The sequence below is a fragment of the Pseudomonas rhodesiae genome, assembly GCF_013285305.1.
GTDB lineage: Bacteria > Pseudomonadota > Gammaproteobacteria > Pseudomonadales > Pseudomonadaceae > Aquipseudomonas > Aquipseudomonas rhodesiae.
Window position 1 is genome coordinate 975,607 of sequence record NZ_CP054205.1, and the last position, 912,869, is coordinate 1,888,475.

A 912,869-nucleotide genomic window follows, 5' to 3' on the forward strand; every position below is an offset into this window, starting at 1 on the left:
CGGCTTTTGCGTATCTCTTCACGAAATTCGCAAAGGCCGGTGAGCGTGAAAGGCATAGGTTGCTTCGTCTAGAGGGCCGGCTTGATGCCGCAGCCTTTGAGAATGATATGGATCAGGTTGGTGCCGGCGTCTTCCATGTCTTGTTTGGTCAGGCGCGTACGCCCGGTGACGCGGCAGATCTGGGTAGCGAAATCGGCGTAGTGCTGGGTGCTGCCCCACAGCAGGAAGATCAGGTGTACGGGGTCCACGGGGTCCATTTTGCCGGCGTCGATCCAGGCCTGGAACACCGCCGCACGCCCGCTGAACCAGGCGCGGTAGTCCTGGCTGAAATATTCGGTGAGGCATTCGCCGCCGCTGATGATTTCCATGGCGAAGATCCGCGAGGCCTGGGGCTGGCGCCGTGAGAACTCCATCTTGGTGCGGATGTAGCGGGTCAGGGCCTCGGCGGGATCGTCCTCGGCGGTCAGCGTGTTGAAGGTGCTGTCCCATAGCTCGAGGATATTGCTGAGCACTGCGATATAGAGGCCCAGCTTATTGGTGAAGTAGTAGTGCAAGTTGGCCTTGGGCAGGCCGGCGCTGGCAGCAATGGTGTTCATGCTGGTGCCCTTGTAGCCATGGCGCGCGAACTCATCCTCAGCAGCCTGGAGAATCGCTTGTTCGTTCTTTTGCCGGATGCGGCTGGCGGGCTTACCGGCGTGGTGGCTGTGGGCAGGAACTTCGAGGCTCATGGAGATTACCGTGCTGATCGATAGAGACGACGTGTGCACAGATAACCCACCCTCAAGCCCCAGACAAGTCCCGATGCAATAAAACCGTCAAAGCGGCTCCAGCGTGTCGCTTTCGGTTGCGTGGTTTACGGCGGTGCCGGGGGTTTTGGCCTCCGGCAATAGCACGCACAACACAATCGCGGTCAGGCCGCCGCTGGTGATGGCGGAATCGAACAGATTCTGTATCAGCGCGGGCATCAGGTGTAGCAGGTTTGGCTGGGCAGCGATCCCCAGGCCGACGCCGAACGAAGTTGCGATGATCAGCATGCTGCGCCGGTCCAGTGGCGCCTGCGCGAGGATGCGCACCCCGGCGGCGGCGACACTGCCGAACATCACCAGGGTCGCGCCGCCCAATACCGGCTTGGGGATTTGCTGCAGCACGGCCCCAATCAGCGGAAACAAACCGAGGCAGAACAGCACCACGCCGATATATAAGCCGACGTAACGGCTGGCGACGCCGGTGAGTTGGATCACCCCGTTGTTCTGCGCGAAGGTAGTGTTGGGGAACGCACTGAAGGTGGCGGCGATCATGCAGCTCACCCCGTCACCCAGCACGCCGCCTTTGAGCCGGCTTATATAGGAAGGGCCACTGATGGGTTGGCGGGCGATCATGCAATTGGCGGTCAGGTCGCCGACAGTTTCGATGCTGCTGATCAGATAGATCAGCGCAATCGGCAGGAAAGCGCTCCAGTCGAAGTTGAAACCAAACCGAAACGGTATCGGCAAGCTAACCAGAGGCAAGTCCGGCAAGGCCTGAGGCACCAGTTTGCCGCTGAACCAGGCCGCCAGACTGCCCAGGGCCAGGCCGATGATAATCGCCGAAAGCCGCACCCACGGTGTGTTCGAGCGATTGAGCAGAATGATCGTTAGCACCACGAACAGCCCCAATGCCAGGTTGGTAGGAGCGCCGAAATCGGCGGCGTTGAAACCGCCGCCCACGTCAGTAATGCCGACCTTGATCAGGCTGATGCCGATCAGCGTTATCACGATGCCGGTGACCAGCGGCGTAATTACCCGGCGCAACTGCCCGATGAAGCGGCTGAGGACTATCTGCACGGCCGCGCCGAAAAAGCACACGCCGAAGATCATCGCCATGATGTCTTCCGGGCTGCCGCCGCGTTGCTTGACCAGAAAACCGGCTGACAGCACCGCGCCGAGAAACGCAAAGCTGGTGCCTTGCAGGCAGATCATTCCGGCGCCGATACCAAACGGCCTACGCGCTTGGATGAAGGTGCCCACACCGGAAACCATCAACGCCATGCTGATCAGGTAGGGCAAATGCGCGGTAAGGCCGAGGGTGGAGCCGATGATCAGCGGCGGAGTGATGATACCGACGAAGGCGGCCAGCACATGCTGCAAGGCGGCCAATAGGGCGGGGGCGGGTTTTGGGCGGTCGTTGAGGCCGTAGATCAGGTCGCTGGGGCTGGAGGATTCTGGTGGCATGGCGGGCAAACTCAAGGCGGACGGTTCTAGGTCCTGATGCCCTTGCAAAAAGCTGTCCAGTTGCTCAGCTTTTGCGCCGAGGCCCGATTTAGCGTGTTGCAGCCAAGCTGTCGAGAAAGCTTTCCAGCACCAAATGAGGGCGACGGCCCTTGCGCGTGACCGATGCCAGGCTCAAATCGTAAAAACGTGTAGCCGGTTTCAGCGCACGCAGTCGGCCTTGTTGTACCCATAGGTTGGCGTAGTGATCAGGTAAATAGCCGATATAGCGACCAGTGAGGATCAGAAACGCCATGCCTTCGCGGTCCGACGCGCTGGCGGTGCAGTTGAGCGCCTGGTAGTGAGCCTGGATGTCTGCGGGCAGGCGGAAGGTCGGGGCGATTGCGTCCTGGCTATCGATGCGGGCGTCGTCCAGCGCTTTGTCGTCGGCATAGAACAGCGGATGACCGACTGCGCAGTAAAGCAGCGAACGTTCGCTGTAGAGCGGCTGGTATTCCAGGCCGGACAGCGCGCTGGCCTGGGGCACAACCCCCACGTGCAGGCGGCCGTCGAGTACGCCTTGCTCCACTTCATTGGGCGCGATCATGCGGATCTGAATCTGCACGTCCGGGCCCCGTTCCTTCAATTGTGCCAAGGCGTGTGTGATGCGCATGTGAGGCAGGGTGACAAGGTTGTCGGTGAGACCGATGATTAATTCGCCGCGTAAGTGCTGGTGCAGGCCGTTGACCTCTGTGCGAAAACTTTCCAGCGCGCTCAACAACTGCAGGGCCGACTGGTACACCTCGCGCCCCTCCTCCGTGAGCGAAAACCCCGCGCGGCCACGCTGGCAGAGCCTCAATCCCAGCCGCTGTTCAAGGTCGCTCATTTGCTGGCTGATGGCCGAGCGCCCGATGCCGAGCACGGTTTCTGCCGCCGAGAACCCGCCGCATTCCACCACGCTGCGAAAGATGCGCAATAAGCGGATATCGAAGTCGCTGACTTGAGCCAGAGGATCGGGACGACGGATGCTCATAGTTTAGTGAAGCCCTGACTGAAGGTTAGAAAAGTTGGATTTCACCGACTTTATCGCCATGGCAATTTAGCTGCAAGAACGCTTTCAATCCCGACGCTGCCTTTTGCCCTGCGAGGTTTTGCTGATGAACATGCCCGAAAACGCCCCTTCGTCCCTGGCCAGCCAACTCAAGTTGGATGCGCATTGGATGCCGTATACCGCTAACCGTAATTTCCAGCGCGATCCACGCCTGATCGTGGCCGCAGAGGGTAGCTGGCTGACGGATGACAAGGGGCGCAAGGTCTACGATTCGTTATCAGGTCTGTGGACCTGCGGCGCCGGGCACACCCGCAAAGAAATTCAGGACGCGGTGGCCAAGCAATTGGGCACTTTGGACTACTCGCCGGGTTTCCAATACGGTCATCCGCTGTCCTTTCAACTAGCGGAAAAGATTACCGATCTGACCCCCGGAAACCTCAATCATGTGTTTTTCACCGATTCTGGCTCCGAGTGCGCTGACACCGCGGTGAAGATGGTGCGGGCTTACTGGCGCTTAAAAGGCCAGGCCACCAAGACCAAGATGATAGGCCGGGCACGGGGTTATCACGGGGTGAACATCGCCGGCACCAGCCTTGGCGGTGTGAACGGTAACCGTAAGATGTTTGGCCAGGCGCTGATGGATGTTGACCATCTCCCGCACACCTTGCTGGCAAGCAATGCGTTTTCCCGCGGCATGCCTGAACAGGGCGGCATCGCCTTGGCGGATGAGTTGCTCAAGTTGATCGAGCTGCATGACGCGTCGAATATCGCCGCGGTGTTCGTCGAGCCGATGGCCGGTTCGGCGGGCGTGCTGGTGCCGCCACAGGGTTACCTCAAGCGTCTGCGGGAGATCTGCGATCAGCACAATATCCTGCTGGTATTCGATGAAGTGATCACCGGTTTCGGCCGCACCGGCTCGATGTTCGGTGCGGACAGCTTTGGTGTGACCCCGGACTTGATGTGCATCGCCAAACAAGTCACCAACGGCGCGATCCCCATGGGCGCAGTGATTGCCAGCAGCGAGATCTATCAAACCTTCATGAACCAGGCGACGCCGGAGTACGCAGTGGAATTCCCCCACGGCTACACCTACTCGGCGCACCCGGTCGCTTGCGCGGCCGGCCTGGCGGCGTTGGACCTGTTGCAGAAGGAAAACCTGGTGCAGAGCGTAGCTGAAGTCGCTCCGCACTTTGAGAATGCGCTGCACGGTTTGAAGGGCAGCAAGAACGTAATCGACATTCGCAACTATGGCCTGGCCGGCGCGATCCAGATCGCCCCGCGTGACGGAGACGCCATTGTGCGTCCATTCGAGGCCGGCATGGCTTTGTGGAAGGCGGGGTTCTACGTGCGCTTTGGTGGCGACACGCTGCAGTTCGGGCCAACCTTCAACAGCAAGCCGCAGGACCTGGATCGCTTGTTCGACGCGGTCGGCGACGTGCTGAACAAGATCGACTGATTTCTCCTTCTATATAGAACAACTTTTCAGGAGCCCTGCATGAGCCTTATCCAGCATTTGATCAATGGCGAGTTGGTCAACGACAGCGGTCGCAGCGCTGATGTGTATAACCCGTCCACCGGCCAGGTGATTCACCAAGTGCCGTTGGCCAGCCGTGAAACTATCCAGCGTGCAATCGACTCAGCGAAGGCGGCCTTTCCGGCCTGGCGCAATACGCCGGCGGCTAAGCGCGCTCAGGTGATGTTTCGTTTCAAGCAATTGCTGGAGCAGAACGAAGCCCGCATCTCGCAGTTGATCAGCGAGGAGCATGGCAAAACGTTGGAAGACGCCGCCGGCGAGCTCAAGCGCGGGATCGAAAACGTCGAGTATGCGTGCTCGGCGCCGGAGATTCTCAAGGGCGAATACAGCCGTAACGTTGGGCCGAACATCGATGCGTGGTCGGACTTCCAGCCCCTGGGTGTAGTGGCCGGTATTACGCCGTTCAATTTCCCGGCGATGGTGCCTTTGTGGATGTACCCGTTGGCGATCGTCTGCGGCAATTGCTTCATTCTCAAACCTTCGGAGCGCGATCCAAGTTCGACGCTGCTGATCGCACAACTGTTGCAAGAAGCCGGTCTGCCCAAAGGCGTCCTCAATGTGGTGCACGGAGACAAAGGGGCGGTGGATGCGTTGATCGAAGCGCCTGAAGTAAAAGCATTGAGCTTTGTAGGATCGACGCCGATTGCTGAGTACATCTATTCCGAAGCGACCAAACGCGGCAAGCGCGTACAGGCGCTGGGTGGAGCGAAGAACCACGCGGTATTGATGCCGGACGCCGATCTGGATAACGCGGTCAGTGCCTTGATGGGGGCTGCCTACGGATCATGCGGCGAGCGTTGCATGGCGATCTCGGTGGCTGTGTGCGTGGGCGGCCAGGTCGCCGATGCTTTGATTGCCAAGTTGGTGCCGCAGGTCAAGGCATTGAAGATTGGCGCAGGCACGTCTTGCGGCCTGGATATGGGGCCGTTGGTCACTGGGCAGGCCCGGGACAAGGTCAGCGGCTATATAGAAGACGGCGTGGCTGCCGGCGCTGAGCTGGTGGTCGATGGTCGCGGGTTGAGTGTTGCCGGTCATGAGCAGGGCTTCTTCCTGGGCGGTAGCCTGTTTGATCGCGTAACCCCTGAGATGCGTATCTATAAAGAAGAGATCTTTGGGCCGGTGTTGTGCGTGGTCCGAGTGGACAGCCTGGAAGCTGCGATGCAATTGATCAATGATCACGAGTATGGCAACGGCACTTGTATCTTCACCCGCGATGGTGAGGCGGCACGTCTGTTCTGTGACGAAATCGAAGTGGGCATGGTGGGTGTGAACGTTCCATTGCCGGTGCCGGTGGCCTATCACAGCTTCGGTGGTTGGAAGCGTTCGCTGTTTGGCGATTTGCATGCGTATGGGCCGGATGGTGTGCGCTTTTACACTCGGCGCAAGGCGATTACCCAGCGTTGGCCGCAGCGGGCCAGTCATGAAGCGTCACAGTTTGCTTTTCCCAGCCTTTAGCCCTCGTTAGCTAGGCGGAAAGCCGGCCCTTTAGGGCCGGCTTTCGTGTTTTTGGGCGTTTTTTGACCAGTGCGACAGAAATATGAAAATAGTGGTTGACGGCAGATTCCAGAAGTCTATAATTCGCCCCACTTCCGGCGCAGTCGAAACGGAAAACTCCTTGGTAAACAAAGGGTTACGCAAGATTCGACAGCGGATCGCTTCAGTTCATCGAAGCCCAGAAGGAGTTGGTAGAGCAGTGTTGTTTGGCTCTATTAACGTTTCGATCTTCTCGGTCGAAAGCGGAGAAAAAGAGGTGTTGACAGCAGCGTGTAACGCTGTAGAATTCGCCTCCCGCTAACGAGAGATCGGAAGCGCAAGTGGTTGAAGTTGTTGAAGAAATCTTCGAAAACTTCTGAAAATAATCACTTGACAGCAAATGAGGCTGCTGTAGAATGCGCGCCTCGGTTGAGACGAAAGATCTTAACCAACCGCTCTTTAACAACTGAATCAAGCAATTCGTGTGGGTGCTTGTGGAGTCAGACTGATAGTCAACAAGATTATCAGCATCACAAGTTACTCCGCGAGAAATCAAAGATGTAACCAACGATTGCTGAGCCAAGTTTAGGGTTTCTTAAAAACCCAAAGATGTTTGAACTGAAGAGTTTGATCATGGCTCAGATTGAACGCTGGCGGCAGGCCTAACACATGCAAGTCGAGCGGTAGAGAGAAGCTTGCTTCTCTTGAGAGCGGCGGACGGGTGAGTAATGCCTAGGAATCTGCCTGGTAGTGGGGGATAACGTTCGGAAACGAACGCTAATACCGCATACGTCCTACGGGAGAAAGCAGGGGACCTTCGGGCCTTGCGCTATCAGATGAGCCTAGGTCGGATTAGCTAGTTGGTGGGGTAATGGCTCACCAAGGCGACGATCCGTAACTGGTCTGAGAGGATGATCAGTCACACTGGAACTGAGACACGGTCCAGACTCCTACGGGAGGCAGCAGTGGGGAATATTGGACAATGGGCGAAAGCCTGATCCAGCCATGCCGCGTGTGTGAAGAAGGTCTTCGGATTGTAAAGCACTTTAAGTTGGGAGGAAGGGCCATTACCTAATACGTGATGGTTTTGACGTTACCGACAGAATAAGCACCGGCTAACTCTGTGCCAGCAGCCGCGGTAATACAGAGGGTGCAAGCGTTAATCGGAATTACTGGGCGTAAAGCGCGCGTAGGTGGTTTGTTAAGTTGGATGTGAAATCCCCGGGCTCAACCTGGGAACTGCATTCAAAACTGACTGACTAGAGTATGGTAGAGGGTGGTGGAATTTCCTGTGTAGCGGTGAAATGCGTAGATATAGGAAGGAACACCAGTGGCGAAGGCGACCACCTGGACTGATACTGACACTGAGGTGCGAAAGCGTGGGGAGCAAACAGGATTAGATACCCTGGTAGTCCACGCCGTAAACGATGTCAACTAGCCGTTGGGAGCCTTGAGCTCTTAGTGGCGCAGCTAACGCATTAAGTTGACCGCCTGGGGAGTACGGCCGCAAGGTTAAAACTCAAATGAATTGACGGGGGCCCGCACAAGCGGTGGAGCATGTGGTTTAATTCGAAGCAACGCGAAGAACCTTACCAGGCCTTGACATCCAATGAACTTTCTAGAGATAGATTGGTGCCTTCGGGAACATTGAGACAGGTGCTGCATGGCTGTCGTCAGCTCGTGTCGTGAGATGTTGGGTTAAGTCCCGTAACGAGCGCAACCCTTGTCCTTAGTTACCAGCACGTAATGGTGGGCACTCTAAGGAGACTGCCGGTGACAAACCGGAGGAAGGTGGGGATGACGTCAAGTCATCATGGCCCTTACGGCCTGGGCTACACACGTGCTACAATGGTCGGTACAGAGGGTTGCCAAGCCGCGAGGTGGAGCTAATCCCATAAAACCGATCGTAGTCCGGATCGCAGTCTGCAACTCGACTGCGTGAAGTCGGAATCGCTAGTAATCGCGAATCAGAATGTCGCGGTGAATACGTTCCCGGGCCTTGTACACACCGCCCGTCACACCATGGGAGTGGGTTGCACCAGAAGTAGCTAGTCTAACCTTCGGGGGGACGGTTACCACGGTGTGATTCATGACTGGGGTGAAGTCGTAACAAGGTAGCCGTAGGGGAACCTGCGGCTGGATCACCTCCTTAATCGACGACATCAGCTGCTCCATAAGTTCCCACACGAATTGCTTGATTCATTGAAGAAGACGAAAGAAGCAGCCCGAAATTGGGTCTGTAGCTCAGTTGGTTAGAGCGCACCCCTGATAAGGGTGAGGTCGGCAGTTCGAATCTGCCCAGACCCACCAATTTTGTGTGGGAAACGCCTGTAGAAATACGGGGCCATAGCTCAGCTGGGAGAGCGCCTGCCTTGCACGCAGGAGGTCAGCGGTTCGATCCCGCTTGGCTCCACCACTACTGCTTCTGTTTGTATAAAGCTTAGAAATGAGCATTCCATCGTGTGGATGGTGAATGTTGATTTCTAGTCTTTGACTAGTTCGTTCTTTAAAAATTTGGGTATGTGATAGAAAGATAGACTGAACGTTACTTTCACTGGTAACGGATCAGGCTAAGGTAAAATTTGTGAGTTCTCTTAGTTGAGAAATTCGAATTTTCGGCGAATGTCGTCTTCACAGTATAACCAGATTGCTTGGGGTTATATGGTCAAGTGAAGAAGCGCATACGGTGGATGCCTTGGCAGTCAGAGGCGATGAAAGACGTGGTAGCCTGCGAAAAGCTTCGGGGAGTCGGCAAACAGACTTTGATCCGGAGATGTCTGAATGGGGGAACCCAGCCATCATAAGATGGTTATCTTGTACTGAATACATAGGTGCAAGAAGCGAACCAGGGGAACTGAAACATCTAAGTACCCTGAGGAAAAGAAATCAACCGAGATTCCCTTAGTAGTGGCGAGCGAACGGGGACTAGCCCTTAAGTGGCTTTGAGATTAGCGGAACGCTCTGGAAAGTGCGGCCATAGTGGGTGATAGCCCTGTACGCGAAAATCTCTTAGTCATGAAATCGAGTAGGACGGAGCACGAGAAACTTTGTCTGAATATGGGGGGACCATCCTCCAAGGCTAAATACTACTGACTGACCGATAGTGAACTAGTACCGTGAGGGAAAGGCGAAAAGAACCCCGGAGAGGGGAGTGAAATAGATCCTGAAACCGTATGCGTACAAGCAGTGGGAGCAGACTTTGTTCTGTGACTGCGTACCTTTTGTATAATGGGTCAGCGACTTATTTTCAGTGGCGAGCTTAACCGAATAGGGGAGGCGTAGCGAAAGCGAGTCTTAATAGGGCGTCTAGTCGCTGGGAATAGACCCGAAACCGGGCGATCTATCCATGGGCAGGTTGAAGGTTGGGTAACACTAACTGGAGGACCGAACCGACTACCGTTGAAAAGTTAGCGGATGACCTGTGGATCGGAGTGAAAGGCTAATCAAGCTCGGAGATAGCTGGTTCTCCTCGAAAGCTATTTAGGTAGCGCCTCATGTATCACTGTAGGGGGTAGAGCACTGTTTCGGCTAGGGGGTCATCCCGACTTACCAAACCGATGCAAACTCCGAATACCTACAAGTGCCGAGCATGGGAGACACACGGCGGGTGCTAACGTCCGTCGTGAAAAGGGAAACAACCCAGACCGTCAGCTAAGGTCCCAAAGTTATGGTTAAGTGGGAAACGATGTGGGAAGGCTTAGACAGCTAGGAGGTTGGCTTAGAAGCAGCCACCCTTTAAAGAAAGCGTAATAGCTCACTAGTCGAGTCGGCCTGCGCGGAAGATGTAACGGGGCTCAAACCATACACCGAAGCTACGGGTATCACGTAAGTGATGCGGTAGAGGAGCGTTCTGTAAGCCTGTGAAGGTGAGTTGAGAAGCTTGCTGGAGGTATCAGAAGTGCGAATGCTGACATGAGTAACGACAATGGGTGTGAAAAACACCCACGCCGAAAGACCAAGGTTTCCTGCGCAACGTTAATCGACGCAGGGTTAGTCGGTCCCTAAGGCGAGGCTGAAAAGCGTAGTCGATGGAAAACAGGTTAATATTCCTGTACTTCTGGTTATTGCGATGGAGGGACGGAGAAGGCTAGGCCAGCTTGGCGTTGGTTGTCCAAGTTTAAGGTGGTAGGCTGAGATCTTAGGTAAATCCGGGATCTTAAGGCCGAGAGCTGATGACGAGTGTTCTTTTAGAACACGAAGTGGTTGATGCCATGCTTCCAAGAAAAGCTTCTAAGCTTCAGGTAACCAGGAACCGTACCCCAAACCGACACAGGTGGTTGGGTAGAGAATACCAAGGCGCTTGAGAGAACTCGGGTGAAGGAACTAGGCAAAATGGCACCGTAACTTCGGGAGAAGGTGCGCCGGTGAGGGTGAAGGACTTGCTCCGTAAGCCCATGCCGGTCGAAGATACCAGGCCGCTGCGACTGTTTATTAAAAACACAGCACTCTGCAAACACGAAAGTGGACGTATAGGGTGTGACGCCTGCCCGGTGCCGGAAGGTTAATTGATGGGGTTAGCTAACGCGAAGCTCTTGATCGAAGCCCCGGTAAACGGCGGCCGTAACTATAACGGTCCTAAGGTAGCGAAATTCCTTGTCGGGTAAGTTCCGACCTGCACGAATGGCGTAACGATGGCGGCGCTGTCTCCACCCGAGACTCAGTGAAATTGAAATCGCTGTGAAGATGCAGTGTATCCGCGGCTAGACGGAAAGACCCCGTGAACCTTTACTATAGCTTTGCACTGGACTTTGAATTTGCTTGTGTAGGATAGGTGGGAGGCTTTGAAGCGTGGACGCCAGTCTGCGTGGAGCCATCCTTGAAATACCACCCTGGCAACTTTGAGGTTCTAACTCAGGTCCGTTATCCGGATCGAGGACAGTGTATGGTGGGTAGTTTGACTGGGGCGGTCTCCTCCTAAAGAGTAACGGAGGAGTACGAAGGTGCGCTCAGACCGGTCGGAAATCGGTCGTAGAGTATAAAGGCAAAAGCGCGCTTGACTGCGAGACAGACACGTCGAGCAGGTACGAAAGTAGGTCTTAGTGATCCGGTGGTTCTGTATGGAAGGGCCATCGCTCAACGGATAAAAGGTACTCCGGGGATAACAGGCTGATACCGCCCAAGAGTTCATATCGACGGCGGTGTTTGGCACCTCGATGTCGGCTCATCACATCCTGGGGCTGAAGCCGGTCCCAAGGGTATGGCTGTTCGCCATTTAAAGTGGTACGCGAGCTGGGTTTAGAACGTCGTGAGACAGTTCGGTCCCTATCTGCCGTGGACGTTTGAGATTTGAGAGGGGCTGCTCCTAGTACGAGAGGACCGGAGTGGACGAACCTCTGGTGTTCCGGTTGTCACGCCAGTGGCATTGCCGGGTAGCTATGTTCGGAATAGATAACCGCTGAAAGCATCTAAGCGGGAAACTAGCCTCAAGATGAGATCTCACTGGAACCTTGAGTTCCCTGAAGGGCCGTCGAAGACTACGACGTTGATAGGTTGGGTGTGTAAGCGCTGTGAGGCGTTGAGCTAACCAATACTAATTGCCCGTGAGGCTTGACCATATAACACCCAAGCAATTTGAGTCGAAAGGCCAGATTGCGGTGTGTGAAGACGCAATGAACCGAAAGTTCGATGCTCACAAAACACCGACAGCTGTCACATACCCAATTTGCTGAAGCGAGGCCAAAAGGTCACGAGTCAGTACCCGAATTTCTTGACGACCATAGAGCATTGGAACCACCTGATCCCATCCCGAACTCAGAAGTGAAACGATGCATCGCCGATGGTAGTGTGGGGTTTCCCCATGTGAGAGTAGGTCATCGTCAAGATTAAATTCCGAAACCCCAATTGCGAAAGCAGTTGGGGTTTTGTTTTGCGCGCTCGAAAAGCCGTGGGCATCATCAGCGCCGACTTCGGTGCTAGGAAGCTCTATTAGACATATCTTTTAATCAGCCCAAGAGCACCGCCAAATCGCCCGACAAATTTGCACAGTTATTTCTGAACCAGACCACTAGAATAGGCACCTAACCATTTTTAGAGTCAGAGCCCTACTATGCCTGATCCGGTTGATGCCACAGAGGTGTCGGATTTACCGCTGGACGACCTGGTGGCCTGCCATGAGTGCGACCTGCTGATGCGCAAACCCGTGCTCGCTCTTGGCGAAAAAGCCCAGTGCCCACGTTGCGGTTACGAGCTGTACGCTCACCGACATAACGTGGTTGAGCGAAGCCTTGCCTTGGTACTTGCTGCACTGTTGTTGTACATCCCCGCGAACTTTCTGCCGATCATGCAGCTCAATCTACTGGGTCAGTCTTCAGAGGACACCGTGTGGAGCGGCGTTGTCGGTCTCTTCGACACGGGCATGCAGGGTGTAGCCATCGTGGTGTTCCTGTGCAGCATGGGCATTCCCTTGCTCAAGTTGCTGTGTCAGTTAGCCGTGCTGCTGAGCATACGGTGGAACATCGGCCGCAGCTATGGCCTGCTGCTCTATCGTATTTACCACCACTTGAGAGATTGGGGGATGCTGGAGGTCTACTTGATGGGCGTACTGGTGGCGATCGTCAAGCTCGCTGACATGGCGTCCATCACGATTGGCCTGGGCCTTGGCTGTTTTGTCAGTTTGTTGATGGTTCAGGTCCTTCTTGAGGTGGTGATGTCGCCCCACCAGATCTGGCAAGCGCTGTCAGGGGAGGATGATCATGCGGGCGATTGATGCGGGCATTCTGATTTGCACCGAATGCCATGAGTTGAATAAGCAAGAGCCAGATGTCGATGAGCAAGTGTGCAGCCGCTGTGGCGCGCTGGTTCATGCTCGCCGCCCTGATAGCCTTACTCGTACTTGGGCGTTGTTGATCACCGCCGCTTTGCTCTACATCCCTGCCAATATGCTGCCCATCATGACGGTCAACTCCTTGGGGCAAGGCGATCCCAGTACCATCATGGCCGGTGTTATCCAGCTGGTGCAGCACGGTATGTACCCGATTGCGGCAGTGGTATTCATTGCCAGTATTCTTGTGCCGACATTCAAGCTGGTGGGTATCGGTCTGCTACTGTTCTCGGTGCAGCGCCATCAACCACTCTCGGCGCAACAACGTATCGTGATGTACCGTTTTATTGAATTCATTGGCCGCTGGTCCATGTTGGATATCTTCGTGATCGCCATCCTCGTGGCGGTCGTAAACTTTGGACGACTTGCCAGCGTCGAGGCCAACCTCGGCGCTGCGGCGTTCGCCAGTGTGGTGATCTTGACGATGCTTGCCGCTGTAACTTTCGATCCCCGACTGATTTGGGATAACACGGAGTCGGACGACGACCATGAGTGACTTGCCTAAAGCTAAAACCCGCCCTGCTTCCAACTGGTCAGCCATATGGGTGTTGCCTCTGATTGCCCTGATTATCGGCGGATGGCTGGGGTGGCGTGCTTACTCCCAGCAGGGCATCGAAATCCAGGTGCGCTTTGAAAGCGGCGAGGGCATCCAGGTCAACAAAACCGAAGTGGTTTATAAAGGCATGCCCGTGGGCAAGGTCAAAGCCTTGGCACTTGATGACGAAGGCAACAATCGCGGTGTGATCGCCACCATCGAGATGGGTAAGGACGTCGAGCAATACCTCAAAACCAACACGCGCTTCTGGCTGGTCAAGCCCAGCGTCAGCCTCGCGGGCATCACCGGTCTGGAAACCCTGGTATCAGGCAACTACATCGCTGCCAGCCCTGGTGATGGCGAACCCACTCGCAAATTCAAGGCGCTCTCCGAAGAACCGCCTCTGTCCGACGCCAAGCCCGGCCTGCACCTGACCGTCAAAGCCGACCGCCTCGGCTCACTCAACCGGGGCAGCCCGGTGTTCTACAAGCAGATCCAGGTGGGTCAGGTCAAAAGCTATCTGCTGTCCGAAGACCAAAGCACCGTTGAGATCAAACTCTACATCGAGCCGACTTACGCGCACCTGGTGCGCAAACACACGCGTTTTTGGAATGCCAGCGGTATCAGCATCGACGCTAACCTCTCCGGCGTCAAAGTGCGCAGCGAGTCGCTTTCCAGCATCGTGGCCGGTGGTATCGCCTTCGCCACGCCAGAAAATCGCAAAGACAGTCCACCCACCGATCCAAGCCTGCCGTTCCGCTTGTACGAAGATTTCGACGCGGCCGCCGCCGGTATTCGTGTGAAGGTCAAGCTGGCTGACTTCGAAGGCCTGCAAGCGGGGCGCACGCCGGTCATGTACAAGGGCATCCAGGTCGGTAGCCTGAAAACTCTGAAGATCGATCCGGATCTGTCCAGCGCCAATGCGGAATTGACCCTCGACCCCTTGGCTGAAGATTACCTGGTGCAGGACACGCAGTTCTGGGTCGTGAAACCTTCCATCTCCCTTGCCGGCATCACTGGTCTGGAAGCCTTGGTCAAAGGTAACTACATTGCCATCCGCCCTGGTGACAAAGGCAGTGCCCCGCAACGTGAGTTTGTCGCGCGGGCCAAAGCGCCGCCGTTGGACCTGCGTTCTCCGGGCCTGCATATGGTGTTGTTCACCGACAACCTGGGCTCCCTGGATGTCGGCAGCCCGATACTCTACAAGCAGGTCAAAGTCGGTTCGGTGCAGAGCTATCAATTCTCGCGCAAGAGCAAGCAACTGGTGATTGGCGTTCACATCGAGAAGGAATACGAGAACCTCGTCAACGGTTCGACGCGGTTCTGGAATGCCAGCGGCGTGACCCTGACCGGCGGCCTGACCGGCGGTATCCAAGTAAAAAGTGAGTCCCTGGCGAGCCTGATGGCCGGCGGTATCGCTTTCGAAACCCCGCAAGCAAACGTTCCGCTGAAAAAACGTATCCCTCGCTTCCGTCTGTTTGCTGACCGTGAGGCCGCCAATCAACATGGGACCCTCGTCACCATCAAGGTCGACCGCGCCGATGGCCTGCGCCCAGGAACCCCGGTGCGTTTCAAGGGCTTGGATGTGGGCAAGATCGAGAGTGTCGAACTGAGTGCCGATATGCAGTCGGTCATGCTCAGTGCGCGTATCACCCAAGTGGCCGATCGCGTCGCGCGCGTCGGCAGTCAGTTCTGGGTGGTCAAGCCTGAGTTGGGCCTGATGAAAACGTCCAACCTCGACACCCTGGTCACCGGTCAGTACATCGAGGTGCAACCGGCGGCGAAAAATGCCGGCCCGCAGAAAAATTTCGTCGCGCTGAATCAACCGCCGGAAGTCGTGAACCAAGAAGCTGGTTTGAGACTGGTCCTGAGCGCAGCGCGTCGCGGTTCGCTTAAGGAAGGCGTGCCGGTTACCTACCGTGAAGTCACCGTGGGTAAAGTCACCGGTTACGAGCTGGGCCAGACCGCCGACCGTGTGTTGATCCATATCCTGATTGAACCCAAGTACGCGCCGTTGGTGCGCAGTGGCAGCCGTTTCTGGAACACCAGTGGGTTCGGGCTCGACTTCGGCCTGTTCAAAGGCGCAACGGTACGCACCGAGTCCCTGGAGACTCTAGTGGCGGGTGGTATTGCATTCGCCACGCCGGAGGGTGAGCGCATGGGTAACGCCGCGCGTGCCCAACAAACCTTTCCGCTGTTCGACAAGTTCGAAGATGAATGGCTGACCTGGGCGCCCAAAATTCCACTGGGCAAATAAACCGAGGCGCGGCAATCGGGGGCAAGCCCCCTCCCACATAAATCAGGATGTGGGAGGGCTTGCTCCCGACAAGAGCCTCAACATCACCACAAAAAAGGCCGCGATCCATAAGATCGCGGCCTTTTTGCATTTCAGTGCAACCGGTCAGACTTCATCCAGCTCCGGTTCATCCGCCTGCACGTTTACCGTGGCCTTCACCACATCACGACGACGGATGTACTTCCAGTCCGCCTCGTCGATGTAGATACCATTCGGTCCGCTACCGCCTTCCAAGTCGATAGCCACCTGGGCGGAAACCTGGGGTTTCACACTCGCCAGGATCGGCACGAAGCCCAGCTGCAAACTGGTTTCCAGCAGCGCGGCCTGGTTCTTCTCATCAATATCCGCCGCTTCATCCAGGTAGTACGGCAAACGCACGCGACCGGCCTGGTCGCGGTCCATCAAGTGCAGCAACAGATACATGTTGGTCAGAGCCTTGATCGTCATGGTGGTGCCGTTGGACGCCGCGCCATCGATATCGGTGTGAATCACCGGCTGGCCGTTGACCTTAGTGATTTCGAAGGCCAGCTCGAACAGATCCTTGAGGCCCAACTGGTTATGGTTGGCGGCCACCAGGCGAGCCAGGTATTCCTTGGCTTCTTCGTTCTTGTTGTCCTGCTCGGCGCTCTGGCTGAGATCGAACACCGACAGGGTTTCGCCTTCTTCGTATTGACCGGCGCTGTGGATTATCTGGTCGATATGCTTGAGCGCTTCCTTGTTCGGTGCCAGTACGATGCGGAAGCTCTGCAGGTTGGACACCTGACGCTTGTTGATCTCGCGGTTGAACAGCGCCAGTTGGTGTTCCAGGCTGTCGTAGTCGCTGCGGATATTGCGCAAGGTGCGCGCGATATCGGTGACCGCCGCACGGCGTGCCTTGCCCAGGGTCAGGGCTTCATCGGTGCGGTGGGCATAGGCGTTGATCAGCAGTTGCAGGCGACGTTCCACATCATCCTCGCTGTCGAATTTGGCCACACCCTTGAGGCGCACCTGAGCGTACAGCGCTTCGATCTGACCATCGGCGCGCAGCAGGCCCTGCCAACTGTCCTGATAGTCATTGAGCAGCGGCAGCAGGTTGTCCATGGAATCGTCGATAGGGTCCATGAACGGCGTGCCGAACGGCAAGTCCGCAGGCAGTAACTGACGACGACGCAACGCGTCATCCAATGTGCGTTGCTTGGCTTCCATGTCGCCGATTTGACGCCCGACCAGTTGCAGCTTGGCCGACAGTTGCTGGACCCGTTCGGTAAACGCGTCGCTGGAGCGCTTCAACTCGTCCTGAGCCGCTTCCATCTGCGCCAGGCTTTCCAGCTTCTCACCTTCTTCAGCGCTCAAGGTCTGCGCGCGGCGGAAATCTTCCAAGGCTTTCTGTGCGTCCAGCACCTGCTGGTACAGCGCTTCGGTCTGGGTTTTGCTCGCGGCGCGGTCAGCCGCCACGGCTTGCTGGGTTTTGAGCTGCTTGAGTTCTTTTTCCAGGCGCTCTTTCTGGTCGCGCAACGCCGCACGGTCTGCCAAAGCCTGCAATGCCGGCGGTTCGATGTGGGAAATGTCGATAGACAACCCCGGCACTTCAAAGCGCTCGCCCTTGAAGCCATCAAGGATCTGCTCCAGGGATTTAACCCACAGGCCATCCTCATCCAGCGTGATGCCATGCTCGCCCAACGGCAGGCTGAACAGCGCACTGTTGAACAGTCGCATCAGACGCTCGACATCCTGCTGTGAGAATTCTTCCCGCAGCTTGGCGTAGCTGTTGTTGTCCGCATGGTCTAGCTGCTGCTTGACCGACTTCAAGCGCTTTTCCAGGTCACGCAAGCGCTCGTCCAAGTCTTCGGCGCTGAACTGTCGCGACTGCGCCAGCGCGCCCGCGAGTTCGTCGTGAGCATCCTTGGCCGCGAGCAATTGCTGCTCCAGCACTTTCACATCGTCCACCAACGCGAAGCGATGTTTGAGCACCGACAATTCACCCAGCCAACGCTGGATGCCGCTGATTTCCCGCTCCAGGCGCATCAGCTCTTGAGTGCCGCCGCGCTGGTCGTTCTGCAGCGCGTCCTGTTCGTTGCGGTAATGCTCGGCCTGGATGGTCAGCTCTTCCTTGCGTGCACTGGCGTAGTCCGACCAGGTGCCCAGCAACGAATCCAACAGTGGCGACAGGCGATGCAGTTTGCCGCGCAGGATGTCGCGGTGCTTCACGCCATTGGCCAGGGCTTCGACCAGCGGCCCGGCGGCCACCAGGGAGTTGTAGTCCTGTTCCATGCGTCGCACATCGCGGAAGGCTTCTTCGCACGCGGCGATGTAATCCACACTGCCGGAACGCAGGCTGTGTTCAAACGCATCGAGGAACAGCTGCTTGAGCTTGGCCGCGGTGATTTCGCGCATGTGCAGCAGGTTGATAAACAGCGCGCGGAAGGTTTTCAGGCTCTGCTCGCTGGTGGAGCGCAGCGGGATCAATGTCAGGTCCAGCGGGATCGATGTGTGACCGCCGACCAGCAAACGCCGCAGTTCATCCGGCTTGAGTTCGTAAGCCTTGAGGCCCTCGCGCTCAAGGTTGGTGAACAGTTCTTTCTGACGCAGGCAGGTGTCGTTTTTCTGGTAGTGGGCCAGGTCGAGCTTGCCGGCATAGGCAAAGAATTGGTGGCCGAAACCACCGCCCGGCCCGCGACCGACCACACCGATCACATGCGGGCCGTGGGGCAGGGAGACTTCCACGAGGATGTAGCTGGTGTCGCTGGCAAAGTAGAAACGTCGCGATTGTTCCAGGGTGTACTTGCCGAAACTCATGTCCGACATGCGTGCCAGGATCGGGAACTGCAGGGCGTTGATCGAGGCGGACTTACCCAGGTTGTTCGCGCCGTACACCGACAGCGGCTCTTCCAGCGGAAACAAGCCCAGGCTGTAACCGGCGGTGTTCAATAGGGCGAAGCGGCGGATGCCGTAGCGTTCCTTACTCATGCGTCGGTCTCCTGTTCTTCGGCAATGGCGCGGGCCAGGGCGTCTTCTTCGCTCTCGTTGTCAAACTCGCTGAGGTCCAGCGGGTCATCGGTCTGCAGCAGTTTCTCATCGCTGTCTTCGTCGATGATCACCGGCGCCGGCAGTGGCAAGACGCTGTGCACACTGGCTGCCAGGTCGCGGTCCTGCTGCACCGACAGGCACACGTCGAGGAACCGGTGCATTGGCGGCAGGAAGCGGTACACGCCGTTGTCTTCGCTGGCGAATCCGAGCTGGGTCATGCGACGCATGATTTTTTCTTCGAGTTCTTCCTGGGTCTGCACTTCGGCCTGGATAAACAGGTCGCGGTACTTTTCCAGCAGCGACGGCAGTTCGTCGCGGCCCAGGCTGCCACCGTCCAGCACGGCGATTGGGTCGCGGCCCTGGTCGGCCAGGTGCTCGACGATGATGAAGGTGAACAGCGCCAGGCGCTGCGCGGTCTTGTTGACTTGCGCGGCAGCCACGGCGGTGTCGGGCACGAAGTAGTAGAAGCCCCGAGTGTCGCAAACCAGCTCAAAGCCCAGGGCCTTGAACAACGTGCGGTACTGGTCCTGGAAGTTCGACAGTTGGGCGTACAGCTCCGGGTCGCGGCGGCTGACATGGTAACCCTTGAACAGCTCGCGGAAGATCGGCGCCAGCTGGGACAGTTCGGATAGATCAAGATGCATGAGGAGTGCTCGCAGAATGCTCGGCCGCGTCAGGCGTGGCCGGGAGCAGGGCGAAGGAGCGCAGGCTGACCTGGTGCTCGTGGGTGTGATAGTCGCGACGTTCCAGGCGTTCGCGCTTGAAGCGTTTTTCACGGGACAGGCGCGAGAACCAGTACAGCAATTCGTCGGTGGCGCCGTCCGGTTCCTGCTCCAGCAGCCAGGACATCAAGTCCGGCATCGGCAACGCGTCTTCGCAGCGTTCGAGCATCTCTTTGACCGTGCGCGGCGCGCGTTGGGCTTCGCCCTTGTGGGACTTGTGAGCCTTGGGGAACCGCGCAGGCTTGGGCTCGAAATTCGCCAGGGCATACACATAGGCTTCGACCTGGCTCGCACTGCCCAGGAATGTGCTTTGCGGTCGGGTAAACATCGGCATTGCCGCTTGCGGCAGCGCGTCCAGGCCCTTACGTCGAATCGCCGACAAGGCCAGCGCCGCGCCACGGGTCACGGCGTTGTGCCGGCGCGCTTCTTCACGCAGCGGCAGCAGCAGTTCCCGCGCATGGCGCAAGGTCAGTTGGGCGCTGGTCTGCATTTCGAGGATGCGCGCGTGGGTACGCAGCAGCATGTCATCGTCCACCAGATGGCCGAGGCGCTGCTGTTCGGTGAGCAGGCGCAACAGCACGTTTTCCACTTTGCGCACGCCTTGTTCGAAGGCGCCGTCGGCGTTCACCAGTTGGATCATCGGTTCGACGTATTCGTCCCAGGTCGCCAAGACCTCGGCGTAACGCTGGCGCAACGGGATCTGCCGGTCGCTGGTCTTGGCGCGGTCGGCCACGGCGGCCAGGGCCTGTTCGTCGTTGGCGAGTTTTTTCAGCACGTCGCGCACGCGCATGTCGAGCAAGCGCAGTTGGCGGGCCAGGTCGTGGCCGTCGCGGATGTCGAAGGCGTCCTGGATATAACCGGCCAGGCGCTCAAGGTGGCGCAGGTAGGCTTCGATCTCCAGGCACAGGCCCAGCCGGTGCTCCTTGCGAAGATAGGCCAGGAAATCGTGGATCTGCGCGTTAAGCTCGAAGCGATTCGGGCTCTTGGCCACAGGCACGAGGATGTCGAGGCGAATCCACACGTCCAACAGGCTGGTGATGTCCTGGGGCGTGCTGTCCAGTTGTTGGGCGGCCAGTTGCGCGCGCAGCTCGCCGAGGCTCAGGGTGCCTTGGTCGAAGTGTTCGCACAGTGGCTCAAGTAAGGCCCAGTGTTCGGCGAGGGCGCGCAGGACGCGCTTGGGTTCGATCATGGGAATGGCCGCTGGTTGGCGATTAAAAGTCGCGATTGTACTGCATCGCACGGGGGATTTATCCACAGCCGGTCAGTGTGCAGTGGGCGATTGTGAGCGAACAGCGGTAGAATCCCCGCTCTTTACTTATCCACAAGTGGCCGAGCTGTGCTTATCGAGTCCCGACGTCGCGCTTACTTGACCGCCATGCAGGTGGTCAATTGGCTGCCCCGTACCGAACTGCCGTTTGCCGCACCGTCGCGGCCCGAGCTGCTGCAAGCGCTTGAGCCCGACGCGGTGTTCGAGTCTTCGGGGGAGGAAGCGGCCCCGCCGGTCGCGGTGATCAAGTCTGTGCCCGAGACGCGCCCAACGTTGGAGCGGGCCAAGATCGAAGTCCCGCGGCCCTCGCCAGCGGCCAAGCCGGCTGTGGTCGAAGAGGCTGCGCCGGTGGTCAAGGCACCGGTGGTGCCGCCGCCGCGTTTTGCCCTGCAATTGCTGCGCGCCGGGCGTTGCCTGCTGCTGGTGGAGCTGCCCACCGGCGAGCGCTTCCAGACCCGCGACCCGGCCTACCTATTGCTCAAGGACATGCTGCGCGCCGCCGGCCTGCCCGATAGCCCGCAGATCGTCGGCGACCCGGTGCGCTGGCCGCTGCTGACGCGCGGCACCATGGATCAAGGCCCCGAGGCTGCGCGCGACTTCGTGCAAGGCTTTGTGGCGGCGCGCCTGGAAGACGAGCCCAGCGTGTGTGTGTGGTTGATCGGCCTGCCTGCTGTGCGTTTTGCCGGTGAAGCCAACGCCGAGGCGTGGTATCGCGAGCTGCAGGTCGACAGCCTGGGCTCGGTATGGGCCCTGCCGGGCCTGGAACTATTAATGGAAGAGCCACAGCGTAAGGCTGATGTCTGGCAAGCCATGCGCCGGCTGATGGCGCGCTGGAAAACAACCGATGAGTGAGGCTTTATCCTTCCGCCCGATGACCGAGGCCGACCTCGACGCCGTGCTGAAAATCGAATATGCGGCGTTCAGTCACCCCTGGACCCGTGGGATTTTTCTCGATGGGCTGGGCAAGTACCAGATCTGGTTGATGTTCGAAGGCGAGCAGCAAGTGGGGCACGGTGTGGTGCAGATCATCCTCGACGAGGCGCATCTGCTCAATATCACGGTCAAGCCGGAAAACCAGGGCCGCGGTCTGGGCCTGGCATTGCTCGAACACCTGATGTCCCGCGCACATGCCGCGAACGCGCGGGAGTGCTTTTTGGAGGTGCGGGACAGCAACACCGCAGCGTTCCGGTTGTACGAACGCTATGGTTTCAACGAAATCGGCCGTCGCCGGGATTACTACCCGGCCGTGGGTGGCCGGGAAGATGCGGTGGTCATGGCCTGTACTCTGGTCGACTGACCACCCGAGCCAATGTGGGAGGGGTTAAGCCGACTCCCACAGGTGAACCGCGCCAGTCAGCGTTTGCCACCTATAGGGTCGATATCCGCCAGTTCTGCCTCATCCAGTCCATTCCCACCGCCGATATCGTCCTCGTCTACAACACTTAGATCGAAATCGGCAGGTCGGTCTTCCCCGGCCTCTCGCGCATCCCGCGCGCCGTCTTCGTGGATCAGGGTTTCGGGGCTCATGTCGTCGTCGGTGGCTTCATGATCGTCGGTGGAGGCCCCGGTCATCCCGGCTTCACGCACGCGTTCATCAGGCATCAGGTGTTCGCGCTCGCCACGGGGGATTTCGTCGCCGATTTCTGCGCTAGGAGCCTCGTCGTCGAAATCCAGCTCGCGCATCGAGCCCATGCGGTCTTCGTTGTCATCAATCGGTTCGGGCTGGGTAGCGCCGTAGGGACGTCGTGATTCAGTCATGGCCAATCCTCATACTGTGGGGCATATAGTGTGTGGACAGGCACCGCGCCCGAAAGATTCAAGCTAATTGCCGCGCGGCGTGACCTGGACGAGTGGTCGTGTGTCACACAGCTGCGCATCATTCCTGAGGCTTTCCTGATGAACGAACTACAAGACCTGCTTGATAACAACGAACGCTGGGCGGATGCGATCAAACAGGAAGATCCCGAATTCTTCGCCAAGCTCGCCCGCCAGCAAACCCCGGAATACCTATGGATCGGCTGTTCCGATGCACGGGTGCCGGCCAACGAGATCGTCGGCATGTTGCCGGGCGATCTGTTTGTGCACCGCAACGTGGCCAACGTGGTACTGCACACCGACCTCAATTGCCTGTCGGTGATCCAGTACGCGGTCGATGTGCTCAAGGTTAAGCATATCCTCGTCACCGGCCACTATGGCTGCGGTGGCGTGCGGGCTTCGATGCAGGACCGCCAGTTCGGCCTGATCGATGGCTGGCTGCGCACCATTCGTGACCTTTACTACGAAAACCGTGACCTGCTGGCCCAGTTGCCGACCGAAGAGGAGCGCGTCGACCGCTTGTGCGAGTTGAACGTGATTCAGCAGGTGGCCAACGTCGGTCACACCAGCATCGTGCAGAACGCCTGGCATCGCGGGCAGAGCCTGTCGATCCACGGTTGCATTTACGGCATCAAGGATGGCCGCTGGAAGAGTTTGAACACCACCATCAGTGGCTTCGAGCAACTGCCGCCGCAATACCGCCTGCGTCCGTTGGGCGAAGCCTAAGGCCGCTTGCGTTCGCGCCATCGAGCCATGAACGCCTGCCCTTCGGCGTTCAGTGGCTCATCGCGACCGGTGATCCAACCCCGGCAGTTCAACTCGCCGCACTGGCAGGCGAATTGCCGGAACAGCACGTCTTCGGTGTTGGCGTAATCGCGGGTCAGTGGGGCGCCGGCAGGGATGTCGCACAAGGTCCAGACTTCCAGGTAATACAGGTCGAGAAACACATTCGGCGTGCAGGAGTGCGGGAACAGGCCGCTGAACCAGCCATCGTAAAGATGAATGCGCGACGACAGTTGCAGGGTATGCAAGCGCCGCTCACTCAAGGCATAGCCCGATATCTTGGCGATGCAAACGCGGCTTTCGAACGGTACGCGCGCAGTGATCCGCATGGTCAGCCCATCGGCCGATGGCACGACGTCGAAGTCGCGTGTGGAGGGGTAGTCGTTTCCAAGCGCGGGCTTGAACGGGTAAAGACAGTCACTTCTGGCGTTTTTAGCCTTAGCCATGGCCTGAGTCTTCATAACTCTCCTTGGTCAGGCTGCATCGACTCCGTTGGTGGCTGACGACCAGTCTTGCAGCAGATGGGCTCCGGGCAAGACTCGCTGATGTTGGATCCGATTTCTACTGTCAAATCTGACAGTAGAAATCGGCTGTTTTTTGTGCCTTTTACAGCGCTGGGGCCGTGATCGTGGGGGTTGGCGCCGGTTCCTTCAGCTGTTTTAGATGAGTTTTGATCGGCGGCGTGGCGCATTTGGCATTGGCTTGTTCCGGCGTCAGCTTGCGTACCGAGGTGTAGAACAGCTCACAGGTCTGCTCCTTGCGCGTGACTTGCCAGGTATTCATGCAGGCTTTGAGCAACACATTCGGGTCGCTGGCCGGTTTCTGCCCCATACCGGCCTGCCAGCAGGCGGCACTCAAATCCTGGCCCATGACTTTCAAACCTGCCTCATCGGCCTTCTGCTCGTTGCCGTCATAGGTCGCCGGGTCGGCGGCATACCAAATGTAACTGGGGTGGTTGGAGCCCAGCACCGATACGTTCTGGCCGGCGGCCGGGCTGATCTGCGCCAGGCCCAGCACGCCCACGGTTTGCCCATATTGCTGCTTGATCCAGTTACGCACCGGTGCGCCGAACGCCACCATCGGCAGCGCTCCGTTGGGCAACAGGCTCAGCTCCTTGACCATACGCGTCTGGTAGTCGGTGAAGTAGCTGTAGACCGCCTCCAGGTCTTTACCGGCGTTGGACGGTGCGGCGATGGGGGCGATATCGATAATGGTCTGATAGGCCGGAGTCTCGGTGGCGGGGACGCCGTTATCAGTGAGCAGCGTCGCCCAGCGGTCGGTAGTGGCCGATTCCAGGTAGTCCTGGGCCTGAGTCAACGAGTAGTCCGGCGGGAAGTGCAACAACTCGATGCTCTTACGGTTCTCCAAGGCCATGCCCAGCGGCAGGAACAGGTACCAGTTATAGGCCCACTTTCCGTCGCTGTTGAGTTTGCTGGCGCCCTGATACGCCAGGTCGGCGGTGTCGAGCAGGGTGGTCAACGGTTGACCATAGGTGTCCGGCACACCGCTGAACGTCGCCGTGAGCTGGCCGTCATGGCTTTTCACGCTGACTTTGGCGCGGCTGTAACCGTCGCGTTGCAAGCTCTGGTTCAGGTAATGCTCGGCGGTCTGCTCCAGTGTCCATGGCCGAAAACAGATCACATTGCAGTTATTGGGAAACGCGAATAATTGGGTGACGCGTTGCGTGCTGCCCAAAGATACTTCGATATCGGCCTGCACGACCGCACTGGCCATCAGTGCGGCCAGGGTCAGGGACAGCCTGGTCGATTTGAACATAATTGATTCCTTGTCAGCGAAAGCCCGTCTGCGCGGGATGAAGGCCCACTTGCACACAGTAGCGGCTGACCAGGAAAACCGCGTGCTAAATCGCCAAGGGTGTCGCTATTGGATAAGAAACTGTAGGGCGTTGCTTAGATCGCCCATCGGTGCCTGACCGCGCGCAACCATAGCGTCATCGCGCTGCTTGAGGCCGGGCAGGGTCTCCAACTGGAATACCCGGGTGATCAGGCGCAGGATCGATGCGGTGTCGTATACCGTATGGTCCACGGTGCCCTTGCGCGCAAACGGCGACACCACCAGCGCCGGCACCCGACTGCCCGGCCCCCAGCGGTCGCCCTTAGGCGGCGCGACGTGGTCCCACCAGCCGCCGTTTTCATCGACGGTCACCACCACCACCATGTTTTTCCATTGGGGGCTTTCCTGCAGCACCTTCAAGACACGCGCGATATGGCGATCGCCCGAAGCCACATCGGCATAACCGGCGTGCATGTTCAGGTTGCCCTGGGGCTTGTAGAACGTCACCGCCGGCAGCTTTCCGGCTTGTGCATCGGCCAGGAACTTGTTGGTACTGGACTCATCGCCCAACCCACCATCACGTAGACGTTTGCTGCGTTCCGCCGGGTTCTGCGGCCCCTGTTGCTTGAAGTAATTGAACGGCTGATGGTGGTACTGGAAATTAGGGATCTTCGGGATACCGCCCGAGTCCTTGAACTGATCCAGCGTCGCCTGCCACGCCCCGGCGTACCAGGCCCAGTCGATATTCTTCTGCGACAGCTTGTCGCCGATGTGTTCGTGGGTCTGCGGCACCAGCACGTTGGGCAGGTCGGGCTTGGAGTAGTCCGGGTTTTGCGGGTCGCGTATCCAGGTCGGCCAATAGGGCGGGGCCAGGGTATTGACCGCGTAACCGTCCGGGGTCAGTGCGCTGGGACCGAACTGCGGCGGGCCGCTCATCGCGCTGGCCGGGGAATTGTCCAGCGGCTTGAGGCGCGTGTCGGTGGGGTCATCGCTTTGCAACGTGGCGATCTGCGATTTAGCCACCGATTGTGCGGCGTTCGGGTACACCGGCGCGGTGGCGCTGATCAGGTATTGGTGGTTGAGAAACGAACCGCCAAACGCACCCTGGAAGAAGTTGTCGCAGAGCACGAACTCTTTGGCTACATCCCACAGGCGCAGGGAATAACGGCTCTGGGCGTAATGGCCCATCACCAGCCCGCCGGCGTCGGCCCAGGCGACAAAACCGTCGTTCTTGCCACCGTTGATCTGCATCTGGTTCTGGTAAAACACATGCCATAGATCGCGGGTTACAAGGCTCAACGGCAAGTCTTCGGCATTCGGGCCCTTGAGGGCGAACGGTGCGTTGGGCAGGTTTTCCTGGAATTGCACTGCGTTGGGGTAGGTCACCCCGTCCACGCTTTGCGGCCCGACCTGCAGCACACCGCCCCAGGCTGGAGGCAGGGTGGCCAACAGGCTGCCGTCGCGGTCGCGTTGCTGGTATTGAGCGGCAGACAGCGCCGACAGCGGTTTCTCCACGCCGGGGAAATCCGCAAACAAATTATTGAAGCTGCGGTTTTCGGCGTAGATCACCACCACGGTTTTAACCTGATCGCGCAGGGCTTTGTCTAGCTCCTGCGGGGTCAGTGGCCGTGTCTGGGGTGGGTTTGGCTCTTCGCCGGTGTGGCCGCAGCCGCTCAAGGTAGCGCCCACCCCCAGTACCGCCGCGCCTCCCAGGAAGCGCCGACGGCTGGTGTCCACGGGCGGTTGAGTTACGGAATCGTTGGAGGGGCGGTCTTCGTGCTCGTCGCTCATTGCGGGGGAGTCCTGGCGAGATATTGCAAGATGTTTCGCAGGACGGTAGCAGGGGGAGATGACGGAACCAAGACAACAGCGCGACCTGCCGGAGCTGCGAGGCCCTGTGGGAGGGGGCTTGCCCCCGATGACGGCCTGACAGTCGACTAAAGTTTCGCATCAGACCGAGTACATATACCGGCTGGCGCGCCTGACCGACTGCGCCCGTTGCAATAACTGGCGCAGTCCCCATTCGCCTACGGCATCACCGGTGGCAAATACGCCAGCGTGGTCCCCAGTGCCCACAACAAAAACAACACCAGCGGCGTGTGCACCAGCAATTGCACGAACGAGAAACCGATCAAATCCCTCGCTTTAAGCCCCAGCACGCCCAATAGCGGCAGCATATAGAACGGGTTGATCAGGTTCGGCAGCGCTTCGGCGGCGTTGTAGATCTGTACCGACCAGCCCAGGTGGTACTGCAGATCGTTGGCCACTTGCATCACATACGGTGCCTCGATGATCCACTTGCCGCCGCCCGACGGAATAAAGAAGCCCAGCACCGCCGAGTACACACCCATCAGCAGCGCGTAGGTGTCGTGGGAGGCAATGGAGGTGAAGAACGTTGAGATATGGTGCGCCAGGGTCTGGCCGTCGCCGCCCTTGACCACCGTCATCAGCGCGGCGATCGAACCGTACAACGGGAATTGGATCAACACCCCGGTAGTGGTTGGCACCGCGCGGGCCACGGCATCCAGGAAGCTGCGCGGGCGCCAGTGCAACAGCGCACCGACCATGATGAACAGGAAGTTATAGGTATTGAGCCCCGAGATGGCACTGATCGCCGGCTTGGTCGAGAACTCATGGAACAGCCAACCGGCGGCCAGCAGCGCCAGCAGAATGGTCAGCAGCGGGCTGTGTTCCAGCCATTCGCCGGGGCGCGTCGGCGCCTGTGGCTTGGGCAGGTTGAAGGCCGGGTCGACGCCGCAGGCCTGGGCGTCGCGGGCGCTGTTCGGGCCGGGGGCGGTGGCGTAGGCGATGATCAGCGACACCACGATCAGCGCCAGCAACAGCACACCGGACTGCCACAGGAAGATCGTCTCGGTGAAGGGGATCATCCCGGTGATCGCCAGGATCGATGGCGGCAAACTGCCTGGGTTGGCCTGCAACTGCGCGGCCGACGACGACAACCCCAGGGCCCACACGGCGCCCAGGCCCAGGTAGGCGGCCGCACCCGCCGCGCGGTAATCCATGCGCAGATCAGTGCGCCGGGCCAGGGCGCGTACCAGCAACCCGCCGAACACCAGGGACAAGCCCCAGTTTAGCAGCGACGCGACCATGGAAATCAGCGCCACCCACGCCACGGCCGAGCGGCCGTTCTTGGGGATGCGCGCCAGCCGGTCAATCAGGCGCACCGCTGGCGGTGAGCTGGCGACCACATAACCGCCGATTACCACAAAGGCCATTTGCATGGTGAACGGGATCAGGCTCCAGAAACCATCGCCAAAGGCTTTGGCGGCGTCGGTCGGGGCGGCGCCCATGCCCAGGGTCGCCACGGCCACAATGATCACCGCCAGTGCGGCGAACACCCAGGAGTCCGGGAACCAGCGTTCGGCAAAGTTGGAGCAGCGCAGGGCAAATCGGGCATAGCGGCTTTCTTCGATAGCGTTGGCCACGAGTCATTCCTCTTGTCGTTATTATGGGTTTGGCAGTTTACCGGCATGTTCCGCTACGGCCATTGATATGGGAATGCAGTTATCTTCATCGATCCATGAGGAAAACAAATATATCTGCCGCGATTGCCATGATCCGGTTCAACTCATAACCTGCACGCCATTTTGTTTGTCTGCCGAGCCATTCCATGACTGCCACCTCTGTCGCACAGGCGCAGCGCTTTTCCCGCTCCGACTACAAAACCCTGGGCCTGGCCGCCTTAGGCGGTGCCTTGGAAATCTATGACTTCATCATCTTTGTGTTTTTCGCGCTCACCCTGAGCCAACTGTTCTTCCCGCCGGAAATGCCCGAATGGCTGCGCCTGCTGCAAAGCTTCGGCATCTTTGTCACCGGCTACCTCGCGCGCCCGCTGGGCGGCATCCTGATGGCGCATTTTGCTGATCACCTGGGGCGCAAACGGGTATTCAGCCTGAGCATCTTGATGATGGCCTTGCCTTGCCTGCTCATCGGGATCATGCCCACCTATGCCCAGATCGGCTATTTCGCACCGCTGATCCTGCTGGCGCTGCGAGTGCTGCAAGGTGCGGCGGTGGGCGGTGAAGTGCCCAGTGCCTGGACCTTCGTCGCCGAGCACGCGCCGCGCAACCATCGCGGGTATGCCCTCGGTTTCCTACAGGCGGGGCTGACCTTCGGCTACCTGCTCGGCGCCCTGACCGCAACGCTGCTGGCGCAAGTTTTTACAGCTGCTGAGATCCTCGACTACGCCTGGCGTTTCCCCTTCCTGCTCGGCGGCGTATTCGGAGTAATCGGCGTTTGGCTGCGCCGTTGGCTCAGTGAAACGCCAGTCTTCCTGGAGATGCAGGCGCGTCGCCAGGCCGCCGCCGAACTGCCGCTGCGCACCGTATTGCGTGACCACCGCGCGGTGCTGCTGCCAGCGATGATCCTCACCTGCGTCCTCACTTCGGCAGTGGTGGTGCTGGTGGTTATCACCCCGACCATGATGCAAAAAACCTTCGGCATGAGCCCCAGTCACACCTTTGCGTTAAGCGCGCTGGGCATCGTGTTCCTCAATATCGGTTGCGTGCTCGCCGGCCTGCTGGTGGACCGCATTGGGGCCTGGCGCGCGGTGCTGGTCTACAGCCTTTTGCTGCCGGTGGGAATTGCGTTGTTGTACGCCAGCCTCATCGCCGGCGGTGTGTGGCTGGGTGCGGCGTATGCCGTGGCGGGCTTGAGCTGTGGCGTGGTGGGCGCTGTGCCGTCGGTGATGGTTGGTCTGTTTCCGGCGCCGGTGCGGGTATCGGGTATTTCCTTTACCTACAACATCGCCTACGCGCTGTGGGCCAGCACCACCCCGCTGATGCTGATCGCATTGATGCCCACCAGCCCGTGGATTTGCGTGGGCTACTGCGTGGTGATGGGGGCGGTGGGAGTGGGCAGTGTGGCGCTGTTTGGCAAGCGCCACACCTTGATGGCCTGAGGGTCAGGTCAAGAAGTGCCAGAGCAGCAACGTACCGACCAGGCCGACCACGGACACGATGGTCTGCAGCACTGACCAGACCCAGATAGTCTGCTTGAGCTGCAGCCCGAAGTATTCGCGTACCATCCAGAACCCGGCATCGTTGACGTGGCAGAAGAACACCGAGCCGGCACCGATCGCCAGGGCCACCAGTGAGCTTTGCGTCGCCGCCAGGCCCGCCATCATCGGTGCCAGGATGCCCGCGGTTGTGGTGGTGGCGACGGTGGCCGAACCCGTGGCTTGGCGCAACGCCACGGCGATCAGCCAGGCCAGCAGCAGATAGGGCATGTGTGCGCCTTCGGCAACTTTGCTGATGGTCTGGCTAACGCCTGCGTCGAGCAGGGTTTGCTTGAGGCCGCCACCGGCACCGATGGTCAACAGCAACACCGCAATCGGCGCGAGGGCCTTGCGCAAGGTATTGCCGACCTCAGCCCGCGGCATGCCGGCGGCCCAGCCCAGGCAGATCACCGCGCCAATCACCGCCAGGCCGAGGGCGATCAGCGGTTCGCCGAGAAATTTGAGCGTCAGGCCGGCGCTGCTGTCGGCGGGCAACGCAACCTTGGCCAAGGTGCTGCCGAGCATCAGAATCACCGGCAACAGGATGATCAGCAACGACACGCCAAAGCCCGGTTGGCGCGGGGCCTTGGGCGGTGCGCTGAACAGCGCGCCGATGTCGGCAGGTTCATCCACATGCAGGCGCTTGGACAACCAGTTGCCATAGATCGGCCCGGCCAGCATCACCGCCGGCACCGCCAGGCAAAAGCCCAGCAACATGGTTAGGCCCAGGTCGGCGTGCAACGCGCCCACCGCTATCAACGGCCCCGGATGGGGCGGCATCAGGGCGTGCAACGTGGTCATACCCGCCAGCGCCGGGATGGCGATTTTCAGCAAAGGCTGGTTTGAGCGCTTAGCCATGACAAAGATGATCGGCACCATCATCACCAAGCCCACTTCGAAGAACAGTGGCAAGCCGATCACCATCGCTACCAAGGCCATGACCCACGGTAATGACTTGCCCTTACCCAGCCCCAACAGCGTGGTGGCGATACGGTCGGCCGCGCCGGACTCGGCCATCAGTGCACCGAGCATCGAGCCCAGGGCGATGATAATTCCAGCCTCCCCAAGGATCGCCCCGGCGCCTTTACTGAAGGCCTTAGCCACCTCTTCCGGCGGCAGGCCGGCGCCGACCCCAGCGATAAAGGTGCCGATCAAAATCGATAGGAACGGCGGTAACTTGGTCGCGCTGATCAGCACGATGATGCTGGCGATAGCCAGTAAGACGCAAAACATAAGGCGAGTGTCGTGAACCATCCACGCAGCAGTCGATAACTCCAAAACGGAACTCCTTATCGAACAGGTTTGGGGAATTGTTTCTTTTTGTTTCCTGCGTGCAAAAGCATACCTGATCGACCGGTGGCGCCACAGGAAGCTGCGCTGGATCAACGATGTTTCATCTTTCCAATATTTAGGGTTCTACGTGCTTCGTTCGGGCTTCAGAAAACCCCGGCAGCGCCGATGCAGCTCAGATCTATTTCCCTAATCGCCATCGGTGAACCATGTTCAACACCCGTTTGAAGCAAGAGCTGGCAGCTCTTCGCGAAGAGTTGTCCAGCTTGAATCAGGTCAAGGAGAGCCTGGAAAGCGAAATGCTGTGTTTGACGCTGGATGCCGATGGCCGGGTGGAATGGGCCAATAGCAATTTCCTGCAGGAGCTGGTTTACCAGGCGAGCGCGATTCTCGGACGCCCGATTGAAGAGTTGGTACCGGCTCACGTACGTCAGGACTCGTTCCAACTGCGCTTCAAGAATGCGCTGACACGCGGTGAGCATTTCGCCGGCACCGTGCGCCTGATGCGCGGCAATGGCAAGGAAGCGTGGCTGCGCTCGATTGTGCAGCCTGTACGCGACGCAAGCGGGCGGATCAAGCGCTTTTCGATCTTCTCCAGCGACCTTACCCGCACCATCGAAGCCTCGCGCGAGCATGAAAACCTGATCAGCGCGCTGGTGCGTTCCACGGCCGTGATCGAATTCGATTTGGGCGGGCATGTGCTCACGGCCAATGACCGCTTCCTCAATGGCATGGGTTACACCCTGGCGCAGATCCAGGGCAAGCATCACCGGATGTTTTGTGAACCACAGGAATACAACAGCGAGGCGTACGCGCAGTTCTGGCAGCGTCTGAACGCCGGTGAGTTCGTCGCGGCGCGCTTCAAGCGAGTCGACAGCCATGGCCGCGCGGTGTGGCTGGAAGCCACCTACAACCCGGTGCTCGACGCTAACGATCGGCTGTACAAAGTGGTCAAGTTCGCCACGGTGATCACCGATCAGGTCACCCGCGAACAGGCGGTATCCGACGCCGCCAATATTGCCTACAGCACCTCCGTGCAAACCGACAACAGCGCACAGCGCGGCACCGCAGTGGTGACTCAGGCGGTGGGCGTGATGCGCGACCTGGCTCAGCATATGCAACAGGCCGGAGAGGGCATCGAGGCGCTGAACGCCCAGTCCCAAGTGATCGGCAGTATCGTCAAGACCATCAGCGGTATCGCCGAGCAGACCAACTTGTTGGCACTCAACGCGGCGATTGAAGCGGCGCGCGCCGGAGAGCAGGGCCGGGGCTTCGCGGTGGTGGCCGATGAGGTGCGCCAGTTAGCTTCACGCACCAGTAAAGCCACCGAGGAAATCGTCGGCGTGGTGCGCCAGAACCAAGACATGGCGCGCGATGCGGTCAGCTTGATGACCGATGGTCGACTGCAAGCCGAGCAAGGCCTGGCCCTGGCGGCGGAGGCGGGCACAGTGATTGTGGAAATCCAGGACGGCGCGCAGAAAGTGGTCAGCGCGGTAGGACAATTCGCCAATCAACTGTCGAGCTGACCCTTGGGGCTTGTGCTTGAGGTATCGTAGGTTTTTTCGCTTAAAGAGCCGATCTGCATGAGCCCTGCACACTGCCGTCCTGTCCCGCTGCCCAAGGCCTACCGCTTGCTCAATCACGGCCCAACCGTGCTGGTGAGCGCCGCCCATGATGGCCAGCGCACCATCATGGCGGCCGCCTGGGCCATGCCGGTGGATTTCGAACCGCCGAAAGTCGCGGTGGTGTTGGACAAAGCCACCTGGACCCGCCAACTGCTGGAAGGCGCCGGCACCTTCGCAGTGCAGGTGCCGTGTGCGGCCCAGGCCGACCTGGTGCAAACCGTCGGCACGACCAGCGGCCGTGACCTCGACAAGTTCGCCGCCTATGACCTGCGCACCTTCACAGGTGAGCACACCGACGCTCCGTTGCTGGAAGGTTGCGTGGCATGGCTGGAGTGCCGCCTGCTCCCCGAGCCGCACAACCAGCAGACCTATGACCTGTTCCTCGGTGAAGTGGTGGCCGCGTATGCCGATGAGCGCGTGTTCAGTGACGGCCACTGGCACTTCGATGGGCATGACGAGCTGCGCACCCTGCACCATGTGGCGGGCGGGCATTTCCTGACCATCGGCCAGCCGATCGATGGGCGCCTGTTGTAAACCTGACCAGCGCGTTCAACGTCCCAGCATCTTTACCCAGCGCGACGGCGGCATGCCGTAGGTGCTGCGAAATTGCCGGGTCATATGGCTCTGGTCGGTGAAGCCGGCGGTCAGCGCAGCGTCCACCAGGGGTTGGCCTTGGGCCAGCAAGCTGCGCACCAAGTCCAACCGGCGCATGGTCAGGTAACGGTAGGGACTGGTGCCGAACAGCAAGCGAAAATCCCGCGACAACGCCCAGCGGTCGCGTCCGGCGTGTTCGGCCATTTCATCCAATGTGATGCTGCGTCCCAGGGCGCTGTGGATAAATTCCCGCGCCCGTTCGGCAGCCACGTAGTCGAAGGTTTTGCGGCTGACGATTGCCCCCGCCGCAGCGCTCAGGGCCTGGGCCAGGTCGAACAGTGCATCCTGTTCCTGCAACGGGTCGACCGGGCATTCCAGGTTTTGCAGCAGCACGTCGCTGGCGCGGAACAGCCGCGGGTCGGTGGACACACCACCAGGCACAAACGGCAATGGCTTGCCGCCGAGAATCTGCTGGATCAGCGCCGGCTCGACATAAATCATGCGGTACTTGAAGCCTTCCTCGCTGCCGGCGCGGCCGTCGTGGACCTCATCGGGATGAATCACCATGGTCGTACCCGGAAGGCCATGGGTCATGCCGCCGCGGTAATGAAAACTCTGCACCCCCAGCAACGTACGCCCGATGGCGTAGGTGTCATGGCGATGCGGGTCGAAGGCGAAGCCGGCGAAGTACGCCTCGATACGGTCCAGGCCGCTGGCGTGCGGCGCACGGTGGAGCCAGTCGAGCGTGGAGGTCGGGTTACCCATGGTGACTTGTCACAAAAAAGAGGTGGAAACACGTTAACCCAGTGTGGGCGAGCTGTCTGCCGGGGTCTTGTACGATTGTGCAGAGAGCGCCTACCGCGCGTTTGGCAATCGCTGAGCGCCCATGGTAAGAAGCCTTACGTTTAACACTGAGGTCGGGTCATGGGTAAGGTGCGGGTAGGTATTATTTTCGGCGGCCGTTCGGCTGAGCATGAAGTGTCGTTGCAATCGGCCCGCAACATCGTCGATGCCCTCGACCGTACGCGCTTCGAACCGATCCTGATCGGCATCGACAAGGCCGGTCACTGGCACCTCAACGACACCTCGAACTTCCTGCTCAATCAGGAAAACCCGGCCTTGATCGCCCTCAACCAATCCAATCGCGAACTGGCAGTGGTGCCCGGTAAAGCCAATCGCCAAGTGGTGGAAACCTCCGGCCAGGGCGTGCTGGAACATATTGACGTGATCTTCCCCATCGTCCACGGCACCCTGGGTGAGGATGGTTGCCTGCAAGGTTTGCTGCGCATGGCCGATCTGCCGTTTGTCGGCTCGGATGTGCTGGGTTCGGCGATCTGCATGGACAAGGACATCAGCAAGCGCCTGCTGCGTGACGCCGGTATTGCCGTCACACCGTTTATAACGCTCACCCGTGGCAATGCGGCGCGCACCTCGTATGAAACGGTAGTGAAGACGCTGGGCTTGCCGCTATTCGTCAAACCGGCCAATCAGGGCTCCTCGGTGGGCGTAAGCAAAGTCAGCAGCGAAGCCGAGTACCGTGCCGCCGTCGAACTGGCGCTGGGTTTCGATGAGAAGGTGTTGGTGGAGTCCGCCGTTCAAGGCCGTGAAATCGAATGCGCGGTATTGGGCAACGACAACCCTATCGCCAGCGGTTGCGGCGAGATCGTGGTGAGCAATGGGTTCTATTCCTACGACAGCAAATACATCGACGACCAGGCCGCTCAGGTGGTGGTGCCGGCCGCGATCAGCCATGACGCCAGCGAACGCATTCGCCAGTTGGCAGTGCAGGCGTTTGAAGTGCTGGGCTGCTCGGGGCTGGCGCGGGTCGATGTGTTTCTCACCGACAAGGGCGATGTGGTGATCAACGAAATCAACTCACTGCCCGGCTTCACCCGCATCAGCATGTACCCCAAGTTATGGCAGGCCGCGGGGATGAGCTACAGCGAGCTGATCACCCGCCTGATCGAACTGGCGATGGAGCGGCATGCGGCGCGCAAGGGGCTAAAGATCAGCCGCTGAGTAAGCCTGTTGCAGTGAGTGGACTTGGCCCTTCCAGTCAGTCGCCCAGCGCTTGGCCTTCGCGCCGAGGATCGGCGCCGCCGTTCAGCGAGACCTTGCCTTGCGCGCCTCGCGTGCGAACGATGGCCTGTACGCCGCTGGTCATCTCGATCTCGCTCAGCGTGTGGCCCTTGTCTTTCAGCGCTTGCTTGAGCGTCGGGCTGAACAGGCCGGCCTCCAGTTCGGTCGCGCTATTGCGACTGCCGAAATTGGGCAGGTTGATGGCGGCCTGCGGATCGAGTTTCCAGTCGAGCATGGCCACCAGCGACTTGCTCACGTATTCGATGATTTGCGAGCCGCCGGGAGAGCCCACGGTGGCCAGCAGCTCCCCGCTCTGGCGGTCGAACACCAAGGTCGGCGCCATGGACGAGCGCGGCCGTTTGCCGGGTTGCACGCGGTTGGCCACAGGCTGGCCATTCTCTTCGGGGATAAATGAGAAGTCAGTCATCTGATTGTTGAGCAAAAAGCCCTGGACCATCAGGTGGGAGCCGAACGCGGCTTCCACGGTGGTGGTCATCGACACCGCACCACCCAGGTCATCCACGGCCACCACTTGCGAGGTGGAGATGCGCAGGGGCGAACGATCCGGCGCATACGCCACCTTCAGGCCGGCCGGTTGACCGGGCTTGGCTACACCCATGCTGCGCTCGCCGATCAACGTGGCGCGCTGGGCCAGGTAGTCCGGGGCGATCAGGCCGGCGACCGGAACCGGTGTGAAGTCGGTATCGGCCACATACAGGGCGCGATCGGCAAACGCCAGGCGCCCGGCTTCGGCGAGCAGATGCACGGCCTCGGGCGTCGGTTCCAGCCCGGCGGGCGACGGGCTCTTGAGCGGCGTCATCGATGCGATGGCCCAGCGTGGGTCACGGGCTTCCAATGCCTGCAAGGTACCCAGGATCTGCGCCACGGCAATCCCGCCGGAGGACGGCGGCGGCATGCCGCACACCCGCCATTGTTTGTAATCGCTGCACAGCGGTGCGCGTTCTTTGGCGACGTAGCGTTGCAGGTCGGCCTGAGACAGGCTGCCTGCGTTGCGATGGCCCTGGACCTTGCGCACGATTTCATCGGCGATCGGGCCAGTGTAGAGCGCGTCCGGCCCTTCCTTGGCGATGCGCTTGAACACCTGGGCCAGTGCCGGGTTTTGCAGCAGGGTACCGGTGGCTTTGGGGCTGCCGTCGGCGTTCAGAAAGTACGCCGCCATGTCCGGCGATTGGGCGATATACGGGTCGGCGGCAATCAGGCTGTGCAAGCGGGGTGAGATCGCGAAGCCTTGTTCCGCCAGACGGATCGCCGGCTCGAACAGTTTGGCCCACTGCAAGTGGCCGGTCTTTTTGTGCGCCATTTCCAGTGCGCGTAAAACCCCCGGTGTACCGACCGAGCGTCCGCCGATCTGCGCTTCGGGAAACGCCATCGGTTTGCCGTCGGCGTTGAGAAACAGCTGACCCGTCGCGCCGGCCGGTGCGGTTTCGCGGCCGTCGTACGCGTGCACCGTTTCGCCATCCCACAGCATGATGAATGCGCCGCCACCGATGCCCGAGGACTGCGGCTCCACCAAGGTCAACACCGCCTGCATCGCAATCGCGGCGTCAATCGCCGAGCCGCCCTGGCGCAACATCTCGCGTCCGGCTTGCGCAGCCAGCGGGTTGGCGGCGGCAGCCATATGGCGTTCGGCGTGACGGGTGGTGAGGTCGGTGCGATAACCCGAGCCCAGCTCCGGCGCCGGTGGTTGTTCGTTGACCGAGGTATGGCAGGCCGTCAGGGCCAGGGTTGCGGCGATGACCGTCAGTTGACGGCGAGAAATCGAAAACACGCGCTGAACTCCGTTCATGGTGAGCAAGATCCGTTGTCCTTTAGGTACGGCTTTTTTACAGGTAAATCGTGCCTTGCATGTACAGCGCGGCGTTGCCGGAGATAATCACGCGGTCGCCTTTGCACTGGCAGTGCAACTGGCCTTTGCGCAGGCCGCCTTGCTCGGCCGTCAGGTGGGATTTGCCCAGGCGCTCGGCCCAGAACGGGGCCAGCGAAGTGTGTGCCGAACCGGTGACCGGATCTTCGTTGACCCCCACATTCGGCCCGAACCAGCGGGAGATGAAGTCAAACCGCGTGCTGCGCGCGGTCACGGCGATCCCGCGTTTGGGTAGGCCCTTGAGGCGTGCAAAGTCCGGAGTCAGCGCGGCCACTTTAGCCTCATCCTGCACCAGCACAATGAAGTCATCGGTGTTGAATACGTCGGCATGCTCAATGCCCAGCGCGGCCAGCATACCGGCGGGTGGCTCGCACGGGTGGGGCACTTTGGCCGGGAAATCCATCGCCAGTTCGTCACCGTTGCGTGTCACCCGAAGCTCGCCGCTGCGGGTGGCAAAACGCAGCACGTCAGAGGTGTCCGCCAGTCGATGAATCAACACCCAAGCCGCCGCGAGCGTGGCGTGACCACACAGGTCCACTTCGACTTCGGGGGTAAACCAGCGCAACTCATAGCCATCGCCACGGCGCACGAAGTAGGCAGTTTCCGAGAGATTGTTCTCGGCGGCGATCGCTTGCAGCTGCTCATCAGGCAACCACTCAGTGAGCGGGCAGACTGCGGCCGGGTTGCCGCCGAAAGGCTGTTCGCTGAAGGCGTCGACTTGATAGATGTCCAGTTTCACCGCAGGGCACTCCGTGTGGGGGGAGGCTGGACACTAACAGTGGGTCAAGGGAGCGTCAAAATACAGTTGGGGAGTTTTTTTGTGCGCATCCTCAACCGGTATCAGTTCAAGACAGCGATGGCCTGGGCCAATTGGAAGTCACTCATATGTGGCGCTGGGTGGGACGCTTGATAGGCGCGTACCGCAGACTCAAATTTCGCGCCGCGAATCTCGCCGTCCGAGCCGATGAAGGCCAGGGCGTCGTTTTTGGCGTTGATGAATTTTTCGAAAGGCAACATCGTCAAATCGGTGGTGCCGATACTGAAAAGGAGGGGTATGCCGATCGTCATGATGGTGGCTCGCTCGCTAGGGCTTTTTTCTTCAAGGGCATGGGTGAGCAGTGGCAGGGCGGATAGCGCGAATGCCAAAAGCAGGGGATGAGAAGGCATCGAACAATGAACTCCTGTTGTATAGGGGGGAGGATATTAACCGAGCGATACTTTTTCGTGCGCACGAAAAAACGGCCTACCTTTCGGTAAGCCGTTTTTAGTACTTGGTGGCTACACAGGGACTTGAACCCCGGACCCCAGCATTATGAATGCTATGCTCTAACCAACTGAGCTATGTAGCCAAGTGGCGCGCATTATTCGCGCAGAACGACAATGCGTCAAGCGTTTATTTTGAATTTTTATCTACGCTTTCAACTGTTTAACCGAAACAGGGCTAAACGGCGACGAGCGGTGAGGTGGAAAACGGCATCGGTTGCCCGGCAAGCGTTTCCACCGGGCACTGTGAGGTAGGTTTCTGAAGCGGATATTCGGTTGGGCGATATCCCTGCCGCCCAACTATGGCTCCGGTTACGGCTGACGCGGGCTGTGGGTGACGCGCTTGAGTTGTTCGCGAGCCCGAGACAGGCGGGAGCGGACGGTGCCGATAGGTATGTCCAATACATCGGCGGTGTCTTGGTAGCTACCGTCGGTTTCCAGCGAGGCGTAGAGCGTTTTACGCATTTCCGTCGGCAGATGGTCGATGGCATTCAAGGTTTTTTCCAACCGGCGGTTGACCTCGAATTCCCAGTCCAGATTATTGTTTTCATCCTGGCCGTGCCACAGCGATTCGTCGAATTCACAGTGGACCGGCTTGGCATACATGCGCCTGAAGTGATTGCGAATCAGGTTCTGGGCGATGCCGCACATCCAGGTGCTGAGTGTTGCGATGCCGCTGTAGCGTTCACGGTTACGCCAGGCTTCCAAGTAGGTCAATTGCAGAAGATCGTCCGCATCCTCCGGGTTGAGCACCCGCTTGTGGATAAAGCGTCGGAGTTTTTTTTGCTCGTCGTCTGTCAGGTGATGCATGAATTGAGGCGAGCTGCCAACGAGGTGAGCTAAAGCTTCAATAGGGATATTCATGTTTTTTTCCTTTGGGTAGACGCAGTCGAAACATGTCGACAGGACCCCTTTAGCACTGCCTGTGCCAAACGGAAAAAACGCGTAAAACCATGATTTATATAATTAAATATCTTGAAAGGTTTGAGATTTGTGCAACCTGCCGCACGGCGGTCTACAGGCTTGTGCAAGTCCTTTCAAATTTGTCCTGAGCTCGTTTTTGATGGAACCGTTCAGGCAGGTCTTGCCACACAGGGAAACACTCTTCCTGTGCTGGTCAGTCCATGAAAGTCGAATCCAAAAATGATGTGCAAGCGCCCCAACGCTTGGATCAACCGGTTCTAAGTCCCGCTACTGTGGCGACGCCCGAGAAGGCGGCCGACGATCTTTCGTTCTTGTTCAGTCAGGAAGTGGACGCCAATTTCCGACCGTTGGCCGAGCGCAAGTTGGGGCTTCGCATCCCTCCCCTCGAACATATGGTGCAACTGTACGATCAGTTGGGTCATCCGGCCCAGGCGACCATGGCATCGATCGCGCGCCGAATCAGGATGCAATTGCTGAAGAAGGCCACTGTTGCACAGTTGCTGGAGCTGACGGGGCGAGACCCGGCCCGGGCTTTTGTGGTGCTCAAGTATGTGGCGGCCCATGCGGACAGCGAGGCGCGTCCGGTCGAGGCTGACTTGGCGCGCGATGCGATTGCCAGGCTGGAAATCCGTTTCAAGGGGGAGATCCAGGCCGGGCTGAACATCGCCTCGGCGCTGCAGGAGGCGGGTATCGATCCACAGGAGCGCCAGGCCCTGCGTACGCTCTACTACGCCAGCGTAGTAGCGCGGCAATCGCTGGCGACAATGATGCAGGCCTTGCTGGGCGTTTATGGTGGCGAGCGGTTTCACGACGGGCTCAAGATCATGCGTAAAGCCTTGGCGGACGATATTGCCGCGCTGGTGTCGTCAAGCCCCACGACCGTATTGCGCACCTTACTGTTGGGCCTGCAAAGCTGCGGACAGTTGAGCGGTGTATTGGCTGGCTGCCGTGCATTGATTGAGCGCCTGGGTATCGCGCATGACGCCGTGGAATTACTGCAGCGCCTATTGGGTTACGCCGGCAGCGGCATCGGGACCAGTGAGTTCTTGCGCTTGGGCAATGATCTGGGCGGTGGGCCGACCCTTGAGCAACTGGTCGCCCTCAACGCGCTTTATCCACTATTGCAGCAGATGCCCCTGGCATTGTGGCCGGACAATCAGACCCGCCATGAGACCCTGCATGCCCTCATGTTAGTGATCGATGAGTTGGACCGCGGTGTACGTGGGCCCACACGCTTCGCTGGCGAGCCGAGGGCCGCGACGTGACCGCATTGTCGGCCATCAACCGTGTTTTGCTTAAAGTGGCCCAACGCGCCGAAGTTCTCGGCGCGGTGGTGGTCATGGCCATCGTATTCATTTTTATCGTGCCGTTGCCCACCTGGCTGGTGGATATCCTGATTGCGCTGAACATCTGTATCTCGTGCCTGTTGATTGTTCTTGCGTTGTACTTGCCGGGGCCGCTGGCGTTTTCCTCGTTCCCGTCAATTCTGTTGCTGACCACCATGTTCCGACTCGCGCTGTCGATCGCGACCACGCGCCTGATCCTGCTGGAGCAGGATGCGGGCGACATTGTCGAGGCCTTCGGCAACTTCGTGGTGGGAGGCAACCTGGCGGTGGGCATGGTGATCTTCCTGATCCTTACGCTGGTCAACTTCCTGGTGATTACCAAGGGCTCGGAGCGGGTGGCCGAGGTTGCGGCGCGCTTTAGTCTGGATGCGATGCCAGGCAAACAGATGTCCATCGATAGTGACTTGCGTGCCGGCCTGATCGACGGTGCGCAGGCACGCGACAAGCGTGAGCAGTTGTCCCGTGAGAGCCAGTTGTTCGGCGCCATGGACGGGGCAATGAAGTTCGTCAAGGGCGACGCTATCGCAGGCTTGATCATTGTGGTGGTCAACCTGTTGGGCGGTTTCTCCACGGGCATGTTCCAGCATGGGTTGAGTGCATCGGACTCGATGGCGTTGTACTCGGTGCTGACCATCGGCGACGGGTTGATCGCGCAGATTCCTGCGCTATTGATCTCCCTGACGGCCGGCATGATCATCACCCGCGTGGCGCCGGAGGGGCGCAGAGGCATCAGTAATATGGGGGCCGAAATCGCCCGCCAAATGACCAGCGAGCCCAAGAGCTGGGTGATTGCATCGGTGGGGATGCTGGCCTTCGCCGTGGTGCCTGGGATGCCGACAGGGGTGTTTATCCTGATCTCGCTGATCACGGGAACCTTGGGCTATTACCTGATGCGCCAGCGTCAGAAACAGGCAGAACCTGCCGCTGAAACCACCGAAGTCGTGCGTCCTGAAGAGAACGGCCGAGAGGACTTGCGCGGCTTCGATCCATCGCGACCGTACCTGTTGCAGTTCCCCCCGTCCCTGCGCGGAACGCCGGAAGTGACCGATCTTATTCACGGGATCCGACAGTCGCGAAATGCACTGGTGGCCAATATCGGCCTGACGCTGCCGCCCTTCGAAGTCGAGCTGGATGATTCATTGCCCGACGATGAAATGCGTTTCTGTGTGCATGAAGTGCCGATGGTCAAAGCGTCGCTCGTCAGCCTTCTGGCGGTCGATCGCAAAGCGCTGACGGTGGAGCCTGAGCATGGCATACCCGGGTCGGTTGAGCGTGACGAGCAGAACTGGATCTGGCTGCCGCCGAATGACCCGCTGCTCGACGACCCGCAATTGGAGCGTTTCACCGCGACGGCCTTGATCATCGAGCGCATGAAGCAAGCCATGATGCTCAGTGGGCCGCAGTTCCTTGGGATCCAGGAGAGCAAATCAATCCTCAGTTGGCTGGAGCACAACCAGCCGGAATTGGTGCAGGAACTGCAACGCATCATGCCGCTGTCGCGCTTTTCGGCGGTGCTGCAGCGCCTGGCCAGTGAGGGAGTGCCGTTGCGGGCGGTGCGGCTGATCGTCGAGTCGCTGATCGAGTACGGTCAGCATGAGCGGGAGCCGGAAGCCCTGGCCGACTACGCGCGTATTGCCCTCAAGGCGCAGATCTTCCACCAGTACAGCGAAGCCGATGGGCTGCATGCCTGGCTGCTCTCGCCCCAGAGTGAAAACATTTTGCGTGAAGCCCTGCGCCAGACCCAGACCGGTGTGTTCTTCGCGCTGGACGACGAACACAGCGCGGCATTGATCAACCTGCTCAATCAGGCCTTTACCGTGAGACCCAAAAGCAAAAGCGTGCTGCTGGTAGCGCAAGACCTGCGCAGCCCGCTGCGTACCCTGCTGGTGGAGGAGTTCAACCACGTTGCCGTGTTGTCGTTTGCCGAGTTGGCGAGTACCTCCAAGGTCAAGGTAATGGGGCGCATCGATCTGGGCCAGGACGAGCTGATGCGTGGTGCGGTGGCATGAGGATCTCGCCATGGCCTGTGTGGAGGGCTCTATGATGTTTGAGCTGCGGGTACTTGATGGCCTGAGTCAGGGCGCTGCGTTGCCATTGTTTGGTGAGCAGTGGAGCATCGGCGCTCATGCGGATGCTGACCTGGTGCTTAACGGTCCGGGGATCGAAGAGCAGCATGCGCGTCTTCGTTTTACTGACGCTAATTGGTTGGTGCAGGCAGAGGCGGGGCTGCTGCGAGACGCCGAAGGGCGCATGCTGGCGCAGATCGCGAACCTGGAGCTGAACGTACCGTTTTGGGTGGGCGAGGTGCAGCTGTGTGTCACCTTGGCCGATCAGCCCTGGCGCCAACCTAGCGCGCCGGCATCGGTGTCACCGCCCCCGGCCCCTGAACCGGCACGGGGGTTCACGCTGTCGTCCATCCCGCAAGCACAGCAAAAGCGCCTGATCAGCGTGGTGTTGGTGATCACGGCCATCATTGTAGTGATGGGCATGATTTCAACCGGGGAGCCCGAGGCCCAGGCTTCCTTGATGCCGCCGGTAGTCCAAAAGCACGAATTGGCCACGCCGTTTGAAGTGCGCCAGCAACTGTTGAAGATGCTCGGCGAGCGTGAGTTGAACCAGCGCGTCAGTCTGCAAGTGATCAATGGTCAGGTTGCCCTCAGCGGTGATGTTTCCCAAGAAGAGGTGGAACTGGTGGCGCGCATGCTTGCCCGTTTTGGCGAGCAGTTCGACAGTGCCGTGCCGGTGATCAGCCGTGTGCGCGCGCGCGATGGGGCACTGCCTTTCAAGATTGTGCAAATCGTCGGCGGGCCCAATGGCCATGTGGTCCTGGAAGAGGGCGGCCGACTGTTTGTCGGAGACGAAGTGGAAGGGCTGCGGCTGGTGCTGATCGACAACAGCAAGGTGGTCTTCGATGGCGCCCAGCGTTATGAGGTGCGTTGGTGAGTTTGGATGTGCAAGCGCGGCTTGAGGTTTGGCGACAGCGTCAGGCCCAGTCACTGGCCAGTTTTGCGCCGGTGACAATGCGCGGTCGCATCCAGCGCGTTAACGGCATGCTGCTGCAGTGCCGCTTGCCGCAGGCGCGTATCGGCGATTTGTGCCAGGTGGAAAAAAGCCCCGGCGACTACATGCTCGCCGAGATCATCGGTTTCGATCAGCAGGACGCGGTACTCAGTGCCCTGGGTAATCTCGAAGGCGTGCGGGTGGGGGCCGGCGTGGAGCGCCTGGGTGTCTCCCATCGGGTGCAGGTCAGCGATGCGCTACTGGGCCAGGTGCTGGATGGCTTTGGGCGGCCGATCACGGGGGAGGGGCCCAGCGCCTTTGTCGAGGCTGACTTGCCAGACACCAGAGCCGTGTTATGTGAGGCGCCGTTGCCCACCGAGCGACCCAGGATCAACCGGGCGCTGGCCACCGGCGTGCGTTCGATCGATGGCCTGATGACGTTGGGCGAGGGGCAGCGCGTAGGCCTGTTCGCCGGGGCCGGTTGCGGCAAGACCACCTTGCTGGCCGAGATCGCGCGCAACGTCGAATGCGATGTCATCGTGTTCGGCCTGATCGGCGAACGGGGTCGTGAATTGCGTGAGTTTCTCGATCATGAACTGGACGAACAACTGCGCGCCAAAGCGGTACTGGTGTGCGCCACCTCCGACCGCTCCAGCATGGAGCGCGCCCGCGCCGCGTTTACCGCCACGGCATTGGCGGAAAGTTTTCGTCGCAAGGGGCAGCGGGTATTGCTGCTGATTGACTCCTTGACTCGATTCGCCAGGGCCCAGCGCGAAATCGGCCTGGCTGCCGGCGAACCCTTGGGACGCGGAGGCTTGCCACCGTCGGTTTATAGCCTGCTGCCTCGCCTGGTGGAACGTGCCGGGTTGACCCGCGACGGCGTGATCACGGCGATCTATACGGTACTGATCGAGCAGGATTCCATGAACGATCCGGTGGCCGATGAAGTTCGCTCGCTGCTCGACGGCCACATCGTGCTGTCACGCAAATTGGCCGAGCGCGGGCACTACCCGGCGGTGGATGTGCTGGCGAGCCTTTCACGGATTTTGAGCAACGTCGCGGCCCCTGAAGATATCCAGGCCGGCACCGGGTTGAGACGATTGCTCTCGGCCTACCAACAGATCGAGCTGATGCTCAAGTTGGGGGAGTACCAACCCGGCAGCGACCCGCTCACTGACCTCGCGGTGGACAGCCGTCAGGCGGTCGATGGTTTCCTGCGCCAGGATCTGCGCGAGCCTACGCCGATGGCGCACACGCTGGAGCGACTCAAGGAGCTCACCGCCCATGTCCCATTCTGATGTATTGCAGGGTGAGGTGGAGACGCTGCGACGTCTGCGCCGGCATCGAGCCGACCGTGCCGAGCGCGCGCTACGCGAGGCCAAGCGCGCCCAGCAGGCGCTGCTCGCCCATATCCAACGGGCCAAGGACGCCCTTGAACAGACTCGACAGGAAGAGGCGCGCAAAAGTGCTGAATTGCTCAGTCAGCATCAGGGGCAGGTGCTGAGCCTGAAGGAGTTGAAAGCCTGGGGCGCGCGGGAACGCTCGTTATCTGCCAGTACCCGGCGCGAACAAGGCCAGTTGGTGCAACTACAAGATCAGCAAGGCGAAAAGGAACGCCGCGTTGGAAGCGCTCAGAAGCACGTCACCGAGTGTCTGCGGCAAGTGGAAAAACTTCAGGAGTTATCGCTCCTTCTGGCTCAGGAGCCGACATGACCCAGGTTTCAAATAAACCCACCGAGCGGCCGCGTCCAAGTGAGGCGCGTGAGGAGCGCGAGCACGGATCTACCGGCGAAGTGGTCTGGGAGCCGGGGCGATTGTTCGCTCAGCTGTTTGCCGATAACGATGAAGGCTTTGGGTCAGGAGCGTCCTTATCAGGCGTCAAGACATCCACCGATGCCGTCATGATGCAGGCCCTCGCCGAACAGTTGGCCCCTCGTATACAGGCCGGCTCCCACTGGCCGCTGCAGGCGGTGTTGTATTTACCCCGGCTGGGGCGGATCAACGCCAGCGTGCGCCGTGAGCAGAACGCCTGGACCATCGAACTGGAAGCGGAACATGACGCCACGGCGCGCTGGCTCAGCGGCGTGCGACAACAGTGTGAAGAGCGGTTTTCGGGAGAGCTGGGGCTGCCGGTCAATCTGCTTCTGCCGGCTGTCGGGTGCGCATGATAGTGCCGACCTTAACTTTACCTTCGATCAGGGCCACCACGGTTGCCGCGCGCCGTCGCCTGGGGCGCGGCCTGCGTCTGGCGTTTCAGGTTGCCGGCCAGAACGGTGAATTGCGACTGGAGCCTGGGCGAGCGCCCACACGGCCCGAGGTCTTTTGCTTCGAGACCGCGTGTGGCGTGCTGGCGTTCGCGCAAGCAGGGCCGGTGCTCAGCCTGCTGGGCGAGTGCCCGGTGACACTGGCCCCTTCCGGCAACGATCCGGATTCTTGGTTTTGGGCTGTGTTCCAACACCACCTTAGCCCGCAGGTGAGTGCGCTGTTGGGGCATGTGCGCTTGCTGGAAACCGACCGTCCCAAGGGGTTTGGTTGCCGACTCTGCATCACCCTGGGGGCCTCTCGGGTGGACAGCTTTGTGTGGCTGACGCCTGACAGCTTCCTGGCGTTGTGCGAGGCCGGGCCCTGGCGCGACACCGCCGAGCCGATGCCGGCGCGATTCCAGCTGGCAATTGCCGTGACCCTTGGGCGCTTGCAGTTACCGATTGCACAGGTGCGCGGTCTGCGCACAGGCGATGTGCTGATGCTTGAACAGCCGTTTTTTCAAGCCCAGGGCAACGGGTATCTACAGGTCGGCAAACAGCGACTGCATGGCTGTATTGACGATGCCAGCGGGGCTTTGTGCCTGACCCTTACTTCTATCGAGGACACGTCTGTGGACGAAGAATTTTCAGCCCCTCATTACTCGGGATATGAGGAAGATGAGCCCGTGGTGGATGTGTTTGGCCACGAACCGTTCGATGAATTGAGCATGGCGTTGAACGTGCGCTGCGGCACGTTGAACCTTACGTTGGGTGAGCTGCGTAATCTTGCGCCCGGCTCGGTGCTGGGTATTGCCGGTTACGCGCCGGGAATGGCGGGCCTCTATTACGGCGACCGCCCCATCGGTCAGGGGCAGTTGGTGGAGGTTGACGGACGCCTGGGGTTGCAGTTGTCCCGCGTGATGTTCGGCCGATGATACTTCAGGGGCTAGACCCCCTCGTTCTCGCGCTTTTTCTTGGGGCGCTGTCGCTGATGCCCCTATTGTTGGTCATCTGCACATCGTTTTTGAAAATCGTGATTGTGCTGATGATTACCCGAAATGCCATCGGCGTGCAGCAGGTGCCGCCCAGCATGGCAATCAATGGCATCGCGTTGGCCGCGACGTTATTTATCATGGCGCCGGTGGGGTACGAGATCGCTGAGAGCGTCAAGGCCTCGCCTTTGGACATGAGCAACGTGCAAACGGTACTGCAGACGGGTGGAGAAGCCATCAAGCCGTTGCGTGCCTTCATGCTGCGTAACGTGGACCCGGATGTGCTGACCCATCTGCTGGAAAATACGGCGCGGCTATGGCCTGCGCAGATGGCGCAAGAGGTGCAGCGCGAGGACCTGATCCTGTTGATCCCAGCCTTTGTGCTGTCGCAGTTGCAGGCCGGCTTCGAGATCGGCTTCCTGATCTACATTCCCTTTATCGTGATCGACCTGATTGTCTCCAACCTGCTGCTGGCGCTGGGTATGCAGATGGTCTCACCCATGACCATTTCCCTGCCGCTCAAACTGCTGTTGTTCGTGCTGGTGTCCGGCTGGTCGCGGCTGCTCGACAGCCTGTTCCTTTCCTACCTCTGAGTGGCTTATGGACCCGATCGTGCTGTTCAAGCAAGGCATGTTGCTGGTGGTGGTGTTGTCGGCGCCGCCGTTGATCGTGGCGGTGGTGGTCGGTGTGCTGACGTCTCTGGTGCAAGCATTGATGCAGGTCCAGGACCAGACGTTGCCCTTTGGCATCAAGCTGGTGGCGGTGGGTATCACACTGATCATGACCGGACGCTGGATTGGTGTGGAGTTGATCCAACTGATCAACCTGACCTTCGACATGATCGGCCGCTCGGCCCTGAACTGAGGCCCCGCCTGTGCTGCTCTACCTTGAATTCCTGCCCAGCCTGCTGATCGGCATGGCGCGTATTTACCCCTGTGCCATCCTGGTGGCGGCGTTTTGTTTCCAGCACATACGCGGGATGCCTCGGCACACCATTGTGATGGTCATGGCATTGATGCCTGCGCCGGGTATTCACGCGGCGCTGCAGGGGCAGGATTACTCGGCGCTTATGCTCGGCGGGCTGGTGCTCAAGGAGGTGGCGCTCGGGCTGTTGCTGGGCGTGTTGCTGGCGATGCCGTTCTGGATGTTCGAAGCCGTGGGGGCGTTGCTTGACAACCAGCGCGGTGCGTTGGCCGGTGGCCAGCTCAACCCTTCATTGGGGCCGGATGCCACGCCGATCGGGCATCTATTCAAGCAGCTGGCGATTTTTCTGCTGATGGTCAGCCTGGGCTTGGGCGCGTTGACCCAGGTGATCTGGGACAGCTACTTGATCTGGCCACCGACCGTTTGGTTTCCGCTGCCCGCACCGAATGGCATGAGTGTATTCGTCGGCCTGCTGGGCGATACCTTCACGCACATGATGTTGTACGCCGCGCCCTTCATAGCGGTGCTGTTGTTGCTGGAGTTCGGCATCGCATTATTGGGGGTTTACAGCCAGCAGCTGCAGGTGAGTACGCTGGCGCCGCCGGTCAAGTGTCTGGCAGGTATTGGTATTGTGCTGTTGTACTTTGCATTGCTGCAGGACCTGATCGTGGGGCGCATGCTCCAGCTCGGCGAGCTTAAACACTCGCTGGGGCTGATGTTCAAGGCTACGGGCTCATGAGTGACTCGGGGGAAAAAAAGCACCCGGCGTCCGCCAAGAAACTGCGCGACCAACGTAAGAAGGGCCAGGTCGCCCAGAGTCAGGACGTCCCTAAGTTACTGGTACTCACGGCCATCAGTGAGATCGCCTTGTTGACCGCCGAAACCAGCCTTCAGCGCTTCCAGCAATTGATGGCGTTGCCGATGTCGCGCTTCAACGAGCCGTTTGTACGGGCGTTGGAAGAAGTGATGGTTGAAGGGCTGGTGATGTTCGCGTCGTTTGCCCTGTTGATGGTCGGGGTAGCGATCACGACGAAGCTGATCAGCAGTTGGATGCAATTCGGGTTGTTGTTCGCCCCGGAGGCCCTGAAGCTCGATTTCAATCGCGTCAATCCGGTCAGCCAGCTCAAACAAATGTTCTCTGCCCAGTCGGTGATGAATCTGTTGATGAGCATCGCCAAGGCATTCCTGATTGGCCTGGTGGTGTACGTGGTGGTCTGGCCTTCGCTGGGTGCTCTGATCAACCTGGCAACCAGCGATTTGCCCAGTTACGTGTTGGGGCTGATCGCCCTGTTTCGTCACTTGCTGCATGCCTGTCTCGGGTTGTTATTGGTGCTGGCCCTGATCGACCTGGCTTTACAGAAGCATTTCTTCGCCAAGCGTATGCGCATGACCCAGGTCGAGGTCGTCAAAGAGTACAAGGACATGGAGGGCGACCCTCATGTGAAGGGCCAGCGTCGTGCGTTGGCGCAGCAACTGGCCCAGGAGGAACCCAAGGTCAAGCTGCCCAAGCTGGAGGAGGCCGATATGCTGGTGGTCAACCCGACGCACTTTGCGGTGGCCCTGTATTACCGCCCAGGTAAGACGCCGCTGCCGCTGCTGATCAGCAAAGGTACGGACGCCGACGCCCGTCGACTGATCGTACGGGCGAAGGCTGCCGAGGTGCCGGTGATCCAGTGCGTTTGGTTGGCCCGTACGCTCTACGAGAAAAAACTGGGTGCCAGCATTCCCCGCGAAACCTTGCAGGCCGTGGCGTTGATCTACCGGACCTTGCGTGAGCTGGATGACGGAGCCAAACGCGAAACCCTGGAGTTGCCGGAGCTTGAGCGGCGCTGATCAGCGGCTGGAGGTCGTGTCCAGGGCGCTGAGGTTAGTCAGCGATAACATCCGGCTGAGGATCTTGTCCAGCGCGTTACGCGCCGTAGGCAGCGCGTGCCAAATCACCAAAGCGTTTTGGGCGTCGAGGTAGGCAAAGCAGCCATCGTACAGAGATGCATGCTCAAAGCGTCGCTCCAGGACCTGTTGCAGTTGCCCGGATTGCAGCGCTTCACGCGCGATGAGCAAAGCCATCCCTGGCTGCTTGCCGGCTTGCAGTGCGCATACTTTGATTCCGGGAGCGAGTTGCAGGTGAGCAGCAGCGCCGCTCACCAGATTGTCCAGAAACACCTGGCGTTGTGCGTCGGGCATTTCTTTTGCGCTCATCGTTCCAGGGAGACCGTTTGATAGTCTTTTCGCTCCCCGGCGGGGCCAGGCTCGACACGCATCTGCGGTGGCCACCAGATCACCATTTTGTCCTTGGTCGATTGCGGGCGAGAGCACGAGTCGCCCTTGCAGGTGGGGGTGCAGCCGGCGACGAGCAACGCGGTGGCGATCAGGGTGACGCAGAGTAGGCGGTGTTTCATGGCATAGCCTTTTGAGCTGGAGTGATCAAAGAAGGGCGCGGCACGCTACGGTGTTCATCCTTCACCACAGGGCGCATGGCGATAAAAACCTCGGCTTCTTCACCCGGCTTGAGCCAGGCACGCGGCCACACGCTGACGGCCAAGGTCTGGGCGTTGCTGCATTCCTTTTCGTCGATACGCACATTGCGATTGAACTGGTTGCGCAGCACTACGACTGCCACGTTGTACTCGGGGCCGGCATACCATTGGCTACGCTCGGTGTTCAGAGCCAGCAAGTCGCGGGTGCTGCACAGCGTATTCAAGCCCAGCGGCATCGGTGCGGCCTTGAAGGGCTTAGGCACTTCACCGCTGACCAAATGCGCCAGGGTACTGATGATATCGCTGCGCTTGATCACCGGCGGGTGAGGGGCATTGCGACGGGCCAATGGCGCAAGGGCCTTCTGCAATTCAACCTGGTCGGCCTGGGGCAAGTAGCGTGACGGGTCGGACTGATCGCCGATGACCCTTGGGGTCAGGATGAACAAGCGCTCTCGCCGGTTGTTCTGCCGTTCGGTCGAGGAGAACAGCGCCTTGCCCAACAGCGGAATATCACCCAGCAGCGGCACCTTGTTGTGTTTGTCGGTGTTTTCAGTGACATGGAAGCCACCGACCACCAGCGAACGTTTCTCCGCCATCACCGCCTGGGTACTAACCTTGCCGCGGCGCACATCAAGGTTGCCTGGGATGGGGTTGGACTCGTCGAAGTTGCCGTCTTCGATATCCACCGCCAGATGGATCTGATGGCCGCCACGGCTGGTGATCACACGGGGCACCACCTGGAAACTGGTTCCCACAGTGACGGGCAAGATGGTTGCATTCTCTCTACCGGGCGTCAGGTACTGCGTGCGGTTGAAGTCGATCACCGCAGGTTGGTTTTCCAGCGTGAGCACCGAGGGATTGGAGACCATGGTCGCCAGGCCCTTGGCCTCCAGGGCACGAATGTCCGCATAGAAGCGATCGCGGTGTTCGATCGACAACTGTGACGACGTGCCCGGGGCCAGATTGGCCCCGCCGCGGAACCGGCTGTTCTGGAACCCCCAGTTGACCCCGAACTCCCGCAATTGCGTGCGCTCGATATCGAGGATGATCGCGTCGATTTCCACCAGCTTGCGCGCCACATCGAGTTGGGTGATCAGCTCGCGGTACATGGCCTGGCGTTCCGGCAAGTCGTAAATCAGCACCGCGTTATTGCGCAAATCGGCTTCAACCCTGATCCGACTGTTGGAAACCGGGGCGCGCGGGGTGAGCGCGGGGCCGGTGTCCAGTGATGTCGGGTTGGCGTTAGCACCGAGCATCTGGCCCAGCAACGGGTTGCCTAACCGGGGAATGTTGGGTGTGAGCGGCGCGGGGGGTGAGGCTGGACGCTGGCTCAGACTCGAGAGCCCCGAAAGCTTCGAAGTGGAGCGTGGTTCCAGCAGCCCGCGTAAAATGCTGGCGACACCGGGAATGTTGAGTTTTTCTCCGCGGTAATCCACCTGGCGGTCCGTTGCATTGGCAAACTTCAACGGGTAACTCAACACGCTCTGTTTTTCATCCGGTGAGCGGCGCTGGCTGCTGAACTGCTTGATCTGTTCGATATAGCGCTTGGGGCCGGAGACGAGTACGACCCCGTCTTCGGGCAACTCTCCCCAACCGAAACGGCTATCGAGCAGTCCGATATCGGTCAACGCCTGCTTGAGGTCGGAAATCGTCTCTGATGAGACCTCCAGGCGTGCTGACTCCTGCTGATCCAGCGTGCTGATGTAAAGCGTGTTGTTGTAGAGGTACCACTGGAAACGGTGTTCGACACCTAGTCTGTCCAGTAGTGACTGTGGGGTGTTCGCGCGGATCTTGCCGTTGACGTCCCCCTCCAGCAGGCCCTCGATGTGCAATTGCGTGCCAAAGGTCTGGGCGAAGTCTTCGAGGACTTCCCGTAGTGGTTTGTGTTCGGCCTCATAGGCGTAGGCGGTGTTTTTCCATTCCGGGGGAATGGCGGCCAGGGCGCTTTGCGCAGGTATCAGCAACCAGGGGAGTGTGAGTAGGCAACGCCAGGTGGCAAGCCTTGACGATGTTCCGGGCAAGGCAATAGGCATGCGGTTATAGCTCTGGGTCTTGTTGTACATAGAGTTCTCTGGTTAATACGACAGCGAACGTAACGAAGTAGGTTTGGATTGATGAGCCGGCAGGGCAAGGCGCGCGACCGTCGAGCGCCACGTGTCGCGTTGGTTGAGCAGGGCTTCGAGGCTGTTGAGCAACGATGTCTCGTGCGGGTCGGTGCGCAGGCATTGGACCAACCAGAGCGCGCCACTGTCAGGCGCTTGGGCAAGCGAGCCTTGAAAGTGATTCAGGCTGACCGCACCCAGTCGCAGCCAACAGTGCAACGGTGCGTGATCCGGCCGACGGGACGTCAGTTGAACGCAGATCAACACGGCGTCGCCGTGACGTTTCAGGATGATTTCATCGTTGTTCTCGAGGACGAGCATCTGTTCTGAGTCGCCGCCCAACCAGTCAATAAGTTGATCTTCCAACTTATGGCACACCGTCCAGTGCGGTTTTGAACAGCATGTAGTTGACCCGGCTGTGCTCGTTGAACGCCCAATCGGAGTGATGCCTTTTAAACATGCTCTCGTAAAACATCAGCATGTCCTCTGAGGTCTCCGCAGGGGACTGCTCGATGGTTTTATAACGCAGGGTGTCAGCCTTAACTTGGCCCAGAAGCTCACGTTTGAAGCCGTTATAGAAGTCCATAATTCTCTCCTGATAGACCTCACCTCTGTGGTCAGTGCTGGCTATTCAGTTCCAAGTTGATTGCGCCAGGCCAGCCAGTGGAGCCCGATCACCTTCTTTGGAAAACGGGGCAAGCATGGAGGCCCAATTGATGTGAAAGTCGCCTTCGTCGGTTTTCAGAACGAGGGTTTGAGTGCTGATGGTGTCGTCTGGCTGAACTCTCCAACGCGCGGCGTCATGGCGGCTGAGGCAATGTTTGAGTGCCTCGATTTCCCGTGGATGACACAACAGGAGCGCATTCACCTCCGGTACCTGGCTTGCCAGCAATTGCTTGAGCAGCGCTGCCAGGCGTTGTGGCTGCGGCGTCTCGTCAAGCAGGTGCCTGATCGCCTGGTTGACGACCCCTGTGATGTACCGCTCCAGGTTGTCGCACAATGCTTTTTGCTCGTTTTCCCATCGATGCAGCTGTGCGTTGGCGCGTTGCCAGAACGCCTGGCCCGCCTGCTCCAAAAGCGCCTCGCGGCTGAGTTGTGCGCGGTTGAGCAACGCGTCAGCCTGAGCCTTGGCGCGGGTTAACAGGTGTTCGGCTTGGGTGCAGTCAGCGAGCACCTCTCTGGGAATCAGCCCGTGCGACAGGCTATGGGCGTCGGGCGGCAGCGTGATTTTGCGTCGGCAGAGCATCGTCAGTCGTCCATTGCGTGGGGCGCAGGCACCACGCGAGTGCTGGTGGGTGTTGTCATGCGCCACACCACGGCTTGCCACAGGGTATCCAGGCGACTCGCATCGCCGACGTATGGGCGGTGGCTTCTTTCCAGTTCGAGCACACGCGCAAAGCAAAAGCGCAATCGGAGGCGTTGCCAGACGGGAGGCTCAACCCATGCACGCAGCAGTTGCAAAGGATCGTCTGCAGGTAACAGTGTTTGCGGGGGCAAGGCCTTGGCAATTCGCTTGCACCATAGGTGATGATCCTCCTGCAAGGCGGTGGTGGTTTGCGGCCTACAAATGCTGTCAATCAAGTCGAGCACGAAATCGAGTTCCGAGACCGACGCCAAGGCCAGCTTGAGCAGCGTGGGGTGAGGAGCAGGGGGCAGGCCTGGGGTAATCCCTTCGACGGTACAGTTCACTGGGGCGTCGATAAGGCGCAGCGCGTTGATTACTGGGTCGCCGAGGGTATGCCAGTCATCGTGCGCCGACCTCCAAGGACGCGCCCACCATTGCGCCCAGCTCAGGTGTTCACTCACGGGTGGGTCGCTTGCGAATTATCGGAGTAGCCGGCCGCAGCTTGGATTGCCCGCTGTCGCCGGTTGCGCAGGAAGAGTAACGCGGCCGTCGTCATCACGATGGCAACCAACGTAAGGGTCATGCTGGCGCGCCAAAAACCGAGGTCATCTGCGGGTATCAAGAACGGTCCGAAATACGTCAGCTGCCGTTGCTCTTGATAGACGATTGAAGGCACGAAGACCACCGTGAGCTTTTGCGGGTTATCCACCGCCGTGGACATTCCCGGGATGCTGCTGGCAACCATTCGGCGAACCCGAGAACGGATATTATCGGGGTCTAGCCGCGGATCATGCTTGATGAAAACCGAAGCAGAGGCCGGTTGCACCGGTTCTCCCGGCGCGATGCGCTCTGGAAGCACCACATGCACCCGGGCGATGATGACACCGTCAATGTTCGACAAGGTCGCCTCAAGTTCCTGGGACAGGGCATAGATGTACCGAGCCCGCTCCTCCAGTGGTGTTGAAATGACGCCGTCCTTGCGAAACGTATCGCCCAATGTGGTACGTGCGACCTTGGGCAATCCGACCGCCTCCAACGTACGCACGGCACGACCGATGTCGATGGCATTGACGACCACGACAACACCGTCTTTAGCAGGCACTTTTTGTGCGCGGATATGTTTGTCAGCCAATTCAGCAATGACCTCGTTGGCTTCCTGTTCGGATAATTGGCGGTGGAGTTCGACGCGCTCACTGCAACCGTTCAGCATGAAGGCGAGCCATAAAAGCAGCAGAGCGGGGAGGAGGGACTTCATGCCCATCTACTGCAAATTGCTGATTTTATCGAGGCCTTGGGCGGTTTTCCCGACACTCTTGACCAGGATGTGAGTCAGCAGCAAGGTGTTGGAAAGGTGGCTAGGGTAGTCCCGCATTGCACGCTCGTTATTTTTTTTACTGAGGGCGCGCAAACTTTTGCCCATGCGTTCTGTTGAGTGGGCGAGCGCGTCTGACGCGTCTGCCAGCAGGCTGCTCCGTTCAGCCCGATGCGTGGTGGCAGCCAGGGGGGTTGGCTGTGCCAGGGCTGAGGTGAAGAGATGGATATCGGCAGGCGGTGCGGGTGAATATTCAACTGATCTGTGTGCGCTGCCAGTGTCGTCATGCTCTGCGGAAAAAACGGTTTTGATTTGCATGCCAGACCTTTTGCATCAAGGGCTCAGGAGGGCGACGCTGGGTCAGCGTCGCCGGTGTAGAAAACTTCCCCGACTGATTGCCTCGGGGAAGCTGGCCATTCTTAACGGTAGGTATCAGCAACACTCTTCAAGCCGGTTTGCCACCTAGCTTCTCGAGCCAACTCTGCGATCTTTTTGTTGTCTTCTTTAGACCCTTCGGTGGTTTGTTCCAAACTCGGTGCGCCTGAGCCATAACCATTGCCAACCGGATAAGGGTTATAGCCAGTGTTGGAGGGTATCGTCATTGGGTGTTCTCCAGAGATGCCTGCAATAAAGATAGTGGGTTTACCAGTTTGATTCATAATATTTGAATCGCTGCTGGCACTAACTATGTGGCCGTTGATGTGGATGGCGTTCCTGAAGTTTTTCGTGCAAATGTTTCGAATTATTAGTTGATTGCCTAGGGGTTAATCCAACAAAATATGGAGTTGTTTCATTCGGTAGTAAAGCGTGCGTTTGGCCACGCCTAACTCGATTGCCACACGGTCCACATTGTGTTCGTTCCGCTGCAGAGACTCTTCAATCAGCGTCTTTTCAATCTGTTGAAGGCGGCCCTTGAGGCCTATCTCGACCCCTTCATCCGGCATGGCCGGCCCACACAGCGGTGGCAGTCCCAGTACGCAGCGCTTGGCGGCCGAGCGCAATTCACGCACGTTACCCAGCCAGGAATAGCCAAGCAGTTGCAGCAGCAGCGTGCAGGGTGGTGAAGGTGGTGGGCGTTTGAATCGCTCGGCCTCCTGCCTGAGCATGCTCAAGAATAAAGGGATAATGCGTTCACGGCGCTCACGCAGTGGCGCGAGCTGGATGGTGACCACATTCAGGCGGAAATAAAGATCGCGCCTGAACGCTCCTCGCTCGACCATTTTATGCAGCAGCTGCTGGGCAGACGCTATAACGCGCATATCCACCGGAATGAAGCGGGTTGAACCCAAGCGCTCAACGCCACGAGCCTCCAGTACTCGCAGCAGCTTGGCCTGGAGCGAGAGCGGCAAGCTGTCGATTTCATCCAGGTACAAGGTGCCCAGGTGCGCGGCTTCGATGAAGCCTGCCCGTGATTGCACGGCGCCGGTGTACGCGCCGCTGTTGACTCCAAACAGTTGACTCTCCGCCAGGGTCTCCGGAATGGCTGCGCAATTGACTGCGACCAGGTTGCCCCGTCGCCCTGATAGCCGATGAATGCGTTGTGCCAAGGTATCTTTGCCGGTGCCGGTTTCTCCCAGCAACAGGATGTCAACGTTGAGGGGGGCAGTGCTGCTCAAGACATGTTCAATGTCAGCGTCTTCAATGAGTGAAGTGCTTGTTTCGTTTTCCATGTGGTCAAGCGCCGACATCGGATGATTACTCCATACTCGCTCTTGCTTCACTGTCGAAAAAGACAACGTGCAGGCTCTGCACAATAGAGCGAATTTTATAACAGTTATCACCGGTCCTTAGGGTGATTAGTTGCCGAAGTCATGTGGGATAAGTTTGATAGTTTTCGGGCGCTGAACGTATTAAGTAGAGCGGTGCAGGGGAGAGTAGGCAGAGTCTGAAAACTGTTGGTATTTAGACTGATCTGTTGTGTCAGAGTATTCGTAAAGTCGTCGCCCACAAAAAAGCCGATGCAGTGCATCGGCTTTTTATATTCGGCGTAAACCGCGAGTAGCGATTACACGTTGAAACGGAAGTGCATCACATCGCCATCTTTAACGATGTATTCCTTACCTTCCAAACGCCACTTACCTGCTTCCTTGGCACCGGCCTCACCCTTGTACTGGATGAAGTCGTTGTAAGCGATCACCTCAGCACGGATAAAGCCTTTTTCGAAGTCGGTGTGAATCACGCCGGCGGCCTGTGGCGCGGTGGCACCGACCTTGACGGTCCAGGCGCGGACTTCTTCGACACCGGCGGTGAAGTAGGTTTGCAGGTTGAGCATTTCATAGCCGGCTCGGATCACGCGGTTCAGGCCAGGCTCTTCCAGGCCCAGGGCCTCGAGGAACATGTCTTTTTCTTCGCCGTCTTCAAGTTCGGCGATTTCCGCTTCGATCTTGTTGCACACCGGAACAACCATGGCGCCTTCTTCGTCGGCAATGGCCTTGACCACGTCGAGCAGCGGGTTGTTCTCGAAGCCGTCTTCAGCCACGTTGGCGATGTACATCACAGGCTTGGTGGTCAGCAGGTGGAAGCCTTTGATCACAGCTTTCTCGTCGGCACCCATGTTCTTCATCAGGCTGCGCGCAGGTTTGCCTTCGGTGAAGTGGGCGATCAACTGCTCAAGCAGCCCTTTTTGGACCACGGCATCCTTGTCGCCGCCCTTGGCGTTACGCGCAACTTTCTGCAGTTGTTTTTCGCAGCTGTCGAGGTCGGCGAAGATCAGTTCCAGGTCGATGATCTCGATGTCGCGTTTCGGGTCGACGCTGTTGGATACGTGAATCACATTCTCGTCTTCAAAGCAGCGGACCACGTGGGCGATGGCGTCGGTCTCACGGATGTTGGCCAGGAACTTGTTACCCAGGCCTTCGCCTTTCGACGCGCCGGCCACCAGGCCCGCGATATCGACGAATTCCATGGTGGTCGGCAGGATGCGCTTGGGATTGACGATGGCCGCCAATGCGTCCAGGCGCGGATCGGGCATAGGCACGATGCCACTGTTGGGTTCGATGGTGCAGAAGGGGAAGTTCTCCGCCGCAATACCGGACTTGGTCAGGGCGTTGAACAGGGTGGATTTGCCGACGTTGGGCAGGCCGACGATGCCGCAATTGAATCCCATGGTGTTTCCCCTCGGTAAGAGTCAGGCCTTCTGGCTGTGCAGGTTTTTCATCGCACGGTTCCATTCACCGGCGAGGATATCCGGCAGCACGCCGAGGGCAAAATCGATGCTGGCATCGAGTTTTTCCTGTTCGGCGCGTGGCGCACGACCCAGGACGAAATTTGAAACCATACTGGCAACGCCCGGATGGCCGATGCCGAGCCGCAGGCGGTAAAAGGTATTCTGATTGCCCAACTGCGCGATGATGTCGCGCAGGCCATTGTGACCACCATGCCCGCCGCCCTGTTTGAGCTTGGCGACGCCGGGTGGCAGGTCCAGTTCGTCATGGGCCACCAGGATTTCATCGGGTTTGATCCGGAAGAAACCCGCAAGCGCCGCGACAGCCTGGCCGCTGCGGTTCATGTAGGTGGTGGGAATCAGCAGACGAACATCCTGACCTTGATGCGAAAAGCGTCCGGTCAGGCCAAAATACTTGCGATCGGCCACCAGGTTGACACCTTGGGCGTGGGCGATGCGCTCAACAAAAAGGGCCCCCGCGTTATGCCGGGTCTGTTCGTATTCGGCGCCTGGATTTCCCAGGCCAACGATCAGTTTAATGGCAGTCACGACAGGGGCCCTTCCTTTGGAGTTGTGGATAACATCGCCGCGACCTGCATGCGGCGAAAGTGGACGACAAAGATCATTTACTCAAGAGTAAACGCCGCGTTATCGCCCGCTTTCTCGCTACGTTTCGGTCCGCGATGTTTCCTCAAGCTCCGGCAAGACAGAGTGAATTACTCTGCAGCGCCTTCTTCAGCTTCTGGAGCAACGCGTGGAGCGTGTACGTTGGCAACTGCTTTGTCATCACCGTGAGCCAGCGCAACGAACTCAACGCCTTTTGGCGCCTTGATGTCGGACAGGTGAACGATGGCGCCGACTTCCAGAGCCGACAGGTCGACTTCGATGAACTCAGGCAGGTCTTTCGGCAGGCAGGTCACTTCGATTTCGTTCAGGACGTGAGAGATCTCGCCGCCTTTCTTGACCGGAGCTTCTTCACCAACAAAGTGCACAGGCACGATAGCGGTCAGTTTCTGGCCAGCTACAACGCGAACGAAGTCGGCGTGCATGATGAACTGCTTGGAAGGGTGACGCTGCATTGCTTTAACGATGACGTTCTGCTTGGTGCCGTCGACGTTCAGCTCGATAACGTGGCTGTAGGCAGCTTCGTTTTCGAACAGCTTGGCGATTTCTTTGGCCAGAATGGTCACGGATTCAGCAGGCTTGCTACCGCCGTATACAACAGCAGGAATGTTAGCGGCGTGACGCAGGCGGCGGCTCGCACCTTTCCCCAGGTCAGTACGCGCTTGGGCGTTCAGAGTAAATTCAGTCATTTTGTATCTCCAAAATAGCCATCATCGAGTGGCGTTTGCGACCAGCGCCAAACTCGATATGGGCAAAAAAGCCCCGCCCCAACACAATGCTGGGGCGGGGCGCTTTTCGTCAGTGCTTTATTACGAAGGGGTAACCCTTAACGGAACATCGCGCTGATCGATTCTTCGTTGCTGATGCGGCGAACCGCCTCAGCAACGACCGGTGCGATATCCAATTGACGGATACGCGCACAGGCTTGAGCGGCGGCGGACAACGGGATGGTGTTGGTCACCACCAGTTCGTCCAGCACGGAATTCTCGATGTTCTCGATCGCTCGGCCCGACAGCACAGGGTGTGTGCAGTAGGCGAAGACTTTAGCCGCACCGTGCTCTTTCAAGGCTTTCGCCGCGTGGCACAGGGTGCCGGCGGTGTCGACCATGTCATCAACCAGAATACAGGTACGCCCTTCGACATCACCGATGATATGCATCACTTCAGAGTGATTGGCTTTTTCACGGCGTTTGTCGATGATCCCGAGGTCCACGCCCAGGGATTTGGCAACAGCCCGTGCACGCACGACGCCACCAATGTCCGGGGACACAATCATCAGGTTTTCAAAGCGCTGGTCTTCGATGTCATCCACCAGAACGGGGGAGCCGTAGATGTTATCTACCGGAATATCGAAGAACCCCTGGATTTGGTCAGCGTGCAGGTCAACCGTGAGAACACGGTCGATGCCTACCACGGTCAGCATGTCAGCCACGACTTTCGCGCTGATAGCCACACGCGCGGAACGCGGACGGCGATCCTGACGGGCATAACCAAAGTAAGGGATTACAGCTGTGATTCGAGTCGCTGAGGAGCGGCGGAAGGCATCAGCCATCACGACGAGTTCCATCAGGTTATCGTTGGTCGGAGCGCAGGTCGGCTGAATAATGAAGACATCTTTACCGCGGACGTTTTCATTGATCTCGGCTGTAATTTCGCCGTCGGAGAATTTACCGACAGAGATGTCACCGAGAGGGATATGCAGCTGACGTACGACACGTCGAGCCAGATCGGGGTTAGCGTTCCCCGTAAAGACCATCATCTTGGACACGCGCAGTACCTAGAGGCTGAGGGTAACCTGGATGAGTATAGGAAAATGGCAGGGGCGGCTGGATTCGAACCAACGCATGGCAGGATCAAAACCTGCTGCCTTACCGCTTGGCGACGCCCCTGTATCTGTTGCAACGAGTACCCAGTACTCGATTCCTTTTAGAGCAGACTTTGCAGCTTGCGATGCAACATCGAAACGTTGCTTCCCTTTGCTACAAACCCTGTAAGGGTCTCTGTAAGAAGGGCCGAGACTTTATCAGCTTCAGCTTTGCTTGGGAAGCCCCCAAACACACAACTTCCAGTTCCGGTTAATTTTGCTTCGGTAAATTTACCTAGCAAATTCAAAGCGTTACGTACCTCTGGATAACGCCTTGCTACAACCGGTAAGCAGTCATTTCGACTGTTTCCCTTGGGAACGGGGCGCACTTTAATGGGAGGAGAGTTACGTGTCAACAGCGGATCTGAAAAAATTTCTGCTGTACTTACAGAGACTTGCGGGACAAGGACCACATACCAAGGCTCTTCGGGCTCTACAGGGGTCAGTTTTTCCCCTACGCCTTCGGCAAAAGCCGCGTGCCCGCGAACGAAAACCGGGACGTCGGCCCCCAGCGTCAGGCCCAGCGCAGCCAGGCGATCAGGGTCCCAGCCGAGCTGCCACAAGTGGTTCAGGCCCAGCAGCGTAGTCGCGGCATTCGAGCTGCCACCGCCGATCCCACCGCCCATGGGCAAAATTTTATCGATCCAGATGTCGATGCCCAGTGAGCTGCCGGATTGCTCTTGGAGTTTTTTCGCGGCCCGCACGATCAGATTGTTGTCGTGGGGCACGCCTTCGAATTCGGTATGCAACTGGATCACGCCGTCGTCGCGTACGGCGAAGGTCAGTTCGTCGCCGTAATCGAGAAATTGAAACAGCGTCTGCAGCTCGTGGTAGCCGTCTTCACGGCGTCCAAGAATATGCAGCATCAAATTGAGTTTGGCCGGAGAGGGCAGGGTCAGTTTTTCTGCGGTCACGTTATTGCCCCAATTTGCGCGGTTGCCAGTCCTTGATCACCAGCGTGACGTCCAGGTCCGTGCCGTGCAATTTGATGCGTTCGGGCAGCCAATAGCCGTTCTGTTGTACGTAACTGAGGTACTCAACTTGCCAGCCATCCTGTTCAAGGGTGGCCAGACGACTGTCGCCGTTAAGGCTCAGGCGGCTCTTGCTGTCCGGTGCGGGCAAACCGCGCACCCACCAGACCAGATGAGACACCGGCAGTTTCCAGCCAATCTGTTCTTCCAGCAGAGCTTCCGGGGAGGTCGCTTCGTAGCGCCCCTGATTGGCCACTTCGAGGCTGACCTGGCCCGGACGCCCGGTCAGCCGCGCCGCACCTCGGCCCAATGGGCCCGAGAGGCGAATATCGTAGTAGTCCTGGCGTTGCAGCCAGAACAGCGTACCGCTGCCGGAATCTTTCGGCGCGCGTACGCCAACCTTGCCTTCGATCTGCCAGCCATCGATGCTGGCCAGTTGGCTCTTGTGCTGCTTCCATTGCGCCGGGTTGCCCTGGCCTTCAACGGATTCACGGGCGCCAAAGCCAGCGCAACCGGCGAGCAAGGCGATAAGACTGAACACTACAAAGTGGCGCAAAAACATAAGTTTAAAGGGTCTCGGATCCGGTCAGGCGCTTGATGGTGCTGCGCAGGATGGGGCTTTCGGGTTGTTCCTTGAGGAACTTTTCCCAGATTTGACGGGCTTCGCGCTGCTTGCCATTGGCCCACAACACTTCGCCCAAGTGGGCCGCGACTTCCTGATCGGGAAAGCGCTCCAACGCCTGGCGCAGCAGGCGTTCGGCTTCATCCAGATTACCCAGGCGGTAATTCACCCAACCGAGGCTGTCGAGGACGGCCGGGTCTTCCGGATTGAGTTTGTGCGCTTGTTCGATCAGCGCCTTGGCCTCGTCGTAGCGCGTGGTGCGATCGGATAAGGTGTAACCCAGGGCGTTGAGGGCCATGGCATTGTCCGGGTCGCGCTTGATGATCAGGCGAAGGTCTTTTTCCATCTGCGCCAAGTCATTGCGTTTTTCCGCCTGCATGGCGCGGGTGTACAGCAGGTTCAAATCGTCGGGGAATTGCAACAGGGCTTGTTGCAGCACTTTCCAGGCGCGATCACCCTGACTATTGGCCGATAAGGTCTCAGCCTGAATCAGGTATAACTGGATGGCATAGTCCGGCTCGGCATCCCGCGCGGCGGCCAGGCGTTTTTCCGCCTCATCGGTGCGGCCGTTGCTCATCAGGATATCGGCCTGGCGCAGTTGGGCCGGCAGGTAATCGTTACCGGAGCCGACCTGAGCGTATTCGAGCAGGGCTGCCTGCGGGTCGTTGCGCTCTTCGGCAATGCGGCCCAGGTTCAGGTGCGCGGAATCCACATGGCTTTCCCGGGCGATCAGCTCTTCCAGGTACCCTTTGGCCTCGTCCCAGGCTTTGGCTTCAAGGCATACCAGGGCCAGGGAATAGCGCAGTTCATCGTCGTCCGGATATTGCTGGACCAGATTGGCGAACTGCACTTTGGCGTCCTCCATGCGGTCCTGCTCCACCAGCATACGTGCGTAAGTCAGGCGCAGGCGCTTGTCTTCCGGGTACTTCTTGATGCTTTTTTCCAGCAACGGAATCGCTTCCTTGCCGCGATTGAGATTCTGCAGCAAGCGTGCGCGCAGCAGAATGGGGGCGATTTCCCCCTCATCCGGCGGGTTTTGTTCCAGCAGCTTCAGCGCTGCTTCGGCTTCGTCATCCTGTTGCAGCAGCAAGGCCTTGCCGAAAATCAACTGGCTGTTTTTCGGGTGCTTCTGTAGCAGTCGGTCGAAACTGTTCATCAGGCCATTGCGGGTGTCCTGGTCGGTGTCGGCGGCCGACAGCGCCAGGAAGTCGAAATGGGTGTCGCCCTTGCCCTGCAGGACTTTCTCCATATACACCATGGAGTCGTCATAGCGCCCGGCCCGCGCCAACTGAATGGCTGCCGCCCGTTGTGCTTCCAAGTCGTCAGGGGCGTTTTTCGCCCAGATCAGCGACGTGTCCAGCGCCGCCTGATCGGCCCCCAAGTACTCGGCGATGCGAAACGCGCGCTCGGAGATCCCCGGGTCCTGCGTATTGATGGCCTGGGTCACGTAGTTATCCAGCGCAATATCGAAGCGATTGCGCTGGCCGGCCAGCTCCGCGGTCAGCAGGCTGTACACCGTTTCTTCGCTGAACGATGAGTAAACCTTGGGCTTTTCAGGGGCGGGGGTGCTGTCTTCTGTCGGCGGCGTACCGTCCGGCTGCACGGGGGCCATGGCCTGGCAGCCGCTAAGGAAGACAAAAGCAAGGAGCAACGCGGAAGATCTATTCATATAGGAAGAGGACGACTAACCTGCGGTCGGATCATCATGACACAAGCCTTCGGCCAAACATAACCGAGTCTCAGTGCGTGTCTTTTATAGGCACAAGGTATAGGGACAATAGACGACGGTGGTTGTTCTGAATCTTTCGAAGTAGGACAATCGCCGGCTTCCCGACATCATCAGCGATATTGAATGGCCTTCCTCGCACTCGGTATTAACCACAAGACTGCCTCTGTAGACGTGCGCGAGCGCGTGGCGTTTACGCCTGAGCAGTTGGTTGAAGCCTTGCAGCAGCTCTGCCGGCTCACCGACAGTCGCGAAGCTGCGATCCTTTCGACCTGCAATCGCAGTGAGCTTTATATAGAACAGGAACATCTCTCTGCGGATGTCGTCCTGCGCTGGCTGGCCGATTATCACCATTTGAGCCTCGACGAGCTGCGCGCCAGTGCTTATGTGCATGAAGAGGATGCGGCAGTTCGTCACATGATGCGTGTGGCGGCCGGTCTCGATTCGCTGGTGTTGGGCGAGCCGCAGATCCTGGGCCAGATGAAATCCGCCTACGCCGTGGCGCGCGAAGCCGGCACCGTCGGTCCGTTGCTGGGTCGGCTGTTTCAGGCCACGTTCAACTCCGCCAAGCAGGTGCGCACCGACACGGCGATCGGCGAAAACCCGGTGTCCGTGGCGTTCGCGGCCGTCAGCCTGGCCAAGCAGATTTTCAGTGACCTGCAACGCAGCCAGGCGCTGCTGATCGGCGCCGGAGAAACCATCACCCTGGTCGCTCGTCACCTGCACGACCTGGGGGTCAAGCGTATCGTGGTGGCCAACCGTACCTTGGAGCGCGCCAGTATCCTGGCCGAACAGTTCGGCGCCCATGCGGTGCTGCTGGCGGATATTCCGGCCGAACTGGTGCGCAGCGATATCGTTATCAGCTCCACCGCCAGTCAGTTGCCGATCCTGGGCAAAGGCGCGGTTGAGAGCGCGCTGAAGCTGCGCAAGCACAAGCCGATTTTCATGGTAGATATCGCCGTTCCTCGGGATATCGAGCCCGAAGTCGGCGAGTTGGACGATGTTTATCTGTACAGCGTCGACGATCTGCACGAAGTGGTCGCCGAGAACCTCAAGACTCGTCAGGGCGCAGCCCAGGCCGCCGAGGAAATGGTCAGCACCGGCGCCGAAGATTTCATGGTGCGCCTGCGTGAACTGGCGGCGGTGGACGTGCTCAAGGCGTATCGTCAGCAAGGTGAACGCCTGCGCGACGAAGAACTGCTCAAGGCTCAGCGCTCGCTGGCCAACGGCGGCAGTGCCGAAGAGGTGTTGATGCAGTTGGCGCGTGGCCTGACCAACAAATTGCTCCATGCACCCAGTGTGCAACTTAAGAAATTGACCGCCGAAGGCCGCCTCGATGCGCTGGCCATGGCCCAGGAACTTTTTGCCCTCGGAGAGGGCGCGTCAGACAGCTCTTCGGATAAAAAACTGCAATGAAAGCGTCACTGCTCAATAAACTGGACGTGCTCCAGGACCGTTTCGAAGAATTGACCGCCTTGCTCGGCGATGGCGAGGTCATCGCCGATCAGGCCAAATTCCGTGCCTATTCCAAGGAATACGCCGAAGTTGAGCCCGTGGTCGCCACCTATAAGAACCTGCTGAAAGTACAGGCCGACCTTGAAGGCGCCCAGGCACTGCTCAAGGACAGCGACCCGGACATGCGTGAAATGGCCGTGGAAGAAGTCCGCGAGGCCAAGGAAAAACTCGCCGAGCTGGAAGGCGACCTGCAACGCATGCTGCTGCCCAAAGACCCCAACGACGGACGCAACGTGTTCCTCGAAATCCGCGCCGGCACCGGTGGCGACGAGGCGGCGATCTTCTCCGGCGACCTGTTCCGTATGTACTCGCGCTACGCTGAGCGTCGCGGCTGGCGTGTGGAGATTCTGTCCGAGAACGAAGGCGAACACGGTGGCTATAAAGAAGTCATCGCTCGCGTCGAAGGCGACAATGTCTACGGCAAGCTGAAGTTCGAGTCTGGCGCGCACCGTGTGCAACGGGTGCCGGCCACCGAGTCCCAGGGCCGCATCCACACCTCGGCCTGCACCGTCGCGGTGCTGCCCGAGCCGGATGAACAGGAAGCCATCGAGATCAACCCGGCCGACTTGCGCATCGATACCTATCGTTCGTCCGGTGCCGGCGGCCAGCACGTCAACAAGACCGACTCGGCGATCCGTATCACCCACTTGCCGTCGGGCATCGTGGTGGAGTGCCAGGAAGAGCGCTCCCAGCACAAGAACCGGGCGCGTGCCATGTCCTGGCTGTCGGCCAAGCTCAACGACCAGCAGACCAGCGCCGCCGCCAATGCGATCGCCACTGAGCGCAAGCTGCTGGTGGGCTCGGGCGACCGCTCCGAGCGCATTCGCACGTACAACTTCGCCCAGGGCCGAGTGACCGATCACCGGATCAACCTCACCCTGTATTCCCTGGACGAAATCCTCGCCGGCGGCGTTGAAGCGGTGATCGAGCCGTTGCTCGCCGAATACCAGGCCGATCAATTGGCGGCCATAGGTGAATAAATGACCATCATCGCCAGCCTGTTGCGCGCCGCCGACCTGCCGGATTCGCCCACCGCGCGCCTGGACGCCGAATTGTTACTGGCTGCGGCCCTGGGCAAATCGCGCAGCTATCTGCACACCTGGCCGGAAAAAATCGTCAGCAGCGAAGACGCGCTGACGTTTGCCGGCTACCTGCAACGCCGCCGCGCGGGCGAGCCGGTGGCCTATATTCTCGGCCAGCAGGGTTTCTGGAAACTCGACCTTGAAGTGGCGCCGCACACGCTGATCCCGCGTCCCGAGACCGAAATGCTGGTGGAAGCGGCGCTGGAATTATTGCCGGCCACGCCTGCCCGCGTGCTTGACCTGGGCACTGGCAGCGGCGCGATTGCCCTGGCCCTGGCCAGCGAGCGCCCGGCCTGGCAAGTGACTGCGGTCGACCGCGTGCTGGAAGCGGTGGCCCTGGCCGAACGCAATCGCCAGCGTCTGCACTTGAATAACGCCACGGTACTCAACAGCCATTGGTTCAGCGCCCTGCACGGGCACTCCTACGATCTGATCATCAGCAACCCGCCGTATATCGCCGACAACGATCCGCATCTGGTGGCCGGCGACGTGCGTTTCGAGCCCGCCAGCGCCCTGGTGGCGGGCCATGATGGTTTGGATGACCTGCGGCTGATCATCCAGGACGCGCCCGCCCACCTGAATGCGGGTGGCTGGTTGCTGTTGGAGCACGGTTACGATCAAGCCCCTGCGGTACGCGACCTTTTGCAGAGCCAAGGTTTTGAGCTAGTGCACAGCCGCGTCGACCTTGGCGGGCACGAACGTATCACCTTAGGGCGCCGGCCGTGCTGACCGATCAGGAGCTGTTGCGCTATAGCCGACAGATTCTGTTGCAGCATGTCGACATTGACGGGCAATTGCGCCTCAAAAACGGCCGTGCCCTGATTGTCGGCCTTGGCGGTCTGGGCGCGCCGGTAGCGCTGTACCTGGCCGCTGCGGGCGTTGGCCAGTTGCATTTGGCGGATTTCGACACGGTCGACCTGACCAACCTGCAACGCCAGATCATTCATGACACTGACAGTGTCGGGCAGACCAAAGTCGACTCGGCCATGCGTCGCTTGCGCGCGATCAACCCCGACATCCAACTGGTGCCGCATCGCACCGCGCTGGATGCCGATTCGCTGGCCGCTGCCGTGGCTCAAGTGGATGTGGTGCTCGATTGCAGTGACAACTTCTCTACCCGCGAGGCGGTCAATGCCGCCTGTGTCGCCGCCGCGAAGCCGTTGATCAGCGGCGCGGCGATTCGCCTGGAAGGGCAACTGTCGGTGTTTGACCCCCGTCGCGCCGACAGCCCGTGCTACCACTGTTTATATGGGCACGGCAGCGACACCGAATTGACCTGCAGCGAAGCCGGTGTCGTCGGGCCGCTGGTGGGCTTGGTCGGCAGCCTGCAAGCCCTGGAGGCCCTGAAGCTGTTGGCCGGTTTTGGCGAGCCGTTGGTCGGGCGTTTATTGCTGATCGATGCCTTGACCACGCGTTTCCGCGAGCTGCGGGTCAAGCGCGACCCTGGCTGCAGTGTCTGCGGGACTCGCCATGGGTAAGGATGCGCCGATCGGTGTGTTCGATTCCGGTGTCGGTGGCCTGTCGGTGCTGGAGGAAATCCAGCAACTGCTGCCCCACGAGTCGCTACTCTACGTTGCCGATTGCGGGCATATCCCCTATGGCGAGAAAACTCCGGCCTTTATTCGCGAGCGTTCGCGGCGGGTGGCGGCGTTTTTCCGCGAGCAGGGCGCCAAGGCATTCGTAATTGCCTGCAACACGGCGACGGTGGCCGCCGTCGCCGACCTGCGTCTGGACTACCCCGATTGGCCGCTGGTGGGCATGGAGCCCGCCGTCAAACCCGCTGCCGCCGCGACCCGCAGTGGTGTGGTCGGCGTGCTCGCCACCACCGGCACCCTGCAAAGCGCCAAGTTCGCGGCGCTGCTCGACCGTTTTGCCACCGACGTGCGCGTGATTACCCAGCCATGCCCGGGCTTGGTGGAACTGATTGAAACCGGCGACCTGAGCAGCCCGGCCCTGCGCCAGTTGTTACAGGGTTATGTCGAGCCCCTGCTCAGTGCCGGTTGCGACACCATCATCCTCGGTTGTACCCACTACCCCTTCCTTAAACCGATGCTGGCGCAAATGCTGCCGCCGAGCGTCATCCTCATCGATACTGGCGCCGCAGTGGCACGGCAGCTCAAGCGCTTATTGGGCGAGCGCGACCTGTTGGCCGACGGCAAACCTGCTCCCGCGCAGTTCTGGACCAGCGGCGATCTGTCTCACCTAAGAAATATCCTACCGACACTATGGAAACATCCCGGAATCGTGCGAAGCTTCGGCTCGTGAAAATTTCGTGAAATTTCGTGATTAGAAGCTGAACTTCTGGCTCTGCGCAGGCTTCTATAGCGAGATTGCTTGTACAAAACACCATACAAACTTGTTCGGAAGGAACGTTTAATGAAGCGCTTGTTCTGTTTGGCTGCGATTGCGGCCGCCGTTGTAGGACACTCGTTTTCGGCGCAGGCCGCCGGCCTCGAATTCGGTCTGGGGTCCACCAGCGATTCGACGTTGACTTACCGCCTGGGGCTGACTTCGGATTGGGATAAGAGTTGGATGCAAAGCGATGTAGGTCGCCTGACTGGTTACTGGAGCGGTGCTTACACGTACTGGGAAGGTGATGACCGCGCAGGCGCCAGCAGTCTGTCGTTCTCACCGGTGTTTGTGTACGAATTTGCCGGGCAATCGGTTAAACCGTACATCGAGGCCGGCATCGGCGTTGCTGTTTTCTCCCGTACCAAGCTGGAAGACAACAACATCGGCCAGGCTTTTCAGTTTGAAGACCGTTTGGGTTTCGGGCTGCGCTTTACCGGTGGGCATGAAGTGGGCATTCGCGCCACCCATTATTCCAACGCCGGTATCAGCAGCAACAACGATGGGGTAGAGAGCTACGCGCTGCACTACACCATGCCGTTGTAATCACCCGCATTGCAAAACGCTGCGGGGGCGGCTTGTGCCCTCCCGCATTGCGATCAGATATACGCCGTCGCAATTCCCTGGCGTTCTTCCAGGCACTCCGGTGCGCCCATCTCGAATTCCCGACAAATCAGCGGACGCCGCTCGTAAATCGTACACATCATCGTGTCCCGATCCAGCGCCGCACACCAGCCGTCGTCCAGGCGCAGCATCACTTCACCGCCCCAATCGTCTGTGTCGATATAGCGCTCAGGCACGCCCGTATCGGTAATCAGCATGACTTCCAGCTGGCAGCAGCACGCCGCACACGTAGAGCAGGTGACGGCGGGTTCAGCGATTTGGATGTGGGGGATGTTGGTCATAGGCGCGCAGTGTAAGGCATGGGCGAGTCTCGGGTGTGAAAGGTCTGACAGACGTCAGCGCGCCAATCGATGCAGCCCGACAAAAACCACTGCCCACAGCAGCGCCAGCCCGATCAGCGTGGGCGCCACGTCAAAGCCGAATTCAACGCCTGCCAACTGGCTGCCGGCGTAATACGACAGCGGCCCGCCCACTGCGCCTAATACGGCGGCTCGCCACCAGGGGCGTGCGCTCCATGCCAGGCAATGACGCAACGTGGTGGCCAGCAGCGCCCACAGCAGCATCAGCCAAAACGGGATCAACGGCCCCGGTTCGCTGAACTGAAACACACCCAGCGCTCGCAGTAACGTGTCCAGCAGCGTGCCCGCCACAGTCACGCCAATGATCAGCGCGCCATCCTTGGCCCAAGAACTTATCCACAGCAGATGAACGGCCAGCACCGCCACGCCAATCAGCAACCAGGGGCCGTCGCCGCCCAGCACGCAGGCAAACCAGCCGCACTGGAACAGCGCGGCGTTGGCCAGGTTTTTAAGCATTGAAACGCCCGAGCAGCGGAGGGTTGATCGCCGCCGGTTTGGCCAGCAGCAACTGAGCGGTGCCGATGGTGCGCTCCATAAAGCCACCTTCGCAGTAGCACAGGTAGAACTCCCACAGCCGCAGGAAGTACTCGTCGTAGCCCAGTTCCGTCAGGCGGCCATGGGCGCGGCGAAAATTCTCATGCCACAGGCGCAGGGTTTTTGCGTAGTGCAGACCGAAGTCTTCCATGTGCAGCAGGTTCATATCGGTGTCGCGGCTGACGATCTGCAGCATGTTCTGCACCGAGGGCAGGGCGCCGCCGGGGAAGATGTAGCGCTGGATAAAATCCACGCTGCGTTTGGCTTGCTCGAAACGCTGTTCGCGGATGGTGATGGCTTGCAGCAACATCAGACCGTCGCGCTTGAGCAACTGTGCACATTGCTTGAAGTAGGTGGGCAGAAAGCGATGACCCACAGCCTCGATCATCTCGATGGACACCAGTTTGTCGTACTCGCCCGTGAGATCGCGATAATCCCTTAGCAGCAGGGTGACCTGATCTTGCAGGCCCAACGCCTGTATGCGTTGTTCGGTGTACGCAAATTGTTCTTTGGACAGGGTCGTGGTGGTGACCTTGCAGCCATAGTGCTGCGCGGCATACAGCGCCATGCTGCCCCAGCCGGTGCCGATCTCCAGCAAATGGTCGCTGGGTTTGAGGGCAAGCTTCTGGCAGATACGCTCCAGTTTGTTCAGTTGCGCCTGTTCCAGGGTGTCGTCGGCCGTCAGAAATTGCGCCGCCGAGTACATCATGGTTGGGTCGAGGAATTGTTCGAACAGCTCATTGCCCAGGTCGTAGTGGGCGGCGATGTTTTTTTGCGAGCCCTCGCGCGTATTGCGGTTGAGCCAGTGCAGGCTCTGAGTCAGCGGGCGGGCGAGGCGGGCCAGGCCACCTTCCAGCGCGTCGAGTACGTCCAGGTTGCTGACCATCACCCGCACCACGGCGGTCAGGTCCGGGCTGGTCCAGTAGCCATGGATAAACGCTTCGCCGGCGCCGATCGAACCGTTGGCCGCCACCAGGCCCCAAACGGCCGGATCGACGATCTGGATTTCCCCCAACAGGTGCGCTTCCCGTGCGCCGAACACTTGGCGTTCACCGTCCTCGATCACCACCAACTGGCCATGGCGCAATTGGCTGAGTTGACGCAGCACACCCTTGCGCAGCAGCGCGGTGGTCATGCCGTTGACGTTCAGGCGACTGGCCTTGACCGATAAGCTAGGGGATTTCATGGCGATGTTCCTTGGTATACCCGACGGCGGTGCGAGAGGCGCCATCGGCGGCCCGGTGGGAGAAAATCGGTGTGCGTTTGAGCAACAGGCGCAGGGCCTGCCAGTAAATGGCCAGGCAGGTCTTGGCGGTCATCCACGGAAAACGTCCCAGGTAGCGGTGCAGACTGGCGCGGGTCAGCGCCTCTTTGTGCAGGCTCAGGGTGGCGTCGAAGACTTTCAGCTCGCCCTGCCAGTCGGCCATATGCACGCCAAGCCGCTCGGCGGGCGGGCTGAAGCTCATGCGGTATTCCAGGTCCCGCGGCAGGAACGGCGACACATGGAACGCCTTGGCCACGGCGAAATGCTGGTGCTCGTCCGCGCCCAGGGCCTGGGCCGGCAGCACGTAGTGGTAGCGTTCGCGCCAAGGGGTGTTGGTTACTTCACACAGGATCGCGGCCAATTGCCCATCGGCCTCGAAACAGTAGAAGAAACTCACCGGATTAAAAGCCAGGCCCCAACTGCGAGCCTGGGTCAGTAGGCAGATAACGCCCTGGGGTGTGCGCCCCAGCGCCTTGCCGACTTCCTGGCGCACGGCATCGCTCAGGCTCATGCCGTGGCCGGTCAACTCACGCAGGTAGTCCTGCTGGCGAAAACCGAAGGGCGCCAGGCGGCTACGTCCGGCCAGGGGCGAGAGCCCGAGCACTTGGTCTTCTTCGCTCAAATCCAGGTACAGCAGGCCGATGCGGTAGCGAAAGGCATGAGCCTTGGGCGCAAACCGGCGGTGGGCAATCCAGCCGCTGTACAGGGCGCTGTTCACAGGGTCTCTCCGAAGGTTTGCGCCACGCGCAGGGCGCTGACCACGCCGTCCTCGTGGAACCCGTTGGCCCAATAGGCACCGCAATAATGGGTATGTCGGGCGCCGTTCAGTTCTTCCCAGCGCTGCTGGGCGGCGACGGCGGCCAGGCTGTATTGCGGGTGGGCGTAGGTAAAGCGCGCGAGGATCTTCAGCGGGTTGATCACCGCCGTCTGGTTGAGGCTCACGCAAAAGGTCGTGGTGCTGTCGATGCCTTGCAGGATGTTCATGTCGTAGGTTACGGCGGCCTGGGCCTGACTGTCGCCGGTCAGCCGGTAGTTCCAACTGGCCCAGGCCAGCCTGCGGTCGGGCAGCAGGCGCGTGTCGGTGTGCAGCACTACGTCGTTGTCGGCGTAGGGCAGGGCGCCGAGGATTTCCTGCTCGGCCTGGCTCGGGTCGCCGAGCAACGCCAGGGCCTGATCGCTATGGCAGGCGAACACCACCCGATCGAACGTCTCGCTACCGGCCGCGCTGTGGATAACCACACCGTCCTGGTTGCGTTCGACTTTATGCACAGGGCAGTTCAGGCGGATCCGCTCACGAAAACCGCGCGTCAGCGGTTCGATATAAGCGCTGGAGCCGCCTTCGATCACGCACCATTGCGGGCGATTGTTCACCGACAACAAGCCGTGGTTCTTGAAGAACCGTACAAAGAACTGCAACGGAAACCCCAACATGTCCGCCAGTGACATCGACCAGATCGCTGCCCCCATCGGCACGATGTAATGACGCACGAAGCGCTCACCGTAACCGCCGGCAGTGAGGTAGTCGCCCAGGGTCATATCGGCGCTGATCCGTTGTTCCTGCAGATCCAGCGGAGCCTGGCGGTTGAAGCGCAGGATGTCGCGCAACATGCCCCAGAAGCCTGGCGAGAGGATATTGCGGCGCTGGGCGAACAGGCTGTTGAGGTTGTTGCCGTTGTACTCGAACCGGGTGCGCTCGTCGCACACCGAAAAACTCATCTCGGTGGGTTTGAACGCCACGCCGATCTGCCCCAGTAACCGAATGAAGTTGGGGTAGGTCCAGTCGTTGAACACGATAAAACCGGTGTCCACCGCGTAGGGCTGGCCCTCCACCGTCACGTTGACCGTATGGGTATGCCCGCCGATGCGGTCGCCCGCTTCGAACAGGGTGATGTCGTGGCGGCGGCTGAGCAGATAGGCGCTGGTCAGCCCGGCGATACCGCTACCGATAATGGCGATCTTCACAGGTCGTCCTTTTTCGGCGGTGGGCTGCGCAACATACGTTTGCCGATGATCAATTGCGCGCGGTTGGGCAGTTTCGACAACGGCCACAAGGTGGCGATAAACAGCGCGGGGAAGGCGATCTCCAACGGACGCTTGCTCAGCTTGGCGAAGATATGCCGGGCGGCTTTGTCGGCGGGCCAGCTCAGGGGCATCGGGAAGTCGTTGCGTTCGGTCAGGGGCGTGTCGACAAAGCCTGGGCTGATCACGGTAACGTCGATGTTTTCCGGCGACAGGCTGATGCGCAGCGATTCGAACAAGTAGCGCAGGCCGGCCTTGGATGCACCGTACGCCTCGGCACGCGGCATTGGCAGGTAAGTCACGGCGCTGGCGACGCCCACCAGGTGCGGCGTGAGCCCGGCGCGCAGCAACGGCAGGGCGGCTTCGATGCAGTAACTGCTGGCCAGCAGGTTGGTGCGCACGACGTGCTCGATGATCGATGAGTCGAACTGGCGGGCGTCCACGTATTCGCACGTGCCGGCGTTGAGGATCACCGTGTCCAGCGCACCCCACACCTGAGCGATGTGCTCGCCGATTTCGCGCACGGTCTGACTGTTGGTCAGGTCGCCGGCCACCACCAGCACTTGGCCAGGATAACGCTGCGCCAACGCCTCCAGCGGCTCTTTGGTGCGCGAGCTCAAGGCCACCTGGGCGCCGCTGTTGAGCAGCTCCACGGCCAGCGCGGCGCCGATACCACTGCTGGCGCCAGTCAGCCAATAACGACGGGGCGTCACTGCGTTCATCCCACTCTCCTTTTCAGCCAACTGATCACCTTGCCCAACACGGGCAGGTGTTCGTACAGCAGCGCGCCGGCATCGAAATAATCCCGATGGCGGTACACCGTTTCACGCCACATCAGGTGTGAGCAGCCTTCCACGCGGATGACCTTGCCACTGGCCAGGCGCGGGTGGCAGAAGCTCATTTTCCAGCGCAGGTAGCCTTCGCCCTCGGCGACCTGATCGAAACCGTGGAAATCGAAGCGTAACTGGCTGACGTTGCCGTACAGCGACTCGAAATAGCGGTGCAGCGCGGTCAAGCCGTGCACTTCGTGCAGCGGATCGGTGAAGGCGATGTCCTTGCTGTACAGACTGTCGAGCAAGTGCAGGTTGTGCTTGTCCAGGGTGGCGAAGGTCTGGGCGAAACGGCGCAGGAAATCACTCATGGGCACCTCCTACCGCTTCGCGCGACGGCAGACTGCGAAACGCCGCCAGGGCGCGCTCGCGGGATTTTTTCAAATCGACAATGGCGCGCGGGTAATCCGCCACGCCAAACAATCCGCCAACCGCGTCGGGGTTGTGGACTTCCTTTTTATTCAGCCCGGCCAGTTCCGGCAGCCAGTGCTTGATGAACACGCCTTCGCTGTCGAATTTTTCCGATTGGCTCAGCGGGCTGAAAATCCGGAAGTACGGCGCCGAGTCGGTGCCGGTGGAAGAGCTCCACTGCCAGCCGCCATTATTGGCGGCCAGGTCGCCGTCGATCAGATGGCGCATGAAGAACCGTTCGCCTTCGCGCCAATCGATCAACAGATTCTTGGTCAGGAACATCGCCACCACCATGCGCAGGCGGTTGTGCATCCAGCCAGTTTCAAGCAACTGGCGCATCGCCGCGTCGATGATCGGCAGACCGGTGCGCGCCTCTTGCCAGGCCGCCAGGTCCTTGGGCGCATCGCGCCAGGCCACGGCTTCGGTTTCGGGGCGGAAGGCGCGGTGACGGGACACCCGGGGGTAGCCCACCAGAATGTGTTTGTAGAACTCACGCCACAGCAGTTCGTTGATCCAGGTGATCGCCCCGATATCGCCGCTTTCGAACTCGCCCTGATTGGTTTGCAGCGCCGCGTGCAAGCATTGGCGCGGCGAGACCACGCCGGCGGCCAGGTAGGCGGACAACTGGCTGGTGCCGGGCTTGGCCGGGAAGTCGCGCTCGTCCTTGTAGTAGCTGATCTGCGCATCGGCGAAGGTTTCCAGGCGGCGTCGGGCTTCGTCTTCACCGGCAGGCCAGAGGGCGCGTAGGCGTTCGCTCGGCGGTTCGAAGCCATCGACGGTGGCTGGCACGGTGTCGCTTTTGATCGCCAGTTTTGCCTGTGCCTTGGGCGTGCTCACCAGGCGCGGTAGGGCGCTGTGCAGACGGGTGTAGCAGACTTTGCGGAACTGACTGAACACCTGGAAATACGTGCCACTTTTGGTCAGCACACTGCCGGGTTGGAAAAACAATTGATCCAGGTAGCTGTGGAAGGTCACCCCATCGGCTTCCAGCGCCGTGGCCACCGCCGCATCTCGGCGGCTTTCATGAATGCCGTATTCCTCGTTGACGTGCACCGACGCCACGCCCAACTCGCCGCACAATTGGCGGAGCACGGCGGGTGCCTGGTCCCAGGTGGCGGCGGTGCGGATCAGCAACGGGATGTTGAGTTCGCCCAGGGACCGGCTCAAGTGCCGCAGGTTACGCAGCCAGAAATCCACTTTGCACGGCGCGTCATCGTGGGCCAGCCATTGTTCGGGCGTGATCAGGTACACCGCTGCCAGCGGGCCGCGCTGGCTCGCAGCGGCCAGGGCGGTATTGTCGTGAAGGCGCAAGTCGGTGCGCAGCCAGATCAGGTGCATTTAGACGAGTCCACGCTGGAGCATAAGCTGGTGGGCCGACAACGGGTCTTCGGCGAGGGACAGATCCGCAAGGTCATGGCTCAATAACGCCAGCTCGGCCTGATGAATGCTCACCGTGGGGCCGACCAGCAGTGTCGGGCAATCAACACCGCCCAATAGTTTGGCGAAGGCCGGCAGTTGCAAGGCTTTGCTCGAATACAGCAGCACGGCGCGCGGTTTGAGGTGCTCCACCGCCAGGGCCAATTCGCCGGCCGGCAGCGGCCAGTCGAACACTTCCACCGGGCAATCGGCGCTGCTGGCCAGCCAGGCGCTGAGCCACAGATGCGGCTCCAGCGGCAAGTCGGACTGGTTGATCAGCAGCAGCGGCGCACCGTGCAATTGACGATTGTTGTGGTAAATGCGCGCGCCAAACTTGCTACGCAGCCACGACAGGAAAAACACCCGCTCCATCTGCGCGCCGAACTGGCCCTGCCAGCGTTGCTCCAGTTCCTGGATCAGCGGTAGCAGCAGTTGCTCGCACAAGGTGCGCGGCGGGTACAGCGCCATGGCCTGGTTAAAGGCATCGTCGACCCGGCGCTCGGCCAAGTCGCTGATGGCCTGCACCAATGTCTGGCGCAGACTCTGCCATTCGTTGGCAACGCTGTCGGGGGTGATCTGGGCGGAGTCGATCAGGTTTTTCACCTGGCTGACGGGCACGCCGCGGTTAAGCCAGGTCAGGATGGTGTGGATACGTTGCACATGCTCGGCACTGAAGAGCCGATGCCCCTTGGGCGTGCGCTGCGGCACGATCAAACCGTAACGGCGTTCCCAGGCGCGCAGGGTCACGGCGTTGACGCCGGTCTGGCGCGCCACTTCACGGATCGGCAGCCAGCCGTCTTCAAGGGCTTGGGCGATGTCTTCGCCGGGTTCGTCTTGGAGGACGGCGTTCATGACGCTTTTCATGGGTTAGATCGCATTTCGCAGGCTGAGATTTTCCGGGTGCGGCTGCAAGTACGCCTGCTGCGCAATGTAGCGGTCCGGGTGTTGACGAAAGTGGTGCTTGAGCAACGTCAGCGGCACCACCAGCGGCACGATGCCGTGGCGGTATTGGCCGATGACGGTCTGCATTTCCTGTTTGTCGTCGGCGCTGATCACCTGTTTCAGGTAGCCGCTGATGTGCTGCAGCACATTGCTGTGGGTGCCGCGGGTGGCGCATTTTTTCAGGCCGGTCATCAGCTCAGTGAAGTAAACGCTGGCCAGCTCATCCAGCTCGGTACTTTTATCCATCGTGCCCAACAGGTGACCGAGGCTTTTGTAGTGCTGCGGGCTGTGAGCCATCAGCAAGTACTTGTACCGAGAATGAAAGGCCAGCAAGCGATGACGGCTCAAACCTTCGGCCAGCAGTGCTTGCCAGCTGGCATAGACGAATACGCGGGTGAGGAAGTTTTCCCGCAGGACCGGGTCATTCAAGCGACCGTCTTCTTCCACCGGCAAGTTGGGGTGGCGCGCGCAAAACGCCTGGGCATAGATGCCGCGACCGCCGCCGTCCACCGGTGTGCCGTTCTCGCGATACACCTTGACCCGCTCCAGGCCACAGGACGGGGACTTCTGCATAAAGATGTAACCGCACAGGTCGGTATGCTCGCGCGCCATCTGCCGGCCGTAATCGTCCAGCGGCTGGGTCACGTTGAGGGCACGGTTCACCGTGCCGACGGCTTGCGGCTGGGCAGGGTCGCCCACCAGACGGATCGGTTCACGGGGGATGCCCAGGCCGATGGCGACTTCCGGGCACAGCGGCACAAAGTCGAAATAATCGGCCAGGGTCTGGCAGCAGAGCAGGGATTGTTTATGTCCGCCATTGAAGCGCACGTTCTCGCCCAGCAGGCAGGCGCTGATGGCGATCTTCGGTTTGGTAATGCTGGACATGAGCAAACCTCTGCAAAATTCCTGTACAAACAAAAGTGCCTGTACAACTAAATCTCATCATAGGTTTGATGCTGTACAAGTCAAATAATTTGTATAAGTTTTTGCGCTGAGATTATTGCCAGCCGATTTTCCACGCCCCGGCGTCTTGCAGGGTTTGCCACGGCAGGCGTTCACCCCGGCGCGTCATGACCGCTTGCAGCTCGATTTCCAACACGGTGCCTTCTTCGTCACGAAACAGTTCGGTGACCAGAAAATGCTTTTCCTTGTTTTGGGGGTGTGCTGCTGTCCACTTCGACAGCAGCAATTTGGCCGGGTTGATGCGGTTCATTGCAGATGCTCGATCAGCCGTCGCGCTGCTTCTTGCCCGCTGAGCCAGGCGCCTTCCACACGGCCGGACAAGCACCAGTCACCGCATACGTACAAGCCTAGGTCGGCATCGGCGAGCACGCCGAATTCATGGGCGCTGGACGGTCGCGCGTACAGCCAGCGATGCGCCACGCTGAACGACGGTGCGGGCATGGCGCTGTGCAGCAGTTCGGCGAACGCGCCGTGCAGGTATTCGGTGACCGCTTCTTTGGACAGGTCCAGATGAGCCTTGCTCCACGCGCTGGTGGCGTGCAGCACCCAGGTGTCGAGGGTGGTGTCGCGCCCGGGCTTGCTGCGGTTACGCGCCAGCCAATCGAGGGGGCTGTCCTGTACGAAGCAGCCCTCCATTGGGGTGTCCAGCGGGGTGTCGAAGGCCAGGGCCACGGCCCAGGTAGGGTCCATTTTGACACCGGCGGCGACGCCCGCCAGTTTGGGCGCGGCTGCCAGCAGGGCAGTGGCCTGGGGCGCGGGCGTGGCGATGATGACATGGCTGAACGGCCCGTGATTGCCGCCGTCGGCGTCCTGCAGGTTCCAATGATGTTTGCCTTGGAACACCTCGGTGATGCGGCAGCCGAATTGCACCGGCAAATCATCCAGTAATGCGCGGGTGATCGCACTCATACGCGGTGTACCGACCCAGCGCACCTGCTCATCGGGTGAGGGCGTGAGCTGGCCGGACTTGAATTGATAAAGCTGTGGTTGCCACTGATCGACCACGCCCTGCGTCTGCCAGCGTTGCACCTCGGTGGCGAAGCGCCGGTCGCGGGCGGTGAAGTACTGGGCGCCCATGTCGAGCGCACCGGCATCGCTGCGTTTGCTGGACATGCGTCCGCCGCTGCCGCGGCTTTTATCGAAGAGTTGCACAAGGTGCCCGGCCTCTTTTAACGCTCGGGCGGCGGAAAGTCCGGCGATGCCGGTACCGATAATCGCGATGGGTAGAGTCATGGTGGGCCTCATTTACCGTTGGGTACAGGCTACGCCGAGACCAATAGCTGTACAATATTGTTTTTTGGTATAAGTTTTGGCGTACCTGAACCGTTGGCGTGGCCTATGGTTAACCCTACGCCACGCCCGACTTCGAATTGATCCCTGCTTATAAAATAGACCAGTGATCGGCGGCGAACGTTACATGAGGAGCGTCCCATGCATATTTTGCTGACCGGCGGTACCGGCTTGATCGGTCGCCAACTCTGCCAACACTGGCTGGCCCAAGGTCATCGTCTGACCGTGTGGAGCCGTCATCCTGAGGAAGTGGCGTCGCTGTGCGGCGCGCAAGTACTGGGCGTTGCGCGCCTGGAAGAGGTGATCGGCGCAGTGGATGCGGTGGTCAACCTGGCCGGCGCGCCCATCGCCGACCGCCCCTGGACTCACAAGCGCAAGGCGCTGTTGTGGAGCAGCCGCATCAGTCTTACCGAAACCTTGCTGGCCTGGCTCGAAGGCCTTGAGCAGAAACCGGCAGTGCTGGTGTCCGGTTCGGCGGTGGGTTGGTACGGCGACGGCGGCGAGCGCGAATTGACCGAAGCCAGTGGCCCGGTGCAGGACGACTTCCCCAGCCAGCTGTGCATCGCCTGGGAAGAAACCGCCCAACGCGCCGAAGCCCTGGGTATCCGCGTGGTACTGGTGCGCACTGGTCTGGTACTGGCTGCCGAGGGCGGCTTTTTGTCGCGGTTGCTGCTGCCGTTCAAACTGGGGCTGGGCGGGCCTATCGGCAATGGCCGCCAGTGGATGCCGTGGGTGCATATCCAGGATCAAATTGCCCTGATTGATTTTCTTCTGCACAAGCAAGACACCAACGGTCCTTATAATGCGTGCGCGCCGCACCCGGTGCGTAACCGCGAGTTCGCCAAGACCCTGGGCCAAGTGTTGCATCGCCCGGCATTTATGCCCATGCCGGCCTTCGCGTTGAAGGTGGGGCTGGGCGAGTTGTCGGGGTTGTTATTGGGCGGCCAAAAGGCCGTACCGGAACGTTTGCTGGCGGCCGGTTTCACTTTCCAGTTCACTGAGTTGCGTGCGGCTCTGGACGACTTGTCCACCCGCCTCTAGAGATAGGATGTTGCATGACGGATCACGCGTTGTTACTGGTCAACCTGGGTTCACCGGCGTCCACTTCGGTGGCCGATGTGCGCAGCTACCTCAATCAGTTTTTGATGGACCCTTATGTGATCGACTTGCCATGGCCGGTGCGACGCCTGCTGGTGTCGCTGATCCTGATCAAGCGCCCAGAGCAGTCGGCCCATGCCTATGCATCGATCTGGTGGGACGAGGGCTCGCCGTTGGTGGTGCTCAGCCGTCGCCTGCAAGCGCAAATGACCGCGCAGTGGACCCAAGGCCCGGTGGAGTTGGCGATGCGTTACGGCGAGCCCTCCCTGGAAACCACCCTGACGCGCCTGGCCGCCCAGGGCATCCGCAAAGTCACGCTGGCGCCGTTGTACCCGCAGTTTGCCGACAGCACCGTGACCACGGTGATCGAAGAGGCCCAGCGCGTGGTGCGTGATAAGAAACTGGATGTGCAGTTTTCGATCCTGCAGCCGTTCTACGATCAGCCGGAGTACATCGACGCATTGGCGGCGAGCGCGCGCCGCTATGTGGAACAGGATTACGATCACCTGCTGCTGAGTTTCCACGGCTTGCCCGAGCGGCACCTGACCAAGCTCGACCCCACCGGCCAGCATTGCTTCAAGGATGCCGACTGCTGCAAGAATGCCTCGCCTGAGGTGCTCGCCACCTGCTATCGCGCACAGTGCTTCAGTGTCGCCCGTGATTTCGCTGCGCGGCTGGGCTTGCCCGAGGGCAAGTGGTCGGTGGCGTTCCAGTCGCGGCTGGGGCGCGCGAAATGGATCGAACCCTACACCGAGGCCCGCCTGGAGGCGCTGGCCCAGCAAGGTGTGAAAAAACTGCTGGTGATGTGCCCGGCGTTCGTCGCCGATTGCATCGAGACCCTGGAGGAGATCGGCGACCGCGGCCGCGAGCAATTCCGCGAGGCCGGGGGCGAGGACCTGATATTGGTGCCGTGCCTGAACGATGACCCCCAGTGGGCGGCGGCGCTCAATACCCTGTGCGAGCGCGCGCCGCAGCAACTGTAGGCGCGTTACAGATTGAGGGTCAGGCTGACCGTGAGGTTGCGCGGTTCGCCGGGGTTGACCCAGTAATTGCTGTAGGAGCGCTCGTAGTACTTTTCATCGAACAGGTTGTTGAGGTTCAGGCCCACCGTCACGTTTTGCGTGGCCTTGTAATGGGCCAGCAAATCGACGGTGTGGTAGGCGGGCAGTTCAAAGCTACCGCCGGCCTCACCCGAGCGATCCCCCACATAGGTGAACGCTGCGCCCACATCCGAGCCGCGCAAGGCGCCATCCTGGAATTCATACACCCCCAATAGACTGCCGCTGCGCTTGGCCACGCCGAGAATGCGGCTGCCCGTGGGAATGGTTTTGTCACCCTTGGTCACTTCGGCGTCGATATAGGCCAAGGCGCCGATCACGCGCACCGCGTCGGTCACTTGCCCGCTCAGTTGCAGGTCGAAACCCTGGCTGCGAGCCTTGCCCATGGCGCGATTGGTGTTGGTGGCCGGGTCCAGGGCCAGCACGTTTTCCTTTTCGATATGGAACGCGGCCAGGGTGGCGCTGAGGCGGTCGTCGAACAGTTCGCTCTTGATCCCCACTTCATAACCCACGCCTTCTTCAGGCTTGAAGGTTTTGCCCGTGGCGTCCAGGCCGCTATTGGGCTTGAACGAGGTTGAAGCGTTGGCGAACACGCCGAGTTCGGGCGTGAGCTGGTAAAGCAGCCCGGCGCGCTGGGTGAGGGCGTCGTGGGTTTGTCGACTGGTTGGGGCGTTACGAGTGAAGTCGTCGAGGGTTTGTTCGAAGTGCTCGAAGCGCGCGCCAATCATGCCGCGCAGGCGGTCGGTGAAAATGATCTGGTCCTGCAGGTTCAACGCGTGGCTTTTAGTCTGCTCGAAGAAGTCAGTGCCGGAGCGAGCGCCATTGGGTTTGGGTTGGCCGTAGACCGGGTTGTAGAGGTCGATGGGGTAGCTGCCCGCGATCGCAGTCACGCGTTCGCTCTTGCGGTAGTCCTCGTATTCAGTGCCCACCAGCAATTCGTGCTGCCAACTGCCGATGTCGAACAGGCCACGCAGTTCCAGCTGGGTGATGCTGTCATGCCAGCCCATGGAGCGCTCGCGGTAACGGCGATTGAGGGTATGACCGTCGGCATTCAGCGCCCGGTTTTCCGAAGCATCGCCCCATAGGCTGCCTTGTTTGTAGTGGCTGGCCAGGCGCAGTTTCCAGGCGTCGTTGAGGTGATGTTCGAGGGTCGCTTGCAGGCGGTTGTTGTGGTTGTCGATATCGCCGTCGTTGGGTTCGCCGAGGAACGTGCGGCGCGATACGCCGGGAGCGTCGACGATGCCGCGGTCGAAGGTAGAGCTGTGGCGCACGAATTCACTTTCCACCAGCAGGGTTGTGTCCGGGTCCAATTGCCAGCTGAACGACGGCGCGACAAACACCCGCTTGCTGCCGACGTGATCGCGGAAACTGTGGTTGTCTTCCACCGCCAGGTTGACCCTCGACAGCACGCTGCCTTCGTTGTCCAGTGGGGTGTTGACGTCCAGTGCGGTGCGATAACGATCCCAACTGCCTGAGCTGGCTTGCAAGGTGGTGAAGGCCTCGGGTTGAGGTTTTTTGGTGACGATATTCACCGTGCCGCCGGGATCGCCGCGTCCGTAGAGGCTGGCGGCAGGGCCCTTGAGCACCTCGATGCGTTCGATATTGGCGGTGTCCGGCGTGCTCGGGTAGCCACGGTTGGCGCTGAAGCCATCCTGGTAGAACTCCGAAGTGGTGAAACCGCGCACGCTGTATTCGTACAGGGTCAGGCCGCCGAAGTTGTTTTGCTTGGACACCCCGCCGGCGAATTCCAGCGCGCGTTCCACGTTGGTACTGCCCAGGTCTTTGAGCACCGTGGCGGGAATCACGCTGATGGACTGTGGGATGTCACGCAGAGCCGTGTCGGTTTTGGTCGCGCTGGCGGATCGGGTGGCGCGGTAGCCCGTGACCGGGCCGGTGGCGGATTCATAAGCGTCGGTCGTGACGCTGATAGCTTCCAGTTCCAGGCGGTTGTCTTCGGCGAAGGCAGGGTCCAGCAGCAATCCTAGGGCCAGACCGGCCATGGGAGCGATTTTTCGAGACGGCATGAGAGAGCGTTCCAATGATTTAATTGAAACAATATAACATGCCCAATGAGAATGAATCGCTATGAGCTGTCAGCTGGCAAGTGCCCGCGAACGGGCACCTGGGGGCGGCCGGTTATTCCTCTTCTTTTACCGGGGCTGGCGGTGGGCGCAGGCCGATCTCGGCTGACAACTTGATCTCTTTGCCATTGCGCATGACCTGAATTGCGACTTTATCCGTCGGTTTGATTCGCGCCACTTGGTTCATCGACTTGCGTCCATCGCCGGCCGGTTCTCCGTTGATGCTCAGAATCACGTCACCCAATTGCAGGCCGGCCTTCTGCGCCGGGCCATCGCGGAAGATCCCCGCCACCACGATGCCTGGGCGCCCAGTCAGGCCGAACGACTCGGCCAACTCTTTGGTCAACGGCTGCACTTCGATGCCCAGCCAGCCGCGAATTACTTGGCCGTGCTCGATGATCGACTTCATCACTTCCATCGCCAGCTTCACCGGGATCGCAAATCCGATGCCTTGCGAGCCGCCGGACTTGGAGAAAATCGCCGTGTTGATGCCGGTCAGGTTGCCATTGGCATCCACCAGGGCGCCGCCTGAGTTGCCCGGGTTGATCGCGGCATCGGTCTGGATAAAGTCTTCGTAGCTGTTAAGACCTAACTGGTTACGCCCGGTGGCACTGATGATGCCCATGGTCACCGTCTGGCCAACCCCGAACGGGTTGCCGATGGCCAGTGCGACATCACCCACGCGCAAGCCATCGGAACGCCCGAGGGTGATCGACGGCAGGTTCTTCAAGTCGATCTTCAGCACCGCCAGGTCCGTTTCCGGATCACTGCCCACCACACGGGCCAGGGTTTCGCGGCCGTCACGCAGGGCCACCACAATCTGATCGGCGCCACTGGTCACATGGTTGTTGGTGAGGATGTAGCCCTCAGGGCTCATGATCACCCCGGAACCCAGGCTGGACTCCATGCGCCGCTGCTTGGGCCCGTTGTCACCGAAATAGCGGCGGAATTGCGGGTCTTCAAACAGCGGATGCGCCGGTTTGTTGATGACTTTGGTGGTGTACAGGTTGACCACCGCCGGGGCGGCGATCACCACTGCGTCGGCGTAGGTTACCGGGCCTTGCACCACCGTGGTGGTCTGGGGGGCCTGTTGCAGGTTCACATCAAGGCTGGGTAAGCCCACCCACTGGGGGAAACGCTGAATGATCAGCATCGCGATCAGCACGCCGGCCAGCAATGGCCATCCAAAAAAACGCAGCGCCTTGAGCATCAAGTAAGTCCTGACAGGTTGCAGGGGGCGGGGGAGCGCCCATAATGTCGCGCATTATACGAGGCTGAGCGCGCCTCTGAACGGGATATTTAGGAGACTTTCATGGCCGTCCCCCTTACCACCCTCGTCGAGGAAGCGGACCGCTACCTCGGCAGTGCAAAAATTGCCGATTACTGCCCCAACGGCCTGCAGGTCGAGGGTCGTCCGCAGGTGATGCGCATCGTCAGCGGCGTGACTGCCAGCCAGGCGCTGCTGGACGCCGCCGTCGAAGCCCAGGCCGACCTGGTACTGGTGCACCACGGTTATTTCTGGAAAGGCGAAAACCCGTGCATCACCGGCATGAAGCAGCGTCGCCTGAAAACCCTGCTCAAGCACGACATCAGCCTGCTGGCCTACCACCTGCCGCTGGACCTGCACCCCGACGTCGGCAATAACGTGCAGTTGGCGCGCCAGTTGGATATCACCGTCGAAGGCCCGCTGGACCCGGACAACCTCAAGGTCGTCGGCCTGGTGGGCTCCCTCGCCGAGCCGCTATCCCCCCGCGATTTCGCTCGCCGCGTGCAGGACGTCATGGGCCGCGAGCCTTTGCTGATCGAAGGCAGCGAGATGATCCGGCGCGTCGGCTGGTGCACTGGTGGCGGCCAGGGCTATATCGACCAGGCGATTGCCGCCGGTGTCGACCTGTTTCTCAGTGGCGAAGCCTCCGAGCAGACCTTCCACAGCGCCCGCGAAAACGACATCAGTTTCATCGCCGCCGGCCATCACGCCACCGAGCGCTACGGTGTGCAGGCGCTGGGCGATTACCTGGCGCGGCGCTTTGCCCTGGAACATCTATTCATTGATTGCCCCAACCCGATCTGAACCACAACGCTGACCCGGATGGGGAGGGGATGCCTGCTTTCACACAAACCTGACGGCATATTCATATATCGTTTCGGTCTAGCTGGCGCCCTAAATAGAAGAAGTTGCTGTGCTAGCATGCCTCGCTCGAACACGGCCCGCTGGCCGTCCATAAGATCGTTTTTCCGTGAGTAACCATGGTCGACAAACTGACGCATCTGAAACAGCTGGAGGCGGAAAGCATCCACATCATCCGCGAGGTCGCCGCCGAGTTCGACAACCCGGTGATGCTCTACTCGATCGGTAAAGACTCTGCCGTGATGCTGCACCTGGCACGCAAGGCGTTTTTTCCGGGCAAGCTGCCCTTCCCGGTGATGCACGTCGACACCCGCTGGAAATTCCAGGAGATGTACAAGTTCCGCGACAAGATGGTCGAAGAACTGGGCCTGGACCTGATCACCCACGTCAACCCGGACGGTGTGGCGCAGGGCATCAACCCATTCACCCACGGCAGCGCCAAGCACACCGACATCATGAAGACCGAGGGCCTCAAACAGGCTCTGGACAAGCATGGTTTCGACGCAGCATTCGGCGGCGCCCGTCGCGATGAAGAGAAATCCCGCGCCAAAGAGCGTGTGTACTCGTTCCGCGACAGCAAACACCGCTGGGACCCGAAGAACCAGCGTCCGGAGCTGTGGAACGTCTACAACGGCAACGTCAACAAGGGCGAGTCGATCCGCGTGTTCCCGCTGTCCAACTGGACCGAGCTGGACATCTGGCAGTACATCTACCTCGAAGGTATCCCGATCGTGCCGCTGTACTTCGCTGCTGAACGTGAAGTGATCGAGAAGAACGGCACGTTGATCATGATCGACGACGACCGCATCCTCGAACATTTGTCCGACGAAGACAAAGCCCGCATCGTCAAAAAGAAAGTACGTTTCCGTACCCTTGGCTGCTACCCGTTGACGGGCGCGGTGGAGTCCGAAGCCGAGACGCTGACGGACATCATTCAGGAAATGCTCCTGACGCGAACTTCCGAGCGCCAGGGCCGGGTCATCGACCATGATGGCGCCGGCTCTATGGAAGATAAAAAACGTCAGGGGTACTTTTAAGTTTCGAGTTACAAGCGGCAAGCTGCAAGTTAAAGGCGGTATGCGTAATTTGGCGGTTTGGTGCTTGCAGCCGGTTGTTGCGAGCCGCTATCGAGTGACTCGTAATGGACTTCGAGAAGTTGGTCGTTTGGCAGAGAAGCAAATGTTTAGCGGTGGGAGTCTACCGGGAGTTGGCGCAATGCAGGGATCTTGGTTTTAAGGACCAGATCACTCGCTCTGCACTTTCGGTGCCCTCTAATATTGCTGAGGGTATGGAGCGTCGTAGTGCTAAAGAAAAGGCGCGTTTTCTTTGGATAGCGAAGGCTTCTTGTGGTGAGTTACGGACACAGATTCTCATCGGTCGCGACATTGCTTACATCGCCCGCCCGCTGGCTGAAAACTGGATTACAGAAACTCGCGAGCTCTCAAAAATGCTCTGCGGCCTGATCAACAAAATTTCTGACTAGCTGTACGCCGACAAGCTTGCCGCTTGAAGCTTACAGCTCGGAGCTTGAACCCAATGAGCCATCAATCTGATTTGATCAGCGAGGACATCCTCGCCTACCTGGGCCAGCACGAGCGCAAGGAAATGTTGCGCTTCCTGACCTGTGGCAACGTCGACGACGGCAAGAGCACCCTGATCGGGCGCCTGCTGCACGACTCCAAGATGATCTACGAAGATCACCTGGAAGCTATTACCCGCGATTCGAAGAAGTCCGGCACCACCGGTGACGACATCGACCTGGCCTTGCTGGTCGACGGCTTGCAGGCCGAGCGCGAGCAGGGCATCACCATTGATGTGGCCTACCGCTACTTCTCCACCGCCAAGCGCAAATTCATCATCGCCGACACACCCGGCCATGAGCAGTACACCCGCAACATGGCCACGGGTGCGTCCACCTGTGACCTGGCGATCATCCTGATCGACGCACGCTACGGTGTGCAGACCCAGACCCGTCGCCACAGCTATATCGCCTCGTTGCTGGGCATCAAGCACATCGTGATTGCCGTCAACAAGATGGACATCAACGGCTTCGACCAAAGCGTGTTCGAGGCGATCAAGGCCGATTACCTGAAGTTCGCCGAAGGCATCGCGTTCAAGCCGAGCACCATGGCGTTCGTGCCGATGTCGGCGCTCAAGGGCGACAACGTGGTCAACAAGAGCGAGCGTTCGCCTTGGTACACCGGCCAGTCGTTGATGGAGATCCTCGAAACCGTCGAGATCGCCAACGACCGCAACTACACCGACCTGCGTTTCCCGGTGCAGTACGTCAACCGTCCGAACCTGAACTTCCGTGGGTTTGCCGGCACCCTGGCCAGCGGCATCGTGCACAAGGGCGACGAAGTCGTGGTGCTGCCGTCGGGCAAGAGCAGCCGCGTCAAATCCATCGTCACCTTCGAGGGTGAGCTGGAGCACGCCGGCCCAGGCCAGGCTGTAACCCTGACCATGGAAGACGAAATCGATATCTCCCGTGGCGACCTGCTGGTGCATGCCGATAACGTGCCGCAAGTGGCCGACGCGTTCGACGCCATGCTGGTGTGGATGGCCGAAGAGCCGATGCTGCCGGGTAAGAAATACGACATCAAGCGCGCCACCAGCTATGTGCCCGGTTCCATTACCAGCATCGTGCACCGCGTGGACGTGAACACCCTGGCCGAAGGCCCGGCGAGTTCGTTGCAGTTGAATGAGATCGGCCGGGTCAAGGTGAGCCTCGACGCCGCCATCGCGCTGGACGGTTACGACAGCAACCGCACCACTGGCGCCTTTATCGTCATCGATCGCCTGACCAATGGCACCGTGGCGGCCGGCATGATCATCGCGCCGCCGGTCAGCCATGGCAGTGCATCGCACCACGGCAAGTTGGCCCATGTGGCAACCGAAGAGCGCGCCATACGCTTCGGCCAGCAACCGGCTACCGTGTTGTTCAGCGGTTTGTCGGGCGCCGGTAAGAGCACGCTGGCCTATGCGGTCGAGCGCAAGCTGTTCGATATGGGCCGCGCGGTATTCGTGCTGGATGGCCAAAACCTGCGTCACGACCTCAACAAAGGGCTGCCGCAGGATCGCGCCGGGCGTACTGAAAACTGGCGGCGCGCGGCTCACGTTGCGCGTCAGTTCAACGAAGCCGGGCTGTTGACCCTGGCCGCGTTCGTCGCACCGGATGCCGAAGGTCGCGAGCAGGCCAAGGCGCTGATTGGCAGCGATCGCCTGTTGACGGTCTACGTGCAAGCATCGCCGCTGGTGTGCGCCGAGCGTGACCCGCAAGGTCTGTACGCCGCCGGTGGGGATAACATCCCGGGCGAATCCTTCCCATACGACGTGCCGTTGAACGCCGATCTGGTAATCGACACCCAGGCCCTATCGCTGGAAGAGAGCGTCAAGCAAGTGCTGGAGCTGTTGCGCCAGCGCGGCGCGATCTAAGCTTCGCGCAATCAAATGTGGGAGGGGGCTTGCCCCCGATAGCGATGTACCAGTGACAGATGTACTGACTGACACACTGCTATCGAGGGCAAGCCCTCTCCCACCTTTTGATTATCGTTTGTCTGGGAAGTCTTTATGTAGCTTGTCCAGTAACCCATCCTTCTCTTCCCACAGCTGATTGATCCACCCCTGGAACGCCAGCCGATACTCCCCATCCTGCTCATAATTCCTGCCGATAAACTCGACCGGGATCTGCACCTCGTCAAACTGCACCACCACGTCCTTCACCTTCCCGCATAGCAAATCCCAGTACCCAGGGCGCCCTGCGGGGTAGTGAATGGTCACGTTCACCAGTGACTTCAATTGCTCGCCCATGGCATCCAGTACAAACGCGATACCGCCGGCCTTGGGTTTGAGCAGGTAGCGAAACGGCGAGTTCTGCTGTGCGTGTTTGGCCGGCGTAAACCGCGTGCCTTCGGCGAAGTTGAAGATGCCCACCGGGTTGTCGCGAAATTTCGCACAGGTCTTGCGAGTGGTTTCCAGATCCTTGCCTTTCTTCTCCGGGTGTTTTTCCAGGTAGGCCTTGGTGTAACGCTTCATGAATGGAAAGCCCAGGGCCCACCACGCCAGTCCAATCACCGGCACCCAAATCAGTTCCTGTTTGAGGAAGAACTTCAGTGGGCGAATCCGACGATTGAGCACGTATTGCAGCACCATGATGTCGACCCAGCTCTGGTGGTTGCTGGTCACCAGATAGGAATGCTGATAATCCAGGCCTTCAAGGCCCTTCACATGCCAGCGCGTGCGCTGAACCAGGTTCATCCAACCCTTGTTGTTGGTCACCCAGGCCTCATGGGTGTGGTTCATCAGCCATTCGCTGAACCCCTTGGCGAAGGGCAGGGCCTTGAACAGCGCCACGACAAACAGGAACGAACACAACAGGATGGTGTTCAGCGCCAGCAACAGCGAGGCGATCACCCCGCGTACGGCGGCAGGTAGAAAATCCAGCATTTAGATATCCATAGGTCGATTGGCGGCTTGGATCGCGGTCAGCGCGATGGTGTACACGATGTCGTCGACCTGGGCGCCGCGCGGCAGGTCGTTGACCGGTTTGCGCAGGCCCTGAAGCATCGGCCCCAGGCTTACGCAGTCGGCGCTGCGCTGCACCGCTTTGTGGGTGGTGTTGCCGGTGTTCAGGTCCGGGAATACAAACACCGTAGCCTTGCCAGCGACCGGGCTGTTAGGTGCCAGTTGGCGGGCCACGGTTTCATTGGCGGCGGCGTCGTATTGCAGCGGGCCGTCGATCAGCAGTGAACTCTGTTGCTCGTGGGCGAGCAGCGTGGCTTCGCGGACTTTCTCGACTTCTTCGCCGCTGGCCGAATCGCCGCTGGAGTAACTGATCATCGCCACCCGTGGCGTGATGCCGAACGCCTGCGCCGAGTCGGCGCTCTGCAGGGCGATTTCCGCCAGTTCGGCGGCGCTCGGGTGCGGGTTCATCACACAGTCGCCGTACACCAACACCTGCTCGGGAAACAGCATGAAGAACACCGACGACACCAGCGTGCAACCTGGTGCGGTTTTAATCAGTTGCAAGGCCGGGCGGATGGTATTGGCGGTGGAGTGGATGACGCCGGACACCAGCCCGTCGACTTCATCCAGGGCCAGCATCATGGTGGCGATCACCACGGTGTCTTCCAATTGCTGCTCGGCCATCGGCGCATTGAGACTCTTGCTCTTGCGCAGCGCCACCATGGGTTCGACGTAACGCTCGCGGATCAGGTCCGGGTCGAGAATCTCCAGCCCTTCGGGCAGCTCGATGCCTTGGGCGCGGGCCACGGCTTCCACATCCGCCGGTTTGGCCAACAGCACGCAGCGCGCAATGCCTCGGGCCTGGCAGATAGCGGCGGCCTGTACGGTCAGCGGTTCGCTGCCTTCGGGCAAAACGATGCGCTTGTTGGCGGCCTGGGCACGCTGGATCAATTGGTAGCGGAACACCGCCGGCGACAGGCGCATCTCCCGCGGCGTGCCGCAGCGTTGGTGCAGCCAACGCGCATCGAGATGGCTGGCGACGAAATCGGTAATGATCTCGGCGCGCTCGCGGTCATCGATGGGGATTTCCTTGTTCAGGTTGTTGAGCAGGTTGGCGGTTTCGTATGAGCCGGTACTCACCGACAGCACCGGCAGCCCGGCCTGGAAGGCGCCGCGGCACAGGTCCATGATGCGCGGGTCGGGCAGGGTGTCGCTGGTCAGCAGCAACCCGGCCAGGGGTACGCCATTGATGGCGGCCAGGCTGACGGCCAGGATAATGTCGTCGCGGTCGCCGGGGGTCACCACCAACACGCCGGGCTTGAGCAGTTCCACGGTGTTACGCATGGTGCGGGCGCAGATGATGATGCGAGTCATGCGCCGGGTTTCGTAATCGCCGGCGTTGAGGATCTGCGCACCCATCAGGTCGGCGACGTCGCGGGTGCGTGGCGCGTTAAGTTCTGGCTGATAGGGAATGCAGCCCAGCAGACGGAAATCACCGCTGCGCAACAACGGCGAATGCTCCTTCAGGCGTGCCGAGAAGGCCTCCATGCTTTCATCGGTGCGTACTTTGTTGAGGATCACCCCCAGCACTTTCGGGTCTTTCGGCCCGCCGAACAGTTGCGCCTGCAACTCCACGCGGCCGGACAGCTCGGTGAGCACTTCGTTTTCCGGGGCGGACACCAGGATCACTTCCGCGTCGAGGCTCTTGGCCAGGTGCAGGTTGACCCGTGCGGCATAGCTGGCGCTACGGGTCGGCACCATGCCCTCGACGATGAGCACATCCTTGCCCACGGCGGCCTGCTGATACAGCGTGATGATTTCTTCCAGCAGCTCATCGAGCTGGCCGTCGCCGAGCATCCGCTCTACGTGGGCCAGGCCCAACGGCTGTGGCGGCTTGAGGCCGTGGGTGCGCGCCACCAGTTCGGTGGAGCGTTCGGGGCCGGTGTCGCCGGGGTGGGGCTGGGCAATTGGCTTGAAGAAGCCGACTTTCAGTCCGGCTCGTTCGAGGGTGCGCACCAGCCCGAGGCTGATGGAGGTCAGACCCACACCAAAATCGGTGGGCGCGATAAAAAAAGTCTGCATGCGAATTCTCTGGAGGTGCATGGCTTCGGTGGCGCTCTATGACTGAGGGCCTGCCGGGAATCAGGTGCCAAGGTTATCGCTATTCGCGGGCTTGCGCACACCAGCCGCAGGCAAAGCGTTGGCCTATTTTTTCACTGCGTTGCCGCGGGTCCAGCACCCAGGCGCGGGATTGCCAAGGCGGCTGGTGGCGCAGGTGCTGGGTGTGGCCGCAGGACAGCTCGGCCACCCAGTGCGCGCTGTCGTCCTGATGGAACGCGACGATGTAGGATGCCGTTGATCGGCCCCGTCCGTCCGGGTTCTGTTCGCTTTCGGGCAAATCCTTGTTTAGACTTGTCCGTTCTTCATTCTTATGCAAAAGGTCTCGCCCCATGACGATCGCCGCTAACAAGGCTGTCTCCATCGACTATACCCTCACCAACGACGCTGGTGAGGTCATCGACAGCTCAGCCGGCGGCGCGCCGCTGGTCTACCTGCATGGCGCAGGCAACATCATTCCTGGCCTGGAAAAGGCCCTGGAAGGCAAAGTAGTTGGTGATGAGCTGACCGTTGCCGTGGAACCTGAAGATGCCTACGGCGAATATTCCGCCGAACTGGTCAGCACCCTGAACCGCAGCATGTTCGAAGGTGTTGATGAGTTGGAAGTGGGCATGCAGTTCCACGCTTCGGCGCCGGACGGCCAAATGCAGATCGTCACTATCCGTGATCTGGACGGCGACGACGTTACCGTCGACGGCAACCATCCCCTGGCTGGCCAGCGCCTGAACTTCCAAGTGAAGATCGTTGACATCCGCGACGCTTCCCAGGAAGAAGTGGCCCACGGCCACGTCCACGGTGAAGGCGGTCATCACCATTGATCGTGGTTTGATCAATAGGTAGCAAAACGCCCCGACTGGTTCGGGGCGTTTTTTTGCCTGCATTTTTTGGTTGACCGGTTTCCAGTGGTTAGCGGGCTTTTTGTGGTGAGCGGGCTTGCCCCGCGCCGGGGCGCGAAGCGGCCCTAAAACCTGAGATTGGGTTCTGTCTGGAGGAGCGCGTTGAATGTATTGGGGCTGCTGCGCAGCCCAGCGCGGGGCAAGCCCGCTCACCACAAAAAAGCCGCACATCCCGCAGGGGGGATTTTCAGGCCCCAACAAAAATGCCCCGGACCTTTCGGTACGGGGCATTTCTTAACTGTTACGCAACCTGGGTTGCGTTGCAGTTGTTACCACTTAGGCTGCTGCAGCAACGCTCAGAGCCTTGATGTGGCCATTCAGGCGGCTCTTATGACGAGCGGCCTTGTTCTTGTGGATGATGCCTTTATCGGCCATACGGTCGATAACTGGCACAGCCAGAACGTAAGCAGCTTGAGCTTTTTCAGCGTCTTTGGTGTCGATGGCTTTAACTACATTCTTGATGTAGGTACGAACCATGGAACGCAGGCTGGCGTTGTGGCTGCGACGCTTCTCAGCCTGTTTTGCACGTTTTTTGGCGGAAGGTGTGTTGGCCACCGTCGAGCTCCTCGAAAGACTTTTTAGGAAATAGCAAACAAAATAGGCCGCGAATCATGCCGATGACTTGATGGGTTGTCAAGGGCGGCTGATGCGAACTGCTGAGCGGTCGATCTGAAGAGGCGGGTGATTTATTTCCGGCGCTTGACCTGTAAACTCGCGAGCTTTGGCTCTGTGCTGTTGCAGGCGCGCAGTATCGCATAAGTAGGCGCACAGTTCGCCTGCTCTTTATCTATAGGCGCAAACTCTTTCGATGAATCTGCTCAAATCGCTGGCCGCCGTCAGCTCTATCACGATGATTTCCCGGGTTCTGGGGTTTGTGCGTGACACCCTGCTAGCGCGCATCTTTGGCGCCAGTATGGCCACGGATGCCTTCTTTATCGCCTTCAAATTGCCCAACCTGCTGCGGCGTATCTTTGCCGAGGGCGCCTTTTCACAGGCGTTCGTGCCGATTCTGGCGGAGTACAAGACCCAGCAGGGCGAAGAAGCGACGCGTACCTTTATCGCCTATGTTTGCGGGCTGCTCACCCTGGTACTGATGCTGGTGACTGCCCTGGGCATGCTGGCCGCTCCCTGGGTGATCTGGGCCACGGCGCCCGGCTTTGCCAATACCCCGGAAAAATTTGCGCTGACCACCGACCTGTTGCGCGTGACCTTTCCTTATATATTGCTGATCTCCCTGTCGTCCCTGGCCGGGGCGATCCTCAATACCTGGAACCGTTTCTCGGTGCCGGCCTTCGTGCCGACCCTGCTGAACGTGAGCATGATCATCTTTGCGCTGTTCCTCACGCCGTACTTCGATCCGCCGGTGATGGCGCTGGGCTGGGCGGTGCTGGCCGGCGGCCTGGCGCAATTGCTTTACCAACTGCCCCATTTGAAGAAGATCGGCATGCTGGTACTGCCGCGCCTGAACCTCAAGGACACCGGTGTTTGGCGTGTCATGCGCAATATGTTGCCGGCGATCCTTGGTGTATCGGTCAGTCAGATCTCGCTGATCATCAATACTGCATTCGCCTCCCTGCTGGTGTCCGGCTCGGTGTCGTGGATGTACTACGCCGACCGCCTGATGGAATTGCCTTCCGGGGTGCTGGGGGTGGCGCTCGGCACGATCTTGCTGCCGACCCTGGCGCGCACCTACGCCAGTAAGGATCGCCAGGAGTATTCGCGCATTCTCGATTGGGGCTTGCGCCTGTGCTTTGTGCTGGTGCTGCCCTGTTCCCTGGCGCTGGGGATTCTGGCCGAGCCGTTGACGGTCTCGTTATTCCAATATGGTCAGTTCGACGCCCATGACGCCCAGATGACCCAGCACGCGCTGATCGCCTACTCCGTCGGCCTGCTCGGCATCATCGTGATCAAAGTGCTGGCGCCGGGCTTCTATGCTCAGCAGAACATCCGCACGCCGGTGAAAATCGCAATCTTCACCCTGATCGTCACGCAACTGCTCAATTTGCTGTTTATCGGCCCGCTGGCCCATGCCGGCTTGGCCTTGGCAATCAGTGCTGGCGCCTGCATCAATGCTGGCCTGCTGTTCTATCAACTGCGCAAGCAGCAGATGTTTCAGCCGCAGCCGGGCTGGGGGATATTCGCGATCAAATTGCTGGTGGCGGTAGGGGCGATGTCCGCCGTACTGCTTGGCTTGATGCACATAATGCCCGCCTGGGATCAGGGCCACATGCTGGAGCGCTTTATGCGACTGGGTGTGCTGGTGATCGCTGGTGTGGTGGTGTACTTCGGAATGTTGCTGCTGCAAGGTTTCCGGCTGCGGGATTTCAATCGCAAGTCACTGAATTAGAGAGTTTGCCGCGATAAAACCGGTGTTTTATCGATTCGACCCATTTGGCCTGCGCTGTTGCCTGTCGTCCGGGGCAGTGTGTGGTTATAATCGACCACTTTATGAGCAAGAAGCGCGTTATGCAGCTGGTTCGAGGTCTCCACAACCTGCGCCCCCAGCATCGGGGCTGCGTCGCCACTATTGGCAACTTTGACGGTGTTCACCGTGGCCACCAGGCTATCCTGGCCAGGCTGCGCGAGCGTGCGGTCGAGTTGGGCGTGCCCAGCTGCGTGGTGATTTTTGAGCCCCAGCCGCGGGAGTTTTTCTCCCCTGAGACCGCGCCAGCTCGCCTGGCACGCCTGCGCGATAAACTGCAATTGCTGGCCGAAGAAGGTGTGGACCGCGTCCTCTGCCTGGCCTTCAACCAGCGTTTGCAAAGCCTCAGTGCCGCCGAGTTCGTCGACCGCATCCTGGTCGATGGCCTGGGTGTACAGCACCTGGAGGTCGGTGACGACTTCCGTTTCGGCTGCGATCGCGTCGGCGATTTCGAGTTTCTGCAACAGGCCGGCGTCAGCCAGGGGTTTACCGTCGAAGCTGCGCAAACCGTCGAACTGGATGGCCTGCGCGTGAGCAGTACCCAGGTGCGTAATGCCTTGGCCGCTGCCGACTTCGCGTTGGCCGAGCGTTTGCTCGGTCGCCCGTTCCGCATCGCCGGGCGGGTACTGCACGGCCAGAAGCTGGCGCGCCAATTGGGCACGCCAACCGCCAACGTGCAACTTAAGCGCCGCCGTGTGCCGCTGACCGGGGTTTATCTGGTCAGCGTCGACATCGACGGTCAATCGTGGTCCGGAGTCGCCAACATAGGCGTCAGGCCCACGGTTGCAGGTGATGGCAAGGCCCACCTGGAAGTTCATCTTTTGGATTTTGCCGGTGATCTGTATGACCGGCGTTTGACGGTGGTTTTCCACCAGAAGCTGCGTGAAGAGCAGCGTTTCGCCTCCCTTGAGGCGTTGAAAACGGCGATCAATGCGGATGTCGCCGCCGCCCGTGCACTAGCCGCACCTAGCGCCCATCGCTAACCGAAGAGCCTTAAATGACCGACTATAAAGCCACGCTAAACCTTCCGGACACCGCCTTCCCAATGAAGGCCGGCCTGCCACAGCGCGAACCGCAGATCCTGCAGCGCTGGGACAGTATTGGCCTGTACGGAAAGTTGCGCGAAATTGGCAAGGATCGTCCGAAATTCGTCCTGCACGACGGCCCTCCTTATGCCAATGGCACGATTCATATCGGTCATGCGCTGAACAAGATCCTCAAGGACATGATCATCCGTTCGAAAACCCTTTCGGGTTTCGACGCACCTTATGTTCCAGGGTGGGACTGCCACGGCCTGCCGATCGAACACAAAGTCGAAGTGACCCACGGCAAGAACCTGGGCGCCGACAAGACGCGCGAGCTGTGCCGTGCGTACGCGACCGAGCAGATCGAAGGGCAGAAGTCCGAGTTTATCCGCCTGGGCGTGTTGGGCGACTGGGCCAACCCGTACAAAACCATGAACTTCAAGAACGAGGCCGGTGAAATCCGCGCCTTGGCCGAAATCGTCAAGGGCGGTTTCGTGTTCAAGGGCCTCAAGCCCGTGAACTGGTGCTTCGACTGCGGCTCGGCCCTGGCGGAAGCGGAAGTCGAGTACGAGGACAAGAAGTCCTCGACCATCGACGTAGCCTTCCCGATCGCCGACGAGGCCAAGCTGGCCGATGCGTTCGGCCTGGCCAGCCTGGCCAAGCCGGCGGCCATTGTGATCTGGACCACCACCCCGTGGACGATTCCCGCCAACCAGGCGTTGAACGTGCACCCGGAATTCACCTACGCCCTGGTGGACGTCGGTGATCGCCTGCTGGTGCTGGCCGAGGAAATGGTAGAGGCCTGCCTGGCGCGCTACGAGTTGCAAGGTTCGGTGATCGCCACCACCACAGGTTCGGCGCTGGAATTGATCAACTTCCGTCATCCGTTCTATGACCGCCTGTCGCCGGTGTACCTGGCCGATTACGTCGAGCTGGGCTCGGGTACGGGCGTGGTTCACTGCTCGCCCGCCTACGGCGTCGACGACTTTGTGATCTGCAAGAAGTACGGCCTGGTCAACGATGACATCATCAATCCAGTGCAAAGCAACGGCGTCTATGTACCGTCGCTGGAGTTCTTCGGTGGCCAATTCATCTTCAAAGCTGACAAGGCCATCATCGACAAGCTGCGCGAAGTTGGCGCGCTTATGCAGACCGCGACTATCCAGCACAGCTACATGCATTGCTGGCGCCACAAGACCCCGCTGATCTACCGCGCCACCGCACAGTGGTTTATCGGCATGGACAAACAACCGGTTGCCGGTGACACCCTGCGCAATCGCGCGCTCAAGGCCATCGAAGACACCGGTTTTATCCCGGCCTGGGGCCAGGCGCGCCTGCACTCGATGATCGCCAACCGTCCGGACTGGTGCATCTCCCGTCAGCGCAACTGGGGCGTGCCGATCCCGTTCTTCCTCAACAAGGAAAGCGGCGAGCTGCACCCGCGTACCGTCGAACTGATGGAAGAAGTGGCCCAGCGCGTTGAACAGGAAGGCATCGAAGCCTGGTTCAAACTGGACGCCGCCGAGCTGCTGGGCGACGAAGCGCCGCTGTATGACAAGATCAGCGACACCCTCGATGTCTGGTTCGACTCGGGCACCACGCACTGGCACGTACTGCGCGGCTCGCATCCGATGGGCCACCAGAGCGGCCCGCGCGCCGACCTGTACCTGGAAGGCTCGGACCAACACCGTGGCTGGTTCCACTCGTCGCTGCTCACCGGTTGCGCCATCGACGACCACGCGCCGTACCGCGAACTGCTGACCCATGGTTTCACCGTCGACGAAAACGGCCGCAAGATGTCCAAGTCCCTGGGCAACGTGATCGCGCCGCAGAAAGTCAACGACACCCTGGGTGCCGACATCATGCGTCTGTGGGTGGCTTCTACCGACTATTCCGGCGAAATGGCCGTGTCGGAGCAGATCCTGCAGCGCAGCGCCGATGCCTACCGCCGTATCCGTAATACCGCACGCTTCCTGCTGTCGAACCTGAGCGGTTTCAATCCGGCCACCGACATCCTGCCGGCCGAGGACATGCTCGCCCTGGATCGTTGGGCCGTGGACCGTACCCTGTTGCTGCAACGCGAGTTGCAGGAACACTACGGCGAATACCGTTTCTGGAACGTCTACTCGAAGATCCACAACTTCTGTGTGCAGGAGTTGGGCGGTTTCTATCTCGACATCATCAAGGACCGCCAGTACACCACCGGCGCCAACAGCAAGGCGCGCCGTTCGGCGCAGACCGCGCTGTACCACATCTCCGAGGCGCTGGTGCGCTGGATCGCACCGATCCTGGCCTTCACCGCCGACGAACTGTGGGAGTACCTGCCGGGCGAGCGTAATGAGTCCGTAATGCTCAACACCTGGTACGAAGGCCTGACCGAATTGCCGGCCGACTTCGAGCTGGGCCGCGAGTATTGGGAAGGTGTGATGGCCGTCAAGGCTGCGGTGAACAAGGAGTTGGAGGTTCAGCGCGCGGCCAAGGCGGTTGGTGGCAACCTGCAAGCCGAAGTTACCCTGTTTGCCGAGGAAGGTCTGACCGCCGACCTGGCCAAACTGAGCAACGAGCTGCGCTTCGTGTTGATCACCTCCACCGCGACCCTGGCGCCTTTCGCCCAAGCCCCGGCGGATGCCGTCGCTACCGAAGTGCCGGGCCTGAAGCTCAAAGTGGTCAAGTCGGCGTTCGCCAAGTGCGCCCGTTGCTGGCACTGCCGTGAAGATGTCGGTGTGAACCCTGAGCATCCTGAAATCTGCGGTCGCTGCGTCGACAACATCAGCGGTGCCGGTGAGGTTCGCCACTATGCCTAACGCCGGCCGTTTCAGACGTCTGGGCTGGCTTGTATTGAGTTTGCTGGTCCTGGTCATCGACCAGGTCAGCAAGGCTCACTTCGAAAGCTCCCTGGAAATGTTCCAGCAAATCGTGGTGATCCCGGACTACTTCAGCTGGACACTGGCTTACAACACCGGTGCGGCGTTCAGCTTCCTTGCCGACGGTGGCGGTTGGCAGCGTTGGCTGTTTGCTCTGATCGCGGTAGTGGTCAGTGCGGTGCTGGTGGTCTGGCTCAAGCGCCTGGGCCGCGATGACACTTGGCTGGCTGTGGCCTTGGCCCTAGTGTTGGGCGGCGCGTTGGGTAACCTGTACGACCGCATTGCCCTGGGCCATGTGATCGACTTCATCCTGGTGCACTGGCAGAACCGTCATTACTTCCCAGCATTCAACTTTGCCGACAGCGCGATCACCGTCGGTGCAATCATGTTGGCGCTGGATATGTTCAAAAGTAAGAAAACCGGAGAGACCGTCAATGACTGATCAGGTATTGGCTGAGCAACGTATCGGCCAGAACACGGAAGTCACTTTGCATTTCGCACTGCGCCTGGAAAACGGCGACACGGTCGACAGCACGTTCGATAAAGCTCCGGCCACCTTCAAAGTCGGCGACGGCAACCTGCTGCCGGGTTTCGAAGCGGCCTTGTTCGGTTTCAAGGCCGGCGACAAGCGTACCCTGCAGATCCAGCCGGAAAATGCGTTTGGCCAGCCCAATCCGCAGAATGTGCAGATCATCCCGCGTTCGCAGTTCCAGGACATGGAGCTTTCTGAAGGCCTGCTGGTGATTTTCAACGATGCGGCGAATACCGAACTGCCAGGGGTGGTCAAGGCGTTCGATGACGCGCAAGTGACCATCGACTTCAACCACCCGTTGGCCGGTAAAACCTTGACGTTTGATGTGGAAATCATCGACGTTAAGGCACTTTGATCAACGCCCCGATCTAGAATGTGTGAGGGAGCCATCTCCCTCACACCTCTGACCTCAATTGTCAGTTCAGCAGCATCAACTCTGACCCAAGCGCCAGGCACGAGGCACAGCATGCAAATCAAACTCGCCAACCCCCGTGGCTTCTGTGCCGGTGTGGATCGGGCGATCGAAATCGTCAACCGCGCTCTCGAAGTCTTCGGGCCACCGATCTACGTGCGCCATGAAGTGGTGCATAACAAGTTCGTAGTCGAAGACCTGCGCGCGCGCGGTGCCATCTTTGTCGAGGAACTCGACCAAGTGCCGGACGACGTTATCGTTATTTTCAGTGCTCACGGGGTTTCCCAGGCCGTGCGCAGCGAAGCGGCAGGTCGTGGCCTGAAAGTCTTCGATGCAACGTGCCCATTGGTCACCAAAGTCCATATTGAGGTTGCGCGCTATAGCCGCGACGGCCGCGAGTGCATTCTGATCGGTCATGCCGGCCACCCGGAAGTCGAAGGCACCATGGGCCAGTACGACGCCAGCAACGGCGGCGCCATCTACCTGGTTGAGGACGAAAAAGACGTCGCCAATCTGCAAGTGCGCAACCCGGAACGCTTGGCATTCGTGACCCAGACCACTTTGTCCATGGACGACACCAGTCGCGTCATCGATGCCTTGCGCACGCGCTTTCCGGCGATCGGCGGGCCGCGTAAGGATGACATCTGCTACGCCACGCAAAATCGCCAGGATGCGGTCAAGCAACTGGCCGATGAATGCGACGTGGTCCTGGTGGTCGGCAGCCCGAACAGCTCCAACTCCAATCGTCTGCGCGAGTTGGCCGAGCGCATGGCGACGCCCGCGTACCTGATCGATGGTGCCGAAGACATGCAGCGCAGTTGGTTCGATGGCGTCGAGCGTATCGGTATCACCGCAGGCGCTTCGGCGCCGGAAGTGCTGGTGCGCGGCGTCATCCAGCAGTTGCACGAATGGGGCGCGACCGGCGCCGATGAGTTGGCTGGGCGCGAGGAGAACATCACTTTCTCCATGCCCAAGGAGCTGCGGGTACGTTCGCTGCTCTGAGTGCCAGGGTGCCGGAATAACTCCGGCACAACGCCTGCTCGACGCTGTCTCTGCGCAGGCTGATGCGGCCGCTGGGGGCCAGCACCACTTGGTGTAGGCTCTGTGCCCGGTCCGTGCCACACACATGTAACGTCCCTGCGCGGAACCCTCCGCCGGAAAATACCGGCTCGCCCATCCCGCTGAACCGTACCTGGCTCTTCACCGGCCCGTTACCGACGATGGCTACCCGTCCGGAGTCCTGTCGCTCCAGCAGCACCGGATTGTCTTCATCCAGAGGGCCACGCCCGCTGACATCCACAATCACGCGCCAGCCGTGACTCCAATCATTGTTCAACGCGTGAATGACCACCGCCCGGTTTCGCGCGATGGCCTCGGTGCGTGCGAAACGCAGCCCGCTCGCCAGGGATTGCGCGGCGCTTCGTTGCTGTTGTGACTCCAGCAACGTCTTGAGTCCGGGCACTGTGAGATGGGCCAGGATGCTGCTGACGATCAGCCCCAGCAGCAGTTCGATCAGGGTGAAACCTCGTTGTTGCATAGGTTGTCCCTCCGTGGACGCGGTAGATATTTCAGGTGCAGCCAAAGGTATAGCGGCTGGATCTTGGCCTCGGATGATGGCCTTTATGTCCAAAGTATTTCCCTTTGTTCCGGGGACAGCGCGGGTAAAAAACCGACGCTAGTCTTGGGTCGCACGGCAGCGTTTGTCTGCTCTTTTCGGCCCTCGACACGGATGACGACGGTGATGCTTGCTCGCCCGAACATTTTTTTTGCATCTGCTTTATCTCGACGACAAACCGGCACGACCCTTATCGAGGTGCTGGTGGCGGTACTGATTCTCGCCGTGGGCTTGCTGGGCGCGGCGGTGATCCAACTCAACGCGCTAAAGTCCACGGACAGTTCGAGGATGAGCAGTCAGGCCAGCTTTATTGCTTACGACATGCTTGACCGAATCCGCGCCAATGCCGGCGCCGATTACGCATGGAGCCGCTCCGAGCGCGCTCCGGCCAGCACCGCAGGTGCCAGCGTGCGCGACCTGGACCTGCATGATTTCGAGGCCAATATTCTGAGCTTCGCTGGGCAGAGCGCCAAAGGCTCGGTGGCGATTAGTGCCAATGAGGTCACCGTGAGTATCAGTTGGGATGACAGCCGCGGTGCCGGCGCGGTTGGTGCGCGCGAAACGGTCACCCTGACCACTCGCATCGACAGCGATCCGGAGGGTGCACAATGAACCGAAGGTCGCGAGGTTTTACCCTGGTGGAGTTGCTGTTGGCCCTGACCTTGGGGTTGATACTGGTGCTCGGGGTCAGTCAGGTGGCGATCAGTTCCCGAGCGACCCACGCCAGCCAGCAGGCCGCCATGTTGTTGCAGGACGACGCGCGGTTCGCGCTTGGCAAGATGATCCAGGATATTCGTCAAGCCGGCATGTTCGGTTGCCTGGCTAGCGCTCATATCGAACAGGCACCGCCGGCATTTGAGCTGCCGATCAGTTGGAGCGCCGGCACTGATTCGAAGTCGCTGACATTAGTTACGACCAGCACCGGCGAAGGCAGTGGCAGGCCCGATTGGACGGTACTGTCAGATTGCACAGGTACCGCCCAGGCTTACACCGGCTTCTCTCCTGCGCCTGGGCCTGGGCCTGGGCAGATTCGATTCGCGATACGCCAGATCACCTACACCTTTGAGGCGGGCCAGTTAAAGGTCAGCACGCCGGCCGCACCGGCCAAAGCAGTACTGGTGGATAACGTTCAGGCGTTCGACATCAGTTTCGGCATTGCGGCTAATGCCGTATCGGCACAGGTGGTGCGCTACGACGCAAGCCCTGCTGACGTGGCGTTGATTCGCAGCGTGCGCGTCCTCATGACGCTGCAAGACCCCTCCGGTCGGGTCAAGGCGCAAACCTACAGCGTCGTGGCGGCGCTACGAAACCGTCTGGGGTAGGGCTGTTATGCAGGGCGTTTGGATAACTTATCGGCGGCAGTCAGGCATGGCGCTGCTATTGAGTCTGGTGTTTTTGCTGCTGTTATCGCTGATTGGCCTGTCCTCGATGCAAGGGGTGGTGGCTCAGCAAAAGATGGCCGCCAGTTTTTGGCATCGCAATCAGTCGCTGCAAAGTGCCGAGAGCGGTTTGAGACTCGGAGAGTGGAGCGCGCGGCGTAGTGGTGGGACGTTGCCGCAGTGCCAGTCAATCACCACCTGTGCGCCACCGGATGAAGCGTTTTCGGTGATTGCCGCAGGCACCCATCCGGTTTCAGCGGTGTCTTGGGTTGCCCTCAAAGGGGGGCTGTACGGCGTTCAGTTTCTAGGCATGGGGCGCGGGATCGCGCACTTGCCGCCGAATACAAAGGCCGCACTGTATCGAGTGACGGCAGTCGGCTGGAGCGGTCAAGCCCGCACGGTGCTGGAGAGCGTATATGCCCGAGTAGACGGGGAGGCAGGCTCGCGATTTCGGCGAGTGTTATGGCGACAACTTCTATAGGAGCAATGGGATGGGCATGGACACCCGAGGTTTTACCCTGTTGGAATTACTGATCGGTGTGGTGATCATCGCGATTCTGGCTGGGATCGTTTACCCCGGTTACACGGCGCAGGTGAAAAAGGCCTACCGTGTACAAATCGTCGGCCTATTGACTGAGCAGGCGCAGCACCTGGAGCGGTTCTATGCGAAGAACGGCACTTTTATTGACGCAAGCGGCGTCAGTGCTGGCGATGATCGCTATAGAATCTCCGTCGCATTGAACCCTCAGGATTTCCGTTTGCTGGCTACGCCTGTGGCTGGCTCGATCATGGACGGCGACGCCTGTGGCGAGTTCAGCCTGACCAGTACCGGCGCACGCAGCAATCCAGGCGCGGCGCCGGAGATGTCGCGCCAGGCGTGCTGGGGGCAATGATGCGAATGCTGGATGACTGGGCGCCGGTGGCGCTTGTTCCTTTTTATCGATTGGATCGAATGATGGCTAAGCAACAGCAAGTGGTGATTGTCGGTGGCGGAGTCATCGGCTTGTTGACAGCGTTCAACCTGGCGACCCAGGGGCAGGCGGTAGTGCTACTGGAGCGCGCCGGGGTAGGGCAGGAGTCGTCCTGGGCTGGCGGGGGTATCGTTTCGCCGCTGTATCCGTGGCGCTATAGCCCAGCGGTCACCGCGTTGGCCCATTGGTCCCAGGATTTTTACCCGCAATTGGCCGAGCGCCTGTTTGCCACCACCGGTGTCGACCCGCAGGTGCATACCACCGGTTTGTACTGGCTGGATCTGGACGATGAGCCCGAAGCGCTGGCCTGGGCTGTCCGCGAGGGACGCCCCTTGAGCAAAGTGGATATATCAGTCGCCCATAATGCTGTTCCGGTGTTGGGGGGTGGGTACTCGCAAGCAATTTTTATGGCCAACGTTGCCAATGTGCGTAACCCGCGCCTGGTCAAATCCCTCAAGGCTGCGCTGTTGGCATTGCCTGGTGTGACGATTCGCGAGCAGTGTGTGGTGACGGGGTTTGCGGTAGATAACGGCCGTGTGGCGGGGGTGGATACGGCGCAGGGGCCGATCCTGGGCGATCAGGTGGTGCTGGCGGCAGGGGCGTGGAGCGGTGACCTGCTCGGCACGCTCGGCTTATCGCTGCCGGTGGAACCGGTCAAAGGTCAGATGATTCTCTACAAGTGTGATTCGAACTTTCTGTCGAGCATGGTCCTCGCCAAGGGCCGTTATGCGATTCCGCGAAGGGACGGGCATATTCTTATCGGCAGCACACTGGAACACGAAGGCTTCGATAAGACGCCAACCGAGACCGCATTGGAAAGCCTGAAGGCTTCTGCTGTCGAGCTGATTCCTGCCCTGGCCCATGCTGAAGTGGTGGGGCACTGGGCCGGTTTGCGACCGGGGTCGCCGGAAGGTATTCCCTATATAGGCCCGGTGCCGGGGTTCAAAGGTTTATGGCTCAACTGCGGGCATTACCGCAACGGTCTGGTTCTGGCGCCTGCGTCCTGTCAGCTGTTCGCCGACCTGCTGCTAGGCAATAAGCCGATTATCGACCCGGCGCCTTATGCGCTAGAAGGTCGAATCAACGCTGGATAGACTTTGGCCCCTGCTCCAGATGCGCCTGGGTGCAGTACCACTCCTGGCGCAGCCGCAAGGCGCGATCCTGCGGCAGGTGCACGCCGCAGTGAGCGCAGCGCACCATCAGCGCGGCATCCGGCTCGTTGGCGCGCTGCTGCTTGGTGGCTGGGCTTTTGAACTTGCGCCAGAACCATACCGCGGCGGCAATGACGGCAATCCAGAACAAAAGACGTAGCATGATGGGCAGTTTCTCGACAAGGAATGCGCCAGTTTAGCCAAGGACGTGGCAGGCGCACAGAGCAATAATGCTGCCCATGAAAAAGGGAGCCTCTGGAGGCTCCCTTTTAGGTGTGACTTGGACTGATCAGTCGAATAGGCCAAAAGTCATGTAGCTGAACCACGAGCGGTCCTGATTGTTGCCCAGGGCTTGCGGTTCTTCCTCTTCGATCACGTCGCCGTTTTCGTCGTGCGGCTTGAGGTCGGAAGGAATAGCGTCCTTGGCGTCCTGGAATTGCTTGATCACGTCCTGGTTGGCGCGGGTTTCGCCCGGCGGCAGCGGTGGGCGGGATTCGATCAGACCCAGGGTGTACTTGCTCAGCCACGAGCGGTTGTCAGCTTCGGCAACCTGAGGCACGAACTGGCCGTCTTTCAGGCTTGGGTGATCGGGATAGTTGAGTTTGAGGGTTTCCAGGCTGGTAGCGGCCAGTTCGTCCAGGTGCAGACGCTGGTAAGCCTCGGTCATTACGGCCAGGCCATCACCCACGGATGGGGTTTCCTGGAAGTTCTCCACCACATAGCGACCACGGTTGGCGGCGGCGACGTAGGCCTGACGGGTCAGGTAGTAGTGCGCGACGTGGATCTCGTAGGAAGCCAGCAGGTTGCGCAGGTAGATCATGCGCTGCTTGGCGTCCGGCGCGTAGCGGCTGTTGGGATAGCGGCTGGTGAGCTGGGCGAACTCGTTATAGGAGTCGCGGGCCGCACCCGGGTCGCGCTTGGTCATGTCCAGCGGCAGGAAGCGCGCCAGCAGGCCAACGTCCTGGTCGAACGAGGTCAGGCCCTTCATATAGTAGGCGTAGTCCACGTTCGGGTGCTGCGGGTGCAGGCGGATGAAGCGCTCGGCGGCGGACTTGGCAGCTTCCGGCTCGGCGTTCTTGTAGTTGGCGTAGATCAGCTCGAGTTGGGCCTGGTCAGCGTAGCGACCGAACGGATAGCGTGACTCCAGTGCCTTCAGCTTGGCTGTGGCGCTGGTGTAGCTATTATTGTCCAAGTCTTTCTGAGCCTGTTGGTACAGCTCGACTTCGCTCAGGTTTTCGTCGACGACTTCCTTTGTTGACGAGCAAGCAGCAGTCATGGCGAGGATGGCGATCAGCAGCAGGTGTTTCACTTGCATGGCGGCTTGCGTCCCTATGACGGCCGCTGTCTTGGGCGGGGCCGTCCTGTTATGATGAGCGCCCCGTTGAAAGCCTCGGGGCAAAAGACGCCGTATTTAACCACAAGCGCGCAGCCGAAACCAAAGGCTGTGCCACGCCTAGTCTGAGCATGTCCGATAAAATTGAACTTCGCGCAGAGGTGCCGTCCGAATTGGGCGGCCAACGCCTCGATCAAGTCGCCGCACAATTATTCGCTGAGCACTCGCGCTCGCGCCTTTCCGCCTGGATCAAAGACGGCCGCCTGACTGTGGATGGAGCGGTTATCCGCCCGCGAGACATAGTCCATGGCGGTGCAATTCTTGAGCTGACTGCCGAGCAGGAAGCCCAGGGAGAGTGGGTCGCCCAGGACATCGAGCTGGATATCGTCTATGAAGACGACGACATTCTGGTCATCAACAAACCCGCAGGTCTGGTGGTGCACCCGGCTGCCGGGCACGCTGATGGCACTTTGCTCAACGCCCTTTTGCACCACGTACCGGACATCATCAATGTGCCGCGTTGTGGCATCGTGCACCGACTGGACAAGGACACCACCGGTCTGATGGTGGTCGCCAAGACCATTCAGGCCCAGACCCAACTGGTCACCCAGTTGCAAAGCCGCAGCGTCAGCCGGATCTACGAGTGCATCGTGATCGGCGTGGTGGTGGCCGGTGGCAAGATCAACGCCCCTATCGGTCGCCACGGCCAGCAGCGCCAGCGTATGGCGGTGATGGAAGGTGGCAAGCAGGCCGTGAGCCACTATCGAGTCTTGGAGCGTTTCCGGTCCCACACCCATGTGCGGGTCAAGCTGGAAACCGGTCGTACCCACCAGATTCGCGTGCACATGGCCCATATCAACTTCCCGTTGGTCGGCGATCCGGCCTACGGCGGTCGCTTCCGCATTCCGCCGGCCGCCAGCGCGACCATGGTTGAATCGCTGAAATCCTTTCCGCGTCAGGCCCTGCACGCGCGCTTCCTTGAGTTGGATCATCCGACGAGCGGTAAGCGCATGAGCTGGGAATCGCCGCTGCCGGACGACCTGGTGTGGTTGCTGTCGCTGCTCAAACAGGACCGCGAGGCGTTTATCGGATGAATGACTGGCTGATTCCTGACTGGCCCGCGCCGGCTCAGGTCAAGGCCTGCGTCACCACCCGTGCGGGCGGCGTCAGTCTGGCGCCGTTCGACAGCCTCAACCTGGGCGATCATGTCGAGGACCGCCTTGAGGCCGTCCTGGAAAATCGCCGTCGACTTTCCCAAGCCTTCGATATCCAGCCAGCCTGGCTACGGCAGGTCCATGGCGTGAACGTCGTCAAGGCCGACCCCGGTAGCACCCTGGAAGCCGATGGCTGCTGGACCGACACGCCGGGTATCGCCTGCACAGCCATGACTGCCGATTGTCTGCCGGCGCTGTTCTGCAACCGCGCCGGCACCCGCGTGGCAGCCGCCCACGCCGGTTGGCGGGGGTTGGCGGCCGGCGTACTGGAGGCGACGGTCGATAGCCTGGCCGCCGAGCCTGACGACGTATTGGTCTGGCTGGGCCCGGCGATTGGCCCCCAAGCCTTTGAGGTCGGTCCGGAAGTGCGTGAAGTGTTCATGCAGCAACTGCCGGCGACTGCCCAAGCATTCGTGCCGAGCCGTAATCCTGGCAAGTTCATGGCCGACATCTATCAACTCGCGCGCCTGCGGCTCGCTGCGCGCGGTATCACGGCGGTCTATGGTGGTGGTTTGTGCACCGTGACCGATCCGCGTTTCTTTTCTTATCGTCGCAGTCCTCGCACCGGACGATTTGCCTCCCTTATCTGGCTTGAGCGCTAGACTCTTCTGATCTGCGTCAACTGTTTGTTGCTTGAATCTCCCAGAATCGACCACATCTATAAGGGTATCTGGCAGGTTTCTTCATTCAGGATGTGTTTATAGATCCGGCCTGCTCAAAAGGAAGGTGACTAATGCGTATTGATCGTTTAACCAGCAAATTGCAGTTGGCCTTATCGGACTCTCAATCCTTGGCGGTGGGCCTCGACCACCCGGCCATTGAGCCTGCGCACTTGATGCAGGCGCTCCTGGAGCAGCAAGGTGGTTCCATCAAGCCCTTGCTGATGCAGGTGGGCTTTGACGTCAACAGCCTGCGCAAGGAGTTGAGCAAAGAGCTCGACCAACTGCCGAAAATCCAAAACCCCACTGGCGACGTAAATATGTCCCAGGATCTGGCGCGCCTGTTGAACCAGGCCGATCGTCTGGCTCAGCAAAAAGGTGACCAGTTCATCTCCAGTGAACTGGTGCTGCTCGCCGCCATGGACGAGAACAGCAAACTGGGCAAGTTGTTGCTGGGTCAGGGCGTCAGTAAGAAAGCCCTGGAAAACGCCATCAACAACCTGCGCGGTGGCGACGCGGTGAACGACCCTAATCATGAGGAGTCGCGCCAAGCTCTGGACAAATACACCGTCGACCTGACCAAGCGCGCCGAAGACGGCAAGCTCGACCCAGTGATCGGTCGTGACGATGAAATTCGTCGCACCATCCAGGTACTGCAGCGTCGCACCAAAAACAACCCGGTGCTGATCGGTGAGCCTGGCGTAGGTAAAACCGCGATCGCCGAGGGTCTAGCCCAGCGCATCATTAATGGTGAAGTGCCGGATGGCCTCAAAGGTAAGCGTCTGTTGTCTCTGGACATGGGGGCGCTGATCGCCGGTGCCAAGTTCCGTGGTGAGTTCGAAGAACGCCTCAAAGCCCTGCTGAACGAGCTGTCCAAGCAGGAAGGGCAGATCATTCTGTTTATCGACGAACTGCACACCATGGTCGGCGCCGGTAAAGGCGAGGGCTCCATGGATGCGGGCAACATGCTCAAGCCGGCGCTGGCTCGCGGTGAGCTGCATTGCGTGGGCGCCACGACGCTTAACGAATACCGTCAGTACATCGAAAAGGACGCGGCGCTTGAGCGGCGCTTCCAAAAAGTGCTGGTGGAGGAACCGAGCGAAGAGGACACCATCGCAATCCTGCGTGGCCTCAAAGAGCGTTATGAGGTTCACCACAAGGTGGCGATCACTGACGGGGCGATCATTGCGGCGGCCAAATTGAGCCATCGCTATATCACCGACCGCCAGTTGCCCGACAAGGCGATTGACCTGATCGACGAAGCGGCGAGCCGTATCCGTATGGAAATCGACTCCAAGCCGGAAGTACTCGATCGTTTGGATCGGCGCTTGATCCAGCTGAAGGTGGAATCCCAGGCCCTCAAGAAGGAAGAGGACGACGCGGCGAAGAAACGCCTGGAAAAACTCCAGGAGGAAATTCAGCGTCTGGAGCGGGAGTATTCGGACCTCGAAGAAATCTGGACCTCGGAGAAAGCCGAAGTACAGGGTTCTGCTCAGATTCAGCAAAAAATCGAGCAGTCTCGTCAGGAGCTGGAGGCCGCACGCCGTAAAGGTGACCTGAACCGTATGGCCGAGTTGCAGTACGGGGTGATTCCCGATCTGGAGCGCAGCCTGCAGATGGTCGACCAGCATGGCCATAGCGAGAACCAGTTGCTGCGCAGCAAGGTGACCGAGGAAGAAATTGCCGAGGTTGTCTCCAAGTGGACCGGCATTCCTGTGTCGAAGATGCTGGAAGGCGAGCGCGATAAGCTGATGAAAATGGAAAGCCTGTTGCATCAGCGCGTTATCGGTCAGGAAGAGGCCGTCGTGGCGGTATCCAACGCGGTGCGGCGTTCCCGCGCAGGGTTGTCCGACCCGAACCGTCCAAGTGGATCGTTCATGTTCCTCGGCCCGACCGGTGTGGGTAAGACCGAGTTGTGCAAGGCCCTGGCCGAGTTCCTCTTCGATACTGAAGAGGCCATGGTGCGGATCGATATGTCCGAATTCATGGAGAAACACTCGGTCGCTCGCTTGATCGGTGCGCCACCAGGCTATGTGGGCTACGAGGAGGGCGGCTACCTGACCGAAGCTGTGCGGCGCAAACCTTACTCGGTCATCCTGCTGGATGAAGTCGAGAAGGCTCACCCGGATGTGTTCAACATCCTGCTGCAAGTGCTGGAGGATGGCCGTCTGACCGACAGTCACGGGCGTACGGTGGATTTCCGCAACACGGTGATCGTAATGACCTCCAATCTGGGCTCTACACAGATCCAGGAATTGGTAGGAGATCGTGAGGCTCAGCGTGCAGCGGTGATGGACGCGTTGACCTCGCACTTCCGCCCGGAATTTATCAACCGGGTCGATGAAGTGGTGATCTTCGAGCCATTGGCGCGGGATCAGATCGCCGGCATCACCGAGATCCAGTTGGGCCGCCTGCGTGGTCGTCTGGCCGAACGCGAGCTGTCGCTGGAACTGAGCAGCGAAGCGTTGGACAAACTGATCGCGGTAGGTTACGACCCGGTGTATGGCGCACGCCCTCTGAAACGTGCGATCCAGCGCTGGATCGAAAACCCGCTGGCGCAGTTGATCCTCTCGGGCAGTTTTATGCCGGGAACCAGCGTCACAGCCAGCGTGGAAAACGACGAAATCGTCTTCCACTGAGGCCTGACTGCCGGTTGATAAGAGAAGGCCCCGCATTGCGGGGCCTTTTTTTTCGCTAGGGCGTTGAACTGTAAGGCAAAGGCTTGTAAAGTGCGCCCCGCAGCAACGTCAACCCACGGGTTTCTTCTCCCCAAGAAGAAATCAGAAACAAGCGCAAATCATTGTCTTAAAAGCAATTTAAAGGGTTGACAGGGGTTTTTAAGATTGTAGAATAGCGCGCCTCAGAGACACGAACGTAGCGATACGCAAGCGTCGAAGAAGAAGTAAAAAGCAGTAAGTTGTACGTTTGAAATGCTAAGTTCCGTGATAGCTCAGTCGGTAGAGCAAATGACTGTTAATCATTGGGTCCCAGGTTCGAGTCCTGGTCACGGAGCCAATTTCAAATCGGGGTATAGCGCAGTCCGGTAGCGCGCCTGCTTTGGGAGCAGGATGTCGGGAGTTCGAATCCCCCTACCCCGACCATATTTGGGTCGTTAGCTCAGTTGGTAGAGCAGTTGGCTTTTAACCAATTGGTCGTAGGTTCGAATCCCACACGACCCACCATTTTTGAAACCAGTTAACGCTGGGATCAGATCTTAAGATCAGAGGCCAAAAGCGCTGATCGAAGAAGGCGACTGAAAGGTCGCCTTTTTATTACCGGGGTATAGCGCAGTCCGGTAGCGCGCCTGCTTTGGGAGCAGGATGTCGGGAGTTCGAATCCCCCTACCCCGACCATATTAAAAATCCTCGTATCGAAAGATACGGGGATTTTTTTTGTGCGCGCAAAAACTCAAAAGTTTGGCTGATCGCATGTGAAGAGGGGGCTTGCTCTCATATCGAGCAAGCCCCCTCTGGCCTTACTGTCAGTGCAACTTGAGCCTCGGCTCCGTCCCACGTCCAATCCTGCTGCCCAACATCAGCATTGCCGTACGAAACACGCCATACAGCGCCATCTGGTGCATACGGTAGAGCGATACATAGAACATCCGCGCCAGCCAGCCCTCCAGCATCACACTGCCGGTCAGATTACCCATCAGGTTACCCACCGCCGAGAATCGCGACAGCGAGATCAGCGAGCCGTAGTCGGTGTACTTGTACGTCGGCAATTGTTTGCCTTCGATCCGAAGCTTGAGGGATTTGGCCAACAGCGACGCTTGCTGATGCGCGGCCTGGGCCCGTGGCGGGACGTTACGGTCAGTGCCCGGCTGCGGGCAGGCGGCGCAATCGCCGAAAGCGAAAATGTTTTCGTCGCGGGTGGTTTGCAGCGTCGGCAGCACTTGGAGTTGATTGATGCGATTGGTTTCCAGGCCGTCGATGTCCTTGAGGAAACCCGGCGCGCGAATCCCGGCAGCCCACACCTTCAGGCTGGCTGGAATCACATGGCCGCTGCTGGTGATCAGCGCATCAGCCGTTACTTCGCTGACCGCCGAATTCGTGAGCACCGTCACTCCCAGTTTTTCCAGGGTTTTATGGACCGGGCCGCCAATGCGCTCCGGCAGGGCGGGCAGTACTCGTGGACCGGCTTCGATCAACGTGATGTGCATGTTCTCTGGCTTGATCCGGTCCAGGCCATAGGCCGCCAGTTCATGGGCGGCGTTATGCAGTTCTGCGGCCAGCTCAACACCGGTCGCACCGGCGCCGACGATGGCGACGCTGATTTTTTCCACCACATCGGTCTGCCCGGCATGGGCGCGCAGGTAGTGGTTGAGCAATTGTTGGTGAAAGCGCTCGGCCTGTTTGCGGGTATCGAGGAACAGACAGTGTTGCGCCGCGCCTTCGGTGCCGAAATCATTGGTGGTGCTGCCGACGGCGATCACCAGGCTGTCATAGCCCAATACGCGCGCAGGGACCAATTCGCGGCCTTCTTCGTCGAGGGTGGCGGCCAGTTGGATTTTCTGCTGCTCACGGTCGAGCCCGCTCATGCGCCCCAGCTGGAACTCGAAGTGGTTCCATTTCGCCTGGGCGACATAATTGAGTTCATCTTCCGAAGAGTTCAGAGAACCGGCAGCCACTTCATGCAGCAGGGGTTTCCAGATATGGGTCAGGTTGGTATCGACCAACGTGATGTTGGCGGTACCGCGCTTGCCCAGAGTCTTACCCAGGCGGGTAGCCAACTCCAGGCCGCCGGCGCCGCCGCCGACGATAATAATACGATGGGTCATGGGGATATCTCGCAAGGCTAAAAGAAATCGGTGCGGTTACCCCCGCGAGCGCCAGGCAGCTCATAGCGTCAGGTAACTCAAAAGACGGCTCAGCAGCCCGAGCCCGATCACTGCGACCAGCACCACACAGAGGAGCAGCCAGGGCCTGAAAGGCTTGCGCTCGACTCTGTGCTGGGAGAGTTGCAGATATTCTTCGACACGTTGTTGGTCTTCGGGTTTCAGGCGGCTGGTCATAAAGGCCTCGTCAGGTAGACGTTGCAAAGGGGCGCCACGTTACAGGGCGGGGATCAGAGGCTGATGCCCACGTCGAACACTATGCTGCGGCCCAGATTGTTGCGCAAGAAATCCGGCGCATCGGGGTGCGCGAACAGCACTCGGGCAAAGGTCGGCCCCACCAGCGACAGCGAGCGCCAGCCTTGGCGCAGGTATTCGGTCGGCGGTGGGAAGTGACTATTAAGGTCGAGCACTTCGCGCTTGAGGCTGGCGAAGGCGACGATATCCAATTCGCCCAAATCCATCCCGCGCTCTTTGTAGTTATGCGCCTTTTTGCGCAGCGTCGGCGCCAGGCGCAACAGGAACTCATGGGCGGGAATGCGCCGTGGCTTGGCTTCGCGGCGCACCAGTTGGCTCAGGGAAAACGCGCTGCGTCGACGCAGTAACTCATCGCGCCATTCGTCGTTCAGGCGCCGCCCCTCGTCCAGTACGAAGAACACTTCGAAGCTCGCATCGCGAAACAGCACGTCCGGCGGCTCTTGCCCGGCGGCGTGGAACTCTTCGGCGCGATAGGGCACATTCAGGCCTTGCAACAGGCGCTGGCACACCCAACGCTCACGCTCCCATTTGCGGGCATTGGACAGGAAAGCATTGGCTTGTTCGGCCGCCACGGTGAGCAGGCGCAAGTAATCTGAGTCATCCATGCTTGCAGCTTAGCGTTCAAATGATGACCACAGGAAGTCCCGCTGCAAAAGGTCGGTGTAGACTGGCGGCTCTATCGATCAAGCGAGCATGAGGAGTGCGCAGTGAAGTTATTCGTAGTGCTGTTCCTGAGTCTTTTGCCGTTATGGGCCCAGGCCGTCGAAGTCGGCGAGCGCCTCGCGCCTTGGACACTGTTGGATCAGTTCGATCAGGCCTATACCCTGGATGACCAGGCGCAAATCTTGTTGGTGGCCCGCAGCATGGACGCCGCCAAAATCGTCGACGGCGCGCTGCAAGGTCAGCCCAAGGGCTATCTGGAGGCCCGTCACGGGATATTTGTCGCCGACATTCAGCGCATGCCGCGATTGGTCGCCAGACTGTTCGCGATACCTGCCATGCAGTCGTACAGCTACCGGGTCATGCTGGACCGGGATGCGCGCATCGCGCCGCGCTACCCGGGAGCTGTGGACAAAGTGCTGTGGCTGCAATTGGAGAGCGGCAAGTTGATTGCGCAGCATGAATACGGCTCCGCGGCTGAACTGCGCCAGGCCCTGGAGCAGGTGAAACCGTGATCAGCGCCGGCGTGCTGACAGCGCCCACCCTTGGCATCGGCTGGCTGCTGTATGCGCCGGTGCTGGCGTGGGCGGTGCTGCGTTCGCCGTGGGTCGAGTTGTTTGCCGACCGACGGCGCCAGCATTTGCTGTTCGGCACCGTGTTTGCGCTGTTTATGCTGTGGTTGGTCCGGCGCGATTTCGATACCGGCGTTTCCTATCACTTCATTGGCATGACAGCCGTAACCCTGCTGCTGGACTGGCCGCTGGCGATTGTCGGTGGTTTTGTCGCACAACTGGGTCTGATGATGCTGGGCCGTCAAGACCTGGCCGCCATCGGCATCAATGGTCTTTTGTTGATTGTGCTGCCGGTACTGATCACGGAAGGCGTCGCACTGCGGGTAGAGCGCGCGCAGCCGCGCAATCCGTTTGTGTATATCTTCTGTTCAGGGTTTTTGGCAGCAGCGCTGGCGGCATTGGCGTGCCTTCTACTGGGGCTGGGGCTGTTGTGGTTCGACGGTCTTTTCGCCATGCCGGAATGGTTGGAAGACTTCATCGGTTATCTGTGGCTGATCATCTTCCCCGAAGCCTTTATCAATGGCACGGTGATCAGCGCTCTGGTGGTGTTTTGTCCGGAATGGCTGGAAACCTTCAATCGCACACGCTACCTCTCGGCGCCCTGGAAGGACGACGATTCGCTGCGTTGATCCAAATCAAACACCCTGTGTCACGGCAGGCCCATGCTCTGGGAAATTTTCCAGGAGTGCGGATCATGAGTGTGTATGAGTGGGCACGGCAGGAACTTCGCAGAAGCCAGGACGCGGCACAGGAGATCGGTTTCGATCCGGGCCTGACCCTGCGCGCCATGCTGAGCGCCGTCGTGCAGCAAAGCAAGGGCGTGCGCAGTTTCGAAGACCTGGCCGACGAGCTGCAATACCTGGCAGAAAACCTCGACGACCAGCAGGAATACGCCTTTATGCGCCCTTAGTGGCGGGGTGGGAGGTCTTCGGAGAACAGTTCGTCTTCGGCATCCGGGGCCACGGGGATCTTGTGTTCTTCGGCGGCCCAGGCCCCCAGGTCGATCAATTTGCAACGGTCCGAGCAGAATGGCCGGTTGGGGTTGGTCGCTTTCCATTCCACGGGTGCGCCGCAGGTTGGGCAGTCGACGGTCAAGGGTTGGCTCATGATCGGCCTCCACGCAAAGTAAGGTAAAAGTGGTGCAGTCGCTCGACTTCGCTGTGCAGCCAGGCGAGGTCTCTGTCATTGACCAGTACGTCGTCGGCATGGTTCAGGCGGTCTTCGCGGCTGGATTGGGCCTTAAGAATGGCCTGCACCTGCTGCTCGCTGATGCCGTCGCGCTGCAGGGTACGCTCAATCTGCAGCGATTGCGGCACGTCGATCACCAGAATGCGTTGGGTCATGCTGTACTGACCGGACTCGATCAGCAGCGGTGACACCAGAATCGCGTAAGGCGAGCGCGCCCGTGCCAGGTGGCTGCGAATTTCTTCGGCAATCAAAGGATGCAACAGCGCTTCAAGCCAGCGGCGTTCCTCCGGCACTTCAAAGATCAGTTTGCGCAGTGCGCTACGGTCCAATTGGCCGTCGGGCAACAGCACGCGATCGCCAAAGTGCTCGGCGATGCGCGCCAGCGCGGGACGGCCTGGCTCGACCACCCAGCGTGCGGCGTGGTCGGCGTCCACCGCATCGATTCCGAGATCGATAAAGTGTTGGGCTGCCGCGCTTTTGCCACTGCCGATGCCGCCGGTCAGGCCGAGTATCCACGGGGTTGGAACAGAAGAAGTGCTCATTGGAAACCGACAGACTGCAAATAGAAGTCGGTTATTTGACCACCCCAGAGCAATGCAATCCAGCCGGCAATCGCCAGATAGGGCCCAAATGGCATTGGCGTGGACACCTGGGCCTTGCGCACGCGCATCAGTATCAACCCGGCAAATACCCCAACCAGTGACGCCATCAAGAGGGTCATCGGCACGATCTGCCAACCGCCCCAGGCCCCGAGCAGGGCCAGGAGTTTGAAGTCGCCGTAGCCCATGCCGTCCTTGCCAGTGATCAACTTGAACAGCCAGAACACCGACCATAGGCTCATGTATCCGGCCACCGCTCCCCATACGGCGTCGGGCAACGGCACCAGCAGTGCAAAGCTGTTGACGATCAGACCCAGCCACATAAGCGGCAGCACCAGCACATCCGGCAGTAATTGGTGGTCGGCGTCGATCAGGCTCATCGCCAGCAAGCCCCAAGTCAGCAGCAATACTGTCCCGGCTTGCCAACCAACGCCGAAGTGCCAGGCCACGATCGCCGACAACAATCCGCAGGCAAGTTCGGTGAATGGGTAGCGCAGGCTGATCCTTGCCTTGCAGTGAGCGCAGCGGCCCTTGAGGATCAAATAGCTGAGCAGCGGAATATTTTCCCAGGGGCTGATCCCATGATCGCACTGAGGGCAGCAGGAATTTGGGCGCATCAGGTTGTAGGTCGGCCCGACGGGTTCGGCCGGTAAGCCAAGTACTTCATGGGCCTGGGCACGCCACTCCCGTGCAAGCATCTTCGGCAGGCGCCACACCAGCACATTGAGGAAACTGCCCACGATCAGCCCCAGCACCGAAGCCAGGGCGACAAAGGCCCATGGGGATTCATTCAGCAGCAGGATCAAAATGCGCTCCCCAGTTGGAAGATCGGTAAGTACATGGCAATGACCAACGCCCCGACGATGCCTCCCAGTACGACCATGATCAGCGGCTCCATCAGGCTGGTGAGGTGATCGACCTGGTTATCCACTTCGGTTTCGTAGTGGCTGGCGACTTTTTCCAGCATGAAGTCCAGCGTGCCGGATTCTTCGCCGATTGCCGTCATCTGAATCGCCATCCCTGGAAACAGACCACTGGTGGCCATGGCGTGATTCAACGGCATACCTGTGGATACATCGCGACGCATATGCTCGATTGCCTGTTTGTAGGGGGCGGAGCCCGCGGCACCCGCCACTGAATCCAGGGCCTGCACCAGCGGAACCCCCGCCGCGAAGGTGGTTGAAAGCGTACGGGCGTAGCGAGCCACGGCCGATTTTTGCAGCAGTTTGCCTGCCAGCGGTGCTTTCAACAAACCGGCGTCCAGCCAATGGCGAAAGATTGGCGATTTTCGACAGGCCTGACGCAGGCCAATAACCCCCACACCAAGCCCCAGCGCGACGATCCACCAGGCATGTTGCATGAACTCCGACAGGGCGATAACGGCGAGGGTGAAGCCCGGCAGCTTACCGTCCACTCCTGCGAACAGGCTCTGGAACTGCGGCACCACATGCACCAGCAGCACGCCAGTGACCAGCCCGGCCACGACTACGACCGCGATGGGGTAGGTCATGGCTTTTTTGATCCTGGCTTTGAGCTGCTCGCTCTTTTCGCGATGAACCGCCAGGCGCTCCAGCAGCGTCTCAAGCGCGCCGGCCTGTTCGCCGGCCGCTACCAAATGGCAGTACAGCTCATCGAAATAACGCGGGTGATTGCGTAACGCTTCAGTCAGATTTGTGCCGGCGGCGACCTGTTGTCTCAGGCTTTGCAGCAGTTCACCCACAGGCGGCTTCTCGACACCTTCGCTGATCAGATCGAAGGCTTGCAGCAGGGGAATACCGGCCTTCAGCAACGTGGCCAACTGGCGGGTGAGCAAGGTTATGTCGGCGGCTTTGATCGGCGCGGCCAGGCCTGGCAGCCGTGGGATTGACTTGCGCACACGGCCGGGGCGGATGCCTTGTTGGCGCAGTTGCGCCTTGACCACGGCAGGGCTGCGTCCGGTGCTTTGGCCGGACACCTTGCGGCCTTTGCGGTTGATGCCTTCCCAGGTGTAAAGCGTTACAGCGTTGTTCATGTCACGGTTCCGCGCGCAGGTCGTTGAAGTTTTTCAAAGCTTAGTCACGGGCTGAAGGCGGGCAGGCTGTGGTGGTGGATAAAATGTCAGAATGTGCGTCATGCAGGCGATTGACCACCGGCGGATGAGTACACTGGCGCCGCTGCACAACGCGGGGCGCAGGAAGCGCCTTGTCATGAGTTCTATTCTGGAGAGTGAGAGTGATGCGTCAGAAAGGTTTTACCTTGATCGAGTTGTTGATCGTCGTGGCAATCATCGGCATTTTGGCCACCATTGGCCTGCCCATGTACACCACCCATCAAGCCAAGGCCAAGTTCACCGCCGGCCTGGCTGAAATCAGCGCATTGAAGGCCGGGTACGAAGACACCCTCAATCAGGGCACCGTACCTACCCTGGCATTGATCGGCGGCACCAGCCCTACCGCCAATTGCAAAATCGAGGTGACAGGGGACGTTGCAACGGGCGCGGGCGATATCCGTTGCGAGATCCTCGATGCACCGGCGCCCGTACTGGGCAAGAGCATTGTGCTGACACGCAACGCCACCAGCGGCTGGAGCTGCACCACCACGGCCGAGGCCAAATACGCCGGCAAGGGCTGCGGAGCCGGCGGCGCTTAGCGGTGCCTAGACCCACAAGGACGTTGAGGTAACCGATGGTGTTATCCGTACAGCTGCGCGGCAGTATTTTCCTGGTGGTGACGGTGTGCCTGTTGGTGGTGGGGATTTGTGCACCGTTCAGTGGGCACGATCTACAGCGGGTCATGCAGATTGCCATCGGGTTTTGTGCGGTGCTGTACGGAAGCTCGATTACCCCGACCGAGCCCTGGGTGGATCGCCAGACGGCATGGGGGCTGGCGCTCATCGTGGGATTGGGCCTGGCGTCTTCGCTGCTGGCCCATCAGCCGCTTTGGGCGCTGACCGAGATGGCGCTGTTCGTCAGCAGCGCGGCAATCGCGTTAGCTTTTGCATCGCTGCGCCGTTACGGCGGCGAGCCTTTGGATCGTGTGCTGCTGCTGATCGTGGTGTTGCTGTGCCTGATCAAAACCCTCCAGTACCTGTACGCCGGCGTGCTTGCGTTCGCCAGCGGCGGGCACACGATGAATCCTGATCTGCTGTTATCCAGCTTTTCCAACAAGCGCTTTTATGGCCAGTTCCAGACATTCACGCTGCCGCTGTTGGCCCTGCCTTTGCTATTACCCACAGTCTCTCGCTCATTGCGGGGGATGGCATTTGCGTTGCTATGCACCTGGTGGTTGATCGCGATCAGCGGCGGTACACGCGGCACCTGGCTCGGCATGGCGGTGGCGGGCATGGTCGTGGCACTGATCGGGCCATGGGGGCGGCGTTGGTTGGGTTGGCAATTGGCGGGGATGCTGAGCGGCTTGTGGATCTACTGGCTGCTGTTTACGGTGCTGGCGACCTACCTGGGAATCGACACCTCCAATGACGCCAGCGACCGCCTCACCACTTCGCTGTCGGGGCGCGGCCCGATCTGGTGGCAGGGTTGGCACATGCTGACTGAGCGGCCGTGGTTAGGCTTCGGGCCGATGCACTTTGCCGATATTGCCAACAAAGTTGCCGCCCATCCGCATCAGGCTGTTTTGCAGTGGGCCAGCGAATGGGGCGTGCCGTCGACATTGTGCGTGGCGTTTTTGGCGGCGCGCAGTGGCTGGGCCACGATTGTCGTGCTGCGTGAGCGCGCGCAGTTCAGCGAGCGTGCGGATCTACTGCGCTTATGTCTGTTCGCGGCGTTGGTCGGTGCGCTGACGCAGTCCATGGTCGACGGTGTGCTGGTGATGCCCACGTCCCAGGTTTGGCTCGCGCTGGTAGTGGGCTGGCTGATGGCGCTGCACCCTTGGCGCACACCTGTAACGGCGTCATGGCCGTTGGCCTGGCGCGCATGGAAGCTGTTGAGCGCGTTGGCCATTGCATGGCTGGTATTTGTCGCACTGCGCGATGTGCCCCATATCAAGCAGGCCCAGCGACAGTACCTCGACACCCTGGGTAGCTACCTGCAACCGCGTTTCTGGGCGCAGGGTGTTATCGCCCGCTGAAGGCCGCGAGTTGCCGGACGCCGGATGCGGTGCTAGCTTTAGTCCACCGCCCGTGTAGCTCAGCCGGTAGAGCAGCGCACTCGTAACGCGAAGGTCGCAGGTTCGATTCCTGTCTCGGGCACAAAGGCAACACTGTTTCAAAGGCAATGTTTTCAGCTGATCCCAGAATGGTTCTGAAGGCCAGACGAGCCGGCATTCGTGCCTGTTCTTTTGTATCTGCGCAACCTGATGTCCCAGATGCATCCCCATTCCTCGATCTAAGAGAACACCATGACCACGACTGAAATGACCCAGGAAGCCCGGCACGAAGCAGCTCTTGAGCACTACCTCAAGGAATCGCCGCAGCTTAAAGAAGAGATCAAGGACCTGAGCGCCGATGATCAGCGCGACCAGATTCAGTGGGCATTCGAGGATGAGGCCGAAAGCCAGGGCCTCCAACCTTGGGAACTGACCCTCAAGTACACCTCGACACCGGAAGAGTTCGAAGCGCAACGGTTGGTCCTGCACAAGGAAGCGGCCGAGGTGCTGGGTGTGGATTGGGACGAGTATTGCGAGATGAATAACCTGGTGGTTTAGAACAGAGCGGCAAGCTGCAAGGGCGGCACTCGGCTTCCTTGCAGCGTCACGCTGACCGCTTGCCGCTTTTCAGAGGCTCAGCCTCATCGACAGGTCCACCGCCTTCACGTCCTTGGTCATCGCACCGATGGAGATATAGTCCACCCCGGTCTCGGCAATGGGCAGCAGGGTGGTTTCATTGATGCCGCCGCTGGCTTCCAGCTTCGCCTTGCCGCCGTTCAGGCGCACGGCTTCGCGCATGTCGTCGAGGCTCAACTCATCGAGCATGATGATGTCGGCGCCCGCCGCTAATGCTTCGCGCAGTTCCTCCAGACTCTCCACTTCGATTTCCACGGGCTTGCCGGGCGCGATCTTGTGCGCCGCCGTGATGGCCTGTGCAATGCCGCCGCAGGCAGCGATGTGGTTTTCCTTGATCAGGAACGCATCGTACAGACCGATGCGATGGTTGTGGCAGCCGCCGCACGTCACCGCGTACTTCTGTGCCAGGCGCAGGCCCGGCAGGGTTTTGCGGGTATCCAGCAATTTGACATGAGTGCCGGCAACGAAGTCCGCCAGGTACTTCGCGCGTGTGGCGACGCCGGACAGCATCTGCAAAAAATTCAGCGCACTGCGCTCGCCGCTGAGCAGCGAGCGCGCCGGGCCTTCGAGGTGAAACAGCGCTTGATTAGGGCTGACGCGTTCGCCATCGGCCACCTGCCAGTGCACGGCGACCCGAGGGTCCAACTGCCGGAACACCGCGTCCACCCACGCCGTGCCGGCGATGACGGCGTCATCGCGGGTAATGATGGTGGCCTTGGCCAGTCGTTCGGCCGGGATCAATTGCGCGGTAATGTCGCCGCTGCCGATGTCCTCCAGCAGTGCGCGGCGCACATTGGCTTCGATTTCGGCGGTGAGGTCGGCAAGACGGAGATTCGGCATAACAGGCTCCACAAACAAAGTGCGTGGATTATAGGGGTTGTGTGCCTGCGAACCCAGCCACCCGCTCATTTGCGCGCAAATCACAGAGGGCGCTGGCGCTTGCCCCCCGGTTTGCAAGATAATCTCGCGCCTTGCAATTGGCGTCATAGCTTTGACGTCCGCTGGCGTGCAGTTATCCACAGGGTTCGATGCGGCCTGTCGATGATTGTCGTCCAACTCAATACCGCCGTTTCAGGAGGCCAGGATGCACAATGACGGAAAGGTGGTGCCGATCAATAAGGCGCGTGCCACGCCATCGCCGCTGGCCCGCCTGCCGGTCGTGTTGCTGCAAGTCCGCGACAAGGCGGCGCAGCAGCTGCAGCAAGGCCTGCAGGAACTCTTCGATAACGCCGACGACACGCTATTTGAAATGGCCGACAAGGCCCGCAGCACCGTCGATCACCATATTTTCTTTGAAGCCATGCGCGACCTGCGCCTCAAGCGCAAAAACTTCGAGCGTGTGTTCATGGAGCGCCTGTTTGCCGCGTTTGCCGGCCTGGGCGACACCGGGCGCGGTGAGCTGCAGTTGGTGCCGGTGGTTTCCTACGATGCGGCACCCGGTTCGTCCCATGACGCACTGGAAAAAGCCGTGGCGCTCGAAGCCATGCTGGGCCGCGTCCGGCATCGCGATGGACTGGCACTGTCGCAGCTCACTGCGCGGCTGAGCGCGGTACTCGGCAATGCCCTGGACGAGCGTGAGAACCCCCTGGGCCCGGCGCTGCTGTGCGAATTTTTCTTGCAGGCGGGGCGCAGCCTGGGCGTGGAGATTCGCGTCAAACTGATCATGCTCAAGCTGTTCGAGAAGTATGTCCTCAGCGATGCCGATCAACTCTACGCCGAAGCCAATCAATTGCTGGTCGCCACGGGGGTGTTGCCGGAGCTCAAGACCGTGCCTTCGCGCCGTGCCGGTGGGCGGGCCGCCCGTGAACGCTCGCGCGAAGACGCATTGCCGAGCACCGATCAACCCCTCGACGAAAACGGCCAGCAAGCTTTTGCGGCGCTTCAAGCCTTGCTCAAACCCGTGCGCGGCAGCGTGGCGCCGACCCTCGAAGCCAGCGCCGAACCCCAGCCTATCGCTACGCGGGACCTGCTGCGCCTGTTGTCCCATCTGCAGCAGTACGTGCCGACGCCGGACGCCGAGGACGATTTCGACCTGTGCAACCAACTGGAGCAATTGCTCACCCGTGTCAGCGTCAAGAGCGGCAAGTCACGGGTGGTGGAGGAGGCCGATGAAGATGTCATCAATCTGATCGCCCTGCTGTTCGAGTTTATCCTCAACGATCCTACCGTCCCGGATGCTTTCAAGGCGCTGATCGCGCGCCTGCAGATCCCAATGCTCAAAGTGGCGGTGCTGGACAAGAGTCTTTTCAGCCATGCCGGCCACCCGGCGCGGCGCCTGCTGAACGAAATCGCTGCGATGGCCATGGGCTGCAACCTGTGCGATGACTACCCGCGTGACCCTTTGTACCTGCGCATCGAGCAGGTGGTGCAGCGTTTGCTCAATGAGTTTGTCGAAGATCCGGCGATTTTTGCCCAATTGCTCGCTGAGTTCAGCGCGTTCGCCGCCGATGAGTGTCGCCGCAGCGAGTTGCTCGAACAGCACACCCGCGATGCCGAAGAAGGCCGGGTGCGCACCGAGGCGGCCCGTCAGCGGGTGGCCGAGGTGCTCAATAGGCGGTTGCTGGGCAAAGTGTTGCCCCTCGCCGTGGTGCAGTTTCTGCAACAGGCCTGGAGCCAGGTGCTGTTGTTGGCCAGCCTCAAGCACGGGGAGGAGTCGGTGCAATGGCAATCGGCGCTGCGCACCATGGACGAACTGATCTGGAGCGTCGGCCTGCAGGAAGACACCGAGGCCGGGCGGCGCTTGCTGGAGCATTTGCCCGGCTTGCTCAAGGCGCTGCGCGACGGTTTGACCAGCGCGGCGTTCGACCCCTTCAGCACCCGAGAATTTTTCGTCCGCCTCCAGGCTATACATGTGCAGCCGGCGGACGGTGTCGACGAGCTGATCGAAGTACGCGAGCCTTTGGTATTCAGCGAGCGGCCGCCGGACCCAGCGCTCGATCTGGCGCCCAACGATCCCGACCTGCTCAAGGTTCATCAACTGCGGGTCGGCGCTTGGGTCATGTTCCAGCAGGATGGCGTCGTTACCCAGCGCTGCAAGCTCGCAGCGATCATGGCCCCGGCCAACACGTATGTGTTCGTCAGCCGCACGGGGCTCAAGGTGCTGGAAAAAAGCGTCGGCCAGCTGGCGCTGGCGTTTAAGCAGGGCGCCTTGCAGCTTCTGGACGACAGCCCGCTGTTCGAGCGTGCGTTGGCTGCCGTAGTCAGTAAGCTGCGGCAACTCAATCACGGCAAGTGATCGCAACCTCGGGGTCGAACGCGGCATACTGGTCACCTGTTGCCTCGTTCAAGGAACCTGTATGCAGTTGGACCCCGCCAGCGGTTGGTGCCAGGGCATTCGTCATTGCCCTTCGCCCAACTTCAATCAGCGCCCCGCAGGCGAAATCTCACTGCTGGTGGTGCACAACATCAGCTTGCCACCGGCGCAGTTCGCCACTGGCAAAGTGCAGGCGTTTTTCCAGAATCGCCTGGATGTCACGGAACATCCTTACTTTGAAGGGATTGCCGACCTACGGGTATCTGCGCATTTTCTGATTGAGCGCGACGGGACGGTGACGCAGTTTGTGTCCTGCCTTGACCGGGCCTGGCATGCTGGCGTTTCGCAGTTCGAGGGGCGGGAAACCTGCAACGATTTTTCCCTGGGCATTGAACTGGAAGGCACGGATGAGCTGCCGTTCACCGACGCCCAGTACCGTGCACTGATCGACCTGACCCGCCAATTGCAGGCGGCTTACCCTGATATCACCCCGCAACGCATTTGTGGCCACAGCGATATCGCGCCGGGACGCAAGACCGACCCCGGCCCCGCTTTTGATTGGAAGCGCTTTCGCAGCGCCCTGCAGGATGGAGGACACACCTGATGAGTTTCCTGGTACTGGTGTTGGCGGTCTGGATCGAGAAGTTCTCGGCCCTGCGTCATCGGTTGCAGCGCGATGGCGGCTGGCTGCGCGAGCTGGCCAAACTGGAATCGAGCCCACGCATGGCGCAGCGGCCTTGGTTGATTCTGACCTTGTTGGTGTTGCTGCCGGTGGCATTGCTTGCGCTGTTGCTGCTGGTACTGGAACCGGTGGCCTATGGCTTACTGGCGCTGCCGGTGCACTTGCTGGTGGTGATCTACAGCCTGGGCCGTGGCGATCTGCTGGCTGATCTGGGCCCATTCCGCGATGCCTGGCGACGCGGCGACTTGCAGGCCGCCGAGCACGTCGCCGAGCGCGACCTCAAGCTGGGCGCCGACAGCGGCGAGCAACTGCTCGATCGGGTCCAGGGCCACCTGTTATGGCAGGCCTACCAGAGCTTTTTTGCGGTGATTTTCTGGTATTTCCTGCTGGGCCCGGTCGCTGCCCTGGCTTATCGCCTGCTGGCGTTGGCCAGCGAACACAGCCAGAACCCACTGGTCGCCGAGCGCGCCGGGCAAATGCGCCACGCCTTCGACTGGTTGCCGGTGCGCCTGCTGGCCGCCAGTTTTGCCTTGGTGGGCAACTTTGTCGCGGTCAGTCGGGTCATGCTGCACGAGCTACTGAGCTGGGACATCAGCGCGGCCCAACTGGTGGATAAAGTCGGTCTGGCCGCCGCCGAGATACCGGCGCCGGCAGTGGGGGCCGACGGTATCAACAGCCTTGACCGCCTATGGGAACTGCTGCTGCGCGCGGCTGTGCTGTGGTATGCCGGGTTCGCCATCTGGACGGTGTTGCCGTAAAGCGCAGACCGCGTTACGTGGGAGCCTCTTCGGCTCCCACTGGCTGTTAACCTTAAGTTACAAAACTCCCTTTCAAATTGAGCTATACAGACAGAGCGCCAAATAGTGGCTTTCTGCCGCCGCCCTGCGCCCTCAATAAAAATAAAACAAAAAGGGAGTTCACCTGTGAAGAGCTTGCTCTATCCCGCCGTCGCGCTGATGAACCGCCTGAGCTTCGGCCTGAAGTTCAGCCTGATCAGTGTGTTGTTCCTATTGCCGATGCTGGTCACCAACTATTTCCTGGTGCGCGATTCGTGGCGCGAATTCCAGGGTACTCGCGTCGAACTGCAAAGCCTCGACGTGCTCGGCAGCAGCCTGGCCCTGCGCCGTGACCTGGAAACCCTGAATAATCAGGTACAAATCAACGCCACTCTGGGCCAGTCGGGTAAGGCGGGCGACCTGGAAGGCAAGATCAGCGCCTTGGAACAGAGCGTACTGAGCCGCTTGCAGGGCTTTACCGCGATGGCCACTGACCCCGAGCAAATCGCGGTGTTCGAGGCCAAGCGCGACGAATTGATCGGCGCGTTCAAGGCCCAACAACAGGAAACTTCGCTGCTGAGTAAAAGCGCATTGATCGGCAAGCTGCTGAACAAGGCGCAGATGCTCGGCCAGATCGTCGCCAGTCAATCGGGCTTGAGCCGCGACCCCCAAAGCGATCTGCGCCAGCTGACTGAGTTGATCACCAGCGTCACGCCGCAGGTGACCCAAACACTGGGAGAAGGGCGGGCCATGGGCGCCTATTCGCTGGGGCAGGGGTTTCTCAATTCATCTTCCAGCACGCGCTTTGACGAACTGCTGCAGCAACTGGAAAAACTCCACGGCGAATATGGCTTGAAACTGCAGGATGCGCTGGGCTCCAGCAGTGCCGCGCACACGGCGCTCGACGGGCTGGCCAAGGCCAGTAACGCCAGCCTCAAGCAAGGCAGTGAGCTGTTCGAAGAGCAGGTGGTCATGGCGGAGACCCTCGATGCGCCCTGGCAGACGTTCTACGATGCGGTCAGCCAGTTGATGGCCCAGACCTATCAACTCGATGAGGCCACCCTGGGGTTTCTTGAGCAACAGTTGCAGCATCGCCTGACGCAGAACCGCCTGCACATGGTGGTGCTGGTGTCGGCGCTGACCGCCGTGTTTTTGCTGATCTTCTACCTCTACGCCGGTTTCTATGCCTCCACGCGCACCACATTGCGACATCTGGGCGCGATGATGGACAAGGTGGCGGCCGGTGATATGACCGTCTCCTTCGTGGCGCGCAGCCGCGATGAACTGGGTGACCTGGGTCAGGTGTTCAACGGCACCGTGGCGAAAATCCACGATCTGATCGAGCGCGTCGGGCACACCGTCAACCAGGTCGAGCAGCAGGCCGGTCAGGTGGAGACGGTCTCGGCGCAGAGTAACCAGGCCGTCTGCGGCCAACGCACACAGATCGAACAGGTGGCAACGGCCATGAACCAGATGTCGTCCACCGCCCAGGAGGTGGCCCGCAACGCCGCTGCAGCCGTCAGCAGCGCCCACAGCGTTAACCAGGAGACCGTCAGCGGTCGCGGCCTGGTGCAATCCCAACAGGGCAGCATCGCGCGGTTGGCGTCGGAAATCGACCAGTCGGTGCGGGTGATCAACCAATTGGCCACCGACAGCCAGGCCATCAGCACGGTGTTAGAAGTGATCAAAAGCATCGCTGAGCAAACCAACCTGTTGGCGCTCAATGCCGCGATCGAGGCGGCGCGGGCCGGTGAGCAGGGCCGCGGTTTTGCGGTAGTAGCGGATGAGGTGCGTACCCTCGCGCGGCGCACGCAGCAGTCCACCGAAGAGATCGAGCAGATGATCAGTCGCTTGCACAGCGGTGTGGATGCGGCGGTCAAGGCCATGGGCAGCAGCCATGAAATGGCCAATGGCACGGTCGGGCAGTCGGAACAGGTCCAGCAGGCCTTGGAAAATATCCTCGGTGCCGTCGGCATGATCGTGGATCAGAACCAACAGATTGCGGCAGCCGTGGAACAGCAGACCGCCGTGGCCCACGATATCGACCAGAACATCGTCGAAATCAATCGCGCCGGCGAGCATGCCGCCGACGGTGCGCAGCAGACCGCTGCGGCCAGTCAACGGTTGTCATTGCAGGTGGTGGAGTTGAAACAGCTGATCGGCGCCTTCCGCGTGTAAGGCACAGGCGTAGGACTAAAGCGTTAACGGGTGTGGTGTGCGTCTGAATTTTCCGGGGTGTCTTTTCTGGCCGCGTAAATGAGTGAGAATTTATTTCATTCAAACCGGGAGCCGGGGAGGCACCACGATGACCGCTGCACTCGGCATCAAAGGGCAATGCGCCCATTGCGATATCACCTTTGAACTCAAGCCTTGGCAATTGAATGCCATCGCCATCGAAGAGCCCTTCGACTGCCCGTATTGCCACCGGGAGCTTGAACTCAAATGCCCTCGCCAACTGCGCCATTTCAAGTCCCTGGAATATTGGGCGTTGGTGCGACCAAGCATGGTGACGTTCACTTGCGTGGTGCTGATCGTGGCGCTGGTGGCAGAGTGGGTGGGGCTGATCAGTGTGATCGGGCAGTTCAATATTTCGCTGGTGGTGTTGCTGGTGCATTTCATGGTGTTGCGCTATGCCCGTCATCGCCAGCGCATCACCCTCAACCTGCACGCCGTCGAGCCGACGCTACCAATTGAACAACTCACGCGCATTGCGTGTGCTCGCCTCGGCCAACGATAGCGGGTCGATACCCATATGCTCGGCCAGGGCCTGGCAAATGTCCGGCAAGTGCTCGGGGCTGTTGCGCTGGCCGGGGTACATGGCGGGCGGCATGTCGGGCGAATCGGTTTCCAGCACCACCGCGTCCAGCGGCAGCTGTGCCAGCACCTTGTGCATGCGCAACGCCTGGGGCCAGGTGGCGGCGCCGCCCAGGCCGAGCTTGAAACCCAGCTTGATGTATTCGCGGGCTTCTTCGCGGCTGCCGGCAAACGCGTGAATGATGCCGCCGCGTGGCACGCGGATGCGCTTGAGCGTGGCAATCACCGCCGCATGGCTGCGACGTACGTGCAGCAGGGCAGGCAACTGAAAATCCGCCGCCAGTTGCAGTTGCGCTTCAAACAGCTGTTGCTGACGTTCGCGGTCCAGGTGTTCGAGGAAGTAATCCAGACCGATCTCGCCCACCGCGCAGAGTTGCCGATGGCCTTGCAGGCGGCTCAGCCAGTCGCCTAATGCCCTCAGATCGGCGGGGCGGTGATCGTCCAGATATACCGGATGCAGGCCGAACGCAGCGAACAGGCTTTCATCCGTCTGCACCAAATCCCACAACCGCTGCCAATTCTGCTGATACACCCCCAGCACCACCATGCGCTGCACGCCCAGCTCGCGGCTGTGGGCGAGGACTTCCCGGCGGTCGCTGTCGAATTCCGGGAAATCAAGGTGCGTGTGGGTGTCGATCAGCTTCACGTTTACGCCTCGTGAATACGCTGCTTGAAGGTGCGGCCGATGGCGTGTACGCCCGGTTGGTACTGCTCTTCTTCGATGGCGGCCAGGGCCAGGCGCAGCGCGGTGTCGGCGATCAACTGATGCTGCTGGGCCATGGCGTTGACCGGCAGCGGCAGGAAGTCCAGCAGTTGGGTGTCGCCAAACGTGCCCAGGCGCAGGGGCCGTGATTTGAGCGGGTAGTCGTGCAGTGCGTCGAACACCCCTTGGAGCAGCACGTAGGACGTCGTCACCAGCGCGTCAGGCAAATGGCCCAGCCGCTGCAGCAATTGCTCCATCAGCTGTCGGCCACAATCGCGGCTGAAGGCTTCGCCGTGTTCGATGAGCATCTCGCCGGTAAAGCCTTTCAACGCTTGCTGAAAACCGGCGGCGCGTTCCTGGCTGATACTCAGCTCGGGCCGCGCGCCGATCAGCACAATCTGTTTAGGCAACGGTTGCAGCAGGCTGCTGGTCAGTTGCTGGCAGGCCTGGCGGTCGTCGCTGACCACCGAACAGAACTGCGCCGGCTCCATCACTCGGTCGATGGCGATTACCGGAAGGCCTTTGGCTTGCAGCTCGCGGTAGCTGTCGTCGCTGGTGGGCAGGCAACTGGCCACGAACAGCGCATCGCACCGCCGGGCGCGGAACAGTTGCAGCAATTGGCGTTCGCTGTCGGCATCGTCGTCGGAGCTGGCGATCAACAATTGATAGCCACGCGCGCGCGCGCCTTGCTCCAGCAATTTGGCGATACGCGCGTAACTGGGGTTTTCCAGGTCGGGCAGAATAAAGCCCAACGTGCGCGTGTGCCGGCTGCGCAGCCCGGCGGCCTGGGGATTAGGGGTAAAGCCGTGGGCCTCCACCACCGCACGCACCCGTTCGACGGTGGCGTGGCTGATGCGTTGCTGGGCGGCTTTGCCGTTGATGACATAACTGGCGGTGGTAACGGACACACCGGCCAGACGTGCGATATCACTGAGTTTCAAACCGGGATTTCCTTGTTTTTTGGAGCTTGCCCCGACATTTTGTCCAATCGTAACCGATTACGCACACGACCAATGTCCCAGCTCAATCGCCGAGTGGTCCTTCAAGGATGCACAATTAACGCGTAATCTGCCTTAAATTCTAGATTAAACGTTTCAGCCAGCGTATTTTTACGACGTTCGCGACCGAGCGGCTCCTGCCAACTGACCGCTCAGTCAGTAATTTTCAAACACCCCTACACTGTTTTATTCAAAACAATACCTAGTGCGCCCAGCGCACTAACTAGGAGAACGGCATGCTTGAGCTCACTGTAGAGCAGATATCCATGGGCCAGGTGGCTGTGGATAAATCTGCTGCCTTGCACCTGCTCGCTGACACACTGGTGGCCGACGGTCTGGTCGCCGAGGGCTATCTGAGTGGCTTGCAAGCCCGTGAAGCCCAAGGCTCGACATTTCTCGGCCAAGGTATTGCGATCCCCCACGGCACGCCTGAAACCCGCGACCAGGTGTTTGCCACCGGCGTGCGTCTGCTGCAGTTCCCCGAAGGGGTGGACTGGGGCGACGGCCAGATCGTGTATTTGGCCATTGGCATTGCCGCCCAATCCGACGAACACCTTCGCCTGCTGCAATTGCTGACCCGAGCCCTCGGTGAGACCGACCTGGGTGAGGCGCTGCGTCGTGCCGGCTCTGCCGACGCCTTGTTGAAGTTGTTGCAAGGCGCACCGCAGGAATTGGCGCTGGATGCACAGATGATCAGCCTGGGGGTGTCCGCCGACGATTTTGAAGAGCTGGTCTGGAGAGGGGCACGCCTGCTGCGCCAGGCCGATTGCGTCAGCAACGGCTTCGCCGCCGTGTTGCAACAGGTCGATGCGCTGCCCCTGGGCGACGGCCTGTGGTGGCTGCACAGCGAGCAGACCGTCAAGCGCCCGGGCCTGGCGTTCGTCACCCCGGACAAACCCATGCGTTACCTGGGCCAACCGCTCACGGGCCTGTTTTGCCTGGCCAGCCTGGGCGAAGCGCACCAGGCCTTGCTTGAGCGTTTGTGTGCGTTGCTGATCGAAGGCCGTGGCCAGGAACTGGGCCGCGCCACCAGCAGCCGCGCGGTGCTTGAAGTATTGGGCGGCGAACTGCCGCCGGACTGGCCGAGCGCGCGCATTACCCTGGCCAACGCCCACGGCCTGCATGCGCGGCCGGCGAAGATCCTGGCGCAGTTAGCCAAGAGTTTTGACGGCGATATCCGTGTGCGCATCATCGATGGTCCGGCCACCGCGGTATCGGTCAAAAGCTTGAGCAAGCTGCTCAGCCTCGGCGCCCGCCGTGGCCAGGTGCTGGAGTTCGTCGCCGAACCCGGCGTTGCCGGTGATGCGCTGCCGGCACTGCTGGCCGCGGTGGAGGAGGGGCTTGGTGAAGAGGTCGAGCCGCTGCCGACCGTCAGCGCGCCCCCCGAAACCCTAGACCTCGAACCGCTGCTCAGCGCACCGGCCTCCGGTAGCCAGATCCAGGCTATCGCTGCGGCGCCGGGGATTGCCATTGGCCCCGCTCATGTCCAGACCCAGCAGATGTTCGACTACCCACTGCGCGGCGAGTCACCGGTGATCGAGCGTCAGCGTCTGCATGCCGCCCTGACCGACGTGCGCCGCGATATTCAGGGGCTGATCGAGCGCAGCCCATCCAAAGCGATCCGCGAGATTTTCATCACCCACCAGGAAATGCTCGACGACCCGGAACTGACCGACGACGTCGACACCCGCCTCAAGCAAGGCGAAAGCGCCGAAGCCGCATGGATGAGCGTGATCGAAGCCGCCGCCAAACAGCAGGAGTCGTTGCAGGACGCCTTGCTCGCCGAGCGTGCCGCCGACCTGCGAGATATCGGCCGTCGCGTGCTGGCGCAACTGTGCGGCGTCGAAACCGCCCAAGAGCCGAATGAGCCGTACATCCTGGTGATGGACGAGGTCGGCCCGTCCGACGTGGCGCGCCTGGACCCGGCGCGCGTCGCCGGTATCCTCACCGCTCGCGGTGGCGCCACGGCCCACAGCGCCATCGTCGCGCGTGCCCTCGGTATACCTGCGTTGGTCGGCGCTGGCGCCGCCGTCTTGCTGGTCGCCGCCGGCACGCCGCTGTTGCTCGATGGCCAGCGCGGCCGCCTGCATGTGGACCCCGATGCCGCCACCCTGCAACGGGCTACCGTCGAGCGCGACACCCGTGAACAACGCCTGCAAGCGGCCTCCGCCCAGCGCCATGAAACAGCTCTGACACGCGACGGGCATGCCGTGGAAGTGTTCGCCAATATCGGCGAAAGCGCCGGTGTCGCCGCAGCGGTGGAGCAGGGCGCCGAAGGCATCGGTTTGTTGCGCACCGAACTGATTTTTATGGCTCACCCACAAGCGCCGGATGAAGCCACCCAAGAAGCCGAGTACCGCCGCGTTCTCGACGGCCTCGGTGGGCGCCCGTTGGTGGTGCGCACCCTCGACGTGGGCGGCGACAAGCCGTTGCCTTACTGGCCGATTGCCGAGGAAGAAAACCCTTTCCTGGGCGTGCGTGGCATTCGCCTGACCTTGCAACGCCCGCAGATCATGGAAGCGCAGCTGCGCGCGCTGTTGCGTTCGGCGGATAACCGCCCCCTGCGCATCATGTTTCCCATGGTCGGCAGCGTCGATGAGTGGCGCGCTGCCCGTGACATGACCGAGCGCCTGCGCCTGGAAATCCCGGTGGCCGACCTGCAACTGGGGATCATGATCGAAGTACCGTCGGCCGCCTTGCTGGCGCCGGTGCTGGCCAAGGAAGTGGACTTCTTCAGTGTCGGCACCAACGACCTGACCCAATACACCCTGGCCATCGACCGTGGCCACCCGACCTTATCTGCCCAGGCCGACGGCTTGCACCCGGCGGTGCTGCAGTTGATCGATATCACCGTGCGCGCCGCCCATGCCCACGGCAAATGGGTCGGCGTGTGCGGCGAACTGGCGGCGGACCCGCTGGCAGTGCCGGTGCTGGTGGGCTTGGGAGTGGACGAACTGAGCGTGTCGGCGCGCAGCATTCCCGAAGTGAAGGCGCGTGTGCGCGAATTCAGTCTGAGCCAGGCCCAGAGCCTGGCACAACAAGCACTGGCGGTGGGTTCCCCCGCCGATGTGCGAGCCCTCGTGGAGGCGGTGTAAATGGCAAGGATTCTGACCCTGACGCTGAACCCGGCGTTGGATCTCACGGTGCGCTTGGCCCGCCTGGAACCGGGTGAAGTCAACCGCAGCGAAACCCTGCTGACCCATGCCGCCGGCAAGGGCGTGAATGTGGCGCAGGTGCTGGCCGATCTGGGGCATCAATTGACCGTGGGCGGTTTTCTCGGTGCGGACAACCCGCAAGCCTTTGACGCGCTGATCGCTCGTCGCGGTTTTGCCGACGCGTTTATCCGCGTGCCGGGGGAAACCCGCAGCAATATCAAAATCGCCGAGCAGGACGGTCGTGTCACCGATATCAACGCGCCGGGCCCGCAGGTGAGCGAGCAGGCGCAACAGGCCTTGCTCAACCAGCTCACTCTGATCGCTCCCGGTCATGATGCGGTGGTGGTCGCCGGCAGCTTGCCGCGCGGCGTCAGTGCGCAGTTGTTGCACCATGTGTTGGTGCAGTTGAAAGGCCTCGGTTTGAAGGTTGCTCTGGACACCAGTGGCGAGGCGCTGCGTGCCGGTCTGCGAGCCGGCCCGTGGTTGGTCAAGCCGAATACCGAAGAACTGGCCGATGCCCTCGATTGCCCCACCGACTCCCTCGAACAGCAGCGCCAGGCCGCGCAGCGCCTGCACGCCCAGGGGGTGGAACATGTGGTGGTATCCCATGGCGCCGACGGTGTGAACTGGTTCAGCCCGACGCTGGCGCTGCATGCCACGCCGCCCAAGGTCAGCGTGGCCAGCACCGTGGGTGCCGGGGATTCGTTGCTGGCCGGCATGTTGCACGGTCTGCTCAGTGGCGAGGCCCCCGAACAGACCCTGCGCCGTGCCACGGCGATTGCCGCGATGGCGGTGACGCAGATCGGTTTCGGCATCAGCGATGACGCGCAGTTGGCGCATCTGCAAAGCGGCGTCGATGTACGCCCGCTCACAGAACAATAAGAGGGTTAGTCATGAAGTTAGCCATTGTTACTGCCTGCCCTAACGGCATGGTCACCAGTGTGCTGTGCGCCCGCTTGCTGGACGCCGCCGCGCAGCGCCAAGGCTGGAGCACCAGTGTCGAAGTGGTGGATGTGCAGCACCCCGAGCGCGCGCTATCCGACGCGACTCTGGCCGCCGCCGAGTGGGTGTTGCTGGTCAGCAGCACGCCGGTGGATATGCAGCGCTTCATCGGCAAGCGCGTGTTCCAAAGTACGCCGGCCCAGGCGTTGGCGGATGTGGAAGCGGTGTTGCGTCGCGGTGCTGAAGAGGCTCAGGTGTATGTCGCCAGCCAGGCGCCCGTCGCGGCAAAAAATGCCCCGCGCATCGTCGCCGTCACCGCATGCCCGACCGGCGTGGCCCACACCTTTATGGCTGCCGAAGCCTTGCAGCAGACGGCCAAGCGCCTGGGTTACGACTTGCAGGTCGAGACCCAAGGTTCGGTGGGCGCACGTACGCCGCTGAGCGCCGAAGCTATCGCTAATGCCGATGTGGTGCTGTTGGCGGCTGATATCGAAGTGGCTACCGAACGCTTCGCCGGCAAGAAGATTTACCGTTGCGGCACCGGCATTGCCCTCAAGCAATCGGAAGCGACCCTGAACAAGGCCCTGGCCGAAGGCGCGGTGGAAAGCGCCGCCGGTGCGCCGGTGGCCAAGTCGGAAAAGACCGGCGTCTACAAGCACTTGCTCACCGGTGTGTCGTTCATGTTGCCCATGGTGGTGGCGGGCGGCTTGCTGATCGCACTGTCGTTTGCGTTCGGTATTCATGCGTTCGAACAGGAAGGCACCTTGGCGGCGGCGTTGAAAACCGTCGGCAACAGCGCGTTTACCTTGATGGTGCCGCTGCTGGCCGGTTATATCGCCTATTCGATCGCCGACCGTCCGGGGATCGCGCCGGGCATGATTGGCGGCCTGCTGGCCGGCACCTTGGGCGCGGGTTTTATCGGCGGCATTTTTGCCGGTTTTCTGGCCGGCTACTGCGTCAAAGGCGTCACCCGCGTGGTGCGTCTGCCGCAAAGCATGGAAGCTCTCAAACCGATCCTGATCATCCCGTTGCTGGCGAGCCTGTTCACCGGCCTGGCGATGATCTACCTGGTGGGCCCGCCGGTGGCGCGCATGCTCAGCGGCTTGACTGAATTCCTCAGCACCATGGGCACCACCAACGCGGTGCTGCTGGGCATTCTGCTGGGCGGCATGATGTGCGTGGACCTGGGCGGGCCGATCAACAAAGCGGCGTATGCGTTTTCCGTCGGCTTGCTGGCTGCCCACAGCGGCGCGCCGATGGCCGCGACCATGGCCGCCGGCATGGTGCCGCCCATCGGCATGGGCATCGCCACGTTCCTGGCGCGGCGCAAATTCGCCCAGACCGAACGCGAAGCCGGCAAAGCCGCGATGATCCTCGGGATGTGTTTTATCTCTGAAGGCGCGATCCCCTTCGCCGCCAAAGACCCGCTGCGCGTGATCCCGGCAAGCATCGCCGGCGGTGCGTTGACCGGCGCGCTGTCGATGTATTTCGGCTGCGTACTGGCCGCGCCCCACGGTGGTTTGTTTGTGCTGGTGATTCCGAACGCGATCAACCATGCGTTGCTGTATCTGCTGGCGATCGTTGCGGGCAGCCTGCTGACCGGGGTGGTGTATGCGCTGATCAAACGAGCGGAAGTGGTGGAGCTGAGCGTCGCGCCGGCCAACGCCTGACACGGTCTGGCAGGGCCCGACAATGTGGAAGGGGCACGCCCCAATGCCCGTTAGCCAAGGACTCAGATGATCCAGCCCTGGCAATGACTACCGCCCCTCCACATTTGGATCTCGGCTCACCGCAGGGTGAGTGTCACACCCGCTTCATCCCCGCGTGGTTAAGTGCCTCTTTTGAGACTCAAGAGGGCACCTGCATGAGCCACTTCGATCTGGGCCGTCGCCGCGTGATGCAAGCCGTCGGCGCCGGTCTGTTATTACCGGGCCTGGCGCCGGCGGTGATTGCGTCGGTCAAGGACCGGCCGCAACTCACCGATGGCGTGCAGTCCGGCGATCTGCTGGGCGACCGCGCGATGATCTGGAGCCGCAGCGACCGGCCCGCGCGGATGGTGGTGGAATGGGACACCCGCAGCGTGTTCAGCAACCCGCGCCGTTTTGTTTCGCCGCTGGCCGACAACCGCACCGACTTCACCGCCCGCGTTGAACTGACCGGGTTGCCTGCCGACCAGGCGGTTTTCTATCGCGTGCATTTCGAAGACGCCCAGAGCGGCGTGGCCAGCGAACCCTGGTTCGGCCACCTGCGCAGCGTGCCGCAACAGCGCCGCGACATTCGCTTTGTATGGAGCGGCGACACCGTCGGCCAAGGCTTCGGCATCAACCCGGACATCGGCGGCATGCGCATCTACGAAGCCATGCGCTTGCGTCTGCCGGACTTCTTTATCCACAGCGGCGACACCATCTACGCCGACGGCCCGGTGCCGGCGCAACTGGCCACTGAAGGCGGGCGTATCTGGCGCAATATCACCACCGAGGCCAAGAGCAAAGTCGCCGAGACCCTGGACGAATACCGTGGCAACTACCGCTACAACCTCATGGATGAAAACGTGCGCCGCTTCAACGCCGAAGTACCGCAGATCTGGCAGTGGGACGACCACGAAGTGATCAACAACTGGTCGCCGAGCAAGCAATTGGACGAGCGCTACCAAACCCGCGACATCAACACGCTGGTGGGACGCGCGCGCCAGGCCTGGCTGGAATATTCGCCGATGCGCCGCCAAGGCGCCGACGGCGGCGGGCGCATCTATCGCAAGCTCAGTTATGGCCCGCTGCTGGATGTATTCGTGCTCGATATGCGCAGCTACCGTGGCCCCAACGACGACAACCTGGGGGCGGCCAAGCCGTTTCTGGGGCGTGAACAATTGGACTGGCTCAAGAGCGAACTCAAGGGCTCCAAGGCGCAATGGAAAGTCATCGCCGCCGACATGCCCATCGGCCTGGGCGTGCCCGACGGTGAAGTCAGCCCCGGCGTGCCGCGTTGGGAGGCCATCGCCAACGGCGAGCCGGGCCCGGCCCAAGGCCGCGAGCTGGAAATCGCCGAACTGCTGACGTTCCTGCGTGCGCAGCAGGTACGCAACCATGTGTGGCTGACGGCAGACGTGCACTACTGCGCGGCGCATCACTACCATCCGGATCGCGCGGCGTTCCAGGATTTCGAACCGTTTTGGGAGTTTGTCGCCGGGCCGTTGAACGCCGGCAGCTTCGGGCCCAATCCGCTGGATAAAACCTTTGGGCCTGAAGTGGTGTTCGAAAAAGCGCCACCGGCACAGAACACTTCGCCGTTTGCCGGGTTTCAGTTTTTTGGCGAGGTGAATATTGATGGCCAGACCGGGGAGTTGACGGTGATCCTGCGCGACTTGGATGGAGTCTCAGTATTCGAACAGAAGTTGCAACCTACCTGACTTGAAATGCTATCCCAATGTGGGAGGAGGCTTGCCCCCGATGACGGTGTGACAGTCATTTATCAGACGACTGACCCACCGCCATCGGGGGCAAGCCCCCTCCCACAGTGGACCGCGCGGCGTTCTGGGAGTTTGTTGTCGGGCCGTTGAACGCTGGCAGTTTCGGCCTAATCCGCTGGTTAAAACCTTTGGGCCTGAAGCGGTGTTCGAAAAAGCGCCACCGCACAGAACACTGACTTGAAATGCAATCCCAATGTGGGAGGGGGCTTGCCCCCGATGACGGTGTGACAGTCATTTATCAGACGACTGACCCACCGCCATCGGGGGCAAGCCCCCTCCCACAGTGGATCGCGCGGCGTTCTGGGAGTTTGTTGCCGGGCCGTTGAACGCTGGCAGTTTCGGCCTAATTCGCTGGTTAAAACCTTTGGGCCTGAAGCGGTGTTCGAAAAAGCGCCACCGCACAGAACACTGACTTGAAATGCAATCCCAATGTGGGAGGGGGCTTGCCCCCGATGACGGTGTGACAGTCATTTATCAGACGACTGACCCACCGCTATCGGGGGCAAGCCCCCACAGTGGACCGCGCGGCGTTCTGGGAGTTTGTTGTCGGGCCGTTGAACGCCGGCAGTTTCGGGCCTAATCCGCTGGATAAAACCTTTGGGACTGAAGTGGTGTTCGAAAAAGCGCCACCGCACAGAACACTGACTTGAAATGCAATCCCAATGTGGGAGGGGGCTTGCCCCCGATGACGGTGTGACAGTTATTTATCAGGCGACTGACCCACCGCTATCGGGGGCAAGCCCCCTCCCACAGTGGACCGCGCGGCGTTCTGGACGTTTGTCGCCGGGCCGTTGAACGCCGGCAGTTTCGGCCTAATTCGCTGGTTAAAACCTTTGGGCCTGAAGTGGTGTTCGAAAAAGCGCCACCGCACAGAACACTGACTTGAAATGCAATCCCAATGTGGGAGGAGGCTTGCCCCCGATGACGGTGTGACAGTTATTTATCAGGCGACTGATCCACCGCTATCGGGGGCAAGCCCCCTCCCACAGTGGACCGCGCGGCGTTCTGGGCGTTTGTCGCCGGGCCGTTGAACGCCGGCAGTTTCGGCCTAATTCGCTGGTTAAAACCTTTGGGCCTGAAGTGGTGTTCGAAAAAGCGCCACCGCACAGAACACTGACTTGAAATGCAATCCCAATGTGGGAGGGGGCTTGCCCCCGATGACGGTGTGACAGTCATTTATCAGACGACTGACCCACCGCTATCGGGGGCAAGCCCCCTCCCACAGTGGATCGCGCGGCGTTCTGGGCGTTTGTCGCCGGGCCGTTGAAAGCTGGCAGTTTCGGGCCTAATCCGCGGGATAAACCTTTGGGCCTGAAGTGGTGTTCGAAAAAGCGCCACCGCACAGAACACTGACTTGAAATGCAATCCCAATGTGGGAGGGGGCTTGCCCCCGATGACGGTGTGACAGTCATTTATCAGGCGACTGATCCACCGCTATCGGGGGGCAAGCCCCCTGCCACAGTGAGTGACCTCAGTACACGTCGCGGCGATAGCGGCCTTGTTCGATCAAGCGCTCCACCGCCTCGCGGCCGAGGATATCCAGTAGCGCCTGGTCCACCCCGGCAGCCATGCCCTGCAAGCTTCCGCACACATAGATCGCCGCGCCGTCGGCCAGCCATCTACGTAGCACGTCGGCCGATTCGCGCAGGCGATCCTGCACGTAGATCTTCTCCGCCTGATCGCGGGAGAACGCCAGGTCCAACAGTGCTAGGTCGCCGCTGGCGAGCCAGCCTTGCAGCTCGTCTTGGCACAGGTAGTCGTGGGCGATATTGCGTTCGCCGAACAGCAACCAGTTACGTTGCTGGCCTTCGGCAATGCGCGCTTTCAGCAAGCTGCGCAGGCCGGCCAGGCCGGTGCCGTTGCCCATCAGGATCAGCGGCACCGGCGCGTCCGGCAGGTGGAAGCCGCTGTTGCGCCGCAGACGCAGGCTGATCGCGCCGCCGAGAGCCGCGTGTTCGGTGAGCCAACCCGAGCCCAGGCCCAGGCGGCCGTCGGCGTGGCGTTCCTGGCGCACGATCAGTTGCAGCACGCCGTCGCTGGCAATCGAGGCGATGGAGTATTCGCGCATGCTCAGCGGCACCAGAGCATCCACCAGCGCTTGGGCGTGCAGGCCGACCAGATGCGCGCGGTTGTCCGGCAATTGGCGAGTGGTCAGGGCCTGATCGAGCGTCTGTGCCAGCCCTTCGATGATTACGCCATCGCTGCCTTGCAGGCCCAGGCCCGCCAGAAAGTGCTCGACTGCCGACGCGGGATTACGCGGCAGGATTTCCACCAGGTCGCCAGCATCCCAATGCTGCGGCGACGTCGACGTGAGGCCCAGCAGGTACACGCCTTCGCCTGCGCTGCCGGGGTTGAGCAGGGTGCGCTGGCTCAGTGTCCAGTGTTCGTACTGGGCGCTGGGCCAGGCGGTGGCGGGGGCGTGGCCGGTCAGTTCGCCCAATTGTTGCTGCCAGTGCAGTAGGGCTTGGGTATCGCCGCTGTCCACTTCCACCGGGGCGAACAGCGCCGTGCCGCCCTGGTTGGTCAGCCAGAAATGCAGGCGCCGGGCGAAGCCGCAAAAGTGCGGGTACTGACGATCCCCGAGGGCCAGCACCGAGTAGTTCAAACCGTTGAGCGACAGAGCCTGGCCGAGCACGCCGCGCTCGAAACCACGGGCGCTGTCGGGGGCTTCGCCGTCGCCGAAGGTGCTGACCACGAACAGCGCGTTGTGCGCTTGGCGCAGGTCATCGGCATTGACGCTGCCCAGCGCCTGCACCTTCACCGGCAGGCCGGCGGCCTGCAATTGCCCGGCGGTCTGCCAGGCCAGTTGCTCGGCGAAACCGCTCTGGCTGGCAAAGCCGATCAGCCAGGCCGGTGCGTCGCTGAGGTTGGCGCCGAGGCGCTGGCGGGCGTCGCGCACTTGGCGTTTTTTGCGACGGCGATCCAGGTACAGCAACCAGCCGGTGATAAAGAACAACGGCATCAACAGCGAACTGACGGTCAACACGATCCGCCCGATCAAGCCGAAGTAGCTGCCGGTGTGCAGGGCATAAATGCTGGTCAGTAACTGAGCCTTGAGGCTCTTGTCGGCGTAGCGATCGTGGGATTTGACCTCGCCGGTGGCCGGGTCCAGGTTGATCTGGTTGAGCGCACGGTCATGGGGCGAGTCGCTCAGCAGGTAATACACGGTGGCCGGTTGCCCGGCAGCGCCTGGCATGCGGATGTTGTAGGCGCTCAGGTCCGGGCCGGCGTTGCTGTAGAGGCTGCTCCAGATCGCGTCGTAGTTGGCCACCGGTGCAGGGCCTGCCGGCGCTGGGCCGCGCGTGCGTACCCGTTCGTTCTGCGGGGCGTCGGACAGCAGTTGGGTCAGCCCTCGGCTGTACCAGTCGTAGGACCAGGACAACCCGGTGAGTGCCGCCAGCAGGTACAGCAGCAGGCACCAGGTGCCGAACACCGAGTGCAGGTCCCAGTTGAAGCTGCGGCCCTTTTTGCGCCGGTCCAGGGTCAGCCAGGCGCGCCAACTCGCCGCTTGGCGCGGCCAGCGCAGGTACAGGCCGGAGAGGCAGAAAAACACCAGGATCAGGGTGCAGGCGCCGGTGATCTGCCGGCCGGTTTCGCCGATGGCGAGGAAGCGGTGCAGTTGCAGGACAAAACCGAACACGTCCTGGCCCACGGCGTCGCCCAGGTACTCGCCGGTGTATGGGTCGAAGTAGCGCATCGGGCCACGCCGTTCACCCGGCGGCGGGGTAAAGGCCACGCGCGCGGCGTTGCCGCTGTCGCGTTCCACCCACAGCATCGCCACGGTCTTGCCTTCGGCGGCTTCGAGCTTGCGCACCAGTTCGGCCGGTGGCAGCACCCCGGCTTCGCGTTTTTGCACGTGCAGGACGCTGGGATTGAGAGCCCGCAGTATTTCATCCTGGAACGACACCGCCGCACCGGTGATCCCCATCAAGGCCAGCACCAGCCCGGCGGTGATGCCGAAGAACCAGTGCAACTGAAACAGGGTTTTCTTCAACACGTCGGACCGCCTCGCTCATCGGGATATAAATGCCACGGCGCGCATTATGCCGTGGGTTGTCGAGAAACTTTGTTGTTTAACACGCAAAAGCCCCACGCATCGAATGCGTGGGGCTTATGGGCCAGCGTTTAGAAGTGGAAGCTGGTGGTCAGCAGCGCCGTGCGACCGGCCGCCTGGTTGGCGAAGTGGGTCGAGAAGGCTTTGTCGTAGTAGACCTTATCGGTCAGGTTCTGCACGTTCAGTTGCAGGTCGACGTTCTTGGTCAGCTTGTAGCTGGCCATGGCGTCGTAGCGGGTGTAGGAGGGCACATACACGGTGTTGCCCACGTCGCCGTAAACCTGGTCGACATAGAACGCGCCGCCGCCAACGGTGAACTTGGGTGTAAGGGCATAGGTGGTCCACAGACTGAAGGTGTTCTTCGGCGTGTTGGGCATCTGGTTGCCTTCGTTGGAACCGGCGCTGATCACCCCGTTGCGACCGTTACGGCCAGCCTTGACCAGTTCGCTGTCCAGGTAGCTGTAGCCGGCGAACACTTGCCATTGCTCTGTGATTTTGCCGCTGGCGGACAGTTCCAGACCATCGACCCGAGACTCGCCGGCGTTCTGGTAGGTGAGGGCATCCACCAGAATGCGCGTGTTTTTCTTCTCGGTGCGGAACACGGCGGCGGTCAGCGAGAGGCGGTCGTGGAACAGGTCCCACTTGGTGCCCAGCTCATAGTTGACGGTTTCTTCCGGTTGCAGATCGCTGGTGGCGGCGCCGGCGGACAGCGGGTTGCCGTCCGAACCTTCGCCGATCAGGCCGCCTGGCGGGGTGGCCGAGGTGGCGTAGGAGGCATAGATACTGCCGTTTTCCAGAGGCTTCCAGACCAGGCCGGCCTGCCAGTTGAAGAACTGGCTGTCGTCCTTGATTTTGCTGCGTGCCTTGACCGTCGCTGTAGGCACTGCGTTGGTATTGGCTTCGGTGTCGAAGGTGTCGTAGCGCAGGCCGACGTTAAGCAGCCATTTCGGGTCCAGTTCGATGGTGTCGAACACGTAGGCGGCGCGGCTGGTGGCTTTGGTGTTGGTGCCGTTGTAGTTGCGGGCGACGGAGCCGGTCCAGGCGTCGTCCGGGTTCGGGTTGCTCAGCGACGTGCATTGGCCGCCCAGGCCGCCTTTGGCCACGGTGCAGATCGGGTTGGCGTTCGGGCTCACGGTGTAGCTGCTGACGCGGGTTTCTTCGCCGGTGAATTCCAGGCCGGTGGAGTAGGTGTTCTTGAAGCCCAGGGCCTGGAAACTGCCGAACAGGTCGGTCTGGTTGGTGGTCGTGGTGGTGGTGGACACCCGCGAGTTGGCCCGGCGCCACACGGTTCCGAATTTGTTCACGTTGAGTTTGCTGTCGTCCGGCTGGGTCAGTACGTAGTCCTGGCCAGTGCTGCCGTGGCGCAGGGTGTTTTTCAGGGTCATGTTGTCGTTCAGATCGTGCTCGATGGAGAACGTACTGATGTCGGCGCGGGTCTTGCGGAAATCGCGGCCTTTGAGGCCGTAGAAGTTATCGCTGTCGCCGCCGTCGTTGGGTTTGTCGTGGACGTGGGCGGTGGCGGTGGCCGAACCGTAGCCGTAGGGAATCCCCGAGTCTGGCAGGTCGTCGCTTTCCAGATGGTAGTAGCTGAGGTTGACGCGGGTGGGGGTGCCCAGGCCGAAGGTCAGCGAAGGCGCAACGCCCCAGCGGTCGTAGTTCACGGCATCGCGCCCGGCCACGTTTTGCTCGTGGCTCATCAAGTTCAGGCGGAATGCGGCGCTGTCGTCGAGGAACTGGCGGTTCACGTCGAGCACGTAGCGGCGGGTCTGGTCGGAACCGTAAGTGAAGCCGCCGTTGGTGAAGTCCCGTGCCTGTGGGGTCTTGCTCACCAGGTTGAGGCTGCCACCGGCCGAGCCGCGTCCGCCGAAGGACGAGTTCGGGCCTTTGCTGACTTCGATGGATTCGATGTCGAAAATCTCACGGCTCTGGCCGCCGGTGTCGCGCACGCCGTCCAGATAGGTGTCGCCTTGGGCATCGAAACCGCGGATAAACGGACGGTCACCCTGAGGGTTACCGCCTTCACCGGCACCGAAGGTGATACCCGGTACGGTGCGCAGCGCATCCTGCAACGAGGTAGCGGCGGTGTCCTTGAGTACTTGTTGCGGCACCACAGTGACCGAGCGCGGTGTGTCCACCAGCGGTGCGGTGTATTTCTGCGAGGCAGCTTTTTCCACTTGGTAAGAGGTGTCGTCCTGTTCCTGGCCGGTAATGCTGGTGGCGCCCAGAGAGATGCTATTGCGCTCGCCTTTTTGTTCGGTGTCTTCAGCCGCTTGCGCCAAGTGGGCGGCAGAGCTGGCGCTCAGAGCGACGCCGATGGCCGAGGCCAACATGCGTGGTGAACCGGCAGATGTTTTTGTTGAAGTGCGCGACATGACGTGTCCTTTCCCCAAGGATGTGAGGCGGCGGAATATAGGGTGAACACGACTTTCTATCAATTGCGATACATTGCTAATTGCACTGAATTTACATTCTTTACACTTTTTGCTTACGGTTTTTACGATCTCATCCGTCCTTAGGTTTTACAGCGTGGATAAGAATCAATACCATTGGCGTCCCTCCGCACCCAGGTACTGCCCCATGCTGCTGCACATTCCCGGCCTGTTCTCCCGCGAGGAGGTGCAGCGCATCCGCCAGGCCTTGGAAAACGCCGATTGGGCCGACGGTAAAATCACCGCCGGGCACCAATCGGCCAAAGCCAAACACAACCTGCAATTGCCCGAAGGCCACCCCTTGGCCAAGGAAATCGGCACGGCGATGCTCGAACGCCTGTGGCAAAACCCGCTGTTCATGTCGGCGGCGTTACCGCACAAAGTGTTCCCGCCGCTGCTTAACTGCTACACCGCCGGTGGCAGTTTCGACTTTCATATCGATAACGCCGTGCGCCAACCCAAGGGCAGCCCTGAGCGGGTGCGCACCGATTTGTCGTCCACATTGTTTTTCAGCGACCCGGATGACTACGACGGCGGCGAACTGGAGATCCAGGACACTTTCGGCCTGCAGCGGGTCAAGTTGCCGGCCGGCGATATGGTGCTGTACCCCGGGTCCAGCCTGCACAAAGTCAACCCGGTGACCCGGGGCGCGCGTTACGCCTCATTCTTCTGGACCCAGAGCCTGGTGCGCGAAGACAGCCAGCGCACATTGCTGTTCGAGATGGACGGCGCGATCCAGCAGTTGACCCGGGATGTGCCCGATCACCCGGCGCTGATCCAGCTCACCGGCACTTATCACAACCTGCTGCGTCGCTGGGTTGAGGTTTGACATGAGCTTTTTGTTGCGTCGCCAAGAGGTGCTCACGGTCGAGCAATTGCAGAGCATGCTTGATGACTCCCCGGTGCGCGCCGCCCAGGCGATCCTGGTCGCGGCGAAGGAAGGGCTGGTGGATGCCCAGGCGTTGCTGGGGCAGATTCTGCTGGACGGGCGCGGTATCGAACGCGATCAAACGCTGGCGCTGCGGTGGTTTCGCATTGCGGCACAAGGCGGGCAGTTGATGGCGCGCAATATGCTCGGACGTTGCTTGGAACACGGTTGGGGCTGCGCCGTCGACGAAGCGGCGGCCGCGCGGGAATATTGCCTGGCGGCCGAGGCGGGGTTGGACTGGGGGTTGTACAACTACGCCAACCTGCTGGCCACCGGGCGTGGTGTTGCACAGGATCAAGCCCAGGCATTGGCGTGCTATCGCCAGGCCGCCCAAATGGGCCATGCCAAGTCGATGAACTTGCTCGGGCGGTATCTGGAGGAAGGACAGTGCTGCCCACGGGATCTGGAAGCCGCGCAGCAGTGGTATCGCCGTTCAGCCGAGGGCGGGGATTTTCGCGGGCAATTCAGTTATGCGGCGGTGCTGGCGGGTAATGGCCAGATCGAAGCGGCGTTGGCATGGCTGCGCAAAGCGCTGGCGGGCGGGAACCTGAAGTTTCTGCGGGTGGCCCACACCGCGCTGGCGGCGGCGGATGAACCGAGGATTCGGGCGATGGCGCAGGCTTATCAACAACGAGCCCAACAGTTGGAAACCCTATAGGAGCGAACCGCTCGCTCCTATAGGAAGCACGGCTTAGACGTAGTAGGACTTCAATGGCGGAAACCCATTGAACTCAACGGCGCTGTAGCTGGTGGTGTACGCACCGGTGGACAACCAGTACAAACGATCACCGATCGCCAGGTTCAGCGGCAGGCCGTACTTGTAGTTTTCGTACATGATGTCGGCGCTGTCGCAGGTCGGTCCAGCGATGACCACTTCTTCCATCTCGCCTTTCTTCTCGGTCCAGATCGGAAACTTGATGGACTCGTCCATGGTTTCGATCAGGCCGGAGAACTTGCCCACATCCGTGTACACCCAACGCTCGACGGCGGTGCGGGATTTACGCGCCACCAACACCACTTCGCTGACCAGAATGCCAGCGTTGGCGATCAACGAACGGCCGGGCTCCAGGATAATTTCCGGCAGATCGTCGCCGAAGTCTTCCTTGAGGAAGCGGATGATTTCCTCGGCATAGGTTTCCAGGCTGTTGGTGCGGGTGATGTAGTTGGCCGGGAAACCGCCGCCCATGTTGATCAGCTTGAGGTGGATGCCGTCTTCTTCTTTCAGGCGCTCGAAGATCACTTTGACCTTGGCGATAGCCGCGTCCCACACGCTGATATCGCGCTGTTGCGAGCCGACGTGGAACGAGATGCCGTACGGCACCAGGCCCAGGTCACGGGCCAGGATCAGCAGGTCCATGGCCATGTCGGTCTGGCAGCCGAATTTGCGCGACAGCGGCCAGTCAGCGGTGGTGGAACCTTCGGTGAGAATGCGCACATACACTTTCGAGCCCGGCGCGGCCTTGGCGATATTGCGCAGGTCCGCTTCGGAGTCGGTGGAGAACAGACGCACGCCCTTCTCGTAGAAGTAGCGGATGTCCTTGGATTTCTTGATGGTGTTGCCGTAGCTGATGCGGTCGGCGCTGACGCCACGGTCCATGACCTTGTCCAGCTCGTAGATCGAGGCGATGTCGAAGCTCGAACCTTTGTCTTTCAACAGGTCGATGATCTCGACGGCCGGGTTGGCCTTGACCGCGTAATAAACCTTGGCGAATTCGAAACCGGCGCGCAGGTCATCGTAGGCCTGGCTGATCATCGCGGTGTCGATCACCACGAACGGGGTTTCTTGCTTGTCGGCGAACGCCTTCATTTTGTCAAAAGTGGCGCGCGCGAAATAATCTTCGACGTTGATCGACATGCTGGGAACTCCTAAGGGCAAACTGTATTGATCAATGGGTACAACTGAACGTCCTCCGTATCCCCACTTTGGTTCGCCTACTTCCCAAGGCATGTCGCCGAAAGCAAAAAGGCCATGGGATAAGCTGCCCTTGGCCTTGCTGTCTCGTCGTCAGTACTTGAGCCGGATGGATCGTTTCCAGCATGGACGTTCGGCGCGAACTTTAGGGCGTGAGGGGCCATAGATCAACTAAAAATGTCGCGTTTTTGCACGCGTTCGTCGCGCTGCGTTGTGCAGCTACTTATGTAACCGACCGGTGTGACGGAATGATGTTCCCCGGATGGGGGTAATTGAAGGTATTTCCCCGATAGATCACGGACCCAATGTGGGAGGGAGCAAGCCCCCTCCCGCACAAGATCAGGCCAGGGCGGTCTCGGCAGGGGAGACGATGCTGGTCTTGCCCCCACGGGACTTACCGGAGCTCAGGTACTCGGCAATCGACTCTTGCGTTACTTCCCCCAGGAACACCCGCTCGGCATCCATCACTGGCAACCACGAGCGATTGAACTCGTACATGCGCGACAACAGGATGCGCAAGTGCTCGTCATACGCCGCCGTGGCATTGAACTCACGCAGGTACTGGCCGCAAGTGCCGGTCTGACGGTGCAGGTCGCGACGGCGCACATAGCCCAGTGCCTTGTTCTCGGCGCAGGTCACCACCACGTAGCGACGGTCGTGCTCGTCCATCAGTTCCAGTGCATCGGCCACCGGGGTTTCCGGGCTCACCGACGGGGCGTTGTCCGCCGCGTCTTCGGCCTTGACCAGCAGCAGGCGCTTGAGGGTGCTGTCCTGGCCCACAAAGTTGCTGACGAATTCGTCGGCCGGGTGTGCCAGCAACGTATCCGGGTGGTCGATCTGCAACAGCTTGCCGGCGCGGAAAATCGCGATTTTGTCGCCCAGCTTGATGGCTTCGTCGATGTCGTGGCTGACCATGATCACCGTCTTGTTCAGCGCCCGCTGCATCTCAAAAAACTCGTTCTGGATCATCTCCCGGTTGATCGGGTCGACCGCGCCGAACGGCTCGTCCATCAGCAGCAACGGCGCATCCGCCGCCAAGGCGCGGATCACGCCAATCCGCTGTTGTTGGCCACCGGACAATTCACGCGGATAGCGATGCAGATACTGCTTGGGCTCCAGCTTGATCATGCTCATCAACTCGCGGGCGCGGTCGTGGCATTTCTGTTTGTCCCAGCCGAGCAGTTTCGGCACGACCACGATGTTCTCTTCGATGGTCATATTAGGGAACAGGCCGATCTGCTGGATCACGTAGCCGATATTACGGCGCAGGGTCACTTCGTCGAGGTCGGTGGTGTCTTCGCCGTTGATCAGGATCTTGCCCGAGGTGGGTTTGATCAGGCGGTTGATCATCTTCAGCGTGGTGCTTTTGCCGCAGCCCGATGGCCCGAGGAATACACAGATCTCGCCTTCATTGACGGTCAGGCTGACATCGTTGACGGCGGTGACGGTTTTGCCGTTGCTTTGGAACGTCTTGGACAGGTTTTGAAGTTCGATCATTTGAGCAATCCTTTTGGAGTCAGCGAGCGTTGCAGCCATTGCAGAAGCAGGTCGGCGAAGATGGCCAGCAGGCTGACCAGTACGGCACCGACGATCAGCATCGACATATCGCTGCGGCTGATGGAGGCCAGAATCAGTACACCCAAGCCACCGGCGCCGATGGTGGCGGCGATGGTCATCACACCGATGTTCATCACCACGGCAGTGCGCACGCCAGCGAGGATCACTGGCACCGCGATGGGCAACTCGACCATGCGCAGGCGCTGGCCGAAGGTCATGCCGATGCCTTTGGCGGCTTCGCGAATGCCCGGCTCCACGCCGGTGAGGGCCAGGTAGGTGTTACGCATGATCGGCAGCAGGGAGTAGAGGAACACGGCGGTAATGGCCGGCATCGGCCCCAGGCCCTGACCGAATTTGGAGTAGAACGGCAACAGCAGGCCGAACAGGGCGATGGAAGGCACCGTTAGCAACACGGTGGCGCTGGCTTGCAGCGGGCCGGCCAGCGTCGGGAAGCGCGTCATCAGGATGCCCAGGGGCACACCGATAAAGATCGCCAGGATCACCGCGATACCGACCAGGGTGATGTGCTGCCAGGTCAGGTGCAGGACTTGGGCCCAATCAAGATGGGAAAAGGCGTTCAGGAATTCCATGTCTTCTCCTCGTTAGTTGATCGGATGCTGGCGCAGAAAGTCAGCGGCCACGGCGGACGGGCTTTCGTGATCGACATCGACCCGCGCGTTGAGTTGGCGCATGGTTTCGTCGTCGAACAGCGCGGCCAGCGGCTTGAGGTCGGCGGCCAGTTGCGGGTGCGCGTCCAGGTAGGCCTGGCGCACTACCGGCGCGGCGGTGTAGTCCGGGAAGTAATGCTCGTCGTCCGCCAGCAGTTTTAATTTGAAGGCGTTCAAGCGACCGTCGGTGGTGTAGACCAGGCCGGCGAACACTTGGCTATTGCGCAGCGCGGTGTAGACCAGGCCAGCGTCCATTTGCCGGGTGTTTGCGCGGGTCAGGTTCATCTCATACAACTTGACCATGCCGGCCAGACCGTCGGAGCGATTGGCGAACTCGGTGTCCAGCGCGACCAGGCGATGTTCCCGGGTGTTTTCCGCCATCGCCTGGGTGAGGTCGCTGATGCTGTTGATCTCGGGATGTTCCTGCGCGACCTTCTGCGGCAACGCCAGGGCATAGGTGTTGCTGAAGCGCGACGGTGCCAGCCAGACCAGGCCCTTTTTCGCGTCGAGTTCTTTGACCCGAGCGTAGGACTGTTCGCTGTCGAGTTTCTCGTCGATGTGGTTGTAGGCCACCAGCGACACACCGGTGTATTCCCATAACAGGTCCAGTTGCCCGCTTTCCTGGGCACTACGCGCCAGGTTGCTGCCAAGGCCGCCGGTCACTTGAGGGGCATAGCCCTTGGTGCGCAAGTATTGGGAGGTGATCTCGGCGAGCAGGGTCTGTTCGGTGAACACCCTGGCGCCGATGCGGATTACCGGTTTTTCCGCGGCTTGTGCAAACCCTGCGCACAGCAGGACGCAGCTCAATATCAGTGTCAGCTTTTTCATGTGAATTCCTTTGCCAAGCCTTAAGACGGACGCAACCCGCGTTCCAGCCAGAGGCGGCTGGCCATGGTCACCAGGCCGTCCAGCAACAAGGCCAGCAGTGCCGTGCATGCGGCGCCGAGCAACAGTTGCGGCTGATTGTTCAGGGCGATGCCGGGGAAGATCAGACTGCCCAGGCTGTTGGCGCCGATCAGAAACGCCAGGGGCGCGGTGCCCACATTGATCGCCAGCGCCACGCGCACGCCGCCGATGATGATCGGCACGGCATTGGGCAACTCCACGCGAAACAGCACCTGGCGCGGGGTCATGCCGATGCCGGTGGCGGCTTCTTTGAGCGAGCCTTGAACGTTTTTCAGGCCTTCGTAGGTGTTGCGCACGATAGGCAGGAGGGAGGCGAGGAACAGCGCGAAGATGGCCGGGCCGCTGCCGATGCCGAGGACGCCGAGGGCGATGGCCAGTACGGCCAGGGGAGGGACGGTATTACCGATGTTGAAGATTTGCATGAAGCGTTCTGCGCGCCCGACCATGTGCGGTCGACTGAGCAGGATACCGGCGGGGATGCCCACAACGAGGGCCGCCAGCATGGAGACTAGAACGAGAACTAAGTGAGCTTGCAGGTAAAACAACAAATCGTCGCGGTACAACTCGATCGTGTTGATGCCGATCCAGTGGATCAGCAGGGCCAGGAGCGCGACGACAACCGCGCCTCCTATCAGCCCTTTGCCATAGCGAATAGCCACAGGCGGACTCCTTTTTTCTTCTGTCGACGAACACATTCCTGCGTGGCATGCCATGGCTGGCTGTCAGCGAAAAGTGAACGCGAAATGCAGCTCGCCAATGCCGTCAAAAGCGGCATGAGTTCGAACCATAAGCGCAGCCTCGTCAGGCTAACTTGCTGATTTTTCAGCCCCTGTTACGAGTGCGATAGCAGGGGAGTGGACGTCTCTACCTTTTAAAAGGTTCCACACTTGGCACCATTTAGCCACCCCTGATCGGGTGAACGGTGGTCCGTCACCTTGGGTTTGCGCTATACTCGCCGCCCTTTTTTGACTCACCTGCCAGGCGATCTCCCATGACCCACCAGGCCGCCGAAGTCGCGAAACGCCGCACTTTCGCCATTATTTCCCACCCCGATGCCGGTAAAACCACCATCACCGAGAAGCTCTTGCTGATGGGCAAGGCAATCGCAGTGGCCGGCACGGTGAAATCCCGCAAATCCGACCGCCATGCCACCTCCGACTGGATGGAAATGGAAAAACAACGGGGTATCTCCATTACCACGTCGGTCATGCAGTTCCCGTATCGCGATCACATGGTCAACCTGCTCGACACCCCGGGGCACGAAGACTTCTCCGAAGACACTTACCGCACCCTGACCGCGGTGGACTCGGCGTTGATGGTGTTGGACGGCGGTAAGGGCGTCGAGCCGCGCACCATCGCGCTGATGGACGTGTGCCGTCTGCGCGATACGCCCATCGTCAGCTTTATCAACAAACTCGACCGCGATATCCGCGACCCGATCGAGCTGCTCGACGAAATCGAAGCCGTATTGAAGATCAAGGCCGCGCCGATCACCTGGCCGATTGGTTGCTACCGCGACTTCAAAGGCGTGTACCACCTGGCCGATGATTACATCATCGTCTACACCGCCGGCCACGGGCATGAACGCACCGAAACCAAGATCATCGAAAAACTCGACTCCGACGAAGCCCGCGCCCACCTGGGTGACGAGTACGACCGCTTCGTCGATCAGTTGGAGCTGGTGCAGGGCGCCTGCCATGAATTCAACCAACAGGAATTCCTCGACGGCCAGCTGACCCCAGTGTTCTTCGGGACCGCCCTGGGCAACTTCGGCGTCGACCATGTGCTCGACGCCGTGGTGGACTGGGCCCCGCGCCCGCTGCCACGGGTGGCCAACGAACGTACCGTGGAACCGGTGGAAGAGAAGTTCACCGGCTTCGTGTTCAAGATCCAGGCGAACATGGACCCCAAGCACCGCGACCGTATCGCGTTCATGCGCATCTGCTCCGGCAAATACGAAAAAGGCATGAAGATGCGCCACGTGCGCACCGGCAAGGACGTGCGCATCGGCGACGCCCTGACGTTCTTCTCCTCCGAGCGTGAACAGCTCGAAGAAGCCTACGCCGGCGACATCATCGGCCTGCACAACCACGGCACCATCCAGATCGGCGACACCTTCACCGAAGGCGAAGCGCTGGGCTTTACCGGTATCCCGCACTTCGCCCCGGAACTGTTCCGCCGCGTGCGCCTGCGCGATCCGCTCAAATCCAAGCAATTGCGCCAAGGCTTGCAGCAACTGGCGGAAGAGGGCGCCACCCAGGTGTTCTTCCCCGAGCGCAGCAACGACATCATCCTGGGCGCCGTGGGTGTGCTGCAGTTCGATGTGGTCGCCAGCCGCTTGAAAGAGGAATACAAGGTCGAATGCTCCTACGAGCCGATCACCGTGTACTCCGCGCGCTGGATCGAATGCGCCGATAAGAAAAAGCTGGAAGAGTTCTCCAACAAAGCCGTGGAAAACCTCGCGCTCGACGGCGGCGGGCACCTGACCTACCTGGCCCCGACCCGCGTCAACCTGGCGCTGATGGAAGAGCGCTGGCCGGACGTGAAATTCCGCGCGACCCGCGAGCACCACTAAACAACATCTGGGAGGGGGCTTACCCCCCGATAGCAGTGTGTCAGCCCTGAATGTACTGGCTGACACACAGCCATCGGGGGCAAGCCCCCTCCCACTTTTTTTACCGCGTTGTGTCTAACCGGAACTTTGGTTAGGCGGAAATTGGCTATTAGCTAGCGGGCCAAATTGTAGCGAATTTGCCAGCACATCTTGGCCCAGATGTGGGAGGGGGCTTGCTCCCGATGGCAGTGTGTCAGCCCTGAATGTACTGGCTGACACACAGCCATCGGGGGCAAGCCCCTCCCACTTTTTTTACCGCGTTGTGTCTAACCGGAACTTGGTTAGGCGGAAATTGGCTATTAGCTAGCGGGCCAAATTGTAGCGAATTTGCCAGCACATCTTGGCCCAGATGTGGGAGGGGGCTTGCCCCCGATAGCAGTGTGTCAGCCCTGAATGTGCTAGCTGACACACAGCCATCGGGGGCAAGCCCCCTCCCACTTTTTTTACCGCGTTGTGTCTAACCGGAACTTGGTTAGGCGGAAATTGGCTATTAGCTAGCGGGCCAAATTGTAGCGAATTTGCCAGCACATCTTGGCCCAGATGTGGGAGGGGGCTTGCCCCCGATAGCAGTGTGTCAGCCCTGAATGTACTGGCTGACACACAGTCATCGGGGGCAAGCCCTCTCCCACATTTTTCTCCACCAGGCGTTAGATTGGCGAGAATCCGGCATCCGGTCTAGCGTTTAACCACCGACTGCCAAGGAGACCACCGTGCGAAAGGCTCAATGCGCCATATCCCTGCTGTTGCTGGCCTGCCTGTGGCTGACGACCCTCCCGGCACTGGCTGACGCAGGCACGCCTCAGTGGAAAGACACCGGCCCGGTCACCAAGAAAAAGCAGAAAGAGGTCAATTCCGGCAGCTGGCAACCCCAGGCCCAACCGGCTCCGAAAGAGGACGCAGAAAACCCCTACAACGAAGGGGAAGACAGCGAAACCTATGACGATGGCAACAAATAGCCGCCGCAAAAAGAAAGCCCCTCCCGCCAGGCTGATGCGCAACCTGATGGGAAGGGCTGTGAAACTCTGCTACTGATCGGTCCGGCGCGCTCAGGCGACGAATTGTTCCGCGTAGTGGCAAGCCACCTGACGGTTATCCAACGCTCGCAATTGCGGCTCCTCGGTGCTGCAACGCTCGGTGGCGTACGGGCAGCGCTTGTGGAACGCGCAACCCGGTGGCGGGTTCAAGGGGTTGGGCAACTCGCCGACGATTTTGATCTTCGGTTTGTTCGGATCCGGATGAATGGTCGGCGTGGCCGACAGCAGCGCCTGGGTGTAGGGATGCAGCGGGCGCGCGTAGATGTCTTCCTTCGGACCGACTTCCACCGGGCGACCGAGGTACATCACCATCACATCGTCGGCAACGTGTTGCACCACCGCCAGGTTGTGGGAAATGAACACGTAGGCCGTATTGAATTCCTGCTGCAGATCCATGAACAGGTTGAGCACCTGAGCCTGGATCGACACGTCGAGCGCCGAGGTCGGCTCATCCGCCACCAGCACTTTGGGTTGCAGCATCATCGCCCGAGCCAGTGCAATCCGCTGGCGCTGGCCGCCGGAGAACATGTGCGGGTAGCGCTGATAATGCTCGGGGCGCAGGCCCACTTGCTTCATCATCGCCTGCACTTTCTCGCGGCGTTCGGCGGCGGACAGGTTGGTGTTGATCAGCAGCGGTTCGCCCAGTTGATCGCCGACTTTCTGCCGTGGGTTCAACGAGGCGTAAGGGCTTTGGAACACCATCTGCACGTCTTTGCGCAATTGCTTGCGCTGGGCCTTGTCGGCACCGGCGACTTCCTGGCCGGCGATTTTCAGCGAGCCCGAAGACGGCTCTTCAATCAGCGTGAGTGCGCGGGCGAGGGTGGACTTGCCGCAACCCGACTCGCCGACCACGGCGAGGGTCTTGCCGGCTTCCAGCTCGAAGGACACACCATTGAGGGCCCGCACGGTGGCGTGGCCCTTGAACAGGCCACGGGACACTTCGTAGTGACGGGTCAGGTCGCGGGCGGTAAGAACGACGGCCATTACGCCACCTCCTGGTTCAAGGGGTAGAAGCAGCGCGCGAGGCTGTTGGTTTTGGGATCGAGGCCCGGGCGCTGGGCACGGCAGGATTCCTGCACATACGGGCATCGCGGCGACAGCAGGCAACCCTGCGGGCGATCGTAGCGGCCGGGCACGATGCCAGGCAACGTGGCCAGGCGGGTGGCGCCCAGGCTGTGCTCGGGGATCGCCTTGAGCAGCGCTTCGCTATAAGGGTGCGCGGGAATATCAAACAGTTGCGGCACCTGGCCGACTTCCACGGCCTGGCCGGCGTACATCACGCACACGCGCTGGGCGGTTTCGGCCACCACGGCGAGGTCGTGGGTGATCAGCACCAGGCCCATGTTCTGCTCTTTTTGCAGGGCCAGCAGCAGGTCCATGATCTGCGCCTGGATGGTCACGTCCAACGCGGTGGTCGGTTCGTCGGCGATCAGCAGTTTCGGCTCGCCGGCAATTGCCATGGCGATGGCTACGCGCTGGCTCATACCGCCGGACAGTTGGTGCGGATAGGCGTCCATTCGGCTGGCGGCGCCTGGGATCTCAACTTTTTCCAACAATTCGATCGCGCGTTTGCGTGCCTGTTTGCCGGACATTTTCAGGTGCAGGCGCAGCACTTCTTCAATCTGGAAACCCACGGTGTAGCTGGGGTTCAGCGCGGTCATCGGGTCCTGGAACACCATGGCCAGGTCTTTGCCGACGATCTGGCGACGTTGACGGTTGCTCAGCTTGAGCATGTCCTTGCCGTCGAAGGTCAGCGCATCGGCGGTGACGATACCGGGGTGCTCGATCAGGCCCATCAGCGCCATCATGGTCACGGATTTCCCCGAACCCGACTCGCCCACGATGGCCAGTACTTCGCCCTTGTCCACGGACAGGTCGAGGCCGTCGACCACCGGCACGGCGGTTGCGTCGCCGAAGCGTACGTTGAGATTCTTGATTTCTAACAGTGACATGGGAATCTCCTCAGGCGGCGTTCTTGAGTTTCGGGTCCAGCGCATCGCGCAGGCCGTCGCCCATCAAGTTGATTGCCAGCACGCTGAGCAAAATGGTCAAACCAGGCAGGCTCACCACCCACCAGGCGCGTTCGATGTAGTCACGGGCCGAAGCCAGCATGGTGCCCCACTCCGGGGTCGGCGGTTGTACGCCAAGGCCGAGGAAGCCCAGGGCCGCGGCATCGAGGATCGCCGAGGAGAAACTCAAGGTGGCCTGCACGATCAGCGGCGCCATGCAGTTGGGCAGCACGGTGATGAACATCAGGCGCGGCAGGCCGGCACCGGCCAGGCGCGCGGCGGTCACGTAGTCACGGTTCAACTCGCCCATCACCGCGGCGCGGGTCAGACGCACGTAGGACGGCAGCGACACGATGGCGATAGCGATCACGGTGTTGATCAGGCCAGGGCCGAGGATGGCGACGATGGCCACGGCCAGCAGCAGCGACGGCAGGGCAAGCATGATGTCCATCAGGCGCATGATGGTCGGGCCCAGCAGACGCGGGAAGAACCCGGCGAACAGACCCAGCAGGATGCCCGGGATCAGCGACATCACCACCGACGACAAACCGATCAGCAGCGACAGGCGCGAACCCTGGATCAGGCGCGAGAGCAGGTCACGGCCCAGTTCGTCGGTGCCCAACAGAAACTGCATCTGCCCGCCTTCCAGCCACGCCGGCGGGGTGAGCAGGAAGTCGCGGTATTGCTCGCTGGGGTTATGCGGCGCGACCCACGGGGCGAATATCGCGCAGAACACGATCAGCAACATAAACAGCAGGCCGGCAACCGCGCCTTTGTTCTTGGAAAAGGCTTGCCAGAATTCTTTGTACGGGGACGGGTACAGCAGGCTTTGATCGACTGCTGACACTTGAGTAGGTGTGGTCATGGTCATGATCTCAGCGCTGGTGACGGATGCGTGGGTTGGCGAAGCCGTAGAGGATATCCACCACGAAGTTCACCAGGATCACCAGGCAGGCGATCAGCAGAATGCCGTTCTGCACCACTGGGTAGTCCCGCGCGCCAATGGCTTCGATCAGCCATTTGCCGATGCCGGGCCAGGAGAAGATGGTTTCGGTCAGCACAGCGCCGGCCAGCAGGGTGCCGACTTGCAGGCCCACTACGGTCAAGACCGGGATCAGCGCGTTGCGCAGGCCGTGCACGAACACCACGCGTGTCGGCGACAGGCCCTTGGCCTTGGCGGTGCGGATGTAGTCTTCGCGCAGCACTTCGAGCATCGAAGAACGGGTCATCCGCGCGATCACCGCCAGCGGAATGGTGCCGAGCACGATGGCCGGCAGGATCAGGTGGTGCAGGGCGTCGAAGAACGCGTCCGGCTCGTCAGCCAGCAGCGTGTCGATCAGCATGAAGCCGGTGCGCGGCTCGATGTCGTAGAGCAGGTCGATGCGCCCGGAAACCGGGGTCCAGCCCAGGCTCACCGAGAAGAACATGATCAGGATCAGGCCCCACCAGAAGATCGGCATCGAATAGCCCGCCAGGGAGATGCCCATCACCCCGTGGTCGAACAGGGATCCTCGCTTGAGTGCCGCGATCACCCCGGCCAACAGGCCCAGGATACCGGCGAACAACAGGGCGGCCATGGACAGTTCCAGGGTCGCGGGGAAGAGTGCGGTGAACTCGGTCCACACGCTGGTACGGGTGCGCAGGGACTCACCAAGATCGCCCTGGGCGAGCTTGCCGACATAGTCCAGGTATTGCGCATACAGCGGCTTGTTAAGGCCAAGGCGTTCCATTGCCTGTGCGTGCATCTCGGGGTCGACGCGGCGTTCGCCCATCATGACTTCTACGGGGTCGCCGGGAATCATGCGTATCAACGCAAACGTCAGCAACGTGATGCCGAAGAACGTGGGGATCAATAACCCCAGTCGGCGGGCAATAAAACTAAACATCTTGTGGTGTACCTCAATCAGCCGGTTAGGCAGGTTCGGCACCGCCCATGTCGACGGTGCCGAGCGTTTTTCTTATTTACTTCACCTGGGTGGTGGCGAAGTTATTAGTCGTCAGAGGGCTTTGGGTAAAGCCTTCGACGTTCTTGCGCATGGCGGTAAACATTTTCGGGTAGGCCATGGGAATCCATGGTTGGTCTTTCTCGAAAACATCCAGGGCTTGTTCATAGAGTGCGGCGCGCTCAGCGGGTTCAGCGTCAGCGCGGGCCTTGTCGATCAAAGCCTGAAACTCTTTGTTACACCAGCGGGCGTAGTTTTCGCCGTTTTTCGCAGCATCGCAACTCAGGTTCGGCGTGAGGAAGTTATCCGGGTCGCCGTTATCGCCGGCCCAGCCCGCGGACACCATGTCATGCTCGCCGGCCTTGGCGCGCTTGAGCATCTCGCCCCATTCCATGACTTTGATGTTCACTTTCAGGCCGATCTGCGCCAGGTCCGCCTGCATGCGCTGGGCGCCGAGCATCGGGTTGGGGTTGGTCGGGCCGCCGCCGTTACGGGTGAACAGGGTGAACTCGGTGCCTTCCGGTACGCCAGCTTCCTTGAGCAGGGCGCGGGCCTTGTCCAGGTCGCGCTCAGGGTTCTTCAACTTATTGTTGAAGCCCAGCAGGGTTGGTGGATACGGGCCGGTGGCGTCGATGGCGTTGCCTTTGCCATAGAGGGATTCGTTGTAGCCTTTCTTGTCGAACGCGATATTGATCGCGTGGCGCACCCGCGCGTCGCTCATGTACTTGTGGGTGGTGTTCAGGGCGGTGTACGCGGTGGTCATCGCCGCCAATTCCGCCACTTTCAGGTTTGGGTCGGCCTTCACGCTCGGCACGTCGTCGGGCTTGGGATACAGCGCGATCTGACATTCGTTGGCCTTGAGCTTTTGCAGGCGCACGTTGTTGTCGGTGGTGATCGCCAGGATCAGCGGATCGGCCGGCGGCTTGCCACGGAAGTACTCCGGGTTGGCCTTGAAGCGCACTTGGGCGTCCTTGGCGTAGCGGGTGAAGATGAACGGGCCGGTGCCGATCGGCTTGCTGTTCAGCTCATCGGTCTTGCCGGACTTGAGCAACTGGTCGGCGTATTCGGCGGAGTGAATCGAGGAGAACGCCATGGCCAGGTCGGCCAGGAATGGTGCTTCAGGACGGGTCAGGGTAAAGACGACGGTGTGATCGTCGGTTTTCTCTACGCTCTTGAGCAGTTCTTTGAAGCCCATGCTCTCGAAGTACGGGTAGCCCACGGTGGACTTGTTATGCCACGGGTGATTCGGGTCCAGCTGGCGTTTGAAGCTCCAGAGCACGTCGTCGGCATTCAGGTTGCGCGTGGGTTTGAAGTAATCGGTGGTGTGGAACTTGATGTCTTCACGCAGGTGAAAGGTGTAGGTCAGGCCATCGGCGCTGATTTCCGGCAGGTCCTTGGCCAGCGCGGGAACCACTTCGGTAGTACCGGGCTTGAAATCCACCAGACGGTTGAACACGGTTTCGGCCGCGGCGTCCGCGGTGACGGCGGTGGTGTACAGGACCGGGTCAAAACCCTCCGGGCTGGCTTCGGTGCAGACCACCAGGGGTTTGGCCGATACGCCGATAGCTGCGCTCAATAGCGCGGCGGCAACGGCAGCTTGTAGCGGGAGCATTTTCATTCAGAGCCCTCTGCAATCGATGGGACCAGACAAGCGTAGACGGCAGGCTCTTCCTGAGCCTGCCGTCTGCCTGGTGCTAATTAAAGAATGTTGAATGGGATGGTGGTGACCAGACGGAACTCTTTGATGCTGCCGTCCGCCTGGAACTCGCTGCCACGGTGCTCTACATAAGTCGCGCGTACGGTAGTGGCTTTGAGGGGGCCGCTTTGCAGGGCGTAAGAGGCGCCTACACCGTATTCCTGATGCTTCTCGCCGTCTTGGGACTGGATGCCGTCGTAGGCGAACTTGGCCCGGCCGTTGTTGCCGGTGTAGTGAGTACCGTCGATACCCCAGCCGCGAGCCGAGTAGGCGTTGAATTTCAAGCCTGGTACACCGTACTCCGCCATGTTGATGGCGTAGGCGACCTGGAAAGACTTCTCGTTCGGGCCGTTGAAGTCCGAGGTCAGGGAGTTGGCCAGGTAGATGCCGTTGGTTTCGTGCAGGTAGTCGAAGTACTCGTTACCGTTCACTTGCTGGTAAGCGAAGGTCAGGCTGTGTGCCTGGTGAGTCAGGCCCAGGGACAGGGAGAAGGTATCGTTGTCGATTTCCCCCATCTCTTTTTTGCCTTCGTCGACAGTCTTGTAGTAGTTGAAGCCGGTAGTCAGCCCCAGTTGCGAAGTGTCGCCCAATTCGTGGGTTGCACCGAAGTAGTACTGGTTCCAGAAGTCCTTCACGTTGGCGGCGAAGAAGCTGGTTTTCAGGCTTTTCAGCGGCTGGTAGTTCACGCCCAGGGTCGATACCTTGTCGGTTTCCTGGGTGCCGTTGCCGTATTCGCTACGGAATTTCGACAGGCTTTGTTCGGTACGTGGCGAAACGCGATCGAAGATACCGCCCTGGAACGACAGGTTGCTGAACTCTTCGCTATTGAAGCTCACACCTTCGAAGCTTGAAGGCAGTGCACGGTTGCCGATGGTGTCGACGATGCCGCTGCTGAAGTTCTGGCGACCTGCGGTCAGAGTGGTGTTGGACACGCGGAATTGCACGTTGGCCAGGCCCAGTTTGCTCCACTGATCTACGGCGTTGCCGTCGGAGTCGGCCAGGGTGCGGTTGGAGCCGCCTTTGATGTCACGCTTGCTGCGGTCCAAGACCAGCGCGTTGTAAACCGCTACTTCTGTCTTGACACCTACAGTGCCCTGGGTGAACCCCGAGCTTGCGTTAAGGATAGTGCCCTGCACCCAGTTGGTACGGTTGCGGTCGGTGAGAGTTTCGCCGTGTTTCTCGTATGAGAAGGTGCCGCCACGGTATTTGCTTTCATGGGAGTACCAGTTACGCGTGGTGCCGCCCAGGCTGAAATCTTCGATAAAGCCTTTGGCTTCGCTTTGCGCGCTGGTGCCGGCCAATGTCGTCGGAACGAATTCCTGGCTGGCCGGTTCTGCGTAGGCGGTGGCCGTGATGCTGCTGATGGCCATAGCCAGAAGCACTTTGCTGCTCAGTTTCATGGGTGGAGCTCCTTTGGTTCTCTTTTTTTATGCCGGTCTTTTTAGGTGAACCGGCTATTGGTGTGTAACTCGTTCAAGCTGTTGCAAACGTTTGCCGTAGGAAAAATCCCAATAAAAGGCTGCACGTTTGCAGCAGGGCAGCCTTCGCCCTGCGCAATCCGGTTATTTTCTTATGGGGTAATACTGACGCCCGAGAACACGTTGCGGCCGAAGGGGCTGACTTTGAACCCTTCGACTTTGACGCTTAACGGCTGGTTGACCGTCGAGTGGGCGACGGGCGTGATCGGCACCTGCTGCTTGAGCAGTTGCTGCGCCTGTTTGTATAGAACAGTCCTTTGTTCACGGTCGGTTACGACCTTGGCTTGCTTGATCAGCTTGTCGTACGCCGGGTCACACCACATCGAGTAGTTGTTCCCACCGATGGCGTCGCAGCTGTAGAGGGTGCCCAGCCAGTTGTCCGGGTCACCGTTGTCGCCGGTCCAGCCGATCAGGCTGACATCGTGCTCACCGTTCTTGGTGCGCTTGATGTATTCGCCCCACTCGTAGCTGACGATCTTGACCTTGAGGCCGATCTTGGCCCAGTCGCTTTGCAGCATCTCGGCCATCAGCTTGGCGTTGGGGTTGTACGGCCGTTGCACCGGCATCGCCCACAGGGTGATCTCGGTGCCTTCCTTCACGCCGGCGGCCTTGAGCAGTTCCTTGGCTTTTTCCGGGTTGTAGGCGGCATCTTTGATGGTTTCGTCGTAGGACCATTGTGTCGGCGGCATGGCGTTGACCGCCAGCTGCCCGGCGCCCTGGTACACGGCATTGAGGATGCTTTGCTTGTTCACCGCCATGTCCAGCGCCTGGCGCACTTCAAGCTGGTCGAAGGGCTTGTGACGCACGTTGTAGGCGATGTAACCGAGGTTGAAACCCGGTTTGGTCAGCAGTTGCAGGTTCGGGTCGGCCTTGAGCGCATCGACGTCCGCCGGACGCGGGTGCAGGGTCACCTGGCATTCGCCTGCCTTGAGTTTTTGCACGCGCACCGAGGCATCGGTGTTGATGGCGAAAATCAACTGGTCGAGCTTCACGCGGCTCGGGTCCCAGTATTGTTTGTTGGCCACGTAACGGATCTGCGAGTCTTTCTGGTAACGCTGGAATACGAACGGCCCGGTGCCGATCGGCTTCTGGTTGATGTCGCTGGGCTTGCCTTCCTTGAGCAATTGCTCGGCGTATTCGGCTGACAGAATCGCGGCGAAGCTCATGGCGATGTTTTGCACGAACGCGGCGTCCACCGTGTTCAGGGTCATCACCACGGTATACGGGTCGGTTTTCTCGACCTTGGCGATGTTCTTGTTCAGGCTCATCCCGTTGAAGTACGGAAACTCGGTGGGGTAGGCCTTGCGGAACGGATGATCCGGGTCAAGCATGCGGTTGAAGGTGAACAGCACGTCGTCGGCATTGAAGTCCCGCGTCGGCTTGAATTCCTTGTTGCTGTGGAATTTCACCCCTTCACGCAGATGGAAGGTGTAGGTCAGGCCATCTTCTGAAATATCCCACTTGGTCGCCAACCCAGGTATTACGTTGGTCGCGCCTTTCTCGAACTCGACCAAGCGGTTGTACAGCGGCTCGGCCACGTCGTTGTCGGTGGCGGTGGTGTACTGCGCTGTATCGAACCCTGCGGGGCTGCCTTCGGAGCAGAACACCAGGCTCTTCTTGTCGGCGGCTTGGCCCATCGTGGCCACAGCCAGCAGGCTGGTGCCAAAAATTGCGGATAGAACGGTGGTATGGCGCATGACGATCCCGATCCTTGTTTGTAGTTGTCATCAGCGAGCAACCGCCCAGCCTTTCGGACTGGGAGACATCACTGATCCCACGCACAGCAAGTGCCTTTCCCATATGGCTACCGCTGCTGTCCTACGACGTTATGGGTCGCGGAGTTCGCAGTAAATGCGCCAAATCGGATTGACCTTGTAGGCAACGGAGTCGCGGACCGCAGTTCGTTGCTGTAGGACGCAACGGATGCGGGCGTGGTCTGTTTCCTACTGGTCTGGCGGATGCAATAACGGCGACGTTATGAAACGTCGCCGTCACTGGTCCTTACTTGCCGCTTACGCTCACGCCATAGAAGGAGTTCAAGCCAAACGGGCTGATCTTGAAGTCCTGTACGGTGTTACGCATGGGTTGATACACCGTCGAGTGCGCGATAGGTGTCATCGGGACTGCATCTTTGAGGATATGTTGCGCCTGCTTGTACAGCTCGGTGCGTTTAGCGACGTCGGAAGTGGCCTTGGCCTCTTTCACGATGCCGTCGAATTTCTTGTCACACCACTTGGAGAAGTTGTTACCGGCCAGCGAATCGCAGCCGAACAGCACGTTCAGCCAGTTGTCCGGGTCACCATTGTCGCCGCTCCAGCCAATGATCATGGCCTGGTTCTCGCCGCCTTTGGAGCGCTTGATGTACTCGCCCCACTCGTAGCTGGTGATCTTGACCTTGAGGCCGATCTTCGACCAATCGTTCTGCAGCATTTCTGCCATCAGCTTAGCGTTCGGGTTGTACGGACGCTGAACCGGCATGGCCCACAGCACGATCTCGGTCCCTTCCTTGACGCCGGCTTCCTTGAGCAGCGCCTTGGCTTTCTCAGGGTCGTACTTGGCGTCCTTGATGGTGGTGTCATAGGACCATTGGGTCGGCGGCATGGCGTTGACGGCCAGTTGGCCTGCGCCCTGGTAGACGGAGTCGATGATCTGCTGCTTGTTCACCGACATGTCCAGCGCCTGGCGTACGCGCAGGTCAGCCAGCGGGTTGGGCTGGTCGCTGCCTTTGATTTTGTCCATGACGTTGTAGGCCACGTAGCCCAGGTTGAAACCGGCCTGGTGCGGCAGTTTCAGGTCTTTGTCTTCGCCCAGCGCCTTGAGGTCGGCCGGACGTGGGAACAAGGTGATCTGGCATTCGTTTTTCTTGAGCTTCTGGATACGCACCGACGGGTCAGTGGTGATGGCGAAGATCAGGTTGTCGATCTTCACGTCTTCAGGCTTCCAGTAATCCTTGTTGCCGGTGTAACGGATGTTGGAGTCTTTCTGGTAGCTCTTGAACACGAACGGGCCAGTGCCGATCGGCTTCTGGTTGATGTCCGCAGGCTTGCCTTCTTTCAGCAGCTGCGCCGCGTATTCCGCCGACTGGATCGACGCGAAGCTCATGGCCAGGTTCTGGATAAATGCCGCGTCCACGGTGCCAAGGGTGAACTTGACGGTGTGGTCATCGATTTTTTCGATGTTCTTGATGTTGGTGTCCATCCCCATGTCCGTGAAATACGGGAACTCGGTGGGGTAGGCCTTACGGAATGGATCGTCTTTGTTGATCATCCGATTGAAGGTGAACAGTACGTCGTCAGCCGAGAATTCACGAGTGGGCTTGAAGTACGGGGTGGTGTGGAACTTGACGCCTTCGCGCAGATGGAAAGTGTAGGTCAGGCCATCCGGGGATACGTCCCAGCTGGTGGCCAGGCCAGGTACCACGGCGGTGCCGCCGCGTTCGAACTGGCTCAGACGGTTGAACATGGTTTCGGCCGAAGCATCGAAGTCTGTTCCGGTGGTGTACTGGCCTGGATCGAAACCGGCCGGGCTCCCTTCGGAGCAGAACACCAGGTTAGTCGCCGCATGGGCGAATGGGGCCGCGGCCATAAGGCCCGCGCTCACTAATAACGGAAGGACTGCGTGTTTAAGCATGTTGGCCTCATGATTTGTTGTCATTTTTGGTGGTGAGGGCGACCTCGTGAGTCGGCCTGCGGATACTTATGCAGGCGCCATACCCAATGCAAGACGTTGAACTGTTGCAAGGCGCAAAGAGTGGTACGAGCGTACAGGAATGTCGCAATTATGAAAGTTTTGACATATTTGCGCCTGTTTTGAGGGTTTTTTCGGTGCGCAGGCTGCACCAAGAAGGGCCAACCGAGGCGTCTAGCGCACTCGGTTGGGGCGTCACTGTTACTTCTCCAGACTCACGCCATAAAAGGGCGTGAGCCCAAAGGGGCTGATTTTGAAGTCTTTGACTTCCTTGCGCAGAGGTTGGAAAACCGTCGAGTTCGCAATAGGCGTTATAGGTACTTGTTCCTTAAGAATTTTTTGTGCCTGTTGATACCACTTGATGCGCTGCTCGCGGTCGTTGCTCACTTTGGCCTGCTGCACCAGTTTGTCGTACGCCGGGTTACACCATTTGGCGTAGTTGCTGCCCTTGACCGCGGCACAACTGTAGAGCACGCCGAGCCAGTTGTCCGGGTCGCCGTTATCGCCGGTCCAGCCGTAAATCATGGCGTCGTGCTCGCCATTTTTGGCCCGTTTGATGTACTCGCCCCATTCGTAGCTGACGATATTGGCGTTGATGCCCACCTTGGCCCAATCCTGTTGAATCATCTGGGCCGACATGCGCGCATTCGGGTTGGATGCGCGTTGTACGGTCATCGCCCACAGGTTGAGGGTGGTGCCGGGTGCAACCCCTGCTTCTTTTAGTAGCGCCTTGGCTTTGACCGGGTCGTAGGGCGCGTCCTTCACCGATGGATCATAAGACCACTGGGCCGGTGGCAGCGCGTTCTGCGCCAATTGTCCGGCACCTTGATACACCGCTTTGATAATCGCCTGCTTGTCGATGGCCATGTCCAGAGCCTGGCGCACTTTCAACTGATCCAACGGCGGATGCGTCACGTTGTAGGCCAAGAAGCCCAGGTTGAAACCGGCTTGTTGCAGCACGCGCAGATTCGGGTCCTGTTTCATCACCTCAATGTCGGCAGGGCGCGGATAGCCGCTGACCTGGCATTCGCCGGCCTTGAGTTTTTGCAGGCGCGAAGCGGCGTCGGGGGTAATCGCGAAGACCAGGTTGTCGAGCTTCACATCCTCGGGTTTCCAATACTGTTTATTGGCCACGTAGCGAATCTGCGAGTCCTTCTGATAACGCTTGAATACGAACGGCCCGGTGCCCACCGGCTTCTGGTTGATATCTTCGGCCTTGCCGTCTTTCAACAACTGGTCCGCGTACTCGGCCGATTGCACGGAGGCAAAGCTCATGGCCAGGTTCTGCACGAACGCGGCATCGACGTTGTTCAGGCTGAAACGTACGGTGTGCTCGTCGAGTTTGTCGACGCTCTTGATCGTGGTGTTCAGGCCCATGTCGGTGAAGTACGGCGACTCGGAAGGATAAGCCTTGCGGAACGGGGTTTCGGCGTCCAACAGGCGATTGAAGGTGAATAGCACGTCATCCGCGTTGAAATCACGAGTGGGTTTGAAGAAGTCAGTGGTGTGGAACTTGACGCCTTCTCGCAGGTGGAAGGTGTAGGTCAGGCCGTCGTTGGATACCTCCCAGCGGGTCGCCAACCCAGGCTCGACCTCAGTGCCGCCGCGCTTGAACTGGGTCAGGCGATTGAACACGGTTTCGGCGGACGCATCAAAGTCGGTGCCACTGGTGTATTGGCTAGGGTCGAACCCGGCAGGGCTGGCTTCGGAGCAATAGACCAGAGTGCTGGCTGCGTGCGCTGCGGGCATACAGGCCAGGAGACTGGCGGCGAGGAGCAGCGGTTTGAAGGCAATTCTTTCCATGGAGACCCCTGAAGTGGCTGGCATACAAAAGCTGGCCATACGAAAACGGCTGTCTGCGAGGTTACCGTCGTTCTGGGGGTGTGAGGTAGTGACAACGCGAGCTCTGATTGAGCCTGATCGGCGTGCCGACATTGGAAGGGGCGTTTCAACGACTATTTAGCGACACCAGCAGGGCGCGAAAAAACGGCTGCGGAGTCTTTATGGCGTGGTCATGCGGGCAGCTTTTGGTAAAGCAAGAAACGCTGCCCGGAGGCAGCGTTGTTATTAGAGGTCGGGCTCGGGTAATCAGGGGATCTGAACTTCAATCACCCCATCCGCCGACATAGTGACCTTACTGGTGCCGGGTTCCACTTCGGGGGCCGGTGCCGCATCCATCATGGCGGCCTTCATCATCATTGCGCCGCGCTCGTAAGGTTGCGGGTAGCCATTGGTGTTGAAGTTTAAGTTGACGATTTTGTAACCCTTGCCGCCCAACGCATCGGTGGCCAATTGGGCACGGGCCTTGAAGGCTGCTACGGCGTCTTTGAGCAAGGCGTCTTCACTGGCCTTGCGGGTGCTATCGGCGATGGTGAAGTCCATGTTTGCCATTTTCAGGGTGTTGAGCAGTTCGCCCGTGAGCTTGGACAGCGCCGGGAAATCCGCACTTTCCAGGCGCAGCTCGGCACGTTCGCGCCAGCCGGTGATTTTCTGGTTCTTGTTGTCGTAGATCGGGTAGCTGTTACGGCTGCCTTGACGCAAGGTGACGGCCTTGACTTCGCGGGCCTGGCCCAACGCTGTGTTCAAGGTAGTGGTGATGTCGGCTGCGAGTTTGGCGGGGTCGGCGTTTTGAGCTTCGGTGTAAAGGGTCACGATCATCTTGTCGCGGGCTACTTCCTGGCTGACCTCCGCACGCAGGGAGATCTGGTTGTAGTGCAGTTCATCGGCCGCCATCGCCGAAAGGCTGGCCAGGGTGCTGGCGCTAAGGGTTAGAACGGCTGCGCTGCGAATGAAACGAGACATAAAAGCTCCTTGGGTTGATCCTGTGGATATGACTGTAGACGTTGATGTCGGGTTCTTCGGGTTTACACATTCACTACAGGTTGTCGTGTGGGCGACGAACGGTCATGCAGCGTGCCTGCGTCAAAGAGCCACACACGCCGTGCCAGCCGGTCTGCTTCGTTTATACTCCTGCCGATCCGCCTGCAGCACTCATCGGGAGAGCTCATGCTCGCCGCCGTAAAACTGACTTCCGCCACTCGCCAGAACCTCTGGCGCCTGACGTTCATTCGCATCCTGGTACTGGCCGCGCAGGCCGGCTCGGTTGGGCTTGCCTATTGGTTCGATCTGCTGCCGCTGCCGTGGCTGCAACTGGGCGTGACCCTGGGTTTTTCCACCGTGCTATGTGTGTTTACCGCCATCCGGCTGCGCACCACCTGGCCGGTGACCGAGCTGGAGTACGCCCTGCAACTGGCCTGTGATCTGTTTATCCACAGTGTGTTGCTTTACTTCTCCGGCGGTTCCACCAACCCCTTCGTTTCGTATTACCTGGTGCCTCTGACCATCGCCGCCGTGACCTTGCCGTGGCGCTACTCGGTGGTGCTGTCCGGGATCGCGCTGACCCTCTATACCCTGTTGCTGGCTCAGTTCTATCCGTTGCAGACGTTCCCTATCGCTCGGGAAAACCTGCAGATCTACGGGATGTGGTTGAGCTTTGCCCTGTCGGCCGCCGTGATCACTTTCTTTGCCGCGCGCATGGCCGAAGAACTGCGCCGGCAGGAAGAACTGCGGGCCATTCGCCGTGAAGAAGGCTTGCGCGACCAGCAATTGCTGGCCGTGGCCACTCAAGCGGCCGGCGCGGCTCACGAATTGGGTACGCCGCTGGCGACCATGAGCGTGCTGCTCAACGAGATGACCCAGGACCATCACGACCCGGCGCTGCAAGAGGATCTCGGCGTGCTGCGCGAACAGGTCAAGCAGTGCAAGCAAACCTTGCAGCAACTGGTACGCGCCGCCGAAGCCAACCGCCGCCTGGCGGTGGAGATGCAGGACGTGACCCAGTGGCTCGACGAAGCCCTGAACCGCTGGCACCTGATGCGCCCCGAGGCCAGTTACCGATTCCATCTACTGGGGCAGGGCCCGGTGCCGCGCATGGCGCCGCCGCCGGACTTGACCCAGGCGCTGCTCAACCTGTTGAACAATGCTGCTGATGCCTGCCCAGAAGGCCTCGAAGTGCAGTTGGACTGGGACACGGAAAACCTCACCATCAGCATTCGCGACCACGGTGCGGGCGTGCCGTTGGCCATTGCCGAGCAGATCGGCAAACCGTTTTTTACCACCAAGGGCAAGGGCTTCGGCCTCGGTCTGTTTTTGAGCAAGGCCAGCGTGACCCGCGCCGGCGGCTCAGTGAAGCTCTATAGTCATGAGGACGGCGGCACGCTCACCGAGCTGCGCCTGCCCCGTGTCGCACGAGGAGATATCGATGAGTGATGAGATCCAAGTCGAAGGCGAAGAACTGCCGCACCTGTTGCTGGTAGATGACGACGCCACGTTTACCCGCGTGATGGCGCGCGCCATGAGCCGTCGCGGTTTTCGGGTAAGCACCGCCGGTTCCGCCGAAGAGGGCCTGACCATCGCCCAGGCCGACCTGCCGGACTACGCCGCGCTCGACCTGAAAATGGACGGCGACTCCGGCCTGGTGCTGCTGCCCAAATTGCTGGAATTGGACCCGGAAATGCGCGTGGTCATTCTCACCGGTTACTCCAGCATCGCCACGGCGGTCGAGGCTATCAAGCGCGGTGCCTGCAATTATCTGTGCAAGCCGGCGGACGCCGACGACGTGCTCGCCGCGCTACTGTCCGAACATGCCGACCTCGACACCCTGGTGCCGGAAAACCCGATGTCGGTGGACCGCTTGCAGTGGGAGCATATCCAGCGCGTACTCACCGAGCACGAAGGCAATATCTCCGCCACCGCCCGTGCTCTGGGCATGCATCGCCGGACGTTGCAGCGCAAGCTGCAGAAGCGCCCGGTACGGCGCTGAACCCCGACTGAACGAATCGCTTCAGCTTGTAGGACGTCCTGAACCGATCGCCTATGATCGGCTCAAACGCCTGTGATGTTTTTCCTACCGAGCCTGAACGATGAATCAGAACGCTGAGTACTCCGCAGTCAATGACGCGGTGCGGGGGCAATTCTTTCGACGAACCTGGGCGATGATCACGCCCTATTGGCGCAGTGAAGAGAAGGGCAAGGCTTGGTTGTTGTTGGTGGCGGTGATCGGCCTTTCGCTGTTCAGCGTCGCGATCTCGGTGTGGATCAACCATTGGTACAAGGACTTCTACAACGCCCTCGAAAAGAAGGATACGGCCGCTTTTTGGCAATTGATCGGTTATTTCGGTGCAATTGCCGCCGTGGCGATCCTGGGCGCGGTGTATCGCTTGTACCTGACCCAGATGCTGACCATCCGCTGGCGCGCCTGGCTCACCGAAAAGCACTTTGCGCGCTGGCTCGCCCACAAAAACTACTACCAGCTGGAGCAGGGCGGTTACACCGATAACCCAGACCAGCGGATTTCCGAAGACCTCAACAGTTTCACCACCGGCACCTTGAGCCTGGGGCTCGGGCTGTTGCGCAACGTCGTCAGCCTGGTGTCATTCTCGATCATCCTGTGGGGTGTTTCGGGCAGTATCGAAGTGTTCGGCATCACCATCCCAGGTTATATGTTCTGGTGCGCATTGTTGTATGCCGCCGTCGGCAGTTGGCTCACCCACCTGATCGGACGACGCTTGATCGGCTTGAGCAATCAGCAACAGCGCTTCGAGGCGGACCTGCGTTTTTCCATGGTGCGTGTGCGCGAGAATGCCGAGAGCATCGCCCTGTACAACGGCGAACCGAACGAAAACCAGCGTTTGAGCGAACGCTTCAGCAAGGTTTGGCATAACTTCTGGGACATTATGAAGGTGTCCAAGCGCTTGACGTTTTTCACCGCCGGCTACAGCCAGATCGCAATCATCTTTCCATTCATCGTTGCCGCGCCGCGTTACTTCACCGGCAAGATCGAGCTGGGCGAGCTGATGCAAATCAATTCGGCGTTCGGCAACGTGCAGGATAACTTCAGCTGGTTTATCAGCGCGTACACCGAGCTGGCCAGCTGGCGCGCCACCAGCGATCGTCTGTTGAGCTTCCAGCAGGCCATGAGTGAAAACGAGCAGCGCCCGGCAGCCATCGACGTCAGCTCGGAGGGGGAGCGCCTTGTGGTGCAAGGGTTGGGCATGAACCTGGCGGACGGCCGCCATCTGCTGACCGATGCGAACATGGTGGTCGAACCGGGCCAGCGTGTGATGCTCAGTGGCCGCTCTGGCAGCGGTAAAAGTACCTTGCTGCGCGCGATGGGGCATTTGTGGCCGGCCGGCCACGGCAGCATTCGCCTGCCGGCCAAGCGTTACTTGTTCCTGCCGCAAAAGCCTTACCTGCCCATCGGCACGTTGAAGGCTGCGTTGAGTTACCCACAGGACGACGGCGTCTATTCGGCGCAACGTTATGCACAGGTCTTGCAAACCTGCCGCTTGCCGCATCTGGTGGACCGTCTGGATGAGCCCAACCACTGGCAGCGCATGCTTTCACCGGGCGAGCATCAGCGCTTGGCCTTCGCCCGCGCGTTGCTGTATGCCCCGCAATGGCTATACATGGACGAAGCCACATCGGCGATGGACGAAGAGGATGAGGCCACGCTGTATCAAGCATTGATCGATGAACTGCCGGGGTTGAGCATCGTCAGCGTCGGTCACCGCAGCAGCCTCAAGCGCTTCCATGGCCGGCATGTGCGGATCGAAGGCGGCTGGCTTCAAGAGCAACCCGTGGCCTGAAGTCCAATATCTAAAGAACGAGGCCCAACAAAAAGCCCGGTTGATCATCGATCAACCGGGCTTTTTTGCGGCTTGAAAAGACTTACTTCTTCAAGCCGTAATGCTCATCGAGCATGCCGGGGGCATCCGCCGTTTTTGGCGCGTAGTCCCGTGGCGGTTCCTGATTTTCCCGGGGCGGGGTCAGGCGTTCCCGTGGTGTTTGCGGTGCATCGGAGTGCAGCGCGGCCAGCAGGCGCTGGCGGGTAATGTCGTCGAGAGCCAGGCGGTTAGCGCCATCGGCGAGATGATCCTGTACTTCCTGGTAGCTCTGAGTGAGCTTCTTGACCAGGGTCGCAGTGCTATTGAAGTGGGTAACAACCTCGTTCTGATAACTGTCAAAACGTTCCTGGATGTCATCGAGCTGACGCTGCGTGCGGTTAGGCGCGGCATTCGGCAGCAGGCGAGCAACCAGGAATCCAATGGCGACACCGGCAACCAGGGCAAGAGTCGGCAACAACCAAACTAAGAGCGAGTGTTCCACGAGTCCTTCCTCTATAAACGGCTTTGCTTTACGTTAACGGCTCGGACCTGCGCTGTATACCGCGATTAAGCTCGCAATGATGTCATGCACAGATTTTTAGCTAGACGAGTCGACCCATTGAGAGGTCACGGAGTTCATTCCTTGCTCATGCGTGAAACCCCCGTTTTGATCGATGGCCCGGTAGGCCAGTTGGAAGCCTTGTACCTGGATCAGCCCGAACCACGTGGCCTGGCGCTGATCTGCCACCCTAACCCGGTGCAGGGCGGGACCATGCTCAATAAAGTCGTGTCGACCCTGCAACGCACCGCCCGCGATGCCGGTTTGATCACGCTGCGCTTCAATTACCGTGGCGTCGGTGCCAGTGCCGGCACTCACGACATGAGCAGCGGCGAAGTGGACGACGCCGAAGCGGCCGTCACCTGGCTGCGGGAAAAACACCCGGACCTGCCGATCACCTTGCTCGGGTTTTCCTTCGGTGGTTATGTGGCGGCGAGCCTCGGCGGGCGCCTGGAGGCCAAAGGCGAAAAACTCGCGCACCTGTTCATGGTCGCCGCTGCCGTGATGCGTTTGAGCGATAGCGATGTGCTGCCCCAGAACTGCCCATTGACCCTGATCCAGCCGGAAACCGACGAAGTAGTCGAGCCGCAGTTGGTTTACGACTGGTCCGCCGCGTTGAAACGCCCCCATGAGCTGCTGAAAGTGGCAGAATGCGGGCACTTTTTTCACGGCAAGCTCACCGACCTCAAGGATCTGGTGCTGCCGCGTCTCTCGAATTGATAGCAGTCTGATAAGCGATTACCCATGACGACTCGTACCCGTATCCTCACCGGCATCACCACCACCGGCACGCCGCACCTGGGCAACTACGCCGGTGCGATTCGCCCGGCCATCCTCGCCAGCCAGGATGCCAATGCCGATTCCTTCTACTTTCTGGCCGACTACCACGCCCTGATCAAATGCGATGACCCGCAGCGCATCCAGCGCTCGCGCATGGAAATCGCCGCGACTTGGCTGGCCGGTGGCCTGGATGTGAACCGGGTGACGTTCTATCGCCAGTCCGACATCCCGGAAATTCCCGAGCTGACCTGGCTGCTGACCTGCGTCGCCGCCAAGGGCCTGCTCAACCGCGCTCACGCTTACAAAGCGTCGGTGGATAAGAACGTGGAAGCCGGTGAAGACCCGGATGCGGGCATCAGCATGGGGCTGTATAGCTACCCGGTGCTGATGGCGGCGGACATTCTGATGTTCAACGCGCACAAGGTGCCGGTGGGCCGCGACCAGATCCAACACGTGGAAATGGCCCGCGACATCGGCCAGCGTTTCAACCACCTATTCGGCAACGGTAAAGAATTCTTCACCATGCCCGAGGCGTTGATCGAAGAAAGCGTCGCCACCTTGCCGGGCCTGGACGGCCGCAAGATGTCCAAGAGCTACGACAACACCATCCCGTTGTTCACCAGCGCCAAGGACATGAAAGACGCGATCTCGCGCATCGTGACCGACTCGCGTGCGCCGGGCGAAGCCAAGGATCCGGACAACTCGCACCTGTTCACGCTGTACCAGGCGTTTGCGACTAAAGCGCAAGAAGAAGAGTTCCGTGGCGAACTGCTGCAAGGCCTGGGCTGGGGCGAGGCGAAGAATCGTCTGTTCCAACTGCTCGACAGCCAGTTGGGTGAGGCCCGCGAGCGTTATCACCAATTGATGTCACGCCCTTCGGACATGGAAGACCTGCTGCTGGTCGGCGCCAAAAAGGCTCGCGCCGTGGCCGCACCGTTCCTCGCCGAGTTGCGTGAAGCGGTAGGCTTGCGTTCGTTCGTCAATCAGGCGGCCGCGCCGGTCAGTGCCAAGAAGAAAGCCGCCAAGACGGCGCGCTTCGTTAGCTTTCGCGAAGACGACGGAAGTTTCCGTTTCCGCCTGCTGGCCGCCGATGGCGAGCAATTGCTGCTGTCACGCAACTTTGCCGATGGCAAGGCGGCGGGCGCGGTGACTAAACAACTGCAAAGCGGTCAAGCGTTGGACGTACGCACCGAAGGTCTGCGTTTCAGCGTATGGCTGGACGGCGCCGCGGTGGCCGACAGCGCCGAGTTTGCCGACCCTGCGTCGCTTGACGCGGCCATCGAAGCCCTGCGCGTCGCATTGACCCCCCTCGAGGATTAACCCGACCAAGGGTTGATTGCCATTATCCAGGGCCGTCGTTACAGTGACGGCCCGTTTTTGTTGCCTTGCTAACGAAATTATGACGCCCCTAGAACGATATCAAGCTGATCTGAAACGCCCTGAATTCTTCCATGATGCGGCCCAGGAAACGGCGGTGCGTCATTTGCAGCGTCTGTACGACGACCTGCTCGCGGCCTCGCAAAGCAAGCCGGGGATGCTCAGCAAGCTGTTTGGCAAGAAAGACCACACGCCGGTCAAAGGCCTGTACTTCTGGGGCGGCGTGGGCCGTGGCAAGACTTACCTGGTCGACACCTTCTTTGAAGCGCTGCCGTTCAAGGAAAAAGTCCGCACCCACTTCCACCGCTTCATGAAGCGTGTGCACGAAGAAATGAAGACCCTGCCGGGCGAGAAAAACCCGCTGACCATCATCGCCAAACGTTTTGCCCAGGAAGCCCGGGTGATCTGCTTCGATGAATTCTTCGTTTCCGACATCACCGACGCCATGATCCTCGGCACGTTGATGGAAGAGCTGTTCAAGAACGGCGTGACCCTGGTCGCCACCTCGAACATCGTGCCCGACGGCCTGTACAAAGACGGCCTTCAACGTGCGCGCTTCCTGCCGGCGATTGCGCTGATCAAGCAACACACTGAAATCGTCAACGTCGACAGCGGCGTCGACTACCGCCTGCGTCATCTCGAACAAGCGGAGCTGTATCACTTCCCGTTGAACGAAGCCGCCCACGAAAGCTTGCGTAAGAGCTTCCGTGCGCTCACGCCGGAATGCACCCAGGCGGTGGAAAACGACAAGCTGGTGATCGAGAACCGCGAAATCATCGCCCTACGCACCTGCGACGACGTGGCCTGGTTCGAGTTCCGCCAGCTATGCGACGGCCCACGCAGCCAGAACGACTACATCGAATTGGGCAAGATCTTCCACGCGGTGATCCTCAGCGGCGTGGAACAGATGAGCGTCACCACCGACGATATCGCGCGGCGCTTTATCAACATGGTCGACGAGTTCTATGACCGCAACGTCAAGCTGATCATCTCGGCGGAAGTCGAACTCAAAGACCTCTACACCGGCGGTCGTTTGAACTTCGAATTCCAGCGAACCTTGAGCCGCTTGCTGGAAATGCAGTCCCACGAGTTCCTCTCGCGCGGCCACAAACCCTAAGTGTGGGAGGGGGCTTGCCCCCTCTCACATTGGTTTAAGCAGCCTGCTGGAACTGCTGGCGATACTGGTTCGGCGACAACTCGGTGTGCTGCCTGAACAGCCGCGCGAAGAAGCTCGCATCGTCATAACCCACCTCATAACTGATGGTCTTGATGCTCTTGCGGCTGCCTGAGAGCAGGCCCTTTGCCGTCTCGATGCGCAACCGTTGCAGGTAATGCAGCGGCTTGTCACCGGTGGCGGTCTGGAAGCGCCGCATGAAGTTGCGGATGCTCATGCCGTGTTCCCGGGCCACGTCTTCGAAGCGGAATTTGTCGGCGAAGTGTTCTTCGAGCCAGTGCTGGATCTGCAGGATGATCACGTCCTGGTGCAACTTCTGCCCGCCAAAGCCAATACGTCCAGGCGAATAGCTGCGCTGCACTTCATAGAGAATGTCCCGGGCCACAGCCTGGGCGATGTTGGCGCCGCAGAAGCGTTCGATCAGATAGATATAGAGGTCGCACGCTGAGGTGGTGCCGCCGGCGCAGTACAGGTTGTCGGCGTCGGTGAGGTGCTTGTCCTGATTGAGTTGCACCTTGGGGAAGCGTTCGCTGAAGGCGTTGAAGAAACGCCAGTACGTAGTGGCTTCCTTGCCATCGAGCAGGCCGGCTTCAGCCAGCCAGAACACCCCGGTGGCTTCGCCGCACAACACGGCGCCGCGTGCGTGTTGCGCGCGCAGCCAGGGCAGCACTTGGGGGTAGCGGCCGCACAGGGCGTCGAAATCATCCCAGAAGGCCGGCAACACGATGATGTCGGCGTCTTCCAGCCCGCCGTCCACCGGCATGATCACATCGCTGAAGCTGCGCACCGACTGCCCGTCGGGGCTGACCAGGCGCGTTTCGAACGCGGGTGTCAGGCCCAGGCCTTGTTGCTTGCCATAGCGCAGGCTGGCGAGGTGGAAGAAATCCTTGGCTTGCATGAGGGTTGAAGCGAATACCCGATCAATGGCCAAAATGCTGACGCGCCGTAATGGCGTGGAGATTTGGTTAGACATAATTTCAATTATTCTTATAGGGGAAAGTGGTCACCAGACGGCTGGATCGTCTTATTTTTTGTCGCATGTGTCCAGTGTCCCGTGACGCTTTGGCGGCATAGGCTCTGTGAGCTCGTCCTTGTCCGACAATCCAAACAGGTGCGCCATGATCCCGAGAACCTTGTTCAGCCCCGACCACGAACTCTTTCGTGAGAGCGTGCGCACTTTTCTGGAAAAAGAAGCCGTGCCGTTCCATGCGCAGTGGGAAAAGCAGGGCTATATCGATCGCGACCTGTGGCGTAAGGCGGGGGAGGCCGGCATGTTGTGCTCCCACTTGCCGGACACTTATGGCGGCTTGGACGCTGACTTTCTCTACAGCGCCGTGGTGATCGAGGAGATCGGCCGGCTGGGGCTGACCGGCATTGGTTTCTCCCTGCATTCGGACATTGTTGCGCCTTACATCCTGCACTACGGCAGTGAGGCGCTGAAGCATAAATACCTGCCGAAATTGATCTCTGGGGAGATGGTCACCGCCATCGCGATGACCGAGCCCGGCGCAGGCTCCGACCTGCAAGGGGTCAAGACTACCGCCGTGCTGGATGGCGATGAGTATGTGATCAACGGCTCCAAGACCTTTATCACCAACGGCTATCTCGCCGACCTGGTGATCGTGGTGGCCAAGACCGATCCCAAGGCTGGCGCCAAGGGTACCAGCCTGTTTCTGGTGGAGGCCGATACGCCGGGCTTTGCCAAGGGCAAGCGTCTGGAGAAGGTTGGCATGAAGGCGCAGGACACCTCCGAGCTGTTCTTCCAGGATGTGCGAGTGCCCAAGGAGAACATCTTGGGCCAGGCGGGGATGGGCTTTGCCTATCTGATGCAGGAGTTACCGCAGGAGCGTTTGACGGTGGCGATCGGCGCGCTGTCGTCCGCCGAGGCGGCGTTGGCGTGGACCCTGGAATACACCCGCGAGCGTAAGGCGTTCGGCAAGGCGATCGCCGATTTCCAGAACACCCGTTTCAAGCTGGCGGAGATGGCCACTGAAATTCAGGTCGGTCGGGTGTTTGTCGATCAGTGCATGGCGCTGCACCTTGAAGGGAAACTCGACGTGCCCACCGCCGCAATGGCCAAGTACTGGGCCACCGACCTGCAATGCAAAGTGCTCGACGAGTGCGTGCAACTGCACGGTGGCTACGGCTTTATGTGGGAATACCCGATTGCCCGCGCCTGGGCGGATGCGCGGGTGCAGCGGATCTATGCGGGGACCAATGAGATCATGAAGGAGATCATTGCGCGGTCGCTTTGATTTTTGCTGGTCATGAATGCGTCATCGGGGGCAAGCCCCCTCCCACATTGGAATGCATTTGAATGTGGGAGGGGGCTTGCCCCCGATAACGGTCTACAGACCAATCAGGGCGCCGGGTTCGGATGATCCTTCTGAATCGCCTCAATCCCTTCCAGTACTTCCTTCGATAGCTTCAGATCAGCACTGGCAATGTTGCTGTCCAGTTGCGCCAGCGACGTTGCGCCAATAATGTTGCTGGTCACGAACGGCTGTTGCGTCACGAAGGCCAAGGCCATCTGCGCCGGGTCCAGGCCGTGTTCGCGCGCCAGTGCCACATAGCGGCTGCACGCCGCCTCCGACTGCGGGTTGAAGTAGCGGCTGAAGCGGCTGTATTCGGTCAGGCGCGCCTTGGCTGGACGCGCACCGTTTTCGTATTTGCCGCTGAGCATGCCGAACGCCAGGGGCGAGTAGGCCAGTAGCCCGCACTGTTCGCGAATCGCGACTTCCGCCAGGCCCACTTCAAAGCTGCGGTTGAGCAGGTTGTACGGGTTCTGGATCGATACCGCGCGCGTCCAGCCGCGGGCCCCGGCCAAGGCCAGGAATTTCATGGTGCCCCACGGGGTTTCGTTGGACAGACCGATGTGGCGGATCTTGCCGGCCTTGACCTGTTCGTCCAGCGCTTCGAGGGTTTCCTCCAGCGGCGTGAGGTCGTCTTCGTCCTTGTGTTTGTAACTCAGTTGGCCGAAGAAGTTGGTACTGCGCTCCGGCCAGTGCAATTGATACAGGTCGATCCAGTCGGTCTGCAGGCGCTTGAGGCTGGCATCCAGCGCTTGGACGATGTGCTTGCGGTTGTGGCGCAGATGGCCGTCGCGAATGTAGTCGATGGTGTTGCCGGGGCCGGCGATCTTGCTGGCCAGAATCCAATCGGCACGGTCGCCGCGGCTTTTGAAGTAATTGCCGATGTAGCGTTCGGTGGTGGCGTAGGTATCGGCCTTGGGCGGCACCGGGTACATTTCAGCGGTGTCGAGAAAGTTGATCCCCGCGGCCTTGGCTCGTTCGATCTGCGCGAAGGCCTCTGCCTCGCTGTTCTGCTCGCCCCAGGTCATGGTGCCCAAGGCTATCGCGCTCACGTTCAGATCCGTACGGCCCAGCTGTCGATAATCCATCGGGTACTCCTTCGGGAAAACAATCATAAAAGCAGGTTGAATTTTTTTTCGCAATCTGCATAATTGCCCACCTCTTTCTGCAGTGGAAGTGATGCGCCGCCTGCCGAAGAATCTTGCCGTTGAACGGACGCGCCGACCCGAGCCCCCGATAGCGTCTGTATCCGGCTGCCTTTGACTTGTCAAAGTACGCACTATTCAGTAAGATCCGCCGTCTAATTTACAGGGCGGCCCCTGAGGCTATTAAAGAATGACAACTTTTACTGCAAAACCGGAAACAGTTCAGCGCGACTGGTTTGTCGTCGACGCCGCTGGTCAGACCCTGGGTCGTCTGGCCACTGAAGTCGCCAGCCGTCTGCGTGGCAAGCACAAGCCTGAGTACACCCCTCACGTCGATACCGGTGACTACATCGTGATCATCAACGCTGAGCAGGTTCGTGTAACCGGCAACAAAGCAAGCGACAAAATGTACTACCGTCACTCCGGTTTCCCAGGCGGTATCAAGTCTTCCAACTTCGAAGGCCTGATTGCCAAGAAGCCTGAAGCCCCGATCGAAATCGCGGTCAAAGGCATGCTGCCGAAGGGCCCACTGGGTCGCGATATGTTTCGCAAGCTGAAAGTCTATGCGGGCGCTGTCCACCCTCATGCTGCTCAGCAGCCCCAAGAACTGAAGTTTTAACGGAATAGTTCATTATGTCGGCGACTCAAAATTACGGCACTGGCCGTCGCAAAACCGCAACCGCACGCGTTTTCCTGCGTCCGGGCACTGGTAACATCTCGATCAACAACCGCTCCCTGGACAACTTCTTCGGCCGCGAAACTGCCCGCATGGTAGTTCGTCAGCCGCTGGAACTGACCGAGACCGTTGAAAAGTTCGACATCTACGTCACCGTTATCGGTGGCGGTGTAAGTGGTCAAGCTGGCGCAATCCGCCACGGTATCACTCGCGCACTGATGAGCTACGACGAAACCCTGCGTAGCGCTCTGCGCAAAGCTGGCTTCGTGACTCGCGATGCTCGTGAAGTTGAACGTAAGAAAGTCGGTCTGCGTAAAGCGCGTAAGCGTCCGCAGTACTCGAAGCGTTAATTCGCTTTACGTTCCAGAAGAACGCCCAGCCTCCTCACGGAGCTGGGCGTTTTTTATTGCCTGCAATTTATGCATAAAAATTGGCGTGACAACTTGCCACATCCGTAGACCCCCTATACTACAAGGCCTGGAGCCGGAGCTCCGGGTAATTCCCTTGTCAGAGGTGGGGCTTTTCATTACCATTCGGCAAAATTTTTATAAGTTCAGATTTAATACTTAGTAGACGCCTGATTTAACAGGCCAAAAAGCTGATGGGAGAGGACTGAATGAGCAATGACGGCGTGAATGCAGGCCGGCGTCGCTTCTTGGTAGCAGCCACATCCGTGGTGGGTGCTGCAGGAGCGGTGGGGGCTGCGGTCCCGTTCGTGGGGTCATGGTTTCCCAGTGCCAAGGCGAAAGCCGCAGGTGCACCGGTGAAGGTGAATGTCAGCAAAATCGAGCCAGGCCAGCAGATGATTGCTGAATGGCGCGGTCAGCCAGTGTTCATCGTTCGTCGTACCGAGGAAATCCTGGGAAATCTTAAAAAGATCGAGGGGCAGTTGTCTGACCCGAAGTCCGAGAAATCCGACCAACCCGCCTACGCCAAGAACGAAGTGCGTTCGATCAAACCAGAGATTCTGTTGCTGGTCGGACTCTGTACCCATTTGGGTTGCTCGCCAACCTTCCGCCCGGAAGTGGCCCCTGCCGATCTGGGCCAGGATTGGGTCGGCGGTTATTTCTGCCCATGCCACGGTTCTCACTACGATCTCGCTGGCCGCGTCTACAAGTCCCAACCTGCTCCGCTGAACCTGCCCGTGCCACCGCATACCTACGAAACTGACGACCTTATTGTCATTGGCCTCGATAAGGAGAACGCGTGATGAGCAAGTTCATGGATTGGGTGGATGCGCGCTTCCCCGCCACCAAAATGTGGGAAGACCATCTCAGCAAGTACTACGCTCCAAAAAACTTCAACTTCTTCTATTTCTTCGGCTCCCTGGCGCTGCTGGTGCTGGTCAACCAGATTGTCACCGGCGTGTGGCTGACCATGAGCTACAACCCTTCGGCGGAAGAGGCATTCGCCTCCGTCGAATACATCATGCGTGACGTCGAGTACGGCTCGATCCTGCGGTTGTTGCACTCCACTGGCGCTTCGGCGTTCTTTATCGTGGTCTATCTGCATATGTTCCGTGGTCTGCTCTACGGTTCCTATCAGAAGCCGCGTGAACTGGTGTGGGTCTTCGGCATGCTGATCTACCTGGCGCTGATGGCCGAAGCCTTTATGGGTTACCTGCTGCCGTGGGGCCAGATGTCGTACTGGGGGGCCCAGGTGATCATCTCGCTGTTCGGCGCGATCCCCGTGATCGGCAATGACCTGACCCAGTGGATTCGGGGTGACTACCTGATCTCCGGCATCACTCTGAACCGCTTCTTCGCCCTGCATGTGGTGGCGTTGCCCATCGTGATCCTGGGACTGGTGGTGCTGCACATCCTGGCTCTGCACGAAGTGGGTTCGAACAACCCGGATGGCGTGGACATCAAGAAGCACAAGGACGAGAACGGTATCCCGCTGGATGGCATTCCCTTCCATCCGTACTACACCGTCAAAGACATTGTCGGCGTAGTGGTGTTCTTGTTCGTGTTCTGCTCGATCGTGTTCTTTTTCCCGGAGATGGGCGGCTATTTCCTGGAGAAGCCTAACTTCGAACAGGCCAATGCCTTCAAGACACCTGAGCACATCGCTCCCGTCTGGTACTTCACGCCGTTCTACGCGATCTTGCGGGCCATCCCAGACAAGCTTATGGGCGTGATCGCCATGGGCGCGGCCATCGCGGTGTTGTTCGTACTGCCCTGGCTCGACCGAAGCCCGGTCAAGTCCATGCGTTACAAGGGCTGGCTGAGCAAGATCTGGTTGTGGGTGTTCTGCATTGCTTTCGTGATCCTGGGCGTATTGGGCGTACTGGCGCCAACCCCGGGGCGGACGTTGCTGTCGCAGGTCTGCACCTTCCTGTACTTCGCCTACTTCATTCTGATGCCGTTCTATACCCGGCTAGAGAAGACCAAACCGGTTCCGGAAAGGGTGACTGGCTGATGAAAAAATTATTCGTTGCATTGATGCTTGCGGCACTGCCGCTGCTGTCCTTCGCTGCCGAACATGGCGGGCCGGAACTGGAAAAAGTCGATATTGACGTATCCGACAAAGCCGCCATGCAGGACGGTGCGCGTACGTTCGCCAACTACTGCATGGGTTGCCACAGCGCCAAATTCCAACGCTATGAGCGCGTTGCCGATGACCTGGGCATCCCTCATGAAATGATGCTGGAAAAGTTGGTGTTCACTGGCGCCAAGATCGGCGACCACATGAACATCGGCATGCAGCCGGCGGACGCCAAGGCCTGGTTCGGTGCTGCACCGCCTGATCTGACCCTGGTCGCTCGTGTGCGTGGCACCGATTGGCTGTACAGCTATCTGAAGTCGTTCTACGAAGATCCGACACGCCCCTGGGGTGTGAACAACAAAGTGTTCCCGAACGTCGGCATGCCTAACGTGCTGGTCGGCCTGCAGGGGCGCCAAGTGGTAGGATGCAAGCAGGTTCAGGTCGTTGAGAACGGTAAGAAGCAATATGATCCGTTGACCGGCACGCCTCTGACCCATGAGGCCTGCGATCAATTGACCATCGTGCCTAAGACCGGTGCACTGAATGAAGAGCAGTTCGACGAGAAGGTCAAGAACCTGGTGACCTTCCTGGCCTACTCGGCTAACCCGGTCAAACTGCAACACCAGCGTATCGGTACCTATGTATTGCTGTACCTGGCCTTCTTCTTCGTATTCGCCTATCTGCTCAAACGCGAATACTGGAAGGATGTGCATTGATCCAACCGTAAGCAATTGCTGTTAATCTTGCGCGCCCAGCGGCATCTCTGAACCGTAGCGACCTGGTCATCAGGTACTACAGAGATGCTCTCTGGGCGCGCTCGTTTTTGAGCTTTCGATAATTTCAACAAGCGAGGAGGACCGCCATGGGCGTGACCAATCGGTTGGCCTGTTACTCCGACCCCGCCGACCACTATTCCCACCGAGTACGTATTGTGCTCGCAGAGAAGGGTGTCAGCGCCGAGATCATCAGTGTGGAGGCGGGCCGTCAGCCGCCGAAGCTGATCGAAGTGAACCCTTACGGCAGCTTGCCCACCCTGGTCGATCGTGACCTGGCGTTGTGGGAGTCGACCGTGGTGATGGAATACTTGGATGAGCGTTATCCTCATCCGCCTCTGCTGCCGGTGTACCCGGTGGCGCGTGCCAACAGCCGGCTGCTGATCCATCGGATCCAGCGTGACTGGTGCGGGTTGGTGGATGTGATTCTGGATTCGCGTACAAAAGAGCCCGCTCGGGTGCAGGCGCGTAAGGAATTGCGCGAAAGCCTGACCGGCGTTTCGCCGTTGTTCGCCGATAAACCTTTTTTCCTCAGCGAGGAACAAAGCTTGGTGGATTGCTGCCTATTACCCATACTCTGGCGCTTGCCGATTCTGGGCATTGAACTGCCTCGGCCTGCCAAGCCGTTGCTTGATTACATGGAGCGCCAGTTTGCGCGTGAGGCTTTCCAGGCGAGTCTGTCTGGTGTCGAACGCGATATGCGCTAAGGCTTAAGGAGCCGTTGATGAACTCCAGTCGACCCTACCTGGTCCGCGCGCTCTATGAGTGGATTGTGGACAACGATTGCACCCCGCACATGCTGGTCAATTCCGAATTTCCTGCGGTTCAGGTACCGCAGGGGTTTGCCAGTGATGGACAGATCGTGCTGAACATCTCGCCCAGTGCCGTGCGTCATCTGCACATGGACAACGAAGCGGTGAGCTTCGAAGGGCGTTTTGGCGGTGTGCCCCATACGCTGTATGTGCCGATTGGCGCCATTCTCGGGATTTATGCCCGTGAGAATGGGCAAGGCATGGTGTTTGATCTGGAGTCGCCCTTCGAGGATGACGAAACGATCGACAGCGAAGAGGGCGACGATATGCCGCCACCGGACACTGAGCCTCCGCGTCCCAGCGGTCGTCCTAGTCTGAAAGTGGTGAAGTGACAAAACGGCGTCGTTCGCACGTCGGTTGAAAAATGCCTCGGTCTTGCCGGGGCATTTTTTTGTCAAAAACTGCCTACGGCCTCGGTGCCGGCACCGGTGGTCAACGAGTTGTCGGGGTCCTTTTGCCAATAGGCTTGGTTGGCGTTGCTGAGGCTGCGGATCACACATTTCCATTTGATGGCTTGCTGGGTCGGCCATACCACGGCGCCGCTCCACCGCTGCGGCGCCGTGGGCTTCAGTGCGATGGCGTGGGCCGGATCCCAGGCGCCCAGTTCAACCGGCGAACCCACGGCGTACACTGCCTGCCCATTGCCAGGGTTTGCATTGTCGCAGTGTAGTGTCGTCGTGGTGTCTTCCGGTGCCGAGCGAGTTTGCCAGGCTCGAATACGCTCTGCGTCCGCGAACAGTGCCTGGGTAAAACCCTCCGGGATCATGCTGAGGTCCGCGTCCAGGGCGATCAATAAGCGCCGGCGACTGCCATTGATCGTAGCCACCAATCCTGAATAGTGGCTCTGAAAGCGGATGGGCGAGTCGGCTCGAATGCCGGCGTCCTTGCGCAGTTTGATCAGCATGCGAATCAGATCGCCACGGCCCCAGTCGTACATGTCGGGCCAATACACCGTGGGTATGCCGGGGCTCAGCAGAATGTAAGCGTAGGCGATGTTGCGCTTCTCTTCGGGCACAGGCCAGTGGTGCTGCCCGCCGTATTGCCCCGGGGAATAGCCGGTGTCGTGGTTGTCGACGAACGTCACCGCAATCTGCCGCCAGGCTGGGTCCGGGTTGCCACTGAGGCCGTGCCGCCATTCGGCGAGGCTGCCATTTTGCAGGCGCTCCTTGAGCGCGAAATCGAAGACTGCGCAACGCGATCTGTCCGACCAGTCCTTGAGAATGTCCTGCCAACTGGCTTTATTGCGCCAGTCGCTGGCGGGAAACTCGCCAGGGCTTTTCCACAGTTCGCCAACGCAGAACGCTTGGTCGCCAAAATCTTTCATCCACAGGTTGACCCGCTCCGGCGCATAGCCGCGCACAAAATCGAAGCGCAAGCCCTTGGCGCCGTAGTTATCCCGCAGGTTCCTGAACTCCTGCATCATGCGTGACGAAACCTCCGGACTGCTGGTGTTGAGGTCGGCCTTGCCGCTATAAAACGGGTCGCCTTCGTCGCAGCTTGACGCAGGGGTGGGGGAGATGCAGTCAGTGCGCCACAGCTTGAGGCGCCGAAGAAAGCGCACCTGGGTGCCGGGGAGGTTGTCGTTCATATGGTTAGGCACTACGTCGTACACCGCTTGCACGCCAGCGCTCGATAAGGCGTCAACCGCTTGTTTGAGCTGGGGTTCGCTGCCGTAATTGCTGTTTTTGTCAAAGTCGTGCCAGAAGTAACCCTCCCCGCCGCCGGAAGTCCCTGAGTTCGCGTCGACCCAGCTGGATTTATCGACCCAGGCGGGAGGCAACCAGATTTTGGTGAAGCCATCGCGCCCGATGGTGGGGGCCATTTGTTTCAGTATTTCGTACCACGTTTGCGGGGTCGTGCGACTGGAGTTCCAGTGGAACCCCTGCAATATGACGTCCTCGCCCCCGCCGTTGCGTACGCCCGGGGAAGCCAGAACGACGCAGGTCAGCAGCCAGCTTATGGCTGCGCATAACAAAGTAAGGCGTTTCATGAGCGCTCACCTGGGTGTCGGAACAGGCTTGACTCTGCGACGGTCTGGTGAGGTTGTCTGCTGTCATATCTGACAGGGGCAGAAGAACGTTTCGCACTCACTGCCGCGGCTGAAGTAACCGGTGGGTCTATCCGAACACGGGTAGGTACGGCGGCGATATGTACTACGCGCGCGAAAGCCGATGAAAGTGCAGCGCGAGCGGTGATCATACAACCGTCATGGGCTATGATGCCCCTTCAGTTCACCGACAAAGATGACCCCACATGGAAAACGCCAACACCGCCCCTCGTCTTCCCCGCAAGCGCCGCAGCCTTGCTCAGGAATTGGTCACGGTGTTATCTGAGCAAATCCGCGATGGTCAGCTCAAACGTGGCGATAAGCTGCCCACCGAGTCGGCGATCATGGAAGCTCATGGGGTCAGTCGCACGGTGGTGCGTGAAGCTATCTCACGTTTGCAGGCCGCAGGCCAGGTAGAGACCCGGCACGGCATCGGCACTTTCGTGCTGGATACACCAAGCCCCAGCGGCTTTCGTATCGACCCCGCCACCGTGGTGACCTTGCGCGATGTGTTGGCGATTCTGGAGCTGCGGATCAGCCTGGAAGTGGAGTCGGCCGGCCTCGCCGCGTTGCGTCGCAGCGATGAGCAATTGGCGGCCATGCGCGCGGCACTCGACGCGCTGAACGAAAGCGCCGCGCACGCGGGGGATGCGGTTGCGTCAGACTTCGCGTTCCATCTGGAAATCGCATTGTCCACCGGCAACCGTTACTTCACTGACATCATGACCCACCTGGGTACCAGCATCATTCCTCGGACCCGCCTGAACTCCGCACGCTTGGCCCATGATGACCAACAGCATTACATGGACCGCCTGAGCCGCGAGCACGAAGAAATCTACGAAGCGATTGCCCGCCAGGATTCGGACGCGGCACGAGCGGCCATGCGTTTGCACCTGACCAACAGTCGCGAGCGGCTGCGCCATGCCCATGAAGAGGCGCAGGCGCAGCGCGGGTGAGTCTCAGGGTTTGATCATCGACGGGGCAACGGTTGTGATCAGACCGGTGTATTGGGTTTGTAGTCCTTGAGCAACAAGTACGTACTCCATCCCCACCAATCATTCGTCCACTGCTTGTCGTTCAAGTCATTTACGTCCTCGCGCCGCAGCACCTTGTCGCCCTCCCTCTTGAACAACGGCGAAAAGTTGTTTGCCGGGTTTTGAGCGGCATTCAGGTCCGGCACGTACAGCGGCGCCTTGAAGGTGGCCGGGGAGGGCGCGGTGCCGCTGAGGAAAGTGTCGAAGATTTCGTTCGCCGAGGCTTGCACCGCGCGTTTGACTTGGGCCCGATTGGCCGCATCGGTGCTGTCGAAGTAGCGTTTATCCCCGTAGGCATGCCATTCGTCACCCATGGCATTGCGCACCTTGAGCCCGAATTTACTGTCTTCGTCGTGCATGAAACGGCTGATCAGCGAGCCGAGTTCTCCGGGGGTAACCACGGCGGCCAATTGCTTGCGTGGCACGCGCAGGTGGCCGGCGGAAAACAGATCGGTCAAAAAATGATCGGCAAAACTGTTCATGGCATAGGCCAGTTCCAGCGCCTGGTCGGTGCCAGTCTGATGAGCTACCACTGCCTGTTGCAGGGCTGCGGTATGCCCGGCGAGGTAGGCCGATAGCGCCCACTCGCCGAAGTGGTCGGCGTTGTCCGCCGCCAGTTTCAAGTAACGTCCCAGCGGAATCAGCGCCGACACCGCGCTGCCGCCACCGGTGATGCGGTTCCACTCCTCGGACAAGCTATCGCCCAAGGCGTCGTACGCCTCATGAGGCTGTTTGCCTGCCTTGATTGCCTGGTTGACCGCGTTGATCTCCTTTTGCATCACCGCAAGGATGTTGCGTGCTTCTTCCCGTGACGCCGGCAACACGGCCAGGGAATTGAACGCGGCCGTGAAGCGTTGCACACGCTCGGCGGGGGAGGCGCCATCGCTGATCGGTTGGCCAGGGATGCCATAGAAGTCGCCGCCCAGGGCGATCACTTGGCCGTAAGTCAGTGCCAGCCCGTTGGGCAGATGCAGCTCAACTTCTCGCGCAGGTATCGGCGCGGCGTCTTTGGCGAAGCGCAGCAGCGTATCGTCGCCAATCGCCGTATGTTCGCCGCCTTCGAAGCGTAGGGTCGGTGGGTTTTTTTCGGGTAATACGAGTTCAAGACCTGACATGTTAGCTCCTTGCTAAGTCGTAGGAATCTTCCTTGATTGCTGTATGTATATACAGCTACGGCGAGCATAGAGCATAAATTTCTTACGTCAAGAATGCGTGTTTCAACACTCTTTGCTGGGAGGTTGATGAATTGCAGTTGACGAATACTTTTATAGTTGTACGATGACGTACGACATTATCAAAACCAACAACAAACCTTTCGACAGAAAGTCTTTACCCAGGGTGTTCGAATAATGAATCCACAAGAACTGAAGTCCATCCTTTCCCACGGTCTGCTGTCTTTCCCCGTGACCGATTTCAACGCGCAGGGTGATTTCCACCAGGCGGGTTACATCAAGCGCCTGGAGTGGCTGGCCCCGTACGGCGCCACCGCCTTGTTCGCCGCCGGCGGCACCGGTGAGTTTTTCTCCCTGGCCGCCAGCGAATATTCTCAAGTGGTAAAGACTGCTGTTGATACCTGCGCCACCAGCGTGCCGATCCTCGCCGGTGTCGGCGGTTCGACGCGTCAGGCTATCGAATATGCTCAGGAAGCCGAGCGTCTGGGGGCCAAGGGCCTGTTGCTGCTGCCGCACTACCTCACCGAAGCCAGCCAGGATGGGGTTGCGGCCCACGTTGAGGCTGTGTGCAAATCGGTCAAGATTGGCGTGGTGGTCTACAACCGCAACGTCTGCCGTCTGACTGCGCCGCTGCTGGAGCGTCTGGCTGAGCGCTGCCCGAACCTGATCGGCTACAAGGACGGCCTGGGTGACATCGAACTGATGGTGTCGATCCGCCGTCGCCTCGGTGATCGTTTCAGCTACCTGGGCGGCCTGCCCACCGCGGAAGTTTATGCCGCTGCCTACAAGGCTTTGGGCGTACCGGTGTACTCCTCGGCGGTGTTCAACTTCATCCCGAAAACCGCGATGGACTTCTACCACGCGATTGCCAAGGATGATCACGCCACCGTCAGCAAGATCATCGACAACTTCTTCCTGCCTTACCTGGACATCCGCAACCGCAAGGCCGGTTATGCCGTGAGCATCGTCAAGGCCGGCGCAAAAATCGCCGGTTATGACGCCGGCCCAGTGCGCACACCGCTGACCGACCTGCTGCCGGAAGAGTACGAAGCCCTCGCCGCGCTGATCGATAAGCAAGGCCCGCAATAAGACATTTACAAGGCCGCTGAGCAATCAGCGGCCTTTTGCGTCAGGAGAAGATTTGTGTCCCAAGCCAAACGTTTTGAAAACTACATCAATGGCCAGTGGGTGGCCGGTGCGGACTATTGCACCAATATCAACCCGTCGGAGTTGTCCGATGTCATCGGCGAATACGCCAAGGCTGATGTTGCTCAAGTCAACGCCGCCATCGACGCCGCACGCGCCGCGTTCCCGGCCTGGTCCACCTCGGGCATTCAGGCCCGTCACGATGCGCTGGATAAAGTCGGCAGCGAAATCCTCGCCCGCCGCGAAGAACTCGGCACCCTGCTGGCCCGTGAAGAGGGCAAGACCCTGCCCGAAGCCATCGGTGAAGTGACCCGCGCCGGCAATATCTTCAAATTCTTTGCTGGCGAATGCCTGCGCTTGTCCGGCGACTACGTGCCGTCGGTGCGTCCTGGCGTCAACGTCGAAGTTACCCGCGAAGCCCTTGGTGTGGTTGGCTTGATCACCCCGTGGAACTTCCCGATTGCCATCCCCGCATGGAAAATCGCCCCGGCCCTGGCGTACGGCAACTGCGTGGTAATCAAACCCGCCGAGCTGGTGCCGGGTTGCGCCTGGGCCCTCGCGGAAATCATCTCCCGCGCCGGTTTCCCGGACGGTGTGTTCAACCTGGTAATGGGCAGCGGCCGTGTGGTCGGTGATGTGCTGGTCAACAGCCCGAAAGTCGACGGCATCAGCTTCACTGGTTCCGTCGGTGTCGGCCGTCAGATCGCCGTCAGTTGTGTGTCGCGCCAGGCCAAAGTGCAATTGGAAATGGGCGGCAAGAACCCGCAGATCATTCTCGACGACGCCGACCTCAAACAAGCGGTCGAGCTGGCGGTACAGAGCGCGTTCTACTCCACCGGGCAACGTTGCACAGCGTCCAGCCGTTTGATCGTGACCGCCGGTATCCACGACCAGTTTGTCGCGGCCATGGCCGAGCGCATGAAGTCGATCAAGGTTGGCCATGCCCTCAAGAGCGGCACCGATATCGGCCCCGTCGTGTCCCAGGCCCAACTGGATCAGGACATGAAATACATCGACATCGGCCAAAGCGAAGGCGCGCGGTTGGTCAGCGGTGGCAGCCTAGTGACGTGCGACACCGAGGGTTACTTCCTCGCGCCTACTTTGTTCGCCGACAGCGAAGCGGCCATGCGCATCAGCCGTGAAGAAATCTTCGGGCCGGTGGCCAACGTGGTGCGCGTGGCGGACTACGAGGCAGCCCTGGCCATGGCCAACGACACCGAGTTCGGCTTGTCGGCCGGTATCGCCACCACGTCGCTGAAGTACGCCAATCACTTCAAGCGCCACTCCCAGGCCGGAATGGTGATGGTCAACCTGCCGACCGCCGGCGTGGATTATCACGTTCCGTTCGGTGGGCGTAAGGGCTCATCCTATGGTTCGCGTGAGCAGGGTCGCTATGCGCAAGAGTTCTACACCGTGGTGAAAACCAGCTACATCGGTTCGTAAGACGCAATACCCCGTGGGGCCGGACGCCTGCCGGCCCCACGACCAAAACAGAAAACCATTACCCGCAAAAAAAATAATTAGTGGGAGTACTTCTACATGCAAGCGACCAAGCCGACCCACGTCCGCTATTTGATCCTGCTCATGCTCTTTGTGGTGACCACGATCAACTACGCCGACCGGGCCACCATCGCCATCGCGGGCTCCAGCCTGCAAAAAGACCTCGGCATCGACGCGGTCACTCTCGGTTACATCTTCTCCGCATTCGGTTGGGCCTATGTGGCCGGGCAAATTCCCGGTGGCTGGCTGCTGGACCGGTTCGGCTCGAAAAAAGTCTATGCCCTGAGCATCTTCACCTGGTCCCTGTTCACCGTGCTGCAAGGCTATGTGGGTGAGTTCGGTGTTTCCACCGCCGTGGTCGCGCTGTTTATGCTGCGCTTCCTGGTGGGCCTGGCCGAGGCGCCTTCCTTCCCGGGTAACGCACGCATAGTCGCGGCCTGGTTCCCGACCGCTGAACGGGGCACCGCCTCGGCGATATTTAACTCGGCGCAGTACTTCGCCACGGTGCTGTTCGCGCCCCTGATGGGTTGGATCGTCTACCGCTTCGGCTGGCAGCACGTGTTTATCGTGATGGGCGTGATCGGCATCGTGTTCTCGCTGATCTGGCTGAAAGTGATCCACAGCCCCCGCCAGCACCCGATGATCAACGAGGCCGAGCTCAATCACATCGCCGCCAATGGCGCGATGGTCGATATGGATCAGGACAAGGCCAAGGGTAAGAAAACCGACGGGCCGAAGTGGGATTACATCCGCCAGTTGCTCACCAACCGCATGATGCTCGGGGTGTATCTGGGCCAGTACTGCATCAACGGCATCACCTACTTCTTCCTGACCTGGTTCCCGGTATATCTGGTGCAGGACCGTGGCATGACCATCCTCAAGGCCGGTTTCATCGCCTCGTTGCCGGCGATCTGCGGCTTTATCGGCGGCGTGCTCGGCGGGGTGATTTCCGATTACCTGCTGCGCAAAGGCCACTCGCTGACCTTCGCCCGTAAGGCGCCGATCATCGCCGGCCTGCTGGTGTCCAGCAGCATCATTGCGTGCAACTACGTGGATGTGGAGTGGATGGTGGTGGGCTTCATGGCCTTGGCCTTCTTCGGCAAGGGCGTTGGCGCACTGGGCTGGGCGGTGGTGTCCGACACTTCGCCGAAACAAATCGCCGGCCTCAGTGGTGGCTTGTTCAACACTTTCGGTAACCTGGCGTCGATCACCACACCGATTGTCATCGGCTACATCATCAGCACCACCGGTTCTTTCAAATGGGCCCTGGTGTTTGTCGGCGCCAACGCGCTGGTGGCGGTGTTCAGCTACCTGGTGATCGTCGGTCCGATCAAGCGCGTGGTGCTCAAAGAGCCGCCCGCCCAGGGGCCTGAAGTAACCCACCTTACCCAAGCGCATTCCTGAGGTTCGTGTAATGCAGTTGATTGAACATGCCGACTCGCCGCGCTCGATTCGTTTGCACGAGCGCGACAACGTAGTGATCGTGGTCAACGACCAGGGCGTGCCGGCCGGGACCGAGTTCCCGGACGGCCTGGTGACCGTGGACTTCATCCCCCAGAGCCACAAAGTGACCCTGGAAGATATTCCCGAGGGCGGTCAGATTATTCGCTACGGCCAGACCATCGGGTATGCCTTGGCGCCGATTCCGCGTGGCAGTTGGGTCCAGGAAGATCAACTGCGCATGCCCACCGCGCCACCGCTGGATAGCCTGCCGCTGTCTACCGAAGTGCCCGAGGGCCAGGCGCCGCTGGAGGGCTATACGTTCGAGGGCTACCGCAATGCCGACGGCACCGTCGGCACGCGCAATATCCTGGGCATCACCACCACGGTGCAGTGCGTGACCGGCGTGCTGGACCACGCGGTCAAGCGCATCAAGGATGAGTTGCTGCCCAAGTACCCCAATGTCGATGACGTGGTGGCGCTGACTCACAGCTACGGCTGTGGGGTGGCGATCACCGCGACGGATGCCTACATCCCGATCCGTACCGTGCGCAACCTGGCGCGCAACCCGAACCTGGGGGGCGAAGCCCTGGTGATCAGCCTGGGCTGTGAGAAATTGCAGGCCGGCCAGGTGATGCACGACAACGACAGTTCCGTCGACTTGAGCGAGCCGTGGCTGTATCGGCTGCAGGACTCCAGCCACGGTTTCACCGAGATGATCGAGCAGATCATGGAACTGGCCGAAGTGCGCTTGAAGAAGCTCGACCAGCGCCGCCGGGAAACCGTGCCGGCGTCCGAGCTGATCCTGGGCATGCAGTGCGGCGGCAGTGATGCGTTTTCCGGTATCACCGCCAACCCGGCCCTGGGCTACGCCTCGGACTTGTTGCTGCGGGCCGGCGCGACGGTGATGTTTTCCGAAGTCACCGAAGTGCGTGATGCCATCTACCTGTTGACCTCTCGCGCACAGACGAAAGAAGTGGCCGAAGAGTTGGTCAGAGAAATGGATTGGTACGACCGTTACCTGGCCAAAGGCGAGGCAGATCGCAGTGCCAACACCACGCCGGGCAACAAGAAAGGCGGGTTGTCGAACATTGTCGAGAAGTCGTTGGGTTCCATCGTCAAGTCCGGCAGCAGCGCAATCAACGGCGTGCTCGGCCCTGGCGAGCGCTTCAAGGGCAAGGGCCTGATCTTCTGCGCCACTCCAGCCAGCGACTTCGTGTGCGGCACGTTGCAACTGGCGGCGGGGATGAACCTGCATGTGTTCACCACCGGTCGTGGTACGCCCTATGGGCTGGCGATGGCGCCGGTGGTTAAGGTCTCGACGCGTACGGAGCTGGCGCAACGCTGGCCGGACCTCATCGACATTGACGCCGGCCGTATCGCCACCGGGCGCGCAAGCATTGAGGAGCTGGGCTGGGAGTTGTTTCACTTTTACCTGGACGTGGCCAGCGGCAAGAAGAAAACGTGGGCCGAGCATCACAAGCTGCACAACGACATCACGTTGTTCAACCCGGCGCCGATTACCTGAGACCGAGGCGTCTGCATCGGGGGCAAGCCCCCTCCCACACTTGAAGGTATTCACAATTCAAACTGTGGGAGGGGGCTTGCCCCCGATAGCGGTCTAACAGGCACCCCTGAGCTGTATGGCTTATCATTAGCCACCTAACGACGCTCACCAAGGTTCTCTCCGGCATGCTGGCTATCTTCCTCACCACCCTTACGATCACCGCGCCGGTGTTTGCCATGCTGTTTCTGGGAGTGCTGCTCAAGCGCATCAACTGGATCAACGACAACTTTATCCACACTGCATCGTCCCTGGTGTTCAACGTCACCATGCCGGCGCTGTTGTTCCTGGGCATCCTGCATGCCGACCTGCACTCGGCGCTCAAGCCGGGCCTGCTGATCTACTTTTGCGTCGCCACGCTGGTGAGCTTTGCCCTGGCTTGGGGGTGGGCGATCTTTCGTTGCCCCAAGGAAGATCGCGGCATCTACGCCCAAGGCGCGTTTCGCGGTAATAACGGCGTGATCGGCCTGGCACTGGCGGCGAGCATGTATGGCGACTACGGCATCTCCCTCGGCGCGATCCTCGCGGCGTTGGTGATCCTGTTCTACAACACGCTGTCGACCATCGTGCTGGCGGTGTATAGCCCGGTGATCAAGTCCGACCCGTGGAGCATCTTCAAAAGCGTGGTCGCCAACCCGCTGATCATCAGCGTGATCACAGCCGCGCCGTTCGCTTACTTCAAGATCGGTTTACCGGGCTGGTTGGAAAAGTCCGCACAGTACCTGGCAGACACCACCTTGCCACTGGCCTTGATCTGCATCGGCGGCACCTTGTCCCTGGCGGCGCTGCGCAAGAGTGGCAGCATGGCGTTAAGCGCGAGCCTGATGAAAATGATCTGGCTGCCGCTGCTCGCCACGCTCGGCGCGTGGCTGCTGGGCTTTCGTGGGGCGGAACTGGGGATTCTGTTCTTGTACTTCGGAGCGCCGACCGCAGCTGCCAGCTTTGTGATGGCCCGGGCGGCCGAGGGCAATCATGAACTGGCGGCGGCGATTATCGTGATCACCACGCTGATGGCGGCGGTGACCACGAATATCGGTATTTTCGTGTTGCAGGCCGGGGGCTGGATCTAGGCGTCTTTCTGGTAGCTGTCGATCACTTCCTGCGCCGCTCGAAACGCATCGATGGCGGCCGGCACCCCGGCGTACACCGCGCAGTGCAGCAGGGCCTCGCGGATCTCTTCTACGCTACAGCCATTGTTCAACGCGCCACGTACGTGGCCTTTGAGTTCTTGCGGGCACTTGAGCGCGGTCAGGGCGGCGAGGGTGATCAGGCTGCGGGTCTTGAGGGGCAAACCGTCGCGGTTCCACACGGCGCCCCAGGCGTGCTCGTTAACGAAGTCTTGCAGCGGCTGGGTGAAGTCCGTGGCGTTGCCCAGTGCGCGGTCGACAAACGCGTCGCCCATCACCTGGCGCCGCATCTCAACTCCAGGTGTTTTCTGCTCGGTCATGACGATTCCCTCTTGTGTTGGCGGCGCCAGGCTCGCAGCGTGCTGAACAACAGAAACGCCACCAGCACTGGCAGGATGTAATACACCATCAAGTGTTCAAGTTTGTTGGCCAGGGGCATGCCGGTGGTGAACGACATCACATGCAGCCCATACGCCAGGTACAAGCCCAGCAGCACCAAACCTTCGGCACGGGTCACGCGGTAGCCGGTATAGAACACCGGCAGGCACAGCACCACTACGCCGAGCATCACCGGCAAATCGAAAACCAGTGCGTTGGGCGAGACCGACAGCGGCGACGGCGCCAGCACCGCTGTCAGGCCCAGCACACCCAGCAGATTGAACAGATTGCTGCCGATCACGTTGCCCACGGCGATTTCCCGCTGCCCACGCAGGGCGGCGATCAGGGAGGTGGCCATGCACGGCAGCGAAGTGCCTACGCCGATCAGCGTCAGGCCGATGATGCGTTCCGACAGGCCCAGGTCGCTCGCCACATCCACCGCCGCACCGAGCAACAAGTGCCCGGCCAGCACCAGCACCAGCAAACCGCCCAACATCAGCAGCGCGCTGCTCAGCCATGGTGCCTGGGCCACGGTGTCGAGGGTACGCGGCCGCCGTGAGTGGCGGGTCTGGTAGTGCAGCACACCGAGGTAGGCGATCAGCGCCACCAGCAGCAGCGCGCCATCGACCGGCGTAAGTTCCTCGTTGGCGGCCAGGGTAAATACCAGCAGCCCGGCGAGGATCATCACCGGAATATCCAGGCGTACCAGTTGTCGCGAAACCCGCAGCGGGATGATCAGCGCAGAAAGGCCCAGGGTCACCAGGATGTTGAAGATGCTGCTGCCAATCACACTGCCCACGGCAATGTCGGTATTGCCGGCCAAGGTGGCTTGCAGGCTGACCGTCATCTGCGGTGCGCTGCTGCCGAAGGCGACGATCGTCAGACCGATGATCAATGGCCGCACCTTGAGGCTGGCGGCCAGGCGCACCGCGGCGCGTACCAGAATTTCGGCGCCGATGATCAGCAGCAACAGGCCGCTGATCAGTTCCAGCAGGCTCCAGGGGGAGAGGGCGGTTAATCCGAAAATGGCCAGGGCTCCTTTGCGTTGTGGTTCAGTTGCTCAGGGCCTGCACGCGAACCCGTGCGGTGCCGCTGCTCAGCATGCCCAGTTGCTCGGCTGCCTTGCGTGAGAGGTCGATCAGTCGCCCACGGGTATGCGGGCCGCGATCATTGATGCGCACCACCACGGAGCGGTCGTTGTTCAGGTTGGTCACCTTGACCTGGGTGCCGAAAGGCAGTTGCCGATGGGCGGCGGTCAGGGCGTTCTGGTTGAAGGGTTCACCGCTGGCAGTCTTCTTGCCGTGGTGTCTGGCGCCGTAATAGGAAGCGGTGCCGGTTTCGTCGTAGCCGTTGGGGTCGATGATGCCGCTGGCGCAACCGCCTAAAAGAGAGAACAGGGCCAGGAGGCCGAGTAGACGCTTCATTCTAAGGTTACCCCGTTACAAATGTGGGAGGGGGCTTGCCCCCGATAGCTGAATGTCAGCCACCACTGGGTTGACTGAATCACCGCTATCGGGGGCAAGCCCCCTCCCATAGGGAGTCCGAGTTAAGCGTGAAGTCTCACTCGGACCATTCATCGTTGTCAGCCTTCGAGCTTGCTTTTGAGCAGTTCGTTTACCTGTTGCGGGTTGGCCTTGCCCTTGGACGCTTTCATGGCCTGGCCGACAAAGAAGCCGAACATCTTGCCGCGCTTGGCTTCGTCCGCCGCACGGTACTGCTCGACCTGCTCGGCATTGGCCGCCAGCATTTCATCGAGAACGGCCGAGATGGCGCCGCTGTCGGTGACTTGCTTGAGGCCGCGCTTTTCGATGATCTCATCGGCACTGCCTTCGCCGCTGGCCATGGCTTCGAACACGGTCTTGGCGATTTTGCCGGAGATGGTGTTGTCCTTGATGCGCAGCAGCATGCCGCCCAGTTGCTCGGCGGTGACCGGTGCTTCGTCGATTTCCAGGCCCTGCTTGTTCAGCAGGCTGCCCAGCTCGACCATCACCCAGTTGGCCGCCAGTTTGGCGTCGCCGGCAATGCTCACGACTTTTTCGAAGTAGTTCGCTTGCTCGCGGCTGGAGGCCAGCACGCTGGCGTCATAGACCGACAGGCCGAACTGCGCCTGGAAGCGCTCGCGTTTCTGCTGTGGTAATTCCGGCAGGGTGGCGCGGATGTCATTGAGGAACGAGTCCTCCAGCACCACCGGCAACAGGTCCGGGTCGGGGAAGTAGCGGTAGTCGTTGGCTTCCTCTTTGCTGCGCATGGCGCGGGTTTCGTCTTTGTTCGGGTCGTACAGGCGCGTCTGCTGGATGACCTTGCCGCCGTCTTCGATCAGTTCGATCTGACGACGCACTTCGCTGTTGATCGCTTTCTCGATGAAGCGGAACGAGTTGACGTTCTTGATCTCGCAGCGGGTGCCGAACTCGACCTGGCCCTTTGGCCGAATCGAGACGTTGCAGTCGCAACGCAGCGAGCCTTCTGCCATGTTGCCGTCGCAGATGCCCAGGTAGCGCACCAGGGCGTGGATGGTCTTGACGTAGGCCACGGCTTCCTTGGCGCTGCGCATGTCCGGCTCGGAGACGATTTCCAGCAGCGGAGTACCGGCGCGGTTCAGGTCGATGCCGGTGGCGCCAGGGAATTCCTCGTGCAGGCTTTTGCCGGCGTCTTCCTCAAGGTGCGCGCGGGTCACGCCGACACGTTTGATGGTGCCGTCTTCCAGCGGGATATCCAGGTGGCCCTTGCCGACGATCGGCAACTCCATCTGGCTGATCTGGTAGCCCTTGGGCAGGTCCGGGTAAAAGTAGTTCTTGCGTGCAAATACGTTGTGTTGGCCGATTTCGGCGTCAATCGCCAGGCCGAACATCACCGCCATGCGCACCGCTTCTTCGTTCAGCACCGGCAACACGCCGGGCATGCCCAGGTCCACCAGGCTGGCCTGGGTGTTGGGCTCGGCACCGAAAGTGGTGGCGCTACCGGAGAAAATCTTCGATTGGGTGGCGAGCTGGGTATGAATCTCCAGCCCGATCACGACTTCCCATTGCATAGTGTTCTCCTCAGAAGCCGGTAGGGGTGCGAGTGTGCCAGTCAGTCTGCAACTGGTACTGGTGCGCCACATTGAGCAGGCGGCCCTCCTGGAAATACGGGGCGAGCAATTGCACGCCTACCGGCAGACCGTCGACGAAACCGGCCGGCATAGACAAGCCTGGCAAGCCCGCGAGGTTGGCGGTGATGGTGTAGAGGTCTTCCAGGTACTCGGCGATCGGGTCGCCGGTCTTGGCGCCGATCTTCCAGGCCGGGTTCGGCGTGGTCGGGCCGAGGATCACGTCGACTTCTTCGAAGGCGGCCATGAAGTCGTTCTTGATCAAACGACGGATTTTCTGCGCCTTGAGGTAGTACGCGTCGTAGTAGCCGGCCGACAGGGCATAGGCGCCGACCATGATGCGGCGCTGCACTTCGGCACCGAAGCCTTCGCCACGGGAGCGTTTGTACAGGTCGGTCAGATCCTTTGGATTCTCGCAGCGATAGCCGAAGCGCACGCCGTCGAAGCGCGACAGGTTGGAGGAGGCTTCCGCCGGCGCGATCACATAATAGGCAGGAATCGCGTGCTGGTTGTTCGGCAGGCTGATTTCCTTGATCACGGCGCCGAGTTTTTCCAGCTCCTTGATGCTGTTGTTCACCAGCTCGGCGATGCGCGGGTCGAGGCCGGCGCTGAAGTATTCCTTCGGCACGCCGATGCGCAAGCCCTTGATCGAAGTGTTGAGGCTGGCGCTGTAGTCCGGCACCGGTTCATTGATGCTGGTGGAATCCTGCGGGTCGAAGCCGGCCATGCCTTGCAGCAACAGTGCACAGTCTTCGGCGGTGCGTGCCAGCGGGCCGCCCTGATCGAGGCTGGAGGCGTAGGCGATCATGCCCCAGCGGGAAACGCGACCGTAGGTGGGCTTCAAACCGGTGAGGTTGGTGAACGCCGCCGGCTGGCGAATCGAGCCACCGGTGTCGGTGGCGGTGGCGGCCGGCAGGAAACGTGCGGCAACGGCGGCTGCCGAACCGCCGGAGGAGCCGCCCGGCACATGTTCCAGGTTCCACGGGTTTTTTACCGCGCCGAAGTAGCTGGACTCGTTGGCCGACCCCATGGCGAATTCGTCCATGTTGGTCTTGCCCAGGGTCACGGCCCCGGCTGTCGCCAGCTTGGACACCACGGTGGCGTCATAAGGCGCCTTGAAGTTGTCGAGCATCTTCGAGCCGCAGCTGGTGCGAATGCCCTGGGTGCAGAACAGGTCTTTGTGGGCGATCGGGGCGCCCAGCAGTACGCCGGTCTCACCGCTGGCGCGACGGGCGTCGGCGGCCTTGGCCTGGCTCAGGGCCAGTTCTTCGGTGAGGCTGATGAAGCTGTTGACCTTGGGGTCCAGCTCGGCGATACGCGCCAGCAGGGTCTTGGTCAGCTCTTCGGAGGAAAACTTTTTATCGGCGAGACCGCGGGCGATCTCGGCCAGAGTCATGTGATGCATGAAAGGCTCTTTCCCTTTAGTCGATGACTTTCGGAACCAGGTACAGGCCGTTTTCGACCGCTGGCGCGATGGACTGGTAGGCCTCGCGATTATTGCGCTCGGTCACCACGTCTGCGCGCAGGCGCTGGCTGGCTTCCAGCGGGTGAGCCAGGGGCTCGATGCCGTCGGTGTCGACGGCCTGCATTTGGTCAACCAGCCCGAGAATGCTGTTCAGGGCTGCGGTGGTCTGTGGAAGATCGGCTTCATTCAGGCCAAGCGAGGCCAGATGAGCGATTTTTTCCACGTCGGAGCGTTCAAGCGCCATGGGAATCTCCTGTGGAAAACAGAACGGAGGCTGTCCGTGTGTTAGATTGTCGGAACACTACCGCATTTCTACGGTCTTACGGCCGCGATTGTGGGGGTTGGTGCACAGAAAGTCGGCCAATTTAGCACATTGGCGCCTTGCCCAAAATCCCTGTCGTTGTTAGAGTTTGCCGCACTTTTTTACCCACGCGTTGCCTAGGGTCCCTTTCCCATGTTCAAGAAACTGCGTGGCATGTTTTCCAGCGATCTTTCCATTGACCTGGGCACTGCCAACACCCTTATTTACGTGCGCGAGCGCGGTATCGTTCTGAATGAGCCATCGGTTGTGGCCATTCGGACCCATGGTAATCAGAAAAGTGTCGTTGCCGTCGGCACCGAGGCCAAGCGCATGCTCGGCCGGACACCCGGCAATATTGCCGCCATTCGTCCGATGAAGGACGGCGTGATCGCCGACTTCAGCGTCTGCGAAAAGATGCTGCAGTACTTCATCAACAAAGTTCACGAAAACAGTTTTTTGCAGCCCAGCCCTCGTGTGCTGATCTGTGTGCCTTGCAAGTCCACCCAGGTGGAGCGTCGTGCCATCCGTGAATCGGCCCTCGGCGCCGGTGCCCGCGAAGTGTTCCTGATCGAAGAGCCTATGGCTGCCGCCATCGGTGCCGGCCTGCCGGTTGAGGAAGCGCGCGGTTCGATGGTGGTGGATATCGGTGGTGGTACTACCGAAATCGCCCTGATTTCCCTGAACGGAGTGGTGTACGCCGAATCCGTCCGCGTGGGCGGCGACCGTTTCGACGAAGCGATCATCACCTATGTGCGTCGTAACTACGGCAGCCTGATCGGCGAATCCACCGCCGAGCGCATCAAGCAGGAAATCGGTACGGCCTACCCGGGCGGCGAAGTGCGTGAAGTCGACGTTCGCGGTCGCAACCTGGCCGAAGGTGTTCCTCGCGCCTTCACCCTGAACTCCAATGAAGTGCTGGAAGCTCTGCAAGAGTCCCTGGCTACCATCGTTCAGGCGGTGAAAAGCGCCCTAGAGCAATCGCCGCCGGAATTGGCGTCCGATATCGCCGAGCGCGGCCTGGTCCTGACGGGTGGTGGCGCCTTGCTGCGCGACCTCGACAAGTTGCTGGCCCAGGAAACCGGCCTGCCGGTGATCGTTGCCGAAGACCCGCTGACCTGCGTTGCCCGGGGCGGTGGTCGTGCACTGGAAATGATGGATAAACACACCATGGACCTGCTCTCCAGCGAATAAGACATTGCTGGTTTGCCCATGCGTCGCCCGCAGGCAGCACTTTGCAGTGCTGCCTGTTGGCGTTTATCTTCTTCAATCTGCATCCAGGCCGGTTTGATGCCGTATGAATAAAGAGAATATTTGCCTGGGAGGAGCGGCCTATTAAACCGCTTTTCGCCAAAGGCCCCTCATTGGGCGTGCGCTTATTGGTGCTGGTCGTGCTTTCGGTCGCGCTGATGGTGGTGGATGCGCGCTTCGCACTGCTTAAGCCGGTGCGCAGTCAGATGTCGCTGGTGTTGATGCAGACTTACTGGATCACCGACCTGCCGCAACGTCTCTACCAAGGCGTGGCCAGCCAATTCGGCAGCCGCACCGAGCTGGTCGCCGAGAACGAAAAACTCAAGACTGAAAACCTGCTGCTGCAGGGGCGCATGCAAAAGCTCGCGGCCCTGACCGAGCAGAACGTTCGGCTGCGCGAGTTGCTCAATTCTTCTGCGCTGGTCAACGAAAAGGTCGAAGTGGCCGAGTTGATCGGCATGGACCCCAACCCCTTTACCCATCGCATCATCATCAACAAGGGTGAGCGCGACGGCGTGGTCCTGGGTCAGCCGGTGCTGGATGCGCGTGGCCTGATGGGCCAGGTGGTGGAGCTGATGCCCTACACCTCGCGGGTACTGTTGCTGACGGACACCACCCACAGCATTCCTGTGCAGGTCAACCGCAACGGGCTGCGCGCCATTGCCAGCGGCACCGGCAACCCCGAGCGCCTGGAGCTGCGTCATGTGGCCGATACCGCCGACATCAAGGAAGGCGACCTGTTGGTCAGTTCCGGCCTGGGTCAGCGCTTTCCGGCGGGTTACCCGGTGGCGACGGTCAAGGAAGTGATCCACGATTCCGGCCAGCCCTTCGCCATTGTGCGCGCCGTGCCTACCGCTGCCTTGAACCGCAGCCGCTACCTGTTGCTGGTATTCAGCGATAACCGCACCCCTGAAGAGCGCGCCAATGATGCCGCGCAGGCCCAGGAGGCGGAAGACCAAAAGAACGGCACCACGCCGATTGTCCCCGCAACGGTGCCCAAGCCCGCTTCGGCAACCCCCGCGGCTCCAGCAGCAGCCCCGGCAGCGACTGCCCCCGTGGCCACGCCGGCCAAGCCTGCGGCCCATGGCACGCATTCGGTCAAGCCCGCATCCACTAAGCCGCCCGCAACCAGCGCGCCGGCCGCCAAGCCCCCTGCGGCTCCAGCTACCACGCGGCAGAGGGAGGAATAATGGCCAGTCATCATTCGCGAAATGTGTGGATAGTGTGGTTGACCTTTGCCATTGGTTTGCTGCTCAGCGTGTCGCCGCTGCCTCAGTTCATGGAGATCCTGCGCCCGCTCTGGCTGGCGCTGTTGCTGGCGTTCTGGTCCCTGAACCTGCCGCATAAAGTGGGCATGGTCACCGCCATGTTTCTGGGCTTGGCGGAAGACGTGCTCTATGGCACCTTGCTGGGCCAGAACGCGTTGATCCTGACCCTGATTACGTTCCTGGTGTTGTCGTTGCAGCAGCGTCTGCGCATGTTTCCGATGTGGCAGCAATGCTTGGTGATTCTGGTGATTTTTGGCCTGGCGCAGTTGGTGCAGCTGTGGCTCAGTGCCCTGACCGGCAACCGTCAACCAACCCTGGCGCTGGTGTTGCCCGCGCTGGTCAGTGCCTTGCTGTGGCCGTGGATCAGTTTCGGTCTGCGCGGGTTACGTCGTCGCTACAAGATCAATTGAACGGATTGCGAGGCTCTGCCTGGTTATCGAACCCTACAGGGAGAGTCTGCAATGAATACCCTTTATCTGGCCTCCGGCTCTCCCCGGCGGCGTGAACTGCTGACTCAGATCGGTGTGCCTTTCACCGTTGTCAGTGCCGCTATCGATGAAACTCCCTTTGCCAATGAATCCGCTGTTGCCTACGTCGAGCGTCTCGCGTGCGGCAAGGCCATGGCAGGTTTCGCCGCGCTTGGGCAAGCCTCGGCGGTTTGTGTATTGGGCGCCGATACCGCTGTGATCGTGGACGGCCTGATCCTCGGCAAGCCGGTGGATCAGGCCGACGCTTTGGCCATGTTGATGGCCTTGGCAGGGCGTGAGCATGAGGTTCTGACCGCGATTGCCCTGACTGACGGCCAGCGTTGTGAAACGCTATGTGTCAGCAGCCTGGTACGTTTTCGCGCAATTAGCGTGGAGGAGGCGACCGCCTATTGGCGCAGTGGCGAGCCCCAGGACAAGGCGGGCGGCTATGCTATTCAAGGGCTTGGATCGATTTTCGTCACCGGGCTCAACGGCAGCTATTCCGCTGTGGTTGGCCTGCCGGTGTGCGAAACCGCACAACTGCTCGCCCAATTCGGCATACCCTGTTGGCAAAACCTTACTGTGCGCTGAACGCCTGACTCCAGCGCCCAGCCTTAAGCGATCGGTCACTATTGTGAAAACGCCTGAACGAGACCCAGCCATGAGTGAAGAGATTCTGATCAATATCACGCCGATGGAATCGCGCGTGGCGGTGGTAGAGAACGGTGTTCTGCAAGAAGTGCACGTCGAGCGTACTCAGAAACGCGGGATCGTAGGCAATATCTATAAAGGCAAAGTCGTGCGGGTATTGCCGGGGATGCAGGCGGCATTCGTCGACATCGGCCTGGACCGTGCCGCGTTCATCCACGCTTCGGAGATCTCGCTGCGCGAAGGCCCGGCGGTCGAAAGCATCAGTGCCCTGGTGCACGAAGGGCAGAGCCTGGTGGTGCAAGTCACCAAGGACCCCATCGGCTCCAAAGGCGCACGCCTGACCACACAACTGTCGATTCCGTCGCGCTACCTGGTGTATATGCCGCGTACCGCGCATGTCGGCATATCCCTGAAGATCGAAGACGAAGCCGAGCGCGAGCGCCTGAAAAAAGTGGTCAGCGACTGCGTAGCCGCCGAGGGCATCAAGGAAGCAGGTGGTTTTATCCTGCGCACTGCCGCCGAAGGGGCCGGCGCTGACGAGATCCTTATGGACATCCGTTATCTGCGGCGGTTGTGGGACCAGATCGGCGCACAGATCAAGACTATCGGTGCGCCCAGCGTGATCTATGAAGACTTGGGCCTGGCCCTGCGTACCCTGCGCGATTTGGTCAGCCCAAAAATTGAGAAAATTCGCATCGACTCGCGGGAAACCTTCCAGCGCACCACGCAATTCGTTGCAGAGCTGATGCCGGAAATCGCTGACCGCCTGGAGCACTACCCCGGTGAACGGCCGATTTTCGACCTGTATGGCGTCGAGGACGAAATCCAGAAAGCCTTGGAGCGCAAGGTGCCGCTCAAGTCCGGTGGCTATCTGGTGGTGGACCCGGCAGAGGCCATGACTACCATCGACGTCAACACCGGTGCGTTCGTCGGCCATCGCAACCTTGAAGAAACCATTTTCAAGACCAACCTCGAAGCGGCCACGGCTATCGCCCGCCAACTGCGCCTGCGCAACCTGGGCGGCATCATCATCATCGACTTCATCGACATGGAAGATGAAGAGCATCAGCGCCAGGTGTTGCGCACCCTCGAAAAACAGCTGGAACGCGATCACGCCAAGACCAATATCATCGGCATCACCGAGTTGGGCTTGGTGCAGATGACCCGCAAGCGCACCCGTGAGAGCCTGGAACAAGTGCTGTGCGAACCGTGCAGCAGTTGCCAGGGACGTGGAAAGCTGAAAACCCCTGAAACGGTTTGCTATGAGATTTTCCGGGAAATCTTACGAGAGGCGCGGGCTTACCAGGCCGAAGGTTATAGAGTGCTTGCCAATCAAAAAGTGGTCGACCGTTTGCTGGATGAAGAGTCCGGTAACGTCGCCGAACTTGAGGGGTTTATCGGTCGCACGATTCGCTTTCAGGTCGAAACCATGTATTCCCAGGAACAATACGACGTGGTGCTGCTCTGATCCCGCAATCGCTTCTTTTTAATGAGACCGGCGGCACTGACCTGCCGCCCGACTACTGCCTTGAGGGTCGCCTGACATGGAGCGTCTGACACGCTTTTTTGCCGCCTTGACCCGTTGGGGCCTGGGCCTGTGCGCCTTGCTGCTGGTGTTGGCGGCAGTGTACGTAAGCCTTGGACGTGAATTGACCCCGCTGGTGGCCGAATATCGCGCCGAGGTCCAGGCCAAGGCCGAGGCCGCGCTGGGCATGCCCATGCACATCGGCAGCCTTGAAGGCCGCTGGAGCGGCTTCGCGCCCGTGCTGCTCGCCCATGACGTGATGGTGGGCGAGGGCAGCAGTGCCTTGCGCCTGGATCAGGTTGAAGTGGTGCCGGATATCTGGGCCAGCCTGACCGCCCGTGAAGTGCGAATCGCCCACCTGCAGCTCAGCGGGCTGCAACTGAGTGCCAAGGAAGACAAGGACGGCCATTGGGCCTTGCAGGGCTTGCCGCTACAAGACGATCAGCCCCTCGACCCGCAGCAACTGTTGACCCGCATGCAGATGGTCAAGCGTGTGTCGCTGCTCGACAGCCAGGTAACCTTGCAGCCCTTCGATCAGGCGCCGATGACCCTGACTTACGTCGGTTTGAGCCTGCACACCGGCATGACCCGCCAGCGCCTCGACGCGCGCCTGACCCTGCCCGACGGCCAGCCGCTGGCCATGAGCCTGCGCAGCCGCATCCGCGCCAGCCAATGGAGGGATGCCGAGATCCAGGCGTACCTGAGCCTGCCTCAGAGCGACTGGGCCAAGTGGATTCCGGCTCGACTGACGCAGCAGTGGAAACTCACGCAATTGAAGGCCGGTGGCGAGTTCTGGCTGAACTGGGGCAACGGCACCGTGCAAAGCGCCGTCGCGCGCCTCAATTCGCCTCAGGTCAAAGGCAGCTACGCCGAGCGCAAGCCGGTACATATCGAAAACCTTGCCCTTACCGCGTATCTGCAACGCAGCGAGACAGGCCTCAAAGTACTGTTCGATTCGCTGGCGATGAGCCTGGGGGAAACCCGCTGGGAATCGCGCCTGCAATTGCAGCAGACCTTGGCCGCCGATAAGGACCAGGAAGTCTGGAAACTACAGGCCGATCGGCTGGACCTGACTCCCATTACCCCGTTGCTCAACGCGCTGGCGCCGCTGCCGGAGGGTTTCGCCAAAACCGTCGAGCATCTCAAGGCGACTGGCTTGCTGCGTAATGTGCTGGTGGACTTCCGCCCCCAGGACAGCACCGATGAAAAAGTCAGTTTCGCCGCCAACCTCGAACGCGTGGGTTTCGATGCCTATTTCGGCGCGCCGGCCGCGCGCAATGTATCCGGCAGCATCAGCGGGAACCTGGGCCATGGCGAGCTACGCATGGACAGCAAGGATTTTTCCCTGCACCTGGACCCGATCTTCGCCAAGCCCTGGCAGTACATTCAGGCCAATGCGCGCCTCACGTGGACCCTGGACAAGCAAGGTTTCACCCTGATTGCGCCTTACATCAAGGTGCTTGGGGAGGAAGGCAAGATTGCCGCCGACTTCCTGATCCGCCTGCATTTCGACCACAGCCAGGAAGACTACATGGACCTGCGCGTCGGCCTGGTGGACGGTGATGGACGCTTTACTCCCAAATACCTCCCGGCGGTATTGAGCCCGGCCCTGGATGAATGGCTGCGCACGGCGATTCTCAAGGGGGCGGTGTACGAAGGTTTCTTCCAGTACCAGGGCTCGCTGAACCACGATGCGGTGCGGGCGGCGCGCAATATCAGCCTGTTTTTCAAAGTGCATGATGCGGAGTTGGCCTTCCAGCCGGGCTGGCCCCATGTCAGCAAGGTCGATGGCGAGGTGTTCGTCGAGGAGAGTGGCGTGCGCATTCTGGCCAGCAAGGGCCAGTTGCTCGACACTCAAGTCAAGGACATCTACGTCAGCATTCCTCACGCTCCGGCGGGCAAAGACAGCCACCTGCTGCTCACCGGCAATTTCGCCGGCGGCCTGGGCGACGGTTTGAAAATACTGCAAGAGGCCCCGATCGGCACGGCGTCGACATTCGCCGGCTGGAAGGGCGAGGGCGATCTGCAAGGTAAGCTCGACCTGGACATCCCCCTGGCCAAAGGCACCGAGCCCAAGATCGTGGTGGATTTCCAGACCGACAAGGCACGCCTGCAGTTGGCCGAGCCAACCCTGGACCTGACGCAGCTCAAGGGCGATTTCCGTTTCGACAGCGCCAAGGGGCTCAGTGGTCAGAACATCTCCGCCCAGGCGTTTGAGCGGCCGGTCACCGCGCAGATCTTCGCTGATGGCAAACCGGGCAATATCAGCACCCGCGTGGTTGCCAAGGGCCAGGTCGCGGTCAAGCGGCTGACCGATTGGTTGAAAATCACTCAGCCGTTGCCCGTGTCCGGCGATATCCCCTACCAGTTGCAACTCAATCTGGACGGAGCCGACAGCCAACTGATGGTCAGCTCCAACCTCAAAGGTGTGGCGGTGGACTTGCCGGCACCGTTCGGCATGCCGGCCAGTCAGGGGCGTGACAGCACATTCCGCATGACCTTGCAGGGCGCCGAGCGGCGTTACTGGTTCGACTACGGCGAGCTGGCGAACTTCACCTTCGCCGCGCCGCCGGACAAATTCAATGAGGGCCGCGGTGAGCTGTTCCTTGGTGATGGTGACGCGGTGCTGCCGGGTGGCAAGGGTTTACGAATTCGTGGCGTGCTCTCGGGGCTGGATATCGACCCTTGGAAAAAACTGGTCAATCAGTACGCCGGCAACGATCCAGGCGGCAGCGCCAAGCAACTACTGAGCAGTGCCGATTTCAAAATCGGCAAGCTCACCGGCCTGGGCACCCAGTTCGATCAGGTCAGTTTGCAATTGGACCGCAAACCCGCAGCCTGGGCCATGCAGCTCGACAGCCAGCAGGCCAAGGGCCGCGTGAGCCTGCCGGACGCCAAGGGCGCGCCGATTGTGGTCGACCTGCAGTACGTAAAACTGCCGGCCGTGGATCCGACCGTCCAGGCGGATGAAAATGCGCCGGACCCGTTGGCGAGCATCGATCCCAAGGATATTCCGGCGCTGGATATCAGCATCGATCAGTTGTTCCAGGGGCCTGACCTGATAGGGGCCTGGTCGCTGAAGATCCGGCCTACCGCCAAAGGCTTGGCCTTCAACAATCTGGATCTGGGCCTCAAGGGCATGCAGCTCAAAGGGGCAGGTGGTTGGGAAGGTGCGCCGGGCGATAGCAGCAGTTGGTACAAAGGTCGCCTGGACGGCAAAAACATTGCCGACGTGCTCAAGGGCTGGGGCTTTGCACCAACCGTGACCAGCGAGGACTTCCATCTGGATGTGGACGGTCGCTGGCCGGGGTCGCCGGCCTGGGTGGGGCCGAAGCGCTTCTCCGGCAGTCTGGACGCGACCTTCCGCAAAGGCCAGTTTGTCGAAGTGGAGGGCGGAGCCCAAGCCCTGCGAGTGTTTGGCTTGCTCAACTTCAACTCCATCGGCCGTCGACTGCGTCTGGACTTCTCCGACCTGCTCGGCAAGGGGTTGAGCTATGACCGCGTCAAAGGCCTGCTGGCGGCCAGCAATGGGGTATTCGTCACCCGTGAGCCGATCACCCTGACTGGGCCGTCGAGCAACCTGGAACTCAATGGCACGCTGGACCTGGTGGCCGATCGCGTCGACGCGAAGCTGCTGGTGACGTTACCGGTCACCAACAACCTTCCGATTGCCGCATTGATCGTCGGTGCGCCAGCGGTGGGCGGAGCCCTGTTCCTGATCGACAAGCTGATCGGCGACCGCGTGTCACGTTTCGCCAGTGTGCAATACAAGGTGGAAGGACCCTGGAAGGACCCCAAAATCACCTTTGACAAGCCATTCGAAAAACCAAACTGAGTCCCTGCGCAGTAGCATGGGGGCTCTTTTTTCCTGGTGCATGTCCATTGCGGAGTAGTCCCCATGTCCTTTGCGGTAATTCAAATGGTCAGCCAGAGCGACGTGCTGGCCAACCTGGCGCAGGCTCGGCGCCTGCTTGAGCAAGCGGCGGCGGGCGGGGCGAAACTGGCGGTTTTGCCGGAAAACTTCGCTGCCATGGGCCGTCGCGATGTGGCGGACATCGGTCGCGCCGAGGCACTGGGCGAAGGCCCGATCCTGCCATGGTTGAAACAAGCCGCCCGCGACCTCACCTTATGGATAGTGGCCGGTACGTTGCCGTTGCCGCCGGAGGGCCAACCGCAGGCCAAGTCCAACGCCTGCTCGCTGTTGATCGATGACCATGGCGAAATCGTTGCCCGTTACGACAAGCTGCATCTGTTCGATGTGGACGTTGCCGATGCGCGAGGTCGCTATCGCGAGTCCGACGACTATGCTTTTGGGAGCAACGTGGTGGTGGCGGACACGCCGGTGGGGCGCTTGGGCTTGTCGGTGTGTTATGACCTGCGCTTCCCGGAGCTGTACAGCGAATTGCGTGCAGCGGGGGCCGAACTGATTACCGCGCCGTCGGCGTTTACCGCAGTGACCGGCGCTGCGCATTGGGATGTGCTGATTAGGGCACGGGCCATCGAGACCCAATGCTACCTGCTCGCGGCGGCGCAGGGCGGTGTGCATCCGGGGCCACGGGAAACCTACGGCCACGCGGCGATTGTCGACCCGTGGGGACGGATGCTGGCACAACAGGATCAAGGCGAAGCGGTGCTGTTAGCCGCTCGCGACAGCAGTGAACAAGCGTCGATTCGGGCGCGCATGCCGGTGGTCAACCACCGGCGCTTTTTCTCGCAGGGCGCACAGCGGCCTGCTTCGGAACGATGAATTTAAGGCCAAATCTATGAGCGAGTTGTTGTCCTCAGTCAGTGAACACCTCCTGGCACCCGGTGGCGTGACCATCGAAAACTTGCAAACGGTGCTGGGTGATCTGGCCGGGCCGGGCATCGACGCGGCCGACCTGTATTTCCAGGGGCAGATTTCCGAGTCCTGGTCCCTGGAAGACGGCATCGTCAAGGAAGGCAGTTTCAACCTTGACCAAGGCGTGGGCGTGCGTGCGCAGTCCGGTGAAAAAACCGGCTTTGCCTACAGCAACGCCATTACTCTGGAAGCCCTGGGTCTGGCGGCTCGCGCGGCGCGCTCGATTTCCCGCGCCGGCCAGCATGGCACGGTGCAGGCGTTCAGCACTCAGGACGTAGCCCAGCTATACGCACCGGATAACCCTTTGGAAGTGATCAGCCGTGCCGAGAAGGTCGAGCTGCTCAAGCGTGTCGACGCCGCCACTCGCGCCCTCGACCCGCGTATCCAGCAGGTCAGCGTCAGCATGGCCGGTGTGTGGGAGCGCATATTGGTGGCGTCTACCGATGGCAGCCTGGCGGCGGATGTGCGGCCGCTGGTGCGCTTCAACGTCAGCGTGATCGTCGAGCAGAACGGCCGTCGCGAGCGCGGCGGCCATGGTGGTGGCGGGCGAACCGATTACCGTTATTTCCTCAATGAAGATCGTGCCATGGGCTATGCCCGTGAAGCACTGCGTCAGGCATTGGTGAATCTGGAAGCCATTCCGGCGCCAGCGGGCACGTTGCCAGTGGTGCTGGGGTCGGGTTGGTCCGGGGTGTTGCTTCACGAAGCGGTGGGCCACGGCCTGGAAGGCGACTTCAACCGCAAGGGCAGCTCGGCCTACAGCGGGCGCATGGGCGAGCGCGTGGCGTCCACACTGTGCACCATCGTCGACGACGGTACCCTCGCCGGTCGCCGTGGTTCGCTGAGCGTGGACGACGAAGGCACCCCCACGGAGTGCACCACCCTGATCGAAAACGGCGTGCTCAAGGGCTATATGCAGGACAAGCTCAACGCGCGTCTGATGGGTGTGGCGCGCACCGGTAACGGTCGGCGCGAATCCTATGCGCACCTGCCGATGCCGCGCATGACCAACACCTACATGCTCGCAGGCGAAAGCGACCCGGCGGAGATCATCGCCTCGGTCAAACGCGGCATCTACTGCGCCAACCTTGGCGGCGGCCAGGTGGATATCACCAGCGGTAAGTTCGTGTTTTCCACCAGCGAGGCGTATTTGATCGAGGACGGCAAAATCACCGCGCCGGTCAAAGGCGCCACGTTGATCGGCAACGGGCCGGAAGCCATGAGCAAGGTGTCCATGGTGGGTAACGATCTGTCCCTGGACAGCGGCGTGGGTACGTGCGGTAAAGATGGGCAGTCGGTGCCGGTGGGTGTCGGCCAGCCAACGCTGAAGATTGATGCGATCACCGTGGGGGGCACGGGCTCGTAAGCACGGGAGCTTCGGGTGGCGAAGGCCGCCACCCGGGGAAGAGGATCAGCGCAGGCCGCGTTGAGTCTCGTCCAGCTCACGGATGTACTTGAAGATTTTACGGCTGGTGGCCGGCGCCTTGTTATGCGCCAGCTCGTGCTGGGCCTGACGGATCAGGGAGCGCAGTTGTTGGCGGTCCGCGTCCGGGTAGTCCAGCACGAACTTCTCCAGCACCGCGTCATCGCCCGTGATCAGGCGGTCACGCCAACGCTCCAGGTTATGGAAGCGTTCGTTGTACTGGCGAGTGGAGGCATCGGTTTGATCGAGCAAGGTGAGAATGGCGTCAATGTCCTGATCGCGCATCAGCTTGCCGATAAACGAGATATGCCGTTTGCGCGCGATATTCGAGGTGTGCTTGGGCGCATCCGCAAGCGCCCGGCGCATTTCGTCGGTCAGTGGCAATTTGGCAATCAAGTCTTTTTTGAGCGTTGTAAGGCGCTCGCCGAGGTCAACCAGAGCATGCAGCTCACGTTTGACCTGGGATTTGCTTTTCTCCCCATCGAGGGAGTCGTCGTAAGAATCAACCATGGTGGCAGTCCGCAAAGAAACGCCGCCATGATAACCAGTCGGGGGCCGCTTGTCCGGCCCGGTCGCTCGATGGCCTTAACCGAAAGCAGAATTTGAGTGGAGAAAACCATGAGTGCAGCCCAGAGCGTCGGTCCGCAAGCGTTACCGGCACTGCAGGAACAAGTCGAGCAGATTCTTGCCGAGGCCAAGCGCCAGGGGGCCAGTGCCTGTGAAGTCGCGGTGTCGCTGGAGCAGGGGCTGTCGACGTCGGTGCGTCAGCGGGAAGTGGAAACCGTTGAGTTCAATCGCGACCAAGGGTTTGGCATCACCTTGTATGTGGGGCAGCGCAAAGGTTCGGCGAGTACCTCGGCCAGTGGCGCGGAGGCTATCCGCGAGACGGTCGCCGCTGCATTGGCGATCGCCAAGCACACTTCCGAGGATGAAAGTTCGGGTCTGGCCGATAAAGCCCTGATGGCCAAGGATGTGAAGGACTTTGATCTGTTTCATGCCTGGGACATCACCCCGGAACAGGCCATCGAGCAGGCGCTGGTCTGTGAGGCCGCAGCGTTTGACGCCGATTCTCGGATCAAGAACGCCGATGGCACCACGCTCAATACCCACCAAGGCTGCCGTGTATACGGCAACAGCCACGGTTTTATCGGCGGTTACGCGTCCACTCGCCATAGTTTGAGCTGCGTGATGATCGCCGAGGCCAATGGCCAGATGCAGCGGGATTACTGGTATGACGTGAACCGTCAGGGCGAACTCCTGGCTGACCCTGTCAGCATCGGCCAGAAGGCCGCGCAGCGTGCCGCGAGCCGCCTGGGCGCGCGTCCGGTGCCGACCTGCGAAGTGCCGGTCCTGTTTTCTGCGGAACTGGCCGGCGGTTTGTTCGGCAGTTTCCTCGGGGCGATTTCCGGCGGCAATCTGTATCGCAAATCCTCGTTCCTGGAAGGGGCAATCGGCCAAACGCTGTTTCCAGAATGGCTGACCATCGATGAGCGCCCGCACTTGATGCGTGCCATGGGCAGCACCTCGTTCGACGGTGATGGCCTGGCGACCTATGCCAAGCCGTTCGTCGAGAAAGGCGAGTTGGTGTCCTATGTGCTGGGTACTTATTCCGGTCGCAAGCTCGGTTTGCCCAGCACCGCGAATGCGGGGGGCGTGCATAACCTGTTCGTGACCCACGGCGATGAAGATCAGGCGGCGCTGTTGCGGCGTATGGGCCGCGGCCTGCTGGTCACCGAGTTGATGGGCCATGGCCTGAACATGGTCACCGGTGACTATTCGCGCGGCGCGGCGGGGTTCTGGGTGGAGAACGGCGAGATTCAGTTTGCCGTCCAGGAAGTCACCATTGCTGGCAATATGCGTGACATGTTCAAGCAAATCATTGCGGTGGGAAATGACGTAGAGCGGCGCAGCAACATCCACACCGGTTCGGTATTGATTGAGCGGATGACTGTCGCCGGCAGCTGATCCTTCCGACTGACCGCCCACAAAAAAGGCGCGCCATCTCACAGATGGCGCGCCTTTTTTGTGGGCGGCTGAAAAGTCGACTTAACGCTCAAGCTTGTTTTGATTCTCAATATCATTTAATAATAAATATCATTATCGAGCGAGCGTGGATCATGAATTCTGTCCTGCACGAGGATCCTTACCTGGAAAGTTGGCGCTGGATGAGCCGTCAGATCCGCTGCGGTCTGGACCCCAACGAGCCGCGGCTGATCGAACATTACCTCAGCGAGGGTCGATACCTGGCGTGCTGCACGGCAACGCACCCGTGGACCATCGCTGAAACCTCGTTTCGCCTGTTGATCGACACCGCCAGTGATATCGCCTTGCCCTGGCACTGGCGATCACTGTGTCTGGATCAAGCCTGGCGCCCGTTGCGCGACCTGGAAAAACTCTCTCATTGCGCCTGTCGCCTCAAGCGCTGGCAGGCCTTTGCCTGGCAGTTGGCAACGTGCCAGTTGCTGCCGTCCCTTTCTGTTTCTGACCTGGTGCAAGGATCTTCCGATGAGTAACACCCGTATCGAACGCGACAGCATGGGCGAACTGCATGTCCCCGCCGACGCCCTGTATGGCGCCCAGACCCAACGCGCGGTGAACAATTTCCCGATCAGCCATCAGCCAATGCCCGCGCAGTTCATTCGCGCGCTGATCCTGGCCAAAGCGGCGGCTGCCAAGGTGAACGTGGAGCTCAAGCAAATCAGCGAAGGGCAGGGCAAGGCCATCGTCGATGCCGCCCAGGGCTTGCTGGAAGGCGATTACATGCGCCATTTTCCGGTGGATATCTTCCAGACCGGCTCCGGCACCAGCTCCAATATGAATGCCAATGAAGTGATTGCAACCTTGGCCAGCCGTTTGCTGGGTGAGGCGGTCAACCCCAATGACCATGTGAATTGTGGCCAGAGCAGCAACGACATCATTCCCACCACTATCCATGTGAGTGCCGCACTGGTCCTGCATGAGCAAACACTGCCGGCCCTGCTGCATCTGGTGCAGGTGATCGAACACAAGGCTGAAGAGGTTCACCCCTTTATCAAGACCGGCCGTACGCACCTGATGGACGCTATGCCCGTGCGCATGAGCCAGGTACTCAACGGTTGGGCGCAGCAACTCAAGGCCAATATCGGCCACTTGCAGGATTTGCTGCCCAGCCTGCAAGCCTTGGCCCAAGGCGGGACTGCGGTGGGCACTGGCATCAACGCGCATCCGCAATTCGCGGCGCGCTTCAGCCAGCAACTCAGCAGCCTGACCGGCGTTAAGTTCACGCCGGGCAAGGACCTGTTTGCATTGATTGGCTCCCAGGACACCGCCGTCGCCGTTTCCGGTCAGTTGAAAGCCACTGCGGTGTCGCTGATGAAAATCGCCAATGACCTGCGCTGGATGAACTCCGGTCCGCTGGCAGGTCTGGGTGAGATCGAGTTGGAGGGGCTGCAACCGGGCTCGTCGATCATGCCGGGCAAGGTCAATCCGGTGATTCCGGAAGCGACCGCCATGGTCGCAGCGCAGGTGATCGGCAATGACGCCGTGATCACCGTCGCCGGTCAGTCCGGCAATTTCGAGTTGAACGTGATGCTGCCGGTCATTGCCCAGAACCTGCTCAACAGCCTGCAACTGCTGGCCAACTCCAGCCGCCTGCTGGCCGATAAAGCCATCGCCAGCTTCAAGGTCAACGAAGCCAAGCTCAACGAGGCGTTATCGCGCAATCCCATTCTGGTGACGGCGCTCAACCCGATCATCGGTTACCAGAAAGCCGCTGAAATCGCCAAGAAGGCCTATCAGCAGGGGCGTCCGGTGCTCGATGTGGCGCTTGAACACACCGATTTGCCGCGCAGCCAATTGGAAACGCTGTTGGACCCGGAAAAACTCACCGCCGGCGGCGTGTAATCACCCGCCCTGCTTTGGAGGCTCACCATGGAGCACTGGAAACGCACGATCGAACGGGCTAATCGATGCTTCATGCAGGGCGAATGGGTGGACGCGCGCGAGGCGTATCTGCAGGCCCTTGCCCTGGCCCAGGTGCTGTTCGAACGCTGGGCGGATGCCGACGAGGCCGTGGCAGCCTGCGTGATTTCCCATCACAACCTCGCGGACCTGCACCTGCGCCTCAACCAGCCGGAAGAAAGCGCGGAGTACTTGTGCGCCATTCACCAACGCTTGCTGCAGACCATGCAGGACCCACGCCTCACCCCGCAACTGCGTGAGGCCGCAGCGCGCCAGAGCAGCAAAACCTACGTTGAACTGTTGAATTTCATCAGCGAGCACGGCGAGTACCCGCGTACCCATCGCTTGCTCGGAGGTGCCGCAGCCCAACCGACCACGCCTCACTACGGAGCACACTGATATGGCTTACACCTTGCCTGCCTTGCCTTATGCCTATGATGCCCTGGAGCCGCACATTGATGCGCAAACCATGGAAATTCACTACACCAAGCACCATCAGACTTACATCAATAACCTCAATGCAGCGGTGCAAAGCACTGAGTTCGCGGAATGGCCGGTCGAAAAACTGGTCGCCAGCGTACAACAACTGCCGGAAAGACTGCGCGGGGCTGTGATCAACCAAGGGGGCGGGCACGCCAACCATTCTTTGTTCTGGGAAGTGATGTCGCCCCAGGGCGGCGGCAAACCGGAGGGCGTGCTGGGTCAGGCAATTGACCAGCAGTTGGGCGGTTTCGAGCGTTTCAAAGAGGCGTTTACCAAAGCGGCGCTGACCCGCTTCGGCAGTGGCTGGGCCTGGTTGAGCGTCACCCCGCAGAAGACACTGGTGGTGGAAAGCAGCGGCAATCAGGACAGCCCGCTGATGAATGGCAACACGCCGATCCTTGGCCTGGACGTCTGGGAGCACGCGTATTACCTGCGCTATCAGAACCGCCGCCCGGAATACATCAATGCCTTCTACAGTGTTATCAACTGGCCAGAAGTCGCCGCCCGCTATCAGGCTGCCATGGCTTGATGCGTCTCTCCATGACAAGCACTAAGGCCGACTATGGGCACTGACACTCTGGCGATCGGCAGCGTGCGATTGTTTCGTTATGCATTTGGCTCGCTGCTGCTGTTGGCAGGTACTGCATTGCTGGTGGCCCATGGTCTGGCCTGGCTCGACTTGGAACCGCGCATCCTGCGGGCGCTGCAGGGTGGTTCGATTTGCGCCCTGGGCACTGCACTGGGCGCGGTGCCGGTATTGGTGATAAAGCGCATGCCGGCTGCCTTGAACGATACGTTGCTAGGCTTCGGGGCGGGTGTGATGCTGGCTGCCACCGCGTTTTCGCTGGTGGTGCCGGGCATCGCGGCAGCTGAAAGTCTTGGGCTTTCGCCCTGGGGGGCCAGTGGCCTAGTCAGCTTCGGGATCATGCTGGGGGCGTTCGGGCTTTATTTGGTTGACCGCAAGGTCTCAGGCGCCAGCCCGGAAATGCTGGTGGGTACGCCGGAGCACCCGGTGATTGCGCCACGCATCTGGCTGTTTGTGTTTGCGATCATTGCCCACAACATTCCGGAAGGCATGGCGGTGGGCGTATCGGCGGGGGGCGGTATGCCGGATGCCGATAGCCTGGCCATGGGCATTGCTTTGCAGGACGTACCCGAAGGCTTGGTGATTGCGTTGGTGCTGGCGGGTGCGGGCATGTCGCGGGTCAAGGCCTTCATGATCGGCGCCGCGTCGGGGCTGGTCGAACCCGTGTTTGCCGTGCTCTGCGCCTGGCTGGTAAGCCTGGCGGAAATGCTGCTGCCCCTTGGGCTGGCGCTGGCCGCTGGGGCGATGCTGCTGGTGGTCACTCACGAAGTGATCCCGGAGTCGCGGCGCAATGGCCACGAAAAGCTAGCCAGCCTGGGGCTATGTATCGGGTTTTGCGTGATGATGGCGATGGATACCGCGTTGGGATAAAGCGCCGGGAGGTTATTCCCCTTCGTCGAAGAAGTTGTTGATCAACTCCACCAAGGCGTCCATTGCCTCTTTTTCTTGATCGCCTTCGGTCTCCAGGTGAATCGTAGTGCCCTTGCCGGCCGCCAGCATCATCATCGCCATGATGCTTTTGCCATCAACCATCGACTCCGGCGTGCGTCCTGCGCGGATTTTGCAGGGGTATTTTCCAGCAACGCCGACAAATTTTGCCGAGGCCCGGGCGTGGAGGCCCAGCTTGTTGATGATTTCAATTTCACGAGCGGGCATCGCGTGAGTGTTCCTTTCAGCTGAGGTCGCGGTGGCGAACCTGGACGTTCTTGAGGGTTTGTTGCAGCACCTGACCCAGGCGCTCCGTCAGGTAAACCGAGCGGTGATGGCCGCCGGTGCAGCCGATGGCGATGGTCACATAGGCTCGGTTGCTTGCGGCAAAACGTGGCAGCCACTTGAGCAGGTAAGTGGAGATGTCCTGGAACATCTCCTCCACATCCGGTTGCGCCGCCAGGTAATCAGCGACCGGCTGATCCAGCCCGGACTGATCACGCAATTCCGGCTTCCAGTAAGGGTTCGGCAGGCAACGCACATCGAACACCAGATCGGCGTCTACCGGCATGCCGCGCTTGAACCCGAAGGACTCCACCAGAAAGGCCGTACCAGGCTCCGGCTGGTTCAGCAGCCGCAGCTTGATGGCATCGCGCAGTTGATACAGGTTGAGGCTGGTGGTGTTGATCTTCAGGTCGGCCAGATCGATGATCGGCCCCAGCAGCTTGGTCTCGTCCTCAATCGCTTCGGCAAGGGAGCGGTGGGGGCTGCTGAGCGGGTGGCGCCGCCGGGTTTCGGAGAAGCGCTTAAGCAGGGTCTCCTCGTCGGCATCCAGGTACAGCACATCGCAGTGAATATGCTTGGCGCGCACTTCCTCCAACAGCTCAGGGAACCGGGAAAGGTGGCTGGGCAAGTTGCGGGCATCGATCGACACGGCAACCAGCGGCTGCGCTAGCTCAGTATGGATCAATGCGCGTTCGGCCAATTCCGGCAGCAACCCGGCGGGCAGGTTGTCGATGCAATAAAAGCCACTGTCCTCCAGAACATTCAGGGCAGTACTTTTACCAGAGCCGGAGCGGCCACTGACGATGATCAAACGCATGATTACTTCTCGTTTTGTTCATCCAGAACAACCTGATAGAGCGCTTCATTGCTGCTGGCGCTGCGTAGTCTGTTACGTACTTCCTTGCGATCAAGCATGCTGGCGATCTGCCGAAGCAGCTCCAGATGCGCATCGGTGGCAGCTTCCGGGACCAGCAGGACAAACAGCAGGTCGACCGGTGCGCCGTCGATGGCGTCGAAATCGATGGGGGCTTCCAGATGTATCAGAGCGCTTATCGGATCTGCGCAGCCTTTGAGGCGGCAGTGTGGAATCGCGATGCCGTTACCAAAACCGGTGGAGCCCAGTTTTTCACGGGCGACGAGCGCCTCGAAGACATCTTGCATCTCCAGATCCGGCACTTCGCGGGCGATCAGGTTGGCAATTTGTTCGAGGGCTTTTTTCTTGCTGCCGCCCGGCACGTTCACGAGGGAACGGCCGGGGGTCAGGATAGTTTCAAGTCGGATCATGGGGGGGAGAGTTAACGACCTGTACCTTGCATCAGGTGCAGATTCTTTTCCTTATGCTTTATGAGTTGGCGGTCGAGCTTTTCGTACAGCGAGTCAATCGCGGCATACATGTCGTCATGTTCGGCATTGGCGACGACTTTGGCATTCGGTATGTGCAGGGTGGCCTCGATTTTCTGCTTGAGCTTATCGACCTCCATGATGACCTGCACATTGGTAATTTTGTCGAAATGCCCCGCAAGCTTGTTCAGCTTGCTCTCGGTGTACTCACGCAGGGGCTTGGTGACTTCCAGCTGGTGTCCACTGATGTTGACTTGCATACAGCTTCTCCTTCGTTGCCAGTGCATAAAGCGGCAGGCCGGGATGCCTGCCACTGGAACGCTATGGCCCGCCCGTCACATCAAACGCTTACGCTCGCTGGAAGGCGCGATCCCAAGGGATTCGCGATATTTGGCGACGGTTCGACGGGCGACCTGAATGCCTTGTGCCTCCAGTAAACCAGCGATCTTGCTGTCACTCAACGGCTTTTTCTGATTTTCCGCGGCAACCAGTTTTTTGATGATCGCGCGGATCGCCGTGGACGAGCATTCGCCGCCTTCGGAAGTGCTGACATGGCTGGAGAAAAAGTATTTCAGCTCATAAATACCCCGTGGGGTATGCATGAATTTCTGCGTGGTCACCCGTGAAATTGTCGACTCGTGCATGCCGACCGCCTCGGCGATGTCATGCAGCACCAGCGGTTTCATCGCTTCGTCGCCGTATTCCAGGAAGCCGCGCTGATGCTCGACGATCTGGGTGGCGACTTTCATTAGGGTTTCATTGCGGCTTTGCAGGCTCTTGATGAACCAGCGCGCTTCTTGCAGCTGATTGCGCATGAAGGTGTTATCGGCGCTGGTATCGGCGCGGCGCACGAACCCGGCATATTGCGGATTGACGCGCAGGCGCGGCACCGATTCCTGATTCAGCTCCACCAGCCAGCGCTCGTTGTCCTTGCGTACGATAACGTCCGGGACAACGTATTCGGCTTCGCTGGACTCGATCTGCGAGCCTGGGCGAGGGTTGAGGCTTTGCACCAGCTCGATGACCTGGCGCAGCTCGTCTTCCTTGAGCTTCATGCGTCGCATCAGTTGGCTGTAGTCGCGGCTGCCCAGCAGATCGATGTAATCGGTGACCAAACGCTGGGCTTCGCTGAGCCAAGGGGTCTTGGCGGGCAACTGACGCAATTGCAGCAGCAGGCACTCGCTGAGGCTGCGGGCGCCAATGCCGGCAGGCTCGAACTGCTGGATGCGGTGCAGGACGGCTTCGATTTCGTCCAGCTCGATATCCAGTTCCGGGTCGAAGGCCTCAAGGATCTCCTCAAGGGTTTCGTCCAGATAGCCCTGGTTGTTGATGCAGTCGATCAGGGTCACGGCGATCAGCCGATCGGTGTCCGACATCGGCGCCAGGTTCAACTGCCACAACAGGTGGCTTTGCAGGCTTTCGCCGGCGGACGTCCGGGTGGTGAAATCCCACTCGTCATCGTCGCTGCTGGGCAGGCTGCTGGCGCTGGTCTGGTAGACGTCTTCCCAGGCAGTGTCCACGGGAAGCTCGTTGGGAATACGCTCGTTCCATTCACCTTCCTCCAGGTTATCCACCGTCGGGGCGGTTTCCTGATAGGAGGGTTCCTGCACATCGGAGTTGGGTTTTTGCTCGATGTTGTCAGCCAACGGATCTGCATTATCGAAGTCGTCGCCTTCTTCCTGGCGTTCGAGCATCGGATTGGACTCCAGAGCTTCCTGGATCTCCTGTTGCAGGTCCAAGGTCGACAATTGGAGCAGGCGGATGGCCTGTTGCAGCTGCGGTGTCATCGTCAGCTGCTGGCCCATTCTCAGGACTAGCGATGGTTTCATGGCAGGGGCTTAACACCTTATTCGCCGGCGCAATGCGCCATCCACGACAGGGCGCGTGAGCGCCAAACATAAGCAAATTATATGCCTGATATCGGGGGCTTTGCCTAGAGCGCGGTAACAATAAAAATCCAGAGGCTTTCATTGCATCCGCGCACCAGGCTAACGTCCTGCCAACGCCTTGTTAAAGGCTGTTTACAGGCGGAACTCGTGGCCCAGGTACACTTCCTTGACCAGTTCGTTGGCCAGGATGGTGGCGGCATCGCCTTCGGCGATCAGTTGACCATCGTTGACGATATAGGCGGTTTCGCAGATATCGAGGGTCTCACGTACGTTATGGTCGGTAATCAATACCCCGATGCCCTTGGCCTTGAGGTGATGGATGATCTGTTTGATATCGCCAACCGAAATAGGGTCGACGCCGGCAAACGGTTCGTCCAGCAAGATGAACTTGGGCGCGGTGGCCAGTGCGCGAGCAATTTCCACGCGACGACGCTCACCACCGGACAGGCTCATGCCAAGGTTGTCGCGAATGTGGTTGATGTGGAATTCCTGCAGCAGGCTTTCCAGCTCCGCGCGACGGCCATCGCGGTCAAGCTCCTTGCGAGTCTCCAGGATCGCCATGATGTTGTCGGCGACCGAGAGTTTGCGGAAGATCGACGCTTCTTGCGGAAGATAGCCGATACCGGCGCGGGCGCGACCGTGCATCGGTTGGTGGCTGACGTCCAGATCGTCAATCAGCACGCGGCCTTGGTCCGCTTGAACCAGGCCGACGATCATGTAGAAACAGGTGGTCTTGCCGGCACCGTTGGGGCCGAGCAAGCCGACGATCTGGCCGCTGTCGATCGACAGGCTGACATCGCGCACAACCTGACGGCTTTTATAGGCCTTGGCCAGATGCTGGGCTTTCAGGGTTGCCATTACTCGGCCTTCTTCTTCGGCTGGATAACCATGTCGATGCGTGGGCGCGGTGCGCTGACCTTGGTGCCGTTGGCGCGGCCCGCCTGGGCGACCTGAGTCTTGGTGTTGTACACGATCTTCTCGCCTTCGGTGGAGTTACCGTCGGCGCTCAGCACCTTGGCCTGATCGATCAGCACAATGCGGTTCTGCTGCGCATGATACTGGATGGTCTTGCCATAGCCCTTCATCGGGCCTGGATCTTCTGCCTTTTGCTTCTGTTCGAAGTAGGCAAGGTTGCCCACCGACGTCACCACGTCGATGTCGCCTGCCGGGGTGCGCGTCAGAGTTACCGTGTTGCCGGTGATCTTCATCGAGCCCTGGATAATGATCACGTCGCCCTTGTAAGTGGCAACGCCTTGCTTGTCATCCAGCTGAGCATCGTCAGCCTGGATGCGGATAGGCTGCTCGCTATCGTTCGGCAGAGCCCAGGCGCTCACGCTTCCCAGTGCTGCGCCAAGACCGAGCAAAATCGGGAGAGTTTTAACGAGCCTCATACTGTCCTCTTACGTTCGATAGCAGGTGTATCCTGCTTTCTTTCAAATACGCTTTCATTCCCTTGCCAGTCGATACACCGCCAGCGCCGTCGATTCTAACGTCTTGCTCGGTCTGCGCATATTGCTTCTGTGGGAATACGGTCATGCGACTGCTGGTAATAATGGTGTCGCGGTTCTGCGCATCGGTACGCGCGACGCGCACCGAGTCGATCAGTTCGACTTCGGTGCCGTCGGGGTTCACCTCGCCACGCTTGCTAGTGACGTGCCACGGAAACTCCGTGCCGCGATACAGGTTCAAGTCCGGATTGGTCAGTAGGGTCACCTCGCTGGCCTTCAAATGTTCGACTTTGTCCGAGGTCATTTCGTATTGCACCTTGCCATCGGGCAGGAACTGCACGCTGTAGGCGTTGGTGGCGTAATAGTCGATAGCCCCATCGTCGACCTGCGCCACAGGTCGGTCGAGAAACCGCTCCGGGCTGATATTCCAGTAGCCCACCGCCAGGAACAGCGCGGCGATGACTCCGAATAACAGGAAGTTGCGAATCTTTTTGCTCAGCATAAAACGCTCTATAGGTAGGCGGCGTGGGCCGCTTCAAGACGGTCTTGGGCGCGCAGTATCAGCTCGCAGAATTCGCGGGCGGCACCTTCGCCGCCACGGGCAGTGGTGATGCCATGAGCGTGCTCGCGAACGAACGCCGCCGCGTTGGCCACCGCCATGCCCAGCCCGACCCGGCGGATCACCGGCAAGTCGGGCAGGTCGTCACCGAGGTAGGCGACCTGTTCATAGCTTAGGTTGAGTTGGCCCAACAGTTCGTCCAGAACCACCAGTTTATCCTCGCGGCCCTGATACAGGTGAGCAATCCCCAGGTTTTGCGCGCGACGTTCCACCACTGGAGTCTTGCGACCGCTGATAATGGCGGTCTGTACCCCGGCCGCCATCAGCATCTTGATGCCTTGGCCGTCCAGCGTGTTGAATGTTTTAAATTCGCTGCCATCTTCCAGGAAATACAAGCGGCCGTCGGTCAGCACGCCGTCAACGTCGAAGACGGCCAACTTGATGTGCTTGCCGCGCTGCAACAGGTCGTTGCTCATTTACATCACTCCCGCACGCAACAAGTCGTGCATGTTCAAGGCGCCGATCGGGCGGTCGTCACTATTGACCACCACCAGCGCGCCTATTTTGTGGTCTTCCATGATCTTCAGCGCTTCGGCTGCCAGCATGTCAGGGCGCGCGGTCTTGCCATGGGGCGTCATCACCGCATCGATGGTGGCGGTATGGATATCGATGGTGCGGTCCAGGGTCCGACGCAAATCACCGTCGGTGAATACGCCGGCCAGGCGGCCATCGGCTTCGAGGATCACCGTCATGCCCAGGCCCTTGCGGGTCATTTCCATCAATGCGTCCTTGAGCAGAGTGCCGCGTTGGACGTGGGGCAGTTCATCGCCCGAATGCATGACGTTCTCGACCTTCAACAGCAGGCGACGGCCCAGCGCACCACCCGGGTGGGAAAACGCGAAGTCCTCGGCGGTAAACCCGCGGGCTTCCAGCAGCGCCACAGCCAGGGCATCACCCATGACCAGCGCGGCAGTGGTGGAGGAGGTCGGGGCCAGGTTCAGTGGGCAGGCTTCGTGGGCTACATGCACGTTCAGATTGACTTCGGCAGCCCTCGCCAGGGTCGATTCGGGGTTGCCGGTGATGCTGATCATCTGGATGCCCAGGCGTTTGATCAACGGCAACAGCGTCACGATTTCGTTGGTGGTGCCTGAATTAGATAGGGCCAGGATGATGTCATCCTTGGTGATCATGCCCATGTCACCGTGGCTGGCTTCGGCCGGATGCACGAAAAACGCCGTGGTGCCGGTGCTGGCCAGGGTGGCGGCGATCTTGTTGCCGACATGGCCGGATTTGCCCATGCCCACCACGACAACGCGACCCTTGCTGGCCAGAATCATCTCGCAGGCGCGTACGAAATCCGCGTCGATATGGGCCAGCAAACCTTCTACGGCTTCAAGCTCGAGGCGGATAGTGCGTTGTGCGGATTGAATAAGGTCGCTGGATTGGCTCATGTCTGAAATCGTATAGCCTGACGAAAAGTCGGCGATTATAGCGGTAATGTTCAATTCCCTCACGCAAGTTCGTCAGGGTTTGTTCGGTAGTCGCCTGAGATTCATGCTCAGCAACGTTTTTTCCTGGCCCCGAAACTGAACTGGCGCTGTTCCGGCCTTGGGGGCGTTGTACCAGCAGTGATATAGTTCGCGGCCAGTTCGGTCCGCTCAGTCCCTGTGGCTATCTATATTGCGCAGCCGTTGCAAACGTTTGTCGCATAGATGGTGTCTGAGTGAGAAGCTGCATCCCAAGGAGTTTAGATGAGTGCCGATAACGCCTACGCGGTCGAGCTGAAGGGACTGACCTTCAAGCGCGGGACGCGCAGCATCTTCAATAACGTCGATATTCGCATTCCCCGCGGCAAGGTCACCGGCATCATGGGGCCTTCCGGTTGCGGCAAGACCACCCTGTTGCGTTTGATGGGCATGCAATTGCGCCCGAACGCCGGTGAGGTGTGGGTCAACGGCCAGAACCTGCCGACGCTGTCGCGCAGCGATCTGTTCGATGCGCGCAAGCACATGGGCGTGTTGTTCCAGAGTGGGGCACTGTTCACCGACCTCGATGTTTTCGAGAACGTGGCGTTTCCGCTGCGGGTGCATACGCAACTGTCCGATGAAATGATCCGTGACATTGTTTTGTTGAAGCTCCAGGCCGTGGGCCTGCGCGGCGCCATCGACCTGATGCCTGACGAGCTGTCCGGGGGCATGAAGCGTCGCGTCGCACTGGCGCGCGCCATTGCCCTTGATCCCCAGATCCTTATGTACGACGAGCCCTTTGTTGGTCAGGACCCGATCGCCATGGGGGTGCTGGTGCGCCTGATCCGTCTGCTCAACGATGCATTGGGGATCACCAGTATCGTGGTCTCCCACGACCTGGCGGAAACCGCGAGCATCGCCGACTACCTGTACGTCGTCGGCGATGGTCAGGTGTTGGGGCAGGGCACGCCTGAGGAATTGATGAATGCCGACAACCCGCGCATTCGCCAATTCATGACCGGCGATCCCGACGGCCCCGTGCCTTTTCACTTTCCGGCGGCGGACTACCGCGCAGATCTTCTGGGGAAGCGCTGATGCGCAAGACATCTCTTATCGAAAAGGTTCGCCTTTTCGGTCGCTCGGGCATCGACATCGTCGAAGTGCTGGGTCGCTCGACGATTTTTCTATTTCACGCGTTACTGGGCCGCGGCGGCATTGGTGGCGGTTTTGGTCTGTTGATCAAGCAGTTGCACGCAGTGGGTGTGATGTCCCTGGTGATCATCGTGGTCTCCGGGGTGTTCATCGGCATGGTATTGGCGTTGCAAGGCTTCAATATCCTGTCCAGTTACGGCTCGGAGCAGGCGGTGGGGCAGATGGTGGCCCTGACACTGTTGCGCGAGCTGGGGCCGGTGGTTACGGCATTGCTGTTCGCCGGGCGCGCGGGTTCCGCGCTGACTGCCGAAATCGGCAATATGAAGTCCACCGAGCAGTTGTCCAGCCTGGAAATGATCGGCGTGGACCCGCTCAAATACATTGTTGCCCCGCGCCTGTGGGCTGGCTTCATTTCTCTTCCATTGCTGGCGATGATCTTCAGCGTGGTAGGCATCTGGGGCGGTTCATGGGTCGCAGTGGACTGGCTGGGCGTCTATGACGGCTCCTACTGGGCCAACATGCAGAACAGCGTGACCTTCAACGGTGACGTGCTCAACGGCATCATTAAGAGCATCGTATTTGCCTTTGTAGTGACCTGGATCGCCGTATTCCAAGGCTATGACTGTGAACCCACCTCAGAAGGGATCAGTCGCGCCACCACCAAGACCGTTGTGTACGCCTCGCTGGCGGTACTGGGCCTTGACTTCATTTTGACCGCCTTGATGTTTGGAGATTTCTGATGCAAAACCGCACTGTGGAAATCGGTGTCGGCCTTTTCTTACTGGCTGGCATCCTGGCTTTACTGTTGCTGGCCCTGCGGGTCAGCGGCCTGTCGGCCAGCCCTACCGCCGACACATATAAACTTTACGCATATTTCGACAATATCGCCGGTTTGACTGTCAGAGCCAAGGTGACCATGGCCGGCGTGACGATCGGCAAGGTCACGGCAATCGATCTGGATCGTGACAGTTTCACGGGGCGAGTGACGATGCAGTTGGATAAGAAGGTCGATAATCTGCCGACCGACTCCACTGCGTCCATCCTCACCGCGGGTCTGCTGGGCGAGAAATACATCGGTATCAGCGTGGGCGGTGACACAGAGCTGCTCAAGGATGGTTCGACCATCCACGACACGCAGTCGTCGCTGGTACTCGAAGACCTGATCGGTAAATTCCTGCTCAATACGGTCAATAAAGACGCCAAATGAGGAATCTGTACATGATCTCTACCTTGCGACGTGGCCTTCTGGTGCTGCTTGCAGCGTTGCCTTTGATGGCTAACGCGGCGGGTTCTGCGCACGATCTGGTGCAGGACACGACCAACAAAATGTTGGCTGACCTGACGGCTAACAAAGAACAGTACAAGCAAGACCCGAGTAAGTTTTACGACGCACTCAATTCTATTGTTGGTCCGGTGGTGGATGCTGAAGGCATCTCCCGCAGCATCATGACGGTCAAGTATTCGCGTAAGGCGACGCCTGAGCAGATGCAGCGCTTCCAGGAAAACTTCAAGCGCGGCCTGTTTCAGTTCTATGGCAACGCATTGCTTGAGTACAACAACCAGGGCATTACCGTTGCGCCAGCCGGCGACGAATCGGGTAATCGCACCAGCGTCAATATGAGCGTCAAAGGCAACAACGGCGCGATCTACCCGGTGCAATACACCCTGGAGAAGATCCAAGGCGAGTGGAAGCTGCGTAACGTGATCATCAACGGCATCAATATCGGCAAGCTGTTCCGTGATCAGTTCGCCGATGCGATGCAGCGCAATGGCAATGACCTGGACAAGACCATCAATGGCTGGGCCGGGGAAGTCGCCAAGGCCAAGGAAACATCCGACAAAGAAGCCGGGAAGACTGTGCAATGATCGAGTCGGCTGTTCGTCTTGGCGATGCTGGCGAGCTGTTTCTCAGCGGCGTGCTGGATTACCGCACCGGGCCTGACCTGCGCAAGCAGGGCCAGGCACTGATCAAGACCAGTACCGCGCCCACGCTGGTGCTGGATTGCTCGGCAGTGACCAAGTCCAGCAGCGTCGGCTTATCGTTGTTGCTGTGCTTCATGCGCGATGCCGAGGCGGCCAAGAAGTCGGTCAGCATTCGGGCGTTACCCGACGACATGCGCGAAATTGCCGAAGTTTCTGGTCTGACCGAGCTGTTGGCGCATCCTTAATACACATTTTCAAGCAAGCCCCCCGTCAGAGTCCTGCTATGCGGGGTTCGCAGGCGCGGGGCTTTTTTGTATGATGTGCGACCCGCGCGCACTGGGCGCCGATAGAGGTTGAGCATGCAGGCCCTAGAAGTTAAGAGCTTCCTTGAAGGAAAGCTGCCGAATACTGAGGTTGTAGTTGAAGGCGAAGGCTGCAATTTCCAGCTGAACGTGATTAGCGATGAACTGGCGGCATTGAGCCCGGTCAAGCGTCAGCAGCAGATCTATGCCCATTTGAACCCGTGGATCACCGATGGCAGCATCCATGCGGTCACTATGAAATTTTTCAGCCGCGCGGCCTGGGCCGAGCGCACCTGAGCCCCCAAGGCGTCGAGATTCTTATGGATAAATTGATTATTACCGGCGGTGCCCGCCTTGATGGCGAGATCCGCATCTCCGGTGCGAAAAACTCCGCCTTGCCGATTCTGGCTGCGACCCTGTTGTGCGATGGCCCGGTGACCGTGGCCAACCTGCCGCATCTGCACGACATCACCACCATGATCGAGCTGTTCGGTCGCATGGGCATCGAGCCGGTGATTGACGAGAAACTGGCTGTCGAAATCGACCCGCGTACCATCAAAACCCTGATCGCTCCGTACGAATTGGTGAAAACCATGCGTGCATCGATCCTGGTGCTGGGCCCGATGGTTGCCCGTTTCGGCGAAGCCGAAGTGGCACTGCCTGGCGGTTGCGCCATTGGCTCGCGTCCGGTGGACCTGCACATCCGTGGTCTGGAAGCGATGGGCGCGATCATCGACGTCGAAGGCGGCTACATCAAGGCCAAGGCACCTGAAGGCGGCCTGCGTGGCGCGAACTTCTTCTTCGATACCGTCAGCGTGACCGGTACTGAGAACATCATGATGGCCGCTGCCCTGGCCAACGGCCGCAGCGTGCTGCAAAACGCCGCCCGCGAGCCGGAAGTAGTCGACCTGGCTAACTTCCTGAACGCCATGGGGGCGAAGGTTTCCGGCGCTGGCACCGACACCATCACCATTGATGGCGTGGAGCGTCTGCACACCGCAACCTACAAGGTTATGCCTGACCGCATCGAGACCGGCACCTACTTGGTCGCCGCCGCCGTCACCGGTGGTCGCGTCAAAGTCAAGGATACCGATCCGACCATCTTGGAAGCGGTCCTGGAAAAACTCCGTGAAGCCGGTGCCGAAATCACCTGCGGCGAAGACTGGATCGAACTGGACATGCACGGCAAGCGGCCAAAAGCCGTCAACGTGCGTACCGCTCCGTACCCGGCGTTCCCGACCGACATGCAGGCGCAGTTCATTTCCTTGAACGCGATTGCCGAAGGCACCGGTGCCGTGATCGAGACCATCTTCGAAAACCGCTTCATGCACGTATACGAGCTGCACCGCATGGGCGCGAAGATCCAGGTTGAAGGCAACACTGCCATCGTGACCGGGATCGACAAGCTCAAGGGCGCGCCAGTGATGGCCACCGACCTGCGTGCCTCGGCCAGCCTGGTGATCTCCGCGTTGTGTGCGGACGGTGACACCTTGATCGACCGCATCTACCACATAGACCGCGGTTACGAGTGCATCGAAGAAAAACTGCAGATGCTCGGCGCAAAAATTCGCCGCGTACCGGGCTAGTCCTGGAACTGAAAACACCGCCACTGTAGTGAGCGGGCTTGCTGTGGTGAGTGGGCTTGCTGTGGTGAGCGGGCTTGCCCCGCGCTGGACTGCGCAGCAGTCCCCGCTTTGGGGTCGCTACGCAACCCAGCGCCGGGCATACCCGCTCGCTACAGACGGTGTTAGCTTGCGATATGCTGAGTTTGTTTCAAATCGAGGCTGTCATGGCCTCGATCTGTGTCTGGCGCCGTTTGCGACCGGACAGCAATAGCCTGATGAAGGATTGACGTTTCCCATGTTGACCATCGCACTGTCCAAGGGCCGTATCCTTGACGACACTTTGCCGCTTCTGGCTGAAGCGGGCATCGTGCCGACCGAGAATCCGGACAAGAGCCGCAAGCTGATCATCCCCACGACCCAGGACGACGTTCGTCTGTTGATCGTGCGGGCTACTGACGTGCCGACCTACGTTGAGCATGGCGCGGCCGACCTCGGCGTCGCCGGCAAGGACGTGCTGATGGAATATGGTGGTCAGGGCCTGTATGAGCCGCTGGACCTGCGCATTGCCTTGTGCAAGCTGATGACCGCCGGTCGCGTCGGTGACGTTGAACCCAAGGGCCGGCTGCGCGTGGCCACCAAGTTCGTCAACGTCGCCAAGCGCTACTACGCCGAACAAGGCCGTCAGGTCGATATCATCAAGCTCTACGGCTCGATGGAGCTGGCGCCGCTGATCGGCCTGGCCGACAAGATCATCGACGTAGTCGATACCGGCAATACCCTGCGTGCCAACGGTCTCGAACCACAGGAATTTATCGCTGACATCAGCTCCCGCCTGATCGTCAACAAGGCATCGATGAAGATGCAGCACGCCCGTATCCAGGCGTTGATCGATACCCTGCGCAAGGCAGTGGAGTCTCGACACCGCGGTTGACCCACCCGCGCGGCCTTAGGCTGCGCCCGTCTATCCGCCTCATAGCCAGAATTCTCAGGTGCCCAAGCGGAGCGAACGGTAGTTTAGGGCGCCTGAGTTTTTTGCCAATCCTATGAGGCCCTCGCTATGACCACGTCCACTGCAATTGCCCGACTCAACGCTGCCGATCCGGATTTCGCCCATCATCTGGATCATCTGCTGAGCTGGGAAAGCGTGTCCGACGATTCGGTCAACCAGCGGGTGCTCCACATCATCAAGGCGGTGCGCGAGCGTGGCGACGCGGCACTGGTGGACTTCACCCGACAGTTCGACGGTCTGGACGTCCAGTCCATGTCCGATCTGATCCTGCCTCGCGAACGCCTGGAGCTGGCCCTGACCCGCATCACCGCCCCCCAGCGCGAAGCCTTGGAAGTGGCGGCGGCAAGGGTGCGCAGTTACCACGAAAAACAGAAGCAGGATTCCTGGAGCTACACCGAAGCCGATGGCACGGTGCTGGGCCAGAAGGTCACGCCGCTGGACCGTGCAGGCCTGTACGTGCCGGGCGGCAAAGCGTCGTACCCGTCGTCGGTCCTGATGAATGCGATCCCGGCCAAAGTTGCCGGCGTGGCTGAAGTGGTCATGGTGGTGCCGACCCCGCGCGGTGAAATCAACGAATTGGTGCTGGCCGCCGCGTGCATCGCCGGTGTCGACCGCGTCTTCACCATCGGTGGCGCCCAGGCCGTGGCGGCCCTGGCCTATGGCACCGAGAGCGTGCCAAAGGTCGACAAGGTGGTCGGCCCCGGCAATATCTACGTGGCTACCGCCAAGCGCCACGTCTTTGGCCAGGTCGGTATCGACATGATCGCCGGCCCGTCGGAGATCCTGGTGGTGTGCGACGGCCAGACCGATCCGGACTGGATCGCCATGGATTTGTTCTCCCAAGCCGAGCATGACGAAGACGCTCAGGCGATCCTGGTCAGCCCGGATGCCGAGTTCCTCGATAAGGTCGCGGCCAGCATCGATAAGCTGCTGCCGACCATGGAGCGCGCCGAGATCATCGAGAAGTCGATCAATGGCCGCGGTGCGTTGATCCTGGTGCGTGATATGGAGCAAGCCATCGAAGTGGCCAACCGCATCGCGCCCGAGCACTTGGAGCTGTCCGTGGCTGACCCACAGGCCTGGCTGCCGTCGATTCGCCACGCCGGTGCGATCTTCATGGGGCGCCACACCAGCGAAGCCCTGGGCGACTACTGCGCCGGCCCCAACCACGTACTGCCCACCTCCGGCACCGCGCGCTTCTCGTCGCCGCTGGGGGTGTATGACTTCCAGAAGCGATCTTCGATCATCTTCTGCTCGCCACAGGGCGCGTCCGAACTGGGCAAGACCGCTTCGGTGCTGGCCCGTGGTGAATCGCTGAGCGCCCACGCGCGCAGCGCCGAATATCGCATCGCCAAGGGAGAGTAAGACATGAGCAAATTCTGGAGCCCTTTCGTCAAGAACCTCGTGCCTTACGTGCCCGGCGAGCAGCCGAAAATGACCAAACTGGTCAAACTCAACACCAACGAGAATCCCTACGGTCCATCGCCCAAGGCATTGGCTGCGATGCAAGCCGAGTTGAACGACAACTTGCGCCTGTATCCGGACCCCAACAGCGACCTGCTCAAGCAGGCGGTGGCCACGTATTACGGGATCGACGCCAGCAAAGTATTCCTCGGCAACGGTTCCGACGAGGTGCTGGCGCACATTTTCCACGGCCTGTTCCAGCACGAGCTGCCGCTGCTGTTTCCGGATATCAGCTACAGCTTCTACCCGGTCTACTGCGGCCTCTACGGCATCCAGTCTGCGCCGGTGCCATTGGACGAGCAGTTCCAGATCCGCGTGGAAGACTACGCCAAGCCTAACGGCGGGATCATTTTTCCCAACCCTAACGCGCCAACCGGCTGCGTCCTGGCGCTGGACGCCGTGGAACAGATCCTCAAGGCCAGCCCGGATTCGGTGGTGGTGGTCGATGAAGCCTATATCGACTTCGGCGGCGAAACCGCCATCAGCCTGGTGGACCGCTACCCGAACCTGCTGGTGACCCAGACCCTGTCCAAATCGCGCTCACTGGCCGGTTTGCGCGTGGGCCTGGCGGTGGGCCACCCGGACTTGATCGAGGCGCTGGAGCGGGTCAAGAACAGCTTCAACTCCTACCCCCTGGATCGCCTGGCGATTGTCGGCGCGGCGGCCGCATTCGAGGACCGTGAATACTTCGAGAAGACCTGCCGACAGGTGATCGACAGCCGCAACCAGTTGGTCGCGCAGTTGGAAGATAAGGGTTTTGAGGTGTTGCCGTCGGCGGCCAACTTTATCTTTGCCCGCCACCCACGGCACGACGCGGCTGGTCTGGCGGCGAAGTTGCGCGAGCAAGGCGTGATCGTGCGGCACTTCAAGCAGGAGCGGATTGCCCAGTTCCTGCGGATCAGCATTGGTACGCCGGAGCAGAATCAGGCGTTGATCGATGGCTTGGGCGACCTCTAACACTCAGTGAAATCAAATGTGGGAGGGGGCAACCCCCTCCCACATTAGCTGGTGCTTTGGCAGTCAGATCAATGGCTCATCTGGCTTCTTGTTCTTCCAGCTATCATTGCCCGGCAGCAGCAGGTTCAACCCGATCGCTACCACGGCGCACAGGGCGATGCCCTTGAGACCGAAATCATCCGGGCCGGTGCCGGTTCCCACCAGCACGCCGCCAATGCCGAACACCAAGGTCACCGACACAATCACCAGATTGCGCGCTTCGCCCAGGTCGATCTTATGGCGAATCAACGTGTTCATCCCCACAGCAGCAATCGAACCGAACAACAGGCATAGAATTCCGCCCATCACCGGCACTGGAATGCTTTGCAGCAGCGCGCCGAATTTGCCGATAAACGCCAGGCTGATGGCAAAGATAGCCGCCCAGGTCATGATTTTCGGGTTGTAGTTCTTGGTCAGCATCACCGCGCCAGTCACTTCGGCGTAAGTGGTGTTCGGCGGGCCGCCAAACAGGCCGGCGGCCGTGGTAGCGATGCCGTCACCCAGCAAGGTGCGATGCAGGCCAGGTTTTTTCAGGTAGTCGCGCCCGGTCACGCTGCCCACCGCAATCACACCACCGATGTGTTCGATCGCCGGGGCCAGGGCCACCGGGACGATAAACAGGATCGCCTGCCAGTTGAATTCCGGCGCGGTGAAGTGGGGCAGGGCGAACCACGGAGCGGCCGCGATCTTGGCCGTGTCGACCACTCCAAAGTAGAACGACATGGCAAAGCCCACCAGCACGCCGGAGATAATCGGCACCAGGCGGAAAATGCCTTTGCCGAATACCGCCACGATCAGCGTGGTCAGCAGCGCCGGCATCGAGATCATCATCGCCGTCTGGTAATGAATCAGCTCGGCACCGTCGCCGGACTTGCCCATGGCCATGTTGGCGGCAATTGGCGCCATGGCCAGGCCGATGGAAATGATCACCGGGCCTATCACCACCGGCGGCAGCAAGCGGTCGATAAAGCCGGTGCCCTTGATCTTCACCGCCAGGCCCAGGAACGTATAAACGAAACCGGCCGCCATCACGCCGCCCATGGTCGCCGCGAGGCCGAACTGGCCCTTGGCGAGGATGATCGGGGTGATGAAGGCGAAGCTCGAAGCCAGGAATACCGGCACCTGACGCCCGGTCACCACTTGGAACAGCAAGGTGCCTAGACCTGCGGTGAACAGCGCAACGTTTGGATCAAGACCTGTGATCAGCGGCATCAACACCAGCGCGCCAAATGCCACGAAGAGCATTTGTGCGCCAGACAGGATCTGGCGCCAAAGCGGGTCGTTGAATTCATCCTGCATGCTCACGCGTCCTTCTGCTTGGTGCCGAAGATCTTGTCACCGGCATCGCCCAGGCCTGGGATGATGTAGCCGTGTTCGTTCAAGCGTTCATCGATGGAGGCGGTGTAGATCTGCACGTCCGGGTGGGCGCTCTCGACGGCGGCGATGCCCTCCGGCGCGGCTACCAGCACCATGGCGCGGATGTCCTTGCACCCGGCCTTCTTCAGCAGGTCGATGGTGGCGACCATGGAGCTGCCGGTGGCGAGCATCGGGTCGATGATCATTGCCAGGCGCTCGTCGATTTCCGGAACGAGTTTTTCCAGGTAAGTGTGGGCTTGCAGTGTCTCTTCATTACGGGCCACGCCCACGGCGCTGACCTTGGCGCCCGGGATCAGGCTGAGTACGCCTTCGAGCATGCCAATGCCGGCGCGCAGGATCGGCACCACGGTGATTTTCTTACCGGCGATTTTCTCGACCTGGACAGGACCGGCCCAACCGGGAATCTCATAATTCTCCAGGGGTAAATCCTTGGTGGCTTCGTATGTGAGCAGCGCTCCGACTTCCTGAGCAAGCTCACGGAAGTTCTTCGTGCTGATGTCGGCGCGGCGCATAAGGCCGAGTTTGTGTCGGATCAGCGGGTGGCGGATCTCGCGAGTGGGCATGGGAAAGGCTCCGGCGGCGGGCAAAAAAACCGGCCTAGATTAATCTATCCGAGGGTGTTGTCCTATAGACATGTAGCACGTTAGTCCATAAAGGCTTGCCCGGAGCGCATGAGAAGCGTACCTTCGCCCGCTTTTCTTGCCACAGCACCCCTTGGAGAGCGCCATGTCCGCTGATCTCGAGCATATCCGTCAAATCATGCGCGAGGCTGACTGCCTGTACACCGAAGCGCAAGTCGAAGAAGCGATCGCCAAGGTCGGCGCCCACATCACTCGCGAAATGGCCGATACCAACCCGGTGGTGTTCTGTGTGATGAACGGTGGTCTGATCTTCGCCGGCAAATTATTGACTCACCTGCAATTCCCGCTGGAAGCGTCTTACCTGCACGCCACCCGCTATCGCAATGAAACCAGCGGCGGCGACCTGTTCTGGAAGGCCAAGCCGGAAGTCTCGTTTATTGACCGTGACGTGCTGATCATCGACGACATCCTCGATGAAGGTCACACCCTGGGCGCAATCATCGACTTCTGCAAACACGCCGGCGCACGCAAAGTGCACACTGCCGTGCTGATCGACAAAGACCACGACCGCAAGGCTCGCCCTGAGCTGAAAGCCGATTTCGTCGGTCTGCCGTGCATCGACCGTTACATCTTCGGTTACGGCATGGATTACAAGGGTTACTGGCGCAACGCCAATGGCATCTACGCCGTCAAAGGGATGTGATACGTGGCGCGCTTTCTGGATCAGACACTGTTTACCGAGCTGGCCGAGAAAGCGAACGCCAGCACCCGTGGGCGGCATCATCACAATTTCCATGCGATGGACGAGCCGTGTCATCGCATGGCAGTGGGCCTGCAACCGAGCACCTACGTGCCCCCTCATCGCCACCTCAGTGCGGACAAGGCCGAAACCTTGCTCGTGCTCAAGGGCCGTCTGGGCCTGCTGGTGTTCAATGACCGCGGCGAGGTAATCGCCAAGCGCGTGATGCAGGCTGGCGGCGAGTGCGCCGGCGTCGATCTGCCGCCGGGCGTGTTCCATGGCCTGGTGGTGCTGCAGCCCGATACGGTGATGTTCGAATGCAAGGCAGGGCCTTATCGGCCGGTTGGCGAGGGCGAACTGGCCGAGTGGGCACCGCGCGAAGGCGACGCCGGCGTGGCGGCGTATCAACGCTGGATGCTAGCGCAGTTCGATTGAGCTACAGTGCTGGGCCCCTTGCCGTGGAGTGGCTCATGAGCCGGTTGATACGCAGTTGCGCCATGCTGGCGTTGTCCTTCAGTTTGCCCTTGGCCGCAGCGCCCGCGCCGATGCACGGCCAATTCCTGCCGCCGGATGACCTTGCCCTGCGTGCCGAAGCTCCTGATCAGCAGCAATTGCTGCAGGTCACCGAGTACGCGGTGGTGGTGGGCAATCAGCGTCAGTCCAATCAACAGCCGATCCCGGTTACGTCACCGCTGATGATCCGCCTCAAGGGCAAGCCCCTGAACAAAGGCGCGACCATCGCCCAAGTGATGCTCAACTTCGATGCCGAAAGCAAAAGCCTGAAAAAGCCGGTATTCGACGAGAAAACCCGCACGCTGACCTTGTCGTACCCGGTGGCTCAATACCGTGTAATCGTCGATCTGCTGCGCAATGACACTTTGTATGTGCAGTTCCTCAGTTATGCCAACGGTCATATCTGGGCGGATTTGCATACCGGCACGCTCAAGTCCAGATAGGCCGGCGCCTACACAAGCCCGTGCCCCGCAGGTAGACTTCAAGCCCCGTGTAAATGTCTGCAGGCTGGAGTCGGTAATGCGTAAAGATAAGAAACAGGTGATTGGCGACGAGATCGGCGACGATCAGATCAAGTTGTTCCTGGACTTCGAGCCAGTCGACGCGACTTCACCGTCCCTGCACAAACTGATCAAGGCTTACCGTGGCCTGCGCATCGACGACTTCGAGCGCTTCCTGGGCTTTTTCAAGGCCGCCGGCTTGGACCTGGATGGCAAGGATGAGCACGGCCAGACCTTCGTCGACCTGATCAAAGACCAGCGTAACGCCGCCGAATACATCGAGCTGATCGACAACGCCCGCGGCTGATTATTCCAGGCAAAAAAACGCCCCGTTCTCCTCGTGAGAGCGGGGCGTTTTTTATTGCAGCAAGGCCTTAGGCGAAGCTCTCGGCCTCGTTGTTCTGCTCAACCAATTGCAGGCTGATGTTGTTCTGGGCGTTGATCTTGCGATACAGCTCGGCATCGGTCTCCAGCACTTTTTCCCGCGCCGGGAAGATTTCATGCAGCTTAGCCGCCCACTCCCCACTGGCCTTGTCCGGGAAGCAGCGCTCGATCAGTTCCAGCATGATCGAGACGGTCACCGAAGCGCCTGGCGAGGCGCCCAGCAGGGCCGCCAGCGACCCGTCCTTGGCTGCGACCAGCTCGGTACCGAATTGCAGCACGCCGCCTTTCTTCGGGTCTTTCTTGATGATCTGCACCCGCTGACCGGCCACTTCCAGGCGCCAGTCCTCGGCTTTCGCTTCCGGGTAGAAGCGGCGCAGGGATTCCAGGCGCTGTTCCATGGACTGCATCACTTCGCTGACCAGATACTTGGTCAGGTCCATGTTGTCGCGAGCCACGGCAAGCATCGGGCCGATGTTGCCGGCGCGAACCGACAGCGGCAGGTCGAGGAACGAACCGTGCTTGAGGAACTTGGTGGTGAAACCGGCATAAGGCCCGAACAGCAGAGATTTCTTGCCATCCACCACGCGGGTATCCAGGTGCGGCACCGACATTGGCGGCGAACCCACGGCGGCCTGGCTGTAGACCTTGGCCTGGTGATGCTTGACCACTTCAGGGTTATCGCAGCGCAGCCACTGGCCACTGACCGGGAAACCGCCGAAACCTTTGCTTTCTTCGATGCCCGAGGCTTGCAACAGCGGCAGGGCCGCGCCGCCGGCACCAAGGAACACGAACTTGGCATCCACTTCACGGCTGTTGCCGCTGTTGACGTCCTTGATGCTCACGGTCCAGCCGGCGCCGTTGCGCTTGAGGCCGGTGACGCGCTTGCAATACTTGACCTGGGCGTCGGCCGAGCTGGTCAGGTGGTTGAGCAGTTGATTGGTCAGGGCGCCAAAGTTGACGTCGGTGCCGTTCATGACGCGTGTGGCGGCGATTTTTTCGTCGAGCGGGCGGCCCGGCATCATCAGCGGCATCCATTCGGCCATTTCGCTGCGGTCTTCGGTGTAGTGCATGTCCGAAAACGCGTGGTGCTGGCTCAGGGTCTCAAAGCGCTTCTTGAGGAACTCCACGCCTTTGTCGCCTTGCACGAAGCTCAGGTGCGGTACAGGGCTGATGAAGGATCTGGACGAGCCAAAGGTGCCCTTTTTGGTCAAGTACGCCCAGAACTGCTTCGACACCTCAAACTGGGTGTTGATGTGCACGGCTTTTTTGATGTCGATGGAGCCATCGGCGGCCTGAGGTGTGTAATTCAGCTCACACAGGCCGGCGTGACCGGTACCGGCGTTGTTCCATGGGTTGGAACTTTCCGCGGCACCCGAGTCCATCAGCTCAACGACTTCCAGCTTGAGGCCGGGGTCGAGCTCTTTGAGTAGTACGGCCAGGGTGGCACTCATGATGCCGGCCCCAACCAGTACTACATCGACTGCTTCGTTATGCGCCATTTAACGCGTCTCCAAAATCTGCAGCACCAAATTGACGGCATGGCTGCCAGGAGTGACGGGGCGGTTCACATATTGCCCCAGGTTACCCATGGCCAGGATCGCCATGTCCGTTTCGCAATTCTTTGCAACTCAGCACACGCTTGCTGCCTGGCCTGATCTGCCTATGAACGCATTCATGGGCGGCTGTGGCAATTCGACTTATGGTCAAAGCGTGCGATGCGTGCAATCAATCCGTAGCGGACAGGCTCAAGCTCCAGTGGTTGATGGGTGCTCGGTCCTGTGCGGTTGGGCTGTTCCAGACGCTGATGGTGCTTGTACAAACGCCAAACTATTCATTTGCTCGCCACACTCTTGTGAAGTTGTGAAAACCCGTTTTTTCACGCTCTTTTGAAGACGTGAACCTCAAAAAAGGGCTGCCCCAGCCTGGCACCTGGCCCGTAAACCTCTGCCGATAGGCAGCAAAACGGGCAAACAACTCAAGTGGCCGAGCGCAATGGCAGCTCTGGCAGATTCGGTAAAGGCGGGTGGTTTGCAAAGGAACAGCAAGCGCGCCGGCTTCACTCGATCTGTGTGGGCGGCTCTCTGTGGGCGATTCTTGGGGGTTAATACCGAGGCATTAACGATGCTGCGAGGCCCGATCAGGAGACGTCCTTATAATCGGGGGGAGATTGTAGCGAAGAACGTCAGGGAAATGGGCGTGTTTTATGACTTTTATTAGGCGTTTGGTCAGGCGGCCAACACTGGGTGGCGCGATGACCGTGTCGCGCGTGGGCTGACACGGGCCCGGGCCGGCAGCGGGCGATGCATCCAGCTCAGGCGGATTTCTTCGATTTCCACCCAGCCTTGGCCCACCGGCGGCTGGCTGCATTCTTTGAAGGCTTGGCAGCGGCCCTGGGAATCGAGCAAGGCAAACTGACGAAGCGCGGGCTTGCGAGTAAACAACGACCAGAGATATTGCATGGCGATCAACCTCCTGTGAATGAGGCCAAGCATGCCGATGCGGGATGACGCGGCGATGTATCGGCTGTGACACATCGGTGACAGCGAACCGCGCACAGTGCCGTGAGTCATAGGTTGTAACTGATGCTGGTTCCCTGGGATGACGCCCCGTTATACTGCCGGCCTGTCGGTACCTGATTTCTGGAGAGAAGCGCATGTTGCAACGCCTGTTGTTCGGTTTGATCACTGTGACCACGTTGTCCCTGGTTGGCTGCGCCAACAGCCCGCAACAACTCAGCCCGCAACCGAAACTCACCACGCAGTTGGCCCCGGTGGGTCATGGTCAGCCGGTGTCGGTGCGGGTTGTGGATGGCCGTCCTTCGCCGACGTTGGGTTCCCGTGGGGGCCTGTATCCGGAGACCGCGCTGATTTCGGTCAACGCCCAGGATGTGCTGCCCAAGCTGCAGGCCCAAGCCGAGGCGGCCGTGCGTCTGCTGGGCTTTACTCCCTCCAACTCGCCGGGCGTGCCGCAGTTGACGGTCACCCTGGCTGAGCTGAAATACCAGTCGCCCAAGGAAGGTCTGTATGTGACCGAGGCGTCAATCGGCGCGACCTTCAAGTCCGACGTCAACGCCGGCACCCGCCGCTACAGCGGCCGCTACGCCGCATCCCTGAACCAGCGCTTTGGCATGTCGCCAAACCAGGAGACCAACACCAAGCTGGTCAGCGACGTCCTGAGCGATGCCTTGACCCGTCTGTTCAAGGACCCGAGCATCGGCCAGTTGCTCAGCTCGCAATAAGCGCACCACAAAAAACCGGGCTCGCAAGGGCCCGGTTTTTTTACGTCTCCGGTTTCATGCCGCCGTATCGATATAGAAGTCCAGCAGGCTGATCCCGGTCAGCAGATCGGTTTCCGGCAAGTCCGCATGGGGATGCCCGCCCAGGGCGCAGTACACCAGCCAATGGCGGTCTTGAACGTTGAACGCCAAGCCGTCGATCAGCGCCTCCTGTTCATCGCTTTGAGCGATCAGATACAGCCGATCCTGGTTTTGTGCATGCAGCATAACAAGCTCCCGAACGTCTGAAGGGCCACAGAGTGGACTGTTAAGGTGACGTTCAGGTGACGCCGTAAATTACTGGATAGATTAGCCGTCCATGGGGTGGGACCGTTCACGCGCGGCAGGGGAGGTGCGCGTGCGGTTGTATCCAAACTGTTACCCAGGCACCGTTTTACCGAGGTTTGCGATGGCACTGCCCGCACTATTGATTAACACTGTCGCGCTGGCAATTGCCTGCCCAGGCGCCGCGCTGCTGTATGTCACCCGCCTGCGCGAGCAGCGCGCCTTGACCAAGCTCGCCGCCCAAAGCGAAGAACGCGCAATCGATCAGCCGATGCTGTTTCTGGATGTACGCCTTGTACGGGCGCATCGTGTGGCTTATCGCATCGGGTTCGCCTGTCTGGGGCTGGCACTGCTGACCTCGTGGGTCAGCACTCACCTTTAAAACACCGCAAAACAACCGTGGGAGGTGCAGGCCGCCCATTTTTTGCCCGATGTTTACAGCGGGATTCCAGCCTTGACCCGATACTGATTGCGCACCGGCGTTGCATATTGCACCACCAGGAATGGCCGGTGTTCCGCCGGGCATTCGCTTAAGCGCCGCTCCCACTCGGCCTTCGCCTTGGCCAACTCATCGGCGGGGAACAGCTCCTCGGCCTTGGGCACCTGCAATTGCGGGTCGGCGTCACTCCATTGGGCATAAGCCAGGTAGTGCACCGGAAACAAACGGTAGCCGCCGAGAATCTGCCGGTCCATTTCCACCGCCAGCACCTTGGTGTCTTCGAAGCGCTCGGTAATCGGCGGGGCGAAGTTGATATGCACCCGGCCCTTGTAGCCGGTGATGCCCAGGGCAATGCTCACGTCGTCCTCGCCCGGTGCCTTGGTGTAGGTGCCGGTGGTGGCGCGGATATACAGTTCGCGCGCTTTGGCCGCATCGCAGGGGTCGTATTCGTAGCTGATGGACACCGGCGTCAGGTTTAGCGACTGGATCACTTCGGCGAACGGTTCGTCCTTGCGGCTGACGTGGAACATCTTGAGGATCGCCGATTCGGTGCGATCGTCGCCGTCCTTGGCGCGGCCTTCGGCCTGGGCGATCCAGATCGATTGGCCGTCATTGAGGATCGAATGGTTGATGTAGGCCGACAGCAGGTTGAACGCCGCCATCTTTTCCTTCCGCCCGGTGATCGAGCGGTGCACGATGAAGCTCTTGTTCAGGCGCATCAGGTCGCTGACGAACGGCTTTTGCAGCAGGTTGTCGCCGATGGCGATGCGCGGCGTCGGCAGGCCGGCGTGGTACACGGCGTAGTTGACGAAGGCCGGGTCCATCACAATATCGCGATGGTTGGCCAGAAACAGGTAGGCGGTGCCCGATTTGAGCTGCTCGACCCCGGTGTAGGTGACGCCGTCGGTCGCCCGGTCGATGGTGTGGTCGACGTAATACTCGACTTTGTCCTGCAGCGTCGCCACGGTGGTGACGCCGGCGAATTCGCGGCGCAATTTGCGGGCGATCATGGGCTTGAGCAGCCAGCCAAGGGTGCCGGCGAAGCGGGGGAAGCGGAAGTGGGTCAGGATGTCCAGAAAGGCCTTGTCACTGAACAGCCGCGCCAGCACCGCCGGGACTTCGCTGTCGTTGTAAGGTCGGATGGTATCGAATTCGCCCATCATGCTCTCTTGTTAGAAACGGCTAGGGTAAGTAGAAGAAATACCAGGGTACGGCCCGAGTCATTGGCTCAGCCGGGGTATAACCCTGTAAATAGACCGGCGATTATACGCACAAGTCACCTGGGAGACTGCGATGCTGGAAACTGCGCTGTACGATTGTCCTTATTGTGGCGAGTCGGTTGAAACATCGGTGGATTTGTCTGGCGGTGACCAGATTTACATTGAAGACTGCCAGGTGTGTTGCAGACCGATCATTTTCAATCTGCAGGTGCATGGCGACGAGTGGATGCTCGACACCCGCAGCGAGAACGAATAACAGGTACGCCTATGCAGCGAGTCTACGAACCGGAAAACCTGATGGAAGGCGAGCTGCTGCAGCAGATGCTCGCCAGCGAGGGTATCGAGGCGCACCTGATGGGCCGCCATTTGCTCGGCGGCACCGGCGAATTGCCGATCTTCGGCCTGCTTGGCCTGGAAGTGGACAACGACCGCGCACTCGACGCCCGCGAGCTGATCACTGCCTATGTCGGCGCGCAACCGCTGCCCGGCGATGAACCCGACAGCTTCCCCGACGTGCTGGTCTGTTAGGCTGTCGGCCGGTTTATCCAAGAGTCGTGTTGCCCCATGTGTGGACGTTATGCCCTGTTTCGCTGGAACCCCACCTTCGCGGCCTTGCCGGGCTTTCCGGCCGATCAGCAGGCGCAGTGGAACATTTCGCCGAACGATTCGGTGCTGATCCAGCGCCTGGAAGGCGAGCAGCTCACCCTGGCCCGCGCTCGCTGGGGGCTGACGCCGCCCTGGCTCACCGACCTGTCCCGCACCCCGGCCCATGCCCGCGCCGAAACCCTGGCCGAGCAACCGATGTTTCGCGAAGCGTTTCGCCAGCGCCGCTGCCTTTTGCCAGCCAACGGTTTCTACGAATGGCGCGGAACCCAGCGCAAACGCCCGTACTGGCTGACGCCGGGGGAGGGCTCCTCGTTGTTTTTTGCCGCAATCTGGGAAGCCTACCCCGTGCAGGAACAGGTGTGGCTGAGCACGGCGGTGGTGACGCAGGCCGCGCAAAGTCAGCGTCGGCCGTTGATCCTGGATGCGGCAGGGCAAGCGGCCTGGCTCAACCCCGACACACCGCTGCCGGCGTTGCAGGCATTGCTGGCCAGTGAACCGAGCGCGTTGCGCGAGCGGGTCCTGGCCAACCTGGTCAACGATCCCAAGCTCAATGGGCCGGAGTGCCTGACCCCGGCGTGAGCCTGTCGGCGCGCCCTACACCTTGAACTGATTGATCAGCCGCCGCTGCTGCTCCGCCAGCTTGGTCAAGTCCGCACTGGCCGCGCTGGATTCGTCCGCGCCGCCCGCCACTTCATTGGCCACCTGGCCGATATTAATCACGTTGCGATTGATGTCCTCGGCCACTGCGCTCTGCTCCTCGGCCGCACTGGCAATCTGAGTGTTCATGTCGTTGATCACCGACACTGCCTGAGTAATAGTCTCCAGCGCTTCAGCCGCCTTGGCCGCGTGTTGTACGCTTTCGTCGGTGCGGTTCTGACTTTCTTCCATCACCCGTACCACGTCCCGTGTGCCTTGTTGCAACTGCTGGATCATGGCCTGGATTTCTTCGGTGGCCTGCTGGGTTTTTTGCGCCAGGTTGCGCACTTCGTCGGCGACCACGGCAAACCCGCGACCTTGTTCGCCGGCGCGCGCGGCTTCGATGGCAGCGTTCAGCGCCAGCAGGTTGGTCTGTTCGGCAATCCCGCGAATGGCAGTCAGGATCGCGTTGATGTTTTCACTGTCCTTGGCCAGCGTTTGCACCACCGCCACCGCTTTGCCGATTTCCTCGGCCAGCACACCGATGGAGGCCGAGGTGTCGCGCACAATGCGCATGCCCTGACTCGCGGCCTGATCGGCGTGGCTGGCGGCTTGCGCGGCCTGGGTGGCATTGCGCGCCACGTCCTGGGCAGTGGCGGTCATCTCATGCACGGCAGTGGCGACCTGGTCGATTTCCACCATCTGCTTATGCACGCCCTGGTTGGTGCGGATCGCAATATCGGCGGTGTGCTCCGACGAATCGCTGACCTTCTGCACCGAGCTCACCACCTGGGTAATCATGCCCTGCAATTTGATCAGGAAGGTGTTGAACCCGCTGGCGATTGCGCCCAACTCGTCGGCTCGGTCGCTGGTCAGGCGGCGTGTCAGGTCTCCTTCGCCTTGGGCGATGTCATTGAGCATGGCCACCATCTGTTTGAGCGGGCGGGCGATCCCATGGCCAACCAGCCAGATCACCAGCAGGCCGAGCCCGGCCACCACCAGGCCGGCGATCGCCATGCCGACGGTATCGGTTTTGCGCTGGGCTTGCAGGTCGCTTTGCAGTTTCTGCGAGTCGGCCATCACCGCCGCCAATGGCAATTGCATCATCAAGGTCCAGCGTGCGTCGGTCTGGCCGATGCCGAAGGGCAGGAACAACTCGATATGGCCGTGCTCGCGGTCGATGTTGTAGCGCACTTCGCCGGGTTTGAGCTGCTTGAGGTTGGCCAGTTCGCTGGCGTCGAGCAGGTCGCTGGCCTTTTCGCCGAGTTTGCTGGCGTCTTTGGTGTAGGCCACCAGGCGGCCGTTGCTGGAGATCAGCGCCAGTTCGCCGGCGCCGTTATAGAGCTTCTGGTCGGCACTGGTGAGCATGTCCTGAATGAAGTTCACCGACAGATCGGCCCCCACAATGCCCTGGAACTTGCCATCGACCATGATCGGCTCGATGAACGAGGCCAGCATCACCATGACGTCGCCGACTTTATACGGGGCGGGGTCGATGGCGCAGGGCTTCTGGTTTTCCTTGGAGCACAGGTAGTACTCGCTGGCGCGCACGCCGGTGGAGAGCATTTTCTGGTCGGCCACGTCGGCGAGCTTATCCAGGCCCAGGCTGCCGTCCGCGTTGCGATACCACCACGGGATAAAGCGGCCGTCGGCGCCCATGCCGACGATGGGGCTGTTCACGTAGGCGGCGTCGTTATGATCGATTGCGTTAGGTTCCCAGCCGATGTAGGCGCCGAGGATTTTTGGGTTGCGCACCACACTTTCACGCAGCAGATTGATCAATTGCTCACGGCCGATCTGCAGCGCGGGCTCGCCCTTGGCGTCTTTCATCGCAATCAGGGCGTTGGCGGTGGCCAAACCTTTGGCGGTCACCAGTGGCGCCTCCAGCTCACGCTGGATCTGGGTGGCCTGGGTTTGCGCCAGGGACGTCAGGCGCTGCTCGATGATCTGCTCGAACTGCGCCTGAGTGCGTTGCTGGACCATCTCTTGGGTGCGCGCGCCGGCGAACAACGCGTAGAGCACCAGCACCGCGACCACGGTCAGCACAATGGCCCCGGCCAATGCGGCGACCGAAAACTGAATCGACTTGAATTTCATGAGCACTCCACGCGCAGAAGAGATGGGCTGCCCGTTCTATCGGCCGGGGGCGTGCAGGTCATGAGCGGTGGGCGGGCAAAAGCCGGCCGTTTGTCGCAAACGGGACAGCCGCCGCCGCAGCGGGAGGTGTGAGATGTATCCGAAATTCAGCGGTTACACGTCTGGTGTATCTGGCGTCGATACAGTTGAACGCCTACGATACGCGCCATGTTTTCAGGGCGTCTTTTCAGGGAGAGTGTATTGATGAAGAAATCACTGGCGGTAAGTGTATTGGCGGCAGCGGTCCTGCTGGCCGGGTGTCAATCGGTCAACACCACCAGCGGCGGCGCCGTTGGGGTAGAGCGCAAGCAGTACATGTTCAGCATGCTGTCGAGCCAGGAAGTCGACCAAATGTATGCCCAGTCCTACCAGCAGACCCTGGGTGAGGCCAGCGGCAAAGGCTTGGTGGATAAAACCAGTGCCAACGCCAAGCGCGTGCAGGCCATTGCCAAGCGTCTGATCGCCCAGGCACCGACCTTCCGCGCGGATGCGGCGCAGTGGAACTGGGAAGTAAACCTGATCAAAAGCGATGAGATGAACGCCAACTGCGGGCCTGGCGGCAAGATCTTCGTGTACAGCGCGCTGATCGACAACCTCAAGCTCACCGATGACGAATTGGCTGCGGTAATGGGCCATGAAATCGCCCATGCCCTGCGTGAGCATGGCCGCGAAGCCATGTCCAAGGCTTACGGCATCGAAATGGCCAAGCAGGGCGCCGGTGCGCTGTTTGGCCTGGGTCAGGACAGCCTGGCGCTGGCCGACACTGTAGCCAACTACGGCATGACCTTGCCCAACAGCCGCAGCAATGAAAACGAAGCGGACCTGATCGGCCTGGAACTGTCTGCCCGGGCCGGCTACAACCCGAACGCCGCGATCACGCTGTGGAACAAGATGGCCAAGGCGTCCGAGGGCGCGCCGCCGGAGTTCATGAGCACGCACCCGGCGTCCGACAGCCGCATCGCCTCGCTGCAGGCGGCCATTCCAAAGGTCATGCCGCTCTATCAGCAGGCCAAAAAATCTTGACCCTGTGACGATCCAACGGTGGGAGAGGGTTTGCCCCCCTCCCACGTTGAATTGGGTTTGCAGGCTGAGACTCTTAGATCCAGCCACTGCTCTGCATGGCTTTGTACACCGCCACGATCGCCAGGATGAAAAACGCTGAGGCGGCCAGTCGGCGAATCAACGTCAGCGGCAGTTTCTCTGCGGCGAAATTCCCCGCCAGTACCACCGGCACGTTGGCAATCAGCATGCCCAGAGTGGTACCGATAATCACCAGCCACAGTTCCGGATATTGCGCGGCGAGCATCACCGTGGCGATCTGCGTCTTGTCACCGATTTCCGCGAGGAAAAACGCAATCAGCGTGGTCAGGAAAGGCCCGAACTTGCGCGTGGTGCTGGCTTCGTCATCGTCGAGTTTGTCCGGCACCAAGGTCCACAGTGCGGTGGCGCAGAAGCTGGCCGCGAGGATCCAGTGCAGCACCGCATCCGAGAAGAAACTGCCGAACCAGGCGCCCACGGCACCGGCGGCGGCGTGGTTGGCCAGGGTGGCGGCGACGATACCGGCGATGATTGGCCAGGGTTTGCGAAAGCGGGCGGCCAGGATGAGGGCGAGCAGTTGCGTCTTGTCGCCGATTTCGGCCAAGGCAACGATTGCGGTGGGAACGAGCAATGAATCCAGCATCAGGTAGGTTTCCAGGGGCGGGTCGACACGGCTATGACACGTACAGCCTTCCCGCCCCGGGTAAGGTGTGCGTGTCATAGGTCTTGTCAAACCCCGGTCCGTCTGTGCGGACTCCTGGGTCGCATACGCCATGGTCTGCTGACCAAGTATGTTGACGTATGCCGGACGAACATGGTGCTCGTGGGAGACTACTCCCCTAGGACGGAGCGGATTCTGCCTAGGCAAATTCCATTCGGCAAGCGTTCTTTTCTAAACCTCGATCAGCCGCGCTTGGCGCGGTAGATACGAAAACCGTTGCCTTCAGCCTTGATCGCACACACGCCCAGATGCTCTTCGATCAGCGGCTGGTACTTCAGGAAGCTATTGGCCACCAAGCGCAGTTCGCCGCCTTTTGCCAGATGTTTGGCCGCTTTTCGCAGCAATTTCTCGGTGGCGAAATAGTCAGTGTGCACGCCAACATGGAACGGTGGATTGCTCAGAATCGCATTCAATCCCATCGGCGCGGCGTCGATGCCATCACCGGTCAACACCTCGGCTTCCAGGCCGTTGGCGGCCAGGGTCAGGCGGCTGCTGGCGGCGGCGAAGGCGTCCACGTCGAGCAAAGTGACGGTGTTGTGCGGGTAGCGACGTTTGATTGCGGCTCCCAATACGCCAGCCCCACAGCCAAAGTCCAGCAGGTGACCGCTCGGCAATTTATCCAGATGCGCCAGCAATAACTCGGTGCCGCGATCCAGGCGACCGTGGCTGAACACGCCCGGCAGGCTCACCACCTTCAACGGCCCCTCGGCCAGCGGTACGTCGAAGGTCTGTGCCAGGCTCTCCAACGCCACCGCCTGCGGGGCATTGGCCACGGTGACTTGCCACAGCTGGCAATGCCTCGCGTTGTCGAGCTTGCGTGGTTTGCCAAAGGGGATCATTTGCTTGGCGGCGCTTTCGATACCGGCTTTTTTCTCGCCCACCAGGAACAGCTCGGCGCCGGGCAGGCGCGCGGCCACGGCCTTGAGCAGGTAGTCGGTCAGGTCCTTGGACTTGGGCAGGAAGATTACCGCCGCGTCGAACGCACGCTCCGGCACGCTGACGCCGAACTGGCTGCGCTCGGGGAAACGGGCGTCCAGCGCCGCCTGGTCGCCGGCATGCCAGCTCCAGCCATGGGCATTGGGCAGGCGCCCCAGCAAGTCGTCGGCGGGCAACCCCACCAATAGCAGGTTGCCTTGAAAAAGTTCGGCCTGGCGAAGCAGTACTTCACTGCGCGGATCCATGGTCTGCTCCTTGAAAAGGGGCGCAGTTTATCAACTCACAACCCGCAGCGGGGCACCGCTGAAAAAGCCACGGGCGTTTTCCACCAGTTGACCGACGATACGCTGGCGCGCCTCGCGGCTGCCCCAGGCATTGTGTGGGGTGACGATCAAGCGCGGAATATCATCGGCCAGCAGCGGATTACCGTCGACCGGCGGCTCCACGCTCAATACATCGGTAGCCGCGCCGCCCAGATGGCCGCTGCGCAACGCGTGGGCCAGGGCTTGCTCGTCGATCAAACCGCCGCGCGCGGTATTGACCACCAGCGCGCCGGGCTTGAGCAGCGCCAGTTCGCGGGCGCCGATCAAATGGCGGGTGTGCTCGTTGAGCGGGCAGTGCAAGGTCAGCGCGTCGACCTGGGGCAGCAGTTCATCCAACGGCACGCGGTCGGCCCGGGCAGGGCGCCCCGGAATCGCGCCCAGCACCACGCGCATGCCAAAGGCTTCGGCCAGACGCGCCACGGCGCTGCCCAATTCACCGTGGCCCAGCAGGCCGAGGGTTTTGCCCTCCAATTCGATGATCGGATGATCCAGCAGGCAGAATTGCTTGGCCTTTTGCCATTTGCCGGCGGCTACATCCTGCTGATAGTCCTTCAGCCGCGTCGCCAGGTTGAGCAGCAGCATCATCGTATGCTGCGCCACCGATGGCGTGCCGTAGCCCTGGCAGTTGCTCACCGTGATGCCCTGGGCGCGGGCGGCGGCCAGATCAATGTTGTTGGTACCGGTGGCCGACACCAGGATCAGTCTGAGATCGGGGCAAGCCGCCAGGGTTTGCGCGTTGAGCACGATCTTGTTGCTGATGGCCACTTGGGCACCTAGCAGGCGTTCCAACACATTTTGCGGCGTCGTGTCCGAAAACAGCTGCAACTCTGTGAAGCTGTCTCGCAATTGGCTGAGGTCGAGGTCCCCCAAGTCCAGGGAAGGGTGATCAAGGAAGACGGCGTGGCGATTGTCAGTCATCAACTGTACCTTTTGCGACAGAGTTCGAAGGCGTAATCTGCCGAGCCTATCAGATGAAATAATCAGTTACTTAATGGAGTGAGCATGTACCTCGCCGAGTTTTTGACCGTAGCCTTGATTCACTTGTTGGCGGTGGCCAGTCCCGGACCGGACTTCGCCGTGGTCGTGCGCGAGAGCGTGACCCACGGCCGCCGCGCCGGCACCTGGACCGCGCTGGGCGTGGGTTCGGCGATTTTCCTGCATGTGGGCTATTCGTTGCTGGGTATTGGGCTGATCGTGTCCCAGTCCATCGTGCTGTTCAACGCCCTCAAGTGGGCCGCGGCTGCTTACCTGTTGTACATCGGCTTCAAAGCCCTGCGCGCCCAGCCGGCCAAACCCGCCGCCGAGGGCGAGCTGCACCGCGAAGCCGGTGAACGCACCCCGCGCGGCGCTTTCACCGCCGGTTTCGTGACCAATGGCTTGAACCCTAAGGCCACGTTGTTCTTCCTCTCGTTGTTCACCGTGGTGATCAATCCACACACGCCGTTGGCGGTGCAGGCCGGCTACGGCGTCTACCTGGCGGTGGCGACGGCGCTGTGGTTCTGCCTGGTGGCGATGCTGTTCAGCCAGCAACGCGTGCGCGCCGGGTTTGCGCGGATGGGGCATTGGTTCGACCGGACCATGGGCGCGGTATTGATTGCCATAGGTGTGAAGCTGGCGTTTACCAGCATGAAATAACATTGGCCCACCCGGTGCGCATGGCCAGTAATCGGTGCAAATGCTGGCGCAAAGCTAGCATTTGCTGAGGTCTGCAAATCATTCCTTTGGCTGATTTAGCGCACACATAACGTCTCTACAGTGCAGGTCTTCAAGCCAAGACCGTGCAGTCATAAAAGGGATTCGTATGTTGCAGACCCGTGTTATCCCGCCCGCCGAAGGTGCGTACCAATACCCACTGTTGATCAAGCGCCTGCTGATGTCCGGCACCCGTTACGAGAAGACCCGGGAAATCGTCTACCGTGACAAATTGCGTTACACCTACCCCACCTTGATCGAACGCGTCGCGCGCCTGGCCAATGTGTTGACCGAGGCCGGTGTGAAGGCCGGTGACACGGTGGCGGTGATGGATTGGGACAGCCATCGCTATCTGGAATGCATGTTCGCCATCCCGATGATCGGCGCGGTGATCCACACCATCAACGTGCGCCTGTCGCCGGAACAGATCCTGTACACCATGAACCACGCCGAAGACCGCTTCGTGCTGGTCAACAGTGAGTTTGTCGGGCTCTATCAAGCCATCGCCGGGCAGCTCACCACCGTGGACAAGACCCTGCTGCTCACCGACGGAGAAGCCAAAACCGCCGATCTGCCTGACCTGGTGGGCGAGTATGAAACCCTGCTGGCCGCCGCCAGCCCCCAGTACGACTTCCAGGATTTCGACGAACACTCGGTCGCCACCACGTTCTATACCACCGGCACCACCGGTAACCCTAAGGGCGTGTACTTCACCCATCGCCAGCTGGTGCTGCATACCATTGGCGTGGCGACCATCATGGGCAGCGTCGATAGCGTGCGATTGCTGGGCACCAACGACGTGTACATGCCGATCACGCCGATGTTTCACGTGCATGCCTGGGGTTTGCCGTATGTGGCTACCATGCTCGGTCTCAAGCAGGTCTACCCTGGCCGCTACGACCCGGAATTGCTGGTGGAGCTGTGGCGCAAGGAAAAGGTCACGTTCTCCCATTGCGTGCCGACCATCCTGCAGATGGTACTCAACGCCAAGGCCGCTCAGGGGGTGGATTTTGCCGGTTGGAAAATCGTCATCGGTGGCAGTGCGCTGAATCGTTCGCTGTATGAAGCTTCCAAGGCTCGTGGGATTCAACTCACCGCTGCGTACGGCATGTCCGAGACCGGACCGCTGGTGTCCTGTGCGCACCTCAACGAAGAACTGCTGGCCGGCAGCGAAGACGAGCGCATTACCTACCGCATCAAGGCTGGCGTGCCGGGGCCGTTGGTGGAGGCGGCGATCATTGACGCCGAGGGTCGTTTCCTGCCGGCCGATGGCGAATCCCAGGGCGAGCTTGTGCTGCGCGCGCCGTGGCTGACCGAGGGGTATTTCAAGGAGCCGCAAAAGGGCGCCGAGTTGTGGGCGGGCGGCTGGATGCACACCGGGGATGTGGCCACGCTGGACGCCTTTGGTGTGATCGATATCCGCGACCGCATCAAGGATGTGATCAAGACCGGCGGTGAGTGGGTCTCGTCCCTGGCCCTCGAAGACCTGGTCAGCCGTCACCCGGCGGTACGCGAAGTAGCGGTGGTGGGCATCGCCGACCCGCAGTGGGGCGAGCGCCCGTTTGCCTTGGTGGTGGTGCGCGAAGGCCATGCAATTGGCGCCCGCGAGCTGAAGGAACACCTCAAACCGTTCGTGGAACTGGGCCATTTGAGCAAGTGGGCGATTCCGAGTCAGATCGCCGTTGTTACGGAAATTCCCAAGACCAGTGTCGGTAAGCTCGACAAGAAGCGTATCCGCATTGACATCATCGAATGGCAGGCCAACAACAGCACGTTCCTGTCCACCCTCTGAGCTGATTTGCCGTGCCCCTGTGGCACGGCGATGCTCTATCTCGCGCCTTCACTTGTGATTTGCCGATTTTCAGCCATCCTTCCCGCGTCGGCCCCCGCCGACATGGCGAAAGGACTGTGGCAGACGGCTCGGTGATGCAAATCACACTTTAGAGGGATCAAGCCGTACCCCCTGCTGGCTATAGTCCCACTCAGAGTTTTTCAAGGATGCACCGCTTCGGGCCACGGAGGTTCAGTTGCCAGGCAGCATTGGAATCGTTGTATTCCGGCTGTTACACGCATCATCTAGAACTCACTGCCATAACAATAATGCACATGGAGTAGCGTCGATGACCTCAGTAAACCAGTTCTGGCGCCGGGCAAAATTGCCTCTGGCCGTCAGCCTCGCCTCTACGCTCGCCGGGCCCGCATTCGGCGTCAGCTTCAATATCGGTGAAATCGAAGGGAATTTTGACTCGTCGCTTTCCGTGGGGGCGAGCTGGTCGACAGCCAAGCCCAACAAGGACTTGATCGGCGCCAACAACGGCGGTCGGGGCTTGTCCCAGACGTCCGATGACGGCCACCTGAACTTCAAGCGCGGCGAGACCTTCTCCAAGATCTTCAAGGGTATCCACGACCTGGAGCTGAAGTACGGCGACACCGGCGTATTCGTGCGGGGCAAATACTGGTACGACTTCGAACTCAAGGATGAAAGCCGTGAGTTCAAGGACATCAGCGACAACAATCGCAAGGAAGGCGCCAAGTCTTCCGGCGGGCAGATTCTCGACGCCTTCGTTTATCACAACTATGCGATTGCCGATCAGCCGGGCAGCGTGCGCTTCGGTAAGCAGGTAGTGAGCTGGGGCGAAAGCACCTTTATCGGCGGCGGCATCAACTCTATCAACCCGATCGATGTGTCTGCGTTCCGTCGTCCGGGTGCCGAGATCAAGGAAGGCCTGATTCCGGTCAACATGTTCTACGTGTCGCAAACCCTGACCGATAACCTCTCGGCCGAAGCGTTTTACCAGCTGGAATGGGACCAGACCGTTACTGATAACTGCGGTACGTTCTTCTCGCAGCCGGATGTGATTTCCGATGGTTGCAGCAATAACCTGCGGGTGCTGAATAAGCGTTCGACCATCCCGGGCGCAGCCTTGCCGACCTTGACTGCCTTGGGTGTGGACGTAAACAACGAAGGCGTACTGGTCCGTCGTGGCCCCGACCGTGATGCTCGCGACAGCGGACAGTTCGGCGTGGCGATGCATTACAACTTCGAACCGCTGGATACCGAGTTCGGCGCGTACTTCATGAACTACCACAGCCGTGCGCCGATTTTCAGTGCGCAGGGTGCGCCGTCGTCGGCCTACACCCGTCCTCTGGGACCGCTTGGCGCCTTGCGCCCACTGGTCGTGGCCGGTAACTCCAATTACTTTGTCGAGTACCCGGAAGATATCCGCCTCTACGGTTTGAGCTTCTCCACCACGTTGCCGACAGGCACCGCATGGAGTGGTGAACTGAGCTACCGTCCCAACGCACCGGTGCAGTTGAGCACCACCGATATCCTCTTCGCCGGCGTGACGCCGATCCCAGGCTTTGGCAACGCGTCCGTACTCAAAGGCACCCCAGGTCAGGACCTGCACGGTTACAACCGCAAGGAAGTGACCCAGTTCCAGACCACGTTCACGCACTTCTTCGACCAAGTGATGGGCGCGAGTCGCTTGACCACCGTCGGTGAAATCGGTGTGACCCACGTGGGCGGCCTGGAAAGCAAGTCCCAAGCCCGTTATGGCCGTGACCCGGTATTCGGCCCTGGCACCTTGCCAGGTGGCTTCTGCGACAGGCTTAACCTGTCCACCGCCAATGGCGCTGGCTTGCCCAACGCCTCAGGCTTGAACACCAACTGCAACAACGATGGCTTCACCACCGCCACCTCCTGGGGCTATCGCGCTCGCGCCATCTGGGAATACCCGGATGTGTTCGCCGGTGTGAACCTCAAGCCTAACGTGGCGTGGTCCCACGACGTGAAGGGCTACTCGCCAGGCCCTGGCGGTAACTTCGAAGAAGGTCGCAAAGCGGTCAGCCTGGGGCTGGATGCCGAATACCAGAACACCTACACCGCAAGCCTGGCCTACACCAACTTCTTCGGCGGCAAGTTCAGCACCGTGGATGACCGTGATTTTGTCGCCCTGAGCGTCGGCGCGAACTTCTAAGCACACTGAATTTCAGGAAGACCGGAATATGAAAATAACTAAAAGTCTGTTGCACGTAGGTGTGCTGGGGCTGTCGATCCTGGCGAGCAACGTCATGGCGGCGGTCTCGGCCGATGAAGCTGCCAAGCTGGGTACCACCCTGACGCCGATGGGCGCAGAGATGGCCGGTAACGCTGCCGGCACTATCCCGAAATGGTCGCCGATGCCGACCAACGCCGGCGCTGTGGATGCCCGTGGCTTCTTGGCCAACCCCTACGCCAATGAGCAGCCGCAGTTCACCATCACCGCGGCTAATGTCGAGCAGTACAAAGACAAACTGGCGCCGGGGCAGTACGCGATGTTCAAGCGCTACCCGGAAACCTTCAAGATGCCGGTCTACCCGACCCATCGTGGCGCTACCGTGCCGGCCGAGGTGTTTGCCTCGATCAAGAAGAACGCCACCACCACCAACCTGGTGTCCGGTGGCAACGGCCTGGAGAACTTCGAAACCGCGGTGCCATTCCCGATTCCGAAAAGCGGCGTCGAGGTGATCTGGAACCACATCACCCGCTATCGCGGCGGCAGCGTGACGCGTCTGGTTACCCAGGCTACCCCGCAAACCAATGGTTCCTACAGCCTGGTGTACTTCCGCGACCAGTTCGTGTTTCGCGACAAAATGAAGGACTTCGATCCGAAGAACCCGGGCAACGTGCTGTTCTACTTCAAGCAGCAAGTGACCGCGCCGGCACGCCTGGCCGGTGGTGTGCTGCTGGTGCACGAAACCCTGGACCAGGTGAAGGAGCCGCGTTCGGCATGGGTCTACAACGCCGGCCAGCGCCGTGTGCGCCGGGCGCCGCAAGTGTCCTATGACGGCCCGGGCACCGCTGCCGACGGTCTGCGTACCTCCGACAACCTCGACATGTACAACGGCGCGCCGGATCGCTATGACTGGAAGCTGGAGGGCAAGAAAGAAATCTACATCGCCTCCAACAGCTACAAGATCGACGATCCGAAGCTCAAGTACGCCGACATCATCAAGGCCGGTCACATCAACCAGGACCTGGCGCGTTACGAGCTGCGCCGCGTCTGGCATGTGGTCGCCACCTTGAAGGAAGGCCAGCGCCACATCTACGCCAAGCGTGACTTCTACATCGACGAAGACACCTGGCAAGCGGCGGTGATCGACCACTACGACGGCCGTGGCCAACTGTGGCGCGTCGCCGAAGCCCATGCCGAGAACTACTACGACAAGCAAGTGCCGTGGTACGCCCTGGAAACCCTCTACGACCTGCAGTCCGGCCGCTACCTGGCGCTGGGCATGAAGAACGAAGAGAAACAGGCCTACGATTTCGGCTTCACCGCCTCCACTAGCGAATTCACCCCGGCGGCCCTGCGTCAGGATGGTGTGCGCTAGGTTGCACGACCCAATGTGTGAGGGGCAGGCCCCCTCACACATGGGATGGGTTCCAGATTGAATGATAATTTGGCAAAGCTCGATCAAAGGGTGGGAGGGGGCTTGCCCCCGATAGCGGGATAACAGTCGGCATTTACGTTGACTGTTACCTCGTTATCGGGAGCAAGCTCCCTCCCGCTTTTTGCCTATCGCGATATTTTTTGTCGCAGTTCTTTTTCAGGCAATTGTTGCAAAGATCTACAAAGTGGCGGCTTTTACCGCTAGTCTGCGGACATCTGCAATGCCGACAATAGCCTTCAATAAGAGCCCGGCGATGACTGATCTGTCCCGAATCCAAGGGCCTGCCAGTGCGGTGATCCCGTCTCTGGAAGCTCGCTTTTACAGGCCTCCGCTGCCTGACGGCTACGTGCTGCGACCCCGTCTGTGCGAACGGCTGAGTGCCGGATTGCAGGGTCGTTTGTTGCTGGTCAGCGCGCCGGCCGGGTTCGGTAAGAGTTCCCTGGCGGTCGAGTTCTGCCAAAGCCTGCCGGCCCATTGGCAAAGCCTGTGGCTGGGCTTGGGCCCACGGGACAGCGACCCCGGTCGTTTCCTCGAGCGCCTGCTCGAAGGTCTGCAACAGTACTTCTCGCCGCTCGGTGCCCAGTCCCTGGGCCTGCTGAAAATGCGTCAGCGTCACCAACCCTTTGCGTTTGAAGAATGGCTCGATGGCCTGCTCGATGAGTTGGCCCACCATCTGTCCACCCGCGCGCCGCTATTATTGGTGCTGGACGACTATCACTTGGCCCAGGGGCCGGTGCTGGACCGTTGCCTGCAGTTTTTCCTCAACCATTTGCCCGATGGCCTGGTAGTGCTGGTGACCAGCCGCCAGCGCCCGGACTGGCATCTGGCGCGCCTGCGGCTGTCGCGGCATTTGCTGGAACTGAACGAACACGACCTGCGCCTGACCCATGCCGAATCCCTGGCGGTGCTGGATCGCCATAGCAACTCCTTGCGCGGCGAAGCCCTCGATAACTTGATCCGTCGTAGCGAAGGCTGGGTGGCCGGTTTGCGTTTCTGGTTGCTGGCGGCCTCCGAAGCCGGCAACGAGAGTGCCTTGCCCCAGAGCCTGCACGGCGGCGAAGGGTTGATCCGCGATTACCTGCTGGAAGAGGTGATCGATTGCCTACCGGCCGAGGTGCAGGCGTTTCTGTTCGACACCGCGCCCCAGGAGCGCTTTTGCAGTGACCTGTGCGACGCCGTGCGCGAAGCCCATGACAGCGCGGAGATCCTGCGTTACCTGCAATCTCACCAAGTGTTTCTAGTGCCTTTGGACGAGCAGGGCGTTTGGTTCCGTTATCACCATTTGTTCTCCGACCTGCTGCGCAGCCGACGCGAAAGCAGCCCTGTGCTGCCGGCCGCCAGCCTGCACCTGCGCGCCTGTCGTTGGTTCAACGCCCAGGGTTTGATCGACGAGGCGGTGGAACAAGCGTTGCGCGCCGGCCATCTGGATGTGGCGGCGAACCTGGTGCAAAACCTGTCCGAAGAACAACTGCTGGCCGAGCAGAATGTCGGCATGCTGCTGCGCTGGAAAATGGACTTGCCCGACAGCCTGCTGATCAGCACACCGCGCTTGATCGTGCTCTACAGCTGGGCATTGGGGTTGGCCTGTCAGTTGGATGCGGCGCAAGAGTTGTCCAGCTACCTCAGTCGGTTTCTGCCGGCGCCCTCGGCCACCGCGCAAAAATCCATGCTGGCGCAGTGGCTGGCGCTCAGCGGCATCATCGCCCGTGGTCGCGGCGATCGCGAGCTGACCCAGCGCTATTGCAGCGAGGCCTTGGACAGCCTGCCGCAGCGCCGTTACGGCCAGCGACTGATGTGCCTATCGACTCTGTCCAATCTGGCGATTGCCGATGGGGATTTATGGCGTGCCCGCGGCTTGAATCGCGAATCGTTGGAGTTGGCGCAGCGCGTCGGCAACCCGCTGTTCGAGGCCTTGGCCCACTATGATCGCGCGCGGGTCCTGCAAGCGCGGGGCGAAATTCTGCGTTCCCTCGACGAAGTGCGCCAGGGCCTGCAGCGCCTGCACGGTCTGGCGCCTCAACGGCTGTATGCGGTACGGGCTCGCCTCTCGCTGTATGAAGGTTACTTGCTGCTGGTGCGGTTTCAGCCCGAAGCCGGCATGGTCCGCCTGCGCGCTGGATTGGCTGAAGCCCGGGCCTGTCGCGATATCAGTGTGTTAATCGGGCATTGCGTGATCGCCAGTTTCGAAGGGCGGCGCGGTGATTTCCCTTTGGCGTTCGCCGAACTCGCCGAGGCCGAACGCTTGATGCATATCTGGGACGTGCCGCCGATCTACTACCTGGCCATGATCACTCTGATCAAGTGCGAGTTGTGGCTGGCCCAGGGCCGCACCGATCTGGCCGAAGCCTGGCTGGCACGGCTGGAGCAAACCTACAACGGCGAGCACGCCGCCGCCGCGCCGGAATTTCACCCGCACCTGCCGCAGCATATCGGCCTGCAACAAGCGGCTCTCGACGCCACGCGCCATCAGCACGACGTCGCGTTGCAGCGCCTGGAAGAACTGGCGCAGGAAGCCCACGACAGCGGTCGCCAGATGATCGCCCTGATGGCCTTGACTCAGCAGGCACAGTTACTGCTCGAGGGAGGCCAGGAAACCAAGGCGCGCCCGATTCTGGCGCGGGCACTGGAGGCGGGAGCAGGCGGTGCGCTGCAACCTTTTCAGCGTCTGTTGGACACCCACCCGGATTGGATGCGCGAGCAACTGGGCCAAGACCCTCACGGCTTGTTGAGTCAAAGCTTGCTAGCCTTGCTGCCCAAGGCAGTAGCGATGTCGCCCACGCCCACCCATGAAGCTCTCAGTGCGCGTGAGCTGGCGGTCCTGCAACTGATCGCCGAAGGTTGTTCCAACCAGGAAATCAGCAATCGGCTGTTTATTTCACTGCACACGGTCAAAACCCATGCGAGCCATATCAATAGCAAGTTGGGCGTGGAGCGGCGCACTCAGGCGGTGGCGCGGGCGCAGGAATTGCGTTTGATTGGTTAAGCATTAAGCGAGCCTGCTTGGAGTGGTCTGCGCAGCGTTCCAGTCTGGTTTAATAGGGCGATTGTTGCGGCGCTACCTGCCTGAGACACCTGATTGATTTGCACTGGAAGACTGCCCATGGACACCACATCGCCCACGCTCATCCGCGAAACCTTCCCCGTCGGCCCGTTGCAGTGCAACTGCACAATCATCGGCGACCCCGTCACTAAAAAAGCCATCGTGGTCGACCCAGGCGGCAATCATGAGCTGATCCTGGCGCGGCTCGATGCGCTGGGGCTGAAAGTGGTGAGCATCATTCATACCCACGCCCATCTCGATCACTTCCTCGCTTCGGGTCAATTGAAAGAGAAAACCGGCGCCACCCTGCATCTGCACAAGGATGACCAATTCTTGTGGGATAACCTGGAGATGCAATGTCAGATGTTTGGTGTGCCCTACACCCCGGTGCCGTCGCCCGACCGCTGGCTGGCCGATGACGAAGAACTGGCCTGCGGTTGCGGCGTGGCCTTGCACACCCCTGGGCATACGCCGGGCTCGATGAGTTTCTGGTTCGCTGAGGCCAAATTGCTGATTGCCGGGGACACCTTGTTCCGACGTGGCGTGGGGCGCACGGACCTCTGGGGCGGCGACCAGGCGACCATCGTGCGTTCGATCAAGCAGCGCCTGTACACCCTGGATGAAGGCGCCACCGTGGTGACCGGCCATGGGCCGGACACGCGGCTGGGGGATGAGATGCGTGAAAATCCGTTTGTTCGGGCCTGATGTAAGTGAGTGCATCGTTAAAGCGAAAACGCAGGTTCTATTCAGGAGGCGTCTGCTAGGGTTTTGATAGCGGCAAATGTGACCAATGTTTTGTTACAGCCGCGGCAACGGTCATGGAATTTTTGCCGTTTGTCGCGTTCCAAACTCGGCACAGGTCCATTACCAATGCCCTTTGCACCACAGAATGCAAAAGTAGGAGCTTCTTTCATGTTCACTCCGCGTCGTCTGCTTGTTGTCGCTACCGCCGTAGCCTTGTTGTCCGGCTGCGCTTCCCCTAATCCTTATGACGGCAGCAGCCAGGGACAGGCGAATAATGAATCCGGCGGTATGAGCAAAACCGCCAAATACGGCGGTCTGGGTGCCCTGGCCGGGGCATTGGCGGGCGCTGCCATTGACCACAACAACCGTGGTAAGGGCGCGCTGATCGGCGCGGTAGTGGCAGGTGCAGGTGCCGCCGGGTATGGCTACTACGCCGACCAGCAGGAAAAGAAACTGCGCGAAAGCATGGCCAATACCGGGGTTGAGGTGCAGCGCCAGGGGGATCAGATCAAATTGATCATGCCGGGTAACATCACCTTCGCGACTAACTCAGACGCGATCTCCAGCAGCTTTTACCAGCCGCTGAACAACCTGGCCAACTCGCTCAAGCAGTTCAATCAAAACACCATCCAGATTGTGGGCTATACCGACAGCACCGGTAGCCGCCAACTGAACATGGACCTGTCCCAACGCCGTGCTCAGAGCGTGGCTAATTATCTGACCTCCCAAGGCGTGAGCCCGGCCAACCTGAGCGCTCGCGGTGCCGGCCCGGATAACCCGATTGCCAGTAACGCCGACGTCAATGGCCGCGCCCAGAACCGTCGCGTGGAGGTCAACCTCGGTCCGATCCCTGGCCAGCAATACGGTCAGCCGGGCCAGCAGGCTCCTCAGCAAAATAATCAGTTCCAGGGCAATCCATACCAGCAGTACCAATAAACAGCAGGCATTAAAAAGGGCGCCGTGCAATCCATGCACGGCGCCCTTTTTAGTGGGCGGCATTTACTTCAGTCGATGTACTCGAACACTTTCACAATCTTCTGTACGCCGGATACGCCTTGCACCAGGTTGGCCGCGCGAGTGGCTTCCGCCTGGGTCAGCAAGCCCATCAGGTAGACGATGCCGTTATCGGTGACGACCTTGATGCGCGAGCCTGGGATGGCGTTGTCTGTCAGCATCTGGGCCTTGATTTTGGTCGTCAGCAGCGCGTCGTTACTGATCGCCAGCAGGGTGATCGGGTCCATCACCTGCAATTCGTTGTGAACCTTCTTCACGCGCTGCACGGCCGCGGCGGCTTGTTCGGCCTGAGCCTTGAGGTCGGCGCGAGGTGTCTGGCCAGCCAGCAGCACCACGCCATTAAAGCTGGTGACGACGATGCGCGAGGCGCCATTGCCGAGGTCCGGCGCGGCCTTGGCGACGTTGACCTCGACCTTGGTTTCGATCAGTGAGTCGTCGATCTTGCTGCCGAAGGTGCGCGTGCCCTTGTCGTCCTGGATGGGGGTGTCACGTGTCGCGGTGATTGCCGTGCTGCAGCCGCTGATGGCGAGGCACAGCGTGATGGCCAAAAGGCTGAGGCGGTTAACGGTCATTCTTCACTCCCGAACAGTTGGCTGTCGATCAGATCGCACAGGCAGTGGATCGCCAGCAGGTGGACTTCCTGGATACGTGCGGTGACATTGGCCGGAACGCGGATCTCCACATCTTCAGGCAGCAGCAACGAGGCCATGCCGCCGCCATCGCGTCCGGTCAATGCTACGACAATCATTTCGCGATCATGTGCGGCCTGGATCGCTTGAATAATATTCGCCGAGTTGCCACTAGTGGAAATCGCCAGCAGCACATCGCCCGGTTGGCCCAGGGCGCGGATCTGCTTGGAGAAGATTTCGTTGTAGCTGTAATCGTTGGCGATCGAGGTAATCGTCGACGAGTCGGTGGTCAGGGCGATGGCCGGCAGGCTCGGCCGCTCGCGCTCGAAGCGGTTGAGCAGCTCGGAGGAAAAGTGCTGGGCGTCGCCGGCCGAACCGCCATTGCCGCACGAAAGCATTTTGCCTTCGTTGAGCAAGGCATTGACCATGACCTGACTGGCTTGCTCGATGTGCGGTGCAAGTACGTCCATCGCCTGTTGCTTGGTGTCGATGCTGGCCTGGAAAAGCTGGCGAATTCGGGATTGCATGTCCATCTGTGTGACCTTAAGTAGCGCGGCTGTTTGGCACAGGAATGTGCAGCCCGCAAAGCAAAGAGCAAAAGTGTGTGGTGAAGATGTCCGGCGAATCAGCTGTCGAAGGCGTTCGGGAGCCAGTTCAGATCAGCGGTACCCGACGGTGTGCTTTCTATGGCAACCACATCGAAACGGCAGGGGGCGTCGGCCCAGCGATGCTCTTCTTGCAGGAAAAACTGCGCGGCGAGTATTAGCTTCTGACGCTTGCGCCCGTCGATACTGGCGAGCGCGCCACCCCATTGTGCGTGTTTTCTGTAGCGGACTTCGACGAATACTACTGTATCGCCGTCAAGCATGACCAGATCAAGCTCGCCGCGTTTACATAACCAGTTCTGCGCCAAAAGGCGCAGACCCTGTTGTTGCAGGTAGTTCAGAGCTTGAAGTTCGGCATCCTTGCCGCTTTGCGCACGGGACCGCTCGGGCATCAGCGCGGGGTGTCCGGCAGGCGCTGGATCTGACCACCGACGAACTTCGCCCACGGCATCTGGCGATCTACGCGTTGGTTGCCGCTGATTCCCAGGTTGCCCGAGAGACCGTCAATCCGAGTGTCCGGCAGCGCCTTGAGCTGGCCCAGGCGTGGCGCCAGACTATAGGCATCCACGCCCATCGCGTAGAGACGCCCGAGGCTGCCATTGGCTTGTGGCCATTGCGCGGCGACCTGGTTGCGCAGCGGGTCGGTGGTGTTGAGCAGCCAAGGGGTTTCACAGAACATCACGTTGGTCATGTCCAGGTACTGGTTCTTGTCGCCGCTGGCGCTGAATACGTGGGACGTCGCATACACGGGCACGTCGCCGGCGTACTGGAAGTTCAGGGTCGGTTTGATCTGCTGGGCCAGTTGCGGGGTCACGGCCAGGAAGATGAACTCGATGTCCTGGCGACGCGAAGGTTGTGCCGCCACATCGGTCCCCACCGTGTTTTGCAGGCTCTTGGCGCGGCCTTCGCTTTTACGCAGTTGGAACAGGTCGGCAATTTGCTGGGCCAGGGCGACCGGCTGGTCCACGTATTCCACACCCATCACCGTACCGCCATGAGCTTCCCAATCCTGACGGAAGGCTTTGTAGACCCGCTCACCCCATTCGCCACGCGGCACCATGGCGGCAGCGCGGTGCAGGCCATCGGCACGGGCACGACGCGATACTTCGCGGGCTTCGTCTTCGGCGGCCAGGCCGAACTGGAACAACTGCGGTGGTGCTTGATCGGTTTCGCTGTAGTTCAGCGCCAAGGTGGTGATCGGCAATTGAGGGCGCGCGCTGAGCTGTTTGACCAGTGGCTTCTCCAACGGACCGACCACCAGTTGCACGCCGGCGGCCTGGGCCTTGGCATAGAAATCGTCGATGGAGGTCAGGCGGGAACTGTCATAGAACTCGATGACCGGCGGCTTTTGCCCGGCCTGTTCGGCCTGGTAGTGAGCCGCCATGAAGCCTTCGCGCAACGCCTTGCCGACAGAAGCCAGCGGGCCGTCCTGTGGCAACAGCACGGCGATCTTGTTCAGGGGTTGGCTGGCCAGCTCCTTGAGCTTGATCAGTGGGGTCGGCAATTGCAACGCTGCCGGATGGTTCGGGTTCTGCGCGCGCCAGGTATCGATAGCGGCCTGCTGTTGCTCCAGGGTGCCGGCGGCCTTGACCGACTGCGCCAGGGTGATCCAGCCGTCGAGCACCGGGTTGCCGCTGGCTTGCAGTTGGTCGGCCGGCACGGCGGCAATCAGGACCCAGATGGCTTCATGGTTGCTATGGGCGGCGTCGCCGGTCAGCAATGGCGCCATGGCGACACGCTCGCGGGCGGCGGCCAGGGTCTGGCCGTCGGCCTCGTAAGCACGGGCATGCACGGTGCCGGTGCGAATCTGCTGTTCGGCCGGCAAGTCATTGAGGCTCTGCAGGCTCGGGTGGCTCAGGGCGGTCAACGCGGCCTTCGGCTGGTTGCGGGTCATGGCCAGTTCGGCGGCCAGGGTGCTGGCGAATACTTGTGCGGCCGGTTTGAGAGCGTCCAGGGGCACTTGGGCAAGAATCTGCGACGAGCGGCCAGGGTTGTTCTGGTGATAGGCCATGTCCGCCGCGCTCAAGCGCAATAATGCCGCCTTTTCTGGCGTCTTGGCGGTCGTGGCCTGTTCGAGCAGTTGCTCGATACTGGCGTCCGGGGTCCGGGGGAGGTCGCCAAGGCTGGACGAGGGCGAGCTGGCACAGGCGGCCAGTAAGGCAGCGAGGCAGAGGGCGGAGAGCAGCCGCAGACAAGCGATCATGTAAGTGTTCCTGATACCGATCAAATTAGCGTGGAATTGTACCCAAGCACTGGCCCAGGCGCGATGTTACTGGCGTGAAACCGTCGATTTAGGTCGTGCAAATGTTGCTGATTGTGCGCTGCTGACCATTGATGGCTGAAACATCATCGGTTTCGATGGCATATTTTCGAGGCATCTACGCGCTACAATGGATTTTTTTGCCATTCATCGAGGTGTGCGTTTTGACTGCTCCAGGTTCCCTGAATTCCACTGCAGGCTCGCTTTTTGTCGTGGCGACGCCCATTGGCAACCTGGACGACATCAGTGCCCGCGCATTGAAAGTGTTGCGCGACGTTAAATTGATCGCGGCGGAAGATACTCGCCACTCCCAGCGGTTGATGCAGCATTTTGGCATCAGTACTCCTCTGGCCGCCTGTCACGAACACAACGAGCGCGAAGAGGGCAGCCGTTTTATCGTGCGTCTGCTGGCCGGCGATGACGTGGCGTTGATCTCCGATGCCGGCACGCCGCTGATCTCCGACCCTGGATATCATCTCGTCCGCCAAGCGCGCGCTGCAGGCATCAATATAGTGCCTGTTCCGGGGGCGTGCGCGCTGATCGCGGCTCTGTCAGCGGCTGGCCTGCCATCCGATCGTTTTATCTTCGAGGGTTTCCTGCCCGCCAAGGCCGTTGGGCGTCGTGCGCGCCTTGAAGCGTTGAAAGAAGAACCGCGCACGCTGATTTTTTACGAAGCCCCGCACCGCATCTTGGAATGTCTGCAGGATATGGAGCTGGTGTTCGGCGGGGAGCGTCTTGCGTTGCTGGCGCGTGAGCTGACCAAAACCTTCGAAACCCTCAAAGGCCTGCCCCTGGAAGCGCTGCGTGCCTTTGTCGAAGGCGACAGCAATCAACAGCGTGGTGAGTGTGTGGTGCTGGTGGCGGGCTGGACGGCACCGGAAAGCGAGGATGCCGTCGGCAGCGAGGCCATGCGCGTGCTGGACTTGCTGCTCAAGGAGATGCCTCTCAAGCGGGCTGCGGCTCTGGCGGCGGAAATTACCGGCGTGCGTAAGAACGTCCTGTATCAAGTGGCGCTGGATAAACAGAAAGCCGAATAGTTCCGGGTTGAATGCAGCATTTCGTCCGATGGTGATGGCAGTCGGGTACTTTTAATACTTGTCCTGAGGCCGTCGTGCCGTTAACCTGCGCGGCGGAGAGTCGATTGGACAGTCGCTGCCCTCTATGAAAATTAGGGGGGGGAGGAAAGTCCGGGCTCCATAGGGCGAAGTGCCAGGTAATGCCTGGGAGGCGTGAGCCTACGGAAAGTGCCACAGAAAATAACCGCCTAAGCACTTCGGTGCCGGTAAGGGTGAAAAGGTGCGGTAAGAGCGCACCGCACGACTGGCAACAGTTCGTGGCTAGGTAAACCCCACTTGGAGCAAGACCAAATAGGGTCCCAAGGCGTGGCCCGCGCTGGGACCGGGTAGGTTGCTAAAGATGTCCAGTGATGGCCATCGTAGACGAATGACTGTTCAAGACAGAACCCGGCTTATAGATCGACTCTCCACCTTATTTCCCTCTATCCGAATCTCGGGCAGAAAACCGGTAGTAACGCAAGAATCCCTCCCTGCCAAATCATTGGCAGATGCATCTTCGTAATACCAAAAAAATCTTACTCTTAATAAATTACTTTAACTTCAAGCAATAGCTCTATGAGCTTGCTGTGCTTGTTGGGTCAAAATTATCGCCGAACTCTGGTTTCTCCTCCTTTTACGCTCCTAAATCTCCGTTCTGTAAGGCTTTTCCTTGAATCCGTGCCTTGACGGTGTGGTGGGCGCATTCCTATAGTGTGCGCAAGTGGCGGAAAGTGGCACAAAGTGGGTTTTTTGAACGTAAAACGCTAAAATTTGGAGAAACGCATCTGTGTTTCGCGGAGCTAACGCTATCAGTCTCGACGCAAAGGGCCGTCTCGCTATGCCGAGCCGGTATCGCGACGAGCTGATTTCGAGAAGTTCCGGCCAGTTGATCATCACTATTGATGCCGTTGACCCTTGTTTATGTGTTTACCCCCTCGACGAGTGGGAGCTGATTGAAACCAAGTTGCGCGCCTTGCCTTCATTACGCGAAGAGAACCGCCGCCTGCAGCGTTTGCTGATCGGCAATGCCGTCGACCTCGAGCTCGATGGCAGCGGTCGTTTCCTGGTGCCACCGCGTCTGCGCGAGTACGCCAAGCTCGATAAGCGGGCCATGTTGGTCGGCCAACTGAACAAGTTCCAATTGTGGGACGAAGATGCCTGGGATGCTGTTTCTGCAGCTGACCTGGCTGCTATTCAACAACCGGGCGCCATGCCTGACGAACTGCGTGATTTGATCCTGTGACTATTGATAGCGGCTTTAACCACATCACCGTACTGCTTGACGAAGCCGTTGAGGCTCTCGCCGTACGCGCGGATGGCTGCTATTTGGATGGCACGTTCGGCAGGGGCGGGCACAGCCGGCTGATTCTCAGTCAGCTCGGGCCGGATGGGAAACTCCTCGGGTTCGACAAAGACCCTCAAGCGATTGCCACCGGGCAAGCGCTAGCGGCCGAAGACGGCCGCTTTGTCGTTGTGCAGCGCAGCTTTGCCGAGCTGGGTGCCGAAGTGGCGGAGCGCGGCATGGCAGGCAAGGTGGCCGGGGTGCTACTCGACTTGGGCGTTTCTTCTCCACAGCTCGATGACCCGGAGCGCGGCTTCAGCTTCATGAACGACGGCCCGCTCGATATGCGCATGGACCCCACCCGGGGCGTCAGTGCCGCACAGTTCATCGCCACCGCACCGGTGGAAGAAATCGCCCGTGTATTCAAGGAGTATGGTGAAGAGCGCTTCGCCGGTCGCATGGCTCGTGCCGTGGTTGAGCGCCGCGAAATCCAGCCGTTCGAGCGCACCGCCGACCTGGCCGAAGTGCTGAAAGTCGCCAACCCCGCCTGGGAAAAGGGCAAGAACCCGGCAACCCGTGCATTCCAGGGCCTGCGTATCCACGTCAATAACGAACTGGGCGATCTTGAGGCCGGCCTGGAGGCTGCCCTCGATGCGCTGGAAGTGGGCGGTCGCCTGGTGGTGATCAGCTTCCACTCTCTGGAAGATCGTATCGTTAAACTGTTTATGCGCCGCCTGGTCAAGGGCGAGTCCGACAACCTGCCGCGCAACCTGCCGGTACGGTTCGAAGCTTTTGTGCCGAAAATCAAAATCCATGGCAAAGCGCAGTTCGCTTCCGAAGCTGAACTCAAGGCCAACCCGCGTGCCCGCAGTGCTGTGATGCGTGTTGCGGAGAAGCTGCGGTGAGCAAGCTTTTCGCCAAGCCCCTCCCGGGCGGCAGCTTCTTTATGTTGCTGCTGTTCATCGGCGTACTGGTGTCCGCGATTGCGGTGTCCTACAGCGCCCACTGGAACCGCCAACTGCTCAACACTCTATATGGGGAGTTGAGTGTGCGTGACAAAGCCCAAGCCGAGTGGGGCCGGTTGATCCTGGAGCAAAGTACCTGGACGGCCCACAGTCGTATCGAAGTGCTGGCCACCGAGCAACTGAAAATGCACATCCCGAGCGCGGCTGACGTGCGGATGGTGGCGCCATGATGAAGCTCGAAGGCGCACTGTACCCATGGCGCTTCCGCCTGGTGCTCGGTTTGCTGGCGCTGATGGTGGGGGCGATCGCCTGGCGCATCGTTGATCTGCAAGTGGTCGATCGCGACTTCCTGATCGGTCAGGGCGATGCCCGCAGTCTGCGTCATATTCCTATTCCTGCGCACCGTGGCCTGATCACCGACCGCAACGGCGAACCCTTGGCTGTCAGCACGCCAGTGACCACCCTCTGGGCTAATGCCAAGGAACTGCAAGTCGCCAAGGACCGCTGGCCGGCCCTAGCCACCGCCCTTGGCCAAGACCCCAAGGCCCTGACTGAGCGTCTGGAAGCCCAGGCCAATAAAGAGTTCATCTATCTGGTGCGCGGTCTGACCCCTGAGCAGGGCCAGCAGGTGCTCGACCTTAAGATCCCCGGTGTCTACGGTATCGAGGAATTCCGTCGTTTCTACCCGGCCGGTGAAACCACCGCCCACATGGTGGGTTTCACCGACATCGATGACCACGGCCGCGAAGGTGTGGAACTGGCCTACGATGAATGGCTTGCTGGGGTTCCCGGCAAGCGACAAGTCATCAAGGATCGGCGCGGCAGGCTGATCAAGGATGTCCAGGTCACCAAAAACGCCAAGGCCGGTAAGCCCTTGGCGTTGTCGATTGACCTGCGTTTGCAATACCTGGCCAACCGTGAGTTGCGTAACGCGATCATCGAAAACGGCGCCAAGGCCGGCAGCCTGGTGATCATGGACGTGAAGACCGGCGAAATCCTTGCCATGGTCAACCAGCCCACCTACAACCCCAACAACCGTCGCAACCTGCAACCGGCGATGATGCGCAACCGCGCCATGATCGACGTGTTCGAGCCGGGTTCGACCATGAAAGCCATCTCCATGAGTGCCGCCCTCGAAACCGGGCGCTGGAAGCCCAGCGACAAGGTCGAGGTCTACCCGGGCACGCTGCAGTTGGGCAAGTACACCATTCGTGACGTTTCCCGTACCGAAGGTCCGGTGCTGGATCTGACCGGCATCCTGATCAACTCCAGTAACGTGGGCATGAGTAAAGTTGCCTTCGATATCGGCGGCGAAACCATCTACCACCTGGCGCAGAAGATTGGCCTGGGCCAACCCACCGGCCTGGACTTCCCGGGCGAGCGTGTCGGTAACCTGCCGAACTACCGCGACTGGAAAAAAGCCGAGACCGCCACCTTGTCCTACGGCTATGGCCTGTCGGTGACTGCAATCCAACTGGCTCACGCCTTCTCTGTGCTGGCCAACAATGGCCGCATGGTGCCGTTGAGCCTGATCCACGTCGATGAAGCGCCGAAAGCGACCCAGGTGATCCCGGAGAATGTCGCCAAAACCATGCAGGGCATGCTGCAGCAAGTGATCGAGGCGCCGCGCGGTGTATTCCGTGCTCAGGTGCCGGCGTATCACGTAGCCGGCAAATCTGGTACCGCGCGTAAGACGTCGGTGGGTACCAAGGGGTACGCCGAGAACTCGTACCGTTCGCTGTTCGCTGGCTTCGGCCCAATGAGCGATCCGCGCTACGCCATCGTCGTGGTGATCGATGAACCGAGTAAGGCTGGATATTTCGGTGGCCTGGTCTCCGCGCCGGTGTTCAGCAAAGTGATGTCCGGCACCCTGCGCTTGATGAACATCACCCCGGACAACCTGCCGCCCACCCAACAAGCGAACGCCGGGCCACCGGCCGCTGCCGCAAAAGCCAATGGAGGGCGCGGCTGATGTCTCTGAGTTTGAACAAGATCTTCGCCCACGCCGGTCGCGACCTATTGATTCGTGAGCTGACTCTGGACAGCCGCAATGTACGTGCCGGTGACCTGTTCCTGGCCGTGCCGGGTGGCAAGCTTGACGGCCGTGCACACATTGCCGATGCGTTGCAACGTGGTGCCGCCGCCGTGGCTTATGAAGCCGAAGGCGCCACCGTGCTGCCGATCACCGACGTGCCGCTGATTCCGGTCAAGGGGCTGGCCAAGCAACTGTCGGATATCGCCGGGCGTTTTTATGGCGAACCTAGCCGCCACCTCAACCTAGTGGGCGTTACCGGTACCAATGGCAAGACCAGCGTGACCCAATTGGTTGCCCAGGCCCTTGACCTGCTGGGCCAGCATTGCGGGATTGTCGGCACCCTGGGGACCGGTTTCTATGGCGCGCTGCAAAGCGGCCTGCACACCACCCCGAACCCGATTGCCGTGCAAGCGACCCTGGCCGACCTGAAAAAGGCCGGTGCCAAGGCCGTGGCCATGGAAGTCTCGTCCCACGGGCTGGATCAAGGCCGCGTCAGCGCCCTGGCGTTCGATGTGGCGGTGATGACCAACCTGTCCCGCGACCATTTGGATTACCACGGCACCATGGAGGCTTACGCCGCCGCTAAGGCCAAGCTGTTCGCCTGGAATGATCTCAAGTGCCGGGTGGTGAACCTGGACGATGACTTCGGTCGCCAATTGGCCGCCGAAGACAGCGAAGCGCGCCTGATCAGCTACAGCCTGCACGATTCAAGTGCCTACCTGTATTGCCGCGAAGCCCAGTTCAACGACGAAGGCGTGCGTGCCACCCTGGTGACGCCTCAGGGCGAACATCACCTGCGCAGTACATTGCTCGGCCGGTTCAACCTGAGCAACGTACTGGCTGCCATCGGCGCATTGCTGGGCCTGGACTACGCCCTGGACGAAATTTTAAAAGTACTGCCGAAGCTGGAAGGCCCGGCCGGCCGTATGCAGCGTCTGGGTGGCGGCAAACAGCCGTTGGTGGTGGTCGATTACGCCCACACGCCGGACGCCCTGGAAAAAGTCCTCGAAGCGCTGCGCCCCCACGCCAAGGGCAAATTACTGTGCCTGTTCGGCTGCGGCGGTGATCGTGATCGCGGCAAGCGCCCGCTGATGGCCGAGATTGTTGAACGTCTGGCTGACGGTGTGTTGGTCACCGATGACAACCCGCGCAGCGAGAACCCGAGCCAGATCTTCGACGATATCCGTGCAGGCTTCAAAGACGTATCCAAGGCCACCTTCGTTGCCGGCCGCGGTGCCGCCATCGCCCAACTGATCGCCGGCGCCAGCGCCGACGATGTGGTGGTACTGGCCGGTAAAGGCCACGAGGACTATCAGGAAATCAACGGCGAGCGGCATGCCTTTTCCGATCTGGTCGAGGCTGATCATGCCTTGAGCGCCTGGGAGGTTGCCCATGCTTAAGCCGATGCGCTTCAGTGAGCTGACCCAAGCCCTGTCGGGCCGCATGTTGTCGAGCGACTGCCGCTTCGACGGTGTCAGCATCGACAGCCGTGCCATCCAGCCAGGACAACTGTTTGTTGCGCTGGCCGGCCCGCGCTTTGATGGCCACGACTACCTGAATGACGTCGCCGCCAAAGGCGCCGTGGGGGCCTTGGTGCAGCGCGAAGTGCCGGAGTCGAGCCTGCCGCAGTTGCTGGTTGCCGATACCCGCTTGGCCCTGGGCCAACTGGGCGCACTCAACCGTGCCGCGTTCGATAAGCCCGTGGCTGCCATCACCGGTTCCAGCGGCAAGACCACGGTCAAGGAACTGCTCGCCGGTGTCTTGCGCACCCGTGGCCCGGTACTCGCTACCCGTGGCAACTTGAACAATGATTTCGGCGCGCCGCTGACCCTGCTCGAACTGGCCCCGGAACACACGGCGGCGGTGATCGAACTGGGTGCCTCGCGCATCGGCGAAATCGCCTACACCGTCGCATTGACCAAGCCTCATGTCGCGATCATCAACAACGCCGGTACCGCTCACGTCGGTGAATTCGGCGGTCCGGAAAAGATCGTCGAAGCCAAAGGCGAAATTCTTGAGGGCCTGGACGCTTCGGGCACGGCGGTGCTGAACCTGGACGACAAAGCCTTCGAGACCTGGCGTGTCCGCGCCGCCGGCCGCAAGGTCCTGACCTTTGCTGTGCTGAATGCAGCGGCGGATTTCCACGCATCCGACATCTCGGTGGATGCACGGGGTTGTCCGTCGTTCACCTTGCACACGCCCACAGGCAGCGAGCACGTACAGCTGAATCTGTTGGGCAATCACAACGTTGCCAATGCCCTGGCCGCCGCCGCCGCCGCCCATGCCCTGGGCATATCGCTGTTCGGTATCGCCACGGGGCTGGGCGCTGTGCAACCCGTCAAGGGCCGCACCGTGGCGCAGTTGGCCATCAACGGTATGCGCGTGATCGACGACACCTATAACGCCAACCCCTCTTCCATCAACGCTGCGGTCGACCTGCTCAAAGGGTTCGCCGGGCGCAAGGTGCTGGTGCTGGGCGATATCGGCGAACTGGGCGACTGGGCCGAGCAGGGGCATCGCGAAGTCGGTGCCTACGCGGCGGGCAAAGTCGATGCGTTGTACGCCGTCGGTCCGAACATGGCCCACGCCGTCGTCGCCTTCGGCCCCGGTGCCAGGCATTTCGCCAGTCAAGCCGAGTTGATCCAGGCCATCGGCGCGGCCGAACACGATAAAAACACAACCATTTTGATCAAGGGATCGCGCAGCGCGGTGATGGAAAACGTCGTCGTGGCCTTGTGTGGCTCAAGTACGGAGAAACATTAATGCTGCTGCTGCTGGCTGAGTATCTGCAACAGTTCCACAAAGGCTTCGCGGTCTTCCAGTACCTGACCCTGCGCGGGATTCTAGGTGTGCTGACCGCGTTGTGTTTGTCGCTGTTCCTCGGGCCGTGGATGATCCGCACCCTGCAGAACCTGCAAATTGGTCAATCGGTTCGCAATGACGGCCCGCAGTCGCACCTGTCCAAATCCGGCACGCCGACCATGGGCGGCGCGCTGATCCTGTCGTCCATCGGTGTCAGCACTTTGCTGTGGGCTGATCTGAATAACCGTTACGTATGGGTGGTGTTGCTGGTGACCCTGCTGTTCGGTGCCATCGGCTGGGTGGACGACTATCGCAAGGTGATCGAGAAGAACTCCAAGGGGCTGCCAAGCCGCTGGAAGTATTTCTGGCAATCGGTATTCGGCCTGGGCGCGGCGATCTTCCTGTACATGACGGCCCCAAGCGCGGTGGAAACCACGCTGATTCTGCCCATGCTCAAAGACGCCAGCATTCCCCTGGGCATCGGTTTCGTGGTGCTGACCTACTTCGTGATCGTCGGCTCCAGCAACGCCGTCAACCTCACCGATGGCCTCGACGGCCTGGCGATCATGCCGACGGTGATGGTGGGCGGTGCGCTCGGCATCTTCTGCTACCTGTCGGGTAACGTGAAATTCGCTGAATACCTGCTGATCCCTTATGTACCGGGGGCGGGCGAGCTGATCGTGTTCTGTGGCGCGCTGATCGGCGCGGGGCTTGGGTTCCTGTGGTTCAACACCTACCCGGCCCAAGTCTTCATGGGCGACGTCGGCGCATTGGCGCTGGGCGCGGCCCTGGGCACCATCGCGGTGATCGTTCGCCAGGAAATCGTGCTGTTCATCATGGGCGGTGTGTTCGTGATGGAAACCCTGTCGGTGGTCATCCAGGTGGCGTCTTTCAAATTGACCGGGCGCCGCGTGTTCCGCATGGCGCCGATTCACCACCACTTTGAACTCAAGGGCTGGCCCGAGCCGCGCGTGATTGTCCGCTTCTGGATCATCACCGTGATTCTGGTGCTGATCGGCCTTGCCACCCTGAAACTGAGGTAGAAACGAGTGTCCCTGATCGCTTCAGACCACTTCCGCATCGTTGTCGGCCTCGGCAAGAGCGGCATGTCCCTGGTTCGCTTCCTGGCGAACCGGGGCACGTCGTTCGCCGTGGCCGATACGCGGGAAAATCCACCGGAGCTGGTCACGCTGCGCCGTGACTACCCGCACGTGGAAGTGCGTTGTGGCGAACTGGATGTCGAATTTCTGTGCCGCGCCGACGAACTCTACGTGAGCCCCGGCCTGGCCCTGGCGACTCCGGCCCTGCAAGCGGCTGCGGCTCGCGGCGTGAAGCTGTCCGGCGATATCGACCTGTTTGCGCGCAATGCCAAGGCGCCGATTGTAGCCATCAGCGGTTCCAACGCGAAAAGTACCGTCACCACCCTGGTTGGCGACATGGCGGCAGCGGCCGGCAAACGCGTGGCCGTGGGCGGCAACCTCGGCACACCCGCGCTGGACCTGCTCAGCGATGACATCGAGCTGTACGTGATGGAGCTGTCGAGCTTCCAACTGGAGACCACCCACGACCTCGGCGCCGAAGTGGCCACCGTGTTGAACGTGAGTGAAGACCATATGGACCGCTATAGCGGCCTACCGGCGTATCACTTGGCCAAGCACCGGATTTTCCGCGGCGCCAGGCAAGTGGTGGTCAACCGTCAGGATGCCTTGAGCCGTCCGCTGATGGGCGAGGGCCTGCCGTGCTGGACCTTCGGCCTGGGCAAACCCGACTTCAAGGCCTTCGGCATTCGTGAAGAGAACGGCGAGAAATACCTGGCCTTCGAATTCCAGAACCTGATGCCGGTGCGCGAGTTGAAAATCCGTGGTGCCCACAACCAATCGAACGCCCTGGCGGCACTGGCGCTCGGGCATGCCGTGGGGTTGCCGTTCGACGCCATGCTCTCGACCCTGCGCACTTTCGCCGGGCTTGAGCACCGCTGCCAGTGGGTGCGTGACTTGGACGGTGTGAGCTATTACAACGACTCCAAGGCCACCAATGTCGGTGCCGCGCTGGCCGCCATTGAGGGCCTGGGTGCCGATATCGACGGCAAGCTGGTGCTGATCGCCGGTGGCGACGGCAAAGGCGCCGACTTCAAGGATCTCAAGGCGCCGGTGGGCGCCCACTGCCGCGCCGTGGTGTTGCTGGGCCGTGATGCCGAGCTGATCGCCGCCGCCCTCGGTGACGCGGTGCCGCAGATTCGCGTGGCCTCCCTGGACGAAGCCGTCCTGCAAGGCAAAGCCCTGGCCCAACCCGGTGACGCCGTTCTGTTGTCGCCGGCCTGTGCCAGCCTGGACATGTTCAAGAACTACGAAGAGCGCGGCCAGCTGTTCGCTCGCGCCGTGGAGGCCTTGGCATGAACCTGAACCTGAGAAACATCATCAAGCCGTACCCGTCGCCGATCATTACCGGGCGCGGTATCGACCTGGATTTCCCAATGCTCGCCGGTTGCCTGGCGCTGCTGGGCCTGGGCTTGGTGATGATCACTTCGGCGTCTTCCGAAGTCGCCGCCGTGCAGTCCGGCAACACCCTCTACATGATGATCCGCCATCTGGTGTACCTGGTGATCGGTATCGGTGCCTGCATCGTGACCATGATGATCCCCATCGCCACTTGGCAGCGCCTGGGCTGGTTGATGCTGATCGGCGCGTTCGGCTTGCTGGTGATGGTGATCCTGCCGGGCATCGGTCGCGAGGTAAACGGCTCGATGCGCTGGATCGGTTTCGGCGCGTTCAACGTGCAACCCTCGGAAATCGCCAAGGTGTTCGTGGTGATCTACCTGGCTGGCTATCTGGTGCGACGTCAGAAGGAAGTGCGCGAGAGTTGGATGGGGTTCTTCAAGCCATTCATCGTGCTGCTGCCCATGGCCGGCCTGTTGCTGATGGAACCCGACTTCGGCGCCACCGTGGTGATGATGGGTGCCGCGGCGGCGATGCTGTTCCTTGGCGGTGTGGGTCTGTTCCGGTTCACCTTGATGGTGGTGCTGGCGGTGGCGGCCGTGACGATTCTGGTGCAGGCGCAACCCTACCGGATGGCGCGTCTGATCACCTTTACCGACCCATGGTCCGACCAGTTCGGTTCCGGCTACCAACTGACCCAGGCGTTGATCGCTTTCGGTCGGGGCGAGTGGCTGGGCGTTGGCCTGGGCAACAGCGTACAGAAGCAGTTCTACCTGCCCGAAGCCCACACGGACTTCGTGTTCTCCGTACTCGCCGAAGAGCTCGGCGTAGTGGGCTCGCTGTGCACTGTTGCGCTGTTCGTGTTCGTGTGTGTACGCGGCATGTATATCGGCTTGTGGGCCGAGAAGGCCAAACAATATTTCGCCGCGTATGTGGCGTACGGCTTGTCGTTCCTATGGATCGGCCAGTTCCTGATCAATATCGGTGTGAACGTCGGCCTGCTGCCGACCAAAGGGCTGACCTTGCCGTTCCTCAGCTACGGCGGCAGTTCCTTGGTGATTTGCTGCGCGTGCCTGGGTTTGTTGCTGCGTATCGAGTGGGAGAGTCGCACCCACCTGGGCAGCGAAGAGATGGAATTCAGCGAAAGCGACTTCGCCGAGGAGCCGACCCATGGGCGCTAATGTGCTGATCATGGCGGGCGGCACCGGGGGCCATGTGTTCCCGGCCCTGGCGTGTGCGCGGGAATTCCAGAGCCGTGGCTACACGGTGCACTGGCTGGGGACACCGCGCGGTATCGAGAACGAATTGGTGCCTAACGCTGGGTTGCCGCTGCACCTGATCAACGTCAGCGGCCTACGTGGCAAGAGCAAGTTGTCCTTGCTCAAAGCGCCGTTTGTGTTGCTCAAGGCGGTGTGGCAAGCGCGCAAGGTTATCCGTGAGTTGAAGCCTGTCTGCGTGCTTGGCTTTGGCGGTTACGTGACCGGCCCCGGCGGCGTTGCGGCCCGGCTGGCCGGTGTACCGGTGATCGTCCACGAACAGAATGCCGTGGCCGGCACCGCCAACCGCCTGCTGGTGCCGCTGGCGGCGCGGGTGTGTGAGGCGTTCCCGAACACCTTTGGCTTGTCGAGCAAACGCCGCACCACCGGCAACCCGGTGCGTACCGAGCTGTTCATGGGCATCGCTCGCGATGCCTTGGCCGGGCGCAAGGCGCACCTGTTGATTCTGGGCGGAAGCCTGGGCGCTGAACCACTGAACAAATTGCTGCCCGAAGCCGTGGCACAACTGCCGTTGGAGCTACGCCCGGAGATCTTTCACCAGGCCGGCAAAAACCACGATGAAGTCACCGCCGCGCGTTATCGCGAAGCCGGTGTGGAGGCCAACGTACAGCCTTTCATCAAAGACATGGCCCATGCCTATGGCTGGGCCGACCTGGTGGTTTGTCGCGCTGGTGCGCTGACCGTCAGTGAACTGGCCGCCGCCGGTCTGCCGTCCTTGCTGGTGCCTCTGCCCCATGCGATTGACGATCACCAGACCCGCAACGCCGAATATTTGGCCGGGGAGGGCGCTGCCTTCCTGCTGCCGCAAAGAACGACTGGCGCCGCCGATTTGGCCGCACGCCTGACCGAGGTTTTGATGCAACCGGAACGACTTAACAGCATGGCGAGCACCGCAAGCCGCCTGGCCAAACCTGAAGCAACCCGCACCGTGGTCGATATCTGCCTGGAGGTGGCCCATGGTTGAGAATCAGAAAGCCATGCCGCAGCCGGAAATGCGCCGTATCCGTCGCATTCACTTCGTCGGAATCGGCGGCGTGGGTATGTGCGGCATTGCCGAAGTGCTGCTCAACCTGGGCTATCAGGTGTCCGGTTCGGATTTGAAAGAATCCCAGGTCACCGACCGCCTCAAATCCTTCGGCGCGCAGATCTTTATCGGCCACCGTGCCGAGAACGCCGCCGAGGCCGATGTGCTGGTGGTGTCCAGCGCGGTGAACACAGCTAACCCGGAAGTGGCCACCGCCCTCGAGCGTCGTATTCCCGTGGTGCCGCGCGCCGAGATGCTCGCCGAGCTGATGCGCTATCGCCACGGCATCGCGGTCGCCGGTACCCATGGCAAAACCACCACCACCAGCCTGATCGCCTCGGTGTTCGCCGCCGGTGGCCTGGACCCGACGTTTGTGATCGGCGGCCGTCTGAATGCAGCCGGCACCAACGCCCAGCTTGGCACCAGCCGCTACCTGATCGCCGAAGCCGACGAAAGCGACGCCAGCTTCCTGCATCTGCAACCGCTGGTGGCTGTGGTCACCAACATCGACGCCGACCACATGGCGACCTACGACGGTGACTTCAACAAGCTGAAGAAAACCTTCGTCGAGTTCCTCCACAACCTGCCGTTCTACGGCTTGGCGGTGGTGTGCCTGGACGACCCTGTAGTGCGCGAGATCCTGCCGCTGGTCAAACGCCCGACCGTCACTTACGGCTTCAGCGAAGATGCCGACGTGCGTGCGATCAATGTGCGTCAGGAAGGCATGCAAACCTTCTTCACCGTGCTGCGTCCGGACCGTGAGCCGTTGGATGTGTCGGTGAACATGCCGGGTAACCACAACGTATTGAACTCCCTGGCGACCATCTGCATCGCTTCCGATGAAGGCGTCAGCGATGAAGCGATCGTCGAAGGTCTGTCGCGCTTTGCCGGTGTGGGCCGACGCTTCCAGGTCTACGGCCAATTGCCGGTAGAGGGCGGCGACGTGATGCTGGTGGATGACTATGGTCACCACCCGACCGAAGTCGCCGCCGTGATCAAGGCCGTGCGCGGTGGCTGGCCGGAGCGTCGCCTGGTGATGGTGTACCAGCCGCACCGCTACAGCCGTACCCGCGATCTATACGATGACTTCGTCAATGTATTGGCCGATGCCAACGTGCTGCTGCTGATGGAAGTCTACCCGGCCGGTGAAGAACCGATCCCGGGCGCCGACAGCCGCAAGCTGTGCAACAGCATCCGCCAGCGTGGCCAGTTGGACCCGATCTACATCGAGCGCGGTGTGGACCTGGCGCCAATCGTTAAACCGCTGCTGCGTGCCGGTGACATTCTGCTGTGCCAGGGCGCCGGTGACATCGGTGGCCTTGCCCCTAAATTGCTGGCGAGCCCGCTCTTCGCCGCCGCCCAGGGGAAGTCGAAATGATCACGAACTACGAAGCCCTGTTTTCCACTATCACGCCTGCCGACTTCGGCCGCGTGGCGGTGTTGTTCGGCGGTAAGAGCGCCGAGCGTGAAGTGTCACTCAAGTCCGGCAACGCCGTGCTCGAAGCCCTGCAAAGCGCCGGCGTGAATGCGTTCGGGATCGATGTGGGCGATGATTTCCTCGCGCGCCTGCTGGCCGAAAAAATCGACCGCGCCTTTATCATCCTGCATGGTCGCGGCGGTGAAGACGGCAGCATGCAGGGTCTGTTGGAGTGCGCCGGCATCCCCTACACCGGCAGTGGTATCCTGGCTTCGGCATTGGCCATGGACAAGCTGCGCACCAAGCAGGTGTGGCACAGCCTGGGTATTCCAACCCCGCGTCACAGTGTTCTGTGCAGCGAAGCCGATTGTATTTCTGCAGTCGAGGAACTGGGCACTCCTTTGATCGTCAAACCTGCCCATGAAGGCTCCAGTATCGGCATGGCCAAAGTGAACTCGGCCGCCGAATTGATCGACGCATGGAAAGCGGCAAGTACCTACGATTCGCAAGTGTTGGTGGAACAGTGGATTTCCGGTCCCGAGTACACCATCGCCACCCTGCGTGGCCAGGTATTGCCGCCCATCGCATTGGGCACGCCCCACACCTTTTACGATTACGACGCTAAGTACCTGGCTTCCGATACCCAGTACCGGATCCCATGCGGCCTCGATGCAAACAAAGAACAGGAATTGATGGACCTTACGGCGAAAGCCTGTGAGGCGTTGGGTATCGCCGGTTGGGCACGGGCAGACGTGATGCAGGACGACCAAGGCAACTTCTGGTTCCTTGAGGTCAACACCGCACCAGGCATGACCGATCACAGCCTGGTACCGATGGCTGCCCGTGCCGCTGGTCTGGACTTCCAGCAGTTGGTGCTGGCGATCCTGGCCGCCAGCATCGAGGCAAGAGGCTAACGACATGAAAGGCGCATCGCTTCGTCATCAGCCCCCACGTGCACCGAGCCGCAAGCCGGTGCCCCGGGGTGCCAGTCGCATGGTGGCTAAAGAGCCGATGTCGGCGCGCCTGCCGAAAGCCAATTTTGCTTTCCTCAAGGCGCTGTTCTGGCCGGTGTTGCTGGTGGTATTGGGCTTCGGCACTTATGAAGGCGCGCAGCGTCTACTGCCGTACGCCGACCGCCCGATCACCAAGATCAGTGTGCAGGGCGATCTGAGCTACATCAGCCAGCAGGCGGTACAGCAGCGCATCGGCCCGTTCCTGGCGGCGAGTTTCTTCACCATCGACCTGGCCGGCATGCGCCGGGAGCTGGAGCAGATGCCGTGGATCGCCCACGCCGAGGTGCGTCGCGTGTGGCCGGATCAGGTGACGATCCGCCTGGAAGAACAATTGCCGGTGGCCCGTTGGGGCGACGAGGCGCTGTTGAACAACCAGGGCCAGGCGTTCACCCCGCGTGAGCTGGCCAACTACGAGCACCTGCCGCAGTTGTTCGGGCCGCAGCGGGCGCAGCAGCAAGTGATGCAGCAGTACCAGGCGTTGAGCCAGATGCTGCGGCCACTGGGCTTCTCCATTGCACGCCTGGAATTGCGTGAACGGGGCAGCTGGTTTTTAACAACCGGGGCAGGCAGTTCCGGCCCGGGCATCGAGTTGTTGCTGGGACGCGACCGCTTGGTGGAGAAGATGCGCCGCTTTATTGCCATCTACGACAAAACCTTGAAAGAACAGATTACGAACATTGCGAGCGTCGACCTGCGTTACGCCAACGGCCTTGCCGTCGGCTGGCGTGAACCGGCTGCGCCCACGGCAGCGCAACCCGCTGTCGCGAAGAATTAAGAAGAGGCAGGACCCATGGCAAACGTGCAAAGCGGCAAAATGATCGTCGGTCTCGATATCGGCACCTCCAAGGTGGTGGCGCTGGTGGGCGAGGTCGGGGAAGACGGCACGATCGAAATCGTCGGTATTGGCACGCATCCGTCCCGGGGCCTGAAGAAGGGCGTGGTGGTGAACATCGAGTCCACCGTGCAATCGATCCAGCGCGCCATCGAAGAGGCGCAGTTGATGGCCGGTTGCCGGATTCACTCGGCGTTCGTTGGCGTGGCGGGCAACCATATCCGCAGCCTGAACTCCCACGGCATCGTGGCGATCCGCGACCGCGAGGTCAGCTCGGCCGACCTGGAGCGCGTGCTCGACGCCGCCCAGGCCGTGGCAATCCCGGCTGACCAGCGCGTGCTGCACACCCTGCCGCAGGACTACGTGATCGATAACCAGGAAGGCGTTCGCGAGCCTTTGGGCATGTCGGGCGTACGTCTGGAAGCCAAGGTCCATGTGGTCACTTGTGCGGTCAATGCCGCGCAGAACATCGAGAAGTGCGTGCGCCGTTGCGGCCTGGAAATCGACGACATCATCCTTGAGCAACTGGCCTCGGCCTACTCGGTGCTGACCGACGACGAAAAAGAACTGGGCGTGTGCCTGGTGGACATCGGCGGCGGTACCACCGATATCGCGATCTTCACCGAAGGTGCGATCCGTCACACCGCCGTGATCCCGATTGCCGGCGACCAGGTGACCAACGACATCGCCATGGCGCTGCGCACACCGACCCAGTACGCCGAAGAAATCAAGATCCGTTACGCCTGCGCCCTGGCCAAACTGGCCGGCGCCGGCGAAACCATCAAAGTGCCGAGCGTGGGCGATCGTCCACCGCGCGAACTGTCGCGTCAGGCCTTGGCTGAAGTGGTCGAGCCGCGCTACGACGAACTGTTCACCCTGATCCAGGCTGAACTGCGCCGCAGCGGCTACGAAGATTTGATTCCGGCCGGCATCGTGCTGACCGGCGGCACCTCGAAGATGGAAGGCGCGGTCGAACTGGCCGAGGAAATCTTCCATATGCCGGTGCGCCTGGGCGTGCCCCATGGCGTCAAGGGCCTGGGCGACGTGGTGCGCAACCCGATTTATTCCACCGGTGTGGGCTTGCTGTTGTACGGACTGCAAAAGCAGACCGACGGCATTTCCCTGTCGGGCCCGAGCAACCGTGACAGCTACCGTGGCGACGACGAAACCAAGGCACCGTTGTTCGAGCGGTTACAGGCTTGGGTAAAAGGGAACTTCTAACGAAGTTGGCTTCAAGCGACAAGTTACAAGCTTCAAGCTTGCAGCTCATGGCTTGCAACTTGGAGCTGCTGTAAAGCAGTAGGCGAAAAAACTAGAGAAAACGAAAGGAGAGGGAAAATGTTCGAACTCGTAGACAACATCCCCGCCAGCCCGGTCATCAAAGTGATCGGTGTCGGCGGTGGCGGCGGCAACGCTGTCAACCATATGGTCAAGAGCAACATTGAAGGCGTTGAATTCATCTGCGCCAACACTGATGCCCAGGCGCTGAAAAGCATCGGCGCGCGCACCATCCTGCAATTGGGCACCGCGGTGACCAAAGGCCTCGGCGCTGGCGCCAACCCGGAAGTCGGCCGTCAAGCCGCCCTGGAAGACCGCGAGCGTATTGCCGAAGTGCTGCAAGGCACCAACATGGTGTTCATCACCACCGGTATGGGCGGCGGTACCGGTACCGGTGCTGCGCCGATCATTGCCGAAGTGGCCAAGGAAATGGGGATTCTGACGGTTGCAGTTGTGACCCGTCCGTTCCCTTTCGAAGGTCGCAAGCGTATGCAGATCGCCGACGAAGGCATCCGTCTGCTGTCTGAAAGCGTCGACTCGTTGATCACCATTCCCAACGAGAAGCTGCTGACCATCCTGGGCAAGGACGCGAGCCTGCTGTCCGCTTTCGCCAAGGCTGACGATGTACTGGCCGGTGCCGTTCGCGGTATCTCCGACATCATCAAGCGCCCAGGCATGATCAACGTCGACTTTGCCGACGTGCGTACCGTGATGAGCGAAATGGGCATGGCGATGATGGGCACTGGCTGCGCCAGCGGTCCGAACCGTGCACGCGAAGCTACCGAAGCGGCCATCCGCAACCCGCTGCTGGAAGACGTGAACCTGCAAGGCGCACGCGGCATCCTGGTGAATATCACTGCCGGTCCTGACCTGTCCCTGGGTGAGTACTCCGACGTGGGTAGCATCATTGAAGCCTTTGCTTCCGAGCACGCGATGGTCAAGGTCGGTACCGTGATCGATCCGGACATGCGCGACGAGCTGCACGTCACCGTGGTTGCCACCGGTCTGGGTGCCAAGATCGAGAAGCCTGTGAAGGTCATCGACAACACCCTGCACAGCAGCCAGGCCAGCCAGGCGGCTGCCGCTCCAGCCCCTGCGCGTCAGGAGCTGCCGTCGGTGAACTACCGCGATCTGGATCGTCCGACCGTGATGCGCAACCAGGCTCAGGCCGGTGCTGCGGCGTCCCGTAGCCCGAATCCGCAAGATGACCTGGACTACCTGGACATCCCGGCATTCCTGCGTCGTCAGGCCGATTAATGGAATGTATCAGGGCTATGAAGGTGATTGGTGTTCAGCAAAGGTCTGGTCTGCTATTATCGCCAGCCTTTGTTGATACCAGTTCGCAATTTGCGCTGAAGCGGTCCAAGCCATGATTAAACAACGCACCCTGAAGAATATTATTCGTGCCACAGGTGTAGGTCTGCACTCCGGGGAAAAGGTCTACCTGACCCTCAAGCCTGCACCTGTCGACACCGGCATCGTGTTTGTGCGTGCCGACCTGGACCCTGTGGTGCAGATTCCTGCTCGCGCGGAAAACGTTGGCGAAACCACTATGTCGACCACATTGGTCAACGGTGACGTCAAAGTGGACACGGTGGAGCACTTGCTCTCGGCCATGGCCGGTTTGGGCATCGATAACGCCTACGTCGAGCTCTCCGCGTCCGAAGTCCCGATCATGGATGGCAGCGCTGGACCCTTCGTATTCTTGATTCAATCTGCCGGCCTGGAAGAACAGGACGCAGCTAAGAAGTTCATTCGCATTCTGCGGGAAGTGACAGTAGAAGACGGCGACAAGCGCGCCACCTTCGTTCCGTTCGAAGGCTTTAAAGTGAGCTTTGAGATCGATTTCGATCACCCGGTATTCCGTGACCGCACCCAAAGTGCAAGCGTGGATTTTTCCAGCACTTCGTTTGTAAAAGAAGTCAGCCGCGCCCGTACCTTTGGTTTCATGAGTGACATCGAGTACCTGCGCAAGCACAACCTCGCACTCGGCGGCAGCGTTGAAAACGCCATTGTGGTCGACGCGGATGGTGTACTGAACGAAGACGGCCTTCGCTATGAAGACGAATTCGTGAAGCACAAGATCCTCGATGCAATCGGTGACCTCTACCTGCTGGGCAATAGCCTGATAGGCGAGTTCAAAGGCTTCAAGTCGGGCCACGCCCTTAACAACCAGCTGCTGCGCAAGTTGATTGAGCAGACAGACGCTTGGGAAGTCGTGACCTTCGAAGATGCCAGCACCGCACCGATCTCTTACATGCGTCCCGTTGCGGCGGTGTAAGTAACAACTCTCTTTCTTTAGTTTTTAAAGGCTGCCTTCGGGTGGCCTTTTTTTCGTCTTGTAAAAACCTGGGTGGTTATTCAGAAAGGATACGTTCCATTCAGCGTTATAGAATTTTCTGGCAAAGATTTTACATTTTTCCTGAGTCGGAATTTGAGAGTTCCTAGTGTAGTGTTTCCTCCGAAGCTTGGCATGGATGCTCTGATAATGATGTTGGCCAGTTTCGGAGTTATGACTATGTTTTCTATTTTCAAGGCTGTTGGTATCGATATTGTTGTCGGTAGTTACTCGGCTTTATTGGCGCAGTGGGTTGTACGCTATGAATTTCGTGCTTTGGTTGGAATTTGCAGAGTATGAAAAAAAATGACGCTGTGTTAAAGCTGTTCGGTGATCAGATTGGTCTGCCTGATCTTAAGTTTGATGAGTGCCAGATGTGCCAACTGAAGATAGAAGGCATGAAGTTGGCGATTTATGATAATCGGGCTCAAGGCTGTATCAGCCTGGTTTGCGAATTTCCCCATGTTGCGATAGATGGCTTGGAAATGGACAGCTGGTACCGCTTGCTATTTGAACGTCAGATGGGCTTCTTGCACGAACATATCCCTGTGGTCGGATTCAATAGTGCTTCCACAGCGCTGTTGGCAATGAGCCATATTGTCGATGGTGATGTGTCGCCCAAACGACTTAGCGAGAAGTTGAATGCCCTTATCGATTGGGTTTTGGAAAGTTCATATATGTTTGACACACGCACTCTGAATTCAGCTCGGGTTATACCTGCCCCGGCCCATCATCAATTCCTTCGTCTCGGTGGTGCTCACTATGCCTAGTATCAGCCAGATCCAGACCCCTGGTTTGATTGATTATGCTAAACACGCCGGAAATGAAGGCGTTTTGCAGGGTAATCATATAGAACGTGTGTTTGCGAAAGCAGACGTGGGAATCGGTAACGGTATCGCTAAACCTTATTCATCAAGCGGCCGGCCTACCATGAATGAAGATGTAGCCGCTCGCCAGATAACCAAAGGAATACGCCAATTTATCAGCGGGAAGTCCCACGAGCGGATGATAAAAAATGGAACGCTATGGAACACCGCTCCTGTCTCTTCGGAAAAAACTTATGTCGATGGTCTTTCTAAGGCTAACCTGCGCAATCTTCGAAATGAGTTGGGTGCACTAACTCCGGATGAGAAGCAATTTTTGAATAACTATTTCGAAAGTTCGTTATATGCGACGCATAGTACTGGAGCTCCGGTAAAACGCGACGATGGCAGCGTCGGCTTGTTTTCACGTCAAAAATTGATTGATCGTAATATCATTTTTAATACGGAGAACTCTCCCCAAGAAGATATTAAGATTCTCGGCAATGACGACTTTGTATTTTTTGCCTTGGAAGCGGGTGGCGAGCCAAAAAAACCAAGCAGTCGTTTTGGCGGAACTACCTTTCGTTTTGACTTTGAAAGCCCGGCGTTCAAGGATGCTGCGTGGGTGAGTTTGGTAGAAATGAGGTTTGCGCAAACACCGTATCTTGAACGGCATATCGAACCGCTGACGCAAGGCGAATTTAAGGATATTTCCAGGCGAAAGCTGGAACCTTTCCAGACCGTATTTTCCGGGGACGACATGAAAGCGGGAATCGGACTGTCGATTATCAAGGATCTGCGCAAGTTACCGCCGGAATCAAGTAAACGTCTGCTGGCGGGCACAGGGGAAGAACATATGAATAAGTTGATTAACGGCTTGTATCGTCCTGAGATAAAAGTTGCGAGGCACTTTTTCTCGGATAGCTACATGGAGGCGGCCGTCAAAAAAGATGATAAGACAGGTAAATTGTAAGTGAGTCAGCCAATACTCTACAGACGTCGATAAAGCTTCCTGCGCTCACTGCGCGCGATCGTCTCAATGGCGGGTTGCATCGACTATACGATTACGTCCGCCATGCTTGGCCTCATACAACGCCTGGTCTGCACTAAGCAGCAGTGCTTCCAGGGATTGGCGGTTGCGTTTGTCCCAGGTGCTCATGCCGATGCTCACGGTGATCGGCCGCTCGCTACCCGCCACCCGTGGTAAGTGTTCGACGCTGCTGCGGATATGCTCGGCGATGACCATGGCGCCTGCGGCATCGGTATGGGGCAGCACCACCGCGAATTCCTCGCCGCCATAGCGCGCCGCGAGGTCGGCGGGGCGGCGTATGTTGCCGGCGATCACTTGGGCCACGGTGCGCAGAGCCTCGTCGCCGCCGCTATGGCCGTGGCGGTCGTTGAATGCCTTGAAGTGATCCACGTCGATCATCAGCAGGGTCAGTGGCTCGGTCGAGCGTTGGGCACGATCCCATTCCTGGCGCAGGCGCTCGTCGAGGATGCGACGGTTGGCCAGGCCGGTCAGGGCATCCGTGGCTGCCAGTTCTGACAGCACCCGTTCGGCGCGATAGCGACGTCTCAGCTCGCGACGCAGCATCCAGGCCAGCCACAACAACCCGACGCACAGAATGCCGGTCGCGCCGCTGGTCAGCAGTGCGGCGCGTTTCCAGGGGGCGAACACATCCTCGCGAGACAGCGCCACCACTACGATCAGTGGCAGTGTGCCCACGGTAGTGAAGGTGTACAGCCGGTCCTTGCCGGTGATGGTCGAGGTCGCCTGGAAGCTGCCATTGCCTTCGCGCAACATGCGCTTGAAGTTCGGTCGCTCGCTCAAATCCTTGTTAATCATGTCGCTTTCGAGCAGCGGCTGTTGGGCCAGCAGGATGCCGTGGGTATTGAGCAGGTTGACGCTGCTACCGTTGCCGATGGCCAGGGTGCTGAACAATTGATCGAAATACGCCAGGCGCATGGTCGCCACTGCAACGCCGGCGAACTCGCCATTGGGCCCCGATACGCGCCGACTGAATGCTATGCGCCACACTTGGTCGCAGTCGCAACGGATCTGGAAGGCCCGGCTGATATACAAACCGGCCTGCGGGTCCTTCAGATGCACCTGGAAATAATCGCGATCAGCGAAATTGCGCGGGGTGGGCCGCAGGGTCGAGGAATCCGCGATCACCGCGCCATTGGCATCCAGCATCAGCACCTCGCCTTTAAAGGGCGCGGCGGTGGATAAATCGAATTGCACCAGGTGTTGGATACTGGCGTCGACCTTGGCCAGGTCCTCGCGCTGCCTGGCGGCTATCAGCCCCTTGAGGGCCAGGTCGTACAGCTCGACGTTGCGCAGTACATCGGCGTTGATCAGTTGGGCGATATTGGTGGACGAGCGCTTGGCAGCCTGTAGCGTGCTGGTGTGTTCGCGGATCAATAACGCCGCGACGATAATGACGATCAGGACGACGGTGAGGCCGCTGCCCAGAAGGAGCAACAATTGCGGGTGTGCGGAAGGGTGGCGAGCACGGCGTGGACTCATCGGGCAGAACTTCAGCGGTATGGATGCTGGCAGTTTAGTTCTACCCGATGAAGATTGGATACTCGGTTACCAAAGAAAGAACGGTGCCTCAGAACACATCAATCGGATAGTCGACGATCACCCGGTATTCATCCACATCGCGGTCTACTGCCGAGTAGCCGTTGCTGCCACGGTGGGTCGCCCATTGCAGGCGCATGGCCAGATCCTTGGCCTGGCCGCCTTGCACCACATATTTCAAATCGATATCCCGCTCCCAGTGCTTGGCGTCCTTACCGTCGGCGCTGTACCAGGCGCTGTAGCCACGGCTTTGCGGGTCGACCTGGGTCAAGTCGGTCTTGCCGCTGATGTAGGACACCGCCGTGGTCAGGCCGGGCATACCGAGGCCGACAAAATCATAGGCGTACTTGAGCTTCCACGAGCGCTCATTCGGACCGTTGAAGTCCGAGTATTGCTGGGAGTTGTCCAGGTACACGCTGTCGCCCTGGGTGATGTAGTCAAACGGCGTATTGCCGTTAACCCGCTGGTAGGCGGCGGTCACGCTATGGTTGCCCACGCCCACGGTCAAATGCAGGCTCCAGGTGTTGTTGTCGATATCCCCCAACAGGGATTGGCCGGTGTCCTGGGTGTGGTAGTAGTGCAGGCCCGGGTTGAGGCTGACCAGGTCGTTGAGGGCGTAGGTGTAGTCCAGATCGTAGTAGTACTGGTGCCAGACGTCCTTGAGCTCGGACGCATAGAGATTGCTGGTCACCCCCGGCACACCGCTGAATGACACACCGGCCCAATCCAGGTGTTGACTGCTGCGGTTATCGGGCAAGGCGCCGTAGCTGGCGCCGATGCGCCGATGGCCGCTCTGGTTGTAGAGCTTGGTGAAGCTGGCTTGGCCGCCCTCGAACAGCCAGCCGTCCAGGCTATGGTTGCTCAGGCTGACGCCACGAAAAGTCTGCGGCAGCATGCGGGTCATGCCACCGGCAATCACCGGGTTGTTGAGGAACAGGTCACCGGCTTTGAGTTCGGTGTCGAAGGCACGCATTTTCAGGGTGCCGCCGGCCGTGGAAAACGAACCGGGGGCCTTGCCGCTGTCGCTGCCATAGGGAAGGATGCTGGAACCATCGGTGCCGCCACCACCGTCGAGCTTGAGGCCCAGCATGGCGTGAGCGTCCATGCCGAAACCGACGGTGCCCTGGGTGTAGCCCGATTCGAAGGTGCCGATAAAACCCTGGCCCCATTCCTTGCTGTCGTCGGTGTGGATGTCGCGACGGTCGCGGTTCATATAGTAATTACGGGTGTCGATTCTAAGGTGTGAACCTTCGACGAAACCGTCGGTGGGGAGGCTGTCTGCTGCGTGGGCGAGGGGGATAATCGTTGCTGCAATCGCGAGGAATAACGGGGTGAACGTCAGTGAGTTCTTCACCGGTAAAGCTCCTTTGGGTCACTCGTAAACGGCCGGTGTCGTGGGGGATGCCCGGCCTTTTTGACGGCAAAAAAAAGCCGCTGAAGGTCAGCGGCTTTAAGACAGATTCCCAGCGTAGAGCCCTGGAAATAAGTCGAGGGAAATTCGGGTAAGCGGGTCAGCTGTCTTTGCCGTCGCGCTCATCGATGCGTCAAATTAACGCAGGCGAGCACTGCGAAACAGAGTGTAACAAGATAATAACTGTTGCCCAAACCGCAACAGTCACGCACTTAGAGCGGTAGGGTGATACCGAAAGTATTGCCACGGGTGTCGCTGCGCACAAACACATCCCCGCCGTGCATCAGCGCAATCGCTTTGACGATGGCCAGCCCCAACCCATGATTCGCCCCGCTGTTACGCCGCGAGGCGTCGACCCGATAGAAGCGCTCGAACAGCCGTGGCAGGTGTTCACTGGCGATTGTTTCGCCCGGGTTGGTCACGGCGATTGCCACCTGCTGCGCCTGCACCTCGATAGCTACGTCGATCACCTGACCTGGCGCGGTGTGTTGCACGGCGTTACTCAACAAGTTGATCAGCGCACGGCGCAGGTGGGCTTTTTCGATCTGTACCTGGGCGTCGCCGTGGACCCGCACTTGCACCTGGGCGTCTTCGAGGATGAAGTCCAAGTAATCGAGGGTGGTTGCCACCTCGTCGGCCAGTGAGCGTTCAATCAGTTTGGTGGCCTTGGTGCCCTGATCGGCGCTGGCCAGGAACAACATGTCATTGACGATCGAGCGCAGGCGTTCCAGCTCTTCCAGGTTCGATTGCAACACCTCCAGATAATGCTCGGCCGAGCGCCCGCGTGTGAGGGCCACCTGGGTCTGGCCGATCAGGTTGGTCAGCGGCGAGCGCAGTTCGTGGGCCACGTCGGCATTGAACGATTCCAGGCGCGAATACGCCTGCTCCACGCGGTCGAGGGTGGCATTGAACGAGTTGACGAACTGATTGAGTTCCGGCGGCAACGGCGATAACTGCAGGCGGCCGGAGAGTTTGGGCGGTGCCAGTTTCTGCGCTTCTTCCGAGAGTTTGCCCAACGGCTTGAGGCCAATGCGCGAGACCCAGAACCCCAGCAACGCCGCCAGCAACACGCCCACCAGCGCCAGGCTGACCAACGCCACCAGCAACTGATGCTGGGTGGCGCGGAAGTTTTCGGTGTCGACGGCGATCATAAAGCGCAGCGGCGGGCGCTGGTCCTTGGCCGGGAACTGGCTGACCAGCACTTTAAGCGGGTAGCGGTGGCCGGGCAGATGCAGGTCGCGCTTACCGGTGGGGCCGGCGGCGAAGGCGCGGATCTGCGCGTCGGGATTGCCGTATTCGTAGGCCGGGTCGTTGCTGACTACCCAGAAGTGAATGCGCTTGTCTTCTTCGCTCAGCAGCTTGAGTTTGTTGGTGATCTTGGCCCAGTGGTCCGGCGTGCCGAAGCGGTTCACCGAAGATTCGAGCACGCTGTAGCGCGCGTCCAATTCGGCCCCCGGCAACAGGCCCAGGCCGCGATCCACTTGTTGGTACAGCGCACCGCCGATCAACAGGAAGATCAGCGCCGCCACCAGGGTGAACATGCCGCTCAGGCGCAGCGCAATGGAATTAGCCGGCACTGCGGTTCTCCAGCACATAGCCCATGCCACGGATGGTGTGCAGCAGTTTGTGTTCGAACGGGCCGTCGAGCTTGGCGCGCAGGCGCTTGATCGCCACTTCGACCACGTTGGCATCGCTGTCGAAATTGATGTCCCAGACCATCTCCGCGATGGCGGTCTTGGACAGGATCTCGCCCTGGCGGCGCGCCAATACACTGAGCAGCGAGAACTCTTTGGCGGTGAGGTCCAGGCGCACGCCGTTGCGACTGGCCTTGCGGCTGATCAGGTCGATCCACAGGTCGGCGACCGTCACCTGCACCGGCTCATGCCCGCCGCTGCGGCGCGTCAAGGCTTGCAGGCGCGCCACCAGTTCGAGAAACGAAAACGGTTTGCCCAAGTAATCGTCGGCGCCTTCGCGCAGGCCACGGATGCGGTCTTCCACGCGCTCGCGGGCGGTGAGCATGATCACTGGCGTCTGCTTGCGAGCACGCAAGGCGCGCAACACACCAAAGCCATCGAGGCCGGGCAGCATCACGTCGAGCACGATCACTGCGTAGTCATTCTCCAGGGCCAGGTGCAAGCCCTCGACGCCGTCGCGCGCGACATCCACGGTGTAGCCTTGCTCCGTCAGACCGCGATGCAGGTAGTCCGCGGTTTTCTCTTCATCTTCGATAATCAGGACGCGCATGACCCCGCCTCATTCTGTGGTCGCCAGCGCGGGCGCTGGTGTGGGCCGATGGAAAATTTTTTCGAGGTACAAGTATATGACCGGCGTGGTGAACAGCGTCAGCGCCTGGCTCACCAGCAGCCCGCCGACCACGGCGATGCCCAGCGGCTGGCGCAGCTCCGCACCTGGCCCGGCGCCGAGCATCAGCGGCACCGCGCCAAGCAGGGCGGCGAGGGTGGTCATGATGATCGGCCGGAACCGCGTGAAGCAGGCTTCATAAATCGCTTCCTGGGGCGCCAGCCCGCGCACGCGCTGAGCCTCCAGGGCGAAGTCGATCATCAGGATGCCGTTCTTTTTCACAATGCCGATCAGCAGCACCAGGCCGATCAGCGCCATGATCGAAAAGTCCTGGCCCATCAAGGTCAGCATGATCAGCGCGCCAAGGCCCGCCGAAGGCAGGGTCGAGATGATCGTCAGCGGATGCACGAAGCTTTCGTACAGCACCCCCAGGATGATGTACACCGCCACCAGCGCCGCGAGGATCAGCCATGGCTGGCTGGCCAATGAACTTTGGAACGCCTGGGCCGCGCCCTGGAAGGTGCCGATGAGGGTGCTGGGCATGCCGATCTCGGCCTTGGCCTGGTCGAGCATGATCACCGCATCCCCCAGCGCCACACCGGGTGCCAGGTTGAAGGACAGGTTGACGGCCGGGAACATACCGTCATGGCTGATGGACAACGGCCCCACGGTCGGTGGGTCGACCTTGGCCAAGGCCGATAGCGGCACCATCTCGTTGGTCAGCGGCGAGCGCAGATAAAAGTAGTTCAGGCTCTCGGCCTTGCCGCGTTGTTGGCGGTCCAGCTCCAGCACCACTTGGTATTGGTTGATCTCCGTCTGGAATTCGTTGATCTGGCGCTGGCCGAAGGCGTCATACAGCGCTTGATCCACATCGGTGGCGGTCAGACCGAACCGCGCGGCGGCCTGCCGATCGATGCTGATGTGAGTGATGCTGCCGCCCAGTTGCAGGTCATTGGACAGATCGCGAAAGGCCGGGTTGGCGCGCAGTTTTTCGGTGAGGCGCTGGGTCCAGGTGTTGAGCGTCGGGCCGTCGTTGCTCTTGAGCACATATTGATATTGGGCGCGGCTGGGGCCGGAGCTAAGGTTGATGTCCTGGCCGGCGCGCAGGTACAGCACGATGCCCGGAACCTTGACCAGTTTCGCGCGGACGCGGTCGATAAACTGGCTGGCCGATACATCGCGCGACCCGCGATCTTTCAAGGCGATCCAGAAGCGGCCGTTGGCGATGGTCTGGTTGCTGCCGGTCACCCCAACCGCATGGGAGAACGCCTGCACCGCCGGGTCGTCCTTGATGATCTCGGCCAGCGCTTTGTGCTTGGCGACCATGTCCGGGAACGACACATCGGCCGCCGCCTCGCTGGTGCCGAGCACGAAACCGGTGTCCTGCACCGGAAAGAACCCTTTGGGAATAAACACGTAACCGACCACGGCCAACGCGAGAGTCACCCCGAAGATCGCCAGCATGCTGCGCTGATGGGCCAGTGCACGCCGCAAGTTACGCGCATAGCCGGCCAGCAGGCGCTCGCTGAAACCGGGTTTGGCATGGGCGTGATGGCTGGGCGCGCGCATGAATAACGCGGCCAGGGTCGGTGCCAGGGTCAGGGACACCACCACCGAAATCAGGATGGTCGAGGTGGCGGTCAGCGCGAACTCCTTGAACAGGCGTCCGACCACGCCGCCCATGAACAGCAGCGGGATAAACGCCGCCACCAGCGAAAAGCTGATGGACACCACTGTAAAGCCGATCTCGCCGGCACCCTTGATCGCCGCCGCGCGTTGATCGAGGCCGGCCTCCAGGTGGCGGTGGATGTTCTCCACCACCACGATGGCATCGTCCACCACAAAGCCCACGGCGATCACGATGGCCACCAGGGTCAGGTTGTTCAGGCTGAAGCCCATCAGGTACATCAGGGCAAAACTGGCGATCAACGACACGCCGAGCACGCTGGACACAATCAGCGTGGCCGACAGTTGGCGCAGGAACAACGCCATCACCGCCACCACCAGCAGGACCGCGATCAGCAAGGTCACTTCCACCTCATGCAGCGAGGCGCGGATGGTCTTGGTGCGGTCGCTCAGCACACTGACCTGCACCGAGGCTGGCAGCATGGCTTGCAGGCGCGGCAACTGCGCCTGGATGCGGTCCACGGTCTCGACGATATTCGCGCCGGGCTGGCGTGAGATCACCAGGTTTACCCCGGGTGTGTCCCCGGACCAGGCCTGCACGTAGGCGTTTTCCGAACCATTGATGACCTTGGCGATATCGCGCAATTGCACCGGCGCGCCGTCCTTGTAGGACACGATCAACCGTGCGTAGTCCTCGGGATGAAACAACTGATCGTTGGTCGACAGGGTCGATACGCTGTTATCGCCGTAGATCGCGCCCTTGGCCAGGTTCAGGCTCGACTGCTGGATGGCCAGGCGGATATCGGCGAGGGTCAGGCCGATGGCCGCGAGTTTGTCGGGGGAGGCTTGCACGCGGATCGCAGGACGTTGCTGACCGGTGATGTTGATTTGGCCGACGCCGTCGATCTGGCTGATCTGTCGGGCCAGCAGGGTTTCCACGTAGTCGCTCAGTTCGGTGCTGGGCATGCTGTCGGAGCTGACGCTGAGGATCAGCACCGGGCTGTCCGCCGGGTTGACCTTCTTCCAGGTCGGCAAACTCGGCATATCGCTGGGCAGCTTGCCGGACGCGGTGTTGATCGCGGCCTGCACTTCCTGGGCGGCAGTGTCGATGCTTTTGTCGAGGGTGAATTGCAGAGTCAGCAGGGTGGAGCCTAAGGCGCTGCTGGAGGTCATCTGGGTCACGCCGGGGATCGCGCTGAATTGCACTTCCAACGGTGTGGCCACGGACGAGGCCATGGTGTCGGGGCTGGCGCCGGGCAACTGGGCGCTGACCTGAATTGTCGGAAATTCCGCCTCCGGCAGTGGCGCGATAGCCAGGCGCGGGAAGGCAATCAGCCCGAGCAGTACCAGAGCGAAGGTCAGCAGCAAGGTGGCGACCGGATGGTCGACACACCAGGCCGACGGAGAGCGGCTGCCGTTCATGGCTGCACCGTGGCGTCGACGGTCTGGATCACCTGGGGCGGCTCTTTGAGCACCTCGACCCGGGCGCCGGCCTTGAGCCGCGACTGACCATCGCTGACCAGCACATCCCCGACCTGCACACCCCGGATCAGGCTGAGGTCGCTGTTCTGATAGGTGACCTGCACCGGCACCACCTCGACCTTGTCACCGTTGACCCGGTACACAAAGTGCGAATCCAGACCGCGCTGCACCACGGTCGGCGGCACCACCAGGGCGTCTCTATCGAGGGCGGTCTGGATCTTGAGGGTCACCAGTTGGCCGGGCCACAGGCGCTGGGCGGGGTTACTGAACTCGGCCTTGGCGCGCAGGGTGCCGGTGGTGGAGTTGATCTGGTTGTCGATCAGGCTCAGATGGCCCCGGCCCAGTAAATCGCCAGTCTGGCCGTCGGTGTCGGCGCCCAGATAGGCGTCGACACTGGCTTTTTCCGGCGCGGCGATCAGGCCTTGCAGGGTCGGCAGCATCTGCTGCGGCAGGGAAAATTCCACGGCGATCGGGTCGATCTGCGTCACGGAAAACAGCCCCTGGGCATCGCTGCTGCGCAAGAAGTTGCCTTCATCCACCGTGCGAATACCGACTCGGCCACTGACCGGCGAACGAATCTGCGTGTAGGAAAGCTGCACTTGAGCCGAATCAATCGCCGCGTGGTTGCCCTGGGCGGTGGCCTTGAGCTGGTTGACCAGGGCTTGCTGCTGGTCATAGGTCTGCTTGGACACGCCGTCATCGACACTCAACGCCTTGTAGCGCTTGAGGTTGACCAGCGCCACCTGCAACTGCGCCTGGCTCTCGCCCAACTGCGCCCTGGCCTGATCGAGGCTGGCGCGAATCGAGCGGTCATCCAGGGTAGCCAACAGGTCACCGGCCTTGACCCACTGGCCTTCCTTGACCAGCAATCGGGTGAGAATACCGTCCACCTGCGGGCGCACTACCACACTGTGCAGCGACAACACCGTGCCGATGCCGCTGACAAACCGAGGCACATCCTGCTGCGTCACGTTCACAACCCGAACCGGGATCGCGCTGGGCGCCGCCAGCCGGGGCTTGGCCGGGCGGGTCACGGCCCAGAGGGCAATCGCGGATACCACGAGGACAACCGCGATCAGGGCGGTTTTTCGCTGAATGTGCATGGGCTGAGGCGCCGGGACAGAGGAGTGAAAGGGTTGGCCGTCTTTATAGCCCGCCAACCCGGTCAGCAAGGTGACTGCTAACTGACAGCGCTGTCAGCAAACGCCGACCATTCGTACAGGCGGTGGTTAAAGATCCGAGGCGGGCAGGTATACTGCGCGCCAGCGAAGCCCGCAAGCCGGCTTCGCTTCATTTTTTGCATGCTCCGGAGCTTCCATGAATTCCCCGACACAATCCCCTGTTGAAGCGGCCGACCTCGCCGATCCGGCCAGCGCCGAAGGCGTTGAAAAGGCCGAGATCCCGGCGTTCAAGTTTCCCTTCAAGCCGGGTGAGCTCGCCGGAGCCAAGAACGCCGCACAGCCTTGGTACAAGAACGGCGCCAAGAACGGCCACACCAAAACCCCGGGCATGGCCCCGCCGGGCACTCGGCGCTCCATGGGTAAACGCTGAGAATAAAGTCGGTCGGTTAGTAATGGCGTTTGCCTACAAATACTGCTGATATTTCTGCTTGTAGGATGACATCCGTTTCCAGAAAGCTTGCCAGCTTCTTCCATGCCCCCAGGGTTACCGCGCAGGGATGGTGAAGTTGGTCTTTCCGGAAAAGGATGTTTCCCGTGGCTTTGATACACCTGTGTGTAGCGCTTGCCCTGTTGCTGTCGGTGGATGCCGTGGCGGCCGCTGAGCAACCGCGTGACGAAATCCGTTTCGCCGTTGCCGCACAATTCCCTCCGTTCCAGAGTCGCAACCCGCAAGGGCAACTGGTCGGCTTGAACATCGAGTTGGGCAATGCCTTGTGCGTGCAATTGAATGTGCGCTGCACCTGGGTCGACCAAGTGCAGGTCGAAGACTTCCGTGCGTTGGATGCCCGCCACTTTGACGCAATCATGGGCATTGCCCCCACTTCCAAACGGCGACGTTGGGCGAACTTCACCGATCTTCTCTATCCCTTTACCACCCGCCTGGTGGCGCGCAAAGCCTCCGGCTTGCAGCCCTCTGCCCGCTCGCTCAAGGGCAAGCGTGTCGGCGTGCTGCTGGGCAGTAACCGTGAAGCCTTCGCCCGCTCGAAATGGGCGCCCAAAGGTGTGATCGTCAAAAGCTTCTGGCTCAATGACGAACTGGTCCGCAGCCTGGTGGCGGGGGATATCGATGCCACCTTGCAAGGCACCGTGGAAATTCGCGAGGCTTTACTCGATACCCCCGAGGGCCAGGCTTTTGACTTTCTGGGCCCTCCCGTTTCCGCCGAGTTGCTGGGCGATGGCGTGGCGATTGCGGTGCGCAAGCCGGATACCGCGTTGCGCCAAGCACTCAACCGCGCCCTTGAGCAGCTTATGCACAACGGCGAGTATCAGCGCATCGTTCAACCCTACCGCCTCGATGCCCCGCCCATCGGGCATGACGGCTAGTATGTGAGCAGCCGAGGGGCGCAGCGACTTACGCCGCCCGCAACGGGATAAATGCGTAGTTGGCCGGCACCTCGGTCGCAATCTGCGCCCCGGCATCCAGCACCTGCTCGGCGATGTCCAGCCCGGACACATGAAACACCCACTCACTGGCCACTTTTGGTTGCTGCGCCGCGTGCTCAATCGCCTGGGCAAACGCGCCCATGTCCGGCAAGTAAGCCGTAAACCCATCGCCCTTGAGCGCGGTGGTGCGAATGCCCAGCAGTGCACACACCGCTTCCTTGGTCTGCACGTCGTCGCGGTCGGCCTGACGGGAGCGCTCAATCAACTGCGCCAATTCCCGGTCCACCAATTGACCCCCGACGATCAGTGCTGGGCCCTGTTCCCAGGATTCTGGCGGGCAGTCCTTGGCGGCAGGGTTCAACGGGATATGCGGGTTGATCTCCATCGGGTAGATGCGACACACCAGTGGGCGCCGTTCATAGATGCGGCACAGGTTATCTTCGTCAAGATTCCGACAGGGGCCGGCGTTGTAGGCGGCAAACGTGATGGCCACAAATGCTTCGGCAGTGCCGCTGGGAACCACCACCGACCGCCGTTCGGCATGCTCGCGTTGATGGGCGGGCAGGCCCAGGCCGTTGCCGAGAAAACCTTCCACCAGAACGATGACGTTACCGCCGTCGGCCGCCCACATACGGGCTTCGTCAAGGGTCAGCGGGACATGGTGGTCAGAGCAGCACTTGCCGCAACCGACGCAGGAAAAATGGGTATTCATGGCGGATCTGCTACCAGGCTAGGTCAGAGGGCACGCGGCAACGGTGACGGGTTTTTACCTCTGTTCGCCGTTGTGCGTCTCTGGAAGCAAGTTATGCGCCAGTCACTCGCGGTCAACCACGCCGCGCAGCACAAAGCCCATGCCCGCGCTTTCATACAGCCGCCGGGCGCGCAGGTTGCTTTCCAGTACTTTGAGGTCCACGTAGGGTTCGCCGCGCTGCTTGAACACCTGGAACGCGTGCAGCAACAACGCCCGCCCCAGCCCCTGGCCCTGAGCGCAGGGATGCACGCAGAGGTTCTTGATAAACGCGCTGGTCCAGCATTGCGCCACGCCGAGAATGCCCGACGGATTGCTGGCCACCAGACACAGGGTGGGGTCGAACTCCGCATCGGTGGTGAACTGAGCCTGCCAGGTGGGTAGGTCGGGCACGCGCCCGCCGCCTTGGTCCTGGGTCATGCGCAGGACCGCATGAATCGCCGGCGCCAGTTCTTCTCGGTAATGATCCAGCTGCGTACCGGCCGGCCACTGCGGGGCGGGCAGGCTGCCGCCGAGCGGGCGGCGTAGCAGTTGGAAATACTCAACCATCGATCAACGGCCTTGTTGCGCCACGGTCTGGGCGGCCACCACCAGGCACTTGGTCAGTTCTGGGGAGGAAAACTTGGTCAGCACCGCGTTGGCCCCGGCCAGGCGTGCTTTTTCGCTGTTCATGGCGCTGTCCAGGGAGGTGTGCAGCAGCACATAGAGGTGCTGGAAATCCGGGGTTTCGCGCAGAGTGCGGGTCAGGGCGTAACCGTCCATTTCGGACATCTCGATGTCCGATACCACCACGTTGATCTCTTCGCCGGTGCCTTGCAGTTCAAGCAGTACGTCGATGGCTTCCTTGGCACTGCGCGCGGTGTGGCAGGTCAGGCCGAGGTTGCGCAGGGTGTGCACCGACTGCTGCAACGCCACTTGGCTGTCATCCACCACCAGAATCCGCGCATGGCCGAGCACTTCGGCTTCTTCCATGGTCAGGTCGGTGGGTGCGGTTTCAATCGGTGCGGGGGCTATGCCGTGGATCACTTTTTCGATGTCGAGCACCTGCACCAGGCCGCCTTCCACCTGGGTCACCCCGGTGATAAACGCGCGGTTGCCGCCGGAGCCGTAGGGCGGCGGGCGGATATCGGTGGTCAGGCAGTGCACGATCTTGCTCACCGCCTGCACATGCAGGCCCTGCTTGGAACGGCTCACATCGGTGACGATCAGGCAGCCACCGTTCGGATCTTCCAGCGGCATCTCGCCGAGGGCGCGGCTCAGGTCGATCACCGACAGTGAGGAGCCGCGCAGGGTGGCGATGCCTTTGACGTGCGGGTGGGACTCCGGCAGTTTGGTCAGCGGCGGGCAAGGGATGATTTCGCTGACTTTCAGCAGGTTGATGGCCATCAGCTTGCCGCTGCGCAAGGTAAAGAGCAGAAGCGAGAGTGAGTCTGCGCGGGCTTTGGAGGTAGGCATAAAAACCTTCTGTGAATCAGGGAGGACGATCTATGGAAGGTTATCGACCTCCGCGGCCCAGGCTTTAGCCCTTCCACACTTGCGGGTTCACCAGGTCCTGGGGCCTGTGCCCGAGCAGGGCGCTACGCAGGTTGTCCAGGGCGCGGTTGGCCATGGCTTCGCGGGTTTCGGTGGTGGCCGAGCCGATGTGCGGCAGGGTCACGGCATTGCTCAGTTGGAACAGCGGCGACTCGGCCAAAGGTTCCTGTTCGTAGACGTCCAGCCCCGCGCCGCGAATGATGTGGTTCTGCAAGGCATGGATCAGCGCCGGCTCGTCCACCACCGGGCCGCGGGAAATATTCACGAGGATGGCGCTGGGCTTCATCAGCCCCAGCTCGCGGGTGCTGATCAGGTGACGGGTCTTGTCGCTCAACGGCACCACCAGGCAGACGAAATCCGCTTCGGCCAGCAACTGGTCGAGACTGCGAAACTGCGCGCCCAGTTCTTGTTCCAGCGCCGGTTTGCGGCTGTTGCCGCTATACAGGATCGGCATGTTGAAACCCAGACGCCCGCGCCGCGCGACTGCCGCGCCGATATTGCCCATGCCGACGATGCCCAGGGTCTTGCCATGCACATCGCAGCCGAACAACGGTGCGCCGACGCTGGCCTTCCATTGCCCGGCCTTGGTCCAGGCGTCCAGCTCGGCCACGCGTCGCGCACTGCTCATCAGCAGGGCGAAGGCCAGGTCGGCGGTGCTTTCGGTCAGTACGTCGGGGGTGTTGGTGAGCATGATTCCACGCTCGGTGAGGTACGGCACATCGTAATTGTCGTAGCCCACCGACACGCTCGATACCACCTCCAGCTTGGCCGCGCCTTCGAGCTGCGCGCGGCCCAGCTTGCGGCCCACGCCGATCAGGCCGTGGGCGTGGGGCAGGGCTTCAGCGAATTGCGCATTGATATCCCCCAGCTTGGGGTTGGGCGCGATGACTTCGAAATCCTGTTGCAGGCGTTCGATCATCGGCGCGGTGATGCGGCTGAAGGCGAGGACAGTCTTTTTCATGGCAGGCGGGGCTCATCGACTACGAAAGAATGCCAAGCACGCTAACATTCCTGTCGGCGGTTGTCAGGACACCGCCGAGCCAATCTGAGCACAGGCCCCAATGGGTTGTTTGTTGGCTATCAATTAGCCAACCGCACCCCACCCAAGCTGCCGCTTAATTCATACGCCACCAATTCGGCCTGATGAGCCGCCAGAATCTCCGGCAGCGAGCCGCGCAGGTATTCCACCCAGGTCTTGATCTTCGCATCCAGGTATTGGCGTGATGGGTAGATGGCGTACAGGTTCAGCTCTTGGGAGCGGTAGTTGGGCATGACCCGCACCAGGGTGCCGTTACGCAGGCCTTCGATGGCGGCATACACCGGCAGCAGGCCGACGCCCATGCCGCTGGTGATGGCGGTTTTCATCGCGTCGGCCGAGTTCACCAGGAACGGCGAGGTGTTGATCGCCACGCTTTCCTGGCCTTCGGGGCCATTGAACGTCCATTTGTCCAGCTGGATCACCGGGCTGACCAGGCGCAGGCACGCGTGGTTGAGCAAGTCCTGGGGGCGCTGTGCGCAACCTTTGGTCTTGACGTAGTCCGGCGAAGCGCAGGCGATGCTGTAGGTAATGCCCAGGCGCTGGGATACGAAACCCGAATCCGGCAATTCGCTGGCCAGCACGATGGACACGTCGTAGCCCTCGTCGAGCAGGTCCGGCACGCGGTTGGCCAGGGTCAGGTCGAAGGTAACGTCCGGGTGCGTGCGGCGGTAGCGGGCAATGGCATCGATCACGAAATGCTGGCCGATGCCGGTCATGGTGTGCACTTTGAGTTGCCCGGCGGGACGGGCGTGGGCGTCGCTGGCCTCGGCTTCGGCTTCCTCGACATAGGCCAGGATCTGTTCACAGCGCAGCAGGTAGCGTTTACCCGCCTCGGTGAGGGCAATGCGACGGGTGGTGCGGTTGAGCAAGCGGGTTTGCAGATGGGCCTCAAGGTTGGAGACCGCGCGCGAGACGTTGGCCGTGGTGGTGTCCAGTTGGGCGGCGGCGGCGGTGAAGCTGCCCGCTTCGGCCACGCAACTGAAGGCGCGCATGTTTTGCAAAGTGTCCATGGGGGGTTCTCAAGGGCGATGGCAAATTGTGACATGAAGTTGCCAGCAGGTGTGTATCCACTGGGCACGACCTAAGTCGAGGAAAACGCCTGCCAGCGCTCATTGCAATGTCCAGGCCTCGCTGACTTTCGCCACATAATGCGGCATGTAGGCCAGCAGCATCTGGTCCAGTGCCTGTCGCGTCCGAGCACGGCTTTGCGGTGTCGGCGCCGCAAGCGCGTCGGCGGCCTGCTGTGTCAGCGTTTCAACCGCCTGATCGAGTGCCGGGCCGATGCGCCTGAGCGCGTCCAGCTCAGCGTTCAGGACGCTGCCGGGCGATTGTCGGCCCATGGCGTCGAGCAACTTCGACAGGTCTTCGCTGTGTGCCTGTATATAAAGGTCCCAGCCGGGCCTGTCCTCGGGGTTGGCCAGGTAGCGGCGGGCGATCGGTAGCAGGTGGTCCAGCGAATCGGTGCCCCATTGCTCCTTGTGCAGCGATTGCCGGGTGCGCAAGGACTGCAACTGGACACCGGTGTAGTGGCTGAGCGGTTCCGGCAAGGCCAGGTCGCGATGCTTGTCGCGGGTATGACGGGTCAGAAGCACCACCGGTTGCCCATGCTTGATCTTGACCAATACATGGATGGACGGTTGTCGGGCGGGGTCGAGCAGCGAAGCGCTGATGGAGCGGATCAGTTCATCCCAGTCAAAGGTCTGCTTACCCAGGGCTGCGAGTACTTCGCGCAGTGCCGCGGCCACCCCTTTTTTGCACTTGAGCGGGGCGATATCAATGGACAGGTAGTCGCCACTCAGATGTGGATCGTCGGATGTTCGGTGGCTGACCTCAAGGGTCACGCCTTTACCACCCTCGGCTTGGGATGAGACCGAGGCGCTTACCGACCCGCTCAGTATTTGGCTCGAGGCCTTTATTTGATAGACGCACAACGCCTGCGGACGCAGAAGGGCGCGGTGCTGCTGGATCAGGTCGCGTATGTCGGCGTTTACCACTGGATCGACAGGTCCCAGGCTCTGAAGCAGTACGTAGCGCTCCAGCAGCGAGTGGGCCTGTTGAGTACGCAGGTCAACCACGGCGTTTGCGCGCGATGAGTTGAGCTGTTGAACAAAGTGTCGGCTGCTGGATGCCACATGCGCATTCAGATCCTCCAGCAGCTTGAACAGCGTGTCCGACGATGATTGCCGGGCGGCCAGTTGCTGCCGGGCTAGCCCCGGCGCGGTGTCGTACAGGCCTAGGATATCGAGCGTCTTGGATTGGACAGTGCGTTGCAATGTGAGCGCCATCGAAGTGTTGACCTTCAGGAAGCTGAAGACATCCAGCGCCAGTTTGCTGTCTGCAGTCATTTTAAAACCGCGTTCGGTCATGAGCGGCTGGTCGGTGTGTTGCAGGCAGGGCAATTCAACGTCCCCCAGGCCATTGCCGGCCAGTGCCTCCCGGGTGTAAGGCCGGCTCTGTGCGCTGTAGTCCCGATGCCTTTGCAAATGAAAACGGTCACTCAAAATGGCCGGAAGATTCCGTACCGTCCGGGCGATATTTTCACTTAGGGATGTACGCACGGAGTGGCTGCGGGCGTCGGCATAGTGCCCAAGGCTTGGGTATTCCCGTGAAGATAAATAGCCAATTCCCAGTTGATGACCTGACGTGGCCGCCGTCACGTTCGCCAGTGTCGAGTTCAGCTTGCCCAGTAGGGCAACCACGCGGGTGCTCCTGATGCGCTGGTCGTCGGTAGTTTCCACCAGGGAGTCGGCTGACAGGTAAGGTCCTGCACTTAACTGCCGCGTGGATTCCAGCGCGAATTCGTAGCCAAGGTGGCGATGGTTGATGCGTTTGCCACCGGCATCGATATAACCCAGCGCCGACAACACGCCTTGGGTCAGATGCGCGTGCCTGGCATCGCTGGCAGCGGCGCGGAACTGCCACTTGAGCGCGCGGCACAAACGATAGTCGGCTTCGATGTCCGGAGCATCGGCGCTGCGGTGGCGCTTGAGCAGGTGCTCGGCCTTTTTGAAAAAAACATAGCAATCGGGTAGTTCTTCAGCTGTCAGCTCCAGCCTGGCCGGACTGTTGGACAGTGTGCGGTGAAGCGCTTCGATCGCCTGGTTATCACGCGGGTCGCCGGCCAGGTTCACCACTTTTTCCAGCACCGTGTCGAGGATCCAGCGCACATCGCGTTGCAAAGGCAACATGCCTGGGGTCAGCGGTTCGGGATGGATATGCAGTTGCCTGCGCAAGCCTCTGGCGCAGGCGTCGGCGGGTGTCAGATGGGCGGCAGTGGGGGCAATGACGCTCAAGGGAGGAAGCATGGGCGGCTCCGCAAGGTTGACTATCGCCCATTCTGTAAGGTTCTGCGCACCGAACTATGTAGGGCAAGCGCCAGGATTATCGCCTGAACGGTAACAAAGATTCACAGGAATGCCTGCTTATCGACATCCCCCGCGCGCCCTAGAATTGCGTCACCTCTCCCGCTTCACCCATCTCAGGAATTCGCTTGCCGTGCCGCGTCGCATCAGCAGAGAGCTGAAGACTCTCAGTGTTTGGGCTTTATCGTTAGCAATCAGCGGCTGCATCGGAACCGGAGGAATCGCCCCACAAGGCCAGGCCCTCGACGCCAATCAACTGGCCACCGACGAGGCGATCCAGCACGCCGCGCAAGACGCCCATTGGCCCACCGTGCAGTGGTGGCAAGCCTACGGCGACCCGCAACTGGATCACTGGGTCGACCTCGCTACCCAGCACAGCCCAAGCCTGGCCATGGCGGCGGCGCGAGTGCGTGAGGCGCGGGCCATGGCCGGGTTGGCCGAGTCGGCCGAAGCGCTGCAGGTCAACAGCGATACCACCCTCAAACGTCACAACTGGCCCAAGGATCAGTTCTACGGCCCTGGCGAGCTGAGCGGTGCCAACACCTGGGACAACAATACGTCCCTGAGCTTGAGCTACGCCCTGGACCTGTGGGGTCGCGAAAGCAACGCCTCCGAGCGCGCGGTGGACCTGGCGCATATGAGCGCCGCCGAAGCGCGTCAGGCCCAGCTCGAACTGCAAAACAACGTGGTGCGCGCCTATATCCAACTGTCGTTGCACTACGCCAATCGCGATATCGTCGCCGCCACATTGGCCCAGCAACAGCAGATCCTCGACCTGGCCAACAAACGCCTCGACGCCGGGATTGGCACGCATTTGGACGTGAGCCAGGCCGAATCGCCGTTGCCGGAAACCCATCGGCAACTGGATGCGCTGGACGAAGCCATCGCCCTGAGCCGTAACCAATTGGCGGCGCTGGCGGGCATGGGGCCGGGGCAGGGCGCGCAGTTGCGGCGGCCGAGCCTGTCCCTGGCCGCGCCGCTCAAGTTGCCGTCGAGTGTCCCCGCGCAACTGCTTGGCCAACGCCCGGATGTGGTTGCCAGTCGCTGGCAAGTGGCAGCGCAGGCGCGGGGCATCGATGTGGCCCATGCCGGTTTCTACCCCAACGTCGATCTGGTCGGCAGCCTCGGTTATATGGCCACCGGCGGCGGCATGCTGGAATTTTTGGCTGGCAAAAAATTCAACTACAGCGTCGGCCCGGCCATCACGCTGCCGATCTTCGACGGCGGCCGCCTGCGCGCGCAACTGGGCGAAGCCAGCGCCGGCTATGACATCGCGGTGGCACGCTACAACCAGACCCTGGTCAATGCGCTTAAGGGCATCAGCGACCAGTTGATCCGTCGCGAGTCCATGGACAAGCAGCAGACCTTCGCCGCGCAATCGGTGGCCTCGGCGCAGAAAACCTACGACATCGCAATGATCGCCTATCAGCGCGGCCTCACTGACTACCTCAACGTGCTCAACGCCCAGACCCTGCTGTTTCGCCAGCAACAGATCGAGCAGCAAGTGCAGGCCGCACGCCTGAGCGCCCATGCCGAACTGGTGACCGCCCTGGGCGGCGGCCTCGGTGCCGGCGACGACGTGCCGGCACCCGCCAAGACCGTTCCGAGCAAGACCCCGGCGGCGCTGGCCGCGTTCGATCACTGAGAAGGTTGCGATGACTCCCTTGCCTGCACCGCTGCGCTGGCTGCGTTCCCTTGAGTGGCGCCGTGGTTTCTTCGATTGGGCACGCAGCGACGGCGTGACCTGGGTATACATCTTCAAAGTACTGATCGCGGCATTCCTTACGCTATGGCTGGCCATGCGGCTGGAGTTGCCGCAACCGCGCACCGCGATGATCACGGTATTTATCGTGATGCAGCCGCAGAGCGGCCAAGTGTTCGCCAAGAGTTTTTACCGCTTCCTCGGCACCCTGGCGGGGTCGGCGGTGATGGTCTTGTTGATCGCCCTGTTTGCGCAGAACACCGAGTTGTTTCTCGGTGCGCTGGCGATCTGGGTTGGCATTTGCACCGCTGGCGCCACGCGCAACCGCAACTTTCGCGCCTATGGGTTTGTGTTGGCCGGGTATACCGCCGCAATGGTCGGCCTGCCGGCCCTGGCGCATCCGGACGGCGCCTTTATGGCGGCAGTCTGGCGTGTGCTGGAGATCTCTTTGGGGATCATCTGCTCGACCCTGGTCAGTGCCGCGATCCTGCCGCAGACCTCCAGCGCCGCCATGCGCAACGCGCTCTACCAACGCTTTGGCGTGTTCGCGCTGTTCGTCACCGATGGCCTGCGCGGGCGCAGCCAGCGCGACGGCTTCGAGGCCAGCAACGTGCGCTTCATCGCCGAAGCCGTGGGCCTGGAGGGGCTGCGCAGTATCACGGTGTTCGAAGACCCGCACATGCGTCGGCGCAACGGTCGCCTCAGTCGCCTCAACAGCGAATTCATGAGTATCACCACCCGCTTCAACGCTTTGCACCAGTTGCTTGAACGCCTGCGCACCGATGCCGCCGACCATGTGGTGGCCGCGATCAAACCGGGCCTGCAAGACCTCGCCGAAGTGCTCGACGGTTTCTCCGGCCGCGCCCTCACCAGCCCCGATGCTGCGCGGCTGGTCAACCAACTCAGCGCCTACAAGGACAGCTTGCCGGCCACGGTGCGCAGCCTGCGGGCGCGCTTTCAGGAGGGCAACCCCAGCGACGCCGAACAGCTGGATTTTCACACCGCCTACGAGTTGCTGTACCGCTTTGTCGACGACCTGCATAACTACGCGCAAACCCACGCCTCCCTGGCCGAGCACAGCCATGCGCGGGAAGACTGGGACGAACCCTACACACCGAAAACCAACTGGCTGGCCTGCGCCGCTTCGGGGATTCGTGCGTCGTTCATCCTGATCGTGCTGGGCAGCTACTGGGTGGCCACCGCCTGGCCCAGCGGCGCAACGATGACGATGATCGCAGCGGCCACCGTCGGCCTGTCCGCCGCCACGCCCAATCCCAAGCGCATGGCGTTCCAGATGGCCTGCGGTACCTTGATCGGTGCCCTGGTGGGCTTTGTCGAAATGTTCTTCGTGTTCCCCTGGATCGATGGCTTCCCGTTGCTGTGCGTGATGCTCGCACCGGTGATCATCCTGGGCGCATTCCTTGCCTCACGCCCGCAATACGCCGGTGTCGGCGTGGGCCTGCTGATCTTTTTCAGCACCGGCTCGGTGCCGGACAACCTCACGGTCTACAACCCTTACACCTTTATCAACGACTACATCGCCATGATCATCGGCATGCTGGTGTGTGCGGCGGCAGGGGCGATCATCCTGCCGCCCAACAGCCGCTGGTTGTGGCGCCGCCTGGAACAGGACCTGCGCGAACAGGTGGTGTATGCCATCAGCGGCAAGCTCAAGGGCCTGGCCTCCAGTTTCGAGAGCCGTACCCGCGACCTGTTGCACCAGGCTTATGGCCTCGCCGTCGGCCAGCCGCAAGTGCAGCGCAACTTGCTGCGCTGGATGTTTGTGGTGCTGGAGGTCGGCCACGCGATCATCGAGTTGCGCAAGGAACAGGCAATCCTGCCGGTGCACCCGGCGTACGCCGAATCCCAGCCGTGGCGCCAGGCGATCCGCGTGATGGGGCGCTCGCTGGTGCGGCTGTTTCTGCAACCCAGCGCGAGCAACCTGGAGCGCGGGCTGGTCGCGGTCGACCATGCGATCAGCCGCGTGCAGGCCACCGACGAACCCTTCGCCCCGCACTTCGATACCTCGGCCCTGCGCCGGGTGAAAAGCTACCTGCACTTTATCCGTACCTCGTTGCTGGACCCGCAATCACCCCTGGCGGCCCTCAAAGGAGCCCCGCATGCCCCGTGAAATCGCGTTCCACGGCATTTATATGCCGACCATGACCCTGATGTTCCTGATTGCCGCAGTGCTGGCCTGGGGCCTGGATCGCTTCCTGGCCGGCTTCGACCTGTACCGGTTTTTCTGGCATCCGGCGTTGCTGCGCCTGAGCCTGTTCGTTTGCCTGTTCGGCGCCCTGGCGCTGAGCGTCTACCGTTGAGAATGCACTGATGAAAAAGTTTTTCAGCCTGCTTGCCACCTTGCTGGTACTGGCCCTGGCGATCTGGATTGGCCACACATTGTGGGTGCACTACATGCAAACCCCGTGGACCCGCGATGGTCGCGTGCGCGCCGACATCATCAATGTCGCCGCCGACGTTACCGGTGAAGTGGTCGACGTGCCGGTGCGCGACAACCAGTTGGTAAAAAAGGGCGACCTGCTGATGCAGATCGACCCGGAGCACTACCGCATCGCGGTCAAACAGGCCCAGGCGCTGGTCGCCTCGCGCAAAGCTACCTGGGAAATGCGCAAGGTCAACGCCCACCGCCGCGCCGATCTGGACGCCCTGGTCATCTCCAAGGAAAACCGCGACGACGCCAGCAACATCGCCGACTCGGCCCTGGCCGATTACCAACATGCGCAGGCCCAGCTGGAAGCAGCCGAACTCAACCTGAAACGCACTCAGGTCGTGGCGGCCGTGGACGGCTACGTCACTAACCTCAACGTCCATCGCGGCGACTACGCCCGCATCGGCGAGCCCAAGATGGCCGTGGTGGATATGCACTCGTTCTGGGTCTACGGCTTCTTCGAAGAAACCAAGTTGCCCCATGTGAAAGTCGGCGACAAAGCCGATATGCAACTGATGAGCGGCGAGACGCTAAAGGGCCATGTGGAAAGCATCTCCCGCGGCATCTACGACCGCGACAACCCCGAAAGCCGTGAACTGATCGCTGATGTAAACCCGACCTTCAACTGGGTGCGATTGGCCCAGCGGGTGCCAGTGCGGATTCATATCGATGAAGTGCCGCAAGGCGTGCTGTTGGCGGCGGGGATCACCTGCACCGTGATCGTCGACCAAACGCAGAATTGAGATGTGGGGGCAGATCAGGCACTGCTTCAGGTTTTTGCGTGGGCTCTTATTTTTCGTCGACGTTTGACCCGCAGCATGCTGACGTAGCGGCGATGGTTTCTTGTGTTAAGGATCAGCAGGCAGAACAGCGATTGAAACAATGGAAATAGCGCAAACAAGGTAACGGGGTGGTTACCTAAGTATTCCGCTGCAAGCAAAGCGTTCAAAATTGCAACACTCACAAGTGCGGGGGGGCCTGAGCGAAACCCCCTCATTACCAAGGCTAAACCAATGCACATACTCATCACGAGTATGACGCTTGCCGCTACCGCGTATGCGCTGGGGAGATAGTGGATTCGGGTGTAGTAAGACAGACTATGTGACAGATTGCCCGCGCTACTGACCAAGTTCATCGAAACCGCGGTCCCTACAGTGAAAGCAAAGCGCTTGGTGTAGATGCGAACTGTACCGGGGCGCTGCGAGGGCTCGACTTTAGTGATCATAGCTCTCGAACTCCTCATAAATTGCGATGATGATGTGGTTGGTATTTCCAGATAGGCTGCTGCCAGTCACGGCAAGAATGGCGCCCAGCTGATCGCCAAGTTGAAGGAGAATGTCCTGGCGTAGTTGGGGATTGCTAAAGCGTTTGGGAAGTTTTCCGGCCAGCTGTTTTAGTCGGATTATTTCGCGGGGATGACGGGGGTTTTGCAGGCGTAGTATTTCGTTGGTCAGTTTTGCGCGATCCTGGCGGCTCATGTGTCTCAAAATATCAGTCAGGTTGCGACCCGTCGCATGTTTGATAGTCATGACAGTTCTAACTGTGACAAAGCTAGTGCTTCCTGCGCCAACCAATGAAATGCCGTCTAAGGCCAAACTCATTGTCTGATACCAATTCAAGCTGTCGTAATAGTCGTTTTCTGCCGGGTTGGTGAGTTCTTTGTAGGTTCGCCAAAGACCGTTGATACATTGCACGCCACTAGCAGCAGCAGCCGTGTAAGCAATGTAAGTGACTGCAAGACTTGAACCCGCGCTAAGGGGAGCCGCCGCGACGCCTGCCTTGGCGAAGTAGATTCCAAGTACAGCACCGCCGCATGATAGAGCCATTCCCGATGCTTCTTTCCACAGCTGCGACTCACGCGACGAGCTTGCCGCGAGTTGCGCATACTCATCGGCAGACATCGCCGGCCCTGCCACTTCCCGCACGATCACTCGCTTGGGCCTGATACTGCACAACGGCACAAATTCGCGCAGCACCGTCACCTGATAGTCGCTGCCAATATGCACCACCCCAGCCCCGACGATGGCTGGGATGGCGTCGATGGTTCGATAAAGCTCAGGCAGGTCCAGCAGGCTGGTCAATCGCTGGCGAGTCGTGGTGTGTGCATCCGGCACACCGCTTCGTATGAAGTTGCTAGGCATCCTTTCAACTGTAAGGAGACAGAGGTGAAAGAGCCTGTGGATAGTTTCCTGGTAATGATGTCAGGCAGTTCGCTGTTTTATGTAGGAACTGGCCGGGTAGTTATTTCACTGCGCGACATACGTCTCATGCAAATGCCGCCACAACAGCGCACCACTGGCCTGTTTCTCGAACACCACGGTGGCGCGGCGGTCGGTCTGGGTGCCGCTGTCGTCCACTTGATGTTCGCGATAGGTCACCGTGGCGCCGCGCGCGTGGCGGTCAATCCCGGTCATTTCGCTCAAGGTGATTTTCAAGCCAGGGCGCATGCCGCCCAGGCGGGTGAACAGCGCCTTGACGCCGGCCGCATTCACCCGTGCGCCGGTGGCGGGGGCGATCATGCTGAAATCCGCAGAGAAGCGCGCAAGCAGGTTTTCCAAGGTTGCGTCGGGCGCAACGCCGGCAAACCATTGTTCGATCTCGACGTGGGTCTGGATTACTTCTTCGAAAAAGTCGCTGTAGTCGATCATTTACATACTCCCATTCAAACCAAAGCGTTTTTTCAACACGGTTTCCAATAATCCTTTGGGCAACCACGCCGCCAGCAGCGGCAACGCCCGGCTGCCATTGCCCGAGCGCAACAGGCGCGGCGGTTGCGATTGTTGCACCGCCTTGAGCACATCGGCCGCGAACACGGTTGCGGGTGTCGGTTTGTCCTGGGACGCCTGGCTGCGCGCGCGAATGCCGTCGCGCAAAGGCCACCAGGGCGATTGTTCGTTGATCAGCAGTTCGGCTTGGGCGCCGGCGTTTTTGGCGAAGTGGGTGTCGATAGCCCCGGGTTGGACCTCCATGACGCGCACGTCAAAGGGCGCCAGTTCCATGCGCAGGGCATCGCTCAACGCATGTACGGCGGCCTTGGATGCGCAGTAAGCACCGGCGAACGGCGTGACCAGCACGCCGGAGACGCTGCCGATATTCACCACCAAACCCTTGCGTTTGCGCAAGGCCGGGAACAGCGCCTGGGTTACGCCGACGAGGGAAAATACGTTGGTTTCGAACTGGCGCTGCATGGCCTCGGTGCCGCCGTCGAGCAGCGGGCCCATGGCGCCGTAGCCGGCATTATTGATTAGCACGTCCAGCTCGCCCAAGTGTGCGGCCAGGGCTTTCAGCGCGGTGGCATCGTTGACGTCCAACTGCACGGCGTGAAAGCCGGCTTGGTTGAGGGCAATCACGTCATCCTTGCGGCGGGCGCTGGCCAGCACGTCATAGCCGGCGGCTTTGAACGCCTCGGCCAGGGCGCGGCCGATACCGCTGGAGCAACCGGTGATCAATACGTTGGGCATGGAGAGTCCTTTATCAGTCCGCGAAGCTGCCTTGCAGATGCTCGGCACGAAATTCCAGGGTTTGCGCGCGGTAACCGGGGCGTAGCGGTGGGGTGGGCAGGCAATCGTCCCAAGTGGCGCCGGCCTGCAACTCGCCGGGGCCGCGATAGCGCGGGGCGGCGTAGACGTTGTCGGCCAGGTTCACGGTGTCGCCCGGTGCGTAGGCCGCGACGCGCCAGCGCAGTTCGGTGAGGGGCACGTCGTTGCCGTTGTTCAGGGTCAGCTTCAGTGGCCGATCGGCTGGGCAGTCCTGCGGCGCGTAGGTGATGCGCAGTTCCAGGCGCGCCAATTGTGAGGCTTCGCGGTTGTCCAGCCAAACCACCCAAACGGCCACGCAACCCAGGCCCGCCAAGGCCGCGAGGGACACCGGCAGTGCTTTGGCCGGGTAGCGCAGCAGCAGGATCAGCCAGGTGATGATCAGAAGAACGCCGAAGAACATGGAGACCACCTCGAGTTTGGAACCAGCATCCTAACTTAAGCGTAGGAGGGATGGGGCAGCTCCAGACACAAGAAGGCGTATCTCAGGAGACCTTCATACGGCTACAGAGCGGTGACGATCAACGCAGATCACTTCACGCGACGGTGTGGGAACCGGTTTGAATAAACTTCCACACAGTTTGTGCAAGGACGCCTGGCGGTCAAAAACGGAACCCAACGTTACCCTTCTAAAAGGTGAAGTACTTATGAAGATTTCAGACGCTGTTGCGAGCCTTTCCACCCCTCTCAGCGTATCCACACCCGCAGCGGCTTCCAGCCAGTCACGGGACGTTGCTCAACCGGATGCCAGCGCCCTTGAGTCGCGCTCCGGACCTCGTATGCAGAACTTGGGGCTTACAAGTTTGCGACAAACCGTTCTTCAAGGCCTCGGCGATACGATCCGTTCGCACGTATTGCCATCTTTGGTGCTTCACAGCAACGACAGTTCTAGAGACAAAGCCTTTGGAGCAGCCTTGACGTTCGCTGGTGGTATGGCGAAGGTGGCTGGCAAGAAGATGGCAGGCTCGGGTGGCCTTTCCTCTAAAGTGGCGGGTTCGGCGCTGATGTGGGGCGGCAAGGCGGCGGAGAAAATCGGCAAGGACACGTATAAAAATGCTGAGCCCAAGGATCATGGCAATTACAACGCGTTTGCCCCGCGTAACTGGGCTCGTTAACCACAGGCCCGATACCCCGCAAGGGAGTGTCTGGCTGTTTTGACGGTCATTGAACAAAAAAGCCCCCACCCAACCCACTGCGGATAGGGGACGCAATGGGTTGGGCGAGGGCTTCTTGTACGACTGTTTTACTGCGCGATAGTTTTCACCGACACGCCACGTTCGATCGGCGTCGAGCGGCCGTAGATGTCTTCGAAGCGTTCGATGTCGTCTTCGCCCAGGTAGCTGCCCGATTGCACTTCGATGATCTCCAACGGGATCTTGCCTGGGTTGCGCAGGCGATGCACCGAAGCAATCGGGATGTAGGTGGACTGGTTTTCGGTGAGCAGGAACACGTTCTCGTCACAGGTCACTTCGGCGGTGCCGCTGACCACGATCCAATGTTCGGCGCGGTGGTGGTGCATTTGCAGCGACAGGCACGCGCCCGGCTTGACCGAGATGTGCTTGACCTGGAAGCGGCCGCCCATGTCCACCGAATCGTAGGAGCCCCACGGACGATACACTTCGCAGTGGTTCTGGGTTTCGCTGCGGCCCTGTTCGTTGAGGGTGTTGACCATCTGCTTGACGCCCTGGACCTTGTCCTTGTGGGCAATCATCATCGCGTCCTTGGTTTCCACCACCACGATGTTGTCCAGGCCGATCACCGACACCAGTTTGCCGTTGCCATGCACCATGCAGTTGCGACTGTCCTGGATCACCACGTCGCCCTTGCTCACGTTGCCGTTGGCGTCTTTGTCGTTGACCGCCCACAACGACGCCCAGCAACCCACGTCGCTCCAACCGGCGCTCAGCGGCACTACGCAGGCGCGTTGGGTTTTTTCCATCACGGCGTAGTCGATGGAGTTGTCCGGGCAGCAGGCGAATGTCGCGTCGTCGAAGGACACGGTGTCGGCGGTCTGCTCGCTGCGTTCCAGGGTCAGTACGCAGGTGTCGTAGATGTCCGGATCGTGTTTTTTCAGCTCTTCCAGGAACCGGCTGGCACGGAACAGGAACATGCCGCTGTTCCAGAAGTAACCGCCGCTTTTGACGAACTCGACGGCGCGTTTTTCATCGGGTTTTTCCACGAACTGTTGCACGCGGCTCACGCCTTCGGGCAGCAGCGAATCGTTGGTGGACTTGATGTAGCCATAGCCGGTTTCCGGACGGGTGGCCGGCACGCCGAACAGCACCATCTCGCCACGCTCGGCGGCTACGGTGGCCAGGGCCAGGGCACGCTGCAGGGCTTTCTGATCGTCAATCACATGGTCGGCCGGCAGCACCAGCATCAGCTCGTCGCGGCCTTCGTTGACCAGCATCATCGCGGTCAGGGCCACGGCCGGTGCGGTGTTGCGGCCAAACGGTTCCATCAGGATGCGCTGGCATTCGAGCTTACGCGCGGCCAGTTGCTCGTTGACGATAAAGCGGTGGTCCTTGTTGCAGACCACGATCGGGGAGTCCATGCCTTCGAACACCAGGCGTTCCAGGGTTTGCTGGAACAGCGTGTGCTCGCCGGTCAGGGCCAGGAATTGCTTGGGGAACTGTTTACGGGAAAGCGGCCAAAGACGTGAGCCGCTACCACCGGAAAGGATTACTGGGATCATGGGTGTTTCTCCTTGAATTGATTTGGGTCAGAGCCTGTGGGAGGGGACTTGCCCCCGAGGCGGTGCTTCAGTCGGTACATCTGTTACTGAACCACCGTCTTCGCGAGCAAGCCCGCGCCCACAGGGGGAGCGTCAATTTCAAAAGCTAATCAGCGGGTCGACACAGGGCGTTTCACCCACACTGGCGACAGACTCGAACCCGAGCCCGTGACATACAGCACCGCCGCTTCACCACGTTCCAACGCAACCGGCTTCACATCGCCGACTTTCTTGTCACCGTCATACAACGCCAGGCTCACCTTCACCGGGTTGATCTCGCGCTCGCCGCGGCCTTTGGCGGCCACCGACTTGACCACATCGGTCTTGCCATCGGCGGTTTTCAGGCTCAGGGCCTTGTCGCTGAGGTTCTGCACGCGCACCAGGGATTTCTGCTTGTTCTTGAACGGCGGTTCTTCGATCAGCTGTGGCTGACCGCTACCGCTGTTGACCAGGGTGTAGTAGTGATCGGCGGCGAGTTTGACCGGCACGGTCTGGCTGCCGACTTTGGCGCTGTAGTCACCGCCAGGCATAAAGCTGAAGTCGCTGCTGGCCAGTGGGGCCACTTCGCTCAGGTTGGTGTTGCCAACGGTGGCGCTGACTTCCTGGTTGCTGGCGTTGTAGACACGCACGAAGCTCGAACCTTTTGGCGCGGTCGGGCCGTACAGGGCGGCGTCACCACCGGCGAAGGCGGACATCGATACGACGCTCAGGCCGGCAGCGATGGCCAGAGTCTTGGCGAGACGACGAGGAGTTGTAGTGAAAGTCATGTGAGTTACCTCTCTTTCAGTTTTGCGCCCGTTCGGGCGTCTCGGATTTTTCAAGGGTGTTGAGTGCCATGTTTTGTTGGCGCGAACCGGCTTGTTTAAGTTGCGCAACCCACGATGGGTCGGCATCACCGATTTCGTTGTTGACCGGCAGATAACGTTCAGGGAACTCCCAGATCAGCACCTGGGGCGGGCTGTTCTTGAAGTCGTCGCTTTTGAGGTAGCTGAGCATCGGCAGGATCGGGCCGTGGCCGTCTTCGGCATAGCTGATTACATCGCTGCCCAAGGCTTGCTTGAGGGCGCCGACGAAGTTCCAGTTGGGGTTGGCGCTGTAGCTGGTGCCCACCAGCGCCACTGGGGTTTCGCTGTCGCTGAACAGCGCGTCGTCGCCTTTGGTTTCGGCCAGGTGCGTGACGCGTTTTTGCAGGGGCTCTTTAGGTGGCATCAGGTTTTCGAACAGCGGGTCCAAAGGCAGGAACAGACGCAGGTCGCCTTTATGCGGCTCGGTTTTTTCGGCCTCGGTGACAAAGCGCTGTGGCTCGCCACTGAGCGGGGTCTGCTCGGCAATCGCCTTGGCCAGTTGCTTGGCGGCGACTTCCGCGCCGTCCGGCGTCCAGTGGGTGTCGGTGCGCAGGAACACTTGCTTGCCGCCCAGCTTGGCCTGTTGCAGCGGGCCAAGCAGGTCGGGGGCCGGGATCTTGTCGGCGGCGACACGGGCGTGGAAGTCCTGATACAGGTTGGCGTGGATGCTGGCCGGCTTCACTTCACCCAAGTGTTCTGGGTACAGGCGTACCTTGGCCGGCACGATCGCCATCACCAGTTGAATGCCCTGGGCCTTGAGCTTCTGGCGCACGCCTTCGACCAGTGCGTAGTTGCCTTCCAGGTTCTGGTCTTCGTTGACGGCGGGGTTGAACTCCTCGTCGCTGTACAGCCAGTGATCGCGGCCCAGCACCACGCCAGGACGGCCTTCGTTGAACAGCTTGTAGTCCAGCGCGGCCCACAGGTTGGTGCCCAGGCGTTTGATCGGGAACTCGTCGTCGTAGTGGGTTTCGACGGCTTTGGTCCAGCGACCGTTGAGCACAGTGGCGTCGGCGTTGGTGCTAAAGCCGAAGAAGCTGCGCAGCGACCAGGCGCCCAGTGCCAACAGCAGCACCAGGAACAGGCCGATATAGAGGACGCGTAATGAACGGGTCATGGTCGGCTCCCTCAGAATTGGAAGTAAAGGAACGGCGAGAAACTCTGCGCCGACAGTTTGAGAATCGACGCCACGAACAGCAGCAGCACCGCAGCGCGCATGGCGTAGCGTGGCCAGTCAGCGGTCCAGTAGGCCGGTTGCACGGCAGCGTCCTGGCCCACGGTGAAACCGGGCTGGTGGATGCTGCCGGGGTTGTCGCCCGGTACGGCCTTGATCAGGCTCGGGTCGGCCGGCTTGGTTTTGTCGGCGGGGCGGTTGGTGTAGAAGTCGCGCAGGCCGAAGAACGCCAACGTCGCATACGCCACCACCAGGGTTGCCACTTGCAGGCCAGTGAGGCTGGCGCGGTTGAGTTCCGACAGCGACCACTCGCCAAAGCTGAACATCGCACCGTACATACGGCCGGCGACGTGCAGGTTTTCGGCGCGGAAGATCACCCAGCCCATCACCACCAGCAGGAAGGTGAAGGCCCAGCGCAGCACATTGAAACTGCGCGGCGCGGTGTTCAGGCCGATGGCTTTTTCGATCGCCAGCCACATGCCGTGCCAGGCGCCCCACACGATGTAGGTGATGTTCGCGCCGTGCCACAGGCCACCGAGCAGCATGGTCAGGAACAGGTTGCGATAAGTGATCAGCGTGCCTTTACGGTTGCCGCCCAGGGTGATGTAGAGGTAGTCACGCAGCCAGGTCGACAGGCTGATGTGCCAGCGGCGCCAGAACTCGGTGATCGACTGGCTGATATACGGCTGTTTGAAGTTTTCCATAAAGCGGAAGCCCATCATCAAGCCCAGGCCGATGGCCATGTCGCTGTAGCCGGAGAAATCGAAGTACAGCTGCGCGGTATACGCCAGCGCGCCGAGCCAGGCATCCCCGGTGGTGGGGTTTTGCAGGGCGAAGCAATGGTCGGCCACCACCGCCAGGGTGTCGGCGATAAAGACTTTCTTGATAAAACCCTGCATGAACCGCGTGCAGCCCTCGGAGAACTTATCCAGGGTGTGGGTGCGGTTGTTGAACTGGTCGGCCAGGTCGCGGAAACGCAACACCGGGCCGGCGATCAGGTGCGGGAAAATCGCCACGAACGCCGCAAAGTCGATGAGGTTGCGCGTGGCCGGGGTGTCGCCACGGTACACGTCGATGATGTAGCTGATGGACTCGAAAATGTAGAACGAGATACCGATCGGCAACAGCACGTGGGTCAGGATGAACGGCTCCAGGCCCATCGACTTCATCATCACGTTGATGCTGTCGACACCGAAGTTGGCGTACTTGAAGTAGCCGAGGATGCACAGGTCGACGGCCACGCCGAGCAGCAGCCAGCGTTGGGCCGGTTTGGTGCGCACACCGGCGGCACCGACCTTGAGGCCGATCCAGTAATTCCACAGCGTCACGGCGGCGAACAGCGCCAGGAAGTCCACTCGCCACCAGGCGTAGAACACGTAGCTGGCAATCAGCAGCAGCAGATTGCGATAGCGTTGCCCGCTCAAGTAATACAAGCCGAGAAAGATCGGCAAGAACAGAAACAGGAACACATTGGACGAGAAAACCATCCCGATCTCTCCATGTTTAACCAACAGTCAAGGGCCAGAGCCCCCCCAAACCCCCCACGAAAAAACGGGAGGCGGTACTACATTCCTACTGACGAAACCGGCTCAAAAATGTGGGAGGGGGCTTGCCCCCTATGGTGGTGAGTCAGTCACCGGATGTATCAACTGATACACCGCTATCGGGGGCAAGCCCCTCCCACAGGTCTAACCGCGTTGCGTCAGGAGCCTTTATTGCCTTTCTCATGCGCCGGGTCGTAGACCTTGGTCAGGTCGCCGCCCAGGCGGAATGTCTTGAACGGCTGCATGCCATGCTTGCGTTCGATCACATCCGGTGCACAGGTGTAGAGGTTGCAGAACGGTTCGAGCCAGGCGAATTTCATGGCCTGCTTCAGGTCCTTCATGTCCTGTTCCTTGCCGTTCTTCTGCTCGAAGATTTCCGGGTCTTTCACCCCGGCCAGCACCTTGTCGCCCAGGCGCTTGAGCGCGCTGTTGTTTTCCTGGCGCAGGTCCACGCCGTTGACCAGGGCGAAACTGGCGATCATCGACAGCGGCGGCAAGGCGTAGTTGTGGTACGACAGCGCGCGTTGCTGGCGCTTTAATTCGTTAGGCAGGAAACCTTGGTCGTCGACCTGGTTCACACCGACCTTGTATTCCTTCACCGCCCAATCGAACAGGTCGCGGCGGTTGGTGGCGATGGAGGTTGCCATCACCGACCAGGCGGCCCAGTAGGAGTGGTTGTTGGTCTTCTCCAGCGGCAGGTTGTCCCAGTCGCTCACTACCTGATCGGCCAGTTTGTTGAACCAGGCTTCGATCAGCTGCGACTCCTGCTGGTGGTTGGCCAGCGGGTGCGAGTCGGAGAACTTCAGGCGCACATAGGCCGAGGCCATGCTGCCCAGCGCCCATTTGCGCATGGACTTGCCGGTGTGGTTGAAGTCCTTGGACATCAGCGCATCGGCCTTGGCCCAGGACACCAGCCAGTTCAACGTGCATTCGAGCTGCTCCGGACGACCGTCGCGCATGAACTGCATCACGCGCTTGCTGGTGTCTTTTTCCAGCTTGGTAATGTCAGCGGTGCTGTCGCGGAACGCCTGCTCGGACTGCACATTCAGCGTGGCGCGTGCCTTGTCCGAACCTTCGTACTTGCTGCGAAATTGCAGCGGCCCGGTGTAGGGCGTGGGCATGGTGTCGCAGTTTTCCTTGAAGTCGCCGGTCTTGAACGCTTCGATCGGTGCGAAATAGCCCTGGGGCGGACGCAGCGGCGCGGCGGCGTTGACGGAGCCGGCGAACATCGCCAGGCCCAGCAGGGTAGGGAGCATCAGCTTTTGCATAAGTAACCTCACTTCCCGAGTTGGGCGGTCTGTTGACCACCGCTTGGGAATACGTTGCGTGTGCAAATTTTCGCTTCGACCTTCTGCGCAGCAGTGCCCTTTTCCGGGCCCTGCACTTCCACGGCCAGCAAGTTCTGCGAGGCCCAGTCTTCGTCGGTGCGCAGTTCAAAGGCGAAACGCCCGTCTGTATCGGATGTTTCGGGTTTCTCGATCTTGATGTCCTCGTGGCGCCCGTTCATGTACCAGAGGGTGGCTTGCAGGGTTTTCACCGAGGTGTCGGCGAAGCGGATGTCGACCTGATGGTTGGCGTTGCGCAGGTCTTTGTTCGAACTGTTGACCAGCAATTCGTTCTTGCCCGGTTTCAAGGTGGCGCTGGCGCTCATCTGCGCGGGCTTGCCTTCGCAGCCGTTGTCCAGCAGCGACATCATCTGGCGGTAGATGGTCTCCTGGTCGAGGCGATACAGCGGTGAGAATTCCCAGATCAGGATTTTCGGGGGGCTTTTCTGGAACTCGTCGCTGCCCAGGTACTGCAGCATCGAGCCTTCCAGGCCGCCGCCGGGGAAGGCGACGTTGAGGATGTCGGCGCCGATTTCTTCTTCCAGGAACCCGGCGAAGTTGTAGTTCTTGCCGCTATGGCTGGTACCCACCAGGGTGATCTGCGGGTTGCCGGAATCGCCGAACAGGTCGCCGTCGCCCGCTTCGCCCTTAGGCTCGGTGGTGAACTGGTCCATGTACTGGATCGCGTAACTGGTGCCGCACAGTTGCCCGGCCATGTTGTGCAGGGTGCCGGTCTTGCCCATGCGCCCGGAGCGCTTGGTTTCGAATTCACGCTTGGGAATATCGGCGAATTCCGGCATTTGCTTGACCTTGGCCGCGACGATTTTCGCGGTGCGCTGGGCGCCGTATGGGGTCCAGTGTTGGTCGCCACGGAAGTAGAAATCGTGGGCCGGTAGTTCGTCGGGCAACTGCTCGTTGGTCAGCGGCGACAGGTCCGGCACCACGTAACCCATCTTGGCGAAACGGCCGAGCATGGTCTTGTAGTTGGTCAGGGCCTTGTCGAAGTCGTACGAGGCTTTCTCTGCGGGATTGAGCTTGTTGCGGTTCACCAAGCCACGGGTCGGCTGGTAGACCACCACCAGTTCCACGCCTTTGCTTTTGAACGCGTCATGCAACTGCTGCATGCGCTTGTAGCCGGCCGGGGTGGTGTCGAACTCGGTGCGCAGGTCCTCCTGGGTACGGAACAGCCAGTCGCCCTGGGCTTGCACCAGGGTGGTGAAGTTCTGCTGGTAGCGCGTGGTGTAGTTCTTCGCGTCGTGGGCGGCCGGGCACAGGCTGCAGCACGGTTCGGCGGTAAAGGTCGGTGCCTTGACTTCGTCGGCGCGCACGCCCTGGCTGGCCGCGAGCAGGCCGAGGGTCAGACCCGAGAGGCTCAGCAGTTTGATCATGTGTGGGTGCATAAGGGTCATCCTCAGTCCTGCATTTCGGTCTGGCGTTCGACAGGGTCGATCAGCACGGCTTTCTGCTGGCGCACCAGCAGGTCGAGAATTTCTTCCTGGCGATCGCCGAGGACGCCGGAGAAGCTGATACCGCTGGATTTGGTCGGCGCCAGCATCGACACGCGATACAGCTCGATACTCAACGGCGAGTCGATGGACAGCGGCCCGCTGCCGTTCCCCGCCAGTTCCCCGCCGACCACGATCAGGGAAACCTTGGCGTCGAACGGGTCGAGGGCGATGTCGCGGTCGGTGTCGGTCAAGTCCTTGATGTGGCCGTAGACGCCGGTCAAACCGTTGGCCATCGCGACGTTTTCGTACAGCTTGATGTTTACGCTGTTACGCACGCGGATGCCGTGGCGGCGGTTACTGATCACCTTGTTGCCCCACAGCAGGTTGTCGCCGCTCTCATAGAGGGTGATGCCGTCGGTGTGGTTGCGGTAGATCTCGTTGTCGGCGATCAGGTTGTTGACGCTGTTACGGTCGATCACCAGGCCCGAGAGTTTGTTGTCGTAGCTGCGGTTGTTGAAGATGAAGCTGTCGTTCACTTCCCGGGAAATGATGATGCCGTGCTTCTTCTTGGTGCCGTAGACGGTGTTGTCCGCAATGATCAGGCCGTGGGAACGGTCGTGGGGGTCAATGCCGTAGACGATGTTGTCTTTGTAGGTATTGCCCTTGATCACAAAGCCGGTGGTCTCGTAGCAGTAGAAGCCGTACCACATGTCCGAGAACTCTGAATCAATGATCCAGCCGGTCGGCTCAGGACGCTTGAGCACCTTGGCCATGTTCGGCGTGTACTGGGAAATACTCACCCCGTACGACTTACTGTTGGCGTAGCCGAAACTGGCCATTTTGCTGTTGGCGACGTAGGTCTCGGTGCCGCCCCAGGCCAGCAGGAACGGGCGGAATTCCTTGGGCGACTTGAACAGCGCCGGGCCATTGGCCTTTTCGCTCCAACCGGTGATTTTGGTGTCGCGCACAAACAGCTGGCCGTCGTTGATCAGGAACGAACCGCCTTCCTGGGACAGGCGCAGCTCTTGGGTGCGCTTGTCGATTTCGAGGATGCCCTTGCGCCCGACCACGATCGGCAACTTGGCCAGGAACACGCCCGGCGAGGTTTCGCTCAGGTACTGCTTGGGCACTTTGCCCAGCAGGTCCTTGAGGTTCATGTAGCCGTCGTCGATAAAGATCGCCTGGGGAATGCCATGCTGGCGCACCACCCATTCGGCCATCTTGTTATCGCCGCCGATAAAGTCCTTGAGCGCGTCTTCCTGCATCATGCGACGGATGCTGATTTTGCCCGGCTTGGTGCGTACGATCTTTTTTTCCATGGCCGCGGCGGTGTAGCCCGACAGGTCGGGCAGGGCCGGCTTGGCCATTTCCAGCGGCGCGGTCGGCGGGCTGGAAATGGTGTAGGTCTTGGCCTGTTGCAGTTCCTTGGCGATGGTCGGCGCCTTGGCCGTCGTATCGGCAAACGCGGTGGTACTGGCCACCAGCATTGCCGCGACGAGTAGGCTTTGAGCATTCATTGCGCAGGCTCCCATCAGAATTTCCAGATCACGTCGACAAACGCGCGATGCATGTACGAGTCGACCTGGCTGCCGTAGGCGTCACCCGGTTTGAACACACCCGCACGCAAACGCACCAACGCCGACGGCTCGTCGATCGACTGGCTGAGCGCGGCCGGCAGCAAGCCGGTCTTGAAGTACTTGGTGACCACCAGGTCCATCTCCTGACCCAGGTCTTTCTTTCCGTCTTCCAGCGGCAGGGACGTGCTGGAGAGGATCGCGCCGGTCACGTCGTCGGTGTTGTTTTGCACCGCGTCGATACCGTTGCTGCCCACCGGCTTGTTGCCGTCCACGCGCCAGAACTTGTGGTACACCAGGCTGGCGTCGTAGTCCTCACGCAGTTGCCACGAACCGAACAGGCTCATGGACTGCATGTTGTTCATCTCGCCGCGAAACGCTTCGCCGAAGCGATGCACACGGGATTGGGTGCCGGTCCAGTTCGAACGGTTGCTCTGCAGGCCGTTCTGTTCGTATTCGGCGCTGGCGCGGGCATAGGCCGCACCCACTTGCCACTGCGGGTCGAGACGCAGGCGGATACCCAGGTCGGTGGCCCAGCCGTTCACGTTATCGCTGCGCTTGGCCTGGTCCGGGCGGCTGCCGTCTGCTTTGAGGGCGTTGACCGTGTCGCGGTCGCCCTGCATACCGGTGACGCTGGCCCAGTAGTTGACGGTGTTGGTGTTGCGCCAGTTGTAGGCGTCGCTGTTGGCTTCGATGCCGAGCCAGGTCAGGTCGCCGTTCTCGCGCTTATCCAACGAGTCGGTGGGCACGCCCGGTTCCGGGTAATCCAGCTTGCCGTCGTCATGGGTGTGATGGCCGCGCAGGCCGATCCACTGGCCCGGCATCCACTGGTAGGAGGCGTCGGCGTAGAAGTGCTGGCGGTCCTTGTCCTTGGGCGACAGTTCCTTGAGGTCGGTGCGGTATTCGCTGAAGCGTTCGGCGGCGCCCACATTGGCTTTGAGCAAAGTGGTGTCGAAGGTCCAGTTCAGCGCTTCGATGTTGGTGTCGCGCCATTGGCCGTCGTCGTTGCGCAGGCGCTGGCGGCCGAACTTGAGGATCTCGCCGGGGTAGGGCGTGAAGCCGCTGTAGCCAACCCAGAACTCACGCATCGCCAAGTAGTTTTTCTTGGCTTTGCGGTCGTCATTGGTGGTGGGCTGGTCTGCGTCATCGGCCGACTGTTGCAGGGTGTCGGTCTCGATAATGTCGCTGGACACCACCGCCTGGCCCATGGCGTAGGCGCTCCAGTTGCCGCTTTCGCCGTAGATCCACGGGCGCAGGTCCAGGCCGACGCCGTTGACGTCGCCGCCTTTCTGGGTGCCCAGGTCGCGGTCGTCTTCGGATTGCGCGGTGGCTTTGACTTCCAGGCCGAAATTTTTGGCTTCGGTCAGCGCGGCCAGGGTCGGGCACGACCACAGCAGGGCGAAGGTCAGGCCAATACCGGCCTTGACGAATGGGTTGAGCTTCATAGGGATTCCTCGCCGTCTTCTTCTTGCAGGGCGTGCAGTTGCAGCGTGCTTTGGGCCAGGGTGCCGCGCGCTGCCAGCTCCTGTTGCACCAAGCGTTGGCCTTGGGCGCGTTGTTCCGGAGTCAGCGGGGCTTCGAGCTGGGCGGCCAGGTCATTGGCCTCCGGCGTGTCCTGGGCCTTGGCCAACTGGCTGAAGACATAGGCATTGACGGGGTCGGGCTTGGTGCCCTTGCCTTGGGAAAACAATTGGGCGATGGCGAAATCGGCGCTGTTCTGGCCATTGCGCGCAGCGGTCAGCAAGTGGTCCAGGGCCTTTTGCGGGTAGACCTTGCCCAGGTAGCCACGGCGATAGATCTGGCCGAGGTAGTAATCGGCGGCCACTTCTTTGCCAACGGCTTTTTCGAAATGCGCTTCGGCGGCCTTGGCATCGGCCGGCACCCACTTGCCTTCGTAGTAGAGTTTGCCGAGCAACAGTTCAGCGCGCGGCTGGTCGGCGGCGCGGCCGTTGTCCAGGTACTTCATCATTTGGTCGACGTCGCCCAGTTCGGGGAAGTCGTAGAGCAGTTGCGCCAGGCTGACCCAGGACGCCGGGTAGCCGGGGGCGATTTTTTCCAGCAGCGCCTGGGCCGTCTTTTCGTCGGTCTTGCCCAGGGAGGCATCACCCAATACGCGGGCAACGCTGTCGACCCGTTGAGCGGTGACGGTGCCACGGCTGTAGCCGGCTTCCATCTGCTTGAGCAGTTCGGCTTGTTTTTCTGGCTCGGCTTTCTTCTGGTAGACCGTAGCCAATTCGACGTAGCAAATATCGGTGGTGTTCAGCGCGGCTTTGCAGATGCGCTCCACATCATCCAGATGCTGATCGTAGGTGTTCTGGGTGCGATACAGCAGCACCTGGGCCAGGCCCGCTTCCGGATAACCCGCCGCCTGCCACTGACTGATCTGCTGCTGGGCATTCACATTGGGAAAGCTGTGAGGGTATTGCAGGTACAGCATCGCCAGTGGAATCAGGGTGTTGCCTTCGCCATTGGCAAAGGCTTTTTTCAGCAGGGTTTCGGCTTCGTGGTGCTCGGCCTCGGTGGCGCCGGGCTTGGCCACCAGCAGGCGACCCAGGCGCGCCTGGGCGCGGGGCGAAGTATCCGCTGCGGCGCGGTACGTGGCCTCGGCCTGTTTGATCTGCGCCGGGTCACGAGTGCCAACCTGGATATCGGCCAAGCCCACTTGGGCCTCGCTGTAACCCAGGTCGGCCAGCTGCTGGTAGTTCTGCTGCGCGGTGACGGTGTCGCCGCGCTTGAGCGCTTCATTGGCCAGGCGTTGGTCGGGCAGGCCGACGCAACCGGCCAGCGAGATGGCCAGGGCCAGCGCACAGTAGGCCGAGGCGAAGTGGGATTTGCGCTGTGCGGGAGATGGCTTGCCTGCGAGCGTATCGGCGCGGTCAGCCTGGTAAACCGAGTCGCCAGCATCGCGGGCAAGCCCGGCTCCCACAGGGGCCAGTGTTGTTGTCGAGATAAGGTTCACAGGCATGTCCTCGCTTACAGACCGTGAGCCATGGCTTTGTCGATCAGCCAGTTCAGCGATGGGCCGCGGTCGCTGATCACTTCCACCGGGCGGCCGGCGTAGGTGCTGTCCAGCGGGGCATCAGGCTTGATCTGCACGCGGATGTCGGAGGACAGGTCGGCGCTGTTCAGGCTGGTGCTGCTGACGATGGTGCCGGTGCGGGTCTGTTCTTCGTCGGCGACCTGGAAGCTCACCGGTGTACCTGGGCGCACGTCGGCGAACTGGCGATAAGTGAAGCGCGCTTCGACGTTGGCTTCGCTGCCGCGTGGAACCAGTTGGAAGATCACATCGCCCTTGCTGGCGTATTGGCCGTCGGCGACCAGTTGCTGCGCCACCACGCAATCGCAGGGCGAAGTCAGGGTGCCGGTCATTTGCTTGCCGAACAGCTCTTCGACTTTGGCCGGTTGCAGTTGGTCTTCGTCGAGGTGGCCTTTGAGCACATCGAGCATGCTGGTGCTGAAGGTGGCCAGTGGTGCGCCCTTGGCGGCGACCGCATCACCTTTGAGCAGGCTCTGCACGGTGCCGTCGCGCGGCATGGTCACGTTCATGCCTGGTACGCTGACCAGGCCGGCCTGGGCGTGGCTGACAAAGTACATGCTGTAGATCGACTTGAAGACGAACCCGAATGCTGCCAGGCCCACCAGGAAGATCGCCAGGCTGAAGGTCACGGCGCGCAAGCGACCGAAGGCGCTCATGTTGCTGCCGCCGTCCTTGACCTTGCGCGCCTTGGTGAAGTTGTCGCGCTGCAGAGTCGCCAGCACGTCGCCCATGGTCACGATGTCACCGGATAGGTGCGAGGTGATCAGGTGGCGCAGGGTGGAAATATCCTGGGCGTCGAGGTTCTGGAACTGGCAACCGGTGCGGCCGGTCTGGCGGTCGTAGGAGCGAATCTGCAGCTCGACGTCCATGGCCAAGCCAAGGTTATCGATGACGAATTGCAGACGACCCTTGTGCACTTCACCCACGTTCAGCGGCTGGGTGGCGGTGAACGCCAGGCCGCCGGCGGACAGGTCGATCACCCGTGCTTCGGTCTGGCTACGGTCGGTGTTGAAGAAGCGCAGCTTGGCCGGGATTTTGACCCGGGCGTGCTGACGCTGGGCTTCGGATTCGTGGACAACGTTGGCGTTTACTTGGCTGTTCATGACGGTGTAATTCCTAGGTTAATTCAGGCTTGGCTGGGTCAGACCATCATCAGCAACACGGCGACGAAAATGCTGCCGGCGGAGAAGGTCATGGTCCGAGACGACCAGGTGTTGAACCAACGTTGAAAGCTGGCCAAATCGCGGGTCAGTTTGGTGTCCTGGCGGGTCCAGGACTGTTGATCAAGGCGGAAGAACACGTAGATCTTCACCAACGCGCCCATGATCTGGTTGTAATAGAGAATCAGTGGGTAGGCCGGGCCGATCTTGTGGCCGGAGCACGAAAGCAGCAGGGTCAGGATCAGGCGGGTGATGCCGATCCACAGCAGGTACGCGAGGATGAATGCGCCGCCGTACTTGAAGGTGGCGATGATTGCTACGGTCAGGCCGAGCAGCGAAGTCCACATGGACACGCGCTGATCGAACAACACGATGCTGGTGAACAGACCCAGGCGACGCACACCCAGGCCCAGGGCACGGGAGTTCTGACGCAGGTTGTTGCCGTACCAGCGGAACATCAGCTTGCGGCTGGCCTTGATAAAGCTCTTTTCCGGCGGGTGTTCCACGGTGTTGATCGCGGCATCCGGCACGTAGAAGGTGTCGTAGCCCAGGCGCATCAGGCTGAACCAGCTGGACTTGTCATCACCGGTGAGGAACTTGAAGCGGCCCAGGCGCCAGTGTTGCAGCGAGTCGCTTTCCACGTCGGCAATAAAGCCCGGGTCGGTGACCACGCTGGCGCGGAATACCGACATACGACCGGTCATGGTCAGTACGCGCTTGGACAGGGCCATGGAACACATATTGATGTGGCGTTGGGCGAAGCGCAGCTTGTGCCACTCGCTCATGATGTAACCGCCGCGCACTTCGCAGAACTCGTTGGTGGTCAGGCCGCCGACGTTGCCGAACAGCTGGAACCACGGCACGGTCTTGCGCACAACGCCTTCGGCGAGCACGGTGTCGCCGTCGATCACCGCCACGACCGCGCGGTCATCCGGCAAGTGACGCGAAATAGCACGGAAACCGAAGGCCAGGCCGTCGCGCTTGCCGGTGCCAGCGATACGCACGAAGTCGAGCTTGACGTGTTCTGGTGGGTTCATCTTTTCCCACAAGCTCTTGACCAGCAGCTCATCGGACATTTCCACCAGCGAGCAAACCACCGTGGTCGGGAAACCACAGTCGATCGCTTCACGGATCACCGAGCTGTACACCTGGGCGGTGGTCAGGGCATCGATGCGAAAACTGGTGACCATCAAAAACACATGGGACGGGTCGGCGGCCTTGCCCAGCTTGCGGACTTTGCGGCGCAGGTGCGGGTAGACCACATACAGGAACAGCATGCCGCGAAAGAAATGCGTAGCACCCATCGAGTAGCGCCAGATACCGACGGCGCCAATCAGGAAAATAAAATTCTTCGACTCGGAGTCGAATGTGCTGGCTGGCAAAGCCAGAGCTAGAAGCGCTAAAAGCGCCAGAAATACTAGCCAGCCAGTAGCTTGGTTTAACCGTTGCATATTTGTGTCCGTCACGGGGGAGTAGGGCCACAAGCGGCAAGCTATAAGCTGAAAAACGATCGCTTCTAACTTGCCGCTTGCCGCTTGAAACTAGCCGCTGCCCCTTACCAACAGATGCCTTCAGTACGGCCGCTCGCGCTGGTTGCCTTGGACATGAAGCCCACCAGATCGACCACTTGCTTACCTTCCGGCGCGTTATGGGCCAGGGAGCGGAACTTCTCGTCGCGGTTGCCCAGGATGATCACGTCGGAGTTGTTGATCACATCGTCGAAGTCCGAGTTGAGCAGGGACGACACGTGAGGGATCTTGCCTTCGATGTAATCCTTGTTGGCGCCGTGAACACGCGCGTATTCGACGTTGCTGTCGTAGATGCTCAGGTCGTAGCCCTTGCCGATCAGCATCTCGGCCAGCTCGACCAGCGGGCTTTCACGCAGGTCATCGGTACCGGCCTTGAAGCTCAGGCCCAGCAGGGCGACTTTGCGTTTGTCGTGGCTGGAGACGATGTCGAAGGCGTTCTGCACCTGGGACTCGTTGCTGCGCATCAGGGAGTTGAGCAGCGGTGCTTCCACGTCCAGGGAGCCGGCGCGGTAGGTCAGGGCGCGAACATCTTTTGGCAGGCACGAGCCGCCGAAGGCGAAACCTGGGCGCATGTAGTACTGGGACAGGTTGAGGGTCTTGTCCTGGCAGACCACTTCCATCACTTCGCGACCGTCGACGCCGACCGCCTTGGCGATGTTGCCGATTTCGTTGGCGAAGGTAACTTTGGTGGCGTGCCACACGTTGCAGGTGTACTTGATCATCTCGGCCACGGCGATGTCCTTGCGGATGATCGGTGCGTCGAGTTCTTCGTACAGCGACTGCAGGACATCGCCGGAGGCTTTGTCGAACTCGCCGATAACGGTCATCGGTGGCAGGTCGTAGTCGGCGATGGCGGTGGATTCACGCAGGAATTCCGGGTTGACCGCAACACCGAAGTCGACGCCGGCTTTCTTGCCGGAGCAGTCTTCGAGGATTGGGATCACCACGTTGGCGACGGTGCCCGGCAACACGGTGCTGCGCACCACGATGGTGTGGCGGGTGGTCTTGTCACGCAGGACAAAACCGATCTCGCGGCATACCGATTCGATGTAGTTGAGTTCCAGATCGCCGTTTTTCTTGCTCGGCGTGCCGACGCAAATCATCGACAGGTCGGTATCGCGGATGGCTTCGGCGAAGTTGGTGGTGCCGCGCAGTCGACCCGTTTGGATACCCTGGCTCAACAGTTCGCCCAGACCCGGTTCAACAATTGGCGATTTGCCAGCGTTGATCAGGTCGATCTTTTCCTTGGAGATGTCCACGCCGACCACTTCGTGGCCACGGGCAGACAGGCAACCGGCACAGACTGCGCCAACGTAACCCAAACCAAATATGCTGATGCGCATCGCATTTACCTCATTGTCATTGAAGACGGTGTTAATCATGCCAATAGATGGCCGGAGTTCATGTTTGCAAGCGTCACTGTTTCCACGGAAGTTAGGCGAATAGACGCCGACTTACCGTGTACAGGCATGTTAAATAGTGAGTGACTAACTATTGCACTCAAGTTGTGCGCAACGTGGCCTTGTTATTGGGGCTTGCCCTCAAATGCAGCCGGCCTTCCTGGGAGAAGGGCCTGGCGCCAGTGCCGCAGAGCTTTGATACGGGCAATAATCCTATAGATATCAAAGCTTTGGGATGTATCACTGACCCATTGGGGTAAGCACGACCTTGGCCTTATAGTTCGTGGCAATAATTCCTTATCGCCGCCTTTAACTAGTCAGTTGGTAATATGACCCATGAGTCGAAGTTGAATATGACAACTTCGCTACTTCCGTTGGTCGCCATGTAAGTCATCTCCTACAGAAACAGAGAATTTCGTTACCGGTGGTATGAGCGGCGCTTTAGGATGAAGTTCCTAGCCACTCATCCTGTTTCCTGAAATTTCTTGAAATATGAGGGGAGATGGCACTAGTACTATATTGATAGCACTTGCTATTTGGGCCAGTAGTTGTGGGGAGTTGGCACGCGGGGATAGTTTTGTGCCACTAGTGTTAAAAAAAACGGGTGCCACTACGAAAAAAATTGATGAATGTCGAGTGAAACTATTGATAGGTTTGTGTCGTGATATTTTTTGACGTCAAATAAATGACGATTTTCGATGTGAAGGGCGAACAGAAATGTGGAAGGGGTTTGCTCCCTATTGCTTTGTGTCAGTCAATTTATATATCGACTGATGCGCTGCCATCGGGGGCAAGCCCCCTCCCACATTTGCATTTTTTTGTCTGAGAGAGGCGGGTACGGCCTTATTCCGGTGCGTGGTCGCGCAGAAACACCAGGTTGTCCGGCTTGGACTGCTCCGCATTGAAGCGGTAGCCCTGTACATCAAACCCCTTGAGATTTTCGGGGTCATTGATGCGTTCTTCGATCACAAAACGGCTCATCATGCCGCGCGCCTTTTTTGCGTAGAAACTGATGATTTTGTACTGGCCGTTTTTCAGGTCCTTGAACTCGGTGTTGATGATCCGCGCGTTCAGGGCCGTGCGTTTGACCGCCGAAAAGTACTCATTGGACGCCAGGTTGAGCAGCAAATCGTCACCTTGGGCGGCCAGGGCTTCGTTGAGCCATTCGCTGATGCGTGTGCCCCAGAAGGCGTACAGGTCCTTGCCACGGGCGTTGGCCAGTTTGGTGCCCATTTCCAGACGATACGGCATCATCAGGTCCAGCGGGCGCAGCAAGCCATACAGGCCCGAGAGCATGCGCAGGTGGTCCTGGGCGTAGCTGAAATCGGCGTCGCTAAACGTTTCCGCGTTCAAGCCGGTATACACGTCGCCCTTAAAGGCCAGCAGGGCCTGCTTGGCGTTTTCGGGGGTGAAGGCGGGCGTCCAACTGCCAAAGCGCGCGGCATTCAGGCCGCCGATCTTGTCGGACACGTGCATCAATTCGCTGATCTGCGCCGGGCTGAATTCGCGCAGTTGCTCGATCAGTTCCTGTGAGTGATCCAGGTACTGCGGCTGGGTGAAGCGCGCAGTGACCGGCTTTGACTCGAAATCGAGGGTTTTGGCGGGGGAAATCACCATCAGCATGAAGTTGGCTCCTGTAATCGTGGGCGCGATTCTAGGGGCTTGGGCGATTTGACTCCACCTATGATGGCGATAGGCGCGATCCGCTATGATGGCCGGTAGTTCTGGAAAGGGAGACCCTGTGTGCGAATAGCGCTTTTATTGTCCGCTTGTCTGTTGTGCCTAAGCGCCCAGGCCGCGCCGGTGGACGTGGCCAGCCTGAACCGTGGCGCCTGGCCCGAAAAGCTCAGCACGCCGGCGCTGTTCGATGTGGGCTCGCGCGCCGAGATCCTGATGTTCGCCCACAGCCTGCTGGCCAGCGAGTCCCAGGATGAAGCGGCCCTTAAACAACGCCTGGGATTGAAGATCATCAACCTGGCGGCCATCAACGACCTGCGCCGTGAGCTGTGGCAACGCTTGCTGGAGAACTACAGCGTCGCCCAGCAGAGTTGCGAGGTGGATGCGTCGTTCTGCTACCTGGTGGAAAACATGGACGACCTTCGCGAGGAGGCCGGCAAGTTCCAGATCAGCGAAAGCTCCTTCTATATAGATTGGGCCGCCCCCAGCCATGCCTTCCATGAGCGCTACCTGGATGAACTGCTGCGCAAGGCCGCGCTGTTTCCGCAGATCAGCAGTGAAGTTGCGCGGTTCGGCGACCATGAACGCAATGGCGATGAATTCAATGACCGCCTGTTCCTGCTGACCTTCGACGGCGGCCCCGCGCCCGTCAGCGGCAACACTGATTGGCTGGCCGACTATCTGCGCAAACAGAAGATGAACGGGGTGTTCTTTGTGCTCGGTAGCAGCCTGCAAACCCGCGTGGAGCGCAGCTCCGCCGCCGACGTGCAGACGCTGTACCAAGGCCAGTGTGTGGGCATCCAAGGCTGGCAGTACCGTTCCCATAGCCATTGGGTGGACTGGCAAAGCTCGATCACCCGCAGCGCCCAGTTGGTGCAGAACCTGATGCCGGAAAACTACCTGCCGCTGTTTCGCCCACCCTATGGCCAGCGCCGCGCGGACAGCCAGGGGTTTTTCCAATCACAGGGCTTGCAGGTGGCGTTGTGGGACATCGATTCCCAGGACGAGCCGGGCAAGCTCAAGGCTGAAGAATCGGCGCAGCGCGTGCTCACGCTGATGCTGTTATGGCGCAAAGGCGTGATTGTGTTTCACGACACTCAGGACAAGGCGCGGGTGGCATTGCCGTGGTTGCTGCAGGCGACCGCGCAGAGCGGCCTGGGTTGGCAGGACTGTCGCGAAGCGTTTCGATGAAGTGCCCGGCCCTATTGGGTTTGCGCAGGTTTCGGGGTGATTTTGTGCGACATTTCGATGCAGGCGGACTTCCGACTTTAACGGCGCAGCTGGCACTCGGCTAGTGCTATTCGTCATCCTGAAAAATAAACTTCAAAAAAGCGTCAAAGTGCTTTTTCCTGTCACACGTTTTGCGGTATTACGAAGTCAGATCGCCGAAACCTGCAGCACAGGTGGCGTCTTCCAAGACTCCTCATGTGGGCATGCACTTGACGTCACTCAGGTGCATTCGGTGGTCGAATCGAGGCGCAGCACCGCCCAGGTATTGCGTCGACTGGCTCCCACAAAAGGTGACCGAGTATGGATGATCATGGACGTAACCCTTCTTCCGACCAGCCAATCCTTTATGTGCTTGATACGAATGTATTGATCCACGATCCAAACGCACTGCTCAATTTCGAAGAACACCACGTCGCCATCCCGATGATCGTGCTTGAGGAGCTCGACAAACTCAAAAGCGGCCACCACAGCGTTGCCGCCGAATGTCGCCAGGCCATCCGCCTGATCGACAAGACCCTGGGCGAGGCCTCGCCTGAAGATGTTGAGGTCGGTGTGCCGATCCAGCGCGGCAAGAGCGGGCCCAAGGGCTTGCTGTCGATTCTGATGAGCAAGCGCAGCGAGCCCAACAGCCTGCTGCCGGAAAACCTGAACGACAACAAAATCATCAACCAATTGATCGACCTGCACGCGCGTGACAAGGACCTGCGTCTGGTGCTGGTGACCAAAGACATCAATATGCGCCTCAAGGCTCGCGCATGTGGGATCGCGGCCGAGGACTACAGCACCGACCAACTGGTCGATGACGTTTCGATGCTATCCCGTGGGTATCACACCATGACCGGTTCGTTCTGGGACCGCGTCAGCAAGGTGGAAACCCGTCAGGACCATGGCCGCACCTGGCATCAGGTACAACTGATCGACAACCTGCCGGCGGTGCATATCAATGAATTCATTATCGACGAACAGGGCTTCGTGGGCTGGATCAAAGAAATCCAAGTCGACAAGCTGCTGATCCTCGACCTGCATCAGGAACCCCTGTTGCACCAGGAAGCCTGGGGCCTGAAACCGCGTGATATCTACCAAAGCCTGGCGCTGTATGCGCTGCTGGATCCGGATATCCATCTGGTGAACCTGACCGGTGCCGCCGGTTCCGGTAAAACCATCCTGGCCCTGGCGGCCGCCATCGAACAGACCATGGTCACCAAGCGCTATCGCCGCATCATCGCCACCCGCAGCGTGCAGGGCCTGGACCAGGAAATCGGCTTCCTGCCAGGCACCGAGGCGGAAAAAATGGAACCGTGGCTGGGGGCGATCACCGACAACCTCGAAGCCTTGCACATGGATGACGAAAACACCCATGGCAGCGTCGACTACATCCTCAGCAAAGTGCCGTTGCAGTTCAAATCCCTCAACTACATCCGAGGTCGCAGCTTCCAGCAGAGCCTGATCCTGATCGACGAATGCCAGAACCTCACGCCGCACCAGATGAAAACCATCATCACCCGTGCCGGCGCCGGTTCCAAAGTGGTGTGCCTGGGCAACCTGGCACAGATCGACACTCCTTACCTGTCCGCGACCAGTTCCGGGCTGACCTACCTGACCGAACGCTTCAAGGATTTCCCGAACGGCGTGCATATCGCGCTGCAAGGGGTGCCTCGCTCGATTCTGGCGGAATACGCAGAGTCGCATCTCTGAGTCGCAAGCTTTAAGCTACAAGCTGCAAGTGGGTCCGGTGAGCTTTTGACCTGCCGCTTGCAGCTTTTAGCTTTTTTGCTGCCTCAAGGAGGCCTCGTGCTGACTCATCTCGATTCCCAAGGTCGCGCCCATATGGTCGACGTCACCGCCAAGTCCGTGACGTTCCGTGAGGCGGTGGCCGAAGCGCGGGTGCGCATGCTGCCCGAGACCCTCAAAATGATTGTCGACGGTGCCCACCCCAAGGGCGACGTGTTCGCCGTGGCCCGCATCGCCGGGATCCAGGCGGCCAAGAAGACCAGTGATCTGATTCCCCTGTGCCATCCGCTGATGCTGACGGGCGTCAAGGTCGAGCTGGCCGCTGAAGGGGAAAATACCGTACATATCGTCGCGCGCTGCAAACTCTCGGGGCAGACCGGCGTGGAGATGGAAGCGTTGACCGCCGCCAGCGTCGCCGCGCTGACCATTTACGATATGTGCAAGGCGGTGGATCGCGGCATGACCATCGAAAACATTCGCCTGCTGGAAAAACTCGGCGGCAAGAGCGGGCATTTCAAGGCAGACCAGGCATGAGCATCAACGTATTGTTTTTTGCGCGTTACGCCGAGGCGGTGGGCTTCGATTCACTGGAGATGGAAGGCGAGTTTGCCACCGTGGATGCCGTGCGCCTGGCCTTGGCCAGCGACCCCGAGTTCGCCGTACTTAACGAGGCGAGCCTGATGTGCGCGCGCAACGAGGAGTTGTGTGATCTGGACGAACCGGTCTTGGCCGGTGATGACGTGGCGTTTTTTCCGCCCGTGACCGGAGGCTGAACGTGGCCATTCGTGTGCAGGTGGAGGCCTTTGATCCGGGGGCGGAAGTCAACGCTATGCACGCCGCAAATGTAGGCGTGGGCGCGGTGGTGAGCTTTGTTGGCTACGTGCGCGACTTCAACGATGGGCGCGATGTGTCTGGCATGTTCCTCGAACACTATCCCGGCATGACCGAAAAGGCCCTGGCCAAGATCACCACCGAAGCCGAGCAGCGCTGGCCATTGCTCAAACTGGAAGTGCTGCACCGCGTCGGCGCCCTGGAGCCGGGCGAGCCGATTGTGTTCGTCGCGGCTGCCAGTGCCCATCGCCAGGCGGCGTTCGACGCCTGTGCGTTTGTGATGGATTATCTGAAGACCCGTGCGCCGTTCTGGAAGAAGGAAAACACACCGGAAGGTGCGCGCTGGGTGGAAGGGCGAGACAGCGACCACACTGCGGCGGATCGCTGGAAGTAGTACGGTCAAAAATCAGCTGAAATTAAATGTGGGAGGGGGCTCGCCCCCGATAGCAGTGTGTCAGTCAACAGAGGTGTTGAATGTGCCATAGCTATCGGGGGCAAGCCCCCTCCCACTTTTTATCGCATTTCAGCTTACGGGCGTTTGCGCTCTACGGCCCGCAATAGATGCGTCGGCGGTGTCTCGCAGCTGATCTTGCGCCCCAGCAGCGCTTCGATCGACGGCAACTGATACGAGTCATCTTCCCCGGCAAAGCTGATCGACACACCCGCCGCTCCGGCGCGGCCAGTACGGCCGATGCGGTGTACATAGTCGTCCGGCACTTCCGGCAGAGTGAAGTTGATCACATGGCTGATGCCGTCGATGTGAATCCCGCGGCCTGCCACGTCGGTGGCCACCAGCACGCGAATCTTGCCTTCGCGGAAACCTTCCAGGGTCTTGATGCGCTTGTGCTGAGGCACGTCGCCGGACAGTTGCGCGGCGTTCACGCCGTCACGCACCAGGCGTTCTTCGATGCGGCGCACTTCGTCCTTGCGGTTGGCGAACACCATCACCCGCTCCCAACCGTTGTCGTTGACCAGGTTGTAGAGCAGTTTGTATTTGTCGGCACCGGCCACGGCATAGATGTGCTGCTCGACGTTTTCGCTGGCGACGTTTTCCGCTTCGATCTCCACGATCGATGGGTCGGTGGTCCATTGCTTGGCAAGGTTCATCACGTCTTCGGTGAAGGTCGCGGAGAACAGCAGGGTCTGACGCTCGCTTTTCGGCGGGGTCTGGCGAATGATCTGGCGTACCTGTGGGATAAAGCCCATGTCGAGCATTCGGTCGGCCTCGTCCAGCACCATCACTTCGACCATGTCCAAATGCACGTCGCCGCGCTGGTTGAAGTCCAGCAGGCGACCCGGAGTGGCAACCAGGATGTCGCAGTGGCGGGCTTCGAGGTGCTTGAGCTGCTTGTCGAAGTCCATGCCGCCTACGAATGTCATGACGTTGAGGCCGGTGTACTTGGTCAGGTCGGCGGCGTCCTTGGCGATCTGTACCACCAACTCGCGGGTTGGCGCGATGATCAGCGCGCGCGGTTCACCCATGTAACGTTCTTTGGGCGGTGGTGTTTGCAGCAGTTGGGTAATGATCGAGATCAGGAATGCGGCGGTCTTGCCGGTGCCGGTCTGCGCGCGGCCGATGGCGTCTTTGCCGGCCAGGGTAAAGCCCAGCACCTGCGCCTGGATCGGCGTGCAGTACGGGAAGCCCAGGTCCTGGATGGCGTGCATCAGTTCCGGAGCCAGCTTGAAGTCATGGAAGCGGGTCTTGCCTTCCTGGGGCTCGACGACGAAGTCTTCGAGTTTCCATGGGGTGACCGGCGGTTTGGGCGCGCGTTGACGGCGCGGTGCTTTGGCTTGCGGGGCTGGCGTGGCCTCAGCCGGTGCAGTCTGTTCGGGCGCGGTCACCGATGGCTTCCTGGGCGGGGCCACAGGTGCGGTCCGGCCGGGCTGTTGACCGTCATTGCGGCTGCCGGGCGTCGGGACAGGGGCGCTGGGAACAGGCGCGAGCGGCTCAGCCTCGCTTTTGCCGAACATCTTCTTGAGTGCTTTGAGCACGGTGATCTCATTAATTGGTTAAGGAATATACGCCGGCCAGTGTAATGCAAGATTCGGGCGCGGCGTAGTGCGTCTGTCATACGGCTACATAAAGCCAGGGTTTCAGCGCAGACGTTCGCTCAGCCACTGGCCGATGCGCTCTATCTCTTGAGGTAACACTTCGTGTCCCATTGGGTATTCCTGCCATGTCACGGTGACACCATGGTGCTTCAAGTACTCCATTGCTGTACGACCCATGGCGTTCTGCACCACGTCGTCGTACTGGCCGTGCAGGCAAAGGGTCGGGATGCGCTGTTGACTGGCGGATAAGTCCAGCTCATCGCTGAACGTGGGGGCATAGGTGGAGAGGGCGATCACGCCACCCAGCGGTCCCTGCCACTTCAGAAAAGCGGTGTGGTAAACCACGGCGCCGCCTTGGGAGAACCCCGCGAGGAAAATTCGCGACGCGTCTATCCCGGTTCTTTTTTGCGCTTCGATCAAATCCATTACGGTTTGCGCCGAGATTTCCAGCTCTTCCAGGCTGATGGAGCGGGCGGGGCTCATGGCCGTTATGTCGTACCAGCTGGGCATCTCGTAACCGCCGTTGATCGTTACCGGACGGATCGGTGCCTGGGGCAAGACGAATCGGGTGGACAGCAGATCTTCCTGTAGGGCTTCGGCTACGGGCATGAAGTCATAGCGATCGGCACCCAGGCCATGCAGCCAGATAACACAGGCATCGGCAGGCTTGGCGGGCTGAAGAATAAGGGGGTCGGTCATGTTCGCTCCATAAACGTGCGCTCGCTCCGATTGGGTGCGTCGGAACGGTGCGCAGCGGGTTGATTTGTTAACAAGATGTCGCAACGTTGAATCTTTTGCACTTGAACCTGGGCTGAAACGACTCAGCCGTCACTCTGGTACGGCGCTTGCTATGTGTAGGTCGATGTCAGAACTATCCTCGGTCGGTAACACTATCAGTGAGTGCCGCTTGGGAGATAGCCGCTGGAATTAATGCGACAGTCCCATGCCGCTTGACCCTAAAAAAAGCCAACACGGGTCAATATCGCCTCATAAGGGTGCGCTGGGATTCGAGCTCCGACACAACAAGAGCAAAACTGGAGGTTTGAATGAAGGTATTGAAATCCACCCTGGCCATCGTATGCGCGGCCGCTGTACTGGGTGTCAGCGGTTTCGCCCAAGCCGGCGCAACCCTGGACGCTGTGCAGAAGAAAGGCTTTGTACAGTGTGGCGTGAGTGACGGCTTGCCGGGTTTCTCGGTACCGGATGCCAGCGGCAAGATCCTGGGGATCGACGCTGACGTATGCCGCGCTGTGGCGGCTGCCGTCTTCGGTGACGCCACCAAGGTCAAATTCAGCCAGTTGAATGCCAAAGAGCGTTTCACCGCGCTGCAATCGGGCGAAGTCGACATTCTGTCCCGTAACACCACCATGACCAGCTCCCGCGATGCGGGCATGGGCCTGAAATTCCCGGGTTTCATTACCTATTACGATGGCATCGGCTTCCTGGTTAACAACAAGCTGGGCGTCAAAAGCGCCAAGGAACTGGACGGTGCAACCATCTGCATCCAGGCCGGTACCACCACCGAGCTGAACGTTTCCGACTACTTCCGTGGCAACGGTCTGAAATACACCCCGATCACCTTCGACACCTCCGACGAAAGCGCCAAGTCGCTCGAATCCGGGCGTTGCGACGTGCTGACCTCCGACAAGTCCCAACTGTTCGCCCAGCGCAGCAAGTTGGCCTCGCCGAAGGATTACGTGGTACTGCCGGAAACCATTTCCAAGGAACCACTGGGCCCGGTCGTGCGTAACGGCGACGACGAGTGGCTGGCCATCGTGCGCTGGGTAGGCTATGCCATGCTCAACGCGGAAGAGGCCGGTATCACTTCCAAGAACGTCGAGGCTGAAGCCAAGTCCACCAAAAACCCGGACGTAGCTCGTCTGCTGGGTGCCGACGGTGAATACGGCAAAGACCTGAAAGTGAAGAAGGACTGGGTCGTACAGATCGTCAAGCAAGTCGGTAACTACGGTGAAGTGTTCGAGCGCAACCTGGGCAAGAGCACCCCGCTGGAAATCGACCGTGGCCTGAACGCACTGTGGAACAACGGCGGCATTCAATACGCACCGCCTGTGCGCTGATCGCTGATGGTTCTGTCACCCGGTGGGCCAACCGCCGGGTGATGTTCTGTTCCATTCTTTCCGGGGCACTTCATGCAAAATCAAATCGGCGCACCCAAGCAGAAGCTCAGCTTCAGCGACCCCAAAGTGCGTGCGTGGCTCTTCCAGATCATCACGATTGTGGCGGTGGTCTCGCTGGGCTGGTACCTCTTCAACAATACCCAGACCAACCTTCAGCACCGGGGCATCACCTCGGGTTTCGACTTTCTTGAACGCAGTGCCGGCTTCGGCATCGCGCAGCATTTGATCGATTACACCGAATCGGACAGCTATGCCCGGGTCTTCGTGATCGGCCTGCTCAACACCTTGCTGGTGACGTTCATCGGCGTGATTCTGGCCACCTTGCTGGGCTTTATCATCGGCGTGGCGCGCCTGTCGTCGAACTGGATGATCAACAAACTGGCGACGGTATATGTGGAAGTTTTCCGCAACATCCCGCCGTTGTTGCAGATCCTGTTCTGGTACTTCGCGGTGTTCCTGACCATGCCAGGGCCGCGCAACAGCCATAATTTCGGCGATACCTTCTTTGTCAGTAGTCGTGGCCTGAACATGCCGGCGGCGCTGGCCGCTGACGGTTTCTGGCCGTTCGTGGCGAGCATTGTGCTGGCCATCGTGGCAATCGTGATGATGGCGCGTTGGGCCAATAAACGCTTTGAAGCCACGGGCGTGCCGTTCCATAAGTTCTGGGCGGGCCTGGCGCTGTTCATCGTGATCCCGGCACTGTGCGCGTTGATCTTCGGCGTGCCGCTGCACTGGGAAATGCCCAAGCTGCAAGGCTTCAACTTCGTCGGCGGCTGGGTATTGATCCCCGAACTGCTGGCGCTGACCCTGGCACTGACGGTGTACACGGCAGCGTTTATCGCCGAGATCGTGCGCTCGGGCATCAAGTCCGTCAGCCATGGCCAGACCGAAGCCGCTCGCTCCCTGGGCCTGCGCAACGGTCCGACGCTGCGCAAGGTCATCATCCCGCAGGCCCTGCGGGTGATCATTCCGCCGCTGACCAGCCAATACCTGAACCTGGCGAAGAACTCGTCGTTGGCCGCCGGTATCGGTTACCCGGAAATGGTTTCGCTGTTTGCCGGCACGGTGCTCAACCAGACCGGCCAGGCGATCGAAGTCATTGCCATCACCATGAGCGTGTACCTGGCGATCAGCATCAGCATTTCCCTGCTGATGAACTGGTACAACAAGCGCATTGCGCTGATCGAGCGGTGAGGAAACGCACATGAGTTCGCATACTTTCAAACCTGATATGCCGCCGCCGAGCAAAGTCTTCGGGCCAATGGCATGGATGCGCGCCAACCTGTTTTCCAGTTGGCTCAATACACTGCTGACCCTGCTGTCGATCTACCTGGTGTACCTGGTGGTGCCGCCGATCCTGCATTGGGCCATCCTGGACGCTAACTGGGTTGGCACCACCCGCGCCGACTGTACGAAGGAGGGCGCCTGCTGGGTGTTCATCCAACAGCGTTTCGGGCAGTTCATGTACGGCTACTACCCCGGTGACCTGCGCTGGCGCGTGGACCTGACCGTGTGGCTGGCCATCGTCGGCGTGGCACCGTTGTTCATCTCGCGCTTCCCGCGCAAGGCAATCTACGGGCTGAGCTTCCTGGTGCTGTACCCGATCATCGCCTTCTTCCTGCTGCATGGCGGTGTATTTGGCCTGGCCACCGTGGCCACCAGCCAATGGGGCGGCCTGATGCTGACCCTGGTGATCGCCACCGTCGGCATCGCCGGCGCCTTGCCCTTGGGTATTGTGCTGGCGTTGGGACGGCGTTCGAACATGCCGGCGATTCGTGTGGTCTGCGTGACCTTCATCGAATTCTGGCGCGGCGTGCCGCTGATTACCGTGCTGTTCATGTCCTCGGTAATGCTGCCGTTGTTCCTGCCCGAAGGCATGAACTTCGACAAGTTGCTGCGGGCGCTGATCGGCGTGATCCTGTTCCAGTCGGCCTATGTGGCCGAAGTGGTGCGTGGCGGTTTGCAGGCCATCCCTAAAGGCCAGTACGAAGCGGCCGCGGCGATGGGCCTGGGCTACTGGCGCAGCATGGGCCTGGTGATTCTGCCGCAAGCCCTGAAGATGGTGATTCCGGGGATCGTCAACACCTTCATCGCGCTGTTCAAGGACACCAGCCTGGTGATCATCATCGGCCTGTTCGACCTGCTCAACAGCGTCAAGCAAGCCGCCGCCGACCCTAAATGGCTGGGCATGGCCACTGAAGGCTACGTGTTCGCCGCCCTGGTGTTCTGGATTTTCTGTTTTGGTATGTCGCGCTATTCCATGCACCTGGAACGCAAGCTCGACACAGGCCACAAGCGTTAGGAGTTCTTTTGATGAGCGAAGCAATCAAACAGCCTGTGGGCCCTGAAGGCATTATCCAGATGCAGGGCGTCAACAAGTGGTACGGCCAGTTCCATGTGTTGAAAGACATCAACCTCAACGTCAAGCAGGGCGAGCGTATCGTGCTGTGCGGGCCGTCGGGTTCCGGCAAGTCCACCACCATCCGCTGCCTCAACCGCCTGGAAGAACACCAGCAGGGCCGCATCGTGGTCGATGGCGTGGAGCTGACCAACGACCTCAAGCAGATCGAGGCGATCCGCCGCGAAGTCGGCATGGTGTTCCAGCACTTCAACCTGTTCCCGCACCTGACCATCCTGCAGAACTGCACGCTGGCGCCGATGTGGGTGCGCAAGATGCCCAAGCGCAAGGCCGAAGAAATCGCCATGCACTACCTGGAGCGCGTGCGCATCCCGGAGCAGGCCCACAAGTTTCCGGGGCAACTGTCCGGCGGCCAGCAACAGCGTGTGGCAATTGCCCGTGCCCTGTGCATGAAACCGAAAATCATGCTGTTCGATGAGCCGACTTCGGCACTGGACCCAGAGATGGTGAAAGAAGTACTCGACACCATGATCGGCCTGGCCGAAGACGGCATGACCATGCTCTGCGTAACCCACGAAATGGGCTTTGCCCGTACCGTGGCCAACCGTGTGATCTTCATGGACAAAGGCGAAATCGTGGAACAAGCGGCACCGAATGACTTCTTCGACAACCCGCAGAATGATCGGACCAAGTTGTTCTTGAGCCAGATTCTGCATTGATCCTGCGGTAATGCTTGAAGATAAACCCGGCCTTGGCGCCGGGTTTATTTTTGCCTGTCTACCGTGTCAGGACGCCTGAGCTGAAAGCTGTTGCGCGTCTTTGGCGATGAGCAGCCGGTTAAGATCTTCGCCAACGTTGAGCGTCTCTATCTCCGCCAACAGGTGGGGATGTTTATCCAACAAGCGCATCAGGATGAGTAATGGCTCAGGTGGAAACACCTCGGCCCTTTCGTACCGGGAAAATGCGTTGTGGCCGCGGCCAATCAACAGCCTCACAGCCTCCTTTTGGGTCAGATGTAATTTGCGCCGAATTCGCTTTATTTCGGCGGCAATGACTTTTCGCGCATCGACCAACAGTTGATCACTGGCAGTGGAATAACGCTCTGCACTGTCGGTGTCCATATCGAACTCCCTTTCATGGCAGACCTGGCATTCCCAGCCGGCGATATCAGGAATCTTGCGCAGCATGCCGCGGGTATTGATCGTGAAGGTGCGACCTTCGAAATGCTGCATGCCTTCAGCAGCGCCGCAGTTCACGCATTGTCGGGTTTTCATAAAGCTTTCTCCTTGAAGGAGATTACCGGCGGCCCACCGCTTGGACGGTAGGTCACTTTGATGTAAATCTCCGTGCCGTAAATCTTGATCAGATAGACGTCCTGCCATATCCGATGGTCTGCGTATGTCGTCATTGACTTGTACAACATTCGAGCTTCCAGAGCGCAAACGGCAAGTCGCATCTGACCGAGGCTCAACTCCAGCTGCCGCCCTCCCTCTCGGGCGCTGGCGGTGAAAGCGCGCGCACCTAGCCGGATGACCTCTTCCTTGACTTGAGCCAAATCGTAATGAGGTGTGTGCTTTTCCATAAGACACCTAAGTTGATAATTACCCTTTAAGGGTAATTTTACCAATCGAAAATTTTGCTTCGTTTTCCGCCCATTCACCCTAGTGCGTTGCCTTTGTAGGTGAGTCCTAATAGGCTGTAGGAAAATTCATCCTATGATTGGACGAAAGCGCAAAATCCATGACAGACATCGCCCCACTGATCAAACGCTCCCTGGTCGACCAGGCCCTTGAACAGTTGCGCCTGCGCATAGCCCAGGGCGTATGGGCTGTCGGCGAGCGCTTGCCCACCGAGCCGGAGTTGTCCGCCGAGCTGGGGATCAGCCGCAATACCGTGCGTGAAGCCATGCGGGTGTTGGCGTTTTCCGGGTTGATTGAGATCCGCCAGGGAGACGGCAGTTATCTGCGCTCGATGACTGATCCCTTGGGGGCGATGCGTGCGTTGTCCCACTGCACCTTGGTGCAGGCGCAGGAGACCCGGCAGATCCTCGAAGTGGAGGCCATTGGTCTTGCGGCGCAACGCCGTACCGAGCAAGACCTTCAGGGGTTGCATCAAGCCCTGCGCACCAGCGCCGCGCTGTATCACGGTGACCTGGAGGCCTATATCCACGCCGACCTGGTGTTCCACACCCGTCTGGTGGATGCCGCCCACAACCCGGCGTTGAGCGAGTTGTACCAGTATTTTTCCGCCATCGTCGGCGCCCAGTTGCGCCAGACCCTCAGTGTTTCACCACGCCGCCAGGCGGTGTTCGACCTGCACAGCGCCTTGCTTGAAGCGGTGGAGCAGCAAGACCCGGAACGCGCCAAATCCCTCTGCCGACAGTTGATCCATGAACCCTGAAGCCCAACGCACACCCGAACTCGAAGAACTGCTGATCGATGCCGAGGCCGATGACGACGAGGTCCAGCACACCCCGCCGCAGGTCAGCCGCCCGTGGCTGTTGCTGCTGGGCCTGGTGCTGGTGGCGTTGAACCTGCGCCCCGCGTTGTCGAGCATGGCGCCGTTGCTCAGCGATGTGTCGGCCAGCCTGGGCTTGTCGGCGGCCAAGGCCGGTTTGCTGACCACTTTGCCCGTGCTGTGCCTGGGGCTGTTTGCGCCATTGGCGCCGATTCTGGCGCGGCGATTCGGCGCCGAGCGTGTGGTGCTGGGGATCGTGCTGACACTGGCCGGTGGCATCATTCTGCGCAGTGCATTCGGTGAGGTCGGGCTGTTTGCCGGCAGCCTGATTGCCGGGGCGAGCATCGGCATTATCGGCGTGTTGCTGCCGGGCATCGTCAAGCGTGATTTCGCTCGCCAGGCCGGGGCCATGACCGGCGTGTACACCATGGCGTTGTGCCTGGGCGCCGCGCTGGCGGCGGGGGCGACAGTGCCGCTGAGCCATGTGTTCGGCGACCGCTGGAGCATGGGCCTGGGCTTCTGGATGGTGCCGGCGGTGGTGGCGGCGTTGGTGTGGTGGCCCCAGGTCGGGCAACGACACGGCGCCCATCGCGTCGCGTATAAGGTCAAAGGCTTGTTACGCGATCCGTTGGCCTGGCAGGTGACCTTGTACATGGGCCTGCAATCGTCCCTGGCGTACATCGTGTTTGGCTGGCTGCCGTCGATTCTGATCAGCCGCGGCCTCAGCGCCACCGAGGCCGGGCTGGCGCTGTCCGGCTCGATCATCCTGCAATTGATCAGTTCGCTGGCCGCGCCCTGGTTGGCCACTCGTGGCCGCGACCAGCGCCTGGCGATCGTGGTGGTGATGCTGCTGACCCTCGGCGGGTTGTTCGGTTGCCTCTATGCGCCGCTGGACGGTCTGTGGGGCTGGGCGATCCTGCTCGGCCTGGGCCAGGGCGGCACCTTCAGCCTGGCGTTGACCTTGATTGTGCTGCGCTCGCGGGATGCCCACGTCGCCGCGAACCTGTCGAGCATGGCTCAGGGTTTCGGCTATACCCTGGCGTCCCTTGGCCCGTTTGCGGTCGGCCTGGTGCACGACTGGACCGGCGGCTGGAGCGCCATCGGCTGGATTTTCGCGGTGATCGGCCTGGGCGCGATCATTGCCGGCCTGGGCGCAGGGCGTGCGCGTTATGTGCAGGTCACCAGCGAGAAACGCTAGAGATAGATCACTTCCAGGGTCGCCGAGCCGTCGAGCAGGGTGTCGGTGCTCAGGTCCAGGTTCTGCCGTGCGTCGATCACCGCTTGGACCTTGACCGTGCTGATCAGCTCCTGGATCGCCGAAGGCCCGGCGGTGCTGCCCTGCCTGGCGGTAAAGCCCAGGTAGCTATTGGCGCCAATATCGATGGGGTTGAGGTTGGCGGTGCGCCAGGCCAGCCCGCCGGTGGTGGACTCGGTGCCGTACACCGTCACGGTGCTGTCCACCAGCGTGTTGCGGGGGTCGAAGGTCATCGAGTAAAGCCCAAGCCGGTTGCCGCTGTTGTCCAGCCCGAGCCCGTAGTAAATCTCGCTGTTGACCGTTGCGGTGCCCTCGCGATTGTCGCGCATGCGCAGCGCAAAACGACTTGGCGCCGTGCAGGCGATGCTCACTTGCAGGTGTTTGATCGGCAGCCGCGTACTGGTCTCCAGGTTCAGATCCTGCTGGGACATCTTGCCGTAGTCGATCAGCCCGCCGCCGGACAACTGAGGGTCGCAGGCGGTGGGCGTGACCACGCCTTTGACCGTCAGATCGACGCTGGAGGCGGCCTGGGTGTGGGCCGTGGCGGTCAATAACAGCAGGCTGTAAAAAACGATGGGATAAGCGTTCATGGCGTCAATTCGAGAAGTTAGAGGTAGATGATTTCGAGGGTGCCGGAGCCGTTGATCTGCACCACCTGACGCAGATCCAGGGATTGGGTCGGCGCCAGGTAAGCCTTGATGCGTAACGTGCCGCTCAGGTGCTGGATCGCCACCGGGCCTTGGGTGCTGCCCGCCAGGTGGGTGAAGCCCATATAGCTGTTGGCGGCGATAGGGATCTGCCGCGCACTGGCGCTGCTCCAGGCGGCGCCGTTGCTGGTGGAGTCGGTGCGATACAGCGCGCCGTAGGCATCGGCGGAAAAGTCTTCCGGGTCGATGTTTACGTAGAAGCGGCCGATCTTGTTCTGGCTGCCGTCGCGGTCCAGGCCGTAGGCGGTCTCGTCGGTGCCGCCGGTGGCCGAGCCTTCGCGGTTGTCGTGCATGCGCAAGGCGAAGGGCACGGGCGCGTCGCAACTGACGGTCATTTGCAGGGTGCGGGTGGGCAATGGGGTTTCGTTTGTGACGCTCAGGTCCTTGGCCAGCAAGGTGCCGTAATCCACCAGTCCGCCGTTGGACAACTGCGGCGTGCACGCCACCGGCGCGAAGTGCGCGCGCAGGGTCAGTTCACGGTAACGACCGCTGCGCTGGGCCTCGAACGTCCCGTTGACCTCCCAGGTGGTGGCGTCCCGCACGTAGGTTGCGGCCCTGTCCGCCCAGGCGCTGAGGCTCAGTTGCAGGGAAAAGTTTTTGCCCTGTACCACCGCGCCGCCTTGCACGGGGGCCACCAGGTGGCCAGTGCGCCACGTCAAGCGGGAGCCAACCACGGCTGGCGGTTGCCCGGCCACGGGCATCAAGCCCAACTCCACCGACCGACCATCCACTACGCCGTCACTGAGTTCGAGCGCGTAGCTGCCGTGTTCGGTGAATTGCAGACGTTCGGCACTGGCGGCGAGGGCGCGATAGAACACACTCAGGTCCTGCGCTTGCGGGCACGCAAGGGTCAGGCGCAAGCGGCGCTCGCCGAGCAGGCGCTGGGGTGCGCTGTCGGTTTGCGCCAGGCGGTTCATCAGGCCCAGGTCCAGCAGCGATTCGCTGAGGGTCAACTGGCACTCGTCGTTGGCCAACGCGTTGGCTGTGGCGCCGACGATGAGCAGCGATGCGGCCGTCAACTGCCGCAGCAGGCGAATAGGGGGCATGGTTACGGTCCTCATGATGGGGTACAGCGCGCGAGTGCGATTTCGAAATACACCTCGGGATCGCCCTCATCCGGCAGCTCGAACTGCAAGCGACAACGGGGCAAACCGGGGGCACTGACCCACAGGCCGGACGAGGCCAGCACATTGGGCAGAAACACCTGGCCGCCGTCCTGAACCAAGGTCACGAACTCGCCGTTGGCGGTGCTGACACTGGCGCCGCGAGGCAGCAACACGCCCTGTTCGGTGCGGGCGGTGAGCAGCACGCGACGGGTCAGGCTCACGCCGAACTCCACGCGGTCCACGGCGCCGCGTCCGGCCGCGAGCATCGCCAGGCCGTTATTGATATCGGCATTGCGCGGCAGCGAACGGGTTTGCACTTCCACCGGGCTGCGGCCATAGGGGCTGATCTGAGGGACCACGGCCTGGCCTTGCCAGTCGGTCCAGACCGGGCCGCTGGGGGTGCTGAGCTTGATGCCGCTGATGTCGCCCACCGAGACCAAGGCAAAGGTGTCACGCACCGGATAGGGTGACAACGTGACCCCGCCGCCATGCACCACCACGCCACCGCGAGCGCTGCCCTGATAGCTCGAACGCTCGGCGTCGGAGCGGCTGTAACTGACATCCAGCTGGCTGTAGCGGGGCAGGGCCGAAAGGCCGAGGGTGGTTTCCACTTGTTGGTCGCGGGTGTCGTGTTCGGCGCTGACGCGGTAGCTCAGTTGGTCGTCGATCTGCTCGTTCACCCCCACGCCGGTACGGTGCTCGCCGCCTGAATTGCGCACCCAGGCCCGCACGCGCCGGTTATCCCCCAAGGGCAGGCTGACGTTGAAGTAGAACGCGTTGTCCTGCTGTTGGCGCCCGCCCATCTGCCACTCGGCACTGGCCGATAACGATACGCCGCTGACGCTGGTGCCCCAGGACACTAAGCCCCGGCTGCTGCTGTCGCCGTCGAAGTTGCTGGAGCGCGACACCCCGGCACTGACTGCACCCAGCCACGGATGCGCCCAGCCCAGGCTGGCGCTTTGTTGGTCGCGATAGCGCGAGCGGCGCTGCTGGGTGGTTTCGGCCTCGTAGGTGGCTTCCTCCAGTTCGCGATAACCCGGCGTGCGCCAGGCGTTGGCCACGCTGAACGACCATTGATCGTTCAGGCGCTGGGACCACGACAGGTCGGTCTGCACCCCGCGCACCTGGTCCCGTGCATGCGTGTCGGCCACTTGGCTGGCCAGTTGTACCTGGCTGTCCAACCCCGGCAACCAGCCCAGGCTCACACCGGCGGCTCGGTATTCGCTGGCGGCCAGCACGCCGCTGCCCAGCGACAGTTGCGGGTGTACGGCACCGGTCCAACCGGCGCTGACCACCCAGGGATCGTCTCCCTGGGCATCGCCGATGTTGCGCACGCGCCCCGCCGACACCGAGTAACCCGGCGCCGGCAACCCCAGGCCAAGCATGGCGGCCGGAACGGTAAAGCGCCGTTCGCCACCGTTGCTTTCCTTGACCGTCACCTCGACGTCGGAGCGCGAGTTCAGGCGCCGCACGCCCGTCAAGGAAAACGGCCCGGCGGGAACTACCGTGGAGTGAATCAACGTGCCGTTCTGGCGCACTTCGACTTGGGCCGGGCTGTTGGCGATACCGTCGATGGTCGCGCCCTGACTCTGCTCTTGCAGCGCCTGCTCGGTCAGGACCTGCACGCCGGTGATCTGCGCGCCGGGCAATACCGGGTTGTACAGATTGACCTGCCCCGCCTGCAGCACCGCCTGGTGGCTGGCAAAGGTGCGCTGGGCATAGGCCTCCAGGTGCGTACTGCGCGAGAGGCCGTCCTGCCAGGTCTGCACCTGACGGCTGCGTACGATCCAATCGCCGGCATTGAAGCCGACCTCGGTGTTGGCCGAGCCGAAGCGGCTGTCGCTGTCGCCGAAGCGGTTATAGAACCCGGTCAGGTCGTAGTTGAGCAGGCCGGCCACGCCACCGGTTTCATAGCCCGAGACATCCTGTTGTAGCGGGCGCAGCGCCTCGGTCGGCACCACCAACGCTACCGTGAGCGTGGCTGGGTCCGGTTCCACCAGGCTTTGGGGATACTGTGCGAGAAAGTCGTGGCAGGGACCGTTGTCGTCAGGTACACGCAGGTTGGCGGCGTCCAACAGGGCACGGTCGAAGCACACGGCACCTTGTTGATCGAAGTTGACGTCAAGCCGACCGCGGTGCTGGCCGTTGACCCGCAGGCTGACGGCATGCCGCCCTGCGGCAAAGCGCGGAGCTTCCAGCAGCAGGCTGGCCAGGTGCGGGTCAATCCCGCGTTGCCGCAGGGTGGTGGCATCGAAGCCTTGGCGTGCATCGGCGCTGGCGGCCAAGGGTGCCAGCGTACAGGCCAGCAGCAGCGTGATAGTGACGGGCACAGTGGCGCCGTCACGGTAACTCAATACTGTTTTCACAAAGGGCACTCGAATGATGGACGCTGGAGCGTCCTGGTGACGGTCATCGAGCCGTCACTTCGATGCAGGCGGTAACCGCCTGGGGTTGTTCGTCAGGTAATCGGTGCTTCGTAGGCCGCCACGGCAAAGCCGTACACCGTGGCCGGTTGCAGCCGGACCTTGGTGGCCGGACCACCGCTGGCCGGCACACTCAGGGTTTCCCCCGGCAACACATAGGTGCGCGGCAACATCGCCTTGCCGTCGCCGGGCAGCAGCCGCAGCTCCTGGGCCAGGCGCACCACATAAGGGCTGGTATTGCGCACCTGCAACGTATTGCCGTGCTGTGACCACGTCAGCTCAGTCCAAGGTGTGCGATTGGGCGCCAAGCCCTTGGGATGAATGATCACCGGCAGGTTCTGGCGCACCGTCACACCCACCCGGGCATGCCCGGCTTGCGTGGCGGGGCGGCCCTGGGGCATGCCTTCGAAAATCGCGCGTTTGAGGCGCTGGGTGAGCAGCGGTTGCTGGCTTTGCAGGATGAAGCGCACCAGTTGCGATTTGGACGGCTCCACCCGCGACAGCGGCGGCGTGACCACCAGCAAGGGTTCGGTGTCTTCGGGGATGTCTTGCAACGTGACATGCAGCAGCGCCAGTTGGCTGTCGGTGTTGGTGACCGACACGGCGGCTTCGCCCTCGGCTTCGTGAACGATCACCACGGAGGTGTCCGGGACCATGCCGTCAGCCCGTGCGCCCGTGCCGCCGAGCAGCAGCGCCAGGGCCATAAGGCAGGTTGCGGGGTTGAGCACTGTGGTCATGAGAGGGGTTCCATAGAGGTCAGAGGTAGCGTAGGTCCAGCACCACGGAGCCATCGAGCGGCACCGCCTGATCCAGGGTCAGGTACTGGGTCGCGTTGATGGACGTGTCGATCTGGAGTTGGGCGCTTAACTGGCCGATGAAATCGGGCTGGCGATCCCCGACCGGGGCAAAGCCGATATAGGTTTTGGGCCAGGCTTCGGACGCCGGGCGCCAGGTTTCGCCGCTGTCATCGGAGGCCAGCACTTGCGAGGCTTGGGCGTCCCCCACCGGGTTGCGATATGACAGGGCCACCGAGCCCAGGCGCTCGGCCGGGGCATGGATATTTCGGCCCAGGCCATAGAGCACATCAGGGTCCAGGGAGGATTGCGCTCGGTTGTCGAGCCCCACCAGGGCGAACAGCATCGGCCGGCCGCACTGCACATGCAGTTGCAGTACGCGACTGGGCAGCTCGGTGACCACGTCGTCGCTGAGGGTATGGGAAAGAATTTTGCCGTGGTCGATCACGCCTTCGTCGGACAGCGTCACCAGGCAGGCGTCCGGGGTCAGCCGACCGGTCACGGTGACGTCCACCTTCGATGCGGCGTGGCCCGCAGCGGCGCTGGTCAGCCAAAACACGATCACCGCAGTGCAGGGGTAGGTGTTCATCGATTGCGCCATTGGCCGAGGCAAGCTCGGCAGATCCGAAAAAAAGCCCATGCTGCACGCGTCAGCCAGGCATGGGCACCCAGGGTTACAGGTACTTCACTTCAAGCGTGGCGGAGCCGTCGATGGTGACCTCGTTGCTCAGGTCCAGGCCATCGGTACGGGCGATCACGGTTTGCACTTCCAGATCTGTGACCATTTCCTTGACCGAGGCCGGCTGGCTAGGGTCGGCCATGGTGGCGATCGACACGTACAGGCCGGCGTCCCAGGCGTTATCGCCGTACCAGGTATTGCCGCCATCGCCGGAGACAATCGACTGCATCTGCGCGCCATCGGCGACCGGGTTGCGCACGGTCAGCAGAAACCAACCCAGTTTCTGGGTGCCGTTTATCAGGCCCAGGCCGTAATTGGCGGGAGAGGCCGATGAGCCGGCACGGTTGTCGACGGAATGCAGGGCAAATTGAATCGGTGCATCGCAGATGACCGCCATGGTCATGGTGTGGGTGCCGATCAGCGTTGGGTTGTCCGGGCGCAGGTCCTTGGCGGAAATCTTGCCGTGATCGATGACGCCGCCCCGGGTCAGGCTCGGCGTGCAGGCGCTGGGTACGATCAGGCCCTTGACGGTCAAGTCGACCGTGGACGCCGCATAAGTGGCGGCAGAGCCGAGCAACAACAGGCCGGTGGCGAGGGGAGTGAGCAGGCTTTTCATCGGGAGCGAGTTCCTTTCGAGTCAATGGGCAGTTAGAGGTAGTTGAGTTGTACGGTGACGTGACCGTCGATGGGCACCTCATCGATCAGCGTCAACTCGTCTGCGGGGGCAACCCGCGTGAATAATCTGAGATCGGCGTTAAAGTCCTTCACCGCAATGGGCGCCAGTTGGCCGGAATCGCTGGCGACCGCACTTTTGAATGCGTAGCTCAGGATGTCGCTGGGGTTCCAGGTCACACCGTCGCTGGATATCACCATCCTCACCACGGCGCCATCGGCCACGGGGTTGCGCACGCGGAAGGCCACGCCGCCGAGTTTTTCGTCATGGGGCGTCATGCCCAGGCCATGCCAATGTCTGGGGCTGGCGGAAGTGCCGGCGCGGTTGTCGATGGTATTTAAGGTAAAAAACGTCGGCCCCTCACACACCACGCTCAGGTGCAGGGACTGGCCCGGCAAAGAGGTGTAGTGATCCGAGTTAAGGTCCTTGGCGGTCATTTTTCCGAAGTCGATTTCGCTGCCGCCGGACATCAATGGCGCACACGCGCTGGGGGTGATGCTGCCCTTGACGGCGAGGTCGGTGGAGCTGGCGGCGAACGCCGGCGGTACACACAGCAGTGTCAGCAGGAGCCGGTAAGCAAAGGCTTTCATGGGCACAGAGTCCTTTCGGGAGAGGTCAACGCAGTGTTGAGTGGGTTACAGGTACTTCAGCTCCAGCGTGGCGGAGCCGTCCAATGCCACGTCGTTGGTCAGAGTCAGGTCGTTTGCCGGGGCAATCGCGGTGTTGAAGACGAACTCTGCGGCGGCATTTTGCAGGGGATGGGGGAGCCAGCCGATTTGGGCGTCGAGGCTGCCGAAAGCCACCAGCATGCCGGGGATGATCGCCTCGTCCTCATCCACGGGCGACCATCGATCCGTCGTGTACTGCCCCAACAACGTCGACGGAATATCCGCCACGGGGTTGCGCAGCGACAGGAAATACCGGCCCAGTTTCTCCGTGGTGCCGTCCACCAGCCCCAAGCCATAAGCCCCGGAGCGGGTCGAGGTGCCTACCCGGTTGTCGACGGGGTGGATGGCAAAGAGCGTCGGCGCTTCGCAACTCACCGTCAGTTGCAGGGTTTTGACTTCCAGCACGGTGTGGTTGTCGGGGGTCAGGTCCTTGGCCGAGATTTTTCCAAAGTCCACGGCCCCAGGCAGGCTGGGTGTGCAGGCGCTGGGGGTGATGGTGCCCTTGACGGTCAGCTCCACGGAGCTGGCCGCAAACGCGGATGAGGCACTGGCGAGCAAGAGGGCGGCACCCACCAGGTTTAACGACGTGTTCATTTCAGGTTGTTCCAATACAAAGTCGGTGGTTGGCAAGCATGTCGGTTTCGAGGCGCCGCGGTGCGGTCGTCCGTTCCCAGTGATCGGGGTGGGGTGCAATCTAGCGACGGGGCACAGGAGGGGGAATACAACTATTACGAGAATGATCGAGCGGCAGACGTGTGTCGGATGCTTGTCGGAATAGGTTTGCCGAATATGTAGGAAAGTTGGTTTTTTCGTAGTTTTTGCATCGTCATGACGCCACCCATGGAGATAGCGTGACGTCGCGATAAGTAGTCATGTGAGTGTTTCGACTCTGTTTGCCTGGCTGCTACGTCAGCGCTGTCGGTTTGTTGCGAATGCCGCGCGCTGCAAAAACGACCGCAACCATGAGGTGACCATGGAGACTGACGTATCTTCGGACGCAGTGCTTTCCCGTGAATTGACACCTTCGACCGAGCCGCCCCGCCATTGGCGGCACCTGAAGGTCCTGGTGGTGGAAGACCATGCGACATACCGCGTCTTGATGGGGTGGCTATTGAAAAAGCTCGGCTTGGGTCACCAACTGGCAAATGACGGGCAGCACGGTTTGGCTGCCCTGGCCGAGACCCCGTTCGACCTGGTGATCAGCGATTGTCAGATGCCGCAGATGGACGGCTACACCATGAGCCGCGCGATTCGCCTGCGCGAACATGCCAACGCACAGCGGCGGGTGCCGATCATTGCCCTGACCGGCAACCTGGTGCATGACGACCCGCAGCGTTGTCGCGACGCCGGCATGGACGCCTGGCTGGTCAAGCCGTTGACCCTTGAACAACTGCATGGGGTGTTGGCGTGCTGGTTACCGGGGCCGTCCGATGTGGTGCCGGTGCTGCCCAAGACCACGGGCTGGCCGACCCGTGCGGGTCTCATCGAAGCCTTCGGGGATGCGCGGGTTGTCGACCAGATGCTCGTCAGCCTGCTGCGCGAAGCGCGGGAAGACACCCTGATGCTCGACCATGCACGCAAAATCCGCGACGCGTCGTTGACCGCCGAAAGCCTGCACCGCTTGGTGGGTAGCCTGGCTTTTCTGGGCATGGCCGAGCTGGAGCTACGCGGCATGAGCCTGATCGAGCGGGTGCATGCCGAGGGCGTGGTGTTGAATGAGGCGCACCTGGACGCCTTCCAGGCCGACCTACGTGCTTACCTCACTTACTTGGGCTCATTGTGATGCCCGCAGACATTTGTAGGGAAAGGGAAGGCTGTGTTGAGGGTAATAGCTGTAGGTATTTTCTTTTTATTTTGTAGGTCCAAAAGCGGCGGCTATCAAACATTGATCGTGAGGAAAAACGCCGAGACTTCTGCGGTTGTTGAGGGATGGCGGCGGGGGTATTTTGCGCGGAATCTAGTGGCCATCATCTGTGGGTATTTATGCTTCGCGTAATCATTGCTGACGATCATCCCATCGTACGCATCGGGCAGAGAGTGGTGATCGAGGCGAATGGACGGTGCAAAGTGGTGGGCGAGGCCGACGGTCCCGATCAACTGCTGCGTGTGCTGGCGACCACACCCTGCGATGTGCTGGTGACCGATTTCGCCATGCCTGGTGGCCAGCAGGCGGACGGCTACGGTTTGTTGAGCCTGCTGCACCGCCAGTACCCGACGTTGCCGGTGATCCTGGTGACCATGTTTGCCAATATCGCCACGTTGCGAGCCTCCTTTGCCCACGGCGCGCGGGCTATCGTGGCCAAAAGTGCGTCGGCCAAGGAGCTGCCGCTGGCGATCAAGACCGTAAGCGCGGGCCAGACCTTTGTCAGTGAATGCCTGCGGGCCCAGCTGGTGGAAGCCGGGCCGGGTGACCAATCGCGACAGCCGCAATTGTCCGAAAAAGAGCGTGAGGTGGTACGCATGCTGGCCAGCGGCATGACCGTCAGCCAGATCGCGGCGCGGGTCAATCGCAGTGTGTCCACCATCAGCAAGCAGAAGAGCACTGCCATGAACCGGCTGTGCATTTCCACCGACGTAGACCTCTTCGCCTATGCCCGCAGTTGCGGCATGGTGCCCTGAGGCGGGCTATTGGCGCGGTGAATGTCAGTAGCCTTGGCGGCGCGGGCGGCTTATCGTGCGCCTATCTTTTTCGCCGTCGACGGAGCCTGCCCATGAGTGATGCCCACAACGCCCTGATCACCGAGTTCTACCGCGCGTTCCAACGCCTGGACGCCGACGCCATGAGCGCCTGCTACAGCGACGACGTGATCTTCAGCGACCCGGCGTTCGGTGAGCTGCGCGGTCGGGACGTCGGCGATATGTGGCGCATGCTCACCACCCGCGCCAAGGACTTCTCGCTGACCTTCGACCAAGTGCGCAGCGACGACACCCGCGGCAGCGCCCATTGGGTGGCGACCTACCTGTTCAGCGCCACCGGCAACACAGTGGTCAATGATATCCAGGCGCGTTTTGTGTTCCGTGACGGCAAGATCTGCGAGCACCACGACCACTTCGATCTGTGGCGTTGGTCGCGTCAGGCCCTGGGCACCAAAGGTCTGTTGCTGGGCTGGACGCCGCTGGTGAAAAACGCCGTACGCGCCCAGGCACGCAAAGGTCTCAAGGCATTCCAGGCCAGTCGTTGATAAGCTGGGCGCTCTTCTGGTTGACCGACTCGATCCGTGACGACTCCCACCGACCCCAAACCCTGGTTCGTTTACCTGGTGCGCGCCGCCAACGGCGCGCTGTATTGCGGCATCAGCAATGACCCGATGCGCCGCTTCGCTCAGCATCAAAGCGGCAAGGGCGCGCGGTTTTTCCAGTCCAGCCCGGCGGTGGCGCTGGTGTACACCGAGCAATGTGCAAGCAAAGGCGACGCCTTGCGTCAGGAACGGCTGATCAAAAAACTCAAGAAGAGCGCCAAGGAGTGCCTGGCCGCCAGTGGTGCATAGATTCGACTGATGGGTTCCCATCACGGCATCGCCACCCATTGCGCGCTAAGCTGGCAGCTCAACCTGACAACTGGACCCTGGCATGTCTGAGCTCATTCTTCACCACTACCCCACCTCACCCTTTGCAGAAAAAGCTCGGCTGCTGCTGGGCTTCAAAGGCCTGTCCTGGCAGTCCGTGCTGATCTCGCCGGTGATGCCCAAACCGGACCTGACCGCGCTCACCGGCGGCTACCGCAAGACTCCGGTGTTGCAGGTCGGCGCCGATATCTACTGTGACACCGCGCTGATCGCACGACGCCTGGAGCAGGAAAAAGCCGCGCCGGCGCTGTTCCCTCTCGGCCAGGAAATGATCACCCAGACCTTCGCCACCTGGGCCGACAGCGTGGTGTTCGCTCACGCGGTGAGCCTGGTGTTCCAGCCGGAATCGGTGGCGGTGCGCTTCGGCAAATTGCCGCCGGAAGCGATCAAAGCTTTTATGGCCGACCGCGCCGCGTTGTTCAGCGGCGGTTCGGCGAGCAAGCTGAGCGCCGACGTGGCCAAGCATCAATGGCCAGCGATCATGACGCGCCTGGAGCAACAGTTGCAGCGCGAGGCGGGGGATTTTCTGTTTGGCGAGCCGTCGATTGCCGACTTCTCCCTGGCCCATTCGCTGTGGTTCCTCAAAGCCACGCCAGTCACAGCACCCCTGGTGGACGCCTACCCGGCAGTGTGCGCGTGGCTGGGGCGCGTGCTTGGTTTCGGCCACGGCACGCCCAGCCAAATGACCGCCGAACAAGCGCTGGAGATTGCGCGCAACGCCACCCCGGCGGCGTTGCCGGACGAAGCGTTTGAAGACTTGAACGGCTTCCATCCCGGCCAGGCGGTGACCATCAGCGCGATCGACTACGGCGTCGACCCAGTGGCCGGCGAGCTGCTGTTTGCCGGGCGCGAGGAGCTGATCCTGCGCCGTAGCGACGAGCGCGCAGGCACTGTGCATGTGCACTTCCCGCGCTTCGGTTTCCGTATCCAGGCGCAGTGAATGAAATTATTTATCCACAACAGGTGAGGTAAACCATCCGCCCATCCGTGTAGTGCTTGAAACTGCGATCAATTCGCATTAACAGCGTTTTCTACACGGGTTCTCACAGCATGAAGTCGATGGCGGGCGGTTGGGTAAAACAGTGGCTGGGAGCCTCGGTACTGGCGGTGTCAGCGGTGGCTTTGCTGCCGTTGAGCGTGGCGCGGGCGCAGGAGCAGCAAAGCGCGCAGTTCGACTTTGCCTTGGCGGCCAAACCGTTGCCCCAGGCTCTCAGCGATTTCAGCCGGGTCACCGGAATCAGTGTGATCTACACCGATGAAGCGCCCTATGGCTTCAGCGCCCCGGCAGTGCGCGGGCAGATGAGCGCGACCCAGGCCCTGCAACGCCTGTTGGGCAACACCGGCATGACCTTCCGCCAGATCGACGCCCGCACCCTGGCCCTGGAACCCGTGCCCACCGAAGGCGCACTCAACTTGGGCGCCACCACCATCAGCGGCATAGGCCAACTTGACGACAGCACCAGCTACCAGCCGCCGCCCACCAGCTCGGTGATGCGCTCGCGCGGTCTATTGCTGGAAACCCCGCAAACCGTCAACGTGGTGCCGGCCCAGGCGCTGCGCGATCAGACCCCGCGCAACCTGGATGACGCCCTGGCCAATATCAGCGGTATCACCCAGGCCAACACCCTGGCCAGCACCCAGGACGCGGTGATGTTGCGCGGCTTTGGCGACAACCGTAACGGCTCGATCATGCGCGACGGCATGCCGGTGGTGCAGGGCCGCGCGTTGAACGCCACGGCCGAGCGGGTTGAAGTGCTCAAGGGCCCGTCGTCGCTGCTGTATGGCATCCAGGACCCGGGCGGCGTGGTGAACATCGTCAGCAAAAAGCCTGAATTGACCCCATCCACCGCCCTGACCGTGCGCGGTTCCACCTTCGGCGACGGCAAGAACGGCAGCGGCGGCAACCTCGACACCACCGGGCCGTTGGGCGATTCAGGGCTGGCCTACCGGTTGATCGTTGATCACGAAGACGAAGATTACTGGCGCAACTTCGGCACTCACCGCGAATCGCTGGTGGCGCCGTCCCTGGCCTGGTACGGCGATTCCACTCAACTGCTGTTCGCTTATGAGCATCGTGAGTTTCTCTCACCGTTCGACCGCGGCACGGCCATCGATCCCAAGACCAACCATCCGTTGGATATCCCGGCGACCCGCCGCCTGGACGAGCCGTTCAACAATATGGAAGGCCGCTCCGACCTGTACCGCTTCGAAGCCGATCACGATCTGAACGACGATTGGAAAGCTCACTTCGGCTACAGCTGGAACCGTGAAACCTACGACGCCAGCCAAGTACGCGTCAGCGCGGTGAACGCCAATGGCACCCTGACCCGCCGAATGGACGGCACCCAGGGCGCAATTACCACCGACCGGTTCGCCACCGCCAGCCTCGAAGGCAAGGTCAGCGTGCTGGGCATGCAACATGACCTGGTGTTCGGCCTGGATGACGAGTACCGCAAAATCTACCGCGCCGACCTGATCCGCCAGGCCTCGCGGGGCACGTTCAACTACAACAATCCGGTATACGGCAACGAAGTGGCGGGCAGCACCGTCAGCGCCGCCGACAGCGCCCAGACCGACCTGCTGCGCAGCGACTCGCTGTTCTTCCAGGATTCGATTCACCTGACCGACCAATGGATTTTCGTAGCCGGTGCGCGCTACCAGATGTATGACCAATACGCCGGCAAAGGCGTGCCGTTCAAAGCCAACACCGATGGCAACGGCCAGGCCTGGGTGCCGCGTGCCGGGCTGGTGTATCGCTACACCGATCAACTGTCGTTCTATGGCAGTTACACCGAGTCGTTCAAACCCAACTCCACCATCGCCGCCTTGGCCGATGGCAGCACGCTCACTGGCGATCTTACGCCCGAGCAGGCCAAGTCCTGGGAACTGGGGGCCAAGCTCGACATTCCCGGGCGCATCACCGCCAGCGCGGCGTTGTTCACCATCGACAAGCGCAATGTGCTGGTCTCGGTGGGTTCCGGCGCGAACACGATCTACAGCATCGCCGGCCAGGTGCGTTCCCGTGGCCTGGAACTGGACGCCACCGGCCAGTTGAGCGACCAATGGAGCGTGATCGGCAGCTATGCCTACACCGACGCCGAGGACATTAAGGACAACGACCCGACCCTGGAAGGCAACCGCTTGCAGAACGTCGCCAAACACACCGGCTCGCTGGCGCTGGCTTACGACTTCGGCAGCCTGTTCGGTGGCGATCAACTGCGCATGGGCGCGGGCGCGCGCTACGTGGGCGAGCGGGCAGGGGACGCCGCCAACGACTTCACCTTGCCGGGCTACACCGTGGCCGATGCTTTCGCCACCTACGACACCAAACTCGACGGGCAGAAGGTCAAGTTCCAGCTCAACGTGAAAAACCTGTTCGACCGCACCTACTACACCTCGGCGGCCAGCCGCTTCTTTGTATCGCTGGGGGACGCACGGCAGGTGTCGGTGTCGAGCACGCTGGAATTCTAAGGCTGGTGGTGAGCGCTGCGTGAGCTGCCTTTTGTGGTGAGCGGGCTTGTCGAATCGTCGCACCGCCCGCGCTGGGCTGCGAAGCGGCCCCAACTCTAGACGCCTCACTGCCAACTGGAGCTATGCAGCATCATCGATGGAGCGGCTTCGCCACCCAGCGCGGGCGGTGCGACGATTCGACAACCCGGCTCACCACCACGACAAATCCATGCCCCCCAGCAGCTTGCTCCACCGGCCCGCTCGCCACGGGCAGGTGGAGCTGTTAGCGTTGCCGCCACTGAAGATTTTGTGGAATTTGACACTGATGCATGTTGGACGATGGCTACCCCTGCTGTGCTTGAGCGTTTTCATGGGCGGTTGCGCGAGCGTTTCGCCAACCTCCACCCCGGCCATCCTTGACCATCTGATGGCCGACCCGGCCTTCAATGGCGCCACGGTCTCCTTGATGGTGCGCGACGCCCGCAGTGGTACCACCCTCTACCAGCACAACCCGCGCACGCGTCTGGTGCCGGCCTCCAACCTCAAGTTGTTGACCACTTCGGCGGCGATGGATGTGCTGGGGCCGCAATACCGGTTTTCCACTCAGGTACTGAGCACCGGCAGCCGCCAGGGCGAGCGGCTGGCGGGCAATCTGTACGTGCGCGGCTTGGGCGATCCCACCGTGCAGTTCGCCGATTACCAGGCGCTGGCGGCACAGTTGGCCAGCGATGGCGTGCGAGAAGTGCAGGGCGATCTGGTGTTCGACGACACCTGGTTCGACGCCGAGCGCCTGGGCGTCGATTGGGCCCAGGATGACGAAAGCACCTACTACGGTGCGCAGATCTCCGCGTTGACGGTGTCGCCCAACACGGATTTCGACGCGGGTACATTGATTGTCACCGCGAAAGCGCCCGTGGCCGTCGGCCAACCGGTGAGCGTTACCGTGAGCCCGGCCACCGACTACGTGCAACTGAGCAATCGCGCCATCAGCGGCCCCGGCAACACGTACGGCATTACCCGCCAGCACGGCACCAACTTGCTGCAATTGAGCGGTGCGCTGGCCCCCGGCAAGCAGAGCCGGCAGTGGGTGAGTGTGTGGGAGCCGACCCAACTGGTGGCGAACCTGTTTGAACAGGCGCTGGCTCAGCAGGGCATCAAGGTGCAGGGCCGGCGTGTGATTGGTGGCGCTACGCCTGCGACGGCCGCATTGTTGGCCGAACATCAGTCGGCGCCGTTGCAGGAGTTGATCACGCCGCTGCTCAAACTCTCGAACAACAATATGTCCGAGGCCCTGCTCAAGGCCATGGGACGCAAAACTGCGAATGCAGGCACGGCGGCGGCGGGCGTGGCGGCAGTGGCGGGCTTTATGACACGCCAGGGGCTGGACCCGGCCAGCCTGAGCCAGGTGGACGGTTCGGGCTTGTCGCGGCGCAATCTGGTGTCGTCCCTGACCTTCACCGAGCTGCTGCTGGCCAGCGCCAGACAACCCTGGTTCGACGCTTGGTATAACGCACTGCCGATTGCCGGCAATGCGGACCGCATGGTGGGTGGCAGCCTGCGCTATCGCCTGCGCGGGACGGCGGCGCAAAACAACCTGCATGCCAAGACCGGCTCCATGGCCGGCGTGTCGTCATTGAGTGGCTATATCACCGACGCCGACGGCCGGCGTCTGGTGTTTTCGATGGTCAGCAACAACTACCTGGGCAACGCCGCGCCGGTGCGCGCCGTGGAAAATCGCGTGGCCCAGGCCCTGGCCCAGTGGCGGGACTAGTTCAGGGCTGGTAGCCCATGCGCCAGCTTACGGCCCGGGTCGCCGCCAGTAATTGCTGGGCCGCCGGGCCGTCTTCATCGGCGTGGAACAGCGAGGTAGGGCCAACCACGGTCATTACCGCCGCCACCTGGCCGATGGCGTTGAACACCGGTGCCGACAAGGCGTCCACCCCCGGCATCAGCAAGCCGTGCACAAAGTGCAGGCCACGCTGGCGGATCTGTTCGCAGGCCGTGGCGTAGGTTTGATCGTCCGCCAGGGCGTGGGCGATGCCCGCCTCGATCTCCTGCTGGCGCAGCTCCACGGTTTCCCGCGAGGGTAGGTACGCACTGAACACCAGCCCGGTGGACGAACTGAGCAGCGGCAACACCGACCCCAGTTGTGTCACCACCGTCACCGCGCGCACCGCCGGCTCGATCTGCACCACGGTCGCGCCCTGATTGCCCCACACCGCCAGAAAGCAGGTCTCGTTCAGTTGGTCGCGCAGTTCCGCCAGGGGCAGCGCGCCGACTTTCAGCACGTCCATGCTGCCCAGCGCAGCCAGGCCCACGCGCAACGCTTCGCGGCCCAGGCCGTAATGGTTGGTGGCGGTGTTCTGTTCGGCGAACCCCGAGGCGATCAATGCTTGCAGGTAGCGATGCACTTTGCTCGCCGGCATCTGCACATGCTCGGCCAGGCGCGACAGCGACGTGGCCGGGGATAGTTCGGCCAGGGCCTTGAGAATATCGGTGCCCACTTCGGCCGAACGGACTTTTTGTTTACCGGTGTCGCGGGGCTTTTCCATGTAGGGGCGGGGTTCCGAAAGATGAATGGGCGTCTTTATAGCTTGACGCTCGACGGTGATCAAATTACGTTATGCGTAACTGGATTACGATAAAAACAACTTCCGCTCAGAGGACGATCCATGACCCTCGAATACCTGTCGGGCTTCGGCAATGAATTTGCCAGCGAAGCCCTGCCCGGCGCCTTGCCGGTCGGCCAGAACTCCCCGCAAAAAGCACCCTACGGCCTGTACACCGAACTGTTCTCCGGCACTGCGTTCACCATGACCCGCAGCGAAGCCCGGCGTACCTGGTTGTACCGCATCCAGCCGTCGGCCAATCACCCAGCGTTCGCCAAATTGGAACGGCAATTGGCCGGCGGTCCGTTGGGTGCGGTGACGCCCAACCGGCTGCGCTGGAACCCACTGGATATGCCTAGCAAACCGACCGATTTTATTGATGGTCTGGTCGCAATGGTCGCCAATTCGGCGTCGGAGAAACCCTCGGGTATCAGCATCCACCACTATCGCGCCAATCGCTCCATGGAGCGGGTGTTCTTCAACGCCGACGGCGAATGGTTGATCGTCCCCGAGCAGGGGCGCCTGCGTCTCGTCACTGAACTGGGCGTGCTGGAAGTGGAGCCGCTGGAAATCGTGGTGCTGCCCCGTGGCCTTAAATTCCGCGTCGAACTGCTGGACGCCCAGGCCCGCGGCTACATCGCCGAGAACCACGGCGCGCCGCTGCGCCTGCCGGACCTGGGGCCCATCGGCAGCAACGGTCTGGCTAATCCACGGGACTTCCTCAGCCCCGTCGCCCATTACGAAGACTTGCGGCAACCGACGACGTTGGTGCAGAAGTTTCTCGGCGAACTGTGGGCCTGCGAGCTCGACCATTCACCGCTGAACGTGGTGGCCTGGCACGGCAACAACGTGCCGTACAAATACGACCTGCGCCGCTTCAACACCATCGGCACCGTCAGTTTCGATCACCCGGACCCGTCGATTTTCACCGTGTTGACCTCGCCCACCAGCGTGCATGGCCTGGCCAACCTCGACTTCGTGATTTTCCCGCCGCGCTGGATGGTGGCCGAGAACACCTTCCGTCCGCCTTGGTTCCACCGCAATCTGATGAACGAATACATGGGCTTGATCCAAGGCGCCTACGACGCCAAGGCCGAGGGTTTCCTGCCCGGCGGTGCGTCGCTGCACAGCTGCATGAGCGCCCACGGCCCGGATGGCGAAACCTGCACCAAGGCCATCAATGTGGAGCTGGCGCCGCACAAGATCGATAACACCATGGCGTTCATGTTCGAGACCAGCCAAGTGCTGCGTCCCACCCAGTTCGCCCTGGACTGTCCGCACCTGCAACCTGCTTACGACGCGTGCTGGGCCTCACTGCCCGTCACCTTCAACCCGAATCGGAGATAACCCATGACTCAGCCTACCCCTGCCCGTAGTTGGGTAGCGTCCGCCAACGGTCACGCGGATTTCCCGCTGCAGAACCTGCCGCTGGGCATCTTCAGTCGCAATGACGAGCCCCCGCGCAGCGGCGTGGCGATTGGGGATTTCATCCTGGATCTTCACGCGGCATTGGACGCATTCGATGGCGAAGCCCGTCGTGCCGTGGAAGCGACTGCCGGCGGTCAACTGAACGGGTTGTTCGCCCTGGGCCGCGGCCCACGCGTGGCCCTGCGCGAGCGCCTGCTGGAGCTGCTGGCCGAGGGCAGCCCGCTGCAAGCCCGCGAGGCGCAGGTGCTGCACCGCGCGGCTGATTGCCAACTGCACCTGCCAGCCAAAATCGGCGACTACACCGACTTCTACGTTGGTATCGAACACGCGCAGAACGTCGGCAAGCTATTCCGCCCCGACAACCCGTTGCTGCCCAACTACAAGTATGTGCCGATCGGCTATCACGGCCGCGCCTCCACCGTGCGCCCCTCGGGCGTGGCTGTGCGTCGCCCCAAAGGCCAGACCCTGCCTGCCGGCCAATCCGAACCCACCTTCGGCCCCTGTGCGCGGTTGGACTACGAGTTGGAACTGGGCATCTGGATCGGCCAGGGCAACGCCATGGGCGAAGCGATCGCCATCGGTGACGCGGCCGAACATATCGCCGGTTTCTGCCTGCTCAACGACTGGTCGGCGCGGGATATCCAAGCGTGGGAATACCAGCCGCTGGGGCCGTTCCTGTCCAAGAGCTTTATTACCACCGTCTCGCCCTGGGTAGTCACGGCTGAAGCGTTGGCGCCGTTCCGCAAGGCTCAACCGGCACGCCCCGAAGGCGATCCGCAGCCGCTGCCGTACTTGCTGGATCAACGCGATCAGGCCGGCGGTGCTCTGGATATCGAACTGGAAGTGCTGCTGACCACGGCCGCCATGCGCGAACAAAACCTGCCGGCCCATCGCCTGGCCCTGAGCAACAGCCTGCATATGTACTGGACCGCCGCGCAGTTGGTGGCCCATCACAGCGTCAACGGTTGCCAACTGCAGCCTGGCGATCTGTTCGGTTCGGGCACCTTGTCCGGGCCGCAAGCCAGCCAACTCGGCAGCCTGTTGGAGATCACCGAAGGCGGTAAAAAAGTGATCGAGCTGCCGTCCGGCGAAGTGCGTAAATTCCTCGAAGACGGCGACGAAATCATTCTGCGTGCGCGCTGCAACCGTGAAGGCTATGCCTCCATCGGTTTTGGCGAATGCCGTGGCACTGTGGTCGCAGCACGCTGAGGAGGGCGGGGGATGGAACTCTATACCTATTACCGCTCTACTTCGTCGTATCGCGTGCGCATCGCTTTGGCGCTCAAGGGGCTGGCGTTCACGGCGGTGCCGGTCAACCTGCTGGTGCCGGCAGGGGGCGCCAACCGCCAGCCGGCGTACCTGGCCATCAACCCGCAGGGGCGCGTGCCGGCCCTGCGCACTGACGACGGCGACCTGTTGATCCAATCGCCGGCGATCATCGAATACCTCGACGAACGTTATCCACAGGTGCCGCTGCTGAGCCAAGACCTGGCGACCCGCGCCCACGAGCGTGCGGTGGCATCGATCATCGGTTGTGACATCCACCCGTTGCACAACTCCAGCACTCAGAACCTGTTGCGCCAATGGGGGCATGACGACACGCAGGTGCTGGCGTGGGTCGGGCACTGGATCAGCCAGGGCCTCGGCGCGGTGGAGCAACTGATCGGTGATCAAGGGTTTTGTTTTGGCGACCAGCCAGGCATGGCCGATGTGTTTTTGATCCCACAGTTGTACGCAGCCGAGCGGTTCAAAGTGTCGCTGGCCGATTACCCGCGTATCGGCCGTGTTGCGGCCTTGGCCAGGCAGCATCCGGCGTTTATTCAAGCCCATCCCGCCAATCAACCGGATACCCCTGAGGCCCCGTAAATCCGCTGTGCGACACCCATAAAAATAAGACAGGTACCTTGCGATGCACACTCAGATTGCCAGCTTTCGCGCGGCACTCGACGCCCGTCCGGTGTCGCGCTTCCAGTGGTTGATCCTCTTGTTGCTGGCGTTGCTGCTGGTGACCGATGGCTACGATGCCCAAGTGCTGGGCTACGTAGTGCCGGCGCTGGCCGCGGACTGGGGGCTGGAAAAAGCCGCGTTCGGCCCGGTATTCAGTGCCAACTTGCTGGGGCTCACCCTTGGCTCACTGCTGGTGACGCCACTGGCGGACCGCTTTGGCGTACGCCGGATTCTGTTGGCCTGCGTGCTGATCTACGCCAGCCTCACGGTGCTGATGGTGTTCGCCGACTCGCTGACCACGCTGATGGCCGCACGGTTTATCTGCGGGATCGGCATGGGTGGGGCGATGCCCAGTGCCATGGCCTTGATGTCGGACTATTCGCCACCGCGCCTGCGCACCCTGATGGTGACCTTGGCCGCGTGCGGCTTTTCGTTTGGTGGCGCGGCGGGTGGGTTCGTGGCCGCAGGATTTATTGAGCATTACGGGTGGGAGGCGGTGTTCCTGGCAGGCGGTGTAACGCCGCTGCTGCTGTTTCCGTTTCTGGTGTGGCTGCTGCCCGAATCCTTGCCGCGATTATTGCGGGACGCGCCGCCTTACTGGCGTCTGCAGCGGGTCACGGCGCGCCTGTTGCCCGACTGGCAACCGCCGTTGGCAAGCACCGCCGATGACCAGCAGGCGCGGGGCAGCCAATTGACGGTGGTTGAGTTGTTTCGCAACGGTTACGCCCGCCCGACCTTGCTGATCTGGGCAACCTTTTTCGTCAGCCTGATCCTGCTGTATTTCATGATCAGCTGGCTGCCGTCGTTGCTGTTGGAAAGTGGCCTGGCACTCAAGCAGGCCAACCTGGTGACGTCGATGTTCCTGTTTGCCGGCACCTTGGGTGCCATCGGCATGGCCTGGTTTGCCGACCGCCTGAAAAATAAAGTCCGCCTGCTGTGCGGGGTGTTGTTCGCGGCCGGGCTGTGCACCGTGCTGTTGGGCTTGAACCACGATAATCCGCGCTACTTGGTAGCGTGCGTGTTTGCCGCCGGCTTCTGCATCATCGGTGGGCAACTGACGTTGAATGCCTTCGCCAGCAACTTCTACCCGGCCCACGTGCGCGCCACCGGCACGGGCTGGGCACTGGGAGTGGGGCGCTTCGGCTCGATCCTCGGGCCGTTGCTGGGCAGTCTGCTGCTGGCAATGCAGGTACCGGTGCAGCAGATTTTTTTCTTCTGCGCGGTTCCGGCGGTGATGGCTGCGTTGTTGATCATCCAGGTGCGCTCGCCACAAAAAACCTCGCGCCTTAACTAGAAGCCAACGTGTTGGTCAATGCACCACCGTGTTGGGCGGCAGATGCCCCAACCGCTCGGTCAGGCGCAGGCGTTGGATCGGGTCTTCGCTGAGCAGCAGCGCATGCTCCAGATCGAAGCGTTCGGCGTTGGGGCAGTCCAGGCGTTGATACAGGCTGGCCCGTGCCAGGTAATCGGCGGCGCTGGCGTTGCCCAGTTCCAGCACGCGCTCGGCGTCGATCAGCGCCGCCAGTGGATCGTCATTGGCCAAGTGCAATTGGCGCAGGTTGCGCGACAAGCGTTGGAGCATTGAGCGCGGTTCGGCGGTATGCAGGTGTTCGGCCTGCAACTTTAGGTTGGGGCCATATTGGCGTTGCAGCAGTTCGCGGCAATCGTTGGTGTAGAGGCGCCGACCGCCGCAGGGGTCCAACAAGTGATCAGCGCCGGGGACGCGTAGCAGGAAGTGCCCTGGGAAGTTCACGCCGACCATGGGAATATGCAGGCGCCGCGCCAGTTCCATGGCAATCAAGCCCATGGCCAGGGGCTGCCCGCGTTTGCGCAGCAGGACTTTATCCAACAGCGCGGCGGCGGGGCGCAGGGGCGTGAAGTCATCCTGGGCAAACCCCAGATCGTTCATGCGCCGCAGCAGCGGTTGGCCCAATTCATCCGCCGGCAGCACGGGCATGCCTGCGCTCACCTGTTGTTGCAGCAACCCCAGTTCTTGCAGAATCTGCAACGGTTGCACCGTCGCGTCATGTTCGGCGGCAATCCACAGCGCGGCCTCGAACAGTGCAGGGGGCGAGCGTTCCAGGCAGGCGAAAAAGGCTTGGCGGGGCTTCATTGCATTCTCCGGCGGATGCCCCCGTTTTAGCCTTGCTGGGAATTTTCGTCCAGTGACTTAAGAAAGATCCTGCGCGCTTATGTCGCAGAACCTACAAAATCGGACGACTTATTCCAGCGCACTTCGGCAGTTTTCTGCTGCAAGCCTATACTTGGCGACACAAGAAGTGATTCGGGAGCTCGACGATGTTTGCTCTCATGCACCGCACCCGCCTTGAATCGCTGCACCTGAGCATCGACCCGGTGACAGGCTTGAAGGCGGTCATAGCTATTCACAACAGCCGCCTGGGGCCCGCCCTGGGCGGCTGTCGTTACCTTGCCTACCCCGACGACGAAACGGCCGTGGCCGATGCGGCGCGCCTGGCCCAAGGCATGAGCTACAAAGCCGCCCTGGCCGGGTTGCCGGTTGGTGGTGGCACCGCGGTGATCCTGCGGCCCGCCCATGTTGAAAGCCGCGCGGCGCTGTTCGAAGCCTTTGGGCGCTGCGTGGAACAACTGGATGGCCGCTACATCACGGCCATCGACAGCGGCACCTCGGTGGCCGACATGGATTGCATCGCTCAACAAACCCGTTTCGTCACCAGCACCACCGCCGCCGGCGACCCTGCGCCCCACGCCGCCATGGGCGTGTTTACCGGCATCCGCGCCACGGCCATGGCGCGCTTGGGCAGCGACAACCTCGAAAGCCTGCGGGTGGCCATACAAGGCCTGGGCAACGTCGGCTACGCCCTCGCCGAACAGCTGCACGCCGCCGGCGCCGAATTGCTGGTGAGCGATATCGACCATGGCAAGGTGCAACTGGCCATGGAACAGTTCGGCGCACACCCCATCGCCAACGACGCCTTGCTCAGCACCCCCTGCGACATTCTTGCGCCCTGCGGCCTGGGTGCGGTGTTCAACCGTACCAGCGTGGGCCAACTGCGTTGCGCCGCCGTGGCCGGTTCCGCCAGCGCCCAACTGACCAACCTGCAAGTGGCCGATCAGTTGGAGGGGCGCGGCATTCTTTATGCGCCCGACTATGTGATCAATTCCGGCGGCCTGATCTACGTCGCGCTCAAACACAGCGGCGCCGAACTGCCCACCATCACCGCGCACCTGTCGAACATTGGCTCACGCCTGACCGAAATCTATGCCCATGCCCAAGCCGAAAAACGCTCGCCCGCACGGGTAGCGGACGAACTGGCCGAGCGCCTGCTCTACCAATGAGCGGCGATTAAAAAGGCCCTGAATCAATGATTCAGGGCCTGTTCAATTCGGGCTTTACTCTGCCGGCGGGTTGAGCAACTCGGACAACGCGTCCGGCTGACTCTTGAATGCCTTGGCAAATACATCGCGGTTCTTCGCCATGTAGATCCCGGCTTCCTCCACCTGCTGCTCGCTCAAGGACGGCACGGCTTTCTGCAACACTTCTGCCAGCAACTCAGCGAGTTCAAGCATTTTGTCATGACGGTCAGCTTCGGCTTTATCCATGAACAAACGCTCCAGATCTCGGCTGCTGCGGTATACCACTTCGACGGCCATTCACCACCTCACATGCCTTCACGATAGTTGTCTTTTGCGACTACTGTATTTATATACAGCGAAAAGGGTAAGCCAAACCGTGGGGTTTGGGTAGCAGTTTTTTAATGTAGTAGGGAAATGGACGTGTGGGACGACGCATCAAGGCTATCAGGCTGCCGGTGTGCCTCATGTCATGCTGACATCATCTCACTTTCTACGCTCTGGCCTTTTTTCTGCATGCAGAACAACCGTCACGTCCAACCCGCATTATCCGGTCGAACCGACCTAAGGAAGCATCATCGTGAAAATCAACTGGGCCGAAAAGTTGCGCCACCAGGTCCATGGCCTGGCCGAGTCGCTGGGGAACCTGTTTGTGGAGTCGTTCCACTACCTGGCGCTGTTCGCCATTGGCGCGGTCACGGCCTGGGCGGCGGTGATGGAGTTTCTGGGGATGCTGGAGAACGGGCACATCAAGATCGATGACATCTTGCTGCTGTTCATCTATTTGGAATTGGGCGCGATGGTTGGGATTTACTTCAAGACCAACCACATGCCCGTGCGCTTCCTGATCTACGTTGCGATCACTGCGCTGACACGTCTGTTGATCTCCAACGTATCCCATCACAACCCGCCGGACCTGGGCATCATCTACCTGTGCGGCGGGATTCTGCTGTTAGCGTTCGCGATCCTGGTGGTGCGTTACGCATCGTCGTCGTTCCCTTCGGTGAAGGTCGAAAGCCCGCGGCGCAAAGGCGAGGCGAGCCTGGAGACCGAGAAGGGTGAGCTTTAAAGCCCGACGCTGAACGGCAGGTCACGGGCCGGCGGTGGCTGCATAAGTTTGTGGTTGTCGCCGTCGGTCATGATCGCCAGGATTTCCATGGCGCTGTGGCCCTGCTCGATGGCGATGCCGAACTGGATGCTCTGCACCAGGCGCTTGAGCCGTTCGGGGTCGTTGCGTTGCTCGGCACTGATCATGCGCTTGGCTACCACGCCCGTCTCATTCGAGAGGGTGAGCATGATGCTGCCGTCGAGCCGTTGAATGCTCAGGTTGACGCGATATTTTGGGCTGAATGTGTCGGTGATGATCTGAAAAGGATTGTCCATGGTGCGTTACCGCCTGATAAGAACATGCAGTCATTGACGACCGGTGTCTGGATTAGTTCGCATTGCCTGACCACCGGCCAATTCGTCGCTGAGGGGCACAAATTCCGTTTGCCTCAAGAGCCTTACAGCAAGGGCCGTGCCGTATACCGACCATCCCAATGTGGGAGGGGGCTTGCCCCCGATAGCGCTGGGTCAGTCAGCCCATCTACCACTGACCCACCGCCATCGGGGGCAAGCCCTCTCTCACAATTGTTTCAGGCCCGTGATCTATTTCAGGGCACTACCGGCAAAACGATCTCACACAGCGCAATCAGCACTCCACCCAGCTCACCGCCAGGCCTCCCCGAGAGGTTTCTTTGTACTTGTCATGCATGTCGGCGCCGGTGTCGCGCATGGTGCGTATCACCCGGTCGAGGGAAATGAAGTGCTTGCCGTCGCCGCGCAAGGCCATTTGGGTTGCGTTGATCGCCTTGACCGCCGCGATGGCATTGCGCTCGATGCACGGTACTTGCACCAGGCCGCCGACGGGGTCGCAGGTCAGGCCCAGGTTATGTTCCAGGCCGATTTCGGCGGCGTTTTCCAATTGCCCGGGCGTGGCGCCGAGGATCTCGGCCAAGCCGGCGGCGGCCATGGCGCAGGCCGAGCCGACTTCGCCCTGGCAACCGACCTCGGCCCCGGAGATCGAGGCGTTTTTCTTGCACAGGATGCCGACGGCGGCTGCGGCCAAAAAGAAATTGACCACGTCGTCGTCAGACGCGTCGGCGTTGAACTTCATGTAGTAATGCAGCACCGCCGGGATGATGCCGGCCGCGCCGTTGGTCGGTGCCGTGACCATGCGCCCGCCCGCGGCGTTTTCTTCGTTGACGGCCAGGGCGAACAGGTTGACCCACTCCATTGCCGACAAGGTGGACGTGATGACATTCGGTTTGCCGATTTCCAACAAGTTGCGGTGCAATTTTGCCGCGCGGCGCGGAACGTCGAGGCCGCCAGGCAAGATGCCTTCATCGCGCAAGCCTTGTTCGACGCATTCGCGCATCACCGACCAGATATGTAGCAGACCGCTGCGAATGTCTGCGTCACTGCGCCACGCACGTTCGTTGGCCATCATCAGCTCCGACACCCTTAAACCGTGCTGCTTGCACAGCGCCAGCAGTTCGGCGGCGCTGGAAAAGTCATAAGGCAATGCCACATCGCTGACCGGCGTGATGCCCGACGCCGCCTCGGCCGCCTCGATGATGAAACCGCCGCCCACCGAGTAGTACGTTTCTTCACTCACCAGGCCATGGTCGCCATAGGCATGTAGGGACATGGCGTTGGGATGGTAGGGCAAGCTCTCTTCGAGCAGCAGGAGGTCGGCGTGCCAGTTGAAGGCGATATCCTCGGTGCCTGCCAGCAGTAAACGGCCGCTGTCGCGCAGTTGCTGAATACGCGGATTGATCGAGGAGGGGTCGACCTGATCCGGCCACTCGCCCATCAACCCCATTAAGCAGGCGCGATCCGTGGCATGGCCGACACCGGTGGCGGACAGCGAGCCATACAGGCGCACTTCGACGCGGCGGGTGCGGCTGAGCAATTGTTGCTCCGTCAGCGCCTTGGCAAAGGTCGCGGCTGCGCGCATGGGGCCGACGGTGTGAGAGCTGGACGGGCCGATGCCGATTTTGAATAGGTCGAAAACACTGATAGCCATGCTAAAGCCTTACAAGCAATGGAGTGGGAATCGCTGCCATTTTTTGTAGGACGAGCGCAATTGGCGCGATACTGAGCGCCTGTAACACCACTGACCAACGAATTCTCCTAAGAAACCCTTTAGCAGGACTAAACCCTATGGTTCGGCCACTCCATGGTCAGACGTACGTCTGGCTGCATGTTTTCTCCTGTGCGGCGCGGCATTTGTCTTTCACCCGCTGCGCCGAAGAACTGCACATCACGCCGGGGGCGGTGAGTCAGCAGATTCGCCAATTGGAGGAGCGCCTAGGCTTTCGCCTGTTCCATCGGCGCGCCCGGGGCGTGGAACTCAGTGCCGAGGGGCAGCGATTAGCGGCGACGGTGGGGGAGGCCTACGGCAGCATCGACGCCGAGTTGCGGCGGCTGGACGCGGGCATGATCAGCGGCACCTTGCGGCTGCGGTCGATCCCGTCGTTCCTCGGTAAGTGGTTGACCCCGCGCTTGCCGCGTCTGCAGCAACGCTTTCCGGATATCCAACTGCGCCTGGTCGCCGAAGACAGCAGCGTCGCCCTGCACGAAGGCGACTTCGACCTGGCCATCGACCTCAACGACGGCAGCTACCCTGGCCTTTTATCCACAGCCTTGCTCGACGAACAGATCTTCCCGGTGTGCGCGCCGAGCCTGCTGCGCGGACGCCCGCCGTTGCATGGCCCCGTCGACCTGGCGCATTTCCCGCTGTTGCACGACATCACCGCCTGGCGTGGGAGTTATGAGTACGCCGAGTGGGAGTTCTACTTGAATGCCATCGGCTGTCACGACGCCGATGTGCGCCGCGGCCATACCTTCAACCGCAACCACCTGACCATCGAAGCGGCCATCGCCGGCATGGGGGTGGCCATTGCGCGGCGTACCTTGCTCAACGATGAGCTGGAGCGCGGCACCTTGATCGTGCCGTTCGGCCTTGCCGTGCCGAACCACAAACGTTACGTGTTGCTGTACGCGCCAGGCGCGTTGAGCCACCCGGGCGTGCGCGCGGTACATGACTGGCTGGTAGAGGAAGCGGGGGTTTTTCGCAGTTTGCACCCGTTGGGAGAGGCGCAATGATGAAGATCGATAGGACGTAAGAAGATGTAACTAACTCCCCACCCTACCAGCGTTTTTGCTTGTCGTCAGGGTTAATTTGTAATGTAGGATTTATCTTTGCAAAGGGGTTGAATTGTTTCCGCAGGTGCTCAATTGTGTAATCAAGAGGTCATGGTTTCACCACAACGGTGTTGCAGTTTGTGATCTCTCGCGAGCTAGCTGAAATAAGGGAAGAACTATGCAAATCCAAGTCAATAGCGATAACCATATTGAAAGCAGCATCCGACTGGAGGAGTGGGTACGTACTACCATTGAGAGCACGCTCGAACGTTATGAAGAAGACCTGACCCGTGTCGAGGTCTACCTGCGGGATGAGAACGGCGACAAGCCTGGCCCCCATGATCTGAGTTGCCGCCTGGAAGCGCGGCCAAAAGGCCATCAAGCGCTGTCGGTATTGCACAAGGCCGATACCTTGGAACAAGCGATCGACGGTGCAGCGACCAAGCTGGACCACGCGCTGGAACACCTGTTCGGTAAACTGCAAGGCAAGCCTCGCGCTGCCGGCAAAGGCCAGCCGACCACCAAAGTCAACGAAGATGAGCTTGAACAGGAGTTCCTGGAAAAAGAACGCGCCGTTTTCAACGGCTGATCACTGACCGTTCTGTCATCCCCTCTGGAAACGGGCCTGCACACGCAGGCCCGTTTTTCGTTACTGGACTCGTCGGAAAAAGTACCCGCTCAACAGCCCCAACCCAGCCGCTCCCAACCCCGCGAATACCATCGCCCAGCCAGCCCCGTGGCGCAGCGCCGCCTGTGCATCCGCCGTTGTCAGCCCCGCCGCGTTGAGTTTGCCCGCTGCAAGTTGCTGGCTGATGGCCGGCCATGTCTGGGCCGAGCTGGCAGGCAGCACACTGCCCAGGTAGTGGCTGATGCCCAGCAATACCACCAGGCCCATCAGCGCAATAGCGAGCGCCAACGTAATCAGGCGCGCGCTCAGATCGATGCCCGACGCCATTCCCGCCCGATCCGCCGACACCGAACCGGTAGTGGTGTTGGTGGTTGGGGAATTGATCAGCGCCAGGCCCACGCCGGCGATCACACAACTGGCCAGTATCCATCCGACAGCGGCGTGCTCGGCTTGGTTAGCGGCGGCCATCGCCAGAAAACCCGCCCCCATCAAACCCAGGCCCAGCGGAATGATGCGCTCGGCACCATGGCGCAATGCCAGGCGCTCGGCTAGAGGCGGCACCAGCAAGGTGGGCAGTGTGTAGGCGAGCAGCGCAGCGCCGGTAGTGAGGGTGTCGTAGCCCAGGCCGGTCTGGAAATACAGCGGCAGGTAGATCATGAATGGCCAAAAACTGACGTTCATGCCGATCGACCCCATCAGCGCGCCATTGAAGCGGCGAATGCGGAACACCGAAAAATCGAACATCGGGTGCGCACTGTGCCGTTCGATCTGCACGAACAACAATAAGGCGGCCGCTGACAGACTGGCCCAGCCCAGCATCGCCGGCGTGGCGAAGCCGTTTTCGCTGCCCTGGGTGATGACATACACCAGGGCAAACACCGCCAATGTCAGGGTCAGCATGCCGCCGATATCCAGGCGGTAGGCGGCCGGATCGCGGGATTCCTGCACACTGATGCGCAACAGCAACAGGGTGAACAGTGTCAGCGGCACATGCACCAGAAACACCCAGCGCCAATCCGCGACCGCGAGGATCAACGCGCCGACCATCGGCCCGAAGCCCAGGCCGATACCGGCGATCACACCCCAGATGGCGAATGCCCGCGCCCGTGCCGCCGGTTCACGGAACAGATGCGAGAGAATCGCGAACTGGCAAATCATCATCGCCCCGGCGCCGATGCCCTGAACAAAGCGTGCCGTGATCAGGGTGGCGGCGCTGTCGGCCAGCCCGCAGGCCAGTGACGCCAGCCCAAATAGCCACAAGCACAGCACGAGCACGCGTCGCCGCCCAAAGCGATCAGCCAGGGTGCCGGCCGCCATCAGCACGCTGGTGCAGGCCAGGGTGTAGGCATTCATGATCCATTGGGCGTCTTGGAAACCCGTGCCGAGTGCATGTTCAAGTGTGGGCAGAAGCACGGGCACGCTGGAGATTTCCAGGCCGAACATCAGCGCCACCAGGCACACGGCGGTGAGGGCGATGGCCTGTCGGGGAGCGCGCGCGGGGCTGGCGGTCAAGGTATCGGCGGCGGGCATGGGATTCTCCTGTAAACAAAAATGGATTAGCTATTTTCAGGGGAATTGAATTCTTTATCCGTGATAAGTTTTCCGCCAGTTAGGGAATTAAAGGCGACAATCACATCATGGTCACCCCCCGTTTCGATGGCGTTGAATTGTTTTTGCAGATCGTTGAAAGCGGCAGCCTGACTGAGGCCGCCGAACGTTTGCACCTCACGCGGTCCGCCGTTGGCAAGGGCTTGGCGCGGCTGGAAGCGCGGCTGGGCACCTGTTTGCTACAGCGCTCCACTCGCCGTCAACGTCTGACCGAGGATGGCCAGGCGTACTACGAACATTGCTTGCGCGCCCAGGCGGAGCTGGAGGCTGCCGAATCGGTGCTGCAAAGCGGTCGGCAGCAACCGCGCGGGCGCCTGCGGGCGAGCGTACCGTTGGCGTTCGGTCATCACTACGCGGCGCCGGCGCTGTGGGGCTTGATGGACCGGTATCCAGGGCTGGAGGTGGAGATTTGCTTCGCCGATCGGCTGACGGACCTGGCGCAGGAAGGGTTCGATATTGCCGTACGCATCGGCGCATTGCCCGATACCGACCGGCTCAGCGCACGACGCCTGGGCGAACAAGTGATGGGCTTGGCCGCGTCACCGGCGTACCTGCAGCGCACGGGACCGATCCATCATGTCGACGACCTTGCCAGTCGCCGTAGCATCGCCTATCGCAGCCAACCTACGCAGCGTGCCGGCATCGCCTCGCCGTTGATCATGGACGACCTACAGGCCGTGGCCGATGCCGCGATGGCGGGTGTCGGCCTGGCGTGGTTGCCGAGTTGGTTGATTGCCCATTACGTGCTGCGTGGGCAATTGGTGGCGGTGCTGCCGGACTGCCGTGAGCAGCCCGCACCGATCCATGTGATCTGGCCAACGGCCACTCACCTGCCGGCCAAGACGCGCTGTGCCATCGACGCGCTGGTGGCCGGCACGCCCTCGTGCCTGGCGGGCAGTTGATCAGAACGCGATGGAGGTCTGCACATACACCGTGCGCGGTTCGCCGACGTATTTGCCCTTGTTGTTGTCATCGAACGAACGGGTGAAGTACTGCTTGTTGAAGATGTTTTTCACCCCGACCGCGACGTTCAGGTCCGACAGCTGCGGGCCGAAGTCGTATGCCGCGCGGCTGCTGAACAGCATGTAGCCGGGGATGCGTCCATTGGCACCGTCGGCGGTTTCGGCACGGGTGTTGGCGTTGTCGGCAAACTGGCTGCTCTGGTAGCTGCTGTCGAGGTTGAGCTTCCAGGGGCCTTCGGTGTAACCCACGCCCAGCGTGCCCTTGTGTTTGGACGAGAAGGGCACGCGGTTGCCTTTGTTTGGGCCGTCTTCGCGGATGGTGGCGTCGACATAGGCGTAGGACGCGTACACGTCGAAACCGGCCAGTGCCGGGCTCAAACCGTCGAGGGCGTAGTTCACGCTGGTCTCGATGCCCTGGTGCCGGGTTTCGCCACGGGCGATCACCGAATCGTTGGTCTGGTTGCTTTCGTACTGATTGTCGAAGTTGATCAGGAACGCGCCGATTTCCGCGCGCAGGGTGCCGTTGTCATAGCGGGTGCCCAGTTCCCAGGTGCGGGCTTTTTCCGGTTTGACTTCGCCGCTGGTCACGCGATTGGGCATCTGGCTGTATTGCACGCTGCCGAACGAGCCCTCGGTGTTGGCGTAGAGGTTCCAATCGTCGGTGACGTGATACAGCACGTTGAGCGCCGGCAACGCGGTGTTGTAGTCGCCCTTGTACTTGACGTTGCTGAGGTTGTTGGTCTGCTGGGATTCGATCATCTCGTAGCGAATGCCCGGGGTGAGGGTCCATTTGCCGATATCGATCCGGTCGTCGATGAAAAACGCATTGGCTTCGGTGCCGCCCCGGGTGTCGCGGTCGTTGCGGCTATCGGTGTTGGGGAGCTGCTGGTTATTGGCGTTGATCGGTGTGCGGTAGCGCAGTTCGTGGCCGGCTTCGTTGATATAGCGGTAGCCGACGCCGACTTCATGGCTGGTCGGGCCGAGGTCGAAGCCTTGGGCGAAGCGGGTTTCCAGACCGCGTACCCAGTATTCACGCGGCGACAGCGACAGGAACGTGCCCTGATCCAGGTAACCGCTGCGAAGGGTCTTGGTGAAGAAGCTGTTGACGGTAAATTCGCGACGGTCCTGCTCGTAGCGGTAGCCAACGTTGAACATCGTGCGGCGACCCCAGAATTTGTCGTAGGGGCGGGTGGACTGATACGGGTCGGCCTTGTAGTCCGCGACGTTCAAGCCGCCGGGCATATCGGCCTGGCCTTCGTAGTACTGCGCCATGGCATTGAAGCTGTTGGCGTCGTCGAGTTGGTACTTGCCTTTGAGAATCAGGTCGTCGATGCGTGTGTCGCTGTGTTCGCGCCAGTCGCCGCCCCGGGTGCCGGAGTACAGCAGCGCGCCGCCCAGGCCATTCTCGGCAGTGCCGCCGGCCAGCAGGTTGCCAGTGGTCTTGAAGCCATCGTGGCTGGAGGATGGGCTGGTTTCAGTCTGCAGGCCGCCTTTGACGGTGGGGGCGTCCGGGGTCGCACGGGTCACGAAGTTGACCACGCCGCCGACGTTCTGTGGGCCGTAGCGTACGGCGCCGCCACCGCGTACCACGTCCACCGCGTCCATATTGCCCATGCTGATCGGCGCGAAGGACAACTGCGGCTGGCCATAGGGCGCGAACGGCACCGGAATTCCGTCCATCAGCACAGTAGAGCGCGAGGCCAAGCGCGGGTTAAGGCCACGGATGCCGAAGTTGAGCGCCATGTCGTGGCTGCCGGTGCCGTTGTTGTCCGGGGCGTTGACGCCGGGGATGCGGTTGAGCACGTCGCGGGCCTGGGTGGCACCTTGGCGTTCGAACTCTTCGCGGCGGATCACGTCGCGGGCGCCGGGGTGTTCGAATACGTTGGTCTGTGCCGCATCGCCGAGCCAGTCGCCGACCACGCTGGAAGTACCCAACTCAATAGTGGCCGGTGCGCTGGCCGGTTGCACGCTGTAGGCGTTGTCGCCCTCGGCGCGTGCTTGCAGGCCGGTGCCTTCCAGCAGCTTTTGCAGGCCGTCGGCCGCACTGTAGTTGCCGGATAGGCCGCGACTCTGCAGGCCGGCGGTGACCTCGGAGCTGAACGAAATCAACACGCCAGCTTCGCGGCCAAATTGATTGAGCGCCGCCTCAAGGGAGGCGGGGGCGATGTGATAAGGCTTGGTCTCGGCCGCCATCACCGACGGCAGCACCGTCAGGCTGAGGCTGGCGCCGAGCAGCAGTTGGCGCAGGGTGCGGGCGAGAAGGGTGGGTTGCTGGGGCATGAAGGGCGGTCCTGAGAAGGAAGGATCAAGGGGGCTTTCCTTCTCTGTCACGCGAGGTACGGAAAACGGCTCACGGTGTTTGGAAATAATTTAAGCGCGGGCCTGCACCGTGACCCAGTAGCGGGTGAAACGCCGGACTTTCACCGGCAGGCTTATTTCCAGCAGGTCGAGGATGCGTTCGCTGTCATCCAATGGATAGCTGCCGGAAATCAGCAGATTGGCCACCTGCGGATCGCAATTGAGCTGGCCGCGGCGATAGCGTCCCAGTTCGCCGAGGAAGTCCTCCAGGCGCATATGGGCGGCCATCAGCATGCCTTCGGCCCAGGCGCCGCTGTTGGCGTCGGTGGCGCGCGGCGTGTCCCAGCCCTTGCGGGTGAAATTGACCTGGCGCATCGCCTCCACCATCAGCGGCAGGCCGCTGTAGGTGTTGGGCATCACCTCGACGCGGCCATTGAGCACCGCCACTTGAGTGTGATCGTTGAACTGGCGCACATTGACGCGCGCGGCTTGGCTGCTGAGCAGGCCCTGGCTGGTCAGCACTTGCAGCGGGCTACTGCCGGAGTTGGCGTTGAGCAGGATCTCGCCTTCGAGCAGGCGCACCAGGCGTTGTTCGCCATCGAAATGCACATCCACCGCGCTGCCGGTGTTGAGCTGCAATTGGCTGCCGTCCGCCAACTGTACCTTGCGTCGCTGGCCGACGGGGCTGCGGTAGTCTGCGGTCAGCGGCGGCAGGATGTGCTGCTGGCGCAGGCTCCAGGCCGCGGCCGAGCCGGCACCCAGGATCAACAACAACTTCAACGCCTGGCGCCGACTGTTGGAGGTTGGCGCATTCAGCGCTGCGTGGGCCAAAGGCGAAGGCATGCCGCGCAGGCGTTGATTGACGCGTTGGATATGCTCCCAGGCGCGCTGGTGTTCGCTGTGGGCGTTCAGCCACTGCTGCCAGGCGGCCTGCTGACGCGGGGTGAGCGCGCCTTGCTGCATTTCCAGCAGCCAGTGCACAGCTTGTTCAGCCACCTGGTGGGAAACGTTCATAGGGCGAAGTAGCAGCGCAGCGCCGCTTTATGCAGGTGGCGTTTGACGGTGGCGATGGAGATGCCCAACTCGGCGCCGATCTGCGCGTAAGTGAGGCCGTCGAGCTGGGCCAGCAGAAAGGCGCGTTTGACCTGAACGGGCAGGCCGTCGAGCAATTGGTCCAGCTCCATCAGGGTTTGCAGGATGACTGCGCGTTCTTCTTCCGAGGGCGCTACCTGCTCGGGCATCTGCGCGAGAGTTTCGAGGTAGGCGCGTTCGAGGTCCTGGCGGCGATAGAAGTTGTACAGCACGCGCTTGGCCACGGTGGTGAGGAAGGCGCGCGGTTCGATCAGCGTCGGGGTTTCGCGGGCGGTGAGCACGCGGATAAAGGTGTCCTGGGCCAGGTCGGCGGCACTTTCCGGGCAGCCGAGCTTGCGTCGCAACCAGCCGATGAGCCAGTGGTGATGGTCGTTGTACAAAACTTCGACGGTGTTGGACGGCGACAACGCGAACACTCCGCAAGCATCGGTAGGCGTTAGAGAACAAGAATTGTTCGCATTGTAGGGCCAGCAACGAGGTTCGGCAATCGGAACGGGGAGGTGATTCATCCGTTCTGTTTTGCTTATGAGAATATTTATCATTAATATTGCGCGCTGACGAACCTGGCGCCCTCCCATGAAAAGCAAACCCTCACTGCCTCTGGCTTACCGCTTTGCCGTCACGTCACGTGTGTTGGCGGCGGTCATTGGCGGCTACCTGATGGCCTCCCTGGCCAGTATCTGCCTGGCGCTGTGGTTGCCGACTTCTCGTGCCGACGCGGTGATCACCGGGATGATGAGTTCCTTTTTGTTCTATCTACTGGCCGTGCTCTGGTGCTTTGCCTGCCGTAGCGCCATGCGCGCCTGGCTCGGCGTGATGCTGCCCAGTGCGGTGTTTGCCACCCTGGCGGGTCTGGGGTTTTGGATGGCGCGTACATGAAAGAAGGCTTCCGTCAGGCCATGGCCTGGTTGCACACCTGGGCCGGGTTGATCTTCGGCTGGCTGCTGTTCGCGATTTTTCTGACGGGCACCCTGGCCTATTTCAAGGAAGAGATCAGCCACTGGATGCAGCCTGAAGTACAGGCGCATCCGCTGGACGACGTGCGCAGCCTGAACGTGGCGCAACAGTACTTGCAGGAAAACGCCCCGACCGCCGCGCGCTGGTTTATCAACCTGCCGGATGCCCGCGACCCCGGCCTCTCGGTGATGTGGCAAGACAAAGTCGACCCCGGCAAACGCGGCAATTTCATACAGAAAACCCTCGACCCGCTGACCGGCCTCGCCGTGCAGGCTCGGGAAAGCATGGGCGGCGAGTTCTTCTATCGTTTCCACTTCCAACTGCAAATGCCCCATCCGTGGGGGCGCTGGTTGTCCACCCTGGCCGCGATGGTGATGTTGGTGGCGCTGATCACCGGCATCATCACCCACAAAAAAATCTTCAAGGACTTCTTCACCTTCCGCCCGCGCAAAGGCCAACGTTCCTGGCTCGACGGGCATAACGCCGTGGGTGTGCTGGTATTGCCGTTCCATTTGATGATCACCTACAGCAGCCTGGTGATTTTCATGAGCATGGTGATGCCGGCGCCGATCCTGGCCTCCTACGGCAACGACACACGGGCATTCTTCAGCGAAGTATTCCCGGCCACCGATAACGCCCCGGCCCTCGGCCAGCCTGGCCGCTTGCTGCCGTTGGCGTCGATGTACGAACAGGCGCGAGCGCAGTGGGCGGGCGGCCATGTCGGACGTGTGGCGGTGAATAATCCCAGCGATGTGAATGCGTCAGTGAATGTGTTCCGCGCCGGTTCCGACAGCGTGGTGCATGACTTTGGCAGCACCGTGTCGTTCAACGGCACCACCGGCGAGCTGCTGCGGGTCAGCGGCGAGCCATCGTTGCCGGCGGTGGTCGGCGGCAGTTTCTACGGTCTGCACATGGGCCATTTCGCCGGGCCGGTGTTGCGCTGGTTGTACTTTATTTGTGGCCTGGCGGGCACGGCCATGATCGGCACCGGGCTGGTGATCTGGCTGGGTAAGCGGCAACTCAAACATGCCAAAACCGATGGGATGCCGTTTGAACTGCGTCTGGTGGAAGTGCTGAACATCGCCAGCATGTCCGGGCTGTTGATCGCCATTGCGGCGTTTTTCTGGGCCAACCGGCTGCTGCCGGTGAGCTTCGCCGAGCGTTCCAGTTGGGAGGTGCAGGCGTTCTTCATCGCTTGGGGCTTGAGCCTGCTGCACGCGATCCTGCGCCGAGGCCGCCAGGGCTGGGTCGAGCAACTGAGCGTCGCCGCACTGCTGTTTATGGCAATCCCGGTGCTCAATGCACTGACCACTTCCCATCACCTGGGGGTGTCACTGGCCAGCGGCGATTGGGCCATGGCCGGGTTCGACCTGACGTGTCTGGCCAGCGGCCTGTTCCTCGCTTGGGCCGCCCGCAAGATGCAGCGTCGCAGCGCGCCGGCGGCCAAGCCAGAGCGCCCACGAACCTTGACTCTCAAGCGCGAGGCCCACTGAATGTTGATCGCGTTGTTGATGTGTTACGCCGGGTTTACCGCGTTGTGCCTGGCCACCGACCGTCACCATGGCGAACTGCTGCGCAGTAAACCGTCGCCCGCTCGGCGCCTGGGCTTACGTGTGGCGGGCTGGTTGTTGCTGACGCTGTCGATAGCGCCGGCGGTCGCAGTCGCCGGCTGGGCTCAAGGCTTGGTGGAGTGGTGCGCGGTGTTGATGCTCAGCGCTTTGCTGCTGGTGCTGTTGTTGCCGTATCGGCCAAGGCTGGCCTTGATCCTGGCGGGCGTCGGCCTGCTGGCCAGTCCAGTTGCGGCCTTCGCCACCCTCTGAGCGTCTTTGCATGATGATCGGCACCCCACCGGATTCCCAGGACCCGCCCCAGGCCGATGCGCAGGGTGGACGCGCGCATTTTTTGCAGGTGTTCCTATCTCAGCGTTCACAGATGGAAGCCCTGGTGAATCGCCGCGTGGGCTGTCGCGCCACCGCGGCGGACTTGGTGCAGGACCTGTTCCTGCGCTTCTGGCGTCGGCCCCTGGTGCAGGTCGAAGAACTCAGCACCTACCTGTTGCGTTGCGCGGGCAATATCGCCATCGATCACCTGCGCAGCGAAGGCGCGCGGGTGCGTAGCAATGAAGGCTGGCTGCCGGAACAGCATGACCACCAGGGCTGCGAACCCCAGGCGGCGCTGGAAGCGGGCAATGATCTGCGGCATGTCGAAGCGGCCCTGCGCAGCCTGCCCGAGCGCACCCGGCACATCTTTCTGCTCAACCGTATCCATGGGCGCAAATACGCTGATATCGCCAAGGCCATGGGGTTGTCCCAAAGTGCCGTGGAAAAACATATGATGCGTGCCCTCGAAGCCTGCAAGGCCAGCCTTCGCGAGCCATCGACCCCACGCACGCCAGGGAAAGCACCGTGAACCTCACCCCCACGTCCGACCAGGAAAAAGCCGCCCTGGCCTGGCTGAGCCTGCTGCACGACCAGCCCAGCAGCGGCGATCAGGCCACGTTCAGCCGCTGGTTGCGCGCCGACCCGGCCCACGTCGAAGCCTATGCCCAGGCCCAAGTGCTGTGGGAGTTGAGCGAAGTGCCCGCACGCCAGCTTGCGAATGAAGAGGCTCAAGCGCTGCAGGGCTACCTCGATGCGATGAACCGCTCGAAGCGTTCGCGGGCGGTGCGTTGGTCGGGCGCACTGGCCATGGCCGCGTGCCTGCTGCTGATGATTTCGATGGGCGCCGGGTGGCAGCCGTCGCGCTGGGTCGATGACTTCGGGGCCGACTATGTGAGCGCGCCGGGGGAGGTCAAGACCGTGACCCTGGCGGATAACACTCAAGTGACCCTGGATGCCGACAGCGCCATCGCGGTGGATTTCACCCACGGCGAGCGGCATATCCAGTTGCGGCGTGGCGCCGGCTTTTTCAGCGTGACCCACACCGGTGAGCCATTTGTGGTGGAGGCGGGCAGCGGTGAAGCACGGGTGCTCGGCACGCAATTTGAAGTGCGCCTGCAACCGGCGGGCGCGCAGGTGACGGTGTTGACTGGGCGTGTTGGGGTGACAGCGTCGAAACAAGGCCGGCAACAGGTACTGACCGCCGGCCAGCAGATCGCTTATGCCGATGGCATCGCCCAGCCCCTGCATGCCGTCGACAGCGCATCGCGCCTGGCTTGGCGCGACGGTTGGCTCAATTACTACAAAGCGCCGTTGGCCGACGTGGTCGAGGACCTTGGACGTTACTACCCTGGCCGCATCCTGTTGCTAAACGAAGCGATGGGCGCCAAGCGCGTCAGCGGCAGTTTCCCGAGCAAAGATCCACAGGCAGTGCTGAATGCGTTGCAGGCGGTGCTGGGCTTCGAGCAACACAACCTGTTGGGACGGCTGATCGTGGTGCGCTGATTATTTCAACGCCGCCATGATCTGTTCGGGCCGGTAGTCGCGAATCAGCGTGCCATTGACGTCCACAAACGGAATCCCGCCGCCGCCCAGCGCCTCGTACGCCTTACGCGCCTGGGCGTCTTTTTCGATATCGAATTGCTGATAGGGAATGCCTTTCTGGTCCAGGAAGCGGCGAATCTGCTTGCAGTAGCCGCACCATTCGGTGGTGTAGAGCACCACGCGCGCATTGGCGCGAACCTGCTCGGACACCACCTGGGACGGGTTGAACACTCGCTCGATCTTGCCCCAGTTCTGAAAGACCACCACCACCAGCAACACCAGCAGGACTTTCTTGAACACCCCGCCGAGCATCAGTTGCGGCGCTTGAGCTGGTCGGTCAGTTGGGTGGGCAGGCCCTTGATGATCAAGGTGCCGGCGGCTTCGTCATACTCGATCTTGTCGCCCAGCAGGTGCGCTTCAAAACTGATGGACAAGCCTTCGGCGCGCCCGGTGAAGCGGCGGAACTGGTTGAGGGTACGTTTATCGGCCGGGATCTCCGGCGACAGGCCGTAATCCTTGTTACGGATGTGGTCGTAGAACGCCTTGGGCCGATCTTCATCGATCAGGCCGGACAGTTCTTCCAGGCCCATGGGCTCGCCGAGTTTGGCCTGGCTGCTGGCGTAATCCACCAGGGTCTTGGTTTTTTCGCGGGCGGATTCGTCCGGCAGATCTTCGCTCTCGACAAAGTCGCTGAAGGCCTTGAGCAGGGTACGTGTCTCGCCGGGGCCGTCGACGCCCTCCTGGCAGCCGATAAAGTCGCGGAAGTACTCCGAGACCTTCTTGCCGTTCTTGCCTTTGATAAACGAGATGTACTGCTTGGACTGCTTGTTGTTCTGCCACTCGGACACGTTGATGCGCGCCGCCAGATGCAACTGGCCCAGGTCCAGATGGCGCGAGGGCGTCACGTCCAGCTCGTCGGTCACCGCCACGCCTTCGCTGTGGTGCAGCAGGGCGATGGCCAGGTAGTCGGTCATACCTTGCTGGTAGTGGGCAAACAGCACATGGCCGCCGGTGGAGAGGTTGGATTCTTCCATCAGCTTCTGCAGGTGCTCGACCGCCGTGCGGCTGAACGTGGTGAAGTCCTGGCCACCATCGAAATACTCCTTCAACCAGCCGCTGAACGGGTGCGCGCCGGACTCGGCATGGAAGAAACCCCAGGCCTTGCCTTGTTTGGCGTTATAGCTCTCGTTGAGGTCGGCGAGCATGTTTTCGATGGCGGCGGACTCGGCAAGCTCGGAGTCGCGGGCATGGAGAACCGCAGGTGTGCCGTCGGGTTTTTTGTCGATCAGGTGGACGATGCAATGACGGATCGGCATAGGCTTCTCGGCTGGTTGAAGGGGAGCGGTTGGCCTCCCCGAAAAGTTGCCCAGTGTACCGCACCCATTGGCCAAGACACGCCTCGAAGGGGGTTTTGCACACCGTCCGACGGGGCATATGCCTTTTTTTCACGGTTTAGAGCGATAAAGCTGACCAAATGGGTAGGTAGAAGCGGATATTTCCCCGTCTCTGTGCTAGTTTTGCCCGGTCTTACGCCAAGTCTCGGCGATAAGCGTGCATTCAGCATTTGTCAGGTCGAACCAATCCCCGTTTCAAGCATCTATAACCCCGATCTCCGCGGTTATAGCCTGGGGTGCCAGACCTAGACGGTCGGGCTCGACGGCTGACACTGCACTCTGCAATCCATATGAATTTGATAGGGAAGGAACACCACAATGGCTATTACTAAAGACCAACTGATCGCTGACCTGGCTGAAGCAGTAGACGCACCGAAAACCACCGTGCGCGCTCTGCTGGACCAACTGAGCCAGGTTGTTGCCGATCAGCTGGAAAACGGCGGCGAAATCACTCTGCCAGGCGTTGGCAAACTGAAAGTGACCGAGCGTCCTGCCCGTACTGGCCGTAACCCTTCGACTGGCGCTGCCATCGAAATCGCTGCCAAGAAAGTTATCAAGCTGGTTGTGGCCAAAGGCCTGACCGACGCTGTTAACAAGTAAGACGCAGCAAAAAAAACCGTGCTTCGGAGCGATCCGGGCACGGTTTTTTGTTGCCTGCGATTTGTGCTTTACCGCACCCAGCGCTGGCGCCAGATCTGCTGTTCGTTCTTGGTCTGGAAGGTCCAAGCGACGAAGCGGCTTTGTTTCTGGCCTTGGGACATCTCCACCACCTGGCTCTCCAGCGCGCCGGCTTTTTTCAGCGCGGTCTCGATGGCGGGCAGGTTCGACGCTTTCGACACCAGGGTGCTGAACCACAACACCTTGTGGGCAAAGTGCGCGCTCTCGGCGATCAGTTGCGTCACGAACCGCGCCTCGCCGCCCTCACACCACAGCTCGGCCGACTGGCCGCCGAAGTTCAGTACCGGCAACTTACGCTTGGGATCGGCCTTGCCCAGGGCGCGCCACTTGCGTTCGCTGCCCTTGGTGGCTTCGTCCATGGACGCGTGGAACGGCGGATTGCACATGGTCAGGTCAAAGCGCTCGCCCGGCTCCAGCAGGCCCAGCAGGATCTGCTTGGGGTTGGTCTGCTGGCGCAGCTGGATGACCTTGCTCAGGTCGTTGGACTGCACGATGGCCTTGGCGGCGGCCACGGCAATCGGGTCGACCTCCGAGCCGAGGAAGTTCCAGCGGTACTCCATATAGCCAATCAGCGGGTAGACGCAGTTGGCGCCCATGCCAATATCCAGCACCTTGACGATCGAGCCGCGTGGGATCTTGCCGTCGTTGACACTGGCCAGCAGATCGGCGAGGAAATGCACGTAATCGGCACGCCCCGGTACCGGCGGGCAGAGGTAATCCGCTGGGATATCCCAATGCTGGATACCGTAGAAAGCCTTGAGCAACGCGCGATTGAACACCCGCACCGCATCCGGGCTGGCAAAGTCGATGCTTTCTTTGCCATAGGGGTTGGTGATCACGAATTGCGCCAGTTCGGGCGTGGTCTTGATCAACGCCGGGAAGTCGTAACGGCCCGTGTGGCGGTTGCGCGGGTGCAGAGTCGCCTCTTTGCGCGGCACCACGGGCTTGGCTGGGGCGGCGGATTTAGGCTTCTTGCGCGGAGGTTTGGGCGTAGTGGGGGCGGTCATGATGATTCTGGTGTTGGCTCAAAGTGGCGGCCATTGTCACACATTCCCGAGGAAAGCTTGGTCAAATGTGGGAGGGGCGGTGGCAGTGCTGCCAGCAAGGGATTGGGAAAATGCAGGCAAAAAAAGAGACCCGAAGGTCTCTTTCTCGACGCGAACCAAGCCTTAGAGGCTGGAAATCCGCGCATGCTGCTCCGCCAGTTTGCCCAGGGCCTGTTCAGCCTCGGCCAGCTTGGCGCGTTCTTTCTCGATCACTTCGGCCGGGGCCTTGTCAACGAATGCCGCGTTGGACAGCTTGCCGCCCACTCGCTGCACTTCGCCTTGCAGGCGTGCGATTTCTTTGTCGAGACGGGCCAGTTCCGCGCCCTTGTCGATCAACCCAGCCATTGGCACCAGCACTTCCATGTCGCCGACCAGTGCGGTGGCGGACAGCGGTGCTTCGGCATCGGCAGCCAATACGGTGATCGACTCCAGCTTGGCCAGCTTCTTGAGCAGTGCATCGTTTTCGCTCAGGCGACGCTGATCCTCAACGCTGGCGTTCTTAACGAACACCGCCAGTGGTTTGCCCGGACCGATGTTCATCTCGGCGCGGATGTTGCGCGTGCCGAGCATCAGGGTCTTGAGCCATTCGATATCGCTTTCGGCCGCTTCATCGATGCGGGCTTCATTGGCTACCGGCCAAGGTTGCAACATGATGGTCTTGCCTTCGATACCTGCCAGTGGCGCCAGGCGCTGCCAGATTTCTTCGGTGATGAACGGCATGAACGGGTGGGCCAGGCGCAGCGCCACTTCCAGCACGCGCACCAGGGTACGGCGGGTGCCGCGCTGACGTTCGACCGGCGCGTTTTCGTCCCACAGGACCGGCTTGGACAGCTCCAGGTACCAGTCGCAATACTGGTTCCAGATGAACTCGTACAACGCCTGGGCCGCCAGGTCGAAACGGAACTGATCGAGCTGGCGAGTCACCTCGGCTTCGGTGCGCTGCAACTGCGAGATGATCCAGCGGTCCGCCAGGCTCAGCTCGTAGGCTTCGCCGTTCTGGCCGCAGTCTTCGCCCTTGTCCAGGACGTAGCGCGCGGCGTTCCAGATCTTGTTGCAGAAGTTGCGATAGCCTTCGACGCGGCCCATGTCGAACTTGATGTCGCGACCGGTGGACGCCAGCGAGCAGAAGGTAAAGCGCAGGGCGTCGGTGCCGTAGCTGGCAATGCCATCGGCGAATTCATCGCGGGTCTGCTTCTCGATCTTCTTCGCCAGTTTCGGCTGCATCAGGCCCGAGGTGCGTTTCTGCACCAGGGTTTCCAGGTCGATGCCATCAATGATGTCCAGCGGGTCCAGGACGTTGCCTTTGGACTTGGACATCTTCTGGCCCTGGCCATCGCGCACCAGGCCGTGTACGTACACGGTCTTGAACGGCACTTGCGGCGTGCCGTCTTCGTTCTTCACCAAGTGCATGGTCAGCATGATCATCCGGGCGACCCAGAAGAAAATGATGTCAAAACCGGTGACCAGCACGTCGGTTGAGTGGAATTTCTTCAGGAACTCGGTCTGCTGCGGCCAACCCAGGGTGGAGAAGGTCCACAGGCCCGAACTGAACCAGGTGTCCAGTACGTCGTTGTCCTGTTGCAGCGCAACGTCGGCACCGAGGTTGTGCTTGGCGCGCACTTCGGCTTCGTCGCGGCCTACGTAGACCTTGCCCGACTCGTCGTACCAGGCCGGAATGCGGTGGCCCCACCACAGTTGGCGGCTGATGCACCAGTCCTGGATGTCACGCATCCACGAGAAGTACATGTTTTCGTACTGCTTAGGTACGAACTGGATACGGCCGTCTTCCACGGCGGCGATAGCGGGCTCGGCCAGCGGTTTGGTGGACACGTACCACTGATCGGTCAGCCAAGGCTCGATCACGGTGCCGGAGCGGTCGCCCTTCGGCACTTTCAATGCGTGATCGTCGACGCTGACCAGCAGGCCGGCGGCGTCGAAGGCGGCCACGATCTGCTTGCGTGCTTCGAAGCGGTCGAGGCCAGCGAATTCAGCCGGGATCTTGCCGTCGACGCTGTCATTGAGGGTGCCGTCCAGGTTGAACACCTGGCAGGCCGGCAAGACAGTGGCGTTCTTGTCGAAGATGTTGAGCAACGGCAGGTTGTGGCGCTTGCCCACTTCGTAGTCGTTGAAGTCGTGGGCCGGGGTGATTTTCACGCAGCCGGTGCCGAATTCAGGGTCGCAGTAATCGTCCGCGATGATCGGGATGCGGCGGCCGACCAATGGCAGTTCGACGAACTTGCCGATCAGCGCCTGGTAGCGCGCGTCGTTCGGGTTAACCGCGACGGCGGCATCGCCGAGCATGGTTTCCGGGCGGGTGGTGGCGACGATCAGGTAGTCGTTGCCTTCGGCGGTCTTGGCGCCGTCGGCCAGTGGGTACTTGAGATTCCACAGGAAGCCTTTCTCGTCGTGGTTTTCCACTTCGAGGTCGGAAATCGCCGTGTGCAGCTTGGTGTCCCAGTTGACCAGGCGTTTGCCGCGGTAGATCAGGCCGTCTTCGTGCAGGCGCACGAAAGCCTCTTTGACCGCTTCGGACAGGCCGTCGTCCATGGTGAAGCGCTCGCGGCTCCAGTCGACGGACGAGCCCAGGCGACGGATCTGACGGCTGATATTGCCGCCGGACTGATCCTTCCATTCCCAGATTTTTTCCAGGAATTTCTCACGGCCCAGGTCATGGCGACTCTGGCCGGTGGCTTCGAGTTGGCGTTCCACCAGCATCTGGGTGGCGATACCGGCGTGGTCGGTACCCGGTTGCCACAGGGTGTTGCGGCCCTGCATGCGGCGGAAACGGATCAACGCATCCATGATCGCATTGTTGAAGCCATGGCCCATGTGCAGGCTGCCAGTGACGTTCGGTGGCGGAATCATGATGGTGTAGGACTCGCCCGCACCTTGTGGGGCGAAATAATTCTCGGACTCCCAGGTCTGGTACCAGGAAGTTTCGATAGCGTGGGGCTGGTAGGTCTTATCCATGCGCGGCGGGACCCTAGTTGGCATTAATTCAGGAAAGCCGGCAAGTATAGCGGTGTGAAGCAGTTGCAAGCTATAAGCCACAAGCTGCAAGTGGAGTGCAGTGCTTTAACTTGCGGCTTGTGGTTAGTTGTTTGTAGCAGCGGCGATCAGCCGCTCCATCCGCGCATCCAACCGACGTTTGATCTCGGTTTCGATATGCGGGGCAAAGTCGTCGATCACGTCTTGCATGATCAGTTGTGCGGCGGCACGCAGTTCGTTGTCCAGGTGCAGCAGCAAGGCGTCGGGGGTTTTTTCAGTGGCGGTAGCGGGTTGCGCAACGGGGGCTGGCGCGACGGGTTCAGGCACGGCAGGTTTGCCGCCGACCATGTCGAACAACAGCGGAATCTGTACCTCGCCTGTGACCGCCTCGGTCAGCAGTGGCGGTTGCAAACCTTCATCACCCAGCAACTGACGGATCGACTCAAGGTCGTCCAGCAGGTGGTCATCTTTTTTTAACGGGTTGAAAGTGTCCATCGTGTGCTCAAAGTCGTTGTAGCCGGTGATCTTGCAAAGGATAGCCCTGTTCGCGGTAGAAACGGAAACTCTCCCGCGCAGCCTGACGAATAGCCGGATCTTCCACCACCACCTCCGCCACGCGGGCGAATGCCTGGGCAAAGGGCGGTACTTTCAGGTCCAGGTTGACCAGCAGGTCGTGATGCGCGCCGCAGCTGTCGCCCAACCCCAGTACCACCAGCCCTTCGGGTTCGGTTTCTGCGGGGCCATGGGGTACAAAGCTTTCACCCTTGAAACGCCACAGACGGGCATCGAGCTCCTCGCGTTGGGCGGCATCGCTGCAATGCAGGTAAATGCGATGGCCCATGCGCCAGGCTTTTTCCGTGAGTTTGCAGGCGAAGTCCAGCCGCGCGAGGGGATCGGCGCTAGGCAATATATAGAAGTCGACTTGGGGCATGTGGGTTCCTGCAACGTCCCGTCCCACCCTTTATAGACGCAAGGGCGGGACGGGCACTGTTTAGGCTTTGGCGCGATCCAGCAGGTATTGCGTCAGCAACGGAACCGGGCGGCCAGTGGCGCCCTTGTCTTTGCCGCCACTGGTCCAGGCGGTGCCGGCGATGTCCAAGTGAGCCCAGTTGAAGTTCTTGGCGAAGCGCGACAGGAAGCACGCCGCAGTGATGGTGCCGGCCTTCGGCCCGCCGATGTTGGCGATGTCGGCGAACGGGCTGTCCAGCTGTTCCTGGTACTCGTCGAACAGCGGCAGTTGCCAGGCGCGGTCGTCGGCAGCCTTGCCGGCGCTGAGCAGTTGCTCGATCAGCTCGTCGTTGTTGCCCAGCAGGCCCGAAGTGTGGGAACCCAGGGCAACGATGCAGGCGCCGGTCAGGGTGGCGATGTCGATCACGGCCTGTGGCTTGAAGCGCTCGGCGTAGGTCAGGGCGTCGCACAGCACCAGACGGCCTTCGGCGTCGGTGTTGAGGATTTCCACGGTCTGGCCGCTCATGGTCGTCACGATATCGCCTGGGCGCGAAGCACCGCCGCTCGGCATGTTCTCGGCACAGGCCAGGATGCACACCAGGTTGATCGGCAGCTTGAGTTCCAGCACGGCACGCAGAGTGCCGAACACGCTGGCGGCACCGCCCATGTCGTACTTCATCTCGTCCATGCCGGCGCCAGGCTTGAGGCTGATGCCGCCGGTGTCGAAGGTTATGCCTTTACCCACCAGGGCGTAAGGCTTCTCGGACTTCTTGCCGCCGTTGTATTGCATCACGATCAGGCGAGGCGGCTGGTCGCTGCCCTGGCCCACGGCATAGAACGAGCCCATGCCCAGGTCCTTGATCTTCTTCTCGTCCAGTACTTCAACCTTCAGGCCTTTGAATTCCTTGCCCAATGCCTTGGCTTGCTCGCCCAGGTAGGTCGGGTGGCAGATGTTCGGCGGCAGGTTGCCCAGGTCGCGGGTGAACGACATGCCGTTGGCAATGGCTTGGGCGTGGGTCACGGCGCGGGTCACTTCAGCCTGGGCGGCCTTGATGGTCAGCAGGGTGATTTTTTTCAGGGCGCGGGGTTCGGCTTTCTGGCTCTTGAACTGGTCGAACACGTAGCCGCCGTCCACCAGGGTTTCTGCCAGCAGACGGGTCTTGCCGTAGCTGTCACGGCCCTTGACGACGACTTCATCCAGCGCCAGCGTTGCATCGCTGCCGCCCAGGCCCTTGAGGGTGTTGAGGATGCCGCTGATGATCTTGCGGAACGGGCGGTCGCCCAACTCGTCGTCCTTACCCACGCCCACCAGCAATACGCGGTCGGCCTTGAGGTTGGGCAGGCTTTGCAGCAGCAGGCTCTGACCCACTTTGCCGGCCAGGTCGCCGCGCTTGAGCACCGCGCTGATGGCGCCGCCGCTCAGTTCATCGAGCTGCTTGGCGGCGACGCCGAGCTTGCGGCCTTCGCCGATGGCGACCACGAGGGTGGCGGTCTTCAACGTTTCGGGGCTAACGCTTTTTACAACCAATTCCATGTTCGGGTCCCTTATAAAGGTCTATGAGCCTGGCGTTTGTACCCAGGCTTTAAAGCGTGGCAGTCGTGTCAACCACCCGCGACAAAGGCCGCAGTTTGAACCTCGCCGGCAGAGCCTGACAACCCTTGGCGCACGCTTTGTGCGTGTGCATGAGGTTGCGCAGTGACAGGCGCGGTCAATCACAGGATAATGCGCCATCTTTTTAGCCGGCCCTGTGTAAAAGGGGCTGACTCGGTATGCTTGCTTGTTTGGCCGCCTTAGCCTGACAACCCTGGAGTGTCTGGTTTGATTGTCTTCCGTTATCTGTCCCGCGAAGTCCTGTTGACCCTGAGTGCCGTGAGTGCGGTGCTGCTGGTCATCATCATGAGTGGTCGTTTCGTCAAATACCTGGCTCAGGCCGCTTCCGGCGCGCTCGACCCAGGTTCGCTGTTCCTGATCATGGGCTTTCGTCTGCCAGGGTTCCTGCAACTGATCCTGCCGTTGGGCCTGTTCCTTGGCATTCTGCTGGCCTACGGTCGTCTGTACCTTGAAAGCGAAATGACCGTGCTGTCGGCTACCGGCATGAGCCAGCAGCGCCTGCTGGGCATGACCATGATCCCAGCCGCCGGCATCGCCCTGATCGTCGCCTGGCTGAGCCTGAGCCTGGCTCCCCAGGGCGCCATGCAATTTCAGTTGGTGCTGAACAAGCAGGACGCGATGACCGAGTTCGATACCCTCGAACCCGGCCGCTTCCAGGCCCTCAGCGACGGCACTCGGGTGACCTACACCGAGACCATGACCGAAGACCGCGCCAACCTGGGCGGCGTATTCATCTCCGAGAAGCGCCTGGGCCAGGACAAGAAGGACCGTGGCATTTCGGTGCTGGTGGCCGATTCGGGCCGTCAGGAAGTACGCCCCGATGGCAGCCGCTACCTGATCCTGGAAAACGGCTACCGCTATGACGGCAGCCCGGGCCAGGCCGATTACCGGGCCATCAAGTACGACACGTACGGCGTGATGCTGGCCCGTCCGGAAGTCAGTGATGAAGTCACCGACCGCGATGCCATCCCCACCGCGCAATTGATCGGCAGCCAGGAACTGCGTTCCATCGCTGAGCTGCAATGGCGTATTTCCTTGCCGCTGCTGGTGTTTATCGTGACCTTGATGGCGGTGCCGCTGTCGCGCGTCAACCCGCGCCAAGGCCGTTTCCTCAAGTTGTTGCCGGCGATTCTGCTGTACATGGCTTACCTCACCATCCTGATTTCCGCCCGCGGTTCCCTGGAAAAAGGCAAGCTGTCGCCGGTCCTGGGCCTGTGGTGGGTACACGGGATTTTCCTGGTGATCGGCCTGGGGCTGCTTTATTGGGAACCTATACGCTTGAAGATGAAGAGCCGTCGTGGCCAGAAGGAGTTGGCTCGTGGCTAAGCTCGATCGCTACATTGGTAGCAGCGTACTCATCGCCATCCTGGCGGTACTGGGCATCATTCTGGGCCTGGCCTCGTTGTTTGCCTTCATCGATGAAGTGGGCAACGTCAGCGACACCTACACCGTCACCGACGTGCTGAGCTACGTGGCGCTGACCGCTCCGCGCCGCCTGTACGACATGATGCCGATGGCCGCGCTGATCGGTTGCCTGATCGGCCTGGGCAGCCTGGCCAGCAACAGTGAGCTGACCATCATGCGTGCCGCCGGGGTCTCCATCGGCCGGATCGTATGGGCGGTCATGAAACCCATGTTGCTGCTGATGCTCTGCAGCGTGCTGATCGGCGAGTACATCGCGCCGCCGGCTGAGTCCACGGCCCAGGCCAATCGCGCCCTGGCCCAGGGTTCGGGTGACGCGCAGAGCGCCAAGCATGGCCTGTGGCACCGTCAGGGTGACGAGTTCATCCACATCAACGCCGTGCAGCCTGGCGGCTTGTTGATCGGGGTGACGCGCTACACCTTCGATAAAGAACGTCATATATTGTCGTCCAGTTTCGCCAAACGTGCGCAGTACGACGCGGAAAAATGGCAACTGAGCGATGTCACCACCACTTATTTCCGCAATCCCGGCCAGGGCACCAAGGCCAGCACCGAAGTGATCAACGTACCGAGCGAAGCGTGGGACATCGCCCTCAAGCCGGAACTGCTCAACACCGTGGTGATGATCCCGGAAAGCCTGCCGATCTCCGGTCTGTGGAGCTATATCCACTATCTCAAGGACCAGGGCCTGAATAATGGCCGTTATTGGCTGGCATTCTGGGTCAAAGTGTTGCAGCCGGTGGTGACTGCCGCGCTGGTGTTGATGGCGATCTCATTCATCTTCGGGCCGCTGCGCTCCGTGACCCTGGGCCAGCGGGTGTTCACCGGCGTACTGGTGGGGTTCACCTTCCGGATTGCCCAGGATCTGCTCGGCCCGTCGAGCCTGGTGTTTGGCTTCTCGCCGCTATTTGCGGTGCTGGTGCCGACCGCCATCTGCGCTTTGGCCGGGTTCTGGCTGCTGCGCCGCGCCGGTTGATCGCGCGCTTATGAACAAAAAATGCCCCGGTCGAGAGATCGGGGCATTTTTGTTCTGGTCAGCAAAGATGACGCCTGGCCTGAGCATCAGGTACAATTCCCGGCTATTTTTCAGCGGGCAATCTGCCTGCAGCCTTTTTGAGTGTTGATCCGTGAGTGATTTGAGTCATATCCGCAATTTCTCCATCATCGCCCACATTGACCATGGCAAGTCGACGCTGGCCGATCGATTCATCCAGATGTGCGGCGGCCTCGCCGAGCGTGAGATGGAAGCCCAGGTCCTGGACTCCATGGACCTCGAGCGCGAACGCGGGATCACCATCAAGGCCCACAGCGTCACGCTGTACTACAAGGCCAAAGACGGCATCACTTACCAACTGAACTTCATTGACACCCCCGGCCACGTTGACTTCACCTACGAAGTCAGCCGGTCCCTGGCGGCCTGTGAGGGTGCCTTGCTGGTGGTCGACGCCGGCCAGGGCGTGGAAGCGCAATCGGTCGCCAACTGCTATACCGCGATCGAACAGGGCCTGGAAGTTATGCCCGTGCTGAACAAGATCGACCTGCCGCAGGCCGAGCCCGAGCGCGTCAAGGAAGAGATCGAGAAGATCATCGGCATCGACGCCACCGACGCGGTCACCTGCAGCGCCAAGACCGGCCTGGGTGTCGACGAAGTGCTCGAGCGCCTGGTCCACACCATTCCAGCCCCCACCGGCAACATCGAAGATCCGCTGCAAGCGTTGATCATCGACTCCTGGTTCGACAACTACCTGGGCGTTGTGTCCCTGGTCCGCGTGCGCCACGGTCGCGTGAAGAAGGGCGACAAGATCCTGGTCAAGTCCACCGGCAAGATCCACTTGGTGGACAGCGTCGGTGTCTTCAACCCCAAGCACACCGCGACCGTTGATCTTAAAGCCGGTGAAGTAGGCTTCATCATCGCCGGTATCAAGGACATCCACGGCGCGCCGGTGGGTGACACCCTGACGCTCAGCTCCACTCCGGATGTGGACGTGCTGCCAGGCTTCAAGCGTATCCAGCCGCAGGTCTACGCCGGTCTGTTCCCGGTCAGCTCCGACGATTTCGAAGATTTTCGCGAAGCCCTGCAAAAGCTGACCCTCAACGACTCGTCGTTGCAGTACACCCCGGAAAGCTCCGACGCCCTGGGCTTCGGCTTCCGCTGCGGGTTCCTGGGCATGCTGCACATGGAAATCATCCAGGAGCGCCTGGAGCGCGAATACGACCTGGACCTGATCACCACCGCGCCTACCGTTATTTTCGAGCTGCTGCTCAAAACCGGTGAAACGATTTACGTCGACAACCCCTCCAAGCTTCCGGATCTGTCGTCGATCGAAGACATGCGCGAGCCTATCGTGCGGGCCAATATCCTGGTTCCGCAGGAGCATTTGGGCAACGTTATTACCCTGTGTATCGAAAAGCGTGGCGTTCAGCGCGACATGCTGTTCCTCGGCACTCAGGTTCAAGTGACTTACGACATGCCGATGAACGAAGTGGTCTTGGACTTCTTCGACCGTCTCAAGTCCACCAGTCGCGGCTATGCTTCGCTGGACTACCATTTCGATCGTTACCAATCGGCTAATCTGGTGAAACTGGATGTGCTGATCAACGGCGACAAGGTCGATGCCTTGGCACTGATCGTGCACAAGGACAATGCGCATTACAAAGGTCGCCAGTTGACCGAGAAGATGAAAGAACTGATTCCGCGTCAGATGTTCGACGTCGCGATCCAGGCCGCCATCGGCGGGCAGATCATTGCGCGAACCTCCGTCAAGGCACTCAGAAAGAACGTGCTGGCCAAATGCTACGGCGGTGACGTAAGCCGTAAGCGCAAGCTGCTTGAGAAGCAAAAGGCCGGTAAAAAACGCATGAAGCAAGTGGGCAACGTGGAAGTTCCACAAGAAGCCTTCCTTGCGGTGCTCAGGTTGGATAGTTAGGTCCTATGTCGCTAAATTTCCCGCTGTTGCTGGTCATCGCCGTTGCCGTCTGCGGTCTCTTGGCGTTGCTCGATCTGGTGTTCTTCGCCCCGCGTCGGCGGGCGGCTATCGCGTCCTATCAAGGCAGCGTCAGCCAGCCCGATGGCGTGGTGATCGAGAAGCTGAACAAAGAGCCTTTGCTGGTTGAGTACGGCAAGTCGTTCTTCCCGGTGTTGTTCATCGTGCTGGTGCTGCGTTCGTTCCTGGTGGAGCCGTTTCAGATCCCGTCGGGGTCGATGAAACCTACCTTGGACGTGGGTGACTTCATCCTGGTGAACAAGTTTTCCTATGGGATCCGCTTGCCGGTGATCGATAAGAAGGTCATCGAAGTCGGCGACCCGCAGCGCGGCGACGTGATGGTATTCCGCTACCCAAGCGATCCGAACGTCAACTACATCAAGCGTGTGGTTGGCCTGCCGGGCGATGTGATCCGTTACACCAGCGACAAGCGCCTGTTCATCAACGGTGAGTCGGTGGCCGAAAAACTGCTCGGTTCCGAACCGAACAGCCTGGGCAGCGCCGAGCTGTATCAGGAGAAGCTCGGTGCCGTGGAGCACGAGATCCGTAAGGAGATGAGCCGCTATCGCGCCCAGCCTGACGGCCAGTGGAAAGTGCCTGCCGGGCACTATTTCATGATGGGCGACAACCGTGACAACTCCAATGACAGCCGCTACTGGGATGACCCCAGTATTCCCAAAGAGCTGCTGGGCATGGTTCCCGACCAGAATATCGTCGGCAAGGCCTTCGCGGTCTGGATGAGTTGGCCGGAACCCAAGCTCAGCCACCTGCCGAACTTCTCGCGGGTCGGGCTGATCAAGTAATACAAGCGGCGCTGTGAACACAGCGCCGAATGCTTTTCTGGGGCGTGGACAATTCGCGCCCCATGCAACACCCATCAGGATTTGAATTTGAACACTGCGTCAATCGTCGATGGCCGCCGGTGCCACCAACTCACTATGGATAAACCGTGACCGTTTCTCTCAGTCGTCTCGAGCGCCAGCTCGGCTACACCTTCAAGGACCAGGAATTGATGGTCCTTGCCCTCACACACCGCAGCTTCGCAGGGCGCAATAACGAGCGCCTGGAATTTCTCGGTGATGCCATCCTCAATTTCGTTGCCGGTGAAGCCCTTTTCGAGCGCTTCCCCCAAGCCCGTGAAGGCCAGCTCTCGCGCCTGCGCGCACGCCTGGTCAAGGGCGAAACCCTGGCCGTACTGGCTCGCGGTTTCGGCCTGGGCGAGTACTTGCGCCTGGGTTCCGGCGAATTGAAAAGCGGCGGGTTTCGCCGTGAATCGATCCTGGCCGATGCCCTCGAAGCGCTGATCGGCGCTATCTACCTGGATGCGGGCATGGAAGCGGCCAAGGAGCGGGTCACCGCATGGCTGACCTCCGAGATCGAAAGCCTGACCCTGGTCGATACCAACAAAGATCCCAAGACCCGCCTGCAGGAATTCCTGCAATCGCGCGGCTGCGAACTGCCCCGCTACGAAGTGGTGGATATCCAGGGTGAGCCCCATTGCCGCGTGTTCTTCGTGGAATGTGAAATCACCTTACTGAACGAAAAAAGCCGAGGTCAGGGTGTGAGCCGTCGTATTGCCGAACAGGTAGCGGCCGCTGCAGCACTGATTGCCCTGGGCGTGGAGAATGGCCATGACTGATTCAACCGCAACACGCTGTGGCTATGTTGCCATCGTCGGCCGCCCCAACGTGGGCAAGTCCACGCTGCTCAACCACATCCTGGGGCAGAAGCTGGCGATTACCTCGCGCAAGCCGCAGACCACCCGCCACAACATGCTGGGCATCAAGACCGAAGGCAATGTGCAAGCGGTCTACGTCGACACCCCGGGCATGCACAAAGGCGGCGAAAAAGCCCTTAACCGCTATATGAACAAGACCGCTTCGGCCGCGTTGAAAGACGTCGACGTGGTGATCTTCGTGGTCGACCGCACCAAGTGGACCGATGAAGACCAGATGGTTCTGGAGCGCGTGCAGTACGTCACCGGCCCGTTGATCGTCGCGCTGAACAAGACCGACCGCATCGAAGACAAAGCCGAGCTGATGCCGCACCTGAGCTGGCTGCAGGAACAACTGCCGAACGCCCAGATCATCCCGATTTCCGCCCAGCACGGCCACAACCTCGATGCCCTGGAGCGCGTGATCGCCGAGCACCTGCCGGAGAACGAACACTTCTTCCCGGAAGACCAGATCACCGACCGCAGCAGCCGTTTCCTCGCCGCCGAACTGGTGCGTGAGAAAATCATGCGCCAGATGGGCGCCGAGCTGCCGTACCAGATCACCGTCGAAATCGAAGAGTTCAAGCAGCAGGGCAAGACCTTGCATATCCATGCGCTGATCCTGGTAGAGCGCGACGGCCAGAAGAAAATCATCATTGGCGACAAGGGCGAGCGCATCAAGCGCATCGGCACCGAGGCGCGCAAGGATATGGAATTGCTGTTCGATTCCAAGATCATGCTAAACCTGTGGGTGAAGGTGAAAGGCGGTTGGTCCGATGACGAGCGTGCGTTGCGCTCCCTCGGCTACGGCGACCTGTAAGTACACCGCAGGGCAAAAAATGTGGGAGGGGGCTTGGCCCCGATAGCGGTGGACCAGTTAATAAATACGTGACTGAGCCACCGCCATCGGGGCCAAGCCCCTTCCCACATTAGGTTTATGTTGTTTTCACGATAGAGAACCCATGTCCCAGTCCCCACCTCCCAGCCAACTCGCCTATGTCCTGCACAGCCGTGCCTATCGCGAGACCAGCGCCCTGGTGGATTTCCTCACCCCGCAAGGTCGCCTGCGCGCGGTGTTGCGCAGTGCGCGGGGCAAGGCCGGGACATTGGCGCGGCCCTTTGTGGCGCTGGATGTGGAGTTTCGCGGCAAGGGCGAGCTGAAGAACGTCGGCCGCCTGGAAGGCGTCGGCACCTGCGCCTGGCTCAATGGCGATGCGCTGTTCAGCGGCCTATACCTCAATGAACTGCTGATTCGCCTGCTGCCAGCCGAAGATCCGCACCCGGCGATTTTCGATCACTACGCCGCCACCTTGCTGGCCCTGGCCGAAGGTCGTCCGTTGGAGCCGTTGCTGCGCGCCTTCGAATGGCGTCTGCTGGACGATCTGGGTTACGGCTTTGAACTGAACAACGACCTGCACGGCGACCCCATCGCCGCCGATGGCATGTATCGCCTGCAAGTAGACGCGGGGCTGGAGCGCGTCTACTTGCTGCAACCCGGTCTATTTCAGGGCACCGAGCTGCTGGCCATGAGCGAAGCCGACTGGACCGCGCCCGGCGCCTTGTCCGCCGCCAAGCGCCTGATGCGCCAGGCCCTGGCCGTGCACCTGGGCGGGCGGCCGCTGGTCAGTCGCGAGTTGTTTCGAAAGCCCTGACATCCCCGTGTATGCTGTGCAGCGTTTCTTTCCCCTTTTCAGGAGCGCTTCCGTGACCACCAGCAATCGCATTCTTCTTGGCGTCAACATCGACCACGTCGCTACCCTGCGCCAGGCCCGGGGCACTCGCTACCCCGATCCGGTCAAGGCCGCGCTGGACGCCGAAGAAGCGGGCGCCGACGGCATCACCGTGCACTTGCGCGAAGACCGTCGGCACATCCAGGAACGCGACGTGCTGCTGCTCAAGGACGTGCTGCAAACCCGCATGAATTTCGAAATGGGCGTCACCGAAGAAATGATGGCGTTCGCCGAGCGCATCCGCCCGGCACATATCTGCCTGGTGCCGGAAACCCGCCAGGAACTCACCACCGAGGGCGGCCTGGATGTGGCTGGCCAGGAAGCGCGGATCAAGGCCGCGGTGCAGCGTTTGTCGAAGATCGGCAGCGAAGTGTCGTTGTTTATCGACGCCGACCCGCGCCAGATCGAGGCCTCGCGCCGCGTCGGCGCGCCCGCCATCGAACTGCATACTGGCCGCTACGCCGATGCCACCACGCCGACGGAGGTCGCAGACGAGCTGCAACGCATTATCGAAGGCGTGAACTGCGGTCTCAATGAAGGCTTGATCGTCAATGCCGGCCACGGTTTGCACTACCACAACGTCGAGGCCGTCGCCGCGATCAAGGGCATCAACGAACTGAACATCGGCCATGCCCTGGTGGCCCACGCGCTGTTCGTCGGCTTCAAAGGCGCGGTTGCCGAAATGAAGGCCCTGATCCTGGCCGCCGCCAAGCACTAAAAACAGCCAAGCTGCAATGTGGGAGGGCGTCACCTCCCACATGAGAACCCTTACTGTTTAGCCCGTGTAGGTGTATCGTATCCGCCCTTTGCAGGCTATGGTCCTGCTGGCCGATACGCGAGGTTGTTGTGTCCCGATCCTTTTCCCGTCGACAAATCCTGGGTGGTCTTGCAGGCCTGGTTGTAGTAGGTGTCGGTGCCGGTGGCGGCTACCGCTACTGGCTGGGGAAAGTCGCCGAGGCCGAGGCGGGGCACGATTACGAACTGATCGCGGCGCCGCTGGATGTTGAGCTGGTGCCGGGACATAAGACCGAGGCCTGGGCGTTCGGCCCGTCGGCGCCGGGCACCGAGTTGCGCGTGCGCCAGGGTGAGTGGCTGCGGGTGCGCTTTATCAACCACTTGCCGGTCGCCACCACCATCCACTGGCATGGCATCCGCCTGCCGCTGGAAATGGACGGCGTGCCCTATGTCTCGCAGTTGCCGGTGCTGCCTGGCGAATACTTCGACTACAAGTTCCGCGTGCCCGACGCCGGCAGCTACTGGTACCACCCTCACGTCAACAGCAGCGAAGAACTCGGCCGTGGCCTGGTGGGCCCGCTGATCATCGAAGAGCGCGAGCCTACCGGTTTCAAACACGAATGCACCCTGAGCCTCAAGAGCTGGCACGTGGACGAAGAGGGCGCGTTTGTCGCCTTCAGCATCCCCCGCGAAGCGGCGCGTGGCGGTACGGCCGGGCGCTTGTCGACGATCAACGGTGTGTCCCAGGCGGTGATCGACTTGCCGGCCGGGCAGATCACCCGTGTGCGTCTGCTCAACCTGGATAACACCCTGACTTATCGCATCAATATTCCCGACGTCGAAGCGCGCATCTACGCGTTGGATGGCAACCCTATCGAACCGCGCCCGCTGGGCAAGGAGTACTGGCTGGGCCCGGGCATGCGTATCTGCCTGGCGGTCAAGGCGCCGGCGGCGGGTGAAGAACTGTCGATCCGCAACGGCCCGGTGCGCCTGGGCACCTTCCGCTCAGTGGCCAATACCGACGCGCCCACCGACTGGCCACCGGCGCTGCCGGCCAACCCGATCAGCGAGCCGGACCTGGCCAATGCCGAGAAACTCAACTTCAATTTCGAGTGGGTCGGTTCGGTCTCGGTCAATGTGGACAACGGCAAGCCGCCTAGCCTGTGGCAGATCAACGGCCAGGCCTGGGACATCACTGACAAGACCTGCGCCGACCGGCCGATCGCCACGCTGCAAAAGGGCAAGAGCTACATTTTCGAATTGAAGAACATGACTCAGTACCAGCACCCGATCCACCTGCACGGCATGAGTTTCAAGGTGATCGCCTCGAACCGCCAAAAGGTGATCCCGTATTTCACCGACACCTACCTGCTGGGCAAGAACGAGCGCGCCCGGGTGGCGTTGGTGGCGGATAACCCTGGGGTGTGGATGTTCCACTGCCATGTGATCGACCATATGGAAACCGGCCTGATGGCCGCCATCGAGGTGGCGTGATGCGTCAGTTTCGCCCCACCGCGATCATCGACCGCAGCCGGGACCAGGACTTCATGCGTGAAGCCCTGGCCCTCGCCGCCCAAGGCGCAGCGCTGGGTGAGGTGCCGGTCGGCGCGGTGCTGGTGCAGGACGGCGAAATCATCGGACGAGGCTTTAATTGCCCCATCAGCGGTAACGACCCTAGCGCCCACGCCGAAATGGTTGCCATCCGCGCCGCCGCCCAGGCCGTCAGCAACTACCGCCTGCCAGGCAGCACGCTGTATGTGACCCTGGAGCCGTGCAGCATGTGCGCCGGGCTGATCGTGCATTCACGCATCGCACGAGTGGTGTACGGCGCATTGGAGCCTAAGGCGGGGATCGTGCAGAGCCAGGGCCAGTTTTTTACCCAGGGCTTTTTGAATCATCGGGTGTTGTTTGAAGGCGGTGTACTGGCTGAAGAGTGCGGCACGGTGCTGAGCGAATTCTTCAAAGCCCGCCGGACCAAGTCCCCCCTCTAAAGAACACTGCAGATCAAATGTGGGAGGGGGCTTGCCCCCGATGACGGCGGGTCAGCTAAGGCTATGCTGACGGACACTCCGAGATCGGGGGCAAGCCCCCTTCCACATTTTGAGCTTCATTTTTTCAGCGGGATCGGGGCTTACTTTTTGGCGATGATGACGGCACGCATAGGCGCCGGCAGCCCTTCAATGGTCTTGCTGTGATCATCCGGATCGAGGAAATCGCTGAGGGATTGATACTTCATCCATTCCGTCCCACGTTGTTCCTGCACCGTGGTCACACTCACATCCACACACCGCACATCACTGAACCCGGCACGCCGCAGCCATAGCATCAACGCCGGCACCGAGGGCAGGAACCACACGTTGCGCATCTGCGCGTAGCGATCTTCCGGCACCAGCACTTGTTGCTGATCGCCTTCCACCACCAAGGTTTCCAGCACCAGCTCGCCGCCTTTGACCAGTGTGTCCTTGAGCGCCAGCAAGTGCTCGATGGGCGAGCGACGGTGGTAGAAAACGCCCATGGAAAACACCGTGTCGAAGCCTTCCAGGTTGGGCGGCAGGTCTTCGAACGGGAACGGTAGGTGCCAGGCTTTGGGCTCGGACAGGTAGCGTTGCACCGCCTGGAACTGGCAGAAGAACAACCAGTTGGGGTCCACGCCGATCACGCTGTCGGCACCGGCGCCGAGCATGCGCCACATGTAGTAGCCATTGCCGCAGCCGACGTCGAGGATGCGCTTGCCCTTGAGGTTCAGGTGCGGCGCCACCCGCGACCACTTCCAGTCCGAGCGCCATTCGGTGTCCACGTGCACGCCGAACAAATGGAACGGGCCTTTGCGCCAGGGGCTCAGGCCCATGAGTGCGGTGTGCATCTGCGCGCGGGTGGCGTCGTCGCAGTCGGCGTCCAGGGTCAGGCCGTTCAGCAGGTCGACGTGGTCGGGCGCTAGGGTCGGCAGTGCGTCCAGCGCGCTCTGCCAGCGCGCGAGGTCGCCGTGGCCTTTCTCCATTTTGCTGTCGAGTTGCGCCTGCAGGCCCTGGGCCCAGACGGCCAGGGGCGTGCCGACCAGATGGCGGGCGAGGGGGGACAGATCAATCATGGCAAGGCAATCAACGAGGCAAAGTTAAGACACTGGAACCACGGCACGACTTTCGAGAACCCGGCCGCCAGCAGGCGTTCGCGGTGTTCTTCGAGGCTGTCGGGCTTCATGACGTTTTCGATGGCGCTGCGTTTCTGGGCGATTTCCAGTTCGCTATAGCCGTTGGCGCGTTTGAACGCCACATGCAGGTCGGTGAGCAGTGCGTGTTCTTCGAGATCATCGAAGCGCAGCTTTTCCGAGAGGATCAGCGCGCCGCCCGGCAACAGCGCCTGACGAATACGGCCGAGCAATGCCAGGCGCTCCTCGGGGGCGATGAACTGCAAGGTGAAGTTCAGCGCCACCACCGACGCCGGCTGGAACTGCAACGCGAGGATATCGCCCTCGACCACCTGCACCGGCAGCAACTCCTGAAACATCGAGTCCTGGCCATTGAGGTATTCGCGACAGCGTTCGACCATCGCCGCCGAGTTATCCACCGCGATCACCGAGCAGCCCTCGGTGCGCACATGGCGCCGCAGAGCCTGGGTCACCGCGCCGAGGGATGAGCCCAGGTCGTAGAGCACGCTGTGGGGTTGGGCGAACTGCGCGGCCAGCACGCCGAGGTTCTCGACAATGGTCGGATACCCAGGCACCGAGCGTTTGATCATGTCGGGAAACACCCGCACTACATCCTCGTTAAAGGCGAAGTCCGGCACCTGGGGCAGGGGCTGGGCGAACAGGCGATCGGGTTCTTGGCTCACGGTTGTTCCGGCGACGTTGGGGGAAAGGCCGGCATTTTAGCCAAGTTGAAGGAGGAGTGCGCGGTTTGTCTGAAAGCCACTATCGATTCAGATAAGACTGCACGGGCTCGTTAGCGGGTGCAGTCTTCGTAAGCGGTGGGTAATGACGGTAGCTAAGTTGATTCTTGGAGATCAAACGTTGCGTCTATTTTGTAAGTGTCTGAACCATTGCTTTTGGCAGTGAGGGAAAGTTTGCCTTTGTAATGTCGATTAGTATGATCAGGTGTGATATCAAGGGTGCCTTCGTAGTTTTGAAGGCTATCAAGTTCTGCTGGAACTACCATGGCGCTTCTGAAACTGGAAAAGTTATCTAAAACATGTTTGCCTGCAACAATGTTTGGGGTCAGTGTCAAGGTTATTGACGACCAACGATTTTCGGAAACCTTATCCCCTGCATAGATCTCAAGTTCCCTGTCGTCATAATATAAGTAAAAGCTCTCGCCGACGAAGTCTGTGGGCGCATCGTTCTTGGAAATAGTGCCCGAAAATTCTCCATTTGCGTTCTTTTGGTTTCTCATGATTTAGTCTCCAATTTTCTGAATAAACATTACATGTTGGACGTATGAGTAATCTATTCTTGGTTTGAAAATTGGAATACTGTCAACTATGACAGTTTGATAGACGGATTTGATATAAGGTTTCGCGCTGAATTGTCTAATGAGTGTTTTATTGATTGAGTTTAAAGAGTGCGCTTAGAAGCGCTTACTGAAAATGCCGCGGCTGTAATTCCCCACTGGCCAAGCCAATAGGTAGTAATCAGCAAATACGGCGCGGCTTCGAACGTCACCACGAACCGATTGATGCCGATCAGCGTGTCGGAAAACACAAAGGATGCGGCCCCCGCCGCGGCCAGCAGCGCCGAACGCTTGGGCACATCACCGCCCAAGCGGGCCAGCGCGCGCCAGAGCATGGCGCTGATCACCAGGGCATAAACCACCACAGGTATCAACAAATCCCCCAGGCCATGGGAAATCAGGAGGCTCAACAGCACCGCTCCCACGCCCAGCGCGAGGATCAACGGCAGCGGTGCCAAGCGGCGGCAATCGCTGAAATAAGCCTTGAGGTACGCCAAGTGCGCCAACAGAAACGCGCCCAGGCCAAAGATAAACAGGTCCCCCGGCCAGGCCAGCAGAACATCCCCCACCAGCGAGAAAATCAGCCCCAGGCTGATCCAGCGGCGATAGTCGGTGGGCGGCGCATCGTGCAGCCAGCCCAGCAGTGCCAGCACCGGCAAGGGTTTGACCAGCAGGCACAGCAGCGTGGCGTGGGTGGTCAGGCCGTAGATAAAAGTGCCGGCGCCCATCAGCGCAAGAATCAGCCACGGCATATCAGTTCACCGTAATGGCGCAGTCGAAGGCTTCAACGGGTTCGGCTTCCGGCTCCCAGGGCTGCTGGGAGGTCAGGCGCAAGCGACCCTGACCCGGCGCGAAAGCCTGGAACCGCCAGGTCGACTGGCCGCCGCCGCCGATCACCCCGGATTCGCTACTGCTGTAGACCTCGGGGCTCAGCGCACGCAGCACGCCGCCGGCCGAATCCTGGATCGCCCAGCGGTAACCAGTAGTGGGGTTGCTGGGCAGGGTAAGGATCAGGTTTTGCCCGGTTTTCAGTTGGAGCGGGCAGGCGCTCTGGTTTTCCACGGTGACGTTTTGCTTGGGAGCGCTGGCACAGGCGGCCAGCAGGGCAAGGCTCAAGGGGAGAAGCAGGCGGGCAGCGGTCATGAGGGCTCCGTTGTTTGGCGACGAAGACCGAGCATAACCGAAGATAAGACAAGGTGTTACAGGGTGGATACAGGTTGCGGCCACTTACGGCATCGGGGGCAAGCCCCCTCCCACACTGAGTATGTTCACAAATCAACCTGTGGGAGGGGGCTTGCCCCCGATGAGGCCAGTGCAAGGGCTAACGGTCTATCAAAACAGCACCTTCGCCACATCCGCAAAGCGCTTGGCGAAATGCACCGTCATGCCTTCCTTCAGGTACTCCGGCAATTCTTCGAAACTGCCGCGATTGGGCTCCGGCAGGATCAGTTCATGAATCTTCTGGCGCCGCGCGGCGATTACTTTTTCGCGCACTCCGCCAATTGGCAGCACATGCCCGGTCAGTGTCAGCTCGCCGGTCATGGCCACGCCTTTCTTCGGCGGTTGGTTACGGGCCAGGGACAGCAGGGCGCTGGCCATGGTCACACCAGCACTCGGGCCGTCCTTCGGCGTGGCGCCTTCCGGCACATGCAGGTGCACAAAGGCTTCGTCGAAGAACTTCGGGTCGCCGCCAAAAGACTTCAGGTTCGAACTGATGTAGCTGTAGGCGATTTCGGCGGACTCCTTCATCACCTCACCCAACTGGCCGGTCAGCTTGAAGCCACGGTTAAGGGTGTGAATGCGCGTCGCCTCGATCGGCAAGGTGGCACCGCCCATGCTGGTCCACGCCAGGCCGGTGATGACCCCAGTGCCGGACAACACTTGTTCATTACGGAACACCGGCGTGCCCAGGGAGCTTTCCAGGTCTTTGTTGCCGATCTTGATCACGCTGTCCGGCGCATCCAGCAACTTGACCACCGCCTTGCGCACCAGTTTGCCCAGCTGTTTCTCCAACTGGCGCACCCCAGCTTCACGGGCGTAACCGTCGATCAGCGCGCGCAGGGCGCCGTCGCTGATGGTCAGGCTGTTTTTCGCCACGCCGGCTTTTTCCAGCTGCTTGGGCCATAGATGGCGCTTGGCGATGGCGACTTTCTCTTCGGTGATATAGCCCGACAGGCGAATCACTTCCATACGGTCGAGCAATGGGCCGGGGATGGAATCCAGGGTGTTGGCGGTGCACACGAACAGCACCTTGGACAGGTCCAGGCGCAGGTCCAGGTAGTGGTCGAGAAATTCGACATTCTGCTCAGGGTCCAGGGTTTCCAGCAGCGCCGACGCCGGGTCGCCCTGGAAGCTCTGGCCCATCTTGTCGATCTCGTCCAGCATGATCACCGGGTTCATCACCTCCACGTCCTTGAGCGCCTGCACCAGTTTGCCGGGCAGGGCGCCGATGTAGGTGCGGCGATGGCCCTTGATTTCGGCCTCGTCACGCATGCCGCCGACGCTGAACCGATAGAACGGGCGGCCCAGGGACTCGGCGATGGATTTGCCGACACTGGTCTTGCCCACGCCCGGCGGGCCCACCAGCAGCACAATGGAACCGGCGACTTCGCCTTTATAGGCGCCCACCGCGAGGAACTCGAGGATACGGCTCTTGATGTCATCAAGGCCCGCGTGGTGTTTATCCAGCACCTTGCGCGCGTGCTTAAGGTCGAGTTTGTCCTTGCCGTACACGCCCCACGGCACCGACGTGGCCCAATCCAGGTAGTTGCGGGTGACCGCGTATTCCGGCGAGCCGGTCTCCAGGATCGACAGTTTGTTGAGTTCTTCATCGATGCGTTTTTTCGCCTGGGCTGGCAGTACTTTGCCTTCCAGGCGCTGCTCGAATTGCTCGACGTCCGCGCTGCGGTCGTCCTTGGTCAAGCCCAGTTCCTGCTGGATGACTTTGAGCTGTTCTTTGAGGAAGAACTCGCGCTGATGCTCGCCGATTTTGCGGTTCACTTCGGCGGACAGCTCTTTTTGCAGGCGCGCGACTTCGACTTCCTTACGCAGCATCGGCAGCACTTTTTCCATGCGCTTGAGCATGGGCACGCAGTCCAGCACTTCCTGCAGTTCGTTGCCGGTGGCGGAGGTGAGGGCGGCGGCGAAGTCGGTCAGCGGCGATGGGTCGTTGGGGCTGAAGCGGTTGAGGTAGTTCTTCAACTCTTCGCTGTACAACGGGTTGAGGGGCAGCAGCTCCTTGATCGCGTTGATCAGCGCCATGCCGTAAGCCTTGACCTCGTCGGTCGGCTCGGACGGCTGGTGTGGGTATTCGACTTCCACCAGGTACGGCGGGCGATGGTGCTTGAGCCAGGTGCGAATCCTCACGCGGGTCAGGCCCTGGGCGACGAATTGCAGCTTGCCGTTTTCGCGGCTGGCGTGATGCACCTTCACCAGGGTGCCGTACAGCGGCAGGCTGGAGGTGTCGAAGTGGCGCGGGTCTTCCGGCGGCGTGTCCATAAAGAACAGGGCCAGGGAGTGGTGCTCGGACTTGCTCACCAGTTCCAGGGTTTCGGCCCAGGGCTCTTCATTGACGATCACCGGCAACACTTGCGCGGGGAAAAACGGCCGGTTGTGGATCGGGATGATATAGACCTTGTCCGGCAGGTTCTGCCCAGGCAGGGCCAGGCCGGTATTGGACGAGTGGGATTCAGCGTTTTCGGGGTCGGCGTAATCGTTGAGGTCGTAATCGGGAAATTCTTGCTGGTCGCTCATGGGGCACCTGCATCAGGAAGTATGGTGCTTAGATGGGGCGAGGTAGCGGTGGTTTCAATGGTGGGGTTGAGATAGCAACATATTGCATAAAATTACGGCGGCGATCCGGCCATGGGGTCAGCTGATTTTATGAAGGTAGGCAGGCAGCGGCTGTTCTGGCAGGACCGAGAGTACTTTCAAGCGCTGCAACATTCGCTGTCGCGCCCGCTGCAAGTGCTCGCGCAGGTTCAGCGCGGCGGCATCGAAGGCACCGTGCAGCAGCAGTTCGAGAATCAAGCGATGTTCGGCAAGCATTGACGGATCGGCGCCGATCCCCAGCAAACCGTGGAATATCCGACTGATGATCATCGGGCTCTGGCCCTGGCGGATCAACGCCGCGATCTTGCGGTTTTGCAGACCGGCCAGGCAGTGCTGGTGCAAGTCCTCTTCGATGCGCTCGATGGCTTCCAGGCTGCAGTGCGGAGTGCTCTGGGCCTCCAGCACCCGTTGCAGCATGGCTTGCAGCACCTCGCGGTCGAGGTTCGGCGCACTCTGGCGCAAGGCTTCGGGCTCCAGGCAGGCGCGCAGTTCGTAGTCCTCGGTCACTTCCCGGGCTGTCAATGGGCCGGCCAGCCATTGGGAGTAGGGCTCCTTTTCCACCAGCCCACGGTCGCGCAGACGCATCAGCGCTTCACGCACCACCGCGCGGCTGACGCCGTAGTGTTCGGCGGCCGCCTGTTCATCCAGGCGGTAGTGGCCGAAGGCGATGCAGGTGGACAGCGCCGCGCCGATTTCATCGACGATCCGTTCGCCCAACGGTCGCGTGTCCACCAACTCATCTTCGCCGTTCAAGCCCAGGTGCGCAGCGCTCAAGGGCAGGCGCAGCGGCTCCATGGCCAGGCCTTCGGGATTGATCAAGTAACCGCGGCCATTGAAACGGCAAATCAGCCCTTCTTCATGCAGCAGGTCCAACGCCCGGCGTACCGGCACGCGGCTGGTGCCGAACAATTCGGCCAGGGGCGCTTCCAGCAACACTAGCCCATGGCGGGCAGTGCCGTTGACGATCGCATCACGCAACACCTGGTGAATCATCGCGTAACGGGAGGCCGAGGCAGACGCTGCTTTCATCGATTTCTCAAGAGCCTGTAGGACGATGGCCGGGGATTCTCTCATAGATGTGGGTGTCACTCTGCGCCACGTTGTGGGCACTTTTTTGGGGCCTGAAGCGGATCGTTGTTACTTTTCTGCACCAAAATGTACTTATTAATAAAAGATACATTATTTGAGCCTAAGTCACTTCTCCTCTGCTTGTCGGATTATTCTGCAACCCTGAAAGGGCTCTAGTTCGCTATCTCTAGCGTTAACGACCCGGAAAGCGCTAGTAGATCACCCAAGGCTGGCACGAAAGCTGCCTTTGTAAAATGTACATTTTATGAATATGTACGTTTTAAAAGGACTGCGCTGATGTCAGATGCCACATCAATGGCCGAGGATTTCGCCCACGGTCGCAGCGACCCGGTGCAAGCTCTGGAGCACTCGCTTGACCTGGCCCGGCGGTCTAGCAGCGTGTTTATCAGCCTCACCGCCGACCGCGCACGCCGTGAAGCCGAAGCCGCCGCTGCTCGCTGGCGTGCCGGTCAGCCATTGAGCCCGTTCGACGGCGTGCCGCTGGCCTGGAAAGACCTGTTTGACATGGCCGGCAGCGTCACCACCGCCGGTGCCGCCTACCGTCGCAATGCCCCCGCCGCCGCGCTCGATGCGCCCGTTGTCGGCCTGTTGTGCCGCGCCGGCATGGTCAGCGTGGGCAAGACCAACCTCAGTGAACTGGCGTATTCCGGCCTGGGCCTGAACCCGCATTTCGGCACGCCGCACAATCCCCATGCCAGCGATCAGCCGCGTATCCCCGGTGGTTCGTCGTCCGGTTCGGCGGTGGCCGTCGCCGCTGGAATCGTGCCGATCGCCATGGGCACCGACACCGCCGGCTCGATCCGCATCCCCTCGGCCTTCAATGGCCTGGTGGGGTATCGCAGCAGCATTCGGCGCTATAACCGCGACGGTGTGTTCCCTTTGGCTCGCACCCTCGACAGTCTCGGCCCGCTGACGCGTAGCGTGCGCGATGCCCTGACCCTCGACGATATCCTTCACGGCCGCACGCACACCCATACCGCACGCAGCCTAAAGGGTCAGCGGTTTGTGCTGGAGCACAGCGTGCTGAGCCACGTTGAACCGGCCGTAGGCAATAACCTGCTGCGCGCCGTGGAGCAACTCAAGGCCGCCGGTGCGCTGATCGAAAACCGTGAAAGCCCGACTTTCAAAGGCGCACTGGAACTGATCCACCAACATGGCTGGCTCGGCGCCTTCGAAGCCTTCGCCCTGCACCAAGCCCTGCTCGACAGCGCCGACGCCGCACAACTCGATCCACGGGTGCGCCGCCGCCTCGAAACCGCGCGCGGGCTGCCCGCCAGCCAGTTGATCGGCCTGATCGAGGCACGCCAACGCCTGCAACTCCAACTGGTCGACGACCTCGACGGCGCGATCCTGATCACGCCCACCGTCGCCCACGTCGCCCCGGCCCTGGTGCCTCTGGAAGCCGACGACGACCTGTTCGCCACCACCAACCTCGCCACCCTGCGCCTGACCATGCCCGGCAGCCTGCTGGACATGCCCGGCGTGACCTTGCCCAGCGGCCGCGATGCCTTGGGCCTGCCCACCGGGATGCTGCTCAGCGCCCCGATGGGGGAGGACGCGCGCCTGCTGCGCGCCGCGTTGTCCGTCGAATCCGTACTTAACGTTTAAGGAGATACACCATGGCTAAAGACATCCTTTGTGCATTTGGCGTCGACGTTGATGCCGTCGCCGGCTGGCTCGGTTCCTACGGCGGCGAGGACTCGCCGGATGACATCTCTCGCGGCCTGTTCGCCGGGGAAGTCGGCGCGCCGCGCCTGCTCAAATTGTTCGAACGCTACGGCCTGCGCACCACCTGGTTTATCCCCGGCCACTCGATGGAGACGTTCCCCGAGCAGATGAAGGCCGTCGCCGATGCCGGCCACGAAATCGGCGTGCACGGCTACAGCCACGAAAACCCGATTGCGATGACCGCCGAGCAGGAAGAAATCGTCCTCGACAAGTCCATCGAACTGATCACCCAAGTCACCGGCAAACGCCCCACCGGCTACGTTGCGCCGTGGTGGGAATTCAGCAAGGTCACCAACGAGCTGTTGCTGAAAAAAGGCATCAAGTACGACCACAGCCTGATGCACAACGACTTCCACCCCTACTACGTACGCAAGGGCGACAGCTGGACCAAGATCGACTACAGCCAGCACCCCGACACCTGGATGAAACCGCTGGTACGCGGTGAAGAAACCGACTTGGTAGAGATCCCGGCCAACTGGTACCTGGATGACCTGCCGCCGATGATGTTCATCAAGAAAGCCCCCAACAGCCACGGCTTCGTCAACCCGCGTCACCTCGAAGAAATGTGGCGCGACCAGTTCGACTGGGTCTACCGCGAACATGAACACGCGGTGTTCACCATGACCATCCACCCCGACGTATCCGGCCGCCCGCAAGTGCTGCTGATGCTCGAACGCTTGATCGAACACATCCAGAGCCATGCCGGCGTGCGTTTTGTCACGTTCGATGAAATCGCCGACGACTTTATCCGTCGCCAACCGCGTTCCTGACCCCACCCCTTGAGGCGCCACCCATGTCCATCTACAACAAGCTTGACCTGACCGGTTGGAAACCCCGGCAATTGACGTCCCAGGAAGTGCGCTTCGCCACCTGGATCGCGTTTTTCGCCTGGGTGTTTGCGGTGTACGACTTCATTCTGTTCGGCACCTTGCTGCCGGAGATCGGCCGCCACTTCGGCTGGGGTGAAGTGGAGCAAGCCGAGATCGCGACCTGGGTAGCGGTGGGCACCGCCGTGGTCGCCCTGGCCATCGGCCCTATCGTCGACAAACTGGGGCGGCGCAAAGGGATTATTTTTACCGTGGCCGGTTCGGCGCTGTGTTCGGCGCTGACCGCGATCGGCGGGGCGTGGGGCAAGTCGCCGTTGATTCTGATCCGTTCGTTGGGCGGTCTGGGTTATGCCGAAGAAACCGTCAATGCCACCTACCTCACCGAGCTGTATGGCGCGTCGGAAGACCCGCGACTGACCAAACGACGCGGTTTCATCTACAGCCTGGTGCAGGGCGGCTGGCCGGTAGGGGCGCTGATTGCGGCGGGGTTGACCGCCTTGTTGCTGCCGATCATCGGTTGGCAGGGGTGTTTTATCTTCGCGGCGATCCCGGCCATTGTGATTGCAATCATGGCGCGCAAGCTCAAGGAGAGCCCGCAGTTCCAGATCCATCAGCGCATCAGCGAACTGCGTAAAAGTGGCGCGGTGATCGAAGCGCAGAACGTCGCCGCAACCTATGGCGTGGACTACGACGAACACAGCAAGGCCGGGCTCAAAGCCGCGTTCCGTGGCCCGGCACGCCGCGCCACCCTGGTGATCGGCGCCGCGCTGTTGCTCAACTGGGCGGCGATCCAGGTGTTCAGTGTGCTGGGCACGTCGGTGATCGTCAGCGTGCACCACATCTCGTTCGAGAACTCGCTGATCATCCTGGTGCTGTCGAACCTGGTGGGTTACTGCGGCTACCTCAGCCATGGCTGGATGGGCGACAAGATCGGCCGCCGCAATGTGATCGGCCTGGGCTGGATGCTCGGCGGTCTGTCGTTCGCCGGCATGCTGTTCGGCCCGAGCAATATGGCCATGGTGGTGGGCTTGTACAGCCTGGGCCTGTTCTTCCTGATCGGGCCGTACTCGGCGGCGCTGTTCTTTATCAGTGAAAGTTTCCCCACCAGCATTCGCGCCACTGGCGGCGCGATCATCCATGCCATGGGGCCCATCGGTGCGGTGGTCGCAGGCTTTGGTGCCACTCAAGTGCTGTCCGCCGGCAGCGACTGGCAGACCGCGGCGCTGTGGTTCGGTGCGGTGCCGTGCTTCCTGTCCGGTGCGCTGATGTTTGCCGCCCGCCATGTCCGCCCGGAAACCGTGCAGTAAGGAGTATTCGATGAATCGTAAAGTTGCCTTGATTACCGGTGCCGCCAGCGGCATCGGCCAAGCCCTGGCCGTGGCCTATGCGCGCAATGGCGTGACAGTGGTGGGCGGGTACTTTCCGGCTGATCCCCATGACCCGCAGATCACTGTGAGCCTGGTGCAAGAAGCCGGTGGCGTCTGCCTGATGTTGCCGCTGGACGTGGGCAACACCGCCTCGGTGGACGCCTTGGCCGCGCAGGCTGTGCAGCATTTCGGTCGGCTCGACTACGCGGTGGCCAACGCCGGCCTGCTGCGTCGCGCACCGTTGCTGGACATGACCGATGCGCTGTGGGACGAGATGCTCAACGTAGACCTGACCGGCGTCATGCGCACCTTTCGCGCTGCCAGTCGGCATATGAACGAGGGCGGTGCGTTGGTGGCGATTTCGTCGATCGCCGGCGGCGTGTACGGCTGGCAGGACCACAGCCACTACGCCGCCGCCAAGGCTGGGGTGCCGGGGTTGTGCCGTTCGCTGGCGGTGGAACTGGCGCCTCTGGGCATTCGCTGCAATGCGGTGATCCCGGGCCTGATCGAGACGCCGCAGTCCCTGGACGCCAAAAACTCCCTCGGCCCCGAAGGACTGGCCAAAGCCGCCCGCGCTATTCCGCTGGGCCGGGTAGGGCGCGCCGATGAAGTGGCGTCGCTGGTGCAGTTCTTGACCAGTGATGCGTCCAGCTACCTCACCGGCCAGAGCATCGTCATCGACGGCGGCCTGACCGTACGCTGGCCTGACTGATGGGGGGGAGTGGGCTTGCCCCCGATGGTGGTGCGCCAGATACAGCTGTGCTGGCTGAACCACTGCAATCGGGGGCAAGCCCCCTCCCACATTGGAATGCCACTGGCCTGACGGATGTACTCGCTCCCACTATGGAATGCCACTGGTTCGACGGATGTACTCGCTTCAACTGTGGGAGGGGGCTCGCCCCCGATGGGGGTGTGCCAGACGCAGCTGTCCTGGCTGACCCCCTGCAATCGGGGGCAAGCCCCCTCCCACATTGGAATGACACTGGCCTGACGGATGTACTCGCTTCAACGGTGGTAGGGGGCAAGCCCTTCCCACATTGGAATGATACTGGCCTGACGGATGTACTCGCTTCAACTGTGGGAGGGGGCTTGCCCCCGATGGTGGTGGGTCAGACACAGCTGTCCTGGCTGACCCCCTGCAATCGGGGGCAGCCCCCTCTCACATTGAAATTGTATTTGTTTCTGGAGAATGTATATGCCCCAACTCACTGATCGTCGCGCTGTGATCACCGGTGCCGGCAGCGGCATTGGTGCCGCCATCGCCCGCGCTTATGCGGTTGAAGGCGCGCGTCTGTTATTGGCCGACCGCAACGCCGCCAGCCTCGCCGAAACCGCGATCACCTGCCGCAACCTGGGCGCCGAGGTGGTCGAGTGTGTGGCCGATGTCGGCACGCTAGAAGGCGCTCAGGCCGGGGTCGACCGGTGTGTCGAGCACTTCGGCGGTATCGATATTCTGGTCAACAACGCCGGCATGCTGACCCAGGCGCGTTGTGTCGATCTGACCCTCGAAATGTGGAACGACATGCTGCGCGTCGACCTCACCAGCGTGTTCGTCGCCAGTCAGCGCGCCCTGCCGCACATGCTGGCGCAGCGCTGGGGGCGGATCATCAATGTGGCCTCGCAACTGGGCATCAAGGGCGGCGCCGAGTTGACTCACTACGCCGCCGCCAAGGCCGGGGTGATCGGCTTCACCAAGTCCCTGGCCCTGGAAGTGGCCAAGGACAATGTGCTGGTCAACGCCATCGCCCCGGGGCCGATCGAAACGCCGTTAGTGGGCGGGATCAGCGAGGCTTGGAAACGCGCCAAAGCCGCCGAGCTGCCCCTGGGCCGCTTCGGCCTGGCCGATGAAGTGGCGCCCACCGCCGTGCTGCTCGCCAGCGAGCCCGGCGGCAATCTGTTTGTCGGCCAGACGCTTGGCCCGAACGCCGGCGACGTCATGCCATGAGCGGGGTATAGCGATGTGTGGACTCTGCGGACTGCTGGGCGAAGACCTGCATTGGAGCGACCCCTTGGGCGATGAGTTGCCCCGGCGCCGGGAACGGCTGCGCCGCATCGCCGCGATCAATCAGGTGCTGGCGGTGTTCCGGCTCAAGGTCGAAGATTTCCAGGGCGCCTCTTATTTACTGATCGGCGCCACCGGCAAACAAGCCCTGGCCAGCGGCCTGGATCAACTCTGGCAAGCGGCCGAAAGCATGCTCGGCCGTGCGTTGGACCCCCTCGATGCGACGCTGTTGGATCACTTGGAGTCCGCCCCATGAGCATGGCCCTGAACGTCATCACCGGCTTCCTCGGCAGCGGCAAAACCACCTTGCTCAAGCGCCTGTTGGAGGGTGAAAGCCTGGGCGACATCGCGTTACTGATTAACGAATTCGGCGATGTGGGCATCGACCATTTGCTGGTGGAAGAAGTGGCCCCAGACACCGTGCTGCTGCCCAGCGGCTGTGTGTGTTGTTCGATTCGCGGCGAGTTGAAAGACGCGCTGCTGGCCCTGTTGCAGCGCCGCGAACGCGGTGAAATCCCGGCGTTCAAGCGCGTGATCCTGGAAACCACCGGCCTGGCCGACCCGGCGCCGATCCTCGCCACACTCAACAACGACGTGCAACTGCGCGGGCGTTTCCATATCGGCCTGGTGATCACCCTGGTGGACGCCAGCCACGCCGCCCTGCAAGAACGCCTGCACCCGGAATGGCTGGCCCAAGTGGCCGCCGCCGACCGCCTGCTGCTGAGCAAGACCGACCTGGCCGGCGATTGCGCCCCGCTGCGTGCGCACTTGCAGGCGCTCAACGCCGGTACGCCGATCCTCGACTCCCACGCCATTCACAGCGGCGACCAATTGCTGCTTGGCGAAGGCCTGCGCAGCGCCGCGCCCGCCGATGAAGTGCAACGCTGGCAACTGCATCGATCCACCACCGCCTCCCACGGCGCGGCGCAGGTGTGCTGCCTGACCTTCGAGCAGCCGCTGGACTGGGTAGGGTTCGGGGTGTGGTTGTCGATGCTGCTAAGATGCCACGGCGAACGAATCCTCAGGGTCAAGGGACTGCTCAACGTGAACGCCAGTAACGCCCCCATCGTCATTCATGGCGTGCAGCATTGCCTGCACGCGCCGGTGCATCTGCCTGCGTGGCCGGGCAGCGACCGGCAATCGCGCTTGGTATTTATCCTGCGCGGCCTCGACCCTGCGCTGTTGCGTCGTTCTTTCGAGGTGTTTTCCCGGCGGTTGGCCCGATGATCACACTGCGCGTCCTCGGCACCTCGGTGACATTGCTCGAATGTTTGCGCGTGCGGGCCGAGCAGGAACTTGGCATTCGCCTGGTCTATCAGGTGCACGATGTCGAGCAGGCCCAGCGTATTGCGGTGATGCAGCCCGACAGTTACGACCTTTACGATCAATGGTTTCACAACGTCGACTTCGTCTGGCCGGCGCGGGCGATCCAGCCCATCGACACGCGCCGCATCGCGCTGTGGCACGAGATCAACGACTTGCCCAAGCGCGGGCGCCTGAGCCCCAACGACCGCCTGGGCAGTGGCAGCGTGCCCAGCGAGCGGCTGTTCGTGCAGCACGACGGCAGCCTCGGCAGCACCGTGACCGAACGTATCAGCATGCTGCCCCTGACCCACAACGCCGACAGTTTTGCCTACCGCCCCGAGCGTCTGCCCGCAGGCTTTTGCCGGGGCAACGAAAGTTGGGGCTGGCTGCTGGACCCGGCGTGGCGCGCGCGCACCGCACTGCAAAGCGACGCCGCCATTGGCGCACTGGATGCCGCGCTGGCGGTGCAGGGCGCCGGGCTCGCCAGTTTCCGCGACATCGGCAATATGAGCATCGAGGACATCGACGTGCTCGCCGACATCCTGGTGCGCAAGCAGAAGGAGGGGCACTTCGCGGCGTTCTGGTCAGACGACGAAGAAGCCGCGCAACTGATGCTCAGCCCCAGTATCGATATCCAGAGCCTGTGGTCTCCAACCTTGATGCGCCTGCATCGCGCCGGTGTGAAGTACCGCCTGGCGGTGCCGCGCGAAGGCTATCGCGCCTGGTTCGGCGGTTTGTCGTTATCGCGCCATGCCCAGGGCCCGGTGCTGGATGCCGCCTACGCGTACCTCAACTGGTGGCTGTCCGGCTGGCCCGGTGCGGTGATGGCGCGTCAGGGGTATTACATCGGCAACCCGGCCCGCACGCGCGACCATTTGAGCGCCGCCGAGTGGGATTACTGGTACGCCGGCAAGCCCGCCCGTGAAGAACTGCCGGGCAGCGATGGCCTGCCGCTGATCGACCGGGGCGAGGTGCGCGACGGCGGCTCCTATGAACAGCGTATGGGCCACATCGCGGTGTGGAACGCGGTGATGGACGAGCACAACTACCTGGTGCGCCGCTGGGGCGATTTCATGCGCGCGCGAGGGCCGGCCTGACCCGAAAAGCCAAGCCTCTGTCGCCAATAAGCTGACGCTGAAGTCCCCGGTTTTATTGGGTGGACAAGCGCCTGCGCCGAGCTAATCTGCTCAACACAAATACCTGCAATGGACGGGTATTTTTTGACGCCAGGTCAGCTGTCGCAGGGAATGCACATGACAAATGGACGTAGTGGCAGAAACAGACGAACGCTGCCAGAGGGCACGCCGATGACGTGGCGCCATACGTTCCAGACCCGCATTGCCGGCGTATTGGCGCTGCTGCTGTTGGTGGTGGTCGCCGCGACCTACTTTGCGGTGCAGGCCGCCACCAGCCGCGCCGTGGAGAACCAGGCCCGCGCCCAACTGAAAACCGGCAGCCAGGTGTTCGAACGCCTCTTGGACCTGCGGGGCCGGCGCCTGCAATACGGCCTCGACTGGCTGACCGCCGATGGCCCATTCGTAAGCGCGGTGGCCGAGGGCAACTCGGCGTCGATCCTGGATGTGCTGGAGCGTCACGGCAGCGGCATCCGTTCCAGCGAAGTGCTGGTGCTGGGGCTGGACGGCACGGTGATGGTCAGCACCTTGCCGGGGGTTACGCGGGGCCAGGTCTTCCCTTATGCCGAGGCACTGCGTCGGGCCCGGCGCAGTGGCTTGCAGATGTTGATCGTGGCCATGGACCAGCGCCCCTACTTGCTGGTGCAGGACGAAGTCGTCGACACAACGCCCATCGCCCGCGTGGTCATGGGCTTTCCCATGGACACGTTGTTCGCCAATGAACTGCGCTCCATGAGCAACCTGGAGGTGTCGTTCCTCAGCATGCGCAACGGGCATGTCGGCCAATTATTCAGCACCCAGCCCGACGCTTATCAGGCCACGGTGATCAACCTGTTGCGTGGGGCCCGTCCGGACCCCGAGGCGCATATCCATCGGTTCTACGGCGAGCGTGTGCTCAGCCAGGTGCTGACGCTGGCCAATACCGGTGAGGGCGATGACGTGCGGGTGTTGCTGCAAAGCCCGCTGGATCATGCCCTGGAATCCTTTGCGCCGCTGGACCGGCAGTTTCTCGGCATTGCCCTGGCGGTGTTGGTGGTGTCGTTGGCTGGCGCGTTGTTTCTGGCGCGACGCGTGTCGCGGCCGCTCAATGCCTTGGTGGACGCCGCCGGGCGGATCGGTGCCGGTGACTACCGCACCCCGGTGCGGGTGCGTGGCCACGATGAGTTCGGCCTGCTGGCCCGCGCCTTCAACGCCATGCAAAGCGGCATCGCCATGCGTGAACGGCAACTGGCCCATAACGCTTTGCACGACCCCCTTACCGGGCTGCCCAATCGCGCCCTGGCCATGGAGCGCTTGGGCAGTGCGATCAGTGCGCGGCGGCCGGTGGCGCTGCTGTACCTGGGCATCGAAAACTACCGCACAATCAACGAAGGCTTCGGCCCGGAGGGGGTTGAAGATATGTTGCGCGAGGCCAGCCGGTGCCTGTCCATGAGCCTGTTGGCCAGTGACACTGCGGCGCGGGTGTCCGGCAGCGAATTTCTGCTGTTGCTGGAAAATATCGGCATCGACCGCGCCGTGGCCCGCGCCGACCGCCTCTATGCGCTGCTCACCGAGCCTCAACGCATCGGCAACGACGAGCTGCGCCACGAAGTGAGCATCGGCATTGCGGTCTACCCCAATGACGGCCAGCACGTCGAAGAACTGATCAGCCGCGCCGCCATCGCCCGCCACGATGCGGCGATGCTGCCGGGCTATCTGCAGATCTACCAGCAGGACCGCGACCTCGCCCACCAGCGCCAGATCACCCTGATTCGCGACTTGCGCCGTGCCGCCGCCGAAGGTGCGTTGCACCTGTGTTACCAGCCCAAGCTCGACCTCAAGCACGGCCAGGTACGCCAGGCCGAAGCCCTGCTGCGCTGGCAGCACCCCAGTCTGGGGTTGGTGTCGCCGGCCGAGTTCATTCCCCTGGCCGAGCGCACCGGCAGCATGGCCAGCCTGACCCACTGGGTGATCGAAGAAGCCATCCGCCAGATCGCCGAATGGGCGCGGCGCGGCCTGTTGATCCAGTTGTCGGTGAATATCTCGGTGGACGACCTGGCCGACGACGATCTGGCGATCCGCGTGACCACTTTGCTTGCCCAGCACGGTGTGCACGCCGAGCAATTGCTGTTCGAAATCACCGAGAGCGCCATCATGCACAACCCTCGCCAGGCCCTTAGCGTGTTGGAGCAACTGCGCGGCTGCGGTATCAGCCTGTCGGTGGATGACTTTGGCACCGGTTATTCCTCCCTCGCCCAACTGCAACGCCTGCCGGTGCAGGAGCTGAAGATCGACCAGTCCTTCGTGCGCAACCTCGACAACGAGGGCGGCGACGGCGTGATCGTGCGTTCGACTATCGAGATGAGCCACAACCTGGGGCTCAAAGTGGTGGCCGAAGGGGTGGAGTTCGAACCCAGCTTGAAGCTGCTCAAGCAGTGGAACTGCGACACCGCCCAGGGCTACCTGATCAGCCGGCCGCTCAACGCCATGGCTTTTGAGATGTGGATGCGGCGCGAACGCGCGGCGGTCTAGACACCTTGCAGGTGACTACAGCTTTTTTAGGTATGGTCGATAACTTCTACGGAGCCTGACCGTTTGCACAGTTTTTTACCGACCAACGGTTTAGCGTCCTCCTGTGTTCAATAGTGGCATTTTGCCTTGATTGCGGCATCATGGCCGTAACCGTTCTTTTCCGCCAAGGCTGGCCGCTTTCTACCGGATCTCCCATGGCCCGATGTGTAAACCTTTTATCTCGCATGATGCTGTTGCTGGCGGCGGCAGCGCCCGTCTCGGCGGCCACCCTTGAGGTGTTGGTGCAGCAGGCCGATGGCAGCCCGGTCAGCGATGCGGTTGTGACTTTGCAAGGCCCGGCCGCTGTGGCGGCCGTCGCGCCCAAGGCGGAGATGGACCAACGTGGCCAGCGCTTCGCCCCCCATGTGCTGGCGGTGCATACCGGCACCCAGGTGCGCTTCCCCAATAGCGACAATATTCGCCATCAGGTGTATTCATTTTCGGCCGCCAAGCGTTTCGAACTGCGCCTGTACGAAGGCACGCCGACCGCGCCACTGCTGTTCGACAAACCGGGCGTGGTGGTGCTGGGCTGCAATATCCATGACTGGATGCTCGGCTATATCTATGTCACCGACGATCCTCACTTCGGTGTCAGCGATGCCCAAGGCCGTGTGCGCCTGGAACCATTGGCGCCGGGGGATTACCACGCCACCCTGTGGCACCCGCAACTGGCGGATATGCAGCCGCTGGACGGCGGCACCTTGCATATTCCCGCCGCCGGCCTGAGCCACCGCGTGCAGCTCACCCTGCAACCCGCCTCGGCAGACCTGCCACCGGCGCCGACCGCCTTCGGTGACGCCTTCAATCGAGCTGCCCGTGAAACTGCGCAGTAGTTACCAGGCGCGGGTCGCCACGGTCCTGATCCTGCTGTCGCTGGTGGTGATCGGCGCGCTGTATTTCAGCGTCAAGATGGCCACCCGCCAGGCTGTCCATGGCCAGGCGTTGGCCCAGTTGCAGGTGGGCACGCGGGTGTTCGAGCGTTTGCTGGATGTGCGCGGCCGGCGCCTGGCCGATGGCGTGCAACTGCTGGCGGCCGACTTTGGCTTTCGCGATGCCGTGGCCAGTGGCGATTCGGCGACGATGCGCTCGGTGCTGCTCAACCATGGCAAACGCATCAATGCCAGCGACATGATCCTGCTGGGCATGGACGGCAAAGTCCTGGCCAGCACCGTCGACGAAGTCGCCGAGGGTTCGAGCTTTCGTTACGACCAGGCATTGCGCGAAATGCGCCGCCAGCGCCAGGCCGCATTGTTGATCGTGCCGCTGCAAGGCACGCCGCACCTGCTGGTGGAAGCGCCGGTGCTGGCACCGTTGCCGATTGCGCGGGTGGTGATGGGCTTCAGCATGGACACGGCGTTCGCCGATGAACTGCGTTCGTTGAGCAATCTGGAAGTGTCGTTCCTGGCCATCGACCGCCAGCAGCCCGGGACGCTGGTCAGCACCCAACCCCAGGTGCTGCGCGACAGTATCGTCAGTCTGATGCTGGGGGCGTCCACCCATGAGGGCGTGTCCACCACCGAGCATCTGGCACACCGTTTTCTCAGCCAATCGCTGGTGTTGGCCAGCAACGCCGACAGCCAGGTGCTGGCCTTGCTGCAAAGCCCGCTGGATTCGGCAATGCAAGCCTTTGTGCCATTGGATGAAAAGATTCTGGCCATCGCACTGGTTGCGTTGGCGGCGTCGCTGGTCGGCGCATTGCTGCTGGCGCGGGGCGTGTCGCGTCCGGTGCAAGCCTTGGCCCAGGCCGCCGAACGCATTGGCCATGGCGACTACCAGACCCCGGTCATCCTGACCCGCAGCGACGAACTGGGCCGCCTGGCCGTGGCGCTCAACGCGATGCAAAGCGGCATCGCCGAGCGTGAACAGCAACTGGCCCACAACGCGCTGCATGATCGCCTCACCGGTTTGCCCAACCGCGCGCTGGCCATGGAGCGCCTGGGCAGCGCGATTGCCACCCAGCGGCCGATGGCGCTGATTTACCTGGGCATCGACAACCTGCGCGCCGCCAGCGAAACCGCCGGGCCGGACGCCGTGGATGAGTTGTTGCTCAATGTCAGCCGACGCTTGCAAGCCGTGCTGCGCCCACGGGACACCCTGGCGCATCTGATCGCCGACGAGTTCCTGCTGCTGCTTGATGGCGCCGGTCGTGACGAGGCGGTGGGCCTGGCCGACAAGCTGCAGCAATTGCTATTGCGCCCCCAGCGTATTGCCGGCCACGACCTGGCGCTCGACTGCCGCTTGGGCATCGCTGTGTACCCGGACGATGGCGACTCTGCACAAAGCCTGCTGGAACGCGCAGCGATTGCCATGAAGGACGCCGCGCAAATGCCCGGTCGCTTGCAGGTGTACGAGCCGGGCCGCGACCTTGCTCATCGTCGCCAGATCACCCTGATCCGCGACCTGCGCCACGCCCCCGGCCAAGGCCAGTTGCTGCTGCACTACCAGCCCAAACTGGATATTCGTCTGGGCCATGTGCGTCAGGCTGAAGCCCTGTTGCGCTGGCAGCATCCGCAGTTCGGCATGGTTTCGCCGGCGGAATTCATCCCTCTGGCCGAGCGTTCGGGCAGCATCCAGTTGCTGACCCAGTGGGTGATCGAAGAGGGCATCCGCCAGTTGTGCGAATGGAACCGCCGAGGCCTGTACCTGCAACTGTCGCTGAACATCTCGGCCGACGATTTGCTTGGCGATGAGCTGGCCCACCGCGTTTCGGCGCTGTTGCGGCGCTACGGGCTGCCGGCCGAACAGCTGGTGTTCGAGATCACCGAAAGCGCGGTGATGCGCGAACCGGAAAAGGCCTTGAAAGTGCTGCACCTGCTGCGCGAGTGCGGCATCAGCCTGTCGGTGGATGACTTTGGCACCGGGTACTCGTCGTTGGCCCACCTCAAGCGCCTGCCGGTGCAAGAGTTGAAGATCGACCAGTCGTTTGTGCGCAACCTGGACGAAACCAGCGAAGACGCAGTGATCGTGCGTTCCACCATCGAGATGAGCCATAACCTGGGGCTCAAGGTGGTCGCCGAGGGGGTCGAGTACGCCCACAGCCTGCGCCTGCTGGAGCGCTGGCAATGCGATACGGCGCAGGGTTACCTGATCAGTCGGCCCTTGAGCGCCGACGCTTTCGAAGCCTGGGTGGCCTTGCCTCTCAGTGCGCAAACTTCGCAGGTGCATTGAGGGCTATGACGTGCGTCTTTCTCTACTGATCGGTTGCATGGCCAGCCTGAGCCTGCCCGCCGCCCTGGCCGATAACGGTCGCCTGATCGCCACCGGCGGCGCCAGCAGCCTGGAAGGCGCGGCGGGCGGCGGCATCACCCCGTGGGCGGTGCTCAGCGGTTACGGCGAGCAACACGAATGGGGCGCCACGGCGTTTGCCACCACGGTCGACCTGCCGGACTACCGGCTCGATGTCGCCGGGTTGGCGCTGGCCTACGACAACCGCGTGGAAGTCTCTTTCGCTCGGCAACGTTTTGACCTGGGCACCTTGGTACACAAGCTGAACCTGCCCGACGACCACCTCGGCCAGGATGTGCTGGGGGTCAAAGTGCGGCTGTTCGGCGATGTGATCTACGACCGCTTGCCCCAGGTTTCGTTGGGCCTGCAATACAAGCATCAGAACACGTTCGATATTCCGCGCCTGGTCGGCGCCAAGCGTGACAGCGATGTGGAAGGCTACCTGGCCGCCAGCCGCCTGTTCATGGGCGCGGCCTTTGGCTACAACGTGCTGGTCAACGGCGGCCTGCGCTACAGCCGCGCCAATGAAACCGGCCTGCTCGGTTTTGGCGGCGACCGCCGCGACCGCCGCAGCCTGCTCAAGGAAGGCTCGGTGGCGCTGCTGTTCAACCCGCGCTGGGCGCTGGGCGTGGAGTACCGCGAGAAACCCGACAACCTGTCCTTCGCCGGAGAAAGCGACTGGGCGGACGTGTTCCTCGCCTACTTCCCCAGCAAGCATGTGTCGTTTGTGTTGGCGTATGCACGGCTGGGGGAAATCGCCACGTTGGATAACCAGAACGGCACTTACCTGTCCGTCCAGGGGAGTTTCTGATGCGCGTATTGCCCGTGCTACTGCTGGTGCTGCTGAGCGCCTGCGCCCAGCAACCGCCCAAGGACGACAGCCTCTACCGCGACCTCGGCGCCATGCCCGGCATCACCCGCATCGTCGAAGGCATGCTGCTCAACATCGCCCGCGACGAACGCATCGTCGAGCGCTTCCGGCGTATCGACATCCAGCGCCTGCGCAACAAGCTGATCGAACAGTTCTGCGTCGAAGCCGGCGGGCCATGCACCTACACCGGCGACAGCATGGCCGAGAGCCACAAAGGCCAGAACGTCAGCCGCAGTGATTTCAACGCATTGGTGGAGGATCTGATCAAAGCGATGGACAGCGAAGGGATCCCAGTGCCCACGCAAAACCGCCTGCTCGCTCGCCTGGCACCCATGCGCGGCGAAGTGATCGAGCACTGATCCCAGCGCCAACCCCATTCCAATGTGGGAGGGGGCTTGCCCCCGATGGCCGTCTGTGTTTTCACGAATTGAGTGCTTGGCATACTGGGGGCGTCCATGTATGAGCAGGGCTTCTGTGGTGAGCGGGCTTGCCCCGCGCTTGGCTGCGAAGCGGCCCCTCATACACACGCCGCGTTGATTCAGGTACACCGCGTTGCCGGTTTTGGGGCCGCTTCGCAGCCCAGCGCGGGGCAAGCCCGCTCACCACAGAAATCGCATTTTCTCAGGTTATGTTTCACCGAGGATGTGTGGATACCGATGCTCGGATAAGGGCATATCAGAGGCGCAGAGGCTGACACATAACGTTGTGGTGAGCAGGCTTGCCCTGCGCTGGGCTGCGAAGCAGCCCCACTTCAGACACTGTGGTTTTATCGGGCACACCGAGGCGCTGGGCTTGGGGGCCGCTTCGCAGCCCAGCGCGGGGCAAGCCCGCTCACCACAAAAATCGCATTTTCTCAGGTTATGTTTTCACCGAGGATGTGTGGATATCGAGGTTGGACCATTCAAGGGGATGGGGTGGAGGCTTACCACCATTTCCAACGGCCCTGTTTTTTCAGGGTCGCGATGATGGCTTCGCGCTTGTGGCGGATTTCGACCATTTTGTGGCGCAGTTCGCGGCAGCGGTTGCTGTTGAGGATCAAAAGGCCGATCAGGGGGCTGAGCAGGCAGAGGGAGTAAAGGTAGGCGTTGGGGCGGTAGGCAATACTGGGAAGTGCTACCAGCAGACAGGCGAGGTATATCGCGACGTTTACCCAGACCCAGTGGATGCGACCGTATAGCACTTCGTATTTGGCGAGGGCAAACAGCGCACCTAAACCCATACCGCTTAGAAGAGATGTTCTTACGGAAAATTCTATAGAGGATTGAGAAAGATAGGTCAGCATCGCCAGGATTGCGGTCAACCCAATCGACAAACACCCGACAAGCGCATCGACTCCGATTACCGGCATGTACCGTTTGAGCAATCCCCAGGGATTTTCAATGAAGGCTGCTGGATAAGAGCCGCTCGTTTCCCTCCTGTGATCGTTCATTGATTGAATTCCTCATACACGCCCAGTGCCAATGTCCTGACGTTTCCAGACATAGCACTACTGGTAAAGCTCAGCGAGGCGGCTGTGGCCTCCATTATGTGGACGGCGGTCGCTTGTTTCATGTGTAGGGCACTGACGCGTTTGGGCGCATTGCCGTTAGCTTTTTCCAGCTTGAGCTGTTTGTGCGACAGCCTCGGGTCTCGGATTTTGAGCAACTCATCGTTCAGCTTTTTCCGCTCTTGCCGCGTAAGGCCTTTGATTACTTGACGAGTACTCTTTCCGGTCACTTTCGTGATTGTGGTGACGACGTTCACTGTCACCAATGCTGATGTGGCCATTCCCAGCAAAGCAATGCCGTCCAGCACTGCTGTCGCGGCCTGATACCAGGCGTCGTTATCCAGATAATCATTAAATTCGGGAAAGGCTGCTTCTGATCCTGTGCGTATAACGCCAGCGATACATTGGGCTGTACTTGCAACTGCTGCGGCTTTACCTACAAACGAAATGACTGAGCTGGCACCCGCCGTAAAAGGCATTAGCGCAACTCCACTTGTAACGACCACCCAACTTAGCAGTACTCCTGCACACGTCGCTGCGGTATTCAGCGCCTCAATCATCAAGCGCGATTCCCGCGGTTCATGCTCCAGCATTCGCTTGAACTCCACCGGCCCCACATACCGGGGCGCCTCCCGCAATACCACTTTGATCGGCTGCACAGTGCAAATCGCCTGGAACTCGCGCAGCGTCACCACGTTGAAGTCCGCATCGATGTACACCACCCCTGCGCCAATCAGCACAGGGTCGGCATCGATGGCGTGGAACAATCGACGCAGGTCGATGCTGCTTTCAATGCGTTGGCGGGTGGTGCGGTGGGCCGAGGGGAATCCATCCTTGAACAAGGCGGTCGTCATTCCTTAACTCCTGGGTTTTTGGGGAGTCGAGAGGGTAAAGATGCAGCGGCGCAAATTAATGTCGGACGTTTCGCCTTTTCAAGACAGGTGCTTCTCGATCCCGCATTGCCATCTTGTGAGCGCCGCCCTGGTTCGAGAACAGTGCGCCCCACGTTACTTGCGACGCACAACACGACAAGGAGCCAATATGGCAGTCGATATGTTTTTGAAACTGGGCGATATCAAGGGTGAATCACGAGACCAGGCCCATCGCGATGAGATTGATATCACCGAATGGGCGTGGGGTTGTCGCAGACCGGCTCAATGCACTCAGGCACCGGAGGGGCGCGGGCAAGGTCAATATTGCCAACCTGAACCTGAAAAAGCCGCTGGATAAATCCAGCCCCAACCTGATGATGGCCTGTGCCAGCGGCAAGCATTATCCCGAAGCACGATTGGTGGTGCGCAAAGCGGGCGGTTCCAGCCCTGTGGAGTATCTGGTGATCACCCTGAAGGAAGTGATGGTGGTGTCTTACGGCACCGGTGCCAATAGTCAGGACGATGTGCTCTTCGACAGCATCGCCTTGAATTTCGCCACCGTCGACGTCAGCTACCAACCGCAGAAAGCCGATGGCGCCAAGGAGGGTGGGCCGGTGAAGTTCGGCTGGAATATCCGGCAGAACGTGAAGGCCTGAAGCCGCTCTCATATCGGCGAAATACGGCAGTATCAACGCAAATCTCAAAGACTGGCTCATAACGCTGTGGTGAGCGGGCTTGCCCTGCGCTGGGCTGCGAAGCAGCCCCAAACCAAGACACCACGGTGCGCCAGACAAGACCACATCGCCTGGAAAGGGGCTGCGAAGCAGCCCAGCGCGGGGCAAGCCCGCTCACCACAGCAAGCCCGCTCACCACAGCCGGTTTGCTCACCACAAGAACCGCATGTTTTCGAAGGCTTGTAGATAGCTGTGCCCCTATGGCGGCGGGGCAGTGAGAACTTTTTATTGGCTGACCAGCAGCCGTATTGAACCCATGAAAAAGGCGGCTACCCGTAAGGGAAGCCGCCTTTGTCTTATCGCCGGTAACGCTTATTCCGGCAGTTTGAACGCCATCACATAGTCACCCTGCTTGGTGCCCAGGGAGCCGTGACCGCCGGCCATGACCAGCACGTATTGCTTGCCGTCCTTGCCGGTGTAGGTCATCGGGGTGGTCTGGGCGCCAGCTGGCAGGCGGCCTTCCCACAGTTGCTTGCCGTTTTTCACGTCATAGGCGCGCAGGTATTGGTCGAGGGTGCCGCTGAGGAACGCCACACCACCGGCCGTGGTGAAGGTGCCGCCCAGGCTCGGTACGCCCATGGTCAGAGGCACTGGAACCGGCGAGCTGTCACGCACGGTGCCGTTTTTGTGCATCCAGATGGTCTTGTGGGTGGTCAGGTCGACCGCCGCCACGTAACCCCACGCCGGCGCCTGGCAGGGCAAGCCCATCGGCGACAGCAAGGCTTCAAGGATCACACCGTACGGTGCGCCTTTGTTCGGCTGCACGCCTTCGGTTTCGCTGACGCGCGGGCCTTGCTTGGCGATGTCGGCGGCCGGGATCAGTTTGGATTTGAACGCCATGTAGCTCGGGTTCACGAAGGCGATCTGACGTACTGGGTCGACGGAAATGCCACCCCAGTCGAACACACCGAAGTTACCTGGGTACACGATCGAACCCTGCAACGACGGCGGGGTGAACGGACCGTCATAGCGCATGGATTTGAAATCGATACGGCACAGCATCTGGTCGAACGGCGTCACACCCCACATGTCACGCTCTTTGAGCGGTGGTGGCATGAAGTTCAGTTCGGACTTCGGCTGAGTAGGGGAGGTACGGTCGCCCGCGACTGCGCCCTGAGGCACGGCCACTTCGTGGATCGGCACCACCGGCTGGCCGGTTGTACGGTCCAGCACGTAGATGCTGCCCTGTTTGGTCGACGCCATCACCGCCTGCTTCACGCCGGCTTCGGTCTTGATGTCGATCAGCGAAGGCTGGCCGCCAACGTCCATGTCCCACAGGTCATGGTGGGTGAACTGGAAGGTCCACTTCACATGGCCGGTGTCGATGTCCAGGGCGGTCAGGCCCGCGGCGTACTTCTCGGATTCATCGGTACGGTCGCCGCCGTACTGGTCGGGCATCTGGTTGCCCATCGGCAGGTAGAGCATGCCGAGTTTTTCATCCACGGCGAACATGGACCACATGTTCGGCGAGTTACGGGTGTAGGTCTTGCCCTCGGCCAACGGGGTGGTGTCGTCCGGGTTGCCGCTGTCCCAGTTCCACACCAGCTTGCCGGTGTGCACGTCGAACGCACGGATTACACCGCTTGGCTCGTCGACGGAAACGTTGTCGGTCACATGACCACCGATCACCACCAGGTTTTTGGTCACGGCCGGTGGCGAGGTGGAGTAGTAACCGCCTGGGGCGAAGCTACCGATATTGGCGCGCAGGTCGACTTGGCCTTTGTCGCCGAAGTCTTCGCACATCTTGCCGGTGTCGGCGTTCAGGGCGATCAGGCGGGTGTCGGCGGTCGGCACGAAGATGCGTTTCGGGCAGGCATTCGGCGCGGCGGCCGGGCTGGCGCTGCCGGTTGGGCTCTGCTCGGAGGCGTAGACGGCGTCGTCGTGATACGACACGCCACGGCATGTCATGTGCGCCCAGCCCTTGAAGTTCTCGGCGCCCTGGCTGCTGATCTTCGGATCGAAGCGCCAGATTTCCTTACCAGTGTCCGGGTCCAGAGCGATGACCTGGCTGTGCGGCGTGCACACGTAGAGCATGCCGTTGACTTTCAGCGGGGTGTTTTCCGCGGTGGTCTCGCCCGGATCGTTAGGGCCAGGGATGTCGCCGGTGCGATAGGTCCACGCCGGCACCAGTTTGTGCGCGTTCTCCGGGGTGATCTGCGCCAGCGGCGAATAGCGATCACCAAAGGCCGAACGGCCGTAGGAATTCCAGTCGCCATCGGCCTGGGCCGGCGCAACGCTGGCCATGCCCGGTACAGCGTCACGGTCCAGTTCGCCGGTCTTGACCATTTCACCGGGGTTGGTGAATTGGCTGGCCAGGGCGGTCGCACCGGCCAGCACCACGGCCACGCTCAGCGCGCCGGTGCCCAGTGGCGCAGGTTGACCACGCAGCAACGGGCGACGAACCCACGGCAGCAACATGACGATGCCCAGGGCGAACAGCAGCGCCAGACGCGGCACCAGTTGCCACCAATCCAGGCCGACTTCCCACAGTGCCCACACGGTGCTGGCGAACAGCACCAGTGCGTACAGGCCCAGTGCCGCGCGGCGGGTAGCCAGCAGCAGAATGCCGGTGAGGGTGATACCGATACCGGCCAGCAGGTAGTACAGCGACCCGCCGAGCGTGGTCAGCTTGATACCGCCGGCCAGCAGGGCCAGGCCCATGATCAGCAGCAAGACGCCGAGCAGCCTGGGCAGCAGGCGGCTTGGGCTCGAAGCACCATCAGTGCTCATAGTGTGTTTCTCCGTGACGTTGGAATAATTGTGTAACCCCGTGCTTCACTCACTGTAGATGACGATTCGGCGCGGGCTTGGTTCAGCGTTATTTCGGTTTTTGTGGGGGATAGTGGGGGTTATCCACCGGCGGGCGATTGAACCCCAGGCGCAGGTCGAGATAAGACAGCGCTGTCTTGGGTATGGGAGATATTCGGCAAGATGGGATCGACCGCAGGCGTGAAACGTTTCAGTTTGTTGCGGCAAGGATAAAGAGATGACGCGCCGAGAGAAAGCGCAAATCGCAAGATGCATCATTTCCGATTTGGTAACAGTGACAGAACGTCGCTGCATGCACGGTGGTTTCAGCCTTGAATTGAGTGGCGAGCGAACTGCCCCGCGCGGGGCAAGCCCGCTCACCACACCGTTGTGGGTCAGCCTGAGATCTATGTAGATGCCGATGGCCATCGGGGGCAAGCCCCCTCCCACAGCGTGCAACGCGGGTATCTATATTTCTTTGCTGAAAAGAAGCGGCTCTTTTGTGGTGAGAGAGCTTGCCTCGCGCGGGGCAAGCCCGCTCACCACACCGTTGTGGGTCAGCCTGAGATCTATGTAGATGCCGATGGCCATTGGGGGCAAGCCCACTCCCACAGCGTGCAACGCGGGTATCTATATTTCTTTGCTGAAAAGAAGCGGCTCTTTTGTGGTGAGCGGGCTTGCCCCGCGCGGGGCCGGCGCCTTCACCACAAGAACCTCGGCTTTTTAAAAGGTCGTACGAATGCCCACCTGCACGCTGCGTCCCGGCGCCGGGGCGATGTCGCGCAGGATCGAGCTGGCGTAGCGCACGGTCTGGTTGGTGAGGTTTTCACCGTTCACAAAGGCCAGCCATTGGCTACCGCCGACGTTGAAGCGGTAGCCGGCACTGGCGCCCAGGGTGGTGTAGCCATTGGTGCCGCTTTCGTTATCCGGTACGCGGCCCTGGCCGGCGGCATGCTCCACGTCGATGCGCGCCTGCCAGCGGTCCAGTTCCCACAGCAGGCCGCTGTTCAAGCGCAATGGCGCAATGCGCGGCAAGGCTTCGCCGGTATCCAGGTTGGTGGCGCGGGTGTAATCGCCTGACAGTTCCAGCGCAAATTTCCCGTAGGCACCTTCTCCAAGTTTCCAGTGGTCCTGGGCTTCGAAACCGGCGAATCGCGCACGCACACCGGAATATTCGTACTCAGGGATGCCGGCCGGGTCTTCTTCACCTTCGTCGTTGAGCGTACGACCGGTGCCCAACAAACCGATGTAATTGGAGAAGTGGCTGTAGAACACACCGAAGCTGCCCTTGTGGGTGCCATTGTCGAAACGCAGCGCCAGGTCGCTGGATACGGCTTTTTCTTTGTTCAGATTGGCGTCGCCCAACTCGAATGTGCCGGTAGCGACGTGGGCGCCGTTGGCGTACAGCTCATAAAAGGTCGGTGCCCGCTCGGTGTAGCCCAGGGTTGCGGCCAGGGACCAGATCGGCGTCAGCGTATACACCGCACCCGACGACAGGCTGCCGGCGGTGAAGTTATTGCTTTGGTCAGCCCCGGCGAAACGCGCGTTGCCCTTGGCGTCCGGGTCGACTTGGGTGTACTCCAGGCGCCCGCCAAGGCTGAGCTTGAGGCGTTCGGTGGCTTGCAGTTCTTCGAGGATAAACAGTGCGCCGGCGGTGGTGTCGGTCTGCGGCACGAAGGCTTCTTCACCCAGGGCCGAGAACTCGTTGCGCGTCACCTGGGCACCGACCACGCCATCCAGGGGGCCGATCGGCTGATGCCGCGCCTCCACCCGTGCTTCGTAGCCTTTGTTCTTGAACACCGTGCCGGTTTCGCCGCCTTCGATTTCGCGGTGTTCGTAATCGGTGTAGCCCGCGTCGAGTTTTATCGAGGTAAATGGCCCCTGCAGGTTGCGGATCTGCGACGCGAACGCGTAGTGATCCTGCTGCATGCGAATTCGCACGTCCTGTTCAGCGGGCGAGCCGTAGTTGCTGTCGTAGTTGCTGTAGGACAGCCCGGCGTAACCGTCGTCCCAGGTGTAGGAGCCGCCCACTGCGCCGCCGTCCTGACGCCCGTCGCTGTTACCCAGGCGCCCGTTTTTGCCGGGGCCGTCGTCGCTGTCCGGAGCGTGGCGGCTGCGTGCGCTACCGGGGATTTTCAGGTCATTGAACGACCGCGCGCTGGCGTCCAGATGCAGGGCGAACGTGCCGTTGCCGGCCTCCAGTTTGCCGGCGCTGCTGCGGGTGGTGTCCGCGCCGCCGTAGCGCAGCTCGCCGGCACCGTGGATGCCTTCGATGGCCTCGGTGGGGATGCGGTTATCGAAGGTATTGACCACGCCGCCGATGGCGCTGCCGCCGTACAACAGCGCGGCGGGGCCCCGCACGATCTCGATGCGCTCCACATTGACCGGGTCCAGCGGCACTGCATGGTCGTAAGACAGCGACGACGCATCCAGCGCGCCCACGCCATTGCGCAGCAGGCGAATGCGGTCGCCGTCCTGGCCGCGAATAATCGGTCGGCTGGCGCCCGGGCCGAAGTAGGACGAGGACACCCCCGGCTGTTTGTTCAGGGTTTCACCGAGGCTGCCTTTTTGCTGCAAGGTCAGTTCATCGCCCTCCAGCACGGCGGTGGGCGAGGCCAGTTGTTCACTGCCCAGCGGATTGCCGGTAACGACTTGGGTCGGCAGTTCCAGAGCGTGGGTTTCGGTGCAGATCAACAGAGCGGCGGCCAGTGGAGTCAAGCGCCAGAGGGAGGGGAGGGACATCGGACATTCCTTGGAAAAACGGCGAAAAGATTTGAAAGTTATAGTTACAATATAACATCTCTTTTCCGCTGGGAACGGGAACTTTTTTACCTGGTCTGACGGGGTGATAAGGTGTGCACCTTTCTGACCCCCTTTTTTCATAGGCCTGGCATGACCGCGACAAGCAACGACCCGCTCCACGGCGTCACCCTGCAACACATCCTCACTACGCTGGTGGAACATTACGAATGGCAAGGCCTGGCCGAGCGCATTGATATCCGCTGCTTCAAGAGCGACCCGAGTATCAAGTCGAGCCTGACCTTCCTGCGCAAAACCCCGTGGGCGCGGGAAAAAGTCGAAGGGTTGTACGTGAAGCTGATGCGCACCAAACGACCGTTGGATTGATCCCATGAAGCGGTATGTGGCAGCAGCGGCACTGGCCGGTTGGGTGGGCCTGGCGATTCAGCAGTACCTGATTTTCTATTCGCGCTGGGAGTCCGGCGCCAGCCTGATGGGCGGGCTGATCAACTTTTTCAGTTTCTTCACCGTGTTGACCAACACCCTGGCGGCGGTGGTGCTCAGTTATGCCCTGGTCAGACGCCCGTCGGCGGCGCAGCGGTTTTTTCTCGCGCCGGCGGTGAGCAGCGGCATCGCGGTGAGCATTGTGGTGGTGGGCGTGGCTTACAACCTGTTGCTGCGACATTTGTGGCAGCCCGAAGGTTTTCAATTCATTGCCGACGAATTGCTGCACGACGTCATGCCCGTGCTGTTTGCGCTGTACTGGTGGCGTTGCGTGCCCAAGGGGCAGTTGCGTTTAACCCATATCGGCCTGTGGGTGATTTACCCGCTGGTGTACTTCGGCTACGCGCTATTGCGGGGGGATTTGCTCGGGCAGTATCAGTACCCGTTCATCGATGTGAGCACGCTGGGTTATCCACAGGTGTTCGTGAATGCCGGCGGCATTCTGGCGGGTTTTGTGCTGATTGCGTTGTTGGTGGTGGGGATGGACAAGTCTTTGCGAGCGCCATCGCGCTGATGCGGGCATGTCAGTCGGCTCATCGTCGGCTGACATGCTGCTATCAGGAGTGGGTCTTCATCCTGCTGGAGCGATGAGTTATGCCTCTTCGCTGCCGTCAGCGCGCCAGTAGCCAACGGCCTTGAGGTACTCCTCGTTTACCCGATGCGTATCGAGCAACACCCGGCGCACCCGCCGCGCCAATTGGGTCTCGGTCGCCACAAAACAGTACAGCGAGCCCTGGGGCAATGTCAGGTTTTGCACGGCTTCCAGCAGGTCATCCTGACCGCGCAGCACCCAGATCACCTCGACATCGGCGTCGCTGTGCAGCGTCTGGCGTTCCGCCGCATCGGCGATTTCGATCACGGCCAATACCTTGCGCCCGGCGGGCAGTTCTTCCAGACGTCGGCCGATGGCCGGCAGCGCGGTTTCGTCGCCGATCAACAGGTAGCTGTCGAACATGTCCGGCACGACCATCGAACCCCGTGGCCCGCCGATGTGCAGGTGCTGGCCGGGCGTAGCCTGTGCGGCCCAAGTGGAGGCGGGGCCATCGCCGTGCAGCACGAAGTCGATGTCCAGTTCGCCGCGTTGCGCGTCATAACGGCGCGGGGTGTAGTCGCGCATGGCCGGTTGCGGGCCGTCGCCCTTGATGTTGAACGTCGGGCTGTCCAGCGCGGCCTGTTCGGCCGCGTTGCGTGGGAACAGCAGTTTGATGTGGTCGTCGCTGCCCAGGCTGATAAAGCCCGCCAGTTCCGGCCCGCCCAAGGTGATGCGGCGCATGCGTGGAGTGATGTCGACCACGCGCAGCACGTCGAGGCGGCGGCGTTTGATCTCGTGGGTGACGCGGTGGATACCTGGCTTATTCATTGAGCTTTCCCGTCAGCGATGGCTTGGGCGGTGCCGTTGAGCAGCGCGGCGACCCGCACGATTTCTTCCGGGCTCCAGCGCCCGTGGTGCGAATGCAAGGCATGGCGCAGGTTATGCACCGCCTCGTGGATTTCCGGCGGGCGGTCGTGGCCGCGCAACGAGCGTTTGCTGACGTCCATGCGCAAACGAATGCCATCGAGGGCAACCGCCTGTTCGCTCAAGAAGAGACGACCGGCGTCGGTGATGGTGTAGCGTTTTTTCCCCCCTTCGCTGTCGCCGGCGATCAACTCGCTTTCTTCCAGGAACGTCAGCGTGGGGTAGATCACCCCAGGGCTGGGGGTGTAGGCGCCGTCGAACAAGGTTTCGATGCGGCGGATCAAATCGTAGCCGTGGCACGGCTGTTCGGCGATCAGCGCCGGCAGCAGCAATTTCAAATCCCCCGGCGCAAACACCCGTGGGCCGCGCCCGCCGCGTTCGCGGCCGGGGCGTTTGTCGAAGCCGTCGCGGCTGTCACCGTGGTCTCGGTGGTGATGAGGGTCTCTCATGGTCATGCTCTCCTGTCTCATTTAGATACAACGTAAGATATATCTTATGAGTCATGCAAAAACCTCTGACGAACGGTATCGGCGCGCGCAAGCCCTTGCGAGCTGGGCTGCACTGGGTCTGCAACGGCGGCTGATCGGCTGTTTTACTCAGCAAATAAGTAGCGTTTTCAAGTGTCTGATACTAACTTGTTAGTTGGAGTTATTACTCTAAATCAGATAATAATCAGGCCCTGTACGGCATGTAGTATTCGTCTTACAGTCGAGTTGTTAATGTAAGTAGTACGCTGCATTAAGTGATGTAATAAGCGGCTTACAGTTAATATCCATGATATTGAATATCAAGGTTTTCTTCTGTCTTGTCGTGTCGTGATTAACTACTGCTTTAAACGAAAGTACTGGCTTCGCGAAAAGGCGTTTCGAGGGACTATTTACGTGCGTCGCAGGACTCGGTTTTTTCGAGTTGTGCCACGCACGAAACTGAGTTTTTCAACTAACGCTCTTAATGCGATAACAGGTACTCAAAATGCTTAAAAAAACCGCTTTCGTACTGCCACTGATTGCCCTGGCTTTCGGTTCGTCCAGTGTGTTCGCTGTCGGTGAAGCGTCCAGCGTCATCAACATCAAAGCCTCGATCCCGACTAAACAGTTCCACGTTCAGCCGCGTGACCCGAACTTTGGTCGTGACGAAGTCATGAACTACAACACCGTGTCCGGTGAGCTGAGTTCCTTGCGCGCCACTTACGACGTGAAAAACACCGAAGGCTCCATCAAAGCCTACATCGAAGGTGGTCCTGCTTCGTTGAGCAACGGCACCGACGCCATCGCTCTGACCAACACCTTCAACGGTGTGGTGCTGACCGGCTCGCCGCTGGAAGTGGTCGATGACGCCAGCTCCACGCCGGGTACTCAGGCTGATCTGGTGATTGCCGCGGCCAAGCCGGCTGACGGTGTTTCCGGGCTCTTCACCACCAACTACACCATCGTGTTCGATCACGAGCCTCGCGTCACTCAGTGAGGCAGGCCCGCTGATCAATAAGCGTCGGCTTATTGGGTAGTGATACCGATCGGCAGGCAGTCATGTCGGTTGATCGGTTCCCTTATTGCAGTTCGAAAATCAGAGTATTCCGTTCATGTTCCCGATGACTCCCATCGCGGCAGCGCTCGCCCTGTTGTTTTGTGCGGGCGCGTTGGCGGCAGATCCCGCCAACGGCACCACACCCCGTAGTTTGCTCTCCCAGGCCAAGGGTTTGCCGGCAGACTTTGAAGAGCATTTTTTTGATGTGCCTCTGGCGGTCAGGGTTGAACTCGATCAGGAGTTTGTTTCTGAAGCGATGGTGGTGCTATCGCGGGATGACCGCCTGACCTTGCTCGAATTCACCGACCACGACGGCAGCGTGATCAAGGACGACGAGCGCGATCGCTGGGCCGACTATCTGAAACAAGGCGTGAAACTGGGAAGCTGCGAAAGTAACTGCCCGGAGAAACTCCTGGCGGTGCACTACAACCTGGAAGGTTCCAAGGTTTCCCTGCTGACCGAGGACGCCGAACGTGACGCCGACGAAGAGCGCTACTACTTCCTGCCCACCGGCGGCAGCACCGGCCTGATCGTACGTAACCAATTGAACCTCAGTGGCGGCGAAGGCCAGGACCTGGGCGGGCGCTTCGGCCTGGATGCCAGCAGCAGCCTGGGCCTGTGGAGCCAGACCCTGAACATGCAGTTGTCGCGGCTGGGCGGGCCGGATGACCAGGACCTCAACCACGCCGTTTATTCGCTCTACACCCAGCGCGAGCTGCAAGGCAATTTCCTGCGTTTGGGCTATTTCACCCCCAACTCCGAAGGTTTGACCCGCCAACTGCGCTCCTTCGGCGCGAGCCCGGACACCGCCATCGGGGTGATGTACGGCAGCTCCGACAGCCTGATGATCAACAACCCCAAGCCTGCCGTGTATCCGATTTACGTCACCGCCAGCCGCCAGGCATCGGTGGAGATTTACCGCAATGGCCTGCTGATCAACACCCAGGCCGTCGGCAGCGGTTTGCAGAGTCTGGACACCCGTGCCTTGCCGGGCGGCATTTATGAAGTGGAAGTGCGCCTGATCGAAGACGGCCAGATCACCAGCACCACACAAGAGTTGGTCTACAAACCCAACAACTGGCGCAACCTCGACGAGCGCTGGCGCTACAACCTGTTTGCGGGCCGGGAAAGCAAACTGCTGAGCAACTACGAAGAGCAGACCAGCGGCGATCCAACCGCCGGGGTCTCGCTGAATTACCTGGCACACCCGCGCGTGGTGCTGGGCGTGTCCGGGCGCCAGGTCAAGGACAACATGCAGTACGGCACCTCCATCGATTGGACCCTGGCCAACTACGCCAGCCTGTATGCCAACCTGTACCAGACCGAAAAATACGGCACCGGCGCCGACTTCAACGCCCTCTACAACTACGGTGCCGGCACGGTGGTGTTCAACTACACCCGTAGCTGGCTCGACACCCGCAACACCTACGAAACCCTGCCCGACGGCACGCGCATCCGCCAGCGCGATGTGTTCGTCGGCCAGACCAGCAACGCATCGCTGTCCCTCAACCACCGGCTCAGCAACCTGCGTTCGATCAATGGCCGCGTGTCTTAGAGCCAAGGCAATACCGATGGTTTGGGCTTGGACCTGGGCTGGACCGAACGCACCCACCTGTTCGGCAACGACGCCAACTGGCGGTTGTCGGTGTTCGACCGGCCGGCGACCGCCAGCACCGGTGACCGGCGCAACCGCGGTGTCGACCTGAGTGTCAGCCTGGCCCTCGGTGCGCCGGGCGAGCAATGGTCCGCCAGCATCGGCACCCGTACCGCCCGTGACGGCACTCGCGACAACAACGCCTCGCTGACCTACCGCAAAGACCTCAAGGATCACGTCCTGCAAAGCGTGTCGGCGACCGCGATCACCGACACTTACGGCGTCGGTCTGTCCGGCATGGCCAGTTTCCAGAACGATGTGGTTACCGGTGACGGCTTCGTCCAGCGTTCTTCGTTCAACAACGAACTGTCCGGCGGCCTGAACCTGGACAGCACCTTCGCCATGGGGCAGCGGGAAATGGTGCTCACCAGCCAGTACCACGGGTCCGGTTCCGGCTTGATCGTGGACGTGGAAACCGACGTGGATGACATCGCCCTGCGCGCCGATGACATGAGCGGCGGCAGCACGGCGTTGCGGCCGGGGCGTAACTTCATTCCGGTGGCGGCCTACAAAGGCAGCTCGGTCAGCTTCGACTTCGAAGGCAACCATGGGCCGTCGGCCTCGATCCAGCCGCAACGGACGCGCTACCACCTGAACAAGGGCGGGGTGGATTACCGCAAGATCAGCGTGATGCAGACCGTCACCGTGCTCGGGCGCCTGGTCGACCCTCAGGGCAAGCCGCTCAAGGGCCTGCATGTGATCAACCACGCCACCCGTGGCGTCAGCGAAGTCGACGGCTTCTTCTCGCTTGAGATGAACGCCAGCTCGCCCACCCTCGAAGTGCGGCGCAACAACCAGTTGCTCTGCCAGTTCCGACTCGATCCTTCCAAGGCCCGTGAGGAAAGCAACGTGCTGATGATCGGCGACTTGCGCTGCACCGCGGATACGTTAGCGGAGGCCTTCAATGGCAGTGGCAAAGCGGGTTAACGGTGTGATTTTGTGCAGAGCAGGGCTCAAACGCATCCAGCGTGTGGCGATCGCATTGGTGCTGGGGGTTCCAACGCCCTTGTCTTTCGCGGGCGTACTGGATGTGACGGCAGTGTTCAAACCCGACCCGGCGAACCCTATGGTGAACAAGTTCGTCAACACCTCACCGAACTTGGGGCATTGTCTGTGGCAACCGGCGTTTTGTGAAACATGGGGCTTGGCCAGTTTGCTATCGCCCTTGAGCTTCAGTGCCAATGGGCCCATCGCCGCCGACAATGAAATGCGCCAAGGCGCCATGTTCAGAGTGCCCTCGCAGTTTCGCTCTGTGCAGGTCACGCATGTCAGGACCGGCGAGCAGCAAACGCTGGACATGCGTATTGGTGGCTTGGGTGGATGGCATGAGCTGGGCGGCAATGTCTCGCAAATGACCGGGACTGGGGGCGCTGCTGGGCATAACTTGATGTGGCGCGGCGGCTGGTGGGCCAGGGATGCTCTGCCGTGCAGGCAAACCAGCGGAACTCAAACAGTCACTTCGACGGGCTCATCGTATTTTTGGCGAATCCCGGAAGGAGATGGAACCTGTGTCAAACAGGCGTTGTTCCGGGTGCCGAACTTGCGCTACACGTCGCTGTACCTGGGTTATGAGCTGCGCACGCCGAATCCGCTGAGCATGTCCTCGGGCGATTACGTGGGCAGCCTGACCTATACCGTGGGGCCGGGGATGGATTTCGATATGGGCGACGTCATGATGCCCAACGATAACGTCCTTACCTTCAACTTTACGCTGAGTGTGGAGCACGACCTCAAGGTCGAAGTCCCACCCGGCGGCAACCGCATCGAACTGGTGCCCCAAGGCGGCTGGCAAGCCTGGCTGAATCAGGGGCGCAAACCGGCGCGGCTGTTCCGTGACCAGACCTTCAATATCTCCGCGTCTTCGCGTTTCAAGATGCAGTTGGAGTGCGAGCGCGTGATGGGCAATACCTGCGCCTTGCGCAACGCCGACGGCCATCAAGTGCCATTGGATATCAGCGTCAGCCTGCCCTATGGCCTGAACCGCCCCGATGGTTCGGCGGTGAACCGTCAGCCCTTGCTGCTCAGCGGCGCGGGCACCGAGCTGTTCCAGCCTGGCTACTACGTCAATCGCCGCCCCGGCACCCTGCATTTCGAGGTCGCCAAAGAGCATGCCGACAGCATGCTGGCTCAGGGCGGTAGCACTTACTCGGGGCAAGCCACCGTTATTTGGGATTCGGATCTATGAATCGCGCATCACCGTTGAACCTTGCCGTCTTGGTCGGACTGTTGAGCCTAGGAGGGACGGGGACAGCCCAGGCCATATCCGAGAACATCACCGCGCTGTTCAAACCGGACCCTACCAACCCCATGGTCAACAAGTTCCAGAACACCACGCCGATCAGTTCTATCTGTCAGTCGCATATCCCGACGCAGTGTCAGGCCCTGAATCTGTTCAGCCTTCGCATCCCCGGTTTTGACGCGTTGTCCAACGGCCCGATCCTGGCCAATCACGCCGATGAGCGACAGGGGTTCATGGTGCAGGTGCCGTCGCATTGGCGGAACGTGTTGGTGACGCATACCAAGACCGGAGAAACCGAAACAGTGCAAATGCGCATTGCCGGTTTTGGTGGTCTTTGGCAGGTGCCGCGTCCGCCTGGGGTTTCTGCTTGGGCGCAACCTGGGGTTGGTTGGACACAACAATGGGCAAGGGCGCCGAGCCCATGTATTTCAACCGGTCATTTGAAGGCTGGTTTGCAAACCGCTACCTATTTTTGGATGGTGCCGGAAGGCGCTGGGGTCTGCAGTCGTAAGCCCTCCCAAGAATTGGCCTATATGCGTATCTACCAGATGGAGTACGCCTATGAGCTACGGACCCCCAACCCCTTGGGGATGTCCAGTGGCGAATACACGGGCAGCCTGACCTACACAATGGGGCCTGGTGGTGATTACGATTTCGGCGATGTGCTGATTCCCACGGATAACCAACTGACCTTCAGTATTTTCCTGGAGGTCCAGCACGACCTCAAGGTCGAGGTCCCACCCGGCGGCAACCGCATCGAACTGGTGCCCCAAGGCGGCTGGCAAACCTGGCTGAATCAGGGGCGCAAACCGGCGCGGTTGTTCCGCGACCAGACCTTCAATATCTCCGCGTCTTCGCGTTTCAAGATGCAGTTGGAATGCGAGCGCGTGATGGGCAACACCTGCGCCTTGCGCAACGCCGACGGCCATCAAGTGCCATTGGATATCAGCGTCAGTCTGCCCTATGGCCTGAACCGCCCCGATGGTTCGGCCGTGAACCGTCAGCCCTTGCTGCTCAGCGGCGCGGGTACCGAGCTGTTCCAGCCTGGCTACTACGTCAATCGCCGCCCCGGCACCCTGCATTTCGAGGTCGCCAAAGAGCATGCCGACAGCATGCTGGCTCAGGGCGGCAGCACTTATTCGGGACAAGCCACTGTTATTTGGGATTCGGATTTATGAGCAGAACATCACGATTGGCGCGTGTCGCGCTGGCCGGCCTGTTGGGCGTTGGCGCTACCGGCACGGCACAGGCGCTGTCCCAGGACATCACCGCCGAATTTGTCCCCGACCCGGCGAACCCGACCAAGAACGAGTTTCGCAACACCACGCCGGTCACTGGCGTGTGCGCCTGGCATATGCCTAACCGCTGCCAGCAGATGGGGATTTTTACCATTCGCACCAATAATTTTGCCGCCAACGCCAACGCGCCTATCGAGGCCCTTCACGAGGATCCGCGCCAAGGCGCAATGTGGAAAGTGCCGTCCGAGTGGCGGGATGTACAGGTGACCCATGCCCGTACCGGCGAAACCGAAACCGTGCAGGTGCGCATTGCCGGGATCGGGCACCGTTGGGATGTGCGCCCCAACACCAGTGCCTGGGCGCGGCCTGGGTATTCCTGGCAAGGGCAGTGGTCAACTGCGCCGAGCCCTTGCCAGAGCACCGGGTTTCTCACCGGCAACAACACCCTGGCTCTGTTCTTCTGGCTGGTGCCGGAGGGAGCGGGGGTGTGCAGCCGATTCCCCGGCACCACGATTACGCGGTTCTGGTACAGCACCTTCGAGTTCGCCTATGCGCTGCGAACCCCGAACCCGTTGGGTATGTCGTCAGGGCAATACGTTGGCAACATCACCTACACCATGGGGCCGCATCAGGACTTCGATTTCGGCGACGTGGTGATCCCCAGCGACAACCAGTTGACCCTCAATTTCAGTCTGGATGTGCTGCACACCTTGCAGGTCGAAGTGCCCCCCGGCGGCAACCGCATCGAACTGGTGCCCCAGGGCGGCTGGCAAGCCTGGCTGAATCAGGGGCGTAAACCTGCGCGGCTGTTCCGTGACCAGACCTTCAATATCTCCGCGTCTTCGCGTTTCAAGATGCAGTTGGAATGCGAGCGCGTGATGGGCGACACCTGCGCCTTGCGTAACGCCGACGGCCATCAAGTGCCGCTGGATATCAGCGTCAGCCTGCCCTATGGCCTGAACCGCCCCGATGGTTCGGCGGTGAACCGCCAGCCCCTGTTGCTCAGCGGCGCGGGTACCCAACTGTTCCAGCCTGGGCACTACGTGAATCGCCGGCCCGGCACCCTGCATTTCGAGGTTGGCCGAGAGCACACCGACAACATGCTGAGCCAGGGCGGCAGCACCTATTCGGGGATGGCCACGGTGATCTGGGATTCGGACCTGTAAACGACGTCACACGTGTTATTGGAGAGCGTTATGTGGAGCAAATATGTGTGGGCCTTGTGGTTGCTGTGCGGCCTGCCGCTGGGGGCGCAGGCCGGGCCCAGCCTGAATGTCGGGGTGTTTTACGACTACCTGGACGGTGACAAGAGCACCTACCTCAAGCGCGTGTTCAACAGCGGCGACAGCACGGCGTTCGTCAGGGTCCAGGTGCTGGAGATCCTTTACAACGCCGACGGCACCTCCGAAGAGGTGGAAGTCAAACCCGCCACCGACGCAAGTTTGCGCGATGGCCTGATGGCCAGCCCCACGCGCTTGATCGTGCCGGCCAATGGCATGCAGGGCACGCGTCTGCTGTACCTGGGCGAGCGGGAAAAAGAGCGTTATTTCCGCGTGCGCTTCGTGCCGGTGATGCCGGAAAAGGACGACGAGTTCGCTCTCTCGGAAGAAGAACGCGAAGCCTATAAAGGCGCTTTGTCTGCCGGGGTAACGGTATTGGCGGGCTATGGCACGGTGTTTTTCGTGCGGCCTAAGGACGCGCGTTTCCAGACCGGCGTCGACGACAGCGCCGGCCATTACCGCCTGAGCAACGCGGGCAACAGTGTGGTGGTGGTCGACGAATTCAAGGACTGCTCCGCGGCCGATCCCAAGGACTGCCAGCCAACCACCAAGAACCACATTCTGCCCGGTCGCACGTTTGGTTTTGACAAGCAAAAGGGGCGGACCTACCGCTTCACCCTGATCGAAGGCAGCGACAAGAAACCTTATGAGGTCAAAGGATGAGAGTCAGTAAACGCACCCATCGTGGGTGGAAACGAGGCGGTCCGGCCCTGCTGGGCCTGGTGCTGCTCACCGGTGGCGCGGTGTTCAGCCCTGCGGCACAGGCGGTTCGTGAAGTGCAAGTGTTCGATGTGTCGGTGACCATCCCCACCCAGGATTTTTACGTGTTGCCGATCACGCCCGGTTTTCTGGAGCGCGAACAACAGATGATCTGGGACCTGGTGCCGGGGCGCCTGCGGCCCTTGCGGGAACACTTCGACGTCAAGAGTTCCGCCGGCGGCATCAATGCGCGCCTGGGTGCGTTGCCCACCCTGTTCAACGGCGGGCGTACCTACATCGACCTGAGCGTCACGTTCAACGGCCAAGTGCTGAGCCTGGAGGACACCCTGGTGGTGCCCCAGGACGAAGCGCGCCAGGGCAAGCGCGTGCTACTGGATATCTCGGCCGTCGAGCCGCCGGATGGGTTTACCCCAGGTGACTACTACGGCAGCGTCGAGCTGCTGTTTGATGCGGTGAGGCCATGATGGTGTGCAAAGGAGCGGTTATGAAGCGTGTATGTGCGGGGCTGGGCCTGTTGCTGTGTGCCCTGAGTGCCCAGGCGGGGCCGAGTATCAATGTCGGGGATTTCTACGATTATCTGCGCGGCGATAAAAGCACCTACCTCAAGCGGGTCTTCAACGGCGGCACCAAGACCGCTTTCGTCAAGGTCAACATCACCGAAATGCTCTACAAGCCCGACGGCACTTACGACGAAGTCCCGCTCAAGACCGAGGCCGACGGCAGTGTGCGCAACGGCCTGATCGCCAGCCCGGCGCGCTTGATCGTGCCGGCCGGCGGTGTGCAGAGCACGCGCTTGTTGTTTATGGGCGAGCGTGACAAGGAGCGCTACTTCCGCGTGCGTTACTTGCCGGTGGCGCCGGAGAAAGACGATGAGTTCCAGGTCAGCGATGAAGAACGCGAAGCCTATAAAAACACCCTGGCCGGTGGCGTGCAGGTGATGGCTGGCTATGGCACGGTATTTTTCGTTCGTCCCAAGGACAGCCGCTTCGACACGAAGATCGAGAACGGTGGGCAGCGCTACGTCATGCGCAATGCCGGCAACACCGTGGTACTGGTCGATGAGTTCAAGGACTGTGCGGGCCATGACAGTACCGACTGCGCGCCAACCACCAAGAACCATATCTTCCCCGGCCGCACCTTCAGCTTCGACAAGAAGGCAGGGCGCGTCTACCGCTTCTATCTGTGGGAAGGCGATGCGCAACGCCGGATCGAAGTGCGCTGACGGACCCCGGCAGGCGCGCGCCCGTGCACGCCTGCCGGGGCTTGCGGCTCAACGCTTCGGCGCTCGATTGCGCCAGTCGCCGGCGTCGCGCAAAGCGTTGCGCGTCTGTTCGCGCATCCACGCCAGGGCGTCATAGCCCTGGGTCTCTTCCAGGCGCTCGCAGGCGGCCTGAAACGCAGCGTCATCGCCTAGTAACTGCCCATCGGTAATACCCAATAGGGTCGCCAAATCTTGCATCTGCTGTAGGGCCTCGGGCGTCGGTGCCCTGCGCCATTGTTCATGCAGATCTTGCAACTCATACAACTGCCCGTGACGTGTCTTGAGCCTTTGCTGATGCTGCGCGTGGCGTTCGGGATAGCGCTGCTCCAGCCAGCCGCGCCAGTGTGGGTCCAGCAGCATGCGGTTGACCAGGCCGTCGCCTTCGCCCAGTTCCAGCACCTGGCGGTAGGCGCTGTCGATCTGCGCCTCGCTCACGTTGGCCGTCAGGCGGTAGATCATATGGTCCGCGATCCACGGCAAGTCCAGGCGCTGCGCCAACGCAGTCTGGTAGGCCAGGTACACCTCTACTTCATCCACCTCGCCAGGCAGGTTGTCGACGATTTCGCTGCGCAGCCGCAGGCCCTGGCCGCCCTGGGAGAGCGGCGCCAGGCGCTGGCGGATGTCGGCCCGCGCCACGTCGTTGAGCTGCCGCAACCGCGCAATGCCCCGGCACAGCACGGCCAGACGCTGCTCGTGAACCTCGGGCGAGGGGGCATAGCGTTCGATCTGATGGACCAACACCTCCACGCCCAGCTCGTTGAATATTTGCGTGCCGGCATCGGCGCAGTTGGCCGGGTAACTGGCCATCTCGAACAGTTTCAGGCGCAGGGCGGTGTCGGCGTCCGCCGCTTCCAGCAGCTCCCAGACCTGTTGCGTCAAGGTGCGGTGGTTGGCGGTGTAACGCTGTTCGTCTTCGGCGCTCTGGAATTCGTCGGGTGCTTCAAGTGCCTTGATCACTTCAAAGAAGCCTTGGGAGCCATGCTCGTGTTCCAGCCGACCCCACAGCGCGCGCGCGGCGTCCTGAGCGGTGGGGTCCAGGTAGGCCAGCCAGGGTTCACTCTCGCCGCGCGGCTCGTAGCTGCGGTCTGCGTCCAGCCCCACGGATTCGCGGTAGGCCCTGAAGCGCTCGCGACTCACCGCCCCCAGACGTGAGCGATCCAGGCGCGTGCGGGCAACCACCAGGGCGGCAGGGCTGCCCAATTCGACCTCGGGCACCTCGGTAATGGCTGTGTCTTGCAGGTTGAGCAGCCAGTGCGGCGGCCGGGGCACATCGAACACCCCGTCCGGCCAGCGTTCGATGGGTGTGCGGCTCAGGTCCAGTTCGTGCAGGTCGCGCATGCGCCCGATATCCGGCACTTGGCGGGTCGGGGTGTGGTTGAGTTTCAGGCGGCGCAGGTAACGCAGGTTTTTCAGGCGGGTGACATCCCGCGCGCGTAATTGCAGCAGGGTGTGCGACAGGTCGAGGTTTTCCAGATGGCGCAGGTCCACCAGGGTATCCGGCAGGTGGGTCAGGGGGTTGTGGGTCAGATCGAGGGTGCGCAACGAGGGGAAGCGCGCGAGAAAATCGGCATGCGCTGCCTTGAAGCGGGTTCTGGCCAGGTTGAGCCCGACCACATGGCCGAAATCGGCTTGCAGCGTCGGCAACACGTCCGGTAACACCAGGCCGCTGAGGTCCAGCACTGAACCGCGATGTTCGACCCGGACGCGTACCTGGTCGTCCCAGCATTCAAGGATTCTGGCGCTGATAAATGCGCGCAACTCGCGCTCCACGCTCAGGCTATGGGCGCCTGGTTGCAGTGCCCAACGCGACAGCTCGCCGTTCAGGCGAATGCGTTCGACGACCAGGGTGTTGATCGTTTCGCCAAGGGCCTGCGGCCCGACGGTGTCCATGTAGGTCTGGATACGTTCTTCACTTTGGTAGGGGAACAGGGTTTTCAGAGCCTCCCGATGCAGGTCCGCGCTCGGCTGCGTTGGCCCGCGAGCGGTTCTTTTCGGCATCGGTGTGCCCAGCAGGGCCAGGGTCTCCCGATTCGCGCGAGCGCGTGTCGGCGGCTCGGCCAAGGCGATACGGCGTTCGGCCAGGGGTTCCAGGGTTTGCATCAGCCAGCCGCGCAGCGCGGTGCCCTGGCCGGTGCTGTAGCCCAGTGCTTCCCGGGTGGGATCGGGCAGGGCCCGGAGGATCGACTCGTACAGCGTGTCCGGGCCGTGCAGATGCTTTAACTGATCGTCGAGCACTTCATAGCCATGGTTGCCCTTGCGGATCAGCGTGCGACGCACCTGGGCGTCCATGGGCCCCGCCTCGCAGCGCAACGGCCCATCGGCCGTGCGTTCGCGAATTTGCAGGTGCAGGTCGGCGAAGGCATCGCTGTGATGCTTGAGGGTGTTGAGCACCATGCGTTCGCTGTCCGGGGTTTGCTGCCAGGGAAAATAGAAACCCTCGTAGGCATGGGTGGTGCGGGCGACGAAATCCAGTTCGCCGGCGAGGTTCTTCAGGCGCAGCGGCACGCGCTGGTGCTCATCCATCACCCGCAGTTCGTCGCTGTCGGCGCTGCTGAGCAGCGCGTCGATGGCGTGGCTCTCCAAACGCGGGAAGTGCTCACGCAACAGGCGCGTGCGCGGCTCGTCGGACAGCTCGCGCAAACGGTGCATGTAAGGGCCAATGTCGGGCGCCTGCTGGCTGACGTAATCGGCCAGCAGGTTACGCAGGTGTTGGAGCCGTTGGGGTTTCGGCAGATGTTGGCCCAGCAGCGCCTCGGTCTGGGGTTCATCGAGAAATGCCAGAACCCGCTCCGGCAGTGTGCCGGACATCACTTGCGCCAGGCTCATCTGCAGAGTGTCGGCGGGCGCTGCGTCGGGATTGCCGTAGTGGTGAGAGGCGCCGGTGAGGTCGGCGCGTAGATACACCTGCAAGGCTTTATCCGCCGGCCAGCCGGGCAGTTCGGTAACCGTCTGCTCGAACCACGCCGAGGCCGGGTCCAATGGCTGCCCGACGCGAATACTGTCGCTGGAGCGGCTGGCACTGGCATAGGCGTCGAAGCGGTTGAGGGTGTCTTCCAGCAGGGGCGGCAGCGGCTGGTCGTGGTGGTAGATGCCGCGCAGCAGGTCGTCGTCGCAACCGCTGATGCGGCGGATACGCTCCAGTTGTGTATCGCTCAAGCCCTCTACCGGTCGCCCGAGGCGACGCAGCAAGGTCGGACGGTCCCAGGTCTGGGGGTGTTCCGCCTCGTGCAGCACGATGCCGTCGCGCTTGAGCTGCACCCTGGGTTGATAGGCGTCGGGTCGGCGCGGATGCACGATGCGATGTTCGTCGCGCTCGGCGTCATAGCGCACCCGAAAGTGCTCGCCATCGCGTCTGAGCAGTGCTTGCCCCTGGTGCCGGTGCAGCCCTGACGGCTCGGCACGGGCTTGCGCCGGCAGTTGCAGTGAGGGATCGGCGTAAGGGCTGATCTGCGGGTTCCACAAGCGCGTGCGACCGTCGGGCAGTTGCACGGCTTTGAGGCCCTCTACAAAGGCCGACAGCTTCAGGTGCAACGGTTGCGCGACCTGCGCACCGGCGGCGAACGTGCCGAGCTGCAACAGGTTCTGCGCCACCCCAAACATATGCTCCACGGCCTCCCGCGCCTGGCCCTCGGCCCAGTCCACGATGCCTTCGAAGACCTCGTCGGTCAGTTGATAAGCGGTGTACGCGAGCATCAGTTCACCCAGCCCGGGTATGAAAGGCGTGAGGACTTGCACCGCGACATTAAGGAGGTCGGAAAAGATTTTTTCCAAGTTGTCCCACCATGCCCAACGCGCCATGCGATCGACGCGATGGGTCGAGACGGCGAGGCTTTGGGCATCGTTGACGATCTTGTTCAAGCGCACCCGATACAAGTAGTTCCACAGGTCGTTTTCCGTGGAGACGGTCGAGCGGTTCTGGTAGTCGTGCTCGAAGCGTTGCACGTTGAATTGCAGATGCGGGTGCTCGATCGGCGTGTCTTTCCAGCTGGGCTGGCTGTCGGTGGGCGCTTTGTGGTGCCACTGCACGCGGCTTAGGCGCGCATTGAGGTTGGCGAAGAAATACCCGCGTTGGTCGTGGGCGACGAAGCGACTGAAAAAGACCTGATAGTGCTCGACGTCGCGCAGTTGGCGGGTCAGTTCAGCCATGAAGGCCTGCGGTGAAGGGTAGTGCTTGAGCGGGTGTTCGGGGTCGTCCGGCACATAGGCGAGCACCTGGGTCAGCGGCGTGGGCGGCGATGGCGGGCTATGCAGCAGGATAATGCCGGTGAGCCGCGTGTTCATCATGTCCAGGGTGTGGCAATGCAGCGGCTGGCCCTCCCACTCGACGGCGGGTTGGCCGGCGGCCAGGGCCAGCAACGGTGCCAGGGCGTTGCGCGGAATATCGCCCTTGTGCGCGGCCAGTTGCGCGGCCGCGCTCAAGCCGCTTTTCTGCTGGGCAAGCACGTGCTGGCGCACGCGATAGGCGACGCTGCGCTGCTCGAAGCCCAGGGCTCTCTTGAGCTGGGCCTGATACTGCGCGCCGATATCCAGCCGGCGACACAGTTGTTTGAACCCCTCGACAGTCAGCGCCGCGCCGCTGACCTTGTGGGTGAAGCTCAGGCTGCGTTGTTGCCCCCGTGCGTCGGGGCGCGAGAGAAACGCGTAATCGACAAACTGCTCGTTGTCGGCAAAGTTGTGCAGCGCCGCCTCCAGCAACGACACGGTGCGACTGGTGACACCCTGGGTCACGTCAATCACCCACCAGGCCTGGGTGGCGCTGACATAGGTGCGCAGAAAGGTATTTTTCACATCGATGTCGCCGTAATCCTGGGCCAACGCCGTGTGCAGTTTGACCTCGGCGTAGGCGTAGACATCGTTCAAGTCTTGAAACTGCCCATCCAACGCATTGAGGTTTTGCCAGTGCGCGTCCACTGCCTGCTTGAGGGGGCGCGGTAGCGATGTGGGAGGGATCGGGTGGCGGCGTGCAGCGTGGTGTAAAGCTTTGAAGCGTTGTGGGTGGGTAGCGGTCAGCCAGGGCGGAAGCGCAGTGTTGATGAAGTCGTAATGCAGCCCTTTAAAGGCTTGGGCAAAGGGGATGTCAGCCATGCAATGAATCCTGGAAATCAGCTCATGAGGCATTCGAGTCTAATGAGGGCAGGGGGCGAGAATAAGCGCGAATACCGGGTTGGATACCCGACGGGATGGCGTTTGATTTCGAAATTATCCATCTCGAAAATAGCCGGCTACCGCCCCTCGCCAACTGTCGAGGGGCGGGGACGCTTCAGGATGTTTGCGCTGCGATTTCTAAGGCCTGGCGGGTCAGGCGCCGTGCCAGATCTCGGTAGTCGCGCTGGATATGCTCGTAGAAGGTATTCACCGTCGCGTCGGACAGCGGCTGCTCCTCAAGCACCTCGGCTTGCGCAAGGTTCAACGTGTCGGCCAGGCTGACCAGCTGTGTGCGCAGCGTGGCCTTGCGCTCGACGCTCACGGACGGGCTCACCCACTCGCGGTGCGCTTCCAGCAAGTCCTCCAGTTGGCTGCCGGCCTCGGCACGTTGTTCCAAGGCTTGGTTGAACGACTCAACGTATTTTTCTTGCAGGTACTCGTTCCAGAACGGTTGCTCAAGCATGCCGTCGACCAGACCGTTGCCGCGCTCCTGATGGGCAATGTAGCGAGCGGCGCGGCTGAGGTGGGTTTCCGTGACCCTGGCGGTGTTGCGGTAGACCATATGTTCGGACAGCCACGGCAGGTCGAGTCGCGCCTTGAGCCCGGTCTGGTAGGCCAGGTACACCTGCACGTCGTCCACCTGGTTATCTCCACTGCCGAAGGCTTGTCCCAGCCCCCCTTGGCTGATCGGGTCGGTGCGATATTTGATTTCGGCACGCGCGCGCTCGTTGACCTGATCCAGGCGCCAGGATTGTTTGGCCAGCGTCGCCAGGCGGCTCTCGCGGGTGGCCAGGCCTGCGGGGCTCTGGTCCTTGAGGATGTTTTCCAACAGCGTCTCGACACCGATGCGGTTGAAGATCTGCGCACCGGCATCGGCGCAATTGGCGGGCGCGCCGGCCAGGCTGAATATGCGCTCGCGGAACTGGGGGTTCTCGTCCACGGCAAACAGCACCTGCCATACGCGTATGGACAGGTCTTCCCGGCCCTGGCGGAACAACCGCGCATCCTCCTGGGTTTGAAAGCGCTCCGGCGGTTGCAGCAGATGGAGCACGTCGAACAAGCCCTGGGAACCGTGCTCTTTTTCGACCTCGTCCCAGACCTCCTTGGCCGTTTCCAGATCCTCGCCTTCCAGGCCGCTTGTCCAGTAGTCCCGGTTGGCTTTATCGCCGACCGGGCGGGTGCGATAGGGGTCGATGCCTTGGGCGCGGCGATAGCTGACAAAACGGTCTTCGTCGAGGCGTTCGAGCTTGGTACGGTCCAGCCAACTGTTGGCCACGATGCGCGCCGCTGACGAATCCGAGGCGAACTCAGGCACGGTGCGCACGTTGGTGTTGCTCAAGTCCAGTTCCGGCGTGACCCGTTTCGGGCTGTCCAGCCCCGCCGGCCAGGCGCTGATACTGGTTCGCCGCAACACCATGCGGCGCAGCTCAGGCAAGTGGCTGAGGTCCGGAGCGACGCGCATCTGCGTATTGCCTTCCAGGTTCAACGAGCGCAGAAGCTGGCAGCGTTCAAGGATCGCGTAGTCGCTGGGGCGCCAGGCGATGGGGTTATTGCTCAGATTCAGTTTGGCCAGGAACTTGATATTGGGCAGCTGTGACGGCAGGCCGGCGAGGTTGTTGTCGGACAGATCAAGGCTGCGCAGATTGGGGAAATTGTCGAGGAAGTCGGTGTCCCGATCCCCCAGGCGTGTGCCGCTGACATTCAAGCGCGTGACATGGCTGAAGTCCGCCCGCAGAGGCTCCAGGCTGGCGATATAGCGCCCCAGGGTCAGTTCGCTCAGGTCCAGCCGCGTTCCGCCGGAGCGTGCCTGCGCAGGCAGCAGGCGTTGATAGGCGCCTTGTTCCCAGCAGTTTTTCAACTCCTTGATGATGTGGCCGCGCATCAGCATTTCGTTGGCCACCAGCGTGGCGCTGGCCTTGGTCAGGCTGGGCTTCTGCTTGCGGAAGTTCTCCAGCTCTGTGTCCAGCACCGCGCGGTCGATTTCCAGGGTGTTGAGCAGTTGCTCCGCTTCCGGGGTTTTCAGGTGCGGTGTCACCTCTTCGATCTGCTCGGTGCTCAAACTTGGGCATAACCTGACCAGGGTTTCCTTGAGCGTCGGCGGTTGTGGCGGTTCGCGCCGAAACAGGCGGCGAAAGGCGTCGAACATGGGCTTTTGCAACAGCGATTGGGCGGCGCGTTCATCCACCTGACGCCGTGTGGGGGCTTGCAGCAGCGTGCGACGGTTGCTCAAGGGTTCCAGTTTTTCTTTGAGCCAGGCTTTGAAAATCGCGCCCTGGCCGGCCACATAATCAATCTTGCCCGGCGGCAGCAGCCAGATCAGGGCTTCGTACAAGCTGAACTGCGGTTGCGGCGCAGCGCTGCTCATATCATGGATCTGGTACTGCCCAGGGCCTGTGTGCAGCAGGATTTTCCTCGTGGCGGCCTCGGCGGCGCCAACCTGGCAGCGCACCTGGCCCTGGGCGGTCTGTTCGTGAATGGCGATGCTTATGTCGCTCAGTGCGTCGGTGTGCTGGCGCAGGATATTGAGCACCATTCGTTCGGTGTCCGGGGTCAGCAACGCGTCATCGTAGAGCCCCTCGCTTGCGTGGCTGGCGCGCACTTCGTTGGCCAGTGCCCGTGCCAGGTTTTTCAGGCGCAGAGGGATCTGCCGTTGTGTGTTCAGCGTTTCCAACTCATCGGGCGAGGTGCGCAGCAACAGGTTGGCCACCAGGTTTTTCGGCAACTGCGGGAACTGTTGTTGAATCAGCTCGCCAGGGGCGGTTTCGGCCACTTCCGTGGTGCTGTAGAGATGGTTGAAAACGGCGGTTTTTTCCCGCGCCACTTTATCCGCCAGTAACCCGCGCAGGGCCTGGATGCGCGCGGCAGACGTAGGCCCGACCGGCGCGGGCAACAGGCCGGCGAATTCGCTGTCGCTCAAGAACGTAGAGAGGCGTTCGGGCAATTGGCCGGCGCTTACCTCGCGATGGCTGATGTTCAAGGTGTCGGCATCGCTGGCTGTGGCTGCGCCGTAGGTGAGGGCGTGCCCGCTCAAATCATCGTTGATGAACACGGCGATGGCCTTGTTCGGCGGCCAACCGGGTAGCTCGCTGGTGGTTTGCGCGGCCCAGTTGTCCGGTAGCTTGGCGGCGGTACCGGCGCGCACCTGGGCCGGTGCGCGGTCGACCTGCGCCCGCAGCCGTATCCGCTTGAGGCTGTCGACCAACAGCGGCGGCGGGCTGTCGCGGTCGGCGTACATCATGCGTAAGTCTGCATCGCGGGTGGCGCTGGTCTCACAGGCCTGTTCCAGTTGGGTTGCGTCGAACCCTTGCACCACCGGGCCAAGGCGGCTGCGCAGCCTGTGGCTGCCCCAGGTCAGCGGGTCCTCGCCTTCGTGATACCACGCACCGTGCTCGTTATGAACGAGCCTGGGGGCGTAGGCCTCGGCGCGGGTGGGGTGCTTGATGCGATAGGTGCCGCTGGTTTCATCCTGCTCGACGACATAATGCTGACCCTCCAGGCGCAGGACTTTCTGCGCGCGGTGCCCATGCAGGCCGAGGGCATCGGGCTGTGCGTCGGCCGGCAACTGCAATTCAGGGCGGGCGTAGGGCGCCAGATCCGGGTTCCACAAGCGCGTTCGGTCGCCCACCTGCACGGGTTGCAAGCCGTCGATAAACGTCGAGCGCTTGAACGCACCCACCACTTTGCCGCCGATGGCGAAGGCGGCCACTTGTACCAGGTCGTTGGTGACGGTGAGCAGGTGTTCGCCGGCCTCTCTGAATTGGCCTTCGCTCAAATCCACTGCGCCTTCGACCGCATCATAGGTGAGTTGGAACACGGTGTAGGCCAGCATCAGTTCGCCCAAGTAAGGCACGAACGGCGTGACCACCATCAGAGCGACATTGAAAATATCCGATAACAGGCGGGTGAAGTTATCCCACCAGGCCCAGCGCGCGTGGGTGTCGGCGTCGGCGGTGGAGACCGCTATGGCGTGCCCGTCGTTGAGGATCTTGTTGAGCGACTGCTGGTAGAGAAATTGCCACAGGTCGCCCCTGATCGGGGTCGCGGAAAACTGCAGGCGGGGGGCGGTCAGTGGCGTTTCGCGCCAGCTGGGGCGAGGGTCCAAGGGGCTGTACTGATGCCATTGGACGCGGCACAGCCGCTGGCTCAGGTTGGCAAAAAAATGCCCGCGTTGAGTGTGATCGACAAACTGGCTGAAGAACTGCTGGTAGGTCTGTTGCTGGCGCGACGGGATCGGCGCGTTGGTTTGCAGTTTGCGCGTCAGGTCCTGCATGAAGGCGAGGCTTGAGTCGTATTCTTTGACCGGGCTTTCGGGGTCATGGGGGATATAGGCGATCAACTTCGAGGTGCTGGTTACCCGCTCCAGGTCCGCGGCGATCAGCAGAATGCCGCTCAAGGACACGTCCAGAATGCTCAATTGATAGAACTGCATCACGCCACGATCACCGCGCAGCGTGCGCATCAGCAGGTGGAAGCCGGCCATGCTCAAGTCGGCGGGCTGTTGCGCGACAGTGGGGATGCTGGCCAAGTGAGCGGCGACTTTGAGGGCTGCTTTTTGGCTGGCGATCACCTGGTGCTGCAATTCGGTGCGCGCCGCCGTGGCTTCAGGCAGCAGACGCTCGTTCAAGTAGCGTTGGTAGTGGGCGCCGAGGTCCAGCTCACGGCACAGGGTCTTGAACTGTTGGATCGACATCGTAGTGTCCAACGGCAGCACGGCGAAGTGGCCGCGATAGTCGGGTTGAGTGATATAGCAAGAGTTGATATCAAATGTTTCGCGTTTGGCGAAGTTATGCAGGGCGGCATCCAGTAATGACACTTTGCGGGTGGTCACGCCGTTGGAAAAATCAATGACGTACCACGGCGTTGCAACCGGAATATATAAATAAAGAAACGTGGTCTGCACATTCAGGTCGAGGCCGTATTTATCCTGGATGGCTTTTTTCAAGCGCGGTTCGGCGAAGGCATAGACATCCTGGATATCGCTTAACAGCCGGTCCACTTGGTTCTGCGTGCGCCAGCCGTCGGCATTGGCCTCCTGCAGGGCTTGATGCTGCGCCGAGGTCAGGCCGGCGAGCCCGGCCGGACGCGTCAGAGTGGCGGTGTTCAGTTGGCCGAGCCTTGTCGGTGTGCTGGAGGTGATCCAGTCTGGAATCGTTTGTTTGATCAACCCGTAGTGCGGGCCTTTATAGGTGCTGCGCGTAGTTTCAGACGGAGGAAGTTCGGGCATGAACAGAAACTCTTTAATGGGGTCGAGTCGCTAGTTTCATGCTTTAAGAATTGCCGTAAAAGTTCAAAATGCTGAAGCTTATTAATCCATTGAGTGTGAAGTTAATGGGTTATTTGAATGCAAGTTATAGATAACTAACGCCCGTTGTCGGGGGCTTGGCACAGGGTCTGTTCGCCTGGTTGCAAATAGGGCGTCAACAGCGGCGCCATGCCTTTGAGCACCTGCACCGGCAATGCCGAGGTGAAGGTGAAATTCTGCGCCGAACTGCCGGGTACGAACGCGGTGAGAGTGCCGAAATGATGCTCACCGATATAGAACACGAAGGTGGCCGTGCGGTTGATCGACTTGGAACTGAGCACCCGCCCGCCGGCACCGATGGCCTCAATGCGGTTGTCGCCGGTGCCAGTCTTGCCGCCCATGATCAACGGCGTGCCGTCGCTGAGTTTGAAACTGCCGGACACGCGTTTGGCGGTGCCGGCATCCACCACCTGCGACAGGGCTTCGCGCAATGCTGTGGCCACTTCGCTGGGCATCACGCGCTTGGCTTTGTCGGGGTTATTGATCAGGTGCGTTTCATAGGGGGTGCCGGCGGCAAAGTGCAGGCTGTCGATGCGCAGGGTCGGCTCGCGCACGCCGTCGTTGAGGATGATCCCCACCAGTTCGGCCAGCGCCGCCGGGCGATCACCGGAACTGCCGATGGCCGTGGCCAGCGACGGCACCAAGTGATCGAAGGGGTAGCCGACTTTTTTCCAGCGCTCATGAATATCCAGGAAGGCCTCGACCTCCAGCATGGTGCGAATGCGGCTGTCGCGCGCGCTCTTGTGCCGGCTCTTGAACAGCCAGCCGTAGACTTCCTGGCGTTCGTGCTCGCTGGCGGCCACGGCCTGGGCAAAGGTCGCGTCAGGGTGGTTGAGCAGGTAGCCGAGCAGCCACAGGTCCAACGGGTGGACTTTGGCGATATAGCCTTGGTCCGGCAAGTCGTAGGCACCGGGGCCGTAGTCGGTGTAGAGCTTGGCCAGGCGTTCGTCGCTGAGTGTTGTGGCGGTGCCGGACGGGGTCAGGTGCGCCCGTACAAACCGGTTGAAACTCGCCTGGCTGGCCTGGGGCAACAGGTAGCGGTGTACGGCGGCCAGGCGGATCGCGGTGGGGTGGAGGCTGTCCAGAAACGTATCGAGGCGCGCTTGGGTGTCTTTGTTGCGGTACTTCTTCCAGAAACGCAACAGGTAGGTGGTGCCCTCGCGGTCAGCGAACTGGGCCAGGTATTCCTGGCGACGCGGGTCGCTGTCGTCTTTGAGCAACGCGGCGCTGTTGCCGGGGGCCTGGTAGGTGCTGTAGCGCACCAGGTCGCGCATCAAACGGATGAAGGGCAGGTTGATCGACTCGCGCAGGGACTCGCGCAAGGTCGGGTTGCGCCCGTTGTCCTCAGCGCGAAAGTTATGAAAACGATGCAGGCCGCCACCGGTGAAAAAACGTTCGCCGGGGCTGGCCGAGTACTGCCGGTCGAGGGCCGCACTGAGCATTTTCGGCAGGCTTGGATCGGTGTTTTGTGCCAGGTAATCCAGGGCCCAGCGCGATAGGCGATCCTGCTCGTCCACCGAGACTTTCTTCAAGGCGGCGGGCGTCTGGCCGGCATAGCGGTCATGCAGCTCGCTGATGATTTGCAGGTAGGTGGTGAGCACTCGCAGCTTGGCGGTGGAGCCCAGTTCCAGTTTGCTGCCTTCGTTGATGTCGAAGGGTTGGTCGGTGCTGTCGGTTTGCACCCGCACCCGGGCACCGTCGGCGGTCATCTCATAGAGGTTGAAGCTGTAGCGCACTTGGGCGGTGCTGGCGGGGGTCAGCAGGCGCGGCCCCAGCAGGCCCAATTGCGCGGCGAAGGCCGGGTCCGCCAGGCGCTTGAGGTAGTCGGTGGCCTGGGTTTGCAGGTCGCTTTGCAAGGTACTGGTGGCGGCCAGGTCCAGGCGGTCAAGGTCGTAGAGCGGGCGATTGAGCAATGCCGCGAGGCGGCTGCGGGCGACACTGATGCCTTTGTTGGTGTCGATCGGTTGGATCGTCGGTTGTTGCAGCCAATCGCGATAATGCACCTTGCTGGCCAGGGCCGCGTCGGCCAGCGCCGCGTCGATCACCTGGTTTTGTGCGAGCAGGCGGATATGGCTGTCGGTCAGGCTGGCCAGTTCGTCGTGGCCTCGGGTCAGGTAAAACGACGGGCGCCGCTGGGCGATCATCAGCGACAGCACCTCGCGCAGCGCCAGGCCACGTTGGCCGAGCAGGTCCGGCTCGTGGCCGGCGAGCAGGGCATTGGTGCGGTTGAAATCGGCGCCGAACCAGACCCGCAGCCCTTCGGCCAACCCATGCACTTCGCCGTGACCGGGCACGGCGGACAGCGGCACGCTGTTGAGGTAGTCACGCACGATGCGCTGGCGCGCCTGCAAGGTCTGCGGGCCGTCCTGATAGGCGCGCACGCTGGCGGAAATCATCTGGCGGATCTTCTCGCTGCCCGACAACGTCAGGCCATCCGGCGAGTGGCGGTATTTTTCCAACTGCGTGGCCAGGGTACTGCCGCCGGCGGTCTGGCCGGGCAGGTGCAATACCTTCGCCACTTGCGACCAGGCGGCCTTGGCGAAGCGTGGCCAATCCACCGCCGGGTTGGCCAGCGGCTGGTCGGCGGCGAGTAGATCGCGGTTCTCGATAAACAGCAGGCTGTTGACCACCACCGGTGGAATCGCGCCGAAATCCTGATAGGCCTGCTGTGGGTACATGAAGGTGTACAGCGGCGTGGCGCGGCAATCGCTGATGGTCAGCCCGGCTTGGATTTTTTCCGCGTAGGGCACGAACAGGTCGTGCTCGGTGTAGGCCATCAGCGCCGCAGAGAACCGGGCCTGGCGCTGGATCAGGTAGTCGCGTTTGAGCAGGCGCGGCAGAAACTCATCCAACGCGCTGTAACCCAGGCGTTTATCGAACGGGCCGTCGCCGGGATAGACGATGGCGTCGCTGGGGCCGGGTTGCACGTCGTAGGTCAAGGTCTGCGCCAGGCGACTGAAAGTGCGGGCCTGCCAATGGGAGGTGAGCATCTCGCGGCGCGCCGCCACGCCGGCAATGACGCTGCCGATCAACAGCAACAGCCAGAACATCCTCCAGGCGTAGCGGGGTTTGCGCGGCTTTTCGGGCAATGGCGGTTCAACCGCACTGTCGGTGGCAACCGCAGCGGGAGGTGAATCGGTGTGCCATAACGCGCCCATAGTCGATTGATCCATTCACGCAGATTGATCGGACTTGACTCAAGCTTAGTCGCTGATTGGCGTTGGCAAGGAATTTGTCGCCGCCATAACCGGTTACCGCTGGCAGCCCAGGCGGCCGCGCTAGCGTGCGGGTTTGATCGGACCGATCCCCGCGTCCGGCACAAGGAAGTCAGCATGCCTCAGTCGACAGGTTCAACCTCCGCGCGTCACGACCATATTGAACAGATCGTCACCGTTTTTTCCGATGTTCCAACCCTGCACGAGGTGGCGGTGACCCAGGTGCAGGCCCTGCTGGATACGCATTACCCCGCGCTTAATTACCTGGCCCGGCGGGTGGCCATCGGCACGCCGTTGCGCGCCGACCAGCATCACTACAGCCCCTTGCCCGATGAAGTGCTGTTGCGCCTGGCCAGTGCCGCGCCGGTGCGCTACGTAGAAGGTCATCATCAGGTGGCGTTGCACCAGCGCGAGAACTATGTGCCGGGCGGGCCGTCGCTGGCCGACATGGAGCGATGGGTCAATCAGTTGGGCCCACGTCTGCTGGAGGCCTGGCTGGCGCGTCTGGGCGATTGGTGGCGCGACACGGTACCGGTGCAAACCACGCGCTGGGCCTACTTGTCCGCCAGCCTGCTGGCCTTGTTGTACGACTGTGACCCGCCGGCCGGCATGGATGAGCAGGCGTTCGAACGGATATTCCCGCGCGAGCGGCTGCGCCCGATCCGACCCGATGCGCAATGGAGCGTGCAGCAAGAAGCACTGAGCGTGTGCACGGTGCAGGTGCGGCGCCAGGGCAGTACGCAAGCGCCGCGCATGCTGCCGGTGCTGGTGCTCGACCATGCCCCGAGCGGCGCGCAAGCGCGTACGTTGCTGTTGTTCGGCCCAGCCACTGGTATTCATCCTCTGGACAGCCTGGACGCTATCGAAGCCCTGATCCCCGATTACCTCAGCCAGGACCTGGCAGGGACGGCGGTGGAGTGGTTTATCGAACAACCGCCGGCGGACCCCTTCGATCTGCTGGCCGCGTGTTATGCCGAGCGCCAACGGCTCGACGTGTTGGCCATCGACCTCACGGTGCCGCGCACGCCGCGCCAGTACCAGCAGATGCTGGACTACGTGACCGATCCGCGCCGCTGGTTTGAGACGGTGCTGACGCCGGTCCAGCAACGCTTGCAGGATGCGCTGCCGCTGTGGCTGGTGCACGCCTCGGCGGACGACAGCCTGGCCTACGCCCGTGGGTTGCAGGCCCTCGCCGAGCAACAGGCGCGTGCCGCCGGGCAAGGATTTCTCGACGGTATCCCGCCGATCCGCGCCTTTGCCGCCGAGGCCCTGAAGCGGTGCCTGGCCAAGCAACCCTTGGCTAAAGACCTGAACCCGGACGACATCGAGTTGACCTTCAACCTGGTCACAGCGGCCATGTTGCCGGGCGGTTACCCCAGTGGCGATGTGCAGCGGGTCAGCCTGAGCCTGACGGAACTGGCCCTGGAGAACCTCAGGGGCTTTCCCCATGCACCGTCCCAGATCACCCTCAAGGGCCGCGCCGCGCCGACTTGGTTGAGCGCGTCGCTGTTGCTGGCCTGCGTCACCGAGGTGGACATCGGCCAGTCCTACCCGGACCTGCTCAAGCAAAAGCTCATCAGCGATCCCCCCGAACGCGCACGGCGCGAAACCCTGTTTACTGGGCAATTGCGCGCGCAGCTGCCATTGCTGGCCTTGCAGATGAAACTCAAGGGGGAGGGCGGGTTGACCCAGGCAGGTGCGCGCTTGGTAGCCACGGCAGTAGCGTCGGCTGCGGGTGAGCAAGCGGCGATCTGGCCGTTGGCGTTCAAAGCATCGCCCACGGCCGCCGAGGATCCTGTGCTCAGCCACTTTGTGATCGGCGCGCGCAATAGCGAGCAGGGGCCGCATCTGCTCTATCGCCCGTTGTTCACGCCGAGTCTGCGCGAGTTCGAATCCCCTCGGGCGCTGTTGCAGGCGATCCAGGCGCCGGGCGAGTTGCAGGACAACGTGCTGGCCTGGATCGCCCCGAGCCGTCAGGCGGTGTATGCCAACGGTGGGTTTCTGGAACCGCATATCCGCCACTTTCATCAGGGCGATGAATTCAGCGTGCCCGCCCGGCCCGCGCCCGCTCAACTGAGCAAACAGGTGCAAAGCAGCGACCCACTGCCCCGGCTGTTTGCTGCCACCGCCGAAGCGTTGGTGAGCCTGGCCGACGCCGAGTCGGTGTCGAACGCCGAGCAGCGCTGGGCGACGATCAAGGCCGGTGGCTGGTTACTGTTCAGCAGTGCGTTGCCGTTTCTGCGTGGCCCGGCGTTGCTGGCGGGCTGGATGGTGCAGGTGCTGGACAGCGTGCAGCGCGATGTGGCCGCCTCGACCCCCGCCGACCCCGTCGCCCAAGTCGAGGGCGCGATGGACCTGCTGAGCAATCTGGTGATGGTCCTGGCCTATCGCGCCTCGCCCCACGAGCGGCCGGCGACGCTCGATCTGCGCCATCCGGTGTTTGCGCGCACCCGAGCTACGCTGGCATCGCCTTCGCCTACGGTGACGCGCAGTGCCGCCACGCTGCCCACCCATGGGCCGTACCGCTGGAGCAGCGCCCGCGATACGTTGACGCCGTTTATGCGCGAACGTCTGGAGGGGCTGAGCCTGCGCGCCGTGCAACAGCCCTGGCCGCTCGCGTTGCCGGGCGCCGAAACCACGGGTCGACTCAAGGGCTTGTTGCAGGACACCGGTTCGGCTCCGCCGCAATGGCAGGCGGTGGTACGCGGCCATGTCTATCGAGTGCGGCTGGTCGGTGACAGTGTGCAAGTCACCGACGCCGCCGGCACGGCCAGCGGCCCCTGGCTCAAACCGCTGGAGGGCGGCGGCTGGGATGTGGACCTGCGCCTGCGCCTGCGCGGTGGCCAGGCCGACACCCCGGCGGCGCCCGCCAGCACCGAAGCGCGTCGCCAACAACTGGAGCAGGATTTTCGTCAATACGCCCAACGCCGCGAAACCGCGGAGCGTGCTATCGGCGTGGCGCGCAGCCTGAAAACCAGCCACGCCGGGCACATCACCGAACAACAGCGAATCGCCGCCGATGCCCGCTACCTGCACGAGTTACAGAACAAACTGGAGGCTTCTCGCCTTGAACTCCAATGCCTTAAAGACCTGCAAGCCCTGCGCCCGCGCCCCGGTTACGAGCGCGAGTTGAGCACGCTGCTCGAAGGCCAGATCCTCAACCTGCGCCAGTTGCTGCAATACGCTCGGGAAGCGACCGCCGCGCTGCATGCCAGGCTGGTGCCGGCGCTGGAACTGGTGCAAGCCGAGAGTGAAGCGGAGGCATTGTCGGATATCAACCTAGAGGCGCATCGCAACATCGTCGAAGGCATGCGCCTGTTGGCCGACCAAAACCAGAACGCGATTGTCTGGCGCAGCCTGGAAATCGACACCCTGGACGCTCTGGAGCGAGTGCCCAAATACGGGCGAGACAAAGCCCAGGCGTTCAAACAGAGTGAGGCGGCTACGCCGACGGTGCTGGAGTTGCAGTCGTTGCAAGTGTCCGCGTTGTGGGCGGTCGCGCTCAACAGCGAGGGGCCGAGGCTGGACGATGATTTTTTCCAAAGCCTGGACGACACCGTACAACGTGCCCGTTGGGCCAGCGGCTCCCAGGCGCAGCTCGATGAGCTGGCGTCGCACAACCCGGAGTTGCGCGTCGAATTGCTGGAGAGCTTCGATCGCGTGTATGCCCAGACCGACGACCGCATCGAGTTCTGGCGGGCCATGGAGCCGGACAAGTTCCACCTGGGCTACCTGGACAAACTGCAACAACTGTTCGCCCAATTGCACCTTCAGGTACAACGCGAGTTGGCCGCGACTTTGGAGCCGGCGCCTGTCACCCGGCCCGCGTCCCGTGTGCGGCAGAAGAAAATCATCCGCACGCGCAACCAGGACCTGTACGTGGCGCGTGTGAAAGTCACCAGCGATGAGCAGCCGATTGAAATCGCCGAGGTCACCGACGCTCAGAACGAAGTGATTGCTTCGTTTACCCAGGCCACCGACGGCATCTGGGAGCCGCTCAACAAAACGCCGGTGCAGCGCACGACGTCGTTGCCCAATCTGGCGCGCTTGATCGAACAAGGCCAGGCCCTGCGCGCGCCGGTGGAAAAGGCCATCGCCGAAGTGTTGAAAATGGCGCGCAACGCCAACGAGCCGCAGTCCCTGCAAGACATCCTGGAGCAACGCGCCGACAAGTTACGCCGCTGCGCCGATGCCATTCAGCAGCGCCTGTTGCTCAGCGAGCCGGATCGTTTGGCGGCCACGCAAAGAGCCCGTGCACGTACCGAAACCGACGAGCTGCGGGCCGCTGCCAGTCGTTTGTCCGAGCAAGGCTTGCAGGCGCGCTTGACCGCCATCAAGGCGCGCCCGCCGACCCAGGCCGGGTTGGACGTGTTGGTGGGGCATCGCGAAGCCAAGGTGTATCGCCAGGGCGAGCGCGTGGCGCTGGCCGGGCGCTCGGACGACTGGCTGCAAAGCTATGTGGTGATCGACGAACAGAGCCGACAGCCCTGGTGCTACGGGCATTTTCACTACGGCCGCCAGACGGGGCCGGACGATCATTTCAGCGCCGCGCACCTCAAGACTCCGGAACAGCACCGGTTGGGCAAACAGGCGCAGATCGAGGCCCAGGCCCAGGCATTTGCCAGGATGAAGGCCGGGCAGAGCGGACGCGTCAGCCAGACCCTGGAGATCCATCGCGGCGAAATCAACCTGCGCATGGCCCGCAAGCTGTTCTTCGATGCGCCCGCCTGGCCTGAGGGCAAACCCTCGATCTAGAGCGCTCGCCGCCCGCGCCTACGACCAGAGTAGGGGCATGACGCTGCACCTTGGCTGTGCAATACTCGCCGCCGTTTCCACGGCAGAACGCCACGTCAGGCAGTTAATGCCCCTCCGCATAAGCGGCTTTTGCCGCGAGTTCTCGCCAAATTTTGTCGTTTATTGAGTGAAAAGCCCTGTTGGGAGCTTTTTATACTGCACGCCCGCTGATCTGACGGTTGTTCTGTCAGACGGTTCTGCCCACGAGGCAGGCCGGTTATTCAGGCGCCCGCGCTTATCCGCGCTAACGCCCATGACTCGGTGGATCAATCCAATAACAAAATGAGGTTGTATCCCTATGCCCTCTGGCAACCACCTGCCCCATGGCGAGACCGCTCAAGGCGGCCCGCTCAAACGCGAACTGGGTGAACGGCATATTCGCCTGATGGCCCTGGGCGCCTGTATCGGCGTCGGCCTGTTCCTCGGTTCGGCCAAGGCCATCGAAATGGCCGGCCCGGCCATCATGCTCTCCTACATCATCGGCGGTCTGGCGATCCTGGTGATCATGCGCGCCCTCGGCGAGATGGCCGTGCACAACCCGGTAGCCGGCTCGTTCAGCCGCTATGCCCAGGATTACCTCGGGCCGTTAGCGGGCTTTCTGACCGGCTGGAACTACTGGTTTTTGTGGCTGGTGACCTGCGTCGCCGAGATCACCGCCGTGGCGGTGTACATGGGCGTCTGGTTCCCCGATGTGCCGCGCTGGATCTGGGCCCTGGCGGCCCTGGTGAGCATGGGCACCATCAACCTGATCGCGGTCAAGGCGTTCGGTGAGTTCGAGTTCTGGTTCGCCCTGATCAAGATCGTCACCATCATCGCCATGGTCATCGGTGGCGTCGGCATCATTGCCTTCGGCTTCGGCAATGACGGTGTGGCGCTGGGGATTTCCAACCTCTGGGCCCACGGCGGGTTTATGCCCAACGGCATGACCGGCGTGCTGATGTCCCTGCAAATGGTGATGTTCGCCTACCTGGGCGTGGAAATGATCGGCCTCACCGCCGGTGAAGCACGCAACCCGCAAAAGACCATCCCCAACGCCATCGGCTCGGTGTTCTGGCGCATCCTGCTGTTCTACGTCGGGGCGTTGTTCGTGATTCTGTCGATCTACCCGTGGAATGAAATCGGCACCCAGGGCAGCCCGTTCGTGATGACCTTCGAGCGTCTTGGCATCAAGACGGCGGCGGGCATTATCAACTTCGTGGTGATCACGGCCGCCCTGTCTTCCTGCAACGGCGGCATCTTCAGCACCGGGCGCATGCTCTACAGCCTGGCGCAGAACGGCCAGGCACCGGCGACCTTCGCCACCACGTCAAGCAACGGCGTGCCGCGCAAGGCACTGCTGCTGTCGATCGCCGCGTTGCTGTTGGGCGTACTGCTCAACTACCTGGTACCGGAAAAAGTCTTTGTGTGGGTGACATCCATCGCCACCTTCGGCGCGATCTGGACCTGGGTGATGATCCTGCTGGCGCAGCTCAAATTCCGTAAGAGCCTGAGCCCTGCCGAACGCAAAAACCTGAAATACCGCATGTGGCTGTACCCGGTCAGTTCCTACCTGGCCCTGGCGTTCCTGGTGCTGGTGGTGGGCCTGATGGCGTACTTCCCGGACACCCGCGTGGCGCTGTATATCGGCCCGGCGTTCCTGGTGCTGCTGACGGTACTGTTTTATGTGTTCAAGCTGCAGCCGACCCAAGCGGCGGCGCGGTCGGCTTGACCGCCTGAACCGGCGACCGCGCAAAGCGGTCGCCGGTTTGCGTCAGCGGCTGGCGCCCAAGGGCGCCGGCCGTGGCGCGCTCAAACGCTGATTGAATTCCAGCCAGGCCGCCAGCGCCGCCATCAACAGCAACCCCAGCAACGCACTGAAGATCTGCATCGGCCAGGCATCGTTGACTTGGGCGTTGAGCATGTCCGCCAATGGCGCCAGCAATACCCCCAGGCAAAACACTTCCAGCGAATGACGCCCCATGCGGCAGCACTGCTGGGCCGGCCAGTTCTGTGTCCAGCCGTGGGTGGGCAACAGTTTGGCGGTGACATAGGCCAACGCCAGAAAATGCAGCAGGCGCACCGGCGACAAGTCGGTTTTGCTGATCGGGTACAACCACTCGTTGAGCAGCGTCGGCATCAGCGCATCGTGAATCTGCGGCCAGCGCCACGACAAGGTAATCACTGCCGCCAGCAAGCTGTACGCCGCCGCGACCATAAACACGGGCTGGCGCGACAATGGTCGCGGATCGGGCGTGCGGGGCCGGCGAGCATGGATCGACGCGGCACCGCCGAGCACGAACAGCAGTTGCCAGGTCACCGGGTTGAAGTACCACACACCGTCGGCAATCGCCGCCAGGTTCCAACCCAGTTTCGGCGCCAGCAGGTACACCGTCAGCGACACGGCCACCACCGCCAGCGGCACACGCACCAACGCCGGCAGCACCAGCGGCAGCCCAAGCAACAGCACGATATACAGCGGCAGTGGGTCCATCAGATTGGGTTTGAAGCGCAGCAATAACTCGTCGGTCAGCGCCTGCTGCGGGTTGGTGATGAAGTGCGTCAGGCCCATTTCCTGTACCAGGTCGCGGGTTTCCACATGGCTGTTGGCGAAGAACACGATGCCCATCAGCATCGCCAGCAGGAAGATATGCACCACATACAGCACCCAGGCCCGGCGCAGGATTTTCAGGCAGGCCATGCCATAGCCCTCGCGCTCCATCACCTTGCTGTAGGCCAGCACCGAGGCATAACCGGCGAGGAACACAAAGACCTCGGCCGCGTCGCTGAAACCGATGTTGCGCAGGGTGATCTGGCCGAGGGGATTGTGGGGGACGTGATCCCAGAAAATGAAGATCAACGCCAGGCCCCGAAAAAAATCGATGCGTGGGTCGCGTCCGTTCAGCATGGCAGCGGGCTCTTGAACAAAAAGGATGGAATAAGGACAGGTCGACGAGGCTGATGTCGTACGCCGCCTGTCGGGCGCGCGCAGGTTGGCGGTATTTGTAAGCAATTGCAAAGCCTGGGTATTACTGAATGTCTCAATTGTTTGCGTGCGCCACCTGTTAATTCTGACAGTAGACGGGCCACGGCCTTCGTGGCTTGCTGGACCGAGTCGCAAACGAGCAACGACATGGCCAGGCTATGGAAAGGCTTCTTGAGCTATTCAGTGATTGGCGCCGCCAATACGGTGATCCATTGGCAGCTGTTCTTCATCTTCAGGACGGCGTTTGGCCTGAACCAGGCGCTGAGCAATTTCCTGGCCTTTTGCCTCGCGGCAAGCCTTTCCTTCTACGTGAATGCCGTCTTCACTTTTGCTATGCCGGCGTCGTTGCCGCGTTACGCGCTGTTCATGCTGTGCATGGGCGCCTTGAGCCTGGGCGTGGGCGCCTTGGCGGACCGCTGGAACGCACCGGGGATCGTGACCGTGATGGTGTTTTCTCTGGTAAGCCTGGTGTGCGGTTTCTTGCTGTCACGCTGGGTCGTGTTTCGCGAGCGTGATCGATGAGGCTTTCGCTGGTGGTGCCGCTGTTCAATGAAGAGCAAGCCGTGCAGCTGTTCTATCGTACGGTGCGACAACAGCCAGCCCTGGCTGCCTACACGGTCGAGATCCTACTAATCAACGACGGCAGCACCGACCGCACCGCCGAGTACGCCAAGGCGCTGGCCTTGAGTGATCGTGATGTGGTGCTGATCAACTTTTCCCGCAACTTCGGCAAGGAAGCCGCCCTGTTCGCGGGGTTGGAATACGCGTCGGGTGACGCCGTGATCCCCATGGATGTCGACCTGCAAGACCCTATTGAGGTGGTGCCGCAACTGCTCGCCGAATGGCAAAAAGGCGCCGATGTGGTGCTGGCTAAACGTCGCAATCGCTCCAGCGATGGCTACCTCAAACGCCACAGTGCGTCGATGTTCTATCACCTGCTCAACCGCATCGCCTACACCCACATCGAAGAAAACGTCGGCGACTTCCGCCTGATGGACCGCAAGGTGGTGGACGTGATCAAGGCCTTGCCCGAGCAACAGCTGTTCATGAAAGGCGTGCTGTCCTGGGCCGGTTTCACCGTGGCCATCGTCGAGTACGACCGTGCGCCGCGCGCTGTCGGCCAAAGCAAGTTCAACGCCTGGAAACTGTGGAACCTGGCAATGGATGGCATCACGTCGTTCAGCACCTTGCCGTTGCGGCTGTGGAGTTATATCGGCGGGTGTATTTCGCTGCTGGCGCTGGTGTATGCCGGCTGGTTGGTGCTGGATAAATGGCTGTTTGGCAACCCGGTGCCAGGGTATCCGTCGTTGATGACGGCGATTTTGTTTTTGGGCGGGGTGCAACTGATTGGGATTGGGATTCTGGGCGAGTATGTGGGGCGGATATATATGGAGGCCAAGCATCGGCCGAAGTACGTGATTGCCAGTCAATTCGGCGTGAGAGAACAGCCGGAAAATACCGTGCAAGGAGGCAAGCATGTTTAGCGATTATTTAAAAAACAAGCATAAAACGATCGTGCTCAGTGGCTGTATCTTGTTAGTCGGCGCCTGGGTGAGGCTGCACGATATTGATAAGTCAGGTATCTGGACCGATGAAGCATTTAGTCTGATCCTCAGTGCCAAATCACTCCCCGATATCCTGTATCACACGGCGCGTGATGTTCATCCGCCACTGTTTTATTTGATATTGCACGGGTGGATGCTTCTCTTTGGCGACGGTGTTCATACTGCGCGTCTGCTGAGTGTGATATTCGGCATTGTCAATGTGGTACTGGCCATGTGGTTGATGCGTTTACTGGCCGGCTGGCGTGCGATGATGCTGGGCGGCCTGCTGGTTGCCCTGTTGCCGATGGCCGTGCGCTACAGCCAGGAAGTACGCATGTATGTGCTATATGCCACATTTATGCTTGGGGCAATGATCGCTTTAGTAATGTGGCTTGAACAACCGCACCGGCGACGGTGGCTGATCGCTTATTGCCTGCTGATGGTGGCTGGGCTTTATACGCACTATTTCACCGTGACATGTGCTTTCGCGCATTGGTTGTACCTGGCGTTTTTGACGAGTACGCAACCTAAAGGGGAGCGTTGTCTTATGAGGCCTTCGTGGTGGGTCGCCAATGCTGCCATTGCGCTGATGTTTATCCCTTGGGTGCCTAGCCTTATACAACAAATGAAGTATTCAGGCTTTGATTGGATACCCGCGTCGGAAGTCAAAACAATTTTCGGCGTATTTTGGCAGTTTCTAAATGCTAATGAAGGCACAGGGTATGCGCCCGTCACCTTCTATGCCTTGGCAGTGCTGTTAATGCTCATGTCTGTTTTCATTGTTATTGAAGGCAACAGGCTGGGGAAAAAGTACGCGTTGTTGGTAACGATGGCGTGGGGACCGATAGGGCTGATTATCGTCGTTTCAATCTTCAAGCCGCTCTTTGTCTACCGTTACTTCCAAATGTGCGCCTTTGCCTACTCGATGATTGCGGCTGCGGTGCTGGACCGGTTGTTAGAACGCTCATATGTTGTTTTTTTAACAGTACTGGCGTTGGTGGCCTATATACAGATTGATGGGCTGTCTGTCGTATACGCAAAAAATCCGCAAAACCTGCAGGAGTTCAACCAGTTCAATCGCCTGGCGAGCGAGGTGAAGTTGCACTCTGTTTCGCAAGATGGCCTGCTGGTACTGAATTTTTTCTTGCAGCTACCGATGGTTTATTACTTTAAAGGTGACACGCTCCCGATGTATTACACGCCGTTGAACAGTGATGGAACGTCTAGCTGCCCCGATGGCTACCAGGTGTGGACACTCTTCAACGAACACGCGGATCGAGTATTTGTGGAACGGTTGGAGTCGCTCACCACGGGCTCAGGCAGAGTCTGGTTGATGGATGGGGTGTGGGGCGGGAGCTCAACCCACAAGCTCCCCGATCACTGGCAATTGTTGCAGACGCTTACGGTGGGTGCAGCCAAGGCCGAACTCTTTGTCATCCGTCGACAGGATGCACCCGTGCAAAAAACGGTAGGCAGCCCTTAGCGGCTTACAGTGGAGGGCTCAGGCAGCCTCAGCTTCTAGCGGCTCAAAACTATCCGCCCGCGCCATCTGCCACATGCGCGAATAGAACTCGCCATTCACTTCGCCTGTGAGCAACTCGCCAGGCTTGAGGAACACATGCAACTGCGAGAACAACTTGATCTCCGTCGCCGACATGCGCCGCACCAGGTGCTTGGCCGACAGCTGCGAGGGGTGATCCAGCCCCGCCGCCGCGAGCATTTCGGCCAGGGCCTTGAGGGTGTTGCGGTGGAAGTTGAACACGCGCTGGGCCTTGTCCGGTACTACCAGAGCACGTTGGCGCAACGGGTCCTGGGTGGCGACGCCGGTGGGGCACTTGTTGGTGTGGCAGCTTTGGGACTGGATGCAACCGATGGCGAACATAAAGCCGCGCGCCGAGTTGGCCCAGTCGGCGCCGATGGCCAGCACGCTGGCGATATCGAACGCGCTGACGATCTTGCCGCTGGCGCCGAGCTTGATCTTGTCGCGCAGGTTCAGGCCCACCAGCGTGTTGTGCACGAACAGCAAACCTTCGCGCAGCGGCACGCCGATATGGTCGGTGAACTCCACAGGTGCCGCGCCGGTGCCGCCTTCCTTGCCGTCGACCACGATAAAGTCCGGAAGGATGCCGGTTTCCAGCATGGCCTTGGCGATGCCCATGAACTCCCATGGATGGCCCAGGCAGAACTTGAAGCCCACCGGTTTGCCGCCGGACAGTTCACGCAATTGGGCGATGAACTGCATCAGCTCGATCGGCGTGGAAAACGCACTGTGGCGTGACGGCGAGATGCAGTCCTCGCCCATCTGGATACCGCGGGTGTCGGCAATTTCCTGGGTGACTTTGTGTTTAGGCAGGATGCCGCCATGGCCGGGTTTGGCGCCCTGGCTCATCTTGATTTCGATCATGCGCACCTGGGGGTTCTGCGCCTGCACGGCGAAGCGCTCCGGGTCGAAACGGCCGTCGCTGGTGCGGCAACCGAAGTAGCCGCTGCCCAGTTCCCAGGTCAGGTCGCCGCCGTGTTCGCGGTGGTAAGGGCTGATACTGCCTTCGCCGGTGTCATGGGCGAAGTTACCGAGCTTGGCGCCCTGGTTCAGAGCGCGGATTGCGTTGGCGCTCAACGAGCCAAAGCTCATCGCCGAGATATTGAATACCGACGCCGAATACGGCTGTGTGCATTGCGGGCCGCCGACCATCACACGGAACGCGCTGGGGTCGCTCAAGGGAGCGGGGCGCATGGAGTGGCCGATAAATTCGAAGCCGGACTGGTACACGTCGATCAAGGTGCCGAAGGGTTTGTCGGCGGTCTCGTTCTTGGCCCGCGAGTACACCAGCGAACGCTGGGCGCGGGAGAAGGGCAGGGCGTCGCTGTCGGACTCCAGCAGGTACTGGCGGATTTCCGGGCGGATGGCCTCCACCAGGTAACGGATATTGCCCAGGATCGGGTAGTTGCGGCGTACCGCGTGAGGGCTTTGCAACAGGTCGAAAATGCCGATCAGGCTCAGCACGCCGGTGACCAACGTGATCGGCCACACCCACTCGTAGTGAAGGAACGGCAGGCTGGCAAGGGTGAACAGGACGCACACGGCAAAGAAGGCGTAACGGCTTAGCAAGGACAGGCTCATACGGGGTCCTTGAGGTCGGACTCTTACAGGTCGGTGCGGCATTCTGCGCCGCTAACGAAGGCCCAGACAACCGCCGCTTGCACTCAAGGCCGCCCGGACGGCCCCGCGCCAGACAGCACGCGGCTGTCCGTGACCTCGAACCGCGCCTGGTTGTCGGTGGTCGAGTCGGCCCCGACGAATACGCTGAAGCGGCCGGCCTCGACCATCGGTCTCCAGTGCTCGTCGAGCAAGGCAAAATCCTGCGCGTCCAGGGTAAAACTCACGGTGCGTGTTTCACCGGGGGCCAGGTGGACCTTGCGAAAGCCGCGTAACTGGCGGACCGGGCGGGTCACACTGGCGACGTCATCGCGCAAGTACAACTGCACAATTTCGTCGCCTGCGCGCTGGCCGGTATTGGTGACGTTCACTTGCACCGTCAGCGTGTCGGTGGAGGCAATCCGGTCGGCGCTGAGGTGTGGCGTGGCTGAACGTGGTGTAGCTCAGGCCGAAGCCGAACGGGTACAGCGCAGTCCACGGTGAATCAATATAAGTGGAGGTGTACAGGCCCTCGCCACTGGGCGGGCGACCGGTGTTTTTATAGGCGTAGTAGAGGGGGATTTGCCCGACGTTACGGGCAAAGGTGATGGGCAGTTTGCCGCTTGGGTTAACGTCACCGAACAGAATATCGGCCACCGCGTGCCCCGTTTCGCTGCCCAGAAACCAAGTCTCCAGCAGCGCCGGAGCCTGGGCAACGGTGTCGGATAACACCAGCGGGCTGCCGTTCATCAGCACGATGACCACGGGTTTGCCCGTAGCCAGCAGCTCGCGCAACAGCGCGTCCTGGGCGCCCGGCAAGCCCAGATGCGTGCGACTGCGCGCTTCACCACTCTGGTTGGCGCTTTCGCCAAGCACGGCAACCACCACCTGGGCAGAGCGGGCAGCCTGGCGGATCGAGCGCAAATCCTCGATTTGTTCGCTGTTGGGCGCAGTGCCGGGCAGGTAAGTCACCTCGGTGTCTGGGTCGACGGCGCTGCGAATGCCTTGCAGCACCGTGATGGAGTCCGCGGCCAGTCCCACCCCTGGCCATGGCCCGAGTGTGCTTTCGGCGCCCGTGGCCAGGCTGCCGACCACCAGCACCTTGCGCAGGCTCTTGGGCAACGGCAGCAGCGCGTCGGTGTTTTTCAGCAGTACGATGGATTTCTGCGCGGCCTCCCGTGCCAAGGCACGGTGCTGCGGTGTGAGCAGATTGGCCCGTTGCCGGGCTTGATCGCTGTAGCGGTAGGGGTCGGCAAACAGCCCCAGGCGTTGCTTGGCCTTGAGCACGCGGCGCACCGCCTCGTCCACGGTGGCCAAAGACACCTGACCCGCGCGCACCAGTGAGGGCAAGTACTGTCGGTAGGTCTGGCTGGCCATTTCAATATCCACCCCGGCGGTGAACGCCAGCCGTGCCGCATCGGCCGGCACAGCGATGATGCCATGTTGGTAGAAATCCAGGCACCACGATCGGTACGACGCAGGCAAGCAACCGTGCTGCTTGCCTGAAGTTTTGAGCGGGAAGGGCAGAGTATCTACTGTCAGAAATAACAGCTTTGCAGGTGTTTCAGACGAGCGGTGGGTGCGCGCTTTTCTGAGATGGTTTCAAGGTCAGTTGGCACCTGGAGCATGGAACTTCCCGGTGCTCGTCGACCAACTAGGGGAACGCAGGGTGCGCCAGCGCTGCATCCCATTCGCTCCTCTGTCCGTGAGTCGCTCATGAATATAAGTTCTGCCCTTACCCATCCGCTTGTGCAATCGGCTCTCGTCCCAGCCATGAAGGCGGCTATCCCAACGCCCGCCATTACCCAGCCGACATCTTCGACGGTTTCTGAAGCCTCGCCACCTCACGATCGGCAAATCCGCGATAACCCTCTCATGAAAGCTATGCTGGAGCGCAAAAGCAGTACGCAGGACCAGCCCGCCTTGGGTCAGCCCACGGTACAGGCCTCAACGGACAAGAGCGGCTTACAGAAGTTGGCTGGCGACATTGCCCATCACACGTGGTTTATCCCAGGCTTGAGCAACATGCTCAGCGGCGTGGCCGGTGCGGATAAAGGCCTGGACGGTGTGGTAAAGGGGCTGGTCAGTGGTTTGGACAAGACTTTGGTGGACGGTCTGGGGACCGCCATTGAAGGCGCGGCGAACAAGGATGTGGTGTCGATTTTCAAAGGCTACGGGCAAGCCGTGAAGCACAACGCGTCGACGCCCGAGTCCGTCAAGTCGGTGCTCGCGAACCTGGTCTGAGCGCGCTGTGCCGTGACTGGACGGCGGCTCCTCAGGCCGCCGTCTGCCGAATCGGCAGCACCACGCGAAACGTCGTGCCCTTGCCCGGCTCGCTGCGCACGGAAATATCGCCGTGGTGCTTTTTGATAATGCCGTAGGACAGTGACAGTCCCAGCCCCGTGCCTTCCCCCACTGGTTTGGTGGTGAAGAACGGATCGAAGATTTTCTGCACGGTTTCGGGCGCAATGCCGCAGCCGTTATCGGCGACTTCCAGCCACACGTTATCGCCCTCCACCCCGTTGCTGATGGTGATCGTGCCTCGCTCGGGGCCCATGGCCTGGGCGGCGTTGATTACCAGGTTCATTACCACTTGGTTGAGTTGCGAGGCCAGGCATTCGATTTCCGGCAGCGCGCTGTAGTGCTTGATCACGTCGGCCTTGTACTTGAGTTCGCTGGCGACGATGTTGAGGGTGGAGTCGATGCCCTGTTGCAGATTGGCCCACTGCCAGGTCTGGTCATTGTCGACCCGCGAGAAGTTTTTCAGGTCCTTGACGATCTGCACCACCCGCCCGATGCCCTCCTTGGACTCCTTGATCAGGATGGGTATGTCTTCCTTGAGAAAGTCCAGCTCCAGTTCATTGCGCAGGGTTTTGAGTGCATCGCGCTGTTCGGCCGAGGCGAGGCTGTCCTCGACCTGCCGGTAGGCATCGAGCATCTGCTGCAACTGATTGAAGTAGCTGTCGAGGGTGCTGAGGTTGGAGGAGATAAACCCCACCGGGTTGTTGATCTCATGGGCCACGCCGGCCGCCAGTTGCCCCAGGGACGCGAGTTTTTCCGACTGCACCAGTTGGCTCTCCAACTGCTTGCGCTCGTCGATTTCCAGTTGCAACGCTTCGCTGGTCTGGGTCAGCGCCAGGGTGCGTTGCGCCACCAGTTGCTCCAGGTGGCTGGTTTGCAAGGAGGCGCGGCGGGCCATGTCCCACTTGTTGGAGAGCGTGTTGGCCATCTGTTGCACTTCGATGTTGTCGAAGGGCTTTTTCAGGATCAGCAGGCGATCATGGCCTTTGAGGCGGTACAGCAGGTCATCCCAGGAGTAATCCGTATAAGCCGTGCACACCACCACTTGCAGGCCGGGGTCGACTTTCCATAACTCTTCGATGGTCTTGGCGCCGTCCCAGCCCTGAGGCATGCGCATATCGACGAACGCCAGGGCGTAGGGACGCTTGTCCGCCATGGCCGCGCTGAGCAATTGCAGGCCTTCTTCGCCGCCATAGGCCGAGTGCAATTCGAACGCCTGGACCTCGGCTTTATCAGTGTCGCCGAACAGCGCCGATTCCAGATCGTCGAGAGCCTGGTTGGTCTCAACGGTCGGCATCAGGATCTTGCGGAAATCGTCGTGAATCGACGGCGTGTCGTCGATCAACAGGATGCGTCGATTGGGAGGCTGGTTCATGCAGGACTTCCGGCTGGGGTCATGGGAATCGTCAGGGTAAAGATCGCGCCCAGGCCAGGCCCGTCGCTGTGGGCGCTGAGCTGGCCACTCATTTCGACGGCGGCCAGCGCGCAGCTGTGCAGGCCGAAGCCGTGGCCTTCCTTGCGGGTGGTAAAACCGTGGGTGAAGATCCGCGTCATGTTCTCGGCGGGGATGCCTTCACCGTCGTCTTTCACGCTGATCTGCAAGGTGTTGTCGGCCAGTGCCTGGACTTTGAGCGTCATCTGCCTCGGGCGGTCGTTGAGATTGGACATAGCGTACTTGGCGTTGCTGATCAGGTTGACCATGATCAACAGCAGGCGATGTTTGTCGGCGAGGATTTCCGGCACGGGCGCATATTCCTTTACCACCGTGACGTGATGCCGGCTCAAGGCGCCGGCGTTCATGCGCAGGGCGTCCTCCATCAGGTCGCTGATATGCACCGGCTCCAGCAGCGTGGCGGCGCCGGCATAGGATTGCTGGGTGGAGACGATGTCTTTGATGTGGTCCACACTTTTGCTCAACTGCGCCAACTCATCGGTCATGCCCTGCTGCTCCACGGCGATGGCGTCCACCAGTTGGTTGAGGTAACCGGGCAGCAGCTTGCCTTTCTCATCTTCAGTGAGAAAGGTACCCAGGTCGGCCTTGTGCTCATTGATCAACTGCATGGCCTTGCCCAGCCCCAGGGCTTTGCTGCTGCGCAGTTTGCGGGTGACCAGGTCGGCGGAGATGTTCACGCTGTTGAGCACGTTACCCACGTTATGCAGCACGTTGGTCGCGATTTCGGCCATGCCGGCTTGGCGCGCGCTGTCGAGCAGTTCGCTCTGGGCATCCTTGAGCTGCTGGGTGCGCCGCTCCACGCGTTGTTCCAGGGTTTCGTTGGCGGCCTGCAATTGGCGGTTGACCCGGTTGATCTCGGCGAAACTGCGCAACAGGCGCACGGCCAGGTAGAGCAGCATCGCCACCAGCAAGGTCGAGAAAATCAGCAGATAGCGGTGGTACTGATGGTCAATGCGGTCGGCTGCCTGCTGGTCCTGGTCGAGGTGGGTGGTCAGGTCGTCCAGACGTTCGGCCACGGGCACGTCGGCAATCCGCTCAAGAAGGTTGTTGACCACCGGTTGTTCGCGCAGGATCAGCGAAATGTGATTGCTCAGCAGTTCCACCGGGCCCTGGAATTCGCTCGGTAGCTGTTCCTTATTGGTAGCCAGTTTGCCCAGGCCCACCAGGATGTCGGCAGCCCGATCGTCACTGGTGACTTGAGCGAATTCCAGGCTGCTGAGCAGCAGGTCGTAGGTGTCGGTGGCCACGCCTTGCAACTGCAGCCGACCTTCGTCGTCAAGGCGATTGAACTGGGCCTGGATGTCGTCTTCGGCGGTTGGCAGGAACGCCAGGGAATTGCGCAGCACCGCGTTGTGGGATTTGAACTGATCCACCAGCCGGGCTTTTTCCTGCATTGCCGTCTGGTAAGCGGCTTGCGTGGCCTGCCAACTGCTCAGATCGGTCGGGTTGTGGTAGGTGTCGCGGCTGTTCAATTCGGCCCAGATCCGCGTCATCTCCGTGAGGGGCGTGACCAGGGGATCATAGTTGTGGGTGATCGCGATCCTGGCCTTGAGCACTTCGCTGTCCCACTGCGCATTGAGTTGTTGCAGTTGGCGGATCAAGTCCCGCGACTGGGTGTAGCTGGCGGTCTGGTCACGAGCGGCCTTCAGGTACAGAAACACCAGAGTCGAGGCGAGCAGCAGGGTCACCAGGCCAAGCACGACCTGGGTAAAGCGACGGCGCGACTGAGTCGTCATAGTGGCTTGCCCGCCCATTCACCGGTCAGCGTCTTGAGAAACTGCACGATCAAGTCTTTGTCTTCCTGGTTCGGATTACGTCCCAACTGGTACTTGAACATCACGTCGACGGCTTCTTCCAGGGTCTTGGCCGAGGCGTCGTGAAAATACGGCGCGGTCACCGCCACATTGCGCAGGCTCGGCACTTTGAACACATGGCGGTCTTCCTCGTCCTGGGTCACCAGGTACCGGCCCAAGTCGGCTTCGACCGGGTTGCCGCGGGCTTTGAAATAGTCGCCCATCACGCCGAACTTCTGGAACATATTGCCGCCGATATTGATGCCCTGATGGCAGGCGATACAGCCGTAATCCTTGAAGCGCTGGTAGCCGTACTTTTCCTGGGTCGTCAGGATCTCGGTGTTGCCCAGCAGGTACTGATCGAAGCGCGAATTGGGGGTCAGCAGCGTTTGCTCGTAGGTGGCCAGGGCATTCTGCACATTGGCGGCCGTGACGCCGTCGGCGTAGGTCTGTTTGAACGCGGCGTGGTAGTCGGGCAGTGCGGAAAGGTTCTGCACCACGGTGTTCCAGTCGCTGCCCATTTCCGCCGGGCTGATCACCACCTGTTCGATCTGGGCTTGCAGGGTATCCACCCGGCCGTTCCAGAACTGTTTGAAATTCAGGCTGGCGTTAAACACCGACGGGGTATTGATCGCCACCGGCTTGCCGTCGAAGCCCATGGAAAACGGCTTGTTGTCGGCGCCTCCGGTTTCCAGGTGATGGCAGCTGGCGCATGACAATGTGTTATTGACCGACAGGCGCGGTTCATTGAACAGTCGGCGGCCCAGCTCGACTTTGGCCGGGTCCAGGGTGGGCACCGGCGGCAGCGGTTTGAGCGCCTCATTCAACGGTGCAGCCGACAGCGGCTGAACCAGGCCCGACCACAACACCAGCATGACGCCGAAACGGTAACGTGAGACTTCGCTCAAGCGAGCACTCCTTGCAGGCATGGGGCTATGGGGTGGGCATCAGTGTGGCGCTGCCTACTTGCAGCATGTGCGCGAAATCCTTGGGCGGCACGGCCTTGCTGAACAGAAAGCCCTGGCCCTCTTCGCACTGCTGGGTTTTCAGGAAGTTCAGCTGCTCGACGGTCTCGACCCCTTCGGCAATGATGTTCAGTTCCAGGCTTTTGCCCATGCCGATGATAGCGCTGATCAGTTGTGCGTCCTGGCTATTTACGTTCAGGCCGCGCACAAACGACTGGTCGATTTTCAACACGTCGATGGGAAAGCGCCGCAAGTAACTGAGGCTGGAGTAACCGGTACCGAAGTCATCCAGCGCCAGGCGCACGCCCATGGCCTTGATCTTTTGCAGGATGTCCACGGTTTCATCGACGTTCTGCATCAGCACGCTTTCGGTGATTTCCAGCTCCAGCCGAGCGGGCGGCAGGCCGCTTTGCTTGAGGATCGCGGCCAGATTGTCGACGAAATCGCGCTGGCGAAAGTCGATGGGCGAGACATTCACTGACATGCACAACGGCGGCAAGCCCATGCTGCGCCAGGCTTGCGCCTGCTCGCAAGCCTGGCGCAGCACCCATTGGGTCAACGGTACGATCAGGCCGCTGTCCTCGGCCACCGGGATGAAATCGGCCGGGCTGACCCACCCCGAGCGCGGTTGAAACCAGCGTATCAGCGCCTCCGCGCCGACGATGCGCCCGGACCTGAGGTCCAGTTTGGGCTGGTAGTGCAGTACAAATTCATCGCGCTCCAGGGCATGGCGAATTGCGCTCTCCAGGTTTTGCTGGCGTTGGGCGCGCAGGTTCATATCTTCGGTGTAAAAACTGAAATCGTTCGCGCCGCGTTCCTTGCTGGTGTGCATGGCGGTTTCGGCGTGCTTGATCAATTCCACCGCGTTGCAACTGTCATTGGGGTAGATGCTGATGCCCAGGCTCGCGGTGACGCTCAGGTCATGCCCGGCCACATGCCGCGTCGCGCTGATGGTCCTGAGCACTTTGTCGGCGATGTGTTGGGTTTGCTGAGGGTGCTGGACGTCGTGGAGCACGATCACAAACTCATCGGAACCGTAGCGAAACACCGAATCGGAGTCGCGCACCGTTGCCACCAGGCTGTGGCTGACCTGTTGCAGCACTTCGTCACCCACCGGATAGCCCAGGGCATTGTTGATGCGTTTGAAGCGATCGAGCCCGATGAACATCACCGCCAGTTGCGTGTCGTGCCGCCGGCCAAGGGCGATGGCCTGGGTCAGGCGATCCCCCAGCAGCGTGCTGTTGGGCAGCTCGGTCAGCGCGTCGTATTGCAGCAGGTGCGAGACTTTCAGCAGTTCCTGCACCCGTTCTTCGATGGTGCGCTCCAGGCCGATCACTTTGCGGGCTACGTCCTGAGCCAGTTGCCATTTCCACGTCAGCGCACTGGCCATCTGGCGGATCTCCAAGTGGTCGAAGGGCTTTTTCAGGATCAGCAACTGGTCGTTGTACTTCAGCCGTGCCTCGATGGCCTCGAAGGAATAGTCGGAATACGCCGTACACAGCGCGATCTGCAGGTTGGGGTCGACGTTCCACAGCTGTTCGATGGTTTGCAGGCCATCCCAGCCGGGCGGCATGCGCATATCGATAAACACCATGGCATAGGGGGCGTTGGCGGCCAGGGCCTGGCTCACCAGTGCCAGCGCTTCCTGACCCTGGTAGGCCGAATCCAGCTCGAACACCTGGCGGGGAGCCGCGGGGGTGCCGAACAGGGTTTCCTCAAGGCTATCCAGAGACGGCTCGGCGTGGGTGTCGGCGCACAGGATCTTGCGGAAATCCTCGTGGATCGACGCAGTATCGTCAACGATCAGAATGCGGCGGTTGGCCCGAGTTGAGTCTGCATTCCGCGCTGGCAAAAGGCTCGACGGCATAACGATTCCTTCCCTGGTTTCACTTCTTGGGGGGGCCGACTACTGTGACAGCATAGCCGAGCTACCTTGAAATTGATGGCCAGTTGGCGTCAAATCGACCCCGCGCCTCGGGCGAGGGAAAGTGGCTTGGCACGACGGTTCAATTTAGCTCAATTCCGTTTAATTTGAAGGCGCGTAGGCATGGATGAACAACTGGCGACGAAACCCACGATTTTGTTGGTCGACGATGAAGAGTCGATCCTAAACAGCCTGCGCCGCCTGCTGCGCGGCCAGCCTTTCGACGTGGTGCTGGCGGGCAGCGGCGCCCAGGCCCTGGACATCATGGCCGCCCAACCCATCGACCTGGTGATGAGCGACGCGCGTATGCCGGGGATGGACGGCGCGCAGTTACTGGCCGAGGTCCATCGACTGTACCCCGGCACCAGCCGCATCCTGCTCACCGGTTACGCCGACCTGCCGACGATCGTCAAGGCGATCAACGAAGGGCAGATCCACCGCTACATCAGCAAGCCCTGGAACGACGAAGAACTGCAGCTGGTCTTGCGCCAGACCCTGGAGCATCAGCGCCTGGAACGTCTGACCCAGGTTCAGAACGAGCAGCTCAAGCAATTGAACGCCACCCTGGAAAAACGCGTGGCGGCGCGCACCAGCGAGTTGCAGCAGACCGCCGATATGCTCGACCTGGCCTACGACGAGCTCAAGCGCAGCTACGTGACCGGCACCGAAGTGTTTTCGCTGCTGGCCAACCTGCGCTTGCCCAAGAGCAAGCAAACCAACCGCGCGCTGATCGAACTGGTACGCGTGTATTGCGCCGCTCAGAGCATCGATGAGTCCAGTGCCCGCGATCTGGCCATGGCGGCCGCGCTGTACAACATCGGCAAGCTGAGCTGGACCGACAGCATGCTGATGGAACCGGCGGACAAGCTGCACAGCACCGACCGTGAGCGCTATCGCGGTTATCCGACCCAGAGCGAATCGCTGTTGATGACCCTGGAACCGATGAAAGATGCCGCGCGGATCATTCGCCATCACCAAGAGCGCTGGGACGGCAGCGGCTTTCCCGATCACCTCAAGGGTGATGCGATTCCCTTCGGTTCGCGCCTGCTGAAACTGGCGGTGGACTTTATCGAACTGCAAAAAGGCCTGATCCTGGAGCGGCAGATGAACAGCGACGAAGCGCTGTTGTTCATCCGCAAATACGCCGGGCGTCTGTATGATCCAGAGTTGATCGAGGGCTTTGTGCAGGCCTGCGCCACCTTCCTCAGCGACGTGACCCTGGGCGACCCGACCGTCAAGGTGCTGACCACCCGGGAACTGCAGGACGGTATGATCCTGGCGCGCAACCTCAACGCCGACAACGGCATGCTGCTGCTCAACGCTGGCAAGGTGCTGAACTTACCGCTGGTGGACAAGCTGATTGCGTTCGAGGCGATGGAGGGGGCCAAGTACAGCGTCTTTATCAAGGAACCGGACGAGGCGTGAGCCTTGGGCGGTGATTTTCACTGATTTGAATGCAAGGTTTTTATCGTATGTCCACCACTATCCGCATCGCCGCCGCCCTCCTGATCGGCGACGACGGCCAGACCCTGCTGGTGCGCAAGCGCGGCACCCAGGCTTTTATGCAACCGGGCGGCAAGATCGACGCCGGCGAGCAACCCGCCGAAGCATTGGCCCGTGAGCTGTTCGAGGAACTGAACCTGCGTATCGACCCTGAAGCGGCGGCCTACTTGGGCCACTTCTCGGCCCCGGCGGCTAACGAGCCGGGTTGCACCGTGGAAGCCGAGCTGTTCCAGGTCAACATCGACGTACCCGTGGCCCCCGCCGCCGAGATCGAGGAAGTGCGCTGGATCGACCCGGCCGGTGACGGCGGCCTGGTCCTGGCGCCCCTGACCCGTGACCTGATCCTGCCGTTCTATCGCTCGTCCCTGGCCACACCGGCCTGACGCCCATGCTGATCCGTGCGCTGGGGCCCGAGGATGCCGAGGCTTATCGGGCCTTGATGTTGGAGGCTTACGACACCTACCCCCAGGCATTCACCTCCAGCGTGGCCGAACGCGCCGCCATGCCCTTGAGCTGGTGGCAAAAGCGCCTCGACAACCCGCTTGATCGCCTGCTGGGCGGTTTTGATGGCGAGCGATTGGCCGGGATTGTCGGCCTGGCCTTCGAACCCCGGGAAAAAGCGCGGCACAAGGTCACGTTGTTCGGCATGTACGTGACCACGCCGTCCCAGCAACAGGGGCTGGGCCGCCGGCTGGTGGAAGCGGCGCTGGTTGAAGCCCGACGGCACCCGCGCCTTAAAGTCATCCAACTCACCGTCACCGCCGGCAACATCGCAGCGTTCACGCTGTACCGACGCTGCGGCTTTATCCAATACGGCCTGGAACCGCTGGCGGTGCGAGTGGGGGAGGACTACTTCGACAAGATCCACATGTGGCGCGAACTCAGGGTTAACTGAGGCCAGCTTGGGAGGGGGCAAGCCCCTCCCGCATTTTTAGCCGGTTCTTTCAGTTAGTACTGAGGAGGGCATGTGGATTTGCATGCCGCAAACTGCGCGGTGGTGCGCCATGTGATCCAGCCCAGGCAATGACTATCAACGGTGGGAGGGGGCTTGCCCCCGATGCTCATAGGCATCTACACAAATCCTGACGGCTGGCCAGTAACGCTGTGTCGGCTGACCCGCCCCATCAGCGCACCGCACTCACCCCGTCCAACGTGGAAAACGACGTGTCCTTGGCCGTCAGCAGGAAGTCGCGCATATACGGCGCATCCAACATGTCGGCGCGAATGCCGGCGTACAACGTCGCGAACAACCCTTTCTCACCCAGGCGCTTGGCCTTTACGTAGCCGCGCGAGCTGTATTCATGCAGCGCCCAATGGGGCATGCCGCACACGCCACGGCCGCTGGCCACCAGTTGCATCATCATCACCGTCAACTCGGAGGTGCGCACCTGGGCCGGTTCCACGTCGGCCGGTTCCAGAAAGCGCGTGAAGATGTCCAGGCGGTCGCGTTCCACCGGGTAGGTGATCAGGGTTTCGCTGAGCAAGTCTTCCGGCACGATATACGACTTGTTCGCCAGCGCATGCTGATTGGCCACGGCCAGCATCGCCTCGTAGGTGAACAACGGTACATAGGTGATGCCCGGCAGCTCCAGCGGGTCGGAGGTCACCACCAGGTCCAGGTCGCCACGGGCCAGGGCCGGCAGCGGGGCGAAGGCAAAACCGGAGGCCAAATCCAGCTCGACTTCCGGCCAGGCGTCGCGGAACTGGTCGATGGTCGGCATCAGCCATTGGAAGCAACTGTGGCATTCGATCGCCATGTGCAAGCGCCCGGCGGTGCCGCCGGCCAGGCGCGCGATATCGCGCTCGGCGCCGCGCAGCAAGGGCAGGGTGGCATCGGCCAGTTGCAGCAGGCGCAGGCCGGCGCTGGTGAAGCGCAGCGGTTTGGTCTTGCGCACGAACAGCGGCATGCCCAGGCGTTCCTCCAGCTCCTTGAACTGGTGGGACAGCGCCGATTGCGTCAAATGCAGGCGCTCGGCGGCTTCCACCAGGCTGTCGGCTTCGCGCAGGGCGTGCAGGGTCTTTAAGTGACGGATTTCGAGCACGGGCTCTCCATGAGGGTAATTTGTGTTGAAGTGCGATGGCGTGAGTTTGGCTCATGTTGCAAAGCATGTCGACTATGACCGCCGGGCACTCTTCATCAAACTGTCATGGAACTGTGGCAGCGCGCTTGAACAAACTTCATCAGACTCGCGCTCTACTGGGGTTCTGCGTTTTGGTGTTTTTCATGCGTGTGTTGTTTTTATTGGCCGCCTTGCTGTTCGGCCTGCCGTCTTTTGCGGCCTCCCGTTGCGATATCAACGTCCCGACCCAAACGGTCGATCTGGATCAGGTGAGCCTTGCCTATCAAAGCATCGGCCGGGCTTCGGACCCGGCCTTGTTGTTGGTGATGGGCCTGGGCGGTCAACTGATCCATTGGCCGGATGAAGTGGTAGTCGCCCTGTGTCAGCAAGGCTTTCGGGTGATCCGCTACGACAACCGTGATGTCGGCCTGTCCACTTGGCGCCAGGCGCCGGCCAGCGCCAACCTGACTTTTGAAGTGCTGCGCTACAAGCTCGGCCTGCCGGTGGCGGCGCCCTACACCCTGACCGATATGGCCGACGACGCCTTGGGCCTGATGGACGCGTTGCAGATCCAGCAATTTCACGTACTCGGCGCCAGCATGGGCGGCATGATCGCCCAGCACCTGGCGGCCATGGCGCCGCAGCGGGTCGAGAGCCTCACCCTGATCATGACCAGCTCCGGCGCCGAAGGGCTGCCGGCGCCGAACGCGGCGCTTGTGCAGTTGTTGTCGCGGCGCAGCGCGCCCAATCGCGAAGTCGCTCTGGAGCAACAGGCCGATCTGCTGGCGGCACTGGGCAGCCCGAATATCAAGGACGATCGCCAGGCTCTGCTGCACCAGGCGGCACTGTCCTATGATCGCGCGTTCAACCCCGAAGGCGTGAAGCGCCAGATCATGGCGATCCTCGCCGAACCCAGCCGCGTGCCCTTGCTCAACCAACTGCGCGTGCCGACGCTGGTGGTCCACGGCACCGCCGACCCGTTGCTGCCGGTGATGCACGGCGTGCACCTGGCGGCGCATATCCAGGGTAGCCAGTTGAAGCTGATCCCAGGCATGGCTCACCGGTTTCAGGAAGCGTTCAAGGCGCCGCTGCTGACGGCGGTGCTGCCGTACCTGCAAGCCCATCGCGAGGATGCCGCGCACTGGGCACGCATCGAGCCCGTGGCGCCTTCGAAGGTGTTGTGACATTGGTGTATGGTGCAACCTTTATGGCACATATGGCCTGCGAGGTTGCCTAGCATGAGTACTCCCCTGAAAATCGATTTCGTCAGCGATGTGTCCTGCCCCTGGTGCATCATCGGCCTGCGCGGCCTGACCGACGCCCTGGACAACTGGGCGCCGAGGTACAGGCCGAGATCCACTTCCAGCCGTTCGAACTCAACCCGAACATGCCGGCCGAAGGGCAGAACATCGTCGAACACATCACCGAGAAATACGGTTCCAGCGCCGAAGAGTCCCAGGCCAACCGCGCGCGCATCCGCGATCTGGGCGCGGCGTTGGGCTTTGCCTTTCGCACCGACGGCCAGAGCCGCATCTACAACACGTTCGATGCGCATCGCCTGCTGCATTGGGCCGGCCTTGAAGGCTTGCAGTACAACCTCAAGGAAGCCTTGTTCAAGGCCTACTTCACCGACCAGCAGAACCCCTCCGACCACGCCACCCTGGCGATCATCGCCGAAAGCGTCGGCCTGGATATCCAGCGCGCGGCCCAGATCCTCGCTAGCGACGAATACGCCGCCGACGTACGCGAGCAAGAGCAACTGTGGATTTCCCGGGGCGTGAGTTCGGTGCCCACCATCGTGTTCAACGACCAATACGCCGTGAGCGGTGGCCAACCGGCCGAAGCCTTTGTGGGCGCGATTCGCCAGATCATCAACGAAGCCAAAAACTAGAGCCCCCTCTCCAAAGGTGGGAGGGGCGCTGCGACGATTCGATGGCTGAGTGTCAGTCAGCGCTTGTAGCGCTCCAACCACCTATCGAGGGCAAGCCCTCTCCCACAGGGTTTGGCAGTGTGCTTGGAGTAAGTGCTGGCCCGCGCCTTGCATTGACCCCCTAAAGCCTTAGGGGAACACTGCCTTGAATATTCTCGATCTTGACCACAGCCTCACTGCACAGGCGCCGATTGCCCGGCGGTTGGCCAGCGGCCAGGCCACGCGTATCGACCTGCTGGACCTGGGCCCCAAGCTGCGGCTGTGGTCCACCGCAAACACCTGGAAGCGCTTCGTCGAACGTCTGGCCCAGCGGCCTCGGCCCACCGACGCGCGACCGGAAATCCTGTTTATCGGCTCCGGCGATTATCACCACCTCACCCCGGCGTTCCTGGCCGATTTGAAAGAGCCGGTCAGCCTGATCCACTTTGACAATCACCCCGACTGGGTGCGCTTTGCGCCCAAGCGTCACTGCGGCTCGTGGGTCAACCGTGCGCTGAAAATGCCGGCGATCAAACGCATCGTCACCCTGGGCCCATGCAGCGACGACCTGCATAACCCGCAACTGCGCGGCGGTAACCTGGGGGCCCTCAGGCGTGGGCATTTACAGCTGTTTCCCTGGCAGCATGCGCCGTCGAAAGTGTGGGGGCGGATCGGCGATGGCGCCGGGCATCAGCAGCGTGAAGACCAGCTGTATTGGCGCAACCTGGCGGAGCTGGATTGGACGGCATTTCTTGAGGAGATGATCAGCAGCCTGCCCACCGAAGCGGTGTGGATCACCGTTGATAAAGACGTGCTGGCCAGCGAAGACGCGGCCACCAACTGGGACCAGGGCGGCATGCGCCTGACCCACTTGCTCCAGGCCCTGCGCGCCTTGGCCGCGCGCAAACGCATTATCGGCATCGACGTGTGCGGCGAGTTCGCCACGCCAGCGTTCAGCAACGCGTTCAAGCGCTGGGAGGCCAAGGCCGATCAACCCCCCGCCGAGCGCTGGAGCCCTGAGGACTTGCAGCGCAATGCCGCGACCAATCAAGCCCTGATCGAACTGTTTGAGGAGTTGTTCCCGTGACCCTGACCGTAGTGGTGCTGGTGGCGTTTTCCATCGTGCTCGATGTGATCGGCCAGCTGTGTTTCAAGATGGGCCTGGACCGTTTGCCGGAGCTGGAGGGCGGCTTTCGCCTGAATGCGTTCTGGGGGCAGGTATTCAATGCGCCGTTGTTGTGGGCGGGAATCGGTGCCTATGTGATCGAGTTTTTCGTCTGGCTCGAAGCTTTGTCCCGCGCGCCGCTGAGCTTGCTGTTTCCGGCGGCGGCGCTGGCGTATTGCGGGGTGGTGCTGGTCGGCAAACTGGTGCTGGGGGAAACCGTCAGCCGCCGGCGCTGGCTGGGAACCTTGGTGATCACGTTAGGGGTGATGCTGGTGGCGATTGGAGGAGGGCAGGCATGAGTACGCAGAACGTCAATGCCGGTTGGCTGCACGAACGCTTGGGCACGGTGGTGCTGTGGGCCCTGCTGATCTGCACCGAGAGCGCCGGCCAGCTGTTTACCAAGATCGCCGGCGATCAACTGGGGCAGATGGATTTCAATTGGCAGTGGCTGGTGGAAGTCGCGCATAACCCTGGCATTTTGGCGGCGATTGCCTGCTACATCGGCGCGTTTTTCGTGTGGATGCTGATCCTGCGGCGCAGCAGTTTGTCCCTGGCCTTTCCCCTGAGTTCGCTGGTTTTCGTGGTGGTGCTGTTGGGGTCGTGGCTGGGGCTGGGGGAACATATCAGCCTGCTGCACTGGGTGGGGGTTGCAGTGATCATTGGCGGTATCGCCTTGCTGGCCGAAGGCGAAGAGAACTGATGGTCGAGGGGCTTGGCCCCCCGATGTTCGTGGGGGGGAGGGGCAAGCCCCTCCCACAGTGGATCAATCGAACTTGTAGCTAATCGCCGTTTGCACCTGGCCCTGGTTCACATCGCCAGTCTGCTTGACGATGCTGCTGTTCGCCGCCGAACCCACCAAGTGCACCCAGCTGGCGCTGGTCAACAGGGACCAGTGGGGCGTCAGGGGGAATTCGAAACTCTGGGTCAGCGTCACATTCTGGAAGCCGCCGCTGGCGCTGTACGGGCGATACCCGGTGGCGGCGGCCTCGTGGTCGTCCACGCCGAAAAACGTGTTGGTCTGCCGTGCGTCGGCGAAATGCGCCACCAGGCCGCTGCTGCCGATGATTCCGCCGCCCAGCGGGTAGCCCAGTTCGCCACCCAGTTTGCCCAACGTGCCGCTCTGGGCGTGGCCGCCGCCGACGGCCTGGCCCAGCTGGGCGTAGACCCGCCAGAAATCAGCCGGTGCGTACTGCACGAAGCCACCAATCTCAGCCATGTCCGACACATTGCGCAGGCCCTGTAGCGAGCCGTTGGAAGTACGTCCCTGCAGGTAATTGATATACGGCCCAGCGCTGAAACCGTGGGTGTTCAACGCGCTCCAGGTCAGGCCGTCGTCGGTGCTCAGGCTGACATTGCCCCAGTCCAGGTCCACATAGGGCACGGGCCGGGTTTCGTAGCGGCTGCCGGTCGGGTCGTGGGGCTGGTAGCTCAGGCCGGCGCCGACTTCACCGCTGATGCCGTCGGCCAACGCGGCATTGGAGACACTCCACAGGCCAAGTAAACCGGCGAATGCCGCGCGGGTGATCCTCAACATGGTCACTGTTCCTTGATTGAATACCCGCGCATGAACGCGCAAAGCATGGCGGCCGTGCAAGCACTCATCTTGTTTGTAGCAAGCTACAAAAATTGTAGCTTCCACGACACTTATCACCTGCGTACCCCGAGCAAAGCCCCGGCCCCACGGGGTGATGGCCAGTTGGCACAGTCTCTGCTCTACCCCTGGTGCAAGCGCATGCAGCGCGCCCTCTTCAAGGTAAACGCAGATGATTGACTGGCATATCGTGTGTGACTTCGACGGGACCATCACGCCCACCGATGTCATCGACAACGTCCTCCAACGCTTCGCCGGCCCCGAGTGGGAAACCATCGAGCAGCAATGGCTGGACGGGCATATCGGTTCACGCGAATGCCTGAGCCGCCAACTGGCGCTGATCAAAGCCACGCCCAGCGAGCTGCTGGCGTACTTCGACAGCGTCGAGATCGACCCGGACTTTCCGGACTTCGTCGATCACGTCCTCGGCCTGGGGGCGAGCCTGGAAGTGGTCAGCGACGGCATTGAGCAAGGCATCGCGCGGATTTTGTCGCGCAACTACGTGACCTTGCTGCCGATCCTCGCCAACCGCCTGCGCCAGGTCGACCAGAACAGCTGGCGCATCGACTTTCCGTATTCCAGCGATGCCTGCCGCGCTGCATCCGGCAACTGCAAGTGCAAATCCACGCCAGGCAACAAGCGGGTGCTGGTGATCGGCGACGGCAAGTCCGACATGTGCGTGGCGTCCACCGCCGACTTCGTGTTCGCCAAGGGCAGCCTCGCTGAGTACTGCACCGCCAACGCCATCCCCCACGCGCGCTTCGACACCTTCGCCGAAGTGACCGCACTGCTGGCGCGGCTCCCGCAGAGCCTTGCCGCCAACGCCACCTCCTTTGCTACCGACTCTCAGGAACTCTTCCATCATGTCTGATATCCGCATCGCTACCGCCGAAGACCAGGTGCTTCTGGATAAAGAAGCCAAGTACTGCTCCTACGGGGACACCGTCCACTACATCGAGCCGCCGCGCATTTTCAGCCGCTGCGAAGGCTCCTACGTGTGGGACACCGAAGACCAGGCCTACCTCGACCTGCAAATGTGGTACTCGGCGGTCAACTTCGGCTACGCCAACCCGCGCCTGAACAACGCGCTGAAACAGCAGATCGATACCCTGCCGCAGATCGCCAGCCAGTACCTGCACAAGGGCAAGATCGAGCTGTCGGAAATGATCGCGGTGGACGCCAAGAACAAGTTCGGTCGCGACGGTCGCGTGCACTTCAACGTCGGCGGTTCGCAATCGATTGAAGACTCCCTGAAGGTGGTGCGTAACGCTACCAACGGCAAGAGTTTGATGTTCGCCTTCGAAGGCGGTTACCACGGGCGCACCCTCGGTGCTTCGTCGATCACTTCCAGCTACCGCTACCGTCGCCGCTACGGCCACTTTGGCGAGCGCGCGCAGTTCATCCCGTTTCCGTACCACTTCCGTGGGCCCAAGGGCATGACCAAGGAAGAATATGGCAGCCACTGCGTGCAGCAATTCGCGCGGCTGTTCGAGACCGAATACAACGGCGTGTGGGACCCGAAAGTCGGCCAGAGCGAATACGCTGCGTTCTACGTCGAGCCGATCCAGGGCACCGGCGGTTACGTGATCCCGCCGATGAACTTCTATCGCGAACTCAAGCAGGTGCTGGATCAGCACGGCATTTTGCTGGTTTCCGATGAAATCCAGATGGGCTTCTACCGCACCGGCAAGCTGTGGTCGATCGAGCACTTCGACGTGCAGCCCGATGTGATCGTGTTCGGCAAGGCGCTGACCAACGGCCTCAACCCCCTGGGTGGTATCTGGGCTCGCGAAGAGTTGATCAACCCGAAGATCTTCCCGCCAGGCTCGACCCACTCCACCTTCGCCTCCAACCCGCTGGGCACGGCGGTGGGCCTGGAAATGTTCAAGATGACCAACGAAGTCGACTACGGCGCGATGGTGATGGCCAAGGGCAAGTTCTTCCTTGAAGGTTTGCAGGATTTGCAGAAGCGTTTCCCGATCATCGGTGACGTGGACGGCCTGGGCCTGGCCCTGCGCTGCGAAATCTGCGGCCCGGACGGTTTCACCCCGGACAAGGCAACCCTGGACTACATGGTCGAGGAAGGCATGAAGGGCGATATGGTGGTCGACGGGCAGAAACTCGGCCTGATCCTCGACGTGGGCGGTTACTACAAAAACGTGATCACCCTGGCGCCGTCCCTGGAGATCAGCTACCCGGAAATCGAACTGGGCCTCAAGCTGCTGGAACAACTGCTGGTACGGGCGACCAACCGGTGAACAGTCACGGGTTCGACCTCGGTGAAGGTGATGCCGGTTTCGTGCTCGGCAACGGTCCGGTCGGGGTCCTGTTGATCCACGGCCTGACCGGCACCCCGAACGAATTGCGCCAGGTCGCCAAGGGCCTGGCCAAGGACGGTACGTGCACGGTGTACGTGCCGACCCTGGCCGGGCACTGCGGCGGCAACAGCGACTTACAGGCCACCGGCTGGCGCGACTGGTACGAAGGCGTGCGCAAGACCTTCGTGCAGGTGCGCCAGCGGCATGGGCAAGTGTTCGTCGGTGGCTTGTCCATGGGCGCGGTGATGTCGATGTACCTGGCTTCGGAGCATCCGGGCCAGGTCGCCGGGCTGCTGATGTATTCCACCACCCTTAAGTACGACGGCTGGAGCATCAGCAAAATGGCGTTCATCACGCCGTTGCTGATCCGCATCCCGTTCGGCGTGCGCCTGTTCCGTTTTACTGAAAAGCCGCCCTACGGCATCAAGAACCAACGGTTGCGGGCAATCGTCGAGCGGCAGATGAAGGAGGGTGAAAGCAGCGAGGCGGGGTTATTGACCATGGAAGGGGTGACGGTGCGCGAGTTGCACTGGATGAACGCCGTGGTGAAAAAACGCATGCCGTCGATCAACGTCCCGGCGCTGGTGCTGCATTCGATCGAAGACGATATCACCAGCCGCTGGAACGCCGACTACGTCGAACGCCACCTCGGCGGGCCGGTGACCAAGATCCTGCTGGACGACTGCTACCACATGATCACCGTCGACCTGCAATACCGGCGGGTGATCGAACTGAGCGCCGCTTTCATCCGCGAACGGGCGAACGATGATGTGTTGGCGTGTTGTGGTTAATGGGACTGTTGTGCTGAGCGGGCTGTGCGCCAAGCAAGCTCTTGTTGGTGAGCAGGTCAAGCCTGCTCACCAAGCGACCTGACCCAACTAGATCCTCAGCCAAAAAAGGGGAACACGTGATCACCACCCAAGCCTTTGCAACCATCCGGGCGCTCCAGCGCAGTGCCTGGAACGATTGTTTTCCCGGTGCGCTGGAGGACTGGGATTATTACGTCGCCGTGGAAAACGCCGCCATCGAGGATTTTCAATGGCGCTATCTGGCCGTGTACGACAATGGAACGCTGGTGGCCGTGGCGCCGGCCTTTATCACCCATTACCGCCTCGACACCACTGTGTCCGGTGTCGGCAAGCGCTTGACCACGCGCTTGCAACGCGTGTGGCCCGGGGCTTTGCAGTTGGGGTTGTATGCGGTGGGCTCGCCGGTGGCCGAGCGCTGCGACGTCGGGTTTGCCAGTGACGTGCCGGCCGCGCGCCGACCGCTGTTGCTCAAGCACCTGTTGCACGCCGCGCGACAGGACGCCGATGAACTCGGCATCGGCCTGCTGGCGGTCAAGGATGCCCCCAGCCATGACCCGCACTGGCGCGAAAGTTGCCGCGCCGCCGGTTTCCAGAGCATGCCGAGCCTGCCCACCGGCGTGCTGCCGCTGCCCTATGGCTCGGTGGACGCCTACCTCGGCTCGCTGGGCAAATCCACGCGCAAGGACCTGCGCCGCAAGCTGCGCGCGCCGGGGCCGCGGGTCGAGTGGCGGGACAATATCGATGATGTGCTGCCCGAGGTCATGAGGCTGTACGAAGCCACGCTTACCCGCGCCGAATTGCAGTTCGAACGCTTGCCCGCCGACTACTTCACCGGCGTGCTCGAACGCCTCGAAGGGCGCGCGGTGTGTGTGCTGTACTGGGTGGACGAGCAACTGGTGGCGTTCAACCTCATGCTCAGGGACGAACATCGGCTGGTGGACAAGTTCTTCGGGCATGACGTCGCCTTCACCCGCGACCACAACCTGTACTTTCGCAGTTGGCTGACCAATGTCGACTACTGTATTCAACACAAAATTGCAGCGTACGAGTGCGGGCAGGCCGGGTATGCCAGTAAGCTGCGCTTGGGCTGCGAGTTCCAGGGCAACCAGGTGTTCTTCCGACACCGCAACCGCCTGGTCAACGGCCTGCTCGCGCTGGTAAAACTGTTTATTCGACCGGATCGTTCCGACCCTGCCATGGCTGCCGCAATAAGCGAAACCCGATGATCACCAAGACCCGCCAGAAAGCCCGCCCGTTTGCCATTTCGCGCTGGAGTGTCCAGCGCAAGCTGGTGCTGGCGTTCTGGTTGGTCAGCGTGATCCCCACCATGATTGCGGCGGAATTGGCCGCCACCACGCTGTCGGAAATTTTCGACAGCAACGTGCGCATCTGGCTGCAGGAGTCGACCAAGATCGTCAAGGACGAGATCGGCGATATCCTTCACGACAACGCGCGCATGGCCAAACTGTTCTTGCGCTACACCAGTGCGCCAGAGAGCAGGCAAGCCGCCAAGCATGATCGTCTGACCGCGGACATAGCCGATGCCACCGACATCGATGTGGTCGCGCTGATCCGCGTGAGTGACAACAAACCGGTGTTCAGCACCGCCGCCGACGACATCGTCAAACAGATCAGCCTGGCCCGGAACACCGTATTGCAGACCGTGCAGGTGGGCGGTGTGTCCACCGGCATCGTGGTCTCCACCTTCGAGACCACCCAGGAGGGCGTCGACTATGTGCTGTTGGTCGGCACCTACCTGGACAGCAGCTTCCTCACCAGCGTGGCCGATGTGCATTCCCTCGATCTGCGCCTGTACCTGGCCAACCCGGACGGCTTCTCGGAAATTTTTTCGACCCAACGCTTCGAGGATCACCCCTCGCGCATCCCCAAGGACGTCGAAACCGCGATGCGCAGCACGCGCCAACCCAGCGAGCAGTTCACCCACAACTACAGCGGCCTGTACTGGCCAATCTTCAACGACGCCGGCGAGTTGCAAGGCGTGATTTTCAGCGGGTTGCTGCGCCACACCAGCCTGGTGGGGCTGGTCAACCAGAGCAACTTGTTCGTGCTGATCTTTGTGCTCAGCTCGGCATTGTCCCTGGCGGCCGGGGTGCTGGTGTCGCGACGCCTGACCAAGCCGCTGCGGGATCTGTCCCAGGGCGTCAGCGCGGTGATCTCAGGCGATTATGCGCACCGCGTCGAGGTCAGCGGCGGCGACGAATTGGCCCAGTTGAGCAGCACCTTCAACCACATGACCGAGCGCTTGGGCGAATTGCACCAGCTCGAAGCCCAATTGCGGCGCCGCGACCGCCTGCATGCCCTGGGCGAAGTCGCCATGGGCCTGGCCCACGAGATCCGCAACCCGTTGGGCATCATCAAGACCGCCACCCAGTTGCTGCACCGCCGCGCCGACCTGCCGGACGCCGACAAGCGCCACCTCGAATACGTGATCAGTGAAGTCAGCCGCATCAATGACCTGATCACCGAGTTCCTCGACTTTGCCAAGCCCAACCCGCCACTGCGCGTGGTGCAACCGGCGCGTGCACTGGTGGAAGAAATCCTCGGCTTCTGCGCGCCGGAACTGGCCACCCATAACATCGATGCGCAGATCGACGACCAGGCCCCGGGGGCGACGCTGTATGCCGATGCCCGCCAACTCAAACAGGCGTGCCTCAACCTGATCATCAACGCTATCGACGCCATGCCCGACGGCGGGCGTTTGACCCTGGGCATCCGCAGCGTGGGCGACAACACCGTCATCAGCATTGCCGACAGCGGCCAAGGTATTCCCGCCGAGATGATCGAGCGTATCTTCACGCCGTTTGTCACCACCAAGGCTTCGGGCACGGGGCTGGGGCTGGCCAAGGTCTATTCGATCATGGAAAGTCACGACGGCAGCATCGAATGCGCCAGTGAGAAAGAGGCCGGCGCCACCTTCAGCCTGTACATTCCGGCGCGGGGCGAAGACGACGAGGACAGTCATGACGCATAACGTATTAGTAGTCGACGATGAGCCCAAGCTGTGTGATTTGCTCGCCTCGGCCCTGGGCCAGAACGGCATTCAGGTGTTCACCGCCGGCAACGGCCTGCACGCGCTCAAGGTGTTGGAGCAGGAAGACATCGACCTGGTGATCAGTGACTGGCGCATGCCGGGCATGGACGGTGCGGCGCTGCTGGCGGAAATCAAAACGCGCTACCCCCAGGTGCCGGTGATCGTGATGACTGCCTACAGCACAGTGAAAAACGCTGTGCAGTCGATGCGTAACGGCGCCTATGACTACATCGCCAAGCCGTTCGATATCGACGAACTCGATATCACCGTGGCCAAAGCCCTGCAGTTTCGCGACATCCTGCGCGACAACGCACGCCTGCGCGCCGAGTTGGATGAGCACGCGCAGTTCGACAGCCTGGTGGGCGACAGCCCGGCGTTTCGCAAGGTGCTCCAGGCGGTAGATTCGGTGCGCGACAGCAGCGCCACCATCCTGCTGACTGGCGAGAGTGGTACCGGCAAGGAAATGGTCGCGCGCGCCATCCACAAGCACGGCAGCCGCGCCGACAAACCCTTCGTGGCGGTCAACTGCGCGGCGATTCCCGAAGGCTTGTTGGAAAGCGAGATGTTTGGCCATCGCAAGGGCGCGTTCACCGGCGCGGTGTCGGACCGGGTCGGGCGTTTCCAACAGGCCGACAAGGGCACGTTGTTTCTCGATGAAGTAGGCGATATGCCCCTGGCCTTGCAGGCCAAGATCCTGCGCGCCTTGCAGGAGCGGGTGATCGAGCCGGTGGGCGACCCGCGCGAGCGCAAGGTGGACGTGCGAGTGATCGCCGCCACCAATAAAAACCTGCTGGACGCAGTGGCCAATAAAGAGTTTCGCGAAGACCTGTATTACCGTCTCAATGTGTTCCCGATCCCGCTGCCGGCCCTGCGCGAGCGGGTGGAAGACATCGCGCCCCTGGCCCGGCATTTCGCCCAGACCCTGAGCGCCACCGCCGGCAAACGCATCACCGGTTTCAGCCCAGAGGCCTTGCAGGCCATGGCGGCCTATCACTGGCCGGGCAATATCCGCGAACTGCAAAACTGCGTGGAGCGCGCGACCATCGTGGCAGCCACGCCTGTGATCGAAGACATCGATTTGCCAGGCTATCTGTTTGCTTCCAAGCCCAGCGAGGGCGGCGTGGCGACGATTCTCAGCGACGGCCCCGGCATTCCCCAGGACCTGGATGCGGCGCTGGCCGAGGTCGAGAAAGCCTACATCCTGGCGGCGTTACAGGAGAGCAATGGCGTACAGGCCGCGGCGGCGGCGAAGATCGGGATTTCCGAGCGCAGCTTCTGGTATCGCCTGAAGAAACTGGGCATCCAGGTCGACAAAATAGTCCGCTGACTCAACCGGGATAAAACTGTGGGAGGGGGCTTGCCCTAATGCCAGTCAGTTAGGGATTCAGTTGATCCAGCCCAGGCAATAACTTTCAAAGGTGGGAGGGGGCTTGCCCCCGATTGCAGTGGCCCAGTTACAGATGAGCTGACTGTCACACAGCTATCGGGGGCAAGCCCCCTCCTACAGTTTTTGACCGGGTCCGGTCAGGTATGGATGCGTACCCAGATACTCACCAGGATTGTGGCGGCCATCAGCCAAGCCAGCGCCGCCACGGCTAAAGAGGCCTCCAGGCGCATTCGGTCCACCATCACATACAACGCAGCCAGGTACACGAAGTACGGAATGATTGACCACATGCCGAACAGGATGGTGGTCTTCAAGTCTTCCACCGAGCGGCCTTTGCCGACGATGTAGTGGGCGATCAGCGCAAAGGTCGGGAACAGCGGCACCAGCCCGGCGATGTAGTAGTTCTTGGTCTTGGCCAGCGCGGCGAGTATCAGCACCACCGCCGCGCCTAGGGCGGCCTTCAGAAACAGATCCATCAGTGACTCAACCCATATTTTTTGACTTTGTCGAACAGCGTGGTCTTGGCCATTCCCAGCTCCTGGCTGGCTTGGGTCAGGTTGCCGCCGCTGCGTTGCAGGGCGTCCATCAGCAAATTGCGCTCAAAGGCTTCCACCGCCTCGGTAAAGGCCAACCCCTGGCCGCCGCTGCTGGCGCCGCTTTTCTTGAATGCGGGCAGGCCGAGTGCGAAGCGTTCGGCGACGTTGCGCAGTTCGCGGACGTTGCCGGGCCAGTCGTGGCTCATCAGGCTGGATAGGGTCTGGTTGTCCAGCTCCGGCGCGGTGCGGTCGAAGCGCAGCGACGACTGCTGCAGGAAATGTTCGAACAATTGCAGGATGTCTTCGCGGCGCTCGCGCAGTGGCGGCAACTCCAGGGTGACCACGTTGAGGCGGTAATACAGGTCGCTGCGGAACTGACTGGCGCGGCTCAGCTCGTCCAGGTCGGACTTGGTCGCGGCAATCACTCGGCAATCCACCGCCACGCTCTGGTTGGAGCCGAGGCGTTCCAGGGTGCGTTCCTGCAACACCCGCAGCAGTTTGATCTGCAGGTTGATGGGCATGCTTTCCACTTCGTCGAGGAACAGCGTGCCTTCATGGGCGTGTTCGATCTTGCCGATACGCCGCTTGCCGGCGCCAGTGAAGGCGTTGGCTTCGTGGCCGAAAATCTCGCTTTCAAACAGGTTTTCCGGCAAGCCGCCGCAGTTCAGGGCGACGAACTGGTGGGCATGGCGCCGGCTGAAATCATGCAGGCAGCGGGCGACCAGTTCCTTGCCGGTGCCGGTTTCACCTTCGATCAACACATTGGCTGAGGTGTCGGCGACATTGGCGATCAATTCGCGCAGGTTCTGCATGGCCGGCGAACGCCCGATGATGCGGCCTTCCAGGGAGTCGCGTTCGGCCAGTTGACGGCGCAGCGCCCAGACTTCCCGCGCCAGCCCGCGCTGCTCCAGGGCGCGCCGGGCGACGTCCACCAGGCGTTCGGGGGAGAAGGGTTTTTCCATGAAGTCATAGGCGCCGTTGCGCATCGCCCCGACGGCCATGGAAATATCGCCGTGCCCGGTGATCAGCACCACTGGCAGGCTTTTATCCAGGGCTTTGAGGCGGGTGAGCAGCTCCAGGCCGTCGATGCCCGGTAGGCGGATATCGCTGATGACAATGCCGGCGAAGTTCTCGCCGACGCGCTTCAAGGCTTCCTCGGCGCTGGCCACTCCCACGCTGGTGATGTCTTCCAGCGCCAGGGCCTGCTGGCAACCGAGCAGCACATGGGGGTCGTCTTCGACGATCAGGACGGTGAGGTCGTTGGGGTCTGTATTCATGTCGACTCAGTGGGGTGAGCGCCCGCCAATGGCAGGCTCAGGACAAAGGCCGTACCACCGCTGGGCGGGTGTTCCACGGCGAGATTGCCGCCGGTGGCCGCCGCCAGGCTGGCCGACAGGGTCAGGCCCAGGCCCAGGCCTTGTTCGCCGGGTTTGGTGGTAAAGAACGGTTCGAACAAATGTTTGCGCGCCTCGGGGTCGATGCCGTGGCCGTTGTCGCGCACCTGCAGGCGGTATTTGCCCTCGGCGCTGCTGCCCTCCAGCCACAGTTCGGGCGCCGGTTGGGCCTGCATGGCATCCAGGGCGTTGCCGATCAGGTTGACCAGGATCTGCTCCAGGCGCGTCTGATCGATCTGCAATTGGGTGTCGGTAAAGTCACGGTGCAAGGTCAGTGGCAGGTTGTCCAGACGCGCGCTCAGCACCTGGAGCGCGGCGTCCACAGCCTTGACCAGGCTGGCCTGGCCCTGGTCGTCGCCACGCCGGGCGAACGAGCGCAGGCTGGCGGTGATGCGCCCCATGCGGTCGATCAGTTCGTTGATGGTCTTGAGGTTGGTGCTGGCGGTGTCCAGCGCGCCGCGTTCGAGGAAGCGCACGGTATTGCCGGACAAGGTGCGCAGCGCCGCCAACGGCTGGTTCAATTCATGGGCGATGCTGGTGGACATCTGGCCGATGGCCGCCAGTTTGCCGGCCTGCACCAGTTCATCCTGGGCGCGGCGCAGGGTTTCTTCGGCCTGGCGCCGTTCGCGGATCTGGCCCTTGAGCCGTTCGTTGCTGGCGCGCAGGTCGGCGGTGCGTTCGGCGATCCGCCGCTCCAGTTGGCTGTTGGCTTCCTGCAAGGCTTCCCGCGCGGCGAGGCGGGTGGCGATGACCTTGCGTCGCTCGTTCCAGGCAATCAGCAGGAATGCCACCAGGCCGAAGGCGACCGCCACCAGGATGCCCTGATTGATCGCTGCGCGACGCAGGTCGTTGAGTGGGGTGAGGAGGGTGAAGCTCCAGGGTGTGTCATTGAGCGGGCGCGATTGCGCCAGGTAGCTGACCTCGTGCTCGTCGTTGACCACTTCACTGTTGGCCGGGAAGGTCAGTTTTTCCGTGCCTTCCTTCAAACGCTCGCGTGCCAGGGGCTCCAGCTCGTTCAAGGTGGCCCAGTAGTATTGCAGGCTGTGGGCGAGGCGTTCTTTGACCTCGTCGCTCAGTGGACGCACGGCCTTGAGGCGGCGGGCCGGGTCGCTGGAGAGAATGATGATGCCGTTCTCGTCGCTCACGAACGCTTCGAGGCGCGCACGCTGCCAGCGCTCTTCCAGGGCTTCGAGGCGCACTTTGACCACGGCGACGCCGATGATTTTGCCGTGCTCCTCCAGGCCATGGGCCAGGTAGTAGCCAGGCTCGCCGTTGGTGCTGCCGATGCCGTAGAAACGGCCGGGCTGGCCGCGCACGGCGTTCTGGAAATATGCGCGGAAGGACAGGTCTTCCCCCTGGTAACTGTCGGCATCGCGCCAGTTACTGGTGGCGAGTACGCGGCCAGTGGTGTCCATCACGTAGATGGCTCGGCTGCGGCTGCGTCGGTTCAGGCCTTCGAGGTAATCGTTGACGGCTTTGCGGGTTTCTTGATTCGGGTCGGCCAGCAACGTGGAGACGCTGGTTTCCAGCTCCAGCAGGCTGGGCAGGTAGGTGTATTTGCTGATCTCGCTCTCGACGGTACGGGCATGCAGCTCCAACTGGCGTTCGCCGTTGTCGCTGAGGGTGCGGATGCCATAGTACTCACTGATCCAGAAACCGATGTAACCCAGGCCGATCATCAGGGCGATGATCAACGGCGGCAGGAACAACTGGCGAATCAGGCGAGGTTTCACGGCAAGTGATGGCGGTGCGGCGCGAAATTGGTTGGGGTCGCATTTCATCACAGATGCCTTGGGTCAACCAGAGCTTGCCATGTAGGAGGGAGGCTTGCCCCCGATGACGGTGGCTCAGTACAGATGTACCGACTGACACTCAGCTATCGGGGGCAAGCCCCCTCCCACACTGGCTCGGGTTTAATTGCTTAGTGCTGCAGGATTTTCTCGAGGAACTGCTGCGCGCGCTCGGAGCGGGCGCTGATGTCGCCGAAGAATTCTTCTTTCGGGCAGTCTTCGATGATCTTGCCGGCATCCATGAAGATCACGCGGTCGGCCACTTTACGGGCGAAGCCCATTTCGTGGGTCACGCACATCATGGTCATGCCTTCCTGAGCCAGTTGCACCATTACATCCAACACTTCGTTGACCATTTCCGGGTCCAGGGCCGAGGTCGGTTCGTCGAACAGCATGACGATCGGGTCCATGGCCAGGGCGCGGGCAATCGCCACACGTTGCTGCTGACCACCGGAGAGCTGGCCAGGATGCTTGTGGGCGTGTGCCGACAGGCCGACGCGCTCAAGCAATTGCAGGCCTTTCTTGGTGGCTTCTTCCTTACTGCGGCCGAGCACCTTGATCTGCGCGATGGTCAGGTTTTCGGTGATGGTCAGGTGCGGGAACAGCTCGAAGTGCTGGAACACCATGCCCACGCGCGAGCGCAGTTTCGGCAGGTTGGTCTTCGGGTCGGCGATGGAAGTGCCGTCGACCACGATGTCGCCTTTCTGGAACGGTTCCAGCGCGTTCACGCACTTGATCAGGGTGGATTTGCCCGAGCCGGAGGGCCCGCACACCACGATCACTTCGCCTTTTTTAACCTCGGTGCTGCAATCGGTCAGCACCTGGAAGTCGCCATACCACTTGTTGATGTTCTTGATAGAGATCATACGGCAAACCTTTTTTGCAGACGCTTGACCAGCAGCGAGGCGGAAAAGCTGATGATGAAGTAGACGACACCGGCGAAGATCAGGAACTCATTGGAGCGTCCGATGATATCGCCGTTGGAGCGGGCGGAGTTGAGGAAGTCCACCAGGCCCACGGTGTAGACCAGCGACGTATCCTGGAACAGGATGATCGACTGTTGCAGCAGCAACGGGGTCATCTTGCGGAACGCCTGGGGCAGGATGATCAGGCGCATGGTCTGGCCATAGGTCATGCCCATGGCCTGCGCTGCCGCCATCTGACCCTTGGGGATCGACTGCACGCCGGCCCGCACGATTTCACAGAAGTACGCGGCTTCGAACATCATGAAAGCCACGACGCAGGAAGTGAACGCACCGATCGGGGTGTCTTCGCCGGTGATCCAGCGCAGCACGAACGGCACCGCCAGGTAGAACCAGGTGATCACCAGCAGCAGGGGGATCGAGCGGAAGTAGTTCACATAGGCGCCAGCCAGACGCGACAGCAGTTTGCTGGACGACAGGCGCATCAGCGCGAGAATCGTGCCCAGGGCGATACCGCCGATCACGCCCATGACCATCAGCTTCAAGGTCATGATCATGCCGTTCCACAGCCCAGGCATGGCGGGGATGATACCGCTGAAATCGAGTTCCATTATTTACCCCCCACGGAGATCAGGCCGGGCACTGCGACTTTCTTCTCGACCAGGCGCATCAGCAGCATCAGGCTCATGTTCAGGGTGAAGTAGATCAGCGTGGCCAGGGTGAAGGCTTCGAACAGGTTGGCCGAGAACTCGGCGGTCTGTTTGGTTTGCGCCAGCAGTTCCATCAGGCCGATCAAGGACGCCACGGAGGAGTTCTTGAAGACGTTGAGGAATTCCGAGGTGAGTGGCGGAATGATGATGCGGTAGGCCTGGGGCAGCAGTACGTTCCAGTAGATCTGCGGCAGCTTGAAGCCCATGGCGCGGGCGGCAGCTTCCTGGCCGCGTGGCAGCGCCTGGATACCGGTACGCACTTGTTCGCAGACACGGGCCGCGGTGAACAGGCCCAGGCACACGACAACGCTCAGGTAGGCCGAGGTGGTCGGGTTCAAGTCCTGCTTGTACCAGTCCTGCAGGTTCTGCGGCAGCAGGTCGGGCACCAGGAAGTACCAGATAAACAGCTGCACCAGCAACGGCACGTTACGGAACAGCTCCACGTAACAGGTCGCAATGCCGGATACCAGCCGGTTCGGCACGGTGCGCATGACCCCCAGAATGGAGCCCAGCAGCAAGGCGATGATCCATGCCACGACGGCGATGGCGATGGTCCAGCCCAAGCCGGCGATGTACCAGTCGAGATAAGTCTCGCTGCCTACGCCGGTGGACTTGAAGAACACGCCCCAGTCCCAGTTGTAATTCATTAGGGTCTCCCCCGAAATCGATCGATGTACAAGCACCCGCTTGGGGAAAATCCATTCCCGCCTGACGTTGAACGCCAGGCACACGCGATCGGCTCGAAAACCGCCAGGTCGAGTGTTCCAAGTTAAAAACAGCAGGTAGTAACAGACGCCTGAGGGAGGGTTGGCTCCCTCAGGAGATAAGGTTAGTCAGCTTTTAGATCTTTACTTCCGGAGCCGGCTTATCGGTCGGGTTCTGGATCAGTTCCTTGACCTTGTCGCTCATCGGGAAGTTGAGGTTCAGGCCTTTAGGTGGAACCGGGCTTTCGAACCACTTGGTGTAGATCTTGTTGATCTCGCCGGACTTGTACAGACCGATGATGGCGTCATCCACGGCTTTTTTGAATGCTGGGTCGTCTTTGCGGACCATGCAGGCGTAGGCTTCGAAAGATTGCGGAGTACCGGTGATTACCCAGTCATCCGGCTTCTTGGCCTTGGCTTCTTCACCGGCCAGCAGGGCGTCGTCCATCATGAACGCTACGGCGCGGCCGCTTTCGAGCATCTGGAAGGATTCGCCGTGGTCTTTGGCGGAGATGATGTTCATGCCCATCTGCTTGTCGGCGTTCATCGACTTGATGATGCGCTCGGACGTGGTGCCGGCGGTGGTCACGACGTTCTTGCCTTTCAGGTCGGCGAAGTCGGCATAGCTTGGCTTGCCATCTTTGTCTTTCTTGACCAGCAGACGGGTGCCGATTTCGAAGATGTTGGTGGTGAAAGCGACTTGCTGGGCGCGTTCGGCGTTGTTGGTGGTGGAACCGCACTCGATGTCGACGGTGCCGTTCTGAACCAGCGGAATACGGGTCTGCGAGGTCACCAGGTTGTAACGGGTCTGCAGATCGGGCTTGTTCAGGTCTTTTTTCAGGGCTTCAACGATGGCCAGCTGAATGTCGTGGGAGTAGCCCACAGGTTTGCCCGAGCCATCCGCGATGTAGGAAAACGGAATGGAGCTGTCGCGGTGCCCGAGGGTGATGGTGCCGGAGTCGTTGATTTTCTTCAGTGTGCCGGTGAGTTCGGCGGCAAAGACTGGAGTGCTGATCAGAGCAGCAGCGATAGCTGCGCCCAAAATATGGGGAACGATGCGCATCAATACTTCCTCGACATTTGTTTTTTTTATGAAGCCGGCTAAACGGCTCTCTTGTACAGCGAATGTCCGTGACGGCTCCTGAGGCGTCTCGGCAATCGTCCAAGAGTGTAGAGCATGAGTCGTGCCAGGCTTGAAATAAAAGGTTAACTGTTTGATTTAAAAGGTTATTAAGTTTGTGTTACGGGATTTCGCCGGCCTTTTGATCCGGCAAACCGAATAGCGTGGGGTGTTGTGTTCGGAAAACCGAATGCCGTTGGTTGGCCGATCTGTGTATAGGCGGCAAACGCAAAAGCGCCGCGTTTATTCAAAATAAACGCGGCGCTTTCAGGTTTTCACTCCCAGGCTCAAGGCCATTCGGCGGCAGGTCAGGCCGCTTGAAACTTACTGCGGTTCTGCTCAACCTTGGACAGGTAGCGCTGGACGTTGTCCTGCTCCTGCTCAGTGGTAAATAGGCCCAGCTTGGTGCGGCGCCACAGGATGTCCTGGGCCTGGGTGGCCCATTCTTCGGCGCACAGATAGTCGACCTCGCGGGTGTACAGGCCACCGCCCAAATGCTCGCCCAGGTCAGCCAGGGTTTGCACGCCCTCCAGCAGGCGCCAAGTGCGGCTGCCGTAGGTTGTGGACCAGCGGCGTGCGATCTCGCTCGGAACCCAATCGAACTTGGCGCGAATCGCCTCGGCCAGCGCTTCGGGCGTGCTCATGTCCTCACCACCCGGCAGGCTGGCCGTGGCGGTCCAGCTAGGACGCATCTGCGTGAAGTACGGCGCCAGTTGGGCCATGGCCGATTCGGCGAGCTTGCGATAGGTGGTCAACTTGCCACCGAACACCGACAGGATCGGTGCCTCGCCCGCACTCCCGGACAGTGCCAGGGTGTAGTCGCGGGTGATTGCCGATGGGTTGTCCGACTCGTCGTTGCACAACGGGCGTACGCCGGAGTAGGTGTGCACGATGTCATCGCGGCTCAGTTGCTTCTTGAAGTGGGCATTGACCACCTTGAGCATGTAGTCGGTTTCGCCCTCGGTGATCGCCACTTTCGCCGGGTCGCCGGTATATTCGCGGTCGGTGGTACCGATGATGGTCAGATGATTCAGGTACGGAATCGTGAAGACGATGCGCTGGTCTTCGTTCTGCAGGATGTGCGCGTGGGCGCCTTCATACAGTTTCGGCACGATCAGGTGGCTGCCCTGGATCAGACGAATGCCGTAGGGCGAATCCAGTTTCAGGTCATCCTTGATGAATTTGGCCACCCATGGGCCGGCGGCATTCACCAACGCACGGGCGCGGATCGAAAACAGGCTGCCGTCGGCACGTTCCATGTTCATTTCCCACAGGCCCTTGCTGCGATGGGCGCTGACGCACCGGGTCTGGGTGTGGATATGGGCGCCTTTTTCACGGGCGGCCATGGCGTTGAGCACCACCAGGCGGGCGTCGTCGACCCAGCAGTCGGAATACTCGAACCCTTTGGTGATTTCGCCTTTCAGTGGGCTGTCCGGGCCAAACTTGAGGCTCTTGGAACCCGCGAGTTTTTCGCGCTTGCCCAGGTTGTCATAGAGGAACAGCCCAGCACGAATCATCCACGCCGGGCGCAGGTGCGGGCGGTGCGGCAGGACAAAACGCATTTGCTTGACGATGTGCGGCGCCTTGGCCAGCAACACTTCCCGTTCGGCCAGGGCTTCGCGCACCAGACGGAATTCGTAATGTTCGAGATAACGCAGACCACCGTGGATCAGCTTGCTGCTGGCGGAAGAGGTGTGGCTGGCCAGGTCATCCTTTTCACAAAGGAATACCGACAGCCCACGACCGGCTGCATCTGCTGCAATGCCGACGCCATTGATCCCGCCGCCGATAACGGCAACGTCATAGACTTCGGCAAGCGGTGGAGCAGGCAAGGTAGAAGGGTTCATCGGCTGGCCTCGCGATTTTTTCGTATTGGAATTCGAACATTAATGTTCATTTGCGAAAATGGTAGCCGATAAACGCGGGCACAGCCACCCGACTTCGATTGAAAAAACTCATCGAAGGGCAGGAAAAGGAAAAATTGTGAACATTGGCCCGTCTAAGGCTCGAGCTGATTCAGCGAGTATTGATAGCTATCGGGGGCAAGCCCCCTCCCACATTTGAATGGTTGTACACATCAAAGTGTGGAAGGGGCTGGCCCCCGATAGCATCAGTAAAGGCCTTAAACGACTTCCAGCCGAACCTTATGCTGATTCAGCAACTGCACCAGCGCCGGCACCGGCTCTTGGTCAGTCACCAGGCAATCCACCAGGCTGATCGGCCCCAACCGAATCATGGCATTGCGCCCGAATTTGCTGGAGTCCGCCGCCAGAATTACTTGCCGGGCATTGGCGATGATCGCCTGGGACACGCGCACTTCCTGGTAATCGAAATCCAGCAGGCTGCCGTCCTCGTCGATGCCGCTGATGCCCACCAGTGCAAAGTCGACTTTGAACTGATTGATAAAGTCGACGCTGGCCTGGCCCACCACGCCGCCGTCGCGTCGCACATTGCCACCGGTGAGCAGCACGTCGAAGTCGTCCTTGGCGCTGAGCATGGCGGCGACGTTGAGGTTGTTGGTGATAATTTTCAGGTGGCTGTGATTCAGCAGCGCACGGGCGATGGATTCGGTGGTGGTACCGATATTGATGAACAGCGAGGCGTGATCGGGGATCTGGGCGGCGATGGCTTCGCCGATGCGTTGTTTTTCGTCGCGCATCTGGTCGGCACGCATGGCGTACGCGGTGTTTTCGACGCTGGAGTCATAGGCCGCGCCGCCATGGTAGCGACGCAGCAGATTAGCGTCCGCCAACTGGTTGATATCGCGGCGGATGGTTTGCGGGGTGACAACGAACAACTGCGCCATTTCCTCGATACTGACGTAGCCGCGTTCGCGGACCAGTTCGAGAATTTGTTGCTGGCGGGGAGGCAGATTCATGGGGCGTCCTTTGGGCTGCCATACAAAAGTGGCCCATGATGACGCAGGAATCTGCTCCCTACCAGTTACAACCCGAGGTTGGCTTATTCGGCGCCTTCGTGGGGCTCCCAGTCACGGGTGCGGCTGACTGCTTTTTGCCAGCCGGCGTAGAGTTTTTCTTTTTCCTTTTCGTCCAACTGAGGTTCGAATTCGCGCTCGATCACCGCCTTGCCGCGCAATTCGTCCAGGCTGCCCCAGAAACCGCAGGCCAAGCCGGCCAGGTACGCCGCGCCCAGCGCTGTGGTTTCACGCATTTGCGGGCGCTCCACTTGAGTACCGAGAATGTCGGCCTGGAACTGCATCAGGAAGTTGTTGGCCACCGCACCACCGTCCACGCGCAGGGCTTTGAGGCGTTCGCCGGAATCCTGCTGCATGGCGTCCAGCACGTCGCGGGTCTGGTAGGCAATCGACTCCAGGGCTGCACGAATAATGTGATCCACGCGTACGCCACGGGTCAGGCCGAACAGCGCGCCACGGGCGTAGGGGTCCCAGTACGGTGCGCCCAGACCGGTGAAAGCCGGGACCAGATACACGCCGTTGCTGTCCTTGACCTTGCCGGCAAAGTATTCGGTGTCATGGGCATCGTTGATGATCTTCAGCTCGTCACGCAGCCACTGCACGGTGGAACCACCGTTGAATACTGCGCCTTCCAGGGCGTAGGCCACTTCGCCGCGCGGGCCGCAGGCGATGGTGGTGAGCATGCCGTGCTTGGATTTCACGGCTTTGTCGCCGGTGTTCATCAGCAGGAAGCAGCCGGTGCCGTAGGTGTTCTTGGCCTGGCCGGCTTCCACGCACATTTGGCCGAACAGTGCGGCCTGCTGGTCACCGGCGATGCCGCCGATGGCGATACCGCTTTTGGTGCGGCCGTAGATTTCCGACGAGGACTTCACTTCCGGCAGCATCTCGCGCGGAATGTCGAGGATCTCCAGCATCTTCGCATCCCACTCCAGGGTGTGGATGTTGAAGAGCATGGTGCGCGAGGCGTTGGTGTAGTCGGTGACGTGGGTTTTGCCGCCGGTAAATTTCCAGATCAGCCAGCTGTCGACGGTACCGAACAGCAGCTCGCCGCTGCGCGCACGCTCGCGGCTGCCTTCGACGTTGTCGAGGATCCACTTGAGTTTGGTGCCCGAGAAGTACGGGTCGGTGACCAGGCCAGTGGTGTCGCTGATGTATTGTTCGTGACCGTCGCGCTTGAGCTGCTGGCAGATTTCGGTGCTACGGCGGCACTGCCAAACAATGGCGTTGTAGATCGGGCGGCCGGTGACTTTGTCCCACACCACGGTGGTTTCGCGCTGGTTGGTGATGCCGATGGCGGCAACCTGGTCATGGTGCAGGCCGGCCTGGGCCAGCGCTTCGACCATCACCGCGCTCTGGGTGGCGAAGATCTCCATCGGGTCGTGTTCGACCCAGCCCGCTTGCGGGTAATGCTGGGCGAACTCACGTTGGGCGGTGCAGACCACGTTGGCGTCACGATCGAAGATGATCGCCCGCGAACTGGTGGTGCCCTGGTCGAGGGCAATGATGTAGTTCTTATTCTGAAGGTCGGTCATGTCGATTGCCTTAAACGAAATAGGAAGTCAGAAATCAGCCTGGGCCGCGAAGGGCAGGGGCGCCAGGCTGGCGCTTTCAGGAAATACGGGTATTGCCGTTGACAGCCGTGTCAGGTGTTTCAATTACAGCAGGTGCGGCGCTCGGCAGATGACGGGCGATCAGGCCGCGATACGCCGCAGCACCAAGGCACGCACCCACGATCGGCGCGAAAATCGGCACCAGGAAATAAGGAATATCGCGGCCGCCGGTAAGGGCCATTTCACCCCAGCCGGCGAAAAAGGTCATCAGCTTCGGCCCCAGATCCCGCGCGGGGTTCATCGCAAACCCCGTCAGCGGGCCCATGGAACTGCCGATCACGGCAATCAGCAGGCCGATCAACAGCGGCGCCAGTGGGCCGCGTGGCAGGCCGTTGTTGTCATCGGTCAGGGCCATGATCACGCCCATCAGGATCGCGGTAATGACCATTTCCACCAAGAACGCTTGGGCGGTGCTCAGCAACGCATGGGGGTAAGTGGAGAACACCGACGCCAGTTCGAGGCTGGCTTGAGTGCCGCGCACCAGATGGTGGGTTTGTTCGTAATCGAAAAACAGATTGCTATAGAGGGTGTAGACCAACGCGGCCGAGCAAAAGGCGCCGGCGATCTGGGCGAGGATATAGAAAGGCAGCTTGCGCTTGTCGAAGTCGGCGAACAGGCACAGCGCGATACTCACCGCCGGGTTCAAGTGGGCCCCGGAAATTCCGGCGCTTAGGTAGATCGCCATGCTCACGCCGACCCCCCAGATGATGCTGATTTCCCACAAGCCAAAACTGGCACCCGCGACCTTGAGCGCAGCGACACAGCCGGTACCGAAGAAGATCAGGAGTGCAGTGCCCAGAAACTCGGCCATGCATTGGCTTGAAAGTGAAGGCTGTTGAAGAGCAGTTGTCATGGAAAACCTCAATTGTTTTTCTTGTCTGGCGCTGGGCCTCAACGGGCCTTGCGCGATTTTCACCGCGGCGGGGATCCCCATCTCCGTCACGGCTTACTGCTCGAATGCGTAGGATTATTTCCCACTGTATTCGGAAACGAAAAAATATAGACAAGAATGACCGCTGTCAAAGGTCGAAAGTGAACTGTCAGTCACTTTCCAACTATGGGTCTGATGAATGATCACGTCGCCGACGGCCGGCGCGTGTCATGGCAGTGGGCGCACTAGAGCGTTTCGTGCTGGGTTGGCCTAGAATTGGCCATCTGTTTGCCACGCTTGGAGTATCCATGACCCCTGCACTGGATCTGTTGAAGAAAGTTCGCGCCGAACATCGTATTCATAGTTATGAACACGACCCTAAGGCAGCCTCCTATGGGCTGGAGGCCGCAGAGAAATTGGGCCTCGACCCGGCGCAGGTGTTCAAGACCTTGCTGGCCAGCAGCGAGAAGGGCGAATTACTGGTGGCCGTAGTACCGGTCGTCGGAAGTCTGGATTTGAAGGCCCTGGCTCATGCGGCGGGGGTCAAGAAAGTCGAAATGGCCGATCCGGCGGCCGCGCAACGTTCAACCGGTTATTTGCTGGGCGGCATCAGCCCGCTGGGGCAGAAGAAGCGCTTGCGCACGTTTATTGATGTGACGGCACAGCCCTTCGCGACGATTTTTGTCAGCGCAGGCAGGAGAGGGTTGGAAGTGGAGTTGCCGGCGGCAGTGCTGGCGGAGCATACCCAAGCCAAATTTGCCGAAATTGGCCGGGCATAATCCAGATTGCTGAAGATGCCGTGTGGGAGGCGGCTCACTCCCACACGTTTCGTAACTCAGCTGGCAGTGCTGTAGCGCCGTACGCCGGATTCGAGCTGGGGAATTTGCGCCGCAACGCTGCCTGACGCTTGGAACAGTACCAAGTGTTCAGCGGCGACACGAATGCCAACCTCCGCGCCCACCTGGTGGTCGGCATGGCTGGGAAAAATCGACTCCAGCTGTGCGCCGGTCGGCAGTTGCAGGCGGTACAGGGTGGACGCGCCGAGGAAGGTCTTACCGACAATCCTTGCCTTCAACGCGCTGTCGGGCGCATAGACGATATCGTCCGGGCGCAGCAATACATCCACCGCACCGCCCGTAGGCCAGGTATAGGCACGGTTGCCGCGCAGATCGCCCAGCTCGGTACTGACCGACTCCGGTGAGCTCAACTGCCCACGAATGAAGTAGCCCTGGCCGATAAAGCTGGCCACGTAAGGCGTCTGCGGTTCGTGATAGAGGTTGTAGGGCGTGTCCCACTGCTCCAGCCGGCCTTCTTTGAACACGCCCACCTGATCGCTCACCGCGAAGGCTTCTTCCTGGTCATGGGTGACCAGGATCGCACTGGTACCGCGCGCCTTGAGAATATCGCGCACCTCATGGCTGAGCTTGCGGCGCAATTCGCCATCCAGGTTAGAGAATGGTTCGTCCAGCAGCAGCAATTGCGGTTCCGGCGCCAGGGCGCGGGCCAGTGCCACACGTTGTTGTTGGCCGCCGGACAGCTCATGGGGAAAGCGCTTGCCCAGGTTTTTCAGGTTGACCAGTTCCAACAGCTCGGCCACCACACGCTCTTTTTGCGGGTGCTTGCGAATGCCAAAGGCGATGTTGTCGGCCACACTTAGATGGGGAAACAGCGCGTAGTCCTGGAACACCATACCGATGCGACGTTTCTCCGGCGCCAGGGTGAAACCGGCGCTGGAGATGACTTCGCCTGCCAGACTGATCTCGCCTTCATACACCGGCTCGAACCCTGCGATGGCGCGCAGGGTTGTGGTTTTGCCGCAGCCCGAGGAGCCCAGCAGGCAGCCGATGTCACCGGCATTGAGGTGCAGATTGAGGTTCTGCACCACGCGTTGGTCCTGATAGCCGCACGCCAGGTTGCGCAGGTTCAGCAGTAATGAATGGCTCATGCGTGGTGGTACGCCGGCTCGACCAGAAATTCGAGCAGGGCCTTCTGTGCGTGCAAGCGATTTTCGGCCTGATCCCAGGCGACCGAGCGCGGGTCGTCGAGTAGGTCGAGGCTGATTTCTTCGCCACGGTGCGCAGGCAGGCAGTGCATGAACAGCACGTCCGGCGCGGCCAGGTCGAGCAGGTCGCGGTTGACCTGGTAGGGCGCGAACAAGGCCAGGCGCTTGGCGGTTTCGTCTTCCTGACCCATGGAGGTCCACACGTCAGTGCTCACTAGGTGCGCGCCAACCACGGCGTCTTTTGGATCGCGCAGCAGTTGCACGCGGCCATCGGCCTTGGCCAGGAACTCAGGGTTAGGCTCGTAGCCTTCCGGGCAGGCGATGCGCAAGTGGAAGTCGAATTGAATCGCCGCTTCTATATAGCTGTTGCACATATTGTTGCCGTCGCCGATCCAGGCCACGGTCTTGCCCTGGATCGAGCCGCGGTGCTCAAGGAAGGTTTGCATATCGGCCAACAGCTGGCAGGGGTGCAGGTCATCGGACAGGCCGTTGATCACCGGCACGCGCGAGTTGGCGGCGAATTCGGTCAGGGTGCTGTGGGCGAAGGTTCGGATCATCACCGCGTCGAGCATGCGCGACATGACGATGGCGCAATCGCTGATCGGCTCGCCACGGCCCAGTTGAGTGTCCCGCGGCGACAGGAAGATGGCCTGGCCGCCCAGCTGAATCATGCCGGCTTCGAAGGACAGACGGGTGCGCGTAGATGATTTCTCGAAAATCATCCCGAGTACGCGGTTTTTCAAAGGCTCGAACAGAACGCCGCGGTTACGCAGGTCTTTAAGCTCAATGCCTCGACGGAGCACGCTGACCAGCTCTTCGGGCGTGCAATCCATCAGGGAGAGAAAGTGCCTTGCGCTCATCATTAACTACCTTTTGCAACAGACCGCAGATACTCAAAGCCTTGTTTATTGTGACAACGGGCGAGACCTGCGGCGAAAGCCGCACGGGGGCGACGAAATAGGGGAAGGCGCGATATTGACATTAAATGTCGCGTCTTACCAATAGGGCTACGTTTTTAGGGGTTTTCAAGCAGGGCGCCGAGGCGCGTTTGAAGACAATTTCCTGACAGCAGCGGCCCATTTGTACACTGGCCTCGCAACCTTTTGCAACGCGAGGAGGCGGGCTCGGGCCAGGCTGCGTCGGTTTCAGCCGCTATGGGCGGGTTCTGCAACATTTGCTCATGCTTAGCCATGGCCCGGCCTGATGCCCGGCGATTCACAGGACGAACGATGCTGGCGCCCATTGAGGTCGCGGCCCATAGTCAGCCCAAAGCCCCCATAAAGAGACTGGCCATGACCACGACTCTCCACCACCGTGCCTGCCATCTATGTGAAGCCATCTGTGGTCTGACCCTGGAAACCACCCGTAACGACGACGGCCGCCTGGCGATCACCTCGATCAAGGGCGACCCGCAGGATACTTTCAGTCGTGGTCATATCTGCCCTAAAGCTGTGGCGCTGCAGGATATTCAAAACGATCCCGACCGCCTGCATCAACCCATGCTGCGGGTGGGCAGCGAATGGCAGCCGATCCCATGGGAGGAAGCATTCGCCCTGGTGGCCGAGCGGCTCGCGGATATTCAGACACGGCACGGGCAGAATGCGGTGGCGGTGTATCAGGGCAACCCCAGCGTGCATAACTATGGGCTGATGACCCACAGCAACTACTTCCTCGGCCAGCTCAAAACGCGCAACCGGTTTTCCGCGACGTCCGTGGACCAATTGCCCCATCACCTCACCAGTCACCTGATGTACGGCCATGGCCTGCTGCTGCCGATTCCGGATATCGATCACACCGACTTCATGCTGATCCTGGGCGGCAACCCACTGGCGTCCAACGGCAGCATCATGACCGTGCCTGATGTGGAAAAGCGCCTCAAGGCGATCCAGGCCCGTGGCGGCAAAGTGGTGGTGGTCGACCCCCGGCGCAGCGAAACCGCAGCAATTGCCGATCAGCACCTGTTCGTACGGCCTGGTGGCGATGCAGCCCTGTTGTTTGGTGTGCTCAACACCTTGTTCATCGAAAACCTGACTCGTGTCAGCCATTTGCCGGTTGAGGGGCTGGACGAGGTTCGCCGTGCGGTCAGCGGCTTCACCGCTGAGACGATGAGCCGCCAGTGTGCCGTGCCGGCCGCGCAGATTCGCCAGTTGGCGCGGGATTTCGCCGCAGCGGACAAGGCTGTCTGTTACGGGCGCATGGGTGTATCGACCCAAGCGTTCGGTACCTTGTGCCATTGGCTGGTGCAGTTGATCAACCTGGTGACGGGCAACCTGGACAGGGTGGGCGGCGCCTTGTGCACGTCGCCGGCGGTGGACTTGGTGGCATCGACCGGAGGCGGCCATTTCAACCGCTGGCAGAGCCGGGTGTCCGGGCGCCCGGAATACGGTGGCGAGTTGCCGGTATCGGCACTGGCCGAGGAGATGCTGACCGAAGGGGATGGCCAGATCCGCGCCTTGGTGACGGTGGCTGGCAATCCGGTGCTGTCTACGCCGAACGGTCGCCAATTGGAGCAGGCGCTGGATGGTCTGGAGTTCATGGTCAGCGTCGATCTGTATATCAACGAGACCACGCGTTACGCCGACCTGATCCTGCCGTCCACATCGGCGCTGGAGAACGATCACTACGACACCACCTTCAATATGTTCGCGGTGCGCAATGTCACTCGGTTCAATCGCGCGATCCTGCCCAAACCCGAAGGTGCGTTGCATGACTGGGAAATCTTCGTGGGCCTGGCTCAGGCATTCGCGGCGAAGACCGGCGCGGCCCTGAAGCCGACCATGCCGCCGGCGCAGATGATCGACTACGGGCTGCGTGCCGGGGCTTATGGCGATGCGTCCAGCCACAAGTTGTCACTGGCGATGCTGGCCGATCATCCCCATGGCGTGGACCTGGGCCCGCTGCGGCCCAACCTTGCCGAGCGCTTGAAGACCGCGGACGGCAAGGTGCAGGCGGCTCCAGCGGTGATCCTCGCCGACCTGGCGCGCTTCGCGGCTCAGCCAGCACCGATGGCTGATGAGCTGTTGTTGATCGGCCGTCGGCATGTGCGCAGTAATAATTCCTGGATGCACAACTATCACCGCCTGGTGAAAGGCAAGCCGCGCCATCAGTTGCACATGCACCCCGACGATCTGGCTCAGCGCCAGCTAAGCGATGGCCAGCGGGTACGGGTCAGCTCACGTATCGGCATGATCGAGGTGGAGGTGGTCGCCACTCAGGACATGATGCCCGGCGTGGTCAGCCTGCCCCATGGCTGGGGGCATGGTCGCCCCGGCGTGCGGATGAGCATTGCCAGCGAACAGCCAGGCGCCAGCGCCAATGACCTGACCGACGAGCGGCAGTTGGATGAGTTATCCGGCAATGCGGCCTTGAATGGCGTGCCCGTGCAAGTCGCCGCGGCGTAAGGAGCCCGAGCACCCTGCGGGAATTTTGCGTTACAATGCGCCACCGTGCCGACCTGTGAGTCGCAAAGTTCCTGCAGAGGTGTTCCATGGATATCATCGAAACGATCAAAGAGCAGATTGCCAACAACACTATTCTGCTTTACATGAAGGGTGCTCCGAACGCTCCTCAATGCGGTTTCTCCGCGAAGGCGTCCCAGGCCGTCATGGCGTGCGGCGAGAAGTTCGCTTACGTCGATATCCTGCAAAACCCAGAAATTCGTGCCAACCTGCCTAAGTACGCCAACTGGCCAACCTTCCCACAACTGTGGGTGGCCGGTGAATTGGTCGGCGGTAGCGACATCATCGTTGAGATGGCGGCTGATGGTTCGTTGCAAGCGCTGATCAAAGACGCAGCGGCAAACGCGGCGGCCAAGACAGACGCTTGATTCGACCGCATTAAAAAGCCCCGCTTCTCGAAAGAGAGCGGGGCTTTTTTGTATCTGCCAGCGAAGGGTTACTCACCCATCTGCGATTGCAGATAGTTCTCCAGGCTGACTTTGTCGATCAGGCCCAGTTGAGTTTCCAGCCAGTCGATATGTTCTTCCTGATCTTCGAGGATATCTTCCAGCAGTTCACGGCTGCCGAAATCTGCGCTTGTTTCGCAATGAGCGATGGCGGCCTTGAGGTCGCTGTGGCTCTTGCGTTCAAAGCCCAGGTCGCTGCCGAGCATTTCCTGGGTGTGCTCGCCGATGTTCAGCTTGCCCAGGTCCTGCACGTTTGGCAGGCCTTCCAGGAACAGGATGCGTTTGATCAGCGCATCCGCGTCCTTCATGGCCTTGATGGATTCTTTGTATTCACGTTTGCCGAGCTTTTCCAGGCCCCAATCGTCGTACATGCGCGCATGCAGGAAGTACTGATTGATCGCGACCAGTTCATTGGCAAGGATTTTGTTGAGTTGCTGGATGACTGAGATGTCGCCTTTCATGACTGGGGTCCTGCCCTGTAATAGCTGTGTATAGGGCGGAGTTTGAGCGGCGAACTCTGTAGTGTCAAACCTAAGTTATTGAATAATAAATGAAAATTAATCGGAATAAGAATGTTTGTGTTCCGCGTCTTGACGCTAACTAGTTGAATTACGGGCATAAAAAAACCGAACACTAAGTTCGGTTCTTTAAAACATGCCCCATCAGGCGTGAGTAAATTCTGCTGAATAGGGGAGCGAAGCCTGCGCGGTCTGCAGCTGCGTCAGGGTTTCCCGTACCACTTGCTTGGCAAGACAAGCGCATTTACCGCACTGGCTGGCAACGCCGGTGGTTTCACGCACTTCCTTGTAGCTGCAGCAACCTTCGTAGATTGCTTCGCGGATTTGTCCGTCGGTGACGCCAGTACAGAGGCACACATACATAAGGGAGAACCGTCGCGGGTTTAGGGCTTAAGTGCGATGGATCTTAATGTTAACGAGAATGATTGTCAAAGTAGATTCATGGACTTTTCGCGCTGGCGCCCTCGCGCTGACGAACGGTTTTTTCCGTGTATGATGGTCGGTCTTCACGAAGCGTGACTGCGTCACAGGCTTGTCGCTTGAACACGGCAGACTCTGGATCGGTCCTTTTACTTCAATCTTCATCCCACATCAGGAGATACCCCATGAGCGTACTCGTCGGTAAACAAGCCCCGGATTTCGACGTACCTGCCGTTCTCGGCAATGGCGAAATCGTTGACAGCTTCAAACTGTCTGAAGCCATCAAAGGCAAATACGGCCTGGTGTTCTTCTACCCGCTGGACTTCACCTTCGTCTGCCCTTCGGAGCTGATCGCTCTGGACCACCGCATGGACGATTTCAAGGCGCGTAATGTTGAAGTGGTTGCCGTGTCCATCGACTCCCATTTCACCCACAACGCCTGGCGCAACACCGCCATCAACGATGGTGGCATCGGCAAAGTCAAATACACCATGGCTGCCGACATGAAGCACGAGATCGCCAAGGCTTACGACGTTGAATCCGAAGGCGGCGTGGCTTTCCGTGGCGCTTTCCTGATCGATGACAAGGGCGTTGTTCGCTCGCAAATCATCAACGACCTGCCACTGGGTCGTAACATGGAAGAGCTGATCCGCCTGGTCGACGCGCTGCAATTCCACGAAGAGCACGGCGAAGTGTGCCCTGCCAACTGGAAAAAAGGCGACAAAGGCATGAACGCCTCGCCAGAAGGCGTGGCCGCTTACCTGACCGAGAACGCTGGCAAGCTGTAAGCCACGTTTACGGTAAAAAAAACCGGCCTGAGAAGGCCGGTTTTTTTATGCGTGGGATTCCATCTCAGTCGTTGAAGTCTTCCCAGCCGCCCATCTGCTTCCAGCGATTGACGATGCCGCAAAACAGCTCGGCGGTCTTTTCGGTGTCATAACGCGCCGAGTGGGCTTCACGACCGTCAAAGTCGATGCCGGCGGCCTGGCAGGCTTTGGCCAACACCGTCTGGCCGTAGGCCAGGCCGGCGAGAGTGGCAGTGTCGAAGCTGGAGAACGGGTGAAACGGGTTGCGCTTCATGTCCAGACGCGCCACGGCGGCGTTCAGGAAGCCCAGGTCGAAGCTGCTGTTGTGGCCAACCAGGATCGCGCGTTTGCAGCCGTTGGCCTTCAACGCCTTGCGCACGCCACGGAAGATATCGGTCAGCGCCGCTTCTTCGCTCACCGCCATGCGCAGCGGGTGATCAAGCTTGATCCCGGTGAATTCCAATGCGGCGGCTTCGATATTGGCGCCTTCGAACGGTTCGACGCGGAAGAAGTGGGTATGCTCCGGGAACACGAAACCCTGTTCATCCATACCAATGGTGGTGGCGGCGATTTCCAGCAACGCGTCGGTGGCGCAATTGAACCCACCGGTTTCTACGTCGATGACAACCGGCAGATAGCCGCGAAAACGCTCGGCCATCGGGTGGCGGGAACCGCCACCACTGTGCTCGTGTTCGTCATCGTAATGGTCTTCACTCACTTGCTTTCCTCCAGCAGGCGCCAGCGCAGTGTTTCACCGGCGCGCAGCGGGATGACAGTCAGCTCGCCGAACGGCAGGCTGGCAGGGGCGGTCCAGTCTTCACGAACCAGGGTGATGCGATCTGTGTTGGCCGGCAGGCCGTAGAAGCGTGGGCCATTGAGGCTGGCGAAGCCTTCGAGCTTGTCCAGCGCGTTACGCTGTTCAAATGCTTCGGCATACAACTCGATAGCGGCGTACGCGGTGTAGCAACCGGCACAGCCGCACGCCGCTTCCTTGGCGTGCTGGGCATGGGGGGCCGAGTCAGTGCCGAGGAAAAACTTCGGATTGCCGCTGGTGGCGGCATCCAAAAGCGCCACTTGGTGAGTATTGCGCTTGAGGATCGGCAGGCAATAGAAGTGTGGACGAATCCCACCCACCAGCATGTGGTTGCGGTTGTACAGCAGATGATGCGCAGTGATAGTCGCGCCGACGTTGGCCGGGGCCTCGGTGACGAACTGCACGGCATCGGCCGTAGTGATGTGTTCGAACACCACCTTGAGCGTCGGAAACAACTCCACCACCCGGCGCATATGCTCGTCGATGAAGATCTTCTCGCGATCGAACACATCGACGTCGCCACGGGTGACCTCACCGTGGATCAGCAGCGGCATGCCGACTTCCGCCATGGCTTCGATGGCCGGCAGGATCTTGTCGATGCTGGTCACACCGGAGTCGGAGTTGGTGGTGGCGCCGGCGGGGTACAGCTTGGCGGCGTGCACGAAACCGCTGGCCTTGGCCTGGCGAATTTCTTCCGGCTGGGTGCGGTCGGTCAGGTAAAGCACCATCAGCGGTTCGAAGCGGCTGCCGGCCGGCCGTGCGGCGAGGATACGCTGGCGATAGGCGTCGGCTTCGGCGGCATTACGCACCGGAGGTACCAGGTTAGGCATGATGATGGCGCGGCCAAACGTGCGCGCAACATCGGCCACGGTGTGGGGCAACGCAGCACCATCGCGAAGATGAATGTGCCAGTCGTCGGGACGCAGCAGGGTCAGGCGGTCGGACATTGGGGATTCCAGGCGGGTCAATCTGTTGGGAATGCTACCGGAAAAGACTCGCGCAGGCACTCGCTATCAAGTTTTGCGCGATACGACCGATAGCTCTGGGTATGCCTTAACGATGTATGACGCTTTGAAGTGTTGTAGAAACCAGTGGAGCCTCCCGTGCGCCAGCATTATCTAGCCCTGCTCAGTGTGTTCGCCAGCCTGCCTGCGATGGCACTCACGTTCCAGACACGTCTGGAGAATATTGAGTGGAAGGTGGAAGGTGACCAGTTCGAGTGCCGTCTAACCCAGCCGATCACTGATTTCGGCTCAGGTGAGTTCGTGCGCCGGGCCGGCGAGCAGGCAACATTTCGCCTGAAAGCCTTCAACGGTTCGCTGGGTGCTGGATCGGCCACCTTACTGGCGGCTGCCGCTCCCTGGCAGCCGGGTCGCGGTGACATAAACCTGGGAGCGGTGCGCGCCGGGAGCGGCGACGTCCTGTTCAATAGTTCTCAGGCCCAGGCCGGGCGTTTGTTCATCGGCTTGCTCGAAGGGCGTTCGCCTACTGTGCGGCATTACGGGCGCGAGGGTGGGTATTCGGAGATCCGTTTACTGCCGGTGAAATTCAATAAGGCCTACAGCGACTATCAGTTGTGTACGACTAAATTGCTGCCAATGAACTTCGATCAGGTCAAGCAGACCGTGGTGGGCTTCCCCGGCGGCGGTATCGAACTGGATGCGGCGGCCAAGCAAAAGCTATCGGTGATTCTCGCATTCATGAAGGCCGATCCGACCGTCAACCATATCGAGTTGAATGGCCATTCGGACAACAGCGGCAATCGCCTGAGTAATCGCGATATCTCGCGTCGGCGCGCCCTGGCGGTCATGGATTACTTCAAGGCCAATGGCATCCCGGAATCCCAGATCACCTTGCGGTTCTACGGTGAAAGCTACCCTCTGGCGCCCAACACCAATGCCGCCAATCGCGCCCGTAACCGTCGCGTGAATATCCAGTTGGAAAGAGTGGCGGCCCCCGAGAAACCGGCGCCCCAAGCCGCGGCACCCAGCAATCCGGCGCACACCTCATAAGGTGCGACCATCGGTCGCCAGATTGACATAATCTGTCGCTTTATCTTCATTTGCTGTCGCGCCTCTGTAAATCCACGGTTTTGATCGGTAGAATCGACGCCTTTCCGTACAACCCCGTGGAGTGATGGCATGGCCGACGTAAACAAGGTCGTTCTCGCGTATTCCGGCGGCCTGGACACTTCGGTGATCCTCAAGTGGCTGCAGGATACTTATAACTGTGAAGTGGTGACCTTCACCGCTGACCTGGGTCAGGGCGAAGAGGTCGAACCTGCACGTGCCAAGGCGCAAGCCATGGGCGTGAAAGAGATCTACATTGACGACCTGCGCGAAGAGTTCGTCCGCGATTTCGTTTTCCCGATGTTTCGCGCCAACACCGTCTACGAAGGCGAGTACTTGTTGGGTACCTCCATCGCACGCCCGCTGATCGCCAAGCGCTTGATCGAAATCGCCAACGAAACCGGCGCCGACGCCATTTCCCATGGCGCCACCGGCAAGGGCAATGACCAGGTGCGTTTCGAACTGGGCGCCTATGCGCTCAAGCCTGGTGTCAAGGTGATTGCACCTTGGCGCGAATGGGACCTGCTGTCCCGTGAAAAGCTGATGGATTACGCCGAAAAGCACGCAATCCCGATTGAGCGCCACGGCAAGAAGAAATCCCCGTATTCCATGGATGCCAACCTGCTGCACATTTCCTATGAAGGCGGCGTGTTGGAAGACACCTGGACCGAGCACGAGGAAGACATGTGGCGTTGGACCGTCTCCCCTGAAAAGGCGCCGGATACCCCGCAGTATCTGGAACTGACCTACCGTAACGGCGATATCGTGGCGCTGGACGGCGTCGAGATGACCCCGGCCACTGTACTGGCCACTTTGAACCGCATCGGCGGCGAGCACGGTATCGGCCGTCTCGATATCGTCGAGAACCGCTACGTGGGCATGAAGTCCCGCGGTTGCTACGAAACACCGGGCGGCACCATCATGCTGCGCGCGCACCGCGCTATCGAGTCCATCACCCTGGACCGCGAAGTGGCGCACCTCAAAGACGAGCTGATGCCCAAGTACGCCAGCCTGATCTACACCGGCTACTGGTGGAGCCCGGAGCGTCTGATGCTGCAACAGATGATCGACGCTTCCCAAGCTCACGTGAACGGTGTTGTGCGCTTGAAGCTGTACAAGGGCAATGTGATCGTCACTGGTCGCAAGTCGGATGAGTCGCTGTTCGATGCCAACATTGCCACCTTCGAAGAAGATGGCGGCGCTTACAACCAGGCAGACGCTGCTGGCTTTATCAAGTTGAACGCATTGCGTATGCGCATTGCTGCCAACAAAGGTCGCTCGTTGTTCTGAGTCGCGGATACGCTTAAAAAAAGCCCCTTGTTTAAGGGGCTTTTTTTCGCCTGGATGTTTTAGAAATACGGAATGTTTATCACGTTTAAAATCTGTAAGTTCTATTCGCAAAAAATTGTACTGAACATTTTTTTGCACAGATGGTGGTGAGCGATTTGTAGGAGTGCGAAGAATTTTATAATTAATCGGGAACTGGTCTTACAGAAAATTCACTCATACAGAGGTTATGTGAGTGTGATTAGGGAAAGTTCTGTAGGAATTCAGGGTGTAAGCAAATATGTTTATTGGAACTGAAACAAACGATTTTTTTCCATCTGCGTCAGCGCCTACTTTGCTCTGGCAAGGGGCATTTCCTGAAAGTCATGTGGGGCTGGGTTACCGTGTGTGCAGAGTCACCCGTAGATTTTATTCAAGTTATGTAAGCCCCCGGAAAGGTCTGAAAGGCTGCATAAAACTAGATACATCCGACTTGGTGTTTTTTTGTAGGGCAATTCCCTTATGGCTGTGGGTTGGGTCTCTGCTTGCTGTTGCTTGGGGGGGGACGCTATGCCAACTAGGAAACGACTAGGCTATTGTGCTTGCTCTGAATAATTCGAACAGCGAAATTGGACTTTCTTATGAATAAAGTGCTGATCGTGGATGATCATCCTGTCATTCGTCTTGCTGTGCGTATGCTAATGGAGCGTCATGGTTATGAAGTCGTTGCCGAGACTGATAACGGTGTCGATGCGTTGCAACTTGCACGGGAACATATGCCGGATATTGTCATACTGGATATTGGAATTCCCAAGCTTGACGGGCTGGAAGTTATTTGCAGGCTGTCCTCAACCAAACAGCCCGCGCCGTTCAAGGTGCTGGTGCTCACGTCTCAAGCCCCTGGGCATTTTTCAATGCGCTGCATGCAGGCGGGAGCCGCCGGCTATGTGTGTAAACAGCAGGATCTGACCGAGCTGCTCAGCGCCATCAAGGCGGTTCTGTCCGGCTACAGCTACTTCCCCAACCAGGCGCTGAATTCGGTGCGCTCCACCATGGGGAATGCCAGCGAGGCCGATATGGTCGAGCGTCTGTCGGGGCGTGAGATGATGGTGTTGCAGCAATTGGCCCGTGGCAAGACCAACAAGGAGATCGCTGACGGTATGTTTCTTAGCAACAAGACGGTCAGCACCTACAAGACACGCTTGCTGCTCAAGCTCAATGCCCGCTCCCTGGTGGACCTGATCGAACTGGCTCAGCGCAACGGTCTGGTGTAGGGGAGGGCATAACGCCCTATATAGTCAGGGTAACCGGCAGAAAAAAGCCTCCGTCAGGGAGGCTTCCGGTGATCGACCGCTTGGTCAGAGGTCGAAATCGTAATCGGCCAATTGCTTTTGCAAGCGTCGCTCTTCCAGAAGATTGTCGATGGTGCGGCGTTTGCTCAGGTTGGTCTTGGCCACTTCTGCAACAGGTGCATCAGTTCCATCGTCATCCGACTCCACAAGGTCGTCTTCGATTTCCAATTGTTCTTTGCCAGTGCTCATAAGGTTAACTCCAGGCTAAGACTGCCGTTGGCGCTCCTTATAACGATAATCCGCGGGCGGGTAAAAAAGATTTTTTCAATCGTAAGATGAAGAAAATCAATGATTCCTCAATCGTCGGATGTCTTGTCTTTGTATTCACACAAATCTTCGATCCGACAGCTCCCGCAACGGGGCTTTCGGGCTTGGCAGACGTAGCGTCCATGCAGGATAAGCCAGTGGTGGGAATCGAGCAGGTAGGGCTTGGGCACGAACTTCATCAGTTGCTTTTCCACCTCCACCACGTTTTTCCCGCGAGCAATACCGGTGCGGTTGCTGACTCGGAAAATATGCGTATCCACGGCCATGGTGAGTTGTCGAAAGGCGGTGTTGAGCACCACGTTGGCGGTCTTGCGACCCACGCCTGGCAGGGCTTCCAATGCTTCACGGGTTTGCGGCACTTCGCTGCCGTGCCGCTCTATCAGCAAGCGACAGGTCTCGATCACATTCTTGGCCTTACTGTTGTAAAGGCCGATGGTCTTGATGTACTCCGACAGCCCTTCAACGCCCAGGGCATAGATTGCTTCAGGCGTATTGGCCACGGGAAATAACTTGGCCGTGGCCTTATTGACACCCACGTCCGTGGATTGGGCTGACAGGATCACCGCAATCAGCAGCTCGAACGGTGACGAGTAAGCCAGCTCGGTCTTGGGTTCAGGATTGTCTTCGTGAAGCCTGCGAAAAATTTCCAGGCGTTTTGCGGCATTCATGGGGCGAAATGTTCCTTGCAGACGGTCAGCGGGATGTCGAAGTGGAGAGCCCTGTGTGAGGCTCTGCGAGCGATAGTCCAAGCAGCATAAGCCTGACGGGCATCAATGTGTGTCATGGCCGCGCCGAAAAGGCCAGCAAGGCCAGGTTACGTGCCTGTTACAGCTCAGTCACCATGGCAATCCACCTGGCGTTGAGCTTCATCGAGTCTGTGCTGTGCATCCGCCAGTTGCTGCGCGTCGGCCTGTTGGTCCTGGGCCTTCTTCAACTCGGCGCGGCGCATCGCCAGCTGAATCTTCGCGCGTTTAAGGTCAGCAGAATTGCGGTTGGATTGTTTGGCTACCGGAGCGCCACTGAACTCCAGCGCTGCCAGGGCCTGCTCCGCCGCCTCGAACTGCTGCTGGAGGACAATCAGTTGCGATTGTTGCTCAAACGTCGGCGGATGCCCAAAGGCTTTCAAGGATTTGTGCAGTTGGGCACGGCTCATGGTTACATTGACCTTGGCCTTCTTCACTGCCGCATCGCGTGCTGCTTGTGCTGCGTCTATCGTCGTTACTTCTACAGGTGCCGAGCGCTTGGAGCGGGCCAGGCGTTCGGCGAGTTTGTGTGCTTCTTCGCGCTGCAGGCGCGCGTTACGTTGTTCGAAGCGGCGACGGGCGCGACTGCGTTTGACCTCGCGCTCAAGGCGTTCTTCATCATCGCTCGCCAAACCACCCACAAGCGCAACGACGCTGAGCGGCGCACGCATCTCGATGCAATCAACCGGACAGGGCGCCACGCAAAGGTCACAGCCGGTGCACTCGTCGATGATCACCGTGTGCATCAGTTTGGCGGCGCCGACAATGGCATCCACCGGGCAGGCCTGGATACATTTGGTGCAGCCGATGCACTCGGCCTCGCGGATGAAGGCGATTTGGGCGGGCCCGTCTCCTCGGGTGGTGTCCAGTTCCAGCATCGGCACGTTCAGCAATTGCGCGAGCCCAGCAATGGTCTCCTGACCACCGGGCGGGCACTTGTTGATAGCTTCACCCTTAGCAATTCCTTCGGCGTAAGGTTTGCAGCCTGGGTGCCCGCATTTGCCGCATTGGGTCTGCGGCAGCAGCGCGTCGATACGTTGAATGAGGTTCATGCTGAGATCGTTGTCATGCCGGTTGATTAAACAAACAGAGCCTGATTATCCGGCAGGCAAGAAGGGAGGCTAGCTGCAAAGCCCCGTCGCCGAAACGACAGGGCTTGTTGTGCAGATTTACTTGATGCGCTGACCCGGCTTGGCGCCACTGTCAGGGCTGAGCAGGTAGATTTCTTCACCGCCAGGCCCCGCCGCCATCACCATGCCTTCGGAAATACCGAACTTCATTTTCCGCGGCTTGAGGTTGGCGATCATCATGGTCAGGCGACCATCGAGTTTGGACGGTTCCGGATAGGCGCTCTTGATCCCGGAGAACACATTGCGCCGCTCATCGCCGATATCCAGCGTCAGGCGCAACAGTTTGTCGGCACCTTCCACCGCCTCGGCCTTGACGATGAGGGCAACGCGCAGATCGATGGCGGCGAAGGCGTCGAAATCGATTTCCGGGGACAGCGGATCCTTAGCCAGTTCGCCATTGCCGGCCGGTGCGGCGTCGCCGGTGTCGGTCTGGCTGGCGGCCAGGTCTTCTTTCGAAGCGTCAGTCATGGCTTGTACTTTCACAGGGTCGATGCGCGTCATCAGCGGCTTGAACGCGTTCAACGGGTGGTTGGCGAGCAAGGTGGCGTGGTCGTTCCAGGTCAGGGGGGCGACATTCAAGAACGCCTCGGCATCGGCGGCCAGCAGTGGCAGCACCGGTTTGAGGAAGATCACCAACTGGCGGAACAGGTTGACGCCCGTGGCGCAGATCGCCTGCACCTCAGCTTCTTTGCCTTCCTGTTTGTTCAGCGACCATGGGGCTTTATCTGCGATCCAGGCGTTGGCGCGGTCGGCCAGGCCCATGATCTCACGCATGGCGCGGGCGAAGTCGCGGGCTTCATAAGCATCGGCGATGCTCGGAGCGGCGGCCAGGAAGGCGTCGGTCAGTTCCGGTGCGGCATTCTCGGCCACCATCACGCCGGCATTGCCCTTGTGGATAAAACCGGCGCAACGGCTGGCGATGTTGACGACTTTGCCCACGAGGTCAGAGTTGACCTTCTGCACGAAGTCTTCCAGGTTCAAGTCCAGGTCGTCGACGCCACGGCCAAGTTTGGATGCGTAGTAGTAGCGCAGGTATTCCGGCGACAGGTGGTCCAGGTAGGTGCGCGCCTTGATGAAGGTGCCACGGGACTTGGACATCTTCTGACCATTGACGGTCAGGTAGCCGTGCACATTGATGCCGGTCGGCTTGCGGTAGCCTGAGCCTTCAAGCATTGCTGGCCAGAACAGGGCGTGGAAGTTGACGATGTCCTTGCCGATGAAGTGATACAGCTCGGCCGTGGACTCCTTGCTCCAGAACGCGTCGAAGTCCAGCTCCGGCGTGCGGTCGCAGAGGTTCTTGAAGCTGGCCATGTAGCCGATCGGCGCGTCCAGCCACACATAGAAGTACTTGCCTGGCTCGCCTGGAATCTCGAAGCCGAAGTACGGCGCATCGCGGGAGATGTCCCACTGCTGCAGCCCGGCATCCAGCCATTCTGCGATCTTGTTGGCCACGGCGTCCTGCAAAGTGCCGCTGCGGGTCCAGGTTTGCAGCATCTGCTGGAAATCCGGGAGCTTGAAGAAGAAGTGCTGGGAGTCCTTGAGCACCGGGGTGGCGCCGGAAATCGCCGACTTGGGATCCTTCAGGTCAGTGGGGGCGTAGGTGGCACCGCATTTTTCGCAGTTGTCGCCGTACTGGTCTTCAGTGCCACACTTCGGGCAAGTGCCCTTGATGAAGCGGTCGGCCAGGAACATTTTCTTTTCCGGGTCGAAATACTGGGTGATCGAGCGAGTGGCAATGTGGCCGGCTTCTTTCAATCGCAGGTAGATCTGGCTCGACAGCTCGCGGTTTTCTTCGGCGTGGGTCGAATGGAAGTTGTCAAAGTCCACCAGGAAATCGGCAAAGTCGGCGCTGTGTTCAGCCTGCACATTGGCGATCAGTTGTTCCGGCGTGATGCCTTCCTTTTCGGCGCGCAGCATGATGGCCGAACCGTGGGCGTCGTCCGCGCAGACATAAATGCATTGATTGCCGCGATGCTTCTGGAAGCGCACCCACATATCGGTCTGGATGTACTCAAGCATATGGCCAAGATGGATGGAACCATTGGCATAGGGCAGGGCGCTGGTGACGAGGATCTTGCGTGGCTCGGACATGGGGCTCGGCTACTTGATGAAACGGAGGTCGGCCACTATAAAGCGCCGGCAAATTTATTTCACCCCGTGGCGTTGTTTCAGCATCCTGCAAACTGTCGAAAGCATGCCGTTACGTGGCCGGAACGGTTAGGATAGCCGCCTGTTTCAGTCAGTCTTTTTCGGGAGTAGCCCATGAGCGCCGTGAATCGCGCAGCGGTGGAAGCCGTTCTTCGCCAGTACACCGACCCCTATTTGAACCAGGACCCGGTGAGCGCCGGCTGTGTGCGAGCCATTGAGGTCCAGGGCGATCAAGTCTCGGTCCAGTTGGAGCTGGGCTACGCCGCCGGCCTGTTCAAGAACGGCTGGGCACAGATGCTGCAGATGGCCATAGAAGGTTTGGACGGCGTACGTTCGGCCAAGGTCGATATTCAATGTGTCATCGCCGCGCACAAGGCGCAGGCGCAGATCCCGGGCTTGGCCAACGTCAAGAATGTGGTGGCAGTGGCGTCCGGCAAGGGCGGGGTTGGCAAGTCTACTACGGCGGCCAACCTGGCCCTGGCCCTGGCCCGCGAAGGCGCACGTGTGGGCATCCTCGACGCCGATATCTACGGCCCGAGCCAAGGCGTGATGTTCGGTATCGCCGAAGGCACGCGGCCGAAGGTCAAGGATCAGAAGTGGTTCGTGCCTATCGAGTCCCTGGGCGTGGAAGTAATGTCCATGGCGTTCTTGACCGATGACAACACGCCAATGGTCTGGCGAGGGCCGATGGTTTCCGGCGCATTGTTGCAACTGGTCACCCAGACAGCCTGGGGCGACCTGGACTACCTGGTCATCGATATGCCGCCCGGCACCGGTGATATCCAGCTGACCTTGGCGCAGAAGGTGCCGGTGGCGGGTTCAGTGATCGTTACCACACCTCAGGATCTGGCGCTGCTGGACGCGAAAAAAGGCGTGGAGATGTTCCGTAAGGTCAACATTCCGGTGCTGGGCGTCGTGGAAAACATGGCGGTGCATATCTGCTCCAATTGCGGTCATGCCGAGCATTTGTTTGGTGAAGGCGGCGGCGAGAAGCTGGCCACCCAGTATGGCGTCGAGCTATTGGCCTCGCTGCCGTTGTCGATGCTGATCCGCGAACAGGCTGATGGCGGCAAGCCTACGGTAATGGCTGAGCCTGATAGCCAAATCGCCATGATTTATCAGGAACTGGCCCGCCACGTGGGCGCGCGGATCGTGCTGCAGGAAGCGGCCTTGCCATCCATGCCGACGATCACTGTCAGCGAGGATTGACGCGAGGAGGGGGCGATTACGCTTTTGCGCAATGTCTCATGTAAGCATTCGCTTACTTTTTCGTAAGCGAATGGTTTTTTTCCTTGCCCTGGGTGGCTAAAAAATGCGAAAGACTTTTCTATCTTATTGAAACATAACAATTATTTAGGGGGGGTCTGTTACGTCGGCGTGCTGGAGTGGATGTAGCATCCCGTTGAACTTCCCTTGGAACTCTCTAACATCAGCCCTGTGTCCACGGATTGACACGGCCATCAAGGAACGATGGTTAAAGGAATATCGCGGGATGCGATTCATCAGGATGATGAAAAGGAATAAAGGGACTAAGGAAAAAATGTGGGCGGGTCATACCGCCCCTTTTTTCGCCTGTAGAAAAGTAAAAGCAGGTCCAGGAAATGCAAAAAGGCCCGCAAGGGGCCTTTTGAGGAACGGTGAGTTATCAGCGTTCGAGGTCGGCGATTTTGCCGGTCTTGCCATCCCACTCTTCGGCGTCAGGCAGCGCGTCTTTCTTCTCGGTGATATTGGGCCAGATATCGGCCAATTCAGCATTCAACGCGATGAAGTTCTCCATGCCGGCAGGCACCTCATCCTCAGAGAAGATCGCGTTGGCCGGGCATTCTGGTTCACACAGGGCGCAATCGATGCACTCGTCCGGGTGGATGACCAGGAAGTTCGGGCCTTCGTAAAAGCAGTCCACCGGACAGACTTCTACGCAGTCGGTGTACTTGCACTTGATGCAGTTGTCGGTGACGACGAAGGTCATTTCTAATTTTCTCCTCAGGCGGCGGCAGCGAAACCCTTAATGGCAGGGCTCGCGAGGTTCGGGAGCGATAGTCTGCAGGCCAGGCTAAAAGCCAGCAGCATCCCAAACCGCGCGAGAGTCTACCAGTTTGCAGGCCTGTGCGTTATATCCGAGTCTTCAGTGCATATAACATTTCGAGTGCTTTACGCGGCGTCAGATCGTCCAGCTCCAGCTTGGCCAGTTCATCCAGCACGGGATGGGGCAGGCTGGCGAAGAGATCGCTCTGATGTGGCGCGGCACTTTGTCGCTGAGTCTTGGCGGGACTGGCAACCGCAGTTTCGTGGGGTAACGCAGTGGTTTCCAGGCGACTGAGGTGTTCGCGGGCGCGGCTGATCACGTCGTTCGGCACGCCGGCCAGTTGCGCAACAGCCAGGCCGTAGCTCTGACTGGCCGGCCCCGGCAATACATGGTGCAGAAACACGATACGCTCGTTGTGCTCGGTCGCGTTCAAGTGCACGTTGGCCACCAGCGGCTCGCTTTCCGGCAGTACGGTCAGCTCGAAATAGTGGGTGGCGAACAGCGTGTAGGCGCGTAAATGTGCCAAGCGCTCGGCGGCGGCCCAAGCCAGGGACAGCCCGTCGAAAGTGCTGGTGCCGCGACCGACTTCGTCCATCAGCACCAGGCTGCGTTCGGTGGCGTTATGCAGGATATTGGCGGTCTCGCTCATTTCCACCATAAAGGTCGAACGCCCACCGGCCAGGTCATCGCTGGAGCCGATCCGGGTGAAAATCCGGTCTACCAGGGACAGCTCGCAACTGGCCGCCGGCACAAAACTGCCGATATGCGCCAACAACACGATCAACGCCGTCTGGCGCATGTAGGTAGATTTACCGCCCATATTCGGACCGGTGATCACCAGCATGCGGGTATCGTCATCCAGCGACAGATCGTTGGCGACGAACGGCGTGGTCAGCACCTGCTCCACCACCGGGTGACGCCCCTGCACGATGCGCATGCATGGCTCGGTGACGAACCGCGGACAGTTGAGGTCAAGGTTGAGGGCGCGTTCGGCCAGGTTGCTCAACACGTCCAGTTCCGACAACGCGGCAGCCGTGTCTTGCAGCGGCGCCAGTTGGCCGATCAGGTCTTCGAGCAGCGCCTCATACAGCATCTTTTCCCGCGCCAAGGCCCGGCTTTTGGCTGACAGTGCCTTGTCTTCGAACTCCTTAAGCTCTGGGGTGATAAAGCGTTCGGCACCTTTGAGCGTCTGGCGGCGCTGATAGTCGATCGGTGCCTGTTCGGCCTGTTTGCTGGGCAGCTCGATAAAGTAGCCATGCACGCGGTTGTAGCCGACCTTCAGATTGGCCAGGCCAGTGCGGGCTTTTTCGCGGGCTTCCAGGTCGATAAGGAATTGCCCGGCGTTTTCGCTCAGGGCTTGCAACTCGTCCAGTTCGCTGTCGTAACCGGTCTTCAGTACGCCACCGTCACGGATGATGGCCGGCGGGTTATCGATGATGGCTTTTTCCAGCAGCGCCGCCAGTTCCGGGTAGGTGCTGGTGGTCGCGGCCAGTTGTTGCAGGTGCGGTGCGTCCAGTTCCGTCATGGCTGCTTGCAACTGCGGCAGGGCGCCGAGCGCATCGCGCAGGCGCGCCAGGTCGCGCGGGCGCGCATTTCTCAGGCCGATCCGCGCCAGAATGCGCTCGATATCGCCAATTTCCTTGAGCTGCGGCTGCAGCTTTTCAAAGCGGTAACCATCCAGCAGGCAGGTGATGGAGGATTGGCGCGCTTGCAGCACCTTCAGATCCCGCAGCGGACGGTTCAGCCAGCGGGTCAGCAGGCGGCTGCCCATGGCGGTCTGGCAACGGTCGACCACCGATTGCAAGGTGTTGTCGCGGCCGCCGGCCAGGTTGGTGTCCAGTTCCAGGTTGCGACGGCTGGCGCCATCGAGCACCACTGTATCGTCCAAGCGTTCGTGGCGCAGGCTGCGCAAGTGCGGCAGGGCGGTGCGCTGGGTTTCCTTGGCATAGCTGAGCAGGCAACCGGCGGCGCCGATGGCCAGGGTCAGGGTTTCGCAACCGAAGCCTTTAAGGTCTTGCACGGAGAATTGCTGGCACAGGCTCTTGAGCGCCGAGTCACGCTCGAAATCCCACGGCGCGCGACGTTTGGTCCCACGCCGTTTTTCCGCCGGCAAATCCTTGGGCCAATCGTCCGGGATCAGCAACTCCACGGGATTGATGCGCTCCAGCTCTGCCAGCAGGTTCTCCCAGCCCTTGATCTCCAGAACTGTGAAATTGCCGCTGGTGATATCCAGCACGGCCAGGCCGAACAAGCGCTCATCCCCCAGCACCGCCGCGATCAAGTTATCGCGACGCTCATCCAACAGTGCTTCATCACTCACCGTACCCGGCGTAATGATGCGCACCACCTGACGTTCCACCGGGCCTTTGCTGGTGGCCGGATCGCCGATCTGCTCGCAGATCACCACCGACTCACCCAGCTTTACCAGCTTGGCCAGATAGCCTTCGAGGGAGTGGTAAGGAATCCCACACATCGGAATTGACTGCCCCGCCGACTGCCCGCGCGCGGTCAGCGTGATGTCCAGCAGCTTGGCAGCCTTCTTCGCGTCTTCATAGAAGATCTCGTAGAAATCGCCCATGCGGTAGAACATCAACTGATCAGCGTGCTGGTTTTTCAAGCGCCAGTACTGCTGCATCATCGGGGTGTGGGAGGACAGATCGGACGTGTTCTTACTCATCAGATAGTTAGCAAATTCGTTGAAAGGAGTGGGGCAAAGGTGGGGCGCTCGGCCCTGCTTATTGCAATGGCCGCAAGGTTAACATGTGAAGTCGGCGCTTCGCAGGTTGCAAACCGGTCTACAAAGCGCAGAGACGCTGCCCCTGATACAGCGCGACTTGTGCATAAAATATGCAAATTAGCATTTGCCAAGCTGCAAAACACCCGGCACTATCGCCGTTATGCAAAAACGCAACGTTTCTATCGTATTAAGAGAATTGCTGGACCGCGACCGGATCTCCCCCACGGAGCTTCACCGGCGTACCGGTGTGCCTCAGTCCACGCTGTCTCGGATCCTCAGCGGCAAGATTGTCGATCCGTCTGACAAGCATATCTCCCGCATTGCCGAATACTTTGGCGTGAGCACCGACCAACTGCGAGGGCGCGTGGCCGTAGGCGCTGCGCGGGACGACGGGCGCGACCCGATGCATTCGGAACTCAAGGACATAAGCCTGTGGGACGACGACACCCCTATCAATGACGATGAGGTGTCGATCCCCTTTCTGCGCGAGGTTGAATTGGCTGCTGGATCAGGAAGATTCGTCATCGAGGAAAGCGAGAAAGCCAGCCTGCGTTTTGGAAAGCGCAGCTTGCGACACAATGGTGTGCAATTCGACCAGGCCAAGTGTGTGACGGTGCGCGGCAACAGCATGTTGCCAGTGCTGCGCGATGGCGCCACCGTTGGGGTCAATGCGGGCAAGAGCGGCATCGGCGATATCGTCGATGGCGATCTGTATGCCATTAATCACAATGGCCAATTGCGGGTCAAACAGCTCTATCGCCTGCCATCCGGGATTCGTCTGCGCAGCTTCAACCGCGACGAGCATCCGGACGAGGACTACAGTTTCCAGGAAATCCAGGACGAGCAGATCAGTATCCTCGGCCATGTGTTCTGGTGGGGCATGTACGCGCGTTAACCCAATTCAGTAGGACAAAACCCGCCAAGCAGCGGGTTTTTTTTCGCCTGCAAAAAGCCAGTAACCCCTTGAATCCCCAAGCCAAAAATGCACAAGGGCATATCCGGAGTGAAAATAAATGCATTTACGCATTGACTGTATATGCATACATGCATATTCTTCATCTCAAGCCAGCCAACAAGGCCTGGTGGAGGCGGCAAGGATGCTGCCGAGGATGACAAGGAAGGCACGCAACATCGGCAAGGACGCCATCACAGCGATGGCAGGGATGCCAGGCAATACCGGCAAGGATGCCGACGCTCTTTAGTGACACCGCTTTACAAGAAACAGGCAGCGATGAACCGGCCTTAACGGTTCAGAGGGTTGGCAACTGACCCGGGTGTGCAGCGTAAAGCACCAGAAGCAGTTATCCGGCAGACAGGGATCGTGGTCGGAAAAACATTGAGGAAAGAACCGTACCGCGCCAGTAGCGCCGAAGGTTCGAGGACAGCATTACTGAAAAGCCCGGGCAACCGGGCTTTTTGGAATGCCTACCTATAAATGGATTTACCCGGAAAACCGGCATTCAGCCGGCATTGCTCAGCCAGGAGGCGTGACATGACAAACGAGCAGCAAGCGTTAGCGGAAATGCCTATCTGGCTGGTGATTGCACTGGCCTTGATCGGCGGGGTATCCGGCGAAATGTGGCGCGCCGACAAGGAGGGCGCCCGCGGTTGGTCGTTGATCCGGCGCCTGGCCTTGAGGTCTGGCGCGTGCATGGTGTGCGGGGTTTCGGCCCTGATGCTGTGTTACGCCGCCGGCATGTCGATCTGGACAGCCGGTGCCATCGGCTGCCTCACCGCCATGGCGGGGGCCGACGTAGCCATCGGTCTTTATGAACGCTGGGCGGCCAAGCGTATCGGGGTCAACCAGACACCGACTTCGCGGCCCGATCAGCAGTAATTGCTGCAAGGACGCGACCCTATGACACTTATCGAAAAACCTTCCCAACTGCCCATCGCGATCGCAGAAATGCTCAAGCTGGCGTTCCCGCACCTGCGGGTGGGCAATCACCAGGATTTCAACGGCGCCACGGGTGCCAGCGGCATTTTGATCGGCGTGGAGCGTAACGGCCCCGGAATACGCGCCCTGGACGGGCGTAAGGCGCATGCCTTGTCGGTGTCTCTCAAAGTCACGGTTGCCAGCGGCGCGGCGCCCTTTGACGCCTGCGACTTGGCCAGCCAACTGATGGATCTGGCCCTGGACAACCGCTGGGGGCTGCCGGCCGAGCAATGCGACCTGCCCATGGCCATTGTGGCAGCACCCTCCGTTCTGGGCTCCAGCGAAACGGACTACGACACCTGGACGGTGGCCTTCAGCCAAACGCTCTATCTGGGGCCGCCGCTGCTCGAAGATCCTGCGGGTAAACCGCTGTTTGCCTGCACCTGGGAAGTCTCGAATATCGACGATCCCGATCAATATCGACCTCTGCAGGAGTAGACCATGTTCGACGCGTTACTACGCATGCAACTGGGGCCGATCATCGAGCGGCTGGCGCAAATGGAGGCCCAGCTCGAAGACTTGTACCGCCGCGCCGACAGTTTTTGTCGGATTGGCGTATGTGAGGAAGTCGATGCCGCCAGCCACACATGCAAGGTTCGGCATGGCGATTTGCTCACCCCGGCCATTCATTTTTTCAACCCCAGCGCCGGTGCGCAGACGGAAACCCGCATCCCATCTGTGGGCGAGCAATGCCTGCTGCTCAACTATGCCGGTGGGGAAGGGGGGACGCAGTCCGTGGCCCTGTTCGGCCTCAACAGTAGTCAGTTTCCGCCTGTCTCCCGTGTGGCGACGTTGACGCGTCGCCTTTATCAGGACGGGACGCAAAGCGATTACGACGATGCCACTCACCTGTTCAATTGGCGCAACGGGCCCACCACCGTCACGGGCTCACGGGAGCAGGTCGTCGCCCAGATCGGTGGCGCCAGCCTGGTGCTGACGGCCGACAGCATCGCCCTGCAATTGGGGGCTACCGGTCTGCGGCTGGATGCCGGCGGGGTGCATTTAAGTGGCCCGGTGGTGGATCACCAGGGCCGTGTGATCAGCAGCGCATAAGGATTTGCCATGCTCGGAATCGATAGAAACACCGGGGCAGCCGTGGATGACTGGCTGCATTTCGTACAGCGCGCCACCCGAGCGCTGACCACTCCCATAGGCACTCGCCAGAAGCGCCCGCTGTACGGCTCGATGATCCCGCAACTGCTTGGTCAGAACCTGGGCGACGACCTGCTGATCCTCGCCCAGAGCCATGCCGCGCAGGCGTTCTACAACACCCAGAATGGCATCGCGGATTTTCAACCCGAGGTCATCGTCGCCACGCGGCAAGGCGCTGGTTTGTTGCTGCGTTTTGCCGGCACCTGGAAAAACCGTCAACAAACCTTCGAGGTCGTGACATGAGCATGTTGATCCCCGGCCAGAACCAACTGGCGGAGCCGGCGCTTATCGCCGTGGAGGCTTTCGAGCCATTGTTGGCGGAATTCAAGGCGTTCGTCATCGATTACGTGGCCACCCGCGCGCCGCAAAGCGCGCCCAAACTCAAGGCCAGTCTGGACAATGAAAGCGAATTATTGACCCTGGCCCTGGAAGCGTTTTGCGTGCGCCTGCAAACCCATGAACGCAAGTACAACGCCCGTATCAAGCAGATGCTGGCGTGGTGGGCAACCGGCAGCAACTTGGATGCACGCCTTGCCGACATGGGGCTGGAGCGCCAAGTGCTCGACCCTGGCGACCCGGCCGCATTCCCGCCGGTACCACCCATTCTGGAAAGCGACGACGATGCCCGTCTGCGCTACTACCTGGCACCCCATGCACCGGCGGCAGGCTCGCGGATGCAGTATCGACGCGAGGTCTTCACCCTGGGTGAACGGCCGTCGGTCAAGGTGCAGAGCGCCACTCCCGGCGTGGTTACCGTCAGCTACACCTTCGACCCGGACGGCTACGCGGCCCAAGTCAAGGATGGCAATGCGCGGCGCACCGCTCCAGGCGAAGTCATGGTCACGGTACTGTCCAGGGAGGGCGACGGCAGCGCATCCGCCGAATTGCTTGACGGCGTGCGACGACATTTCGCACGGCCGGATGTAAGGCCGGAAACCGATCTGGTCAGCGTGCAGAGTGCGCAGATCCTGCCGTACAAAATCCGCGTCGTGGCCAAGATCAACGCCGGGCCGGATTCCGGGTTGACCCAAGTGGCGGCTCAACGCCTGCTGCAAACCTACGCCGACTCCTGCCATCGCCTCGAAGGACGCGTCGACCCCAGTTGGATCGACTACGCCATTCACAGTGCGGGCGCGGCGCAGTTGCAGATTCTCGAACCTCTGGAACCGATCATCACCACAGCCTTCCAGGCCCCTTATTGCACCGGTGTCGAGGTGGAGGTGCGCACGCTATGAGTGAAAGCAAAGCGAGCCTGTTGCCGGCCAATAGCTCAGCACTGGAGAAAGCCCTGGACCTGGGCTTCGGCACCCTGCTGGACCGCGTCGTACCGCCGTTTCCCGCGCTGATGAACCCGCTGCAAACCCCCGTCGAATTTCTGCCGTACCTGGCCGCCGACCGGGGTGTCAGCGAATGGAATACCCAAGCCAGCGAAACGGAAAAACGCCTGACCGTGGGGCTTTCCTGGCAGATCCAGCGTCAGGCGGGCACGCCCAAGGCGTTGATCCATGCGGTGGAGTCTTTGGGTTTTACGCCCAATATCAGCGCCTGGTATCAGCAGCGGCCGCTGGGCCTGCCGTACACCTTTGACGTGCAGGCAATTGTGGGGCGCAGTTGGTCCAGCGGTGACCACAACCGGCTGATTCGGCGTATCAACGCAGCCAAGAGCGAGCGTGATCAGGCCACCATCACCATTGTCCACGAGACCTTGGGCGGCCTTTCGATCAGCAGCGCGCTCGACCCGCCGTTGAGTGACAGTGAGTTTTCCCTGCGGGGCGCTCTACCCGAAACAGTGCTGGGCGCCCGGCTTACCCAAACCGGCGCAGCCCTGCACTACACCATTAACGACTACGACCTCAGGGCGCAGCCATGACAGATGACATTACGCGCCTGGTGCGCTTCACCGCCAAGGGATTGGATGAAGTGCTGCAGGCAAAGAACCAGGGTTTGAAAGGTGAAATCACCCACATTGGCGCCGGCACCGGCCGCTACAACCCGGACGGCAGCGAAGTGGCCTTGCGCGACGAACGCCAACGGGTCGCCATCGTGGATTACGAAGACCTGGGCAACCACCAACTCAGGATGGCCGCGCTGTTTGACGGCGACGGGGAATATGAAATTGGCGAGTTTGGCTTTTATCTCGCCAGTGGGACGCTGTTGGCGGTGTATTCCGTCGCAGGAAAGTTGCTGACGTATAAAGCGGCGGCGGCTCGGGTGCTGCAGAAGTTCACGCTGGATGTTTCGCCGTTGCCGGGGGATAGCGTGGTGATTGTGGTGGGGACTGAAAGCTTGAACGTTCTTATTGCTAATGAGTTGGCAGTGATCGCTACTGCCAATATCGACAATATGGCTCGGCATCTAGGTTTGCTATTTCGTGTTGGAGAACTCGGCCGAGCATAGTTTAAGTGTTGGATAACTTATTTGGTCTCGCGATTTGTCATTCGGTAAGAGTGCGTCGAGGCATTAAAGTGGTAAAAAGGAGCTACTATTTTGAGTACGGAAACGCAAATAGCTAACTTGGTTCAGGCTTCAAATAACCTGACAAATGCCGTGAATGGAAAAATTGATGCTATCGACGCGAGAATGAATCAGGCGCGTGCAGAGTTTGATCAGTTTCGAGCGTTAAAAGATGTCGTTGGTGCCATTGGTGAGCCGGGGACACTTCTGATGAGTGTCTTTCAAGGCATGATTTGGGGGACTGGTGCTCCTTACGATGTTGGCGCTGCTGGAGGGCTGGTTGCAACGGATCTCGGGTCGTCATTGAATGTGTACGCTCATTTCAAACTGCCGTTTTCCATTAATACCGATGATCAGATGTTTTGGCTGAATATCCGTGGCTATAGTTACGGTAGCTCTTTAGTGTTGGATGAGACATTTGCAGGTTACGTTTACTCGCCTCAGAGAGCAGTTATCAATCAGTCATGCTTTGGAAAGTTTGAGCCAGCTATTTATGCGGATACTGCGGGTAATGCGATCTGTCGCATAAAGATTCCTAATGTATATGTGACATCTTTGCGAATTGATACTATGCAGATTGGTCATTACCATTCGATTGGTGTGGGCGAATTAAAGTCTAAACTTTCTCTTTCTCCAACGGTGGTTTTCTAAATGAGCGAATTTTCTGCAGAAACTGTTCCGTCGCGTATCCTTAGCAAGGCAGGTTTGGAACTCTTAGAATGGGCATGTATCCGAGTCCGTCGAGATCAACTGTTGAGCGAAACGGATTATACCCAAGTTCAGGACAGCCCCCTTAATGATGAGCAACGTATTCAGGTTGCAAATTACCGGAGAGCTTTGCGGGATGTTCCGCAAAATGTTGGAGATCCATTCATCGTGGCATGGCCTGAAAAGCCCGCCTTTCTGAAATAGCCACCGCGAAAGCGGTTTTTTTTCGCCTCCCCAAAGCCCCTCCTCAAGGGGCTTTGGCGTTCTCAACCGGAGAAACCCACCTATGCCTACCCGCCAAACCTACACCGTCCTCATCCCATTCCCTACCGGAGGCGGCCATTGGTCCACCGTTGGTCAGGAACTGGAACTGCTGGACGTCGAAGCATCCGCCCTGCGCACCGCTGGCCGTCTGGAACTGACCAGCGTCCTTAACTCCACCCCGAAGAAGGCTGAATAACCATGGCTGAGGTTCTGAACTTCGAGCACAACGGTATTACCGTCAATGCCACCGAATCCCCCGAGGCCATGGGTGGCCTGGGTGATAACGTCATCGGTCTGGTCGGCACCGCGCCGAACGCCCATGCGTCGATTCCAAAAAATGCGCCGTTTCGCATCAATAGCTTCACCACCCAGGCGCTGCTGGACACCACCGGTGCCGAGTCGGGCACGTTGTTCCACGCCGTCTACCAGATTCTCAAAGTGGTGAAGGTGCCGGTCTACGTGGTGATCGTCGAAGAGGGCGCCACTGCGGCCGATACGCTCAACAATGTGATCGGTGGTAACGACCCGGTCACCGGCCGCAAACTGGGCCTGGCCGCGCTCGCCAGCGTGCCTGAAGACCTGACCATCATCGGCGCCCCCGGCTTCACTGGCACCAAGGCCGTGGCCGGCGAGTTTGCCTCGTTCGGCAAGCGCATCAAGGCGCGTGTCGTGCTCGATGGCAAAGATGCCAGCGTCGCCGACCAAGTGGCCTATAGCGGCGAACTGGGCGGCGCCGACCTGGGTTTCGACCGCTGCCTGCTGGTGCACAACATGCCGTCGGTGTACTCCAAGGCGGCGAAGAAAAACGTGTTTCTGTCGCCGTCGTCTCTGGCGATCGCCGCGCTGGCCAAGGTCAAGCAGTGGGAGAGCCCGGGTAATCAGGTGACGTTCGCCGAGGACGTTTCCCGCGTGGTCGAGTACAACATCCTCGACACCTCCACCGAAGGCGACCTGCTCAACCGTTATGGCGTGAGCTACTACGCGCGCACCATCCTCGGCGGCTTTTCGTTGCTGGGTAACCGTTCCATCACCGGCAAATTCATCAGCTATGTCGGCCTGGAAGATGCCATCAGCCGCAAACTGGTCAAGGCCGGCCAGAAAGCCATGGCCAAGAACCTCACCAAGTCCTTCATGGATCAGGAGGTCAAGCGCATCAACGACTGGCTGCAAACCCTGGTCGCCGACGAAACCATTCCCGGCGCCAGCGTGTACCTGCACCCGGAGTTGAACAGTGTCGAAAAGTACAAAAACGGCACCTGGTTCATCGTCATCGACTATGGCCGCTACGCGCCCAACGAACACATGATTTATCAACTCAACGCCCGTGATGAAATCATCGAGCAGTTCCTGGAGGACGTTCTCTAATGTTTACCAACCGAGTCAGACAGGCCATTGCGGCCACCCTCCAAGGCCTGCCGTTGTCCGCGACGGTGGAAGAGTTCACTCCGCCGAAGATCGAGTTCGAGATGGAACCCATGTCCGGTGGGCGCTTTATCGCCGAGGAAATGGCCAAGAGCGGCAAGGTGCTCAATGCCACGCTGGTCCTCCAGGGTGCCGGTCCTGAAATCATGCTGGCGCTGGGCGTGCGCATGGGTGACGACATCCTGCTCAACGTACGTGAAGCCGGTCAGGACCAGGACGGCAAGACGTATTTCACCTACCACACCGTCGGCGGCAAGCTCAAATCCCTGGATGAAGCGAAGCTGAAGATGGGCGAGAAGGCGCTCACCACGCTGGAGTTGTCCTGCCGCACCTACAATCGTCTGGAAAACGGCATCCCGGTGATCGACATCGACGTGCGCACCCAGAAATTCGTGCTCAACGGCGTCGATATCCTGGGCGATGCGCGCCGCGCTGTGCTGATGCCTTAAACCCCTGGGGGCGGGTGCGCTCGCCCCTTGCTTGAACAAGGAATTGCCCCATGGCCTGGATGCCACCGCTGCATAGGTTGCTGTCTGCGATCACCGCCGATACCGGCGCGAAGATCGAGCAGGTGCAACTCAAACCGCTGTACTACGCCGCGCAAAAAGACGCGCTGGCCCGGGCCGGTGACGACGAGGACGATCGGTTCTTTGAACTGGCGAAACTCGCCACTGGCCTGTCGGAAAAAGAACTCGACCAGCTCAAGCGCCCAGACTACGTGTCTATCGCTCAGTACGTACACGAGATGTCGACGCGACCTGCTTCATTCTTTCTCAACGAACCTCAGCAGTCGTCCCACGACCAGCCCATCCAACTGCTATTGCCCCTGGACGCAGCCGGCCGAACCCTGAATGAACTGCCCCTGGAAATGCCCGCCCTGCGCGCCACCAAAGTGATGAAAAAACTCGCCACCAACAAAGAACGCGCCGAGTTTATCACTGCCCATTGCACCGGCTTGATGATCCCGGATCTCGCGGGGTTGACCGTGCCGGACTGGACGGAATTGCAGGAGCGCATCGACGATTTTTTAAATCAACCGGCGGACTTCTTTCGGAACGCGACATCGACGTGATCCTCGATGTGGTGCCGCTGGTTTACTCGGTAAACGAAGCGGAAATTCTCGACTGGGACGCCGCAAAAGCACTGCGCCGCTACGACATTGCGATCACTCGCCTTGGGGTTAAACAGGAGTAAAGCGAGATGCAAGAGACTCAATATGCGACCCGGCTCGCGGTGCAAGACAACCGCTGGATGCTCGGTGACGCGGATCTGGGCAGTGTGCTCGCACCGTTCTCTGCAAGCTTGGCCGCGCCTGAACGCGAGGCTCCATCACCGCAATCGACGCTCAGCTCGGCGCTGGTTACCGTCAGCGTGGACCTGAATGCGTTGACCCTGGAGCAGGTACGGTTGCGCGAGACGCTGGAGACGCTCAACACGACGTTGTTCATCACCGGCGCTGCCCTGACCGCCCCGGCCCTGAGCCCCGCGACCAGTGAGACGAAGAAAACGCCGGAAGAAAAAAAGCCTGCCGAATCCTCCGCCACCCAATTGCTCAAGTGGGCCGGTGAAGGCTTGGCGGATTCATTCAGAACCAAGGTTTCAGACAAGGTGCTTGAAGCGACCCTGGGCAAAATCCCCGGCATCGGTGCGGTGTTTCAGGGGGGCGGCAAGGGCGGTGACACTTGCTGCGCGGGTGTCAGCGAGGCGCTGCGGGGGCGTGAGCGTTATGGGCCCAACAAGGCGTCTGGGAGGAGAGGGCCAGGCAAGCCCACGTTCATGAAGTCAAGGCGCAGTCCCCCCCGAACCTCTTTGAGTTTGTTCGCCACGGTGCGCAGCCTCTTCGAGAAGGTAAGCAAGGTATTCGAAGGTCCGCGCCTTGGGTTCAATGCCTCGACGATTGCTCCACGCGCAGCGGCCCCTTCGAGCCTGGCTGGCGCCGCGACCCGACTGGAGTCATCCGTCGTGCGCAGGCTGGGCCCGCTGAAGTACGTCGACACCACGATGGCCGTCGTGCAAGGCGTGCGCCAGGGCGATGCCAAAGCCGTTGGCAGTGGCCTCAGCGCCGCCGGTGGCGCCTGGGCTGGCGCATCGGCCGGGGCTGCACTTGGCACGCTGGTTTTTCCCGGTATCGGTACCGCCGTCGGTGGTGCAATCGGTGGCTTGCTGGGCAGCGAAGCGGGCAGTTGGCTCGGCGACAAACTGTTCAGTTCAAGTGATCGCCTGCCTGCGCCGAATGCCCTGAGCAAGGAACTCAACAGTGCTCGCACCGACAACGTCCAGGTCACGATCTCGCCGAGCATCCAGATCACTGGCGTCAACCCCGCCGATGCCCAGCAAGTGGTCAACCAAGTGCTCCAGGCCCTGCAATTCCAATGCATGCCCATGGTGACCGATTCCCTCGGCATTCGACGCAACGCGGCATTGGCCGACCCCGGAGGTGATTGATGCGACAACAGATGATATTGGGCGATTTTATCTTTGGCCTCTCCCGAGGTTTTGCCTACGCCACGCTCACCCACAGCAGTTACGGGGGCTGGAGCAACCTCGAAATCATTGCCAGCAAGCCGCAGTCCCGTCAGAGCGGTCAGGCTCTGGAGAAACTCACGTTTGGCGGCACGGCAATGTACGCCGTAGGTATGCAGCGCCTGGACAAGTTGCGCGCCTTGCAGAATGCGCGGGCACCGCTGCCGCTGGTCGACGGGATCGGCCGGAACTGGGGGCTGTGGCGCATCAACGCCGTGGTGGAAAACCAAAGCCATGTGATCGACGACGGCACCGCCATGGTCATGTCCTGGAGCCTTGAATTGGAGGAGTTCGTCAATGCGTAGAGTGCGAAGTATTGCCGGGGATTCGGTCAACCTGCTGCTGTACCGCGAGTTGGGGCGCTGTGACGACGCTGCTGAAGAAACCCTCTGGCGCCTGAACCCCGAACTGGCCGAGCACGGGCCGGTATTGCCGGCGGGCGTGTGGGTGGTGGTGCCGGAGTTGCACGCCCGGCCAGCGGCATTGCGGCCGATTTCGACCTGGGATTGAGGAGGCCATATGACACAGGGATTCACCCCGGTCGTTGAGTTCTACGGTGCCAATGCGGCATTGCTCAATCAACGTTTGATGCACTGGAGCCATACCGATGCCGCCGGTATCCAGACCGACCGACTGGAACTCACGCTCAATACCGAGGGCCTGGAAGGGTTGCCGAGCTTGAGCGGCAAGATCGGCATGCGGGTCGGCTATCAGGAGTCGGGCCTGGTGGAGAAGGGCGAATTCGTCATCACACAGCGAACACCAGTGCTGTTTCCGATGCGCCTGATGATCGTCGCCACCGCCGCACCTTTCAGTGCCGCGGACCCCAGCCATTACCGGCAGCGCCGCTCCGCCAGTTACGGCCCCACCACCCTGGGCGCGCTGTTTCGTCAGTTAGTCAGCCGGCATGGCTATTCACCCCGGGTGGCACCGGCGCTGGAAGGCATTCCGATTCCCCATATCGATCAATCCAACGAAAGCGACATGGCGTTTATCACGCGCCTGGCCAATCGCTATAGCGCCATCACAAAACCGATCAACGAACTGTATGTGTTGGCGGAAGCCGGCAAGGTCCACTCGCTTTCCGGGCAACCTCTGCCGGAGGTGACGTTATCCGTGACCCAGGACAACCGACCCGGTGACCAAGCGTTCATCACAGCCAGGCTCGACGAGCAATCGCGCTCTAAGTACATGGGGTGCCGTGTGACCTGGTGGGATGCGGCTGGGGGCAAACAGCACGTCGTGCAAGTCGGCATTGCGCCGTTCAAAACCTTGCGCCAACGCTGCCAGAACGAAGCCGAAGCCCGCGCTGTGGCCGAAGGCGAACTGCGGCGCGTGGGCCGTGAAGGTTTGAAATTACAGGTCGATTGTCCAGGCAACCCGCTGCTCGCCGCTGAAGGGTTGCTGCTGCTGGATCAGAGCTGGCCGTCCTATATGCAAGGGCGCTGGTCGATCACCCAAGTGACCCATGTGGGTGACCCGACGACGGGGTATCGCAGTTCGATTGTGGCGGGCGGGTTGTCGATCTAGACCTTCTTACAGAGTAGAAACCATGCTGATTACGCTTGCCCAGCTTGTCCACGTCATGCCAGCAGCCCGCCTCGTAGCGGGTGTTTTTTTGCCCGCCATAAATGCGGCGATGGAACGGTACGCTATCGACACCCCCCAACGCATCGCTGCCTTTCTCGCTCAGATCGCTCACGAATCCGGCGAGCTGCAATACCTGCGCGAATTGGGCAGCCACCAATACCTGAGCAAATACGACACCGGCACCTTGGCTGCGCGCCTGGGCAATACGCCCGAAGCGGATGGTGACGGTCAGAAGTATCGGGGCAGGGGGCTCATCCAGGTTACCGGCCGTCGAAACTATATGACGTGCAGTCGGGCCCTATTCGGCGACGATCGCCTGTTGGCTCAGCCTGAACTGCTTGAGCAGCCCCGGTGGGCGTGTGAGTCGGCGGCTTGGTATTGGGCAAGCAATGGTCTGAACGCGTTGGCCGACAAGGATCAATTCACCACGATTACGCGCCGCATCAATGGTGGGCTCAATGGCCTGGAGCAGCGCATGCAGCTGTGGGCGCGGGCGAAGGCGGTGTTATGCGGTTCTTAACGTCCTACCGTTTGCTCGGCTATTTCCTGCTGGTGGCGATGGCGGCGGGGCTGGCCTGGCAGGTGCAGGTCTGGCGGTATGAGGCGCAGATCCAACGGTTGGCGGCGATACATGCCCGGGAGCTCGATCAACAAACCCAGTTGGCCGTGCGTCAACAACAGGCCGAACACGACAAGCGACTGGCCCTGGAGCAGAAGCTCAGCGCCAACGATCAACAACACGCGCAGGAGTTAAGCGATGCACAACGTCATCAGGCTGCTTTGCGTGATCGCCTGGCCACTGCTGATGTGCGGTTGTCAGTCCTTCTCGACACCCGCGACCCCGCCAACGGTTGTGCAGTGCCAGCCCCCACCACCGCCAGCGGCCTGGTTCATGCAACCCCGCGAGCCCGACTTGACCCGGCGCATGCTCAGCGAATTATCGCCATCACCGACGACGGCGATAACGCCCTGATTGCCTTACGAGCGTGCCAGGCCTACGTGCGAACCATCGCCCGTTAGCATCTTGATGCAGCCGGTGGCTTGCGTGCGCGATCGGCTCCTGTAGGGTAGGCGAACGCCCGCCCACTCCAGGAGACGACCGTGAACGAGATCACTCAACTTGCCGCTGAACTGGGCCGCCGCCTGCAGGTGCTCAATGCACATGTCACCACGGCAGAGTCCTGTACCGGTGGCGGCATTGCCGAGGCTATTACGCGGATTCCCGGCAGTTCGGCCTGGTTCGAGGCCGGTTATGTCACCTACTCCAACCGGCAGAAGACTCGACAGTTGAATGTTCCCGACGAGCTGTTTGCCAAAGTAGGGGCCGTGAGTCAGGAAGTTGTGGAGGCGATGGTGCGCGGCGCCCAGGAGAAAAGCCTGGCGCGATTCGCCGTGGCGGTCAGCGGCGTGGCGGGGCCGGATGGTGGTTCGCCGGAAAAACCGGTGGGTACCGTTTGGCTGGCGTTCGGCGTGGGGGATGAGGTTACGGCGCAGCGCGAGCACTTCAAGGGCAACCGTGACGAGGTCCGCCGACAAACGGTCAAGGCCGCGCTAGAGGGCTTGTTGCGACGAGCTGCAGTAGAAATAGAAAAACAGGGGTAGGCGTTCTCCGATCTTTGTGGAACAATACTGTCTACTTATACAGGTGTTGGCCGTCAGGCCTTATTGATTACGTGAGGACTTTAATGGACGACAACAAGAAGAAAGCCTTGGCTGCGGCCCTGGGTCAGATCGAACGTCAATTCGGCAAGGGTGCCGTAATGCGTATGGGCGATCACGACCGTCAGGCGATCCCGGCTATTTCCACTGGCTCTCTGGGTCTGGACATCGCACTCGGCATTGGCGGCCTGCCCAAAGGCCGTATCGTTGAAATCTACGGTCCTGAATCTTCCGGTAAAACCACCCTGACTCTGTCGGTGATTGCCCAGGCTCAAAAAATGGGCGCCACCTGCGCGTTCGTCGATGCCGAACACGCCCTGGATCCAGAATACGCCGGCAAGCTGGGCGTCAACGTTGACGACCTGCTGGTTTCCCAGCCGGACACCGGTGAGCAGGCCCTGGAAATCACCGACATGCTGGTGCGCTCCAATGCCATCGACGTGATCGTGGTCGACTCCGTGGCGGCCCTGGTACCCAAGGCTGAAATCGAAGGCGAAATGGGTGACATGCACGTGGGCCTGCAAGCCCGTCTGATGTCCCAGGCGCTGCGTAAAATCACCGGTAACATCAAGAACGCCAACTGCCTGGTGATCTTCATCAACCAGATCCGTATGAAGATCGGTGTGATGTTCGGTAGCCCGGAAACCACCACAGGTGGTAACGCGTTGAAGTTCTACGCTTCGGTCCGTCTGGATATCCGCCGTACTGGCGCGGTGAAAGAAGGCGACGAGGTTGTCGGTAGCGAAACCCGTGTCAAAGTGGTGAAGAACAAGGTAGCTCCACCTTTCCGTCAGGCCGAATTCCAGATTCTCTACGGCAAGGGTATCTACCTGAACGGCGAGATGATCGACCTGGGCGTGTTGCACGGCTTCGTCGAGAAATCCGGGGCCTGGTATGCCTACAATGGCAGCAAGATCGGTCAAGGCAAGGCCAACTCGGCCAAGTTCCTGGCGGATAACCCGGACATCGCCGCTGCGCTTGAGAAGCAAATTCGCGACAAGCTGCTGACTGCCGCGCCAGACGTAAAAGCTGCCGCCAACCGTGAGCCGGTTGACGAGATGGAAGAAGCCGACACCGACATCTGAAGCAAACGATGACTGTTGTACTGGATACACTCGTCGCCGTTAGGCGCACTGCAATGGACCTGCTCGCTCGCCGCGAGCATGGTCGAGTCGAACTGACGCGTAAATTGCGCCAGCGCGGCGCAGAGCCCGAGATGATCGAAGCCGCCCTCGACCGTTTGACGGAGGAGGGCCTGCTTTCCGAATCCCGTTACCTGGAAAGTTTTGTTTCCTACCGAGCCCGGTCCGGCTATGGTCCTGCACGAATTCGCGAAGAACTGAGCCAGCGCGGTTTGCAGCGTAGCGATATCGATCTTGCTTTGCGTGAGTGCGGTATCAACTGGCAGTCGCAACTGGAGGATACCTGGCGTCGCAAGTTCTCTGGTCATCTGCCGATTGATGCCAAGGAGCGTGCGAAACAAGGTCGATTCCTGAGCTATCGCGGGTTTTCAATGGATATGATCAGCCGTTTGCTCAGCGGTCGAGAGATGGACGACTGAGTAACGCAGATTCGTTCCGGCGAACGGCTACATAACCCCTGGTCGTTTAATACGATCCCCCGATACACCCTAAAAGGCCCGCTATGAAAATAGCGGGCCTTTTCGCATTTCTGAATTCACGCTGGCTCTGGTGTCACTCGCTGCTGCGCCGTGCCCTGGGCATGGGCCCAGTTCTCTGGCAGGTTGATGTAGTCCACCAACTCTCGCAAACGGCCTTGATCTCGCCCGTTGAAATTGAACACCAATCGCGTCAAATGGCTGAATTTCGGCTCATCATGTTCCTCCCCGGTATAAGCCAGTTGCTGGAACTCGCCACTCAAACGCAGGCTGGCGAATTCAGTCTGCAGATGCGCCAAGGCCTGTTCGCTGAGCGGATGGTTCATGCGCATCACAAACTCCCGTTTGAGCCAGCGTGTGGAGTGGAAGTTGGCGTAGAACTGATTGATTTCGTCCACGGCCTCTTCAGCGCTGTACACCAACCGAACCAGCTTGAGATCGGTCGGCAGAATGTAGCGATTGGCCTCCAACTGGTTGCGGATAAAATCCAAAGCGCCTTGCCAGAACCCACCGCCGGGCGCATCCAGCAACACCACCGGCACCAGCGGGCTCTTGCCGGTCTGGATCAGCGTCAATACTTCCAGCGCTTCGTCCAGGGTGCCGAAACCGCCTGGGCATAACACCAGCGCATCGGCTTCTTTGACGAAGAACAATTTGCGGGTAAAGAAGAAGTGGAAGGACAGCAGGTTTTCAGTGCCATCGATGGTGGGGTTGGCGTGCTGTTCAAAAGGTAAGGTGATATTGAACCCCAGGCTGTGCTCCAGGCCAGCACCCTCATGTGCTGCGGCCATGATGCCGCCGCCACCGCCGGTGATCACCATCAGATCGGAGCGCGCCAAGGCGGCGCCCACCTCGCGAGCCAAGGCATATAACGGGCTTTCTACCGGAGTGCGTGCCGAGCCGAATACGGTGACCTTGCGTCGCCCCTTGAACTGTTCCAGAACCCGGAACGAGTGGTCCAATTCGCGGATGGCCTGTAGGGTTATTTTGGCGTTCCAACGGTCGCGGTCGTCTTGCGCCATGCGCAGCACGGTAAGGATCATGTCGCGATACAGGGGGCTATTCGGGCTGTTGGGGGCGATCTGCTGGAGCTGAGCTTCGACTTGCTGTGTAAGCTCGGGCCCGTGTTCTTCAAAATGTCGTATCAAGCTGTCATTCGGTTGGTAAGGCATTCAACGTCTCCTTCTTCACAGAGGTTGGGCCGGCGGCGAGTGTGATCGTCCGGCGGCCACGACACTGCATGTGTCGCTGCATGCCCTAGGCATTGCACCTGTTTGCCAGTCGGCAAAGCGCGCTCTGTATATTCCTTGTGATTTAAAAACCTTTGCACTGCAAGTTGCAGCAGGGCAACCCTCTTGTGCCTGGAAAATGTTACATGACGGCACGGAAACCGTTACGCGAGGGTGTTTGGGATGGCTCGATCATGGGCCGAAGAAGCCTTGGCTGGCAACCGCTTATTGGTTGATCAGAGGGACTTGGGCTGGCGCGGAACAATTGCAAACGGGGGAGTACGCGCCACGGGACCGCAGCGCGAGGATAAAGCCGAAATTACTTTTTCTTCTTCGTCGGGGCTGGGCAGTCCGCTTCTGCGAACTTCACCGATGCCACAGGGCGGTTGCTCTTGTTCTCGGTGATTTCATAGCGCATCACGGCGCCCTTGGCCATCAACTCGCGGTAGCCGGGGTTGGTGCAGACGCTGCGGCCCAATTGGAAGTAAACAGCCTTGGGGTTGGCGCGCATCTGTTCGGCACGGTCGGGCAGCACACTCAGGTGGTCGATCAGCTGCATACCTTCAACGGTGTAGGCCACTTCCAGGGTTTTTTCGTCGATTTCTCGCGGCAGGCCTTTATTGCTCTCGGCGGCAACGCTTTGCAGCTTCTTGTTCATTTGCGCCTCCAGCAGCGAGGCAGCGTGGGCGCCCATGGGCAAAACCAGCGCAAGCGCGACGGATGGGGCGACAAGACGCAGCATGGAACGCAGCATGAAATTCTCCTGATTCGGTTACAGGTGCATAGACCCGCCACTGCGCTGTGCGTTCAGTGGCGCGCGATTATAGGTGAGGCCTTGCCGCTACAGCCAGGCGTATCGCTGGTAAACTGCGGCCACTTCAACCGATCTTGAGTGACCCCGTGTCGATTTTCCCGTTTCTACGGCGCATGCGATGAGCCACGCCGTCTCCCGCCTACGCACTCAGCGCCTGGCGCGTGCCATCAAACCTTTCGTCAATCGCGGCTCCCGCGCTGAGCGTTGCCCCGGCTGCCGGGTCATTCCCGAATATTGCCTGTGCGCCTGGCGACCCAAGGTCGCAGCCAGGTCCGCCATGTGCCTGTTGATGCATGATGTTGAGCCGATGAAGCCCAGCAATACCGGCTGGCTGATCGCCGATGTGATAGATGACACCACGGCGTTCGCGTGGTCGCGTACCGAGGTCGATGCAGGGTTGCTCACCTTGTTGGCCGATCCGCAGTGGCAGCCCTATATCGTGTTTCCCGGCGAGTTCGTGGCGCCGGAGCGTGTCGTCAGTACCGTCACGGTGGCGCAGGGCAAGCGTCCGTTGTTCATCCTGCTGGACGGCACCTGGAGCGAGGCGCGCAAGATGTTCCGCAAGAGCCCTTACTTGGAGCATCTGCCGGTGTTGAGCCTGGCGCCTGAGCAACTGTCACGCTACAAACTGCGCCGCTCCAAACGCGATGATCACTTCTGCACCGCCGAAGTTGCGGCCCTGTGCCTGGAGTTGGCTGATGATGGGGCCGCCAGCGAAGTCTTGGACGCCTACCTTGATGTATTCAGTACCCACTACTTGGCGGCCAAATTTCAGCTGCCACTGGACCCGGCGGACCCTGTTCACGCACGTCTTGCTCCCTATATACCGGCGCTTTAGCCAGACGACGTTTGCATGATGGCACCTTATACCGGCAACCCGCTAAAATACCCACGGGCGTAGTGCTTGACCCCCCAGGCTACGCTGGGCATGCTGGGCGCCGTTTGAGGCGCCTGCATGGATTTTCGACGTTGTTTCACATCGAGCACGCCCTCTGGCGATGGCTGCCTGGCCAACGCCTTGTGTATTGGTGAACCCTGAACCCATCGGGGCTCCCATAAAAACAGGATCATTTAATCAATGGCCACATACGAAATCCTGATTGCCGACGATCACCCGCTGTTTCGCAGTGCACTGCGCCAAGCGGTGACGCTGGGCCTTGGGCCGGATGTCCGCCTGGTCGAAGTGGCCAGCATTGCTGAGCTGGAAACCCAGCTGACCGACAAAACCGACTGGGATCTTGTGCTGCTCGACCTGAACATGCCGGGCGCATACGGTTTCTCCGGGCTGGTGCTGCTACGCGGGCAGTACCCGCAGATTCCGGTGGTGATGGTCTCTGCCCAGGAAGAGGCCGATGTGGTGGTGCGCGCCAAGGAGTTTGGCGCCAGTGGGTTCATTCCCAAATCCAGCTCCATGGAGCAGATTCAAGCTGCGGTGCGTGCTGTTCTGGACGGTGATGTCTCGTGGCCCCCGCAAGCCTCGGAAACCATCAATGTCTCTGCCGAAGCCAAGGCCGCACAGGAAGGTCTCGCCAGTTTGACACCCCAGCAGTTCCGGGTATTGACCATGGTCTGCGAAGGTTTGCTGAATAAGCAAATTGCCTACGAGCTGAAAGTCTCGGAAGCGACCATCAAGGCCCATGTCACAGCGATTTTCCGCAAACTGAACGTGCGTACGCGCACCCAGGCGGCCTTGCTTTTGCAACAGCTTGAGTCAATTACGCAGCATTAAGCCGGTTTCGATTCACGCTTTTTTGACTTCGCGTGATCTAGTTTTCCCACTCCTTTGGTTCAGTTGCCTACATCTATGTCGCCTTTCAAGGGTCAAACCGGTATCAAACGTATCTTCAATGCTGGGGGATATTCCCTGGATGGCCTGCGCGCGGCATTCACCGGCGAGGCGGCATTCCGGCAGTTGGTGTTGCTCAATGTGATCCTGATCCCGTTGAGCTTTTTTCTGAGCGTCAGCCGCGTCGAGCGTGCCTTGCTGATCGCTGTGTGCCTGCTGGCGCTGATCGTCGAGCTGCTCAATTCGGCGGTGGAAGCGGCGATCGATCGCATCTCTCTGGACCGTCATCCCTTGTCGAAAAACGCCAAGGACATGGGCAGCGCCGCGCAATTCGTGGCCCTGACCATGATCACCCTGGTGTGGGCCGTCATCCTGATCTAAGCCTCAGGCAATGGTCGGCAGCACGATTTCGTCGCTGCGTTGCACGCCGGCCGTGAACGCGCGACAGAGTTCCAGGAACTCGCGCATCGCTGAGGTCTGGTATTTCTGCTTGTGCCAGATGAAGTAGAACTGCCGCATAAGGTCTAGATCCGGCGTTTCCACTGGCACCAGGCTGCCACGACGAAACGCATCGCGCAGCGCCAGCCGTGAGATGCAGCCAATGCCCAGCCCGGACTCCACCGCGCGCTTGATCGCCTCGGTGTGTTCCAGTTCGAGGCGGATATTCAGCGCGCTGCGGTGATGGCGCATGGCTTGGTCAAACGTCAGGCGCGTGCCTGAGCCTTGTTCACGCAGAATCCACGCCTCATGGGTCAACTCGTCCATGCTCGCCATGCCGCGTTTGGCCAGGGGGTGCTGCGGCGCGCAAAACACCACCAGTTCGTCTTCTACCCAAGTCTGCACCTCGATATCCGGGTGGCTGCAGTCGCCTTCGATTAGACCCAGGTCAATTTCGTAATGCGCGACTTGATGCACGATATGTGCAGTGTTTTGCACATGCAGTTTCACCTGACTCTCGGGGTGTTGCTGCATGAAGCTGCCGATCAGCAAGGTCGCCAGGTAGTTGCCGATGGTCAGGGTAGCGCCGACGGCCAGGGAACCGAAGCCAGACTTGCCGTTGAGCAGGTCTTCGATCTCCTTGGCCTGATCCAGCAGCGCCACCGCCTGGGGTAACAGTTGATGGCCGAGAGCGTTGAGGCTCAGGCGTTTACCGGCGCGGTCGAATAATTGGCAGCTGGATTGACGCTCCAGCTCCGTGATCGAAGTGCTGGCGGCGGATTGGGATAAGGCCAGCAGGCCAGCAGCGCGCGAAACGCTTTCCTGCTGGGCGACGGCGACGAAGACTTGCAGTTGACGGAGAGTAAATCGCATATCGATATAACCGATAACCCTTATCTTAATAATTCAGTTAACAGATATTGTCGCCGCCATTAGAATGCGCTGCAATTGCGCGCTTCACATTTAGTGCAGACCCATTTCCAGGAGTCCCCCGTACATGAGCAACATGAACCACGAGCGTGTCCTCAGTGTTCATCACTGGAACGACACTCTGTTCAGCTTCAAGTGCACCCGCGATCCGGGCCTGCGCTTCGAGAACGGTCAGTTCGTGATGATCGGCCTGCAACAGCCCAACGGCCGCCCGCTCATGCGCGCTTACTCCATTGCCAGCCCGAACTGGGAAGAGCATCTGGAGTTCTTCAGCATCAAGGTGCCGGATGGTCCGCTGACCTCCCAATTGCAGCACCTGAAGGAAGGCGACGAAATCATCATCAGCAAGAAACCGACAGGCACCCTGGTGCTTGACGACTTGAAGCCAGGCAAACACCTGTACCTGCTCAGCACAGGCACTGGCCTGGCGCCATTTATGAGCGTGATCCAGGACCCGGAAACCTATGAGCGTTTCGAAAAAGTGATCCTGTGCCACGGCGTGCGCTACGTCAACGAAGTCGCCTACCGCGAGTTCATCACCGAGCACCTGCCGCAGAACGAGTTCTTCGGCGAGGCCGTGCGTGAGAAGTTGATCTACTACCCAACCGTGACCCGCGAGCCCTTCGAAAATCAAGGTCGCCTGACCGACCTGATGCGCAGCGGCAAACTGTTCAGCGATATCGGCCTGCCGCCTATCAATCCAGAGGACGACCGCGCCATGCTGTGCGGCAGCCCAAGCATGCTGGACGAGACCAGCGAAGTGCTCAACAGCTTCGGCCTGAAAGTTTCGCCGCGCATGCGTGAGCCGGGCGACTATCTGATCGAGCGCGCATTCGTCGAGAAGTAACCGCGGTAAAAAAATGTGGGAGGGGGCTTACCCCCTCCCACATTTCGTTTGCGCCTTATTCAGTTAGCGGGCACCACTTCCAATACGCAAATCACCCCAGCTTCGGGATAGTGCCAGCGCACATCCACATCCCAGAAGCGCACCCCGTATTCACGTTCTGGCCCTGGTGTCTGGTAGGCCGGGCGCGGGTCCTGGGCCAAACACTGATCGATCAGCTCAACCAATGGTTCCCCAAGGCGCTGGGCGTGGCCTTGTGCTTGCTGCAGCGCGGTCTTCAGCCACTGCACGGCAATCAACGGCGGCGCAGCGCTGGCGATGTCATTGGTGGCCGTGTCGATGATGTCGGCGTAGGGCACATAGGGCTTGATATCGAGCACGGGGGTGCCATCGAGCAAATCGATCCCGGAAATCCACAAGCGCCCGGGCTCCACTTTGTCCAGTTTCACCACCGACTGGCCGATGCCATTGGGTCGATGGGTTGCGCGGGTGGCAAACACCCCCATGGACGCATTGCCACCCAGGCGCGGCGGGCGCACCTTCAGGCGTGGCTTGTCTTCCAGGGCTTGATGGAACAGAAACAGCAACCACACATGGCTGACCTGCTCCAAGCCTTGTACCGCCTCGCCCTGATCGAACGGCGCCACCAGTTCCACCACGCCCCGGGCCGCTGGCGCCAGTTGCGGCTGGCGCGGAATGGCGAACTTCTCCTTGAAGCAGGAACGCACGAAGCCCACGGGCGAGACCGGGTAATTCATGGCTTACGCACGCACCCGCAACGTCAGCCCCTTGAGGAAGTTACGCAGCAGCTGGTCGCCGCATGGGCGGTAATTGGTGTGGCCGAACTTGCGGAACAGCGCGCTCAGTTCCGGTTTGGATACTGGGAAATCGGCCGACTTGAGAATGGCGTGCATGTCGTCTTCCTTCAGTTCGAAGGCTACGCGCAGCTTTTTGAGGATGATGTTGTTGGTCACCGGGGTTTCGATCGGCTGGGGTGGGCGGCTTTCGTCCTTGCCGCGCTTGAAGATCACCAGGCCATCGAGAAAGTGCGCCATGACCTCGTCCGGGCAGAACACGAAGCCTTCTTCTTCGTCCTTTTTGAGGTAGGTCAGCAGGTCATCCTTGGTGATGTCCATGCCGCCGAGCTTGGTGATCTCGACCATTTTGTTGTCGCTGATGTCGAGCATGTAGCGCACGCTGCGCAATACGTCGTTGTGAATCATGGTGGGCAATCCTGGTTTTCAACGGTGGACAACGCCCAGTGGGGCGCTGTCGAAAAAAGGGAGCGGCTTAGAATTTCTCTTTGCCGGACAGGTAACGCCATTGGCCTACGGGCACCTTGCCGATGGACACACCGCCGATGCGGATTCGGCGAATCGCCACGACTTTCAGGCCGACCGCTTCGCAGAACAACGCGATCACCCCGGGTTGCGGGTTTTTCAGCGCAAAGCGCAGGCGGTTTTCGTTCTGCCAGCTGGCTTTGACGGGCGGCAGTTCCTTGCCTTTGTAGGTCAGGCCATGGTTCAGGCGATTGAGGCCGTGGGCAACCATCTCGCCTTCCACCTCAACCACGTATTCCTGCTCGATCTTGGCGGCATCGGCGGTCAACTTGCGCAGAATCTTCCAATCCTGGGTAAACACCAGCAGGCCGCTGGCCTTGGCTTGCAGGTCGGCGCTGGCGCTCAGGCGCAGGAAGTGGCCCTTGAGCGGGCGCTTGCCGAAGCGATGTTCGTCCGACAGGGTTTCGGCGCTGATCGACGCCATCGCCGTGTCGGCATCCACGCCGGCCGGGGCGTGCAGCAGGATGGTCACGGGCTCCGGCGCGGTGGCCTTGGCTTCGGGGTCGAGTTCGACCTTTTGGGTGGTGACCTTGAACTGCGGTTCGTCGATCACTTCACCGTCCACCGAGACCCAGCCGCCTTCGATAAACAGCTCGGCCTCCCGACGGGAGCAACCGACCAGTTCGATAAGGCGTTTGGAGAGGCGTATGGGGTCAGTCATGACAAGGGCCGTAACAAAAGGGGGCGGCTATTGTACCTGCCTGGCGCCGGTTAATCCCGGCCCCATTTCATTTAGCCCTGACGCGCCTGTGACGGCAACTGGCGCAAACGCATGCGCAGCAACGGATAAGGCTTGCCCAGGCCGTCGTGCTCCGTGCGTCCGATCACCTCGAACCCCTGCTTGAGGTAAAAACCCAGGGCCTGGGGGTTCTGTTCGTTGACTTCCAACTCATCGGCGTTCATGCACTCCACCGCGTAGCGCAGCAACTGTCGGCCCAGGCCTTGGCCACGGTATTGCGGGTCGATGAACAGCATCTCCACTTTGCCCGCCGCGACCCCGGCAAATCCGGTAATGCGCTGGCGGGCGTCTTTGGTGCAGATCAGCATCACGGCATCCAGGTAGCGGGTCAGCACCAGATCCTTGAGTAACATGATGTAGCTGTCCGGCAGGAAGTCGTGGGTGGCGCGCACCGAGGCTTCCCAGATGCGCACCAGCTCCGGGTAATCGCTGCTTTTAGGTGTGTGAATGACCGAATGCTGCCCCATGCCCGCTGCCCCTTGCCGATATCTGCATTGATGGGCCAAACGATAGACCGAAAAAAGCCCCGCATCTTGTCCAGAAGCAGGGCTTTTCCATTTTTTAACGATCAGGCGCGCTTTTCGGCCCACAGGTCGTATTCGTCGGCGTCGGTCACGGTGCACCAGACCTTGTCGCCTGGCTTCAAGCCGCTGGCGTCGTCGATAAATACGTTACCGTCGATCTCCGGCGCATCGAAGAAGCAACGGCCCACGGCGCCTTGTTCGTCGACTTCGTCGATCAACACTTCGATTTCCTTGCCGATGCGCAGTTGCAGGCGCGCCGAGCTGATGGCCTGCTGATGGGCCATGAAGCGTTCCCAACGGTCCTGCTTGACGTCGTCCGGCACCACGGCCAGGTCCAACAGGTTGGCCGGAGCACCTTCAACCGGCGAGTACTGGAAGCAGCCAACGCGGTCCAACTGGGCTTCGGTCAGCCAGTCCAGCAGGTACTGGAAGTCTTCTTCGGTTTCGCCGGGGAAGCCGACAATAAAGGTGGAGCGGATGATCAGCTCGGGGCAGATCTGGCGCCAGTTTTTGATGCGCGCCAGGGTCTTGTCTTCGAAGGCCGGGCGTTTCATGGCCTTGAGCACTTTTGGGCTGGCGTGCTGGAACGGGATGTCCAGGTACGGCAGGATCTTGCCGGCGGCCATCAGCGGGATCAGCTCGTCCACATGCGGGTACGGGTAGACATAGTGCAGGCGCACCCATACACCCAGGCTGCTGAGGGCTTCGCAGAGTTCGGTCATGCGGGTCTTCACCGGCGCGCCGTTCCAGAAACCGGTGCGGTATTTCACATCGACGCCGTAGGCGCTGGTGTCCTGGGAGATCACCAGCAGCTCTTTCACGCCGGATTTGACCAGGCGCTGGGCCTCGTCGAGCACGTCACCGACCGGGCGGCTGACCAGCTTGCCGCGCATCGACGGAATGATGCAGAAGCTGCAGCTGTGGTTGCAGCCTTCGGAAATCTTCAGGTAGGCGTAGTGGCGCGGGGTCAGCTTGATGCCTTGCGGCGGTACCAGGTCGATCAGCGGATTGTGATCCTGACGTGGCGGCACCACCTCGTGCACGGCGTTAACCACTTGCTCATATTGCTGCGGACCGGTCACCGCTAGGACGCTGGGGTGCACGTCGCGAATATTGCCTTCTTCCACGCCCATGCAGCCGGTCACGATGACCTTGCCGTTTTCCTTGATGGCTTCGCCGATTACTTCCAGCGACTCCGCCTTGGCCGAGTCGATAAAGCCACAGGTATTGACCACCACCACGTCCGCGTCCTGATAAGTGGACACCACGTCATAACCTTCCATGCGCAGTTGGGTCAGGATGCGCTCGGAATCGACCAGGGCCTTGGGGCAACCCAGGGATACAAAGCCGACCTTGGGGTTGGCCGTTGCGGGAGTGGTGGACATGTCTAACCTCGGTATTGAATGACGCCGCCGCCGTGAAGGGCAGGGCAGCGGACGGGCGCTGGGCGCGCCTCTGATCAAAAAGTGCGCAATTCTAGCGATGGGCAACGCACTTGACCAGCTTTATGCAGGGAAATACGACGAGCGCTGCGCTATGCTTCGCGCCGTTGCGCATGGGTAAAACCCTTGGGTCAATAAAACGTCTGTTACGAGAAGTAAAACAGCGCATGCTAGGGTTCGCTTAGACGCGCTGTTTATATAAGACCTCAGGTCAAAGGGCAGGAGTGGTTGATGGGTCAGGCAAGCAGTCAGGCAACAGGTGCCGAGCATTCAAACGCCAAGCCGATTGGCATGCTGGTGGCGGCGGTTGGGGTGGTGTATGGCGATATCGGTACCAGCCCGCTCTATACCCTCAAAGAGGTGTTCAACGGCGGTTATGGGGTTCAGGTCAACCACGATGGCGTGCTGGGGATTCTGGCGCTGATTTTCTGGTCGCTGATCTGGGTCGTGTCGATCAAGTACATGCTGTTCGTACTTCGTGCCGACAACCAGGGCGAAGGCGGCATCATGGCCCTTACCGCGCTGGCGCGGCGGGCGGCGGGGGAGCGCAGGAAGCTGCGCAGTTTCCTGGTGGTGTGTGGTCTTTGCGGGGCGGCATTGTTCTATGGCGATAGCATGATCACCCCGGCAATTTCCGTATTGTCGGCCGTGGAAGGTCTGGAACTGGCGTTCGATGGCCTGGAAAAATGGGTAGTGCCGATTGCCCTGGTGGTGTTGGTGGCGTTGTTTCTGATCCAGAAGCACGGCACCGACCATATCGGCAAACTGTTCGGGCCAGTGATGGTGACCTGGTTTCTGGTGCTGGGCGGCCTTGGTGTGTACGGCATTACCCTGCACCCTGAGGTGCTGCATGCCTTGAACCCGATCTGGGCCGTGCGCTTCTTCGAGGCCCACCCTGGCATTGGCGTGGCGATCCTTGGCGCGGTGGTGCTGGCGTTGACCGGTGCCGAAGCGTTGTACGCCGACATGGGCCACTTCGGCCGCAAGCCGATTGCCCGTGCGTGGTTCATGCTGGTGCTGCCGGCACTGGTGCTTAACTACTTCGGTCAGGGCGCGATGCTATTGGGCGACCCCGAAGCCGCGCGCAACCCGTTCTACTTGCTGGCACCGAGTTGGGCACTGATCCCGCTGGTGGTGTTGTCCACCCTGGCCACGGTAATTGCGTCCCAGGCAGTGATTTCCGGTGCGTTTTCCTTGACGCGCCAAGCGATCCAGCTTGGTTACATCCCGCGCATGCACATCCAACACACCTCCAGTGCCGAGCAGGGCCAGATCTACATTGGCGCGGTGAACTGGTCGCTGATGGTCGGCGTGATTCTGCTGGTACTGGGCTTCGAATCCTCCAATGCCTTGGCCTCGGCCTACGGCGTGGCTGTAACCGGCACCATGCTGATGACCACTATCCTGGTGTCGGCGGTCATGCTGCTGCTGTGGAAATGGCCGCCGGTGCTGGCTGTGCCGGTGCTGGTCTGTTGCCTGTTGGTCGACGGTCTGTACTTCGCCGCCAACGTGCCGAAGATCATCCAGGGCGGTGCCTTCCCGGTACTGGCGGGGATCGTGCTGTTCGTACTGATGACGACGTGGAAACGCGGCAAGCAATTGCTGGTGGACCGCCTCGATGAAGGCGGCCTGCCGTTGCCGATCTTTATCAGCAGTATCCGTGTACAGCCGCCCCACCGGGTGCAGGGCACGGCGGTGTTTCTCACCGCGCGGCCCGACGCTGTGCCCCATGCGCTGTTGCACAACCTGCTGCACAACCAGGTGCTGCATGAGCAAGTGGTGCTGCTGACCGTGGTGTACGAAGACATCCCACGGGTGCCAGCCACGCGGCGGTTTGAGGTGGACTCCTACGGTGAAGGCTTCTTCCGGGTCATCCTGCACTTCGGTTTCACCGACGAGCCGGACGTGCCCGAAGCGCTGAAGTTGTGCCATCTGGACGATCTGGATTTCAGCCCGATGCGCACCACCTACTTCCTCAGCCGTGAAACGGTGATCGCCTCGCGCCTCAACGGCATGGCGCGCTGGCGCGAAGGGTTGTTCGCATTTATGTTGAAAAACGCCAACGGTAACCTGCGCTTCTTCAAACTCCCGGTAAACCGGGTGATCGAACTGGGCACCCAGGTCGAAATGTAAGCACACACTGTACGGGAGCCGGCAATCGGCTCCCGCTTTGCGCTGAACCCTGTGCAATCGCGCGTTGTCGACTAGGCTCTAAGCACGGTTTGAATAGTGCCCACAGAACCCAGAAGAGGTGCGCCATGAGTCAGCTGCTCGAATCCTATACCCTGCGCCAATTGACCCTGCCCAATCGCATCGCCGTATCGCCGATGTGCCAGTACTCCAGTGTCGATGGCCTGGCCAACGACTGGCACCTGGTGCACCTCGGCAGCCGTGCCGTGGGCGGCGCCGGCCTGATCTTCACCGAAGCCACCGCCGTGACCGCCGATGGCCGTATCACCGCTCAGGACCTGGGGCTGTGGAACGATCAACAGATCGAGCCGCTGCAACGCATTACGCGCTTTATTGCGGCCCAAGGGGCGGTGGCCGGTATTCAACTGGCCCATGCCGGGCGCAAGGCCAGCACCCACCGCCCGTGGCTCGGCAAGCATGGCAGCGTCAAGCCCGAAGACGGCGGCTGGGTGCCGGTCGGCCCTTCGCCGATTGCCTTCGACCCGCTGCACACACAACCCAAACAGCTGGATGAAGCACAGATCCAACAGGTGATTGCCGACTTCGTCGCGGCCGCCAAACGCGCCTTGACCGCCGGTTTCAAGGTGGTGGAGATCCACGCGGCCCATGGCTATCTGCTGCACCAGTTTCTGTCGCCACTGAGCAATCAACGTCAGGACCAGTACGGGGGCTCGTTCCAGAATCGCATTCGATTGGTGTTGCAAGTGACCGAAGCCGTGCGCGACGTCTGGCCTCAAGAACTGCCACTGTTCGTGCGCGTATCTGCCACCGACTGGGTGGAAGACGGCTGGAACCCGGATGAAACCGTGGAACTGGCGCGCCGCCTCAAAGCAATCGGGGTGGATTTGATCGACGTCTCGTCCGGCGGCACCGCCGCCAACGCCGAGATCCCCACCGGCCCGGGTTACCAGACCCGTTTCGCCGAGCGGGTGCGCAAAGAGTCAGAAATCGCCACCGGCACCGTCGGCATGATCACCGAGCCGGCGCAGGCCGAGCACATCCTGCGTACCTGTCAGGCCGACATCATCTTCCTGGCCCGTGAACTGCTGCGCGATCCGTACTGGCCGTTGCATGCCGACGACGACCTGGGTGGGCGCAAGGCGATCTGGCCGGCGCAGTATCAGCGGGCGACCCATCGCGATCAGCCGATCCATGAGTCCGACTTGAGGGATTAGCCGTCGCGACAATAAGAAACCCACCCTGATCCGGTGGGTTTTTTATTGCCCTGAGTATGGGAAATACCTGTAGGTCTTTGTTACCGAAGAAATTTTTTAAGTGAATGCTCTAAAAAAATCCCACGCGTCATCAGAATGTTTCTACGCTTACGGTAAGCCTGATTTCTGGCCCAGGAAATCAGGCGGCTTGCCCACTGAGGCATTGCGCTTCACGGGACGCAGGTGATGGGCGCCAGGAGTATTTGATTGTTATCAGGAGAAGCAGTCCATGGCCAAGTCCTATGGTGTAGCGGGTATGGTGGCGTCATTTCTGACCCGCAGGGTGGCGTTGCGAGGTCGAAGGCTGAGTTCGGATGAAGAGGCGTTGTTGGCGCAGTACCGCGCCCTGACCGAGGACGACCAGGTGGCGATGCGGTACTTGATTGGAGCGATGAAAAGCGTGTCGCGATTCTGAATCGCGGTTCAATCATGGGGGAGCGAACGCTCCCCCATGGTGCATCAGGTGTACTTGCGCTGGTCCGGTGCCGGCGGGAAGTACTGATACAACCAGGTTTCGCTCAAGGTGCGGTCCTGGGTGCGGATAAACAAACGCAGCTCCACCGGTTCCACGCTGTCGCTGGTCGGGTACCAGTCGAACAGAATGCGGTAGCCCTTGATGTTATCCAGTACCAGCACGCTGAAGTCCTTCACCTCGCCGTGGGAACAGGTCACCACCGGTTCGATCCCGGTGCCCTCCGGCAAGCGGTCCAGGCCGCCCCCCTTGAAGTCCACCGCGAAGCGGCGCGCCCACACCGGCGGGTAATGCTCGCCCGGTGCCCAGCCTTCGGTAAAACCGCCCATGCCGGAACGGGTAGCATCCACTTGCGCCAACGGCGTGCTTACCGGCGGCAAGGCGCTCCAGTACAACTTATAGCCGTAGTTGAGCGAATCGCCGGCGGCCACGGGTTTCTTCGGGGTCCAGAAGGCCACGATGTTGTCCAGGGTTTCGCCGGTAGTGGGGATTTCCAGCAGGTCGATGGAGCCTTCGCCCCAAGCGGTGGTTGGCTCCACCCACAGGCTTGGGCGTTTGCTGTACCAGTCCACGGTGTCCTGATAGCTGGCGAATTCGTGGTCGGTCTGCACCAGCCCGAAGCCTTTCGGGTCGGTGTCGGCGAACGCATTGAATTGCAGCTTGGCTGGGTTATTCAGCGGGCGGCAGACCCACTCGCCATTGCCGCGCCACATGGCCAGGCGGTCCGAGTCGTGGATCTGCGGGTGGATGGTGTCGCACATGCGGCGCTCGTGGGTGCCGCAGCTGAACATGCTGGTCATCGGTGCGATGCCCAATTGTTCGATGGCCGTGCGCGCATTGATATGCGCGTCGATGGCCATCACCACCTGGTTGGCTTGGCAGTCGATATCGAAGCGGTAGGCACCAGTGGCGCTCGGCGAGTCGAGCAGGGCATAGACCACGAAGCGGGTAGCGTTCTTATCCGGGGTTTCGAACCAGAACTGCGTGAAATCCGGGAACTCTTCGCGTTTTTTCGCGTAGGTGTCGATTGCCAGGCCACGCGCGGACAGGCCGTACTGGCCAGTGGAATCCACCGCGCGGAAATAGCTGGCGCCGAGAAACGACAGCACATCATGACGGTCCAGCTCCGGCGCCTTGAACAGTTTGAAGCCGGAGAAACCCAGGTCGCCGGTCAGTTGCTTGGTATCGACCGTAGTTTTTTCATAGTTGAACAGCGAAGGGCGGAAATGCACCTCACGGGCTTCGCGGGTCTTAGGGTCGACGCTGTGCATGCGCACCGGCGTCTTGAAGCCCATGCCGACGTGGAAGAACTGCACGTCCAGTTGGCCATTCAGCTCTTTCCACAGCGAATGGTTGCGGTCGTAGCCGATGGCGTTGAAATTCTGCGGGGTCATGCTCGCCAGGGTCGGCGGCAGCACCTGTTTGGTGTCTTTGTAGGCGGTTGCGGCCAGTTGTTTGGCCTGGGCCTTGAGCGATTCGAAGTCGAACGCCACGGCTTTCCCATCGGCGGCGCGGTTCCCGGCCCATGCTTGGGCGGCGAGCAGGCCACTGGCCGACAGACCGGTATAAGCCGCAATGGCCATGGACGCTTTGAGCAAATTCCTACGATGCATAGAGACAACCTGTCGTGAGCAAATCCCGCGCCGTTCCTGGCACGTGCTGGATCAGAAAGTACGGTTCGGACATGCCTTCGGCCAAACGCAACGAACATTAAACAGACGCCGGATAGCTTAAGCGGTTCGATGGTGTAGGAAAAATGATTGATGGCGGGGTGATAGCATTGCAAGTGCGACAAGACATTTCCGGGGCTGTGGGGCAACCACATTACTCACGAATTATGAACAACCAATGTGGGAGGGGGCTTGCTCCCGATAGCGGTGCATCAGCCGACTATTCAGTGCTGACCCACTGCTATCGGGGGCAAGCCCCCTCCCACAAACAGTTTTGTATTGCCTGTCAGAGGTGTGTCTCAGGCCACTTCGCCCACGGCTCGGTACGCCTCGTCGATCGCCGCATGCGCGTACGCACTCCAGGCCGCGTCCGAGTTGGCGATGCTCACATGCCCCAACGGTTTGCGCGCCAGGTTCATCAGCGCTTCACTTTCGTCGGCGTCATCGAACAGGCTGTTGGAAAAGTACGCATAGCCGTGGGACCAGCGATTCACGGTGATCGCCAGGATATCCGTCTCATGGTTGAACCCGCCCGGGCCGAGCATGCGTTGCAGTTGGTCACGTAATTGCGCTTCCAGTTGCTCGAATGTCTGCCCATACAACCGGCCGCGTCCGGCGCGGGCCTGGTCGCGGGCGTTCATGCCGCTGTTGGGGCTGGTGGGCACGTAGACCATGTGTAAGCCGATGGGCTGCGTCGGGTCGCGCGGGTGGTCGTAGCCGCCCATGCTCACCGGGTAGTCCAGCTTGATGCGGCTGTAAGGCTGGGTAGCTGCGTAGATTTCATGCACGCCCAACTTCTCAAACGCCTGCCAGTTACGAATCACCACCTTGGTGTACACCAAGGGGAATTTCACGTTCTGGCTCAACGCATGGGCCTGGGGCGCGGGCAGGCCCTTGAGCAGGTACGGAATCATCATGTTGTAGCAGGCCAGGATGCAGCGTTTGCCGCGTACTTGTGCCAGTTGGCCGCCTCGGCTGTAGCCGATATGCACGCCGTCGCCGACATTGCGCACACTCACCGCCGTGCTGTTCAAGCGCAGGCGCACCGGCGCCTTGGGTTGGTCGAGCCTGGCATAGTCGAAGGGCGCCAGCACGATATCGTCCATGGTGTGCCCCGGCGCCACCCCCGGAATCAGGCTGCGCACCAAGAGGCGCGCCAGCGACGCGTTGCCGTCCGGGAAGTGGTAGATGTAGGGCTCTTCCATTTCTGCCGCAGCTTCTTCACTGATCGGCGTCAGGTTCATCCCCGCGAAGCCAGGGAAACCGACGTTATAAGCGTCGGACGCAGCCACGGCATCAATGCTCAAGGCCATAAAGTCATTGGTGCGGCTCTGGAAGTATTTCACCGCACCTTCCGACAACCCCACGTTCTTGAGCAGGAAGTCTCGGTAGCTGGTGGCCGCCAGATAATCGGCCTTTTCCTCGGCCGTTTTGCCCGGCAAGTAGTCCTTGGGCGCAGTGTGCAATTCAATCAACGCCTGGCGGTCCGCAGGCGGCAGTGGGAAGTCATTGATAAAGTCTTTCAGGGCGCGCCCATGCAGCTGTTCCGGGGCGATATCGTCGGCCACCATCGGCGTCGGGTCGCCGGTCACCAGTTTGTCTTCGCCGAAGTTTTCCTTGTCGAAAAATACCCCGCGCGACAGCCCCAGGCTGGGGTAGAACGGGCGGTCGAAGGCGGTTTCGAAGCGCTTGATATTCACCCCGAGCTTTTTCAACAAACCGTTCACTTGCTCGCTGAACAGGTGGGTGGGCGACTGGAAGGCTTCGCTGCCGCCATAGCCGATGATCATGCGGCCGCCGGTCTGGAACTCATTGCGTTTGGCATGGCCGCCGAAATCGTCGTGGTTTTCCAGGATCAGGATTTTCGCCTTGGGGTGCCTCTCACGGTAGAACCACGCCGCCGCCAGACCGCTCAGGCCACCGCCGACCACCACCAGGTCATAGTCCTCGGTGATCGGCAAGGTATCGGTGTCGAAGACCTTCTTTTCCCAGCCCATCTGATGCGCCACTTCGAACGAACCGACATGACTGCCGCGCAGGCCGGTGAGGGCGGGTGGGTAATAGCGACCGTCGGGGGCGGCCTGGAGAATCTGCAGCGGCGTGATGCCGGCAGCAACGGTGATGGCGACGCCGTTGAGGAAGTCGCGGCGGGTGATGTCCATGGGGGATCCTGAAAATTATTGTTATAAGCCCCCCTGCAAGCGCCTGCTTGCAGGGGGGGCGGCGAATCAATGCTTGAACATCACATGCCGGACCGTGGTGTAGTCCTCCAGCCCATACATGGACATGTCTTTGCCATACCCCGACAGTTTCTGACCGCCGTGGGGCATTTCGCTGACGAGCATGAAATGGGTGTTTACCCAGGTGCAGCCGTATTGCAAGCGCGCGGCCAGGCGATGGGCGCGTCCTACGTCGGCCGTCCACACGGATGACGCAAGGCCGTAGTCCGAATCGTTGGCCCAACCCAGCACCTGGGCTTCATCCGAGAATTTGGTAACCGACACCACCGGCCCGAACACCTCGCGGCGCACGATTTCGTCGTCTTGCTGGGCGTCGGCCAGCACGGTCGGTTCAAAGAAGAACCCGTTGCCTTCTACGGCCTTGCCGCCGGTGATCAGACGGATATGCGGTTGCGCCACGGCACGTTCGACAAACCCGGCCACGCGGTCGCGGTGTTGTGCGGTGATCAATGGCCCCAGCTCGGTGCTTGGGTCATCCTGCAAGCCGTACTTGATGCTGGCGACCGCCGCGCCGAGTTTCTCGACAAAGGCGTCGTAGATGTCCGCCTGGGCATAGATGCGACACGCCGCCGTACAGTCCTGGCCGGCGTTGTAGAAACCGAAAGTGCGGATGCCTTCCACGGCGGCGTCGATGTCCGCGTCGTTGAAGATAATCACCGGTGCCTTGCCGCCCAGCTCCATGTGCATGCGCTTCACGCTGTCGGCGGTATTGGCGATGATGTTCGCGCCGGTGGCGATGGAACCGGTCAGCGACACCATGCGCACTTTCGGATGCTGCACCAGCGGGCTGCCTACGGTCGGGCCGCGGCCAAACACCAGGTTGAGCACGCCGGCCGGGAAGATTTCCGACGCCAGTTCCACCATGCGCAATGCCGTCAGTGGGGTTTGTTCCGACGGTTTGAGCACCACGGTATTACCGGCGGCCAGGGCCGGGGCGATTTTCCAGGCGACCATCATCAGCGGGTAGTTCCACGGTGCGATGGACGCGATCACGCCCACCGGATCGCGGCGGATCATTGAGGTATGGCCGGGCAAGTACTCGCCGCCGGCCGAACCGCTCATGCAGCGACTGGCACCGGCAAAGAAGCGGAACACGTCGGCAATCGCCGGGATCTCGTCGTTCAGCGCGGCGCTGTAGGGTTTGCCGCAGTTGTCCGACTCCAGCTTGGCCAGTTCTTCGCCGTGGGCTTCGATGGCGTCCGCCAATTTGAGCAGCAACAGCGAGCGGTCCTTGGGCGCGGTTTGCGACCAGCTTTCGAACGCGGCATCGGCGGCGCGCACGGCGGCGTCGACCTGGGCTTCGCTGGCTTCGTTGATTTCCACCAGCACACGGCCCAGGGCCGGGTTGAAGATGGCCTGGGCCGGGCCTTCGCCTTGTACCAGTTGGCCGTTGATCAACAGTTTGGTTTGCATGATTGAGTCCTCCAAAAAACGCGTGTTATTTCCCTGAAGAAACCGGATTTAAATGTGGGAGGGGGCAAGCCCCCTCCCACATTTGAACCGCGTTGCTTCAGTGGCCAAGTTATTTACCGCCGCTCCCCGCCACGCTTTCACCGCCGCGGGTCAAGTAATAAGCGCCCAGGATCGGGAACATCGTCACCAGCATCACCAGCATCGCCACCACGTTGGTCACCGGCACATCCCGTGGCCGGCTCAACTGGTTGAGCAGCCACAGCGGCAAGGTGCGCTCATGCCCGGCGGTGAAGGTGGTGACGATGATTTCGTCGAACGACAGCGCAAACGCGAGCATGCCGCCGGCCAGCAGCGCCGAGCCCAGGTTGGGCATGATGATGTAGCGGAAGGTCTGCCAGCCGTCGGCGCCCAGGTCCATCGACGCCTCGATCAGGCTGTGGGAGGTGCGGCGCAAGCGGGCGATGACGTTGTTGTAGACGATCACCACACAAAAGGTGGCGTGGCCGACGATGATGGTGAACATCCCCGGCTCGATGCCCAGGGTCTTGAACGTCGCCAGCAGAGCGATACCGGTGATGATCCCCGGCAGCGCAATCGGCAGGATCAGCATCAGCGACACGCCCTGTTTGCCGAAGAACTCACGCCGGTACAGCGCCGCGGAAGCCAGTGTGCCGAGCACCATGGCGATCAGGGTGGCGATGGCGGCGATCTGCAGCGACAACTTGATCGCTTCCAATACGTCGGGCCGTGCGAACGCCACGCTGAACCACTTCAGGGTGAAGCCCTGGGGCGGGAAGCTGAACGCGGCTTCTTCGGTGTTGAAGGCGTAGAGGAAGATGATCAGGATCGGGAAGTGCAGGAACACCAGGCCGCCCCAGGCGGCTATGCGCAAACCGAGAGATGCTTTTTCAGAGTGCATCGAAGGCCCCCAGGCGTTTGACGATGGACAGGTAAATCGCGATCAGCACGATCGGCACCAGGGTGAACGCCGCCGCCATGGGCATATTGCCGATGGCGCCTTGCTGGGCGTAGACCATGCCGCCGACGAAGTAGCCCGGCGGGCCCACCAGTTGCGGCACGATAAAGTCGCCCAGGGTCAGCGAGAACGTGAAGATCGACCCGGCGGCGATCCCCGGCACCGACAGCGGCAGAATCACCTGCATAAAGGTCTGGCGCGGCTTGGCCCCCAGGTCGGCCGAGGCTTGCAGCAACGACGGCGGCAAACGCTCCAGGGACGCCTGAATCGGCAGAATCATGAACGGCAGCCAGATATAGACGAACACCATGAACCGTCCCAGGTGCGAGGTACTCAAGGTGCTGCCGCCCACGCCGGGAATGCCCAGCACGAAATGCAGCAGCGGCTCCAGCCCCAGGTGCTGCACAAACCACTGCGCCACGCCGCCCTTGGCCAGCAGCAAGGTCCAGGCGTAGGCCTTGACGATGTAACTGGCCCACATCGGCATCATCACGGCGATGTAGAAAAACGCCTTGGTTTTGCCGGTGGTGTAGCGCGCCATGTAGTACGCAATCGGGAAGGCGACAATGGCGCTGGCGATCGACACCACGATCGCCATGCTCAGCGTGCGCAGGATGATGTCGAAATTCGACGGCTGGAACAGCGCGGCGAAGTTGGCCAGGGTCAGGTCCGGGGTGACCGCCATGGTGAAGTCGTCGAAGGTGTAGAAACCTTGCCATAGCAAGGTCAGCAACGAGCCCAGGTAGATAGCGCCGAACCAGATCAGCGGCGGCACCAGCAGCATCGCCAGGTATAGGTTGGGCTTGCGGTACAGCAGGTTGGAAAACCTGCGCATCGGCGGTTGTTGGGAAAGGGCCAGGCTCATGTCACACCTCGCCTGCGTTATCGGTCAACGGCGTCATGGCCTGTCGGGCCCAGCGCGCGGTGAGGGGCTGGCCGACCTGATGGGCGCTGCTGGTGTCCAGCCACTGGTTGTTGGCCTGGCTGATGCTCAGGGTCTGGCCGTTGTCCAGTTTCAGCTCAAAACGGGTGGCGCTGCCCTGGTACTGGATGTCATGCAGCACGCCGCTGATCTCCACATCGCCAGCGCCCAGCGGGCCTTCGGCAAACCGCACATGTTCCGGACGGATCGAAAACGGTTGGGCGCTGCCGCTCAAGCGCTGGGCCAATTCGCCCCGAATCACGTTGGAGGTGCCGACGAATTCGGCGACGAACGCCGTGGCCGGTTTCATGTAGAGGTTGCGCGGGGTGTCGACCTGTTCGATACGGCCTTTGTTGAACACCGCCACGCGGTCGGACATGGACAGCGCTTCGGTTTGGTCGTGGGTCACGAAGATAAAGGTGATGCCGAGCTGGCGTTGCAGCTTTTTCAGCTCGCTTTGCATCTGCTCGCGCAGCTTGAGGTCGAGGGCGCCCAGGGGCTCGTCAAGCAACAGCACGCGCGGGCGATTGACCAGCGCGCGGGCCAGGGCCACCCGTTGGCGCTGGCCGCCGGAGAGTTGCACCGGTTTGCGTTCGCCGTAACCGCCCAGGGCCACCATGCCCAGGGCTTCTTCGGCGCGGTTGAGCCGTTCGGCCTTGCCCACGCCTTTGACTTTAAGGCCATAGGCCACGTTGTCGCGCACATTCATATGGGGGAACAGCGCGTAATCCTGGAACACGGTGTTCACATCGCGCTGATACGGCGGCAAGCCGGCGGCTTCCTCACCATGAATGCGGATCGAGCCGGCGCTGGGTTGTTCGAAGCCGGCGATCAGGCGCAGGCAGGTGGTCTTGCCCGAGCCGGAAGGGCCGAGCATGGAAAAGAACTCGCCGTCCTCAATATCGATGCAAACCCGGTCAACGGCTTTCACTTCGCCGAACTGACGGGAAACGTGGGTGAATTGGACTGCAAGCGTCATGGTGCGGTGCTCCAAAAAGGCGCGGGTCGTCGCAGCGGCCCGGCCTGGACTTCTGAAAAAACAAAACATCTGTGAGTGCGGTCAATGTGGGAGGGGGCTTGCCCCCGATGCCAGTGGTTCAGTGAAAGCTGTGTTGGCTGTCACACCGCTATCGGGGGCAAGCCCCCTCCCACAGTAGGTCTATGCCGTCTTGATGGTTTTAACGGCCGCCCATGATCGCAATGTAGTCCTGGGTCCAGCGGCTGTACGGCACGAACTTGCCGCCTTCAGCCTGTGGGGTTTTCCAGAAGGCGATCTTGTCGAACTGGTCGAAGCCATTGGTCTTGCAACCCTCGGCGCCGAGCAATTCGCTCTCTTTACACGCGGCCGGCACCGCCGGCAGCGAGCCGAACCAGGCGGCGACATCGCCCTGGACCTTCGGCTGCAGCGACCAGTCCATCCACTTGTAAGCGCAGTTAGGGTGCTTGGCCTCGCTGTGCAGCATGGTGGTGTCGGCCCAACCGGTGGCGCCTTCCTTGGGGATGGTCGAGGCGATCGGCTGTTTCTCGTTGACCAGCCCGTTGACTTGGTACGGCCAGGCACTGGAGGCCACCACGCCTTCGTTCTTGAAGTCGCTCATTTGCACGGTGGTGTCGTGCCAGTAACGGTGGATCAGCGGTTGCTGGGCGCGCAGCAGGTCGAGCACGGCCTTGTATTGCGCTTCGGTCAGCTCGTAGGGGCTCTGGATTCCCAGCTCCGGTTTGGTGGCCTTGAGGTACAGCGCCGCGTCGGCGATGTAGATCGGGCCGTCATAGGCCTGCACGCGGCCCTTGTTGGGCTTGCCGTCCGGCAGGTTCTGCGGGTCGAACAGCACGCTCCAGCTAGTGGGCGCGGTCTTGAACACGCTGGTGTTGTACATCAGCACGTTCGGCCCCCACTGGTACGGGGTGCCATAGGTTTGCTGGCCGACCACGTACCACGGCGCATCCTTGAGGCGCGGGTCGAGGTTTTTCCAGTTGGGAATCAGCGCGGTGTTGATCGGCTGCACACGCTTGCCGACGATCAACCGCAGCGACGCATCGCCGGAGGCGGTGACCAGGTCATAGCCGCCCTTGGCCATCAGGCTGACCATTTCATCAGAGGTGGCGGCGGTTTTCACATTGACCTTGCAGCCGGTTTCCTTCTCGAAACCGCTGACCCAATCGTAGGCTTTGTCGCTTTCGCCACGTTCGATATAGCCGGGCCAGGCGACGATATCCAACTGGCCTTCGCCGGCGCCGACCGCCTTGAGCGGTTCGGCGGCTTGCAGGCTGGCGCTGGCCAGCAGCGCGGTGGTCAAGGCACTGAGCAGTGCGGTCTTGTGCGCGGACATGGGGGTTCCCTCTTCTTTAATTATGGTCGGGGCAGTGTGTGAAGCCGTGACGCATGAGCTTAGTTGTTGTTTTAAAGGTGCTGACCGTGACGCGCCATGATGTGGCGCACCACGCTGTAGTCCTGTAACGAGTCGCTAGACAGATCTTTCCCATACCCCGAGCGCTTCAAACCGCCGTGGGGCATTTCGCTGACCAGCATGAAGTGGCTGTTGATCCAGGTGCAGCCGTATTGCAGGCGTGCCGCCACTTGCATGGCTTTGTCCAGGTTCTGGGTCCACACCGAAGAGGCCAGGCCGTATTCGGAATCGTTGGCCCAGTCCACCGCTTGCTCCAGTTCGTCGAAGCGGGTCACGGTGACCACCGGGCCGAACACTTCGCGCTGCACGATCTCATCGCTTTGCTTGCAACCGGCCAGCAGGGTGGGCTGGTAATAGAAACCGGCACCGGAATGCACGGCGGCGCCGGTGACCCGTTCGATATGCGGTTGGCCGAGGGCGCGTTCGACAAAGCTGGCGACGCGGTCGCGCTGGCGTGTGCTGATCAGCGGGCCGAGTTCGTTATCGGCGTCGCGTTTGCCGGCAAAGCGCAGGCTGCCGACGGCCGCGCCCAGCTCGGCGACCAATTTGTCGTGAATCCCGGCCTGGGCATAGATACGGCATGCGGCGGTGCAATCCTGCCCGGCGTTGTAATAGCCATAGGCGCGCACGCCTTCGACCACGGCCTGCAGGTCGGCGTCGTTACACACGATCACCGGTGCCTTGCCGCCCAGTTCCAGGTGCGTGCGTTTCAGGGTTTTGGACGCGGCTTGCAGAATCTTCTGGCCGGTGACGATATCGCCGGTCAGCGACACCATGCGTACCTTGGGATGACTGACCAAATGGCTGCCGACCCCTTCGCCGCCGCCGCACAAAATGTTGATCACGCCCCGTGGCAGCAGCTCTTTGAGCACGGGTGCCAGGGCCAGGATCGACAGCGGCGTGTGTTCCGACGGTTTGAACACCAGGGTATTACCGGCGGCGAGGGCCGGGGCGATCTTCCACGCGGCCATCATCAACGGGTAGTTCCATGGCGCAATGGAGGCCACCACGCCGATCGGGTCGCGGCGCACCATGCTGGTGTAGCCCGGCAGGTATTCGCCGCTCAATTGGCCGGTCTGGCAACGCACGGCGCCAGCGAAGAAGCGGAACACATCCACAGTGGCGCTCAAATCATCCTGACGCGCCAGATGCAACGGCTTGCCGCAGTTCAGCGATTCCAGGCGGGCCAGGTAGTCGGCTTGTTTTTCGATGGCATCGGCGATGCCCAGCAGCAGGTTGGCGCGTTGCTGCGGCGTGGTCCGCGACCAACCGGCAAAGGCGCGGTGGGCGGCAAGGATGGCGCTTTCGACTTGCTCGGTGCTGGCTTCGGCGATTTGAGTCAGCACTTCACCGGTGGCCGGGTTGAGGATCGGCTCGACAAACCCCTGGCCTTGGACCAGTTCGCCGTCGATCAGCAACGCGGTGAGCAGCGGGGTGGGCGCGCCGGACATTTTTCGCGATCTCTTTTCTTGTGTGGCCATGGGCGTTCTCTTACAAGGCGCCCGGCTTTCTCTTATGGATGAGTCGAGAGTAGAGGGCGGGCGCGAGGTCAACAAATACTAAATACTGAATGCAGCATTCGATTAAATAGATGGCTTGCGTGGGTGCGGCTGTTCGCGCGCCACGGTGAGGAACGGGTCCACCAAGGTCGGCCGCGCGGTGCCACGGCGCCAGGCCAGGCCCACGTCGAGGGTTTGGCTGAGGTCGGCAATCGGCCGCGCTTCGATGATGTCGCCTTCCAGCGACCAGGGGCGGTAGGTCATGTCCGGCTGGATCGACACCCCCAGGCCCGCCGCCACCAGGCTGCGCACCGCTTCGGTGGATGCCGTGCGCAAGGTCACACGCGGTTGCAGGCCGGCGCCGGCCCACAGGCGCTGGGCGTTGTGGCCCATTTCGTCGACGTTCAACTGAATCAACGGTTCGCGTGCCACATCGGCCAGGTTGATGCTGTCGTGCTCCAACAACGGGTGCTGCGCCGGCAGCCACAGGCGGTGGGGCGAGTGGGTCAGGACTTCGGTCTGCAGGGCGTGGCGGTCTTCGAGGTTGGACAGGATCAGCACGCCCACGTCAATTTCGCCGCTGACCAGCAGATGTTCGATATACGGGCGCTCGTCTTCCATGACGCGGATTTCCACATTGGGGTACGCGCGCTGGAAGCGGGTCAGCAGGTCGGCCAGGTAATAGCCGGCCACCAGGCTGGTCACACCGACGATCAATTGCCCGGCTACCTGGTCGGTGCTCTGTTGCAGGCTGCGCTTGGCGTTGTCGACGGTGGCCAGAATCAGGTGCGCCTGGCGCAGAAACTGATGGCCCTGGTGGGTGAGGGTCATGCCTTTGGCGTGGCGATTGAACAGGTTGACGCCGATTTCCTGCTCCAATTGCTGGATCGCCAGGGTCAGGGTCGACTGAGAGATGAACGCGGTTTGCGCGGCGGCGGAGATCGAGCCGGTCTCGGCCACGGCAATGAAGTGGCGGATTTGACGCAAGGTCATCATGCTGGAATTACCAGAAGGCTGTTTTTATAGAAGTACCTGAGTGTATATCGATTTATACGATAGGCAGCGGCGTTACATCTGGAAGCACTCTAGATCCTGGTTTTTTGGCACTTAGTTTTACGCTGGCAGCCTATTGGTCCTATGAACCCAAGTGTCTGGAGGCTGTTATGAACACCCGTGGATTGCTCGATCAGTTGCTCAAGTCCGGTCAGGACATGTTGCAGAATAAGGCCGGCGGCCAGCGCAAACAGGAAGACAAGGGCGCCTTGGGCAGTCTGCTCGGCGGTGGCGGCCTGGGCAGCCTGCTCGGTGGCGCCGGCGGGGGAGCCCTGGCGGCGGGTGCCATGGGGCTGTTGCTGGGTAACAAAAAAGCCCGCAAATTCGGCGGCAAGGCCCTGACCTACGGCGGTTTGGCCGCCTTGGGCGTCATCGCCTACAAAGCCTATGGCAACTGGCAGGCGCAACAGGCCAGTGCGCCCCAAGGCGAACCGCAAACCATCGACCGTCTGCCACCGGCCCAGGTCGAGCAGCACAGCCAGGGCATCCTCAAGGCGTTGGTCGCCGCCGCCAAGGCCGACGGCCATGTTGACGAGCGCGAGCGCGCGCTGATCGAAGGCGAGTTCACCAAACTCGACAATGACCCCCAATTGCAACACTGGCTGCATGCCGAACTGAACAAGCCCCTGGACCCGGCGGATGTCGCCCGCGCCGCCGACACCCCGGAAATGGCCGCCGAGATGTACATCGCCAGCGTGATGCTGGTAGATGAGGAAAACTTTATGGAGAAGGCGTATCTGGATGAGTTGGCGCGCCAGCTCAAACTGGAGCCCGGCTTGAAGGTGGAACTGGAAAAACAGGTACGGCTTAACCAATAACCACCGGTTTAAAACAAAATGTAGGAGGGGGCTTGCTCCCGATAGCGGTGCATCAGTTGCAGGTTTTACAACTGAGGTATCGTCATCGGGGGCAAGCCCCCTCCCACAGGCGTTTAGCGTTCATGTCCGTTGACCACCAAAACCCATTCATAAATGAGCGCTGCTGCTCAGCTATACTCCCCTCCATTTGAATGGCCCTTCGAGGAAGTACTGTGAAGAATTGGACCTTGCGCCAACGGATCCTGGCAAGTTTTGCGGTCGTTATCGCCATCATGCTGTTAATGGTCGTGGTCTCTTATTCACGGTTAATGAAAATCGAGGCTGGGCAAGAAGCCGTGCGCGATGACGCTGTGCCGGGGGTTTATCTGAGCTCAATGATCCGCAGCGCGTGGGTCGACAGCTATCTGCAGACCCTCGATATCATCGGTATGCGCGAAGACAAAACCCTGACCAGCGCCGACAAGACCGATTACCAGGGTTTCGAAAAGCGCATCGAACAGCAAATGGCCAATTACGAGAAAACGATCGGCAACCAGGCCGATCGTATGGAGTTCGATAACTTCAAGGCCTCGCACAGCAATTACAACAAGGTCCTGGCGCAAGTACTCGATCGCATCCAGGCCAACGATCTGCCGGCCGCCCACGAGTTGCTGGATGAGCAGTTGACGCCGATCTGGATTGAAGGTCGCATGAAACTCAACGACATCATCGCCGAAAATAAAGGCGTGTCCGATAACGCAACGTCCGCCATCGATGAAGCAGTGGTCTCCGCCAAGATCAGTTTGTTCGTGTCGCTTGCCGTGGCGATTCTGGCTGCTGGCCTGTGCGGTCTGCTGCTGATGCGCGCGATCATGTCGCCCATGCAGCGTATCGTCGAAATTCTTGAGGTTATGCGCACCGGCGACCTGAGCAAGCGTCTGAACCTGTCGCGCAAGGACGAATTCAACGCGGTCGAAACCGGCTTCAACGACATGATGACCGAGCTGACCGCCCTGGTGTCCCAGGCCCAGCGCTCGTCGGTGCAGGTGACCACTTCGGTCACCGAGATCGCCGCCACCTCCAAGCAGCAACAGGCCACCGCCACCGAAACGGCGGCGACCACCACCGAAATCGGTGCCACCTCCCGCGAAATCGCGGCCACCTCCAAGGACCTGGTGCGCACCATGACCGAAGTTTCCACCGCCGCCGACCAGGCATCGGTGGCCGCCGGTTCCGGTCAGCAGGGCCTGGCGCGTATGGAAGAAACCATGCACTCGGTAATGGGCGCCGCCGACCTGGTCAACGCCAAGCTGGCGATCCTCAATGAGAAGGCCGGCAACATCAACCAAGTGGTGGTGACCATCGTCAAGGTCGCCGACCAGACCAACCTGCTGTCGCTCAATGCCGCTATCGAAGCCGAGAAGGCCGGTGAGTACGGGCGCGGCTTCGCCGTGGTCGCCACCGAGGTGCGGCGTCTGGCCGACCAGACTGCCGTGGCCACGTACGACATCGAGCAGATGGTGCGTGAGATCCAGTCGGCGGTGTCGGCCGGGGTGATGGGCATGGACAAATTCTCCGAAGAAGTGCGCCGCGGCATGTTCGAAGTGCAGCAGGTGGGCGAGCAACTGTCGCAGATCATCCATCAGGTCCAGGCCCTGGCGCCGCGAGTGCTGATGGTCAACGAAGGCATGCAGGCCCAGGCCACGGGGGCCGAACAGATTAACCACGCGCTGGTGCAACTGGGCGACGCCAGCAGCCAGACGGTGGAGTCCCTGCGTCAGGCCAGTTTCGCCATCGATGAACTGAGCCAGGTTGCGGTGGGTCTGCGCAGCGGCGTGTCGCGTTTCAAAGTCTGATGAGCGAACTCGCGGCTAAACGCGGCGCCGTCCCGGCAGCGAAAAAAGCGTTGTTCCTGGTGTTTCATATCGGCAGCGAACGCTATGCCCTACGGGCCACCGAAGTGGCCGAAGTACTGCCGCGCCTGCCGCTCAAACCCATCGCCCACGCTCCTGTGTGGGTGGCCGGCATTTTCTCCCATCGCGGCGCGCTGGTGCCGGTCATCGACCTCAGTGCCCTGGCCTTCGGCACGCCGGCCCAGGCCCGCACCAGCACTCGGCTGGTGCTGGTGCATTACCAGCCGCAGCCCTGGGTCGAGGCGCGCCGGCTGGGGCTGATTCTGGAGCAGGCCACCGACACCCTGCGTTGCGGCCTTGAAGAGTTCCAAGCATACGGCCTGGACAACCGGGAGGCGCCGTACCTGGGACCTGTGCGCGAAGATGCGGAAGGCTTGATGCAGTGGATCGGCGTTAATGATCTGCTCTCCGATGACGTGCGCGCCCTGTTGTTTTCCAGCGAGCTGAGCCTATGAGCAACGATCCGCGCTTCTTTGCCTTCCTTAAGGAGCGCATCGGCCTGGACGTGGCGTCGGTGGGCGAGGCCATCATCGAGCGGGCCGTGCGCCAGCGCAGTCAGGTTGTCGGGGCACTTACCCCGGATGATTACTGGCAGCGCCTGCAACGCTCCCACGACGAGCAACAAGCGCTGATCGAAGCGGTGATCGTCCCCGAGACCTGGTTTTTCCGGTATCCCGAATCCTTCGCCACGCTGGCGCGCTTGGCCTGCGCGCGCTTGGCCGAGATCAAGCAGATGCGCGCCCTGCGTATCCTTAGCCTGCCGTGTTCCACCGGGGAAGAACCTTACTCGATCGCCATGGCCCTGCTGGATGCCGGGTTGGCGCCGCATCAGTTCAAGGTGCAGGGCATGGATGTCAGCCCGCTGTCGGTGGAGCGCGCCCGGCGCGGCGTGTATGGCAAGAATTCGTTTCGCGGCGGTGACCTGGCCTTTCGCGAACGCCACTTCACCGAACACGGCGACGGTTACCACATCGCTGACCGCGTGCGCGAACAGGTGCGTCTGCAAGTGGGCAACCTGCTTGACCCGGCGCTGCTGGCCAATGAGGCCAGCTACGATTTTGTGTTTTGCCGCAACCTGTTGATCTACTTCGATCAACCGACCCAGCAGCAAGTGTTCGAAGTGCTCAAGGCCCTGACCCACGTCGACGGCGTGCTGTTTATCGGCCCGGCCGAAGGCAGCTTGTTGGGGCGGCACGGCATGCGCTCGATTGGGGTGCCGCAGTCCTTTGCCTTCAGTCGGCACGCGGAACCGGTCAGGCCCGAGCCGACCTTCATACCGATGCCCAAGCCGCAACGCAGTGCGGCGCCGCTGCCGGCTAAACCACGGCCGTTCAGCACAGTGAGTGCCAAGGTAGTGCCGATCAAGGCGCCACCCTCCGAAGCGGGCGCCTTGCTCAGCCGTATCGCCACCCTGGCCAACCAAGGCAAAAGTGCCGAGGCCCGCGCCATGTGCGAACAGTATTTGAGCGACCATCCCCCGGCCGCCCAGGTGTTCTATTGGCTGGGGCTGCTTAGTGATGTGGAGGGCAGTGCCCAGCAGGCCCAGGGGTATTATCGAAAAGCCTTGTACCTGGAACCCCAGCATCCGCAGGCCCTGATGCAGTTGGCCGCGCTGCTGGAATCCCAGGGCGACAGTGCGGGGGCGCGTCGTTTGCAGGCGCGGGCCGCCCGCAGCGAGCGAGCTGACAGTGAGTCCAAACCATGAGTAGCCCCGACGCGCTCGACACCACCGGCCTGGACCTGACCATGGCCGACACCCAAGCCATCGACGATTGCTGGAACCGCATCGGCGTCCATGGCGACAAATCCTGCCCGCTGCTGGTGGAACATATCCACTGCCGTAACTGCTCGGTCTATTCCGCCGCCGCCACGCGCCTGCTGGACCGCTATGCCTTGCAACAGGACGCGCATCGCGGCCACGTCGCCGAGACGGTCGACGAGGACTTGGCGACCCGCTCGCTGCTGATGTTCCGCCTCGGTGACGAGTGGCTCGGCATCGCCACCCGTTGCCTGGTGGAGGTGGCGCCGCTGCAACCGATCCATTCGCTGCCGCACCAGCGCTCGCGCGCCTTGCTCGGCGTGGCCAATGTGCGCGGTGCGCTGGTGGCGTGCTTGTCGCTGGTTGAGTTGCTCGGCCTGGAGGCCGCTGACGGTGCCCCCAGCGGCGCACGCAGCATGCCGCGCATGTTGATCATTGCCGCGCAGGATGGTCCGGTGGTGGTGCCGGTGGATGAAGTGGACGGTATCCACGCCATCGACGAGCGTACGTTGAGCGCGGCGTCGGTGTCCGGCACCCAGGCCAGCGCGCGCTATACCCAGGGCGTGCTGCAATGGAAAGGCCGCAGCCTGCGCTGGCTGGACGAGGCACAGTTGTTGTCTGCCGTGACACGGAGCCTTACATGACCCCCGACCAGATGCGTGATGCCTCGCTGCTGGAACTGTTCAGCCTGGAAGCCGATGCACAGACCCAGGTGCTGAGCGCGGGCCTGCTGGCCCTGGAGCGCAACCCGACCCAGGCCGACCAACTCGAAGCCTGCATGCGCGCGGCCCACTCGCTCAAAGGCGCGGCGCGCATCGTGGGGGTGGATGCCGGGGTCAGCGTGGCCCATGTCATGGAGGACTGCCTGGTCAGCGCCCAGGAAAGCCGTCTGTATCTGCAACCTGAACATATCGACGCATTGCTGCAAGGCACCGACCTGCTGATGCGCATCGCCACCCCCGGCAACGACGTGGGGCCGGCGGATATCGAAGCGTACGTGGCGTTGATGGAGCGCTTGCTGGACCCCTCGCACCCGAGCCCCAGCGTTGCGCCGCCAACAGTACCCGAGCCAGCCCCCGAGCCGGTGCTTGAAGAGCTGCCGCCGGAGCCCGAGCCCGCGTCGCCCGTCACCAGCGACCCACCGCGTCAGGGCAAGCGCATGACCGAAGGCGGCGAGCGCGTGCTGCGCGTAACCGCCGAGCGCTTGAACAGCCTGCTGGACCTGTCGAGCAAGTCTTTGGTGGAAACCCAGCGCATCAAGCCCTACCTGGTCAGCCTGCAGCGCCTCAAGCGTATTCAGAGCCAGAGCGTGCGTGCCCTCGACACCCTCGATGGCCAACTCAAGACCCAGCACCTGAACCTCGAAGCCCAGGAGGCCCTGGCCGATGCGCGCCGCCTGCTGAGCGAAGCCCATGCGCTGCTGGCGGAAAAAACCGCCGAGCTCGATGAGTTCGGCTGGCAGGCCGGGCAGCGCGCCCAGGTGCTCTATGACACCGCGCTGGCCTGTCGCATGCGCCCGTTTGCCGACGTGCTGGCTGGGCAGGTGCGCATGGTGCGCGACCTGGGCCGCAGCCTGGGCAAGCAAGTCCGGCTGGAAATCGAAGGCGAGAAAACCCAGGTCGATCGCGACGTACTGGAAAAACTCGAAGCGCCCCTCACTCATCTGTTACGCAATGCCGTCGATCACGGCATCGAAATGCCCGAGCAACGTGTGCTGGCGGGCAAACCGGCCGAAGGGCTGATCCGCCTGCGCGCCTCGCACCAGGCTGGTCTGTTGGTGCTGGAGCTGAGTGACGACGGCAATGGCGTGGACCTCGAACGCCTGCGCGGCACCATTGTCGAGCGCAAGCTGTCACCGCTGGAGACCGCGCTGCGCCTGAGCGAAGAGGAGTTGCTGACGTTCCTGTTCCTGCCGGGTTTCAGCCTGCGCGACAAAGTCACCGAGGTGTCCGGGCGCGGCGTCGGGCTGGATGCGGTGCAGCATATGGTGCGCCAACTGCGCGGCGCGGTGGTGCTGGAGCAGACGGCGGGGCAGGGCAGCCGTTTCCATCTGGAGGTGCCGCTGACCCTTTCGGTGGTGCGCAGCCTGGTAGTGGAGGTCGGCGAAGAAGCTTATGCCTTCCCGCTGGCGCATATCGAACGCATGTGCGATCTGGCGCCGGAAGACATCGTGCAACTGGAAGGACGCCAGCATTTCTGGCACGAAGGCCGGCATGTCGGCCTGGTCGCCGCCAGCCAATTGTTGCAGCGACCGGCGGGGCAGAACCCTTCGGAAACACTGAAAGTGGTGGTGATCCGCGAGCGTGACGCGGTGTATGGGATTGCCGTGGAGCGCTTTATCGGCGAGCGCACCCTGGTGGTGTTGCCGCTGGATGATCGCCTGGGCAAGGTCCAGGATATTTCCGCCGGTGCATTGCTCGACGACGGCTCGGTGGTGCTGATCGTCGACGTCGAAGACATGCTGCGTTCGGTGGACAAACTGCTCAATACCGGGCGCCTTGAGCGTATCGCCCGGCGCAGCCAGCAGACCGCCGAAGCTCCGCGCAAACGCGTGCTGGTGGTGGATGACTCGCTCACGGTGCGTGAATTGCAGCGCAAATTGCTGCTTAATCGCGGCTACGAAGTGGCCGTGGCCGTCGATGGCATGGACGGCTGGAACGCCTTGCGTTCCGAGGATTTCGACCTGCTGATCACTGACATTGATATGCCTCGCATGGACGGTATCGAATTGGTCACACTCTTGCGCCGTGACAGTCGCCTGCAATCGTTGCCGGTGATGGTGGTGTCGTATAAAGACCGCGAAGAAGACCGCCGACGCGGGCTCGACGCCGGGGCCGACTATTACCTGGCCAAGGCCAGTTTCCACGACGACGCCTTGCTTGATGCCGTGATGGAACTGATCGGAGGCGCGCGGGCATGAAGATCGCCATCGTCAATGACATGCCCCTGGCCATCGAGGCGTTGCGCCGAGCGTTGAGTCTAGAGCCGGCGCATCAAGTGGTATGGGTGGCCAGCAATGGCCTGGAAGCGGTGCAGCGCTGCGCCGAACTGACCCCTGACCTGATCCTTATGGACCTGATCATGCCGGTAATGGACGGTGTGGAGGCCACGCGCCAGATCATGGCCGAGACCCCGTGCGCGATTCTGATCGTGACCGTCGACCGCCAGGCCAATGTGAGCCGCGTGTTCGAAGCCATGGGCCATGGCGCCCTCGACGTGGTGGACACGCCAGCTTTGGGCGTGGGCAACCCCCAGGATGCGGCGGCACCGTTGCTGCGCAAGATCCTCAACATCGGTTGGTTGATCGGCCAGCGCGGCAGCCGTGTGCGCGCGGAAGCCGCGCCGCCGCGCCACGAGGGCAAACGCCAGCGGCTGGTGGCCATCGGCTCCTCGGCCGGCGGCCCGGCGGCCCTGGAAACCCTGCTCAAAGGCCTGCCCCGCGACTTTCCCGCCGCCATTGTGCTGGTGCAGCACGTCGACCAGGTGTTCGCCGCCGGCATGGCCGAGTGGCTCAGCAGCGCGTCCAGCCTGCCGGTGCGCCTGGCCCGTGAAGGTGAGCCGCCCCAGAGCGGGGTGGTATTGCTGGCCGGGACCAACCATCACATTCGTTTATTGAAGAACGGTACGCTGGCCTACACCGCAGAGCCGGTGAACGAGATCTATCGCCCGTCGATCGACGTGTTTTTCGAGAGCGTCGCCAGCCACTGGAATGGCGATGCCGTCGGCGTCTTGCTGACCGGCATGGGGCGCGACGGGGCCCAGGGTCTCAAACTGCTGCGTGAACAAGGTTATTTGACCATCGCCCAGGATCAACAAAGCTCGGCGGTGTATGGCATGCCCAAAGCGGCGGCGGCAATCGATGCCGCTGTTGAAATTCGCCCACTGGATAGAATTGCGCCTCGACTGCTGGAGGTCTTTGCACAATGAGCAAGACCTTGCACGGTGCTGGCTTGCAGGTGGTAATTCAGGTGACTGCAGATGAATGATTTACAGATCGACGACATCAAGACCGACGAAAACGCCGCCATGGTGTTGCTGGTCGACGACCAGGCCATGATCGGCGAAGCCGTGCGGCGTGGCCTGGCCCATGAAGAAAACATCGACTTCCATTTCTGCGCCGACCCGCACCAGGCCATTGCCCAGGCCATCCGCATCAAACCGACGGTGATCCTGCAGGACCTGGTGATGCCCGGCCTCGACGGCCTGACCCTGGTGCGCGAGTACCGCAACCACCCGGCCACGGCGAACATCCCGATCATCGTGCTTTCCACCAAGGAAGACCCGCTGATCAAGAGCGCGGCATTTGCAGCCGGCGCCAACGATTACCTGGTCAAGCTGCCGGACAACATCGAACTGGTGGCGCGCATCCGCTATCACTCACGTTCCTATATGACCCTGTTGCAGCGCGATGCGGCGTACCGTGCGCTGCGGGTCAGCCAGCAGCAGTTGCTGGACACCAACCTGGTGCTGCAACGGTTGATGAACTCCGATGGCCTGACTGGGCTGTCCAACCGTCGCCACTTCGACGAATACCTGGAGCTGGAATGGCGCCGCGCCATGCGTGACCAGACCCAGCTGTCATTGCTGATGATCGACGTGGACTTCTTCAAGACCTATAACGACAGCTTCGGCCACGTCGAAGGCGACGAAGCCCTGCGTAAGGTCGCCGACACCATCCGTGACGCCAGCAGCCGCCCGTCGGACCTGCCGGCGCGCTACGGCGGCGAGGAGTTCGCTCTGGTGCTGCCCAACACCTCGCCGGGAGGTGCGCGCCTGGTGGCGGAGAAACTGCGCATGGCCGTCGCCGCGCTGAACATCCCCCACAATGCCCCGACCGAAGGTTCGTGCCTGACCGTCAGCATCGGCCTGTCCACCATGGTCCCGCAGCAGGGCTCCAGTTGCCGCCAGGTGATCATGGCGGCGGACAAGGGGCTGTATACGGCCAAGCACAATGGGCGCAATCAGGTCGGTATCGAGTGACCTGAGGCTGCGCTCAACACAAGTTTCAAAGGCAGACTCCCAACTCTTTGGTGAGCAGGCTTGCCCTGCGCCGGGCTGCGAAGCGGCCCCAAACCCAGGCACCTCGGTGTGTCAGCTAAAACCACATCGCCTGGAGTGGGGCTGCTTCGCAGCCCAGCGCGGGCGGTGCGACGATTCGACAAGCCCGCTCACTACGACAAGCCCCCTCCTGCGGTGTATTTTCCTGGGGTTTGAAACCGCCTTTTCGGCTCAGCGGGCTGCCGTTTCCAGCTGTTTGCCGTTATACTCGCCGGCTTTCAAAAGTTCGCCAACGAGTGCTGCCCGCCATGGAAATCAACCCGATCCTTAACACCATCAAGGACCTGTCCGAGCGCTCCGAAACTATTCGGGGGTATCTTTGACTACGATCAAAAGCATGAGCGTCTGACCGAGGTCAACCGCGAGCTTGAAGATCCGAGTGTCTGGAACAAACCTGAATACGCCCAGGAACTGGGGCGCGAGCGCGCTGCGCTGGCGCAGATCGTCGACACCCTCGACGAACTGAACACCGGCCTGGCCGATTGCCGTGACCTGCTGGACATGGCCGTCGAAGAAAACGACGAAGGCGCAGTGGGCGATGTGGTCGCCGAGCTGGCCCGTCTCGAGGAAAACCTCGCCAAGCTTGAATTCCGCCGCATGTTCAGCCACGAAATGGACCCGAACAACGCCTACCTGGATATCCAGGCCGGTTCCGGCGGCACCGAGGCCCAGGACTGGGCCAACATCCTGTTGCGCATGTACCTGCGCTGGGCCGACAAGCGCGGTTTCGACGCGACCATCATGGAGCTGTCCGCCGGTGAAGTCGCCGGTATCAAGGGCGCTACCGTGCATATCAAGGGCGAATACGCCTTTGGCTGGCTGCGTACCGAGATCGGCGTGCACCGTCTGGTGCGCAAGAGCCCGTTCGACTCCGGCAACCGTCGCCACACTTCGTTCTGCGCGGTGTTCGTCTCGCCTGAGATCGATGACAAAGTGGAAATCGAGATCAACCCGGCGGACCTGCGGATCGACACCTATCGTTCCTCCGGTGCCGGCGGTCAGCACGTCAACACCACCGACTCGGCCGTGCGGATTACCCACGTACCGACCAACACCGTGGTGAGCTGCCAGAACGAACGCTCCCAGCACGCCAACAAGGACACCGCCATGAAAATGCTGCGGGCCAAGTTGTACGAGCAGGAGATGCAGAAGCGCAACGCCGCTTCCCAGGCGCTGGAAGACACCAAGTCGGATATCGGCTGGGGTCACCAGATCCGTTCCTATGTGCTCGACGCGTCGCGTATCAAGGATCTGCGCACTAACATCGAACGCAGCGACTGCGACAAAGTGCTCGACGGCGATATCGACGAGTACCTGGAAGCCAGCCTGAAGTCCGGCCTGTAATACCCTGTGTGGGAGCGGGCTTGCCCGCGATCCCCAGGCCGAAGGCCTGGGGGCAACGAACCTGTGATGGAAAATTTAAAGACATGAGCGACCAACAACTCGACCCGCAAGCCCTGCAACAGGAAGAAAACTCCCTGATCGCCCTGCGCAAGGAAAAGCTTGCTGCCGAGCGCGCCAAGGGCAACGCCTTCCCCAACGACTTCCGCCGCGACAACTACTGCGATGCCTTGCAGAAACAGTACGCGGACAAGACCAAGGAAGAGCTGGCGGAAGCGGCGATCCCGGTCAAGGTGGCAGGTCGTATCATGCTCAACCGTGGCTCGTTCATGGTGATCCAGGACATGACCGGGCGTATCCAGGTCTACGTCAACCGCAAGACCCTGTCCGAAGAAACCCTGGCCTCGGTGAAAACCTGGGACATGGGCGACATCATCGCCGCCGAAGGCACCCTGGCCCGTTCCGGCAAGGGCGACCTGTACGTGGAAATGACCAACGTGCGCCTGCTGACCAAGTCCTTGCGCCCGCTGCCGGACAAGCACCACGGCCTGACCGACACCGAGCAACGCTATCGCCAGCGCTATGTCGACCTGATCGTCAACGAAGACGTGCGCCACACCTTCCGCGTCCGCTCGCAGATCATCGCCCACATCCGCAGCTTCCTGATGCAGCGTGACTTCCTGGAAGTGGAAACGCCGATGCTGCAAACCATTCCCGGCGGTGCCGCAGCCAAGCCGTTCGAAACCCACCACAACGCGCTGGACATGGAAATGTTCCTGCGTATCGCGCCTGAGCTGTACCTCAAGCGTCTGGTGGTCGGTGGTTTCGAGAAGGTCTTCGAGATCAACCGCAACTTCCGCAACGAAGGCGTCTCCACCCGTCACAACCCAGAATTCACCATGTTGGAGTTCTACCAGGCTTACGCCGACTACGAAGACAACATGGACCTGACCGAAGAACTGTTCCGCGAGCTGGCGCAGCTGGTCCTGGGCAGCACCGACGTGCCGTACGGCGACAAGGTGTTCCACTTCGGCGAGCCGTTCGTGCGCCTGTCGGTGTTCGATTCGATCCTCAAATACAACCCCGAGCTGAGCGCCGATGACCTCAACGACATCGACAAGGCTCGCGCCATCGCCAAGAAAGCCGGCGCCAAGGTGCTGGGCTTCGAAGGCCTGGGCAAACTGCAGGTGATGATTTTCGAGGAGCTGGTGGAGCACAAGCTGGAACAGCCGCACTTCATTACCCAGTACCCGTTCGAAGTGTCGCCGTTGGCCCGTCGCAACGACGACAACCCGAACGTCACCGACCGTTTCGAGCTGTTTATCGGCGGCCGCGAAATCGCCAACGCCTACTCCGAGTTGAACGACGCGGAAGACCAGGCCGAGCGCTTTATGGCCCAGGTGGCCGACAAAGATGCCGGCGACGACGAAGCCATGCACTACGACGCCGACTTCGTCCGCGCCCTGGAATACGGCATGCCGCCGACCGCCGGTGAAGGCATCGGCATCGACCGCCTGGTGATGTTGTTGACCAACTCGCCGTCGATCCGCGATGTGATCCTGTTCCCGCACATGCGGCCACAAGCGTAACCGTAGCGAAATCCAGAGCCGCCTTTTATAAGGCGGCTTTTTTATGTGGCGTCTATAAGCGTCAAGCAAACAGCGCCAGGTTTTGATCTGTTCAAGGATGTGAGTCGTGAACCGCGTAACCGCACAAGAAGGCGCCGCCGGCATTGCTGCTGCCGTGGCTGAAAGCGTCCAGTACCAGGGCCGCAAGGCCAGTCGCCAAGGCAGCGAGCAGCGCAGGCAAGACATTTTGGATGCGGCCATGCGCATCGTGGTGCGCGATGGTGTGCGGGCTGTGCGTCATCGTGCGGTGGCCGCCGAAGCGGGGGTGCCGCTGTCGGCGACCACCTACTACTTCAAGGACATCGACGACCTGCTCACCGACACCTTCGCCCAATACGTGGAACGCAGCGCCGCGTTCATGGGCAAATTGTGGGTACGCAACGAGGGCTTGCTGCGCGAAATGGTCGCTTATGGCGATGGCAGCCCGCAGTCGCGCTCGCAGTTGGCGGACGACATCGCCCGCTTGACCGCCGATTACGTGATGCGCCAATTGACCAATCGCCGCGAGCACTTGATGGCCGAACAGGCCTTTCGTCAGGAAGCCTTGCTCAACCCGCGGCTGGCGGAACTGGTGCGGTCCCATCAACAGATTCTGCTGCAGGGCACCGGGCAGTTTTTCCAGGTATTGGGTTCCCGCGAGCCGCAACAGGATGCCAAAGTGTTGACGGCGATAATCGGTCGGATGGAATATCAGGGCCTGCTGGGCGGCCCAGAGCCTTTGACCGCTGACGAGATGCTTGAGATTCTCAAGCGTTACATGCATTTGGTGTTGGCCTCGGTCTGACACCGGGGGAGTCCAATGAAAACCTGGCGTTTGGCGGTACTGGCCCTGTCGTTCCTATTGCTCGGTGGTTGCCTGGTAACGTTCAAGGACCCGTTGCCCGCCCATGAGGCGGCGCCGGATGAACTGCTGGGCCATTGGACCAGCAAGAATGCTTGGGGCGAACCGCTCAATCTGCAAATCAGCCGCGCCGGTGAGCACCGCTATAAAGCGGTGAGCTACCCTAAAGCCTCGCCGGCCCAGCGCGATGAGTACCTGTTTACCGTTTCGCGCCATGGCAGCCGCTGGTACCTGTCGGCACCATTGCCCGCCAGGTGGGGAGGGCATTATTTCCTGGCGGGGTTCGAGTTCGACGATAAGCACGAATTGGTGGTCTATAACCTCGATCTCGAACAGATTCACCAGGCTATCGGGCAACAGGTACTGCATGGCAGCACCGTGGATACCGTCGACGGCGCCGGTGTACTGATCGACAGCGCCATGAACCAGGTATTTGCCTACCTGGATGATCCGGCCAATGCCGATGTGTTCGTTGAAGCCGTGCGCTACCGGCGCGCGGGTCGATAACGTTTAAAGAGGAAGTACCGGGTGGACGATTACCAGCAGACGATACGCACCTTGTCCGATCGCATTGTGCTGGCGCAAACCCCGATCCGCGTCCTCGACGCCGTGAAATGGGACGAGAACATCCGTCAAGGGTTTCTCAAGGCCAAGGGCAAAGCCATGCCGGCCGTGGATCGCGACTATTACCTGAACCGGCCGCTGTCGTTCGATTCCAGCGCGGTGAAGCTGGAATTCCAGAATATCGAGCGTGACATCACCCGCCGGCTCGGCCAATTCAGCCCGGTGGGGCAGATCATGCGCCGCATGTGCAAGGAATACCGCATGGTGGTGCGCATGCTGGAGGCTCGGGGCACCGAGGATTTCGGCCTGATCTCCCAAGAGCTGTACGGCGCCGCCTCCGATGCGTTCCACGCCGGCGACCCGACCCTGGCCGATCTGGGCCTGATGCTGTCCGATTACCTGAACAACATCGACGGCCGTGGCGACCTCAAGGACGAAGCCAAGACCCTGACCGCCAAGGACGCCGTGGCCCTGCTGCAAACCCGCCTGAACAAGGTGTTCGGCGAGGCCGAAGAAACCATTCGTGTGTTCGAGTCCGACGGTATTGTCGCCGACGCGGCGGCGGGTGCCGACTACATCAAGATCCGCGCCGACGCTATGTTCAACGACCGCGATGTGCGCGCCTTGGAAGTGCATGAAGGCCTGGTGCATGTGGGCACCACCCTCAACGGCCAGAACCAGCCGATCTGCACCTTCCTGTCCAAGGGCCCGCCGTCGTCCACCGTGACCCAGGAAGGTCTGGCGATCCTGATGGAGATCATTACCTTCGCCTCCTACCCCAGCCGCCTGCGCAAATTGACCAACCGCACGCGGGCCATCCATATGGTGGAGGAGGGCGCCGACTTCCTGCAGGTATTTGAGTTCTTCCGCGAGCAAGGCTTTGAGATGGCGGAAAGCTATGGCAACGCCAGCCGCGTATTCCGTGGCTCGGTGCCGACCGGTCTGCCGTTCACCAAGGATTTGTCCTACCTCAAGGGCTTTATCATGGTCTACAACTACATCCAGTTGGCTGTGCGTAAAGGCAAGCTGGAACAAGTGCCGCTGCTGTTCTGCGGCAAGACCACCCTGGAAGACATGCGTACCCTGCGCCAACTGGTGGATGAAGGCCTGGTGGTGCCGCCCAAGTACCTGCCCGAGCAATTCCGTGACATGAACGCCCTGGCGGCGTGGATGTGCTTCTCCAACTTCCTCAACCATCTGAGCCTGGATCGGATCGAGGCTGACTACTCCAATATCCTTTAAATGCTGTTATTTGCGAGGCTTCAACGGATGAGAATCCTCGGCATTCTGTGCCTGCTCCTCACACTGAACGGCTGTAGCTCGCTGCTGTTCTACCCCGAACCCGGCCTGCCGTTCACGCCACAAAAAGCACACTTGGACTACCGCGACGTCACCTTGACCACCGCCGATGGCGTCAAGCTGCATGCTTGGTGGTTGCCGGCCAAACCCGGCGTGCCGCTCAAGGGCACGGTTCTGCACCTGCACGGCAACGGTGGCAATTTGGCCTGGCATCTGGGCGGCAGTTGGTGGTTGCCGGAGCAGGGGTATCAAGTGTTGCTGCTGGACTATCGCGGTTATGGGCTGTCGGAAGGCAAGCCCTCATTGCCGGCGATTTATCAGGACGTGGACGCGGCTTTCAGCTGGCTCGACAAGGCCCCCGAAACCCAGGGGCAGCCCCTGATTGTGCTTGGCCAAAGCCTGGGCGGCGCGCTGGCCGTGCATTACCTGGCGGCGCACCCGCAGCGTCAGGCCCAGCTCAAGGCGCTGGTGCTGGACGGCGTGCCGGCCAGTTATCGTGACGTAGGACAATTCGCGCTGAGCACCTCCTGGCTAACATGGCCATTGCAAGTGCCCTTATCCTGGCTCGTGCCCGACGCGGACAGTGCGATCAATGCCATGCCCCAGTTGAGTGGCGTGCCGAAACTGTTGTTTCACAGCCTCGATGACCCGATCGTGCCCGTGGCCAATGGCATCCGCTTGTATCAGGCGGCGCCGCCGCCCAGAGTCTTGCAATTGACCCGGGGCGGGCATGTGCAGACCTTTGCCGATAAAACCTGGCAAACCGTGATGCTGCGCTATCTGGATGACCCGCAACATTTCAATGGCCTGCGGCGCCTGGGCGAAATTCCAAACTATCCGACTCCTAACGTTGATCCATCAGAGAGCCCGCAATGAGCGAAGAACGCAACATGATCCCGCTGATCCTCACCGGCATCGGCACCATCATCGGTACCGTCGGTTGCCTGTGGTACTACGGCTACCTGCACTTCGCCAAACCGGAAGATGCGTTGCTGCTCAGTGACTTCACCATGCTCAAGACCGTGCCGGGCGAGGATTACAAGATCTCCCTGACTCCGGCCGCCCAAGTGGCGCAGTGCGTCGATGGCGTGCTGGTGATGTTTGATACCGAGCAGAAAGGCTTGAGTGGCGTGCTGGTGAACAACAAGAAGCAAGCCGTGCGCTGCATGGGGCAGGAAACGCCGCAGTTGCAGCAGTGAGCTTGCACGTCATTGTTGTGGGAAAGCGCCACGAGACTTGGTGATTAAGTCTTCAGTGCAATGGTAAACCTACGCAACCCGGAACTATCTCGATTAACCAGCCACAGATTCGGGACTGATTGGTATCACTGATCGGTCTTTATTTCAATTATGTGGAGTTAGCATCTATGGCAGCTGTTAATGCACCGTCGAGTGTTGGGAATGCGCGCGATGCCGGCGCAGTGGGGCAACTGAGTCTCGATCAGCGGATCCAAGATACACGAAACCAAATTCAACAACTGCGATCGCGAGGTTCCCACGGTGGACCGGGAAGCAGTGGTGCCGGTGGCGACGAAACCCTTGAGGCGCTTTTGAAGCTGCTGAATAAGCTGCTTGAACAAAAAAAGAATGAAGGTGCACAGAGCGGTCAAGGGGCTCAAAACGGCAACGCTCAGCAAGACGGTCAATCTGGTGCGCAGTCTGCCTCTCAAATTCAGCAGGGAGACTATCAGGGGAACACCCCGGTACCTTTCTGACTGCTCGCCTCACAAAAGCAGCCCTCGTCGATGGGCTGTTTATGGCGCTTGTAGCGATCAGTCCACCAACAAGTCGGCGCTGGCGGTAGTCACGGGCGACGGAATTATCTGGAACCCTATCGCGTATTCAAACCACAGAAAGCGGAGTTGCTTACACAGATCGAGGCCGAGAACGTGGCGATACGCATTGCTGCAATCGACAACATGCTGGACATGATCAGAGGGCATCAGACGCTGGAAAGGCGAGATGCTCGGGATCATGAGCTTGCGCAACTGATGGACAAGCTCTCGCAAAATACCTACGGTTCCAGAATTGAAATGCCCGCTGAGGATACTCATCGCACTATCGAGTTTGGCGAACCGAAAAAAAACCCACCGTAAGGTGGGTTTTTCTATCCAATCTCAATCAATCAGTTCGCCATCGACGAACGTGGCTTGACCGGTTGGTTGTCGTTGGAGATGGTCACTTCAACGCGGCGGTTCATGGCGCGGCCCGATGCGCTGCTATTGTCGGCAACCGGATATTCCTTGCCATAGCCCTGGGTCACGATGCGCGAAATATCCACGCCTTGCTGAGCCAGTGCGCGTTGTACGGAAGCTGCACGGCGCTCCGACAAGCTCTGGTTGTAGGAATCGGAACCGGTGCTGTCGGTGTAGCCTTCGACGATCACTTTACGATCTGGGTTGTCGCGCAGGAACTGAGCCAGTTTGGTGATATTCACCAGGCCGCTGGATTTCAGATCGGACTTATTGGTGGCGAACAATACGTCACCGAAAGTCACCAGCGTACCGCGATCGGTCTGCTTGGCGTTCAAGCTGTCCTGCAACTGCTTGATCTGCGCATCGCGAGCTTCCAGCAGGGCGCGAGCGCGTTCGTCGCCGGCGTTTTTCAGCTTGGCTTCGGATTCGCGCAAGGCGATGGTGTCTTTGGCCACTTCAACGCGCTGGTTGGTCAGGTAAGCCAACTGGTCGACCTTCTTCTGATCTTCCTTGTCGCGATAGGCTTTGTCGGCCTTGTCCAGCCATTCCTGAGCGTCCTTGGTTTCCAGCGCCGCGAGCTTGGTGGCCTGTGGGTTGGTCTGCAGGGCCGAGAAGTTGGTGCGGGCGTTTTCCAGGTTGGCGTTTGGCGGAGTGGAGCAGGCCGCCAAGGCAACGCTCATTGCCAACAGGGCAGGGATCATCAGTTGTTTACGCATAATCGTGTCGTCCTTTCAATTCGATATCGGGTGCGGTGCGGTCGAGGGGCTCGGTTTATTTGTGCTGGATAGCAGCCGGGCGCATGCCTTCCTTACGCAACTCGTCAACGGCCTTCTGGGAATCCTTCACCGCTTGCTCAGCTTTGGCAGCCTGGGCTTTACGTTCGGCGACACGGGCGTCCCACTCGGCTTGTTCAGCCAACATACGAGCCTTCTCGTAGTTTTTGTCGTGCATCGCGATTTCAGCTTCTTTGAGCTTGTCCTGAGCCGACTTCATTTCTACAGCGGCGTACTCGGTGCCACCGGCGCTGACAGCGCTGTTGACCGCCGACTGGGTCACTGCGTACTGCTCAGTCGGAGGGTTACCGGCGCAGCCAGCCAGAACGAAGCTGGTACCGATTGCCAGCGCGGCCAATTTAAGCCCGCGCAGATGGTTAAACGAGGATTTGGCAGTGCTGGTCTTCATCGTCTTCAACTCCATTGGATAACTCCTGAAAAACATCAAAATCCATCTCAGTCAGTGAACGGCTGCGAGCCCGGTGGTAAAGCGCCTGGTGCTCTTTCAAACGGCCGTTCCAAGTGATGGCTTACTGGCTGTGACCGGAGGCTTTTTTCAAAAGTTCAGAAGAGATGGCGATTTGCCTAAAAAAATAATTGACTAAGTAGTCAGCGAAAAAAATTGGAACTTTTGCACTTCCAAGCAGTATTTCGGGCCTGTAATAGGCCCGGAATACAAGGGGAGGGTGGATTAAACGACAGCAGATCAGTGCTTCGATTCGTCCGCACTGGTAGACAAATCATGTAGATAGCGACGCGACAGCGACAAAAAGCGCGGGGTAGGGCCGACGTCTTCGTACAGCGGGTCGCCCTCTTCATCGGTCGCAATCACCTGCTGACCTTTGATATAGGGAAAGCTGGCTTCCAGCTCTTCAAGGGCGGCGCCGATCAGCTCGCCAAGCAGCTCTTCGGTGTTGCGCTTGGGGTACATCTCGGCGATGGCCGCCAGCCGGGCGGCGGACTCCACGTCCAGGTGGATCGCATATTCGGTCTTGGTCAAGCGACCCTTGGCGTTCTCTTCCCAATGCTGGGCCAATTCTCGGATTTTCATGGCAACCTCAATAAAACCCACGGCAAGCGGGCGGTGATGAGTGACCAGCCGTTCGCCTATCGCGACGACTTATGGTTGAGACTAGCTGCAACCCACAAGGTTTAAAGTCTTGTCATAAAACAACGCGGGCGGCACTCTGGCAGATCTGCGCGTCCCGGATTTCTGGCTGGAGATTGGCTGATGAGTGATATCGATGCACGCTTGCGTGAGGATGTTCACCTGCTGGGTGAATTGTTGGGCAACACCATTCGAGAGCAGTACGGCGATGATTTTCTCGACAAGATCGAGCAGATCCGCAAAGGCGCCAAGGCCGATCGGCGTGGCGCCGACTCTGAGAAAACCGCCGGCGATGAACTGAGCGCCAGCCTCAATCAGTTGCAGGAAGACGAACTGCTGCCGGTGGCGCGGGCTTTCAACCAGTTTCTCAATCTGGCCAATATCGCCGAGCAGTATCAGTTGATTCACCGTCGCGATGAGTCGCAACCGGCACCCTTCGAGGCGCGCGTGCTGCCCGAGCTGCTGGCGCGCCTGCAACGCGAAGGCCACAGCAACGAATCCCTGGCCCGCCAGTTGGCGCGCGTGGAAATCGAGCTGGTCCTCACCGCCCACCCGACCGAAGTGGCGCGCCGCACCTTGATCCAGAAGTACGACGCCATCGCCGCGCAGTTGGCCTTGCAGGATCACCGCGACCTCACCACCGCCGAGCGCGAGCAGATCCGCCAACGCCTGCAACGATTGATCGCCGAGGCCTGGCACACCGAAGAAATCCGCCGCACCCGCCCCACGCCGGTGGATGAAGCCAAGTGGGGCTTTGCGGTGATCGAGCATTCGCTGTGGCACGCCATCCCCAACTATTTGCGCAAGGCCGATCAGGCGTTGCACGCGGCCACCGGCCTGCGCCTGCCCCTGGAAGCGGCGCCGATTCGCTTTGCATCGTGGATGGGCGGCGACCGTGACGGCAACCCGAATGTCACCGCGCCGGTCACCCGCGAAGTCTTGCTGCTGGCGCGGTGGATGGCGGCCGACCTGTACCTGCGCGATATCGATCAGTTGGCTTCCGAGCTGTCCATGCGTCACGCCAGCCCAGCGTTGCAGGCCAAGGTCGGCGACAGCGTCGAGCCGTACCGGTCCGTGCTCAAGCAACTGCGCGACCGCTTGCGCGCCACGCGGCAATGGGCCCACACCGCGTTGAGCAGCAGCACTCCGGCGCCCGTCGAGGTGTTGCAGAACAACCGTGAACTGCTTGAGCCGCTGGAGCTGTGCTACCAGTCGCTGCATGAATGCGGCATGGGCGTGATCGCCGACGGGCCGCTGCTCGATTGCCTGCGTCGCGCAGTGACATTCGGCCTGTTCCTGGTGCGTCTGGATGTGCGCCAGGATTCCAGCCGTCACTCGGCAGCCATGACGGAGATCACCGATTACCTCGGCCTGGGTCGCTACGAAGATTGGGATGAGGACGCGCGCATCAGCTTCTTAATGAAGGAGTTGACCAACCGTCGCCCGTTGCTGCCGGGGTATTTCAAACCGTCGGCCGACACCGCCGAAGTGCTCAATACCTGTAAGGAAATCGCCGCAGCCCCTGCGGCGTCGTTGGGCTCGTATGTCATCTCCATGGCTGGTGCGGCGTCGGATGTGCTGGCGGTGCAATTGCTGCTTAAAGAGTCGGGTGTACAGCGGCCAATGCGCGTGGTGCCGTTGTTCGAAACCCTGGCCGACCTGGATAACGCCGGGCCAGTGATCGAGCAACTGTTGCAACTGCCGGGCTATCGCGCACGCTTGCAGGGCCCGCAGGAAGTGATGATCGGCTATTCCGACTCGGCCAAGGACGCCGGCACCACCGCCGCCGCCTGGGCGCAATACCGGGCGCAGGAGCGCCTGGTGGATATTTGCCGCGAACAGCAAGTGGAGCTGCTGTTGTTCCATGGTCGCGGTGGCACCGTGGGCCGTGGCGGGGGCCCGGCCCATGCGGCGATCCTGTCGCAGCCACCAGGCTCGGTGGCCGGGCGTTTCCGCACCACCGAACAAGGCGAAATGATCCGCTTCAAGTTCGGTCTGCCGGACATCGCGGAGCAGAACCTCAACCTTTACTTGGCTGCAGTGCTGGAAGCAACGCTGTTGCCGCCGCCACCGCCCGAGCCGGCCTGGCGTCATTTAATGGACGAATTGGCCGCGGATGGTGTGAGGGCCTACCGCGCGGTCGTAAGGGAAAATCCGCAATTCGTCGAGTATTTCCGCCAGTCCACCCCCGAACAGGAGCTTGGCCGCCTGCCGCTGGGCAGCCGTCCAGCCAAGCGGCGTGCGGGCGGTATCGAAAGCCTGCGCGCCATCCCTTGGATCTTCGGTTGGACCCAGACGCGCTTGATGCTGCCGGCGTGGCTCGGCTGGGAGGCGGCGTTGAGCAATGCCCTGGCGCGGGGTGAAGGTGAATTGCTGGGGCAGATGCGCGAACAGTGGCCGTTCTTCCGCACCCGCATCGATATGCTGGAAATGGTGCTGGCCAAGGCCGATGCCGATATTGCGCGTCTCTATGATGAACGCCTGGTGCAGCCCGACCTGTTGCCATTGGGTGCGCACTTGCGCGACCTATTGTCGCAGGCGTGCTCGGTGGTGCTCGGTCTGACCGGCCAGTCGCAACTGCTGGCACACAGCCCTGACACCCTGGAGTTCATCCGCCTGCGCAATACCTACCTTGACCCCTTGCATCTGTTGCAGGCCGAGTTGCTGGCGCGCTCGCGCCGGCAGGAAGCCGCGCAGGACAGCCCTCTGGAACAGGCGCTGCTGGTATCCGTGGCCGGTATCGCGGCCGGGTTGCGCAACACCGGCTGAGGTTTTTCGCGTGTTCTCAATGGCTTGCGCCTGAGCCAGGACGGCCGCCCGGAACCGGGCGGTCATCGTCCATGGGGGCGGGTTGCACTCTGGAATACCCTACCTATGACGTATGCGCGGTGCGGGTTCTTCCGACTTTTGGCGGCTTGTGTGGTTAGGGCCTGCTGTGTATCTTGATCAGCCTTTGGCCGTTTGGGCGGCCCGAATCACATTTTTACGCGATTGGCCCCACGCGGCGAATCCGAGCGTCATCTCTATAAAAAATTGAGGAGCACATCGATGCGCGTCATTCTGCTGGGAGCTCCCGGGGCCGGTAAAGGTACTCAGGCAAAGTTCATCACTGAAAAATTCGGCATTCCACAAATCTCCACCGGTGACATGCTGCGCGCTGCGGTAAAAGCAGGCACCGAGCTGGGCATTAAGGCCAAGAGCATCATGGACGCCGGTGGCCTGGTTTCCGATGACCTGATCATTTCCCTGGTCAAGGACCGTATCGCGCAGCCTGACTGTGCCAACGGTTTCCTGTTCGACGGTTTCCCGCGCACCATTCCTCAGGCCGAAGCCTTGGTGACGGCTGGTGTCGAGCTGGATGCCGTGGTTGAAATCGCGGTGGAAGACGAAGAAATCGTCCAGCGTATCGCAGGCCGTCGCGTTCACGAGGCCTCGGGCCGCGTGTACCACACCGTCTACAACCCGCCGAAAGTTGAAGGCAAAGACGATGTCACCGGCGAAGACCTGGTACAGCGCAAGGACGACACCGAAGAAACCGTGCGTCATCGCCTGTCGGTCTACCATTCCCAGACCAAGCCGCTGGTGGATTTCTATCAGAAGCTGTCCGCTGCCAACGGCAAGCCGAAGTACAGCCATATCCCTGGCGTCGGTTCGGTGGAAGCCATCACCGCCAAAGTGATGCAAGCCCTGAGCTGATCACCTGATCGGCGTCTCACACAACGGCCCGCTTGCGGGCCGTTGTTGTTTATACTGGCGCACTTTTTTTCGACTTGGACACCCACACCGATGAGCACCCTGCTGGCCCTGGACACCGCAACCGAAGCTTGCTCCGTTGCCTTGCTGCACGATGGCAAAGTAACCAGCCACTACGAGGTGATCCCCCGCCTGCACGCGCAAAAACTGTTGCCGATGATCAAGCAACTGCTCGAAGATGCCGGCACCACGTTGGCGGCGGTGGACGCTATTGCTTTTGGTCGCGGCCCGGGTGCCTTTACCGGTGTGCGCATTGCTATCGGCGTGGTGCAAGGCCTGGCCTTTGCCCTGGAACGCCCGGTGTTGCCGGTCTCCAACCTTGCCGTCCTGGCCCAGCGCGCGTTGCGTGAGCAAGGCGCGTCGCAAGTAGCGGCCGCCATCGACGCGCGGATGGACGAAGTCTACTGGGGCTGTTACCGCGCGGTGGCCGGTGAAATGCGCCTGGTCGGCGTGGAGGCGGTGCAGCCGCCCGAAGCGTCGGCACTGCCGGAGGATGCCAGCGGCGATTGGTTCGGCGCGGGCACAGGTTGGGGTTATGGCGAGCGCATCGCGGTGAAACTGGCCGGCCAGGACGCTGCCATGTTGCCCCATGCCGAAGACCTGCTGACCCTGGCGCGTTTTGCCTTCGAGCGTGGAGAAGCGATCCCTGCCGATCAGGCCGCGCCGGTGTACCTGCGCGATAAAGTGGCGCAGACCAAAGCCGAACGCGGGCTGATTTGACGCCAAAGTGATGGCAACTTTCGCCAATCGTCAGAATTTGCCCCCGTTTTTAAACCTTTTTCAAATTATGTGTTCTAGTTATCACCAGAGCATTTGCGCGCAACGGAAGTCGCCACTAAAATGCCATCACTGATAGCGAGTTCGCATCGATGCGTATAGACGGATTTTCCTCACAGTCGTACCCCCTCAAACGTAAGCCGCGCAAGGCGAGCGTGACGGTAGACGATTCAGTCGAAGATTCGCCGGACTTCATCGAGGTCCATTCCGAGGCGGCGCCCGCTGCACAAGGTGCTGGTAATGCGCGCATAAGCGGCCTGCCCGCCCGTCAGCAAGACATGATCTTCCCCCGTTCCATGAGCAAAAGCGTCGCCACCGCCCTGGCCAGTTACCTGACCACCGCTGGCTTTGTCGAATGGGATATGGAAGTACTGGGCCTCGACGTTCACATCTGATGCATCTGCCTTACTACCTTGGTTGTCCGTCCTGGAGTGAAAACGCCTGGCGTGATTACCTGTACCCGGCCGATGCCCGCGCCAGCGATTACCTCGCCCTCTATTCCCAAGTCTTCAACGCCGTTGAAGGCAACACCACATTCTACGCTCGCCCCTCGGCCGCCACCGTGCAGCGCTGGGCTGAAATCATGCCCGCCGATTTTCGCTTCACCGCCAAATTCCCCGGGGATATCAGCCACGGGGGCGATTTGCGTGAGCAATTACCGGCGGCGGAAAGCTTTGTCGGCCTGATGAGCCCGTTGGGTGAACGTGTAGCTCCGTTGTGGCTGCAACTGTCGGCTGCGTTCTCGCCGCAGCGTCTGGCGGAACTGGCTGGGTTTATCGACGGCCTGGAGCGTCCGATGGCGGTGGAAGTGCGCCACCCGGAATTTTTCGCCAAGGGCGATGCCGAGCGCATGCTTAACCGCCTGTTGCGCGACCGGGGTGTCGAGCGTATTTGCCTGGACCCCCGTGCGCTGTTCAGTTGCACCTCGACGTCGCCGGCGGTGCTGCACGCCCAATCGAAAAAGCCCAAAGTGCCGCCGCGGCCGGCTGCGCTGACTCAGTTTCCGCAGGTGCGCTTCATTGGCCATCCGGAGCTGGAGGCCAACGACCCGTTTCTGGTGCCTTGGATTGAAAAAGTCGCCGGCTGGATCGAAGAGGGCCGTACTCCCTACGTGTTTCTGCACACCTCGGACAATCGCCTCGCCGCCCAATTGGCCATGCGCTTTCATACCCAACTGATGGCACGCTTGCCCGGCCTCGCACCATTGCCCACGTTGGATCGCGAGCCAGAAGTGGAGCAACTGGGGTTACTCTAGGGCTCCTTTCCCGCCAGGAGCTTGCCATGGATGCTCAAACCCTTCGCGCCGAAACCTTCAAGCGCCTGCATGAACGCGACCGCGCGTTCGTGATGCCCAACCCGTGGGACGCCGGTTCCGCCGTGATGCTTGCCAGCCTGGGGTTCGAAGCCTTGGCCACCACCAGCGCGGGTTATGCCTTCAGCCTTGGTCGGCCGGATGCGGAGGGCGCGCTGTCTCTGGACGACACCTTGCTCAACGCGCATCAGATCGCCCAAGCCACGACACTGCCGGTGGCGGCCGACCTGGAAAACGGCTTCAGCGACAGCCCGGATGGCTGCGCCCAGACCATCCTGCGTGCGGCGGCCACGGGGATTGTCGGCGGTTCCATCGAAGACGCCACCGGACACTCTGGTGATCCCATTTATGCCTTCGACCTGTCTGTGGAGCGAGTACATGCGGCGGTAGTCGCGGCCCGCAGTTTGCCGTTTGCGTTCACGCTCACCGCCCGCGCGGAAAACCTCCTGCATGGTCGTCTGGATCTGCCCGACACCCTCCGCCGTCTGCAGGCTTACGCCGAGGCTGGTGCCGATGTGCTTTACGCGCCGGGCCTGCGCACCGCCGATGAGGTGTTGGCGGTGGTCAAGGCGGTCGCGCCCAAACCGGTGAATGTGTTGATGTCCGGTGCGCTGAAACTCAGCGTCGCGCAATTGAGCGCCATGGGCGTCAAGCGCATCAGTGTGGGTTCGGCGATGGCGTTGGCGGCCTATGGCGAGTTCTATCGCGCGGCCCAGGAGGTCTATGAGTTGGGCACCTTTACCTTTACCGAGCGCTCCATGCCCTTCAGCAAGGCCAATCAGTTTTTCAAGGTCTGACCCATGCGGTTTATCAAGGTGATGGGCGTGCTGCTGATGCTGGGCGGCGCGGTGGTGGTCGGTGTATGGCGCGGCTGGGTGCCGTTGGCGCCGGAATGGAATCCATGGGCGCCGCTGGATGTGCGGGCCAGCCCAAACCTGTTGACGCGTTTTAAGCTGGGACGTCTGCAGGGCGACCCGGCGCTGTGCGACCAGGTGCTGAAGACTTCAGGCTTGCGCGTGAGCCATCAAGCTGATTCATCCGCCGATGTCGCCTGCCCGTTGCGCAACACCTTGCGCGTTCAGGGTGCAGAGGTGGGGTTGAGCAGCAGCTTTCTTGCCAGCTGCCCGCTGGCCGTGGCGTTTGCGCTGTTCGAGCGCCATAGCCTGCAACCGGCGGCGCAGACTGTGTTTGGCCAGGCGGTGACGCGGGTCGATCATCTGGGCAGTTTTGCCTGTCGCACGATGTATAACCGTGCCAACGGGCAACTGAGTCAGCACGCCTCGGCCAATGCGTTGGATATCGCCGGTTTTCGCTTGGCCGATGGGCGCAGTATCAGCGTGCTCAAGGATTGGCCAGGGGAGGGCGCCAATGCGCGGTTCCTGCGCCAGGTGCGCGACAGTGCCTGTGATGATTTCAACGTGGTGTTAAGCCCGGACTACAACGCCGCGCACCGCAATCACTTCCACTTCGATATGGGGCGCTGGTGGGTGTGTCGCTGAGGGTCAGGCGGCCAGGCGCAGGTTGTGGGTGATCAATGGGCGCGCCCAGTAGTAGTCGAAGTCCAGGGCTTTCTGCTGCTCCGCCAACGCTTCTTCGGAGTAAGGCGTAGGCGGCGGTGGCAACAGGTCCAGTTCGAACTCGGCGATTGGCAAGCGCAGTGCGCGCGGTTCTGGCGCGGGGCCTGGCTCCGGCAATGGCTGCCCGGCGGCCAGTACGATTGGGCGTACCCAACCGCTTTCGAAATTCTGCTGACGTTGCTGGGCGACGATTTCCTCTTCAGGAAACGGCGTCGCAGCCGGTGGCAGCAGCTCGGTTTCAAATTCGGCGATGGGCAGGAACAGCGGTTCTGGCGGGGCGATTTCGGTGTCTTTAACGTCGCACTCACGCTGGGTGAGGATCTGCGACAACAGGTCTGCGCCTGCGCTGGGTTCTACCGCCGGGTCCAGCGGTGCCGTCGCCTGGGCTGCCGGCGCGTCCGGCGTTTCGCCGAGCTGCTCGGCCAATGCCCGGGCGAAGAAGTCCTGCCACACATGACTCACACCGGCCAGCGCTTGAGTGTTGCGCAAGCCGTAGTGGTTGTGGGTCGGCAGTACACCGATGGTTAGGGGGAGAATGTCTGACATTTTCTTCGGTCGACGCTCAGCTCTGGCAAAATACCTGACTGTTGGTTTTATCGGCCGGTGTTGGCCGATCCTTAATATTTTTGAGCGTAGCGATTGATGAGCGAACAACCAGCGGCCAGCCGCATCCGGGTCGAGGCCATGGCCGATGCTTTCCAGGCCCGTGCCGAGCAGTGGGCTGCCCAACTTGGCTTGCCGTTAGTGCTGGCGGATGCGGATTTTTCCTTGCAGGTCGGCGAACATGGCTTGCAGTTGCAGCAACTGGGGGCGGACGCACCGGGGCCGGTGCGCGTGGACTTCGTCGAAGGCGGCGCGGCGCATCGGCGTTTATACGGCGGTGGCAGTGGGCAGATGATCGCCAAGGCCGTGGGCATCGCCCAAGGCGTACGCCCACGAGTGCTGGACGCCACGGCCGGCCTGGGCAAGGACGCTTTTGTGCTGGCGAGCCTGGGTTGCAACATGAGCCTGATCGAACGCCAGCCGCTGATTGGCGCTTTGCTCGAAGACGGCCTGGCGCGCGGCGCGGATGATTTCGAAGTGGCGCCGATCGTGGCACGCATGCAACTGCTCAAGGGCAACTCCATCGAGGTGATGCGCAACTGGGAGGGCGAGCCCCCTCAGGTGATCTACCTCGACCCTATGTTCCCTCATCGTGAGAAAACCGCCCTGGTAAAGAAGGAAATGCGCCTGTTCCGCCCGCTGGTGGGCGATGACCCGGACGCACCGGCCTTGCTCGCCGCAGCGCTGGCCCTGGCCAGTCACCGTGTTGTGGTCAAGCGCCCGCGCAAGGCGCCGTGTATCGACGGGCCCAAGCCGAGCCATGCGCTGGATGGCAAGTCCAGCCGCTACGACATTTACCCCAAGAAAGCGCTCAAGCCCTGATAACCGCTATGGCTTGTAGGCCCGCATAAACAACCCCACCACATCCTGCACATGGGCTTCGGCGGCTTCCTCACTCAACTGGCCGCCGCAGCCATACAGCAGGCAGAAGTTCGCCGTGCCTTTGAGCAGGCAGAAGAAATGCTCGGCTGCCTTGAACGGTTTATCGATGCTCAGGGCGCCGCTCTGGTCAATGGTGTTGAGCAGACGTTCCATGCCTTGCAACATGCGCATGGGCCCGGCTTCGAAGAAAATCTGCGAGAGTTTCACGTCCTGATTGCCGGTGGTCATCATCAGCCGATGCAGGTTCACCGACTCTTCGCTGTTGATCAGCCGATGAAAACCACGGGCGATGGTCAACAGGACCGTTTCCACCGGCACACCCGCGGGCATCTCGAAATACATCACCGGCAATTGTTCCTCGCATTTGGCCACGACGGCGGCGGTGAACAGGGTTTCTTTGTCGGTGAAGTGGTTGTAGACCGTGAGTTTCGACACGCCAGCCTCCAAGGCCACCGCGTCCATGCTGGTGCTGGCGTAACCATTGCTCAAAAACAGAAACTTGGCTGCTTCGAGGATTGCCTGGCGTTTTGCCATGTCCTTGGGACGCCCGGGGCTATTGGTGTTCAGAGGATTGTCGGACATTTTCACCTTTAATACTGGACTGGTGAGTTTGGTATTAATAACATACCGGCAAGTATAATTATTCCTAGCATCATTTGCGAAAGGTCCTTCAGCATGCGCAGCACTTTCCTGCCCTTTGCGTTGCCTGCGTGTCTGGTCCTCCTATTGGCCGCCTGCGGCCATGAAGAAGCGCCCCAGACCACCATCCGCCCGGCCATGGTGGTGCAGCCACAGCCTTCTGCGCAGACGACGGACAGCTACCCCGGAGAAGTGCGTGCACGCTACGAGCCGGACCTGGCTTTTCGCATTGGCGGCAAAGTCAGTAAGCGCTGGGTGGAGGAGGGCGAGCGGGTCAAGGCCAATCAGGCGTTGGCCGAACTCGACCCTCAGGACGTGCGCCTGCAACTGGACGCTGCCCGCGCTCAGGTCGCCGCCGCCCAGGCCAACTTGAGCCTGGTGCGTGCCGAGCGTGATCGCTACAAAACTTTGCTGGATCGTCAGATGGTCAGCCGGTCCCAGTACGACAATTCCGAAAATCTCTACCGTTCGGGCGAAGCCCGCCTCAAGCAAATCAAAGCCGAGTTCGATGTGGCCAGTAACCAGGCGGCCTATGCGGTGTTGCGCGCGCCGCAGGATGGCGTGGTGGCCAAGCGTGCGGTGGAAGTCGGGCAAGTGGTGTCCGCCGGGCAAACGGTGTTCACCCTGGCCACCGATGGCGAACGTGAAGTGCTGATCAGCCTGCCCGAACAAGGCTTTGCTCGCTTCAAGATCGGTCAGCCGGTGTCTGTGGAGCTGTGGAGCCAGCCGGATCAACGCTTCGCTGGGCGCATTCGCGAGTTGTCCCCTGCTGCCGACCCCAAGTCGCGTACTTTTGCTGCGCGCGTTGCGTTTACCGGCGGCAAAGTCCCGGCCGAACTCGGCCAGAGCGCTCGCGTATTCATACAGGCCGACGGCAGTAATCCGCTGTCCGTGCCGTTGTCTGCCATCAGCGCGGAGAACGGTGAGTCCTACGTCTGGCGCGTGCAGCCGGACAACACCCTCAAGCGCACACAGGTGCGTATCGGCGCGTTCGGCGATAAAACCGTGCCGGTGCTGGAGGGCTTGAGCGCCGATGATTGGGTTATTGCAGCCGGTGTGCATGTGCTCCACGAGGGCCAGCAAGTGCGCCCGGTGGATCGCGCCAACCGCGTGGTGAATCTGGCGGCCAAGGAGTAGTCCCGATGGGTTTCAATCTTTCCGAATGGGCGCTACGCAATCGCCAGATCGTGCTGTTCCTGATGATCCTGCTGGCAGTGGTGGGCACGTTGTCCTACACCAAGCTGGGGCAGAGCGAGGATCCGCCCTTCACCTTCAAGGCCATGGTGATCAAGACCAACTGGCCTGGCGCCACCGCTCAGGAAGTCTCGCGGCAAGTCACCGAGCGCATTGAGAAAAAACTCATGGAGACCGGTGACTACGAGCGAATCGTTTCATTCTCGCGGCCGGGCGAGTCCCAGGTGACCTTCGTCGCCCGCGATGCCATGCGCTCGGCGCAGATACCCGAACTGTGGTACCAGGTGCGCAAGAAAATCAGCGACATCCGCCAGACCCTGCCACCGGATATCCAAGGACCGTTTTTCAACGACGAGTTCGGCACCACCTTCGGCAATATCTACGCCCTGACCGGCGATGGTTTCGACTACGCCGTGCTCAAGGACTACGCCGACCGCATCCAGATCCAACTGCAACGCGTAGCGGATGTGGGTAAGGTCGAACTGCTTGGCCTGCAGGACGAGAAGATCTGGATCGAGCTGTCCAACCTCAAACTCGCCACCCTGGGTTTACCCTTGACCGCTGTGCAACAGGCGTTGCAGGAACAGAACGCGGTGACTACCGCCGGGTTCTTTGAAACGCCAAGCGAGCGCGTGCAGTTGCGGGTGTCGGGCAACTTCAAGACGGTGGACGAAATCCGCAGTTTTCCCATTCGCGTGGGGGATCGCACTTTCCGTATCGGCGATGTGGCTGATATTCGCCGTGGCTTCAACGATCCACCGGCGCCGCGTATGCGCTACATGGGCGAAGACGCCATCGGCCTGGCCGTGGCCATGCGCGAGGGCGGCGATATCCTGGTGTTGGGCAAGGCGCTTGAGGGTGAATTCGCGCGTCTTCAGAAGAACCTTCCGGCGGGCATGCAGTTGCGCAAAGTGTCGGATCAGCCTGCAGCGGTCAAAACTGGGGTCGGCGAATTCGTCCAGGTGCTGGCCGAAGCGTTGGCCATCGTGTTGCTGGTGAGCTTTTTCTCCCTGGGACTGCGCACCGGCATGGTGGTAGCGCTGGCGATTCCGCTGGTGCTGGCGATGACGTTCGCCACCATGTATTACCTCGGCATCGGCTTGCACAAGATTTCCCTCGGCGCCCTGGTACTGGCCCTCGGGCTGCTGGTCGATGACGCCATCATCGCTGTGGAAATGATGGCGATCAAAATGGAGCAAGGCTACGACCGGCTCAAGGCCGCCAGTTTTGCCTGGACCAGCACCGCGTTTCCGATGCTCACCGGGACGCTGATCACTGCGGCCGGTTTCCTGCCCATCGCGACGGCCCAATCGAGCACTGGCGAATACACTCGCTCGATATTCCAAGTGGTGACCATCGCGCTGCTCGCGTCCTGGGTGGCCGCCGTGGTGTTCGTGCCCTACCTGGGGGAAAAACTCCTGCCGGACCTGGCGAAGATTCATGCCGCCAAACACGGCCATGATGGCCCCGATCCCTACGGCACACCCTTCTACCAGCGTGTAAGGCGGTTGGTGGCGTGGTGTGTGAATCGGCGCAAAACCGTGATAGTGCTGACGTTGTTGCTGTTTATCGGTTCGGTGGCGTTGTTTCGGTTCGTGCCGCAACAATTTTTCCCGGCGTCTGGTCGCCTGGAGCTGATGGTCGATTTGAAATTGGCCGAGGGCGCGTCCCTGAGCAACACCGCCGAGCAGGTCAAACGCCTGGAGGCGCTGCTCAAAGAGCATGCCGGCATCGACAACTATGTGGCTTATATCGGCACCGGCTCGCCGCGCTTCTACTTGCCTTTGGATCAGCAGTTACCGGCCACCAGCTTCGCCCAGTTCGTGGTGTTGGCTAAGACCATCGAGGAGCGCGAAACCCTGCGCACCTGGCTGATCGAAACCCTCAACGAGCAATTCCCTGACCTGCGCTCGCGTGTCACACGCTTGGAGAACGGCCCGCCCGTGGGTTACCCGGTGCAGTTTCGCGTGACGGGGGAGCATATCGAAGAGGTGCGTGCCCTGGCCCGCAAAGTCGCCGCGAAGGTCCGCGAAAATACTCATGTGGTTAACGTGCACCTGGACTGGGAGGAACCGAGCAAAATCGTCTACCTCAATATCGATCAGGACCGCGCCCGGGCGTTGGGCGTCAGCACCGCCAACCTGTCGAAATTCCTCCAGAGTTCCCTGACCGGCTCCAGCGTCAGCCAGTACCGGGAGGATAACGAGTTGATCGAAATCCTCCTACGCGGCACCCGGCATGAACGCACCGAACTGACGTTGCTCCCCAGCCTGGCGGTGCCCACCGACAATGGCAAAAGCGTCGCGCTGTCGCAGATCGCCACGCTTGAGTACGGCTTCGAAGAGGGCGTGATCTGGCATCGCAACCGCCTCCCCACGGTGACCGTCCGCGCCGATATCTACGGCAAGGAACAACCGGCGACCCTGGTGCAGCAGATTTTTCCGACCCTCGCGCAAGTGCGCGCCGAATTGCCGGACGGTTACCTGCTGGAGGTCGGCGGCACCGTCGAAGACTCCGCACGCGGCCAGAACTCGGTGAAGGCCGGTGTGCCGCTGTTCATCGTGGTGGTGTTGACGTTGCTGATGCTGCAATTGCGCAGTTTCTCACGCACCGCGATGGTGTTTCTGACGGCGCCGCTGGGCCTGATCGGTGTGACGCTGTTTCTGTTGGTGTTCCGTCAGCCCTTCGGGTTTGTGGCGATGCTCGGCACTATCGCATTGTCCGGGATGATCATGCGTAACTCGGTGATCCTGGTGGATCAGATCGAGCAAGACATCAAGGCGGGGCTGGCGCCGTGGCAGGCGATCATCGAGGCCACGGTCCGACGCTTCCGGCCGATAGTGCTGACGGCGCTGGCAGCGGTGCTGGCGATGATCCCGCTGTCGCGTAGCGTGTTCTTCGGGCCGATGGCAGTGGCGATCATGGGCGGGTTGATTGTCGCCACGGCATTGACCCTATTGTTCCTGCCGGCCCTGTATGCTGCGTGGTTCCGAGTGAGGAAGGACGTTGCGTAATCATGTTGGCCACTGTTTCAGCCTTGACGTTGTTGTTGCTTGCCCCTGGGCCGACTAATACGCTGTTGCTGCGCGCCGGCGTGTTATTCGGCCTGCGGGCGTCGTGGAAGCTGGCCTTTATCGAGTGTCTGGCGTACTTGCTGCAAGTATCGGTGTGGGGCGTGGCGCTGCTCTACCTGGCCGCTTACTCCCCTTGGGCCGTCAAGTTGATCCAATTGGCAGCGAGTACGTACTTGCTCTGGGTGTCTTGGCGCTTATGGCGCGGCGCTAAAGCCTTGGACGGCGTGGGCCGGGACCGCTTCACCAGTAGCTATTTTTTCTGGATGACGGTGATGAACCCCAAAGGGTTGTTGATCGCTTCGTTGATCGCACCACCGGACACATTTACCCATTGGACCGGCTATCTCGCCTTCATGTGCACGATGGTATTAGTCGTGGTTCCGATCGGGTCGGCCTGGATTGTATTTGGCGCCGGTGTCGTCGGGCGTGGGCGGCACTTGTTGAGCCCGCGTGTCATCAACAGGAGCGCCGCGCTGGCCATTGGTTTTTTTGCCACGGTGCTGCTTGGGCGTCTGGTTACTTCGATTCTCCCTTGATGACCTCAGTGCGCCCATCGCCGGTGCAGCAGGGCATTACATGGTCTGTTAGAGCAAACGGTTAAAGATGGAACCATTCAGCTCCTCGAACCACGCAAGGTTACCCGCTCAGACGACGTTAACGCATAGCTGGCAGGTTTCGGGCGTTGGTTTCAATTGAATTGGAAGGAGAGAAAATGTTTTTACCTTTATTGACGTTACCGCTGCAATTCTTAGGTTCGATGATGGGCTCTGGCATGGGGGGTGGGGCAAACTTGCGTCATAACCCACCTATCAACATCAATATCGAAAACAACAACAGCAACCTAAATAACAACCTGAATAACCTGCTGAACAATAACCCCACCTCGATCAACATCTCGACGGTCCCGGCCAGGCCCTGGATACCTTATTAATGTATCCCTTTCAGCATTGGTACATGAAGGGCGAATGCTTGGCCCCTGTCGCCGTTGCATGAAACAAAAAGCCCTGAATTCGTCAGGGCTTTTTTGTAGTCATCGAGACGGTCTTGGCTAGTGCGTTAAAGTGCGCCGAACACTTTCTTCGCTAAACTTGTGGCCGCCGCCGCAGGGTTTTTGCGGATCGTCTCTTCCTGCTGCGCAATCATCTTGAACAAACCGTCCAGCGCTTGTTCGGTCACGTAGTTCTCGACATTAGCGCTCTTGGCATCCACGGCGCCGAAGGCGGCGGCTTTGCCTGCCAGGGCGTTGTACTGCTGGGCTACGCCGACCTTGTCGGTAGCGGCCTTGACGATCGGCAGGAACTTGGCGCGAATGGCTTCGCGACTGCTTTTGTCCAGGTACTGAGTGGCCGAATCCTGGCCGCCGCTGAGGATGCCCTTGGCGTCGGTCACGCTCATGTTTTTCACAGCGTTTACCAGAATCGGCTGGGCTTGGGTCACGGCCGTTTCAGCCGCTTTGTTCATGCTGGTTTCCAGTTGGGTGACTTGATCACCCATGCCGAACATCTTCAGCTTGTCCGCGACTTTGCCCAACTTGCCCGGCAGGCCGATCTTGACCTCCGGGTTGTTGCTGAAACCGCCGGGTACGCCCAGTTGTTTCACAGCGATCTGGGCACCTTGGGTCAGTGCATCCTTGAGTCCGCCAGTGGCGTCGCCCTGGGACAGGCTGCCCAGGTCCAGGGCCATAGCGTTGGCGCCGAGCAGCAGGCCGGCACACAGGGCAGTGAAGCGAAGGGATTTACGGAGCATGGGCGCTTCCTTATGTTCGATGTTCGAAATCAGGGGGCTACGGCGTTGACGCGCACGCGCAGCGGCTGGGCGTCCTGGCCGTCGAGCCGCACGGTGTGGCGATCAGTGGTGGTGAACAGTAGCTTGCCCTCCAGCTCGATGCGAGCACTCACCGCGTAACTGTGGCCGGGCTTGACCTGTGCCGGGTCGTAGCTCAGGTGGAACGGCAGGGGCACCTGGCCTTTGACCGGGCCTTTCTGTTCGGCCAGAACCACGGCGGGAGCGTCCGCCAGTGACACGTCTTGCAGGCTCACGCTCAACGTGGCCGCCGGCGGTAGGGCGATGCGTTGCAGGTAGAACACTTCGCCGTCGAGGCTGGCCTTGGGCGCGGGACTCATGGATTGGCAGGCTCCGAGCAGGGCGGTGAGGCCCAGGAGGATGATCTTTTTCATGGTGCAGCTCCTTTTCAACTGGGCCGGAGGCTCTCCGGCCCTTATTCAATCTAGCGGCTTTCCTGCGGTTCCACCGGCGCATCACCCGCACCGTCCACACGGTGCAAGGCCACCTGGCGGATCGACAGGCGAATCTCGGCCGGTAACACGCGCTTGGCCGCGCCTTCGGCCAGTTCACCGAGCAGGTCGTGGTAGCTCAATTTGCCGGCCTCATCGCGGCGCAGCACATCTTGCTCCAGCAACGTCTGAATAAAATGTCGGAAAAGACTCTTATCGAAGAACTCCGGGGCATTGAGCCCGTGCAGGATCGACAGGCGCTGGGCCATGATCGTGCACAGGTCTTCCAGCTCTTCGGCGCTGATGCTGTTCTGGCCGCTGTTGAGCAACAGCGAGATCGCCATATAGAAGCGTTGCAGGGTCTGGGCGATGCTCTTGGACAGCAGCGTCAGCAACACAAAGTGTCGCGAGCTGGGGGCCGGGCGCAGGTACACATCTTTCTCGAAGCGCAACAGGCCCTGTTCGACGAACGCCTCCAGCCACTGGTCGATCACGTTGTCCAGATCGTCCAGGGACCAGCGGATAAACAGTTCCGATTGCAGGTACGGGTACAGCGCGTGGGTATAGCGCAGGATCTGTTCGCGGCTCATGCGCGAGCTGCTCTGGAAGAAGCTCGCCAGCAGCGCCGGCAGGGCGAAGATGTGAAGTACGTTGTTGCGGTAGTAGGTCATCAGAACGGCGTTCTGTTCGTCCAGGTACAAAATCTTGCCCAGGGCGTCGCTCTGTTCCGACAGCAGCTTCATATCTTTGACGTGCTGAATCAACGCCATGCCATCGCCTTCCGGCACCGTGGTATGGGGCGAGTACGGCACGCGACGCAATAGCGTCAGGTACAAGTCCAACTGACGGGCCATGGCCTGTTCATCCAGGGCCAGGCGCGTGGTGGACAGCAGTGCCAGGGCCACCAGATTCACCGGGTTCACGGCGGCGGCTTCGTTCAAGTGGCGAGCCACTTGTTCGCCCAGGCGATGGGTGGTTTCGTTGAGCCACGCCGGCTTGTAGTTCGGGCCCAGATCCTGGGCGCGCCAGTCCGGTTGCTCGGCGTCGAGGAATTCCGCCAGCTTGATCGGCTCGCCGAAGTTCACCGCGACCTGGCCGAAGCGCTGCTTGAGGGCGCCGACCACTTTGAAAATATCGAAGATCGACTCTTTCTTCTTGCTCGCCCCGCGCAGTTCGCCGAGGTAGGTGCGGCCTTCCAGCACGCGCTCATAACCGATGTACACCGGCACGAACACGATCGGCATACGCGAAGAGCGCAGGAAACTGCGCAAGGTGATCGCCAGCATCCCGGTCTTGGGCTGCAGCATGCGCCCGGTGCGCGAGCGTCCGCCTTCGACGAAGTACTCCACCGGGAAACCCTTGGTGAACAGCGTATGCAGGTACTCGTTGAACACAGCGGTGTACAGCGGGTTGCCCTTGAAGGTGCGGCGCATAAAAAATGCACCGCCACGGCGCAGCAGGCTACCGATTACTGGCATGTTCAGGTTGATACCGGCGGCGATATGCGGCGGCGTCAGACCGTTCTTGAACAGTAGGTAGGACAACAGCAGGTAGTCGATATGGCTTCTGTGGCACGGAACGTAGATCACCTCGTAACCCTGGGCAACCTGTTGCACACCTTCGATGTTATTGACCTTGATGCCGTCGTAGATCTTGTTCCAGAACCAGCTCAGCACCACTTCCAGGAAGCGGATCGCGGTGTAGGTGTAGTCCGAGGCGATTTCGTTGCCGTAGCGCAGGGCCTGGGCCTTGGCTTTTTCCGGGCTGATTTTTTCGCGTTCGGCTTCGTCGGCGATGGCCTGGCGCACCAGCGGCATGTTGACCAGGCCCTTCACCAAGTTGCGGCGGTGGGACAGGTCGGGGCCGATCACCGCGGTCTTCAGGTTACGAAAGTGCACACGCAGGATGCGCTGGGCCATGCGCACGGTGCGTTCGTGGCCTTTATTGTGCTCGATCAATTCACGCAGGTTGATAGGCGCGGAGAATTGCACGCGAGTCTTGCGTCCCAGGATCAGGATGCTCAACAGCCGACGCAGACGCCCGGTGACCGCCCAACTGTCGGCGAACAGCAGCTTCCAAGGGCTGGACTCGCTCTCGGGGGACTGGCCCCAGAACACGCTGACCGGAATGATTTGTGCATTCTCTTCAGCGTGCTCGCTGAGGGTGTTGACCAGGCGGGTCAGGGTTGGCGGCGCACCGCGCTTGTCCTGGCGGCCGAGCCAGTCCGGTTCCGGCGTAAGGTAGAAGAACGCCGCCGGCTCCATCAGCGGGCCTACCGACACCGGCAACACCGGGCGCGGCAGGCCGGCCTTGGTGCACTCGGCGTCGACCACGGCCAGCTCGGTGAGGGAGGGTGATTGCAGGACGTAGAACACCGGCCGGCTGCGGTCCAGGTTGAGGGTTAGGGACGACTGGTTGATCGTCTCCGAGCGAACCCAGAGGTACAACAGTCGGCGCAAGGTGCCGAACACCAGACGGCGGAACGGGGAGCGGGTCATAGGCGAGCTGCTTCATGTGGGAAAAAACCGAGCAGGCGCTCGGGCGGGTAGTGTGCCGTATTCGCCGAAAATCGGCAAAAAAGCAGCGATGTAAACTTGAGTTGAACGCTTTTGAGCCTGCCATATACTCGGCAGTTCAACGCGTACCGGCTCAATAATAAAAACCGAAGTGGGAGTAAACAGATGGCAACGCGCGAAACCGGCAATGTGAAGTGGTTCAACGATGCAAAGGGCTATGGCTTCATTCAGCGTGAGGACGGCAAGGATGTGTTCGTGCACTACCGCGCCATCCGCGGTGAAGGCCACCGCTCCCTGGCCGAGGGCCAGCAGGTGGAATACGCCGTGGTGAGCGGCGAGAAGGGCTTGCAGGCCGAGGATGTGGTCGGCCTATAGGCTGAGTGGCAGGTTTAAGCGGCAAGCCTCAAGCGGCAAGCGGCAAGCTACAAGCGGCAAGCGGCAAGCTTCAAGCGCTTTGGCTTTGGCTTTGGCTTTGGCTTGCAGCTTGCAGCTTGCAGCTTGCAGCTTGCCGCTTGCAGCTTGCCGCTTGAAGCTGCTTTTCAACCCGTCCTCCAAGTAATCTGCTCTTCGCCGTCTGCGCTGATGCGAATCCAGATGTCGGCACTTTCTTCACCTTCTTCCTCGACCCACGTGCCCGGCGCGCAGCGCACTTCAACGTTCAGCGCGGCAAACGCGGCGCGGGCGCAGGCGATGTCGTCGTCCCATGGGGTCTGGTCGCTTTCCAGGTACAGGCTGTTCCACTTGCCAACGGCCTTGGGCAGCCAGGTGACAGGCACGTTGCCGGCCTTGCACTTGTAGGTCTGGCCTTTCTGGACCCAGTCGCTGCATGGCCCCAGGGCCGCGCCCAGCCAGGCGGCGATGGCTTTGTGGTCGACGTCGGCGTCCTTCAGGTAAATCTCGATATCGGGTTGGCGCATGGATGTTCCTCGTTGCGGGATTCGAAAATCCATTCGCGAAAATAAAGTCGGTTATTGAAGCACGAAATAATCGTAGCGCATCGACACCGTGACCTTCAGCGGCTCGGCCGCCTCGATCACTTCGGCGCGGCGCTCGGCACTGGCCCGCCAGCCATGGGGTGTCATGGCCAGCAGGTTGGCGCGGTCCTTGGGATCGGCCAGGCTCAGTGTGAATTCCAGGATCTCGCTGTGCGCCAGGCTCATGCCCGACGGCACCAGGGCCAGGTGCTTGTCGTCGGTGTATTCGCGCACTTCGTCGTACAGACGTTCACGCAGCTCCATCAGGTGACCACTGGTAGGGCCGACCTTCATCAAGCCGCCGCCAGGGCTGAGCAGGCGTTTGGCTTCCTGCCAGTCCAGCGGGCTGAATACGCTCGCCAGGAACTGGCAACTGGCGTCGGCCAACGGCACGCGGGCCATGCTGGCGATCAACCAGGTCAGCGCCGGGTTGCGCTTGCACGCACGTTTGACCGCTTCCTTGGAGATATCCAGCGCGTAGCCGTCGGCATGGGGCAGCGCCTCGGCGATTTGCGCGGTGTAGTAGCCCTCGCCACAGCCGATGTCCACCCAGCGCTGTGGCGCACGTTCTGCGGCCAGTTCGGCCAGGCGCTTGGCCACCGGGGCGTAGTTCCCGGCGTTGAGGAAGTCGCGACGCGCCTCGACCATGGCCAGGTTGTCACCCGGGTCACGGCTGTTCTTGTGCTGTACCGGCAACAGGTTCAGGTAACCCTGGCGCGCCCGGTCGAAACGGTGCCCGGCCGGGCACGCCACGCCATTGTCCACCGCGTTGAGCGGGGCACTGCAAAGGGGGCAGGCGAGCATCAGGCGAGCAACTTGATCAGGGTCTGATAATAGATTTCGGTCAGCACATCGAGGTCGCTGGCCAGGATGCGCTCATTGACCTGGTGGATGGTCGCGTTGACCGGCCCCAGCTCGACCACTTGGGTGCCGAGGGTCGCAATGAAGCGGCCATCGGAAGTGCCGCCGCTGGTGGACGCCTGGGTCTCGCGACCGGTGACCGCCTTGATGCTGGCCGATACGGCATCGAGCAGGGCACCCGGTTCGGTCAGGAACGGCAGGCCGGACAGCGCCCAGTCCACGTGCCAGTCCAGGCCGTGCTTGTCGAGAATCTGCGCAACGCGTTGCTGCAGACCCTCCACGGTGGACTCGGTGGAGAAACGGAAATTGAACACCGCCGTCAGCTCGCCGGGAATCACGTTGGTGGCGCCGGTGCCGGAATTGAGGTTGGAAATCTGGAAACTGGTAGGCGGGAAAAACGCGTTGCCGTCGTCCCAATGCTCGGCGGCCAGTTCGGCCAGGGCCGGTGCGGCCAGGTGGATCGGGTTCTTCGCCAGGTGCGGGTAGGCCACGTGGCCTTGCACGCCGCGTACGGTCAGGGTCGCGCCGAGGGAGCCGCGGCGGCCGTTTTTGACCACATCGCCGACCAGCGTGGTGCTCGACGGCTCGCCGACGATGCACCAGTCCAGGCGCTCCTTGCGCGCTGCCAGGCGTTCGATCACGGCTTTAGTACCGTGGTGTGCCGGGCCTTCTTCATCGCTGGTGATCAGGAACGCCACCGAGCCCTTGTGGTCCGGGTAGTCGGCGACGAAGCGCTCCGACGCTACCAACATCGCCGCCAGGCTGCCTTTCATGTCGGCTGCGCCACGCCCGCAGAGCATGCCGTTTTCGTCGATCAAGGCGTCGAACGGGTCGTTCTGCCAGGCCTGCACCGGGCCGGTCGGGACCACGTCGGTATGGCCGGCGAAGCACAGCACCGGGCCTTCATGCTTACCGTGGGTGGCCCAGAAATTGTCCACGTCTTCGATGCGCATCGGCTCAAGTTTGAAGCCGGCGTCGCCCAGGCGCTGCATCATCAGCTTCTGGCAATCGGCGTCGATCGGCGTCACCGAGGGGCGGCGGATCAGGTCGATGGCAAGTTGAAGGGTGGGCGAAAGGTCGGCATGGGCCGTCATGGGAAAACTCCGGAAAGCATGTTTGGAAGAGCAGGGCGGGCAGACAAAACGGCCGTTATCTTATAGCAAAACGGCGGCCAGAGGCCGCCGTTTAGTGCATTGCGCAAGTTTTTACGCGGCCGGTGCGGGCTGTGGCGCCGGGGCCGGTTTCGGCAGCGACGACAAGAACGCCATGATCAGCGCCGCCACGTACGGCAGGGACTGCACCAGCAACATCACCACCCAGAAGCGCATGTCATTGCTCGGCAGGCCCTGCACCAGGTAGATCCCCAGCGCAGCGCCCCATAACAACAGCATGATGAACATTTCTTCGCGGGCTTCGGAAATCGCGACCCAGAAGCCGTGGTTATCCGCGTTTTTCGGTGTACGAAAGAACGGAATGCTGGTGGTGAAGAAACCATACAGCACCGCCTTGGCGATGGTGTGGGACAACGCCAGCCCGGCCAGGGCCGCGCAGAACGCGTCCTTGAGGTTCACGCCCACCGCACGGCGGTACAGGAAAATGATCTTGCCCACCTTGAACACGAACAGCGCCAACGGCGGAATAGCAAAAATCAGCAACGGTGGGTCGACCCGGGTCGGTACGATGATCATCGCCGCCGACCACAACAGCGCGCCGACCGTAAAGAAGATGTTCATGCCGTCCGCCACCCAAGGCAACCAGCCCGCCAGGAAGTGATAGCGCTGGCCACGGGTCAGTTCGGTGTCCTTGCCGCGCAGCAGGCTGGCGGTGTGACGCTTGATGATCTGAATCGCGCCGTAAGCCCAGCGGAAGCGCTGCTTCTTGAAGTCGATAAAGGTATCCGGCATCAGACCTTTGCCGTAGCTGTCGTGGTAATACGCCGCCGACAGACCTTTCTCGAATACCCGTAGGCCCAGTTCGGCGTCTTCACAGATGCACCAGTCGGCCCAGCCCAGTTCTTCGAGCACCGAGCGGCGGGTCATGGTCATGGTGCCGTGCTGGATAATCGCGTCGCGGTCGTTGCGGGTCACCATGCCGATATGGAAGAAGCCTTTGTATTCCGCATAGCAGAGCTTCTTGAAGGTGCTTTCGTTCTGATCGCGATAATCCTGCGGCGACTGCACCACGGCGATTTTCGGGTCGGCGAAATGCGGCACCATGTGCTTGAGCCAGTTGGGCGAGACGCAGTAGTCCGAGTCGATCACGGCGATCACTTCGGCGTCTTTGGCGGTGTGCGGAATCAGGTAGTTCAACGCACCGCCCTTGAAACCGGCCAGGGGCGCGACGTGGAAGAACTTGAAACGCGGCCCGAGGGTGGCGCAATAGTCGCGCACCGGTTCCCACACGGCCGGGTCCTTGGTGTTGTTGTCGATGATCAGGACTTCGTAGTCCGGGTAATCGAGCGCGGCCAGGGCGTCGAGGGTCTGTTTGACCATCTCCGGCGGCTCGTTGTAGCACGGCACATGGATCGATACTTTTGGGCGGTAGTCCGAATCGCCGACTACCGGCAGGAATTCACGCCGACGCTTGTGGGTCCATACCGCTTCGGCCAGTTCGTGGGCTTCGGTCAACAACACGATGAACACGCCAAGGGCGCCGAGCGCCAGCAAAAAGCCCACGGTCAGACTGAACCAGGTGCTGTATTGCTGGCTGTAGTCGTAGCCGATCCATACCAGCACCGAACCGCATAGGAACGCAATAAAGGTCAGGAACGTGCGGCCGCGCTGGCGCAGGGCCGAGCCGTCGATCATCAGCAGGGTCAGGGACAGCAGCGCCAACACCACCGAACCGATGGCCAGCACGCGCCATTGCGGAATCGCCACCACCGGCCCTTCGAAGTTGAATTTCTGCTGGCGCGCGGCGTTGAACACGCCCCAATACGCACCGACCGAGCCTTCGTCGCTGGCCTTCCACGGCTGATCGAACGCCTCGATCACGAAGTAGTTGTAGCCTTGGCGGTTGAGCTTGTTCACCAGCGTGCGCAGGTAAATGGCCTGGTCGGCCGGGGACGCGTCAGCCCCTCCGCGCATGCGCCCGTTGCTTGGCCAGCCGACTTCCGACAGCAGCAGCGGCTTTTTCGGGAAGGTCTTCTTCAGATCCTTGGCGCGGTCGAGTACGAATTGGCCGGCCTTATCCACCGGAATATGTTCCCAATACGGCAGGATGTGCGCGGCGATCAGGTCGACGTGCTTGGCCAGTTGTGGATTGTGTTCCCAGATGTGCCATTGCTCGGAGGTGGTTACCGGTACTTTGACGGCGGCGCGCACACGGTCCAGCAGCACGATCAGCGCCTCGGGCGTGATTTCCTCGCGGAACAACGCTTCGTTGCCCACCACCACGCGCACGACGCTGCGCGAGTTGTTGGCGATCTCGATGGCGCGCTGGATTTCGCGTTCGTTACGCTCCAGATCCGGGCTGATCCAGATCCCCAGGGTCACCCGCAGGCCGAATTCTTCCGCCAGTTTGGGGATATCCCCCAGGGTGCCGTCGACCGAGTAGGTGCGGATGTTGTCCGTCAGCTTGCTCATGATCGCCAAGTCTTGACGCATCTGTTCGTCGGTGGGGTATTGGTCTTTCTGGGGGTACTGGCCTTGTTGGAACGGCGAGTAGGAAAAACCGGAGATTTGTTCAGGCCAGTTGGGGGCTGAGACCGGGCGGTTGATCAGCGCCCAGAAACCGGTGAACAGCGCGGCAATTGCCAGCACCACCACCAGGTTGAGTCCAAATTTACGCGATGCCATGGTTATGCGGGTTCCAAAGGGTGTGGAACGAAATGAGGTGCCGGGCTGCGCCGAACGGCGCGCATCCTACACCGGCCTTTCCCTGACCGTACAGCAAGCCGAGAAAAACCGGACATTGGGCAGCGAAAGTACATCTAAGTTCTTAACTTGTAGCTTGTAGCTTAAAACTTGTCGCTGCGTAGCCCTATAATGCGCGCCGGTTTTTGGGGTAATGGTCATGAGTACAGAAGATCCGCGGTTTGCAGGCGTTGCCCGTTTGTATGGCATTGAGGGCTTGGAACGCTTGAAAGCGGCCCATGTGGCGATCGTCGGTGTTGGCGGCGTGGGCTCGTGGGCGGCCGAAGCCATGGCCCGCTGCGGGGTGGGCGAAATTTCGCTGTTTGACCTGGACGACGTCTGCGTCAGCAACAGCAATCGCCAGTTGCACGCCTTGGACAGCACCGTGGGCAAGCCCAAGGTCGAGGTCATGGCCGAACGCCTGCGCGGCATTAACCCGGACTGCACCGTGCACGCAGTGACGGACTTCGTCACCCGCGACACCATGGCCGAGTACATCACGCCCAACATCGATTGCGTGATCGACTGCATCGACGCCGTCAACGCCAAGGCCGCGCTGATTGCCTGGTGCAAGCGTCGCAAGATCCAGATCATCACCACTGGCGGCGCCGGCGGGCAGATCGACCCGACGCTGATCCAAGTCTGCGACTTGAACCGCACCTTCAACGACCCGCTGGCCTCCAAAGTCCGCTCCACGCTGCGCCGCGATTATGGGTTCTCCCGCACCGTGACTCGCCATTACAGCGTGCCGTGCGTGTTTTCCACTGAGCAACTGCGCTATCCCAAACCAGACGGCAGCATCTGTTTGCAGAAGAGTTTTGTCGGCGATGGCGTGAAGCTGGACTGCGCCGGAGGATTTGGCGCGGTGATGATGGTCACGGCCACCTTCGGCATGGTGGCCGCGACCAAAGCGGTGGACAAAATTGTGGCGGGAGTGCGCAGGCCTTCGGAGCGGGTCAAACCCACCTGAATCTCACGGCCTTGCACAAATCAAAATGTGGGAGGGGCAAGCCCAATCGTCGCACCGGCCCTCCCACATTTAGTTCTGTGTCTGGCTTAGTGTTCGCATGCGCTGCAGGACTGCATTCAAGCCATTGCTGCGCGACGGCGACAGTTGGCGGGAAAGCCCGAGTTGATTGAACCAGTCGGGCAAGTCGACCCCCTGCAACTCAGCAGTCGATAACCCGTTGACTCGCGCCAGCAGCAGTGCCACCAACCCACGAATCATTCGTGCATCGCTGCTGGCGGCAAACTGCCAATGACCGTTCTCCAAACGGCCAACCAACCACACCAGGCTTTCACAGCCCTGCACCAGATTGGCGTCGACCTTATCTTCATCCGCCAAGGCCGGCAGCCTCTCGCCCCACTGCATCAGCATGCGCGCGCGTTGCTCCCAGCTGCCGACGGCTTGAAACGCTTCGAGCGCCTCTACGGCATCAACGGGCAGAGTCATCGCAGCATATCCAGCGCTTGGTCCAGGGCCTCGAAAAAGCGCTCCAGATCGTCGGAATCGTTGTACAGCGCCAGGGACACACGGATCGCCCCCGACAAGTGCATCGCCTTGAGCAACGGCATTGCGCAGTGATGGCCGGCGCGTACGGCAATTCCTTGCTCGGTGAGCAAGTGCGCGAGGTCGGCGTTATGGATGCCGTCGACCACAAAGCTGACCAGCGCAACCTGCGGCGAACCCAGCACGCGCACGCCGTTGCGGGCCTTCAAGCCGCGCAGCAGGTAATCATGCAGAGCGGCTTCGTGGGCGAGAACCGCCTGTGGGTCCAGTGAACTGAGGTAGTCCAGGGTCGCGCCCAAGCCGATCACTCCCGCGATCGGCGGCGTTCCCGCTTCGAAACCCAGGGGCGCTGGGCGGAAGCTGGCGCTGTGATAGTCCGCGTGCTGCACCATCTCGCCGCCCAATTGCCAGTGGCGCAAGTGATGCAGGGCGTCGTTGCGGCCAAACAACACGCCAACGCCGTCGGGGCCGTACAGTTTGTGGCTGGAGAAGGCATAGAAATCACAGCCCAGTGCCTGCACATCATGCCGACCATGGACGATGCCCTGGGCTCCATCCACCACGGTCAGGGCGCCATGGGTCCGGGCCATCGCCAGCAAGGTTTCCAGCGGTTGCCAGGCCCCCAGCACATTGGATAACTGGCTCACCGCCAGCAGGCGCGTGCGGGGGCCGATCAGTCCGACAGCGGCTTCAACATCGATCACGCCGTCGGCATTGAGCGGCAATACCACCAACTCCAAGCCGCGACGTTTGGCCAGTTGCTGCCACGGCAGCAGATTGGCGTGGTGTTCCAAGGCGCTGATGACGATCTCATCGCCCGTTGTGAATAAGTGCTCAAGGCCATAGGCCAAGAGGTTCAGCGCAGACGTCGCGCCATGGGTAAACACTATTTGCCCGCTATCACCTGCGTTCAACCACTGTGCAACCTTGCTGCGGCTGTCTTCGAAAGCCTGGGTCGCATGTGCGCCGGGCAAGTGTTGGGCGCGGTGCACATTGGCTGCGCCATTGGCGTAGTAATGGCTGATCGCATCCAGCAGCGCCTGGGGTTTTTGAGTGGTGGCGGCGTTGTCCAGATAGGTCTGGTCCTGCCGTTGCAGGGTGGCGATGGCCGGAAAGTCGGCGCGCCAGGGGGAGGGCACAAGCATGATGATCAAGACTCGTATAAGCGGGCCGCACCGCGAAGGCGCGGCCCACTAGTGGCATCGAGTGGCTGCTTAGTTGTGAGCGTGCAGCGCTTCGTTCAGTTCGATGGCCGATTTGTGGGTTTTGCACTCCACGGCACCGGTCTCGGAGTTGCGACGGAACAGCAGGTCCGGTTGGCCGGCCAGCTCGCGCGCCTTGACCACTTTGACCAGTTGGTTCTGCTCATCGAGCAGCGCGACTTTGGTCCCGGCGGTCACGTACAGGCCCGACTCCACGGTATTGCGGTCGCCCAATGGGATACCGATACCGGCGTTGGCGCCGATCAGGCAGCCTTCGCCGACCTTGATCACAATGTTGCCGCCGCCCGACAGGGTGCCCATGGTGGAGCAACCGCCGCCCAGGTCCGAGCCCTTGCCGACGAATACGCCGGCCGACACGCGGCCTTCGATCATGCCCGGGCCTTCGGTGCCGGCGTTGAAGTTGACGAAGCCTTCGTGCATCACGGTGGTGCCTTCGCCCACGTAGGCGCCCAGGCGCAGGCGCGCGGCGTCAGCGATACGCACACCGGCCGGCACCACGTAGTCGGTCATTTTCGGGAACTTGTCCACCGAGAACACTTCCAGCAGCTCGCCACGCAGGCGCGCTTCCAGTTGGCGCTCGGCCAACTCGCTGATGTCGATCGCGCCCTGGCTGGTCCAGGCCACGTTCGGCAGTTGCGGGAACACGCCGGCCAGGCTCAGGCCGTGGGGCTTGACCAGGCGATGGGACAACAGGTGCAACTTGAGGTAGGCCTCAGGCGTGGAGGTCAGTGCGGCGTCTTCGGCCAGCAGGGTGGCAACCAGCGGCGTGTGGCTTTCGGCCAGACGGCTGAGCAGCGCGGCCTGGGTCGCGTCGACGCCCTTGAGTGCGTCCGCCAGTTGCAGGGCCTGGGTGACGGTGAAGGTGATGGCTTGGTTGCCTTCGCTGTAACCGAGGATCGGTGCGATGGCCGCGACGATTTCAGCCGACGGGTTGAGCAAGGGGTGTGCGTAGAACACTTCCAGCCAAGCGCCTTGGCGGTTCTGAGTGCCGACGCCGAAGCCCAGGCTGAATAGGGAATGGGACATGCTGTTACCTCTACAAAAATAAAAGGGCTGGCCTACTTGAGGGCCGCCGAATAAATGTCTGGCTTGAAGCCAATCAGGGTTCTGTCTCCGAGATCCAGCACCGGGCGCTTGATCATCGAGGGTTGCGCGAGCATCAATTCAATGGCTTTCGACTGATCGAGATCGGCTTTGCGTTCGTCTTCGAGTTTGCGAAAGGTGGTGCCCGCGCGGTTCAACACCACTTGCCAACCGTGCTCGTTGCACCATTGGGTCAAGTGCTCACGGTCGATACCGGCCGTTTTGTAGTCATGGAACTCATAATTCACGGCGTGCTCATCGAGCCAGGTACGTGCCTTTTTCATGGTGTCGCAGGCTTTGATACCGAAAAGGTGCAACGTTTTGCTTGAAGCGGTCAAGGAATTGCCCCCCTCTGATCCGATGGAGTGTGCTGATGAAAGTCAAAGGTCTGGGATTATGCCACGCCCAGCGCATTTGGGTGCCGCTCGTCAGCACCGTGCGACTTTTGTGCAAAAGCCATCGCGCAGCATAGGCGGCTAATATGGCACTTCAACGGCGAGTTGTTGCCTGATGTGTGTCGTTGCGAGTCGATTGTCCGGGAACCCCGCCTTATGCAAACCGCCTACACCGTTCTTATCCTGCTGATGCTGGTCAGTGCTTCGCGCCTGGTCGGGCGTGTTATCCCGCTACCGTTGCCCTTGGTGCAGATTGCCGCGGGCGCTTTGCTGGCCTGGCCCACGTTGGGGCTGCATGTGGCCCTGGACCCGGAGTTGTTTCTGTTTCTGTTCCTGCCGCCACTGCTGTTTTCCGATGGTTGGCGCATGCCCAAACGTGAATTGTGGCGCCTGCGCGGGCCGATCCTGACGCTGGCAGTGGGGCTGGTGTTGTTTACCGTGGTCGGCGCCGGTTACTTCATCCACTGGATATTGCCTACGATCCCGCTGCCGGTGGCCTTCGCCCTGGCGGCCGTGTTGTCGCCGACGGACGCCGTGGCGGTGTCGGCCATTTCCCAGAATCGGTTGCCGACCCCGCTGATGCACATGCTGCAGGGGGAGGCCTTGATGAATGACGCGTCGGGCCTGGTGACCTTCAAGTTCGCCCTGGCAGCGGCGTTGACCGGGATTTTTTCCCTGGCGGATGCCAGCCTGACCTTCGTGCTGGTCGCCCTTGGTGGCCTGGCGGTGGGCGTCGCCTTGAGCTGGGTGGTCGGTCGGTTGCGGGCCTGGATGATCGCGCGGGGCTGGGACGATCCGGCGACTCATGTGGTGTTTATGTTGCTGTTGCCCTTCGCCGCCTATGTGCTGGCCGAACGCCTGGGGGCGTCGGGGATTTTGTCGGCGGTAGCGGCAGGGATGATGCAAAGCTGGCTCGACCTGCTGCCGCGCCAGACCAGCACGCGCCTACTCAACCGCAGCGTGTGGTCGTTGCTGGAATTTGCCTTCAATGGCCTGATTTTCCTGCTGTTGGGCCTTCAATTACCGGACATCATCAAGGCCGTGGTGAGCCATGAGTCGACGCTGTGGCCGACCTTGCTGTATCGCTGCCTGGATGTGATCGCGATCTTTCTGGTGCTGGTGGCCTTGCGCTATATCTGGGTGCAGAGCATCTGGCGTCTGTCGGGCATGTTGCGGCGCTTGCGTGGGAAAAGTGAGCTGACGCTGATGCCGGATGCCCGGTCCTGTTGGCTGTTGACCGTCGGCGGTGTCCGCGGTGCCGTGACCTTGGCCGGTGTGATGTCGGTGCCGCTGCTGCTGGCGCCAGGCAAGGCTTTCCCCGAGCGCGACCTGCTGATCTTCATTGCCGCCGGCGTGATCCTGCTGTCGCTGATCGCTGCCTGTATTGCGTTGCCGCTTTTATTGCGCGGGATCGAAAAAAGCCCCGACGAAAAGCGCCACAAGGAAGTGCGCGAAGCCTGGAAAAAGACGGCCGTGGCCGCGATTCATGCCCTGGAGGCCGAGGAACAGCCCGGGACCGAGAGCCACGACGCCGCCCAAGCCGCATTGGCCACCGAGCTTAAAGCGCGCTTGATGTCGGAATATCGCCATCAGTTGGAGGTCTTCAACGATTCGGCCGAAGCCCAGGCGCTGGCGCAACAGATGGACTTGCTGGAGCGAAAATTACGCCTCAAGGCTTTGCGCGCCCAGCGGCTGGAGCTATACAGCTTGAGCCGTCATCACCAGATTGGTGATGACGTGTTGAGAGAGGTGCTGGCGGAGCTGGACATGAGTGAGGCGAACCTGGGGCCCGTGAAGTAAGCGTTTGGAAGACTGAACATTGGGTGCCCGAAGGATTGCCATCCCTCGGGCTCTCGCTGCGTCTGGCTTAACGCCGGCGCTGAATGAAATCGCGAATTCGCTCCGCTGCCTCCACACACTCAGCCAGCGGCGCAACCAGCGCCAGGCGCACTCGACCGGCCCCGGGGTTGACCCCGTCCACGTCCCGCGACAGGTACGAGCCCGGCACCACCGTCACATGTTCCTCCACGAACAGGTCGCGGCAGAACGCGGCGTCGTCACCCTGCACATTCGGCCACAAGTAGAACCCGCCGTCCGGCGCTTGCACGTCCAGTACCGGCTTGAGAATGGCTAACACGGCCTCGAACTTCTCGCGGTACAGATCACGGTTGGCCAGCACATGGGCCTCGTCCTGCCAGGCCGCGATACTGGCGAGCTGGGTTTGCACCGGCATTGCGCAGCCATGATAGGTGCGATACAGCAGGAAACCTTTGAGGATATCGGCGTCACCGGCCACGAAGCCGGAGCGCAGCCCTGGCAGGTTGGAGCGCTTGGACAGGCTGTGGAACACCACGCAACGCTTGAAGTCCTGGCGACCCAGTTCCACACAAGCACTGAGCAGGCCTGGCGGCGGGGTTTGCTCGTCGAAATACAGCTCGCTGTAGCACTCGTCGGCAGCGATCACGAAATCATATTCGTCGGCCAGGGCGATGAGTTTTTTCAGGGTCTGGACCGGAATCAGCGCGCCGGTCGGGTTGCCCGGTGAGCACAGAAACAGGATCTGGCAGCGTTTCCAGATATCCGGCGAAACCGCGTCGAAATCCGGGTTGAAGCCATTGCTGTCCAGGCACGGCAGGTAGTGCGGCTTGGCCCCGGCGAGGAACGCGGCGCCCTCATAGATCTGGTAGAACGGGTTCGGGCTCACCACCAGTGCGTCGTCACTGCGATTGACCACGGTTTGGGTGAAGGCGAACAAGGCTTCCCGGGTTCCGTTGACCGGCAAAATAGTGCGCGCCGGATCGAGCCACCCCTTCGGCACATTGAAGCGCCGCTCGCACCAGGCGCCGATGGCCTCGCGCAAGGCGGGAATGCCCAGGGTGGTCGGGTACACCGCCATCTGGTCGAGGTTATTAGCCAGGGCGTCGGCCACGAACTGCGGGGATTTGTGCTTGGGCTCGCCAATGGACAGCGCAATCGGGCGTTTCGCCGGGTTCGGTGTCACGCTGCCCAGCAGGGCGCGCAACTTTTCGAACGGGTAGGGTTGGAGCTGGTTCAGGGCGTTGTTCATCGGTGTATCTCGTGCAAGGCGTTAAAAACGGCGAAGGGGCGGTGGGCCGCCCCTGGTATCAAATCGTCAGGCGCGTCAGTTCAACGCCCGGCTCCTGGGGCACGCTCAACTGTTGGACGATGGCTTCCTGCAAGCGTCGGCACAGCTCGGGGTCGGACAACGGTTGGTTGTCGGCATCGGTAATAAAGAACACGTCTTCCACGCGTTCGCCCAGGGTCGCAATCTTGGCGTTTTGCAACGACAGGTCGAACTCCAGGAAAATCCCGCCGATGCGCGCCAATAGGCCCGGACGGTCCGGCGCGCTCAGTTCCAGCACGGTGACTGGGCGCTGGGCATCGTTGGAGATGGTGACCTGGGGTGCGAAGGCGAAGTGCTTGAGCTGGCGTGGGACCCGACGCTGGATGATGGTGGGGTAATCGTCGGGGTTGCGCAGGGCTTCGGTAAGGCCTTCGCGGATTTTCTTTACCCGCGCCGGATTGTCGCCGATCGAGTCGCCATCGGTGTCGAGCACGATGTAGGTGTCGAGGGTGAACTGGCTGCTGGAAGTGATCACCCGTGCGTCGTGGATGTTCAGGTTGAGCTGGTCCATGGCGGCCACGGTCACGGCGAAGAAGTCGTGCTGGTCCGGTGCATAGATGAAAATCTGCGTGCCGCCCTCGAACTCGCGCTGAGTGGTTTCCTTGATCAACACCAGCGGGCCGCCATCGGCAGGCTGCTGCAAAATGGCGTCGGTGTGCCAGGCGACATCGCCGGCGGTGTGGCGCAGGAAGTAATCGTCTCCCAACTGCGACCACAGTTGCTCGACATCGTCCGGGTCGTTGCCGCCGCGTACGAGGATATCCAGGGCCGCACTTTGGGTGCGGCGGATCTGCTCTTCGCGGTCCACTGGGTTTTCCAGGCCACGGCGCAGGGCGCGCTTGGTCTCGGTGTACAGCTGACGCAGCAGGCTGGCGCGCCATGAATTCCACAGAGTGGGGTTGGTGGCGTTGATATCGGAGACGGTGAGCACGTATAGGTAGTCGAGGCGGGTTTCATCGCCGACCACCTGGGCGAAATCATGGATCACCTGCGGATCGGACAAGTCCTTGCGCTGGGCAGTGGTCGACATCACCAGGTGGTTCTGCACCAGCCAGACAATCAGGCGGCTGTCCCACAACGGCAATTGGTGACGCTGGCAAAAAGCCTCGGCATCGACGGCGCCGATTTCCGAGTGATCGCCATGCCGGCCCTTGCCGATGTCGTGGTACAGCCCGGCCAGGTAGATCAGCTCGGGCTTGGGCAGTTTGGCCATCAACTTACTGGCCAGCGGGAATTTTTCCGATACCTGGGTGTACTGCAACTTACGCAGATGTTTGATCAGGTTCAGGGTGTGCGCATCGACGGTATAGATATGAAACAGGTCGTGCTGCATTTGCCCGACGATAAAACCGAACTCCGGTAAATAGCGCCCGAGGATGCCGTAACGGTTCATGCGGCGCAGGTTGCGGTGGATGCCGATCTTGCATTTGAACAGCTCGATGAACAGGCTGGTGTTGCGGATATCGTTGCGGAAGTCTTCGTCGATCAGGTAGCGGTTTTCCCGCAGCAGGCGAATGGTGTCGGCGCGCACGCCTTTGATTTCCGGCTGCTGGGCCATCAGCACGAAGATTTCCAGCATCGCGAATGGCGTGCGACGGAACACGTTGTCGCTGCGTGCTTCGATATAACCGTCGTGCAACTGGAAGCGCGCATTGATCGGTTGCGGCGGCGCTTCGTCTTCGGGGGCCAGGATCACCTCTTCGAAGTGCTGAATGATCAGGTCGCTCAGCTGCGCAATGCTCATGACCACGCGGTAGTACTGCTGCATGAAGCTTTCGATACTGGTCTTGGCGTCTTCGCCTTCAAACCCCAGCAGCGAGGCGATGGAGCGCTGATGGTCGAACAACAAACGATCTTCGGCGCGCCCGGCAAGCATGTGCAGGGCGTAGCGCACTTTCCACAGGAACTCCTGGGAGGAGGCCAGCAGCGCATTCTCGCTTTCCACCAGGAAACCTTCGCCGGCCAGGGCGCGCAGGTTCAGGGTGCCGTATTCGCGACGGGCCACCCATAGAATGGTCTGGATGTCCCGCAGCCCTCCGGGTGAACCCTTGACGTTGGGTTCCAGGTTGTACTCGGTGTCGTTGTACTTGTGATGCCGGGCTTTCTGCTCGGCGCGCTTGGCCAGGAAGAAATCCTTGCTCGGCCACATGTGCGCCGTGCTGGTGACGTCGAGCATGCGCTGGCGCAGGCGCTCGGGGCCGGCGATGGTGCGGCTCTCCATGAGGTTGGTGATCACGGTGAGGTCGGCACGGGCCTCTTCGGCGCATTCGTCCACCGACCGTACGCTCTGGCCGACTTCCAAGCCGATGTCCCACAACAGTGTGAGAAAACGCTCGATGGAATCGCGAAAGATCTCATGGTCTGCACTGTCCAGCAGGATCAGCAGGTCGATGTCTGAGTACGGGTGCAATTCGCCGCGACCGTAGCCGCCGACCGCCACCAGGGCGATGTCGGCGTCAGTGCTCCAGGTGAACTGTTCCCAGGCCTTTTGCAGGATGTTATCGACGAACCAGGCGCGATCCTCGATCAGCCGGCGGATATCCCGGCCCTTGCGAAAGCGCTCATCGAGCACCTCGCGGGCCTGGCGAATGGCTTTTTTGAACGCAGCGATAGGGCTCGACTTCAGTGCCAGCTCGGCCTGGAACTGGCCACGGTCGAAGAGTTCGGGATCCACCTGGGGCATCGATCGGCTTTCCTTTCTATCTATGAGTCAGTCACAACACCGTTTGGGAAAACCAACGCAGCCTTGAATTACGCCGACACGCGCGGGATGGTGTCGTCCGAGCGCAGGGTGAAGATCTCGTAGCCGGTTTCGGTGACCAGTAGTGTGTGTTCCCACTGGGCCGAGAGCTTGCGGTCTTTGGTAATAGCGGTCCAGCCGTCGCCCAGCACCTTGGTGTCGGCCTTGCCCTGGTTGATCATCGGCTCGATGGTGAAGGTCATGCCGGCCTTGAGTTCCATGCCGGTGCCAGCGCGGCCGTAGTGCAGGATCTGCGGTTCTTCGTGGAACACCTTGCCGATGCCGTGGCCACAGAACTCGCGAACCACCGAAAAGCCGTTCTTTTCAGCGTGCTTCTGGATCACTTCGCCGATGTCGCCCAGGCGGCAGCCAGGTTTGACGATCTCGATAGCCTTGTACATGCATTCCTGAGTGACCTGGGACAGGCGCTCGGCCCAGACCGGCACGGTGCCGACGTGGAACATGCGGCTGGTATCGCCGTGATAGCCATCCTTGATCACGGTGACGTCGATGTTCAGCGTGTCGCCGTCCTTGAGCGGCTTGTCGCCTGGGATGCCGTGGCAGACCACGTGGTTGATCGATGTGCAGATCGACTTGGGAAAGCCTTTGTAGTTGAGCGGGGCAGGGATAGCCTTTTGCACATTGACGATGTAGTCGTGGCAGATACGGTCGAGTTCCTCGGTGGTGACGCCGGGCTTGACGTGTTCGGCAATCATTTCCAGCACATCGGCCGCCAGTTTGCCGGCAACGCGCATGCCGGCGATGTCTTCGGCGGTTTTCAAAGTAACGGTCATACAGGCTCTCTCTAGCGCGAGGCGCTGAAATCAAAACGGTTTACGGGTGTGCGACAAAAGGTTACAGAATTCGCACAAGCCCTGAAAAACGCGATTCTAACAGACGATGCTCTCAAGTCATGAGGGTCTGACGATCGCTTCTCTCTATAGGGTGGGGGTATCCGGACTCAATTCAAAGGGTTGCGCGAGTGGCCTTCAAGGCAGTTGTGATTGCTGGTTTCGTTTTCGCCCTTCGTGTGGTATAAAATGCGCCGCTTTCCGGGGATACCCCGAAAAGCTTAAATCCACACACGTGTCGACACGATGACCTGGGTGCCGGAGGCCTTGATGCCGCTGGTTGGTCATTGGGATACGTGGAGGCCAAACCCGACTTACTTAAGGAACTATCATGTCCCAAGTCAACATGCGCGATATGCTGAAGGCCGGTGTGCACTTCGGTCACCAGACCCGTTACTGGAACCCGAAAATGGGTAAATACATTTTCGGCGCGCGTAACAAGATCCACATCATCAACCTTGAAAAAACCCTGCCAATGTTCAACGAAGCGCTGACTTTCGTAGAGCGTCTGGCCCAGGGCAAAAACAAGATTCTGTTCGTCGGTACCAAGCGTTCCGCTGGCAAGATCGTTGCTGAAGAAGCAGCACGTTGCGGTTCGCCGTACGTCGATCACCGCTGGTTGGGCGGCATGCTGACCAACTTCAAAACCATCCGTGCTTCCATCAAGCGTCTGCGTGACCTTGAAGTACAAGCCGAAGACGGTACTTTCGCCAAGCTGACCAAGAAAGAAGCGCTGATGCGCTCCCGTGACCTGGAAAAGCTCGATCGTTCCCTGGGTGGTATCAAGGACATGGGCGGTCTGCCTGACGCACTGTTCGTTATCGACGTTGATCACGAGCGCATCGCGATCACCGAAGCCAACAAGCTGGGCATCCCTGTTATCGGCGTAGTCGATACCAACAGCAGCCCGGAAGGCGTTGACTACATCATCCCAGGCAACGATGACGCAATCCGCGCTATCCAGCTGTACATGGGTTCGATGGCTGACGCTGTAATCCGTGGTCGCAACCACGTTGCTGGTGGTACCGAGCAGTTCGTTGAAGAAGCTCCGGTAGCTGCCGCTGAGTAATTGACGCCCTGGCGTTGACTCAGTAAGCAAAAAGGGGGCTTGGCCCCCTTTTTGCCCCCTCGAAAACCATTTGTCGGCAGCGCAGCTACATCATCTGTAACGTGCAGCGGCCTACAAGGGGTGGTTCGAGAAGAATTGATCGCCCGTTTGATCGGGTGGAATGGTTGAAAACCTATCCAAGAGGATTTTGAAATGGCAGAGATTACTGCAGCGTTGGTTAAAGAACTGCGCGAGCGTACCGGCGAAGGCATGATGGATTGCAAAAAAGCCTTGACCAAGGCTGGCGGCGACATCGAAAAAGCCATTGATGACATGCGTGCTTCCGGCGCCATCAAGGCTGCCAAGAAAGCAGGTAACGTTGCCGCTGAAGGCGCCATCGCTCTGAAAGAAGACGGCAAATCCGCCGTTCTGCTGGAAGTGAACTCCCAGACCGACTTCCTGGCTCTGCAGGACGACTTCAAAGCATTCGTTGCCGACAGCGTTGAAAAAGCGTTCGCTGACAAGCTGACCACTGTCGAGCCTCTGATCGAAGCTCAAGAAGCTGCCCGCCTGGTACTGGTCGGCAAGGTTGGCGAGAACGTCAACATCCGTCGCCTGACTCGCGTTGAAGGTGATGTAGTTGGTGGTTACCTGCACGGTAACAAGATCGGTGTTGCGGTTGTCCTGAAGGGCGGCAACGTTGAGCTGGCCAAAGACATCGCAATGCACGTAGCGGCAAGCAACCCTGAGTTCCTGCTGCCGTCGGAAGTGTCCGCCGAAGCGATCGAGCGTGAAAAAGCTGTGTTCCTGCAGCTGAACGAAGAAAAAATCAAAGGCAAGCCAGAAAACATTGTTGAGAACATGGTCAAAGGCCGTATCAGCAAGTTCCTGGCCGAAGCGAGCCTGGTTGAGCAGGCGTTCGTCAAGAACCCTGAAATCAAGGTTGGCGAGTTGGCTAAGAAAGCCGGCGCTGAAATCGTTTCCTTCACTTACTTCAAAGTAGGCGAAGGCCTCGAGAAGCCGGTCGACAACTTCGCTGAAGAAGTTGCTGCCCAGCTGGCTGCCGCCAAGCAATAAGACAGTTTTATCTGTCGCCCGAAAGAGGCTGCCCGCTCACGCGCGCAGCCTCTTTTCAAATGGGAAGGCCAATTTTATTTGGTTTCCCTTCGGAACTGGCTTACAAAGCCGTGTTCCGATGGCGCTGTGATAGCGTCCAGCTAGAGTGAACGCAAGCCGTAAACGGCTCGCCAAGAATTTTTGAAAAATACGCCGCAGGAGAGATTCGCAATGGCTCAGCAGGGCAGTGGTTATCAGGCTCGCTATAAACGCATTCTACTCAAGCTCAGCGGCGAGGCCCTGATGGGCTCGGAAGAGTTTGGGATTGATCCCAAAGTGCTCGACCGCATGGCGCTGGAAGTCGGCCAGCTGGTCGGCATTGGCGTGCAAGTGGGCCTGGTGATCGGCGGTGGCAACCTGTTCCGTGGCGCGGCATTGAGTGCTGCTGGCATGGATCGGGTCACCGGTGACCACATGGGGATGCTGGCCACTGTGATGAACGCCCTGGCCATGCGCGACGCCCTGGAGCGCGCCAACATCTCGGCTATCGTGATGTCGGCTATCTCCATGGTCGGCGTGACCGACCACTACGATCGTCGCAAAGCCATGCGCCACCTGAACTCCAAAGAAGTGGTGATCTTCGCAGCCGGTACGGGTAACCCGTTCTTTACCACCGATTCGGCGGCTTGCCTGCGTGCTATCGAAATTGATGCCGACGTGGTGCTCAAGGCCACCAAAGTGGATGGTGTGTACACCGCAGATCCATTCAAAGACCCGCATGCCGAGAAGTTCGATCATCTGACCTACGATGAAGTGCTGGATCGCAAGCTGGGTGTGATGGACCTGACGGCTATTTGCCTGTGCCGCGACCACAAGATGCCGCTGCGCGTATTTAACATGAACAAGCCCGGCGCCCTGCTGAATATCGTACATGGCGGTGCGGAAGGGACTCTGATCGAGGAAGGCCAACAATGATCAATGAAATCAAGAAAGACGCCCAAGCGCGTATGCAGAAATCCCTGGAGTCTCTGAGCCACGCATTCGGCCAGATTCGTACCGGCAAGGCTCACCCGAGCATCCTGGGCAGTGTGATGGTGCCGTATTACGGCGCAGATACGCCGCTGAGCAGCGTAGCCAACGTTACCGTCAAAGACTCGCGTACCCTGCAGGTCGTGGCGTTCGAGCGCAACATGCTTGCGGCCGTCGACAAGGCGATCCAGAGCGCCGGCTTGAACCTCAACCCGACCAACCTGGGCGAGTTGTTGCTGATCTCCATGCCTGCCTTGACCGAAGAAACCCGCAAGGGCTTCACCAAGCAGGCGCGCAGCGCGGCAGAGGATGCGCGCGTTGCCGTACGTAACATTCGTCGTGATGCCTTGGGCGAGCTGAAGAAGTTGGTCAAGGACAAGGAAATCAGCGAAGACGAAGAGCGTCGTGCCGTCGCCGATATCGACAAGCTGACCAAGGAAGCCGAGGCAAAGATCACTCAGGCAACCGAAGAAAAAGAAAAGGACCTGATGGCCGTATAAAGGGTCAGGACGCCTTCATGGAAAAGACCAAGCAGACTGTGCCCTCCGTGGTGCCGCGCCATGTCGCGATCATCATGGATGGGAATAATCGCTGGGCGAAGAAACGCTTTATGCCGGGTGTTGCCGGGCATAAAGCGGGTGTCGATGCAGTGCGGGCGGTGATTGAGGTGTGTGCCGAGGCCAAGGTGGAGGTGCTCACGTTGTTCGCGTTTTCCAGTGAGAACTGGCAGCGCCCCGCCGAAGAGGTCAGCGCCCTGATGGACCTGTTCTTCAAGGCCCTTCGTCGTGAGGCCAAGCGTCTCAACGACAACAACATCAGCCTGCGCATCATTGGTGATCGCTCGCGGTTCCACCCGGAGCTGCAAGCGGCCATGCGCGAAGCCGAGGCCATCACCGCCGGAGCCGACCGTTTTGTGTTGCAGATTGCAGCCAACTACGGCGGCCAGTGGGATATTGCCCAGGCTGCGCAGCGCTTGGCTCGTGAAGTGCAGGCCGGTCATCTGCGACCGGACGACATTACGCCCGAATTGCTGCAAACCTGCCTGGTCACCGGCGACCTGCCGTTGCCGGACTTGTGCATCCGCACCGGTGGCGAGCACCGCATCAGTAATTTCCTGTTGTGGCAGCTGGCTTACACCGAGTTGTACTTCTCCGACCTGTTCTGGCCGGACTTCAAACACGATGCCATGCGCACGGCGCTGGCCGATTTCGCTTCCCGTCAGCGTCGTTTCGGTAAAACGAGCGAGCAGATCGAAGCTGGAGCCCGGGTTTAAATGCTAAAACAACGAATCATCACTGCCCTGATCCTGTTGCCGATCGCCTTGTGTGGGTTTTTCCTGCTCGATGGTTCCGGTTTTGCGCTGTTTATTGGCCTGGTCGTGACCTTGGGGGCCTGGGAGTGGGCGCGGCTGGCCGGTTTCACCGCTCAGTTGCCCCGCGTGGCCTACGCCGCGGTCGTGGCGCTACTGTTATTCCTGATGCACACCTTGTCGAGCATCGTGGTGCCATGGGTATTGGGCGCCGCGGTACTGTGGTGGGCGCTGGCGACCTTTCTGGTGCTGACTTATCCGCGCACCAGCAGTCAGTGGTCCAGTGTCGCCAGCAAGCTGGTGATTGGCCTGCTGATTCTGTTGCCAGCCTGGCAAGGGTTGGTAGAAATCAAGAACTCACCGATGGGTAACTGGCTGATCATGGCGGTGATGGTGTTGGTCTGGGGGGCTGATATTGGCGCCTACTTCTCGGGCCGAGCCTTTGGCAAGCGTAAGTTGGCCCCGGCCGTCAGCCCTGGCAAGAGCTGGGAGGGCGTCTATGGTGGCCTGGCGTTGACTCTGGTTATCACGCTGGTGGTCGGTGTCGTACGTGATTGGTCGGGCAAGGAAATCTTCCTGGCTTTAGCGGGTACGGCGATCGTGGTCTTCATTTCGGTGGTCGGTGACCTCACCGAAAGCATGTTCAAGCGTCAGGCCGGTATCAAGGACAGCAGTAACCTGCTGCCAGGGCATGGCGGTGTGCTTGACCGTATCGACAGTCTTACCGCCGCCATCCCGATCTTTGCCGTGTTGCTGTGGATGACCGCTTCGTGAGCCGTCTGCAGCAGGTCACCGTGCTGGGGGCGACCGGCTCGGTGGGGTTGAGCACCCTGGATGTCATCGCGCGCCACCCGAATCGTTACCAAGTCTTCGCGCTTACAGGTTTTAGCCGCCTCAGCGAGTTGCTGGCGTTGTGCGTACGCCATGCACCGCGTTACGCCGTGGTGCCTGAGCCCATCGCGGCGCGTGGTTTGCAGGATGATCTGCGCGCGGCCGGGCTCGCCACTCAAGTGTTGGTGGGGGAGGAGGGGCTGTGCCAGGTTTCGGCGGATGCCGAGGTCGATACGGTAGTTGCGGCTATCGTCGGTGCGGCGGGCCTGCGACCGACTCTTGCGGCAGTGGATGCGGGCAAGAAAATCCTGCTGGCCAATAAAGAAGCGCTGGTAATGTCCGGTGCGCTTTTTATGCAGGCGGTACGTAAGAGCGGTGCGGTGCTGCTGCCCCTCGACAGTGAACACAACGCTATTTTCCAGTGTATGCCGGGTGATTTTGCGCGAGGTTTGAGTCAGGTCGGCGTGCGGCGGATTCTACTCACGGCCTCTGGCGGTCCGTTCCGTCAAACACCGCTGGTTGAGTTGGAGCATGTATCTCCCGACCAGGCGTGCGCTCATCCGAACTGGTCGATGGGGCGCAAGATCTCCGTGGATTCAGCCAGCATGATGAACAAAGGCCTGGAGCTGATCGAGGCATGCTGGCTGTTCGATGCGCGCCCTGATCAGGTCGAGGTGGTGATTCATCCGCAAAGTGTGATTCATTCCCTTGTCGATTACGTGGACGGTTCGGTATTGGCCCAATTGGGCAATCCCGATATGCGCACGCCGATTGCCAATGCCTTGGCGTGGCCGGAGCGCATCGATTCCGGCGTGGCCCCACTGGACCTGTTCGCAGTGGCTCGCCTGGATTTCGAAGCGCCGGACGAGCAGCGTTTTCCTTGTCTGCGCCTGGCGCGGCAAGCGGCCGAGGCGGGTAACAGTGCGCCGGCGATGCTTAATGCGGCCAACGAAGTGGCCGTGGCAGCGTTTCTCGAACGGCGCATCCGCTTCCCGCAGATCGCGAGTATCATCGAGGACGTGCTGGGTCTGGAGCCCGTCGTGGCGGTCAACGATCTGGGGGCGGTGTTCGAAGCGGATACCAAGGCGCGCGTCCTTGCGCAACACTGGCTGAGCCGCAACGCGAAATAGTCTGTCGGCGCGTTGAGCCTTCTGGCCCTGGATTGGAATGCGGAGAAATTAGATGAGTGCGCTTTATATGATTGTCGGCACCCTGGTTGCTCTGGGTGTGCTGGTTACCTTCCACGAATTCGGCCACTTCTGGGTGGCGCGTCGTTGCGGCGTCAAGGTACTGCGCTTTTCCGTCGGTTTCGGCATGCCGCTGGTGCGCTGGCATGATCGCCATGGCACTGAGTTCGTGGTCGCGGCCATTCCGTTGGGTGGCTACGTCAAGATGCTCGATGAGCGCGAAGGCGAAGTGCCGGCCGACCAGTTGGACCAATCCTTCAATCGCAAAACCGTTCGTCAGCGTATTGCTATTGTGGCGGCCGGCCCGATCGCTAACTTCCTGTTGGCCATGCTGTTTTTCTGGGTATTGGCCATGCTGGGCAGCCAGCAGATCCGTCCGGTGATCGGTGCGGTCGAGGCGGACAGCATTGCAGCCAAAGCGGGCTTGGTCGCCGGGCAGGAAATCGTTTCCATTGATGGCGAACCCACTACGGGCTGGGGCGCGGTCAATCTCCAACTGGTGCGTCGCCTGGGTGAAAGCGGCACCGTCAGCTTCGTAGTGCGTGAGCAGGACTCCTCTGCCGAAACCTCCCGTGCATTGGCGTTGGATCACTGGCTAAAGGGGGCTGATGAGCCCGATCCGATCAAATCCCTGGGGATTCGTCCATGGCGGCCGGTGCTACCGCCAGTGCTTGCGGAGCTGGACCCTAAAGGTCCGGCCCAGGCCGCAGGTCTGAAAACCGGCGACCGCCTTTTGGCGCTCGATGGGCAGGCGCTTAATGACTGGCAGCAGGTGGTCGATCTGGTGCGTGTTCGCCCTGATACCAAAATTGTGCTGAAAGTTGAACGCGATAATGCTCAAATCGACGTCCCGGTGACGTTGGCGGCACGCGGGGAAGCCAAAGCGGCCGGGGGTTACCTGGGTGCAGGGGTCAAGAGTCCCGAGTGGCCGCCTTCGATGATGCGGGAGGTCAGCTACGGGCCGTTGGCGGCAATCGGCGAGGGTGCCAAACGCACTTGGACCATGAGTGTGCTGACGCTCGAATCCCTCAAGAAAATGTTGTTCGGCGAGCTCTCGGTAAAAAACTTGAGTGGGCCGATAACCATTGCTAAAGTGGCGGGCGCTTCTGCCCAGTCGGGTGTTGCGGATTTCCTGAATTTCCTGGCTTACCTCAGTATTAGCCTGGGTGTTCTGAATTTGCTGCCCATTCCTGTATTGGATGGGGGGCATCTGCTGTTTTATCTGGTCGAGTGGGTGCGTGGTCGCCCCTTGTCGGATCGTGTGCAGGGTTGGGGGATACAGATTGGTATCAGTTTGGTGGTTGGGGTGATGTTGTTAGCCCTGGTCAACGATCTGGGTCGTCTGTAACGCTTCGCTGAATTGCGAATCTGCCGCATTTTGCGGCAGTTTGTTTATTGCCAGTTGGAATAAGAAAGGACTTCATGAAACGTCTGCTGCTAACTGCGGTTCTCACCGTATTGATGATCGCCGAAGTTCACGCCGAGTCCTTCACCATCTCCGATATTCGCGTCAACGGCCTCCAGCGGGTTTCCGCGGGTAGCGTCTTTGGTGCCTTGCCGTTGAACGTCGGGGAACAGGCTGATGATCGTCGCCTGGTGGAATCCACTCGTGCGCTGTTCAAAACCGGGTTCTTTCAAGACATCCAACTGGGTCGAGAAGGCAACGTCCTGGTCATCAACGTCGTTGAGCGACCTTCCGTCGCCAGTATCGAGATCGAGGGCAACAAAGCGATCTCCACTGAAGACCTGATGAAAGGCCTCAAGCAATCCGGCCTGGCCGAAGGTGAAATCTTTCAGCGCGCTACCCTCGAAGGTGTACGTAACGAGCTGCAACGCCAGTACGTGGCCCAGGGCCGTTACTCGGCGACCGTGGAAACGGAAGTGATTCCGCAGCCGCGTAACCGTGTAGGCCTCAAGGTCAACATCAACGAAGGCACCGTGGCGGCCATTCAGCACATCAACGTGGTGGGCAACACCAAGTTCGCTGATGAAGACCTGGTTGACCTGTTCGAACTCAAGACCACCAACTGGTTGTCGTTCTTCAAGAACGATGACAAGTACGCTCGCGAAAAGCTCTCCGGTGACCTGGAGCGTCTGCGCTCCTACTACCTGGACCGCGGCTATATCAACATGGATATCGCTTCGACCCAGGTGTCCATCACGCCGGACAAGAAACACGTCTATATCACTGTCAACGTCAACGAAGGCGAGAAGTACAAGGTTCGTGACGTGAAGCTCAGCGGTGACTTGAAAGTGCCTGAAGACCAGGTCAAGGCCCTGTTGCTGGTGCAGAAAGACCAGGTGTTCTCGCGCAAGCTGATGACCACCACGTCCGAACTGATCACGCGTCGTCTCGGTAACGAAGGCTATACCTTCGCCAACGTCAACGGCGTTCCGACGCCCCATGACGAAGATCACACCGTCGACATCACCTTCGTGGTGGATCCTGGCAAGCGTGCTTACGTCAACCGCATCAACTTCCGTGGCAACACCAAGTCTGCCGACGAAGTGCTGCGTCGTGAAATGCGTCAGATGGAAGGTGGCTGGGCGTCGACTTATCTCATCGACCAGTCCAAGACCCGTCTTGAGCGCCTGGGTTTCTTCAAGGAAGTAAACGTCGAAACACCGGCAGTGCCAGGTGTGGATGACCAGGTTGACGTGAACTACGCCGTTGAAGAGCAAGCGTCGGGCTCGATCACCGCCAGCGTCGGTTTCGCGCAGAGTGCAGGTCTGATCCTCGGTGGCTCGATCACCCAGAACAACTTCCTCGGTACCGGTAACAAGGTTTCCATCGGCCTGACCCGTAGCGAATACCAGAGCCGTTATAACTTCGGTTATGTCGACCCCTACTGGACCGCCGACGGTGTGAGCCTGGGCTACAACGCCTTCTACCGCACCACCGACTACAAAGATCTCGACGTAGACGTAGCTAGCTATGCGATCGACAGCCTGGGTGCTGGCGTGAACATCGGCTATCCGATCAGCGAAACCTCGCGCCTGACCTTCGGCCTGACTGCGCAGCAGGATGAGATCAAGACCGGTGTCTACACCGTGGATGAAATCTTCGACTTCACCCGTCGTGAAGGTGACAAGTTCCTGAACTTCAAGGCGTCTGCCGGCTGGTCCGAGTCGACTCTGAACAAGGGCGTATTGGCAACCCGTGGTCATTCCCAGAGCCTGACCCTGGAGGCCACCACGCCTGGCAGCGACCTGTCGTTCTTCAAACTCGATTACCGTGGCCAGCTGTTCCAGCCGTTGAGTGATAACTACACCATGCGCCTGCACACTGAGCTGGGCTACGGCGATGGTTATGGTTCGACCAATGGTCTGCCGTTCTATGAAAACTACTACGCAGGTGGTTTTAACTCGGTGCGCGGCTTCAAGGACAGTACTCTTGGCCCGCGCGGTACGCCGAGTCGTGGTGTAGGTGTGACCGGTAACCAGGGCACCACGGCCGACTCGGACAACGACCCGCTGCCATTCGGTGGTAACGTGTTGATCCAAGGTGGTGCCGAAATTCTGTTCCCGCTGCCGTTCGTGAAAGATCAGCGTTCCCTGCGCACATCCGTATTCTGGGACGTGGGTAACGTGTTCGACTCCAAGTGCGAGCAGATCACCAACCCGAGTGGCGTGAAGTCCAACACCCAGTGTAACGACGTGAGCCTGAGCAACATGGCAAGCTCCGTGGGTGTGGGTGTGACGTGGGTGACCGCGCTGGGCCCGTTGAGCTTTGCTCTGGCCATGCCGATCAAGAAACCGGATAACGCTGAAACCCAGATTTTCCAATTCTCCCTCGGCCAGACGTTCTAAGCGTCTGACCTAAGATAACGACAACGGATTCTGTAGGAGTACATCGTGCGTAAGTTGACTCAATTGGTTCTGCTGGCAACCGTGCTGGTAGCGACCCCGGCCTTCGCCGAAATGAAAATCGCCGTCCTGAACTATCAGATGGCGCTGCTGGAGTCCGACGCGGCCAAAAAATACGCCGTGGACGCTGAAAAGAAATTCGGTCCGCAACTGACCAAGCTCAAGACCCTGGAAAGCAGTGCCAAGGGCATCCAGGACCGTCTGGTGGCTGGTGGCGACAAGATGCAGCAAGGCGAGCGTGAGCGTCTGGAGTTGGAATTCAAGCAAAAGGCCCGTGACTACCAGTTCCAATCCAAGGAGCTGAACGAAGCCAAGGCTGTTGCCGACCGCGAAATGCTCAAGCAGCTTAAGCCTAAACTCGACAGCGCCGTGGAAGAAGTCATCAAGAAAGGTGCCTTTGACTTGGTGTTCGAGCGTGGCGCTGTGATCGACGTCAAGCCTCAATACGACATCACCCGTCAGGTGATCGAGCGCATGAACCAGCTGAAGTAAGCCATGACCGCGACTATCAAGCTCGGCGAGTTGGCCGAGTTCCTGGGGGCCACATTGCGTGGCTCCCCGGAGAAGGAAATCACTGGGCTAGCCACCTTGCAGGAGGCTGGCCCAGCTCAGTTGAGCTTCCTCGCAAACCCTCAATACCGTAAATACCTCGTCGACAGCCGCGCCGCAGCCGTGTTGCTCAAAGCCGCCGACGCCGAAGGTTTTGCCGGGGATGCGCTGGTGGTGGGCGACCCGTACCTGGCGTATGCCAAGGTTTCGCACCTGTTCGATCCAAAACCCAAGGCGGCCGGCGGCATTCACCCGTCAGCGATGATCGCCGATGACGCCCTGGTTGACCCTGCGGCCAGCATTGGTGCGTTTGCGGTGATCGAGAGTGGTGCGCGCATTGCTGCGGGCGTTACGGTGGGAGCTCATTGCTTTATCGGTGCGCGTTGCGAGATCGGTGCTGATGGCTGGCTCGCGCCGCGCGTGACTTTGTACCACGATGTGCGGATCGGTCAGCGTGTGGTTATCCAATCGGGCGCAGTAATCGGCGGCGAAGGCTTTGGCTTTGCCAACGCCAAAGGCGTCTGGCACAAAATTGCCCAGGTCGGTGGCGTTTTGATCGGCGACGACGTGGAAATCGGCGTGAACACAGCGGTTGATCGCGGGGCCTTGGCCGATACCGTGATCGGTAACGGCGTGAAGCTCGACAACCAGATCCAGATCGCCCACAACGTGCAGATTGGCGATCACACCGCCATGGCCGCATGCGTGGGGATTTCCGGCAGTACCCGAATTGGCAAGCACTGCATGCTCGCCGGGGGTGTTGGGCTGGTAGGGCATATTGATATCTGCGACAACGTCTTCATCACCGGTATGACCATGGTGACTCACTCGATTACCGAGCCGGGTGCCTACTCTTCCGGTACCGCCATGCAACCTGCGGCCGAGTGGCGTAAGAGTGCGGCGCGTTTGCGGCAGCTTGACGATATGGCTCGACGTCTCAAACAGCTGGAAAAGCGTGTTGGAGAAGTGACCCCTGGCAGTAATGCTTCATCAGAAGGCTGATACCATTTTCATATCAAGTGTGTACAGCCGCTAGACTGCCTCCTTGATTTGCTAGCGGGGCGTGCTTTTAGTCCGCCCGCCCCCAATCTTTATTACAGGCTTCCCCCCGAAATGATGGACATCAACGAGATTCGCGAATACCTGCCTCACCGTTACCCGTTCCTGCTGGTGGATCGTGTAGTGGACCTCAATGTTGAGGAAAAGCGCATTCGCGCCTACAAGAATGTCAGCATCAACGAACCGTTCTTCAATGGTCACTTTCCCGCACACCCGATCATGCCGGGCGTGTTGATTATCGAAGCTATGGCCCAGGCTGCCGGTATCCTTGGTTTCAAAATGCTCGACCTCAAGCCCGCCGATGGCACGCTTTACTATTTCGTGGGCTCGGACAAGCTGCGTTTCCGCAACCCGGTCACTCCAGGTGACCAGTTGGTCCTTGAAGCCAAGTTCATCAGCTGCAAGCGCCAGATCTGGAAGTTCGAGTGCCAGGCCTCGGTGGATGGCAAGGCGGTGTGCTCCGCCGAGATCATCTGTGCGGAACGCAAACTATGAGTTTGATTGACCCTCGCGCAATCATCGATCCGTCGGCCGTACTGGCCGCCGACGTTGAGGTCGGCCCTTGGTCGATCATCGGCGCAGGTGTGGAAATCGGCGAGGGGACTGTCATCGGGCCGCATGTGATCCTCAAAGGTCCGACCCGCATTGGCAAACACAATCGCATCTACCAGTTCTCCTCGGTGGGCGAAGACACGCCGGACATGAAGTACAAGGGTGAAGAAACGCGCTTGGTCATCGGTGATCACAACATCATCCGAGAAGGCGTGACCATTCATCGCGGTACCGTGCAGGATCGCGCCGAAACCACCCTGGGTGATCACAACCTGGTTATGGCGTACGCCCATATCGGTCATGACAGCGTCATCGGCAACCACTGCATCCTGGTCAACAACACCGCGTTGGCTGGGCATGTTCATGTTGATGACTGGGCGATTCTGTCCGGTTTTACCCTGGTGCATCAGTATTGCCATATTGGCGCCCATAGCTTCTCCGGCATGGGGACCGCGATCGGCAAGGACGTTCCGGCGTATGTCACGGTATTCGGCAACCCGGCCGAAGCGCGTAGCATGAATTTCGAAGGCATGCGTCGTCGCGGGTTCAGCGATGATGCCATCCATGCTCTGCGTCGCGCCTATAAGGTGGTTTACCGCCAGGGGCTGACCGTGGAGCAGGCACTGACCCAACTGACCGAGCCGGCTGCGTTGTTCCCGGAAGTTGCGGTGTTCCGTGACTCGATCCAGGCGTCGACGCGCGGCATCACCCGCTGACCATGGCCAATCTGCGTATAGCGCTGGTGGCCGGAGAAGCTTCCGGCGATATTTTGGGCGCAGGTCTTATGCGAGCACTCAAGGCTCAGCATCCGGCGGTGGAGTTTATCGGTGTTGGCGGCCCGCTGATGCAGGCTGAAGGCCTGGCGTCCTACTTTCCCATGGAACGCTTATCGGTCATGGGGCTGGTGGAAGTATTGGGTCGTCTGCGCGAGTTGCTGGCGCGGCGCAAACTGCTGATCCAGACCTTGATCGAAGAAAAGCCTGACGTTTTTATCGGCATCGACGCACCGGATTTCACCCTCAATATCGAACTCAAGCTGCGTCAGGCCGGTATCAAGACCGTGCACTACGTCAGTCCGTCCGTATGGGCCTGGCGGCAGAAGCGCGTGCTGAAGATTCGCGAGGGTTGCGACCTGATGCTGACTCTGTTGCCGTTCGAGGCCAAGTTCTACGAAGAGAAGGGCGTGCCGGTGCGGTTTGTCGGGCACACCCTGGCCGACGCCATTCCCCTGCACGCCGACCGAGCCGCGGCCCGCGCCGAACTGGGCTTGCCAGAAGGTCCGCTGGTGGCGCTGATGCCGGGCAGCCGAGGCGGTGAAGTCGGACGTTTGGCCGGCGTCTTCTTTGATGCAGCCGAGCGCCTGATGGTCCTCAAGCCTGGCGTGCGGTTTGTATTGCCTTGTGCCAGCCCGCAACGTCGTGCGCAGATCGAAGCGCTGCTGCCAGGCCGCGACCTGCCGTTGACCTTGCTGGATGGCCAGTCCCATCTGGCCTTGGCGGCGTGCGATGCAGTCATGATCGCTTCGGGTACTGCCACGCTGGAGGCCTTGCTGTACAAGCGCCCTATGGTGGTGGCCTATCGTTTGGCGCCGCTGACCTTCTGGATTCTCAAGCGCATGGTCAAGAGCCCTTACATCTCCCTGCCCAACCTGTTGGCCCAACGCCTGTTGGTGCCGGAGTTGTTGCAGGACGATGCGACACCGGACGCCCTGGCGCAAACCCTACTACCCTTGATCGACGGCGGCGAAGAACAGACCCGTGGGTTCGACGCCATTCACCGCACGTTGCGCCGTGATGCCTCGAACCAGGCGGCCGACGCCGTGCTGAACTTGATCGGCAAACAACAGGACGCTTTATGAGTACGCAAATGGGCCTGGATTTCAGCCTGGTTGCCCAAGCCCATGAACTGGTGGCCGGCGTCGATGAGGTAGGACGTGGCCCACTGTGCGGTGCGGTGGTCACGGCGGCGGTCATTCTGGATCCGAATCGACCGATCCTGGGACTGAACGATTCGAAAAAACTCACCGAAGCGCGCCGTGAAAAGCTGTATGACGAGATCTGTGAAAAAGCCTTGAGTTGGCATATCGCCCGGGCCGAAGTCGAAGAAATCGACACGCTCAATATTCTCCACGCCACAATGCTGGCGATGCAGCGTGCGGTCGAAGGCCTGCACATCACGCCGAAGATGGCGATGATCGACGGCAACCGTTGCCCGAAACTGAGCATGCCGTCGGAAGCGGTGGTCAAGGGTGATAGCAAGGTGCCGGCGATTGCCGCGGCCTCGATTCTGGCCAAAGTCAGTCGTGATCGGGAAATGGCTGCATTTGAACTGATCTATCCAGGCTATGGCATCGGCGGGCATAAAGGCTACCCGACGCCCGTTCATCTGGAAGCTCTCGCACGCCTCGGCCCGACGCCGATTCATCGCCGCTCCTTCGCCCCGGTGCGCCAGGCTTACGAGCTGCGCGAGAGCTTCAGCGAGGTTTAGTCGCGAGGCTGATGTTTTTGCCAAGGCCCGGTACAATCCGGGCCTTGTTGTCTCCATGTATTAGAACAGGATCACTATGCCGGCTTCATTCGTTCACCTGCGCCTGCACACTGAATATTCCCTGGTCGACGGCCTGGTACGGATCAAACCCCTGGTCAAAACCCTGGTGGGCATGAACATGCCTGCGGTGGCGGTGACTGATCAGAACAACATGTGTTCCCTGGTCAAGTTCTACAAAAATGCCATGGCCGCCGGCATCAAGCCGATCTGCGGCGCCGACCTGTGGCTATCCAACAAAGACCCCGACAACCCTTTGAGCCGCATCAGCCTGTTGGCGATGAATGGCGTCGGCTATCGCAACCTCACCGAACTGATTTCCCGCGGTTTTATCGACGGTCAGCGCAATGGCTCGATCATCATCGAGCGCGAGTGGGTGGCCGAAGCCAGCGAAGGGCTGATCATGCTGTCCGCCGCTAAAGAGGGCGAGATCGGTATCGCGCTGCTGGGCGGCAATCCTCAGGAAGCCGAAGTGCTGGCCCGCGAGTGGATGCAGGTTTTTCCCGACCGTTTCTATTTGGAAGTGCAGCGCACCAATCGGCCCAACGATGAAGAGCACCTGCACGCCGCCGTAGCATTGGCCGACAAACTCGGTGCGCCGCTGGTGGCGACCAATGATGTGCGCTTTATCAAGAAGGAAGATTTCGAGGCCCACGAAACCCGCGTGTGCATCGGCGAAGGCCGAGCCCTGGATGACCCGCGCCGTTCGAAGAATTACAGCGAAGAGCAGTACCTTAAAAGCGCCGAAGAAATGGCCGAGCTGTTCAGCGATCTGCCCGAGGCCCTGGAAAACTCCGTCGAGATCGCCAAGCGCTGCAATATCGAAGTGAAGCTGGGCAAGCACTTCCTGCCTAACTTCCCGATTCCAGATGGCATGACCATCGATGAATATTTCCGCAAGGTCTCGTTTGATGGCCTTGAGGAGCGGCTGGCGGTCCTGCTGCCCAAGGAAACCACCGAAGACTACGAAGCCAAGCGCCAGGTCTATGTCGACCGGTTGAATTTCGAGCTGGATATCATTATCCAGATGGGGTTCCCCGGTTACTTCCTGATCGTGATGGACTTTATTCAGTGGGCCAAGAACAACGGCGTGCCGGTGGGCCCGGGCCGGGGGTCAGGTGCTGGCTCGCTGGTGGCCTATGTGCAGAAGATCACCGACCTTGACCCGCTGGAATACGACCTGCTGTTCGAGCGATTCCTGAACCCGGAGCGGGTGTCCATGCCCGACTTCGACGTCGACTTCTGCATGGACGGTCGCGACCGCGTGATCGAATACGTGGCCGAAAAATATGGCCGCAACGCCGTGAGCCAGATCATTACCTTCGGTTCCATGGCGGCAAAGGCGGTGATCCGCGACGTGGCGCGGGTGCAGGGCAAGTCCTACGGCCTGGCTGATCGTCTGTCGAAGATGATCCCGTTCGAAGTCGGCATGACCCTGGAGAAGGCTTACGAGCAGGAAGAGATCCTGCGCGATTTCATCAAAGTCGACGAAGAAGCCGCCGAAATCTGGGAGATGGCCCGCAAACTTGAGGGCGTAGTGCGTAACGTCGGTAAGCACGCCGGTGGCGTGGTGATCGCGCCTACCAAACTCACCGATTTTTCGCCGATCTATTGCGACGAAGAAGGCGACGGCCTGGTAACCCAGTTCGACAAGGATGACGTGGAGGCGGCCGGCCTGGTGAAGTTCGACTTCCTCGGCCTGCGTACCCTGACCATCATCGACTGGGCCCTCAAAACCATCAACCGCGACCGCGCCAAGGTGGGCGAGGAACCGCTGGATATCGCCTTTATTCCGCTGGACGACAAGCCGACCTACACCCTGCTGCAAAAAGCCGAAACCACGGCGGTGTTCCAGCTTGAATCCCGCGGTATGAAAGAGCTGATCAAAAAGCTCAAGCCCGACTGCCTGGAAGACTTGATCGCACTGGTGGCCCTGTTCCGTCCGGGCCCGCTGCAATCAGGCATGGTGGATGACTTCATCAACCGTAAGCACGGGCGTGCCGAGCTGGCGTACCCGCATTCCGATTACCAGTATGAAGGCCTCAAGCCAGTATTGGCGCCGACCTACGGCATCATCCTGTATCAGGAACAGGTGATGCAGATTGCTCAGGTGATGGCGGGCTATACCCTGGGCGGCGCCGACATGCTGCGTCGCGCGATGGGTAAGAAGAAGCCAGAGGAAATGGCCAAGCAGCGTGGCGGTTTCATTGAGGGTTGCGCCACTAACAATATCGACGCCGATCTGGCGGGTAACATCTTCGACCTGGTGGAGAAATTCGCCGGTTACGGCTTTAACAAGTCCCACTCTGCCGCCTATGGCTTGGTGTCGTACCAGACCGCCTGGTTGAAAGCGCACTATCCGGCGCCATTCATGGCTGCGGTGCTGTCGGCGGATATGCACAACACCGACAAGGTCGTGACCTTGATCGAGGAAGTGCGCACCATGAAGCTGCGCCTCGACGCGCCGGACGTGAACGCCTCGGAGTTCAAGTTCACGGTCAACGACGAAGGCCGCATTATTTATGGCCTGGGCGCGATCAAGGGCGTGGGCGAAGGCCCGGTGGAAGCCATCACCGAAGCGCGTCAGGACGGGCCTTTCAAAGATCTGTTCGACTTCTGCGCGCGGGTCGATCTCAAACGTATTAACAAGCGCACCTTGGATGGCTTGATCCGCAGTGGCGCACTCGACCGTCTCGGCCCGTATTTCCATGATGAGCCCAAGGCTTATCAGGCCAATATCGACCGCAACCGCGCGGTGCTGCTGGCCGCCATGGAAGAAGCGATCAAGGCCGCCGAACAGACCGCCCGCACCCACGACAGCGGGCATGCCGACCTGTTCGGCGGTTTGTTCGTCGAAGAAGACGCGGACGTGTACGCCAATCACCGCAAGGCCAAGGAGTTAACCCTCAAGGAGCGCCTCAAGGGCGAAAAAGACACCCTGGGGCTCTATCTCACCGGCCACCCGATCGACGAGTACGAAGGCGAAATCCGCCGTTTCGCCCGTCAGCGCATCATCGACCTGAAACCGGCGCGGGATACCCAGACCGTGGCCGGCATGATCATTGCGCTACGGGTGATGAAAAACAAAAAGGGCGACAAGATGGGGTTCATCACCCTTGACGACCGTTCGGGCCGGATCGAAGCCTCATTGTTCGCCGATGCGTTCCACTCCGCTCAGTCGCTGTTGCAGACCGACGCCATGGTGGTGGTGGAAGGGGAGGTCAGCAACGACGACTTCTCCGGCGGCCTGCGCCTGCGGATCAAGCGTGTAATGAGCATGGAAGATGCCCGCACCAACCTGGCCGAAAGCCTGCGCCTGAAAGTTAAAACCGAGGCGCTCAAGGGCGATCAGCTACGCTGGTTGGGTGAGCTGCTCAAGCGGCACCGGGGCGCGTGCCCGGTGACCATGGAGTACACCGGTAACGATGCCAAGGCCATGCTCCAGTTTGGCGAGACTTGGCGAATTGATCCCGCCGACGGCTTGATTCAAGCTTTGCGTGACCAGTTCGGGCGAGACAACGTCTTCCTCCAATACCGTTGATGGCTGGCCCGGTAGTGGCATTCAGCGTGATCGACAAAACATTTAATCTCGACCTAAACGCGCCTCTCCCTTAAGGTAGGGCGCGAATAGACAACCGGCTGGCCAGGCACTCCCTGGCCGTCGACCCAAGACGGACGCTTATGAACCCGAATTTTCTTGATTTCGAACAGCCGATCGCTGACCTGCAAGCCAAGATCGAAGAGCTGCGCCTGGTCGGCAATGACAATTCGCTGAATATCGGCGATGAGATCGCCCGCCTGCAAGACAAGAGCAGCGCGCTCACCGAAGACATCTTCGGCAAACTGACCAGCTGGCAGATCGCGCGCCTGGCCCGCCACCCGCGCCGGCCTTACACCCTGGATTACATCCAGCACATTTTTACCGAGTTCGACGAGCTGCACGGTGATCGTCACTTCTCCGACGACGCGGCTATCGTGGGCGGTATTGCACGTCTGGACGACCAGCCAGTGATGGTGATCGGTCACCAGAAAGGCCGTGAAGTTCGCGAGAAGGTGCGCCGCAACTTCGGTATGCCGCGTCCGGAAGGCTACCGCAAGGCGTGCCGTCTGATGGAAATGGCCGAGCGTTTCAAGATGCCGATCCTGACCTTTATCGATACCCCGGGCGCTTACCCAGGCATCGACGCCGAAGAGCGCAACCAGAGCGAGGCGATCGCCTGGAACCTGCGCGTGATGGCCCGCCTGAAAACGCCGATCATCGCCACCGTGATTGGTGAGGGTGGTTCCGGCGGTGCACTGGCGATTGGCGTCTGCGACCAGTTGAACATGCTGCAATATTCGACCTACGCGGTGATCTCGCCGGAAGGTTGCGCCTCGATCCTGTGGAAAACCGCCGAAAAAGCGCCGGACGCCGCCGAAGCCATGGGCATCACCGCCGATCGCCTCAAAGGGCTGGGTATCGTCGATAAAGTGATCGCCGAGCCACTGGGCGGCGCTCATCGTGACCCGGCTGCCGCTGCCGCGACCATCCGCGCAGAATTGGGCTCGCAACTGGCGATGCTCAAGAAGATGGGTAACGAAGCGCTGTTGGCTCGTCGTTATGAGCGCCTGATGAGCTACGGTCTCTAAAGTCGCAGCAGTACTAATGTGGGAGGGGGCTTGCCCCCGATAGCGGTGGATCAGTCAGCAAATACAGGGACTGACACTCAGCAATCGGGGCGCAATCCCTCTCCCACATTTGCTTTGTGTATGCTTGGTCAACGTATTCCAGATTTGCGGCGGTAGCGTTTGATGAAACCAACTTTGCCCGCCAAACTCCTGCAAGCCCTGGCCCCCTGGCGCGACGCCCCGGCTTGGCATATCGCTTTCTCTGGCGGTCTCGATTCCACTGTGCTGCTGCATCTCCTGGCCAACGCCAAACCCCTTGTGCCTCTAAGCGCCGTCCATATCCACCATGGCTTGCAAGCCGCTGCCGACGCTTGGCCAAGCCATTGCCAGTCGGTGTGCGACTACCTGGGAGTCCCCTTGCGTGTCATGCGCGTGCAAGTGCGGTCCGGTGCCAGTCTCGAGCGTGGGGCGCGAGATGCGCGTTATCAGGCGTTTGCGCAAGTTATCGGAGCAGGGGAGGTGATGCTCACCGCCCAGCATCGCGAAGACCAGGCCGAAACCTTGCTGTTTCGGCTGTTACGCGGCGCAGGCGTACGGGGGTTGGCAGCCATGCCGGTGCACCGTCCGTTGGCGGGCGGGCACTTAGTGCGCCCATTGTTGGGCGTCTCTCGGGCAGAGCTGGAAGCTTATGCCGTGGAGCATCAGCTTCAATGGATCGCAGACCCTTCCAACGCAGACACTCGCTTCTCCCGCAATTACCTGCGCCACCGCGTATTCCCGATACTGACCGAGCGCTGGCCGCAAGCCGTCCCCGGCCTGGCCCGCAGCGCCGAGCACTTGAGTGAAGCCCAGGGCCTGCTTGATGAGTTGGCCAGGATGGATCTGCAAGCCGCCGAACAACCTTCAGCGTTTCCCTGGTTGGGCTTGCCATCCCTGGCGCTTGCTCCGCTGCGAGAGCTTTCCGATGCCCGTCAGCGCAATGCTTTGCGCCATTGGCTGAATCCGCTGACACGCCTGCCCGACAGCGATCACTGGGTCGGCTGGCAATCCTTACGTGATGCCAAGCACGACGCACAACCGTTATGGTCTCTGGCTGATGGGCAATTACACCGTTGCGGTGAGCGCATCTGGTGGTTGCCCTCCTCCTGGTCGGAATTTTCCGATGTGCCGGTGAGCTGGTCTGATGCGCAACGCCCGCTACGGTTACCCGGTAATGGTGAGCTGAGATTTTGCGGCAAGGCGCCCGCAGGTCCGTTGGAGGTCCGGTACCGCCAGGGCGGTGAAATCGTCGATGTGCCAGGCCGCGGTCGACGGGATCTGAAGCGCTTGCTCAACGAAAGCGGTTTACCGGGCTTCGTCCGTGGCAGATTGCCGCTGCTGTATCGAGGAGAATTTTTAGTGGGGGTGCCCAACCTTGCGGGATTGTGGGTGCCGCCCAGTCAGGACTGGCAATTGCATTGGATGCCACAGACCTGCGATCAAGGTTTGAGCTGATAGAGCCTTTCCGGTAGACTACGCTCCCTTCTTGATACAACTTCTGTGGATTCGCCTGAATCGCAGCAGTTGCCGATTACCAAGCAGTCTTTGCTGGGCGATTCCAAAAAATGTGTAGCGATCAACGTACCGGTGTTTCATTGCTGGTCTGTCACAACGCGGCGGTTTTTTTGAAAGGTGCACTGTGATTAATGCAGGTGATCGGGGGCTTCGGCCTCTCTTCGCTTTCCCCGGCGGCTCGGACCGCTTTAACGCAGACTTCTAGGGTTTTTCATGACGCGCTACATATTCGTCACGGGCGGTGTTGTTTCTTCATTGGGGAAAGGCATTGCCTCCGCTTCATTGGCGGCCATCCTGGAGGCGCGGGGGCTTAAAGTCACCATGCTCAAGCTGGACCCGTACATCAACGTCGACCCGGGCACCATGAGCCCGTTCCAGCACGGTGAAGTGTTCGTCACCCACGACGGCGCCGAGACTGACCTGGACCTGGGCCACTACGAGCGGTTCATCCGCACGACCATGACCCAGAACAACAACTTCACCACCGGCCGTGTCTACGAACACGTGCTGCGCAAAGAGCGCCGTGGTGACTACCTGGGCGCGACCATCCAGGTTATTCCGCACATCACTGACGAAATCAAGCGCCGCATCATCAAGGGTGCGGGCGATGCTGACGTGGCGATGGTCGAGATCGGTGGCACCGTGGGTGACATCGAATCCCAACCGTTCCTCGAAGCCATCCGTCAGTTGCGTTTCGAAGTCGGCGCCAAGCGCGCGATGCTGATGCACCTGACTTTGGTGCCATACATCGCCACCGCCGGCGAAACCAAAACCAAGCCTACCCAGCACTCGGTCAAGGAGCTGCGTTCCATCGGCCTGCAGCCGGACGTGCTGGTCTGCCGTTCCGATCATCCGATCGACATTTCCTCGCGTCGCAAGATCGCGCAGTTCACCAACGTTGAAGAGCGTGCGGTAATTGCCCTGGAAGACGCCGACACCATCTACAAGATCCCGGGCATCCTGCATTCGCAAGGTCTGGATGATTTTGTGGTCGAACGTTTCGGCCTGCAGTGTGGCGGCGCGGACTTGTCCGAGTGGGATGCAGTGGTCGACGCCAAGCTCAACCCTGAGCACGAAGTCACCATCGCCATGGTCGGCAAGTACATGGAGCTGCTGGACGCGTACAAGTCGCTGATCGAAGCGATGAGCCACGCCGGTATCAGCAACCGCACCAAGGTCAACCTGCGCTACATCGATTCCGAAGACATCGAGAACCAAGGCACTGCGCTGCTCGAAGGCGTGGACGCGATCCTCGTACCTGGCGGTTTCGGCTTGCGCGGCGTGGAAGGCAAGATCACGGCCGTTCAGTACGCACGTGAGAACAAGGTTCCGTACCTGGGTATCTGCCTGGGCATGCAAGTGGCCGTCATCGAATTCGCCCGGAACGTGTTGGGCTGGAAAGACGCCAACTCCACCGAGTTCGACAGCAAGAGCGGTCACCCGGTCGTGGGCCTGATCACCGAGTGGGAAGACGCCACCGGTGCGGTCGAAGTGCGTACCGAAGCTTCCGACCTGGGCGGCACCATGCGCCTGGGCGCGCAGGATTGCCTGCTGGAGCCGGGCTCGCTGGTTCACGACTGCTACGGCAAGGACGTGATCGTCGAGCGTCACCGTCACCGCTACGAAGTGAACAACAACCTGCTGCCGCAGATCAAAGAGGCCGGCCTGAAAATCTCCGGTCGCTCGGGCGATGGCGCATTGGTTGAAGTGGTCGAGGCACCGGATCATCCGTGGTTCGTGGCTTGCCAGTTCCACCCTGAGTTCACCTCGACTCCGCGCGACGGTCACCCACTGTTCAGCGGTTTCGTCAAAGCTGCACTGACGCAACATCAGAAGAAGGCGTAAACCGATGGCCCAGAAGATCATTCGCGTAGGCGATATCGAGATTGCCAACGACAAGCCCATGGTGCTGTTCGGCGGCATGAACGTACTGGAAAGCCGCGACATGGCGATGCAGGTCTGTGAAGAATATGTGCGGGTCACCCAGAAGCTGGGCATCCCTTATGTATTCAAGGCCAGCTTCGACAAGGCCAACCGTTCGTCCGTAACGTCCTATCGCGGCCCAGGCCTTGAAGAAGGCATGCGGATCTTCCAGGACATCAAGCAAGCCTTCGGCGTGCCGGTCATCACCGACGTCCACGAGCCTGCGCAGGCGGCCGTGGTCGCCGAAGTGTGTGACATCATTCAGTTGCCGGCCTTTCTGTCGCGCCAGACCGACCTCGTGGTCGCCATGGCCAAGACCGGCGCGGTGATCAATATCAAGAAAGCCCAGTTCCTTGCGCCTCAGGAAATGAAACACATCCTGAGCAAGTGCGTGGAAGCGGGTAACGACCAGTTGATCCTCTGCGAGCGCGGTTCCAGCTTCGGCTACAACAACCTAGTGGTGGACATGCTCGGTTTCGGCATCATGAAACAGTTCGAATACCCGGTGTTCTTCGACGTGACCCACGCGCTGCAAATGCCCGGTGGTCGCTCGGACTCCGCAGGCGGGCGTCGCGCCCAGGTCACTGACCTGGCCAAGGCCGGCATGAGCCAATCCCTGGCCGGCCTGTTCCTGGAAGCCCACCCGGACCCGGATAACGCCAAGTGCGACGGCCCTTGTGCCCTGCGCCTGGATAAACTCGAGCCATTCCTGGCCCAGCTCAAGCAGTTGGACGAACTGGTCAAGAGTTTTCCGACGGTAGAGACCGCGTAAGCCGGGTTTCTCCGGTAGAGTATCCCACGCTAAACGCTCAGGCCTGCGGGCCTGAGTCTTGTCGCCTGCAAGCCTGCCCCGTTGTTCCACCCTTGCGGTCGGTCAAAAGTTTTCCTTCAGCTGCGTCGTTTTCGTCAACTTTGGAGTGTTTACAACAATGGCAAAAATCGTCGACATCAAAGGTCGTGAAGTTCTCGACTCCCGTGGCAACCCCACCGTCGAAGCCGACGTGCTTCTCGATAACGGCATCATCGGCAGCGCTTGTGCGCCGTCCGGTGCTTCCACCGGTTCGCGCGAAGCGCTGGAACTGCGTGATGGCGACAAGAGCCGTTACCTGGGTAAGGGTGTCCTCAAGGCTGTCGCCAACATCAATGGTCCGATCCGTGACCTGCTGCTGGGTAAAGACCCGCTGGATCAGAAAGCCCTGGACCACGCGATGATCATGCTCGACGGCACTGACAACAAAGGCAGCCTGGGCGCTAACGCCATCCTCGCCGTATCCCTGGCCGCCGCTAAGGCCGCTGCCCAGGACCAGGACCTGCCGTTGTACGCGCACATCGCCAACCTGAACGGCACCCCAGGCGTCTATTCGATGCCCGTACCGATGATGAACATCATCAACGGTGGCGAGCATGCCGATAACAACGTCGACATCCAGGAATTCATGGTGCAGCCGGTTGGCGCCAAGACCTTCTCCGAAGGCCTGCGCATGGGCACCGAGATTTTCCATCACCTCAAAGCCGTACTCAAAGCCCGCGGCTTGAGCACTGCGGTCGGTGACGAAGGCGGTTTCGCACCGAACCTGGCGTCCAACGAAGATGCGCTGAAAGTCATCTCCGAAGCCGTGGCCAACGCAGGCTACACCCTGGGCACCGACGTGACCCTGGCCCTGGACTGCGCCGCCAGCGAGTTCTATGAAGACGGTAAGTACAACCTGTCCGGCGAAGGCCAGGTGTTCAACTCCGAAGGTTTTGCCGAGTACCTGAAGGGCCTGACCCAGCGCTACCCGATCATCTCGATCGAAGACGGCCTGGACGAGTCCGACTGGGATGGCTGGAAGATTCTCACCGACAAGATCGGCGAGAAGATCCAACTGGTGGGCGACGACCTGTTCGTGACCAACACCAAGATCCTGAAAGAAGGCATCGATAAAAAGATCGCCAACTCGATCCTGATCAAGTTCAACCAGATTGGTACCCTGACCGAGACCCTGGAAGCCATCCAGATGGCCAAGGCCGCGGGTTACACCGCTGTGATCTCGCACCGCTCCGGCGAAACCGAAGACTCGACCATTGCCGACCTGGCCGTGGGCACCTCGGCTGGCCAGATCAAGACCGGCTCGCTGTGCCGTTCCGACCGCGTTTCCAAGTACAACCAATTGCTGCGTATCGAAGAGCAACTGGCTGGCAAAGCCAAGTACAACGGTCGCGGTGAGTTTCGCGGCTGAGGGTTAAATGGTAAAAAGTCGGCGGATTGCGTCGGAAAACTCACGACAGGGTGAATTTCGGCGCTAATCTGGTGACTATCTAGCACAAGCCTGGTTCTTCCAGGCTTCGTGCTATCAGTTGCTTCAAAAGTTTTGCATGGCTGTCTTTTTCCACTGGATACCCGATATTCGATGCGCAGTCCCAATTGGTTGTTTCTTGTCTTGCTCTTGCTGCTGGCTGGCCTGCAGTACCGCCTATGGGTAGGTAATGGCAGCTTTGCGCAGGTAAAAGACCTGACCCAACAAATTGCCGATCAGCGTGCCGAGAACGAACGCTTGCTGGAGCGCAACCGCGTCCTCGATGCCGAGGTCCTTGAGTTGAAAAAGGGCACGGAGACCGTCGAAGAGCGGGCTCGCCATGAGTTGGGCATGGTCAAGGAGGGTGAAACCCTCTACCAGTTGGCCCAATGAGTCAGCGTTTGCCGGCCTTCTGGGCCGTGATTCCTGCCGCGGGCGTTGGTGCCCGTATGGCCGCGGACCGTCCCAAGCAATACCTGCAACTGGGCGGACGCACGATTCTCGAACACAGCCTCGGCTGTTTCCTCGACCACCCCTTGCTCAAGGGCCTGGTGGTCAGCCTCGCTTCTGATGATCCTTATTGGCCCGCCCTGGCGTGTGCTGCCGACCCGCGTATCCAACGCGCGGACGGTGGTGCGGAGCGTTCGGGCTCGGTACTCAACGCGCTGCTGCAGCTCAATGCCCTGGGCGCCTGCGATGACGATTGGGTCTTGGTGCATGATGCGGCGCGGCCTAACCTGAGCCGTGATGATCTCGATAAATTGCTGGCTGAGTTGGCGGACGATCCGGTCGGTGGCCTGCTGGCGGTGCCGGCTCGCGATACCCTCAAGCGCGTCGACAAGCAGGGGCGGGTGGTGGAGACCGTCGATCGCAGTTTGATCTGGCAAGCCTATACGCCGCAGATGTTCCGCCTCGGGGCCTTGCATCGCGCATTGGCCGACAGCCTGGTGGCCGATGCGCTGATCACTGATGAAGCCTCGGCGATGGAATGGTCCGGGCAGGCGCCGCGCTTGATCGAAGGGCGCTCGGATAATATCAAGGTGACCCGTCCGGAAGATCTGGAGTGGCTACGACTGCGTTGGGCCAATCGTCGATAGTCAGTTGCACCGGGTCGACTTCATCGCAGGCAAGCCACATTCGATCACCTTCTCCCCATGCCGCTCGGTCAACTGTGGGAGCCGGGCTTGCCCGCGATGAGCCCCACCTAGGCACCCAATACTCAAGCGCTGTACTCCGGCCGCTCGGCCAAGCCCTCCTTCAAGAAATCCACCAACTTCCTGACCTTTGGCGACAAATGTCGTTGCTGCGGATACAGCGCCCACACCGCCGTATTCGGTGGTTGATGGGCCTCCAACAGCGACACCAGTGCGCCCGTGTGCAGGTGCTCCAGTACGTAATAGTCCGGCAGCTGACACAACCCCACACCTTGCAGCGCCGCATCCAAAACGGCTTGCCCACTATTGCAGCGCCAGTTTCCCTGCACGCGCTGCGCAAACTCGCGTCCGTCCTGGGCCAATTGCCAAATGTCCGAACTGCCGATCAGGCAATTGTGCCGAGTCAATTCCGACAGGCTATGGGGCCGACCATACCGCGCAAGGTAGGACGGTGAAGCGCACAGGTACATGCGTCGCGGCGCGAGGCGGCTGGCGACCATGCGCGAGTCGTGCAGGCGGCCCAGGCGAATCGCCAGGTCGAGGCCTTCGTGCACCAGGTCCAGCTGACGGTTGCTCAGTTCGATATCCACTCGCAGCTGTGGATACAGGCGCATAAACCGGGTCACCAGCGGCACGATAAAGCGCTCGCCGTAAGCCACGGCACAGGTCATGCGCAACATGCCCTTGGGTTCGCTGGTCAGGTCGCCCACGGCACGCAAGGCCTCTTCGCGGCCATCCTGCAGGCGTTGGCAATGCTGCAAAAAGGTCTGGCCCGCCTCAGTCAAGGTGACCTTGCGGGTACTGCGATAAAGCAGCCGCGTTTGCAGTCGGTCTTCCAGGCGCGCGACTTGCCGGCTGATATGGGATGACGAAACCCCAAGACGCTCAGCGGCGGCGGTGAACTGGCTGCACTCGGCAACTGCGACGAACTCGTCGATGCCTTCCCAGCGGTTTTCCTGCATGGTGATTGTCCCTGTACAGCAATAAAGTTTTGCTTTTGCCTGGATTATTAATCAGTAAGCCATGTTTTACACTCTCAGCCTCAGTTTTTAACCCGATGGAGAAAACCGGATGATCAAGTCTCGCGCCGCCGTGGCCTTCGAAGCCAAGAAGCCCCTCGAAATCGTAGAAGTGGATGTCGCCATGCCCAAGGCCGGCGAAGTGCTGTTACGGGTGGTTGCCTCCGGCGTGTGCCATACCGACGCCTACACCCTCTCGGGCGCCGATCCGGAAGGGATCTTCCCGTCGATTCTCGGCCACGAAGGCGGTGCGGTGGTCGAAGCCATCGGTGAGGGCGTGACTTCCGTTGCGGTGGGCGACCATGTGATCCCGCTGTACACACCGGAATGTGGCCAGTGCAAATTCTGCCGCTCGGGCAAAACCAACCTGTGTCAGGCCATTCGCTCCACCCAGGGCAAAGGCTTGATGCCCGATGGCACAACGCGCTTTTCCTACAAAGGTCAGCCAATTTTCCATTACATGGGTACCTCGACGTTCTCCGAGTACACCGTGCTGCCGGAAATTTCCGTGGCCAAGATTCCCAAAGAAGCACCGTTGGAGAAGGTTTGCCTGCTCGGTTGCGGCGTGACCACCGGTATCGGTGCGGTGATCAACACCGCCAAGGTCAAGCCGGGTGACACTGTCGCCATCTTCGGCCTGGGCGGTATTGGTCTGTCGGCGGTGATCGGTGCGGTCAAGGCCAAGGCCGGACGTATCATCGCCATCGACATCAACCCGGCCAAGTTCGAAATCGCCAAGCAACTGGGCGCCACCGACTGCATCAACCCGAAAGACTACGATCGCCCGATTCAAGACGTGATCGTCGACCTGACCGATGGCGGCGTGGACTTTTCCTTCGAGTGCATCGGCAACGTGCAGCTGATGCGCGCGGCCCTTGAGTGCTGCCACAAAGGCTGGGGCGAGTCGGTGATCATCGGCGTTGCCGGTGCCGGCCAGGAAATTTCCACCCGTCCGTTCCAACTGGTCACCGGTCGCGTCTGGCGCGGTTCGGCGTTCGGCGGCGTACGCGGTCGCAGCGAATTGCCAAGCTACGTGGAGATGGCCCAGACCGGCGAAATCCCGCTGGATACGTTCATCACCCACACCATGGGCCTGGAAGACATCAACAAGGCGTTTGACCTGATGCATGAAGGCAAGAGCATTCGTACCGTCATTCACTTTTGAAGCAGCGGCGAGCGGCAAGCTGTCAGCAGCAAGTGGGTGTACGCCTTAATTGCCGTTTGAAGCTTGCCACTTGCAACTGGGAGCACTCCCATGACCCTGGAAAATATCTCCTGCCAGAAGAGTTTTGGCGGCTGGCACAAACGCTACAAACACAGTTCCCACGTGCTCGGTTGCGACATGACCTTCGCCGTCTACCTGCCGCCGCAAGCGGAGCAGGGCGGCAAGCTGCCGGTGCTGTACTGGCTGTCTGGCCTGACCTGCACCGATGAGAATTTCATGCAAAAGGCCGGCGCCCAGCGCATGGCCGCCGAACTTGGGTTGATCATCGTGGCCCCGGACACCAGCCCTCGCGGGCCCGGTGTGCCGGGTGACCCGGACAACGCCTGGGACTTCGGCCTTGGCGCCGGGTTCTACCTGAACGCCACCCAGGAACCTTGGGCCAAGCATTATCGGATGCATGACTATGTTGTGCAGGAATTGCCGGCATTGGTGGAGGCGCATTTCCCGGCGTCCGATAAGCGCGGCATCAGCGGCCACTCCATGGGCGGGCATGGCGCTTTGGTGTGTGCGTTGCGCAACCCGGGACGTTACCTGTCGGTGTCGGCATTTTCGCCGATCAGCAACCCCATGGACTGCCCATGGGGCCAGAAAGCGTTCTCCCGTTACCTGGGTGAAGAACGTTCAAAGTGGCGCGAGTGGGATGCCTGCGTGCTGATCAGTGAAGCCTCGCACAAGCTCCCGCTGCTGGTGGATCAGGGCGATCGCGACGATTTCCTTGCCGTGCAGCTCAAGCCCGAAGCCCTGCAGCAGGCAGCGAAAGCGGCCAACCATCCGCTGGAACTGCGGCTGCAACCTGGCTACGACCATAGCTACTTCTTTATCGCCAGCTTCATCGAAGATCATTTGCGACACCATGGTCGTGCTTTGCTCGGTTAATGTGAGGCAAAAGTAGGTAGAATCACGCCCTGAATTAAATCGGGGCGTTTTTTTATGCGTATTGGCCACGGCTACGATGTGCACCGTTTCGCTGAGGGCGATTTCATCACCTTGGGCGGCGTGCGCATTGCACACCACCATGGGTTGCTGGCTCATTCCGACGGCGACGTTGTGCTGCATGCCTTGAGCGATGCGTTGCTCGGCGCGGCGGCATTGGGTGATATCGGCAAGCATTTTCCAGACACCGACCCCACCTTCAAAGGTGCCGACAGCCGGGTGCTGCTGCGCCATGTGGTCGGCCTGATCCATGCAGAAGGCTGGAAGGTCGGTAATGTCGACAACACTATCGTGGCCCAGGCACCGAAAATGGCACCCCATATCGAATCCATGCGCGCGCTGATTGCCGCGGACCTGCAAATTGAATTGGATCAAGTCAACGTGAAAGCCACCACCACCGAAAAGCTCGGGTTTACCGGTCGTGAAGAGGGCATTGCGGTGCACTCCGTCGCCTTGTTGCTGCGCGCATGAATGATCTGCAACTGCTGGGCCCGCGGGCCTATGGCGAGGCATTGGGCAGTGCTGTACTGAAAGCCACGGCCGAAGATTTTCAAGTCGACGAAGTGCTCGACATCCCGCTGACCGGCGAGGGTGAGCATCTGTGGCTGTGGGTGGAAAAGCGCGGCTTGAACACCGAAGAGGCAGCGCGGCGCATCGCCAAGGCCGCTGGCGTACCGTTGCGCACCGTCAGTTATGCCGGGCTCAAGGATCGCCAGGCACTGACCCGTCAGTGGTTTAGCGTGCAATTGCCCGGCAAGGCCGACCCGGACATGAGCGCCGCTGAAAACGACAGCCTCACTATCCTCAAAACCGCTCGGCATAAACGCAAGTTGCAGCGCGGCGCACATTCGGCCAACGGTTTCACCTTGCGCCTGACCCAATTGGTGGCCGATACCGCCGCGATCGACGCGCGCTTGCAACTGATTGCCCAGCATGGCATTCCCAATTATTTCGGCGCCCAGCGTTTTGGGCATAACGGTGGCAACGTCGTTGACGCGCGCGACTGGGCTGCGCGCAAAGCCTTGCCCGAGCAACGCAATGTGCGTTCTCGGCTGCTGTCCACCGCGCGCAGTTTTCTATTCAACAAAGTCCTGGCGGCGCGCGTGGCCGATGGCTCCTGGCAGCGCGCCCAGGTGGGCGACTTGCTGGCGTTTACCGACAGCCGCAGTTTTTTCCCGGCGGGCGAGGCCGAGTGCAACGACCCGCGCCTGGCGATCCTGGACTTGCACCCCACAGGGCCGCAATGGGGCGAAGGCAATTCGCCTGCCGCCGGCGCCACCTTCGAGCTGGAACAGGCGGTTGCCGCCAGCGAAGCCGACCTGCGTGATTGGCTGGTGAAGGCGGGCATGAGCCAGGAACGTCGTATTCTTCGACTGCCCATTGGCGGGTTGACGTGGCATTATCCCGGGCCTGACATTCTGCAATTGGAATTCGTCCTGCCGGCCGGATGCTTCGCCACTGTCTTGGTGCGCGAGCTTGTTGATCTGGTGCCGGTGGGGCAGACGGACAGCCCATGCGTATTCTGATATCAAACGATGACGGTGCCACCGCACCCGGCCTTGCCGCGCTCCATGCCGCGCTGCAGGATTATGCCGAGTGCATAGTGGTTGCCCCCGACCAGGACAAGAGCGGCGCCAGCAGTTCGCTGACGCTTGACCGTCCGCTGCATCCGCACGTTCTGCCCAATGGCTTTATCAGTGTGAACGGCACCCCCACCGACTGTGTACACCTGGCGATCAACAGCCTGTTGGAGCAGGAGCCGGACCTGGTGGTGTCGGGTATCAACCTCGGCGCCAATCTGGGCGATGATGTGTTGTATTCGGGCACCGTGGCCGCCGCCCTTGAAGGGCGCTTCCTGGGGCGCACCGCGTTTGCCTTCTCCTTTGCCTCGCGCCAGCTCGACAACCTGCCGACCGCCGCCCATTTCGCACGTTTGCTGGTCGAGGCGCACGGTTCCCTGGACCTGCCGCCGCGCACGGTACTGAACGTCAATGTCCCCAACTTGCCCCTCGACCATATTCGCGGTATCCAGCTCACGCGTCTGGGCCATCGCGCCCGCGCGGCGGCGCCGATGAAGGTGGTCGACCCGCGTGGCAAGGAGGGTTACTGGATCGCGGCCGCCGGTGACGCTGAAGATGGCGGCCCCGGCACCGACTTTCACGCGGTGATGCAAGGTTATGTGTCGATTACTCCGTTGCAACTCGATCGCACCTTCAGTGATGCCTTCGGTAGTCTCGATGGCTGGCTGGAGGGGCTGCGCTGATGGCTCGTGAACAAGACGATCTGCTGCGTCGCGGCATTGGGATGACCTCCCAGCGTACTCGCGAGCGCTTGATCCAGCGCCTGTACGAAGAGGGGCTTTCCAACGCCCAGGTGTTGGAAGTGATCCGGCGCACGCCGCGGCATCTGTTTGTCGATGAGGCCCTGGCCCATCGCGCCTATGAAGACACCGCGCTGCCCATCGGGCATAACCAGACGATTTCCCAGCCGTACATGGTTGCGCGCATGAGCGAGTTGCTGCTGGCGGCCGGGCCGCTGGACAAGGTGCTGGAGATCGGTACCGGTTCCGGCTACCAGACAGCCGTGCTGTCGCAGCTGGTGGAGCGGGTGTTTTCGGTGGAGCGTATCAAAGTGTTACAGGACCGCGCCAAGGAACGCCTGGTGGAGTTAAACCTGCGCAACGTGGTGTTCCGCTGGGGAGATGGTTGGGAAGGCTGGCCGGCGCTGGCACCCTATAACGGCATTATCGTTACCGCAGTGGCCACCGATGTACCGCAAGCATTGCTCGACCAACTGGCACCGGGCGGGCGCCTGGTCATTCCGGTCGGTTCCGGTGAAGTGCAGCAGCTGATGCTGATTGTTCGTGAGGACGAAGGCTTTTCACGACATGTACTGGGTGCCGTGCGCTTTGTGCCCTTGCTCAATGGCCCGCTGGCCTGATCAATTTGCGCGGCCAGTGAATTCTGTTGGCGCGGATGTGTCTTACGGCGGGGTCTATCAAGTCAACATGATGGGTGGCTACATTCCCCGCGCTTGAACATCGTTTTCGCGCGGGTGCCAGTAAAACTTCAGTGCCCAGTTATACTTGCGTCATCTTTCAAGCCTGCTATGGGCGTTCATATTCAGTCACCACAAAGGGAGCGGCGGGTGAGTCTCACAGGTCTTGCGCAGCGTATGAGTAAAACAAGTTTTCAGCGACTGGTGCTTGGCCTTGTGTTCAGTTCCGTGTTGGTCGGCTGTTCAAGCTCGCCAAGCAGTGGCGCACGGGTCGTTGACCGTAACAATTCCGCCCCGCAAAAGCCGACGGTCACCACCGGGCAGTATGTGGTGCGTAAGGGCGACACGTTATTCTCGATCGCCTTCCGTTATGGCTGGGATTACAAAGCCCTCGCAGCTCGAAACAATATTCCTGTGCCCTATACGATACATCCGGGTCAGACGATTCGCTTCGATGGACGCACCGGCTCGGCCCCTACGGCGGTTGTGACAAGCACCGCATCCTCACCTTCGTCCTCCAGTAAAACCACCATGATCACGCGGCCTGCCGGTACTGCGGCCTCGACCCCGGCCAGCAAACCGACATCCACACCGGCGCCGCAACCCCCTGCCGGTCCTGCACCTAGCGGGTGGGGATGGCCCTCAAATGGAGTGTTAATTGGAAAATTCTCTTCAAACGGTAGTTTGAATAAAGGCATTGATATCGCCGGGGATTTGGGACAGCCTGTTTTAGCTGCGTCTGATGGGACAGTGGTGTACGCCGGGAGTGGTCTACGGGGTTACGGCGAACTGGTCATCATCAAACACAGCGATACCTACGTCAGTGCTTACGGTCATAACCGCAGGCTGTTGGTTCGGGAGGGGCAGCAGGTCAAAGTCGGACAGACAATTGCCGAAATGGGGTCAACTGGTACGGACCGGGTGAAACTGCACTTTGAGATTCGCCGTCAAGGGAAGCCTGTAGATCCACTGCAATTCCTACCCCGTCGTTGATGTGTTGCCAGCCTGTTCCTCGCGTAGAAGGAACAGGCTCCAGCGTTGCCAAGGATAAAGGCGTCGCTTGAGCTTGAGGTCGAACTCACCAAAGGACTATAACAATGGCTCTCAGTAAAGAAGCGCCGGAGTTTGACATCGACGATGAGGTTCTCCTTATGGAGAGCGGCATCGCTATGGAATCGATGTCGAATGAGGGACCTGCTACACCTTCAGTTCGAACCAAATCCAAGAACTCCTCCGCGTTAAAGCAACACAAATACATTGATTACACGCGGGCGCTCGACGCGACCCAGCTGTATCTCAATGAGATCGGTTTTTCCCCTTTGCTGACCCCCGAGGAAGAAGTCCACTTTGCGCGCTTGTCGCAAAAGGGCGATCCGGCTGGGCGTAAGCGCATGATTGAAAGCAACCTGCGCCTGGTGGTGAAAATCGCCCGACGCTATGTCAATCGTGGGTTGTCGCTGCTGGACCTGATCGAGGAGGGCAATCTGGGCCTGATCAGGGCAGTTGAAAAATTCGATCCTGAGCGGGGCTTCCGTTTTTCTACCTATGCCACTTGGTGGATTCGTCAGACCATCGAGCGGGCGATCATGAATCAGACCCGAACGATTCGCTTGCCGATCCATGTGGTCAAGGAACTCAATGTCTACCTGCGGGCCGCCCGTGAGTTGACGCAGAAGCTCGATCACGAACCTTCCCCTGAAGAGATCGCCAACCTGCTGGAGAAACCGGTAGGGGAGGTCAAGCGCATGCTTGGTCTCAATGAGCGGGTGTCTTCGGTCGATGTGTCGCTGGGGCCGGATTCGGATAAAACCCTGCTGGACACTTTGACGGACGATCGCCCGACGGATCCTTGTGAGCTGTTGCAGGATGATGATTTGTCCCAAAGCATCGACCAGTGGCTGTCTGAACTCACGGACAAGCAGCGTGAGGTGGTGATTCGCCGCTTCGGCCTGCGCGGTCATGAGAGCAGCACCTTGGAGGATGTGGGCCTGGAGATTGGGCTGACCCGTGAGCGGGTGCGTCAGATCCAGGTGGAAGGGCTCAAGCGCTTGCGTGAGATCCTGGAGAAGAATGGCCTGTCGAGCGAGTCGTTGTTTCAATAGCGGCGCAGTTTGAATGCCTGAATAGGGGAGGGGGCTTGCCCCCGATAGCGGTGTATCAGTCAAAGCAAGTGCCGACTGCTAAGCCGTCATCGGGGGCAAGCCCCCTCCCACATTTTTATCAGGCACCAGTGGGTGCGAATACCAAATCCCGGGCATAAAAAAACCCCGCTTTTAAGGGCGGGGTCTTTTCGACTAAGTCAGTACAAGTTAGATAACTTGAACTTCTTCAGCTTGCATGCCTTTCTGACCGCGGGTAGCGATGAAAGAAACCTGTTGGCCTTCTTTCAGGCTTTTGAAGCCGTCGGATTGGATAGCTTTGAAGTGAACGAACAGGTCGTCACCGGATTGTGGAGTGATGAAGCCGAAGCCTTTTTCATCGTTGAACCACTTAACGGTACCAGTTTGGCGATTAGACATGGTGTATCTCCTTGGACAAAGTTAACTGCGACTCAGGAAAAGCCCTGGCCGAGACTGAGTGCAAAGAGCAGGAAAAATTCTTGGAGATGGTTGGATCGAAATTCAACATATCGTGTAGAGATTCTCAGTGACACAAGCAGCACAGTGGCGCCACCTTAACCCTTTTTCCGGAACGTGCCAATGATATTTCCGAAGGTTTCTCCAATTTCGTGACTGGCGGTGGTATTTCCAGTCACCCGCCCCAGTATCGTGGGGCCCAGCCCCGCTGGCTGGAGTGTATGAAGAGGCCCGCTTTCGTCAAGAAAACCCCCACGCCCTTTGAACCCCAACGCCGGCACCGGTAAGATGCCCCACAGAATTTTTCCACCTCGCTATTCAGGACACCCGCCATGAGCATCAAATCGGACAAGTGGATTCGCCGCATGGCGCAAGAGCACGGCATGATCGAACCCTTCGTCGAGCGCCAGATGCGTGGCGAAGGCGCCGATCGCCTGATCTCCTATGGTGTTTCCAGCTATGGCTACGACGTGCGTTGCGCCGATGAATTCAAGGTGTTCACCAACATCAATTCGGCAACCGTCGATCCGAAAAACTTCGATGAAAAGAGCTTCGTCGATATCAAGAGCGACGTGTGCATCATCCCGCCGAACTCTTTCGCCCTGGCGCGCACCGTGGAGTTTTTCCGTATCCCTCGCGACGTGCTGACCATCTGCCTTGGTAAGAGCACCTACGCGCGCTGCGGCATCATCGTCAACGTGACCCCGCTTGAGCCTGAGTGGGAAGGCCACGTGACCTTGGAGTTCTCCAACACCACCACATTGCCGGCAAAAATCTACGCCAACGAAGGGGTGGCACAGATGCTGTTCCTGCAATCCGACGAGGCCTGTGAAGTGTCCTACAAGGACCGTGGCGGTAAGTATCAGGGTCAGCTTGGCGTCACCTTGCCGCGCGCTTGATCGAAAGCTCCTACACGTAAAGGGAATTAGTCTGAAGAAAGTGACTCTATTGGGTGTACTGCCCCGACACGTGTGAAGTGTGTCGGGCCACGCTTGAGGAGTACTTTATGAAGATCGACCCCCGAATCAGCGCAGAACTCGCACGGCTGGAGCCCAATCAGATTGGTGTTCTGGCCTGGTCCCTGATGGCCGACCCTGCCTATGCGGGCGGCATCCCCGGCCAACCTGGGCCGGATTATCCGCAGCCCGGTGAGCCCGGTGAGCCTACCCGGCCGGACGAGGCACCCCCCGTGCCCGTTGCCTGAAGCCTTTAGGGTTGGCCTGCATCATCTGACAGACCATACCTCCTGATCGCCAATCACCAGAATCCGGTGGTTGGCGTCCGGTTCCACCCTATAGCCCCCTGTAAACGCCCCGAACGCCGGTAGCAGGCTGACCCGCGGCCCGAGCTGAAAGCAGGGCAAGCGCAGGCTCTGGCGACCCTTGCCGCGCAAGCGATATACCGGATGCACATGACCTGCCAGTACATGGTGGCTGGGGTGAGCGTCCGGTTCGTGTTGCAGGGCAAACGGCCCCATCAGCAACGGTTCTGCTATCACGTCGATGCCGAGGTCGGCCGGCGGGTCACCCGCACGCTTATCGTGATTGCCGCGAATCAACGTCATGGGCAGCTCGCGACGCTGGGCGCGCCACGCTCGCAGGGCGCTCAGCGTGCCGCTGGCATGGGAGCCGGGGCCGTGCAGGAAATCGCCGAGGAAGATCACCTGCACGCAGTCGAATGTCTGCAGCAGTCGGTCCAGTCGCGCCAGGTTGTCGGTGGTGGTGCCTTGGGGAACCGGTTGCCCCAGGCTGCGATAGGCCGACGCTTTGCCAAAATGCGCGTCGGCGATCAGCAGGCAGTGGCGCGCTGGCCAGTAGATAGCTTTCTCCGCCAGCAGCCATAACGTTTCGCCTTCAAGCTGCACTTCGCAATACATCAAGTTTTCCCGTTATCCGCGACTTTTTCCAAATCCTTGACCATCCGCGCGATGCGCTCCGAGAGTTTTTCCGAACTCATGCTTTCGCGCATCCGCTCCACCAGTAGCGGAAAAGCCAGGGGTGTGGGCCGTTCGATTACGTGCAGGTCCAGTGTCAGGGTGGAAAGATGTCTCAACGCCGCTTCCAGGCGGCGGATGTCCAACTCGTCTCGCAATACTTCCTCGCCGGCCTGGGCCAGCAATAGGTTGTGCGGGTCATATTGCTTGAACACTTCAAAGAACAAGCCGCTGGAAGCCTGCACCTGCCGGGTGCTTTTCGGCGCGCCGGGGTAACCGGCGAACACCAGCCCGGCGATACGGGCGATCTCGCGGAAGCGGCGCAGGGCCAGTTCACCGGCGTTCAAGCTGGCCGCCACATCCTCCAGCAGGTTATCCGGGCTCAGCAGCTCAGAATTCAACAGTGCCGGCCAATCCACATGTGTAGCGCTGAGCAGTTCCAAGCCGTAGTCGTTGACCGCAATGGAGAAGGTGACGGGTTGCCCCTGGCTGACGCGCCAGGCCAGCAAACTGGCCAGGCCCAGATGCACTTGGCGCCCCGCGAACGGGTAGAGGAACAGGTGCCAACCCTCCCGTGACTTCAGCGCTTCGGCCAACAAATGTTCGCGTGTCGGCAGGCCCGACCAGCGCAACTGGGTCTGTAGCAACGGCTGCACGGCGCGCATTTCCGGGCCGTCGAAGTGGCCATGGGCGGCAGCATCGAAACGTTCCACCACGGCCTGGGCCAGTTCGTTGGAAAGCGGCATGCGCCCGCCATTCCAGCGCGGTACGGCGGCCTTTTTGGCGTTGCTGCGGCGTACATAGGCAGTCATGTTTTCCACCCGCACCAGCTCTAGCAAACGCCCGGCAAACAAGAAGCCATCCCCAGGTTTGAGCCGGGCGATAAAGCCTTCCTCGACGCTGCCCAGGTTCTTGCCGCCGCCGCCCTTGCTCCAGAATTTCAACTGAATGCTTGCATCGCTGACGATGGTGCCCACGCTCATGCGATGGCGCCTGGCCAAGCGTGCATCCGGTACACGCCAGATGCCGTGTTCGTCAGGCTCCACGCGGCGGTAGTCCGGATAGGCCGTCAGCGATAAGCCGCCGTGGCGCACAAAGCCCAGGGCCCAGGCCCAGTCGGCGTCAGTAAGGTCGCGATAGGCCCAGGCGCCGCGCACTTCCTCCAGCAACGACGCGGGCATAAAGCCACCGCCCAAGGCCATGCTTACCAGATGCTGTACGAGTACATCCAAGGGTTTGTAGGGCGATTCGCGGGCCTCGATGCGGCGCTCGGCGATCGCGTCCTGGGCCGCCGCCGCTTCAATCAGTTCCAGGCTGTGAGTCGGCACCAGCGTCACTCGGGACGGCCGCCCCGGGGCATGGCCGGACCGCCCGGCACGCTGCATCAGGCGCGCCACGCCTTTAGCCGAGCCGATCTGCAACACCCGCTCGACCGGCAGAAAATCCACCCCCAGGTCCAGGCTGGAGGTGCACACCACCGCTTTGAGCTGCCCGTCTTTGAGCGCCCGTTCGACCCAGTCGCGGGTCTCGCGGGACAGCGAACCGTGGTGCAAAGCAATCAGCCCGGCCCAATCCGGCCGCGCATCGAGCAGGGCCTGGTACCAGATTTCCGACTGTGCGCGGGTGTTGGTGAACACCAGGCAACTGCTGCTGGCATCCACCTCGGCCACCACCTGCGGCAGCATTTTCAATCCGATATGCCCAGCCCAGGGAAAGCGTTCGGACACTGGCGGCAGCAACGTGTCGACGTGCAGCGCCTTGGCCGTTTGCCCCTGCACATTGATCCCGCCGCCTTGTGGCACCAGTACTTCCAAGGCGTGGGATTGATTACCCAGCGTCGCGGAAATCCCCCACACCATTAAGTCAGGATGCCAACGGCGCAAGCGTGCCAAGGCCAGTTGCAACTGCACCCCGCGTTTGTTGCCGATCAGTTCGTGCCATTCATCCACTACCACCATGCGCACATGGGCCATGCTGGCTTCGCTGTCGGCGCGGGCCAGCATCAGGGTCAGGCTTTCCGGGGTGGTGACCAGTGTGGTCGGCTGGCGACGGGTTTGTCGGGCGCGCTCAGCGCTACTGGTGTCGCCGGTGCGCAGGCCGACAGTCCACGGGATTTGCAACGCCGCCAGCGGCGCTTCCAAGGCGCGCGCGGTGTCGGCGGCGAGGGCTCGCATCGGCGTAATCCACAACACCGTCAGCGGCTCGGCCGGTGGCTTGCGTTTGCCGGTGGCCAGCGGTCGCGTAATGGCGAAGCGATTGAGCGCGGCAAACCACAGTGCGTAAGTCTTGCCGGCGCCGGTGCTGGCATGCAGCAAGCCGGAATTTCCCTCCTTGACCGCCGTCCACACGGCTTTTTGGAAGGCGAAAGGTTTCCAGCCTTTGGCGGCGAACCATTGCCTGGCGAAGTCGTGGGGTTTTGCCATGCGGTGGCTGACGCTCTGGAGGGCTTATTCCACAGACCTTCCAGGCGTCACAAAGGTTTACTTCAAATTACCGCTCAAGAACTGTTGCAGACGCTCGCTCTTGGGGTTGCCCAGCACGTCTTCCGGCGCGCCTTGCTCCTCCACCAAGCCTTTGTGCAGAAACAGCACCTGGCTGGACACTTTGCGCGCGAAGCTCATTTCATGGGTGACCATGATCATGGTGCGGCCTTCCTCGGCCAGGCCCTGGATCACCTTCAGCACTTCGCCCACCAGTTCCGGGTCGAGGGCCGAGGTGGGTTCGTCGAACAGCATCACCTCCGGTTCCATCGCCAATGCGCGGGCGATGGCGACACGTTGTTGTTGACCGCCGGAAAGAAACGCCGGGTATTGATCGGCCACGCGGGCCGGCAGGCCGACTTTGTCCAGGTAGCGGCGGGCACGGTCTTCGGCGTCTTTTTTGCTGCAACCCAGCACCCGGCGCGGGGCCATGGTGATGTTCTCCAGCACGCTCATGTGGCTCCACAGGTTGAAGTGCTGGAACACCATCGCCAGCCGGGTGCGCAAGCGTTGCAGTTCGGCGTCGTCGGCCACGCGCATGCCGTGGCGGTCGCTGACCATGCGGATCGGCTGGCCGTCGAGGGTCATGGCGCCGTCGTTGGGGGTTTCCAGAAAGTTGATGCAGCGCAGGAAGGTGCTCTTGCCCGAGCCGCTGGCGCCGATCAGGCTGATCACGTCACCGGTCTTGGCCTTGAGCGAGACACCTTTGAGCACCTCATTGTCGCCATAGCTTTTATGCAGGCCTTCAACGGTCAATTTGTACATGGGGCGTGCATCCTCAAGGCGAAAGTAGATAGCCGCTGCGGTAGGCCTCGGTGCCTGCGACATGGCCGATGACCATCCCGGCAGTGGCCATGCGGCGCAGCGAACGGGCGTAAAGCAGGCCAGCCTTGCGGCAGTGCACGGGCGTTACGCGGTCGGTAATGGGGTCGATGATTTCGGCCAGCAATTGCCCGGCTTCCAGATATTCGCCGGGCAGGGCGGCGAACACCAGCAAGCCGCCCACTGGCGTGGCCACCGGTTCTACGCCTGCCAGTGGCGTGGCCGGGTAAGGCAGGTCGGGCAACGGCGAGGCCTGGCCGTTGATGGCACCGAAGCGGATCAGGTAATCGATGATCGCCTGGGCATCGAGGCTGGCCAGGCCGTGGTTGACGTCGCCCTGGCCGCGCAGTTCGACGGTCACCGCGATGCTGCCCATGGGGATCGGAAACCGCGCGCCGAAGCGCTGCTGCAACTGCCACCACACCAGGGTGAAGCATTCGTCGAACGACTGTCCGCCCGAATCCGTAGCCAGCAGGTTGGCTTCCGAGCCGAGGTAACGTGCCAACGCCTCCACCTGCGGCCAGGCTTGCGGCGTGGTGTACAGGTGCGCCACGGCTTCGAAGTCGCAGTGCAGGTCCAGCACCAGGTCGGCATCGCACGCCAGGCGTTGCAACACCAGGCGCTGGGATTGCAACTGGGTTGCGGCGCCTTGGTCGGCCAGGGCGGAGAGCAGCGCGGCACGGATCACTTGCACGTTGTGCTGCGGATCGTCGCCAAGCAAGGCTTCGACCTGATTGCCCACCTCATCACCGAGGTCGACAAACAGCCGATTGAAGTTCTGCCCGCTCTCCAGCTCGTAGCGGCCCAGCGGGGTGTCCATCAACACCTGTTCCAGGCCCGCTGGGTTGGCGACCGGCACCAACACGATTTCGCTGCGCAGGCGCCCGGCGGCGGCCAGCTCGGCCAGGCGCGCCTTTAAATGCCAGGCCACCAGCATGCCCGGCAACTCGTCGGCATGCAGCGACGCTTGGACGTAGACCTTGCCTTCGGTGTGTTCCGGGCCGAAGTGAAAACTGTGAATCTGCCGCGCCGTGCCGGGCAGCGGCGCGATCAGTTCGTGAATCCGATGACGCATGAAGGCTCCTTAGTGGCTGGGGCCGAGAAAGGCCAGCCAGCGCCGCTCCGCCAGGCGAAACAGACCGACCAGGGCAAAGGTCACGGTCAGGTAGATCAGCGCGGCGATGCCGAATGATTGAAACGTCATAAAGGTCGCCGAGTTGGCGTCCCGGGCCACTTTGAGGATGTCGGGAATCGTCGCAGTGAAAGCCACGGTGGTCGAGTGCAGCATCAGGATCACTTCGTTGCTGTAGTACGGCAGCGAACGACGTAGCGCCGACGGCATGATCACGTACGCGTAGAGCTTCCAACCGCTGAGCCCATAGGCCTTGGCCGCTTCGACCTCGCCGTGGGCCATGCTGCGGATCGCCCCAGCGAAAATTTCCGTGGTGTAGGCGCAAGTGTTGAGGGCGAAGGCCAGGATGGTGCAGTTCATCGCATCGCGGAAAAACGCATCCAGCACTGGCTGCGCGCGCACGGCGGCAATGCTGTAGATGCCGGTGTAGCAGATCAGCAACTGGATATAGAGCGGCGTACCGCGAAACAGGTAGGTGTAGAACTGCACCGGCCAACGTACCAGCGGGTTGCGCGAGACGCGGGCGATGGACAGCGGGATCGACACCAGAAACCCAATCACCAGTGAAGCGCTGAGCAGCCACATGGTCATCGCCAGGCCGGTGATGTGCTGGCCGTCGCTGTAGAGAAACGGGCGCCAGTATTCCTGCAAGAGTTCGATCATCGCACGGCCTCCCGGGCGCCAGCGGAGTAGCGGCGTTCAAGACGGCGCAGGACAAAGTTGGAGGTACTGGTGATCAGCAGGTAGATCAACGCGGCCAGTACCAGGAAGTAGAACAGTTGATAGGTGCTCTTGCCGGCATCCTGCGCGGCCTTGACCAGGTCCGCCAGGCCGATGATCGACACCAGCGCGGTGGCCTTGAGCATCACCATCCAGTTATTGCCGATGCCCGGCAGGGCAAAGCGCATCATCTGCGGGAAGGTCACGTAGCGAAACCGCTGGCCGCGCTTGAGCCCGTAAGCAGTGGCGGCTTCCAGTTGGCCGCGGGGCACGGCGAGGATCGCGCCGCGGAAAGTCTCGGTGAAGTAAGCACCGTAGATAAAGCCCAGGGTGATCACCCCGGCGCTGAATGGGTCGATCTCGATGTATTCCCATTCCATAAAGTCGGTCAGGCCGGTGAGCCAGGTTTGCAGGCTATAGAAAATCAGCAGCATCAGCACCAGGTCGGGGACGCCACGAATCAGGGTGGTATAGAGCTGCGCGGGGATGCGCAAAAAGGGCAGGCTGGACAGTTTGGCGCTGGCGCCGAGCAAACCCAGCAACACGCTGACGGCCAGGGACAGTACCGATAACTTGATGGTCATCCAGGTGCCTTGCAGCAATAGCGGGCCGAAACCCTTCAGGCTGAGTGCGCTCAGCCCGAGGGTTTGCAACAGTTCTTCGAACATAAATCGGGACCTATGGCGATAAAAAAGCGCCCCTGCAAACACAGGGGCGCCCCAGGCATTATTTGCCGCTGTACAGGTTCAGATCGCCAAAGTGTTTCTTCTGGATGGTGGCGTAGGTGCCATCATCGTGTAACGCTTTGATACCTTTATCCAAAAGGGCCTTCAGCTCAGTGTTACCTTTTTTGATACCGATGGCGGTTTTGGACGGCAGCAGAGGGTCGTCGATGGCCGCGCTGACTTCATAGCCGGCGCCGGCTGGCGACTTCAAAAAGCCCAGTTCGGCTTGCAGCATGTCTTGCACCGAAGCGTCGAGACGGCCGGAAGTCAGGTCGGCATACACTTGGTCCTGGTTAGCGTAGGCCTTGGTGGTCACACCGGCTTTATCCAGTACCGCCTTGGCGTAGGCTTCCTGAATGGTGCCTTGTTCATAGCCTACCGATTTGCCCTTGAGGGATTCCGGCGTCGAGTAGCCCGCGCCTTTCTTGAATACCAGTGAGGTTGGGCCGGAGAACAGTTCGCTGGAGAAGTCGATGGCTTTCTCACGCACCGGGGTCACGGTCATGGACGAAATCACGCCGTCGAACTTATTGGCTTTCAGGCCCGGAATCATGCCGTCGAAATCACTTTCGACCCATTTGCACTTGACCTTCAGCTCGGCACAGATGGCATTGCCCAGGTCGATATCGAAGCCCACCAGGCTGCCGTCGGCTGCCTTGGATTCGAACGGTGCGTAGGACGGGTCGACACCAAAACGCAATTCCTTGTATTCCTTGGCCAACGCGGTACCGGCGGCCATGCACAGAGCCAGTGCAGAAAGGGTCAGCAATGCTTTTTTCATTATGTAATCCCTTGAAACCAAGATAAGCGCTTGTGGCGCGATTAGGACTGTTACTGAACGGTGTCAGACGGATCCCAAGTAGCAATTTCTGCACCATAGTTCCGAATGAGCGTTTTAAAAGGCAAGAAGGTGGCGTTGTGAGTGTAGGAGATGCCCAAAAATGGGCATCGATTTTTCAATGCACCATTTTGGGTGGCGGGGCTCAGGTCAGCAGGTCTTGCAAGGTGCCGAGGTTGTCGGCGTCTTCCACGTGTTTATCCTGGCGCCAACGCAGCATCCGCGGAAACCGCACCGCAATTCCGCTTTTGTGGCGTTTGGACAGCGCGATGCCCTCGAAGCCCAGCTCGAACACCATGCTCGGCGTGACGCTGCTGACCGGGCCGAATTTTTCCACGGTGGTCTTGCGCACAATGGCGTCGACTTTGCGCATTTCTTCATCGGTCAGCCCGGAATAGGCTTTGGCAAACGGCACCAGGGTGCGCTCGCTGCCCGGCGGCCCATCCCACACCGCAAAGGTGTAGTCGCTGTAGAGGCTGGCGCGTCGGCCGTGGCCGCGCTGGGCGTAGATCAATACCGCGTCGACGCTGAACGGATCGACCTTCCACTTCCACCACACGCCCATGTCTTTGGTGCGGCCCACGCCGTAGAGGCCGTCGCGCGCCTTGAGCATCATGCCTTCCACCCCCAGTTTGCGGGAGTCTTCACGTTGCCGGGCCAAGTCCTGCCAAGTACTGCCCGTCAACAGCGGCGAGGGCAGTAGCACCGGTTGGTTGCACTGTGCGATTACCTGCTCCAACTGTGCGCGGCGTTCGGCTTGGGAATGGTTGCGCCAATCGTCGCCCTGGTGCTCCAGCAGGTCATAGGCGAGCACTGCCACTGGCGCGTCCTCCAGGACTTTTTTGCTCAAGGTCTTGCGACCGATCCGCTGTTGCAGCAGGGAGAAGGGTTGTACCGCGTCCTTCCACACCACGATCTCACCGTCGATCACCGTGCCATCTGGCAGACCACTGACCAGCGCATGCAGCTCCGGAAAACGCTCGGTCACCAGTTCCTCACCGCGGGACCAGACCCACAGGCGCCCCTCGCGCTTGACCACTTGCGCGCGAATGCCGTCCCACTTCCATTCCACCTGCCAGTCGGCGGGGGAGCCCAGCAAGGCGTCGAACTGCTCCACCGGTTGCGCTAGGCCATGGGCCAGAAAAAACGGATACGGTTGCCCGCCACGCTGCGCATGTTCGTCGGACGATTCGGCGGCGATCAGCTTCAAATAACCCTCGGCTGTAGGACGGTTGGACAAGTCGGTGTAACCCACCAACCGCTGCGCCACCCGTTTGCTGTCCAACTCGGCCATCGCGGCCAGGGCGCGGGTGACCAGCAGTTTCGAAACGCCCACGCGGAAACTGCCGGTGATCAGCTTGATACATACCATCAAACTCGGTTGATCCAGTTGCGCCCACAGCGCCGGCAAGCGTTCGGCCAGTTCCGTCGGGGGCAGGCCGCGCAAGGGCAGCAGTTTTTCTTCCAGCCACACCGCCAGGCCGTCCTCGGAGGTGTAGGTCGATTCTGGCAACAGCAGGGAAATTGTCTCGGCCAGGTCGCCTACCGACTGGTAACTTTCTTCAAACAGCCAGGGTTCGATGCCCGAAGCCTCAGTGGCCATGTCGCGTAGCAGCCGCGTCGGCACCAACTGCCGTGGGCGCCCACCGGAAAGGAAATACACCGCCCACGCGGCGTCGGCTGGCGGCGCCTGGCGGAAATAGCCCTGCAAGGCGGCGAGCTTGGCGTTGCTGGAGGTGGTGGCGTCGAGGTTGGCGTACAACTCGGCGAAGGCCTTCATGCCGTGACCTCTTCTTCGTCGTCCCCGTATTCGGTGGTGAACCCTTGGGCATCCAGGCCTTTTTCGCGCAGGTGACGCACCAACACGCCGACCGAACCGTGGGTGACCATCACCCGTTCGGCCCCGGTTTGCTCGATGGCCCACAACAAGCCGGGCCAGTCGGCATGGTCCGACAGCACAAAACCGCGGTCCACCCCACGCCGCCGACGGGTGCCGCGCAGGCGCATCCAACCGCTGGCAAAGGCATCGCTGTAGTCGCCGAAGCGGCGTATCCAGGTGCTACCGCCGGCGGAGGGCGGCGCGATGATCAGCGCCTGGCGCAGCAACGGGTCGTTTTTCTTGAAATCGCCGGCGTATAGCGTCTCCGGGATATAGATGCCGGCGTCGCGATACACCCGGTTCAATGGCTCGACCGCGCCGTGGCTGAGGATCGGGCCGATGCTGGCGTCGATACCATGCAGGATGCGCTGGGCTTTGCCGAAGGAGTAACAAAACAGCACGCTGGCCTTGCCGTTGGCGATATTCCCACGCCACCACTCATTGATTCCCGCAAAGATCTGCGCCTGGGGCTGCCAGCGGTAGATCGGCAGGCCGAAGGTGGATTCGGTGATAAAGGTATGGCATCGCACCGGTTCGAACGGCGCGCAGGTGCCGTCGGGTTCGACTTTGTAGTCACCAGAGGCTACCCACACTTCACCCTGGTATTCGAGGCGTACCTGGGCGGAACCGAGCACATGTCCGGCGGGATGGAAACTCAGGGTCACGCCGTGGTGCACCAGGCGTTCGCCGTAGGGCAGGGTCTGCAGGTTGATGTCCTGGCCCAGGCGCGAACGCAGGATGCCTTCGCCGGGCGCTGCCGCAAGGTAATGGGTGTTGCCGGTGCGGGCGTGATCGCCGTGGGCGTGGGTGATAACCGACCGTTCCACCGGGCGCCAGGGGTCAATGTAGAAATCTCCGGCGGGGCAATAAAGGCCTTCCGGGCGGGCGATGACAAGGTCCATGGGGTGACCGGGGAGGTGGGCTTGTTACTTATGAGGCAGGGGCGAACGCAGAAGTTCTATCTGAGTGCATGGGACGTTCGACACTGAGCAGGCTTGCTGGGGTGAGCAGCCTCACCACAACAAGCCCCTTTTGCATTTTGCAGCGTTTACTTGCCTGGGGTGAGGGTCAGGCGAGTCTTGCCGTACACCTTGTCGAAGTTCTGTGGTTGCATCGGGAAACTCAGGTATTGCGCCTTGAGCGCCGCGTCAATGCCATTGGCGTAGTGCGGGCTGACCGGGTTGCCGGATTGGCCGATGCCGCCTTGGCCCATCATCGGTTCCGCCTGGCCGAAGTCGACGATCATGCGCAGCGCCGGTACCTGGGTGGTGTTGAAATCCTGGCCCCAGCTGTAGGGCGCCGGGTTCAAGGTGTTGTGATCGCCGCCACTGGCCAGCGGCCCACGGATCACTTGGCCCTGGGCGTTTTTCCAGGTGGTGCTGTGCAATTTGCCCCACTGCCAGGCCTTGTGGTCCGCACCCAGTTGGCTGTCGCCGGCGGTGATGGCGGCCGCCAGGCTGCGCGCGAGGATCGCCGGTTTGTCTTCTTTCTGCGCCGTGCGCACATCGTCCCAGAATGGGCTGTCTTCACGGCCCAGCAGGTGGTCGGCCTGGGCGGCGTAGGACAAGCGTGCGTTGCTCACAAAGGCTTTCCAGCTGGCGCTGGTTTCCGGGCCGAGTTCGTCGAGGAAGATCTGCCGCGTACTTTCCTGTAGGAACAGTTCATAGAGCGCAGCATCGGCGGAGGTCGATACCAGGCGACCATCGAAGGCCATCAGGCGGGTCAGGGCTTCGCGGGCCTTGGCCTGCTCGGCAGCGGGTAACGCCTCGATCGCCTGCTTGAGCGGCTGAGCCATGCCTGGCGCCTGGAACATGCTCTTGAGTTTGGCGGCGAAGGGGGTGGTTTGGTCGTACTGCATGGCGATCAGGCTGCGACTGTCATGCTTGCCGGCATTGGCCAATTGCGCCAGGCGTTCGCTGCGCTCAGGGGCATCCCAGGTGTTGGACAATTGCATGCCATAGCCGCGCGGTGCAGTGCGCTGGTTGGCGGTGCCGATCCAGCCTTGGGCCGGGTCCTGGTCATAGGGGTGCAGCATGGCATCGGCGTAGCCGTCCCAGTCGAAGCGCCCATCCCAGCCCGGCGACGGCAGTAGCCCTTCACCTTCGCGGCGATTGGGGAAGCGACCGGTGACCTGCCAGCCGATATTGCTGGCGTCGGCGAAGATCATGTTCAAGGCGATTGCGCGGATTTCCCGGGTGGCGTCCGAGGCTTTGCCGGCATTCTGCGCGCGCGACAGGTCGAAGAAGGCGTCCAGGCTCTTGTCGTCTTTGAAGTCGGCGCTTTGCAAGGCCAAGCCCAAACCGCTGGTCAAGGCCTGGCTGCTATTGAGCAGGGCACCGTGGCGGGTTTCGTAGACGACTTCGCGGATCGAGCGTTGGCCCTTGATGAAGAAGGTTTCGTTACGCACGCCGGCAGGTAGCCATTTCCCGTTGTTTTCGTAGTAAAGCGCGCTGCCCTGGCGTTTAACCTTTTCCAGGAACAGGTCCTGGGTGTCGCCCTTGACCGCACTCATGCTCCACGCCACCTTGCCGTTGAACCCGGACAGCAACGTAGGCAGGCCGGCAATCGAGACGCCCACTGCCTGGTACTTAGGTGCGCGGATCTGCACGTAGCTCCATGGCGACGGTGCCTGTGGCTGCGCCGCCAAGTCGTTGGCCAGCAGGCTTTTGCCGGCGCGGCTGCGTTGCGGACCGATGGCCCAGTTGCTTGAAGTGGTGACCGCCAGTGCATTGAGGCTGCTCAACTGCTGACTGACCGCATCCAGCCCCGCCAGACCGGTGATCTGGCCCAGGTTGATGCCCTTGAGTTTGTCGGCTTCGGCCAGCGGGATCGGCTCGTCGGGCGCGCTTGGCGTGAGCCAGGCAAGTTTATCGACGCCGACTTTTTGCCCCAGCACCAAGGAGCCCAGTTCTTCCTGCAGGTTGGCCGATTCACTGAAATTGAGCAGGCAGAACAGCAGCGCGGAATCTTCCGGTTTCCAGTACTCGGGCTTGTAGCCGGTGTGGGCCAGGTCCGGCGGCAGCTTGTCGCGATAACGGAACAGATAGGCGTTGACGCCGCGGGCGTACACCTCGAAGAAGCGCTTGAGGCGCGGCGATGAGGCGTTATACAACTCGCCGGCGCTTTTTTTCAGGTTGACCGCTCGCATAAAGCGGTCGACGTCCAGCACCTCAGGCCCCGACATTTCCGCCAGACGGCCCTGGGCCAGCAGGCGCAGGGTGACCATCTGCTGGATGCGGTCGCTGGCATGCACGTAACCGAGGCTGAACAGCGCATCGTGGAAGGTGTTGCTTTCGATCAGCGGCATACCTTGGGCATTGCGGCGCACCGACACATTCTGCGCCAGGCCCTTGATGGGCTGCACGCCGGCCACCGGCGGCAAGGTGTCTTGGGTGCTTTGGAGCTGGCAACCGGCCAGGCTCAATGCACTGGCAACTGCCGCGGCAACGCCGAACCGGGGAAGAAAATGTGAGAGGGCTGGCGAGGCCATGGCAAAGCTCCTGCGGGGGGTAGCGTCAGTAAAGGCGCTACGTTAGTGAGCGCGGTGAAACGACGCAAGCAGGAGTTGTGTAATTGCGTAAGCTTGGGGCAAAACAGTGTGGGAGGCGCTGGGCGTCCTCCCACAGGGTCAAGCGAATGTCATGCGTCGCGATCAGGCGCCGTGGCACTTCTTGAATTTTTTCTCGCTGCCGCACGGGCAAGGATCGTTGCGACCAACGTCCTTCAGGGCATTGCGCACCGGCTCTTGGTGAGCGTGGCCGCAGTTCGGGCCGTGGACATGGCCGTGGTCGTGATCATGGTGATCGTGATCGTGGTTGCAGTCAGGACCATGGACATGGGGTTGCTGAGTCATTGATGTCGCTCCGGAATAAAATCGCCGGGGATTATCTCGCCATTGTGGTTCACCTGCACGTCATAACCGATGAATAATCCGGTTTTCAGTTCGCCTTCGAGGCGGTAGGGCACCGGTCTGTCCGGGTTTTTCAGCATCTGCACCACATCGCGGATCTGCGGCCAGAGGTTGGTGCGCACCGTGACTTTGAACACCGCATGGCTGCGCGGCGGCACCGTCAACCATTCATTGGATTCGCCCTCGGTCAACACAAAATCACCCAAGGTCACCTTGTAGATCAGGCCGCGCACGGTCAGGTCGTCGTCATCGCGGTTGTCCACGCGAAAGAACAGTTTGAATTTCTGCTCAAGCAGTTTGGCGCGCACCACCTCCACCTTCACCAGGGAAACATGAGGCGCTGGCGAATCGTCTTCGAACCACGATGCGCAACCGCTCAGGCCGAGGGTCAACGCCAGCATCAAGCTGTATATCCGGAGCATGGCGTCAGTCCTGTAAGGGTTAGAGGTAGCTGGAACAACACTTCTTGAATTTCTGCCCGCTGCCGCACAGGCAGGCATCGTTGCGACTGGCTTTGATTTGCACCGTAGGATCGATGAAGTACCAGCGCCCGTCATTCTGTACGAAAGAAGACTGCTCGCGGTGGCTATGTTCGCCGGTGCTGTCGTGCCAGCGTGCGGTAAAGGTCACGAACGCGTGTTCCGGCTGGCCGCCGAACACTTCGGAGCTTTCCACTTCGAGACCCAACCAGGTGCTTTGGGCGCTCCACGCGGCGATGGCTTCGCGGTCCAGGCCGGCCTGTTGCGCAGGCAGAGTGGTGGCCACCAGATAGTCCACCAGGCCCAGGACGTAGGCGCTGTAGCGCGAACGCATCAACGCGCTGGCGCAAGGTGCCGGGTGGCCGGCGTGATAATGGCCGCAGCAGGCATCCAGCAGGTTGCCGCTACCGCAGGGGCAAATGGATGTACTCATCGGGATCACCACCAATACTTTCCGAAATTTTCCGGGTTGGCCCAGAACCGGGCATTGAGCCAGTCGGGCACCTGTTTATAGTCAAGCAGATCGTAGGTGAACAGGGTCAACACCTGCTCGTCGCGCTGGAAACGCTCGCCGGCCTGTAGTGCCAGGGAGAAGAAGTCAGTGTCCTTCCAGTCGCAGGCGGCCAGGTCCACCAGCACGGCGATGCGGCTGGCATTGAGGTTGCGGATGCCGCCGAGCAGGGTCAGCCCTTGCGGTTTTGACAGGTGCTCCAGGCAATCGACCACCAGCGCCAGGTCAAAACGCTGGGCGGCCAGGTCTGCGGGCAGCGCGCCGGGCGCGGCGAAAGACACCTGGCTCCGCGGATGCGCCTTTTCAAAAGCGTCCAGTGCCGGGAACCGGCTGGCGCCCAGCACCAGCAGGCGTTGGGGCGAGTGCAGGTCGAGCAAGGCAGCCAGGGCTTGCTGGGGTGTACGGGCAGAATTACCAGCGGTCATCACAGATCCTCACATCAGAACCCTAGAGACTAGCGCGGCTGAACGTGCGGGCCTAGAGCGGGTGGTGGAGAAAAGTCCCGGCTGAGCCCTCATCCTTAATAAATACGGGGGTGTGACGCAGTGGCGCAGTTGAAAAGAGCGGTCTTAACTGCATCCATCGGCCTTCGCCGATCCCCTCAGGAGAAATCAGATGAGCATCATGCGGACAGCTCTACCCTTGGTTCTGCTAACCGGAGTATTGACAGGTTGCGCAGGCTTGCAAAAAACCGACTGGCCCACCTGTGCCGCCGTAGGCGGTGTGACAGGCGCGGCGTTGGGCGCCACCGAAAGTTCGTCATGGGCCGGCGGCGGTGCGTTGCTGGTCGGTGGTCTGGCCGGCGCCTATTGCTGGGTGCATGGCGATGGCGACGAGGATGGCGACGGCGTGCCGGACAGCCGCGACAAGTGCCCCGGCACCCCTAAAGGCGTGCCGGTCGATGCCAATGGCTGCCCGCCCGCGCCGCAAGCAGCAGTGGTCGAGGAAGTGGTGGTGGTCAAGGAAGAAACCATCGTGATTCGCGACGTACACTTCCAATTCGATTCGGCCAAGTTGACGGCAGCGGATAAAACCAAGCTCGACACCATTGCCACGCGCCTTAAACAGGAAGCACCGAACGCCCAGTTGCGTGTCAGCGGGCACACCGACAGTGTCGGTAAAGATGCCTACAACCAGAAACTCTCGGAAAAACGCGCCCATTCGGTCACCGAATACCTGATCAGTGCCGGCGTGCCGCGCAGCAGTTTTGTCTCGGTCACCGGGGCAGGCGAGAGCCATCCAGTCGCCGACAATAAAACGGCCGAAGGTCGTGCGCTGAATCGCCGTACGGAAATCCAAATCAACCGCTGACAGCCCTTGCCCCTGTGGGACCCACAGGGGCATTGCCGATCTGCATCGCTGCGTTCTCAAGTTTTTTGATCCTTCACTGGCAAAGCGCCGGTAGAAGTCGTTACTGTGCGTCCAAAGAAAAATTTGAAAACACTCAGGAGCCCCATGATGCGTAAGGTTTTTCTGTTGGCCCTGTTGGTCAGCCCCATTGCCGTGGCCCAGAGCGTCAGTGTGGAAACCAACTCACTGATGCGCCTGCCCAGCAGTACCAGTGTGTTGCAGTTGGAGCGCCTGGACGTGGCGGACTACGGCACCTTGCTGGTTCCGGCCACCATCAGCCAGGTCAGCGTGGACGAGCTGCACCTGGGCCGCGACGCGCGTATTGCCATTGTGCCCGGCAACACCGCGCTGCAATTGCAGGTGCGCCATGCGCAATTGGATCACGGCAGTCAGATCACCTCGCGCGGCGCTCCCGGCACTCACGAAAAACCTGCTAAGCCCGGACGTGACCTGAATTTGCGCATCAATGCCCTGACGGCTGAAGAACTCTCGGTGGATGCCCGTGGCGGTGCCGGAGCCCAAGGCTACGCCGGTCTGGATGGTGCCAACGGCGAAGACCCCGGCTGCACCTGGGGCGCGGCTGGGCGCGGCGCCAATGGCGATAACGGCGGCGATGGCTTGCCAGGCGCGTCGGGTGCGCAGGTGCGAGTGCAGTTGCCGAAAGACTTTCCGGCCCAGCAGATCAAGGTGTGGGTCGATGGCGGCCCGGGCGGCCTGGCGGGCACGGCAGGCAAACCGGGTAAGGGCGGGCAATCCAAGGGCTGTTTGGTGTACCGCGCCGATGGCGGCGAAAAAGGCCGCCCAGGCTTGGAAGGGCAGCCAGGGCCGGCCGGGCCGGCGGGTGCCGTCACTATTGAACGGCTCTGACGTGCCCCCACCTCAATCGGCAAGCCCAGGCTTGCCGTTTAGAACATCGGTCGCGCCGAAGCAATCGCCACCACCACCAGCCCCACGATCAAGTTGATCCCCACCAATGTGCGAATCTGCCCCAGGGCCGTGGCGCCCGCCGGCCAGTCCTCGGCCGTCACCGCCGTGCGCAGCGCCGGGAATTTCAACGCCTGGATGCGGATAAACAATGCGGTCATCACCAGATACAGGCCCATCATCACCTGCACATAACGTGGCGCGGTTTCAAACCCATTGAAGCGCAGATGCAACAGGCCGACACCGCTGATCGGCAAAATCAGCACCGCCACCCAGACCCACACGAAAAAACGTTGAAACACATTCGCCCACAACTTGAGCCGGGCAGGGCCTTCAAGTGCCGCCACAGCGGCGGGGCGCAGGATCATCCAGGCGAAAAACATACCGCCGACCCACACCAGGGCGGCCAGGACATGCAAGGTGTAAGCGAGGCTAAAGACGGTCATTGCGGTACTCCGTTCTGCGCGGGATTAATTAGCGGGGTATGATAGCCGCCGATCCGAACCACTGAAAATTTATCCAGCGTTTTTTGCGCCCGACTATTCATGATCAGCACTGAACTCAAAACCACGATCCAGGGCGCCTACACGCGTTTTCTCGAAGCCAAGAGCTTGAAACCGCGCTACGGCCAACGCCTGATGATCGCCGAAGTGGCAAAAGTCCTCGGGGATATCGACACCGACGACGAAGGCCGCCGCGAAGGCGAGCCAGCGGTCGTGGCCGTCGAGGCCGGCACCGGCACCGGCAAGACCGTGGCCTACAGCTTGGCCGCGATCCCAACTGCCAAGGCCGCCGGTAAACGCCTGGTAATCGCCACCGCCACGGTCGCCCTGCAAGAGCAAATCGTCTACAAGGACCTGCCCGACCTGATGCGCAACAGCGGCCTGAACTTCACGTTCGCCCTGGCCAAAGGGCGTGGCCGCTATATGTGCCTGTCCAAGCTAGACGTGCTGTTGCAGGAAGGTCACGCGCAAACCGCCACCGCGCAGCTGTTCGAAGAAGAAGGCTTCAAGATCGAAGTCGATGAGGCCAGCCAGAAGCTTTTTACCAGCATGATCGAAAAACTGGCCGGCAATAAGTGGGACGGCGACCGCGACAGTTGGCCCACTGCCCTGGAGGATGCCGACTGGGCACGCCTGACCACCGATCATAGCCAGTGCACCAACCGTCATTGCCCGAACTTCGGTCAATGCGCCTTCTATAAAGCTCGCGAAGGCATGGGCAAGGTCGACGTGATCGTCACCAACCACGACATGGTGCTGGCCGACCTGGCGCTGGGCGGCGGTGCGGTGTTGCCCGATCCGCGCGACACACTGTACGTCTTCGACGAAGGCCACCACCTGCCCGACAAGGCCATCGGCCACTTCGCCCATTACACGCGGCTGCGTTCCACTGCCGATTGGCTGGAATCCACCGCCAAGAACCTCACCAAGCTGCTGGCCCAACACCCGCTGCCCGGCGACCTGGGCAAGCTGATCGAACAGGTGCCGGAGCTGGCGCGGGAGATCAAGACCCAGCAGCAGTTCATGTTCAGCGCCTGCGAGCAGGTGGCCGACTTCAAGCCCGGCGAAGACGTGGAAGGCCGCGAGCGGCCACGTCACCGCTTCGTCGGCGGTCTGATTCCCGAGCACATGCGCGAAATGGGCATCGAGTTGAAGAAGGGCTTTTCACGCCTGACCGATCTGTTCACCCGCCTCACCGACCTGCTCAAGGAAGGCATGGATGGCGAGGTCAATATCGGCATCGCCAGCAACCAGGCCGAGGAGTGGTACCCGTTGTTCGGCAGCCTGCTGTCCCGTGCCCAGGGCAACTGGGAGTTGTGGACCGCCTTCACCGTAGAAGACCCGGAAGACAACCCGCCCATGGCGCGTTGGCTGACCCTGGCCGAAAGCGGCGCCCTGTTCGATATCGAGGTCAACGCCAGCCCGATCCTGGCCGCCGAGATGCTGCGGCGCAACCTGTGGAATGTGGCCTACGGTGCCTTGGTGACATCGGCCACCCTGACCGCGTTGGGCACGTTCGATCGTTTCCGCATGCGCGCCGGGTTGCCGAAAAAGGCCGTTACTGCCGTGGTGCCGAGCCCGTTCCACCATGCCGATGCCGGCGTGCTGCGGGTGCCGGACCTCAGGGCCGACCCACGGGACGCGGCGGCCCACACCGCGGCGATCATCCGCGACCTGCCGGAGCTGGTCGAAGGCTCCCGGGGCACCCTGGTGCTGTTTTCATCGCGCAAGCAGATGCAGGACGTGTTCGACGGCCTGGACCGCGACTGGCGCAAGCAGGTGTTTATCCAGGGCAACCTGTCCAAGCAGGAAACCCTCAACAAGCACAAGGCGCGGGTGGACGGTGGTGATTCCAGCGTGTTGTTCGGCCTGGCGAGTTTCGCCGAGGGTGTGGACTTGCCGGGGGCCTATTGCGAGCACGTCGTGATCGCCAAGATCCCGTTCTCGGTGCCGGATGATCCGGTCGAAGCGGCGCTGGCCGAGTGGATCGAAGCGCGGGGCGGCAACCCGTTCATGGAGATCTCGGTGCCGGATGCCTCGCTGAAGCTGGTGCAGGCCTGCGGTCGCCTACTGCGAACCGAACAGGACCGGGGCACCATCACCTTGCTTGACCGGCGTCTGGTCACCCAACGCTATGGCAAGGCTATCCTTAATGCGTTGCCGCCGTTCCGGCGCGAAATTTCTTAAGCCACCGTGGGCGAATTCGCCCACTTTGTGGTCTATCTCGTCACCGTCATCACAGGCCATCCATCGGCCGTCAGGGAGATCCTTGCTCGTATGATTCGCACGCTGCCCGCTCTTTTTGCCTTGCTGTTCGCGGCGCCTTTAATGGCCGCGCCAGATGGGCAACAAACACTGTTCAACTTCGTCCGACCTGCCGATGTGGTCAAGGTGGCGACCCAGGACGCCAGCCTGCCCCAATACAATGCCGAGCAAACGCCCGAAGGCGAGGTGCTGCGCCGCGTCACCTTCAACCCGGCGGCCGAACCGAGCCTGGTGCTCAGCCCGCAAAGCGGAGCGTGGGACTGGTCGCAGTCCGCAGCCGTGAGCCTGCGTATCCAGAGCGCCATGGACTGGGCGTTGACCCTGTACGTCAAGGTGCAAAGCAATGATGGCCGCACGTTGACCAGCCGCATCGACCTGCCGGCCGGCCCTGCCCAGACCTTGCTGATCCCGCTGCAAGCCAATTCCCCACTGAGCCAGGGCATGAAGGCCGGCCCACCGATGCCGATCAGTGTGAACGGCCAACGTGTGCTGCTGGCCAGCAGCGCCGGCGAGATCGACCGCAGCCAGGTGGTCTCGGTGACCGTGTCGATGCACAAGCCCAACGTGGCCCAGAGCATCCTGGTGGAGCGCTTCGGCGTGCAGGATGTGGAGCCGGTGATCAAAGCGGCCTACAGCGAACTGGTGGATGCCTATGGTCAATCCACCCGTGCGCGCTGGCCGGAAAAGGTCAGCAGCGACGAACAGCTCAAGGCTGCCGCCGTCAAGGAGCAGCAACAATTGCAGGGTTGGCTGGCCACCCGGGACAAATCCGCACTGGACCCTTACGGCGGCTGGAACAAAGGCCCGGCTTTCACCGCCAGCGGCTTTTTCCGCACCGAAAAACGCGACGGCCGCTGGTACCTGGTGACGCCCCAGGGGCATCCGTTCTATTCCCTCGGTGTGAACACCGTAGCCCCGGATAACAGCCAGACTTACGTGGCCGGCCGCGAATGGATGTTCGCCGCCTTGCCCAAGGCCGGCGAGCCTTTCGACAAGTATTACGGCAGCGCGGACCACCGCACCGGCAACGGCTCGGGCGAGGGTCGCAGTTTCGGCGCTGGGCGTTGGTACGATTTTTATGGCGCCAACCTGGAACGCGCCTACGGCACGGCAGGGTTCGACCAGAAACGCTGGGTCAGCCATACCCTCGACCGCCTGCAGGCTTGGGGCTTTAACACCGTAGGCAATTGGAGCGACCCGGACCTGGCCACCGCCGACCGTGTGCCGTACACCTTGCCGCTGTCCATCGTCGGCGACTACACCAGTATCAGTACTGGCACCGACTGGTGGGGTGGCATGCCCGATCCGTTTGACCCGCGCTTTGCCATGGCCACCGAACGTGCCGTGGCCATCGCAGCCCGCGACCATCGCGACGACCCCTGGCTGATTGGCTTCTTCGCCGATAACGAACTGGCCTGGGCCGGCCCCGGTGACGATCCGAAGGCCCGCTATGCCCTGGCCTACGGCACCTTGCGCATGACCACCGATGTGCCGGCCAAGCGGGCGTTCCTCAAGCAATTGCGCGACAAATACCGCAACGAGCAAGGCCTATCGAAAGCCTGGGGGATCGAACTGGCCGGTTGGGAGCTGATGGAAGACCCTGGCTTTGAGCCGCCGATGCCCAACCCAGCGCATCCCGAAATCGAGGCCGACTTTAAATATTTCCAGAAAACCTTCGCCGATGCGTACTTCAAGACCATCTCCGACTCGCTGAAATGGCACGCCCCCAATCAACTGCTGCTGGGCGGGCGTTTTGCGGTCAGTACGCCAGAGGCCGTGGCGTCCTGCGCCCAGTATTGCGATGTGTTGAGTTTCAATATGTACACCCTCAAACCCCAGGACGGTTACGACTTCGCCGCCTTGCGTGCGCTGGATAAACCGGTGCTGATCACCGAATTCAACTTCGGCTCGTCCGATCGCGGGCCGTTCTGGGGCGGTGTGACGCAACTTACCAGGGAAGAGGATCGTGGCGCGGCGTATGCCAACTTCCTCAAGCAAGCCATGGCCGAGCCGTCGATTGTCGGCGTGCATTGGTTTCAGTACCTGGACCAACCCGTGACCGGGCGTTTGCTGGACGGTGAAAACGGTCATTTCGGTCTGGTGGGCATCACCGATATGCCGTTCCAGGGCTTTGTCGAGAGCGTGCGCAAGAGCAACCTGGCGGCGGTCGAGCAACTGGGCAAGGAAGCGGAAAAGGCCTCTGCCGCCGCAAACCCTCAGGAGAAGGGGGGCGGGCGCCCAGGGCATGAAGGCAAAGGCCCGGGGCAGGGCGCCGGGCATGCCGGCGGTCATGCTGGAAACGGTCATTGATTCGAGGCTGACGGGTTCACAAACCCCACAAGGGCTGGAACAATGTCGGCCACTTTTTATGGCGCTTTACGAGGGGACTTAGGTGCAGATTCAGGGTCATTACGAGCTCCAGTTCGAAGCGGTACGTGAAGCCTTTGCCGCACTGTTCGATGACCCGCAAGAGCGTGGCGCGGCGCTGTGCATTCAGATCGGCGGTGAGAGCGTCGTCGACCTGTGGGCCGGTACCGCCGACAAGGATGGGGCTGAGGCCTGGCACAGCGACACGCTCGTCAACCTGTTCTCTTGCACCAAAACCTTTACCGCCGTCACGGCCCTGCAATTGGTGGCCGAGGGCAAGTTGCAATTGGACGTACCGGTCGCCCGGTACTGGCCGGAGTTCGCGGCGGCCGGCAAAGAAAGCATCACCCTGCGCCAACTGCTCTGCCATCAGGCCGGGCTGCCGGCGATCCGCGACATGCTGCCGGCCGAAGCGCTGTATGACTGGAACCTGATGGTCGACACCCTGGCCGCCGAGGCCCCTTGGTGGACACCGGGCCAGGGCCATGGCTATGCGGCAATTACCTACGGCTGGCTGGTGGGCGAACTGCTGCGCCGTGCCGATGGCCGTGGGCCGGGCGAGTCCATTGTGGCGCGGGTCGCGCAGCCGCTGGGGCTGGACTTTCATGTGGGGCTGGCCGATGACCAGTTTCACCGTGTTGCCCATATAGCACGTAGCAAAGGCAATATGGGCGATGAAGCCGCGCAACGTTTACTGCAAGTAATGATGCGTGAACCTACCTCCATGACCGCGCGGGCATTTGCCAACCCACCGTCTATTCTGACCAGCACTAATAAACCCGAATGGCGGCGAATGCAGCAACCAGCGGCAAATGGTCACGGTAATGCACGTAGCCTGGCTGGTTTTTATAGTGGTTTGTTGGACGGTAGTTTGTTGGAAGCCGACATGCTCGAACAATTGACTCGCGAACACAGTATCGGACCGGATAAAACTTTATTGACCCAAACCCGCTTCGGCCTGGGCTGCATGTTGGATCAACCCCAACTGCCCAACGCTACATTCGGCCTTGGCGCTCATGCCTTTGGCCATCCTGGGGCTGGCGGCTCGGTGGGTTTTGCCGATCCGGAACATGATGTAGCGTTTGGTTTCGTGACTAATACACTCGGCCCTTATGTACTTATGGACCCGCGTGCCCAGAAGTTGGTCAGAATATTGGCCGGTTGTCTGTAAAACCCTTGCCGTTTCACAATTTTTTGTTACAAAGGCAACTATAAAAGGCGCTGAACGAAATCATGTAACTTTAATGTTCTGTAAGCGTCTGTTTAACGGGTCACACAGACCCCCGTTTCTTTTCTCATTTTGTGGATATCTCATGTTATCGAACAAGTCCTTGGCTCTGGCGCTCTGCCTCACTATTACCGGATGTGCACAAACTCCACAAAATGATGCCGAAGGCGGGCATTGGTGGTCATTTGGATCGGATAAGACGGCTGCCAAGGACGCAGTAAGCCAGACCGATGCCAAACCGGACGCTAAACCCGCCGCCGGCGCCAAGCCTGCCGCTCCAGCTACCGCGGCTGCCCCTGCGCCGGCACCTGCCACTGCGGCACCGGTTGCCAAAGCCGACACCGGTTCCAGCTGGTGGCCATTTTCGTCCAAGAACACTGATGCCAAGGCCGCCGATGCCAAGGCCGACTTGAAAGCCGATCTCAAAGCCGCAGATCCGGCCCCGGCCCCGGCCCCGGCCGTCGCCAAGGCCGACACCGAAACTCACTGGTGGTGGCCGTTCGAAAGCAAGCCCAAGCCACTGGCCAAGGTCGATGTGACCAACGTGCAGATGCCCGATCCGAAAATCACCCAGGCTTGGTTGGACGACTATGAGCCGCGCCTGCGTGCCGCCATCAAGGACAGCAACCTGCAACTGGAACGCCGCGACAACGTGCTGGTGGTCATTGCCCCTGTGGATGGTTCCTACAATCCTAAGCGCCCGGCGATGTTGTTGCCGGTGACCCTGGGTCCTTTTACCCGTGTGGCCAAAGCGGTTGAATCCGATCCCAAAACCGCCGTGCTGGTGTTGGGTCACGTTGATGCCACCGGCAGTGCCCCGGCCAGCCAGGCGTTGACCAAGGAGCGTGCGCAGTCCATCGCCTCGATCTTCAGCCTCAGCGGCCTCAAGCAGGACCGCCTGATGCTGCGTGGCATGGGCGACCTGATGCCGCGCGCCGCCAACGACAGCACCCAGGGCCGCGCTCTGAACCGTCGCATGGAAATCATGTTTACCCAGCGCACCACCATGCTGGCACTGTTGAGCAAGTACAACTCGGGCAAAACCCCGCCTGTGGCTGAAATGGTCGCAGTGCAGAACGCGCCAGCCCCGGCTGCTCCTGCTGCCAAGGCTCCGGCCAAGAAAGCACCAGCTGCCAAGAAAGCCGCCGCCAAGCCTGCTGCCAAAAAGGCTCCTGCCAAGCCTGCCGCGAAGAAGCCTGCGCCAGCCAAAGCCAAGGCCGCTGCCCCGGCTACCAACGACCAGGCAAAAAACTGATCCGCTGAACCAGAAGGATAAAGCCGCATGACCCAGGCACTGGCCGATATGCGTCGTGACTACACACGGGACGGTTTGAGCGAGGCCCAGGCCCCGAGCGAGCCGTTTGCGCTGTTTCACCAGTGGTTTGCCGATGCGGTGAAGACCGAGCAGCCGCCGGTAGAGGCCAATGCCATGACCCTGGCCACGGTCGATCAGGACGGGCGGCCGCACTGCCGTATCCTGTTGCTCAAGGGCTTGGATACCCAGGGCTTTACCTTCTTTACCAACTACGAAAGCGCCAAGGGTCAGCAGCTCGCGGCGCGGCCGTTTGCGGCCATGACGTTCTTCTGGCCGAGCCTGGAGCGCCAAGTGCGTATCGAAGGGCGGGTGGTCAAGGTCACGCCACAAGAGTCGGACGCGTACTTCCAGGTCCGCCCTCTGGGCAGCCGCTTGGGTGCCTGGGCCTCGCCCCAGAGCCGGGTGATCCGTGACCGTGAAGAACTGCAAGAACTGCTCAAGGTCACCGAGCAGCGCTTCAGCGATACCCAGCCCGATTGCCCCGAGCATTGGGGCGGCTATCGCCTGCTGCCCGAGCGCATCGAGTTCTGGCAGGGCCGCGCCAGCCGCCTGCATGACCGTCTGAACTACCGCCTGCAAGATACTCAGTGGATCCGCGAGCGCCTGGCGCCCTGAGCTTCACCTTTCGTCACTTACGCTGAATGATGCCCTTCACCCCGCAGTCTCTGTTAAAGAGGCTTCGGGCGTGTAGCGCTGGGCGGCGTTCTTCAACCAGTCAGCCAAATCGCGGCGTTTGATCTTCAGCTGGCGGGCGCTTTCCAGCTGCTGCAGCATAAAACTGCGTTTGTGCGGATCGTCACCGGCCATCGACAGTGCCAGGTCGCGGTCAGTCCAGCGCCTGATTCGCACGTAGAGCCAGGCGTGGAAATACAGACCGGCAAGGGTTGTGACTAGAATGATGAAATAGTCCATGGATGTCCTGAGACGGAGGGCAGTGCTACCGTTCGTCGAGTTGTCTGGTGCGGGCTGTCTGTACTCAGGCTGAATGAAAGCAGTTTTTTGCCGGGCTTGCCGTGACAGGCGTCAAGCGGCAGCGTTTAATGAATACCTGTCCTTTGGAGTTGATGCTATGCGTAAGTCTGTTTTACTGGTTGCCTGCTTTACCACCTTGTCTCTGCTGTTGGGTGGCTGCGCCTCGAGTCTGACCGGCGACTCGTACTCCCGTGATGAAGCGCGTCGTGTACAGACCGTTCGCATGGGTACCATCGAATCCCTGCGTCCGGTGAAAATCGAAGGCACCAAAACCCCTATCGGCGGCGCTGCTGGCGCGGTCATCGGCGGCGTGGGTGGCAGCGCCATCGGCGGCGGTCGCGGCAGTATCGTCACGGCGGTGATCGGTGCTGTGGCCGGCGGCCTGTTGGGTTCGGCCACCGAAGAAGGTCTGACCCGTACCCAAGGTGTCGAAATCACCGTGCGCGAAGACGATGGCAGCATGCGCGCCTACGTCCAGGCCGTGCAGGAAAATGAAATCTTCCGCATCGGCGACCGTGTGCGCATCATGACTGTTGACGGTACCAGCCGCGTTACCCGCTAAGGGTTAATCAGGCGGTAAAGAAAAACCCCAACCGGGTCACCGGTTGGGGTTTTTTGTGCGCCGTGTACTTGGGTAATCAGGCTTTCTTGCGGCTCGCCATCGCGGTCACGGCATAGCCGATGCAGGCCGCCAGGATCGACCCGGTCAGAATGCCCATGCGGTCTTCACCGGCAAACTCGCTGGCCCCTGGTACGAACGCCAGGGAGCCGACGAACAGGCTCATGGTGAAGCCGATACCGCACAGGATCGCCACACCGAATACCTGGCCCCAGTTGGCCCCTTCCGGCAGCGCGGCCAGGCCGGTTTTGATGGCCAGCCAGGTCAAGCCGAACACGCCGACGGTCTTACCGATCAACAGCCCGGTGGCGATGCCCATCGGCACATGGTGGGTAAAGCTTTCCAGGCTGACACCTGTGAGGGAGACGCCGGCGTTGGCAAAGGCGAACAGCGGCAGAATGCCGTAGGCCACCCACGGGTGCAGGGCGTGTTCCAGGGTCAGCAACGGCGAAGGCTCGGCGTTCTTGGTGCGCATCGGAATGCAGAATGCCAGGGTCACACCGGCCAGCGTGGCGTGCACGCCGCTCTTGAGTACGCATACCCACAGGATCAGCCCGACGATCAGGTAAGGCGCGAGCTTGATCACCCCCAGACGGTTCATCGCAATCAACGCCAACAGGCATGCGCCCGCACCGGCCAGGGCGGCACCGGACAGGTCGGTGGAATAGAACACGGCGATCACAATGATCGCACCCAGGTCATCAATGATGGCCAAGGTCATCAAAAACAGTTTCAACGACACCGGTACACGCTTGCCGAGCAGGGCCAGTACGCCGAGGGCGAAGGCAATGTCGGTGGCCATCGGGATCGCCCAGCCAGAAAGTGCCGCGGGGTAGTCCTTGTTAATGGCCCAGTAAATCAGCGCCGGCACCACCATGCCGCCAATCGCCGCGGCGCCCGGCAGCACCACTTGGGAGGGCTTGGACAGGTGGCCGTCGAGCAGCTCGCGCTTGACCTCAAGGCCGATCAGCAGGAAGAACAGGGCCATCAGGCCGTCGTTGATCCACAGCAGGGCCGGCTTGGCGATTTGCAAGGCGCCGACCTGCGCCACCACGGGCACGTCGAGAAACGCGGCGTAAAGGTGCGACAACGGCGAGTTGTTGACGATCAGCGCCAACGCCGCAGCGGCGATCAGCAGCAGGCCACTGGCGGCTTCAAGCTGAAAGAAACGGGTAAACGTGCTACGCAGAGCCAAGGGATGCTCTCCAATCCAAGTTCAATAGGTGGCTACCCTAACCCGTACCGATAGTTGTTAAAACAAAAGTTATATTCTTATTTGTTATAAGCAGCGGTCGACAAAGGTATTGCGCCAAACACTAGCAATTGTGTGTCTGATTGAGTCCCCACTGTATCTGTGTGGAGTGTAGGAAACATCCTAAGATTGCGTTCAAAATCCTTGAGAGATCACCCCCGATGAGTGACCAACGCCCCTGGGCCCGCGAAGCCATTCGCATCATTGAAGCGGATTTCCAGCGCAGCGCCGACACCCACCTGATTCCCCTGCCGTTACCGGGCCTGCCGGGGATCGAGTTGTACTTCAAGGATGAGTCCAGCCACCCCACCGGCAGCCTGAAACATCGTTTGGCGCGCTCGTTATTTCTGTATGCGTTGTGTAACGGCTGGCTCAAACCGGGCGCGCCGGTGATCGAAGCGTCCAGCGGCTCCACGGCGATTTCGGAGGCGTACTTTGCGCGGCTGCTCGGCTTGCCGTTCATTGCGGTCATGCCCGCCACCACCTCCCAGGAAAAAATCGCGCAGATCGCGTTCTACGGTGGCAAGAGCCATTTGGTGCAGGATCCGACCCAGATTTACGCCGAGTCCGAACGCCTGGCGCAGGAAAGCGGCGGTCACTTCATGGACCAGTTCACCTATGCCGAACGTGCCACCGACTGGCGCGCGAACAACAATATTGCCGAGTCGATCTTCCAGCAGATGCGCTTCGAGCAGCACCCCGAGCCGAGCTGGCTGATTTCCAGCCCCGGCACCGGCGGCACCACCGCCACCCTGGGGCGTTATGTGCGCTATCGCCAGCATTGCACCCGCGTGTTATGCGCCGATGCCGAACGCTCGGTGTTCTTCGACTTCTATCAGAGCGGCGACGCTAGCCTGCGCCTGGATTGCGGTTCGCGCATCGAAGGCATCGGCCGGCCACGAGTGGAGGCGTCGTTTCTACCGAAAGTCATCGACGCGATGGTCAAGGTGCCGGATGCGCTGTCCTTGGCCGCCATGCATTACCTGGCCGAGCGCCTGGGACGACGCGTCGGCGGGTCCAGCGGGACCAATCTGATCGGCGCGCTGATGGCCGCGCAGCAGATGAAAGCGGCGGGGGAGTCGGGCTCGATCGTAGCGATCCTATGTGACGGTGGCGAGCGCTATGCCACCACCTATTACGATCAGGCGTGGCTCGCGGGGCAGGGGTATGAACTGGGTGCTTTGATATCGGCCGTTGCCGCCAGTGTGGAGCGCGGCGAACCGCTGCCCGCCAGCGTACTGCGGGCGAATATTTAATAGAGCAGCGGCAAGTCAGAGCAGACGCACTTGCCGCTTGCCGCTTGCCGCTTGCCGCTTGCCGCTTGTTGCTTACCGCTTGTTGCTTGCCGCTTGCCGCTTCAGCCCCATCTGGCCAACATATCCCGCGCCAATGCCTCGGCAATCCGGATCCCATCCACGCCCGCCGACAGAATCCCACCGGCATAACCCGCGCCTTCGCCGGCCGGAAACAGACCTTTTACGTTCAAGCTCTGCATCGATTCGTTACGAGTAATCCGCAGCGGCGATGAGGTGCGGGTCTCGATACCGGTCAACACGGCATCGTGCAGCGAGTACCCCTTGATCTGCTTCTCGAACGCCGGCAACGCTTCCCGAATCGCTTCGATGGCGAAGTCCGGCAGTGCCAAGGCCAGATCGCCCAGGGACACCCCCGGTTTGTAGGACGGTTCCACGCTGCCCAGGGCGGTGGACGGCTTGCCCGCAATGAAGTCGCCGACCAGTTGCGCCGGTGCCTCGTAGTTGCTGCCACCGAGAACATAAGCGTGGGATTCCAGGCGCTCCTGCAGCTCGATACCGGCCAGCGGGCCGCCGGGGTAATCCACTTCCGGCGTGATGCCGACCACGATGCCGGAGTTGGCATTGCGTTCGTTACGCGAGTACTGGCTCATGCCGTTGGTCACCACGCGGTGCGGCTCGGACGTAGCGGCGACCACCGTACCGCCCGGGCACATGCAGAAGCTGTAGACCGAACGGCCGTTCTTGGCGTGGTGCACCAATTTGTAGTCGGCGGCGCCGAGTTTCGGGTGACCGGCGTACTTACCCAGGCGTGCGGCGTCGATCAACGACTGCGGGTGTTCGATACGAAAGCCCACCGAAAACGGCTTGGCTTCCATGTACACACCACGGCTGTGCAGCATGCGGAACGTATCGCGGGCGCTGTGGCCGAGGGCGAGGATCACATGCTTGGACAAAACCTGCTCGCCGCCATCGAGCACCACGCCGTTCAGTTGGCCGTCTTCGATCAGCACGTCGGTCACCCGTTGCCCGAAGCGCACTTCACCGCCGAGGGCGATGATCTGCTGACGCATATTTTCCACCACGCCGGTCAGGCGGAAGGTGCCGATATGGGGCTTGCTGACGTAGAGGATCTCTTCCGGCGCACCGGCCTTGACGAACTCGTGCAGCACTTTGCGGCCGTGGAACTGCGGGTCTTTGATCTGGCTGTACAGCTTGCCGTCGGAAAACGTCCCGGCGCCGCCTTCACCGAACTGCACGTTGGACTCGGGGTTGAGCACGCTTTTGCGCCATAGGCCCCAGGTGTCCTTGGTGCGTTGGCGCACTTCCTTGCCGCGTTCGAGGATGATCGGCTTGAAGCCCATCTGCGCCAGCAATAGCCCGGCAAAGATGCCGCATGGGCCGAACCCGACCACCACTGGCCGCTCCACCAGATCGGCTGGGGCATGGCCGACCACTTTGTAGCTGACGTCCGGCGCCGGGTTGACGTTGCGGTCATCGGCAAACTTGCGCAGTAGCGCGGTTTCGTCACCTTTGACGGTCAGGTCGATGGTGTAAATAAAGCACAGTTCCGAGGATTTCTTGCGCGCATCGTAGCTGCGTTTGAAGAGGGTGAAATCGAGCAGGTCATCACTGGCGATGCCCAGGCGCTGCACGATCGCAGGCCGCAGGTCTTCTTCGGGATGGTCGATGGGCAGCTTGAGTTCGGTGATTCGTAACATGACGGGATCCGGTGTGCGGCGTCTGGTAAGGCCGGCGGTTTTGCAAACCGGCGATTATAAGCCCCAACCTGGGTATCCCGTCATGCTAAAACAGCGCGGGCGCCGATCAATCGTCCCGCGAACCGCCGAAAGCCGCGCAGCCACGCTGGACTTTACCGTTGATCCGCAATTCGGCGCTCATGTGCTGCAGGCTGCCGCTGACGCTGTCCACGCAGCGTTGCGGGGCCACCCACAGTTCGATGTGTTCGTTATTGGCTTCGGTCATCAGGTTGAAACGGCCGTCGCCCAACTGTTCTTCCACATAGGGCACCGCCAGCGGTGGTTGGCCTTCGCGTTCGAGCACCATGCCCTTGGCCGCCACGTTCAGGGCCCAGGCCGGCTTGTGGCCGTTGGCGCGCAGGATCATGCGTTTGAAGTCCGGGTCGTTGCAGGCGTCGGTGGAACGTTCCACGCGGTACAGCTGCTGCAGCTCCACTTCGCCCTGGGCGCCGGCCGCCACGCCGGAAAACTTGCCACGCAAGTCGGCAAACAAAGCCCCTTGCTGTCCGGCCAGCGCTGCCGCTTCCTGCAGGATACTGGTACCTCCGGTGTCCTTGACCACGTAGGTGCGCTTGTCGTTGCACGGCTGGAACAGCAGTTTGCCGCCATCGGCCGTGAGTTCGCCCTGCATGCGGGTCAACCCGGCGAGGGAGGGTTTGGCTGGCTCGCTTTCAAACATCTGGCAAGCGGCGAACAAAGGAAGCAAGGCGAACAGGGCAAAGGTACGGGCGGCACGCATAAAGGGTCTCCAGGCAAGTGCCGCCACGTTACGCAGGCTGGCGTTGCATCACAAGCCCACTCGCCAGCTTCAGGCAGTTCTGACAGACACTACAGTCAACCCACGATAAAGGTCTGGCCGGTCTGCAAGCCTTCGACACTTTTTGCGTAGGCCAATGCCACGTCGGCACCGGTGACCGGCTTGTAGCCACGGAAGTACGGCGCATAGCTGCCCATGGCTTCCACCAGCACCGTCGGGCTCACGGAGTTGACGCGCAGACCGCGCGGCAATTCGATCGCGGCGGCTTTGACAAACCCATCGATTGCGCCGTTGACCAAGGCCGCCGAAGCGCCGGTACGAATCGGGTCGCGGTTGAGAATGCCGCTGGTGAACGTAAAGGAGGCGCCATCGTTGGCGTACTCGCGGCCGATCAGCAGCAGATTGACCTGGCCCATGAGCTTGTCACGCAGGCCCAGTTCGAAGTCGCTGTCCTGCATCTCGCCCAGCGCCGCGAAGTTCACGCTGCCGGCGGCGCAGATCAGGGCGTCGAAGTTGCCGGTCTGTTCGAACAGCTTGCGGATGGAAGCGCTGTCGCTGATGTCCACCTGGAAATCGCCGCTGTTGCGGCCGATGCTGATCACCTCGTGACGTTGAGCCAGCTCTGCCTTGACGGCTGAACCGACGGTGCCGTTGGCGCCAATCAATAGGATTCTCATGTTGCTATTCCTTAAAGGGCTGATTGAAGGGTCAGTCTAGGCTGGCTTTTGCATGGGATAAACGCGCTAATAGGCAACCTTTGGTTTTCAAATGGAAACAATCCATGAGCGAAATGGATGACCTGGCGGCCTTCGCCGTGTTGATCGAAGCGGGCAGTTTTACGTTGGCTGCCGAACAGCTGGGTTGCAGCAAGGGGCAACTGTCCAAGCGCATCAGCCAGTTGGAAGCGCAGTTCAGCGTGGTGTTGCTGCACCGCACCACCCGCCGGCTCAGCCTGACTGCCGCCGGCGCGGCGTTGCTACCCCAGGCCCAGGCCTTGGTGGTGCAGGTGGAGCGGGCGCGTCAGGCCCTGGCGCGACTCAAGGACGACCTGGCGGGGCCGGTGCGCATGACGGTGCCGGTTTCCCTGGGGGAAACCTTCTTCGATGGCGTGCTGCTGGAGTTCACTGAGCGCTATCCGCAGGTCCAGATCGAGCTGGAGCTGAACAACCGCTACCGGGATCTGGCGCGGGACGGTTTCGATCTGGGCGTGCGCTCGGGGGCGATTGAAGATGAGCGCCTTGTCGCCAAACCATTGCTGGCCTGGCACGAAATGACCTGCGCCAGCCCGGCCTACCTGGAGCAGCACGGCGAACCGCGAACCCCGGCGGACTTGGCCACGCACCGTTGCCTGCTCAACAGCCACTACAGCGGCCGCGAAGAGTGGCTGTACCACCAGCAACACGAATTGCTGCGGGTGCGGGTCAGCGGCACCTTCGCCTCCAATCACTACAACCTGCTGAAAAAAGCCGCGCTGGTGGGGGCGGGGATCGCCCGTCTGCCGTCCTACGTACTGCCGGCAGAGCTGGCTGACGGACGTTTACGCTGGCTGTTGCGCGATTATCAAACGCGAAGTCAGCCGATGTATCTGGTTCACCCTTACCAGGGCGGCCTGCCGCGCCGCACCCAGGTGCTGGCCGATTACCTGGTGGAGTGGTTCAAGCGCAGCGGCGAGGCTCTGGACCGGCTTTAACGGTAGCGCCGTGCGATCAGGTGATCGATGGACAGACGCCCCGGCCCCTTGGCAGCCAGCAGCAAAAGTACGGTGAGCCAGGTGCCGTGGGTTGGATAAGCGTCCGGGTAGACGAACAGTTGAATCACCAGGGTCATGCCGATCAGGGCCAGTGCGGAGAACCGCGTGGCCAATCCCAGCAGGATCAGCAGTGGGAAAAAATGCTCGGCGAAGGCGGCCAGGTGCGCGGCCACTTCCGGCGACAGCAATGGCACCTTGTATTCGCTGCGAAACAGCGGCAGCGTCGAAGCCGCCAGGCGCGGCTCTCCCAGCTCGAAGGTGCCGTTGATCAGGTCAATGGCAAAACCCTGGACCTTGGTCTGCCCGGATTTCCAGAACACGGCGGCGATGGAAAAACGCGCGAGGAAGGCGATCAGACTGTAAGGGATTTGTTCAAAAAGCTGGATGGCCCGTTTGATCAGGCACTGTGTGCTGGTGTTCATGGCGATACCTTTGTGTCCAGGTGTAAATGAGTGATGGCGTGATGGCTGATTAACAGCGTCAGGCATTGGTGCAGGTCGAAGTCATTGCTGGCCTCCAGGGCCCGTTCTACGGCGGTCTGCAAGGCTTCGCCCTGGGCAAGGCGCTGGATAAAGGCCACTGAACCTGCGTCGATGGCGAAGACTTTGACTGCCAGGCCCTGGCGCAGGACCAGTGCGCTTTGGGCATGCCCGGGATCAAGGGCGGCCAGGCCGCCTTCGGTCTGATGCGCCGCCCACACCGCGACCACGGCATACGCCGAAGCCAGGGTGGCGACGCTGGGGTGCAGCCGTAGGCGCACCGTGCCGAGGTCGGCGCGGGCCTGCAGGGCAGCAAGTACGGTGTGCGGCTCCAGCGGGCGGTCATCGGCGGCGTGGTACGCGCGGACCCGCAGGCGTTCCAAGCGTGCGATATCCGCCAGGTAAGGCACGCTCGCCGCCGGTTCGAAGCCCTGGATAAAGTCGGCGAATGTGCTGCCGTATTCGCTGATCAGCGGGCTGGTGGGCGGGTACGCCTGCACGTAGAGACCGGCCATGGCTCGAAAGAACGCTTCGCCCACCAGTAGCTGCGTCACCGGGTACGCCACTGCCAGCGCGTTGATCAACCCGTTGTGCACTGTGTTGCGATGCACCGCGAAACGGCTGGCCGGGTCGGCGCCGTTGCCACTGAACAGGCCGTCTGGGCAGGTTTGGTCGGGCGCGAGCAAGGCCTTGGCGAAGGTGTCTTGATGGCTCATGGGCGCACCTGCGTTAACAGCCAATCGGCATGCCGGGCTTCAGCCAGCAGCACCGACAATGCGGGCACCTGATTGTCGCGTTCGATCAGTGTCGGTATCGGGCCGATGCGCGCCAGCACCTGTTCATACAACTGCCACACGGCGTTATCGACGGGCGCGCCGTGATCGTCGATCAGCAGGCGATCGCCGAGGCTGTCGGTGTCTTCGGCAAACCCGGCCAGATGAATCTCGCCCACGGCCTGTAATGGCAGTGCATCGATGTAGGCAGACGGATCACGTTGGTGGTTGATGCATGAGACGTAGACATTGTTGACGTCCAACAGCAGCCCACAACCGGTGCGACGGATGACCTCGGTGATGAAGTCGGTTTCAGCCAGGGTGGAACGCTCCAATTGCAGATAAGTCGATGGGTTTTCCAGCAGCATGGGCCGCTTGAGTGTGCTTTGTACCTGGTCAATATGTTCACAGACGCGGTGCAGGGTGGCGCTGTCGTAAGCCAGTGGCAGCAGGTCATTGAGAAACACCGAGCCATGACTGGACCAAGCCAGGTGTTCGGAAAAGGCTTGAGGTTGATAGCGCTCGATCAGTGCGGCCAAGCGCGCCAGGTGCTCGCGATTGAGCGAACCTTCGCCGCCGATGGACAGGCCCACGCCGTGCAAGGACAGCGGGTACTGGTCGCGGATCAGCCCCAAATAATGATGAAACGGGCCGCCGGCCATCATGTAGTTCTCGGCGTGTACTTCAAAAAAACCGAGGTCGGGGGAGGTTTCGAGCACTTCGATGAAGTGCTCGTGTTTCAGCCCCAGCCCGGCTCGGTCAGGCAGGCCGGGCGCCTGAGCCGGTGAGGACGTGTGCGCGAATATAGGTGTCATCGTCAGTACTCAGGCGCGGCCGGGTTTCAGGACTTGGCGGCGAACGCGGCTTCCTGGCCGAAACCGGTCGGCGAGGTGGTGCTAGGGGTTTGGGTACAGGTGCCGGCAGGTACCAGTTTCCAGGCATTTGCCTGATCCTTGGTTTTCGAAGTGCCGGCGCAGGAAGTGCCGGGGCCTGCGGCGCAATCGTTCTTGCCGGCTTCCGCGATGCCATAGCATTTCACGTCGTCGGCGGCGTGGGCGGTGGTGGTCAGGGCGGACAGGCTCAGGGACGAGCCAAGGGCGAGGATCAGCGCGGTGGCGGACAGTTTGGTGGTCATTGAATTATCTCCAGCAGTGGGTTGAGGAGCGGGCTTGAATGCCTGCTTGCACCACTAGAGGCGGGAGGACGCAGTTCGTTACAGGGGCGGGAGAATTAACTTCAAATAATGCAAAAAAAATGTGGGAGGGGTTGCCCCCTCCCACATTGATAGCTCGGTTCATGTAGCAACCGGGTGTTAACCGCCCAGGTACGCCTCGCGTACTTTCGGATCGGTCAACAACTGCTCGCCCGAGCCCTCCATCACCACCCGGCCGTTTTCCAGCACATAGGCACGGTCGGCGATTTTCAGTGCCTGGTTGGCGTTCTGTTCCACCAGGAACACGGTCACACCGTCCTTGCGCAGTTGTTCGATGATGTCGAAGATCTGCTGGATGATAATCGGTGCCAGGCCCAGGGACGGTTCGTCCAACAGCAGCAACTTGGGCTTGCTCATCAGCGCCCGACCGATGGCAAGCATTTGTTGCTCGCCGCCGGACATGGTGCCGCCGCGCTGGCTGAAGCGCTCCTTGAGCCGGGGGAACAGGTGCAGCACCTTGTCCATCTGCTCTTGGTAGTCGCCCTTGTCGGTGAAGAACCCGCCCATGGCCAGGTTTTCTTCCACGGTCAGGCGCGAAAACACCCGGCGGCCTTCCGGCACCACGGCAATGCTCTTGCGCATTATCTGCGACGACGGCTGGCCCACCAGTTCCTCACCCATGTAGCGGATGCTGCCGCTGTAGGCCTGTGGCGAACCGCACAAGGTCATCAACAGGGTAGATTTGCCAGCACCGTTGGCGCCGATCAGGGTGACGATCTCGCCCTGGCGTACTTCCACATTGACGCTGTGCAGGGCCTGGATCTTGCCGTAGAAAGTGGAAACGTTTTCGAATTGCAGCATTTTACGCTTCCCCCAAATAGGCTTTGATCACTTCGGGATTGTCGCGGATCTGCTCCGGGGTCCCGTCGGCCAGCGGCGTACCCTGGTTGATCACCACGATATGGTCGGAAATGCTCATGACCAGTTTCATGTCGTGCTCGATCAGCAGCACCGTCACGTTGTTTTCCTCGCGCAGCACGCTGATCAGCGCCTTGAGGTCTTCGGTCTCCTTGGGGTTCAGGCCGGCGGCTGGTTCATCGAGCATGAGAATCCGCGGGCGGGTCATCATGCAGCGGGCGATTTCCAGGCGACGTTGCTGACCGTAGGCCAGGGTGCCGGCGGGACGGTTGGCAAACTCGGTGAGGTTGACCTTGTCCAGCCAGTACGCGGCGTATTCCATGGCCTCGCGTTCGCTTTTGCGGAACCCCGGGGTCTTGAACAGTCCGGCAAAGAAGTTGGTGTTCAGGTGACGGTGCTGGGCAATCAACAGGTTCTCGACGGCGGTCATGTCCTTGAACAGTCGCACGTTCTGGAACGTGCGCACCACGCCTTTGCGGGCGATCTCGTGGCCGGCCAGGCCCTGGATCGGTTGGCCGTCCAGCAGGATGCTGCCGCCGCTCGGTTTGTAGAAACCGGTAAGGCAGTTGAACACCGTGGTCTTGCCGGCGCCGTTGGGGCCGATCAAGGCCACGACCTGTTTCTCTTTTACGGTCAGGGCTACGCCGTTGACCGCCAGCAAGCCGCCGAAGCGCATGCTCAAGTTTTCGACTTTCAGGATCTCGCGGCTCATTTGCGCAGCTCCATGTGTGGACGTTGCATGGGCAGCAGGCCTTGAGGTCGCCAGATCATCATCAGCACCATCAGGGCGCCGAACATCAACATGCGGTATTCGCTGAACTCACGCATCATTTCCGGCAGCAGGATCATCACGATCGCCGCCAGGATCACGCCCAACTGCGAGCCCATGCCACCCAGTACCACGATGGCGAGAATAATCGCCGACTCGATAAAGGTGAACGACTCCGGCGTCACCAAGCCTTGGCGCGCGGCGAAGAAGCTGCCGGCGAAACCGGCGAACGCAGCACCCAGAGTAAACGCGGAGAGCTTGATGATGGTCGGGTTCAGGCCGAGGGCACGGCAGGCGATTTCATCTTCGCGCAGCGCTTCCCAGGCACGACCGATCGGCATGCGCAACAGGCGGTTGATCACGAACAGCGCAGCCAGAGCCAGCAGCAGGGCGACTAGGTAGAGGAACACCACTTTGCTCACCGGGTTGTAGTCGATCCCGAAGTATTCGTGGAACGTCTGCAGGCCTTCGGCGGCGTTACGGTCGAACGACAGCCCGAAGAACGTCGGCTTGGGGATGCTGCTGATGCCGTTGGGGCCGCCGGTGATGTCGGTGAGGTTACGCAGGAACAAGCGGATGATTTCACCGAAGCCCAGGGTCACGATGGCCAGGTAGTCACCGCGCAGGCGCAGCACCGGGAAGCCCAGCAGGAAGCCGAACGTCGCCGCCGCCATGCCCGCCAACGGCAGGCAGATCCAGAAGCTCCAGCCCAGATAGTGCGACAGCAGAGCATAGGTGTAGGCACCCACCGCGTAGAAGCCCACATAACCCAGGTCGAGCAGGCCAGCCAGGCCCACCACGATGTTCAGGCCCAGGCCCAGCAACACGTAGATCAGGATCAGGGTGGCGATGTCTACCGCGCCGCGCGAGCCGAAGAATGGCCAGATCAATGCGGCCACGATCAGGCCGACGATGATGTAGCGCTGGGTACGCGGCAAGGTCAGGAATTGGCTGACCTTGGGCGATACCAGTGGGCCACGGTTGCCTTTGAACAAGGCGCCGACCTGCTGGGTGAGCAGCACGCGCAGGAACATCAGCACCGAGCACAGGGCAATGATGGTCAAGGTCACGGGACCGGTGCCATGCACTTCCAGGTTGATGCCGACAATGCTCAGCTTGAGGCCGAGGACCGGGAATGCCACGGCCCATACCAACAGGGCGCTGAAAAACGCCGATTTAAGATATCTGCTCATACTTTCTCAACCTCCGGACGGCCCAGGATGCCGGTCGGACGGAACAACAACACCAGGACCAACAGGCCGAACGCCACGACGTCCTTGTACTGGTCGCCGAAGATATCGGCGCCAAACGCTTCGGCCACACCCAGCACCAACCCGCCGAGCATCGCGCCCGGGATACTGCCGATGCCGCCCAATACCGCCGCAGTGAAGGCCTTGAGGCCCACCAGGAATCCGGCGTTGGGGTTGATCACGCCGTACTGCATGCTCAGCAGCACCGCCGCGACGGCAGCCAGCGCGGCACCGATCACGAAGGTCAGGGCGATGATGTTGTTGGTATTGATGCCCAACAGGTTGGCCATCTTGATGTCTTCGGCGCAGGCCCGGCAGGCGCGCCCCAGACGGGAGCGAGAGATAAACACGGTCAAGCCCAGCATGGCCACCAGCGTGACCACGAAGACCAGAATCTGCATGTAGGAAATCAGGACTTCTTCCGCGCCGCCCGGGCCGAAGGAGATGCTCCCCGGGATCAGGTTGGGGATGGATTTATCCTTGGAGTCCTGGGACAGCAATACAGTGTTCTGCAGGAAAATCGACATGCCGATGGCGGAAATCAGCGGGATCAAACGGTTGCTGCCGCGCAAGGGGCGGTACGCGACGCGTTCGATACTGTAGCCATAGGCACTGGTTACGACGATCGATGCAATAAAGGCAGCGGTCATCAACAGCGGCAGGGAGTGGATACCCATCATGGCCAGCCCGGCAAGGGCGATGAAGGCCACGTAGGAACCAATCATGTAAACCTCGCCATGGGCGAAGTTGATCATTCCAATGATGCCGTAAACCATTGTGTAGCCAATGGCTATCAAGGCATAGGTGCTGCCAATGGTCAGGCCATTAACCAGCTGTTGGAAAAAATGATAGATCTCAGGCATTACAGCGCTCCTAAAAACCCGATACGCATTTCACTGGTGGAGTCATGTTCCGGCCCCGTGCTGTGTTCTGTGAGCACATTTGCACGTAGCGTTTGCCAGCGAACCGCTGGTGACGGTTTTAAGATTTTCAGGTGAGCCAGCGCCCGGATCGCGGGTGACATGGCCCATAAACCTCGTAAAACAAAGCCCACTGCTTTCACAGTGGGCTTGTTGACCAGTAACGCCTGGCTTACTGAGGGGAAACTTCGGTTTTAGGCTTGCCGAAGTGCCACTGGTAGACCACGAACTTGAAGTCTTTCAGGTCGCCCTTTTCGTCAAAGCTCAGGTCGCCGGTAGGCGTCTTGAAAGTGCCCGCGTGGATGGCTGCAGCCACTTTGGCGGTGTCTTCGCTCTTGGCGGCTTTGATGCCACCCGCGATGACTTCGATGGCCGAGTAGGCTGGGAACACGAACGGACCGGTTGGATCCTGCTTGTTCTTGGTGAACTCTTCCACGATTGCTTTGTTGGCAGGGTCGGTGTCGAAGGACTTCGGCAGGGTCACCAGCAGGCCTTCGGAAGCGTCCTGGGCGATTTGCGAAATGGAGTCGTTGCCGACGCCTTCCGGACCCATGAACTTGGCGTTCAGGCCTTTTTCTTTGGACTGGCGCAGGATCAGGCCCAGCTCTGGGTGGTAGCCGCCGTAGTAGACGAAGTCGACGTTGGCTTGCTTGAGCTTCTGGATGATCGAGGAGAAGTCTTTATCGCCAGCGTTCAGGCCTTCGAAGACGGCTACTTTTACGCCTTTCTTCTCGAGGGTCTGCTTGACGGCGGTGGCGATGCCTTCACCGTATTGCTGTTTGTCGTGCAGTACCGCAACGACTTTCGGCTTCACGTGGTCGGCGATGTAGTTACCGGCCGCAGGGCCCTGGGCGCTGTCCAGACCGATGGTACGGAAGATCATCTTGTAGCCACGGGTGGTGATTTCCGGGCTGGTGGCTGCCGGGGTAATCATGATGACGCCTTCGTCTTCATAAATATCCGAGGCGGGTTGGGTGGAGCTGGAGCACAGGTGGCCGACTACGAATTTGACGCCGTCGTTGACCACTTTGTTGGCTACGGCCACGGCTTGCTTAGGATCGCAGGCGTCGTCGTATTCCTTGGCTTCGAGCATCTTGCCGTCCACACCGCCTTTGGCGTTGATATCGGCGATGGCCTGCTTGGCACCCATGAACTGCATGTCGCCGTACTGGGTCACAGGGCCGGTTTTAGGGCCGGCGATGCCGATCTTGATGGTGTCGGCTGCGAACGAATGGCCGGCAACCCCAGCCAGGACCATAGCGGCAAACAGTTTGGAAATCTGCTTAGTAGCCTTATTCATAGTGCTCCACTCTTACTGTTGTATTTTTTATAGTTCTGGCGGCCTTGTGAGCTGCTGAACCGGATCGGATATCTCGGATATCCCCCCGGCAACCGCCTGGCAACTGTACCGGTACAGTGTAGAGCGCCGGTTGATCGCTTGAAAAGCTGGCTGCCAGGGGCAAATCCGGGGGTGTCGCTTAAATGAAAGAAAAAGACAGAATTGCGGCGGGGTAATGCCTGTATCTCGCGCATTCCTTGGCTTTCCTAACACTTTCAATCGATGAAGCATTTGCAACCGGGTTTTTCTGCCTGAAGCGTGACGCTATGATTGCGCCGATTTTTTCTTCAGGTGAACTCCCATGACGCAAGAACCTAGCACCCTCTATGCCAAGCTGCTCGGTGAAACCGCCGAAATCTCCTGGAAGGAGCTTGAACCGTTCTTTGCCAAGGGTGCCCTATTGTGGGTCGACTCCTGCCTGGATTTGATCGAGGCCGCTGAGGGAATGGCCGAGGACAATCGCGACAAAGTCGCTGCCTGGCTGGCCGCGGGCAGCCTCGGCGAAGTGTCTGCGCCGCGGGCATTGGACTTGGTGGAGCGTGATCCAAGCCTATGGGCGGTGGTGGTTTCGCCGTGGATTCTGATCCAGGAAAGGGCGTCGTAAGAAAACTCTGCACGAGAATGGTGCGTACTTTCGGCTCGCAGAAGTGTGTAGCGGAGTAACCGCTGGCGGCGTGATGGCATCTTGCCGTAGAGAAAGGTCACAGCCGAGGGTGACGTGCACGTCACGGGAACAGTTTCAGAGGGCTAGGAAGGCCTGGGCAATTGTTTCCAAGTATGCCAATGAAATGAAGGCCTTCATTCAAAGCGCCATCGCGGACCCGCCGCGATGGCATCGCCTCACGTCAGCCGGTCTTGCCGGTATGGTTGTTCAACGAGATCACCTTGGTCTTTCCGATCCGGTGACGGTAAATCTCACGCAGGTACTTGATCGCCTTTTTCACGCAATCCCGTGACAGGCGAATGTCATTGATCGACACGAACTTCTCTTTGTCGTTGATCAGCTCGCGGTACTTCTTCTCGTACATCGGTTTGATCGCGTACCAGTTGGTATCGAGGATCTTCGCCGGGTTTTCAAACTCATTGAGCAACTCGTCGATACGTTCTTCGTCGAAATCCTCGTGGATGATGAAGTCCAGGATCGAGTTGTCCAGGGTGTCGTCGAAACGATACGGATTGCGCGCAAAGCAGCGTTTGATAAACGCCACTATCAAAGTGAGGAAGTCGTCCGACAGGCACGGGCTCTTGGCGATCAGGGTGGTCAGCGACAGGTTGGCCGACGCGCCGATCACCAGGGCATAGCGCTTGAGCGTGGTGTTGGGGAACAGGCTGTTGAGGTGAGTCTTGAGCCGATTCAGGTCCATATAGGACAGCTTGTAGTCCTTGGGCAGCGAGACGATCGACACCACCGACGAGCAGTTCTTGAAGAAGTGCAGGTCGTGCAGCGCCGCCGCGTCATAGCCGGAGTTCTTGTATTGCTCCAGCGACGCCTTGTAACGCTTGGATTCGATAGGCAACAGGCTGATGCCTTCGATGGCCTGGGTGACTTTATTGAAGTGCGGCAAATCGATGGAGCGGAAGAACAGGTCGTCGATGTTCAGGCGCTGGGGTTCTTTTTCGAACACCTTGAACTTGTCATTCGACGGCGCCGGGGTTTCCGGGACCACGGATTCGGCGTAGGCAATCGCCACCGGGCCGGCCAGGCTCATAAACAGGTCGTTGGCATCCAGGCGAATGGTTTCGCCGATGTCGATACCGGCGCGGCGGAAGTAGTTCTGGTCGTAGTCGGTGGTCACCGCCTGGGCCGTGAGGATGTTGAAGATCTGCTGGGAGATGTACTGGTTGGCGTGTTTCTCCATGGCATTGACATCAATGTTCTGGATATTGCCGTCGTCGCTCTCTTCGGCGTAACGCATGATGTCGTTGGAGATCAGCATCATGGCGTTCCACGGCCGGATGCGGCCCTTCACGCTGGCTTCGCTGCTATCTTCATTGGCGAAGTTGTACGAGAAGTCCCATTCTTCGGAAAGGTATTTGCACAGCAGGCGCCCGGCGTTGATGTGCAAGGCTTCGGACATTTCGCTGCGGTGGTCGGAAATATTCGGCAGTACGCAAATGCCGCTGGTGAAGATCGGCTCGAATACAAAGGCATGTCCGCTCTTGCTGTCGTGCTCGTCGGCGGGTTTGGTGTCGAACGTTTTGTTCATATACGAGTGTTGTTGGGCCAGGCCGAATTCGGACGCCATCCCCGAGCCGGTGCCGCCGCCGGCGCTGAAAATCGAAAAATACAGGCGCGACTGGTTGGCTTTGATGCCGCAGGAGTCGATGAGGTACGAGTGGATCATCTTCCAGTCGGGGCTGGAGAAACGCTGGGTATCCTTGTTGAGGATGATCTTGGCCAGGTATTGGCCGAGGATCGGGGCGTTACCGGCGCCGCCGGCATGCACTTCCGACAGGTCCATGATTTTCATTTTGCTGTAGTCGCGCAGGAAGCCGCTCTTTTCGTTCTTGCGCGAGAAGCGGATGCGCCCGGCGATGTCCTTGTCCAGATCGCCCAGCATTACCAGCGGTTCCACCAGGAATACCGGTTTGCTGGCCTTGCCGTTGCCCAGGCGCAGGTTATTGCGAATCCATTGGGCTGGGCTGTAACCCTTATCGATCGACTTGTCTTCGGTGCTGAATTCGTTCAGGTAAAACTTGCGCGCGTTGTATACCAGCTCTGCCACATCCAATGCGATGTTCGAACCGCAGCGGCCCAGACCGATCAGGCACACCGAGGGGAATTCCTGCTCGCTGTGCTGCTCGCCATCGCCTTCGGCGTGGGGCGGGCGCGGGAACACCATGTCGCGCAGGCCGTCGAGGTTATCGAGGATGCGGTCGGTGTTGGTTTCGGTGAAGTACAAATACTGCTGAGTGGCCAGCGCGGAGGGGGTGCTCAATGACTTTGAACCTGAGGTTTTTTCCGCAGGAGCTGTGAGCAACACGTCGGATACCACGTTGGCAGAGTTATTTTTAGAAGTCATTGTGCGCCATGTGCCTGGGCGGATGGCTGAGGTGAATCAAAAGGCCATCACGGAATGGGAGTTCGCGACTTTACAGTGCGTCCTTGTCCTGCGCCGTTGAACTTGAGGCTGAAGCACTCAAGAAAACGCTACTGCGGACTCTGATGAATCGGCCGTTCGTCGGCGATCTTTAGGGAAATGATGGCGAACTGCCAAAGATCGATAGTCAGCGGATGGGCCTTACGATCGAACTCGCGCCGCTGCGGCTGGGCGAAGGCTCCTTCACATGCGCTGACTCCTTGCTGGCGACCGCACGCATCCCGTGGAGGGGGTTGCGCCGCTCGATGCCCTGAACCACACCAATGATGTCACTGACGGCCACCGCCGGGCTTAACAGGTAGCCCTGGATAAAGTCGCAGCCCAGGCCATGCAGCAGTTCGAATTGGCTCTGGGTTTCCACGCCCTCGGTCACCACGTGAAGGTGAAGGGTATGGGCCATGCCGATGATCGCCTGGACGATCTCCAGATCGGCGGTGGACTTGGGAATGTCTTGGATAAACGAGCGATCGATCTTCAATGTGTTGAGCGGCAAGCGTTTGAGATAAGCAAGGGAAGAGTAGCCGGTGCCGAAATCGTCAATGGCCAGTGACACGCCCAGTGAGCGAATTTGTCGCAGTAGCGCCAAGGTGCTGCTGATATTGCCCATCAGCGCGTTCTCGGTCACTTCCAGCTCCAGGCGATTGGCGGCCAGGCCGCTGAAGCGCAGGGCATCTTCGATTTCATCCGCCAGTTCATCCCGCGCCAGGTTCAGGGCCGAGCAGTTCACCGAGAGGGTCAGGTCGGTGTAGCCCCGGTCCGTGAGCAGGCTCAGGTCATGACAGGCCTGGCGCAACACCCAATGGTCCAGCTCGGCGATCAGGCCGTTGTTTTCGGCAATCTCGATAAACCGATCGGGCGCCAGCAGCCCATGCTGTGGATGCTGCCAGCGCACCAGGGCTTCCAGGCGACTGACTTTGCCCAGTTTCATGTCGAAGATCGGTTGGTAGAACAGTACCAATTGGGTTCCCGTGCGCAGGGCGTTGCGCAGTTCTTCTTCCAATTGCAGTTCGAGAGTGGCGCGGGTCTTCAGGTTGGAACTGAAGAAATTCAGGCTGTTGCGCCCCGCATCTTTGGACTGATATAGCGCCAGGTCGGCAGTTTTGAGCAGTTCCTCGCATGTCTGGCCGTCATCGGGAAACAGGCTGATGCCGATGCTGGTGGTCATCACCATCCGACGGCCAGCCAGTTCCACCGGTTCTTTCATTTTTTGCATGATGCGCTGGGCCAGATGCCGCGCTTCGTCGCGGTGGTGAATGCTGATAAGGATGCAGAACTCGTCGCCGCCGAACCGGGCGACCACGTCGGCATGGCTGCGCACCGAGCTTTTGATATGGCTGGCCAGCACTGTCAGGAGCTGGTCGCCGGCGTCATGGCCAAGGCTATCGTTAATGCGTTTGAAATGGTCGATATCGAGGAAGATCACCGCCATCATGCCGTGGGTGACCGTTTTTTCCGCGACTTTCTCCGCAAAGATCTGGTTGAACCCGCGACGATTGAGCAGGCTGGTCAGCGCGTCGTAATGGGCCACCTGCTGCAACGAGGCGCGGGCCTGATCCAGTTCGCTGAGCAATGCGTTGACCCGGCGCAGGTCGCGTTCCTTGTGCTGCAGCTTCTTATCCGCCAGGGCCGCGCTGATGCTGCTGCCGATCACCAACAGCGTGATGACGGCCACGGAAAGGCCCAGTTGGATAGGGTTGTTGTCCAGTCGCAGCGAAAGGTCCGCACCCGTTGGCACCATCAATTGCAAGGCCGCCATGCCGGTGAAGTGCATGCTGATAATGCCCGCCCCAAGCATCAGGCTGGCCGCGTATTTGAGCAATTGATGGAAGATCCCGGCGCCGGTGCGCAGATAACTCGACAACAACAACGCCGCCAGGCTGGCGCCGATGGCGATCCCGATGGAGCCCAGTAGCAGCCATGAGTCGAAATACATTTGGGCTTGGGAGCGCATGGCCGACATGCCGACGTAATGCATCAAGGCAATGCCGAGGCCCATCCACACGGCTGCCAGCAGGTACTGATGCAATCGCACCGTCGTGTGACTGAGGGTTTTCATGGCGAACAGCGAAGCGACGAGGGCGATCAGCAGAGATGCGAAGGTCGTCAGCAGTTCATAGTGGATCGCGATGGGGGCCTGGAAGGCCAGCATGCTGATGAAATGAGTCGACCAGATGCCGCCAGCCAGGCAACCGGCGCCGAGCCAGCGCCAGTGGCGGCGGGCAGTGGGGTCTTCGACATGGCCGACCCGTTCGGCCATGTCCAGCGTGCCGAACCCGGCCGCGCAGGCGACCAGATAAGCCAGCAGCACCAGGAATGGGTTATGACTGCAGTTGAGTAATAAGTGCCCGTTCGCTGGAAGGTCGGTGAAAAAGTGCAGACCTAGCCATTCCATAGCATGTCCCGTCATAGCGTCACGTCACTGCCTTCGGCGATGACCTATGAGGTCGAGTATAGAAGCCTCGCGGGATTTTCCATGGCTAATGGCACTTTGCTCTGAACCGTTTCGGCATGCTGCCCATAGCGTTTGATGCTAAGCGCTGATGGGCAGGTCCAATTCGAACGGTGCTGGCAGCGGCGCCAGGCCGAACGCAGCGCGCGCAGCATCGCAGTCGACGTTCTGCACGCCCTGGCTCCAGGACGATTCGAACTCGCGGCACACACTGGAGCGTTGTTCATAGATGGTGCACCGGGTGCCTTCTCCTACCTGGCCTACAAGGCTGCAGCAACGCGCGGGTTTTTGATCGGTGCCGATCATCGCCACGCGGGTGGGGTTGATCTGTACCACCAGATCATCGGGCACCGTGCCCCCCGACGAGGCGCACTCGCCCCAGAAGAACGACACGCGAAAATAGGAACAGCAGGCACCGCAACTCAGACACGGACTGGCTTCGGACATGGGCGTCATCGATACGAAAAGTGGGATAGGGGCACTACGGGAAGGCTCGCCATTCTATCCACGCCATCGCCGTTGGGAAGAGGGGGGCGCATATATATTTTGCGTGGGTTAAGTCCCGCAGCGCCGGGTGAAATTACGTCCTATCAGCTTTACGAATCATTACAGACAACCATCGCCAGCGTGACTATGTTGCAGGAACCTGAGCAGGATGCAGCGGGCATCGCAGCTCTCATAACAATAAAAGAGACGGACCCATGCAGAACTCGACCCAAGCGGCGAATGCCTGGCGCATTCTGTTCCTGCTGTTCCTCGCCAACCTATTCAACTTCTTTGATCGCACCATCCCGGCGATCATCATCGAACCCATTCGCATGGAATGGCACCTGAGCGACTTCCAGCTCGGCATCATCGGCACCGCCTTCACCATCGTCTATGCCATCGCCGGCCTACCCCTCGGGCGTCTGGCCGATACCGGTTCGCGCAGCAAATTGATGGGCTGGGGCCTGTTTGCCTGGAGCGGGCTGACGGCGGTCAACGGCCTGGTGGGCAGTTTCTGGAGTTTTCTGCTGGTGCGCATGGGCATCGGCATCGGCGAAGCCAGCTACGCACCGGCCGCTAACTCGCTGATAGGCGACCTGTTCCCGGCGCACCGCCGCGCCCGTGCCATGGGGATCTTTATGCTCGGGCTGCCACTGGGGCTGTTGCTGGCGTTCTTTACCATCGGGGCGATGGTCAAGGCGTTCGACAGCTGGCGCGCGCCGTTCTTTATTGCCGCAGTGCCGGGGCTGATCCTGGCGGTGTTCATGTTCTACATCAAAGAGCCCAAGCGTGGCGCGGCCGAGGCCGTGCAGGTGTCCCAGACGCGTGTCGACCGCCCGATCCGCCGTGTGCTGGCGGTGCCGACGTTCCTGTGGCTGGTGTTGGCCGGGCTGTGCTTCAACTTCGCGACCTACGCGTGCAATTCGTTTCTGGTGCCGATGTTACAGCGCTATTTCCTGCTGCCGTTGCAAGACGCGGCGGTAGCCACTGGGGTTATTGTCGGTGTGACCGGCCTGGTCGGCCTGACCTTGGGCGGTTGGGTGGCCGACAAGATTCACCAGCGGATTGCCAATGGCCGGCTGTTGTTCGCCGCCTGCAGCCTGATTATTTCCACCGTCACCACCGCTTGGGCGCTGCACGCCGGGCGCATTGAAATCGGCGTATTTGTCGCGTTGTTCAGCGTTGGCTGGTTGTTTGCGTACAACTTCTACACCTGTGTCTACACCGCGATTCAAGACGTGGTGGAGCCGCGCCTGCGGGCGACGGCGATGGCGCTGTTTTTTGCTGGGTTGTACCTGCTGGGCGGCGGCATGGGGCCGATTGTGGTGGGCGGCTTGTCCGACTACTTTGCCCATTCGGCGATGTACGCGGACGGGGCGCAACAGATGACGGAAGCCTACAAGGCCGTGGGGTTGCACGACGCCATGTACCTGATTCCGGTGGCGCTGTTGTTGACGATGCTGTTTCTGTTCCAGGCCTCGCGCAGTTTTGTGCGGGATGCCAAGCGGATGAAGGAAGGTTTGAGTGCGGTTGAAGTGCCGGCTGTTGCCGCGACCGCTTGAGACTGAGGTGATGCCATCGGGGGCAAGCCCCCTCCCACAGTTGACCGAGTTGTCATGTCGATCACAGATCAATGTGGGAGGGGGCTTGCCCCCGATAAGGTCACCAGGGCAGGAGAGTCATCAACCCGCCACCAGCACCCGAATTGCTTCCAGGCGCAGCGCGGCTTTGTCGAGCATGGCCAGGCCTTGCTCGCGTTGCTGGCGCAGGGCAACCAGTTCGCTGTCGCGCACGGTCGGGTTGACCGCTTGCAAGGCGGTCAGGCGCGCCAGTTCTTCATCGGTATCCGCCGCCAGGCGACGTTTGGCTTCGGCCACGCGTTCGGCGTGGCGCGGGGTGATCTTCTCTTCACCGGCGTTGATGCGCGGGGTGAGTTGATCGCGCTGGGCCTGTACGAACTTGTTGGCGCTGGCCCGTGGCACGCTTTCCAACTGATCGTTAAGGGTTTCGAACGACACGCGACCGGCCAGGTCGTTGCCATTGGTGTCCAGCAGGCAGCGCAGGGCGGCCGGTGGCAGGTAGCGACCCAGTTGCAGCGAGCGCGGTGCCACCACCTCACTGACGTACAGCAGTTCAAGCAGCACAGTGCCGGGTTTGAGCGCCTTGTTCTTGATCAGCGCCACGGCGGTATTGCCCATGGAACCGGACAGCACCAGGTCCATGCCGCCTTGCACCATCGGGTGTTCCCAGGTGATGAACTGCATGTCTTCGCGCGACAGCGCCTGGTCGCGATCGTAGGTGATGGTCACGCCTTCGTCGTCGCCCAAAGGGAAACTGGCGTCGAGCATCTTTTCGCTGGGCTTGAGGATCAGTGCATTTTCCGAATGATCTTCGCTGTCGATACCGAACGCATCGAACAGGGTTTCCATATAGATCGGCAGTGCGAACTGATCGTCCTGCTCCAGGATGGCTTCCACCAGCGCATCGCCTTCACCCGCGCCGCCGGAGTTGAGTTCCAGCAGGCGGTCGCGACCGGTGTGCAGTTCCTCTTCCAGACGCTCGCGCTCGGCACGGGCCTCGTCGATCAGCGCTTGCCACTCGCCATCGTCAGCGTTTTCCAGCAGCGGCAGCAGGCGCGGGCCGAACTGATGCTGCAAGGCGTTGCCGGTCGGGCAGGTGTTGAGGAAGGCGTTCAGCGCTTCGTGGTACCACTGGAACAGACGCTCCTGCGGGCTGGTTTCCAGGTACGGCACATGCAGTTCGATCACATGTTTCTGGCCGATCCGGTCCAGACGGCCGATCCGCTGCTCCAGCAGGTCCGGGTGGGACGGCAGATCGAACAGCACCAGGTGGTGGGCGAACTGGAAGTTGCGGCCTTCACTGCCGATTTCCGAACAAATCAACACCTGGGCGCCGAATTCCTCATCGGCGAAGTAGGCGGCGGCGCGGTCACGCTCAAGAATGTTCATGCCTTCATGGAACACCGTGGCCGGAATACCGGAACGCACGCGCAGCGCGTCCTCCAGGTCCATGGCGGTTTCGGCGTGGGCGCAGATCACCAGGACCTTGGTGCGCTTGAGCATTTTCAGCTGGTCGATCAGCCACTCGACCCGTGGGTCGAAACGCCACCAACGGTTTTCTTCGTCGATATCCGGCTGCGACTGGAAGCTGACTTCCGGGTACAACTCGGCGTGCTCGCCCAGCGGCAATTCGAGGTATTCGTCCGGGTTCGGCAGCGGGTAGGCGTGCAGCTTGCGCTCCGGGAACCCCTGCACCGCGGCGCGGGTGTTGCGGAACAGCACACGGCCGGTGCCGTGGCGGTCCAGCAGCTCACGCACCAGACGGGCGCTGGCATCGGTGTCGCCATCGTTGACGGCAGTGAGCAGCGCTTCGCCTTCGTTGCCGAGGAAGCCGTGGATGGTCTGGTGTGCGGCCGGCGACAGACGACCCTTGTCCAGCAGTTCCTGCACGGCTTCGGCCACCGGGCGATAGTTTTCGCTCTCGGCACGGAAAGCTTGCAGGTCATGGAAGCGGTTCGGATCAAGCAGGCGCAGGCGCGCGAAGTGGCTGTCCTGGCCCAGTTGCTCCGGGGTTGCGGTCAGCAGCAGCACGCCGGGAATGACCTCGGCCAGTTGCTCGACCAGCGCGTATTCCGGGCTGACCTTGTCTTCATGCCACACCAGGTGATGGGCTTCGTCGACCACCAGCAGGTCCCAGCCGGCGGCGAACAGCGCGTCCTGGGCTTTCTCGTCGTCCACCAGCCATTCCAGGGCCACCAGTGCGAGCTGGGTGTCTTCGAAGGGGTTGGTGGCATCGCTTTCGATAAAGCGTTCTTCGTCGAACAGCGCAACCTGCAGGTTGAAGCGGCGGCGCATTTCCACCAGCCATTGGTGCTGCAGGTTTTCCGGGACCAGGATCAGCACGCGATTGGCGCGGCCCGACAGCAGCTGGCGATGGATCACCAGGCCGGCTTCGATGGTTTTGCCCAGGCCCACTTCGTCGGCCAGCAATACCCGCGGCGCGATACGGTCAGCGACTTCACGGGCGATATGCAGTTGGTGCGCGATAGGCTGCGCACGCACGCCGCCCAGGCCCCACAGCGAAGATTGCAGTTGGCGGCTGGTGTGTTCCAGGGTGTGGTAGCGCAGCGAGAACCAGGCCAGCGGGTCGATCTGCCCGGCGAACAACCGGTCGCTGGCCAGGCGGAACTGGATGAAATTGGAGAGTTGGGTTTCCGGCAGGGTGACCTGCTCGTTCTGCCCATTGAGGCCGTGATACACCAGCAGACCGTCGACGTCGTCGACTTCCTGCACGGTCATTTTCCAGCCTTCGAAATGGGTGATGGAGTCGCCCGGCGAAAACCGCACGCGGGTCAGAGGCGCATTCCGTAGCGCATACTGGCGGGTGTCGCCAGTGGCCGGATAGAGCACGGTCAACAAGCGGCCGTCCTGTGCCAGAACGGTGCCTAACCCCAGCTCTGCTTCGCTGTCACTAATCCAGCGTTGCCCCGGTTGATACTGCTGCGCCATGCTGCCTGACTCCCGCCGTGAAAAAGCCGACTATCTTAACGGAACAAGGTCCACCGCCCAAGGACTCTGACAAAAACTACGCCGTTTGCATGCCGCCTTGGGTGCTGAATCGACGGGTGGCGGGCACTTGCGAGTGTCGACTGGGTCACAGCTTCGAACCGTGGCGCTCAAGTCGCTCCGCACTACGCCGACAGCCTGAGATCAGGAGATGAAAACTTATGCTGCCACCCATGTTGCCCGTCAGTGTTGTGCCGGTCACGTCACAACTCGATCCGGTGCGCCAGAAGCCGGATATCCCGCCCGTGGTGCCCGTGCAACAAGGCTCCAACGAAAGCACGATCGACCTGAAAAAGGGCGATGCCGAACAATCCACTTTTCTGCTGCGCGAAGAACAACGTCGTCAGCAGGAACAGCAGAAGCGTCGGCGCGAGGCGGATGAAGATCCCGAGCAGCACCTGGCCATTCCCGGCGATGTGCTCAACGCTGACAACACCGTGCCGGTAGTGCCACTGATTGAAGACGCGCCGCGCCAGGGCCTTTGGGTGGACGTCGAAGTCTAGCGGCGCAGCGCCCGCAGGGCGTTTAGCAGGACCTCGATATCGCCATCGTCGTTGAGCGGGCTGACGGAGATGCGTGCAATGCTGGACAGGCCCCGTGCCTGCATGTCCAACGGAGTGTAGGCCACACCGTTGGCGCCAATGTTGATGCCCTGCAAGCCCAACCGCCGTTTGAGTTCGAACCCATCCCAGTCGTCGAGCGTGAAGGCGATCAAGCCCGATTGATGCTCGCCCAAGTCATGCAAAGAAATACCCGGAACCTCACGCAATGCCTGGCGGATTCTGGCACTTAGCTGCGTAACCCTTTCCCACACGCGCTGAACCCCAAGCCGGTTCATCTCCTGCAACGCATTGCCCAATCCGGCCAATAAGGCATAGGACACTTCGCTGGTTTCAAACCGCCGGGCGTCGTCGCGCAGCTCGAAACCTTCGGCACCCCACGGCGCGGAAAACACGTCGCGCTGAGCCGGGTTCAGGCGCGGCAGGAATGCCGGTCGCACATACAACAGTGCCGTACCCCGTGGTCCGCGCAGGTGCTTGCGCCCGGCGGACTTGAGTACATCGCAGTGCAGTGTCTGCACATCCACCGGCAGTTGGCCGACGGCTTGGCCGGCATCGATAAAGTAGGCAATGCCATGGCGCCTCGCCACGTCGCCGATGGCCTGGGCAGGGTTGATCAGGCCACTGTTGGCGGGCAGCCAGGTCAAGTCGATAAGCTTGACCCGTTCATCGATCATCGCCGCCAGCGCCAGCGGGCACACGGCGCCGCTGGCATCGCAGGGGATCACCTCAATGCGGGCGCCCGCTTGCACGGCCACTTGCATGCTTGCCAGGTTGCCGCCCCATTCATGCCGCCCCACCAGAATCCTGTCCCCCGGTTGCCATGGGCCGAGGGCCTGGAATGCCAGGTTCCAGGCACTCGAGCCGCTGCTGGCGAAGGCGATGGAGGAGGGTGGGGCGTTGAGCAACTGCGCGGCGGCGCGCCGGGCATTGTCCGCCAGCGCGGCACCCTGCTCGCCGGCTTCCATCGGACCGTCGTGGGCCTCGCGCTGCAGTTGCTCGATGATGGCGTCCAGGGTTGCCTGGCTGGGTAGGGACGCGCCTGCATGATTGAAGTGCACCAGGCCCGCTTGGCAGCCCGGTGTGGCCTCGCGCAATTGGCGGATCTCCTGCGGACTCATGGCCGCACCTCGAAGATCGCGTCAACCTCCACCGCCACGCCGGCGGGCAGGCTGGCCACGCCCACCGCAGTGCGCACATGCCGGCCCTTTTCGCCAAGAACGTTGACCAACAGGTCCGACGCGCCATTGGCCACTGCGCCTTGGCGTTGAAAATCGCTGCTGCTGGCAATGAACACCCCCAGGCGCAGGATCCGCACCAGCCGCGACAAGTCATCGCCCAGGGCATCGCTCAGTTGCGCGAGCAGTCCCAGGGCTGCCAGTTCGGCCGCCTGAATGCCTTCCTCATCGCTGAGGGACTCGCCCAACCGGCCCACATAAGTAGGCTTGCCGTCCACCAATGGGATTTGCCCGGAGATAAACAGGTGCTGGTGGCTGACAACGTGATTGATGTAGTTGGCAATCGGCTGGCTGGGGGAGGGCAGCGTCAGGCCCAGAGCATTTGCGCGGGCGCGGAGGGAGTTGCTCATGATCAAGCCTCTTATGAGTGGGAGGCGTGAGCATGTTGGTCTTGATCGACAGCGACAAACGGATAGATCTCACCCGACGTATCGAAATAACTCACGCGTCGGTGCAGGCGTCCTTCAGCCACGCGACGAAGGATTCAGCCGCTGGGCTGATGCCGCCTTGCGGGGCGATCAGCCAATAGCCGATGTCGCTGTGATAGGGCGGCCAATCGAATGCCGGCACCAGGCTGCCGTCCTGCAAACGGCGTTCGATCAAGCGGTGACGACCCATGGCAATGCCTTGCCCGGCCACAGCGGCTTCGACCACGATGTTGTAGTCGTGCAACAACACGCGGGGGTGTGGCTCAAGGTCCACATGGTAATGCGCGGACCAATCGGTCCATTCGAACGGTCGGTGCGAAGTGGCCATCAGCAATGGACCATTGGGCACCTGGCTGGCCTTGAACGCGGGGCTGCACACCGGGGAGATCACCTCGGTCATCAGCCGGCTGGCCTGGACGTCGGCCCAGTCGCCTTTGCCGTAGCGGATGGCCAGGTCGACTTCGGCGGCGGCGACGTTGGCCAGTTGAATGGCCGGCAGCAACTCAACCTGAATAAGCGGGTAGCGGTTGAGAAAACCGGCCAGACGCGGGGCCAGCCACAGAGTGGCGAATGAGGCCAGCAGGCCTATGCGCAATACCGTCGTGTGCGGCGCAACCCGTTGCGCGCGGGTGGCGGTGGCGATTGCATCGAGGGCCGGGCGGATAGTGTCGTAGTACTGTTGGCCATCAGCGGTCAGATCAATCGCACGGGTGCGTCGGATAAACAGCGCTTTACCCAAGTGTTGTTCGAGTTTCTGCACTTGATGACTCAGCGCGCTTTGGGTCACCGACAATTCGGACGCTGCCTTGATAAAGCTCAAGTGCCGTGCCACGGCTTCGAACGCGCGCAGCGCCAGCAACGGCGGAAGGTCTTTGTGCAGTGCCACCTGAATGCACCTCGAACGGTTGGGCAGAAGCGCCGATTTTGGTCGATGGCCTGCCTTTTGTCGTCCGCTGATTTGCCGTGGGGCGGGGTTGGCCGCATTATTGGGGCATTCCCGCAACCACAAAAGCCAAGCCATGAGTGATGAACCCAAGCTGATCGACCTGAATGCCGAACGCGCCAAGCGGGTGCATGACCTTAACGAGAAACGTCTGAATGAAGTTCGCCAGGCATTCGAACAGGCCATGCCCCTTGGAAAAGCCAAGAAGAAACCGAAAAACAAACCTAAAAAGCGTTGAAATGGCCTGCATCTATTGATGCAGGTCAGTTATTTCCCTCCTTTACGCCCCGTCGCGGGCGACATTGATCCCCGTCAATTTTCCAATGTGCCTTCTCCATTAACTTAGCCCCATCGCAACAGGGCAAGCACAGGAGGCCGGTCATGTTTATCGATAATGTGGTGTTTGCCGGAGTGCTGACGGTCAGCCTCATGGTGTTGTTCTTTGTAGGGTTTGGAATTTTTATCTGGAAAGACTCGCATAAGCGTAAAAAACCTTAAGTCTTTCCGGATTACATGAGCACGCAAGGCATTTTGGGCGACTTCGGTCGCCCTTTTTTTTTGCCTGTTATTTAAGCCTGGCATTAATGCGCAGCCATAAAAAAAGGTGCGGTCCTCCTGCGAGGCCGCACCTTTCTTTATTCAGCGCAGGGTGATCAGCTACCCAGCGCCTTGGACGCCAGCCAGAACAACCCGGCCGACAACGCCACCGTCGCCGGCAAGGTCAGCACCCAGGCCATCAGGATGGTCTTGACCGTGCCGCCTTGCAGGCCGCTTTTGTTGGCAACCATGGTGCCGGCAACGCCCGACGACAGCACATGGGTGGTCGACACCGGCAGGCTGAAGATGTTGGCCAGGCCAATCATGCTCGCCGTGGTGATCTGCGCCGACATGCCTTGGGCGTAGGTCATGCCTTGCTTGCCGATCTTCTCGCCGATGGTCAGCACTACGCGCTTCCAACCGACCATGGTGCCCAGGCCCAGGGCCAATGCAACGGCCAGGATCACCCAGAACGGTGCGTACTCGGTGGTGGCGGTCAGGTCTTTGCGCAGCTTGTCGAGGTCGGATTTCTCACGGGCATCCAGGCCTGGCAGCTTGCCGACTTTCTTCGCGGTGTCGTCCAGGCAAAGCAGGTAGCGACGCACTTCGATACGTTGATCGGCGCTCAGCGAATGGTAGTCGGACACACCTTTCAAGGTGTTGACCAGCGCGTTGATGGTCGGCTCGGTCTGTTGCGGGTTGCACTGGAACTTGCCCGGCAGGTCGTCCTTCATGCTTTTGCCCAGGGCCAGGAACTCGCCGAGGGTTTCGTTATTGCGCTGATAGAACTGACTCAAATGCACGGTGGCGTCGCGGGTGCGTTCGATCTGGTAAGTGGTGCTGCCCAGGTCGAGAACGAACTGCGCCGGCACGATACCGATCAGCACCAGCATGATCAGGCCGATACCCTTCTGACCGTCGTTGGAACCGTGCACGAAGCTTACGGCCATGGCCGAGATCACCAGTACCAGGCGGTTCCAGAACGGCGGGTGCTTCTTGTCGTCGAGCTTGCGGCGCTGGTCCGGCGTCTTGTGCATCTTCGACAGCGGGCGCCACCACTTCAGGCCGATCAGCACCAGGGCCGCGACCAGGAACCCGGCCATTGGCGAGAACACCAAGGAGGCACCGATATCGATCGCTTTCTGCCAGTTCACACCGTCAGCCAGGGGGATATCGTTGATCAGTGCGTTGGCCAGGCCGACACCGAGGATCGAGCCGATCAAGGTGTGGGAACTGGAAGCAGGGATACCGAAATACCAGGTGCCGAGGTTCCAGGTGATCGCCGCCGCCAATAATGAGAAGACCATGGCCAGACCATGGCCGGTATTCACATTGATCAGCAGCTCCACCGGCAGCAGATGCACGATGGCGTAAGCGACACCCACACCGCCGAGCAACACGCCGAGGAAGTTGAACACCCCGGAGAAGAACACGGCCAGGTGTGGCGGCATGGCTTTGGTATAGATGACTGTGGCCACCGCGTTAGCGGTGTCATGAAAGCCATTGATGAACTCGAAGGCGAGGACAAAGGCCAGGGCGAGCAACAGGCTCACTAGAACCCACGCATCCAGTCCGCTGAATAAATCGATCATGAAGGTTTTCTGACCCGGTCGTAAGGGGGCGCGATTATGCCAGAAAACCTCGGTAATCGATGCACTAGCTGCTCATCGGTAACATTCATCAATGAAAAAATACCCAGGGACGGCGTGTATCCCAGGGATTCCGGGGCTTTGGCAAGTGTTTGATTTATAAAGCAGAGGGCGTGCGAGGAGGGGGAATGTCACCAAAATGTCATATCGGAAACATTTGTATGAAATTTTACTGGAAGTGGTGAGGTACCAAGGAGCCGGCTGCTAGCCATACGCCAGCAGCCAAGGCCACACCCAGGCTGTAACCGAATCGCTTATGGCTCTTGGGCCTTGAGTTCCTGTTCTATCTTTTGGATTTCCTGGGCAAACGCCTGATCCAGCAGGCTGGCGCGCTTGCGCCACGGTTTGCGCTCAGGTTCAGGCTGGGCGGCGTAGGTGGTGACTTCCCCGCCGTAAACGTCCTTGTAACGTTGTTCCTGGCGCTCAAGTTCCGCGCGCAGTTCATCTTTCGTCACATTGTTACCTAAATGAGTTGAGTGTATTTAAGTTCAAGCGTCATGCCTGATGGCCGCCCCGGATTGTTCAAAGTTGAACCGTTGTCGTGTTCAAGTTTGAAAATACAGAAGACAGACCGTGGCGGTCATTTCAGGCAAGTAGTTGCGCTCGGTCATGCACTGCCTGTGCACGGTTTCGGGCCCGCTTGCGCTAGCAACGTCGAATGGGCCTGAGCACAGGGTGCATTATAGCCGCGCATCTGAATAACACTATCGGCATAGAGTTAAAAAGCTTCAAGGATGTGTGAACATCTTGTGATACCCGCGTGTGCGTATTAATAAAAGTCTGGCGTCAGAAAGTCCGCAACTGCTTTAACGGCGAAGATCGTTTTGTATAACTTTGCGCAGCATCATCAGGTTTGAGCGCTGGGCCTGCCGGGGAGGAATACAACGAGTTGCGATAATCGAATACCCGTTCGATAATCGCCCGGCGTCGTCGCCCCAAGCTTGTATCGCGCGGCCGGCGCGGCTTGTAATACCGGGCAAACCTCCCCTGCGGCTGACAATAAGAGAAGGCATCGAGATGAATGATCAATTGCGCAATTCTTTCGCGTCCGTAGCCCCTCCGATCGTTGCCTCGCCGGCAAAACGCATCCAGGCGTTTACCGGTGATCCCGACTTTATGACCTCCCTGGCCCGCGGCCTGGCCGTGGTGCAAGCCTTCCAGGAGCGCAAACGCCACCTGACCATCGCCCAGATCAGCCATCGCACCGAAATCCCGCGTGCCGCCGTGCGCCGTTGCCTGCACACCCTGATCAAACTCGGCTACGCCACCACCGACGGGCGTACCTATTCGCTGCTGCCCAAGGTCCTGACCCTGGGCCACGCGTACCTGTCGTCCACGCCGCTGGCGGTATCGGCACAGCCCTATCTGGATCGCATGAGCGAGCAACTCCACGAAGCCTGCAACATGGCGACCCTCGAAGGCGATGACATCCTCTATATCGCCCGTTCGGCCACCACTCAGCGCCTGATCTCCGTGGACCTCTCCGTCGGCGGGCGTTTGCCGGCTTATTGCACCTCCATGGGGCGCATCCTGCTGGCGGCGCTGGACGATGCGTCGCTGCAGGACTACCTCGACCACGCCGATCTGCAAACCAAGACCAGCCGTACCCTTACCACGCCTCAAGCCTTGTTCGAATGCCTGCAACAGGTACGTCAGCAGGGCTGGTGCATCGTCGATCAGGAGCTCGAACAGGGCCTGCGCTCCATCGCCGTGCCGGTGTATGACGCCTCCGGCCAAGTGCTCGCGGCGCTGAATGTGAGCACCCACGCCGGGCGGGTCAGCCGCAGCGAGCTGGAGCAGCGTTTCTTGCCCAGTATGCTCAGCGCCAGCCGCGAGCTGAGTGCGCAGCTGTTTGCCTAAGTGTTCGGTGACCGCACAGATCCCGGTCTAATCAATTGACGGTGTTTCCCCCGGCTTATTAATGTGCGGCAGCGCTGTTCCAGCGCCCTTTAATAAGAATGACGGCCCCAGGCCGCCAGCCCGCCATCGGTGTGGAATAAAAATAATGAATCAGCCTTCTGTCGGTACTTCTCTGGACGTGCAGTCCTTTATTAATAGCCAGCCACTGTCGCGCTATCAGTGGCGCGTGGTCATTCTGTGTTTCCTGATCGTGTTTCTCGATGGCCTCGATACGGCGGCCATGGGCTTTATTGCGCCGGCTTTGTCTCAGGACTGGGGCATCGACCGCGCCAGCCTTGGCCCGGTGATGAGCGCCGCGCTGATCGGCATGGTGTTCGGTGCCCTGGGCTCTGGCCCGCTGGCCGACCGTTTCGGGCGCAAAGTCGTGCTAGTAGGCGCGGTGCTGGTGTTCGGTGCGTTCAGCCTGGCTTCGGCCTACAGCAGCAGCGTCGATCAGTTGCTGGTGTTGCGTTTTCTCACCGGCTTGGGCCTGGGCGCGGGTATGCCCAACGCCACCACCTTGCTCTCCGAATACACCCCTGAACGCCATAAGTCGCTGCTGGTGACCAGCATGTTCTGCGGCTTCAACCTGGGCATGGCCGGCGGCGGGTTTATCTCGGCCAAGCTGATCCCCGCGTTTGGCTGGCATAGCCTGTTGTTGATCGGCGGCATTCTGCCGTTGATCCTGGCCGTGGTGCTGCTAGTGTGGTTGCCGGAATCGGCGCGTTACCTGGTGGTACGCAACCGTGGCACCGACAAAGTGCGCCGGACCCTCTCGCCCATCGAACCCAATCTCGTCGCCCAGGCCACCCATTTCAGTGTGCCCGAACAAAAAACCGTGAAGGCACGCAACGTGTTCGCGGTGATCTTTTCCGGCACCTACAGCGCCGGCACCTTGTTGCTATGGCTGACCTACTTCATGGGCCTGGTGATCGTGTACCTGCTGACCAGCTGGCTGCCCACCCTGATGCGCGACAGCGGGGCGAGCATGGAGCAGGCCGCGTTTATCGGCGCGCTGTTCCAATTCGGCGGTGTATTGAGCGCGGTCGGCGTGGGCTGGGCAATGGACCGGTTCAACCCGCACAAGGTCATCGGTACGTTTTACCTGCTGGCCGGTGTGTTTGCTTACGCGGTCGGGCAGAGCCTGGGCAACATCACGTTACTGGCAACCCTGGTGCTGATCGCCGGGATGTGCGTCAACGGCGCGCAGTCGGCGATGCCTTCCCTGGCGGCGCGCTTCTACCCGACCCAGGGCCGCGCCACTGGGGTGTCGTGGATGCTCGGCATCGGGCGTTTCGGCGCGATTCTCGGGGCCTGGATGGGCGCCACGCTGCTGGGCCTGGGCTGGAACTTCGAGCAAGTGCTCACCGCCTTGGTGATTCCCGCCGCACTGGCCACCACTGCGGTTGTGATCAAAGGCATGGTCAGCCATGCCGACGCGACCTGATCGATAGCCTGCCAACAATCAGTTCGATAATCGAACGCTTAGTCGATTATCGGATTGTTCGGCCCATTTGCCCGGCTTAATCTGCAAGCACTCGGCGCGCCCTCAGCGCCTTTTTCGATCAACACCGGGAGCCCGACCCCCATGGCTGAAATCCTTGCCCTGCGTGATGCGGTAAAGCAATTCGTCAACGACGGCGACACCGTCGCACTGGAAGGTTTTACCCACCTCATTCCTACGGCAGCGGGTCATGAAATCATTCGTCAAGGCAAGAAAGACCTGACGCTGGTACGCATGACACCTGACCTGATCTACGACCAGTTGATCGGCGCCGGTTGTGCCCGCAAGCTGATTTTTTCCTGGGGCGGCAACCCCGGCGTAGGCTCCCTGCATCGTCTGCGGGACGCAGTCGAAAAGCAGTGGCCGCAACCGCTGGAGATCGAAGAACACAGCCACGCCGACCTGGCCAATGCCTACGTAGCCGGGGCCTCCGGCCTACCGTTCGCGGTGCTGCGCGCTTACGCCGGTTCCGACTTGCCCAAGGTCAACCCGCTGATCAAGAGCGTGACTTGCCCATTCACCGGCGAAGTGCTGGCAGCGGTGCCGTCGGTGCGCCCGGATGTCACGGTGATTCACGCGCAGAAGGCCGACCGCAAGGGCAACGTGTTGCTCTGGGGCATTCTCGGTGTGCAGAAAGAAGCCGCGCTGGCCGCCAAGCGTTGCATCGTCACCGTGGAAGAAATCGTCGACGACCTGAATGCGCCGATGAACAGCTGTGTGCTGCCGACCTGGGCCCTGACAGCGGTGTGCCATGTGCCCGGCGGCGCGCACCCGTCCTACGCCCATGGCTACAACGAGCGGGATAACCGTTTCTACCAGGCGTGGGACCCTATCGCTCGCGACCGTGAGACCTTTACCGCATGGGTCGACGACTACATCCGCGGCACTGCCGATTTCACTGAGTTCCAGGCCAAGCTGGCCGCCGCACCGGAGGCCAAGTAATGACCTATTCGACCAATGAGATGATGACCGTCGCCGCCGCGCGCCGCCTCAACAACGGTTCGGTGTGCTTCGTCGGCATCGGCCTGCCCTCCAAGGCCGCCAACCTGGCGCGCCTGACCTCATCGCCGGACGTGGTGCTGATCTACGAGTCCGGCCCGATCGGCGCCAAGCCGTCCGTGCTGCCGCTGTCCATCGGTGATGGCGAGCTGGCGGAAACCGCCGACACCGTGGTGCCCACTGGGGAAATTTTCCGTTACTGGCTGCAAGGCGGGCGCATTGACGTGGGCTTCCTCGGCGCGGCCCAGGTCGACCGTTTCGGCAATATCAACACGACCGTGGTCGGCGATTACCACCAGCCCAAGGTGCGTTTGCCGGGGGCCGGGGGCGCGCCGGAAATCGCCGGCTCGGCCAAGAGCGTGTTGATCATTCTCAAGCAGTCGGCGCGCTCGTTCGTCGACAAGCTGGACTTCATCACCTCGGTCGGCCATGGCGAAGGCGGCGACTCGCGTAAACGGCTGGGTCTGCCAGGCGCAGGGCCTGTAGGGATTATTACCGACCTGTGCGTCATGGAGCCGGAGGAGGGCACCCATGAGTTCGTGGTCACCGCGCTGCATCCCGGCGTGACCCGTGAACAGGTGGTGGCCGCCACCGGTTGGGCGATTCGTTTCGCCGAACAGGTCAGCACCACCGCCGAACCCACTGAGGCCGAGCTGACCGCGCTGCGCGACCTTGAAGCCCGCACCGCCGCCGCCCACGGCCAAGCCCCGGGAGAAGCCTGATGCGCGAGGTATTTATCTGCGACGCCATTCGCACCCCCATCGGCCGCTTTGGCGGTGGTTTATCCAGCGTACGCGCCGACGACCTGGCGGCGCTGCCGATCAAGGCGCTGATGGCGCGCAACCCGTCGGTGCAATGGGACGCGGTCGATGAGGTGTTCCTCGGCTGTGCCAACCAGGCCGGCGAAGACAACCGCAATGTGGCGCGCATGGCGTTGCTGCTGGCCGGCCTGCCGGAGAGCGTGCCGGGCGTGACCCTCAACCGTTTGTGCGCCTCGGGCATGGAGGCCATCGGCACTGCGTTTCGTGCCATTGCCAGCGGCGAGATGGAGTTGGTGATTGCCGGTGGCGTCGAGTCGATGTCCCGAGCGCCCTTCGTGATGGGCAAGGCCGATGCCGCGTTTTCGCGCAACATGACGCTGGAAGACACCACCATCGGCTGGCGCTTTATCAACCCGTTGATGAAAGCCCAATACGGCGTGGATGCGATGCCGCAAACCGCCGATAACGTGGCCGACGATTACAACGTCTCCCGCGCCGACCAGGACGCGTTCGCCCTGCGCAGCCAGCAACGCACGGCTGCCGCGCAGGCCGCCGGTTACTTTGCCGAGGAAATCGTGCCGGTGCGGGTCGCCCATAAAAAAGGCGAAACCGTGGTGGAGCGCGACGAGCATCCACGGGACACCACCCTGGAAGCCCTGGCCAAACTCAAGCCGGTCAACGGCCCCGACAAGAGCGTCACCGCCGGCAATGCCTCGGGGGTCAACGACGGCGCGGCGGCGCTGATTCTGGCGTCCGCCGAGGCTGTGCGACAACACGGTTTGACGGCCCGCGCCCGCGTATTGGGCATGGCCAGTGCCGGTGTGGCCCCGCGCGTAATGGGCATCGGCCCGGTGCCGGCGGTGCGCAAACTGTTGGCCCGTCTGGACCTGGCAGTAAGCGATTTCGATGTGATCGAGCTCAACGAAGCCTTCGCCAGCCAAGGCCTGGCCGTGCTGCGTGAACTGGGCCTGGCCGACGATGCGCCGCAGGTCAACCCGAACGGCGGCGCTATTGCCCTTGGCCATCCATTGGGCATGAGCGGTGCGCGGCTGGTCTTGACGGCCCTGCATCAATTGGAAAAAACCGGCGGCCGCAAAGGCCTGACCACCCTATGCGTGGGCGTCGGCCAAGGCCTGGCCCTGGCGATCGAACGCGTCTGAGTCTAATAAGAGAGGATGGCTCCATGAGTGATAAGCCCGGTTACCGGCGCCCCCAGGCGGGCACCCAGCCTGAATACCTGCATCCGGCGTACCAGTCGACGAACCTGCGTTCGCCGTCCAAGCCGTTGGTGTTTCTGCCCCATTCCTTGTCGGAAATCACCGGCCCGACCATCGGCGCCGAGCGGGTCGGTGAGAAGGACAACGACCTCACCGCCCAGCATGACGGTGAGCCCCTGGGCGAACGCATCATCATCCATGGCCGCGTGCTGGATGAAAACGGTCTGCCGGTGCCCGGTATTCTGGTGGAGATCTGGCAGGCCAACGCGGCCGGGCGCTACAACCACCCGCGCGACCTGCACGATGCGCCGCTGGACCCCAACTTCACCGGCACCGGGCGTACCGTTACCGACGCCGACGGGTGGTACCAGTTCCAGACCATCAAGCCCGGCGCCTACCCGTGGGGCAACCACCACAACGCGTGGCGCCCGGCCCATATCCACTTTTCGCTGTTCGGCCCCAGCGTGCTCACGCGTTTGGTGACCCAGATGTATTTCCCCGGCGATCCGCTGCTCGAATACGACCCGATCTACAACTGCGTGCCGGACACCCGTGCCAAGGAACGCCTGATCGCGCGTTTCGATCTGGAAAAAACCATTCCGTCCTATGCCCTCGGCTACCGCTGGGACATCGTCCTGCGCGGCCGCGATGCCACGCCGATGGAGAAATAAGATGACACTCAACGCAACCACGTCCCACACCGTCGGGCCGTACTACCACATTGGTCTGACCTGGCTGAACCGCGAAGACCTGACCACCCCGGCCACCCTTGGCGAGCGCGTGGCGATCAGCGGGCAAGTGGTGGATGGCAAGGGCGAGGTCGTCAATGACGCCATGCTGGAAGTCTGGCAGGCCAACGCGGCCGGCAAGTACAACCACCCCGAGGACGAGCAGGACAAAGCCCTCGACCCGAGTTTTGAAGGCTTCGGCCGCGTGCCGGTGGACGCCGAAGGGCGGTTTCGCTTCACCACCATCAAACCGGGTAGTGTGCCGGGGCTCAACGGCACGACCCAGGCACCGCACTTGGTGATATTGGTGTTTGCCCGTGGTCTGGTGAAGCACTTGCTTACGCGGATTTATTTCGATGGTGAAGCACTGAATGGGGATGACCCGCTGCTGGCCTGTGTGCCCGTGGAGCGCCGGAGTACCTTGGTGGCCAAGCCGGACGCGCACGGTGTGTATCAGTGGAATGTGATTTTGCAGGGGGCCGATAAGGAAACGGTGTTCTTCGATTATTGATTCGTTTGGTAGGGCCTGATCGGGGGCAAGCCCCCTCCCACAGTTGATAGGCGGTGCGGTCAAGATGTGGGAGGGGGCTTGCCCCCGATCAGGCCGTCTCAGGCACCGCTTTCGGAACATGGCTGTTGCAAAGTGTGTCTAGGCTATAACCGTTCCCACTGAGTGAAAACACTATGACCACCACCACCAGTCATTACACCGGCGAAGAACGCAGCAAGCGCATCTTCGCGATTGTCGGTGCCTCTTCCGGCAACTTGGTCGAATGGTTCGACTTCTACGTCTATGCCTTCTGCGCCATTTATTTCGCTCCGGCGTTTTTCCCATCGGATGATCCCACCGTTCAACTGCTTAACACCGCCGGTGTGTTCGCCGCCGGGTTCCTGATGCGGCCGATCGGCGGCTGGCTGTTTGGTCGAGTGGCCGATAAGCATGGGCGCAAGAACTCGATGATGATCTCGGTGCTGATGATGTGCGCCGGGTCGCTGGTTATCGCCTTTCTGCCCACCTACAAGGATATCGGCGCCTGGGCCCCGGCATTGCTGCTGGTGGCGCGGTTGTTCCAGGGGTTGTCGGTGGGCGGCGAATACGGCACCACGGCCACTTATATGAGTGAGGTGGCGCTCAAGGGGCAACGCGGCTTCTTCGCCTCGTTCCAATACGTGACGCTCATCGGCGGGCAATTGCTGGCCGTGCTGGTGGTGGTGATCCTGCAACAGCTGCTCAGCGAAGAGGAACTGCGCGCCTGGGGCTGGCGCGTTCCGTTCGTGATCGGCGCGATTGCCGCGCTGATCTCCTTGTTGCTGCGTCGCACCCTGAAAGAAACCACCAACCAGGAAACCCGCCAGGACAAAAACGCCGGCAGTGTGGCCGCGCTGTTCCGTCATCACAAAGCCGCGTTTATCACCGTGCTGGGCTACACCGCCGGCGGTTCGCTGATTTTCTACACATTCACCACCTACATGCAGAAGTACCTGGTGAACACCGCCGGCCTGCACGCCAAGACCGCCAGCTTCATCATGACCGGCGCGCTGTTCTTGTACATGTGCATGCAGCCGTTGTTCGGCATGCTCTCGGACAAGATCGGCCGACGTAACTCGATGCTTTGGTTCGGCGCACTCGGCACGCTGTGCACGGTGCCGATCCTGTTGACGTTGAAAACCGTGACCAGTCCGTTTCTGGCATTTGTGTTGATTTCCCTGGCGCTGGCGATTGTGAGTTTCTACACCTCCATCAGCGGCCTGGTGAAAGCCGAAATGTTCCCGCCCCATGTTCGCGCCCTCGGCGTCGGGCTGGCTTACGCCGTGGCCAATGCGCTGTTCGGCGGCTCGGCGGAATATGTGGCGCTGGGCTTGAAGTCCATAGGCATGGAAAACACTTTCTACTGGTACGTGACTGGCATGATGGCGGTGGCGTTCCTGTTCAGCTTGCGTCTGCCGAAACAGGCGGAATACCTGCACCACGATCTGTAAGGACTGAGTTATGACGTTGCGCACGAGCAACCAACTGTTCGACGCCTATTTCACCGCCGACAGCATGGCCGAGGTGTTCTGCGACCAGGGGCGCTTGCAGGGCATGCTGGATTTCGAAGCCGCTCTGGCCCGGGCGCAGGCGCGCGTCGGGTTGATTCCGCCAGCGGCCGTGGCACCGATTGCCCAGGCGTGCCTGGCATCGCTGTACGACGTGGATGCCCTCGGCATGGCGATTGCCTCGGCGGGCAACTCGGCGATCCCAGTGGTGAAAGCCTTGGGCAAATTGATTGCCAGCGAGGACGCCGATGCCGAGCGCTATGTGCACCTGGGCGCCACCAGCCAGGACGTGATGGACACCGGCCTGGTCCTGCAACTGCGGCGTGCCTTGGTGTTGATCGAAAGCGACCTGGCGCAATTGGGCGATGTGCTGGCCGCGCAAGCCCAGCGCTATGCCGCGGTGCCATTGGCCGGGCGCACCTGGTTGCAACATGCGACACCCGTGACCCTGGGCATGAAAATCGCCGGATGGCTGGGCGCGGTGACGCGCAGCCGGCAACGTCTGGCCGAACTCAAACCGCGTTTGCTGGTGCTGCAATTCGGCGGCGCCTCCGGCACGTTGGCGGCGTTGGGCGAACAGGCCATGCCGGTGGCCGAAGCCTTGGCCGCCGAACTGCACCTGAGCCTGCCCGATCAACCCTGGCACACCCAGCGTGATCGCCTGGTGGAGTTCGCCAGTGTGTTGGGCCTGATCGCCGGCAGCCTCGGCAAGCTGGGGCGGGACATCAGCCTGCTGATGCAGACCGAAGCGGCGGAAGTGTTCGAACCTGCCGCGCCGGGCAAGGGCGGTTCTTCCACCATGCCGCACAAACGCAACCCGGTGGGCGCCGCCGTCCTGATCAGCGCCGCCACTCGTGTACCGGGGCTTGTGGCCACTATGTTCAGCGCCATGCCCCAGGAACACGAGCGCAGCCTGGGCCTGTGGCATGCCGAGTGGGAAACCCTGCCGCAGATTTGCCGGTTGGTTTCCGGTGCCTTGCAGCAGGCGGTATTGCTGAGCCAGGGCTTGGAGGTCGACCCGGCGCGCATGGCGCGCAACCTCGAATTGACCCAGGGCCTGGTGCTGGCCGAAGCGGTGAGCATTGTGCTCGCCCAGCGCCTGGGCCGCGAAACCGCGCACCATCTGCTGGAGCAATGCTGTCAGCGGGCGGTCGCCGAGGGGCGCCATCTGCGCGCGGTATTGGCGGACGAACCACAGATCAACGCCGAACTGTCCCCCACGGAGCTGGATCGCTTGCTCGACCCGGCCCATTACTTGGGGCAGGCGCACACTTGGGTCAGCCGCGCCGTGACCGATCATTTTGCATTGACTGCCTGAGGAGACTGCTGTGGCTTTTGTACAACTCGCCGAGGGCGACCTGCACTACCAACTGGAAGGCCCGGTGGATGCGCCGGTGTTGGTGCTGTCCAATTCGTTGGGCACCAACCTACGTATGTGGGATACCCAGATCCCGGCGTTCACCGAGCATTTTCGCGTGTTGCGCTATGACACCCGTGGGCATGGCAAGTCGCTGGTGACCGAGGGGCCTTACAGCATCGAGCAATTGGGGCGCGATGTGCTCGCGCTGCTGGATGGGTTGCAGATTCGCCGCGCGCATTTTTGCGGGTTGTCCATGGGCGGCCTGATCGGCCAATGGCTGGGCATTAACGCCGGTGAGCGCTTGCAGCGTCTGGTGGTGTGCAACACCGCCGCCAAAATTGGCACGCCCGAGGTGTGGAACCCACGCATCGAGACCGTGCTGCGCGATGGCGCGGACGCGATGGTGGCCTTGCGCGATGCGTCGATTGCGCGCTGGTTCACCCCCGACTTCGCCGCTGCCAACCCACACCAGGCCAAACTGATCACCGACATGCTCGCCGCCACCTCGCCCCAGGGCTACGCGGCCAACTGCGCGGCGGTACGGGATGCGGATTTACGCGCAAACCTAGGGGCGATCCAGGTGCCGACCCTGGTCATCGCCGGCAGTGAAGATGCCGTCACGCCGCCAGCGGGTGGGCACTTTATCCAGCAACAGGTCAAGGCTGCCGAGTACGCCGAGTTCTACGCCGCGCACCTGTCCAATGTGCAGGCCGGTGCTGCGTTCAGTGACCGGGTGATTAAATTCCTGTTGTGCCGCTAAGGAGCTTTTCGTGGACGAGAAACAACGTTACGCCGACGGCCTGCAAGTGCGTCGTGAAGTGCTGGGCGATGCCCATGTCGACCGCAGCCTCAACGCGTTGACCGAATTCAACAGCGAGTTCCAGGAGATGATCACCCGTCATGCCTGGGGCGATATCTGGACCCGACCGGGCTTGCCCAGGCACACCCGCAGCCTGATCACCATCGCCATGCTGATCGGCATGAACCGCAGCGAAGAACTCAAGCTGCACCTGCGCGCCGCCGCCAGCAACGGCGTGACCCGCGCCGAGATCAAGGAGGTGCTGATGCAGAGCGCCATCTACTGCGGGATTCCGGCGGCGAATGCGACCTTTCACCTGGCCGAGTCGGTGTGGGATGAGCTGGGTGTGGAGTCGCGGGAACCGGTTTGAACAGGGGTTTCCCGCGCAGGCGTGGAGGGCTCGGACCTCAGGTCTATGGATTCTCAAAGACACGTTTGCGTAACGGCAGACCCATCTCCCGCTTCAGGGCATTTTCGGTGAAGGGGGGCGGGTTGGTCGTGGTAGGGGCGGTGTTTGGGTCACCATCAAAGTCAAAAGGTGCTGAGGTGGTTTGCAGGCCCACGGCTTGCCGTTCCAGATTCGGCTCCTCGGTATTATTGTTGGCCGAGTCCGCCGTATTGCCCGGCACAAATGTGCCGGTGGCACCGTTGAACGCGTGGGCCATTTCATGGGCCAGGCCGGTGATTGGGCTGGAAGTTTCGTTATACATGGACAAAGGGTTGTAGAGGATTGTGCCGCGGTCAGCCTTTGCTCCCGGCTGACCGTCAACGATGAAACCTCGCTGTGAAAGCGTGAGCGAGTCCAAGTCACCTCCCGCTTCAAGGTGTTGTTCAATGGATGTGTTGTTGAAACCGTACAGCATGTCATCGCGGGCGCTTAATTCACGGAGGGTAATGGGGGCGTTGTTTTGCTCGGCCAGTTCGTCGGCCTTCTGCAACACGCCTTGGCCGGTCGGCGACATTCGCAACAGCTCCAGATTGTCCTCGAAGTTTTGTTTGAACTCGGCAGAGCCCTCTACTCGAAAGGCTTTTTTTCCGGCGTTACTGGGCTCTACATCGATCCGGCGTGAGTTGAGCGAGCTAACCACGTTGTCTGAGGGCTTGGCGTAGATCGTCGTATTGTCGTGGTAGGACCTGACCCTGTTGCTACCACGGCCGGTGTAGATGACCGCGCTGTCGTGGCTGACCATCAGGTTGTTACCACCGCCACCGTGCATCACGGCGTGGCGCTTTCTAGCGACCATTGTGTCGTCACCGTTTCCGCCGTCCATATGCACCATGCCTTTGGCGAGAGGCGTTACGGCATACATCCTATCGTTGCCATTACCGCCATACAGTGCAGTGCTACCGCTGCCCGCGACCAACAGGTCGTTGCCGTCCTCGCCCGAGGCCGCGCCGCGCCCACTGCCCATGACGATATAGTCGTCTCCTGCGCCACCCCTGATCTGAGTAGTGGCGCCACCGGCATGGGCGTAATCGTTACCGGCGCCCAGGTCGATGCGGATGAGGGGGGTAGTGACGTCGGGGGCAATCACTACAGAGTCGTTGCCGCCGTGGGTTTTGATATGCAGGGGTTGGAACTGCCCCAGGTCGGGTCGCGCGTGTAACTGGAGGGTGTAGGCCTTTGCGTTGACGGTGGCGAGCAACTTTCCTTCGGTGCCCTTGGTGATGTGGATGTTGTCTGCGCGGTTGCCGGTTTCCAGCACGATCTGGGTGGATATCAGGCTTACGTCGCCTTTTTTTGTCGCTGCGAATTCGAAATCCTGGGAGATTTTGACGTTCTTGTCTTGGAACAAAACTTCGTTGTTGATGTAGTTTTTTTCTCCGATTCTGCCAGCCGGAGAAGGCCGGGAGGCGGCGGTGAATGCATCGGAGTCAGGGCGTTTGTACTTGATCTCAACGGACGGCTCTGGCGGCGTCGTTGATGAATGGCCGGAGTAGGTCGTCGGGCGAGATGTGCTTGCGGAAATAGTCATACTGAAGGCTCGGGGTTGTTAACGGATGTGCCTTATCAGTTGGTTTGCACATAAGTCCCGTTCCGCGTGGGGTCTCCTCGATTGCTTTTCGCGATGTTTATTAATGCCACTCGGCTTTGGTTTTAGTGCGAGTCCGCATCCCACACCCAATTCCACACGCCCGGCAGGTGTACGGTGTCATTCACGTCCTTGACCGTACGGGCCAGGGCGGCGCGTTCCAGTGCTGGGTGGTCGGTGTAGAAAGGTTCTGCGGCGGTTTTCATGCCGTTGATGCGGGCGCTGTCCAACAGGATCTGCAAGTACTCCTGCAGGTGCCGCGCGGTGTAGCGGTTGATGTCGTGGAAGGTCACCACCACCGGGATCACGCCGTCCACCGTGGGCAATTCGCCGAGGGCGATGCGCTCGCGCACCACCGACAGTTGCCGATACAGATTGGCGCGTCGGCGTGGGCTGGCATTGAAACCCCAGATCTTGCCGTCATTGGCGCTCAGGTCCGTAAGCAGTACCTGCATACCGTGGCGTTGATAGGCGGCAAAGGTGCGGCGGTCATAGTTCCAGAACGGCGGGCGCACCAGGCGCGGCGGTGCGCCGGTGATGGCGGCGATATCGGCCGCACCCTGGGTGAGGGTGCGTTCCAGTTCGGCATCGTTGAGCCAGCGGTGATTGGTGTGGAAGGTGGTGGCGGTGTGAAACGCCAGCACATGCCCGCCGGCGTACTCGCGTTCCATGGTCTTGCGACCCCGCGAACTGCCGCCTGCGCGCGCGGATTCGGTCTGTAAGAAGAACACCGCCTTGATGCCCGGCAGCACCGGGTTGTGTGCCAGGTCGGCGATCACCGAGCGGGTCGGGTTGTTATAGCCCGAAGCACTGGGACCGTCATCGAAGGTCAACAGAAAGCGGATTGGCGCCTGGGCTTGCAGGCGTTGTTCGGTCTGGGGCGTCAAGGCGATTGGCGCGCTGATGCAGCCGCCGAGGCTCAAGGCCAGGGCAAGCACGGCAGCGGCGAAAGCAAAGGGTTTCATGGTGGGCACGGGCTCGGCAAAGAGGCCGCTGCTGGGCGGATCAGCAGCGGCAGGCGCGCACCATACAGCAAGTGCCGCGCCGGTTTACAGCAGACTGATCGGGTAACTGACGATCAGCCGGTTTTCATCGAACTCGTTGTTGCTGTAGTCGCGGCGCATGCTGGAATTGCGCCAGCGAACCGTCAGGTTCTTCGCCGCGCCGCTTTGCACGGTGTAGCCCACTTCGCTTTCGCGCCCCCATTCCTTGCCATCGGTGACGATGCCGCTGTGCACATTGCTGCCGCTGATATAGCGGTTCATCAGGGTCAGGCCCGGCACGCCGAGGGCGGCGAAGTTGTAGTCGTGGCGCACTTGCCAGGATTTCTCCTGGGCATTGTCGTAGCTTGAGTTGTAGCTGTCGTTGGCCAAGGTGCCGCCGCTGGTGCCGTTGACGCGCATCCACGCGCTGTCGCCGCTGAGCTTTTGCAGGCCCACGTAGAACGTGTTGCCGCCGTATTTGGCCGAGAGCAGGCCGGACCAGGTTTTATTGTCCAACTCGCCCGCGCGGGCGCTGCCGTCTTCTCTGCCATAGAAGAACCCGAGGTTAGCGCCCAAGGTCCAGTCGCCCACGGGCTGGCTGTGGATCAGGTTGACGAACTGTTGGCGGTAAATGTCCTTGAGTTGAGCGTTCCACAGGCCGATCTGGGTGCGCTTGTCGTTGAATACGTATTCGGCGCCTTGGAAGTTGAAGCGGTCCGAGGTAAAGGCCGTTTTGCCCACCATCGACATGTCCGACAGACTGCTGTCGTCGCGCGGGCTGTTAGCGCGGAATTGGCCGCCGTAGAGGGTCAGGCCCTCGATTTCCTTGGATGTGATCTGCCCACCGCGCAAGGTTTGCGGCAGGGAGCGGCCATCGTCGGCGCGCAGGATCGGCAGCACCGGCATCCACTCGCCCACCTTCAGCTCGGTCTTGGACAGCCGTGCTTTGAACGCCACGCCCAAACGCCCGAAGTCATCCGCCGGGCGGCCGTCGTGATCCAACGGCAACAGCTGGGTGCCGCCGGTGCCGCGTCCGCCGTCGAGCTTGAGCGAATACAGCCCCAGGACATCCACGCCGAACCCCACCGTGCCCTGAGTGAAACCGGATTTGGCGTCGAGGATAAAACTCTGCGTCCACTCCTGGGCGCCACCCTGGGTTTTGCTCGGGTTGGTGAAGTTACGGTTGAAGAAGAAATTACGCAGGTTGAGGTTGGCGCTGGCGTCTTCGAAAAAACCGTGGTCTTCGGCGACGGCAGGCAAGGCAAGACTGGCGACAGCGGTGGCCAGCAACAGCCGGCGCGGGTGGAAAGTGCTCATGGTATCGAACCTGTTGTTATTGGGGTTATGCAGGTGGCGGCCATGGTGCGCGGCGGTGCGTGGGCGGTTCAATCGGGGGAGGGCGGGTTGTGGGCGATGATCGAACGCAAGTTGCCGGGCGCTCAGGCCCGGCAGGCTCAGCGTTTGGGCAGATCGATGTGGGTCCAGGGGAACGCCGGCAGGTAATGCTGGGCCGCGATGATCACGGTCACCATCACCACCAGGAACACCGCTTGCCATGGGCTCCAGAACGCCCAATGCAGGCCGTTGAGCCACGGGTAGCCTTCGCTGAAGCGTTGGCTCATATGACCGATGCGTTTTTTGTGCAACAGGTTGATCAACACCATGCCGGCATAGGTGAACGCGCCGAGGACGCCGAGCATCAAGGCGCAGGCCACCAGCATGATCGCTTGCGGCACGCCGTGGCGGATCACCAGCCAATAGTCGTTGGGGTTGAGTCGCTTGGGGATCAAGCGCTGGCTCAGCCACAAGTCCAGCACTCTGTAGGTCGAACTCATCCCGGCCCAGAACTGCGTGACGCGAAAACCGATACCGGCCGGCACCAGTGCCATGAACATAAAGATCGACACCGACATCAAGCCCAGCTTGTCGGGCTTGGAGTGGGCGATGCTCAGGCCGATACCCAGGGCGAACACGGCCCACAACCGGATAAACACTTGGGTGTAGATCGGCCGTGGCACGAATTTGCGCCAGAAGAACAGGTCAGGCTGAGGCAGCCGCTCGATCAGTTGCGGATAACGCCAGGTCAGGGTCTCGGCCAGGTGCTGGCAGGCGTTCCATTCGTTTTCGCCGAAGGTGTCGATGATGCGTTTTTGTTGAGTGGTGGACATCGGCGTCAGCAATAAGCGCGCGGCCAGAGCGTCGGCGGAGTTGCGTCGGGTGTCCTGGGCTTTTTCTTGCAGATGAGTGAAGAAACTCTCCTGCTCACAACGCGACACCAACTGGCGCCACATCCACGCCGGTTCCGGGTACACCCCTTTCTGATCGTCCCAACCAAATGTCTGGCACACCCGTTCGAACAGCGGCACGCTCCATTGGGTGTCATGCAGCAATTGCAGAACGATGCGTTGCCACTGCTGCTGCAAGTCGAATACCTGTAACCAGGCTTGGCTGTTGTACTGGGTCAATTGGCTGATGAACTCGCGTTCGGCCTGTTGCTCCAGCAGTTCTTGCAAGGTGCGGCGATAGTCCTGCAACAGTTCGCCGGTCAGCGCCTCGTATTGCCAAGGGGTCATCGCTACCTGCTGCCACGGCGTCAGCCATTCCAGGTGCTGCGCGGCCCATTGGGCGATGGCGCTGCGTTCGCCGGGGGCATTGAAACAATGGCGCAACAGGCCGGCCTGGAACGCGTCGGCGCAACCCTGTTGCCGAGCCTGCGCCCAGCGTTCATCGAGGTTATGGGCATTGAGGCCGCAGATCAGCGCTTCGGCAGGGTCTGGCGCGGGGGCGTCGAACGGCGCCGGGCTGAGGGGGCGCACGTCCATCAGTTCGGCCAGATCGCTGAGGTTGTCGGGGGCCGCTTCGGCCAGCGGTGCCTCGACGGCCACTGCCTCGGCGTTGTCCATGCGCCAGCGCGCTTCGCTCAGCGCTTCTTCATAGGCCTCGCGCAGGCGCTGGAAGCCGGCGGCGTCTTCATCCGGGCGGCAGCTTTTGAGCAGCCGCGCATAGCTGCGTTTGATGGTGCGCTCGTCGGCATCTTCCGGCAGCTGCAGTACGGTCCAACAATCCATGTGATCTTTCCTCAGCGCCAAAAGCCGTTATCGAGCTGCTCCAGTTGCCGGGTCAGTTCGCTGCGGGCTTCGCGGATGCGGCGTTCGTCCTGGGTGTCGAGCACCTGCTGGAACTGAGCGGCCCAATGCCCGAGTTGTTCGCGCAGCTCACCCAGGCTTTCCTGATAGAGCCGTTCAAGGCGCGCGGTCAGAACGGTGTTGACCTGCTGGTCACGCGGATGAATCTTCAGTAGCGCCAGGGCTTGCAGGCGCTGCTGGATTTCCTGCGGGCTGAGCACACCTGGGTTGTTTTCGATCACCAGGGAATGTTGCTCGCCGGTCAGCGGGATATTCACCTGGGCTTCCAGCAGGCCGTTGTTGTCGTAGGTAAAGCGTACGTCCAGGGAGACTTCACCTGCCTTGCGCTTGGGCACGGCGATTTCCAGTTGGCCCAGTTCGATGTTGTCTTTCACCAAGCGGCTTTCGCCTTGATAGATCTTCAGCAGCACGCGGCTCTGGTCATCGTGCAGGGTGACCACACTTTTGACCCGGCTCACCGGCACGCTGCTGTTGCGTTCGATCAGGGGCAGGTAGTGGCCGCTTTCGATATGGCCGCCGTATTGGTTCGAGGTTTCGATGCCCAGGGTGTAGGGGCACACGTCGGTCAGCACCACTTCTTCCAGCGCGGCGGAACGCGCTTTGAGGGCGGCCTGGATTGCGGCGCCGTGGGCCACCACTTGGTCGGGGTCGAGGCTGATGGAGGGAAAACGCCCGAACAACCCGGCGGCGAGTTTGCGCACCAGCGGCATGCGCGTGGTGCCGCCCACCAGCAGGATTTCATCCAGGTCACTGACACGAATGCGCGCATCGCGCAGGGCGCGCTCGATTGGCGCGCGCAGGCGCTCCAACAGCGGCGTGTAGAGCTTGGCCAGCTCCGCTTGAGTGATGGTTTTTACCCACTGCTGGCCATCGACGCGCAGGGTGAAGTCGGCGCTGTCATCTTGGCCCAATGCCTTGCGTACGCGTTCGGCCTCGCGGCGCAAGGCGTGCAGCACGCTGCTGGTGGGCGGAAAGCCTTGGGCGTTGCGCTGGCTGTCGACGAAATGCTCCAGCAGCAGCGTGTCGAAATCTTCGCCGCCCAAGAAATTGTCGCCGGCGCTGGCGCGCACTTCCATGACCCCTTCGAACAGTTCGATGATCGACACGTCAAACGTGCCGCCACCGAGGTCGAACACCAGGAATGAGGTTTCTTTGTCGCGTTGATGCAGGCCGTAGGCGAGGGCGGCGGCGGTGGGTTCGTTGATCAGTTTTTCAACGTTGAGCCCGGCCAGCTCACCGGCAATGCGCGTGGCTTTGCGTTGGCCGTCGCTGAAGTACGCGGGCACGCTGATCACGGCTTCGGTGACGGTGTGGCCGTAGGTGCGCTCGATGTCTTCTTTCAGGCTTTTGAGCACCAGTGCCGAGAGTTCTTCCGGGCGGAACGAACGGTCGCCCAGGCGCACTTCGGTGGCGCTGCCCATGTAGCGCTTGAACAGCGACGTAGTCAGGTGCGGGTGAGTGTGCAGGCGCTCCTTGGCGGCCTGGCCGACCAGCACGCGCCCCTGATCATCCAGCCCGACTACGCTCGGGGTGAGCAATTGGCCAAGGGCATTGGGCACCAATTCGGCGGCGTCACCGCGCCAGACCGCTGCGAGACTGTTGGTCGTCCCCAGGTCGATTCCTACGATCATTACGACAAGCTCCCTCTGTGGTCTGTAAGAATCTGTAACCAATTTTCCCGAAAGGTTGAACGCAAAGCAAGACGGTGGCCGCTGACCCGAGCGGGCTGGCGGTATTTGCCGTCGCGAACGGGCTGCTCAACCTTTCAACCTTACGTTTCACCGCTGCGGTGTCTACTGTCAGGGTTGACAGTAGAACACGGGTTTTTCAGGGCGTAGTTTTGTGGTGGTCACAGTAGATGTTGAAGCACGCGAGGGAGGAAAACTCATGAGCTTCGGAAAAGATATAGGAGAGATCTTAACGTCCGGGGACAGGTTCGAGGCGAACTTGATCATTGATCACGGAAAGCCGGTGCCGATTAAATTTGACCACCTTGAGCTGGAGTCCTACATCAAGGGGTTGCAACTACGTATTCGCCTCGGCATCGAGGATAACCCCGGCTCCAAGAATGAGCTGACCCTTGAAGCCGACAAAGGTGAGCTGAAGGCACCCATGACATATCCGATCGGCCCGGGCCAGTTCATCCGTGCTCATTTTGGTCTGGAAGGTTATGTGGAGTACCTCCCTTCATCGTATTGGGGGAGTTTGACCGTCAACCGTCTCGAAACTGATGAGGCTAATAATAAAACTTCGATGGATCTCAGCTTCTCAATCGGTTGGAAGGCCACTGATGGCCGAGAACTGGAGGTCGATTGTTCAAAGCTTGAGATCAGCCAATGAGTTCATTGTGATACTGAGAAAAACGCACATAAAAAAACGCCTCCTGTCAGGGAGGCGTTTTTCTTGACGACGGCGTTATCAGAACGCCTTGAACGCCGGCGCTTCTTCTTTCAGCGGTTCATTCTTCGCAGTCTGCTCGTTCCAGCCACCGCCGAGGGCCTTGTACAGGTTGACCTCGCTGGTCAACTGCGCGAGGCGGTCGGTGATCAGCGATTGTTGCGCGCTGAACAGCTGGCGCTGGGCATCGAGGAACGTCAGGTTGCTGTCCACACCGATGCGGTAGCGACGCTCGGCCAGGCGGTAGTAATCCTGGTTGGCCTCGACGAAACCGCGTTGGGCTTCCAGTTGCTGCTTGTAGGTCGCCCGCGCGGCAAGGCCGTCGGAGACTTCCTGGAAGCCGGTCTGAATCGCCTTCTCGTAGTTCGCCACGTTGATCTCTTTCTGGATCTTCGAGTAGTCCAGGCTGGCGCGCAGGCTGCCGGCGTTGAAGATCGGGATGTTGATCTGCGGCGCGAACGACCAGGTGCCCGAGCCGCCTTTGAACAAGCCGCCCAGGTTCGGGCTGGCGGTGCCGGCGCTGGCGGTCAGGCTGATGCTTGGGAAGAACGCTGCACGGGCTGCGCCGATATTGGCGTTGGCGGCCTTGAGGTTGTACTCGGCCTGCACAATGTCGGGGCGACGTTGCAGCAGGTCCGACGGCAAGCCGGCCGGCACTTCGCTGAGCAGGTCATCCGACAGCGGCTGGCTGGCCAGATTGGCCGGCAGGCCGGTGCCCAGCAGCAGGGTCAGGTTGTTTTCGTCCTGGGCCACCTGGCGAGTGTAGCGGGCCAGTGACACCCGGGCGTTTTCCACCGAGGTGCGCGCCTGGCTGAGGTCGAGGGCCGAGGCCACGCCGACTTCGTTGCTACGCGAAGTCAGCTTGTAGCTCTGCTCGAACGCGGCGAGGGTGTCCTGGGTCAGCTTGAGCAGTTCCTTGTCGGCCTGCCAGGTCAGGTAGGCATTAGCCACACTGGCCACCAGGCTGATCTGGGTGCTGCGCCGCGCTTCTTCGGTGGCGAAGTACTTTTGCAGGGCTTCTTCACTCAGGCTACGCACGCGACCGAACAGGTCCAGCTCGTAGGAGCTGATCCCAAGACCGACCGAGTACTGGCTGGCGATCCTCGATTCGCCGGTCTGCGACAGGCGAGCCGGGGTGCGCGAGCGCTCACCGCTGCCCGTGGCCGAAACGGCCGGGAACAGGTCGGCGCGCTGGATGTTGTACTGCGCAGCGTAGGCATCGATGTTCAGGGCCGCGACACGCAGGTCGCGGTTGTTCACCAGTGCGGTCTGGATCAGCTGTTGCAGGGCAGGGTCATGGAAAAACTGCTTCCAGCCTTGCTCGGCGGCAGCCTGACCCGGCGCCTGGGCCGACGAATACGCCGGCCCCTGCGGGTACTGCGCTGCTACCGGCGCGTCGGGGCGCTGGTAGTCAGGGATCAGCGAGCAGCCACTGAGCACGAAGGCTGTGACGGCTAGGGAAAGTAGCGACTTGCTCATTGGCCAGCCTCGTTAGAAGTTTGCTTGGTTTCGGGTTCTTTGCGGTTGCCGATGGCCGACACGGTAGCGAAGAACAGCGGCACCCAGAAGATCGCCAGGACAGTGGCGGTGATCATGCCGCCAATGACGCCGGTACCGATGGCGTGCTGGCTGCCTGAACCGGCGCCCGAGGAGATCGCCAGGGGCAGTACGCCGAGGATGAACGCCATGGAGGTCATGATGATCGGCCGCAGACGCATGCGAGACGCTTCGATAGCCGACTCGACGATGCCTTTACCCTGTTCGTGAAGCTCTTTGGCGAACTCCACGATAAGGATGGCGTTTTTCGCTGCCAGACCCACCGTGACCAACAGGCCCACCTGGAAGAACACGTCGTTGGACAGCCCGCGCATGCTGGTGGCGATCAACGCACCCACCACGCCCAGGGGTACTACCAACACCACCGCAATCGGGATCGACCAGCTCTCGTACAGTGCCGCCAGGCACAGGAACACCACCAGCAGCGACAGCGCATACAACGCCGGTGCCTGGGAACCGGACAAGCGTTCTTCGTACGACAGACCCGTCCAGGCATAGCCCACGCCCGCCGGCAGTTGCTTGGCGATGCGTTCCACTTCGGCCATTGCTTCACCGGTGCTGTAACCCGGTGCCGGGGTGCCGAGGATTTCCATCGCGGCCACGCCGTTGTAACGCGAGAGCTTCGGCGAACCGTAGATCCACTTGCCGGTGGCGATGGCCGACAACGGCACCATCTTCCCGGAGTCGCTGCGCACGTACCACTTGTTCAGGTCTTCTGGAGACATGCGGCTGGCGGCTTCACCTTGCACGTACACTTTCTTCACGCGACCACGGTCGATGAAGTCGTTGACGTAGCTGCCACCCAGGGCAATCGCCAGGGTCTGGTTGATGTTGGATAGGGAGATGCCCTGGGCGCTGGCCTTCTCGTCGTCAACGGTGAGTTCGTATTGCGGCTCATCGTTCACGCCGTTGGGGCGCACACCGGCCAGGATCTTGCTCTGTGCCGCCATGCCCAGGAACTGGTTGCGCGCGGCCATCAACTTCTCATGACCGACACCGCCCTGGTCTTGCAGGAACACGTCGAAACCGGTGGCGTTACCCAATTCCAGTACCGACGGCGGCACGATGGCGAACACCATGGCGTCCTGGAACGTCTGCATGAAGTAACCCTGGGCGCGCTTGGCGATCTCGAACACCGAGGTGGACGCATCACGCTCGTCCCACGGCTTGAGCATCACGAACGCCAGGCCGGAGCTTTGGCCACGACCGGCGAAGTTGAAGCCGTTCACGGTAAACACCGATTTGACGCCTTTGCCTTCGCCCGGCTCACCTTCTTTATCGTTGAGCAGGAAGATACGCATGTCGTCGATGACTTTCTGCGTGCGTTCAGCGGTGGAACCGACCGGTGTTTGCACCTGGGCAAAGATCACGCCCTGGTCTTCGTCGGGCAGGAACGCCGCCGGGATGCGCATGAACAGCCAGATCATGCCGGCGAAGATCAGCAGGTACACCAGGAACGCCGGGATCTTGTGCTTGATCATGTTGCCCACGCCGCGCTCGTAGCTCACTACGCTACGGTCGAAGGTGCGGTTGAACCAGCCGAAGAAACCACGCTTGGGTTGGCCGTGCTTCTCGGGATCGATCGGCTTGAGCATGGTGGCGCACAGCGCCGGGGTGAAGATCAGGGCAACCAGTACCGACAGCGCCATGGCCGAAACGATGGTGATGGAGAACTGTTTGTAGATCACCCCGGTGGAACCGCCGAAGAACGCCATCGGCAACAGTACCGCCGACAGTACCAGGGCAATACCTACCAGGGCGCCCTGGATCTGGGTCATGGATTTGACCGTCGCTTCTTTAGGCGACAGGTGTTCCTCGGCCATCACCCGCTCGACGTTTTCTACCACCACGATGGCGTCGTCCACCAGCAGGCCGATGGCCAGGATCATGCCGAACATGGTCAGGGTGTTGATGGTGAAACCGAACGCCGCCAGGATGCCGAACGTCCCCAGCAATACCACCGGTACGGTCATGGTGGTGATGATGGTGGCGCGGAAGTTTTGCAGGAACAGGAACATCACCAGGAACACCAGCACGATCGCTTCGACCAGGGTGTGCACTACACCGGAGATCGATTCGGTCACCACTGGGGTGGTGTCATACGGCACCACCGCCTTCATGCCAGGCGGAAAGAACGGTTCCAGCGACGCCACGGTGGCGCGGATAGCCTTGGCGGTATCCAGGGCGTTGGCGCCGGATGCCAGTTTGATCGCCATACCGGAGGCCGGCTTGCCGTTGAACTGCGCGCTGATGCTGTAGGTCTGGCCGCCCAGCTCGATGCGCGCGACGTCCTTGAGGCGAACCTGGGAGCCGTCGGTGTTGACCTTCATCAGGATGTTGCCGAACTGCTCGGCGGTCTGCAGGCGTGTCTTGCCAATGATGGTGGCGTTCAGCTGGGTGCCGGGCAGGGCAGGCAGGCCGCCCAATTGGCCGGTGGCCACCTGTACGTTCTGTGCGGCGATGGCGGTGCTGACGTCGACCGGGGTCAACTGGTAGTTGTTCAGCTTGGCCGGGTCGAGCCAGATACGCATGGCGTACTGGGAACCGAACACCTGGAAGTCACCCACGCCGGCTGTCCGCGAGATCGGGTCCTGGATGTTGGACACGATGTAGTTGGACAGGTCGTCCTTGGTCATGCTGCCGTCTTCGGACACCAGACCGATCACCATCAGGAAGTTCTTCACCGACTTGGTCACGCGGATACCCTGTTGCTGCACTTCTTGCGGCAGCAGCGGGGTGGCCAGGTTCAGTTTGTTCTGCACCTGCACCTGGGCGATGTCGGGGTTGGTACCCTGGTTGAACGTTACGGTGATGGTCATGCTGCCGTCGGAGTTACTGTCCGAGGACACATACCGCAGGTTGTCGATACCGTTGAGCTGTTGCTCGATCACCTGCACCACGGTGTCCTGCACGGTTTGTGCGGACGCGCCTGGGTAGGTCACCTGGATATCGATGGCGGTCGGCGCGATGGCCGGGTATTGGTTGATGGGCAACTTCAGGATCGAGAGTGCCCCGACCAGCATGATCACCAGGGCAATCACCCAGGCGAAAATGGGACGGTCGATAAAGAATTTCGACATGGGTTACTCCCCTTTGCCAGCAGCGGCAGCAGGAGCAGCGGTACCGGCGGGCTTGGCGTTGTCCGCGTCCTTGACCTTGACCTCGGCGCCCGGCTTGACGTACTGCAAGCCTTCGGTGATCACACGGTCACCGGCGTTCAAGCCTTTTTCCACCAGCCAGTAGGCGCCGGCGGTACGGTTGGCCACCAGCTCGCGTTGCTCGACCTTGTTGTCCGCATTGACGATCAACGCCGTCGGAGTGCCTTTGAGATCGCGGGTCACGCCTTGCTGCGGTGCCAGGATCGCCTTGCTGTTCACACCGGCTTGCAGTTGGGCGTGCACGAACATGCCCGGCAACAGGGTGTGATCGGGGTTGGGGAACACGGCGCGCAGGGTTACGGAACCGGTGGTCTGATCGACCGACACTTCGGAAAATTCCAGTTTGCCGTCGTGCTTATAGTCGCTACCGTCTTCCAGGGTCAGCTTGACCTTGGCGGCATTGGCCCCGGCTTTCTCCAGTTGGCCGCTTTCCAGGTCGCGGCGCAGTTTCAGCATTTCGGCTGAAGACTGAGTCACGTCGACGTAGATCGGGTCCAGTTGTTGGATCACGGCCATGGCATCGGCCTGGCCATTGCTGACCAGTGCGCCTTCGGTCACCGAAGAACGGCCGATACGCCCGGAGATCGGCGCGAACACTTTGGTGTAGCGCACGTTGATCTGGGCGGTTTGAACGTTTGCTTCGGCGGTCATGCGATTGGCGACGGCAGTGTCGTATTCCTGACGGCTCACGGCCTGCTCATCCACCAACTGCTTGTAGCGGTCGCTGATGGATTTGGTCTGGCTCAGGCTGGCCTGGGCGCTTTTCAGGGTGGCTTCATAGACCGACGGGTCGATCTGATAAAGCTGCTGGCCTTCCTTCACGTCCGCGCCTTCCTTGAACAGGCGCTTGAGAATGATGCCGTTGACCTGCGGGCGAACTTCCGCGATGCGGAAGGCCGTGGTGCGGCCCGGCAGTTCAGACGTCAAGGTGAACGGTTGCGGTTGCAGGGTGACGACGCCGACCAGAGGGGTTTGAGCGGGCGGAGCCGCTTCTTCCTTTTTACATCCGCTGAGCAGCGATGCCAGGGCGACGGCAGTGACCAGAGCGGTAACAGCTGGCTTAAGTTGCATGAAGATCCTCGGGTCAGGCGCGCAGGGTGCGCACAAGAAGTGTGGAAGGGTAAAAAACAAGCCGTGAGTAGATAAGTAGCTTGCTACGCAATATACTTACGTTCATGGTTGTTTGTAAACTCTTGACAGGCTTTGCGGATTGTTGACAAAGCAATGTCCAAAGCCTCGATTTTAGTACGTTCGGTGCCCATGACGGCGTCGTCCCACAATTATTCAGATGATCGTTAACATCTATTAACACTGCGTTAACGATAGTCCCACGTGTTCTGATTGAGGTTTTACTGCCATGGTTCGTCGCACCAAAGAGGAAGCTCAGGAAACGCGCAGCCAGATTCTCGATGCCGCCGAGCAAGCCTTTTACGAGCGCGGCGTTGCGCGCACCACGCTGGCAGACATCGCCGCGTTGGCCGGCGTGACGCGGGGCGCTATCTATTGGCATTTCAGCAATAAGTCCGACTTGCTCCAGGCCCTGCTCGATACGTTGCACGAGCCGCTGGACGAGTTGGCGCGGGCCAGTGAAAGCGAGGATGAACTCGACCCGCTGGGCTGCATGCGCAAACTGCTGATTCGTTTGTTCCATCAAGTGGCCCTGGATCCGAAAACCCGACGCATCAATGAGATCTTGTTTCATAAGTGCGAATTCACCGACGAAATGTGCGACATGCGTCGTCAGCGTCAAACCCACAGCCTGGAATGCAACCTGCGTATCGGCCTGACGCTGCGTAACGCGGTCCATCGCGGGCAACTACCGGAAAACCTCGACACCACGCGGGGAGCCGTGTGCCTCCATGCGTACATCAACGGGCTGATCGGCCAATGGTTGCTGGTACCCGACAGCTTTCAATTGCAGCAGGAAGCCGAACGTTGGGTAGAGGCCGGGCTGGACATGCTGCGCTTGAGCCCCAGCCTGCGCAATTGAGACAAAATGCGTAATTGCGTCCAGTTGTGTCAACAGTAAAGCCTAAGGACGGTCAATCGTCCTTCTGACTTATTCGTGGGGTGACTTTATATACGGGCTGGCCGGCGCTTGATAGGTAGCCGCCTAAGTATTTTGTAGGGATTTTGTTGCAATGCTGTGAAGGAATGTTACCTAGGGCAAAGTGAGAGGGGGCGTGCCCCCGATAGCAGAGTGCTGGGCAGCTTATAGCCGACCCACCGCTATCGGGGGCAAGCCCCCTCCCACATTTGCTTAGTGTTTTAGGCGATTACAGCGGCAGGGTCGGGTAGTCGATATAACCGACCGGGCCTTTGCCATAGAAGGTTTCCGGATGGGCTTCGTTCAGTGGCGCATCGGCCTCCAGACGAGCCGGCAGGTCCGGGTTGGCAATGAAAGGCACGCCGAACGCCACCGCATCCGCTTTACCCTCGGCCAGCCACGCATTGGCGCTGTCCTTGGTGAAGCGTTCATTGGCGATGTACGCGCCGCCGAAGGCTTTTTTCAGTTGCGGGCCAAGGCTGTCGGCGCCTTCTTTTTCACGGGAGCAGATAAACGCGATGCCGCGCTTGCCCAGCTCAGTGGCGACATAAGTAAAGGTTTCTGCCAGGTTGGCATCGCCCATGTCGTGCGAGTCGGCGCGGGGTGCCAGGTGCACGCCCACGCGGCCGGCGCCCCAGACTTCAATGGCCGCGTCGGTCACTTCCAGCAGCAGGCGTGCACGGTTTTCCAGGGAACCGCCGTACTGGTCGGTGCGCTGGTTGGTGCTGCTCTGCAGGAACTGGTCGAGCAGGTAGCCGTTGGCGCCATGGATTTCCACACCGTCGAAACCGGCGGCCTTGGCGTTCTCGGCGCCGGTACGGTAAGCGTCGACGATGTCGGCGATTTCAGCGGTTTCCAGGGCGCGCGGGGTCGGGTAGTCGGCCAGCGGACGCACCAGGCTGACGTGGCCCTTGGGTTGGATCGCACTCGGCGCCACTGGGGTTTCGCCGTTCAGGTACGACGGGTGGGAAATGCGCCCCACATGCCACAGTTGCAGGAAAATCTTGCCGCCGGCGCCGTGCACGGCTTTGGTCACGTTGGCCCAGCCGCGCACCTGGTCGTTGGACCAGATACCGGGGGTGTCCGGATAGCCCACGCCCATCGGCGTGACGGAAGTGGCTTCGCTGAGAATCAGCCCGGCAGACGCACGCTGCACGTAGTACTCGGCCATCAGCGCGTTGGGTACGCGACCGGCGTCGGCGCGGCAGCGGGTCAGCGGGGCCATGATGATGCGGTTCGACAGCTCCACGTCACCCAGTTTGATCGGATCGAAAATAGTCGTCATCGCACAATACCTTCTCTAGTTACTTGGATCAGTTGGTCGCAGGGGCCAGGTCGGCATCGCCGCTCTGACGGAAAGTTATCAAGGTCACCAGCAGGGCAAGGATCGCCAGGGCAGCGGCCGCCAGCGGCACACTGGTCAGGCCGAAACCATGGGCGATCACGCTGCCACCGACCCAGGCGCCGAGGGCGTTGCCGATGTTGAACGCGCCGATGTTCAAGGTGGACACCAGGTTCGGAGCGGCCTTGCCGAAGGTCACCACGTTGATCTGCAGCGCCGGCACGGCGGCGAACGCGGCGGTGGCCCACAGGAACAGGGTGATTTCGGTGGGGATCACGGCGACGCTGGTCCAGCTCAGTGCGGTGGACACCACCGCCATGCTGATAAATACGCCAATCAGCGTGGCCGCCAGACGTTTATCCGCCAGTTTTCCGCCGATGATGTTGCCCACGGTCAGGCCCAGGCCGATCAGCAGCAGGGTCCAGGTCACGCCTTTGGGCGACACCCCGGTGACATCGCCCAACAGCGGTGCCACATAGGTGAAGAGGGTGAACATGGACGCGGCGAACAGTGCCGTCATGCTCAGCGACAGCCAGATACCAGCACCCTTGAGGGCGGCCAGTTCGGCGCGCATGTCGAGCTTTTCTTCATCGCGCTTGGCCGGCAAGAAGCGGATCAGCCCGATCAGCGCCACCACACCGATCACGGTCACGGCCCAGAAGGTCGAGCGCCAGCCGGCTTGCTGGCCCAGTGCGGTGCCCAGGGGCACGCCGAGGACATTGGCCAGGGTCAAACCGGTGAACATCAGGGCTACGGCCGAGGCCCGCTTGTTGGCCGGCACCAGGTTGGCCGCCACCACCGAACCAATGCCGAAGAACGCGCCGTGGCATAGCGCGGTGACCACGCGGGCAAACATCAGCACGTTGTAGTCGCTGGCCAGTGCGCAGAGCAGGTTGCCGATAATGAAGATCCCCATCAACGCGACCAGCGCCGCCTTGCGTGGCAGTTTGGCCGTGGCCAGTGCCATAAATGGCGCGCCAATGGCCACGCCCAGGGCGTAACCGGTGACCAGCCAACCGGCGCCAGGGATCGATACGCCGAGGTCCGCTGCCACATCGGGCAGCAGGCCCATGATGACGAACTCGGTGGTGCCGATGGCGAAGGCGCTCAAGGCCAGGATGAGGAGCGAGAGGGGCATTTGTGGATCCTTTTTACAGCGGTTCAGCGCTGAGTTCAGTGATAAGCGCCGTGAGGAAGGCTTGGATCGCTTCCTCATTGCGTTTGAAAAAGTGCCACTGCCCGGCCTTCTGGCTGCTGATCAGACCCGCCCGTTGCAAGGTGGCCAGGTGGGCCGACACGGTCGACTGGGACAAGCCGCAGCGCTGGTCGATCTGCCCGGCACAGATGCCGTATTCGTGGTTGTGCAATTGCTCGGGGAATTGCACTTTTGGGTCTTTGAGCCAGTTGAGGATGTCTCGCCGTACTGGGTGCGCCAGGGCTTTTATTATTTCGTCGAGGTCGATGGACATGGCAGTGTGCTCGGTGTCGTAAAGCGTTATATCGCGATGAGGCGAACTTTAAATCGGTATATCCCGATATACCAATACGATTTAGCTCTGAGATCAGCTCAAATCGGTATATCGGGTTATAACGATACGTTGGCGGCAGTGCTAAACTGCGCGCCATGAATTATCTCGCACATCTGCACCTGGGCGGCCAACTTCCTGCGCAACTGCTGGGCAGCCTGTATGGCGACTTCGTCAAAGGCCGTCTGCAGGGCCAGTTCAGCCCATCCATCGAAGCGGCGATCCAGTTGCATCGCTCGATCGACCGGTTTACCGACAGCCATCCGTTGGTGGGGCAGGCGTTGTCGCGCTTCAGCCTGACCCGTCGGCGCTATGCGGGGATTGTTCTGGACGTGTTCTTCGATCACTGCCTGGCGCGGGATTGGACCTTGTATGCCGACCAGCCGCTGGAGCACTTCACCTCGCAGGTATACCGCGTATTGGCTGCCGAACCGCAGTTGCCCGGGCGCTTGGCGCAGATTGCGCCGTTTATGGCGGCCGATGATTGGTTGGGCTCGTACCGTGAATTTGCGGTGATGGAGCAGGTGTTGCGTGGGATTTCGCGGCGGCTGACGCAGCCTGAGGCGTTGGGGCAGGCGATGCGAGAGTTGCGACTTTTATATGAACCGTTGAGTGAAGACTTCCGGCGCTTCTACCCTGAATTGCAGGTGTTCGCACAGTCTCAACTGACAACATCAAACTAAATGTGGAGGAGGGGGCTTGCCCCCTCCCACATTTGTTTCAAGCTGCGAACGCTGGTCGTGCCGCTACTTGTTCTACCTCCGGCACCGGCCCAAACAACACCTTCTGTACCGCCTGCTGCGCCTGGTAAGCCAGCGCCGCGCGTTCCTGCCCGGCGCACGCAATCGGTGTGAGCACATGAATTTCCACATCGCCCTGGTCATTGGCGAACAACCGCATCAGGTGCGAGAGCAAGTCGTCATCGCCGATAAACGGCGCCAGGGGATCGACCTGTCCGTCACGCAGGTAACGGATCGCCACCGGTTGCAGCGACACGTCCGCATCGATGGCGCTGGCCAGCAGGCGCCCGTGGAAGGTGCGCAGGCTGCGACCGTCGGTGGTGGTGCCTTCGGGGAACATCAGCAGCGGGTGCTGTTGTTCCAGGTGGCGGGTCATTTGTTTGCGGATTAGTTGGCTGTCGCCCGAACCCCGGCGGATAAACAGGCTACCAGCCTTGGCCGCCAGCCAGCCGGCCACCGGCCAGGTGCGCACTTCGGCCTTGGACAGGAACGACATCGGCGCCACGGCGCCCAACAGCGGAATGTCGGTCCAGGACACGTGGTTGCTCACCCACAGCATCGGCTGCGTCGGCAACTCACCGTGTACCGTTACGCGAAAGGGTAGGGCGTTGGTCAGCCTCGCCATGAAAAACCGCGACCAGCGTTGGCGCCGCACCATCGAGTTGGCGATGCCCAATCGCTCGAACACACCGAACACGCTGGCCATGCTCAAGCCCAGCGCCACCACCAGCAACACCCGGGCGATGCGCCCGTACACGCGCAGGCGGCTCATCACATGGCCGCCTTGAAATGGCGCGCATACCGTGGGCACAACTCGTCGCGCTTGAGCAGGATAAATACGTCGGCCACCTGGAAATCCTCATCCCAGCACGGCTCGCCGCAGATCTTCGCCCCCAGGCGCATATAGGCCTTGAGCAGCGGCGGCATTTCGGCGATCACGTTGGACGGCAGATCCAGGGCCGGCAGTGGTTTTTTCGGCTCGGCGCGCAGGTGCTCGTTGCACAGATAGCGTTCGCGCAGACGCTGCATGATCGCGTGGGCCTGGATGCCGCCGTCGTGCATGGGGATGCTCGCGCAGCCCATCAAATAGCTGTAGCCGCCCTGGTTGAGCACTTCGGCCAACTCACCCCACAACACGGCGATGGTGCCGCCGTTGCGATAGGCCGGGTCGACGCAGGTGCGGCCAATCTCCAGGATCGGGCCTTTGAGATGGAGCAAGCCATGCAGGCTGAATTCTTCTTCACTGTAGAACCGCCCCAGAGTGCTGGCGGCCTGGTGGTCGAGCAAGCGCGTGGTGGCTACCAAGCGACCGGTGTTCAAGTCCCGCACGCCGATATGGCTGCAGTGCACATCATAATCATCCATGTCCAGGCCATGTTCCGCGCCTTTCAGCTTGGCATTGAACTCGCCGCTGAATACGTTGAACCGCAGGGCCTGGGCTTCCTGCAAAGCCTGGGCGCCGATCAGGCGTTCGGCTTGCAGACGGCGTTCATTGCCGGTGTCGCTGATGCGGGCGATCTGAGTCATGGCGAGTCTCCGAGTGCCGGCCACGTTTCGGCCGGTCGACTTTGTTGTCCAAACTCAGGCTATGGAGGCCCGGTGTCATCTCCATGAAGTTATGGTGACGCTTGGATGACAGGCACTGTGTCGTCAATCTGTCATCCACCGGCGCTAGGCTCGCGGGTTTGAATGCCCCGTTGAGTCCGCGTCTATGGTCAAAGGCTTGTTGTGCGCCGTGCTGCTGTTAATCACTATTAACGGCCATGCTGAGAACTGGCCTGACCAGGAGTGGGCCAAGGGCACGCCGCTCACCGGCCCCGCGCTCGAAGCCCTGGACGCCTATGCCTTTGCACCGCGCGACGACGCTACCCGCCAAGGCATTCGCACCGATGCCTTACTGGTGATCCGCGACGGTAAAGTTATTTACGAACGCTACGCCGCGCCCACCAGCGCCAGCACGCCGCACCTGACTTGGTCAGTGAGCAAAAGCCTGATGGCCTGCGTGCTGGGCGTGGCTTATGGCGACAATCGCTTCAAATTGAGCGACCCGGTGGCGCGTTTCTACCCGCCGATGAAGCAGCACCCGACGGTGACCATGGCCGACCTGCTGCACTGGGCCTCGGGCCTGGACTGGCAGGAAGACTACGAATTCGCCCCGCTCAAATCCTCTGTCGTGGCGATGCTCTACACCCGTGGGCGCGCGGATATGGCCGAGTTCGCCGCGAACAGCGACACCTTCAGCGCGCCGGGGCGGGCGTTTCGGTATTCCAGTGGCGATAGCAATCTTTTATCCGCTGCTCTTAAAGGCATGCTTGGCCACAAGGCGTACATGAGTTACCCGTGGGATGCGCTGTTTACCCCGCTGGGTATTCGCAATGCCACCTGGGAAACCGACGCCGACGAAACCTTTGTTGCCTCCTCCTATGCCTACCTCACCGCTCGCGATCTTGCGCGGGTCGGCCTACTGATGGCGCGGGATGGGCGTTGGAAGGACCAGCAACTGCTGCCCAGGGACTGGGTGGCCTTCAATCGCCAGGCGTTCGGTAACTACAAAGCCGGCCAGGACGAAGCCACGCCCGGCGGCCATTGGTGGCTCAACCAAGGCACGCCAAGGCCCTGGCCCGATGCCCCCGCCGACACTTTCGCCGCCCTCGGCCACTGGGGCCAGGCGCTGTATGTGATGCCCGAGCAGCGCCTGGTGATCGTGCGCTACGGCGACGATCGCGACGGCAGCTACCGCCACAACGAACTGCTCAAACGCGTGCTTGCGGCGGTGCAACCATGATCCGTCGTCGTCCGTTCACCAGCCTGTTTCTATTGCTGTTGCTCGCGCTGTTGGGGTGGGTATGGCACGAGCGCGTCAACCTGCAAGCCTTCCCCGATATCATCGCGGCGTACACCGCCAAGGAATATTGCTCCTGCCGCTATGTCGCGAATAACCCGGCGGCGTATTGCCTGGGGTACGTAAAACAGTATCTGCCGACCAGCGCGTTCAATGACAACCCGCTGCGTAGCGAAGTAACGGCCAGTGGCTTGGGGCGCACCCATACGGCGCGTTGGTTGGGGGAGCGCCAAGGCTGTCGCCTGAACCCCTGACACAAGATCCCCTGTGGGGGCGGGCTTGCCCGCCAAAGCTGTCTGTCAGTAAAGATGTGCCGACAGGCTCACCGCATTTTCGCGAGCAAGCACACTCCCACATTTGGATTTGCGCCGTTCGTGACATTGCGCTTAAGGTTCGTGCAGGTTTTTCGCCCCGCGAGTCCTTAATGTTCAATGTTTCGTTTATCCAACCCCTGGCTTTTGTCTTGCTGGCCGCTGTTGCCGTGCCCGCCCACGCCGACTGGTACCTGGACAACGAGTCCTCGCGCCTGTCTTTCGTCACCACCAAAAACACCGAGATTGCCGAGGTCCAGCGCTTCCTGGTCTTGCACGGCAAGGTCGACGACAAAGGCGCGGCGCAGGTGCAGGTGGAGCTGGAGTCGGTCAACAGCGGCATTCCGCTGCGCGATGAACGCATGCGCAATCAGTTGTTCGAGATCAAGACCTTCCCCGAAGGGCTGATCAGCGCACAGATCAACCTGCAACCCATCAATGACCTGGCCCCGGGCGCGCAACTGGAGTTACGCCTGCCCCTGAGTGTGACCTTGCATGGCAAGACCCAGACCTACAGCGCCGAACTGCTGGCTACGCGCCTGGATGACCGACGCTTCCAGGTGGTGACCCTGGAACCGGTGGTGCTGCACGCCGAGGATTTCGACCTGGCGCCCGGGGTGGCCGCGCTGCGCAAGACGGCCGGGCTCAAGTCCATCAGTTTGTCGGTGCCGGTGGGTGCGGTGCTGATCTTCACGGCGCGCTGACATGGGCGGCGCGGTGTTCCCGTGGCGCAGCGCCAACCGTTTCGAGTTGTTGATCGACGGCCCGCAGTTTTTTCCGCAGATGCTGGTGGGCATTGCCCGCGCCGAACAGCAAGTGGATCTGGAGTTGTACCTGGTAGAGGCCGGCGCGTGCGCCGAGGCAATGGTGCAAGCGTTGGTGCTCGCCGCCGAGCGCGGTGTGCGCGTGCGGTGCCTGTTCGATGACTACGGCAGCCTGGCGTTCACCCTGTCGCTGCGCAAGCGCTTGACCGACGCAGGCGTGGAGCTGCGTTTTTACAATCGCCTGAGCTGGCGTCGCTGGATGCGCAACCTGTACCGCGACCACCGCAAGCTGTTGCTGATCGACCAGCATGTGGCGGTGGTGGGTGGCACGGGCGTGACGGACGAGTTCTGGACACCGGGCCACGACACGGCCGAGTGGCATGAAGTGATGGTGCAGATCAGCGGCCCGCTGGTATTGGATTGGCAGGCATTGTTCGACCGCCAATGGCACGCCAACGCGGCGCGGCGCGCGTGGAAACCGGCCACCCATTTTGGCTTGCCGCGTCTGCCCAAAGTACCCGCCAGCGGGCCGGGGCTTGGCCGCGTCGCGTACGCCGACGCCCGCCAGCACCGCGATATTCTGCAATCGCTGATCCGCGCGCTGAACAACAGCCACCAGCGCATCTGGCTGGCCACTCCCTATTTCCTGCCGACCTGGGGCGTGCGGCGTGCCTTGCGCCGAGCGGCGGGGCGCGGCGTGGACGTGCGCTTGCTGCTCACCGGGCCCCGCACCGATCACCCGTCCGTGCGCTACGCCGGACATCGGTATTACCCGCGTTTGCTGCGTTCAGGCGTACAGATCTTTGAATACCAGCCGTGCTTCCTGCACCTGAAGATGGTGCTGGTGGACGACTGGGTAAGCATCGGCTCGTGCAATTTCGATCACTGGAACCTGCGCTTCAACTTGGAAGCCAATCTGGAAGCACTGGACCCCGAGCTGACCCAGGCGGTGGTGGCGAGTTTTACGGCGGATTTTGCCCAGAGCCAAACGGTGAGCCTGGAGGCGTGGAAAGCCCGGCCATTGTGGCGACGGGTCAAGCAGCGCGTCTGGGGGTGGATAGATCGGTTGGTGGTGAACTTGCTGGACCGGCGAGGCTAGGATTAGCGCCTATCCAGTTGAGCTATTGGACGAGCGTGTAGTGGGCTCCTGAAGAGTCAGGAGCCCGTCGAATGCTCGGATGACCTACACCGCCATTCTTGCGCCGCCTGAGGCTGAAACTTCAATGGCCATGAAATTACCCTTGTTGGAATTTTCTTCATATTCCTTATCTAACAGGCGCTGGATTTTATCGTTCAGCGTGCTAACAGATTCTTGATATTGAAGAAGTTTGTCGTTACTGCGATCTGGTGAGTTAGCTGACTCAGGGAATGAATTGTTGTCTGCTAGGTCTTTGGCCACTTGGTGAGTGCTGGAAATTTCATCCTTATTAATGGGGAGTCCATAAAAACTCAGCACGGAATCGAGAGAGGCCCTATCAGTTGGCTCTTCCGCATGCAGTACACCCTGTCCGGATGGGTAGATTATTCTGGCAATATCCACCAATGGCTTAAATGCCTCCTGATGTTTTGGGAACTGCTGCGAGAATTCTTCCTGGGTGAACGATTTCTCTTCGTCATTCCAGGTTTTCCCATGTAGTACTCCGTTGGCCGAGTCGTAGGACAACGAAGAGCGATCTATATTGTTATCATTTGCCCAGCTAGCCAGCCCTGTATTGCTGAATGCTTTCGTGGACGCTTCCAGCCATTTTCCGTAGGTCGACTCTTTGGGGATATCAACCATTGGCGAGGGGGTTGCAAGGTCGCTTTCCTTGAGCCCCAGCATGGTATTGGCAACAACCGTAGCGAGCTGACTGTCGCCGACAGGGTTCGATTGGGCGCTGATCCTCTTGTCGTAATCATTGAGGTCTTTGTGCAGGATATCAGCCCCCATTCTTTCATCTACGCCACTTTCCGGTGGTGCGGGGGCGGGCGTCGGTTCTGGTTCTGCCTCTGGTTCCGCATTCAGCACGTTAAAAAGATCATTGGCCCCGGAAGGGTCTTCACTTTTTTGATGGGGTTGGGTGGACGGAAACAGTGTATTGAAAAGATCATTGGCCTCGTTGGCGCCTTCTCTGTACGCGGACCTTGTGGAGTCAGACCTCTTTTGGCGCGAAAGCATATCACCCGTTGTCTTTTCTTCGGATGCGTTGGCCGAGTTAGAGTCCGATTGTCTGCTTTTTATGATTTCTTGTTTGAATGTGCCGTAAGCAGCGGCGGCCTCTGAATTGAACGGCGCTTTTACCTGTGCTGTTTTGGTCGACAAACTGTACGCTTGCGCTGATTGGGTAACAGTGTTGGATGTTGTTGTATGAGATTGCGGATTTATTGTCGTATCTGCCAATGCAATAGTTGATACGGACTGGTTTGAACTAGGGTGGTTGATATTTAAAGTCATGCAGGTGCTTCCGCGTATTGAATTTAAGTGTTTGTCGAGCCTTTAGTTGTGTGGGGGGATACGGATTTTCGTTCCGCTTGAGATGTTGTTGCTGGTTTCTTAGTTGCGTTTTTTGACAGAAGGGGGCAGTGGGAAGTGTGTTACGGCGTAGAGACCTTGGGAAAGTTTGCAGTCACCTCGGTAGCATCCTTTGCTCCGAGGTGAGGCATTTGCGGCATTGATTCAGAGCAGTTCGAAGCTCTGTTGCTGTACATCCTGAGAGTCCAGGCCGATCTGCACATTGAACTCGCCCGGTTCAGCGGCGTACTTGAGCTGTGTGTTGTAGAACTTCAAGTCGTCTTCGGTGATGGTGAAGTGCAGCGTGCGCTCTTCACCGGCTTTGAGCATGACTTTCTGGAAGTTCTTCAACTCCTTGATCGGGCGGATCATCGAGCCGGCCACGTCCTGGATATACAGCTGCACCACGGTTTCGCCATCGACCTTGCCGGTGTTTTTCACGGTGACGCTGGCGTCGAGCTTGCCGGTCTTGTTCAGGGTGGTGGACGACAGGGCCATGTCCGACAGGCTGAACGTGGTGTAGCTCAGGCCATAACCAAACGGAAACAGCGGTCCGGTGGTGTCATCGAAGTACTGCGAGGTGTAGTTGCCCGGTTTGCCCGGTGTGAAGGGGCGGCCGATGGTCAGGTGGTTGTAGTAGGTCGGAATCTGCCCTACCGAACGCGGGAAAGTGATCGGCAGTTTGCCCGACGGGTTGTAGTCGCCGAACAGCACATCCGCAATTGCATTACCGCCTTCGGTGCCGGCGAACCAGGTTTCCAGAATCGCATCGGCCTGTTGGTTCTCTTCCAGGATCGACAGCGGGCGGCCGTTCATCAGCACCAGGACCAGCGGTTTGCCGGTGGCCTTGAGCGCCTTGATCAGGTCGCGCTGGCTTTGCGGGATGTTCAGGTCGGTGCGGCTCGACGACTCGTGGGACATGCCACGGGACTCGCCCACTGCGGCGACGATCACGTCGGCCTGCTTGGCCGCTTGGACCGCCTCGTCGATCATGGCCTGGGGCGAGCGCTTGTCATCCACCACTTCCGGCGCATCGAAGTTAAGGAAATTGAGGTAATCGACTACGGCTTTGTCGTTGGTGATGTTGGCGCCGCGGGCGTAGATCACTTTGCCTTTTTCACCGATCACGGCGTTGAGGCCGTCCTGCAGAGTCACCGATTGCGCCGGGCGGCCGGCGGCGGCCCAACTGCCCATCATGTCGATAGGCGCCTTGGCCAGTGGGCCGACCAGGGCGATGGTGGCGGATTTCTTCAGGGGCAGGGTGTTGTTGTGGTTCTTCAACAGCACCAGGCTGCGACGGGCGATGTCGCGCGCCTCGGCGCGGTGCAGGCGGCTGTCGGCATAGGTGTCGACCGGGTCGTCCTCGGCCTTGCCGATGCGCAGGTACGGATCCTTGAACAGGCCCATGTCGTACTTGGCGCCGAGCACTTCGCGCACGGCGTTGTCGATGTCGCTCTGTTCGATCTCGCCGGACTTGAGCAGCCCCGGCAGTTCTTTGCCGTATAGCGAGTCGTTCATGCTCATGTCGATGCCGGCCTTGATCGCCAGCTTCGCGGCTTCACGCCCGTCCTTGGCCACGCCGTGCTTGATCAGCTCGAAGATCGCGCCGTGGTCGCTGACGGTCAGGCCCTTGAAGCCCCAGTTCTTGCGCAGCAGGTCGTTCATCAGCCAGGTGTTGGCGGTGGCGGGCACGCCGTTGATCGAGTTGAGCGCCACCATCACACCGCCGGAACCGGCCTTGATCGCGGCGTGGTAGGGCGGCAGGTAATCCTGGTACATCTTGACCGGGCTCATGTCGACCACGTTGTAGTCGCGACCGCCTTCCACCGCGCCGTACAGGGCGAAGTGCTTGACGCTGGCCATAAGGCTGTCGGCATTGGCCGGGCTGGTGCCCTGGAACGCCTTGACCATCACTTCGGCGATGCGCGAGACCAGGTAAGTGTCTTCGCCGAAGCCTTCGGAGGTGCGGCCCCAGCGCGGGTCGCGGGAGATGTCGACCATCGGCGCGAAGGTGATGTCGAGGCTGTCGGCGGCGGCTTCCTGGGCGGCGATGCGCCCGGAGCGGCCGATGGCATCCATGTCCCAGCTGGAGGCCAGGGCCAGGCTGATTGGGAAAATGGTGCGGTGGCCGTGGATCACGTCGTAGGCGAAGAACATCGGGATCTTCAGGCGGCTGCGCATGGCCGCGTCCTGCATCGGACGGTTTTCCGGGCGGGTGATGGAGTTGAACGTGCCGCCGATGCGGCCGGCGGCGATTTCCTTGCGGATCAGCTCGCGGGGCATTTCGGGGCCGATGCTGATCAGGCGCAACTGGCCGATCTTTTCATCCAGGGTCATCTGCTTGAGCAGGTCGCTGACGAAAGCGTCCTTGTCCTTAAGCGCAGCAGGCTTTGTTTCTGCCCATACGGGGTGACTGGCCAGAGTGGCAACAAGGCCGAGCAAACACAGCTTTTTCATGAATATCCTTTTTCGGCTCACTGCACAGCGCTTGCGCTGATCGGCCAAAATGTGGGGAGCGTCTATTGTTGTTCGGGTGTTGTTCAGATAAATGCAGCACACTCTGAACTCTTATTCGCGCTGGGCATCTTTGTAGCTGATTGGCTCGATGCGTACCAGTGGTGGCGGATTATGCCCCAAGCGCGCGGTTTATAGGGCAGGTCATCCAATTCCATCCAGTTTGGGCAGGAGATACACCATGCAAGCAGCACAGGTTAACCGCTGGGGCCTCAAGGCCGCGGCTCTGCTATTGATCAGCACGGTGCTGAGCGGTTGCGGCATCAACAACATACCCACCCTGGACGAGCAGGCCAAAGCAGCCTGGGGCCAAGTGCAGAACCAGTACCAACGTCGTGCCGACCTGATCCCCAACCTGGTGGAAGTGGTCAAGGGCTATGCCGCCCATGAGCAGGACACCCTGACCGCCGTGATCGAAGCGCGGGCCAAGGCCACGTCGATCCAGGTCGATGCCAGCACCCTGGACAACCCGGAAAAACTCAAGCAGTTCCAGCAGGCCCAGGACGGCTTGACCGGTGCCCTCAATCGCTTGATGGTGGTCTCCGAACGCTACCCGGATCTGAAAGCCAACCAGAACTTCCTGGCCCTGCAATCTCAACTGGAAGGCACCGAAAACCGCATCGCCGTGGCGCGCCGCGACTTTATCCAGGCCGTGCAGGCGTACAACACCGAGATCCGCACCTTCCCGGGCCGCCTGTGGCACAGCGTGATGTACAGCGATTTGCCGATCCGCGCCACGTTCGAAGCCACCAGTGCCGATGCCGATAAAGCGCCGCAAGTGAAGTTCAAATAAGGCTGCACTGAGGTGTCGATGCGTTTATTAAGGATAGGCCTGGCGCTGTGGCTGTTGGCCTGCGTGGGCGTGGCCCAGGCGGCGTTGACCTTCCCGGCGCTGACCGGGCGGGTGGTGGATAACGCCCAAATGATCGACCCGGCGGTGCGCGCGCAGTTGACCCAGCAGTTGCAGGCGCTGGAGCAGAAGAGCGGCGATCAGATCGTGGTGGTTACCGTACCCGACTTGCAAGGCGTGCCGATCGAGGACTTCGGTTATCAATTGGGGCGCCAGTGGGGCATCGGCCAGAAGGGCAAGGACAACGGCGCGCTGTTGATCGTCGCCCGCGATGAGCGCAAGTTGCGCATCGAAGTCGGCTACGGCCTGGAAGGTGTACTGACCGATGCGCAGTCCTGGGTGATCATCAATCAGGTGATCGCGCCCAAGTTCAAGGCCGGCCAGTACAGCCAGGGCATCAGCGACGGCGTGGCCGCGATGATCCAAGTGGTCGGCGGTGAACCGCTGGCGGTGCCCGCCCATGTGGCGGATGGCAACTTTGCCAAGGATAATCCGCGGCTCTCCATTGGCCTGTTCGTGTTGCTGATCGGCGTGTTGTGGCTGTGCAATCGCTTGGGCCTGCCGGTGGGCGCGATCCTGTTGGCGATCCTCAGCAGCAGCGGACGCGGCGGTGGCGGCGGCGGAGGGGGCGGTGGTTTCCGGGGCGGCGGCGGTGGCTTCGGCGGCGGCGGGGCCTCGGGCGGATGGTAATGACAATAACGAGAAAAGAGCATCTACAACCATGGCACTACTGAGTGAACACGAACAACGCCAGGTCGCTGAAGCGATCGCCCGGGTCGAGCAGCAGACCGAAGCCGAGCTGGTGACGGTGCTGGCCGCCCGTGCCGATGACTACGCGTACATCCCGTTGTTGTGGGCCAGCCTGATCGCCCTGGTGGTGCCGGGCGTGGTGCATTACCTGTCCGGCTACCTGACCATGTACACCTTGCTGTTGGCGCAGTGGGCGACGTTCATTGTGCTGTGCCTGGTGTTTCGCTTGCCCAAAGTCACTACGCGCCTGATCCCACGCTCGGTGCGGCATTGGCGCGCGTCCAACCTGGCGCGTCGGCAGTTTCTGGAGCAGAACCTGCACCACACAGTGGGCAGTACCGGGGTGCTGATTTTTGTCAGCGAGGCCGAGCGCTACGTGGAAATCCTGGTGGATGAAGGCATTTCCAAGCGCCTGGACGACAGCCGTTGGGACGCCATCGTCCAAGCCTTCACCCAGCAGGTCAAACAAGGCCAGACCCTGGCCGGGTTCATTGCCTGCATCGAGGCCTGTGGCGAGTTGCTCAAGGTGCATGTGCCGGTGACCCAGGCGCGCAATGAACTGCCCAATCGCCTGGTGGTACTTGAGTAGCCCAAACACCGCGATCAAAAAGCGTGGGGGCTTGCCACCGATGGCGGCGTGTCAGCTGGCTCATCCATTACTGAGCCGGCCTGATCGGGGGCAAGCCCCCTCCCACATGGCGCTGTGCTGAGTGAGCGAATTGTGTTGCAAAGGCCAGGTTTGCAGCAGTCCAGCGCCACCCCCAACACCAAGCCCGGCACAGATAAAACTGTGGGAGGGGGCTTTACTGAGTGAGCGAATTGTGTTGCAAAGGCTAGGTTTGCAGCAGTCCAGCGCCACCCCCGACACCAAGCCCGGCACAGATAAAATTGTGGGGGATTGTCCCCTCCCACATTTAGCCCCAGCAGTGTTCAAGTGCAGTACCGTTGATCAAATAACTCCGTGCCCTGAGCCTCCATCCCCCCTAAAATGCCCGGCATTCCCAGCCCGAGGCGTTTTTGTTCATGTCCGTCACCGCTCAACCCGCCCGCCCTGCGCCGGATCATCACGCCCAGTTCATCGAACTGCTCGGCGAAAGCCTCGCGCACAATGCCTTTATCAAGCTGGTGCTGGCCAAGTACGTCGGTGACGAAGCCGAACTGCAACGGCTGATCATCAAACCGGTGACCGTCAAAGAGCAGGCGTGCCTGTCCTTTGTGTACCGCTACAAAACCCGCGACATCACCAAGAACCTGCCCCTAGCCGAAGGCGTCGCGGCCATTGCCGCACTGTTGCCGACGTCGTTCAAGAACGCGCACTTGCTGGCGCTGACCGACGAAGCCCAGCTGGAATACAGCAAGAAGAACAAAAGTTCGCTGTTCAAGAGCAAGCCGCAGCAACTGCGTGAGGCGCCGTCGGCCGAGCATAACCGCGAAAAAAATCGCTTTCTCGACCTGAGCCGGCCGTTTCTTGCCGACCTGGGCGTGACCGATGCCAAGCAGGCGCTGATCCCATCGATGTCGCGCAAGTGGAAGCAGATCAACAAATTCATCGAGGTGTTCAGCCATGCGCTGACCTCGTCGCCGCTGAAGCTCGATCAGCCGGTGCGGGTCGCCGATTTCGGTTCGGGCAAGGGCTACCTGACGTTTGCCATCCACGATTACCTGCGCAATACCCTCAACGCTGAAGCCCAGGTCACCGGCGTCGAACTGCGCGAAGACATGGTGACCCTATGCAACAGCGCCGCTGCACGCCTGGAACATCCCGGGCTGGTGTTCAAATGCGGCGATGTGCGCAGCGTGGCGCCCAGCGAGCTGGACGTGATGATCGCGCTGCATGCCTGCGACATCGCCACCGACTACGCGATCCACACCGGCATCCGTTCCGGCGCATCGATCATCATGTGCTCGCCGTGCTGCCATAAGCAGATCCGCCTGCAGATCCAGAGCCCGGCGCTGCTCAAGCCGATGCTGCAATACGGTCTGCACCTGGGCCAGCAGGCGGAAATGGTCACCGACAGTCTGCGTGCGCTGTTCCTCGAAGCCTGTGGTTACGAGACCAAAGTGTTCGAGTTCATCTCGCTGGAACACACCAACAAGAACAAGATGATCCTGGCGGTCAAACGCGCCGAGCCGGTGGATAACGCCTCGTTACTGGAGAAAATCCAGGCCCTCAAGGCGTACTACCACATCACCGAACACTGCCTGGAAACCCTGCTGCGCGCGGATGGTTACCTGGGCACCCGCCGTTAAACTGCGCTGGGCTTGGGAACTGGCGCAGGCTGCACCGCTGTCTTGCGCCCCAGCATCACCGTCACGATCACCCCGCAGGCGAACACCCACGTGATCGGCTCGATCTGTTCGCCGAAGAACAGCGCCGAGAACGCAATGGTGAAGAAGATCTGCAGCAGTTGAATCTGGCTGACCCGTGCGATGCCGCCCATGGCCAGCCCGGCGTACCAGGCGAAGAAACCGAGGAACTGCGAGAACAGCGACACATAGCCGAACGCCCACCAGGTGCGCGCCGAGATCGCGCCCTGATGCTGCGCCGCCAGGTACCACACCGGGCCGATCAGCAACGGTGTCGACAGCACCAATGCCCAGCAGATCACCTGCCAGCCGCCCATTTCCTTGGCCAATCGGCCGCCTTCGGCATATCCCAAGCCGCCCACGGCAATGGCACCGAGCATCAGTAGGTCGCCGGCTTGAATACTGCCGGCGCCGGTAATCAGCGCATAACTGAGCACCAGCCCACTGCCCAGCGCTGCGCAGGCCCAGAAGGCTTTGGACGGTCGTTCATGGGACAGCCACGCCGCATACAGCGCCACGCACAAGGGTTGCAAACCGTTGACCAGCGCACCATGGGACGCCGGTAAGGTTTGCATGGCCCAGGCCGACAACACCGGAAAACCCAGGATCACCCCGGCGATCACCAGGCCCAGGCCGCGCACCTGGCGCCAAGTGGGCCAACGCTCGCGGCGCCACAGCAACAGCGCTGCCGCCGGCACCGCAGCGAATAACGCGCGGCCCAGGCCGTTGAGCAACGGGTGCATGTCCTGCACCACGATGCGGGTGAAGGGCAGGGTCAGGCTGAAGATGATGACGCCCAGCAGGCCGAGGGCCGTACCGGTGTTTTCGCGCGAACTCATAAGGGGGGCCGGAATCAAGAGGGCTTCATGGAATGCCCATCTAGCCACAACCCCCGCCGATCAAGGGCCTACAGCTGCGTGCGGATTTATCCGTACAGTTGTTCAGAAAAAACGCGTGACGCTGATCTTCGCATCGCGGCCCTTGGTGTAGGCCCGATCGCCGCTCAGGGCCGGGCGGTAGTTATTGTTGAACATATTGTCGAGGGTGAAGTTGACTTCGGTGCCCTTGAGGTAAGCCTGCTGCGGTTTCCATTTGGCGAACAGGCCCTGGGTGTTGTAGCGCTTGTTGTTGTATTGGTCGTAGAAGGTGTCGCCGACGCTGCTGCCGGGGCCGCCGGAGTATTTGTCGCTGGGCAGGCGGTCGGTGGCGCCGATGAACTGGCCCATCCATCCCACTTGGGCATCCCACGCCGGAATATGGGTGCCGAGCACCAGTACCCATTTGGTCGGCGGGATGTCCCGCGCCGATACGTTCGGCCCCCAAGGGTTGGTGTAGGCGCCTTCATGCTGGCCGGTGGTGTAGGCGTAGGACACCGAACCGAACAGGTACGTGGAGTTATAGAACGATTCCACCTCGAAACCCTTGATGGTCACGCCGCCGATATTGCGGTAGTTGGACATCGGCCCCGGCGGGCAGGCCGTGGAAATCGTGCCGCCATTGATTGCCTGGTTCTGGCAGCCGACGCCGGTGGCCTTGAAGATTTCATCTTCGACTTTGTTGTGGAACAGCGTGGTACGCACTTGCAGGCTGTCGTCCTGGGCGATCAGGTTATCGAAACTGGTGATGTTGCCCACAGTGATCGACGTGATGCGTTCCGGGTCCAGATCGACGCTGGTGGCGGTGCGACTGCCCACGCCCTGCACTTCGTATTGTTCGTCGATCACCGGCGCGCGCCAGGTCTGACTCCAGTTGGCGAACAGCCCGACCTGCGGGGTGACGGTCCAGAACACCGCCAGACGGGGCGACCAGCCGGTGTAGGTGCGGTCGCTGTAGTCATGGCCGACTGCCGGGTTGGGGTTGCTGTAGTACGGCGCATCGTTGGCCTCGCCACGGTTGCGCACATGGTCGTAGCGCAAGGACGGAGTGACCGTCACGTCGCCAAGGGTTACCGCATCCTGAATGAAGAAACTGTTGGTATCGACCTTGCCGTGAGGCATGAAGCCCGGCTGGAAATGCCCGTAGTTGTAGCGCGGCGTGTTGTAGGTGGCGCCAGGCATCCACATCTCGGTTTCCCGCGTGTGTTTGCGGATCTGCGTGCCGACGGTGACCGCGTGCTGCAGCGGCCCGGTGTCGAACAGGCTGACGTTGCGGATGTCGAGGTTTTTGTCGGTGTAGGCGGTGTCCATCCGGCGCCCGCCGCTGGCCAGTTGGAAAAACGCCGTGGCGGTGCGCTCGTCGGTTTGCTCGGTGTCGGACTGCGAATATTTGACGGTCAGATCCACCAGCGGGTTATCCAGGGGCTGGTATTCGTACTTGCCGGACCAAGTGGTGTCGACCGTATCGCGGTTGGCCAGGAAACGCTTCAACGCGCCTTCGTAGCCGTAGCGGTCGATATTGGCCAGGGTCGGTGGCGTGGGGTAGCTGGCGGCGGAAAACGGCGTCCAGCGATCGCTGTGGGAACGCGAGTAGGACAGGCCCACGCTGTGTTCATCGGTGAAGTGCGCATTGACCTTGAACAACTGCCCATCGACGTTCTGCGCAGAGTTGGGCAGGCGCTGGGGGTTGATCGGGTACTGGTTATTTTCGTTGGGCAACTTGCCGGCAACCTTCATGTCGTCGCCATCGCGCTTGGTCAGGTAGGCCAGGGCGTCGAAACGGCCATCGTCGGTGCGACCGAACACGGCACTGCTGTAGACCTGCTCGTGGTCGTTACTGGAGTAACCGTACTTGAGCATCGCGCCGCTGTTGCGGCCGTCTTGCAGCAAGTCCGGGGCGTCCTTGGTGGTCATGTTGACCGTGCCGCCAAAGCCGCCGTTACCGGTGAAGGGCGAGTTGGGGCCTTTCTCTACTTCGATGCTCTTGATCAGCTCAGGCTCGATAAACACCGTGCCCTGTTGGTAGCGTTCGAAGCCGCTCTTGGTGGCGCCGTCGACGGTGAGCGGCACGTCTTCGGCATCGCCGAAACCGCGAATGTTGATGGTCTGGCCACCGGGTTTGAGCGAGCCACCCTGGCTGACCCCGGGCAGGGTCTGCAGCAGGCTGGGAATGTTATTGGCTTGGTAGCGCTCGATATCCGCCTGGCTCAAGGTGGAGCGGCCGACGGTGCTGGAGTCGACTTCATTGCCGGTGCCGATCACGCTCAGGGCTTCCAGCTGGATGGCGCCGCTGGTGGTGGTCCTGGCCTCTTCGGGTTTGACCACGTAAGTGCTGCCGACTTTGATCAGGATGAACTCGCCATTGGACAGCAAGTTGCGGATTGCCGTCTCTGCGCTGTAGTCACCGTTGAGTGCCGGCGCCTGCACGTTCTTGAGCTGGGCCTCGTCGAACAGCAACTGGATTTTCGTCTGCTGCGCCACTTGGCTCAGGGACGCGGCCAACGGCTGGGCGGGCAGGTGCAGGGTGAACGATTCGGCCTGGGCGCCGAGGCTGAATGCCAGGCAGGTGACGGCAAGGGTCGGTCGAAACAACGGCAGAGCAAGGCAAGGCGCGCGAAGCATGAAATCCCCCAGGGTGGCTAAATGGCCAAAAAGGCGTGCGTATCAAACGCAGACGGGAGGAAGACGGGGCTGCAGAAAAAATCCACACATGCGAATGCAAAATATTCTCAAGTGTGGCGCTCTGCGGATTAACGGTTCGGTTCGATCCTGATCGCGCCGTCGGCCAGCACCACGGTTTTCACCGGCAGCAGCGCGGGCAGGGCGTTGAGCAGCGCATCGGGGTCATTCACATCCAGGTTGCCCGATACCCTCAACTGCGCCACCGCCTGACTGACCTGCAACGGTGCCTGAGGGCGGTACAGGCTCACTTCGTCGATCAGGCTGGCCAGCTCGCGATTGCGAAACGCCAGGTGCCCGCTGCGCCAATCCGCCACCGTTTCGTCGGTGAGGGAGGATTGCACCAGCGTGCCTTTGGCGTAGTTGTAACCGGCGCGTTGCTGCGCCCCGAGCATGGCGACCGGGCTTTTGGCCGTGGGTTCGAACGCGACCTGACCGTGGGCAACGCTGACCACCAGTTGTTGCGGGCTGCGGCGCACATCGAAACCGGTACCGACCACCCGCACGCGGGCTTCCCCCGCGTGCACGAACAATGGCCGTTCCTTGTCGGCGGCCACTTCGATATACAGCTGGCCCTGATCCAAGTGCACGATGCGCTGGTGGGCGCTGAAGTCCACGCGCAGGCGGGTGTTAGCGTTCACGTACAGCGTGCTGCCATCCGGCAGGTTCAGGGTGCGCGTGCCTTTGGCTTGGGCCGCCACCTGGGTGTGATACAGCTCGCGGGGCGCGCCGAGGTGCGTCGCCATCACCGCGCACAACACGGCGGCGGCCACCGCCAGCGCCGGACGCCACGGGGACGATTTACGGGGCGCCAGCGCCACGGGTTTGTTCAGTTGCTGCAATTGGGCCAGGTCGGCCCACAATTGTTCGAACTCGGCATAAGCACGGGCATGTGCTGGCACCGCGTACCAGGCCGCGAAGGCCTTGCGGTCGGCACGGCCGGTGTCCTCACGGTTGCGTGCAAACCAACTGGCGGCTTGGGCATCGATGGAGTCGCTGGCTTCGATATCCAGGCTGTCGGTGTCGCTCAGGCGGTTCATTCTGGCTGCTCCGTGCCGGGGTCGTGTTGAAGGCGTCGCTTGCAATGCAGCAGGGCAAAGGCAATGTGCTTTTCCACCATGCTGGTCGAAATGCCCATGCGCTCAGCGATCTGCGCCTGGCTCAGGCCTTCGAAGCGGTGCAGCATAAGGGCTTCTCGTCGGCGGGGCGAGAGTTCGGCGAGGACTTCTTTCAACTGTTCCAGGCGTTGCAGGCGCAGGGCGGCGGCCATGGGTTCGTTTTGCTCGTCGGTGAGTGCCTCGCAGGGCTTGTCGGCTTGTTCGCCATGCACGCTCTGGCGCACCTTTTGTTTGCGCCAGTGGTCACGCAGCAGGTTGCGCGCCATCTGGAACAGAAACGCCCGAGGCTGCTCGACCTTGGCTCGGTCGCGGTAATCCAGCCATTGGGTGAACACGTCCTGAGTCATGTCCGCCGCGTCGCTGACGTTGTCGGTGCGCTTGCGCAGGAAATGCAGAATGTCTGCATAAAACCCGCGAAAGGCATCGGCCGACAGCGGGTCGGGCTTGGGACGAGACATGGATATCCTTCTTGACGACGTAGGCTGTGGAAAACGTCGCGAATGATATCGAGAACTATTGTCATTTGTCTCCAGGTAAATACCGGACGCCTGTTCAGGCTGGCAATACGGGGTGCTTAGCCTTTAATCCTACGAGCTGGTAAACGAAATCCCACTTCGAAGGAACACAATCATGGCTGGATGGTATGAGTTGAGTAAAAGCAGCAACGGGCAGTTTCGTTTTGTGCTGAAGGCGGCGAACGCAGAAACCATTTTGACCAGCGAGCTTTACGCCACCCGCAGCGCTGCAGAAAACGGCATCGCTTCCGTGCAGACCAACAGCCCGCATGACGAGCGCTATGAGCGAAAGCTGGCCCAGAACGGTAAGCCGTACTTCAACCTTAAGGCGGCCAATCACCAAGTGATTGGCACCAGTGAGCAGTACTCTTCAGAAGCGGCGCGGGACCAGGGTATTGCCAGCGTCAAGAGCAATGGCCCAAGCACCACGATCAAGGACAAGACCTGACGTTGCAGAGGTATAGCCAACGCCCCGGCTCATAGGAACCGGGGCGTTTTGATTCAAACGGCTTCCAGCAAGCCCTTGAGTTGATTGCGTGCGGTATCGCCCAGCGGGAACACCGGTAACCGCGGGTCTCCCACCTCCAAACCGGTCAAGCCCAAGCCCGCCTTGATCGTCGCCGGCAGCCCGCCCTTGAGGATGAAGTCCAGCAACGGCAACTGTTGATAGAACAGGGCCTGCGCCTGGCTCAGGTCATTGGCCAGCACCGCGTCATACAACGCCAGGTTCAGCGCTGGGATCAGGTTCGGCGCCGCCGTGCACCAGCCCTTGGCGCCGGCCACGAAGGCTTCCAGCGCCAGTGGGTTGCAGCCGTTGTAGAACGGCACATCGCTGCGACGGCGCAGCTGGTGCATGCGCTGGATATCGCCGGTGCTCTCCTTGACCATGGTCACGTTGTCGACCTGTTCCACGATACGCAGGATCAAGTCCACCGACATGTCCGTACCGCTGGTGGCCGGGTTGTTGTAGAGCATGATGGGCACGCCGATGCTGGCACCGATCGCGGCGTAGTGGGCGAGGATTTCGGCTTCGCTGAGTTTCCAGTAGGAGGCAGGCAGCACCATCACGACGTCGGCGCCATGGGCTTCGGCGTAGCGCGCGCGGCGCACGGCTTTGGCGGTGGTCAGGTCGGACACACTGACGATGGTCGGCACGCGTTTGCCGACTTTTTCCAGGCTGTAGGCGCTGACTTCGTCCCACTCGGTGTCGCTCAGATACGCGCCTTCTCCGGTGCTGCCCAAGGGCGCGATGGCATGCACACCGCCGGCGATCAAGCGGTCGATGGAGCGGCCGAGCGCGTCGAAGTCGATGCGTTGCCCATCGGCGCTGAACGGGGTGATGGTGTAGCCGATGATGCCGTGAATGTTGAGGCTGGACATGGGAATTCTCCGGTCAAAAAGGGGGGCTTCAGTTCAGGCAATCGACGTGCTGGTGCAGGGTCTGCCGTGCGTAGTAGTTGAACGCGGCGCCGTGGCGCTTGGGTTTGGAGATCCAGTCATGGGCCTCGCGCCCCAGTTCCGGCAAGATCGGTTGGATCGTCCCGGCCGCCATTGCCAGCAACTGCAACTTGGCCGCGCGTTCGATCAACTGCGCGATCACGCAGGCCTCCTCGATGGCTGCCCCGGTCGACAACTGGCCGTGGTGCGAGAGCAGAATCGCGCGCTTGTCCCCCAGGGCCGTGGTGATGATTGCCCCTTCCTCATTGCCCACCGGCACACCCGGCCAGGTTTGCAGGAATGCGCAGTCGTCGTACAGCGGGCAGAGGTCCATGTGCGAGACCTGCAACGGCACTTCCAGCATCGACAGCGCGGCGACATGGGTAGGGTGGGTGTGGATGATGCAATTCACATCCGGGCGGCCACGGTATACCCAGGTGTGAAAGCGGTTGGCCGGGTTGGGAATGCCGTGGCCTTCCAGCACTTCCAGGTCTTCGTTGACCAGCAGTAGGTTGCTGGCGGTGATTTCGTCAAACCCCAGGCCTAACGGCTGGGTGTAATAGGTGCCTGGCATTGGCCCGCGTGCGGTGATCTGCCCGGCCAGGCCGGAGTCGTGGCCATGGTCGAACAGGATGCGACACGTGAGCGCCAGCTTTTGCCGGTCGGTCCACGTATTATCCGCCAGGGTGTTTTGCATCTGGGTCAGTGCATGCTTGACCAGTTGGTCTTTGGGGAGCGCTAATGTCTTGGCCATATCGGTGTCCTTTGAGGGTTGCAATGGACGTCGGATTTGCTGGTCTCCCGCTGCTCGCAAGGTCGTTGGGTGAACGCAAATGACACTAAAGATGCTATATGACACAAAGTGTCATTGGCAAGCACGGCTCATCGTTTCCTGCATGGATTAATCGCAGCGCATGTCTATCCGTTTGAAATTATTGAGAAAAAAACTTGGCGTTACGTTGGAGACCCTGGCGGAAAAGTCCGGGATGACCAAAAGTTACCTGTCCAAGGTGGAGCGCGGGCTCAACACGCCGTCCATCGCCGCCGCGCTGAAATTGGCCAAGGCCCTCAACGTGAACGTCGAGGAGTTGTTCAGCGAGGAACGCGCAAGTCTCGACAGCTACAGCCTGGTGCGCAGCCATGAGCGCCCCGACACGTCACCGGGCTATGCCGTGCTTGCCCACCAGGTCAGCGAACGCAGCCTGTTGCCCTTTATCATCTACCCGCCCGCGGAGTTCTCCGACAAGACCTTCAAGGAACACGTGGGGGAAGAGTTTCTGTTCGTGCACGAAGGCCAGGTGGAAGTGGATTTCATGAACGAACGCGTGATCCTCGAGCGCGGCGATGCGCTGCATTTCAACGCGCAGAAGCCGCACCGCATCCGCTCGGTGGGGCCGGTGCAGGCGCAGCTGTTGGTGGTGGTTCACAGTACTGATGAGTGAGGTTCTTGCAGTAAGCAGGGCTGTCCCGCGCTGGACCGCGAAATGGCTCCCAAGCCAAGCGCCCGCCAGGTAACCACGTTGTCTGGAGTGGGGCTGCTCCACAGCCCAGCGCAGGGCAAGCCTGCTCATCACAGCGTACGCATCAGCCTTTGAGATGTGTGTAGAGACCTGTGTCAGTCAGCTCATGGGTAACTGACACGCCGCTATCGGAGGCATGGGTATCTACATCTCTTCGGTGAAAACATCACCAGAAAAATGCGGTTTTAGTGGTGAGCAGGCTTGCCCTGCGCGAGGCAAGCCCGTTCACCACAGCGCTATAGAGCCGCTTTAGGATATCTATGTCTCCACGGGGACCGACAACGCCGGATTACCCAATGCGTGAGTGCGCGCCGCAAAGAACTTCAGCGCGACTCCAGTGCCGTCGAACAACTGCGAATACCGGCGCTTCTGCTGACGAATGAACCCCTCACTGCGCCCCGACACCGAGATCGCCAATGTGCTGGGGCGAGCGTGGCGAATCGCGTCCACCAGGTGGCTGTCCTGCGTGCCCAACTCGTGGCCGAAGACGCACAACGCACCCTGATGGTTGAGCAGTTGCGCGTAACAGTACGACAGGTAATCCGAACTGCGGATGGTCTTGAGCTTCTCCTGAACGCTACCTTCGCTGACGAACAGCGGCACATCGTCCAGGGTCTTGAGGGTGTTGTTGATCGCGAAACTGCTGAGCAGGGTGCTGTCGGTACTCGGCAGTTTGCGCGCGGTGCCGTCGAGGTTGCGCACCAGATGCAGGCCGCCATGCAGGTAGAGGATACGCGTGGCGTCGGTGCGGGTGTCACGTAGATCGAAGCAAGCTTCGGCGCCGCGAAACAGGTCATCGATGCCCGGGGCGTGCAGGATCGCCCAATAGTTGAGCAAGTCGTAATTGCTGGTGAACACCGTGGAGTAGCGAGCCAGCTCGCCATTGATCGCCGCCAGGGTCGAGGGCTGCACCAGGCGCCATGGGATATGCACGGCGTGGATGGTATTGATCAGCGCTTCCTTGATCGCGTAATAGCGATTGCGTGGCGCGGCCGAGCTGACTGCCAGCGCTTTGTTGACCCGGCTGGTGGTTTTCAACGCGCCCAGGGCTTGCTCGAAGCTGCGGGTCTGTAACGCATCAAACACACTGAGTTCGGAGGCGCTCAAGGGTTTTTCTTCGACGGTGCGGGCGTTTTCGAACAGTGAGTCGTAGGCAAAGTCTTCCCAGATCGCCCGGCTGGCGCCGTTGCCGATCAGTATCGCGCTGAAGTCGTGGGTGCTACGCAGCGCGCTCCAGTCTTCAAGGTGGGCGTCAATATCCTGGAAATCCTTCATTGCGGCGGGTCTACTCGAAATCGGCTGGGCGGTGACTTTATCACGAGCCGGCGTTGATCTTGATCAAGGTGCGCCAGGCGGCTGAGGTTGATGCTGTACCTATAACGTCATCCGAGGATTCGCCATGAGCAGCACTTTCTTTATTCCCGCCGTCAACATCATGGGCACCGATTGCCTCGACGAAGCCATGAATGCCATTCGCAACTATGGTTTTCGCAAGGCCCTGATCGTCACCGACGCAGGGCTTGCCAAGGCCGGCGTGGCCGCGATGATCGCCGAGAAACTGGCGATGCAGGACATCGACTCGGTGATCTACGACGGCGCCAAACCCAACCCCAATGTGGAAAACGTCGAGAAAGGCCTGGCGCTGTTGCAGCACAGCGCCTGTGACTTTGTGGTGTCCCTGGGCGGCGGCTCGCCCCATGACTGCGCCAAGGGCATTGCACTGTGCGCCACCAACGGTGGGCATATCGGCGACTACGAAGGTGTCGACCGATCCAGCAAACCGCAACTGCCGCTGGTGGCCATCAACACCACCGCCGGCACCGCCAGCGAAATGACCCGGTTCTGCATCATCACCGACGAAACCCGCCACGTGAAAATGGCCATTGTCGACCGTAACGTCACGCCGCTGCTGTCGGTCAACGACCCATCGCTGATGGTCGGCATGCCCAAGGGCCTCACTGCCGCCACCGGCATGGACGCCCTGACCCACGCCATCGAAGCCTACGTGTCCACTGCCGCCACGCCGATCACCGACGCTTGCGCGATCAAGGCCATTGAACTGATCAGCGCCAACCTGCGCCTGGCCGTACGTGACGGCAGCGACAAAGTTGCGCGGGAGAACATGGCCTACGCGCAGTTCCTCGCCGGCATGGCCTTCAACAACGCGTCCCTGGGCTTCGTGCACGCCATGGCGCACCAGTTGGGCGGTTTCTACGATCTGCCCCACGGCGTGTGCAACGCGGTATTGCTGCCTCACGTACAAAGCTTCAACGCCAGCGTCAGCGCCAAACGCCTGAGCGACGTCGGCCGCGCCCTGGGCGCCAATACCCAAGGCGCCAGTGACGAAGAGGGCGCCCAACTCGCCATCGCCGCCATCCGCAGCCTGGCCCACGACGTGGAAATCCCCGCCGGCCTGCGTGAACTGGGCGCCAAGTTGCAGGACATTCCCCTGCTGGCCACCAACGCACTCAAGGACGCCTGCGGGCTGACCAACCCACGCCGGGCCGATCAGCGTCAGATTGAGGAGATCTTTCGCAGCGCGTTTTGAGAGGGGTAGGCGTAAGCCGCAAGCGTTAAGCTATAAGTTGCCAAGGTGTGATACTTACACTGCGATCACTATGTGGTTTATAGCTTGCGGCTTAACGCTGAGGTCCCTTTATGAGAGTTCTGTTATTCGGCGCCACTGGCATGGTCGGCCAGGGCGTGTTGCGCGAGTGCCTGCTGGCGGCGGATGTGCAGGAGGTCGTCGCGGTTGGCCGTACGCCGCTGCCTCAGGTGCATGGCAAGCTGCATCAGGTGTTGCACGCCGATATGCTGGATTTCCAGCCGTTGGAAAATCTGTTGCAAGGCTTCGATGCGTGTTTCTTCTGCCTGGGTGTTTCTTCGGCGGGCATGAGTGAAGCGCGCTACACCCATCTGACTTACGACCTGACCCTCGTCGCCGCCAGTACCCTGGCGCGGCTCAATCCGCAGATGACGTTTATCTACGTGTCCGGCGCCGGCACCGACAGTACCGAGATGGGCAAGTCGATGTGGGCGCGGGTCAAGGGCAAGACCGAGAATGCTTTGCTGCGCTTGCCGTTCAAGGCGGTCTACCTGTTCCGCCCCGGGGTCATTCAGCCGTTGCATGGCGTGCGTTCCAAGACGCCGCTGTATCAGGCGTTCTACAAGCTGTTCGGGCCGTTGCTTTCGCTGGTGCGTCGGATAAAACCCGAATGGGTAGTGAGCACCGAGTCGGTCGGGCGTGGGATGCTGGCGGCGGTACGCCATGGCGCGCCGCAGGCAGTGGTGGAACAGGCCCAGATCCAGCGTCTGGCCAGCGAGCGTGTGTGATGTTGCACAAGAGCCTGGTGCGGCGCCTGGACCTGATCACCCTGCAACTATTCGTCGCGGTGTTCGAAGAGGGCACGCTGACCCGCGCCGCCACCCGTGAAGCCATCGCAGTGTCCGCCGCCAGCAAACGCTTGATGGAATTGGAGCAGGTGCTCGGAGTCAGTCTGTTTGTGCGCCGGGCCAAAGGCATGGAGCTGACGGCAGCCGGCGAGACCCTGCTTCACCATGCGCGCAGGATGCTGTTCAACGTCGAAAAAATGGGCCTGGAGCTGGGCGAACACAGCCATGGTGTGCGCGGTTATGTGCGGATGCTGGCCAATCTGTCCGCGATCATTCAGTTCCTGCCCGAAGACCTGCGGGATTTTTCCGAGCTGCATCCCGAAGTCAAAACCGATCTGGAAGAGCGCCCCAGCAACGGCGTAGTGCAAGGTGTACTGGACGGGGTGGCGGACCTGGGAATCTGCTCCTGCGACACCGACACCAAGGGCCTGCCCAGCGTGACCTATCGCCACGACAAACTGGTGGTGCTGATGCCGGCCGATCATCCGCTCGCGGCCTGGCCGGCCCTGGCGTTCGCCGACACCCTGGGCAGCGATCACATCGGCCTGCACGCCGCCAGCTCGATCAACATGCGCACCCATGCCGCCGCGCGCGAGGCTGGCCAGATGCTGCGCCTGCGCATTCATGTGCCGGGGTTCGATGCGATGTGTCGCATGGTCCAGGCCAAGATGGGCATCGGCATCCTGCCGCGCAAAGCCTATGAGCTGTTCGGCCGCCCGCTGGGCCTGCACGCCGTGGCGCTGACGGACGCCTGGTCGGACCGCAGTCTGATCCTGGTCGTACGCGATGAAACACAGTTGTCGCCTGTCAGCCGTTTACTGTTCGACTACCTGAGTCTCTCAGTGCCTTCCCTGGAGCGGCCTGACAGCCTGGTCCTACGGAAAAATCCCTGAGCGTTCGCGTTTAACGAACGCTCCTTGTCAACTGACGGTTGGATTTCTCCCGCAGCGGTCCTCTAGCCTTGGTCACTATTCCAAGAATAAGAGGGACTCCCGATGACGGCTCCACTAAGCGGAATCAAGGTGATCGAGATCGGCACGCTGATCGCAGCGCCGTTTTCCGCACGGCTGATGGCAGAATTTGGCGCCGATGTGATCAAGATCGAATCCATGGGGCAGGGCGATCCGCTTCGCAAATGGCGAAAGCTGCACGAGGGCACTTCGCTGTGGTGGTACCTGCAATCGCGCAACAAGAAGTCCCTGGCCCTGGACCTCAAGTCCAGTGAAGGCCTGGACCTGATCATGCAACTGCTCGGCGATGCCGACGTCCTGATCGAAAACCTGCGCCCCGGCGGCCTGGAAAAACTCGGCCTGGGCTGGGAGGTGCTGCACGCGCTGAACCCTAAGCTGACCCTGGTGCGCATCTCCGGCTACGGCCAGACCGGGCCGTACCGTGATCGTCCGGGCTTTGGTGCCATCGGCGAGGCCATGGGCGGCATTCGCTACACCACCGGCAACCCGGAATCGCCTCCGGCGCGGGTCGGGGTAAGCCTCGGCGATTCCCTGGCCTCGTTGCATGGAGTGATTGGCGCGTTGATGTCGTTGCTGCGGGTCAAGACCGGCCAGGGCGAGGGGCAGGTCGTCGATGTGTCCCTGGCTGAAAGCGTGTTCAACGTGATGGAAAGCCTGGTGCCGGAATACGACATGCTCGGCCATGTGCGCGAGCGCAGCGGCGGTGCGTTGCCTGGCATCGCGCCATCTAATACCTACCCGACCGCCGACGGTGCCTACGTGGTGATCGCCGGCAACAGCGACCCGATCTACAGGCGTCTGATGCACGCCATCGGCCGCGCCGACCTGGCCGACGCGCCCGAACTTGCTCACAACGACGGCCGCGCCGCCCAAAGCGCCGTGCTGGACGCGGCCATCACCCACTGGACCAGCAGCCAGCCCATCGACCGCGTGCTCAGCGCCCTGGAGGCTGCCGAAGTGCCGGCCGGTCGCATTTATTCAGTGGCGGATATCGTCAGTGACCCGCACTACCAGGCCCGCGACATGCTGCTCGATGCCCAGTTGCCCGGCGGTGTGTCGGTGAAGATGCCAGGCATCGTGCCCAAGCTCTCGCAAACCCCCGGCGGCGTGAATTGGCAGGGGCCCGCGCTGGGTCAGCACACCGACGAAATCCTCGGCAACCTGGGCTTGGGTGGTCCTGATATCCAACGCTTGAGAGCTTCGGGGGTGGTGCAATGATCCAGCGTTATGACGACCCGTTGATCGTGCAGGAGGTGTCGCCGCGCGATGGCCTGCAGATCGAGCCGACCTGGGTCGAGACCGCCGATAAGATTGCCTTGATCGATCAGTTGTCCCTCGCCGGTTTTTCCCGCATCGAAGCCGGCTCGTTCGTGTCGCCCAAGGCCATCCCGGCGCTGCGCGACGGCGAGCAGGTGTTCCAGGGCATCGAACGTCGGCCGGGGGTGATCTACGTGGCGCTGATCCCCAACCTCAAGGGGGCTCAGCGTGCTATCGAATCCCGCGCCGATGAATTGAACCTGGTGATGTCCGCCAGCCAAACCCACAACCTGGCCAACATGCGCATGCGCTGCGAAGCGTCCTTGGCGGCGTTCGCCGATGTCGCGCGGTTCGCCGCCGAGCATCCGGTACGTCTCAACGCCAGCATCGCCACCACCTTTGGATGCCCGTTCGAAGGCAAGATCGACGAAGACCGGGTGCTGCAGATTGTCGAGGCGTACCAGACGCTGGGTATCCAGGGCATCAGCCTGGCCGACACCACCGGCATGGCCAACCCGCGTCAGGTGGCGCGCCTGGTCAAACGCGTGTTGCAGCGGGTTTCTGCGCGGGATCTGACCCTGCATTTTCATAACACCCGCGGCCTGGGCCTGTGCAATGTGCTGGCGGCCTATGACGCTGGCGCGCGTCGCTTCGATGCGGCGCTCGGCGGCCTGGGCGGCTGCCCGTTTGCGCCGGGGGCGTCGGGCAATATCTGCACTGAAGATTTGGTCAACCTGTGTGATGAAGTGGGCATTCACACCGGTATCGACCTGCCGCACCTGTTGCAGTTGTCCCGGCGCTTGCCGGCGCTGCTGGGTCACGAATTGCCCGGCCAGGTGGTCAAGGCTGGGCGTAATTGCGACCTGCATCCACCACCGGCGTACACCGCCGCGTTGTAACGCTTCACCAGACAACAAAAACAATCGGACGCCGTAGAGCGATCCGCTGGGAGAAAACAATGAGCACCAATACAGTAGAGACCGGCGCGCGCCCGGTCGGTGATGTCGATCCGGTCAAAGCGGTGGTTCACAAGGTTGCGTGGCGCCTGATGCCGCTGATCATGGTGTGCTACCTGTTCGCCTTTTTCGATCGCATCAATATCAGCTTCGCCAAGTTCCAGCTGCAGGCCGACCTGGGCCTGAGTAACACCGCCTACGGTCTGGGCGCGGGGCTGTTCGTGATCGGCTACGTGATCTTCGAGGTGCCGAGCAACATGATGCTGTACCGGGTCGGCGCGCGCCGCTGGATCGCGCGGATCATGGTGTCCTGGGGCCTGGCCACGGCGGCCATGGTGTTCGTCACGGCCGAGTGGCAGTTCTACGCCCTGCGCTTTCTGATCGGGGCGATGGAGGCCGGGTTTGCCCCTGGCGTGCTGTATTACCTGACCTTGTGGTTTCCCCAGGACTTCCGTGGGCGTATCACCTCGATGCTGTTTCTCGCCTCGGCGTTTTCCGGGCTGGTAGGCGCGCCGTTCTCCGGCCTGGTGCTGGAGCATATGGACGGCGTGCTGCAAATGCGCGGCTGGCACTGGCTGTTCCTGCTCGGCGGTCTGCCGTGCGTGGGGCTGGCGTGGATGGTACTCACCCAATTCAAGGACCGCATTGAGGATGCGCCCTGGCTCAGCGCCGAAGAGAAAACCCTGCTGGCCAGCCGCATCGCGGTGCACGAAGTGCACAAGAAAGGCTCGCTGCTGCAAGCCTTGCGGATTCCCGGGTTCCTGATGTTGGGACTGATCTACTTCCTGATCCAGGTGGCGTCCTACGGCCTCAACTTCTGGGCGCCGCAATTGATCCGCAGCGCGGGTATCGAAAGCGCGGTGGTGATCGGTCTGCTGACCGCCATTCCGTATATCTGCGGGGCTATCACCATGGTGGTGGTGGGGCGTTGGTCGGATGCCACCGGCGAGCGGCGCAAGTTCGTTAGCGGCTTGGTGGTCATGGGCGCGGTCGGGTTTTTCTGCGCGGGCATCTTCGATGATCAGCAGGTGTTTCTGATTATTGCGTTGGGCCTTTTGGGCGCCGGCATCATTGCCTCGATCCCGACGTTCTGGACCTTACCGCCCAAACTGTTGGCCGGTGCCGGGGCGGGCGCGGCGGGCGGGATTGCGCTGATCAACACGCTGGGGCAACTGGGTGGGATCGTCAGCCCGGTGATGGTGGGACGCATCAAGGACATCACCGGCAGCACCACGCCGGCGCTGTATGTGATCGGCGTGTGTGCGTTGATCGCCGCTGCGTTGCTGATGTGGGGCCTGCCGCAGAAAATGCGCACGTCCGACAAGCGCTGACGCGGGTTCACGCGGACGCCAGCGCTTTGGCTGGCGCGCCGCCGAACTGAATCAACGCCACACCCCCCATCAGCAACAACGCCCCGACCACCCGGGGCGTTGTCAGCTGACGCTCTGCCAGACCGAACAGGCCGAAGTGGTCGAGCATCAGCGAGGCCAGCATCTGCCCGGCCAACGCCAGCGCGACAAACCCCGACGCGCCCAATTTGGGCAGCAGCATCAGCGCCAGGGAAATAAAACACACACCAAAGGCACCACCGGCCCACATCCACAGGGGCGCCTGGGTGATAAAGGCCAGGCTCGGCAACGGTAGGCGCAGCGCCAATATCACCGGCAGCAGCACCCCAATGCTCACCAGCAGCGAGGCCAGCGTGGCCCACAGCGGGTGGCCGAGGCCGCGCCCGAGGTTGGCGTTGATCGCGCTCTGAAATGGCACCACCGCGCCGGCGATCACGGCCAGCACTATCAGCCCAAGCCAATGCAAAGGGGTCATCTCGAATCTCCTGAATGGTTTCGCTGGACTCTAGGCTATTCGTCACGCAAATTTAAATTCCAAGTTCTTATGATGAGCATGCAGCTGATGAATGATCTGCGTAGCATCGACCTCAATCTGCTGGTGATCCTCGACGCGTTGCTCACTGAGCAGCACGTCACCCGCGCCGCCGAGCGCCTGCACCTGAGCCAGCCGGCGGTCAGCCATGCGCTGGCGCGTTTGCGCGATGTACTGGATGACCCGTTGCTGGTGCGCCAAGGCGGCACGCTGGTGCCCACGGCCCGGGCCCTTGAGCTGGCTACGCCGCTGGCCGAAGCCTTGGCACAGGTGCAGGCGCTGCTGGCACCGAATCAATTTGACCCAGCATCGGCCAAGCGCCGGTTTCGCGTGGCGATGTCGGACTACAGCGCGGCGATTTTCCTACCGAGCCTGGTGCGCACTTTGCGCCGCGAAGCGCCCGGTATCGACCTGCAAATCGTGCAAACCAGCCGCGAAGGCATGGTCGACGGCATACTCAACGGCGACCTCGACCTGGCCGCCGGTGTGTTCCCCGATATCCTTGGGGAACTGCGCACCACGGCGCTGTTCGATGAGCACTACACCTGCCTGATCGATCGCGACAGCCTGCCGGACAACGCCACGCTCGACCTGCCCACTTACCTGGCACGCCCCCATGTGCTGCTGGAAATGCGCGGCAGCGGCACCCCGGAAATCGAGCGGGCGCTGAGGGCGATCCGCCAGCGCCGACATGTGGCGATCAGCCTGCCGCACTGGGGCGTGGCGCCCCAGTTGATCCTGGGCACGGACCTGATCCTGACGGTGTCCGCCCGTGGCGTGCAGAACGTTGATCATCGGCAATTGCTCACCCTGCCACCGCCGTTCGCTATTCCATCGTTTGCCTTCGAACTGGCCTGGCATGCGCGGCGGGGTGGGGATACGGGGCTGCAATGGCTGATTGGGCGTATACAAGCGGTGGTGGGTTGAGATCCGCTCGTTTCATAATCTGCGCTCGCACTGTTGGATCTTGCTCAAGCTATTGTGCCGAGGAAATATCATGCTTTCTGGCTTCAACCACCTGACTCTGGCCGTCACCGACGTGCCGCGCAGCGTCAATTTCTACCATGATGTGCTGGGGCTTCAGCTTGACGCCACGTGGGATAATGGCGCGTATTTATCATTGCCGGGGTTGTGGTTGTGCCTGTCCCTCGACAGCTCATGCGGGTCGGAGCCGGCTGCGGACTACACGCATTATGCGTTCTCGGCTGAGCCTCAGGGGTTCACCGCGCTGGTCGAACGTCTGCGTACCGCCGGTGTGCAGGAATGGCGCGATAACCGCAGCGAGGGCGCCTCGTTCTATTTTCTCGACCCTGACGGCCATAAGCTCGAAGTCCACGTCGGCGATCTGGCGTCGCGCCTGCGAGCCTGTCGCACGCGGCCTTATACCGGCATGACGTTTTACCCGTAAGGCCGGAACGTGCAAAATCCTTGCACCCTTCACTGATCAGAGTCGCGCCATGACCCCTTCCTTGCTGCTCGCTGTGCTTGCTTCGGGTTTTATCTACGGGATTACCCCTGGCCCCGGTGTACTGGCCGTGTTCGGCATCGGTGCCGCCCGTGGTCGGCGGGCCGGGGCGGGGTTTTTGTGCGGGCATTTGCTGGGGGACGTGGTGTGGTGCAGCACTGCTTTGATTGCCATCGTCGGTGCGCGGGAGGTGGGCAGCAGCGCCTTCGATGTGCTGGGCGTGCTCAGCGGTGCGTATCTGTTCTGGCTGGGCTGGCGCGCGATTCGCACCCAGCGTCGCAGCAGCGATGCTCCCGAGGGCGCGGCGCGGCATCCGTTCTGGCACGGCATTCTGTTCGGCTTGACCAACCCCAAGGCCTACCCGGTGGCGGTGGCCACCTTTACTGCGTTGTTGTCCAGCCGTGCCGAGCTGCTGACCTGGTCGATGCTGCCGTGGTTGATCGTGTTGAGTTTTATCGGCGGGTTGCTGGCTTATGGGATTCTGGTCGGCGTGGTCGGCGCTCACGGGGTGCGCACCCTGTACCAACGCCATGAAATCCTTATAACCCGTCTCTGTGGCGTGATGTTTATCGGCTTCGCCATTAACGCACTGGCCCATGCTTTGCCCGGCTTGTTTGGCAGCAAAGCGGCCTGACGAGCCGATGACCGTTCGTCGCACTGGTAAGTTTTTTCTAAACCTTTACTCCTGTGAAAATTCGAATTCAGGGCGGGGCCTGTGCCCCGCCCTAATTTTTGCTCTGGAGGAACCCATCATGAGCCGCATGGCTATCCGGTTACGCACCGCCAGTTTCGCGATGCTGCTGGGCCTCGGCGCCAGCAGTGCTTTCGCCCAGTCGCCTGCCGAATTCATCGAGAAGGCGTCGGCCAAGGGCATGGCCGATATCGAAACCAGTCGCATGGCCCACGCCAAAACCTCGTCCCAGGAAATCAAGGACTACACCATCGAAGTCATCAACGAGCGCACCCTGGCCAATCAGCACCTGGCGGCGATTGCCAAGAAGCTCGATCTGCCTGTGGCCCCGCGTGAACAGATCGTGGATAAAGCCGAGACCTTGATGCCCGAACTCAAGGACGGCGACTCTTTCGATGCCGCCTACACGGCCCAGCAGGTCAAGGAGAACGAAGAGGCCATCGCGCTGTTCAAGCAAGAAGGTGCCGCCTCGGATGTACCGGAAATAAAAGCGCTGGTGGATGAAACGTTGCCACGCTTGGAAGAGCGTCTGCAAAAGGCCCGCGCGCTGGCCTCGACCTATGGCAAAGGTCATCAAGGCGATGGTTGAAACCTAAGCCTGAACCGAAAAACGGCGGCTGGATCACATCCGGCCGCCGTTTTTTTACGCCTGATTCAGGTCGGTTTTACTCGGCGCCGCATCATCTGCGGCGTGCCCGCAGCTGCTGTTGAGATTCATCGAGGCCGTTTTGCCGATGCTGCGGTATTCCTGGCGCAGTTTTTCCAGCTCTTTGCGGTCAAGGCCGTCCAGGCTCAGTACGGCATTCTGTGCATCCTTGGTCACCCGCAGCAGTTCGTCGATCTTGATGTGCAGGATGTCGTTATCGCGGTTTTGCGTGTTCTGAATCAGGAACACCATCAGGAATGTGATGATGGTGGTCGATGTGTTGATGATCAGTTGCCAGGTGTCGTTGTAATGAAAATACGGCCCGCTCAGGCTCCATAGGCCGATCAACGCGACCGCCGCGTAGAACGTGCGCGCGCTGCCCGCCCAGCGAGACAGAGATTGGGAGACTGCAGAGAATTTCATGACCGGTTTCCTTAAAAAATACAGATGATGAAATTCAGACCGCAGCCGCGCTCTAAAATTTATTTTTACAATTTTGCGATTGAATGCAGCGGAATACTTGTCCGACACGTTTTCGGAGTGGGCCTACGGTTCCCCGCTGCCAGGCACTCAAGACTGGGCTTTTCCACCGGATATGCCCCATGCACCTCGATGCCCCTTGTGACCTGCACACACTCTATCGCCGCACCGAAGATTATTTTTTTGCGCTGTTATGCCTGCTGCATCGGCGCTTCAGTGCCGATACCTGCGCCTATTTCACCGCGCAAAAATCAAGCCCGTTTAACGTCATGTTTATCCGTGTCGGTAGCCACACGCCGGATGACGCAATGGAGGCCGCCCTGGACCTGATGCGCCATACCTCGCTGGAAATCCGTGCGGTGCTTCACGAGCAAAAGGTTGCGGCTCTTTACGAGGTGCTTACGAGCCTGGGTTTTCATGCGGCTGAAACGACGACCGCGATGGTTTTGCGACTGTCGGACTTTGTATCGTTGCCAAGTGAGCGCGCAGAGCAAGTGGGGCTGACCCGGGATTTGAATGAATGGATCGTTCCGGTGGGCAATGCGTTTTCGCTGGCGCCCGAGGTGGCGGCGCATTATCAGGCGCGGCATCAGCAAGCTCTGGATACGGAGCAAGCCCTTTATCACTTCAGCTTGTCCACCGAAGGGCAGATCCGCTGTTCGTTGACGTTATCCATGTGCGAAGGCGAGGCTCGGCTCAGCGATGTAGCCACCCTGGCGGATGTTCGGGGAAAAGGGTATGGCACTCGATTGATTCAGGCGGCCCTGCTTCACGCCGCGAGTCTGGGGGCTCAACGATGCTTTCTGGAGGCTACAGCGAGTGGCATTTCGGTGTATCGAAAGCTGGGGTTCGAACCGTTATACAACTGCCAGGCCTTTGTCCGAGGGCCCATCTTGCCCGCTTGATCAGAAGCCCATTGTTGTCTGGCCGCGATCCTCAAGGGCTAACAGATACTGCTTGGCCTCCAGCCCGCCGGCAAACCCGGTCAAACCGCCTGACGCACCGATGACGCGATGGCAGGGGGCGATGATCGAAATGGGGTTCCGGCCGTTGGCCGCGCCCACGGCGCGTACCGCGCTTGGGTTGCCGATTTGCTGGGCGATCTGGCTGTAGCTGCGGGTCTCGCCGAAAGGGATGGTCAACAGCGCCCGCCACACCTGCTTCTGGAAGTCGGTGCCGGTGAACTCCAGTTCCAGCTCGAACCTATCGCGCTGGCCCGCGAAGTATTCCGTCAACTGGCGCTCGGTTTCCAACAGCACCGGGTTGTCGTCAGCAGCGCGTAACTCGCCGAGTCGAACCCGATTGGCGCGTTCGGTTTCCCACAAAATGGCACTGAGCTTGTCGTGGCGGGCCACCAGGGTGAGCTGGCCGACGGGGGAGGGCATGAACATGTAGTCGTAGGACATAGGCGAACTCCTGGGAGGGCAACAGTTTAACGGCGCATCCCAACAGTAGCGCCAGCAGGCTAAGCAGGCACTACGTTTCTTGCGCTCGAATTTGCGCCACTCTAGAAATTCCAATACACCCAGTTGGAGTAATAGGGGGCTACGTACCACCAGGCGATCAGAAACGGCACCTTCACTATCGTCGGTTGCCCTACGGCAAACAGCGAGAGGGTATTAAGCACAGTGACGACCAGCGCAAACAGGCTGACGCGCCGGCTGGCGTGGCGTCTGGCAAATCCTACGCCGTACATCGACCCCGCAAGGGAGGCCAACACCAGTAGCAGCCCAAACGGCACCGGCAACCTCAGGAACGATACCAGCAAGGGCAGCACCACCACCCAGCCCACCACCTGATGCAGGATGGGCCTGGGCGTGGTTTGTGGGTATTCAGGCATGGCGGTCATCTTGCTTCCGGGGGCAGGGGTCGCATCATCCTTACCGGAATCTTTCAGCGCATCCAGATTTTTCCGAACGTGAGTGACCGCTGCTAGAAGGTCGCCTCCAGGGAAAACGGCACGCGCAACGCTTCGATGGGCCCATCGCGTACCCCGCACATTTCGTCATGGGCGCACTGTTGCACCAGCACGCAGGGGAAGGGTGCCACGCCTTGCAGCAGGTCGCGCAAGTGTGTGGTGGAGCGGATACGCAAAGGCTGGCCGTCCTCGCCCAACAACGTCATTTCGCCGTGAACCAACCTGATGCGTGCCACATAGAAACCGCCCTCCAGCGACAGCAATTCCAGTTCGCGGACTTCGCCTTTTGCAGCCACATCCGCCAGCATTTGCATATTCATCATTCATCCCCACGCCTGTCAGGCAGGCTGAAAAACCCGTTTATTGGCGACGGAAAAACAGCGTGACCTGGCCCCATTCCACCCCGAACTTGGACATGCTGGAGCGGTTGATCAGGGTGTCTTCGTCCATCAGGTACATCCAGTCGTCGAAGCTGACTTCATACACCGAACCGTCCACCGGCAAGTTGAGCCGATAGCGCCAGCGCAACGCGTTGCCCGCCACCTCACCGATCGCCTCGCCGACCACATCGCCGGCGCGCCCACGCCAGCGCCCGGGGCCGTCCGGGGTAAGTGTCCATACGCGACGCTGGCGGGTGCCATCGCTGTACACGAAGCGCTCATCGAGAATCAGCTGGTTGCCCTCGCGCCGGCTGTCGATCTGCACTTCAAAGCGCTTGGCTACCTCGCCGGAACGTTTCTCGAAAATGCCCCAGGCCTTGACCGGCTTGCTGAAAAAACGCTCCAGATCCAGCTTGGGTTGCTGATCGGCATAGTGGTCCACCCCCACGCCCGTGCAACTGCACAGACTTGCGACCAGCAATAGAGAAACCAGTAGACGCACCATGGCGGGCTCCGTGATCGTGCGAGGCGAAGTGCCCCTATCGCCATTGATACTTGTACAAAATAATTGATTTGTACAGGTTTGCGCTGCGTCGTGATGCGCAAAGGTCGCAAGATCGGGTGGTATCACTGAATTTCGCCCATAAAAAAACCGGCCACCAAGGGCCGGTTTTCTTATGCACCCCCGTCAGCAACGGCGTGACGGGGAGCGAATCTGAGTGGAGCGGGTGAAGGGAATCGAACCCTCGTTATCAGCTTGGGAAGCTGGAGTAATGCCATTATACGACACCCGCTCAGAGCGGCTGACTTTGTACCAGATGTGCGCTGGGATTTGAAGTTTTTCTTTGGAAAATGTGCAGGTTGCGTGCATCTGTCGAGGTGACGAACGGGCTTCTTGCCGGCTTACCATGGCGAACACGTGCGGTCGCCATGGTAAGCCGGCAAGGCTTCTGCGGTTCAGAGTGCGAACGCATGTTGCGTTTGGCCTCGGTCGTAACGCGGCCGGTTGATGCGCTGCTCCGGTTTCAAGAAACTCACCACGGCGTCACGGCTGTCCCGACACGCGGCCTTGTGTTCCATGTCCAGAAAGTGACCGGTGGCCTGGATGCTGCTGAAGCTGCTGTTCTTCACATATTGACCGAACAGCCTGGCATCGTCGGCGCTGGTGTATTCGTCCCATTCGCCGTTGACGAACAGCACCGGAATGTCGATCTGCTTGGCCGCCTTGAGGTAGCACAACCGGTCGCTGTCGAGCACTTGGCTGATGTGGAAATGCATCTGCCCGTATTCATGCTCGGCCAGGCTGCTCACATGCTTGTGGTTGAACCGTTTGAACAGCGAGGGCAGGTGTTTGCCGATGGTGCTATTGACCAAGTGGCCGACGCGGTCGCGGTCGAGGTTACTCAGGTAATCGACGCCGCGTTCCAGGTAGTCGCGCATGGGCGCATTGATCACCGGTGAGAATGAGCTGATCACGGCTTTTTCCACCCGGCGCGGGCGCTGGGAGAGGGCGACCAGGGTGGCGGCGCCGCCCCAGGAAAACGACAACACATGTTCGGCGGCGAAGTGCTCGATCAGCTCCAGCAGGATCTGGCCTTCGACGTCCTTTGTGAGCATATGCTCATGGCGGTTATGGAGTTTGGAACGGCCGGCGTAGGGTTGGTCGTATAACACCACATTGAATTGCGGGTGCAGGCTTTTCACGGTTTGGGCGAAGGATGCCGTGGTGGCCATCGAGCCGTTGACCAGAATGATGGTCTTTGCAGCGGCATCCGCGCGATAGAACTCCGTGTAAACCCGATACTGACCCTGTATATCCAACACAGCGATTTCTGGCCTCATGTCGTAAGACTCCTGGCAAGCGGGTAGGGCGCGCAGAACACTCTGCACGAGCTTTGTGACAGGTAGGCATACGCCTGGAAAAGTAAGGCCCATGTCGGTCCGATAACGGCTGGCCGGCGGCTGTTGTTATGGCGGGCAGTTTGCCTGGAGGGCCCGTGGATCAAGCGCGGGCAGGGCAAGGTGGGTCTTGGAGGTTATAGGCGACTCGTCAGTCATATTGCGGCTGACGTTCTGATTCAAGCAGCAGACCTGGGATGCCGCAAGGCGCTCAAATAGGTTTTTGCAGTCGCCGGCTGAATGGTCGTCAGACCTGTCTGATTTCTGCGTCGGTCAATGCCCGGTACTCGCCCGGCGCAAGGGTCGCGTCCAGTACCAGCGGGCCCATGCGCTCACGATGCAGGTCGATCACTTTATTGTCGAAATGCCCGAACATGCGTTTGACCTGGTGGTAGCGGCCCTCGACGATGCTCAACCGCGCGGTCCTCGGCCCCAGCAGCGTCAGTTCGGCGGGTTGGGTGGTGAGGTCTTCGAAGGCAAAGTACAAGCCTGCGGCGAACGTAGGCGCGTACTCGGGGCCGATGTCCTGTTGCGTCTCGACCCGGTACACCTTGGGCAACTTGGTCTGCGGTTGGGTCAGCCGGCGCGACCATTGGCCGTCATTGGTGATCACCAGCAAGCCCGTGGTGTTGAAGTCCAGCCGCCCGGCAATATGCAGCTCGCCCTTATCCGGCTCATCGAGCCAATCGAGTACGGTCGGGTGTTCAGGATCCGACGTCGCGCTCACACAGCCCCTGGGTTTGTGGAGCATGAAATAACGCGCCGGTTTGCCCGCCTGCAGCACCTCATCGTCCAGGCATACCCGGCTGAATTCGCGCACTTCATGGTGAGGATCGCTGACGGCAACGCCATCGACCCGGATCCGCCGCTCCACCAGTAACAGGCGTACCTGTTTTCGATTGAAGCGCGGCAGGTTGCTGAGGAAACGATCGACACGCATCAGGATCGCTCGGCGTCGCGTAACTGTTGGTCGACTTGGGCACAGCGCGGGCACAGGCAGGCTTGGTTACGCAGGGCGTCCGGCAGGGCTTGCAGCACCGCCGGATCGATGGTGACGCTGTAGCACCAGCAGGCTTGGTCGACGCGGCGAGGGTCGGCCAGGGCGCAGTCGTTGCGGGCGCCGCAGGCGGGGCAGAGGATGGGCGTGGTCATCGGTCGGTTCGGGCGGTATCGGGCAAGGAGCCGGTCCATTCCGGCGTGCCTTGCACGATACAGGGCCGACCTTGCCTCGGCTACTCAGAGCTGGAACTTGCTGACCAGCACATTGAACGAGGTAGCCAGGCGCGACAGGTCCTGGCTGGAGGCATTGGTCTGGTGCGCGCCGGCCGCTGTCTGAGTGGACAGGTCCTGAATGTTGAGCAGGTTGCGATCCACTTCACGGGCCACCTGGGCCTGTTCTTCCGATGCGGACGCAATGACCAGATTGCGTTCGTTGATCTTGGCCACGCTGGCGGTAATGCGTTGCAGCGCTTCACCGGCACTTTGCGCCAGGGTCTGGGTATTGTTGGCCCAGGTCAGGCTCTTGTTCATTGCCGCCACCGCGCCGTCGGCGCCCACCTGCACTTCGCCGATCATTTTTTCGATGTCGACCGTGGAGGTCTGGGTGCGATGGGCCAATGCCCGCACCTCATCGGCAACCACCGCAAAACCGCGACCCTGCTCACCGGCCCGCGCCGCCTCGATGGCAGCATTGAGTGCCAGCAGGTTGGTCTGGTCGGCGATGCTGCGGATCACATCGATCACCTTGCCGATCTCGCGCACCTGGTTGGCCAGGTCGACGACCGATTGCGTCGAGTCGTTGATCTCCACCACCATCGACGACATGCCGGATACCGCCTGCTCCACCTGCTGGCGGCCGTCTTCGGCTTCGGCGGTGGCCTGGCGCGAGGCTTCGGAGGTGGACACGGCATTGCCGGCCACTTCGTCCACCGCGGCGGTCATCTGGTTGACGGCGGTGGCGGCCTGTTGGATCTCGTCATTCTGACGGGTCAGGCCACGGGTGCTTTCATCGGTGACCGCACTCAGTTCTTCGGCGGCCGAGGCCAGTTGATCCGAAGCATTGGCAATTTCCATCAGGGTGCTTTTCAGGCCGCCCTGCATGTCCGACAGTGCCATCAACAGTTGCCCGGCTTCGTCGGTACGTTCGGTGAGGATGGCGCGGGTCAGGTCACCGCTGGCAATGCGTTGGGCGCTCTGCACCGCTTGTGCAATGGGGCGGGTGATCAGACGGGTGATCAGCACGCCCACGGTGATGGCGATGATGAACGCCAGTACGATGCCGCTGATCATCCACGTCAAGGCGCTGTTGCGCAGCTCGTCGGCGGCGATGGCGCCTTCTTTGATCTGGCGGTTGTTGGACTCGATGATCACGCGGATCAACTCGCGGGCCTGGCGGAACAGTTCGTTGTTGGTGGTGTTGAGTTCAGCCCGAGCCTGATCGATCTTGCCGCTGTCGAGCATCGCTGTAATGCGTTCGGCACTGCTGATATAGCTCGGCAGCACTTTATCCAGTTTGTCACCCGCTGCCCGTTCGTCATCTGCCAGTGGCGTTGCGCGGTAGGTGGCGTAGGCATCCTGGCTGCGCTTGAGTTCGTTGGCGATGTCTTGGCGTACGCGGTCGCGGTCTTGCTGGGACACATCGCCCTGGCTGGCGTCCATCAGGCGGTACAAGCCTCGGTTGTGCGCGACGATCCCATTGAGGGTGGCGGCCGTGGTGCTCACAGATACAAGGTTGTTGGAAAACGTGAGTTCCAATGCCGTGGAGAGCCTGACCACGCCCTTGATACCCAGCAAGCCAACCCCGAGGGTGACCAGCGCACACAGTAAAAACGAAAGCAGCAGCTTGGTTGAAATTTTCATGGTTCGAATCCGGGGATGTTAGCGAAGGATGCACGCTAGAGCCTCCCTGGCTGTGCGCGACATCATAGTGACATCATGGTAAAGCGAAGAGTTTCAACATCCAAAAAATTAACTGAAACGTTAAAGCTCAACATTGGATTCGATCTGCGGAAGGGCAGCGTCCATAGGCAGTTAACAGAGGCGGCCTAGGTGTATCAAGTTGTTACAGGAACGCACCAGATTCCGTTTTTGATGTCAGATATTTCGTCATTCAGTGAAAGCTGAATGCCGCCCTTCAGCGTCGCTGAAGGTGCTCTTTCGCGGTCCAGGAGGCCGCCATGTATCGACGAATGCTGCTCAGCGCTTTACTCGGTCTGACCCTTTCCGCTTGCGTGCCCTATTACGAGGGAGGCCAGAGCTACTACCGTTCCGAGGTCTATACTTCACCCGCGCCGACGTACTACTACGGGGGCGGCTCGGTGTATCAATACCGGCGTGATTACTACCCTGCGCCCCGTTACTACGCACCGGCACCGCGTTATTACTCTGCGCCGCGCTACTACCAGCCGGCCCCGCGCTATTACTCTGCGCCGCGTTACTACCCGTCCGGGCCGCGCGCCGGTTACCGGCCTTATTCCAATCAGGGCTGGGGGGATCGCGGTGGGCATGACCGTCGAGGCGACCGTGGCGATCGTGGTGGAGGACGCGGCGGTCATTGGTAAGTTTCCCACTATCGAGCGGCGCATCTAGCGCCGCTTTTTTTCGCCTGCCGTTTGTCGGAACTGTCATATTTGACAGGTATCCTCCGCGCTCCAGATGTATTTCACTCACAGGGATCAGAGTGCCGGTCAGGCATGGAGCGTCCAGTGATTAAGCGATCGATCTGCCTGCTTGTGGTGATGACCTGCGGCGTTATGCACGCGAACGCGAAGCAGGGGTGTCCGTACGCGTCCTCCGTTCAATTAAAAGAGGGGCGTTTCCAGGTGCGCGATGGGCAGCTCCTGTGGCAAAGCCCGAAAGTTAAACAACTGGATTTCGTCAGCGGATTCGTCGGCGCATTGTTCATCCCTGCCCAGGGACAGGCGCGGGAAAACGGCTACGTTGAAAAGTGCATCTACCGAACCAACGGCGATCAAGTAATTGCACTGCGTTATGGCGGCTCGGAGGAGGTCGACAGCGTGTCGCTGACCAGCAGTCTGCATTGGCGCCTGGCCAAGGATCCCTTCGGCCAGGACGTGTATATCTGCGATGACAGCCAGCCCGATAACTGCTCCTTCACCATCGACCGCTCCAAGCGCTGAGCTGTCAAAAATCGGAAAGGTCTGCCAGAGGATGCCTACCTTCCCACGCCTTGTTGAAGTGCGCCTGCACCACGGCGTCCGGGATCGCATTGATATCCGGCCAGTGCCAATGAGGCGTCTGGTCCTTGTCAATCAACCGCGCACGCACGCCTTCGGCGAATTCCGGGTGACGGCAGCAATTGAGGCTGAGGGTGTATTCCATCTGGAACACCTGGGCCAGGGACAAATGCCGCGCGCGCTGGATCTGCTCCCACACCAGGTGCGCCGTCAGCGGGCAACCTTCACTCAATGTTTTGCCCGCGCGGTGGAACAGCGGGTCGGCATGCTCGCGCAATGCACTGAGGGCCCGCCACGCACAGCGCACATCGCCCACGTCCAGCCAAGCGTCGATCTGCGCGCGCCGCGGCAGCCATTGTGCGTCGGGTTGCTGGTCGTGCGCCTCCTGGGCCAGGGCCTTGAGCAGGCTGTTGAGCTGCATCGCGGTCTGTTCCTGCCAATTCAATTGCAATAGGCCCTGGAGCAACTGATCTTGCTGGTCTTCCCGTAGGAAACGGTCGGCCAAACCCAGGTCCAGCGCATCACGCCCATTGATATGCGCTCCGGTCAGGCCCAGAAACAAACCGAGTTTGCCCGGCAGGCGCGACAGGAACCAACTGGCCCCCACGTCGGGGTACAGGCCGATGCTGATTTCCGGCATGGCCAGCCGGCTGCTGGGCGTGACGATGCGCACCGTCGCGCTTTGCAGCAGGCCCATGCCGCCGCCCAGCACATAACCGTGACCCCAGCAGATCAGCGGTTTGGGGTAGGTGTGCAGGCGATAGTCGAGGCGATATTCGGCGGCAAAAAACTGCGCGCCCAGGGCGGGTACTTCGCCCGGGTGTTCAAGACACGCCTGGGCCAGGCTGCGTACCTCGCCACCGGCGCAGAACGCCTTGGCGCCGTTGCCGCGCAGCAGCACGCAGACGATTTGCGGGTCTTTGGCCCAGGCCTCCAGGCGGTCGCCGAGGGCCAGGATCATCGGCAGGGAGAGGGCGTTGAGCGACTTTTCAGCGTCCAGGCTGGCGATGCCGATACGGGCACCGCCGCTGCCGGTGAGTTCTTCGAAGTGCAGATTCATCGTGACCTCAATCGAGAAAGTGAAGGATCAGTATGATCCTTTGGTGGGAAAGTGCCGGTGGTGTGTCAGATCAATTGACAAGCGGGGGCGGCTTTCCTAGGGTTCGCCTCATTCTTTTTTTACAAGACACTTCAACGATGACCGACGGCGACCGCATCAAACTCGAACCCAGCTGGAAACATGCCCTGCGCGATGAGTTCGACAAGCCCTACATGGCCCAGCTGCGCGAATTCCTGCGCCAGGAGCATGCCGCCGGTAAAGAGATCTACCCGCCTGGCCCGCTGATTTTCAACGCCCTCAACTCCACGCCGCTGGACAAAGTAAAAGTGGTAATTCTCGGCCAAGACCCTTACCACGGCCCCGGCCAGGCCCATGGCCTGTGCTTCTCGGTGCAGCCGGGGGTGCCGGCGCCGCCGTCGCTGGTCAATATCTATAAAGAACTCAAGCGTGACTTGAACATCGACATTCCCAACCACGGCTACCTGCAGAGCTGGGCCGAGCAGGGGGTGCTGATGCTCAACACCACCATGACGGTGGAGCGCGCCAACGCCAACGCCCATGCCGGCAAGGGTTGGCAGTTCTTTACCGACCGGATTATCGAAGTGGTCAGCGAGCACCAGCCGCACTTGGTGTTTCTGCTGTGGGGCGCCCACGCCCAGAGCAAGCAGAAACTGATCGATGCCACCAAGCATCTGGTGCTGACATCGGTGCATCCGTCGCCGCTGTCGGCGTATCGCGGGTTTATCGGTTGTGGGCATTTCAGCCGCGCTAACAAGTTTCTTGAGCAGAGCGGCGAAACACCGATTGAGTGGCGATTGCCGCCACTCTAAGGCCAAGCCTATTCAAAAGGTGGGAAGGTTTAGAGGGTTTCTGGCTGACGATTCCAATACCTGAACAACGGCTCCGCCAGAAACAGCACAAACAACAAGCGCATCACCTGCATCGCCGTTACTAGCGGCACTGACAGTTGCAGGGTTTCGGCCGTAAGACTCATCTCGGCGATGCCACCCGGCATCATGCCCAGGGTCAGCGAGCGCAGGTCCAAGTGGGTGAGGGCGCTCAGGCCCACGGCGGCCAGGGTCGCCAGCGCCATGGTTAGAGCGGTGCCGACTAAAGTACGAGCCATGAACGACGGCGCGCGGCGGAAGAACTGACGGTTGAAATGGCAACCCAGTCCGCTGCCGATCAGCCATTGGCCGATCTGGCTACCGCCGTCGGGCAGGCCGATATGCAAATCCCAGACAACGCTGGCGGTCGCGCTGACCAATAACGGGCCGAACAACCATGGGTTTGGCTGACGCAGGCGCTGCCAACCCCAGGCCACCAGGGCTCCCAGCGCAAACAGCATCGCCAGCCAGGCCCAACTCACGGGTGCCGGATGAAACTGCGGCGCGCCGCCCCCCAGCACATACTTGAAGATCGCCGGTACGCACAGCACCACTGCCAGCACGCGTAGGCTCTGCCCCGCCGCGACACGGCTGAGCACCGCGCCGTTGCGTGCGCCGAGGTTGACCATTTCACCGGACCCGCCCGGCATGCTGGAGAAAAACGCGGTGGCGCGGTCTTCACCGCTGCGGCGCATCAGCCACACGCCCACCACGCTCGACAGGCTGGTGACCAGCGCGCCGAAGAAGATCAGGCCGAAGTGGCTCATCACCTGCTCGATCACCACTGGGGTGAAGTGCAGGCCGATGCCGATCCCCACCACCCATTGGCCGCATTTACGCCCGCCGGGAATCTCCGCCAACTGCCAGGGCGTGAGGCAACGCACCAGAATGATCGCCAGCAACGAGCCGACCATGTACGGCAATGGCCAGCCGATCAGGCTGGCCAGGTAACCGCCGGCCAGGCCGACCAGCGGTGTTCCCCACCAATGTTTAAGGGTGACCTCAGACATTGGCCACAGCGCGGCGCTGTTGGGCGCGTTTGCGCCAGATCCGCAGCAGCGGCACGAACAGCATGATCGCGGTCAGTACCCAGACGCCAAAGGTGATCGGGCTCGACCACAGAATCTCCAGCGCACCGTTGGAGATCGACAGCGCACGGCGCAGGTTCTGCTCCATCAGGCCGCCGAGGATAAAGCCCAACAGCACCGGCGACAGCGGGAAGTCCAGCTTGCGCAGGATGTAACCGAAGATGCCGATCCCGACCATCAGGAACAGGTCGAAAGTGGTGGCATGCACCGCGTACACACCGATCGCGGTGATGATGGCGATCACCGGCACCAGCGCCCAGTTCGGCACGGCGAGGATGCGCGTGAAGATCCGGATCATCGGGATGTTGAGGATCACCAGCATGATGTTGGCGATAAACAACGAAGCGATCAGGCCCCAGACAATGTCCGGTTGCTGTTGGAACAGCAGCGGGCCGGGGGTGATGTTGTACAGCGACAGCGCGCCGATCATCACCGCAGTGGTGCCCGAGCCGGGTACGCCCAGGGTCAGCATCGGCACCAGAGCGCCGCAGGCGGATGCGCCGATCGCGGTTTCCGGGGCGGCGAGGCCGCGCATGTCGCCCTGGCCGAACTTGCCGCTGGCACCAGCCATGCGTTTCTCGGTCATGTAGGCCACGGCCGATGCCAGCGTTGCACCGGCGCCCGGCAACACGCCCATGATGAAGCCCAGCAGGCCGCAACGGATATTCACCACGAATACCGACGCCGCTTCCTTGACGTTGAACATCATGCGCCCGGTGGCCTTGACCGCTTCTTGGCCACGGTGGGTTTTTTCCAGCAGCAACAGGATCTCGCTGATGGAGAACAGGCCCAGCACCAGTACGACGAATTGGATGCCGTCGGTGAGGTGGATGTTATCGCCGGTAAAACGGTACACGCCGCTGTTGGCATCGATGCCGACCGCCGACAGGAACAGGCCGATCAACGCCGCGACGAAGGTCTTCAACGGCTTGTCACCGGCCATGCCGCCCAGGCAGACAATCGCGAACACCATCAGCACGAAATATTCCGCCGGGCCGAAGGCAATCGCCCACTTGGCCAGCAGCGGCGCAAACAGCACCATGCCGCAGGTGGCGATGAACGCACCGATGAACGAACTCCATGCCGACAACGACAGCGCCACACCGGCCAGGCCTTTGCGGGCCATCGGGTAGCCGTCGAGGGTGGTCATTACGGTGGAAGCTTCGCCCGGGATGTTAAGCAGGATCGAACTGATCCGACCGCCGTATTCGCAGCCCAGGTACACCGCCGCCAGCAGGATCAGCGCCGATTCTGGCGGCAGGCCCAGGGCGAACGCGATGGGGATCAACAGCGCCACACCGTTGATCGGGCCCAGGCCCGGCAGCAGGCCGACCACGGTGCCGATCAACGTGCCGCACAGCGCGGTCACCAGGTTGTAAGGGGACAGCGCCACGCCAAAGCCCTGGCCCAAGTGGCCAAAAGTATCCATATCAGTTCTCCAGAACGTCGAGCAGGCCAAGGGGCAACGGCACATCCATGACCTTATCGAACAGCAGGTACAAACCGATGGCCATCAGGGAGACGATCACCACGCTGGGCATCCAGCGGCCGCCGTACAGGCGCGCCATCGGGATGCCGATCAGCATGCTGCTGAGGATGAAACCCAGCGGTTCGAAAGTGGCGGCGAACACAATCAGCAGGACCACGCAGAGGCTGATCTTGATCAGGGTTTCGCGATCCAGCGCCGGTTCTTCTTCGGTGTGCTTGGTGGCCTGCGGGCGAATCAGCATGTAGATCAGCGCCAGGCTCATCAGCCCGAGGATCAGCAGCGGGTAGGCGCGGGGCCCTACCGGCTCGTAGGAAAACGACGCCTGATAGGGCCAGGCCATCAGCGCCAGACCGGCACAGGCCAGCAGCAGCGCGGCCGCGAATATGCGTTGTAAGAGCATGTTGAACTCCTGGGCCATGCCTGGGGTTTTGCCAGGCATGGCCGCGCGACAGAGGGGGCGATTACTGGATCAGGCCGAACTCTTTGGCCAGCACTTTGTAGTCAGCCACCTGTTTCTTCACATAGGTGTCCAGCTCCGGGCCGGTCATGGCAAACGGGAACAGCTCGCGCTGGTCACGCAGCTTGGCGAACTCTTCGGAGGCCAGCAGTTTGTCGAATGCGTCTTTCCACCAGGCGTACTCGGCATCGCTGACTTTTGGCCCGAGGTAGAAGCCGCGCACCACTGGCCACACGATGTCGTAGCCTTGCTCTTTGGCGGTCGGGATATCCTTCATTTCCGGCTCGTTCAGGCGCTGCTCGGAGAACACCGCCAGCAGACGCATGTCGCCGCTGAGGATGTGCGGCATGGAGTCGGAGATGTCGGTACTGCCCACTTGAATATGACCACCAAGCAGGGCCGTGGCGATTTCACCGCCACCTTCGAGGGCCACATAGCGCAGCTCGCGCGGGTTGATCCCGGCGGCTTTGGCGATCAGGGCGGTTTGCATCCAGTCCTGGCTACCGACGGTGCCGCCGGAACCGATCACCACGCTGCCCGGATCTTTCTTCAGGGCTTTGACCAAATCATCGAGGGTCTTGTAGGGCGAATCGCTTTTAACCGCGATGGCGCCGTAACTGGTGCCGACTGCGGCCAGCCAACGTACGGCGCTTTCATCGAAACGCCCGAACTTGCCCTGGGCCAGGTTCAGCAGCGAGCCGCTGGACCAGGCCACCAGCGTACCGGCATCCGCCGGACGCTGGGCGACCACGGCGTTGTAGGCCACCGCGCCTACGCCGCCGGGCATGTAGGTCACGCGCATCGGTTTGCTCAGCAATTTTTCATTGACCAGTGCGCTTTGCGCCAGTTTGCAGGTCAGGTCGAAACCACCGCCGGGGGAGGCCGGGGCGATGCATTCCGGGCGCTTGGGCTCGTCAGCGGCCAGCAATTGACCGGCGAACAACATGCAGCCGGCGGTGAGGGCCAATTTACGCAATGAAAGGGTCATGGGTGTCTCCGTCGTTTTTGTTATGAGGTTCTACTGCCAGGCACTGCTTACCAGAGCGCGACGCTGTAGCTGACCAGCAGGCGCATTTCATCCGCATCGCGGGCTGAATAGTTGGAGCGGTAAGTGGCGTTACGCAGGCGCACGGCCACGTCCTTGAACGTGCCGGTCTGCACCACATACTTGATCTCGCTGTTACGCTCCCATTCTTTGCCGGTGTCGCCGTTCCTGAGCTTGATGTTGTCACCGGACAGGTAACGGCTCATGAAACTCAGGCCTGGGATGCCCAGCTTGGCGAAGTCATAGTCGTAGCGCGCTTGCCAGGAACGTTCCTCGGCACCGGCGAAATCGTTGATCTGTACAAAGTTGACCAGGTACGGGTCGCTGCCATCCACATACGGAAAGGCACTGTCGCCGGACATGTGCTGGTAACCGGCGCTGAGCTTGTGGCCGTTGAGGGCATAGCTGAACAGACCGTTGAGGGAGGTGTTGTCGATCTTGCCGCCACGGGCGCTGCCGGTGTCGTCGCTGATGGCCAGGCGCAGGTCGGCGGCGAAGGTGCCTGGGCCCATCGGGCGCGCGGCCACCAGGCCAAGGAAGTGTTGACGGTAGACATCATCGAGTTGGGCGAAGTGGTAGCTGCCGGTGATCTTGTCGGCGAATTTGTAGTCCACGCCGCCGAAATTGAAGTGCTTACCGGTAGCCCCGCTGAGGAAGCGGCTGTTCTTGTTATTGAGGGCGATATCTTCGTAGTTGGTATCGTCGCGGTCCTTGGCTTTATCCAGGCGGCCGCCGGTGAATACCAGATTCTTGAATTCCTTGGACGTCAGCAACCCACCATTGAAGGTCTGCGGCAAAATGCGCCCGTCGTTGGGTTTGAGGATCGGCAGCTCGGGCATCAGCGCACCGATTTTCAACTCGGTGGCGGAGATTTTTACTTTGCCGGTCAGGCCCAACTTGGAGTATTCGTCGGCGGCGCGGCCGTCATCATGGGTCGGCAGCAGTCCGGTGCCGGTGCGGTCGGGGCTGGAGTCGAGCTTGATCCCGAGCATGCCCAACGCATCCACGCCAAAGCCCACGGTGCCATCGGTGTAACCCGACTGCAGGTTGAGCATAAAGCCCTGGGCCCATTCGTCGCGCTTGGATTGCTGGGCACTGGTGCCGTCGCGAAAGTCGCGATTGAAGTACATGTTGCGGGTTTCCAGGGTCGCGCTGCTGTCTTCGAAGAAGGCGGCTTGGCTGAGCGGCGTGAAGCCGGCAAGGGCGGCGGCGCTGGCAAGGGTGGTTTGGGTCAGGCGGGAAAAACGAACAGACGGACGAGCCTGGGGCTGTGTCGACAGCATGGTGATGCACTCCGATATTGTTTTTATTGTGACGAAAACGCATCGAGGCGTTTTTCGGGCACTGCGGATCAGGCAGCTGGGTGGGCAAGGCTCACCGTGAGCTGGATGCTAAAGCGCGAAGCTTTCACTAACCTTTCAGTCACCTTTCAATGTTTTCGGGCTTCACAGGGCACCGGGCGCCTGTAAACTCCCCGCCAAAGCGTGGCATCGACCACTCCTGAATGAGGCAGAAAACCATGCGTGTCCTTCTGGTTGAAGACCATTTGCAACTCGCCGACAGTGTGGCCCAGGCGCTCAAGAGCACGGGTTTGACCGTCGACGTGCTGCACGACGGCGTTGCCGCCGACCTGGCCTTGAGCAGCGAGGACTACGCGGTGGCCATCCTCGATGTGGGGCTGCCGCGCATGGATGGTTTCGAGGTGCTCGCACGTTTGCGAGCCCGTGGGAAAAATCTGCCGGTGCTGATGCTGACCGCGCGAAGTGACGTCAAAGACCGTGTGCATGGCCTGAACCTGGGAGCCGACGACTATCTGGCCAAGCCTTTCGAACTGACGGAACTGGAAGCACGGGTCAAGGCCCTGTTGCGTCGCAGCGTGCTGGGCGGCGAGCGCCAGCAAACCTGCGGCGTGCTGGTGTACGACTTGGACACCCGGCGCTTCACGTTGGGTGGCGAACTGCTGACATTGACCTCTCGGGAGCAGGCGGTGCTTGAAGCGCTGATCGCGCGTCCGGGCCGGGTGATGAGCAAAGAGCAACTGGCCTCCCATGTGTTTGGCCTGGACGAGGAAGCCAGCCCCGATGCGATCGAAATCTACGTGCATCGCCTGCGCAAAAAACTCGATGGGCAACCGATCGCCATCGTGACGTTCCGCGGCCTTGGCTACCTGCTGGAAGCCCGCGATGCATAAGCCCAGCAGCCTGCGCTGGCGCCTGCTGTGGAACCTGGCGCTGTTGCTGGTGCTGTTGATGTTGGCCAGCGGCATGAGCGCCTACTGGAACGGTCGCGAAGCAGCCGATACCGCCTACGACCGTACGCTGCTGGCGTCGGCACGTACCATCGCGGCCGGCCTGACCCAGGTGGACGGCACTCTCAGCGCCAATGTGCCCTATGTGGCCCTGGACACCTTCGCCTACGACAGCGCCGGGCGCATTTACTACCAGGTCAACGACATCGATCAGAAGCTGATCTCCGGCTATGAGAACCTGCCCGGCCCACCTCCCGGCACTCCGCGTACCGATGATTACCCGGCCCTGGCGCGTTTCTACAACGCCAAGTACCAGGGCCAGGAAGTGCGGGTGGTCAGCCTGCTTAAAGCGGTTTCCGAGCCGAACATGAACGGTATGGCGGAAATCCGCGTGGCCGAGACCGACGAAGCAAGGGTCAGCATGGCCCGTAGCCTGATGGCCGATACCCTGCTGCGCCTGGGCATGCTCGCGATCGGTGCGTTGCTGCTGGTGTGGTTTGCCGTGAGCGCCGCGCTCCGCCCGCTGGATCGTCTGCGTAAAGCCGTGGAGGAGCGTCAGCCCGACGATCTGCGGCCGTTGCCATTGGTGGAGGTGCAGCATGAGTTTGGCCCGTTGGTCAGCTCACTCAATCACTTCACCGAGCGCCTGCGCGGGCAATTCCAACGCCAGGCGCAGTTTATCGCCGATGCGTCCCACGAACTGCGCACTCCGCTGGCCGCACTCAAGGCCCGCCTGGAGTTGGGGTTGCGCGCCGAAGACCCGGCGACCTGGCGCAGCACCTTGGAAACCGCGGCTCAGGGCACTGATCGCCTGACCCATCTGGCCAATCAGTTGCTGTCCCTGGCGCGCATCGAGAACGGCGCCCGGGCGATTGCCGAAGGCGGCGCGCAGTTGTTGGATCTGAGTCAGTTGGCCCGCGAACTGGGCATGGCCATGGCGCCTCTGGCCCATGCGCGCGGCGTGGCCCTGGCGCTGGAAGCCGACGAGCCGGTGTGGCTGCGCGGCGAACCGACACTGTTGAACGAACTGCTGAGTAACCTGGTGGACAATGCCCTGGCGCACACGCCGCCTGGTGGCAACGTGATCCTACGGGTGATGGCGCCGGCGGTGCTGGAAGTGGAAGACGATGGCCCGGGCATCCCGCTGGATGAGCGGGATCGGGTGTTCGAGCGGTTCTATCGGCGTAGTCAACAGGGCATGGGCTCGGGCCTGGGCTTGGCGATTGTCGGGGAAATATGCCGGGCGCATCTGGCGCAGATCAGTCTGCATGACGGCGAGCGCGCTGGGTTGAAAGTTCGGGTGAGTTTTATCGCCGGTTGATCAGTAGAACATCGAACGCGCTTCATCCAGCTCTGCGCGCAGGCTGTCGCTATAGGGGTCTACGCGCAGCTTTTTCATCGCGGGGATCTCGGAAACCACCACGTTTGCCAGAGGGTGATGGGTGCCGCGATGGCAGTACAGCACGGCAATTTGCACCAGATCGATATAGTCGAGACGGTCGGAGTCGCGCTCGAAGTTCAGGTATTGCCCCGGCAGTTTCGCCAGCATCTCGGGAAAGTCCCAGCCGCTGAGTAACTTGTCGCCCAGCTTAGGGTGGATGCTGTCGATCACATGATTGAGGCTGACCGGGTCTGCCAGCAGCTCGTAGTGGTCTTCGGCGTAGGTGAGAATCGGCAGTACGCCGATCTGGTGCACCAGGCCACCGAGGGCCGCTTGGTCCGGCTTGAGCTGGCTGTGGCTGCGGCACAAGGCATAGCTCACGCCCGCCACTTCCAGGCTGCGGCGCCAGACGTCGCGCATTTTCTGTTCGACGACTTCGGAGCGGGCGTGAAAGATCTGCTCCATCACCAGGCCAATCGCCAGGTTGCTGCTGTAATTGGTGCCCAGCCGCGTGATGGCGGTGTGCAGGTCGGTGACTTCCTGCGTGGCGCGCAGCAGCGGGCTGTTGACCACTTTGATCAGGCGCGCGGACAGGGCCGTATCGCGACCGATCACTTTGCTCAAGTGGCTGATGCTGATTTCCGGGTCTTCGGCGGCCTGACGAATCCCCAGGGCCACTTCCGGTAATGTCGGCAGAACCAGGTCATCGTTATCGATGGCCTTGACCAAAGCCTGTTGGACTTTTTCCGCCAGCTTGTTCATTCATGATCTCTAGGGTGTTGCAAAAAAGTACGGCGACTAACGCTGGATCTCTCGATCACGGTCGAGGGTATAAGGCAGGTCAAGCAGTTGCAGACCCGGGCCTTCAAGCATGCCTAGATGCACATCGCCACTATCGGCAGCTTCGGCTTGCAATACGGCCAGAAGTTCAATGACCTGGTCAGCTTTTGCTGCGATTACCACTTCACCGATCGAGCTGTTGTGGCTAGGCGAAAACAGAGGAGTGCCTGGCTCGGGCATTTGCGCCGAATCAAGGCTTAAGCGGTACAAGCGGCGCTTGAGTTTGCCCAAGTACTGCATACGCGCGACGATTTCCTGGCCGGTGTAGCAGCCTTTCTTGAAACTCACACCGCCCACGGCTTGCAAGTTGAGCATCTGCGGGATGAACAGCTCGCGGGTTTGCGCCATGACTTGGCCGATACCGGCGCGAATCTGGCCCAGCAGCCATTCATTCAGATCGGCAGAGTCAAGGGTTGAACTCAATTGGGCTTTGACGGCGTCGGCTCGATCCGAGGGTACCCAGAGTTCGCTGCGGCCGGATGAGACCCGAATGGCGATCAAGTGCTCGTTGCGGGCTACGCTGTCGGTCTCGGCCGGTAGCTCAAGCCCGAGGCTGGCCAGGGCCGAATCCGCATTCACCAGACCGAAACGGGACCAGGCGGCACTTTCGTCGGTCAGCTTGGACTTGGAGAACACCGCGTATTTTTTCAGGTCGGCCAGTTGCGGTTCCAGCAGCTCGGCCGCCATCGCCAGCAACACCCCATCACCTTGCAACAAGATGCGAAAGCTCGACTGCATGCGCCCTTTTTGCGTGCATCGCGCGCCCAGGCTGGCCTGGGTATCACTCAGGTAATTGAGGTTGCAGGTCAATTGGCCCTGCAGGAATTTGGCAGCATCGGCGCCGCGGACGGCGAGGACACCTTCGTGGATCAGGGGGCAGAAGAAAGCAGAGTCAGCCATGGTTCATCGCAGGTCAAAAAGTCATGGGTGCATCATAGAGGGGCGCCCGGCAAATGGATAGTTTCCGTAGGGGCGACCAAAGCCGACTGTTCCACTGCTGTCGGGCCTGTATACTTGCGCTCTATTTGAGGAGCGCTCCATGGTCGAAGATGTAGAACTCAATCGCCTCTACTGGCACAGCCGTCGCGGCATGCTTGAGCTGGATGTGTTGCTGGTGCCTTTCGTCAAAGAGGTTTATTCCACCCTTAATGAAGTGGACCGCAAGGTGTATGTGCGTCTGCTGGAGTGCGAAGACCAGGATATGTTCGGCTGGTTCATGGAGCGCGCCGAGTCGGACGATCCGGAACTGCAGCGTATGGTTCGGATGATTCTGGACCGTGTCCAGCCTAAGTAATCGCTTCGAATGTCGCTGGCAGCCGTCACGGCGGCTACTGGCGGCGTATCTTTGCGCCCAACTGTTCGCGTTGGGTGCGTTGGCATTGATTGATCTCGCTTTCTCAACTCTGGCGCTGGTGTTGTGTCTGGGACATGCCGCCTGGGTGTTGCCGCGACACATTCTGCTGTCACACCGTTCGTCGATTCGTGGCCTGCGACGCGATGAGGACGGCTGGCAATTGTTCAGTGAGCAGCGTGGCTGGCACGCCGTGCAGTTGTGTCCGGACAGTCTGGCGTTGCCCCTGATTGTGGTGCTGCGATATCGGGTCAAGGGGCAGTGGTGGGCGCGTTCGATCTGTGTGCCCAAGGACGCGCAGGCGGCGGATACACACCGGCGCCTGCGGGTACGCTTGAAGTTCAGCCGGCGTAGGTGGCTGGCACCAGGATAGTGTCGCGGGCTTCGGGGAGCATCTGCGGGTAGTCGAGGGTGTAATGCAGGCCTCGGCTTTCCTTGCGTTCCATGGCCGAGCGGATCATCAGCTCGGCCACCTGGGCCAAGTTGCGCAACTCGATCAGGTCACGGCTGACTTTATAGTTGCTGTAGAACTCGTCGATTTCATCCAGTAGCAACCGCACCCGATGTTGTGCCCGTTGCAGGCGCTTGTTGGTGCGCACGATGCCCACGTAGTCCCACATGAAGCGCCGCAGCTCATCCCAGTTGTGGGCGATGATCACGTCCTCGTCCGAGTCGGTGACTTGGCTGGCGTCCCAGCGGGGCAGGGCGGCCGGCACCGGAATTCGCGGCAGTTGCTCAAGGATATCCGCCGCCGCTGAGCGGGCATATACGAAGCACTCAAGCAGCGAGTTGCTAGCCATGCGATTGGCACCATGCAGGCCGGTGAAGCTGGTTTCACCAATGGCATAAAGGCCGGGTACGTCAGTGCGGCCATGCTGGTCAACCATTACGCCGCCGCAGGTGTAGTGCGCGGCCGGTACGACGGGTATCGGGCCTTTGGTGATATCGATATTGAAGGCCAGGCAGCGCTCGTAGACGGTGGGGAAGTGCGTCTTGATGAATGCCTCGGGTTGATGGCTGATGTCCAAGTAGACGCAGTCGATGCCCAGGCGCTTCATTTCATGGTCGATGGCGCGGGCGACGATATCGCGCGGGGCCAGTTCGGCTCGGGGGTCGAAGCGCTGCATGAAGCGTTCGCCGTTCGGCAGTTTCAAGTGCGCGCCTTCGCCGCGCAGCGCTTCGGTGATCAGGAAACTCTTGGCCTGCGGGTGATACAGGCAGGTCGGGTGGAACTGATTGAACTCCAGGTTGGCCACTCGGCACCCCGAGCGCCAGGCCATGGCGATGCCATCGCCGCAGGCGCCGTCAGGGTTGCTGGTATATAGATAGACCTTAGCCGCGCCGCCCGACGCGAGAATGGTGAAGCGCGCGCCGTAGGTGTCGACCTCGCCGCTGCCGCGGTTGAGCACGTAGGCGCCGAGACAGCGCTCGCCTTCCAGTCCCAAGCGCTTTTCGGTGATCAGATCGACGGCGACGCGTTGCTCCAGCAGTTCGATGTTGGGGCGTTGACGGGCCTGATCCAGCAACGTCCTGAAAATAGCCGCGCCGGTAGCATCGGCGGCATGGATGATGCGGCGATGGCTGTGGCCGCCTTCACGGGTCAGATGGAACTCGAAGCCGCCGTCGTCGGCGCTGGCGTGTTCGTCACGGGTGAAGGGTACGCCTTGATCGATCAGCCATTGGATCGCTTCGCGGCTGTGCTCAACGGTGAAACGCACCGCTTCTTCATTACACAGCCCGCCACCGGCGTTGAGGGTGTCCTCGACGTGGGACTGCACCGTGTCGGTGTCATCCAGCACGGCGGCAACACCGCCCTGGGCCCAGAATGTCGAGCCGTTGGCCAGGTCGCCCTTGCTCAGTACGGCGATGCGCAGGTGGCTGGGGAGGGTCAGGGCAAGACTCAATCCGGCTGCGCCGCTGCCAATCACCAGAACATCGTGTTGAAACTGTTGGCTCATTTGAAGGATTCCGCAAAAAGCGATCCAAGGGCTAGTGGCGCTGACGGGACGCCTGGATCGGCGAATCAAAGGGTCACATGGCCCACTAGTATATAGAGGGGGGGAGCGGCACAATAGCCAGGCATTCGTGGCAATGTGAGATTACGGTGCGCGGCTTGGGTATAATCCGTCGGTTATTGGATTGGGAACTTTTTGCATAAGCCCCGACTCAATAGCAGGTTGCCCGAAAGCTGGGAAAACGTTGAGTTTATTGGCCCGTCGGGAGCATTGGACGCGTCAGGAAACCGACGACAAGATTATTCGCGCAGCCGGCGTTGCCCGCGCTGCGTTTTTCGTGTGTGCCAAATCAGTGCATGCCGGAAACTTGCTTGGAGGGGGAGAACTTTTGCGAAAAGTCCGAGTCTATGTTTGCAAGCCTGATCGTTTAGTTATGCAAGCCTCCTTCAAGTACAACGAGGAGTGTTCATGCTAACCCAGGAAGAGGATCAGCAGCTGGTCGAGCGCGTACAACGCGGCGACAAGCGCGCATTTGATCTGCTAGTGCTGAAATACCAGCACAAAATTCTCGGGTTGATCGTGCGGTTTGTGCACGACACCCATGAAGCGCAGGACGTTGCACAGGAGGCCTTTATCAAGGCGTACCGTGCACTCGGTAATTTCCGCGGTGACAGTGCGTTTTATACGTGGCTGTACCGCATCGCCATCAACACGGCGAAGAACTATCTGGTGTCTCGCGGACGCCGCCCACCAGATAGTGATGTAAGTTCAGAAGATGCAGAATTTTACGATGGTGATCACGGCCTCAAAGATCTCGAGTCGCCGGAGCGTGCATTGCTGCGCGACGAGATCGAAGGAACCGTTCATCGCACAATTCAGCAACTGCCAGAAGATTTGCGTACGGCGTTAACTTTACGTGAATTCGACGGTCTGAGTTATGAAGACATTGCGAGCGTCATGCAATGTCCGGTGGGGACTGTAAGGTCACGGATTTTCCGGGCCCGGGAAGCCATCGACAAAGCCTTGCAACCGTTGTTGCAGGAAAACTAAAGACAGCGGCGACAGCCAAGAGAGGAACCGCCATGAGTCGTGATGCCCTGCAGGAATCGCTGTCCGCAGTGATGGATAACGAAGCGGATGAACTGGAACTTCGTCGAGTGCTCAACGCGTTCGATGATGCCGAAACCCGTGATACCTGGTCTCGTTACCAAGTCGCTCGGGCGGTGATGCACAAGGATCTTCTAATCCCTCGTCTGGATATTGCTGCGGCCGTTTCTGCCGCGTTGGCTGATGAAGCCGTTCCGGCAAAAGCTGTTCGCGGTCCGTGGCGTAGCCTCGGTCGCCTTGCGGTTGCTGCCTCGGTGACTGTTGCCGTGCTGGCGGGTGTTCGTCTTTACAATCAGGACGAAATTGCCGGTGCCGAACTGGCCCAGCAGACTCAGCAACCGGTCATGGCCGGTCCTCAAGTCAAAGGTCCGGCAGTATTGGCCGGCTACAAGGAAAGCTCCGACGCCGCCGGCCCTATGGCCAACGGTGTATTGCAGGGGCAATCCGGTTGGCAGGATCAGCGTCTCCCAGGTTACCTGCGCCAACATGCACAGGAATCGGCCTTGAAAGGCACTGAAAGCGCTTTGCCTTACGCTCGCGCCGCTAGTCTGGAAAACCGTTGAACCGCTAAGGAGCTATATGCGCGCCATACCGCTCCTTACGCTTTTGCTCAGTGTGCTCAGTGGTTGGTTGGTGCTTCCCGCCCATGCCGATGAAGCCCAAGAGTGGCTGAGTCGACTTGGGCGCGCAGAGCAGCAGCAAAGCTTTGAAGGTACGTTCGTGTATGAACGTAACGGCAGCTTTTCCACCCATGACATCTGGCACCGTGTCCAGAATGGACAAGTCCGAGAGCGGCTTTTGCAGCTTGATGGTTCTGCTCAGGAAGTGGTGCGAGTGGATGGCCGCACGCAATGCGTGAGTGGCACATTAGTCGCCGGCATTGGCAATTCTCGAGAAGCCCCTTCCCGCGCGCTCGATCCCTCGAAACTCAATCAATTCTATGAACTGGCCGTGATCGGAAAATCCCGTGTTGCTGGCCGTGACGCTGTGATTGTGTCCATTACCCCCCGTGACCAATACCGCTACGGATTTGAGCTGCATCTGGACCGTGAAACGGCCTTGCCGCTCAAATCGTTATTGCTCAACGATCAAGGGCAGTTGCTGGAGCGCTTCCAGTTCACCCGCTTGAATACATCTACTCTGCCTGACGATCGCAACTTGCGGCCTAGCAAGGATTGCACGCCTATCGGAGCAGTCAATGCCAGCCAGTCAGAGGTACAGCCGACCGAAGCCTGGCACTTGGAGTGGTTGCCACCTGGGTTTGAATTGACGAGCGCCACTGCGCGAGCGGACACCCGCACCAAGACCACCATCGACAGTTTGATGTATGAAGATGGTCTGGCGCGATTTTCGGTATTCCTTGAACCCATCAGTGAGGGGGGCGTGACGGAAAACCGTACGCAGCTAGGCCCCACTGTTGCGGTCTCCCGCCGCTTGAATACGGTGGACGGTGAAATGATGGTGACGGTTGTTGGAGAAATCCCTATCGGTACCGCCGAGCGTATTGCGCTTTCAGTGCGCAGTGAAAAAAAGGCAACCGCTAAGCCCTTGCCGTGAGTTGTTAATCCTATGTTCATCCTGACCTTTCAATTTACAACCACTCACGCTTGGCTGCTGAAAGTATGAAATGTCTGGATCAGGATTTTCACTTGCAAAAATCGTCCATCTTTTTTATAGGTCAGAGCTTGTCGGCTCTGGCCTTGTTTTGTTCGCGGAACAAAAACGGCGGTCGCAGTTTCCGGCGTTTCTTGAACCCTGTCGCTCAACCCTGCTCGTCGTAACGGGAGCTGTATGTCGATACCTCGTTTGAAATCCTACCTATCCATAGTCGCCACGGTACTGGTGCTGGGTCAGGCTGTGACCGCGCAAGCGGCTGAGTTGCCTGACTTCACCCAATTGGTTGAGCAAGCCTCGCCGGCCGTGGTGAACATCAGTACCACTCAAAAGCTGCCTGATCGCAAAGTGTCGAACCAGCAGATGCCGGACCTTGAGGGCCTGCCGCCGATGTTGCGTGAGTTCTTCGAGCGTGGCATGCCACAGCCGCGTGCGCCCCGGGGGGGCGGCGGTGGTCAACGTGAAGCTCAATCTCTGGGTTCGGGCTTCATTATTTCGCCGGACGGCTACATTCTCACCAATAACCATGTCATCGCCGACGCAGACGAAATTCTCGTCCGCCTGGCCGATCGCAGTGAGCTCAAGGCCAAGTTGGTCGGTACCGACCCACGCTCCGATGTGGCCTTGCTGAAAATCGACGGCAAGGACCTGCCTGTGCTGAAGCTGGGCAAATCCCAGGATCTGAAGGCCGGCCAGTGGGTCGTCGCCATCGGTTCTCCATTTGGCTTTGACCATACGGTCACCCAAGGCATCGTCAGCGCCATCGGTCGTAGCCTGCCTAATGAAAACTATGTGCCGTTCATCCAGACCGACGTGCCGATCAACCCGGGTAACTCCGGCGGCCCGCTGTTCAACCTGGCTGGCGAAGTCGTGGGGATCAACTCGCAGATCTATACCCGCTCCGGTGGGTTTATGGGCGTATCGTTCGCTATCCCGATCGATGTGGCCATGGACGTATCCAATCAGTTGAAAAGCGGCGGCAAGGTCAGCCGTGGTTGGTTGGGCGTAGTGATCCAGGAAGTGAACAAGGATTTGGCTGAATCCTTCGGCCTCGACAAGCCGGCGGGTGCGCTGGTGGCGCAGATCCAAGACGGTGGCCCCGCCGCCAAGGGTGGTCTGCAAGTTGGTGACGTGATCCTGAGCATGAATGGCCAGCCAATCATTATGTCCGCCGACCTGCCGCATTTGGTCGGGGCACTCAAGGCTGGCAGCAAAGCCAAGTTGGAAGTGATTCGTGGCGGCAAGCGCCAGAACGTTGAGCTGACTGTCGGTGCGATTCCTGAAGAAGGCGCCACCCTCGATGCCCTGGGCAACACCAAGCCAGGCGCCGAGCGCAGCAGCAACCGTCTGGGGATTGCCGTAGCCGAGCTGACGGACGAACAGAAAAAAGCCTTCGACCTCAAGAGCGGCGTGGTAATCAAAGAAGTGCAGGATGGGCCCGCTGCGTTGATTGGTCTGCAGCCGGGTGATGTGATCACTCACTTGAACAACCAGGCGATCGATAGCACCAAGCAATTCACCGATATCGCCAAGGCGTTGCCGAAGAATCGTTCGGTATCGATGCGTGTCTTGCGTCAGGGCCGTGCGAGCTTTATCACCTTCAAACTGGCCGAATAACTCGCCAGCTCAATAAAAAAGCCCCGCTTTCGTTTAACGAAGGCGGGGCTTTTTTGTGGGTGATGGGTTTAGCTCATCATGCCTTTGACCAGTCTTTCCTGCTCGATCAACTCACGCTGGCGTGCGTCGATACGTGACGACAGTGGGAAGTTGTTGCCGGCGCGACGCTTGGCAAAGTCCAGTTGCTGAATGGCCTGCTGGAAATCGCCGACTAGTGCGAAGTATTCGGCACGAGCCTGGTGCAGGCCGATGATGTTGCCGGACAACCCGCGGGTCTCCGCGACCTGATACCACACATCCGGGTCATCCGGGCGCGATTTGAGCAGCCCATCCAGCGCCTTTTCCGCATCGGCGGTGCGATTCTGCTTGAGCAGCAGGTCGACCCGAACTTGATTCAGCGGGTAATTGCTGGGGTATTGGGTCAACATCCTATCCGTGCGTTGCTGGGCGTCGGGCAGGCGGTTGTTGATGATGTCCAGCTCGATCTGCGCCAGGTTGTAGGTGATGTCGTTAGGTGCCTTGGCCAGCAGCGGTGCCAGGTTTTCACGTGCTTCCTTGAGTTTGGTGCCCTTGATCTGCGCGATGGCCAGGCCGTAGCGCGCTACATCGTTCTTTGGGTTCTCGTCGAGTTGCGCCTGGAAGCGTTTGGCGGCGAGGCCAGGGGTGTCTTCGTATTTCAATTGCACCCGTGCACGTATCAATTGGTAGCGCAGGCTGTCTTCCTTGCCGCCTGGTTTGGCCTGTTCGGCACGGTTACGGGTGTCGGCGATCCGTGACTCAGTTACCGGGTGGGTCAGCAGGAATTCCGGCGGTTTGGCATCGAAGCGGTATTGGCGCATCAAGCGCTCGAACATGGTCGGCATGGAGCGTGGGTCATAACCGGCTTTTTCGAGATTGACGATACCGATGCGGTCCGCCTCTTGTTCGTTCTGCCGGGAGAAACGACGCTGCTCTTGGATCGCGGCGGCCTGGGTGCCAGCGATCGCTGCGATGCCAGCATCGCCTGCGCCCGCTGCGGCAGCAATAATGCCGCCCAATAGCGCAGCCATCATCGGCACCTGCATGCGCTGTTGCGCTTCAACGCCTCGTGCGAAGTGGCGTTGGGACAAGTGCGCCAATTCGTGGGCCAGCACCGAGGCGTATTCTCCTTCGGTCTGGGCGTTGAGAAACAGCCCGCCGTTGACCCCAATGATCCCACCCGGTGCGGCAAAGGCGTTCAGTTGCGGGCTGTTGATCAGGATGAACTCCAGGCGCCGGTCGTTGACCTGGCTGGTCTCCACCAGTTTGTAGACACTGGTCTCGACATAATCCTTGAGTTGCGGGTCGTTGAGTTGCGACACCTGGCCCCGCAAGTACGCCAGCCAGGCGCGGCCCAGTTGGTACTCCTGCTGCGGCGAGACAATGGCAGAACTGGCGTCGCCCAGCGACGGCAGGTCATCGGCGAAGCCTGGGGAGGCCAGCAGGCAAGCCAGCGTCAGCAGGGTAGGGCGCAAAAAATTCATGCACAGGGCCTTTCGACAAAGAGCTTACTGTAGCCGGACACTGAGCTTCGGACCAGATATTCTAAGCACCCCGAACGCTTGACCCGGAGTAAACCCATGACCGACACCGTCGCCTTTGATGCTGAACTCGATGCGAGCGGGCTCAATTGCCCGTTGCCCTTGCTCAAGGCTAAGTTGGAGCTCAACCGAATGGCCAGCGGTGCGGTGCTCAAAGTGATTGCCACCGACGCGGGCTCTCAGCGTGATTTCCGCACATTTGCCAAACTGGCTGGGCACACCCTGTTGCACGAAGAAGACGCCGCCGGTGTGTACCGTTACTGGTTGCGCAAGGCCTGAACCGTTTGTTCCCACAGCCCGAGGTTGATTGATGTTCAAAGTGTTACGTGACTGGATTCAGCGCTACTTCTCCGATGAAGAAGCGGTGGTGCTGGCGGTCTTGTTATTCCTGGCCTTTACGGCGGTGTTGACCTTGGGTGGCATGCTGGCCCCGGTGCTAGCGGGCATGGTGTTGGCGTATCTGATGCAGGGATTGGTGACGACGTTGGAGCGCCTGCGCGTACCCGGCGGGGTAGCGGTTGGGTTGGTGTTCGCGTTGTTCATGGGCCTGCTGGTGGTGTTTATCGTGGTGGTGTTGCCATTGCTCTGGCATCAGCTGATCACGCTGTTCAACGAATTACCGGGGATGCTCGCCAAGTGGCAATCGCTGTTGCTCCTGTTGCCGGAGCGTTATCCCCATCTGGTATCGGATGAGCAAGTGCTGCAGGCCATCGAAGTGGCGCGCGGTGAAATCGGGAAATTCGGGCAATGGGCGCTGACGTTCTCCCTATCCAGCCTGCCGTTGCTGGTCAACATCATGATCTATTTGGTACTGGTGCCGATCCTGGTGTTTTTCTTTCTCAAGGATCGCGTAATGATCAGTCGCTGGGTACGCAGCTATCTGCCGCGGGAGCGGGCGTTGATTACCCGTGTGGCGCAGGAAATGAACCGGCAGATCGCCAACTACATCCGTGGCAAGGTGATCGAGATCTTTATTTGTGGCGGTGTGACCTACATCGCCTTCATCGCCCTGGATCTCAACTATGCCGCGTTGCTGGCATTGCTGGTCGGCGTGTCAGTGGTGGTGCCGTATGTGGGCGCGGTGGTGGTGACGGTGCCGGTGACGTTGATCGCACTGTTCCAGTGGGGCTGGAGTGATCAATTCATCTACCTGATGGCGGTGTACGGGATCATCCAGACCCTGGACGGCAACGTACTGGTGCCGCTGCTGTTTTCCGAAGCGGTCAACCTTCATCCGGTGGCGATTATCTGCGCGGTGCTGCTATTTGGTGGGCTGTGGGGGTTCTGGGGGGTGTTCTTTGCAATACCCCTGGCCACGCTGTTCAAGGCCGTGCTGGATGCCTGGCCGCGACAGGAACCGGTGGTGGCGCCGCTTTTGTAGGGGCGAGCAAGCCCGCCCCGCAGCGTTTGCTCAGGCTTTGTTCAAGGCTTGGGCGGCGGCCAAGACGGCATCTACATGTCCGGGCACTTTGACGCCCCGCCATTCCTGGCGTAGCACGCCATCCTTGTCGATCAGGAAGGTGCTGCGATCTACACCTAGGTATTCCTTGCCGTACAGCTTTTTCAGCTTGATCACATCAAACAGCTGGCAGACTGCCTCATCTTTGTCGCTGATCAGATCAAAGGGGAACTGCTGCTTGGCCTTGAAGTTCTCGTGGGACTTCACGCTGTCGCGCGACACGCCGAAGACTTCCGTATTGGCTGTCTGAAACGCCGCGTGCTGGTCACGAAAACCCTGGCCCTCGGTGGTGCAGCCTGGTGTGCTGTCCTTCGGATAGAAGTAGATCACCACTTGCTTGCCCTTGAGGGCGGCCAAGCTGAAGGTCTGGCCACTGGTGGCCTGGGCTTCGAAGTCGGCTACGGGTTGGTCGATGACTACCGCCATGGGTACTTCCTTACATTGGGTTCTGTGGGCGCCACGGTTCGATCAGGGCGTCGAGGTTCAACGCATCGGCGAAATCCAGGAACTGATCGCGCAGCCAGCTGATCTGCACTCCAGCCGGCAAAGTGACGGTAAAGGTGGCGTTGAGCATGGTGCCGCCGGTCTGGGGCGCCTGGTAGGTGTCACAGGTCAGGTTCTCCAACTCGACGTTATGGTCGATGAAGAACTGGCACAGTTCATTGACGATGTCCGAGCGGTAGGCCGAACTGACGTAGGCAACGTATGGCAGGGCCTGTGGGCGATTCTCCAGAGCGGCGCTGCGTACCACATTAACGGTGAAATCATGCTTCTTGGCCAGGCCCGGCAGGCCAGTCTCCAGGCGCGCCAGAGCGTCCCAGCTCCCGGAGATCTGCAGCACCAGGGCGCTGCACTCGCCGTGGCGGGTCAGGCGAGAGGTCACTACGGCGCAGCGGTTCTCATGGCTGGCGCGGCACAGGACGTTGGTCAGCTCCATGGGGTTGGCGCCGAGGGCACTGATAACAAGGAATTGTTCGCGAACTGTGGGGGTGGACATGCAGCCTTCCTAAAGCGATGAGCGGTCGATACCGAGAGGGCCGTATCGATCAAAGGATCAAGGGTAGCGAAAAGCGTCGCCAAGGGCTAGGAGGTGGCGTTTTCATTGCGTCGTTCAGCGGTTTTCAGTGCTCGTCAAACCGTGCTCAGGCCCAATGATGGCGTTGATCGATGTTTAGTTGCGTCAGAACGCATCCTCACGCGGTACTTCGCTTGTGCAAGCATCTTAGCGCCAGTACCATTACGGCTCTCTTTTTCCGGCAGGAGCGGTTGCATGATTGCGGGCAGTATGGTGGCACTGGTCACACCCATGGATGCACAAGGTCATCTCGACTGGGACAGCCTGGGCAAACTGGTGGACTTCCACCTGCAAGAAGGCACCAACGCGATCGTTGCGGTCGGCACCACGGGTGAATCGGCCACGCTCGATGTGGAAGAGCACATCCAGGTCATCGAGTTCGTGGTCAAGCGCGTTGCCGGTCGTATCGCGGTCATCGCCGGTACGGGCGCCAATTCGACGCGTGAGGCGATCGAACTGACTAAAAACGCCAAGAAAGCCGGTGCCGATGCCTGCTTGCTGGTGACCCCGTACTACAACAAGCCGACCCAGGAAGGCCTTTACCAGCACTTCCGCACCATTGCCGAAGCCGTCGACATTCCGCAGATCCTCTATAACGTGCCGGGCCGTACCGCCTGCGACATGAAGGCCGAGACTGTGATCCGCCTGTCCACCGTGCCGAACATCGTCGGCATCAAGGAAGCCACTGGTGACCTGCAGCGCGCCAAGGACATCCTGGCCGGCGTGAGCAGTGACTTCCTGCTGTATTCCGGTGACGACGCCACCGCGGTCGAGCTGATTCTACTGGGCGGCAAAGGCAATATCTCGGTGACCGCCAACGTGGCCCCCCGCGCCATGAGCGACATGTGCGCCGCCGCACTCGCCGGCGATGCCGACAAAGCCCGCGCGATCCACGAGAAGCTGATGCCGCTCAACAAAGAACTGTTTATCGAATCCAACCCTATTCCCGTGAAATGGGCTCTGTACGAGATGGGCATGATGCCGGACGGTATCCGTCTGCCGCTCACCCGCCTCAGCGAAGCCTGTCACGAACCGCTGCGACAGGCCCTGCGCCAGTCCGGCGTCCTGGTTTAATTGAGGAAGCATTACGCATGAAGCGATTGGCCGGACTTTCCGCACTTGCCTTGATTATCTCCAGCACCAGTGGCTGCGGTTGGATCTGGGGCCCGGAAGGCTACTTCCGTGACCGCGGCAGCGATTATCTGGAAGCACAAGCAACCAAACCGATGCAATTGCCGCCGGACGTCAATGTCGCCAAGCGCCTTGACCCGTTGCTGCCGATTCCACGCAACGTTGCCGATGACACCGCCAAAGGTGAGTTCGTGGTGCCACGTCCACAGCCGATCACGGCCGTGGCCGATGCCAGCGACTACAGCCTGCAAAAAAGCGGCGACTCGCGCTGGATCGTGGCGCAGCGCCCACCTGCCGAAGTCTGGCCGGTGGCGGTGCAGTTCTTCCAGGACAACGGTTTCCGCATTGACGAACAGCGCCCGCAGACCGGTGAATTCACCACTGCCTGGCAGCAGGGCAATGAGTTGTCCGCCAGTATGGCTAAGCGCCTGCAGGCCGGCGGTGTCGCCTCCGACAGCGAAACGCGCGTCCGTGTGCGCATTGAGCCAGGCGTGCAGCGCAATACCAGTGAAGTCTATGTGGTGAGCGCCGAGCGTCCTGCCGGCAGCACAGCCAACGTCGATTTCACCAACCGCTCGGTCAACACCGGTGTCGACTCGGCATTGGTCGATGAAATGCTGGCCAGCATGAGCCGTATTTCCGAGAAGGGCGGTTCGGTTTCCCTGCTTGCCGCACGAGATTACGACACCCCGAGCCGCGTCAGCCTCACCGAGGACGGCAGCGGTAACGTGGTGCTGAACCTGGGTGAAGACCTGGATCGTGCCTGGGCCAGCGTAGGCCGCGCGTTGGAGCAAGGCCCGTGGCGTGTTGAGGACATCAACCGGAGCCTGGGTCTGTACTACATCAACGTGGCGGAAAAGGCCGAACGTAAAGACGACGAACCGGGCTTCTTCGGCAAGCTGTTCGGCAGCAAGCCGACCAAGGAAGAAGTCGAGACCCGCGCCGAGCGTTATCAGGTGCGTTTGAGCAAGGTTGGCGACGCGGTGCAAGTCACGGTCGAGAAGAACATCAATACCGTAGCGCCAGCTGAAACAGCGCGCAAAGTGTTGGGCGTGATTCAGGACAACCTGGGCTGATCCGATGCGTTTTGCCGTTCTCGGCAGCGGAAGCCAAGGGAACGGCACGCTCGTCGCCCATGACGACACCTATGTGCTGGTCGATTGTGGTTTCTCGTTAAGAGAAACCGAGCGGCGCTTGCTGCGCCTGGGGGTTCACCCTACGCAGCTGAGCGCGGTTCTGGTGACCCACGAACATGCCGACCATGTGCATGGCGTGGGTTTGCTGTCTCGGCGCTACAATCTTCCGGTGTATCTGAGTCGCGGTACCTTGCGCGGGATGCGCAAACCCATTGAGCCTGCGGGTTTCCTGGCCGGCGGCGAGACCTTTCGGATCGGTGCCTTGAGCATTGATGTGGTCGCCGTAGCGCATGACGCCCAGGAACCCACGCAGTATGTGTTCAGTGATGGCGAGCGACGTTTTGGCGTGCTCACTGACCTGGGTTCGTATTGCGCCAGGGTGCTGGACGGCTACCGGAATCTCGATGCCTTGATGATCGAGTCCAACCACTGTCGTGACCTGCTGGCTCGTGGTCACTACCCGTACTTTCTCAAGCAGCGGGTGGGCGGCGAACTGGGGCATTTGAACAATCACCAGGCGGCGTACCTGGTGTATGAGTTGGGCTGGCAAGACCTGCAACACCTGGTCCTGGCCCACTTGAGCAGCAAGAACAACCTGCCGACGCTTGCCCGGCAATGTTTTGTCGACACCCTTGGGTGCGACCCGGACTGGCTGCAACTGGCCGATCAAGATTCAGGGCTCGACTGGCGACATATCGCCTAGCCCACCTCACTCAAAGCGGAGCCCATCATGGAAAAACGTGAAGAACTCTACCGCGGCAAAGCCAAGTCGGTGTACAAGACCGACGACGCCAACCGCCTGATCCTGCTGTTTCGCAACGACACCTCGGCGTTCGACGGCAAGCGCATCGAACAGCTCGATCGCAAGGGCATGGTGAACAATAAGTTCAACGCCTTCATCATGCAGAAGCTCGAAGCGGCCGGTATTCCGACCCAGTTCGACAAGCTGCTGAGCGACAACGAGTGCCTGGTCAAGAAACTGGACATGATCCCGGTCGAGTGCGTTGTGCGTAACTACGCCGCCGGCAGCCTGGTCAAGCGCCTGGGTGTGGAAGAGGGCATGAAGCTCAATCCGTACACCTTCGAGCTGTTCCTGAAGGACGATGCCAAAGGCGATCCCTTCATCAACGAATCCCACGTCGTGGCCTTCGGCTGGGGCACCGCTGAGCAACTGGCGCGCATGAAGGAGTTGTCCCTCAAGGTCAACGACGTGCTGAGCAAGCTGTTCGACGACGCTGGCCTGTTGCTTGTGGACTTCAAGCTGGAATTCGGTGTGTTCCACGACGGTTCCATCGTCTTGGGCGACGAATTCAGCCCGGACGGCTGCCGCCTGTGGGACAAGGCCACCAAGAAGAAGATGGACAAAGACCGCTTCCGCCAGGGCCTCGGTGACGTGATCGAAGCCTACGAAGAAGTCGCCAACCGTCTTGGCGTACCGCTGTAATCGACGCAAGCATCTGATAGCACGGAAAAAAATCTCGTAAGAGCTTTGCTTCCATGAAACAGGCTGTTATGATGCGCGCCGTTGGAGAGATGCCAGAGTGGCCGAATGGGACGGATTCGAAATCCGTTGTACCTTCACCGGTACCTAGGGTTCGAATCCCTATCTCTCCGCCATCATTGAATAACCAAAAGCCCCTGAAAGGTTTAATCCTTTCAGGGGCTTTTGCGTTTCCTAGGGCTTCTTCGTAGAGGTCGGTTGTGCCCAGTGCTGGTAACAGTGCTCTTCACTCAAACACGTGCCCCTGCGTCGAGGTTCCACTGGTCGAAGCCCTAGCGCGCCAGTGCGGTCGACAACGTTTCGAGGGCCAGGTCGGAAACGCGTGGGGGTAGGCAATCGATTTGCTCCAGTGGATTTAAAGCCCGCCGTTATCAAACCTGTCTCTCGCTGGGATTCTGTATTAGCGCATCTTAGAGCAAGCATCACATCCGCCAGGGCTTTTGCGTTTGGCTGTGCTCAAGTCCTTACCGGCGCAGCCGAAACCCTCTCATATGACGTCATACCCCTGCCTAATAAGAGAGCTCCTGCCAATGTCCCTTCGCAGCCTGTCCATTGCCCGCCGTGCGGGTCTGGGTTTTGCCTTGATTGCTTTACTCGTGGCCCTGCTGGGGTTTTTCGCGCTGTCCAATATGGCGAGCATCCGCGCCAGCGCTGTAAAGGTGGAGGCCGGACTGGTGCCCAAGATGCGGCTGGTGGCGGATATCCGTGAAATCATGCTGCGTATTCGTACGATCTCTTTGCGCATGGCTCTGGATCCGAATCCGACGAGTATCCCGCAGTACCGCAGCCAGATGGACACTCGCAGCCAGGACCTGACCAAACGGCTCGCGGAGCTCGACGCGGTCATTGATACGCCTGAGGTGCGTGCGCTTTACGAGCAGTTCCAAAGCTCGCTGCGCCAGTATCAACAGGGCTTGGCCCAATCCTTTGTCCTCGCCGACAAGCAGCAGGGGGCCGAGCTAAACAAGTTGCTGCTGGTGGACATGAAAACCGTGGTCGACGGCTCCGGTGCGCAGCTCAATGCCTTGGCCGATTACTACAACGCCCAGGTCAACCAGCAAGGTCAAGCGGCCGAGGCCCAGTACAGCCGCTCGCGCACCATGGTGTTCGGGTTTGTGCTTCTGGCCGGTTTGAGCACCGTGGCGCTGGCCTGGTTGTTGACGCGCAGTATTGTCGGTCCGCTGGGCCAAGCGATGCGCGCAGCGGAAAACGTTGCCCGGGGCGATCTGACCCAGACTGTGCAGGTCAGCGGCAACGATGAAGTGACCCGCCTGCTCGTGGCGCTGCACGCCATGCAAGGCAACCTGCGCAATACCTTGCAGTTGATCCGCCAGTCGGCCGCGCAAATGGCAGCCTCCGCCACGGATTTGAACGGCATTACCGACCAGAGCAGCCGCAGCCTGCAACAGCAGACGGCGGAAATCGAGCAAGCGGCCACGGCGGTCAACGAGATGACCTCGGCCGCCGAAGACGTGGCGCGCAATGCAGTGTCCACCTCCGAATCCACCCGGCTGTCCAACGAAACCGCGCGCGAAGGCCAGTACCGCGTCGGTGAAACCGTCAGCGCGATCCAGGCCCTGAGCAGCAACATCGGCGAAACTTCGACCTTGGTGCAGAACCTGGCCGAGCAATCGCGGGATATCGGCAAGGTGCTCGATGTGATCCGTTCGATCGCCGAGCAGACCAACCTGCTGGCGCTCAACGCGGCCATCGAGGCTGCCCGCGCGGGCGAGTCAGGGCGTGGCTTTGCCGTGGTGGCCGACGAAGTACGGGCCTTGGCTCATCGCACCCAGCAATCGACCCTGGAGATCGATCAGATGGTCACGGTCATGCGCACCGGTTCCAATGACGCGCTGACGTCGATGCAGTCCAGTACCCAACGCGCCACCGACACCTTGACCCTGGCCGAAGGGGCAGGCGGCGCCCTGAGCCAGATCACCGACTCCATTGACCAGATCCATCAGCGCAACCTGGTTATCGCCAGCGCCGCCGAAGAACAGGCACAAGTGGCTAAGGAAGTGGATCGCAATATCGTCAATATTCGTGATTTGTCGGCACAGTCGTCATCCGGCGCCGGGCAGATCAACGGTGCCAGCCAGGAACTGGCCCGCCTGGCCGTCGCCCTCAATGAGGCGGTGGCGCGTTTCCAGTTGTGATCAAGCGCGCGCCGCGAACAGCCGTTTCATGGCGCGCATCCGTGCTAGTTCACGGCTACGTCCTTCACGATCTCGATATTGATCGCCTGCCACTCACCGCCCGGACCTCTGACCCGTTCGTAAGTCACGATTTGTCCAGGGCGCAACGCCGGCCCACCGTCATAGCTGAAGAAAATCTCTTGCTCACCGTAGGGATTTGTCTCGTTGCTGGTGGGAATTGCAGTCTGTGGAGTTTCAATGGGCATGGCCGTTCTCCTTTTTCAGTGCAATACGTGGCCGGTTGTGGCCGGTAAGCGTGTGGGGGTTATTTTTCGATTTGGACTTTGTCCGCCTGCAGGCCTTTTTGTCCTTGCACGGTCTCGAACGTGACCTTTTGCCCTTCGGTCAGCGTTTTGAAGCCGGTGCCCATAATCGCTCTGAAATGCACGAACAGGTCAGGCCCACTCTCCGGGCTAATAAAGCCGAAGCCCTTGGTTTCGTTGAACCACTTCACAGTGCCGTGTTGTCTGTCGCTCATTGCTCATATCCTCGAAACCCTGGTGTCCACCGTCAGTCGAGTCGACCTGACGACGGTATCCATAATCAAAGTTCCGATGAGGCTGGGCGTCAACGCGCCACAAGACCGGCGGTACTGTCATTCTTGACAGGTTCGCCGCCCTTGGAAATGCGCCAGACTACGCAGTTATGGCCTGGAAAATCAGGTTGAGGACCCAGGTTTGGACGGTTCCAGCCCCTGGCGAATTTTTTCCAGCAATTGATCGATATGAAATGGCTTGGTAATCAGGTCCATGCGTTCGCCGAGAAAATCCTGTCGGTTCGCCGCATTCTCGGCGTAACCGGTCATGAACAGGATTGGTAACTCCTGGCGCAGAGCCCGCGCGTGATCGGCCAGTTCGCGGCCGGTCATGTATGGCAGACCGAAATCGGTGAGCAGCAAGTTAATCGTCGGGTCGGCTCGTAGCATGGCGATGGCTTCGTCGCCGTCCGCCGCCAGGCTGCAACGGTAACCGGCATCCACCAGCACTTCGGCCACGAAACCGCGCACTGACGGCATGTCTTCGACCACCAGGATATGTTCGCCGTGACTCACGCCCGGCATCGCCTCGACCTTGGTGGCCAGGGCTGGGGGGCCGTCGGCAGCGGGCAGCATGATGGTCACTTCGGTGCCCTGGCGGGTCACGCTGCGGATCTGTGCGTCGCCGCCGGACTGGCGCGCGAACCCGTAGATAGTCGACAGGCCCAGGCCGGTGCCTTGGCCCACCGGTTTGGTGGTGAAGAACGGGTCGAACACCTTGTCGATGACGCTGGGTTCGATGCCCACACCGTTGTCGCGTACCGATAGGGCAATGTACGGGCCGTTTTCCAGTTTGGGGTTACCGGTGGAATACGCCGGGTAGGTGGTGACCCAGATGATCCCGCCTTGTGGCAGGGCGTCCCGGGCGTTGATCACCAAGTTAAGCACGGCGCTTTCCAGTTGGATCGGGTCCACCATCGCCACAGCCGGGTTGTTGGTCAGCTCCAGATTCAGCGCGATGTGCTCGCCGATGGTGCGCATCAGCAACTCTTCCAGGGAACGGATATGCGCGTTGATATCGGTAGGACGCGTATCCAGTGGCTGCTGGCGCGCGAATGCGAGCAGGCGGTTGGTCAGCCCGGCCGCGCTCAGGGCGGAGTTCAGCGCGGCGTCGGCGTAGCCCAGCACTTTGTCGGTGCGCTGGCTTTGGATGCGTTTTTTGATCAGTTCCAGGCTGGTGATGATCCCGGTCAGCAGGTTGTTGAAGTCGTGGGCGATACCCCCAGTGAGCTTGCCCAGCGCATCCATCTTCTGCGCCTGCAGCAATTGGGCTTCGGTGCGCGCCAGTTGGCTCGCGGCGTTGGCCAGTTCGGCCTGTTGATGCCGTTCGCGATGGCGATGCTCGGTCACGTCTTCAACAAACACCAGGCTCAGGCCGGCGCGGCGGTAGGGCGAAATCTGCCACTCGGTCTCGCGCAACTGGTCGTCGACCTTCATCAGCAAGGTGCCTTTCCAGCGTTCACCAGCGGCCAGACGCAGGCACAGCTCCTGGATCACGGCCAATTGATCGGCGGCGAAGCATTCCAGCAGAGCGTCCGGGTTGAGGTTGTCGTGAATCAGTTGAGCGAAGGCGTGGTTGCACTCGTGGACTTTGAGCTGCGCGTCCATCACTGCGATAGGCGCACTGATGTTGAAGAAAATCTCACGAAAGCGTGCCTCGCTCTCGCGCAAGGCGTACTCGGTATCGCGGACCCGCAACAAGGTGCGCAGGGTGGCCAGCAGTACTTCAGGGTCCACCGGGTGGATCAGGTACGCGTCGGCGCCGGCGTCCAGGCCGGTGATGATATCGCCGGTCTCGATCGAGGCCGCCGACACATGCACCACCGGCAGCAACGCGGTGGCGGGGTCAGCGCGCAGGCCGCGCACGATATCGAAGCCGCTCATGTCCGGCAGGTTGACGTCCAGGATCAGCGCATCGATGGTACGGCTGGCGATCAGGTCCAGGCCGTCCTGACCGGTGCCCGCTTCCAACACTTGGTAGTGATGGTTCTCCAGGCGCCGGCGCAGGGCGTAACGCGTGGCGGCGTTGTCGTCGACGATCAGCAGTTGGATGTCACGTTTCATCGACGGTCTCGTTGGCGATGGAAAGGGGAATGACCACAAAGAACAACGAACCCACGCCGGGCGTGCTTTCTACCCCAACCCGGCCGCCCAGCAGCTCGGCGAAGCGCTTGCACAGCGACAGCCCCAGCCCGGTGCCGCGCAGGCGCTTTTGCAGCGGCGAGTCGATCTGCGAGAAATCCTCGAACAGGTTGCTATGCAGTTCCATGGGGATGCCAAGGCCAGTGTCCTGCACCGCGAAGCGGATCTCCCGCTCGTTCTCCATGCGCGCCGACACCCGCACCTCGCCCTGCAGCGTGAACTTCAGCGCGTTGGAGATAAAGTTGCGCAGGATCTGCGCGAGCTTTTTGTCATCGGTATAAAGCTTGGGCAGGCCGGCGGGCTCTTCGAAGATCAGGTCCACCGACGACGCATCCACAATCGGCCGGAACATGCCACGCAGGGCCGAGAATAGGTCGAACATATCGAACCAGGCCGGGGAGATGCTGATGCGCCCGGCCTCGATCTTGGCCAGGTCCAGTAGATCGTCGACCATCTCGCGCAGTTCTCGCGCCGAGCTGCGGATAAAGCCCACCTGGGTGTGTTGCTCGGGGCTGAGTGGGCCGTCGAGTTCATCGTCCAGCAGGCTGGTGATACTCAGGATCGAGCCCAATGGCGTGCGGAACTCGTGGCTCATATATGACAGGAAGCGGCTCTTGAGGTCCGAGGCCTGGCGCAGTTGATCGGCTTGGGTATCCAGCTCGGCATACAGCGCCAGCACGCCTTGGTTGGTCTCGTCCAATTCGGCGCGCAGCGCATCGGCCTCTTGACGCAAGCGCTGGACTTCTGCGGCGAGCGAGGCAGTGGTATCAGCCATCGATGGCCTCCAGGGCAATCACGAAAACGGTGACGTCATCCCGGCCGCGACAGAAGTCACGGTGCAGGATGGCGGCGATCAAAGCCGGGTGGCGGTGCGTCAGCCCGGGGTAGTCGGCCAGGTTCCAGCGTGACTGCAGGCCGTCGCTGAACAGGATCAGCAACTGGCCGCTGACCTCAGCGTAGTCGAATGGCTGCGCCTTGCGAAACTGCACGCCGACAATGCCTGGATGAGACGCCAGACCGCGGGACTTGCCAGGGCCGATCAGGCTGGCGCCGATATTGCCCACGCCGGTAAAGCGCAGGCTGCCGGTCGCCGCGTTGTATTGCGCCACGGCCACGGCGCCGCCACGGGTACCGCTCATGCCGGCGTGCATATCTGCCATCAGCAGCGTCGCTTCGTCAAAGGCGCCCCGTGCGAACACCTTCTCACCGTCCCGCGCGGCGCGTTCGGCTTCGCTGCCATGGCCCAGCCCATCGGCCACCATCACACTGAAACGGCCGGGTTCGATTGCCAGGTGCCAGGCATCGCCGCAGGCCGGGTCGTCATGCAGGGAGTGTTGGCTGACCCCGTAGCGTATGTCCTTGGCCGTCGAGGCTCTCGGATACAGGCGCGCGAGCATCGCCGTACCGCGTGGGTCGGCGTACACATCGAACACCTGGGCCACCCGTGAAATGGCGCCCATGCCGATGCCCTGGGTGCCGCCGGTGGAAAACCCGTCCACCAGGCAGCTGTCCAGGTCAAAGCCCTGGCCGCGATCCACGGCGATCATCTCCACACCGCCGTTGCCGGTGGCGCGCAGGTGCAATTGGCCGTGGGCGGCATGCTTGAGGATATTGCTGCTCAGCTCGGTGGCCACCAGGGCCACGCGACCGGCGTCGGTTTCGTCGAAGCCCAAGTGTTCGGCGAGTTTCTGTGCGGTACGTCGGGCGTGACCAATCTGGCTCACATCCTCGATCAACAACACCTGCGTGAGAGCGCTGGGAATATTCAGGACCATCGAGTGATCGTCACGCGGGTGCCCTGGCCGGGTGCGGTGTCCAGTTCGAATTCGTCCACCAGGCGCTTGGCGCCGGTCAGCCCCAGGCCGAGCCCGCCGCCGGAGGTCCAGCCGTCGGTCATCGCCAGTTTGATATCGGGAATGCCCGGGCCTTCGTCGCGAAACGTCAGACGAACGCCGGAGCGCAGGTCTCTCTCGACTATTTCCCAATCCATATACCCGCCGCCGCCGTACACCACCGTGTTACGCGCCAGCTCACTGACGGCCGTGACCAATTTGGTCAGGTCGATCAGGCGCATGCCGCAATCCTGGGCCAGTTTGCGGACCAGTTGTCGAGCCAGCACAACGTCCTGTTCGATCAGCACGGGATGAGTGCCATTGCTGGCCAGGGTCATGAGTTTTCTACCCGCTCGCGCAACAGCTTCATGCCGCGTTCGACATTGAGTGCGGTGGCGACTCCAGGCAAGGTCATGCCCAGTTCCACCAGGGTAATGGCCACTGCCGGCTGCATACCCACCAGCACGGTCTGTGCATCCATGATCCGCGAGAGCCCGGAGATGGTGCCGATCATGCGGCCGATAAAGGAGTCGACCATGTCCAGCGCCGAGATATCGATCAAGACGCCACGCGCCGAGGTGCGGTTGATGCGTTCGGACAGGTCGTCCTGCAGCGTCAACGCGAGCTGGTCGTGCATATCCACCTGAATGGTCACGAGCAGAAACTCGCCCATCTGCAAAATCGGGATGCGTTCCATGGTCAGACGGCCTTGGTCACGGTCACGCCCAGACGCTTGAGGGACAGGGCCAGGGCGTCGGCGAGATTGGCCTTGGTGACGACGCCTTGCAGGTCAAGGCCCAGGTGAACGATGGTCTGGGCGATTTGCGGACGCACACCGCTGATGATGCAATCGGCGCCCATCAGGCGAATGGCGGTCACGGTCTTGAGCAGGTGCTGGGCCACCAGGGTATCGACGGTCGGCACGCCGGTGATGTCGATGATCGCAATTTCCGCGCCGGTGTCGACGATGCGTTGCAGCAGCGATTCCATCACCACCTGGGTGCGCTGGGAATCCAGGGTGCCGATCATCGGCAGGGCCAGCACGCCGTCCCACAACTTGACCACCGGCGTGGACAGTTCCAGCAGTTCTTCCTGCTGGCGTTTGATCACCAGCTCGCGGGACTTCTGGAAGGTACGGATGGTGTGCATGCCCAAGGCATCCAGCAGCTCGGAGATTTCCCATAGCTGTTCGGCCAGTTGCGCCGGCTGCTCGGCATATTCGCGTTGCAGCAGGGCGAAGAGCGGGCCTTTGAGGGCAAAGATGAAACTGGCGGTCTGTTGCGAGTCTTGGCCGACCAGTGCGCGGCTGTGGGACAGCTTTTCCAGGAGTACGCGGGTTTCGGCCCAGTTCTCGTGGTTAACATTCTGCGAACCGCCTTGTTCCAGGGCTGCAATCAGTGTGTTCAGGAAGTCGTTGGCCTGTTGTTTCAGGTCGGCTTCCTTGACGTTGCGGGTGGCACCCGAGGCTTCGAGGCTTTCGATCCATGTGGTCAACAAGCTGAGTTTGTTGCTTTGCAGCGCCTGAACGGTAGTCGCGTGAAGTGTCGCCATGGGAAAGCTCCTGGATGCCTGTTATATGCTGCGCGCAATCTATACCAAAATGTGTGGTTTGAAACGGTTTACGCTAATTATTCCGGGGGATGTCTACAAAGTGCATCGCGCCACGTTCATGGCCCTCGGGTACTATAGATCGCCCCCCCTAGTCGGCCAGTGTTTCCCGTGATTATCAATTTCGATCTCAATGACCTTCAGGCCTTTCGTGCCGTGGTGGACAAAGGCAGTTTCCGCGGCGCTGCCGAGGCGATCCGCATCTCCCAACCGGCCTTGAGCCGCCGCATCGAAAAGCTCGAATCGGCGCTGGACGTGAAGCTGTTCGAGCGCACCACCCGGCGTGTCAGCCTGACCATGGTGGGACGCGCTTTTCTCCCGCAGGTCGAACGCATGCTCGACGACCTGGACCTCGCCCTGATGGGTATCAGCAACGTGGCATCGACGCGCATGGGCAACGTCACCATCGCCTGCGTGCCTTCTACCGCGTACTACTTCATGCCTCACGTGATCTCCGAATTCCACAAGCTCTACCCGAAGATTCGTCTGCGGGTGCTCGACGCCAGTGCCGGCGAGGTGTGCAGTGCGGTGGAAAGCGGCGAGGCGGATTTCGGCGTGAGTTTCAGCGGCAGCCTGGCCGATGAGGTGGAGTTCGAACTGTTGCTGCAAGAGCGCTACGTATTGGCGTGCCGGCGTGACCATCCGCTGGCCGGTCGCACCAGCGTGACGTGGGCCGAAGCTTATGAGCACGACTACATCAGCGTGGACAAGACCTCGGGCAACCGGTTTCTGCTCGACCAGGCCTTGCGTGGCGTGCGCGTAAAAAAACCGAGTATTTGCGAGACCCACCACGTGACCACCATGATCGGGCTGGTAGAAGCGGGGCTGGGGGTGGCGATGGTGCCGTCGATTGCGATGCCAGCGTGCGAACACCCGATTCTGGTGAGCGTGCCGCTGGTGGAGCCGCAGGTGATGCGCAATGTGGGCTTGATCAAACGCCGCGGGCGGACTTTGCCGCCAGCGGCGCTGGAGTTGGAGCGCTTGGTGCGCGAGATGCCGTTTCGGTCAGCGTGACACCGAGTCCAGGCCGGTGGCCTGCACCGCCGGTTGCACCTCGGGGGAGGCGAGGAACTGCAGCAGCGCCTTGGCCTGCTTAGGGTGTTCGGCGTTCACCGGAATGCCCGCGGCGAAGCGCGTTACCGATTGCACGTCTTCAGGGATCTTGCCCACAAAGGTCACGCCCGGTACCGGCAACAGTTCCGCCACCTGCTGCAAGCCCACAGCGTAATCACCCTTGGCCACCTGCTCGGCCACCGGCAGGCGTTCGATCATGGTGCCCTTGGCCGGCATACCGAGTTTCTTGAACAACTCTTTTTCCACATACACGCCGCTGGCACTGTCGGAATACGCCACGGACTTGGCGTTGCTGAGCACCGCCTTTAGCTCGGCGTCGGTGCCAATCGCCGGTTTCGGCTGCCCTTGCTTGACCACCAGGCCAATGCGCGAGTCGGCCAGTTCCACCCGTGAAGCGGGGTCCACCTTACCTTGCTTGATCAACTCATCCAGGGCATAGCCGACCATGATCACCACGTCGGCATGTTCGCCGCGGGCCAGGCGGTTGGGAATCGCTTCCGGCGCCTTGCCCATGGACGGGCCGAGAATGGTGTCGAGGGTGTCGCCGCTGCGCTGGGCATATTGCGGGCCCAGCACTTTATAAGCTGCGGTGAAGCCGCCGGACGTCATCACCTTGAGCTGTTCGGCCTGGGCCGTCAGTGCCAGGGCGCCGAGGGCGAGGGCGGTCAGGTTTTTGAACATTGACTTCATCACACAGCCCCCTGCATTACTTGACCACGGGCGTTGGCGCGACGGTACAGCGCCAGGGTCGAGCACAGCGCACACAGCGCGGCGAACATCATCCAATAGGCCGGCGAGGCTTTGTCTTCGGTGATGTGAATAAACCAGGTGGAGATCGCCGGGGTGAAGCCGCCGAAGATCGCGGTCGCCAGGCTGTAGGCCAGGGAGAAACCCGCCACGCGCACTTCCACCGGCATGATTTCGGTCAGGGCCGGGATCATGGCGCCGTTGTACATGCCGTACAGGAAGGAGAACCACAGCAGGGTTTCCAGCATATGCGCAAAGCTCGGCGCGTTGACCACGTAGGACAATGCCGGATAGGCCGTGAGCACGGTCAACGCAGTCATGGCGATCAGCACCGGTTTACGACCGAAACGGTCACTGAGAGTGCCGCCGATGGGCAGCCAGACAAAGTTGGAAATGGCCACCAGCAAGGTCACCAGCAGTGCGTCGGAAGTGCTCAGTTGCAGCACGGTCTTGCCGAAGGTCGGCGCGTACACGGTGATCAGATAGAACGCGGTGGTGGTCATGGCCACCATCAGCATGCCGCCGATGACCACGGTCCAGTTCTTTACCAGGGTTGCCAGCACTTCGCGCATGGTCGGGCGATGCTTGCGGTTGGCGAACTCTTCGGTTTCCTGCAGGTTGCGCCGCAGTACAAAGATAAACGGGATGATGACGCAACCCACCGCAAACGGAATGCGCCAGCCCCAGTCGGCCACCACCGACGGTTCCATCCACACGTTCAAGCCATAACCCAGCGCGGCGGCGACCACGATGGAGATCTGCTGGCTGCCCGATTGCCAGCTGGTATAGAAACCTTTGCGGCCTGGCGTGGCCATCTCGGCCAGGTACACCGACACACCGCCCAGTTCCGCGCCGGCCGAGAAGCCTTGCAGCAGGCGACCGAGCAGCACCAGCAGCGGCGCCCACAGACCAATGCTGTGATAGCCCGGCACCAGCACGATCAACAGCGTACCGCTGGCCATGATCGATAGCGTCACGATCAGGCCTTTGCGCCGACCCACGTCATCGATATAGGCACCCAAAACGATTGCGCCCAGGGGCCGCATCAGGAAGCCTGCGCCGAACACGGCGAAGGTCATCATTAATGACGCAAACTCATTAGCGGCGGGGAAGAACGCGGCAGCAATGTAAGTGGCATAGAAGCCGAACAGAAAGAAGTCGAACTGTTCGAGGAAGTTACCCGAAGTAACGCGCAATACCGCGCCCACTTTGGAGTGGGCAGAGTCAGGCCGGGTTGAGCTAGTCATGGTGTTGTGTCTCCAGCGTTCTTTTTAAAGTGCTTGTTTCGCTTAAGACTTGGGATAGTGGCTGACACATTTAGAAATGATAAGTGAAAATTTTGGATTTATTGATGCGTCATAGCTATCAATAAAGCGGGCGGCCAAACCCTTTGTCCTGATCTATGCTTGTAGCTGTGTCCAATTCTTGGGAGGGGAGGTGACAATGGGCAATGAACCGAAGCACCACGATGAACCGGAGCAGGAGCAGCCCCGGCAGCGCTACGAAGAGGAAAAACCGCAGACCTGGAAACATCCCGATGACGGCACGGAGCTGTCCGAGCGAGATCAGGAAATACCGCTCAAACCCTGATGACCCGGCCTGACCAGCACCGGCGGGCACCGACCTGCCGGTGTGTTTAGCGGCAATGCGCATAGACGCCCGCCGCGGCGCTTTCTACACTGCGGCTCGTCTAGGGCAGAGGGCAGGCGCCGATGAATCGCAATGAATTACGCAAGGCCGACATCAATCTGATGGTGGTTTTCGAAGCACTGATGCTTGAGCGCAACGTCACGCGCGTGGCGGAGAAGCTGTTTCTGGGCCAACCCACCATCAGTTCGGCGCTCAACCGTTTGCGTACGCTGTTCAATGATCCCTTGTTTATCCGCGTCGGCCATCGCATGGAGCCAACTGCGCGGGCCGAGGAGATCATCCAGCACCTGTCGCCGGCCCTGGATTCATTGTCGTCGGCCTTGAGCCTGACCCACGATTTCGACCCGTCCATCAGCACTATGACGTTTCGCATCGGCCTGTCCGACGATGTGGAATTCGGCCTGTTGCCGCCGCTGCTGCGCGCCTTGCGCCAGGAAGCGCCGAAGGTGGTGTTCGTGGTGCAGCATGTCGATTACTGGCGCATTCCCGATCTGTTGGCATCCGGCGACATTACCGTCGGCATCACCCAGACCCGTGGCCTGCCGGCCAATGCCAAGCGCAAATTGTTGCGTCATATCCGTCCGCGGCTGTTGCGCGCCGACGCCTCGGACACGCCGCTGACCCTCGATGAATATTGCGCACGGCCTCATGTGCTGGTGTCCCACACCGCCAACGTGTCGGGGTTCGCCGATGAGTGGCTGGCGGAAATCGGCCGCAAGCGACAAGTGGTGTTGTCGGTGCCGCAGTACAGCGCCTTGCCAGCGCTGCTGGCCGGCACTGACTTGATCGCCAGCCTGCCGGACTACGCCGCCGAGGCCATGGCCGTATCAGGCAATCTGTTCTGCGAGCCATTCCCGTTCGAAACGCCGACCTTGGATCTGTCGATGGTCTGGCTCAGCCATGTGGACACCGACCCGGCCGAGCGTTGGGTGCGTTCGCGGTTGGAAGCGTTTATGGGGGATCGCGGGCCGGTGAACCCAGCCTGATGGTTTTATCCGTGTTATATCTACGCGTCTTCCTACAAATAACTCGGAGCGATCAATGCCGCACCTGCACCTGGAATACACCGCGAACCTCACCGACCTGGCCGTCGAGAAAACCCTGTTGCGGCTCAATAACGTGCTGATGGCGTCCGGGCAGTTCGGTTCCGAGTTCGATATCAAAAGCCGCGCGTTGAAGGTCGAGAGTTTCCAGGTCGGCACCTCGCTGAGCCCGCGGGCCTTTATCGCGGTGAAACTGTCCTTGCTCAGCGGGCGCTCGCCTCAGGTTAAAAAGCAGTTGTCGGAGAGCCTATTGGCGGCCTTGCAGGACGTGGGCGAGTGGCCAGCGGATATGCAGGTACAACTCAGCGTGCAGTTGGTCGATATGGATCGCGAGTCCTACAGTAAAGTCGCCATCGGCTGATCACTGCCCCTAAGGTATGCGGGCGTCAGAGCAAGCCTTGCTCGGCGCAGACCTTCACCAGTTGTTCCCGGAACCAGGCATTGGCGCGGTCTTGCCCGCTGCTTTCATGCCACTGCATATCCAAAGTGAACCCCGGCAAGCCGTTGGGGGCTTCGCAGTGGCCGAAGGTGGTGGCCGGTGCCAGCAGTTTTTGCACGCGGCGGGGCAGGGTGACGACGTAGTCGGTGCCACTGATCATTTTCAAGGCCGCGCTGTAGCTGTTGGCCCGCGCCACCACCTGGCGTTTGTGCGCCTGGCGCCCGAGCCAACCGTCGATCATGTTGGTGTCGGATGTCCAGGGTGTTGGAAAAACATGGCGGCGTTCGACGAAGGATTGCAGGCTGAACGCCGATTCCCGTGGCGCGGCGTGTTTGTCGAACACACAGACCAGGTCATCCTCCAGCAGCATCTGGGTCTTGAAGTCTTTATGGGCGCGGTGGAAATGCGGGCCGAAACAGATCACCAGGTCCAAGCGGCCTTCGCGCAGGTCGTCGGCGGGGATATCGGTTTCCAGCTTGCGCACATTAACGATCACCGGCAGGTCGGCGCGATCGAATTGCTTGAGCAGGCGCGGCAGGATCAGCTGTTCGAAGTATTCCGGGGCGCACACATTGAAGGTCACCGCCTGCTGCTTGGGGTCGAAAGCCTGGCCACCGGCGTGGCACAGGTTGATGCTTTCGAGGATCTTCTGCACATGCTCGTACATGGTGGTGGCCTTGTACGTCGGCCGCATGCCCGCACGGGTGTTGATAAACAGCTCGTCCTCGAAACTGGTGCGCAGTTTCTTGAGGCTGTAGCTCACCGTGGACTGGCTGACAAACAGCGTTTCTGACACCTCGGTAACGCTGCTCTGGTCATAGACGGCGATAAACACCATCAAGTCCTGCATATCGAGTTTTCTGAGCAAGTTACTGTTTAACATCGGTTTCGTCCGTAAATCCCATGTACCGAATTCAGTACAAGAAAGCGCAAAAGATTAACGGAACGGTCGTACCAATAGAAAGCTCTGTAGGGTGTTTCTATGTTTGTGGTGGGACATAAACTGTTGGCAATACGACCTCAGCGGAAATGGCGTGCGTAATGCTTCGGGTCGAAGCGCGTGACCATCAGCAGCATCACCACGATCACTCCGGTCAGTGCCCACCAAGCCCATTCGAAGCTGCCCAATTGGTCGCGAATAACCCCGGCGATCAGCGGCGACAGACCGGCGATCAGGTAGCCGAAGCCCTGCACAAAGGCGGTGAGGCCGCCGGCGCGGCGCGGGTTGTCCAGGTGATCGAGGGACAGGATCAGACTCATCGGGAACAACCCGCCGATGCCCAGGCCGAGCAGGCATGGCCACAGCAGGCTCACGTGTTGCGGTGCCAGAATCAGGCCGCAGAAACCGAGGATGATCAGCACCAGCAACGTCGCTACCACGCTGCGTTTATCCTGGCGACGGTTGGCAATGGCCGGCGTGATCAGCCCCGACACCACTTCCATTGCCGTGAGGAAGCCCAGCACCAGGCCGGCGCTCTGTTCGCTCCAGCCTTGTTCCACGTAATACGGCGCCAGCCAGGCGAGTACACAGGTGTAGGACGCGGTTCCGAGGCCGAAAAAGATCGCCAGCAACCAGGCGCGTGCGTTGCCGAAAAAGCGTTCCTGCGTGTCGGAGCCGGCCTGGGGCACTGGCGGCAGCGTCGAGCGCTGGGCGTACCAGAACACCAGCGCCAACACGGCAAGCATCGCCCAGATGGCCAGGCCGATGCGCCAACTACCGGTCTGCACCTGCACGAACGGCGCGAATGAAGCGGCCAGCGCGGCGCCGCCCATGATCGCCGTGACGTACAGGCCCATGAACAGCGAGACGTTCTGGTTGAAGCGGGTCTTGATCAGCGCCGGCATCACCGCCTGGATCAGCGCGATCCCCACCCCGGCGGCGATGGCGCTGACGATCAGCTCCAGCGCCGAGTCCAGCCACAAGCGCGACAACGTCGCTACGCCGATCACCCCCAGGGACAACACGATGCTGCGGTGCTCACCCACCCGCTTGGCCAGGCCCATGCCGAAAAACATCGCCAGCCCCATGGCCATCACCGGCAGCATGGTCAGCAACGCCGCGCTGCTGAAACTCAACGGCACATCGCCGCGAATCGACGACAACAACGGCCCGACCGCCGCCATCGAAGGGCGCAGGTTAAGGGCGACCAGCACCACACTGAGCATCAGCCAGGCGGCGGTAGTGGGTTTTGCGTGAACGTTTTCCATGGGCAAGCCTTGAGTGAACAAGCGCAGATCAGGCCATGGCGGATGCCGGCGGGGCAAATGAGAAAGTCGCAAAGGCTATTGAAAAATTGCGCTGGGGTTAATGGGCGTGGTCCTTTGCTTGCCCCCTCGGCTCACATCGCCTTCATCCACAGCCCCTGATCGATTTCAATCAACGTTGGCCCTTGCCGTTGCACGGCGCTGTGCAAGGCATTGCGTAGCTGCTCAACGTCGTGTGCGCTGTCAGTGGCACTGCCAAGGGCCTTGGCCACGCCGATAAAGTCCGGGGTGTAGATGTCCACGCCCACCGGTTCGATGGCGCGGTTGAGCATGTAGCGCTTGATCTCTTCATAGCCCTGGTTGTTCCACAGCAGCACGATGATCGGCGTGCGGGCTTCCACGGCACTGGCCAGTTCCGGCAGGGTGAATTGCAGGCCGCCGTCGCCGATCAGGCACACCACCGGCCGGCCATCGCCGCGTCCGAGCCAGGCGCCGATGGCGGCGGGCAGGGCATAGCCCAGGGTGCCGTAGCCGGTGGAGGCGTTGAACCAGCGACGCGGATGGTCGAGGTTCAGGGTCAGGTTGCCCCTGTACACCGGTTGGGTGGAATCGCCTACCAGCACGGCATCGGGCAAGGTCGCCAATACCGTGTTGAGGAACAGGGTCTGCGCGCGGGTGGCGGCGTCCCAGGTCGGCGCCAAGTCAGCCCACAACCGTGCGACGCGGTGCTGCCCCCAGTGTGGATCGCGCGCAGGCAGCGGCGTGTGGTTCAGTTCGGCCAGCACGGCCTCGACGGCGATCCGCGCATCGGCCACCAACGCCACGGCGGGCCGATAGTTGCGCACGGTCTGGTCCGGGTCGATATCGATGCGTAGCAAAGTGCCGGGAATCTCGAAGCCGCCGGCGAAGGTGGTGTCGTAGTCGGTTTCCGCCAGCTCCGTGCCGATGGCCAGCACCACGTCGGCTTCGGCCACCAGGGCGCGGGTAGCGGGCAAGGTTTGGGTCGAGCCGATCAGCAGCGGGTGCGCGGCGGGCAGCAGGCCTTTGGCGTTGATGGTCAGCGCGACCGGCGCGCCGAGGGTGTCGGCCAGGGTGGTCAGTGCCGCGGCGGCTTCAATGGCACCGCCGCCGGCCAGGATCAACGGACGCTTGGCTGTGGCGAGCAAGCGACCCATCTGCACGACGGACGCCGGTGCGGCACCGGCGCGGGCCACGCTGATCGGCGCGCAGCCCAGCAGCGCATCGGCGTTTTCCACCAGTACGTCCAGGGGGATTTCAATATGCACTGGGCGCGGCCGCCCGGCCTGGAACAGCGCAAACGCCCGCGCCAGCACACTCGGCAGTTCCGCCGCCGACATCACGGTGTGGGAAAACGCCGCCACCCCAGCCACCAGCGCACTCTGGTTCGGCAACTCATGCAACTTACCGCACCCGCCGCCCAGCTGACTGCGCGACTGCACGCTGGAAATCACCAGCATCGGGATCGAGTCGGCATAGGCTTGGCCCATGGCCGTGGTGATATTGGTCATGCCGGGGCCGGTGATGATGAAACACACACCGGGTTTACCACGGGTGCGCGCGTAACCGTCGGCCATAAAACCGGCACCCTGTTCGTGGCGCGGGGTGATATGGCGGATGTTTGAACGGGCCAGGCCGCGATACAGCTCCACGGTGTGCACGCCGGGGATGCCGAACACATGGTCCACGCCATAGCCTTCCAAAAGGTTGACCAACACTTCGCCGCAGGTCGCCATACAGGTCGCTCTTGTGAATGAGAGAAGGCGGTATTGGAACGGTTGGCCCATGGCGCCCACAATCGATAAAACGTCATACTCGCCATGTTCCCACGTCATGGCTCATCGCATGAAACGCCTTCCGCCGCTGCCTGCGCTGCACACCTTTTGGGTCACGGCCCACTGCTGCAACTTCACCCGCGCCGCCGAACATCTGCATATCACCCAGGGCGCGGTGAGCCGGCAGATCGCCGGGCTGGAGCGCCACTTGGGCTACCCATTGTTTCTGCGCCAGGCGCGAGGCTTGAGCCTCACGGAACAGGGCCGCGCGTGGCAGCACTGCGCGCAGCAGGTGTTTGGCCTGATCGGCGCCGCGGTGGAGCACATCGGTCGGCGCCAGCAAACCCTGCAACTCAAGGCCTCCACCTGTGTGATGCGCTGGCTGCTGCCACGCCTGATGCAATGGCAACGGGAACGCCCGGATGTGCCGGTAGAACTCACTACCACCGTGGCCAACACCGTGGACTTTCGTCGCGAGCCTTTCGATGCGGCAGTGATTTACGCGCCCATCGCCGCGCAGCCCGCCGAGGCCCGGCATTTATTCGATGAACGACTCACCCCGGTCTGCGCCCCGGCCTTGCTCGCGACGCTGCGCACACCGGCGGACCTGCAACACCAGGTGCTGCTACATCCCACGCGAGACGAGCGGGATTGGACGCTCTGGCTGAAGGCGGCGGATGTGCGCTTGAGCAGGGTCAGCCAAGGTCATCATTTCGAAACCCTGGACCTGGCGATGACGGTGGCGTCCCAAGGCTCTGGCGTGGCGATCGGTGACTGCGCGCTGATTGGCGAGGATGTGAAGGCAGGGCGGCTGGCCATGCCATTTGAACGGCGGGTGCCAACGGGGATGGGGTATTACCTGGTGTCTGCGCCGGGTACGCAGCCACTGCCGGAGCTTGAGGCATTGATGAACTGGCTGCAGAGTCAGGCGCACTCTTCAGATCAGGGGTGGGGCAGCGGTACTTGAACTGACCGATCGATCGCCATCGGGGGCAAGCCCCCTCCCACAGTTTTGATCTGGTTTCCTCAGTCCATGTGGGAGGGGGCTTGCCCCCGATAGCGATGAATCAGTCAATAAACATCAATCAGTAACCGACCGTAAAACGCTGGCGCGGGTGCTGATGCTTTTCCACTTCATCGATCATCGCGATAGCGTAGTCGGCAAAGCTGATCCAGCTGCGGCCTTCGGCGCTTACCAGCAAATGGTCCTGACCCAGGCGGAACGTGCCGGTGCGCTCGGTCTCGACAAATTCCGCCGACGGTGAAAGGAAGGTCCAGTCCAGTTCCCGTTCCTGGCGCAGAGCCTCAAGGAACTCGGCGCCGGCGCTGGCTTCGGCTTTGTATTCGGCCGGGAAGCCCTGGCTGTCGATCACGCGGCTACCGTCCGGCAACAACAGTGAGCCCGCGCCGCCCACCACCAGCAGGCGTTTGACCCCGGCTTTTTTCACCGGACCGAGCACCGCCGCAGCGGGCAAGGTGGCGAAGTGCGCCGCGCTGATCACCACGTCGCAGCCGCTGACGGCCTGTTGCAGGGCCTCGGCATTCAGGGCGTCGACCTGCTTGACGCTGACGCCGTCGCGCGCCGGCAAGGCGTCGGTATTGCGGGCGATGGCGACCACGCTATGGCCGCGACGCAGGGCTTCTTCCAGCAGTTGGCTACCGGCACGACCGGTGGCGCCAATGATTGCGATCTTGCTCATGATGTTCTCCAAGTAAAGGTCAGGTTCTACAACGGTTCACCACTTCATTTCGCCCTTGGCGACTTTGGCGCTCAGCTCCAGCGAGCTGTCGTCGGCGAGGGTCGGGTAACGCTTTTTCATGGCCGCGATCAGCGCGGCGGAGTCCTTGGCCTTGGCGGTTTCCACGTCAAAAGCCTTGATGTAGTCGGCGGTGAAGGCCACCGACGCCAGCGACGACGTGCCCAGGTAGTGCCCTGGAATCACCGTGCGCGGTTGCAGCTGTTGGATGCGCTGCAGAGTCGCCAGCCAGTCTTTGTGAGACTGCGCGCTTTGGGTGTCGGCCATCCACACATGAATGTGCTCGGCGACCACCACGCCACCCACCACAGCCTTGATCGACGGGATCCACACAAAGCTGCGATCCGGCTGCGGGCCGTCCAGGCCGATCACCTCCAGTGTCTGGCCTTCCAGGCTCAGGTTATGACCTTCAAGCACCTGGGGCACGATGATCTTGGCCGGTTTGTCGGCGCCCATTTTTGGGCCCCAATAGGCCAATTTGCCGGCCTCGGTGGCTTTGATGTGCTCGACCACCGGTTGTGGGGCCAGCACTTTGGCGTCGGGGAAGGCGGCGGTGAGAGTGTCGAGGCCGAAGTAGTAGTCCGGGTCGCCATGGCTGATGTAGATGGTGGTCAGGTGCTTGCCGCTGGCGCGGATTTTTTGCACCAGTTGCTCGGCCTGGCCTTTGCCGAATTGTGCGTCCACCAGGATTGCGTCCTTGGCGCCGCTGACCAGTACCGAACTGACCGGGAAAATCGCTGCTTCACCGGGGTTGTACACGTCCAGGCTCAGGTCGGCCGCTGCCGCATGGGCCGCGAAAGCCAGGGCGGCGCTGGCCAGCGTCAGGCGCTTGAAAATTGAGAACATCGGGTAGCTCCAGCATCGATTCAAAGAATGCACAGAGCTTAGTTGCACCAAACCAGACTAAAAATGCGATGCTGGAACATAGTTTGTTTCTAAAAGCGGACAGATCATGGATCGTCTTCAAGCAATGCGTGTGTTTGTCACCGTGGTCGACCTGGGCAGCCAATCCGCCGCCGCCGATCATTTGGACCTGTCGCGCCCGGTGGTATCGCGCTACCTGGCCGAGTTGGAGGATTGGGTCGGCGCGCGCCTGCTGCACCGCACCACGCGCAAGCTCAGCCTCACGGCGGCCGGCAGCGAAACCCTGCCCCGTTGCCGGCAAATGCTGGAGTTGAGTGCCGATATGCAGGCCGCCGTCAGCGAACCGGACGATGCGCCCCGTGGCCTGCTGCGCCTGAGTGTGAGTACCTCGTTCGGCCAGGCGCAACTGGCCGAGGCCATCGCCGAGTACGTCAAGCGCTACCCGTTGGTCACGGTCGATCTGCAGATGCTTGACCGCACCGTCAACCTGGTGGATGAGCGCATCGATTTGGCGATCCGCATGAGCAACGACCTGGACCCCAACCTGATCGCCCGGCGGCTTACGGTTTGCCGCTCGGTGGTGTGCGCCACCCCGGCGTATCTGCGTGAGCATGCGGCGCCGCAGAACGTTGAGGACCTGGCGCGACACAACTGCCTGACCCACTCGTATTTCGGTAAGAGCCTGTGGCATTTCGAAGAGCGGGGCGAACCTGTCTCTGTGCCGGTGAGTGGCACCATCACCGCCAACGAGGCCAGCACTCTGCTGCGTGTCACTCTGGCCAGCGCCGGGGTGGCGATGCTGCCCAGCTATCAGGCCGGCGACTACATCCGCCGTGGCGAACTGGTGCGCCTGCTGCCCAGCGCCGAACCCCGGCAGATGAACATCTATGCGGTCTACGCGTCGCGCAAGCACATGCCTTCGGCGCTGCGCAGCCTGCTGGATTTTCTGGTGTTGCGCTTTCCCGAAGAGCCGGCGTGGGATGAGGGTTTATACGCAACATAAACGGGTTGAATGGCGTCCAATAATGGCATCCTGCCCCGGCTGACCTATGCTTTAAACAGCACCGTGTATATCTGTGCAGAGGTCAGTGCCATGAGCATCAAAACCCGCAAGTACCTGATGATTTTCGCCCTCAGCGCGCTGGCCAGTGCGCTCTACGGGACGGCCGCCTACCGCGTCGAGCAGACCCGCATGCAACCGACCTTTGCGATCAGTTGCCATCAGGACCAGTGCATTCCCCACAGCGGCAGTTTCAGCGCGCTCAGGTAGGCTGCTGCGCTTTTAACTGTTCACGAAATGCCTTGGGTGAGAACCCGACCCGGCGGCGGAACAGCCGCGAGAAATTGGTCGGGTCGGAAAAACCCAACACCTCCGACATCTCATTGATGGTCATGCTGGTGTACGTCAGCAGGCGCTTGGCTTCCAGCAACTGGCGGTCATGCATGATCTGCAGCGCGGGCTGCCCGGCCAATTCGCGGCAGGTACCGTTCAGGTGCGACACCGAGATCCCCAGTTTGTGGGCCAGGTCCTCGATTTTGGGATGCTCGCGGTAGTGCTGTTCCACCAGCTGAGTGAAGCGTCGGAAATACTCACGACCCCGTGGTGCCCGTGGATGGCGGCGCTGGATCGCCTGGCGGCTGATCCACACCAGCAGCACGCTGACCAGGGCGTGCATCAGCATGTCCCGTGCCGGTTGCTCATCGGCGTATTCATCCTGCAGGCGCGCGAACAAGCTATTGAGGTAATCGCTGTCCTTGCCCGCTGGGTAATTGCCCAATGTCTGCAAGGCATCGACCGTGGAACCCAGTTGTGCCTGCATGTGGTCCACCAAGGGCGCGGCCAGGGTCACCACATAGCCTTCGACATCTTCACTGAAGCGAAACCCGTGCACACACAGCGGCGGCAGGACCTGTAGCGTGGCTTCGTTGAGCGTGGTGCGCTGACCTTCGATTTCCAGCTGGGCCTGGCCTTTGTGCACATACAGCAACTGGCACAGATCCGCGTGCCGGTGGGGCTGGATCTCCCACTGGTATTCCCGGCTGCGTCGGGAAATAGTTTCGCAGTGCAACAAATCGGGCGTCGGCCATTGCTGACTTTCCCCGTAAAGCTTGAAGACCGGAATCGCGGTTTTGGTCATGTTTTCAATCCGATACTCAGGATAGGGGTGCGGTAATCGCCCCGATTGGTAAAAAGCGCAGGCTTTGGCGCAGTTTTCACCTTCTTATGCCGTGCACTCAAGTGAAAAATGTCAGCTACAAGATCAATGACAACTCTTTCACTCAATCCGTTCGAGTGGAACTTGCGGGCGATAAAAATAATGAAAACGCTGAATACCCAAGTCGCCATTATCGGCGCCGGTCCGTCCGGACTGTTGCTCGGTCAGCTGCTGCACAACGCCGGCATCCAGACCTTGATCCTTGAGCGTCAGAGCGCCGATTACGTGGCGGGGCGCATCCGCGCCGGGGTGCTGGAGCAGGGCATGGTTGACCTGCTGCGCGAGGCCGGCGTGAGCCAGCGCATGGATCGCGAAGGCCTGGTGCACGACGGCTTCGCGCTGGCGCTCGACGGTCAACTCACCCCTATCGATCTCAAGGCGTTGACCGGCGGCCAATCGGTGATGGTTTACGGCCAGACCGAAGTCACCCGCGACCTGATGGCCGCGCGCGCGGAAGCGGGCGCCACCACCCTGTATGAAGTGCGCGACGTACAGCCCCATGACCTCAAAAGTGATCGACCCTGGCTCACCTTCGAACACCAGGGCCAGGCGTTTCGGCTGGAGTGCGATTACATTGCCGGTTGCGACGGTTTTCACGGCGTGGCACGTCAGTCGATTCCGCCTGAGTCATTGACCATCTTTGAACGGGTCTACCCCTTCGGTTGGCTGGGCATCCTCGCCGACACACCGCCGGTGCACGAGGAACTGGTGTACGCCAAGCACCCTCGCGGGTTCGCCTTGTGCAGCATGCGGTCGCCGACCCGCAGCCGCTATTACCTGCAAGTGCCGGCGGACGAAGACCTGGAGCAATGGTCGGATGCGCGCTTCTGGGAGGAACTCAAACGGCGCTTGCCTGCGGCATTGGCCGAGCAACTGGTGACTGGGCCGGCCATCGAAAAAAGCATCGCGCCGCTGCGCAGCTTTGTGGTGGAACCGATGCAGTACGGGCGCTTGTTCCTGCTCGGCGACGCCGCCCATATCGTGCCGCCCACCGGGGCCAAGGGCTTGAACCTGGCGGCCAGTGACGTGAGTACGTTATTCAGGATCTTGCTTAAGGTTTACCGCGAAGGCCGCGTGGATTTGTTGGAGCGCTATTCCGCCATTTGCCTGCGCCGCGTGTGGAAGGCCGAGCGGTTTTCCTGGTGGATGACCTCCATGCTGCATACATTCGCCGACGCAGATGGCTTCAGCCAACGCATTGCCCAAAGCGAGTTGGAGTATTTCGTCGGCTCCGAAGCCGGGCGCAAAACCATCGCAGAAAATTACGTCGGACTTCCTTACGAGGCTATTGAATAGCCTGCTATCGTATTGCGCATTGCCGTGGGCGCCTTTCCCACGGCCTTGCTCGAAGGTTCCTGCGTGACTCATCTTAATCACTCCACCCCAACTGTTCCCGCCGTGCGCAGTATTCTGATTGCGCTGATGATGGCCATCTTTCTTGGCGCCCTCGACCAGACCATCGTTGCGGTGTCCATGCCCGCCATCTCGGCGCGCTTCCACGACGTCAACCTGCTGGCCTGGGTGATTTCCGGCTACATGGTGGCGATGACGGTGGCGGTGCCGATCTACGGCAAGCTCGGCGACCTGTACGGGCGTCGGCCGATGATGCTGATTGGCATGGGGCTGTTCACCCTGGCCTCGCTGTTGTGCGGCATGGCGCAAAGCATGGAACAACTGGTGCTGGCGCGGGTGCTGCAGGGGATCGGCGCCGGGGGCATGATCTCGGTGAGCCAGGCGATCATCGGCGACATCATCCCGCCTCGCGAGCGCGGGCGTTATCAGGGCTATTTCAGCAGCATGTATGCGGTGGCCAGCGTGGCCGGGCCGGTGTTGGGCGGCTACATGACCGAGTACTTGTCGTGGCGCTGGGTGTTTCTGATCAATTTGCCCCTGGGCGCTGGCGCCTGGTATGTGGCCCATCGCACTCTGGTGGGGCTGCCGGTGCCGCAACGCAAGCCGATCATCGATTACCTCGGCACTGTGCTGATGATCGTTGGCCTGACCGCGTTGCTGCTGGGCATCACCGAAATCGGCCAGGGCCATTCGTGGCGCGATTCACAGGTGTTGGGGCTGCTGGGCGGTGCGCTGGTGGTGCTGACGCTGTTCGTGTGGCATGAACGCCGCGCGCGCGAACCGCTGCTGCCGATGCATCTATTTGCCAACGCCAGCGCGGTGCTGTGCTGGTGCACGATTTTTTTCACCAGTTTCCAGGCGATTTCCCTGACGGTACTGATGCCCCTGCGCTTTCAGACCGTGACCGGCGCCGGTGCCGACAGCGCCGCTCTGCATCTGCTTCCTCTGGCCATGGGCCTGCCGATCGGTGCTTACTGCGCCGGGCGCCGCACGTCGGTGACCGGGCGCTACAAACCGATGATCCTCAGCGGTGCGCTGTTGAGCCCGCTGGCGATCCTCGGCATGGCCTACAGCGCGCCGCAGGCGGTGGGGTTGACGGCGGTGTTTATGCTGTTGTGCGGGATCGCCGCCGGCATGCAGTTCCCCACCTCCCTGGTGGGCGCGCAGAACTCGGTGGCACAGCCGGATATCGGCGTAGCCACCAGCACCACCAACCTGTTCCGCTCCCTGGGCGGCGCGGTGGGGGTGGCCTGTATGTCGGCGCTGCTGCTGGCGTTGCTACAGGATTCCAGTTTCGCTCACCTGGCCAGCGGCGCACTGGTGGCCGAGGGTGCGTCCGGCAACGTGCTGCTCGACGGCCTCAACGCCGCCCCCGGCCCGGCGCAAGACGCCCTGCGCGCGGAACTGGCGGTGACGTTCCGGCATTTGCTGATGGTGAGTGCAGCGGTGTCGTTGCTGGGGCTGGCCGCCGCCGTGGCCATGCCTGATCGCATACTGCGCGGGCGTGAGGACAAGGCCAAGTAACGGGAACCATGAACGACAAGCTGTGGGAAGGTTTAATCCCTCCCACACCTGCATGCAGTCCAATTCAGATCAGGGGCTGTAGTAGCCCACCGCAACCATGAAATGCCCGGCCTTGCGCACATACACATGCTTGTTCTCGATTTTGCCGGTCACCGGGTTTTTCCAGCGGTATTTGTATTCGCCCTGATCCTGCTCCGCCATCATCTTAAGCATCGGTTCGCCCACCGGTTTGCCGTCCGGGTCCTTGACCTTGCTGAAGTCGGTGTTGATCAGCCGCAATGTGGTGCCGTGGGCCACGTAGCGGTGGGTATTGAGGTCGACCACAAATACATACAGGTCATCCTGTAGAAAGCCGCCCTGCAGAGAGTTGATTGCCTTGAGTGTGCCGGTCTCGTCCTTGAGTAACGCGTTCACCGCTTTATTACGCAGCGCCCGCGCTTGTTCCGGCGTGGCCCTTGGCAGGTAGTAGCCCACCGCCAGGATGCGTTCGCCGACGCGCTGGTAGAACACATGTTTGTGCTCGACCTTGCCGTCGTTCCAGTTCTGCCAACGATAGTCAGCCTGTTGGATGCCCTGGCCTTCCGGCACCTTGAGCGCTTGCTTGAATGACTCACGCAGGTCCGGCCCGAGCACCTCGGACACATCGCGGCCGATCAACGCCGAAGACGGGCCGCCACTGGCCAGCAACACGCCTTTGGTGTCCACCACGAACACATAGCGGTCATGGTCGACAAACTCGCCCTGGCGACTGAACGCGGCGAACGCCTTATCGCCATTGCTCTGGTAATAAGCCAGGGCTTTTTCCAGCAGCGCCTTGGCCGCCTGGGCGTCTTCATCCCTAGCGGTATCTGCATGCACCTGACTGAAACCCAACAGCAGCAACCAGGTGATGCGCAGCAGTCCCTTCATGAGCCAATCCTCGTTCTTGTTGATGTGAGCACAGCGTAGACGCCTATGGCTCAGGGCGCCGCCAGCCATTGATCGACGATGCCTTGGTACACCCCGGTGGCCACACTCAGGTGCAACCATTGGTCGACATAGCTTTTCCACGCCACGTCATCGCGGGGCAGCAGGAAGGCTTTTTCGCTGTACTGCATCTGCTTGTCCGGGTTGACCGCGCACAGCCCCGGCTTGAGTTTCTGCTGGAAGCGCGCCTCGCTGGCATCGGTGATCATCACGTCGGCCTTGCCCGCCAGCAACTCGTCGAAAATCGTCACGTTGTCATGCAGGCGAATCTGCGCTTTGCCCAAATGCGTGCGGGCGAACACTTCGTTGGTCCCGCCCGCCGGTTCGATCACCCGCACCTGGGGCTGGTTGATCTGCTCGACGCTCTGGTAACGCTGCACGTCGGCGCAGCGCACCAGCGGGATCTTGCCGTCGACCCCGAGGGACTGGCTGAAAAAGGCTTTTTTCTGGCGCTCCAACGACACTGAAATGCCGCCCACCGCGATATCGCAGCGTTGGGCCAGGAAGTCTGGCATCAGGGTTTTCCAAGTGGTGGGCACCCATTGGATCTTGGCGTTGAGGCTCTTGGCCAGGGATTCGGCCATGGCAATGTCGATGCCTTCGTAGCCGCCATCGGCGCGCAGGGAGGTGTAGGGCTTGTAGTCGCCGGTGGTGCACACGCTGAGGGTGCCACGCTGCAACACTTCATCGAGGCGCGACGGGGCGGTGTCGGCCAGAGCCGGCGCGGCGAGGCTGGCCAATACACCGAGGGCTAATAGAGCTTTCATGCAGTCGCGTCCTTGGGGCGGGGTCGGGCGGCCATTATTTCCAGCGCGGGGCAGGGTGGCAAGGCGTGACGATTGTTTAGCCGGGCTGCAACCATACTCCGCCAACCGTGAATTTAACCGGCGCTCGCGGCATGTGAGGCTGGCGCGCATCCCACCAGTGTGATTCGCCCATGGCCGCTTCCCCCGACGCCCACCTCGCGACACTGCCGTCCGCGCTGGCGTTCTGGGCGCTGTTCCATTGCCGCCACGCGCGCCCGCCGGATACCGCTCTCCTACGTTGATTGGCCCATTGGATGACGCACGCCTGTGCCCATCTGCCCGGCGGCGCCCGCGCGCCTGCCAGACCCCTACGTATGAGAGCCCTCATGAGTGTTTTCGCCAGCCTGCACGAAGCCCAGTCCTTTCTTGAACACAACCCGGACATCGAACTGTTCGAGCTATTTATTCTCGACAACAACGGTGTGCCCCGCGGCAAGCTGCTGCACCGCGATGAACTGCTGGCGGTGTATGAAAGCGGCCGCCCGCTGCCCAGTACCATCCTCGGCCTGACCATCAACGGCGACGACGTGGAAAACTCCGGGCTGGTTTGGGAGGTCGGCGATATCGACTGCCGCGCCTACCCGATCAGCGGCAGTTTGCAGCGTATGCCGTGGCGGTTGATCCCCACGGCGGCGGTGCAGGTCAGCATGCACCCCAGCGAGGGCCTGCCTGCCACCGTGGCCGACCCGCGCCAGGTGCTGGCCAAGGTGATCGACGCACTCAAGGCCGACGGCTATTACCCGGTGATGGCGGCCGAGCTGGAGTTCTACCTGCTCGATCAGAAACCCGACAGTCATGGCCGCCCGCAACCGGCGCTGGATCAGGACGGCGGCCGGCCGCGCGCGACCCAGGTCTACGGCCTGCGGGAACTGGAGCAGATCGAACCCTTCCTCGCCGACCTCTACAGCGCCTGCAAACTGCAAGGCATTCCGGCGCGCACGGCGATTTCCGAATACGCCCCTGGGCAGGTCGAGATCACCCTGGAGCACCGCTCCGACGCTCTGCAGGCCATGGACGAAGCGGTGCGCTACAAGCGCCTGGTCAAGGGCGTCGCACACAAACACGGCATGACCGCCTGTTTTATGGCCAAACCGTTCGACGACCTGGCAGGCACCGGGCTGCATATGCACGTCAGCCTGGCGGATGCCGAAGGCCGCAATTTATTTGCCAGCGCCGCCGCCGATGGCACGCCGCTGTTGCGCCACGCGGTGGGCGGCATGCTCAGCACCTTGCTGGATTCGCTGCTGATGTTCTGCCCCAACGCCAACTCCTACCGGCGCTTCCAGGCCAACAGCTACGCGCCGTTGGCCGCCACCTGGGGGGTGGACAACCGTACCGTCAGCCTGCGTATTCCCGGCGGGCCAGCGCCCTCGCGGCATATCGAACATCGCATCTGCGGCGCCGACGCCAACCCGTACCTGGCCGCCGCCGCGATCCTGGCCGGCATCCATCGCGGCATTCGCGAGCAGCGCGACCCCGGCGCCCCGGTGGAAGGCAACGGTTACGCCCAGGCCAAGGAGCGGTTGCCCACCGACTGGCTCACCACCCTGCGCGCACTGGAAGGGTCGCATTGGGCGCGGGAAGCGTTTGGGCCTGAGTTTCTCGGCGTGTACCTGGCGGTCAAGCGCGCCGAGTACCGCCAGTTCATGGGGCAAGTCGGTGAACAGGACTGGCGCTGGTATTTGCATCAGGCATGACGGGATTAACGGTAGTGTCTTCGACCTTTTTTTCACGTTGCCGCCGTTAAGCTGCCAATCAAGGTCGTTCACTACCGTTTCACCCAGATGAGCCCATAGATGTCGTCACAACCTCCATCCTCCATCGAGATTGAATACGCCGAACGCTGTGGCCGTGAGCACGCCCGGGTCTGCGGCGATACGCGCCCGCCAGGGCTGCGCCGGCGTCTGGTGGCGTGGCGCGACGCCTGGCTGGTGCGCCAGGCGTTGAAAGTGGCCGGCGAGCCGGGGCTGATCCTCGACCTGGCCTGCGGCTCTGGGCGGTTTTGGCCGGTGCTGGCCGAGCACGTCAACCGGGTGATCCTGGCCTCGGATAATTCCCAGGCCATGCTCGACCATGCTCGCACCCACTACCCGGCGTCGTTGCTCAAGCGCGTCAAGACGTTCCAGGGGTCGGCGTTTTCCATTGGCTTGTCGGAAAACGCGGTGGATTGCATCTTCTGCCTGGAATTGTTTCGTCATGTGCCCGACAGCGAAGGGCGCCTGGCGCTGCTGCGCGAGTTTCATCGCGTCAGTCGCGACACCGTGATTGTTTCGGTCAACTCCCGCGCCGTCGTCGAGGCAGAGTTTCGTCAGGCGGGGTTCAACGTGCTGCACCATCAGGAATTCGTGCCTGGCTCGGCGATATGGCGGGTCTACGTACTGCGTAAGAGATGATAACTCCCATCTGTCGGACTATTCTTCAACTCCTGTCTGAGTTTTCATGATCGGCTGTGCACTGTGGATGCTCGCAAGCCTCTTGCGCGATATATACTGCGCGCCATTCTTCAAGGGAGAGCCGTGTGGCCATCGATATTCACTGGATCTGCGACAACGATAGCCTCGGCCAGCATTGCGCCGAATGGCAGCAGTTGCCATTCGTCGCCCTCGACACCGAATTCATGCGGGTCGATACCTTTTACCCCATTGCCGGGCTGATCCAGATCGGTGATGGCGTTCGCGCCTACCTGATCGATCCCCTGACCATCGACAACTGGCAACCCCTGGCCGCCTTGCTGGAAAACCCAGCCGTGATCAAGGTGGTGCATGCCTGCAGCGAAGACCTCGAAGTACTGCTGCGCCTGACCGGCAGCCTGCCGGTGCCGTTGTTCGACACCCAACTGGCGGCGGCTTACCTGAACCTCGGTTTCTCCATGGGCTATTCGCGTCTGGTGCAAGCCGTATTGGATATCGAGCTGCCCAAGGGCGAAACCCGCTCGGACTGGCTGCAGCGGCCATTGTCCGAAACCCAGATCAGCTACGCCGCCGAAGACGCGGTGCACTTGGCCGAGGTCTACACACGCTTGCGCCCACGGCTGTCGGACGACAAATACGCCTGGGTATTGGAGGATGGTGCCGAACTGGTGGCCAACCTGCGCCGCGAAGTCGACCCGTACGAGGTGTACCGCGAAGCCAAGCTGGCGTGGAAACTGTCCCGCGCGCAACTGGCCGTATTGCGTGAGCTGTGCGCCTGGCGCGAGCAACAGGCCCGTGCCCGTGACCTGCCGCGCAACCGCATCATTCGTGAACATTCGCTCTGGCCCCTGGCCAAGTCCCAGCCGGATAACCTCGCCGCCCTGGGCAAGATCGAAGACATGCACCCGCGCACCGTGCGCCAGGACGGCCAGTTCCTGCTGGATCTGATCAAGCGTGCCGGCAGTGTGCCCGCCGATCAATGGCCGCCGGCCATCGCCGAGCCGTTGCCGGTGGACGCCGCTGCGCTGATCAAGCAACTGCGCGCCCTCGGCCAGGCCGAAGCCGAACGCCTGGACATGGCGCCGGAGCTGATGCTGCGCAAGAAAACCCTCGAAGCCCTGGTTAAAAGCGGCTACCCCGATGGGCCTTACCAATTGCCAGACTCGCTGCGTGGCTGGCGCCGCGAGTTGATGGGCCAGGCGCTGCTCGACAGCCTGGCCACTGCCGGAGAACAGCCTTGAAACGTATTTGCTCCATCTACCGCAGCCCCAAACGCGCCGGCATGTACCTGTACGTGCTCAAGAGCGATGCCCTCGAACGCGTACCCGAAGGTTTGGTGAGCGTATTCGGCAAACCGGTGCATGCCTTCGACCTGGTGCTGACGCCCGAGCGCAAGCTGCAACAGGAAGACATCCACCAGGTACTGGAAAACCTCGACAAGCAGGGCTACCACCTGCAAATGCCGCCGGCCGAGGACGAGTACATCGAACACTTGCCCGAAGAGCTGCTGCGTCGCAATGACCCGATGTGATCGGTAAGTGCCCTGTCCGGGGCACATTTTCAATGAAATCGTATGAGTTGGCGGTGGCCGTAAGGATGCGGGCGGCCGTCTGCACTGTTTTTGAAAGGTTTGAACCATGCGTGTTCTGATTGCTGAACAGGATCACCCGCTCTATGCGCGACTGCTGCGCGAAGCCGCGCCGGACCTGGAGGTGCTGACCAGCGGCGACTCCGCCGAGTTATCGCGCCTGGCCGCCGATTGCCCGGTGTGGCTGGGCCAGCCGGACCTGCTGGCGACGCTGTTGCGCCAGGGCCATCAGCCGCAATGGCTGCAATCGACCTGGGCCGGCATCACGCCACTGTTGGCTGACGGCTTGCCGCGCAACTATCGCCTGACCCGTGCGGTAGGCATCTATGGCCAGGTGATGGCCGAGTTTGTGCTCACCTATATGCTTGGCCACGAGCGTGAAGTGCTGGCACGTCTGGTCAGCCAGGTCGAGCGCAAGTGGGATAACCGCATGGGCCAGAGCCTGGCGGGGCGCACAGTACTGATCGTCGGCTGCGGCGATATCGGCCAAAGCGTGGCGCAGTTTCTGCTGCCGTTCGGCGTCAAGTTGTACGGCATCGCCAGCACTGCGCGGGAGCAGGCGCCGTTTATCGAAGTGGCTGGCCTGGACCAACTGGGGCGCTTGGTGGGGGAGGCCGACTACGTGATCAACCTGCTGCCGAACACGCCCAACACCCACGACCTGTACGACGCGGCGCTGTTCAAGCAATTCAAGCCGACCGGGCTGTTTATCAACGTCGGACGCGGCGTGGCGGTGGTCGATGCCGACCTGGTCGAAGCCCTCAAGGAAGGGCATCTGGCGGGCGCGGTGATCGACGTCTGTCGCCAGGAACCGTTGCCGCAACGCCACCCGTTCTGGACCGCCTGGGGCCTGTTGTTGACCGGGCACAGTTCGGCACCGACCTCGCCGCCGATGATGGTGGATTTGTTTATCGAAAATTTACGCGCGTATCAGGCCAGTGGGCCCTTGCGCGGCACCGTGAGTTTCGACCGCGGCTATTGAAAACACGGGGTCGCGGCCGTTCGGCCATGCGGCGGTCGAGGGTGGGGCTCACGGATTTTAAAAACGTCTGCTCACACTCAGTCGATTTCGCCGTTTACCGCCCTGTGTGAGGCTGGCGCTCTTTGCCAAAAAGAGTGCCTGCCCATGCTCAGTTCCGGTGCTGTTTCCTCATCTTCTGGCGTTACTCCGTTATTCCCCGCGCCGGCTGCCGACGCGGTCATTCCCCCGCCCCAGGCACCGGCGGCGTTGCCCACCGCCAGTGCTCACCTGCGTACGGCGTTGGGCGACCGGCATAACTGGAAAGTCCTCGGGCAACAGCTCGCAGCCATGGCGACCCGGCTTGGCCCGGCGGCCACGCCACAGGCTGTGCAGGCTGCGTTGCGGCAGACACGGATGGACCTGCATCCCGACTCCTCAAACCTTGCGCAGCTCGGTGCCGCCCCAACACTTGAGGCTTTTATCCAGGCCAACGGTCTGCGCCTGCCGGCCAGGTTCTTTCACCTGACAAGCCTGGCGGACGCGGTCAGCGAGCGCGCCCTGGCGCATCCCTTGGGTAATTTCGGCGGTGGCCTGTCCTGGCCTGTCGCGCTGACGAGCGATGCACAGCGCATGTTGCTGCGGGCCGCCATCGGCTATGCCGCGCGTCACCCGAATAATCCCCAGGCGGGCCCCAGTGTAGGGGTGCTGGAGTACCTCAACGGCAACCGTCCGCTCCCCAGCGATGCCGCCGACGATCCGGCGAAGGCGTTGGAAATGCTGGTCGGTTCCGCCCGTGGCCAGGCACTGGGCCAGGCCATGCAGCAACAGTTGAATGGCATCGCCACCGACACCAGCGTCAACGATTACACGCTGGCGGCCATCAACGTGGTGCTCGATCCCCAATCGGTCGCCGCACCCCGTCGCAATACAGTCGCAGGCTTCGATTTGGCTCAGCCGCGCTACTGGGGCAGGCCCATCGCCGAGATACGCGCCGGGCTGAAGCAGCATTTGGTGGACAGCGGCCAGACCAGCGCCGGCATGGCCAATGTGGGCGCCTACGCGCTACTGGCCCGCACCGCCCCGCAGCTTCTGGTCAAGGATCTGCCTGACAACGTGATCTTTGGCAGTCCGGCCTGGGTCAGCCTGTCGATTGCAGCCGCAACCATCGAGGCCCAGGCGCCGGGTTCAGTGCCGAATATGACGTTTGCCCAGGTCATGCTCCAGGCCAAGCGTGCCGCCATGGCCGATCCGCTAGTCACCCAACACGCCCAGAGCGCCGCGTTGCTGGATTGGGGCGTGGTCAACGGCGTGGTGTCGGCCAAACCCGACGAGCGCTACACCCCAGCCGAGATCGAGCGGGTCAGAACCGCTTTCAATCGCCAGATGGATGAGTGTATGCAGGCCTCCAGCCAAGTGGAAACCGAGCTGCCGAACCGCAAGGAGATTGCGTTGGCCAAGCTCAAGGAGCGGTTCGGCGAGGGCCTGCCCTTCGAGGCCAAGCGCCTGAGCGTCAAAGACCCGAGGCCCGGATTCGACCAGCCACTGTACGACCCGAACCGCGCGCCAGCGGGGCTGCATTCGATGCTCGATATTGCCATGGGCGGGTTGCACAACTATGCCTGGGAAACCCGCGACCCACGCCTGAGCAAGGCGATCAAGGGCAAGTCCCTGAAGCTGGACGCCCATGGGGTTTTCAATAACCAACTCAACCAGGCAATCGCTGCGCGTAAGCAGGGCATAGGCACGACCATCAAACACCTGGTGGCGCAATTGCCCTTGGCTGATCGACAAAACCTCGAATATGGAAAACTCGAATTTTTCCAGAACCATACATACGCGCTGGGGATGGGCTTGACCGGCAGGACCCTGGAGCACAAGAACCCCACGCTACTGATCAAGGCCACCCGGCCCCATGGCGTCAGCGTCTACGCCCTGGATCTGAAGCAAGGCGCTATTCGAACGATGCCGGCTTCGGTGCTGACCCGCGAGCGTGAGCGCGAGGCCAACCGGGTCTTCCCTATCGAGCTCTTCACACCACGGCATAACAGCGGTGCTGCGCCGAATCGGGCAGAGCAGGCCGTTCCGTCAAGCTTTGAGAGTGCGCGAACACAGTTCATCGCCGACGTCTTTGTCGAACATATGGATATCGACAATGACGAAGCGGTCAAGCAGGCCAAGGGAGTCACGACCTACGATCGGCAAATGGAGAACGAATGGAAGCTGGCGGATTTTTTCCTGAATCTGGTGCCGCTCAGGTCAGCGATCGGCAATTTTAAGCAGGGCAATTACCTGGATGGCGCATTGGATCTGGGTATGGATGTCTTCGGTTTTGTTACCGCCGGCGCAGGGGCCTCAACCAGGTTGGCTAAGGTGGGCGCCACGGCGGCGTCTGCTGGGGGCAAGGCGTTGAAGGTGGCCAGGATCATCGGCACTACCGCAATCGGTGCATTCAACCCGGCCAGTGGCCTGGGTGATTTGATCGGTCAAGGCGCTGGTTTGATCCGTCGGGGTGGCAGTTACCTGCTGGGCAAGGCGTTGAGCGGGGTCAATCAGCTCAAGGGCGCCGCCGGCAGTTATGACCTGTTGAAGATGGTCAGCAAGCAGTACGACGCGGCGGCAACCGGCACGTTCAAGGTGGCGGGCCAGGCAGTCGAGGGGGGCGCGGTACTTAATAACGGTCGCTGGTATGCCTTTGATGTCGACCACCTGCGCCCATATGGGCCCCCGCTGGAGGAGTTCACCGCGCAGACCAAAGCGGTAGGCGGGGCCTTGACCACCGTAAGACGCGATCCGGGTAGCGAGCTGAGTAACCGAGCCCTGAGGCAGTACAGCGTGCCCGAATCCAGGATTGCCGGGCTCACGCGCAACAGTCGAGGGGTTTATACGGGAGCGGATGGCCATTTGTCCTTTATCCGCCAAACCGACAGCACTGGTGCAACCGCTGTGTATGAGGTTCGGCAAGTCACCCGTACCCAAGACGGTGCGGTGCAGGCGAGGATTTACCACAACAATCGCCAGACGCCGGTGATGGTGCAGCATGTCGAAGGCGACCTGTGGCTGCGGCTGGGGGCTCGCGGCGGTAATCCACCTACGGTTGCCGAGGATCTCGGGCCCATCATCGGCGCAGGTGGCGAAGGCACAATTTACGAAAGCCTTGACGGCAAGAGTGTCTATAAAGAGTTCGTTGATCCCGTCCGTGGCTATATCCCCAGTTATGTGCAGATAGAAACTGACTGCCTGAACACTTATTACGGCGCTGGCTTTGCAACGGCGATTATCGAAGGCGAGCAGGCCTATATAAAAATGGGCAAGTTGGATGGCGTCGCGCTCAGCACCGTCGGCGGCCGCAGCTTGCCGCCGCAGGCCAGAACCTTACTGGAGGACGCACTGCGGCGAATGGAGGAAAAAGGCATCTATCACCAGGACTTGCAGCTCAAGAACTTCCTGTATTCGGCCCGCGATAAAGTGGTGTATCCGGTGGATATCCAATCGATGCCGGCGGAGTTCGTGGTCGGCCCCGTTCTGGATGCCTACAACGACATGAAGAGCACCTTGCTTTGGCAGTTCAGTGGGTTGGTTGGCTCATGACACGACGGGGGCGGGCGTAGGTTTGAGCCCGGGTGGCGTCACAGCACGCCCTGCCGTTTGAGCGGCAGGGCGTACGGGCTTACAGGCTGAAATCACCTTCGGATACCAACTCGCTCAACGGCCGGCGCGGGCTCGGCAGTTCGCGGCCTTGCAGGTATTCCGGCAGGCTCGATTTGTCGCCCAGCTTGCCCACGGCCACCGCCGCATGCAGTGCGTACCCTTGGGGAATCTTCAACTCTTTACGGGTCAGTTCCTGATCGAAACCGGCCATGCCATGGGTGTACCAACCGCTGAGGCTGGCTTGCAGTGCCAGATGGCCCCAGGCCGAGCCGGTGTCGAAGGTGTGCCACAGCGCCGGGGTTTCCTCGCTGGCGCCAGGGGCAATGAAGTCGGTTTTCGAGGCGATGATCACCAGGGCCGAGGCATGCTGTGCCCAGCCGCGATTGAATTCATTGAGCAGGCCCAGGAAACGCTCCCAGTCCGGCGTGTCGCGGCGTGCGTAGAGAAAGCGCCACGGCTGCGAGTTGTAGGCCGATGGCGCCCAGCGTGCGGCCTCGAAGAAACTCAGCAAGGTCTCCTTCGGGATGCTCTCGCCGGTAAACGCGCGGGGCGACCAGCGCTCGGTGAACTGGGGATGGATCGGGTAGTCGGCAACGCGGGTCATGGGCGGGTTCCTGATGGTCAATTCGGCGCTCCAAGCTACTGCGCGCCCGCTAGACTGACAAGTCTTGCAACACCGCCAGTCGTAAGCGCTTGGCCCCGAGGGGCGAGGGCACTAGACTGGCGGCCTTTTCACAGACCGATACCGATGCAGACCCATGGCCGCCAAAGTCGAACCCTTCTGGATACGCAAAACCCTCGATCAACTCGACCAGGAGGAATGGGAGTCGTTGTGCGACGGCTGTGGCTTGTGCTGCCTGCAAAAGCTTGAAGACGAAGATGACAACAGCGTTTATTACACGCGCATCGCCTGCAAGTTGCTGGACCTGAAAACCTGCCAGTGCACTGACTACCCCAACCGCCGCGCCTCGGTGCCGGACTGTATCCAACTCACGCCAGGCCAGGCCGACCAGTTCAAGTGGCTGCCGCCCACCTGCGGCTATCGCCTGGTGAGTGAGCGCAAGGATTTGCCGCTTTGGCACCATCTCGTCTGCGGTGACCGCGACGCCGTGCACCATGAACGTATTTCCCAGTCCGGGCGCATGCTCAGCGAAGGCAGCGTGCCCGAAGACGACTGGGAGGATTACCTGATTTTCCGCGCTGGCTGAGGGGAGTGTGTATGACAGTTGCAGCCAAGTGGGCGGCAGGCCTGGTGATGCTGGCCATCAGCGGCGCGGCGTGGAGCGCCAGGAAAGTCGACCTGGACTACCACGTCAAACTGCTGCCGCAGACCGAACAGGCCGAGGTGCGTATCAGCCTGTCCCAAGGCTCGGCAGTGCGCAGTCTGGATTTCGATTTGGGCAGCGGCGGCGACTACAGCGACTTCAAGGCTGAAGGGCAGTGGAAAGTCACTGGTCACCGTGGCCTGTGGCAGCCCGGCGCGGACAAAGCCAGCCTGACCTACCGGGTTCGCCTTACGCATACACGCAAGCCGGGTGTGTATGACACGCGGTTCACGCCGAACTGGGCGGTGTTTCGCGGCGAGGATCTGGTGCCGCCCGCGCGCCTCGATCAGCAGGACGGGGTTGAGTTGGTCTCGCGCCTGGTATTCGACCTGCCGGCCAGCTGGAAGAGCGTCGAAACCGCCTGGCCACGGATCGGTAAGAATAAATTCCGTATCGACAATGTCTCGCGCCTGTTCGACCGTCCCACTGGCTGGATGCTCGCCGGCAACCTGGGCAGTCGTCGCGTGCGCCTGGGGGAGACCGACGTCACCGTGGCGTCACCCAAGGGGCAGGCCATGCGGCGCATGGATGTGCTGACGCTGCTGACTTTTGTCTGGCCGCAGGTGGAAGCGGCATTCCCGCGCCACCCGGCGAAACTGCTGGTGGTGGGCGCCAGTGATCCGATGCGCCGAGGTGCGTTCGCGGCGCGTGACTCGATCTTTCTCAACAGCCGCACGCCGTTGGTCAGCGAAAACGGCAGCAGCCCGTTGTTGCGCGAGGTGGTGCAGGCGGTTGGTCGCTTCAATGACCATGACACCAGCGACTGGATCAGCGAAGGGTTGGCGGAGTTTTACGCCATCGAATTGCTGCGCCGTGGCGGTGGTATCACCGATGAGCGCTACGCGGCGATTCAGGCGCGGCTGACCAAGGAAGGCAAGGACGTGACCAGCCTGCGCGGCGAACATGTCAGCGGTGCGACGGTTTCCCGGGCGGTACTGGTGATGCAAGAGCTGGATCGCGAGATTCGCGTGAAGACCCACAACAAGCGCTCACTGGATGACTTGGCACAAGCAGTGATGCGCGCCGATAGCATCACCACCGCGGAGTTTGTGCAGTTGGCCGACAGCATCATCGGCGAATCGTCGGTAGTGCTCGACTCCAAGCTTTTACGCTGATCCTCAGCCCTGCACGCGCAGATTTAACTGTGGGAGTGGGCAAGGCTCCTCCCACATTTAAACCTCCAAGACGTCGATACGCTGTATCAGCCGGCAGTCTTAACTGCTTTCTCCGCCGCCACTTCGGCACGGGTCTTGAGGTTCTTCAACTCTTCACCGGCGCGCTCGATCTTTGTGCGCACGGCGTTCATTTCCTGGCGGCCTTGTTCCAGTTTGTCCTTGAGCGAGCTGTGCCCGGTGAAGCCGCGCGCCAGGGCGACGCCGCCGATTGCCACTTGGATCAGGCCGAAAATCCCGCCGCGGCGCAGGCCTTTGCCGACCATCACGACGCCACCGGCCACGGAGCCGATGCGCTCCCAGCCGTGTACGTTCTGGGTGGGCTGAGTCTGGAACGGCGTGTGTTCGATGACAGGGCGCAAGGTTTTGCTGTCGCTCATGATCTCTCTCCAACAAGGGCAAGTGTCTGCAACTGACTGCTCGCAGACGCTGGATGTTCCTAAAAAATCAATACTTGGGGCCCGAACGGGTGTTGTTGCCCTTGGCCAAGCGGTCGTACAGCACCACGTTGACCGTGGCCGCGAGGTTCATGCAGCCGGTGGTGGGGATGTACACCACGTCTTCGCACCAGTCGCGGATGTCTTTATCCAGGGAGCCGTCTTCCGGGCCGAAGATATACAGCGCGCGGTCGGGATGGGTGTACTCGGGCAACGGGCGGGCACCGTCCACCAGTTCCACGGCCACCGGAATGCAGCCCAGCGGCAGGATTTTTTTCAGGTCATCGATGCCGATCAGCGGGATGTCGTGATGGACCTTCTTGGTGTCGGTGATGAAGTCCCGGGCGCGCTCGTAACGCACGCCGGTGTAAAACACCGAAGCCACGCCATAGCAGCCGGCGGCACGCATCACCGAACCGACGTTTTCGGGGGATTTGGGGTTATACAGACCGATGCAGCTGTAGCGTTTATTGCCCACGGGGAAGGGTGCCTTGAAGAAAAGCGGTGATTATACGGCTTGGAGGGCATGTATTGCTTGGGCCCGCGTTATCGGGGGCAAGCCCCTCCCACATTTCGCTTGTGAGCCCCCCTAGAAATGTGGGAAGCGGGAGGGAACAGGCGACGGCAATGTTCAGTCGTCTTTCTTCATCAAGCCCGCCAATGCCGCGAACGGGTTGTGGGTGGCCTTGGCAATCGTCGGGCTGCTGGTCGAGCCTTCGCCGAAGTACTGCTGGTCGGTGTAGCGCGAGTGTTCGTTGTCGTGGCAATACAGGCACAGCAATTCCCAGTTGGAACCGTCCTGGGGATTGTCATCATGGTTGTGGTTGCGGTGGTGTACCGTCAGTTCACTCAGGCGCTTGCCGGAGAATTCGCGGGCGCAGCGGCCGCATACGTGGGGGTACATCTTCAGCGCTTTGTCGCGGTAGCCCATTTCACGGTCGCGCTGGGCATCGGCGAGGATGCGGTCCAGCTTGGCGGTGTGAGAGGGCGGGTTAGTCGAGCTCATCATGGCTCCTGGCTATTAGGTGGGTCACGGATAGGGTTGATTCTAGCTGCTGAGGGCAGTCACTGCACCTGGCACCGATAGACCGCTATCGGGGGCGAGCCCCAACCACAAGGGGATTCAGCCCTTAAGCTTTTCCGCAATCCAGATGGTATGCCGCGTGCCTTTGTTGCCATGGGCGAACACCTGCACTTCCTCGGCCTTGAAGCCGGCCTTGCGCAGTTTATCGCTGAACAGCTTATCCGCACTGGCCGACCACACCGCCAGCACCCCCTTGGGGCGCAGCGCCTTGGCGCAGGCAGCCAGGCCACCGGCGGAATACAGCCAGCTATTGGCCTTTTGCGTCAGGCCTTCGGGGCCGTTGTCGACGTCGAGCATGATCGCGTCAAACCCTTGGGGCTCGGCCTGCAGCACCTTGGCCACGTCTTCCTGGCGGATCACCGTGCGTGGGTCCAGCAATGGCCGGCCGGATTTTTCCCCCAGCGGTCCACGGTTCCATTCCACGACCCCAGGCACCAGTTCGGCCACCACCACTTCGGCGTTCTTGCCCAGATGCTTGAGGGCCGAGGCCAGGGTGAAGCCCATGCCCAGACCGCCGATCAACACCCGCGAGTTCGGGCGGCCGGCAACTTTGCGGCAGGGGATCTCGGCCAGCGCGTCTTCGGAACCGTGCATGCGCGTGTTCATCAACTGGCCACCGTCGCCGCCCTGGATCTTGATGACAAAATCCTCGCCGTATTCGAACAGGCACAAGGCACCGCCGTTGTCAGGGATTGGGGTGGTGTCCAGCAGAACGAAACGTTTCATGGAAATCTCATTGGGAAGGGCATTCTTGCGCGGTTGGGAGTAGCCTTACGACATTCCGGTCAGGCCATGGAGCCATCGATGAAGTGCAGCATTCTAACGGTCATTGTGTTGAGCGCGCTCGCATTGGGTGCGGCGCAGGCTCAGGAGTTGCAAACCGTGCCGGTCGCCCCCGCGCCAACTCCCGGCGCACCGGGCACGCCAACGCCCACCCTGTATCCCCAGGTCACCCCGCCGGTGGTGCCCAAGACCAACGGTTCGCCGCCCCTGGCGCCCATCGTCTTGCCCGCACCGCCAAAAGACCAGACAGTGCCCGGCTTGCAGCAGAACGACAGTAAACCCAAGACACCCGGCGGCTAGAACTGCTGCGATAGCAGTTGCCCGTCAGCCATGCGCAGGCGCTTGGACAAGGCAATCGCAATCGCGCGGATAATCTTGGCAGCGACCCGTGGCGCTTCGTTGAGCATTTTCTCCAGGGAGTCCTTGCCCAGGTTCAACAGCACGCAAGCACTGGCGGCCACGCAACTGGCCGAGCGTCGCTCGCCGTCGAGCACCGCCATCTCGCCAAAGGCCCGGCCGCTGCGCAGGGTGGCGATGGTCACGGGTTGGCCGTCGTGATGAGCCTTCTGCACCGCCACTTGGCCGCTGTGGAGGATGCACATGAAGGTGCCCGCATCGCCTTCGAGAAAGATCACCTCGCCCTGGGCAATGGTGCTGATGTTGAAGTAGCCGGCAGCGATATGAAAATCCTCCGGCAACAAAGGATCGAACAATCCGCAGTCCATGAGCATGTCGCGGATTTCATTATTGAGTTGTGTCGGTGGTGGCATGGCAGCAATTGGGTCCATCAAAACAGGGGCGGTCCTGTGTTCAGACCGAACCGCCGCACTAAGTTCCTAAATCAACCCGAGCGCCTTGAACACAAATGCATATTCGAGCGCTACGTCACGTAATCCCTGATAGCGACCGCTCATTCCACCGTGACCGGCGCCCAGTTCGGTCTTGAGCAATAGCAGGTTGTCGTCGGTCTTGGTGTCGCGCAGCTTGGCCACCCACTTGGCCGCTTCCCAGTACTGCACGCGACTGTCGTTGTAGCCGGCAATCACCAGCATGGCCGGGTAAGCCTGGGCGCGGACGTTTTCGTACGGCGCGTAGGCTTTGATGCGCGCGTAGACATCCGGGTCTTCGGGGTTGCCCCATTCGTCGTATTCGGTGACGGTCAGCGGCAGTTCCGGGTCGAGCATGGTGTTCAGCACATCCACGAACGGCACTTCGGCAATCGCCGCCTGGAACAGCTCGGGACGTTGGTTGAGTACCGCGCCGATCAACAAACCGCCGGCACTGCCGCCGCTGATGACCAGTTGCTTGGACGTGGTCAGGCCCTGGGCGATCAAGTGTTCGGCGCAGGCGATAAAGTCGCTGAAAGTGTTCTGCTTGTGTTCCTGCTTGCCGTTGCGATACCAGGCCTCGCCCAACTCGCCACCGCCGCGCACATGCGCAATGGCAAACGCGACGCCCCGGTCCAAAAGGCTCAGGCGCGCATGGGAGAACCACGGGTCCAGGCTCGAACCGTAGGCACCGTAGCCATACAGGTACAACGGTGTCGGCTTGCCCACCTGATCGCGCCTGACCACCAGGCTGATCGGCACCTGGGTGCCATCGGCCGACGTGGCCCGCAGGCGCTGGCTCACATAGTCGTCGGCATTGAACACGCCGAGCACCGGGGTTTCCTTGAGCACCTGTTGCGCGCCACTGGCCAGTTCCAACTGCCGCACTTGGGCCGGACGGTTCAGTGCTTCGTAGCGCAGACGGATGCGGTCGCTGGGAAATTCCAGACTGTTTTGTACGTAGAGGCTATACGCTGCGTCGGGCAATTCCACACGGTAGGCCGCCAGGTCCTGGGGATGCACTTCGATCACCGGCAGGCCGCCGATGCGCAGGCTCAGGGTCATGGCGCGGGCGTTCAGGCTCACGCCGTCGAGCATCACGTCGTCGCGGTGCGGGATCAGGTTGCGCCAGTCGGCTTCGGTGGGCACCTCGCCGGTGTCGGCGGCGACGAACAGCGCGTAGTTGATGCCGTCGCGGTTGCTGCGGATAAACCAGCTCCACTGGCCATTGAGCTGGCCGTGGTCCACATCGTATTCGTGATCCTCCACCCGTGGCGCCAGGCAGGTGAAGTCCAGGTGCGGCTGGTTGGCGTCCAGCGCCCAGATTTCGCTGGTGGTCTTGCTGCCCAGAGCCAGCAGCAACTGACGTTCGGAGCTTGAGCGGTAGCAATGCAGGAAGAACCGTCCGTCAGGCTCGTGGAACACTTCCTGCGCCGCCGTGCCATCCAGGCGATAGCGATACAGCTTGTGCGGGCGGTGGGTGTCGTCCAATTCGCCGAAGAACAGGGTCAGGCTGTCGTTGGCCCAGGTCATGCTGCCGTCGCAGTGATCGAATTCCAGTTCGCTGACTTTGTCGGTGGCCAATTCCTTCACGAACAGGGTGTAGATCTCATCGCCACTGGTATCGAGGCTGTAGGCCAGGCGCTGATGGTCGGGGCTGATGCTGAACGCGCCAAGGGAGAAGAAGCCGCCGTTGGCCAGTTCGTTCGGGTCCAGCAACAATTCCTCGCTGCTTTCATCCACCTGGTTGCTGTCGTCGGCGGGGCGACGGCAGCGGTAGTGGCGCGCATATTCGTCACCGGCTGTGGTGCGCGTGTAATACAGGTACGGGCCCCAGGGGGAGGGCAGGGACAGGTCGGTTTCGAGGATGCGCCCCTTGATCTCGTCGAACAGGCTTTCGCGCAGGGCCGCTTGATCGGCGAGCTGGGCTTGCTGCCAGGCGTTTTCGGCTTTGAGGTAATCGAGCACTTCGGCGCTGTCACGCTCTTGCAGCCAGGCGTACGGGTCCTGGCCGGGGGCCTTGCGGGCAATCGGGGCGGCAGTGATGTGGGTCGATGACGGCATGGATCACTCTCTGTCTGGCGGAAGGTGGCGGGCATTGCAGCCGTGACACGCAAAAGCCGTTATGATAGCCGCCTGTTTGCCAACCTTGCCATGGACACCATGACCGAGAACGACTATCTGACCGCTTGGGGCCTTTACGCCTTCGCCGCTTTGGGCTGCCTGTTGGTGTGGTGGCGCATGACCCGCTGGATCTGGCGCTGGCTGCGCGAGCCGCTGCAACTGCTGATGGCGGTGCTGTTGTTCAGCCCGACCATTGTCGATCCGGTCAAGACCCAGTTCGCGCCGGCCGTGGCCATTACGGCGATGGACCTGGTGCTCAAGGTCGGCAATAACGCCTGGCGCGCCATCTCCGATTTGTTCATGTACACGATGATCGCGTTCGGCGTGTACCTGGTGTTCGTGCTGATCCGCTGGCCCATCGAGCGTGCCGCCAAGGCGCGCCGCGAGCGCAAGGCCGCCACCGACGCCGCCCTGGCCGCCGAAGACCAGGACGATGACGAACCTTTCCGGCGCCCGGCGCCCGTCAGCGGTATGCGAGTCGAACCGCGTCTTTAACGTTGTAAGCCCTGCAGCGAGAGCCCTGGCATGTGTGAATTATTGGGCATGAGTGCCAACGTCCCCACCGATATCGTGTTCAGCTTCACCGGGCTGATGCAGCGCGGTGGGCGCACCGGGCCGCATCGGGACGGTTGGGGTATCGCGTTCTACGAAGGCCGTGGCCTGCGTCTGTTTCAGGACCCGGCCGCGAGCAGCGAATCGGAAGTCGCCCTGCTGGTGCAGCGTTATCCCATCAAAAGCGAAGTGGTGATTGGCCATATCCGCCAGGCCAATGTCGGCAAGGTGAGCCTGGCCAATACCCACCCGTTCGTGCGCGAATTGTGGGGGCGCAACTGGTGTTTTGCCCATAACGGCCAACTGGCGGACTTTGCCCCACGCGCCACGTTCTACCGGCCGGTGGGCGATACCGACAGCGAAGCGGCGTTCTGCGATCTGCTCAACCGCGTGCGCGAAGCCTTCCCCGAGCCGGTGGACATCGAGCAAATGCTGCCGGACCTGATCGCCGCTTGCGCCGAGTACCGCAGCAAAGGCGTCTTCAACTGCCTGCTCAGCGATGGCGACTGGCTGTTCTGCTATTGCTCGACCAAACTGGCCCAGATCACCCGGCGTGCACCGTTCGGCCCGGCGCGCTTGAAAGATGTCGACGTGATCGTCGATTTTCAGGCCGAAACCACGCCCAATGACGTGGTCACGGTGATTGCCACCGAACCCCTGACCGACAACGAAAACTGGACCCGCTACGAACCGGGTCAATGGAGCCTATGGCGACGCGGAGAATGCGTCAGCCAGGGCATTACCGAGTAAGGACATCGACTATGTTGCTCAGCTATCTGCGGTTGGTGCTGTTTGCCATTGGCCTGTTGGTCGGTGTGCAAGTGCCGGGGTTTATCAGCGATTACGCCAAGCGCGTCGAAGCCCACCTGATCGAGGCTCAGACCAGCCTGCGTGGCTTCGAAACCACGGCGCAGCAGTTCTTCAAGGGGGACATGCACGCCCTGGTCGAGCATTACCGCGCCAGCGATGACCCGGTGTTCCAGAGCGATGCCAGCAGCCTGGGCGCTTTGCTCGATCGCCAAGTGGCGCTGGACAAGCAATTCCAGGCCATGCAGGGCCCGTGGTACATCCGCGCGCTGCAAGTGGCGGTGGCCGCCGACCCGGATATCCGCCAGGAAACCTGGAACGGCTACAGCTACCAGATCCTGCTGACCCCCGAAGCCATGGGCTGGGGCCTGGGTGGGGCGATGCTGTTGTCGTTCGGCCTGGAATGCCTGTACCGCCTGATCGACTGGATCGTGCTGGGCGGCAAGCGCCTGCGCCAGAGCCGGCCGATTGAAGAGCGGGACCTCAAGGGCCTCTAACGCCCATCTCGATCAAATGTGGAAGGGGGTCTTGCCCCCGATAGCAGTGGATCAGTCAGCCGAACTGTCACTGACGCTATCGCGGGCAAGCCCGCTCCCACATTCGTATCCGGTTTATTCAGTTGCCAGCACCATCCGCTCTTCGCCGACTTCCTCGGCATATCGGGCCACTACTTTCTGGCATAACCCCACGATCTCCTCCACCAACTCCACGCCCACGCGCCACGACACCACCACTTGCAGGTTCGGCAAGCGTTGTTCCATGGGCAGCATCAGCAGTTCGCCGCGGGCCAGTTCTTCGCCGACCAGCACCGGCGGCAGCGCGCCAATCCCGAAACCGTCGCGCAGCAGGCGGGTGATCGCCGACACCGAGTTCACGCAGTTCATACGCGGCGCAGCAACGCCGTTGGCTTGCATCAGGCGGATCACGTCTTGGTGCGGGTGGGAATTTTTCGAATAAGTGATGATGCGTTCCTGGGCCAGGTCGGCAAGGGAGGCATAGTCACGGTTATAGATCGATTGGCTGGCGACGATCCAGGCCATCGGGTGGCTGCCCAGTTCCAGGCTGCGCACGGTTTCCAGGCGCAGCAGGTCGGTTTGCAGGATCAGATCGAGAAAGCCTTTTTGCAGCTGATCGCTGAGGTTCAGCGCGGTATCGGCGACCAATTCGATTTCCACCAGCGGGAAATGGTCCATCAATTCCGCCACCAACGGGCTGAGCCAGGTGTGGATCACCGTGTCCATGGCACCGATCCGAATCCGTCCGACCTTGCTGCTGGTGGTCTCCAGGGATTGTTTCAAACCTTGCAGGGTCACCATCATCTGCTCGGCATAGTCGAGCACCTTGACGCCTTCCGGGGTCAGGCTCACCCCCCGGGAATCGCGCAGGAACAGCTTCACCCCCAGTTCGCTTTCCAGCACGGCGATGCGGCTGGAGATCGACGCCTGGGTGGTAAAGAGCTTTTCGGCGGTCAGGCGAAAGCTCTTGAGCCTGGCGACCCAAACGAAGGTTTCGAGGAACTTCAAATTCATGGGATCAACTTTTTCTTATGCTTGGATCGGTTTTTATTAGTTGGACGCCGCATGGGGCGAGCGCCAAAAATCGAGTCGTTCCACGATAAGCGGCGTGGGGGTGCCAGGACAAGTTGCGTGTCCGGCGGTAAGAATCCCACACTACAAAAAAACAAAGCCTACAGGAGCGACCACCGTGAGCCGCCTGCTACTGAATTGTGATATCGGCGAAAGCTTTGGCAACTGGACCATGGGCCTGGATGCCGAGGTCATGCCGTTCATCGATTGCGCCAACGTGGCCTGCGGGTTTCATGCCGGCGACCCGAGCATCATGCGCAAGACTGTCAGCCTGGCGCTCAAGCATGGCGTGCAAATCGGTGCGCATCCGGCGTACCAGGACCTCCAAGGGTTCGGTCGCCGCTCGATGGCTTACAGCCCTGAAGAAATCCAGGACCTGTTGCACTACCAGATCGGCGCTCTCGATGGCATTTGCCGTGCCCAGGGCACACGCGTCAGCTACGTCAAACCCCACGGTGCGTTGTACAACGACATGATGGCCAAACCCGCCCAACTGCGCGCGGTGATGCAGGCCATTGCGGCCTACGACGCCAGCTTGCCGTTGATGCTGCTGGCCACCCGTGATAACAGCGCAGCCCAGGCGATGGGCGACGAATACGGCCTGACCTTGTGGTTCGAAGCGTTCGCCGACCGTGCTTACGACAGCCACGGCCACCTGGTATCGCGCCAACTGCCGGGCGCAGTGCATCACGACGCTGACACCGTGCTCCAGCAAGCCCTGACTATTGCTCGCGGCGAGCCGCTCACCGCCAGCGATGGCAGCGCCCTGGTGTTGCAGGCCAATACCTTGTGCGTCCATGGCGACAACGCCAGTTCCATCGCCGCCGTGCAACGTATCCGCGCGGCGTTGACGTCAGCATGAAGCCACGCATTGAAGTGGTGGCCATCGATTGTCTGATGGTGCGTCTGTTCGACGTGATCGCCGAAGCCAATATGCCGTGGATGCTCGCCGCTACCCAACGATTGCGCGGCGCTTTCGGCACGGCGTTGGTGGATCTGGTGCCGTCCTATACCACCTTGATGGTGCATTACGACCTCACTGCGTTGAGCCCGGCCGGAGCGCGGCACCGCATCGATCAAGCCCTCGCCGATTTGCAACCCCAGGCCCAGGGCAGCGGCCAGTGCCATGTTTTGCCGGTGTGGTACGACCTGCGCGTCGGCCCGGAACTGAGCGTGCTCAGCCAGCGTAGCGGCTTGACGGTGGACGAGGTAATCCGCCGCCACAGCGCCCACGAATACCAGGTGTTCGCCCTTGGTTTCGCTCCCGGATTCGCCTTTATGGGCTTGGTGGATGAAGCCCTCGCCACTCCGCGCCTGAGCACCCCGCGCAAACGCGTGGCGGCCGGCAGTGTGGGGATCGCCGAGCGGCAGACGGCGGCCTACCCGGTGGTGTCGCCGGGCGGCTGGAACCTGATCGGCCGCACCCCGGCCAAACTCTTCGACCGCGAGCGCGACGGCTACAGCCTGATGCAGCCCGGCGACACGGTTCGTTTCCAGGCGGTGGATCACGCTGAATTTATCCGCTTGGGTGGCGATGACACGCCGCTGGAGGCGCAGCCATGAGCCGCTTATCGATCGAGGCCAGCACCCCGCTGTGCCTGTTGCAGGACGCCGGGCGTTTTGGCGTGCGCCACTTGGGCGTCACCCAGGGCGGCGCGCTGGATTGGGTGTCGATGGCGTGGGCCAATTGGCTGCTGGGCAATGCGCTGAACGCTGCGGTGGTGGAAATCACCCTCGGCGGCTTCACCGTAAAGGCCGAGGACTATTGCCTGCTGGCTCTGGCCGGTGCAGATCTGGGTGCGCATATCGACGAGCGCGCCATCAGCCCTGGGCGCAGTTTTGTCCTGCAAAAGGGCCAGCGCCTGCGCTTTACCCAACCGTTCGACGGTGCGCGGGCGTACCTGGCGGCGCCGGGCGGGTTTGATGCGCCGGCGGTACTGGGCAGTTGCGCGACGGTGGCCCGTGAAGCACTCGGAGGTGTGGATGGTTTGGGCAACGCACTGGCCGCAGGCGGTCGGTTGAGCTATTCCGGAACCGGCGGTGCCCTGCAGGTGTTGAGTCAGCCGGCGTTGCCCACCGGCGGCTCACTGGACGTGATTGTCGGCGCGCAGATCGGCCAGTTCAGCGGCCAGAGCCTGTTCGATGCGTTCAACACCGACTGGGCCTTGGACAGCCGTGCCGACCGCATGGGCATGCGCCTGCTGGGCACGCCGTTGCAGTATCAGGGGCTGTCGTTGATCTCCGAAGGGATTCCGCTGGGGGCGATCCAAGTGCCGCCGGATGGGCAGCCGATCGTATTGCTCAATGATCGCCAGACTATCGGCGGCTATCCACGGTTGGGCGCGCTGACACCCTTGGCCTTGGCCAGGCTGGCGCAATGTCTGCCGGGGGAGAAAGTGCGATTGGCGCCGGTGGTGCAGGAAACGGCGCATCGGCAGCACATCGAGTATTTGCGCCGCTTCCAAACGGCGGGACGGGCTTGCTCCCGATAGAGTTCGGTCAGTCCATTCGTCAGTGACTGCACCACCGGAATCGGGGGCAAGCCCCCTCCCACATTGGATGTCGGTATTAAAAGTATCTGCGCCGCTTCCAAACTGTGGGAGGGGCTTGCCCCCGATGACGGCGCGTCAGTGACAGATGGGCAGGCAGACTGCTAAAGGGGGCAAGCCTACCCACATTGGATATCGGTATTACTTGGAGAAAGCATTTGCGCCGCTTCCAAACTGTGGGAGGGGGCTTGCCCCCGATGACGGCGCGTCAGTGACAGATGGGCTGGCAGACTGCTAAAGGGGGCAAGCCCCACCCACATTGGATGTCGGTATTACTTGGAAAAAGCCCTTGCGCCGCTTCCAAACTGTGGGAGGGGGCTTGCCCCCGATGACGGCGCGTCAGTGACAGAGGGGCAGGCAGACTGCTAAAGGGGGCAAGCCCCACCCACATTGGATGTCGGTATTACTTTGAGAAAGCAATTGCACCGCGTCCAAACTGTGGGAGGGGGCTTGCCCCCGATGACGGCGCGTCAGTGACAGAGGGGCAGGCAGACTGCTAAAGGGGGCAAGCCCCACCCACATTGGATGTCGGTATTACTTGGAGAAAGCAATTGCGCCGCTTCCAAACTGTGGGAGGGGGCTTGCCCCGATGACGGCGCGTCAGTGACAGAGGGGCTGGCAGACTGCTAAAGGGGGCAAGCCCCACCCACATTGGATGTCGGTATTACTTGGAGAAAGCATTTGCGCCGCTTCCAAACTGTGGGAGGGGGCTTGCCCCCGATGACGGCGCGTCAGTGACAGAGGGGCTGGCAGACTGCTAAAGGGGGCAAGCCCCACCCACATTGGATATCGGTATTACTTGGAGAAAGCATTTGCGCCGCTTCCAAACTGTGGGAGGGGGCTTGCCCCCGATGACGGCGCGTCAGTGACAGAGGGGCTGGCAGACTGCTAAAGGGGGCAAGCCCCACCCACATTGGATGTCGGTATTACTTGGAGAAAGCATTTGCGCCGCTTCCAAACTGTGGGAGGGGGCTTGCCCCGATGACGGCGCGTCAGTGACAGAGGGGCAGGCAGACTGCTAAAGGGGGCAAGCCCCACCCACATTGGATATCGGTATTACTTGGAGAAAGCATTTGCGCCGCTTCCAAACTGTGGGAGGGGGCTTGCCCCCGATGACGGCGCGTCAGTGACAGATGGGCAGGCAGACTGCTAAAGGGGGCAGGCCCCACCCACATTAGATGTCGGTATTACTTGGAGAAAGCATTTGCGCCGCTTCCAAACTGTGGGAGGGGGCTTGCCCCCGATGACGGCGCGTCAGTGACAGATGGGCAGGCAGATTGCTCCAGGGGGCAAGCCTTCACATTGGATCTGGTGTTATTTGGACAGGTAGCGCATGCCTTCTTCCAGCCCGCGCAGCGTCAGGGGGTACATCTGGTCTTCCACCAACTCCCGCACAATCCCGGTGGAGGCCGTAAACCCCCAAGTGTCCTTGGGGTATGGGTTTATCCAGATCAGCTTCTTGTACTTGGCCATGAAGCGCTGCATCCATACATACCCGGGCTCTTCGTTCCAGTGCTCGACGCTGCCGCCGGCCTGGGTGATTTCGTACGGCGCCATCGAAGCGTCGCCGATAAAAATCACTTTGTAGTCGGCACCGTACTTGTGCAGTAAGTCTTGGGTGGAGGTGCGCTCCGAGGTGCGGCGCTGGTTGTTTTTCCACACCGACTCGTACACGAAGTTATGGAAGTAGAAGTACTCCAGGTGCTTGAACTCGGTCTTGCACGCGGAGAACAGTTCTTCGCAGATCTTCACATGGGCATCCATCGAGCCGCCGATATCGAACAGCAATAGCAGCTTGATGGTGTTGCGCCGTTCCGGGCGCATCTGAATGTTCAGCAAGCCGGCATCGCGGGCGGTGTGGTCGATGGTGCCGTCGATATCCAACTCTTCCGCCGCCCCTTGGCGCGCGAATTTGCGCAGGCGGCGCAGGGCCACTTTGATGTTGCGCGTGCCCAGTTCCACCTGGTCGTCGAGGTTTTTGTATTCGCGCTGGTCCCAGACTTTGACGGCCTTGCCCTGGCGCTTGCCGGCGTCGCCGACGCGAATGCCTTCCGGGTTATAGCCGCCGGAACCAAACGGGCTGGTGCCGCCGGTGCCGATCCACTTGTTGCCGCCCGCGTGGCGTTCTTTCTGTTCTTCCAGGCGCTTCTTGAATTCCTCGATCAGCTTGTCGAGGCCGCCCAGGGACTGGATCTGCGCACGCTCTTCATCGCTGAGCGAACGCTCGAATTCCTTGCGCAGCCAGTCTTCGGGGATCAGCGCCTGTAGGTGATCATCGAGTTTTTCCAGGCCGTTGAAATACGCGCCGAAGGCCCGGTCGAACTTGTCGAAATGCCGCTCGTCCTTAACCAGGATCGCCCGGGCCAAGTAGTAAAACTCGTCCATGTCGGCGAAGGTCACGCGTTGTTTCAGCGCGTTGATCAGGTCGAGCAGTTCACGTACCGACACCGGCACCTTGGCTGCGCGCATTTCATTGAACAGGTTGAGCAACATCAGCGATTACCGCGACGGCTCATGAACGCCAGACGCTCCAGCAACTGCACGTCCTGCTCGTTCTTCACCAGGGCGCCGGCCAATGGCGGAATGGCCTTGGTCGGATCACGCTCGCGCAGCACCGCCTCGCCGATGTTGTCGGCCATCAGCAGCTTGAGCCAGTCCACCAGTTCGGAAGTGGAGGGTTTTTTCTTCAGGCCGGGGACTTTGCGCACGTCGAAGAACACGTCCAGCGCTTCGCTGACCAGGTCTTTCTTGATGTCGGGGTAGTGCACATCGACGATCTTTTGCAGGGTGGTGCGATCCGGAAAGGCGATGTAGTGGAAGAAGCAGCGGCGCAGGAACGCGTCCGGCAGTTCTTTTTCGTTGTTGGAAGTAATGATGATGATCGGGCGTTTTTTGGCCTTGATGGTCTCGTCGATTTCGTAGACGTAGAACTCCATCTTGTCGAGTTCTTGCAGCAGGTCGTTGGGGAACTCGATGTCGGCCTTGTCGATTTCATCGATCAGCAGAATCACGCGCTCCTCGGACTCGAACGCCTCCCAGAGCTTGCCTTTCTTCAGGTAGTTGCGCACGTCGTGCACCTTGTCCACGCCCAGCTGCGAGTCGCGCAGGCGGCTGACCGCGTCGTACTCGTACAAGCCTTGGTGGGCCTTGGTGGTGGACTTGATGTGCCAGGTAATCAGCTTGGCGCCGAAGGATTCGGCCAGTTGCTCGGCGAGCATGGTCTTGCCGGTGCCCGGCTCGCCCTTGACCAGCAGCGGACGCTCCAGGGTGATGGCAGCGTTGACGGCCAGTTTCAGGTCATCGGTGGCAACGTAGGCCTGGGTGCCTTCGAACTTCATCGGTGTTTCCTCGAATTCATCAATGCCCGGACTATACCGCGCGGCCCCGGCGACTGTGAACGCAGACGGGTTATTCAGTCTCTGAATGGCCGGTCACTCTGCGCGCTCAGTCGGCGCTCGGCTTGGGTTGTTCATAGCGCGCGTTGAACGCCTGGATAAAACCGTTGCGCAAAATCGCCACCACGGCCCAGAACGCGCTGACATCTTGCTGATGCACGCTGCCGCTCAGTTCCACGCGGGTGGCGAACTGGTTTTTGCGCTGGTTCTTCAGCACGGTCTCGCTGGCGCCCACCACGGCCTCCCAGATTGAGCGGAAGATGTTCTTGTCTTTGTTTTCCACGTCCTGCTGCCAGTCGAACACTTCCACATCCCGCAGCAACGGCTTGATGTACCCGGTCAGTTGGCCCTTTTCAGCCTGGGCCTCAATGACCAGATCGCCAGTGCCGGCCTTGAAATCGAACTTGCCGTAGGCCGAGGCAAAGTCGTTCATGCGCTTGAGCTGCAAGTCGCGGGCGCGGAAGCGGAATTCAAAGTCTTCGAAATTGCTCAAGGGGTCGAAGGTGGCACTGGCTTCTAGCGGGGCCTGGCCCAGCAGCAGTGCTTTACCGTCGAAGCGCGCATCGCGCCTGCCTTCGGTGTCGACCACATTGGTCAGGTTATAGAAGCTGGCATTGACCCCGGTGGCGTTGATGTTCACCGCCGGTTTGGAATTGAAGTTATGGAACGCGATCTTGCCGTCTTCGATGCGCACCTCGTTGAGGGTGATCGGCAGCAACTTGCCCAGTTGCTCGCGCCAGTCGGTGCCCTTACCGGTCTGGGACGCCTGCTTGTTGGCGCCGCCGTCGACAAAATTGATTTCCGGCCGCACAAAGTGGCCTTCGGCGACGACCGCATGGTCGTACCACAGCGAATGCCAGCTCACCGCGAACTCGATCAGTGGCGCCTTGACGAACGGCACCGGCACCTTGCCGTCCACCTTGACGATCTGCAAGCCGTTGATGCGGTAGGCGCCGCGCCACAGGGCCAGGTCCACGTCGGCGATTTCGCCGCGGTAGTCGCCCATATTGGCCAGCTTGTCATTCAGGTAATTGCGCACCAGGTAGGGCAGGGCGATGTTCAGGGCGATCAGCACCACCACCAACCCGGCGACGGTCCATAGCGGCCAACTGTAGCGACGTTTCATGGGGCAGTTCTCCTTGCTCGTAAGCAGATGGACTGTCGCGCTGGCCTCAACGTTCCTCCGACTGGACGCCTAGTACGACCCGGCATAACCTTGAAGCCTTTCGCACATCGCCCAATAGGACCCGCCATGAGCCGCATTTTTGCAGATAACGCGCACTCCATCGGTAATACGCCCCTGGTTCAGATCAACCGCATCGCTCCGCGTGGCGTGACCATTCTGGCCAAGATCGAAGGGCGCAACCCCGGTTACTCGGTGAAGTGCCGCATCGGTGCAAACATGATCTGGGACGCCGAAAGCAGCGGCAAACTCAAGCCGGGCATGACCATCGTCGAACCCACCTCCGGCAACACCGGCATCGGCCTGGCGTTCGTCGCCGCCGCCCGTGGCTACAAGTTGCTGCTGACCATGCCGGCCTCCATGAGCCTGGAACGGCGCAAGGTGCTCAAGGCCCTCGGCGCCGAGCTGGTACTGACCGAGCCGGCCAAAGGCATGAAAGGCGCGATCGAGAAGGCCGGCGAGATCGTCGCCAGCGACCCGGCCCAGTACTTTATGCCGGCCCAGTTCGAAAACCCGGCCAACCCGGCCATCCACGAAAAAACCACCGGTCCGGAAATCTGGAACGACACCGATGGCGCCGTGGATGTGCTGGTGGCGGGCGTGGGCACTGGTGGCACCATCACCGGCGTGTCGCGCTATATCAAAAATATCCAAGGCAAGCCGATTCTGTCGGTGGCGGTCGAGCCGATCGGTTCGCCGGTGATCACCCAGACCCTGGCCGGTGAAGAGGTCAAGCCCAGCCCGCACAAGATCCAGGGGATCGGCGCCGGGTTCGTGCCGAAGAACCTCGACCTGTCGATGGTCGACCGCGTGGAACTGGTGAGCGACGAGGAATCCAAAGCCATGGCCCTGCGTTTGATGCAGGAAGAGGGGATCTTGTGCGGGATTTCCTGCGGCGCCGCGATGGCGGTGGCGGTGCGCCTGGCACAGAAACCGGAGATGCAGGGCAAGACTATCGTGGTGGTGCTGCCGGATTCCGGTGAGCGTTACCTGTCGAGCATGCTGTTCAGCGATCTGTTCACTGAGCAGGAAAACCAGGCTTGATGCAGGTCAGCTGGTCGGTGCGGGCCTTCTGCATAATGGCGCAACTGTTTATCATGGCCGGCTGTTACGTCTGGCATCCCTCCAACGGGGTGCTGTCGGCCAGACGCTTATTTCCAGGAGTTGCCGCATGACCTTTTCTCTGACCGCCAAACTGTCGGTGCTGCTGTTGTTTATCGGCAGCACGCTGTACGTGCACCTGCGCGGCAAGGCGCGTTTGCCGATGTTGCGCCAGTTCGTCAACCATTCGGCGCTGTTCGCCCCGTATAACGCCTTGATGTACCTGTTTTCGGCGGTGCCGTCCAAGCCGTACCTGGACCGCAGCAAATTCCCGGAGCTGGATGTGCTCAAGGACAACTGGGAAGTGATCCGCGAAGAGGCCATGCACCTGTTCGACGAGGGTTACATCCGCGCCGCCGAAAAGAACAACGACGCCGGTTTCGGTTCGTTCTTCAAAAAGGGCTGGAAGCGTTTCTACCTCAAGTGGTACGACAAGCCCCTGCCGTCGGCCGAGGCGCTGTGCCCGAAGACCGTGGCACTGGTGAGTAGCATCCCCAACGTCAAGGGCGCGATGTTCGCGCTGTTGCCGGGCGGCAGCCACCTTAACCCGCACCGCGACCCGTTCGCCGGTTCCCTGCGCTATCACTTGGGCTTGTCCACGCCCAATTCCGACGACTGCCGCATCTTCGTCGACGGCCAGGTGTACGCCTGGCGCGACGGTGAAGACGTGATGTTCGACGAAACCTATGTGCATTGGGTCAAGAACGAAACCGAGCAGACCCGCGTGATCCTGTTCTGCGACATCGAGCGTCCGCTGAGTAACCGCCTGATGACCCGCGTCAACCGTTGGGTCAGCAAACAGCTGGGCCGCGCCACCGCACCGCAGAACCTCGACGACGAGCGCGTGGGTGGGATCAACCAGGCGTATGCCTGGAGCAAGCGTTTCAGCGATAAGTTCAGCGGCATGGTCAAGCAATGGAAGCGTAAATACCCCAAGGCCTACCGCATTGCGCGGCCGGTGCTGGCGGTAGTGGTGTTGGTACTGCTGTGGAAGTGGTTGTTCGGCTGATCTGAAGCGCGGTCAAAATGTGGGAGGGGGCTTGCTCCCGATAGCGGTGGATCAGTCATGGTGTTTTGACTGACATACCGCCATCGGGGGCAAGCCCCCTCCCACATTTGATCTCCTGTGTTCTTAAGAGGCAATCAGCTGCCGCAGCACATAGTGCAGAATTCCCCCCGACTTGAAGTACTCCACTTCATTCAAGGTATCGATCCGGCACAGCACCTCGACCTTCTCGCTGCTGCCGTCCTCCCGGGTAATCACCAGTGTCAGGTTCATCCGCGGCACGATCTCCACGTCGCTCAGCCCCAGAATATCGATCTTCTCCTTACCGGTGAGTTTGAGCGCCTTGCGGTTCTGGTCCAGCTTGAACTGCAACGGCAACACGCCCATACCCACCAGGTTGGAGCGGTGGATGCGCTCGAAACTCTCGGCAATCACCGCTTTGACCCCCAGCAGATTGGTGCCCTTGGCCGCCCAATCGCGGCTGGAGCCGGTGCCGTATTCCTGCCCGGCGATCACCACCAGCGGCGTGCCTGTAGCCTGGTATTTCATCGCGGCGTCGTAGATCGCCATCTTCTCGCCAGTGGGGATATACAGCGTATTGCCACCTTCCTCGCCGCCGAGCATTTCGTTGCGGATGCGGATATTGGCAAAGGTGCCGCGCATCATCACCTCATGGTTGCCCCGACGTGAGCCGTAGGAGTTGAAGTCGCGCGGTTCCACGCCCTGTTCGCGCAGGTAGCGGCCGGCGGGGCTGTCGACTTTGATATTACCGGCGGGGGAGATGTGGTCGGTGGTCACCGAATCCCCCAGCAACGCCAGTACATTCGCACCTTTGATGTCCTTGATGACCGGCAGCGGCCCGGCAATGTCGTCGAAGAACGGCGGGTGTTGGATGTAGGTCGAGTCTTTCTGCCACACATAGGTGGCGGCTTGTGGCACCTCAATGGCCTGCCATTGTTCATCCCCGGCAAACACTTCGGCGTACTCCTTGTGGAACATGCCAGTGCTGACCTGGGCCACGGCGTCGGCGATTTCCTGGCTGCTGGGCCAAATGTCCTTGAGGTATACCGGGTTGCCCTGCTGGTCGTTACCCAACGGCTCGCTGCTGATATCGATGCGCACGGTGCCCGCCAGGGCGTAGGCCACCACCAGGGGCGGCGATGCCAGCCAGTTGGTTTTCACCAGCGGATGCACGCGGCCTTCGAAGTTGCGGTTGCCGGACAAAACCGATGCCACGGTGAGGTCGGCTTTCTGGATGGCTTTCTCGATCGGCTCGGGCAAGGGCCCGGAGTTGCCGATGCAGGTGGTGCAGCCATAACCCACCAGATCGAAACCGAGCTTGTCCAGGTATTGCGTGAGCCCCGCGGCCTTGTAGTAGTCGGTGACCACTTTGGAGCCGGGCGCCAGGGAGCTTTTCACCCAGGGTTTGCGCGTCAGGTCTTTTTCCACGGCCTTCTTGGCCACCAGGCCGGCGGCCATCATCACGCTGGGGTTGGAGGTGTTGGTGCAGGAGGTGATCGCGGCGATCACCACGGCGCCGTTTTTCAGGCGATAGGTCTGACCGTCAAAGTCGTAATCGGCTTCCCCCACCAGGTCGGCATTGCCCACGGCGACGCCGCCGCCGCCTTCGCTTTCCAGGCGACCTTCTTCTTTATTGGTGGGTTTGAATTGCAGGTCGAGAAAGTCGCTGAATGCCTGGCCGACATTCGGCAGCGCCACCCGGTCCTGGGGACGCTTCGGCCCGGCCAGGCTGGCTTCGACGCTGCCCATGTCCAGGGCCAGGCTGTCGGTGAACACCGGCTCCTGGCCCGCGTGACGCCACAGGCCTTGGGCCTTGGTGTACGCCTCGACCAGTTTGACGGTTTCTGTCGGACGGCCCGAGAGGCGCAGGTAGTCCAGGGTCACTTCATCGACCGGGAAAAAGCCGCAAGTGGCGCCGTATTCCGGGGCCATGTTGGCGATAGTGGCGCGGTCCGCCAGGGGCAGGTCGGCCAGGCCGTCGCCATAGAACTCGACGAACTTACCCACCACGCCTTTCTTGCGCAGCATCTGGGTCACCGTCAGCACCAGGTCGGTGGCGGTGATGCCTTCCTTGAGTTTGCCGGTGAGCTTGAAGCCGATCACTTCGGGGATCAGCATCGACACCGGCTGGCCGAGCATCGCCGCCTCTGCTTCGATACCACCCACGCCCCAGCCGAGCACGCCCAGGCCGTTGATCATGGTGGTGTGGGAGTCGGTGCCCACCAGGGTGTCGGGGAAAGCATAAGTGCGGCCGTCTTCGTCTTTGGTCCAGACCGTGCGGCCCAGGTACTCGAGGTTGACCTGGTGACAGATACCGGTGCCCGGCGGCACTACGCTGAAATTGTCGAAGGCGCTCTGGCCCCAACGCAGGAAGGCATAGCGTTCGCCGTTGCGCTGCATTTCGATGTCGACGTTCTGCTCGAAGGCGTCGGCATTGCCGAACTTGTCGACCATCACCGAGTGGTCGATCACCAAATCGACGGGAGAGAGCGGGTTGATGCGTTGCGGGTCGCCACCGGCCTTGGCCACGGCGGCGCGCATGGCGGCCAGGTCGACCACGGCGGGTACGCCGGTAAAGTCTTGCATCAGCACGCGGGCGGGGCGGTACTGGATCTCGCGGTCGGACTGGCGCTCTTTGAGCCAGGCGGCGATGGCCTTGAGGTCGGCGCCGGTGACCGTTTTGTTGTCTTCCCAGCGCAGCAGGTTCTCCAGCAGCACTTTGAGCGACATCGGCAGCTTATCCAGGTCACCCAGGCTCTTGGCGGCTTCCGGCAGGCTGAAGTAGTGGTAGGTCTTGCTGTCTATTTCAAGGGTCTTAAGGGTTCTCAGGCTATCAAGCGATGACATGACACGACTCCTTATGGTCCGCACGGCTACGGACCTGACGGGACGAACAGAGCTTTAAAGCTAGCGCTGTTTTCATTAGCAGGCTAATAACTGGACTCTATGGTGAAGTCCAAGGTTCCGAACTCGGCTATCATGCGCGCGTTTTCATGACAGACATTGCGATAGCGCAAGGTCCGTCGAGTCACCAGGAGAGTTGATGAACACCCTTTTTATGCACTGCCGCCCAGGGTTTGAAGGCGAAGTCTGTTCCGAGATCGCGGAACACGCCGCGCGCCTGAACGTGTCCGGCTACGCCAAGGCCAAGACCGGCAGCGCCTGCGCCGAATTTGTCTGCACCGAAGAAGACGGCGCCCAGCGCTTGATGCACGGCCAGCGCTTTGCCGAGCTGATCTTCCCGCGGCAATGGGCGCGTGGAGTGTTTATCGACTTGCCGGAAACCGACCGCATCAGTGTGATCCTTGCCCACCTGCGCGAATTTCCGGTGTGCGGCAGCCTATGGCTGGAAATGGTCGACACCAACGACGGCAAAGAGCTGTCGAACTTCTGCAAGAAATTCGAAGTACACCTGCGAAAAGCCCTGCTCAATGCCGGCCGGCTGGTGGATGACCCGAGCAAACCGCGCCTGCTGTTGACTTTCAAGAGCGGCCGCGAAGTGTTTATGGGCCTGTCCGAGTCGAACAACTCGGCGATGTGGCCCATGGGCATCCCCCGTCTGAAATTCCCCCGCGAAGCCCCCAGCCGCTCAACCTTGAAGCTGGAAGAGGCCTGGCACCACTTTATCCCCCGCGACCAGTGGGACGAGCGCCTGCATGGCGACATGACCGGCGTCGACCTTGGCGCCGCGCCGGGTGGCTGGACCTGGCAGTTGGTCAACCGTGGCATGCTGGTGACCGCCATCGACAACGGCCCCATGGCCGAGAGCTTGATGGACACCGGCCTGGTGCAGCACCTGATGGCCGACGGTTTCACTTTCGTGCCCAAGCAGCCGGTGGACTGGATGGTCTGCGACATCGTCGAGAAACCCGCGCGTAACGCGGCGCTGCTGGAGACCTGGATCGGCGAAGGGTATTGCCGCGAGGCGGTGGTCAACCTCAAGTTGCCGATGAAACAGCGCTATGCCGAGGTCAAGCGCCTGCTGGAGCGCATCGAGGAAGGCTTCAAGGCGCGTGGCATTCGTGTGGAAATCGGCTGTAAGCAGCTGTACCACGACCGTGAAGAGGTGACCTGCCACCTGCGTCGGCTGGAAAGCGTAAAGAAACCCAAGGCCCGCTGATCCAGCGTTCAAAATGTGGGAGCGGGCTGGCCCGCGAAAGCGGTATAACTGTCGAAATTTATGTTGAATGTGCCCGCGTCATCGCGAGCAAGCTCGCTCCCGCAGGAAATCGAGCTGGTTTTAGGAGTGAAATATGAGTCTTGAATTGCCCGTCGACGCCACCCTCGACGCCACCGGCCTCAACTGCCCGGAACCGGTGATGATGCTGCACCAGCACATTCGCGACTTGCCGGCAGGCGGCTTGCTCAAGGTGATTGCGACCGACCCGTCGACCCGTCGCGATATCCCCAAGTTCTGTGTGTTTCTGGACCACGAACTGGTGGAGCAGCAGGAGCAGGCCGGCACCTACCTGTACTGGATTCGCAAAAAAGCCGATTAACCCCGTAGCTTGTCGGCCCGAATGCGCCGGCGCGCGCTACGCGCCAGGCGCACCAGCAACATCCCCGCCGCACAACTCAGACCCACGATCAACCCTTGCCACAAGCCGCTCGGGCCGCTGGGTTCGCCGAGCCAGTGGGTCAGCCCCAGGGCATAGCCCACCGGCAATCCCACGCCCCAATAGGCAAACAGGGTCAGCACCATGGTCACCCGCGTGTCTTGGTAGCCGCGCAGCGCACCGGCGGCGGTAACTTGGATCGAGTCTGAGAACTGGAACAGCGCCGAGAACACAATCAAGGTAGACGCCAGATGGATTACCACCGGGTCCGGGGTGTAAATGCTTGCGATCTGTTCGCGAAACAGCAGCATCAAACTGCAGGACAGGCACGCATACGCCAGCGCCGTGCCCATGCCGACCCCGGCGGCGAAGCGCGCTTCACGCGGCTCGCCACGCCCCAGGGCCTGGCCGACGCGCACGGTGACCGCCATGCTCAGGGAGTAGGGGATCATAAACACCAGGGAACTGACGTTCAGCGCGATCTGATGCCCCGACACCACCGTGGCGCCCAGGCTGCCGAGCAGCAGGGCGATTACCGCGAAGATGCTCGATTCGGCAAAGATCGCCACGCCAATCGGCAGGCCAATGCCCAGCACGCGTTTGATCACTGCCCATTGCGGCCAATCGAAGCGTTTGAACAACTCGCTGCTCTGGTAGGCGGCGCCCCAGCGCGTCCAGCCGGCTAGGCCGAGCATCATCACCCACATCGCAATGGCCGTGGCCCAGCCGCAACCTACGCCGCCCATGGCCGGCACGCCAAAATGGCCGTAGATGAAGATGTAGTTCAGCGGAATATTCAGCGCCAGGCCGATCAGGCCCATAACCATGCTTGGCCGGGTGCGGCCCAGGCCGTCGCTGAAACAGCGCAACACGTAATACAACGCCACCGCCGGCATGCCCGCGGCGATGCCGTGCAGGTAACCCATGGATGGCGCGATCAGGTCGGGTTCCACCTTCATGGCATGCAAAATCGGTTCGGCGCACAGCAGCAATAATGCGCCGATGGCCCCGACGACCACCGCCAACCACAATGACTGACGGACCAACGGCCCGATCTCGCTGAACTGACCGGCGCCGTAACTCTGTGCGACTTTCGGCGTGGTGGCCAGCAGTGTGCCGGTCATCAGCAGGTACACCGGAATCCAGATCGAATTACCCAGGCCCACCGCCGCCAGATCCTGGGGGCTGACGCGTCCGGCCATCACCGCGTCGACAAAGCTCATGGCGGTGGTCGCCAGTTGGCCGATCATGATCGGCAGCGCGAGCGTCAACAGATCGCGCACCTCCCGGCTGATGCGGGCGGGGCGGGTGAGGGGAGCGGTGGCAGTGTTCACGTACGGGTGTCCAGTCGAAAGGTGCGCAAGGACGGCGGATTCTACGCCTTGACGCAATGGTCAGGAAAAAAGCTGTGTTAGGGATTTGTAAGCGAGGCCCGCGATCCCTGTACACTGCCTGTCCGCCAAAGGAGCCTGCCATGTTGATTGTTGCCGACGAAAATATCCCGCTGCTCGACGCGTTCTTCCAAGGGTTCGGCGAGATTCGCCGAGTGCCGGGCCGTTCCATCGACCGTGCGACCGTCGAGCAGGCCGACGTGCTGTTGGTGCGCTCGGTGACCAACGTCAACCGCGCCTTGCTTGAGGGCTCGTCGGTGCGTTTTGTCGGCACCTGCACCATCGGCACCGACCATTTGGACCTGGATTACTTCAAGCAGGCCGGTATCCAGTGGGCCAGCGCCCCCGGTTGCAACGCCCGCGGCGTGGTGGATTATGTGCTGGGTAGCCTGCAGACCCTGGCCGAGATCGAAGGGGTGGACCTCACCCGGCGCACCTATGGCGTGGTCGGCGCCGGTGAAGTGGGCGGGCGGTTGGTTCAGGTGCTCAAGGGCCTGGGCTGGAACGTGCTGGTGTGCGACCCGCCGCGCCAGATTGCCGAAGACGGTGATTACGTCAGCCTGGGGCAGATCATTGAGCAGTGCGATGTGATCAGCTTGCACACGCCGTTGATCAAGTCCGGCAACGCTGCAACCTGGCACTTGTTCGACCGTCAGCGCCTCAACCAGCTCAAGCACGGCGCGTGGCTGATCAATGCCAGCCGCGGTCCGGTGGTGGATAACGCCGCGCTGCGCGAGGTGCTGCTGGAACGCGAAGATCTGCAAGCCGTGCTCGATGTGTGGGAGGGCGAGCCTGAGGTCGATGTGGCACTGGCCGATCTGTGCGTGCTGGCCACGCCGCATATCGCCGGTTACAGCCTGGACGGCAAACAGCGCGGCACGGCGCAGATCTATCAAGCGTTTTGCGCCTATCTGGGGCAGGTGCCGAGTATCCAACTGAGTGATTTGCTGCCGCCACCGTGGTTGGCCGAAGTGCATTTGAACGCCGCGACGGACCCTGCCTGGGCCCTGGCGACTGTGTGCCGCAGCGTGTACGACCCGCGCCGTGACGATGCGGATTTTCGCCGCAGCCTTGTCGGCACCGTGCAAGAGCAACGCGTGGCCTTTGACCGGCTGCGCAAGCACTACCCGGAGCGCCGCGAGATCGAGGGTTTGAAAGTGCGGATCAACGGGGAGTCGGCGGCGCTGGCCAAGTTGGTCACTGCCCTCGGTGCCGAAGCCTTGTAGGAACACCACGCATAAAAAACCCGGCCACCGGGGCCGGGTTTGAAAGAGCGTGGGCGCTTCAGCCTTGCTTGGCAGGCTTGACCAGTCGCTGCTCCAGCGCGCTGCAGGCTTGCTGGATCATCTCTTCGGTAATCTGCACATCGTTGCCATCGGCATCGACATACCAGCACGGCAGCTGCTGCGGCTGGCGGATTACTTCGATTTTGGCATCGCTGCTGTGTTGCAAGGTCATGGCCTGTCTCCTCATCAGGTTGTGTACCTACTCTAAATCCCCCGCGTGACCGAGCTATTACAACTCCTTACAAGATCACCGGTTCGAACGTCCACTCCAACAGAAACCGCCAAGGATTTCCAGCCGGGCGTTAGACCGATAGCCTCTAGTGGCCAGCATCGACGGGCATAATTAACTGGACTCATTGTTATTTGCCCAAGTTCCCCCAATGTTGAACTACAGATTCCTTACCGGTGATGCCTTCCATGCTCTCAGTCCGTCAACGCCGTGCGATTCGCCTGGCCAGCCGCTTCATCGCGCCCTACCGTTGGCAGTCGCTGGGTGCCCTGGTGGCGCTGATCGTCACCGCCGGCATCACCTTGTCCATGGGGCAGGGCATTCGCCTGTTGGTGGATCAAGGCTTCATGACCCAGTCGCCGCACCTGCTCAACCAGTCCATCGGCCTGTTTATGGTGTTGGTGCTGGGCCTGGCGGTCGGCACCTTTGCGCGCTTCTACCTGGTGTCGTGGATCGGCGAGCGGGTGGTGGCGGATATCCGGCGGCAGGTGTTCAACCACTTGATCTATCTGCACCCTGGGTTCTATGAAAACAACCGCAGCTCGGAAATCCAGTCGCGCCTGACCACCGACACCACTCTGTTGCAGTCGGTAATCGGTTCATCGCTGTCGCTGTTCCTGCGCAATGGGTTGATGGTGATCGGCGGCATCGTGCTGTTGTTTGTCACTAACCCCAAACTCACCAGCATTGTGGTGGTGGCGCTGCCGCTGGTGCTGGCGCCGATTCTGATCTTTGGCCGTCGGGTGCGCAGTTTGTCGCGCCAGAGCCAGGACCGCATTGCCGATGTGGGCAGCTATGTGGCCGAGACCCTTGGCCAGATCAAGACCGTGCAGGCCTACAACCATCAAGTGCAGGACGAGCAGCGCTTTGCCGTCACCGTCGAACAGGCGTTCAGTACTGCGCGTAAACGCATCGCCCAGCGAGCCTGGCTGATTACCCTGGTGATCATGCTGGTGCTCGGCGCGGTGGGAGTGATGCTGTGGGTGGGCGGCATGGACGTTATCAACGGGCGCATTTCCGGTGGTGAGCTGGCGGCATTCGTGTTCTACAGCCTGATCGTCGGCAGCGCCGTCGGCACGCTGAGCGAGGTGCTCGGCGAACTGCAGCGCGCCGCCGGTGCGGCGGAGCGCATCGCCGAGTTGTTACAGTCGACCAACCAGATCCAAGCGCCGGCTGCTGGCAGCGTGCCGCTGCCCGAGCGGGTCAGCGGCCGCATGGAACTGCAAGACCTGCGTTTTTCCTACCCGTCGCGGCCGGACAGCTACGCCATCGATGGCCTGACGCTGACGATCAATCCTGGCGAGACCTTGGCACTGGTCGGGCCGTCCGGCGCGGGCAAGTCGACGATTTTCGATCTATTGTTGCGCTTCTACGATCCCCAGCAAGGCCGCATCCTGCTCGAAGGCCAGCCGCTGACCGCCCTCGACCCCATGGACCTGCGCCGCCACTTCGCCCTGGTGTCCCAGAGCCCCGCGCTGTTTTTCGGCAGCGTCGAAGAGAACATCCGCTACGGCAACCCGAATGCCACACGCGAGCAAGTCGAAGCCGCTGCGCGCATTGCCCACGCCCACGACTTCATTCTGCAAATGCCCGACGGGTACCAGACGCACCTCGGTGATGGCGGTCAGGGCCTTTCCGGCGGCCAACGCCAACGCCTGGCCATCGCCCGCGCGCTCTTGGTGGACGCGCCGATCCTGCTGCTGGACGAAGCCACCAGCGCCCTCGATGCCCAGAGCGAACACCTGATCCAACAGGCCCTGCCGCAACTTATGCAAGGGCGCACTACCCTGGTCATCGCCCACCGGCTGGCCACGGTGAAGAACGCCGATCGAATTGCCGTGATGGATCAAGGAAAACTGATGGCGGTGGGCACCCATCAGCAGTTGATCGCGAGTAACCCGCTGTATGCGCGGTTGGCGGCGTTGCAGTTCAGCAATGGGGAAGAATCGGCCAGCTAGGCGATTGTTAGCGGTGATCAGCTCCCATTCCACAGGTGGAATCCACACTCCATAAAAAATGCCCGTATCTTCCAATACGGGCACTTATCTTTACGCTTGAGCGGGTAACTGCTTCAGCCTTCACTGATCATCAAAATACCGCTCATGCCAATCCACCAATGGCTGTGGTGAGTTGAGCTTCTGCCCGTAGATCACCGAATAAGACAGCACGTTCTGTACGTATTGTCGGGTTTCGTCGAACGGGATGCTCTCCACCCACACGTCGAAACTCAAGTGGTCGGCCCCGCGCAGCCACTGGCGTACGCGGCCGGGGCCGGCGTTGTAGGCGGCGGAGGCGAGCACGCGGTTGCCGTTGAACTGGCTGTGCACTTGGCTCAGGTAAGCGGCGCCCAGTTGGATATTCTTGTCCGGGTCCAGCACCTGAGACGGGGAGGCCAGCGGAATGCTGAATTTGCGCGCGGTGTCCTTGGCGGTGCCGGGCATCAGTTGCATCAGGCCGCTGGCTCCGACGCCGGAACGGGCGTCGTCCATAAAGGCGCTTTCCTGGCGGGTAATAGCGAACACCCAGCTTGAATGCAGCCCGCGTACCTTGGCTTCGCGCACCAGGGTGTCGCGGTGGGCCATCGGGAAACGAATATCCAAGTCATCCCAGTACTGGGCTTGGCTGATGGTGCGGATGGCCGGGAAGTACCATTTCATGTCGTAGGCCAGTTTGGCTTGGGCGACCATCTCGTCACGGTTGAAGTGACGGCTGACGTGATACCACTCGCGGCGGCCGTCGACGATTTGCCCGCGCGCGTAGAACTCCAGGGCACGGCGCACGCCAGGCGTATTGCGCACCTTGTTAACCAGCGCCTGGCTCATCAGCAGCGGCTTGTTTTTCAACTGATAAGGCGCTTTGGAACGGTCGGCGGCCAGGAAGCCATAAAAGTCCCGTTCCTGGGCGAGGTTTTTGTACAGCACCAACGCTTGCGGGTTTTTCGGCTCGGCCAATTCCAGACTGCGGGCCTGCCAGTAGCGCCAGCGGTTGCTGGTGGCCAGGTCTTGCGGGAGTTTGCGGGTCAGCTTGTAGGCATCTTCCCAGCGCGCCAGGCGCAACAGTAGGCGCAGGCGCCATTCGGAGACCGTATTGTCGCGCAGTTCCGGGTCGTATTTGGTCATCACCTCAAGGGCGCGCGGGTCGAAGCGTTTGGCCAGGGTCAGGCCTATTTCGCGGGCGATCGCCACTTTTTCGTCACGGGAGAAGTGCATGCTGCTGGCATAGCCATCGAGCAGCGCCATGGCCTTGTCCGGGTCCTGGCGGGCCAGGCGACGCAGGCCCAAGCCCACGGCGTCGGACATCGCCTCGGTGGCCGGCAGGAAGCGCGACGGGTCACTGAGCATGTCGGGCTTCTGTGCCACGTCCACCATCAAACGGCCTTGGGCGCCCAGGGTCGGCAGGGTTTTTACCAGGCTGTTGGCCAGCGCGTAATTGCGCGCTTCGGCGGCGAGCTTGGCGCGGTCCCAGATTTTCTGTTCGGTGAGTTGGCCGTCGGCGGCCCACTGGCCAAAGGTGGCATCACACGCGGCCGGTTGGGATTTGCCGGTCATCCAGAGTTTTTCGGCGGTTTTGTAGCCTTCCGCTTTCAGGTTGTGAGTGAGTTGGTATTGGCCGTGCAGGCAGTCCAGCTCGACGAAATTGAGCTTGGGGTCGTAGTACTTTTCAAAGGTCTGCCAGTCACCACGCTCGGCCAGCCAGCGCAACCAGCGCAGTTTCATCCAGTTGGCCTGGGGCAGGTCGCCGTTCTTGGCGAGGAATTGTTCGATTTCTTCGTTGCTGGCGCTCTTCAGGCGTGCGGTCAGCTCGTCGTAGGCCAGGTACGGCGTCAGTGGATAATCGGCCAGGGCCTGGCTGTATTGCATGTACGGGCCGGTATCGCCCTTGGCCAGAGCGCGCTTGGCCTCATCGTAATATTGACGTTGAGTGGTGAGGTCCACAGCCTGGGCGGATTGAACGGCGGTGGCGGAAAGAAGCAGACAGGATAAAAAGTTGAAAAGGCGACTGCGCATGAGACGTCCGTGCAGAGAAATCACGACTAGCACCGGCACCGCCGACGCTGATTGCCCCTAGCTTAGCCTTTTGCCAGCGGCCCGTGAAAGCTTTGCAGGATGGTTCCTGCAAGTTCGCTGCAAATGTCCTACAGAACGTGTCAACAACGAAAATGCCAGCCGCATCCCACCCTCAACTCAGGTAGAATGCGCGCCCAGTTTTTGGAGAAGCGTATGACCCTGCTCAAATTCAGCGATGTGTCCCTTGCTTTCGGCGCTATGCCGTTGTTGGACAAGGTGTCCTGGCAGATCGCCCGTGGTGAGCGGGTGTGCATCATCGGCCGCAACGGCACCGGCAAGTCCAGCATGATGAAGCTGGTCAAAGGCGATCAGAAGCCCGACGACGGCTCCGTGTGGCGCGCCCCGGGCCTGAAGATCGGCGAATTGCCCCAGGAATTGCCGGTGGCCGACGGACGGACAGTGTTCGACGTGGTTGCCGAAGGCCTGGACGGCGTCGGCGCACTGCTCGCCGAGTACCATCATCTGGCGCAGAACTGCGTCACCGAGGAAGACCTGGACAAGCTGATGCACGTCCAGCAAGACCTCGAAGCCCGTGATGGCTGGCGCTTGCAGCAGCTGGTGGACAGCACCCTGAGCCGCCTGCAACTGCCGGCCGACAAGACCCTCGCCGAATTATCCGGCGGCTGGCGTCGCCGGGTGTTGCTGGCCCAGGCGCTGGTGTCCGAACCGGATCTGCTGCTGCTCGACGAACCGACCAACCACTTGGACATCGGCGCCATTGCCTGGTTGGAAGAGGCCCTGAAGGATTTCCAGGGCGCCGTGCTGTTTATCACCCACGACCGTTCTTTCCTGCAAAACCTGGCAACCCGCATCCTCGAACTGGACCGTGGTGGCCTGATCGACTGGAACGGCGACTACGCCAGCTTCCTGGTACACAAGGAAGCCGCACTGGCGGCCGAAGAAACCGCCAACGCCTTGTTCGACAAGAAACTGGCTCAGGAAGAAGTCTGGATCCGCCAGGGCATCAAGGCGCGTCGCACCCGTAACGAAGGTCGCGTACGGGCGCTGAAAGCCTTGCGCGTGGAGCGCAGCGAACGTCGCGAGCGCACCGGCAAAGCCAATATCCAGCTGGATACCGCCGACAAGTCGGGCAAGCAAGTGATGGTGCTGGAGAACGTCAGCTTCCATCACCCGGACGGCCCGTTCCTGATCAAGGACTTCTCCATGGTCCTGCAGCGCGGCGACCGGATCGGCCTGCTCGGCGCCAACGGTACGGGCAAAACCACGCTGCTCAAGCTGATGCTCAGCGGTCTGCAACCGACCAGCGGTACTGTGGCCGAAGGCACGCGTATCGATGTGGCTTATTTCGACCAACTGCGCCACCAGCTGGACCTGGAAAAGACCGTGATCGATAACGTGGCCGAAGGCCGTGACTTTATCGATATCGACGGCCAGAGCCGCCACGTACTCAGCTACCTCGGTGATTTCCTGTTCAGCCCGCAGCGTGCGCGTACGCCGGTAAAAGCCTTGTCCGGTGGTGAGCGTGCGCGTCTGCTGCTGGCCAAATTGTTCAGCAAACCGGCGAACCTGCTGGTGCTCGACGAACCGACCAACGACCTGGACGTGGAAACCCTCGAACTGCTGGAGGAGGTGCTGCTGACCTTCAACGGCACCGTGCTGATGGTCAGCCACGACCGGGCATTCCTCGACAACGTGGTGACCAGTACCCTGGTCTTCGAAGGCGAAGGCAAGGTGCGCGAATATGTCGGTGGCTATCAGGACTGGCTACGCCAGGGCGGCTCGCCGCGTCTGCTGGGCGTGACCGAAAGCAAATCCGGCAAGGCCGACTTGAACTCGGCGGTGGTTACGCCGGTGGCCGCGCCAGCACCCGCGCAGGAAGCCGCACCGACGACCAAGAAAAAGCTCAGCTACAAGTTACAGCGCGAGCTGGAAGCTTTGCCGGGGGATATCGAGGCCAAGGAGCAGCAGATCGCTGCAGTAGAGGCGCAAATGGCTGACGCAGGTTTCTACCTGCGTCCTGCGGCAGAAACCGCCAAGGTCATTGCTTCTCTGGAGACGTTGAATCAGGAGCTGGAAACGTTGCTCGAACGTTGGGCCGAGCTGGATGCCTGAGTGACCTTGGTGCAGTAAAAAGCCCGGCGCCCTCATGGGGGCGCCGGGCTTTTTTCATATGAAATGCGGTTCAAATGGGGAAGGGCTTGCACCCTCCCAAATTAGATCTGCACCGGTCCTAGGCGCTTTTTACCAACTTCACCGCCAGCACATCGCACGGCGCGCCGTGCAGCACATCATTGGCGGTGGAGCCCAGCAGCAGCGCCAGGCCGTGACGGCCATGGCTGCCGACCACGATCAGGTCACAGCCCTGCTCCTTGGCGAGATGGTGGATTTCCTGGCGCGGCTGGCCGTAGGTGAGGTGTGAGTTTTCTTTGGTCACTTCCGGGTATTTGGCTATCAGGCGGTCGAGACGTTCTTTGGCCTGGTCGAACTGTTGTTGCTGCAGTTGGGACAGGTCCATCGGAACATCGCCGCCGAAGGCCATGGCCATGGGTTCGACGATATGCACGAGGGACAGTTTGGCGCCGCTGGCGACCGCGAAAGCCCGGGCGCGCTTGATCACTGGATCGCACTCTTCGGTCAGATCTACGGCGACCAGAATATGTTCGTATGACATGAGGCGTTCCTCCAGAGGACTGCAATAAATTAAGTATGGCTGGTTTCAAGCGGATGGGGTTGCGTCAGGTCAAATCCGCTCATCAGAAAAATCGGGAGTACACATATGACGGTCTGGATAGTGGTGTCAATCCTTGTGGTGGTATTGAGCCCCCTGGCATGGCTGCGCCCGTCGCGTCACCAGAGCGGGCGCATGGCCTTGCGCATGGAGGCTCGCCGCATGGGGTTGGCCATGCAATTGGCGCCCCAGGAATGGCCGCACTGGCTCAAACAAGAGCCGCCCAGCCCTTGCGCCCAGTACTGCCGGCCACGACGCGGCGCCACGCCGGCCATTTGGAGCTACTGGCAACTGGAGCCGGGGGTGTGGGTCAATCAATGGCGGGAAAACTGCGTGGATGAGAAGTTGTTGCCGCATTTTTCAACACTGCCGGCCAACGTCTACAAAGTCGAAGCCGACAAGCAAATGATTGCCTTGTATTGGGGCGAGAAGGGCGATGCCAGTGTCTTGAAGGACATCGACGCGTTGCTCAAGGCGCTGGCCTGAACCCAGGCGGCCCAGACTCAAACAGGCATTAAAAAGCCCGACATCATCATCGGGCTGGAGTTGGCCAGGCAGGCCGGTGAATCTTGCGCCGGGTGTTGTCTTCTGGCGCTGTACGGTTGGCGCTAGCGTAGCCGTATCTCTCAATCTGTACAGCCCTTTCCCAAATAACTGAAATTATTGATTTCGTGAATAGTTGAATATTGACGAAGCGCGGGCCTATGGTTGAGGTTCTGAAATGACTGGAAAGTCGCGTTTTTCCTAGCCTTTGGAGCGATTGACAATTGCTCGGAATTGGATGAAGGTGGCGTACCCAAATCAAACGGGCGTATGAATTGAGCGTTTGTCTGTCAGACTGTTCATACATAATCCCGACTATCGCATTGGCGGGTGTGCCTGGCGGATTGGCATGAGCATTGACCTAACCATCAGTGTCCAACCATAGGCCAGCGTCCGATGTGTACTGTTCAGCTTCCATATCGTGGAGATCAGTTGATGATTTACGAAGGTAAAGCCATCACGGTTAAGGCTCTTGAAAGTGGCATCGTCGAATTGAAATTCGACCTCAAGGGTGAGTCCGTCAACAAGTTCAACCGTCTAACCCTGAACGAACTGCGTCAGGCCGTAGACACCATCAAAGCAGATGCTTCGGTCAAGGGCGTGATCGTCTCCAGCGGCAAGGACGTGTTCATCGTCGGCGCTGACATCACCGAATTCGTCGACAACTTCAAGCTGCCCGATGCCGAGCTGGTGGCTGGCAACCTCGAAGCCAACAAGATTTTCAGCGATTTCGAAGACCTCAACGTCCCGACCGTTGCCGCGATCAATGGCATCGCCCTCGGCGGTGGTCTGGAAATGTGCCTGGCCGCTGACTTCCGCGTGATGTCGGCCACCGCAAAAATCGGTCTGCCGGAAGTGAAACTGGGCATCTACCCAGGCTTCGGCGGCACCGTGCGTTTGCCGCGCCTGATCGGTGCGGACAACGCCATCGAGTGGATCGCCGCCGGTAAGGAAAACAAAGCCGAAGACGCCCTGAAAGTCGGCGCTGTCGACGCAGTGGTTGCCCCGGAAAAACTGGCCGAGGCCGCGCTGAACCTGATCAAAGGTGCCATCAGCGGCGAGTTCGACTACAAGGCCAAGCGTCAGCCCAAGCTGGAAAAGCTCAAGCTCAACGCCATCGAACAAATGATGTCGTTCGAAACCGCCAAAGGTTTCGTGGCTGGCCAGGCCGGCCCGAACTACCCGGCACCGGTTGAAGCGATCAAGACCATCCAGAAAGCCGCCAACTTCGGTCGCGACAAAGCCCTGGAAGTGGAAGCGGCCGGTTTCGTCAAACTGGCGAAAACCTCGGCGGCCCAGAGCCTGATCGGCCTGTTCCTGAACGATCAGGAACTGAAGAAAAAGGCCAAGGCCTACGATGAAATCGCCAGCGACGTGAAACAGGCTGCCGTACTCGGCGCCGGTATCATGGGCGGCGGCATCGCCTATCAGTCGGCGTCCAAAGGCACGCCGATCCTGATGAAAGACATCAACGAACACGGTATCGAGCAGGGTCTGGCGGAAGCCGCCAAACTGCTGGTAGGTCGTGTGGATAAAGGTCGCATGACCGCAGCGAAAATGGCTGAAGTGCTTAACGGCATTCGTCCTACGCTGTCCTACGGCGATTTCGGTCACGTCGACCTGGTGGTCGAAGCGGTTGTCGAGAACCCGAAGGTCAAGCAGGCCGTGTTGGCTGAAGTGGAAGCGCAGGTCAAGGAAGGCACCATTCTGGCGTCCAACACCTCGACCATTTCCATCTCGCTGCTGGCCAAGGCCCTCAAGCGTCCGGAAAACTTCGTCGGCATGCACTTCTTCAACCCGGTACATATGATGCCGCTGGTGGAAGTGATCCGTGGCGAGAAGTCCAGCGAACATGCCGTGGCCACCACCGTTGCCTACGCCAAGAAAATGGGCAAGAACCCGATCGTGGTCAACGACTGCCCGGGTTTCCTGGTCAACCGCGTGCTGTTCCCTTACTTCGGTGGTTTCGCCAAGTTGGTCAGCGCCGGCGTGGACTTCGTGCGCATCGACAAAGTCATGGAAAAATTCGGCTGGCCAATGGGCCCGGCGTACCTGATGGACGTGGTCGGCATCGACACCGGCCACCATGGCCGCGATGTGATGGCTGAAGGCTTCCCGGACCGCATGAAAGACGACCGCCGTTCGGCTGTCGACGCCCTGTACGACGCTAAGCGCCTGGGCCAGAAAAACGGTAAGGGCTTCTACGCCTACGAGGCGGACAAGAAAGGCAAGCAGAAGAAAGTGGCCGATCCGTCGGTGCACGAAGTGCTGGCACCGATTGTGTACGAGCAGCGTGAAGTGTCCGACGAGGACATCATCAACTGGATGATGATCGCCCTGTGCCTGGAAACCGTACGTTGCCTGGAAGATGGCATCGTCGAGACCGCCGCCGAAGCCGATATGGGCCTGGTGTACGGTATTGGTTTCCCTCCATTCCGTGGTGGTGCGCTGCGTTACATCGACTCGATAGGTGTGGCCGAGTTCGTTGCCCTGGCTGATCAATACGCTGAGCTGGGCCCGCTGTACCACCCGACCGCGAAGCTGCGTGAAATGGCCAAGAACGGCCAGAGCTTCTTCGGTTAAGCGCCCAGACGACTAGAGCGAGAATATTTATGAGCTTGAATCCAAGAGACGTCGTGATTGTCGACTTCGGTCGCACGCCGATGGGCCGCTCCAAGGGCGGCATGCACCGCAACACCCGCGCCGAAGACATGTCGGCGCACCTGATCAGCAAAGTGCTGGAACGTAACACCAAGGTCGACCCGAACGAAGTCGAGGACGTGATCTGGGGCTGCGTCAACCAGACCTTGGAGCAGGGCTGGAACATCGCACGCATGGCGTCGCTGATGACTCAGATCCCCCACACTGCGGCCGGCCAGACCGTCAGCCGCCTGTGCGGTTCGTCCATGAGCGCGTTGCACACTGCCGCCCAGGCGATCATGACCGGTAACGGTGATGTGTTCGTGGTCGGTGGCGTGGAGCACATGGGTCACGTCAGCATGATGCACGGCGTCGATCCGAACCCGCACATGTCGCTGTACGCGGCCAAAGCCTCGGGCATGATGGGCCTGACGGCGGAGATGCTCGGCAAGATGCACGGCATTACCCGTGAAGCCCAGGACGCATTCGGCCTGCGCTCCCACCAACTCGCCCATAAGGCGACGGTGGAAGGCAAGTTCAAGGATGAAATCATCCCGATGAACGGCTATGACCAGAACGGTTTCCTTAAACTGTTCGACTACGACGAAACCATTCGTCCGGATACCACCCTGGAAAGCCTGGCGGCCTTGAAGCCGGCATTCAATCCCAAGGGCGGCACCGTGACGGCGGGTACTTCGTCGCAAATCACCGACGGCGCATCGTGCATGATCGTGATGTCGGCGCAACGCGCCCAAGACCTCGGGATCCAGCCTTTGGCGGTGATCCGTTCGATGGCGGTGGCCGGCGTGGACCCGGCTATCATGGGCTACGGTCCGGTACCGGCCACGCAAAAAGCCTTGAAGCGCGCGGGCCTTTCCATCACCGATATCGACTTCTTCGAACTCAACGAAGCTTTCGCTGCACAGGCCCTGCCGGTGTTGAAAGATTTGAAAGTGCTCGACAAGATGAACGAGAAGGTTAACCTGCACGGCGGCGCGATTGCCCTGGGCCACCCATTCGGTTGCTCCGGTGCGCGGATCTCTGGCACGCTGCTTAACGTGATGAAGCAAAATGGCGGCAACCTCGGGGTAGCCACCATGTGCATTGGTCTCGGCCAAGGCATTTCCACCGTCTTCGAACGCGTCTAAGCGTTGGGTTGACGGAAGCCGGGGCCCAGTGCCCCGGTTTTTGTTTTTTGGATTTTTTAATATTTTTTTTAATAAATTTTGTAAGGGGGCCAGAGCATGAATGTCACACCAGGGCTCTATCAGCATTACAAGGGGCCGCAGTACCGGGTTTTCAGCGTGGCGCGCCATTCCGAGACCGAAGAGCAAGTAGTGTTTTACCAAGCACTGTATGGAGATTACGGCTTTTGGGTGCGCCCCTTGAGCATGTTCCTGGAGAGCGTCGAGGTTGACGGCGAGCAGGTCCCACGCTTTGCTTTGGTCCAGGCCGAACACGGTCTTCTTAAAGGGCAATAACCGCAGGCCGCGCAGAATGCTGCGCTTGACCTCACCCGGTTGCCACTATATATAGCGTTGCCGCGTCAGGCGCCAACTGCCTTTCACTTCTCGAATTCAGGAATTTTCCGATCCATGGGCAAATCGCTGGTCATTGTGGAATCCCCGGCTAAGGCCAAGACCATCAACAAGTACTTGGGCAACGAGTACGTGGTGAAGTCGAGTATCGGCCATATCCGAGACCTGCCCACCAGCGGTTCGGCTAGCGCCAGCAAGGAGCCAGCCGCTAAGCGCGGCAAGGCCGCTGCGGGCGAAGGTCCGGTGCTCACGCCCAAGGAGAAAGCGCGCAAGCAGCTGGTCTCGCGCATGGGTGTGGACCCGGACCATGGCTGGAAGGCCAAGTACGAGATCCTTCCTGGCAAGGAAAAGGTCATCGAAGAGCTGCGCCGGCTCGCCAAGGATGCTGACACCATCTATCTCGCGACGGACTTGGACCGCGAAGGGGAGGCCATTGCCTGGCACTTGCGGGAAGCCATCGGCGGTGACGACAGCCGCTACAAGCGCGTCGTGTTCAACGAAATCACCAAGAAAGCCATCCAGGAAGCCTTCTCCAAGCCGGGCGAGTTGGATATCGACCGCGTCAATGCCCAGCAGGCACGGCGTTTCCTCGATCGCGTGGTGGGTTATATGGTCTCGCCGCTGCTGTGGGCCAAGATCGCCCGTGGCCTGTCCGCCGGCCGTGTGCAGTCGGTTGCGGTGAAGCTGGTGGTGGAGCGTGAGCGTGAGATTCGTGCGTTCATCCCTGAAGAGTACTGGGAAGTCCACGCCGACCTGGGTACCGCCAAGGGCGCCAATGTGCGCTTTGAAGTGGCCCGCGAGAAAGGCGAAGCCTTCAAGCCGCTGAACGAAGCCCAGGCCATGGCCGCGCTGGAAAAGCTCAAGGCATCCAGCTACAGCATCGTCAAGCGTGAAGACAAACCGACCAGCAGTAAGCCGTCGGCACCGTTCATCACCTCCACCCTGCAACAGGCCGCGAGCAACCGCCTGGGCTTCGGTGTGAAGAAAACCATGATGATGGCCCAGCGTCTGTACGAAGCCGGTTACATCACTTATATGCGTACCGACTCCACCAACCTGTCGGTGGACGCGGTCGCCATGGCGCGAACCTATATCGAAAGCGAGTTCGGCAAGAAGTACCTGCCGGAGAAGCCTAACGTCTATAGCAGCAAGGAAGGCGCACAGGAGGCTCACGAAGCGATTCGTCCTTCCGACGCCAATACCGAGCCAAGCAAGCTGAGCGGCATGGAGCGCGACGCTGAGCGCCTCTACGAGCTGATCTGGCGCCAGTTCCTGGCCTGCCAGATGCTGCCGGCGCAGTACCTGTCCACCACGGTTACCGTGGCGGCCTCCGACTTCGAGCTGCGTGCCAAGGGCCGCATTCTCAAGTTCGACGGCTACACCCGCGTGATGCCGCAGATCGCCAAGCCTGGTGACGACGATGTGCTGCCGGACATGGCTCAGGGCGATACGTTGAAGCTGATCAAGCTCGATCCGTCCCAGCACTTCACCAAGCCGCCGGCGCGTTATTCGGAAGCCAGCCTGGTCAAGGAGATGGAAAAGCGCGGTATCGGTCGCCCTTCGACCTACGCGGCGATCATTTCCACCATTCAGGACCGTGGCTATGTGGCGCTGCATAACCGTCGTTTCTATTCGGAAAAGATGGGTGACATCGTTACCGAGCGTCTCTCCGAGAGCTTCTCCAACCTGATGGATTACGGTTTCACTGCCGGCATGGAAGAGAATCTCGACGACGTGGCCCAGGGCGAGCGCGACTGGAAAAACGTGCTGGACGAGTTCTACGGAGACTTCAAGAAGAAGCTCGAGGTGGCCGAGAGCCCCGAGAACGGCATGCGCGCCAACCAGCCGGTGATGACGGATATCCCGTGCCAGACCTGCGGTCGGCCGATGCAGATTCGCACGGCGTCCACCGGTGTGTTCCTTGGTTGCTCGGGCTACAGCCTGCCGCCGAAAGAGCGCTGCAAGGCCACGGTCAACCTGGTGCCGGGCGATGAAATCGCGGCTGATGACGAGGGTGAGTCCGAGTCGTTGGTGCTGCGCGGCAAGCACCGCTGCCCGATCTGCAGCACGGCGATGGATGCCTACCTGTTGGATGAGAAGCACAAGCTGCATATCTGCGGTAACAACCCCGATTGCAACGGCTACGAGATCGAAGAGGGCACCTACCGCATCAAGGGCTACGAAGGTCCGAGCCTGGAATGCGACAAGTGCGGCAGCGAGATGCAGCTCAAGACTGGCCGCTTCGGCAAGTTCTTTGGCTGCACCAACCCGACGTGCAAGAACACCCGCAAACTGCTCAAGAGCGGCGATGCGGCGCCGCCGAAGATGGACCCGGTGAAAATGCCGGAGCTCAAGTGCGAAAAGGTCAACGACACCTACATTCTGCGTGACGGTGCCTCTGGCTTGTTCCTGGCGGCCAGCCAGTTCCCGAAAAACCGCGAGACCCGTGCGCCGTTAGTGATGGAAATCGTGCCGCACAAGGACGAGATCGATCCTAAGTACCACTTCCTGTGTGAAGCGCCGAAGAAGGATCCGGATGGTCGCCCAGCCGTGATTCGCTACAGCCGCAAGACCAAGGAGCAGTACGTGCAGTCCGAGGTCGACGGTAAGCCGACCGGCTGGAAAGCCTTCTATGAAGGTGGCAAGTGGAAGGTCGAGGACAAGCGTCAGGGCGCCTGATCTGTCGGATGCGCTGAAGATCCAAATAGCGGAGGGGAAAGCCCCTCCCATATTTGGATCTTTTAGATCCTGAAGTAGCGTGTTGATCTGCATAAGCAGCCCTTGATTGCGCTTGCAGTCGATTCGGCTGATCCGTGACACTATTCAGCCAGCATCACGCCTAATTCGTTGTGGAGACTGCCGTTATGGCCCACGAACTCTATACCCGTACCAATCAGAAAATTTACTTCGCGGGTTTATCCCTGGAAGCCCTTGGCCGCGCCGAGGAAGGGAAGGAGATGAACGCGATCGCGCTGGTGCAGGCCGGGCGTGAAGCGGCGTTATTCCACCTGTACGGCGCTTTGTTGGGCCTGTGCCATGAAATAGCAGGGTTCTATCGCCTGCCGCAGGCGGGTTCTCCGCGGGCAGAGATGATCATGAGCCGCGAAGTATTGGACGCCATGGCCATTCCCGAGTTGGCCGAGCTGGTGGAAATGGCCCAAAGCCCTGAAAGCTGGTTGGCGCGCTTGCTCAAGGCCCATGCCGATATGTTCCAGCCGCCGCGCATTCCTCATGTGCCCAAGGGCGATGTGACCCAGCCGCTGATTGTTGCGGTTGCAGTGGAAGACGAGGAGCCCGAACCTTTGAGCCGGCAAGAGCTGGAGAGCTGGCGCCAGGAACTGAAAAAACTGGCACTGCGTTTTCGGGAAGGGTTGAGCGAGTGCTAGAACGCAGGTCAATGGCGTGGCGCTAAACTACGCCGTTCATCAAGACGTAAAGAAACCTGCTGAGATCCGCACCGAGGCTTGGCGGATGACTGATATAATCCTGGCCTTTCGTGGAGAACAGACTTTTATGCCGACGTCCTTTCTGGAAATTGTTGAACTGCCTGACGGCCGAATTGAGCTGCGCCGGGCGGAGGACGAAGGTTCTCTGGTTATCTTGGATTTTTCCGAGGACGCCAAAGCATTTCTGCAAGGTCAGCATGTGGAAGTGGCGAAAGCCATGTTGAGCGTCGGCGTGCAGATGGCTGGTCGCCTGGCCGAGGGCGAGCCGGAGAAAGAAGACGGGCCGCGGGTCCTTCACTGATTTTTCAGGCTGTTCGATATTGTTGTGGTCGGCGGGCTTGTCCCACGTCCGGCTGCGAAGCAGCGCTCCAATACGGGACACGCTCGCTGACCATAAAGAGCATCTTCACCCCAGCGAGCCCTGCTGAGGCCCCCCGCGTAGCGAAACCTTCATCCCAGCCGAATATTCAAGCTCTGTGCATCCCCAACACGCGCAGCGCTCACCAGTTGTTGCTTGGCGGCCGCGTTCAATGGGTTGAGCCAACTGACCACGGTGTGGCTTCGGCCCAAGCGTAAGGCCTCGCAAGTCAGCTGTTGTGCGCTTTGTGCGCCGCGCGGTTGAAGCAACAGGATGCGTTCGCGGTTGAGGCCGGCGTCCCGCAGCCAAGCCTGGGTAAGGCTGGCAGGCGGAGCGATCAGCGTTAGCCAGCGAGCGTCCTGTTCCTCGCTCAATTCGCGAAGAATTGGCGCCAGCAGGCTCAGGCAGCTCCCGGCAGCACCGCGCAACGACAGCTCACTGAACACCTCGGGTTCGGCGCTCCAGGGCGCTTCGACCGTTTCCTTGAGGATAGGCGCGAGAGGATGGGCCATAAAGGCCTCGAACAGCGACAGTTGGGTGTGTTGTGGGGTGTGTACGAGCTGCATGGTGCCTCCTCTAGCGGCGAATGACGCCGACGCTCAAGCCTTCGATCACCAGATCCTGATCTTTCAGGTTCACTTCAATCGGGGCGAACTCAGGGTTCTCGGCCAGTAGCCAGACCTTGCTGCCTTCGCGCTTGAAGCGTTTGACGGTGACTTCATCGCCGATACGGGCCACTACGATCTGACCGTTACGGGCTTCGCGGGTGGTATGGACGGCCAGCAGATCACCGTCGAAGATACCGACGTCCTTCATGCTCATGCCGTGTACCCGCAAGAGGTAATCAGCGCGAGGGTGGAAGAAGGTCGGATTAATGTTGCAGGATTCCTCGACGTGCTGCTGCGCCAGGATCGGCGCACCGGCGGCGACACGGCCGATGATGGGCAGCGTAGACTCGTCGGCCTTGGCCTCGAAGCCAGGGATGCGAATGCCCCGCGAAGCACCGGGGGTCATCTCGATGGCGCCTTTGCGTGCGAGGGCCTTGAGGTGTTCTTCGGCGGCGTTAGGGGACTTGAACCCCAGTTCCAGCGCAATTTCGGCTCGTGTCGGCGGGTAGCCGTTGTCGTCGAGGCAGCGCTTGATAAAAGCCAGAATCTCAGCTTGGCGTGGCGTCAGTTTTAGCATGTTGATCGCTCTGTCTTTTTATACAGTGACTGGGATTATATACAGTGAACTGCGCTTGGCAATCATCCTTTTTCGGCACTCCGCTGGACGGTCATTCGGTATCCGTCCTACAAGCCACGGATAGCGCTACCTACAGACCGATACGGATGTGATTAAATAGCACGCACACAGATGACTGCCCGGCCGGAAAACGGCTCCTCAGGCTTGACAAGACACACCTTGAAACGTATGTTTCAAACAAGTGTTTGTCAGGCGGAGTAGCCATGGCCCAGTCGGAAACCGTTGAGCGCATTCTCGATGCTGCTGAGCAATTGTTCGCGGAAAAAGGATTTGCTGAAACTTCATTGCGGCTGATTACCAGCAAGGCCGGGGTCAACCTCGCGGCGGTGAATTACCATTTCGGCTCGAAGAAAGCCCTGATCCAGGCCGTGTTTTCGCGCTTTCTGGGGCCTTTCTGCGCCAGCCTCGACCGCGAGCTTGAACGTCGCCAGGCCAAGGCCGACAACAAGCCAAGTCTTGAAGAGCTGCTGGAGATTCTCGTCGAGCAAGCGTTGGTGGTGCAACCGCGTAGCGGTAACGACCTGTCGATCTTTATGCGTTTGCTCGGCCTGGCGTTCAGTCAGAGTCAAGGCCACCTGCGGCGTTACCTGGAAGACATGTACGGCAAGGTATTTCGTCGCTATATGTTGCTGGTCAACGAAGCTGCCCCACGTATTCCACCGATTGAACTGTTCTGGCGCGTCCACTTTATGCTCGGCGCAGCGGCGTTCAGTATGTCCGGGATCAAGGCGTTGCGCGCGATTGCCGAGACCGACTTCGGCGTTAACACTTCCATTGAGCAAGTGATGCGCTTGATGGTGCCGTTCCTCGCTGCCGGTATGCGTGCCGAAACCGGCGTGACCGACCCAACCATGGCCGCCGCGCAACTGCGCCCACGCAGCAAAACAGTGCCCGTTCCCGCCAAGGTTTGATTGCCCCGGGTGTGCGCGGCCATTGGCATCCGCTAAGCTAGCCGCCATGCCGATTTCAGCTATTTATTCGCAACCCGTTGTGCTCGCCGTGCCCTTCGCGCGCCGTGAGCGCAACGGGTTGTGTGCGTTATATAAGGAAGGTTTATGACTGCTGCCCTGCAAGGTTCTTTGATGGTCGACGTGGCCGGTACCTGGCTCACGGCTGAGGATCGCCACTTGTTGCGCCAGCCTGAAGTGGGTGGGCTGATTATTTTCGCGCGCAATATCGAACATCCGCGCCAGGTGCGTGAACTGAGCGCGGCCATTCGCGCGGTGCGCCCCGACCTGTTGCTGGCCGTCGACCAAGAGGGCGGCCGCGTGCAGCGCCTGCGCCAGGGCTTTGTGCGCCTGCCGGCCATGCGAGCGCTCGCGGACAACCCCAACGCTGAATACCTGGCCGAGCAATGCGGCTGGATCATGGCTACGGAAGTGCTGGCGGTTGGCCTTGACCTCAGTTTTGCCCCGGTACTGGACCTGGATTACCAACGCAGCGCTGTGGTCGGCACCCGATCCTTCGAGGGCGACCCCGAGCGTGCCGCCTTACTCGCCGGTGCCTTTATCCGTGGCATGAACAGCGCCGGTATGGCCGCCACCGGTAAACATTTCCCAGGCCACGGCTGGGCTGAGGCCGATTCCCACGTCGCAATTCCTAATGACGAGCGCAGCCTGGAGCAGATTCGCGCCAATGATCTGGTGCCTTTCGCACGTCTGAGCCAGCAGTTGGCGGCGGTAATGCCGGCCCACGTGATCTACCCGCAGGTGGACGCCCAGCCTGCCGGTTTTTCGCGTCGCTGGTTGCAAGACATTCTGCGCGGCGAGTTGCAATTCGATGGGGTGATTTTCAGTGACGACTTGTCCATGGCCGGTGCACATGTGGTCGGTGACGCGGCCAGCCGTATCGAGGCCGCGTTGACTGCCGGTTGTGACATGGGCTTGGTGTGCAATGATCGTGCGGCGGCGGAGTTGGCGTTAAGTGCTGCGCAGCGTATGAAGGTTACGCCATCGCCTCGCATCGCGCGCATGCGCGGTCAGGCAATGGCTTCAACGGAGTACAAGCAAGACCCGCGCTGGTTGGCGGCGCTTACGGCGTTACGCGAAGCCCAGTTGATCGACTGATACCTCGCTCCGTCAACGCTTCTCCTGTTTATTGGGCAACGGCGCGAACAACGCCTCAATATCCTCGTTGCCCAACTGCCAATCACCCGTGGTTCGTCCATCCAGCACCCCCGCCGCCAGATCGGATTTTTCCTTTTGCAGGTGCTGGATTTTCTCTTCCACCGTGCCGCGCGCAATCATCTTGTAGACGAATACCGGTTTCTCCTGGCCGATGCGATAGGCACGGTCAGTGGCCTGGTTTTCCGTGGCCGGGTTCCACCAGGGATCGTAGTGGATCACGGTGTCGGCTTCTGTCAGGTTCAGGCCCACACCGCCGGCCTTCAGGCTGATCAGAAATATCTGCAGCTTGCCGCTCTGGAAGTCCTTGACCGGCGTGCGCCGATCACGGGTCTGCCCGGTCAGTAGTGCGTAGGCAATGCCGCGTTTTTTCAGCTCGGCTTCGATCAGGCTCAGCATCGAGGTGAATTGGGAAAACAACAGGATCCGCCGACCTTCGGCAAACAGCTCGTCGAGCATGTCCATCAAACTGTCGAGCTTGCCCGAGCTGCTGCCGCGAGCGGGCAGGGTGGCATCGTTGATCAGGCGCAGGTCGCAGCACACTTGGCGCAGCTTGAGCAGCGCCTCAAGGATGATGATCTGGCTGCGTGCCACGCCTTTGCGGGTGATCTCGTCGCGGACCTTCTTGTCCATGGCCAGACGCATCGTCTCGTACACGTCGCGCTGGGCTTCGTTGAGGTCGACCCAGTGGATGATCTCGGTCTTCGGCGGCAGTTCGGTAGCCACCTGTTCCTTGGTGCGACGCAGTAGAAACGGCTTGATCCGACCGTTCAGGTGCTGCAATCGCACATCGCTGGCGCGCTTTTCGATGGGCACGCGGTAGTCGCGGTTAAAGCTTTTCACATCGCCCAGCCAGCCCGGCAGCAGAAAGTGAAACAGCGACCACAGCTCGCCCAAGTGGTTTTCCAGCGGCGTGCCGCTCAGGCACAGGCGCTGCCGTGCGTTCAGTTCGCGTGCCGCCTGGGCGGCCTTGCTGGTCGGGTTCTTGATGTACTGCGCTTCGTCGAGGATCAGCACATGCAAGGGCAGGGTGGCCAGATGCTCGATGTCCTTGGGCAGCAGCGCATAGGTGGTGAGCAGCAGGTCATAGTCCTGCAAATTTGGGAGATGTTTCTTACGTCCGGCACCGTACAGTGCCAGTACTTTCAGTTGCGGGGTGAAGTGCGCTGCTTCATCGAGCCAGTTAGGGATCAGACTGGTGGGCATCACCACCATGCAGGGCCGGTCCAGGCGCCCGGCGTTTTTTTCGCTGAGAATATGCGCCAGGGTTTGTAGGGTTTTGCCCAGGCCCATGTCATCCGCCAGAATGCCGCCCACCTCTAATTGCCGCAGCGATTGCATCCAGCTCAAGCCTTCCAACTGGTAAGGGCGCAACGTCGCGTTCAAGCCTTCGGGGGCCGCGCAGGTGAAGTCCTTGATGTCCCGCAGGCGTTGGGCGAAGTTGCGGATTTTGTCACCGCCCTCCCATTGCAGAGGCAGGTCTTCCAGCGGGTTGAGTCGGACCGCATCGGCCTTGGCCAAGCGCAGCGCAGTACTGCCCGGTTCCTGCAGGTAGAACTCACCAAGGGTGGCCAGCACCGGTTTCAAGCGACCGTAGGGCAGCGCCACCTGCACGGGGCCATGGTCACCGTTGGGCGCGGCGGGGATGTTCACCAGGATCAGTTCATCGTCGCGGCGCCGTGCGAGCTTCTCCGGGTTGAGGATTTCGGTGTGAGAGCGCATCAGGTTCAGCAGGATCGGCAACAGGCTCAGTCGCTGGCCATTGACGATAATCCCCAACTCAAGGTCGAACCAATCACGTTCCGGGCCTTCATCGACGGTGGCGTACCAGTCGTCCACCGCGCTGAGGTCGAAGCCGAAATCGTCGTCGAGCAGCAATTCCCAGCCCTCGGCGCGTAGGGTCGGCGAGTCGTTGAGGGTGAAATTCAGCCAGGCGCTGTCGTTGACCATCTCGAACAGCTCGCCGGCGCTTTCCGGCAAGGCTTTGCTCTGGCGCGTGGCGATTTTGAAACCCAGCAGGCGCAGCTGTTCGCGGTAGGCCTGTTCCACCTCCGGGTGCCGCTTGATCCGCAGGCTCTGGGTTTCTTGACGCACGATGATGTCAGCGTGTTTTTGCCCGCTGACGTAGTTACCCAGGTAGTTGAACGCCAGTGCCGCGCGGTGCTGGATATAGCGTTGCATCTTGCCGTTGCGCGGTTCGAATGCGCTGAACTCGGCGCTGGCCAGCCACAGGCGCGGCACCGGTTGCACGTCCTCCATCAGCACTTGCGGCAGGACCACGCGGTTGTCCAGCACGGCCTGGAGTTTTTCCAGCAACTCGGCGTCTTGAGCTGCCGCCGGGTAGGCCAGGGTTTCTTGAACCTTGAGCAGCACAGCCGCGATATGTTTGCAGTTGCTGTGTACGGGGCAGGTGCAGCGGCTGTCCACCAGGAGCAGCGCGCCTTTGGCCGACTCGCGCAGCGAAATGGTCTGCCGGTACACATTGCCGCCCGAGCCTTCGCAACTGGCGATGATGGTGCTGTCGCCGGACTCGACAATCCGCACGCGGTTTTCCAACGCATAACGCCGCCCACGCTCCAGGCTTTGTTCTTTGAAGCGATTGGCCCACGAAGGGGCCAGGGGCTTGGTCAACGGCGGGGTGAGGGGCATGGCGCTGGATCAGTCCTGCAGGTCGGGCGGTGGTGCGCTGGGCGGTTTGGCGGTCAGTGAGGTGATCTTGATCAGCAGCGCCAAATGGCCGCCATCCAGGTAATTAAGCTGGTTGTTCTTGGTGCGCACGTCTTTCTGCGCCAGGTGTTCGCTGGCGACCACGCTGCCGTTGCTGTCGAACTGGTTGATCCAGAAATCCGCATCGATATCGGTGAAGCGGCCCAGTTGCAGGTTCAGCACGCCCTCGATGGGGAATTGGCCGAACTGCTCCTGACCCTCGGCGATGGCGATTTTCACCGGTTGTTCGCCGAGGTTCTGCTCCCAGGCCTTATGGGCCAATACCGTGTAGTTGGCGTCGCCACGCAGTTTGTCGACGATAGCGCTCAGGCGCGGCGGGCTCATTTTGTCGCCCAGGCGCTCAGCGCCGTCATCCCAGGTTTCCGGCGCGGCGCGACTGTAGATCACCGGTTCGGCGTTCTGACGCACCAGGATCATTTCCACCTGGTACGGGCTGTCGGCAAACGCCGGGGGCGCAAGTATCACTAACAACAGGCTCAGAATGCGGGACAGGCGCATTGGGGCGTCCTTCAAACAGATTTCGGGATAAGGCGCTCGAACAGCGCCTCCAGGGTATTGAAGCGTTCGTCGGCGCGTTCCATCGGCACCATGAATTTGAACAGCGTAGCCCCTTCGAACTTGTAGCGGTTGGGCTGGCCCTGGATCAGTTTGATCAGTACCAGCGGGTCGACCGGCGTCTGCGCTTCGAATTCGATACGCCCGCCCTGGGGCCCGGCGTCGACCTTCTTGATCCCCAGTTGCTCGGCCTGCAATTTGAGTAGGGTCAGGCGTACCAGGTTCTTGGTCGGCTCCGGCAGCAGGCCGAAGCGGTCGATCATCTCCACTTGCAGGTCCTTGAGCCCCTCTTCATCGGTGGCCGAGGCGATGCGTTTGTACAGGATGAGTCGCGCGTGCACATCCGGCAGGTAGTCCTCGGGAATCAACGCCGGCAGGCGCAGGTTGATTTCCGGACCGCCACCCAAGGGTTGATCGAGGTTCGGCTGTTCGCCCTTGCGGATGGCTTTGACCGCCCGCTCGAGCATTTCCATATATAAGGTGAAACCCACGGCCTGGATCTGCCCGCTCTGGCCGTCACCCAGCAGTTCGCCGGCGCCACGGATTTCCAGGTCGTTGGTGGCCAGCACAAAGCCGGCGCCGAGGTCCTGGGTGTTGGCGATGGCTTCCAGGCGTTTCTCCGCGTCGCCGGTGATCTGCTGGCGTGGCGGGGTGAGCAAGTACGCGTAGGCCTGGTGATGGCTGCGTCCGACCCGGCCGCGCAACTGGTGCAGTTGCGCCAGGCCGAACTTGTCGGCGCGCTCGATGATGATGGTGTTGGCGCTCGGCACGTCGATGCCGGTCTCGATGATGGTCGAGGCGATCAGCACGTTGAAGCGCTTGTGGTAGAAGTCGCTCATTACCTGTTCGAGTTCGCGCTCGCGCATCTGGCCGTGGCCGATGGCGATCCGCGCTTCGGGCACCAGTTCGGCGAGGTCGGCAGCGCATTTCTCGATAGTCTTGACGTCGTTGTGCAGGTAATACACCTGGCCGCCGCGCAGCAACTCGCGCAGCAGCGCTTCCTTGACCGTGCTTTTGTTCTGCTCCATCACGAACGTGCGCACTGACAGGCGACGCGCCGGTGGCGTGGCGATGATGGACAGATCACGCATGCCCGACACCGCCATGTTCAGCGTGCGCGGAATCGGCGTGGCGGTCAGGGTGAGGATATCGACTTCGCTGCGCAGGGCCTTGAGCTGCTCTTTCTGGCGCACGCCGAAACGGTGTTCTTCGTCGATGATCACCAGGCCCAGGTTTTTGATCTTCACATCGTCCGACAGCAGCTTGTGAGTGCCGATCACGATATCGATCTTGCCTTCGGCCAGGTCGGCGACGGCGGCGTTCACTTCTTTGGCGGACTTGAAGCGGCTCATCACTTCCACGGTCACCGGCCAGTCGGCAAAGCGATCGCGAAAGCTGTTGTAGTGCTGCTGGGCGAGCAGGGTGGTGGGCACCAGAATTGCCACTTGCTTGCCGCCGTGCACCGCGATGAAGGCGGCGCGCATGGCCACTTCGGTCTTGCCGAAGCCCACGTCGCCACACACCAGGCGGTCCATCGGCTTGGGCGCGAGCATGTCGGCGCGCACGGCTTCGATGGTGGTCTGCTGATCCGGGGTTTCTTCAAAGGCGAAACCGGCGCTGAAGGTGGCGTAGTCGGCTTTCGGGTCGGCGAATGCATAACCTTCGCGCGCCGCGCGCCGGGCGTAGATGTCCAGCAGCTCGGCGGCCACATCGCGCACCTGCTCGGCGGCCTTGCGCTTGGCTTTTTGCCAGGTCTCGGAACCCAGGCGATGCAGCGGCGCCAGGGCGTCGTCGCTGCCGGTGTAACGCGCAATCAGGTGCAGGTTGGCCACCGGCACATAGAGCTTGGCGCCCTCGGCGTATTCCATGGTGAGGAATTCGGCGGCCTGGTTGTCGATCTCCAGGGTCTGCAGGCCCAGGTAGCGGCCGACACCGTGGTCGATATGCACCACCGGCGCGCCTTCGCGCAGTTCGGTGAGGTTTTTGATCACCGCGTCGTTGTTGGCGTCCGCGCGTTTTTCCCGGCGCCGACGCTGCATCACGCGTTGACCGAACAATGGGCTCTCGGCGATCAACGCCAGGGCTGGGTCATTCAGCAGCAAGCCTTCGTCCAGGGGGGCGATGGTGATCGCCAGGCGATCCTTGCTCGCGACGAAGTCCGGCCAACTGTCGACGTTCTTCGGGCGCAGTTTGAGGCGTTCGAGCAACTCCAGCAGCACTTCGCGGCGCCCGGCGGATTCGGCGGTAAACAACACGCGGCCCGGGAAGTCGCCAAGGAAGGTGGACAGCGCTTCCAGCGGCTGGTTGGCCTTAGCTTCAATCGCCAAGTCAGGCAGCGCTTGCGCGGGGAAGCGCTCGCGGCCAGTGCCGGCATCCACGTCCTGCTGGCTGGCGACGACCCGCGGCCAGTTTTTCAGGCGCGCGAAACAATCTTCCACCGGCAGGAACAGCTCGGCGGGCGGCAATAAAGGACGGGAAGGGTCGACGCGGCGCTCTTCGTAGCGATTGCGCACGTCGTTCCAGAAGTTTTCCGCGGCCTGCTCGATGCCCGGCAGCGAGAACACTTGGGTGTCCTGGGGCAGGTAGTCGAACAGGGTGGAGGTTTCGTCGAAAAACAGCGGCAGGTAGTACTCGATACCGGCGGGTGTAATCCCGCTGCTCAGGTCTTGGAAGATCGGGCAGCGGCGGAAGTCGACGTCGAAGCGTTCACGGAAACGCGCTTTGAACCGGGTCACCGCATCTTTTTGCAACGGAAATTCCCGCGCCGGCAGCAGCTTGATCGATTCGACTTTGTCGATGGAGCGCTGGTTTTCCGGATCAAAGGTGCGCAGGGTTTCGATTTCGTCGTCGAACAGATCGATGCGATAAGGCAACTTGCTGCCCATCGGGAACAGGTCGATCAGCGCGCCACGCACTGCGAACTCGCCGTGCTCGTACACGGTGTCCACACAGCGGTAGCCGCTGGCTTCCAGGCGCGTGCGCATCTGTTCGACATCGAGCTTCTGGCCGACATCCAGCACCAGACTGCTGCCCAGCAGGAACTTGGTCGGCGCCAGGCGGTGCAGCGCCGTGGTGATCGGCACCACGAGCACGCCGTGGGCCAGTTCCGGCAGACGGTACAGGCTGGCGATGCGCTGGGAAATGATGTCCTGATGCGGTGAGAACAGGTCGTAAGGCAGGGTTTCCCAATCGGGAAAATGCAGCACCGGCAAATCGGGGGCGAAGAAGCTCAGCTCCTGCTCCAACCGTTCGGCGCTTTGGCTATCGGCGGTAAGCAGCAGGGTAAAGCGCTTGGCTGCGCTGGCAGCCTCGGCGATGGCCAGGCTCAGGGCGGCACCGGGCAGGTTGCCCCAGTGCTGTTTACCTGCCGCGGCAGGGAGTTGCGGTAGACGCAGAACGGGCACGGAAGGTTGAGCTCCAAGCGTTGCGACAAAGTCGGTAATTGTAACGGCCCCAGGTGCCGCCTGTCAGTTGCTGACTGAGCCTATTACGGTTTGTAGGAAATGTAGTGGCTAAGACAAACAAAGCGGTGTTTTGACTCAATATGTAGTGCCAAAACACATGGGGTTTTCGGAGAGTTACGGACAAGTCGCCCGAGGCGTTCCAATGGTGGCCTTCTGAAAGCCGCGTATTTACTGGGCTGCAGCGGGGTCGCTTTTTTTCGCAAGGCCTTTTTGTTGTGGTCGGCGCATTGCTCCGAGGGCGGTCGGGCGTCATAATGTAGCCCCTTTTTTCAGCCCCTACATGTGGAAGGTTCCCGTGACTCAGAAGCCCGACCAGTGTCTTGGTGAATGGATCGACCGTGAAGCACTCGCAGAAGCGATGATCCCGCTCATCGGTCAGCTCTACCGCAATAACAATGTGGTGAGTTCGATCTATGGCCGCAGCCTGATCAACCAGTCAGTCATCGCGATTCTCAAGGCGCATCGCTTTGCTCGCCATCGTTCTGCCGACGACAGCGAACTCTCCGTCCACGAAACATTCCCCCTGCTCAAGGCCATGAGCGAGCTCAAGCTCGGCGCGGCTTCGGTAGACCTGGGCAAATTGGCCTACAAATTCCGTACCGAAGCCAACGGCCGTAGCGCCGAGCAGTTCGTGCGTGAGGAAATGGCCGATGTGGTTGGCCAGCAAAACGCCGCCGCTCGCAAGGGCACCGACGTCGTGCTGTATGGCTTTGGCCGTATCGGCCGCCTGCTGGCGCGCATCCTGATCGAAAAAACCGGTGGCGGCGACGGCCTGCGTCTGCGTGCCATCGTGGTGCGCAAAGGCGCCGAGAATGACCTGACCAAGCGCGCCAGCCTGCTGCGTCGCGATTCGGTCCACGGCCCGTTCAATGGCACCATCGTCATCGACGAAGAAAACAACACCATTACCGCCAACGGTAACCTGATCCAGGTGATCTACGCGAAGAACCCGACCGAGGTGGACTACACCCAGTACGGCATCAAGGACGCCCTGCTGGTGGATAACACCGGTGTATGGCGTGATGCCGAGGGCCTGGGCCAGCACTTGCAGTGCCCAGGTATCGCTCGCGTTGTTCTGACCGCGCCTGGCAAGGGCAAGCTCAAGAACATCGTGCACGGCATCAACCACGCTGAAATCACCGCTGACGATAAGATCGTGTCTGCCGCGTCCTGCACCACCAACGCCATCGTGCCGGTGCTCAAGGCCGTCAACGACAAGTTCGGCATCGTGAATGGTCACGTTGAAACCGTTCACTCGTACACCAACGACCAGAACCTGATCGACAACTTCCACAAAGGCGATCGCCGTGGTCGTAGCGCCGCGTTGAACATGGTGATCACCGAGACCGGTGCCGCCACCGCCGCTGCCAAGGCCCTGCCTGAATTGGCCGGCAAGCTGACCGGCAACGCGATCCGTGTTCCGACGCCTAACGTGTCGATGGCCATTCTCAACCTGAACCTTGAGAAAGCCGCTACCCGCGAAGAGATGAACGAGTACCTGCGCTACATGGCGCTGCACTCCGATCTGCACAAGCAAATCGACTTCGTCAATTCTCAGGAAGTGGTGTCCACCGACTTCGTCGGCTCGCGCCACGCCGGTGTGGTGGACGCAGAAGCGACCATCACCCAGGACAACCGCGTTGTGCTGTACGTGTGGTACGACAACGAGTTCGGTTACAGCTGCCAGGTGGTGCGTGTGATGGAAGACATGGCCGGGGTCAACCCGCCTGCGTTTCCGCGCTAAGCCTCTGCGCTGAATGAAAAAGCCCCGACTGGTTCGGGGCTTTTTTGTGGCTAGGTTTTTGTGTGGCCTGGGGTGCCTGATCGGGGGCAAGCCCCCTCCCACAGTTTGATTTGTGAATATATTCAAAGGTGGGAGGGGGCAGCCCCCGATAGTGGTGGTGCAGCCGACACATCAATTCAGCAATCGATCCCGCAAACTGTCCGACAACCCCCCAGGCGCGAGCCAGATGCCTAGGTAGGCCCTCGCCAGTTCATCATCAACACTGCTGAACACCACCTGCCCATTGATCTCCAGCTTCAAACCGCGACCGGGATGAAAATCCAGGGCATAACGATCACCTTTGCGGATGTCACGAAAACTGCCGTGCAATTTATCCAGTTCCGGCTTTAATCGAGCGTTGGCGTGTTGGCGCGCCAGGGTGGTCGTGGCGGCCTTGATCACGTCACTGCGGTCGATGTCGCGAAAGTAACACAGCGTCAGGCGCAGGGCTTTCTGCTGGTCCCAGGCGTGCCTTGCGCTGAGCCCTGCCGGGGCATACAGCGCTGCGGCATACACGTCTGCCCACAGATAGTTGAGCACCGCCTGGTTTTTTCGCGTCAGTCCCTCGACCTGTGCCGGGAAGCCAGCTTGCTTGAGGCGCTGCGCATCGCTGGCGTGCGCCGTGATCGACACCATCAGCATTAAACAAAACAATAGTTGTCGCATAATGGGCTCATCCTGAAATCGGCGCTGATTTGCGTCCTGTAGTATGGCAAGACTGGCCTATGACGCGACCAAGGGTTAATGTGCGCGGCGTTGAGCCTTATATAGACTGTGCCCCGGTTCACACACTTGAGCCAAATTGTCCTTCATGACCGCTGGCCGCGGCATGATTTAGCCCGGCGTCCTACCGTACGCCTGGCCTGTTCTGAGGAGTACGCATGGCTGTCTACAACTACGACGTGGTGGTACTGGGTTCCGGCCCAGCTGGAGAAGGTGCGGCGATGAACGCCGCGAAGGCAGGGCGCAAGGTGGCGATGGTCGATAGCCGTCGCCAAGTCGGCGGTAACTGCACCCACCTGGGTACCATCCCGTCCAAGGCCTTGCGTCACTCGGTGCGCCAGATCATGCAGTTCAACACCAACCCGATGTTCCGGGCTATTGGTGAGCCGCGTTGGTTTTCGTTCCCGGATGTGTTGAAAAGCGCCGAGAAAGTCATCTCCAAGCAGGTGGCCTCGCGCACCGGTTACTACGCCCGTAACCGTGTCGACCTGTTCTTCGGCACCGGCAGCTTCGCCGACGAGCAGACCATTGAAGTGGTGTGTTCCAACGGCGTGGTCGAGAAACTGGTGGCCAAGCACATCATCATCGCCACCGGGTCGCGCCCGTATCGCCCGGCGGATATCGATTTCCATCACCCGCGTATCTACGATAGCGACACCATCCTGAGCCTGGGCCACACCCCGCGCAAACTGATCATCTACGGTGCCGGCGTGATCGGCTGTGAGTACGCGTCGATCTTCAGTGGCCTGGGTGTTCTGGTGGAGCTGGTAGACAACCGCGATCAGTTGCTGAGTTTCCTCGACTCGGAAATTTCCCAGGCGTTGAGTTACCACTTCAGCAACAACAACATCACCGTGCGCCATAACGAAGAGTACGAGCGGGTCGAAGGCCTGGACAACGGGGTGATCCTGCACCTCAAGTCCGGCAAGAAGATCAAGGCCGACGCCTTGCTGTGGTGCAACGGGCGTACCGGCAACACCGATAAGCTGGGCATGGAAAACATCGGGGTCAAGGTCAACAACCGTGGCCAGATCGAAGTGGACGAGAATTACCGTACCTGCGTGGCCAACATCTATGGCGCCGGTGACGTGATCGGCTGGCCGAGCCTGGCCAGTGCCGCCCATGACCAGGGCCGTTCGGCCGCCGGCAGCATCGTCGATAACGGCAGCTGGCGCTATGTGAACGACGTGCCCACCGGCATCTACACGATTCCGGAAATCAGCTCCATCGGTAAGAACGAGCACGAGCTGACCAAGGCCAAGGTTCCCTACGAAGTGGGCAAGGCGTTCTTCAAGAGCATGGCGCGTGCGCAAATCGCCGGTGAGCCGCAAGGCATGCTGAAGATTCTGTTCCACCGTGAAACCCTGGAGGTCCTCGGCGTGCATTGCTTCGGCTATCAGGCGTCGGAGATCGTGCACATCGGCCAGGCCATCATGAACCAGCCGGGTGAGCAAAATACCCTCAAGTATTTTGTGAACACCACCTTCAACTACCCGACCATGGCCGAAGCCTATCGGGTAGCGGCCTACGACGGTCTCAACCGGCTTTTTTGAGCGGCTCCGGCCGGTGGCCTGAGCCGGCCGGGGAGACCGATTTCAGTAATTCCCGAGGGTGGCAGTGGCCAAACCGGGAAAGTCTGTAATCAGGCTATCTACGCCGAAGTCGGCGAGCCTGCGCATCAGCGCGGGTTCGTTGACCGTCCACACGGATACGTGCAAACCCTGGCGCTGGGCTTTGGCCAGGCGCTCGGGGGTGCACAACGTCCAATTCAATGCCAAGTACTCACAGCCATAGTTCTGCGCGACCTTCAGCGGGTCGAGCCAGGCGTATTCGGCCACCAGCCCGCGTGATAGGTCTGGGGTGAGTTCCACCGCCGCCTTGAGCACTTCCCTTGAGCTGGACGTAACGGTGACCTTGTCCATCAGGCCGAAGCGCACCGCCATCTCGCGGATCGCCAACACAGTGGTCGCGGCGCGGGTGCGCGAAGCGCTTTTGACTTCCAGTTGCCAGTGATCGAAATCGCATTGTTCGAACAGTTCTTCCAGGCGCGGGATAGGGCAGGGCGAGACCCAGCCCGGGCCGCCCTTGCGCGCGTCCATTTTCACCAGGTCGGCCGCCGAATACTCGACCACCTTGCCGCGCCGGTCGGCGGTGCGCTTGAGGGTCGGGTCGTGGATGACCATCAGCTCGCCATCCATGGACAGGTGCAGGTCCAGTTCGCAGCGGCGTACACCGTGCTTGAGGCATTGCTGAAAGCTGGTCAGGGTGTTTTCCGGTGCTTCGCCTTTGGCGCCGCGATGGCCGTAAATCAGGGTCACAGTTGCTCCTTTTCGCCAGATCGTCCGGCGGGGTGTATACGAATTCAGGTGGCCTGGGCGTCGCTTTTTTCCCGCGCCAGGCGCCGCTCCTGGGCTTGTTTTTGCAGGATGTAGCGCGCCAGCAACTGGCGTTGGGCATCGGTCATGGATTCAAATTCCGTGCCGACGTCGAAGCCATCGCCTTTGGCGTCGCAATGGGTGACCTTGGCGCGCAGCAACAGGCCCAGCGCCTGGGGCATCAGCACCAGCTTGACCGCCACGTGGGCACCCACAGGCAAGGATGAGGGGTGTTGGAAGTCGATGCCGCCTTCGGAGATGATCACGGGCTGCGGCGCGCCCACTTCGTCCAGCAGGCCGAGCGCCATGACTTGGCTGAGCAGGTCCAGGCGTTTGTTCTGGACTTTGAGGAAGGCCGCCAGGCTTCGATCTTTCTCGCTGATCTGGCGCAACAGGTGCTGGGCTTCGAATTCGCTCAGGTGCAATTCACTGAGCAGGTTGAACAGCGTTGAATCATCCAGCAACACTTCCTTGCCCGCTGCTTCAGGGGCAGACAGGCTTTTGATTTGAAGTGCGATCATGTCGTCGATACGGTAGTATTCGCGGCGCTCTTCTTCATCTAATGTCGTCATGGCGAACCCCTGCTGGCGGTAATGGTCTGAGTGTAAAGCTGCTTACCAGACCCCGCCACCGGGACGTCTTCTTTTCCTCCGAACAAGCCCCGACATGTTCAGACCTCTCTTCGTATTTATCGGCACGCGTTATACCCGTGCAAAGCGTCGCAATCATTTTGTGTCGTTCATTTCCTTGACCTCGATGATCGGGCTCGCCTTGGGCGTGGTCGTGATGATTGTGGTGCTGTCGGTGATGAACGGTTTCGATCATGAGATGCGCACCCGCGTGCTGGGCATGGTGCCCCACGCGACCATCGAAGCCAGTGAGCCCATCAGTGATTGGCAAAGCCTGGCCGATAAGGTCAAGCAGAACCCCAAGGTCGTGGCGGTTGCGCCGTTCACCCAGATGCAGGGGCTGCTGACCAACGACGGCAAGGTGCAGAAGATCCTGCTTAACGCCATCGACCCGGCCCAGGAACGCAAGGTCTCGATCATCGACCAGTTCATGCTGCAGGGCCGGCTCGACGACCTGGCCCCGGGCAGTTTTGGCATCGTTATCGGTGACAAGGCCGCGGCCAAGCTCGGCGTGGGTATCGGTGACAAGCTCACCTTCGTCGCCCCGGAAGTCACGGTGACCCCGGCCGGCATGTTTCCGCGCATGAAGCGTTTTACCGTGGTCGGCACCTTCCACGTCGGCGCTGGCGAGATCGACGGCTACCTCGGTCTGACCAACCTCACCGACCTGGCGCGCCTGCATCGCTGGCAGCCGGACCAGGTGCAGGGCCTGCGCCTGAAATTCAGTGACTTGTTCGACGCCCCGCGCGGCGCCTGGGAAATTGCCCAGCACCTGGGCGAGTCCGAGTATTACGCCCGCGACTGGACCCGCACCCACGGCAACCTGTACCAGGCCATCCGCATGGAAAAAGCCATGATCGGTCTGCTGTTGCTGCTGATCGTTGCCGTGGCGGCGTTCAACATCATCTCCACCCTGGTGATGGTGGTGAACGACAAAAAAGGCGACATCGCCATCCTGCGCACCCTCGGCGCCACGCCGGGTCAGATAATGGCGATCTTTATGGTGCAGGGCACCGTGATCGGTGTGGTCGGTACCTTGATCGGCACTGCCGTCGGGATCCTTGCTGCGTTGAACGTCAGCGCGGCCATCGCCGCTCTGGAAACCCTGATCGGCCACAAGTTTCTCAACGCCGACGTCTACTTCATCGACTATCTGCCGTCCCAGGTCCAGACCCAGGACGTGTTGATGGTAGGCGGCGCGGCGTTGGTCCTGAGTTTCCTTGCCACCCTGTATCCAGCCTGGCGCGCGGCACGTACCCAGCCAGCACAGGCCTTACGTTATGAGTGAATCGGGCATGAGTGAAAAAGCAATCCTGAGCTGCCGCAACCTGGGCAAATCCTACGAGGAAGGCCCGGAGTCCGTGGTGGTGCTGTCCAACCTGCAGCTTGAACTGCATCCGGGCGAGCGCGTGGCGATCGTCGGCAGTTCCGGTTCCGGCAAAAGTACCTTGCTCAACCTGTTGGGCGGCCTCGATACCCCGTCCCAGGGCAGCGTCTGGTTGGCCGGTGAAGAGTTGTCGGCCCTGGGCGAGAAAGCCCGTGGCCAGTTGCGCAACCGCTCGCTGGGCTTTGTGTATCAGTTTCACCACCTGTTGCCGGAGTTCACTGCTCTGGAAAACGTATGCATGCCATTGCTGATCGGCAAAACCGCGATCCCCGAGGCCCGTCAACGTGCGACGGCGCTGCTGGAGCGTGTCGGCCTCGGCCATCGCCTGGAGCACAAACCCGCGGAGTTGTCCGGCGGCGAGCGTCAGCGTGTGGCCATTGCCCGTGCCCTGGTGAACAACCCGGGCCTGGTGATGCTCGACGAGCCCACCGGCAACCTCGATTCGCACACCGCCCAGGGCATCAAGGACCTGATGCTGGAACTGAGCACCCAGATGCGCACCGCGTTCCTGGTGGTGACCCATGACATGAGCATGGCTCGGCAGATGGACCGCGTGTTGCACTTGCAGGAAGGTCATCTGGTCGCCATCTGACCTGTTTCAAGCCCGGCGCATGATGCCGGGTTTTCTATTTTTCCAACGGTGCCCGCGAATGT

At 60.8% G+C, this 912,869-nt stretch carries 847 protein-coding genes, 11 tRNA genes, 3 rRNA genes, 1 other RNA gene, 10 pseudogenes and 1 riboswitch (2 of these 873 only partly in view); of the genes and pseudogenes, 479 read left to right on the forward strand and 393 right to left on the reverse strand.

The window, feature by feature from the left end; genetic code table 11:
• From HRH33_RS04210 to HRH33_RS04225, 4 genes are all read right to left on the reverse strand, one after another.
• Nucleotides 1–56 carry the beginning of an IMPACT family protein gene (locus HRH33_RS04210; RefSeq protein ID WP_034111623.1) on the reverse strand. Its footprint begins 526 nt before the window's first position, so 56 of the gene's 582 nt are visible here — the first part of the coding sequence; its start codon is at nt 54–56; the stop codon falls past the left edge of the window.
• Nucleotides 57–68: 12 nt separating this feature from the next.
• Nucleotides 69–728, reverse strand: a complete 660-nt coding sequence (locus tag HRH33_RS04215) for a TetR/AcrR family transcriptional regulator (RefSeq protein ID WP_034095734.1) — start codon at nt 726–728, stop codon at nt 69–71.
• Nucleotides 729–815: 87 nt separating this feature from the next.
• A complete protein-coding gene (locus tag HRH33_RS04220; protein ID WP_167418504.1) occupies nt 816–2,210 on the reverse strand; it encodes a uracil-xanthine permease family protein in 1,395 nt (464 codons plus the stop codon).
• A gap of 88 nt (nt 2,211–2,298) precedes the next feature.
• Complete coding sequence (locus HRH33_RS04225; RefSeq protein WP_094065039.1) at nt 2,299–3,219, reverse strand: LysR family transcriptional regulator; 921 nt, start codon at nt 3,217–3,219, stop codon at nt 2,299–2,301.
• 124 nt (nt 3,220–3,343) lie between these two features.
• On the opposite strand from HRH33_RS04225, the gene aptA reads away from it, so the two are divergent.
• From aptA to HRH33_RS04275, 10 genes are all read left to right on the forward strand, one after another.
• Complete coding sequence (aptA, locus tag HRH33_RS04230; protein ID WP_034136749.1) at nt 3,344–4,693, forward strand: omega-aminotransferase AptA; 1,350 nt, start codon at nt 3,344–3,346, stop codon at nt 4,691–4,693.
• Nucleotides 4,694–4,732: 39 nt separating this feature from the next.
• Nucleotides 4,733–6,226: a CoA-acylating methylmalonate-semialdehyde dehydrogenase gene (locus HRH33_RS04235; RefSeq protein WP_167418505.1), complete on the forward strand. Its 1,494-nt coding sequence runs from the start codon at nt 4,733–4,735 to the stop codon at nt 6,224–6,226.
• Nucleotides 6,227–6,859: 633 nt separating this feature from the next.
• Nucleotides 6,860–8,396 (forward strand): 16S ribosomal RNA (locus tag HRH33_RS04240).
• 81 nt (nt 8,397–8,477) lie between these two features.
• Nucleotides 8,478–8,554, forward strand: a tRNA-Ile gene (locus HRH33_RS04245).
• A 30-nt stretch (nt 8,555–8,584) separates the two neighbouring features.
• Nucleotides 8,585–8,660, forward strand: a tRNA-Ala gene (locus HRH33_RS04250).
• Nucleotides 8,661–8,907: 247 nt separating this feature from the next.
• Nucleotides 8,908–11,799: ribosomal RNA gene (locus HRH33_RS04255) — 23S ribosomal RNA — on the forward strand.
• A gap of 151 nt (nt 11,800–11,950) precedes the next feature.
• Nucleotides 11,951–12,066, forward strand: a 5S ribosomal RNA gene (rrf, locus tag HRH33_RS04260).
• Together the 16S, 23S and 5S rRNA genes with 2 tRNA genes alongside form the textbook arrangement of a ribosomal RNA operon.
• A gap of 224 nt (nt 12,067–12,290) precedes the next feature.
• Nucleotides 12,291–12,950, forward strand: a complete 660-nt coding sequence (locus HRH33_RS04265; protein WP_167417804.1) for a paraquat-inducible protein A — start codon at nt 12,291–12,293, stop codon at nt 12,948–12,950.
• On the forward strand, nt 12,937–13,560 hold the full coding sequence (locus HRH33_RS04270; protein WP_034095740.1) for a paraquat-inducible protein A: 624 nt from the start codon (nt 12,937–12,939) through the stop codon (nt 13,558–13,560). The genes HRH33_RS04265 and HRH33_RS04270 overlap by 14 nt, the downstream gene beginning before the upstream one ends.
• Nucleotides 13,553–15,856 carry a PqiB family protein gene (locus HRH33_RS04275; RefSeq protein ID WP_167417803.1) on the forward strand — a complete coding sequence of 768 codons (2,304 nt, stop codon included), beginning with the start codon at nt 13,553–13,555 and terminating at the stop codon, nt 15,854–15,856. Before HRH33_RS04270 ends, HRH33_RS04275 begins: the two co-directional genes overlap by 8 nt.
• A 144-nt stretch (nt 15,857–16,000) precedes the next feature.
• On the opposite strand, the gene mksF is transcribed toward HRH33_RS04275, so the two are convergent.
• The 3 genes from mksF to mksB are packed head-to-tail and all read right to left on the reverse strand — an operon-like array spanning nt 16,001 to nt 20,812.
• Nucleotides 16,001–18,841: an Mks condensin complex protein MksF gene (gene mksF / locus HRH33_RS04280; protein ID WP_034095742.1), complete on the reverse strand. Its 2,841-nt coding sequence runs from the start codon at nt 18,839–18,841 to the stop codon at nt 16,001–16,003.
• Nucleotides 18,838–19,545, reverse strand: a complete 708-nt coding sequence (mksE, locus tag HRH33_RS04285; RefSeq protein WP_034095743.1) for an Mks condensin complex protein MksE — start codon at nt 19,543–19,545, stop codon at nt 18,838–18,840. The genes mksF and mksE overlap by 4 nt, the downstream gene beginning before the upstream one ends.
• Complete coding sequence (gene mksB / locus HRH33_RS04290; protein ID WP_167417802.1) at nt 19,535–20,812, reverse strand: Mks condensin complex protein MksB; 1,278 nt, start codon at nt 20,810–20,812, stop codon at nt 19,535–19,537. Before mksB ends, mksE begins: the two co-directional genes overlap by 11 nt.
• 186 nt (nt 20,813–20,998) lie before the next feature.
• Here mksB and HRH33_RS04295 point away from each other — a divergent pair, with 186 nt between their 5' ends.
• Both HRH33_RS04295 and rimI read left to right on the forward strand, forming a co-directional pair.
• Nucleotides 20,999–21,742, forward strand: coding sequence for an energy transducer TonB (locus HRH33_RS04295; RefSeq protein ID WP_167417806.1), 744 nt, complete (start codon nt 20,999–21,001; stop codon nt 21,740–21,742).
• A complete protein-coding gene (gene rimI / locus HRH33_RS04300; protein ID WP_034095746.1) occupies nt 21,735–22,187 on the forward strand; it encodes a ribosomal protein S18-alanine N-acetyltransferase in 453 nt (150 codons plus the stop codon). The genes HRH33_RS04295 and rimI overlap by 8 nt, the downstream gene beginning before the upstream one ends.
• Before the next feature lie 56 nt (nt 22,188–22,243).
• Here the strand turns inward: rimI and HRH33_RS04305 are convergent, their stop codons facing one another.
• The gene (locus HRH33_RS04305; RefSeq protein WP_167417801.1) at nt 22,244–22,648 is read right to left on the reverse strand and encodes a serine kinase/phosphatase; all 405 of its coding nucleotides are present in this window, start codon (nt 22,646–22,648) and stop codon (nt 22,244–22,246) included.
• A gap of 138 nt (nt 22,649–22,786) precedes the next feature.
• Between HRH33_RS04305 and can the strand changes: the two genes are divergently transcribed.
• Nucleotides 22,787–23,431 (forward strand): carbonate dehydratase, encoded by a 645-nt coding sequence (gene can / locus HRH33_RS04310; protein ID WP_010213394.1) that lies wholly within the window; start codon nt 22,787–22,789, stop codon nt 23,429–23,431.
• On the opposite strand, the gene HRH33_RS04315 is transcribed toward can, so the two are convergent.
• The 4 genes from HRH33_RS04315 to HRH33_RS04330 form a co-directional block, all read right to left on the reverse strand.
• Nucleotides 23,428–23,949 carry an SET domain-containing protein gene (locus HRH33_RS04315; RefSeq protein WP_167417800.1) on the reverse strand — a complete coding sequence of 174 codons (522 nt, stop codon included), beginning with the start codon at nt 23,947–23,949 and terminating at the stop codon, nt 23,428–23,430. The genes can and HRH33_RS04315 overlap by 4 nt on opposite strands.
• Nucleotides 23,950–24,094: 145 nt before the next feature.
• Nucleotides 24,095–25,264, reverse strand: a complete 1,170-nt coding sequence (locus HRH33_RS04320) for a hypothetical protein (RefSeq protein ID WP_123480750.1) — start codon at nt 25,262–25,264, stop codon at nt 24,095–24,097.
• A gap of 105 nt (nt 25,265–25,369) precedes the next feature.
• Nucleotides 25,370–27,073 (reverse strand): acid phosphatase, encoded by a 1,704-nt coding sequence (locus tag HRH33_RS04325; protein WP_167417799.1) that lies wholly within the window; start codon nt 27,071–27,073, stop codon nt 25,370–25,372.
• 236 nt (nt 27,074–27,309) lie between these two features.
• Complete coding sequence (locus HRH33_RS04330) at nt 27,310–28,728, reverse strand: short-chain fatty acid transporter (protein WP_167417798.1); 1,419 nt, start codon at nt 28,726–28,728, stop codon at nt 27,310–27,312.
• A 185-nt stretch (nt 28,729–28,913) separates the two neighbouring features.
• On the opposite strand from HRH33_RS04330, the gene HRH33_RS04335 reads away from it, so the two are divergent.
• Nucleotides 28,914–30,203 (forward strand): MFS transporter, encoded by a 1,290-nt coding sequence (locus HRH33_RS04335; RefSeq protein ID WP_034095753.1) that lies wholly within the window; start codon nt 28,914–28,916, stop codon nt 30,201–30,203.
• Between the two features lie 3 nt (nt 30,204–30,206).
• On the opposite strand, the gene HRH33_RS04340 is transcribed toward HRH33_RS04335, so the two are convergent.
• Nucleotides 30,207–31,577 (reverse strand): GntT/GntP/DsdX family permease, encoded by a 1,371-nt coding sequence (locus HRH33_RS04340; RefSeq protein ID WP_034111653.1) that lies wholly within the window; start codon nt 31,575–31,577, stop codon nt 30,207–30,209.
• 311 nt (nt 31,578–31,888) lie between these two features.
• On the opposite strand from HRH33_RS04340, the pseudogene HRH33_RS26620 reads away from it, so the two are divergent.
• The 3 genes and pseudogenes from HRH33_RS26620 to HRH33_RS04350 form a co-directional block, all read left to right on the forward strand.
• Nucleotides 31,889–32,575, forward strand: a pseudogene (locus HRH33_RS26620) (PAS domain-containing protein); the annotation flags it as partial.
• Nucleotides 32,576–32,680: 105 nt separating this feature from the next.
• Nucleotides 32,681–33,115 (forward strand): annotated as a pseudogene (locus HRH33_RS26625) (methyl-accepting chemotaxis protein); the annotation flags it as partial.
• A gap of 57 nt (nt 33,116–33,172) precedes the next feature.
• On the forward strand, nt 33,173–33,748 hold the full coding sequence (locus HRH33_RS04350; protein WP_034136775.1) for a flavin reductase family protein: 576 nt from the start codon (nt 33,173–33,175) through the stop codon (nt 33,746–33,748).
• 15 nt (nt 33,749–33,763) lie between these two features.
• Here the strand turns inward: HRH33_RS04350 and HRH33_RS04355 are convergent, their stop codons facing one another.
• A complete protein-coding gene (locus HRH33_RS04355) occupies nt 33,764–34,573 on the reverse strand; it encodes an AraC family transcriptional regulator (protein WP_034136776.1) in 810 nt (269 codons plus the stop codon).
• A gap of 159 nt (nt 34,574–34,732) precedes the next feature.
• Here HRH33_RS04355 and ddlA point away from each other — a divergent pair, with 159 nt between their 5' ends.
• Nucleotides 34,733–35,827, forward strand: coding sequence for a D-alanine--D-alanine ligase (gene ddlA, locus HRH33_RS04360; RefSeq protein ID WP_167417796.1), 1,095 nt, complete (start codon nt 34,733–34,735; stop codon nt 35,825–35,827).
• 37 nt (nt 35,828–35,864) lie between these two features.
• Here ddlA and ggt read toward each other — a convergent pair whose 3' ends face one another.
• The 5 genes from ggt to HRH33_RS04385 form a co-directional block, all read right to left on the reverse strand.
• Nucleotides 35,865–37,694 carry a gamma-glutamyltransferase gene (gene ggt / locus HRH33_RS04365; RefSeq protein ID WP_094065222.1) on the reverse strand — a complete coding sequence of 610 codons (1,830 nt, stop codon included), beginning with the start codon at nt 37,692–37,694 and terminating at the stop codon, nt 35,865–35,867.
• Between the two features lie 37 nt (nt 37,695–37,731).
• Nucleotides 37,732–38,511 (reverse strand): PhzF family phenazine biosynthesis protein, encoded by a 780-nt coding sequence (locus HRH33_RS04370; protein ID WP_167417795.1) that lies wholly within the window; start codon nt 38,509–38,511, stop codon nt 37,732–37,734.
• Between the two features lie 101 nt (nt 38,512–38,612).
• A complete protein-coding gene (locus HRH33_RS04375; protein WP_167417794.1) occupies nt 38,613–38,939 on the reverse strand; it encodes a DUF2388 domain-containing protein in 327 nt (108 codons plus the stop codon).
• A gap of 105 nt (nt 38,940–39,044) precedes the next feature.
• Nucleotides 39,045–39,121 (reverse strand) — tRNA-Met (locus tag HRH33_RS04380).
• Nucleotides 39,122–39,347: 226 nt separating this feature from the next.
• Nucleotides 39,348–39,899 (reverse strand): RNA polymerase sigma factor, encoded by a 552-nt coding sequence (locus HRH33_RS04385; RefSeq protein WP_034136779.1) that lies wholly within the window; start codon nt 39,897–39,899, stop codon nt 39,348–39,350.
• A 260-nt stretch (nt 39,900–40,159) separates the two neighbouring features.
• Between HRH33_RS04385 and sctW the strand changes: the two genes are divergently transcribed.
• Genes sctW through sctU form a run of 11 tightly spaced genes read left to right on the forward strand, consistent with a single transcriptional unit; the run spans nt 40,160 to nt 50,297 of the window.
• On the forward strand, nt 40,160–41,224 hold the full coding sequence (gene sctW, locus HRH33_RS04390; protein WP_167417793.1) for a type III secretion system gatekeeper subunit SctW: 1,065 nt from the start codon (nt 40,160–40,162) through the stop codon (nt 41,222–41,224).
• Nucleotides 41,221–43,314 (forward strand): type III secretion system export apparatus subunit SctV, encoded by a 2,094-nt coding sequence (gene sctV, locus HRH33_RS04395; RefSeq protein WP_167417792.1) that lies wholly within the window; start codon nt 41,221–41,223, stop codon nt 43,312–43,314. Before sctW ends, sctV begins: the two co-directional genes overlap by 4 nt.
• 34 nt (nt 43,315–43,348) lie before the next feature.
• A complete protein-coding gene (locus tag HRH33_RS04400) occupies nt 43,349–44,248 on the forward strand; it encodes an FHA domain-containing protein (protein WP_167417805.1) in 900 nt (299 codons plus the stop codon).
• Complete coding sequence (locus HRH33_RS04405) at nt 44,245–45,603, forward strand: FliI/YscN family ATPase (protein ID WP_167417791.1); 1,359 nt, start codon at nt 44,245–44,247, stop codon at nt 45,601–45,603. The genes HRH33_RS04400 and HRH33_RS04405 overlap by 4 nt, the downstream gene beginning before the upstream one ends.
• Nucleotides 45,590–46,018 (forward strand): type III secretion system stalk subunit SctO, encoded by a 429-nt coding sequence (gene sctO, locus HRH33_RS04410; RefSeq protein ID WP_034136783.1) that lies wholly within the window; start codon nt 45,590–45,592, stop codon nt 46,016–46,018. Before HRH33_RS04405 ends, sctO begins: the two co-directional genes overlap by 14 nt.
• Nucleotides 46,015–46,473 carry a type III secretion system HrpP C-terminal domain-containing protein gene (locus HRH33_RS04415; protein WP_167417790.1) on the forward strand — a complete coding sequence of 153 codons (459 nt, stop codon included), beginning with the start codon at nt 46,015–46,017 and terminating at the stop codon, nt 46,471–46,473. The genes sctO and HRH33_RS04415 overlap by 4 nt, the downstream gene beginning before the upstream one ends.
• The gene (locus HRH33_RS04420; protein WP_167417789.1) at nt 46,470–47,483 is read left to right on the forward strand and encodes a FliM/FliN family flagellar motor switch protein; all 1,014 of its coding nucleotides are present in this window, start codon (nt 46,470–46,472) and stop codon (nt 47,481–47,483) included. The genes HRH33_RS04415 and HRH33_RS04420 overlap by 4 nt, the downstream gene beginning before the upstream one ends.
• Nucleotides 47,480–48,133, forward strand: a complete 654-nt coding sequence (gene sctR / locus HRH33_RS04425) for a type III secretion system export apparatus subunit SctR (RefSeq protein ID WP_123480738.1) — start codon at nt 47,480–47,482, stop codon at nt 48,131–48,133. The genes HRH33_RS04420 and sctR overlap by 4 nt, the downstream gene beginning before the upstream one ends.
• Nucleotides 48,134–48,140: 7 nt before the next feature.
• Nucleotides 48,141–48,404: a type III secretion system export apparatus subunit SctS gene (gene sctS / locus HRH33_RS04430; protein WP_034095768.1), complete on the forward strand. Its 264-nt coding sequence runs from the start codon at nt 48,141–48,143 to the stop codon at nt 48,402–48,404.
• A gap of 10 nt (nt 48,405–48,414) precedes the next feature.
• Complete coding sequence (gene sctT, locus HRH33_RS04435) at nt 48,415–49,203, forward strand: type III secretion system export apparatus subunit SctT (protein ID WP_034136787.1); 789 nt, start codon at nt 48,415–48,417, stop codon at nt 49,201–49,203.
• The gene (gene sctU, locus HRH33_RS04440; protein WP_167417788.1) at nt 49,200–50,297 is read left to right on the forward strand and encodes a type III secretion system export apparatus subunit SctU; all 1,098 of its coding nucleotides are present in this window, start codon (nt 49,200–49,202) and stop codon (nt 50,295–50,297) included. Before sctT ends, sctU begins: the two co-directional genes overlap by 4 nt.
• On the opposite strand, the gene HRH33_RS04445 is transcribed toward sctU, so the two are convergent.
• From HRH33_RS04445 to HRH33_RS04535, 19 genes are all read right to left on the reverse strand, one after another.
• Nucleotides 50,298–50,648 (reverse strand): transcriptional regulator, encoded by a 351-nt coding sequence (locus HRH33_RS04445; RefSeq protein ID WP_167417787.1) that lies wholly within the window; start codon nt 50,646–50,648, stop codon nt 50,298–50,300.
• A gap of 11 nt (nt 50,649–50,659) precedes the next feature.
• Nucleotides 50,660–50,863 carry an HrpT family type III secretion system protein gene (hrpT, locus tag HRH33_RS04450; RefSeq protein ID WP_034136789.1) on the reverse strand — a complete coding sequence of 68 codons (204 nt, stop codon included), beginning with the start codon at nt 50,861–50,863 and terminating at the stop codon, nt 50,660–50,662.
• On the reverse strand, nt 50,860–52,974 hold the full coding sequence (gene sctC / locus HRH33_RS04455) for a type III secretion system outer membrane ring subunit SctC (RefSeq protein ID WP_425326818.1): 2,115 nt from the start codon (nt 52,972–52,974) through the stop codon (nt 50,860–50,862). Before sctC ends, hrpT begins: the two co-directional genes overlap by 4 nt.
• A gap of 42 nt (nt 52,975–53,016) precedes the next feature.
• Nucleotides 53,017–53,409, reverse strand: a complete 393-nt coding sequence (locus HRH33_RS04460; RefSeq protein WP_034136791.1) for a type III secretion protein — start codon at nt 53,407–53,409, stop codon at nt 53,017–53,019.
• A gap of 1 nt (nt 53,410) precedes the next feature.
• On the reverse strand, nt 53,411–53,629 hold the full coding sequence (locus HRH33_RS04465; RefSeq protein WP_167417785.1) for a hypothetical protein: 219 nt from the start codon (nt 53,627–53,629) through the stop codon (nt 53,411–53,413).
• Between the two features lie 45 nt (nt 53,630–53,674).
• A complete protein-coding gene (gene sctL / locus HRH33_RS04470; RefSeq protein WP_167417784.1) occupies nt 53,675–54,289 on the reverse strand; it encodes a type III secretion system stator protein SctL in 615 nt (204 codons plus the stop codon).
• Between the two features lie 2 nt (nt 54,290–54,291).
• The gene (locus HRH33_RS04475) at nt 54,292–54,849 is read right to left on the reverse strand and encodes a type III secretion protein (RefSeq protein ID WP_123480736.1); all 558 of its coding nucleotides are present in this window, start codon (nt 54,847–54,849) and stop codon (nt 54,292–54,294) included.
• The gene (gene sctJ / locus HRH33_RS04480; RefSeq protein ID WP_034136818.1) at nt 54,846–55,643 is read right to left on the reverse strand and encodes a type III secretion system inner membrane ring lipoprotein SctJ; all 798 of its coding nucleotides are present in this window, start codon (nt 55,641–55,643) and stop codon (nt 54,846–54,848) included. The genes HRH33_RS04475 and sctJ overlap by 4 nt, the downstream gene beginning before the upstream one ends.
• Before the next feature lie 6 nt (nt 55,644–55,649).
• Nucleotides 55,650–56,018, reverse strand: coding sequence for a hypothetical protein (locus HRH33_RS26340; RefSeq protein ID WP_231980874.1), 369 nt, complete (start codon nt 56,016–56,018; stop codon nt 55,650–55,652).
• 101 nt (nt 56,019–56,119) lie between these two features.
• On the reverse strand, nt 56,120–56,359 hold the full coding sequence (locus HRH33_RS04490; RefSeq protein ID WP_134743006.1) for a hypothetical protein: 240 nt from the start codon (nt 56,357–56,359) through the stop codon (nt 56,120–56,122).
• A gap of 105 nt (nt 56,360–56,464) precedes the next feature.
• On the reverse strand, nt 56,465–57,388 hold the full coding sequence (locus tag HRH33_RS04495; RefSeq protein WP_167417783.1) for a sigma 54-interacting transcriptional regulator: 924 nt from the start codon (nt 57,386–57,388) through the stop codon (nt 56,465–56,467).
• Nucleotides 57,389–57,705: 317 nt separating this feature from the next.
• On the reverse strand, nt 57,706–58,806 hold the full coding sequence (gene ychF, locus HRH33_RS04500; RefSeq protein ID WP_034095779.1) for a redox-regulated ATPase YchF: 1,101 nt from the start codon (nt 58,804–58,806) through the stop codon (nt 57,706–57,708).
• 21 nt (nt 58,807–58,827) lie between these two features.
• Nucleotides 58,828–59,412: an aminoacyl-tRNA hydrolase gene (pth, locus tag HRH33_RS04505; protein WP_167417782.1), complete on the reverse strand. Its 585-nt coding sequence runs from the start codon at nt 59,410–59,412 to the stop codon at nt 58,828–58,830.
• A 167-nt stretch (nt 59,413–59,579) separates the two neighbouring features.
• On the reverse strand, nt 59,580–60,176 hold the full coding sequence (locus HRH33_RS04510; RefSeq protein WP_034136795.1) for a 50S ribosomal protein L25/general stress protein Ctc: 597 nt from the start codon (nt 60,174–60,176) through the stop codon (nt 59,580–59,582).
• Nucleotides 60,177–60,313: 137 nt separating this feature from the next.
• A complete protein-coding gene (locus tag HRH33_RS04515) occupies nt 60,314–61,255 on the reverse strand; it encodes a ribose-phosphate pyrophosphokinase (protein WP_003171603.1) in 942 nt (313 codons plus the stop codon).
• A gap of 46 nt (nt 61,256–61,301) precedes the next feature.
• Nucleotides 61,302–61,376: transfer RNA gene (locus HRH33_RS04520), tRNA-Gln, on the reverse strand.
• Between the two features lie 37 nt (nt 61,377–61,413).
• Nucleotides 61,414–62,217 carry a 4-(cytidine 5'-diphospho)-2-C-methyl-D-erythritol kinase gene (gene ispE / locus HRH33_RS04525; protein WP_231980936.1) on the reverse strand — a complete coding sequence of 268 codons (804 nt, stop codon included), beginning with the start codon at nt 62,215–62,217 and terminating at the stop codon, nt 61,414–61,416.
• Between the two features lie 49 nt (nt 62,218–62,266).
• Complete coding sequence (lolB, locus tag HRH33_RS04530) at nt 62,267–62,884, reverse strand: lipoprotein insertase outer membrane protein LolB (protein WP_123480734.1); 618 nt, start codon at nt 62,882–62,884, stop codon at nt 62,267–62,269.
• 4 nt (nt 62,885–62,888) lie between these two features.
• Entirely contained in the window at nt 62,889–64,613 is a 1,725-nt protein-coding gene (locus HRH33_RS04535; protein WP_034095784.1) for a tetratricopeptide repeat protein, read from the reverse strand.
• Between the two features lie 183 nt (nt 64,614–64,796).
• Between HRH33_RS04535 and hemA the strand changes: the two genes are divergently transcribed.
• From hemA to HRH33_RS04565, 6 genes are all read left to right on the forward strand, one after another.
• Nucleotides 64,797–66,086, forward strand: coding sequence for a glutamyl-tRNA reductase (gene hemA, locus HRH33_RS04540; protein ID WP_167417781.1), 1,290 nt, complete (start codon nt 64,797–64,799; stop codon nt 66,084–66,086).
• Nucleotides 66,083–67,165, forward strand: a complete 1,083-nt coding sequence (prfA, locus tag HRH33_RS04545) for a peptide chain release factor 1 (protein WP_034136799.1) — start codon at nt 66,083–66,085, stop codon at nt 67,163–67,165. The genes hemA and prfA overlap by 4 nt, the downstream gene beginning before the upstream one ends.
• A complete protein-coding gene (gene prmC, locus HRH33_RS04550; RefSeq protein ID WP_167417780.1) occupies nt 67,166–67,996 on the forward strand; it encodes a peptide chain release factor N(5)-glutamine methyltransferase in 831 nt (276 codons plus the stop codon). It abuts the gene before it with no gap.
• Entirely contained in the window at nt 67,990–68,745 is a 756-nt protein-coding gene (locus HRH33_RS04555) for a molybdopterin-synthase adenylyltransferase MoeB (RefSeq protein ID WP_167417779.1), read from the forward strand. The genes prmC and HRH33_RS04555 overlap by 7 nt, the downstream gene beginning before the upstream one ends.
• On the forward strand, nt 68,738–69,532 hold the full coding sequence (gene murI, locus HRH33_RS04560) for a glutamate racemase (protein WP_167417778.1): 795 nt from the start codon (nt 68,738–68,740) through the stop codon (nt 69,530–69,532). Before HRH33_RS04555 ends, murI begins: the two co-directional genes overlap by 8 nt.
• 111 nt (nt 69,533–69,643) lie before the next feature.
• Nucleotides 69,644–70,162, forward strand: coding sequence for an acyloxyacyl hydrolase (locus HRH33_RS04565; protein WP_040267202.1), 519 nt, complete (start codon nt 69,644–69,646; stop codon nt 70,160–70,162).
• Nucleotides 70,163–70,215: 53 nt separating this feature from the next.
• Here HRH33_RS04565 and HRH33_RS04570 read toward each other — a convergent pair whose 3' ends face one another.
• The 12 genes from HRH33_RS04570 to HRH33_RS04625 form a co-directional block, all read right to left on the reverse strand.
• Complete coding sequence (locus tag HRH33_RS04570) at nt 70,216–70,521, reverse strand: YkgJ family cysteine cluster protein (RefSeq protein WP_034111692.1); 306 nt, start codon at nt 70,519–70,521, stop codon at nt 70,216–70,218.
• A gap of 54 nt (nt 70,522–70,575) precedes the next feature.
• The gene (locus HRH33_RS04575; RefSeq protein WP_034095791.1) at nt 70,576–71,055 is read right to left on the reverse strand and encodes a DUF2878 domain-containing protein; all 480 of its coding nucleotides are present in this window, start codon (nt 71,053–71,055) and stop codon (nt 70,576–70,578) included.
• Nucleotides 71,048–72,319, reverse strand: coding sequence for an SAM-dependent methyltransferase (locus HRH33_RS04580; protein WP_034136804.1), 1,272 nt, complete (start codon nt 72,317–72,319; stop codon nt 71,048–71,050). The genes HRH33_RS04575 and HRH33_RS04580 overlap by 8 nt, the downstream gene beginning before the upstream one ends.
• Complete coding sequence (locus HRH33_RS04585; RefSeq protein ID WP_034095793.1) at nt 72,306–73,115, reverse strand: DUF1365 domain-containing protein; 810 nt, start codon at nt 73,113–73,115, stop codon at nt 72,306–72,308. The genes HRH33_RS04580 and HRH33_RS04585 overlap by 14 nt, the downstream gene beginning before the upstream one ends.
• Nucleotides 73,112–74,359 (reverse strand): NAD(P)/FAD-dependent oxidoreductase, encoded by a 1,248-nt coding sequence (locus HRH33_RS04590; RefSeq protein ID WP_167417777.1) that lies wholly within the window; start codon nt 74,357–74,359, stop codon nt 73,112–73,114. Before HRH33_RS04590 ends, HRH33_RS04585 begins: the two co-directional genes overlap by 4 nt.
• Nucleotides 74,356–75,138: an SDR family NAD(P)-dependent oxidoreductase gene (locus HRH33_RS04595; protein ID WP_034095795.1), complete on the reverse strand. Its 783-nt coding sequence runs from the start codon at nt 75,136–75,138 to the stop codon at nt 74,356–74,358. Before HRH33_RS04595 ends, HRH33_RS04590 begins: the two co-directional genes overlap by 4 nt.
• Entirely contained in the window at nt 75,135–75,557 is a 423-nt protein-coding gene (locus tag HRH33_RS04600) for a nuclear transport factor 2 family protein (RefSeq protein WP_167417776.1), read from the reverse strand. Before HRH33_RS04600 ends, HRH33_RS04595 begins: the two co-directional genes overlap by 4 nt.
• Nucleotides 75,550–76,995, reverse strand: a complete 1,446-nt coding sequence (gene phrB, locus HRH33_RS04605) for a deoxyribodipyrimidine photo-lyase (protein ID WP_167417775.1) — start codon at nt 76,993–76,995, stop codon at nt 75,550–75,552. Before phrB ends, HRH33_RS04600 begins: the two co-directional genes overlap by 8 nt.
• Entirely contained in the window at nt 76,996–77,925 is a 930-nt protein-coding gene (locus HRH33_RS04610; RefSeq protein WP_034111698.1) for a MerR family transcriptional regulator, read from the reverse strand.
• Between the two features lie 15 nt (nt 77,926–77,940).
• A complete protein-coding gene (locus HRH33_RS04615) occupies nt 77,941–78,900 on the reverse strand; it encodes a YbgA family protein (RefSeq protein ID WP_034095799.1) in 960 nt (319 codons plus the stop codon).
• 112 nt (nt 78,901–79,012) lie between these two features.
• On the reverse strand, nt 79,013–79,228 hold the full coding sequence (locus HRH33_RS04620) for a TIGR02450 family Trp-rich protein (protein WP_047881679.1): 216 nt from the start codon (nt 79,226–79,228) through the stop codon (nt 79,013–79,015).
• A complete protein-coding gene (locus HRH33_RS04625; RefSeq protein WP_167417774.1) occupies nt 79,225–80,211 on the reverse strand; it encodes an NAD(P)/FAD-dependent oxidoreductase in 987 nt (328 codons plus the stop codon). The genes HRH33_RS04620 and HRH33_RS04625 overlap by 4 nt, the downstream gene beginning before the upstream one ends.
• A 198-nt stretch (nt 80,212–80,409) precedes the next feature.
• On the opposite strand from HRH33_RS04625, the gene HRH33_RS04630 reads away from it, so the two are divergent.
• Together HRH33_RS04630 and hemH are read left to right on the forward strand one after the other, a co-directional pair.
• Nucleotides 80,410–81,309 carry a TIGR01777 family oxidoreductase gene (locus HRH33_RS04630; RefSeq protein ID WP_167417773.1) on the forward strand — a complete coding sequence of 300 codons (900 nt, stop codon included), beginning with the start codon at nt 80,410–80,412 and terminating at the stop codon, nt 81,307–81,309.
• Between the two features lie 14 nt (nt 81,310–81,323).
• Nucleotides 81,324–82,349 carry a ferrochelatase gene (hemH, locus tag HRH33_RS04635; protein WP_167417772.1) on the forward strand — a complete coding sequence of 342 codons (1,026 nt, stop codon included), beginning with the start codon at nt 81,324–81,326 and terminating at the stop codon, nt 82,347–82,349.
• Nucleotides 82,350–82,354: 5 nt separating this feature from the next.
• On the opposite strand, the gene HRH33_RS04640 is transcribed toward hemH, so the two are convergent.
• Together HRH33_RS04640 and algW are read right to left on the reverse strand one after the other, a co-directional pair.
• Nucleotides 82,355–84,448: a TonB-dependent siderophore receptor gene (locus tag HRH33_RS04640; protein ID WP_167417771.1), complete on the reverse strand. Its 2,094-nt coding sequence runs from the start codon at nt 84,446–84,448 to the stop codon at nt 82,355–82,357.
• A gap of 112 nt (nt 84,449–84,560) precedes the next feature.
• Complete coding sequence (gene algW, locus HRH33_RS04645) at nt 84,561–85,715, reverse strand: Do family serine endopeptidase AlgW (RefSeq protein WP_034095805.1); 1,155 nt, start codon at nt 85,713–85,715, stop codon at nt 84,561–84,563.
• Between the two features lie 102 nt (nt 85,716–85,817).
• On the opposite strand from algW, the gene HRH33_RS04650 reads away from it, so the two are divergent.
• The 4 genes from HRH33_RS04650 to cysN all read left to right on the forward strand — a co-directional run bounded on the left by HRH33_RS04650 (nt 85,818) and on the right by cysN (nt 90,068).
• Nucleotides 85,818–86,576 carry a Nif3-like dinuclear metal center hexameric protein gene (locus HRH33_RS04650; RefSeq protein ID WP_034095806.1) on the forward strand — a complete coding sequence of 253 codons (759 nt, stop codon included), beginning with the start codon at nt 85,818–85,820 and terminating at the stop codon, nt 86,574–86,576.
• A gap of 176 nt (nt 86,577–86,752) precedes the next feature.
• The gene (cysD, locus tag HRH33_RS04655) at nt 86,753–87,670 is read left to right on the forward strand and encodes a sulfate adenylyltransferase subunit CysD (RefSeq protein ID WP_005784641.1); all 918 of its coding nucleotides are present in this window, start codon (nt 86,753–86,755) and stop codon (nt 87,668–87,670) included.
• A gap of 104 nt (nt 87,671–87,774) precedes the next feature.
• Entirely contained in the window at nt 87,775–88,116 is a 342-nt protein-coding gene (locus HRH33_RS04660) for a four helix bundle protein (protein WP_167417770.1), read from the forward strand.
• Nucleotides 88,117–88,169: 53 nt separating this feature from the next.
• Nucleotides 88,170–90,068 carry a sulfate adenylyltransferase subunit CysN gene (gene cysN / locus HRH33_RS04665; protein WP_040267214.1) on the forward strand — a complete coding sequence of 633 codons (1,899 nt, stop codon included), beginning with the start codon at nt 88,170–88,172 and terminating at the stop codon, nt 90,066–90,068.
• Between the two features lie 111 nt (nt 90,069–90,179).
• Here cysN and HRH33_RS04670 read toward each other — a convergent pair whose 3' ends face one another.
• The 3 genes from HRH33_RS04670 to HRH33_RS04680 form a co-directional block, all read right to left on the reverse strand.
• Nucleotides 90,180–91,079: an acyltransferase gene (locus HRH33_RS04670; RefSeq protein WP_034136812.1), complete on the reverse strand. Its 900-nt coding sequence runs from the start codon at nt 91,077–91,079 to the stop codon at nt 90,180–90,182.
• Complete coding sequence (gene pta / locus HRH33_RS04675) at nt 91,080–93,179, reverse strand: phosphate acetyltransferase (RefSeq protein WP_034095809.1); 2,100 nt, start codon at nt 93,177–93,179, stop codon at nt 91,080–91,082.
• Nucleotides 93,180–93,258: 79 nt separating this feature from the next.
• The gene (locus tag HRH33_RS04680) at nt 93,259–93,549 is read right to left on the reverse strand and encodes a DUF3565 domain-containing protein (protein WP_167417769.1); all 291 of its coding nucleotides are present in this window, start codon (nt 93,547–93,549) and stop codon (nt 93,259–93,261) included.
• Between HRH33_RS04680 and HRH33_RS04685 the strand changes: the two genes are divergently transcribed.
• On the forward strand, nt 93,548–94,033 hold the full coding sequence (locus HRH33_RS04685) for an FKBP-type peptidyl-prolyl cis-trans isomerase (protein WP_034136813.1): 486 nt from the start codon (nt 93,548–93,550) through the stop codon (nt 94,031–94,033). The two genes, HRH33_RS04680 and HRH33_RS04685, sit on opposite strands and share 2 nt — an antisense overlap.
• 354 nt (nt 94,034–94,387) lie before the next feature.
• Here HRH33_RS04685 and rpsT read toward each other — a convergent pair whose 3' ends face one another.
• On the reverse strand, nt 94,388–94,666 hold the full coding sequence (gene rpsT / locus HRH33_RS04690) for a 30S ribosomal protein S20 (protein WP_016976313.1): 279 nt from the start codon (nt 94,664–94,666) through the stop codon (nt 94,388–94,390).
• Between the two features lie 253 nt (nt 94,667–94,919).
• On the opposite strand from rpsT, the gene murJ reads away from it, so the two are divergent.
• The 6 genes from murJ to ispH all read left to right on the forward strand — a co-directional run bounded on the left by murJ (nt 94,920) and on the right by ispH (nt 102,368).
• Complete coding sequence (gene murJ / locus HRH33_RS04695) at nt 94,920–96,458, forward strand: murein biosynthesis integral membrane protein MurJ (protein ID WP_034136913.1); 1,539 nt, start codon at nt 94,920–94,922, stop codon at nt 96,456–96,458.
• A gap of 119 nt (nt 96,459–96,577) precedes the next feature.
• Nucleotides 96,578–97,516, forward strand: coding sequence for a bifunctional riboflavin kinase/FAD synthetase (gene ribF, locus HRH33_RS04700; protein ID WP_034095812.1), 939 nt, complete (start codon nt 96,578–96,580; stop codon nt 97,514–97,516).
• A 14-nt stretch (nt 97,517–97,530) separates the two neighbouring features.
• On the forward strand, nt 97,531–100,362 hold the full coding sequence (ileS, locus tag HRH33_RS04705) for an isoleucine--tRNA ligase (protein ID WP_034136915.1): 2,832 nt from the start codon (nt 97,531–97,533) through the stop codon (nt 100,360–100,362).
• Nucleotides 100,355–100,864, forward strand: coding sequence for a signal peptidase II (gene lspA / locus HRH33_RS04710; RefSeq protein WP_173603369.1), 510 nt, complete (start codon nt 100,355–100,357; stop codon nt 100,862–100,864). The genes ileS and lspA overlap by 8 nt, the downstream gene beginning before the upstream one ends.
• A gap of 7 nt (nt 100,865–100,871) precedes the next feature.
• The gene (gene fkpB, locus HRH33_RS04715; RefSeq protein WP_169868004.1) at nt 100,872–101,309 is read left to right on the forward strand and encodes an FKBP-type peptidyl-prolyl cis-trans isomerase; all 438 of its coding nucleotides are present in this window, start codon (nt 100,872–100,874) and stop codon (nt 101,307–101,309) included.
• Nucleotides 101,310–101,420: 111 nt separating this feature from the next.
• Nucleotides 101,421–102,368 carry a 4-hydroxy-3-methylbut-2-enyl diphosphate reductase gene (ispH, locus tag HRH33_RS04720; RefSeq protein WP_034095816.1) on the forward strand — a complete coding sequence of 316 codons (948 nt, stop codon included), beginning with the start codon at nt 101,421–101,423 and terminating at the stop codon, nt 102,366–102,368.
• On the opposite strand, the gene HRH33_RS04725 is transcribed toward ispH, so the two are convergent.
• The gene (locus HRH33_RS04725) at nt 102,322–102,903 is read right to left on the reverse strand and encodes a GspH/FimT family pseudopilin (protein WP_167417768.1); all 582 of its coding nucleotides are present in this window, start codon (nt 102,901–102,903) and stop codon (nt 102,322–102,324) included. The genes ispH and HRH33_RS04725 overlap by 47 nt on opposite strands.
• Before the next feature lie 204 nt (nt 102,904–103,107).
• Here HRH33_RS04725 and pilV point away from each other — a divergent pair, with 204 nt between their 5' ends.
• The 5 genes from pilV to thiO all read left to right on the forward strand — a co-directional run bounded on the left by pilV (nt 103,108) and on the right by thiO (nt 106,425).
• The gene (gene pilV / locus HRH33_RS04730) at nt 103,108–103,593 is read left to right on the forward strand and encodes a type IV pilus modification protein PilV (RefSeq protein ID WP_167417767.1); all 486 of its coding nucleotides are present in this window, start codon (nt 103,108–103,110) and stop codon (nt 103,591–103,593) included.
• The gene (locus tag HRH33_RS04735) at nt 103,590–104,303 is read left to right on the forward strand and encodes a PilW family protein (protein ID WP_167417766.1); all 714 of its coding nucleotides are present in this window, start codon (nt 103,590–103,592) and stop codon (nt 104,301–104,303) included. The genes pilV and HRH33_RS04735 overlap by 4 nt, the downstream gene beginning before the upstream one ends.
• A gap of 46 nt (nt 104,304–104,349) precedes the next feature.
• Entirely contained in the window at nt 104,350–104,841 is a 492-nt protein-coding gene (locus tag HRH33_RS04740) for a pilus assembly PilX family protein (RefSeq protein WP_123480718.1), read from the forward strand.
• A 10-nt stretch (nt 104,842–104,851) separates the two neighbouring features.
• Complete coding sequence (locus tag HRH33_RS04745; RefSeq protein ID WP_034136921.1) at nt 104,852–105,253, forward strand: type IV pilin protein; 402 nt, start codon at nt 104,852–104,854, stop codon at nt 105,251–105,253.
• 62 nt (nt 105,254–105,315) lie between these two features.
• On the forward strand, nt 105,316–106,425 hold the full coding sequence (gene thiO, locus HRH33_RS04750; protein WP_167417765.1) for a glycine oxidase ThiO: 1,110 nt from the start codon (nt 105,316–105,318) through the stop codon (nt 106,423–106,425).
• On the opposite strand, the gene HRH33_RS04755 is transcribed toward thiO, so the two are convergent.
• Both HRH33_RS04755 and HRH33_RS04760 read right to left on the reverse strand, forming a co-directional pair.
• Nucleotides 106,412–106,645, reverse strand: coding sequence for a PP0621 family protein (locus HRH33_RS04755; protein ID WP_034095822.1), 234 nt, complete (start codon nt 106,643–106,645; stop codon nt 106,412–106,414). The two genes, thiO and HRH33_RS04755, sit on opposite strands and share 14 nt — an antisense overlap.
• Nucleotides 106,646–106,771: 126 nt before the next feature.
• Entirely contained in the window at nt 106,772–107,797 is a 1,026-nt protein-coding gene (locus tag HRH33_RS04760) for an outer membrane protein assembly factor BamD (protein ID WP_034136922.1), read from the reverse strand.
• Between the two features lie 149 nt (nt 107,798–107,946).
• Between HRH33_RS04760 and rluD the strand changes: the two genes are divergently transcribed.
• From rluD to HRH33_RS04795, 7 genes are all read left to right on the forward strand, one after another.
• Nucleotides 107,947–108,909, forward strand: coding sequence for a 23S rRNA pseudouridine(1911/1915/1917) synthase RluD (rluD, locus tag HRH33_RS04765; RefSeq protein WP_024073341.1), 963 nt, complete (start codon nt 107,947–107,949; stop codon nt 108,907–108,909).
• Nucleotides 108,906–109,631 carry a peptidoglycan editing factor PgeF gene (gene pgeF / locus HRH33_RS04770; RefSeq protein ID WP_167417764.1) on the forward strand — a complete coding sequence of 242 codons (726 nt, stop codon included), beginning with the start codon at nt 108,906–108,908 and terminating at the stop codon, nt 109,629–109,631. The genes rluD and pgeF overlap by 4 nt, the downstream gene beginning before the upstream one ends.
• Nucleotides 109,632–109,762: 131 nt before the next feature.
• Nucleotides 109,763–112,327, forward strand: a complete 2,565-nt coding sequence (gene clpB, locus HRH33_RS04775) for an ATP-dependent chaperone ClpB (protein WP_034095825.1) — start codon at nt 109,763–109,765, stop codon at nt 112,325–112,327.
• A 300-nt stretch (nt 112,328–112,627) separates the two neighbouring features.
• Nucleotides 112,628–112,703: transfer RNA gene (locus tag HRH33_RS04780), tRNA-Asn, on the forward strand.
• A 9-nt stretch (nt 112,704–112,712) separates the two neighbouring features.
• Nucleotides 112,713–112,789 (forward strand) — tRNA-Pro (locus HRH33_RS04785).
• A gap of 5 nt (nt 112,790–112,794) precedes the next feature.
• Nucleotides 112,795–112,870: transfer RNA gene (locus HRH33_RS04790), tRNA-Lys, on the forward strand.
• Nucleotides 112,871–112,964: 94 nt separating this feature from the next.
• Nucleotides 112,965–113,041: transfer RNA gene (locus tag HRH33_RS04795), tRNA-Pro, on the forward strand.
• Between the two features lie 128 nt (nt 113,042–113,169).
• Here HRH33_RS04795 and HRH33_RS04800 read toward each other — a convergent pair.
• Genes HRH33_RS04800 through HRH33_RS04810 form a run of 3 tightly spaced genes read right to left on the reverse strand, consistent with a single transcriptional unit; the run spans nt 113,170 to nt 115,385 of the window.
• A complete protein-coding gene (locus tag HRH33_RS04800) occupies nt 113,170–114,468 on the reverse strand; it encodes an NAD(P)/FAD-dependent oxidoreductase (protein ID WP_167418612.1) in 1,299 nt (432 codons plus the stop codon).
• Between the two features lie 60 nt (nt 114,469–114,528).
• Complete coding sequence (locus HRH33_RS04805) at nt 114,529–114,702, reverse strand: DUF3094 family protein (RefSeq protein ID WP_034095827.1); 174 nt, start codon at nt 114,700–114,702, stop codon at nt 114,529–114,531.
• A 53-nt stretch (nt 114,703–114,755) separates the two neighbouring features.
• Nucleotides 114,756–115,385 carry a DUF1780 domain-containing protein gene (locus HRH33_RS04810; RefSeq protein WP_017845475.1) on the reverse strand — a complete coding sequence of 210 codons (630 nt, stop codon included), beginning with the start codon at nt 115,383–115,385 and terminating at the stop codon, nt 114,756–114,758.
• 102 nt (nt 115,386–115,487) lie between these two features.
• On the opposite strand from HRH33_RS04810, the gene HRH33_RS04815 reads away from it, so the two are divergent.
• The 3 genes from HRH33_RS04815 (at nt 115,488) to HRH33_RS04825 (ending at nt 116,922) form a co-directional block, all read left to right on the forward strand.
• A complete protein-coding gene (locus tag HRH33_RS04815) occupies nt 115,488–115,955 on the forward strand; it encodes an FAD/FMN-containing dehydrogenase (RefSeq protein WP_167418611.1) in 468 nt (155 codons plus the stop codon).
• Nucleotides 115,952–116,641, forward strand: a complete 690-nt coding sequence (locus tag HRH33_RS04820; protein ID WP_034095830.1) for an energy-coupling factor ABC transporter permease — start codon at nt 115,952–115,954, stop codon at nt 116,639–116,641. Before HRH33_RS04815 ends, HRH33_RS04820 begins: the two co-directional genes overlap by 4 nt.
• Nucleotides 116,642–116,706: 65 nt before the next feature.
• Entirely contained in the window at nt 116,707–116,922 is a 216-nt protein-coding gene (locus HRH33_RS04825; RefSeq protein ID WP_003171680.1) for a hypothetical protein, read from the forward strand.
• Here HRH33_RS04825 and yacG read toward each other — a convergent pair.
• Genes yacG through HRH33_RS04845 form a run of 4 tightly spaced genes read right to left on the reverse strand, consistent with a single transcriptional unit; the run spans nt 116,919 to nt 119,810 of the window.
• Nucleotides 116,919–117,119, reverse strand: coding sequence for a DNA gyrase inhibitor YacG (gene yacG, locus HRH33_RS04830; RefSeq protein ID WP_034095831.1), 201 nt, complete (start codon nt 117,117–117,119; stop codon nt 116,919–116,921). The two genes, HRH33_RS04825 and yacG, sit on opposite strands and share 4 nt — an antisense overlap.
• A complete protein-coding gene (gene coaE / locus HRH33_RS04835; RefSeq protein WP_034111714.1) occupies nt 117,116–117,742 on the reverse strand; it encodes a dephospho-CoA kinase in 627 nt (208 codons plus the stop codon). Before coaE ends, yacG begins: the two co-directional genes overlap by 4 nt.
• Nucleotides 117,739–118,605 (reverse strand): prepilin peptidase, encoded by an 867-nt coding sequence (locus HRH33_RS04840; protein WP_167418610.1) that lies wholly within the window; start codon nt 118,603–118,605, stop codon nt 117,739–117,741. The genes coaE and HRH33_RS04840 overlap by 4 nt, the downstream gene beginning before the upstream one ends.
• The gene (locus tag HRH33_RS04845; RefSeq protein ID WP_167418609.1) at nt 118,602–119,810 is read right to left on the reverse strand and encodes a type II secretion system F family protein; all 1,209 of its coding nucleotides are present in this window, start codon (nt 119,808–119,810) and stop codon (nt 118,602–118,604) included. Before HRH33_RS04845 ends, HRH33_RS04840 begins: the two co-directional genes overlap by 4 nt.
• 203 nt (nt 119,811–120,013) lie before the next feature.
• Here HRH33_RS04845 and HRH33_RS04850 point away from each other — a divergent pair, with 203 nt between their 5' ends.
• The 4 genes from HRH33_RS04850 (at nt 120,014) to HRH33_RS04865 (ending at nt 122,439) form a co-directional block, all read left to right on the forward strand.
• Nucleotides 120,014–120,427 carry a pilin gene (locus HRH33_RS04850; protein WP_167418613.1) on the forward strand — a complete coding sequence of 138 codons (414 nt, stop codon included), beginning with the start codon at nt 120,014–120,016 and terminating at the stop codon, nt 120,425–120,427.
• A gap of 35 nt (nt 120,428–120,462) precedes the next feature.
• Nucleotides 120,463–121,863, forward strand: coding sequence for an O-antigen ligase family protein (locus HRH33_RS04855; RefSeq protein WP_167418608.1), 1,401 nt, complete (start codon nt 120,463–120,465; stop codon nt 121,861–121,863).
• Between the two features lie 48 nt (nt 121,864–121,911).
• Nucleotides 121,912–121,984, forward strand: a tRNA-Thr gene (locus HRH33_RS04860).
• A 149-nt stretch (nt 121,985–122,133) separates the two neighbouring features.
• Nucleotides 122,134–122,439 carry a DUF6388 family protein gene (locus HRH33_RS04865; RefSeq protein ID WP_034095837.1) on the forward strand — a complete coding sequence of 102 codons (306 nt, stop codon included), beginning with the start codon at nt 122,134–122,136 and terminating at the stop codon, nt 122,437–122,439.
• A 69-nt stretch (nt 122,440–122,508) separates the two neighbouring features.
• On the opposite strand, the gene nadC is transcribed toward HRH33_RS04865, so the two are convergent.
• A complete protein-coding gene (gene nadC, locus HRH33_RS04870; RefSeq protein WP_167418607.1) occupies nt 122,509–123,357 on the reverse strand; it encodes a carboxylating nicotinate-nucleotide diphosphorylase in 849 nt (282 codons plus the stop codon).
• Nucleotides 123,358–123,601: 244 nt separating this feature from the next.
• On the opposite strand from nadC, the gene HRH33_RS04875 reads away from it, so the two are divergent.
• The 5 genes from HRH33_RS04875 (at nt 123,602) to HRH33_RS04895 (ending at nt 129,965) form a co-directional block, all read left to right on the forward strand.
• Nucleotides 123,602–125,752, forward strand: coding sequence for a DUF1631 domain-containing protein (locus HRH33_RS04875; protein WP_173603370.1), 2,151 nt, complete (start codon nt 123,602–123,604; stop codon nt 125,750–125,752).
• 61 nt (nt 125,753–125,813) lie between these two features.
• Complete coding sequence (gene ampD / locus HRH33_RS04880; protein WP_034111723.1) at nt 125,814–126,374, forward strand: 1,6-anhydro-N-acetylmuramyl-L-alanine amidase AmpD; 561 nt, start codon at nt 125,814–125,816, stop codon at nt 126,372–126,374.
• Nucleotides 126,374–127,210: a regulatory signaling modulator protein AmpE gene (ampE, locus tag HRH33_RS04885; protein WP_034095841.1), complete on the forward strand. Its 837-nt coding sequence runs from the start codon at nt 126,374–126,376 to the stop codon at nt 127,208–127,210. The genes ampD and ampE overlap by 1 nt, the downstream gene beginning before the upstream one ends.
• Before the next feature lie 1,491 nt (nt 127,211–128,701).
• Nucleotides 128,702–129,406, forward strand: a complete 705-nt coding sequence (locus HRH33_RS26630; protein WP_371919189.1) for a methyl-accepting chemotaxis protein — start codon at nt 128,702–128,704, stop codon at nt 129,404–129,406.
• 127 nt (nt 129,407–129,533) lie between these two features.
• On the forward strand, nt 129,534–129,965 hold the full coding sequence (locus HRH33_RS04895) for a hypothetical protein (protein WP_034095843.1): 432 nt from the start codon (nt 129,534–129,536) through the stop codon (nt 129,963–129,965).
• Here the strand turns inward: HRH33_RS04895 and HRH33_RS04900 are convergent.
• On the reverse strand, nt 129,912–130,688 hold the full coding sequence (locus HRH33_RS04900) for a TatD family hydrolase (protein ID WP_167418604.1): 777 nt from the start codon (nt 130,686–130,688) through the stop codon (nt 129,912–129,914). The two genes, HRH33_RS04895 and HRH33_RS04900, sit on opposite strands and share 54 nt — an antisense overlap.
• Nucleotides 130,689–130,690: 2 nt before the next feature.
• Complete coding sequence (gene cra / locus HRH33_RS04905; protein ID WP_034111727.1) at nt 130,691–131,686, reverse strand: catabolite repressor/activator; 996 nt, start codon at nt 131,684–131,686, stop codon at nt 130,691–130,693.
• A gap of 293 nt (nt 131,687–131,979) precedes the next feature.
• Here cra and ptsP point away from each other — a divergent pair, with 293 nt between their 5' ends.
• From ptsP to HRH33_RS26650, 8 genes and pseudogenes are all read left to right on the forward strand, one after another.
• Entirely contained in the window at nt 131,980–134,838 is a 2,859-nt protein-coding gene (gene ptsP, locus HRH33_RS04910) for a phosphoenolpyruvate--protein phosphotransferase (protein ID WP_167418603.1), read from the forward strand.
• On the forward strand, nt 134,839–135,780 hold the full coding sequence (pfkB, locus tag HRH33_RS04915; protein ID WP_167418602.1) for a 1-phosphofructokinase: 942 nt from the start codon (nt 134,839–134,841) through the stop codon (nt 135,778–135,780).
• 11 nt (nt 135,781–135,791) lie between these two features.
• Nucleotides 135,792–137,510, forward strand: a complete 1,719-nt coding sequence (locus HRH33_RS04920; RefSeq protein WP_167418601.1) for a PTS fructose-like transporter subunit IIB — start codon at nt 135,792–135,794, stop codon at nt 137,508–137,510.
• 194 nt (nt 137,511–137,704) lie between these two features.
• On the forward strand, nt 137,705–139,246 hold the full coding sequence (locus tag HRH33_RS04925) for an alkaline phosphatase D family protein (protein WP_167418600.1): 1,542 nt from the start codon (nt 137,705–137,707) through the stop codon (nt 139,244–139,246).
• A gap of 110 nt (nt 139,247–139,356) precedes the next feature.
• A pseudogene (locus HRH33_RS26635) lies at nt 139,357–139,466 on the forward strand (hypothetical protein); the annotation flags it as partial.
• Nucleotides 139,467–139,592: 126 nt separating this feature from the next.
• Nucleotides 139,593–139,702: pseudogene (locus HRH33_RS26640) on the forward strand (hypothetical protein); the annotation flags it as partial.
• A 359-nt stretch (nt 139,703–140,061) separates the two neighbouring features.
• Nucleotides 140,062–140,174: pseudogene (locus HRH33_RS26645) on the forward strand (hypothetical protein); the annotation flags it as partial.
• Between the two features lie 371 nt (nt 140,175–140,545).
• A pseudogene (locus HRH33_RS26650) lies at nt 140,546–140,646 on the forward strand (hypothetical protein); the annotation flags it as partial.
• A gap of 131 nt (nt 140,647–140,777) precedes the next feature.
• Here the strand turns inward: HRH33_RS26650 and HRH33_RS04930 are convergent.
• The gene (locus tag HRH33_RS04930; RefSeq protein ID WP_167417319.1) at nt 140,778–143,303 is read right to left on the reverse strand and encodes a PepSY domain-containing protein; all 2,526 of its coding nucleotides are present in this window, start codon (nt 143,301–143,303) and stop codon (nt 140,778–140,780) included.
• 128 nt (nt 143,304–143,431) lie between these two features.
• Nucleotides 143,432–145,732 carry a TonB-dependent receptor gene (locus tag HRH33_RS04935; RefSeq protein WP_167417318.1) on the reverse strand — a complete coding sequence of 767 codons (2,301 nt, stop codon included), beginning with the start codon at nt 145,730–145,732 and terminating at the stop codon, nt 143,432–143,434.
• Between the two features lie 205 nt (nt 145,733–145,937).
• Between HRH33_RS04935 and HRH33_RS04940 the strand changes: the two genes are divergently transcribed.
• The gene (locus HRH33_RS04940; protein WP_034136949.1) at nt 145,938–146,618 is read left to right on the forward strand and encodes a Fe2+-dependent dioxygenase; all 681 of its coding nucleotides are present in this window, start codon (nt 145,938–145,940) and stop codon (nt 146,616–146,618) included.
• A gap of 1 nt (nt 146,619) precedes the next feature.
• Nucleotides 146,620–147,375, forward strand: a complete 756-nt coding sequence (locus HRH33_RS04945) for a tetratricopeptide repeat protein (protein ID WP_167417317.1) — start codon at nt 146,620–146,622, stop codon at nt 147,373–147,375.
• A gap of 33 nt (nt 147,376–147,408) precedes the next feature.
• Here the strand turns inward: HRH33_RS04945 and HRH33_RS04950 are convergent, their stop codons facing one another.
• The 5 genes from HRH33_RS04950 to HRH33_RS04970 all read right to left on the reverse strand — a co-directional run bounded on the left by HRH33_RS04950 (nt 147,409) and on the right by HRH33_RS04970 (nt 152,455).
• Entirely contained in the window at nt 147,409–148,572 is a 1,164-nt protein-coding gene (locus HRH33_RS04950; RefSeq protein ID WP_034095854.1) for a type III PLP-dependent enzyme, read from the reverse strand.
• 396 nt (nt 148,573–148,968) lie between these two features.
• Nucleotides 148,969–150,126: an osmoprotectant ABC transporter ATP-binding protein OsmV gene (locus HRH33_RS04955; RefSeq protein WP_003171711.1), complete on the reverse strand. Its 1,158-nt coding sequence runs from the start codon at nt 150,124–150,126 to the stop codon at nt 148,969–148,971.
• A complete protein-coding gene (locus HRH33_RS04960; protein ID WP_005784720.1) occupies nt 150,123–150,776 on the reverse strand; it encodes an ABC transporter permease in 654 nt (217 codons plus the stop codon). Before HRH33_RS04960 ends, HRH33_RS04955 begins: the two co-directional genes overlap by 4 nt.
• A gap of 12 nt (nt 150,777–150,788) precedes the next feature.
• Nucleotides 150,789–151,682, reverse strand: a complete 894-nt coding sequence (locus HRH33_RS04965; protein WP_167417316.1) for a glycine betaine ABC transporter substrate-binding protein — start codon at nt 151,680–151,682, stop codon at nt 150,789–150,791.
• Nucleotides 151,683–151,702: 20 nt separating this feature from the next.
• Nucleotides 151,703–152,455 carry an ABC transporter permease gene (locus HRH33_RS04970; protein ID WP_232925194.1) on the reverse strand — a complete coding sequence of 251 codons (753 nt, stop codon included), beginning with the start codon at nt 152,453–152,455 and terminating at the stop codon, nt 151,703–151,705.
• Between the two features lie 296 nt (nt 152,456–152,751).
• Here HRH33_RS04970 and HRH33_RS04975 point away from each other — a divergent pair, with 296 nt between their 5' ends.
• The gene (locus HRH33_RS04975; RefSeq protein ID WP_034111736.1) at nt 152,752–154,335 is read left to right on the forward strand and encodes a peptide chain release factor 3; all 1,584 of its coding nucleotides are present in this window, start codon (nt 152,752–152,754) and stop codon (nt 154,333–154,335) included.
• Between the two features lie 749 nt (nt 154,336–155,084).
• A complete protein-coding gene (locus tag HRH33_RS04980; RefSeq protein WP_167417315.1) occupies nt 155,085–155,330 on the forward strand; it encodes a hypothetical protein in 246 nt (81 codons plus the stop codon).
• Nucleotides 155,331–155,420: 90 nt separating this feature from the next.
• Here the strand turns inward: HRH33_RS04980 and HRH33_RS04985 are convergent, their stop codons facing one another.
• From HRH33_RS04985 to HRH33_RS05030, 10 genes are all read right to left on the reverse strand, one after another.
• Nucleotides 155,421–156,392 carry a peptide ABC transporter ATP-binding protein gene (locus HRH33_RS04985; RefSeq protein ID WP_034095859.1) on the reverse strand — a complete coding sequence of 324 codons (972 nt, stop codon included), beginning with the start codon at nt 156,390–156,392 and terminating at the stop codon, nt 155,421–155,423.
• Complete coding sequence (locus HRH33_RS04990; RefSeq protein WP_034136954.1) at nt 156,392–157,360, reverse strand: ABC transporter ATP-binding protein; 969 nt, start codon at nt 157,358–157,360, stop codon at nt 156,392–156,394. The genes HRH33_RS04985 and HRH33_RS04990 overlap by 1 nt, the downstream gene beginning before the upstream one ends.
• A gap of 10 nt (nt 157,361–157,370) precedes the next feature.
• Complete coding sequence (locus HRH33_RS04995; protein WP_003188486.1) at nt 157,371–158,282, reverse strand: ABC transporter permease subunit; 912 nt, start codon at nt 158,280–158,282, stop codon at nt 157,371–157,373.
• Between the two features lie 10 nt (nt 158,283–158,292).
• Nucleotides 158,293–159,303: an ABC transporter permease subunit gene (locus HRH33_RS05000; RefSeq protein WP_025856266.1), complete on the reverse strand. Its 1,011-nt coding sequence runs from the start codon at nt 159,301–159,303 to the stop codon at nt 158,293–158,295.
• Between the two features lie 76 nt (nt 159,304–159,379).
• On the reverse strand, nt 159,380–160,978 hold the full coding sequence (locus HRH33_RS05005) for an ABC transporter substrate-binding protein (protein WP_034136955.1): 1,599 nt from the start codon (nt 160,976–160,978) through the stop codon (nt 159,380–159,382).
• An 80-nt stretch (nt 160,979–161,058) separates the two neighbouring features.
• Nucleotides 161,059–162,456: an OprD family outer membrane porin gene (locus tag HRH33_RS05010; protein WP_173603371.1), complete on the reverse strand. Its 1,398-nt coding sequence runs from the start codon at nt 162,454–162,456 to the stop codon at nt 161,059–161,061.
• Nucleotides 162,457–162,626: 170 nt separating this feature from the next.
• A complete protein-coding gene (locus HRH33_RS05015) occupies nt 162,627–164,171 on the reverse strand; it encodes an ABC transporter substrate-binding protein (RefSeq protein WP_425326819.1) in 1,545 nt (514 codons plus the stop codon).
• Nucleotides 164,172–164,535: 364 nt separating this feature from the next.
• On the reverse strand, nt 164,536–166,164 hold the full coding sequence (locus HRH33_RS05020; RefSeq protein ID WP_034136958.1) for an ABC transporter substrate-binding protein: 1,629 nt from the start codon (nt 166,162–166,164) through the stop codon (nt 164,536–164,538).
• A 258-nt stretch (nt 166,165–166,422) separates the two neighbouring features.
• Nucleotides 166,423–168,024, reverse strand: a complete 1,602-nt coding sequence (locus HRH33_RS05025; RefSeq protein WP_167417312.1) for an ABC transporter substrate-binding protein — start codon at nt 168,022–168,024, stop codon at nt 166,423–166,425.
• Between the two features lie 285 nt (nt 168,025–168,309).
• Nucleotides 168,310–169,023, reverse strand: coding sequence for an SIMPL domain-containing protein (locus HRH33_RS05030; RefSeq protein ID WP_034136960.1), 714 nt, complete (start codon nt 169,021–169,023; stop codon nt 168,310–168,312).
• 204 nt (nt 169,024–169,227) lie between these two features.
• On the opposite strand from HRH33_RS05030, the gene HRH33_RS05035 reads away from it, so the two are divergent.
• The 3 genes from HRH33_RS05035 to HRH33_RS05045 all read left to right on the forward strand — a co-directional run bounded on the left by HRH33_RS05035 (nt 169,228) and on the right by HRH33_RS05045 (nt 172,868).
• Nucleotides 169,228–170,490, forward strand: a complete 1,263-nt coding sequence (locus tag HRH33_RS05035; protein WP_034095868.1) for an ATP-binding protein — start codon at nt 169,228–169,230, stop codon at nt 170,488–170,490.
• On the forward strand, nt 170,483–171,043 hold the full coding sequence (locus HRH33_RS05040; protein ID WP_003171731.1) for a response regulator transcription factor: 561 nt from the start codon (nt 170,483–170,485) through the stop codon (nt 171,041–171,043). The genes HRH33_RS05035 and HRH33_RS05040 overlap by 8 nt, the downstream gene beginning before the upstream one ends.
• Before the next feature lie 100 nt (nt 171,044–171,143).
• The gene (locus tag HRH33_RS05045) at nt 171,144–172,868 is read left to right on the forward strand and encodes an ABC transporter ATP-binding protein/permease (protein WP_167417311.1); all 1,725 of its coding nucleotides are present in this window, start codon (nt 171,144–171,146) and stop codon (nt 172,866–172,868) included.
• Between the two features lie 82 nt (nt 172,869–172,950).
• Here HRH33_RS05045 and HRH33_RS05050 read toward each other — a convergent pair whose 3' ends face one another.
• Nucleotides 172,951–173,388 carry a Z-ring associated ZapG family protein gene (locus HRH33_RS05050; RefSeq protein WP_034095870.1) on the reverse strand — a complete coding sequence of 146 codons (438 nt, stop codon included), beginning with the start codon at nt 173,386–173,388 and terminating at the stop codon, nt 172,951–172,953.
• Between the two features lie 147 nt (nt 173,389–173,535).
• Between HRH33_RS05050 and HRH33_RS05055 the strand changes: the two genes are divergently transcribed.
• The 3 genes from HRH33_RS05055 (at nt 173,536) to zapE (ending at nt 176,719) form a co-directional block, all read left to right on the forward strand.
• A complete protein-coding gene (locus HRH33_RS05055; RefSeq protein ID WP_094065283.1) occupies nt 173,536–174,165 on the forward strand; it encodes an alpha/beta hydrolase in 630 nt (209 codons plus the stop codon).
• A gap of 24 nt (nt 174,166–174,189) precedes the next feature.
• On the forward strand, nt 174,190–175,545 hold the full coding sequence (locus HRH33_RS05060; RefSeq protein WP_034136963.1) for a tryptophan--tRNA ligase: 1,356 nt from the start codon (nt 174,190–174,192) through the stop codon (nt 175,543–175,545).
• Between the two features lie 79 nt (nt 175,546–175,624).
• Nucleotides 175,625–176,719 carry a cell division protein ZapE gene (zapE, locus tag HRH33_RS05065; protein WP_034095873.1) on the forward strand — a complete coding sequence of 365 codons (1,095 nt, stop codon included), beginning with the start codon at nt 175,625–175,627 and terminating at the stop codon, nt 176,717–176,719.
• 34 nt (nt 176,720–176,753) lie between these two features.
• On the opposite strand, the gene HRH33_RS05070 is transcribed toward zapE, so the two are convergent.
• Nucleotides 176,754–177,674, reverse strand: a complete 921-nt coding sequence (locus tag HRH33_RS05070) for a GlxA family transcriptional regulator (protein ID WP_169868007.1) — start codon at nt 177,672–177,674, stop codon at nt 176,754–176,756.
• Nucleotides 177,675–177,894: 220 nt separating this feature from the next.
• On the opposite strand from HRH33_RS05070, the gene HRH33_RS05075 reads away from it, so the two are divergent.
• Nucleotides 177,895–179,031, forward strand: a complete 1,137-nt coding sequence (locus tag HRH33_RS05075) for an acyl-CoA dehydrogenase family protein (RefSeq protein ID WP_094065285.1) — start codon at nt 177,895–177,897, stop codon at nt 179,029–179,031.
• Nucleotides 179,032–179,135: 104 nt separating this feature from the next.
• Here HRH33_RS05075 and HRH33_RS05080 read toward each other — a convergent pair whose 3' ends face one another.
• Nucleotides 179,136–180,176, reverse strand: a complete 1,041-nt coding sequence (locus tag HRH33_RS05080; RefSeq protein WP_167417309.1) for an NADP(H)-dependent aldo-keto reductase — start codon at nt 180,174–180,176, stop codon at nt 179,136–179,138.
• 247 nt (nt 180,177–180,423) lie between these two features.
• On the opposite strand from HRH33_RS05080, the gene rplM reads away from it, so the two are divergent.
• From rplM to HRH33_RS05115, 7 genes are all read left to right on the forward strand, one after another.
• Entirely contained in the window at nt 180,424–180,852 is a 429-nt protein-coding gene (rplM, locus tag HRH33_RS05085) for a 50S ribosomal protein L13 (protein ID WP_003188508.1), read from the forward strand.
• 14 nt (nt 180,853–180,866) lie between these two features.
• On the forward strand, nt 180,867–181,259 hold the full coding sequence (gene rpsI, locus HRH33_RS05090) for a 30S ribosomal protein S9 (RefSeq protein WP_016971570.1): 393 nt from the start codon (nt 180,867–180,869) through the stop codon (nt 181,257–181,259).
• A 266-nt stretch (nt 181,260–181,525) separates the two neighbouring features.
• The gene (petA, locus tag HRH33_RS05095; RefSeq protein ID WP_034136966.1) at nt 181,526–182,119 is read left to right on the forward strand and encodes a ubiquinol-cytochrome c reductase iron-sulfur subunit; all 594 of its coding nucleotides are present in this window, start codon (nt 181,526–181,528) and stop codon (nt 182,117–182,119) included.
• Nucleotides 182,119–183,330: a cytochrome b gene (locus tag HRH33_RS05100; RefSeq protein WP_034136967.1), complete on the forward strand. Its 1,212-nt coding sequence runs from the start codon at nt 182,119–182,121 to the stop codon at nt 183,328–183,330. The genes petA and HRH33_RS05100 overlap by 1 nt, the downstream gene beginning before the upstream one ends.
• A complete protein-coding gene (locus HRH33_RS05105; protein WP_034095879.1) occupies nt 183,330–184,112 on the forward strand; it encodes a cytochrome c1 in 783 nt (260 codons plus the stop codon). The genes HRH33_RS05100 and HRH33_RS05105 overlap by 1 nt, the downstream gene beginning before the upstream one ends.
• 146 nt (nt 184,113–184,258) lie before the next feature.
• Complete coding sequence (locus tag HRH33_RS05110; protein WP_034136968.1) at nt 184,259–184,876, forward strand: glutathione S-transferase N-terminal domain-containing protein; 618 nt, start codon at nt 184,259–184,261, stop codon at nt 184,874–184,876.
• 17 nt (nt 184,877–184,893) lie between these two features.
• Complete coding sequence (locus HRH33_RS05115) at nt 184,894–185,313, forward strand: ClpXP protease specificity-enhancing factor (RefSeq protein ID WP_034111756.1); 420 nt, start codon at nt 184,894–184,896, stop codon at nt 185,311–185,313.
• 62 nt (nt 185,314–185,375) lie between these two features.
• Here HRH33_RS05115 and HRH33_RS05120 read toward each other — a convergent pair whose 3' ends face one another.
• Complete coding sequence (locus HRH33_RS05120; protein WP_167417308.1) at nt 185,376–186,971, reverse strand: glucan 1,4-alpha-maltotetraohydrolase domain-containing protein; 1,596 nt, start codon at nt 186,969–186,971, stop codon at nt 185,376–185,378.
• Between the two features lie 263 nt (nt 186,972–187,234).
• On the opposite strand from HRH33_RS05120, the gene HRH33_RS05125 reads away from it, so the two are divergent.
• A complete protein-coding gene (locus tag HRH33_RS05125; protein WP_034095883.1) occupies nt 187,235–187,984 on the forward strand; it encodes a FadR/GntR family transcriptional regulator in 750 nt (249 codons plus the stop codon).
• 38 nt (nt 187,985–188,022) lie between these two features.
• Here the strand turns inward: HRH33_RS05125 and HRH33_RS05130 are convergent, their stop codons facing one another.
• The gene (locus HRH33_RS05130) at nt 188,023–189,177 is read right to left on the reverse strand and encodes a phospholipase (RefSeq protein WP_167417307.1); all 1,155 of its coding nucleotides are present in this window, start codon (nt 189,175–189,177) and stop codon (nt 188,023–188,025) included.
• Between the two features lie 234 nt (nt 189,178–189,411).
• Between HRH33_RS05130 and kdgD the strand changes: the two genes are divergently transcribed.
• The 5 genes from kdgD (at nt 189,412) to HRH33_RS05155 (ending at nt 195,954) form a co-directional block, all read left to right on the forward strand.
• Entirely contained in the window at nt 189,412–190,323 is a 912-nt protein-coding gene (gene kdgD / locus HRH33_RS05135; protein ID WP_034095885.1) for a 5-dehydro-4-deoxyglucarate dehydratase, read from the forward strand.
• Between the two features lie 54 nt (nt 190,324–190,377).
• Nucleotides 190,378–191,823 (forward strand): aldehyde dehydrogenase family protein, encoded by a 1,446-nt coding sequence (locus HRH33_RS05140; protein WP_034095886.1) that lies wholly within the window; start codon nt 190,378–190,380, stop codon nt 191,821–191,823.
• 96 nt (nt 191,824–191,919) lie between these two features.
• On the forward strand, nt 191,920–193,284 hold the full coding sequence (locus HRH33_RS05145; protein WP_034136973.1) for an MFS transporter: 1,365 nt from the start codon (nt 191,920–191,922) through the stop codon (nt 193,282–193,284).
• A 10-nt stretch (nt 193,285–193,294) separates the two neighbouring features.
• Nucleotides 193,295–194,848: a galactarate dehydratase gene (garD, locus tag HRH33_RS05150; RefSeq protein ID WP_034095888.1), complete on the forward strand. Its 1,554-nt coding sequence runs from the start codon at nt 193,295–193,297 to the stop codon at nt 194,846–194,848.
• Nucleotides 194,849–195,012: 164 nt separating this feature from the next.
• Complete coding sequence (locus tag HRH33_RS05155; protein WP_034136974.1) at nt 195,013–195,954, forward strand: AEC family transporter; 942 nt, start codon at nt 195,013–195,015, stop codon at nt 195,952–195,954.
• On the opposite strand, the gene HRH33_RS05160 is transcribed toward HRH33_RS05155, so the two are convergent.
• The 6 genes from HRH33_RS05160 to gatC form a co-directional block, all read right to left on the reverse strand.
• A complete protein-coding gene (locus HRH33_RS05160; RefSeq protein WP_034095890.1) occupies nt 195,951–196,331 on the reverse strand; it encodes a carboxymuconolactone decarboxylase family protein in 381 nt (126 codons plus the stop codon). The two genes, HRH33_RS05155 and HRH33_RS05160, sit on opposite strands and share 4 nt — an antisense overlap.
• Nucleotides 196,328–197,374 carry a calcium/sodium antiporter gene (locus HRH33_RS05165; protein WP_167417326.1) on the reverse strand — a complete coding sequence of 349 codons (1,047 nt, stop codon included), beginning with the start codon at nt 197,372–197,374 and terminating at the stop codon, nt 196,328–196,330. Before HRH33_RS05165 ends, HRH33_RS05160 begins: the two co-directional genes overlap by 4 nt.
• Nucleotides 197,375–197,441: 67 nt before the next feature.
• Complete coding sequence (locus HRH33_RS05170) at nt 197,442–197,813, reverse strand: septal ring lytic transglycosylase RlpA family protein (RefSeq protein WP_034095892.1); 372 nt, start codon at nt 197,811–197,813, stop codon at nt 197,442–197,444.
• A gap of 158 nt (nt 197,814–197,971) precedes the next feature.
• Nucleotides 197,972–199,417, reverse strand: coding sequence for an Asp-tRNA(Asn)/Glu-tRNA(Gln) amidotransferase subunit GatB (gatB, locus tag HRH33_RS05175; RefSeq protein ID WP_034095893.1), 1,446 nt, complete (start codon nt 199,415–199,417; stop codon nt 197,972–197,974).
• Between the two features lie 10 nt (nt 199,418–199,427).
• Nucleotides 199,428–200,879 carry an Asp-tRNA(Asn)/Glu-tRNA(Gln) amidotransferase subunit GatA gene (gene gatA / locus HRH33_RS05180; protein ID WP_167417306.1) on the reverse strand — a complete coding sequence of 484 codons (1,452 nt, stop codon included), beginning with the start codon at nt 200,877–200,879 and terminating at the stop codon, nt 199,428–199,430.
• 16 nt (nt 200,880–200,895) lie between these two features.
• Entirely contained in the window at nt 200,896–201,183 is a 288-nt protein-coding gene (gatC, locus tag HRH33_RS05185) for an Asp-tRNA(Asn)/Glu-tRNA(Gln) amidotransferase subunit GatC (RefSeq protein WP_167417305.1), read from the reverse strand.
• 210 nt (nt 201,184–201,393) lie between these two features.
• Here gatC and mreB point away from each other — a divergent pair, with 210 nt between their 5' ends.
• The 8 genes from mreB to tldD all read left to right on the forward strand — a co-directional run bounded on the left by mreB (nt 201,394) and on the right by tldD (nt 212,605).
• Nucleotides 201,394–202,431, forward strand: coding sequence for a rod shape-determining protein MreB (gene mreB, locus HRH33_RS05190; RefSeq protein WP_002555108.1), 1,038 nt, complete (start codon nt 201,394–201,396; stop codon nt 202,429–202,431).
• A gap of 140 nt (nt 202,432–202,571) precedes the next feature.
• On the forward strand, nt 202,572–203,678 hold the full coding sequence (mreC, locus tag HRH33_RS05195; RefSeq protein ID WP_167417325.1) for a rod shape-determining protein MreC: 1,107 nt from the start codon (nt 202,572–202,574) through the stop codon (nt 203,676–203,678).
• Complete coding sequence (mreD, locus tag HRH33_RS05200) at nt 203,678–204,166, forward strand: rod shape-determining protein MreD (RefSeq protein ID WP_034136979.1); 489 nt, start codon at nt 203,678–203,680, stop codon at nt 204,164–204,166. Before mreC ends, mreD begins: the two co-directional genes overlap by 1 nt.
• Before the next feature lie 51 nt (nt 204,167–204,217).
• On the forward strand, nt 204,218–204,814 hold the full coding sequence (locus tag HRH33_RS05205; RefSeq protein WP_167417304.1) for a Maf family protein: 597 nt from the start codon (nt 204,218–204,220) through the stop codon (nt 204,812–204,814).
• Nucleotides 204,815–204,884: 70 nt separating this feature from the next.
• Nucleotides 204,885–206,342: a ribonuclease G gene (gene rng / locus HRH33_RS05210; RefSeq protein ID WP_010213134.1), complete on the forward strand. Its 1,458-nt coding sequence runs from the start codon at nt 204,885–204,887 to the stop codon at nt 206,340–206,342.
• Between the two features lie 76 nt (nt 206,343–206,418).
• Complete coding sequence (locus HRH33_RS05215) at nt 206,419–210,234, forward strand: YhdP family protein (RefSeq protein WP_173603372.1); 3,816 nt, start codon at nt 206,419–206,421, stop codon at nt 210,232–210,234.
• 63 nt (nt 210,235–210,297) lie between these two features.
• The gene (locus HRH33_RS05220) at nt 210,298–211,146 is read left to right on the forward strand and encodes a carbon-nitrogen hydrolase family protein (RefSeq protein WP_167417302.1); all 849 of its coding nucleotides are present in this window, start codon (nt 210,298–210,300) and stop codon (nt 211,144–211,146) included.
• A 16-nt stretch (nt 211,147–211,162) separates the two neighbouring features.
• Nucleotides 211,163–212,605, forward strand: coding sequence for a metalloprotease TldD (gene tldD, locus HRH33_RS05225; RefSeq protein WP_167417301.1), 1,443 nt, complete (start codon nt 211,163–211,165; stop codon nt 212,603–212,605).
• Nucleotides 212,606–212,650: 45 nt separating this feature from the next.
• Here the strand turns inward: tldD and yjgA are convergent, their stop codons facing one another.
• Complete coding sequence (gene yjgA, locus HRH33_RS05230; RefSeq protein ID WP_034095902.1) at nt 212,651–213,172, reverse strand: ribosome biogenesis factor YjgA; 522 nt, start codon at nt 213,170–213,172, stop codon at nt 212,651–212,653.
• A gap of 108 nt (nt 213,173–213,280) precedes the next feature.
• On the opposite strand from yjgA, the gene pmbA reads away from it, so the two are divergent.
• From pmbA to HRH33_RS05260, 6 genes are all read left to right on the forward strand, one after another.
• Complete coding sequence (gene pmbA, locus HRH33_RS05235) at nt 213,281–214,627, forward strand: metalloprotease PmbA (protein WP_034095903.1); 1,347 nt, start codon at nt 213,281–213,283, stop codon at nt 214,625–214,627.
• 152 nt (nt 214,628–214,779) lie between these two features.
• Complete coding sequence (locus HRH33_RS05240; RefSeq protein WP_034095904.1) at nt 214,780–215,175, forward strand: hypothetical protein; 396 nt, start codon at nt 214,780–214,782, stop codon at nt 215,173–215,175.
• Nucleotides 215,168–216,544, forward strand: a complete 1,377-nt coding sequence (locus tag HRH33_RS05245) for a class II fumarate hydratase (protein ID WP_094065300.1) — start codon at nt 215,168–215,170, stop codon at nt 216,542–216,544. The genes HRH33_RS05240 and HRH33_RS05245 overlap by 8 nt, the downstream gene beginning before the upstream one ends.
• Nucleotides 216,545–216,571: 27 nt before the next feature.
• Nucleotides 216,572–217,000 carry a hypothetical protein gene (locus tag HRH33_RS05250; RefSeq protein ID WP_034136986.1) on the forward strand — a complete coding sequence of 143 codons (429 nt, stop codon included), beginning with the start codon at nt 216,572–216,574 and terminating at the stop codon, nt 216,998–217,000.
• Nucleotide 217,001: 1 nt separating this feature from the next.
• Complete coding sequence (locus HRH33_RS05255; RefSeq protein ID WP_167417300.1) at nt 217,002–217,613, forward strand: superoxide dismutase; 612 nt, start codon at nt 217,002–217,004, stop codon at nt 217,611–217,613.
• A gap of 33 nt (nt 217,614–217,646) precedes the next feature.
• Nucleotides 217,647–218,540, forward strand: a complete 894-nt coding sequence (locus HRH33_RS05260; protein WP_167417299.1) for a ZIP family metal transporter — start codon at nt 217,647–217,649, stop codon at nt 218,538–218,540.
• 12 nt (nt 218,541–218,552) lie between these two features.
• On the opposite strand, the gene HRH33_RS05265 is transcribed toward HRH33_RS05260, so the two are convergent.
• The 10 genes from HRH33_RS05265 to HRH33_RS05310 form a co-directional block, all read right to left on the reverse strand.
• Nucleotides 218,553–218,825 carry an HPr family phosphocarrier protein gene (locus tag HRH33_RS05265; protein ID WP_034095909.1) on the reverse strand — a complete coding sequence of 91 codons (273 nt, stop codon included), beginning with the start codon at nt 218,823–218,825 and terminating at the stop codon, nt 218,553–218,555.
• 16 nt (nt 218,826–218,841) lie between these two features.
• On the reverse strand, nt 218,842–219,699 hold the full coding sequence (gene rapZ / locus HRH33_RS05270) for an RNase adapter RapZ (RefSeq protein ID WP_034095910.1): 858 nt from the start codon (nt 219,697–219,699) through the stop codon (nt 218,842–218,844).
• 2 nt (nt 219,700–219,701) lie between these two features.
• Nucleotides 219,702–220,166 carry a PTS IIA-like nitrogen regulatory protein PtsN gene (gene ptsN / locus HRH33_RS05275; RefSeq protein WP_034095911.1) on the reverse strand — a complete coding sequence of 155 codons (465 nt, stop codon included), beginning with the start codon at nt 220,164–220,166 and terminating at the stop codon, nt 219,702–219,704.
• A gap of 11 nt (nt 220,167–220,177) precedes the next feature.
• Nucleotides 220,178–220,483: a ribosome hibernation-promoting factor, HPF/YfiA family gene (hpf, locus tag HRH33_RS05280; RefSeq protein WP_034095912.1), complete on the reverse strand. Its 306-nt coding sequence runs from the start codon at nt 220,481–220,483 to the stop codon at nt 220,178–220,180.
• Between the two features lie 75 nt (nt 220,484–220,558).
• Entirely contained in the window at nt 220,559–222,052 is a 1,494-nt protein-coding gene (locus HRH33_RS05285; protein ID WP_034111779.1) for an RNA polymerase factor sigma-54, read from the reverse strand.
• Between the two features lie 192 nt (nt 222,053–222,244).
• A complete protein-coding gene (gene lptB / locus HRH33_RS05290) occupies nt 222,245–222,970 on the reverse strand; it encodes an LPS export ABC transporter ATP-binding protein (RefSeq protein ID WP_094065304.1) in 726 nt (241 codons plus the stop codon).
• On the reverse strand, nt 222,970–223,503 hold the full coding sequence (lptA, locus tag HRH33_RS05295; RefSeq protein ID WP_034095915.1) for a lipopolysaccharide transport periplasmic protein LptA: 534 nt from the start codon (nt 223,501–223,503) through the stop codon (nt 222,970–222,972). The genes lptB and lptA overlap by 1 nt, the downstream gene beginning before the upstream one ends.
• The gene (gene lptC, locus HRH33_RS05300) at nt 223,490–224,062 is read right to left on the reverse strand and encodes an LPS export ABC transporter periplasmic protein LptC (protein WP_034095916.1); all 573 of its coding nucleotides are present in this window, start codon (nt 224,060–224,062) and stop codon (nt 223,490–223,492) included. Before lptC ends, lptA begins: the two co-directional genes overlap by 14 nt.
• An 8-nt stretch (nt 224,063–224,070) precedes the next feature.
• Nucleotides 224,071–224,595, reverse strand: coding sequence for a KdsC family phosphatase (locus HRH33_RS05305; protein ID WP_034136989.1), 525 nt, complete (start codon nt 224,593–224,595; stop codon nt 224,071–224,073).
• Entirely contained in the window at nt 224,596–225,570 is a 975-nt protein-coding gene (locus HRH33_RS05310) for a KpsF/GutQ family sugar-phosphate isomerase (RefSeq protein ID WP_094065306.1), read from the reverse strand.
• Between the two features lie 300 nt (nt 225,571–225,870).
• Between HRH33_RS05310 and HRH33_RS05315 the strand changes: the two genes are divergently transcribed.
• The 10 genes from HRH33_RS05315 (at nt 225,871) to hisC (ending at nt 233,957) form a co-directional block, all read left to right on the forward strand.
• On the forward strand, nt 225,871–226,680 hold the full coding sequence (locus tag HRH33_RS05315; RefSeq protein ID WP_034095919.1) for an ATP-binding cassette domain-containing protein: 810 nt from the start codon (nt 225,871–225,873) through the stop codon (nt 226,678–226,680).
• Nucleotides 226,680–227,477 (forward strand): lipid asymmetry maintenance ABC transporter permease subunit MlaE, encoded by a 798-nt coding sequence (gene mlaE, locus HRH33_RS05320; protein ID WP_167417298.1) that lies wholly within the window; start codon nt 226,680–226,682, stop codon nt 227,475–227,477. The genes HRH33_RS05315 and mlaE overlap by 1 nt, the downstream gene beginning before the upstream one ends.
• The gene (mlaD, locus tag HRH33_RS05325; RefSeq protein ID WP_034136992.1) at nt 227,477–227,944 is read left to right on the forward strand and encodes an outer membrane lipid asymmetry maintenance protein MlaD; all 468 of its coding nucleotides are present in this window, start codon (nt 227,477–227,479) and stop codon (nt 227,942–227,944) included. The genes mlaE and mlaD overlap by 1 nt, the downstream gene beginning before the upstream one ends.
• An 11-nt stretch (nt 227,945–227,955) precedes the next feature.
• A complete protein-coding gene (locus HRH33_RS05330; protein ID WP_034136993.1) occupies nt 227,956–228,603 on the forward strand; it encodes an MlaC/ttg2D family ABC transporter substrate-binding protein in 648 nt (215 codons plus the stop codon).
• Entirely contained in the window at nt 228,600–228,905 is a 306-nt protein-coding gene (locus HRH33_RS05335; protein ID WP_167417297.1) for an STAS domain-containing protein, read from the forward strand. The genes HRH33_RS05330 and HRH33_RS05335 overlap by 4 nt, the downstream gene beginning before the upstream one ends.
• Before the next feature lie 114 nt (nt 228,906–229,019).
• A complete protein-coding gene (locus tag HRH33_RS05340) occupies nt 229,020–229,259 on the forward strand; it encodes a BolA family protein (RefSeq protein ID WP_034095924.1) in 240 nt (79 codons plus the stop codon).
• Nucleotides 229,260–229,282: 23 nt separating this feature from the next.
• On the forward strand, nt 229,283–230,548 hold the full coding sequence (gene murA / locus HRH33_RS05345) for a UDP-N-acetylglucosamine 1-carboxyvinyltransferase (RefSeq protein ID WP_034095925.1): 1,266 nt from the start codon (nt 229,283–229,285) through the stop codon (nt 230,546–230,548).
• A gap of 274 nt (nt 230,549–230,822) precedes the next feature.
• Complete coding sequence (gene hisG / locus HRH33_RS05350) at nt 230,823–231,458, forward strand: ATP phosphoribosyltransferase (protein ID WP_010213102.1); 636 nt, start codon at nt 230,823–230,825, stop codon at nt 231,456–231,458.
• A gap of 126 nt (nt 231,459–231,584) precedes the next feature.
• On the forward strand, nt 231,585–232,901 hold the full coding sequence (hisD, locus tag HRH33_RS05355) for a histidinol dehydrogenase (RefSeq protein WP_167417296.1): 1,317 nt from the start codon (nt 231,585–231,587) through the stop codon (nt 232,899–232,901).
• Between the two features lie 3 nt (nt 232,902–232,904).
• A complete protein-coding gene (gene hisC, locus HRH33_RS05360; RefSeq protein ID WP_034136995.1) occupies nt 232,905–233,957 on the forward strand; it encodes a histidinol-phosphate transaminase in 1,053 nt (350 codons plus the stop codon).
• Nucleotides 233,958–234,020: 63 nt separating this feature from the next.
• Here the strand turns inward: hisC and HRH33_RS05365 are convergent, their stop codons facing one another.
• Together HRH33_RS05365 and upp are read right to left on the reverse strand one after the other, a co-directional pair.
• Nucleotides 234,021–235,295, reverse strand: coding sequence for a uracil-xanthine permease family protein (locus HRH33_RS05365; protein ID WP_167417295.1), 1,275 nt, complete (start codon nt 235,293–235,295; stop codon nt 234,021–234,023).
• A 2-nt stretch (nt 235,296–235,297) separates the two neighbouring features.
• On the reverse strand, nt 235,298–235,936 hold the full coding sequence (gene upp, locus HRH33_RS05370) for a uracil phosphoribosyltransferase (RefSeq protein WP_034095929.1): 639 nt from the start codon (nt 235,934–235,936) through the stop codon (nt 235,298–235,300).
• Between the two features lie 163 nt (nt 235,937–236,099).
• Between upp and HRH33_RS05375 the strand changes: the two genes are divergently transcribed.
• The 4 genes from HRH33_RS05375 (at nt 236,100) to HRH33_RS05390 (ending at nt 238,013) form a co-directional block, all read left to right on the forward strand.
• Nucleotides 236,100–236,657 (forward strand): hypoxanthine-guanine phosphoribosyltransferase, encoded by a 558-nt coding sequence (locus tag HRH33_RS05375; RefSeq protein ID WP_012722254.1) that lies wholly within the window; start codon nt 236,100–236,102, stop codon nt 236,655–236,657.
• A 3-nt stretch (nt 236,658–236,660) separates the two neighbouring features.
• Nucleotides 236,661–237,128, forward strand: a complete 468-nt coding sequence (locus HRH33_RS05380; RefSeq protein ID WP_167417294.1) for a WbuC family cupin fold metalloprotein — start codon at nt 236,661–236,663, stop codon at nt 237,126–237,128.
• Nucleotides 237,129–237,163: 35 nt separating this feature from the next.
• Nucleotides 237,164–237,649 (forward strand): hypothetical protein, encoded by a 486-nt coding sequence (locus HRH33_RS05385; protein ID WP_167417293.1) that lies wholly within the window; start codon nt 237,164–237,166, stop codon nt 237,647–237,649.
• Nucleotides 237,650–237,725: 76 nt separating this feature from the next.
• Entirely contained in the window at nt 237,726–238,013 is a 288-nt protein-coding gene (locus HRH33_RS05390) for a PA4642 family protein (RefSeq protein WP_017845962.1), read from the forward strand.
• A 67-nt stretch (nt 238,014–238,080) separates the two neighbouring features.
• Here the strand turns inward: HRH33_RS05390 and mqo are convergent, their stop codons facing one another.
• Nucleotides 238,081–239,589, reverse strand: coding sequence for a malate dehydrogenase (quinone) (gene mqo, locus HRH33_RS05395; RefSeq protein WP_034136998.1), 1,509 nt, complete (start codon nt 239,587–239,589; stop codon nt 238,081–238,083).
• Between the two features lie 726 nt (nt 239,590–240,315).
• Nucleotides 240,316–240,549: a hypothetical protein gene (locus HRH33_RS05400; protein ID WP_034095933.1), complete on the reverse strand. Its 234-nt coding sequence runs from the start codon at nt 240,547–240,549 to the stop codon at nt 240,316–240,318.
• Nucleotides 240,550–240,743: 194 nt separating this feature from the next.
• Between HRH33_RS05400 and HRH33_RS05405 the strand changes: the two genes are divergently transcribed.
• A complete protein-coding gene (locus HRH33_RS05405; RefSeq protein ID WP_034111785.1) occupies nt 240,744–241,328 on the forward strand; it encodes a YajG family lipoprotein in 585 nt (194 codons plus the stop codon).
• Between the two features lie 54 nt (nt 241,329–241,382).
• Here HRH33_RS05405 and HRH33_RS05410 read toward each other — a convergent pair whose 3' ends face one another.
• Nucleotides 241,383–241,592: a hypothetical protein gene (locus tag HRH33_RS05410; RefSeq protein ID WP_167417292.1), complete on the reverse strand. Its 210-nt coding sequence runs from the start codon at nt 241,590–241,592 to the stop codon at nt 241,383–241,385.
• Between the two features lie 181 nt (nt 241,593–241,773).
• On the opposite strand from HRH33_RS05410, the gene HRH33_RS05415 reads away from it, so the two are divergent.
• Entirely contained in the window at nt 241,774–242,031 is a 258-nt protein-coding gene (locus tag HRH33_RS05415; protein WP_034137000.1) for a hypothetical protein, read from the forward strand.
• Between the two features lie 53 nt (nt 242,032–242,084).
• Here HRH33_RS05415 and HRH33_RS05420 read toward each other — a convergent pair whose 3' ends face one another.
• The gene (locus HRH33_RS05420) at nt 242,085–243,248 is read right to left on the reverse strand and encodes a 1-acyl-sn-glycerol-3-phosphate acyltransferase (protein ID WP_173603373.1); all 1,164 of its coding nucleotides are present in this window, start codon (nt 243,246–243,248) and stop codon (nt 242,085–242,087) included.
• A gap of 133 nt (nt 243,249–243,381) precedes the next feature.
• On the opposite strand from HRH33_RS05420, the gene HRH33_RS05425 reads away from it, so the two are divergent.
• The 3 genes from HRH33_RS05425 to HRH33_RS05435 are packed head-to-tail and all read left to right on the forward strand — an operon-like array spanning nt 243,382 to nt 244,493.
• On the forward strand, nt 243,382–243,564 hold the full coding sequence (locus tag HRH33_RS05425; RefSeq protein ID WP_034137002.1) for a CPXCG motif-containing cysteine-rich protein: 183 nt from the start codon (nt 243,382–243,384) through the stop codon (nt 243,562–243,564).
• Between the two features lie 11 nt (nt 243,565–243,575).
• Nucleotides 243,576–243,836: a putative signal transducing protein gene (locus HRH33_RS05430; protein ID WP_167417291.1), complete on the forward strand. Its 261-nt coding sequence runs from the start codon at nt 243,576–243,578 to the stop codon at nt 243,834–243,836.
• 36 nt (nt 243,837–243,872) lie between these two features.
• Nucleotides 243,873–244,493: an SOS response-associated peptidase gene (locus tag HRH33_RS05435; protein WP_034095940.1), complete on the forward strand. Its 621-nt coding sequence runs from the start codon at nt 243,873–243,875 to the stop codon at nt 244,491–244,493.
• 15 nt (nt 244,494–244,508) lie between these two features.
• Here the strand turns inward: HRH33_RS05435 and HRH33_RS26845 are convergent, their stop codons facing one another.
• Nucleotides 244,509–246,647 carry a methyl-accepting chemotaxis protein gene (locus tag HRH33_RS26845; protein WP_167417290.1) on the reverse strand — a complete coding sequence of 713 codons (2,139 nt, stop codon included), beginning with the start codon at nt 246,645–246,647 and terminating at the stop codon, nt 244,509–244,511.
• A 243-nt stretch (nt 246,648–246,890) separates the two neighbouring features.
• Between HRH33_RS26845 and HRH33_RS05445 the strand changes: the two genes are divergently transcribed.
• On the forward strand, nt 246,891–247,709 hold the full coding sequence (locus HRH33_RS05445) for a M48 family metallopeptidase (protein WP_034095942.1): 819 nt from the start codon (nt 246,891–246,893) through the stop codon (nt 247,707–247,709).
• A 73-nt stretch (nt 247,710–247,782) separates the two neighbouring features.
• Here the strand turns inward: HRH33_RS05445 and HRH33_RS05450 are convergent, their stop codons facing one another.
• The 3 genes from HRH33_RS05450 to HRH33_RS05460 all read right to left on the reverse strand — a co-directional run bounded on the left by HRH33_RS05450 (nt 247,783) and on the right by HRH33_RS05460 (nt 250,622).
• Nucleotides 247,783–248,367, reverse strand: a complete 585-nt coding sequence (locus HRH33_RS05450) for a TMEM165/GDT1 family protein (RefSeq protein WP_016978300.1) — start codon at nt 248,365–248,367, stop codon at nt 247,783–247,785.
• Nucleotides 248,368–248,455: 88 nt separating this feature from the next.
• Nucleotides 248,456–248,577: riboswitch (yybP-ykoY riboswitch) on the reverse strand.
• A 50-nt stretch (nt 248,578–248,627) separates the two neighbouring features.
• Nucleotides 248,628–249,626, reverse strand: coding sequence for a methyltransferase (locus HRH33_RS05455; protein ID WP_167417289.1), 999 nt, complete (start codon nt 249,624–249,626; stop codon nt 248,628–248,630).
• A 30-nt stretch (nt 249,627–249,656) separates the two neighbouring features.
• Nucleotides 249,657–250,622, reverse strand: a complete 966-nt coding sequence (locus HRH33_RS05460) for a 2-hydroxyacid dehydrogenase (RefSeq protein WP_167417288.1) — start codon at nt 250,620–250,622, stop codon at nt 249,657–249,659.
• Between the two features lie 84 nt (nt 250,623–250,706).
• Between HRH33_RS05460 and HRH33_RS05465 the strand changes: the two genes are divergently transcribed.
• The 6 genes from HRH33_RS05465 to HRH33_RS05490 all read left to right on the forward strand — a co-directional run bounded on the left by HRH33_RS05465 (nt 250,707) and on the right by HRH33_RS05490 (nt 260,574).
• Entirely contained in the window at nt 250,707–251,339 is a 633-nt protein-coding gene (locus tag HRH33_RS05465; protein WP_034095946.1) for a LysE family translocator, read from the forward strand.
• Nucleotides 251,340–251,505: 166 nt separating this feature from the next.
• Nucleotides 251,506–253,188: a fatty acid--CoA ligase gene (locus tag HRH33_RS05470; RefSeq protein WP_123480682.1), complete on the forward strand. Its 1,683-nt coding sequence runs from the start codon at nt 251,506–251,508 to the stop codon at nt 253,186–253,188.
• A 328-nt stretch (nt 253,189–253,516) separates the two neighbouring features.
• Complete coding sequence (locus HRH33_RS05475) at nt 253,517–255,376, forward strand: DUF1302 domain-containing protein (RefSeq protein WP_034095948.1); 1,860 nt, start codon at nt 253,517–253,519, stop codon at nt 255,374–255,376.
• A gap of 28 nt (nt 255,377–255,404) precedes the next feature.
• Complete coding sequence (locus tag HRH33_RS05480; RefSeq protein ID WP_034095949.1) at nt 255,405–256,769, forward strand: DUF1329 domain-containing protein; 1,365 nt, start codon at nt 255,405–255,407, stop codon at nt 256,767–256,769.
• Nucleotides 256,770–257,082: 313 nt separating this feature from the next.
• The gene (locus tag HRH33_RS05485) at nt 257,083–259,812 is read left to right on the forward strand and encodes a winged helix-turn-helix domain-containing protein (RefSeq protein ID WP_167417287.1); all 2,730 of its coding nucleotides are present in this window, start codon (nt 257,083–257,085) and stop codon (nt 259,810–259,812) included.
• A gap of 117 nt (nt 259,813–259,929) precedes the next feature.
• A complete protein-coding gene (locus HRH33_RS05490) occupies nt 259,930–260,574 on the forward strand; it encodes an MBL fold metallo-hydrolase (protein ID WP_167417286.1) in 645 nt (214 codons plus the stop codon).
• Nucleotides 260,575–260,615: 41 nt separating this feature from the next.
• Here HRH33_RS05490 and HRH33_RS05495 read toward each other — a convergent pair whose 3' ends face one another.
• A complete protein-coding gene (locus tag HRH33_RS05495; RefSeq protein WP_167417285.1) occupies nt 260,616–260,783 on the reverse strand; it encodes a hypothetical protein in 168 nt (55 codons plus the stop codon).
• On the opposite strand from HRH33_RS05495, the gene HRH33_RS05500 reads away from it, so the two are divergent.
• Entirely contained in the window at nt 260,782–261,549 is a 768-nt protein-coding gene (locus HRH33_RS05500) for a YiaD family glycine zipper/OmpA-like lipoprotein (RefSeq protein ID WP_034095952.1), read from the forward strand. The genes HRH33_RS05495 and HRH33_RS05500 overlap by 2 nt on opposite strands.
• A gap of 68 nt (nt 261,550–261,617) precedes the next feature.
• Here the strand turns inward: HRH33_RS05500 and HRH33_RS05505 are convergent, their stop codons facing one another.
• From HRH33_RS05505 to HRH33_RS05520, 4 genes are all read right to left on the reverse strand, one after another.
• Entirely contained in the window at nt 261,618–262,199 is a 582-nt protein-coding gene (locus HRH33_RS05505; RefSeq protein ID WP_012722284.1) for a BON domain-containing protein, read from the reverse strand.
• Nucleotides 262,196–262,789 (reverse strand): phosphoheptose isomerase, encoded by a 594-nt coding sequence (locus tag HRH33_RS05510; protein ID WP_007904374.1) that lies wholly within the window; start codon nt 262,787–262,789, stop codon nt 262,196–262,198. Before HRH33_RS05510 ends, HRH33_RS05505 begins: the two co-directional genes overlap by 4 nt.
• 92 nt (nt 262,790–262,881) lie before the next feature.
• Complete coding sequence (locus HRH33_RS05515) at nt 262,882–263,253, reverse strand: YraN family protein (protein ID WP_034111801.1); 372 nt, start codon at nt 263,251–263,253, stop codon at nt 262,882–262,884.
• Entirely contained in the window at nt 263,253–265,064 is a 1,812-nt protein-coding gene (locus tag HRH33_RS05520; RefSeq protein WP_167417284.1) for a penicillin-binding protein activator, read from the reverse strand. The genes HRH33_RS05515 and HRH33_RS05520 overlap by 1 nt, the downstream gene beginning before the upstream one ends.
• A 221-nt stretch (nt 265,065–265,285) precedes the next feature.
• Between HRH33_RS05520 and rsmI the strand changes: the two genes are divergently transcribed.
• From rsmI to HRH33_RS05625, 21 genes are all read left to right on the forward strand, one after another.
• Nucleotides 265,286–266,158 carry a 16S rRNA (cytidine(1402)-2'-O)-methyltransferase gene (gene rsmI / locus HRH33_RS05525; RefSeq protein ID WP_167417324.1) on the forward strand — a complete coding sequence of 291 codons (873 nt, stop codon included), beginning with the start codon at nt 265,286–265,288 and terminating at the stop codon, nt 266,156–266,158.
• 96 nt (nt 266,159–266,254) lie between these two features.
• Nucleotides 266,255–266,608, forward strand: an RNA gene (rnpB, locus tag HRH33_RS05530) — RNase P RNA component class A.
• 355 nt (nt 266,609–266,963) lie between these two features.
• A complete protein-coding gene (gene mraZ / locus HRH33_RS05535; RefSeq protein ID WP_003171868.1) occupies nt 266,964–267,419 on the forward strand; it encodes a division/cell wall cluster transcriptional repressor MraZ in 456 nt (151 codons plus the stop codon).
• Nucleotides 267,416–268,363, forward strand: coding sequence for a 16S rRNA (cytosine(1402)-N(4))-methyltransferase RsmH (gene rsmH / locus HRH33_RS05540; RefSeq protein ID WP_034095955.1), 948 nt, complete (start codon nt 267,416–267,418; stop codon nt 268,361–268,363). The genes mraZ and rsmH overlap by 4 nt, the downstream gene beginning before the upstream one ends.
• On the forward strand, nt 268,360–268,653 hold the full coding sequence (gene ftsL, locus HRH33_RS05545; RefSeq protein WP_034095956.1) for a cell division protein FtsL: 294 nt from the start codon (nt 268,360–268,362) through the stop codon (nt 268,651–268,653). Before rsmH ends, ftsL begins: the two co-directional genes overlap by 4 nt.
• Complete coding sequence (locus tag HRH33_RS05550; RefSeq protein WP_167417323.1) at nt 268,653–270,395, forward strand: peptidoglycan D,D-transpeptidase FtsI family protein; 1,743 nt, start codon at nt 268,653–268,655, stop codon at nt 270,393–270,395. Before ftsL ends, HRH33_RS05550 begins: the two co-directional genes overlap by 1 nt.
• Nucleotides 270,395–271,858 (forward strand): UDP-N-acetylmuramoyl-L-alanyl-D-glutamate--2,6-diaminopimelate ligase, encoded by a 1,464-nt coding sequence (gene murE / locus HRH33_RS05555; RefSeq protein ID WP_034137013.1) that lies wholly within the window; start codon nt 270,395–270,397, stop codon nt 271,856–271,858. The genes HRH33_RS05550 and murE overlap by 1 nt, the downstream gene beginning before the upstream one ends.
• Nucleotides 271,851–273,221 carry a UDP-N-acetylmuramoyl-tripeptide--D-alanyl-D-alanine ligase gene (locus tag HRH33_RS05560; RefSeq protein ID WP_034137014.1) on the forward strand — a complete coding sequence of 457 codons (1,371 nt, stop codon included), beginning with the start codon at nt 271,851–271,853 and terminating at the stop codon, nt 273,219–273,221. Before murE ends, HRH33_RS05560 begins: the two co-directional genes overlap by 8 nt.
• The gene (mraY, locus tag HRH33_RS05565; RefSeq protein ID WP_034137015.1) at nt 273,221–274,303 is read left to right on the forward strand and encodes a phospho-N-acetylmuramoyl-pentapeptide-transferase; all 1,083 of its coding nucleotides are present in this window, start codon (nt 273,221–273,223) and stop codon (nt 274,301–274,303) included. The genes HRH33_RS05560 and mraY overlap by 1 nt, the downstream gene beginning before the upstream one ends.
• Nucleotides 274,304–274,309: 6 nt before the next feature.
• Nucleotides 274,310–275,656, forward strand: a complete 1,347-nt coding sequence (murD, locus tag HRH33_RS05570; RefSeq protein ID WP_123480678.1) for a UDP-N-acetylmuramoyl-L-alanine--D-glutamate ligase — start codon at nt 274,310–274,312, stop codon at nt 275,654–275,656.
• Nucleotides 275,653–276,876, forward strand: coding sequence for a putative lipid II flippase FtsW (gene ftsW / locus HRH33_RS05575; protein WP_034137017.1), 1,224 nt, complete (start codon nt 275,653–275,655; stop codon nt 276,874–276,876). The genes murD and ftsW overlap by 4 nt, the downstream gene beginning before the upstream one ends.
• The gene (gene murG / locus HRH33_RS05580) at nt 276,866–277,936 is read left to right on the forward strand and encodes an undecaprenyldiphospho-muramoylpentapeptide beta-N-acetylglucosaminyltransferase (RefSeq protein ID WP_034095963.1); all 1,071 of its coding nucleotides are present in this window, start codon (nt 276,866–276,868) and stop codon (nt 277,934–277,936) included. The genes ftsW and murG overlap by 11 nt, the downstream gene beginning before the upstream one ends.
• A complete protein-coding gene (gene murC / locus HRH33_RS05585) occupies nt 277,929–279,374 on the forward strand; it encodes a UDP-N-acetylmuramate--L-alanine ligase (protein WP_034095964.1) in 1,446 nt (481 codons plus the stop codon). The genes murG and murC overlap by 8 nt, the downstream gene beginning before the upstream one ends.
• The gene (locus tag HRH33_RS05590) at nt 279,371–280,327 is read left to right on the forward strand and encodes a D-alanine--D-alanine ligase (protein ID WP_034095965.1); all 957 of its coding nucleotides are present in this window, start codon (nt 279,371–279,373) and stop codon (nt 280,325–280,327) included. The genes murC and HRH33_RS05590 overlap by 4 nt, the downstream gene beginning before the upstream one ends.
• Before the next feature lie 4 nt (nt 280,328–280,331).
• On the forward strand, nt 280,332–281,201 hold the full coding sequence (locus tag HRH33_RS05595) for a cell division protein FtsQ/DivIB (RefSeq protein ID WP_034095966.1): 870 nt from the start codon (nt 280,332–280,334) through the stop codon (nt 281,199–281,201).
• 15 nt (nt 281,202–281,216) lie between these two features.
• The gene (gene ftsA / locus HRH33_RS05600) at nt 281,217–282,479 is read left to right on the forward strand and encodes a cell division protein FtsA (protein WP_167417283.1); all 1,263 of its coding nucleotides are present in this window, start codon (nt 281,217–281,219) and stop codon (nt 282,477–282,479) included.
• A gap of 117 nt (nt 282,480–282,596) precedes the next feature.
• Nucleotides 282,597–283,793, forward strand: a complete 1,197-nt coding sequence (gene ftsZ, locus HRH33_RS05605) for a cell division protein FtsZ (protein WP_034095968.1) — start codon at nt 282,597–282,599, stop codon at nt 283,791–283,793.
• A 112-nt stretch (nt 283,794–283,905) separates the two neighbouring features.
• A complete protein-coding gene (gene lpxC, locus HRH33_RS05610) occupies nt 283,906–284,817 on the forward strand; it encodes a UDP-3-O-acyl-N-acetylglucosamine deacetylase (protein WP_003171886.1) in 912 nt (303 codons plus the stop codon).
• Nucleotides 284,818–285,009: 192 nt separating this feature from the next.
• Nucleotides 285,010–285,174 (forward strand): hypothetical protein, encoded by a 165-nt coding sequence (locus tag HRH33_RS05615; RefSeq protein WP_173603374.1) that lies wholly within the window; start codon nt 285,010–285,012, stop codon nt 285,172–285,174.
• A complete protein-coding gene (locus tag HRH33_RS05620) occupies nt 285,171–285,644 on the forward strand; it encodes a type III secretion system chaperone (RefSeq protein ID WP_167417282.1) in 474 nt (157 codons plus the stop codon). The genes HRH33_RS05615 and HRH33_RS05620 overlap by 4 nt, the downstream gene beginning before the upstream one ends.
• Nucleotides 285,637–286,650 (forward strand): hypothetical protein, encoded by a 1,014-nt coding sequence (locus tag HRH33_RS05625; protein ID WP_167417281.1) that lies wholly within the window; start codon nt 285,637–285,639, stop codon nt 286,648–286,650. The genes HRH33_RS05620 and HRH33_RS05625 overlap by 8 nt, the downstream gene beginning before the upstream one ends.
• Nucleotides 286,651–286,713: 63 nt before the next feature.
• Here HRH33_RS05625 and HRH33_RS05630 read toward each other — a convergent pair whose 3' ends face one another.
• The 6 genes from HRH33_RS05630 to HRH33_RS05655 form a co-directional block, all read right to left on the reverse strand.
• Entirely contained in the window at nt 286,714–288,207 is a 1,494-nt protein-coding gene (locus HRH33_RS05630) for a sensor domain-containing diguanylate cyclase (RefSeq protein WP_167417280.1), read from the reverse strand.
• Nucleotides 288,208–288,295: 88 nt separating this feature from the next.
• Complete coding sequence (locus tag HRH33_RS05635; protein ID WP_167417279.1) at nt 288,296–289,618, reverse strand: OprD family porin; 1,323 nt, start codon at nt 289,616–289,618, stop codon at nt 288,296–288,298.
• 269 nt (nt 289,619–289,887) lie between these two features.
• A complete protein-coding gene (locus HRH33_RS05640; protein WP_167417278.1) occupies nt 289,888–291,252 on the reverse strand; it encodes a heavy metal sensor histidine kinase in 1,365 nt (454 codons plus the stop codon).
• Nucleotides 291,242–291,919, reverse strand: a complete 678-nt coding sequence (locus HRH33_RS05645) for a heavy metal response regulator transcription factor (RefSeq protein WP_034095972.1) — start codon at nt 291,917–291,919, stop codon at nt 291,242–291,244. The genes HRH33_RS05640 and HRH33_RS05645 overlap by 11 nt, the downstream gene beginning before the upstream one ends.
• A 9-nt stretch (nt 291,920–291,928) precedes the next feature.
• The gene (locus tag HRH33_RS05650; RefSeq protein ID WP_167417277.1) at nt 291,929–295,024 is read right to left on the reverse strand and encodes a multidrug efflux RND transporter permease subunit; all 3,096 of its coding nucleotides are present in this window, start codon (nt 295,022–295,024) and stop codon (nt 291,929–291,931) included.
• A complete protein-coding gene (locus HRH33_RS05655; RefSeq protein WP_167417276.1) occupies nt 295,021–296,187 on the reverse strand; it encodes an efflux RND transporter periplasmic adaptor subunit in 1,167 nt (388 codons plus the stop codon). Before HRH33_RS05655 ends, HRH33_RS05650 begins: the two co-directional genes overlap by 4 nt.
• Nucleotides 296,188–296,401: 214 nt before the next feature.
• Here HRH33_RS05655 and HRH33_RS05660 point away from each other — a divergent pair, with 214 nt between their 5' ends.
• Both HRH33_RS05660 and HRH33_RS05665 read left to right on the forward strand, forming a co-directional pair.
• On the forward strand, nt 296,402–296,635 hold the full coding sequence (locus HRH33_RS05660) for a hypothetical protein (protein WP_034111815.1): 234 nt from the start codon (nt 296,402–296,404) through the stop codon (nt 296,633–296,635).
• Nucleotides 296,636–296,799: 164 nt separating this feature from the next.
• A complete protein-coding gene (locus HRH33_RS05665; protein ID WP_094065335.1) occupies nt 296,800–297,588 on the forward strand; it encodes a transporter substrate-binding domain-containing protein in 789 nt (262 codons plus the stop codon).
• Nucleotides 297,589–297,616: 28 nt separating this feature from the next.
• Here HRH33_RS05665 and HRH33_RS05670 read toward each other — a convergent pair whose 3' ends face one another.
• The 6 genes from HRH33_RS05670 to HRH33_RS05695 all read right to left on the reverse strand — a co-directional run bounded on the left by HRH33_RS05670 (nt 297,617) and on the right by HRH33_RS05695 (nt 304,273).
• On the reverse strand, nt 297,617–298,360 hold the full coding sequence (locus HRH33_RS05670) for a YkgJ family cysteine cluster protein (RefSeq protein WP_167417275.1): 744 nt from the start codon (nt 298,358–298,360) through the stop codon (nt 297,617–297,619).
• Between the two features lie 102 nt (nt 298,361–298,462).
• Nucleotides 298,463–298,945 (reverse strand): GNAT family N-acetyltransferase, encoded by a 483-nt coding sequence (locus tag HRH33_RS05675; RefSeq protein WP_167417274.1) that lies wholly within the window; start codon nt 298,943–298,945, stop codon nt 298,463–298,465.
• 3 nt (nt 298,946–298,948) lie between these two features.
• A complete protein-coding gene (locus HRH33_RS05680) occupies nt 298,949–299,851 on the reverse strand; it encodes a chemotaxis protein CheV (protein WP_034111821.1) in 903 nt (300 codons plus the stop codon).
• Between the two features lie 64 nt (nt 299,852–299,915).
• A complete protein-coding gene (locus HRH33_RS05685) occupies nt 299,916–300,890 on the reverse strand; it encodes a 2-hydroxyacid dehydrogenase (protein ID WP_034137031.1) in 975 nt (324 codons plus the stop codon).
• Nucleotides 300,891–301,009: 119 nt separating this feature from the next.
• The gene (locus HRH33_RS05690) at nt 301,010–301,978 is read right to left on the reverse strand and encodes a LysR family transcriptional regulator (RefSeq protein WP_034095981.1); all 969 of its coding nucleotides are present in this window, start codon (nt 301,976–301,978) and stop codon (nt 301,010–301,012) included.
• Between the two features lie 99 nt (nt 301,979–302,077).
• A complete protein-coding gene (locus tag HRH33_RS05695; RefSeq protein ID WP_167417273.1) occupies nt 302,078–304,273 on the reverse strand; it encodes a hypothetical protein in 2,196 nt (731 codons plus the stop codon).
• 190 nt (nt 304,274–304,463) lie between these two features.
• Between HRH33_RS05695 and HRH33_RS05700 the strand changes: the two genes are divergently transcribed.
• From HRH33_RS05700 to HRH33_RS05715, 4 genes are read left to right on the forward strand one after another with little or no spacing between them, the layout of a single operon-like run.
• Nucleotides 304,464–305,975 carry an efflux transporter outer membrane subunit gene (locus HRH33_RS05700; protein WP_167417272.1) on the forward strand — a complete coding sequence of 504 codons (1,512 nt, stop codon included), beginning with the start codon at nt 304,464–304,466 and terminating at the stop codon, nt 305,973–305,975.
• A 10-nt stretch (nt 305,976–305,985) separates the two neighbouring features.
• A complete protein-coding gene (locus tag HRH33_RS05705) occupies nt 305,986–308,163 on the forward strand; it encodes an FUSC family protein (RefSeq protein ID WP_034095983.1) in 2,178 nt (725 codons plus the stop codon).
• Nucleotides 308,153–308,353 (forward strand): DUF1656 domain-containing protein, encoded by a 201-nt coding sequence (locus HRH33_RS05710; RefSeq protein WP_034095984.1) that lies wholly within the window; start codon nt 308,153–308,155, stop codon nt 308,351–308,353. Before HRH33_RS05705 ends, HRH33_RS05710 begins: the two co-directional genes overlap by 11 nt.
• 10 nt (nt 308,354–308,363) lie before the next feature.
• Nucleotides 308,364–309,224: an efflux RND transporter periplasmic adaptor subunit gene (locus tag HRH33_RS05715; protein WP_034095985.1), complete on the forward strand. Its 861-nt coding sequence runs from the start codon at nt 308,364–308,366 to the stop codon at nt 309,222–309,224.
• Nucleotides 309,225–309,250: 26 nt separating this feature from the next.
• Here the strand turns inward: HRH33_RS05715 and HRH33_RS05720 are convergent, their stop codons facing one another.
• From HRH33_RS05720 to HRH33_RS05740, 5 genes are all read right to left on the reverse strand, one after another.
• Nucleotides 309,251–309,706, reverse strand: coding sequence for a hypothetical protein (locus tag HRH33_RS05720; RefSeq protein WP_243269811.1), 456 nt, complete (start codon nt 309,704–309,706; stop codon nt 309,251–309,253).
• A complete protein-coding gene (gene ssp4, locus HRH33_RS05725; protein WP_243269810.1) occupies nt 309,696–310,562 on the reverse strand; it encodes an Ssp4 family T6SS effector in 867 nt (288 codons plus the stop codon). The genes HRH33_RS05720 and ssp4 (HRH33_RS05725) overlap by 11 nt, the downstream gene beginning before the upstream one ends.
• A gap of 165 nt (nt 310,563–310,727) precedes the next feature.
• A complete protein-coding gene (locus HRH33_RS05730) occupies nt 310,728–311,129 on the reverse strand; it encodes a DUF4440 domain-containing protein (protein WP_167417270.1) in 402 nt (133 codons plus the stop codon).
• On the reverse strand, nt 311,130–311,942 hold the full coding sequence (locus tag HRH33_RS05735; protein WP_167417269.1) for an SDR family oxidoreductase: 813 nt from the start codon (nt 311,940–311,942) through the stop codon (nt 311,130–311,132).
• Between the two features lie 13 nt (nt 311,943–311,955).
• Nucleotides 311,956–312,420 carry a multidrug transporter gene (locus HRH33_RS05740; RefSeq protein WP_123480664.1) on the reverse strand — a complete coding sequence of 155 codons (465 nt, stop codon included), beginning with the start codon at nt 312,418–312,420 and terminating at the stop codon, nt 311,956–311,958.
• A 244-nt stretch (nt 312,421–312,664) separates the two neighbouring features.
• Here HRH33_RS05740 and HRH33_RS05745 point away from each other — a divergent pair, with 244 nt between their 5' ends.
• On the forward strand, nt 312,665–313,132 hold the full coding sequence (locus HRH33_RS05745; RefSeq protein ID WP_167417268.1) for a hypothetical protein: 468 nt from the start codon (nt 312,665–312,667) through the stop codon (nt 313,130–313,132).
• A 128-nt stretch (nt 313,133–313,260) separates the two neighbouring features.
• On the opposite strand, the gene HRH33_RS05750 is transcribed toward HRH33_RS05745, so the two are convergent.
• The 13 genes from HRH33_RS05750 to yaaA all read right to left on the reverse strand — a co-directional run bounded on the left by HRH33_RS05750 (nt 313,261) and on the right by yaaA (nt 331,407).
• A complete protein-coding gene (locus tag HRH33_RS05750) occupies nt 313,261–314,712 on the reverse strand; it encodes a mannose-1-phosphate guanylyltransferase/mannose-6-phosphate isomerase (RefSeq protein ID WP_034095989.1) in 1,452 nt (483 codons plus the stop codon).
• Nucleotides 314,713–314,861: 149 nt separating this feature from the next.
• Nucleotides 314,862–315,518 carry an alginate O-acetyltransferase AlgF gene (locus tag HRH33_RS05755; protein WP_034137039.1) on the reverse strand — a complete coding sequence of 219 codons (657 nt, stop codon included), beginning with the start codon at nt 315,516–315,518 and terminating at the stop codon, nt 314,862–314,864.
• Nucleotides 315,519–315,534: 16 nt separating this feature from the next.
• A complete protein-coding gene (locus tag HRH33_RS05760) occupies nt 315,535–316,710 on the reverse strand; it encodes an alginate O-acetyltransferase (protein ID WP_034137040.1) in 1,176 nt (391 codons plus the stop codon).
• A gap of 11 nt (nt 316,711–316,721) precedes the next feature.
• Nucleotides 316,722–318,254: an MBOAT family O-acyltransferase gene (locus HRH33_RS05765; RefSeq protein ID WP_034095992.1), complete on the reverse strand. Its 1,533-nt coding sequence runs from the start codon at nt 318,252–318,254 to the stop codon at nt 316,722–316,724.
• A gap of 215 nt (nt 318,255–318,469) precedes the next feature.
• A complete protein-coding gene (locus tag HRH33_RS05770) occupies nt 318,470–319,579 on the reverse strand; it encodes a mannuronate-specific alginate lyase (RefSeq protein WP_040267333.1) in 1,110 nt (369 codons plus the stop codon).
• Nucleotides 319,580–319,587: 8 nt separating this feature from the next.
• Complete coding sequence (locus HRH33_RS05775; protein ID WP_034096761.1) at nt 319,588–321,036, reverse strand: alginate O-acetyltransferase; 1,449 nt, start codon at nt 321,034–321,036, stop codon at nt 319,588–319,590.
• Between the two features lie 11 nt (nt 321,037–321,047).
• On the reverse strand, nt 321,048–322,616 hold the full coding sequence (algG, locus tag HRH33_RS05780) for a mannuronan 5-epimerase AlgG (protein WP_167417267.1): 1,569 nt from the start codon (nt 322,614–322,616) through the stop codon (nt 321,048–321,050).
• On the reverse strand, nt 322,616–324,103 hold the full coding sequence (locus HRH33_RS05785; RefSeq protein WP_034095995.1) for an alginate export family protein: 1,488 nt from the start codon (nt 324,101–324,103) through the stop codon (nt 322,616–322,618). The genes algG and HRH33_RS05785 overlap by 1 nt, the downstream gene beginning before the upstream one ends.
• Nucleotides 324,100–325,461: an alginate biosynthesis TPR repeat lipoprotein AlgK gene (gene algK / locus HRH33_RS05790; protein WP_034096762.1), complete on the reverse strand. Its 1,362-nt coding sequence runs from the start codon at nt 325,459–325,461 to the stop codon at nt 324,100–324,102. Before algK ends, HRH33_RS05785 begins: the two co-directional genes overlap by 4 nt.
• A 170-nt stretch (nt 325,462–325,631) precedes the next feature.
• Nucleotides 325,632–326,798: an alginate biosynthesis protein Alg44 gene (locus HRH33_RS05795; protein WP_034095996.1), complete on the reverse strand. Its 1,167-nt coding sequence runs from the start codon at nt 326,796–326,798 to the stop codon at nt 325,632–325,634.
• Nucleotides 326,799–326,836: 38 nt separating this feature from the next.
• Entirely contained in the window at nt 326,837–328,306 is a 1,470-nt protein-coding gene (gene alg8, locus HRH33_RS05800) for a mannuronan synthase (protein WP_034137041.1), read from the reverse strand.
• Between the two features lie 104 nt (nt 328,307–328,410).
• Nucleotides 328,411–329,727: a nucleotide sugar dehydrogenase gene (locus HRH33_RS05805; RefSeq protein ID WP_034137093.1), complete on the reverse strand. Its 1,317-nt coding sequence runs from the start codon at nt 329,725–329,727 to the stop codon at nt 328,411–328,413.
• A 900-nt stretch (nt 329,728–330,627) separates the two neighbouring features.
• Entirely contained in the window at nt 330,628–331,407 is a 780-nt protein-coding gene (yaaA, locus tag HRH33_RS05810) for a peroxide stress protein YaaA (protein WP_167417266.1), read from the reverse strand.
• Nucleotides 331,408–331,527: 120 nt separating this feature from the next.
• Here yaaA and HRH33_RS05815 point away from each other — a divergent pair, with 120 nt between their 5' ends.
• The 5 genes from HRH33_RS05815 (at nt 331,528) to moaE (ending at nt 335,647) form a co-directional block, all read left to right on the forward strand.
• The gene (locus HRH33_RS05815; RefSeq protein WP_167417265.1) at nt 331,528–332,652 is read left to right on the forward strand and encodes a polysaccharide deacetylase family protein; all 1,125 of its coding nucleotides are present in this window, start codon (nt 331,528–331,530) and stop codon (nt 332,650–332,652) included.
• A gap of 339 nt (nt 332,653–332,991) precedes the next feature.
• Complete coding sequence (locus HRH33_RS05820; protein ID WP_024073562.1) at nt 332,992–334,386, forward strand: PhoH family protein; 1,395 nt, start codon at nt 332,992–332,994, stop codon at nt 334,384–334,386.
• Between the two features lie 96 nt (nt 334,387–334,482).
• Nucleotides 334,483–334,956, forward strand: a complete 474-nt coding sequence (gene moaC / locus HRH33_RS05825; protein WP_167417264.1) for a cyclic pyranopterin monophosphate synthase MoaC — start codon at nt 334,483–334,485, stop codon at nt 334,954–334,956.
• Entirely contained in the window at nt 334,953–335,195 is a 243-nt protein-coding gene (locus HRH33_RS05830; RefSeq protein WP_034096001.1) for a MoaD/ThiS family protein, read from the forward strand. The genes moaC and HRH33_RS05830 overlap by 4 nt, the downstream gene beginning before the upstream one ends.
• A 2-nt stretch (nt 335,196–335,197) precedes the next feature.
• Entirely contained in the window at nt 335,198–335,647 is a 450-nt protein-coding gene (moaE, locus tag HRH33_RS05835) for a molybdopterin synthase catalytic subunit MoaE (protein WP_167417263.1), read from the forward strand.
• A 134-nt stretch (nt 335,648–335,781) separates the two neighbouring features.
• Here moaE and rhlB read toward each other — a convergent pair whose 3' ends face one another.
• On the reverse strand, nt 335,782–337,251 hold the full coding sequence (gene rhlB / locus HRH33_RS05840) for an ATP-dependent RNA helicase RhlB (RefSeq protein WP_034111841.1): 1,470 nt from the start codon (nt 337,249–337,251) through the stop codon (nt 335,782–335,784).
• Nucleotides 337,252–337,347: 96 nt separating this feature from the next.
• Nucleotides 337,348–338,004, reverse strand: coding sequence for an alpha/beta hydrolase (locus HRH33_RS05845; RefSeq protein WP_034137045.1), 657 nt, complete (start codon nt 338,002–338,004; stop codon nt 337,348–337,350).
• 347 nt (nt 338,005–338,351) lie between these two features.
• On the opposite strand from HRH33_RS05845, the gene HRH33_RS05850 reads away from it, so the two are divergent.
• The 4 genes from HRH33_RS05850 to HRH33_RS05865 all read left to right on the forward strand — a co-directional run bounded on the left by HRH33_RS05850 (nt 338,352) and on the right by HRH33_RS05865 (nt 342,521).
• On the forward strand, nt 338,352–339,383 hold the full coding sequence (locus HRH33_RS05850; RefSeq protein ID WP_034096005.1) for an amino acid ABC transporter substrate-binding protein: 1,032 nt from the start codon (nt 338,352–338,354) through the stop codon (nt 339,381–339,383).
• 72 nt (nt 339,384–339,455) lie between these two features.
• Nucleotides 339,456–340,637, forward strand: a complete 1,182-nt coding sequence (locus tag HRH33_RS05855) for an amino acid ABC transporter permease (protein ID WP_034137046.1) — start codon at nt 339,456–339,458, stop codon at nt 340,635–340,637.
• A 10-nt stretch (nt 340,638–340,647) separates the two neighbouring features.
• Complete coding sequence (locus HRH33_RS05860) at nt 340,648–341,745, forward strand: amino acid ABC transporter permease (RefSeq protein WP_034096007.1); 1,098 nt, start codon at nt 340,648–340,650, stop codon at nt 341,743–341,745.
• Between the two features lie 11 nt (nt 341,746–341,756).
• Complete coding sequence (locus HRH33_RS05865; RefSeq protein WP_034096008.1) at nt 341,757–342,521, forward strand: amino acid ABC transporter ATP-binding protein; 765 nt, start codon at nt 341,757–341,759, stop codon at nt 342,519–342,521.
• 66 nt (nt 342,522–342,587) lie between these two features.
• Here the strand turns inward: HRH33_RS05865 and HRH33_RS05870 are convergent, their stop codons facing one another.
• On the reverse strand, nt 342,588–343,076 hold the full coding sequence (locus tag HRH33_RS05870) for a type II toxin-antitoxin system MqsA family antitoxin (protein WP_034137047.1): 489 nt from the start codon (nt 343,074–343,076) through the stop codon (nt 342,588–342,590).
• Nucleotides 343,073–343,384 carry a type II toxin-antitoxin system MqsR family toxin gene (locus HRH33_RS05875; RefSeq protein ID WP_034137048.1) on the reverse strand — a complete coding sequence of 104 codons (312 nt, stop codon included), beginning with the start codon at nt 343,382–343,384 and terminating at the stop codon, nt 343,073–343,075. Before HRH33_RS05875 ends, HRH33_RS05870 begins: the two co-directional genes overlap by 4 nt.
• Before the next feature lie 158 nt (nt 343,385–343,542).
• On the opposite strand from HRH33_RS05875, the gene HRH33_RS05880 reads away from it, so the two are divergent.
• Nucleotides 343,543–344,202 carry a FadR/GntR family transcriptional regulator gene (locus HRH33_RS05880; RefSeq protein ID WP_167417262.1) on the forward strand — a complete coding sequence of 220 codons (660 nt, stop codon included), beginning with the start codon at nt 343,543–343,545 and terminating at the stop codon, nt 344,200–344,202.
• The gene (locus HRH33_RS05885) at nt 344,192–345,457 is read left to right on the forward strand and encodes a CynX/NimT family MFS transporter (protein WP_167417261.1); all 1,266 of its coding nucleotides are present in this window, start codon (nt 344,192–344,194) and stop codon (nt 345,455–345,457) included. The genes HRH33_RS05880 and HRH33_RS05885 overlap by 11 nt, the downstream gene beginning before the upstream one ends.
• Here the strand turns inward: HRH33_RS05885 and HRH33_RS05890 are convergent.
• The 8 genes from HRH33_RS05890 to HRH33_RS05925 all read right to left on the reverse strand — a co-directional run bounded on the left by HRH33_RS05890 (nt 345,454) and on the right by HRH33_RS05925 (nt 353,158).
• Entirely contained in the window at nt 345,454–346,104 is a 651-nt protein-coding gene (locus tag HRH33_RS05890; protein ID WP_094065354.1) for a DUF1120 domain-containing protein, read from the reverse strand. The genes HRH33_RS05885 and HRH33_RS05890 overlap by 4 nt on opposite strands.
• Nucleotides 346,105–346,121: 17 nt before the next feature.
• Nucleotides 346,122–347,267: a DUF1120 domain-containing protein gene (locus HRH33_RS05895; protein ID WP_167417260.1), complete on the reverse strand. Its 1,146-nt coding sequence runs from the start codon at nt 347,265–347,267 to the stop codon at nt 346,122–346,124.
• Between the two features lie 11 nt (nt 347,268–347,278).
• Nucleotides 347,279–349,693: a fimbria/pilus outer membrane usher protein gene (locus tag HRH33_RS05900; RefSeq protein WP_167417259.1), complete on the reverse strand. Its 2,415-nt coding sequence runs from the start codon at nt 349,691–349,693 to the stop codon at nt 347,279–347,281.
• A 92-nt stretch (nt 349,694–349,785) separates the two neighbouring features.
• On the reverse strand, nt 349,786–350,487 hold the full coding sequence (locus HRH33_RS05905; protein WP_034096013.1) for a fimbria/pilus chaperone family protein: 702 nt from the start codon (nt 350,485–350,487) through the stop codon (nt 349,786–349,788).
• Nucleotides 350,488–350,506: 19 nt separating this feature from the next.
• Nucleotides 350,507–351,133: a DUF1120 domain-containing protein gene (locus HRH33_RS05910; protein WP_244962431.1), complete on the reverse strand. Its 627-nt coding sequence runs from the start codon at nt 351,131–351,133 to the stop codon at nt 350,507–350,509.
• 85 nt (nt 351,134–351,218) lie between these two features.
• Nucleotides 351,219–351,839, reverse strand: a complete 621-nt coding sequence (locus HRH33_RS05915) for a DUF1120 domain-containing protein (RefSeq protein WP_167417257.1) — start codon at nt 351,837–351,839, stop codon at nt 351,219–351,221.
• A 32-nt stretch (nt 351,840–351,871) separates the two neighbouring features.
• Nucleotides 351,872–352,486: a DUF1120 domain-containing protein gene (locus HRH33_RS05920; RefSeq protein WP_034096015.1), complete on the reverse strand. Its 615-nt coding sequence runs from the start codon at nt 352,484–352,486 to the stop codon at nt 351,872–351,874.
• 45 nt (nt 352,487–352,531) lie between these two features.
• On the reverse strand, nt 352,532–353,158 hold the full coding sequence (locus tag HRH33_RS05925; protein ID WP_034096016.1) for a DUF1120 domain-containing protein: 627 nt from the start codon (nt 353,156–353,158) through the stop codon (nt 352,532–352,534).
• A 379-nt stretch (nt 353,159–353,537) separates the two neighbouring features.
• Here HRH33_RS05925 and HRH33_RS05930 point away from each other — a divergent pair, with 379 nt between their 5' ends.
• The 7 genes from HRH33_RS05930 (at nt 353,538) to dacB (ending at nt 361,351) form a co-directional block, all read left to right on the forward strand.
• Nucleotides 353,538–354,347 (forward strand): response regulator, encoded by an 810-nt coding sequence (locus HRH33_RS05930; protein ID WP_167417256.1) that lies wholly within the window; start codon nt 353,538–353,540, stop codon nt 354,345–354,347.
• Between the two features lie 200 nt (nt 354,348–354,547).
• Nucleotides 354,548–355,183 (forward strand): response regulator, encoded by a 636-nt coding sequence (locus HRH33_RS05935; protein ID WP_034096018.1) that lies wholly within the window; start codon nt 354,548–354,550, stop codon nt 355,181–355,183.
• Nucleotides 355,184–355,275: 92 nt separating this feature from the next.
• Nucleotides 355,276–355,746 carry a nuclear transport factor 2 family protein gene (locus HRH33_RS05940; protein WP_034096019.1) on the forward strand — a complete coding sequence of 157 codons (471 nt, stop codon included), beginning with the start codon at nt 355,276–355,278 and terminating at the stop codon, nt 355,744–355,746.
• A gap of 36 nt (nt 355,747–355,782) precedes the next feature.
• Nucleotides 355,783–356,052 carry a GIY-YIG nuclease family protein gene (locus HRH33_RS05945; protein WP_034096020.1) on the forward strand — a complete coding sequence of 90 codons (270 nt, stop codon included), beginning with the start codon at nt 355,783–355,785 and terminating at the stop codon, nt 356,050–356,052.
• An 82-nt stretch (nt 356,053–356,134) separates the two neighbouring features.
• Entirely contained in the window at nt 356,135–357,070 is a 936-nt protein-coding gene (locus tag HRH33_RS05950) for a glutathione S-transferase family protein (RefSeq protein ID WP_034096021.1), read from the forward strand.
• A gap of 110 nt (nt 357,071–357,180) precedes the next feature.
• Nucleotides 357,181–359,601 carry a TonB-dependent siderophore receptor gene (locus HRH33_RS05955; protein ID WP_167417255.1) on the forward strand — a complete coding sequence of 807 codons (2,421 nt, stop codon included), beginning with the start codon at nt 357,181–357,183 and terminating at the stop codon, nt 359,599–359,601.
• 304 nt (nt 359,602–359,905) lie between these two features.
• Nucleotides 359,906–361,351, forward strand: a complete 1,446-nt coding sequence (gene dacB, locus HRH33_RS05960; protein WP_167417254.1) for a D-alanyl-D-alanine carboxypeptidase/D-alanyl-D-alanine endopeptidase — start codon at nt 359,906–359,908, stop codon at nt 361,349–361,351.
• 1 nt (nt 361,352) lies between these two features.
• Here dacB and HRH33_RS05965 read toward each other — a convergent pair whose 3' ends face one another.
• The gene (locus tag HRH33_RS05965) at nt 361,353–362,132 is read right to left on the reverse strand and encodes an IclR family transcriptional regulator (RefSeq protein ID WP_167417253.1); all 780 of its coding nucleotides are present in this window, start codon (nt 362,130–362,132) and stop codon (nt 361,353–361,355) included.
• A 120-nt stretch (nt 362,133–362,252) separates the two neighbouring features.
• Here HRH33_RS05965 and hmgA point away from each other — a divergent pair, with 120 nt between their 5' ends.
• Genes hmgA through HRH33_RS05985 form a run of 4 tightly spaced genes read left to right on the forward strand, consistent with a single transcriptional unit; the run spans nt 362,253 to nt 366,858 of the window.
• Nucleotides 362,253–363,536 (forward strand): homogentisate 1,2-dioxygenase, encoded by a 1,284-nt coding sequence (hmgA, locus tag HRH33_RS05970; RefSeq protein ID WP_167417252.1) that lies wholly within the window; start codon nt 362,253–362,255, stop codon nt 363,534–363,536.
• 3 nt (nt 363,537–363,539) lie between these two features.
• Entirely contained in the window at nt 363,540–364,826 is a 1,287-nt protein-coding gene (fahA, locus tag HRH33_RS05975) for a fumarylacetoacetase (RefSeq protein ID WP_167417251.1), read from the forward strand.
• Between the two features lie 12 nt (nt 364,827–364,838).
• The gene (gene maiA, locus HRH33_RS05980) at nt 364,839–365,483 is read left to right on the forward strand and encodes a maleylacetoacetate isomerase (protein WP_167417250.1); all 645 of its coding nucleotides are present in this window, start codon (nt 364,839–364,841) and stop codon (nt 365,481–365,483) included.
• Between the two features lie 43 nt (nt 365,484–365,526).
• Nucleotides 365,527–366,858 (forward strand): MFS transporter, encoded by a 1,332-nt coding sequence (locus HRH33_RS05985; protein ID WP_167417249.1) that lies wholly within the window; start codon nt 365,527–365,529, stop codon nt 366,856–366,858.
• Between the two features lie 15 nt (nt 366,859–366,873).
• On the opposite strand, the gene HRH33_RS05990 is transcribed toward HRH33_RS05985, so the two are convergent.
• The gene (locus tag HRH33_RS05990; protein WP_034096028.1) at nt 366,874–367,677 is read right to left on the reverse strand and encodes a SirB1 family protein; all 804 of its coding nucleotides are present in this window, start codon (nt 367,675–367,677) and stop codon (nt 366,874–366,876) included.
• Between the two features lie 185 nt (nt 367,678–367,862).
• On the opposite strand from HRH33_RS05990, the gene HRH33_RS05995 reads away from it, so the two are divergent.
• The gene (locus tag HRH33_RS05995) at nt 367,863–368,882 is read left to right on the forward strand and encodes a Leu/Phe/Val dehydrogenase (RefSeq protein ID WP_047881608.1); all 1,020 of its coding nucleotides are present in this window, start codon (nt 367,863–367,865) and stop codon (nt 368,880–368,882) included.
• Between the two features lie 54 nt (nt 368,883–368,936).
• Here the strand turns inward: HRH33_RS05995 and HRH33_RS06000 are convergent, their stop codons facing one another.
• Nucleotides 368,937–369,197, reverse strand: coding sequence for a YebG family protein (locus HRH33_RS06000; protein WP_010564043.1), 261 nt, complete (start codon nt 369,195–369,197; stop codon nt 368,937–368,939).
• A 280-nt stretch (nt 369,198–369,477) separates the two neighbouring features.
• Here HRH33_RS06000 and HRH33_RS06005 point away from each other — a divergent pair, with 280 nt between their 5' ends.
• Entirely contained in the window at nt 369,478–369,966 is a 489-nt protein-coding gene (locus tag HRH33_RS06005; protein ID WP_034096030.1) for a phosphate-starvation-inducible protein PsiE, read from the forward strand.
• On the opposite strand, the gene HRH33_RS06010 is transcribed toward HRH33_RS06005, so the two are convergent.
• Together HRH33_RS06010 and HRH33_RS06015 are read right to left on the reverse strand one after the other, a co-directional pair.
• Nucleotides 369,963–370,280, reverse strand: a complete 318-nt coding sequence (locus HRH33_RS06010; protein WP_034096031.1) for a DUF3509 domain-containing protein — start codon at nt 370,278–370,280, stop codon at nt 369,963–369,965. The two genes, HRH33_RS06005 and HRH33_RS06010, sit on opposite strands and share 4 nt — an antisense overlap.
• Before the next feature lie 310 nt (nt 370,281–370,590).
• Nucleotides 370,591–371,967, reverse strand: coding sequence for an L-serine ammonia-lyase (locus HRH33_RS06015; protein WP_167417248.1), 1,377 nt, complete (start codon nt 371,965–371,967; stop codon nt 370,591–370,593).
• A 137-nt stretch (nt 371,968–372,104) separates the two neighbouring features.
• Here HRH33_RS06015 and HRH33_RS06020 point away from each other — a divergent pair, with 137 nt between their 5' ends.
• Together HRH33_RS06020 and HRH33_RS06025 are read left to right on the forward strand one after the other, a co-directional pair.
• Entirely contained in the window at nt 372,105–373,049 is a 945-nt protein-coding gene (locus tag HRH33_RS06020) for a LysR substrate-binding domain-containing protein (RefSeq protein ID WP_167417247.1), read from the forward strand.
• Nucleotides 373,050–373,266: 217 nt separating this feature from the next.
• Nucleotides 373,267–373,677 carry an HPF/RaiA family ribosome-associated protein gene (locus tag HRH33_RS06025; protein ID WP_167417246.1) on the forward strand — a complete coding sequence of 137 codons (411 nt, stop codon included), beginning with the start codon at nt 373,267–373,269 and terminating at the stop codon, nt 373,675–373,677.
• 60 nt (nt 373,678–373,737) lie between these two features.
• On the opposite strand, the gene HRH33_RS06030 is transcribed toward HRH33_RS06025, so the two are convergent.
• Complete coding sequence (locus tag HRH33_RS06030) at nt 373,738–375,246, reverse strand: MFS transporter (RefSeq protein WP_167417245.1); 1,509 nt, start codon at nt 375,244–375,246, stop codon at nt 373,738–373,740.
• Between the two features lie 107 nt (nt 375,247–375,353).
• Between HRH33_RS06030 and HRH33_RS06035 the strand changes: the two genes are divergently transcribed.
• Entirely contained in the window at nt 375,354–376,226 is an 873-nt protein-coding gene (locus tag HRH33_RS06035) for a LysR family transcriptional regulator (protein WP_123480636.1), read from the forward strand.
• On the opposite strand, the gene fecA is transcribed toward HRH33_RS06035, so the two are convergent.
• From fecA to HRH33_RS06050, 3 genes are all read right to left on the reverse strand, one after another.
• Nucleotides 376,227–378,566 (reverse strand): TonB-dependent Fe(3+) dicitrate receptor FecA, encoded by a 2,340-nt coding sequence (gene fecA, locus HRH33_RS06040; protein ID WP_167417244.1) that lies wholly within the window; start codon nt 378,564–378,566, stop codon nt 376,227–376,229.
• 90 nt (nt 378,567–378,656) lie between these two features.
• Nucleotides 378,657–379,598 (reverse strand): FecR domain-containing protein, encoded by a 942-nt coding sequence (locus HRH33_RS06045; protein ID WP_167417243.1) that lies wholly within the window; start codon nt 379,596–379,598, stop codon nt 378,657–378,659.
• Nucleotides 379,595–380,083, reverse strand: a complete 489-nt coding sequence (locus HRH33_RS06050; RefSeq protein ID WP_167417242.1) for a sigma-70 family RNA polymerase sigma factor — start codon at nt 380,081–380,083, stop codon at nt 379,595–379,597. Before HRH33_RS06050 ends, HRH33_RS06045 begins: the two co-directional genes overlap by 4 nt.
• Nucleotides 380,084–380,252: 169 nt before the next feature.
• On the opposite strand from HRH33_RS06050, the gene HRH33_RS06055 reads away from it, so the two are divergent.
• From HRH33_RS06055 to HRH33_RS06075, 5 genes are read left to right on the forward strand one after another with little or no spacing between them, the layout of a single operon-like run.
• Nucleotides 380,253–380,555, forward strand: a complete 303-nt coding sequence (locus tag HRH33_RS06055; RefSeq protein WP_167417241.1) for a DUF3649 domain-containing protein — start codon at nt 380,253–380,255, stop codon at nt 380,553–380,555.
• Nucleotides 380,552–382,126 carry a PepSY-associated TM helix domain-containing protein gene (locus HRH33_RS06060; protein WP_034137109.1) on the forward strand — a complete coding sequence of 525 codons (1,575 nt, stop codon included), beginning with the start codon at nt 380,552–380,554 and terminating at the stop codon, nt 382,124–382,126. Before HRH33_RS06055 ends, HRH33_RS06060 begins: the two co-directional genes overlap by 4 nt.
• Entirely contained in the window at nt 382,127–382,453 is a 327-nt protein-coding gene (locus HRH33_RS06065; RefSeq protein WP_034137110.1) for a DUF3325 domain-containing protein, read from the forward strand.
• Nucleotides 382,454–382,466: 13 nt separating this feature from the next.
• Nucleotides 382,467–383,042: an RNA polymerase sigma factor gene (locus HRH33_RS06070; protein WP_376782726.1), complete on the forward strand. Its 576-nt coding sequence runs from the start codon at nt 382,467–382,469 to the stop codon at nt 383,040–383,042.
• The gene (locus HRH33_RS06075) at nt 383,039–384,016 is read left to right on the forward strand and encodes a FecR family protein (RefSeq protein WP_167417240.1); all 978 of its coding nucleotides are present in this window, start codon (nt 383,039–383,041) and stop codon (nt 384,014–384,016) included. The genes HRH33_RS06070 and HRH33_RS06075 overlap by 4 nt, the downstream gene beginning before the upstream one ends.
• Here the strand turns inward: HRH33_RS06075 and HRH33_RS06080 are convergent, their stop codons facing one another.
• Entirely contained in the window at nt 384,017–384,367 is a 351-nt protein-coding gene (locus HRH33_RS06080) for a glutaredoxin family protein (protein ID WP_034137113.1), read from the reverse strand.
• On the reverse strand, nt 384,367–385,371 hold the full coding sequence (gene yejK, locus HRH33_RS06085) for a nucleoid-associated protein YejK (RefSeq protein WP_010212893.1): 1,005 nt from the start codon (nt 385,369–385,371) through the stop codon (nt 384,367–384,369). Before yejK ends, HRH33_RS06080 begins: the two co-directional genes overlap by 1 nt.
• A gap of 396 nt (nt 385,372–385,767) precedes the next feature.
• Between yejK and HRH33_RS06090 the strand changes: the two genes are divergently transcribed.
• The gene (locus HRH33_RS06090) at nt 385,768–386,049 is read left to right on the forward strand and encodes an HU family DNA-binding protein (protein WP_003188840.1); all 282 of its coding nucleotides are present in this window, start codon (nt 385,768–385,770) and stop codon (nt 386,047–386,049) included.
• 68 nt (nt 386,050–386,117) lie between these two features.
• Here HRH33_RS06090 and rlmF read toward each other — a convergent pair whose 3' ends face one another.
• From rlmF to HRH33_RS06115, 5 genes are all read right to left on the reverse strand, one after another.
• Nucleotides 386,118–387,134, reverse strand: coding sequence for a 23S rRNA (adenine(1618)-N(6))-methyltransferase RlmF (rlmF, locus tag HRH33_RS06095; protein WP_167417239.1), 1,017 nt, complete (start codon nt 387,132–387,134; stop codon nt 386,118–386,120).
• 162 nt (nt 387,135–387,296) lie between these two features.
• Nucleotides 387,297–390,143 (reverse strand): valine--tRNA ligase, encoded by a 2,847-nt coding sequence (locus tag HRH33_RS06100; protein ID WP_034096047.1) that lies wholly within the window; start codon nt 390,141–390,143, stop codon nt 387,297–387,299.
• A 123-nt stretch (nt 390,144–390,266) separates the two neighbouring features.
• A complete protein-coding gene (locus HRH33_RS06105) occupies nt 390,267–390,656 on the reverse strand; it encodes a DNA polymerase III subunit chi (RefSeq protein ID WP_167417238.1) in 390 nt (129 codons plus the stop codon).
• A 7-nt stretch (nt 390,657–390,663) separates the two neighbouring features.
• On the reverse strand, nt 390,664–391,092 hold the full coding sequence (locus HRH33_RS06110; protein ID WP_034137116.1) for a DNA polymerase III subunit chi: 429 nt from the start codon (nt 391,090–391,092) through the stop codon (nt 390,664–390,666).
• A gap of 60 nt (nt 391,093–391,152) precedes the next feature.
• A complete protein-coding gene (locus tag HRH33_RS06115; protein ID WP_167417237.1) occupies nt 391,153–392,643 on the reverse strand; it encodes a leucyl aminopeptidase in 1,491 nt (496 codons plus the stop codon).
• Between the two features lie 285 nt (nt 392,644–392,928).
• On the opposite strand from HRH33_RS06115, the gene lptF (HRH33_RS06120) reads away from it, so the two are divergent.
• From lptF (HRH33_RS06120) to tadA, 10 genes are all read left to right on the forward strand, one after another.
• Complete coding sequence (lptF, locus tag HRH33_RS06120) at nt 392,929–394,047, forward strand: LPS export ABC transporter permease LptF (protein WP_034111890.1); 1,119 nt, start codon at nt 392,929–392,931, stop codon at nt 394,045–394,047.
• Entirely contained in the window at nt 394,040–395,119 is a 1,080-nt protein-coding gene (gene lptG / locus HRH33_RS06125) for an LPS export ABC transporter permease LptG (RefSeq protein ID WP_034137118.1), read from the forward strand. The genes lptF (HRH33_RS06120) and lptG overlap by 8 nt, the downstream gene beginning before the upstream one ends.
• Before the next feature lie 151 nt (nt 395,120–395,270).
• A complete protein-coding gene (gene lepA, locus HRH33_RS06130; protein WP_034137119.1) occupies nt 395,271–397,070 on the forward strand; it encodes a translation elongation factor 4 in 1,800 nt (599 codons plus the stop codon).
• Nucleotides 397,071–397,075: 5 nt separating this feature from the next.
• On the forward strand, nt 397,076–397,930 hold the full coding sequence (lepB, locus tag HRH33_RS06135) for a signal peptidase I (RefSeq protein ID WP_034137120.1): 855 nt from the start codon (nt 397,076–397,078) through the stop codon (nt 397,928–397,930).
• Nucleotides 397,931–398,076: 146 nt separating this feature from the next.
• Nucleotides 398,077–398,766, forward strand: a complete 690-nt coding sequence (gene rnc, locus HRH33_RS06140) for a ribonuclease III (protein ID WP_033902449.1) — start codon at nt 398,077–398,079, stop codon at nt 398,764–398,766.
• The gene (era, locus tag HRH33_RS06145; RefSeq protein ID WP_016978271.1) at nt 398,759–399,661 is read left to right on the forward strand and encodes a GTPase Era; all 903 of its coding nucleotides are present in this window, start codon (nt 398,759–398,761) and stop codon (nt 399,659–399,661) included. The genes rnc and era overlap by 8 nt, the downstream gene beginning before the upstream one ends.
• Before the next feature lie 142 nt (nt 399,662–399,803).
• Nucleotides 399,804–400,493 carry a DNA repair protein RecO gene (gene recO, locus HRH33_RS06150; protein WP_167417236.1) on the forward strand — a complete coding sequence of 230 codons (690 nt, stop codon included), beginning with the start codon at nt 399,804–399,806 and terminating at the stop codon, nt 400,491–400,493.
• 52 nt (nt 400,494–400,545) lie between these two features.
• Nucleotides 400,546–401,289 (forward strand): pyridoxine 5'-phosphate synthase, encoded by a 744-nt coding sequence (pdxJ, locus tag HRH33_RS06155; protein ID WP_034096056.1) that lies wholly within the window; start codon nt 400,546–400,548, stop codon nt 401,287–401,289.
• Nucleotides 401,290–401,417: 128 nt separating this feature from the next.
• Nucleotides 401,418–402,800, forward strand: a complete 1,383-nt coding sequence (locus HRH33_RS06160) for a multicopper oxidase family protein (protein WP_167417235.1) — start codon at nt 401,418–401,420, stop codon at nt 402,798–402,800.
• Complete coding sequence (tadA, locus tag HRH33_RS06165; protein ID WP_034111892.1) at nt 402,800–403,297, forward strand: tRNA adenosine(34) deaminase TadA; 498 nt, start codon at nt 402,800–402,802, stop codon at nt 403,295–403,297. The genes HRH33_RS06160 and tadA overlap by 1 nt, the downstream gene beginning before the upstream one ends.
• A gap of 140 nt (nt 403,298–403,437) precedes the next feature.
• Here tadA and cmoB read toward each other — a convergent pair whose 3' ends face one another.
• From cmoB to HRH33_RS06200, 7 genes are all read right to left on the reverse strand, one after another.
• The gene (cmoB, locus tag HRH33_RS06170) at nt 403,438–404,394 is read right to left on the reverse strand and encodes a tRNA 5-methoxyuridine(34)/uridine 5-oxyacetic acid(34) synthase CmoB (RefSeq protein WP_034111893.1); all 957 of its coding nucleotides are present in this window, start codon (nt 404,392–404,394) and stop codon (nt 403,438–403,440) included.
• Complete coding sequence (gene cmoA, locus HRH33_RS06175; RefSeq protein WP_034137125.1) at nt 404,391–405,134, reverse strand: carboxy-S-adenosyl-L-methionine synthase CmoA; 744 nt, start codon at nt 405,132–405,134, stop codon at nt 404,391–404,393. Before cmoA ends, cmoB begins: the two co-directional genes overlap by 4 nt.
• A 152-nt stretch (nt 405,135–405,286) precedes the next feature.
• Nucleotides 405,287–405,691 carry a hypothetical protein gene (locus HRH33_RS06180; protein ID WP_167417234.1) on the reverse strand — a complete coding sequence of 135 codons (405 nt, stop codon included), beginning with the start codon at nt 405,689–405,691 and terminating at the stop codon, nt 405,287–405,289.
• A 161-nt stretch (nt 405,692–405,852) separates the two neighbouring features.
• Nucleotides 405,853–406,500, reverse strand: coding sequence for a lysoplasmalogenase (locus HRH33_RS06185; protein WP_167417233.1), 648 nt, complete (start codon nt 406,498–406,500; stop codon nt 405,853–405,855).
• A gap of 1 nt (nt 406,501) precedes the next feature.
• Nucleotides 406,502–406,891, reverse strand: coding sequence for a protease inhibitor I42 family protein (locus HRH33_RS06190; protein WP_034096061.1), 390 nt, complete (start codon nt 406,889–406,891; stop codon nt 406,502–406,504).
• A 189-nt stretch (nt 406,892–407,080) separates the two neighbouring features.
• Complete coding sequence (gene lon / locus HRH33_RS06195; protein WP_034137127.1) at nt 407,081–409,501, reverse strand: endopeptidase La; 2,421 nt, start codon at nt 409,499–409,501, stop codon at nt 407,081–407,083.
• A gap of 117 nt (nt 409,502–409,618) precedes the next feature.
• Nucleotides 409,619–410,608 carry a GntR family transcriptional regulator gene (locus HRH33_RS06200; RefSeq protein ID WP_034137128.1) on the reverse strand — a complete coding sequence of 330 codons (990 nt, stop codon included), beginning with the start codon at nt 410,606–410,608 and terminating at the stop codon, nt 409,619–409,621.
• Between the two features lie 336 nt (nt 410,609–410,944).
• Between HRH33_RS06200 and HRH33_RS06205 the strand changes: the two genes are divergently transcribed.
• The 13 genes from HRH33_RS06205 to HRH33_RS06265 all read left to right on the forward strand — a co-directional run bounded on the left by HRH33_RS06205 (nt 410,945) and on the right by HRH33_RS06265 (nt 426,035).
• Nucleotides 410,945–412,276, forward strand: a complete 1,332-nt coding sequence (locus HRH33_RS06205; protein WP_167417231.1) for an amidase — start codon at nt 410,945–410,947, stop codon at nt 412,274–412,276.
• A gap of 11 nt (nt 412,277–412,287) precedes the next feature.
• Nucleotides 412,288–413,166: a polysaccharide deacetylase family protein gene (locus HRH33_RS06210; protein WP_034096065.1), complete on the forward strand. Its 879-nt coding sequence runs from the start codon at nt 412,288–412,290 to the stop codon at nt 413,164–413,166.
• Between the two features lie 23 nt (nt 413,167–413,189).
• Nucleotides 413,190–414,530 carry an MFS transporter gene (locus HRH33_RS06215; RefSeq protein ID WP_040267372.1) on the forward strand — a complete coding sequence of 447 codons (1,341 nt, stop codon included), beginning with the start codon at nt 413,190–413,192 and terminating at the stop codon, nt 414,528–414,530.
• A 10-nt stretch (nt 414,531–414,540) separates the two neighbouring features.
• On the forward strand, nt 414,541–415,302 hold the full coding sequence (locus HRH33_RS06220) for an SDR family NAD(P)-dependent oxidoreductase (protein WP_167417230.1): 762 nt from the start codon (nt 414,541–414,543) through the stop codon (nt 415,300–415,302).
• Nucleotides 415,303–415,785: 483 nt separating this feature from the next.
• Nucleotides 415,786–416,535 (forward strand): SDR family NAD(P)-dependent oxidoreductase, encoded by a 750-nt coding sequence (locus HRH33_RS06225; RefSeq protein WP_034111902.1) that lies wholly within the window; start codon nt 415,786–415,788, stop codon nt 416,533–416,535.
• A 13-nt stretch (nt 416,536–416,548) separates the two neighbouring features.
• On the forward strand, nt 416,549–416,848 hold the full coding sequence (locus tag HRH33_RS06230; protein ID WP_034096069.1) for a hypothetical protein: 300 nt from the start codon (nt 416,549–416,551) through the stop codon (nt 416,846–416,848).
• Nucleotides 416,845–417,819, forward strand: coding sequence for a CobW family GTP-binding protein (locus HRH33_RS06235; RefSeq protein ID WP_167417229.1), 975 nt, complete (start codon nt 416,845–416,847; stop codon nt 417,817–417,819). Before HRH33_RS06230 ends, HRH33_RS06235 begins: the two co-directional genes overlap by 4 nt.
• On the forward strand, nt 417,816–418,994 hold the full coding sequence (locus HRH33_RS06240) for an ABC transporter substrate-binding protein (protein WP_034137133.1): 1,179 nt from the start codon (nt 417,816–417,818) through the stop codon (nt 418,992–418,994). Before HRH33_RS06235 ends, HRH33_RS06240 begins: the two co-directional genes overlap by 4 nt.
• A 210-nt stretch (nt 418,995–419,204) precedes the next feature.
• Nucleotides 419,205–421,541, forward strand: coding sequence for a putative bifunctional diguanylate cyclase/phosphodiesterase (locus HRH33_RS06245; protein WP_167417228.1), 2,337 nt, complete (start codon nt 419,205–419,207; stop codon nt 421,539–421,541).
• Between the two features lie 194 nt (nt 421,542–421,735).
• Nucleotides 421,736–422,413 carry a methylamine utilization protein gene (locus tag HRH33_RS06250; protein WP_034096073.1) on the forward strand — a complete coding sequence of 226 codons (678 nt, stop codon included), beginning with the start codon at nt 421,736–421,738 and terminating at the stop codon, nt 422,411–422,413.
• On the forward strand, nt 422,397–424,748 hold the full coding sequence (locus HRH33_RS06255; protein ID WP_167417227.1) for a putative bifunctional diguanylate cyclase/phosphodiesterase: 2,352 nt from the start codon (nt 422,397–422,399) through the stop codon (nt 424,746–424,748). Before HRH33_RS06250 ends, HRH33_RS06255 begins: the two co-directional genes overlap by 17 nt.
• Nucleotides 424,749–424,785: 37 nt before the next feature.
• Nucleotides 424,786–425,616 (forward strand): DUF3034 family protein, encoded by an 831-nt coding sequence (locus tag HRH33_RS06260; RefSeq protein WP_167417320.1) that lies wholly within the window; start codon nt 424,786–424,788, stop codon nt 425,614–425,616.
• Nucleotides 425,616–426,035, forward strand: a complete 420-nt coding sequence (locus HRH33_RS06265; protein WP_047881593.1) for a group I truncated hemoglobin — start codon at nt 425,616–425,618, stop codon at nt 426,033–426,035. The genes HRH33_RS06260 and HRH33_RS06265 overlap by 1 nt, the downstream gene beginning before the upstream one ends.
• Nucleotides 426,036–426,598: 563 nt before the next feature.
• Here HRH33_RS06265 and HRH33_RS06270 read toward each other — a convergent pair.
• Both HRH33_RS06270 and ssp4 (HRH33_RS06275) read right to left on the reverse strand, forming a co-directional pair.
• Complete coding sequence (locus HRH33_RS06270; RefSeq protein ID WP_034096077.1) at nt 426,599–427,105, reverse strand: hypothetical protein; 507 nt, start codon at nt 427,103–427,105, stop codon at nt 426,599–426,601.
• Nucleotides 427,102–428,016, reverse strand: a complete 915-nt coding sequence (gene ssp4 / locus HRH33_RS06275) for an Ssp4 family T6SS effector (protein ID WP_040267384.1) — start codon at nt 428,014–428,016, stop codon at nt 427,102–427,104. The genes HRH33_RS06270 and ssp4 (HRH33_RS06275) overlap by 4 nt, the downstream gene beginning before the upstream one ends.
• A gap of 58 nt (nt 428,017–428,074) precedes the next feature.
• Here ssp4 (HRH33_RS06275) and HRH33_RS06280 point away from each other — a divergent pair.
• Nucleotides 428,075–428,690 (forward strand): annotated as a pseudogene (locus HRH33_RS06280) (Hcp family type VI secretion system effector).
• Between the two features lie 390 nt (nt 428,691–429,080).
• On the opposite strand, the gene HRH33_RS06285 reads toward HRH33_RS06280, so the two are convergent.
• The gene (locus tag HRH33_RS06285; protein WP_034096080.1) at nt 429,081–431,498 is read right to left on the reverse strand and encodes a glucose/quinate/shikimate family membrane-bound PQQ-dependent dehydrogenase; all 2,418 of its coding nucleotides are present in this window, start codon (nt 431,496–431,498) and stop codon (nt 429,081–429,083) included.
• Nucleotides 431,499–432,239: 741 nt separating this feature from the next.
• Entirely contained in the window at nt 432,240–434,258 is a 2,019-nt protein-coding gene (locus tag HRH33_RS06290; protein WP_167416370.1) for a TonB-dependent receptor, read from the reverse strand.
• Between the two features lie 150 nt (nt 434,259–434,408).
• Between HRH33_RS06290 and HRH33_RS06295 the strand changes: the two genes are divergently transcribed.
• The gene (locus tag HRH33_RS06295; protein WP_034096082.1) at nt 434,409–434,642 is read left to right on the forward strand and encodes a VF530 family protein; all 234 of its coding nucleotides are present in this window, start codon (nt 434,409–434,411) and stop codon (nt 434,640–434,642) included.
• A 4-nt stretch (nt 434,643–434,646) separates the two neighbouring features.
• On the forward strand, nt 434,647–435,273 hold the full coding sequence (locus HRH33_RS06300) for a Pr6Pr family membrane protein (RefSeq protein ID WP_167416371.1): 627 nt from the start codon (nt 434,647–434,649) through the stop codon (nt 435,271–435,273).
• 78 nt (nt 435,274–435,351) lie between these two features.
• Here the strand turns inward: HRH33_RS06300 and HRH33_RS06305 are convergent, their stop codons facing one another.
• The gene (locus HRH33_RS06305; RefSeq protein WP_167416372.1) at nt 435,352–436,119 is read right to left on the reverse strand and encodes a siderophore-interacting protein; all 768 of its coding nucleotides are present in this window, start codon (nt 436,117–436,119) and stop codon (nt 435,352–435,354) included.
• On the reverse strand, nt 436,116–436,664 hold the full coding sequence (locus tag HRH33_RS06310; protein ID WP_034096085.1) for a PadR family transcriptional regulator: 549 nt from the start codon (nt 436,662–436,664) through the stop codon (nt 436,116–436,118). The genes HRH33_RS06305 and HRH33_RS06310 overlap by 4 nt, the downstream gene beginning before the upstream one ends.
• Before the next feature lie 523 nt (nt 436,665–437,187).
• Between HRH33_RS06310 and HRH33_RS06315 the strand changes: the two genes are divergently transcribed.
• From HRH33_RS06315 to HRH33_RS06350, 8 genes and pseudogenes are all read left to right on the forward strand, one after another.
• Nucleotides 437,188–437,679, forward strand: coding sequence for a CS1 type fimbrial major subunit (locus HRH33_RS06315; RefSeq protein ID WP_034096086.1), 492 nt, complete (start codon nt 437,188–437,190; stop codon nt 437,677–437,679).
• A 115-nt stretch (nt 437,680–437,794) separates the two neighbouring features.
• Nucleotides 437,795–440,320 (forward strand): annotated as a pseudogene (locus HRH33_RS06320) (CS1-pili formation C-terminal domain-containing protein).
• Nucleotides 440,298–441,578, forward strand: a complete 1,281-nt coding sequence (locus HRH33_RS06325) for a hypothetical protein (protein WP_243269770.1) — start codon at nt 440,298–440,300, stop codon at nt 441,576–441,578. The pseudogene HRH33_RS06320 and the gene HRH33_RS06325 overlap by 23 nt, the downstream one beginning before the upstream one ends.
• Complete coding sequence (locus HRH33_RS06330; RefSeq protein ID WP_167416374.1) at nt 441,575–442,810, forward strand: hypothetical protein; 1,236 nt, start codon at nt 441,575–441,577, stop codon at nt 442,808–442,810. The genes HRH33_RS06325 and HRH33_RS06330 overlap by 4 nt, the downstream gene beginning before the upstream one ends.
• A complete protein-coding gene (locus tag HRH33_RS06335; RefSeq protein ID WP_167416375.1) occupies nt 442,807–444,036 on the forward strand; it encodes a hypothetical protein in 1,230 nt (409 codons plus the stop codon). Before HRH33_RS06330 ends, HRH33_RS06335 begins: the two co-directional genes overlap by 4 nt.
• Before the next feature lie 30 nt (nt 444,037–444,066).
• On the forward strand, nt 444,067–444,813 hold the full coding sequence (locus tag HRH33_RS06340) for a pilus assembly protein (protein WP_052229510.1): 747 nt from the start codon (nt 444,067–444,069) through the stop codon (nt 444,811–444,813).
• Nucleotides 444,810–445,334, forward strand: coding sequence for a CS1 type fimbrial major subunit (locus HRH33_RS06345; RefSeq protein WP_123480605.1), 525 nt, complete (start codon nt 444,810–444,812; stop codon nt 445,332–445,334). Before HRH33_RS06340 ends, HRH33_RS06345 begins: the two co-directional genes overlap by 4 nt.
• A 20-nt stretch (nt 445,335–445,354) precedes the next feature.
• The gene (locus tag HRH33_RS06350) at nt 445,355–446,092 is read left to right on the forward strand and encodes a pilus assembly protein (protein ID WP_034137143.1); all 738 of its coding nucleotides are present in this window, start codon (nt 445,355–445,357) and stop codon (nt 446,090–446,092) included.
• A gap of 48 nt (nt 446,093–446,140) precedes the next feature.
• On the opposite strand, the gene HRH33_RS06355 is transcribed toward HRH33_RS06350, so the two are convergent.
• From HRH33_RS06355 to HRH33_RS06365, 3 genes are all read right to left on the reverse strand, one after another.
• Nucleotides 446,141–451,216, reverse strand: coding sequence for an NEL-type E3 ubiquitin ligase domain-containing protein (locus HRH33_RS06355; RefSeq protein ID WP_167416376.1), 5,076 nt, complete (start codon nt 451,214–451,216; stop codon nt 446,141–446,143).
• 175 nt (nt 451,217–451,391) lie between these two features.
• Nucleotides 451,392–456,500 carry an NEL-type E3 ubiquitin ligase domain-containing protein gene (locus HRH33_RS06360; protein ID WP_167416377.1) on the reverse strand — a complete coding sequence of 1,703 codons (5,109 nt, stop codon included), beginning with the start codon at nt 456,498–456,500 and terminating at the stop codon, nt 451,392–451,394.
• Nucleotides 456,501–456,634: 134 nt separating this feature from the next.
• The gene (locus tag HRH33_RS06365; protein ID WP_167416378.1) at nt 456,635–459,736 is read right to left on the reverse strand and encodes a transglycosylase domain-containing protein; all 3,102 of its coding nucleotides are present in this window, start codon (nt 459,734–459,736) and stop codon (nt 456,635–456,637) included.
• A 174-nt stretch (nt 459,737–459,910) separates the two neighbouring features.
• Here HRH33_RS06365 and HRH33_RS06370 point away from each other — a divergent pair, with 174 nt between their 5' ends.
• Nucleotides 459,911–464,548: a hypothetical protein gene (locus HRH33_RS06370; protein WP_167416379.1), complete on the forward strand. Its 4,638-nt coding sequence runs from the start codon at nt 459,911–459,913 to the stop codon at nt 464,546–464,548.
• Between the two features lie 337 nt (nt 464,549–464,885).
• Nucleotides 464,886–466,295, forward strand: a complete 1,410-nt coding sequence (locus HRH33_RS06375) for an amino acid permease (protein WP_034137147.1) — start codon at nt 464,886–464,888, stop codon at nt 466,293–466,295.
• A 42-nt stretch (nt 466,296–466,337) separates the two neighbouring features.
• Here HRH33_RS06375 and HRH33_RS06380 read toward each other — a convergent pair whose 3' ends face one another.
• A complete protein-coding gene (locus HRH33_RS06380) occupies nt 466,338–467,471 on the reverse strand; it encodes an OpgC family protein (RefSeq protein WP_034096095.1) in 1,134 nt (377 codons plus the stop codon).
• Nucleotides 467,472–467,696: 225 nt separating this feature from the next.
• Between HRH33_RS06380 and HRH33_RS06385 the strand changes: the two genes are divergently transcribed.
• Genes HRH33_RS06385 through HRH33_RS06395 form a run of 3 tightly spaced genes read left to right on the forward strand, consistent with a single transcriptional unit; the run spans nt 467,697 to nt 470,576 of the window.
• The gene (locus tag HRH33_RS06385; RefSeq protein WP_167416380.1) at nt 467,697–468,071 is read left to right on the forward strand and encodes a GtrA family protein; all 375 of its coding nucleotides are present in this window, start codon (nt 467,697–467,699) and stop codon (nt 468,069–468,071) included.
• Nucleotides 468,068–469,033: a glycosyltransferase family 2 protein gene (locus HRH33_RS06390; RefSeq protein WP_123480600.1), complete on the forward strand. Its 966-nt coding sequence runs from the start codon at nt 468,068–468,070 to the stop codon at nt 469,031–469,033. The genes HRH33_RS06385 and HRH33_RS06390 overlap by 4 nt, the downstream gene beginning before the upstream one ends.
• Complete coding sequence (locus tag HRH33_RS06395; RefSeq protein ID WP_167416381.1) at nt 469,026–470,576, forward strand: glycosyltransferase family 39 protein; 1,551 nt, start codon at nt 469,026–469,028, stop codon at nt 470,574–470,576. The genes HRH33_RS06390 and HRH33_RS06395 overlap by 8 nt, the downstream gene beginning before the upstream one ends.
• 18 nt (nt 470,577–470,594) lie before the next feature.
• Here the strand turns inward: HRH33_RS06395 and HRH33_RS06400 are convergent, their stop codons facing one another.
• The 3 genes from HRH33_RS06400 to HRH33_RS06405 all read right to left on the reverse strand — a co-directional run bounded on the left by HRH33_RS06400 (nt 470,595) and on the right by HRH33_RS06405 (nt 473,714).
• Nucleotides 470,595–472,214, reverse strand: coding sequence for an FMN-binding glutamate synthase family protein (locus tag HRH33_RS06400; protein ID WP_167416382.1), 1,620 nt, complete (start codon nt 472,212–472,214; stop codon nt 470,595–470,597).
• An 83-nt stretch (nt 472,215–472,297) separates the two neighbouring features.
• Nucleotides 472,298–472,579 (reverse strand): fibronectin type III-like domain-contianing protein, encoded by a 282-nt coding sequence (locus HRH33_RS26350; RefSeq protein ID WP_243269772.1) that lies wholly within the window; start codon nt 472,577–472,579, stop codon nt 472,298–472,300.
• Complete coding sequence (locus tag HRH33_RS06405) at nt 472,557–473,714, reverse strand: glycoside hydrolase family 3 C-terminal domain-containing protein (protein WP_243269774.1); 1,158 nt, start codon at nt 473,712–473,714, stop codon at nt 472,557–472,559. Before HRH33_RS06405 ends, HRH33_RS26350 begins: the two co-directional genes overlap by 23 nt.
• 390 nt (nt 473,715–474,104) lie before the next feature.
• Between HRH33_RS06405 and HRH33_RS06410 the strand changes: the two genes are divergently transcribed.
• Nucleotides 474,105–474,473: a hypothetical protein gene (locus HRH33_RS06410; protein ID WP_167416383.1), complete on the forward strand. Its 369-nt coding sequence runs from the start codon at nt 474,105–474,107 to the stop codon at nt 474,471–474,473.
• A 31-nt stretch (nt 474,474–474,504) separates the two neighbouring features.
• Here the strand turns inward: HRH33_RS06410 and HRH33_RS06415 are convergent, their stop codons facing one another.
• Genes HRH33_RS06415 through HRH33_RS06430 form a run of 4 tightly spaced genes read right to left on the reverse strand, consistent with a single transcriptional unit; the run spans nt 474,505 to nt 480,608 of the window.
• Complete coding sequence (locus HRH33_RS06415; RefSeq protein WP_034137153.1) at nt 474,505–475,905, reverse strand: ATP-binding protein; 1,401 nt, start codon at nt 475,903–475,905, stop codon at nt 474,505–474,507.
• Nucleotides 475,902–477,719, reverse strand: coding sequence for a DAHL domain-containing protein (locus HRH33_RS06420; RefSeq protein ID WP_034137475.1), 1,818 nt, complete (start codon nt 477,717–477,719; stop codon nt 475,902–475,904). The genes HRH33_RS06415 and HRH33_RS06420 overlap by 4 nt, the downstream gene beginning before the upstream one ends.
• Entirely contained in the window at nt 477,716–478,684 is a 969-nt protein-coding gene (locus tag HRH33_RS06425; protein ID WP_173603376.1) for a cytochrome-c peroxidase, read from the reverse strand. The genes HRH33_RS06420 and HRH33_RS06425 overlap by 4 nt, the downstream gene beginning before the upstream one ends.
• A 25-nt stretch (nt 478,685–478,709) precedes the next feature.
• Complete coding sequence (locus HRH33_RS06430) at nt 478,710–480,608, reverse strand: putative bifunctional diguanylate cyclase/phosphodiesterase (RefSeq protein ID WP_167416385.1); 1,899 nt, start codon at nt 480,606–480,608, stop codon at nt 478,710–478,712.
• 180 nt (nt 480,609–480,788) lie between these two features.
• Between HRH33_RS06430 and nosR the strand changes: the two genes are divergently transcribed.
• Genes nosR through HRH33_RS06445 form a run of 3 tightly spaced genes read left to right on the forward strand, consistent with a single transcriptional unit; the run spans nt 480,789 to nt 483,063 of the window.
• On the forward strand, nt 480,789–482,090 hold the full coding sequence (nosR, locus tag HRH33_RS06435) for a response regulator c-di-GMP phosphodiesterase, NosR family (RefSeq protein WP_094064829.1): 1,302 nt from the start codon (nt 480,789–480,791) through the stop codon (nt 482,088–482,090).
• 47 nt (nt 482,091–482,137) lie between these two features.
• On the forward strand, nt 482,138–482,551 hold the full coding sequence (locus HRH33_RS06440; protein ID WP_034111939.1) for an NUDIX hydrolase: 414 nt from the start codon (nt 482,138–482,140) through the stop codon (nt 482,549–482,551).
• 5 nt (nt 482,552–482,556) lie between these two features.
• Nucleotides 482,557–483,063: a GNAT family N-acetyltransferase gene (locus HRH33_RS06445; protein WP_167416386.1), complete on the forward strand. Its 507-nt coding sequence runs from the start codon at nt 482,557–482,559 to the stop codon at nt 483,061–483,063.
• A gap of 229 nt (nt 483,064–483,292) precedes the next feature.
• Here the strand turns inward: HRH33_RS06445 and metR are convergent, their stop codons facing one another.
• On the reverse strand, nt 483,293–484,210 hold the full coding sequence (metR, locus tag HRH33_RS06450; RefSeq protein ID WP_034096103.1) for a transcriptional regulator MetR: 918 nt from the start codon (nt 484,208–484,210) through the stop codon (nt 483,293–483,295).
• 182 nt (nt 484,211–484,392) lie between these two features.
• On the opposite strand from metR, the gene HRH33_RS06455 reads away from it, so the two are divergent.
• The 5 genes and pseudogenes from HRH33_RS06455 to HRH33_RS06475 all read left to right on the forward strand — a co-directional run bounded on the left by HRH33_RS06455 (nt 484,393) and on the right by HRH33_RS06475 (nt 488,002).
• The gene (locus HRH33_RS06455; protein ID WP_123480591.1) at nt 484,393–485,412 is read left to right on the forward strand and encodes an alpha/beta fold hydrolase; all 1,020 of its coding nucleotides are present in this window, start codon (nt 484,393–484,395) and stop codon (nt 485,410–485,412) included.
• Nucleotides 485,413–485,466: 54 nt separating this feature from the next.
• A pseudogene (locus tag HRH33_RS06460) lies at nt 485,467–486,119 on the forward strand (DsbA family oxidoreductase).
• Between the two features lie 184 nt (nt 486,120–486,303).
• Nucleotides 486,304–487,224: an arginase family protein gene (locus HRH33_RS06465; RefSeq protein ID WP_167416387.1), complete on the forward strand. Its 921-nt coding sequence runs from the start codon at nt 486,304–486,306 to the stop codon at nt 487,222–487,224.
• Nucleotides 487,221–487,601, forward strand: a complete 381-nt coding sequence (locus HRH33_RS06470) for a DMT family transporter (protein ID WP_034096107.1) — start codon at nt 487,221–487,223, stop codon at nt 487,599–487,601. Before HRH33_RS06465 ends, HRH33_RS06470 begins: the two co-directional genes overlap by 4 nt.
• The gene (locus tag HRH33_RS06475; protein WP_034137160.1) at nt 487,598–488,002 is read left to right on the forward strand and encodes a DMT family transporter; all 405 of its coding nucleotides are present in this window, start codon (nt 487,598–487,600) and stop codon (nt 488,000–488,002) included. The genes HRH33_RS06470 and HRH33_RS06475 overlap by 4 nt, the downstream gene beginning before the upstream one ends.
• 63 nt (nt 488,003–488,065) lie before the next feature.
• On the opposite strand, the gene HRH33_RS06480 is transcribed toward HRH33_RS06475, so the two are convergent.
• The gene (locus HRH33_RS06480; RefSeq protein ID WP_167416388.1) at nt 488,066–488,836 is read right to left on the reverse strand and encodes a MipA/OmpV family protein; all 771 of its coding nucleotides are present in this window, start codon (nt 488,834–488,836) and stop codon (nt 488,066–488,068) included.
• Nucleotides 488,837–489,065: 229 nt separating this feature from the next.
• Between HRH33_RS06480 and HRH33_RS06485 the strand changes: the two genes are divergently transcribed.
• The 6 genes from HRH33_RS06485 (at nt 489,066) to HRH33_RS06510 (ending at nt 496,399) form a co-directional block, all read left to right on the forward strand.
• Nucleotides 489,066–489,764, forward strand: a complete 699-nt coding sequence (locus tag HRH33_RS06485; protein ID WP_034111949.1) for an HAD-IB family phosphatase — start codon at nt 489,066–489,068, stop codon at nt 489,762–489,764.
• Complete coding sequence (locus HRH33_RS06490) at nt 489,757–491,151, forward strand: aspartate aminotransferase family protein (RefSeq protein WP_034096112.1); 1,395 nt, start codon at nt 489,757–489,759, stop codon at nt 491,149–491,151. The genes HRH33_RS06485 and HRH33_RS06490 overlap by 8 nt, the downstream gene beginning before the upstream one ends.
• Nucleotides 491,148–492,002, forward strand: coding sequence for an alpha/beta hydrolase (locus HRH33_RS06495; protein WP_034111951.1), 855 nt, complete (start codon nt 491,148–491,150; stop codon nt 492,000–492,002). Before HRH33_RS06490 ends, HRH33_RS06495 begins: the two co-directional genes overlap by 4 nt.
• Before the next feature lie 116 nt (nt 492,003–492,118).
• Entirely contained in the window at nt 492,119–493,246 is a 1,128-nt protein-coding gene (locus HRH33_RS06500) for a GNAT family N-acetyltransferase (RefSeq protein ID WP_167416389.1), read from the forward strand.
• Nucleotides 493,243–495,012 (forward strand): sensor histidine kinase, encoded by a 1,770-nt coding sequence (locus HRH33_RS06505; RefSeq protein WP_167416390.1) that lies wholly within the window; start codon nt 493,243–493,245, stop codon nt 495,010–495,012. Before HRH33_RS06500 ends, HRH33_RS06505 begins: the two co-directional genes overlap by 4 nt.
• Nucleotides 495,002–496,399, forward strand: coding sequence for a sigma-54-dependent transcriptional regulator (locus tag HRH33_RS06510; protein ID WP_034096116.1), 1,398 nt, complete (start codon nt 495,002–495,004; stop codon nt 496,397–496,399). The genes HRH33_RS06505 and HRH33_RS06510 overlap by 11 nt, the downstream gene beginning before the upstream one ends.
• A gap of 197 nt (nt 496,400–496,596) precedes the next feature.
• On the opposite strand, the gene HRH33_RS06515 is transcribed toward HRH33_RS06510, so the two are convergent.
• From HRH33_RS06515 to HRH33_RS06565, 11 genes are all read right to left on the reverse strand, one after another.
• Nucleotides 496,597–496,935 carry a GlpM family protein gene (locus tag HRH33_RS06515; protein WP_034137165.1) on the reverse strand — a complete coding sequence of 113 codons (339 nt, stop codon included), beginning with the start codon at nt 496,933–496,935 and terminating at the stop codon, nt 496,597–496,599.
• Complete coding sequence (gene aauR, locus HRH33_RS06520) at nt 496,935–498,272, reverse strand: two-component response regulator AauR (protein ID WP_034096118.1); 1,338 nt, start codon at nt 498,270–498,272, stop codon at nt 496,935–496,937. The genes HRH33_RS06515 and aauR overlap by 1 nt, the downstream gene beginning before the upstream one ends.
• Nucleotides 498,269–500,170, reverse strand: coding sequence for a two-component sensor histidine kinase AauS (gene aauS / locus HRH33_RS06525; protein ID WP_034137167.1), 1,902 nt, complete (start codon nt 500,168–500,170; stop codon nt 498,269–498,271). Before aauS ends, aauR begins: the two co-directional genes overlap by 4 nt.
• Nucleotides 500,171–500,310: 140 nt before the next feature.
• Nucleotides 500,311–501,045, reverse strand: coding sequence for an amino acid ABC transporter ATP-binding protein (locus tag HRH33_RS06530; protein ID WP_034096120.1), 735 nt, complete (start codon nt 501,043–501,045; stop codon nt 500,311–500,313).
• The gene (locus HRH33_RS06535; protein ID WP_034096121.1) at nt 501,042–501,713 is read right to left on the reverse strand and encodes an ABC transporter permease subunit; all 672 of its coding nucleotides are present in this window, start codon (nt 501,711–501,713) and stop codon (nt 501,042–501,044) included. The genes HRH33_RS06530 and HRH33_RS06535 overlap by 4 nt, the downstream gene beginning before the upstream one ends.
• Nucleotides 501,713–502,459 (reverse strand): amino acid ABC transporter permease, encoded by a 747-nt coding sequence (locus HRH33_RS06540; protein ID WP_034096122.1) that lies wholly within the window; start codon nt 502,457–502,459, stop codon nt 501,713–501,715. The genes HRH33_RS06535 and HRH33_RS06540 overlap by 1 nt, the downstream gene beginning before the upstream one ends.
• Before the next feature lie 193 nt (nt 502,460–502,652).
• On the reverse strand, nt 502,653–503,579 hold the full coding sequence (locus HRH33_RS06545; protein ID WP_167416391.1) for a glutamate/aspartate ABC transporter substrate-binding protein: 927 nt from the start codon (nt 503,577–503,579) through the stop codon (nt 502,653–502,655).
• A gap of 365 nt (nt 503,580–503,944) precedes the next feature.
• Nucleotides 503,945–505,483, reverse strand: coding sequence for a glycerol-3-phosphate dehydrogenase (gene glpD, locus HRH33_RS06550; protein ID WP_167416392.1), 1,539 nt, complete (start codon nt 505,481–505,483; stop codon nt 503,945–503,947).
• Nucleotides 505,484–505,758: 275 nt separating this feature from the next.
• Nucleotides 505,759–506,514: a DeoR/GlpR family transcriptional regulator gene (locus tag HRH33_RS06555; protein ID WP_034096125.1), complete on the reverse strand. Its 756-nt coding sequence runs from the start codon at nt 506,512–506,514 to the stop codon at nt 505,759–505,761.
• 83 nt (nt 506,515–506,597) lie between these two features.
• Entirely contained in the window at nt 506,598–508,103 is a 1,506-nt protein-coding gene (gene glpK / locus HRH33_RS06560; RefSeq protein ID WP_034096126.1) for a glycerol kinase GlpK, read from the reverse strand.
• A gap of 76 nt (nt 508,104–508,179) precedes the next feature.
• Nucleotides 508,180–509,034, reverse strand: a complete 855-nt coding sequence (locus tag HRH33_RS06565) for an MIP/aquaporin family protein (protein WP_034096127.1) — start codon at nt 509,032–509,034, stop codon at nt 508,180–508,182.
• Between the two features lie 326 nt (nt 509,035–509,360).
• On the opposite strand from HRH33_RS06565, the gene ybaK reads away from it, so the two are divergent.
• Nucleotides 509,361–509,831: a Cys-tRNA(Pro) deacylase gene (gene ybaK / locus HRH33_RS06570; RefSeq protein ID WP_034096128.1), complete on the forward strand. Its 471-nt coding sequence runs from the start codon at nt 509,361–509,363 to the stop codon at nt 509,829–509,831.
• A gap of 56 nt (nt 509,832–509,887) precedes the next feature.
• Here the strand turns inward: ybaK and HRH33_RS06575 are convergent, their stop codons facing one another.
• Both HRH33_RS06575 and argF read right to left on the reverse strand, forming a co-directional pair.
• Nucleotides 509,888–510,997: an ABC transporter ATP-binding protein gene (locus HRH33_RS06575; RefSeq protein WP_034137171.1), complete on the reverse strand. Its 1,110-nt coding sequence runs from the start codon at nt 510,995–510,997 to the stop codon at nt 509,888–509,890.
• Nucleotides 510,994–511,914: an ornithine carbamoyltransferase gene (gene argF, locus HRH33_RS06580; protein WP_034111959.1), complete on the reverse strand. Its 921-nt coding sequence runs from the start codon at nt 511,912–511,914 to the stop codon at nt 510,994–510,996. The genes HRH33_RS06575 and argF overlap by 4 nt, the downstream gene beginning before the upstream one ends.
• A gap of 432 nt (nt 511,915–512,346) precedes the next feature.
• On the opposite strand from argF, the gene HRH33_RS06585 reads away from it, so the two are divergent.
• On the forward strand, nt 512,347–514,455 hold the full coding sequence (locus HRH33_RS06585; RefSeq protein ID WP_173603377.1) for a molybdopterin oxidoreductase family protein: 2,109 nt from the start codon (nt 512,347–512,349) through the stop codon (nt 514,453–514,455).
• Nucleotides 514,456–514,541: 86 nt separating this feature from the next.
• Nucleotides 514,542–514,880 carry a Grx4 family monothiol glutaredoxin gene (grxD, locus tag HRH33_RS06590; protein WP_034096132.1) on the forward strand — a complete coding sequence of 113 codons (339 nt, stop codon included), beginning with the start codon at nt 514,542–514,544 and terminating at the stop codon, nt 514,878–514,880.
• Nucleotides 514,881–514,948: 68 nt separating this feature from the next.
• On the opposite strand, the gene bfr is transcribed toward grxD, so the two are convergent.
• Both bfr and HRH33_RS06600 read right to left on the reverse strand, forming a co-directional pair.
• Nucleotides 514,949–515,419 (reverse strand): bacterioferritin, encoded by a 471-nt coding sequence (gene bfr, locus HRH33_RS06595; RefSeq protein ID WP_034096133.1) that lies wholly within the window; start codon nt 515,417–515,419, stop codon nt 514,949–514,951.
• 201 nt (nt 515,420–515,620) lie between these two features.
• The gene (locus HRH33_RS06600; protein WP_034096134.1) at nt 515,621–515,839 is read right to left on the reverse strand and encodes a bacterioferritin-associated ferredoxin; all 219 of its coding nucleotides are present in this window, start codon (nt 515,837–515,839) and stop codon (nt 515,621–515,623) included.
• A gap of 242 nt (nt 515,840–516,081) precedes the next feature.
• On the opposite strand from HRH33_RS06600, the gene HRH33_RS06605 reads away from it, so the two are divergent.
• Nucleotides 516,082–516,684 carry a peroxiredoxin gene (locus tag HRH33_RS06605; RefSeq protein WP_034096135.1) on the forward strand — a complete coding sequence of 201 codons (603 nt, stop codon included), beginning with the start codon at nt 516,082–516,084 and terminating at the stop codon, nt 516,682–516,684.
• A gap of 64 nt (nt 516,685–516,748) precedes the next feature.
• On the opposite strand, the gene rnt is transcribed toward HRH33_RS06605, so the two are convergent.
• Both rnt and pyrC read right to left on the reverse strand, forming a co-directional pair.
• Nucleotides 516,749–517,420 carry a ribonuclease T gene (gene rnt, locus HRH33_RS06610; RefSeq protein WP_010564138.1) on the reverse strand — a complete coding sequence of 224 codons (672 nt, stop codon included), beginning with the start codon at nt 517,418–517,420 and terminating at the stop codon, nt 516,749–516,751.
• Nucleotides 517,417–518,463, reverse strand: a complete 1,047-nt coding sequence (gene pyrC / locus HRH33_RS06615) for a dihydroorotase (protein WP_034137174.1) — start codon at nt 518,461–518,463, stop codon at nt 517,417–517,419. The genes rnt and pyrC overlap by 4 nt, the downstream gene beginning before the upstream one ends.
• A 156-nt stretch (nt 518,464–518,619) precedes the next feature.
• Between pyrC and HRH33_RS06620 the strand changes: the two genes are divergently transcribed.
• The 3 genes from HRH33_RS06620 to HRH33_RS06630 all read left to right on the forward strand — a co-directional run bounded on the left by HRH33_RS06620 (nt 518,620) and on the right by HRH33_RS06630 (nt 522,125).
• On the forward strand, nt 518,620–519,528 hold the full coding sequence (locus tag HRH33_RS06620; RefSeq protein WP_034137175.1) for a flagellar protein MotY: 909 nt from the start codon (nt 518,620–518,622) through the stop codon (nt 519,526–519,528).
• 129 nt (nt 519,529–519,657) lie between these two features.
• Entirely contained in the window at nt 519,658–520,875 is a 1,218-nt protein-coding gene (locus HRH33_RS06625) for an argininosuccinate synthase (RefSeq protein ID WP_034096138.1), read from the forward strand.
• Between the two features lie 617 nt (nt 520,876–521,492).
• Nucleotides 521,493–522,125, forward strand: coding sequence for a response regulator transcription factor (locus tag HRH33_RS06630; protein ID WP_034096139.1), 633 nt, complete (start codon nt 521,493–521,495; stop codon nt 522,123–522,125).
• Nucleotides 522,126–522,209: 84 nt separating this feature from the next.
• Here HRH33_RS06630 and HRH33_RS06635 read toward each other — a convergent pair whose 3' ends face one another.
• From HRH33_RS06635 to metG, 4 genes are all read right to left on the reverse strand, one after another.
• A complete protein-coding gene (locus HRH33_RS06635; protein WP_034096140.1) occupies nt 522,210–522,392 on the reverse strand; it encodes a PA3496 family putative envelope integrity protein in 183 nt (60 codons plus the stop codon).
• A 107-nt stretch (nt 522,393–522,499) separates the two neighbouring features.
• Nucleotides 522,500–523,138, reverse strand: coding sequence for an endonuclease III (nth, locus tag HRH33_RS06640; RefSeq protein ID WP_034096141.1), 639 nt, complete (start codon nt 523,136–523,138; stop codon nt 522,500–522,502).
• Nucleotides 523,139–523,302: 164 nt separating this feature from the next.
• Nucleotides 523,303–524,265, reverse strand: coding sequence for an electron transport complex subunit RsxB (rsxB, locus tag HRH33_RS06645; protein ID WP_167416394.1), 963 nt, complete (start codon nt 524,263–524,265; stop codon nt 523,303–523,305).
• 117 nt (nt 524,266–524,382) lie between these two features.
• Nucleotides 524,383–526,434, reverse strand: a complete 2,052-nt coding sequence (gene metG, locus HRH33_RS06650) for a methionine--tRNA ligase (RefSeq protein WP_034137178.1) — start codon at nt 526,432–526,434, stop codon at nt 524,383–524,385.
• A gap of 171 nt (nt 526,435–526,605) precedes the next feature.
• Between metG and apbC the strand changes: the two genes are divergently transcribed.
• Nucleotides 526,606–527,700 (forward strand): iron-sulfur cluster carrier protein ApbC, encoded by a 1,095-nt coding sequence (gene apbC / locus HRH33_RS06655; protein WP_167416395.1) that lies wholly within the window; start codon nt 526,606–526,608, stop codon nt 527,698–527,700.
• Between the two features lie 436 nt (nt 527,701–528,136).
• On the opposite strand, the gene fdxA is transcribed toward apbC, so the two are convergent.
• Together fdxA and mutS are read right to left on the reverse strand one after the other, a co-directional pair.
• Nucleotides 528,137–528,460 carry a ferredoxin FdxA gene (gene fdxA, locus HRH33_RS06660; RefSeq protein ID WP_034111970.1) on the reverse strand — a complete coding sequence of 108 codons (324 nt, stop codon included), beginning with the start codon at nt 528,458–528,460 and terminating at the stop codon, nt 528,137–528,139.
• A 142-nt stretch (nt 528,461–528,602) separates the two neighbouring features.
• On the reverse strand, nt 528,603–531,194 hold the full coding sequence (mutS, locus tag HRH33_RS06665) for a DNA mismatch repair protein MutS (protein ID WP_167416396.1): 2,592 nt from the start codon (nt 531,192–531,194) through the stop codon (nt 528,603–528,605).
• Between the two features lie 220 nt (nt 531,195–531,414).
• On the opposite strand from mutS, the gene HRH33_RS06670 reads away from it, so the two are divergent.
• From HRH33_RS06670 to recX, 24 genes are all read left to right on the forward strand, one after another.
• Nucleotides 531,415–532,149 carry a LexA family transcriptional regulator gene (locus HRH33_RS06670; RefSeq protein ID WP_080761400.1) on the forward strand — a complete coding sequence of 245 codons (735 nt, stop codon included), beginning with the start codon at nt 531,415–531,417 and terminating at the stop codon, nt 532,147–532,149.
• A 597-nt stretch (nt 532,150–532,746) separates the two neighbouring features.
• Nucleotides 532,747–533,091 (forward strand): phage holin family protein, encoded by a 345-nt coding sequence (locus HRH33_RS06675; RefSeq protein WP_034096148.1) that lies wholly within the window; start codon nt 532,747–532,749, stop codon nt 533,089–533,091.
• A 21-nt stretch (nt 533,092–533,112) separates the two neighbouring features.
• Complete coding sequence (locus HRH33_RS06680) at nt 533,113–533,628, forward strand: hypothetical protein (RefSeq protein WP_167416397.1); 516 nt, start codon at nt 533,113–533,115, stop codon at nt 533,626–533,628.
• A 3-nt stretch (nt 533,629–533,631) separates the two neighbouring features.
• Nucleotides 533,632–534,243, forward strand: a complete 612-nt coding sequence (locus HRH33_RS06685; protein ID WP_167416398.1) for a phage baseplate assembly protein V — start codon at nt 533,632–533,634, stop codon at nt 534,241–534,243.
• Nucleotides 534,244–534,252: 9 nt separating this feature from the next.
• Nucleotides 534,253–534,585, forward strand: coding sequence for a phage baseplate protein (locus HRH33_RS06690; protein ID WP_167416399.1), 333 nt, complete (start codon nt 534,253–534,255; stop codon nt 534,583–534,585).
• A complete protein-coding gene (locus HRH33_RS06695) occupies nt 534,582–535,577 on the forward strand; it encodes a baseplate J/gp47 family protein (protein ID WP_167416400.1) in 996 nt (331 codons plus the stop codon). Before HRH33_RS06690 ends, HRH33_RS06695 begins: the two co-directional genes overlap by 4 nt.
• Complete coding sequence (locus tag HRH33_RS06700; RefSeq protein WP_167416401.1) at nt 535,574–536,212, forward strand: phage tail protein I; 639 nt, start codon at nt 535,574–535,576, stop codon at nt 536,210–536,212. Before HRH33_RS06695 ends, HRH33_RS06700 begins: the two co-directional genes overlap by 4 nt.
• A complete protein-coding gene (locus HRH33_RS06705; protein ID WP_034137185.1) occupies nt 536,209–536,739 on the forward strand; it encodes a tail fiber protein in 531 nt (176 codons plus the stop codon). Before HRH33_RS06700 ends, HRH33_RS06705 begins: the two co-directional genes overlap by 4 nt.
• A 90-nt stretch (nt 536,740–536,829) precedes the next feature.
• The gene (locus HRH33_RS06710) at nt 536,830–537,447 is read left to right on the forward strand and encodes a hypothetical protein (RefSeq protein WP_167416402.1); all 618 of its coding nucleotides are present in this window, start codon (nt 536,830–536,832) and stop codon (nt 537,445–537,447) included.
• Nucleotides 537,448–537,708 carry a tail fiber assembly protein gene (locus tag HRH33_RS06715; protein ID WP_080761401.1) on the forward strand — a complete coding sequence of 87 codons (261 nt, stop codon included), beginning with the start codon at nt 537,448–537,450 and terminating at the stop codon, nt 537,706–537,708.
• Between the two features lie 82 nt (nt 537,709–537,790).
• Nucleotides 537,791–537,964, forward strand: coding sequence for a hypothetical protein (locus HRH33_RS06720; protein ID WP_167389876.1), 174 nt, complete (start codon nt 537,791–537,793; stop codon nt 537,962–537,964).
• A gap of 2 nt (nt 537,965–537,966) precedes the next feature.
• Complete coding sequence (locus HRH33_RS06725) at nt 537,967–539,133, forward strand: phage tail sheath protein (protein ID WP_167416403.1); 1,167 nt, start codon at nt 537,967–537,969, stop codon at nt 539,131–539,133.
• Complete coding sequence (locus tag HRH33_RS06730; RefSeq protein ID WP_034137187.1) at nt 539,133–539,639, forward strand: phage major tail tube protein; 507 nt, start codon at nt 539,133–539,135, stop codon at nt 539,637–539,639. The genes HRH33_RS06725 and HRH33_RS06730 overlap by 1 nt, the downstream gene beginning before the upstream one ends.
• Nucleotides 539,640–539,689: 50 nt before the next feature.
• On the forward strand, nt 539,690–540,262 hold the full coding sequence (locus HRH33_RS06735; RefSeq protein ID WP_167416404.1) for a phage tail assembly protein: 573 nt from the start codon (nt 539,690–539,692) through the stop codon (nt 540,260–540,262).
• Nucleotides 540,259–540,384 (forward strand): hypothetical protein, encoded by a 126-nt coding sequence (locus tag HRH33_RS26495; protein ID WP_010212704.1) that lies wholly within the window; start codon nt 540,259–540,261, stop codon nt 540,382–540,384. Before HRH33_RS06735 ends, HRH33_RS26495 begins: the two co-directional genes overlap by 4 nt.
• A 6-nt stretch (nt 540,385–540,390) precedes the next feature.
• The gene (locus HRH33_RS06740) at nt 540,391–541,635 is read left to right on the forward strand and encodes a hypothetical protein (protein ID WP_167416405.1); all 1,245 of its coding nucleotides are present in this window, start codon (nt 540,391–540,393) and stop codon (nt 541,633–541,635) included.
• On the forward strand, nt 541,635–542,018 hold the full coding sequence (locus HRH33_RS06745; RefSeq protein ID WP_094064795.1) for a phage tail protein: 384 nt from the start codon (nt 541,635–541,637) through the stop codon (nt 542,016–542,018). The genes HRH33_RS06740 and HRH33_RS06745 overlap by 1 nt, the downstream gene beginning before the upstream one ends.
• The gene (locus HRH33_RS06750; protein ID WP_167416406.1) at nt 542,011–542,223 is read left to right on the forward strand and encodes a tail protein X; all 213 of its coding nucleotides are present in this window, start codon (nt 542,011–542,013) and stop codon (nt 542,221–542,223) included. The genes HRH33_RS06745 and HRH33_RS06750 overlap by 8 nt, the downstream gene beginning before the upstream one ends.
• Before the next feature lie 9 nt (nt 542,224–542,232).
• The gene (locus HRH33_RS06755) at nt 542,233–543,243 is read left to right on the forward strand and encodes a contractile injection system protein, VgrG/Pvc8 family (RefSeq protein WP_167416407.1); all 1,011 of its coding nucleotides are present in this window, start codon (nt 542,233–542,235) and stop codon (nt 543,241–543,243) included.
• A gap of 22 nt (nt 543,244–543,265) precedes the next feature.
• The gene (locus tag HRH33_RS06760; RefSeq protein ID WP_167416408.1) at nt 543,266–543,823 is read left to right on the forward strand and encodes a glycoside hydrolase family 19 protein; all 558 of its coding nucleotides are present in this window, start codon (nt 543,266–543,268) and stop codon (nt 543,821–543,823) included.
• Nucleotides 543,811–544,323, forward strand: coding sequence for a lysis system i-spanin subunit Rz (locus tag HRH33_RS06765; RefSeq protein ID WP_167416409.1), 513 nt, complete (start codon nt 543,811–543,813; stop codon nt 544,321–544,323). Before HRH33_RS06760 ends, HRH33_RS06765 begins: the two co-directional genes overlap by 13 nt.
• Before the next feature lie 81 nt (nt 544,324–544,404).
• Nucleotides 544,405–544,905, forward strand: coding sequence for a CinA family protein (locus HRH33_RS06770; RefSeq protein WP_034096165.1), 501 nt, complete (start codon nt 544,405–544,407; stop codon nt 544,903–544,905).
• Between the two features lie 83 nt (nt 544,906–544,988).
• A complete protein-coding gene (gene recA, locus HRH33_RS06775; RefSeq protein ID WP_034096166.1) occupies nt 544,989–546,047 on the forward strand; it encodes a recombinase RecA in 1,059 nt (352 codons plus the stop codon).
• Between the two features lie 8 nt (nt 546,048–546,055).
• The gene (gene recX, locus HRH33_RS06780; RefSeq protein ID WP_167416410.1) at nt 546,056–546,523 is read left to right on the forward strand and encodes a recombination regulator RecX; all 468 of its coding nucleotides are present in this window, start codon (nt 546,056–546,058) and stop codon (nt 546,521–546,523) included.
• 116 nt (nt 546,524–546,639) lie between these two features.
• Here recX and HRH33_RS06785 read toward each other — a convergent pair whose 3' ends face one another.
• Together HRH33_RS06785 and HRH33_RS06790 are read right to left on the reverse strand one after the other, a co-directional pair.
• On the reverse strand, nt 546,640–547,752 hold the full coding sequence (locus HRH33_RS06785; RefSeq protein ID WP_034137195.1) for an LOG family protein: 1,113 nt from the start codon (nt 547,750–547,752) through the stop codon (nt 546,640–546,642).
• Nucleotides 547,753–548,128: 376 nt separating this feature from the next.
• The gene (locus HRH33_RS06790) at nt 548,129–548,563 is read right to left on the reverse strand and encodes a PA3611 family quorum-sensing-regulated virulence factor (protein WP_034096169.1); all 435 of its coding nucleotides are present in this window, start codon (nt 548,561–548,563) and stop codon (nt 548,129–548,131) included.
• Between the two features lie 178 nt (nt 548,564–548,741).
• On the opposite strand from HRH33_RS06790, the gene HRH33_RS06795 reads away from it, so the two are divergent.
• From HRH33_RS06795 to HRH33_RS06805, 3 genes are all read left to right on the forward strand, one after another.
• Nucleotides 548,742–549,461 (forward strand): tRNA-uridine aminocarboxypropyltransferase, encoded by a 720-nt coding sequence (locus HRH33_RS06795; protein WP_167416411.1) that lies wholly within the window; start codon nt 548,742–548,744, stop codon nt 549,459–549,461.
• 240 nt (nt 549,462–549,701) lie between these two features.
• Nucleotides 549,702–550,352, forward strand: a complete 651-nt coding sequence (gene erdR, locus HRH33_RS06800) for a response regulator transcription factor ErdR (protein ID WP_034137197.1) — start codon at nt 549,702–549,704, stop codon at nt 550,350–550,352.
• A gap of 75 nt (nt 550,353–550,427) precedes the next feature.
• Nucleotides 550,428–550,790: a diacylglycerol kinase gene (locus HRH33_RS06805; protein ID WP_034096172.1), complete on the forward strand. Its 363-nt coding sequence runs from the start codon at nt 550,428–550,430 to the stop codon at nt 550,788–550,790.
• Between the two features lie 3 nt (nt 550,791–550,793).
• Here the strand turns inward: HRH33_RS06805 and HRH33_RS06810 are convergent, their stop codons facing one another.
• Nucleotides 550,794–551,720, reverse strand: coding sequence for a LysR family transcriptional regulator (locus HRH33_RS06810; RefSeq protein WP_034137198.1), 927 nt, complete (start codon nt 551,718–551,720; stop codon nt 550,794–550,796).
• Between the two features lie 124 nt (nt 551,721–551,844).
• Between HRH33_RS06810 and fpr the strand changes: the two genes are divergently transcribed.
• Complete coding sequence (gene fpr / locus HRH33_RS06815; protein WP_034096174.1) at nt 551,845–552,624, forward strand: ferredoxin-NADP reductase; 780 nt, start codon at nt 551,845–551,847, stop codon at nt 552,622–552,624.
• A 59-nt stretch (nt 552,625–552,683) separates the two neighbouring features.
• Here fpr and tsaA read toward each other — a convergent pair whose 3' ends face one another.
• The 5 genes from tsaA to rimO all read right to left on the reverse strand — a co-directional run bounded on the left by tsaA (nt 552,684) and on the right by rimO (nt 556,609).
• The gene (gene tsaA, locus HRH33_RS06820; protein ID WP_034096175.1) at nt 552,684–553,379 is read right to left on the reverse strand and encodes a tRNA (N6-threonylcarbamoyladenosine(37)-N6)-methyltransferase TrmO; all 696 of its coding nucleotides are present in this window, start codon (nt 553,377–553,379) and stop codon (nt 552,684–552,686) included.
• 3 nt (nt 553,380–553,382) lie between these two features.
• Nucleotides 553,383–553,844 carry a YehS family protein gene (locus HRH33_RS06825; protein ID WP_034096176.1) on the reverse strand — a complete coding sequence of 154 codons (462 nt, stop codon included), beginning with the start codon at nt 553,842–553,844 and terminating at the stop codon, nt 553,383–553,385.
• A 67-nt stretch (nt 553,845–553,911) separates the two neighbouring features.
• On the reverse strand, nt 553,912–554,622 hold the full coding sequence (locus HRH33_RS06830) for an rRNA pseudouridine synthase (protein ID WP_034096177.1): 711 nt from the start codon (nt 554,620–554,622) through the stop codon (nt 553,912–553,914).
• A 71-nt stretch (nt 554,623–554,693) separates the two neighbouring features.
• Nucleotides 554,694–555,167, reverse strand: a complete 474-nt coding sequence (locus HRH33_RS06835; protein ID WP_034137202.1) for a GNAT family N-acetyltransferase — start codon at nt 555,165–555,167, stop codon at nt 554,694–554,696.
• Between the two features lie 101 nt (nt 555,168–555,268).
• Complete coding sequence (gene rimO, locus HRH33_RS06840) at nt 555,269–556,609, reverse strand: 30S ribosomal protein S12 methylthiotransferase RimO (RefSeq protein WP_034096179.1); 1,341 nt, start codon at nt 556,607–556,609, stop codon at nt 555,269–555,271.
• A gap of 288 nt (nt 556,610–556,897) precedes the next feature.
• Here rimO and HRH33_RS06845 point away from each other — a divergent pair, with 288 nt between their 5' ends.
• The 3 genes from HRH33_RS06845 to HRH33_RS06855 all read left to right on the forward strand — a co-directional run bounded on the left by HRH33_RS06845 (nt 556,898) and on the right by HRH33_RS06855 (nt 560,485).
• Nucleotides 556,898–558,799, forward strand: a complete 1,902-nt coding sequence (locus HRH33_RS06845; protein WP_034137203.1) for a potassium transporter Kup — start codon at nt 556,898–556,900, stop codon at nt 558,797–558,799.
• 125 nt (nt 558,800–558,924) lie between these two features.
• Nucleotides 558,925–560,031, forward strand: coding sequence for an NADH:flavin oxidoreductase/NADH oxidase (locus tag HRH33_RS06850; RefSeq protein WP_040267444.1), 1,107 nt, complete (start codon nt 558,925–558,927; stop codon nt 560,029–560,031).
• Nucleotides 560,032–560,299: 268 nt separating this feature from the next.
• Nucleotides 560,300–560,485, forward strand: a complete 186-nt coding sequence (locus tag HRH33_RS06855) for a hypothetical protein (RefSeq protein WP_034096182.1) — start codon at nt 560,300–560,302, stop codon at nt 560,483–560,485.
• Nucleotides 560,486–560,529: 44 nt separating this feature from the next.
• Here the strand turns inward: HRH33_RS06855 and HRH33_RS06860 are convergent, their stop codons facing one another.
• The 9 genes from HRH33_RS06860 to HRH33_RS06900 all read right to left on the reverse strand — a co-directional run bounded on the left by HRH33_RS06860 (nt 560,530) and on the right by HRH33_RS06900 (nt 572,666).
• Nucleotides 560,530–562,155, reverse strand: coding sequence for a glucan biosynthesis protein D (locus HRH33_RS06860; RefSeq protein ID WP_040267445.1), 1,626 nt, complete (start codon nt 562,153–562,155; stop codon nt 560,530–560,532).
• A 356-nt stretch (nt 562,156–562,511) separates the two neighbouring features.
• Nucleotides 562,512–564,374 (reverse strand): NAD(P)-binding protein, encoded by a 1,863-nt coding sequence (locus tag HRH33_RS06865; RefSeq protein ID WP_167416412.1) that lies wholly within the window; start codon nt 564,372–564,374, stop codon nt 562,512–562,514.
• Between the two features lie 66 nt (nt 564,375–564,440).
• Nucleotides 564,441–565,865 (reverse strand): gamma-aminobutyraldehyde dehydrogenase, encoded by a 1,425-nt coding sequence (locus tag HRH33_RS06870; RefSeq protein ID WP_094064784.1) that lies wholly within the window; start codon nt 565,863–565,865, stop codon nt 564,441–564,443.
• Between the two features lie 109 nt (nt 565,866–565,974).
• The gene (locus HRH33_RS06875) at nt 565,975–566,784 is read right to left on the reverse strand and encodes an ABC transporter permease (RefSeq protein WP_034096186.1); all 810 of its coding nucleotides are present in this window, start codon (nt 566,782–566,784) and stop codon (nt 565,975–565,977) included.
• On the reverse strand, nt 566,774–567,706 hold the full coding sequence (locus tag HRH33_RS06880) for an ABC transporter permease (RefSeq protein ID WP_034096187.1): 933 nt from the start codon (nt 567,704–567,706) through the stop codon (nt 566,774–566,776). The genes HRH33_RS06875 and HRH33_RS06880 overlap by 11 nt, the downstream gene beginning before the upstream one ends.
• Before the next feature lies 1 nt (nt 567,707).
• Complete coding sequence (locus HRH33_RS06885) at nt 567,708–568,742, reverse strand: ABC transporter ATP-binding protein (protein WP_099312733.1); 1,035 nt, start codon at nt 568,740–568,742, stop codon at nt 567,708–567,710.
• A gap of 199 nt (nt 568,743–568,941) precedes the next feature.
• Complete coding sequence (gene ydcS, locus HRH33_RS06890; protein WP_034112087.1) at nt 568,942–570,093, reverse strand: putative ABC transporter substrate-binding protein YdcS; 1,152 nt, start codon at nt 570,091–570,093, stop codon at nt 568,942–568,944.
• A 71-nt stretch (nt 570,094–570,164) separates the two neighbouring features.
• Nucleotides 570,165–571,622, reverse strand: coding sequence for a gamma-aminobutyraldehyde dehydrogenase (locus HRH33_RS06895; protein ID WP_034137209.1), 1,458 nt, complete (start codon nt 571,620–571,622; stop codon nt 570,165–570,167).
• A 132-nt stretch (nt 571,623–571,754) separates the two neighbouring features.
• Entirely contained in the window at nt 571,755–572,666 is a 912-nt protein-coding gene (locus tag HRH33_RS06900; RefSeq protein ID WP_034096190.1) for a LysR family transcriptional regulator, read from the reverse strand.
• Nucleotides 572,667–572,833: 167 nt separating this feature from the next.
• Here HRH33_RS06900 and HRH33_RS06905 point away from each other — a divergent pair, with 167 nt between their 5' ends.
• The 17 genes from HRH33_RS06905 (at nt 572,834) to HRH33_RS06985 (ending at nt 590,018) form a co-directional block, all read left to right on the forward strand.
• Nucleotides 572,834–573,541 (forward strand): tellurite resistance TerB family protein, encoded by a 708-nt coding sequence (locus tag HRH33_RS06905; protein WP_167416413.1) that lies wholly within the window; start codon nt 572,834–572,836, stop codon nt 573,539–573,541.
• A gap of 212 nt (nt 573,542–573,753) precedes the next feature.
• Complete coding sequence (locus HRH33_RS06910; protein ID WP_034096192.1) at nt 573,754–575,376, forward strand: methyl-accepting chemotaxis protein; 1,623 nt, start codon at nt 573,754–573,756, stop codon at nt 575,374–575,376.
• Nucleotides 575,376–575,888, forward strand: a complete 513-nt coding sequence (locus HRH33_RS06915) for a chemotaxis protein CheW (RefSeq protein ID WP_167416414.1) — start codon at nt 575,376–575,378, stop codon at nt 575,886–575,888. Before HRH33_RS06910 ends, HRH33_RS06915 begins: the two co-directional genes overlap by 1 nt.
• Nucleotides 575,885–577,138: a CheR family methyltransferase gene (locus HRH33_RS06920; RefSeq protein WP_034096194.1), complete on the forward strand. Its 1,254-nt coding sequence runs from the start codon at nt 575,885–575,887 to the stop codon at nt 577,136–577,138. The genes HRH33_RS06915 and HRH33_RS06920 overlap by 4 nt, the downstream gene beginning before the upstream one ends.
• Nucleotides 577,135–577,836, forward strand: a complete 702-nt coding sequence (locus tag HRH33_RS06925; RefSeq protein ID WP_167416415.1) for a chemotaxis protein CheW — start codon at nt 577,135–577,137, stop codon at nt 577,834–577,836. Before HRH33_RS06920 ends, HRH33_RS06925 begins: the two co-directional genes overlap by 4 nt.
• Nucleotides 577,833–580,112: a hybrid sensor histidine kinase/response regulator gene (locus HRH33_RS06930; protein ID WP_167416416.1), complete on the forward strand. Its 2,280-nt coding sequence runs from the start codon at nt 577,833–577,835 to the stop codon at nt 580,110–580,112. Before HRH33_RS06925 ends, HRH33_RS06930 begins: the two co-directional genes overlap by 4 nt.
• Nucleotides 580,109–581,119, forward strand: coding sequence for a chemotaxis response regulator protein-glutamate methylesterase (gene cheB, locus HRH33_RS06935; RefSeq protein ID WP_167416417.1), 1,011 nt, complete (start codon nt 580,109–580,111; stop codon nt 581,117–581,119). Before HRH33_RS06930 ends, cheB begins: the two co-directional genes overlap by 4 nt.
• A gap of 51 nt (nt 581,120–581,170) precedes the next feature.
• On the forward strand, nt 581,171–582,172 hold the full coding sequence (locus HRH33_RS06940; protein ID WP_034096198.1) for a diguanylate cyclase: 1,002 nt from the start codon (nt 581,171–581,173) through the stop codon (nt 582,170–582,172).
• A 326-nt stretch (nt 582,173–582,498) separates the two neighbouring features.
• Nucleotides 582,499–583,594 (forward strand): peptide chain release factor 2 gene (prfB, locus tag HRH33_RS06945; RefSeq protein ID WP_098100956.1). Its coding sequence is split into 2 segments (ribosomal slippage): nt 582,499–582,570 and nt 582,572–583,594, totalling 1,095 coding nucleotides; the frame shifts between segments, so codons are not numbered across the junction.
• 83 nt (nt 583,595–583,677) lie between these two features.
• Nucleotides 583,678–585,180 carry a lysine--tRNA ligase gene (lysS, locus tag HRH33_RS06950; protein WP_034112093.1) on the forward strand — a complete coding sequence of 501 codons (1,503 nt, stop codon included), beginning with the start codon at nt 583,678–583,680 and terminating at the stop codon, nt 585,178–585,180.
• Between the two features lie 106 nt (nt 585,181–585,286).
• Nucleotides 585,287–586,003 (forward strand): TetR/AcrR family transcriptional regulator, encoded by a 717-nt coding sequence (locus tag HRH33_RS06955; protein WP_034096200.1) that lies wholly within the window; start codon nt 585,287–585,289, stop codon nt 586,001–586,003.
• Between the two features lie 15 nt (nt 586,004–586,018).
• Nucleotides 586,019–586,567 carry a hypothetical protein gene (locus tag HRH33_RS06960; RefSeq protein ID WP_167416418.1) on the forward strand — a complete coding sequence of 183 codons (549 nt, stop codon included), beginning with the start codon at nt 586,019–586,021 and terminating at the stop codon, nt 586,565–586,567.
• 21 nt (nt 586,568–586,588) lie between these two features.
• The gene (locus HRH33_RS06965) at nt 586,589–587,866 is read left to right on the forward strand and encodes a flavohemoglobin expression-modulating QEGLA motif protein (protein ID WP_034112096.1); all 1,278 of its coding nucleotides are present in this window, start codon (nt 586,589–586,591) and stop codon (nt 587,864–587,866) included.
• A gap of 27 nt (nt 587,867–587,893) precedes the next feature.
• Entirely contained in the window at nt 587,894–588,799 is a 906-nt protein-coding gene (locus HRH33_RS06970) for an alpha/beta hydrolase (protein ID WP_094064773.1), read from the forward strand.
• The gene (locus HRH33_RS06975) at nt 588,796–589,122 is read left to right on the forward strand and encodes a PA3694 family proteiin (protein ID WP_003172217.1); all 327 of its coding nucleotides are present in this window, start codon (nt 588,796–588,798) and stop codon (nt 589,120–589,122) included. Before HRH33_RS06970 ends, HRH33_RS06975 begins: the two co-directional genes overlap by 4 nt.
• A gap of 167 nt (nt 589,123–589,289) precedes the next feature.
• Nucleotides 589,290–589,637, forward strand: coding sequence for a hypothetical protein (locus HRH33_RS06980; protein ID WP_167416419.1), 348 nt, complete (start codon nt 589,290–589,292; stop codon nt 589,635–589,637).
• Between the two features lie 147 nt (nt 589,638–589,784).
• Nucleotides 589,785–590,018, forward strand: coding sequence for a hypothetical protein (locus HRH33_RS06985; protein ID WP_080758681.1), 234 nt, complete (start codon nt 589,785–589,787; stop codon nt 590,016–590,018).
• Between the two features lie 29 nt (nt 590,019–590,047).
• Here the strand turns inward: HRH33_RS06985 and lptF (HRH33_RS06990) are convergent, their stop codons facing one another.
• The 3 genes from lptF (HRH33_RS06990) to HRH33_RS07000 all read right to left on the reverse strand — a co-directional run bounded on the left by lptF (HRH33_RS06990) (nt 590,048) and on the right by HRH33_RS07000 (nt 591,941).
• Nucleotides 590,048–590,833 carry a lipotoxin F family OmpA-related lipoprotein LptF gene (lptF, locus tag HRH33_RS06990; protein WP_034137217.1) on the reverse strand — a complete coding sequence of 262 codons (786 nt, stop codon included), beginning with the start codon at nt 590,831–590,833 and terminating at the stop codon, nt 590,048–590,050.
• A 55-nt stretch (nt 590,834–590,888) separates the two neighbouring features.
• Nucleotides 590,889–591,314 (reverse strand): DUF4398 domain-containing protein, encoded by a 426-nt coding sequence (locus HRH33_RS06995; RefSeq protein WP_167416420.1) that lies wholly within the window; start codon nt 591,312–591,314, stop codon nt 590,889–590,891.
• Nucleotides 591,315–591,596: 282 nt separating this feature from the next.
• Nucleotides 591,597–591,941: a hypothetical protein gene (locus HRH33_RS07000; RefSeq protein ID WP_034096207.1), complete on the reverse strand. Its 345-nt coding sequence runs from the start codon at nt 591,939–591,941 to the stop codon at nt 591,597–591,599.
• A 180-nt stretch (nt 591,942–592,121) separates the two neighbouring features.
• On the opposite strand from HRH33_RS07000, the gene ppc reads away from it, so the two are divergent.
• The 7 genes from ppc to HRH33_RS07035 all read left to right on the forward strand — a co-directional run bounded on the left by ppc (nt 592,122) and on the right by HRH33_RS07035 (nt 599,339).
• The gene (ppc, locus tag HRH33_RS07005) at nt 592,122–594,767 is read left to right on the forward strand and encodes a phosphoenolpyruvate carboxylase (protein ID WP_167416421.1); all 2,646 of its coding nucleotides are present in this window, start codon (nt 592,122–592,124) and stop codon (nt 594,765–594,767) included.
• Between the two features lie 279 nt (nt 594,768–595,046).
• Nucleotides 595,047–595,694 carry an adenylate kinase gene (gene adk, locus HRH33_RS07010; RefSeq protein WP_167416422.1) on the forward strand — a complete coding sequence of 216 codons (648 nt, stop codon included), beginning with the start codon at nt 595,047–595,049 and terminating at the stop codon, nt 595,692–595,694.
• 90 nt (nt 595,695–595,784) lie between these two features.
• Complete coding sequence (gene tsaB / locus HRH33_RS07015; protein WP_167416423.1) at nt 595,785–596,471, forward strand: tRNA (adenosine(37)-N6)-threonylcarbamoyltransferase complex dimerization subunit type 1 TsaB; 687 nt, start codon at nt 595,785–595,787, stop codon at nt 596,469–596,471.
• A 149-nt stretch (nt 596,472–596,620) separates the two neighbouring features.
• Nucleotides 596,621–596,923: a hypothetical protein gene (locus HRH33_RS07020; RefSeq protein WP_094064769.1), complete on the forward strand. Its 303-nt coding sequence runs from the start codon at nt 596,621–596,623 to the stop codon at nt 596,921–596,923.
• Nucleotides 596,923–597,783, forward strand: coding sequence for a DUF72 domain-containing protein (locus tag HRH33_RS07025; protein ID WP_167416424.1), 861 nt, complete (start codon nt 596,923–596,925; stop codon nt 597,781–597,783). Before HRH33_RS07020 ends, HRH33_RS07025 begins: the two co-directional genes overlap by 1 nt.
• Nucleotides 597,784–597,809: 26 nt before the next feature.
• On the forward strand, nt 597,810–598,637 hold the full coding sequence (locus HRH33_RS07030; protein WP_034137221.1) for an isocitrate lyase/PEP mutase family protein: 828 nt from the start codon (nt 597,810–597,812) through the stop codon (nt 598,635–598,637).
• Between the two features lie 3 nt (nt 598,638–598,640).
• Nucleotides 598,641–599,339 (forward strand): extensin-like domain-containing protein, encoded by a 699-nt coding sequence (locus tag HRH33_RS07035; protein ID WP_094064766.1) that lies wholly within the window; start codon nt 598,641–598,643, stop codon nt 599,337–599,339.
• Between the two features lie 3 nt (nt 599,340–599,342).
• On the opposite strand, the gene HRH33_RS07040 is transcribed toward HRH33_RS07035, so the two are convergent.
• Complete coding sequence (locus HRH33_RS07040; protein ID WP_167416425.1) at nt 599,343–599,963, reverse strand: energy transducer TonB; 621 nt, start codon at nt 599,961–599,963, stop codon at nt 599,343–599,345.
• 96 nt (nt 599,964–600,059) lie between these two features.
• Between HRH33_RS07040 and HRH33_RS07045 the strand changes: the two genes are divergently transcribed.
• Complete coding sequence (locus tag HRH33_RS07045; RefSeq protein WP_034096216.1) at nt 600,060–600,842, forward strand: class I SAM-dependent methyltransferase; 783 nt, start codon at nt 600,060–600,062, stop codon at nt 600,840–600,842.
• A 6-nt stretch (nt 600,843–600,848) separates the two neighbouring features.
• Here HRH33_RS07045 and HRH33_RS07050 read toward each other — a convergent pair whose 3' ends face one another.
• Nucleotides 600,849–601,484 (reverse strand): TetR/AcrR family transcriptional regulator, encoded by a 636-nt coding sequence (locus HRH33_RS07050; protein ID WP_167416426.1) that lies wholly within the window; start codon nt 601,482–601,484, stop codon nt 600,849–600,851.
• 93 nt (nt 601,485–601,577) lie between these two features.
• On the opposite strand from HRH33_RS07050, the gene HRH33_RS07055 reads away from it, so the two are divergent.
• The 4 genes from HRH33_RS07055 to HRH33_RS07070 all read left to right on the forward strand — a co-directional run bounded on the left by HRH33_RS07055 (nt 601,578) and on the right by HRH33_RS07070 (nt 606,740).
• The gene (locus tag HRH33_RS07055) at nt 601,578–602,678 is read left to right on the forward strand and encodes an efflux RND transporter periplasmic adaptor subunit (protein WP_094064763.1); all 1,101 of its coding nucleotides are present in this window, start codon (nt 601,578–601,580) and stop codon (nt 602,676–602,678) included.
• Nucleotides 602,679–602,683: 5 nt separating this feature from the next.
• Complete coding sequence (locus HRH33_RS07060) at nt 602,684–605,749, forward strand: efflux RND transporter permease subunit (protein WP_167416427.1); 3,066 nt, start codon at nt 602,684–602,686, stop codon at nt 605,747–605,749.
• A 2-nt stretch (nt 605,750–605,751) separates the two neighbouring features.
• Nucleotides 605,752–606,345, forward strand: coding sequence for a LysE family translocator (locus HRH33_RS07065; protein ID WP_167416428.1), 594 nt, complete (start codon nt 605,752–605,754; stop codon nt 606,343–606,345).
• A 176-nt stretch (nt 606,346–606,521) separates the two neighbouring features.
• A complete protein-coding gene (locus HRH33_RS07070) occupies nt 606,522–606,740 on the forward strand; it encodes a hypothetical protein (protein ID WP_034137229.1) in 219 nt (72 codons plus the stop codon).
• Nucleotides 606,741–606,865: 125 nt separating this feature from the next.
• Here HRH33_RS07070 and HRH33_RS07075 read toward each other — a convergent pair whose 3' ends face one another.
• From HRH33_RS07075 to plsB, 3 genes are read right to left on the reverse strand one after another with little or no spacing between them, the layout of a single operon-like run.
• Complete coding sequence (locus HRH33_RS07075; RefSeq protein WP_034137230.1) at nt 606,866–607,555, reverse strand: DUF4197 domain-containing protein; 690 nt, start codon at nt 607,553–607,555, stop codon at nt 606,866–606,868.
• 29 nt (nt 607,556–607,584) lie between these two features.
• Nucleotides 607,585–607,986, reverse strand: coding sequence for a YbaY family lipoprotein (locus HRH33_RS07080; RefSeq protein ID WP_167416429.1), 402 nt, complete (start codon nt 607,984–607,986; stop codon nt 607,585–607,587).
• A 50-nt stretch (nt 607,987–608,036) separates the two neighbouring features.
• Nucleotides 608,037–610,541: a glycerol-3-phosphate 1-O-acyltransferase PlsB gene (plsB, locus tag HRH33_RS07085; RefSeq protein ID WP_034137232.1), complete on the reverse strand. Its 2,505-nt coding sequence runs from the start codon at nt 610,539–610,541 to the stop codon at nt 608,037–608,039.
• Nucleotides 610,542–610,724: 183 nt separating this feature from the next.
• Between plsB and HRH33_RS07090 the strand changes: the two genes are divergently transcribed.
• Nucleotides 610,725–610,934, forward strand: a complete 210-nt coding sequence (locus tag HRH33_RS07090; protein ID WP_024073812.1) for a cold-shock protein — start codon at nt 610,725–610,727, stop codon at nt 610,932–610,934.
• Between the two features lie 164 nt (nt 610,935–611,098).
• Here the strand turns inward: HRH33_RS07090 and HRH33_RS07095 are convergent, their stop codons facing one another.
• The 4 genes from HRH33_RS07095 to HRH33_RS07110 form a co-directional block, all read right to left on the reverse strand.
• Nucleotides 611,099–611,476, reverse strand: a complete 378-nt coding sequence (locus HRH33_RS07095) for a hypothetical protein (protein WP_034096226.1) — start codon at nt 611,474–611,476, stop codon at nt 611,099–611,101.
• A gap of 51 nt (nt 611,477–611,527) precedes the next feature.
• Complete coding sequence (locus HRH33_RS07100; protein ID WP_167416430.1) at nt 611,528–612,337, reverse strand: putative RNA methyltransferase; 810 nt, start codon at nt 612,335–612,337, stop codon at nt 611,528–611,530.
• The gene (gene dapE / locus HRH33_RS07105; RefSeq protein ID WP_034137234.1) at nt 612,337–613,488 is read right to left on the reverse strand and encodes a succinyl-diaminopimelate desuccinylase; all 1,152 of its coding nucleotides are present in this window, start codon (nt 613,486–613,488) and stop codon (nt 612,337–612,339) included. Before dapE ends, HRH33_RS07100 begins: the two co-directional genes overlap by 1 nt.
• Nucleotides 613,489–613,599: 111 nt before the next feature.
• Complete coding sequence (locus HRH33_RS07110) at nt 613,600–616,191, reverse strand: glycosyltransferase (RefSeq protein ID WP_034096229.1); 2,592 nt, start codon at nt 616,189–616,191, stop codon at nt 613,600–613,602.
• Nucleotides 616,192–616,402: 211 nt separating this feature from the next.
• Here HRH33_RS07110 and tcdA point away from each other — a divergent pair, with 211 nt between their 5' ends.
• Entirely contained in the window at nt 616,403–617,218 is an 816-nt protein-coding gene (gene tcdA, locus HRH33_RS07115; protein WP_167416431.1) for a tRNA cyclic N6-threonylcarbamoyladenosine(37) synthase TcdA, read from the forward strand.
• A 69-nt stretch (nt 617,219–617,287) separates the two neighbouring features.
• Here tcdA and HRH33_RS07120 read toward each other — a convergent pair whose 3' ends face one another.
• From HRH33_RS07120 to HRH33_RS07135, 4 genes are all read right to left on the reverse strand, one after another.
• Nucleotides 617,288–617,701 carry a SufE family protein gene (locus HRH33_RS07120; RefSeq protein WP_167416432.1) on the reverse strand — a complete coding sequence of 138 codons (414 nt, stop codon included), beginning with the start codon at nt 617,699–617,701 and terminating at the stop codon, nt 617,288–617,290.
• Nucleotides 617,698–618,903 carry an aminotransferase class V-fold PLP-dependent enzyme gene (locus HRH33_RS07125; RefSeq protein ID WP_034112161.1) on the reverse strand — a complete coding sequence of 402 codons (1,206 nt, stop codon included), beginning with the start codon at nt 618,901–618,903 and terminating at the stop codon, nt 617,698–617,700. Before HRH33_RS07125 ends, HRH33_RS07120 begins: the two co-directional genes overlap by 4 nt.
• A 69-nt stretch (nt 618,904–618,972) precedes the next feature.
• Nucleotides 618,973–620,007 carry a 2,3,4,5-tetrahydropyridine-2,6-dicarboxylate N-succinyltransferase gene (gene dapD / locus HRH33_RS07130; protein ID WP_034096233.1) on the reverse strand — a complete coding sequence of 345 codons (1,035 nt, stop codon included), beginning with the start codon at nt 620,005–620,007 and terminating at the stop codon, nt 618,973–618,975.
• 32 nt (nt 620,008–620,039) lie between these two features.
• Complete coding sequence (locus tag HRH33_RS07135) at nt 620,040–620,348, reverse strand: arsenate reductase (protein WP_231980866.1); 309 nt, start codon at nt 620,346–620,348, stop codon at nt 620,040–620,042.
• A 267-nt stretch (nt 620,349–620,615) separates the two neighbouring features.
• On the opposite strand from HRH33_RS07135, the gene HRH33_RS07140 reads away from it, so the two are divergent.
• Nucleotides 620,616–622,259: a Na+/H+ antiporter gene (locus HRH33_RS07140; RefSeq protein ID WP_094064752.1), complete on the forward strand. Its 1,644-nt coding sequence runs from the start codon at nt 620,616–620,618 to the stop codon at nt 622,257–622,259.
• 67 nt (nt 622,260–622,326) lie between these two features.
• Here HRH33_RS07140 and dapC read toward each other — a convergent pair whose 3' ends face one another.
• From dapC to map, 3 genes are all read right to left on the reverse strand, one after another.
• A complete protein-coding gene (dapC, locus tag HRH33_RS07145) occupies nt 622,327–623,526 on the reverse strand; it encodes a succinyldiaminopimelate transaminase (protein WP_167416433.1) in 1,200 nt (399 codons plus the stop codon).
• 58 nt (nt 623,527–623,584) lie between these two features.
• Nucleotides 623,585–626,287, reverse strand: coding sequence for a [protein-PII] uridylyltransferase (locus HRH33_RS07150; protein WP_034096237.1), 2,703 nt, complete (start codon nt 626,285–626,287; stop codon nt 623,585–623,587).
• 68 nt (nt 626,288–626,355) lie between these two features.
• On the reverse strand, nt 626,356–627,138 hold the full coding sequence (gene map / locus HRH33_RS07155) for a type I methionyl aminopeptidase (RefSeq protein WP_034096238.1): 783 nt from the start codon (nt 627,136–627,138) through the stop codon (nt 626,356–626,358).
• A gap of 388 nt (nt 627,139–627,526) precedes the next feature.
• Between map and rpsB the strand changes: the two genes are divergently transcribed.
• The 23 genes from rpsB to ispD all read left to right on the forward strand — a co-directional run bounded on the left by rpsB (nt 627,527) and on the right by ispD (nt 653,684).
• Nucleotides 627,527–628,264 (forward strand): 30S ribosomal protein S2, encoded by a 738-nt coding sequence (gene rpsB / locus HRH33_RS07160; RefSeq protein ID WP_003189158.1) that lies wholly within the window; start codon nt 627,527–627,529, stop codon nt 628,262–628,264.
• Nucleotides 628,265–628,456: 192 nt separating this feature from the next.
• On the forward strand, nt 628,457–629,320 hold the full coding sequence (tsf, locus tag HRH33_RS07165; RefSeq protein ID WP_034137239.1) for a translation elongation factor Ts: 864 nt from the start codon (nt 628,457–628,459) through the stop codon (nt 629,318–629,320).
• A 210-nt stretch (nt 629,321–629,530) separates the two neighbouring features.
• Nucleotides 629,531–630,274 (forward strand): UMP kinase, encoded by a 744-nt coding sequence (gene pyrH / locus HRH33_RS07170; RefSeq protein WP_003189161.1) that lies wholly within the window; start codon nt 629,531–629,533, stop codon nt 630,272–630,274.
• Complete coding sequence (frr, locus tag HRH33_RS07175; RefSeq protein ID WP_034096240.1) at nt 630,271–630,828, forward strand: ribosome recycling factor; 558 nt, start codon at nt 630,271–630,273, stop codon at nt 630,826–630,828. The genes pyrH and frr overlap by 4 nt, the downstream gene beginning before the upstream one ends.
• Nucleotides 630,829–630,845: 17 nt before the next feature.
• Nucleotides 630,846–631,601: a polyprenyl diphosphate synthase gene (gene uppS, locus HRH33_RS07180; protein WP_034096241.1), complete on the forward strand. Its 756-nt coding sequence runs from the start codon at nt 630,846–630,848 to the stop codon at nt 631,599–631,601.
• A complete protein-coding gene (locus HRH33_RS07185; RefSeq protein WP_094064749.1) occupies nt 631,602–632,411 on the forward strand; it encodes a phosphatidate cytidylyltransferase in 810 nt (269 codons plus the stop codon).
• The gene (ispC, locus tag HRH33_RS07190; protein ID WP_094064748.1) at nt 632,408–633,598 is read left to right on the forward strand and encodes a 1-deoxy-D-xylulose-5-phosphate reductoisomerase; all 1,191 of its coding nucleotides are present in this window, start codon (nt 632,408–632,410) and stop codon (nt 633,596–633,598) included. The genes HRH33_RS07185 and ispC overlap by 4 nt, the downstream gene beginning before the upstream one ends.
• A 52-nt stretch (nt 633,599–633,650) precedes the next feature.
• Entirely contained in the window at nt 633,651–635,003 is a 1,353-nt protein-coding gene (gene rseP, locus HRH33_RS07195; RefSeq protein WP_034137243.1) for a sigma E protease regulator RseP, read from the forward strand.
• Nucleotides 635,004–635,077: 74 nt separating this feature from the next.
• Nucleotides 635,078–637,465: an outer membrane protein assembly factor BamA gene (gene bamA / locus HRH33_RS07200; protein WP_034137244.1), complete on the forward strand. Its 2,388-nt coding sequence runs from the start codon at nt 635,078–635,080 to the stop codon at nt 637,463–637,465.
• Nucleotides 637,466–637,510: 45 nt separating this feature from the next.
• The gene (locus HRH33_RS07205) at nt 637,511–638,014 is read left to right on the forward strand and encodes an OmpH/Skp family outer membrane protein (protein WP_003219314.1); all 504 of its coding nucleotides are present in this window, start codon (nt 637,511–637,513) and stop codon (nt 638,012–638,014) included.
• A gap of 3 nt (nt 638,015–638,017) precedes the next feature.
• On the forward strand, nt 638,018–639,073 hold the full coding sequence (lpxD, locus tag HRH33_RS07210; protein ID WP_167416434.1) for a UDP-3-O-(3-hydroxymyristoyl)glucosamine N-acyltransferase: 1,056 nt from the start codon (nt 638,018–638,020) through the stop codon (nt 639,071–639,073).
• A 111-nt stretch (nt 639,074–639,184) separates the two neighbouring features.
• Nucleotides 639,185–639,625, forward strand: a complete 441-nt coding sequence (gene fabZ, locus HRH33_RS07215; RefSeq protein ID WP_034137246.1) for a 3-hydroxyacyl-ACP dehydratase FabZ — start codon at nt 639,185–639,187, stop codon at nt 639,623–639,625.
• Nucleotides 639,622–640,398 (forward strand): acyl-ACP--UDP-N-acetylglucosamine O-acyltransferase, encoded by a 777-nt coding sequence (lpxA, locus tag HRH33_RS07220; RefSeq protein ID WP_034096247.1) that lies wholly within the window; start codon nt 639,622–639,624, stop codon nt 640,396–640,398. The genes fabZ and lpxA overlap by 4 nt, the downstream gene beginning before the upstream one ends.
• A 2-nt stretch (nt 640,399–640,400) precedes the next feature.
• On the forward strand, nt 640,401–641,540 hold the full coding sequence (gene lpxB, locus HRH33_RS07225; protein WP_167416435.1) for a lipid-A-disaccharide synthase: 1,140 nt from the start codon (nt 640,401–640,403) through the stop codon (nt 641,538–641,540).
• Nucleotides 641,537–642,169 carry a ribonuclease HII gene (gene rnhB, locus HRH33_RS07230; RefSeq protein ID WP_034096249.1) on the forward strand — a complete coding sequence of 211 codons (633 nt, stop codon included), beginning with the start codon at nt 641,537–641,539 and terminating at the stop codon, nt 642,167–642,169. The genes lpxB and rnhB overlap by 4 nt, the downstream gene beginning before the upstream one ends.
• Nucleotides 642,170–642,245: 76 nt before the next feature.
• Nucleotides 642,246–645,767, forward strand: coding sequence for a DNA polymerase III subunit alpha (gene dnaE, locus HRH33_RS07235; RefSeq protein ID WP_034096250.1), 3,522 nt, complete (start codon nt 642,246–642,248; stop codon nt 645,765–645,767).
• A 140-nt stretch (nt 645,768–645,907) separates the two neighbouring features.
• Nucleotides 645,908–646,855, forward strand: a complete 948-nt coding sequence (locus HRH33_RS07240) for an acetyl-CoA carboxylase carboxyltransferase subunit alpha (protein ID WP_167416436.1) — start codon at nt 645,908–645,910, stop codon at nt 646,853–646,855.
• A 162-nt stretch (nt 646,856–647,017) separates the two neighbouring features.
• Nucleotides 647,018–648,328 carry a tRNA lysidine(34) synthetase TilS gene (gene tilS, locus HRH33_RS07245; RefSeq protein WP_167416437.1) on the forward strand — a complete coding sequence of 437 codons (1,311 nt, stop codon included), beginning with the start codon at nt 647,018–647,020 and terminating at the stop codon, nt 648,326–648,328.
• Nucleotides 648,329–648,601: 273 nt separating this feature from the next.
• Nucleotides 648,602–650,233, forward strand: coding sequence for a CTP synthase (locus tag HRH33_RS07250; RefSeq protein WP_034096253.1), 1,632 nt, complete (start codon nt 648,602–648,604; stop codon nt 650,231–650,233).
• Nucleotides 650,234–650,237: 4 nt separating this feature from the next.
• Nucleotides 650,238–651,083: a 3-deoxy-8-phosphooctulonate synthase gene (gene kdsA / locus HRH33_RS07255; protein WP_034096254.1), complete on the forward strand. Its 846-nt coding sequence runs from the start codon at nt 650,238–650,240 to the stop codon at nt 651,081–651,083.
• A gap of 157 nt (nt 651,084–651,240) precedes the next feature.
• Entirely contained in the window at nt 651,241–652,530 is a 1,290-nt protein-coding gene (eno, locus tag HRH33_RS07260) for a phosphopyruvate hydratase (protein WP_167416438.1), read from the forward strand.
• Nucleotides 652,531–652,701: 171 nt separating this feature from the next.
• On the forward strand, nt 652,702–652,980 hold the full coding sequence (ftsB, locus tag HRH33_RS07265) for a cell division protein FtsB (RefSeq protein ID WP_034096256.1): 279 nt from the start codon (nt 652,702–652,704) through the stop codon (nt 652,978–652,980).
• Entirely contained in the window at nt 652,977–653,684 is a 708-nt protein-coding gene (gene ispD / locus HRH33_RS07270; RefSeq protein ID WP_034112175.1) for a 2-C-methyl-D-erythritol 4-phosphate cytidylyltransferase, read from the forward strand. Before ftsB ends, ispD begins: the two co-directional genes overlap by 4 nt.
• 122 nt (nt 653,685–653,806) lie before the next feature.
• Here ispD and HRH33_RS07275 read toward each other — a convergent pair whose 3' ends face one another.
• Complete coding sequence (locus HRH33_RS07275) at nt 653,807–654,703, reverse strand: LysR substrate-binding domain-containing protein (RefSeq protein ID WP_167416439.1); 897 nt, start codon at nt 654,701–654,703, stop codon at nt 653,807–653,809.
• A gap of 109 nt (nt 654,704–654,812) precedes the next feature.
• On the opposite strand from HRH33_RS07275, the gene HRH33_RS07280 reads away from it, so the two are divergent.
• The 8 genes from HRH33_RS07280 to rpoS all read left to right on the forward strand — a co-directional run bounded on the left by HRH33_RS07280 (nt 654,813) and on the right by rpoS (nt 662,017).
• Nucleotides 654,813–655,925: an S-(hydroxymethyl)glutathione dehydrogenase/class III alcohol dehydrogenase gene (locus tag HRH33_RS07280; RefSeq protein WP_034112177.1), complete on the forward strand. Its 1,113-nt coding sequence runs from the start codon at nt 654,813–654,815 to the stop codon at nt 655,923–655,925.
• 90 nt (nt 655,926–656,015) lie between these two features.
• Entirely contained in the window at nt 656,016–656,861 is an 846-nt protein-coding gene (fghA, locus tag HRH33_RS07285; protein WP_034137251.1) for an S-formylglutathione hydrolase, read from the forward strand.
• A gap of 54 nt (nt 656,862–656,915) precedes the next feature.
• On the forward strand, nt 656,916–657,389 hold the full coding sequence (gene ispF, locus HRH33_RS07290; protein ID WP_167416440.1) for a 2-C-methyl-D-erythritol 2,4-cyclodiphosphate synthase: 474 nt from the start codon (nt 656,916–656,918) through the stop codon (nt 657,387–657,389).
• Entirely contained in the window at nt 657,386–658,444 is a 1,059-nt protein-coding gene (gene truD / locus HRH33_RS07295; protein WP_167416441.1) for a tRNA pseudouridine(13) synthase TruD, read from the forward strand. Before ispF ends, truD begins: the two co-directional genes overlap by 4 nt.
• A complete protein-coding gene (gene surE / locus HRH33_RS07300; RefSeq protein ID WP_167416442.1) occupies nt 658,432–659,181 on the forward strand; it encodes a 5'/3'-nucleotidase SurE in 750 nt (249 codons plus the stop codon). The genes truD and surE overlap by 13 nt, the downstream gene beginning before the upstream one ends.
• 41 nt (nt 659,182–659,222) lie before the next feature.
• Entirely contained in the window at nt 659,223–659,858 is a 636-nt protein-coding gene (locus tag HRH33_RS07305; RefSeq protein WP_169867554.1) for a protein-L-isoaspartate(D-aspartate) O-methyltransferase, read from the forward strand.
• A 207-nt stretch (nt 659,859–660,065) separates the two neighbouring features.
• Complete coding sequence (locus HRH33_RS07310) at nt 660,066–660,908, forward strand: peptidoglycan DD-metalloendopeptidase family protein (RefSeq protein ID WP_167416443.1); 843 nt, start codon at nt 660,066–660,068, stop codon at nt 660,906–660,908.
• Nucleotides 660,909–661,012: 104 nt separating this feature from the next.
• Nucleotides 661,013–662,017, forward strand: coding sequence for an RNA polymerase sigma factor RpoS (gene rpoS, locus HRH33_RS07315; protein ID WP_034096265.1), 1,005 nt, complete (start codon nt 661,013–661,015; stop codon nt 662,015–662,017).
• 207 nt (nt 662,018–662,224) lie between these two features.
• Here rpoS and HRH33_RS07320 read toward each other — a convergent pair whose 3' ends face one another.
• A complete protein-coding gene (locus tag HRH33_RS07320; protein ID WP_002554837.1) occupies nt 662,225–662,434 on the reverse strand; it encodes a cold-shock protein in 210 nt (69 codons plus the stop codon).
• A 389-nt stretch (nt 662,435–662,823) separates the two neighbouring features.
• Here HRH33_RS07320 and dcd point away from each other — a divergent pair, with 389 nt between their 5' ends.
• Together dcd and HRH33_RS07330 are read left to right on the forward strand one after the other, a co-directional pair.
• On the forward strand, nt 662,824–663,390 hold the full coding sequence (dcd, locus tag HRH33_RS07325) for a dCTP deaminase (RefSeq protein WP_094064740.1): 567 nt from the start codon (nt 662,824–662,826) through the stop codon (nt 663,388–663,390).
• Nucleotides 663,391–663,497: 107 nt separating this feature from the next.
• Nucleotides 663,498–663,695, forward strand: coding sequence for a hypothetical protein (locus HRH33_RS07330; protein ID WP_034137254.1), 198 nt, complete (start codon nt 663,498–663,500; stop codon nt 663,693–663,695).
• Nucleotides 663,696–663,716: 21 nt separating this feature from the next.
• Here HRH33_RS07330 and pdeM read toward each other — a convergent pair whose 3' ends face one another.
• The 14 genes from pdeM to HRH33_RS07400 all read right to left on the reverse strand — a co-directional run bounded on the left by pdeM (nt 663,717) and on the right by HRH33_RS07400 (nt 678,345).
• Nucleotides 663,717–664,367 carry a ligase-associated DNA damage response endonuclease PdeM gene (gene pdeM, locus HRH33_RS07335; RefSeq protein ID WP_167416444.1) on the reverse strand — a complete coding sequence of 217 codons (651 nt, stop codon included), beginning with the start codon at nt 664,365–664,367 and terminating at the stop codon, nt 663,717–663,719.
• On the reverse strand, nt 664,367–666,847 hold the full coding sequence (locus HRH33_RS07340; protein WP_167416445.1) for a ligase-associated DNA damage response DEXH box helicase: 2,481 nt from the start codon (nt 666,845–666,847) through the stop codon (nt 664,367–664,369). The genes pdeM and HRH33_RS07340 overlap by 1 nt, the downstream gene beginning before the upstream one ends.
• 57 nt (nt 666,848–666,904) lie before the next feature.
• A complete protein-coding gene (locus tag HRH33_RS07345) occupies nt 666,905–667,669 on the reverse strand; it encodes an ABC transporter ATP-binding protein (protein WP_012722621.1) in 765 nt (254 codons plus the stop codon).
• Between the two features lie 13 nt (nt 667,670–667,682).
• Nucleotides 667,683–668,801, reverse strand: a complete 1,119-nt coding sequence (locus HRH33_RS07350) for a succinylglutamate desuccinylase/aspartoacylase family protein (protein ID WP_167416446.1) — start codon at nt 668,799–668,801, stop codon at nt 667,683–667,685.
• A gap of 9 nt (nt 668,802–668,810) precedes the next feature.
• Nucleotides 668,811–669,521, reverse strand: a complete 711-nt coding sequence (locus HRH33_RS07355) for an ABC transporter permease (RefSeq protein ID WP_034096271.1) — start codon at nt 669,519–669,521, stop codon at nt 668,811–668,813.
• On the reverse strand, nt 669,518–670,246 hold the full coding sequence (locus HRH33_RS07360) for an ABC transporter permease (RefSeq protein ID WP_167416447.1): 729 nt from the start codon (nt 670,244–670,246) through the stop codon (nt 669,518–669,520). Before HRH33_RS07360 ends, HRH33_RS07355 begins: the two co-directional genes overlap by 4 nt.
• A 58-nt stretch (nt 670,247–670,304) precedes the next feature.
• On the reverse strand, nt 670,305–671,084 hold the full coding sequence (locus tag HRH33_RS07365; protein WP_027604451.1) for a transporter substrate-binding domain-containing protein: 780 nt from the start codon (nt 671,082–671,084) through the stop codon (nt 670,305–670,307).
• Nucleotides 671,085–671,286: 202 nt separating this feature from the next.
• Nucleotides 671,287–672,921: an ATP-dependent DNA ligase gene (locus HRH33_RS07370; protein WP_167416448.1), complete on the reverse strand. Its 1,635-nt coding sequence runs from the start codon at nt 672,919–672,921 to the stop codon at nt 671,287–671,289.
• The gene (locus tag HRH33_RS07375) at nt 672,918–673,922 is read right to left on the reverse strand and encodes a ligase-associated DNA damage response exonuclease (protein WP_034137260.1); all 1,005 of its coding nucleotides are present in this window, start codon (nt 673,920–673,922) and stop codon (nt 672,918–672,920) included. Before HRH33_RS07375 ends, HRH33_RS07370 begins: the two co-directional genes overlap by 4 nt.
• 146 nt (nt 673,923–674,068) lie before the next feature.
• On the reverse strand, nt 674,069–676,510 hold the full coding sequence (locus HRH33_RS07380) for a penicillin acylase family protein (protein ID WP_167416449.1): 2,442 nt from the start codon (nt 676,508–676,510) through the stop codon (nt 674,069–674,071).
• Between the two features lie 162 nt (nt 676,511–676,672).
• Nucleotides 676,673–676,873 (reverse strand): SEC-C metal-binding domain-containing protein, encoded by a 201-nt coding sequence (locus HRH33_RS07385; protein WP_003189235.1) that lies wholly within the window; start codon nt 676,871–676,873, stop codon nt 676,673–676,675.
• The gene (locus tag HRH33_RS07390; RefSeq protein ID WP_034137263.1) at nt 676,870–677,352 is read right to left on the reverse strand and encodes an LEA/WHy family protein; all 483 of its coding nucleotides are present in this window, start codon (nt 677,350–677,352) and stop codon (nt 676,870–676,872) included. Before HRH33_RS07390 ends, HRH33_RS07385 begins: the two co-directional genes overlap by 4 nt.
• 19 nt (nt 677,353–677,371) lie before the next feature.
• Complete coding sequence (locus HRH33_RS07395) at nt 677,372–677,842, reverse strand: YchJ family protein (RefSeq protein WP_034096780.1); 471 nt, start codon at nt 677,840–677,842, stop codon at nt 677,372–677,374.
• Nucleotides 677,843–677,847: 5 nt separating this feature from the next.
• Nucleotides 677,848–678,345, reverse strand: a complete 498-nt coding sequence (locus HRH33_RS07400; protein WP_094064733.1) for a DUF6231 family protein — start codon at nt 678,343–678,345, stop codon at nt 677,848–677,850.
• Between the two features lie 190 nt (nt 678,346–678,535).
• On the opposite strand from HRH33_RS07400, the gene HRH33_RS07405 reads away from it, so the two are divergent.
• Nucleotides 678,536–679,231, forward strand: coding sequence for a PA1041 family peptidoglycan-binding anchor lipoprotein (locus tag HRH33_RS07405; protein ID WP_094064732.1), 696 nt, complete (start codon nt 678,536–678,538; stop codon nt 679,229–679,231).
• 147 nt (nt 679,232–679,378) lie between these two features.
• A complete protein-coding gene (locus tag HRH33_RS07410; protein WP_094064731.1) occupies nt 679,379–680,137 on the forward strand; it encodes a hypothetical protein in 759 nt (252 codons plus the stop codon).
• Nucleotides 680,138–680,175: 38 nt separating this feature from the next.
• Here the strand turns inward: HRH33_RS07410 and HRH33_RS07415 are convergent, their stop codons facing one another.
• Nucleotides 680,176–680,640 (reverse strand): CopD family protein, encoded by a 465-nt coding sequence (locus HRH33_RS07415; protein WP_167416450.1) that lies wholly within the window; start codon nt 680,638–680,640, stop codon nt 680,176–680,178.
• A 99-nt stretch (nt 680,641–680,739) separates the two neighbouring features.
• On the opposite strand from HRH33_RS07415, the gene dinG reads away from it, so the two are divergent.
• The 5 genes from dinG (at nt 680,740) to pdxH (ending at nt 688,487) form a co-directional block, all read left to right on the forward strand.
• Entirely contained in the window at nt 680,740–682,884 is a 2,145-nt protein-coding gene (gene dinG, locus HRH33_RS07420) for an ATP-dependent DNA helicase DinG (protein ID WP_034096280.1), read from the forward strand.
• Nucleotides 682,885–682,974: 90 nt separating this feature from the next.
• Nucleotides 682,975–685,272 carry a beta-galactosidase gene (locus HRH33_RS07425; protein ID WP_123480524.1) on the forward strand — a complete coding sequence of 766 codons (2,298 nt, stop codon included), beginning with the start codon at nt 682,975–682,977 and terminating at the stop codon, nt 685,270–685,272.
• 82 nt (nt 685,273–685,354) lie between these two features.
• A complete protein-coding gene (locus tag HRH33_RS07430; protein ID WP_034096282.1) occupies nt 685,355–686,500 on the forward strand; it encodes an EstA family serine hydrolase in 1,146 nt (381 codons plus the stop codon).
• 142 nt (nt 686,501–686,642) lie between these two features.
• Complete coding sequence (locus HRH33_RS07435) at nt 686,643–687,812, forward strand: OmpA family protein (RefSeq protein WP_167416451.1); 1,170 nt, start codon at nt 686,643–686,645, stop codon at nt 687,810–687,812.
• Between the two features lie 27 nt (nt 687,813–687,839).
• Nucleotides 687,840–688,487: a pyridoxamine 5'-phosphate oxidase gene (gene pdxH, locus HRH33_RS07440; protein WP_034112207.1), complete on the forward strand. Its 648-nt coding sequence runs from the start codon at nt 687,840–687,842 to the stop codon at nt 688,485–688,487.
• Nucleotides 688,488–688,523: 36 nt separating this feature from the next.
• On the opposite strand, the gene HRH33_RS07445 is transcribed toward pdxH, so the two are convergent.
• Nucleotides 688,524–688,784 (reverse strand): hypothetical protein, encoded by a 261-nt coding sequence (locus HRH33_RS07445; RefSeq protein ID WP_034137270.1) that lies wholly within the window; start codon nt 688,782–688,784, stop codon nt 688,524–688,526.
• Between the two features lie 157 nt (nt 688,785–688,941).
• Here HRH33_RS07445 and HRH33_RS07450 point away from each other — a divergent pair, with 157 nt between their 5' ends.
• The gene (locus HRH33_RS07450) at nt 688,942–689,406 is read left to right on the forward strand and encodes an outer membrane lipoprotein (RefSeq protein ID WP_003189251.1); all 465 of its coding nucleotides are present in this window, start codon (nt 688,942–688,944) and stop codon (nt 689,404–689,406) included.
• A gap of 76 nt (nt 689,407–689,482) precedes the next feature.
• Here HRH33_RS07450 and nhaA read toward each other — a convergent pair whose 3' ends face one another.
• A complete protein-coding gene (nhaA, locus tag HRH33_RS07455; protein ID WP_034096286.1) occupies nt 689,483–690,658 on the reverse strand; it encodes a Na+/H+ antiporter NhaA in 1,176 nt (391 codons plus the stop codon).
• 218 nt (nt 690,659–690,876) lie between these two features.
• On the opposite strand from nhaA, the gene HRH33_RS07460 reads away from it, so the two are divergent.
• Nucleotides 690,877–691,971 (forward strand): PLP-dependent cysteine synthase family protein, encoded by a 1,095-nt coding sequence (locus HRH33_RS07460; RefSeq protein WP_094064726.1) that lies wholly within the window; start codon nt 690,877–690,879, stop codon nt 691,969–691,971.
• A 101-nt stretch (nt 691,972–692,072) separates the two neighbouring features.
• Here the strand turns inward: HRH33_RS07460 and HRH33_RS07465 are convergent, their stop codons facing one another.
• The 3 genes from HRH33_RS07465 to HRH33_RS07475 form a co-directional block, all read right to left on the reverse strand.
• Entirely contained in the window at nt 692,073–693,689 is a 1,617-nt protein-coding gene (locus tag HRH33_RS07465) for an NAD(P)/FAD-dependent oxidoreductase (protein WP_167416452.1), read from the reverse strand.
• 106 nt (nt 693,690–693,795) lie between these two features.
• Nucleotides 693,796–694,467 carry a COG3650 family protein gene (locus tag HRH33_RS07470; protein WP_123480519.1) on the reverse strand — a complete coding sequence of 224 codons (672 nt, stop codon included), beginning with the start codon at nt 694,465–694,467 and terminating at the stop codon, nt 693,796–693,798.
• 95 nt (nt 694,468–694,562) lie between these two features.
• Nucleotides 694,563–695,162, reverse strand: coding sequence for a short chain dehydrogenase (locus tag HRH33_RS07475; protein WP_167416453.1), 600 nt, complete (start codon nt 695,160–695,162; stop codon nt 694,563–694,565).
• Nucleotides 695,163–695,266: 104 nt separating this feature from the next.
• Here HRH33_RS07475 and HRH33_RS07480 point away from each other — a divergent pair, with 104 nt between their 5' ends.
• The gene (locus HRH33_RS07480) at nt 695,267–696,175 is read left to right on the forward strand and encodes a LysR family transcriptional regulator (RefSeq protein ID WP_034096291.1); all 909 of its coding nucleotides are present in this window, start codon (nt 695,267–695,269) and stop codon (nt 696,173–696,175) included.
• Here HRH33_RS07480 and HRH33_RS07485 read toward each other — a convergent pair.
• The 9 genes from HRH33_RS07485 to HRH33_RS07525 all read right to left on the reverse strand — a co-directional run bounded on the left by HRH33_RS07485 (nt 696,172) and on the right by HRH33_RS07525 (nt 703,797).
• The gene (locus HRH33_RS07485) at nt 696,172–696,657 is read right to left on the reverse strand and encodes a DoxX family protein (protein ID WP_167416454.1); all 486 of its coding nucleotides are present in this window, start codon (nt 696,655–696,657) and stop codon (nt 696,172–696,174) included. The genes HRH33_RS07480 and HRH33_RS07485 overlap by 4 nt on opposite strands.
• Complete coding sequence (locus tag HRH33_RS07490; protein WP_167416455.1) at nt 696,654–697,430, reverse strand: HvfC/BufC N-terminal domain-containing protein; 777 nt, start codon at nt 697,428–697,430, stop codon at nt 696,654–696,656. The genes HRH33_RS07485 and HRH33_RS07490 overlap by 4 nt, the downstream gene beginning before the upstream one ends.
• Complete coding sequence (gene bufB / locus HRH33_RS07495; protein ID WP_167416456.1) at nt 697,427–698,302, reverse strand: MNIO family bufferin maturase; 876 nt, start codon at nt 698,300–698,302, stop codon at nt 697,427–697,429. The genes HRH33_RS07490 and bufB overlap by 4 nt, the downstream gene beginning before the upstream one ends.
• A 26-nt stretch (nt 698,303–698,328) precedes the next feature.
• Nucleotides 698,329–698,622 (reverse strand): BufA1 family periplasmic bufferin-type metallophore, encoded by a 294-nt coding sequence (gene bufA1, locus HRH33_RS07500; RefSeq protein ID WP_167416457.1) that lies wholly within the window; start codon nt 698,620–698,622, stop codon nt 698,329–698,331.
• Nucleotides 698,623–698,799: 177 nt separating this feature from the next.
• Complete coding sequence (locus HRH33_RS07505; RefSeq protein ID WP_167416458.1) at nt 698,800–699,501, reverse strand: ABC transporter ATP-binding protein; 702 nt, start codon at nt 699,499–699,501, stop codon at nt 698,800–698,802.
• 1 nt (nt 699,502) lies between these two features.
• On the reverse strand, nt 699,503–700,270 hold the full coding sequence (gene livG / locus HRH33_RS07510) for a high-affinity branched-chain amino acid ABC transporter ATP-binding protein LivG (RefSeq protein ID WP_034096297.1): 768 nt from the start codon (nt 700,268–700,270) through the stop codon (nt 699,503–699,505).
• Entirely contained in the window at nt 700,267–701,520 is a 1,254-nt protein-coding gene (locus tag HRH33_RS07515) for a high-affinity branched-chain amino acid ABC transporter permease LivM (RefSeq protein WP_167416459.1), read from the reverse strand. Before HRH33_RS07515 ends, livG begins: the two co-directional genes overlap by 4 nt.
• The gene (livH, locus tag HRH33_RS07520; protein ID WP_034096299.1) at nt 701,517–702,440 is read right to left on the reverse strand and encodes a high-affinity branched-chain amino acid ABC transporter permease LivH; all 924 of its coding nucleotides are present in this window, start codon (nt 702,438–702,440) and stop codon (nt 701,517–701,519) included. Before livH ends, HRH33_RS07515 begins: the two co-directional genes overlap by 4 nt.
• A gap of 229 nt (nt 702,441–702,669) precedes the next feature.
• The gene (locus tag HRH33_RS07525; RefSeq protein ID WP_167416460.1) at nt 702,670–703,797 is read right to left on the reverse strand and encodes a branched-chain amino acid ABC transporter substrate-binding protein; all 1,128 of its coding nucleotides are present in this window, start codon (nt 703,795–703,797) and stop codon (nt 702,670–702,672) included.
• 340 nt (nt 703,798–704,137) lie between these two features.
• On the opposite strand from HRH33_RS07525, the gene HRH33_RS07530 reads away from it, so the two are divergent.
• A complete protein-coding gene (locus HRH33_RS07530) occupies nt 704,138–704,440 on the forward strand; it encodes a DUF2288 domain-containing protein (RefSeq protein WP_167416461.1) in 303 nt (100 codons plus the stop codon).
• A gap of 241 nt (nt 704,441–704,681) precedes the next feature.
• Here HRH33_RS07530 and HRH33_RS07535 read toward each other — a convergent pair whose 3' ends face one another.
• The 3 genes from HRH33_RS07535 to HRH33_RS07545 all read right to left on the reverse strand — a co-directional run bounded on the left by HRH33_RS07535 (nt 704,682) and on the right by HRH33_RS07545 (nt 709,833).
• Entirely contained in the window at nt 704,682–706,859 is a 2,178-nt protein-coding gene (locus tag HRH33_RS07535; protein ID WP_167416462.1) for a hypothetical protein, read from the reverse strand.
• 205 nt (nt 706,860–707,064) lie between these two features.
• Entirely contained in the window at nt 707,065–709,329 is a 2,265-nt protein-coding gene (locus tag HRH33_RS07540; RefSeq protein WP_167416463.1) for a putative bifunctional diguanylate cyclase/phosphodiesterase, read from the reverse strand.
• Between the two features lie 138 nt (nt 709,330–709,467).
• The gene (locus HRH33_RS07545) at nt 709,468–709,833 is read right to left on the reverse strand and encodes a YkgJ family cysteine cluster protein (protein ID WP_034137283.1); all 366 of its coding nucleotides are present in this window, start codon (nt 709,831–709,833) and stop codon (nt 709,468–709,470) included.
• 254 nt (nt 709,834–710,087) lie between these two features.
• Here HRH33_RS07545 and HRH33_RS07550 point away from each other — a divergent pair, with 254 nt between their 5' ends.
• Nucleotides 710,088–711,434, forward strand: coding sequence for a spinster family MFS transporter (locus HRH33_RS07550; protein WP_034137284.1), 1,347 nt, complete (start codon nt 710,088–710,090; stop codon nt 711,432–711,434).
• A gap of 120 nt (nt 711,435–711,554) precedes the next feature.
• On the opposite strand, the gene rapA is transcribed toward HRH33_RS07550, so the two are convergent.
• On the reverse strand, nt 711,555–714,401 hold the full coding sequence (gene rapA, locus HRH33_RS07555; protein ID WP_034096306.1) for an RNA polymerase-associated protein RapA: 2,847 nt from the start codon (nt 714,399–714,401) through the stop codon (nt 711,555–711,557).
• A 218-nt stretch (nt 714,402–714,619) separates the two neighbouring features.
• Here rapA and HRH33_RS07560 point away from each other — a divergent pair, with 218 nt between their 5' ends.
• The gene (locus HRH33_RS07560; RefSeq protein WP_034137285.1) at nt 714,620–714,961 is read left to right on the forward strand and encodes a hypothetical protein; all 342 of its coding nucleotides are present in this window, start codon (nt 714,620–714,622) and stop codon (nt 714,959–714,961) included.
• Here the strand turns inward: HRH33_RS07560 and HRH33_RS07565 are convergent.
• The 3 genes from HRH33_RS07565 to HRH33_RS07575 all read right to left on the reverse strand — a co-directional run bounded on the left by HRH33_RS07565 (nt 714,958) and on the right by HRH33_RS07575 (nt 717,570).
• Nucleotides 714,958–716,139 (reverse strand): aminotransferase class V-fold PLP-dependent enzyme, encoded by a 1,182-nt coding sequence (locus HRH33_RS07565; protein WP_167416464.1) that lies wholly within the window; start codon nt 716,137–716,139, stop codon nt 714,958–714,960. The genes HRH33_RS07560 and HRH33_RS07565 overlap by 4 nt on opposite strands.
• The gene (locus HRH33_RS07570) at nt 716,136–716,606 is read right to left on the reverse strand and encodes a RidA family protein (RefSeq protein WP_094064715.1); all 471 of its coding nucleotides are present in this window, start codon (nt 716,604–716,606) and stop codon (nt 716,136–716,138) included. The genes HRH33_RS07565 and HRH33_RS07570 overlap by 4 nt, the downstream gene beginning before the upstream one ends.
• Before the next feature lie 91 nt (nt 716,607–716,697).
• Nucleotides 716,698–717,570 carry a LysR substrate-binding domain-containing protein gene (locus HRH33_RS07575; RefSeq protein WP_123480512.1) on the reverse strand — a complete coding sequence of 291 codons (873 nt, stop codon included), beginning with the start codon at nt 717,568–717,570 and terminating at the stop codon, nt 716,698–716,700.
• 133 nt (nt 717,571–717,703) lie between these two features.
• On the opposite strand from HRH33_RS07575, the gene HRH33_RS07580 reads away from it, so the two are divergent.
• Together HRH33_RS07580 and ccoM are read left to right on the forward strand one after the other, a co-directional pair.
• On the forward strand, nt 717,704–717,865 hold the full coding sequence (locus HRH33_RS07580) for a hypothetical protein (protein WP_094064713.1): 162 nt from the start codon (nt 717,704–717,706) through the stop codon (nt 717,863–717,865).
• 143 nt (nt 717,866–718,008) lie between these two features.
• Nucleotides 718,009–718,125 (forward strand): cytochrome c oxidase subunit CcoM, encoded by a 117-nt coding sequence (gene ccoM / locus HRH33_RS26500; protein WP_034137290.1) that lies wholly within the window; start codon nt 718,009–718,011, stop codon nt 718,123–718,125.
• A 155-nt stretch (nt 718,126–718,280) separates the two neighbouring features.
• Here ccoM and HRH33_RS07585 read toward each other — a convergent pair whose 3' ends face one another.
• On the reverse strand, nt 718,281–719,756 hold the full coding sequence (locus tag HRH33_RS07585; RefSeq protein ID WP_034096310.1) for an inorganic phosphate transporter: 1,476 nt from the start codon (nt 719,754–719,756) through the stop codon (nt 718,281–718,283).
• Nucleotides 719,757–720,067: 311 nt separating this feature from the next.
• Nucleotides 720,068–720,268 (reverse strand): hypothetical protein, encoded by a 201-nt coding sequence (locus HRH33_RS07590; protein WP_034137291.1) that lies wholly within the window; start codon nt 720,266–720,268, stop codon nt 720,068–720,070.
• A 562-nt stretch (nt 720,269–720,830) separates the two neighbouring features.
• Here HRH33_RS07590 and pcaR point away from each other — a divergent pair.
• The 11 genes from pcaR to pcaC all read left to right on the forward strand — a co-directional run bounded on the left by pcaR (nt 720,831) and on the right by pcaC (nt 731,487).
• Nucleotides 720,831–721,673: a pca regulon transcriptional regulator PcaR gene (gene pcaR / locus HRH33_RS07595; RefSeq protein ID WP_003189296.1), complete on the forward strand. Its 843-nt coding sequence runs from the start codon at nt 720,831–720,833 to the stop codon at nt 721,671–721,673.
• Nucleotides 721,674–721,818: 145 nt separating this feature from the next.
• Nucleotides 721,819–723,159 carry a 4-hydroxybenzoate transporter PcaK gene (gene pcaK, locus HRH33_RS07600; RefSeq protein WP_034096312.1) on the forward strand — a complete coding sequence of 447 codons (1,341 nt, stop codon included), beginning with the start codon at nt 721,819–721,821 and terminating at the stop codon, nt 723,157–723,159.
• A gap of 141 nt (nt 723,160–723,300) precedes the next feature.
• On the forward strand, nt 723,301–724,158 hold the full coding sequence (locus HRH33_RS07605) for a CoA transferase subunit A (RefSeq protein ID WP_123480511.1): 858 nt from the start codon (nt 723,301–723,303) through the stop codon (nt 724,156–724,158).
• Nucleotides 724,158–724,937, forward strand: coding sequence for a CoA-transferase subunit beta (locus HRH33_RS07610; protein WP_034137294.1), 780 nt, complete (start codon nt 724,158–724,160; stop codon nt 724,935–724,937). Before HRH33_RS07605 ends, HRH33_RS07610 begins: the two co-directional genes overlap by 1 nt.
• Nucleotides 724,934–726,136, forward strand: a complete 1,203-nt coding sequence (gene pcaF, locus HRH33_RS07615) for a 3-oxoadipyl-CoA thiolase (protein ID WP_173603576.1) — start codon at nt 724,934–724,936, stop codon at nt 726,134–726,136. Before HRH33_RS07610 ends, pcaF begins: the two co-directional genes overlap by 4 nt.
• A gap of 23 nt (nt 726,137–726,159) precedes the next feature.
• Nucleotides 726,160–726,864, forward strand: coding sequence for a protocatechuate 3,4-dioxygenase subunit beta (pcaH, locus tag HRH33_RS07620; protein WP_034137295.1), 705 nt, complete (start codon nt 726,160–726,162; stop codon nt 726,862–726,864).
• 1 nt (nt 726,865) lies between these two features.
• Nucleotides 726,866–727,432: a protocatechuate 3,4-dioxygenase subunit alpha gene (gene pcaG, locus HRH33_RS07625; protein ID WP_167416465.1), complete on the forward strand. Its 567-nt coding sequence runs from the start codon at nt 726,866–726,868 to the stop codon at nt 727,430–727,432.
• A gap of 173 nt (nt 727,433–727,605) precedes the next feature.
• Complete coding sequence (locus HRH33_RS07630; protein WP_173603378.1) at nt 727,606–728,901, forward strand: MFS family transporter; 1,296 nt, start codon at nt 727,606–727,608, stop codon at nt 728,899–728,901.
• 10 nt (nt 728,902–728,911) lie between these two features.
• Nucleotides 728,912–730,276, forward strand: a complete 1,365-nt coding sequence (locus HRH33_RS07635) for a 3-carboxy-cis,cis-muconate cycloisomerase (RefSeq protein WP_167416467.1) — start codon at nt 728,912–728,914, stop codon at nt 730,274–730,276.
• A gap of 10 nt (nt 730,277–730,286) precedes the next feature.
• Entirely contained in the window at nt 730,287–731,078 is a 792-nt protein-coding gene (gene pcaD, locus HRH33_RS07640; RefSeq protein WP_094064709.1) for a 3-oxoadipate enol-lactonase, read from the forward strand.
• A gap of 10 nt (nt 731,079–731,088) precedes the next feature.
• Complete coding sequence (gene pcaC, locus HRH33_RS07645; protein ID WP_034137300.1) at nt 731,089–731,487, forward strand: 4-carboxymuconolactone decarboxylase; 399 nt, start codon at nt 731,089–731,091, stop codon at nt 731,485–731,487.
• 43 nt (nt 731,488–731,530) lie between these two features.
• On the opposite strand, the gene HRH33_RS07650 is transcribed toward pcaC, so the two are convergent.
• From HRH33_RS07650 to HRH33_RS07670, 5 genes are all read right to left on the reverse strand, one after another.
• The gene (locus tag HRH33_RS07650; RefSeq protein WP_167416468.1) at nt 731,531–733,093 is read right to left on the reverse strand and encodes a M91 family zinc metallopeptidase; all 1,563 of its coding nucleotides are present in this window, start codon (nt 733,091–733,093) and stop codon (nt 731,531–731,533) included.
• Between the two features lie 122 nt (nt 733,094–733,215).
• Nucleotides 733,216–734,115 carry a polysaccharide deacetylase family protein gene (locus HRH33_RS07655; RefSeq protein ID WP_034096322.1) on the reverse strand — a complete coding sequence of 300 codons (900 nt, stop codon included), beginning with the start codon at nt 734,113–734,115 and terminating at the stop codon, nt 733,216–733,218.
• Between the two features lie 84 nt (nt 734,116–734,199).
• Complete coding sequence (locus HRH33_RS07660) at nt 734,200–735,450, reverse strand: OprD family porin (RefSeq protein WP_167416469.1); 1,251 nt, start codon at nt 735,448–735,450, stop codon at nt 734,200–734,202.
• Nucleotides 735,451–735,587: 137 nt separating this feature from the next.
• On the reverse strand, nt 735,588–737,201 hold the full coding sequence (locus tag HRH33_RS07665) for a J domain-containing protein (protein ID WP_167416470.1): 1,614 nt from the start codon (nt 737,199–737,201) through the stop codon (nt 735,588–735,590).
• An 11-nt stretch (nt 737,202–737,212) separates the two neighbouring features.
• A complete protein-coding gene (locus HRH33_RS07670) occupies nt 737,213–738,910 on the reverse strand; it encodes a molecular chaperone HscC (protein WP_034096325.1) in 1,698 nt (565 codons plus the stop codon).
• A 256-nt stretch (nt 738,911–739,166) separates the two neighbouring features.
• Between HRH33_RS07670 and HRH33_RS07675 the strand changes: the two genes are divergently transcribed.
• Nucleotides 739,167–739,619 (forward strand): hypothetical protein, encoded by a 453-nt coding sequence (locus HRH33_RS07675; RefSeq protein ID WP_040267536.1) that lies wholly within the window; start codon nt 739,167–739,169, stop codon nt 739,617–739,619.
• 78 nt (nt 739,620–739,697) lie between these two features.
• Here the strand turns inward: HRH33_RS07675 and adeC are convergent, their stop codons facing one another.
• The 3 genes from adeC to HRH33_RS07690 are packed head-to-tail and all read right to left on the reverse strand — an operon-like array spanning nt 739,698 to nt 745,462.
• Nucleotides 739,698–741,155, reverse strand: a complete 1,458-nt coding sequence (adeC, locus tag HRH33_RS07680) for an AdeC/AdeK/OprM family multidrug efflux complex outer membrane factor (RefSeq protein ID WP_034112333.1) — start codon at nt 741,153–741,155, stop codon at nt 739,698–739,700.
• Nucleotides 741,152–744,313 (reverse strand): efflux RND transporter permease subunit, encoded by a 3,162-nt coding sequence (locus HRH33_RS07685; protein ID WP_123480502.1) that lies wholly within the window; start codon nt 744,311–744,313, stop codon nt 741,152–741,154. Before HRH33_RS07685 ends, adeC begins: the two co-directional genes overlap by 4 nt.
• A 3-nt stretch (nt 744,314–744,316) precedes the next feature.
• The gene (locus tag HRH33_RS07690; protein WP_034137305.1) at nt 744,317–745,462 is read right to left on the reverse strand and encodes an efflux RND transporter periplasmic adaptor subunit; all 1,146 of its coding nucleotides are present in this window, start codon (nt 745,460–745,462) and stop codon (nt 744,317–744,319) included.
• Nucleotides 745,463–745,748: 286 nt separating this feature from the next.
• On the opposite strand from HRH33_RS07690, the gene HRH33_RS07695 reads away from it, so the two are divergent.
• Complete coding sequence (locus HRH33_RS07695; protein WP_034137306.1) at nt 745,749–746,381, forward strand: TetR family transcriptional regulator; 633 nt, start codon at nt 745,749–745,751, stop codon at nt 746,379–746,381.
• Between the two features lie 286 nt (nt 746,382–746,667).
• On the opposite strand, the gene HRH33_RS07700 is transcribed toward HRH33_RS07695, so the two are convergent.
• Genes HRH33_RS07700 through HRH33_RS07710 form a run of 3 tightly spaced genes read right to left on the reverse strand, consistent with a single transcriptional unit; the run spans nt 746,668 to nt 749,249 of the window.
• Nucleotides 746,668–747,723, reverse strand: coding sequence for an alkene reductase (locus HRH33_RS07700; protein ID WP_034137307.1), 1,056 nt, complete (start codon nt 747,721–747,723; stop codon nt 746,668–746,670).
• A gap of 28 nt (nt 747,724–747,751) precedes the next feature.
• Nucleotides 747,752–748,918, reverse strand: a complete 1,167-nt coding sequence (locus HRH33_RS07705; protein WP_034096331.1) for an MFS transporter — start codon at nt 748,916–748,918, stop codon at nt 747,752–747,754.
• A 13-nt stretch (nt 748,919–748,931) separates the two neighbouring features.
• Nucleotides 748,932–749,249, reverse strand: coding sequence for an ArsR/SmtB family transcription factor (locus HRH33_RS07710; RefSeq protein ID WP_034096332.1), 318 nt, complete (start codon nt 749,247–749,249; stop codon nt 748,932–748,934).
• Nucleotides 749,250–749,404: 155 nt separating this feature from the next.
• Here HRH33_RS07710 and HRH33_RS07715 point away from each other — a divergent pair, with 155 nt between their 5' ends.
• A complete protein-coding gene (locus HRH33_RS07715) occupies nt 749,405–749,989 on the forward strand; it encodes an acyl carrier protein phosphodiesterase (RefSeq protein WP_034137308.1) in 585 nt (194 codons plus the stop codon).
• Between the two features lie 37 nt (nt 749,990–750,026).
• On the opposite strand, the gene HRH33_RS07720 is transcribed toward HRH33_RS07715, so the two are convergent.
• Both HRH33_RS07720 and olsB read right to left on the reverse strand, forming a co-directional pair.
• On the reverse strand, nt 750,027–750,818 hold the full coding sequence (locus HRH33_RS07720; protein WP_034096334.1) for a lysophospholipid acyltransferase family protein: 792 nt from the start codon (nt 750,816–750,818) through the stop codon (nt 750,027–750,029).
• Complete coding sequence (gene olsB / locus HRH33_RS07725) at nt 750,818–751,573, reverse strand: L-ornithine N(alpha)-acyltransferase (RefSeq protein WP_034096335.1); 756 nt, start codon at nt 751,571–751,573, stop codon at nt 750,818–750,820. The genes HRH33_RS07720 and olsB overlap by 1 nt, the downstream gene beginning before the upstream one ends.
• Nucleotides 751,574–751,757: 184 nt before the next feature.
• Between olsB and HRH33_RS07730 the strand changes: the two genes are divergently transcribed.
• The 4 genes from HRH33_RS07730 (at nt 751,758) to HRH33_RS07745 (ending at nt 755,062) form a co-directional block, all read left to right on the forward strand.
• Nucleotides 751,758–752,831: a serine hydrolase domain-containing protein gene (locus HRH33_RS07730; protein WP_167416471.1), complete on the forward strand. Its 1,074-nt coding sequence runs from the start codon at nt 751,758–751,760 to the stop codon at nt 752,829–752,831.
• Complete coding sequence (locus HRH33_RS07735) at nt 752,828–753,142, forward strand: hypothetical protein (protein WP_034137310.1); 315 nt, start codon at nt 752,828–752,830, stop codon at nt 753,140–753,142. The genes HRH33_RS07730 and HRH33_RS07735 overlap by 4 nt, the downstream gene beginning before the upstream one ends.
• Before the next feature lie 170 nt (nt 753,143–753,312).
• The gene (locus HRH33_RS07740) at nt 753,313–753,903 is read left to right on the forward strand and encodes a YceI family protein (protein WP_167416472.1); all 591 of its coding nucleotides are present in this window, start codon (nt 753,313–753,315) and stop codon (nt 753,901–753,903) included.
• A gap of 1 nt (nt 753,904) precedes the next feature.
• On the forward strand, nt 753,905–755,062 hold the full coding sequence (locus HRH33_RS07745) for a phospholipase D-like domain-containing protein (protein WP_094064697.1): 1,158 nt from the start codon (nt 753,905–753,907) through the stop codon (nt 755,060–755,062).
• An 84-nt stretch (nt 755,063–755,146) separates the two neighbouring features.
• Here the strand turns inward: HRH33_RS07745 and HRH33_RS07750 are convergent, their stop codons facing one another.
• Entirely contained in the window at nt 755,147–756,397 is a 1,251-nt protein-coding gene (locus HRH33_RS07750; RefSeq protein ID WP_167416473.1) for a hypothetical protein, read from the reverse strand.
• A gap of 222 nt (nt 756,398–756,619) precedes the next feature.
• Nucleotides 756,620–758,911 carry a beta-glucosidase BglX gene (gene bglX, locus HRH33_RS07755; RefSeq protein WP_167416474.1) on the reverse strand — a complete coding sequence of 764 codons (2,292 nt, stop codon included), beginning with the start codon at nt 758,909–758,911 and terminating at the stop codon, nt 756,620–756,622.
• A gap of 238 nt (nt 758,912–759,149) precedes the next feature.
• Between bglX and HRH33_RS07760 the strand changes: the two genes are divergently transcribed.
• The 4 genes from HRH33_RS07760 to HRH33_RS07775 all read left to right on the forward strand — a co-directional run bounded on the left by HRH33_RS07760 (nt 759,150) and on the right by HRH33_RS07775 (nt 762,818).
• Nucleotides 759,150–759,761, forward strand: a complete 612-nt coding sequence (locus HRH33_RS07760; RefSeq protein ID WP_094064696.1) for a LemA family protein — start codon at nt 759,150–759,152, stop codon at nt 759,759–759,761.
• Between the two features lie 18 nt (nt 759,762–759,779).
• Nucleotides 759,780–760,508 (forward strand): TPM domain-containing protein, encoded by a 729-nt coding sequence (locus HRH33_RS26505; protein ID WP_034096342.1) that lies wholly within the window; start codon nt 759,780–759,782, stop codon nt 760,506–760,508.
• A gap of 31 nt (nt 760,509–760,539) precedes the next feature.
• Nucleotides 760,540–761,157 (forward strand): TPM domain-containing protein, encoded by a 618-nt coding sequence (locus tag HRH33_RS07770; RefSeq protein WP_167416475.1) that lies wholly within the window; start codon nt 760,540–760,542, stop codon nt 761,155–761,157.
• Nucleotides 761,158–761,591: 434 nt separating this feature from the next.
• Nucleotides 761,592–762,818: a class I SAM-dependent methyltransferase gene (locus HRH33_RS07775; RefSeq protein ID WP_034137316.1), complete on the forward strand. Its 1,227-nt coding sequence runs from the start codon at nt 761,592–761,594 to the stop codon at nt 762,816–762,818.
• On the opposite strand, the gene HRH33_RS07780 is transcribed toward HRH33_RS07775, so the two are convergent.
• The 4 genes from HRH33_RS07780 to HRH33_RS07795 all read right to left on the reverse strand — a co-directional run bounded on the left by HRH33_RS07780 (nt 762,815) and on the right by HRH33_RS07795 (nt 768,005).
• On the reverse strand, nt 762,815–763,714 hold the full coding sequence (locus HRH33_RS07780; RefSeq protein WP_167416476.1) for a DMT family transporter: 900 nt from the start codon (nt 763,712–763,714) through the stop codon (nt 762,815–762,817). The genes HRH33_RS07775 and HRH33_RS07780 overlap by 4 nt on opposite strands.
• A 102-nt stretch (nt 763,715–763,816) precedes the next feature.
• A complete protein-coding gene (locus HRH33_RS07785; RefSeq protein WP_167416477.1) occupies nt 763,817–766,372 on the reverse strand; it encodes a TonB-dependent receptor in 2,556 nt (851 codons plus the stop codon).
• Nucleotides 766,373–766,500: 128 nt separating this feature from the next.
• Nucleotides 766,501–767,469, reverse strand: a complete 969-nt coding sequence (locus HRH33_RS07790) for a FecR family protein (protein WP_167416478.1) — start codon at nt 767,467–767,469, stop codon at nt 766,501–766,503.
• Entirely contained in the window at nt 767,466–768,005 is a 540-nt protein-coding gene (locus HRH33_RS07795) for an RNA polymerase sigma factor (RefSeq protein WP_034096348.1), read from the reverse strand. Before HRH33_RS07795 ends, HRH33_RS07790 begins: the two co-directional genes overlap by 4 nt.
• 172 nt (nt 768,006–768,177) lie before the next feature.
• On the opposite strand from HRH33_RS07795, the gene HRH33_RS07800 reads away from it, so the two are divergent.
• Nucleotides 768,178–768,510 carry a YegP family protein gene (locus HRH33_RS07800; protein ID WP_034096349.1) on the forward strand — a complete coding sequence of 111 codons (333 nt, stop codon included), beginning with the start codon at nt 768,178–768,180 and terminating at the stop codon, nt 768,508–768,510.
• A gap of 53 nt (nt 768,511–768,563) precedes the next feature.
• Here HRH33_RS07800 and HRH33_RS07805 read toward each other — a convergent pair whose 3' ends face one another.
• The gene (locus HRH33_RS07805) at nt 768,564–769,442 is read right to left on the reverse strand and encodes a dihydrodipicolinate synthase family protein (protein ID WP_167416479.1); all 879 of its coding nucleotides are present in this window, start codon (nt 769,440–769,442) and stop codon (nt 768,564–768,566) included.
• A 28-nt stretch (nt 769,443–769,470) separates the two neighbouring features.
• Nucleotides 769,471–770,253, reverse strand: coding sequence for an aldolase (locus HRH33_RS07810; protein ID WP_167416480.1), 783 nt, complete (start codon nt 770,251–770,253; stop codon nt 769,471–769,473).
• A gap of 160 nt (nt 770,254–770,413) precedes the next feature.
• On the opposite strand from HRH33_RS07810, the gene HRH33_RS07815 reads away from it, so the two are divergent.
• On the forward strand, nt 770,414–770,941 hold the full coding sequence (locus tag HRH33_RS07815; RefSeq protein ID WP_034137322.1) for a helix-turn-helix domain-containing protein: 528 nt from the start codon (nt 770,414–770,416) through the stop codon (nt 770,939–770,941).
• A gap of 336 nt (nt 770,942–771,277) precedes the next feature.
• Here HRH33_RS07815 and HRH33_RS07820 read toward each other — a convergent pair whose 3' ends face one another.
• Nucleotides 771,278–772,294: a DUF4917 family protein gene (locus HRH33_RS07820; protein ID WP_167416481.1), complete on the reverse strand. Its 1,017-nt coding sequence runs from the start codon at nt 772,292–772,294 to the stop codon at nt 771,278–771,280.
• 124 nt (nt 772,295–772,418) lie between these two features.
• On the opposite strand from HRH33_RS07820, the gene yiaY reads away from it, so the two are divergent.
• The 6 genes from yiaY to HRH33_RS07850 all read left to right on the forward strand — a co-directional run bounded on the left by yiaY (nt 772,419) and on the right by HRH33_RS07850 (nt 778,927).
• On the forward strand, nt 772,419–773,567 hold the full coding sequence (gene yiaY, locus HRH33_RS07825) for an L-threonine dehydrogenase (protein WP_123480492.1): 1,149 nt from the start codon (nt 772,419–772,421) through the stop codon (nt 773,565–773,567).
• Nucleotides 773,568–773,677: 110 nt separating this feature from the next.
• The gene (locus HRH33_RS07830; RefSeq protein ID WP_167416482.1) at nt 773,678–774,352 is read left to right on the forward strand and encodes an NAD(P)H-binding protein; all 675 of its coding nucleotides are present in this window, start codon (nt 773,678–773,680) and stop codon (nt 774,350–774,352) included.
• Entirely contained in the window at nt 774,352–775,305 is a 954-nt protein-coding gene (locus tag HRH33_RS07835) for a LysR family transcriptional regulator (RefSeq protein ID WP_167416483.1), read from the forward strand. Before HRH33_RS07830 ends, HRH33_RS07835 begins: the two co-directional genes overlap by 1 nt.
• Nucleotides 775,306–775,407: 102 nt before the next feature.
• Complete coding sequence (locus tag HRH33_RS07840) at nt 775,408–776,601, forward strand: CaiB/BaiF CoA transferase family protein (RefSeq protein ID WP_173603379.1); 1,194 nt, start codon at nt 775,408–775,410, stop codon at nt 776,599–776,601.
• A complete protein-coding gene (locus tag HRH33_RS07845) occupies nt 776,598–777,539 on the forward strand; it encodes a hydroxymethylglutaryl-CoA lyase (RefSeq protein WP_123480488.1) in 942 nt (313 codons plus the stop codon). Before HRH33_RS07840 ends, HRH33_RS07845 begins: the two co-directional genes overlap by 4 nt.
• Before the next feature lie 59 nt (nt 777,540–777,598).
• Nucleotides 777,599–778,927: an MFS transporter gene (locus tag HRH33_RS07850; RefSeq protein ID WP_034137328.1), complete on the forward strand. Its 1,329-nt coding sequence runs from the start codon at nt 777,599–777,601 to the stop codon at nt 778,925–778,927.
• 7 nt (nt 778,928–778,934) lie between these two features.
• On the opposite strand, the gene HRH33_RS07855 is transcribed toward HRH33_RS07850, so the two are convergent.
• Nucleotides 778,935–779,420 (reverse strand): DMT family transporter, encoded by a 486-nt coding sequence (locus HRH33_RS07855; protein WP_034137329.1) that lies wholly within the window; start codon nt 779,418–779,420, stop codon nt 778,935–778,937.
• Nucleotides 779,421–779,498: 78 nt separating this feature from the next.
• Here HRH33_RS07855 and HRH33_RS07860 point away from each other — a divergent pair, with 78 nt between their 5' ends.
• The 4 genes from HRH33_RS07860 to HRH33_RS07875 all read left to right on the forward strand — a co-directional run bounded on the left by HRH33_RS07860 (nt 779,499) and on the right by HRH33_RS07875 (nt 782,222).
• Nucleotides 779,499–780,404: a LysR substrate-binding domain-containing protein gene (locus HRH33_RS07860; RefSeq protein WP_244962432.1), complete on the forward strand. Its 906-nt coding sequence runs from the start codon at nt 779,499–779,501 to the stop codon at nt 780,402–780,404.
• 70 nt (nt 780,405–780,474) lie between these two features.
• Nucleotides 780,475–780,885, forward strand: coding sequence for a fosfomycin resistance glutathione transferase (gene fos / locus HRH33_RS07865; protein ID WP_040267565.1), 411 nt, complete (start codon nt 780,475–780,477; stop codon nt 780,883–780,885).
• 49 nt (nt 780,886–780,934) lie between these two features.
• Entirely contained in the window at nt 780,935–781,576 is a 642-nt protein-coding gene (locus tag HRH33_RS07870; RefSeq protein ID WP_034137332.1) for a LysE family translocator, read from the forward strand.
• A 118-nt stretch (nt 781,577–781,694) separates the two neighbouring features.
• Nucleotides 781,695–782,222 (forward strand): DUF4142 domain-containing protein, encoded by a 528-nt coding sequence (locus HRH33_RS07875; protein ID WP_034137333.1) that lies wholly within the window; start codon nt 781,695–781,697, stop codon nt 782,220–782,222.
• A 54-nt stretch (nt 782,223–782,276) separates the two neighbouring features.
• Here HRH33_RS07875 and HRH33_RS07880 read toward each other — a convergent pair whose 3' ends face one another.
• A complete protein-coding gene (locus tag HRH33_RS07880; protein ID WP_034096366.1) occupies nt 782,277–782,702 on the reverse strand; it encodes a low affinity iron permease family protein in 426 nt (141 codons plus the stop codon).
• Nucleotides 782,703–782,881: 179 nt separating this feature from the next.
• On the opposite strand from HRH33_RS07880, the gene HRH33_RS07885 reads away from it, so the two are divergent.
• A complete protein-coding gene (locus HRH33_RS07885) occupies nt 782,882–783,664 on the forward strand; it encodes a GNAT family N-acetyltransferase (protein WP_094064678.1) in 783 nt (260 codons plus the stop codon).
• On the opposite strand, the gene HRH33_RS07890 is transcribed toward HRH33_RS07885, so the two are convergent.
• From HRH33_RS07890 to HRH33_RS07930, 9 genes are all read right to left on the reverse strand, one after another.
• On the reverse strand, nt 783,665–784,165 hold the full coding sequence (locus tag HRH33_RS07890; RefSeq protein WP_167416486.1) for a methylated-DNA--[protein]-cysteine S-methyltransferase: 501 nt from the start codon (nt 784,163–784,165) through the stop codon (nt 783,665–783,667).
• A gap of 101 nt (nt 784,166–784,266) precedes the next feature.
• Nucleotides 784,267–784,608 carry a hypothetical protein gene (locus HRH33_RS07895; protein ID WP_342356310.1) on the reverse strand — a complete coding sequence of 114 codons (342 nt, stop codon included), beginning with the start codon at nt 784,606–784,608 and terminating at the stop codon, nt 784,267–784,269.
• Between the two features lie 83 nt (nt 784,609–784,691).
• Nucleotides 784,692–784,997 (reverse strand): DUF6482 family protein, encoded by a 306-nt coding sequence (locus HRH33_RS07900; protein ID WP_167416576.1) that lies wholly within the window; start codon nt 784,995–784,997, stop codon nt 784,692–784,694.
• A gap of 40 nt (nt 784,998–785,037) precedes the next feature.
• Nucleotides 785,038–785,562, reverse strand: coding sequence for a DUF3833 domain-containing protein (locus HRH33_RS07905; RefSeq protein WP_034137336.1), 525 nt, complete (start codon nt 785,560–785,562; stop codon nt 785,038–785,040).
• A 215-nt stretch (nt 785,563–785,777) separates the two neighbouring features.
• Nucleotides 785,778–785,851, reverse strand: a tRNA-Gly gene (locus tag HRH33_RS07910).
• Between the two features lie 163 nt (nt 785,852–786,014).
• Nucleotides 786,015–786,899, reverse strand: a complete 885-nt coding sequence (locus HRH33_RS07915; protein ID WP_167416487.1) for an alpha/beta fold hydrolase — start codon at nt 786,897–786,899, stop codon at nt 786,015–786,017.
• Nucleotides 786,900–787,203: 304 nt separating this feature from the next.
• Nucleotides 787,204–787,896, reverse strand: a complete 693-nt coding sequence (locus tag HRH33_RS07920) for a pseudouridine synthase (RefSeq protein ID WP_034137338.1) — start codon at nt 787,894–787,896, stop codon at nt 787,204–787,206.
• Nucleotides 787,896–788,108: a cysteine-rich CWC family protein gene (locus HRH33_RS07925; protein WP_167416488.1), complete on the reverse strand. Its 213-nt coding sequence runs from the start codon at nt 788,106–788,108 to the stop codon at nt 787,896–787,898. The genes HRH33_RS07920 and HRH33_RS07925 overlap by 1 nt, the downstream gene beginning before the upstream one ends.
• Before the next feature lie 84 nt (nt 788,109–788,192).
• Nucleotides 788,193–789,815, reverse strand: coding sequence for a methyl-accepting chemotaxis protein (locus HRH33_RS07930; protein ID WP_034137339.1), 1,623 nt, complete (start codon nt 789,813–789,815; stop codon nt 788,193–788,195).
• 317 nt (nt 789,816–790,132) lie between these two features.
• On the opposite strand from HRH33_RS07930, the gene HRH33_RS07935 reads away from it, so the two are divergent.
• Together HRH33_RS07935 and HRH33_RS07940 are read left to right on the forward strand one after the other, a co-directional pair.
• A complete protein-coding gene (locus tag HRH33_RS07935) occupies nt 790,133–790,516 on the forward strand; it encodes a hypothetical protein (protein WP_167416489.1) in 384 nt (127 codons plus the stop codon).
• Nucleotides 790,517–790,660: 144 nt separating this feature from the next.
• A complete protein-coding gene (locus tag HRH33_RS07940) occupies nt 790,661–791,095 on the forward strand; it encodes a DUF3757 domain-containing protein (RefSeq protein WP_034137341.1) in 435 nt (144 codons plus the stop codon).
• Between the two features lie 4 nt (nt 791,096–791,099).
• Here HRH33_RS07940 and HRH33_RS07945 read toward each other — a convergent pair whose 3' ends face one another.
• Complete coding sequence (locus tag HRH33_RS07945) at nt 791,100–792,212, reverse strand: enoyl-CoA hydratase/isomerase family protein (RefSeq protein WP_167416490.1); 1,113 nt, start codon at nt 792,210–792,212, stop codon at nt 791,100–791,102.
• A gap of 137 nt (nt 792,213–792,349) precedes the next feature.
• On the opposite strand from HRH33_RS07945, the gene ung reads away from it, so the two are divergent.
• Complete coding sequence (gene ung / locus HRH33_RS07950) at nt 792,350–793,042, forward strand: uracil-DNA glycosylase (protein ID WP_094064671.1); 693 nt, start codon at nt 792,350–792,352, stop codon at nt 793,040–793,042.
• A 29-nt stretch (nt 793,043–793,071) separates the two neighbouring features.
• Here the strand turns inward: ung and HRH33_RS07955 are convergent, their stop codons facing one another.
• The 5 genes from HRH33_RS07955 to HRH33_RS07975 all read right to left on the reverse strand — a co-directional run bounded on the left by HRH33_RS07955 (nt 793,072) and on the right by HRH33_RS07975 (nt 798,461).
• The gene (locus HRH33_RS07955) at nt 793,072–794,109 is read right to left on the reverse strand and encodes an AbrB family transcriptional regulator (protein ID WP_123480479.1); all 1,038 of its coding nucleotides are present in this window, start codon (nt 794,107–794,109) and stop codon (nt 793,072–793,074) included.
• Nucleotides 794,102–795,616 (reverse strand): tripartite tricarboxylate transporter permease, encoded by a 1,515-nt coding sequence (locus HRH33_RS07960; RefSeq protein ID WP_167416491.1) that lies wholly within the window; start codon nt 795,614–795,616, stop codon nt 794,102–794,104. The genes HRH33_RS07955 and HRH33_RS07960 overlap by 8 nt, the downstream gene beginning before the upstream one ends.
• Nucleotide 795,617: 1 nt before the next feature.
• Nucleotides 795,618–796,076: a tripartite tricarboxylate transporter TctB family protein gene (locus HRH33_RS07965; RefSeq protein WP_034096384.1), complete on the reverse strand. Its 459-nt coding sequence runs from the start codon at nt 796,074–796,076 to the stop codon at nt 795,618–795,620.
• 61 nt (nt 796,077–796,137) lie between these two features.
• Nucleotides 796,138–797,121, reverse strand: coding sequence for a Bug family tripartite tricarboxylate transporter substrate binding protein (locus HRH33_RS07970; protein ID WP_034096385.1), 984 nt, complete (start codon nt 797,119–797,121; stop codon nt 796,138–796,140).
• Nucleotides 797,122–797,168: 47 nt separating this feature from the next.
• Nucleotides 797,169–798,461 (reverse strand): OprD family porin, encoded by a 1,293-nt coding sequence (locus HRH33_RS07975; protein WP_094064668.1) that lies wholly within the window; start codon nt 798,459–798,461, stop codon nt 797,169–797,171.
• Between the two features lie 236 nt (nt 798,462–798,697).
• Between HRH33_RS07975 and HRH33_RS07980 the strand changes: the two genes are divergently transcribed.
• On the forward strand, nt 798,698–799,369 hold the full coding sequence (locus HRH33_RS07980) for a response regulator (protein ID WP_034096386.1): 672 nt from the start codon (nt 798,698–798,700) through the stop codon (nt 799,367–799,369).
• Complete coding sequence (locus tag HRH33_RS07985) at nt 799,362–800,747, forward strand: sensor histidine kinase (RefSeq protein ID WP_167416492.1); 1,386 nt, start codon at nt 799,362–799,364, stop codon at nt 800,745–800,747. Before HRH33_RS07980 ends, HRH33_RS07985 begins: the two co-directional genes overlap by 8 nt.
• Here the strand turns inward: HRH33_RS07985 and HRH33_RS07990 are convergent, their stop codons facing one another.
• Together HRH33_RS07990 and ygfZ are read right to left on the reverse strand one after the other, a co-directional pair.
• Nucleotides 800,748–801,569: an HDOD domain-containing protein gene (locus HRH33_RS07990; RefSeq protein ID WP_034137348.1), complete on the reverse strand. Its 822-nt coding sequence runs from the start codon at nt 801,567–801,569 to the stop codon at nt 800,748–800,750.
• Between the two features lie 36 nt (nt 801,570–801,605).
• Complete coding sequence (gene ygfZ / locus HRH33_RS07995) at nt 801,606–802,547, reverse strand: CAF17-like 4Fe-4S cluster assembly/insertion protein YgfZ (protein ID WP_167416493.1); 942 nt, start codon at nt 802,545–802,547, stop codon at nt 801,606–801,608.
• 139 nt (nt 802,548–802,686) lie between these two features.
• Here ygfZ and HRH33_RS08000 point away from each other — a divergent pair, with 139 nt between their 5' ends.
• Together HRH33_RS08000 and HRH33_RS08005 are read left to right on the forward strand one after the other, a co-directional pair.
• Nucleotides 802,687–802,941, forward strand: coding sequence for an FAD assembly factor SdhE (locus HRH33_RS08000; RefSeq protein ID WP_034096390.1), 255 nt, complete (start codon nt 802,687–802,689; stop codon nt 802,939–802,941).
• Nucleotides 802,925–803,371, forward strand: a complete 447-nt coding sequence (locus HRH33_RS08005; RefSeq protein WP_167416494.1) for a protein YgfX — start codon at nt 802,925–802,927, stop codon at nt 803,369–803,371. Before HRH33_RS08000 ends, HRH33_RS08005 begins: the two co-directional genes overlap by 17 nt.
• Here HRH33_RS08005 and nadB read toward each other — a convergent pair.
• Nucleotides 803,340–804,956 carry an L-aspartate oxidase gene (gene nadB / locus HRH33_RS08010; protein WP_034137350.1) on the reverse strand — a complete coding sequence of 539 codons (1,617 nt, stop codon included), beginning with the start codon at nt 804,954–804,956 and terminating at the stop codon, nt 803,340–803,342. The two genes, HRH33_RS08005 and nadB, sit on opposite strands and share 32 nt — an antisense overlap.
• Nucleotides 804,957–805,421: 465 nt before the next feature.
• Here nadB and rpoE point away from each other — a divergent pair, with 465 nt between their 5' ends.
• From rpoE to HRH33_RS08030, 4 genes are all read left to right on the forward strand, one after another.
• Nucleotides 805,422–806,003: an RNA polymerase sigma factor RpoE/AlgU gene (gene rpoE, locus HRH33_RS08015; protein WP_003172477.1), complete on the forward strand. Its 582-nt coding sequence runs from the start codon at nt 805,422–805,424 to the stop codon at nt 806,001–806,003.
• A 32-nt stretch (nt 806,004–806,035) separates the two neighbouring features.
• Entirely contained in the window at nt 806,036–806,623 is a 588-nt protein-coding gene (locus HRH33_RS08020) for a sigma-E factor negative regulatory protein (protein ID WP_034137351.1), read from the forward strand.
• Between the two features lie 16 nt (nt 806,624–806,639).
• Nucleotides 806,640–807,617 (forward strand): MucB/RseB C-terminal domain-containing protein, encoded by a 978-nt coding sequence (locus tag HRH33_RS08025; RefSeq protein WP_167416495.1) that lies wholly within the window; start codon nt 806,640–806,642, stop codon nt 807,615–807,617.
• A gap of 234 nt (nt 807,618–807,851) precedes the next feature.
• On the forward strand, nt 807,852–809,291 hold the full coding sequence (locus HRH33_RS08030) for a DegQ family serine endoprotease (protein ID WP_167416496.1): 1,440 nt from the start codon (nt 807,852–807,854) through the stop codon (nt 809,289–809,291).
• Between the two features lie 68 nt (nt 809,292–809,359).
• On the opposite strand, the gene HRH33_RS08035 is transcribed toward HRH33_RS08030, so the two are convergent.
• The gene (locus HRH33_RS08035) at nt 809,360–810,793 is read right to left on the reverse strand and encodes a M48 family metalloprotease (protein ID WP_034137354.1); all 1,434 of its coding nucleotides are present in this window, start codon (nt 810,791–810,793) and stop codon (nt 809,360–809,362) included.
• A 96-nt stretch (nt 810,794–810,889) separates the two neighbouring features.
• Here HRH33_RS08035 and HRH33_RS08040 point away from each other — a divergent pair, with 96 nt between their 5' ends.
• Together HRH33_RS08040 and HRH33_RS08045 are read left to right on the forward strand one after the other, a co-directional pair.
• Nucleotides 810,890–811,129: a sulfurtransferase TusA family protein gene (locus HRH33_RS08040; RefSeq protein WP_034137355.1), complete on the forward strand. Its 240-nt coding sequence runs from the start codon at nt 810,890–810,892 to the stop codon at nt 811,127–811,129.
• 31 nt (nt 811,130–811,160) lie between these two features.
• Entirely contained in the window at nt 811,161–812,231 is a 1,071-nt protein-coding gene (locus tag HRH33_RS08045) for an AI-2E family transporter (protein WP_034137356.1), read from the forward strand.
• Between the two features lie 30 nt (nt 812,232–812,261).
• On the opposite strand, the gene HRH33_RS08050 is transcribed toward HRH33_RS08045, so the two are convergent.
• Nucleotides 812,262–812,735 (reverse strand): peroxiredoxin, encoded by a 474-nt coding sequence (locus HRH33_RS08050; RefSeq protein ID WP_167416497.1) that lies wholly within the window; start codon nt 812,733–812,735, stop codon nt 812,262–812,264.
• 10 nt (nt 812,736–812,745) lie between these two features.
• A complete protein-coding gene (locus HRH33_RS08055; RefSeq protein WP_003189463.1) occupies nt 812,746–813,306 on the reverse strand; it encodes a glycine cleavage system transcriptional repressor in 561 nt (186 codons plus the stop codon).
• A 273-nt stretch (nt 813,307–813,579) separates the two neighbouring features.
• On the opposite strand from HRH33_RS08055, the gene dapA reads away from it, so the two are divergent.
• From dapA to HRH33_RS26670, 7 genes and pseudogenes are all read left to right on the forward strand, one after another.
• Nucleotides 813,580–814,458, forward strand: a complete 879-nt coding sequence (dapA, locus tag HRH33_RS08060) for a 4-hydroxy-tetrahydrodipicolinate synthase (protein ID WP_034137358.1) — start codon at nt 813,580–813,582, stop codon at nt 814,456–814,458.
• 17 nt (nt 814,459–814,475) lie between these two features.
• On the forward strand, nt 814,476–815,591 hold the full coding sequence (gene bamC / locus HRH33_RS08065; RefSeq protein WP_034137359.1) for an outer membrane protein assembly factor BamC: 1,116 nt from the start codon (nt 814,476–814,478) through the stop codon (nt 815,589–815,591).
• 4 nt (nt 815,592–815,595) lie between these two features.
• The gene (locus HRH33_RS08070) at nt 815,596–816,354 is read left to right on the forward strand and encodes an MBL fold metallo-hydrolase (RefSeq protein ID WP_167416498.1); all 759 of its coding nucleotides are present in this window, start codon (nt 815,596–815,598) and stop codon (nt 816,352–816,354) included.
• Nucleotides 816,355–816,381: 27 nt separating this feature from the next.
• Nucleotides 816,382–817,095, forward strand: a complete 714-nt coding sequence (purC, locus tag HRH33_RS08075; RefSeq protein WP_034096403.1) for a phosphoribosylaminoimidazolesuccinocarboxamide synthase — start codon at nt 816,382–816,384, stop codon at nt 817,093–817,095.
• Between the two features lie 83 nt (nt 817,096–817,178).
• Nucleotides 817,179–817,268, forward strand: a tRNA-Ser gene (locus HRH33_RS08080).
• 414 nt (nt 817,269–817,682) lie between these two features.
• Nucleotides 817,683–818,450: pseudogene (locus HRH33_RS26665) on the forward strand (MCP four helix bundle domain-containing protein); the annotation flags it as partial.
• 48 nt (nt 818,451–818,498) lie between these two features.
• On the forward strand, nt 818,499–819,308 hold the full coding sequence (locus HRH33_RS26670; RefSeq protein WP_425326821.1) for a methyl-accepting chemotaxis protein: 810 nt from the start codon (nt 818,499–818,501) through the stop codon (nt 819,306–819,308).
• A 44-nt stretch (nt 819,309–819,352) separates the two neighbouring features.
• Here HRH33_RS26670 and HRH33_RS08090 read toward each other — a convergent pair whose 3' ends face one another.
• The 8 genes from HRH33_RS08090 to HRH33_RS08125 form a co-directional block, all read right to left on the reverse strand.
• On the reverse strand, nt 819,353–819,553 hold the full coding sequence (locus tag HRH33_RS08090) for a cold-shock protein (protein WP_167416500.1): 201 nt from the start codon (nt 819,551–819,553) through the stop codon (nt 819,353–819,355).
• Nucleotides 819,554–819,612: 59 nt separating this feature from the next.
• The gene (locus tag HRH33_RS08095; protein ID WP_034137363.1) at nt 819,613–819,825 is read right to left on the reverse strand and encodes a cold-shock protein; all 213 of its coding nucleotides are present in this window, start codon (nt 819,823–819,825) and stop codon (nt 819,613–819,615) included.
• A gap of 180 nt (nt 819,826–820,005) precedes the next feature.
• Complete coding sequence (locus tag HRH33_RS08100; protein WP_167416501.1) at nt 820,006–821,946, reverse strand: response regulator; 1,941 nt, start codon at nt 821,944–821,946, stop codon at nt 820,006–820,008.
• A complete protein-coding gene (locus HRH33_RS08105; RefSeq protein WP_167416502.1) occupies nt 821,936–822,799 on the reverse strand; it encodes a sensor histidine kinase in 864 nt (287 codons plus the stop codon). Before HRH33_RS08105 ends, HRH33_RS08100 begins: the two co-directional genes overlap by 11 nt.
• The gene (locus HRH33_RS08110; protein ID WP_173603381.1) at nt 822,792–823,799 is read right to left on the reverse strand and encodes an ATP-binding protein; all 1,008 of its coding nucleotides are present in this window, start codon (nt 823,797–823,799) and stop codon (nt 822,792–822,794) included. The genes HRH33_RS08105 and HRH33_RS08110 overlap by 8 nt, the downstream gene beginning before the upstream one ends.
• The gene (locus HRH33_RS08115) at nt 823,790–824,194 is read right to left on the reverse strand and encodes an anti-sigma regulatory factor (protein WP_034137365.1); all 405 of its coding nucleotides are present in this window, start codon (nt 824,192–824,194) and stop codon (nt 823,790–823,792) included. The genes HRH33_RS08110 and HRH33_RS08115 overlap by 10 nt, the downstream gene beginning before the upstream one ends.
• Nucleotides 824,191–824,553 carry an STAS domain-containing protein gene (locus HRH33_RS08120; protein WP_034096416.1) on the reverse strand — a complete coding sequence of 121 codons (363 nt, stop codon included), beginning with the start codon at nt 824,551–824,553 and terminating at the stop codon, nt 824,191–824,193. Before HRH33_RS08120 ends, HRH33_RS08115 begins: the two co-directional genes overlap by 4 nt.
• A gap of 2 nt (nt 824,554–824,555) precedes the next feature.
• Nucleotides 824,556–825,407, reverse strand: coding sequence for an STAS domain-containing protein (locus tag HRH33_RS08125; RefSeq protein WP_034137366.1), 852 nt, complete (start codon nt 825,405–825,407; stop codon nt 824,556–824,558).
• Between the two features lie 168 nt (nt 825,408–825,575).
• Between HRH33_RS08125 and HRH33_RS08130 the strand changes: the two genes are divergently transcribed.
• Complete coding sequence (locus HRH33_RS08130) at nt 825,576–826,478, forward strand: LysR family transcriptional regulator (RefSeq protein WP_040267597.1); 903 nt, start codon at nt 825,576–825,578, stop codon at nt 826,476–826,478.
• On the opposite strand, the gene HRH33_RS08135 is transcribed toward HRH33_RS08130, so the two are convergent.
• Nucleotides 826,470–827,228: a substrate-binding domain-containing protein gene (locus HRH33_RS08135; protein ID WP_167416503.1), complete on the reverse strand. Its 759-nt coding sequence runs from the start codon at nt 827,226–827,228 to the stop codon at nt 826,470–826,472. The two genes, HRH33_RS08130 and HRH33_RS08135, sit on opposite strands and share 9 nt — an antisense overlap.
• The gene (tcuC, locus tag HRH33_RS08140) at nt 827,228–828,532 is read right to left on the reverse strand and encodes an MFS transporter (RefSeq protein WP_034137369.1); all 1,305 of its coding nucleotides are present in this window, start codon (nt 828,530–828,532) and stop codon (nt 827,228–827,230) included. The genes HRH33_RS08135 and tcuC overlap by 1 nt, the downstream gene beginning before the upstream one ends.
• Before the next feature lie 196 nt (nt 828,533–828,728).
• Between tcuC and HRH33_RS08145 the strand changes: the two genes are divergently transcribed.
• The 3 genes from HRH33_RS08145 (at nt 828,729) to HRH33_RS08155 (ending at nt 830,339) form a co-directional block, all read left to right on the forward strand.
• Entirely contained in the window at nt 828,729–828,875 is a 147-nt protein-coding gene (locus HRH33_RS08145; RefSeq protein WP_167416504.1) for a hypothetical protein, read from the forward strand.
• Nucleotides 828,876–828,997: 122 nt separating this feature from the next.
• A complete protein-coding gene (locus HRH33_RS08150) occupies nt 828,998–829,921 on the forward strand; it encodes a LysR substrate-binding domain-containing protein (RefSeq protein WP_034096422.1) in 924 nt (307 codons plus the stop codon).
• A 55-nt stretch (nt 829,922–829,976) separates the two neighbouring features.
• Nucleotides 829,977–830,339 (forward strand): 5-carboxymethyl-2-hydroxymuconate Delta-isomerase, encoded by a 363-nt coding sequence (locus HRH33_RS08155; protein WP_034112408.1) that lies wholly within the window; start codon nt 829,977–829,979, stop codon nt 830,337–830,339.
• A 25-nt stretch (nt 830,340–830,364) separates the two neighbouring features.
• Here the strand turns inward: HRH33_RS08155 and HRH33_RS08160 are convergent, their stop codons facing one another.
• From HRH33_RS08160 to HRH33_RS08170, 3 genes are all read right to left on the reverse strand, one after another.
• The gene (locus HRH33_RS08160; RefSeq protein WP_094064652.1) at nt 830,365–831,300 is read right to left on the reverse strand and encodes a LysR family transcriptional regulator; all 936 of its coding nucleotides are present in this window, start codon (nt 831,298–831,300) and stop codon (nt 830,365–830,367) included.
• Between the two features lie 137 nt (nt 831,301–831,437).
• Nucleotides 831,438–832,625 carry a cyanate transporter gene (locus HRH33_RS08165; RefSeq protein WP_167416505.1) on the reverse strand — a complete coding sequence of 396 codons (1,188 nt, stop codon included), beginning with the start codon at nt 832,623–832,625 and terminating at the stop codon, nt 831,438–831,440.
• A gap of 131 nt (nt 832,626–832,756) precedes the next feature.
• A complete protein-coding gene (locus HRH33_RS08170; protein WP_167416506.1) occupies nt 832,757–834,376 on the reverse strand; it encodes a 5-guanidino-2-oxopentanoate decarboxylase in 1,620 nt (539 codons plus the stop codon).
• Between the two features lie 109 nt (nt 834,377–834,485).
• Here HRH33_RS08170 and HRH33_RS08175 point away from each other — a divergent pair, with 109 nt between their 5' ends.
• Nucleotides 834,486–835,382, forward strand: coding sequence for a LysR substrate-binding domain-containing protein (locus HRH33_RS08175; protein WP_167416507.1), 897 nt, complete (start codon nt 834,486–834,488; stop codon nt 835,380–835,382).
• Between the two features lie 118 nt (nt 835,383–835,500).
• On the opposite strand, the gene HRH33_RS08180 is transcribed toward HRH33_RS08175, so the two are convergent.
• Nucleotides 835,501–836,115, reverse strand: coding sequence for an NAD(P)-dependent oxidoreductase (locus tag HRH33_RS08180; protein WP_034112413.1), 615 nt, complete (start codon nt 836,113–836,115; stop codon nt 835,501–835,503).
• Between the two features lie 36 nt (nt 836,116–836,151).
• A complete protein-coding gene (locus tag HRH33_RS08185; protein WP_167416508.1) occupies nt 836,152–837,018 on the reverse strand; it encodes an MBL fold metallo-hydrolase in 867 nt (288 codons plus the stop codon).
• Between the two features lie 106 nt (nt 837,019–837,124).
• On the opposite strand from HRH33_RS08185, the gene HRH33_RS08190 reads away from it, so the two are divergent.
• Together HRH33_RS08190 and HRH33_RS08195 are read left to right on the forward strand one after the other, a co-directional pair.
• Entirely contained in the window at nt 837,125–838,039 is a 915-nt protein-coding gene (locus HRH33_RS08190) for a LysR family transcriptional regulator (protein ID WP_123480465.1), read from the forward strand.
• A gap of 90 nt (nt 838,040–838,129) precedes the next feature.
• Nucleotides 838,130–838,306, forward strand: coding sequence for a hypothetical protein (locus HRH33_RS08195; protein WP_167389878.1), 177 nt, complete (start codon nt 838,130–838,132; stop codon nt 838,304–838,306).
• On the opposite strand, the gene HRH33_RS08200 is transcribed toward HRH33_RS08195, so the two are convergent.
• On the reverse strand, nt 838,299–839,174 hold the full coding sequence (locus tag HRH33_RS08200) for a helix-turn-helix domain-containing protein (protein WP_034112419.1): 876 nt from the start codon (nt 839,172–839,174) through the stop codon (nt 838,299–838,301). The two genes, HRH33_RS08195 and HRH33_RS08200, sit on opposite strands and share 8 nt — an antisense overlap.
• Before the next feature lie 189 nt (nt 839,175–839,363).
• Between HRH33_RS08200 and pobA the strand changes: the two genes are divergently transcribed.
• Both pobA and HRH33_RS08210 read left to right on the forward strand, forming a co-directional pair.
• Entirely contained in the window at nt 839,364–840,548 is a 1,185-nt protein-coding gene (gene pobA, locus HRH33_RS08205; protein ID WP_173603577.1) for a 4-hydroxybenzoate 3-monooxygenase, read from the forward strand.
• 63 nt (nt 840,549–840,611) lie between these two features.
• The gene (locus HRH33_RS08210; RefSeq protein ID WP_167416510.1) at nt 840,612–842,129 is read left to right on the forward strand and encodes an MDR family MFS transporter; all 1,518 of its coding nucleotides are present in this window, start codon (nt 840,612–840,614) and stop codon (nt 842,127–842,129) included.
• Nucleotides 842,130–842,198: 69 nt separating this feature from the next.
• Here HRH33_RS08210 and HRH33_RS08215 read toward each other — a convergent pair whose 3' ends face one another.
• Together HRH33_RS08215 and HRH33_RS08220 are read right to left on the reverse strand one after the other, a co-directional pair.
• Nucleotides 842,199–843,038 (reverse strand): cache domain-containing protein, encoded by an 840-nt coding sequence (locus HRH33_RS08215; RefSeq protein WP_167416511.1) that lies wholly within the window; start codon nt 843,036–843,038, stop codon nt 842,199–842,201.
• A 50-nt stretch (nt 843,039–843,088) separates the two neighbouring features.
• Nucleotides 843,089–843,862, reverse strand: a complete 774-nt coding sequence (locus HRH33_RS08220) for a transporter substrate-binding domain-containing protein (RefSeq protein ID WP_034096435.1) — start codon at nt 843,860–843,862, stop codon at nt 843,089–843,091.
• A 365-nt stretch (nt 843,863–844,227) separates the two neighbouring features.
• Between HRH33_RS08220 and HRH33_RS08225 the strand changes: the two genes are divergently transcribed.
• From HRH33_RS08225 to HRH33_RS08250, 6 genes are all read left to right on the forward strand, one after another.
• Nucleotides 844,228–845,598, forward strand: coding sequence for a glutamine synthetase family protein (locus HRH33_RS08225; RefSeq protein ID WP_094064643.1), 1,371 nt, complete (start codon nt 844,228–844,230; stop codon nt 845,596–845,598).
• Between the two features lie 99 nt (nt 845,599–845,697).
• Entirely contained in the window at nt 845,698–846,294 is a 597-nt protein-coding gene (locus tag HRH33_RS08230; RefSeq protein ID WP_167416512.1) for a class I SAM-dependent methyltransferase, read from the forward strand.
• A gap of 125 nt (nt 846,295–846,419) precedes the next feature.
• A complete protein-coding gene (rnd, locus tag HRH33_RS08235) occupies nt 846,420–847,553 on the forward strand; it encodes a ribonuclease D (RefSeq protein WP_034096438.1) in 1,134 nt (377 codons plus the stop codon).
• Nucleotides 847,550–847,843, forward strand: a complete 294-nt coding sequence (locus tag HRH33_RS08240) for a YcgL domain-containing protein (protein ID WP_034096439.1) — start codon at nt 847,550–847,552, stop codon at nt 847,841–847,843. Before rnd ends, HRH33_RS08240 begins: the two co-directional genes overlap by 4 nt.
• A 106-nt stretch (nt 847,844–847,949) precedes the next feature.
• Nucleotides 847,950–848,882, forward strand: a complete 933-nt coding sequence (locus HRH33_RS08245; protein WP_034096440.1) for a D-2-hydroxyacid dehydrogenase — start codon at nt 847,950–847,952, stop codon at nt 848,880–848,882.
• A 144-nt stretch (nt 848,883–849,026) separates the two neighbouring features.
• Nucleotides 849,027–852,449 (forward strand): OspG family effector kinase, encoded by a 3,423-nt coding sequence (locus tag HRH33_RS08250; protein ID WP_167416513.1) that lies wholly within the window; start codon nt 849,027–849,029, stop codon nt 852,447–852,449.
• Nucleotides 852,450–852,528: 79 nt separating this feature from the next.
• Here the strand turns inward: HRH33_RS08250 and HRH33_RS08255 are convergent, their stop codons facing one another.
• Nucleotides 852,529–853,113: a nitroreductase family protein gene (locus HRH33_RS08255; RefSeq protein ID WP_034137383.1), complete on the reverse strand. Its 585-nt coding sequence runs from the start codon at nt 853,111–853,113 to the stop codon at nt 852,529–852,531.
• A gap of 154 nt (nt 853,114–853,267) precedes the next feature.
• On the opposite strand from HRH33_RS08255, the gene HRH33_RS08260 reads away from it, so the two are divergent.
• Nucleotides 853,268–853,717 (forward strand): YcgN family cysteine cluster protein, encoded by a 450-nt coding sequence (locus tag HRH33_RS08260; protein WP_034096443.1) that lies wholly within the window; start codon nt 853,268–853,270, stop codon nt 853,715–853,717.
• Between the two features lie 11 nt (nt 853,718–853,728).
• Complete coding sequence (locus tag HRH33_RS08265; protein WP_167416514.1) at nt 853,729–854,949, forward strand: hypothetical protein; 1,221 nt, start codon at nt 853,729–853,731, stop codon at nt 854,947–854,949.
• An 86-nt stretch (nt 854,950–855,035) separates the two neighbouring features.
• On the opposite strand, the gene HRH33_RS08270 is transcribed toward HRH33_RS08265, so the two are convergent.
• The 4 genes from HRH33_RS08270 to HRH33_RS08285 all read right to left on the reverse strand — a co-directional run bounded on the left by HRH33_RS08270 (nt 855,036) and on the right by HRH33_RS08285 (nt 857,253).
• Complete coding sequence (locus HRH33_RS08270) at nt 855,036–855,386, reverse strand: YgaP family membrane protein (protein WP_034112432.1); 351 nt, start codon at nt 855,384–855,386, stop codon at nt 855,036–855,038.
• Between the two features lie 67 nt (nt 855,387–855,453).
• Complete coding sequence (locus HRH33_RS08275; protein WP_034096446.1) at nt 855,454–855,921, reverse strand: RNA methyltransferase; 468 nt, start codon at nt 855,919–855,921, stop codon at nt 855,454–855,456.
• Between the two features lie 153 nt (nt 855,922–856,074).
• The gene (locus HRH33_RS08280) at nt 856,075–856,449 is read right to left on the reverse strand and encodes a YajD family HNH nuclease (protein ID WP_025858458.1); all 375 of its coding nucleotides are present in this window, start codon (nt 856,447–856,449) and stop codon (nt 856,075–856,077) included.
• A 117-nt stretch (nt 856,450–856,566) separates the two neighbouring features.
• Nucleotides 856,567–857,253 (reverse strand): spermidine synthase, encoded by a 687-nt coding sequence (locus HRH33_RS08285; protein ID WP_034137386.1) that lies wholly within the window; start codon nt 857,251–857,253, stop codon nt 856,567–856,569.
• 78 nt (nt 857,254–857,331) lie between these two features.
• On the opposite strand from HRH33_RS08285, the gene HRH33_RS08290 reads away from it, so the two are divergent.
• Nucleotides 857,332–857,610 (forward strand): hypothetical protein, encoded by a 279-nt coding sequence (locus HRH33_RS08290; RefSeq protein ID WP_034137387.1) that lies wholly within the window; start codon nt 857,332–857,334, stop codon nt 857,608–857,610.
• Here HRH33_RS08290 and HRH33_RS08295 read toward each other — a convergent pair.
• A complete protein-coding gene (locus HRH33_RS08295) occupies nt 857,607–858,080 on the reverse strand; it encodes a cyclic nucleotide-binding domain-containing protein (RefSeq protein WP_034137485.1) in 474 nt (157 codons plus the stop codon). The two genes, HRH33_RS08290 and HRH33_RS08295, sit on opposite strands and share 4 nt — an antisense overlap.
• Before the next feature lie 66 nt (nt 858,081–858,146).
• Nucleotides 858,147–860,201, reverse strand: coding sequence for a S9 family peptidase (locus tag HRH33_RS08300; protein ID WP_167416515.1), 2,055 nt, complete (start codon nt 860,199–860,201; stop codon nt 858,147–858,149).
• Between the two features lie 24 nt (nt 860,202–860,225).
• Here HRH33_RS08300 and HRH33_RS08305 point away from each other — a divergent pair, with 24 nt between their 5' ends.
• Genes HRH33_RS08305 through HRH33_RS08315 form a run of 3 tightly spaced genes read left to right on the forward strand, consistent with a single transcriptional unit; the run spans nt 860,226 to nt 862,117 of the window.
• A complete protein-coding gene (locus HRH33_RS08305) occupies nt 860,226–860,756 on the forward strand; it encodes a hypothetical protein (protein ID WP_034137389.1) in 531 nt (176 codons plus the stop codon).
• Nucleotides 860,757–860,786: 30 nt separating this feature from the next.
• Nucleotides 860,787–861,563, forward strand: coding sequence for a class II glutamine amidotransferase (locus HRH33_RS08310; protein WP_034096451.1), 777 nt, complete (start codon nt 860,787–860,789; stop codon nt 861,561–861,563).
• Nucleotides 861,564–861,574: 11 nt separating this feature from the next.
• Nucleotides 861,575–862,117 carry a DUF2937 family protein gene (locus HRH33_RS08315; RefSeq protein WP_034096452.1) on the forward strand — a complete coding sequence of 181 codons (543 nt, stop codon included), beginning with the start codon at nt 861,575–861,577 and terminating at the stop codon, nt 862,115–862,117.
• A 114-nt stretch (nt 862,118–862,231) separates the two neighbouring features.
• Here the strand turns inward: HRH33_RS08315 and HRH33_RS08320 are convergent, their stop codons facing one another.
• Complete coding sequence (locus HRH33_RS08320) at nt 862,232–863,149, reverse strand: LysR family transcriptional regulator (RefSeq protein WP_034137391.1); 918 nt, start codon at nt 863,147–863,149, stop codon at nt 862,232–862,234.
• Between the two features lie 175 nt (nt 863,150–863,324).
• On the opposite strand from HRH33_RS08320, the gene HRH33_RS08325 reads away from it, so the two are divergent.
• The 3 genes from HRH33_RS08325 to HRH33_RS08335 are packed head-to-tail and all read left to right on the forward strand — an operon-like array spanning nt 863,325 to nt 865,698.
• Nucleotides 863,325–864,068: a 5-oxoprolinase subunit PxpA gene (locus tag HRH33_RS08325; protein ID WP_094064633.1), complete on the forward strand. Its 744-nt coding sequence runs from the start codon at nt 863,325–863,327 to the stop codon at nt 864,066–864,068.
• Nucleotides 864,065–864,769, forward strand: a complete 705-nt coding sequence (pxpB, locus tag HRH33_RS08330) for a 5-oxoprolinase subunit PxpB (protein ID WP_167416516.1) — start codon at nt 864,065–864,067, stop codon at nt 864,767–864,769. The genes HRH33_RS08325 and pxpB overlap by 4 nt, the downstream gene beginning before the upstream one ends.
• Nucleotides 864,766–865,698 (forward strand): 5-oxoprolinase subunit C family protein, encoded by a 933-nt coding sequence (locus HRH33_RS08335; protein ID WP_167416517.1) that lies wholly within the window; start codon nt 864,766–864,768, stop codon nt 865,696–865,698. Before pxpB ends, HRH33_RS08335 begins: the two co-directional genes overlap by 4 nt.
• Nucleotides 865,699–867,069: 1,371 nt before the next feature.
• Here the strand turns inward: HRH33_RS08335 and HRH33_RS08340 are convergent.
• The 3 genes from HRH33_RS08340 to HRH33_RS08350 all read right to left on the reverse strand — a co-directional run bounded on the left by HRH33_RS08340 (nt 867,070) and on the right by HRH33_RS08350 (nt 870,276).
• On the reverse strand, nt 867,070–868,248 hold the full coding sequence (locus tag HRH33_RS08340; protein ID WP_034096457.1) for a vWA domain-containing protein: 1,179 nt from the start codon (nt 868,246–868,248) through the stop codon (nt 867,070–867,072).
• A complete protein-coding gene (locus HRH33_RS08345) occupies nt 868,248–869,093 on the reverse strand; it encodes an AAA family ATPase (RefSeq protein ID WP_003210690.1) in 846 nt (281 codons plus the stop codon). Before HRH33_RS08345 ends, HRH33_RS08340 begins: the two co-directional genes overlap by 1 nt.
• Nucleotides 869,094–869,199: 106 nt before the next feature.
• Nucleotides 869,200–870,276, reverse strand: a complete 1,077-nt coding sequence (locus tag HRH33_RS08350; protein ID WP_034137395.1) for a DUF748 domain-containing protein — start codon at nt 870,274–870,276, stop codon at nt 869,200–869,202.
• A 126-nt stretch (nt 870,277–870,402) separates the two neighbouring features.
• Here HRH33_RS08350 and cysK point away from each other — a divergent pair, with 126 nt between their 5' ends.
• Complete coding sequence (cysK, locus tag HRH33_RS08355; protein WP_034096460.1) at nt 870,403–871,377, forward strand: cysteine synthase A; 975 nt, start codon at nt 870,403–870,405, stop codon at nt 871,375–871,377.
• Between the two features lie 127 nt (nt 871,378–871,504).
• Nucleotides 871,505–872,443 (forward strand): aspartyl/asparaginyl beta-hydroxylase domain-containing protein, encoded by a 939-nt coding sequence (locus HRH33_RS08360; protein WP_167416518.1) that lies wholly within the window; start codon nt 871,505–871,507, stop codon nt 872,441–872,443.
• 123 nt (nt 872,444–872,566) lie between these two features.
• On the opposite strand, the gene acnA is transcribed toward HRH33_RS08360, so the two are convergent.
• Complete coding sequence (gene acnA, locus HRH33_RS08365) at nt 872,567–875,308, reverse strand: aconitate hydratase AcnA (protein WP_173603382.1); 2,742 nt, start codon at nt 875,306–875,308, stop codon at nt 872,567–872,569.
• A gap of 196 nt (nt 875,309–875,504) precedes the next feature.
• Here acnA and rlmM point away from each other — a divergent pair, with 196 nt between their 5' ends.
• Both rlmM and tusA read left to right on the forward strand, forming a co-directional pair.
• Nucleotides 875,505–876,581: a 23S rRNA (cytidine(2498)-2'-O)-methyltransferase RlmM gene (rlmM, locus tag HRH33_RS08370; protein WP_167416520.1), complete on the forward strand. Its 1,077-nt coding sequence runs from the start codon at nt 875,505–875,507 to the stop codon at nt 876,579–876,581.
• A gap of 133 nt (nt 876,582–876,714) precedes the next feature.
• Nucleotides 876,715–876,960, forward strand: a complete 246-nt coding sequence (gene tusA / locus HRH33_RS08375) for a sulfurtransferase TusA (protein ID WP_034096464.1) — start codon at nt 876,715–876,717, stop codon at nt 876,958–876,960.
• Here the strand turns inward: tusA and HRH33_RS08380 are convergent.
• Nucleotides 876,957–878,351: an MATE family efflux transporter gene (locus HRH33_RS08380; RefSeq protein ID WP_173603383.1), complete on the reverse strand. Its 1,395-nt coding sequence runs from the start codon at nt 878,349–878,351 to the stop codon at nt 876,957–876,959. The two genes, tusA and HRH33_RS08380, sit on opposite strands and share 4 nt — an antisense overlap.
• 140 nt (nt 878,352–878,491) lie before the next feature.
• Here HRH33_RS08380 and pdxB point away from each other — a divergent pair, with 140 nt between their 5' ends.
• Nucleotides 878,492–879,634 carry a 4-phosphoerythronate dehydrogenase PdxB gene (pdxB, locus tag HRH33_RS08385; RefSeq protein ID WP_167416521.1) on the forward strand — a complete coding sequence of 381 codons (1,143 nt, stop codon included), beginning with the start codon at nt 878,492–878,494 and terminating at the stop codon, nt 879,632–879,634.
• Nucleotides 879,635–879,692: 58 nt separating this feature from the next.
• Here pdxB and HRH33_RS08390 read toward each other — a convergent pair whose 3' ends face one another.
• Nucleotides 879,693–879,866 carry a PA1571 family protein gene (locus HRH33_RS08390; protein WP_034096467.1) on the reverse strand — a complete coding sequence of 58 codons (174 nt, stop codon included), beginning with the start codon at nt 879,864–879,866 and terminating at the stop codon, nt 879,693–879,695.
• A 236-nt stretch (nt 879,867–880,102) separates the two neighbouring features.
• Here HRH33_RS08390 and HRH33_RS08395 point away from each other — a divergent pair, with 236 nt between their 5' ends.
• Nucleotides 880,103–881,881, forward strand: a complete 1,779-nt coding sequence (locus HRH33_RS08395; RefSeq protein WP_167416578.1) for an ABC transporter transmembrane domain-containing protein — start codon at nt 880,103–880,105, stop codon at nt 881,879–881,881.
• A gap of 120 nt (nt 881,882–882,001) precedes the next feature.
• On the opposite strand, the gene HRH33_RS08400 is transcribed toward HRH33_RS08395, so the two are convergent.
• Nucleotides 882,002–883,930, reverse strand: a complete 1,929-nt coding sequence (locus tag HRH33_RS08400) for a transglycosylase SLT domain-containing protein (RefSeq protein WP_167416522.1) — start codon at nt 883,928–883,930, stop codon at nt 882,002–882,004.
• 213 nt (nt 883,931–884,143) lie between these two features.
• Between HRH33_RS08400 and HRH33_RS08405 the strand changes: the two genes are divergently transcribed.
• Nucleotides 884,144–886,063, forward strand: coding sequence for an ATP-binding cassette domain-containing protein (locus HRH33_RS08405; protein WP_167416523.1), 1,920 nt, complete (start codon nt 884,144–884,146; stop codon nt 886,061–886,063).
• Between the two features lie 118 nt (nt 886,064–886,181).
• Here HRH33_RS08405 and HRH33_RS08410 read toward each other — a convergent pair whose 3' ends face one another.
• Nucleotides 886,182–886,622 (reverse strand): universal stress protein, encoded by a 441-nt coding sequence (locus HRH33_RS08410; protein ID WP_034096471.1) that lies wholly within the window; start codon nt 886,620–886,622, stop codon nt 886,182–886,184.
• A 105-nt stretch (nt 886,623–886,727) separates the two neighbouring features.
• Here HRH33_RS08410 and HRH33_RS08415 point away from each other — a divergent pair, with 105 nt between their 5' ends.
• The 7 genes from HRH33_RS08415 (at nt 886,728) to HRH33_RS08445 (ending at nt 895,147) form a co-directional block, all read left to right on the forward strand.
• The gene (locus HRH33_RS08415) at nt 886,728–887,165 is read left to right on the forward strand and encodes a hypothetical protein (RefSeq protein WP_034096472.1); all 438 of its coding nucleotides are present in this window, start codon (nt 886,728–886,730) and stop codon (nt 887,163–887,165) included.
• Nucleotides 887,166–887,657: 492 nt separating this feature from the next.
• Entirely contained in the window at nt 887,658–889,805 is a 2,148-nt protein-coding gene (gene fadB, locus HRH33_RS08420) for a fatty acid oxidation complex subunit alpha FadB (RefSeq protein WP_034096473.1), read from the forward strand.
• Nucleotides 889,806–889,834: 29 nt separating this feature from the next.
• The gene (fadA, locus tag HRH33_RS08425; RefSeq protein ID WP_167416524.1) at nt 889,835–891,010 is read left to right on the forward strand and encodes an acetyl-CoA C-acyltransferase FadA; all 1,176 of its coding nucleotides are present in this window, start codon (nt 889,835–889,837) and stop codon (nt 891,008–891,010) included.
• 96 nt (nt 891,011–891,106) lie between these two features.
• A complete protein-coding gene (locus tag HRH33_RS08430) occupies nt 891,107–891,343 on the forward strand; it encodes a DUF1653 domain-containing protein (RefSeq protein WP_034137402.1) in 237 nt (78 codons plus the stop codon).
• A 114-nt stretch (nt 891,344–891,457) separates the two neighbouring features.
• Nucleotides 891,458–894,079, forward strand: coding sequence for a type I DNA topoisomerase (topA, locus tag HRH33_RS08435; RefSeq protein ID WP_034096476.1), 2,622 nt, complete (start codon nt 891,458–891,460; stop codon nt 894,077–894,079).
• Nucleotides 894,080–894,264: 185 nt separating this feature from the next.
• Nucleotides 894,265–894,786 (forward strand): DUF6586 family protein, encoded by a 522-nt coding sequence (locus HRH33_RS08440; RefSeq protein WP_034137403.1) that lies wholly within the window; start codon nt 894,265–894,267, stop codon nt 894,784–894,786.
• A gap of 127 nt (nt 894,787–894,913) precedes the next feature.
• On the forward strand, nt 894,914–895,147 hold the full coding sequence (locus HRH33_RS08445; protein WP_017254451.1) for a hypothetical protein: 234 nt from the start codon (nt 894,914–894,916) through the stop codon (nt 895,145–895,147).
• A 149-nt stretch (nt 895,148–895,296) separates the two neighbouring features.
• Here HRH33_RS08445 and sulA read toward each other — a convergent pair whose 3' ends face one another.
• Entirely contained in the window at nt 895,297–895,770 is a 474-nt protein-coding gene (gene sulA, locus HRH33_RS08450; RefSeq protein WP_034137404.1) for an SOS-induced cell division inhibitor SulA, read from the reverse strand.
• Between the two features lie 10 nt (nt 895,771–895,780).
• Nucleotides 895,781–896,389: a transcriptional repressor LexA gene (gene lexA, locus HRH33_RS08455; protein ID WP_003172575.1), complete on the reverse strand. Its 609-nt coding sequence runs from the start codon at nt 896,387–896,389 to the stop codon at nt 895,781–895,783.
• A 263-nt stretch (nt 896,390–896,652) separates the two neighbouring features.
• Between lexA and HRH33_RS08460 the strand changes: the two genes are divergently transcribed.
• Together HRH33_RS08460 and nagZ are read left to right on the forward strand one after the other, a co-directional pair.
• Nucleotides 896,653–897,360: a TetR/AcrR family transcriptional regulator gene (locus HRH33_RS08460; protein WP_034137405.1), complete on the forward strand. Its 708-nt coding sequence runs from the start codon at nt 896,653–896,655 to the stop codon at nt 897,358–897,360.
• Nucleotides 897,361–897,504: 144 nt separating this feature from the next.
• Entirely contained in the window at nt 897,505–898,515 is a 1,011-nt protein-coding gene (nagZ, locus tag HRH33_RS08465; RefSeq protein WP_034112459.1) for a beta-N-acetylhexosaminidase, read from the forward strand.
• Nucleotides 898,516–898,527: 12 nt separating this feature from the next.
• Here the strand turns inward: nagZ and HRH33_RS08470 are convergent, their stop codons facing one another.
• From HRH33_RS08470 to mfd, 3 genes are read right to left on the reverse strand one after another with little or no spacing between them, the layout of a single operon-like run.
• Nucleotides 898,528–901,221: a DEAD/DEAH box helicase gene (locus HRH33_RS08470; protein ID WP_167416525.1), complete on the reverse strand. Its 2,694-nt coding sequence runs from the start codon at nt 901,219–901,221 to the stop codon at nt 898,528–898,530.
• A gap of 9 nt (nt 901,222–901,230) precedes the next feature.
• Nucleotides 901,231–901,797: a CsiV family protein gene (locus HRH33_RS08475; protein WP_034137407.1), complete on the reverse strand. Its 567-nt coding sequence runs from the start codon at nt 901,795–901,797 to the stop codon at nt 901,231–901,233.
• A gap of 11 nt (nt 901,798–901,808) precedes the next feature.
• Nucleotides 901,809–905,258 (reverse strand): transcription-repair coupling factor, encoded by a 3,450-nt coding sequence (gene mfd / locus HRH33_RS08480; RefSeq protein ID WP_167416526.1) that lies wholly within the window; start codon nt 905,256–905,258, stop codon nt 901,809–901,811.
• Nucleotides 905,259–905,598: 340 nt separating this feature from the next.
• Here mfd and HRH33_RS08485 point away from each other — a divergent pair, with 340 nt between their 5' ends.
• Nucleotides 905,599–907,062: a glyceraldehyde-3-phosphate dehydrogenase gene (locus HRH33_RS08485; protein WP_034096484.1), complete on the forward strand. Its 1,464-nt coding sequence runs from the start codon at nt 905,599–905,601 to the stop codon at nt 907,060–907,062.
• 171 nt (nt 907,063–907,233) lie between these two features.
• Here the strand turns inward: HRH33_RS08485 and HRH33_RS08490 are convergent, their stop codons facing one another.
• Nucleotides 907,234–907,767 carry a chalcone isomerase family protein gene (locus tag HRH33_RS08490; protein ID WP_167416527.1) on the reverse strand — a complete coding sequence of 178 codons (534 nt, stop codon included), beginning with the start codon at nt 907,765–907,767 and terminating at the stop codon, nt 907,234–907,236.
• A gap of 215 nt (nt 907,768–907,982) precedes the next feature.
• Between HRH33_RS08490 and sthA the strand changes: the two genes are divergently transcribed.
• Nucleotides 907,983–909,377 carry a Si-specific NAD(P)(+) transhydrogenase gene (gene sthA, locus HRH33_RS08495; protein WP_034096486.1) on the forward strand — a complete coding sequence of 465 codons (1,395 nt, stop codon included), beginning with the start codon at nt 907,983–907,985 and terminating at the stop codon, nt 909,375–909,377.
• A 42-nt stretch (nt 909,378–909,419) separates the two neighbouring features.
• Here the strand turns inward: sthA and HRH33_RS08500 are convergent, their stop codons facing one another.
• Complete coding sequence (locus HRH33_RS08500) at nt 909,420–910,142, reverse strand: glycerophosphodiester phosphodiesterase (RefSeq protein WP_034096487.1); 723 nt, start codon at nt 910,140–910,142, stop codon at nt 909,420–909,422.
• A 44-nt stretch (nt 910,143–910,186) separates the two neighbouring features.
• Complete coding sequence (locus HRH33_RS08505) at nt 910,187–910,771, reverse strand: PilZ domain-containing protein (RefSeq protein WP_173603384.1); 585 nt, start codon at nt 910,769–910,771, stop codon at nt 910,187–910,189.
• Between the two features lie 94 nt (nt 910,772–910,865).
• Here HRH33_RS08505 and HRH33_RS08510 point away from each other — a divergent pair, with 94 nt between their 5' ends.
• The 3 genes in view from HRH33_RS08510 to HRH33_RS08520 are tightly spaced (at most 58 nt apart) and all read left to right on the forward strand, a layout consistent with a single transcriptional unit that may run on beyond the window.
• Nucleotides 910,866–912,116 carry a lipoprotein-releasing ABC transporter permease subunit gene (locus tag HRH33_RS08510; RefSeq protein ID WP_034096489.1) on the forward strand — a complete coding sequence of 417 codons (1,251 nt, stop codon included), beginning with the start codon at nt 910,866–910,868 and terminating at the stop codon, nt 912,114–912,116.
• A 7-nt stretch (nt 912,117–912,123) separates the two neighbouring features.
• The gene (gene lolD, locus HRH33_RS08515) at nt 912,124–912,807 is read left to right on the forward strand and encodes a lipoprotein-releasing ABC transporter ATP-binding protein LolD (RefSeq protein ID WP_162830773.1); all 684 of its coding nucleotides are present in this window, start codon (nt 912,124–912,126) and stop codon (nt 912,805–912,807) included.
• A gap of 58 nt (nt 912,808–912,865) precedes the next feature.
• On the forward strand, nt 912,866–912,869 hold the 5' portion of the coding sequence (locus tag HRH33_RS08520; RefSeq protein WP_167416529.1) for a lipoprotein-releasing ABC transporter permease subunit. 1,241 nt of this gene lie beyond the right edge of the window; only the first 4 of its 1,245 coding nucleotides appear in the window; the start codon lies at nt 912,866–912,868; the stop codon falls past the right edge of the window.

Bases quoted from the DNA above. Each gene is read 5' to 3' on its own strand.
- HRH33_RS06000 (WP_010564043.1), bottom strand. From the start codon at position 369,197: ATGGCCGTCGAAGTGGTATACCGCAGCAGCCGAGATCTGGAGCGTTTG.
- HRH33_RS06530 (WP_034096120.1), bottom strand. From the start codon at position 501,045: ATGATCTCTATCAAGAACATCAACAAGTGGTATGGCGACTTCCAGGTG.
- HRH33_RS08040 (WP_034137355.1), top strand. From the start codon at position 810,890: ATGACCGACACCGTCGCCTTTGATGCTGAACTCGATGCGAGCGGGCTC.
- HRH33_RS06875 (WP_034096186.1), bottom strand. From the start codon at position 566,784: ATGCACTCTGAAAAAGCATCTCTCGGTTTGCGCATAGCCGCCTGGGGC.
- HRH33_RS08090 (WP_167416500.1), bottom strand. From the start codon at position 819,553: ATGCCCATTGAAACTCCACAGACTGCAATTCCCACCAGCAACGAGACA.
- rpsI (WP_016971570.1), top strand. From the start codon at position 180,867: ATGTCGGCGACTCAAAATTACGGCACTGGCCGTCGCAAAACCGCAACC.
- HRH33_RS06030 (WP_167417245.1), bottom strand. From the start codon at position 375,246: ATGCCCGCCGCCGATACCTTGACCGCCAGCCCCGCGCGCGCTCCCCGA.
- HRH33_RS06750 (WP_167416406.1), top strand. From the start codon at position 542,011: ATGCGTAGAGTGCGAAGTATTGCCGGGGATTCGGTCAACCTGCTGCTG.
- HRH33_RS05520 (WP_167417284.1), bottom strand. From the start codon at position 265,064: ATGATCGCTTGTCTGCGGCTGCTCTCCGCCCTCTGCCTCGCTGCCTTA.
- HRH33_RS05615 (WP_173603374.1), top strand. From the start codon at position 285,010: ATGGATGCTCTGATAATGATGTTGGCCAGTTTCGGAGTTATGACTATG.
- HRH33_RS06725 (WP_167416403.1), top strand. From the start codon at position 537,967: ATGGCTGAGGTTCTGAACTTCGAGCACAACGGTATTACCGTCAATGCC.
- HRH33_RS08000 (WP_034096390.1), top strand. From the start codon at position 802,687: ATGGTCGAAGATGTAGAACTCAATCGCCTCTACTGGCACAGCCGTCGC.
- ampE (WP_034095841.1), top strand. From the start codon at position 126,374: ATGAGTTTCCTGGTACTGGTGTTGGCGGTCTGGATCGAGAAGTTCTCG.
- HRH33_RS06370 (WP_167416379.1), top strand. From the start codon at position 459,911: ATGCCTCAGTCGACAGGTTCAACCTCCGCGCGTCACGACCATATTGAA.
- mqo (WP_034136998.1), bottom strand. From the start codon at position 239,589: ATGGCGCATAACGAAGCAGTCGATGTAGTACTGGTTGGGGCCGGCATC.
- glpK (WP_034096126.1), bottom strand. From the start codon at position 508,103: ATGACCGACCTTCAGAATAAGAACTACATCATTGCCCTCGACCAGGGC.
- hisG (WP_010213102.1), top strand. From the start codon at position 230,823: ATGTTGACCATCGCACTGTCCAAGGGCCGTATCCTTGACGACACTTTG.
- HRH33_RS05040 (WP_003171731.1), top strand. From the start codon at position 170,483: ATGAGTGATGAGATCCAAGTCGAAGGCGAAGAACTGCCGCACCTGTTG.
- HRH33_RS04935 (WP_167417318.1), bottom strand. From the start codon at position 145,732: ATGTCGCGCACTTCAACAAAAACATCTGCCGGTTCACCACGCATGTTG.
- HRH33_RS06860 (WP_040267445.1), bottom strand. From the start codon at position 562,155: ATGCATCGTAGGAATTTGCTCAAAGCGTCCATGGCCATTGCGGCTTAT.
- HRH33_RS06225 (WP_034111902.1), top strand. From the start codon at position 415,786: ATGCCCCAACTCACTGATCGTCGCGCTGTGATCACCGGTGCCGGCAGC.
- HRH33_RS06565 (WP_034096127.1), bottom strand. From the start codon at position 509,034: ATGACAACTGCTCTTCAACAGCCTTCACTTTCAAGCCAATGCATGGCC.
- HRH33_RS07330 (WP_034137254.1), top strand. From the start codon at position 663,498: ATGAAGATCGACCCCCGAATCAGCGCAGAACTCGCACGGCTGGAGCCC.
- ispH (WP_034095816.1), top strand. From the start codon at position 101,421: ATGCAAATCAAACTCGCCAACCCCCGTGGCTTCTGTGCCGGTGTGGAT.
- HRH33_RS07980 (WP_034096386.1), top strand. From the start codon at position 798,698: ATGCGTGTCCTTCTGGTTGAAGACCATTTGCAACTCGCCGACAGTGTG.
- gatA (WP_167417306.1), bottom strand. From the start codon at position 200,879: ATGCATCACATGACTCTGGCCGAGATCGCCCGCGGTCTCGCCGATAAA.
- HRH33_RS06980 (WP_167416419.1), top strand. From the start codon at position 589,290: ATGGCAGCTGTTAATGCACCGTCGAGTGTTGGGAATGCGCGCGATGCC.
- HRH33_RS04220 (WP_167418504.1), bottom strand. From the start codon at position 2,210: ATGCCACCAGAATCCTCCAGCCCCAGCGACCTGATCTACGGCCTCAAC.
- HRH33_RS07835 (WP_167416483.1), top strand. From the start codon at position 774,352: ATGTTGCACAAGAGCCTGGTGCGGCGCCTGGACCTGATCACCCTGCAA.
- lysS (WP_034112093.1), top strand. From the start codon at position 583,678: ATGAGCGACCAACAACTCGACCCGCAAGCCCTGCAACAGGAAGAAAAC.
- HRH33_RS06340 (WP_052229510.1), top strand. From the start codon at position 444,067: ATGTGGAGCAAATATGTGTGGGCCTTGTGGTTGCTGTGCGGCCTGCCG.
- HRH33_RS06825 (WP_034096176.1), bottom strand. From the start codon at position 553,844: ATGATTCACAACGACGTATTGCGCAGCGTGCGCTACATGCTCGACATC.
- hisD (WP_167417296.1), top strand. From the start codon at position 231,585: ATGACCACGTCCACTGCAATTGCCCGACTCAACGCTGCCGATCCGGAT.
- HRH33_RS06270 (WP_034096077.1), bottom strand. From the start codon at position 427,105: ATGAACGATCACAGGAGGGAAACGAGCGGCTCTTATCCAGCAGCCTTC.
- HRH33_RS06385 (WP_167416380.1), top strand. From the start codon at position 467,697: ATGGCCAGGCTATGGAAAGGCTTCTTGAGCTATTCAGTGATTGGCGCC.
- HRH33_RS08020 (WP_034137351.1), top strand. From the start codon at position 806,036: ATGAGTCGTGATGCCCTGCAGGAATCGCTGTCCGCAGTGATGGATAAC.
- HRH33_RS05385 (WP_167417293.1), top strand. From the start codon at position 237,164: ATGAGCCGGTTGATACGCAGTTGCGCCATGCTGGCGTTGTCCTTCAGT.
- kdgD (WP_034095885.1), top strand. From the start codon at position 189,412: ATGAATCCACAAGAACTGAAGTCCATCCTTTCCCACGGTCTGCTGTCT.
- HRH33_RS06670 (WP_080761400.1), top strand. From the start codon at position 531,415: ATGCAAAAACGCAACGTTTCTATCGTATTAAGAGAATTGCTGGACCGC.
- HRH33_RS08095 (WP_034137363.1), bottom strand. From the start codon at position 819,825: ATGAGCGACAGACAACACGGCACTGTGAAGTGGTTCAACGAAACCAAG.
- HRH33_RS04355 (WP_034136776.1), bottom strand. From the start codon at position 34,573: ATGGGTAACCCGACCTCCACGCTCGACTGGCTCCACCGTGCGCCGCAC.
- HRH33_RS07040 (WP_167416425.1), bottom strand. From the start codon at position 599,963: ATGTCAGACATTCTCCCCCTAACCATCGGTGTACTGCCGACCCACAAC.
- gatC (WP_167417305.1), bottom strand. From the start codon at position 201,183: ATGGCGCTTGAACGCTCCGACGTGGAAAAAATCGCTCATCTGGCCTCG.
- HRH33_RS06510 (WP_034096116.1), top strand. From the start codon at position 495,002: ATGACGCATAACGTATTAGTAGTCGACGATGAGCCCAAGCTGTGTGAT.
- HRH33_RS07075 (WP_034137230.1), bottom strand. From the start codon at position 607,555: ATGCTCCGTAAATCCCTTCGCTTCACTGCCCTGTGTGCCGGCCTGCTG.
- dinG (WP_034096280.1), top strand. From the start codon at position 680,740: ATGATCAGCACTGAACTCAAAACCACGATCCAGGGCGCCTACACGCGT.
- HRH33_RS05500 (WP_034095952.1), top strand. From the start codon at position 260,782: ATGTTCACTCCGCGTCGTCTGCTTGTTGTCGCTACCGCCGTAGCCTTG.
- HRH33_RS05075 (WP_094065285.1), top strand. From the start codon at position 177,895: ATGATCCCGAGAACCTTGTTCAGCCCCGACCACGAACTCTTTCGTGAG.
- HRH33_RS05130 (WP_167417307.1), bottom strand. From the start codon at position 189,177: ATGTCAGGTCTTGAACTCGTATTACCCGAAAAAAACCCACCGACCCTA.
- HRH33_RS07050 (WP_167416426.1), bottom strand. From the start codon at position 601,484: ATGTCCGACAATCCTCTGAACACCAATAGCCCCGGGCGTCCCAAGGAC.
- HRH33_RS04270 (WP_034095740.1), top strand. From the start codon at position 12,937: ATGCGGGCGATTGATGCGGGCATTCTGATTTGCACCGAATGCCATGAG.
- HRH33_RS06855 (WP_034096182.1), top strand. From the start codon at position 560,300: ATGGCCAAGTCCTATGGTGTAGCGGGTATGGTGGCGTCATTTCTGACC.
- plsB (WP_034137232.1), bottom strand. From the start codon at position 610,541: ATGACCCGCTCCCCGTTCCGCCGTCTGGTGTTCGGCACCTTGCGCCGA.
- HRH33_RS06245 (WP_167417228.1), top strand. From the start codon at position 419,205: ATGACGTGGCGCCATACGTTCCAGACCCGCATTGCCGGCGTATTGGCG.
- sulA (WP_034137404.1), bottom strand. From the start codon at position 895,770: ATGCAGCTCGTACACACCCCACAACACACCCAACTGTCGCTGTTCGAG.
- HRH33_RS05305 (WP_034136989.1), bottom strand. From the start codon at position 224,595: ATGAGCAACGACCTGTTGCAGCGCGGCAAGCACATCAAGTTGGCCGTC.
- thiO (WP_167417765.1), top strand. From the start codon at position 105,316: ATGGCTAAGCAACAGCAAGTGGTGATTGTCGGTGGCGGAGTCATCGGC.
- HRH33_RS05515 (WP_034111801.1), bottom strand. From the start codon at position 263,253: ATGCCCGAGCGGTCCCGTGCGCAAAGCGGCAAGGATGCCGAACTTCAA.
- HRH33_RS07550 (WP_034137284.1), top strand. From the start codon at position 710,088: ATGCAGAACTCGACCCAAGCGGCGAATGCCTGGCGCATTCTGTTCCTG.
- recO (WP_167417236.1), top strand. From the start codon at position 399,804: ATGTCCCAGTCCCCACCTCCCAGCCAACTCGCCTATGTCCTGCACAGC.
- HRH33_RS05905 (WP_034096013.1), bottom strand. From the start codon at position 350,487: ATGACCACAGTGCTCAACCCCGCAACCTGCCTTATGGCCCTGGCGCTG.
- HRH33_RS08180 (WP_034112413.1), bottom strand. From the start codon at position 836,115: ATGAGCAAGATCGCAATCATTGGCGCCACCGGTCGTGCCGGTAGCCAA.
- ptsP (WP_167418603.1), top strand. From the start codon at position 131,980: ATGCTTGAGCTCACTGTAGAGCAGATATCCATGGGCCAGGTGGCTGTG.
- HRH33_RS06400 (WP_167416382.1), bottom strand. From the start codon at position 472,214: ATGAGCCTGTCCTTGCTAAGCCGTTACGCCTTCTTTGCCGTGTGCGTC.
- HRH33_RS06110 (WP_034137116.1), bottom strand. From the start codon at position 391,092: ATGCCCCAAGTCGACTTCTATATATTGCCTAGCGCCGATCCCCTCGCG.
- HRH33_RS07340 (WP_167416445.1), bottom strand. From the start codon at position 666,847: ATGGCAAAACCCCACGACTTCGCCAGGCAATGGTTCGCCGCCAAAGGC.
- pdxB (WP_167416521.1), top strand. From the start codon at position 878,492: ATGTTGATTGTTGCCGACGAAAATATCCCGCTGCTCGACGCGTTCTTC.
- pyrC (WP_034137174.1), bottom strand. From the start codon at position 518,463: ATGTCCGACCGCCTGACCCTGCTGCGTCCCGACGACTGGCACATTCAT.
- HRH33_RS07425 (WP_123480524.1), top strand. From the start codon at position 682,975: ATGATTCGCACGCTGCCCGCTCTTTTTGCCTTGCTGTTCGCGGCGCCT.
- HRH33_RS07150 (WP_034096237.1), bottom strand. From the start codon at position 626,287: ATGCCCCAGGTGGATCCCGAACTCTTCGACCGTGGCCAGTTCCAGGCC.
- HRH33_RS07655 (WP_034096322.1), bottom strand. From the start codon at position 734,115: ATGAAACCCTTTGCTTTCGCCGCTGCCGTGCTTGCCCTGGCCTTGAGC.
- HRH33_RS08440 (WP_034137403.1), top strand. From the start codon at position 894,265: ATGGCCCACGAACTCTATACCCGTACCAATCAGAAAATTTACTTCGCG.
- HRH33_RS05480 (WP_034095949.1), top strand. From the start codon at position 255,405: ATGAAAATAACTAAAAGTCTGTTGCACGTAGGTGTGCTGGGGCTGTCG.
- HRH33_RS04985 (WP_034095859.1), bottom strand. From the start codon at position 156,392: ATGGCCGTCGTTCTTACCGCCCGCGACCTGACCCGTCACTACGAAGTG.
- nadB (WP_034137350.1), bottom strand. From the start codon at position 804,956: ATGAGCCAACAGTTTCAACACGATGTTCTGGTGATTGGCAGCGGCGCA.
- HRH33_RS05415 (WP_034137000.1), top strand. From the start codon at position 241,774: ATGGCACTGCCCGCACTATTGATTAACACTGTCGCGCTGGCAATTGCC.
- HRH33_RS04995 (WP_003188486.1), bottom strand. From the start codon at position 158,282: ATGACCACACCTACTCAAGTGTCAGCAGTCGATCAAAGCCTGCTGTAC.
- mksB (WP_167417802.1), bottom strand. From the start codon at position 20,812: ATGATCGAACCCAAGCGCGTCCTGCGCGCCCTCGCCGAACACTGGGCC.
- lpxD (WP_167416434.1), top strand. From the start codon at position 638,018: ATGACCGCGACTATCAAGCTCGGCGAGTTGGCCGAGTTCCTGGGGGCC.
- HRH33_RS07745 (WP_094064697.1), top strand. From the start codon at position 753,905: ATGGGCGGCGCGGTGTTCCCGTGGCGCAGCGCCAACCGTTTCGAGTTG.
- pyrH (WP_003189161.1), top strand. From the start codon at position 629,531: ATGGCTCAGCAGGGCAGTGGTTATCAGGCTCGCTATAAACGCATTCTA.
- HRH33_RS04215 (WP_034095734.1), bottom strand. From the start codon at position 728: ATGAGCCTCGAAGTTCCTGCCCACAGCCACCACGCCGGTAAGCCCGCC.
- HRH33_RS08315 (WP_034096452.1), top strand. From the start codon at position 861,575: ATGTTGCTCAGCTATCTGCGGTTGGTGCTGTTTGCCATTGGCCTGTTG.
- HRH33_RS07110 (WP_034096229.1), bottom strand. From the start codon at position 616,191: ATGGCATCGCGTAAATTTGGACTCAACCTGGTGGTGGTGCTGGCAATT.
- murG (WP_034095963.1), top strand. From the start codon at position 276,866: ATGGGCGCTAATGTGCTGATCATGGCGGGCGGCACCGGGGGCCATGTG.
- HRH33_RS07525 (WP_167416460.1), bottom strand. From the start codon at position 703,797: ATGAATAAGGCTACTAAGCAGATTTCCAAACTGTTTGCCGCTATGGTC.
- HRH33_RS07750 (WP_167416473.1), bottom strand. From the start codon at position 756,397: ATGACTTTAAATATCAACCACCCTAGTTCAAACCAGTCCGTATCAACT.
- HRH33_RS06290 (WP_167416370.1), bottom strand. From the start codon at position 434,258: ATGTCCCTCCCCTCCCTCTGGCGCTTGACTCCACTGGCCGCCGCTCTG.
- HRH33_RS07345 (WP_012722621.1), bottom strand. From the start codon at position 667,669: ATGTACAAATTGACCGTTGAAGGCCTGCATAAAAGCTATGGCGACAAT.
- tadA (WP_034111892.1), top strand. From the start codon at position 402,800: ATGCGTCAGTTTCGCCCCACCGCGATCATCGACCGCAGCCGGGACCAG.
- HRH33_RS07830 (WP_167416482.1), top strand. From the start codon at position 773,678: ATGAGAGTTCTGTTATTCGGCGCCACTGGCATGGTCGGCCAGGGCGTG.
- HRH33_RS05990 (WP_034096028.1), bottom strand. From the start codon at position 367,677: ATGAAGCCCCGCCAAGCCTTTTTCGCCTGCCTGGAACGCTCGCCCCCT.
- HRH33_RS08230 (WP_167416512.1), top strand. From the start codon at position 845,698: ATGTCGTCACAACCTCCATCCTCCATCGAGATTGAATACGCCGAACGC.
- ygfZ (WP_167416493.1), bottom strand. From the start codon at position 802,547: ATGGCTGACTCTGCTTTCTTCTGCCCCCTGATCCACGAAGGTGTCCTC.
- HRH33_RS05410 (WP_167417292.1), bottom strand. From the start codon at position 241,592: ATGCTGCATGCACAAAACCAGGATCGGCTGTATCTGATCGCTCAAAGC.
- HRH33_RS06930 (WP_167416416.1), top strand. From the start codon at position 577,833: ATGACCCCCGACCAGATGCGTGATGCCTCGCTGCTGGAACTGTTCAGC.
- HRH33_RS05805 (WP_034137093.1), bottom strand. From the start codon at position 329,727: ATGCGCATCAGCATATTTGGTTTGGGTTACGTTGGCGCAGTCTGTGCC.
- olsB (WP_034096335.1), bottom strand. From the start codon at position 751,573: ATGACTCAGATCGCCCGCATCAGCGACACCGGCAATGAACGCCGTCTG.
- alg8 (WP_034137041.1), bottom strand. From the start codon at position 328,306: ATGCAACGGTTAAACCAAGCTACTGGCTGGCTAGTATTTCTGGCGCTT.
- HRH33_RS04575 (WP_034095791.1), bottom strand. From the start codon at position 71,055: ATGCTTAAAAACCTGGCCAACGCCGCGCTGTTCCAGTGCGGCTGGTTT.
- HRH33_RS04950 (WP_034095854.1), bottom strand. From the start codon at position 148,572: ATGTCGATCAACGTCGAAGATTATTTCGCGCGCGCCACTTTTGACAAA.
- HRH33_RS06185 (WP_167417233.1), bottom strand. From the start codon at position 406,500: ATGCCGTGGCTGATTCTTGCGCTGATGGGCGCCGGCACTTTTATCTAC.
- HRH33_RS06390 (WP_123480600.1), top strand. From the start codon at position 468,068: ATGAGGCTTTCGCTGGTGGTGCCGCTGTTCAATGAAGAGCAAGCCGTG.
- HRH33_RS04350 (WP_034136775.1), top strand. From the start codon at position 33,173: ATGAGCCCTGCACACTGCCGTCCTGTCCCGCTGCCCAAGGCCTACCGC.
- ychF (WP_034095779.1), bottom strand. From the start codon at position 58,806: ATGGGATTCAATTGCGGCATCGTCGGCCTGCCCAACGTCGGCAAATCC.
- sthA (WP_034096486.1), top strand. From the start codon at position 907,983: ATGGCTGTCTACAACTACGACGTGGTGGTACTGGGTTCCGGCCCAGCT.
- aauS (WP_034137167.1), bottom strand. From the start codon at position 500,170: ATGAAATGCGACCCCAACCAATTTCGCGCCGCACCGCCATCACTTGCC.
- ccoM (WP_034137290.1), top strand. From the start codon at position 718,009: ATGTTTATCGATAATGTGGTGTTTGCCGGAGTGCTGACGGTCAGCCTC.
- HRH33_RS05895 (WP_167417260.1), bottom strand. From the start codon at position 347,267: ATGCCCCCTATTCGCCTGCTGCGGCAGTTGACGGCCGCATCGCTGCTC.
- HRH33_RS08470 (WP_167416525.1), bottom strand. From the start codon at position 901,221: ATGCCCCTCACCCCGCCGTTGACCAAGCCCCTGGCCCCTTCGTGGGCC.
- HRH33_RS04595 (WP_034095795.1), bottom strand. From the start codon at position 75,138: ATGAACGCAGTGACGCCCCGTCGTTATTGGCTGACTGGCGCCAGCAGT.
- maiA (WP_167417250.1), top strand. From the start codon at position 364,839: ATGGAACTCTATACCTATTACCGCTCTACTTCGTCGTATCGCGTGCGC.
- HRH33_RS07530 (WP_167416461.1), top strand. From the start codon at position 704,138: ATGACGCAAGAACCTAGCACCCTCTATGCCAAGCTGCTCGGTGAAACC.
- HRH33_RS05875 (WP_034137048.1), bottom strand. From the start codon at position 343,384: ATGGAAAAGCACACACCTCATTACGATTTGGCTCAAGTCAAGGAAGAG.
- HRH33_RS05070 (WP_169868007.1), bottom strand. From the start codon at position 177,674: ATGCAAGCCAAGGATTTCTTCCACCTCGCCAGCCTGCGCTATGGCAAG.
- HRH33_RS06785 (WP_034137195.1), bottom strand. From the start codon at position 547,752: ATGCCTTACCAACCGAATGACAGCTTGATACGACATTTTGAAGAACAC.
- HRH33_RS04760 (WP_034136922.1), bottom strand. From the start codon at position 107,797: ATGCAAGTGAAACACCTGCTGCTGATCGCCATCCTCGCCATGACTGCT.
- HRH33_RS04275 (WP_167417803.1), top strand. From the start codon at position 13,553: ATGAGTGACTTGCCTAAAGCTAAAACCCGCCCTGCTTCCAACTGGTCA.
- HRH33_RS05005 (WP_034136955.1), bottom strand. From the start codon at position 160,978: ATGAAAATGCTCCCGCTACAAGCTGCCGTTGCCGCCGCGCTATTGAGC.
- HRH33_RS08070 (WP_167416498.1), top strand. From the start codon at position 815,596: ATGCGTTTTGCCGTTCTCGGCAGCGGAAGCCAAGGGAACGGCACGCTC.
- HRH33_RS05560 (WP_034137014.1), top strand. From the start codon at position 271,851: ATGCTTAAGCCGATGCGCTTCAGTGAGCTGACCCAAGCCCTGTCGGGC.
- HRH33_RS26670 (WP_425326821.1), top strand. From the start codon at position 818,499: ATGGCAGCCTCCGCCACGGATTTGAACGGCATTACCGACCAGAGCAGC.
- sctC (WP_425326818.1), bottom strand. From the start codon at position 52,974: ATGCCTATTGCCTTGCCCGGAACATCGTCAAGGCTTGCCACCTGGCGT.
- zapE (WP_034095873.1), top strand. From the start codon at position 175,625: ATGACGCCCCTAGAACGATATCAAGCTGATCTGAAACGCCCTGAATTC.
- HRH33_RS04725 (WP_167417768.1), bottom strand. From the start codon at position 102,903: ATGCAACAACGAGGTTTCACCCTGATCGAACTGCTGCTGGGGCTGATC.
- HRH33_RS06675 (WP_034096148.1), top strand. From the start codon at position 532,747: ATGACAAACGAGCAGCAAGCGTTAGCGGAAATGCCTATCTGGCTGGTG.
- cysD (WP_005784641.1), top strand. From the start codon at position 86,753: ATGGTCGACAAACTGACGCATCTGAAACAGCTGGAGGCGGAAAGCATC.
- algG (WP_167417267.1), bottom strand. From the start codon at position 322,616: ATGGGAGCCTGCGCAATGAATGCTCAAAGCCTACTCGTCGCGGCAATG.
- HRH33_RS08110 (WP_173603381.1), bottom strand. From the start codon at position 823,799: ATGGTCCTGAATATTCCCAGCGCTCTCACGCAGGTGTTGTTGATCGAG.
- HRH33_RS05010 (WP_173603371.1), bottom strand. From the start codon at position 162,456: ATGAAACTGAGCAGCAAAGTGCTTCTGGCTATGGCCATCAGCAGCATC.
- HRH33_RS07650 (WP_167416468.1), bottom strand. From the start codon at position 733,093: ATGACTATTTCCGCAAGCACATCTCGCCCGACGACCTACTCCGGCCAT.
- HRH33_RS07320 (WP_002554837.1), bottom strand. From the start codon at position 662,434: ATGTCTAATCGCCAAACTGGTACCGTTAAGTGGTTCAACGATGAAAAA.
- HRH33_RS08270 (WP_034112432.1), bottom strand. From the start codon at position 855,386: ATGAGCGACAGCAAAACCTTGCGCCCTGTCATCGAACACACGCCGTTC.
- rpoS (WP_034096265.1), top strand. From the start codon at position 661,013: ATGGCTCTCAGTAAAGAAGCGCCGGAGTTTGACATCGACGATGAGGTT.
- HRH33_RS06705 (WP_034137185.1), top strand. From the start codon at position 536,209: ATGACAGATGACATTACGCGCCTGGTGCGCTTCACCGCCAAGGGATTG.
- rimO (WP_034096179.1), bottom strand. From the start codon at position 556,609: ATGTCCACCACTCCCGCAACGGCCAACCCCAAGGTCGGCTTTGTATCC.
- pdeM (WP_167416444.1), bottom strand. From the start codon at position 664,367: ATGTATTGCGAAGTGCAGCTTGAAGGCGAAACGTTATGGCTGCTGGCG.
- HRH33_RS07140 (WP_094064752.1), top strand. From the start codon at position 620,616: ATGCAAACCGCCTACACCGTTCTTATCCTGCTGATGCTGGTCAGTGCT.
- lolB (WP_123480734.1), bottom strand. From the start codon at position 62,884: ATGTTTTTGCGCCACTTTGTAGTGTTCAGTCTTATCGCCTTGCTCGCC.
- HRH33_RS07025 (WP_167416424.1), top strand. From the start codon at position 596,923: ATGCATCTGCCTTACTACCTTGGTTGTCCGTCCTGGAGTGAAAACGCC.
- HRH33_RS08445 (WP_017254451.1), top strand. From the start codon at position 894,914: ATGCCGACGTCCTTTCTGGAAATTGTTGAACTGCCTGACGGCCGAATT.
- HRH33_RS05405 (WP_034111785.1), top strand. From the start codon at position 240,744: ATGTTGCAACGCCTGTTGTTCGGTTTGATCACTGTGACCACGTTGTCC.
- HRH33_RS07580 (WP_094064713.1), top strand. From the start codon at position 717,704: ATGAGTGATGAACCCAAGCTGATCGACCTGAATGCCGAACGCGCCAAG.
- HRH33_RS04660 (WP_167417770.1), top strand. From the start codon at position 87,775: ATGGACTTCGAGAAGTTGGTCGTTTGGCAGAGAAGCAAATGTTTAGCG.
- HRH33_RS05785 (WP_034095995.1), bottom strand. From the start codon at position 324,103: ATGAAGCTCAACCCATTCGTCAAGGCCGGTATTGGCCTGACCTTCGCC.
- HRH33_RS06025 (WP_167417246.1), top strand. From the start codon at position 373,267: ATGCAAATCCAAGTCAATAGCGATAACCATATTGAAAGCAGCATCCGA.
- hrpT (WP_034136789.1), bottom strand. From the start codon at position 50,863: ATGAAACACCGCCTACTCTGCGTCACCCTGATCGCCACCGCGTTGCTC.
- HRH33_RS07410 (WP_094064731.1), top strand. From the start codon at position 679,379: ATGCGTAAGGTTTTTCTGTTGGCCCTGTTGGTCAGCCCCATTGCCGTG.
- HRH33_RS05645 (WP_034095972.1), bottom strand. From the start codon at position 291,919: ATGCGCGTCCTGATTATCGAAGATGAAGAGAAAACCGCGGACTACCTG.
- HRH33_RS05020 (WP_034136958.1), bottom strand. From the start codon at position 166,164: ATGCTTAAACACGCAGTCCTTCCGTTATTAGTGAGCGCGGGCCTTATG.
- rimI (WP_034095746.1), top strand. From the start codon at position 21,735: ATGAGTGAGGCTTTATCCTTCCGCCCGATGACCGAGGCCGACCTCGAC.
- HRH33_RS07905 (WP_034137336.1), bottom strand. From the start codon at position 785,562: ATGGTGCGTCTACTGGTTTCTCTATTGCTGGTCGCAAGTCTGTGCAGT.
- HRH33_RS04970 (WP_232925194.1), bottom strand. From the start codon at position 152,455: ATGTGTTCGTCGACAGAAGAAAAAAGGAGTCCGCCTGTGGCTATTCGC.
- adeC (WP_034112333.1), bottom strand. From the start codon at position 741,155: ATGAGCAAGTCGCTACTTTCCCTAGCCGTCACAGCCTTCGTGCTCAGT.
- fdxA (WP_034111970.1), bottom strand. From the start codon at position 528,460: ATGACCTTCGTCGTCACCGACAACTGCATCAAGTGCAAGTACACCGAC.
- HRH33_RS06205 (WP_167417231.1), top strand. From the start codon at position 410,945: ATGTCAGATGCCACATCAATGGCCGAGGATTTCGCCCACGGTCGCAGC.
- HRH33_RS07030 (WP_034137221.1), top strand. From the start codon at position 597,810: ATGGATGCTCAAACCCTTCGCGCCGAAACCTTCAAGCGCCTGCATGAA.
- tcuC (WP_034137369.1), bottom strand. From the start codon at position 828,532: ATGACTAGCTCAACCCGGCCTGACTCTGCCCACTCCAAAGTGGGCGCG.
- HRH33_RS06410 (WP_167416383.1), top strand. From the start codon at position 474,105: ATGAAAGCTATGCTGGAGCGCAAAAGCAGTACGCAGGACCAGCCCGCC.
- HRH33_RS08430 (WP_034137402.1), top strand. From the start codon at position 891,107: ATGAATGTCACACCAGGGCTCTATCAGCATTACAAGGGGCCGCAGTAC.
- HRH33_RS08510 (WP_034096489.1), top strand. From the start codon at position 910,866: ATGTTCAGACCTCTCTTCGTATTTATCGGCACGCGTTATACCCGTGCA.
- HRH33_RS06045 (WP_167417243.1), bottom strand. From the start codon at position 379,598: ATGAACGTTTCCCACCAGGTGGCTGAACAAGCTGTGCACTGGCTGCTG.
- HRH33_RS08185 (WP_167416508.1), bottom strand. From the start codon at position 837,018: ATGTTCTCAATTTTCAAGCGCCTGACGCTGGCCAGCGCCGCCCTGGCT.
- HRH33_RS06330 (WP_167416374.1), top strand. From the start codon at position 441,575: ATGAATCGCGCATCACCGTTGAACCTTGCCGTCTTGGTCGGACTGTTG.
- HRH33_RS08350 (WP_034137395.1), bottom strand. From the start codon at position 870,276: ATGAAACGTCGCTACAGTTGGCCGCTATGGACCGTCGCCGGGTTGGTG.
- HRH33_RS04385 (WP_034136779.1), bottom strand. From the start codon at position 39,899: ATGAATATCCCTATTGAAGCTTTAGCTCACCTCGTTGGCAGCTCGCCT.
- HRH33_RS06870 (WP_094064784.1), bottom strand. From the start codon at position 565,865: ATGCAAACCAAACTGTTGATCAACGGCCAACTGGTACAAGGCGAAGGC.
- HRH33_RS05705 (WP_034095983.1), top strand. From the start codon at position 305,986: ATGACTCCCTTGCCTGCACCGCTGCGCTGGCTGCGTTCCCTTGAGTGG.
- cysK (WP_034096460.1), top strand. From the start codon at position 870,403: ATGAGCCGCATTTTTGCAGATAACGCGCACTCCATCGGTAATACGCCC.
- HRH33_RS04535 (WP_034095784.1), bottom strand. From the start codon at position 64,613: ATGAATAGATCTTCCGCGTTGCTCCTTGCTTTTGTCTTCCTTAGCGGC.
- HRH33_RS06865 (WP_167416412.1), bottom strand. From the start codon at position 564,374: ATGGACATCACCCGCCGCGACTTCCTCAACGGCGTCGCCATCACCGTT.
- HRH33_RS07660 (WP_167416469.1), bottom strand. From the start codon at position 735,450: ATGAGCACTTTCCACCCGCGCCGGCTGTTGCTGGCCACCGCTGTCGCC.
- HRH33_RS05775 (WP_034096761.1), bottom strand. From the start codon at position 321,036: ATGCACCCACACATGATCAAACTGCTGAGCCTCTCGGGTCTGACCCTC.
- HRH33_RS04955 (WP_003171711.1), bottom strand. From the start codon at position 150,126: ATGATCGAACTTCAAAACCTGTCCAAGACGTTCCAAAGCAACGGCAAA.
- HRH33_RS07370 (WP_167416448.1), bottom strand. From the start codon at position 672,921: ATGAAGGCCTTCGCCGAGTTGTACGCCAACCTCGACGCCACCACCTCC.
- HRH33_RS07405 (WP_094064732.1), top strand. From the start codon at position 678,536: ATGAGCATCATGCGGACAGCTCTACCCTTGGTTCTGCTAACCGGAGTA.
- HRH33_RS05080 (WP_167417309.1), bottom strand. From the start codon at position 180,176: ATGGATTATCGACAGCTGGGCCGTACGGATCTGAACGTGAGCGCGATA.
- HRH33_RS08485 (WP_034096484.1), top strand. From the start codon at position 905,599: ATGTGGAAGGTTCCCGTGACTCAGAAGCCCGACCAGTGTCTTGGTGAA.
- HRH33_RS05250 (WP_034136986.1), top strand. From the start codon at position 216,572: ATGGAGCACTGGAAACGCACGATCGAACGGGCTAATCGATGCTTCATG.
- ydcS (WP_034112087.1), bottom strand. From the start codon at position 570,093: ATGTCCGCGCACAAGACCGCACTGCTCAGTGCCTTGACCACCGCGCTG.
- tcdA (WP_167416431.1), top strand. From the start codon at position 616,403: ATGGTCATGAGTACAGAAGATCCGCGGTTTGCAGGCGTTGCCCGTTTG.
- HRH33_RS05265 (WP_034095909.1), bottom strand. From the start codon at position 218,825: ATGCCCGCTCGTGAAATTGAAATCATCAACAAGCTGGGCCTCCACGCC.
- ung (WP_094064671.1), top strand. From the start codon at position 792,350: ATGACCGACGGCGACCGCATCAAACTCGAACCCAGCTGGAAACATGCC.
- HRH33_RS07735 (WP_034137310.1), top strand. From the start codon at position 752,828: ATGATCCGTCGTCGTCCGTTCACCAGCCTGTTTCTATTGCTGTTGCTC.
- HRH33_RS07355 (WP_034096271.1), bottom strand. From the start codon at position 669,521: ATGATCGAACTCTTGCAGGAATACTGGCGCCCGTTTCTCTACAGCGAC.
- HRH33_RS08260 (WP_034096443.1), top strand. From the start codon at position 853,268: ATGGCCGCCAAAGTCGAACCCTTCTGGATACGCAAAACCCTCGATCAA.
- HRH33_RS05625 (WP_167417281.1), top strand. From the start codon at position 285,637: ATGCCTAGTATCAGCCAGATCCAGACCCCTGGTTTGATTGATTATGCT.
- HRH33_RS06600 (WP_034096134.1), bottom strand. From the start codon at position 515,839: ATGTATGTGTGCCTCTGTACTGGCGTCACCGACGGACAAATCCGCGAA.
- HRH33_RS07780 (WP_167416476.1), bottom strand. From the start codon at position 763,714: ATGAGTTCGCGCGAAAACACCGGTACGGCCCTCGGCCTGCTGGGCGTC.
- HRH33_RS06310 (WP_034096085.1), bottom strand. From the start codon at position 436,664: ATGAGAGACCCTCATCACCACCGAGACCACGGTGACAGCCGCGACGGC.
- HRH33_RS05460 (WP_167417288.1), bottom strand. From the start codon at position 250,622: ATGACTGACAATCGCCACGCCGTCTTCCTTGATCACCCTTCCCTGGAC.
- sctJ (WP_034136818.1), bottom strand. From the start codon at position 55,643: ATGAAGTCCCTCCTCCCCGCTCTGCTGCTTTTATGGCTCGCCTTCATG.
- HRH33_RS04755 (WP_034095822.1), bottom strand. From the start codon at position 106,645: ATGCTACGTCTTTTGTTCTGGATTGCCGTCATTGCCGCCGCGGTATGG.
- HRH33_RS04740 (WP_123480718.1), top strand. From the start codon at position 104,350: ATGGCGCTGCTATTGAGTCTGGTGTTTTTGCTGCTGTTATCGCTGATT.
- HRH33_RS06080 (WP_034137113.1), bottom strand. From the start codon at position 384,367: ATGCTCGGCGGGGTGTTCAAGAAAGTCCTGCTGGTGTTGCTGGTGGTG.
- HRH33_RS07250 (WP_034096253.1), top strand. From the start codon at position 648,602: ATGACGCGCTACATATTCGTCACGGGCGGTGTTGTTTCTTCATTGGGG.
- HRH33_RS05910 (WP_244962431.1), bottom strand. From the start codon at position 351,133: ATGAACACCTACCCCTGCACTGCGGTGATCGTGTTTTGGCTGACCAGC.
- HRH33_RS07470 (WP_123480519.1), bottom strand. From the start codon at position 694,467: ATGCGTGCCGCCCGTACCTTTGCCCTGTTCGCCTTGCTTCCTTTGTTC.
- dnaE (WP_034096250.1), top strand. From the start codon at position 642,246: ATGCCGGCTTCATTCGTTCACCTGCGCCTGCACACTGAATATTCCCTG.
- HRH33_RS05400 (WP_034095933.1), bottom strand. From the start codon at position 240,549: ATGCAATATCTCTGGTCGTTGTTTACTCGCAAGCCCGCGCTTCGTCAG.
- HRH33_RS07535 (WP_167416462.1), bottom strand. From the start codon at position 706,859: ATGACTTCTAAAAATAACTCTGCCAACGTGGTATCCGACGTGTTGCTC.
- HRH33_RS07775 (WP_034137316.1), top strand. From the start codon at position 761,592: ATGTCCGTCACCGCTCAACCCGCCCGCCCTGCGCCGGATCATCACGCC.
- HRH33_RS08200 (WP_034112419.1), bottom strand. From the start codon at position 839,174: ATGACCAAAACCGCGATTCCGGTCTTCAAGCTTTACGGGGAAAGTCAG.
- HRH33_RS07080 (WP_167416429.1), bottom strand. From the start codon at position 607,986: ATGAAAAAGATCATCCTCCTGGGCCTCACCGCCCTGCTCGGAGCCTGC.
- uppS (WP_034096241.1), top strand. From the start codon at position 630,846: ATGGAAAAGACCAAGCAGACTGTGCCCTCCGTGGTGCCGCGCCATGTC.
- HRH33_RS06535 (WP_034096121.1), bottom strand. From the start codon at position 501,713: ATGGAACTCGATTTCAGCGGTATCATCCCCGCCATGCCTGGGCTGTGG.
- HRH33_RS04225 (WP_094065039.1), bottom strand. From the start codon at position 3,219: ATGAGCATCCGTCGTCCCGATCCTCTGGCTCAAGTCAGCGACTTCGAT.
- HRH33_RS08190 (WP_123480465.1), top strand. From the start codon at position 837,125: ATGGATCGTCTTCAAGCAATGCGTGTGTTTGTCACCGTGGTCGACCTG.
- bamA (WP_034137244.1), top strand. From the start codon at position 635,078: ATGAAACGTCTGCTGCTAACTGCGGTTCTCACCGTATTGATGATCGCC.
- ssp4 (WP_040267384.1), bottom strand. From the start codon at position 428,016: ATGACGACCGCCTTGTTCAAGGATGGATTCCCCTCGGCCCACCGCACC.
- HRH33_RS05510 (WP_007904374.1), bottom strand. From the start codon at position 262,789: ATGGACATGCAATCCCGAATTCGCCAGCTTTTCCAGGCCAGCATCGAC.
- HRH33_RS08195 (WP_167389878.1), top strand. From the start codon at position 838,130: ATGAGCATCAAAACCCGCAAGTACCTGATGATTTTCGCCCTCAGCGCG.
- HRH33_RS06810 (WP_034137198.1), bottom strand. From the start codon at position 551,720: ATGCGATTTACTCTCCGTCAACTGCAAGTCTTCGTCGCCGTCGCCCAG.
- algW (WP_034095805.1), bottom strand. From the start codon at position 85,715: ATGCTCAAGGCGCTGCGTTTTTTTGGATGGCCATTGCTGGCCGGCGTG.
- HRH33_RS07185 (WP_094064749.1), top strand. From the start codon at position 631,602: ATGCTAAAACAACGAATCATCACTGCCCTGATCCTGTTGCCGATCGCC.
- HRH33_RS05620 (WP_167417282.1), top strand. From the start codon at position 285,171: ATGAAAAAAAATGACGCTGTGTTAAAGCTGTTCGGTGATCAGATTGGT.
- HRH33_RS04920 (WP_167418601.1), top strand. From the start codon at position 135,792: ATGAAGTTAGCCATTGTTACTGCCTGCCCTAACGGCATGGTCACCAGT.
- HRH33_RS06635 (WP_034096140.1), bottom strand. From the start codon at position 522,392: ATGAGCACTGGCAAAGAACAATTGGAAATCGAAGACGACCTTGTGGAG.
- HRH33_RS07665 (WP_167416470.1), bottom strand. From the start codon at position 737,201: ATGGATTGTTGGACCGTACTGCAGCTGCCGGAAGATGCCGACGAGCGC.
- HRH33_RS06015 (WP_167417248.1), bottom strand. From the start codon at position 371,967: ATGGCTATCAGTGTTTTCGACCTATTCAAAATCGGCATCGGCCCGTCC.
- HRH33_RS04305 (WP_167417801.1), bottom strand. From the start codon at position 22,648: ATGACTGAATCACGACGTCCCTACGGCGCTACCCAGCCCGAACCGATT.
- HRH33_RS04375 (WP_167417794.1), bottom strand. From the start codon at position 38,939: ATGCCTTCTCATCCCCTGCTTTTGGCATTCGCGCTATCCGCCCTGCCA.
- HRH33_RS07475 (WP_167416453.1), bottom strand. From the start codon at position 695,162: ATGAGAATCCTATTGATTGGCGCCAACGGCACCGTCGGTTCAGCCGTC.
- HRH33_RS06880 (WP_034096187.1), bottom strand. From the start codon at position 567,706: ATGAGCCTGGCCCTTTCCCAACAACCGCCGATGCGCAGGTTTTCCAAC.
- ispD (WP_034112175.1), top strand. From the start codon at position 652,977: ATGAGTCAGCGTTTGCCGGCCTTCTGGGCCGTGATTCCTGCCGCGGGC.
- HRH33_RS05630 (WP_167417280.1), bottom strand. From the start codon at position 288,207: ATGAGTCCACGCCGTGCTCGCCACCCTTCCGCACACCCGCAATTGTTG.
- HRH33_RS06315 (WP_034096086.1), top strand. From the start codon at position 437,188: ATGCTTAAAAAAACCGCTTTCGTACTGCCACTGATTGCCCTGGCTTTC.
- HRH33_RS05860 (WP_034096007.1), top strand. From the start codon at position 340,648: ATGAGTTCGCATACTTTCAAACCTGATATGCCGCCGCCGAGCAAAGTC.
- HRH33_RS07990 (WP_034137348.1), bottom strand. From the start codon at position 801,569: ATGAACAAGCTGGCGGAAAAAGTCCAACAGGCTTTGGTCAAGGCCATC.
- HRH33_RS07890 (WP_167416486.1), bottom strand. From the start codon at position 784,165: ATGTCCTACGACTACATGTTCATGCCCTCCCCCGTCGGCCAGCTCACC.
- HRH33_RS08280 (WP_025858458.1), bottom strand. From the start codon at position 856,449: ATGAGCTCGACTAACCCGCCCTCTCACACCGCCAAGCTGGACCGCATC.
- HRH33_RS06760 (WP_167416408.1), top strand. From the start codon at position 543,266: ATGCTGATTACGCTTGCCCAGCTTGTCCACGTCATGCCAGCAGCCCGC.
- HRH33_RS07945 (WP_167416490.1), bottom strand. From the start codon at position 792,212: ATGAATCTGCACTTCGAAGAACTCACCGGCAGCGGCGGTGCCCGTATC.
- HRH33_RS08345 (WP_003210690.1), bottom strand. From the start codon at position 869,093: ATGAAGTTCGAAGGCACCCAGGCCTACGTTGCCACCGATGACCTGAAA.
- HRH33_RS08290 (WP_034137387.1), top strand. From the start codon at position 857,332: ATGAAGTGCAGCATTCTAACGGTCATTGTGTTGAGCGCGCTCGCATTG.
- nosR (WP_094064829.1), top strand. From the start codon at position 480,789: ATGGATGAACAACTGGCGACGAAACCCACGATTTTGTTGGTCGACGAT.
- HRH33_RS05495 (WP_167417285.1), bottom strand. From the start codon at position 260,783: ATGAAAGAAGCTCCTACTTTTGCATTCTGTGGTGCAAAGGGCATTGGT.
- HRH33_RS05220 (WP_167417302.1), top strand. From the start codon at position 210,298: ATGTCCTTTGCGGTAATTCAAATGGTCAGCCAGAGCGACGTGCTGGCC.
- metG (WP_034137178.1), bottom strand. From the start codon at position 526,434: ATGTCCGAGCCACGCAAGATCCTCGTCACCAGCGCCCTGCCCTATGCC.
- apbC (WP_167416395.1), top strand. From the start codon at position 526,606: ATGAGCGCCGTGAATCGCGCAGCGGTGGAAGCCGTTCTTCGCCAGTAC.
- HRH33_RS07465 (WP_167416452.1), bottom strand. From the start codon at position 693,689: ATGTTACGAATCACCGAACTCAAGCTGCCCATCGACCATCCCGAAGAA.
- HRH33_RS04335 (WP_034095753.1), top strand. From the start codon at position 28,914: ATGACTGCCACCTCTGTCGCACAGGCGCAGCGCTTTTCCCGCTCCGAC.
- HRH33_RS05455 (WP_167417289.1), bottom strand. From the start codon at position 249,626: ATGGATCCGCGCAGTGAAGTACTGCTTCGCCAGGCCGAACTTTTTCAA.
- HRH33_RS06295 (WP_034096082.1), top strand. From the start codon at position 434,409: ATGACCGCGACAAGCAACGACCCGCTCCACGGCGTCACCCTGCAACAC.
- surE (WP_167416442.1), top strand. From the start codon at position 658,432: ATGCGTATTCTGATATCAAACGATGACGGTGCCACCGCACCCGGCCTT.
- HRH33_RS07100 (WP_167416430.1), bottom strand. From the start codon at position 612,337: ATGCTCGCCTGCCCCCTTTGCAGTGCCCCGCTCAACGCGGTGGACAAT.
- HRH33_RS07740 (WP_167416472.1), top strand. From the start codon at position 753,313: ATGTTCAATGTTTCGTTTATCCAACCCCTGGCTTTTGTCTTGCTGGCC.
- HRH33_RS07870 (WP_034137332.1), top strand. From the start codon at position 780,935: ATGACCCCTTCCTTGCTGCTCGCTGTGCTTGCTTCGGGTTTTATCTAC.
- mksF (WP_034095742.1), bottom strand. From the start codon at position 18,841: ATGAGTAAGGAACGCTACGGCATCCGCCGCTTCGCCCTATTGAACACC.
- HRH33_RS07280 (WP_034112177.1), top strand. From the start codon at position 654,813: ATGATCAAGTCTCGCGCCGCCGTGGCCTTCGAAGCCAAGAAGCCCCTC.
- HRH33_RS05205 (WP_167417304.1), top strand. From the start codon at position 204,218: ATGAATACCCTTTATCTGGCCTCCGGCTCTCCCCGGCGGCGTGAACTG.
- murC (WP_034095964.1), top strand. From the start codon at position 277,929: ATGGTTGAGAATCAGAAAGCCATGCCGCAGCCGGAAATGCGCCGTATC.
- HRH33_RS06475 (WP_034137160.1), top strand. From the start codon at position 487,598: ATGAGTACGCAGAACGTCAATGCCGGTTGGCTGCACGAACGCTTGGGC.
- HRH33_RS06250 (WP_034096073.1), top strand. From the start codon at position 421,736: ATGGCCCGATGTGTAAACCTTTTATCTCGCATGATGCTGTTGCTGGCG.
- HRH33_RS05995 (WP_047881608.1), top strand. From the start codon at position 367,863: ATGTTTGCTCTCATGCACCGCACCCGCCTTGAATCGCTGCACCTGAGC.
- HRH33_RS07560 (WP_034137285.1), top strand. From the start codon at position 714,620: ATGCTGCCACCCATGTTGCCCGTCAGTGTTGTGCCGGTCACGTCACAA.
- yejK (WP_010212893.1), bottom strand. From the start codon at position 385,371: ATGCCGATCCGTCATTGCATCGTCCACCTGATCGACAAAAAACCCGAC.
- HRH33_RS05025 (WP_167417312.1), bottom strand. From the start codon at position 168,024: ATGGAAAGAATTGCCTTCAAACCGCTGCTCCTCGCCGCCAGTCTCCTG.
- petA (WP_034136966.1), top strand. From the start codon at position 181,526: ATGAGCAATGACGGCGTGAATGCAGGCCGGCGTCGCTTCTTGGTAGCA.
- HRH33_RS06555 (WP_034096125.1), bottom strand. From the start codon at position 506,514: ATGAATCTGCCTCCCCGCCAGCAACAAATTCTCGAACTGGTCCGCGAA.
- pgeF (WP_167417764.1), top strand. From the start codon at position 108,906: ATGAATGACTGGCTGATTCCTGACTGGCCCGCGCCGGCTCAGGTCAAG.
- HRH33_RS07820 (WP_167416481.1), bottom strand. From the start codon at position 772,294: ATGAAGGATTTCCAGGATATTGACGCCCACCTTGAAGACTGGAGCGCG.
- HRH33_RS07485 (WP_167416454.1), bottom strand. From the start codon at position 696,657: ATGAACACCAGCACACAGTGCCTGATCAAACGGGCCATCCAGCTTTTT.
- HRH33_RS07305 (WP_169867554.1), top strand. From the start codon at position 659,223: ATGACCTCCCAGCGTACTCGCGAGCGCTTGATCCAGCGCCTGTACGAA.
- bglX (WP_167416474.1), bottom strand. From the start codon at position 758,911: ATGAAAAAGCTGTGTTTGCTCGGCCTTGTTGCCACTCTGGCCAGTCAC.
- HRH33_RS06740 (WP_167416405.1), top strand. From the start codon at position 540,391: ATGCAAGAGACTCAATATGCGACCCGGCTCGCGGTGCAAGACAACCGC.
- HRH33_RS08135 (WP_167416503.1), bottom strand. From the start codon at position 827,228: ATGAAGTCAATGTTCAAAAACCTGACCGCCCTCGCCCTCGGCGCCCTG.
- HRH33_RS07360 (WP_167416447.1), bottom strand. From the start codon at position 670,246: ATGTTCGAAGAACTGTTGCAAACCCTCGGGCTGAGCGCACTCAGCCTG.
- HRH33_RS05695 (WP_167417273.1), bottom strand. From the start codon at position 304,273: ATGCTTCCTCCCTTGAGCGTCATTGCCCCCACTGCCGCCCATCTGACA.
- HRH33_RS04620 (WP_047881679.1), bottom strand. From the start codon at position 79,228: ATGAACCGCATCAACCCGGCCAAATTGCTGCTGTCGAAGTGGACAGCA.
- upp (WP_034095929.1), bottom strand. From the start codon at position 235,936: ATGCCCACTCGCGAGATCCGCCACCCGCTGATCCGACACAAACTCGGC.
- HRH33_RS04570 (WP_034111692.1), bottom strand. From the start codon at position 70,521: ATGACCAACATCCCCCACATCCAAATCGCTGAACCCGCCGTCACCTGC.
- HRH33_RS07585 (WP_034096310.1), bottom strand. From the start codon at position 719,756: ATGATCGATTTATTCAGCGGACTGGATGCGTGGGTTCTAGTGAGCCTG.
- mraY (WP_034137015.1), top strand. From the start codon at position 273,221: ATGCTGCTGCTGCTGGCTGAGTATCTGCAACAGTTCCACAAAGGCTTC.
- HRH33_RS07490 (WP_167416455.1), bottom strand. From the start codon at position 697,430: ATGAGCCATCAAGACACCTTCGCCAAGGCCTTGCTCGCGCCCGACCAA.
- HRH33_RS06260 (WP_167417320.1), top strand. From the start codon at position 424,786: ATGGCCAGCCTGAGCCTGCCCGCCGCCCTGGCCGATAACGGTCGCCTG.
- HRH33_RS05450 (WP_016978300.1), bottom strand. From the start codon at position 248,367: ATGCTGGATTCATTGCTCGTTCCCACCGCAATCGTTGCCTTGGCCGAA.
- lpxA (WP_034096247.1), top strand. From the start codon at position 639,622: ATGAGTTTGATTGACCCTCGCGCAATCATCGATCCGTCGGCCGTACTG.
- HRH33_RS07960 (WP_167416491.1), bottom strand. From the start codon at position 795,616: ATGGATACTTTTGGCCACTTGGGCCAGGGCTTTGGCGTGGCGCTGTCC.
- HRH33_RS05120 (WP_167417308.1), bottom strand. From the start codon at position 186,971: ATGAAACGCCTTACTTTGTTATGCGCAGCCATAAGCTGGCTGCTGACC.
- HRH33_RS05340 (WP_034095924.1), top strand. From the start codon at position 229,020: ATGCAGGCCCTAGAAGTTAAGAGCTTCCTTGAAGGAAAGCTGCCGAAT.
- HRH33_RS06685 (WP_167416398.1), top strand. From the start codon at position 533,632: ATGTTCGACGCGTTACTACGCATGCAACTGGGGCCGATCATCGAGCGG.
- fabZ (WP_034137246.1), top strand. From the start codon at position 639,185: ATGATGGACATCAACGAGATTCGCGAATACCTGCCTCACCGTTACCCG.
- HRH33_RS07895 (WP_342356310.1), bottom strand. From the start codon at position 784,608: ATGACCGCCATGCCTGAATACCCACAAACCACGCCCAGGCCCATCCTG.
- HRH33_RS06805 (WP_034096172.1), top strand. From the start codon at position 550,428: ATGTCGCCTTTCAAGGGTCAAACCGGTATCAAACGTATCTTCAATGCT.
- bufA1 (WP_167416457.1), bottom strand. From the start codon at position 698,622: ATGACCACCAAACTGTCCGCCACCGCGCTGATCCTCGCCCTTGGCTCG.
- ampD (WP_034111723.1), top strand. From the start codon at position 125,814: ATGCAGTTGGACCCCGCCAGCGGTTGGTGCCAGGGCATTCGTCATTGC.
- lpxC (WP_003171886.1), top strand. From the start codon at position 283,906: ATGATTAAACAACGCACCCTGAAGAATATTATTCGTGCCACAGGTGTA.
- hemA (WP_167417781.1), top strand. From the start codon at position 64,797: ATGGCCTTCCTCGCACTCGGTATTAACCACAAGACTGCCTCTGTAGAC.
- HRH33_RS04400 (WP_167417805.1), top strand. From the start codon at position 43,349: ATGTTTGAGCTGCGGGTACTTGATGGCCTGAGTCAGGGCGCTGCGTTG.
- HRH33_RS06545 (WP_167416391.1), bottom strand. From the start codon at position 503,579: ATGCGCATCGTTCCCCATATTTTGGGCGCAGCTATCGCTGCTGCTCTG.
- HRH33_RS07970 (WP_034096385.1), bottom strand. From the start codon at position 797,121: ATGACCCTTTCATTGCGTAAATTGGCCCTCACCGCCGGCTGCATGTTG.
- HRH33_RS05650 (WP_167417277.1), bottom strand. From the start codon at position 295,024: ATGAACGGCAGCCGCTCTCCGTCGGCCTGGTGTGTCGACCATCCGGTC.
- HRH33_RS08220 (WP_034096435.1), bottom strand. From the start codon at position 843,862: ATGAAAGCTCTATTAGCCCTCGGTGTATTGGCCAGCCTCGCCGCGCCG.
- rapA (WP_034096306.1), bottom strand. From the start codon at position 714,401: ATGGCGCAGCAGTATCAACCGGGGCAACGCTGGATTAGTGACAGCGAA.
- HRH33_RS08335 (WP_167416517.1), top strand. From the start codon at position 864,766: ATGAGCCGCTTATCGATCGAGGCCAGCACCCCGCTGTGCCTGTTGCAG.
- fahA (WP_167417251.1), top strand. From the start codon at position 363,540: ATGACTCAGCCTACCCCTGCCCGTAGTTGGGTAGCGTCCGCCAACGGT.
- HRH33_RS05170 (WP_034095892.1), bottom strand. From the start codon at position 197,813: ATGAAGCGTCTACTCGGCCTCCTGGCCCTGTTCTCTCTTTTAGGCGGT.
- nadC (WP_167418607.1), bottom strand. From the start codon at position 123,357: ATGCCGAATCTCCGTCTTGCCGACCTCACCGCCGAAATCGAAGCCAAT.
- HRH33_RS07060 (WP_167416427.1), top strand. From the start codon at position 602,684: ATGGGTTTCAATCTTTCCGAATGGGCGCTACGCAATCGCCAGATCGTG.
- HRH33_RS07800 (WP_034096349.1), top strand. From the start codon at position 768,178: ATGGCTGGATGGTATGAGTTGAGTAAAAGCAGCAACGGGCAGTTTCGT.
- HRH33_RS05105 (WP_034095879.1), top strand. From the start codon at position 183,330: ATGAAAAAATTATTCGTTGCATTGATGCTTGCGGCACTGCCGCTGCTG.
- HRH33_RS06345 (WP_123480605.1), top strand. From the start codon at position 444,810: ATGAGAGTCAGTAAACGCACCCATCGTGGGTGGAAACGAGGCGGTCCG.
- HRH33_RS08410 (WP_034096471.1), bottom strand. From the start codon at position 886,622: ATGTCATACGAACATATTCTGGTCGCCGTAGATCTGACCGAAGAGTGC.
- HRH33_RS08175 (WP_167416507.1), top strand. From the start codon at position 834,486: ATGAAACGCCTTCCGCCGCTGCCTGCGCTGCACACCTTTTGGGTCACG.
- HRH33_RS07875 (WP_034137333.1), top strand. From the start codon at position 781,695: ATGAGCCGCATGGCTATCCGGTTACGCACCGCCAGTTTCGCGATGCTG.
- HRH33_RS06440 (WP_034111939.1), top strand. From the start codon at position 482,138: ATGTCCACCACTATCCGCATCGCCGCCGCCCTCCTGATCGGCGACGAC.
- HRH33_RS06090 (WP_003188840.1), top strand. From the start codon at position 385,768: ATGGCTATTACTAAAGACCAACTGATCGCTGACCTGGCTGAAGCAGTA.
- HRH33_RS08245 (WP_034096440.1), top strand. From the start codon at position 847,950: ATGCGTGTTCTGATTGCTGAACAGGATCACCCGCTCTATGCGCGACTG.
- HRH33_RS06115 (WP_167417237.1), bottom strand. From the start codon at position 392,643: ATGGAATTGGTTGTAAAAAGCGTTAGCCCCGAAACGTTGAAGACCGCC.
- HRH33_RS05465 (WP_034095946.1), top strand. From the start codon at position 250,707: ATGTACCTCGCCGAGTTTTTGACCGTAGCCTTGATTCACTTGTTGGCG.
- HRH33_RS08105 (WP_167416502.1), bottom strand. From the start codon at position 822,799: ATGGCTGATACCACTGCCTCGCTCGCCGCAGAAGTCCAGCGCTTGCGT.
- cysN (WP_040267214.1), top strand. From the start codon at position 88,170: ATGAGCCATCAATCTGATTTGATCAGCGAGGACATCCTCGCCTACCTG.
- pta (WP_034095809.1), bottom strand. From the start codon at position 93,179: ATGCAGACTTTTTTTATCGCGCCCACCGATTTTGGTGTGGGTCTGACC.
- HRH33_RS07565 (WP_167416464.1), bottom strand. From the start codon at position 716,139: ATGAGTCCGCAGGAGATCCGCCAATTGCGCGAGGCCACACCGGGCTGC.
- HRH33_RS04295 (WP_167417806.1), top strand. From the start codon at position 20,999: ATGCAGGTGGTCAATTGGCTGCCCCGTACCGAACTGCCGTTTGCCGCA.
- HRH33_RS08320 (WP_034137391.1), bottom strand. From the start codon at position 863,149: ATGAATTTGAAGTTCCTCGAAACCTTCGTTTGGGTCGCCAGGCTCAAG.
- argF (WP_034111959.1), bottom strand. From the start codon at position 511,914: ATGAGCGCAAGGCACTTTCTCTCCCTGATGGATTGCACGCCCGAAGAG.
- HRH33_RS05755 (WP_034137039.1), bottom strand. From the start codon at position 315,518: ATGACTTTCACTACAACTCCTCGTCGTCTCGCCAAGACTCTGGCCATC.
- HRH33_RS05965 (WP_167417253.1), bottom strand. From the start codon at position 362,132: ATGGAAAAGCCCCGCGACACCGGTAAACAAAAAGTCCGTTCGGCCGAA.
- HRH33_RS05060 (WP_034136963.1), top strand. From the start codon at position 174,190: ATGACGACTCGTACCCGTATCCTCACCGGCATCACCACCACCGGCACG.
- ileS (WP_034136915.1), top strand. From the start codon at position 97,531: ATGACCGACTATAAAGCCACGCTAAACCTTCCGGACACCGCCTTCCCA.
- HRH33_RS05720 (WP_243269811.1), bottom strand. From the start codon at position 309,706: ATGATCACTAAAGTCGAGCCCTCGCAGCGCCCCGGTACAGTTCGCATC.
- HRH33_RS05315 (WP_034095919.1), top strand. From the start codon at position 225,871: ATGAGTGCCGATAACGCCTACGCGGTCGAGCTGAAGGGACTGACCTTC.
- HRH33_RS05985 (WP_167417249.1), top strand. From the start codon at position 365,527: ATGCACACTCAGATTGCCAGCTTTCGCGCGGCACTCGACGCCCGTCCG.
- HRH33_RS06700 (WP_167416401.1), top strand. From the start codon at position 535,574: ATGAGTGAAAGCAAAGCGAGCCTGTTGCCGGCCAATAGCTCAGCACTG.
- HRH33_RS08055 (WP_003189463.1), bottom strand. From the start codon at position 813,306: ATGTCCACCCCCACAGTTCGCGAACAATTCCTTGTTATCAGTGCCCTC.
- HRH33_RS04640 (WP_167417771.1), bottom strand. From the start codon at position 84,448: ATGCCGTCTCGAAAAATCGCTCCCATGGCCGGTCTGGCCCTAGGATTG.
- HRH33_RS04610 (WP_034111698.1), bottom strand. From the start codon at position 77,925: ATGAACGCCGTCCTCCAAGACGAACCCGGCGAAGACATCGCCCAAGCC.
- HRH33_RS05420 (WP_173603373.1), bottom strand. From the start codon at position 243,248: ATGGGCGAATTCGATACCATCCGACCTTACAACGACAGCGAAGTCCCG.
- HRH33_RS07035 (WP_094064766.1), top strand. From the start codon at position 598,641: ATGCGGTTTATCAAGGTGATGGGCGTGCTGCTGATGCTGGGCGGCGCG.
- tsaB (WP_167416423.1), top strand. From the start codon at position 595,785: ATGAGCACCCTGCTGGCCCTGGACACCGCAACCGAAGCTTGCTCCGTT.
- HRH33_RS07505 (WP_167416458.1), bottom strand. From the start codon at position 699,501: ATGCTGCAATTCGAAAACGTTTCCACTTTCTACGGCAAGATCCAGGCC.
- dapA (WP_034137358.1), top strand. From the start codon at position 813,580: ATGATTGCGGGCAGTATGGTGGCACTGGTCACACCCATGGATGCACAA.
- HRH33_RS05680 (WP_034111821.1), bottom strand. From the start codon at position 299,851: ATGCCTACCTCCAAAGCCCGCGCAGACTCACTCTCGCTTCTGCTCTTT.
- HRH33_RS07705 (WP_034096331.1), bottom strand. From the start codon at position 748,918: ATGCCCCTCTCGCTCCTCATCCTGGCCTTGAGCGCCTTCGCCATCGGC.
- HRH33_RS05470 (WP_123480682.1), top strand. From the start codon at position 251,506: ATGTTGCAGACCCGTGTTATCCCGCCCGCCGAAGGTGCGTACCAATAC.
- HRH33_RS06720 (WP_167389876.1), top strand. From the start codon at position 537,791: ATGCCTACCCGCCAAACCTACACCGTCCTCATCCCATTCCCTACCGGA.
- fpr (WP_034096174.1), top strand. From the start codon at position 551,845: ATGAGCAACATGAACCACGAGCGTGTCCTCAGTGTTCATCACTGGAAC.
- HRH33_RS07570 (WP_094064715.1), bottom strand. From the start codon at position 716,606: ATGAGCAACTCCCTCCGCGCCCGCGCAAATGCTCTGGGCCTGACGCTG.
- HRH33_RS04940 (WP_034136949.1), top strand. From the start codon at position 145,938: ATGCTGCTGCACATTCCCGGCCTGTTCTCCCGCGAGGAGGTGCAGCGC.
- bufB (WP_167416456.1), bottom strand. From the start codon at position 698,302: ATGACACCTATATTCGCGCACACGTCCTCACCGGCTCAGGCGCCCGGC.
- recA (WP_034096166.1), top strand. From the start codon at position 544,989: ATGGACGACAACAAGAAGAAAGCCTTGGCTGCGGCCCTGGGTCAGATC.
- HRH33_RS06925 (WP_167416415.1), top strand. From the start codon at position 577,135: ATGAGTAGCCCCGACGCGCTCGACACCACCGGCCTGGACCTGACCATG.
- HRH33_RS06540 (WP_034096122.1), bottom strand. From the start codon at position 502,459: ATGAATTACAACTGGGACTGGGGCGTGTTCTTCAAGTCCACCGGCGTA.
- HRH33_RS06285 (WP_034096080.1), bottom strand. From the start codon at position 431,498: ATGAGCACTGATGGTGCTTCGAGCCCAAGCCGCCTGCTGCCCAGGCTG.
- HRH33_RS04735 (WP_167417766.1), top strand. From the start codon at position 103,590: ATGAACCGAAGGTCGCGAGGTTTTACCCTGGTGGAGTTGCTGTTGGCC.
- HRH33_RS05925 (WP_034096016.1), bottom strand. From the start codon at position 353,158: ATGAACACGTCGTTAAACCTGGTGGGTGCCGCCCTCTTGCTCGCCAGT.
- HRH33_RS06625 (WP_034096138.1), top strand. From the start codon at position 519,658: ATGGCCGACGTAAACAAGGTCGTTCTCGCGTATTCCGGCGGCCTGGAC.
- HRH33_RS04320 (WP_123480750.1), bottom strand. From the start codon at position 25,264: ATGTTCAAATCGACCAGGCTGTCCCTGACCCTGGCCGCACTGATGGCC.
- HRH33_RS06380 (WP_034096095.1), bottom strand. From the start codon at position 467,471: ATGCTGAACGGACGCGACCCACGCATCGATTTTTTTCGGGGCCTGGCG.
- HRH33_RS04800 (WP_167418612.1), bottom strand. From the start codon at position 114,468: ATGACCCATCGTATTATTATCGTCGGCGGCGGCGCCGGCGGCCTGGAG.
- HRH33_RS06215 (WP_040267372.1), top strand. From the start codon at position 413,190: ATGTCCATCTACAACAAGCTTGACCTGACCGGTTGGAAACCCCGGCAA.
- HRH33_RS06055 (WP_167417241.1), top strand. From the start codon at position 380,253: ATGAAAAGCAAACCCTCACTGCCTCTGGCTTACCGCTTTGCCGTCACG.
- HRH33_RS05850 (WP_034096005.1), top strand. From the start codon at position 338,352: ATGAAGGTATTGAAATCCACCCTGGCCATCGTATGCGCGGCCGCTGTA.
- murI (WP_167417778.1), top strand. From the start codon at position 68,738: ATGGGTAAGGATGCGCCGATCGGTGTGTTCGATTCCGGTGTCGGTGGC.
- tsaA (WP_034096175.1), bottom strand. From the start codon at position 553,379: ATGAATTACCCGGTCTCGCCCGTGGGCTTCGTGCGTTCCTGCTTCAAG.
- HRH33_RS06680 (WP_167416397.1), top strand. From the start codon at position 533,113: ATGACACTTATCGAAAAACCTTCCCAACTGCCCATCGCGATCGCAGAA.
- HRH33_RS06220 (WP_167417230.1), top strand. From the start codon at position 414,541: ATGAATCGTAAAGTTGCCTTGATTACCGGTGCCGCCAGCGGCATCGGC.
- HRH33_RS04805 (WP_034095827.1), bottom strand. From the start codon at position 114,702: ATGACCAGCCGCCTGAAACCCGAAGACCAACAACGTGTCGAAGAATAT.
- HRH33_RS06575 (WP_034137171.1), bottom strand. From the start codon at position 510,997: ATGAGCCATTCATTACTGCTGAACCTGCGCAACCTGGCGTGCGGCTAT.
- ppc (WP_167416421.1), top strand. From the start codon at position 592,122: ATGAGTGATATCGATGCACGCTTGCGTGAGGATGTTCACCTGCTGGGT.
- HRH33_RS04650 (WP_034095806.1), top strand. From the start codon at position 85,818: ATGGCCGTCCCCCTTACCACCCTCGTCGAGGAAGCGGACCGCTACCTC.
- HRH33_RS05435 (WP_034095940.1), top strand. From the start codon at position 243,873: ATGTGTGGACGTTATGCCCTGTTTCGCTGGAACCCCACCTTCGCGGCC.
- coaE (WP_034111714.1), bottom strand. From the start codon at position 117,742: ATGAGCACTTCTTCTGTTCCAACCCCGTGGATACTCGGCCTGACCGGC.
- rng (WP_010213134.1), top strand. From the start codon at position 204,885: ATGAGTGAAGAGATTCTGATCAATATCACGCCGATGGAATCGCGCGTG.
- HRH33_RS07135 (WP_231980866.1), bottom strand. From the start codon at position 620,348: ATGAAAAAGGCACGTACCTGGCTCGATGAGCACGCCGTGAATTATGAG.
- map (WP_034096238.1), bottom strand. From the start codon at position 627,138: ATGACCGTTACTTTGAAAACCGCCGAAGACATCGCCGGCATGCGCGTT.
- HRH33_RS06905 (WP_167416413.1), top strand. From the start codon at position 572,834: ATGAACACCCGTGGATTGCTCGATCAGTTGCTCAAGTCCGGTCAGGAC.
- HRH33_RS05820 (WP_024073562.1), top strand. From the start codon at position 332,992: ATGGATGATCATGGACGTAACCCTTCTTCCGACCAGCCAATCCTTTAT.
- HRH33_RS07975 (WP_094064668.1), bottom strand. From the start codon at position 798,461: ATGCTGTCGACACAGCCCCAGGCTCGTCCGTCTGTTCGTTTTTCCCGC.
- HRH33_RS06035 (WP_123480636.1), top strand. From the start codon at position 375,354: ATGGTCACCCCCCGTTTCGATGGCGTTGAATTGTTTTTGCAGATCGTT.
- HRH33_RS07000 (WP_034096207.1), bottom strand. From the start codon at position 591,941: ATGAAAATCCGAGAATTGGCCCAGCATTGGGAAGAGAACGCCAAGGGT.
- HRH33_RS07395 (WP_034096780.1), bottom strand. From the start codon at position 677,842: ATGAGTACATCCATTTGCCCCTGCGGTAGCGGCAACCTGCTGGATGCC.
- HRH33_RS05285 (WP_034111779.1), bottom strand. From the start codon at position 222,052: ATGAAACCATCGCTAGTCCTGAGAATGGGCCAGCAGCTGACGATGACA.
- HRH33_RS07365 (WP_027604451.1), bottom strand. From the start codon at position 671,084: ATGAAAAAAGCATTGCTGACCCTTTCTGCACTGGCTCTGTGCATGGCC.
- HRH33_RS06790 (WP_034096169.1), bottom strand. From the start codon at position 548,563: ATGCTGCGTTCCATGCTGCGTCTTGTCGCCCCATCCGTCGCGCTTGCG.
- HRH33_RS07860 (WP_244962432.1), top strand. From the start codon at position 779,499: ATGCAGCTGATGAATGATCTGCGTAGCATCGACCTCAATCTGCTGGTG.
- HRH33_RS08155 (WP_034112408.1), top strand. From the start codon at position 829,977: ATGCCGCACCTGCACCTGGAATACACCGCGAACCTCACCGACCTGGCC.
- cheB (WP_167416417.1), top strand. From the start codon at position 580,109: ATGAAGATCGCCATCGTCAATGACATGCCCCTGGCCATCGAGGCGTTG.
- HRH33_RS05125 (WP_034095883.1), top strand. From the start codon at position 187,235: ATGGAAAACGCCAACACCGCCCCTCGTCTTCCCCGCAAGCGCCGCAGC.
- HRH33_RS07710 (WP_034096332.1), bottom strand. From the start codon at position 749,249: ATGTCCATCGACCTCGACGAAATAATAAAAGCCCTGGCGCACCCAGTA.
- tusA (WP_034096464.1), top strand. From the start codon at position 876,715: ATGAGTCTTGAATTGCCCGTCGACGCCACCCTCGACGCCACCGGCCTC.
- HRH33_RS06920 (WP_034096194.1), top strand. From the start codon at position 575,885: ATGAGCAACGATCCGCGCTTCTTTGCCTTCCTTAAGGAGCGCATCGGC.
- rluD (WP_024073341.1), top strand. From the start codon at position 107,947: ATGTCCGATAAAATTGAACTTCGCGCAGAGGTGCCGTCCGAATTGGGC.
- rplM (WP_003188508.1), top strand. From the start codon at position 180,424: ATGACAACTTTTACTGCAAAACCGGAAACAGTTCAGCGCGACTGGTTT.
- HRH33_RS08415 (WP_034096472.1), top strand. From the start codon at position 886,728: ATGACGGTCTGGATAGTGGTGTCAATCCTTGTGGTGGTATTGAGCCCC.
- HRH33_RS06755 (WP_167416407.1), top strand. From the start codon at position 542,233: ATGACACAGGGATTCACCCCGGTCGTTGAGTTCTACGGTGCCAATGCG.
- HRH33_RS08120 (WP_034096416.1), bottom strand. From the start codon at position 824,553: ATGGAACGCATCCCGATTTTGCAGATGGGCGAGTTTCTGCTCGTGACC.
- HRH33_RS05045 (WP_167417311.1), top strand. From the start codon at position 171,144: ATGAATCAGAACGCTGAGTACTCCGCAGTCAATGACGCGGTGCGGGGG.
- HRH33_RS04580 (WP_034136804.1), bottom strand. From the start codon at position 72,319: ATGAAATCCCCTAGCTTATCGGTCAAGGCCAGTCGCCTGAACGTCAAC.
- rnhB (WP_034096249.1), top strand. From the start codon at position 641,537: ATGAGTACGCAAATGGGCCTGGATTTCAGCCTGGTTGCCCAAGCCCAT.
- HRH33_RS04945 (WP_167417317.1), top strand. From the start codon at position 146,620: ATGAGCTTTTTGTTGCGTCGCCAAGAGGTGCTCACGGTCGAGCAATTG.
- HRH33_RS05740 (WP_123480664.1), bottom strand. From the start codon at position 312,420: ATGTTCTTCGGCGTTCTTCTGATCATCACCTGGCTGATCCTGCTGCTG.
- HRH33_RS07610 (WP_034137294.1), top strand. From the start codon at position 724,158: ATGACCTATTCGACCAATGAGATGATGACCGTCGCCGCCGCGCGCCGC.
- HRH33_RS06415 (WP_034137153.1), bottom strand. From the start codon at position 475,905: ATGAACCAGCCTCCCAATCGACGCATCCTGTTGATCGACGACACGCCG.
- HRH33_RS06480 (WP_167416388.1), bottom strand. From the start codon at position 488,836: ATGTTGAGGATCACCCGCGCGGCATTCGCCGGTTTACTTGGCCTGTGG.
- HRH33_RS05260 (WP_167417299.1), top strand. From the start codon at position 217,647: ATGGGCACTGACACTCTGGCGATCGGCAGCGTGCGATTGTTTCGTTAT.
- HRH33_RS05730 (WP_167417270.1), bottom strand. From the start codon at position 311,129: ATGATCGACTACAGCGACTTTTTCGAAGAAGTAATCCAGACCCACGTC.
- HRH33_RS07790 (WP_167416478.1), bottom strand. From the start codon at position 767,469: ATGAACCGCCTGAGCGACACCGACAGCCTGGATATCGAAGCCAGCGAC.
- HRH33_RS04875 (WP_173603370.1), top strand. From the start codon at position 123,602: ATGCACAATGACGGAAAGGTGGTGCCGATCAATAAGGCGCGTGCCACG.
- HRH33_RS04845 (WP_167418609.1), bottom strand. From the start codon at position 119,810: ATGAACAACGCTGTAACGCTTTACACCTGGGAAGGCATCAACCGCAAA.
- gatB (WP_034095893.1), bottom strand. From the start codon at position 199,417: ATGCAATGGGAAGTCGTGATCGGGCTGGAGATTCATACCCAGCTCGCC.
- HRH33_RS05880 (WP_167417262.1), top strand. From the start codon at position 343,543: ATGACAGACATCGCCCCACTGATCAAACGCTCCCTGGTCGACCAGGCC.
- HRH33_RS05335 (WP_167417297.1), top strand. From the start codon at position 228,600: ATGATCGAGTCGGCTGTTCGTCTTGGCGATGCTGGCGAGCTGTTTCTC.
- HRH33_RS06325 (WP_243269770.1), top strand. From the start codon at position 440,298: ATGGCAGTGGCAAAGCGGGTTAACGGTGTGATTTTGTGCAGAGCAGGG.
- HRH33_RS26845 (WP_167417290.1), bottom strand. From the start codon at position 246,647: ATGAAATTCAAGTCGATTCAGTTTTCGGTCGCCGCATTGGCCGGGGCC.
- HRH33_RS05110 (WP_034136968.1), top strand. From the start codon at position 184,259: ATGGGCGTGACCAATCGGTTGGCCTGTTACTCCGACCCCGCCGACCAC.
- frr (WP_034096240.1), top strand. From the start codon at position 630,271: ATGATCAATGAAATCAAGAAAGACGCCCAAGCGCGTATGCAGAAATCC.
- HRH33_RS08165 (WP_167416505.1), bottom strand. From the start codon at position 832,625: ATGGAAAACGTTCACGCAAAACCCACTACCGCCGCCTGGCTGATGCTC.
- yjgA (WP_034095902.1), bottom strand. From the start codon at position 213,172: ATGGTTGATTCTTACGACGACTCCCTCGATGGGGAGAAAAGCAAATCC.
- HRH33_RS06375 (WP_034137147.1), top strand. From the start codon at position 464,886: ATGCCCTCTGGCAACCACCTGCCCCATGGCGAGACCGCTCAAGGCGGC.
- HRH33_RS05760 (WP_034137040.1), bottom strand. From the start codon at position 316,710: ATGACCCGTTCATTACGCGTCCTCTATATCGGCCTGTTCCTGGTGCTG.
- HRH33_RS07275 (WP_167416439.1), bottom strand. From the start codon at position 654,703: ATGCAGGAAAACCGCTGGGAAGGCATCGACGAGTTCGTCGCAGTTGCC.
- HRH33_RS04495 (WP_167417783.1), bottom strand. From the start codon at position 57,388: ATGTCGGCGCTTGACCACATGGAAAACGAAACAAGCACTTCACTCATT.
- HRH33_RS06885 (WP_099312733.1), bottom strand. From the start codon at position 568,742: ATGACGCTTGCAGTCCAATTCACCCACGTTTCCCGTCAGTTCGGCGAA.
- HRH33_RS05890 (WP_094065354.1), bottom strand. From the start codon at position 346,104: ATGAACGCTTATCCCATCGTTTTTTACAGCCTGCTGTTATTGACCGCC.
- lpxB (WP_167416435.1), top strand. From the start codon at position 640,401: ATGGCCAATCTGCGTATAGCGCTGGTGGCCGGAGAAGCTTCCGGCGAT.
- HRH33_RS05390 (WP_017845962.1), top strand. From the start codon at position 237,726: ATGCGTAAAGATAAGAAACAGGTGATTGGCGACGAGATCGGCGACGAT.
- mreB (WP_002555108.1), top strand. From the start codon at position 201,394: ATGTTCAAGAAACTGCGTGGCATGTTTTCCAGCGATCTTTCCATTGAC.
- HRH33_RS08145 (WP_167416504.1), top strand. From the start codon at position 828,729: ATGGGCAATGAACCGAAGCACCACGATGAACCGGAGCAGGAGCAGCCC.
- HRH33_RS05745 (WP_167417268.1), top strand. From the start codon at position 312,665: ATGAAGATTTCAGACGCTGTTGCGAGCCTTTCCACCCCTCTCAGCGTA.
- HRH33_RS04630 (WP_167417773.1), top strand. From the start codon at position 80,410: ATGCATATTTTGCTGACCGGCGGTACCGGCTTGATCGGTCGCCAACTC.
- mutS (WP_167416396.1), bottom strand. From the start codon at position 531,194: ATGAGTAAGAACACGTCCGATCTGTCCTCCCACACCCCGATGATGCAG.
- HRH33_RS08255 (WP_034137383.1), bottom strand. From the start codon at position 853,113: ATGACCCGCGTTGCCGACTACCCGATCCATCCCCAGTTCACCGAGCGC.
- HRH33_RS05365 (WP_167417295.1), bottom strand. From the start codon at position 235,295: ATGCAGGATGAATTCAACGACCCGCTTTGGCGCCAGATCCTGTCTGGC.
- HRH33_RS06355 (WP_167416376.1), bottom strand. From the start codon at position 451,216: ATGGCTGACATCCCCTTTGCCCAAGCCTTTAAAGGGCTGCATTACGAC.
- HRH33_RS05735 (WP_167417269.1), bottom strand. From the start codon at position 311,942: ATGCCCAACGTATTGATCACCGGTTGCTCCAGCGGTATCGGCCGCGCC.
- grxD (WP_034096132.1), top strand. From the start codon at position 514,542: ATGGATATCATCGAAACGATCAAAGAGCAGATTGCCAACAACACTATT.
- HRH33_RS07795 (WP_034096348.1), bottom strand. From the start codon at position 768,005: ATGTCTCGTCCCAAGCCCGACCCGCTGTCGGCCGATGCCTTTCGCGGG.
- HRH33_RS04855 (WP_167418608.1), top strand. From the start codon at position 120,463: ATGGTGTTATCCGTACAGCTGCGCGGCAGTATTTTCCTGGTGGTGACG.
- ftsA (WP_167417283.1), top strand. From the start codon at position 281,217: ATGGCAAACGTGCAAAGCGGCAAAATGATCGTCGGTCTCGATATCGGC.
- HRH33_RS07515 (WP_167416459.1), bottom strand. From the start codon at position 701,520: ATGAGCAGATATCTTAAATCGGCGTTTTTCAGCGCCCTGTTGGTATGG.
- HRH33_RS08125 (WP_034137366.1), bottom strand. From the start codon at position 825,407: ATGGCGACACTTCACGCGACTACCGTTCAGGCGCTGCAAAGCAACAAA.
- HRH33_RS08505 (WP_173603384.1), bottom strand. From the start codon at position 910,771: ATGACGACATTAGATGAAGAAGAGCGCCGCGAATACTACCGTATCGAC.
- prfA (WP_034136799.1), top strand. From the start codon at position 66,083: ATGAAAGCGTCACTGCTCAATAAACTGGACGTGCTCCAGGACCGTTTC.
- lon (WP_034137127.1), bottom strand. From the start codon at position 409,501: ATGAGCGACCAGCAAGAATTTCCCGATTACGACCTCAACGATTACGCC.
- HRH33_RS26340 (WP_231980874.1), bottom strand. From the start codon at position 56,018: ATGCAAATCAAAACCGTTTTTTCCGCAGAGCATGACGACACTGGCAGC.
- HRH33_RS04565 (WP_040267202.1), top strand. From the start codon at position 69,644: ATGAAGCGCTTGTTCTGTTTGGCTGCGATTGCGGCCGCCGTTGTAGGA.
- HRH33_RS07805 (WP_167416479.1), bottom strand. From the start codon at position 769,442: ATGTCCAGCCTCAACATTCACGGCATCATCGGCTACACCATCACCCCG.
- HRH33_RS07965 (WP_034096384.1), bottom strand. From the start codon at position 796,076: ATGCTCTTACAACGCATATTCGCGGCCGCGCTGCTGCTGGCCTGTGCC.
- HRH33_RS08225 (WP_094064643.1), top strand. From the start codon at position 844,228: ATGAGTGTTTTCGCCAGCCTGCACGAAGCCCAGTCCTTTCTTGAACAC.
- HRH33_RS04325 (WP_167417799.1), bottom strand. From the start codon at position 27,073: ATGAGCGACGAGCACGAAGACCGCCCCTCCAACGATTCCGTAACTCAA.
- HRH33_RS06970 (WP_094064773.1), top strand. From the start codon at position 587,894: ATGAGAATCCTCGGCATTCTGTGCCTGCTCCTCACACTGAACGGCTGT.
- lptF (WP_034137217.1), bottom strand. From the start codon at position 590,833: ATGCGTAAACAACTGATGATCCCTGCCCTGTTGGCAATGAGCGTTGCC.
- HRH33_RS07125 (WP_034112161.1), bottom strand. From the start codon at position 618,903: ATGCTTGTGCCCTCCCCCTGGCGCGCCGACTTTCCGGCCATCGCCACC.
- ribF (WP_034095812.1), top strand. From the start codon at position 96,578: ATGCAGCTGGTTCGAGGTCTCCACAACCTGCGCCCCCAGCATCGGGGC.
- HRH33_RS06690 (WP_167416399.1), top strand. From the start codon at position 534,253: ATGCTCGGAATCGATAGAAACACCGGGGCAGCCGTGGATGACTGGCTG.
- ispE (WP_231980936.1), bottom strand. From the start codon at position 62,217: ATGCTGCATATTCTTGGACGCCGTGAAGACGGCTACCACGAGCTGCAG.
- HRH33_RS08115 (WP_034137365.1), bottom strand. From the start codon at position 824,194: ATGACCCTGGCCAGCAATGGCACTCATCCCGTGCTGATCGAACAGGAC.
- bfr (WP_034096133.1), bottom strand. From the start codon at position 515,419: ATGAAAGGCGACATCTCAGTCATCCAGCAACTCAACAAAATCCTTGCC.
- rapZ (WP_034095910.1), bottom strand. From the start codon at position 219,699: ATGCGTTTGATCATCGTCAGTGGCCGCTCCGGCTCTGGTAAAAGTACT.
- HRH33_RS06745 (WP_094064795.1), top strand. From the start codon at position 541,635: ATGCGACAACAGATGATATTGGGCGATTTTATCTTTGGCCTCTCCCGA.
- HRH33_RS07855 (WP_034137329.1), bottom strand. From the start codon at position 779,420: ATGACCCCTTTGCATTGGCTTGGGCTGATAGTGCTGGCCGTGATCGCC.
- HRH33_RS04975 (WP_034111736.1), top strand. From the start codon at position 152,752: ATGACCCACCAGGCCGCCGAAGTCGCGAAACGCCGCACTTTCGCCATT.
- rseP (WP_034137243.1), top strand. From the start codon at position 633,651: ATGAGTGCGCTTTATATGATTGTCGGCACCCTGGTTGCTCTGGGTGTG.
- HRH33_RS07840 (WP_173603379.1), top strand. From the start codon at position 775,408: ATGACGGCTCCACTAAGCGGAATCAAGGTGATCGAGATCGGCACGCTG.
- pilV (WP_167417767.1), top strand. From the start codon at position 103,108: ATGCTTGCTCGCCCGAACATTTTTTTTGCATCTGCTTTATCTCGACGA.
- HRH33_RS05485 (WP_167417287.1), top strand. From the start codon at position 257,083: ATGACTGATCTGTCCCGAATCCAAGGGCCTGCCAGTGCGGTGATCCCG.
- pfkB (WP_167418602.1), top strand. From the start codon at position 134,839: ATGGCAAGGATTCTGACCCTGACGCTGAACCCGGCGTTGGATCTCACG.
- clpB (WP_034095825.1), top strand. From the start codon at position 109,763: ATGCGTATTGATCGTTTAACCAGCAAATTGCAGTTGGCCTTATCGGAC.
- HRH33_RS06420 (WP_034137475.1), bottom strand. From the start codon at position 477,719: ATGACGACTCAGTCGCGCCGTCGCTTTACCCAGGTCGTGCTTGGCCTG.
- HRH33_RS05310 (WP_094065306.1), bottom strand. From the start codon at position 225,570: ATGAGCCAATCCAGCGACCTTATTCAATCCGCACAACGCACTATCCGC.
- HRH33_RS05445 (WP_034095942.1), top strand. From the start codon at position 246,891: ATGAAGAAATCACTGGCGGTAAGTGTATTGGCGGCAGCGGTCCTGCTG.
- HRH33_RS04670 (WP_034136812.1), bottom strand. From the start codon at position 91,079: ATGCTGGATTTTCTACCTGCCGCCGTACGCGGGGTGATCGCCTCGCTG.
- HRH33_RS08360 (WP_167416518.1), top strand. From the start codon at position 871,505: ATGACCTTTTCTCTGACCGCCAAACTGTCGGTGCTGCTGTTGTTTATC.
- HRH33_RS05715 (WP_034095985.1), top strand. From the start codon at position 308,364: ATGAAAAAGTTTTTCAGCCTGCTTGCCACCTTGCTGGTACTGGCCCTG.
- HRH33_RS04265 (WP_167417804.1), top strand. From the start codon at position 12,291: ATGCCTGATCCGGTTGATGCCACAGAGGTGTCGGATTTACCGCTGGAC.
- recX (WP_167416410.1), top strand. From the start codon at position 546,056: ATGACTGTTGTACTGGATACACTCGTCGCCGTTAGGCGCACTGCAATG.
- HRH33_RS07415 (WP_167416450.1), bottom strand. From the start codon at position 680,640: ATGACCGTCTTTAGCCTCGCTTACACCTTGCATGTCCTGGCCGCCCTG.
- HRH33_RS04745 (WP_034136921.1), top strand. From the start codon at position 104,852: ATGGGCATGGACACCCGAGGTTTTACCCTGTTGGAATTACTGATCGGT.
- HRH33_RS07605 (WP_123480511.1), top strand. From the start codon at position 723,301: ATGGCTGAAATCCTTGCCCTGCGTGATGCGGTAAAGCAATTCGTCAAC.
- HRH33_RS07445 (WP_034137270.1), bottom strand. From the start codon at position 688,784: ATGGACTATTTCATCATTCTAGTCACAACCCTTGCCGGTCTGTATTTC.
- HRH33_RS06975 (WP_003172217.1), top strand. From the start codon at position 588,796: ATGAGCGAAGAACGCAACATGATCCCGCTGATCCTCACCGGCATCGGC.
- livG (WP_034096297.1), bottom strand. From the start codon at position 700,270: ATGAGCCGCGAGATCCTGAAAGTCGAAAACTTGAGCATGCGCTTCGGC.
- HRH33_RS08265 (WP_167416514.1), top strand. From the start codon at position 853,729: ATGACAGTTGCAGCCAAGTGGGCGGCAGGCCTGGTGATGCTGGCCATC.
- HRH33_RS06240 (WP_034137133.1), top strand. From the start codon at position 417,816: ATGATCACACTGCGCGTCCTCGGCACCTCGGTGACATTGCTCGAATGT.
- hpf (WP_034095912.1), bottom strand. From the start codon at position 220,483: ATGCAAGTCAACATCAGTGGACACCAGCTGGAAGTCACCAAGCCCCTG.
- HRH33_RS06365 (WP_167416378.1), bottom strand. From the start codon at position 459,736: ATGGGCGCGTTATGGCACACCGATTCACCTCCCGCTGCGGTTGCCACC.
- HRH33_RS06060 (WP_034137109.1), top strand. From the start codon at position 380,552: ATGAAAGAAGGCTTCCGTCAGGCCATGGCCTGGTTGCACACCTGGGCC.
- HRH33_RS07540 (WP_167416463.1), bottom strand. From the start codon at position 709,329: ATGGAATGGCTAGGTCTGCACTTTTTCACCGACCTTCCAGCGAACGGG.
- dapD (WP_034096233.1), bottom strand. From the start codon at position 620,007: ATGTCCCATTCCCTATTCAGCCTGGGCTTCGGCGTCGGCACTCAGAAC.
- HRH33_RS06940 (WP_034096198.1), top strand. From the start codon at position 581,171: ATGAATGATTTACAGATCGACGACATCAAGACCGACGAAAACGCCGCC.
- lolD (WP_162830773.1), top strand. From the start codon at position 912,124: ATGAGTGAAAAAGCAATCCTGAGCTGCCGCAACCTGGGCAAATCCTAC.
- livH (WP_034096299.1), bottom strand. From the start codon at position 702,440: ATGCCTGAGATCTATCATTTTTTCCAACAGCTGGTTAATGGCCTGACC.
- dapC (WP_167416433.1), bottom strand. From the start codon at position 623,526: ATGAACAACGCCCTGAACCAGCTCCAACCCTACCCGTTCGAAAAGTTG.
- lptB (WP_094065304.1), bottom strand. From the start codon at position 222,970: ATGGCAACCCTGAAAGCCCAGCATCTGGCCAAGGCCTATAAAAGCCGT.
- murE (WP_034137013.1), top strand. From the start codon at position 270,395: ATGTCTCTGAGTTTGAACAAGATCTTCGCCCACGCCGGTCGCGACCTA.
- HRH33_RS06210 (WP_034096065.1), top strand. From the start codon at position 412,288: ATGGCTAAAGACATCCTTTGTGCATTTGGCGTCGACGTTGATGCCGTC.
- HRH33_RS05845 (WP_034137045.1), bottom strand. From the start codon at position 338,004: ATGACCGACCCCCTTATTCTTCAGCCCGCCAAGCCTGCCGATGCCTGT.
- HRH33_RS05955 (WP_167417255.1), top strand. From the start codon at position 357,181: ATGAAGTCGATGGCGGGCGGTTGGGTAAAACAGTGGCTGGGAGCCTCG.
- HRH33_RS06895 (WP_034137209.1), bottom strand. From the start codon at position 571,622: ATGTCCGGCGCGCCCACCCCGCTGCTCACCGCGTTGCTGATCGACGGC.
- sctL (WP_167417784.1), bottom strand. From the start codon at position 54,289: ATGCTCTGCCGACGCAAAATCACGCTGCCGCCCGACGCCCATAGCCTG.
- HRH33_RS05675 (WP_167417274.1), bottom strand. From the start codon at position 298,945: ATGGTTGAGTATTTCCAACTGCTACGCCGCCCGCTCGGCGGCAGCCTG.
- HRH33_RS04445 (WP_167417787.1), bottom strand. From the start codon at position 50,648: ATGCCCGACGCACAACGCCAGGTGTTTCTGGACAATCTGGTGAGCGGC.
- HRH33_RS06485 (WP_034111949.1), top strand. From the start codon at position 489,066: ATGATTGACTGGCATATCGTGTGTGACTTCGACGGGACCATCACGCCC.
- HRH33_RS06350 (WP_034137143.1), top strand. From the start codon at position 445,355: ATGAAGCGTGTATGTGCGGGGCTGGGCCTGTTGCTGTGTGCCCTGAGT.
- sctU (WP_167417788.1), top strand. From the start codon at position 49,200: ATGAGTGACTCGGGGGAAAAAAAGCACCCGGCGTCCGCCAAGAAACTG.
- HRH33_RS05115 (WP_034111756.1), top strand. From the start codon at position 184,894: ATGAACTCCAGTCGACCCTACCTGGTCCGCGCGCTCTATGAGTGGATT.
- HRH33_RS04960 (WP_005784720.1), bottom strand. From the start codon at position 150,776: ATGGAATTCCTGAACGCCTTTTCCCATCTTGATTGGGCCCAAGTCCTG.
- HRH33_RS07770 (WP_167416475.1), top strand. From the start codon at position 760,540: ATGGCACTACTGAGTGAACACGAACAACGCCAGGTCGCTGAAGCGATC.
- HRH33_RS07900 (WP_167416576.1), bottom strand. From the start codon at position 784,997: ATGAATATGCAAATGCTGGCGGATGTGGCTGCAAAAGGCGAAGTCCGC.
- garD (WP_034095888.1), top strand. From the start codon at position 193,295: ATGCAGTTGATTGAACATGCCGACTCGCCGCGCTCGATTCGTTTGCAC.
- HRH33_RS05430 (WP_167417291.1), top strand. From the start codon at position 243,576: ATGCAGCGAGTCTACGAACCGGAAAACCTGATGGAAGGCGAGCTGCTG.
- HRH33_RS08310 (WP_034096451.1), top strand. From the start codon at position 860,787: ATGTGTGAATTATTGGGCATGAGTGCCAACGTCCCCACCGATATCGTG.
- HRH33_RS04600 (WP_167417776.1), bottom strand. From the start codon at position 75,557: ATGAGTGATTTCCTGCGCCGTTTCGCCCAGACCTTCGCCACCCTGGAC.
- HRH33_RS08490 (WP_167416527.1), bottom strand. From the start codon at position 907,767: ATGCGACAACTATTGTTTTGTTTAATGCTGATGGTGTCGATCACGGCG.
- HRH33_RS05930 (WP_167417256.1), top strand. From the start codon at position 353,538: ATGGAGACTGACGTATCTTCGGACGCAGTGCTTTCCCGTGAATTGACA.
- HRH33_RS07810 (WP_167416480.1), bottom strand. From the start codon at position 770,253: ATGGCCAAGACATTAGCGCTCCCCAAAGACCAACTGGTCAAGCATGCA.
- HRH33_RS07630 (WP_173603378.1), top strand. From the start codon at position 727,606: ATGACCACCACCACCAGTCATTACACCGGCGAAGAACGCAGCAAGCGC.
- murJ (WP_034136913.1), top strand. From the start codon at position 94,920: ATGAATCTGCTCAAATCGCTGGCCGCCGTCAGCTCTATCACGATGATT.
- HRH33_RS08100 (WP_167416501.1), bottom strand. From the start codon at position 821,946: ATGAAACGTGACATCCAACTGCTGATCGTCGACGACAACGCCGCCACG.
- HRH33_RS06765 (WP_167416409.1), top strand. From the start codon at position 543,811: ATGCGGTTCTTAACGTCCTACCGTTTGCTCGGCTATTTCCTGCTGGTG.
- HRH33_RS05035 (WP_034095868.1), top strand. From the start codon at position 169,228: ATGCTCGCCGCCGTAAAACTGACTTCCGCCACTCGCCAGAACCTCTGG.
- HRH33_RS04420 (WP_167417789.1), top strand. From the start codon at position 46,470: ATGATAGTGCCGACCTTAACTTTACCTTCGATCAGGGCCACCACGGTT.
- HRH33_RS05590 (WP_034095965.1), top strand. From the start codon at position 279,371: ATGATCACGAACTACGAAGCCCTGTTTTCCACTATCACGCCTGCCGAC.
- HRH33_RS05330 (WP_034136993.1), top strand. From the start codon at position 227,956: ATGATCTCTACCTTGCGACGTGGCCTTCTGGTGCTGCTTGCAGCGTTG.
- HRH33_RS07815 (WP_034137322.1), top strand. From the start codon at position 770,414: ATGTCTATCCGTTTGAAATTATTGAGAAAAAAACTTGGCGTTACGTTG.
- HRH33_RS08035 (WP_034137354.1), bottom strand. From the start codon at position 810,793: ATGAATTTTTTGCGCCCTACCCTGCTGACGCTGGCTTGCCTGCTGGCC.
- HRH33_RS05425 (WP_034137002.1), top strand. From the start codon at position 243,382: ATGCTGGAAACTGCGCTGTACGATTGTCCTTATTGTGGCGAGTCGGTT.
- HRH33_RS04625 (WP_167417774.1), bottom strand. From the start codon at position 80,211: ATGACTCTACCCATCGCGATTATCGGTACCGGCATCGCCGGACTTTCC.
- sctO (WP_034136783.1), top strand. From the start codon at position 45,590: ATGTCCCATTCTGATGTATTGCAGGGTGAGGTGGAGACGCTGCGACGT.
- HRH33_RS07350 (WP_167416446.1), bottom strand. From the start codon at position 668,801: ATGCGTCATCGGATTCACGAACTGATCGCGCCGCTGCCCGGCACGGCG.
- HRH33_RS07435 (WP_167416451.1), top strand. From the start codon at position 686,643: ATGTTATCGAACAAGTCCTTGGCTCTGGCGCTCTGCCTCACTATTACC.
- HRH33_RS06305 (WP_167416372.1), bottom strand. From the start codon at position 436,119: ATGAATAAGCCAGGTATCCACCGCGTCACCCACGAGATCAAACGCCGC.
- HRH33_RS05915 (WP_167417257.1), bottom strand. From the start codon at position 351,839: ATGAAAAGCCTGCTCACTCCCCTCGCCACCGGCCTGTTGTTGCTCGGC.
- HRH33_RS05595 (WP_034095966.1), top strand. From the start codon at position 280,332: ATGAAAGGCGCATCGCTTCGTCATCAGCCCCCACGTGCACCGAGCCGC.
- HRH33_RS07730 (WP_167416471.1), top strand. From the start codon at position 751,758: ATGGTCAAAGGCTTGTTGTGCGCCGTGCTGCTGTTAATCACTATTAAC.
- HRH33_RS05160 (WP_034095890.1), bottom strand. From the start codon at position 196,331: ATGACCGAGCAGAAAACACCTGGAGTTGAGATGCGGCGCCAGGTGATG.
- HRH33_RS04850 (WP_167418613.1), top strand. From the start codon at position 120,014: ATGCGTCAGAAAGGTTTTACCTTGATCGAGTTGTTGATCGTCGTGGCA.
- HRH33_RS05765 (WP_034095992.1), bottom strand. From the start codon at position 318,254: ATGGTTTTCTCGTCCAATGTGTTCCTGTTTCTGTTCTTGCCGATCTTT.
- truD (WP_167416441.1), top strand. From the start codon at position 657,386: ATGAATGATCTGCAACTGCTGGGCCCGCGGGCCTATGGCGAGGCATTG.
- HRH33_RS04510 (WP_034136795.1), bottom strand. From the start codon at position 60,176: ATGACTGAATTTACTCTGAACGCCCAAGCGCGTACTGACCTGGGGAAA.
- HRH33_RS08390 (WP_034096467.1), bottom strand. From the start codon at position 879,866: ATGACCTTGCAACACAGCAGCGATGCCAAAATCGAAGTAATCCGCCAG.
- HRH33_RS05920 (WP_034096015.1), bottom strand. From the start codon at position 352,486: ATGAAAGCCTTTGCTTACCGGCTCCTGCTGACACTGCTGTGTGTACCG.
- HRH33_RS07020 (WP_094064769.1), top strand. From the start codon at position 596,621: ATGCGTATAGACGGATTTTCCTCACAGTCGTACCCCCTCAAACGTAAG.
- HRH33_RS08295 (WP_034137485.1), bottom strand. From the start codon at position 858,080: ATGCCACCACCGACACAACTCAATAATGAAATCCGCGACATGCTCATG.
- HRH33_RS07925 (WP_167416488.1), bottom strand. From the start codon at position 788,108: ATGACCACGCCCATCCTCTGCCCCGCCTGCGGCGCCCGCAACGACTGC.
- HRH33_RS04865 (WP_034095837.1), top strand. From the start codon at position 122,134: ATGACCACGACTGAAATGACCCAGGAAGCCCGGCACGAAGCAGCTCTT.
- HRH33_RS06630 (WP_034096139.1), top strand. From the start codon at position 521,493: ATGAATAAAGTGCTGATCGTGGATGATCATCCTGTCATTCGTCTTGCT.
- HRH33_RS06850 (WP_040267444.1), top strand. From the start codon at position 558,925: ATGAGTCAGCTGCTCGAATCCTATACCCTGCGCCAATTGACCCTGCCC.
- hisC (WP_034136995.1), top strand. From the start codon at position 232,905: ATGAGCAAATTCTGGAGCCCTTTCGTCAAGAACCTCGTGCCTTACGTG.
- HRH33_RS06505 (WP_167416390.1), top strand. From the start codon at position 493,243: ATGATCACCAAGACCCGCCAGAAAGCCCGCCCGTTTGCCATTTCGCGC.
- HRH33_RS07920 (WP_034137338.1), bottom strand. From the start codon at position 787,896: ATGCGTGTCGATCGTTTCCTCAGCAACCTGCCGCGCTTCAATCGAAAA.
- yiaY (WP_123480492.1), top strand. From the start codon at position 772,419: ATGAGCAGCACTTTCTTTATTCCCGCCGTCAACATCATGGGCACCGAT.
- HRH33_RS07090 (WP_024073812.1), top strand. From the start codon at position 610,725: ATGGCAACGCGCGAAACCGGCAATGTGAAGTGGTTCAACGATGCAAAG.
- HRH33_RS06105 (WP_167417238.1), bottom strand. From the start codon at position 390,656: ATGGACACTTTCAACCCGTTAAAAAAAGATGACCACCTGCTGGACGAC.
- HRH33_RS07460 (WP_094064726.1), top strand. From the start codon at position 690,877: ATGAGTGACCAACGCCCCTGGGCCCGCGAAGCCATTCGCATCATTGAA.
- sctS (WP_034095768.1), top strand. From the start codon at position 48,141: ATGGACCCGATCGTGCTGTTCAAGCAAGGCATGTTGCTGGTGGTGGTG.
- HRH33_RS07385 (WP_003189235.1), bottom strand. From the start codon at position 676,873: ATGACTCAGCAACCCCATGTCCATGGTCCTGACTGCAACCACGATCAC.
- rpsB (WP_003189158.1), top strand. From the start codon at position 627,527: ATGTCCCAAGTCAACATGCGCGATATGCTGAAGGCCGGTGTGCACTTC.
- HRH33_RS08400 (WP_167416522.1), bottom strand. From the start codon at position 883,930: ATGCGCAGTCGCCTTTTCAACTTTTTATCCTGTCTGCTTCTTTCCGCC.
- HRH33_RS05505 (WP_012722284.1), bottom strand. From the start codon at position 262,199: ATGACCGTTAACCGCCTCAGCCTTTTGGCCATCACGCTGTGCCTCGCC.
- HRH33_RS07480 (WP_034096291.1), top strand. From the start codon at position 695,267: ATGAGCGAAATGGATGACCTGGCGGCCTTCGCCGTGTTGATCGAAGCG.
- HRH33_RS05490 (WP_167417286.1), top strand. From the start codon at position 259,930: ATGGACACCACATCGCCCACGCTCATCCGCGAAACCTTCCCCGTCGGC.
- pcaH (WP_034137295.1), top strand. From the start codon at position 726,160: ATGAGTGATAAGCCCGGTTACCGGCGCCCCCAGGCGGGCACCCAGCCT.
- HRH33_RS05055 (WP_094065283.1), top strand. From the start codon at position 173,536: ATGCGTGAAACCCCCGTTTTGATCGATGGCCCGGTAGGCCAGTTGGAA.
- fadA (WP_167416524.1), top strand. From the start codon at position 889,835: ATGAGCTTGAATCCAAGAGACGTCGTGATTGTCGACTTCGGTCGCACG.
- HRH33_RS08300 (WP_167416515.1), bottom strand. From the start codon at position 860,201: ATGCCGTCATCGACCCACATCACTGCCGCCCCGATTGCCCGCAAGGCC.
- phrB (WP_167417775.1), bottom strand. From the start codon at position 76,995: ATGCACCTGATCTGGCTGCGCACCGACTTGCGCCTTCACGACAATACC.
- HRH33_RS06795 (WP_167416411.1), top strand. From the start codon at position 548,742: ATGAGCCACGCCGTCTCCCGCCTACGCACTCAGCGCCTGGCGCGTGCC.
- ptsN (WP_034095911.1), bottom strand. From the start codon at position 220,166: ATGATCCGACTTGAAACTATCCTGACCCCCGGCCGTTCCCTCGTGAAC.
- tilS (WP_167416437.1), top strand. From the start codon at position 647,018: ATGAAACCAACTTTGCCCGCCAAACTCCTGCAAGCCCTGGCCCCCTGG.
- HRH33_RS05245 (WP_094065300.1), top strand. From the start codon at position 215,168: ATGAGTAACACCCGTATCGAACGCGACAGCATGGGCGAACTGCATGTC.
- erdR (WP_034137197.1), top strand. From the start codon at position 549,702: ATGGCCACATACGAAATCCTGATTGCCGACGATCACCCGCTGTTTCGC.
- HRH33_RS08460 (WP_034137405.1), top strand. From the start codon at position 896,653: ATGGCCCAGTCGGAAACCGTTGAGCGCATTCTCGATGCTGCTGAGCAA.
- pcaK (WP_034096312.1), top strand. From the start codon at position 721,819: ATGAATCAGCCTTCTGTCGGTACTTCTCTGGACGTGCAGTCCTTTATT.
- HRH33_RS05770 (WP_040267333.1), bottom strand. From the start codon at position 319,579: ATGCAAAAGCTGATGCTCCCTACCCTGCTGGGCCTGGCGATGTTCGCC.
- ybaK (WP_034096128.1), top strand. From the start codon at position 509,361: ATGACCCCTGCACTGGATCTGTTGAAGAAAGTTCGCGCCGAACATCGT.
- HRH33_RS06020 (WP_167417247.1), top strand. From the start codon at position 372,105: ATGGTTCGGCCACTCCATGGTCAGACGTACGTCTGGCTGCATGTTTTC.
- HRH33_RS04990 (WP_034136954.1), bottom strand. From the start codon at position 157,360: ATGTCACTGTTAGAAATCAAGAATCTCAACGTACGCTTCGGCGACGCA.
- HRH33_RS07120 (WP_167416432.1), bottom strand. From the start codon at position 617,701: ATGACTCTGCCCGTTGATGCCGTAGAGGCGCTCGAAGCGTTTCAAGCC.
- HRH33_RS06845 (WP_034137203.1), top strand. From the start codon at position 556,898: ATGGGTCAGGCAAGCAGTCAGGCAACAGGTGCCGAGCATTCAAACGCC.
- nagZ (WP_034112459.1), top strand. From the start codon at position 897,505: ATGACTGCTGCCCTGCAAGGTTCTTTGATGGTCGACGTGGCCGGTACC.
- HRH33_RS08475 (WP_034137407.1), bottom strand. From the start codon at position 901,797: ATGCGCCTGTCCCGCATTCTGAGCCTGTTGTTAGTGATACTTGCGCCC.
- tldD (WP_167417301.1), top strand. From the start codon at position 211,163: ATGAGCGAGTTGTTGTCCTCAGTCAGTGAACACCTCCTGGCACCCGGT.
- HRH33_RS07390 (WP_034137263.1), bottom strand. From the start codon at position 677,352: ATGCTCCGGATATACAGCTTGATGCTGGCGTTGACCCTCGGCCTGAGC.
- yaaA (WP_167417266.1), bottom strand. From the start codon at position 331,407: ATGCTGATGGTGATTTCCCCCGCCAAAACCCTCGATTTCGAGTCAAAG.
- HRH33_RS05855 (WP_034137046.1), top strand. From the start codon at position 339,456: ATGCAAAATCAAATCGGCGCACCCAAGCAGAAGCTCAGCTTCAGCGAC.
- HRH33_RS08030 (WP_167416496.1), top strand. From the start codon at position 807,852: ATGTCGATACCTCGTTTGAAATCCTACCTATCCATAGTCGCCACGGTA.
- HRH33_RS07045 (WP_034096216.1), top strand. From the start codon at position 600,060: ATGAGCGAACAACCAGCGGCCAGCCGCATCCGGGTCGAGGCCATGGCC.
- HRH33_RS04810 (WP_017845475.1), bottom strand. From the start codon at position 115,385: ATGGATGACTCAGATTACTTGCGCCTGCTCACCGTGGCGGCCGAACAA.
- HRH33_RS06960 (WP_167416418.1), top strand. From the start codon at position 586,019: ATGAAAACCTGGCGTTTGGCGGTACTGGCCCTGTCGTTCCTATTGCTC.
- HRH33_RS26505 (WP_034096342.1), top strand. From the start codon at position 759,780: ATGCGTTTATTAAGGATAGGCCTGGCGCTGTGGCTGTTGGCCTGCGTG.
- HRH33_RS05215 (WP_173603372.1), top strand. From the start codon at position 206,419: ATGGAGCGTCTGACACGCTTTTTTGCCGCCTTGACCCGTTGGGGCCTG.
- tsf (WP_034137239.1), top strand. From the start codon at position 628,457: ATGGCAGAGATTACTGCAGCGTTGGTTAAAGAACTGCGCGAGCGTACC.
- HRH33_RS06360 (WP_167416377.1), bottom strand. From the start codon at position 456,500: ATGCCCGAACTTCCTCCGTCTGAAACTACGCGCAGCACCTATAAAGGC.
- HRH33_RS05830 (WP_034096001.1), top strand. From the start codon at position 334,953: ATGAGCATCAACGTATTGTTTTTTGCGCGTTACGCCGAGGCGGTGGGC.
- HRH33_RS06065 (WP_034137110.1), top strand. From the start codon at position 382,127: ATGTTGATCGCGTTGTTGATGTGTTACGCCGGGTTTACCGCGTTGTGC.
- mlaD (WP_034136992.1), top strand. From the start codon at position 227,477: ATGCAAAACCGCACTGTGGAAATCGGTGTCGGCCTTTTCTTACTGGCT.
- HRH33_RS07070 (WP_034137229.1), top strand. From the start codon at position 606,522: ATGTTTTTACCTTTATTGACGTTACCGCTGCAATTCTTAGGTTCGATG.
- ggt (WP_094065222.1), bottom strand. From the start codon at position 37,694: ATGAACGGAGTTCAGCGCGTGTTTTCGATTTCTCGCCGTCAACTGACG.
- HRH33_RS07885 (WP_094064678.1), top strand. From the start codon at position 782,882: ATGCACCTCGATGCCCCTTGTGACCTGCACACACTCTATCGCCGCACC.
- HRH33_RS06395 (WP_167416381.1), top strand. From the start codon at position 469,026: ATGTTTAGCGATTATTTAAAAAACAAGCATAAAACGATCGTGCTCAGT.
- dcd (WP_094064740.1), top strand. From the start codon at position 662,824: ATGAGCATCAAATCGGACAAGTGGATTCGCCGCATGGCGCAAGAGCAC.
- HRH33_RS08340 (WP_034096457.1), bottom strand. From the start codon at position 868,248: ATGTTGCTCAACCTGTTCAATGAAATGCGCGCAGCCAAGGTGCCGGTG.
- HRH33_RS05475 (WP_034095948.1), top strand. From the start codon at position 253,517: ATGACCTCAGTAAACCAGTTCTGGCGCCGGGCAAAATTGCCTCTGGCC.
- acnA (WP_173603382.1), bottom strand. From the start codon at position 875,308: ATGTCATCGCTTGATAGCCTGAGAACCCTTAAGACCCTTGAAATAGAC.
- HRH33_RS05870 (WP_034137047.1), bottom strand. From the start codon at position 343,076: ATGAAAACCCGACAATGCGTGAACTGCGGCGCTGCTGAAGGCATGCAG.
- HRH33_RS05030 (WP_034136960.1), bottom strand. From the start codon at position 169,023: ATGTCTCGTTTCATTCGCAGCGCAGCCGTTCTAACCCTTAGCGCCAGC.
- ddlA (WP_167417796.1), top strand. From the start codon at position 34,733: ATGGGTAAGGTGCGGGTAGGTATTATTTTCGGCGGCCGTTCGGCTGAG.
- HRH33_RS06070 (WP_376782726.1), top strand. From the start codon at position 382,467: ATGATCGGCACCCCACCGGATTCCCAGGACCCGCCCCAGGCCGATGCG.
- HRH33_RS07845 (WP_123480488.1), top strand. From the start codon at position 776,598: ATGATCCAGCGTTATGACGACCCGTTGATCGTGCAGGAGGTGTCGCCG.
- HRH33_RS08405 (WP_167416523.1), top strand. From the start codon at position 884,144: ATGACCCTGCTCAAATTCAGCGATGTGTCCCTTGCTTTCGGCGCTATG.
- sctW (WP_167417793.1), top strand. From the start codon at position 40,160: ATGAAAGTCGAATCCAAAAATGATGTGCAAGCGCCCCAACGCTTGGAT.
- sctR (WP_123480738.1), top strand. From the start codon at position 47,480: ATGATACTTCAGGGGCTAGACCCCCTCGTTCTCGCGCTTTTTCTTGGG.
- HRH33_RS06715 (WP_080761401.1), top strand. From the start codon at position 537,448: ATGAGCGAATTTTCTGCAGAAACTGTTCCGTCGCGTATCCTTAGCAAG.
- aptA (WP_034136749.1), top strand. From the start codon at position 3,344: ATGAACATGCCCGAAAACGCCCCTTCGTCCCTGGCCAGCCAACTCAAG.
- HRH33_RS08170 (WP_167416506.1), bottom strand. From the start codon at position 834,376: ATGGCGACCTGCGGCGAAGTGTTGGTCAACCTTTTGGAAGGCTATGGC.
- HRH33_RS06100 (WP_034096047.1), bottom strand. From the start codon at position 390,143: ATGGATAAGACCTACCAGCCCCACGCTATCGAAACTTCCTGGTACCAG.
- HRH33_RS08160 (WP_094064652.1), bottom strand. From the start codon at position 831,300: ATGTTAAACAGTAACTTGCTCAGAAAACTCGATATGCAGGACTTGATG.
- lptC (WP_034095916.1), bottom strand. From the start codon at position 224,062: ATGCTGAGCAAAAAGATTCGCAACTTCCTGTTATTCGGAGTCATCGCC.
- HRH33_RS07715 (WP_034137308.1), top strand. From the start codon at position 749,405: ATGAATTATCTCGCACATCTGCACCTGGGCGGCCAACTTCCTGCGCAA.
- fadB (WP_034096473.1), top strand. From the start codon at position 887,658: ATGATTTACGAAGGTAAAGCCATCACGGTTAAGGCTCTTGAAAGTGGC.
- HRH33_RS05935 (WP_034096018.1), top strand. From the start codon at position 354,548: ATGCTTCGCGTAATCATTGCTGACGATCATCCCATCGTACGCATCGGG.
- HRH33_RS05100 (WP_034136967.1), top strand. From the start codon at position 182,119: ATGAGCAAGTTCATGGATTGGGTGGATGCGCGCTTCCCCGCCACCAAA.
- HRH33_RS07065 (WP_167416428.1), top strand. From the start codon at position 605,752: ATGTTGGCCACTGTTTCAGCCTTGACGTTGTTGTTGCTTGCCCCTGGG.
- HRH33_RS06605 (WP_034096135.1), top strand. From the start codon at position 516,082: ATGAGCGTACTCGTCGGTAAACAAGCCCCGGATTTCGACGTACCTGCC.
- HRH33_RS04825 (WP_003171680.1), top strand. From the start codon at position 116,707: ATGAGTGTGTATGAGTGGGCACGGCAGGAACTTCGCAGAAGCCAGGAC.
- HRH33_RS07850 (WP_034137328.1), top strand. From the start codon at position 777,599: ATGAGCACCAATACAGTAGAGACCGGCGCGCGCCCGGTCGGTGATGTC.
- glpD (WP_167416392.1), bottom strand. From the start codon at position 505,483: ATGAACCCTTCTACCTTGCCTGCTCCACCGCTTGCCGAAGTCTATGAC.
- HRH33_RS08050 (WP_167416497.1), bottom strand. From the start codon at position 812,735: ATGGCGGTAGTCATCGACCAACCCGTAGCCGACTTCGAAGCCCAGGCC.
- yacG (WP_034095831.1), bottom strand. From the start codon at position 117,119: ATGAGCCAACCCTTGACCGTCGACTGCCCAACCTGCGGCGCACCCGTG.
- HRH33_RS06300 (WP_167416371.1), top strand. From the start codon at position 434,647: ATGAAGCGGTATGTGGCAGCAGCGGCACTGGCCGGTTGGGTGGGCCTG.
- HRH33_RS07670 (WP_034096325.1), bottom strand. From the start codon at position 738,910: ATGATCGTAGGAATCGACCTGGGGACGACCAACAGTCTCGCAGCGGTC.
- bamC (WP_034137359.1), top strand. From the start codon at position 814,476: ATGAAGCGATTGGCCGGACTTTCCGCACTTGCCTTGATTATCTCCAGC.
- HRH33_RS07985 (WP_167416492.1), top strand. From the start codon at position 799,362: ATGCATAAGCCCAGCAGCCTGCGCTGGCGCCTGCTGTGGAACCTGGCG.
- HRH33_RS05015 (WP_425326819.1), bottom strand. From the start codon at position 164,171: ATGGGCCAAGCCGCCGACAAGAAGAGCCTGGTGTTCTGCTCCGAAGGC.
- HRH33_RS06430 (WP_167416385.1), bottom strand. From the start codon at position 480,608: ATGCCGTCGAGCCTTTTGCCAGCGCGGAATGCAGACTCAACTCGGGCC.
- HRH33_RS04925 (WP_167418600.1), top strand. From the start codon at position 137,705: ATGAGCCACTTCGATCTGGGCCGTCGCCGCGTGATGCAAGCCGTCGGC.
- HRH33_RS05145 (WP_034136973.1), top strand. From the start codon at position 191,920: ATGCAAGCGACCAAGCCGACCCACGTCCGCTATTTGATCCTGCTCATG.
- HRH33_RS06915 (WP_167416414.1), top strand. From the start codon at position 575,376: ATGAGCGAACTCGCGGCTAAACGCGGCGCCGTCCCGGCAGCGAAAAAA.
- dapE (WP_034137234.1), bottom strand. From the start codon at position 613,488: ATGACGGCCCATGCCGACCTTTCGCCCACCCTTCAACTTGCCATCGAC.
- HRH33_RS06515 (WP_034137165.1), bottom strand. From the start codon at position 496,935: ATGGATCTGTTTCTGAAGGCCGCCCTAGGCGCGGCGGTGGTGCTGATA.
- HRH33_RS26630 (WP_371919189.1), top strand. From the start codon at position 128,702: ATGTCGTCCACCGCCCAGGAGGTGGCCCGCAACGCCGCTGCAGCCGTC.
- lspA (WP_173603369.1), top strand. From the start codon at position 100,355: ATGCCTAACGCCGGCCGTTTCAGACGTCTGGGCTGGCTTGTATTGAGT.
- rsxB (WP_167416394.1), bottom strand. From the start codon at position 524,265: ATGAACCTCATTCAACGTATCGACGCGCTGCTGCCGCAGACCCAATGC.
- HRH33_RS06730 (WP_034137187.1), top strand. From the start codon at position 539,133: ATGTTTACCAACCGAGTCAGACAGGCCATTGCGGCCACCCTCCAAGGC.
- can (WP_010213394.1), top strand. From the start codon at position 22,787: ATGAACGAACTACAAGACCTGCTTGATAACAACGAACGCTGGGCGGAT.
- HRH33_RS04490 (WP_134743006.1), bottom strand. From the start codon at position 56,359: ATGAATCAAACTGGTAAACCCACTATCTTTATTGCAGGCATCTCTGGA.
- mreD (WP_034136979.1), top strand. From the start codon at position 203,678: ATGGCCAGTCATCATTCGCGAAATGTGTGGATAGTGTGGTTGACCTTT.
- HRH33_RS05000 (WP_025856266.1), bottom strand. From the start codon at position 159,303: ATGTTTAGTTTTATTGCCCGCCGACTGGGGTTATTGATCCCCACGTTC.
- HRH33_RS05670 (WP_167417275.1), bottom strand. From the start codon at position 298,360: ATGAATACCCATTTTTCCTGCGTCGGTTGCGGCAAGTGCTGCTCTGAC.
- HRH33_RS06235 (WP_167417229.1), top strand. From the start codon at position 416,845: ATGAGCATGGCCCTGAACGTCATCACCGGCTTCCTCGGCAGCGGCAAA.
- HRH33_RS05940 (WP_034096019.1), top strand. From the start codon at position 355,276: ATGAGTGATGCCCACAACGCCCTGATCACCGAGTTCTACCGCGCGTTC.
- era (WP_016978271.1), top strand. From the start codon at position 398,759: ATGACTGATTCAACCGCAACACGCTGTGGCTATGTTGCCATCGTCGGC.
- adk (WP_167416422.1), top strand. From the start codon at position 595,047: ATGCGCGTCATTCTGCTGGGAGCTCCCGGGGCCGGTAAAGGTACTCAG.
- dacB (WP_167417254.1), top strand. From the start codon at position 359,906: ATGCATGTTGGACGATGGCTACCCCTGCTGTGCTTGAGCGTTTTCATG.
- cmoB (WP_034111893.1), bottom strand. From the start codon at position 404,394: ATGATTGATCTGTCCCCCCTCGCCCGCCATCTGGTCGGCACGCCCCTG.
- HRH33_RS06335 (WP_167416375.1), top strand. From the start codon at position 442,807: ATGAGCAGAACATCACGATTGGCGCGTGTCGCGCTGGCCGGCCTGTTG.
- HRH33_RS07915 (WP_167416487.1), bottom strand. From the start codon at position 786,899: ATGAGGCCAGAAATCGCTGTGTTGGATATACAGGGTCAGTATCGGGTT.
- HRH33_RS07930 (WP_034137339.1), bottom strand. From the start codon at position 789,815: ATGAAAATTTCAACCAAGCTGCTGCTTTCGTTTTTACTGTGTGCGCTG.
- HRH33_RS05950 (WP_034096021.1), top strand. From the start codon at position 356,135: ATGTCTGAGCTCATTCTTCACCACTACCCCACCTCACCCTTTGCAGAA.
- HRH33_RS07635 (WP_167416467.1), top strand. From the start codon at position 728,912: ATGACGTTGCGCACGAGCAACCAACTGTTCGACGCCTATTTCACCGCC.
- HRH33_RS07095 (WP_034096226.1), bottom strand. From the start codon at position 611,476: ATGCGCCAACCCGATATCGAGATTTACCTGAAGGACGCCGACGTCGAC.
- HRH33_RS05710 (WP_034095984.1), top strand. From the start codon at position 308,153: ATGCCCCGTGAAATCGCGTTCCACGGCATTTATATGCCGACCATGACC.
- nth (WP_034096141.1), bottom strand. From the start codon at position 523,138: ATGAATGCCGCAAAACGCCTGGAAATTTTTCGCAGGCTTCACGAAGAC.
- HRH33_RS07695 (WP_034137306.1), top strand. From the start codon at position 745,749: ATGGTTCGTCGCACCAAAGAGGAAGCTCAGGAAACGCGCAGCCAGATT.
- HRH33_RS06900 (WP_034096190.1), bottom strand. From the start codon at position 572,666: ATGATGACCTTGCGTCAAATCCGCCACTTCATTGCCGTGGCCGAGACC.
- HRH33_RS07880 (WP_034096366.1), bottom strand. From the start codon at position 782,702: ATGAAATTCTCTGCAGTCTCCCAATCTCTGTCTCGCTGGGCGGGCAGC.
- HRH33_RS07700 (WP_034137307.1), bottom strand. From the start codon at position 747,723: ATGACGACTATTTTCGATCCGATCAAACTGGGTGACGTGGAGCTGTCG.
- fghA (WP_034137251.1), top strand. From the start codon at position 656,016: ATGACCCTGGAAAATATCTCCTGCCAGAAGAGTTTTGGCGGCTGGCAC.
- eno (WP_167416438.1), top strand. From the start codon at position 651,241: ATGGCAAAAATCGTCGACATCAAAGGTCGTGAAGTTCTCGACTCCCGT.
- rlmM (WP_167416520.1), top strand. From the start codon at position 875,505: ATGAACACCCTTTTTATGCACTGCCGCCCAGGGTTTGAAGGCGAAGTC.
- HRH33_RS06180 (WP_167417234.1), bottom strand. From the start codon at position 405,691: ATGAGAAACCAAAAGAACGCAAATGGAGAATTTTCGGGCACTATTTCC.
- HRH33_RS07955 (WP_123480479.1), bottom strand. From the start codon at position 794,109: ATGTCTGAGGTCACCCTTAAACATTGGTGGGGAACACCGCTGGTCGGC.
- HRH33_RS06490 (WP_034096112.1), top strand. From the start codon at position 489,757: ATGTCTGATATCCGCATCGCTACCGCCGAAGACCAGGTGCTTCTGGAT.
- fecA (WP_167417244.1), bottom strand. From the start codon at position 378,566: ATGCCCCAGCAACCCACCCTTCTCGCCCGCACCCTGCGCCAACTGCTG.
- HRH33_RS04315 (WP_167417800.1), bottom strand. From the start codon at position 23,949: ATGAAGACTCAGGCCATGGCTAAGGCTAAAAACGCCAGAAGTGACTGT.
- HRH33_RS05795 (WP_034095996.1), bottom strand. From the start codon at position 326,798: ATGAACAGCCAAGTAAACGCCAACGTTGTCCACGAATCCGAAGCCCAG.
- HRH33_RS08250 (WP_167416513.1), top strand. From the start codon at position 849,027: ATGCTCAGTTCCGGTGCTGTTTCCTCATCTTCTGGCGTTACTCCGTTA.
- ispF (WP_167416440.1), top strand. From the start codon at position 656,916: ATGCGTATTGGCCACGGCTACGATGTGCACCGTTTCGCTGAGGGCGAT.
- HRH33_RS04895 (WP_034095843.1), top strand. From the start codon at position 129,534: ATGACCGCTGCACTCGGCATCAAAGGGCAATGCGCCCATTGCGATATC.
- HRH33_RS05660 (WP_034111815.1), top strand. From the start codon at position 296,402: ATGAATTCCCCGACACAATCCCCTGTTGAAGCGGCCGACCTCGCCGAT.
- mksE (WP_034095743.1), bottom strand. From the start codon at position 19,545: ATGCATCTTGATCTATCCGAACTGTCCCAGCTGGCGCCGATCTTCCGC.
- HRH33_RS06190 (WP_034096061.1), bottom strand. From the start codon at position 406,891: ATGACCGCTGCCCGCCTGCTTCTCCCCTTGAGCCTTGCCCTGCTGGCC.
- HRH33_RS07545 (WP_034137283.1), bottom strand. From the start codon at position 709,833: ATGTCCGAAGCCAGTCCGTGTCTGAGTTGCGGTGCCTGCTGTTCCTAT.
- kdsA (WP_034096254.1), top strand. From the start codon at position 650,238: ATGGCCCAGAAGATCATTCGCGTAGGCGATATCGAGATTGCCAACGAC.
- hmgA (WP_167417252.1), top strand. From the start codon at position 362,253: ATGACCCTCGAATACCTGTCGGGCTTCGGCAATGAATTTGCCAGCGAA.
- HRH33_RS06445 (WP_167416386.1), top strand. From the start codon at position 482,557: ATGCTGATCCGTGCGCTGGGGCCCGAGGATGCCGAGGCTTATCGGGCC.
- HRH33_RS06010 (WP_034096031.1), bottom strand. From the start codon at position 370,280: ATGGACAATCCTTTTCAGATCATCACCGACACATTCAGCCCAAAATAT.
- HRH33_RS07375 (WP_034137260.1), bottom strand. From the start codon at position 673,922: ATGGACCTTGTCATCGCCCGCCCGGAAGGCCTTTATTGCCCCGCCGGA.
- HRH33_RS06995 (WP_167416420.1), bottom strand. From the start codon at position 591,314: ATGGAGTTGAAGACGATGAAGACCAGCACTGCCAAATCCTCGTTTAAC.
- HRH33_RS05375 (WP_012722254.1), top strand. From the start codon at position 236,100: ATGTCCGCTGATCTCGAGCATATCCGTCAAATCATGCGCGAGGCTGAC.
- fos (WP_040267565.1), top strand. From the start codon at position 780,475: ATGCTTTCTGGCTTCAACCACCTGACTCTGGCCGTCACCGACGTGCCG.
- hemH (WP_167417772.1), top strand. From the start codon at position 81,324: ATGACGGATCACGCGTTGTTACTGGTCAACCTGGGTTCACCGGCGTCC.
- HRH33_RS05685 (WP_034137031.1), bottom strand. From the start codon at position 300,890: ATGAAAAAGACTGTCCTCGCCTTCAGCCGCATCACCGCGCCGATGATC.
- rlmF (WP_167417239.1), bottom strand. From the start codon at position 387,134: ATGACCGCCCCCACTACGCCCAAACCTCCGCGCAAGAAGCCTAAATCC.
- HRH33_RS05155 (WP_034136974.1), top strand. From the start codon at position 195,013: ATGCTGGCTATCTTCCTCACCACCCTTACGATCACCGCGCCGGTGTTT.
- HRH33_RS05550 (WP_167417323.1), top strand. From the start codon at position 268,653: ATGAAGCTCGAAGGCGCACTGTACCCATGGCGCTTCCGCCTGGTGCTC.
- pcaR (WP_003189296.1), top strand. From the start codon at position 720,831: ATGAATGATCAATTGCGCAATTCTTTCGCGTCCGTAGCCCCTCCGATC.
- ftsZ (WP_034095968.1), top strand. From the start codon at position 282,597: ATGTTCGAACTCGTAGACAACATCCCCGCCAGCCCGGTCATCAAAGTG.
- lepB (WP_034137120.1), top strand. From the start codon at position 397,076: ATGTCGCTAAATTTCCCGCTGTTGCTGGTCATCGCCGTTGCCGTCTGC.
- HRH33_RS05240 (WP_034095904.1), top strand. From the start codon at position 214,780: ATGAATTCTGTCCTGCACGAGGATCCTTACCTGGAAAGTTGGCGCTGG.
- ftsW (WP_034137017.1), top strand. From the start codon at position 275,653: ATGAACCTGAACCTGAGAAACATCATCAAGCCGTACCCGTCGCCGATC.
- HRH33_RS05885 (WP_167417261.1), top strand. From the start codon at position 344,192: ATGAACCCTGAAGCCCAACGCACACCCGAACTCGAAGAACTGCTGATC.
- HRH33_RS08150 (WP_034096422.1), top strand. From the start codon at position 828,998: ATGAATCGCAATGAATTACGCAAGGCCGACATCAATCTGATGGTGGTT.
- HRH33_RS06735 (WP_167416404.1), top strand. From the start codon at position 539,690: ATGGCCTGGATGCCACCGCTGCATAGGTTGCTGTCTGCGATCACCGCC.
- HRH33_RS04235 (WP_167418505.1), top strand. From the start codon at position 4,733: ATGAGCCTTATCCAGCATTTGATCAATGGCGAGTTGGTCAACGACAGC.
- HRH33_RS06455 (WP_123480591.1), top strand. From the start codon at position 484,393: ATGCGTGTGTTGTTTTTATTGGCCGCCTTGCTGTTCGGCCTGCCGTCT.
- murA (WP_034095925.1), top strand. From the start codon at position 229,283: ATGGATAAATTGATTATTACCGGCGGTGCCCGCCTTGATGGCGAGATC.
- pcaG (WP_167416465.1), top strand. From the start codon at position 726,866: ATGACACTCAACGCAACCACGTCCCACACCGTCGGGCCGTACTACCAC.
- rpoE (WP_003172477.1), top strand. From the start codon at position 805,422: ATGCTAACCCAGGAAGAGGATCAGCAGCTGGTCGAGCGCGTACAACGC.
- HRH33_RS08045 (WP_034137356.1), top strand. From the start codon at position 811,161: ATGTTCAAAGTGTTACGTGACTGGATTCAGCGCTACTTCTCCGATGAA.
- purC (WP_034096403.1), top strand. From the start codon at position 816,382: ATGGAAAAACGTGAAGAACTCTACCGCGGCAAAGCCAAGTCGGTGTAC.
- HRH33_RS04680 (WP_167417769.1), bottom strand. From the start codon at position 93,549: ATGGGGCGAGACCTTTTGCATAAGAATGAAGAACGGACAAGTCTAAAC.
- HRH33_RS07690 (WP_034137305.1), bottom strand. From the start codon at position 745,462: ATGCAACTTAAGCCAGCTGTTACCGCTCTGGTCACTGCCGTCGCCCTG.
- HRH33_RS04685 (WP_034136813.1), top strand. From the start codon at position 93,548: ATGACGATCGCCGCTAACAAGGCTGTCTCCATCGACTATACCCTCACC.
- HRH33_RS06200 (WP_034137128.1), bottom strand. From the start codon at position 410,608: ATGAAAGCAGCGTCTGCCTCGGCCTCCCGTTACGCGATGATTCACCAG.
- lexA (WP_003172575.1), bottom strand. From the start codon at position 896,389: ATGCTAAAACTGACGCCACGCCAAGCTGAGATTCTGGCTTTTATCAAG.
- HRH33_RS07380 (WP_167416449.1), bottom strand. From the start codon at position 676,510: ATGGCCTCGCCAGCCCTCTCACATTTTCTTCCCCGGTTCGGCGTTGCC.
- HRH33_RS08395 (WP_167416578.1), top strand. From the start codon at position 880,103: ATGCCTTCCATGCTCTCAGTCCGTCAACGCCGTGCGATTCGCCTGGCC.
- HRH33_RS06585 (WP_173603377.1), top strand. From the start codon at position 512,347: ATGACCACGACTCTCCACCACCGTGCCTGCCATCTATGTGAAGCCATC.
- HRH33_RS05655 (WP_167417276.1), bottom strand. From the start codon at position 296,187: ATGCACATTCAGCGAAAAACCGCCCTGATCGCGGTTGTCCTCGTGGTA.
- ftsB (WP_034096256.1), top strand. From the start codon at position 652,702: ATGCGCAGTCCCAATTGGTTGTTTCTTGTCTTGCTCTTGCTGCTGGCT.
- HRH33_RS07675 (WP_040267536.1), top strand. From the start codon at position 739,167: ATGAGCTTCGGAAAAGATATAGGAGAGATCTTAACGTCCGGGGACAGG.
- topA (WP_034096476.1), top strand. From the start codon at position 891,458: ATGGGCAAATCGCTGGTCATTGTGGAATCCCCGGCTAAGGCCAAGACC.
- prmC (WP_167417780.1), top strand. From the start codon at position 67,166: ATGACCATCATCGCCAGCCTGTTGCGCGCCGCCGACCTGCCGGATTCG.
- HRH33_RS04465 (WP_167417785.1), bottom strand. From the start codon at position 53,629: ATGGACTTCTATAACGGCTTCAAACGTGAGCTTCTGGGCCAAGTTAAG.
- mlaE (WP_167417298.1), top strand. From the start codon at position 226,680: ATGCGCAAGACATCTCTTATCGAAAAGGTTCGCCTTTTCGGTCGCTCG.
- HRH33_RS07450 (WP_003189251.1), top strand. From the start codon at position 688,942: ATGCGTAAGTCTGTTTTACTGGTTGCCTGCTTTACCACCTTGTCTCTG.
- HRH33_RS06835 (WP_034137202.1), bottom strand. From the start codon at position 555,167: ATGGGGCAGCATTCGGTCATTCACACACCTAAAAGCAGCGATTACCCG.
- HRH33_RS05255 (WP_167417300.1), top strand. From the start codon at position 217,002: ATGGCTTACACCTTGCCTGCCTTGCCTTATGCCTATGATGCCCTGGAG.
- HRH33_RS04615 (WP_034095799.1), bottom strand. From the start codon at position 78,900: ATGTCCAGCATTACCAAACCGAAGATCGCCATCAGCGCCTGCCTGCTG.
- HRH33_RS04415 (WP_167417790.1), top strand. From the start codon at position 46,015: ATGACCCAGGTTTCAAATAAACCCACCGAGCGGCCGCGTCCAAGTGAG.
- pdxH (WP_034112207.1), top strand. From the start codon at position 687,840: ATGACCCAGGCACTGGCCGATATGCGTCGTGACTACACACGGGACGGT.
- pmbA (WP_034095903.1), top strand. From the start codon at position 213,281: ATGAGTGCAGCCCAGAGCGTCGGTCCGCAAGCGTTACCGGCACTGCAG.
- HRH33_RS07055 (WP_094064763.1), top strand. From the start codon at position 601,578: ATGCGCAGCACTTTCCTGCCCTTTGCGTTGCCTGCGTGTCTGGTCCTC.
- pxpB (WP_167416516.1), top strand. From the start codon at position 864,065: ATGAAGCCACGCATTGAAGTGGTGGCCATCGATTGTCTGATGGTGCGT.
- HRH33_RS08215 (WP_167416511.1), bottom strand. From the start codon at position 843,038: ATGAAGGGACTGCTGCGCATCACCTGGTTGCTGCTGTTGGGTTTCAGT.
- HRH33_RS06830 (WP_034096177.1), bottom strand. From the start codon at position 554,622: ATGACTGACCCCATACGCCTCTCCAAACGCCTTATCGAACTGGTCGGT.
- HRH33_RS07240 (WP_167416436.1), top strand. From the start codon at position 645,908: ATGAACCCGAATTTTCTTGATTTCGAACAGCCGATCGCTGACCTGCAA.
- HRH33_RS08025 (WP_167416495.1), top strand. From the start codon at position 806,640: ATGCGCGCCATACCGCTCCTTACGCTTTTGCTCAGTGTGCTCAGTGGT.
- HRH33_RS07785 (WP_167416477.1), bottom strand. From the start codon at position 766,372: ATGCTTCGCGCGCCTTGCCTTGCTCTGCCGTTGTTTCGACCGACCCTT.
- HRH33_RS07720 (WP_034096334.1), bottom strand. From the start codon at position 750,818: ATGAGCCGCCTGCGCGTGTACGGGCGCATCGCCCGGGTGTTGCTGGTG.
- HRH33_RS07760 (WP_094064696.1), top strand. From the start codon at position 759,150: ATGCAAGCAGCACAGGTTAACCGCTGGGGCCTCAAGGCCGCGGCTCTG.
- lptA (WP_034095915.1), bottom strand. From the start codon at position 223,503: ATGAGGCTCGTTAAAACTCTCCCGATTTTGCTCGGTCTTGGCGCAGCA.
- HRH33_RS06695 (WP_167416400.1), top strand. From the start codon at position 534,582: ATGAGCATGTTGATCCCCGGCCAGAACCAACTGGCGGAGCCGGCGCTT.
- HRH33_RS05865 (WP_034096008.1), top strand. From the start codon at position 341,757: ATGAGCGAAGCAATCAAACAGCCTGTGGGCCCTGAAGGCATTATCCAG.
- HRH33_RS07935 (WP_167416489.1), top strand. From the start codon at position 790,133: ATGTATCGACGAATGCTGCTCAGCGCTTTACTCGGTCTGACCCTTTCC.
- aauR (WP_034096118.1), bottom strand. From the start codon at position 498,272: ATGAATACAGACCCCAACGACCTCACCGTCCTGATCGTCGAAGACGAC.
- HRH33_RS04965 (WP_167417316.1), bottom strand. From the start codon at position 151,682: ATGAAAAAGCTGACACTGATATTGAGCTGCGTCCTGCTGTGCGCAGGG.
- HRH33_RS08285 (WP_034137386.1), bottom strand. From the start codon at position 857,253: ATGAAACGTTTCGTTCTGCTGGACACCACCCCAATCCCTGACAACGGC.
- HRH33_RS05690 (WP_034095981.1), bottom strand. From the start codon at position 301,978: ATGGACACTTTGCAAAACATGCGCGCCTTCAGTTGCGTGGCCGAAGCG.
- HRH33_RS06230 (WP_034096069.1), top strand. From the start codon at position 416,549: ATGTGTGGACTCTGCGGACTGCTGGGCGAAGACCTGCATTGGAGCGAC.
- HRH33_RS07685 (WP_123480502.1), bottom strand. From the start codon at position 744,313: ATGTCGAAATTCTTTATCGACCGTCCCATTTTCGCCTGGGTGATTGCC.
- HRH33_RS05750 (WP_034095989.1), bottom strand. From the start codon at position 314,712: ATGATCCCAGTAATCCTTTCCGGTGGTAGCGGCTCACGTCTTTGGCCG.
- HRH33_RS07400 (WP_094064733.1), bottom strand. From the start codon at position 678,345: ATGACCGCTGGTAATTCTGCCCGTACACCCCAGCAAGCCCTGGCTGCC.
- HRH33_RS06265 (WP_047881593.1), top strand. From the start codon at position 425,616: ATGCGCGTATTGCCCGTGCTACTGCTGGTGCTGCTGAGCGCCTGCGCC.